At 69.2% G+C, this 889278-nt stretch carries 895 protein-coding genes, 19 tRNA genes, 3 rRNA genes and 3 pseudogenes (2 of these 920 running past the window's edge); 460 read left to right on the forward strand and 460 right to left on the reverse strand.

The features are described from left to right. Both moaA and Hrr1229_RS10245 read right to left on the reverse strand, forming a co-directional pair. Positions 1-164, reverse strand: partial view of a GTP 3',8-cyclase MoaA gene (gene moaA, locus Hrr1229_RS10240; protein ID WP_123112988.1) — the 5' end (the start) only. It extends 841 nt beyond the left edge of the window; the window shows 164 of its 1005 coding nt (coding positions 1-164); the start codon lies at positions 162-164; its stop codon lies off the left edge, out of view. Between the two features lie 123 nt (positions 165-287). Continuing rightward, the gene (locus Hrr1229_RS10245; RefSeq protein WP_123114867.1) at positions 288-1055 is read right to left on the reverse strand and encodes an MBL fold metallo-hydrolase; all 768 of its coding nucleotides are present in this window, start codon (positions 1053-1055) and stop codon (positions 288-290) included. A 311-nt stretch (positions 1056-1366) separates the two neighbouring features. Here Hrr1229_RS10245 and Hrr1229_RS10250 point away from each other — a divergent pair, with 311 nt between their 5' ends. Next, positions 1367-2770: an NAD(P)/FAD-dependent oxidoreductase gene (locus tag Hrr1229_RS10250; RefSeq protein WP_123112987.1), complete on the forward strand. Its 1404-nt coding sequence runs from the start codon at positions 1367-1369 to the stop codon at positions 2768-2770. A 30-nt stretch (positions 2771-2800) separates the two neighbouring features. On the opposite strand, the gene Hrr1229_RS10255 is transcribed toward Hrr1229_RS10250, so the two are convergent. The 7 genes from Hrr1229_RS10255 to crtI all read right to left on the reverse strand — a co-directional run bounded on the left by Hrr1229_RS10255 (position 2801) and on the right by crtI (position 8783). Then, positions 2801-3226, reverse strand: coding sequence for a universal stress protein (locus Hrr1229_RS10255; RefSeq protein ID WP_123112986.1), 426 nt, complete (start codon positions 3224-3226; stop codon positions 2801-2803). Between the two features lie 704 nt (positions 3227-3930). Then, positions 3931-4167, reverse strand: a complete 237-nt coding sequence (locus tag Hrr1229_RS10260) for a hypothetical protein (RefSeq protein WP_123112985.1) — start codon at positions 4165-4167, stop codon at positions 3931-3933. A 129-nt stretch (positions 4168-4296) separates the two neighbouring features. Then, entirely contained in the window at positions 4297-4554 is a 258-nt protein-coding gene (locus Hrr1229_RS10265) for a hypothetical protein (RefSeq protein ID WP_148041749.1), read from the reverse strand. Between the two features lie 217 nt (positions 4555-4771). Further along, positions 4772-5329, reverse strand: coding sequence for a diadenylate cyclase (locus tag Hrr1229_RS10270; protein ID WP_123112983.1), 558 nt, complete (start codon positions 5327-5329; stop codon positions 4772-4774). Positions 5330-5458: 129 nt separating this feature from the next. Then, on the reverse strand, positions 5459-6250 hold the full coding sequence (gene cruF, locus Hrr1229_RS10275) for a bisanhydrobacterioruberin hydratase (protein WP_123114866.1): 792 nt from the start codon (positions 6248-6250) through the stop codon (positions 5459-5461). Positions 6251-6387: 137 nt separating this feature from the next. Continuing rightward, positions 6388-7287, reverse strand: coding sequence for a prenyltransferase (locus Hrr1229_RS10280; protein ID WP_123112982.1), 900 nt, complete (start codon positions 7285-7287; stop codon positions 6388-6390). Further along, positions 7284-8783 (reverse strand): phytoene desaturase family protein, encoded by a 1500-nt coding sequence (gene crtI / locus Hrr1229_RS10285; protein WP_123112981.1) that lies wholly within the window; start codon positions 8781-8783, stop codon positions 7284-7286. Before crtI ends, Hrr1229_RS10280 begins: the two co-directional genes overlap by 4 nt. A gap of 90 nt (positions 8784-8873) precedes the next feature. On the opposite strand from crtI, the gene Hrr1229_RS10290 reads away from it, so the two are divergent. Together Hrr1229_RS10290 and Hrr1229_RS10295 are read left to right on the forward strand one after the other, a co-directional pair. Beyond that, the gene (locus tag Hrr1229_RS10290; protein ID WP_123112980.1) at positions 8874-9659 is read left to right on the forward strand and encodes an SDR family oxidoreductase; all 786 of its coding nucleotides are present in this window, start codon (positions 8874-8876) and stop codon (positions 9657-9659) included. Positions 9660-10094: 435 nt separating this feature from the next. Further along, positions 10095-10946, forward strand: coding sequence for an SDR family oxidoreductase (locus Hrr1229_RS10295; RefSeq protein ID WP_123112979.1), 852 nt, complete (start codon positions 10095-10097; stop codon positions 10944-10946). A gap of 58 nt (positions 10947-11004) precedes the next feature. Here the strand turns inward: Hrr1229_RS10295 and thiE are convergent, their stop codons facing one another. Further along, positions 11005-11637, reverse strand: coding sequence for a thiamine phosphate synthase (gene thiE, locus Hrr1229_RS10300; protein ID WP_123112978.1), 633 nt, complete (start codon positions 11635-11637; stop codon positions 11005-11007). A 160-nt stretch (positions 11638-11797) separates the two neighbouring features. Here thiE and Hrr1229_RS10305 point away from each other — a divergent pair, with 160 nt between their 5' ends. Beyond that, positions 11798-13288 carry an MATE family efflux transporter gene (locus Hrr1229_RS10305; RefSeq protein ID WP_123112977.1) on the forward strand — a complete coding sequence of 497 codons (1491 nt, stop codon included), beginning with the start codon at positions 11798-11800 and terminating at the stop codon, positions 13286-13288. A 60-nt stretch (positions 13289-13348) separates the two neighbouring features. On the opposite strand, the gene Hrr1229_RS10310 is transcribed toward Hrr1229_RS10305, so the two are convergent. The 7 genes from Hrr1229_RS10310 to Hrr1229_RS10340 form a co-directional block, all read right to left on the reverse strand. Next, on the reverse strand, positions 13349-14209 hold the full coding sequence (locus tag Hrr1229_RS10310) for a mechanosensitive ion channel family protein (protein WP_123112976.1): 861 nt from the start codon (positions 14207-14209) through the stop codon (positions 13349-13351). Positions 14210-14316: 107 nt separating this feature from the next. Further along, entirely contained in the window at positions 14317-15480 is a 1164-nt protein-coding gene (gene cofG / locus Hrr1229_RS10315; RefSeq protein WP_123112975.1) for a 7,8-didemethyl-8-hydroxy-5-deazariboflavin synthase subunit CofG, read from the reverse strand. Between the two features lie 84 nt (positions 15481-15564). Further along, the gene (cofC, locus tag Hrr1229_RS10320) at positions 15565-16239 is read right to left on the reverse strand and encodes a 2-phospho-L-lactate guanylyltransferase (RefSeq protein WP_123112974.1); all 675 of its coding nucleotides are present in this window, start codon (positions 16237-16239) and stop codon (positions 15565-15567) included. Between the two features lie 13 nt (positions 16240-16252). Continuing rightward, positions 16253-17431, reverse strand: coding sequence for a tubulin/FtsZ family protein (locus Hrr1229_RS10325; RefSeq protein WP_176329394.1), 1179 nt, complete (start codon positions 17429-17431; stop codon positions 16253-16255). 157 nt (positions 17432-17588) lie between these two features. After that, positions 17589-18485, reverse strand: coding sequence for a complex I NDUFA9 subunit family protein (locus Hrr1229_RS10330; RefSeq protein WP_123112972.1), 897 nt, complete (start codon positions 18483-18485; stop codon positions 17589-17591). Between the two features lie 106 nt (positions 18486-18591). After that, entirely contained in the window at positions 18592-19458 is an 867-nt protein-coding gene (locus Hrr1229_RS10335) for a universal stress protein (RefSeq protein ID WP_123112971.1), read from the reverse strand. A 72-nt stretch (positions 19459-19530) separates the two neighbouring features. Then, positions 19531-20934, reverse strand: coding sequence for a hemolysin family protein (locus tag Hrr1229_RS10340; protein WP_123114865.1), 1404 nt, complete (start codon positions 20932-20934; stop codon positions 19531-19533). Between the two features lie 183 nt (positions 20935-21117). On the opposite strand from Hrr1229_RS10340, the gene tmk reads away from it, so the two are divergent. Next, complete coding sequence (gene tmk, locus Hrr1229_RS10345) at positions 21118-21717, forward strand: dTMP kinase (RefSeq protein ID WP_123112970.1); 600 nt, start codon at positions 21118-21120, stop codon at positions 21715-21717. 60 nt (positions 21718-21777) lie between these two features. Here tmk and Hrr1229_RS10350 read toward each other — a convergent pair whose 3' ends face one another. Both Hrr1229_RS10350 and Hrr1229_RS10355 read right to left on the reverse strand, forming a co-directional pair. After that, positions 21778-22101, reverse strand: a complete 324-nt coding sequence (locus Hrr1229_RS10350; RefSeq protein WP_123114864.1) for a hypothetical protein — start codon at positions 22099-22101, stop codon at positions 21778-21780. Positions 22102-22231: 130 nt separating this feature from the next. Continuing rightward, the gene (locus Hrr1229_RS10355; protein WP_123112969.1) at positions 22232-22738 is read right to left on the reverse strand and encodes a DUF5813 family protein; all 507 of its coding nucleotides are present in this window, start codon (positions 22736-22738) and stop codon (positions 22232-22234) included. Positions 22739-22841: 103 nt separating this feature from the next. Here Hrr1229_RS10355 and Hrr1229_RS10360 point away from each other — a divergent pair, with 103 nt between their 5' ends. Both Hrr1229_RS10360 and Hrr1229_RS10365 read left to right on the forward strand, forming a co-directional pair. Continuing rightward, positions 22842-24191, forward strand: a complete 1350-nt coding sequence (locus Hrr1229_RS10360) for a carboxylate--amine ligase (protein WP_123112968.1) — start codon at positions 22842-22844, stop codon at positions 24189-24191. Between the two features lie 217 nt (positions 24192-24408). Beyond that, the gene (locus Hrr1229_RS10365; protein ID WP_123112967.1) at positions 24409-25113 is read left to right on the forward strand and encodes a hypothetical protein; all 705 of its coding nucleotides are present in this window, start codon (positions 24409-24411) and stop codon (positions 25111-25113) included. Between the two features lie 61 nt (positions 25114-25174). Here Hrr1229_RS10365 and Hrr1229_RS10370 read toward each other — a convergent pair whose 3' ends face one another. The 4 genes from Hrr1229_RS10370 to Hrr1229_RS10385 form a co-directional block, all read right to left on the reverse strand. Next, entirely contained in the window at positions 25175-26086 is a 912-nt protein-coding gene (locus Hrr1229_RS10370) for a DUF106 domain-containing protein (RefSeq protein ID WP_123112966.1), read from the reverse strand. A gap of 147 nt (positions 26087-26233) precedes the next feature. Beyond that, on the reverse strand, positions 26234-26857 hold the full coding sequence (locus Hrr1229_RS10375; RefSeq protein WP_123112965.1) for an adenylate kinase: 624 nt from the start codon (positions 26855-26857) through the stop codon (positions 26234-26236). Between the two features lie 196 nt (positions 26858-27053). Next, on the reverse strand, positions 27054-27623 hold the full coding sequence (locus Hrr1229_RS10380; protein WP_123112964.1) for a GNAT family N-acetyltransferase: 570 nt from the start codon (positions 27621-27623) through the stop codon (positions 27054-27056). Then, entirely contained in the window at positions 27620-27988 is a 369-nt protein-coding gene (locus Hrr1229_RS10385; protein ID WP_123112963.1) for a universal stress protein, read from the reverse strand. Before Hrr1229_RS10385 ends, Hrr1229_RS10380 begins: the two co-directional genes overlap by 4 nt. 165 nt (positions 27989-28153) lie before the next feature. On the opposite strand from Hrr1229_RS10385, the gene Hrr1229_RS10390 reads away from it, so the two are divergent. After that, positions 28154-28909, forward strand: a complete 756-nt coding sequence (locus tag Hrr1229_RS10390) for a DUF5806 family protein (protein ID WP_123112962.1) — start codon at positions 28154-28156, stop codon at positions 28907-28909. A gap of 2 nt (positions 28910-28911) precedes the next feature. After that, positions 28912-30564 (forward strand): ATP-binding protein, encoded by a 1653-nt coding sequence (locus tag Hrr1229_RS10395; RefSeq protein WP_123112961.1) that lies wholly within the window; start codon positions 28912-28914, stop codon positions 30562-30564. A 2-nt stretch (positions 30565-30566) separates the two neighbouring features. On the opposite strand, the gene Hrr1229_RS10400 is transcribed toward Hrr1229_RS10395, so the two are convergent. Together Hrr1229_RS10400 and Hrr1229_RS10405 are read right to left on the reverse strand one after the other, a co-directional pair. Beyond that, positions 30567-31400 (reverse strand): hypothetical protein, encoded by an 834-nt coding sequence (locus Hrr1229_RS10400; RefSeq protein ID WP_123112960.1) that lies wholly within the window; start codon positions 31398-31400, stop codon positions 30567-30569. A 112-nt stretch (positions 31401-31512) separates the two neighbouring features. Further along, a complete protein-coding gene (locus Hrr1229_RS10405; RefSeq protein WP_123112959.1) occupies positions 31513-32082 on the reverse strand; it encodes a YfcE family phosphodiesterase in 570 nt (189 codons plus the stop codon). Between the two features lie 118 nt (positions 32083-32200). Between Hrr1229_RS10405 and Hrr1229_RS10410 the strand changes: the two genes are divergently transcribed. Then, entirely contained in the window at positions 32201-34618 is a 2418-nt protein-coding gene (locus Hrr1229_RS10410; RefSeq protein ID WP_123112958.1) for an amino acid permease, read from the forward strand. Between the two features lie 158 nt (positions 34619-34776). Next, positions 34777-35976: a multicopper oxidase domain-containing protein gene (locus Hrr1229_RS10415; RefSeq protein ID WP_123112957.1), complete on the forward strand. Its 1200-nt coding sequence runs from the start codon at positions 34777-34779 to the stop codon at positions 35974-35976. Positions 35977-36033: 57 nt separating this feature from the next. Here the strand turns inward: Hrr1229_RS10415 and Hrr1229_RS10420 are convergent, their stop codons facing one another. The 6 genes from Hrr1229_RS10420 to Hrr1229_RS10445 all read right to left on the reverse strand — a co-directional run bounded on the left by Hrr1229_RS10420 (position 36034) and on the right by Hrr1229_RS10445 (position 45344). Continuing rightward, entirely contained in the window at positions 36034-38931 is a 2898-nt protein-coding gene (locus tag Hrr1229_RS10420) for a TRAP transporter permease (protein ID WP_123112956.1), read from the reverse strand. Continuing rightward, positions 38928-39425: a DUF1850 domain-containing protein gene (locus Hrr1229_RS10425; RefSeq protein WP_123112955.1), complete on the reverse strand. Its 498-nt coding sequence runs from the start codon at positions 39423-39425 to the stop codon at positions 38928-38930. The genes Hrr1229_RS10420 and Hrr1229_RS10425 overlap by 4 nt, the downstream gene beginning before the upstream one ends. Positions 39426-39610: 185 nt before the next feature. Next, positions 39611-40648, reverse strand: a complete 1038-nt coding sequence (locus tag Hrr1229_RS10430) for a TAXI family TRAP transporter solute-binding subunit (protein ID WP_123112954.1) — start codon at positions 40646-40648, stop codon at positions 39611-39613. Between the two features lie 184 nt (positions 40649-40832). Further along, positions 40833-41600 carry an SIMPL domain-containing protein gene (locus tag Hrr1229_RS10435; protein ID WP_123112953.1) on the reverse strand — a complete coding sequence of 256 codons (768 nt, stop codon included), beginning with the start codon at positions 41598-41600 and terminating at the stop codon, positions 40833-40835. A gap of 151 nt (positions 41601-41751) precedes the next feature. Then, positions 41752-43911: a formate/nitrite transporter family protein gene (locus Hrr1229_RS10440; protein ID WP_123112952.1), complete on the reverse strand. Its 2160-nt coding sequence runs from the start codon at positions 43909-43911 to the stop codon at positions 41752-41754. A 158-nt stretch (positions 43912-44069) separates the two neighbouring features. After that, positions 44070-45344, reverse strand: coding sequence for a TIGR00341 family protein (locus Hrr1229_RS10445; protein ID WP_123114863.1), 1275 nt, complete (start codon positions 45342-45344; stop codon positions 44070-44072). Positions 45345-45481: 137 nt separating this feature from the next. Here Hrr1229_RS10445 and Hrr1229_RS10450 point away from each other — a divergent pair, with 137 nt between their 5' ends. Together Hrr1229_RS10450 and Hrr1229_RS10455 are read left to right on the forward strand one after the other, a co-directional pair. Beyond that, on the forward strand, positions 45482-45733 hold the full coding sequence (locus tag Hrr1229_RS10450; protein WP_123112951.1) for a hypothetical protein: 252 nt from the start codon (positions 45482-45484) through the stop codon (positions 45731-45733). A gap of 133 nt (positions 45734-45866) precedes the next feature. Beyond that, positions 45867-46748 carry a homoserine kinase gene (locus Hrr1229_RS10455; RefSeq protein WP_123112950.1) on the forward strand — a complete coding sequence of 294 codons (882 nt, stop codon included), beginning with the start codon at positions 45867-45869 and terminating at the stop codon, positions 46746-46748. 605 nt (positions 46749-47353) lie between these two features. Here the strand turns inward: Hrr1229_RS10455 and pdxS are convergent. After that, positions 47354-48262 (reverse strand): pyridoxal 5'-phosphate synthase lyase subunit PdxS, encoded by a 909-nt coding sequence (pdxS, locus tag Hrr1229_RS10460; protein ID WP_123112949.1) that lies wholly within the window; start codon positions 48260-48262, stop codon positions 47354-47356. A gap of 213 nt (positions 48263-48475) precedes the next feature. On the opposite strand from pdxS, the gene Hrr1229_RS10465 reads away from it, so the two are divergent. Continuing rightward, positions 48476-49171, forward strand: a complete 696-nt coding sequence (locus Hrr1229_RS10465) for a molybdenum cofactor guanylyltransferase (protein ID WP_123112948.1) — start codon at positions 48476-48478, stop codon at positions 49169-49171. Positions 49172-49195: 24 nt separating this feature from the next. Here Hrr1229_RS10465 and Hrr1229_RS10470 read toward each other — a convergent pair whose 3' ends face one another. After that, complete coding sequence (locus tag Hrr1229_RS10470) at positions 49196-49744, reverse strand: J domain-containing protein (protein ID WP_123112947.1); 549 nt, start codon at positions 49742-49744, stop codon at positions 49196-49198. A 139-nt stretch (positions 49745-49883) separates the two neighbouring features. Between Hrr1229_RS10470 and mutS the strand changes: the two genes are divergently transcribed. Next, complete coding sequence (mutS, locus tag Hrr1229_RS10475; protein WP_123112946.1) at positions 49884-52769, forward strand: DNA mismatch repair protein MutS; 2886 nt, start codon at positions 49884-49886, stop codon at positions 52767-52769. After that, the gene (mutL, locus tag Hrr1229_RS10480) at positions 52759-54519 is read left to right on the forward strand and encodes a DNA mismatch repair endonuclease MutL (RefSeq protein ID WP_123112945.1); all 1761 of its coding nucleotides are present in this window, start codon (positions 52759-52761) and stop codon (positions 54517-54519) included. Before mutS ends, mutL begins: the two co-directional genes overlap by 11 nt. A 27-nt stretch (positions 54520-54546) precedes the next feature. On the opposite strand, the gene Hrr1229_RS10485 is transcribed toward mutL, so the two are convergent. The 3 genes from Hrr1229_RS10485 to Hrr1229_RS10495 form a co-directional block, all read right to left on the reverse strand. Beyond that, positions 54547-54948 carry a hypothetical protein gene (locus tag Hrr1229_RS10485; RefSeq protein WP_123112944.1) on the reverse strand — a complete coding sequence of 134 codons (402 nt, stop codon included), beginning with the start codon at positions 54946-54948 and terminating at the stop codon, positions 54547-54549. A gap of 162 nt (positions 54949-55110) precedes the next feature. Continuing rightward, positions 55111-56334 carry a mechanosensitive ion channel family protein gene (locus tag Hrr1229_RS10490; protein ID WP_255212481.1) on the reverse strand — a complete coding sequence of 408 codons (1224 nt, stop codon included), beginning with the start codon at positions 56332-56334 and terminating at the stop codon, positions 55111-55113. Positions 56335-56419: 85 nt separating this feature from the next. Further along, on the reverse strand, positions 56420-57724 hold the full coding sequence (locus Hrr1229_RS10495) for a hypothetical protein (RefSeq protein WP_255212482.1): 1305 nt from the start codon (positions 57722-57724) through the stop codon (positions 56420-56422). A gap of 179 nt (positions 57725-57903) precedes the next feature. On the opposite strand from Hrr1229_RS10495, the gene Hrr1229_RS10500 reads away from it, so the two are divergent. The 3 genes from Hrr1229_RS10500 (at position 57904) to Hrr1229_RS10510 (ending at position 59193) form a co-directional block, all read left to right on the forward strand. Next, positions 57904-58057: transfer RNA gene (locus tag Hrr1229_RS10500), tRNA-Met, on the forward strand. 111 nt (positions 58058-58168) lie between these two features. After that, positions 58169-58663 (forward strand): CBS domain-containing protein, encoded by a 495-nt coding sequence (locus tag Hrr1229_RS10505; protein WP_123112942.1) that lies wholly within the window; start codon positions 58169-58171, stop codon positions 58661-58663. Positions 58664-58725: 62 nt separating this feature from the next. Continuing rightward, on the forward strand, positions 58726-59193 hold the full coding sequence (locus Hrr1229_RS10510) for an OsmC family protein (protein WP_123112941.1): 468 nt from the start codon (positions 58726-58728) through the stop codon (positions 59191-59193). A 16-nt stretch (positions 59194-59209) separates the two neighbouring features. Here the strand turns inward: Hrr1229_RS10510 and Hrr1229_RS10515 are convergent, their stop codons facing one another. The 3 genes from Hrr1229_RS10515 to Hrr1229_RS18190 form a co-directional block, all read right to left on the reverse strand. Beyond that, entirely contained in the window at positions 59210-60397 is a 1188-nt protein-coding gene (locus Hrr1229_RS10515; RefSeq protein WP_123112940.1) for a zinc-dependent metalloprotease, read from the reverse strand. An 80-nt stretch (positions 60398-60477) separates the two neighbouring features. Next, positions 60478-60768 carry a hypothetical protein gene (locus tag Hrr1229_RS10520; RefSeq protein ID WP_148041748.1) on the reverse strand — a complete coding sequence of 97 codons (291 nt, stop codon included), beginning with the start codon at positions 60766-60768 and terminating at the stop codon, positions 60478-60480. A gap of 25 nt (positions 60769-60793) precedes the next feature. After that, entirely contained in the window at positions 60794-60928 is a 135-nt protein-coding gene (locus Hrr1229_RS18190; RefSeq protein ID WP_255212483.1) for a hypothetical protein, read from the reverse strand. Between Hrr1229_RS18190 and Hrr1229_RS10525 the strand changes: the two genes are divergently transcribed. The 12 genes from Hrr1229_RS10525 (at position 60927) to Hrr1229_RS10580 (ending at position 74299) form a co-directional block, all read left to right on the forward strand. Continuing rightward, positions 60927-61991 carry a M28 family peptidase gene (locus Hrr1229_RS10525; RefSeq protein ID WP_123112938.1) on the forward strand — a complete coding sequence of 355 codons (1065 nt, stop codon included), beginning with the start codon at positions 60927-60929 and terminating at the stop codon, positions 61989-61991. The genes Hrr1229_RS18190 and Hrr1229_RS10525 overlap by 2 nt on opposite strands. A 141-nt stretch (positions 61992-62132) precedes the next feature. Then, positions 62133-62207, forward strand: a tRNA-Glu gene (locus tag Hrr1229_RS10530). A gap of 420 nt (positions 62208-62627) precedes the next feature. After that, entirely contained in the window at positions 62628-63182 is a 555-nt protein-coding gene (locus Hrr1229_RS10535; protein WP_176329395.1) for a ribbon-helix-helix protein, CopG family, read from the forward strand. Positions 63183-63326: 144 nt separating this feature from the next. Next, on the forward strand, positions 63327-64679 hold the full coding sequence (locus Hrr1229_RS10540; RefSeq protein WP_176329396.1) for an ABC transporter substrate-binding protein: 1353 nt from the start codon (positions 63327-63329) through the stop codon (positions 64677-64679). Between the two features lie 113 nt (positions 64680-64792). Beyond that, on the forward strand, positions 64793-66844 hold the full coding sequence (locus Hrr1229_RS10545; protein ID WP_123112937.1) for a hydantoinase/oxoprolinase family protein: 2052 nt from the start codon (positions 64793-64795) through the stop codon (positions 66842-66844). After that, entirely contained in the window at positions 66841-68580 is a 1740-nt protein-coding gene (locus Hrr1229_RS10550; protein ID WP_123112936.1) for a hydantoinase B/oxoprolinase family protein, read from the forward strand. The genes Hrr1229_RS10545 and Hrr1229_RS10550 overlap by 4 nt, the downstream gene beginning before the upstream one ends. Continuing rightward, entirely contained in the window at positions 68577-69725 is a 1149-nt protein-coding gene (locus tag Hrr1229_RS10555) for an MFS transporter (RefSeq protein WP_176329397.1), read from the forward strand. Before Hrr1229_RS10550 ends, Hrr1229_RS10555 begins: the two co-directional genes overlap by 4 nt. A 54-nt stretch (positions 69726-69779) precedes the next feature. Continuing rightward, positions 69780-70976, forward strand: coding sequence for a branched-chain amino acid ABC transporter permease (locus Hrr1229_RS10560; protein WP_123112934.1), 1197 nt, complete (start codon positions 69780-69782; stop codon positions 70974-70976). After that, a complete protein-coding gene (locus Hrr1229_RS10565) occupies positions 70976-72235 on the forward strand; it encodes a branched-chain amino acid ABC transporter permease (protein ID WP_123112933.1) in 1260 nt (419 codons plus the stop codon). Before Hrr1229_RS10560 ends, Hrr1229_RS10565 begins: the two co-directional genes overlap by 1 nt. Continuing rightward, positions 72228-73064 carry an ABC transporter ATP-binding protein gene (locus Hrr1229_RS10570; RefSeq protein ID WP_176329398.1) on the forward strand — a complete coding sequence of 279 codons (837 nt, stop codon included), beginning with the start codon at positions 72228-72230 and terminating at the stop codon, positions 73062-73064. The genes Hrr1229_RS10565 and Hrr1229_RS10570 overlap by 8 nt, the downstream gene beginning before the upstream one ends. Beyond that, entirely contained in the window at positions 73061-73765 is a 705-nt protein-coding gene (locus tag Hrr1229_RS10575; protein WP_123112931.1) for an ABC transporter ATP-binding protein, read from the forward strand. Before Hrr1229_RS10570 ends, Hrr1229_RS10575 begins: the two co-directional genes overlap by 4 nt. 180 nt (positions 73766-73945) lie before the next feature. Then, the gene (locus Hrr1229_RS10580; protein ID WP_123112930.1) at positions 73946-74299 is read left to right on the forward strand and encodes a hypothetical protein; all 354 of its coding nucleotides are present in this window, start codon (positions 73946-73948) and stop codon (positions 74297-74299) included. A gap of 37 nt (positions 74300-74336) precedes the next feature. On the opposite strand, the gene Hrr1229_RS10585 is transcribed toward Hrr1229_RS10580, so the two are convergent. The 4 genes and pseudogenes from Hrr1229_RS10585 to Hrr1229_RS10595 all read right to left on the reverse strand — a co-directional run bounded on the left by Hrr1229_RS10585 (position 74337) and on the right by Hrr1229_RS10595 (position 77463). After that, positions 74337-75320, reverse strand: a complete 984-nt coding sequence (locus Hrr1229_RS10585) for a bile acid:sodium symporter family protein (RefSeq protein WP_123112929.1) — start codon at positions 75318-75320, stop codon at positions 74337-74339. A 100-nt stretch (positions 75321-75420) separates the two neighbouring features. After that, a pseudogene (locus tag Hrr1229_RS18195) lies at positions 75421-75669 on the reverse strand (hypothetical protein); the annotation flags it as partial. 31 nt (positions 75670-75700) lie between these two features. Beyond that, the gene (locus Hrr1229_RS10590) at positions 75701-76990 is read right to left on the reverse strand and encodes a hypothetical protein (RefSeq protein ID WP_123112928.1); all 1290 of its coding nucleotides are present in this window, start codon (positions 76988-76990) and stop codon (positions 75701-75703) included. Continuing rightward, positions 76987-77463 carry a hypothetical protein gene (locus Hrr1229_RS10595; protein WP_148041747.1) on the reverse strand — a complete coding sequence of 159 codons (477 nt, stop codon included), beginning with the start codon at positions 77461-77463 and terminating at the stop codon, positions 76987-76989. Before Hrr1229_RS10595 ends, Hrr1229_RS10590 begins: the two co-directional genes overlap by 4 nt. Positions 77464-77855: 392 nt before the next feature. On the opposite strand from Hrr1229_RS10595, the gene Hrr1229_RS10600 reads away from it, so the two are divergent. Next, on the forward strand, positions 77856-78044 hold the full coding sequence (locus Hrr1229_RS10600; RefSeq protein ID WP_123112926.1) for a hypothetical protein: 189 nt from the start codon (positions 77856-77858) through the stop codon (positions 78042-78044). 219 nt (positions 78045-78263) lie between these two features. On the opposite strand, the gene Hrr1229_RS10605 is transcribed toward Hrr1229_RS10600, so the two are convergent. Then, a complete protein-coding gene (locus tag Hrr1229_RS10605; RefSeq protein WP_123112925.1) occupies positions 78264-79406 on the reverse strand; it encodes an FAD-dependent monooxygenase in 1143 nt (380 codons plus the stop codon). A 458-nt stretch (positions 79407-79864) separates the two neighbouring features. Here Hrr1229_RS10605 and Hrr1229_RS10610 point away from each other — a divergent pair, with 458 nt between their 5' ends. Genes Hrr1229_RS10610 through Hrr1229_RS10635 form a run of 6 tightly spaced genes read left to right on the forward strand, consistent with a single transcriptional unit; the run spans position 79865 to position 86385 of the window. After that, positions 79865-81040: a substrate-binding domain-containing protein gene (locus tag Hrr1229_RS10610; RefSeq protein WP_176329399.1), complete on the forward strand. Its 1176-nt coding sequence runs from the start codon at positions 79865-79867 to the stop codon at positions 81038-81040. A 45-nt stretch (positions 81041-81085) separates the two neighbouring features. After that, on the forward strand, positions 81086-82213 hold the full coding sequence (pstC, locus tag Hrr1229_RS10615) for a phosphate ABC transporter permease subunit PstC (RefSeq protein WP_123112924.1): 1128 nt from the start codon (positions 81086-81088) through the stop codon (positions 82211-82213). Then, positions 82210-83778 (forward strand): phosphate ABC transporter permease PstA, encoded by a 1569-nt coding sequence (gene pstA / locus Hrr1229_RS10620; RefSeq protein ID WP_123112923.1) that lies wholly within the window; start codon positions 82210-82212, stop codon positions 83776-83778. Before pstC ends, pstA begins: the two co-directional genes overlap by 4 nt. Continuing rightward, a complete protein-coding gene (pstB, locus tag Hrr1229_RS10625; RefSeq protein ID WP_123112922.1) occupies positions 83775-84689 on the forward strand; it encodes a phosphate ABC transporter ATP-binding protein PstB in 915 nt (304 codons plus the stop codon). Before pstA ends, pstB begins: the two co-directional genes overlap by 4 nt. Before the next feature lie 5 nt (positions 84690-84694). Continuing rightward, positions 84695-85363 carry a phosphate signaling complex protein PhoU gene (phoU, locus tag Hrr1229_RS10630; protein WP_123114858.1) on the forward strand — a complete coding sequence of 223 codons (669 nt, stop codon included), beginning with the start codon at positions 84695-84697 and terminating at the stop codon, positions 85361-85363. A 2-nt stretch (positions 85364-85365) separates the two neighbouring features. Then, entirely contained in the window at positions 85366-86385 is a 1020-nt protein-coding gene (locus Hrr1229_RS10635) for an AbrB/MazE/SpoVT family DNA-binding domain-containing protein (protein ID WP_123112921.1), read from the forward strand. A 47-nt stretch (positions 86386-86432) separates the two neighbouring features. Here Hrr1229_RS10635 and Hrr1229_RS10640 read toward each other — a convergent pair whose 3' ends face one another. From Hrr1229_RS10640 to Hrr1229_RS10690, 11 genes are all read right to left on the reverse strand, one after another. Further along, complete coding sequence (locus tag Hrr1229_RS10640; RefSeq protein WP_123112920.1) at positions 86433-87383, reverse strand: halo transducer protein; 951 nt, start codon at positions 87381-87383, stop codon at positions 86433-86435. 79 nt (positions 87384-87462) lie between these two features. Then, positions 87463-87846, reverse strand: coding sequence for a low molecular weight phosphatase family protein (locus tag Hrr1229_RS10645; protein WP_255212585.1), 384 nt, complete (start codon positions 87844-87846; stop codon positions 87463-87465). Between the two features lie 323 nt (positions 87847-88169). Further along, a complete protein-coding gene (locus tag Hrr1229_RS10650) occupies positions 88170-88817 on the reverse strand; it encodes a ribonuclease HI family protein (protein ID WP_123112918.1) in 648 nt (215 codons plus the stop codon). Between the two features lie 170 nt (positions 88818-88987). Next, positions 88988-90277: a glutamate dehydrogenase GdhB gene (gene gdhB, locus Hrr1229_RS10655; RefSeq protein ID WP_176329400.1), complete on the reverse strand. Its 1290-nt coding sequence runs from the start codon at positions 90275-90277 to the stop codon at positions 88988-88990. Further along, positions 90274-90417 carry a rubrerythrin-like domain-containing protein gene (locus Hrr1229_RS10660; RefSeq protein ID WP_123114856.1) on the reverse strand — a complete coding sequence of 48 codons (144 nt, stop codon included), beginning with the start codon at positions 90415-90417 and terminating at the stop codon, positions 90274-90276. The genes gdhB and Hrr1229_RS10660 overlap by 4 nt, the downstream gene beginning before the upstream one ends. 178 nt (positions 90418-90595) lie before the next feature. Then, positions 90596-93475 (reverse strand): bacterio-opsin activator domain-containing protein, encoded by a 2880-nt coding sequence (locus Hrr1229_RS10665; RefSeq protein WP_123112917.1) that lies wholly within the window; start codon positions 93473-93475, stop codon positions 90596-90598. A gap of 287 nt (positions 93476-93762) precedes the next feature. Next, complete coding sequence (locus tag Hrr1229_RS10670) at positions 93763-94848, reverse strand: Mrp/NBP35 family ATP-binding protein (protein ID WP_176329401.1); 1086 nt, start codon at positions 94846-94848, stop codon at positions 93763-93765. 11 nt (positions 94849-94859) lie between these two features. Then, positions 94860-95582 (reverse strand): molecular chaperone TorD family protein, encoded by a 723-nt coding sequence (locus Hrr1229_RS10675; protein WP_255212484.1) that lies wholly within the window; start codon positions 95580-95582, stop codon positions 94860-94862. Positions 95583-95587: 5 nt separating this feature from the next. Continuing rightward, entirely contained in the window at positions 95588-98845 is a 3258-nt protein-coding gene (locus Hrr1229_RS10680) for a molybdopterin-dependent oxidoreductase (protein ID WP_123112916.1), read from the reverse strand. Beyond that, a complete protein-coding gene (gene nrfD / locus Hrr1229_RS10685) occupies positions 98842-100113 on the reverse strand; it encodes an NrfD/PsrC family molybdoenzyme membrane anchor subunit (protein WP_123112915.1) in 1272 nt (423 codons plus the stop codon). The genes Hrr1229_RS10680 and nrfD overlap by 4 nt, the downstream gene beginning before the upstream one ends. 4 nt (positions 100114-100117) lie before the next feature. Continuing rightward, positions 100118-101149: a 4Fe-4S dicluster domain-containing protein gene (locus Hrr1229_RS10690; RefSeq protein ID WP_176329402.1), complete on the reverse strand. Its 1032-nt coding sequence runs from the start codon at positions 101147-101149 to the stop codon at positions 100118-100120. A gap of 345 nt (positions 101150-101494) precedes the next feature. On the opposite strand from Hrr1229_RS10690, the gene Hrr1229_RS10695 reads away from it, so the two are divergent. Further along, positions 101495-103342, forward strand: coding sequence for a bacterio-opsin activator domain-containing protein (locus Hrr1229_RS10695; RefSeq protein ID WP_123112913.1), 1848 nt, complete (start codon positions 101495-101497; stop codon positions 103340-103342). A 100-nt stretch (positions 103343-103442) separates the two neighbouring features. On the opposite strand, the gene Hrr1229_RS10700 is transcribed toward Hrr1229_RS10695, so the two are convergent. Continuing rightward, entirely contained in the window at positions 103443-103820 is a 378-nt protein-coding gene (locus Hrr1229_RS10700; RefSeq protein WP_123112912.1) for a YccF domain-containing protein, read from the reverse strand. Positions 103821-103949: 129 nt separating this feature from the next. On the opposite strand from Hrr1229_RS10700, the gene Hrr1229_RS10705 reads away from it, so the two are divergent. The 3 genes from Hrr1229_RS10705 to Hrr1229_RS10715 all read left to right on the forward strand — a co-directional run bounded on the left by Hrr1229_RS10705 (position 103950) and on the right by Hrr1229_RS10715 (position 107071). Next, positions 103950-105167, forward strand: coding sequence for a hypothetical protein (locus Hrr1229_RS10705; protein WP_123112911.1), 1218 nt, complete (start codon positions 103950-103952; stop codon positions 105165-105167). Positions 105168-105240: 73 nt separating this feature from the next. Continuing rightward, positions 105241-105687 (forward strand): FKBP-type peptidyl-prolyl cis-trans isomerase, encoded by a 447-nt coding sequence (locus tag Hrr1229_RS10710; RefSeq protein WP_255212586.1) that lies wholly within the window; start codon positions 105241-105243, stop codon positions 105685-105687. 139 nt (positions 105688-105826) lie between these two features. Next, entirely contained in the window at positions 105827-107071 is a 1245-nt protein-coding gene (locus Hrr1229_RS10715) for a pyridoxal-phosphate dependent enzyme (RefSeq protein ID WP_176329403.1), read from the forward strand. Positions 107072-107159: 88 nt separating this feature from the next. Here Hrr1229_RS10715 and Hrr1229_RS10720 read toward each other — a convergent pair whose 3' ends face one another. The 7 genes from Hrr1229_RS10720 to Hrr1229_RS10750 all read right to left on the reverse strand — a co-directional run bounded on the left by Hrr1229_RS10720 (position 107160) and on the right by Hrr1229_RS10750 (position 115444). Then, positions 107160-107447, reverse strand: a complete 288-nt coding sequence (locus Hrr1229_RS10720; protein WP_123112909.1) for a lipoyl domain-containing protein — start codon at positions 107445-107447, stop codon at positions 107160-107162. Next, positions 107444-108472, reverse strand: a complete 1029-nt coding sequence (locus tag Hrr1229_RS10725; RefSeq protein ID WP_123112908.1) for an alpha-ketoacid dehydrogenase subunit beta — start codon at positions 108470-108472, stop codon at positions 107444-107446. The genes Hrr1229_RS10720 and Hrr1229_RS10725 overlap by 4 nt, the downstream gene beginning before the upstream one ends. Then, positions 108465-109484 (reverse strand): thiamine pyrophosphate-dependent dehydrogenase E1 component subunit alpha, encoded by a 1020-nt coding sequence (locus Hrr1229_RS10730; protein WP_123114852.1) that lies wholly within the window; start codon positions 109482-109484, stop codon positions 108465-108467. Before Hrr1229_RS10730 ends, Hrr1229_RS10725 begins: the two co-directional genes overlap by 8 nt. 186 nt (positions 109485-109670) lie before the next feature. Further along, the gene (locus Hrr1229_RS10735) at positions 109671-110834 is read right to left on the reverse strand and encodes a hypothetical protein (protein ID WP_123112907.1); all 1164 of its coding nucleotides are present in this window, start codon (positions 110832-110834) and stop codon (positions 109671-109673) included. Positions 110835-111280: 446 nt separating this feature from the next. Further along, positions 111281-111904 carry a rod-determining factor RdfA gene (gene rdfA, locus Hrr1229_RS10740; RefSeq protein WP_123112906.1) on the reverse strand — a complete coding sequence of 208 codons (624 nt, stop codon included), beginning with the start codon at positions 111902-111904 and terminating at the stop codon, positions 111281-111283. Positions 111905-111983: 79 nt separating this feature from the next. Next, a complete protein-coding gene (locus tag Hrr1229_RS10745) occupies positions 111984-113951 on the reverse strand; it encodes an archaea-specific SMC-related protein (RefSeq protein ID WP_123112905.1) in 1968 nt (655 codons plus the stop codon). Between the two features lie 143 nt (positions 113952-114094). Beyond that, entirely contained in the window at positions 114095-115444 is a 1350-nt protein-coding gene (locus Hrr1229_RS10750; RefSeq protein WP_123112904.1) for a DUF362 domain-containing protein, read from the reverse strand. A 458-nt stretch (positions 115445-115902) separates the two neighbouring features. On the opposite strand from Hrr1229_RS10750, the gene Hrr1229_RS10755 reads away from it, so the two are divergent. The 3 genes from Hrr1229_RS10755 (at position 115903) to Hrr1229_RS10765 (ending at position 119236) form a co-directional block, all read left to right on the forward strand. Further along, on the forward strand, positions 115903-116664 hold the full coding sequence (locus Hrr1229_RS10755; protein WP_123112903.1) for an IclR family transcriptional regulator: 762 nt from the start codon (positions 115903-115905) through the stop codon (positions 116662-116664). A 150-nt stretch (positions 116665-116814) separates the two neighbouring features. Then, positions 116815-117918, forward strand: a complete 1104-nt coding sequence (locus Hrr1229_RS10760) for an MFS transporter (RefSeq protein ID WP_255212486.1) — start codon at positions 116815-116817, stop codon at positions 117916-117918. A 61-nt stretch (positions 117919-117979) separates the two neighbouring features. After that, positions 117980-119236, forward strand: a complete 1257-nt coding sequence (locus Hrr1229_RS10765) for a CaiB/BaiF CoA-transferase family protein (RefSeq protein WP_123112901.1) — start codon at positions 117980-117982, stop codon at positions 119234-119236. 15 nt (positions 119237-119251) lie between these two features. Here the strand turns inward: Hrr1229_RS10765 and Hrr1229_RS10770 are convergent, their stop codons facing one another. Then, positions 119252-120235, reverse strand: a complete 984-nt coding sequence (locus Hrr1229_RS10770) for an NADPH:quinone reductase (RefSeq protein ID WP_123112900.1) — start codon at positions 120233-120235, stop codon at positions 119252-119254. Between the two features lie 137 nt (positions 120236-120372). On the opposite strand from Hrr1229_RS10770, the gene Hrr1229_RS10775 reads away from it, so the two are divergent. Beyond that, positions 120373-120756 (forward strand): VOC family protein, encoded by a 384-nt coding sequence (locus tag Hrr1229_RS10775; protein WP_123112899.1) that lies wholly within the window; start codon positions 120373-120375, stop codon positions 120754-120756. A 34-nt stretch (positions 120757-120790) separates the two neighbouring features. On the opposite strand, the gene Hrr1229_RS10780 is transcribed toward Hrr1229_RS10775, so the two are convergent. From Hrr1229_RS10780 to Hrr1229_RS10800, 5 genes are all read right to left on the reverse strand, one after another. Next, the gene (locus Hrr1229_RS10780) at positions 120791-121117 is read right to left on the reverse strand and encodes an OB-fold domain-containing protein (RefSeq protein ID WP_123112898.1); all 327 of its coding nucleotides are present in this window, start codon (positions 121115-121117) and stop codon (positions 120791-120793) included. Next, the gene (locus Hrr1229_RS10785) at positions 121114-122238 is read right to left on the reverse strand and encodes a thiolase family protein (RefSeq protein ID WP_123112897.1); all 1125 of its coding nucleotides are present in this window, start codon (positions 122236-122238) and stop codon (positions 121114-121116) included. The genes Hrr1229_RS10780 and Hrr1229_RS10785 overlap by 4 nt, the downstream gene beginning before the upstream one ends. Positions 122239-122520: 282 nt before the next feature. Beyond that, positions 122521-124020 (reverse strand): tripartite tricarboxylate transporter permease, encoded by a 1500-nt coding sequence (locus Hrr1229_RS10790; protein ID WP_123112896.1) that lies wholly within the window; start codon positions 124018-124020, stop codon positions 122521-122523. Next, positions 124021-124536: a hypothetical protein gene (locus tag Hrr1229_RS10795; protein WP_148041746.1), complete on the reverse strand. Its 516-nt coding sequence runs from the start codon at positions 124534-124536 to the stop codon at positions 124021-124023. It abuts the gene before it with no gap. A gap of 216 nt (positions 124537-124752) precedes the next feature. Beyond that, positions 124753-125877: a tripartite tricarboxylate transporter substrate binding protein gene (locus Hrr1229_RS10800; protein WP_123112894.1), complete on the reverse strand. Its 1125-nt coding sequence runs from the start codon at positions 125875-125877 to the stop codon at positions 124753-124755. 258 nt (positions 125878-126135) lie between these two features. On the opposite strand from Hrr1229_RS10800, the gene Hrr1229_RS10805 reads away from it, so the two are divergent. After that, entirely contained in the window at positions 126136-126567 is a 432-nt protein-coding gene (locus tag Hrr1229_RS10805) for a universal stress protein (RefSeq protein ID WP_123112893.1), read from the forward strand. On the opposite strand, the gene Hrr1229_RS10810 is transcribed toward Hrr1229_RS10805, so the two are convergent. Next, positions 126568-127623, reverse strand: a complete 1056-nt coding sequence (locus tag Hrr1229_RS10810; RefSeq protein WP_123112892.1) for an isocitrate/isopropylmalate family dehydrogenase — start codon at positions 127621-127623, stop codon at positions 126568-126570. A gap of 203 nt (positions 127624-127826) precedes the next feature. Here Hrr1229_RS10810 and Hrr1229_RS10815 point away from each other — a divergent pair, with 203 nt between their 5' ends. After that, positions 127827-128609: an enoyl-CoA hydratase/isomerase family protein gene (locus Hrr1229_RS10815; RefSeq protein WP_123112891.1), complete on the forward strand. Its 783-nt coding sequence runs from the start codon at positions 127827-127829 to the stop codon at positions 128607-128609. Beyond that, positions 128606-129847, forward strand: coding sequence for a CoA transferase (locus Hrr1229_RS10820; RefSeq protein ID WP_123112890.1), 1242 nt, complete (start codon positions 128606-128608; stop codon positions 129845-129847). The genes Hrr1229_RS10815 and Hrr1229_RS10820 overlap by 4 nt, the downstream gene beginning before the upstream one ends. A gap of 553 nt (positions 129848-130400) precedes the next feature. Here Hrr1229_RS10820 and Hrr1229_RS10825 read toward each other — a convergent pair. From Hrr1229_RS10825 to Hrr1229_RS10835, 3 genes are all read right to left on the reverse strand, one after another. Continuing rightward, positions 130401-133364, reverse strand: coding sequence for an FAD-binding and (Fe-S)-binding domain-containing protein (locus Hrr1229_RS10825; protein ID WP_123112888.1), 2964 nt, complete (start codon positions 133362-133364; stop codon positions 130401-130403). Positions 133365-133521: 157 nt separating this feature from the next. Beyond that, positions 133522-135780 (reverse strand): NADP-dependent malic enzyme, encoded by a 2259-nt coding sequence (locus Hrr1229_RS10830; RefSeq protein ID WP_123112887.1) that lies wholly within the window; start codon positions 135778-135780, stop codon positions 133522-133524. A gap of 327 nt (positions 135781-136107) precedes the next feature. Then, the gene (locus Hrr1229_RS10835) at positions 136108-137664 is read right to left on the reverse strand and encodes a thiamine pyrophosphate-requiring protein (RefSeq protein ID WP_255212487.1); all 1557 of its coding nucleotides are present in this window, start codon (positions 137662-137664) and stop codon (positions 136108-136110) included. 217 nt (positions 137665-137881) lie between these two features. On the opposite strand from Hrr1229_RS10835, the gene ddh (Hrr1229_RS10840) reads away from it, so the two are divergent. After that, the gene (gene ddh, locus Hrr1229_RS10840) at positions 137882-138820 is read left to right on the forward strand and encodes a D-2-hydroxyacid dehydrogenase (protein WP_123112885.1); all 939 of its coding nucleotides are present in this window, start codon (positions 137882-137884) and stop codon (positions 138818-138820) included. A gap of 395 nt (positions 138821-139215) precedes the next feature. Here the strand turns inward: ddh (Hrr1229_RS10840) and Hrr1229_RS10845 are convergent, their stop codons facing one another. Both Hrr1229_RS10845 and Hrr1229_RS10850 read right to left on the reverse strand, forming a co-directional pair. Next, positions 139216-139986 carry an IclR family transcriptional regulator gene (locus tag Hrr1229_RS10845; protein ID WP_123112884.1) on the reverse strand — a complete coding sequence of 257 codons (771 nt, stop codon included), beginning with the start codon at positions 139984-139986 and terminating at the stop codon, positions 139216-139218. A 121-nt stretch (positions 139987-140107) separates the two neighbouring features. Beyond that, positions 140108-140749: a bifunctional 4-hydroxy-2-oxoglutarate aldolase/2-dehydro-3-deoxy-phosphogluconate aldolase gene (locus tag Hrr1229_RS10850; protein WP_123112883.1), complete on the reverse strand. Its 642-nt coding sequence runs from the start codon at positions 140747-140749 to the stop codon at positions 140108-140110. A gap of 127 nt (positions 140750-140876) precedes the next feature. Between Hrr1229_RS10850 and dgoD the strand changes: the two genes are divergently transcribed. Continuing rightward, a complete protein-coding gene (gene dgoD / locus Hrr1229_RS10855) occupies positions 140877-142031 on the forward strand; it encodes a galactonate dehydratase (protein WP_123112882.1) in 1155 nt (384 codons plus the stop codon). A gap of 91 nt (positions 142032-142122) precedes the next feature. After that, positions 142123-142950: an SDR family NAD(P)-dependent oxidoreductase gene (locus Hrr1229_RS10860; protein ID WP_123112881.1), complete on the forward strand. Its 828-nt coding sequence runs from the start codon at positions 142123-142125 to the stop codon at positions 142948-142950. A 493-nt stretch (positions 142951-143443) separates the two neighbouring features. Here Hrr1229_RS10860 and Hrr1229_RS10865 read toward each other — a convergent pair whose 3' ends face one another. From Hrr1229_RS10865 to Hrr1229_RS10895, 7 genes are all read right to left on the reverse strand, one after another. Next, positions 143444-144718 carry a saccharopine dehydrogenase NADP-binding domain-containing protein gene (locus Hrr1229_RS10865; protein WP_123112880.1) on the reverse strand — a complete coding sequence of 425 codons (1275 nt, stop codon included), beginning with the start codon at positions 144716-144718 and terminating at the stop codon, positions 143444-143446. 282 nt (positions 144719-145000) lie between these two features. Continuing rightward, on the reverse strand, positions 145001-145405 hold the full coding sequence (locus Hrr1229_RS10870; RefSeq protein WP_123112879.1) for a helix-turn-helix domain-containing protein: 405 nt from the start codon (positions 145403-145405) through the stop codon (positions 145001-145003). 155 nt (positions 145406-145560) lie between these two features. Further along, positions 145561-146565 carry a sulfite exporter TauE/SafE family protein gene (locus Hrr1229_RS10875; protein WP_255212587.1) on the reverse strand — a complete coding sequence of 335 codons (1005 nt, stop codon included), beginning with the start codon at positions 146563-146565 and terminating at the stop codon, positions 145561-145563. Between the two features lie 52 nt (positions 146566-146617). Further along, on the reverse strand, positions 146618-146782 hold the full coding sequence (locus Hrr1229_RS10880) for a hypothetical protein (RefSeq protein ID WP_176329404.1): 165 nt from the start codon (positions 146780-146782) through the stop codon (positions 146618-146620). A gap of 541 nt (positions 146783-147323) precedes the next feature. Continuing rightward, a complete protein-coding gene (locus Hrr1229_RS10885) occupies positions 147324-147782 on the reverse strand; it encodes a YeeE/YedE family protein (RefSeq protein ID WP_123112877.1) in 459 nt (152 codons plus the stop codon). Continuing rightward, positions 147783-148337: a YeeE/YedE family protein gene (locus Hrr1229_RS10890; RefSeq protein WP_123112876.1), complete on the reverse strand. Its 555-nt coding sequence runs from the start codon at positions 148335-148337 to the stop codon at positions 147783-147785. Positions 148338-148348: 11 nt separating this feature from the next. Further along, entirely contained in the window at positions 148349-149542 is a 1194-nt protein-coding gene (locus Hrr1229_RS10895) for an MBL fold metallo-hydrolase (protein ID WP_123114851.1), read from the reverse strand. A 249-nt stretch (positions 149543-149791) separates the two neighbouring features. Here Hrr1229_RS10895 and Hrr1229_RS10900 point away from each other — a divergent pair, with 249 nt between their 5' ends. Together Hrr1229_RS10900 and Hrr1229_RS10905 are read left to right on the forward strand one after the other, a co-directional pair. Continuing rightward, positions 149792-150037, forward strand: a complete 246-nt coding sequence (locus tag Hrr1229_RS10900) for a sulfurtransferase TusA family protein (RefSeq protein ID WP_123112875.1) — start codon at positions 149792-149794, stop codon at positions 150035-150037. A 2-nt stretch (positions 150038-150039) separates the two neighbouring features. After that, positions 150040-150627: a DsrE/DsrF/DrsH-like family protein gene (locus Hrr1229_RS10905; protein ID WP_123114850.1), complete on the forward strand. Its 588-nt coding sequence runs from the start codon at positions 150040-150042 to the stop codon at positions 150625-150627. 230 nt (positions 150628-150857) lie between these two features. Here the strand turns inward: Hrr1229_RS10905 and Hrr1229_RS10910 are convergent, their stop codons facing one another. From Hrr1229_RS10910 to Hrr1229_RS10935, 6 genes are all read right to left on the reverse strand, one after another. Then, positions 150858-151484 (reverse strand): DUF1641 domain-containing protein, encoded by a 627-nt coding sequence (locus Hrr1229_RS10910; RefSeq protein WP_123112874.1) that lies wholly within the window; start codon positions 151482-151484, stop codon positions 150858-150860. Positions 151485-151486: 2 nt separating this feature from the next. Beyond that, positions 151487-152629: an FAD/NAD(P)-binding oxidoreductase gene (locus tag Hrr1229_RS10915; protein WP_123112873.1), complete on the reverse strand. Its 1143-nt coding sequence runs from the start codon at positions 152627-152629 to the stop codon at positions 151487-151489. Then, entirely contained in the window at positions 152626-152862 is a 237-nt protein-coding gene (locus Hrr1229_RS10920; protein WP_123112872.1) for a sulfurtransferase TusA family protein, read from the reverse strand. Before Hrr1229_RS10920 ends, Hrr1229_RS10915 begins: the two co-directional genes overlap by 4 nt. A 131-nt stretch (positions 152863-152993) precedes the next feature. Beyond that, the gene (locus Hrr1229_RS10925; RefSeq protein ID WP_123112871.1) at positions 152994-154244 is read right to left on the reverse strand and encodes an ArgE/DapE family deacylase; all 1251 of its coding nucleotides are present in this window, start codon (positions 154242-154244) and stop codon (positions 152994-152996) included. Between the two features lie 51 nt (positions 154245-154295). Next, positions 154296-154727: a thioredoxin gene (gene trxA, locus Hrr1229_RS10930; RefSeq protein WP_123112870.1), complete on the reverse strand. Its 432-nt coding sequence runs from the start codon at positions 154725-154727 to the stop codon at positions 154296-154298. Between the two features lie 145 nt (positions 154728-154872). After that, on the reverse strand, positions 154873-155937 hold the full coding sequence (locus Hrr1229_RS10935; protein WP_255212488.1) for a HAMP domain-containing sensor histidine kinase: 1065 nt from the start codon (positions 155935-155937) through the stop codon (positions 154873-154875). 345 nt (positions 155938-156282) lie between these two features. On the opposite strand from Hrr1229_RS10935, the gene Hrr1229_RS10940 reads away from it, so the two are divergent. Both Hrr1229_RS10940 and Hrr1229_RS10945 read left to right on the forward strand, forming a co-directional pair. Then, on the forward strand, positions 156283-156576 hold the full coding sequence (locus Hrr1229_RS10940; protein WP_217920697.1) for a hypothetical protein: 294 nt from the start codon (positions 156283-156285) through the stop codon (positions 156574-156576). A 99-nt stretch (positions 156577-156675) separates the two neighbouring features. After that, a complete protein-coding gene (locus tag Hrr1229_RS10945) occupies positions 156676-156831 on the forward strand; it encodes an AbrB/MazE/SpoVT family DNA-binding domain-containing protein (protein WP_123112867.1) in 156 nt (51 codons plus the stop codon). Positions 156832-156913: 82 nt separating this feature from the next. On the opposite strand, the gene Hrr1229_RS10950 is transcribed toward Hrr1229_RS10945, so the two are convergent. Both Hrr1229_RS10950 and Hrr1229_RS10955 read right to left on the reverse strand, forming a co-directional pair. Next, positions 156914-157660 carry a nucleotidyltransferase family protein gene (locus Hrr1229_RS10950; RefSeq protein ID WP_123112866.1) on the reverse strand — a complete coding sequence of 249 codons (747 nt, stop codon included), beginning with the start codon at positions 157658-157660 and terminating at the stop codon, positions 156914-156916. Then, on the reverse strand, positions 157657-158895 hold the full coding sequence (locus Hrr1229_RS10955; protein WP_123112865.1) for a molybdopterin molybdotransferase MoeA: 1239 nt from the start codon (positions 158893-158895) through the stop codon (positions 157657-157659). Before Hrr1229_RS10955 ends, Hrr1229_RS10950 begins: the two co-directional genes overlap by 4 nt. A 192-nt stretch (positions 158896-159087) precedes the next feature. Here Hrr1229_RS10955 and Hrr1229_RS10960 point away from each other — a divergent pair, with 192 nt between their 5' ends. The 9 genes from Hrr1229_RS10960 to Hrr1229_RS11000 all read left to right on the forward strand — a co-directional run bounded on the left by Hrr1229_RS10960 (position 159088) and on the right by Hrr1229_RS11000 (position 169707). Then, the gene (locus Hrr1229_RS10960) at positions 159088-159681 is read left to right on the forward strand and encodes an SRPBCC domain-containing protein (RefSeq protein WP_176329405.1); all 594 of its coding nucleotides are present in this window, start codon (positions 159088-159090) and stop codon (positions 159679-159681) included. Beyond that, positions 159681-160571, forward strand: coding sequence for a xanthine dehydrogenase family protein subunit M (locus Hrr1229_RS10965; RefSeq protein ID WP_123112864.1), 891 nt, complete (start codon positions 159681-159683; stop codon positions 160569-160571). The genes Hrr1229_RS10960 and Hrr1229_RS10965 overlap by 1 nt, the downstream gene beginning before the upstream one ends. Then, positions 160568-161329: a (2Fe-2S)-binding protein gene (locus Hrr1229_RS18375; RefSeq protein WP_123112863.1), complete on the forward strand. Its 762-nt coding sequence runs from the start codon at positions 160568-160570 to the stop codon at positions 161327-161329. The genes Hrr1229_RS10965 and Hrr1229_RS18375 overlap by 4 nt, the downstream gene beginning before the upstream one ends. After that, positions 161326-163821 carry an aerobic carbon-monoxide dehydrogenase large subunit gene (locus Hrr1229_RS10975; protein ID WP_123112862.1) on the forward strand — a complete coding sequence of 832 codons (2496 nt, stop codon included), beginning with the start codon at positions 161326-161328 and terminating at the stop codon, positions 163819-163821. The genes Hrr1229_RS18375 and Hrr1229_RS10975 overlap by 4 nt, the downstream gene beginning before the upstream one ends. 101 nt (positions 163822-163922) lie before the next feature. Beyond that, complete coding sequence (locus Hrr1229_RS10980; protein ID WP_123112861.1) at positions 163923-165173, forward strand: XdhC family protein; 1251 nt, start codon at positions 163923-163925, stop codon at positions 165171-165173. After that, positions 165170-166168 (forward strand): MoxR family ATPase, encoded by a 999-nt coding sequence (locus Hrr1229_RS10985; RefSeq protein WP_123112860.1) that lies wholly within the window; start codon positions 165170-165172, stop codon positions 166166-166168. The genes Hrr1229_RS10980 and Hrr1229_RS10985 overlap by 4 nt, the downstream gene beginning before the upstream one ends. A gap of 2 nt (positions 166169-166170) precedes the next feature. Continuing rightward, positions 166171-167601: a VWA domain-containing protein gene (locus tag Hrr1229_RS10990; protein WP_123112859.1), complete on the forward strand. Its 1431-nt coding sequence runs from the start codon at positions 166171-166173 to the stop codon at positions 167599-167601. After that, complete coding sequence (locus Hrr1229_RS10995; RefSeq protein ID WP_123112858.1) at positions 167598-168473, forward strand: DUF364 domain-containing protein; 876 nt, start codon at positions 167598-167600, stop codon at positions 168471-168473. The genes Hrr1229_RS10990 and Hrr1229_RS10995 overlap by 4 nt, the downstream gene beginning before the upstream one ends. Position 168474: 1 nt before the next feature. Next, positions 168475-169707, forward strand: a complete 1233-nt coding sequence (locus tag Hrr1229_RS11000) for an XdhC/CoxI family protein (protein WP_123112857.1) — start codon at positions 168475-168477, stop codon at positions 169705-169707. A 50-nt stretch (positions 169708-169757) separates the two neighbouring features. On the opposite strand, the gene Hrr1229_RS11005 is transcribed toward Hrr1229_RS11000, so the two are convergent. Then, the gene (locus Hrr1229_RS11005; RefSeq protein WP_123112856.1) at positions 169758-170168 is read right to left on the reverse strand and encodes a Rieske 2Fe-2S domain-containing protein; all 411 of its coding nucleotides are present in this window, start codon (positions 170166-170168) and stop codon (positions 169758-169760) included. A 96-nt stretch (positions 170169-170264) separates the two neighbouring features. On the opposite strand from Hrr1229_RS11005, the gene Hrr1229_RS11010 reads away from it, so the two are divergent. Then, the gene (locus Hrr1229_RS11010; protein WP_123112855.1) at positions 170265-171197 is read left to right on the forward strand and encodes an alpha/beta hydrolase; all 933 of its coding nucleotides are present in this window, start codon (positions 170265-170267) and stop codon (positions 171195-171197) included. A gap of 75 nt (positions 171198-171272) precedes the next feature. Here Hrr1229_RS11010 and Hrr1229_RS11015 read toward each other — a convergent pair whose 3' ends face one another. Further along, complete coding sequence (locus Hrr1229_RS11015; protein WP_123112854.1) at positions 171273-171644, reverse strand: winged helix-turn-helix domain-containing protein; 372 nt, start codon at positions 171642-171644, stop codon at positions 171273-171275. 141 nt (positions 171645-171785) lie between these two features. On the opposite strand from Hrr1229_RS11015, the gene Hrr1229_RS11020 reads away from it, so the two are divergent. Continuing rightward, positions 171786-172289, forward strand: coding sequence for a MarR family transcriptional regulator (locus Hrr1229_RS11020; protein WP_123112853.1), 504 nt, complete (start codon positions 171786-171788; stop codon positions 172287-172289). Positions 172290-172452: 163 nt separating this feature from the next. Here the strand turns inward: Hrr1229_RS11020 and Hrr1229_RS11025 are convergent, their stop codons facing one another. Then, positions 172453-173004 carry a hypothetical protein gene (locus tag Hrr1229_RS11025; RefSeq protein ID WP_123112852.1) on the reverse strand — a complete coding sequence of 184 codons (552 nt, stop codon included), beginning with the start codon at positions 173002-173004 and terminating at the stop codon, positions 172453-172455. Positions 173005-173165: 161 nt separating this feature from the next. Between Hrr1229_RS11025 and Hrr1229_RS11030 the strand changes: the two genes are divergently transcribed. After that, a complete protein-coding gene (locus Hrr1229_RS11030; protein WP_255212489.1) occupies positions 173166-173618 on the forward strand; it encodes a hypothetical protein in 453 nt (150 codons plus the stop codon). A 34-nt stretch (positions 173619-173652) separates the two neighbouring features. On the opposite strand, the gene Hrr1229_RS11035 is transcribed toward Hrr1229_RS11030, so the two are convergent. Both Hrr1229_RS11035 and Hrr1229_RS11040 read right to left on the reverse strand, forming a co-directional pair. Further along, positions 173653-173898, reverse strand: a complete 246-nt coding sequence (locus Hrr1229_RS11035) for a hypothetical protein (protein WP_123112851.1) — start codon at positions 173896-173898, stop codon at positions 173653-173655. Between the two features lie 143 nt (positions 173899-174041). Continuing rightward, the gene (locus Hrr1229_RS11040) at positions 174042-174476 is read right to left on the reverse strand and encodes a universal stress protein (RefSeq protein ID WP_123112850.1); all 435 of its coding nucleotides are present in this window, start codon (positions 174474-174476) and stop codon (positions 174042-174044) included. 222 nt (positions 174477-174698) lie between these two features. Between Hrr1229_RS11040 and Hrr1229_RS11045 the strand changes: the two genes are divergently transcribed. Next, positions 174699-175163: a hypothetical protein gene (locus Hrr1229_RS11045; protein WP_123112849.1), complete on the forward strand. Its 465-nt coding sequence runs from the start codon at positions 174699-174701 to the stop codon at positions 175161-175163. A gap of 81 nt (positions 175164-175244) precedes the next feature. After that, positions 175245-176795, forward strand: a complete 1551-nt coding sequence (locus tag Hrr1229_RS11050; RefSeq protein WP_123112848.1) for a hypothetical protein — start codon at positions 175245-175247, stop codon at positions 176793-176795. An 18-nt stretch (positions 176796-176813) separates the two neighbouring features. On the opposite strand, the gene Hrr1229_RS11055 is transcribed toward Hrr1229_RS11050, so the two are convergent. After that, positions 176814-177692 (reverse strand): zinc finger domain-containing protein, encoded by an 879-nt coding sequence (locus Hrr1229_RS11055; protein WP_123112847.1) that lies wholly within the window; start codon positions 177690-177692, stop codon positions 176814-176816. A gap of 102 nt (positions 177693-177794) precedes the next feature. Here Hrr1229_RS11055 and Hrr1229_RS11060 point away from each other — a divergent pair, with 102 nt between their 5' ends. The 3 genes from Hrr1229_RS11060 to Hrr1229_RS11070 all read left to right on the forward strand — a co-directional run bounded on the left by Hrr1229_RS11060 (position 177795) and on the right by Hrr1229_RS11070 (position 180295). Next, a complete protein-coding gene (locus Hrr1229_RS11060) occupies positions 177795-178388 on the forward strand; it encodes a class I SAM-dependent methyltransferase (protein ID WP_123112846.1) in 594 nt (197 codons plus the stop codon). A gap of 59 nt (positions 178389-178447) precedes the next feature. Then, on the forward strand, positions 178448-178771 hold the full coding sequence (locus Hrr1229_RS11065; RefSeq protein WP_123112845.1) for a BolA family transcriptional regulator: 324 nt from the start codon (positions 178448-178450) through the stop codon (positions 178769-178771). 114 nt (positions 178772-178885) lie between these two features. Then, complete coding sequence (locus tag Hrr1229_RS11070) at positions 178886-180295, forward strand: class II fumarate hydratase (RefSeq protein WP_123112844.1); 1410 nt, start codon at positions 178886-178888, stop codon at positions 180293-180295. A gap of 230 nt (positions 180296-180525) precedes the next feature. Here Hrr1229_RS11070 and Hrr1229_RS11075 read toward each other — a convergent pair whose 3' ends face one another. After that, positions 180526-180738 (reverse strand): hypothetical protein, encoded by a 213-nt coding sequence (locus Hrr1229_RS11075; protein WP_123112843.1) that lies wholly within the window; start codon positions 180736-180738, stop codon positions 180526-180528. 264 nt (positions 180739-181002) lie between these two features. Between Hrr1229_RS11075 and sucC the strand changes: the two genes are divergently transcribed. The 8 genes from sucC to Hrr1229_RS11115 all read left to right on the forward strand — a co-directional run bounded on the left by sucC (position 181003) and on the right by Hrr1229_RS11115 (position 189191). Further along, positions 181003-182148 carry an ADP-forming succinate--CoA ligase subunit beta gene (gene sucC / locus Hrr1229_RS11080; protein ID WP_123112842.1) on the forward strand — a complete coding sequence of 382 codons (1146 nt, stop codon included), beginning with the start codon at positions 181003-181005 and terminating at the stop codon, positions 182146-182148. After that, a complete protein-coding gene (gene sucD, locus Hrr1229_RS11085) occupies positions 182145-183014 on the forward strand; it encodes a succinate--CoA ligase subunit alpha (protein ID WP_123112841.1) in 870 nt (289 codons plus the stop codon). Before sucC ends, sucD begins: the two co-directional genes overlap by 4 nt. Positions 183015-183130: 116 nt before the next feature. Continuing rightward, complete coding sequence (locus Hrr1229_RS11090) at positions 183131-185821, forward strand: GAF domain-containing protein (protein WP_123112840.1); 2691 nt, start codon at positions 183131-183133, stop codon at positions 185819-185821. Between the two features lie 108 nt (positions 185822-185929). Further along, entirely contained in the window at positions 185930-186247 is a 318-nt protein-coding gene (locus Hrr1229_RS11095; RefSeq protein WP_123112839.1) for an ArsR family transcriptional regulator, read from the forward strand. Positions 186248-186332: 85 nt separating this feature from the next. Beyond that, entirely contained in the window at positions 186333-187004 is a 672-nt protein-coding gene (gene deoC, locus Hrr1229_RS11100; RefSeq protein ID WP_123112838.1) for a deoxyribose-phosphate aldolase, read from the forward strand. 131 nt (positions 187005-187135) lie between these two features. Beyond that, positions 187136-187543, forward strand: coding sequence for a DUF2267 domain-containing protein (locus Hrr1229_RS11105; RefSeq protein WP_123112837.1), 408 nt, complete (start codon positions 187136-187138; stop codon positions 187541-187543). A gap of 83 nt (positions 187544-187626) precedes the next feature. After that, positions 187627-187710: transfer RNA gene (locus tag Hrr1229_RS11110), tRNA-Ser, on the forward strand. Positions 187711-187880: 170 nt separating this feature from the next. After that, positions 187881-189191 (forward strand): tRNA (N(6)-L-threonylcarbamoyladenosine(37)-C(2))-methylthiotransferase, encoded by a 1311-nt coding sequence (locus Hrr1229_RS11115; protein WP_123112836.1) that lies wholly within the window; start codon positions 187881-187883, stop codon positions 189189-189191. Positions 189192-189204: 13 nt separating this feature from the next. Here the strand turns inward: Hrr1229_RS11115 and Hrr1229_RS11120 are convergent, their stop codons facing one another. Further along, positions 189205-191316 carry a long-chain fatty acid--CoA ligase gene (locus tag Hrr1229_RS11120; RefSeq protein WP_123112835.1) on the reverse strand — a complete coding sequence of 704 codons (2112 nt, stop codon included), beginning with the start codon at positions 191314-191316 and terminating at the stop codon, positions 189205-189207. Positions 191317-191428: 112 nt separating this feature from the next. On the opposite strand from Hrr1229_RS11120, the gene Hrr1229_RS11125 reads away from it, so the two are divergent. From Hrr1229_RS11125 to Hrr1229_RS11135, 3 genes are all read left to right on the forward strand, one after another. Beyond that, the gene (locus tag Hrr1229_RS11125; RefSeq protein ID WP_123112834.1) at positions 191429-192142 is read left to right on the forward strand and encodes a hypothetical protein; all 714 of its coding nucleotides are present in this window, start codon (positions 191429-191431) and stop codon (positions 192140-192142) included. A 62-nt stretch (positions 192143-192204) separates the two neighbouring features. Further along, positions 192205-194124, forward strand: coding sequence for an ATP-dependent DNA helicase (locus Hrr1229_RS11130; protein ID WP_123112833.1), 1920 nt, complete (start codon positions 192205-192207; stop codon positions 194122-194124). A 279-nt stretch (positions 194125-194403) separates the two neighbouring features. Continuing rightward, positions 194404-194595, forward strand: a complete 192-nt coding sequence (locus tag Hrr1229_RS11135) for a UPF0175 family protein (protein ID WP_123112832.1) — start codon at positions 194404-194406, stop codon at positions 194593-194595. An 808-nt stretch (positions 194596-195403) separates the two neighbouring features. On the opposite strand, the gene Hrr1229_RS11140 is transcribed toward Hrr1229_RS11135, so the two are convergent. After that, positions 195404-196510 (reverse strand): 60S ribosomal export protein NMD3, encoded by a 1107-nt coding sequence (locus Hrr1229_RS11140; RefSeq protein WP_123112831.1) that lies wholly within the window; start codon positions 196508-196510, stop codon positions 195404-195406. A 177-nt stretch (positions 196511-196687) separates the two neighbouring features. On the opposite strand from Hrr1229_RS11140, the gene Hrr1229_RS11145 reads away from it, so the two are divergent. After that, positions 196688-197041, forward strand: a complete 354-nt coding sequence (locus Hrr1229_RS11145; RefSeq protein ID WP_123112830.1) for a DNA-binding protein — start codon at positions 196688-196690, stop codon at positions 197039-197041. Next, a complete protein-coding gene (locus Hrr1229_RS11150) occupies positions 197042-197635 on the forward strand; it encodes an asparagine synthase-related protein (RefSeq protein ID WP_123112829.1) in 594 nt (197 codons plus the stop codon). A 53-nt stretch (positions 197636-197688) separates the two neighbouring features. Here Hrr1229_RS11150 and Hrr1229_RS11155 read toward each other — a convergent pair whose 3' ends face one another. The 4 genes from Hrr1229_RS11155 to Hrr1229_RS11170 all read right to left on the reverse strand — a co-directional run bounded on the left by Hrr1229_RS11155 (position 197689) and on the right by Hrr1229_RS11170 (position 202878). After that, positions 197689-198657 carry a sugar kinase gene (locus Hrr1229_RS11155; RefSeq protein WP_123112828.1) on the reverse strand — a complete coding sequence of 323 codons (969 nt, stop codon included), beginning with the start codon at positions 198655-198657 and terminating at the stop codon, positions 197689-197691. A gap of 107 nt (positions 198658-198764) precedes the next feature. After that, positions 198765-200039: a phosphohydrolase gene (locus Hrr1229_RS11160; RefSeq protein WP_123112827.1), complete on the reverse strand. Its 1275-nt coding sequence runs from the start codon at positions 200037-200039 to the stop codon at positions 198765-198767. A 78-nt stretch (positions 200040-200117) separates the two neighbouring features. Then, on the reverse strand, positions 200118-200582 hold the full coding sequence (locus tag Hrr1229_RS11165) for a universal stress protein (RefSeq protein ID WP_123112826.1): 465 nt from the start codon (positions 200580-200582) through the stop codon (positions 200118-200120). A gap of 703 nt (positions 200583-201285) precedes the next feature. Beyond that, positions 201286-202878 carry a heme-binding protein gene (locus Hrr1229_RS11170; protein WP_123112825.1) on the reverse strand — a complete coding sequence of 531 codons (1593 nt, stop codon included), beginning with the start codon at positions 202876-202878 and terminating at the stop codon, positions 201286-201288. 139 nt (positions 202879-203017) lie between these two features. On the opposite strand from Hrr1229_RS11170, the gene Hrr1229_RS11175 reads away from it, so the two are divergent. Together Hrr1229_RS11175 and Hrr1229_RS11180 are read left to right on the forward strand one after the other, a co-directional pair. Continuing rightward, entirely contained in the window at positions 203018-204214 is a 1197-nt protein-coding gene (locus Hrr1229_RS11175; RefSeq protein ID WP_123112824.1) for a lycopene cyclase domain-containing protein, read from the forward strand. Positions 204215-204314: 100 nt separating this feature from the next. Then, positions 204315-204980 (forward strand): PadR family transcriptional regulator, encoded by a 666-nt coding sequence (locus Hrr1229_RS11180; protein WP_255212490.1) that lies wholly within the window; start codon positions 204315-204317, stop codon positions 204978-204980. Here the strand turns inward: Hrr1229_RS11180 and Hrr1229_RS11185 are convergent. Further along, complete coding sequence (locus Hrr1229_RS11185) at positions 204967-205779, reverse strand: SDR family NAD(P)-dependent oxidoreductase (RefSeq protein WP_176329406.1); 813 nt, start codon at positions 205777-205779, stop codon at positions 204967-204969. The two genes, Hrr1229_RS11180 and Hrr1229_RS11185, sit on opposite strands and share 14 nt — an antisense overlap. 122 nt (positions 205780-205901) lie before the next feature. Between Hrr1229_RS11185 and Hrr1229_RS11190 the strand changes: the two genes are divergently transcribed. Continuing rightward, positions 205902-206108: a hypothetical protein gene (locus tag Hrr1229_RS11190; protein WP_123112823.1), complete on the forward strand. Its 207-nt coding sequence runs from the start codon at positions 205902-205904 to the stop codon at positions 206106-206108. A gap of 131 nt (positions 206109-206239) precedes the next feature. Here Hrr1229_RS11190 and Hrr1229_RS11195 read toward each other — a convergent pair whose 3' ends face one another. Together Hrr1229_RS11195 and Hrr1229_RS11200 are read right to left on the reverse strand one after the other, a co-directional pair. Then, a complete protein-coding gene (locus Hrr1229_RS11195) occupies positions 206240-206476 on the reverse strand; it encodes a hypothetical protein (protein ID WP_123112822.1) in 237 nt (78 codons plus the stop codon). 108 nt (positions 206477-206584) lie between these two features. Continuing rightward, positions 206585-207358, reverse strand: a complete 774-nt coding sequence (locus Hrr1229_RS11200) for a GTP cyclohydrolase III (RefSeq protein ID WP_123112821.1) — start codon at positions 207356-207358, stop codon at positions 206585-206587. 193 nt (positions 207359-207551) lie between these two features. Between Hrr1229_RS11200 and Hrr1229_RS11205 the strand changes: the two genes are divergently transcribed. The 9 genes from Hrr1229_RS11205 to Hrr1229_RS11245 all read left to right on the forward strand — a co-directional run bounded on the left by Hrr1229_RS11205 (position 207552) and on the right by Hrr1229_RS11245 (position 215065). Beyond that, positions 207552-208331, forward strand: a complete 780-nt coding sequence (locus Hrr1229_RS11205) for an HAD-IIA family hydrolase (protein ID WP_123112820.1) — start codon at positions 207552-207554, stop codon at positions 208329-208331. Positions 208332-208643: 312 nt separating this feature from the next. Beyond that, a complete protein-coding gene (locus Hrr1229_RS11210) occupies positions 208644-210044 on the forward strand; it encodes a DUF92 domain-containing protein (protein WP_123112819.1) in 1401 nt (466 codons plus the stop codon). Continuing rightward, on the forward strand, positions 210041-210493 hold the full coding sequence (locus Hrr1229_RS11215; RefSeq protein ID WP_123112818.1) for an N-acetyltransferase: 453 nt from the start codon (positions 210041-210043) through the stop codon (positions 210491-210493). The genes Hrr1229_RS11210 and Hrr1229_RS11215 overlap by 4 nt, the downstream gene beginning before the upstream one ends. A gap of 92 nt (positions 210494-210585) precedes the next feature. Next, complete coding sequence (gene hisI / locus Hrr1229_RS11220; protein ID WP_123112817.1) at positions 210586-210999, forward strand: phosphoribosyl-AMP cyclohydrolase; 414 nt, start codon at positions 210586-210588, stop codon at positions 210997-210999. Further along, a complete protein-coding gene (locus tag Hrr1229_RS11225; protein WP_123112816.1) occupies positions 211000-212160 on the forward strand; it encodes a hypothetical protein in 1161 nt (386 codons plus the stop codon). 66 nt (positions 212161-212226) lie between these two features. Next, the gene (locus tag Hrr1229_RS11230) at positions 212227-212625 is read left to right on the forward strand and encodes a hypothetical protein (RefSeq protein WP_123112815.1); all 399 of its coding nucleotides are present in this window, start codon (positions 212227-212229) and stop codon (positions 212623-212625) included. Positions 212626-213147: 522 nt separating this feature from the next. After that, complete coding sequence (gene thyA / locus Hrr1229_RS11235) at positions 213148-214176, forward strand: thymidylate synthase (RefSeq protein WP_123112814.1); 1029 nt, start codon at positions 213148-213150, stop codon at positions 214174-214176. Next, the gene (locus Hrr1229_RS11240) at positions 214176-214754 is read left to right on the forward strand and encodes a dihydrofolate reductase (protein WP_123112813.1); all 579 of its coding nucleotides are present in this window, start codon (positions 214176-214178) and stop codon (positions 214752-214754) included. Before thyA ends, Hrr1229_RS11240 begins: the two co-directional genes overlap by 1 nt. Positions 214755-214888: 134 nt before the next feature. Continuing rightward, on the forward strand, positions 214889-215065 hold the full coding sequence (locus Hrr1229_RS11245) for a hypothetical protein (protein WP_176329407.1): 177 nt from the start codon (positions 214889-214891) through the stop codon (positions 215063-215065). Positions 215066-215117: 52 nt separating this feature from the next. Here Hrr1229_RS11245 and Hrr1229_RS11250 read toward each other — a convergent pair whose 3' ends face one another. From Hrr1229_RS11250 to Hrr1229_RS11260, 3 genes are read right to left on the reverse strand one after another with little or no spacing between them, the layout of a single operon-like run. Further along, the gene (locus Hrr1229_RS11250) at positions 215118-216329 is read right to left on the reverse strand and encodes an ABC transporter permease (protein WP_123112812.1); all 1212 of its coding nucleotides are present in this window, start codon (positions 216327-216329) and stop codon (positions 215118-215120) included. Further along, the gene (locus Hrr1229_RS11255; protein WP_123114846.1) at positions 216326-217063 is read right to left on the reverse strand and encodes an ABC transporter ATP-binding protein; all 738 of its coding nucleotides are present in this window, start codon (positions 217061-217063) and stop codon (positions 216326-216328) included. The genes Hrr1229_RS11250 and Hrr1229_RS11255 overlap by 4 nt, the downstream gene beginning before the upstream one ends. After that, complete coding sequence (locus Hrr1229_RS11260; RefSeq protein WP_123114847.1) at positions 217056-218480, reverse strand: hypothetical protein; 1425 nt, start codon at positions 218478-218480, stop codon at positions 217056-217058. Before Hrr1229_RS11260 ends, Hrr1229_RS11255 begins: the two co-directional genes overlap by 8 nt. A 220-nt stretch (positions 218481-218700) precedes the next feature. Here Hrr1229_RS11260 and psmA point away from each other — a divergent pair, with 220 nt between their 5' ends. Next, the gene (gene psmA / locus Hrr1229_RS11265) at positions 218701-219492 is read left to right on the forward strand and encodes an archaeal proteasome endopeptidase complex subunit alpha (RefSeq protein ID WP_123112811.1); all 792 of its coding nucleotides are present in this window, start codon (positions 218701-218703) and stop codon (positions 219490-219492) included. A 56-nt stretch (positions 219493-219548) separates the two neighbouring features. After that, complete coding sequence (locus tag Hrr1229_RS11270) at positions 219549-220430, forward strand: MOSC N-terminal beta barrel domain-containing protein (RefSeq protein ID WP_123112810.1); 882 nt, start codon at positions 219549-219551, stop codon at positions 220428-220430. A 64-nt stretch (positions 220431-220494) separates the two neighbouring features. Here Hrr1229_RS11270 and Hrr1229_RS11275 read toward each other — a convergent pair whose 3' ends face one another. From Hrr1229_RS11275 to Hrr1229_RS11285, 3 genes are all read right to left on the reverse strand, one after another. After that, a complete protein-coding gene (locus Hrr1229_RS11275) occupies positions 220495-221394 on the reverse strand; it encodes a hypothetical protein (RefSeq protein WP_123112809.1) in 900 nt (299 codons plus the stop codon). A 93-nt stretch (positions 221395-221487) separates the two neighbouring features. Next, entirely contained in the window at positions 221488-221664 is a 177-nt protein-coding gene (locus Hrr1229_RS11280) for a hypothetical protein (protein ID WP_170938248.1), read from the reverse strand. A 53-nt stretch (positions 221665-221717) separates the two neighbouring features. After that, on the reverse strand, positions 221718-222587 hold the full coding sequence (locus tag Hrr1229_RS11285; protein ID WP_123112808.1) for a CheF family chemotaxis protein: 870 nt from the start codon (positions 222585-222587) through the stop codon (positions 221718-221720). Between the two features lie 203 nt (positions 222588-222790). Between Hrr1229_RS11285 and fer (Hrr1229_RS11290) the strand changes: the two genes are divergently transcribed. Beyond that, positions 222791-223180, forward strand: a complete 390-nt coding sequence (gene fer / locus Hrr1229_RS11290) for a ferredoxin Fer (protein WP_123112807.1) — start codon at positions 222791-222793, stop codon at positions 223178-223180. 127 nt (positions 223181-223307) lie between these two features. Here fer (Hrr1229_RS11290) and Hrr1229_RS11295 read toward each other — a convergent pair whose 3' ends face one another. Further along, the gene (locus Hrr1229_RS11295) at positions 223308-223958 is read right to left on the reverse strand and encodes an HVO_0476 family zinc finger protein (protein ID WP_123112806.1); all 651 of its coding nucleotides are present in this window, start codon (positions 223956-223958) and stop codon (positions 223308-223310) included. Between the two features lie 178 nt (positions 223959-224136). Here Hrr1229_RS11295 and prs point away from each other — a divergent pair, with 178 nt between their 5' ends. Then, on the forward strand, positions 224137-224991 hold the full coding sequence (gene prs, locus Hrr1229_RS11300) for a ribose-phosphate diphosphokinase (RefSeq protein WP_123112805.1): 855 nt from the start codon (positions 224137-224139) through the stop codon (positions 224989-224991). Between the two features lie 44 nt (positions 224992-225035). Here the strand turns inward: prs and Hrr1229_RS11305 are convergent, their stop codons facing one another. The 3 genes from Hrr1229_RS11305 to thiL form a co-directional block, all read right to left on the reverse strand. After that, positions 225036-226562 carry a PAS domain-containing protein gene (locus Hrr1229_RS11305; RefSeq protein ID WP_123112804.1) on the reverse strand — a complete coding sequence of 509 codons (1527 nt, stop codon included), beginning with the start codon at positions 226560-226562 and terminating at the stop codon, positions 225036-225038. A 157-nt stretch (positions 226563-226719) separates the two neighbouring features. Then, complete coding sequence (locus Hrr1229_RS11310) at positions 226720-227277, reverse strand: sugar O-acetyltransferase (protein ID WP_123112803.1); 558 nt, start codon at positions 227275-227277, stop codon at positions 226720-226722. Positions 227278-227336: 59 nt separating this feature from the next. Next, entirely contained in the window at positions 227337-228230 is an 894-nt protein-coding gene (gene thiL / locus Hrr1229_RS11315) for a thiamine-phosphate kinase (protein WP_123112802.1), read from the reverse strand. 279 nt (positions 228231-228509) lie between these two features. Between thiL and Hrr1229_RS11320 the strand changes: the two genes are divergently transcribed. Genes Hrr1229_RS11320 through aceA form a run of 3 tightly spaced genes read left to right on the forward strand, consistent with a single transcriptional unit; the run spans position 228510 to position 230091 of the window. Further along, the gene (locus Hrr1229_RS11320; protein ID WP_123114845.1) at positions 228510-228824 is read left to right on the forward strand and encodes a hypothetical protein; all 315 of its coding nucleotides are present in this window, start codon (positions 228510-228512) and stop codon (positions 228822-228824) included. Next, complete coding sequence (locus Hrr1229_RS11325) at positions 228821-229003, forward strand: hypothetical protein (RefSeq protein WP_123112801.1); 183 nt, start codon at positions 228821-228823, stop codon at positions 229001-229003. Before Hrr1229_RS11320 ends, Hrr1229_RS11325 begins: the two co-directional genes overlap by 4 nt. Before the next feature lie 5 nt (positions 229004-229008). Beyond that, entirely contained in the window at positions 229009-230091 is a 1083-nt protein-coding gene (gene aceA / locus Hrr1229_RS11330) for an isocitrate lyase (RefSeq protein ID WP_123112800.1), read from the forward strand. 111 nt (positions 230092-230202) lie between these two features. Here aceA and Hrr1229_RS11335 read toward each other — a convergent pair whose 3' ends face one another. From Hrr1229_RS11335 to arcS, 3 genes are all read right to left on the reverse strand, one after another. Further along, positions 230203-230367, reverse strand: coding sequence for a hypothetical protein (locus tag Hrr1229_RS11335; protein ID WP_008006832.1), 165 nt, complete (start codon positions 230365-230367; stop codon positions 230203-230205). Positions 230368-230441: 74 nt separating this feature from the next. Further along, positions 230442-231137 (reverse strand): bacterio-opsin activator domain-containing protein, encoded by a 696-nt coding sequence (locus Hrr1229_RS11340; RefSeq protein WP_123112799.1) that lies wholly within the window; start codon positions 231135-231137, stop codon positions 230442-230444. A gap of 196 nt (positions 231138-231333) precedes the next feature. Continuing rightward, positions 231334-233136, reverse strand: coding sequence for an archaeosine synthase subunit alpha (gene arcS, locus Hrr1229_RS11345; protein ID WP_123112798.1), 1803 nt, complete (start codon positions 233134-233136; stop codon positions 231334-231336). 80 nt (positions 233137-233216) lie between these two features. Between arcS and Hrr1229_RS11350 the strand changes: the two genes are divergently transcribed. Beyond that, entirely contained in the window at positions 233217-233663 is a 447-nt protein-coding gene (locus Hrr1229_RS11350; protein WP_123112797.1) for a pyridoxamine 5'-phosphate oxidase family protein, read from the forward strand. A 367-nt stretch (positions 233664-234030) separates the two neighbouring features. Beyond that, positions 234031-234873 carry a halocyanin domain-containing protein gene (locus Hrr1229_RS11355; RefSeq protein ID WP_255212491.1) on the forward strand — a complete coding sequence of 281 codons (843 nt, stop codon included), beginning with the start codon at positions 234031-234033 and terminating at the stop codon, positions 234871-234873. Positions 234874-235366: 493 nt separating this feature from the next. On the opposite strand, the gene tgtA is transcribed toward Hrr1229_RS11355, so the two are convergent. The 8 genes from tgtA to Hrr1229_RS11395 all read right to left on the reverse strand — a co-directional run bounded on the left by tgtA (position 235367) and on the right by Hrr1229_RS11395 (position 242715). After that, positions 235367-236869 (reverse strand): tRNA guanosine(15) transglycosylase TgtA, encoded by a 1503-nt coding sequence (gene tgtA, locus Hrr1229_RS11360; RefSeq protein WP_123112796.1) that lies wholly within the window; start codon positions 236867-236869, stop codon positions 235367-235369. Positions 236870-236952: 83 nt separating this feature from the next. After that, positions 236953-237729, reverse strand: a complete 777-nt coding sequence (locus Hrr1229_RS11365) for a Nif3-like dinuclear metal center hexameric protein (RefSeq protein WP_123112795.1) — start codon at positions 237727-237729, stop codon at positions 236953-236955. A 44-nt stretch (positions 237730-237773) separates the two neighbouring features. Beyond that, on the reverse strand, positions 237774-239114 hold the full coding sequence (hemA, locus tag Hrr1229_RS11370) for a glutamyl-tRNA reductase (RefSeq protein WP_123112794.1): 1341 nt from the start codon (positions 239112-239114) through the stop codon (positions 237774-237776). Then, a complete protein-coding gene (locus tag Hrr1229_RS11375; RefSeq protein ID WP_123112793.1) occupies positions 239111-239806 on the reverse strand; it encodes a bifunctional precorrin-2 dehydrogenase/sirohydrochlorin ferrochelatase in 696 nt (231 codons plus the stop codon). Before Hrr1229_RS11375 ends, hemA begins: the two co-directional genes overlap by 4 nt. Positions 239807-239837: 31 nt before the next feature. Further along, a complete protein-coding gene (locus tag Hrr1229_RS11380) occupies positions 239838-240923 on the reverse strand; it encodes an Lrp/AsnC family transcriptional regulator (protein ID WP_123112792.1) in 1086 nt (361 codons plus the stop codon). Between the two features lie 66 nt (positions 240924-240989). Beyond that, positions 240990-241457, reverse strand: a complete 468-nt coding sequence (locus Hrr1229_RS11385) for a hypothetical protein (protein ID WP_123112791.1) — start codon at positions 241455-241457, stop codon at positions 240990-240992. Positions 241458-241470: 13 nt separating this feature from the next. Beyond that, the gene (locus tag Hrr1229_RS11390; protein ID WP_123112790.1) at positions 241471-241872 is read right to left on the reverse strand and encodes a 30S ribosomal protein S6e; all 402 of its coding nucleotides are present in this window, start codon (positions 241870-241872) and stop codon (positions 241471-241473) included. 117 nt (positions 241873-241989) lie between these two features. Next, on the reverse strand, positions 241990-242715 hold the full coding sequence (locus tag Hrr1229_RS11395; RefSeq protein ID WP_123112789.1) for a lipoate--protein ligase family protein: 726 nt from the start codon (positions 242713-242715) through the stop codon (positions 241990-241992). A gap of 160 nt (positions 242716-242875) precedes the next feature. Between Hrr1229_RS11395 and Hrr1229_RS11400 the strand changes: the two genes are divergently transcribed. The 3 genes from Hrr1229_RS11400 to Hrr1229_RS11410 all read left to right on the forward strand — a co-directional run bounded on the left by Hrr1229_RS11400 (position 242876) and on the right by Hrr1229_RS11410 (position 246272). Next, positions 242876-244555 carry a histidine kinase N-terminal 7TM domain-containing protein gene (locus tag Hrr1229_RS11400; RefSeq protein WP_123112788.1) on the forward strand — a complete coding sequence of 560 codons (1680 nt, stop codon included), beginning with the start codon at positions 242876-242878 and terminating at the stop codon, positions 244553-244555. Between the two features lie 99 nt (positions 244556-244654). Continuing rightward, a complete protein-coding gene (locus Hrr1229_RS11405; protein ID WP_123112787.1) occupies positions 244655-245557 on the forward strand; it encodes a hypothetical protein in 903 nt (300 codons plus the stop codon). A 253-nt stretch (positions 245558-245810) separates the two neighbouring features. Beyond that, positions 245811-246272, forward strand: a complete 462-nt coding sequence (locus Hrr1229_RS11410; RefSeq protein WP_123112786.1) for a PaaI family thioesterase — start codon at positions 245811-245813, stop codon at positions 246270-246272. Here the strand turns inward: Hrr1229_RS11410 and Hrr1229_RS11415 are convergent. The 4 genes from Hrr1229_RS11415 to Hrr1229_RS11430 all read right to left on the reverse strand — a co-directional run bounded on the left by Hrr1229_RS11415 (position 246242) and on the right by Hrr1229_RS11430 (position 252037). Next, a complete protein-coding gene (locus Hrr1229_RS11415) occupies positions 246242-248233 on the reverse strand; it encodes a molybdopterin biosynthesis protein (protein WP_123112785.1) in 1992 nt (663 codons plus the stop codon). The genes Hrr1229_RS11410 and Hrr1229_RS11415 overlap by 31 nt on opposite strands. Then, positions 248230-249525: a molybdopterin molybdotransferase MoeA gene (locus Hrr1229_RS11420; RefSeq protein ID WP_123112784.1), complete on the reverse strand. Its 1296-nt coding sequence runs from the start codon at positions 249523-249525 to the stop codon at positions 248230-248232. Before Hrr1229_RS11420 ends, Hrr1229_RS11415 begins: the two co-directional genes overlap by 4 nt. A 105-nt stretch (positions 249526-249630) precedes the next feature. Continuing rightward, positions 249631-250551: a PHP domain-containing protein gene (locus Hrr1229_RS11425; RefSeq protein ID WP_123112783.1), complete on the reverse strand. Its 921-nt coding sequence runs from the start codon at positions 250549-250551 to the stop codon at positions 249631-249633. Positions 250552-251089: 538 nt separating this feature from the next. Beyond that, positions 251090-252037, reverse strand: coding sequence for a permease (locus Hrr1229_RS11430; RefSeq protein ID WP_123112781.1), 948 nt, complete (start codon positions 252035-252037; stop codon positions 251090-251092). Positions 252038-252149: 112 nt separating this feature from the next. Between Hrr1229_RS11430 and Hrr1229_RS11435 the strand changes: the two genes are divergently transcribed. Genes Hrr1229_RS11435 through Hrr1229_RS11455 form a run of 5 tightly spaced genes read left to right on the forward strand, consistent with a single transcriptional unit; the run spans position 252150 to position 255020 of the window. Then, entirely contained in the window at positions 252150-252329 is a 180-nt protein-coding gene (locus Hrr1229_RS11435) for a zf-TFIIB domain-containing protein (RefSeq protein ID WP_123112780.1), read from the forward strand. A gap of 2 nt (positions 252330-252331) precedes the next feature. After that, entirely contained in the window at positions 252332-253057 is a 726-nt protein-coding gene (locus Hrr1229_RS11440) for a hypothetical protein (RefSeq protein ID WP_123112779.1), read from the forward strand. 9 nt (positions 253058-253066) lie between these two features. Next, on the forward strand, positions 253067-253381 hold the full coding sequence (locus Hrr1229_RS11445) for a hypothetical protein (protein ID WP_123112778.1): 315 nt from the start codon (positions 253067-253069) through the stop codon (positions 253379-253381). Positions 253382-253436: 55 nt separating this feature from the next. Continuing rightward, positions 253437-253964: a nucleoside deaminase gene (locus Hrr1229_RS11450; protein ID WP_123112777.1), complete on the forward strand. Its 528-nt coding sequence runs from the start codon at positions 253437-253439 to the stop codon at positions 253962-253964. A 30-nt stretch (positions 253965-253994) separates the two neighbouring features. Then, positions 253995-255020: a carbohydrate kinase family protein gene (locus Hrr1229_RS11455; protein ID WP_123112776.1), complete on the forward strand. Its 1026-nt coding sequence runs from the start codon at positions 253995-253997 to the stop codon at positions 255018-255020. A gap of 18 nt (positions 255021-255038) precedes the next feature. On the opposite strand, the gene Hrr1229_RS11460 is transcribed toward Hrr1229_RS11455, so the two are convergent. Beyond that, on the reverse strand, positions 255039-255866 hold the full coding sequence (locus Hrr1229_RS11460; protein WP_123112775.1) for a BtpA/SgcQ family protein: 828 nt from the start codon (positions 255864-255866) through the stop codon (positions 255039-255041). 83 nt (positions 255867-255949) lie between these two features. Between Hrr1229_RS11460 and Hrr1229_RS11465 the strand changes: the two genes are divergently transcribed. From Hrr1229_RS11465 to Hrr1229_RS11475, 3 genes are all read left to right on the forward strand, one after another. Continuing rightward, positions 255950-256399 (forward strand): hypothetical protein, encoded by a 450-nt coding sequence (locus Hrr1229_RS11465; protein ID WP_123112774.1) that lies wholly within the window; start codon positions 255950-255952, stop codon positions 256397-256399. Between the two features lie 535 nt (positions 256400-256934). Further along, entirely contained in the window at positions 256935-257285 is a 351-nt protein-coding gene (locus tag Hrr1229_RS11470; RefSeq protein ID WP_123112773.1) for a 4a-hydroxytetrahydrobiopterin dehydratase, read from the forward strand. A gap of 119 nt (positions 257286-257404) precedes the next feature. Beyond that, the gene (locus Hrr1229_RS11475) at positions 257405-257887 is read left to right on the forward strand and encodes a hypothetical protein (RefSeq protein ID WP_123112772.1); all 483 of its coding nucleotides are present in this window, start codon (positions 257405-257407) and stop codon (positions 257885-257887) included. A gap of 53 nt (positions 257888-257940) precedes the next feature. Here the strand turns inward: Hrr1229_RS11475 and Hrr1229_RS11480 are convergent, their stop codons facing one another. From Hrr1229_RS11480 to Hrr1229_RS11505, 6 genes are all read right to left on the reverse strand, one after another. Then, positions 257941-258855: an ATPase gene (locus tag Hrr1229_RS11480; protein ID WP_123112771.1), complete on the reverse strand. Its 915-nt coding sequence runs from the start codon at positions 258853-258855 to the stop codon at positions 257941-257943. Continuing rightward, positions 258852-259202 (reverse strand): DUF5827 family protein, encoded by a 351-nt coding sequence (locus Hrr1229_RS11485; RefSeq protein WP_123112770.1) that lies wholly within the window; start codon positions 259200-259202, stop codon positions 258852-258854. Before Hrr1229_RS11485 ends, Hrr1229_RS11480 begins: the two co-directional genes overlap by 4 nt. Before the next feature lie 157 nt (positions 259203-259359). Next, a complete protein-coding gene (sod, locus tag Hrr1229_RS11490; protein ID WP_123112769.1) occupies positions 259360-259959 on the reverse strand; it encodes a superoxide dismutase in 600 nt (199 codons plus the stop codon). 395 nt (positions 259960-260354) lie between these two features. Then, positions 260355-260438: transfer RNA gene (locus Hrr1229_RS11495), tRNA-Ser, on the reverse strand. A gap of 55 nt (positions 260439-260493) precedes the next feature. Continuing rightward, entirely contained in the window at positions 260494-261249 is a 756-nt protein-coding gene (locus Hrr1229_RS11500) for a DUF2064 domain-containing protein (RefSeq protein ID WP_123112768.1), read from the reverse strand. A gap of 105 nt (positions 261250-261354) precedes the next feature. After that, entirely contained in the window at positions 261355-261951 is a 597-nt protein-coding gene (locus Hrr1229_RS11505; protein ID WP_123112767.1) for an NUDIX domain-containing protein, read from the reverse strand. Between the two features lie 225 nt (positions 261952-262176). On the opposite strand from Hrr1229_RS11505, the gene Hrr1229_RS11510 reads away from it, so the two are divergent. Next, positions 262177-263589: an ATP-binding protein gene (locus Hrr1229_RS11510; protein ID WP_123112766.1), complete on the forward strand. Its 1413-nt coding sequence runs from the start codon at positions 262177-262179 to the stop codon at positions 263587-263589. A 53-nt stretch (positions 263590-263642) separates the two neighbouring features. On the opposite strand, the gene Hrr1229_RS11515 is transcribed toward Hrr1229_RS11510, so the two are convergent. After that, positions 263643-264224, reverse strand: coding sequence for a class I SAM-dependent methyltransferase (locus tag Hrr1229_RS11515; RefSeq protein ID WP_123112765.1), 582 nt, complete (start codon positions 264222-264224; stop codon positions 263643-263645). An 85-nt stretch (positions 264225-264309) separates the two neighbouring features. Here Hrr1229_RS11515 and Hrr1229_RS11520 point away from each other — a divergent pair, with 85 nt between their 5' ends. Continuing rightward, positions 264310-264924, forward strand: a complete 615-nt coding sequence (locus tag Hrr1229_RS11520; RefSeq protein WP_123112764.1) for a GNAT family N-acetyltransferase — start codon at positions 264310-264312, stop codon at positions 264922-264924. Positions 264925-264975: 51 nt separating this feature from the next. Here the strand turns inward: Hrr1229_RS11520 and Hrr1229_RS11525 are convergent, their stop codons facing one another. From Hrr1229_RS11525 to Hrr1229_RS11535, 3 genes are all read right to left on the reverse strand, one after another. After that, positions 264976-265533 carry a TspO/MBR family protein gene (locus Hrr1229_RS11525; RefSeq protein ID WP_123112763.1) on the reverse strand — a complete coding sequence of 186 codons (558 nt, stop codon included), beginning with the start codon at positions 265531-265533 and terminating at the stop codon, positions 264976-264978. Between the two features lie 63 nt (positions 265534-265596). Beyond that, positions 265597-266646 carry an AI-2E family transporter gene (locus tag Hrr1229_RS11530; RefSeq protein ID WP_123112762.1) on the reverse strand — a complete coding sequence of 350 codons (1050 nt, stop codon included), beginning with the start codon at positions 266644-266646 and terminating at the stop codon, positions 265597-265599. Positions 266647-266767: 121 nt separating this feature from the next. Continuing rightward, positions 266768-267364 carry a DUF6149 family protein gene (locus Hrr1229_RS11535; protein ID WP_123112761.1) on the reverse strand — a complete coding sequence of 199 codons (597 nt, stop codon included), beginning with the start codon at positions 267362-267364 and terminating at the stop codon, positions 266768-266770. Between the two features lie 132 nt (positions 267365-267496). Here Hrr1229_RS11535 and Hrr1229_RS11540 point away from each other — a divergent pair, with 132 nt between their 5' ends. From Hrr1229_RS11540 to Hrr1229_RS11565, 6 genes are all read left to right on the forward strand, one after another. After that, a complete protein-coding gene (locus Hrr1229_RS11540) occupies positions 267497-268078 on the forward strand; it encodes a DUF1684 domain-containing protein (protein WP_123112760.1) in 582 nt (193 codons plus the stop codon). A gap of 111 nt (positions 268079-268189) precedes the next feature. Continuing rightward, positions 268190-269428 (forward strand): FAD-dependent oxidoreductase, encoded by a 1239-nt coding sequence (locus Hrr1229_RS11545; RefSeq protein WP_123112759.1) that lies wholly within the window; start codon positions 268190-268192, stop codon positions 269426-269428. An 82-nt stretch (positions 269429-269510) separates the two neighbouring features. After that, complete coding sequence (locus Hrr1229_RS11550) at positions 269511-271745, forward strand: PAS domain S-box protein (protein WP_123112758.1); 2235 nt, start codon at positions 269511-269513, stop codon at positions 271743-271745. A gap of 95 nt (positions 271746-271840) precedes the next feature. Then, positions 271841-272056, forward strand: coding sequence for a hypothetical protein (locus Hrr1229_RS11555; protein WP_123112757.1), 216 nt, complete (start codon positions 271841-271843; stop codon positions 272054-272056). Positions 272057-272137: 81 nt separating this feature from the next. Beyond that, positions 272138-272557, forward strand: coding sequence for a hypothetical protein (locus tag Hrr1229_RS11560; protein ID WP_123112756.1), 420 nt, complete (start codon positions 272138-272140; stop codon positions 272555-272557). A 77-nt stretch (positions 272558-272634) separates the two neighbouring features. Then, entirely contained in the window at positions 272635-273339 is a 705-nt protein-coding gene (locus Hrr1229_RS11565) for a molybdenum cofactor biosynthesis protein B (protein ID WP_123112755.1), read from the forward strand. Positions 273340-273373: 34 nt separating this feature from the next. Here the strand turns inward: Hrr1229_RS11565 and trpG are convergent, their stop codons facing one another. The 8 genes from trpG to Hrr1229_RS11605 all read right to left on the reverse strand — a co-directional run bounded on the left by trpG (position 273374) and on the right by Hrr1229_RS11605 (position 283721). After that, entirely contained in the window at positions 273374-274021 is a 648-nt protein-coding gene (gene trpG, locus Hrr1229_RS11570; protein ID WP_123112754.1) for an anthranilate synthase component II, read from the reverse strand. Further along, entirely contained in the window at positions 274018-275670 is a 1653-nt protein-coding gene (gene trpE / locus Hrr1229_RS11575) for an anthranilate synthase component I (protein WP_123112753.1), read from the reverse strand. The genes trpG and trpE overlap by 4 nt, the downstream gene beginning before the upstream one ends. Next, on the reverse strand, positions 275667-276311 hold the full coding sequence (locus Hrr1229_RS11580) for a phosphoribosylanthranilate isomerase (protein ID WP_123112752.1): 645 nt from the start codon (positions 276309-276311) through the stop codon (positions 275667-275669). Before Hrr1229_RS11580 ends, trpE begins: the two co-directional genes overlap by 4 nt. Further along, entirely contained in the window at positions 276311-277360 is a 1050-nt protein-coding gene (trpD, locus tag Hrr1229_RS11585) for an anthranilate phosphoribosyltransferase (RefSeq protein WP_123112751.1), read from the reverse strand. Before trpD ends, Hrr1229_RS11580 begins: the two co-directional genes overlap by 1 nt. Positions 277361-277477: 117 nt before the next feature. Further along, the gene (locus tag Hrr1229_RS11590) at positions 277478-279190 is read right to left on the reverse strand and encodes an L-lactate permease (RefSeq protein ID WP_123112750.1); all 1713 of its coding nucleotides are present in this window, start codon (positions 279188-279190) and stop codon (positions 277478-277480) included. A gap of 191 nt (positions 279191-279381) precedes the next feature. Continuing rightward, a complete protein-coding gene (locus tag Hrr1229_RS11595) occupies positions 279382-279642 on the reverse strand; it encodes a hypothetical protein (RefSeq protein ID WP_123112749.1) in 261 nt (86 codons plus the stop codon). A 48-nt stretch (positions 279643-279690) separates the two neighbouring features. Further along, positions 279691-282222: a DUF2309 domain-containing protein gene (locus Hrr1229_RS11600; RefSeq protein WP_123112748.1), complete on the reverse strand. Its 2532-nt coding sequence runs from the start codon at positions 282220-282222 to the stop codon at positions 279691-279693. Next, a complete protein-coding gene (locus Hrr1229_RS11605) occupies positions 282222-283721 on the reverse strand; it encodes a proton-conducting transporter membrane subunit (RefSeq protein ID WP_123112747.1) in 1500 nt (499 codons plus the stop codon). The genes Hrr1229_RS11600 and Hrr1229_RS11605 overlap by 1 nt, the downstream gene beginning before the upstream one ends. 333 nt (positions 283722-284054) lie before the next feature. Between Hrr1229_RS11605 and Hrr1229_RS11610 the strand changes: the two genes are divergently transcribed. Continuing rightward, the gene (locus Hrr1229_RS11610; protein ID WP_123112746.1) at positions 284055-285071 is read left to right on the forward strand and encodes an amidohydrolase family protein; all 1017 of its coding nucleotides are present in this window, start codon (positions 284055-284057) and stop codon (positions 285069-285071) included. 24 nt (positions 285072-285095) lie between these two features. On the opposite strand, the gene Hrr1229_RS11615 is transcribed toward Hrr1229_RS11610, so the two are convergent. The 3 genes from Hrr1229_RS11615 to Hrr1229_RS11625 form a co-directional block, all read right to left on the reverse strand. After that, positions 285096-285569 (reverse strand): Lrp/AsnC family transcriptional regulator, encoded by a 474-nt coding sequence (locus Hrr1229_RS11615; RefSeq protein ID WP_123112745.1) that lies wholly within the window; start codon positions 285567-285569, stop codon positions 285096-285098. A gap of 74 nt (positions 285570-285643) precedes the next feature. After that, positions 285644-286270, reverse strand: coding sequence for a universal stress protein (locus tag Hrr1229_RS11620; RefSeq protein WP_123112744.1), 627 nt, complete (start codon positions 286268-286270; stop codon positions 285644-285646). 77 nt (positions 286271-286347) lie between these two features. Beyond that, positions 286348-287631, reverse strand: a complete 1284-nt coding sequence (locus tag Hrr1229_RS11625) for a tRNA pseudouridine(54/55) synthase Pus10 (protein ID WP_123112743.1) — start codon at positions 287629-287631, stop codon at positions 286348-286350. Between the two features lie 138 nt (positions 287632-287769). On the opposite strand from Hrr1229_RS11625, the gene Hrr1229_RS11630 reads away from it, so the two are divergent. Together Hrr1229_RS11630 and Hrr1229_RS11635 are read left to right on the forward strand one after the other, a co-directional pair. Next, positions 287770-288156: a DUF5830 family protein gene (locus tag Hrr1229_RS11630; RefSeq protein WP_123112742.1), complete on the forward strand. Its 387-nt coding sequence runs from the start codon at positions 287770-287772 to the stop codon at positions 288154-288156. A 459-nt stretch (positions 288157-288615) separates the two neighbouring features. Next, entirely contained in the window at positions 288616-290325 is a 1710-nt protein-coding gene (locus Hrr1229_RS11635; RefSeq protein WP_123112741.1) for a tryptophan--tRNA ligase, read from the forward strand. A gap of 543 nt (positions 290326-290868) precedes the next feature. On the opposite strand, the gene Hrr1229_RS11640 is transcribed toward Hrr1229_RS11635, so the two are convergent. Then, positions 290869-291231, reverse strand: a complete 363-nt coding sequence (locus tag Hrr1229_RS11640) for a DUF5518 domain-containing protein (protein ID WP_123112740.1) — start codon at positions 291229-291231, stop codon at positions 290869-290871. Between the two features lie 145 nt (positions 291232-291376). Between Hrr1229_RS11640 and Hrr1229_RS11645 the strand changes: the two genes are divergently transcribed. After that, positions 291377-293332, forward strand: coding sequence for a DUF87 domain-containing protein (locus tag Hrr1229_RS11645; protein WP_123112739.1), 1956 nt, complete (start codon positions 291377-291379; stop codon positions 293330-293332). Between the two features lie 4 nt (positions 293333-293336). Here the strand turns inward: Hrr1229_RS11645 and Hrr1229_RS11650 are convergent, their stop codons facing one another. Beyond that, positions 293337-294299, reverse strand: coding sequence for an acetamidase/formamidase family protein (locus Hrr1229_RS11650; protein ID WP_123112738.1), 963 nt, complete (start codon positions 294297-294299; stop codon positions 293337-293339). Between the two features lie 188 nt (positions 294300-294487). Between Hrr1229_RS11650 and Hrr1229_RS11655 the strand changes: the two genes are divergently transcribed. The 3 genes from Hrr1229_RS11655 (at position 294488) to Hrr1229_RS11665 (ending at position 296662) form a co-directional block, all read left to right on the forward strand. Further along, the gene (locus Hrr1229_RS11655) at positions 294488-295948 is read left to right on the forward strand and encodes a lamin tail domain-containing protein (protein ID WP_123112737.1); all 1461 of its coding nucleotides are present in this window, start codon (positions 294488-294490) and stop codon (positions 295946-295948) included. Continuing rightward, on the forward strand, positions 295945-296241 hold the full coding sequence (locus tag Hrr1229_RS11660) for a DUF3006 family protein (protein WP_123112736.1): 297 nt from the start codon (positions 295945-295947) through the stop codon (positions 296239-296241). The genes Hrr1229_RS11655 and Hrr1229_RS11660 overlap by 4 nt, the downstream gene beginning before the upstream one ends. Before the next feature lie 184 nt (positions 296242-296425). Beyond that, entirely contained in the window at positions 296426-296662 is a 237-nt protein-coding gene (locus Hrr1229_RS11665) for a hypothetical protein (protein WP_148041744.1), read from the forward strand. Between the two features lie 11 nt (positions 296663-296673). Here the strand turns inward: Hrr1229_RS11665 and Hrr1229_RS11670 are convergent, their stop codons facing one another. The 5 genes from Hrr1229_RS11670 to Hrr1229_RS11690 form a co-directional block, all read right to left on the reverse strand. Then, on the reverse strand, positions 296674-296967 hold the full coding sequence (locus Hrr1229_RS11670; protein WP_123112734.1) for a chorismate mutase: 294 nt from the start codon (positions 296965-296967) through the stop codon (positions 296674-296676). 15 nt (positions 296968-296982) lie between these two features. Then, on the reverse strand, positions 296983-297903 hold the full coding sequence (locus Hrr1229_RS11675; protein WP_123112733.1) for a shikimate kinase: 921 nt from the start codon (positions 297901-297903) through the stop codon (positions 296983-296985). A 145-nt stretch (positions 297904-298048) separates the two neighbouring features. Continuing rightward, on the reverse strand, positions 298049-298672 hold the full coding sequence (locus tag Hrr1229_RS11680) for a hypothetical protein (protein ID WP_123112732.1): 624 nt from the start codon (positions 298670-298672) through the stop codon (positions 298049-298051). A gap of 52 nt (positions 298673-298724) precedes the next feature. Then, the gene (locus tag Hrr1229_RS11685) at positions 298725-299186 is read right to left on the reverse strand and encodes a hypothetical protein (RefSeq protein WP_123112731.1); all 462 of its coding nucleotides are present in this window, start codon (positions 299184-299186) and stop codon (positions 298725-298727) included. Continuing rightward, positions 299186-300520: a hypothetical protein gene (locus tag Hrr1229_RS11690; protein ID WP_123112730.1), complete on the reverse strand. Its 1335-nt coding sequence runs from the start codon at positions 300518-300520 to the stop codon at positions 299186-299188. The genes Hrr1229_RS11685 and Hrr1229_RS11690 overlap by 1 nt, the downstream gene beginning before the upstream one ends. A 138-nt stretch (positions 300521-300658) precedes the next feature. On the opposite strand from Hrr1229_RS11690, the gene Hrr1229_RS11695 reads away from it, so the two are divergent. From Hrr1229_RS11695 to Hrr1229_RS11710, 4 genes are all read left to right on the forward strand, one after another. Then, entirely contained in the window at positions 300659-301117 is a 459-nt protein-coding gene (locus Hrr1229_RS11695) for a DUF5796 family protein (protein WP_123112729.1), read from the forward strand. 37 nt (positions 301118-301154) lie between these two features. After that, complete coding sequence (locus Hrr1229_RS11700; RefSeq protein ID WP_123112728.1) at positions 301155-301394, forward strand: hypothetical protein; 240 nt, start codon at positions 301155-301157, stop codon at positions 301392-301394. Positions 301395-301496: 102 nt separating this feature from the next. Beyond that, positions 301497-301847 carry a ferredoxin gene (locus Hrr1229_RS11705; protein WP_123112727.1) on the forward strand — a complete coding sequence of 117 codons (351 nt, stop codon included), beginning with the start codon at positions 301497-301499 and terminating at the stop codon, positions 301845-301847. A gap of 79 nt (positions 301848-301926) precedes the next feature. Then, positions 301927-302011, forward strand: a tRNA-Leu gene (locus Hrr1229_RS11710). Positions 302012-302291: 280 nt separating this feature from the next. Here the strand turns inward: Hrr1229_RS11710 and Hrr1229_RS11715 are convergent. Further along, positions 302292-302750, reverse strand: a complete 459-nt coding sequence (locus Hrr1229_RS11715; RefSeq protein WP_123112726.1) for a MoaD/ThiS family protein — start codon at positions 302748-302750, stop codon at positions 302292-302294. Positions 302751-302982: 232 nt separating this feature from the next. Between Hrr1229_RS11715 and Hrr1229_RS11720 the strand changes: the two genes are divergently transcribed. Then, on the forward strand, positions 302983-305271 hold the full coding sequence (locus Hrr1229_RS11720; protein WP_123112725.1) for a cbb3-type cytochrome c oxidase subunit I: 2289 nt from the start codon (positions 302983-302985) through the stop codon (positions 305269-305271). A 430-nt stretch (positions 305272-305701) separates the two neighbouring features. Here the strand turns inward: Hrr1229_RS11720 and Hrr1229_RS11725 are convergent, their stop codons facing one another. The 5 genes from Hrr1229_RS11725 to Hrr1229_RS11745 all read right to left on the reverse strand — a co-directional run bounded on the left by Hrr1229_RS11725 (position 305702) and on the right by Hrr1229_RS11745 (position 309888). Then, positions 305702-306832 (reverse strand): ATP-NAD kinase family protein, encoded by a 1131-nt coding sequence (locus Hrr1229_RS11725; protein ID WP_123112724.1) that lies wholly within the window; start codon positions 306830-306832, stop codon positions 305702-305704. Between the two features lie 278 nt (positions 306833-307110). Then, positions 307111-307803 (reverse strand): molybdopterin-binding protein, encoded by a 693-nt coding sequence (locus Hrr1229_RS11730; RefSeq protein WP_123112723.1) that lies wholly within the window; start codon positions 307801-307803, stop codon positions 307111-307113. Positions 307804-307900: 97 nt separating this feature from the next. Next, positions 307901-308665 carry a DUF5803 family protein gene (locus Hrr1229_RS11735; protein WP_123112722.1) on the reverse strand — a complete coding sequence of 255 codons (765 nt, stop codon included), beginning with the start codon at positions 308663-308665 and terminating at the stop codon, positions 307901-307903. A 3-nt stretch (positions 308666-308668) separates the two neighbouring features. Then, positions 308669-309364, reverse strand: coding sequence for a DUF2110 family protein (locus Hrr1229_RS11740; protein WP_123112721.1), 696 nt, complete (start codon positions 309362-309364; stop codon positions 308669-308671). Continuing rightward, positions 309364-309888, reverse strand: a complete 525-nt coding sequence (locus tag Hrr1229_RS11745) for a transcription factor (protein WP_123112720.1) — start codon at positions 309886-309888, stop codon at positions 309364-309366. Before Hrr1229_RS11745 ends, Hrr1229_RS11740 begins: the two co-directional genes overlap by 1 nt. A 172-nt stretch (positions 309889-310060) precedes the next feature. On the opposite strand from Hrr1229_RS11745, the gene Hrr1229_RS11750 reads away from it, so the two are divergent. Then, positions 310061-311107, forward strand: a complete 1047-nt coding sequence (locus Hrr1229_RS11750) for a hypothetical protein (RefSeq protein WP_255212492.1) — start codon at positions 310061-310063, stop codon at positions 311105-311107. Positions 311108-311158: 51 nt separating this feature from the next. Here Hrr1229_RS11750 and Hrr1229_RS11755 read toward each other — a convergent pair whose 3' ends face one another. After that, positions 311159-312562 carry a PAS domain-containing protein gene (locus Hrr1229_RS11755; protein WP_255212588.1) on the reverse strand — a complete coding sequence of 468 codons (1404 nt, stop codon included), beginning with the start codon at positions 312560-312562 and terminating at the stop codon, positions 311159-311161. A 240-nt stretch (positions 312563-312802) separates the two neighbouring features. On the opposite strand from Hrr1229_RS11755, the gene Hrr1229_RS11760 reads away from it, so the two are divergent. Then, complete coding sequence (locus Hrr1229_RS11760) at positions 312803-314287, forward strand: ATPase domain-containing protein (protein ID WP_123112718.1); 1485 nt, start codon at positions 312803-312805, stop codon at positions 314285-314287. A 43-nt stretch (positions 314288-314330) separates the two neighbouring features. On the opposite strand, the gene Hrr1229_RS11765 is transcribed toward Hrr1229_RS11760, so the two are convergent. After that, positions 314331-314936 (reverse strand): tRNA (cytidine(56)-2'-O)-methyltransferase, encoded by a 606-nt coding sequence (locus tag Hrr1229_RS11765; RefSeq protein WP_123114842.1) that lies wholly within the window; start codon positions 314934-314936, stop codon positions 314331-314333. A 161-nt stretch (positions 314937-315097) separates the two neighbouring features. Here Hrr1229_RS11765 and Hrr1229_RS11770 point away from each other — a divergent pair, with 161 nt between their 5' ends. Continuing rightward, entirely contained in the window at positions 315098-316177 is a 1080-nt protein-coding gene (locus Hrr1229_RS11770; protein ID WP_123112717.1) for a phosphoribosylaminoimidazolesuccinocarboxamide synthase, read from the forward strand. Between the two features lie 144 nt (positions 316178-316321). Continuing rightward, positions 316322-317038 carry a DUF47 family protein gene (locus Hrr1229_RS11775; protein WP_123112716.1) on the forward strand — a complete coding sequence of 239 codons (717 nt, stop codon included), beginning with the start codon at positions 316322-316324 and terminating at the stop codon, positions 317036-317038. 31 nt (positions 317039-317069) lie between these two features. Here the strand turns inward: Hrr1229_RS11775 and Hrr1229_RS11780 are convergent, their stop codons facing one another. Continuing rightward, a complete protein-coding gene (locus Hrr1229_RS11780) occupies positions 317070-319802 on the reverse strand; it encodes an AAA domain-containing protein (protein WP_123114841.1) in 2733 nt (910 codons plus the stop codon). Between the two features lie 94 nt (positions 319803-319896). On the opposite strand from Hrr1229_RS11780, the gene Hrr1229_RS11785 reads away from it, so the two are divergent. Continuing rightward, a complete protein-coding gene (locus Hrr1229_RS11785) occupies positions 319897-320241 on the forward strand; it encodes a hypothetical protein (protein ID WP_123112715.1) in 345 nt (114 codons plus the stop codon). A gap of 55 nt (positions 320242-320296) precedes the next feature. Beyond that, positions 320297-320848: a hypothetical protein gene (locus tag Hrr1229_RS11790; protein WP_123112714.1), complete on the forward strand. Its 552-nt coding sequence runs from the start codon at positions 320297-320299 to the stop codon at positions 320846-320848. Positions 320849-320897: 49 nt separating this feature from the next. Here Hrr1229_RS11790 and Hrr1229_RS11795 read toward each other — a convergent pair whose 3' ends face one another. From Hrr1229_RS11795 to Hrr1229_RS11805, 3 genes are all read right to left on the reverse strand, one after another. Then, positions 320898-321218, reverse strand: coding sequence for an ArsR family transcriptional regulator (locus Hrr1229_RS11795; protein WP_123112713.1), 321 nt, complete (start codon positions 321216-321218; stop codon positions 320898-320900). 318 nt (positions 321219-321536) lie between these two features. Continuing rightward, positions 321537-321905, reverse strand: a complete 369-nt coding sequence (locus Hrr1229_RS11800) for a cupin domain-containing protein (protein ID WP_123112712.1) — start codon at positions 321903-321905, stop codon at positions 321537-321539. A gap of 73 nt (positions 321906-321978) precedes the next feature. Further along, positions 321979-322890: a 1,4-dihydroxy-2-naphthoyl-CoA synthase gene (locus Hrr1229_RS11805; RefSeq protein WP_123112711.1), complete on the reverse strand. Its 912-nt coding sequence runs from the start codon at positions 322888-322890 to the stop codon at positions 321979-321981. Between the two features lie 248 nt (positions 322891-323138). On the opposite strand from Hrr1229_RS11805, the gene Hrr1229_RS11810 reads away from it, so the two are divergent. Genes Hrr1229_RS11810 through Hrr1229_RS11820 form a run of 3 tightly spaced genes read left to right on the forward strand, consistent with a single transcriptional unit; the run spans position 323139 to position 325758 of the window. After that, positions 323139-324164, forward strand: a complete 1026-nt coding sequence (locus tag Hrr1229_RS11810; protein ID WP_123112710.1) for an ABC transporter substrate-binding protein — start codon at positions 323139-323141, stop codon at positions 324162-324164. Then, positions 324164-324967 carry an ABC transporter permease gene (locus tag Hrr1229_RS11815; protein ID WP_123112709.1) on the forward strand — a complete coding sequence of 268 codons (804 nt, stop codon included), beginning with the start codon at positions 324164-324166 and terminating at the stop codon, positions 324965-324967. Before Hrr1229_RS11810 ends, Hrr1229_RS11815 begins: the two co-directional genes overlap by 1 nt. A gap of 11 nt (positions 324968-324978) precedes the next feature. Continuing rightward, positions 324979-325758, forward strand: a complete 780-nt coding sequence (locus Hrr1229_RS11820; protein WP_255212493.1) for an ABC transporter ATP-binding protein — start codon at positions 324979-324981, stop codon at positions 325756-325758. 23 nt (positions 325759-325781) lie between these two features. On the opposite strand, the gene Hrr1229_RS11825 is transcribed toward Hrr1229_RS11820, so the two are convergent. Next, positions 325782-325949, reverse strand: coding sequence for a hypothetical protein (locus Hrr1229_RS11825; RefSeq protein ID WP_176329408.1), 168 nt, complete (start codon positions 325947-325949; stop codon positions 325782-325784). Continuing rightward, positions 325946-328120, reverse strand: coding sequence for a molybdopterin-dependent oxidoreductase (locus tag Hrr1229_RS11830; RefSeq protein WP_123112707.1), 2175 nt, complete (start codon positions 328118-328120; stop codon positions 325946-325948). The genes Hrr1229_RS11825 and Hrr1229_RS11830 overlap by 4 nt, the downstream gene beginning before the upstream one ends. A 196-nt stretch (positions 328121-328316) precedes the next feature. On the opposite strand from Hrr1229_RS11830, the gene Hrr1229_RS11835 reads away from it, so the two are divergent. Both Hrr1229_RS11835 and Hrr1229_RS11840 read left to right on the forward strand, forming a co-directional pair. Beyond that, entirely contained in the window at positions 328317-329168 is an 852-nt protein-coding gene (locus Hrr1229_RS11835) for a universal stress protein (protein ID WP_123112706.1), read from the forward strand. A gap of 115 nt (positions 329169-329283) precedes the next feature. After that, positions 329284-329682 carry a helix-turn-helix domain-containing protein gene (locus Hrr1229_RS11840; RefSeq protein ID WP_123112705.1) on the forward strand — a complete coding sequence of 133 codons (399 nt, stop codon included), beginning with the start codon at positions 329284-329286 and terminating at the stop codon, positions 329680-329682. Positions 329683-329728: 46 nt separating this feature from the next. On the opposite strand, the gene Hrr1229_RS11845 is transcribed toward Hrr1229_RS11840, so the two are convergent. Then, entirely contained in the window at positions 329729-329953 is a 225-nt protein-coding gene (locus Hrr1229_RS11845; RefSeq protein ID WP_123112704.1) for a hypothetical protein, read from the reverse strand. A gap of 106 nt (positions 329954-330059) precedes the next feature. After that, a complete protein-coding gene (deoC, locus tag Hrr1229_RS11850; RefSeq protein WP_123112703.1) occupies positions 330060-330698 on the reverse strand; it encodes a deoxyribose-phosphate aldolase in 639 nt (212 codons plus the stop codon). A 112-nt stretch (positions 330699-330810) separates the two neighbouring features. On the opposite strand from deoC (Hrr1229_RS11850), the gene gatD reads away from it, so the two are divergent. From gatD to Hrr1229_RS11875, 5 genes are all read left to right on the forward strand, one after another. Next, positions 330811-332121: a Glu-tRNA(Gln) amidotransferase subunit GatD gene (gene gatD / locus Hrr1229_RS11855; RefSeq protein ID WP_123112702.1), complete on the forward strand. Its 1311-nt coding sequence runs from the start codon at positions 330811-330813 to the stop codon at positions 332119-332121. Next, a complete protein-coding gene (locus Hrr1229_RS11860; protein ID WP_123112701.1) occupies positions 332118-333242 on the forward strand; it encodes a GNAT family N-acetyltransferase in 1125 nt (374 codons plus the stop codon). Before gatD ends, Hrr1229_RS11860 begins: the two co-directional genes overlap by 4 nt. A 24-nt stretch (positions 333243-333266) precedes the next feature. Next, entirely contained in the window at positions 333267-333482 is a 216-nt protein-coding gene (locus Hrr1229_RS11865; RefSeq protein WP_123112700.1) for a hypothetical protein, read from the forward strand. A gap of 44 nt (positions 333483-333526) precedes the next feature. Then, positions 333527-334804 carry a DUF6498-containing protein gene (locus Hrr1229_RS11870; protein WP_123112699.1) on the forward strand — a complete coding sequence of 426 codons (1278 nt, stop codon included), beginning with the start codon at positions 333527-333529 and terminating at the stop codon, positions 334802-334804. 205 nt (positions 334805-335009) lie between these two features. Further along, positions 335010-336017 carry a prepilin peptidase gene (locus Hrr1229_RS11875; protein WP_123112698.1) on the forward strand — a complete coding sequence of 336 codons (1008 nt, stop codon included), beginning with the start codon at positions 335010-335012 and terminating at the stop codon, positions 336015-336017. A 21-nt stretch (positions 336018-336038) separates the two neighbouring features. On the opposite strand, the gene dnaG is transcribed toward Hrr1229_RS11875, so the two are convergent. Continuing rightward, a complete protein-coding gene (gene dnaG / locus Hrr1229_RS11880) occupies positions 336039-337682 on the reverse strand; it encodes a DNA primase DnaG (protein WP_123112697.1) in 1644 nt (547 codons plus the stop codon). Positions 337683-337859: 177 nt separating this feature from the next. Between dnaG and Hrr1229_RS11885 the strand changes: the two genes are divergently transcribed. Beyond that, the gene (locus Hrr1229_RS11885) at positions 337860-338126 is read left to right on the forward strand and encodes a DUF3311 domain-containing protein (RefSeq protein ID WP_123112696.1); all 267 of its coding nucleotides are present in this window, start codon (positions 337860-337862) and stop codon (positions 338124-338126) included. After that, positions 338123-339607 (forward strand): sodium:solute symporter family protein, encoded by a 1485-nt coding sequence (locus Hrr1229_RS11890; RefSeq protein ID WP_123112695.1) that lies wholly within the window; start codon positions 338123-338125, stop codon positions 339605-339607. The genes Hrr1229_RS11885 and Hrr1229_RS11890 overlap by 4 nt, the downstream gene beginning before the upstream one ends. A gap of 1 nt (position 339608) precedes the next feature. Here the strand turns inward: Hrr1229_RS11890 and Hrr1229_RS11895 are convergent, their stop codons facing one another. Continuing rightward, a complete protein-coding gene (locus tag Hrr1229_RS11895; RefSeq protein ID WP_123112694.1) occupies positions 339609-339815 on the reverse strand; it encodes a hypothetical protein in 207 nt (68 codons plus the stop codon). A 78-nt stretch (positions 339816-339893) separates the two neighbouring features. On the opposite strand from Hrr1229_RS11895, the gene Hrr1229_RS11900 reads away from it, so the two are divergent. The 4 genes from Hrr1229_RS11900 (at position 339894) to Hrr1229_RS11915 (ending at position 344027) form a co-directional block, all read left to right on the forward strand. Next, positions 339894-340766: a YqcI/YcgG family protein gene (locus tag Hrr1229_RS11900; protein WP_123112693.1), complete on the forward strand. Its 873-nt coding sequence runs from the start codon at positions 339894-339896 to the stop codon at positions 340764-340766. Then, positions 340759-341373 (forward strand): cysteine hydrolase family protein, encoded by a 615-nt coding sequence (locus tag Hrr1229_RS11905; protein WP_123112692.1) that lies wholly within the window; start codon positions 340759-340761, stop codon positions 341371-341373. The genes Hrr1229_RS11900 and Hrr1229_RS11905 overlap by 8 nt, the downstream gene beginning before the upstream one ends. 124 nt (positions 341374-341497) lie before the next feature. Then, positions 341498-342436, forward strand: a complete 939-nt coding sequence (gene lipA / locus Hrr1229_RS11910; protein WP_123112691.1) for a lipoyl synthase — start codon at positions 341498-341500, stop codon at positions 342434-342436. 202 nt (positions 342437-342638) lie between these two features. Further along, positions 342639-344027: an ABC transporter substrate-binding protein gene (locus tag Hrr1229_RS11915; protein WP_123112690.1), complete on the forward strand. Its 1389-nt coding sequence runs from the start codon at positions 342639-342641 to the stop codon at positions 344025-344027. A 139-nt stretch (positions 344028-344166) separates the two neighbouring features. On the opposite strand, the gene Hrr1229_RS11920 is transcribed toward Hrr1229_RS11915, so the two are convergent. From Hrr1229_RS11920 to ggt, 5 genes are all read right to left on the reverse strand, one after another. Continuing rightward, positions 344167-344871: an ABC transporter ATP-binding protein gene (locus Hrr1229_RS11920; RefSeq protein ID WP_123112689.1), complete on the reverse strand. Its 705-nt coding sequence runs from the start codon at positions 344869-344871 to the stop codon at positions 344167-344169. Continuing rightward, entirely contained in the window at positions 344868-345680 is an 813-nt protein-coding gene (locus Hrr1229_RS11925; protein ID WP_123114840.1) for an ABC transporter ATP-binding protein, read from the reverse strand. The genes Hrr1229_RS11920 and Hrr1229_RS11925 overlap by 4 nt, the downstream gene beginning before the upstream one ends. A gap of 131 nt (positions 345681-345811) precedes the next feature. Continuing rightward, a complete protein-coding gene (locus Hrr1229_RS11930) occupies positions 345812-347185 on the reverse strand; it encodes a branched-chain amino acid ABC transporter permease (RefSeq protein ID WP_123112688.1) in 1374 nt (457 codons plus the stop codon). After that, a complete protein-coding gene (locus Hrr1229_RS11935; protein ID WP_123112687.1) occupies positions 347182-348294 on the reverse strand; it encodes a branched-chain amino acid ABC transporter permease in 1113 nt (370 codons plus the stop codon). Before Hrr1229_RS11935 ends, Hrr1229_RS11930 begins: the two co-directional genes overlap by 4 nt. A 213-nt stretch (positions 348295-348507) precedes the next feature. Further along, the gene (gene ggt, locus Hrr1229_RS11940) at positions 348508-350166 is read right to left on the reverse strand and encodes a gamma-glutamyltransferase (protein WP_123112686.1); all 1659 of its coding nucleotides are present in this window, start codon (positions 350164-350166) and stop codon (positions 348508-348510) included. 291 nt (positions 350167-350457) lie between these two features. On the opposite strand from ggt, the gene Hrr1229_RS11945 reads away from it, so the two are divergent. The 6 genes from Hrr1229_RS11945 to Hrr1229_RS11970 all read left to right on the forward strand — a co-directional run bounded on the left by Hrr1229_RS11945 (position 350458) and on the right by Hrr1229_RS11970 (position 357298). Next, positions 350458-352173, forward strand: a complete 1716-nt coding sequence (locus Hrr1229_RS11945) for an ABC transporter substrate-binding protein (RefSeq protein ID WP_158606060.1) — start codon at positions 350458-350460, stop codon at positions 352171-352173. Positions 352174-352211: 38 nt separating this feature from the next. Beyond that, positions 352212-353162, forward strand: coding sequence for an ABC transporter permease (locus tag Hrr1229_RS11950; protein WP_123112684.1), 951 nt, complete (start codon positions 352212-352214; stop codon positions 353160-353162). A 3-nt stretch (positions 353163-353165) separates the two neighbouring features. Beyond that, the gene (locus tag Hrr1229_RS11955; protein ID WP_123112683.1) at positions 353166-354251 is read left to right on the forward strand and encodes an ABC transporter permease; all 1086 of its coding nucleotides are present in this window, start codon (positions 353166-353168) and stop codon (positions 354249-354251) included. Beyond that, positions 354251-355342 (forward strand): ABC transporter ATP-binding protein, encoded by a 1092-nt coding sequence (locus tag Hrr1229_RS11960; RefSeq protein ID WP_123112682.1) that lies wholly within the window; start codon positions 354251-354253, stop codon positions 355340-355342. Before Hrr1229_RS11955 ends, Hrr1229_RS11960 begins: the two co-directional genes overlap by 1 nt. Continuing rightward, positions 355339-356658 carry an ABC transporter ATP-binding protein gene (locus Hrr1229_RS11965; RefSeq protein ID WP_123112681.1) on the forward strand — a complete coding sequence of 440 codons (1320 nt, stop codon included), beginning with the start codon at positions 355339-355341 and terminating at the stop codon, positions 356656-356658. The genes Hrr1229_RS11960 and Hrr1229_RS11965 overlap by 4 nt, the downstream gene beginning before the upstream one ends. Positions 356659-356764: 106 nt before the next feature. Next, a complete protein-coding gene (locus tag Hrr1229_RS11970; protein WP_123112680.1) occupies positions 356765-357298 on the forward strand; it encodes a hypothetical protein in 534 nt (177 codons plus the stop codon). Between the two features lie 46 nt (positions 357299-357344). Here the strand turns inward: Hrr1229_RS11970 and Hrr1229_RS11975 are convergent, their stop codons facing one another. The 4 genes from Hrr1229_RS11975 to Hrr1229_RS11990 all read right to left on the reverse strand — a co-directional run bounded on the left by Hrr1229_RS11975 (position 357345) and on the right by Hrr1229_RS11990 (position 362588). Next, entirely contained in the window at positions 357345-357704 is a 360-nt protein-coding gene (locus Hrr1229_RS11975) for a GntR family transcriptional regulator (RefSeq protein ID WP_123112679.1), read from the reverse strand. Positions 357705-358299: 595 nt separating this feature from the next. After that, complete coding sequence (locus Hrr1229_RS11980) at positions 358300-358767, reverse strand: molybdopterin-dependent oxidoreductase (RefSeq protein ID WP_255212494.1); 468 nt, start codon at positions 358765-358767, stop codon at positions 358300-358302. A 585-nt stretch (positions 358768-359352) separates the two neighbouring features. Next, positions 359353-361749, reverse strand: a complete 2397-nt coding sequence (locus tag Hrr1229_RS11985; protein ID WP_123112678.1) for a cation-translocating P-type ATPase — start codon at positions 361747-361749, stop codon at positions 359353-359355. Positions 361750-361829: 80 nt separating this feature from the next. Beyond that, a complete protein-coding gene (locus Hrr1229_RS11990) occupies positions 361830-362588 on the reverse strand; it encodes a helix-turn-helix domain-containing protein (protein ID WP_123112677.1) in 759 nt (252 codons plus the stop codon). Positions 362589-362853: 265 nt separating this feature from the next. Between Hrr1229_RS11990 and Hrr1229_RS11995 the strand changes: the two genes are divergently transcribed. After that, positions 362854-363288 carry an Htur_1727 family rSAM-partnered candidate RiPP gene (locus tag Hrr1229_RS11995; protein WP_123112676.1) on the forward strand — a complete coding sequence of 145 codons (435 nt, stop codon included), beginning with the start codon at positions 362854-362856 and terminating at the stop codon, positions 363286-363288. Then, positions 363285-364508: a TIGR04347 family pseudo-SAM/SPASM protein gene (locus tag Hrr1229_RS12000; protein ID WP_123112675.1), complete on the forward strand. Its 1224-nt coding sequence runs from the start codon at positions 363285-363287 to the stop codon at positions 364506-364508. Before Hrr1229_RS11995 ends, Hrr1229_RS12000 begins: the two co-directional genes overlap by 4 nt. 6 nt (positions 364509-364514) lie before the next feature. On the opposite strand, the gene Hrr1229_RS12005 is transcribed toward Hrr1229_RS12000, so the two are convergent. After that, positions 364515-365126, reverse strand: a complete 612-nt coding sequence (locus tag Hrr1229_RS12005) for a helix-turn-helix domain-containing protein (protein ID WP_123112674.1) — start codon at positions 365124-365126, stop codon at positions 364515-364517. Positions 365127-365230: 104 nt separating this feature from the next. Beyond that, positions 365231-366274 carry a cell division protein FtsA gene (locus Hrr1229_RS12010; RefSeq protein ID WP_123112673.1) on the reverse strand — a complete coding sequence of 348 codons (1044 nt, stop codon included), beginning with the start codon at positions 366272-366274 and terminating at the stop codon, positions 365231-365233. A 134-nt stretch (positions 366275-366408) separates the two neighbouring features. Between Hrr1229_RS12010 and Hrr1229_RS12015 the strand changes: the two genes are divergently transcribed. Beyond that, positions 366409-367242 (forward strand): geranylgeranylglycerol-phosphate geranylgeranyltransferase, encoded by an 834-nt coding sequence (locus Hrr1229_RS12015; RefSeq protein WP_123114838.1) that lies wholly within the window; start codon positions 366409-366411, stop codon positions 367240-367242. Between the two features lie 106 nt (positions 367243-367348). On the opposite strand, the gene yciH is transcribed toward Hrr1229_RS12015, so the two are convergent. From yciH to Hrr1229_RS12040, 5 genes are all read right to left on the reverse strand, one after another. Then, positions 367349-367642, reverse strand: a complete 294-nt coding sequence (gene yciH, locus Hrr1229_RS12020) for a stress response translation initiation inhibitor YciH (protein WP_004596695.1) — start codon at positions 367640-367642, stop codon at positions 367349-367351. A gap of 157 nt (positions 367643-367799) precedes the next feature. Next, on the reverse strand, positions 367800-370133 hold the full coding sequence (locus tag Hrr1229_RS12025) for a transglutaminase domain-containing protein (protein ID WP_123112672.1): 2334 nt from the start codon (positions 370131-370133) through the stop codon (positions 367800-367802). Further along, complete coding sequence (locus tag Hrr1229_RS12030) at positions 370130-371296, reverse strand: DUF58 domain-containing protein (protein ID WP_123112671.1); 1167 nt, start codon at positions 371294-371296, stop codon at positions 370130-370132. The genes Hrr1229_RS12025 and Hrr1229_RS12030 overlap by 4 nt, the downstream gene beginning before the upstream one ends. Positions 371297-371302: 6 nt before the next feature. Then, positions 371303-372292, reverse strand: coding sequence for an AAA family ATPase (locus tag Hrr1229_RS12035; RefSeq protein WP_123112670.1), 990 nt, complete (start codon positions 372290-372292; stop codon positions 371303-371305). 309 nt (positions 372293-372601) lie between these two features. Further along, on the reverse strand, positions 372602-373960 hold the full coding sequence (locus tag Hrr1229_RS12040; protein ID WP_123112669.1) for a dihydroorotase: 1359 nt from the start codon (positions 373958-373960) through the stop codon (positions 372602-372604). Between the two features lie 83 nt (positions 373961-374043). On the opposite strand from Hrr1229_RS12040, the gene Hrr1229_RS12045 reads away from it, so the two are divergent. The 3 genes from Hrr1229_RS12045 to serS all read left to right on the forward strand — a co-directional run bounded on the left by Hrr1229_RS12045 (position 374044) and on the right by serS (position 376366). After that, positions 374044-374553: a hypothetical protein gene (locus Hrr1229_RS12045; protein ID WP_123112668.1), complete on the forward strand. Its 510-nt coding sequence runs from the start codon at positions 374044-374046 to the stop codon at positions 374551-374553. Between the two features lie 56 nt (positions 374554-374609). Continuing rightward, positions 374610-374849: a hypothetical protein gene (locus Hrr1229_RS12050; protein ID WP_123112667.1), complete on the forward strand. Its 240-nt coding sequence runs from the start codon at positions 374610-374612 to the stop codon at positions 374847-374849. Positions 374850-374995: 146 nt separating this feature from the next. Next, positions 374996-376366: a serine--tRNA ligase gene (gene serS, locus Hrr1229_RS12055; RefSeq protein WP_123112666.1), complete on the forward strand. Its 1371-nt coding sequence runs from the start codon at positions 374996-374998 to the stop codon at positions 376364-376366. Between the two features lie 33 nt (positions 376367-376399). Here serS and Hrr1229_RS12060 read toward each other — a convergent pair whose 3' ends face one another. From Hrr1229_RS12060 to endA, 3 genes are all read right to left on the reverse strand, one after another. After that, on the reverse strand, positions 376400-376609 hold the full coding sequence (locus tag Hrr1229_RS12060) for a hypothetical protein (protein ID WP_123112665.1): 210 nt from the start codon (positions 376607-376609) through the stop codon (positions 376400-376402). A gap of 157 nt (positions 376610-376766) precedes the next feature. Next, the gene (locus Hrr1229_RS12065) at positions 376767-377369 is read right to left on the reverse strand and encodes a hypothetical protein (protein WP_123112664.1); all 603 of its coding nucleotides are present in this window, start codon (positions 377367-377369) and stop codon (positions 376767-376769) included. A 100-nt stretch (positions 377370-377469) separates the two neighbouring features. Next, the gene (gene endA / locus Hrr1229_RS12070) at positions 377470-378666 is read right to left on the reverse strand and encodes a tRNA-intron lyase (protein WP_123112663.1); all 1197 of its coding nucleotides are present in this window, start codon (positions 378664-378666) and stop codon (positions 377470-377472) included. Positions 378667-379361: 695 nt separating this feature from the next. Here endA and Hrr1229_RS12075 point away from each other — a divergent pair. Both Hrr1229_RS12075 and Hrr1229_RS12080 read left to right on the forward strand, forming a co-directional pair. Continuing rightward, on the forward strand, positions 379362-381638 hold the full coding sequence (locus Hrr1229_RS12075; RefSeq protein WP_123112662.1) for an AAA family ATPase: 2277 nt from the start codon (positions 379362-379364) through the stop codon (positions 381636-381638). 3 nt (positions 381639-381641) lie between these two features. Next, positions 381642-382604 carry a rhomboid family intramembrane serine protease gene (locus Hrr1229_RS12080; RefSeq protein WP_123112661.1) on the forward strand — a complete coding sequence of 321 codons (963 nt, stop codon included), beginning with the start codon at positions 381642-381644 and terminating at the stop codon, positions 382602-382604. 24 nt (positions 382605-382628) lie between these two features. On the opposite strand, the gene Hrr1229_RS12085 is transcribed toward Hrr1229_RS12080, so the two are convergent. Then, positions 382629-383120: a CopG family ribbon-helix-helix protein gene (locus Hrr1229_RS12085; RefSeq protein WP_123112660.1), complete on the reverse strand. Its 492-nt coding sequence runs from the start codon at positions 383118-383120 to the stop codon at positions 382629-382631. A gap of 25 nt (positions 383121-383145) precedes the next feature. Then, entirely contained in the window at positions 383146-383493 is a 348-nt protein-coding gene (locus tag Hrr1229_RS12090; protein WP_123112659.1) for a PadR family transcriptional regulator, read from the reverse strand. A gap of 228 nt (positions 383494-383721) precedes the next feature. Here Hrr1229_RS12090 and Hrr1229_RS18205 point away from each other — a divergent pair, with 228 nt between their 5' ends. Continuing rightward, positions 383722-383850, forward strand: a complete 129-nt coding sequence (locus Hrr1229_RS18205) for a hypothetical protein (RefSeq protein ID WP_255212495.1) — start codon at positions 383722-383724, stop codon at positions 383848-383850. Positions 383851-383874: 24 nt separating this feature from the next. Here Hrr1229_RS18205 and Hrr1229_RS12095 read toward each other — a convergent pair whose 3' ends face one another. Then, positions 383875-384528, reverse strand: a complete 654-nt coding sequence (locus Hrr1229_RS12095) for an HAD family hydrolase (protein ID WP_123112658.1) — start codon at positions 384526-384528, stop codon at positions 383875-383877. Positions 384529-384631: 103 nt separating this feature from the next. Next, positions 384632-385000, reverse strand: coding sequence for an LWR-salt protein (gene lwrS, locus Hrr1229_RS12100; RefSeq protein ID WP_123112657.1), 369 nt, complete (start codon positions 384998-385000; stop codon positions 384632-384634). A 64-nt stretch (positions 385001-385064) separates the two neighbouring features. On the opposite strand from lwrS, the gene uppS reads away from it, so the two are divergent. Continuing rightward, complete coding sequence (gene uppS, locus Hrr1229_RS12105) at positions 385065-386036, forward strand: polyprenyl diphosphate synthase (RefSeq protein WP_123112656.1); 972 nt, start codon at positions 385065-385067, stop codon at positions 386034-386036. Here the strand turns inward: uppS and Hrr1229_RS12110 are convergent. The 3 genes from Hrr1229_RS12110 to Hrr1229_RS12120 all read right to left on the reverse strand — a co-directional run bounded on the left by Hrr1229_RS12110 (position 386033) and on the right by Hrr1229_RS12120 (position 387916). Next, positions 386033-387133, reverse strand: coding sequence for a DUF2891 domain-containing protein (locus tag Hrr1229_RS12110; RefSeq protein WP_123112655.1), 1101 nt, complete (start codon positions 387131-387133; stop codon positions 386033-386035). The genes uppS and Hrr1229_RS12110 overlap by 4 nt on opposite strands. Positions 387134-387212: 79 nt before the next feature. After that, positions 387213-387671 (reverse strand): NOB1 family endonuclease, encoded by a 459-nt coding sequence (locus Hrr1229_RS12115; RefSeq protein WP_123112654.1) that lies wholly within the window; start codon positions 387669-387671, stop codon positions 387213-387215. Next, positions 387671-387916, reverse strand: a complete 246-nt coding sequence (locus Hrr1229_RS12120) for a PRC-barrel domain-containing protein (RefSeq protein WP_123112653.1) — start codon at positions 387914-387916, stop codon at positions 387671-387673. Before Hrr1229_RS12120 ends, Hrr1229_RS12115 begins: the two co-directional genes overlap by 1 nt. Before the next feature lie 194 nt (positions 387917-388110). Here Hrr1229_RS12120 and infB point away from each other — a divergent pair, with 194 nt between their 5' ends. Continuing rightward, entirely contained in the window at positions 388111-389904 is a 1794-nt protein-coding gene (gene infB, locus Hrr1229_RS12125; protein WP_123112652.1) for a translation initiation factor IF-2, read from the forward strand. Between the two features lie 19 nt (positions 389905-389923). Here infB and Hrr1229_RS18210 read toward each other — a convergent pair whose 3' ends face one another. From Hrr1229_RS18210 to Hrr1229_RS12135, 3 genes are all read right to left on the reverse strand, one after another. Next, positions 389924-390049, reverse strand: a complete 126-nt coding sequence (locus Hrr1229_RS18210) for a hypothetical protein (protein WP_255212496.1) — start codon at positions 390047-390049, stop codon at positions 389924-389926. Positions 390050-390124: 75 nt separating this feature from the next. After that, entirely contained in the window at positions 390125-390823 is a 699-nt protein-coding gene (locus Hrr1229_RS12130; protein WP_123112651.1) for an NAD(P)H-binding protein, read from the reverse strand. 78 nt (positions 390824-390901) lie between these two features. Further along, positions 390902-391696, reverse strand: coding sequence for a TOBE domain-containing protein (locus Hrr1229_RS12135; protein WP_123112650.1), 795 nt, complete (start codon positions 391694-391696; stop codon positions 390902-390904). Between the two features lie 240 nt (positions 391697-391936). Here Hrr1229_RS12135 and Hrr1229_RS12140 point away from each other — a divergent pair, with 240 nt between their 5' ends. Genes Hrr1229_RS12140 through Hrr1229_RS12150 form a run of 3 tightly spaced genes read left to right on the forward strand, consistent with a single transcriptional unit; the run spans position 391937 to position 394385 of the window. Continuing rightward, on the forward strand, positions 391937-392866 hold the full coding sequence (locus Hrr1229_RS12140) for a substrate-binding domain-containing protein (RefSeq protein ID WP_123112649.1): 930 nt from the start codon (positions 391937-391939) through the stop codon (positions 392864-392866). 29 nt (positions 392867-392895) lie between these two features. After that, complete coding sequence (locus Hrr1229_RS12145) at positions 392896-393621, forward strand: ABC transporter permease (protein ID WP_123114837.1); 726 nt, start codon at positions 392896-392898, stop codon at positions 393619-393621. Then, positions 393621-394385: a phosphate ABC transporter ATP-binding protein gene (locus tag Hrr1229_RS12150; RefSeq protein ID WP_123112648.1), complete on the forward strand. Its 765-nt coding sequence runs from the start codon at positions 393621-393623 to the stop codon at positions 394383-394385. Before Hrr1229_RS12145 ends, Hrr1229_RS12150 begins: the two co-directional genes overlap by 1 nt. 572 nt (positions 394386-394957) lie before the next feature. On the opposite strand, the gene Hrr1229_RS12155 is transcribed toward Hrr1229_RS12150, so the two are convergent. After that, positions 394958-395509, reverse strand: a complete 552-nt coding sequence (locus Hrr1229_RS12155) for an HIT domain-containing protein (protein ID WP_123112647.1) — start codon at positions 395507-395509, stop codon at positions 394958-394960. Next, on the reverse strand, positions 395509-396417 hold the full coding sequence (gene map, locus Hrr1229_RS12160) for a type II methionyl aminopeptidase (protein ID WP_123112646.1): 909 nt from the start codon (positions 396415-396417) through the stop codon (positions 395509-395511). Before map ends, Hrr1229_RS12155 begins: the two co-directional genes overlap by 1 nt. Before the next feature lie 132 nt (positions 396418-396549). Here map and bcp point away from each other — a divergent pair, with 132 nt between their 5' ends. Next, positions 396550-397017 carry a thioredoxin-dependent thiol peroxidase gene (gene bcp / locus Hrr1229_RS12165; protein ID WP_123112645.1) on the forward strand — a complete coding sequence of 156 codons (468 nt, stop codon included), beginning with the start codon at positions 396550-396552 and terminating at the stop codon, positions 397015-397017. Between the two features lie 169 nt (positions 397018-397186). Continuing rightward, positions 397187-397978, forward strand: coding sequence for a hypothetical protein (locus Hrr1229_RS12170; RefSeq protein ID WP_123112644.1), 792 nt, complete (start codon positions 397187-397189; stop codon positions 397976-397978). Positions 397979-398002: 24 nt separating this feature from the next. Here the strand turns inward: Hrr1229_RS12170 and Hrr1229_RS12175 are convergent, their stop codons facing one another. The 4 genes from Hrr1229_RS12175 to Hrr1229_RS12190 form a co-directional block, all read right to left on the reverse strand. Next, entirely contained in the window at positions 398003-398182 is a 180-nt protein-coding gene (locus tag Hrr1229_RS12175) for a hypothetical protein (RefSeq protein ID WP_148041743.1), read from the reverse strand. A gap of 145 nt (positions 398183-398327) precedes the next feature. Next, entirely contained in the window at positions 398328-399254 is a 927-nt protein-coding gene (locus Hrr1229_RS12180) for an EamA family transporter (RefSeq protein ID WP_123112642.1), read from the reverse strand. 94 nt (positions 399255-399348) lie between these two features. Then, complete coding sequence (locus tag Hrr1229_RS12185; protein ID WP_123112641.1) at positions 399349-400395, reverse strand: polyprenyl synthetase family protein; 1047 nt, start codon at positions 400393-400395, stop codon at positions 399349-399351. Further along, complete coding sequence (locus Hrr1229_RS12190) at positions 400392-401744, reverse strand: ribonuclease J (protein ID WP_123112640.1); 1353 nt, start codon at positions 401742-401744, stop codon at positions 400392-400394. The genes Hrr1229_RS12185 and Hrr1229_RS12190 overlap by 4 nt, the downstream gene beginning before the upstream one ends. Positions 401745-402046: 302 nt before the next feature. Between Hrr1229_RS12190 and Hrr1229_RS12195 the strand changes: the two genes are divergently transcribed. The 3 genes from Hrr1229_RS12195 to Hrr1229_RS12205 all read left to right on the forward strand — a co-directional run bounded on the left by Hrr1229_RS12195 (position 402047) and on the right by Hrr1229_RS12205 (position 403669). Next, entirely contained in the window at positions 402047-402289 is a 243-nt protein-coding gene (locus Hrr1229_RS12195; protein WP_123112639.1) for an LSM domain-containing protein, read from the forward strand. Further along, entirely contained in the window at positions 402286-402462 is a 177-nt protein-coding gene (locus Hrr1229_RS12200) for a 50S ribosomal protein L37e (protein WP_123112638.1), read from the forward strand. The genes Hrr1229_RS12195 and Hrr1229_RS12200 overlap by 4 nt, the downstream gene beginning before the upstream one ends. A gap of 169 nt (positions 402463-402631) precedes the next feature. Continuing rightward, positions 402632-403669 carry an MsnO8 family LLM class oxidoreductase gene (locus Hrr1229_RS12205; protein WP_123112637.1) on the forward strand — a complete coding sequence of 346 codons (1038 nt, stop codon included), beginning with the start codon at positions 402632-402634 and terminating at the stop codon, positions 403667-403669. A gap of 23 nt (positions 403670-403692) precedes the next feature. Here Hrr1229_RS12205 and Hrr1229_RS12210 read toward each other — a convergent pair whose 3' ends face one another. The 6 genes from Hrr1229_RS12210 to Hrr1229_RS12235 all read right to left on the reverse strand — a co-directional run bounded on the left by Hrr1229_RS12210 (position 403693) and on the right by Hrr1229_RS12235 (position 408222). Beyond that, a complete protein-coding gene (locus tag Hrr1229_RS12210; protein WP_255212497.1) occupies positions 403693-403905 on the reverse strand; it encodes a hypothetical protein in 213 nt (70 codons plus the stop codon). Beyond that, entirely contained in the window at positions 403905-404105 is a 201-nt protein-coding gene (locus Hrr1229_RS12215; protein WP_123112636.1) for a hypothetical protein, read from the reverse strand. The genes Hrr1229_RS12210 and Hrr1229_RS12215 overlap by 1 nt, the downstream gene beginning before the upstream one ends. 61 nt (positions 404106-404166) lie before the next feature. Continuing rightward, positions 404167-405216, reverse strand: a complete 1050-nt coding sequence (locus tag Hrr1229_RS12220) for a deoxyhypusine synthase (protein WP_123112635.1) — start codon at positions 405214-405216, stop codon at positions 404167-404169. A gap of 39 nt (positions 405217-405255) precedes the next feature. Beyond that, positions 405256-405540 (reverse strand): ubiquitin-like small modifier protein 1, encoded by a 285-nt coding sequence (locus Hrr1229_RS12225; protein WP_123112634.1) that lies wholly within the window; start codon positions 405538-405540, stop codon positions 405256-405258. 22 nt (positions 405541-405562) lie between these two features. After that, the gene (locus Hrr1229_RS12230) at positions 405563-406846 is read right to left on the reverse strand and encodes a potassium transporter TrkA (protein WP_123114835.1); all 1284 of its coding nucleotides are present in this window, start codon (positions 406844-406846) and stop codon (positions 405563-405565) included. 68 nt (positions 406847-406914) lie between these two features. Continuing rightward, a complete protein-coding gene (locus tag Hrr1229_RS12235) occupies positions 406915-408222 on the reverse strand; it encodes a TrkA C-terminal domain-containing protein (protein ID WP_123112633.1) in 1308 nt (435 codons plus the stop codon). Positions 408223-408407: 185 nt separating this feature from the next. On the opposite strand from Hrr1229_RS12235, the gene Hrr1229_RS12240 reads away from it, so the two are divergent. Continuing rightward, positions 408408-409607: an NAD-binding protein gene (locus Hrr1229_RS12240; protein ID WP_123112632.1), complete on the forward strand. Its 1200-nt coding sequence runs from the start codon at positions 408408-408410 to the stop codon at positions 409605-409607. Positions 409608-409741: 134 nt separating this feature from the next. Here Hrr1229_RS12240 and Hrr1229_RS12245 read toward each other — a convergent pair whose 3' ends face one another. The 6 genes from Hrr1229_RS12245 to sdhC form a co-directional block, all read right to left on the reverse strand. Next, a complete protein-coding gene (locus Hrr1229_RS12245) occupies positions 409742-410377 on the reverse strand; it encodes a uracil-DNA glycosylase family protein (protein WP_123112631.1) in 636 nt (211 codons plus the stop codon). A gap of 84 nt (positions 410378-410461) precedes the next feature. Beyond that, complete coding sequence (locus Hrr1229_RS12250) at positions 410462-410680, reverse strand: helix-turn-helix domain-containing protein (protein WP_123112630.1); 219 nt, start codon at positions 410678-410680, stop codon at positions 410462-410464. A gap of 251 nt (positions 410681-410931) precedes the next feature. After that, the gene (locus tag Hrr1229_RS12255; protein ID WP_123112629.1) at positions 410932-412761 is read right to left on the reverse strand and encodes an FAD-binding protein; all 1830 of its coding nucleotides are present in this window, start codon (positions 412759-412761) and stop codon (positions 410932-410934) included. Between the two features lie 52 nt (positions 412762-412813). Then, positions 412814-413704 (reverse strand): succinate dehydrogenase/fumarate reductase iron-sulfur subunit, encoded by an 891-nt coding sequence (locus Hrr1229_RS12260; RefSeq protein WP_123112628.1) that lies wholly within the window; start codon positions 413702-413704, stop codon positions 412814-412816. 7 nt (positions 413705-413711) lie between these two features. Next, positions 413712-414083: a succinate dehydrogenase gene (locus Hrr1229_RS12265; protein ID WP_123112627.1), complete on the reverse strand. Its 372-nt coding sequence runs from the start codon at positions 414081-414083 to the stop codon at positions 413712-413714. 1 nt (position 414084) lies between these two features. Further along, positions 414085-414510 carry a succinate dehydrogenase, cytochrome b556 subunit gene (sdhC, locus tag Hrr1229_RS12270; protein WP_123112626.1) on the reverse strand — a complete coding sequence of 142 codons (426 nt, stop codon included), beginning with the start codon at positions 414508-414510 and terminating at the stop codon, positions 414085-414087. Between the two features lie 152 nt (positions 414511-414662). Between sdhC and Hrr1229_RS12275 the strand changes: the two genes are divergently transcribed. From Hrr1229_RS12275 to Hrr1229_RS12295, 5 genes are all read left to right on the forward strand, one after another. After that, a complete protein-coding gene (locus tag Hrr1229_RS12275; RefSeq protein WP_004046659.1) occupies positions 414663-414857 on the forward strand; it encodes a cold-shock protein in 195 nt (64 codons plus the stop codon). A 200-nt stretch (positions 414858-415057) separates the two neighbouring features. Then, on the forward strand, positions 415058-415900 hold the full coding sequence (locus Hrr1229_RS12280) for a TetR/AcrR family transcriptional regulator (RefSeq protein ID WP_123112625.1): 843 nt from the start codon (positions 415058-415060) through the stop codon (positions 415898-415900). 54 nt (positions 415901-415954) lie between these two features. Next, the gene (locus tag Hrr1229_RS12285) at positions 415955-417331 is read left to right on the forward strand and encodes an MFS transporter (RefSeq protein ID WP_123112624.1); all 1377 of its coding nucleotides are present in this window, start codon (positions 415955-415957) and stop codon (positions 417329-417331) included. Between the two features lie 77 nt (positions 417332-417408). Beyond that, positions 417409-417885 (forward strand): 50S ribosomal protein L11, encoded by a 477-nt coding sequence (locus tag Hrr1229_RS12290; RefSeq protein WP_123112623.1) that lies wholly within the window; start codon positions 417409-417411, stop codon positions 417883-417885. A 138-nt stretch (positions 417886-418023) separates the two neighbouring features. Then, entirely contained in the window at positions 418024-418311 is a 288-nt protein-coding gene (locus tag Hrr1229_RS12295) for a transcriptional regulator (RefSeq protein WP_123112622.1), read from the forward strand. Between the two features lie 54 nt (positions 418312-418365). Here Hrr1229_RS12295 and Hrr1229_RS12300 read toward each other — a convergent pair whose 3' ends face one another. Continuing rightward, positions 418366-418827, reverse strand: coding sequence for a universal stress protein (locus Hrr1229_RS12300; RefSeq protein ID WP_123112621.1), 462 nt, complete (start codon positions 418825-418827; stop codon positions 418366-418368). An 81-nt stretch (positions 418828-418908) separates the two neighbouring features. Continuing rightward, the gene (locus Hrr1229_RS12305; RefSeq protein ID WP_123112620.1) at positions 418909-420804 is read right to left on the reverse strand and encodes an ATP-binding protein; all 1896 of its coding nucleotides are present in this window, start codon (positions 420802-420804) and stop codon (positions 418909-418911) included. A 135-nt stretch (positions 420805-420939) separates the two neighbouring features. On the opposite strand from Hrr1229_RS12305, the gene Hrr1229_RS12310 reads away from it, so the two are divergent. From Hrr1229_RS12310 to Hrr1229_RS12320, 3 genes are all read left to right on the forward strand, one after another. Continuing rightward, the gene (locus Hrr1229_RS12310) at positions 420940-421275 is read left to right on the forward strand and encodes a hypothetical protein (RefSeq protein ID WP_123112619.1); all 336 of its coding nucleotides are present in this window, start codon (positions 420940-420942) and stop codon (positions 421273-421275) included. A 129-nt stretch (positions 421276-421404) separates the two neighbouring features. Beyond that, entirely contained in the window at positions 421405-422112 is a 708-nt protein-coding gene (locus Hrr1229_RS12315; protein WP_123112618.1) for a DUF2270 domain-containing protein, read from the forward strand. Between the two features lie 77 nt (positions 422113-422189). After that, a complete protein-coding gene (locus tag Hrr1229_RS12320) occupies positions 422190-423572 on the forward strand; it encodes a M28 family peptidase (protein ID WP_123112617.1) in 1383 nt (460 codons plus the stop codon). 43 nt (positions 423573-423615) lie between these two features. On the opposite strand, the gene Hrr1229_RS12325 is transcribed toward Hrr1229_RS12320, so the two are convergent. The 3 genes from Hrr1229_RS12325 to eif1A form a co-directional block, all read right to left on the reverse strand. Next, positions 423616-423807, reverse strand: coding sequence for a hypothetical protein (locus tag Hrr1229_RS12325; protein WP_123112616.1), 192 nt, complete (start codon positions 423805-423807; stop codon positions 423616-423618). 77 nt (positions 423808-423884) lie between these two features. Continuing rightward, the gene (locus tag Hrr1229_RS12330) at positions 423885-424616 is read right to left on the reverse strand and encodes a helix-turn-helix domain-containing protein (RefSeq protein WP_123112615.1); all 732 of its coding nucleotides are present in this window, start codon (positions 424614-424616) and stop codon (positions 423885-423887) included. A 106-nt stretch (positions 424617-424722) separates the two neighbouring features. Next, positions 424723-425007, reverse strand: coding sequence for a translation initiation factor eIF-1A (gene eif1A / locus Hrr1229_RS12335; protein WP_123112614.1), 285 nt, complete (start codon positions 425005-425007; stop codon positions 424723-424725). 184 nt (positions 425008-425191) lie between these two features. Between eif1A and Hrr1229_RS18215 the strand changes: the two genes are divergently transcribed. The 3 genes from Hrr1229_RS18215 to Hrr1229_RS12345 all read left to right on the forward strand — a co-directional run bounded on the left by Hrr1229_RS18215 (position 425192) and on the right by Hrr1229_RS12345 (position 427488). Beyond that, positions 425192-425326, forward strand: coding sequence for a hypothetical protein (locus tag Hrr1229_RS18215; RefSeq protein WP_255212498.1), 135 nt, complete (start codon positions 425192-425194; stop codon positions 425324-425326). Between the two features lie 117 nt (positions 425327-425443). Further along, positions 425444-426130, forward strand: coding sequence for a carbonic anhydrase (locus tag Hrr1229_RS12340; RefSeq protein ID WP_123112613.1), 687 nt, complete (start codon positions 425444-425446; stop codon positions 426128-426130). Between the two features lie 83 nt (positions 426131-426213). Then, positions 426214-427488, forward strand: a complete 1275-nt coding sequence (locus Hrr1229_RS12345; RefSeq protein WP_123112612.1) for a PQQ-binding-like beta-propeller repeat protein — start codon at positions 426214-426216, stop codon at positions 427486-427488. Between the two features lie 169 nt (positions 427489-427657). On the opposite strand, the gene ndk is transcribed toward Hrr1229_RS12345, so the two are convergent. From ndk to rpl7ae, 4 genes are read right to left on the reverse strand one after another with little or no spacing between them, the layout of a single operon-like run. Continuing rightward, on the reverse strand, positions 427658-428137 hold the full coding sequence (gene ndk / locus Hrr1229_RS12350; protein WP_123112611.1) for a nucleoside-diphosphate kinase: 480 nt from the start codon (positions 428135-428137) through the stop codon (positions 427658-427660). Further along, the gene (locus tag Hrr1229_RS12355; RefSeq protein ID WP_050024967.1) at positions 428138-428326 is read right to left on the reverse strand and encodes a 50S ribosomal protein L24e; all 189 of its coding nucleotides are present in this window, start codon (positions 428324-428326) and stop codon (positions 428138-428140) included. Positions 428327-428329: 3 nt separating this feature from the next. Next, positions 428330-428554, reverse strand: coding sequence for a 30S ribosomal protein S28e (locus Hrr1229_RS12360; protein WP_004046478.1), 225 nt, complete (start codon positions 428552-428554; stop codon positions 428330-428332). A 6-nt stretch (positions 428555-428560) separates the two neighbouring features. Beyond that, positions 428561-428923 carry a 50S ribosomal protein L7Ae gene (gene rpl7ae, locus Hrr1229_RS12365; protein ID WP_123112610.1) on the reverse strand — a complete coding sequence of 121 codons (363 nt, stop codon included), beginning with the start codon at positions 428921-428923 and terminating at the stop codon, positions 428561-428563. 228 nt (positions 428924-429151) lie between these two features. Here rpl7ae and Hrr1229_RS12370 point away from each other — a divergent pair, with 228 nt between their 5' ends. Then, positions 429152-430645 carry a bifunctional metallophosphatase/5'-nucleotidase gene (locus tag Hrr1229_RS12370; RefSeq protein WP_123112609.1) on the forward strand — a complete coding sequence of 498 codons (1494 nt, stop codon included), beginning with the start codon at positions 429152-429154 and terminating at the stop codon, positions 430643-430645. A gap of 502 nt (positions 430646-431147) precedes the next feature. On the opposite strand, the gene Hrr1229_RS12375 is transcribed toward Hrr1229_RS12370, so the two are convergent. The 4 genes from Hrr1229_RS12375 to Hrr1229_RS12390 form a co-directional block, all read right to left on the reverse strand. Beyond that, positions 431148-432068 carry a bifunctional methylenetetrahydrofolate dehydrogenase/methenyltetrahydrofolate cyclohydrolase gene (locus Hrr1229_RS12375; protein ID WP_123112608.1) on the reverse strand — a complete coding sequence of 307 codons (921 nt, stop codon included), beginning with the start codon at positions 432066-432068 and terminating at the stop codon, positions 431148-431150. A 106-nt stretch (positions 432069-432174) separates the two neighbouring features. Continuing rightward, positions 432175-432999, reverse strand: a complete 825-nt coding sequence (locus Hrr1229_RS12380) for an aldo/keto reductase (RefSeq protein WP_123112607.1) — start codon at positions 432997-432999, stop codon at positions 432175-432177. Between the two features lie 59 nt (positions 433000-433058). Then, positions 433059-433748 carry an HAD family hydrolase gene (locus Hrr1229_RS12385; protein WP_123112606.1) on the reverse strand — a complete coding sequence of 230 codons (690 nt, stop codon included), beginning with the start codon at positions 433746-433748 and terminating at the stop codon, positions 433059-433061. Between the two features lie 102 nt (positions 433749-433850). Next, positions 433851-433991 (reverse strand): hypothetical protein, encoded by a 141-nt coding sequence (locus Hrr1229_RS12390; RefSeq protein WP_176329410.1) that lies wholly within the window; start codon positions 433989-433991, stop codon positions 433851-433853. A 121-nt stretch (positions 433992-434112) separates the two neighbouring features. On the opposite strand from Hrr1229_RS12390, the gene Hrr1229_RS12395 reads away from it, so the two are divergent. After that, complete coding sequence (locus Hrr1229_RS12395; RefSeq protein ID WP_123112605.1) at positions 434113-435252, forward strand: CBS domain-containing protein; 1140 nt, start codon at positions 434113-434115, stop codon at positions 435250-435252. A gap of 99 nt (positions 435253-435351) precedes the next feature. Here the strand turns inward: Hrr1229_RS12395 and radB are convergent, their stop codons facing one another. Both radB and Hrr1229_RS12405 read right to left on the reverse strand, forming a co-directional pair. Then, entirely contained in the window at positions 435352-436059 is a 708-nt protein-coding gene (gene radB / locus Hrr1229_RS12400) for a DNA repair and recombination protein RadB (protein WP_123112604.1), read from the reverse strand. A gap of 207 nt (positions 436060-436266) precedes the next feature. Then, positions 436267-436473, reverse strand: coding sequence for a cold shock domain-containing protein (locus tag Hrr1229_RS12405; RefSeq protein ID WP_004046191.1), 207 nt, complete (start codon positions 436471-436473; stop codon positions 436267-436269). A gap of 181 nt (positions 436474-436654) precedes the next feature. Between Hrr1229_RS12405 and Hrr1229_RS12410 the strand changes: the two genes are divergently transcribed. The 6 genes from Hrr1229_RS12410 to Hrr1229_RS12435 all read left to right on the forward strand — a co-directional run bounded on the left by Hrr1229_RS12410 (position 436655) and on the right by Hrr1229_RS12435 (position 440510). After that, positions 436655-437350: an SCO family protein gene (locus tag Hrr1229_RS12410; protein WP_123112603.1), complete on the forward strand. Its 696-nt coding sequence runs from the start codon at positions 436655-436657 to the stop codon at positions 437348-437350. After that, a complete protein-coding gene (locus Hrr1229_RS12415; protein ID WP_123112602.1) occupies positions 437347-437892 on the forward strand; it encodes a TlpA disulfide reductase family protein in 546 nt (181 codons plus the stop codon). The genes Hrr1229_RS12410 and Hrr1229_RS12415 overlap by 4 nt, the downstream gene beginning before the upstream one ends. A gap of 64 nt (positions 437893-437956) precedes the next feature. Further along, complete coding sequence (locus tag Hrr1229_RS12420) at positions 437957-438622, forward strand: cytochrome c biogenesis protein CcdA (protein ID WP_123112601.1); 666 nt, start codon at positions 437957-437959, stop codon at positions 438620-438622. 206 nt (positions 438623-438828) lie between these two features. After that, positions 438829-439485, forward strand: a complete 657-nt coding sequence (locus tag Hrr1229_RS12425) for an AIM24 family protein (RefSeq protein ID WP_123112600.1) — start codon at positions 438829-438831, stop codon at positions 439483-439485. Between the two features lie 15 nt (positions 439486-439500). After that, entirely contained in the window at positions 439501-439650 is a 150-nt protein-coding gene (locus Hrr1229_RS12430) for a hypothetical protein (RefSeq protein WP_158606059.1), read from the forward strand. Then, a complete protein-coding gene (locus tag Hrr1229_RS12435; RefSeq protein ID WP_123112599.1) occupies positions 439647-440510 on the forward strand; it encodes a glycerophosphodiester phosphodiesterase in 864 nt (287 codons plus the stop codon). Before Hrr1229_RS12430 ends, Hrr1229_RS12435 begins: the two co-directional genes overlap by 4 nt. Positions 440511-440570: 60 nt before the next feature. Here Hrr1229_RS12435 and Hrr1229_RS12440 read toward each other — a convergent pair whose 3' ends face one another. Then, the gene (locus Hrr1229_RS12440) at positions 440571-441926 is read right to left on the reverse strand and encodes a sodium-dependent transporter (RefSeq protein ID WP_123112598.1); all 1356 of its coding nucleotides are present in this window, start codon (positions 441924-441926) and stop codon (positions 440571-440573) included. 200 nt (positions 441927-442126) lie between these two features. On the opposite strand from Hrr1229_RS12440, the gene Hrr1229_RS12445 reads away from it, so the two are divergent. Then, positions 442127-443548, forward strand: coding sequence for an NAD(P)/FAD-dependent oxidoreductase (locus tag Hrr1229_RS12445; protein ID WP_123112597.1), 1422 nt, complete (start codon positions 442127-442129; stop codon positions 443546-443548). Positions 443549-443598: 50 nt separating this feature from the next. On the opposite strand, the gene Hrr1229_RS12450 is transcribed toward Hrr1229_RS12445, so the two are convergent. Then, complete coding sequence (locus tag Hrr1229_RS12450) at positions 443599-444720, reverse strand: M24 family metallopeptidase (protein WP_123112596.1); 1122 nt, start codon at positions 444718-444720, stop codon at positions 443599-443601. 239 nt (positions 444721-444959) lie between these two features. Between Hrr1229_RS12450 and Hrr1229_RS12455 the strand changes: the two genes are divergently transcribed. The 7 genes from Hrr1229_RS12455 (at position 444960) to Hrr1229_RS12485 (ending at position 448022) form a co-directional block, all read left to right on the forward strand. Then, positions 444960-445034, forward strand: a tRNA-Val gene (locus Hrr1229_RS12455). Between the two features lie 225 nt (positions 445035-445259). Continuing rightward, complete coding sequence (gene phoU / locus Hrr1229_RS12460) at positions 445260-445934, forward strand: phosphate signaling complex protein PhoU (protein ID WP_123112595.1); 675 nt, start codon at positions 445260-445262, stop codon at positions 445932-445934. A 107-nt stretch (positions 445935-446041) separates the two neighbouring features. Beyond that, a complete protein-coding gene (locus Hrr1229_RS12465) occupies positions 446042-446440 on the forward strand; it encodes a thioesterase family protein (RefSeq protein ID WP_123112594.1) in 399 nt (132 codons plus the stop codon). Positions 446441-446560: 120 nt separating this feature from the next. Then, positions 446561-446800, forward strand: a complete 240-nt coding sequence (locus Hrr1229_RS12470) for a glutaredoxin family protein (protein ID WP_123112593.1) — start codon at positions 446561-446563, stop codon at positions 446798-446800. Beyond that, the gene (locus Hrr1229_RS12475) at positions 446797-447330 is read left to right on the forward strand and encodes a cob(I)yrinic acid a,c-diamide adenosyltransferase (protein WP_123112592.1); all 534 of its coding nucleotides are present in this window, start codon (positions 446797-446799) and stop codon (positions 447328-447330) included. The genes Hrr1229_RS12470 and Hrr1229_RS12475 overlap by 4 nt, the downstream gene beginning before the upstream one ends. A 133-nt stretch (positions 447331-447463) precedes the next feature. Continuing rightward, positions 447464-447742 carry a hypothetical protein gene (locus Hrr1229_RS12480; protein ID WP_123112591.1) on the forward strand — a complete coding sequence of 93 codons (279 nt, stop codon included), beginning with the start codon at positions 447464-447466 and terminating at the stop codon, positions 447740-447742. 205 nt (positions 447743-447947) lie between these two features. Beyond that, positions 447948-448022, forward strand: a tRNA-Val gene (locus Hrr1229_RS12485). Between the two features lie 341 nt (positions 448023-448363). Here the strand turns inward: Hrr1229_RS12485 and Hrr1229_RS12490 are convergent. Then, complete coding sequence (locus Hrr1229_RS12490) at positions 448364-448549, reverse strand: HalOD1 output domain-containing protein (RefSeq protein ID WP_255212499.1); 186 nt, start codon at positions 448547-448549, stop codon at positions 448364-448366. Positions 448550-449010: 461 nt separating this feature from the next. Here Hrr1229_RS12490 and Hrr1229_RS12495 point away from each other — a divergent pair, with 461 nt between their 5' ends. From Hrr1229_RS12495 to Hrr1229_RS12510, 4 genes are all read left to right on the forward strand, one after another. After that, positions 449011-450300, forward strand: coding sequence for an MFS transporter (locus Hrr1229_RS12495; protein WP_176329411.1), 1290 nt, complete (start codon positions 449011-449013; stop codon positions 450298-450300). An 88-nt stretch (positions 450301-450388) separates the two neighbouring features. Beyond that, positions 450389-450817 (forward strand): dCTP deaminase, encoded by a 429-nt coding sequence (locus Hrr1229_RS12500; RefSeq protein ID WP_123112589.1) that lies wholly within the window; start codon positions 450389-450391, stop codon positions 450815-450817. A gap of 195 nt (positions 450818-451012) precedes the next feature. Further along, positions 451013-452503: a carotenoid oxygenase family protein gene (locus Hrr1229_RS12505; protein WP_123112588.1), complete on the forward strand. Its 1491-nt coding sequence runs from the start codon at positions 451013-451015 to the stop codon at positions 452501-452503. A gap of 68 nt (positions 452504-452571) precedes the next feature. Continuing rightward, complete coding sequence (locus Hrr1229_RS12510) at positions 452572-453291, forward strand: SDR family NAD(P)-dependent oxidoreductase (protein WP_123112587.1); 720 nt, start codon at positions 452572-452574, stop codon at positions 453289-453291. A gap of 21 nt (positions 453292-453312) precedes the next feature. Here the strand turns inward: Hrr1229_RS12510 and Hrr1229_RS12515 are convergent, their stop codons facing one another. The 3 genes from Hrr1229_RS12515 to Hrr1229_RS12525 all read right to left on the reverse strand — a co-directional run bounded on the left by Hrr1229_RS12515 (position 453313) and on the right by Hrr1229_RS12525 (position 454557). After that, on the reverse strand, positions 453313-453618 hold the full coding sequence (locus Hrr1229_RS12515) for a putative quinol monooxygenase (RefSeq protein ID WP_123112586.1): 306 nt from the start codon (positions 453616-453618) through the stop codon (positions 453313-453315). A 70-nt stretch (positions 453619-453688) separates the two neighbouring features. Further along, positions 453689-453943 carry a hypothetical protein gene (locus tag Hrr1229_RS12520; RefSeq protein WP_123112585.1) on the reverse strand — a complete coding sequence of 85 codons (255 nt, stop codon included), beginning with the start codon at positions 453941-453943 and terminating at the stop codon, positions 453689-453691. A 173-nt stretch (positions 453944-454116) separates the two neighbouring features. Further along, positions 454117-454557, reverse strand: a complete 441-nt coding sequence (locus Hrr1229_RS12525) for a hypothetical protein (protein ID WP_255212500.1) — start codon at positions 454555-454557, stop codon at positions 454117-454119. Positions 454558-454681: 124 nt separating this feature from the next. On the opposite strand from Hrr1229_RS12525, the gene Hrr1229_RS12530 reads away from it, so the two are divergent. Continuing rightward, positions 454682-454966, forward strand: coding sequence for a hypothetical protein (locus Hrr1229_RS12530; protein WP_123112583.1), 285 nt, complete (start codon positions 454682-454684; stop codon positions 454964-454966). A gap of 42 nt (positions 454967-455008) precedes the next feature. On the opposite strand, the gene Hrr1229_RS12535 is transcribed toward Hrr1229_RS12530, so the two are convergent. From Hrr1229_RS12535 to Hrr1229_RS12555, 5 genes are all read right to left on the reverse strand, one after another. Further along, positions 455009-455365: a DsrE family protein gene (locus Hrr1229_RS12535; protein WP_123112582.1), complete on the reverse strand. Its 357-nt coding sequence runs from the start codon at positions 455363-455365 to the stop codon at positions 455009-455011. Positions 455366-455483: 118 nt separating this feature from the next. Beyond that, positions 455484-456056 carry a twin-arginine translocation signal domain-containing protein gene (locus tag Hrr1229_RS12540; RefSeq protein WP_123112581.1) on the reverse strand — a complete coding sequence of 191 codons (573 nt, stop codon included), beginning with the start codon at positions 456054-456056 and terminating at the stop codon, positions 455484-455486. Positions 456057-456099: 43 nt separating this feature from the next. Continuing rightward, positions 456100-457812 (reverse strand): hypothetical protein, encoded by a 1713-nt coding sequence (locus tag Hrr1229_RS12545; protein ID WP_123112580.1) that lies wholly within the window; start codon positions 457810-457812, stop codon positions 456100-456102. Between the two features lie 146 nt (positions 457813-457958). Further along, positions 457959-459446, reverse strand: a complete 1488-nt coding sequence (locus Hrr1229_RS12550) for a dihydrolipoyl dehydrogenase (protein ID WP_303622115.1) — start codon at positions 459444-459446, stop codon at positions 457959-457961. Between the two features lie 97 nt (positions 459447-459543). Then, the gene (locus Hrr1229_RS12555) at positions 459544-460059 is read right to left on the reverse strand and encodes a redoxin domain-containing protein (protein ID WP_123112578.1); all 516 of its coding nucleotides are present in this window, start codon (positions 460057-460059) and stop codon (positions 459544-459546) included. A gap of 151 nt (positions 460060-460210) precedes the next feature. Between Hrr1229_RS12555 and Hrr1229_RS12560 the strand changes: the two genes are divergently transcribed. The 3 genes from Hrr1229_RS12560 to Hrr1229_RS12570 all read left to right on the forward strand — a co-directional run bounded on the left by Hrr1229_RS12560 (position 460211) and on the right by Hrr1229_RS12570 (position 463194). After that, entirely contained in the window at positions 460211-460996 is a 786-nt protein-coding gene (locus Hrr1229_RS12560) for a TSUP family transporter (RefSeq protein WP_123112577.1), read from the forward strand. A 150-nt stretch (positions 460997-461146) separates the two neighbouring features. Further along, positions 461147-462130, forward strand: coding sequence for a S49 family peptidase (locus Hrr1229_RS12565; RefSeq protein WP_123112576.1), 984 nt, complete (start codon positions 461147-461149; stop codon positions 462128-462130). Continuing rightward, positions 462127-463194 carry a DUF4350 domain-containing protein gene (locus Hrr1229_RS12570; protein WP_123112575.1) on the forward strand — a complete coding sequence of 356 codons (1068 nt, stop codon included), beginning with the start codon at positions 462127-462129 and terminating at the stop codon, positions 463192-463194. The genes Hrr1229_RS12565 and Hrr1229_RS12570 overlap by 4 nt, the downstream gene beginning before the upstream one ends. Before the next feature lie 57 nt (positions 463195-463251). On the opposite strand, the gene Hrr1229_RS12575 is transcribed toward Hrr1229_RS12570, so the two are convergent. Continuing rightward, positions 463252-463995: a competence/damage-inducible protein A gene (locus Hrr1229_RS12575; protein WP_123112574.1), complete on the reverse strand. Its 744-nt coding sequence runs from the start codon at positions 463993-463995 to the stop codon at positions 463252-463254. Between the two features lie 111 nt (positions 463996-464106). Between Hrr1229_RS12575 and Hrr1229_RS12580 the strand changes: the two genes are divergently transcribed. The 3 genes from Hrr1229_RS12580 to Hrr1229_RS12590 all read left to right on the forward strand — a co-directional run bounded on the left by Hrr1229_RS12580 (position 464107) and on the right by Hrr1229_RS12590 (position 467947). After that, the gene (locus tag Hrr1229_RS12580; RefSeq protein WP_123112573.1) at positions 464107-466566 is read left to right on the forward strand and encodes a penicillin acylase family protein; all 2460 of its coding nucleotides are present in this window, start codon (positions 464107-464109) and stop codon (positions 466564-466566) included. 56 nt (positions 466567-466622) lie between these two features. Further along, positions 466623-466994 carry a hypothetical protein gene (locus tag Hrr1229_RS12585; protein ID WP_123112572.1) on the forward strand — a complete coding sequence of 124 codons (372 nt, stop codon included), beginning with the start codon at positions 466623-466625 and terminating at the stop codon, positions 466992-466994. Between the two features lie 107 nt (positions 466995-467101). Next, positions 467102-467947: a hypothetical protein gene (locus Hrr1229_RS12590; protein ID WP_123112571.1), complete on the forward strand. Its 846-nt coding sequence runs from the start codon at positions 467102-467104 to the stop codon at positions 467945-467947. 84 nt (positions 467948-468031) lie between these two features. Here the strand turns inward: Hrr1229_RS12590 and Hrr1229_RS12595 are convergent, their stop codons facing one another. From Hrr1229_RS12595 to Hrr1229_RS12610, 4 genes are all read right to left on the reverse strand, one after another. Further along, positions 468032-468811 (reverse strand): pirin family protein, encoded by a 780-nt coding sequence (locus Hrr1229_RS12595; protein ID WP_123112570.1) that lies wholly within the window; start codon positions 468809-468811, stop codon positions 468032-468034. A 52-nt stretch (positions 468812-468863) separates the two neighbouring features. After that, positions 468864-470276 carry an OFA family MFS transporter gene (locus Hrr1229_RS12600; protein WP_123112569.1) on the reverse strand — a complete coding sequence of 471 codons (1413 nt, stop codon included), beginning with the start codon at positions 470274-470276 and terminating at the stop codon, positions 468864-468866. A 180-nt stretch (positions 470277-470456) separates the two neighbouring features. Next, on the reverse strand, positions 470457-470639 hold the full coding sequence (locus tag Hrr1229_RS12605; RefSeq protein ID WP_123112568.1) for a hypothetical protein: 183 nt from the start codon (positions 470637-470639) through the stop codon (positions 470457-470459). A 1-nt stretch (position 470640) separates the two neighbouring features. Further along, positions 470641-472377 (reverse strand): L-lactate permease, encoded by a 1737-nt coding sequence (locus Hrr1229_RS12610; protein WP_255212501.1) that lies wholly within the window; start codon positions 472375-472377, stop codon positions 470641-470643. Between the two features lie 485 nt (positions 472378-472862). Between Hrr1229_RS12610 and Hrr1229_RS12615 the strand changes: the two genes are divergently transcribed. Together Hrr1229_RS12615 and Hrr1229_RS12620 are read left to right on the forward strand one after the other, a co-directional pair. Next, positions 472863-473444: a universal stress protein gene (locus Hrr1229_RS12615; RefSeq protein ID WP_123112566.1), complete on the forward strand. Its 582-nt coding sequence runs from the start codon at positions 472863-472865 to the stop codon at positions 473442-473444. Positions 473445-473548: 104 nt separating this feature from the next. Then, the gene (locus tag Hrr1229_RS12620; RefSeq protein WP_123112565.1) at positions 473549-474586 is read left to right on the forward strand and encodes an FAD-dependent oxidoreductase; all 1038 of its coding nucleotides are present in this window, start codon (positions 473549-473551) and stop codon (positions 474584-474586) included. A 102-nt stretch (positions 474587-474688) separates the two neighbouring features. On the opposite strand, the gene Hrr1229_RS12625 is transcribed toward Hrr1229_RS12620, so the two are convergent. Next, entirely contained in the window at positions 474689-474967 is a 279-nt protein-coding gene (locus tag Hrr1229_RS12625) for a hypothetical protein (protein ID WP_321169503.1), read from the reverse strand. A gap of 263 nt (positions 474968-475230) precedes the next feature. Between Hrr1229_RS12625 and Hrr1229_RS12630 the strand changes: the two genes are divergently transcribed. The 5 genes from Hrr1229_RS12630 to Hrr1229_RS12650 all read left to right on the forward strand — a co-directional run bounded on the left by Hrr1229_RS12630 (position 475231) and on the right by Hrr1229_RS12650 (position 478417). Continuing rightward, on the forward strand, positions 475231-475635 hold the full coding sequence (locus Hrr1229_RS12630; protein WP_123112564.1) for an abortive infection protein: 405 nt from the start codon (positions 475231-475233) through the stop codon (positions 475633-475635). A gap of 163 nt (positions 475636-475798) precedes the next feature. After that, entirely contained in the window at positions 475799-476101 is a 303-nt protein-coding gene (locus Hrr1229_RS12635; RefSeq protein ID WP_123112563.1) for a hypothetical protein, read from the forward strand. A gap of 44 nt (positions 476102-476145) precedes the next feature. Then, on the forward strand, positions 476146-477066 hold the full coding sequence (locus tag Hrr1229_RS12640; protein ID WP_123112562.1) for a Dam family site-specific DNA-(adenine-N6)-methyltransferase: 921 nt from the start codon (positions 476146-476148) through the stop codon (positions 477064-477066). An 86-nt stretch (positions 477067-477152) separates the two neighbouring features. Further along, positions 477153-477602 (forward strand): universal stress protein, encoded by a 450-nt coding sequence (locus tag Hrr1229_RS12645; protein WP_123112561.1) that lies wholly within the window; start codon positions 477153-477155, stop codon positions 477600-477602. Beyond that, a complete protein-coding gene (locus Hrr1229_RS12650; RefSeq protein WP_255212503.1) occupies positions 477599-478417 on the forward strand; it encodes a DUF63 family protein in 819 nt (272 codons plus the stop codon). The genes Hrr1229_RS12645 and Hrr1229_RS12650 overlap by 4 nt, the downstream gene beginning before the upstream one ends. 94 nt (positions 478418-478511) lie before the next feature. On the opposite strand, the gene Hrr1229_RS12655 is transcribed toward Hrr1229_RS12650, so the two are convergent. Both Hrr1229_RS12655 and Hrr1229_RS12660 read right to left on the reverse strand, forming a co-directional pair. Then, the gene (locus Hrr1229_RS12655; protein WP_123112559.1) at positions 478512-478994 is read right to left on the reverse strand and encodes a DUF456 domain-containing protein; all 483 of its coding nucleotides are present in this window, start codon (positions 478992-478994) and stop codon (positions 478512-478514) included. A 97-nt stretch (positions 478995-479091) separates the two neighbouring features. Continuing rightward, positions 479092-479511 (reverse strand): universal stress protein, encoded by a 420-nt coding sequence (locus Hrr1229_RS12660; RefSeq protein WP_123112558.1) that lies wholly within the window; start codon positions 479509-479511, stop codon positions 479092-479094. Positions 479512-479653: 142 nt separating this feature from the next. Here Hrr1229_RS12660 and Hrr1229_RS12665 point away from each other — a divergent pair, with 142 nt between their 5' ends. Continuing rightward, entirely contained in the window at positions 479654-480544 is an 891-nt protein-coding gene (locus Hrr1229_RS12665) for a universal stress protein (protein ID WP_123112557.1), read from the forward strand. Positions 480545-480619: 75 nt separating this feature from the next. Here Hrr1229_RS12665 and Hrr1229_RS12670 read toward each other — a convergent pair whose 3' ends face one another. From Hrr1229_RS12670 to Hrr1229_RS12695, 6 genes are all read right to left on the reverse strand, one after another. Further along, on the reverse strand, positions 480620-481201 hold the full coding sequence (locus tag Hrr1229_RS12670; protein ID WP_123112556.1) for a DUF2150 family protein: 582 nt from the start codon (positions 481199-481201) through the stop codon (positions 480620-480622). A gap of 104 nt (positions 481202-481305) precedes the next feature. Beyond that, positions 481306-482469, reverse strand: coding sequence for an SDR family oxidoreductase (locus tag Hrr1229_RS12675; protein ID WP_123112555.1), 1164 nt, complete (start codon positions 482467-482469; stop codon positions 481306-481308). Then, on the reverse strand, positions 482466-483326 hold the full coding sequence (locus tag Hrr1229_RS12680; protein ID WP_123112554.1) for a TatD family hydrolase: 861 nt from the start codon (positions 483324-483326) through the stop codon (positions 482466-482468). Before Hrr1229_RS12680 ends, Hrr1229_RS12675 begins: the two co-directional genes overlap by 4 nt. A gap of 109 nt (positions 483327-483435) precedes the next feature. Next, the gene (locus Hrr1229_RS12685; protein ID WP_123114833.1) at positions 483436-483891 is read right to left on the reverse strand and encodes a YbhB/YbcL family Raf kinase inhibitor-like protein; all 456 of its coding nucleotides are present in this window, start codon (positions 483889-483891) and stop codon (positions 483436-483438) included. An 87-nt stretch (positions 483892-483978) separates the two neighbouring features. Further along, positions 483979-485016, reverse strand: a complete 1038-nt coding sequence (locus tag Hrr1229_RS12690; protein WP_123112553.1) for a succinylglutamate desuccinylase/aspartoacylase family protein — start codon at positions 485014-485016, stop codon at positions 483979-483981. A 95-nt stretch (positions 485017-485111) separates the two neighbouring features. Further along, on the reverse strand, positions 485112-486395 hold the full coding sequence (locus tag Hrr1229_RS12695) for a translation initiation factor 2 (RefSeq protein ID WP_123112552.1): 1284 nt from the start codon (positions 486393-486395) through the stop codon (positions 485112-485114). Positions 486396-486539: 144 nt separating this feature from the next. On the opposite strand from Hrr1229_RS12695, the gene Hrr1229_RS12700 reads away from it, so the two are divergent. Beyond that, complete coding sequence (locus tag Hrr1229_RS12700; RefSeq protein WP_176329412.1) at positions 486540-487895, forward strand: RimK/LysX family protein; 1356 nt, start codon at positions 486540-486542, stop codon at positions 487893-487895. A gap of 342 nt (positions 487896-488237) precedes the next feature. On the opposite strand, the gene Hrr1229_RS12705 is transcribed toward Hrr1229_RS12700, so the two are convergent. Beyond that, the gene (locus Hrr1229_RS12705) at positions 488238-488834 is read right to left on the reverse strand and encodes a DNA-3-methyladenine glycosylase (protein WP_123112551.1); all 597 of its coding nucleotides are present in this window, start codon (positions 488832-488834) and stop codon (positions 488238-488240) included. 152 nt (positions 488835-488986) lie between these two features. Between Hrr1229_RS12705 and Hrr1229_RS12710 the strand changes: the two genes are divergently transcribed. After that, positions 488987-490990 (forward strand): 3-hydroxyacyl-CoA dehydrogenase/enoyl-CoA hydratase family protein, encoded by a 2004-nt coding sequence (locus Hrr1229_RS12710; RefSeq protein WP_123112550.1) that lies wholly within the window; start codon positions 488987-488989, stop codon positions 490988-490990. A gap of 252 nt (positions 490991-491242) precedes the next feature. Here the strand turns inward: Hrr1229_RS12710 and asd are convergent, their stop codons facing one another. Then, a complete protein-coding gene (asd, locus tag Hrr1229_RS12715; protein WP_123112549.1) occupies positions 491243-492289 on the reverse strand; it encodes an aspartate-semialdehyde dehydrogenase in 1047 nt (348 codons plus the stop codon). 254 nt (positions 492290-492543) lie between these two features. Here asd and Hrr1229_RS12720 point away from each other — a divergent pair, with 254 nt between their 5' ends. Further along, on the forward strand, positions 492544-494223 hold the full coding sequence (locus tag Hrr1229_RS12720) for a Na+/H+ antiporter NhaC family protein (protein ID WP_123112548.1): 1680 nt from the start codon (positions 492544-492546) through the stop codon (positions 494221-494223). 359 nt (positions 494224-494582) lie between these two features. Here the strand turns inward: Hrr1229_RS12720 and Hrr1229_RS12725 are convergent, their stop codons facing one another. The 3 genes from Hrr1229_RS12725 to Hrr1229_RS12735 form a co-directional block, all read right to left on the reverse strand. Beyond that, positions 494583-495251, reverse strand: coding sequence for a PH domain-containing protein (locus tag Hrr1229_RS12725; RefSeq protein WP_123112547.1), 669 nt, complete (start codon positions 495249-495251; stop codon positions 494583-494585). Positions 495252-495255: 4 nt separating this feature from the next. Further along, entirely contained in the window at positions 495256-495891 is a 636-nt protein-coding gene (locus Hrr1229_RS12730; RefSeq protein ID WP_123112546.1) for a PH domain-containing protein, read from the reverse strand. 149 nt (positions 495892-496040) lie between these two features. Next, complete coding sequence (locus tag Hrr1229_RS12735; protein ID WP_123114831.1) at positions 496041-497078, reverse strand: hypothetical protein; 1038 nt, start codon at positions 497076-497078, stop codon at positions 496041-496043. Between the two features lie 203 nt (positions 497079-497281). On the opposite strand from Hrr1229_RS12735, the gene Hrr1229_RS12740 reads away from it, so the two are divergent. Then, positions 497282-498016: an MBL fold metallo-hydrolase gene (locus Hrr1229_RS12740; protein ID WP_123112545.1), complete on the forward strand. Its 735-nt coding sequence runs from the start codon at positions 497282-497284 to the stop codon at positions 498014-498016. A gap of 222 nt (positions 498017-498238) precedes the next feature. Here Hrr1229_RS12740 and Hrr1229_RS12745 read toward each other — a convergent pair. Further along, positions 498239-498311: transfer RNA gene (locus tag Hrr1229_RS12745), tRNA-His, on the reverse strand. A gap of 171 nt (positions 498312-498482) precedes the next feature. Here Hrr1229_RS12745 and Hrr1229_RS12750 point away from each other — a divergent pair. The 6 genes from Hrr1229_RS12750 to Hrr1229_RS12775 all read left to right on the forward strand — a co-directional run bounded on the left by Hrr1229_RS12750 (position 498483) and on the right by Hrr1229_RS12775 (position 503806). Continuing rightward, positions 498483-498938: a DUF5814 domain-containing protein gene (locus Hrr1229_RS12750; protein ID WP_123112544.1), complete on the forward strand. Its 456-nt coding sequence runs from the start codon at positions 498483-498485 to the stop codon at positions 498936-498938. 624 nt (positions 498939-499562) lie between these two features. After that, positions 499563-500399: a COX15/CtaA family protein gene (locus Hrr1229_RS12755; protein WP_255212589.1), complete on the forward strand. Its 837-nt coding sequence runs from the start codon at positions 499563-499565 to the stop codon at positions 500397-500399. Positions 500400-500537: 138 nt separating this feature from the next. Continuing rightward, positions 500538-501338: a basic amino acid ABC transporter substrate-binding protein gene (locus Hrr1229_RS12760; RefSeq protein ID WP_123112542.1), complete on the forward strand. Its 801-nt coding sequence runs from the start codon at positions 500538-500540 to the stop codon at positions 501336-501338. Position 501339: 1 nt separating this feature from the next. Next, a complete protein-coding gene (locus tag Hrr1229_RS12765) occupies positions 501340-502137 on the forward strand; it encodes an amino acid ABC transporter permease (RefSeq protein ID WP_123112541.1) in 798 nt (265 codons plus the stop codon). Further along, positions 502134-502880: an amino acid ABC transporter ATP-binding protein gene (locus Hrr1229_RS12770; RefSeq protein WP_123112540.1), complete on the forward strand. Its 747-nt coding sequence runs from the start codon at positions 502134-502136 to the stop codon at positions 502878-502880. Before Hrr1229_RS12765 ends, Hrr1229_RS12770 begins: the two co-directional genes overlap by 4 nt. Beyond that, positions 502880-503806, forward strand: coding sequence for an amino acid ABC transporter permease (locus tag Hrr1229_RS12775; protein ID WP_123112539.1), 927 nt, complete (start codon positions 502880-502882; stop codon positions 503804-503806). Before Hrr1229_RS12770 ends, Hrr1229_RS12775 begins: the two co-directional genes overlap by 1 nt. A 1-nt stretch (position 503807) precedes the next feature. Here the strand turns inward: Hrr1229_RS12775 and Hrr1229_RS12780 are convergent, their stop codons facing one another. Continuing rightward, positions 503808-504884 (reverse strand): zinc-dependent alcohol dehydrogenase family protein, encoded by a 1077-nt coding sequence (locus Hrr1229_RS12780; protein ID WP_123112538.1) that lies wholly within the window; start codon positions 504882-504884, stop codon positions 503808-503810. 270 nt (positions 504885-505154) lie between these two features. Here Hrr1229_RS12780 and Hrr1229_RS12785 point away from each other — a divergent pair, with 270 nt between their 5' ends. After that, a complete protein-coding gene (locus Hrr1229_RS12785) occupies positions 505155-506279 on the forward strand; it encodes a HAMP domain-containing sensor histidine kinase (RefSeq protein ID WP_123114830.1) in 1125 nt (374 codons plus the stop codon). A gap of 36 nt (positions 506280-506315) precedes the next feature. Here the strand turns inward: Hrr1229_RS12785 and Hrr1229_RS12790 are convergent, their stop codons facing one another. Continuing rightward, positions 506316-507821, reverse strand: a complete 1506-nt coding sequence (locus tag Hrr1229_RS12790) for a replication factor C large subunit (protein WP_123112537.1) — start codon at positions 507819-507821, stop codon at positions 506316-506318. Between the two features lie 199 nt (positions 507822-508020). On the opposite strand from Hrr1229_RS12790, the gene Hrr1229_RS12795 reads away from it, so the two are divergent. Next, complete coding sequence (locus Hrr1229_RS12795; protein ID WP_123112536.1) at positions 508021-508836, forward strand: enoyl-CoA hydratase/isomerase family protein; 816 nt, start codon at positions 508021-508023, stop codon at positions 508834-508836. Between the two features lie 305 nt (positions 508837-509141). Here Hrr1229_RS12795 and Hrr1229_RS12800 read toward each other — a convergent pair whose 3' ends face one another. From Hrr1229_RS12800 to Hrr1229_RS12810, 4 genes are read right to left on the reverse strand one after another with little or no spacing between them, the layout of a single operon-like run. After that, complete coding sequence (locus tag Hrr1229_RS12800) at positions 509142-510287, reverse strand: site-specific integrase (RefSeq protein WP_123112535.1); 1146 nt, start codon at positions 510285-510287, stop codon at positions 509142-509144. Beyond that, complete coding sequence (locus Hrr1229_RS12805; RefSeq protein ID WP_123112534.1) at positions 510284-510592, reverse strand: hypothetical protein; 309 nt, start codon at positions 510590-510592, stop codon at positions 510284-510286. Before Hrr1229_RS12805 ends, Hrr1229_RS12800 begins: the two co-directional genes overlap by 4 nt. Continuing rightward, positions 510592-510723: a hypothetical protein gene (locus Hrr1229_RS18220; protein ID WP_255212504.1), complete on the reverse strand. Its 132-nt coding sequence runs from the start codon at positions 510721-510723 to the stop codon at positions 510592-510594. Before Hrr1229_RS18220 ends, Hrr1229_RS12805 begins: the two co-directional genes overlap by 1 nt. Beyond that, complete coding sequence (locus Hrr1229_RS12810; RefSeq protein WP_123112533.1) at positions 510720-511319, reverse strand: J domain-containing protein; 600 nt, start codon at positions 511317-511319, stop codon at positions 510720-510722. Before Hrr1229_RS12810 ends, Hrr1229_RS18220 begins: the two co-directional genes overlap by 4 nt. 56 nt (positions 511320-511375) lie before the next feature. Here Hrr1229_RS12810 and Hrr1229_RS12815 point away from each other — a divergent pair, with 56 nt between their 5' ends. Beyond that, positions 511376-511684 (forward strand): hypothetical protein, encoded by a 309-nt coding sequence (locus tag Hrr1229_RS12815; protein WP_123112532.1) that lies wholly within the window; start codon positions 511376-511378, stop codon positions 511682-511684. A gap of 1 nt (position 511685) precedes the next feature. Here the strand turns inward: Hrr1229_RS12815 and Hrr1229_RS12820 are convergent, their stop codons facing one another. The 3 genes from Hrr1229_RS12820 to Hrr1229_RS12830 are packed head-to-tail and all read right to left on the reverse strand — an operon-like array spanning position 511686 to position 512910. Beyond that, positions 511686-512165, reverse strand: coding sequence for a hypothetical protein (locus Hrr1229_RS12820; RefSeq protein ID WP_123112531.1), 480 nt, complete (start codon positions 512163-512165; stop codon positions 511686-511688). Further along, positions 512165-512563 carry a hypothetical protein gene (locus Hrr1229_RS12825; RefSeq protein WP_123112530.1) on the reverse strand — a complete coding sequence of 133 codons (399 nt, stop codon included), beginning with the start codon at positions 512561-512563 and terminating at the stop codon, positions 512165-512167. Before Hrr1229_RS12825 ends, Hrr1229_RS12820 begins: the two co-directional genes overlap by 1 nt. Beyond that, on the reverse strand, positions 512563-512910 hold the full coding sequence (locus tag Hrr1229_RS12830) for a helix-turn-helix transcriptional regulator (RefSeq protein WP_123112529.1): 348 nt from the start codon (positions 512908-512910) through the stop codon (positions 512563-512565). Before Hrr1229_RS12830 ends, Hrr1229_RS12825 begins: the two co-directional genes overlap by 1 nt. A gap of 475 nt (positions 512911-513385) precedes the next feature. Here Hrr1229_RS12830 and Hrr1229_RS12835 point away from each other — a divergent pair, with 475 nt between their 5' ends. The 3 genes from Hrr1229_RS12835 to Hrr1229_RS12845 all read left to right on the forward strand — a co-directional run bounded on the left by Hrr1229_RS12835 (position 513386) and on the right by Hrr1229_RS12845 (position 514387). Continuing rightward, entirely contained in the window at positions 513386-513625 is a 240-nt protein-coding gene (locus Hrr1229_RS12835) for a hypothetical protein (RefSeq protein ID WP_123112527.1), read from the forward strand. 94 nt (positions 513626-513719) lie between these two features. Next, positions 513720-514160: a hypothetical protein gene (locus Hrr1229_RS12840; protein ID WP_123112526.1), complete on the forward strand. Its 441-nt coding sequence runs from the start codon at positions 513720-513722 to the stop codon at positions 514158-514160. Positions 514161-514186: 26 nt separating this feature from the next. Beyond that, positions 514187-514387 (forward strand): hypothetical protein, encoded by a 201-nt coding sequence (locus tag Hrr1229_RS12845; protein ID WP_123112525.1) that lies wholly within the window; start codon positions 514187-514189, stop codon positions 514385-514387. 23 nt (positions 514388-514410) lie between these two features. Here the strand turns inward: Hrr1229_RS12845 and Hrr1229_RS12850 are convergent, their stop codons facing one another. The 4 genes from Hrr1229_RS12850 to Hrr1229_RS12865 all read right to left on the reverse strand — a co-directional run bounded on the left by Hrr1229_RS12850 (position 514411) and on the right by Hrr1229_RS12865 (position 517920). Then, positions 514411-514734 (reverse strand): hypothetical protein, encoded by a 324-nt coding sequence (locus tag Hrr1229_RS12850; RefSeq protein WP_123112524.1) that lies wholly within the window; start codon positions 514732-514734, stop codon positions 514411-514413. Between the two features lie 120 nt (positions 514735-514854). Beyond that, complete coding sequence (locus Hrr1229_RS12855; RefSeq protein WP_123112523.1) at positions 514855-516213, reverse strand: ATP-binding protein; 1359 nt, start codon at positions 516211-516213, stop codon at positions 514855-514857. A 69-nt stretch (positions 516214-516282) separates the two neighbouring features. Next, the gene (locus Hrr1229_RS12860) at positions 516283-517239 is read right to left on the reverse strand and encodes a Cdc6/Cdc18 family protein (protein ID WP_255212590.1); all 957 of its coding nucleotides are present in this window, start codon (positions 517237-517239) and stop codon (positions 516283-516285) included. 138 nt (positions 517240-517377) lie between these two features. After that, the gene (locus Hrr1229_RS12865) at positions 517378-517920 is read right to left on the reverse strand and encodes a hypothetical protein (RefSeq protein WP_148041742.1); all 543 of its coding nucleotides are present in this window, start codon (positions 517918-517920) and stop codon (positions 517378-517380) included. A 189-nt stretch (positions 517921-518109) separates the two neighbouring features. On the opposite strand from Hrr1229_RS12865, the gene Hrr1229_RS12870 reads away from it, so the two are divergent. Next, the gene (locus tag Hrr1229_RS12870) at positions 518110-518895 is read left to right on the forward strand and encodes a hypothetical protein (RefSeq protein WP_123112521.1); all 786 of its coding nucleotides are present in this window, start codon (positions 518110-518112) and stop codon (positions 518893-518895) included. A 385-nt stretch (positions 518896-519280) separates the two neighbouring features. Here the strand turns inward: Hrr1229_RS12870 and Hrr1229_RS12875 are convergent, their stop codons facing one another. Then, entirely contained in the window at positions 519281-519739 is a 459-nt protein-coding gene (locus tag Hrr1229_RS12875) for a hypothetical protein (RefSeq protein ID WP_148041741.1), read from the reverse strand. Positions 519740-520002: 263 nt separating this feature from the next. Between Hrr1229_RS12875 and Hrr1229_RS12880 the strand changes: the two genes are divergently transcribed. Together Hrr1229_RS12880 and Hrr1229_RS12885 are read left to right on the forward strand one after the other, a co-directional pair. Further along, a complete protein-coding gene (locus tag Hrr1229_RS12880; RefSeq protein WP_123112520.1) occupies positions 520003-520905 on the forward strand; it encodes a hypothetical protein in 903 nt (300 codons plus the stop codon). 262 nt (positions 520906-521167) lie between these two features. Beyond that, positions 521168-521335: a rubrerythrin-like domain-containing protein gene (locus Hrr1229_RS12885; RefSeq protein WP_123112519.1), complete on the forward strand. Its 168-nt coding sequence runs from the start codon at positions 521168-521170 to the stop codon at positions 521333-521335. 368 nt (positions 521336-521703) lie between these two features. On the opposite strand, the gene Hrr1229_RS12890 is transcribed toward Hrr1229_RS12885, so the two are convergent. From Hrr1229_RS12890 to Hrr1229_RS12900, 3 genes are all read right to left on the reverse strand, one after another. Further along, the gene (locus Hrr1229_RS12890; RefSeq protein WP_123112518.1) at positions 521704-522309 is read right to left on the reverse strand and encodes a site-specific integrase; all 606 of its coding nucleotides are present in this window, start codon (positions 522307-522309) and stop codon (positions 521704-521706) included. A 173-nt stretch (positions 522310-522482) separates the two neighbouring features. Then, the gene (locus Hrr1229_RS12895; RefSeq protein ID WP_255212505.1) at positions 522483-523571 is read right to left on the reverse strand and encodes an ATP-binding protein; all 1089 of its coding nucleotides are present in this window, start codon (positions 523569-523571) and stop codon (positions 522483-522485) included. A gap of 192 nt (positions 523572-523763) precedes the next feature. Further along, the gene (locus Hrr1229_RS12900) at positions 523764-524027 is read right to left on the reverse strand and encodes a hypothetical protein (RefSeq protein ID WP_123112516.1); all 264 of its coding nucleotides are present in this window, start codon (positions 524025-524027) and stop codon (positions 523764-523766) included. Positions 524028-524199: 172 nt separating this feature from the next. Between Hrr1229_RS12900 and Hrr1229_RS12905 the strand changes: the two genes are divergently transcribed. From Hrr1229_RS12905 to Hrr1229_RS12975, 15 genes are all read left to right on the forward strand, one after another. Continuing rightward, positions 524200-524391 carry a hypothetical protein gene (locus Hrr1229_RS12905; protein ID WP_148041740.1) on the forward strand — a complete coding sequence of 64 codons (192 nt, stop codon included), beginning with the start codon at positions 524200-524202 and terminating at the stop codon, positions 524389-524391. Then, positions 524388-525830 (forward strand): hypothetical protein, encoded by a 1443-nt coding sequence (locus Hrr1229_RS12910; RefSeq protein WP_123112515.1) that lies wholly within the window; start codon positions 524388-524390, stop codon positions 525828-525830. Before Hrr1229_RS12905 ends, Hrr1229_RS12910 begins: the two co-directional genes overlap by 4 nt. A gap of 1 nt (position 525831) precedes the next feature. Further along, entirely contained in the window at positions 525832-526323 is a 492-nt protein-coding gene (locus Hrr1229_RS12915; RefSeq protein WP_123112514.1) for a hypothetical protein, read from the forward strand. A 115-nt stretch (positions 526324-526438) separates the two neighbouring features. Beyond that, positions 526439-526912, forward strand: coding sequence for a hypothetical protein (locus tag Hrr1229_RS12920; protein ID WP_123112513.1), 474 nt, complete (start codon positions 526439-526441; stop codon positions 526910-526912). After that, the gene (locus Hrr1229_RS12925; protein ID WP_255212506.1) at positions 526912-527487 is read left to right on the forward strand and encodes a hypothetical protein; all 576 of its coding nucleotides are present in this window, start codon (positions 526912-526914) and stop codon (positions 527485-527487) included. Before Hrr1229_RS12920 ends, Hrr1229_RS12925 begins: the two co-directional genes overlap by 1 nt. Further along, positions 527484-527765 (forward strand): hypothetical protein, encoded by a 282-nt coding sequence (locus tag Hrr1229_RS12930; RefSeq protein ID WP_123112512.1) that lies wholly within the window; start codon positions 527484-527486, stop codon positions 527763-527765. Before Hrr1229_RS12925 ends, Hrr1229_RS12930 begins: the two co-directional genes overlap by 4 nt. Before the next feature lie 61 nt (positions 527766-527826). Then, the gene (locus Hrr1229_RS12935; protein ID WP_123112511.1) at positions 527827-528180 is read left to right on the forward strand and encodes a hypothetical protein; all 354 of its coding nucleotides are present in this window, start codon (positions 527827-527829) and stop codon (positions 528178-528180) included. Continuing rightward, the gene (locus Hrr1229_RS12940) at positions 528180-528410 is read left to right on the forward strand and encodes a hypothetical protein (protein ID WP_123112510.1); all 231 of its coding nucleotides are present in this window, start codon (positions 528180-528182) and stop codon (positions 528408-528410) included. The genes Hrr1229_RS12935 and Hrr1229_RS12940 overlap by 1 nt, the downstream gene beginning before the upstream one ends. Continuing rightward, a complete protein-coding gene (locus Hrr1229_RS18225; RefSeq protein ID WP_255212507.1) occupies positions 528407-528814 on the forward strand; it encodes a zinc ribbon domain-containing protein in 408 nt (135 codons plus the stop codon). The genes Hrr1229_RS12940 and Hrr1229_RS18225 overlap by 4 nt, the downstream gene beginning before the upstream one ends. Next, on the forward strand, positions 528811-530670 hold the full coding sequence (locus tag Hrr1229_RS12950) for a hypothetical protein (RefSeq protein WP_123112509.1): 1860 nt from the start codon (positions 528811-528813) through the stop codon (positions 530668-530670). Before Hrr1229_RS18225 ends, Hrr1229_RS12950 begins: the two co-directional genes overlap by 4 nt. A 37-nt stretch (positions 530671-530707) precedes the next feature. Further along, the gene (locus Hrr1229_RS12955) at positions 530708-531424 is read left to right on the forward strand and encodes a hypothetical protein (protein WP_255212508.1); all 717 of its coding nucleotides are present in this window, start codon (positions 530708-530710) and stop codon (positions 531422-531424) included. Then, positions 531421-532791: a hypothetical protein gene (locus Hrr1229_RS12960; protein ID WP_123112507.1), complete on the forward strand. Its 1371-nt coding sequence runs from the start codon at positions 531421-531423 to the stop codon at positions 532789-532791. The genes Hrr1229_RS12955 and Hrr1229_RS12960 overlap by 4 nt, the downstream gene beginning before the upstream one ends. 193 nt (positions 532792-532984) lie before the next feature. Next, positions 532985-536872 carry a hypothetical protein gene (locus tag Hrr1229_RS12965; protein WP_123112506.1) on the forward strand — a complete coding sequence of 1296 codons (3888 nt, stop codon included), beginning with the start codon at positions 532985-532987 and terminating at the stop codon, positions 536870-536872. Beyond that, the gene (locus Hrr1229_RS12970; protein WP_123112505.1) at positions 536872-537180 is read left to right on the forward strand and encodes a hypothetical protein; all 309 of its coding nucleotides are present in this window, start codon (positions 536872-536874) and stop codon (positions 537178-537180) included. Before Hrr1229_RS12965 ends, Hrr1229_RS12970 begins: the two co-directional genes overlap by 1 nt. 178 nt (positions 537181-537358) lie before the next feature. Next, positions 537359-537748: a RidA family protein gene (locus Hrr1229_RS12975; RefSeq protein WP_123112504.1), complete on the forward strand. Its 390-nt coding sequence runs from the start codon at positions 537359-537361 to the stop codon at positions 537746-537748. 443 nt (positions 537749-538191) lie between these two features. On the opposite strand, the gene Hrr1229_RS12980 is transcribed toward Hrr1229_RS12975, so the two are convergent. The 9 genes from Hrr1229_RS12980 to Hrr1229_RS13020 all read right to left on the reverse strand — a co-directional run bounded on the left by Hrr1229_RS12980 (position 538192) and on the right by Hrr1229_RS13020 (position 544858). Further along, positions 538192-540084, reverse strand: a complete 1893-nt coding sequence (locus tag Hrr1229_RS12980) for a hypothetical protein (protein ID WP_123112503.1) — start codon at positions 540082-540084, stop codon at positions 538192-538194. After that, entirely contained in the window at positions 540081-540473 is a 393-nt protein-coding gene (locus Hrr1229_RS12985; protein WP_123112502.1) for a hypothetical protein, read from the reverse strand. The genes Hrr1229_RS12980 and Hrr1229_RS12985 overlap by 4 nt, the downstream gene beginning before the upstream one ends. After that, complete coding sequence (locus tag Hrr1229_RS12990) at positions 540470-540751, reverse strand: hypothetical protein (RefSeq protein ID WP_148041739.1); 282 nt, start codon at positions 540749-540751, stop codon at positions 540470-540472. Before Hrr1229_RS12990 ends, Hrr1229_RS12985 begins: the two co-directional genes overlap by 4 nt. After that, entirely contained in the window at positions 540748-541302 is a 555-nt protein-coding gene (locus Hrr1229_RS12995; protein WP_176329413.1) for a hypothetical protein, read from the reverse strand. Before Hrr1229_RS12995 ends, Hrr1229_RS12990 begins: the two co-directional genes overlap by 4 nt. 337 nt (positions 541303-541639) lie before the next feature. Then, positions 541640-541710, reverse strand: a tRNA-Pro gene (locus tag Hrr1229_RS13000). Between the two features lie 158 nt (positions 541711-541868). After that, a complete protein-coding gene (locus Hrr1229_RS13005) occupies positions 541869-542846 on the reverse strand; it encodes an RNA-guided pseudouridylation complex pseudouridine synthase subunit Cbf5 (protein ID WP_123112500.1) in 978 nt (325 codons plus the stop codon). A gap of 25 nt (positions 542847-542871) precedes the next feature. Beyond that, positions 542872-543450 (reverse strand): (d)CMP kinase, encoded by a 579-nt coding sequence (gene cmk / locus Hrr1229_RS13010; RefSeq protein ID WP_123112499.1) that lies wholly within the window; start codon positions 543448-543450, stop codon positions 542872-542874. Between the two features lie 48 nt (positions 543451-543498). Further along, the gene (locus tag Hrr1229_RS13015; RefSeq protein WP_123112498.1) at positions 543499-543828 is read right to left on the reverse strand and encodes a hypothetical protein; all 330 of its coding nucleotides are present in this window, start codon (positions 543826-543828) and stop codon (positions 543499-543501) included. Further along, complete coding sequence (locus Hrr1229_RS13020) at positions 543818-544858, reverse strand: zinc-binding dehydrogenase (protein WP_123112497.1); 1041 nt, start codon at positions 544856-544858, stop codon at positions 543818-543820. The genes Hrr1229_RS13015 and Hrr1229_RS13020 overlap by 11 nt, the downstream gene beginning before the upstream one ends. A gap of 246 nt (positions 544859-545104) precedes the next feature. Here Hrr1229_RS13020 and Hrr1229_RS13025 point away from each other — a divergent pair. The 13 genes from Hrr1229_RS13025 to rpsB all read left to right on the forward strand — a co-directional run bounded on the left by Hrr1229_RS13025 (position 545105) and on the right by rpsB (position 551382). Continuing rightward, positions 545105-545190 (forward strand) — tRNA-Ser (locus tag Hrr1229_RS13025). A 57-nt stretch (positions 545191-545247) separates the two neighbouring features. Continuing rightward, complete coding sequence (locus Hrr1229_RS13030) at positions 545248-545769, forward strand: 30S ribosomal protein S13 (protein WP_123112496.1); 522 nt, start codon at positions 545248-545250, stop codon at positions 545767-545769. Next, positions 545766-546293, forward strand: coding sequence for a 30S ribosomal protein S4 (locus Hrr1229_RS13035; protein ID WP_092564730.1), 528 nt, complete (start codon positions 545766-545768; stop codon positions 546291-546293). The genes Hrr1229_RS13030 and Hrr1229_RS13035 overlap by 4 nt, the downstream gene beginning before the upstream one ends. 6 nt (positions 546294-546299) lie before the next feature. Continuing rightward, positions 546300-546689, forward strand: a complete 390-nt coding sequence (locus tag Hrr1229_RS13040; RefSeq protein WP_004046448.1) for a 30S ribosomal protein S11 — start codon at positions 546300-546302, stop codon at positions 546687-546689. Between the two features lies 1 nt (position 546690). Then, positions 546691-547443 carry a DNA-directed RNA polymerase subunit D gene (locus Hrr1229_RS13045; RefSeq protein ID WP_123112495.1) on the forward strand — a complete coding sequence of 251 codons (753 nt, stop codon included), beginning with the start codon at positions 546691-546693 and terminating at the stop codon, positions 547441-547443. A gap of 167 nt (positions 547444-547610) precedes the next feature. Beyond that, positions 547611-547695: transfer RNA gene (locus Hrr1229_RS13050), tRNA-Leu, on the forward strand. A gap of 39 nt (positions 547696-547734) precedes the next feature. Further along, positions 547735-548088, forward strand: coding sequence for a 50S ribosomal protein L18e (locus Hrr1229_RS13055; protein ID WP_092564725.1), 354 nt, complete (start codon positions 547735-547737; stop codon positions 548086-548088). Then, positions 548085-548534, forward strand: coding sequence for a 50S ribosomal protein L13 (locus tag Hrr1229_RS13060; protein WP_123112494.1), 450 nt, complete (start codon positions 548085-548087; stop codon positions 548532-548534). The genes Hrr1229_RS13055 and Hrr1229_RS13060 overlap by 4 nt, the downstream gene beginning before the upstream one ends. Next, the gene (locus Hrr1229_RS13065) at positions 548528-548926 is read left to right on the forward strand and encodes a 30S ribosomal protein S9 (protein ID WP_123112493.1); all 399 of its coding nucleotides are present in this window, start codon (positions 548528-548530) and stop codon (positions 548924-548926) included. Before Hrr1229_RS13060 ends, Hrr1229_RS13065 begins: the two co-directional genes overlap by 7 nt. Before the next feature lie 12 nt (positions 548927-548938). Beyond that, the gene (locus Hrr1229_RS13070; protein ID WP_123112492.1) at positions 548939-549133 is read left to right on the forward strand and encodes a DNA-directed RNA polymerase subunit N; all 195 of its coding nucleotides are present in this window, start codon (positions 548939-548941) and stop codon (positions 549131-549133) included. A 2-nt stretch (positions 549134-549135) separates the two neighbouring features. After that, positions 549136-549315, forward strand: coding sequence for a DNA-directed RNA polymerase subunit K (locus Hrr1229_RS13075; protein ID WP_008008427.1), 180 nt, complete (start codon positions 549136-549138; stop codon positions 549313-549315). Further along, positions 549315-550517, forward strand: coding sequence for a phosphopyruvate hydratase (eno, locus tag Hrr1229_RS13080; protein WP_123112491.1), 1203 nt, complete (start codon positions 549315-549317; stop codon positions 550515-550517). The genes Hrr1229_RS13075 and eno overlap by 1 nt, the downstream gene beginning before the upstream one ends. A 16-nt stretch (positions 550518-550533) precedes the next feature. Next, complete coding sequence (gene rpsB / locus Hrr1229_RS13085) at positions 550534-551382, forward strand: 30S ribosomal protein S2 (protein ID WP_123112490.1); 849 nt, start codon at positions 550534-550536, stop codon at positions 551380-551382. A gap of 165 nt (positions 551383-551547) precedes the next feature. Here the strand turns inward: rpsB and Hrr1229_RS13090 are convergent, their stop codons facing one another. After that, entirely contained in the window at positions 551548-551898 is a 351-nt protein-coding gene (locus Hrr1229_RS13090; protein ID WP_123112489.1) for a DUF4870 domain-containing protein, read from the reverse strand. 63 nt (positions 551899-551961) lie between these two features. Next, positions 551962-552510, reverse strand: coding sequence for a mechanosensitive ion channel domain-containing protein (locus Hrr1229_RS13095; RefSeq protein WP_123112488.1), 549 nt, complete (start codon positions 552508-552510; stop codon positions 551962-551964). 129 nt (positions 552511-552639) lie between these two features. On the opposite strand from Hrr1229_RS13095, the gene mvk reads away from it, so the two are divergent. Genes mvk through Hrr1229_RS13115 form a run of 4 tightly spaced genes read left to right on the forward strand, consistent with a single transcriptional unit; the run spans position 552640 to position 555853 of the window. Beyond that, positions 552640-553656 (forward strand): mevalonate kinase, encoded by a 1017-nt coding sequence (mvk, locus tag Hrr1229_RS13100; RefSeq protein WP_123112487.1) that lies wholly within the window; start codon positions 552640-552642, stop codon positions 553654-553656. Then, positions 553653-554447 carry an isopentenyl phosphate kinase gene (locus tag Hrr1229_RS13105; protein WP_123112486.1) on the forward strand — a complete coding sequence of 265 codons (795 nt, stop codon included), beginning with the start codon at positions 553653-553655 and terminating at the stop codon, positions 554445-554447. Before mvk ends, Hrr1229_RS13105 begins: the two co-directional genes overlap by 4 nt. A 45-nt stretch (positions 554448-554492) precedes the next feature. Then, positions 554493-555536: a P-loop NTPase gene (locus Hrr1229_RS13110; RefSeq protein WP_123112485.1), complete on the forward strand. Its 1044-nt coding sequence runs from the start codon at positions 554493-554495 to the stop codon at positions 555534-555536. Beyond that, entirely contained in the window at positions 555533-555853 is a 321-nt protein-coding gene (locus Hrr1229_RS13115) for a hypothetical protein (protein WP_123112484.1), read from the forward strand. Before Hrr1229_RS13110 ends, Hrr1229_RS13115 begins: the two co-directional genes overlap by 4 nt. Before the next feature lie 36 nt (positions 555854-555889). Here Hrr1229_RS13115 and Hrr1229_RS13120 read toward each other — a convergent pair whose 3' ends face one another. Next, positions 555890-557893: an aldehyde ferredoxin oxidoreductase C-terminal domain-containing protein gene (locus tag Hrr1229_RS13120; RefSeq protein WP_123112483.1), complete on the reverse strand. Its 2004-nt coding sequence runs from the start codon at positions 557891-557893 to the stop codon at positions 555890-555892. A 104-nt stretch (positions 557894-557997) separates the two neighbouring features. On the opposite strand from Hrr1229_RS13120, the gene yqeC reads away from it, so the two are divergent. Beyond that, positions 557998-558729 carry a selenium cofactor biosynthesis protein YqeC gene (yqeC, locus tag Hrr1229_RS13125; RefSeq protein WP_123112482.1) on the forward strand — a complete coding sequence of 244 codons (732 nt, stop codon included), beginning with the start codon at positions 557998-558000 and terminating at the stop codon, positions 558727-558729. Positions 558730-558735: 6 nt separating this feature from the next. Here yqeC and Hrr1229_RS13130 read toward each other — a convergent pair whose 3' ends face one another. Beyond that, positions 558736-559395 carry a hypothetical protein gene (locus tag Hrr1229_RS13130; protein WP_123112481.1) on the reverse strand — a complete coding sequence of 220 codons (660 nt, stop codon included), beginning with the start codon at positions 559393-559395 and terminating at the stop codon, positions 558736-558738. Between the two features lie 115 nt (positions 559396-559510). Here Hrr1229_RS13130 and Hrr1229_RS13135 point away from each other — a divergent pair, with 115 nt between their 5' ends. After that, positions 559511-560632 carry a GTP-binding protein gene (locus Hrr1229_RS13135; protein WP_123112480.1) on the forward strand — a complete coding sequence of 374 codons (1122 nt, stop codon included), beginning with the start codon at positions 559511-559513 and terminating at the stop codon, positions 560630-560632. 1 nt (position 560633) lies between these two features. Here Hrr1229_RS13135 and Hrr1229_RS13140 read toward each other — a convergent pair whose 3' ends face one another. Further along, positions 560634-560786: a hypothetical protein gene (locus Hrr1229_RS13140; RefSeq protein WP_004046465.1), complete on the reverse strand. Its 153-nt coding sequence runs from the start codon at positions 560784-560786 to the stop codon at positions 560634-560636. Between the two features lie 184 nt (positions 560787-560970). Between Hrr1229_RS13140 and Hrr1229_RS13145 the strand changes: the two genes are divergently transcribed. Further along, positions 560971-561138 carry a hypothetical protein gene (locus tag Hrr1229_RS13145; RefSeq protein WP_176329414.1) on the forward strand — a complete coding sequence of 56 codons (168 nt, stop codon included), beginning with the start codon at positions 560971-560973 and terminating at the stop codon, positions 561136-561138. A gap of 56 nt (positions 561139-561194) precedes the next feature. Here Hrr1229_RS13145 and Hrr1229_RS13150 read toward each other — a convergent pair whose 3' ends face one another. Continuing rightward, positions 561195-562364, reverse strand: a complete 1170-nt coding sequence (locus Hrr1229_RS13150) for a glutathione-independent formaldehyde dehydrogenase (RefSeq protein ID WP_123112479.1) — start codon at positions 562362-562364, stop codon at positions 561195-561197. A 207-nt stretch (positions 562365-562571) separates the two neighbouring features. On the opposite strand from Hrr1229_RS13150, the gene fdhF reads away from it, so the two are divergent. Further along, entirely contained in the window at positions 562572-564710 is a 2139-nt protein-coding gene (gene fdhF, locus Hrr1229_RS13155; protein ID WP_123112478.1) for a formate dehydrogenase subunit alpha, read from the forward strand. Positions 564711-564739: 29 nt separating this feature from the next. Here the strand turns inward: fdhF and Hrr1229_RS13160 are convergent, their stop codons facing one another. Next, positions 564740-565207: a hypothetical protein gene (locus tag Hrr1229_RS13160; RefSeq protein ID WP_123112477.1), complete on the reverse strand. Its 468-nt coding sequence runs from the start codon at positions 565205-565207 to the stop codon at positions 564740-564742. A 121-nt stretch (positions 565208-565328) separates the two neighbouring features. Between Hrr1229_RS13160 and Hrr1229_RS13165 the strand changes: the two genes are divergently transcribed. Beyond that, positions 565329-565646, forward strand: a complete 318-nt coding sequence (locus tag Hrr1229_RS13165; RefSeq protein ID WP_123112476.1) for a DUF5785 family protein — start codon at positions 565329-565331, stop codon at positions 565644-565646. A 106-nt stretch (positions 565647-565752) separates the two neighbouring features. Here the strand turns inward: Hrr1229_RS13165 and Hrr1229_RS13170 are convergent, their stop codons facing one another. Continuing rightward, complete coding sequence (locus tag Hrr1229_RS13170; RefSeq protein WP_148041738.1) at positions 565753-566025, reverse strand: hypothetical protein; 273 nt, start codon at positions 566023-566025, stop codon at positions 565753-565755. A gap of 336 nt (positions 566026-566361) precedes the next feature. Here Hrr1229_RS13170 and Hrr1229_RS13175 point away from each other — a divergent pair, with 336 nt between their 5' ends. Next, positions 566362-567483 carry a DUF1611 domain-containing protein gene (locus Hrr1229_RS13175; RefSeq protein WP_176329415.1) on the forward strand — a complete coding sequence of 374 codons (1122 nt, stop codon included), beginning with the start codon at positions 566362-566364 and terminating at the stop codon, positions 567481-567483. After that, positions 567480-568529: a dipeptide epimerase gene (locus Hrr1229_RS13180; RefSeq protein ID WP_123112475.1), complete on the forward strand. Its 1050-nt coding sequence runs from the start codon at positions 567480-567482 to the stop codon at positions 568527-568529. Before Hrr1229_RS13175 ends, Hrr1229_RS13180 begins: the two co-directional genes overlap by 4 nt. A 50-nt stretch (positions 568530-568579) precedes the next feature. On the opposite strand, the gene Hrr1229_RS13185 is transcribed toward Hrr1229_RS13180, so the two are convergent. After that, complete coding sequence (locus tag Hrr1229_RS13185) at positions 568580-569512, reverse strand: PspA/IM30 family protein (RefSeq protein WP_123112474.1); 933 nt, start codon at positions 569510-569512, stop codon at positions 568580-568582. A gap of 165 nt (positions 569513-569677) precedes the next feature. On the opposite strand from Hrr1229_RS13185, the gene Hrr1229_RS13190 reads away from it, so the two are divergent. The 3 genes and pseudogenes from Hrr1229_RS13190 to Hrr1229_RS18235 form a co-directional block, all read left to right on the forward strand. Further along, on the forward strand, positions 569678-570649 hold the full coding sequence (locus Hrr1229_RS13190; RefSeq protein ID WP_123112473.1) for a sugar phosphate isomerase/epimerase: 972 nt from the start codon (positions 569678-569680) through the stop codon (positions 570647-570649). A gap of 15 nt (positions 570650-570664) precedes the next feature. Continuing rightward, positions 570665-571834: a Gfo/Idh/MocA family oxidoreductase gene (locus Hrr1229_RS13195; protein ID WP_123112472.1), complete on the forward strand. Its 1170-nt coding sequence runs from the start codon at positions 570665-570667 to the stop codon at positions 571832-571834. A 554-nt stretch (positions 571835-572388) separates the two neighbouring features. Next, positions 572389-572514 (forward strand): annotated as a pseudogene (locus Hrr1229_RS18235) (gfo/Idh/MocA family oxidoreductase); the annotation flags it as partial. Between the two features lie 46 nt (positions 572515-572560). Here the strand turns inward: Hrr1229_RS18235 and Hrr1229_RS13200 are convergent. Then, positions 572561-573034 carry a type IV pilin gene (locus Hrr1229_RS13200; protein WP_123112471.1) on the reverse strand — a complete coding sequence of 158 codons (474 nt, stop codon included), beginning with the start codon at positions 573032-573034 and terminating at the stop codon, positions 572561-572563. 171 nt (positions 573035-573205) lie between these two features. Between Hrr1229_RS13200 and Hrr1229_RS13205 the strand changes: the two genes are divergently transcribed. Beyond that, positions 573206-573820, forward strand: coding sequence for a YIP1 family protein (locus tag Hrr1229_RS13205; protein ID WP_123112470.1), 615 nt, complete (start codon positions 573206-573208; stop codon positions 573818-573820). Between the two features lie 150 nt (positions 573821-573970). Then, entirely contained in the window at positions 573971-576277 is a 2307-nt protein-coding gene (locus Hrr1229_RS13210; protein ID WP_123112469.1) for an OB-fold nucleic acid binding domain-containing protein, read from the forward strand. An 82-nt stretch (positions 576278-576359) separates the two neighbouring features. On the opposite strand, the gene fer (Hrr1229_RS13215) is transcribed toward Hrr1229_RS13210, so the two are convergent. Continuing rightward, the gene (gene fer, locus Hrr1229_RS13215) at positions 576360-577016 is read right to left on the reverse strand and encodes a ferredoxin Fer (protein ID WP_123112468.1); all 657 of its coding nucleotides are present in this window, start codon (positions 577014-577016) and stop codon (positions 576360-576362) included. Positions 577017-577138: 122 nt separating this feature from the next. Between fer (Hrr1229_RS13215) and fen the strand changes: the two genes are divergently transcribed. The 4 genes from fen to gcvPB all read left to right on the forward strand — a co-directional run bounded on the left by fen (position 577139) and on the right by gcvPB (position 581683). Then, positions 577139-578116: a flap endonuclease-1 gene (fen, locus tag Hrr1229_RS13220; protein WP_123112467.1), complete on the forward strand. Its 978-nt coding sequence runs from the start codon at positions 577139-577141 to the stop codon at positions 578114-578116. 270 nt (positions 578117-578386) lie between these two features. After that, positions 578387-578770: a glycine cleavage system protein GcvH gene (gcvH, locus tag Hrr1229_RS13225; protein ID WP_123112466.1), complete on the forward strand. Its 384-nt coding sequence runs from the start codon at positions 578387-578389 to the stop codon at positions 578768-578770. Between the two features lie 153 nt (positions 578771-578923). Next, positions 578924-580252, forward strand: a complete 1329-nt coding sequence (gcvPA, locus tag Hrr1229_RS13230; protein WP_123112465.1) for an aminomethyl-transferring glycine dehydrogenase subunit GcvPA — start codon at positions 578924-578926, stop codon at positions 580250-580252. After that, a complete protein-coding gene (gene gcvPB, locus Hrr1229_RS13235) occupies positions 580253-581683 on the forward strand; it encodes an aminomethyl-transferring glycine dehydrogenase subunit GcvPB (protein ID WP_123112464.1) in 1431 nt (476 codons plus the stop codon). Between the two features lie 34 nt (positions 581684-581717). Here gcvPB and Hrr1229_RS13240 read toward each other — a convergent pair whose 3' ends face one another. Beyond that, positions 581718-582470, reverse strand: a complete 753-nt coding sequence (locus Hrr1229_RS13240; protein WP_123114826.1) for a helix-turn-helix domain-containing protein — start codon at positions 582468-582470, stop codon at positions 581718-581720. A 296-nt stretch (positions 582471-582766) separates the two neighbouring features. Continuing rightward, the gene (locus Hrr1229_RS13245; RefSeq protein WP_123112463.1) at positions 582767-583243 is read right to left on the reverse strand and encodes a cupin domain-containing protein; all 477 of its coding nucleotides are present in this window, start codon (positions 583241-583243) and stop codon (positions 582767-582769) included. Positions 583244-583363: 120 nt separating this feature from the next. Here Hrr1229_RS13245 and Hrr1229_RS13250 point away from each other — a divergent pair, with 120 nt between their 5' ends. The 4 genes from Hrr1229_RS13250 to Hrr1229_RS13265 all read left to right on the forward strand — a co-directional run bounded on the left by Hrr1229_RS13250 (position 583364) and on the right by Hrr1229_RS13265 (position 588657). Then, positions 583364-584290 (forward strand): decarboxylating 6-phosphogluconate dehydrogenase, encoded by a 927-nt coding sequence (locus Hrr1229_RS13250; RefSeq protein WP_123112462.1) that lies wholly within the window; start codon positions 583364-583366, stop codon positions 584288-584290. A 151-nt stretch (positions 584291-584441) separates the two neighbouring features. Continuing rightward, positions 584442-584786, forward strand: a complete 345-nt coding sequence (locus Hrr1229_RS13255; RefSeq protein WP_123112461.1) for a DUF5802 family protein — start codon at positions 584442-584444, stop codon at positions 584784-584786. A 533-nt stretch (positions 584787-585319) separates the two neighbouring features. Continuing rightward, positions 585320-586228 carry a Vms1/Ankzf1 family peptidyl-tRNA hydrolase gene (locus Hrr1229_RS13260; RefSeq protein WP_123112460.1) on the forward strand — a complete coding sequence of 303 codons (909 nt, stop codon included), beginning with the start codon at positions 585320-585322 and terminating at the stop codon, positions 586226-586228. A gap of 224 nt (positions 586229-586452) precedes the next feature. After that, a complete protein-coding gene (locus tag Hrr1229_RS13265) occupies positions 586453-588657 on the forward strand; it encodes a PGF-CTERM sorting domain-containing protein (RefSeq protein WP_123112459.1) in 2205 nt (734 codons plus the stop codon). Here Hrr1229_RS13265 and Hrr1229_RS13270 read toward each other — a convergent pair whose 3' ends face one another. The 3 genes from Hrr1229_RS13270 to Hrr1229_RS13280 all read right to left on the reverse strand — a co-directional run bounded on the left by Hrr1229_RS13270 (position 588658) and on the right by Hrr1229_RS13280 (position 590484). Then, a complete protein-coding gene (locus tag Hrr1229_RS13270; protein ID WP_123112458.1) occupies positions 588658-589089 on the reverse strand; it encodes a rhodanese-like domain-containing protein in 432 nt (143 codons plus the stop codon). After that, positions 589089-589415, reverse strand: coding sequence for a cupin domain-containing protein (locus tag Hrr1229_RS13275; protein ID WP_123112457.1), 327 nt, complete (start codon positions 589413-589415; stop codon positions 589089-589091). The genes Hrr1229_RS13270 and Hrr1229_RS13275 overlap by 1 nt, the downstream gene beginning before the upstream one ends. A 112-nt stretch (positions 589416-589527) precedes the next feature. Beyond that, positions 589528-590484: an alpha/beta hydrolase gene (locus Hrr1229_RS13280; RefSeq protein WP_123112456.1), complete on the reverse strand. Its 957-nt coding sequence runs from the start codon at positions 590482-590484 to the stop codon at positions 589528-589530. A 253-nt stretch (positions 590485-590737) separates the two neighbouring features. Here Hrr1229_RS13280 and Hrr1229_RS13285 point away from each other — a divergent pair, with 253 nt between their 5' ends. Continuing rightward, positions 590738-592240 (forward strand): sulfatase, encoded by a 1503-nt coding sequence (locus tag Hrr1229_RS13285; protein WP_123112455.1) that lies wholly within the window; start codon positions 590738-590740, stop codon positions 592238-592240. Beyond that, positions 592240-592662: a GtrA family protein gene (locus tag Hrr1229_RS13290; RefSeq protein WP_123112454.1), complete on the forward strand. Its 423-nt coding sequence runs from the start codon at positions 592240-592242 to the stop codon at positions 592660-592662. Before Hrr1229_RS13285 ends, Hrr1229_RS13290 begins: the two co-directional genes overlap by 1 nt. Positions 592663-592713: 51 nt before the next feature. Here the strand turns inward: Hrr1229_RS13290 and Hrr1229_RS13295 are convergent, their stop codons facing one another. The 6 genes from Hrr1229_RS13295 to Hrr1229_RS13320 all read right to left on the reverse strand — a co-directional run bounded on the left by Hrr1229_RS13295 (position 592714) and on the right by Hrr1229_RS13320 (position 596895). Continuing rightward, positions 592714-593415 (reverse strand): TVP38/TMEM64 family protein, encoded by a 702-nt coding sequence (locus Hrr1229_RS13295; RefSeq protein ID WP_123112453.1) that lies wholly within the window; start codon positions 593413-593415, stop codon positions 592714-592716. A gap of 279 nt (positions 593416-593694) precedes the next feature. Next, the gene (locus Hrr1229_RS13300; RefSeq protein WP_123112452.1) at positions 593695-594018 is read right to left on the reverse strand and encodes a hypothetical protein; all 324 of its coding nucleotides are present in this window, start codon (positions 594016-594018) and stop codon (positions 593695-593697) included. Beyond that, positions 594011-594862: a hypothetical protein gene (locus Hrr1229_RS13305; RefSeq protein WP_158606058.1), complete on the reverse strand. Its 852-nt coding sequence runs from the start codon at positions 594860-594862 to the stop codon at positions 594011-594013. The genes Hrr1229_RS13300 and Hrr1229_RS13305 overlap by 8 nt, the downstream gene beginning before the upstream one ends. Continuing rightward, positions 594859-595443 carry a DUF2589 domain-containing protein gene (locus Hrr1229_RS13310; protein ID WP_123112451.1) on the reverse strand — a complete coding sequence of 195 codons (585 nt, stop codon included), beginning with the start codon at positions 595441-595443 and terminating at the stop codon, positions 594859-594861. Before Hrr1229_RS13310 ends, Hrr1229_RS13305 begins: the two co-directional genes overlap by 4 nt. A gap of 15 nt (positions 595444-595458) precedes the next feature. Next, positions 595459-596091, reverse strand: a complete 633-nt coding sequence (locus Hrr1229_RS13315) for a DUF2589 domain-containing protein (RefSeq protein WP_123112450.1) — start codon at positions 596089-596091, stop codon at positions 595459-595461. A gap of 318 nt (positions 596092-596409) precedes the next feature. Next, entirely contained in the window at positions 596410-596895 is a 486-nt protein-coding gene (locus tag Hrr1229_RS13320; protein ID WP_148041737.1) for a hypothetical protein, read from the reverse strand. Between the two features lie 248 nt (positions 596896-597143). Between Hrr1229_RS13320 and Hrr1229_RS13325 the strand changes: the two genes are divergently transcribed. Beyond that, entirely contained in the window at positions 597144-598931 is a 1788-nt protein-coding gene (locus Hrr1229_RS13325; RefSeq protein WP_255212509.1) for an amidase family protein, read from the forward strand. Positions 598932-599296: 365 nt separating this feature from the next. Here Hrr1229_RS13325 and Hrr1229_RS13330 read toward each other — a convergent pair. The 3 genes from Hrr1229_RS13330 to trmY form a co-directional block, all read right to left on the reverse strand. After that, a tRNA-Pro gene (locus Hrr1229_RS13330) sits at positions 599297-599369 on the reverse strand. 96 nt (positions 599370-599465) lie between these two features. After that, entirely contained in the window at positions 599466-599978 is a 513-nt protein-coding gene (locus Hrr1229_RS13335; RefSeq protein ID WP_123112449.1) for a CHY zinc finger protein, read from the reverse strand. Then, positions 599959-600579 (reverse strand): tRNA (pseudouridine(54)-N(1))-methyltransferase TrmY, encoded by a 621-nt coding sequence (gene trmY, locus Hrr1229_RS13340; RefSeq protein ID WP_123112448.1) that lies wholly within the window; start codon positions 600577-600579, stop codon positions 599959-599961. The genes Hrr1229_RS13335 and trmY overlap by 20 nt, the downstream gene beginning before the upstream one ends. A gap of 51 nt (positions 600580-600630) precedes the next feature. Here trmY and Hrr1229_RS13345 point away from each other — a divergent pair, with 51 nt between their 5' ends. Then, complete coding sequence (locus tag Hrr1229_RS13345; RefSeq protein WP_123112447.1) at positions 600631-600774, forward strand: hypothetical protein; 144 nt, start codon at positions 600631-600633, stop codon at positions 600772-600774. Positions 600775-600812: 38 nt separating this feature from the next. On the opposite strand, the gene pyrF is transcribed toward Hrr1229_RS13345, so the two are convergent. From pyrF to Hrr1229_RS13375, 6 genes are all read right to left on the reverse strand, one after another. Next, on the reverse strand, positions 600813-601643 hold the full coding sequence (pyrF, locus tag Hrr1229_RS13350) for an orotidine-5'-phosphate decarboxylase (RefSeq protein ID WP_123112446.1): 831 nt from the start codon (positions 601641-601643) through the stop codon (positions 600813-600815). 66 nt (positions 601644-601709) lie between these two features. After that, the gene (locus Hrr1229_RS13355; protein WP_255212591.1) at positions 601710-602357 is read right to left on the reverse strand and encodes a class I SAM-dependent methyltransferase; all 648 of its coding nucleotides are present in this window, start codon (positions 602355-602357) and stop codon (positions 601710-601712) included. A 77-nt stretch (positions 602358-602434) separates the two neighbouring features. After that, positions 602435-603217 carry a hypothetical protein gene (locus Hrr1229_RS13360; protein WP_123112444.1) on the reverse strand — a complete coding sequence of 261 codons (783 nt, stop codon included), beginning with the start codon at positions 603215-603217 and terminating at the stop codon, positions 602435-602437. A gap of 90 nt (positions 603218-603307) precedes the next feature. Further along, positions 603308-604663: a M14 family zinc carboxypeptidase gene (locus Hrr1229_RS13365; protein WP_123112443.1), complete on the reverse strand. Its 1356-nt coding sequence runs from the start codon at positions 604661-604663 to the stop codon at positions 603308-603310. An 86-nt stretch (positions 604664-604749) separates the two neighbouring features. Next, on the reverse strand, positions 604750-606390 hold the full coding sequence (locus tag Hrr1229_RS13370; protein ID WP_123112442.1) for a succinic semialdehyde dehydrogenase: 1641 nt from the start codon (positions 606388-606390) through the stop codon (positions 604750-604752). Positions 606391-606508: 118 nt separating this feature from the next. Beyond that, the gene (locus Hrr1229_RS13375) at positions 606509-607528 is read right to left on the reverse strand and encodes an AI-2E family transporter (protein WP_123112441.1); all 1020 of its coding nucleotides are present in this window, start codon (positions 607526-607528) and stop codon (positions 606509-606511) included. 148 nt (positions 607529-607676) lie between these two features. Between Hrr1229_RS13375 and Hrr1229_RS13380 the strand changes: the two genes are divergently transcribed. The 4 genes from Hrr1229_RS13380 to speB all read left to right on the forward strand — a co-directional run bounded on the left by Hrr1229_RS13380 (position 607677) and on the right by speB (position 610444). Then, positions 607677-608819, forward strand: coding sequence for an aminotransferase class I/II-fold pyridoxal phosphate-dependent enzyme (locus Hrr1229_RS13380; protein ID WP_123112440.1), 1143 nt, complete (start codon positions 607677-607679; stop codon positions 608817-608819). Between the two features lies 1 nt (position 608820). Then, on the forward strand, positions 608821-609105 hold the full coding sequence (locus tag Hrr1229_RS13385) for a hypothetical protein (protein WP_123112439.1): 285 nt from the start codon (positions 608821-608823) through the stop codon (positions 609103-609105). Positions 609106-609223: 118 nt separating this feature from the next. Then, positions 609224-609601: a translation initiation factor IF-5A gene (locus Hrr1229_RS13390; protein ID WP_123112438.1), complete on the forward strand. Its 378-nt coding sequence runs from the start codon at positions 609224-609226 to the stop codon at positions 609599-609601. Positions 609602-609607: 6 nt separating this feature from the next. Next, a complete protein-coding gene (speB, locus tag Hrr1229_RS13395; protein ID WP_123112437.1) occupies positions 609608-610444 on the forward strand; it encodes an agmatinase in 837 nt (278 codons plus the stop codon). A gap of 49 nt (positions 610445-610493) precedes the next feature. Here speB and Hrr1229_RS13400 read toward each other — a convergent pair whose 3' ends face one another. The 3 genes from Hrr1229_RS13400 to Hrr1229_RS13410 all read right to left on the reverse strand — a co-directional run bounded on the left by Hrr1229_RS13400 (position 610494) and on the right by Hrr1229_RS13410 (position 614745). Then, positions 610494-612731, reverse strand: coding sequence for a pentapeptide repeat-containing protein (locus Hrr1229_RS13400; protein WP_123112436.1), 2238 nt, complete (start codon positions 612729-612731; stop codon positions 610494-610496). Positions 612732-612794: 63 nt separating this feature from the next. Then, positions 612795-613046 (reverse strand): hypothetical protein, encoded by a 252-nt coding sequence (locus Hrr1229_RS13405; RefSeq protein ID WP_123112435.1) that lies wholly within the window; start codon positions 613044-613046, stop codon positions 612795-612797. A gap of 109 nt (positions 613047-613155) precedes the next feature. Continuing rightward, entirely contained in the window at positions 613156-614745 is a 1590-nt protein-coding gene (locus tag Hrr1229_RS13410; RefSeq protein WP_123112434.1) for an amidohydrolase, read from the reverse strand. 81 nt (positions 614746-614826) lie between these two features. Between Hrr1229_RS13410 and Hrr1229_RS13415 the strand changes: the two genes are divergently transcribed. After that, positions 614827-615276 carry a universal stress protein gene (locus Hrr1229_RS13415; RefSeq protein WP_123112433.1) on the forward strand — a complete coding sequence of 150 codons (450 nt, stop codon included), beginning with the start codon at positions 614827-614829 and terminating at the stop codon, positions 615274-615276. Between the two features lie 30 nt (positions 615277-615306). Here the strand turns inward: Hrr1229_RS13415 and Hrr1229_RS13420 are convergent, their stop codons facing one another. Together Hrr1229_RS13420 and Hrr1229_RS13425 are read right to left on the reverse strand one after the other, a co-directional pair. Next, positions 615307-615678: a hypothetical protein gene (locus Hrr1229_RS13420; protein ID WP_123112432.1), complete on the reverse strand. Its 372-nt coding sequence runs from the start codon at positions 615676-615678 to the stop codon at positions 615307-615309. A 60-nt stretch (positions 615679-615738) separates the two neighbouring features. Further along, positions 615739-616692, reverse strand: a complete 954-nt coding sequence (locus tag Hrr1229_RS13425; RefSeq protein ID WP_123112431.1) for an alpha/beta hydrolase — start codon at positions 616690-616692, stop codon at positions 615739-615741. Between the two features lie 49 nt (positions 616693-616741). Between Hrr1229_RS13425 and Hrr1229_RS13430 the strand changes: the two genes are divergently transcribed. Then, positions 616742-618145 carry a DEAD/DEAH box helicase family protein gene (locus Hrr1229_RS13430; protein ID WP_123112430.1) on the forward strand — a complete coding sequence of 468 codons (1404 nt, stop codon included), beginning with the start codon at positions 616742-616744 and terminating at the stop codon, positions 618143-618145. 261 nt (positions 618146-618406) lie between these two features. On the opposite strand, the gene udk is transcribed toward Hrr1229_RS13430, so the two are convergent. Beyond that, positions 618407-619102 carry a uridine kinase gene (gene udk / locus Hrr1229_RS13435; protein ID WP_123112429.1) on the reverse strand — a complete coding sequence of 232 codons (696 nt, stop codon included), beginning with the start codon at positions 619100-619102 and terminating at the stop codon, positions 618407-618409. A 221-nt stretch (positions 619103-619323) separates the two neighbouring features. Between udk and Hrr1229_RS13440 the strand changes: the two genes are divergently transcribed. The 4 genes from Hrr1229_RS13440 to Hrr1229_RS13455 all read left to right on the forward strand — a co-directional run bounded on the left by Hrr1229_RS13440 (position 619324) and on the right by Hrr1229_RS13455 (position 621127). Continuing rightward, entirely contained in the window at positions 619324-619959 is a 636-nt protein-coding gene (locus Hrr1229_RS13440; protein ID WP_123112428.1) for a CBS domain-containing protein, read from the forward strand. 203 nt (positions 619960-620162) lie between these two features. Continuing rightward, on the forward strand, positions 620163-620708 hold the full coding sequence (locus Hrr1229_RS13445) for a GNAT family N-acetyltransferase (protein WP_123112427.1): 546 nt from the start codon (positions 620163-620165) through the stop codon (positions 620706-620708). A 68-nt stretch (positions 620709-620776) separates the two neighbouring features. Beyond that, positions 620777-620850, forward strand: a tRNA-Thr gene (locus Hrr1229_RS13450). 70 nt (positions 620851-620920) lie between these two features. After that, positions 620921-621127 carry a hypothetical protein gene (locus tag Hrr1229_RS13455; RefSeq protein ID WP_123112426.1) on the forward strand — a complete coding sequence of 69 codons (207 nt, stop codon included), beginning with the start codon at positions 620921-620923 and terminating at the stop codon, positions 621125-621127. Between the two features lie 38 nt (positions 621128-621165). On the opposite strand, the gene Hrr1229_RS13460 is transcribed toward Hrr1229_RS13455, so the two are convergent. Together Hrr1229_RS13460 and Hrr1229_RS13465 are read right to left on the reverse strand one after the other, a co-directional pair. After that, on the reverse strand, positions 621166-621585 hold the full coding sequence (locus Hrr1229_RS13460) for a universal stress protein (protein WP_123112425.1): 420 nt from the start codon (positions 621583-621585) through the stop codon (positions 621166-621168). 96 nt (positions 621586-621681) lie between these two features. After that, on the reverse strand, positions 621682-622200 hold the full coding sequence (locus tag Hrr1229_RS13465; RefSeq protein WP_123112424.1) for a nicotinamide-nucleotide amidohydrolase family protein: 519 nt from the start codon (positions 622198-622200) through the stop codon (positions 621682-621684). Positions 622201-622260: 60 nt separating this feature from the next. On the opposite strand from Hrr1229_RS13465, the gene Hrr1229_RS13470 reads away from it, so the two are divergent. The 3 genes from Hrr1229_RS13470 to Hrr1229_RS13480 all read left to right on the forward strand — a co-directional run bounded on the left by Hrr1229_RS13470 (position 622261) and on the right by Hrr1229_RS13480 (position 623747). After that, on the forward strand, positions 622261-622884 hold the full coding sequence (locus Hrr1229_RS13470) for a class I SAM-dependent methyltransferase (protein ID WP_123112423.1): 624 nt from the start codon (positions 622261-622263) through the stop codon (positions 622882-622884). Beyond that, positions 622877-623392 (forward strand): hypothetical protein, encoded by a 516-nt coding sequence (locus tag Hrr1229_RS13475; RefSeq protein ID WP_123112422.1) that lies wholly within the window; start codon positions 622877-622879, stop codon positions 623390-623392. The genes Hrr1229_RS13470 and Hrr1229_RS13475 overlap by 8 nt, the downstream gene beginning before the upstream one ends. Positions 623393-623468: 76 nt before the next feature. Next, positions 623469-623747: a hypothetical protein gene (locus tag Hrr1229_RS13480; protein ID WP_123112421.1), complete on the forward strand. Its 279-nt coding sequence runs from the start codon at positions 623469-623471 to the stop codon at positions 623745-623747. 39 nt (positions 623748-623786) lie between these two features. On the opposite strand, the gene Hrr1229_RS13485 is transcribed toward Hrr1229_RS13480, so the two are convergent. The 4 genes from Hrr1229_RS13485 to Hrr1229_RS13500 all read right to left on the reverse strand — a co-directional run bounded on the left by Hrr1229_RS13485 (position 623787) and on the right by Hrr1229_RS13500 (position 627414). Next, positions 623787-624470 (reverse strand): thymidine kinase, encoded by a 684-nt coding sequence (locus tag Hrr1229_RS13485; protein ID WP_123112420.1) that lies wholly within the window; start codon positions 624468-624470, stop codon positions 623787-623789. A gap of 68 nt (positions 624471-624538) precedes the next feature. Further along, a complete protein-coding gene (locus tag Hrr1229_RS13490; protein WP_123112419.1) occupies positions 624539-624994 on the reverse strand; it encodes a hypothetical protein in 456 nt (151 codons plus the stop codon). A 27-nt stretch (positions 624995-625021) separates the two neighbouring features. Beyond that, positions 625022-626086 carry an amidohydrolase family protein gene (locus tag Hrr1229_RS13495; protein ID WP_123112418.1) on the reverse strand — a complete coding sequence of 355 codons (1065 nt, stop codon included), beginning with the start codon at positions 626084-626086 and terminating at the stop codon, positions 625022-625024. A 68-nt stretch (positions 626087-626154) separates the two neighbouring features. Beyond that, positions 626155-627414, reverse strand: a complete 1260-nt coding sequence (locus tag Hrr1229_RS13500) for an HD domain-containing protein (RefSeq protein ID WP_123112417.1) — start codon at positions 627412-627414, stop codon at positions 626155-626157. Between the two features lie 103 nt (positions 627415-627517). Between Hrr1229_RS13500 and Hrr1229_RS13505 the strand changes: the two genes are divergently transcribed. Further along, positions 627518-627922 (forward strand): universal stress protein, encoded by a 405-nt coding sequence (locus tag Hrr1229_RS13505; RefSeq protein WP_123112416.1) that lies wholly within the window; start codon positions 627518-627520, stop codon positions 627920-627922. Between the two features lie 31 nt (positions 627923-627953). Here the strand turns inward: Hrr1229_RS13505 and Hrr1229_RS13510 are convergent, their stop codons facing one another. Together Hrr1229_RS13510 and Hrr1229_RS13515 are read right to left on the reverse strand one after the other, a co-directional pair. Further along, positions 627954-628523: a multiprotein-bridging factor 1 family protein gene (locus Hrr1229_RS13510; protein WP_123112415.1), complete on the reverse strand. Its 570-nt coding sequence runs from the start codon at positions 628521-628523 to the stop codon at positions 627954-627956. A gap of 82 nt (positions 628524-628605) precedes the next feature. Further along, a complete protein-coding gene (locus tag Hrr1229_RS13515; RefSeq protein WP_123112414.1) occupies positions 628606-629976 on the reverse strand; it encodes a phosphoribosylamine--glycine ligase in 1371 nt (456 codons plus the stop codon). 103 nt (positions 629977-630079) lie between these two features. Here Hrr1229_RS13515 and Hrr1229_RS13520 point away from each other — a divergent pair, with 103 nt between their 5' ends. Beyond that, positions 630080-630430: a glutamyl-tRNA reductase gene (locus Hrr1229_RS13520; RefSeq protein ID WP_123112413.1), complete on the forward strand. Its 351-nt coding sequence runs from the start codon at positions 630080-630082 to the stop codon at positions 630428-630430. 8 nt (positions 630431-630438) lie between these two features. Here the strand turns inward: Hrr1229_RS13520 and Hrr1229_RS13525 are convergent, their stop codons facing one another. Beyond that, a complete protein-coding gene (locus tag Hrr1229_RS13525) occupies positions 630439-630672 on the reverse strand; it encodes a DUF2249 domain-containing protein (RefSeq protein WP_123112412.1) in 234 nt (77 codons plus the stop codon). A gap of 184 nt (positions 630673-630856) precedes the next feature. Here Hrr1229_RS13525 and Hrr1229_RS13530 point away from each other — a divergent pair, with 184 nt between their 5' ends. Together Hrr1229_RS13530 and ddh (Hrr1229_RS13535) are read left to right on the forward strand one after the other, a co-directional pair. Continuing rightward, positions 630857-631237, forward strand: coding sequence for a cupin domain-containing protein (locus tag Hrr1229_RS13530; protein ID WP_123112411.1), 381 nt, complete (start codon positions 630857-630859; stop codon positions 631235-631237). Between the two features lie 92 nt (positions 631238-631329). Beyond that, on the forward strand, positions 631330-632259 hold the full coding sequence (gene ddh / locus Hrr1229_RS13535; RefSeq protein ID WP_123112410.1) for a D-2-hydroxyacid dehydrogenase: 930 nt from the start codon (positions 631330-631332) through the stop codon (positions 632257-632259). Positions 632260-632331: 72 nt separating this feature from the next. Here the strand turns inward: ddh (Hrr1229_RS13535) and Hrr1229_RS13540 are convergent, their stop codons facing one another. Together Hrr1229_RS13540 and Hrr1229_RS13545 are read right to left on the reverse strand one after the other, a co-directional pair. Beyond that, positions 632332-632982: a hypothetical protein gene (locus Hrr1229_RS13540; RefSeq protein WP_123112409.1), complete on the reverse strand. Its 651-nt coding sequence runs from the start codon at positions 632980-632982 to the stop codon at positions 632332-632334. A gap of 59 nt (positions 632983-633041) precedes the next feature. Next, complete coding sequence (locus tag Hrr1229_RS13545) at positions 633042-634400, reverse strand: hypothetical protein (protein WP_123112408.1); 1359 nt, start codon at positions 634398-634400, stop codon at positions 633042-633044. Positions 634401-634731: 331 nt separating this feature from the next. Here Hrr1229_RS13545 and Hrr1229_RS13550 point away from each other — a divergent pair, with 331 nt between their 5' ends. The 7 genes from Hrr1229_RS13550 (at position 634732) to Hrr1229_RS13580 (ending at position 643399) form a co-directional block, all read left to right on the forward strand. After that, positions 634732-634965, forward strand: coding sequence for a DUF2249 domain-containing protein (locus Hrr1229_RS13550; RefSeq protein WP_123112407.1), 234 nt, complete (start codon positions 634732-634734; stop codon positions 634963-634965). Positions 634966-635433: 468 nt separating this feature from the next. Continuing rightward, the gene (locus Hrr1229_RS13555) at positions 635434-637005 is read left to right on the forward strand and encodes a multicopper oxidase (RefSeq protein WP_255212510.1); all 1572 of its coding nucleotides are present in this window, start codon (positions 635434-635436) and stop codon (positions 637003-637005) included. 56 nt (positions 637006-637061) lie between these two features. Then, positions 637062-637733, forward strand: a complete 672-nt coding sequence (locus Hrr1229_RS13560; protein WP_123112405.1) for a helix-turn-helix domain-containing protein — start codon at positions 637062-637064, stop codon at positions 637731-637733. 138 nt (positions 637734-637871) lie between these two features. After that, positions 637872-638210: a CGCGG family rSAM-modified RiPP protein gene (locus tag Hrr1229_RS13565; RefSeq protein WP_123112404.1), complete on the forward strand. Its 339-nt coding sequence runs from the start codon at positions 637872-637874 to the stop codon at positions 638208-638210. A gap of 293 nt (positions 638211-638503) precedes the next feature. Beyond that, positions 638504-639724 (forward strand): tellurite resistance/C4-dicarboxylate transporter family protein, encoded by a 1221-nt coding sequence (locus Hrr1229_RS13570; RefSeq protein WP_123112403.1) that lies wholly within the window; start codon positions 638504-638506, stop codon positions 639722-639724. 158 nt (positions 639725-639882) lie between these two features. Then, positions 639883-642036: a catalase/peroxidase HPI gene (gene katG, locus Hrr1229_RS13575; protein ID WP_123112402.1), complete on the forward strand. Its 2154-nt coding sequence runs from the start codon at positions 639883-639885 to the stop codon at positions 642034-642036. A 208-nt stretch (positions 642037-642244) separates the two neighbouring features. Next, the gene (locus tag Hrr1229_RS13580; protein WP_148041736.1) at positions 642245-643399 is read left to right on the forward strand and encodes a hypothetical protein; all 1155 of its coding nucleotides are present in this window, start codon (positions 642245-642247) and stop codon (positions 643397-643399) included. Between the two features lie 34 nt (positions 643400-643433). Here the strand turns inward: Hrr1229_RS13580 and Hrr1229_RS13585 are convergent, their stop codons facing one another. After that, positions 643434-644417: a nucleoside recognition protein gene (locus Hrr1229_RS13585; protein WP_123112400.1), complete on the reverse strand. Its 984-nt coding sequence runs from the start codon at positions 644415-644417 to the stop codon at positions 643434-643436. 160 nt (positions 644418-644577) lie between these two features. Here Hrr1229_RS13585 and Hrr1229_RS13590 point away from each other — a divergent pair, with 160 nt between their 5' ends. Continuing rightward, entirely contained in the window at positions 644578-645531 is a 954-nt protein-coding gene (locus tag Hrr1229_RS13590) for a hypothetical protein (protein WP_123112399.1), read from the forward strand. A 440-nt stretch (positions 645532-645971) separates the two neighbouring features. Here the strand turns inward: Hrr1229_RS13590 and Hrr1229_RS13595 are convergent, their stop codons facing one another. Then, positions 645972-646922, reverse strand: coding sequence for an aminopeptidase (locus Hrr1229_RS13595; RefSeq protein ID WP_123112398.1), 951 nt, complete (start codon positions 646920-646922; stop codon positions 645972-645974). 177 nt (positions 646923-647099) lie between these two features. Between Hrr1229_RS13595 and Hrr1229_RS13600 the strand changes: the two genes are divergently transcribed. Continuing rightward, positions 647100-648167 carry a type II glyceraldehyde-3-phosphate dehydrogenase gene (locus tag Hrr1229_RS13600; RefSeq protein WP_123112397.1) on the forward strand — a complete coding sequence of 356 codons (1068 nt, stop codon included), beginning with the start codon at positions 647100-647102 and terminating at the stop codon, positions 648165-648167. Positions 648168-648194: 27 nt separating this feature from the next. Here the strand turns inward: Hrr1229_RS13600 and Hrr1229_RS13605 are convergent, their stop codons facing one another. The 3 genes from Hrr1229_RS13605 to Hrr1229_RS13615 form a co-directional block, all read right to left on the reverse strand. After that, positions 648195-648371, reverse strand: a complete 177-nt coding sequence (locus tag Hrr1229_RS13605; RefSeq protein ID WP_176329416.1) for a hypothetical protein — start codon at positions 648369-648371, stop codon at positions 648195-648197. A 157-nt stretch (positions 648372-648528) separates the two neighbouring features. Then, positions 648529-648828 (reverse strand): hypothetical protein, encoded by a 300-nt coding sequence (locus tag Hrr1229_RS13610; RefSeq protein WP_123112396.1) that lies wholly within the window; start codon positions 648826-648828, stop codon positions 648529-648531. 93 nt (positions 648829-648921) lie between these two features. Next, a complete protein-coding gene (locus Hrr1229_RS13615; RefSeq protein WP_123112395.1) occupies positions 648922-649905 on the reverse strand; it encodes a hypothetical protein in 984 nt (327 codons plus the stop codon). Positions 649906-649993: 88 nt separating this feature from the next. Here Hrr1229_RS13615 and Hrr1229_RS13620 point away from each other — a divergent pair, with 88 nt between their 5' ends. Further along, the gene (locus Hrr1229_RS13620; RefSeq protein ID WP_123112394.1) at positions 649994-650356 is read left to right on the forward strand and encodes a DUF5518 domain-containing protein; all 363 of its coding nucleotides are present in this window, start codon (positions 649994-649996) and stop codon (positions 650354-650356) included. 531 nt (positions 650357-650887) lie between these two features. Here the strand turns inward: Hrr1229_RS13620 and Hrr1229_RS13625 are convergent. Beyond that, positions 650888-651361: a redoxin domain-containing protein gene (locus tag Hrr1229_RS13625; RefSeq protein WP_123112393.1), complete on the reverse strand. Its 474-nt coding sequence runs from the start codon at positions 651359-651361 to the stop codon at positions 650888-650890. A 110-nt stretch (positions 651362-651471) separates the two neighbouring features. Beyond that, complete coding sequence (locus Hrr1229_RS13630; protein ID WP_123112392.1) at positions 651472-651975, reverse strand: DUF367 family protein; 504 nt, start codon at positions 651973-651975, stop codon at positions 651472-651474. A gap of 300 nt (positions 651976-652275) precedes the next feature. Here Hrr1229_RS13630 and Hrr1229_RS13635 point away from each other — a divergent pair, with 300 nt between their 5' ends. Beyond that, a complete protein-coding gene (locus Hrr1229_RS13635; RefSeq protein ID WP_123112391.1) occupies positions 652276-653742 on the forward strand; it encodes an amidohydrolase family protein in 1467 nt (488 codons plus the stop codon). A gap of 615 nt (positions 653743-654357) precedes the next feature. Continuing rightward, the gene (locus Hrr1229_RS13640; protein WP_255212511.1) at positions 654358-656592 is read left to right on the forward strand and encodes a heavy metal translocating P-type ATPase; all 2235 of its coding nucleotides are present in this window, start codon (positions 654358-654360) and stop codon (positions 656590-656592) included. A 230-nt stretch (positions 656593-656822) separates the two neighbouring features. Here the strand turns inward: Hrr1229_RS13640 and Hrr1229_RS13645 are convergent, their stop codons facing one another. Beyond that, entirely contained in the window at positions 656823-657485 is a 663-nt protein-coding gene (locus Hrr1229_RS13645) for a DUF998 domain-containing protein (RefSeq protein WP_123112389.1), read from the reverse strand. 184 nt (positions 657486-657669) lie between these two features. On the opposite strand from Hrr1229_RS13645, the gene Hrr1229_RS13650 reads away from it, so the two are divergent. The 3 genes from Hrr1229_RS13650 (at position 657670) to Hrr1229_RS13660 (ending at position 661291) form a co-directional block, all read left to right on the forward strand. After that, positions 657670-658428 carry a coenzyme F420-0:L-glutamate ligase gene (locus Hrr1229_RS13650; protein WP_123112388.1) on the forward strand — a complete coding sequence of 253 codons (759 nt, stop codon included), beginning with the start codon at positions 657670-657672 and terminating at the stop codon, positions 658426-658428. A 47-nt stretch (positions 658429-658475) separates the two neighbouring features. Then, the gene (locus Hrr1229_RS13655) at positions 658476-659459 is read left to right on the forward strand and encodes a 5,10-methylenetetrahydromethanopterin reductase (protein ID WP_123112387.1); all 984 of its coding nucleotides are present in this window, start codon (positions 658476-658478) and stop codon (positions 659457-659459) included. A gap of 158 nt (positions 659460-659617) precedes the next feature. Then, a complete protein-coding gene (locus Hrr1229_RS13660; RefSeq protein WP_123114824.1) occupies positions 659618-661291 on the forward strand; it encodes a methyl-accepting chemotaxis protein in 1674 nt (557 codons plus the stop codon). Positions 661292-661358: 67 nt separating this feature from the next. On the opposite strand, the gene Hrr1229_RS13665 is transcribed toward Hrr1229_RS13660, so the two are convergent. Next, positions 661359-661601, reverse strand: coding sequence for a hypothetical protein (locus tag Hrr1229_RS13665; protein ID WP_123114823.1), 243 nt, complete (start codon positions 661599-661601; stop codon positions 661359-661361). Between the two features lie 166 nt (positions 661602-661767). On the opposite strand from Hrr1229_RS13665, the gene Hrr1229_RS13670 reads away from it, so the two are divergent. The 3 genes from Hrr1229_RS13670 (at position 661768) to Hrr1229_RS13680 (ending at position 665568) form a co-directional block, all read left to right on the forward strand. After that, positions 661768-663648 (forward strand): site-2 protease family protein, encoded by a 1881-nt coding sequence (locus tag Hrr1229_RS13670; protein WP_123112386.1) that lies wholly within the window; start codon positions 661768-661770, stop codon positions 663646-663648. A gap of 97 nt (positions 663649-663745) precedes the next feature. Then, the gene (locus tag Hrr1229_RS13675) at positions 663746-665023 is read left to right on the forward strand and encodes a TIGR00300 family protein (RefSeq protein WP_123112385.1); all 1278 of its coding nucleotides are present in this window, start codon (positions 663746-663748) and stop codon (positions 665021-665023) included. Next, positions 665020-665568: an N-acetyltransferase gene (locus Hrr1229_RS13680; RefSeq protein ID WP_123112384.1), complete on the forward strand. Its 549-nt coding sequence runs from the start codon at positions 665020-665022 to the stop codon at positions 665566-665568. The genes Hrr1229_RS13675 and Hrr1229_RS13680 overlap by 4 nt, the downstream gene beginning before the upstream one ends. Positions 665569-665579: 11 nt before the next feature. On the opposite strand, the gene Hrr1229_RS18240 is transcribed toward Hrr1229_RS13680, so the two are convergent. Continuing rightward, entirely contained in the window at positions 665580-665711 is a 132-nt protein-coding gene (locus Hrr1229_RS18240) for a hypothetical protein (RefSeq protein WP_255212512.1), read from the reverse strand. 26 nt (positions 665712-665737) lie between these two features. Between Hrr1229_RS18240 and Hrr1229_RS13685 the strand changes: the two genes are divergently transcribed. From Hrr1229_RS13685 to Hrr1229_RS13705, 5 genes are all read left to right on the forward strand, one after another. Continuing rightward, complete coding sequence (locus Hrr1229_RS13685) at positions 665738-666415, forward strand: SdpI family protein (RefSeq protein WP_123112383.1); 678 nt, start codon at positions 665738-665740, stop codon at positions 666413-666415. Between the two features lie 90 nt (positions 666416-666505). Beyond that, complete coding sequence (locus Hrr1229_RS13690) at positions 666506-666931, forward strand: universal stress protein (protein ID WP_123112382.1); 426 nt, start codon at positions 666506-666508, stop codon at positions 666929-666931. 70 nt (positions 666932-667001) lie between these two features. After that, positions 667002-667874 (forward strand): sulfurtransferase, encoded by an 873-nt coding sequence (locus Hrr1229_RS13695; protein ID WP_123112381.1) that lies wholly within the window; start codon positions 667002-667004, stop codon positions 667872-667874. A 332-nt stretch (positions 667875-668206) separates the two neighbouring features. Then, positions 668207-668440, forward strand: a complete 234-nt coding sequence (locus Hrr1229_RS13700; protein ID WP_123112379.1) for a DUF2892 domain-containing protein — start codon at positions 668207-668209, stop codon at positions 668438-668440. Between the two features lie 190 nt (positions 668441-668630). Next, complete coding sequence (locus tag Hrr1229_RS13705; protein WP_123112378.1) at positions 668631-669863, forward strand: FAD-dependent oxidoreductase; 1233 nt, start codon at positions 668631-668633, stop codon at positions 669861-669863. A gap of 35 nt (positions 669864-669898) precedes the next feature. Here Hrr1229_RS13705 and Hrr1229_RS13710 read toward each other — a convergent pair whose 3' ends face one another. Both Hrr1229_RS13710 and Hrr1229_RS13715 read right to left on the reverse strand, forming a co-directional pair. Then, entirely contained in the window at positions 669899-670489 is a 591-nt protein-coding gene (locus Hrr1229_RS13710; protein ID WP_123112377.1) for an NAD(P)/FAD-dependent oxidoreductase, read from the reverse strand. A 115-nt stretch (positions 670490-670604) separates the two neighbouring features. Further along, a complete protein-coding gene (locus Hrr1229_RS13715; protein ID WP_123112376.1) occupies positions 670605-671507 on the reverse strand; it encodes a hypothetical protein in 903 nt (300 codons plus the stop codon). Positions 671508-671658: 151 nt separating this feature from the next. Between Hrr1229_RS13715 and Hrr1229_RS13720 the strand changes: the two genes are divergently transcribed. The 5 genes from Hrr1229_RS13720 to Hrr1229_RS13740 all read left to right on the forward strand — a co-directional run bounded on the left by Hrr1229_RS13720 (position 671659) and on the right by Hrr1229_RS13740 (position 674543). Continuing rightward, positions 671659-671732 (forward strand) — tRNA-Tyr (locus tag Hrr1229_RS13720). Between the two features lie 305 nt (positions 671733-672037). Next, complete coding sequence (locus Hrr1229_RS18245) at positions 672038-672244, forward strand: hypothetical protein (RefSeq protein WP_255212513.1); 207 nt, start codon at positions 672038-672040, stop codon at positions 672242-672244. Between the two features lie 302 nt (positions 672245-672546). Then, positions 672547-672879 (forward strand): hypothetical protein, encoded by a 333-nt coding sequence (locus Hrr1229_RS13730; protein ID WP_148041735.1) that lies wholly within the window; start codon positions 672547-672549, stop codon positions 672877-672879. Further along, a complete protein-coding gene (locus Hrr1229_RS13735; protein WP_123112375.1) occupies positions 672880-673209 on the forward strand; it encodes a YMGG-like glycine zipper-containing protein in 330 nt (109 codons plus the stop codon). A 476-nt stretch (positions 673210-673685) separates the two neighbouring features. Further along, the gene (locus Hrr1229_RS13740; RefSeq protein ID WP_148041734.1) at positions 673686-674543 is read left to right on the forward strand and encodes a hypothetical protein; all 858 of its coding nucleotides are present in this window, start codon (positions 673686-673688) and stop codon (positions 674541-674543) included. Positions 674544-674549: 6 nt separating this feature from the next. Here the strand turns inward: Hrr1229_RS13740 and Hrr1229_RS13745 are convergent, their stop codons facing one another. Beyond that, entirely contained in the window at positions 674550-674786 is a 237-nt protein-coding gene (locus Hrr1229_RS13745) for a hypothetical protein (RefSeq protein WP_123112374.1), read from the reverse strand. Between the two features lie 285 nt (positions 674787-675071). On the opposite strand from Hrr1229_RS13745, the gene Hrr1229_RS13750 reads away from it, so the two are divergent. The 6 genes from Hrr1229_RS13750 to Hrr1229_RS13775 all read left to right on the forward strand — a co-directional run bounded on the left by Hrr1229_RS13750 (position 675072) and on the right by Hrr1229_RS13775 (position 678792). Continuing rightward, complete coding sequence (locus Hrr1229_RS13750; protein ID WP_123112373.1) at positions 675072-675602, forward strand: hypothetical protein; 531 nt, start codon at positions 675072-675074, stop codon at positions 675600-675602. A gap of 86 nt (positions 675603-675688) precedes the next feature. Continuing rightward, positions 675689-676279, forward strand: coding sequence for a hypothetical protein (locus Hrr1229_RS13755; protein WP_123112372.1), 591 nt, complete (start codon positions 675689-675691; stop codon positions 676277-676279). Further along, the gene (locus Hrr1229_RS13760; RefSeq protein WP_123114822.1) at positions 676269-676661 is read left to right on the forward strand and encodes a hypothetical protein; all 393 of its coding nucleotides are present in this window, start codon (positions 676269-676271) and stop codon (positions 676659-676661) included. Before Hrr1229_RS13755 ends, Hrr1229_RS13760 begins: the two co-directional genes overlap by 11 nt. After that, entirely contained in the window at positions 676658-677944 is a 1287-nt protein-coding gene (locus Hrr1229_RS13765) for a helix-hairpin-helix domain-containing protein (RefSeq protein ID WP_123112371.1), read from the forward strand. Before Hrr1229_RS13760 ends, Hrr1229_RS13765 begins: the two co-directional genes overlap by 4 nt. Next, on the forward strand, positions 677941-678243 hold the full coding sequence (locus Hrr1229_RS13770) for a hypothetical protein (RefSeq protein WP_123112370.1): 303 nt from the start codon (positions 677941-677943) through the stop codon (positions 678241-678243). Before Hrr1229_RS13765 ends, Hrr1229_RS13770 begins: the two co-directional genes overlap by 4 nt. Before the next feature lie 75 nt (positions 678244-678318). Beyond that, positions 678319-678792: a universal stress protein gene (locus Hrr1229_RS13775; protein WP_123112369.1), complete on the forward strand. Its 474-nt coding sequence runs from the start codon at positions 678319-678321 to the stop codon at positions 678790-678792. A 44-nt stretch (positions 678793-678836) separates the two neighbouring features. Here the strand turns inward: Hrr1229_RS13775 and Hrr1229_RS13780 are convergent, their stop codons facing one another. The 4 genes from Hrr1229_RS13780 to Hrr1229_RS13795 form a co-directional block, all read right to left on the reverse strand. Next, a complete protein-coding gene (locus Hrr1229_RS13780; RefSeq protein ID WP_123112368.1) occupies positions 678837-679493 on the reverse strand; it encodes a DJ-1/PfpI family protein in 657 nt (218 codons plus the stop codon). Between the two features lie 45 nt (positions 679494-679538). After that, positions 679539-680225 (reverse strand): SCO family protein, encoded by a 687-nt coding sequence (locus Hrr1229_RS13785; RefSeq protein ID WP_123112367.1) that lies wholly within the window; start codon positions 680223-680225, stop codon positions 679539-679541. Between the two features lie 72 nt (positions 680226-680297). Then, entirely contained in the window at positions 680298-681200 is a 903-nt protein-coding gene (locus Hrr1229_RS13790; RefSeq protein WP_123112366.1) for a sulfite exporter TauE/SafE family protein, read from the reverse strand. 153 nt (positions 681201-681353) lie between these two features. Further along, the gene (locus Hrr1229_RS13795) at positions 681354-681857 is read right to left on the reverse strand and encodes a helix-turn-helix domain-containing protein (protein ID WP_123112365.1); all 504 of its coding nucleotides are present in this window, start codon (positions 681855-681857) and stop codon (positions 681354-681356) included. Between the two features lie 170 nt (positions 681858-682027). Here Hrr1229_RS13795 and Hrr1229_RS13800 point away from each other — a divergent pair, with 170 nt between their 5' ends. Beyond that, positions 682028-682366: a hypothetical protein gene (locus Hrr1229_RS13800; protein WP_123114821.1), complete on the forward strand. Its 339-nt coding sequence runs from the start codon at positions 682028-682030 to the stop codon at positions 682364-682366. A 26-nt stretch (positions 682367-682392) separates the two neighbouring features. On the opposite strand, the gene Hrr1229_RS13805 is transcribed toward Hrr1229_RS13800, so the two are convergent. From Hrr1229_RS13805 to Hrr1229_RS13815, 3 genes are read right to left on the reverse strand one after another with little or no spacing between them, the layout of a single operon-like run. Next, positions 682393-683256, reverse strand: a complete 864-nt coding sequence (locus tag Hrr1229_RS13805; protein WP_123112364.1) for a copper ABC transporter permease — start codon at positions 683254-683256, stop codon at positions 682393-682395. Further along, positions 683253-684077 carry an ABC transporter ATP-binding protein gene (locus Hrr1229_RS13810; protein ID WP_123112363.1) on the reverse strand — a complete coding sequence of 275 codons (825 nt, stop codon included), beginning with the start codon at positions 684075-684077 and terminating at the stop codon, positions 683253-683255. The genes Hrr1229_RS13805 and Hrr1229_RS13810 overlap by 4 nt, the downstream gene beginning before the upstream one ends. Further along, on the reverse strand, positions 684070-686130 hold the full coding sequence (locus Hrr1229_RS13815) for a NosD domain-containing protein (protein WP_123112362.1): 2061 nt from the start codon (positions 686128-686130) through the stop codon (positions 684070-684072). Before Hrr1229_RS13815 ends, Hrr1229_RS13810 begins: the two co-directional genes overlap by 8 nt. 105 nt (positions 686131-686235) lie before the next feature. On the opposite strand from Hrr1229_RS13815, the gene Hrr1229_RS13820 reads away from it, so the two are divergent. Then, positions 686236-686805 (forward strand): nitrous oxide reductase accessory protein NosL, encoded by a 570-nt coding sequence (locus Hrr1229_RS13820; RefSeq protein ID WP_123112361.1) that lies wholly within the window; start codon positions 686236-686238, stop codon positions 686803-686805. 126 nt (positions 686806-686931) lie between these two features. Here Hrr1229_RS13820 and carB read toward each other — a convergent pair whose 3' ends face one another. Then, positions 686932-690153, reverse strand: a complete 3222-nt coding sequence (gene carB / locus Hrr1229_RS13825; protein WP_123112360.1) for a carbamoyl-phosphate synthase large subunit — start codon at positions 690151-690153, stop codon at positions 686932-686934. A gap of 158 nt (positions 690154-690311) precedes the next feature. On the opposite strand from carB, the gene Hrr1229_RS13830 reads away from it, so the two are divergent. Then, positions 690312-691349 carry a S66 peptidase family protein gene (locus tag Hrr1229_RS13830; RefSeq protein WP_123112359.1) on the forward strand — a complete coding sequence of 346 codons (1038 nt, stop codon included), beginning with the start codon at positions 690312-690314 and terminating at the stop codon, positions 691347-691349. Between the two features lie 41 nt (positions 691350-691390). Here Hrr1229_RS13830 and Hrr1229_RS13835 read toward each other — a convergent pair whose 3' ends face one another. The 4 genes from Hrr1229_RS13835 to Hrr1229_RS13850 form a co-directional block, all read right to left on the reverse strand. Next, positions 691391-691606: a hypothetical protein gene (locus tag Hrr1229_RS13835; RefSeq protein ID WP_123112358.1), complete on the reverse strand. Its 216-nt coding sequence runs from the start codon at positions 691604-691606 to the stop codon at positions 691391-691393. Positions 691607-691741: 135 nt separating this feature from the next. Then, the gene (locus tag Hrr1229_RS13840; RefSeq protein ID WP_123112357.1) at positions 691742-692275 is read right to left on the reverse strand and encodes a DUF5815 family protein; all 534 of its coding nucleotides are present in this window, start codon (positions 692273-692275) and stop codon (positions 691742-691744) included. 81 nt (positions 692276-692356) lie between these two features. Beyond that, positions 692357-692659 carry a hypothetical protein gene (locus Hrr1229_RS13845; protein ID WP_123112356.1) on the reverse strand — a complete coding sequence of 101 codons (303 nt, stop codon included), beginning with the start codon at positions 692657-692659 and terminating at the stop codon, positions 692357-692359. Between the two features lie 75 nt (positions 692660-692734). After that, positions 692735-694957: a CDC48 family AAA ATPase gene (locus Hrr1229_RS13850; RefSeq protein ID WP_123112355.1), complete on the reverse strand. Its 2223-nt coding sequence runs from the start codon at positions 694955-694957 to the stop codon at positions 692735-692737. Positions 694958-695218: 261 nt separating this feature from the next. On the opposite strand from Hrr1229_RS13850, the gene larC reads away from it, so the two are divergent. Further along, entirely contained in the window at positions 695219-696619 is a 1401-nt protein-coding gene (gene larC, locus Hrr1229_RS13855; RefSeq protein ID WP_123112354.1) for a nickel pincer cofactor biosynthesis protein LarC, read from the forward strand. A 69-nt stretch (positions 696620-696688) separates the two neighbouring features. Here larC and Hrr1229_RS13860 read toward each other — a convergent pair whose 3' ends face one another. Further along, on the reverse strand, positions 696689-697030 hold the full coding sequence (locus Hrr1229_RS13860) for a hypothetical protein (RefSeq protein ID WP_123112353.1): 342 nt from the start codon (positions 697028-697030) through the stop codon (positions 696689-696691). Positions 697031-697578: 548 nt separating this feature from the next. On the opposite strand from Hrr1229_RS13860, the gene aspS reads away from it, so the two are divergent. From aspS to Hrr1229_RS13875, 3 genes are all read left to right on the forward strand, one after another. Beyond that, entirely contained in the window at positions 697579-698883 is a 1305-nt protein-coding gene (aspS, locus tag Hrr1229_RS13865) for an aspartate--tRNA(Asn) ligase (protein WP_123112352.1), read from the forward strand. Positions 698884-699083: 200 nt separating this feature from the next. Continuing rightward, complete coding sequence (locus tag Hrr1229_RS13870) at positions 699084-699395, forward strand: hypothetical protein (protein ID WP_123112351.1); 312 nt, start codon at positions 699084-699086, stop codon at positions 699393-699395. 1 nt (position 699396) lies between these two features. Further along, positions 699397-700095 carry a DUF4382 domain-containing protein gene (locus tag Hrr1229_RS13875; RefSeq protein WP_123112350.1) on the forward strand — a complete coding sequence of 233 codons (699 nt, stop codon included), beginning with the start codon at positions 699397-699399 and terminating at the stop codon, positions 700093-700095. Positions 700096-700539: 444 nt separating this feature from the next. Here the strand turns inward: Hrr1229_RS13875 and Hrr1229_RS13880 are convergent, their stop codons facing one another. Then, positions 700540-701217, reverse strand: coding sequence for a VTT domain-containing protein (locus Hrr1229_RS13880; RefSeq protein ID WP_123112349.1), 678 nt, complete (start codon positions 701215-701217; stop codon positions 700540-700542). A gap of 77 nt (positions 701218-701294) precedes the next feature. Beyond that, positions 701295-702122, reverse strand: coding sequence for an NAD(+)/NADH kinase (locus tag Hrr1229_RS13885; RefSeq protein ID WP_123112348.1), 828 nt, complete (start codon positions 702120-702122; stop codon positions 701295-701297). A 121-nt stretch (positions 702123-702243) separates the two neighbouring features. Here Hrr1229_RS13885 and Hrr1229_RS13890 point away from each other — a divergent pair, with 121 nt between their 5' ends. The 3 genes from Hrr1229_RS13890 to Hrr1229_RS13900 are packed head-to-tail and all read left to right on the forward strand — an operon-like array spanning position 702244 to position 704688. After that, positions 702244-703674: a KaiC domain-containing protein gene (locus Hrr1229_RS13890; RefSeq protein ID WP_123112347.1), complete on the forward strand. Its 1431-nt coding sequence runs from the start codon at positions 702244-702246 to the stop codon at positions 703672-703674. A gap of 58 nt (positions 703675-703732) precedes the next feature. Next, positions 703733-704152 carry a hypothetical protein gene (locus Hrr1229_RS13895; RefSeq protein ID WP_123112346.1) on the forward strand — a complete coding sequence of 140 codons (420 nt, stop codon included), beginning with the start codon at positions 703733-703735 and terminating at the stop codon, positions 704150-704152. A gap of 44 nt (positions 704153-704196) precedes the next feature. Next, entirely contained in the window at positions 704197-704688 is a 492-nt protein-coding gene (locus Hrr1229_RS13900; protein ID WP_123112345.1) for a hypothetical protein, read from the forward strand. 247 nt (positions 704689-704935) lie between these two features. On the opposite strand, the gene Hrr1229_RS13905 is transcribed toward Hrr1229_RS13900, so the two are convergent. Further along, positions 704936-705006, reverse strand: a tRNA-Gly gene (locus Hrr1229_RS13905). Between the two features lie 350 nt (positions 705007-705356). Between Hrr1229_RS13905 and Hrr1229_RS13910 the strand changes: the two genes are divergently transcribed. Together Hrr1229_RS13910 and Hrr1229_RS13915 are read left to right on the forward strand one after the other, a co-directional pair. Then, positions 705357-706604: a glycosyltransferase family 2 protein gene (locus tag Hrr1229_RS13910; protein ID WP_123112344.1), complete on the forward strand. Its 1248-nt coding sequence runs from the start codon at positions 705357-705359 to the stop codon at positions 706602-706604. A gap of 174 nt (positions 706605-706778) precedes the next feature. Continuing rightward, positions 706779-708260 (forward strand): M28 family metallopeptidase, encoded by a 1482-nt coding sequence (locus Hrr1229_RS13915; protein ID WP_123112343.1) that lies wholly within the window; start codon positions 706779-706781, stop codon positions 708258-708260. Positions 708261-708287: 27 nt separating this feature from the next. Here the strand turns inward: Hrr1229_RS13915 and Hrr1229_RS13920 are convergent, their stop codons facing one another. Beyond that, positions 708288-709295, reverse strand: a complete 1008-nt coding sequence (locus Hrr1229_RS13920) for an NAD+ synthase (RefSeq protein WP_255212514.1) — start codon at positions 709293-709295, stop codon at positions 708288-708290. A 418-nt stretch (positions 709296-709713) separates the two neighbouring features. Between Hrr1229_RS13920 and Hrr1229_RS13925 the strand changes: the two genes are divergently transcribed. Then, positions 709714-710244 (forward strand): Rrf2 family transcriptional regulator, encoded by a 531-nt coding sequence (locus Hrr1229_RS13925; RefSeq protein WP_123112342.1) that lies wholly within the window; start codon positions 709714-709716, stop codon positions 710242-710244. 10 nt (positions 710245-710254) lie between these two features. On the opposite strand, the gene truA is transcribed toward Hrr1229_RS13925, so the two are convergent. Both truA and Hrr1229_RS13935 read right to left on the reverse strand, forming a co-directional pair. After that, positions 710255-711208 carry a tRNA pseudouridine(38-40) synthase TruA gene (gene truA, locus Hrr1229_RS13930; protein WP_123112341.1) on the reverse strand — a complete coding sequence of 318 codons (954 nt, stop codon included), beginning with the start codon at positions 711206-711208 and terminating at the stop codon, positions 710255-710257. Next, complete coding sequence (locus Hrr1229_RS13935) at positions 711205-711717, reverse strand: universal stress protein (protein ID WP_123112340.1); 513 nt, start codon at positions 711715-711717, stop codon at positions 711205-711207. Before Hrr1229_RS13935 ends, truA begins: the two co-directional genes overlap by 4 nt. 142 nt (positions 711718-711859) lie before the next feature. Here Hrr1229_RS13935 and Hrr1229_RS13940 point away from each other — a divergent pair, with 142 nt between their 5' ends. Then, the gene (locus Hrr1229_RS13940; RefSeq protein WP_123112339.1) at positions 711860-712426 is read left to right on the forward strand and encodes a peptidylprolyl isomerase; all 567 of its coding nucleotides are present in this window, start codon (positions 711860-711862) and stop codon (positions 712424-712426) included. A 126-nt stretch (positions 712427-712552) separates the two neighbouring features. Here the strand turns inward: Hrr1229_RS13940 and Hrr1229_RS13945 are convergent, their stop codons facing one another. The 4 genes from Hrr1229_RS13945 to Hrr1229_RS13960 form a co-directional block, all read right to left on the reverse strand. Then, positions 712553-712744 (reverse strand): hypothetical protein, encoded by a 192-nt coding sequence (locus Hrr1229_RS13945; RefSeq protein WP_123112338.1) that lies wholly within the window; start codon positions 712742-712744, stop codon positions 712553-712555. A gap of 255 nt (positions 712745-712999) precedes the next feature. Then, a complete protein-coding gene (locus tag Hrr1229_RS13950; RefSeq protein ID WP_123112337.1) occupies positions 713000-713947 on the reverse strand; it encodes a D-2-hydroxyacid dehydrogenase in 948 nt (315 codons plus the stop codon). A 91-nt stretch (positions 713948-714038) separates the two neighbouring features. Beyond that, positions 714039-715217 carry a cystathionine gamma-synthase gene (locus Hrr1229_RS13955; protein WP_123112336.1) on the reverse strand — a complete coding sequence of 393 codons (1179 nt, stop codon included), beginning with the start codon at positions 715215-715217 and terminating at the stop codon, positions 714039-714041. Between the two features lie 94 nt (positions 715218-715311). Then, a tRNA-Glu gene (locus Hrr1229_RS13960) sits at positions 715312-715422 on the reverse strand. A 193-nt stretch (positions 715423-715615) separates the two neighbouring features. Here Hrr1229_RS13960 and Hrr1229_RS13965 point away from each other — a divergent pair. The 9 genes from Hrr1229_RS13965 to Hrr1229_RS14005 all read left to right on the forward strand — a co-directional run bounded on the left by Hrr1229_RS13965 (position 715616) and on the right by Hrr1229_RS14005 (position 725520). Then, entirely contained in the window at positions 715616-716422 is an 807-nt protein-coding gene (locus Hrr1229_RS13965; RefSeq protein ID WP_123112335.1) for an alpha/beta fold hydrolase, read from the forward strand. 1 nt (position 716423) lies between these two features. Further along, complete coding sequence (locus tag Hrr1229_RS13970) at positions 716424-718049, forward strand: AMP-binding protein (protein ID WP_123112334.1); 1626 nt, start codon at positions 716424-716426, stop codon at positions 718047-718049. A 153-nt stretch (positions 718050-718202) separates the two neighbouring features. Then, positions 718203-718904 (forward strand): helix-turn-helix domain-containing protein, encoded by a 702-nt coding sequence (locus tag Hrr1229_RS13975; RefSeq protein WP_123112333.1) that lies wholly within the window; start codon positions 718203-718205, stop codon positions 718902-718904. Between the two features lie 148 nt (positions 718905-719052). Next, entirely contained in the window at positions 719053-720483 is a 1431-nt protein-coding gene (locus tag Hrr1229_RS13980) for an ABC transporter substrate-binding protein (protein ID WP_123112332.1), read from the forward strand. Next, positions 720483-721415 carry an ABC transporter ATP-binding protein gene (locus Hrr1229_RS13985; RefSeq protein WP_123112331.1) on the forward strand — a complete coding sequence of 311 codons (933 nt, stop codon included), beginning with the start codon at positions 720483-720485 and terminating at the stop codon, positions 721413-721415. The genes Hrr1229_RS13980 and Hrr1229_RS13985 overlap by 1 nt, the downstream gene beginning before the upstream one ends. Beyond that, a complete protein-coding gene (locus tag Hrr1229_RS13990) occupies positions 721412-722110 on the forward strand; it encodes an ABC transporter ATP-binding protein (protein ID WP_123112330.1) in 699 nt (232 codons plus the stop codon). The genes Hrr1229_RS13985 and Hrr1229_RS13990 overlap by 4 nt, the downstream gene beginning before the upstream one ends. Beyond that, positions 722107-723141, forward strand: a complete 1035-nt coding sequence (locus tag Hrr1229_RS13995; protein WP_123112329.1) for a branched-chain amino acid ABC transporter permease — start codon at positions 722107-722109, stop codon at positions 723139-723141. The genes Hrr1229_RS13990 and Hrr1229_RS13995 overlap by 4 nt, the downstream gene beginning before the upstream one ends. Positions 723142-723274: 133 nt before the next feature. After that, entirely contained in the window at positions 723275-724504 is a 1230-nt protein-coding gene (locus Hrr1229_RS14000; RefSeq protein WP_123112328.1) for a branched-chain amino acid ABC transporter permease, read from the forward strand. Then, complete coding sequence (locus Hrr1229_RS14005) at positions 724501-725520, forward strand: 3-oxoacyl-ACP synthase (RefSeq protein ID WP_123112327.1); 1020 nt, start codon at positions 724501-724503, stop codon at positions 725518-725520. Before Hrr1229_RS14000 ends, Hrr1229_RS14005 begins: the two co-directional genes overlap by 4 nt. Positions 725521-725583: 63 nt before the next feature. Here Hrr1229_RS14005 and Hrr1229_RS14010 read toward each other — a convergent pair whose 3' ends face one another. Then, entirely contained in the window at positions 725584-725988 is a 405-nt protein-coding gene (locus Hrr1229_RS14010; protein ID WP_123112326.1) for a MaoC/PaaZ C-terminal domain-containing protein, read from the reverse strand. A gap of 249 nt (positions 725989-726237) precedes the next feature. Here Hrr1229_RS14010 and Hrr1229_RS14015 point away from each other — a divergent pair, with 249 nt between their 5' ends. The 6 genes from Hrr1229_RS14015 to Hrr1229_RS14040 all read left to right on the forward strand — a co-directional run bounded on the left by Hrr1229_RS14015 (position 726238) and on the right by Hrr1229_RS14040 (position 729711). Next, positions 726238-727236, forward strand: a complete 999-nt coding sequence (locus Hrr1229_RS14015) for a phosphate uptake regulator PhoU (RefSeq protein WP_123112325.1) — start codon at positions 726238-726240, stop codon at positions 727234-727236. A gap of 110 nt (positions 727237-727346) precedes the next feature. Beyond that, a complete protein-coding gene (locus tag Hrr1229_RS14020; RefSeq protein ID WP_123112324.1) occupies positions 727347-727730 on the forward strand; it encodes a hypothetical protein in 384 nt (127 codons plus the stop codon). Positions 727731-727827: 97 nt separating this feature from the next. Further along, complete coding sequence (locus tag Hrr1229_RS14025) at positions 727828-728109, forward strand: ubiquitin-like small modifier protein 1 (RefSeq protein ID WP_123112323.1); 282 nt, start codon at positions 727828-727830, stop codon at positions 728107-728109. Beyond that, positions 728106-728474 (forward strand): hypothetical protein, encoded by a 369-nt coding sequence (locus Hrr1229_RS14030; protein ID WP_123112322.1) that lies wholly within the window; start codon positions 728106-728108, stop codon positions 728472-728474. The genes Hrr1229_RS14025 and Hrr1229_RS14030 overlap by 4 nt, the downstream gene beginning before the upstream one ends. Further along, positions 728474-728908 carry a hypothetical protein gene (locus Hrr1229_RS14035; protein WP_123112321.1) on the forward strand — a complete coding sequence of 145 codons (435 nt, stop codon included), beginning with the start codon at positions 728474-728476 and terminating at the stop codon, positions 728906-728908. Before Hrr1229_RS14030 ends, Hrr1229_RS14035 begins: the two co-directional genes overlap by 1 nt. Positions 728909-728991: 83 nt before the next feature. Next, entirely contained in the window at positions 728992-729711 is a 720-nt protein-coding gene (locus Hrr1229_RS14040; RefSeq protein WP_123112320.1) for a fumarylacetoacetate hydrolase family protein, read from the forward strand. A gap of 511 nt (positions 729712-730222) precedes the next feature. Here Hrr1229_RS14040 and Hrr1229_RS14045 read toward each other — a convergent pair. The 3 genes from Hrr1229_RS14045 to Hrr1229_RS14055 all read right to left on the reverse strand — a co-directional run bounded on the left by Hrr1229_RS14045 (position 730223) and on the right by Hrr1229_RS14055 (position 734445). Further along, a complete protein-coding gene (locus Hrr1229_RS14045) occupies positions 730223-731443 on the reverse strand; it encodes a DUF418 domain-containing protein (RefSeq protein WP_123112319.1) in 1221 nt (406 codons plus the stop codon). 101 nt (positions 731444-731544) lie between these two features. Continuing rightward, positions 731545-732615: a Gfo/Idh/MocA family oxidoreductase gene (locus Hrr1229_RS14050; protein WP_123112318.1), complete on the reverse strand. Its 1071-nt coding sequence runs from the start codon at positions 732613-732615 to the stop codon at positions 731545-731547. A gap of 78 nt (positions 732616-732693) precedes the next feature. Continuing rightward, positions 732694-734445, reverse strand: coding sequence for a thiamine pyrophosphate-binding protein (locus Hrr1229_RS14055; RefSeq protein WP_123112317.1), 1752 nt, complete (start codon positions 734443-734445; stop codon positions 732694-732696). Between the two features lie 130 nt (positions 734446-734575). On the opposite strand from Hrr1229_RS14055, the gene Hrr1229_RS14060 reads away from it, so the two are divergent. The 3 genes from Hrr1229_RS14060 (at position 734576) to Hrr1229_RS14070 (ending at position 736346) form a co-directional block, all read left to right on the forward strand. Beyond that, entirely contained in the window at positions 734576-735340 is a 765-nt protein-coding gene (locus tag Hrr1229_RS14060) for a sugar phosphate isomerase/epimerase (RefSeq protein WP_123112316.1), read from the forward strand. Between the two features lie 227 nt (positions 735341-735567). Beyond that, a complete protein-coding gene (locus Hrr1229_RS14065; protein WP_255212515.1) occupies positions 735568-735792 on the forward strand; it encodes a hypothetical protein in 225 nt (74 codons plus the stop codon). Continuing rightward, positions 735792-736346, forward strand: coding sequence for an adenylate kinase (locus tag Hrr1229_RS14070; protein WP_123112314.1), 555 nt, complete (start codon positions 735792-735794; stop codon positions 736344-736346). The genes Hrr1229_RS14065 and Hrr1229_RS14070 overlap by 1 nt, the downstream gene beginning before the upstream one ends. A 117-nt stretch (positions 736347-736463) precedes the next feature. Here the strand turns inward: Hrr1229_RS14070 and Hrr1229_RS14075 are convergent, their stop codons facing one another. From Hrr1229_RS14075 to Hrr1229_RS14095, 5 genes are all read right to left on the reverse strand, one after another. Next, the gene (locus tag Hrr1229_RS14075; RefSeq protein ID WP_123112313.1) at positions 736464-738386 is read right to left on the reverse strand and encodes a DEAD/DEAH box helicase family protein; all 1923 of its coding nucleotides are present in this window, start codon (positions 738384-738386) and stop codon (positions 736464-736466) included. Between the two features lie 70 nt (positions 738387-738456). After that, positions 738457-739179 (reverse strand): hypothetical protein, encoded by a 723-nt coding sequence (locus Hrr1229_RS14080; RefSeq protein ID WP_176329417.1) that lies wholly within the window; start codon positions 739177-739179, stop codon positions 738457-738459. A gap of 116 nt (positions 739180-739295) precedes the next feature. Continuing rightward, complete coding sequence (locus Hrr1229_RS14085; RefSeq protein WP_123112312.1) at positions 739296-740264, reverse strand: aldo/keto reductase; 969 nt, start codon at positions 740262-740264, stop codon at positions 739296-739298. A 77-nt stretch (positions 740265-740341) separates the two neighbouring features. Then, a complete protein-coding gene (locus Hrr1229_RS14090; RefSeq protein ID WP_123112311.1) occupies positions 740342-741394 on the reverse strand; it encodes a TrmB family transcriptional regulator in 1053 nt (350 codons plus the stop codon). A gap of 162 nt (positions 741395-741556) precedes the next feature. Continuing rightward, entirely contained in the window at positions 741557-742312 is a 756-nt protein-coding gene (locus Hrr1229_RS14095) for a PAC2 family protein (protein WP_123112310.1), read from the reverse strand. Between the two features lie 125 nt (positions 742313-742437). Between Hrr1229_RS14095 and Hrr1229_RS14100 the strand changes: the two genes are divergently transcribed. Further along, positions 742438-743619 (forward strand): mechanosensitive ion channel family protein, encoded by a 1182-nt coding sequence (locus Hrr1229_RS14100; protein ID WP_255212516.1) that lies wholly within the window; start codon positions 742438-742440, stop codon positions 743617-743619. Positions 743620-743685: 66 nt separating this feature from the next. Continuing rightward, entirely contained in the window at positions 743686-745428 is a 1743-nt protein-coding gene (locus tag Hrr1229_RS14105; protein ID WP_255212517.1) for an MATE family efflux transporter, read from the forward strand. Positions 745429-745432: 4 nt separating this feature from the next. Here Hrr1229_RS14105 and Hrr1229_RS14110 read toward each other — a convergent pair whose 3' ends face one another. Next, entirely contained in the window at positions 745433-745660 is a 228-nt protein-coding gene (locus Hrr1229_RS14110; protein WP_123112309.1) for a flagella cluster protein, read from the reverse strand. A 107-nt stretch (positions 745661-745767) separates the two neighbouring features. Continuing rightward, positions 745768-746634, reverse strand: coding sequence for a hypothetical protein (locus Hrr1229_RS14115; RefSeq protein ID WP_123112308.1), 867 nt, complete (start codon positions 746632-746634; stop codon positions 745768-745770). A gap of 187 nt (positions 746635-746821) precedes the next feature. On the opposite strand from Hrr1229_RS14115, the gene Hrr1229_RS14120 reads away from it, so the two are divergent. After that, positions 746822-747928 (forward strand): hypothetical protein, encoded by a 1107-nt coding sequence (locus Hrr1229_RS14120; RefSeq protein ID WP_255212518.1) that lies wholly within the window; start codon positions 746822-746824, stop codon positions 747926-747928. A gap of 671 nt (positions 747929-748599) precedes the next feature. Next, on the forward strand, positions 748600-749802 hold the full coding sequence (locus Hrr1229_RS14125) for an orc1/cdc6 family replication initiation protein (RefSeq protein WP_123112306.1): 1203 nt from the start codon (positions 748600-748602) through the stop codon (positions 749800-749802). A gap of 115 nt (positions 749803-749917) precedes the next feature. Here the strand turns inward: Hrr1229_RS14125 and Hrr1229_RS14130 are convergent, their stop codons facing one another. Then, complete coding sequence (locus Hrr1229_RS14130; protein WP_015910251.1) at positions 749918-750478, reverse strand: TATA-box-binding protein; 561 nt, start codon at positions 750476-750478, stop codon at positions 749918-749920. A gap of 829 nt (positions 750479-751307) precedes the next feature. Here Hrr1229_RS14130 and Hrr1229_RS14135 point away from each other — a divergent pair. From Hrr1229_RS14135 to Hrr1229_RS14155, 5 genes are all read left to right on the forward strand, one after another. Beyond that, positions 751308-752777: ribosomal RNA gene (locus Hrr1229_RS14135) — 16S ribosomal RNA — on the forward strand. Positions 752778-752949: 172 nt separating this feature from the next. Then, positions 752950-753021, forward strand: a tRNA-Ala gene (locus tag Hrr1229_RS14140). A 263-nt stretch (positions 753022-753284) separates the two neighbouring features. Then, positions 753285-756201: ribosomal RNA gene (locus Hrr1229_RS14145) — 23S ribosomal RNA — on the forward strand. A gap of 150 nt (positions 756202-756351) precedes the next feature. Further along, positions 756352-756473: ribosomal RNA gene (gene rrf, locus Hrr1229_RS14150) — 5S ribosomal RNA — on the forward strand. Together the 16S, 23S and 5S rRNA genes with 1 tRNA gene alongside form the textbook arrangement of a ribosomal RNA operon. A gap of 213 nt (positions 756474-756686) precedes the next feature. Next, a complete protein-coding gene (locus Hrr1229_RS14155; protein WP_123112305.1) occupies positions 756687-757595 on the forward strand; it encodes a hypothetical protein in 909 nt (302 codons plus the stop codon). Positions 757596-757622: 27 nt separating this feature from the next. Here Hrr1229_RS14155 and Hrr1229_RS14160 read toward each other — a convergent pair whose 3' ends face one another. Further along, the gene (locus Hrr1229_RS14160) at positions 757623-757919 is read right to left on the reverse strand and encodes a hypothetical protein (protein WP_123112304.1); all 297 of its coding nucleotides are present in this window, start codon (positions 757917-757919) and stop codon (positions 757623-757625) included. A gap of 108 nt (positions 757920-758027) precedes the next feature. Between Hrr1229_RS14160 and Hrr1229_RS14165 the strand changes: the two genes are divergently transcribed. Further along, complete coding sequence (locus Hrr1229_RS14165; RefSeq protein WP_123112303.1) at positions 758028-758915, forward strand: DMT family transporter; 888 nt, start codon at positions 758028-758030, stop codon at positions 758913-758915. A gap of 60 nt (positions 758916-758975) precedes the next feature. Continuing rightward, entirely contained in the window at positions 758976-760553 is a 1578-nt protein-coding gene (locus Hrr1229_RS14170) for a GAF domain-containing sensor histidine kinase (protein WP_123112302.1), read from the forward strand. 28 nt (positions 760554-760581) lie between these two features. Here Hrr1229_RS14170 and Hrr1229_RS14175 read toward each other — a convergent pair whose 3' ends face one another. Beyond that, entirely contained in the window at positions 760582-761079 is a 498-nt protein-coding gene (locus Hrr1229_RS14175; protein ID WP_123112301.1) for an SRPBCC family protein, read from the reverse strand. A gap of 140 nt (positions 761080-761219) precedes the next feature. Here Hrr1229_RS14175 and Hrr1229_RS14180 point away from each other — a divergent pair, with 140 nt between their 5' ends. Continuing rightward, positions 761220-762146, forward strand: a complete 927-nt coding sequence (locus tag Hrr1229_RS14180) for a DNA glycosylase (protein ID WP_123112300.1) — start codon at positions 761220-761222, stop codon at positions 762144-762146. 123 nt (positions 762147-762269) lie between these two features. Then, positions 762270-762659 carry a DUF555 domain-containing protein gene (locus tag Hrr1229_RS14185; RefSeq protein WP_123112299.1) on the forward strand — a complete coding sequence of 130 codons (390 nt, stop codon included), beginning with the start codon at positions 762270-762272 and terminating at the stop codon, positions 762657-762659. A 129-nt stretch (positions 762660-762788) separates the two neighbouring features. Here Hrr1229_RS14185 and Hrr1229_RS14190 read toward each other — a convergent pair whose 3' ends face one another. From Hrr1229_RS14190 to Hrr1229_RS14210, 5 genes are all read right to left on the reverse strand, one after another. Continuing rightward, positions 762789-763022, reverse strand: coding sequence for a UPF0058 family protein (locus Hrr1229_RS14190; RefSeq protein ID WP_094522443.1), 234 nt, complete (start codon positions 763020-763022; stop codon positions 762789-762791). Between the two features lie 198 nt (positions 763023-763220). Next, positions 763221-763400: a hypothetical protein gene (locus Hrr1229_RS14195; RefSeq protein ID WP_123112298.1), complete on the reverse strand. Its 180-nt coding sequence runs from the start codon at positions 763398-763400 to the stop codon at positions 763221-763223. A gap of 245 nt (positions 763401-763645) precedes the next feature. Next, positions 763646-764656, reverse strand: a complete 1011-nt coding sequence (locus Hrr1229_RS14200; protein ID WP_123112297.1) for a transcription initiation factor IIB — start codon at positions 764654-764656, stop codon at positions 763646-763648. Positions 764657-764918: 262 nt separating this feature from the next. Next, on the reverse strand, positions 764919-765875 hold the full coding sequence (locus tag Hrr1229_RS14205; RefSeq protein WP_123112296.1) for a mechanosensitive ion channel domain-containing protein: 957 nt from the start codon (positions 765873-765875) through the stop codon (positions 764919-764921). Between the two features lie 96 nt (positions 765876-765971). Continuing rightward, positions 765972-767240, reverse strand: coding sequence for a Zn-dependent hydrolase (locus Hrr1229_RS14210; protein ID WP_123112295.1), 1269 nt, complete (start codon positions 767238-767240; stop codon positions 765972-765974). Between the two features lie 105 nt (positions 767241-767345). On the opposite strand from Hrr1229_RS14210, the gene Hrr1229_RS14215 reads away from it, so the two are divergent. Continuing rightward, complete coding sequence (locus tag Hrr1229_RS14215; protein WP_123112294.1) at positions 767346-767558, forward strand: PLDc N-terminal domain-containing protein; 213 nt, start codon at positions 767346-767348, stop codon at positions 767556-767558. A gap of 4 nt (positions 767559-767562) precedes the next feature. On the opposite strand, the gene Hrr1229_RS14220 is transcribed toward Hrr1229_RS14215, so the two are convergent. The 4 genes from Hrr1229_RS14220 to malA all read right to left on the reverse strand — a co-directional run bounded on the left by Hrr1229_RS14220 (position 767563) and on the right by malA (position 774886). Then, entirely contained in the window at positions 767563-768594 is a 1032-nt protein-coding gene (locus tag Hrr1229_RS14220) for a sodium:calcium antiporter (protein ID WP_123112293.1), read from the reverse strand. 4 nt (positions 768595-768598) lie between these two features. After that, complete coding sequence (malQ, locus tag Hrr1229_RS14225) at positions 768599-770089, reverse strand: 4-alpha-glucanotransferase (protein WP_123112292.1); 1491 nt, start codon at positions 770087-770089, stop codon at positions 768599-768601. Positions 770090-770165: 76 nt separating this feature from the next. Continuing rightward, entirely contained in the window at positions 770166-772781 is a 2616-nt protein-coding gene (gene gghA / locus Hrr1229_RS14230) for a glucosylglycerol hydrolase (protein ID WP_123112291.1), read from the reverse strand. After that, positions 772778-774886, reverse strand: a complete 2109-nt coding sequence (gene malA, locus Hrr1229_RS14235) for an alpha-amylase MalA (RefSeq protein WP_123112290.1) — start codon at positions 774884-774886, stop codon at positions 772778-772780. Before malA ends, gghA begins: the two co-directional genes overlap by 4 nt. Positions 774887-774998: 112 nt before the next feature. On the opposite strand from malA, the gene Hrr1229_RS14240 reads away from it, so the two are divergent. The 3 genes and pseudogenes from Hrr1229_RS14240 (at position 774999) to Hrr1229_RS18420 (ending at position 780884) form a co-directional block, all read left to right on the forward strand. Continuing rightward, a complete protein-coding gene (locus Hrr1229_RS14240; RefSeq protein ID WP_123112289.1) occupies positions 774999-779723 on the forward strand; it encodes a glycoside hydrolase family 15 protein in 4725 nt (1574 codons plus the stop codon). A 549-nt stretch (positions 779724-780272) separates the two neighbouring features. Continuing rightward, a pseudogene (locus tag Hrr1229_RS18415) lies at positions 780273-780386 on the forward strand (HU family DNA-binding protein); the annotation flags it as partial. 198 nt (positions 780387-780584) lie between these two features. Next, the gene (locus tag Hrr1229_RS18420) at positions 780585-780884 is read left to right on the forward strand and encodes an HU family DNA-binding protein (RefSeq protein ID WP_343203825.1); all 300 of its coding nucleotides are present in this window, start codon (positions 780585-780587) and stop codon (positions 780882-780884) included. 79 nt (positions 780885-780963) lie between these two features. On the opposite strand, the gene Hrr1229_RS14250 is transcribed toward Hrr1229_RS18420, so the two are convergent. Together Hrr1229_RS14250 and Hrr1229_RS14255 are read right to left on the reverse strand one after the other, a co-directional pair. Then, positions 780964-781428 carry a hypothetical protein gene (locus Hrr1229_RS14250; RefSeq protein ID WP_123112288.1) on the reverse strand — a complete coding sequence of 155 codons (465 nt, stop codon included), beginning with the start codon at positions 781426-781428 and terminating at the stop codon, positions 780964-780966. Continuing rightward, a complete protein-coding gene (locus tag Hrr1229_RS14255; RefSeq protein ID WP_123112287.1) occupies positions 781421-783292 on the reverse strand; it encodes a DNA mismatch repair protein in 1872 nt (623 codons plus the stop codon). Before Hrr1229_RS14255 ends, Hrr1229_RS14250 begins: the two co-directional genes overlap by 8 nt. Before the next feature lie 123 nt (positions 783293-783415). On the opposite strand from Hrr1229_RS14255, the gene Hrr1229_RS14260 reads away from it, so the two are divergent. After that, on the forward strand, positions 783416-784090 hold the full coding sequence (locus Hrr1229_RS14260; RefSeq protein ID WP_123112286.1) for an MBL fold metallo-hydrolase: 675 nt from the start codon (positions 783416-783418) through the stop codon (positions 784088-784090). Between the two features lie 22 nt (positions 784091-784112). Here Hrr1229_RS14260 and Hrr1229_RS14265 read toward each other — a convergent pair whose 3' ends face one another. The 4 genes from Hrr1229_RS14265 to Hrr1229_RS14280 form a co-directional block, all read right to left on the reverse strand. Then, positions 784113-785261 (reverse strand): acyl-CoA dehydrogenase family protein, encoded by a 1149-nt coding sequence (locus tag Hrr1229_RS14265; RefSeq protein WP_123112285.1) that lies wholly within the window; start codon positions 785259-785261, stop codon positions 784113-784115. Positions 785262-785322: 61 nt separating this feature from the next. Further along, a complete protein-coding gene (menE, locus tag Hrr1229_RS14270; RefSeq protein ID WP_123114816.1) occupies positions 785323-787236 on the reverse strand; it encodes an o-succinylbenzoate--CoA ligase in 1914 nt (637 codons plus the stop codon). A 27-nt stretch (positions 787237-787263) separates the two neighbouring features. Then, complete coding sequence (locus Hrr1229_RS14275; protein WP_123112284.1) at positions 787264-787698, reverse strand: universal stress protein; 435 nt, start codon at positions 787696-787698, stop codon at positions 787264-787266. Positions 787699-787778: 80 nt separating this feature from the next. Continuing rightward, entirely contained in the window at positions 787779-788735 is a 957-nt protein-coding gene (locus Hrr1229_RS14280) for a transcription initiation factor IIB (protein ID WP_123112283.1), read from the reverse strand. A gap of 289 nt (positions 788736-789024) precedes the next feature. Between Hrr1229_RS14280 and Hrr1229_RS14285 the strand changes: the two genes are divergently transcribed. Both Hrr1229_RS14285 and Hrr1229_RS14290 read left to right on the forward strand, forming a co-directional pair. Next, positions 789025-789426: a hypothetical protein gene (locus Hrr1229_RS14285; protein ID WP_176329418.1), complete on the forward strand. Its 402-nt coding sequence runs from the start codon at positions 789025-789027 to the stop codon at positions 789424-789426. Between the two features lie 3 nt (positions 789427-789429). Beyond that, entirely contained in the window at positions 789430-790053 is a 624-nt protein-coding gene (locus tag Hrr1229_RS14290) for an METTL5 family protein (protein ID WP_123112282.1), read from the forward strand. A 440-nt stretch (positions 790054-790493) separates the two neighbouring features. Here the strand turns inward: Hrr1229_RS14290 and Hrr1229_RS14295 are convergent, their stop codons facing one another. The 3 genes from Hrr1229_RS14295 to Hrr1229_RS14305 form a co-directional block, all read right to left on the reverse strand. Continuing rightward, positions 790494-792398, reverse strand: a complete 1905-nt coding sequence (locus tag Hrr1229_RS14295; RefSeq protein WP_123112281.1) for a rhomboid family intramembrane serine protease — start codon at positions 792396-792398, stop codon at positions 790494-790496. Between the two features lie 120 nt (positions 792399-792518). Beyond that, positions 792519-792797, reverse strand: a complete 279-nt coding sequence (locus tag Hrr1229_RS14300) for a UPF0058 family protein (protein ID WP_123112280.1) — start codon at positions 792795-792797, stop codon at positions 792519-792521. Positions 792798-792914: 117 nt separating this feature from the next. Continuing rightward, the gene (locus Hrr1229_RS14305; protein WP_123112279.1) at positions 792915-793133 is read right to left on the reverse strand and encodes a cell surface protein; all 219 of its coding nucleotides are present in this window, start codon (positions 793131-793133) and stop codon (positions 792915-792917) included. 271 nt (positions 793134-793404) lie between these two features. Here Hrr1229_RS14305 and Hrr1229_RS14310 point away from each other — a divergent pair, with 271 nt between their 5' ends. Then, positions 793405-794043 (forward strand): molybdopterin-dependent oxidoreductase, encoded by a 639-nt coding sequence (locus Hrr1229_RS14310; protein ID WP_123112278.1) that lies wholly within the window; start codon positions 793405-793407, stop codon positions 794041-794043. Positions 794044-794110: 67 nt separating this feature from the next. Continuing rightward, the gene (locus Hrr1229_RS14315) at positions 794111-795493 is read left to right on the forward strand and encodes an isochorismate synthase (protein WP_123112277.1); all 1383 of its coding nucleotides are present in this window, start codon (positions 794111-794113) and stop codon (positions 795491-795493) included. Between the two features lie 22 nt (positions 795494-795515). Here the strand turns inward: Hrr1229_RS14315 and Hrr1229_RS14320 are convergent, their stop codons facing one another. After that, entirely contained in the window at positions 795516-796256 is a 741-nt protein-coding gene (locus Hrr1229_RS14320; RefSeq protein WP_123112276.1) for a PAC2 family protein, read from the reverse strand. Positions 796257-796372: 116 nt separating this feature from the next. Between Hrr1229_RS14320 and Hrr1229_RS14325 the strand changes: the two genes are divergently transcribed. Continuing rightward, entirely contained in the window at positions 796373-797320 is a 948-nt protein-coding gene (locus Hrr1229_RS14325) for an RsmB/NOP family class I SAM-dependent RNA methyltransferase (protein WP_123112275.1), read from the forward strand. Continuing rightward, complete coding sequence (locus Hrr1229_RS14330; RefSeq protein ID WP_123112274.1) at positions 797317-797862, forward strand: hypothetical protein; 546 nt, start codon at positions 797317-797319, stop codon at positions 797860-797862. The genes Hrr1229_RS14325 and Hrr1229_RS14330 overlap by 4 nt, the downstream gene beginning before the upstream one ends. Positions 797863-798484: 622 nt before the next feature. Here the strand turns inward: Hrr1229_RS14330 and Hrr1229_RS14335 are convergent. Continuing rightward, a complete protein-coding gene (locus tag Hrr1229_RS14335) occupies positions 798485-800002 on the reverse strand; it encodes a DUF790 family protein (protein ID WP_123112272.1) in 1518 nt (505 codons plus the stop codon). Between the two features lie 87 nt (positions 800003-800089). On the opposite strand from Hrr1229_RS14335, the gene Hrr1229_RS14340 reads away from it, so the two are divergent. The 5 genes from Hrr1229_RS14340 (at position 800090) to Hrr1229_RS14360 (ending at position 807036) form a co-directional block, all read left to right on the forward strand. Then, a complete protein-coding gene (locus tag Hrr1229_RS14340; protein ID WP_123112271.1) occupies positions 800090-801835 on the forward strand; it encodes a tRNA uridine(34) 5-carboxymethylaminomethyl modification radical SAM/GNAT enzyme Elp3 in 1746 nt (581 codons plus the stop codon). 75 nt (positions 801836-801910) lie between these two features. Continuing rightward, a complete protein-coding gene (rqcH, locus tag Hrr1229_RS14345; RefSeq protein WP_123112270.1) occupies positions 801911-804142 on the forward strand; it encodes a ribosome rescue protein RqcH in 2232 nt (743 codons plus the stop codon). Positions 804143-804223: 81 nt separating this feature from the next. Then, positions 804224-804607 carry a DUF5820 family protein gene (locus tag Hrr1229_RS14350; RefSeq protein ID WP_123112269.1) on the forward strand — a complete coding sequence of 128 codons (384 nt, stop codon included), beginning with the start codon at positions 804224-804226 and terminating at the stop codon, positions 804605-804607. 170 nt (positions 804608-804777) lie between these two features. Further along, a complete protein-coding gene (gene purF / locus Hrr1229_RS14355) occupies positions 804778-806277 on the forward strand; it encodes an amidophosphoribosyltransferase (protein ID WP_123112268.1) in 1500 nt (499 codons plus the stop codon). Between the two features lie 78 nt (positions 806278-806355). After that, a complete protein-coding gene (locus Hrr1229_RS14360) occupies positions 806356-807036 on the forward strand; it encodes a halocyanin domain-containing protein (RefSeq protein ID WP_123112267.1) in 681 nt (226 codons plus the stop codon). Between the two features lie 15 nt (positions 807037-807051). Here Hrr1229_RS14360 and Hrr1229_RS14365 read toward each other — a convergent pair whose 3' ends face one another. Together Hrr1229_RS14365 and Hrr1229_RS14370 are read right to left on the reverse strand one after the other, a co-directional pair. Then, positions 807052-807582: a metal-dependent hydrolase gene (locus tag Hrr1229_RS14365; protein ID WP_123112266.1), complete on the reverse strand. Its 531-nt coding sequence runs from the start codon at positions 807580-807582 to the stop codon at positions 807052-807054. Positions 807583-807654: 72 nt separating this feature from the next. After that, positions 807655-808215, reverse strand: a complete 561-nt coding sequence (locus tag Hrr1229_RS14370) for a DUF420 domain-containing protein (protein WP_123112265.1) — start codon at positions 808213-808215, stop codon at positions 807655-807657. Positions 808216-808403: 188 nt separating this feature from the next. On the opposite strand from Hrr1229_RS14370, the gene Hrr1229_RS14375 reads away from it, so the two are divergent. The 3 genes from Hrr1229_RS14375 to Hrr1229_RS14385 all read left to right on the forward strand — a co-directional run bounded on the left by Hrr1229_RS14375 (position 808404) and on the right by Hrr1229_RS14385 (position 811375). Continuing rightward, a tRNA-Leu gene (locus Hrr1229_RS14375) sits at positions 808404-808488 on the forward strand. A 410-nt stretch (positions 808489-808898) separates the two neighbouring features. Beyond that, the gene (gene gatE, locus Hrr1229_RS14380; protein WP_123112264.1) at positions 808899-810782 is read left to right on the forward strand and encodes a Glu-tRNA(Gln) amidotransferase subunit GatE; all 1884 of its coding nucleotides are present in this window, start codon (positions 808899-808901) and stop codon (positions 810780-810782) included. Positions 810783-810850: 68 nt separating this feature from the next. Then, on the forward strand, positions 810851-811375 hold the full coding sequence (locus Hrr1229_RS14385) for a phosphate-starvation-inducible PsiE family protein (protein ID WP_123112263.1): 525 nt from the start codon (positions 810851-810853) through the stop codon (positions 811373-811375). A 7-nt stretch (positions 811376-811382) separates the two neighbouring features. On the opposite strand, the gene Hrr1229_RS14390 is transcribed toward Hrr1229_RS14385, so the two are convergent. Beyond that, positions 811383-811865, reverse strand: a complete 483-nt coding sequence (locus Hrr1229_RS14390) for an Lrp/AsnC family transcriptional regulator (protein ID WP_123112262.1) — start codon at positions 811863-811865, stop codon at positions 811383-811385. A gap of 182 nt (positions 811866-812047) precedes the next feature. Here Hrr1229_RS14390 and Hrr1229_RS14395 point away from each other — a divergent pair, with 182 nt between their 5' ends. Further along, complete coding sequence (locus tag Hrr1229_RS14395; RefSeq protein WP_123112261.1) at positions 812048-813004, forward strand: DMT family transporter; 957 nt, start codon at positions 812048-812050, stop codon at positions 813002-813004. A gap of 153 nt (positions 813005-813157) precedes the next feature. Here the strand turns inward: Hrr1229_RS14395 and Hrr1229_RS14400 are convergent, their stop codons facing one another. Beyond that, the gene (locus tag Hrr1229_RS14400) at positions 813158-813730 is read right to left on the reverse strand and encodes a hypothetical protein (RefSeq protein ID WP_123112260.1); all 573 of its coding nucleotides are present in this window, start codon (positions 813728-813730) and stop codon (positions 813158-813160) included. Between the two features lie 152 nt (positions 813731-813882). Beyond that, positions 813883-814230, reverse strand: coding sequence for a 2Fe-2S iron-sulfur cluster-binding protein (locus Hrr1229_RS14405; RefSeq protein WP_123112259.1), 348 nt, complete (start codon positions 814228-814230; stop codon positions 813883-813885). A gap of 106 nt (positions 814231-814336) precedes the next feature. On the opposite strand from Hrr1229_RS14405, the gene Hrr1229_RS14410 reads away from it, so the two are divergent. Continuing rightward, the gene (locus tag Hrr1229_RS14410; protein ID WP_123112258.1) at positions 814337-815308 is read left to right on the forward strand and encodes a biotin--[acetyl-CoA-carboxylase] ligase; all 972 of its coding nucleotides are present in this window, start codon (positions 814337-814339) and stop codon (positions 815306-815308) included. 9 nt (positions 815309-815317) lie between these two features. Here the strand turns inward: Hrr1229_RS14410 and Hrr1229_RS14415 are convergent, their stop codons facing one another. Then, on the reverse strand, positions 815318-815806 hold the full coding sequence (locus Hrr1229_RS14415; protein WP_123112257.1) for a universal stress protein: 489 nt from the start codon (positions 815804-815806) through the stop codon (positions 815318-815320). Between the two features lie 189 nt (positions 815807-815995). Between Hrr1229_RS14415 and Hrr1229_RS14420 the strand changes: the two genes are divergently transcribed. The 5 genes from Hrr1229_RS14420 to ptsP all read left to right on the forward strand — a co-directional run bounded on the left by Hrr1229_RS14420 (position 815996) and on the right by ptsP (position 821751). Beyond that, positions 815996-816253, forward strand: coding sequence for a hypothetical protein (locus tag Hrr1229_RS14420; RefSeq protein WP_123112256.1), 258 nt, complete (start codon positions 815996-815998; stop codon positions 816251-816253). Positions 816254-816354: 101 nt separating this feature from the next. After that, positions 816355-817557: a redox-regulated ATPase YchF gene (locus Hrr1229_RS14425; protein WP_123112255.1), complete on the forward strand. Its 1203-nt coding sequence runs from the start codon at positions 816355-816357 to the stop codon at positions 817555-817557. A gap of 226 nt (positions 817558-817783) precedes the next feature. Next, the gene (locus Hrr1229_RS14430; protein ID WP_123112254.1) at positions 817784-819634 is read left to right on the forward strand and encodes a cation:proton antiporter; all 1851 of its coding nucleotides are present in this window, start codon (positions 817784-817786) and stop codon (positions 819632-819634) included. A 93-nt stretch (positions 819635-819727) separates the two neighbouring features. Then, entirely contained in the window at positions 819728-820063 is a 336-nt protein-coding gene (locus tag Hrr1229_RS14435) for an HPr family phosphocarrier protein (RefSeq protein ID WP_123112253.1), read from the forward strand. After that, positions 820060-821751, forward strand: coding sequence for a phosphoenolpyruvate--protein phosphotransferase (gene ptsP, locus Hrr1229_RS14440; protein ID WP_123112252.1), 1692 nt, complete (start codon positions 820060-820062; stop codon positions 821749-821751). The genes Hrr1229_RS14435 and ptsP overlap by 4 nt, the downstream gene beginning before the upstream one ends. 13 nt (positions 821752-821764) lie before the next feature. Here the strand turns inward: ptsP and dhaM are convergent, their stop codons facing one another. The 3 genes from dhaM to dhaK are packed head-to-tail and all read right to left on the reverse strand — an operon-like array spanning position 821765 to position 823916. After that, positions 821765-822145, reverse strand: coding sequence for a dihydroxyacetone kinase phosphoryl donor subunit DhaM (dhaM, locus tag Hrr1229_RS14445; protein WP_123112251.1), 381 nt, complete (start codon positions 822143-822145; stop codon positions 821765-821767). Further along, the gene (gene dhaL / locus Hrr1229_RS14450; RefSeq protein WP_123112250.1) at positions 822145-822918 is read right to left on the reverse strand and encodes a dihydroxyacetone kinase subunit DhaL; all 774 of its coding nucleotides are present in this window, start codon (positions 822916-822918) and stop codon (positions 822145-822147) included. The genes dhaM and dhaL overlap by 1 nt, the downstream gene beginning before the upstream one ends. Beyond that, positions 822915-823916: a dihydroxyacetone kinase subunit DhaK gene (gene dhaK, locus Hrr1229_RS14455; protein ID WP_123112249.1), complete on the reverse strand. Its 1002-nt coding sequence runs from the start codon at positions 823914-823916 to the stop codon at positions 822915-822917. The genes dhaL and dhaK overlap by 4 nt, the downstream gene beginning before the upstream one ends. A 279-nt stretch (positions 823917-824195) precedes the next feature. On the opposite strand from dhaK, the gene Hrr1229_RS14460 reads away from it, so the two are divergent. The 3 genes from Hrr1229_RS14460 (at position 824196) to Hrr1229_RS14470 (ending at position 826189) form a co-directional block, all read left to right on the forward strand. Then, entirely contained in the window at positions 824196-824615 is a 420-nt protein-coding gene (locus Hrr1229_RS14460) for a CBS domain-containing protein (RefSeq protein ID WP_123112248.1), read from the forward strand. A 6-nt stretch (positions 824616-824621) separates the two neighbouring features. Next, positions 824622-824864, forward strand: a complete 243-nt coding sequence (locus Hrr1229_RS14465) for an amphi-Trp domain-containing protein (protein ID WP_123112247.1) — start codon at positions 824622-824624, stop codon at positions 824862-824864. 305 nt (positions 824865-825169) lie between these two features. After that, entirely contained in the window at positions 825170-826189 is a 1020-nt protein-coding gene (locus Hrr1229_RS14470; protein ID WP_123112246.1) for a tyrosine-type recombinase/integrase, read from the forward strand. Between the two features lie 30 nt (positions 826190-826219). Here the strand turns inward: Hrr1229_RS14470 and Hrr1229_RS14475 are convergent, their stop codons facing one another. The 3 genes from Hrr1229_RS14475 to Hrr1229_RS14485 form a co-directional block, all read right to left on the reverse strand. Next, complete coding sequence (locus Hrr1229_RS14475; protein ID WP_148041733.1) at positions 826220-827740, reverse strand: hypothetical protein; 1521 nt, start codon at positions 827738-827740, stop codon at positions 826220-826222. 291 nt (positions 827741-828031) lie between these two features. Then, positions 828032-828105: transfer RNA gene (locus Hrr1229_RS14480), tRNA-Ile, on the reverse strand. A 106-nt stretch (positions 828106-828211) separates the two neighbouring features. Beyond that, positions 828212-828874, reverse strand: coding sequence for an FxsA family protein (locus tag Hrr1229_RS14485; RefSeq protein WP_123112244.1), 663 nt, complete (start codon positions 828872-828874; stop codon positions 828212-828214). A 119-nt stretch (positions 828875-828993) separates the two neighbouring features. On the opposite strand from Hrr1229_RS14485, the gene Hrr1229_RS14490 reads away from it, so the two are divergent. Next, complete coding sequence (locus Hrr1229_RS14490) at positions 828994-829707, forward strand: DUF1405 domain-containing protein (protein ID WP_123112243.1); 714 nt, start codon at positions 828994-828996, stop codon at positions 829705-829707. 42 nt (positions 829708-829749) lie between these two features. Beyond that, the gene (locus tag Hrr1229_RS14495) at positions 829750-830796 is read left to right on the forward strand and encodes a hypothetical protein (RefSeq protein WP_123112242.1); all 1047 of its coding nucleotides are present in this window, start codon (positions 829750-829752) and stop codon (positions 830794-830796) included. Positions 830797-831230: 434 nt separating this feature from the next. Here Hrr1229_RS14495 and engB read toward each other — a convergent pair whose 3' ends face one another. Together engB and Hrr1229_RS14505 are read right to left on the reverse strand one after the other, a co-directional pair. Then, complete coding sequence (gene engB, locus Hrr1229_RS14500) at positions 831231-831851, reverse strand: GTP-binding protein EngB (RefSeq protein ID WP_123112240.1); 621 nt, start codon at positions 831849-831851, stop codon at positions 831231-831233. 84 nt (positions 831852-831935) lie between these two features. Beyond that, positions 831936-832652: a DUF4013 domain-containing protein gene (locus Hrr1229_RS14505; RefSeq protein WP_123112239.1), complete on the reverse strand. Its 717-nt coding sequence runs from the start codon at positions 832650-832652 to the stop codon at positions 831936-831938. Between the two features lie 168 nt (positions 832653-832820). Between Hrr1229_RS14505 and Hrr1229_RS14510 the strand changes: the two genes are divergently transcribed. After that, entirely contained in the window at positions 832821-833663 is an 843-nt protein-coding gene (locus Hrr1229_RS14510; RefSeq protein WP_123112238.1) for a 5-formyltetrahydrofolate cyclo-ligase, read from the forward strand. Positions 833664-833723: 60 nt separating this feature from the next. On the opposite strand, the gene Hrr1229_RS14515 is transcribed toward Hrr1229_RS14510, so the two are convergent. The 3 genes from Hrr1229_RS14515 to Hrr1229_RS14525 form a co-directional block, all read right to left on the reverse strand. Then, on the reverse strand, positions 833724-833927 hold the full coding sequence (locus Hrr1229_RS14515) for a hypothetical protein (protein WP_094522190.1): 204 nt from the start codon (positions 833925-833927) through the stop codon (positions 833724-833726). A gap of 164 nt (positions 833928-834091) precedes the next feature. Continuing rightward, positions 834092-835186 carry an archaeosine biosynthesis radical SAM protein RaSEA gene (locus Hrr1229_RS14520; protein WP_123112237.1) on the reverse strand — a complete coding sequence of 365 codons (1095 nt, stop codon included), beginning with the start codon at positions 835184-835186 and terminating at the stop codon, positions 834092-834094. Between the two features lie 37 nt (positions 835187-835223). After that, positions 835224-835622, reverse strand: coding sequence for a VanZ family protein (locus Hrr1229_RS14525; RefSeq protein WP_255212593.1), 399 nt, complete (start codon positions 835620-835622; stop codon positions 835224-835226). A gap of 405 nt (positions 835623-836027) precedes the next feature. On the opposite strand from Hrr1229_RS14525, the gene Hrr1229_RS14530 reads away from it, so the two are divergent. The 3 genes from Hrr1229_RS14530 to Hrr1229_RS14540 all read left to right on the forward strand — a co-directional run bounded on the left by Hrr1229_RS14530 (position 836028) and on the right by Hrr1229_RS14540 (position 838790). Next, complete coding sequence (locus Hrr1229_RS14530) at positions 836028-837959, forward strand: aldehyde ferredoxin oxidoreductase family protein (protein WP_123114815.1); 1932 nt, start codon at positions 836028-836030, stop codon at positions 837957-837959. A gap of 76 nt (positions 837960-838035) precedes the next feature. After that, positions 838036-838359 carry a hypothetical protein gene (locus Hrr1229_RS14535; protein WP_123112235.1) on the forward strand — a complete coding sequence of 108 codons (324 nt, stop codon included), beginning with the start codon at positions 838036-838038 and terminating at the stop codon, positions 838357-838359. 62 nt (positions 838360-838421) lie between these two features. Beyond that, the gene (locus Hrr1229_RS14540; RefSeq protein ID WP_123112234.1) at positions 838422-838790 is read left to right on the forward strand and encodes a hypothetical protein; all 369 of its coding nucleotides are present in this window, start codon (positions 838422-838424) and stop codon (positions 838788-838790) included. 20 nt (positions 838791-838810) lie between these two features. On the opposite strand, the gene Hrr1229_RS14545 is transcribed toward Hrr1229_RS14540, so the two are convergent. From Hrr1229_RS14545 to Hrr1229_RS14560, 4 genes are read right to left on the reverse strand one after another with little or no spacing between them, the layout of a single operon-like run. Further along, positions 838811-839164: an AzlD domain-containing protein gene (locus Hrr1229_RS14545; protein WP_123112233.1), complete on the reverse strand. Its 354-nt coding sequence runs from the start codon at positions 839162-839164 to the stop codon at positions 838811-838813. Continuing rightward, positions 839161-839850 carry an AzlC family ABC transporter permease gene (locus Hrr1229_RS14550; protein WP_123112232.1) on the reverse strand — a complete coding sequence of 230 codons (690 nt, stop codon included), beginning with the start codon at positions 839848-839850 and terminating at the stop codon, positions 839161-839163. Before Hrr1229_RS14550 ends, Hrr1229_RS14545 begins: the two co-directional genes overlap by 4 nt. Before the next feature lie 2 nt (positions 839851-839852). Then, the gene (locus tag Hrr1229_RS14555) at positions 839853-840752 is read right to left on the reverse strand and encodes an RNA methyltransferase (protein ID WP_123112231.1); all 900 of its coding nucleotides are present in this window, start codon (positions 840750-840752) and stop codon (positions 839853-839855) included. Further along, the gene (locus Hrr1229_RS14560; RefSeq protein WP_123112230.1) at positions 840749-841339 is read right to left on the reverse strand and encodes a hypothetical protein; all 591 of its coding nucleotides are present in this window, start codon (positions 841337-841339) and stop codon (positions 840749-840751) included. The genes Hrr1229_RS14555 and Hrr1229_RS14560 overlap by 4 nt, the downstream gene beginning before the upstream one ends. Positions 841340-841496: 157 nt before the next feature. On the opposite strand from Hrr1229_RS14560, the gene Hrr1229_RS14565 reads away from it, so the two are divergent. The 4 genes from Hrr1229_RS14565 (at position 841497) to Hrr1229_RS14580 (ending at position 846445) form a co-directional block, all read left to right on the forward strand. After that, positions 841497-842036 carry a DUF192 domain-containing protein gene (locus Hrr1229_RS14565; RefSeq protein WP_123112229.1) on the forward strand — a complete coding sequence of 180 codons (540 nt, stop codon included), beginning with the start codon at positions 841497-841499 and terminating at the stop codon, positions 842034-842036. Between the two features lie 72 nt (positions 842037-842108). Continuing rightward, a complete protein-coding gene (locus Hrr1229_RS14570) occupies positions 842109-844160 on the forward strand; it encodes an ATP-binding protein (protein ID WP_123112228.1) in 2052 nt (683 codons plus the stop codon). Positions 844161-844249: 89 nt separating this feature from the next. Then, positions 844250-845563, forward strand: coding sequence for a dihydropteroate synthase (folP, locus tag Hrr1229_RS14575; protein WP_123112227.1), 1314 nt, complete (start codon positions 844250-844252; stop codon positions 845561-845563). 177 nt (positions 845564-845740) lie between these two features. Continuing rightward, positions 845741-846445, forward strand: a complete 705-nt coding sequence (locus tag Hrr1229_RS14580) for a 6-hydroxymethylpterin diphosphokinase MptE-like protein (RefSeq protein WP_123112226.1) — start codon at positions 845741-845743, stop codon at positions 846443-846445. On the opposite strand, the gene Hrr1229_RS14585 is transcribed toward Hrr1229_RS14580, so the two are convergent. Further along, positions 846442-847227 (reverse strand): creatininase family protein, encoded by a 786-nt coding sequence (locus tag Hrr1229_RS14585; protein ID WP_123112225.1) that lies wholly within the window; start codon positions 847225-847227, stop codon positions 846442-846444. The genes Hrr1229_RS14580 and Hrr1229_RS14585 overlap by 4 nt on opposite strands. A 106-nt stretch (positions 847228-847333) precedes the next feature. Between Hrr1229_RS14585 and Hrr1229_RS14590 the strand changes: the two genes are divergently transcribed. From Hrr1229_RS14590 to Hrr1229_RS14620, 7 genes are all read left to right on the forward strand, one after another. Beyond that, entirely contained in the window at positions 847334-847741 is a 408-nt protein-coding gene (locus tag Hrr1229_RS14590) for a nascent polypeptide-associated complex protein (protein ID WP_123112224.1), read from the forward strand. A gap of 10 nt (positions 847742-847751) precedes the next feature. Continuing rightward, positions 847752-848492: a tRNA (adenine-N1)-methyltransferase gene (locus tag Hrr1229_RS14595; RefSeq protein ID WP_123112223.1), complete on the forward strand. Its 741-nt coding sequence runs from the start codon at positions 847752-847754 to the stop codon at positions 848490-848492. Positions 848493-848533: 41 nt separating this feature from the next. After that, the gene (locus Hrr1229_RS14600; RefSeq protein WP_123112222.1) at positions 848534-849658 is read left to right on the forward strand and encodes a DUF5821 family protein; all 1125 of its coding nucleotides are present in this window, start codon (positions 848534-848536) and stop codon (positions 849656-849658) included. Between the two features lie 93 nt (positions 849659-849751). Then, entirely contained in the window at positions 849752-850873 is a 1122-nt protein-coding gene (locus Hrr1229_RS14605) for a pyridoxal phosphate-dependent aminotransferase (RefSeq protein WP_123112221.1), read from the forward strand. A gap of 605 nt (positions 850874-851478) precedes the next feature. Next, positions 851479-852681: a methionine adenosyltransferase gene (locus Hrr1229_RS14610; protein WP_123112219.1), complete on the forward strand. Its 1203-nt coding sequence runs from the start codon at positions 851479-851481 to the stop codon at positions 852679-852681. Between the two features lie 95 nt (positions 852682-852776). After that, positions 852777-853229: a DUF5804 family protein gene (locus Hrr1229_RS14615; RefSeq protein ID WP_123112218.1), complete on the forward strand. Its 453-nt coding sequence runs from the start codon at positions 852777-852779 to the stop codon at positions 853227-853229. Positions 853230-853703: 474 nt separating this feature from the next. Continuing rightward, positions 853704-854447, forward strand: a complete 744-nt coding sequence (locus Hrr1229_RS14620; protein ID WP_123112217.1) for a ThuA domain-containing protein — start codon at positions 853704-853706, stop codon at positions 854445-854447. Between the two features lie 52 nt (positions 854448-854499). Here Hrr1229_RS14620 and Hrr1229_RS14625 read toward each other — a convergent pair whose 3' ends face one another. Further along, the gene (locus Hrr1229_RS14625) at positions 854500-855168 is read right to left on the reverse strand and encodes a helix-turn-helix domain-containing protein (protein ID WP_123112216.1); all 669 of its coding nucleotides are present in this window, start codon (positions 855166-855168) and stop codon (positions 854500-854502) included. An 84-nt stretch (positions 855169-855252) separates the two neighbouring features. Here Hrr1229_RS14625 and Hrr1229_RS14630 point away from each other — a divergent pair, with 84 nt between their 5' ends. Then, the gene (locus Hrr1229_RS14630) at positions 855253-856908 is read left to right on the forward strand and encodes an NADH-quinone oxidoreductase subunit C (RefSeq protein WP_123112215.1); all 1656 of its coding nucleotides are present in this window, start codon (positions 855253-855255) and stop codon (positions 856906-856908) included. A gap of 215 nt (positions 856909-857123) precedes the next feature. Here Hrr1229_RS14630 and Hrr1229_RS14635 read toward each other — a convergent pair whose 3' ends face one another. From Hrr1229_RS14635 to Hrr1229_RS14650, 4 genes are all read right to left on the reverse strand, one after another. Further along, positions 857124-857984, reverse strand: a complete 861-nt coding sequence (locus Hrr1229_RS14635; RefSeq protein WP_123112214.1) for a hypothetical protein — start codon at positions 857982-857984, stop codon at positions 857124-857126. Positions 857985-858266: 282 nt separating this feature from the next. Next, entirely contained in the window at positions 858267-858725 is a 459-nt protein-coding gene (gene pyrI, locus Hrr1229_RS14640) for an aspartate carbamoyltransferase regulatory subunit (protein WP_123112213.1), read from the reverse strand. Further along, positions 858722-859663, reverse strand: coding sequence for an aspartate carbamoyltransferase (pyrB, locus tag Hrr1229_RS14645; RefSeq protein WP_123112212.1), 942 nt, complete (start codon positions 859661-859663; stop codon positions 858722-858724). The genes pyrI and pyrB overlap by 4 nt, the downstream gene beginning before the upstream one ends. 249 nt (positions 859664-859912) lie before the next feature. Beyond that, positions 859913-860329, reverse strand: a complete 417-nt coding sequence (locus tag Hrr1229_RS14650; RefSeq protein ID WP_123112211.1) for a DUF4260 domain-containing protein — start codon at positions 860327-860329, stop codon at positions 859913-859915. Positions 860330-860437: 108 nt separating this feature from the next. On the opposite strand from Hrr1229_RS14650, the gene Hrr1229_RS14655 reads away from it, so the two are divergent. Beyond that, entirely contained in the window at positions 860438-860758 is a 321-nt protein-coding gene (locus Hrr1229_RS14655) for an ASCH domain-containing protein (protein ID WP_123112210.1), read from the forward strand. A gap of 49 nt (positions 860759-860807) precedes the next feature. Here Hrr1229_RS14655 and Hrr1229_RS14660 read toward each other — a convergent pair whose 3' ends face one another. Then, a complete protein-coding gene (locus tag Hrr1229_RS14660; RefSeq protein ID WP_123112209.1) occupies positions 860808-861161 on the reverse strand; it encodes a 2Fe-2S iron-sulfur cluster-binding protein in 354 nt (117 codons plus the stop codon). Between the two features lie 137 nt (positions 861162-861298). Between Hrr1229_RS14660 and mvaD the strand changes: the two genes are divergently transcribed. The 3 genes from mvaD to Hrr1229_RS14675 all read left to right on the forward strand — a co-directional run bounded on the left by mvaD (position 861299) and on the right by Hrr1229_RS14675 (position 863099). Next, the gene (gene mvaD, locus Hrr1229_RS14665) at positions 861299-862297 is read left to right on the forward strand and encodes a phosphomevalonate decarboxylase MvaD (RefSeq protein ID WP_123112208.1); all 999 of its coding nucleotides are present in this window, start codon (positions 861299-861301) and stop codon (positions 862295-862297) included. A gap of 105 nt (positions 862298-862402) precedes the next feature. Continuing rightward, complete coding sequence (locus tag Hrr1229_RS14670) at positions 862403-862765, forward strand: MarR family transcriptional regulator (RefSeq protein WP_123112207.1); 363 nt, start codon at positions 862403-862405, stop codon at positions 862763-862765. Beyond that, entirely contained in the window at positions 862758-863099 is a 342-nt protein-coding gene (locus tag Hrr1229_RS14675; protein WP_255212520.1) for a hypothetical protein, read from the forward strand. Before Hrr1229_RS14670 ends, Hrr1229_RS14675 begins: the two co-directional genes overlap by 8 nt. 29 nt (positions 863100-863128) lie before the next feature. On the opposite strand, the gene Hrr1229_RS14680 is transcribed toward Hrr1229_RS14675, so the two are convergent. The 10 genes from Hrr1229_RS14680 to Hrr1229_RS14725 form a co-directional block, all read right to left on the reverse strand. Next, positions 863129-864676: a deoxyribodipyrimidine photo-lyase gene (locus tag Hrr1229_RS14680; RefSeq protein ID WP_123112205.1), complete on the reverse strand. Its 1548-nt coding sequence runs from the start codon at positions 864674-864676 to the stop codon at positions 863129-863131. Positions 864677-864935: 259 nt separating this feature from the next. Further along, a complete protein-coding gene (locus Hrr1229_RS14685; RefSeq protein ID WP_123112204.1) occupies positions 864936-865469 on the reverse strand; it encodes a SipW-dependent-type signal peptide-containing protein in 534 nt (177 codons plus the stop codon). Further along, a complete protein-coding gene (locus Hrr1229_RS14690; RefSeq protein WP_123112203.1) occupies positions 865462-866481 on the reverse strand; it encodes a signal peptidase I in 1020 nt (339 codons plus the stop codon). The genes Hrr1229_RS14685 and Hrr1229_RS14690 overlap by 8 nt, the downstream gene beginning before the upstream one ends. Before the next feature lie 90 nt (positions 866482-866571). After that, positions 866572-867381, reverse strand: a complete 810-nt coding sequence (locus Hrr1229_RS14695; protein ID WP_176329419.1) for a hypothetical protein — start codon at positions 867379-867381, stop codon at positions 866572-866574. 149 nt (positions 867382-867530) lie between these two features. Beyond that, positions 867531-868157, reverse strand: coding sequence for a hypothetical protein (locus Hrr1229_RS14700; RefSeq protein WP_148041731.1), 627 nt, complete (start codon positions 868155-868157; stop codon positions 867531-867533). Between the two features lie 217 nt (positions 868158-868374). Next, entirely contained in the window at positions 868375-870015 is a 1641-nt protein-coding gene (locus tag Hrr1229_RS18250; RefSeq protein WP_255212521.1) for a SipW-dependent-type signal peptide-containing protein, read from the reverse strand. Positions 870016-870017: 2 nt separating this feature from the next. Further along, positions 870018-870779 carry a SipW-dependent-type signal peptide-containing protein gene (locus Hrr1229_RS14710; RefSeq protein ID WP_123112200.1) on the reverse strand — a complete coding sequence of 254 codons (762 nt, stop codon included), beginning with the start codon at positions 870777-870779 and terminating at the stop codon, positions 870018-870020. Between the two features lie 90 nt (positions 870780-870869). Next, positions 870870-872555, reverse strand: a complete 1686-nt coding sequence (locus Hrr1229_RS18255) for a SipW-dependent-type signal peptide-containing protein (RefSeq protein WP_255212522.1) — start codon at positions 872553-872555, stop codon at positions 870870-870872. A 120-nt stretch (positions 872556-872675) separates the two neighbouring features. Continuing rightward, positions 872676-874175 carry a vWA domain-containing protein gene (locus Hrr1229_RS14720; protein WP_123112199.1) on the reverse strand — a complete coding sequence of 500 codons (1500 nt, stop codon included), beginning with the start codon at positions 874173-874175 and terminating at the stop codon, positions 872676-872678. A gap of 100 nt (positions 874176-874275) precedes the next feature. Then, entirely contained in the window at positions 874276-875703 is a 1428-nt protein-coding gene (locus Hrr1229_RS14725; RefSeq protein WP_123112198.1) for a SipW-dependent-type signal peptide-containing protein, read from the reverse strand. A gap of 509 nt (positions 875704-876212) precedes the next feature. On the opposite strand from Hrr1229_RS14725, the gene Hrr1229_RS14730 reads away from it, so the two are divergent. Continuing rightward, the gene (locus tag Hrr1229_RS14730) at positions 876213-876746 is read left to right on the forward strand and encodes a hypothetical protein (protein ID WP_123112197.1); all 534 of its coding nucleotides are present in this window, start codon (positions 876213-876215) and stop codon (positions 876744-876746) included. Between the two features lie 89 nt (positions 876747-876835). Here Hrr1229_RS14730 and Hrr1229_RS14735 read toward each other — a convergent pair whose 3' ends face one another. From Hrr1229_RS14735 to dacZ, 6 genes are all read right to left on the reverse strand, one after another. Next, complete coding sequence (locus Hrr1229_RS14735) at positions 876836-877702, reverse strand: hypothetical protein (protein ID WP_123112196.1); 867 nt, start codon at positions 877700-877702, stop codon at positions 876836-876838. 135 nt (positions 877703-877837) lie between these two features. After that, a complete protein-coding gene (locus tag Hrr1229_RS14740) occupies positions 877838-878308 on the reverse strand; it encodes a phosphate-starvation-inducible PsiE family protein (protein WP_123112195.1) in 471 nt (156 codons plus the stop codon). A gap of 77 nt (positions 878309-878385) precedes the next feature. Beyond that, a complete protein-coding gene (locus tag Hrr1229_RS14745; protein WP_123112194.1) occupies positions 878386-880848 on the reverse strand; it encodes a DEAD/DEAH box helicase in 2463 nt (820 codons plus the stop codon). Positions 880849-880920: 72 nt separating this feature from the next. After that, positions 880921-881586: a GNAT family N-acetyltransferase gene (locus tag Hrr1229_RS14750; protein ID WP_123112193.1), complete on the reverse strand. Its 666-nt coding sequence runs from the start codon at positions 881584-881586 to the stop codon at positions 880921-880923. A gap of 96 nt (positions 881587-881682) precedes the next feature. Beyond that, complete coding sequence (locus tag Hrr1229_RS14755) at positions 881683-882471, reverse strand: mechanosensitive ion channel domain-containing protein (protein ID WP_123112192.1); 789 nt, start codon at positions 882469-882471, stop codon at positions 881683-881685. A 6-nt stretch (positions 882472-882477) separates the two neighbouring features. Continuing rightward, positions 882478-883287 (reverse strand): diadenylate cyclase DacZ, encoded by an 810-nt coding sequence (gene dacZ, locus Hrr1229_RS14760; protein WP_123112191.1) that lies wholly within the window; start codon positions 883285-883287, stop codon positions 882478-882480. A gap of 210 nt (positions 883288-883497) precedes the next feature. On the opposite strand from dacZ, the gene Hrr1229_RS14765 reads away from it, so the two are divergent. Genes Hrr1229_RS14765 through Hrr1229_RS14775 form a run of 3 tightly spaced genes read left to right on the forward strand, consistent with a single transcriptional unit; the run spans position 883498 to position 886727 of the window. After that, the gene (locus Hrr1229_RS14765) at positions 883498-884655 is read left to right on the forward strand and encodes an aldo/keto reductase (protein WP_123112190.1); all 1158 of its coding nucleotides are present in this window, start codon (positions 883498-883500) and stop codon (positions 884653-884655) included. A gap of 60 nt (positions 884656-884715) precedes the next feature. Then, positions 884716-885378, forward strand: a complete 663-nt coding sequence (locus tag Hrr1229_RS14770; RefSeq protein WP_123112189.1) for a hypothetical protein — start codon at positions 884716-884718, stop codon at positions 885376-885378. Then, positions 885375-886727, forward strand: coding sequence for a hypothetical protein (locus tag Hrr1229_RS14775; protein WP_123112188.1), 1353 nt, complete (start codon positions 885375-885377; stop codon positions 886725-886727). Before Hrr1229_RS14770 ends, Hrr1229_RS14775 begins: the two co-directional genes overlap by 4 nt. Before the next feature lie 263 nt (positions 886728-886990). On the opposite strand, the gene Hrr1229_RS14780 is transcribed toward Hrr1229_RS14775, so the two are convergent. Then, positions 886991-887161: an HVO_0758 family zinc finger protein gene (locus Hrr1229_RS14780; protein ID WP_176329420.1), complete on the reverse strand. Its 171-nt coding sequence runs from the start codon at positions 887159-887161 to the stop codon at positions 886991-886993. 151 nt (positions 887162-887312) lie between these two features. Here Hrr1229_RS14780 and Hrr1229_RS14785 point away from each other — a divergent pair, with 151 nt between their 5' ends. After that, positions 887313-888497: an MFS transporter gene (locus tag Hrr1229_RS14785; protein ID WP_123112187.1), complete on the forward strand. Its 1185-nt coding sequence runs from the start codon at positions 887313-887315 to the stop codon at positions 888495-888497. Between the two features lie 124 nt (positions 888498-888621). Next, on the forward strand, positions 888622-889278 hold the 5' portion of the coding sequence (locus tag Hrr1229_RS14790) for a glycosyl transferase family 2 (protein WP_255212523.1). The gene runs 561 nt beyond the window's last position; 657 of the gene's 1218 nt are visible here — the first part of the coding sequence; it begins with the start codon at positions 888622-888624; its stop codon lies off the right edge, out of view.

The following is an 889278-nucleotide window of genomic DNA, read 5'->3' on the forward strand; positions in this document are numbered from 1 at the left end:
ACGTCGTCGGCGCTCATCTCGTCCTCGCTCGGCTCCATCGGCCCCCGCGTGTCGCCTAACCCCTCGTTGTGACAGTAGACGCAGTCGAAGTTACAGCGGTCGGTGAGCGAGACCCGGACCCCCGTCACCTCCCGTCCGAAGTCGTCCGCGAGCGGCTCGGTCATGTCCGAACGGAGCGGCTATGATCGCTTAAACATCTGGGTCTATCACGGGTTCTGGTAATCGTAAACGGTTACGTCTCCGGCAGGAATACGGAGTCTCGGGGGCGGATCCGGGCCGAGGTCGGCTCAGAGATCGACGCGGAGCCCGTCGCTCGCGACCTCGACGTCGCCCTCGAAGCCCGCCTCGCGGACGCTCCGGGCCATCTCTCGCTCCCGACCGCCCGTGTGCGGGTAGAGGTGCGACAGGAGGAGCGTGTCGACGTCGACGCCCGCGAGCGACGCGCCCAGCTCGGTGGGGTTCGGGTGGTTCGACACGTCGGTGCCGTCCGGGAACGAGCAGTCGTGGACGAGGACGCCGCTCCCGTCGGCGAACGACGCCATCCCGGCGAACGCCTCGGTGTCGCCGGAGAGCGTGAGCGGGCCCTCGGCGGGATCCGCGTCGGAACCCGGCGGCGAGAACCGGTACGCCAGCCCGTCCATCGAGTGGCGGGTCTCGCGGGCGGCGACGTCGAAGCCGGCCGCCGCGAACGGGCGCGCCGCCGACACCTCCCGGACCGCCAGATCGACCCGGCCGTCGAGGTAGTCGTGGACGTCGAGGAGCCCGTCGACGAGCGACTTGGTCCCCGCCGGGCCGACCACTTCGAGGTGTTCCGCCCCGGCGAGCCACCGGGCCTTCAACAGGGGGAGCAGGGCCGCGACGTGGTCGAGGTGATGATGCGTCAGGAGGACGGTCGAGACCCCCTCGTAGCCGGTCTCGGTGGCGGCGAGCCGCTGGAGGACGCCGCTGCCGCAGTCGACGAGGAGGGAGCGGTCGCCGTCGTCGAGGAGGTACCCCGACTGCGCGCGGTCGGGCACCGGCATCGCGCTGCCGGAGCCGAGGACGGTGAGTTCCATCAGCGCCGACCCCCCGTATCGACGCCGGACCGCGGCGTCGCTCCGTCGGTCCCGGGTTCGCGTGGCGGTCTCACTCCGGTTCGGCGTCGGCGGTTTTCGCGCCACATCGTGGGTAACCGACTGTGACAGGCACGGTTAACGGTGTTGCGACGTCAACCCCAGATCAACGCGGAGCCGACCGGGGCCGACCAGTGTCGAGTGCGACCGACTGCGGCCGACCAGTGTCGAGTGCGACCGACCGCGGCCGACCGCATCCCCCGCCGGCCTCGCTCCGCGGAACGGTTATGTGGCCCGACCGAAAGGGTCGGGGTATGCCAACGCACGTCGCGGTCGTCGGCGCGTACGGGAGCGCCGGCGTCGCCGCCGCCGAGCGGCTCGCGGCCGACCCGGATATCGAGCTGACGCTGATCGACGACGGCGACCCGGGTGGGGGCCTCTGTATCCTCCGCGGCTGTATGCCCTCGAAGGAGGTGTTGTCGGCGGCCGAACACCGGTTTGCGGCGCGACACGACGACCGGCTCTCCGGGCCGCTCCCTGATGTCGACCTGGAGGCCGTCGTGGCGCGGAAGAACGAGCACACGTCGAGCTTCGCCGCCCACCGCCGCGCGGCCGTCGAGGAGCTCGCGGAGCGCGAGGGAGTCGAGTTCCTCCGCGAGACCGCGCAGTTCGCCGGCGACCGCCGGATCGCGGTCGGCGACCGCACGATAGAGCCGGACTACGTCGTGATCGCGACCGGCTCGACGGCCAACCTCCCGTCGCTCCCCGGGATCGAGGACGTGCCGGTGTCGACGAGCGCGGACGTGCTCGACGCGACCGCGTTCGGCGAGTCCGGCGTCGTCGTGGGGTTCGGCTACGTCGGCATGGAGCTGGTGCCGTACCTCAGCGAAGCGGCGGGGATGGACCTCACCGTGATCGAACACGACGCCCGGCCGCTCGACGAGGCCGACGCCCCCTTCGGCGACGCGCTGCTCGACTACTACCGGGACGCGTTCGACGTCGACGTGCTCACGCACGCGGCGGAGCGACGCGTCGAACCGACCGACTCCGGCGGTGTCAGGCTCCACGTCGACCACGATGGCGAGGAGACGGCGATCGAGGCCGACCGACTGTTCGCGTTCACCGGTCGTCGCCCGGCGCTCGACCGGCTCGGGCTCGAGGCGACGCGGCTCGACCCGGGACCGGGATGGGTCGACGACGCCATGCGGGCCCGCGGCGACGAGCGCGTCTTCGTCGTCGGCGACGCCAACGACAAGGAGCCGATCCTCCACGTGGCCAAGGAACAGGGGGCGACGGCGGCCGAGAACCTCCTCCGGCACCGCGACGGCGACCCGCTCGTCGACTACGAGAACGTCCACCACCACGTCGTCTTTTCCGGGCTCGGGGTGCTCCCGTTCGCCCGCGTCGGCCACTCGGCGGTGTCGGCCGAGGCCGCCGGCCTCGACCCCCACGTCGTCACCCGCGAGGCGGCGGACGACGGGGTATTTAAAACGAAGAACGTCCCGGAGGGGATCGCCCGGCTCGTCGTCGGCGCCGACGGCACGGTCCTCGGGTATCAGGGGCTCCACTACCACGCCGACGTGATGGCGAAGACGATGCAGGTGATCGTCGAGACCGAGATGGACGTTCGGGACCTGCCCGACCGCGCGTACCACCCCACCACGCCGGAGATCCTCGACGGGCTCTTCCGGGAGGCGGCGGCGGCGCTCGCGGAGTAGCGGTCGCGCCCCGACGAAACGCGGGGCCGCCTACTTGATCAGGAACACCGGGACGCTCGCGTCGTCGGCGACGCGGTCGGAGACGCTGCCGAGCGACTGGATCCGCTCGCGCGGCGACTTCCCCTCCGGGCTCATCACGATCACGTCGATCCCGCGCTCGTCGGCGTACGAGACGATCTCCGTGTCCGGCGTCCCCCGGACGATGCTCGTCTCCGCGTCGAGGCCCGCCTCCTCCGCGCGCTCGGCGACCGCGGCGACCGCCTCCTCTCCCTGCGTCTGTAAGTCCTCGACGATCTCGTCGTGGAGGTCGCCGGAGTTCGCGGTCGCGATCCGCTGGTCGACGACGTACAGCGCGTGAACGGTCGCGTCGTGGTCGCTCGCCAGTCGGACGGCGTGATCGAGCGCTCGGTCGACCGCCTCGCTCCCGTCGGTCGGCACCAGAATCTCGTCGTACATACGCGGGGGTTCGTCGGGCGGCACATTAACGATGGGGCATCCGGCTAGGGAGACGGAAACGCGGTCGGGTGAATCGAAAACGGCTCCGGCCGGCTCTATCGAAGTGTTCCGCCGATGTGATATTTAAATACGACGAGCGGCGACGACGCTGGGTCATAACTGAGCGATGCGGTCGGTGCGCCCCTCTGAGCGGCCGCCCTCGGCGGCCGCGAGGAGTCCGCGTGAGGTCGTTGGGCTTCGCCCGACTGCCAGAGGGACCGAAGGTCCCTCGCTGGACGCGGCGACCGAAGGGAGCCGCGAGGCTGGGGAGGCGTGAGGCTGCGGTCCCGCGAGCAACGCGAGCGGGAGCACGGAAGTCGCAGCCTGCGAGGCGAACGTAGTGAGCGAGCAGGACCGTCTTCCGGCGGTGCTGTGCAGTGCGGGGCGGGACTTTGGAGGTGTCCGCCGTCGGTCCCCGGTCGGACGAGTCTAACCAAGCGGCTGGGCTTTTGAAAGGATTCACCGCAGAGTAATCGGCTTCTTATAAATCGTCGACGGCAACACTCGGGTCGTTTATAAAAAAATCGGCTCTGCTGAAATCCTCGATCGGTGATATGTGCTCGGGGGCGTGTTGAATACAGAGCGCATATCGGTCACGGGACTACTGACGAATTCGAGTAGCTCAGATCGATACGTGCAGGTTGCGAATCGTCCGACCCGGACTATCACCCGCCCTCGCCGGCGCCACCATCCCCCTTGTCGCCGAACAGGATCAAAAACACGACACTGAGTCCGAACACCCCGGCGAACAGCGGGTGTTGCAGGGCAAGGTCGAGGAACGGCGACACCACCTGGTTCATCGCCTCTCGAACCGTAAGCGAGGAAAAGTAGAGGAAACCACCTGCGAAGAGACCTAATATGACGATCTTCCCGACGATCTCCAGCGGACTGTTCATGTCCATCGTGAATCAGTGGTGAAAATCTGATTTCAGGCTTAAATGTCTTCCGCCTAGGGTGAGCCCCACCATGGAGAGAAAGCAGTTACTGACCCCGAGCGGGCGTCGCTGGTCGCCCGTCTGGTCGGTCGTTCACTAGTGGGCCGCGATGTCTCCGTCGCCGGACGACCCCCCGCCGTTGCCGAACACGATCATGAGGTCGAACAGGAAGATTCCGAGGACGTAGGTCGTCGGGACTCCCACGACCGTCGCCGGTAGCCCTCTGGAGGCGAACTCCAGTCCGAGTGGCGCGGGCGGAATCTGGCCGGACTGGATCAGGTTGGGGATGGCCATGAACGCGACCACTGTCACGACGAGTGCAACGATCACGTTCACGACGAACTTATCAGACACTTCGACTCGTTCGACGTGAACGAAACCGACCCACCGTGATGAACCCATCCTCTGTATTCGGCAACCAGCATCTACCAGTCTCTAAGAATTTCAACGGAACCAACCAACCGCGAAAACCGATCCCCGTCACCGATCGGGAAGCATCGCTCAGCGACCGGGCGTTTCGGACGAGAACGTCTCCAACGAAGCGGATGGCGACAGACACCGCGTCCGAGATCTACTCCGCGCGCCACTCGCCGCCGAGTTCGTTGCGCCGCATCGACGTCGCCTCCCCGTCCCGAAAGACGCTCACGCGGCCCGACTCCTCGCTGAGGGTCACCGTCGCCACGATCTCCGGCCGGACCGAGGTCTCGATCGCGCTCATGTGTCGCGACCCCATCCAGGGCTCGTAGCTCACGTCGTCGACGAGGTCGGCCTCGTCGCTCCGGGTGCCCAAGTCTCGGAACCGCACCATCTGCTCCTCGATCTCGCCGTCGACCGCGACGACGATCCCGCCGTCCTGCTGGACGCTCACCGTCCCGGCGGCGCTTATAAAGGCGTCCTCGTCGAACACCGAGGCGCAGCCGTCCCGCGGCCAGCGGTTATCGCCCATCGGGTCGGCGTACGCGCCGTAGTCGCGGTCGGCGACGACCGCGAAGTACAGCCCCGGCCCCTTGACGTGGGGCTCCTCCCAGCCGTCGAACTCCACGCTGACGTGCTCGGCGCAGTAGGTCAGTCGGTCGACGACCTCCCGGACGCGCTCGTGGGCGCCGTACTCGATCGCTAGCCGACTCATTCCGCCTCCCCGCCACGCCGCGCGCGACTCGCCTGAACGCTCATACCTCGAAAAGGCGCCGGGCGTATATAAGGGGTGTCGAGTCGGCGCGGTCGGGCCTTCGTCTCCCGCGGGCGGAGCGCGGCCGTCTCACTCCCACGGCGTGAACAGCCGCGCGTCGAACCGGTCCGCCCGGACGAGTCCGACGCCGAACGCGGCGGCGACGGCGGCCGGCAGGAGGTTCCCGTACCAGAGATTGATCCCGCCCCAGAGGATCACGAAGCTCACCATGTCGTCGAGCATGAACTCGCAGTCGCGCAGCCGGTCGCGCAGCGCCGTCCCCGCGAACGCCCGGTCGAGCGTGACGACCGCGACGGTCGCCGAGACCACCCAGCCGGCGTAGTTCGAGAGCGGGACGCCGTAGAAGCTCCCGCCGCCGAAGCTCCAGAAGCCGAGCGCGACCGCGCCGGGGTCGAGCACCACGTCCATCGCGACGACCGCGGCGATCACGGTCGCCAGCCGGAGCCAGCCGTTCGACGCCCGCGACCCCAGGAGGAGGAGACACAGGAGATACGCGTTGACCACGAGCGGGATGAAGAAGACCGGGAGCGCGACGGGCACGCCGCCGAGCATCGGCCCGAGGTCCACGGTGTACTCGAAGGAGCCGTACGGCCACCCGGTGGCGACCCCGAGCAGCTCGATCGCGTAGGTGTACGCGATCAGGACGCCGATCCAGCCGAGCGCGCGCCGGTCGATCGCGGGGAGGGCCCCCACGACGAGCGGCGACCGCATCACCAGCACGCCGAACAGCACGAACCACGGGTGGAAGGCGAACGGCTCCGGCACCCACCCCTCCGCGCTGCCGACCAGCGCCAGCGCGCCGACGAGCGGGAACAGCACGGCGATGGTGAACCGGTTCTCGCGCACGGTCCGGTCGAGCAGCGCCTCCGCCCCGCGGCGCGTGTCGGGGAGCCGCGCGCGGAGGGCGTCGACGCCGGACGGCGCGGGCTCCGCGGTCCCCTCGGCCGAGCCCGCGGGGCCCGCCGACCCGGCCGACTCCGTCGATCCGGATTCGTCGCTCACGCGAGCACCTCCGTGATCGGGTAGACGCGCCACAGCCCGCCCATCGCCAGCAGGGTGCCGACGGCGGTGTTCAGCGCCGGGAACCACCAGTACGCGCGGTCGACCGACACCGACGACGCGGCGACCCACGCGACGAAGACCGGGTAGACGCCGAGCAGCGCGCCGAGCCGGAGGTCCACCGCGGCGAACGCGGCCGCGGCGGCGGCCCAGCACGCGAAGCAGTAGACGTACGTCCGTCCCTCGCCGAGCAGCGTCGCCGTCGTCCGGATCCCGGCCGCGCGGTCCGGCTCGATGTCGGGGATCGCGGAGAACGTGTGCATCCCCATCGTCCACAGCCACGCGCCCACGAGTGCCGCGAACGGCGGATGGACCCCCGCGACGGTCGCGTACGCGGCCGCGCCTGGGAGGACGTAGAGGCCGTTCGAGACGGAGTCGAGGAACGGCGTCGTCTTGAATCGCACCGGCGGGGCGCTGTAGCCCACCGACAGCAGGAGGAAGCCGGCGAGGTACGGCCACGCGACCCGCGGCGTGAGCGCGAAGGTGGCCAGCCCGGCGAGCGCGGAGCCGAGCACCGCGACCGTGACGAGCCGGCTCCCCCGCCAGCGCGCCTCGCGCTCCTCCTTCTTCGGGTTCAGCTCGTCGATGTCGGCGTCAAACGCGTCGTTGACGCCGTAGAGGAAGACGTTCGCCGGCACGAGGAAGTAGGCCGCCAGCGCGACGGTCGTCGGCGTGAACAGCCCGCTCACGTCGCCGATGCCGTACGTGACGCCGACCGCGACGGGCCCAGCGAGGTACAGCCAGAAGCGCGGCCGCGACAGCACCAGCAGGTACCGGAGGTCGTCGGCGAACGCTCGCCGGCCGGAGTCGGTCGCTGTGTCGGTCACGGCTTTCCTCACGCCGTCTTCGAGACCGCCTCGGCCGTTATCTGTCCGCTGATGAGACACATCGGGACGCCGATGCCGGGCGTCGTCGTCGACCCCGTGAAGTAGAGGCCGTCGACCGCGTCGGACTCGTGGGACGGCCGGAGCAGGGAGGTCTGCCGCAGCGTGTGCGCCAAGCCGAGCGCGCTCCCCCGGTAGCTGTTGTACCGGTCGGCGAAGTCGTCGACGCAGAACGTCTCCTCGAAGACGATCCGGTCGCGGAGCTCCGTGCCGGTGTTCTCCGCGATGTCGTCTAACACGAGGTCGCGGTACTCCTCGCGGAGCGCCGGGGTGTCCTCCAGTCCGGCCGCGATGGGGACCAAGGCGAAGAGGTTGCTGTGGCCCTCGGGTGCCACCGTGTCGTCGGTCTCGGAGGGGACACAGAGGTAGTAGGCGGGGTCGTCGGGCCACGAGGGGTCGTCGAAGATCTGCTTGAAGTGGCCGTCCCACGCCGTCGGCAGCACCAGCGTGTGGTGTTCGAGGTTCGGCACGCCGCCCTCGACGCCGAGGTACAGCAGGAACGCGGAGGGGGCGTACGTCCGCGACTCCCAGTACTCCTCCGTGTACTGGCGCTTGCGCGGCGGGAGCAGCTCCTGTTCGGTGTGCGCGTAGTCGGCGTCGGAGACGACCAGATCCGAGAGGTATCGCTCGCCGTCGGCGGTGTCGACCGCGAACCCGCCGCGGCGCCCCTCGATCCCCGTCACCTCGGCGTCGGTGACGTACTCCACGCCGAGGTCGCGGCCGAGTTCGACGATCCCGTCGACGACGGCGCCGATCCCGCCCTCGGGGTAGTAGACGCCCATGTTGTAGTCCACGTGGCTCATCAGGTTGTACAGCGCCGGCGTGTTGTACGGCGAGCCGCCGAGAAAGACGAGGGTGTACTGCATCAACTGCTGGAGCTTCGGGTGGTCGAAGTAGTCCTCCACGTGCCCCTGCATCTTGCCCAGAAGCGAGAGTCCCCACGAGTACCGGAGCACGTCCTTGTCCACGTAGTCGCGCAGTCGCGGGCGGTCCTCGTAGACGAAGTGCTCCATCCCGATGTTGTACGTCCGCTCCGACTCCTCCAGATAGGCCTCGAACGCCTCGCCCGCGCCGGGCTCGTACTCCTCGAACAGCTGTTTGTTATCCTCGCGGTCCGGGAGCACGTCGACCTTGTCGCCGTCCTTCCAGAACACGCGGTAGTGGGGGTCGAGCCGCTCCAGCTCGTAGAACTCGTCGGGCGACCGCCCGAAGTGGCCGAAGAACCGCTCGAACACGTCCGGCATCAGGTACCACGAGGGGCCCATGTCGAACCGGAAGCCGTCGGTCTCCAGCCGGCTCGCGCGTCCGCCGAGCTGCTCGTTCTTCTCTAAGAGGGTCACGTCCGCGCCGGCGTCCGCGAGGTAACACGCTGTCGAGAGACCGCCGAATCCGCCGCCGATCACGACGACGGACTCGCCGGCCACGGCGTCGATGTCCGGGGCCACGTCCATGGTAGATCGTAGGGTCGGAAGGGGTATAAATACCGGCCAGACGCGGCGAGTGGGTACGCCTAAGTCGCGGTCGCCCCTAGCGATCCCCACATGGATCCGACGGTCGCGATCACCGGCGCAACGAGCGGGATCGGGCGGGCGGTCGCCGAGGCGTTCGTCGACGAGGGGGCGTTCGTCGCCGTCTCCGGCCGCGACGGCGCCGCCGTCGACCGGACCGTCGCCGAGCTGAACGGCGCGGCGGGCGACGGGGACGGTCCCGAGGACGCCGACGGCGACGCTCCCGCCGGGGACGGCGACGCTCCCGCCGGGGACGACGGGGCGGGACCGGCCGCCGGGACCGCGTGGGGCGAACGCGTCGACGTCCGCGACGAGTTCGACCTCGAACGCTTCTTCCAGCGGGCCGCCCGGGAGGGCGGGCCGATCGACGTCGTGTTCGCGAACGCCGCCGTCTTCCACGGGGCGCCCGGCGAGCGCCCGACGGACGAGCTCAGCTACGCCGACTACGACGACACGATGCGCACCAACGCCCGCGGCGTCTTCGCGACTATCGCCGAGGCGGTCCCGCACCTCGCGGACGACGCGCGGGTGATCGTCCCCTCCGGGTCGGTCGCCCACGAGTCGAAAGCCGGCATGGGCGCGTACGCGGTCTCGAAGGCCGCGGCGGAGGCGGTCGCGCGCGGGTTCGCGGCCGACCTCGAGGCGGCGGTCGGCGTCGTCGACCCCGGGCTCGTCGCGACCGACCTCACGGGGAAGGAGCGCGCCCGCGACCCCGAGAGCGTCGCCCCGCTGTTCGTCTGGGCGGCCACCGAGGCGCCCGCCGAGGACCTGAACGGCGAGCGACTGGGGCTGCGCGAATGGAAGAAAGCGACGCGATAAGCATCCAAAGCCCCAGTCGCTCGTTTATAAACGGTTGCTGGCGGATCGGTGGTGACCACCTCCAAAGCCCCAGTCGCGAGGACGGCGCACGCTCGCTGCGCGCTTCGGCCGCTCGCGTCGCTCATTCCCTCCAGTGCTTACGTCGCCTGCGCCGTCCTCGCGACTGCCCCTTTGAGTCCCCCCCGGTCGCGTCGCGACCGCACCTCACACCTCCCCAGCCTCGCCGCTCGCTTGGGGCTCCCTTCGGTCGCCCACGTCGCTCGCGGCGTCCCTCGCGCGGGCGACTCGCGGCCTTCGGCCGCTCGTCGGCACGCGCCGACCGCATCGTTCATTTATAAGCGATCGTCGTTGATGCCCTCGAATATTTAAATATCATATCGTCGCTTTCGCGGATCGACCACCGAGAATTATCCCTCGGTCGGCCGAACGGGGGGTATGACACTCGCGGACCCCGACCTCTCGGGCTCGACGGCGTTCATCACCGGCACGACCCGCGGCATCGGCAAGCAGCTCGCGCTCGCGCTCGCCGACCGCGGCTGTAACGTCGTCTCGACGGGCAAGACGACCGACGACGACGACTCCGAGCTGGCGGGGTCGATCGAGCAGACGGCCCGCGAGGTGCGCGACCGCGGGGCCGAGGCGCTCGCGCTCGAACTCGACCTCCGCGACGAGGACCGCGTCGAGGCTGTCGTCGAGGAAGCGATCGATCACTTCGGCGAGGTCGACGTCGTCATCAACAACGCGAGCGCGATCCAGCTGGCGAACGTCGCCGACCTGCCGGCCGATCGGTTCGATCTGTTGACCGACGTGAACGTCCGGGGGACCCACCTCGTCGCGCACGCGTTCGCCGACCACCTCGCGGGGCTCGACGGGGCGTGGCTCCTGTCGAACTCGCCGCCGGTCACGACCGACCGCTCGCCGGGGAAGGCGCCGTACGCGTGGTCGAAGCTCGGGATGTCGTTTATTACGCTCTCGCTGGCCGAGGAGCTGGCGAGCGACGGCGTCGGCTGTAACACGTTCTGGCCGGTGACGACGGTCGACACCCGCGCGACCCGCTACTTCGGGCTCGGGACCGAGGACGACTGGCGCACCCCGGAGATCGTCTCCGACGCGGTGCTCGAGATTCTCGCGCGCGACCCCGCGGAGTGCACGGGCCACAGCTTCTACGACGAGGCGCTCCTCCGCGAGGCGGGGGTCACCGACTTCTCCGACTACAACCTCACCGACGGCGACCCGGCACCGATGTCGGCGCGGTTGTTCGATCCTGAGTTCGAACGCGAAGCGTGACCGGGTCGGGGGCGCGCCGTGAGCGCCGGCGTCCGCCGGGTCCAGCCCCGACCGGCCGTCACTCCGTGACCGCCTCCCGCAGCGCCGCGGTCGTCGTTCCCGGGTCGTCCGCGGCCGCGATCGCCGAGAGCGCCGCCACGCCGGTCGCGCCCGCCTCGACGACCGGCGCCGCGTTGTCGGCGGTGATCCCGCCGATCCCGATCACCGGAATCTCGACGGCCTCGGCGAGCTCCCGAACGCGCTCGGTCCCGATCCCGTCCTTCGCGTCGGGCACCGCCTTCGACTCCGTCCCGTACACCGCGCCGACGCCGAGGTAGTCCGCGCCCGCCTCCTCGGCGGCCCGCGCCTGCTCGACCGTGGAGGCGGAGCGCCCGACGACCGCCGCCTCCCCGAGCTGCTCGCGCGCGACCCCGATCGGCAGGTCGGACTGCCCGAGGTGGACGCCGTCGGCGCCGACCGCGGCGGCGATGTCGACCCGGTCGTTGACGATCAGGGGGACGCCGGCGTCGGCCGTGAGCTCCCGCAGCCGTCGCCCGATCTCGTACCGCTCGTCGTCGGGCACGTCCTTCTCGCGGAGCTGCACGGCGTCGACGCCGCCCGCGATCGCCGCCTCGACGACAGTCTCGGTGTCGCGACCCGCCGACCGGCTCGCCTGCGTCACGAGATACGTCCGCCACTCCGTGGGATTCATCTGTTGTATGATTTGGTGGTAGATGTGAAAAAGTACCGTTCGGCGGGTCGGGGGGGCGGGTCGCTCGGAGTCCCTTTCGATCGCCGCTCGCCCGGCCGCGCGAGCGGGGCGGTCTGCCGGGGTGAACAGACCCAAGCCCTCCCGGGTCGTACCGACGGCGATGCGATCACGACTCCGGGCGGCGGCCGCTCGGCTCCGGGGCGCCCTCTCCCGGGTCGGCTCGGCGACGGCGGACGGGCTCGACCGCGCCGGCGTCATCGACCGCGGTCGGCTCGGCGAAACCCTCGACCTGGCGTGGCCCCGGGTCGTCACCGGGTTCGCGATTATGTCGAAGAACACGGTGGACCTGGCGGTCGTCGGCATCGCGCTCGGGGCGCCCTCGGTCGCCGGGATGGCCTTCGCGTTCGCCTACTGGCAGCTCGCGAAGTTCGTCTCCATCGGGCTCGCGGGCGGGACGGTGTCGCTCGTCTCGCAGAACTACGGCGGCGGCGAGGGCGACCGCGCCGCGCTCGTCGTCAAGGGGTCGCTCGTCGTCGCGCTGGCGCTCGTCGTCCCCATCGTCGTCGGCTTCGTCGCGTTCGCCGAGCCGCTGATCGCGCTCGTCGGCGGCGAGGGGACCGCGCTCCGGGCCGGGACGGTGTACCTCGCCGTCACCGCGCCGGCGCTCGCCTTCGAGTTCTTCAACATGATCGCGAGCCGCACGTACGCCGGCGTCGGCGACACGTTCACGCCGATGGTGGTCCGGGCCGGGGGCGCGCTCCTCAACGTCGCGCTCACCGTCTGGCTCGTGCTCGGCGTCGGCCTCGGCGTGCTCGGCGCGGGGCTCGGCACCGCCCTCTCCATCGCCGCCGTCGGGGTCGCGCTCTCGTGGGGAATGACCGGTCGGTCGTACTTCGGCCGCGGCGCCTCGCCAGTCCCGATCCGGCGCGCCGGGCCGTGGATCGACGCCGGGCTCGTCCGACAGCTCGTCCGGGTCTCCGCCCCCCTTATCGGGCGCCGAGTGGCCGAGGGGGTCGCCGTCTTCCCCCTGCTGTGGGTCGCCTCCTCGTTCGGCGACGCGACCGTCGCGGCCCTCGAAGTGGGCCGGCGCGTCCGTGCGCTCCTCGGAAGCTTCAGCTGGGGCTTCTCCATCGCCGCGAGCACGCTCGTCGGCCAGCGGCTCGGCGCGGGGGAGGAGTCGCTCGCGACCGAGTACGCCCGCGACGTGATCCGGCTGTCGGCGGTCGTCTACGTGCTCGCGTCGGCGGTCGTCCTCCTCGCCGCCGACCCGATCGCGGGCGTGTTCGTCGACGACCCGGCGGCCGTGGCGGCGACCGCGACGTTCGTCGTCGTCGCCGCCGTCTCCGCGATACCGCTCGGCATCGGCGGCTCGGTGACGGGGTCGCTGCGCGGCGCCGGCGACACCCGGTGGCCGTTCGCGGCGTCGATGATCGGGTCGTACGTCGTCGCGATCCCCGTCGCGCTGCTCGGGCTGGTGACGCCGCTGGGCGTCGGCGGGCTGTACGCGGCGGTGATAGTCGAGAAGCTGGTGCCGACCGGGCTGAACCTCGCGCGGTTCCGGTCGAACCGGTGGCAGGCCGTCAGCCGGCAGTACCGGCCGGACGCGGCGGACGGCGACGCGTCGGTCGACGAAGAGCGGTCGACCGATTAAAAGGCGCCGCGGGCGGTCCACCGCCTCGTGGCGGGACCGTCCCGCGGCGGGGCCGTCTCGTTACTCGTCGTCGGCGACGGACTCGAGCACCTCGACGCTGCCGGTGAGCTGCCGGTGGACGTACGGCATGTCGATGCCGGCCTCGTCGAACGCCTCCTTCACCGCGGTGACGTACTCCGAGCGCACCCGGACGAAGTCCCCGCGGTCCGGGTCGTCGATCCACCAGCGCGACTGGAGCCCCACGGCCGAGTCGCCGAGCTCGACGAGCCGGACGGAGACGCCCGGGTCGTCGAGGATCTCCTCGTGAGCCTCCGCCTTCTCCGTGATGATGTCGGTCGCCTGCGCGATGTCGTCGTCGTAGCCGATCCCGAAGACGAACTTCTGGCGCAGCGTCTCGTAGGCGACCGGGTTCGTGACGGCGCTGTTCGCGAGGTCGCCGTTCGGCACCGTGATCCGCTCGTTGTCGAACGTCCGGACCCGCGAGACGCGCAGGTCGATGTCCTCGACGCGCCCGGCGTTCCCGTCCCACTCGATCCAGTCGCCGACCTCGAACGGCTTGTCCTTCAGGATGAAGATCCCGGCGACGAAGTTGCCGAGGAGGTCTTGGGCGGCGAAGCCGATCGCGAGCGCGATGGCGCCGCCGAAGACGGCGAACGCCGAGAGGAACGCGCCGTAGCCGGCCATCGTGAACCCGATGGCGATCGCCGCGACCCAGACGACGGCGTTCGTCACGCTCGATCCGAGGCTGCGAACGGCCCCGTCGAACCCGCGCGAACTCAGTACCCGCTCGACCGCGGGCACGAGCAGGACCTTCCCCAGCAGCAACACGCCGACGAACCCGACGAGGAACAGCGTCACCGAAAACAGGACCCCCGCCAGCGCCGCGCTCAATCCGGCACCGCCGAACTGTAGTGGTAGCATCACACATCCCTTCGGAGGGGTATTTAAAGAAGCTACTGGCAGCGCAGTTGTTTATCGGGGGCGGTCGCCCGCTTCGGAGCCGGCGCGATCCGCGAATCTGGTCCCGATCAGTCGCCGCGGACCGCGAGCGGCCCGTCACCCCGCGCGACCCCGCGGAGCCGCCGCCCGTGGACGTCGCCCGCGCGGATCCGCTCGCGGACCGCCGGCGGGATCCACGCGTCGCGGCCGGTCGGCGCCGGGGCGGGGTCGACGCCCGCCGGGCGGACGCCGTCCGGGAGGTATCGCGCGTAGGTCGGGAGCCGCTCGCGAAGGGGCATCCCGCCGGCGTCGGCGACCGCTCGGAGCCCGTCGAGGTCGGGCCACTCGTAGGCCGGGTTGATGTAGTCGTCCGTCACCGGCGAGACGCCCCCGAGGTCGTCGATCCCGCAGCCAACGAGGTCGGCCGCGGGCGAGAGGTTCGGCGGCACCTGCACCGACACCTCCGGCGGGAGCGCGGCCCGGGCCATCGCGACGACGCGGCGCATCGTCGACAGGTCCGGCTTCGCGAAGTCCGACCGCTCGTTCGGGACGACGTTCTGCACGATCACCTCCTGGACGTGCCCGTGGCGCTCGTGGAGCTCGCGGATCGCGAGCAGGCTCTCCGCGCGGTCGCGCCAGCCCTCGCCGATGCCGACGAGGATGCCGGTGGTGAACGGCACGCCCTGTCGGCCCGCCGCCCGGATCGTGTTGAGCCGCTGGCCGGGGGTCTTCCGGCGGCCCCCGCTGTGGGCGTCGACGTCGGCGGTCGTCTCCAGCATGACGCCCATCGAGGCGTTCACCTCGCGGAGCGCCGCGAACTGCGCCTCCGTGAGGTCGCCGGGGTTCGAGTGCGGGAGCAGCCCCTCCTCCAGGGCGATTTCGCAGGCCCGGTAGAGATAGTCGTGGACCGAGTCGAACCCCCACTCGCCGAGCTGCGCGTGGATCTCCGTGTACCGGTCGTCCGGCTCGTCGCCGAACGTGAACAGCGCCTCCGTGCAGCCGGCGTCGGCGCCGACGCGACAGCGCTCGCGGACCTCCTCGGGCGAGAGCAGGGAGGCCTCGCCGGGGACGTCGTAGTAGGTGCAGTAGGTGCAGGTGTACCGACAGGCGGTCGTCAGCGGCACGAAGACGTTTCGCGCGAAGGTGAGCCGCTCGGCGGGATCGACGTCGGCGGGCGTCACCGAGAGCAGCCGCTCGACGCGGTCCGCGTCGAGCGATAAGTCGATCCCGTACTCGTCGGCCGCCGTGAACACGTCCGTCCCTCACGCTCGCGGTTCAAAAAGGATCGCGGTCGCGGCGCTTTACTCCCGCTCGACGCCGACCCGTCCGCCGGCCTCCTACTCCCGCTCGACGCCGACCCGTCCGCCCGCCGCGTCGAGCGCGAAGCCGGCGTCGCGGAGCCACCGCGCCGCTTCGCTCCCACCGCTACCGCCGCCCTCGCCGTCCGCCTCGGCGTGGATCAGCACCTCGGCGAGGTCCGCGGGCTCGTCCACGTCGGTCGCGAGCCGGTGGGAGTCGACGACCGCGACGCCCGCGCCGACCTCCGCGGCGATCCGCCGGTGGTCGAGGTAGGAGGCGCCGTGGTAATCGACCCGGAAATCGGGAGAGCTCGCGACGAACGCGTTCGTCCCACCGCCGCGGCCGGGCGCGATCGCGACGTCCGCCTCGCGCCCGGCCGCGAACAGCTCCCGGAGCGCCGCCGGCGTCGCGAGCGCGAGGTCCGCCATGACGACGGCGACGGGTGTCGCACCCTCTGGTGACTCATCGAAGTGAGCGTCGAGCGCCGCGTTGACCGCGTCGGTCAGCGGCCGCTCGTCGACGTCGACGGGACACTCCAGATCGGCGTCGACCGGCCCCGTCGCGAGCACCCGCGGGTCGCCGCCGGCCGCGCGGACCGCGTCGAGGACGTCCCGGAGCATCGCGAGCGAGAACGCCGCCCGCTCGTCGGGGTCGAGAGCGCCCGAGAGTCGGGACTTGGGGCGGTCGGTCGAGAACGGGACGAGGACCTCCATCGGGAGGGTCGCCCTAGAACAGGGATTCCAGCTCGTCGCTGTCGTCGCTGACGAGCTCGTCGAGGTTCTCGTCGCTCTCCTCGCGGATCTCGTCTAAGTTGTCCTGCGCCTCGATGGCGACCTGCTGGAGCTCCTTGATCCGCGGGACGTTCGTGACGCCCGCCAGCAGGATCACGGTCGCGACGAAGCCCGCGCCGCGGTACGGGTAGTCCCCGCCGCGGACCTCCATCGAGCCGGTCTGCTCTTCGAGCCACTTCCGGCCGCGCTCGATGCCCTTCCGGTTGAGGTACTCCGGCGGCCCCGCGAGCACGAGCAGCGCGCGCTCGGCGCCCTCGATCTCGCAGGGGAGCGTGAGCCGGCCCAGCGCCGCCTTGCGGACGAGGCTGGTGATGCGGTTCGTGGTGTGCGCGCTGTCGAGCTCGTCTTCCCCGTCGTCGTTGCGGAGCCGCGAGAGCAGCCCGCCGGAGGAACGCTCCTCGACCTCCTCCTCCGCGTAGCCGACCGTGGAGACGCCGCCGCCGGAGAGCGTGTTGATGATCTCCGAGGAGTCGACGACGCTCTCGGCGACCTCCTGGCCCTGCTGGATCTCGCCCGCGCCGAAGAGGATACCGAACCGCCGGACGATCTCCTCGTTGATCTCCTCGTAGCCGCCCTGGACGGACTCGCCCGTCTTCCGCCAGGCGTCGTTGTCGAACACCATCAGGTTGTCCACCTCGCGGACGAACGTCTGGAACGAGCGGGCCGCGTTGAGGGTGTAAATGCCCCCCTCGTCGCTGCCCGGTAGGACGCCGAGCCCGTAGACGGGCTCGGTGTAGATCCGCTTGAGGTGTTTCGCGAGCACCGGCGCCCCCCCGGAGCCGGTGCCGCCGCCGAGCCCGGCGACGACGAGGAACGCGTCGACCTCGTGGACCGGGATCGAGTCGATGGCCCCCTGCACCTCGTCGATGTCCTCCTCGGCGATCTCCGCGCCGAGCTCGTTGTCCGCGCCGACCCCGTGGCCCTTCACCCGGGACTGCCCGATGAGCACGCGCTGGTCCTCGGCGATGTGCTCGAGGCCCATGAGATCGGCCTTGGCCGTGTTGACGGCCGCGGCCGCACGGACGATCTCCGATCCCGTCCGTTTGTCGTACTCCAGGAACTTGTCGACAACTTTCCCCCCCGCCTGTCCGAATCCGATCATTGCAAGTTTCATCGTGTGCTCCCTCCGCCTTTGAAATGAACAGAACGTGATGGAGTATTTAAGCCTTCGGTTGGCGTTACCATCGCTGATATCCACCTCGTTGACACGAACGGCGCCGCGGCCGCGGCGTCGACCGTCGGATCGCCGTCCCGTCCCGGGATCGTCCCCGTCATCGGACGCCGAGGTGCGCGGCGAGCGTGGTCAGTTCGTCGGTCTCGACGCCGAAGGCGGCGATGTCGTTGTCGGCGGTCGTGTTGTCGAACTGCAACGACCGGTACTGGTCGGGCCCCATCGGGAAGCCGGGGACGGCGCCGAGCACCGTCAGGCCGACCTTGGCGAGCGGCATCGGCAGCGGGACGATGGTGACGCCCTTCTTCTCGGCCTCGTACACGAGGTCGGTCACCTGCCGGAGCGTCAGCGTCTCCGGACCGCCGATCTCGTACGTCTCGCCGACGTGTTCGTCGTCCTCCAGCGCGTCGGCCAGCATCGGCACGAGGTCCTCCACGTGGATCGGCTGGAACCGGGTCTTCCCGCCGCCCGGGAGCGGGTACAGCGGGACGCCGGGCGCGAACATCCCCTTCAGCCGCTTGGTGAACGAGACGAACTCTCCGCCCTCGCCGAAGACGACCGAGGGGCGGAAGATCGTCCAGTCGAGGTCGCTCTCGCGGACGATCTCCTCCGCCTGGCCCTTCGCCCGGATGTACGCCGTGTCGCCGTCGGGGTCGGCCCCGAGCGCGCTCAGCTGGAGGAACCCCTCGACGCCGGCGTCCTCGGCGGCGCGCACGAGGTTCTCCGTCCCGCCCCGGTGGATGCGGTCGTGCATCACGTTACCCCCCTTCGGCTCGAACAGCGGCGAGAGCGCGACCAGATTCACCACGGCGTCCTGTCCCTCGACCGCCCCGGCGATCGAGTCGTAGTCCGTGACGTCTCCCGTGGCGACGTCGACGCCCTCGGACGGCTCCCCGCCCGACCGCGCGAGGGCCGTCACGTCGTGGCCTCTCTCGGCGAGCGCGCGACAGAGGTACGACCCGATGAATCCGGTTCCGCCTGCCACCAACACTTTCATGCACGCAGTAAGGCGAGGAACGCCCGTAAACCTACCGCGGCGTCAGACGGAGGCGGCCACGCGCCGGCGATCGACGACGCGCACCGGGCGCGGTCGGCCCTCCGCCTCACTCCGACTCGTCGTCCGGCACCGTCAACACCGGGACGGGGGAGGTCCGGACGGTGCGCTCGGCGACGCTCCCGAGCAGGTAGCGCTCGACGCCCGTCCGCCCGCGCGTGCCCATGACCACGAGGTCGAGGTCGTGGTCCGCGAGGTACGACTGGATTCCCCGGGCGGCCGACGAGCCGACTTCGGCGCGCTCGACCGTCTCCACGCCCGCCGCCTCGGCGACGTCGGCGGCCTCCGCGACGGCCTCCTCGGCCGCCGACACGAGGGCGTCGGTGCCCGAGTACGCCTCGGCCCCGACGCTGCCGATGTCGACGACGGAGAACAGGTGGAGCGTCGCGCCGCTCCGGGACGCCAGCGCCACGGCGCGGTCGAGCGCCTCGTCGGCGCGGTCGCTCCCGTCGGTCGGCACGAGGACGTTCCGGTAGGGATACCGCGCCGGCTCGCCGTCCGGTCTGAGGCTGAGCACCGGAACGGTCGACCGACGCACGACGTGTTCCGTCGTGCTCCCGAGGAGCAGCCGGTCGAGCCCCGTTCGCCCGCGGGTCGGCATGGCGATCAGGTCCGCCTCGTGGTCGGCCGCGTACGCGACGATCGTTTCGGCGACGCCGCCCTGGAGCACGGCCGTGACGGTCTCGACGCCGCGGTCCGCAGCCCGGTCCGCGGCCGCCTCGACGACCTCCTCGCCCTCCTGTTCGAGCACGTCGACCACGTCTCGGCCGACCCGCGTGACGCTGTCGTGGGTCGTGTCGGCGACGTTGAGGACGTGGACCGTCGCGTCGTGGTCAGCCGCGAGGTCGAGGACGTGGTCGAACGCCGCGTCCGCCCCGTCGCCGCCGTCGGTCGGGAACAGGATCCGGTCGAACATACGCGGAGAGTCGCGACCGACTCATAAAAAACGCCCGCGCCGCGGTGTGAGTCTCCCGCTCGTCGGCGCCCCCTACTCGCTGGTCCGATCGGCGTTGTCGTCGGGGTCTCCGCCGTCGCCACCGGTGTCGACGCTCCTGCCATCCCCACCTTCCGACCCCTCACCGCCGTCGATCCGGTCGATCTGCACGGTCGAGATCCGGGCGCCGTCGACGGCCGTGACCTCGAAGCGGTGGCCGCCGGCCTCGGCGACGTCGCCCGTCTCCGGCGTGCGGCCGAGCCGGTCTAACACCAGTCCGCCGAGCGTCTCGTACCCGTTGCCCTCGAGGTCGGTCCCGAGGGCGTCGTTGACGACGGACAGCGAGACGGAGCCGTCGGCCTCGTACGCGCCGCCCTCCTGGGCCCGGATCGTGTGCTCGCCGTGGTCGGCGTCGAACTCGTCGCGGAGGTCGCCGACGAGCGCCTCCGTCACGTCCTCCACGGTCACGATCCCCTCGAAGGCGCCCCACTCGTCGACGACTGCGGCCATCTGGCGGTGCTCCTCGCGGAACTGGACGAGGAGGTCGCCGATGGTCGTCGTCTCGGGGACGACGACCAGGTCGCGCGCGAGGTCCGCGGCCGTCGCCGACTCGTCGCCGGCCTCGCCGGCGCGCAGCACGTCCTTCACGTCCACGAAGCCGACCACCCGGTCGGCGTCGTCGGCCGCCACCACCGGGTATCGGGTATGGCCCGCGTCGAGCACGGTCGCGCGGATCGCGGCGAGGTCGGCGTCGGCCGGGATGCTGGTCACGTCCGGCCGGGGGACCATCACCTCCCGGACCACGGTGTCGTCGAGTTCGAAGACGGCGTCTATCATCTCGACTTCGGCGTCGGCGACGTGGCCCGCCTCGCCGGAGCGCGCGAGGACGCGTCGGATCTCCCGCTCTTCCATCGTCTCGTCGGTCTCCGAGGCCGGCGGGACGCCGATGGCGCGCGTGAAGGCGTTCGCGGCCCCGTTGAACACGACGATGCCTGGCGAGAACAGGTAGTACGAGAGCTTCATCGGCGGGGCGAGCAGCAGCGCCATTCGCTCGGCCTGCGCGATGGCGATCGTCTTCGGCGCCAGCTCGCCGAACACCACGTGGAGGAACGTGATGACGCTGAACCCGATCGCGAACGCGACGAGGTGGACGGCGCTCTCGGGGAGCACGGTCCCGAGCACCGGCTCGATGAGCGCGGCCACCGCGGGCTCGCCGATCCACCCGAGCCCGAGCGATGCGAGCGTGATCCCGAGCTGGGTCGCCGCGAGGTAGTCGTCGAGGCTCCCCATCACGTCCTGGAGCGCGCCCGACCCGGGGCGGCCCTCCGCGGCGAGCTGCTCGACCGAGGTCGACCGGACCCGGACGAACGCGAACTCCGACGCGACGAAGAAGCCGTTCAAGACGACCAACACCAGCGCGCCGACCACTCGGCCGACGGAGACCGCGACGGCTACCATCGGTGCCTCCGTGTCGATCGGAGCGCAGGGGAGTCGCAGACCATGCCGCCGGTTCGTCGGCACGACACTAAAAAGGGCGGCGTCGCCGGCCGCGGCCCTCCTCGCCGACGCGCTCGCCGACCGCGAGGCGGTCGCGCTCGCGGAACCCGGACCGTTTATTCCCCGCCGCGCCCGAGCGCGGGCATGCTGATCACGCTGGAGGGGCTCGACGGGAGCGGGAAGACGACCGTCTGGGAGGCGCTCCGCGACGCCTACCCCGACGCGACGTTCACCCGCGAGCCCACCGACAGCTGGTACGGCGAGGCGGTCGACCGGTCCATCGCGGTCGACGACGCCGACCCGCTGGCGGAGCTGTTCCTGCTGACCGCCGACCACGCGAATCACCTCTCCGGGACGGTCGCGCCCGCGCTCGCCGACGGCGACCTCGTCGTCTCCGACCGCTACTCCGACTCCCGGTTCGCCTATCAGGCCGCGACGCTCGACGCGAGCGACGTCGCCCTCGACGGGACCGACCCGCTCGAATACATAAAAGAGATCCACGCGCCGTTCTCGCGGCCGCCCGACGCGACGGTCTACCTCGACCTGGACGCCCGCACCGCCGCCGAGCGCGCGGGCCGGACGAACAAGTTCGAGCAGGACGGCTACCTCGCGGCGGTCCGGGACAACTACGAGCGGCTGATCGACGCGGAGCCGGACCGGTTCGTGCGCGTCGACGCGACGCGGTCGCCAGAGGTCGTCACGGCCCGCGTCGAGGAGGTCATCGACGAGCTGGTCGAAGCATAGGTCGCCGCCGATCGAAGAACAGGCCGCCGCCGCCCCGGGCGAGGCCGATCCGTCCCTCCGCTACTGCGTGTCCGGGAGCTCGTACTCCTCCGGGGAGGGCACGTAGAGGTAGTCGATGGCCGCGCCGAGCACGAGCGGCAGGAAGACGAGCAGTCCGAAGAGGACGGTCGTGCTGCCGAGGACGACGCCGGCGCCGACGTTGAACAGGCCGGTGAACACGAGCGTCGAGATAAACAGGAGCATCGGTGTCAACACGATCGTGTACACCACCGACCCCCACGACGTCGACAGTCGAAGCCGGAAGAAGCGGGTCGTCACCCCGACGACCAAGGTGTGGAACGCCATCAGGGCGAGGAGGCTGACGTACCCGATCAGCGCGAGCATACCCGCCGTACGGGCTCCCGCCATTTGCCCCTATCGGCCGGCGCGGCGGCGGCCCATTTAAAAACTACCGCCCGCGAAGCCGATCGGAACGCGCCGTCGTCTCTGGGTTCCGATCCGCCGCCGCTCCCTTTTAAAATCCCCCGTCGTTCCCCTGCCGGCGCGCCGCCGACAGCAGCCCCGCCACGGGGTCGACGTACTCGTAGCCCGGGATCACGCCCTGCACGTAGGTCCCCTCGACGAAGTCGATGAGCGCCCCCGCGTCGTCGACGCCGCGCCGCTCGTTGATGTCGGTCAGCTCGAACTCGACGGCGATCTCGTCGTCCCCGACCGCGACTTGCGGGTCGAACTCGCGCTCGGCGCGCGTCACGCCGCCGACGTCGACGACGCGGAGCTCGAACGTCTCGGCCCACCCCTCCTCGACCACGTCGGCGACCTCGTCGGCGGTCGCCGCCGAGAGGGTCGGCACCCGGACGGTGACGGCGAACCGCACCCGGCCGTCTCCCGCGGGCTCGGCGCGCACCTCCCCGTCGAACGCGGTCGTTTCCGAGGTCCACACGCCCTCCCCGTCCGCGGGCTCGAAGGAGCCGTGGTCCGCGAACGCGCGGCGGACTCGGCCCGGCAGATCGGTCTCGCTCATACCGGAGGGAGGCGCGGCGCGACCAAAAGCGCGTTGCGTCACCGGTAGTGGCACGCCGGGCCGCTACTGGTGGCCCTTTGTACCCGGACGAGCAACGCGGCGTATGGCAGCGCAGTTCCTCTCGACGGAAGCGCTGATCGACGCGCTCGCGGACGCCTCCTTCGACCGTCCGCCGGCCCTCGTCAGCAACGCCCACGTGACCGGACTCGGCGTCGCGCGCGCGCTCGACGCCCACGACGTGCCCGTGATCGCGCTCGACCGCGCCGGCGACGGCGCGGGCGGGGGTGACGGTGGAGCCGACGCGTCCGGCGCGGGCGACCCGGGCGGGAACGCCGACGCGGTCCGCCACGACGGCCTCGCCCCGCCCTCCGACGCGGTCGACTTCGCGGGCGCGGTCACCTACCCCCTCGACGACCTCGACGGGTTCCGCGAGGACGTGGAGGCGGTCGTCGACGCCGCGGGGACCGAGGCGGTCGCGTTCGGCTGCATGGACGAGTGGGCGCTGGCGTACGCCGAGGCCGACCCCGACGGCGTCCGGCTCCCCTTCTCCGGGGTCGACACGCTCGACGACGTGTTGAACAAGTCCGAGCTGTACGCGACCTGCGAGGCGCTCGGCGTCCCGTACCCGGAGACGTATCGGCTGGCGGAGACCGCGGACGCGGCGACGCGGAAGGCGGACGCCACGGTCGAGGAGGCCGCCGCGGCGCTCGGCTTCCCGCTGGTGGTGAAACCCGAGCTCAAGCGCGACTTCGAGGAGGCGCTCGGCACCAACGTGATCGAGGTCGCCGACCGCGACGAGCTGGCGGACGTCGTGGCGGCCGCGAGCGACGAGGGGATCGCCGTGATGGCGCAGAAGCGCGTCGAGGTCGCGACCGGTCGGGACCACTCGCTCGCGTCGTACGTGCCGCCCTCGGGGACCGACGACGCCCTCGCGGTCGTCGGCAACGCGGCGGTCCGGTACCCCCAACAGTTCGGGACTTCCTGTCTGGTCGAGACGGCCGACGAGCCCGCCATCGAGGGGCGGGCCCTCGCGGTGCTCGACGACGCCGGCTACCACGGGATCAGCGAGGCCGAGTTCGTCTACGACGCCGACCGCGACGAGTTCCTCCTGCTCGACGTCAACACCCGCCCGTGGAAGTGGATCGGTATGCCGGTCGCCGCGGGCGCGAACCTCCCGATGGCCGCCTACGCCGCGGTCACCGACGCGACGTACGAGTCGTCCGGAACCGAGCCGACGCGGTGGGTGTTCCTCCGCGATTACCTCTCTCTTTTAGCGGGCGACGACGCGTTCTGGGACCAGCTGTCACCCGCCGACTGGCGGCGGCTCGTCTCCGGCGCGTTCGAGCGCGAGGGCGATCTGACGACCGGGGCGTACCGACCCTCCGACCCCGGCCCGGCCGCGAAGCTGTTCGAGACGGAGTTCGTCGACCGCGAGTACTACTGCGCCTGCTGAGCGGGCGGCGGTCATTCTTCCGTGGGGGCAGCCAAAGCACGCTCGGAACCTCCGCCGACCGCGCGCCCGAGCACACGGTCGCTCGATGTGATCGAAGAGACCATTACCGCACGGCTCGATGCGGAACGCACTCCCTCCGAGGACACGAGAGCGTGAGCAGACCGCGAGAACTCCCCGAACACGTCGACCACTACGCCACACTCCGGCCCGCCACCCCATGACGAACGTTCTGCAAATTGCGTTCTACGTCTTCTTGACGGGGATCTTCGGCACGGTCCTGATCGGGTCGCTGACTCGGAACCTCCAAGCGGTCGTGAACGGGATCGCGTCTCTCGTCGTCGCCGCCCTTCCGACGCTCGCCGAAATCGCGATCGCGTTCCGGAGCGGGGCGGACGTCGCGTTCGGGCCCGCGCTCTCCGCGTGGATCGCCGTCGCGGGGTTCCTTCACATGCTGGGGATGCTGGGATGGTACGACACCGTCTCCTGGTGGGACCATCTCACGCACGCCGTCTCCGCCGCTCTCGTCGCGGCACTCGTCTACGCGAGCCTCCAGGTCCCGTCCCCGCTCGGATCGCAGGTCGCGGATCCCTACGCGGCCCTCTTCACCGTCCTGTTCACGCTCGGTGCCGGCGTCGTCTGGGAGTTCGTGGAGCTGGCCGCCCGCGAACTCGGCGAGTACATCGACAGACCGCCGGTGCTCGAGTACTACGGGCTCCGCGATACGGTCCTCGACATGGCGTTCAACGGGGTCGGCGCCGTCGGCGTGGTCGCGCTCGACGTCCGCGTGTTCGTCTCGGTCACAGAGCAAATCCCGCGGATCGCCGAAACGGCCGTCGTCGGGGGAACCGTCCTCCTGTTCGTCGGCGCACTCGCTCTCGGAGTCGCTCTCGAGACGATCCGGAACGCCGCGACCGATACCTGAGAAAGAGTCGGGGCCGGCGGAATCCGCGGCTGCCGGCACGAACGGCGCGTTGTACGCGGAATTACGACGTCGACGGCGACATCTGGATGTTGAGGCTCTTCTGGACGAGCTGGGTGAACGCCATCGAGCACAGGAAGTACCAGAGGATCCACATCTGGATCGGACCGACGATCCCCGTGTCCCACGTGACGGTCCCGGCGAGCGGCACCACGAGCTCTTGGGCCGCGATCTCCGGGTACGCGGAGTCGGACCCGCGGTAGCCGATCACCCAGAACATCCAGAGGAACGCCGGGATGGTGAGGAACATGATCCACACCATCGGGCGGAACTGCTCTTTGAACATCCCGAGCTGGTCGCCCATCGCGTCCATCTGCTCCTCTTGGATGGCGTCTAACGCCGCGTCGTCGTCGCGCTCCTTCGCCTCCTTGCGGCGCTCCTGGATGTCCTGCATCCGCTCTTGGTACTGGCTCATCTTCTCCATGTCCATGAGTCCCGCGCGCAGGAGCGTGGAGTACATCCCGGTCCCGAGCGCGATCACCATGATGACTACGTAGAAGGGGACGACGTTCAGCAGGGGCCCGAGGACGACGTCGATCGCCCCCGCGATCGTGTCCCGGACCGGTCCGACGGCGTACCCGACGAAGGCGCCGAGCGTCGCGACGCCGGCGAGCTTGTCCCACTTCGTCCACGACGTCGTCTCGGGGGTCTCGACGTCGCCGCCACCGCCGCTCCCGTCGTCCTCGCTCAGTCCCGCCTCGATCTCGTCGGGGTCCGCGAGCGCGAAGCCGCGCTCGCCGTCGACGAGGATCTCCTTCTCGATGAGGCGGCCCCACTGGCCGCTGGTGATCTCGTCGCGGACGTCGACCCACTGGACCTCGCCGTCGGTGGCGCGGTCGAGGACGATCTCCAAGGCGTCCCGCATCTCGCCGTCCTCGCTGACGAGCGAGCGGACTCTCCGTTCGACCTTACTCATTATCGGTCGGTTAGCGGTCGACGGTTAAGAACCTTGTAGGATCGGCGTCGCGGCCGGTGTGTCGGGCCGCGGCCGATACCGCAGCCGGTGTGTCGGGCCGCGGCCGATACCGCAGCCGGCGTCGCGGCCGCTCACCGCGCTCCAGCGTTACGCCTCGACGACGTCGCGGATCCGGGCGAAGACCTCGTCCGGGGCCGCCTCGCCGTCGACCTCGACGAGGACGCCCTCGTCGCGGAAGTGGTCGATCACGGGCTCGGTGTTGTCGTAGAAGACCTGGAGCCGCTCGCGGGCGGTCTCCTCGGTGTCGTCGTCGCGCTGGATCAGCTCGCCGCCGCACTCGTCGCAGACGCCCGCCTCCTCGGGCGGCTGGAAGTCGACGTGGAAGTTCGCGCCGCAGTCGTCGCACACCCGGCGGCCGGTGAGTCGGTCGACGAGCACCTCCTCGTCGACGTCGAGAAAGACGACTGCGTCGAGCTCGGTGATCTCCGAGAGGTACTCGGCCTGATCGAGGTTGCGCGGGTAGCCGTCGAGCACGAACCCGTCGGCGTCGTCGAGCGCGGCCTCGACGATCTCGTTGACGACCGGATCGGGGACGAGCTCGCCCGCCTCCATGAACGAGCGCGGCGTGCCGTACTCCGTCTCCATGTCCTTGTTCGCGCGGAGCGCGTCGCCGGTCGTGACGTGCTCGACGCCGTACTCGTCGGCGAGCTTCGCGCTCTGCGTCCCCTTTCCGGCACCGGGCGCCCCCAGCAGAAGGATTCGATGACTCATACCGGAGCGCTCGCCCGCCGCACGTAAAGGCTTGAAGATCCCGGCGAGCGAGGGGTGCCGCCGGTCGGCGCGCTCACGGATGCGATGGCCGTATTCGCCTCGCTATCGTCGTATTCCCTGTTATCGTCGCTCTCCCTGGCTTCTCGATCGTTGTCGCCCTCGCCGGCTCCTCGGCCGTTGTCGCTCTCGCCGGCTCTCACCCCTCGTCGTCTTCGTCGGTCCCGTCCTCCTCGTCCTCGTTCAGCCGGAGCCCCATCTCCAGCTCGAAGCTCTCGGCGTTGGAGGTCTCGAAGCCGATCTTCTTGTACAGCGAGACGGCCGCGCGGTTCCACCGCTCGACGGTGAGCCACACCTTCTCGACCCCCTCCGCCTGCCCGTGGCCGAGCAGGCCGCGGATGAGGTGGGTGCCGATCCCGGCGCGCTGGTACTCCTGATGGACGAAGATCGCCAGCTCGTAGGCGTCGCCGTCGGGCACCAGCGTCGCGTGCCCCGCGACCTGGTCGCCGCACCACGCGATCACGTTGTAACAGTCGTCGTCGAGGATCGCGTCTAACCACTCGCGGATGCGCTTCTCTCCGCCGGGGGGGATCCCCTGCGCGCGGTCGGACGGGTCGAAGGCGTCGTACATCTCGACGAGCGACTCGTACGCGGCCTCGGAGCCGCCGTACGGCCGTATCTCGACCGTCCGATCCTCCCGGTCGGTGAACTCGGTGGGAGGGGCGGGGAAGTCGTCGGCGGCCGCGTCCGGGTAGCGTCGGTCGCTCATCTGACCAGCGTGACCGACGTCTTGGCGTTCAACAGGACGAACTCCGCGATCGGTCCGAGCGTGATCTTCCCCATCGGGCTGGTGTGGCCCCCGCCGAGGACGATCTTCTCGAACTCCTCCCGTTCGGCGATTTCAACCAGTCTGCTCCCGGGGTCGCCCTCGACTCGCCTCACGTCGGCGTCGATTCCCGCGTCGTCGATCGCCTCCCGGGCACGCTGTATCACCTCGTCGGGAGCGACCGACGAGTCCTCGTTGTCGACCACCGCCACCGTGAGATCGTCGTTCGCGACCGCCGCCCGCTCGACGGTCTGATCGAGCGCGCGGAACGAGTCGTCGCTACCGCCGATCCCGCAGAGCACCTTCATACGACGCACGTCCACACGACGGTACAAAAGTGGTTCTCCGCGGGCGACGCTCGCCGCCGGCTGGCGGACCAGCGCCGCCGCTTCGGTCGACGCCGGCGCGCCCGTCGCGCCTCGCCGCCGCTCCCAGCGGCAACCCTTTTGTTCGGGGGTCGGGTTGATACCACCATGAACGACCAGCCCGGTCCCGCGTCGGACGACGCCGCGGGGTCGGACCCCGACGGCGAGCCGCCGGCCGGAGACGAGGGGGCTCCGGGGTCCCTCGACGAGTCGCCCCCGCCGCGAGATGCCGACGGCGACGAACCTGCCGCCGACAGCGACGCTGCCGCCGACAGCGACGCTACCGCCACCGACGGTGACGAACCCGCGGCCGGCGGCGACGCGACCGCCGACGTCCCGCCGGAGGTCCGCAAGTACGAGCGGTTCAAGAAGATGGACGGCGCCCGCTACGAGCGCGTCAACGACTTCCTCCGCGACCGGACGTACGTCACGGCCCGCGAGTGGGCGATCGCGCGGCTCTGCGCCGACTTCCGCACCGAGACGGGCGTCGAGATGACGAAGATCGGCGAGAACCTCCCCGAGCTCGTCCCCTTCATGACCGACACGTACACCCCGCAGGCGGTCAACCAGGCGCGCTACTCCTTCGAGGAGAAGGTGACGAAGGCGGGCGCCACGTTCCTCTACGGGGCGATGTCCGGCTTCTTCACCGCCGAGGACCTCGACGAGATGATGTACGAGGTGACGGAGGTCGCGAAGTTCCTCCTCGAGGTCGAGGGGGTCGACCTCGCCGTCGCCGACGAGCTGGAGGCCGAAGACAAGATCAGCGAGGTGATGCGCGAGGTGCGCGCCTCCTCGGCCGACCTCCGCGGCGAGGAGGTTCGGTGCCCGGAGTGCGGGCACGTCCACGAGCCGGCGGAGGACTGACGATGGAGCGATTCCCCGAGGCGCTCGACGGCATCCCGGACGCGGTCCTGATCATCGACGCCGAGGGGGTCATCCGCGCGGCCAACGAGCGCACCGAGTCGGTGCTCGGATACGACCCCGACGAGCTGGAGGGGCGGGAGTTCGAGACGCTGCTGTTCGATCCCGACAGCGGCGCGGCCGGTCGCGAGGTCCACCGGTACGTCGTCGACCCGGAGCCACGCTCGATGTCGGCGAGCCTCGACCTGCACGCGCGCCGCGCGGACGGCACGGAAGTGCCGGTGACGCTCAGCCTCGGCCCGTTCGAACGCGACGGGGAGACGTACCTGGTCGTCACGCTCGTCGACGTCCGCGCGGAGCGCGCCGAGCAGGCCGAACTGCACCGACGGACGCAGACGCTGGAGGCGCTCCACGAGGCGACGCAGGACCTCCTGAAGACGACCGACCGAGAGGTCGCCGCGGAGGCAGCCGTCGAGTACGTCGAGGAGGTGCTCGGTCACACGATCGCGGGGATCTGGCTGTACGACGAGGACGAGGCGGCTCTCATCCCGGTCGTCTGGACCGCCGGCGCCGACGAGGTCGTGGGCGACCACCCCACGTTCTCGGCCGACGAGCGGAGCATCTCGTGGCAGGTGTTCGACTCCGGCGAGCCGGAGTACGTCGCCGACACCCGCGCGGAGCCGGACCTGTACAACGCCGACTCGCCGATCCGGAGCGAGCTCGTCCTCCCGCTCGGCCGCTACGGGATCATCAACGTCGGCGCCACGGAGCCCGACGCGTTCGGCAAGTCGGACCTCGCGGTCGCGCGGATCTGGGCCGCGACGGTGACGATGGTGTTCGTCCGGATCGAGCGGGAGCGCCAGCTCCGGGCCCGCGAGGACGAAATCGCCCGCGAGCGCGACCGCCTCGAGGAGTTCGCCAGCCTCGTCTCCCACGACCTCCGGAGCCCGCTCAACGTCGCGGCCGGGAACCTCGACCTGATCCGCGAGCGCCTGAGCGAGGAGCAGACGGAGGCGCCGGAGGTCGACGCTGTCGAGCGGTCGCTCGAACGGATGGAGGCGCTCGTCGAAGACATGCTGACGCTCGCCAGACAGGGGAAACGCGTCGACGAGACGGAGGCCGTCTCGCTGCGCGCCGTCGCCAAGGAGTCGTGGGAGAGCGTCGACACCGCCGCCGCCGAGCTGACCGTCGCCGACGACCCCGTGCTCCGGGCCGACCGGAGCCGGCTGCGACAGGCCCTCGAGAACCTGTTCGCCAACGCGGTCACCCACGGGGGCGCGGACGTCAGCGTCGAGGTCGGCGCGCTCGACGACGCGGAGGGCGGGACCGGCTTCTACGTCGCCGACGACGGGCCGGGGGTCCCCGACGAGGTGCGCGACGACGTGTTCGACACGGGCGTGTCGACCGACGAGGACGGGACCGGGTTCGGGCTGAAGATCGTCGCGGAGGTGGCCGACGCGCACGGCTGGTCGGTCGAGCTTGTCGACGCCGACGGCGGCGGCGCGCGCTTCGAGTTCCGCGGGGTCGAGCGGGACGAGCTCGACGACGCCGGCGGCGACGGCGATGCAGCTGATCCTGACGACGGCGACGGCGCTGGCTCCGACGATGTCGCCGACGCCGCTGATCTCGACGCCCCGGCGGCCGACGGTGACGACTGAACTCAGATCCCCTCGAACGACGGGAGGTGCCACGCCGAGACGCCGCTCTCGTCGATCACTACGTCGACGTTGGGGGCGCGGTCGGCGCCCGGCAGCCCGACCTCGATCCGTCCCTGTCCGGTGACGCCGTCGTCCTCCATGCTGGCGGTGACGCGGTAGCTGCCGCGGACGTCGGTGATCGCCAGCAGCTCGACCGCGCTCTCCGGGTCGAGCGCGGCCGTCGTCGAGCAGACGAGGTCGCCCTCCTCGCCGGTCACCTCGGCGACGTCGGCGTCGGTCGCGTCAGTGGTCGCAGCGTCCGACTCCTCCCCGACGCTCCGCCGGACGACGGTCACCGCGAACTCGCGCGGCTCGTCGGTGACGTTGCACAGTCGGACGCCGAGCGGCGGCGACGCCGTCTCGTCCGGCGGGCGGTCGGACGCGCCGGGGGCGACCCGCCGCCGCGTCACCGGCAGCCGGAGCGTTCGATCCGGAGCGACCAGGTACGGCACCGGGCGGCCGTACAGCTCGCCGACCGACCTGGCGCCGTCCTGCTCCTCGTACACCGTGCCGGCGTGCTGGGCGGTCGCGAAGTAGTCGCCCCCTGAGGCGCGGTCGAACGTCGCGACGGCGTCGACGGTCACCTCGGTCGCTCCCTCCCTCGCGTGGCGGTTGTGCACCCGTACCTCCTCGTAGTCGGCGACGTACGCGGCGACCGACTCGGGGGTCAGGTCAGCGGGCCGCTCCGGGAGGTCCCGCTCGGCGACTCCCCCCTCGCCGGGCGTGACGAGGTCGGCGCAGCCGGCGAGGGCGCTCGCTGCACCGCTCGCTCCGACGAGGAACGAACGCCTGTCCATACACCTTCTCCGACTGACACCTCAAAAGACTCCCGATGACACAAACACGCGTTTGTGTGTCGCTCGCGGCGTCTTACTCCGGGTTCGACCGCACCGCGCCGCCGTCCGCTATTTATAACTCCAGCGTGTGGTGCGTCACCGCGTCGACGCCCGTCGCCACGTCGCCCCCGACCGCTCCGTCGGCGTCCGCCCCGAGGGTCGCGACGCGGAAGTCGTTGTCCGCGCCCTCGCCCGGGATCGGGAGGCCGCCGGGGTTCACCCGGACCGTCCCGTCGCGCTCCTCGACGCCGTGCGCGTGCGTGTGACCGTGGAACACGTAGTCGTAGTCGCCGCAGTCGACGAGGGCGTCGACGACGACGCCGCTCGTCCCGTGGGTGACCGCGACGTCGACGGCGTTCCCGCCGCCACCGAACGAGAGCGTCCCGGCCTCGCCGAGGTAGGTGCCGAACGACTCGACGGTCGACTCGACCGCCCACTCCCCGTCGTTGTTGCCGCGGGCGGCGTAGAAATCGAAGCCGGCGTCGGGGTCGTCGCCGCCGACGTCGAACGGAGTCACGGAGAAGGGCGCGACGAAGTCGCCGCAGTGGACGACGGCGTCGACGCCCTCTCGGTCGAACAGCGCTACGGCCGCCTCGACGGCGGCGAGGTCGTCGTGGGTGTCGGAGACGATGCCGACGAGCATGGCTTCGCGGTCGCGGCGGAGCCGAATAAATCCCGCGCACGTTCGGATTCGACAATCGCTTCCGGGGCTGTGTTAGGAAACAATAGTTTTTGGTATCCCCATTCCGGATCGGGGCGTAATGGTGGAGCACACCCGGACGCTCGATTTCAAAATCGCCTACGCGATCGGTCTCGGCACGATGATCGCGGCGGGGATCTTCTCGCTGTCGGGAACGGCGGTCGCCGAGATCGGGAGCAGCGCCGTGATCGCCTTCGTCCTCGCGGCGGTGGTCGCCGGCCTGACCGCGGCGTCGTACTCCGAGTTCGCGTCGATCTACTCCGAGAACGGCGGCGGCTACCTGTTCTCCTCGCGGACCTTCGAACACGACACGCTGGTGTACGTCGTCGGCGCGATGCTGTTCTTAGGCTACACCGGTACGACCGCCTTCTACCTCGCGACGATGGACGAGTGGGTCGTCCGGTTCATCCTCCCGGAGTCGCTCCACTTCCTCCCGCACGGGACTTCCGGCGTGCTCGCCGCCCTGCTGCTCGGCGCGCTCAACGCCAGGGGGACCGAGGAGAGCGGGACCTTCCAGCTGTTCGTGACGGGCGCGAAGGTGGCCGTCCTCCTCGCGTTCGTCGGCGGCGCCGTCGCGTTCCGAGGGCCGTCCGTCGCCGTCGGCAACTTCTCGGCCGGGTTCACGACCGACCCGATCGGGATCGTCTCGATCGCCGCGCTGGCGTTCATCACCTTCTTCGGGTTCTCCGCGATCGCCGCGAGCGCCGGGGAGATCATCGAGCCCCGCCGCACGGTACCGCTCGCGATCGGCGCGAGCATCCTCACGGTGACGGTCCTCTACGCGCTCGTCATCGTGTCGATGGTGAACTCGCCGGTCCCGGCCGAGGTCATCGCGCAGGAGGGCGAGACCGCGATGGGGCGCGTCGCCGCCGGCTTCCTCGGACCGATCGGGCGCTCGCTCATCGTCGCCGGGGCGATCTTCAGCATGGTGAGCGCGTCGAACGCGAGCATCCTCGCGGCCAGCGGAATCGGCTCGCTGATGGGCCGGCAGGGGCAGGCGCCGCGGCCGTTCTCGCGCATCCACCGGCAGTACGGCACCCCGTTCTGGAGCGTGATGTCGGCGACAGCGGTGATCGTCGCGCTGATCGTCGTGTTCATCGGCCTCTTCCCGGCGGAAGGCGGCGCGGTCCCGTTCGATCTCACGGTGTCGTTGCCGGCGCTCGGGCCGCTCACTCTCACCGACTTGGGACTGACCACGCTCACCGGCTTCGCGACGCTGAACCTGCTGTTGCCGCTCTCCGTGGTTAACATCGCGCTCATCTACTCTCGGCGCCGGTACCCCGACCTCGAACGCGGGTTCCGGGTGCCGGGCGTCCCGGTAATTCCGATCGTCGGGGTCTTCGCGAACGTCGCGCTCATCACCAACCTCCCGGTGAAGGGCGTCGTCGTCGGCGTCTTCCTCGTCCTCGTCGTGCTCGCGGGGTACCTGGTCTGGGGCGGCGAGCCGGACATGGACGAGCTGTACGAGGAGGTGGTTCCGTCCACCGAACCTGAAGGCCGAGCGGAGACAGAGGGAGCGCCCGAGGCCGAGGTCGGCGCCGCCGAACCCACTGCCGTGTCGGCGGGCGCCCCGGAGGTGCCGAGCGAGGACTCCTTCCGTATCCTCGTCCCGGTCGCGCGGCCGGAACGGGCCGTCAGGTACGTCCGGTTGGCGGCGGCGATCGGCGAGTACCAGCCGGGAGAGACGTTCGTCGACGTGATGACGGTCACGCAGATCCCCGAGCAGACGCCGTACGAGGCGGTCGAGGAGATCACCCGCGGCCGGGTGCGGCGCATCCAGGACCTGCTGGCGGCCGAGGACCTCGACGTGCCCTACGCGGTCGAGGGACACACCTGCCGGGACGTCGGATTTGACATCGTCCAGACGGCCCGGAACGAGGAGTCGGCCCTCGTGTTGATGGGGTACCCCGAGGAGCACACCGAAGTCGCCGAGCACGTGGAGTACAAGTCTCCGTGCGGAGTGCTGTTCGCGAGCGGCGTGCTGGACCCGGACGTCCTCGACGTGGTCAACATCGGGGCCGGCGGCGGCCCGCACCACATGGACCTGCTCTCGCTCATCGACCGGATGGGCGAGCAGGACGCGGAGATCCACGTCATCAACATCACGCCGGAGGGCGGCGAGGGCCGCCCGGAGAACGCGGAGGCGACCGTCTCCGGCCTTCCGCACGCGTCGTCGGTCCAGATCCACAACATCACCGCCCAGACGATCGCCGACGGGCTGGTGGATCAGGCGAGCAAGAACGGCGGTATCCTGCTCATCGGGGCCACCCGGACCCGTCGCCTCCGGCGCCGCGTCTTCGGGAGCACCCCCGACAACGTGATCAAACTCGCTCAGGGGAGCGGCGTGCCGGTGCTGGTGTACTCGAGCCCGCGCGGAGTGCAGGGGCCGATCGAGGAGTACGTGTACCCGGTGTACCGGTACCTCAAGGGGATCCAGCGCAGTCCGACCCAGACCGGCGAACCCGAGGCGGAGGAGTAGCTCCGACCGTCGTTCGGGGACGTACGCCTCGTGCGTCACCGGTGACGAGACCGCGCGCCCGACTTGGGGAATATATAAACAAATCGGCCGACGACCGCGTTCTCACGTCCCGTAGATCCGGTTTCTAATTTAAATTAATCACCCGTTCATGTTCGGCCATGACGAGAGACGACGACAACGCCGGTCGACGCACGGCTTCCAGACGCGGGTTCCTCTCGGCGGCCGCGGCGCTCGGGACGGTCGGACTCGCGGGCTGCGGCGCCCCGCGGGCCGAGAGCACCGCGGCGGCGGAGAACGCGGCCGGCGGCGGCGAGGCGGCGACCGAACGGGTCGCGGAGTGGTCGGGGAGCGACGCCACCGGCGTGGCGACGGACCACCCGTACACGACGCCCCGGACGACGATCGATCTCGACGAGCGCGACGGTCAGATCACGGTGTCCACGACGCCGTGTCGCCACCGGCTGCTCGGCGACGAGACGCAGGGCGGCCCCTGGGAGCTGCCCGAGGTCTGGGCGTGGCAGACGCCGGACACGGACCCCAGCGTCCCCGGCCCGCTGCTCCGGGTGACCGAGGGGACCGAGATGGAGATCACCTACGACAACTCGGCGCACAACCGCCCGCACACGTTCCACGTCCACGGGCTCTCGAAGAGCTGGATGGACGACGGCGTCCCCACGACGACCGGGCAGCAGGTCGCACCCGGCGAGAAACACACCTACGAGATCACCGCGAACCAGCCCGGCACCCACTTCTACCACTGCCACTACCAGACGCAGAACCACCTCGACATGGGGATGTACGGGATCCTCCGCGTCGATCCGGAGGGGTACGAGGCCCCCGACAAGGAGGCGTTCATGACGATCAAAGACTGGGACACCCGCCTCTCCGCCTCGACGGCCGGCGGCGACGTCTCCTTCAGCCACCGCGACCGCAACCCGGACGCGTTCACCGTGAACGGCCGCTCCGCGCCGTACACCTTCCACCCCGAGCAGGGGTCGCCGCTGATCGTCGAGGAGGGCGACCGGGTCCGGATCCACTACGTCAACGCCGGCTACGAGTCGCACGCGATGCACACCCACAACCACGGGTTCACCGTCGTCGAGAAGGACGGCGGCGTCATCCCCGAGGCCGCCCGGCACCGCGAGGACGTGATCCCCATCGCGCCCGCCGAGCGGAAGACGATCGAGTTCACCGCGGGCGCCGACCCCGGCGTGTACGCGCTCCACTGCCACAAGGTGAACCACGCGATGAACGGCGACACCTACCCCGGCGGGATGATCGGCGGGATGGCCTACGAGAGCGTCACGGACACCGAGCAGTTCGCGTCCGTGATGGAGATGGCCGGCTACGAGGCCTGATTTTTGCCGGCTACGAGGCCCGACGTAACCGCTCGCTCGAAGCGAGCGACCGGCCGCTCAGGCCGAGTCGACGCCGGCGGCGATCTCGCTCGACTCCGACTCGGTGCTCGGTCCGTCTCCCCCGTCGCCCTCGCGCTCTGCCTTCCGACGGTTCCGGACGGTCAGCGCAGCGAACAGGGCGAACCCGACGCTACGGAGGGTCAGGTCGAGCAGGAGCGCGTTGACGGAGACGGTCACGCCGACGAGCCCGAGCGTGTCGAAGACAGACTCGGAGAGCAGCCTCGGCGCCATCAGCAGCAGCGAACTGAGGGCGAACGCGGCCCGACCGACGCGGCCGACGCGCGCGTACAGCGTCCCGATGACGGTCGCGCCGAGCGCGACCACGCCGAGGAAGACCCCGATGACGGGAACGATGATCTCGGGGACCGAGTAGGAGAGCTCGGCGAGGTCTTGGAACCCGATCACGCGGTACCGTTCTCGAAGCGGCAGCTCGGCGGCGTTCGCCTTCTCGCGCAGCAGGACGATCCCCGGCGCGAGCACGAACGCGAAGGGGACGATCGCCTTGTTCAGCGACAGCGAGAACGCCTTCACGCCGGTCTCGAACGGGTCGGACTTGGCGACCCCGCTGGCGGCGTACGCCGCCACGGCCACCGGCGGCGTGATGTCGGCGATCACGCCGAAGTAGAGGATGAACAGGTGGGCGGCCAGAAGCGGGATGCCGAACTCCACGAGCGGCGTCGCGAGCATCGAGATGAGGATGATGTAGGTGACCGTCGTCGGCATCCCCATCCCGAGGATGATGCTCGAGACCGCCGTCACGAGCAGCATGATCACGATCGAGCCGCCCGAGAGCGCCAACAGCAGCGAAGTCAGGTTGGGGCCGAGCCCGGAGACGCTGATGACGCCGGGGATGATCCCCGCGGCCGCGACCGCGACCACGACCGGGACCGCGGTGCGCGCGCCCTGCTCCATCGACGTGACCACGAACGTGCCGAGCTTGAACGGCTGGCTGTCCTCCAGGTCCCGGCCGGTTCGATCGCCGATCGTCTCGGCGGTGTCCCGGACCGAGGGGTTCAGGTCGAGCAGCGACGCGTCGAGGTCGGGCTTTGACAGCAGCGTGATCACTCCCGCGAGCATCGCGTACCACTCGATCCCCGCGAGCAGGGCGGTGGCGGCCTCGCCGGGCGGGAGCCCCGCACCGCCGGCCCCGGTGACGAGGCCGACGACGTTCACGCCGGCCACCGCGTGGCTCGCCAGCTCGACGCCGACGATCGCCGCGAAGACGGCGAGGAGGCGGAGCCGCGTCTCCTCGCTGTACGCCGAGACGAGCGCGATCAGCCCGACGAGCGCCACGAGCGTGAACCACGCCGACCGTGAGACCGAGAGCCGCTCGATGATGAGGTAGTACAGGAGGAGCACGATCGGGACCAGGTAGAACCAGCCGCGCTTGAGGTGGCTCCAGAGGTCCACGGTGTCCGCGTCGGAGACGCCGCCGATCCCCGCCTCGACCGCCTTGAGGTGGACCATCACCCAGACGCCGAAGAAGAAGACGATCGCCGGGATCGTCGCGATGATGATGATGTCGGCGAACGGCGTCGCCGTGTACTGGACCATCAGGAAGGCGGCCGCGCCCATCACGGGCGGGAGGATCTGTCCCCCGGAGGACGCTGACGCCTCGACGGCGCCGGAGAACTCCGGCGAGTACCCCGACCGCTTCATCAGCGGGATCGTGAACGCGCCGGTCGTGACCGTGTTGGCGATCGACGACCCCGAGATGGTTCCCATGAACCCGCTGGCGAGGATGCTCGCCTTGGCCGGGCCGCCCTTGCGACCCCCGGTGAGCGCGTACGCCAGGTCGATGAACCACTGGCCGGCCCCGCTCATCTCGAGGAACGAACCGAACAGGATGAAGATGTAAATGAAGCTCACCGACACCGTCACCGGAATGCCGAACACCCCGTTTTCGGTGTTGTACCAGAGGTTTTGCACGATGTCCGGCCAGGTGAGCTCCGGGATCGCGAGCAGCCCGAGGAACGGCGTGCCCGAGCTGATGAGGTACCCCCAGCGGGCGTAGACGATGAACGTGGCGACGATGATCATCAGCGGGAGGCCGAGCGTCCGGCGGGTGGCCTCCAACACCAGCAGGACACCGGTCACGCCAAGAATCATCGCGTAGGAGTACTCGCTCACGAACGGGACGCCGCCGAGCAGCGGTTGGAGGAACGCGTACACCTCGGTGATCGGCCGCCCCGAGTCGACCCCGAAGACGCGCATGTTCTGGATCTCCGCGAACTCCGTCAGGAAGTAAAACGCCGACAGGAACGCCGCGACGATGAACACCAGGTCCGCCGGCGTCACTCTGTCGCGGTCGGGGTCGAGGAACGCCCAGCGCAGTCCCGCCCGACCCCGTTCGAGCAGTCGCGTGACGGGGTTCCCCTCACCGAGGCGACGGGACGCCGCCGGCGCGACCCGACCGAGCGCCTGCGCGACGAACCCGTCGCCGGTGCTCACCGGGAACAGCAGGAACGTGAGCACGAGCGCGAAGGCGACGTGGATCGCGTTCGCCTGCAGGAGCTGGAGCGAGACCTGCCAGGGGGCGAGCGCGATCCCCGCGATCTCGACGGTCGGAAGCCAGACCGTGAACGTGAAGCTCCGCGCGGCGAGGAACAGCTGGAAGACCGAAAACGCGATCCCGATCACCGCGACCGCCACCGCGGCAGCCCCCTGCAGCGAGCGGCGGCGCTCGATCTCCTGTATCAGCTCGTCCGCCTCCTCGCGGGAAATTTCCTCGGGCGTCCCGTCGTCCGGCGGATCGTCGGCACCCGGGTCGTCGCCTCCGGGGCCGTCGCCTTCGGGCTCGTCTTCTCCGGGGCCGTCGTCTCTGGGCTCGTCGCTTCCGGGACCGCCGTCGTTCGGGTCGTCGATACCGCCGTCTGTTCGATGGGTCTTGGTCATAGGATCATCTCGAGAAGCGACCGTCGTTCGATGTGCAATTTCACGTCGTTGCCGTCCGTGACCGCCACGAGGTCGTATCGCCGGTCGTCGACGATCAGCGTGTGGTCGGCGATCCGTCCCGGCGAGACGGAGAGCTCGTCGAGTGCCGTGATCGGCTCATCGGGCTCGTACACGAACGTCCCGTTCACGTTCGTGACGTTGACGCGCGCGGGAAGCCCCCAGCCGTAGGACTCGAACTCCATCCGCGTGTTCACGAGCGTTTCCCCGTCGACGCGGTACTCGTCGTACACCCGGGACTTCTCGACGCTGTGGGTGTACTCGAGCGCAACCGTGCTCCCGTCGTTCACCGGCTCCGCGACGTATCGTTCGCCCGTCTCGATGTCCTCGACGACGAGGGCGGCGCCGATCGGGGCGGTCACCGCGACGACGACGAAAGCGAGCACTCCGAGCGCGAGGATCGCGGCACCGACGTTCGGCTGAGAAAGGCGGCCCATGTCTTCGAGTGATTCCGGTGGTGTCGGGGTTGGACAGCTCGTGAGGCAGTTTGAACAGGACGCGACCGGCCGTCGGCGGCGCGGTCCCCCGCGATCGACGGGGAGCGTCCCTCAGTGGAACCGATACGACTCGCCCGCGGCCCCGTACGAGCGGCCGATCCGCGTCGGGGCGGTCCTCGGAGCGTCTACGCGTCGAAGTAGGACGCCGCTCCCTCGTGCAGCTCGATGGACATCCCGTCCTGCGCGCTGTCGACGGTGATGAAGTCGGTCTTGATCGTGAGCTCGTCGAGGTTGTCGAAGATGGCGGCGGTGACCGTCTCGACGGTGTCGGCCGGCACCCCGGCGTTCGTGGCGATCATCGCCTGCACGGCGACGGTCTCGATGTCCTCCTCGACGCCGCTGTACGTGCCGCCGGGGATGGTGTCGTTCGCGAACCAGGAGGCGTCCTCCTTGACGGCCTCGCGGTTCTCGCCCGAAATCGGAACGATCTCGATGTCGTTCGTGTTCGCGAGGTCCTCGATCGCGCCGACCGGCCAGCCGCCGACGACGAAGGCCGCGTCGATGTCGCCGTTAGCGAGCTGTTCGGACGCCTGCGAGAAGCCGGCGTTCTGCTCGTTGTAGTCGGTGACCCCGATCGATTCCAGAATCTGCACCGCGTTGACCTGCGTCCCCGACCCGAGGTCGCCGGTGTTGATCGTCGCGCCGCTGAGGTCCCCGACGGAGGAGATGTCGTTCTCCGCCAGCGTGACGAGCGTGATCGTCTCCGGGTACAGCGTCGCGACGCCCTGGAGGTTCTCGATCGCGTTGTCCTGGAAGGCGTCGATGCCCGTCCCGTTCTTCGCGAACGAGGCGATGTCGTTCTGGATCAGCGCGAAGTCGGCCGACCCGTCGGCGAGGCTGCCGACGTTCTCGACGCTCGCACCCGTCGACTGGACGTTCAGCGAGAAGTCGGTGTTCGCCTCGACGATGGTCTTGATCTCGTTCGAGAGCGGGAAGTAGGTCCCGCCGGTCCCGCCCGCGTGCCAGCTCAGGCGGCTTTCGGTGCCTCCGCCGTCGGACCCGTCGCTCCCGTCGGAGCCGTCGTCGCCGTCGCTGCCGTCGCTCCCGTCGGAGCCGTCGCCGCCGTCTCCCGAACAGCCCGCGATGCCGACGAGGCCCGCGGCTGCGGCTCCTTTAAGAATCTTTCGTCGATCGATACCATCGGTGTTGTAATCGTCCGGCATAGTTTTAGGATCCGATCACTTCCCTATGTATCTGTCGGTGGAATCTCAACGGAGCAGACGCAGTTTAAATACCGCTAATCCGCCATATTCCGGCTGTTTCTGCCGCTAAAAGCCGCGATCCCGTTTTCGATTCCCGGCGGGTCCGGGGCGGGGCTGAGGGTCGGAGCGCCGACCCGGTCTCCGTCTAGGCCCGTTCCGCACCGTAGACGACGTTGACGCTGACTCGGACGCTCACGTCGCCGGTCTCGACTCCCGTCGCGGCGTCGCCGCCGTCGCCGCCCGCGGCCATCGCGGTCTCGGCGACCCGGTACGGCGTCACCCCGGCGTCCGCGGTGGAGACGCTGTACGCGCCGGTGACCTCGAGCCCGCTGGAGTTCGCGAGCACGGCCGCGTCGTCGTCGGCGTTCGCCATCGCGTTCTCGATCGCCGCCGCGCGCACCTCGCGCTCGCGCTCCTCGCTCAGCCCGAACTCGATGCGCCGCACCTCGTCGGCGCCGGCGTCGACCGCGACGTCGATCACCTCGCCGACCGCGTCCACGTCGTCGATCGTGACGGCGTAGCTGTGGACGCCCTGATACGTCGTCCGATCCGGATCGTCCCGGGTCTCGTACGACTCGCGCACGTCGTAGCGGTCGGTGCGGATGTCGTCCTCGTCGAGTCCCCAGTCGGTGAGTGCCGCCCGAACCGACTCGTCCGCGGCGGAGAGCTCGTCGCGGACCGCCGCCGAGTCGTTGCCCGTCGCGGTCACCGCCACGCGGATCGTGGCGCGGTCGGGCTCGGCCGTGGCCACGCCGTCCGCCGTCACTTCGATGCTCCTGTCGAGCGCCGGTTCCTCTCCCGGAGCCGCGTTCGCGGCGGTCCCCGCGTCTCCCGTCGAGCCGGGGAGTCCCGCGCAGCCCGCCAGCGCGACGAGCAGCACGAGCCCGGCCGCAGTCGCCAGTCTTCGGTCCATGCTCGACCCGTCGCTCGGAGCTCACTATAAGTCGCCGGTGGGACAAAGAGCCGTTTGCGCTATCGACCGCCCCGTGACGCGGTCGGTTACGTCGCGTGGTCGGTCGTGTCGTCGGTCGCGTTGCCGGTCGTGTCGTCGGTCGCGTGGTCGGTCACGTCGTGTCGTCGGGGTCGTCCGTCTCGTCCCCCTCCTCCGGGTCGTCGTGATCGGTGACGACCGACCGCTCGGGCGGGGGGCTCTCCCCCTCATCGCCGACCGCTTCTTCTTCGACCTCCTCCCCGTCGCCGGGGTCCTCGTGGTCGGTGATCACCGTCGGCTCCGTCGACTCGTCGGTCGAACTCCCGTCGGTGCTCCCGTCGGCGTCGTCGTCGTCGGAGCTCCCGCGCCTCGGGGGGATCGGACCGGAGTCGTCGGGGCCGGTGAGCTCGGCCCCTCGCGACGCGGCGGGATCGCGCTCGACGCCGCCGTCCGGCGGTCCGGAGACCCGGCGCCCCGAGCCGAACAGCCGTTCGCGGATCGAGCGGCTGCTGGGGCGTTCGGCGAGCAGCACCGAGCAGTCGACGTCGTGGATCACGTCCAAGTGCAGCGAGTTCGAGACGAGCCGGGAGAGGAGCCCCTTCTCCGTAGCCCCGATGATGACGAGGGTGTTGTTCACGGCCTCTCGGGCGATCGCGTCCTCGACGTCGCCGCCCTCGTCGACGACCCGCCTCGCGTCGGCGAGGCCGTGCTCGGTCGCCCAGCCGGCGAGGAACCCCTCGCCCGCGTCGCGCTCCTCGGCCCCGTCGACCACGTGGAGCAGCGTCACCTCGGCGCCGGCGGTCCGCGAGAGCACGTTCGCGACCTCCGCGCCGAGCGCCGAGTCCGGCCCCCCGGAGGTCGGGAGGAGTATCCTCGAGGTGTCGAGGTCGGTCTCGCTCAGGATGAGGAAGTCGCAGGGGAGCTGGTTGGTGAGCTCGTCGATGGGGCGTTCCGCGCGGGCGGCGTTCCACAGCTGGTCTTCGCCCCAGCCCATCAGCACGGCCTCCGGGCGGGTCCGGCGGGCCATGTTGAACACCTCCTCGAACGAGCGGTGGGAGACGACGGTGGACGTCGAGACGTCGACGTCGTACCCCTCTGCGGTCTCGCGCAGTCCCGCCATCCCTTCCTCGGAGACGTCGGCGATTCGGCCCGCGCCCGCCGACAGCGACATCCGCTCCGGCGCCTGTACAACGTGGACGATGTGGACGAGCCCGTCCTCGTGGTCGCTGGCGATCCGGCTCGCGAGCTCGACGATCGGGCCGTCGGTCCGCGGGTTCGTGATCGGGACCATGATCCGGTGGCCCTCGTTGGCGAACAGCGTCGCCTCCGTGGCGTCCAAGATCGGGACGTACGAGCGCCCCGCGGCCCGGCCGAGCACCCACTCGGGCACCGTCAGCCGGCGGGTCATCCCCTCGAAGCGCGCCTCCTCTAACCGCTCCTCGCTGGTCTGGAAGTAGTTCACCAGCGTGACGAGCACGATCCCGCCGATGGTGTTCCCGAGCAGCACCGGAAGGACGAAGCCGCCGAGCCCGCCGACGAGGGTGACCCCGCCGGTGTACAGCCCGAGCTGCTGCGCGAACAGCAGGTACAGCACCTCGGTGAACGAGACCACGACGTGGTAGAGGTTCCCGAGCGGGATCGCCAGGAACGCGAGGTAGACGACGAGCAGGCGGGTGACGGAGTTCGTGGAAGCGAACCCGACCCAGACGACGCCGGCGACGATCAGTCCGGCCATCGCGGCCTTGAAGAAGAGCGGCCAGAAGCCGACGTCGAGCCCGCCGGCCGAGATGTATATCGCGGAGTCGACCGCGTCGCCGGTGAAGACGCCGCCGTACGAGAGCACGACCGCCCCGAACGCGCCGCCGGTGAAGTTCCCCGCGAGCACGATACTCCAGTGGCGCAGCAGCGTCGGGAGGCTCGCGAGCCGCTCCAAGGTCAGCGCGACCGGCGGGAGCGTGTTCTCGGTGTACAGCTGGTAGCCGCCGATGATGATGTAGACGAACCCGAGCGGGTACAGCAGGACGCTCAGGATGGGATGGCCGTCGGTCGACGCCGTCAGCGAGGCGTACAGCATGAACGTGATCGTGATCGCCAGCCCCGCGGCGACGCCGCTGAAGAAGAGCTCGCGCCCGCCCGAGGTCACCTCCTCGTCCGCGGCGGCGATGATCCGCTGGAACACCTCGTCCGACGAGAAGCGGTCCCGGACCGCTTCGCCGACCGCCGGCGCCCCGCTGCGGGAGCGCTCGACGACCTCGCGCATCGAATCGTCGTCGGAACGTGTCGAGTCGGTCACTGTGCTACGGCACTCGGGCCGCGTTAAAAAGTACTTCCACTTTCGGTATACGGCGACAAAATCGACGATACAGAACTTCTACGGGAGAGACGCTCCCCTATCGTCTCGAATCCGTCGAAAACGGGACCGATCGGTCGGTATCGCGCAGCGGCGCCGGCTCAGGCGCGTTCGACGGTCACGATACGGACCTCGATCCGGACGTCGTTCCCGATCGTCGTCTCGACCCGCTCGTCGAGCGCGTCGGCGAGCCCCGCGAGGTCGCTCCCCGGCGGCGCGCCGACGATGACGTCCACTCGCTCGGTCTCGAGCGGGGGGAACGTCCCGGTCCGCTCGATATCCAACTCCAGCAGCTCCACGTTCGAGTCGAGCGCGGCCAGCTCGTCGCCGACGGCCGTTCTGATGTCCGCCTCGGTCGTCGAGACGGCGTAGGACTCGTAGGTGACGCCGCCGAGGAACACCGACAGCACCGCGATGGCGGCGACGAGGACCGCGACGCGCTTCACGAACGCCGCGCGCGCGTCGTCCTCGCGGAACCAGCGCTGCGGCCGGTACCCCTCGTACCAGAGCACGACGAGCGCGGCGAGGTTGATCGAGAGGACGTTCACGGCCAGGATCACGCCCGCGCCGAGCACGAGCCGGGGGATCTGAAAGGCGATCCCGATGCCGACGGCGGCCGCGGGCGGGATGAGCGCCACCGCGATCATCACCCCGACCAGCGTCGCGGAGACGCCGGTCATCAGCGACACGATCCCCGCGATCCCGGCGCCGATCGCGACGACGAGCACCAACACGTTCGGGGCGAGCCGCTCGGAGACCTCCGCGAGTTCGAGGGGATCGAGCCCGGGGGGGACTAACGCGAGGGTCCGGAGCGCGAACGCGAACAGCGTCGCGGCCGCGACCGCGACGACGACGCCGAGCACCTGCATCCGGACCCCGCGTCTGAACATGTCCTCGTCGTCGACGACGGTGCCGATCGCGGCCGACATCGCGGGGCCGATCAGGGGGGCGATCACCATCGACCCCACGACGGTCGCCGGCGAGTCGAGCAGGAGGCCGGCGGTCGCGATCACCGCCGAGATCACGGTCATCAGCACGTAGGTTCCCATCCCGGAGGCGAGGCTGTCCGCCTTGGCCTGGAGCTCCTCCCGGGAGATCCGGTCGCCGCCGCGCTCGGACTCCTGCTCGTACTCCTCCTCGAGCGCCTCGAACCGCCGGGAGATGACCGTCTCGGCGGCGACGATGACGGTGTAGGTCCGCTCGTCGATCCCCGCCTCGCGCAGCCGTTCGAGGACGGGCTCGACCGCGGCGGTGGGGAGCGGGAACATCGCGACCGCGGTGTACTTGCGCCCGCTCGTTTCGTCGGTGATGACGTAGTCCACCCCCTCCTCGTCGAGCGCCCGGACCACGGCCGCCCGCTTTCCCGCCGGGATCATGACCTGAACGAGTCGCACGGTGGGTGGTCTCGCCGCCGGCCCTTATAAGGGATGGTGGGAACGCCGTGTCGACCTCCCCGTCAGTCTCGCGAGAAACGGAACTTTAATGCGCGAATCCCTCGCACCTTCGGACAAGAATGCTCTCGCCGCTGGCTATCGACACGTTCCTGCTCGATTACCATCTCGGGCACGTCATACTGCTCGGGTTCATCGTCTCGCTGCTCGGAGCCGTGCCGCTGAAGTCCCAGCGCGTGATCGCCTCCGTTTTCGCCGGCTTCGGACTGATATTCTTCATGTCGCCGTACACGACGATGCCGAAGACGTACATCCTGATCGGGATCCCGATGATCCTCATCGGCACGCTGCTGTGGACGATGGCCGACAGCTAACCGGCGGCGCGCGACTCGCTCTCTGTCCTCTCTCCCACCGACGCCCCAGCGACGCGACCGGGATCGGCTCGCCGTCCCCCGCCGCCGCTGTTCGATCCCGCTCCTTTTTGCACCCCCGGCGACACTCCCCGGCATGGTCACGGTACGGGCACCCGCCACGAGCGCGAACCTCGGCAGCGGGTTCGACGTGTTCGGGGCGGCTCTCACGCGGCCGGCGGACGTCGTCACCGTCGAGAAGGCCGCGGAGACGACGATCGAGGTCACCGGCGTCGGCGCGCAGTACATCCCGGAGGACCCCGAGAAGAACACGGTCGGCGCGGTCGTCGAGGCGCTCGACGCGCCCGCGCGCATCCACATCGACAAGGGGGTCCGCCCGGCCTCCGGGCTCGGCTCCTCGGCCGCCAGCGCCGCCGGCGCCGCGGTCGCGCTCAACCGGCTGTACGACCGCGGGCTCTCCCGCTCCGAGCTGGTCCCGATCGCGGCCGAGGGGGAGGCGGTCGTCTCCGGCGTCGCCCACTCGGACAACGTCGCGCCCTCGATCCTCGGCGGATTCACGGTGACGACGAGCGAGGCGACCCACGCGGTCGACGCCGCGGTCCCCCTCGTCGTCTGCCTCCCCGACGTCGCAGTCTCCACCCGCGACGCGCGCCGCGTCGTCCCTGAGACCGCCTCGATGGAGGACCTCGTCGCAACGGTCGGCAACGCGGCCACGCTCGCGGTCGGGATGTGCCGCTCCGACCCCGACCTCGTCGGCGCCGGCATGTCCGACCCCGTGGTCACCCCCGAGCGCGCCCGCCTGATCACGGGGTACGACGAGGTGCGCGCCGCCGCCTTCGACGCCGGCGCCGCGGGCGTCACCGTCAGCGGCGCCGGCCCCGCCATCATCGCCGTCTGTCGCGAGGGCCGCCGGCGCGGGGTCGCCGCCGCGATGCTCGATGCCTTCTCCGAGGCCGGGATCGACGCGCGCGCCTACCAGACCCGGATCGGGAAGGGGTCGACGGTACTGGAGGAGTAGGGTCGCCACGTGGCGAGCGATCGGCGGAGCGCCTGGCGATTATTTATAAGCAGACTGCGGTGGCGCGCGCCTCCGAGCGCTCGCTTATAAGCGAGCGCGAGGAGCGCCGCGCGAGGGACGCGGTGAGCGCTCGAAGAGCGCGAACCGCGAGGCTGGGGAGGTGTGAGGGTGCAGTGCTGTGCGGTCGGGTGGGACTCAAAGGGGCAGTCGCCGGCGGCAAAGCCGCCGGCTTCCAGAGGCGCTTCGCGCCTCGCTGCCGTGAGGACGAAGCACGGCGACGCAAGGACCGCAGGGAACGAGCGAAGCGAGTGACCGAGGACCGCAGCGAGCCGCGCGAGTTGCGAGGGCGACCGAAGGGAGCCCTCGACTGGCGAGCGGCCGACAGGCCGCGAGCCCCTCGCGGCTGGGGCTTTGGCGGTGTTCACTGCCACAGCGACTGCGACGAGGTATAGCCGAGCAGCTGGGGTTTTGGAGGTGTTCTCCGCCGGTATGAGGTCAATTTCTTATAAATGAGCGGCTAGGGCTTTGCAAACGGTTTACCTCATCGTCACGCACCCGACACCCGTTCAAAAGCGACCGAACGCAGGAACCGGAAAACTCGCTATTTAAACGCCGCGGCCCTGCAGCTTCTCCTCTTCGGGCATGTCCTCGTTGGACTGCCCTTTCATCCCCTTGCCGGTGCCGCTCGCGATGCGGGCGAGCTCCTCGGGGTCGTCCCAGTTGTTGACGGCCTCGACGATCGCCGTGCCCATCGCCGCGGGGTCCTCCGCGCCGAAGATGCCGGAGCCGACGAAGATGCCGTCACAGCCGTGGTACATCATCAGCGCCGCGTCCGCGGGCGTCGCGATCCCGCCGGCGGCGAAGTTGACGACCGGGAGCCGGCCCGCCTCGGCGGTCTCGTGAACCAGATCGCGCGGGGCGCCGTGTTCGCGGGCCCACTTCTCGCGCTCCTCGTGGTTGAGCCCGGTGAGCGTGCGGATCTGGTTTTTGATGGTGCGCTGGTGTTTGACCGCCTGATTCACGTCGCCGGTGCCGGCCTCGCCCTTCGTCCGGATCATCGCCGCGCCCTCGCGGATGCGCCGGAGCGCCTCGGGGAGGTTCCGGGCGCCGCAGACGAACGGCGAGGCGAAGTCGCGCTTGTCGGTGTGGTACTCGTCGTCGGCGGGCGTCAGGACCTCCGACTCGTCGATCATGTCGACGCCGAGCGCCTCCAGGATCTCCGCCTCCTTGCGGTGGCCGATCCGCGATTTGCCCATCACCGGAATCGAGACCTCGTCGATGACCTCGGGGACGCGCTCGGGGTCGGGCATCCGGGCGACGCCGCCGCGCTTGCGGATGTCCGCCGGGACGTGTTCTAACACCATCACGGCGACCGCGCCGGCGTCCTCCGCGATGCGGGCCTGTTCGCGGTTGACGACGTCCATGATCACGCCGCCCTTCTGCATCTGCGCGAAGCCGCGCTTGACCAGGTCGGTCCCACGTTTCAGCTCCTCCAAATCCGTGGCCTCTGCCATGTCCGATCCGTGGGTCGCCGGCCACTTAACGGGTCGCTTTCGGCCGGAAACGGTCGCGTCCGCGGGGCACCGACGGCCCCTCGCGAGCGCGCGTCCGTCGCCGCGGAGACCGCCCCGCGACTGCCCCGCGGAGACCGCCGGCGACTGCCCCGCATTCGGAGCCGCTGCGACGCCACCGCAACCCCGAAGTCCCCGCCCGTCACAGATCCGCCCGTGACCACCGGAGCCATCCTCGCCGGGGGGCGATCGACCCGCTTCGGCGACCGCGACAAGGCCGTCGCCGAGCTCGCCGGCGTCCCGATGATCCGCCGGGTCGCGGACCGGCTCGCGGGGACGGACGACCCCGTCCCGCCGGGCGCGACCCGCGCCGCGAGCGGCGACCCCGTCGTCGACGAGATCGTGATCAACTGTCGCCCCGACCAGCGCGAGGCGATCGGGGCGGCGCTCGCGGGGCTCCCGCTCCCGGTGACGTGGGCGGTCGACGACGAGCCCGACCTCGGGCCGACGGCCGGGATCCGCAACGCTTGTCGAGCCGCGCCGTCCGAGTACGTGGCCGTCGTCGCCTGCGACATGCCGTTCGTCGACCCCGGATTCCTCGCCTCGCTCCGCGAGGACGCGGCGGGCCGCGAGGCGGCGGTCCCGCGGCTCGACGACCGCTGGCTCCAGACGACGCAGGCGGCCTACCGCGCCGACGCGATGGCCGCGGCCTGCGATCGCGCGCTCGCCCGCGGCGACCGGAAGGTGCTGGCGCCGCTGGAGGAGTTGGACCGGGTCGTCGTCGGCGACGAGACCATCCGATCGCGGACGACGGAACGGACGTTCACCAACGTCAACACGCGGGAGGAACTCAACGAGGCGGCGGCCGCGATCGCGGCGGCGATCGAGACGGGCGACGACGACCGGGCGTAGCCCCGTTCTCGTCCCTCGCGCCGCTCAGTTCTTCAGGGTCTCGTACGCCTCGTTCAGCTCCTTGAACGCCTCCTCGTCGCCGTCCTCGCCGTCGGGGTGGAGCCGCTTCGCCCGCTCCCGGTAGCTCTCGCGGATCGCCTCCTGACCGGCGGTCCGGTCGAGGTCGAGCGTCTCGTACGCGTCGCGCTCGGTCATCCCGCCGGTCGGCGGCGCGCGGTCCCGCGGGTCGCGCCGGCCGCCCGCGCCGGGACCGCCTCCGCCGGGGCCGGCCGCCGCGCCGCCGAACCCGCCGTCGGTCGCGCCCGCGGTCCGGCGCGCGGAGCGGCGGTGCTCGGCCGTTCGGGCGCGCCGTCGCGCCTGCTCGCGCTCGGTCGGCCCCGCCCGCGCGGCCTCGCGACGGACGCGGTCGCGGAGCTTGCCGCTGGCGTGGTACCAGAGGAAGTACGAGACGACGCCGAACGGGACGGCCACGGCCAGCAGGACCGGCGAGACCACGACCCCGGCGACGAGCAGCAGGGCCGTCAGCCCGATGAACGTCGCCGCCATGCCGACGATGATCGTCCGGTTCGTCACGTGCGTACTGAGGCGTCCATCGTTGTAAGCGTCTCGGCGGTGCGCGGCCGAGCGGTCGCGTGAGGAGCGATCGCGTGAGCGCCCTTCCCGCCCGCCGCCCTCCGCACCGTTTATGCCCGCGGGCGCCCGGGTTCGCGGTATGCCAACTGCGGACCGGGATGTCGCGACGGGGCTCCCGCCGGGGATCGCCGCCGCCCGCGAGGAGCTCACGCCGATGCTCTCGCAGTACGCGGACCTCTGTGCCGCCCACGGGGACGCGCTCGTCTTGTTCCAGGTCGGCGACTTCTACGAGGCGTTCTGCGAGGCGGCCGAGGTCGTCGCGCGGGTCTGCGAGGTGACGCTCACGGAGCGCTCGGACTCGACCGGGGACTACCCGATGGCGGGGATCCCCATCGACAACGCCGCCCCCTACCTCGAGTCGCTGCTCGACGCGGGCTACCGCGTCGCCGTCGGCGACCAGGTCGAGGACGCCGAGCAGGCGTCCGGGCTCGTCGACCGCGCCGTCACCGAGGTGATTACCCCCGGGACCGTCGTCGAAGACGACCTGCTGGAGGCGGGGACGACGAACTACGTGGCGGCGGTGGCGGCCGGCGGGGATGGGGGCGGCGGAAGCGCCCGCGATCCCCCGGCCCCCATCGGCCTTGCGGCCGTCGACGTCTCCACGGGCGAGTGCCTCGTCACGTCGGGCGACCGCGACGCGGTCGCCGGGGAGCTCGACCGGATCGCCCCGGCGGAGCTGATCGCGGGGCCGGACGCCCCCGCGTTCGAGCCATCGGACGCCGAGAACGGCTGGACGACCCACGAGCACGACCCGGACGCCTTCGAGCGGCGCGCCGCGACCGAGCGCCTGGAGCCGTACCTCCCGGCGCCCGACCGGCGGTTCGAGGCGGACACCGAGCTGCGCGCGGCCGGCGCCGTGCTCGCGTACGCCGAGTACACGCAGGGCGACGACGGCCCGCTCTCGTACGTCACCCGGATCCGGCGGTACGACCCCCGCGATCGGCTGCGGCTCGACGCCGCGGCCCAGCGCAGCTTAGAGCTGTTCGAGAACCGCGGGCTCGGCGCCAGCGACACCCTGTTCGACGTCCTCGACGAGACGAGCTGCGCGCTCGGGCGGCGCTGTCTGGAGCGGTGGCTCCGGCGCCCGCTCGTCGACGCCGACGCGATCCGGAGCCGCCACGACGCGGTCGGCGAGCTGGCCGACCGGACGCTGGTCCGCGAGGGGATCGCCGACGCGCTCGCGGCCGCCTACGACCTCGAGCGCCTCGTCGGACGCGTCTCCCGGGGGCGGGCCGACGCCCGAGACCTGCGCTCGCTGCACGCGACGCTCGCGGTCGTCCCGGAGCTGAAGGCGACGCTGGCGGGGGCGGACGGGGAGGACGCCGGGGATGGGGATTCCGATCACCCGCGCACCGACCACCTCCGCGACCTCCGCGACCGTCTCGACGAGCTGGCCGAGATTCGCGAGCTGATCGACGAGGCGATCGCGGTCAACCCACCGCCCGAGATCACCGACGGCGGCGTGATCCGCGAGGGGTTCGACGACGACCTCGACGCCCTCCGCGCGACCGAGCGCGAGGGGCGCGAGTGGGTCGCCGACCTGGAGGCGAGCGAGCGCGAGCGCACCGGGATCGACTCGCTGTCGGTCGGTCACAACCAAGTCCACGGCTACTACATCGAGGTGACCGACGCGAACCTCGACCGGGTCCCCGACGACTACCGGCGGCGGCAGACGCTGAAGAACAGCGAGCGCTACTACACCCCCGAGCTCAAGGAGCGCGAGGAGGAGATCGTCGGCGCCGCCGAGCGCGCGGACGCCCTGGAGTACGAGCTGTTCGCCGACGTCCGCGAGCGCGTCGCGGCCGAGACGGAGCGGATCCAGGGGCTCGCGGACGCGCTCGCCGAGCTCGACGCCCTGTGTTCGCTGGCGACCGTCGCCGTCGAGGGCGACTACGTCCGCCCCGAGGTCGTCGACGACCCGGACGCCGGGGTCGAGATCGAGGGGGGCCGTCACCCGGTCGTCGAGCGCGCCGAGGAGTCGTTCGTCCCGAACGACGTCGACCTCCCGCGCGGGTCGGTCGCCGTGATCACGGGCCCGAACATGAGCGGGAAGTCGACGTACATGCGGGCGGTCGCGCTCGCGACGGTGCTCGCGCAGACCGGGTCGTTCGTCCCGGCGCAGGCGGCCTCACTGCCGGTGTTCGACCGGCTGTTCACCCGCGTCGGCGCCTCCGACGACATCGCTGGCGGGCAGTCCACGTTCATGCGCGAGATGAGCGAGCTGACGGAGATCCTCCACGACGCCGGCCCGGACTCGCTCGTCCTCCTCGACGAGGTCGGGCGCGGCACCGCCACCACGGACGGGCGCGCCATCGCCCGCGCGGCCGCCGAGTTCGTCCACGACGAGCTCGGCGCCACCGCCCTCTTCGCCACGCATTACCACGGGCTCACCGACCTCGCCGACGAGCGCGAGCGCGTCTTCAACCTCCACTTCACCGCCACCCGCGAGGACGGCGACGTGACGTTCCTCCACCGGGTCGTCCCCGGCGCCTCCTCCTCGTCGTACGGCGTCGAGGTGGCCGAGCTCGCCGGCGTCCCCGCGCCCGTGGTCGAGCGGTCGCGGTCGCTGGTGGCCGACGACGCCGGGGGGGCGCCCCCGGAGGGCGGAGCCGCGACGGACGAGGACGACCGAGACCCGCCCGCCGACGGTCAGACCGACGATGCGGATCTCGACGAGACGGACCCCGACGACGTCTCGCTCCGCGAGTTCCTCGTCGAGGAGGGCGCGGTCGACGACGCGGGGAGCGACGGCCGGGGCGCGAACGCCGACGGAGACGGCCCGAGCGCGACCGACGGCGACGCCCCGACCCCGGACGACGGCATCGGTTTCGACGAGGCGGCCGAGGGCGGGGTCGGGAGCGACCTCGCGAGCGAGCTCCGCGCCCTCGACCTCGCGAGAATGACGCCGATAGAGGCGCTGAACGCGCTCCACGACCTCCAGTCGAGGCTCGACGATGGCGGGTGACGAGCGCGCCGGCGAGGGCCGTCCGGGCGGGTCGACGGAAGCGACCGAGGGGGCGGGACGCGTCCGCCGGCTCGACGCCGCCACCGTCGACCGGATCGCCGCCGGCGAGGTGATCACTCGGCCGGCGCGGGTCGTCGGGGAGCTAGTCGACAACGCGCTCGACGCCGGCGCCTCGTCGGTCGAGGTCGCGGTCGACGGCGACGGCACCGACCGGGTCCGGGTCGCCGACGACGGACACGGGATGAGCCGCGAGGACGCCCGACGCGCCGTGGAGCGCCACGCGACGAGTAAGCTCGCGCCCGACGGCGACCCGGTCGGCGTCGCGTCGTTGGGCTTCCGGGGCGAGGCGCTGGCCGCGATCGCCGACGCCGCGCGGCTCGAACTGACGACGAGCGACGGCGGCGCCGTCGGGACGCGGGTGGTCGTCGACGGGGCGGCGAGCGACTCCGACCCGAGGGATCCGACCGTCTCCGACGCCGGCCGCGCCCGCGGGACGACGGTCGTCGTCGAGGACCTGTTCGCGACCCGCCCGGCGCGTCGGGAGTCGCTCGCGGGGCCGGCCGCGGAGTTCGCGCGGATCTCGGCGCTGGTCGCCGACTACGCGCTCGCGAACCCCCGCGTCGCGTTCGCGCTGGAACACGACGGGGCGACCACGCTGTCGACCCCGGGGACCGGGCCGACGGACGCCCTGTTCGGCGTCTACGACCGCGAGACCGCGAGCCGGTCGACGGAGCTCGCCGCGAGCGTCGCGGTCGAGGACGGGGGCGAAGGGGAAGTGGGCCTCTCGATCGACGTCGCCGGCGCGCTCGCGTACCCCTCGGTGACCCGGGCCTCCCGCGACCACGTCCGGGCGTCGGTGAACGGGCGACCCGTGCGCAACGACCGGCTCGCGGCGGCGGTCCGGGGCGGGTACGGACGCTTACTCCCGGACGGCCGCGAGCCGGTGGCGGCCGTGGATGTCAGCGTACCGCCCGCGCGTGTCGACCCGAACGTCCATCCCGCGAAGCGGGAGGTCGGGCTGCGCGACGCCGACCGGGTCGCGGACGCGGTCGAGTCGGCGGTCGCCGACGCGCTCACGGGCGCGGACCTCCGGCGGAAGGCCGACGTGGACACGGGGATCGAATCGGCGCTCGACCCGGTCGGCGGGGAGGCGGGCGAGCGCCCCGCGGCCTTCGCGGACGCGGAACCGATCGGGACGTTCCGCGACCTCTACCTCCTCGTCGAGGCGGGCGACGAGCTGCTCGTCGTCGACGGCCACGCCGCCCACGAGCGGGTGAACTACGAGCGGCTCGCTCGGGCCTTTGCCGACGAGGCGGTGCCGACCGCCGCGCTCGACCCGCCGGCGACCCTGTCGCTGTCGGCGGACGAGGCGGCGGCCGCGGAGGCGCACGCCGACGCGCTCGCGGCGCTCGGCTTCGAGACGGAGCCGTTCGGCGGGGGGACCGTCAGGCTGCGAGCGGTGCCGGCGCCGTTCGGTCGGGCGGCCGACGCGGACGCGTTCCGCGACGCGCTCGCGACGCTGTCGGGCGGCGAGTCGCCGCGAGACGCTCGGGAGGCGCTGCTTGCCGACCTGGCGTGTCACCCGTCGCTGAAGCGCGGCGAGATCGGCGAGCTGACCCGCGAGGAGCAGCGCTCGCTCTTGGACCGGCTCGGGGAGTGCAATCGGCCGTACGCCTGCCCGCACGGGCGGCCGACGGTGCTGTCGGTCGACGAGTCGACGTTCGCGGCCGGCTTCGGGCGGGACCGGTGAGCGGACGGAAAGCACCACGTCTGGGGCTCAGCCCGACCGATCGGCGGTGACCTGTCGTCGGAGGAGGAGCCAGCCGATCGCCGCGAACAGGGCCCCGGTGCCGCCGATCCACCCCCGCTGTACCGCGTTCAGCGGCGTCGACCGCATCGAGCGCAGTCTCGCGTCCCGGTACTCCCCGAGCGTGGTGTTCTCGCAGGCCCGCACGTCGCTCTCGTTCAGCGGGACCGTCTCCATGCCGAGGCCGGTGTCGACCAGCCGCGACTCCTCCGAGAGGTCCCCGCACCGCTCGACGTACGCCTCGTAGTCGGCGCGGGTCACCGACGTCGCGCCCGCGGCGTAGACGAGTCCGCCGACGAGGACCGCGCCGATCAGGAGTGCCCCCAGTCCGGCGGCGACGTCCGGCCAGTAGACTCCTCCCCGCTCACGCATCGCTCCACCTCCCGAGCGGCGGCGATGCGACCGACGCCGGCCGGCGGCGCTCGCGGGGCGTCCCGCCGGTCGCTGCGACCGCCGTCCGGTCGCGGTCGAGTCGGCTCATACCGTCCCTCAGTCTGTCAGGCGAAAAAGAAGTTGGGCGGCGGCGACGCGCCCTCAGGCCGGCCGGTCGCTCGCGCGCCCGTCGCCGTCGTCGTCGAAGCGCTCGACGCGCTCGACGGTCTCGTCCGCCTCCGCCGTCTCCGGCGGGTAGGAGACGGTCCGCTGCGGGTACGGGATGGAGATCCCGGCGTCGGCGAACCGGTCTTGGATCCGCTCGACTGCGGTCGCCTTCGAGCGCCAGCGCGCCTGCGGCGTCGGCGGGTCGATCCAGAAGCGGAGGTCGAGCAGGATCGCAGAGTCGCCGAAGCCGGAGGGGATCACGTACGGCTTCGGGTTGTTGGCGATCGTGTCGATGTCGGTCAGCACCTCCTCCGCGATGTCGCTGGCGGCGTCGGGGTCGTCGTCGTAGCCGATCCCGACCTCCATGTGGATCCGGAGCCGTCCCTCGCGGCTCCGGTTCGTGATCGCCTGGTTGGTGACCAGGTCGTTCGGGACGACGACGTACTCGCCGTCGAAGTTCCGCATGTGGGTGTTCATGATCGTGATCTCGGTGACGAACCCCTCCTCGTCGCCGATCGCGACCCAGTCGCCGATCTCGAACGGGCGCGCGAACATCAGCACGAAGCCGGCGATGAGCGAGCCGAGCGTCTGCCGGGCCGCCATCCCGAGCACGATGCCGAGGAAGCCCGCGCCGACGAGGAGCCCGCCGAGGTTCACGCCCCAGATCCCGAGGACGGTGACGCCCGCGACCACGAGCAGGCCGACCTGCATGATCCGGGTGAGGAGCTGCTCCTGATGGGCCGTGATGCGGTCGCTGTCGTTCGAGAGGTCGGCGACGTACTCCTCTAACACGTCGCTCGCGACGTAGGCGCCGCCGAGCAGCAGCGCCGAGAGGAGGAGCCGCCCGGCGACGGTCGCGACGTTCTCCGCGACCGGGAGGGCCGCGGCGACGACCGAGAACTGTCCCCACAGCGTCAGCACGGCGACGGCGGCGAGCGCGAACAGCGCGAGCTGGAAGAGGCCGACGAGCAGTCGCAGGCCGAACGAGACCGGCAGCGCCTCGCGGAGCGTCTCGATCGACGACTCGCCGCGGCCGTCGAGGAATCCCTCCAGTCGGTCCGCCGTCACCCGCTCGCCCGTCCGGACGGCCCGCGGGAGCAGTAGCCACCCGACTGCGACGGTCAGGAGGAAGATCCCGCCGGTCGCGGCGAGGCGGGCCTCCGTGGTCGCGACGCTGCCCAGCGTCGCGTCGATCCAGGGGCCGAGTTGCGCGGTCACTCTCTGCGTCTTCGTCGTCGGACTTAAAAAGGCACCCCTACGGCTATCGATTCGGAGAACCGGCTTCGGGCGGCGAAACCGCCCCTCAGCGTCCGCGTCGAAGCTCCTCGATCAGCCGCTCGATGAGCTCGGACTGCCGGTCGAGCCGCTCGGACTGCTCCTCGACGACACGGCGGAGCTCGGCCACCTCGGTCGCGAGGTCCTCGCCCTCGACGCCCGCGCTCTCGAACGGCGAGCCGTCGAAGGCGTCGGCGTCGGTCGGGGCCGCCGCGGATCCCTCGGCCGCCGCCCCCTCCGCGGGCGGCTCTCCCGCGGTGTCGCTCGCGAGGTCGGCCTCGGCCGCCGGGTCGACGTCGACCGCGGAGTCCTCCGCGGCGGGTTCGCTCAGCGCGGCGGCGTCGCCGCCGGTCTCGTTGACGGCCTCGTCGCCGATCTCGGGCCCGGTCTCCGGGCCGTCGGCGGGGTCGGTGTCGACGGGGTCGGCGGTCGCGTCGCTCGCCTCTCCCGTGGGCGCGGCCGCGGAATCGTCATCAGTTCCGGCCGCGGCCGAGGGCTCGGGGTCGCCTACGCCCGCGGAGAGCGGGTCGTCCGGCGCCCCTGTGTCACCCACTGCGCCGTCCCCTCCCCCGCTCTCCGCCTCGGCCGCCGCCTCCGCGTCGGCGACGGGGGAGGCCGAGAGGGGGTCGGGCCCCTCGCCGAAGTCGGTGGTGCCGTCGGTGCCCGCGCCGCTCCCGGCCCCTTCATCCTCGTCGTCGGCGACGGTCACGCGGAACTCCTCTAAGCTGGCGACGTCGTGGAAGTCGCAGACGGCGTCGACGAGGGTCTCGCGGAGCGCCCGGGCGGACTCGTTGGGGGCCTTGAAGCGCTCGGAGCGGCCGCCGTGGGCGAGCACGACCGCGGTCGCGACGGTGCCCTCCTCGAAGTCGAGGTCGGTGAGATCGGCGTAGGGGAACTCCTCGAACTCCTCGTCCCAGACGGCGGAGCCGACGTGTTTGACGAGTCGGTCGCTGGTGACGACGAGGGTGAGCTCGGAGAAGCGGAAGGTGCGGAGGACGGACTCGCCGGGGTCGGTGACGCCGGTCGCGGAGAGGACGCCGGCGAGGATCGGGTGGAGGGCCTCGTCGGCGCGCTTCGCCGGCAGCGAGAGGGTCTCGTCGCCGTCGAGGCCGTAGCCGAGGGTGAGCTTCGCCTTGCGGCGGCCCGTCGAAATCGCGATGCGTTCGACGTCGTGGGAGTACTCGGCGACCGACTCGTCCGACAGCAGGCCGTCGCCGCGGTAGACGAGCGTCCGCGTCGGCGTGACCGCGAGCCGGTCGTCTCCTCCCAGCGAGACCTCGGCGACGACGCTCTCGTCGCCGACGGTCTCCGCGAGCAGGTCGGGAAGGGTCATGTCCCGGGGATTCGCCGCGCCGGGCATAAATCCGCGGGGTCCGATTCTCGGATCCAACGCCTCGGACCGGTCACCTCTGGCGCGGCCGACTCGGGGCGCCCGCCCACGCTCTGTCACCGCCTCACACCCTTCCGACGGATGGGAAGCTTAAAGGGTTTCATCGCGGTACGTGAAGGTGAGGCCGGGTGGCTTAGCTGGACATAGCGCCGCACTCATAGGGTTCGGAGATTCGGTGCGGTGACGCCTTGGAAGCGTCCGCGTCCTTCCCGTGGCTCCGCCGAGCCTCGGACCTGGGACATGCGGAGATCGTGGGTTCGGAGCCCACCCCGGCCACTCACTCGTTGATACCTGACGAGCGGCAGCGCCGTTTCCTCGTACCGCCGCTCTGTTACCGCACCACCACCGGTCGAAACGCCTACGGCCCCCGCTCGCGACGGTGACGGTATGCACGCGCGTGACCTGATGGAATCCGACGTGAAGACGGTCGCCCCCGACGACGACGTCGCCGACGTGTTCAAGAAGTTCGCCCGCTACGAGTTCAGCGGCTTCCCCGTCGTCGACGGCGAGGACCGCTTGGTCGGCGTCATCACCGAGTCCGACCTCGTCGATCTGTTCGAGCCCGACGACGAGACGCTGTGGATCCCGATCGGGCTCCCGCCGTTCGTCGACACGCTCACGTATCAGGTGAAGGCGCCGTGGGGCGACCTCGACTTGGGCGTAGACATGATCCGGAACGCCGACCGCCCCGTCTCCGACGTGATGAGCACCGACGTGGCGACGGTGACCCCCGACGCCCCGGTCGACGACGTGCTCGACCTGCTCGTCGGCGACGACCCCGACATCAACCGCGTTCCGGTCGTGGACGAGGACGGGCGCGTCGTCGGGATCATCGCCCGCCAAGACGTGATCCGGGCGTTCCGGGATAAGCGACTGGCGTAGCCGGTCTCTCGGCGTGAGAACGCTCCCCCGCGTTGATATTCGACCCCCGCGTATCGACGCGTATGAGCCACTCGTCCGAACAGACAGCGACGTTCGACGCCCGCACAGAGTTAAAGGAGGGAACCCGAGTCCGCGCTGAGACCCGCCACTTCGAGTTCGTCATCGACGAGCCGGAATCGCTCGGCGGCACCGACGCCGGCCCCAATCCGGTCGAGTACCTGCTCGGCTCGCTCGGCGGCTGTCTGAGCATCGTCGGCCGCGTCGTCGCCGGCGAGATGGACATCGATGTCGCCGAGCTGGCGATCGACCTCGAGGGCGACCTCGACCCGGCGAAGTTCCAGGGCGCCGATGTCGACTCGCGCGCCGGCTTCCAGGAGATCCGCGCGTCGGTTCACGCGGAGCTGCGCTCACAGGACGGTGCGCCCGTCAGCGACGACACTCGCGACGAGTGGCTCGCTCGCGTCGAGCAGCGGTGCCCGGTGAGTGACAACCTCAGCGGCGAGACCCCGATCGCGCTCGATCTGTCCTAACCCGCGCCGTCGGCCCTCACGGATCGACCCGCACGAGCCACGCCTCGGGGTCGTCGATCTCCGCCTTCGTCGGGAGGTTCTCCGGACGCTCCCAGACGACGCCGGCGGCCTCGATCCCCCGGGCGTCGGCGACGTGGCGGAAGAAGGCGGCGCCGCGCTCGTACTGGCGCCGTTTCATCCCAAGCCCGAGGAGTCGCTGGGCGAGCTGCCGGATCGGTCCGCCGCCCCCGCGGCGCTCGTCGAGCTTGCGCCGCAGGTCGGCGTACTCGCCGTCGAACGCGCGGTCCATCAGCACCTCCGCGTACCCCTCGACCGCCGTCATCGCCGCCTGCAGCTCGCCGAACGCTTCCGTGTCGAGCCCGCCGATCGTCACCTCGCCGGCCGTCAGCCCCTCGACGCCGCGCTCGACGCGCGATTCGAGGTACTCCGGGAGCCACGGCGCCGCGCCGAACTCGGCCGCGTGCGTCACCTCGTGGAAGGCGATCCACCGGCGAAACCGCGGGTAGTCGACGTCGAGCTCCGCCGCGACGCGCACGATGTTCGGGTGGACGAAGTAGAGCCCGTGCTCGGCGTCCGGCTCGTCCGCGAGCAACAGGGGGTCGTACTGCCCGAGCACGTTCCGCGCGAGGAAGCCGAGCGCGAACGCCATCGTCCCGGTGTTGGCGACCCGCGAGACGTCCCGCGAGAACGCGGCGACCGGGTTGTCGGAGCCGGTAGGCCCCCGGGGACCGCCGACCCCCCCCGGACCGCCGGATCCGCCGGCGCCCCCGAACGGGTCCGGGATCCGGTCGAGCGGCCCTTCGGTCGTCCAGTCGCTGCTCTCGGGTTTCCAGTCGCCGCCCTCTGTCGTCCAGTTATCCTCGCTCGCTGGCTCGCTGGGGGCGCCGTCCGCCCCCGCTTGCCCGGTCGCCGCCGCCTCGATCGGCGCCATCACGTTCCGGAACGTGTCGACGCTCGCGTCGATCCAGTGGTGACGGTTCTGCACTTCGATCGCGTCGGGCACGTCGAACGCGATTCCCGCGACCGCGCCGAGCCGGGTCCGGGCGTCCCGGACGTCGGCGGCGTACCCCTCCCGCTCGGCGGCCGTGAGCGCCAGCGAGCCCGGGTCGGTGCTCGCCTTCGCGGCCGCCGCGGCCCGGTCCCAGTCGACGACGCCGGTGCCGGACGCCTCGGAGACCGCGCGCAGGCTTCGGAGAATGTCCATATCGACGGGAGGGGTGCGCGCCTCAAGTCGTTTGCGTCGGGTTCAGTCAGTCGGTAGCCGCGTCGGACCGCGTCCAGTCGTCACTCGTCGCCGGCGATCCCCGACGGGACCTCGTCGTCGCCGCGGAGCTTCGCGACGCCGACCGCGACCGCGACGAGCGCGGCCACCGCGAGCAGGAGACCGGCGACCGCCCGCGCCGAAACGCCGCCGTCGGTCTCGGTGTCGTCCTCGTCGGCGTCTGCGTCTGCGTCCGCTTCCGACGCGGCGATCGCCGTCGGCTCGTCACTCGCGCCGAACAGTTCGAACGGCCCGATTTCGATGTCGCCGTCGCCGAGGTGGACCTCCAACAGGGTAAATGAGGAATCGGTCATATCTCGTTGTTCGTGCGGCAACGATTTAGTCGTGGCGGCCGGCGGGGACCGTCGACCCGCGACCGGCGGGACGCCGCCGCCTCGCGACCGGCGGGCCCTCGCCCTCGCGGTCGCCCCCGACCGGCGGTTTCTTGCCGTGCGCCCCGTCACTCGCGTGCATGCACGAGCGCGGCCGAACGTTCCTCGACGACCTGCTCGCGACCGCCAGCCCCTCCGGGTTCGAGACTCCGAGCCAGCGGGTCTGGACCGACTACGTCCGCGGGTTCGCGGACGACGTCTCCGTCGATGCCTACGGCAACGCCGTCGCCGTCCACGAGGGCGCCCCCGACGCGCCGGCGATCGCCTGCACCGGCCACGCCGACGAGATCGGGTTCATCGTCCGCGACGTGCTCGACGACGGCTTCCTCCGCATCTCCCGGATCGGCGGCTCAGACCGCACCGTCTCGAAGGGCCAGCACGTCACGGTCCACGCCGACGAGCCCGTCCAGGGCGTGATCGGCCAGACCGCGATCCACCTGCGCGACGCCGGGGACGAGGAGTACGAGGAGATCGCCGGCCAGTTCGTCGACATCGGCGCGACTGACGCCGACGAGGCCCGCGAGCACGTCGAGGTCGGCGACCCCGTCACCTTCTCGACCGACTGCGAGGAGCTCGCCGGCGACCGGATCGCGGCCCGCGGGATCGATAACCGCACGGGGGCGTGGGCGGCCGCCGAGGGACTCCGCCGTGCGGCCGAACGCGACGTCGACGCGACCGTGTACGCCGTCTCCACTGTCCAAGAGGAGGTCGGTCTTCAGGGCGCCCGGATGGTCGGCGTCGACCTCGACGACGTGGACGCGTTCGTCGCCGTCGACGTCACGCACGCCACCGACAACCCCGACGTCGACACCGAGCGCCGCGGGCCGGTCGAGCTCGGCGCGGGGCCGGTGATCGCCCGCGGCAGCGCGAACCACCCCGTCCTCGTGGAACTCGCACGCGGCGCCGCCGCCGCGGACGACATCGACGTGCAGCTCCAGGCGACCGGATCTCGAACGAGCACCGACGCCGACGCCTTCTACACCGCGCGCGGCGGCGTCCCCTCGCTCAACGTCTCGATCCCGAACCGATACATGCACACGCCCGTGGAGGTTGTCGACCTCGGCGACCTCGACGCGGTCGCTGACCTGCTCGCCGCCGTCGCCGACGACGCGGCCGAGGCGGCCCCGTTCGCCGTCGACGTCTGAGGGGCGCGTCGTCCGCGGCCGACCGGCTGTTCCCGCCGCAGTCGGGGAAACCGAACCACGGTAAACCGGGGCACGGTGCGGTCGAAACGGAACTGTTTTACAATATCCTGCCGTATCCGAGAATGCGTCGAACGGACGTGCGCTCTGGTGGTGTAGTCCGGCCAATCATATTGCCCTCTCACGGCAATGACCTGGGTTCGAATCCCAGCCGGAGCATCCTAACCCGACGCCTTCTCCCGATTTTTGCCGTGAACTACCCAGCGGTAAACCGATGCCCTCACAAGCCACGGATCGGTCGATGACGCGCTCGCGGCATGGGATCAAACACGCACCGAGTACGGCACCACGCTCGTCGTCCGCGGGAAGCAGATGGGTGACGTGCGGCTGAGCTTGGACTGATCAGCGGCTCGGAGTGGTCGCCTGAACGAGTGCCGCGTGGTACGGCCGTCAAGCGGGCCGGCAATCGATAAAACCGACCGGTTTACAAGTCAACTACAGTCTCACTACTCTGTACGCCCACCCTATCCGTTTCGACGTGTTTCGACAGAGCCCAAGGGCGGTTGTCGATTTATTCACCCTCGTCAGTTTGTTATGGCAACCGTTGACTATTCACGTGACGAGTGATGGCAGTAGCATATGGCGATTGACCGTGTGACAGTTTCACTTGATACGGATGCGAAGGAGGCACTCGATGATCTCACTGAACGAACGGGGCACGGGCAAAGCGAGCTACTGCGGCGTGCGTTGACCTTCTACGCTGCTAATTACCAAGCCGCAACGACTGACGCGGGGACGAAGCTCGGCGATTATCACAAAATGCTCTCGGGCGGTGAACACGTTCTTCTCGACGTCGATTTCCTCCACTGCTTCCTCGATTACGTGTCTGATAGCGACGACGAGCCGGATCCCGACTTCTTAGCGAAAGCGGACCAAGTCTCTGAGTATCACGCACACGAGTACGACGGTGAGTTTGAGACGCTCGACGAGTTACTTGAGTGGCTCTCGCTGTGCGGGTTTTTGAGTGTCCGTCGGAGTGACGATAACCGGTATCACGTCGTGTTTCCGTCAGATCAGATCCGGTGGTTTATGACTCGATTTATTGAACGGAGTGCGGCGAATCTCCCCTTCGACCTCGTTATTGAGGAAGGGTTAACGAAGGTGCTGATCACTGAGACGAGACCGGACAAATGAGAACGATCCCTGTTCGGCGATCGCCGATACTCCAGTAGTATGCAGAATTCATACTGATTCATACGATGACATCGCGCCGACGCATTACGTGTGAGTTTCTAACAACCACATATTTATACTGAGATACATATGAGATTCGTAGCCATGTCGAATGATAGCACGTTTGCAGAGCGGCTCAAACGGCGTCGGTTCGTTCGTCTGAGTGGCGGTGCCGGAGTCGCGGCCTTGGCGGGGTGCAGTAGTCAGGAAGACCTCCAAGGCGACGGTGGTGACGGCGGTGATGGGTCGTCCGACGGTTCCGACTCGGAGGACGGCTCCGACTCGGCGGACGGTGAGGACGGTGGGGCGGGCGACAGCGACCCGATCGGTGTCGGTGTCGTGATCCCGTTCAGTGGTGACCTGAGTGACTTCGGGCAACCGATGCTGAACGGCCTGGAAATGGCGTTAGAGGATATCAACGCCGCCGGTGGGCCGCTCGGCAGAGAGATCGAACTGTTCGACGAGGACTCGGAAACCAATTCGACTGCGGGGGTCAACGCGGCGAACTCCCTCGTGAACACGCAGAACGTCTCAGGACTGATCGGGGCGGTTTCGAGCGGCGTGACGATCAGTATCGCCCAATCAGTGAGTATTCCGAACGAGGTTCTGCACATCACGTCTGCGTCGTCGTCACCGACGATCAGCACGCTCGACGACAACGACCTCGTGTTCCGGACGCGGACGAACGACCGGTTCATCGCGCAGGTCATGGCACAGATCATCGAAGACGAGGGAGCGGACTCCGCGGCAGTTCTCTACATTAACAACGATTTCGGGGCGGCGCTCGCAGACACGTTCGAGGAAACGTTTAGCGGGACGACGACGGCCACGGTCGGGTACGAGTCCGGACAGTCCTCGTACCAGCAGGCGTTGTCCGAGCTGTACGCCGACGATCCGGAGTTCATCGCGTACGCCGGGTACCCGGAGAGCGGGACCACCATTCTGAATCAGTGGAACGAGGAGGGGTACGGTGGGAACTGGGTGCTGCACACGAGTCTCCTCTCACAGGACTTCCTCAACAACGTCGGCGCGGATATCCTCAACGGGATGTACGGCGTGCGGACGCTCCCGCCCACTGGTGACGCAACGAGTAGCTTCGAAGCGGATTACGCCGACGCGTACCCGGACGCCGACCTGTTCTCGCCGTACTCGTGGAACTCGTACGACGCGCTCGTTTCCTACGCGCTCGCGGTCCATCACGCCGGGACGACCGATCCGAACACGGTCAAGGAAAGCATGCGTCCGGTCTCAAATCCCGATGGTGACACCGTGAGTTACGCGGAGGTCGGCGACGGATTCGACCTGATCGATGACGGGACGACGATCGATTACTCGGGGCCGAGCGGGCAGGTGAACTACGACGAGAACGGCGACGTCGCCAGTGACATGGTTATCGTGCAAGTCGAGGACGGCGAGTTCGTCGATCAGGAAACGATTCCGGCCGGTGACCTGATCTAACGATTTCGCATCCTGTAGCCGAACTACGGGATGCCCGCGCTCTATCACCAACTCATCCATGATTGGCAGCTACACTCAACGGGTGCATCGGCCTCTCCGCGGTGGGAGGACTAATGACTAGCAGCGATATCCGTGTCGGCGTCGATATCGGGGGTACGTTCACCGATCTTGTCACGATCTCGGACGGAACGCTCGACGTTACGAAGACGTCTTCGACGCCTGAAGCGCCGGAAGACGGCGTCACGGACGGACTCGAACAAACGCGTGAGAAGACGGGGGTTCAATTCGAGGACGTCGATTTCTTCGCGCACGGGACGACGGTCGCGACGAACGCGGTACTCGAGGAAGACTGGGCGGACACCGCGTTAGTCACGACCGGCGGCTTCCGCGACGTGCTCGAAATCGGGCGGCAGGCGCGTCCCGACATTTATGACTTCCAAACGGAGAAACCGGCGACCGTCGTTCCCCGAAACCACCGGTACGAGATCCCGGAACGGCTGGACGAACGGGGCGACGTGTCGACACCGCTCGATGAAGCGGCCGCTCGTGACGTCGCAGCGCAACTCGTGGACGCGGATATTTCGAGCGTTGCGATCAGCCTCCTCTTCTCGTACGAGAACGACGAGCATGAGCGTCGCATCCAAGAAATACTGGAGGCAGAAGGCGTTGACGCGTCGTTCTCGCTGTCGAGCGAGGTGCTGCCCGAGATCCGCGAGTACGAACGGACGTTGACGACCGCGCTCAACGCGGCGCTAAAGCCGGTAATGGACCGGTATCTCGGGAATCTCGAGACACAGATCGCCGACCTCGGGATTCGCCCGGACCTCGAGATCATGCAATCGAACGGCGGTATCATCACCGCCGATATCGCGCGGACGCGTCCGGTCAACACGCTGCTTTCGGGCCCGGCAGCCGGCGTCCAGGGGGCGAGTTACGTGGCCGGGCTCGCCGGCATCGAGAATCTGATCACGATGGACATGGGCGGCACGTCGTGTGACGTCTCGCTCGTCGAAGGTGGCGATCCGATGGTCGCCACCGACGTGGAGGTCGGCGCCTACCCGGTCAACGTGCCGATGATCGATATTCACACGGTCGGCGCCGGCGGCGGCTCGATCGCGTGGATCGACGACGGCGACGCGCTCCGCGTCGGGCCGCGGTCCGCGGGCGCCGACCCGGGACCGATCTGTTACGGTCGCGGCGGCACCAGCCCGACGATCACGGACGCGCAGCTCCTCTTGGGGCGGCTGAATCCCGACGCGTTCCTCTCCGACGACCTGTCTGTCGACGTGAACCGCGTCGAGGAGATCTTCGAACGGGAGCTCGCCGACCCGCTCGGGAAGTCCGTCGAGGCCGCCGCGCAGGGCGTGCTCGACGTCGCCAACGCGAGCATGGAGCGGGCCCTTCGGGTGGTGTCGGTCGAACGCGGGTACGATCCGCGAGACTTCGGGCTCGTCGCGTTCGGCGGGGCCGGGCCACTCCACGCGACGACGCTCGCCGCCGAACTCGATATTCCGCGGGTGCTCATCCCGCGGACCGCCGGTGTGCTTTCCGCGCTCGGGTTACTGATCAGCGACATCCTGTACGACTACAGTACCTCTCGCGTTCGGAACTGGGAGGGTGTCGAGCCGAGCGACCTCCAAGCGACCTTCGACGAGTTCGTCGCTAACGGCCGCGAGCAGTTAGCGAACGAGAACTTAGACGAGTCACAGATGCAGTTCGAACGGTCGGTCGACCTCCGGTACGCCGGGCAGTCTTTCGAGCTGTCCGTCCCGATCCCTGACGGGCCGCTCGATTCCCAGACGAAGGCCACGATCCGAGACCGCTTCCACACCAAGCACCGACAACGCTACGGGCACGCCTACGACGACGAGCCGATCGAGCTCGTCACGCTTCGCACGCGCGCTCGCGGCGTCGTCGAGACGCCCAACCTCCGGCAGGACACGAACACGGGGGACGTCGCGGACGCGATCGTCGAGGAGCGGCCGGTTCAGTTCGACGGCGAGGTGCGTGACACGCGCGTCTACCGGCGGGAGCAGTTGCCGCCCGCCGGCAGTTTCACCGGGCCGGCGATCGTGGAGGGCGCGGAGAGCACGGTCGTCGTCCGCCCGGAGCAGTCCGTCGAGGTGGACGAGTACGGCAGTCTCATCGTGGAGGTCCACTCATGAGCGACTCTTCAGCCATCGATTCGGTAACGCTCGAGGTGACCCGGAACGCGGCCGCGGCGGTCTGCGAGGAGATGAACGCGAACCTGATCCGGACGGGGTACTCTCCGAACATCAAGGAGCGGCGCGACTGCTCGTGTGCCCTGTTCGACGCAGACGCCGAGATGATCGCACAGGCGGAGAACATGCCGGTGCACCTCGGTTCGATGCCGTTCTCGGTTCGAGCCGCAGTCGACCGGTTCCCGCGCGAATCGCTGAACCCCGGCGACGCGATACTGCTCAACGACCCGTTCTACGGCGGGGCGCATCTCCCGGATCTCACGCTCGTCACGCCGGTGTATCACGACGGCGAGCTCATCGCGTTCACCGCGAACCGCGCGCACCACGCGGACGTCGGCGGCTCGCACGCCGGGAGCGTCTCCGCGGATTCGACCGAGATCTATCAGGAGGGACTCCGGATCCCGCCGGTGAAACTCTTCGAAGGGGGCGACCCGAACGACGCCGTCTTCGAGATGATCCTCTCGAACGTCCGGACGCCGGACGAACGTCGCGGCGACCTCCGGGCGCAGGAAGCCGCGAACGAGACCGGACGGCGGCGGTTCGGCGAGCTCGCGGACCGGTACGGGGCCGACAAGCTGGGAGTCGCGCTCGAGGAGATCAAAAACTACTCCGAGCGCCGGATGCGGTCGGAGATCGAGTCGCTGCCCGACGGCGAGTACTCGTTCGAGGACGTGCTCGATGACGACGGCGCTGGAAACGTTGACCTTCCGATCGAGGTCACGCTGACGATCGACGGCGACGAGATCCTCGTCGATTTCACCGGCACCGCGGATCAGACCGCCGGTCCGGTCAACGCGGTCTTCGCCGTGACCGCGTCCGCGACCTACTACGCGGTTCGCTGCGTGACCGACCCGGAGATACCCCCGAATCACGGGTGCTATCGGCCGATCACGATCGAGGCGCCCGAGCAGAGCATCGTGAACCCGGACCCGCCCGCGGCCGTCGTCGGCGGGAACCTGGAGACGTCACAACGCGTGACGGACGTCGTGCTCGGCGCGTTCGCCGAGGTCGTTCCCGAGAAGGTCGTCGCGGGCTCGCAGGGCACGATGAACAACGTCACGTTCGGCGGGGAGGATCCCCGGTCGGACGAACCGTACGCGTTCTACGAGACCCAAGGCGGTGGGTTCGGTGGACGCGCCGGGAAAGACGGGTTGGACGGCGTGCACGTCCACATGTCGAACACGATGAACACGCCCGCGGAGGTGCTCGAAACCGCCTACCCGCTCCGCGTTGCGCGGTACGAACTCCGTGAGGATTCGGGCGGGGCGGGCGAGTTCCGCGGTGGACTCGGCCTGCGTCGTGACATCACCGTCAGGGACCACACGGCGACGTTCAGCCTCCTCGCGGACCGGCAGACGCATCGTCCGTACGGGCTGCTGGGCGGCACCGACGGCGACTCCGGGAGCGCGGTCCGTATCGATCCCGACGGCGACACCGAGCGGCTGCCGCAGAAATCCACGCACTCGTTGCCCCCCGGAACGACGGTGAGTATTCGAACGCCCGGCGCCGGCGGGTACGGCGACCCGACCGCCCGATCGAAGGCCGCGATCGAACGAGACCTCCGTACGGAGAAACTCTCGATCGGGCACGCCCGAGACCTGTACGGTGACGCGGTGATCGACGAGATCACCGGGTCGGACACAGACGCCGTGAGCGACGGTGGACAATCCGATGAATGAGTCACACCAACTCCCCGCTTGGCCTGCGGATTGCGCCGCATCTCGCCGTCGTGAGCATGGGCTACGTGATGTTCGGGTACGCCGGCGTCCCGGAATTCTACCTGAACCGGTACGACATCGGCTACGCGTCGTTCGGCCTCATGCTCTCAGCGACGCTGCTTCCGTTCGTCTTGGTGCAGTGGCCGGCGAGCAAACTCGTGGAGCGAACCACGACGACCCGACTGCTGATCACCGCGACGGTCGTCCAAGCGGGGCTCGCGGTGACCGTGGACTTCGCCCCGACGTTTCCGGCGGTGCTCGGCCTCCGGTTCCTGTGGGGAATCGCCGCCGGACTGGTTCTCAGCGTCGGTGCGACACACGTCGCTCGCCTCTACAGGGGGGACGCCGCGAGCCGGCAACAAGGCGTGTACGGCGGGATGCTGACGCTCGGCGGGGCGTTCGGCTTCCTGATCACGCCGCGGCTCGTGACCGCGACGAACGGGATCGGTATCCACGCGCTCGGCACGCTTATTGCGATTCCTGCCGTCGGTATTTTGTATCTCAATCGCGCCGATCGACTGACGGCCCCGTCGGAAACGGCGTCCGACGCCGCCGGCGCATCGGTACTGACGAATCCGGTCGTCGTTCTCGCGTCGCTCTGCTACGTCGCCGCCATCGGATCGTACCTGACGCTCTCGGCGTTCATCACCTCGTACTTCGAGGACCTCGGACTCCTCGGTCCGTTGAACGCGCTCGTTCTCGGGGTCGCAACCCTCGGCCGGGCAGCGGGCGGGAGCGCGGTCGTCGGCTTTCGGATAACCGACCCGAAAATCATCGCGGGAGCTTCGACAGTGGCCGCACTCGGGTTCGGCACACTCGCCGCAGCGCCGTCGGGCCCGCTTCGCGTCGGACTCCCGCTCCTCGTCATGCTGGCGGTGTCAGTTCCGTTCGGCGCGATATACAACGTCGCCGCGGGCGCGACTGCCGCCGAAGGCAGCGCGCTAGCGATGGTCATCGCGGTCGGCAACCTCGTCGCACTCGTGTTACCGGTCGTCACCGGCTCCATCCGGGACGCCACCGGGGGGTACGAGGGCGCATTTATGATACTGGTCGGACTGAACACGCTCGCAATCGGTGCAGCGGTCCTCATCACGCGAACACACTAATGACACGACACTCGCCGCCACACCGGAGTCGTCCCGCTCGCGGAGGTGCACTCCATGGTTAGCGCCGGTCTCTTGGACGCGACGGTCCAAGGGCTGATCACCGGTGCAGTGATCGCCGGCGGAGCGCTGGGACTCTCCCTCATCTACGACATCGCGGAGGTCCCGAACTTCGCACACGGAGACATGATCACGATCGGCGCGTACCTCGCGCTCGTCTTCAACAACCCGGGCGAGATACCGTTCCTTCCGGACTTCGGATCCGCCCCGTTCGTGCTCGCAGCGGTCATCGGAGTCGTGCTGGCCGGCGTCCTCGGCGCGGTGTACGAACTCGCTATCTTCCGGAAATTCCGCGAGAAAGACGCGGACCTGATCACCATGGTGATCGTGTCGCTGGGTCTCGCACTCGTGTTACGGAACGCCGTGCTGTTCCTCGTCGGCTCGAAGAACATCCAGTACCAGACGCCCCGCGTCATCACCACGAACTTCGATTTCCTCGTCACGGGGGGCGGACTCACCGTCATCACGACCCAACGACAGGCCGGTGAACTCGTCACGACCGGGGCGTGGGGGTACCCGTGGTGGCTCATCGTCGCCGGGATCCTCGCCGCCGTCGCGGTCGGGTACGCGGTCTTCGCGCTCTACCGCCAAGAGGAAGATTTCACCACGGTCTACCTCATCCCGCCGAAAATCCTGGGTGCCGCCGGGAGCATCGCTACCGTCCTCCTCCTGGGCGTGTTCGCACGGCTCGGCCCGCAGGGAACCGACTACATTCTCGGCACACAGATCGGCCTGAACGTCAAGCACATCACGATACTCGCAGTGGTCATCGCCGCGATGTTCGTCCTCAACGTGATCTTGAAAACCACCAAACTGGGGCGCGCGATGCGCGCGACCGCGGACAACATGGATCTCGCGGAAGTCCGCGGCGTCGACGCCGACAGAGTGCAACTCGTCGTGTGGGTCGTCGCCGCGATGCTCGCCGCGCTCGCCGGGATCCTCACCGGGTGGTTCGCAACGAACCTCACGCCGAACATGGGGTTCGCGTTGTTGCTCCCCATCTTCGCGGCTGTGATCCTCGGCGGGATCTCCTCGCCGTACGGGGCGGTCGCGGGCGCGATGATCATCGGACTGAGCATGGACGTCGGCGTCTACCTGATACCCGGCTCGTCGACGTACAGGGTGGCGATCGCGTTCGTCATCCTGATCGGCGTCCTGCTCGTCAAACCCGAAGGCATCTGGGGTGATGTCTAATGGCCGTCGCTGACTTCATCATCTCGCTCCTGACGTTCATCGCGATTTACAGCCTGTTCGGTATCGGCCTGAACCTCAAATTCGGGTTTACCGGCCTCATCGACTTCGGCCACGTCGCGTACTTCATGATCGGAGCGTACGTGACCGTGGTCCTGACGATGCCCGCCGGTGCCGCCGGGTACGGCGGTATCGGCGGCTTCGCACTCCCGGAGCTGTTCGGTGTTCTCGGCCCGCTCGGGAGTCTCTTCGGGTGGGTCCTCGGTGTCCTCGGCGGTATGATCGCCGCCGCGCTAGTCTCTCTCGCGGTCGGCGTGCCGACGCTGCGCCTCCGGGAAGACTACCTGGCTATCACGGCGCTCGGAATCGCCACGATCCTCACCACCGTGGTGAACGACGAGGAATGGCTGTTCAACGGGCCGTTCGGCATCAACACCGTTTACACACCGCTTCGTGACGTCTTCCCGCTCAGCCTGGGCGGCTTCACGCTGAACATGGCCGTCTTCGGCGTCCTGTCACTCGCCGTGTTCGGGCTCACCGGCTACTGGCTCGTGAAGGTGTTCCAACACCGAGGTCGCCGCGGGAGACTCGTCCTCGGCGTCTTAGTCCCGCTCGTCGCCGTCTGGTACTTCGTCCTCCCGACGCTGAGCGGCGGCATGGTCGAACTCACCCGGAACACGCTCTGGCTGTTCGACCCGACGGCCGGCCCTAACGGCGGAATGGATTACGACCGGTTCATCCTCCTGCTGTCGGTCGCGGCGCTCGGCGGCGGGTACTGGATAACGGAGCGAACGATCAACAGCCCGTACGGCAGGGTCCTGCGAGCGATCCGCGAAGACGAGGACGTCCCGCGAGCGCTCGGGAAAGAGACGTTCCAGTACAAGCTGCAAGCGCTGATGCTCGGGTCGGCGCTCGCCGGGGCCGCCGGGGCGCTGTGGGCGATCAATATCGGGTTTATCGCTCCCGACCAGTTCGCCGCGACGATCACGTTTTACGCCTTCACGGCCGTCATCGTCGGCGGCACCGCCAACAACAAGGGCGTCATTCTCGGCACCGCGTTCTTCTGGGGCATCCGCAACGGAACGCGGTTCATCGACGTCCCGTCTCAGTACTCCATTCAACTCGCAGCGGCCCGCCTCATGCTGATCGGCGTCGTGCTGATACTCATCCTGTACTACCGGCCCGAGGGCCTCCTCGGCGAACAGGACTACGACATCCCGCTGCCGTCGCGGGACGCCTCCGGAGGGACCGACGATGTCTGAACAGAACACACCGACCCCGACGCCCGACGCAACGCCAACAGACAGCCCGGCGGTGGGAGATGACCGCGACCCGATTCTTCGAACCGAAGGGATCACCAAACAGTTCGGCGGCATCACGGCGCTTGACGGCGTCGATCTGACCGTCGATACCGGCATCACCGGACTCATCGGCCCGAACGGTGCCGGGAAGACGACCCTGTTCAACTGTCTCACCGGCTTCCACAAGCCCGACGACGGGCGGGCCCGCCTCTACGAGACGGACATCACCGGCGAGGAGCCGCCGGCCATCGCCCAGCACGGCATGGTTCGGACCTTCCAAATTCCGCGTGAGCTCGCCGACATGACCGTGTTCGAGAACCTGCTTCTGGCCCCGATGAACCAGCACGGTGAACGGCTCCGTGGCGCGTGGATCCGGGGAGACCAGTTCGTCGAGGAAGAGCAGACGATCCGAGACCGGGCCCGCGAAATCGCGGCGTTCTTCGAGATCGACCACCTACTCGACGAGCCCGCCGGCAGCCTTTCGGGAGGCCAGCGGAAACTCCTCGAAATCGCCCGTGCGCTGTTGACCGACCCCGATATCGTCCTGTTGGACGAGCCGTTAGCCGGAGTGAATCCGACCCTCGAACAGAAGATCCTCGGTCGGATCGAAGACCTCGTCGAGGACGGCTACTCGTTCCTCCTCATCGAACACGACATCGATCTCATCATGGACAACTGCGAGCGCGTCGTGGTCATGCACCAAGGCACGGTCCTGACGACGGGCTCTCCGGAAGCGGTCCAGTCAGACGAGCGCGTTATCGAGGCGTACCTCGGCGGTGATGACGTATGACGGTGCTCGAAATCGAGGGGTTAGACGCCGGGTACGGGGACCTCCAGATCCTCTCGAACGTCGATATGACTGTTGAAGACGATGAATACGTGACCATCGTCGGGCCGAACGGCGCGGGGAAGTCCACGGCGATGAAATCCGTCCTCGGGCTGACGACGTACATGGACGGGTCGATCACGCTCAACGGGGAATCCATCGAGGGGATGGACACGAACGCCGTCATCGAGCGAGGGATCAGCTACGTACCACAGAGCGACAACCTCTTTCCCTCGATGACGGTTCGAGAAAACCTCCTCATGGGCGCGTTCAGCCTGCCGGAGGTCCCCGAAGAGCGATTGGCGGAAATTCTCGACCGATTCCCGATTCTGAAAGAGCGGCAACGGCAGCGCGCCGGGACCATGAGCGGTGGCCAACAGCAGATGTTAGCGATGGGGTCGGCGCTGATGGTTGACCCCGACATCCTGTTACTAGACGAGCCGTCCGCGGGGTTGGCACCCGAGCTCGTCGAGGACATGTTCGACCGGATCGACGAGATCAACGATGCGGGCACAGCCGTTCTGATGGTCGAACAGAACGCGAAGAAGGCGTTACGGCGCTGCGATCGAGGGTACGTCCTCGTGAACGGCGAAAACGCGTACGAGGGGCCGGGCGAAGAGTTACTACACGACCAAGAAGTCCGCGAGCGGTTCCTCGGTGGATGATAAAGATACGAGCGCATACCCCCGTCTTTAGGCGGGGGTCAAGCGGACAATAGCCTACACACCCACCGACGACGCCAGCGCTGTCACGTCTGTTCGACTCGACTCGCAGCCCACGCGGATCCGAAGCCGTAGACCGAACTCGTGTCCAGCGTTCAAGTACGTGGCACGCAACGTGAAGCCGTGACTGACGACGCGTCCGCTCCCGAGAACTCCGGTGTCCCGACCGTCTCCTGTGCTCGGTGTGGCCGCGAGTGGGAGCTTGACCACGAGCTGGACGACCTCCACGCCGGGAACCGCGCGGTCGAACAGTTCGCGCTCGACCACGAACGGCACACCGGTCACTACCCGGACGACGTGACCCCGTGGACCGTTCGGTGCCAGCACTGTCCGGACGGGGAACAGTTCCTTTCCGAACGCCCTGCTCGGCGCTGGGCGACCACCCACGCACGCCACACGCGTCATACCGTCCACCTCGAAGGCCCAGACGAAACGGACGACGTCGTTTCGTCCGGGGCCAGCGAGTCGCAGCCGTAGGAACCGATTACGGAGAATCGAGGCAACTGCCTCGCGTTTAGCGCGGGGAGGATGCCGAGGGACCGCTCGCGGTCCGGTCGTCGCTCCACGTGAAGTAGCTCGCCAGCGCGGGGCCGCTGACGTTGTGCCAGACGCTGAACAGCGCGGGGATAAGCGCGGCCGCCGGGTCGAACAGCGACGCCGCGAGCGCCACCGCGAGCCCGCTGTTCTGGAGACCGACCTCGAACGTGGTCGTCCGCACGCGGTCCTCGGACATGCCGAACGCGCGGCCGACGCCGTAGCCCGCGCCGAGACCGATGCCGTTGTGGAGGACGACCGCGGCCAGCACGAGCGCGCCCGCGGTGAGGATGTTGTCGACGTTCGCGCCGACGACGCCCGCGACGATGGCGACGATGGCGACGACGCTAATCACGGGGAAAACGTCGACGCCGACCGCCGCGGCCTTCGGCGAATAGCGGTCGAGGGCGTACCGAATCCCGAACCCGAGCACGACCGGGATGATGACGATCTGGACGATGCTCGTGAACATCTCCATGAACGTCACGTCGACGGCTTCCCCGAGGATGAACAGCGTCCACGCGGGCATCACGACGGGTGCCGCGAGCGTCGTCACCGTCGTGATGGCGACGGAGAGCGCGACGTCGCCGCGGCCGAGGTACGTCATCACGTTCGACGCCGTGCCGCCGGGCGCCGCGCCGACGAGGATGAGTCCGACCCCGATCGCGTCCGGCAGGTCGAAGAGGAGGTAGAGCGCGTACGCCGCCAGCGGCATCACGAGCCACTGCGTGATCGCGCCGATGCCGACGTCGACGGGGCGCTCGACGAGCCGCTGGAAGTCCTCGGGCTGGAGGGTCAGCCCCATCCCGAGCATGATGATGCCGAGCAGGGGGTTGACGTAGTCCAGCACCGGGACGAACGCGGTCGGGTAGACGAGCGCGAGGCCCGCCGCCGCGATCACCCAGACGACGAAGTACTTGCTCGCGACCTGTGCCGCCCGCGAAATTCCGCCCGTAACGCTCATACGGTTACCGCGACAGTCCGCGGAAAGAAAGCTTCCCTTACTGGCAGAATTGCGGGACGCCTCCCGCCTCGGTGTGACCAACGGAATCGCTGGGGCCAAACTAGTCTACCAGATCGAGATCGCCGCGGCGCTCCCGATGCATGATGCCGGTGAACAGCCGAAGTTTCGAAACGAGCTCGGACTCGGTCTCGTGTGTCGCTACTCGCAAGTCCCATCGCACCTGTGCGGATCGTATCATCACGCTCGTCACGTCAGCTTCGTGCACGAAGATCAACCGGTCACCGTGGGTTTCCGAAAGCGCTTCGGGAACGCTTCCGGCTGCTTCTCCGACGCCGAAATTATGTCCGAGTCTCTGTGTCGACAGTCGCTGCGTCGCCGACTCAGGTGCGGAGGAGCTCACCAGCACGCCGGACGACAGGTGGTGCGGCGGCCGCGAGGCGGTTTGCGACGGCGTACTGCGCGTAGAGATCAGATCCGTCGGCGCCACTGGGGTTCTCGTCGGCGATCCTGTCGGCGTTCCGGATCGGGGTGTGAACGGAGCCGGCGAGGCGACGCGCGATGGGTTCCGGGGACGTACCGAGGAGCGCCCGGAGCCCGTCTACCGCAGCGGCCCGTTCGGCGGCGATCGGGTCCACCGACTCCGGCACGCCGTACGCGCCGTCCGAGGCGGCGTTCTTCGCGTCAGTGACTGCGCGGTCCGCCGTCAACGCACCTAACGCGGGGATAACGGCGCCGACCTTGCGGCCGGCATCGCGGCGCTCGACGGCGTTCTGCGCGCTCGCCCACCGATTTTTCGACAGCTCCCTGAGTAGCTTTTCGCCGGGAGTGTTCGAGAGCTCCCGCTTGATATCGCTCGTCAGCGCTTCCCAGTCGGGCCGCGTCGCGTGCGACGCGATGTCGTCGGTGAGCGTCGCCGCGACGCTCGCGAAGTGCGCTCCGTACTCACGCGGGTCGTCAAGCGTCGATGCGTACCGCTTGTAGAGCCGGCGGGCGTCAGCGGCATACGCCCGCCCCCACTCGGCGTTCTGCGCGAGCTCGGCGACGTGCAAGACTGCGTTCTCGTACTCGCGGCGCGACTCCGGGTCGGTGAGTCTGACACCCGTATACCCCCAGTCGGTAATGCGGGCATGCTCGACGAACGCCGCCGTCGGGTCGTCCGGTGGACCGACGTGTGAGTAGTCGGTGAGGAACGACTCGGCGTCAGCGTGGTCCCGCTCTCGACGCGTGCTGACGTCTTCCGCGGTGAGTTCATCACGGAACGCGGCGAGGCCGGCATCGACGAACATAGCCTCCGAGCGCGGATGCGTGAGCCCCTCAAGCGCCTCACTCCGACTCTCTCCGGAGTCCTCCGGGGAGAGCGCCGATCGCGCGGACTCGCGTTCGCGGGCGAGCTCGTCTCGGACGACGGCATTCGGGATCTGCGAGAGATCCGTCCCGTCGAGGAGCAAGCGGATGCGGTCGCGTGCACTCGTGAGGTGTGCATCCGTCGGCTGAACCGGTGTCGCCGGAGGTACTCGCGGGATAGCGCCCGGCAGCGCGGCGATGGCCGACTCGTCGTACTCGACGGTCGTCTCGCCCGACAGCGGAGTAAGACCGTTACACCCCGAAAGCGTGCCCGTGAGCGCGGTGCCGACGCCAGCGAGCACCGAGCGACGAGTCTCCCGACTCATGCCGGCTCACTCTCGTTGTACCGCGACGGGATCCGGCCACAGCTCCCACCGGTACCGATGGAGAGCCCGCTATACTCGTCGTCAGGAAACGGAAGTCGAACGGCGGCCGCGACGTGACCCCAGGCGTCGCGCTCGCAGTCAACCTCGGCGTCGCGGATCACGTGACAGAACTGAACGTCGGGGCTGCCGTCATCGTCTCTGGCGACGTAGTTCAACTGCAGTGTGTAGCAGTCACGAACGCGGGTCTGGTAGAGGAGGACCGATTCGCTCGCGTACGCTGTCTCCGAAATAAGGCGGCGGACGGCGGCGACGTTCGTGGCGTCGCCGGCAAACGCAACTGCCTCACTCCCGCTCTCGCTCCCAATAACGTGCGAAGTGAGCGGGTCAGACGCGGTGTCGTCGGCACTCTCGTCGGTATCGGTGGACTCACGCGGAGCGACGATCGGCGGCCGGTCGCTCGTTGAACGCGTCATGACGGCCGCGTGGTCGGTGACGATCGTCCCATCAGCTGGCGGTGATTGACGGCTTTCGGACCCGCTACAACCGGCGACCGACGCGGCGAGCCCGCTGCCGATACCGGCGAGAACGGCACGCCGAGACGGGGTGGAGGGCGAAAACATCGAGAATCGCTATACAACCAGACCGACAAGAAACCGACGGTCCACCGACCGGCGCTCCTCGTCGTTCCTCGATCAGACCAACACGGAACTGCTCTGGGTAGACGTTACAGCGCCCCTAACCCTCGCCCACGGGATCAAACCCCGCGTACCGACCGAGCCTTGTGAGACCGGCTCTCAAGCTTAACCAGCTCTTTGTGTTTTAGTAGTCTCTTTAACAAACCCTGGTGTAGGCTGACCCGAGAACGATGTACCTGCTGGAAACCATCTACCCGCTCGCGATAGCCACCGCGAACCTGGCTCTAGGCTGGGTCCTCTACCGCTTCTCTGAACCGGTGGTCGGCGGCCTGCTCGTCATACTCGGGTTGTTCGTCATACTCACGCTGATCGGAAGTACGCTCAGCAGACACCGACCACTACTCCGAGAACCGACGTGATTTTCTCCGAACTGTCGTCGTGACTCCCGACTCAGGATCCAACAAGGACCCCGCATAGCTCACGAGCGGATCGCCCAGCAAAGCGGCACGTGAGCAGCCGTGTCGACATCCGATTCCGGCTCTGTCGAAAGCTGAGAGATATCTCAACTCCAACCGGTCGCTAGCCCGCTCGACGGCCGTACCACGCGGCACTCGTTCAGGCGGTCAGTCGAGCCCCGATCAGTCCAGATTCAGCCGCACGTCACCCATCTGCTTCCCGCGGGCGACGAGCGTGGTGCCGTACTCGGTGCGTGTTCGACTCCACGCCGCGAGCGCGTCGTCGACCGATCCGTGGCTCGCAAGCGCGTCGACGAGCGCGGTCGCATCGCCGGCCGCCTTCGCCGTCCCGGCCGCCGTGTGCGGGCGGGCAACGAACGCGCCGTCACCGAGCAGACACGCCCGATCCGTGACCATCTTCGGTACCGTCAGGTCGTAAATCGCCTGCACGAAGAGATCCGGCGTCTCGTTGACCAGGGTCTCGAACACGGGCGGGAGCGTCGCTGCGCGCTCGCGCTGTCGGTGGCGAATCGGATCGCGCAACCGACCCGGTGGCACGGAGAACCGTCGTTCGGTATCGCTCGTGTCCGTGAATATCGCGCGCCGGTCCCGCCCGTCGAACGTGTCGTACCACACCCAGTTGAGCCGACGCGACCCCGGTGCCGTCTCGCCGTCCGGGCCCGGAATAAAGTACGCGAGAACGAGCTGATCGGCCCCCTGGTAGAACGTGAACGTCTCGTCGAACGTCTCGACACACGCGGCCGGGAGGCCCGCTTCGTCGACGACGCCACGCCACGCGACGTAGGACGCGAACTCCGGTTCCACGCTGGGATGTAGCTGCGCACGCGTCGTCGACTGACCGCCCTCCGCGGCGACCACTACGTCCGCCGTCCGTTCCGTCCCGTCATCGATCGTGACGGTCGCCGTCTCGGGCGTCACGCCTGTGACCGCTGTCCCCGTCCGGTACCGCTCGTCGGGGAAGGCGTCGCGGAGCTGTCGATAGAGCGCGTCCCACGACGTGAACACCATCGTCTCGGACACGGCGCGCTCGACGTCCCCGCTCTCCGTGAGAAACCGGCGCTCGTGAGACCGCGTCGTGATAGCCTCGGGGTCAACGATGCCGTGGTCGCTGAGAAACCGGCGGATGTTCTGTTGGGCGACGATCCCGCCGCCGCGGCTTTTGAGCGCCCCTGCCGACCGTTCGTAGATCGTCGGATAGTGGCCCGACCGCGCGAGCGAAATCCCCGTAAAGAGCCCGCCCATCGATCCGCCGGAGATGAGCACATCGAGACCGGAAACGGACTGATGAGACTGGTCTTGAGACACACCGGTCCGTTACCGCGTGACAGGTGAAAGCCTACGGGTCGATCGATGCCGCGCGGCTTCTCGCGGCGGTTGCCGCTTCACCACATTCGCGGTGTCTAGGCCCTCCCGCGATCGGGTGTCGGAAACTCCTCGGCGATACCAACATCGTGTCCGGCGGCGTACCCGTTCAACTTGGCCGCGATCGGCGACTCGCGCAACTCGTCGTCGCCGTATCCCGCTTTCAAACGCGTCCATGAACGAGGAGACGGACGAGTCACCGGGTTACCGTCCGGTGAGTTCGGTTGCCCTCGGGACACAGCGGTTACGGATCGGGAGCGTCGTCCGACGGCGTATGGCTATATACCGGTCTATAACGGTAGCAACTGCTACCGCTCGATAGTGCCACCACGGGAGTAGAACGTATCAGTACACTAACCTATTATAAACCTGTTTAATTGAGCTGTACCTGGAATCACCTGATGTCACGTGCTTCGGGGCGTCAGGCGGACGCGGTATCACGCCGAAAGTATCTGCTCACGACGGCCGCCGTTGGGGCGGCCGGTCTCGCTGGGTGCAGCGGTACCGGGGATAACGATAGCGACGGCGGCGACGGCAGCGACGGCGGCAGCGGGGGCGAGGAGGGGAACACGATGGACTCCGGCTCGTCGGCTCCGGCGACGGTGACGGCCGAGGGGTCGTCAACGGTGTACCCCATCTCGAACAAGGGGAGCTCCTACTGGAACTCGAACTCGCCGGCGAGCGACGGCGAGTACTGGGGAGCCAACGACGAGTCGTCGGTCGCCGGGTGGGACCAGATCGAGACCGACCAGAACATCGCCGACTACTTCGCCAGCCTGTACGGCTTCGAGCCGACCGGCGAGCGGTCGAATCCGCCGTTCGCGACCCGCGTCGCGCTGAGCCACTCGGGGACCGGCTGCGAGGCGGTCCGAGACGGGCTCGTCGACATCGGGAACTCCTCCGGGCCGATCACGGCCGAACTGGACATCAGCGAGGAGCAGCGCGACGAGAACTACGTCGACCACGTCGTCGGCCGCGACGGCCAGCCGGTGTTCGTCAGTCAGGCGATCTACGACGCCGGCGTCGAACAGCTCACCGGCGAGCAGATCCGCGGCATCTACCAGGGCGATATCACCAACTGGAGCGAGGTCGGCGGGCCCGATCAGGAGATCTACGTGGTCGGCCGCGCCGAGGGCTCCGGGACGGACACCTCCTTCCGCCTGAACATGCTCGGCGACGCCGACGCCCCGATGGACGTCGACACGCGCCTCGGGCAGAACCAGCAGGTCCAACAGGTCCTCCAAGACAACGACAACGCCATCGGCTACATGGCGCTGGCGTTCTCCGGGTCGGGGATCCAGGCGATCGCGATCGACTTCGAAGGCACCGTCTTCCGCCCGGACCCCGACGCCGAGAACACCATCTTCGACTCCGAGTACCCGCTGAACCGGGACCTGCACATGTACACTCGGATCAACGAGGAGACGCCCGAGGGGACGGACATGCGTGAGGCCGCGTTCCTCAACATGTTCCTGACTGAGTTCGGCCAGAAGACGTTCGTGGAGGACGTCAACTACATCACGCTGCCGACGTCCGACATCGAGGCCGAGCGCGAGAAGCTCCCCGATCAGGCCTAGGTCTGCGGTCGCGCAGACGCTCGCTTCGCGGCCCGACCCCATTATATGTCACTCACTACCCCTCAAACCGATTGGCGCGCGAGCATCGAGCGACGGCTGACGAGAACGCGGGAGTTCGTCGACGATACGGACCCGGAGGCGCTGGCGGTGGTCCTCGCCTCGATGGGGTCGCTACTCGCCGCGTTCGTCGGGTTCCTGCTGGCGTCGCCGTGGACCGCCGTTCCGCTCGGCGCGTTCCTGATCGCCACCGGCTACGGCTGGGCGCGCCACCAAGCGCTCGTCGCCCGCGCGGTCACGTTCGCGATGACGACGGTGACGCTCGTGACGCTCGGGCTCATCGTCGCCTTCATTTTCGCCGAATCGATCCCGGCGTTTCAGTACGAGACGGCGAGCGTGTTCGGCGTCTCCGTGCCCGGACTCGGGATGTTCGCACAGGCGCGCTGGGACGCCGTCTCGGAGCCCGTGCGCTACTCGCTGCTCCCGATGATCCACGGGACGGTGATGGTGACGGCCATCGCGACGCTCGTGGCGGCCCCGCTCGGCGTCGCCGCGGCGCTGTTCATCGCCGAGATCGCACCGCCGCGGGTCCGCGAGCTCGTCAAGCCGGGCATCGAGATACTGGCGGGCATTCCCTCTATCGTCTACGGCTTCATCGGATTCACCGTCATCAACCCGTGGGCGAGCGGGGCGTTCGCGCTCAACGGCGGCTCGACGTACCTGTTCGTCGGGATGGTCGTCGGGCTAATGGCGTTACCGACCGTCGTCTCCGTGGCCGAGGACGCGCTGACGAGCGTCCCGGACGTGATGAAAAACGGGTCGCTCGCCTTGGGGGCGACCGACTGGCAGTCGATGACCTCGATCACGCTTCCCGCGGCCTTCTCGGGCGTGTCGGCGGCCGTCCTCCTCGGAGTCGGGCGGGCCATCGGCGAGACGATGGCCGCGACGGTGATGCTGGCCGGCATTCCGCGGATCAGCGAGCCGCTCGTGAACGTCTTTTACGGCTACGAGACGCTCACCTCGCTCATCGCCCGCGGCTACGGCAGCGCGAACGGCGTCCACGAGAGCGCGCTGTTCGCCGCCGGCGTCGTTCTGTTCGTGACCGTGCTGTGTCTGAGCGTCGGTTCGCAGTACATCGAGGCGCGGATGCGTCGCCGCCTCGGGGGTGTCGAATGAGCCGCGCGACCCGGAGTGCGCTCGTCCGGGACGACCGCACGCTGTACGAGGCCGCCGCCGGGGCCGCGGTCGGGCTCTCCGGCGTCGCGTTCGCGGCCGGTCTGGCGGCGCTGTTGGGCGTCGTCGCGATCGACGATCCCGTCGCCGGCCTCGAACTGTCGGTCGTGTTCGGTGCGACGCTGCTCGCGCTGGGACTGGCGGTCGTCGGCTTCGGGGTCGCATCACGGCTCGAATACGTCGACGCGGCGCCCCAGCCCAGCGCGGGACTCGTCGCTGCGGCCGCGTTCACGGGGATCTGGTTCGCCGTGGGCGCGGTCGTTTCCGGAGCCGCCGGGCTCGGGATCGGCGCCCGGTTCGGGGCCGGAGCGGTCCTCGGCGGAATCGCGTTCGCGGCGACCGCGCTCCCCCGCGAAGACATCGGATCGACGGTCCCCGCGGGGGCCGTCGCCGGCCTCTGCGGGCTGTTCCTCGTCACGGGCGTCGTCGGCCCCGGATGGGAGCGGGCGCTCGCCGGGTACAACGCGACGCTGTTCGGCGACACCGTCGTTCCCGCAGTCGTGTTGTTCGCCTCGCTCGTGAGCGGCTGGAGCGCCGCGAAAGCGTACGGCGGGTTCGGCGCTCGGGGGCGGAACGTCGGCGCGTACGTGCTCATCTACCTCGTGGTCTGTTCGATACTAGCCGTGCTCGTCGGGCTCGTCGCGTTCGTCACGGTGAAAGGGCTCCCCGGGCTGTTCAACGGGTTCGGCGTCGGGGGTGCGGCTCTCATCAGCTGGCCGTTCCTGACCAACGGTGCCGGGCTGTTAGCCGACGTCGCGGGCGTGTTCCCCGCCCTCGTCGGAACGGTCTGGCTGGTCATCGGCGCCGTCCTCTTCGCCGTGCCGACCGGCGTCGGCGCCGCCGTGTTCCTCAGCGAATACGCCGAGCAGGGGCGGTTCACGGGCGCCGTCGAGGTGGCGACCAACGGCCTCTGGAGCACGCCGAGCATCGTGTTCGGCCTGTTCGGTGCCGCCTTCCTGATCCCGCGTTTCGGCAATCAGAAATCGCTGATCGCCGGGATGTTGACGCTCGGGTTCATGCTGTTGCCGCTGGTGTTGATCACGAGCCGAGAGGCGATACTCGCGGTGCCCGACGAGTACCGCGACGCCAGCGCGGCGCTCGGCGTCTCCAAGTGGCAGACGATCCGGAGCGTCGTCCTCCCCGCGGCGATCCCGGGAATCACCACCGGCGTCATCCTCGGCGTCGGCCGTATCGCCGGCGAAACTGCACCGATCCTGCTGACGATGGGCGGTGGCGTCCTCCCGGCGAAGTCGGCCGCGCCCGACGTGCTGGGCGGCTTCCAACTGAGCGGGTCCCCGCCGTTCGTCAGCAATCCCGCGCTGCTGGAGGCGACCAGCGCGCTGCCGTACCAGCTGTACGCGCTCATCACGGCGGGCCTGAGCGGGAACATCCAGAGCCCGCAGGAGTACGCGTGGGGACTGGCGCTGACGCTGCTGCTCGTCGTGCTGGTCTTTTACGCCATCGGCATCGCGACGCGCTACTACTTCAGACGGAAACTCCACCAATGAGTCAGACAGACACCGCAGAGATCGCGGCGAACCGCACCGACGGCCAGGGGGTCTCCACGACCGCCGGCGAGACCGTCGAGGAGACGCGTCCCGAGTGGACGCGCTACGAGGCCGGCGGCGAGACGAAACTCGCCGTCGAGGACCTCGACGTCCACTACGGCGACGACCACGCGCTGAAGGGCGTCTCGATGGATATCCCCGAGCGGAGCGTCACAGCGCTCATCGGTCCGTCCGGATGCGGGAAGTCGACGTTCCTCCGGTGTCTCAACCGGATGAACGACCGTATCCGCGCCGCCAGCGTCGACGGGACGGTCGAGCTCGACGGGGAGGACGTCTACCAGGACGGCGTCGATCTCGTCGAGCTGCGCAAGCGAGTCGGGATGGTGTTCCAGAGTCCGAATCCCTTCCCGAAGTCGATCCGCGAGAACGTCTCCTACGGACCGCGGAAACACGGCGATATCGAGACCGGACTGCTCGCCAAGCTGACCGGCCGCGCGGAGCCCGACCGCGAGGAGGCGCTCGTCGAGCGGTCGCTCGAACGGGCCGCGCTCTGGGAGGAGGTGAGCGACCGGCTCGACGACAATGCGCTCGGGCTGTCCGGGGGCCAACAGCAGCGCCTCTGTATCGCCCGATGCCTGGCCGTCGACCCGGAGGTGATCCTCATGGACGAGCCGGCCTCGGCGCTCGACCCGATCGCCACCTCGAAGATCGAGGACCTCATCGAGGACCTCGCGCAGGACTACACGGTCGTCGTCGTCACCCACAGCATGCAACAGGCCGCCCGGGTCTCCGACCAGACCGCGGTCTTCCTGACCGGCGGCGAGCTCGTCGAGTACGACGACACGGACAAGATCTTCGAGAACCCCGAGAGCCAACGCGTCGAGGATTACGTTAGCGGGAAGTTCGGGTGATCGACGTGCCCCGCGAAGCGTACCGCGAGTCGCTGGACGAGCTGCGGGCCGATATCGAGTCGATGGCGAACGACGTGCTGGGTCAGCTCCTGCGGGCCCTCGACGCGCTCGAACGCGACGACCACGGGCTGGCTCGCGAGGTGATCGAGGGCGACGACCGAATCAATCACCGATACCTCGAGCTCGAAGGCGACTGTATCGACTTGATCGCGCTCCAACAGCCCGTCGCCTCGGACCTCCGCTTCGTCGCTGCGTCGTTCAAGATCCTCACCGACCTAGAGCGGATCGGCGACCTCGCGACGAACCTCGCTCGCTACGCCCTCGCCGGCAGCTCGGAAATCATCGCGGAAGTCCGCATTCAACAGATCGGCGAGACCGCTTATACGCAGGTCCGGGAGGCCATCGACGCGTACGTCGACGCCGATTCCGAGGCGTGCCGAGCGATCGCCGACCGCGACGACGAACTCGATGCGGCGTGTCAGAACGCCAGCGAAGCCGTCGTGCGCGAGCTGATCGCCGGCGAATCCGACCGCTGGGAGATCGAACGACTGCTCGACGCCGTGTCACGGTTGCTGCTCACGATCCGCGACCTCGAACGAGTCGGCGATCACGCCGTCAACATCGCTGCGCGCGCGCTGTACATGAGCGACGGCGATCCAGAGCTGATCTATTGACCATGGAGACCAGGAAGCTACAGGAGGTCGGCGGCGGCACGTTCACCGTTTCGATTCCGAAGGGCTGGGCGACGAACCACGGCTTCGAGGTCGGGATGGAACTGCGGCTGTACACGCATCGCGACGGGTCGATCCTCATTCGATCCTCGGACGCGGACGTCGACTGTTTGGACGAAGCATCGGTCGAAACCGACGGCGACGGTACCGAAACCGTCAGGCGCGCCGTCCGAACGGCTCACGCGATCGGGTTCGAGACGATAACGCTGCGTCGGGCGAACAGCTTCTCCGACGCGGAGCGCAACGCCGTGCGGTCGACGGTTCGGGATCTGGTCGGGACGAACATCCTCAGTGAATCGAACGCGGAGATCACGATCAGACACCTCTTGGACACGTCGTCCGTCTCAGTCCGGCAGTCGATAGTCCAGCTCCAGTACGTGGTCGTTTCACTCCTCCGTGACGCGACCGCCGCGTTCGTTGACGCCCCCGACACACACGCACGAATTCGTGACCGCGCTGACGAGGCGCGCCGCTCCGCGGAGATGGTCACGCGACACTTCTCGCGGTCACTGGTCTCGCACGCCGAGCTCGACGCGCTGGGCGTCGCTCGCCCCGAGCTGTTCGCCTACTACGCTCTCGCCAATCGCCTGGAAACCGTCGCCGATCAGGCCGTCGGGATCGCCACCACCGGGCAAAAACTCCCCGAGCCGCCCGCAGACGAGGTGGCCGCAGACGTATGCACCGCGGCCGACGACGTCGCGGGCGCCGTAGACGACGCGGTAACCGCTGTCCTCGACAGGGACAGAACGACGGCGCAACGGGCGAGAGATCAGTATGACGAGGCCGTCGAGCGTATTGAGACGGTCGAACAACGGTTGTATAACGAGTCCGTTTCCGACTCGGTGCCCGCGGCAGTCGCGCTGTCGAACGCGCTCTCTCACCTGCAACGGGCGGCTGACTGCGGTCGCTACATGGCCGATATCGCTGCGAGAACCGCGATCCGGGCCGAAAACATCGACATCTGACGGTTCGAGGGAGACAACCGATAATCTCGCTTCGGGGACGGCGGTCGCTACTCGATCGCCGGCCGGTGTTTCTCGGCAACGGCTTCGACCTCGGCCCATGGGACCGGCGGCTCCATCTCTTCGAGCGCCTCGTCGAGCGCCGTTAGTTGGTCGTCGAACCGATCGATCCACGCCGGTTCGGCGCACGCGGTGAGTCGCTCGCCGACCGCCTCGTGGCTGGCTTGAGCCGCTTCGATCCTGTGATCGATGTCCGACGGCGGCATCTCACCGACGCGCTCGGCCCAGGTTCGAAGCGTCTCCAGCTCGGCTTGGAGATCCGTGGTCATCAACGCCACGACGCGGTGCCGAACCATCGCTGTGGCCCACGCCCGTGCCGGATCGTGCTCGGGACCGCTGTGGTCGCCAGCGAGGGTTTCGGCGACGTCGTCGAGCTCGTCCACAGACTCTGCGAGTGCATCGATGTCGGCGGTGAGTTCCTCGATGCGCCGATCGGCGTCACCGAGCCACTCCTCGAACGACTCGAGCTCGAACTGGAGGTCATCGGCGGCGCGTTGGACCTCGGTAGCAGCGTTCGTCACCCGTCTGATCCGTCGGGCAATCTCGTAGAGATCGCCGTCCGCCTTCATCGCGAGTACCTCCTGTACGGCCTCCCCGAGGTTGTCTGCCCTATTATTGATCGCGGTGAGCCGTGCATCGAAGTCGTCGATGCGCGCCGCCACGAGATCCAGATCCGAGACCGGAGTGGCCGTCGCCCGTGCGCTCTCCAGCTTGTCGGCCGCGAGCTCGACTCGCGTCTCGGCGGTCGTCACCACCATCGACGCGTTCGCGACCGCGTCATCGACGGCTGTCCGGCGGACGATGCCATCCTGCGCAACGATCGCGAGTGTCTCTCGGACCTTGTCGGACTGCTCCTCGCCACCAGTAACGCCGGTAGCCGCTCGTTCGACAGGCAGTCCGTCGAGGCTCACCGAGTCGTCGTCGGATTCCGCTTCGGTCATGCGTCCCATTTTTGCGTGGTGGTTCGGTAGAGATCTGCCGGCATCGGGCACTCGTCGTTTGAGTTACTCCGCATTCGCGTCACTCCGCGGACGCGGTTTCCGACAGGAGCTCATCGAACAGGGCGACGACGCGGTTCTCGATCTCGTCGCGAATCTCGCGTACGTCCTTGAGCGACTGCCCGTGCGGATCGTCGAGTCCCCAATCGCGGCTCTCGCCGTTCCACGTCGCCGGGCAGACGTCCGACGCCGAACACCCCATCGTGACGACCAGATCGACCGCCCGCAGTTCGTCGGGCGTCACCTCTCGCGGCGTTCGGTCGCCGAGTTCGACGGACAGTTCACGCATCGCCTCCACGACGACATCGTGAACGTGGTCGGCGGGCCGTGTCCCGCCGGTGATGATCTCGATCCGATCGCCCGCGTCGCGGTCGTCACGTTCGCGCTCTGCGAACGCCGCCGCCATCTGGCTCCGTCCTGCGTTCTGGACGCAGACGAACGCGATCCGGTTGTCCGGCTGAGCGCTGTGATTGGTCACGAGTGGGTATGCAGGAGGAATCACCATAATCGTTGCTTGGGACCGGTATTGAGGGGTATAGAGCGCTATAGTGATCTAAACACCGTTCCCGGCACCGTCCGAACGGCGACCGGTTTCCTCCGGAACGCCAGGCACGACGCTGGGCGACTACCCCGAACGCCGCACGCGACACGCCGTGCACCTCGAGGGGCCGGAGGAAACGGACGACCTCGCTTCGCCCGAGACCGGCGATCGCGCGACGAGGGACCCCGTTATCCCGGGCCGAGCGTGGCGATGTCGGCTCCGACAGCGGCCCGAGCGTCGGCCGGATTCGGCTCGTGATCGGCGAGGTGCGTCCACTCGCACGCCGACAGCGCGGACAGGTGATCCAGGATCGCCGGTCGATACGGCGCCGCCGCGGCGACGCCGTCGCCGTCCCGCCAGATATCGTTGATCACCGTCATCGAATCGATGCGTATCTCCACCGCGGTCGGGTCACACCGCGAAACGAGCGCCTCCAATCCGAGGTGAAGCGCGGCGTACTCCGCGGTGTTGTTCTCCGCTCTCGACCCGACCGGCCGCCCCAACTCCGCGAACGACTCGCCGTCGGCCCGGAGGACGGCTCCCGCGCCGGCCGGTCCGGGGTTCCCGCGCGAACTCCCGTCGACGTACAGCACGACGTCGCTCCCACCGGAATCGCAGCACCGTTCTCCGACAGACGGCGGATCCCCGGCGAGTATCTCGTCGACTGCCGTTCGGATCTCGCCGTCAGTCGTCTCCGGGTCGAACAGTCCACCGAACCCGGCGACGGCCGCATCGATCGCGTCGATCGCGGGCCGTATCTCGTACTCGTGTAACGCGAGCACCGCGTCGACGCGACTGGCAAGCGGCGACAGCGTCGCCGTCGGTAAGCGGTCCATCTTAGCCGCCGATCCGCCCCCATCGTTCTCGCCGGTTCATCAGTGTACTCACATTAGTCAGAACGGACAAAAGTACGTGGGTCCCGACCCTGCAGACCGAGTTCGGCACCTCGTCTCGCCGCGCTCGCCGCCCTAGTACCGGGTCGAATACCGACGCCCGGTGGCGTCGGTCACGGCCAGAGACCGCGAATCTCGTGGGCCTCCGCGACCCGTTCGAGCGCGACGATATACGCCGCGTCGCGCCACGTCACGTCACGGGTCTCGAACTCCTCGCGGACGTCTTGCCAGGCCGCCAGCATCTCCGTTTCGAGCTCGTCGTGAACGCGGTCCAGCGACCACGCGCGCCGATTGATGTCCTGGAGCCACTCGAAGTAACTCACCGTCACGCCGCCGGCGTTGGCCAGAATGTCCGGGATCACCGGGAGGTCCCGCTCGGCGAAGACCGCGCTCGCCGCGCTCGTCGTCGGTCCGTTCGCTCCCTCGATAACGATGTCGGCGGCGACGTCGTCGGCGTTCTCCGCCGTCAGGACGTTTCCGATCGCCGCCGGAATCACCACGTCCACGTCGAGCTCCAGCAGCTCGTCGTTGGTCAGCGTCTCCGGGGCGCCGTGCCCAAGCACCGCCTCCGGCTCTTCGTCGTGCGAGGGAATCGCGTGCGTGTCCAACCCGTTCGCGTCGTAGATGCCGCCGTTGACGTCGCTCACGGCGACGACGCTCGCCCCCCAGTCGTCGAGTAACTTCGCCGCGTTCGCCCCGACGCTCCCGAAGCCCTGCACGGCGACCGAGGTCGACGCGATCTCCTTGTCGTAGTACGCGATCGCCTCGCGGGCGATGATAGCGACGCTCCGGCCGGGCGCCGAATCGCGTCCCTCGCTCCCGCCGACGACGGGCGGTTTCCCCGTGACGACCCCCGGGATCGTCTCGCCCTCTTGCATCGAGTAGGCGTCCATCAGCCACGCCATCGTCTGCGGATCCGTCCCCATGTCGGGCGCGGGGATGTCTTTCGTCGGGCCGATGACGGACCGGATTTCGTCGGTGAACCGGCGCGTCAGCTGTTCCTTTTCGGACTCGCTGAGGTCCTTGGGGTTGACCGCGATCCCGCCTTTCGCACCGCCGAAGGGGATATCCATCACGGCGCACTTCCACGTCATCCACATCCCGAGTCCGACGCACTCCTCGCGCGTCACGTCGGGGTGATACCGAAGCCCGCCCTTGAACGGGCCCCGGACGCTGTCGTGTTGGGCGCGATACCCCGTGTACAGCTCTACCTCGCCGCTTTCGCGTTCGATCGGAACGGTAACCTCGTGGACGGTTTTCGGGTGCTCGAGCCGCTCGATGATGTTCTGATCGACGTCGAGGTGATCGGCGGCCTGCCGGAGCTGGCGGCGCGCCGTCTGCAACGCGGACTCCGGTTCACTCGGCTCCTCGTCCCGTGTCGCTGATGTCGAGGCCATCGTCATTCGACCGGCATGCGGCGGTTTCGCATCTCACCGCCGCAGTCGGGACACGTGCCGGGACTCGTTTCCGAGAGCACGACGTTTCCGCACTCGAAACACTCGTAGGGCGATTCCGCGGCCGAATTTTGGGTGGCGTCTCTCATGGTAACCGAGAACGCCGGCGGTCTCTCGCCGGGCACTCTACTCACACAGAGTGGCCGTACGGGGGAATACTCGGTAGTTGAGCATGAAGCAGAGCGATTCGATGGAAGGTTTATAATTCAACCCATAGGTACCGAGGAGGCAATCATCCACCCGCCGGCCGGCAGTGTTTCGTCTCCGTCAGGTGCCGTCGGCGGACTGCGTAACGACGGGCGAGTGGTCGTCGATCAGCGACGTGAACAGCTTCCGCTGTGCGGTTCGGATATGTTGATAGAAGGCCTGGGGAGAGATGTCCAGCGAGTCCGACACGGCCTCCCCGGTCGCCTCCCGCGGGGACTCGAAGAACCCGCTGTAGTACGCCGTCTCCAGCACCTCTAGTTGTCTGTCGGTCAGTTGGTCGAGCACCGACGCGTAGAGCCCGTGTTCGGACGCCTGTTCCCGCGTCTGCTTCGACGTGAGCGCGACGTCGCGAAACCGCTCGCTGACGAACCGAGTGACGTGCCTGACCTCGACGCCCTGGGAGATGTCAATAACCAGCTCCGTGTCCGTCTGCGTAGCGGTCGCACCCCGAAGGACGGCGCCGTGATCGGCGAGCTCCGTCGCGAGGAACGGCTCGGACAACCGGAGTCGCACCACGCCGCCGGAGTCACCGCCGCGAATGCGCTGTACGCCCTCAACGACCCGGAGGCCGTTCGCCGCGTCGACGACGGCGTCGAGCGGCGCGTCGTCGACGGTGACGAAGACGTAGTTGCCGCTGGCGGTCTGTTGGACGCCGCCTTCGTAGGTGAGCGTGCAGTCTGCGGCCGCCGCCAACTGCGTCAGCACGAACGACGGATCGGTGACCGCGTACTCGACCCGGGTCATCGACGTGGTGAGCAGCGCCCGCTTGCGCTCGCTCGCGCTGATGGCGGCGGCGATCGTCTCTCCCAGCTCCGCGAACACGGACCGGATGGTCTCACCGAAGGCGTCCGGCGTGGTCGCGTACACCGTCAGGACGCCGTACGAGAGGTCGTTGTACACCAGCGGGACGCTCAGCGCGGAGAGCAGGTCGCGCGAGATCGCGTCCTTGCGCCACGAGGCCGCGCGGAGGTCGGCCGCGACGTTCGAGACGAGCGTCATCGCTCCGGTCGCCGCGGTCCGGCCCGCGGGCTCGACGTTCTCAGCGGCCACGGGGAACGATTGCGTGTCGAGATACCCCTGATCGGTTCCGGCCCACGCCTGCGGCGTCACCGTCTCGCTCGGCCCGTCGAGCGTGCCGATCCAGGCGAACTGGAAGCGGCCGTCGGCGGTGAGGCGGTCGCAGACGGTGTGGTCGATCTCCTCTCGGGTCTCGGACTGCACGAGCGCCTGATCGATCTCGCGGATAGTCTCGTTGATCTGGTTGAGCGCGGTGAGCTGGTCGTTCTGTCGCTGGAGCTCGCGGTCCTGTTCGCGGAGCTGCGACTCGCGGTCGACGCGGTCGAGCGCCGCCTCCGCGGTCGCGGCGAGGAGGTCGGTGAGCTCTCGCGTGACCTCGTCGAATGCGCCGACCTCCGTCGAGCCGACCACGAACACGCCGTGGTTGCCGAGCGGGACGTACGCCGCGCTCCGGAGGTCGGTCGCGACGTTCGCGAGGCGGTCCGCGTCGTGGACGTCCGCGAAGAAGCCGGCGTCGTTCTCGACGAAGCTGTGGCTCACGAGGTCGTTCCCGTCGGCGTGAACGGCTGGCAGCGGACCGTGGGCGTTCCGCATCGCCTGCGAGTGGACGACGGGCTGGAGATGGTTGTCGTCGGCGTCGAAGAGGTAGACGGCGCTCGCGTCGAGGCCAAGGACGTCCGCGGTGTCGTCGACGACGTGCTGGGCGATCTCCTGGTGCGTCTCGGCGTAGAGGAAGTCCCGTGCGGTCTCTTGGAGAGCGGCCAGGGACCGTTCGCGCTGCTTCCGTTTCGTGATGTCCCGACAGCTGTACAGCAGCGTCCCGTCCTGAATAGCGACCTCGCGGACGTTCACCAACAGCGTGTGTTCGCGGCCGGCCTTGTCCGTCGCCGTCGTCTCGATGTTCTTCAAGACTCCCTCATCAGCGAGCCGCTCGCGGTCGAAGAGGTCCTCGCCGAGCAGGTCCTCGATCGTTCCGAGCTCCCGGATCTCGTCGGCGGTGTACCCGAAGATGAAGTGCGCGTTCGGGCAGACGTACGTGTACTCACCGCCCTCGTCGGTCATGAGGACGGTATCGGTCATGTTGTTGAGCGTGACGCGGTGGAGCTCCTCGGAGCGCCGGAGCTCCCGTTCGAGGTCGACGCGGTCGGTGATTTCGACGCTGTCGACGATGATCGAGACGAGCTCGCCGCGCCCGTCGGTGACCGGCTGGACGGAGAGCTCCAGAACGCTGGAGCCCGTCGCGGCGTCCTGGATGACGACGGCGTGCCCGAACTCGCCGTCTCCGGCCGCGTCCACGAGCCGGCGGACGTCGTCCCTCGTCTGGCCGTCGTCGGGCCACCAGGGAAGCGTCCAGAACGGGTCGCCGACGACGGCGTCGGCGTCCGTGTCCACCATGTCGCGGGCGGCCTGGTTGACGCGTGTCAGCGTCCCGTCGGGGTCGAGCACCCACGTCGCGGACCTGGTATCGTGGAAGATGGCGTCGAACTGTCGCGCACGCTCTCGCTGCGTGGCCGAGCGCTGGGCCCGCCGGAGCGCCCGCTCGGTTCGCCGCAGCGCGTCGGTGACGGTGTCGTCCGACGGATCCGTGACGGCGATGTAATCGGTGACGCCGGCCTCGATCGCCTCGCTGGCGAGGCGTTCGCTGCCGTCGGCCGTCCCCAGAATCACCGGGAGCGACGCGGACGTATCGCGGATGCGGCGCACGAGGTCGACCCCCGTCGTTCCGGCGAGGCCGTCGTCCGTGACCACGCAGTCGACGGTCGTCTCGCGGAGCTTCTCTTGTGCCGCCGACCCCGTCGACACCTCGTGGACCGTCGCGTCGAACTCCTCTCGGAGCGCGGCGGCGTACGACGTTATCCACGGCGTGTCGCCGACGACGACGACGGCGGACGTGTCGAGGACGCTACGTGTCTCGGCGTTCATGTGGTGAGTCGAAGGCGCCAATCACGGAGTTCGGTACCACGCGCGATGGGCTGTCGATGCCATCAGGTACTCGATAGACAACTAAAACCCCTGTTATTTAGTATTCAACCCCACTCGCTCGAACTTCGGAGACGGCGTGGACACCCGGGCGCAGCAGACGTTCACCCGAGCGCAGCGGACGTTCACCCGAGCGCAGCGGACGTTCACCCGAGCGCAGCGGACGTTCACCCGAGCTCAGCGGACGTTCACCCGAGCGCAGCGGACGTTCACCCGAGCTCAGCGGACGTTCACCCGCTCTCGTCGGTCGTGGTTCGGCGGTGGTGGCGTCGCAGCACGCCGACTTTGTTCGCGACCGTCGCCGACAGGTCTCGGAACGCTTCCGCGGTCTCACCGGCGTCCCGGCCGACGATCGGCTCGCCGGCGTCGGCGCCCGCGCGGATCGCCGGGTCCAGCGGAAGCGACCCGAGGTACGGGACGTCGACCGCGTCGGCCAGCGCACGGCCGCCGTCCTCGCCGAATATCTCGTGCGCGTCTCCGCAGTTCGGACAGACGAAGCCGCTCATGTTCTCGACGACGCCCAACACGTTGGTCTGGTACTCACCGAACATCTCGATACCCCTGCGGGTGTCGCCCACCGCGACGGACTGCGGCGTCGTGACGACGACGGTCCCCGTGACGGGTAAGTGCTGAAGCACCGTCAGCTGGACGTCGCCGGTTCCCGGCGGGAGGTCGACGACGAGGTAGTCTAACGACCCCCACGACACGTCGGCGAACAGGTCGGTGAGGGTGTTCTGGGCGACCGGGCCGCGCCAGACCACCGGATCGTCGTCTTCGATCATCAGCCCGACGCTCATCAGTTTCAACCCGTGGGCGGTCGGCGGCTCGATCCGCTCCTCGCCGTCGACGGTCGTCACGTCGGGGTCGGTGTCGGCGCCGAGCATCTGCGGGACGTTCGGGCCGTAGACGTCGGCGTCGAACAGTCCGACGTTCGCCCCGCGGTCGGCGAGGCCGGCGGCGAGGTTGACGGCGACGGTGCTTTTCCCGACGCCCCCTTTTCCGGAGGCGACGGCGATCACGTTTTTGACGCCCGGCAGAACCGACGACTCGGCGGAATCGAACAGCGGCACGTTCGCCGACAGCTCGACGTCGATCCCCGCCTCGTCGGCGACCTCGCGGACGCGCTCCGCGATGGCGGCCTCGTCCGGGGCGTGCGGCGCGCCGAGCGCGAGCTCGACGGCGGCGGTCCCGTCGTCGACGGAGATGTCCGTGACGAGTCCGGCGCTGACGATGTCGGTATCGAGCGCCGGGTCGTCGACGGCGCGGAGGCGATCACGGAGGTCGTCGTCTGCGATGTCTGTCGTTGTTGGTGGCATCTGTTGAGTGGTTACGAGGGTGTGGTTTCGGACGGCTGCGGCTCGGTCTGTACGACTTCTCGCGCGTCCCACGCGGTGAACGTCCGGGCGAGCCGAGCGATCGCGGCGAAGACGCCTTCGACCGTGTCGCTGCTCGCGACGGCGGCTTCGAACCGGTCGATCCAGCCCAGACGGGAGAGCGTCCGGGACTGCAGCTCGCGGACCGCGCGGAGGTCCGCTTCGGTTCCCTCGCCTTCGAGGAGAGCCGCCTCTCGCTCGCAGAGCGCGCGCATGAACTCGAAGCAGGCGGCGACGTGGTCGGGGATCTCGTCCCCGCGCTCGGGCGAGAACCCGGCGGCTGCGTACAGCTTCGCCATGTCGGCCGCCGGATCGCCGAGGAGTTCGCCGGCCTCGCCGGCGGTGTGGTACCGCGAGTCCGACTCGAACGCCTCGCTCGGGTCGGTCGCGTGAGCGGACGCGAACGGCGGAACGTAGTGGGTCCCGGGAACGACGAACAGGTTGTCGTACCCGACGCCCAACGCGTCGGCGTCGTAGCCGTCGCCGCGCAGGTCCGCCGTCTCGATGTCGATCGGGAACACGTCGGCGACGGCCGCGAACGCCCCCCGGTCGAGCGCGGCGGCGGTCGTCTCCGTCTCGCCGTCGAAGGTCGCGGCCAACAGCCCGTACAGCCGAGCGCGGGCCGTGGCCATCGCGGCCTCCTCGCGGCCGTCGTCCGTGTCCGTGTGTTCGGACACGCGAATCACCGCCGCTCCACGTCGACGAAGGCGTCGTACTGCGCGTTGCTCCCGCCGACCAGGTCCGAGAGCCCGGTGTCGCCGAGCACCTCGTCTAACGGCTGGACGTGGTTGATCGCGAAGCCGGCGTCCCGGCCCTTCGCGTACCCGGCCTCCTCGGTCATCGGCTCGTCGAACTGGTAGTCGCTGTGGCCGTCGGCCTCGACCGCCGGGCGCGTTTCGCCGTCGACCGTCTCGGCCGTCGCGCCGCCGCCGGTCCGGCCCCACCCCCACATCGCGCCGACGACGCCGGGGCGGATCCCGCTCGTGACCATGGCGACGGCGTCGACGGTCTCGCGTCCCGCGTCGAGGACGATGTCGTCGCCGTTCTCGATGCCGCGCTCGTCGGCGTCCCGCGGGTTGATCCACACGGGGTTCTCCGGGCGCGTCTCGCGGAGCCACGGGCTGTTCTGGGTGCGGTGCATCCCCTGCGTCCGGGGTTTCCAGTTGATCAGCCGGAGGGGGCGCTCCCGGTCGTCGTCGCCGCTCACCGCGGCCTGAACGGTTCCGTCGTAGTGCTCGACGTCGTCGACCCGCGGAAGCGGGTCGAACCGCTCGCCGGTGAAGGAGTGTTTCCCCTTCGGGACGACCTCGCTGTAGAAGTCGACGCGCGATTCGAGCTTGTACCGCATGTGCTCGCCGTCGTAGGCGTTCGAGTCGTCCTCGCGCTCGGCGTAGTCGTACCCGTGACCGTGCTCGGCGAACGCCTCCTCGTAGCCCTCGGTCGGCTCCTCGAAGCGGCCGCCCCGGTTCAACACCGTGACGACCTTCGGCCACTCCTCGTCGGTGACCGCCGCCTTCCAGCGGTCGAGGTCGAACTGATCGCCGAGCCCGTTCTCGTGGCTCTCGCGGAACACCCGGAGCTCGTCCTCGCTCGCGTCCGCGACCGGATCGCGACCGTGCGCGATGTTGGCCGCGAGCTTCAGGTAGAAGTCCTCGGCCTGCTCGAGCGGCCACAGGTCGCCGTCCGCGTCCGGGATGGCCTCCTCGCCGACGCCCGGCAGGTCCATCTCCGACCACAGCTCGATGAGCACGTCCTCGAACGGGCGCGCGTCGGGGACGACGGAGACGGCCGGCTGGCTGATCTTCTCGTCGGCCAGCCGCTTGTTCGGGTACGTCCCGAAGTTCTCCCACCGTTCGAGGTACGTCGGCTCGGGCAGGATGTAGTCCGCGTACTGGCTCGTGTCGCCGATGACCGTGTCCGAGGCGACGATCAGCGGAATCGTCTCCGTGTCCTTGAGGATCGCCGGGATCTCGTCGCCGCCGGCGACCGCCATGACGTGGTTGTTCGAGTACGGGCGGATGAACAGCGCCTCGACGCCGTACGGGTACTCGTCCGCGGCGCTCCCGTAGAGCTCCTGGGTCGCCTGCGGCGGTGCGACGGGGAACCACGGCCGCTTTGCCGGGTAGCCGTCGTCGCGGTCGAACAGCGAGGTGTCCTCGTAGTTGACGCCGCCGCGGAGCAGGGGGATCCCCCACGGCGAGTGGCCGTCGGGTACCGAACCGAGTTCGTACCGGCCGGACATCGTGTCGTAACCGGCGTACGGCGTGATCTGGCCGCCCTTCCAGTCGTAGTTCCCGATGAGGTGCTGGAGGGTGGCGATCGCCCGCGTGTTGTAGAAGCCGTTCGTGTGCTTCGCCGGACCGCGGTAGGCCATGATCGCCGCGCGCTTGCCGTGGCTGGTGAACTCGTCGGCGATCTCCGCGATCTGCTCGGCCGGCACGCCGGCCATCTCGGCGTACTCCTCGACGGTGTGCTCGAAGACACGCTCGCGGTACTGGTTCCAGACGCTCCGGACCGCCGTCCCGTCGATTGTCACGTCGACGTCGAGAACGGCCGTGTCGACCTCGCTCGCGGGGCGCGGCTCGCCAGTGGCGGCGTCGACGGCGACGAAGTCGTCGGCGGTCTCGGCGCCCTCCGGAACGAGCCCGAGGTCGGCGGCGCGCGCCTTCGGCCCCGCCGACTCGTCGACGAGGACGAGGTGCGTCGCGTCGCTCCACGTCGGCTCGTCGTCGTCGCTCGCGGCCGACCGCGAGGGATTCTGGAGGTACGTCAGGTCGTGGCGGTCGTTCTCGATGATCCACCGCGCCATCCCGAGCGCGAGCGCCCCGTCCGCGCCGGGTTCGACGGGGACCCACGTGTCGGCCTTTTCGGCCGTCTTCGAGAGCCGCGGGTCGACCACGTCCATCCGCATCCCGTCCTCGATGGCGTTCGTCAGCTTCGGCGCGAGCCACGTCGGGCCCTTGTTGGCGACCATGGGGTTGGTCCCCCACGCGATGAGGTACTCGCAGTTCTCGATGTCGGGGTACTGCCGCTTCTTCTTGGCGGCGTGCGAGCGGACGTTGCCCATCACGCTCGAGACGCCGCAGGTCCCGGCGTGGTGGACGCTGTTTATCGACCCCAACCCCTGATGCCAGAGCCGGTTGCGGATGAAGTTTCGCCGGAATCCGCCGACGTCGACGATCTGGTTGGACTTCGGTCCCAGGTCGGGGTGGTCGGTGTCGATGAGGTCGTCCGCGTACTTCTCGTCGAACGCCGACTTGGACAGCTCGCCGTTCTGGACGGCCTCCCAGTCGCTCATTACCGTCTCCTGCGGGGCGTACCCCCAGATGTCTTCGAGTCCGGGGTGGCCGAGGTCGTCGTCGCCCTCGACGATGTCACGAATGGCCCGGTCCCACGAGACGGTCTTCCACTCGCCCGACCCGCGCGGGCCGACCCGTTTCATCGGCTGGCGGACGCGGTAGCTGTCGAACGCCGTCTGAATGCCCGCCTGCCCTTTTAAACAGATCCGGCCGCCCGAGAGCGACCAGCGGTCGGTGTCGACGTCGCCGCTCCCCTCGACGTCGCCCATCGCCACGTCCTCCGGGTCGCTCTCGTAGGGCACCTGCGAGAACGGCTGCGTGTTGAGGAACGAGTACGGGTTCCCGGCGAGCTTCCGGACGAGCGAGCTGTACTCGCCGGTCCCGCTCCCGTCCGCGAGCTGGACCTTGATCGGGCAGAACGTGTTACACTGCCCGCAGGTGGTGTGTATCACGTCGCTCGCGCCGTACTCGCCGTACTCGTCTCCGACGTAGTGGTGTTCGTCGTCCGTCCACAGGTCGTCGACGTCCACGTCGACCGCGGCGTTGCTCGCCGCCGCGATGACTCCGATACTCCCGGCCGCCTTGACGAAGTCGCGGCGCGAGACCCTCGCGCCGTCATCGCCCGAATCGTCGGTACTCATTCGTGGTCACCTCCGGTAAGCGGCGTCAACGGCAGCGTCTCCGCGCCGACCGTGTACAGCAGCAGTCCGACGCCTATCATGCCGACGCTCGTCCCCCACTCGACTACTGTCGGGAAGTACGACCCGTGGGGAAGCCCCTCCATCACCGGCATGACCTGCGCCGGGACGACGATGTTGAACCGCACCGCGACGATCCCGACGACGACGCTCAATCCGGCGAGCACCATCACCGCCGGCGTGCGCCGCCACGACCGATTGCTCAGCAGGACCATCGGGAACACCCAGCTGAAGCCGATCATGAACCACCAGAACGACCACGACATCGGGCCGTACATGATGACGTTCCAGGTCTCGATCTCGTGGGGGTGGACGCTGGCGATCGCGATGAACGTCTCGATGGCGGTCAGAGCGGCGTCGATGACGATGAACCCGATCAGGAGCTGCGCGAGTCGATCCAGCAGGTCCGGGTCGACCGAGTCGCCGTCGAACAGCCGGGTCCGGAGCACGTAGATCACCATCACGAGTGCAGTTCCGCTGAGCAGCGCCGAGATGACGAAGATCACCGGGAACAGCCCGCTGTTCCAGTACGGACGGGCCTTCGAGACGGCGAACAGCACGCCGGTCCCGCCGTGGACCATGAAGATCGCCAGCGGGATCCCGACGATGCCGGCCCGCTTGAGCCAGCGCTGGTCGAACGCCTCGGACCCCTCGCTCGTGTCCAGCCGACCGAGCGCGAGCGCCGCGTAGAACCGCTTTTTGAGCCCCGACGTGCGCTCGGCGACCCGCGCGAGGTCGATCCGCATCGAGAAGTACAGCTCCGTGACCAGAATCCCGATGTAGGCCACGTAGGCGTGCACTTCCCACGAGAGCGCGGAGGTCAGCTGGCGCCAGACGAACGGGAAGTACATCCGGTCCATCCGTCCGAGGTCGATCCAGACGAACAGCAGCGCCACCGCCATGCTGATGACGGCCGCGAACAGCGCGTCGCGGTCGATCCGATGCATCCCCTCGACCTCGAAGACGTTGGCCATCGTGCTCACGAGGAACGCGCCGGCGGAGAGGCCGACGAAGTAGATGTAGAAGGCGACCCACGCGCCCCACGGGACGACGCTCGTGAGGTTGGTGGTCGCCATCCCCCCCGTGATCCGGAGGTACGTCGCGTACGCGCCGACGGCGACGAGGACGCCGACGACCGCGTACCAGGCGACGCGCAGCCGGTCGTCTTCGAAGCCCGGGTCGAACTCGAAGCGTGAACTCTGTGTCGCCATTGGCTTATTTGAGGTAGTAGACGTTGGGGTCGGTCCCCTCGTCCTCTTTTAGTTGGAACGCGCGCGACGAGTCGGCCATCTTCGCGACGTCGCTGTCGGGGTTCTCGAGGTCGCCCATGTTCCGGGCGTCGCCGACGCAGGTCTCGACGCACGCGGGCTCTTCGCCCCGCTCCAGCCGGTGCGTACAGAAGCTGCACTTGCGGATGTTGCCGATCGGCGACTTCCCCTCCTCGCGCGACCCCCGATCGACGCCGTACTCGGGGCTGGTCAGTTCGCCGGCCCCGTCGACCTCGTCGTCGTAGTTCTCGCCGAAGTCGAAGTACCGCGCGCCGTACGGACAGGCGATGTTGCAGTACCGGCAGCCGATACAGCGGTCGTAGTCGATGTTGACCACGCCGTCGTCCATCTTGTACGTCGCCGAGACCGGACACACCTGCACGCAGGGCGGGTTGTCGCACTGCATGCACGGCCGGGGCACGTTCGTCCGCGTGACGTTCGGGAACTCGCCGTGTTCCTCCTCCATCACGACGTTGTACGAGACGCCCGGCGGCGTTCGGTTCTCGGACTTGCAGGCGACCGTACACGAGTCGCAGCCGACGCACTTCTGGAGGTCGATCACCATCCCCCACTTCTGGTCGCCCGCGCCGATCCCGCCCTCCGGCTCGTCGCCCTCGACCTGCGCCGACTCCGTCGAGACCGTGTCCATCGAGCCGACGGCGCAGCTCAGCGACTCGGCCGTCTCGGTCGAGACGGTCTGGTCGCCGGCGTCGACCGCCGGGTTCGGCGTCTCCCGATACGCCTCGCCGAACTCGGCGGCCGCGGCCTCGTCGTACTTCTCCCAGTACTCGTCGCCGGAGAGTTCACCGCGTGCGACGCGCTGTGCGTCGTCGGCCATCGCGACGCCGAGGTCCGTGTCCGCCTCGACGTCCGCGAGCTCCTCCCGCGGATCGGGTCGCTCGTTCTCCACCATCGCGTCGAGGTCGGCCTTCCCGACGTTCGGGATCCCCGGGAGCGCGTCGTCGTCCGCGGCGCTCATCGCGACCACCCGTCACCGTTCGTCCCGTCGACGAGGGCTTTCCCCCGCGTCGGCCGGTTAGTCCTGGACGTCATACACGTATTCGTACGCGGTCCCCCGTGGAGAGGGTGATACCAATATACTCTGAGTCGCCCCGAAACCGGAGAGACACCCCATATCGCGGGTACCAATACTGTTTGGATCGGGGTCGATCGGGGCCACGTCGGCCCGCGTCCCGGGCGACGGACCGACCACAGGGATTATTCGAAGAGACCGGTTACCCCCAAGTATGACTTGGTCGAGTCGAAGTGGACGGACGCTCCCCGGCAGAGGGTCTTTCCGCTGTCGGAAGACCCCGCGAACCGCATGAACTGGATTATCGCCCTCTCGATCGGACTGCGGCTGCTGGGCGTCGGGTACTCCGTCCTGCTGCTCGCTCGCACCCGCGACCGCCGGTTCGGCTTCCTGACGCTGCTGTTCTCCTTTATGACGCTCCGGCAACTGCTCACCGCACAGACGGCGAGCACCGGGCTCGAAGAGCTTCCCGGCCTCGTCGTGAGCGCGCTCACCCTGCTGACGGTGTACTACCTCTCGGAGTACGTCACCGAGGAAGACGCCCTCAAGACGGAACTTCGGACGGCAAACGAGCGCCTCAGGAGCTTTCGGAAGGCGATCGAACACGCCGGACACGCGATCTTTCTCACCGACTCCGACGGGACTATCGAGTACGCGAACCCGGCCGTCGAGTCGGTCACCGGGTACGAGCGGGACGAGGTGATCGGGGAGAACCCCCGGCTCTGGCAGTCCGGGAAACACGGCGACGATTTCTACGCGGATCTCTGGGGGCAGATCACGTCTGGGTCGGTGTGGGAAGGCGAACTCACGAACCGTCGGAAGTCGGGGGAGCTGCTGTGGATAGACGCGACGATCGCCCCGATCACCGAGGACGAAGACGTGGACCGCTTCGTCGCGATCGAGCGCGACGTCACCGAACGAAAGGAGCGCGAACTCCGCATCGAGGACCAGAACGAGCGCCTGACGGTCCTGAACAACACGAACGAAGTGCTCCGCGATATCAACCGCGAACTCGTCGCCGCGTCGACGCGCGACGAGATCGAGGCCGCCGTCTGCGAGCAGTTCGCCTCGTCGGACCTCTTCGATGCGGCTTGGATCGGGAGTCGCGGACTCGTCGACGGCACGGTGAGCCCGCAGTCGTGGGCCGGCAGCGACCGCGGACCGCTCGAGAGCCACATCGAAGCCATGTGTAGCGCCGATCCGACTCCGGTCGAACGGGCATTAGAGAGCGGAGGCCCCGTGTTTACCGACGTCGAGGACGACGAGTCGGAGTCAGGGGACAACAAGCGATGCGTCGTCGTTCCGCTCGCCTACCGCGACGCGGAGTACGGCGTCCTCGGCGTCGTCACCCGCAACCCGGAGGCGTTCGATCTGATCGACCGGGACGTGTTCCTCGAACTCGGTCGAACGATCGCGGACGCCATCAGCGCCGTCGAGAGCAAGCAGACGCTCATCTCCGACAGCGTCACCGAGCTGGAGTTCCGGCTGACGGGAGTCGACGAGCCGCTGGCAACGATGGCGGCGCGGCTCGACTGTACCGTCACGGTCGAGCACGTCGTCGACGACGGCGACGAGAATCAGATCCAGTACGTTACCGTCGACGAGCCCGATCCGGACGTCGTCGCCGAGTACGCGGCCGACGCCGAGTGCATCGAGACCGTCCAGCACGTCTACACGTACGACGACCGCGCGCTGTACCGGCTCTCGGTCGGCGGACCGTCGGTCGTCACGACGTTAGCGCGGTACGGGGCCAGCATCGAGTCGTTCTCGCTCACCGGAACCACCGGACGGCTGGTCGCGCGGGTCGCCAGCTCGAACGACATCCGAAGCGTCGTCAACGCGCTTCGGACGACCTACGACGGATTGACGCTGGTCGCGCAGCGGGAGCGCGAGCGGGACGTCCAGACCGAAGCCGCCTTCCGGAAACAGCTGACGGCCGTGTTGACGGAGCGCCAACGAGAGGCGGCGCGTACCGCGTACTTCTCGGGGTTCTTCGATTGGCCCCGCGAACACAGCGGCGAGGAGGTCGCGTCGATGATGGACATCTCACAGACGACGTTCACCCAGCACCTCCGGGCAGCGGAGAAGAAACTCTTCGAGGCGCTGTTCGACGGGACGGGGACGTCCGCCTCGCCGTGAGCGTCGGGAGTGCCTCGCGCCGAGCATACCGCCCGCCGACCCCCTGAGGCGACTCGCGGGTCCGCCTCGGCGATCGCTAATCGGACAGCGACCGCCGGGGTCACCCGTGAAACCGGTACAGCGACGTGACGTACGGCAGCCGGTTGAGCATCCAGATCGCGACCGGGAGCCCGACGACCGTGATCGCGAGGAACGACGCCGCGTTCGCCCACAGCAGGCTCAGCCACCAGCCGACGAGGACGAAGTAGATCGCTCGGACGGCGAGCGATCGTTGCCCCCGCGCCGACTCGGGCTCCGAGAGCGACCGCGGCTCTGCGAGCGTGAGGACCGTCGGCACGAGGTTGATCAGCTTGATACCGAGCGGGAGCAGGACGACCGTGACGTTGAGCAGCCACGCGGTGTTGACGACGATCGGTGTCACCCACCAGCCGACGAACACGAACCACAGCGCCCGAACGAGGAGAGATCGTTGTGCCATCGCTCGGCGTAGACGCCCGGACGGTAAATCCGTATCGTCGATCTCGGCGGTCCCCGACGCGCTCGGACAGGCGGATCACCCGACACACGATCGTTATTACGATTGACACACGATCGCTACGAAGGAAACATGGCCGCCGAAATCTCACGCTGGTCGCGCCGGTACGTCCTCACCGGAGCCATCGCGCTCTGTTGCTGGCAGGTGGCCACCGTCGCCGGTCTCCCGCGACGCACGACGGTCGCGCTGGCCGTGTACGGGTTCGTGTTCCACGTCGTGTTCGGCAAAGCCTACGCCCTCGTCCCGGCGTACTTCGACGCCGATCTCGTCTCCGAGCGCGCGCCGGCGGTCCAGTTCCCCTTCGTCGCTGCGGGAGCGGCGTGTCTCGCGATCGACCCGCTTCTCGCTCGCGGTTTCCGCGTCGATCTCGGTGCTCTCGGCGGTGGACTCTGGGCGATCGGCGTCGCCGTGTTCGTCGGATCGATCGCGGTGACGATCGGCGGCCCGCTCCGCCGCGGGACGACCGGAACCGGGGACCACAACGCCGATCGCCGGTCGCTCGACCGGTTCGCGAACCGCTTCGTGCCGGTCGTGCTCCTGTATCTCCTCGCCGGCACCTACGAGACCGCCGCCCTGCGGATCGGCGCGTTCCCGCCGCTGATAGGCGTACAGGCCGCCGCGACGCACCTCTTGGCCGCCGGCTCCGCGGCGCTGCTCGTGGTCACGCTCGGATTCCGACTGCTGCCGCGGTTCCTCGGCGCCCACCCGACGCGACTGTCGGCCGCGCTCGTTCTGCCCGCGGCCGCGACCGCCCCCGCGTTCATCGCCGGGGGATTCGCCGACCGGCGACTGCTCCCGGTCGGAGCCGCCCTGATGGTGTTCGGAGTCGGCGGCTTCGCGCTCGTCGTCTTCCGAATGTGGCTCCAGTCGGATACGCGGCGGATCGGGCTGTACGCCCTCGTCCCGAGCGCGACGTTCGGCGTCGTCGGCGTCCTGTTCGGCGGGCTCTTCGCGGTCGGCGGCGCCGCTCCGGCGTTGATCGAGACGCACCTCAGGGTCAACCTGCTCGGCTTTCTCGGCCTGATGATCGTCGGCACCTCGTTCCAGTTCTATCCCCCCCGACTGGACGCGTTTCCCGGGTCGTCGAACCGGTCGGCGAGCGTCGCGATCGCCGCGCTCGCCTGCGGACTCGCGATCGAGGTCCTCGGCGTCGCTGCGGCCACCGCGTTCGGCCCCGTGGCGACGTCGCTTTCGGCCGGAGCGACCGCTCTCGGGCGGTGGCTCACCCTCCTCGGGGCGGTCGGCTACGCGTCCCTCGTCGCGAGCGTGTTCGCGGCGCGGTCGAACTGACCGCACCCTCGATGGAATAGACTTTCCGTGTGGCACTCGTTATATACGTATGACGATAGATACCGGCGATTCTGTGACGCTCGAGTACACGGGACGACTGGACGACGACACGGTGTTCGACACTTCTCGGCAATCCGTCGCCGAGGAGGCGGGCCTCGCCGAGGCCCAACCGGACCGAGAGTACGCGCCGCTGACGGTCGAAATCGGCGACGAACAGGTCATCGAGGGGATGGAGGAGGGGCTCATCGGCCTCGAGGCCGGGGAGACGGACACGCTGACGATCCCGCCGGAGAAGGCCTACGGCGAGCCCAGCGACGACCAGGTCCAAGAGTTCGCAACCGAGGAGCTCCGCGAGATGCTCGGCGGCCAGACGCCCGAAGAGGGCGCCTATCTCGAGGCCCAGAACGGCAGACAAGGCGAGGTCGTCCACGTCGACGAGGAGGTCGTCCGGGTGGATTTCAACCCCGCACTCGCCGGCGAGACGCTGACGTTCGACGTCGAGATCGTCGACGTCAACTGAACCCCTACGTTTAGACCTCCCTGTCTGATCGAGACGCCGTACCGGAACGAAACGATTCGGACGACAACTGATACGCTGGGTCTTCGGGAGCGACCGCGCGGTCGGTGGGTATACGTCGCCGCGCGCCACAGCACGCGTTATGTCTCCCGCGTTGCGGTGTTACCGGTGTGGGGAACGGTACGAGGGCGCGACCCGCGTCCGCTGTGAGTGCGGGGAGCCGCTCTGGTTCGAGACCGACGCGACGGAATTCGCCTGGGCGGACCGTCGGGAGCGCGACGGCGTGTGGCGCTACGATCCGCTCCTGCCGATCGACCGCCCCGCCGGGCTCGCTCGCGCCGCGGGCGGTACCCCGCTGGTCAGGAGCGAGGGGCTCGACGCCGCCGCGGGCTGTCGCGTGTACGTCAAAGACGAGGGCGAACACCCGACCGGAGCCTACAAGGACCGGGGCAGCGCCGTCGCCGTCCCGCGCGCGACCGCGGCGGGCGACGGCGCCGTCGGCACCGTCTCGTACGGGAACATGGCGATGAGCACCGCCGCGCACGCCGCGAGCCTCGGTCGGGAGTGCGCCGTGCTCGTTCCCGACGACATCTCGTCGGTCCGACTGGAGCTCATCGGTCAGTACGAGCCGACGATCGTGCGGGTCGACGGCGACTACGGGGCGCTGTACGGCGACGCGCTCGAGCTGTCCGCGACGCTCCCGGTCCGGTTCCTCGTCAGCGACGACCCGGCCCGGATCAGCGGCTACAAGACCGCCCTCTTCGAGATCTGCGAGGCGTTCGCGCTCGACGCGCCCGACGTGCCCGACGCCCCCGACGTGCCCGACGCCCCCGACGCGATCGTGCTGCCGACGAGCTCCGGCGGGTTCGCCTCGGGGATCTGGCGCGGGATCCGCGACCTCGAGGCCGCCGGCCTGCTCGACGACCCGCCGCGGCTGCACCTCGTCCAGACCGCCGCGTCGGACCCGATCACGCGGGCGTTCGACGCCGGCGAGACCGATCCGACGCCACTCGGGCCCGACGAGACCGGCGAGACGATCGCCCACTCGATCGGGAACCCGGACCCGCCGAGCGGCGGGCGCGCGCTCGCGGCGGTCCGCGACACCGGCGGCGCCGTCGTCTCGGTCACCGACGACGAGCTCCGGGCGGCGAAGCGGCGGTTCGCCGTCGACGGCGGCTTCTGCGTCGAGCCGGCGTCGGCGGCGTCGCTCGCCGGCGCGACCCGACTGTCGGAGCGCGGCGAGATCGCCGTCGACGACGCCGTCGTCCTCGTCCCGACCGGGACGGGATTCAAGGAGCTCGGTGCCGGCGACGCGTCGGTGTCGACCGAGCGGGCGAGCAGGGCGGCGCTCCCGGAGCGGCTCGCCTCGCTGCTCGGCGCCCGCTGACGGCGCTCGCGACGGCCGTCGCGTCGATCGGCCGCCGTCGCGGAGCGACTCGGGGGCAACCGCGGATGGCGGAGGAGGGCGAGCGGCGTCACTCGGTGCGGAGCCACCCGAGCGTGTCGCCGATCTCGAACGCGTCGTCCTCGCCGACGACGATCTCGTCGAGCGTCCCCGCCACGGACGCTCGCACGTCGACGCTCACCTTCTCGACTTGAATCTCGCAGAGCGTGTCGCCCGCCTCGACCGACCGGCCTTCGCGGGCGAACCAGTCGACGAGGATCCCCTCGGTCTCGTCGACGTCGTCCTCCCAGTCGCCGGTCGCGCGGATCGCGACCCGCATCCCCGAGCCGCCGTCGGTCGCGCCCCGTCGGCCGCTCATTGTTCGGACGCGACCGCCCGGACGCGCGCTTCGATGTCGTCGGCGTCCGGGATCACCTCGTTCTCCATCGGCCGGGCGTACGGGATCGGCACGTCGGGGACGGCGACCCGCTCGACGGCCTCGAGCGCGCCGAGGTCGCGGTCGGCGACGCTCGCGACGATCTCTCCGGTGACGCCGAAGGACCGGTAGTCCTCGTCGACGACGACGAGCCGCCCGGTCTTCCGGACCGATTCGAGGACCGTGTCGGTGTCGAGCGGGACCAGCGTGCGGAGGTCGATTACCTCGACGTCGATCCCCTCCGCCGCGAGCGACTTCGCCGCGTCGAGGGCGCGGTGGACGTGGAGCCCGAGCGTGACCACCGTGACGTCGGCGCCCTCGCGCTTGACGTCTGCCGACCCGAACGGAATCGTGTAGTCGGTCTCCGGGACCGGGGTCTTCGGGCCGTCGGGCGCCGGCATCCAGCCGATCCCCATCAGCCGCTTGTGGAACAGGTACATCACCGGGTCGTCGTCGCGGATCGCGTTGTGCATCAGCCCCTTCGCGTCGTAGGCGGTCGACGGCACGACGAGCTTCAGCCCGGGAATGTGCGCGAACGTCCCGTAGAGCGTCTGTGAGTGCTGGGCGGCGTCGTTGTACGTCCCGCCCACCGCGGCCGTGAGCACGAGCGGCACGTTCACGTTGCCGCCGCTCATGTAGGTGTTCTTCGCGAGCTGATTGTAGATCTGGTCCATCGCGACGCCGAAGAAGTCCGCGAACATCAGCTCCGCGATGGGGCGCATTCCCTCCTGCGCGGCGCCGACCGCCGCTCCGAGGTACGCGGTCTCGCTGATCGGCACGTCCATGATCCGGTCGCGACCGAACTCGTCGAGCAACCCCTGGGTGCTGTCGAAGATGCCGCCGTAGTCGGCGACGTCCTCGCCCATGTAGAAGACCTCCTCGTTCTCGCGCATCTCGTGGGCGATCGACTCGACCATCGCCCGGCTCATCGTCAGCTCGCGGTCGACGACGCCCTCCGTCTCACTCATCGCCGCTCACCTCCGCGAGGTCGAACTCCGGCTCCTCCGTCGTCACGCCCGAGGGCGGGTTCACGAAGACGTCGTCGTAGGCGTCCTCGGGGTCGGGCTGCGGCTGTTCTTTCGCCCACGCGATCGCCTCCTCGACCCGCGACTCCGCGTCGTCGCGGATCGCCCCGAGTTCGGCGTCGTCGACGCCGTGGTCGCGGAGCTCGGACTCGAGCCTGTCGATCGAGTCGCGGGCGAGCGCCGCGTTCTCGTCCTCGTCGGAGCGGTACGTCTGCGGGTCGCCCATGAAGTGACCCATCCGGCGGTGGACCTGCACCTCCAGGAGCGTGGGCCCGTTCCGGTCTCGCGCCCGCCCGATCGCCTCGCCGGCCGCCTCGTAGACGGCGAGGGCGTCGTCCCGATCGACGCGGACGCCGGGCATGTCGAACCCGGCGGCCCTGTCCGACCCGTCCTCCACGTCGGTGACGCGCTCCTTGGGCATGCTGATCGCCCAGTCGTTGTCCTCGACGACGAACACGACCGGCAGGTCGTGGACGCTCGCGAAGTTCAGCGACTCGAGGAACGCCCCCTGGTCGATCGCCCCCTCGCCGAGGAACGCGACCGCGACGGCGTCCTCGTTCCGCTTTTTCGCCGCCAACGCCGCCCCGGCCGCCGGCGGACACCCCTCGGCGATGATCCCGCTACACGCGAAGTTCACGTCGGGGTCGAACAGGTGCATGTGGCCGCCCTTCCCCTTTCCGAGACCGGTCTCCCGCCCGAAGATCTCGGCGGTCATCCGCTTCAGGTCGACGCCCTTCGCGATGGCGACGTGGTGGGGCCGATGCGGCGCCGTCACGGTGTCCTCCTGACGGAGGTGATGACAGACGCCCGCGGCGGCCGCCTCCTGGCCCGCCGCCAGGTGGAGCTCACCGGGAATCGGTCCCGCGGAGATGTCGAACGCCGGTTGCTTCCCCTCCAGATACTCCTCTTGGAGGCGTTCCTCGTAGTGCCGGGCCGTTACCATGTCTGCGTACAGCTCGCGCATCCTGTCTGGTGATACCATCCCACGCTAACCTACATGGTTAATGATATTAGTTACTTCTGGCGGCCGCCGTCTCGCCATATTTATTCATAAGAAATATAGGTAATTTAAAAAGGAACAGGCGGCGTCTCGGCGTCTTTCGCGAGGGATGACGTCGCTCTCGGCCGCGGTCTCGGCCACCTATCCGAGATCGGCGACGATCCACGGCTTCTCGTCCGGGTCGTACTCGTCGATCGCCCCGCTGTGGCTCCGCGTCTCCGGCGCGAGCACGCCGACGTGTTTCAGCTGCTGGACGAAGTTGAAGAGGACGTTGTTGCGGACCACGTCCGTCCACACCGCACGGTCCCGATAGAGGCGAGCTGTCCGCCCCCGCTCGATCAGCTTCCGCGCCCGCGTGGCCCCACGCGTCGTGCAGAAGGCGCTCAGGAAGACGTTCGGGTACTCGCGGACCAGCCGCTTGACGAGATCGAGGAAGTGAACGCGCGGCCCCTCCTTGCGGAGCGCGTCGAGCAGCAGGCCGAACTCCGGGTGCTTGGAAAACGAGTTCCGGAGGAGCACCGCGAGCGGCGGGTGGACCGCCGCGACCGTGCGCCGCGAGACGTCCGCTTTCGTCAGGCGGAGGTCGTCGAGGTCCTCGACTCCGTAGCCGCGGAGCACCGTCGCGGCCAACTCCCCCTGCGAGGTCAGCTCGTGGGGCGACCCGAGCGCGAGGAGGCCGAGCGTCCGCGCGCTCGCGACGGCCTCGTCGCCGGCGCCGAACCCGTACTCGTCGGCGATGATGTCGACGAGCCCGTCGCGTGCGAGCGGCCCGTACCGGTCGACCGCGACGACCGGCGCGAGGTAGTTCAGCGGCTGCGCGAGGCTCAGCGTCGTGATATCGCCGCCGAACTCGTTCCTGCGGAGCCGCACCGACAACTGCCCTTCGATGTCCGCGACCTCCTCGGTCGATTCGGCGCTCGGCGGATCGCTCCACGAGGTCGCTCCGTCACCGTCGACGCCGATGACGCCGACGCCCTTCGACCGGAGCAGGGTCTCGTGGGGCGCGACGGCCTCGCCGTCGCCCGCGAGGTACGAGACGTGCGCGCCCTGCTGGTAGGTCATCGCCTGCCCGATACCGCGGAGGAGGTTCCGCGATCCCTTCACTTCGATCGCGAACACGCGGTCCGCGTCGGTGAAGCCGAGCACGTCCGGGTACCGCCCCCGGATCGTTATCTCGTGGCGGCGACACCGGTCGAGCACGTCCGCGTACGTCTCGCTGTGGGCCTCCGGCACGTGCACCAGCGGTTCGTAGTTCCGCTCGTCGAGCGCGGTCACCACCCGGTCGAACACCGCCGCCTCGTCCATACGGGGCCGTGAAGCCGGCGGACAATAAGCGGTTCTCCCGCCGGACCGACGAGCACCTCGGCACGCGGACCCCGCCCTGCTCCGCCCCAGCCCGGAGAATATTCATAAGTATATAAATATATCCAAATGTACTCCTTCTCTGAAATATACTCGCACGTCTACGGCGGGTGCACGCCTGCAGAGATCGCGTCTCTACGGCCTCGATCCGCGGCATCCGTCCGACGCGTTACTGCGACAGATCCGTCTCTGTCGGCCGGAATCACGCTCAGAATTCGCACCGTGGCAATAAAACGAACGTTATATTTATATGAATATTCTATCCCGCGTAATTAGTAGATCGTTACGATTCGTCGACTGCGGCTCCGAGATCGCGCTACGTATAATTTATACAGGTATCACAGTAGAGTTATACATGTTCGAGAAACCGCGTTCTGCCCGCGTCCGGGTCAGTCGTCGCTCGGCGACTCGTCCTCGCTCGTGCAGCCGCAGCCGCCTCGCCGGATCAGGTCGACGACCGACGCGTCCGCCCCGCAGTGCGGACAGACGCCCCGCACGTCGACGAGGACGTCGTAGTCGTCACGGTCGAGCTCGTCGGCGCTCGCGAGTGACGAGATCGCCGACTCGGTGACCGCGGAGAGGCGGCCCTGCAGCTTCTCGATCGTCTCGATCTTGCGCTCGGCGCGGTCCGTCTCGTCGGTCGGGAGGCTCGCCCCGCGGTCCTCGGTGAGGTACGTGTGGACCGCCTGATGCGTGACGAAGTCCGCGGTCAGCTCGTCGACGTCCACCCCCTCGCGTTCGAGGCGTCGTCGCGCCCGGGTCGCCTCCGATCCGGTCCCGTTCCGCAGCGCCTCGTACGTGCTCGACGCCTCGACGTCGAGCGACGAGCCGGCGGTCTCGCGGACCGCCGCCGCCAACACCGCCTCGTTGAACTCGTCGGCGAGGTCCCGCAGGCTCGTGCGTTCGCCCGTTTCCCCCGTCCACGCGGCCTCGAGCCTCGCTCCGAGCTCGTCGAGGTCGTACGTCTCGATCACGCGTCCGACCTTCGTGTTCGGTCCGTCCTCGCCGGTCATACCGATCGATGGAGGGACGAGGTTACAAGCGTATCGGTGGAACGCCGCCCTTTCGAGTCGCGCGGCGCCGGTCGCTCGGTCAGTCGATCTGCTCGACGTACGTGTACTCCTCGGAGAGCGCGGCGGCGTCCTCGGGCAGCAGGGCGGCGACGAGGAAGTCGGCGTGGTCGCGGAAGTAGTCGACCACGCGCGCGATGCGGTCCGAGTCGATCGCCTCCAGCGAGTCGAGGACGATGAACGGCACCGTCTCGTGGACGTCGTGGACCAGGTATCCCGCCAGCGCGAACACCAGTCCGGTCACCTCGCGCTCGCTCTCCGAGAGGTGGTCGACGGTGTCCTCGTACGCCGCCCCGTCGGGCGACGAGCGGACGATGTGCAGATCGAACCGCGTTCGGGTGACGGTCCGGCGCCCCTCGCGCACGTCGGTCTCGCGGCGCTCGATCCAGATCCGGTCGAGGTTCTCGTACCCGAGAATGTCGAGGACCGTCGCCATGTGCTCGTTGAACTCCTCGACGGCCCCCTCCTCCAACCGATCGACTCGGGTGCGCAGCTCCGTCAGCCGCTCCGCGACCGCTTCGCGCTCCGCCTCCAACTCCTCGCGCCGTTCGATCGCGGCCTCCCGCTCGTCGATCTCCGCGTCGAGTTCCTCGATCTCCGATTCGAGCCGCTCGACCCGGAGCTCGATCTCGTTGGCTTCGCGGTGGCGCTCCAGCGTCTCCTCGTGGCCGTCCACGTCGATCGATTCGGCCTCCGCCTCCAGCTCCTCGATCTCCGTCCGCTTCGCCTCGATCGCCGCCTCCAGCTCCTCGATTCGCGACTCGGTCGACGCGATCTCCGTCTCGACCGCGTCGAGCCGCTCTTCGGCGCGCTCGGCCTCGCGCTGCGCCTCGCGGAGCGCGGACTGCCTGTCGGTCAGCTCCTGGATCTCCGCGCGGAGCTCGCTGCGCTCGTCGAGCCGCTCCGACCGGAGGTCCCGGAGGCGGTCGAGCGTCGTCTCGATCTGTCCGGTCTCCACCGCGGAGCCGCAGGTCCAACACGTCGTCCGGTCGTCGCCGGTCAGCGCGTCGGTCGGACTGTCGTCGGGCTGAGACGCGCCGGCGGCGTCGACCGCGTCGCCGCCGCTCCGGTCCACGTCGATGGCGGGCGCCGTGCCCTCGAGCATGTCCTCGTTGAAGCTGATGACGCTGCCGAGCTCGTTGATCGCGTCGTCGAGCGCGCGCTGGCGACGCCGCAGCTCGTCGATGCGCCCCGCGAGCTCGTCGGGGCTCTCGTCGGGCTCCCGCGTCGACTCGACCGTCTCCCGGAGCTCGTCGCGCTCCGACTCCAGCTCCGTCAGCGTCGACCGCTCCGTCTCGAGGTCGAACTGGAGGTCGTCGAGCTCCGAACGCGCGTCGCGAACCCGCTGGAACGCGTCCTCGAGCTCCTGTTTGCGCGTCCGGCTCTCCTCGACGCCGGCGTCGAGGTCCGCCAACTCCTCCCGGACCGCCTCGAGCTCCGCCTCCGCGTCGTCGAGCTCCGCCCGCTTCTCCCGGCGCTCGGCCTCGAGGTCGGGCAGTTCGCGTTCCAGCCCGTCCAGCCGGTCGATCTCGTCTTCCAGCTCGCTCCGTTCCCGCTTGCATTCTTGGATCTCGGCGTCGATCGACTCCGTATCGATCGGCCGCATGATGATCTCTTGGAGGTCGTCGCCGCGCGCGACGGCCCGACGCGCCTCGTTGTTCTCCAGCAGGAACGCGAACAGGTCCGCGAGCTCCGGGTCGTCGAGGTACGGGTCGCCGCCGAACGCGACGGAATCGCCCCGCCGCGTCAGCGTTCGGGTGTACGTCTCGTCCCCGAGTTCGAGGGTCACCGACCCCTCGTCGGCGTCGCCCTTCAGCGAGCTCCGCCGGCTCCCGAGCCCGGCCATCAGCGCCTGCAGGAAGGAGGTCCGGTTCGTCGCGTTCCGCCCGGCCAACACGGAGACGCCCTCGGGGAGGGTCACGGTCGCCTCGTCGATGCCGCCCACGTTCCGGACGTCAACGCGGACGACCGATTGAGAGGTCTGAGTCATCGATTTATGCTAATGAATTTTCTCACGCTCTTAAGTCTATCTCTCAGACGAGGCGTCGGTCCGCCGCGCCGGTGCGCGTCGGTCCGCCGCGCTGGTGCGCCTCACTGCGCGCCCGCCGTTACGGACTCACCGCGCGCCCGCCGTTACGACTCGCCGCCTCCCGTCTCGTGCGGGGTCGGCGCGGCGAACTGTCCGTCGTCGAACTCGATCGGTGTCGGCTCCGCGACGACTCGCAGGTCGTCGCGCTCGCGGGCCGCTTCGACGAGCGCAGGGGAGGCGTACAGCCGGTCGAGCCGCATCGTGTCCGTCGCTCGGAGCACGCGGGCGTCGTCCGGGCCGACGACGCCGACGGTCGACAGCGACGCGACGAGGCCGGCGCGGTCCGTCTCGACGACCGGTGGCAGCCTGACGCCCCGCGTCGTGCTCGCGGTGATCGCGTTGATGAGCGTGGTCGAGCTGTCGAGCTCGGCGGCCAGGTCCCGGTGGACGAAGTCCGCGGACCCCATCCCCATGGCGTTGCCGTGGGTCGTCTCGGTCAGCCCCCGCACGAAGATCCGCTTGACGTCGGGGAGCTCCGGCTCCGGCTCGTTGATCGCGAACGGGCGGCGACCGATCACGTTCGTGTCCATCCCCTGTCCGCTGACGTCTTTCCCCTGCCGGTCGAGGATCAGCACGTCGACGTCATCGAAGGGGATCGTCGGCAGGCGGTCGTAGGCGAGCTCCAACAGCTCCGCCTCGCGGTCGAGGAACCCGGACGGGGGGACGCCCTCGATCACGGCGGTGTCGTCGAACTGGTCCTCGACGATCGCGACGCCGCCCGCGACCGGGAGCTCGGCCAGCAGCTTCTCCGCGATCTCCGGGATCATGTTCCGGAAGCTCCAGTCGACCGCCCACTCGTGGGCCGTCTTCGCCCCGCGCTGTTTCCCCATGCCGATGACGAGCATCTTCGAGAGCCCGCTCTCGACGGGGCCGTCGTAATCGGTGTGGGGCTTCACCCGGTTGACCGGAACGATCGCGTCGGCGGCGGCGGCGTGGGCGTCCGCGTAGACGGGGACGCCACGGTCCGGGGTCTCGCCGACCTGAACGACCTCCATGCTCGATCGGATCTCGCAGCCGATCGCGTCCGGGGTCACCCCGAGGGATTCGAGCATCTCCCGCTGGCCCGCCGCGGTCGCCCCGCCGTGGCTCCCCATCGCCGGGAACACGAAGGGGTCGTAGCCGGCGTCCCGAACCGCACCGACGACGCCGGCCACGATCGCCGGGAGGTTAGCGATCCCGCGGCTGCCGGCGCCGACGGCGACCTCGCCGCCGTCGGGTACGCCGTCGAAATCGAGCGACGCCACCGCCGCCGCGGCCGCGGCCTCGATGCGCTCGCTCGGGATGGGGTCGGTGTCCCACCTGCGCTCGATGAGCCCCAGGTCCGGGAGCGGTCGGGCGCCGCACGCGTCGAGCACCGTCGCCTCGGGCACGACGAGGTCGTCGAGAGTGTCCATGCGAACCGGTCCCGCTCGACCGGTATAAACGTGGGGGCCGCGACGGGGTCCGTCCCGGGGTCGACGGTCGAGACGAGACTGATGCCCGGAAGCGGTATCGACACTCGGGAACGGTATCGACAGCTGGAAGCGGTACCGAAACCCGAGAGCGGCACTGGCGGAGCGTCGACTGTCTGCGTCCGTCCCGGCGTGACGTTACAGTCGTAGGTCTGTAACGAGAACTGCCGCAGTGGTCGACAAATCCGAAAGAATCGGATCGATGTTTTTCGAAGATACAGCGCGTTTCGTCGCTAATTCGCCGTGTTTAGCCGTCATACTACCGTACAAGCCGTTTCATAAGCGTAGATCGCGGCTCAGGTCAGCGAACCCTCGATCGGTTTCGACGACTGAGAGCGCTCAAATATTCTTTATTATCCGAGTACTCGGGAAGTTAAGTACTCAGGCGTGATCGAGATTGTATGGGAAAGGAGCTCAAATCGGTCGCGAAGACGACTGAAACGTCGTTACGAGTGGTAGACGCGCTGCGGGAGACGGACGGGATGACGATCGACGATCTATCCGAGCATCTCGGATTGGCCCCGAGCACGGTCCACCGCCACCTCGCGACCCTGAAAAAGCACGGGTACGTCGTCAGCGACGGCGACGTGTACGCGCTCGGCCTCCAGTTCCTGACGGTCGGCGGGCAGATCCAGCGCCGGGTGACCGCCTATCCCATGATCAAGGAGAAGGTCGACGCCCTCGCCGACGAGACGGGCGAGCGCGCGCAGTTCATCGTCGAGGAGAACGGGCAGCGGGTGTACCTCTACACCGAGGTCGGCCAGAGCGCCGTCCAGACCGGCGCCCACGTCGGGAAGCGCGGCGCGATCCACACCAGCGCGGCGGGGAAGGCGATCCTCGCGGCGTACGACCGGGACCGGGTCGAGGAGATCGTCGACGCCCGCGGACTCGACGCCGACCAGGACGCGATCGCGACCCGCGAGGAGCTGTTCGAGGAACTCGACCGGATCCGCGACCGCGGTTACGCGTTCAACCGACAGGAGACGACCGCGGGCGTCCACGCGGTCGGCGCGCCCGTGACCGCCGACGGCGAGGTGATCGGGGCGCTGAGCGTCTCCGGACCCGCCAACCGGATCACCGGCGACCGCTTCACCGAATCGCTCCCCGAGCGGATCCTCGGCGCGGTCAACGAGCTGGAGCTCCACATCGAACACTCCGTGTGAGGATCGCCGGCCCCCGAGAGTTTATTAGGCTTCTCGGCGCTCGTCAACCCAATGAATGCGAACGATCGGTCCCTCGTGCGATTTACCTCTCTCGCCCACGGGATGTTTCATACCTACGAACTCTCGATACCGCTCTTCGTCGGGCTCTGGATGGCCGAATTCGACGTCTCCGCGGCCGTCATCGGGACCGTCATCGGCGCCGGCTACGCGTTCATCGGTCTCGGCGCGCCGGTGAGCGGCGTCCTCTCCGACCGGTTCAGCTCTCGGCGACTGATCCTGGCCTCGATCGGGGGGATGGGGATCGGGTTCGGGATCGTGGCGCTCTCGCGCGGTCTGGTCTCGCTCGCCGCCGCCGTGCTGATTTGGGGCTGTTTCGCGAGCGTCTACCACCCCGCGGGGCTCTCGCTCATCAGTCGCACCGCGGACGCCCGCGGCACGGTGTTCGCGTACCACGGGGTGGGCGGCAACGTCGGCACGGCGTTCGGGCCGCTCCTCACGGCGCTGCTGCTCATGTTCGTCGACTGGCGACTCGCGGCCGGCGCGCTGGCGGCCGTCGCTCTGCTCGTCGGGCTGGCCGGCACGCGGATCGAGTTCGAGATCGGCGCGGCCGAGGACGCCGGCGAAACGGGGTCGATCGCCGACGAGCTCCGCAAGACCGCCCGCGACTCCCGCACTCTGTTCGCGACGGCGTTCGCCGTCGCGCTCGTCGGTGTGCTGCTGTACGGGATGTACTACCGCGGGCTGTTGACGTTCCTGCCGGACGTCCTCGCCGAGTCCCCGGCGCTCCGCCCCTTCCAGCTGCTCGATCAGACCGTCCAACCGGCGCAGTACGTGTACACCGCCCTCTTGACCGTCGGCATCGGCGGCCAATACGTCGGCGGCCGGCTGACCGACCGCGTCTCCAGCACCACCGCCTTCTTCGGCTTCTTCGCCGTGCTGGCCGGCCTCGCTGCGGCGTTCCCGTTCGTCCGAGGGCTCGGCACCGTCCCGCTCGTCGGGATCTGCCTCCTGCTCGGATTCTTCGTGTACGGCACGGCGCCGGTGTATCAGGTCGTCGTCGCCGACAACGCCGACGAGGCCGTGCAGGGACTCTCGTACGGATTCACCTACCTCGCGATGTTCGGTGTCGGCGCCCTCGGCGCGTCGCTCGCGGGGTTCGTGCTCACCCACGCGACGAGCGCCGTGCTGTTCTTCCTCCTCGCCGGGATCGCCGGACTCGGCGGCGCCGCGGTGTTGCTGTTGATGCGGCTGTAACGATCCCCGCGCACCCCCGCAATCTCCCAAGTTTTATGCTCTCGTCGTCGGACGTAGAGGTATGAGCGCAGACGAAAAGCGACAGCGACTCTTAGAGGAGATCGTCGTGGTCGACCTGACGACGTTCGTCACCGGCGGGTTCGCCACGTTGATGCTGGCGAACCAGGGCGCGGAAGTGATCAAGGTGGAGCGCCCGGAGGTCGGCGACGACAGCCGGTACTCGGGGCCGCCGTTCGTCGACGTCGAGGGGTACGAGGGCCCCGGCAAGTCGGCGTCCGAGGAGGGCGAGTCGCCGTACTTCTGGACGGTGAACTACGGCAAGCAGAGCATCGAACTGAACCTGAAGACCGAGGAGGGGTTAACGGCGCTGTACGACGTCGTCGCCGAGGCGGACGTCGTCGTCGAGAACTTCCGGCCGGGCACCGCCGAGCGGCTCGGCGTCGACTACGAGACGCTGCAGGAGCACAACGACGACCTGGTCTACTGTTCGATCTCGGCGTTCGGCGAGACGGGCCCGTGGAGCGACAGGCCCGGGTACGACCTGCTTGTGCAGGGGATGAGCGGCATGATGAGCGTCACGGGCTACCCCGACGCGCCGCCGGCGAAGGTCGGGCTCCCGCAGACGGACCTCATCACCGCGATGTGGTCGGCGTTCGGGATCGTCACGTCGCTGTACAACCGCGAGCGGACCGGCGAGGGCGAGCGCGTCGAGCTCGGGATGCTCGACGCCGCGCTCCCGTGGCTCACGAAGCAGGCGGGCAAGAGCTTCGTCGGCGAGGAGACGTCCCGGATGGGGACGAAGGACCCGGTGCTCGCGCCGTACCAGATGTACCCGACCGCCGACGGGCACCTCAACGTCGCCTGCGGGAACCAGAAGCTCTGGGAGGAGTTCTGCGCGGCGATCGGCCGCGAGGACCTCTCGACGGACGAGCGGTTCGCCACGAACTCGGCGCGGGTGAACAACATGGACGCGCTCGAAAAGGAGCTCTCGGAGGTCCTGCGGACCAAGACGACCGACGAGTGGGTCGACCTGCTGGCCGACGAGCGCGGGCTCCCCGTGGGCCCGGTGTTCGACGTCGACGAGGCGCTGGACAACGAGCAGGTGCGCGCCCGCGGCGTCGTCGACTCGATCGACCACCCCGCGGCGGGCGAGATCCCCGTCATCGAACACCCGCTCAACTACGAGCGGGCCGACTCGGGGTTCTCGGAGGCGCCGCCGCTGCTCGGCGAGGACACGGTGCGCGTGCTGAAAGCGGCCGGCTACGACGACGCCCGCATCGACGAGCTGATCGAGGCCGGCGCGATCCCGGAGCCCTGACCGGCGCGCCGGCGATCAGCGAGACGTGTCGAGGACGACCTTCCCGAGCGTCCCGGAGGAGCGCAGTTCGGCCAGCGCTTCCGGCACCGAACCGAGACCGAACACGGAGTCGACCGCCGCGGTGAACGTCCCGTCGTCGAGGCGCTCGCCGACCCGTTCGAGGATCGCCGCCTGATCGCCCGCCGAGGCCACGATCGACATGAACCGGAGGTCGGCGTCCGCCTGCTTCGCCGCCATCGACGTGCCGCCGTCGACGGCGATCGTCTCGTTCTCCCCGATGACGACGATCCGGCCGCCGCGCGTCAGGCAGGCCAGGTCCGCCGCGAGGTGCGCGTCCGCCTGCGGTTCGAACACCACGTCGACCTCGCGGCCGTCGGCCGCCGTCCTGACGGCTTCCGCGAGCTCGTCGCTCCGGTAGTCGACGACGGCGTCGGCGCCGAGCCCCCGCGCGAACGCCGCGGGCTCGCCGTCGCGGGCGGTGCCGACGACGGTCGCCCCCGCCGCCGCGGCGACCTGCACCGCCGCGTGACCCACGCCGCCGGACGCGCCGTGGACCAGCGCGAGGTCGCCCAGTCGGAGGTCGCCGCGGGTCACGAGCGCGCGCCAGGCGGTCGCGAACGCCATCGCGGCCGCCGCCCCCTCTCGAAACGGGACCGACGCCGGGAGCGGCGCGAGCTGTTCGACCGGCGCCGCGGTGTACTCCGCGTACGTCCCGGGCGAGAAGAGGCCGAGCCCGGTCGCGAACACGCGGTCGCCCGGTGCGACCGCGGTCACGCCGTCGCCGACCGCCTCGACGACGCCGGCGAGGTCGGAGCCGCCGACGTGCGGGAGCCCGGACGGGGGGCTCACGCTCCCCTCCCGGACGTACTCGTCTATCGGGTTCACGCTCGCCGCCTCGATCCGCACGAGGGCCTCGCCCGGACCGGGGTCGGGGCGATCGACGGTCTCCAGGGCAAGTACGCTCTCGTCTCCGTGTTCGTGGAAGCGGACGGCGCGCATACGGCCCGTACGACGAACCGACGTATAGTGTTATGCCAGCGGTCGGCTCCCGCGGCGGTCGCCTCCGGTGAGCGCTTCGTCCCGGCGATCTCTTCGTCCCGGCGAGCGCTTTTGTACTCGCCGCTCCCACGGAGCGCATGCACGTCACCGGGCTCGATCACGTCGTGTTGACCGTCGAGGACGTCGACCGCGCCGTCGATTTTTACGCGACGACCCTCGGCGGCACGGCCGAGACGTTCGACGGCGGTCGGCGAGCCGTCTCGTTCGGCGACCAGAAGATCAACTTCCACCCGGCGGAGGCCGTCTACTCGCCCCACGCCGACCGGCCGACGCCCGGCAGCGGGGACCTCTGTCTCGTCGTCGACGACTCCCTCGACGCGCTCCGCCGGGACCTCCGCGACCGCGGCGTCGAGGTCGTCCACGGCCCCGTCGAGAAGGTCGGTGCGCGCGGCCCGATGGAGTCGGTGTACGTCCGCGACCCCGACGGCAATCTGGTCGAGCTGGCCCGGTACGACGCGTAGCCGACCGTTCGGATCGGCCGGGTCCCGCGGCGACTCACTCGGCGGCGACGATGCGGACCCCCCACAGCGGCCCGTCCTCTGTGACCCGGAGCGCTCTCTCCCCGACTAGCCGCACGTCGTCCCCGATCGAGAGCTCCCCGTCGAGCTGAGCGATGACGTTCGCGCCGCCGGGGAACGAGGCGAGCCCGAGCGCGTTCGGCTCCCGGACCCCGTCCGGCGTGACGTGGACGGTCGTCACCGACAGCAGCTCGCCGGTCCCGGCCGGAACGGCGTCGAACGCCGCCCCGCCGCACTCCGGGCAGCGGCGCTTCTCGTAGTAGGTCCGGCGCCCGCAGTCGCGACACTCGAGCAGTTCGGTCACGCGTCGCCCTCCAGCAGCGTGCAGACGGCGTTGTTCCCGAACCCGGCGACGTTGACGGCGAGGCCGCGGGACGCGCCCTCGACCGCCCGTTCGTCGGGGAGGTCGCCGCGGAGCTGCCACACGAGCTCGATCACCTGCGAGATCCCCGTCGCGCCGAGCGGGTGCCCGCGGGCCTTCAGCCCGCCGCCGGGATTGACGGGGAGCTCCCCGTCGAGGTCCGTCTTCCCGTCGCGGGTGCGCTCCCACGCGCGCCCCGCCGGCGCGAGCCCCAGCTCCTCCATCTCCAGCCACTCGAGGATCGTGAACGCGTCGTGGATGCACGCGAGGTCGACCGCGTCCGCCCCGAAGCCGGCCGCGTCGTACGCGCGCTCGCCGGCCGTCCGCACGCTCGCGATCTCCAGCGGGTCAGCCCGATCCGCGACCGCGTGCGTCCCGGTGGCGCTCTCGCAGGCGGCGATCGTCACCGCGTCGTCGGTCGCCCCCGACCCGGATTCGACCACGACCGCGGCCGCCCCGTCGCTGGTCGGACAGCAGTCGTAGAGGCGCAGCGGCTCGGCGACCGCCGGCGACGCGAGCACGTCATCGCCGTCGATCCGCTTGTTGAACTGAGCGTATTCGTTCGCGTACGCGTTGGCGTGGTTCTTCACGGCGACCCGCGACAGGTCGCGCCGGTCCGCGTCGGTCTCGCGGAGGTAGGCGGCCGCCGCCAGCCCGCCGAACGACGGCAGGGTGACCCCCTGTTCGTACTCCCGGTCGTGCGTGATCCGACTGATGATCTCGGTGGCCGTGGCCGTGTCCGCGGCGGACATCTTCTCGCCGCCGACGGCCAGCGCCCGCTCGCTCCGCCCGCTCGCGACCGCCGCGACAGCGCTCTGAAACGCGCTGGCACCGCTCGCGCTGGTGTTCTCGACCCGGCGGGCCGTGACGCCGGTCATGCCGAGGCCGCCGACGAGCGCGTTCGCCAACCCGGACCGGGCGTTGAACGCCTCGGCTGCCATGTTCCCGACGTGGACCGAGTCCACGCCGGCGGAGTCGCGGTCGGCGTCGCCGAGCGCGCGTTCCGCCGCGACGAGGAGCAGGTCGAGGAGCGATCGGTCGTCGGCGCTCGCGAACGCCGTCATGCCGACGCCCGTTATCGCCGGGAGGTCCCCGCGAACCGGTGATGCGTCTACTGCCCGCGCTTCTCGCTTCTGGGCGGTCATCGTACGACCGAACCCAGACGCTAGACCGGTATATAAGTACGGTTCGCGCCACTCGTTGCACGCGAACGGGGCCTCGCCGCTGGTCAGATCGAGAGCCTATAAAAAAAAACGGGCCGCGAGCAGTACGTCGGTCGTCGGGCGTTCAACGACGCCCCGCCGAGTGTCGAAGCGATCCGCCGTGCCGGAGTGTCGGGCGACGCGCTATCTGAGGTTATTCACCGCCCTTTTCATATACGGTCCGAGGAACGGCCCGAACAGCGCCAGGAGGATCAGGATGGAGATCCCGAGCGAGAGCGGCCGGCTCGGCGACACGAAGATGCCGTACCCGCCGCCCGAAAGCTGAAGCGCGCGGAAGAAGTTCTCCTCGGCTATCGGCCCCAGAACGATCCCGAGGACGAACGCTATCACCGAGTACTTGTACTTCACCATGTAGTAGCCGAGGATGCCGAGCGCCAGCACGCCGAAGGCGTCGAACCAGCTCCGCCGGAGGCTGAACGCGCCGATGAACGAGAGGACGATGACCATCGGGATGATGACGTCGGTGTCGAGCTTCGTGATCGCGCTCGCGTACGGGATGACCGTGTACCCGACGGCGAGGATGATGAAGTTGCCGAGGAACACCGAGACGAACAGCGCGTACGTGATGTGAAGCTGCGCGCCGAACAGCCCCGGGCCGGGCTGGAGCCCGTGCATCAGGATGCCGCCGAGGAACACCGCCGTCGAGCCGCTCCCCGGAATCCCGAACGAGAGCGTCGGGACCAGCGACCCGCTGACGGTCGGGTTGTTCGCTCCCTCGGGGGCGATGATCCCCCGCGGGTCGCCCTCGCCGAATATCCCGTCGGCGGCCGAGGAGCGCGCCTCCTCGGCGTACGCGACGAACGTCGACGTCGTCGCGCCGGATCCGGGAACGGCGCCGATCAGCATGCCGATCACGCCCGCTTTGAACAGCGACTTCGGGTACCTGAAAACCGTCTTGATCCCGTCGGTGATGCTGCCCGTGATGCCGACCGCGTCCTCCGCGATCTGGTCTTGGACCGCGAGCTTCATCATCTCCGCGAAGGCGAACATCCCGATCAGGGCGGCCACGAAGTTGAGCCCGTCGTACAGCGCGAGCTGGCCGAACGCGTAGCGCGGCGTCGGCGCCATGATCGCGATGCCCATCGTCGAAATCATGAAGCCGAACGCGCCCGCAACGATCCCCTTCACGATCGACCCGTCCGCGACGATCGTGATGAGCGAGATCCCGAGGATCGCGAGGAGGAAGTACTCCACCGATCCGAACAGGAGAACGACCTCGATGAGGACTGGGGAGATGAGGACTAACAGGATCGCGGCGACAAACCCGTTAAACGCGGAGGCCGTCGTCGTGATCGCGAGCGCGTTCTTCGCGAGCCCCTTCTTCGCCATGGGATAGCCGTCGAGCGTCGTCGCGGCCGCCGACTCGGTCCCGGGAGCGTTCAACAGGACCGCGGAGATGCTCCCGCCGAACATCGCGCCGCTGTAAATCGAGATCAGGAGGATGAGCGCGGGCGTCGGGTCGAGCGGGACGGTGAGCGGGAGGACGATCGCCATGCCGACCGGCGAGCCGATCCCCGGCAGCGCCCCGAGGACGATCCCCGCGAGCAGCCCGGCGGCCATCCAGCCGATGACCGGCCAGCTGACCGCGATCTGTATCCCCTCGACGAGGCTTGCGACCGCCATTCAGAGCCCCTCCGTGAACACGATCGCTCCCTGATCGAACGGCATGAGCAGGAAGACGATGAACCCGTACACGATGACCGTCGCGACCGCGGCGAGGAACGCCGCCTTGAGTAGGTTCACTCTGAACCACGCGGTGTACGCGAAGACGAACAGCGGCGTCACGTAGAGGAAGCCGACCGCCCACCCGAGCGCGAAGTAGACGGTCGAGAAGACGATCATGATCACCGTGTTGTTGATGTCGATGCCCCACTTCTGATGGAGCGGTAGGTCTTTCGCCCGGACGTCGTCGGTATCGTCGTCGTCGGTATCGAGGTACTTCTCGTCGACGGCGGTGTCCTCGACGTCCGTGGAGTCCTCGTCCTCCTCGGCGTCCTCGATGGCGCCGACACCTTCAGTTTGGCCCTCCTCGAAGCTCTCCGTCATACTCACTTCTTGGGCGACGAACTTCTGGATCGGTCCCGGGAGGTAGTTCTGTATGAGGAGGAGGAACGATCCGATCCCGACGACTTGTGCCATCAACTGCGGAAAGATCGTCGCGTTCTCCGGGTAATCCTTGAGTATCGGGTCGACGTAGAACACTACGGACAGCCCGAGCAGCGTTACGAGTAGGACGTGTTCCGCCGTGATTCCTTCAAGTCGTTTTGAGTAATTGACCATGACAGTATTATCTGATCCGCCGGACTCCAACTATAAATAAATTGAGTTCGACGCGCCGGTCGCGCCGCGATCGATTCAGGGCTGGTTCTCGTTGACGAGTTCGAGAATTTCGAGCTCCTGGTACTGCTCGAAGGCGTCCTCGAAGTTCTGCTCGGCGACTTCCGGCCCCTCGTACACGACCGGGTTCCCCGTCTCGTCGCTCCACTCCTGCACGGGATCGCTGTTGACGGTCTCTTCCAGCGCTTCGGCGTAGAAGTCGACGATCTCCTGGGGCGTCTCCGGCGGGGCGTACATGCCGCGCCAGACCCCGCCGACGAAGTCGATCTGCGGGTAGCCGAGGTCGGTGACCGAATCGATGTCCGGGTAGACCTGCGTGCCGGGCCCGTAGAACGTCACGACGGGGTAGACGCGGCCGGTGTCGACGACCGACTGGGTCCCGGCGTCGGTCCCGATACCGCACGGGACCTCGCCGCTCGCGACCGCCTGCGTCACGGGGCCCGTCCCGGTGTACTGCACGCGGTTCTGCCAGTTCCAGCCGACCTCGTCCGGGTACGCGTACTTGTACAGCAGAACGATGATGTCCTGCGAGCTCCCGGACGACTGGACGCCGATGTTCTCCCACTCGCCGCTCTCGTACTTCGCGAGGACGTCGTCGAACGTCTCGACCTCGTCTTGGTACTCCTCGTTGACGACGAGACACCACGTCGACTGGCCGACCACGCCGAGCCCGGTGAGGTCTCGGATGTCGAAGTCCGGCTCGTTGAGCAGCTGCGGCGCGACTTCGAGCGGCCCGGCGTTGCCCGCGATGGTCTGCCCGTCGGGCTCCGAGCGGTACAGCTCTCCGAGCCCGTTCAGACCGCCGGCGCCCGGAATGTTGTCGATCTGCAGCGACTCGCCGACAGCCTCTCGGAGTCCCGGCTGAATCCCGCGTGCGTACGTGTCGGTTCCGCCGCCCTCGTCGTACGGGACGATGTAGCGGACCGTCCCCTCGGGAGACCATCCGTCGCCGCCGTCACTGCCGTCGCTGCCATCACTGCCGTCGCTACCGTCGCTGCCGTCACTGCCGTCGCCGCCGTCGCCGCCGTTACCGGAACAGCCGGCGAGTCCGACGGCGCCGGTCGCGCCGATCGCCTGCAGGAAGCGTCGCCGCTTCGTGTTCGATGTCGATTCGGTCGAATCGGTTGGTGTTTCTTCAGTCATCTTGTCACGTTGGTCGGCTCAGCTTGTTTTCTCTCGCCCGGATCCGCATCTGGGACGGGCCTTCGCCGTGTCCGTGTATGGCATTTGGTGGCAATATCATAAATGTTTCTATCAGAAGGACAGTTGTCTGCCGGATGATTCGGTCCCTACCGTCGGCGTTCATCCCGTCGCTCTGCCGATGTCCGCTCGGCCGCTCTGCAAATGTCCGCCCGGCCGCTTGGAGGAACCTTTTATATTCCATGCCTGAATAGGTCGACCATGGTGATCATCGCAGCCGTAGACCGGTCGGAGAGAGCGCCGAGCATCGTCGACGAAGCGAACGAGCTCGGTCAGGCCTTCGACGAGCCCGTCCACGTCGTCCACGTCTTGTCCCGCTCGGAGTTCGTCGGGCTCGAACGGACCAGTGTGACCGACACAGGGAAGTCGATCCCGACCGACGACGTGCTGGACATCGCCGAGGAGTTCGCGCGGGAGGCGATCGACGAGGCGGGGGTCGACGACGCGACCCCTGTCGGCCTCCTCGGCGACCCGGCCGACGAGATCAGCAACTACGCCGACTCCAACGACGCTCGGTACCTCGTCATCGCCGGCCGGAAGCGGTCGCCGGTCGGGAAGGCGCTGTTCGGCAGCACCGTTCAGTCCCTGATGCTCAACTCCGAGACCCCGGTCGTCTCGATCCGGACCGACTGATTAGAGCCGCTCTTCGATCGCCGCCACGACCTCGCCCGTCGACGCCGACCCCCCGAGGTCCGGCGTCGCCGGCGCGTCGTCGTCGGCGAGCACCGCTCGGACCGCGCTCCAGAGGGCGTCGGAAACGGGCTCCTCGCCGAGGTCCTCGAACAGCATCGCGGCCGAGAGCACGGTGGCCATCGGGTTCGCGACCCCCTGCCCGACGATGTCGGGCGCGCTCCCGTGGACGGGCTCGAACATCGAGGGATACTCGCCGTCGACGTTGATGTTTCCGGACGGCGCGAGCCCCATGCTGCCGCTGACGATGGCGCCGATATCGGTGAGGATGTCGCCGAAGAGGTTCGACGCGACCAACACGTCGAACTCCTCCGGCCGGCGCACGAGGTCCATGCTCCCGGCGTCGATGAGCAACGACTCGACCTCGACGTCGGGGTAGTCGGTCGCGACGTCCTCGACGACGTCGTCCCAGAACGTCATGCTGAACGCCTGCGCGTTGGACTTCGTGATGCTCGTCAGCTGTCCCTCGCGCTCCGTCGCCGCCTCGAACGCCGCCCGCACGATGGTCTCCGTCCCCTCGCGCGTGTGGACCGCGCTCTGGATCGCCACCTCGTGGTCGAACCCCTCGTGGACGCGACCGCCGGCGTCCGAGTACTCGCCCTCCGTGTTCTCCCGGTAGACGACGAAGTCGATGTCGCCGCTCTCGTACCCGCGGAGCGGGCTCTCGACGCCCTCGAAGAGGATCGACGGGCGCTTGCACACCTGCTGGTTGAACCCCTTCCGGATCGGCAACAGGAGCCCGTGGAGCGTGATGTGGTCCGGGACCTCCGGGTGGCCGACCGCGCCGAGGAGGATCGAGTCCGCGTCGACGATCCGGTTGAGCGCGTCGTCCGGCATCATCTCGCCCGTCTCCATGTACCGCTCCGTCCCCCAGTCGTACTCCGTGAACTCCACCTCGACGTCGTGGCGAGACGCCGCCTCGTGCAGCAGCGGGAGCGTTTCGTCGACGACCTCCGGTCCGATACCGTCACCTGGTATCGTCGCTATCTCGTATGACATGGTTCCGGAATTCGCTCACACAAGCTAAACTCTTTGGGCCGTGACACCCCTTGCCCGCCCGATTCGAGGCTGGAGCGCTCCCCGCGAACGACGGAGCTCGTCGCCCCCGATCATCCCGCTCACAGTCCCCAGCCCACTCCACTCACAGTTCTCGCGATTACCCCACTCACAACGCTTTTCACTCCCCGATGGGAGAGTGAGCCATGGTAAGCGAGACAGCGTACGAGAGTATCTCGCTCGACGTCACCGACGGTGTGGCGACGATCGAGTTCCACCGGCCCGAGGTGTACAACGCGCTCAACGACACAGTCATGCTCGACATCCTCCGGGCGTTTGACGAGATCCAGCTCGACCGCTCCGTCGACGTCGTCGTGATCACGGGGGAGGGCGACGACGCCTTCTCGGCGGGCGCCGACATCTCGCAGTACGCCGGCCCCGCCGAGGAGCACGACCCGCGACAGAAGGACCGCCAGGAGCTGTTCTACGAGATGTACCGCAAACCGTTCGAGTGCCACGCGCCCGTCATCGCGAAGGTCAACGGCTACTGCGTCGGCGGCGGCCTCATCTTCGCGATGTTCTGCGACATGCGGATCGCGGTCGACGATGCGAAGTTCGGCGTCCCGGTGACCGACATCGGCCAGATCCCGACCGGGAACTCCACGTGGCGGGCGATCGAGCTCGTCGGCGAGGCGAAGGCGAAGGAGCTCGTCTACACCGCCGGGATGATCGAGGCCGACGAGGCGGAGCGGATCGGCCTCGTCAACCACGCCGTCCCGCGCGAGGAGCTCGACGAGACCGTCGACGAGATCGTCGAGGCGATCCAGTCCACCGGCCGGTCCGCGGTGAAGAACTCCAAGCGCGCGTTCAACCACGCGGTCGACGCGCAGAGCGCCGAGGAGAACCGCGCGTTCGAGGCCGAGGTCTGGTGGGAGCAGTTCGCGACCGACGAGCGGGAACGGCTCGTCGACGAGTTCAACGACAAATGACCGGGGGACCGCTCGCCGGCCTCACCGTCGTGGAGATGACCGGCCACCGCGCGGGCCCGTTCTGCGGCGCGCTCCTCGCCGACATGGGCGCCGAGGTCGTGAAGATCGAGCGGCCCGGCGTCGGCGACCCCGCCCGCAGTCAGGGCGTCGGTCCCGACGGCAAGTCCGGCTACTTCATGGCGAACAACCGGAACAAGCGCTCCGTCACGCTCGATCTCAAGTCCGACGCCGGCACCGAGGCGGCGCTGTCGCTGCTGGAGAAGGCCGACGTGTTCATCGAGAACTTCGGCTACGGCGTCACGGACAAGCTCGGCGTCGGCCACGACGCCGTCAAAGACCGGAACCCGGAGATCGTCTACGCCAGCATCAAGGGGTACGGCGAGACCGGCCCGCGGAAGGAGCAGGCCGGCCTGGACCTCATCCTGCAGGCCGAGGGCGGGATCATGAGCGTCACCGGGCCGGAGGGCGGCGAGCCGGTCAAGGTCGGACAGGCCATCGGCGACCTCACGACCGGCATGTTCGCCGCGATCGGGATCCTCGCCCGGCTCTACGAGCGGGGGAACGCGGGCGGCGGAGACGCCGACGGTGCGGAGGGCGAGGGAACCGACGGTGATACAGAGAACTCGTTCAACGGCAAGTTCGACGTCGGGCTCTTCGACTCCATCGTGACGCTTATGAACGAGTACCTCACGTCGTACTCGATGGACGGGTCGGTGCCGGGGCCGCAGGGCACTTCCCATCAGACGCTCGTTCCGTACCAGCGGTTCGAGACCGCCGACGGCGCCCTCGTCACCGGCGTCCCGAGCGACGACCGGTGGGACGACTTCGTCGAGCTGGTCGGCCGCGAGGAGCTGGCCGAGTACCCGACGAACGACGACCGGTTCGAGCACGCGGACACGGTCGTCGGGATCATCGAAGAGGAGTTCGCGGAGGAGTCGACGGAGTACTGGCTCGACCGCCTCATCGACTACGGCTTCCCCTGCGGGCCGATCAACGACGTCGAGGACGTCGTCAACTACGACCAGACGCGGGCGCGCAACCTCGTCGTCGAGCACGACGACCCCGACTGGGGCGAGTGCCTCCTCCCGGGCCACCCGATCAACTTCCCCGAGCACGACGACGTCATCCGGTCGCCGGCGCCCCGGCTGGGCGAGCACACGGAGTCCGTGTTCGCCGACGTCGCCGGCGATCAGACGACGCTCGACGAGTGGCGCGAGGGCGGCGCGTTCGGCGACTAGTACGAGAAATTGGTTTCTCGTCGTTTTTGTTTATAAATGGCTAACTGCGGATCGGCGACGAACGCCTGCGCAGCCCCGACTGATCGCTTATAAATCGCCGCCAGCAGGTCAGTATTGATTGCCTCCGAAGCCCCGGCCGCTCTTTTATAGGTAGTTGCTGACGGAGCAACGGTGAACACCTCCAAAGCCCCAGCCGCTCGGCTATACGTAGTTGCTGACGGAGCAACGGTGAACACCTCCAAAGCCCCAGCCGTGAGGGGCGCGCACGCTCGCTGCGCTCCTCGGTCGCTCGCGTTGCTCGCTCCCTGCGGTGCTTACGTCGCCTCCGCGCCCCTCACGGCTGCCCCTTTGAGCCCCGCCCCGCACGGCACCGCAGCCTCACGCCTCCCCAACCTCGCGGCTCCCTCCGGTCGCCGCGTCCCTCGCGCGTGCTGCTCGGCCGCGAGGCGGCCTCGCAGGCACGCGCCACCGCACCGCCGCGTTCACTTATAAACACCGTCGCCGTCGCTCGTCGTTATTTAAATAGTGACCGACGCCCGAGAGCCGACCCGTCCTACGCCAGCGCGTCGGCGATCTTCTCGATCGGGTGCGGCGGCTTCTCGTCGTACTCGTCGCCGATCTGCGTCCGGCAGGAGGCGCCGGGCGCGACGACGGCGTCGCCGTCGCTGTCGTCGATCCGGTCGAACAGCATCGAGCCGATCGCTTGGCTCATCGAGTAGTGCTCCGCCTCGTAGCCGAACGTGCCGGCCATCCCGCAGCAGGAGGTGTCGAGCGGGTCGACCCGGAACCCCGTCCGCCGGAGGACGCCGACCGCGTGGTGGTCCTTCTTCACCGACTTCTGGTGGCAGTGGCCGTGGTACGTGAGCCGCTCCGCGCCGCCGTCGACGTCGAGCGCCTCGTCGAGCCGGTGGGTGTCGAGGTACTCCAGCACGCCGTAGGCGCGCTCGGCCACCCGGGCCGCGTCGTCGGAGGAGAGCAGGTCGAGGTAGTCGGACTGAAGCATCACGGCGTCGGAGGGCTCGACCACGACGACGTCGCGCCCGTCGTCGACGTGCGACGCCAGCGTCGCGACGTTGGCTTCGGCCGTCTCGCGGGCCTTCCCGAGGAGCCCCTTCGAGTGCGCGGGGCGGCCGCTGTCGGTGATCTCCTCGGCGACCGCGACGTGGACCCCCGCCGCTTCGAGCACCCGGACCGCCGCCTTGCCGGCCTTGGGGTTGTTGTAGTTCGTGACCGTGTCCGGCACCAGCACGACGCGCCGGTCGGCGGCCGCTTCGCTCACGACCGACCCGCCGCGGTCCGCCCACCAGTCCACGAACGTCTCGCGGTGGAACGTCGGGAGCGAGCGCTCGCGGGCGATCCCGAGCGTCTTCTCCATGACGAGGCGCGCGCCCGGGACCTTGGTCCCGAGGTTCGACAGCGGCGCCGTCGCGCTCCCGAGCTTCGAGAGCGCGTCGACGTTCGCGAACAGCTTCGACCGGAGGTCGGCGCCGTGCTCCTCGTGGTGGGCGTGCTCGACCTCCACTTTCATCTTCGCCATGTCGACCTCGCTGGGGCAGTCGATCGAACACCCCTTACAGCCGACACAGAGGTCGAGCACCTCGCGCATGAACTCCGTGTCGAACTGCTCGCCCTCGGGGAGGTCCCCGCTCATCGCCTGCCTGAGCATGTTCGCGCGGCCGCGAGTGCTGGTTATCTCCTCCTGTGACGCGCGGTAGGTCGGGCACATCACGCCGCCCGCCCCGTCCTGACTGGTGCGACACCCGCCGCAGCCGTGGCAGAGCTCGGCCATTCCCTGGAAGCCGTTCTCGTTGTCCCACTCTAGGGCCGGCTCGAAGCCGGCGTCGAACTCGTACTCCTCCCCGAACCGGAGGTGCTCGCTCATGTCGTGGTCGCCGCAGACGCTCCCCGGGTTGAGCAGCCAGTCGGGGTCGAAGGCGGTCTTCAGGTCCTGAAACACGTGCCAGAGCCGGTCGCCGTACAGCTTCCGGTTCCACTGGGTCCGGGCGCGCCCGTCGCCGTGCTCGCCGGAGACCGACCCGCCGTACTTCACCGCCAGATCCGTGGCGGCGTCGGAGATGGACACCATCGTCTCGGTCCCCTCGGCGGTCTTCGTGTTGATGAGCGGCCGGACGTGCATACAGCCCGGGCCGGCGTGCGCGTAGAAGCTCCCGAAGGTGTCGTGGTCCTCGAAGATCTGCTTGAACTCCCTGGTGTACTCCGGCAGGTGCTCCGGCGGGATCGCGAGGTCCTCGATGAACGCGATGTGCTTCTCGTCGCCGGTCCGCGACAGCAGGATCGGCGTCGACGCCTTCCGCATCTTCCAGAACTTCTTCTGGGTCTCCTCGTCGTACGCCGCCATCCCGTCGAACGCCAGGTCGCCGACCCGGTCCTCGAGGAGGTCGTCGACCTGCCGCTTGGCCGACTCTTCGTCGTCGGCGTAGAACTCGATCAGCAGGAACGAGTCGGTCTCGTCGGGTAACAGTCCGATGACGTCCTTGAACTCCTCGAGGTCGCGCGCCAGGTCGACGAGGACGCCGTCGAGCACCTCGACCGCCGCCGCGTCGTGTTCGAGGATCGGGCCGACGTCCTCCATCGCGTCGAGCAGGTCGTGGTACGTGAGCAGCGCGACCCCCTTCGTCGCCGGGATCGGTTCGAGGCTCACCTCGGCCTCGGTGACGATGGCGAGGGTCCCCTCGCTCCCGACGAGCAGGCGCGCGAGGTTGACGGTCCCCGACTCCGCCTCCTCGATCAGCACGTCGAGGTTGTACCCCGACACGTTCCGCTTGAGGTCGGGGTACCGCTCCTCGACCTCGTCGGCCTCCTCGTCGATGATCCGGACGACCGCCGCGTAGATGCGTTCCAGGAGCGTCCCGTCGGGGTCGGCCGCCCCGCGCAGCTCCGCGACCGAGACCTCGCCGAACGTCTCGACGCTCCCGTCGGCCAGCACCGCCTCGACCTCCTCCACGTAGGCGTCCGTCTTCCCGTACTTCAGGGAGTGCGCCCCGGTCGTGTTGTTCCCGATGGCGCCGCCGAGCGCGCTCCGGTCCGCGGTCGACGGGTCGGGCGCGAACTTCAGGCCGTGTGGTTCGAGTGTCCTGTTCAGTTCGCCGAGCGTGATCCCCGTCCGGGCCCGGGCCCGCCCGTTCTCGGGGTCGACGTTGACCACGTCGGTCATGTACCGCGTGAAGTCCAAGACGATCGCCTCGTTCACCGACTGGCCGGCGAGGCTCGTCCCGCCGCCGCGGGGCAGCGCCGGGATCTCCTCCGCGGCGCAGTACTCCATCACGGCGGCGACGTCGTCGGTCGACGTCGGGTAGACGACCCCGATCGGCGTCACCTCGTACGCGCTGGCGTCGGTCGCGTACATCTGCTTGGAGTACTCGTCGAAGCGCACGTCGCCGTCGACGAGCGGGTCGAGGTCGGCGACGAGCGCCGAGTCGTGTTCTGTCTCGCTCTGGTAGTCGTAGTTCGCCCGCGGGTCCGCGGACGGATCGGGTGCTGTGTTTTTAGATCCCATCTGTAATCGGCTAGTTGGACGCTTTCAGCGTGGCGTGGGCATGAATGTTACGCGTCAACACGGTACGACAGGGCGGGAGGAACTCGCCGACGGGTACGACGGAGCGGGGTGACCTCGCCGACGGCCCGGGCCGCGCGAGCCCGTCCCGGTCGGCGGACTACTCGCGCTGCTGGGCGTCGACGACGGCGACGCTCGCGAGGTTGACGATGTCTTTCACTTCGTCGCCCCGCTGGAGCACGTGGACCGGCTCGTCCATGCCGACGAGCATCGGACCGATGGCGTCGGCGTCGCCCAGCCGCTGGAGCAGCTTGTACCCGATGTTCCCCGACTCCAGGTTCGGGAACACGAGGACGTTGGCGGCCTCGTCGAGGTCGGAGAACTCGTAGGTGTCGGTGAGCATCTCCTCGACGAGCGCCGTGTCGGCCTGCATCTCCCCGTCCACCGGGAAGTCGACCTCGGGGTCGTCGCGGAGCGTGGCGGCCGCCTCCCGCGGCGCCTGCGTCGTCTCGTCGTCGACGCTCCCGAAGTTGGAGTACGACAGCAGCGCCGCCCGCGGGTCGACGTTGAACTGCCGCGCCAGGTCGGCGGTGTGCCGCGTCGTCTCCGCGAGGACGTCGGCGTCGGTCTCCCGGTTGACCGTGACGTCGGCGAAGAACACGACTCGGTTCCCGATCGTGAGCATGTAGACGCCGGAGACGTACTCGGCGTCGTCCGCGGTCCCGATGACCTGCAGCGGCGGTCGGAGCGCCGAGGGGTAGTGGTGCGTCAGCCCCGTCAGCAGCGCGTCGGCGTCGCCTTGGTCCACCATCACGCTGCCGAGGTAGTTGGTGTTGTTGCGGATCAGGTCGCTCGCCTCGTTGCGGGTGATCCCGTTCCGCTTACGGAGCTCGTGCAAGCGGTCCGCGTACTCCTCGTACTCCCCCGTCGTCGGGTCGACGACGGTCGCCTCGAAGTCGAGGCCGAGGTCGGCGACGGTCCCCGCGATCGCGTCGGCGTCGCCGAGCAGCACGGGGTCGGCGATCCCCTGCTCGGAGAGCTGGTACGCCGCGCGGATCATCTTCTCGTCTTCCCCCTCGGCGAGCGCGATGCGCTTGGGGTCCTGTTTCGCCTTGTTGACGACGATCCGCATCATCTCGCGGGACTTCCCGACGCGCGCCTCCAGCTCGTTCCGGTACTCCTCGAGGTCGACCTCGTCGCGCGCCGCGCCGGACTCCATGGCCGCCTTCGCGACCGCCGGGGCGACCTCGAACAGCACGCGCGGGTCGACCGGCTTCGGGAGGATGTACTCCGGCCCGAACTGGAGCGGCTCGTCGCCGTACGCCTTCAGCACCGCGTCGGGGACGTCCTGCCGCGCTAGGTCCGCGAGCGCCTCGGCGCAGGCGACCTTCATCTCCTCGTTGATCTCCGAGGCTCGGACGTCGAGCGCGCCGCGGAAGATGAACGGGAAGCCGAGCACGTTGTTCACCTGGTTCGGGTAGTCGGACCGCCCCGTCGCCATGATCACCGTGTCGTCGCGGGCGTTCTTCCCCTCCTCATAGCCGATCTCCGGGGTCGGGTTCGCCATCGCGAAGATGATCGGGTTATCGGCCATCGACCGCACCATCTCCGGCGAGACGATCCCGCCGGCCGAGAGGCCGACGAGCACGTCAGCGCCCTCCATCGCGTCGGCGAGGTCGCCGTCCGCGACATCCCGGGCGAACTCCCGCTTGTACTCGTTGATATCGCCCGCCTCGGCTCGCTCCTCGGTGATGATCCCCGTCGAGTCACAGAGCGTGATGTTCTCCCGCTCGACGCCCAGCGAGACGTAGAAGTGCGCGGTCGCGAGCGCCGACGCGCCGGCCCCGGAGAACACGACCGTCATGTCGCCCAGGTCCTTGTCGACGATGTCGGCGGCGTTGATCAGCCCGGAGCCGTTGATGATGGCGGTGCCGTGTTGGTCGTCGTGGAACACGGGGATGTCCATCTCGTCTTGGAGGCGGTTCTCGATCTCGAAGCACTCCGGGGCTTTGATGTCTTCGAGGTTGATCCCGCCGAACGTCGGCTCCATCGCGGCGACAGCCTCGCAGAAGGGGTCGACGTCATCGATGTCGAGTTCGACGTCGAACACGTCGACGTCCGCGAACCGCTTGAACAGCACGCCCTTCCCCTCCATGACCGGTTTCGACGCCGTGGCGCCGATGTTGCCGAGACCGAGTACCGCGGACCCGTTCGAGACGACGCCGACGAGGTTCCCCTTCGCCGTGTAATCGTACGCCTTCCCGGGGTCCTCGGCGATCTCGCGGCACGGTCCGGCCACACCGGGCGAGTACGCCAGCGAGAGGTCCCGCTGCGTGTTCGTCGGTTTCGTCGTCGCGATCTCGATCTTCCCGGGCGGGTCTGCCCGGTGATACTCCAGGGAATCGTCTTCTAGCGTCATACCGATTGATTACGCGAATCGCATAAATACTTATGGGCACCGCCGCCGCGTCCTCCGGTCGTCACCGCGTCGGTCGGACCGTCCGGCCGCCGCCGCGAGTCGAGATACGAGTATGCGGGATCGGCCGGAGAGTCGGCATCACGGTGGACCCGTCTCGCTCCCCTCGACGCCGCCCGGAGTCGCTCAATCGGTCGAAGCGGGGTCGGGCCCGTTCGATTCGCGTCGCGCCGCGCACCGGCCGCGCCTCTCGTCTCCGCGGGCACGGCGGCCGACCCATCCGAGCATCTCGAACGGGCTCTACGGACGCGTCCGCCGGTCCGAGCGGGGTTACTCGAGGTCGGGCCGGGAGAGCTCGGTCTCCTTGGCGGTGATGAACTCCAGGAGGGCCGGCGTCCCCTCCTCGGTCTTCTCGATGGCGCGTTCGAGCGCGGGCGCGACCTCCTCGGGGTCCTCGACGCGCTCGCCGTAGCCGCCGAGCGCCTCGCCGACGTCGGCGAAGTCGCCGCCGAACGGCGTGTCGTACGACGCCATCTCGTAGTTGTTCAGGTGGATGGTGAGGATCGGGGCGTCCTCGCGGACCGCCGTCTCGAAGTCGAGCCCGGTCATCCCGATGGCGCCGTCGCCCATGATGTTGATACAGAGCTTCTCGGGGAAGCGGACCTTCGCGCCGAGCGCGAGCCCGAGCCCGTAGCCGAGCTGGGTCGTCTTCCCCCAGCCGATGTACGAGAGGGGTTCGTCCGTCTCGTAGAACGGCGCGAGGAAGTCCCGCGGGTTCCCGGCGTCGGCCGTGATGATCGTCTCGTCGGGGTCGACGACGTTCGTGATCTCGTGGATCACCCGGTAGGGGTTGATCGGCGTCTCGTCGGACGTGAGCTTCGGCTCCCACTCGTCGAGCCAGTCGGACTTGACCGCCGCGATCTCATCGGCGACGTCGTCGAAGCGGCCGCGGTCGTCGTCGACGCGCTCCGCCACGGCATCGGTCACCGCGTCGAGGACGAGCTGCGCGTCGCCGACGAGCGCGAGCTCCGAGTCGACGTCCTTGTCGATGTCGGTGGGGTCGAGCGTCGAGTGGATGACGGTCTTGCCATCCGGGACCGTGATCCCGTAGGCGGTCTCGGTGAAGCTGCAGCCGACGCCGAAGAGGACGTCGCACTCGTCGAGGAAGTGCGCGAGCTGGCCGGGCTCGCTCTTGCTGCCGGCGCCGAGCGAGAGCGGGTGGCTCTCGGGGAAGGCGCTCTTGGCGTTCAGGCTCGTGGCGACGGGCGCTTCGAGCGTTTCGGCGAGCTCCTTCAGCTCGTCCCACCCCTTGGCGTAGTGCACGCCCTGCCCGGCGAAGATGACCGGGTTCTCCGCGTCGGCGAGGGCGTCAGCGACCGCCGGGACCGCGTCGGGGTCCACGCCGGCGCGGTTGGCGCTCGACGGGGTGTACTCGAAGTCCTCGGGCGCGTCCTCCCAGAAGACGTCCTTCGGCACCTCGACCACGGCCGGACGGGGGCGGCCGTTGCGCGCCGCGGTGAACGCCCGGCGGAACGTCTCCCCGACCGCGTCCGGGTCCGTGAGCTGCTCGCAGGTCTTGCTCACGCTCTGGTAGGTGACCAGCGAGTTGAACTTCGGATCGACGTCCGTCTTGGCGCGGTCGTAGCCCGCCGGGATCGCCACCAGCGGCGCCGACTCGCCGTACGCCTGGGCGACGGCGCCGATGGAGTTCTCCGTCCCCGGGCCGTGCTGACAGGCGAACGCGACGACCTCGTCGCCCGACGTGAGCCGGCCGATGGCGTCGGCCATGTGGACCGCGGTCCGTTCCTGACGGGTAATGATCGTTCGGAGGCCGGCCTCCTCCGCCGCGTTCGTGTCGAACAGCGGATTGCTGGGGAACCCGAACACGTACTCTACACCCTCCGCTTTCAGCGCTTGCGCAATAGCTTCTGTAACGTTCATCTTATTGATCGGTTACGTCACGCTCCGGTCCGGGGTTAAATAAAGGTACCTGTAGGGGCCGCTTTCGTCGCCGCCAGCGTCGTCGGCGTTCGCGTCGTCCCCGACGAACCCTATCTTGCCGGCTCCCGAAGGACTGATACTTCGGTGCGACGAGGGTCAGCGTATGTCCGAGCGAGCCCAACTCCAGACGCTGTCCGTCCACGAGTCCGTCGAGAACGTGATCCCGCCCGAGGCCTTCGTCGCGGCGTTCGACGACCTCGACCTCGACGTCGAACTGGTCGGCGACGGCGAGAGCTACGACGAGACCGACGCCGTCGCCACGTACGTGCCGCGACCGGAGTTCCTCGACGCCGGCTGGGTCCACTGCATCCGCGCCGGCTACGACGAGTTCGACACGGCGGCCTACGAGGCGGCGGACGTGCCGCTCACGAACAGCACCGGCATCCACGACACCACCGTCAGCGAGGTCGCGATCGGGTTCATGCTGTCGCTCGCCCGGCTCCACCACGTGTACCGCGACCACCAGAACGAGCGGGAGTGGTACACCCCGGAGTACGAGCGCCCGTTCACCGTGGAGAACGAGCGGCTCTGCGTCGTCGGTCTCGGGACGATCGGGCGCGGTATCGCCGAGCGCGCCGACGCGCTCGGGATGGACGTGGTGGGGATCCGGCGGTCCGACGAGCCGGTCCCGGGCGTGTCGGAGATTTTCGACCCATCGGACCTCCACGACGCCGTGGACGACGCGCGCTTCGTCGCGCTCGCGCTCCCGCATACCCCCGAGACCGAGGGACTCATCGGGGCGGCGGAGTTCGAAGTGATGCGCGACGACGCGTACCTGATCAACGTCGCTCGGGGGCCCTTGGTCGACGAGAACGCGCTCGTCGACGCGCTCGAGACCGACGCGATCGCCGGCGCGGGCCTCGACGTGTTCGAGACCGAGCCCCTCCCCGAGAGCTCTCCGCTCTGGGACTTCGAGGACGTCATTATCTCGCCGCATAAGGGGTCCGCGACCAACCGATATCACCTCGACATCGCCGACCTCGTGACGGAGAACGTCGAGCGGTACCTGGCCGACGACTCGCTGCGGAACCGCGTCGCCTAACCGCCCGAGCCGGGACGGTCCGTCTCGAATCCGGCGCATCGTCGAATCGTTTCCTTATTCCGAACAGAAGATTACCGACCTTTCGGAATCTCGTACACTATTTATTTTGTGATTAAAGTCTCGAATTATAGAATACTATATTTATAACGGCGTTCGAGCGGGTGAATAATAACTATACCGCAGATCGCGGCCGCTCTCCGCATCGGATCCGAACCCGATGACGGGTCGAACGGCACCCGATTCGTCGACCGATCGGTTTCGTATATTCGAACATCTAGTCGTTTCGTTCGGCTGGCAAACGGTCGGTGCGACGGAACCTCGATCGGTTCTCACGTAGACATTACACAACTAGTACTGTAATGGAACTGTAAACGGAGTAGTAATTCGCGCCCGCTTCACGGTCGCCCGTGGGTGAGGTTGACCTCGATGACGTTCGCCGTCTGGTTGAGGCTCTCGGTGTACTCGCGGCGTCGATCCTCGGGTTTCAGGCGGCTGATCGGCGTCATGATGCTGATCGCGGCGTTCCGACGGTCTCCGGTTTCGAGCGGCGTTCCGACGCAGCCGAGTCCGCCCAGTCGCTCCTCCTCGTTGTACGCGAACCCCTCCTCGCGGATCCGATCGAGCTCCTCGAACAGCGCGTCTCGGGTCGTGATCGTCTCGTCGGTCCGAGCCGGCAGCCCGTGCCGGTCGACGATTTCGTCGACCCGCTCGTCGGAGAGACTCGCGAGCAGGGCCTTGCCCAGCGCCGTTGTGTGGAGGTAGACGCGCCGCCCGAGGTGGACGTCGAAGTCGACCGCCTGCTCCCCGCGGGCCGTGTGCACGTAGATTCCGAGCCCCCGCTCCTCGAACAGCAGGTTCGCCAGCTCGCCCGTCTCCTCGGCCAGCTTGCGCACCTCCGGTTTCGCGACGTCGTAGACGCCGTCGTACTGCCGGGCGATCCCGCCGAACTCCAGACACCGGAGGCCGAGCCGGTAGCCGCCGTCGCGCTTGACGACGAGGCCGTGCTCCTCGAGCGTGATGAGGTGTTTGTACACTGTGCTCTTGGCCAGATCCAGGCTCTCGACCAGCTCCGCGATCGAAACGCCCTCGCCGCGGTCGGCGACCTCCGTCAGGATCCGCATCGAGGTCCCCGTCGCCCGCACCGACGCCGTTTTTGGCCTCTCCATGGACGTACCTCGCCGAAGACGGGTAATAAGGATTGTGGGCGCTGACACGACGGAACGAGCGGGGGCCGTCCGGGCCGCCCGGAGCGGCCGGACCGCTCGGCTCGCCGGAGCGACCGGCGAGCTACCGGTCTCTGGCCGCCGCCACCGCGTCGATCGTCCGCCGCGCGTTCTCGGCGACGGTCGCGTACTCCCCGCTCGCGACGGCGTCGTCGTCGACGATCGCGCTGCCGACGCCGACGGCGACGGCGCCGGCGTCGACGTACTCGCCGGCGTTCGCGGGGCCGACCCCGCCGGTCGGCACCAGCGGGATCTGCGGGAGTGGGCCGCCGAGCGCCGCGACGTGCTCCGGCCCGCCCGTCTTCGCCGGGAACACCTTCACGAAGTCGGCGCCGGCCTCGTGCGCTTCGACGGCCTCCGTCGGCGTGAACGCGCCGGCCGCGACCGGCGTCCCGTAGCGGTTCGCGGTCTCGATGACGCCGGCGTCGACCGTCGGCGTGACCAGGAACTCGGCGCCCGCGAGCTGGACGGCCCGGGCGGTCTCGGCGTCGAGCACCGTCCCGGCGCCGACGAGGACGTCGTCGAACCGGTCGGCGAGCGCGCCGATCGTCTCCGCGACGTCCGGCGTGTCCGCGGTCACTTCGAGCGCCGTGACGCCGCCGTCGACGACCGCGTCCGCCACGTCGACGGCGTCGTCGGGAGCCACCCCGCGGAGGATCGCGATCACGCCGCCCTCGCGGATCCGTTCGGTTCGTCGTGCGTGCATACCCGAACCCGGCACGGCGGCCCTAATAAATGGGACGGCTCGCGGCGGCGGACGCCGTCCCGGCGACCCCGCCCGCGGAGCACCCGAAACGACTAACAGCGCCGCCGAGGTACGCTCACGGGATCGAATGACCACAATCGTCGACTACGAGCTGTTCGAGGTGCCCCCGCGGTGGCTGTTCCTCCGCGTGGAGACGGACGACGGCACGGTCGGGTGGGGAGAGCCGGTCGTCGAGGGGCGGTCGAAGACGGTCCGGACCGCCGTCGAGGAGCTGTTCGAGAGCTACCTGCTCGGGGAGGACGCCGGCCGGATCGAGGACCACTGGCAGGCGATGTACCGCGGCGGCTTCTACCGCGGCGGCCCGGTGTTGATGAGCGCCATCGCCGGCGTCGACCAGGCGCTGTGGGACATCAAGGGGAAGGAGCTCGGCGTCCCCGTCCACGACCTGCTCGGCGGCGCGGCGCGCGACCGAATCCGGGTGTACCAGTGGATCGGCGGCGACCGCCCCTCCGACGTGGCCGAACAGGCGCGCGAACAGGTCGAGGCCGGGTTCACGGCGCTGAAGATGAACGCGACCGAGGAGCTCGAGCGGGTCGCCGACCCCGCTGCGATCGACGCCGCCGCCACGCGGCTGCGGGAGGTCCGGGAGGCCGTCGGCGACGAGGTCGGCATCGGCGTCGACTTCCACGGCCGGGTCTCGAAGCCGATGGCGAAGCGCCTCGTCGAGGCGCTGGAGCCGTACGACCCGATGTTCGTCGAGGAGCCCGTCCTGTCGGGGCACAACGACGCCCTGCCGGGGATAGCCGCGCACACGACGACGCCGATCGCCACCGGCGAGCGCATGTACTCGCGATGGGACTTCAAGGAGGTGTTCGAGAACGGCGCCGTCGACGTGATCCAGCCCGACCTCTCGCACGCGGGCGGGATCACCGAGGTGAAGAAGATCGCCGCGATGGCCGAGGCGTACGACGTGGCGATGGCCCCCCACTGCCCGCTCGGCCCGATCGCGCTCGCCTCCTGCCTGCAGGTGGACGCCTGCTCGCCGAACGCCTTCATCCAAGAGCAGAGCCTCGACATCCACTACAACGAGACGAGCGACGTGCTCGACTACCTCGCGGACCCGTCCCTCTTCGACTACGAGGACGGGTACGTGCAGATCCCCGACGGCCCCGGCCTCGGGATCGAGATCGACGAGGACCACGTCCGCGAGCAGGCCGAGACGGACGTGGACTGGCACAACCCCGTCTGGCGCCACGACGACGGGAGCGTCGCCGAGTGGTGAGCCGCCGGTAGCCGCCCTCGCGGGAACGGCCCCCGCGAGCGCGACACCGTAGACGGTGATTATTTGACCCGAGACCGCGCCAGTAGCGGGTATGCCACCGAGCGATCCGACCGAGAACGCCGTCGCGGACAGACACGCGGACGCCGTCGCCGTCGTCACCGGCTCCACCCGAGGGATCGGCGAGGGCGTCGCCCGTCGCTTCGCCGCCGAGGGCGCTTCGGTCGTCGTGACCGGCCGCTCCGCCGACCGCGGCGAGGCCGTCGTCGACGAGATCGAGGCAGCGGGCGGCGACGCGACGTTCGTCCGCGCGGACATGCGCGAGCCCGCGGAGATCGAGGCGCTCGTCGACCACGCCGTCGCGGAGCACGGGCGGATCGACGTGCTGGTGAACAACGCGGGCGTGCAGACGGAGACGACCGCGAGCGAGGCGACGCTGGACGACTGGGAGTTCGTCGTCGAGACCGACTTCCGGTCGTTCTGGCTCTGCGCGAAACACGCGGCCGAGCACATGCCGGCGGGCGGGACGATCCTCAACACCTCCTCGAACCACGCGTTCCTCACGATGCCGGGGCTGTTCCCCTACAACGCGGTCAAGGCCGGGATCAACGGGATGACCCGCGCGCTCGCGCTGGAACTCGGCCCCGACGGGATCACGGTGAACACGATCAACCCCGGTTGGATCGAGATCGAACGCACCCGGGAGGAGCTGGGCGACGACTACGAGTACACGGAGGCGATCCACCCGGTCGGTCGCCTCGGGACGCCGTCCGACGTGGCCGGGGTCGCCGCGTTCCTCGCGAGCGACGACGCGAGCTTCGTCACCGGCGAGAGCCTCCTCGTCGACGGCGGCCGTTCGCAGGTGATGCAAGATAACGTCTACCGCGACTACCGCCGGAACGCGTCGGCCGCCCGCGACTGAAGGCGCGCGGCTTCCGCCTCGGGTCTGCGCGGCTCGACGGAAGCCCGCCGACCGTGATCCGTGTCCCAATTCAATACACATACGATATCTGTCTATTCGATCTACTTACCCGTATTTAGAAACGACTACTCGGATCGGTTACCGAGTCCCGCCCCGCGATCGCGGTCGAGTCCCTCCCGTTGCGAACGAATCGAGTTATCCGTCGTTTAGTACACCCACGACGCTTTTATCGGGTTTTCGTGGCAGCACCTCCGACGACCGATCTGTCTCGGTCCTCGGATCCGGAAGCCGCGCCTCTGGCGGAGTGTTGGCCCCTTATCCGTGGAAAACGCGAATACGGCGGTTGCGACGAGATACAGCGGTGCGGGGCGCCGCGATTCGTTTCCGGCCCCGGGAGGAGCGAACTTTTCTGCTTGTAATATCGATAGTTCATAATAACGCTTTTTTTATCATATCTGCCGCCGCGCGTCCGATCTCGGTCGCGACCGCGCCGCTACGCGTCCTCCGTAGCCGGCGATCCGGTCGCGTCGCCCACGGTCGCGGTGAAGCCGACGTCGCGAAGCCGCTCGACGAGCGGGTGACCGATCCCCGACGCGGGCGTCAGGACGCCCCCGTCGACCGGGGAGTCGGTCTCGCCGCGGACGAGGCAGACCGCGGCCTCGCCGAGCATGCGCGCGGTGGCGCCGTAGCCGGGGTCGCGGTCGGCGCCGAACGCGGCCTCGACGGTGAACCGCCCCTCAGGCGCGGTGCCGCGTCCGAGGATCCGGACCGTGAAGTGGCCGTTCTCGACCTGCTCGTCGCTCGGGCCCTCCCCCGGATCCGGGAAGACGTACCGACGGAGCCCCTCCCGCACCGGGCCGATCGACATCCCGGCCGCGAACAGCCCGAGCCCGGCGGTGACGAGCGTCGCGCCGGCCGCGCCACGGAGCCCGCGTCCCGTGGGGACGACCTCCGTACACCGGAACTCGCGCCCCCACGGGTACCCGAGGAGCGCGTTGCTCCGCCGGACGATCCGCTCGTTGGCCGCCGCCATCGGCGACGGCGCCGTCCACTCTCCCCGGAGCGCGTCTCGCCGCGGGCGCCGCTGGACGCCCGGGTCGACGCCGCTCCGTTCGCCGGGCGGCGCCAGCGAGTACGGGTTCCGCAGCGCCTCCCGCGCGAGCGGGTCGCTCGCCGCCGCCTCGAACAGCTCGGCGACGCTGGCGAGGGTCCCGCCGCTGACGCCGCCGCTCCCCTCGTCGAGGGAGATCCGGACCGCGTCGCACGGCGCGCCGTGCTCCTCGAGCGCGAACGACTGGACGAGGAGCGTGCCCAGATCGGCGGGCACGGAGTCGAAGCCGCAGCTGTGAACGATCCGCGTGTCGGCGTCGGCCGCGGCGTCGTGGTAGCGGTCGACCGTCTCGCGCACCCAGTTGATCTCCCCGGTCAGGTCGCAGTAGTCGGTCTCGGCGTCGACACAGGCCTCGACCAGCGGGGTGCCGTACGCCGTGTACGGCCCGACGGTGGTGCAGACGACCCGGGCGTCGCGCGCTATCGTCCGGAGGCTCTCCGGGTCCGTCGCGTCACCGACCACGACGGGGAGGGCGTCGTCGCGGCGGCGAGCGAGCTCGCTCGCGAGGGCGTCGAGCTTGGCTTCGTCCCGCCCGCCGAGCGCGATGGAGAGGTCGGCGGGCGCGTACTGTCCGGTGAGGTACTCGGCGACGAAGCGTCCCGCGACGCCCGTGGCTCCCCACACGACGAGGTCGTACGTTCGGTCGGTGTCCGGCACGTCTCCGGTCTCACCCGCCGAGCAGTAAAAATGGCCTCCCGCGCTCGAAGCGAGCGCTCCCGTCTCTGGCGTAGTATTGCTATATTTGAACAATAGCGTCTGATCGTGGCGTCGGTCGGGCTCCTCGATGGAAATTTCGGGGGCCCGCGTGCGGGGATCGGTTGGGAGAGAGGGACCGGTCGGGCGAAGGGAATCGGACGAGGTGGAGAGGGACCGGTCGGGCGAAGGGAATCGGACGAGGTGGAGAGGGACCGGTCGGGCGGGGAGGGGCGGGCGACGGCGCTAGCCTTCGACGGCCGGCGACGAGGTCTCGGCCCGCTCGTACTTGTCCTCGAACTCCTGAATGAGCTGACCCATCTTCGCGTACCAGTCGTTGAGCATGCGCTGCATGTCGTCGGCGACCTTCTCCGGGTCGGTCGGCCTGTAGACGTGGTAGTACCCCCCCTGATCGTAGTTCACCTGCTCCTTCTGGAGGAACCCCGCCTGCAGGAGTCGTTGGACGGCGCGGTACGCGGTCGACCGCTCTCGGTCGACCTCGTCGGCGATCTCGTCTATCGTCAGCGGTGCCTCGGCCCGGACGAGCTCCTGAAAGATCTGTTTGTCGAGCTGTTTGAGCCCGTGGAAGCACTCGAGGAGCCCCTCGCACACCATGTCCTGCTGGAGTTGTTCGGACATCGAATCTGGCATCGTATTAGCTGAACAGACGCACTGATCAATTAAAAGACTTGTGTATGTATTGTACAATTTCGCTCCGAGCCGGTCGGGTAGCGACGCGGCGACGGGACCCACCGGCGCGCCGGTCGGCACCGCGGACGTGGCGACTCGACGCCGACGGCGAGGAGTCAGTCCGCCGTCGTCGTCTGCCGACTCTGCGCCGTCCGCAGCGAGACGACGGACGTGTAGAGGATCGCGGCGGCGACGACGACCGCGGCGCCGATCACGAGGAACAGGCCCACCGTCTCCAGGGTCGGGCTCCCGATGTACGAACCCACCTCACCGATGCCGACCGCGATGGCGCCGACGAGCAGCATGCCGCCGAAGTACACCTTGATGCCGTCGGAGTCGACGACGGCGGTCGCGGCGGAGCCGACGCGGGCGCCGAGGGCGCTCCCGAACAGCAGCGGGACGACGATTCCGAGGTCGACGCCGCCGCCCTGTCCGTAGAGGTAGCTCCCGAGGCCGCCCGAGAAGACGATCTCGAAGAGGTCCGTACCGACGGCGACGGGCACCGGGACGCCGATCGCGTAGATCATAGCGGGCATCCGGATGAACCCGCCGCCGACCCCGAGGAAGCCCGAGAGGAGCCCGGTCGCGAAGGCGACCGCGGTGATGACCCACGCGGAGACGCGGACGTCGCCGCGCAGCGTCACCATCGGCGGGATCCGGACCGTCCGCTGGATCTTCTTCGCCGTTTCGGGGATCTCGTACTCGTCGAGGCTCTTGTCGGCGGCCTCGTGGTCGATGCCGCCGTCCTCGCCGTTCAGGGCGTCACGAGTGACCATCGCTCCGACGCCGCCGAGCAGGACGACGTACGCGACGCTGATGATCGCGCCGGCGAGGCCGATCGATTGGAGGTAGTAGACGCTCGCGCGCCCGACCTCGATACCGATCGTCGTCCCGGTGATCATGATCGCGCCGAGCTTGTAGTCGACCTGCCCGAGGTCGTGGTGTTTCAGCGTCGCGATGACGGCCGTCCCGAAGACGAACGCCATCCCGCTCCCGACCGCGACCGACGGCTCGTAGTCGAGCATCAGCAGCGCCGGCGTGACGAGGAACGACCCGCCCATGCCGAAGAACCCGAACAGCACGCCGACGACGAGGCCGAACCCGACGAAAAGCGCCAGCATCTCCGGGGTCGCGTCGAGGATCCCGAACCCGCTGCCGATCAGGTCGAGCGCGCTACTGACCACTCCCATCACCCCCGATCAACAGGCGCATCAGGTGCGGAGCCACGAGCCGTTCGAGCCCGGCGTATCCCACGTACAGGACGATCGCCTCGACCAAGATCGTTCCGATGAGTAGGGCCGTCTCCGGGTCCCACGTCGGAATCTCCAGTCCGGACATCAGTTCTCCCTCCGATATCGCAGCACGGTAATTCGCAGTTGGTACATTTCTGCTCACTCTCCTCTACCGGACACGGTCGTATAACAGTTTTGAATATACCACACAATACTATATTTCGGTGGCCTCTCCGGAACTATCGATAACTTATGGAGGGGTTACGGCCGCATCCTCCTCCCGATAGACCGTTCGTTCACTCGTCGGGTGACGCCCGACTCTCGCGCGGGTATTGACGGACGGATATCAAAGCGCGGGGGTATCGAAATGCGAGTGTCAGACGGCCGCGCGCGATCGCGACCCTCAAACGGGATGTTCATCGGACGTGACGGAAAATAGGTCGACGAACCCGACGCGATCGCGAACCCCTCGCGGCGACGCGGTGCGTCAGCGACAGCCGGCAGCGACGCGGTGCGTCAGCGACCGCTCACGGTGACGTGGTGCGTCAGCGACAGCCGGCAGCGACGCGGTGAGTCAGCGACAGCCGGCAGCGACGAGGTCGTTCGGTGGACGGAAAAAGAGTGTTCGGAAGCGGTGCGACCGCGGTTCAGTCGGCGGTCGCCGGCGCGGAGTCGGACGCCGCCGTCCGGCTCCGCCAGTACCCCTGGAGGTACGCGCCGACGAACATGCCGCCGAGCGCCCAGAGGATGGTGACGTTGCCGACGCCGAGGCTGGCGTAGGCCGCGCCGGGGCAGATGCCCGAGAGGCCCCAGCCGACGCCGAAGACGGCGCCGCCGATGACGACGTTGCGGTCGAAGGGTTTCAGCCGCCGTTCGTACCGGTCGCCGGTCAGCGGCGCGGCGTCGCGGACCCGCGGCATCACCGCGAAGGCGACGCCGGAGACGACGGCCGCGCCGAACATCACGAACAGCAGTCCGAAGTCCTCGAACGTGAGGAAGTTCAGCACGACCTCCGGCCGCGCCATCTGGCTGAACCCGAGTCCGAACCCGAAGATCAGACCGCCGACGAGGATCAGCGGCATGAAGAGTGGGTGCCGATCCGCCATCTACGGACTCACCCCCAGCGCCGCGACGAGCTGCGCGGTCCCGATCGCGACCGCCAGGAACGTCGCCACGCCGACGAGCGACGTCTTCGACGCCGACCCGACGCCGCAGACGCCGTGCCCGGACGTGCACCCCTTTCCGATCCGGGTGCCGATCCCGACGAGAATCCCGCCGACGAACAGCCGCCACGGCTGGACGTCGGTCAGCCACAGGGTCACGCCGGCGAGCTCGTAGGTCCGCCCGGTGGTTCCGGGCTGATAGAGCGACGTCGTGACGACGCCGGACTGGACCGTCGCCGCGAAGACCGCGGCACCGAGGATGATGCCGAGCGTGAAGACGACGCGCCAGTCGCGAGAGCTCACGTACCGCTGGAACCGCGACTGGTCCGACACGTACGACAGCGTCGACTCGAGGAACGTGCTCGCGCCGGCCGCGATCCCCGTCCCGACGTATATCACGACCGCACCGAGGCCGACGAGCAGTCCGCCGACCGCGTAGCGACTGATCCCGTTCGGGAACAGCTCGGCGGCCGTCTGCGCGACGAGTGGGTCAGGCATCGATGGCGGTCTCAGTCACCCGCGAGCGACTCCTGGCTCGCGGCGCAGTTGTTCGGCCCGAGTTCGAGGGTGAACGCCTCGTCGTCGTCGATGGCGTTCTGCCCGAGGTTCGTCGCGATGATGTCCTCGTAGTTGGCCGGCCGCGGCGGCATGTCGGAGAGGATGAGCTCGACGAACGCGTCCTCGTCCATCGTGAGCGCGTCCATCTCCTCGACGAGGTCGCCGACGGGCGCGGTGTAGGTGCCGTCGGCGGCGGGCTCGGCGGCGTCGCTGAAGTGAGCGCCCCCGATCAGCGTGTCGTCGGGGAGCGTCAGGACGCGCTCCTGGAGCGACTCGTAGAGCATCCGGGCCGCGTCCGGCGCGCCGTCGTCGCCCTCCTCGAGGTCGGGGCGCGCGACGCTCTCGATGAACAGCCCGTCGCCGGTCGCGAGCAGGCTCTCGTCGACGAGGTAGGAAGTCATCCCGGTCGTGTGGCCGGGCGTGGCGACGGTCTCGATCGTCGCGTCGCCGACCTCGAAGACGTCGCCGTCCTCGGCCGTGGTCAGCTCGTCGGCGTAGGTGACGCCGCGGTCGACCGCGGCCGCGGGGATGACGCCCTCGACGCCCGCGTCGTCGAGGTTACGCACGCCCGAGATGTGGTCGGCGTGGATGTGCGTGTCCAGCGCGTACCGCAGGTCGACGCCGAGCTCCTCGGCGTCGTCGAGGTAGCGGTCGGTGAACGCGCGCAGCGGGTCGATAATCGCGGCCTCGCCGCCGTCGTAGAGCAGGTACCCGAGACAACCCGACGAGGGACGCTGGTACTGCAGCAGCGTGCCCGCGCCGTCGTACTCGGTCACCTCGACGGCCTCGTAGATGCTGGCCCAGCCGTTCATCCCCTCTTCGAGGTGATTGACGTCGTAGCCGCGCTCCGCGAGCGTCCCCGCGACGTACTCGCTGGCGCCGCCCTTCGCGCACAGGACGGTCACCTCGCGGTCCTCGGGGATCCGTTCGAGGACGTCCTCGTCGATCTCGTCGTCGAGGAACTCGAAGTACGGGACGTTGATCGAGGTGACGTTCTCGCCGTCGATGCGCCACTCCCCGTAGTCCGAGCTCATCCGCGTATCGAGGAGCGTGATGTCCTCGCCCGCGTCGATGCGATCCTTCAGCGTCTCCGGTACGATTGTCTCGACTTCGACATCCGGCGTCGGGAAATCTTCGGCGTCCATGTTGTACACCCCATCGTACCGGTTGGGCATACAAAAGAGTTCGCATAGTAATTCAATAAGTACACAATATAGGTTCGAGCAAGCGGAGCTTATTATACGCTTCATACGAGAAGAATGCCTCTCATGGGCGTATACCGAACGTCCCGGCGAAAGCGGTTATTCACGTCACACCCAAGAAACAACATTCTTTTAACCATGGCCGAGATATTGTGTGATAGCTCCAATACAGACCAACGGAGCAGATAACCAATGAGTGCTGAATACGATATCGCGGAGACGCTCGACGTGAAAGGTGCATCGTGTCCCATGCCGGTCGTGAAGACGAAGGGTGCAATCGACGACCTGGCGGCAGGCGAGATCCTCGAAGTGCTGGCGACCGACCCGGGAAGCATGAGCGACATCGACGGGTGGGCGTCGGGGACCGCCGGGGTCGAGCTCGTCGATCAGGTGGAAGGCGACGACGTGTTCACCCACTACGTCCGCAAAATGGAGTGACGATGAGTACAGACACACCGCCCTCGGACGGGTCCGACGCGTCGTCGGGTGACGCGCCCTCCCGCGCGGAGCTGGCCGCGCGCGTGGACGAGCTGGAGGCGGCGCTCAGCGAGGCCACCGACGAGGACGGCCCGAAGAAGATGAGCATCATCGCGACGAAGGGGTCCCTCGACATGGCGTACCCGCCGCTCATTCTCGCCAGCACCGCCGCCGCCTTCGGCTACGAGGTGACGGTCTTCCACACGTTCTGGGGACTTGACATCCTGCATAAGGAGCGGTCGAAGAACCTCAAGATGAGCTCCGTCGGCAACCCCAACATGCCGGTCCCGAACGTCGTCGGCGCGCTCCCCGGGATGGACCGCGTGACGACGCGGATGATGGAAAAGCGGATCGAGGACAACGACACCGCCTCGGTCCAAGAGCTCTTGGAGACGAGCCTCGACATGGGCGTCGAGTTCCAGGCCTGTCAGATGACCATCGACCTGATGGACTACGACGAAGACGACTTCTACGACGGCGTCACCACGGGCGTCGGCGCCGCGACGGCCCTGCAGGACATGGCCGAGGCCGACATCCAGCTTCTGGTCTGATCCGGCGACGGACGCATTCCCGGTCGACCGCGAGCCTCGAACGGCTCGGTGGGTTCGTGTTTCGATTCTCGGCGATATTCCGTCGCAGTCGCCGTGACGGAGAACGTTTCAAAAAACCTCAACCACTCGTTTATAAATAACCGTCGCTCAAATCTATTTAAATAGCGTATCGCCGTCGATCGCGGCTGTTCCCGTTCGGCCGCGACGGTCGGCGCGAGTCGCGCGCGACGTCAGCGTCCGTCGTCGTCGGCGCGCTCCCGACCGATCGCCTTGGAGATGGCGAGCACGTAGCCCAGCCCGTACTGGACCTCGGGGTCGCGGATGCTCCGCGCCAGCCCGAGCGCGCCGACCGGTTCGGGATCGCTCCGGTGGGCGGCGCCGACCCCTTCGAGCATCGTCTTCACGCCGTCGCGCGCGTCGTCGTCCGCGGCCGTCTGTGCGACCTCCCCGAGCGCGGCGCCGGTGCCGGCTAAGGACGTGACCATCTCGTCGTCGAGCGCGGCGGTCGCCAGCGAGCCGACCTCCGCGATCTCGGCCAGCTCGTCCAGCGTCCCGCTCCGCTGGAGGGTGAGCACGGTGTCGAGCGCCTCCCGCAGCTCGTCGCCGTTCTCGCCGACCGTCTCGGCCAGCGCGACCGTCTCGTCGGTCGCGATCCCGTCCGCCGATTCTGCGAGCGTCGACCCCGTGGCCGAGAGCTCGCGGACCATCCCGTCGTCGAGCGCGTTCTCGCCCAGCGAGAGCACGTCGAGCAGCTCGTTGACCGCGTCGAGCCGCTCGACGAACTCGGCGACGGCCTCCGGGTTCCGCTCGATCGCCGCCTCGAGGTCGCTCTGCTCGGAGACGCCTTCCCCGGACATGGTCAGAGCAGCCCCCGTGCGGTGAGCCAGTACGACTCGTTGTACGCCAGCTTCGACCAGTGCAGCTTCTGCGACGGCGGCGCGGGCGACGGTGGGTTCTCGTAGTCGAACTCGACGTACGACGCGGCGTCCATCCCCGTCTCGATGAAGCAGAGGGTCTTCCCGTCGTACCTCGCCGTCGCCGGCCGCCCGCGGATCTCGCTGGCGAGCCGCTGCCCGACGACCCCGGCCTGGTAGTGGGCCACGCTGCCCGCGTTGGGAACGCCGGTGGCCGCGGTGTCACCGAGCGCGTAGACGTCGTCCGCGGCCTCGGCCTCGAGGGTGTGCTTGTTCACGTCGACCCAGCCGTTGTCGCCGAGCCCCGCCTCCTCGATCAGGTCGATGCCGCCGTGCGGCGGGATCGTCACGAGGAGGTCGTAGTCGAGCTCCGTCCCCTCCATCGACGTGATCGTCTCCGCGTCGGCGTCGACCGACTCGGCGTTGAAGAACGTCTCGACGTTGATGTCGCGCTCGTCCATGATCGGCTTCGCCCACTCGGCGATGTGGGGGTTGCCGTGGACGCGCTGGATCGGGTAGGTGTACGTGATGTCGACGTCCTCGCGGAGCCCGCGCTGGCGGAACCAGTCGTCGGCCATGAAGACGAACTCGAGGGGCGCGGCGGGACACATATGGGGCGTGCCGATGACGCTCAACACGAGCTCGCCCTCGGTGAACTCCAGCAGCTCCTCCTGAAGGTCGGTCGCGCCCGACTCGCTGTAGTAGTCGTGGCCGCCCTCCGCGAGGCCGGGGATCCGCTCGGGCTCCAGCGTCGACCCCGTCGCCAGCACGAGGCGGTCGTAGTCGACGGCGGGGCCGTCGCTGAACTGAAGCCGCTTGGCCTCGGTGTCGATGTCGGTCACGCGGTCGATCCGGAGGTCGACCGCGTCGTCGACGAGCTCGTCGAGGCGACGTCGACCGTCCGCCGGTTCGCGCTGGCCGAACGGCACGTACAGCCACACCGGCTTATAAACGTGGTCCGGGCCGTCGTTGACGAGGGTGACCTCCACGTCGCCGGCGTCGAGCTCCGGTTCGAGCCGGTCGGCCAGGTCGTTCGCGAGGACCGATCCGCCGGTCCCGCCGCCGACGATGACGACGCGTTCCGTCATGCTTTCTCCACGAAGAACGCGGTGTGGTCGTCGTGCTCTTCGACCTCGAGCAGCTCGTTCCCCGCCTCCTCGGCCCACTCGGGGACGTCGGTGCGCGACTGCTCGTTGTCGCTCAGCAGCCGGATCACCGCGCCGGAGTCGGCGCTCCGGATCGCTCCGATGAGGTCCATCAGCGGACCGGGGCAGGCGGCGCCTCTGGCGTCGACGGTCGTGTCGGGTTCGATGTCTGTCATGGGCGTCTCACAGGTACCGGTTACACCCGCTCGGCTTTAGTATTGTGTATACATTCCAAGAGTGTGAAAATCAACGAAACCGCGCGCGGTCGAGCGGAGGCCACCCGACTACGGTCGCGCCGGGCGGACCGTCACTGCGGGACCGCGGAGGCCCACGCCGACGGGAGCCGCGCGTAGACGAGGGCGTTGCCCGCGAGCGCGTCGATCGGCACGTACTCGTCGGCCGCGTGGACGGTGTCGGTCCCGAGCGCGAACTCGACGGTCGGGATCCCGGCGTTCCGGAGCGTCTTCGCGTCGCCGCCGCCGGTCGCGCTCCGCTTGAAGACGCGGTCGCCCGTGACTTCGGTCGCCGTCGACGCCACGGCCTCGACGAGCGGGCTGTCGGGCGCCTCCGCGGTGCCGACGCTCCACGAGACGTCGGTGAGCGAGATGCCCTCGCAGTCGGCGACGCAGGCCCGGATCCGCGAGAGCACGTCCCGCGTCCGAACCCCGGCGGTCAGCCGGATGTCGACCTCGGCGCGGGCCGACACCGGGACGCTGTTCACCGCGTCGCCGCCCTCGAGGACGCCGAGGTTGATCGACGGATATCGGAACAGCTCCCGGGCGGTCTCCTCGCCCATCGCCGGGGCGTAGTACTCGACCGACTCCTCGACGATCGGCTCCACGTCGGCGCCGATGTCGAGCCGCTCGGACCCGAAGCGGTCGCGCAGCGTCTCGACGGCGTCGTAGAGGCGGTCGATCGCGTTGACGCCGAGCGCCGGCCGCGAGCCGTGGGCCCCCTCGCCGGTCGCCTCGAGCGTCAGCCAGATGCTGCCGCGGTCGGCGATCGTGACGGAGTGGCGGCCCGCCTCGCAGGTGGGCTCGCCGATCACGCAGGCGTCCGCGTCGAGCCGACCCGCCTCCAGGAGCGCGGGCAGCCCCGCGTCGCCGCCGACCTCCTCGTCGCTCACGAACGCGAACAGCAGGTCGACCGGCGGCTCGGTGTCGGTCGCCGCGAACGCCCGGATCGCGAACAGCAACGAGGCCACGGCGCCCTTCATGTCGGTCGCGCCGCGCCCGTAGACGCGGTCGCCGACGCGCTCGCCGAGCGGATCGTGCGTCCACGCCTCGGCGTCGAACGGCACGGTGTCGAGGTGCCCGTTGTACAGCAGGGTCCGGTCCGATTCCCCGGGAATCCGAACCAGGAGGTTCGGCTTCGCCGGATCGACCGCGACGCGCTCGACCGCGACCGGGAGCGGGTCGAGGAACCGCTCGACCGCGTCGACGATCTCGCGCGTGTCGCCCGGCGGGTTCGACGTGTCGATCGCGAGGAGGTCGAGGGCGAGGTCGGTCAGCTCCTCGCGGTGGTCCCGGACGTACTCGGCGGGGACCGCGTCGCTCATCTGCCACCGCGCCCGCGAGTTGGTTCGGATCCGTTCATGGGGCGGTGCGGGTCAGGCGTATTCCTCGATCGCGGAGCGGAGCCGCGCTTCGTCCTGCATTCCGACGAGGCGCTCGGCCGGCTCCCCGTCGGCGAACAGGACTAGCGTCGGGACGCCCCGGACGCCGTACTCGGCGGCGAGCCCCTGGTTCGCGTCGACGTCGACCTTCGCCACGGTCGCGTCGGTGTCGGCAGCGATCGACTCGACGACCGGTTCGAGCATCTGACACGGGCCGCACCAGTCGGCGTAGAAGTCGACCAACACGACGTCGTGCTCGGAGACGGTCTCGCTCAGTTCCGCCGTTCCGTCGACCGGAACGGGTTCGGACGGGCTCCGCGGCTCCGCCCCGTCGGCCGGTCCCGCCTCGTCGGACGCTTCCGCCTCGTCTCGGTTCCGCAGCTCCTCCATCTTCTGTCGTCGGATCTCCTCGATATCCTCGGCCATCGGCGCGACGTACGGTCCGCGTCGACTTATGTGTTTGTGTGTTCTCTACAATACTGACTCCGCCGGCCGCGCGTCACTTCCCCCGCGACGTCGACGTGCCCGGCTACCGGGCCCGGCTACCGGACCCGGTCGCGGGACGGGTCGGTCAGGACCCCTCCGCGGTCGGCAGCGTCATCCGAATGACCGTCCCGCTCGGCTCGTTCTCCAGCACCTCGAACGTCCCGCCGGACGTCTCGACGGTCCAGTAGATGATCCAGAGCCCGAGCCCCTGCGTGTGGACGAGCGGCGTCTCCTCCGGGCTCTCGATAGCGTCGACGTTGAACTTCGGGATTCCCGAGCCGGTGTCGGTGACCTCGACGACCGCCGTTCCCGCTCGGTCCGCGCGGAGCGTGACGGTCACCGCGGCGTCGGTCGGCGTGTGCTTGGCCGCGTTGCGGAGCGCCTCCTCGACCGCCGCCGGGAGCGCCGGGTGCGACTCCACCCATGGGTCGGCATCGAACTCCGCCGCGATCGACACGCCCGGATACGCCGCCTCGACGGCCTCGATCCGCTCCGCTAACAGCGACCGGAGGCGGAACGTCTCCCGATGCTCGGTGTCCCAGATCGAGACGATCTCCCGCGTGCGGTCGGTCGTCTCGAGGAGGCTCTCCAAGTGCGTCCGCGCGGTCCGCACGTCCGCGGCCGTCTCCGGGCCGTGATCGCGCCGGTCGATGTTGTCCAGGGTGCCCAGCGCGACGGTGAGCTCGTTGCGGAGGTTGTGCCGCAGCACCCGCTGATTGATCGTCAACAGCTTGGTCAGGTCCCGGGCCTCCCGGAGCCGCTCGTCGGCCTCGACCGCGTACAGCCCCCCGCGGATGCCGACCGCCGAGCCGAGGGTCGTCGCGAACGCGAGGAGGAAGCCGAACTCCGTCGGGTCGCCCTCCAGCACCCATATCAGCCAGACGGCCAGCGCGAGGAGCGCGAACGACCCGGCGACGGTGACCGCCGTCCGCACCGCCCGCCACTGTCCGGCCCGGGAGATCGGTCGCTCCGGGAGCCGGTATCCGGTCGCGAGGACGGAGAGGGCGATGCTGCAGATAACGAACGTCTCCAGCCACGTCCCCAGGCCCTCCGCTTCGGTCGCGAGGTGGGCGAGGCCGAGTCCGAAACAGAGGGCCCCCAGCGCGTACACCCCGTGTTGCGGACGGATCCGGCGACGAGAGTACGACACGAGTTGTCCTACGGACACGAATATAAAATATTTCGCCCCTCGGACCGCTGCCAGCGGTCAACGGCGGAACACGAGAGTTCAAACCACAGACACTTATCGCCGAGACCCGTCCGGCGCCTCGGCGAGCGCGGAGCGAGTCCCCGAACCGGCCCGCGTCCCGCGGGTCCGGCCCGCCGTGTTCGAGGGCCGACCCGACCGGGCCTCTGCCTCGGGCACCGCCGACTCCGCCGCGCCGGATCCGCGCCAGCGACCCCGCCGCGGCCGCGCCGTCCGATTCATTCTGTCGCTCCGGTGAATAATTTTATAAAGACTCCGGGCCTGTGACGATATATCGTGTGTCGGGAGATGAAACGGGAGCCCGCGTGGGTGTCGGCGATCAGGTTGGCGATGCTGGAGGGGCGCGTCACCGTCGAGGCCGTGATCAGGGAGGCGAACCTGATCGAGGGCCGCGAGCGCACCGTCGCCGACGTGTTGGAGACGATGCGCGAGCGCGACCTGCTCGCCGCCGTTGACGGCGGCGGAGAGGGCGCCGTCGACGCGTACGTCCCGGGACCGGTGCTGATCGAATCGGACCGGTTCGACCTGGATTTCGACCGGGCCTCCGAGGGGGGCGCCCACCGCTGGAACTCCGCGGTCTGACGCCCGAGCGGGCCACGAAATCAACCGGTCGATTTCCGCCGCCACTACGCGAGACCGTAGCGTAAACTATGTCCCCGCTACGTTCCAACGATGGGATCGATGGGTAACCTCACGGACACCAAGGTGTCGGAAAAGAATCTGACGACGGTCCCCAAGCCCGTGCGCAACTTCCTCGACGTCGGCGCCGGCGACCGCGTGGAGTGGCACGTCGAGGACGGGAACATCGTCGTCAAGAAGTCGACGCCCGGGAAGTGAGCGGCCGGCCGGGCGCCCCGGCGGTCGCGCGAGTCGCCGCCCGCCGCCCGCGGCTCAGCCGTCGTCGCTCGACGCAGGCGGCTCAGCCGTCGTCGCTGTCGCCGCGCTCGGGGAGGTCGGTCGGCCGGTCGACGTCGCGACGGACGCCCGGGTCGTCGACGGCGACGAGCGCGCTCGCGTCGTCCGTCAGCAGGATCTCGCGTCCGCCGACGTCGCCGTCGACGGCGGCGAGGCGGTCGAAGAAGCGCGCGTCGAACAGGACGGGGTTCCCGCGCGCTCCCTCATAGGCGGCCGCGAGGGCGGCGCCGGCCTCCGCGGCGTACGCCGCCACGAGCGTCTCGACGGTCTCCGGATCGACGAACGGCATGTCGCCCAGCGCGACGACCGCGGCGTCGACTTTCGCTTCGGCCTCGTCGCGGCCCGCTCCGGTCTTCTCGTACCCCTCACCCGCCTCCTCGCCGCCCTTCACCTCCCGAATCGCGTCGATACCAGTCCGAACCGACGTCGACTGTCCCGCCTCGTACGCGTCGTTGGTGACGGTTTTTACCGGGAGGTCGGCGACGGCGGCCCGGACCCGGTCGGCCTCGTGACCGACGACGACGACCACCGGGTCCGCTCCGGCGTCGACCAGCGTCCGGGCGGCGCGGCGCACGACCGGCTCTCCCTCCACGGTCGCGAGGAGCTTGTTGGCGTCCCCGAAGCGGCTGCTGGTCCCCGCCGCGAGCAGCACGCCGGCGACTCGGGGCGGGGCGGCGTCGCCCGCCTCGTCGCCGACGTCGTTGCCCGCGTCGAACGGGGGCCTCACGACCGGGAGCCCCTCGCCCGTCATCGCTCGACGACGGGGTAGGGGACGACGGCGACCGTCTCGCCGGCCGACAGCCCGGACTCGGTGAGCACGAAGCCGTCGGCGCGGGTCGCCCGGGTGCTCGACGAGAGCACGCTCGGGTCGAACGTCTCCTCGTACACCGCGAGCGGCGAGTCCGCGTGTCCCAGCGGCGTCGCCTCGTCGCCGTCGAGCGTCACCGGAATCGCGTAGGTGAATCCCGGGACGGAGATACCGACGTCGCTCGTCACCGCGGCGTCGACGGTCGGGAGCGCGGTGCTCCCGGTGAAGAAGGGGCGCGCGACCAGCGAGGTCACGGTGTGCGCGCCGACCGGCTTACCGGGGATCGCGAAGACGACGGCGTCGCGGGCGTCGAGGGTCGCGACCGCGATCGGCTTGCCCGGCCGCAGCGCGACCCGGTGGAAGTGCACGGTCCCGAGCTCGCGGAGCGCGCGGACCACGTAGTCCTTGTCGCCGACGCTCGTACCCCCGGTCGTCATCACCACGTCGTGGTCGTCGGCAAGCCCGGCGATCCGGTCTCTGACCCGGTCGTACTCGTCCGGAACCGTGCCCTCGTACGTCGCCTCGCCGCCCCACCCGCGGACGAGCCCCGCGAGCATCGGCGAGTCGAGGTCGTCGCGGCGCCCCTCGTGGATCTCCGTCCCGGTCGCCAGCAGCCCGACCGAGAGCCGCTCGATCACGGGCACCTCCTCGATCCCGAGGTCGCCGAGCAGGACCGCGTCCTTCGCGCCGAGCCGCTCGCCCGCCGCGAACAGCCGCTCGCCCGCCGCGACGTTGCTGCCGCGCTCGTAGACGTACGTGCCCGGATCGGTCGGCGACCCGCTCAGCCGGCCGTCCTCGACGGTCGCCTCCTCCTGCTTGAGGACGGCGTTCGCCCCGGCCGGGAGCGGCGCGCCCGTGAAGATCCGGACGGCCTCGCCGTCGCCGATCTCCCCCGGGTCGCTCTCCGGGAAGACCTCCCGGTCGGCCAGCTCGTACGGGTACCCCGCGGTCGCGTCGAACGCGTAACCGTCCATCGTCGCGTGGCTCCGCGCGGGCACGTCGGTCGGCGCGTCGATCGGCTCGGCGAGGGTTCGCCCGGCGATCCGGTCGAGCGACACCGGCTCGGCCTCCCACCGGTCCAGCCACTCGCCGCGGAGGCCGCGGACGCGCTCCGCGGCCGCCTTCAGGGGCGTGATCTCGCCGTGGCCGTGGTCGTCGCTCTCGCCATCTCCGTTCATCCGTTTCCTCCGCGTCTCCCGCGGCCGATCCGTCCGTTCCCGGGGTAATTGTCATGGTCAATAACGTTTATTATGATGCTACAACATGGCATGGTCGTGGTAATAGTATGCTCATAGTAGGGAGGTATAAAAGATGACGGTGGCGCACGGCCGAACGACGACGGAACGGACGACGGTCGGGGGGTGTCGCTGATGGAGTTCGACGGGGAGTTCGAGCTCGACGGCGTCCCGCCGGAGAAGGCGTGGGTCGTCCTCTCGGACCCGATCGCGGTGCGGGACTCGCTGAAGGGGTGTCAGTACATCACCCCGATGGACGACTCCTTCGAGTGGGACTCCTACGAGCCGGAGGAGGACGTCCCGACGCTGCCGGAGGCGGAGGCCGACGACGTCGCCGCCCGGGCGTTCCGGGCCGGACAGGACTACGCGGCGCTGATGCAGGTCGGCGTCGGCAGCGTGAAGCCGAAGTTCGAGACGACGGTGACCATCGAGGACCGCGACGAGGAGGAGTTCGAGATGACGGCCACCGGCTCCGGCTCCGCGAGCGGGAGCAGCTTCAGCATGGAGTCGGGGATGCGGATCCACGGGCAGGAGGACGGCGACGGCTCCCGCATCGAGTGGTGGACCGAGGCCGACATCTCCGGGCGGATCGCCCAGCTCGGCGGCCGCGTCATCAACCCGGTCGCCAACAAGATCGTGAACAACTTCTTCACCTCGATCGAGTCGCAGATGACCGACGTCGAGGAGACCGACTCGGGGGTCACGGACAAGATCCGAGGGATGTTCTGATGAAGTCCGCACCGTTCGAGCACCACGAACCCGACACGGTCGACGAGGCCGTCAGCCTGCTGGAGAGCCTCGACGACCCGACGATCCTCGCCGGGGGCCAGAGCCTCGTGCCGATGCTCCGGTTCCGGCTCGCGAACCCCGACGTGGTCGTCGACATCAACGGCATCGACTCGCTTGACTACCTCCGCGAGGAGGACGGCTCCCTCCGGCTCGGCGCGCTCGCGCGCCACGCCGACGTGGAGGACTCGGACCTGATTGACGGGGAGTACGGCAGCTTCGCCGACGCCGCACCGCTCGTCGCCGACCCGCAGATCCGGAACCGCGGCACGGTCGTCGGCTCCGTCGCGCAGGCCGACCCGAAGGGCGACTGGGGGAGCATCCTCCTCGCCCACGAGGGCGAGGTGATCGCCACCGGTCCGGACGGCGACCGGGCGATCCCGGCGGACGAGTTCTTCCTGCTGCCGTACGACACGACGCTCGGCGAGCAGGAGCTGATCACGGAGATCCGCGTCCCTGCGCCGGGACCGAACGAGGGGAGTGCGTACCACAAGCTGAAGCGCAAGACCGGCGACTACGCGATGGCGGGCGTCGGCGCCCGGCTCGTGTTCGACGACGGCGTCATCGAGTCGGCGGGGATCGGGATGACCGCCGTCGACATCACCAACGCCCGCGCGACGGACGCCGAGGAACACCTCGAGGGCGAGCGGCCGAGCCCGGACCTGTTCGCGAAGGCCGGCGAGCTGGCCGCCGAGCAGTCGAATCCGGAGTCCGACGAGCACGGCGGCGCCGACTACAAGGAGCGGATGGTCGACGTTCTCGCCCAGCGCGCGCTGAGCGACGCCGCCGAGCGCGCTGGCACGGTGACGGTCGAACGGAGGGTCACACAGTGACTGACGAACGCGAGATCACGCTGACGGTCAACGGCACCGAGCACACGATCGAGGTCGAGCCGCGGCGCCTGCTCGTCCACGCGATCCGGGAGGACCTGGACATGACGGGCACGCACATCGGCTGCGACACGGGTAACTGCGGCGCCTGCACCGTCCTGAAGGACGGCGAGCCGATCAAGTCCTGCCTGATGTTCGCCGCGCAGGCCGACGGGGCGGAGATCCTCACCGTCGAGGGGATGGAGGACCTCCCCGAGGCCGACGACATCCACCCGCTCCAGGAGGGGTTCCGCGAGGAGCACGGCCTGCAGTGCGGCTACTGCACGCCGGGGATGCTGATGGCGGGCAAGGCGCTGCTGGACGAGCACCCCGACCCGGACGAGGAGACGATCCGCGACGCGATCAGCGGGAACCTCTGTCGCTGTACCGGCTACCAGAACATCGTCCGCTCGATCGAGTACGCGGCCGACGAGCTGGAGAACCGGGCCGCCGCCGACGGCGGCGCGGTGGCGACCGACGGGACGGCGGACGCGGAGCCCGCGGCGTCGCCCGAGGGCGGCCACGCGACACCGGAGTTCGGCGGCGACGCCGACACGTTCTGCGGCCGCGAGGACTGCTGCGGCGGGCCGGACGGCGCGGACCCGTTCGACCGCGACGCCCTCCTCGACGACGCGGGCGACGGTGACGGCACTGGCGACGCGGACGGCAGGGACGACGCCGACGCGGGCGCCGATGCGACCGACCGAGGTGACACCAAATGAGTAGCGAACCAGACACCCCCGACGCGGAAACGGAGTATCAGCACGACGAGGACGGCGGTCCCGACCCGGAGAAACACTGCGGCCACGGCCGCGGCGGGATGGGCGAGGAGGTGACGCGCAAGGAGGACAAGCGCTTCATCACCGGCCGCGGCAACTACGTCGACGACATCAAGAAGCCGGGCATGCTCCACTGCGAGATCGTCCGGAGCCCGCACGCCCACGCCCGGATCGAGGAGATCGACGGCTCCCGCGCCGAGGCGATGGACGACGTCGTCGCGGTGCTGACGGCCGAGGACTTACTGGAGCACGACCTCGCGACGATGCCGACACTGATGGACGACACGCAGGACGTGCTCGTCAACGACAAGGTGAAGTTCCAGTCGCAGGAGGTCGCGGCCGTCATCGCGAAGGACCGCTACGCGGCGAAGGACGGGGCCGAGAAGGTCGAGGTCGACTACGACGTGCTCGACCCCGTCGTCGACGCCGAGGAGGCGCTCGAAGCGGACGCGCCGCTGGTCCGCGACGAGCTCGAGGACCAGGAGGACAACCACATCTTCGACTGGGACACCGGTGACAAGGAGGCCACCGACGAAGTGTTCGACCAGGCCGACGTCACCGTCGAGGAGGACATGCTGTACCAGCGGCTCCACCCCGCCCCGATCGAGACGTGCGGCGCGGTCGCCGACTGGGACCCCGGGATGGACAAGATGACCGTCCACATGACGTCGCAGGCGCCCCACGCCCACCGCACCCTGTTCTCGCAGGTGTCGGGGATCCCGGAGCATAAGGTCCGGATCGTGAGCCCCGACGTCGGCGGCGGGTTCGGCAACAAGGTGCCGATCTACCCGGGGTACGTCGTCGCCGCGGCGGCGTCGTACGTCCTCGAACAGCCGGTGAAGTGGATCGAGGAGCGCTCCGAGAACATCCAGACGACCGGGTTCGCCCGCGACTACGACATGACCGGCGAGCTCGCGGCCACCGAGGACGGCGTCATCGAGGGCGTCAAGGTCGACGTGCTCGCCAACCACGGCGCGTACAACGCGGCGGCCCAGCCGTCGAAGTTCCCGGCCGGCTTCTTCAACATCTTCACGGGCTCGTACGACATCGAGGCCGCGTACGGCTCGCTGACGGCCGCGTTCACCAACACCGCTCCCGGCGGCGTCGCCTACCGGTGCTCGTTCCGCGTCACGGAGGCGGTGTATCTCATCGAGCGCATGGTGAAGGTGCTCGCCGACGAGTTAGAGATGGACCCGGCGGAGATCCGCCGGCGGAACTTCATCCCCTCGGACGCGTTCCCGTACGAGTCCGCGACAGGCTGGAACTACGACTCCGGGAACTACGAGAAGGCGCTCGACAAGGCCCTAGAGATGGCCGACTACGAGCACTACCGCGAGGAGCAGCAGCGGCGGATCGAGGAGGACGCGGACAAGCTCATCGGCATCGGCATCTCCTCGTTCACGGAGGTGGTCGGCGCCGGCCCCGGCAAGCAGTGCGACATCGCGGGCATCGAGATGTTCGACTCCGCGGACCTGCGCGTGAACCCGACCGGCAACGCCGTGTTGCGGGTCGGCGTCCAGACGCAGGGCCAGGGCCACGAGACCACCTTCGCGCAGATCGTCGCCGAGGAGCTCGGGATGGACGTGGACTCGATTACGGTCGAGCACGGCGACACCGACACCGAGCCGTACGGGCTCGGGACGTACGGCTCGCGGTCGACGCCCGTCGCGGGCGCGGCCGCCGCCGTCGCCGCGCGCAAGGTGCGCGACAAGGCGAAGTCGATCGCCGCCAACGAGCTGGAGGCCGCCGAGGAGGACATCGAGTGGGACCGCGAGTCCGGCGAGTTCCACGTCGCCGGCGCCCCCGACCGCTCGATCACCATCACGGAGATCGCGGCGGGCGCCTACATGAACCACCCCGGCGACGAGGAGCCCGGGCTGGAGGCCGTGAACTACTACGACCCGCCGGAGATGACGTACCCGTTCGGCTCGTACATCGTCGTCGTCGAGGTCGACCGCGAGACCGGCGAGGTCGACTTCGAGAAGTTCGTCGCGGTCGACGACTGCGGGAACCGCATCAACCCGATGATCATCGAGGGGCAGATCCACGGCGGGCTCGCCCAGGGGATCGGCACCGCGATGTTGGAGAAGGTCACCTACGACGACAACGGCAACGTCACCGGCGGCGACTTCATGAACTACCTGCTGCCGACGGCCAACGAGATCCCGAACTTCGAGACGGGCCACACCGTCACGCCGTCGCCGCACCACCCGATCGGCGCGAAGGGCGTCGGCGAGTCGCCCACCGTCGGGTCGCCGCCGGCGATCGTCAACGCCGTCGTCGACGCGATGAGCCACGCCGGCGTCTCCCACGTCGAGATGCCGATGACGCCGGACGTCGTCTGGGAGACGCTCGACGAGGCCGGGCTGGCCCACCAGCCCGCCCACAACGTCGAGTTCGACCTCGGCGACGACGCCGAACCGGCCGACGACTGAGTCCGCACGCAGCCGCCCCCGTTCCGACTCCCCGACCGGGCGCTTCCGACTCCCCGACTGGGCGCACCGTCCGAGTCGGCGGGGCCGTTCCCACGCAACCGATGACACACGACGAGACCGAACACGACGGGACCGACGAGCCCGCACACGACGGAGCCGGCAGCCACGAGACCGACGAACCGAGCGGGACCGCGACGAAGATCGACGACGGCGACGTCTCCGCGTTGGAGGCGGAGCTGACCCAGCGCCGGGAGCCGTACGCGCGAGCGACGATCGTCCGGCGCGAGCCCCCGGTGTCGGCGAACGTCGGCGACCGCGCGGTCGTGACCGCCGACGGCGATATCCACGGCTGGGTCGGCGGCGCGGCCTGCGCGCAGTCGATCGTGGCGACGCAGGGCGTCGCGGCGATCGAGGAGGGGACCCCCCGACTGGTCGGGATCGCCCCCGACCCGGACGACATCGACCGCCCGGGGCTCGACGCCTTCCCGATGACGTGTCACAGCGAGGGCGTGCTGGAGCTGTTCATCGAGCCGGTGACGCCGACGACCGAGCTCGTCGTCGTCGGCGACTCGCCGGTGACCCGGTCGCTCGCGCGGCTGGCCGACGAGCTCGCGGTCGACGTGACGCTCGTCGTCGCCGACGGCGACGCGGACCGCGACGTGCCCGCGTCGACGCGGGTGCTCGACACGGTCGACCACGAGGCGATCGCCGACGCCGTCGGCCCCGCGCCGCTCGTCCTCGTCGCCTCGATGGGCGAGTACGACGCGCGCGGCGTCGCCGCCGGCGTCCTCGCGGACGCGCCCTACGTCGGCCTCGTCGCCAGCGACGAGCGGGCGGCCGAGGTGACCGAGCGCACCGCGGGGCTGCTCGACCGCGACGTGGGGGAGGTCGTCGCGGCGGTGACGAACCCCGCGGGCGTCGACGTGGCCGCCTACACCCCGGCGGCGATCGCGGCGAGCCTGCTCGCCGAGGTCGTCGACGAGCGGTCGAAGGCGAGTCCGGCGACCGGTGGCGGCGCGGCCGCCGCGGGCGCCGTCGCCGAGAGGGACGAGAGCGACGCTGGTGACGGGGATGACGAGGGCCGCGAGGCGGCCGCGGGCCACGAGGCAGCCGCGGGCGACACCGCCGGAACCGACGACGGCGGAGACGAAGCCGACACCGAGAGCGGCGGCGACGCCGACGAAGCCGACGAGTCAGCGATCGACCCGGTCTGCGGTATGACCGTCGACCCGGCGACCGCGGACGCCTCGGTCGAGCACGACGGCGAGACGTACCACTTCTGCTGTCACGGCTGCGCCGACTCGTTCGCGAACGACCCGGCGTCGTACCTCGAGGAGGGGGCCGAGGCGTGAGCGGGGAGCTCGACGGGGGCCCCTTCGACTCGCTCACCGAGGCGGAGCTCCGCGAGCGGTTCGAGGAGACCGACTACGTCGCCGACGACCGCACGGTGACGACCGTCGACCTCGCCCTCCGGCTGGGGCGCCCGCTGCTCGTCGAGGGGCCGCCGGGCAGCGGGAAGACGGAGCTCGGCAAGACGCTCGCCGAGGGGTTCGACACGGAGCTGATCCGGCTCCAGTGCTACGAGGGGCTCACCGCGGAGAACGCCCTCTACGAGTGGAACTACACGAAGCAGCTGCTCGCCGTGCAGGCCGACGAGGGGACGGTCGCCGGCGGCGCCGCGACGAACGGCGACGCCGGGGCGGCGGGCGGGCGCGACCGAGAGGCCGGCGCCGCGGGCGCCGGCTCGGTGTTCGGCGAGGAGTACCTCCTCGAACGCCCCCTGCTGCGCGCGCTCCGCAACTCGGAGGGGCGGCCGCCGGTGCTGCTGATCGACGAGATCGACCGCGCCGACGAGGAGTTCGAGGCGTTCCTCTTAGAGCTGCTCTCGGACTTTCAGGTGTCGATCCCGGAGTACGGCACCGTGAGCGCGTCGACGCCCCCGATCGTGATCCTCACGTCGAACCGGACGCGGGGGCTGAGCGACGCGCTGAAGCGCCGGTGTCTCTACCTCCACGTCGAGCCGCCGTCGTTCGAGACGGAGTACGAGATCGTCCGCCGGAAGGTGCCGGAGCTGGACGCCGCGGTCGCCGCGGAGGTGTGCTCGGTGGTCGAGCGGCTGCGCGAGGAGTCGTTCCTCAAGCGCCCGGGCGTCGCCGAGACGCTCGACTGGGCGCGCGCGGTCGCCGCGCTTCGTCACGACGACGCGGACGAGCCGCTCGCGCCCGACGTGATCGAGCGGACGATCGGCTGCCTGCTGAAGGAGGCCGAGGACGTGAGCCGTGTCGACGCGGAACTGCTCGAGCGGCTCCACGACGCCGCGAGCGCGGCGGCGGAACGGGTCGAGTGACAATGGCGAGCTCCGACGGCACCGAGACGGAAACGCCCGACTTCCCGGCGGCGAGGCGACACCTCCTGACGGAGCTGATCCGGTTCGTCGCGGTGCTCCGGCGCGACGGCGTCGCCGTGCCGGCCTCCGGCACCCTCGACGCCGCCCGCGCGCTCGCGGCGGTCGGGATCGCCGACGAGCGGCGGGTCGAGGCGGCGCTCCGCGCGAGCCTGCTCGCCGAGACCGCCGACGGCGACGCCTTCGACGAGGCGTTCCCGACGTTCTGGCACCGGATCCGCAGCGGGCTCGATCGGATCGCCACCGCCCACGACGGGCCGTCGCCGGCGGGCGACGAGGGCGCCGACGGCGACGACCGCGAGGCGGACGACGCGGCGCCGGCCGACGACTCGGAGCGCGACGACGCGGCGGAACCGGGGCTGCTCGACGACGCCGAGCCGCCGGAGATGGACGCCGACGGCGACGGCGATCCGACGGTGAAGATCCCGACCGACCGGCGCCACGTCGCCGGCGATCGGCCGACCGACGAGTCGCGCGAGGAGTCGGACGGCCGGCGGTACAGCGCGGTGGGCGAGAGCGCGCTCGTCGAGGCCGACGTCCCGGCCCCGTCGAGCGAGGAGCGCGCGGCCGCCGGGCGGTTCGTCGACGCGCTCTCGTCGCTGCCCGGCCGGCGCCGCCGGCGGTCACCGACCGGCCCGGCCGTCGACGCGCGGGGCGCGCTGCGGGCGAGCCTCCAGACCGGGGGCGCGCCGATCGACCTCCCGCGGGACGCCCCGACGCCGAGCGAGCTGCGGTGCTGTCTGCTCGTCGACGTCAGCGGGTCGGTGCTCGACACCGTCGACCGGGGTGCGCTGCTCGCGCTCGGGGAGCGGGTCGCGACGAGCGCCCGCGACGCCCGCGTCTTCCTCTTCGACACCGACTTCGCCGAGGCGACGGCGGCGTTCGCGGACCCGGCCCGCTCGCCGGCCGACGCGCTCCGCGCCGCGGAGATCGAGTGGGGCGGAGGGACGAAGATCGGCCACGCGCTCGGCGAGCTGCGCCGGACAGCCCCGCACGCCGTCGACCGCCGGACGGTCGTCGTCGTCGTGAGCGACGGGCTCGACGTCGGCGATCCGGCCCTGTTCACCGACGGGATCACGTGGCTCTCCGACCGGGCCGACGGCGTCGTCTGGCTCAACCCGCTCGCCGTCTCACCGTCGTTCGAGCCGGCCTCGCGCGGGATGAGCGACGCGGCCCCGTACGTCGACGGGCTGTTCGGGTTCGCCGCGGCGAGCGACCTCGCGGAGGCCGCCCGTCAGATCGAACGCCGGGGGCTCGGGGGGCCCATCGGTTACGAGCACGACCCGCGCCGGACCGGCGGCGCGCCCGGGGGCGGACGCGGTCGCACCGACGACGAGACGGGGACCGGCGACGCCGGCGAGGGGGGTGTCGTATGAGCCGCGAGCGCGATCGCACCGACACCGACGCGGAGTGGCCCGGTCCAGTCCTGCGGGCGACGCTCGACGCGCTCCGCGACCGCGGCGCGCTCTCGGAGGTTTCCCTCGGCCGAGTCACGGTCGGCGACGCCGTCGCGCTCGTGGAGCTCGCGGCCGGAGGCGAACGGGAGAGCCGGGACGGAGGACGACCCGCGGCCGGGCTCGCGCACCTGCCCGAGGACGCGTCGCCGACCCCCCCGGCCGACGTGGAGGGGCTGCTGGCGCCGCTGCGACCGGGTGAGGGGAGTTCCGCGTCAGCGGCCAGGGCCCTCGGCGCACGCTCGCTGGCGGTGGCGACGCTGAACGCGTGCGCGGCGCCGCTACTCGGCTGGCGGGACGGAGACCCGATGGCGCTGCTCGACCCGTCGGTCGAGACGGTCGCGACGGTCGGGCTGTTCCGCCCGGCGTTCCGGAAGTTCGACGGCGTCGAGGTCCGCGTCGTCGAGCGCGACCCCGTCGACCCGGCGACGGTGTCGACGCCCGCCGGCGTCTCGCTGCGGTCGTTCATCCCCGCGGAGGCCGCGGCCGCGATGGAGGGGGCGGACGTGGTCTTCGTCACCGGCTCGACGCTCGTCTACGGCGGGATCGAGCGATACCTCGACGCCGCGCCCGCGTCGGCGACGGTTGTCGTGGTCGGCGCGACCGCCTCGTCGCTCCCGGACCCGCTGTTCGACCGCGGCGTCGACGTCGTCGCCGGCGCGGCGGTTGACGACCCCGTTCGGACGCGGCACGCGGTGGCGGGCGGCGCCTGCGGGACGGACCTGCACGACCGCGGCGTTCGAAAGGTGTACGCGGCGCGCGACGCGCCGGCGACCATCGACCTGCAACACTGACATGACAGCAAGCAACTGGAGCGTACCGGAGACCGAGGTGGTACAGCGCGTTCGCGACCGACTCGACGCCGACGGCACCGACGTCCTCGCGACGATCGTCGACGTCGAGGGGAACGCCTACCGTCGCCCGGGAGCGAAGATGCTCCTCGACGACGACGGGGCGGGCGTCGGCTCGATCACGGCGGGCTGTATCGAGGACGACCTGCTCGCCGCCGCGGAGACGGTCCGCGAGACGGGGCGCCCCGACCGGGTCACCTACGACCTGATGGAGGACGAGGACGACGTCTGGGGGCTCGGCGTGGGCTGTAACGGCGTAATCGACGTCCTCCTGGAACCGTTAGACGAGACGTACCGCCCGGCGGTCGAGTCGTTCGACGCCGGCCGCGACGTCGCCGTGCTCACGGTACTCTCCGCGGGCGACGACGGCGGCAACCACGACGCGGGCGACGGCGCGAGCGGTGACGGCGGGGACACGGACCGCGGTCGCCTCGGCGAGCGCGCCTACTACCATCCCGACGAGGACCGGTTCACGCTCCCCGACGGGTCGCCCGCCGACGGGTGGCCGACCGAGGCGCTCGCGGGGCCGGCGTCGGACCTCGCCGCGCGCGGCGCCGCGGACGTCGTCACGGTCGAGGACGGGGCGGGGGCAACGCTGGAGGCCTTCGTCGACGGGCTCGCCGCCCCGGACGACCTCGTCGTCTTCGGGACGGGCCACGACGTCGGTCCGGTCGTCGAACTGGGCGAGCGGAACGACTTCCGGGTCACCGTCGTCGGCTTCCGCGGCGGGGTCGATCTCGACGCGCGGTTCCCCGACGCCCACCGGACCGTGACGACGTCGCCGGCGGGGGTCGACGACGCGCTCGATATCGACGACCGGACGCACGCGGTCGTGATGACGCACAACTTCGTCGACGACCGCATCGCCGTCGAGGCGCTGCTGCGCTCGCCGGCGCCGTACGTCGGCCTGATGGGGCCGCGGGAGCGGTTCGAGGAGATGCTGGAGGCGTACGACGACGAGGGGACGACGTTCGACGAGTCGGAGCTCGCGTCGCTGTACACGCCCGTCGGACTGGACCTCGGCGGCGGCTCGCCGTACCAGATCGCCCACAGCATCGTGGGCGAAGCGCTCGCCGTCAGCAACGGCCGAACGCCGCGGCACTTACGAGAGCGCGAGGGGCACATCCACGACCGCGTCGACGTCGAGTCGCGCGAGCCCGAGGCGCCGAGTCGGTGAGGGCGTCCGTATCGACCGAGAGCGAGCCGGGGCGCGGCGACGCGCGTCGGTCAGAGCGACAGGTGCGAGGTCGATCCCGGGTCGTCGTCGGTTCCCCCCTCGTGCCGGAACGAGTAGCCGTCGTCGGTCAGGAAGACGGCGCCGTCGTCGACGGCGACCTCGACGTCGCGGAGCGTCGTTCCGGCCGCCGGGCCGTTGTCGCACTCGCCGGAGCAGGCGTCGAACAGCGACCCGTGGCGCGGGCAGATCACCTCGCCGTCCCGCATCGGCACGCCGTCGCCCGTGTCGAACCGCTGGCTCTCGTGCGGGCAGGTGTTGACCCACGCCCGGACTCCGGGCGCCTCGTCGCACGGGACGATCACGATCTCTCGGTCGTTCGTGAACGGGTCCGCGGCCGTGAAGCGGTACGACCCCCGCTCGGTGACGGTCTCGACATCGGCGAGCTTCGTCCCGTCTGGCATCGACCGGGTTCACGATTTCCCGGTTGAAAAGCGTCGCGGCGGAAACCGCGGCCGCGCTCCCCCAAGACTTAGCCTCCGGTCGTCACACGTTCGGCCATGCGCGCCGACGAGATCGACCCGCAGGCGAAGGCGGCCGTCGAGCGGCAGGAGCGGCTCCCGCTGCCGCACAGCAGGTGGGGGCTGAAACTCGCCCGGCTCCTCACCGAGCCGGTGATGCGGGTCCGGAACCGGAACCCCCCGCCGGTCGGACGGACCGTGGACGGGACGATACCGGGCCCCGAGGGCGACCTCGACGCGCGGCTCTACCTCCCGGACGCCGAGGGCCCGTTCCCGACGGTCGTCTTCTTCCACGGCGGCGGATTCGTGCTCGGCAGCGTCGCCACCCACGACTGGCTCTGTCGGGGGCTCACCCGGGAGAGCGGCTGCGCCGTCCTCTCGGTCGGCTACCGGCTCGCCCCCGAGCACCCGTTCCCCGCGGCGGTCGCGGACGCGTACGCCGCCGTCGAGTGGGCCGCCGACAACCCGGACGCGCTCGCCGGCACGGGCGAGGTCGCGGTCGCGGGCGACTCGGCCGGCGGGGCGCTCGCCGCGGTCGCAGCGCTCATGGCCGCCGAGCGCGACGGCCCGGCGATCGCGCACCAGGCCCTGTTGTATCCGGGCGTCGGCGTCCGCCCCGGCCAGCCGTCGGTCCGGGAGCACGCCGGGATCGTCCTCGACGAGGCCGACATCGAGTGGTTCTCCGACTGTTACTACGGCGACGAGATCCACCGGCGGAACCCGTACGCCGACCCGACGAACGCGGGCGACCTCTCGGGCGTCGCGCCCGCGACGGTGGTGACCGCCGGGTTCGACCCGCTCCGCGACGGCGGGCGGGCGTACGCCGAGCAGCTGGTCCGGGACGGCGTCCCGACGCGGTACGAGAACTACGAGGCCATGGTCCACGGCTTCATGACGCTCCGCGACGTCGACCGCGCCGCGGAGGCGATCGCGGCCGTCGGCGACGACCTCGCGGACGCGTTCGAGGGTTGACTCCCCGGGCGCACTCGACCGCACGGGTCCCTGGCGGTCTCCGCGCGTCCGGCGGGCCGAGAGTGTCTGGACCGCTCAGGACCGGTCGCGCTCCGCCGGCGAGCGGTCGGCGGACGCGTCGAAGCGCACGACGAGCCGCTCGGTCGTCGCGGCGTACACGGTCATCTCCTTCCCCTTCTCCGAGTACCACGTCTTGACCGGGGCGATAAGCTCCGCGTCGCAGAGCCGGTCGAGGTGGTACGTGACGTTCTGGAGCGAGGCGTCGACGTCGGCGGCGACGTCCGAGGCCGTGCCGGGCTCCTCCGTGAGCGCGGCGAGGATCTGTTGAGCGGTGTCACACGAGAGGACCCGAAGGACGTCGATCGGCTCGTCGCGGCCGATCACGACGTCCGTCTGCTCTCGGGGGGCGTGGTCGACTGTCGGCTGGTGTGGAAACGCGCTTGCCATGGAGTGTGGAGGGTGGACGAACAGTTTCGGCTGTTCGGTTTGAGTCGAACAAACGAATCAAACAATTTAATGCTTACGAAAACGCTACCCCTCGTATGGCCGTTCGACACGTTCATCGGTCGGAGCGACGAGGGCACTCGTATGAGTGAGGACGTCGAGATCGCCCGCGAGCGCGTCATCGAATCGCTCGAGCAGTCGGCCGAGGTGTACGGGCTGAGCCGCAGTTCCGGCCGGATCTACGGCGTCCTCTACTTCTCGGACGGCCCCCTGTCGATCCCCGAGCTCGTCGAGCGGACCGGCTACGCGAAGTCGACCGTCAGCAACGTCACCCGCACGCTCACGCGGGTCGGCCTGATCCGCCGTCGGTCGTCCGACGGCGGCGGGCGGCGGGTCCGGTTCGCCGCCGAGCGGGAGGTCTGGTTCATTCTGCAGGACGTGTTCCAGCAGTACGTGCAACGCGAGCTCCAGGCCACCCATCGGGAGATCCAACGCGCGGAACGCGGCCTCGACGACGCGGACGGCGTCGAGGTCGAACGGATCCGCGAGCTCCGGGAGACGTACGAGGAGCTACAGGAGATCGTCGACCTCGCGTCCGAGCTCTCCGCCGCGGAGCTGCGCGACGCGCTGGAATCCTACGAGCGGTAGCACTCGCCTGTTCCGGCGAGGACGCGGCCAAGGTGACTCACGGCCTGAACTGTTCTACCCAACCGACCGACCCGACCTCCCCCGCCGACCGACCCGACCTCCCCCGCCGACCGACCCGACCTCCCCCGCCGACCGACCCGACCTCCCCCGCCGACCGAACCTCCTACCAGTACACCTCGTACGTGCACTCGTCGCCGCCCTCTCGCCGGCAGCTCGAGCCGGTCTCCTCGATGAACACGAACGAGTCGACGGGTGCGTGTTCCTTCGCTACGCCGCGGATCAGCCCGCGGTCGAACGGGCACGGGTACGGGGTGTGACACGTCACCTCACCGATCCGGTCGTCGACTCGATCGAACCGGTACTTGCCGATCTCTCCGCCGCGGTGGTTCCGGCGGTAGGCGTCGTCGATCGCTCGGAGCCCGTCCGGGACGGTCGCCGACTCGTCCGGCCAGTCGGCGACGTCGGGGAGCTGCTCGCCGAGGCGGTCGAGGACGTGCGGCTGGAGGTCAGCCGCGATGGTCTCGAAGGCGTCCAGCCACGCCTGCTGCGGGTACCACTCGTCGGGTTCCGGGTCGCGGATCCCCTCCTCCGCGAGCGCTGCGATCGCCCGTTCGCGGTACGCGTCGGAGAACCGTCCCATCCCCTCCTCGACGACCGACAGGACCGTTCGACCGTTGACCTCCGCGTCCCGGTCGAACGCCTCGTACGGAGTCATTACACCGGTCTTACAGGTTCGGGGACATAAATCCGCCACATCGGGTGACCGGAGGGCGGACACCGGACCCGCGAGAGAGCGCTCGGGCCGGCCGCCGCCGTCACACATGTTTCAGCATTTCTGACAAAAGCATAATACGTGTGGGCCCGTCTCGTGAACCCATGGTGAAGAGCACGGTTCGGTTTCCCGAGTCGGTGGTCGGCGAGATCGAGTCACTGGTCGAGAGCGGCCAGTTCGAGAGCAAGTCCGAGTTCTACCGGTTCTCGACGGACTACGCGTTGAACCAGGTGCTCGACGACTACGAGCCGGAGACGATCGACTACGAGGAGATCAAGGCGGAGGTGATGCCGCAGGCGGAGCGCGAGCTCGGCGGCGACGCCGACGCGGACCACCCGCCGTTCTTCGAGTCGGTCTCGTTCGTCAGGAAGCTCGCCCTCCGCGGGAACTTCAGCGACGCCGAGGACTTCATCGACCACCAGTACGTCCCGAGCGACCGGCACGCGGTCGTCCTCGAGGAGCTTCTCCGACTGTACCGCGAGGAGGCGACCCCCGCCCCGCGACGGGCTCCGCCGGACCGCGAGCCGCGGGCCGCGCCGGACGAACCGCAGCGCTGACCGGCCCTCGATTACTCCTGGTTGTCTCCCCGATTCAGTCGTCCGACGTGCCCCGATTCAGCCGCCACCGGATCACCGCGGCGACGACGAAGACCGTCGCGAACGTGACGGCCCCGGTTATCAGGGCCCCGCGGGCGCCGGTCACCCCCGTCGTGAACGCGCTCGCCGACGCCCCGCCGCCGGCGACGGCCGCGCCGCCGGCCAGCCCGCCGAACCCGATACAACAGAGGCTCAACAGGCTCACGAGCGACAGCGACCCCAGTACGCCGTCGTCGCTCACGCCCCGGCCCTCCGGTCTCGAACCGCCTCAGACGCCGACCGGGGCGGCGCTCCGGGCGTCGTCGACGTGACCGCGGTCATACCCGGTCTCGTCGATCCGGCTGTGAATAAGTGGCGCGGTCTGGCGCGGGTCGCGTCGGACCGTCACGCCGACGCGGGGACGGAGACGACCGTCGTCGACGCGTCACGGAGGACGCGCTCCGTGGTGCTCCCGAGCAGATCGCCGGCGGTGTCGCGTGCGCCCCGGCTTCCCATGACGATCGCGTCGGCGTCGATCTCGTCCGCGTACGCGACGATCTCGCGGGACGGGACGCCCTCCTCGACCGCGGTCTCGCAGTCGATCCCCGCCGCGGTCACCTCCGTCTCGATCCGCTCGACGGCCGCCTCGAGGCGGAGCCGCCGCTCCTCGTCGCCGTCGTCGAACTTCTCAGGCTTTCCCGATCGCTCGTAGGTCGGGATATCCTCCAGCACGCCGAGGACGTGGACCGTCCCGTCGGGCGCCGTGACCTCGACGGCGTCGTTCACGGCCGCGAACGCGGCGTCGCTGCCGCCGGTCGGGATCAGGGTCGTGCCGTACATACGCGCGGAACTACGTTCCCCTATTTAAAGAAAATTATCGTTAGCGCCGGGATCGGCGGCCGTGTCCGAGGAGAGCGACGCGGCCGTCCGGCCGCACCGTTCGTGTCGACCCCGTGACCGCGCCGTTCGTGTCGACCCAGATCCGGGGTATCCGACGGGAAGCGGGCCTCAGATGGGAAGTAAGATTCTTTACTATCTAGCCGTTGATCGTTACCAAGTGTCATGGGCGTCGTGGACGACGTGTCGGATCGGCTCAGATCCGACGACGACTCCGACGGGTGTCACGTCTACCGGACGGACCGGGTCGACCGGGAGAACGGTCGGCTGCTCGGCGAGGTCGACGGCGAGCGCTTCTGCGAGGTACTGCTGCGCCACTCGGACGCCTGCGAGGCGTTCAGAATGATCTCCGGGGCCGGATACCGCGACCCCACGGAGGCGACGGGCAGCTACTCCGCGGCGGAGCACGCCGGACGGGTCGAGACCGACGTCGAGTCGGTCGCGACGAGACTGTCCGGCGGCGGTCACACCTGCGCGGTCAGGCTCGACACCGCCGGCCCGCAGCTCGCGACGATCCGGAACGACGCGGAGCGGACGCAGATCGACGGCGCCGAGCGGGCGCAGGTCGAGTTCGACACCGCGCGGATCCGGTGGGTCGCGCCCGAGGCGGCCGATGCGTCCGGCGGCTGATCCGCCCGGCTCCGCGACACCGCGACGCGTTCGTGTCGTTTCGGAGTTACTTTCATATCGGTCTCCGAAGTATGCGTGTGTATGACTGTCACGGACGGCGATCCGGTCGAACGGCTCAAACGCGTCGCCGACATCGATGTCGAGGCGTTCAACGCGCGGGTCCGCGACGAGGCGGACGCGGTCCTCGACCACGTGGAGGCCGGGACGTTCGACAACGAGCAGACGACGACCGGGCTGGAGTACGAGTTCTACGCGGTCGACCGTGAGACTGGACACCTCCGCCGAATCCCGCGGGCGCTGCTGGGTTGCGTGGGGTTCGATCGGGAGCTCGGGCTCCACAACGCGGAGCTGAACTCGGCGGTCCACCCGTTCACCGGCCGCGGCATCGACGCGGTCCGCGCGGAGGTGACCGGGAAGGTGGAGGCCCTCCAGCGGCGCGCGGCCGAGGACGGGATCCGCGTCGTGAGCGACGGCATGTGGACGATCGGTCCGGCGGAGAGCGAGACCGACGACTACCTGACCGAGGCCACCCACGAGGAGGGGCTGACGCTCGGCATCAACGTCAGCAACGGGGTGCGGTACCACGGGTTCGCCAGCGTCGGCGACGACCGGATGATCGGCAGCGAGATCGACGTCCCCGGCGCGCGGATCGACGCCGACAGCGCCGGTCCGGTCAGCCTCACCACGTCGATCCAGCCCCACTACCAGCCGCGCCGCGCCGCGGACCTCCCGCGGTACCACCGGATCGCGACGCGGCTCGCCGGGCCGCTGCTCGCGCTCGCCGTCAACTCGCCGTTCCTCCCGCCCGAACTCTACGACGCCCCCGGACCGGACCGCGACCTGCTCGTTGCGGACGGGTACGCCGAACACCGGGTCCCGGTGTACGAACAGATGATGAACCCGTCCGGACGGGACCGGAAGGTGAAGTTCCCGCGCGACTTCGACAGCCTGGAGGCGGCCGTCGACCGGATCGCGTCCGACCCGACGCTCGTCCCGGCGGAGATCGAGTCCGAGGGGCGGTTCGACGGCGAGTTCGTCCACTTCCGGCACAAACACGGGAGCTACTGGCGCTGGGTCCGGCCGGTCTTCGACGGCGCGACAGAGGCGAGCGCCAGCGCCCGGATCGAGTTCCGCCCGATCCCCGGTCAGCCGACGATCCCCGACGCGGTGGCGATCCTCGCCGCCTTCGGCGGGGCGATGCGCGGGGTCGCGGAGCGCGACCACCCGGTCCTCGATCTCCCCTGGGAACGGGCCGAGGAGAACTTCTACGCGGCCGCCCGCGACGGGCTCGACGCCGATATGACGTGGATCACCGCCGACGGGACGGAGACCACGCGGACGGCGGACCTGTACGGCGACCTGTTCGCGGCCGCGACGGACGGGCTGGAGTCGCACGGCTGCACGACGGACCGGATCGCCGCGGCGCTCTACCCGCTCCGGAGCCGGGTCGAGACCGGGCGGACGCCGGCGAGCTGGAAGCGGTCGGCCGTCGACGTCGCCCTCGACGGCGGGGCGACGCCGGCCGAGGCGATCCGAACGGCGCAGCGCACCTACATCGACCTTCAGCGGCAGACGCTCTACGACGAGTCGCTCGCTGACTGGCCGGCCCCGGAGACCGTCGCCCCGAACTGATCCCGTCCGCGGGGCGGCTCACCCGCGTCGCATCGCGATATCGGAGTAGCCGCAGGCGTCACAGGAGAGCGTCTCTCGGGCGCCGAATCGGTAGCTCGCCAGCGGCTCGCCGCAGCGCGGACAGGGGTCGCCGGCGGAGAGCGGCGGGGCGTGGCGAACGCCGGCGACGACGAGCCGGACGGCGAGTTCGTCCGCGGCCGCCTCGTCGACCGCGCCGCCCCAGATCACGTTGGCGTCGGCGCCGATCCGCTCGCGGACCGCCGCGATCACGTCGGTCGCGGCGGCGATGCTCGTGGCCGGGTCGACGACGACGTCGACGAGCACCGCGCTCGCCTCGGCCGCGTCGACCCCATCGGGGAGCCGGTCGAAGGCCGACGCGACCGCGACCGACGGGTCGTCGCGGTCGGCCGCCCCCGTTCCCAGCGCGGCGACGCCGGCCGAGAGCACCGTCTCGGCGTCGGTGAGGTCGAGGTTGACGAACCCCGGCTCTTGGACCGTCGCGAGGAACGCGCGGATCGCCGCCTCGACGGCGTCGCCCTCGGCGAGCAACACGGCGTCGACCGACTCCCGGACCGCCGCGAGCGCGTCGCCCTCGGCCGCCGCCGCGGGGACGACCGCGACCGCGAAGGCGTCGAGGGCGTCGATCGCGCGGAGGGCGTCCGTCGCCTCGGCGCCCTCGCCGACGGTCTCGGGGTCGAGCGCGACGACGACCGCCGCGGGCGCGGGGCCGGTCGACGACGCGCTGGACGCCTCCGCGAGGAGCTCCGCCCCCGACGCGTATCGGGCGTCGCGGAACTCGGCGCCGGCGAGCCGGTCGGCGTGGGCGCCGAGGCCGCAGACGACGACGGAGCCGCCGAGGGCGTCCGCCGCCTCGCGCAGGTCGTCCCGGTGAGACATCTGAGAGGGTCGTTTCGCCTCCGGCGACAAACCCTTTCGCACTCGCGGGGCGCCCGGCGCGCGGACCCCAACCGCTAAATCCGGTCGATCGCTACGGCCCGCATGGAGCGCTTCCGGAACACGGGCCAGCCGGACTGGGACTGGTGGGGGCGAATATGGCCGACGCCGGAGGACACCCTTCGGCGACTCGGCGTCTCCCCGGGCGACCGCGTCGCCGAGATCGGCTGCGGCAACGGCTACTTCGCCCTGCCGGCCGGGCGGATCGCCGCCCCGGCGTCGGTGTACGCCGTCGACCTCGACGAGTCGCTGCTCGCGGAGCTGGAGGAGCTCGCCGCGGAGCAGGGGATCGACAACGTCGTTCCCGTCCGCGGGGACGCCCGGGAGCTCGCCGGGCTCCTCCCCGAGCCGGTCGACGTCGCCCTGCTCGCGAACGCCTTCCACGGGATCGACGACCGGGCGGCGTTCGTCTCGGGCGTCGCCGGCGCGCTCGCCGCCGACGGCCGGTTCGTCGTCGTCAACTGGCGCGACCGGCCGCGCGAGGAGACGGCGATCGCCGGCGAGCCCCGCGGCCCGCCGACGGAACTGCGGGTGGGCCCAGAGGAGACGCGGCGCGCGGTCGAGGACGCGAGCGACCTGCGGCTCGCCCGCGAGGTCGACCTCCCGCCGTTCCACTACGGGCTCGTCTTCGAGCGCTGAGCGGGCGACGCCGTCGCGACATGCGGTCGCTTTTTGCCCGGGCGGCCCCGAGTCGGGGTATGACGATCGAACCGGCCGAGATCGAGGACCTCATCGAAGCGGGGATCCCCGACGCCGTCGCGCGCGTGACGAACCCGCGGATCCACGACGACGAGGACGAGGACGCCCACTTCGCGGCGTGGGTCGTCTCGCCCGCCTTCGAGGGGGAGTCGCTGGTCGACCAGCACCAGCGCGTGTACGACGCCGTCGGCGACCACATGACCCGGTCCGTCCACGCCCTGGAGATCAAGACGTACACGCCCGCCGACTACGCCGAACACGGCGACGGGAGCCTCGCGCCCGCCCTCAGAGACGCGGGGCTGTTCCCTGTCGACGAGGCCTGAGACGCCCCTCGCGCCGCGTCCCGCGACTCCGCTAGCGAGGAGCCCGGTTCCCGCGAGGCGGGAACCGCGACCGCTTCCAGTAGCTTTTACCCGGTCTCGCGGGAAGCGTCGCGTATGAGCGAGGAACACCGCACGGAGGAGGACAGCCTCGGCGAGATGCAGGTGCCGGCGGACGCCTACTGGGGCGCGCAGACCCAGCGCGCGGTCGAGAACTTCCCGATCTCTGGCATTCCGATGAGCCGGCGGTTCATCCGCGCGCTCGGCGTCGTGAAGAAGGCGGCCGCGCAGGCGAACCGCGACCTGGGGCTCGTCGACGACGACACCGCGGAGGCGATCGTCGCCGCCGCCGACGAGGTGATCGCCGGCGAGCACGACGACCAGTTCCCCGTCGACGTGTTCCAGACCGGCTCGGGCACCTCCTCGAACATGAACGCAAACGAGGTCATCGCCAACCGCGCCGCCGAGATCGCGGGCGCGGAGATCGGCGACCGCGTCGTCCACCCGAACGACCACGTCAACTACGGCCAGTCGAGCAACGACGTGATCCCGACGGCGATGCACGTCGCCGCGCTGGAGGCGGTCGAGAAGGACCTCGTGCCCGCCCTCGAGACGCTCCACGCCGAGCTGGAGGCGAAGGAGACCGAGTTCGACGGCGTCGTCAAGACCGGCCGGACGCACCTGCAGGACGCGACGCCGATCCGGCTCGGCCAGGAGTTCGGCGGCTACCGGACGCAGGTCGCGAAGGGGATCGAGCGCGCCGAGGACGTCCAGTCGAACCTCCGCGAGCTCGCCCTCGGCGGCACGGCGGTCGGCACCGGGCTCAACACCCACCCCGACTTCCCGGAGCTCGCCGCGGAGTACATCTCCGACGAGACGAACACGACGTTCCGCGAGGCCGACAACCACTTCGAGGCGCAGGCGGCCCACGACGCGATGGCCGAGGCGCACGGCGCGCTCCGAACGATCGCCGGCAGCATGAACAAGATGGCCAACGACCTGCGGCTGCTCGCCTCCGGCCCCCGCAACGGGCTCGGCGAGGTCGAGCAGCCCGAGAACCAGCCCGGCTCCTCGATCATGCCCGGGAAGATCAACCCGGTCGTCGCCGAGTCCGTCAACCAGGTCCACAAGCAGGTCGTCGGCAACGACGCCGCGATCTCGGCCGGGGCCGCCCGCGGCGAGATCGACCTGAATCTTTATAAGCCCGTCATCGCGCACAACTTCCTCGAGTCCGCCGAGCTGCTCTCGAACGCCGCGGCGACGTTCGGCGAGCGCTTCGTCGCGAAGCTGGAGGCCAACGAGGAGCACTGCGAGACTCGCGTCGAGCAGTCGATGGCGCTCGCGACCGCGCTGAACCCCGCGATCGGCTACGACAAGGCGAGCAAGGTCGCGAAGACGGCGTTAAAAGAGGGGAAGAGCGTCCGCGAGGCCGCCGTCGAGGCCGGCTACCTCACCGAAGAGGAGGCCGACGAGGTGCTCGACCCCGAGGCGATGACGCACCGCGTCATCCTCGGCGACGAGGACTGAGCGACGGCGGATCCGGGGAGCCGCTGTCGGCCACTCGGCGTCGAACGGGTGCCGCCGGCGGCGATTCGGCGCCTGCACCCGCGGTCTCGCCGGCTATTTATAAGTAACCGGGGCGGTGGCGCGCTCCGGTGAGCGTCGCATCGCGGCGCGGACAGGGCGGTCCCGAAGTTCCCGCTACCGGTCGGGCGTCGCGCCGGCGACCGGGACGGTAAGGCGTTCGCCCCGCCTCGTCAGTTCGGGTCGCGTATGTCCGGTTCCGACGAGCGGACGGCCGCAACGAGCTTCGTCACGGTCCTGAGCGCGAACAGGCACGCTGCGGCGAGGAAGAACGCGGGGACGGCGACCCTGACGAGGGGCCGCACTCCGAGCAGGTCACCCGCGAGCGCGGCGAGAAGCGCGACTAGTACGAGCCCGAGCAGCCAGTTCTGTGATCTTGTGGTCATACAATAGGGTGATAGTAGAGACGCTCAACGAACGTCCGGCGCTCGACGCCATCCCTCATACGCTCATCCACGGTTACGGGTTCGACCAGTAACTCATCAGATAATAATCCTGTGGTGACTGATCTGACCGATTACGGAGTGACCGACCCGATCGCCGGACCCGCCACCGGTCGCCGCGACCGCCGCCTCCGCCCCGGGCACCGTCCCCGTCGCTCGCTCGGAATCGGCACCATTTAAGCCGCTCTCGGTCCCCCTTCGAGACGGATGAAACTACACGAACATCAGGCGAAGACCATCTTCGCGGACGCCGGGATCCCGGTCCCGGACTCCCGGCTCGCGACGACCGTCGAGGAGGCGCTCGACGCGGTCGACGAGATCGGCTACCCGGCTGCGATCAAGGCGCAGGTCCACGTGGGCGGCCGCGGCAAGGCCGGCGGCATCAAGATCGCGACCGACCGCGACGAGGCCGAGCGGTACGCCGAGGAGATCCTGGGGATGGATCTGAAGGGGTACACCGTCGACTCGGTCCTCGTCGAGGCCGGCGTCGACTTCGTGGACGAGCTGTACGTCGGCGTCACGATGGACCGCGGCGAGGGACAGCCGGTCCTGATGGTGTCGACGGAGGGCGGCGTAAACATCGAGGAGGTCGCCGAGGAGAACCCCGACGCCATCGCGCGCGAGCACGTCGACCCCGCGTTCGGGCTCCACCCGTACCAGGCACGCAAGGTCGTCTACGAGGCCGGCGTCGACGCCGACGTCGCGCTCGACGTCGCCTCGATCCTCTCGACGCTGTACGACCTCTACGAGGAGAACGACGCCTCCGAGATCGAGGTCAACCCGGTCATGATCACGGGCGACCGCGACGTGGTCGCCGCCGACGCCGTGATGAACATCGACGAGGACGCGCTGTTCCGTCAGCCCGAGCTCGCCGAGCTCGCCGAGGAGTCCTACGAGGACGACCTCGAACGGAAGGCCGGCGAGTACGGCTTCGACTACGTCCGCCTCTCGGGTAACGTCGGCATCATCGGCAACGGCGCCGGGCTCGTGATGACGACGCTCGACTTGGTCGACCACTACGGCGGGACGCCCGCCAACTTCCTCGACATCGGTGGCGGCGCGAAGGCCGAGCGCGTCACCAAGGCGCTCGACATGGTCTTCTCCGACCCCAACGTCGACAGCGTCGTCTTCAACATCTTCGGCGGGATCACTCGGGGCGACGAGGTCGCCAAGGGGATCAACGAGGCGCTCGCGGAGTTCGACGAGATCCCGAAGCCGGTCGTCGTCCGGCTCGCCGGGACCAACGCCGAGGAGGGGATGGAGATCTTAAACACCGACCTGATCGAGGTCGAGGAGACGCTGGAGGACGCGGTCCAGCGCGCGGTGAAGAACGCGGAGGAGGTGACCCAATGAGCATTTTCGTCGACGACGACACCAGAGTGGTTGTGCAGGGGATCACCGGCGGGGAGGGGAAGTTCCACGCCGGCCAGATGATCGAGTACGGCACGAACGTCGTCGCCGGCGCGGTCCCCGGCAAGGGCGGCCAGGAGGTCGCCGGCGTTCCCGTCTACGACACCGTGGACGAGGCCGTCGAGGCCGAGAACGCCGACGCCTCCGTCGTCTTCGTCCCGCCGGCGTTCGCGGGCGACGCGATCTTCGAGGCGCTCGACACCGACCTCGACCTGGCGGTCGCGATCACCGAGGGGATCCCGACCCAGGACATGGCGAAGGTGAACAAGCGGCTGAGCGAGACCGACACGCGGCTGCTCGGCCCGAACTGCCCCGGGATCATCACGCCCGGCGAGGCGAAGCTCGGCATCCTGCCCGGCAACATCTTCTCCGACGGCAACGTCGGGCTCGTCTCCCGCTCCGGCACCCTGACGTACCAGGTCGTCGATAACCTCACCGAGCGCGGGCTCGGCCAGTCGACCGCCATCGGGATCGGCGGCGACCCGATCATCGGCACCTCCTTCATCGACGCCCTCGAGGCGTTCGAGGCCGACGGCGACACGGACGCCGTCGTGATGTGCGGCGAGATCGGCGGCGAGGACGAGGAGCAGGCCGCGCGGTTCATCGGCGAGCACATGGACACGCCGGTCGCCGGCTTCATCGCCGGACGGACGGCCCCGCCGGGCAAGCGGATGGGCCACGCGGGCGCCATCGTCTCCGGCTCCGGCACGGGCACCGCCCAGTCGAAGATCGACGCGCTCAACGACGCGGGCGTCCCCGTCGGCGACACCCCCGAGGAGGTCGCCGACCACGTCGAAGACTTCCTCTAAGCGACGACGGGTCGAGCCGACGCCGCTCGCCGCTCGACCCCCGTTTTCCGACGCCCGGTTCTCAGCGTTGACTATCGGAGCGCAAGATAAAATTACCGGCGGCGTGAGAGCCACCCATGGACACCGCTCCCGGGGAGGCCGGTGACGGCGCCGTCGCCGCCGCGTTCAGCGGGTCGGACCCCGCCGGCGGCGGCCCGCGGCGGGTGCTCTTCGTCGACGACGAGCCCGGGGCGGCCGACCTCGCGGCGACGCACGTCGAGCGGCTGGTCGACGGGATCGAGACGGTCACGTTCACCGCCCCCGACGACGCGCTCGCGGCCGTCGAGACGGAGCGCGTCGACTGCGTCGTCAGCGATTTCGACATGCCGGGCAGCGACGGGCTCGAACTGCTCACGGCGGTCCGCGAGGTCGACCCCGGCATGCCCTTCGTGCTGTTCACGGGGAAGGGGTCCGAGGAGATCGCCAGCGAGGCGATCTCCGCCGGCGTGACGGACTACCTCCAGAAGGGCGCCGGTCGGGACCGGTACGAGATGCTCGCGAACAGCGTCGAGAACGCGTTGGACCGCCGACGGGCGGAACGGGACCTCCGGGAGGTGAACGCGAAGGTGACCGCGCTCCACGAGTTCGCGACGGACGTCGCCGCCTGCGACCGCGTCGACGACGTGTTCGAGCGGACCGTCGACGCCGCGGAGGGGATCCTGGAGTTCGACCGGTGCGTCACGGCTCACCGCCGGGGCGATCGGCTCGTCCCCGCGGCGCTCTCGGAGAGCGTCACGGACGACGAGGTCCGGGCGTTCGAGGTCGGCGAGGGGATCGCCGGCACCACGGCCGCCGAGGAGCGGACGATGGTCGTCGACAACGTCACCGTCGACCCGGCCGACCCGGACCAGCTGGAGGACCCGGCGAACTGCGACGCCCCGGGCGCCGGCCGCCGCGACGACGCCGGGCGGGTCAGTGCCGAGGGACGACCGGACGACGGCGGCCGAGCCGACGGCACCGCGGTCGCCGACCCGGTCGCCGACGACATCCGGTCGGCGATCAGCGTTCCGATCGGGTCGTACGGCGTGCTACAGGTCGTCTCGGACGGCTACGCCGCGTTCGACGACGGAGACGTGGAGTTCGCGGAGCTGCTGGCCGCCCACGCCGCCGACGCGATCGAACACATCGAGGCGGAGAACGCGCTCCGGGCCGAGCGCGACCGGCTGACGGCGCTGTTCGACGACCTCCCGCTCCCGGCCGCCAGGACGGTCGCGCTCGGGGGCGGCGAGCGCCGCCTCGACGCCACGAACGAGGCGTTCGAGCGGACGTTCGGCCACTCGGCGGCCGACCACGGCTACTGCGAGATCCGCGACGCGATCATCCCGGAGGGCGCGGACCGACACGACCCCGAGACGGTCCTCGATGGGGACGAGATCCCCCGGCTCGAGGTTCGCCGCCGAACGACCGACGGGCTCCGGGACTTCATCCTGCACGTGATCCCCGTCCGTCGCGGCGACGAGACGGTCGTCTACAGCGTCTACGCCGACATCGGCGAGCAGAAGCGGGTGGAGCGCACCCTGCGGAACCTCCACGAGACGACCCGCGAGATGTTCCGCGGGGAGGACCGCGAGGAGATCGCGGCGCTCGCCGCGCGCGCGGCCATCGACATCCTGGAGTTCCCGAGCAGCGGGGTCCGTCTGTACGACCCCGAGAGCGGGACGCTGCTCCCCACGGCGATCAGCGAGGAGGCGACGGAGGCGCTCGGGGACCGCCCGGCCTTCGGTCCCGACGACGGCCGGATCTGGGAGGCGTTCGAGACCGGAGAGCCGATCGTCGTCGGCGATCTCGACGCCGTCGACACCGCCGTCGGCTACGGCGAGCATCGGAGCCTGCTCGTCGTCCCCCTCGGTGACCACGGCGTGATGCCGCTCGGCTCCCGCGAGCCGGACTTCTTCGACGACACGGCGATCCAGCTGGCGCGGGTGCTGGCGGCGAACGTCACCGTCGCGCTCGACGGCGCCGAGCGCACGGCGCAGCTGCGGAGCCGCGACGCCGCGCTCCAGCGCGAGATCGACCGGCTGGAGAAGTTCGCCGGGCTCGTCTCGCACGACCTCCGGAACCCGCTCAACGTCGCGACCGGCCGGCTCGAACTCGCGCGGGAGCTCGTCGACGACTCGGACGCGCTCGCCGAGCTCGACCGGATCGACGACGCTCACGAGCGGATGGAGGAGCTCATCGACGACCTCCTCACGCTGGCGCGACAGGGCCGGACGGTCGACGAGTCGGAGTCGGTCTCGCTCGCTGAGGCGGCGGCGGCGGCGTGGCGCACCGTCGACACCACCGGTGCGACGCTGGACGCACCCGACGAGGGGGTCGCGGTGGAGGCCGACCCGGAGCGGCTCCGCACGCTGTTGGAGAACCTGTTTATAAACAGCGTGGAACACGGTTCCACTGGCAGCCGGACGAAGTCCGGCGACAGCGAGGGACACAGTCCCTCGGGCAACCGGGCTTCGCCCGGTGACAGCGAGGCGCTACGCGCCTCAGGCAGTCAGGCTTCGCCCGACGATAGCGTCGAGCGCGGCTCGCCCGACACCGACTCTCGTGTCACCGTCACGGTCGGCGCGCTCCCCGACGGGTTCTACGTCGCCGACGACGGCGCGGGGTTCGACGTCGATCCCGAGGAGGCGATCGAGTACGGAACCTCCAGCGATCCGGACGGGACCGGGTTCGGCCTCGCGATCGTCCGCGAGATCGCGACCGCGCACGGCTGGTCGCTCTCAGTCGACGACGACGGCGGGGCACGGTTCGAATTCCGAGCGAGCGAGTAGCGGAGCGCAGCGGCGTCGCTGGTACTGCTTATAAATCACAGGGGAGCTGTGCGGTCTGTGCGCACACCCGGGCCACGGTTATTGACGACTCGCCCGTGTACATAGTGTATGGACGACAGTGCCCGCGAGCTGCTTTCGCCGCTTCCCCCGAGCGCCAAACTGGTCTACTACGTCCTCGACGAGGAGGGCCGGTTCGACCAGACCGGGCTCGCCGAGGAGACCCGCCTTTCGACCCGAACCGTCCGGTTCGCGATCGAGAAGCTGACCGAGGTCGGGCTCGTCGAGGAGGGGCTCTGTCCCCGCGACGCCCGTCGGTCGGTGTACGCGCCGGTCCCCGAGTCGGAACGCCCGACCGAGGCCGAGCCGGACGCCGCCTCGGAGGCCGACACCGAGGCGCCCACGGCGGCCGCGGTCGCCGAGGACTGAACGCGGGACCGCTCTGTTTCCTTCCGGGGCCGTCGGCGCGTTTCGACGGCAGACGTATTTACCGCTCCGGGTTGTAGAACAAGACATGTCATTAGAGAGTACTATCCGAGACGATCCGGAGCGGATCGCGTCGGTCATCGATCACACCAACGTCGACCCGACCGCGAGCGAAGAAGCGATACGGTCCCTCTGTACCGAGGTCCTCGAATACGGGTTCCGGTCGGCCGTCGTCGTTCCGTACCACGCCGAGCTCGCGAGCGAACTGCTCGCCGGCGAGGCGAACGTCGTCGCGGTGATCGGGTTCCCGTACGGGATACAGAACTCGGCGGCCAAGCGGAGCGAGGTCGAAGCGCTCCACGAGCACGTCGACGAGTTCGACATGGTCATGAACAGGACCGCGTTCGCGAACGGCGACCACGACGCCGTCGTCGACGACGTCGAAGCGGTGAAAGACGCGGTCGGCGAGAAGACGCTGAAGTGTATCATCGAATCGCCCGCCCTGACGCCGTCGGAGATACGGCGGGCCGCCGGACTCGTCGAGGAGGGCGGCGCCGACTTCGTCAAGACGGCCGTCGGGTACGACGGGCCGACGGCCACCGAGGAGATAACGGCGATCCGCGAGGCGGTCGGTTCGGACACCGAAATCAAGGCGTCGGGTGGGATCGCCTCCTTCGAGGAGGCGCTCGAGATGGTGGCCGCGGGGGCGACCCGGATCGGCGCCTCCTCGGGGGTCGAGATATACGAGAGCGCGCGGTAGCGCCGCGGCCGCCGGTCCGACGACCCACCGGTCCCTGCCGCGGTCGAACGGCGACGGCGGGCCGGTGGGTCGTTTCCATGCGATGAGAACGTTACGCACTATTGACATCCTCTCGGTGAGAACCCTCACGCATGAACTTCGACGAATTCACCGGCGACGTACAGCACCGGCTCGAGCTTTCCGGGACGGGAGAGACGGTGCGGGCGATCCGGGCGACGCTCATGACGCTCGGGCAGCGGATCCCCGAGGGCAACGCCGAGGACCTCGCCGCCTCGCTGCCCATCGAGATCAAGTGGTACCTGACCGGCGCGGTCCACGAACACGGTCAGCGCTTCGACTGGCAGGAGTTCGTCGAGCGGGTGAGCGAGATCGAGGGAACGGACCCGGCCGACGCGGCCTATCACGCCCGGGTGATCGTGGACGTCGTCCGGTCGCAGGTCCCGGAATCGGACTTCCACCAGCTCAGGGACATGCTCCCCGAAAGCGGAGACGCCGAGAACTGGGGGAGCCTCTTCGAGGTCGTCGACGAGGGGAACTGAAGCGAGCCGGCGCTCGTTTCGTCGCCTCGCGGTTCGCCGGCACCCGTTCGCGGTTCGCCGTCGCTGACCTGACGTGGTCGCTCGGTGGGATGACGGAGTGGACGAACGTGCCTGCTTGGAAAGCAGGTGGCCGGAAGGCCTCGTGGGTTCGAATCCCACTCCCACCGTACGCACGCGGCGCACTCCGCGCCGCGGGCGTCTCGTGCGGGGATTCGAATCAGAGAGCGACCGACAGGGAGCGACCGTGGTTCGAATCCCACTCCCACCGTACGCACGCGGCGCAGTCGACGCCGATCCGTCGTCCTTTTGACCGCGCGTCGGTTACTACGCACACTCGATGGCGACGTACCACATCGAAACCTACGGCTGTAGTTCGAACCGGGGTGAGAGCCGGGAGATAGAGCGCGCGCTTCGCGACGGCGGCCACCGCCCGGCCGACGGACCCGAGGACGCCGACGTCGCCATCCTCAACACCTGCACGGTCGTCGAGAAGACGGAGCGGAACATGCTCCGCCGCGCCGAGGAGCTCCAGGAGACGACCGCCGACCTCGTCGTCACGGGCTGCATGGCGCTCGCGCAGGGCGAGCTGTTCGAGGAGGCCGGTGTCGACGCCGAGATTCTCCACTGGGACGAGGTTCCCACGTACGCGCTCAACGGGGAGTGCCCGACGACCACGCCCGACGCCGAGCCGGTCCTCGACGGCGTCGTGGGCCTCCTCCCCATCGCCCGCGGCTGCATGAGCAACTGCTCGTACTGCATCACGAAGTTCGCGACCGGCCGGGTCGACTCCCCGCCGGTCGAGGAGAACGTCGAGAAGGCCCGTGCGCTGGTCCACGCCGGCGCCAAGGAGATCCGGGTGACCGGGCAGGACACCGGCGTCTACGGCTGGGATACCGGCGACCGGAAGCTCCCGGAGCTGCTCGACCGCATCTGCGACATCGACGGCGAGTTCCGGGTCCGGCTCGGGATGGCGAACCCCGGCGGCATCCACGGGATCCACGAGGAGCTCGCCGACGTGTTCGCGGAGAACGAGGAGCTGTACGACTTCATCCACGCGCCGGTCCAGTCGGGCTCCGACGACGTGCTGGAGGAGATGCGGCGGCAGCACCGCGTCGACAAGTTCCGCGAGGTGGTCGAGACGTTCGACGACCGGCTCGACCACTGGACGCTCTCGACCGACTTCATCGTCGGCTTCCCGACCGAGAGCGACGCCGACCACGAGCTGTCGATGGACCTCCTCGCCGAGGTCCGCCCGGAGAAGATCAACGTCACCCGCTTCTCGAAGCGCCCCGGCACGGACGCCGCCGACATGAAGGGGCTCGGCGGGACGGTCAAGAAGGAGCGCTCGAAGGCGATGTCGGAGCTGAAGATGGAGGTCGTCGGCGAGGCGTACGAGTCGATGGTCGGCGAGCGCTACGAGGTGCTCGTCGTCGAGGAGGGCACCGGCGACTCCGTGAAGTGCCGGGACTCCGCCTACCGCCAGATCATCGTCCAGAACGCGAGCGATCGCGGCGTCGAGGTGGGCGACTTCCTGGAGGTCGAGGTGACCGGTCACAACACGGTGTACGCGTTCGGCGAACCCGTCGACGACGCGCGTTCCGACGCCGCCGGCGTCGACGACGCCGGTCCCGTGCCGGGCGACGACTGACTGGACGCGCCGCCTACTCCTCGTCGTAGATCAGCTCGACCTCGTCGGCGAAGCGGTCGAGGATGTTGCGCCGTTTCTTCTTCATCGTCGGCGTGAGCAGGTCGTTCTCCTCGGTGAACTCCTCCGCTACCAGCTTGAACCGCTTGATCCGCTCGTACGGTTCGAACTCCTCGTTCACGCGGTCGACCTCCGTCTGGATCCGCTCGCGGACCCGCTCGTCCCGGCAGATCCCCTCCCGGTCGCCGGGGAGGTCGATCCCCCGCGTCTCCGCCCACGCCGCGAGCCGCTCGAAGTTCGGGACGATGAGCGCGGAGACGAACTTCTGGGAGTCGCCGAGCACGACGCACTGCTCGACGAACTCGTTGGCGGCGAACCGGTCTTCGATCGGTCCCGGCGCGACGTTCTTGCCGGTCGAGAGCACGAGCAGCTGCTTGGCGCGCTCGCGGAAGGCGATGTACCCGTCCGGCCGGAGCTGCACGATGTCGCCGGTGTGGAACCAGGGCTCGTCGGGGTCGCCGTCGCGGTCCTCGGGTGGCGTGCCCGCCGTGACGGCGTCCGACGGGAGTCTGCCGGCCTCGGTGAACGCGTCGGCGGTCGCGTCCGGCCGGTTCCAGTAGCCGTCGGTCACCTGCGGGCCGCGGACGAGCAGCTCGCCCACGTCGCCGGCGAGGTCTGCGACCTCTTCGCCGACGACCGTGTCGTCGATCGCGATCTCGGTGTCGACGACCGGCGGGCCGATGGTGCCGACCTTCGGCGCCTCCGGGGGGTTGACGCTGATGACGGGCGAGGTCTCCGTGAGCCCGTACCCCTCCAAGATCGGGAGGTCCATCCCGTGGTATAACGCGCACAGCTCGGCCGACAGCGACCCGCCGCCCGAGATGAAGAAGTCGACGTTGCCGCCGATCGCGTCCCGGACCGACGAGAACACCAGTCGGTCGGCGACCGCGCGCTTCGCGTCGAGCAGGGGGCCCGGGCTGTCGGCCTCGTGGTGGGCGCGCCCGACGTCGACCGCCCACTCGAATATCCGCTCTTTCACCGGCGACTCGCTCGCCTGCTCGCGGATCGCGTCGTACAGCTTCTCGTAGACGCGCGGGACGCTGGTGGTCGTCGTCGGCCGCACGAGCCCGAAGTCCTCGCGGAGGGTGTCGGGGCTCTCGGCGTACCCGACCGTCGCGCCCGCCGCGAACATCATGTAGTGGCCGGCCATGCGCTCGAAGACGTGCGCGAGGGGGAGGAACGAGAGCGTCGTCGACTCGGCCGCGATCCCCGGCACGTCCGGGTCGCGGTCCGGGCGGTCGGCGAAGCGGCGGTAACACTGCGAGACGTTGTCCCGGAAGTTCGCGTGGGTGAGCCGGACGCCCTTCGGCTTCCCCGTCGTCCCGGAGGTGTAGATGAGGCTGGCGAGGTCGTCGACGTCGACCGCGTCGATCCACCCCTCGTAGGCCTCCGCGTCGAAGGCCTCGGCGCCCAGCTCGTGGACGGCGCCGAGGGTGTACACGTCGTCGGCCCCGAGGGCGGTGTCGTCGCCGTCGCCGCCCGACGCGTCCCCGTCGCCGCCCGACGCGTCGCCGCTGCCGTCGCTACCGTCGCCGAAGTCGAGCTCGTCCGCGTCCACGTCGTCGAACGAGACGACCGCGTCGAGGTCGTGCGAGAGGTCGCCGGCGACGGCGAGCACCTCGTCGAGGAGGTCGCGGTTCTCGACGACGACGACGGTCGCGCCGGGGTCCTCCAGCAGGTACCGGACTTGGCTCGGCGACGAGGAGGCGTAGACGGTCGTCACCACCGCGCCCGCGGCCAACACCGCGAAGTCGGTTTGGGCCCACTCCATCCGGGTCTGCGCGTACAGCGCCACGCGGGTGTCGCCGTCGACGCCGAGCTCGCGGAACCCCGCCGCGAGCCGGCGGACGATACCGCGCATCTCGTCGTAGGTGACGTCGGCGTACTCGCCGTCGGCCGCGGGCGGGACGACGCCTTCGGAGACCAGCGAGCGGTCGTAGACCCCGCCCTTGTACCGCTGAGCGGTCCGGTCGGCGTTGCGCTCGGCCGACCGCTCGAAGGTGCGCGGGAGCGTCTCCCGGGCGACGACGTCGTCCGCGAACTCCCGTTCCGCCTCCTGCCAGTGCATACCCTCCCCCACCCGTCCGAACAGTATAAACGATCGGGTAGTTTCGAGTTCATTCGGTCGCGGGGCGAATTCTTGGCAATAATTTATTATATATTGACACGTACGGAGTCGCATGGCGACCGAGAGGCAGCGGGTGTCCTGGTACGATTCGCGCGTCGGCCGGATCTTTTACTGGGGACTGATCCTCGCGACGTTGACTGCGGTCGTCCTCTCGTCGACGGGAGCCCTCGGTACCGAACTGCGGATCCCGCCGGGGGTGTACCTGTTCGGGTTCCTCGGGGCGACCGTGTACGCGTTCACCACCTTCGCCCGCCGGTTCGACCGGAAGGGGCGGTACCGGCTCAAGGTCCTCAGTCGGACGCTCGCCGCGCTTCCGCTCGTCGCGGGCGTGTACCTGTTGGGGTTCGCGTTCACCGGAACCGACGGGGGGGCCGGAGAGTTCACCGGCCCCCGATACGTGGCGGGGCTCGCGTTCCTGGCCGGCCTCTACGTGAGCACGACGCTGCAGTCCCTCGAAGTGCTCGCGAACCGGTTCCTCGGGTTCGACCAGCCGCAGACGGGAGGGCCGGCCGAGAGCGACGAGGAACCGGGCGAGGCCGCCGACCTGGGCGAGGAGATCGCTGGAGAACGCCCGGACGACGAGGAAACGGGGAGTAGCGGGAGTGCGGACGACGAAGGGGAGACCGCTGACGCCGGTGACGGAGGAGACGAGGACGAGACCGCCGACGATGGGGCCGACGATGACGAGACCGCCGACGACGGTGGAGACGAAGAGGAGACGACCGACGAGGAGACAGCGAGAGACGAAGACGAGTCGGCCGGTTGATCGAGGCCGACGGATCGACCGCGAGGCGAGGGTTTAATCCCGGGAGGGGGCGAGGGACCCCTGTGGACCCCGACCGGATCCCTGCCGAGTTTCCCGCCCCGAGCTTCCGCGGCGCGCAGGAGCGAGCGCTCGCGGATATCCGCGACGCGTTCGCCGCCGGCAACGAGGTCGTCCTCGTGCGCGCGCCGACCGGCAGCGGGAAGTCGCTGCTCGCGCGGGCCGTGATGGGCGCGGCCGCGACGGTCGACGAGACGGCGCCGAGCGAGGCGACGGGCGCCTACTACACGACGCCGCAGGTGTCGCAGATCGACGACGTCGAGGCCGACGACCTGCTCGACGACCTGGCGGTAATTCGGGGAAAATCGAACTACGACTGCATCCTCCCCGGCGAGCACGACACGCCGGTCAACCGCGCGCCCTGCGTCCGCCAGCAGGGGTTCGACTGCTCCGTGAAACACCGCTGTCCGTACTTCTCCGACCGCGCGATCGCCTCCGGGAACCGCCACGCCGCATTAACGTTAGCGTACTTCATGCGAACCGCGGGCTCCGAGGTGTTCCGGAAGCGAGACGTCGTCGTGATCGACGAGGCGCACGGGCTCGCCGAGTGGGCGGAGATGTACGCGACGATCGAGCTCTCGCCCGACCGCGTCCCCGTCTGGGACGAGGTGAGCGTCCCCGACGTCGAGGCCGACGCCGGCCCGGAGGAGGACGCGCTCGACCGCACCGCCCGGTTCGTCGGCTCGCTCCGCGACGTCGCGAAGCGGGCGAAAGACGAGCTGACGGGGCGGCCCGAGCTCGACCGCGAGGAAGTCGCGCGCCGCGACCGCCTCCAGGAGCTGATAAGCGAGCTCGGCTGGTTCTTAGAGGACTACCGCGACCTCGACTCGCCCACGACGTGGGTCGTCGACCAGTCCGGCGGTGAGGGGTCGCCGCTCGCGATCAAGCCGCTGGACCCGGCCCGCTACCTCCGGCACACGGTGTGGGACCGCGGGAACCGGTTCGCGCTGCTCTCCGCCACCATCCTCTCGAAGGAGGCGTTCTGCCGCGGGATCGGGCTCGACCCCGCCGACGTCGCCCTCGTCGACGTCCCCCACACGTTCCCGCTGGAGCACCGCCCGCTGTACGACGTGACGCGGGGGTCGATGACCTACGAGCACCGCGACGAGACGATACCGAAGATCGCCCGCCTGATTGTGCGGCTCATGGCCCGACACCCGGACGAGAAGGGGCTGATCCACGCGCACTCGTACGACATCGCCGGGCGGATCACGGAGCTGCTGGGCGAGTTCGGCGTCGCCGCGCGGGTCCGGCGTCACGGCCGCGAGAACCGGGACGCCGAGCTGTCGGCGTGGAAGGCGAGCGATGACCCGGAGGTGTTCGTCTCCGTGAAGATGGAGGAGGCGCTGGACCTGAAAGGCGACCGCTGCCGCTGGCAGGTGGTGTGTAAGGCGCCGTACCGCAACACGAACGACTCCCGCGTCGCCCGCCGGCTCGCGGACGACCAGTGGGCGTGGTACCACCGGACGGCGCTCCGGACCGTCATCCAGGCGTGCGGTCGCGTCGTCCGCGCCCCGGACGATCACGGCGCGACGTACCTCGCGGACGACTCCCTGCTGGACCTCTTTGACCGCGCGCGCGCCGACACACCGCCGTGGTTTCGGGACCAGATCGACGCGATGACGACGCCCGATCTGCCCGACTTCGACCCCGCCGCCGCGCTCGCCGGGATCGACGCCGACCCCTCCGGTCCCGCCCGAGCCGGACGGAAGCGGACGGGCGGTGGCGGCGCGTCCGCTCGCGGCGGCTCCGACGCGGAAGGGTCCGGGGGCGCCGCGACCGGCGGAATCGACGCGGTCGACGCCGACGAATCGGCGGACGGAACCGGACGCGGCGGCGACGCCGGAGGGACCCGGACCCGGTCGGAGGCCGACGCCGATCGGCGCGAGAACCACCCGCTCTCCGACGTCTGGGGCGACGGCTGAACGGACGCGCTACGCCGTGCGGCGTGCGATACGCCCTACAGCAGCGAAATGCCCCAGGCGGCCATGGAGCTCACCATGAGGAACGCGAAAAACAGCGCGAAGATCTGTTGTCTGTTCATACCTCCTCTGCGCCGTAGAGCGGCATAATTCCTGCGGGCCGTCCTCGGTAGTGGTTATACGCCGCCGATCTGATCGTCCGTCAATATATATCGTATAAGGTGTATCATGGACCTCAATCAATTAGTAACCTTCATAAACCTTCACGGGCCTACTGTGAGTATGGCAACGAAGGGCCTCACGAGTGCGCTGACGCTGTACGGAGCGCGAACGCTGACACTCTCTCAGGCGGCCGCACAGGCGGGCCTCAGCGAGGCCGAGTTCGTCGAGCAGCTGGAGCGCCGCGGCATCGACGTGACCGACTCCGAGCGCGCCGCCGCGCTCGGAAACGAGTCGACCGCCCGCGCCGACTGATCTCGACGCGCAGGTCTGCAGGTCTTGATCGGTCGTCGTACGCGTCCGGTTCTCTAGGGATATTCTCGCTCGACACGCCCGGTCGCTAACCGGTGCTGTCCGATCGATAGCGGGAGTGAGTGTCGTAGATCGGTTCGGGCGTTGTTTATAAGTAAACGAGAGGTGTTGCAATCGGCTGTTTATAAACAACGACGACGCTGCGGTGAACACCGCCAAAGCTCCAGCCGCTCGTTGATACGTCGTTGCTGACGAGACGACGGTGAAGCCCTCCAAAGCCCCAGCCGCGAGGACGGCGCACGCTCGCTGCGCTCCTCAGTCGCTCGTTTCACTCGCTCCCTGCGGTGCTTACCTCGCCTGCGCCGTCCTCGCGGCTGCCCCTTTGAGTCCCACCCGACCATCGGAAGACGGTCCTGCTCGCTCACTGCGTTCGCTGCGCGGACTGCGACTTCCGTGCTCCCGCTCGTTCCACTCGCGGGACCGCAACCGCATCGCACCTCACGCCTCCCCAGCCTCGTCGCTCGCTCGGGGCTCCCTTCGGTCGCCCACTACGCTCGCGACTCCCTCGCGCGTGCACCTCGCGCCCGCCGAGGGCGGACGCTCGGAGGCACGCGCCACCGCAGAGCCGTTTATAAGCAATTAGCGCCGTTACTCGTCACTATTTAACTATCTCATCGTTGCCAACGATCTGCAACACCTACTCCCGCTATCGAACGCTGCTGTTCCCGTCATCTCTCCTCGGGGCTAGGCGTCTCACATCCTGCGGATTCTACCGGCGCCGATTTTTAGATAGGTGCGTGACGCCCGCGACCTACTCCTCGGGGACGAGGTGGATGTCGCCCCCGTGCTCGAACGCCAGCACGCTGTCGGCGTCGCCGTCGACGAAATCGGGGTTCGGGACCGTCTTCGCCTCGTAGGTGACGGGGTCGAGCACCTGGATCGCGTTCTCGTCTTCCACCGTCACCACCGTCGTCTCCGTCGCGTCGTCCCGGGTGCCGAGGCGGGTCGCGTCCGGCGCCTCCGCGTCCTCGAAGTCGGAGGTGTACGCCCCGCCCGTCGCGAGCCGCACGCCCTGCAGGCGCCCGGAGACGCCCGTGACGAGCACGGGGCCGTCGCCGTCCTCGGGGTCGATGATCTCGCCCTCGGCGTACCGAGGGAGCCGGACCGCGAACGTCACGCGGTACACCTCGTTGCCGTCGCCGTCCTCGGTGACGAGCGTGGGGTACGACTCGAAGCTCCCGCCGAGCGCGTCGGTGATCCGGGTCGCGACGTTCTGCGCGAGGCGGTTCGAGGAGAGCTTCACGTCCGGGCCGTCGTCGGTCTCTTTCACCTCCGTGATGAACGCCTCGCGGTCGCCGTCGGCCTCCTGGGCCGCGACGTACGACTCGGCGATCTCGAGCGCCTCGGAGCGCTCCGCGGGCGTCAGGTCGCGCTCGTCCGCGCGCACCTGCACCGTGCCGGCGTAGTAGCCGCCGGCGATCCGCCCGCAGCGGTCGCAGGTCCCCCGCGATATCTTCACCGGGACCGTGACCTCCGCGGAGCGGAGCGTCCCCCGGACTACGCCCGAGAAGCGGCAGTGCATCCGGACGTTGTTCTCGTCGACCTGCTCCGGCTCGACGCCCCACTCGACGTCGGTGGCGTCGACGTGGACCCCGAGCGCCTCCGCGACCTCGTCGACGGCGACGTCGGTGTAATCGCGCGCGCCGACGTCGCGCCACGACTCGCCGCGTCGGACCGCGCCGCAACCCGAACAGACCAGCACCTCGATCCGGTCGGGCGCGTCGACGAGATCGAAGTCCTCGAAGTAGCAGTCGTCACACAACAGCGCGTCCCGTCCGCGCGGCTCGCCGGGGAGCGGCTCGCGCCGCTCCGGGACCGGATCGCCGCACCGCGGACAGAACTCCCGCGACTCGCTCATTACCGGCGGCTACGCCGAGGAGGCGTTTAAGCGACGCGGACCGTCGGTATCGCCGCGGCGATCGCGGTCGGCCGACCCTGAGGCCGGTTCGGCGATCTCGACCCGACCGTCGGTCGCGCCGCGATCGCCCCCGCTCCCTCCGAAATCGTTTTTCGCGCGGACCGTGAAGGCCCTCGTATGAGCGAGAACCCCGACGACGAACGGCTGGAGGAACTGCGAGAGAAGAAGATGGAGGAGCTCCGCGAGCGCCAGCAGGGCGGCGGCGGCGACGCCGAGGCCCAGCGGGAGGCCCAGGAGCGCGCCGACGCCCAGCAGGAGGCCGTGCTCAAGCAGTACCTCACGGACGGCGCGCGCCAGCGGCTCAACGCGGTCGAGATGTCGAAGCCGGAGTTCGGCGAGAAGGTGAAACAGCAGGTCGCGGCGCTCGCGCAGAGCGGCCGGATCCAGGGACAGATCGACGAGGACCAGATGCGCGACCTCCTGAAAGAGCTCCAGCCCGACCAGCAGAGCTTCGACATTCGGCGGCGATAGATGGAGCTCGCGCTCCTGTACAGCGGGGGGAAGGACTCCTCGCTCGCCGCCCACCTGCTCGACCGCTTCTACGACGTCCGCTGCGTCACCGGGAGCTTCGGACTCACCGACGACTGGGAGCACGCCGAGCGGGCGGCCGCGGAGCTGGGGTTCCCGTTCGAGCGCGTCGAGCTGGACCGCGAGGTGGCCGAGGAGGCCGCCGCGACCATGCTCGAGGACGGCTACCCTCGCAACGGGATCCAGCGCGTCCACGAGCACGCGCTGGAGGCGATCGCGAGCCGCGACGTCGACGCGGTCGCGGACGGCACCCGCCGGGACGACCGGGTCCCGACGGTCTCGCGAGCGCAGGCGCAGAGCTTAGAGGACCGCCACGGCGTCGACTACATCTCCCCGCTGTCGGGGTTCGGCCGCCACGCCGTCGACCGCCTCGTCGAGGAGACGTTCGACGTCCAGCAGGGGCCGAGCGAGGAGGTGCCGAAGGCCGACTACGAGGACGAACTCCGGACCCTCATCGCGGAGGAGCACGGCGAGGCGACCGTCGACGAGGTGTTCCCGGACCACGACCAGACGTACGTTCACGGCCGGAACGACTAGGGCGGCGTCCCGGACGCGTTACTTTTTGAACGGTTGACCGCCCGAGCGCCGCCTCAGCGACGGTCGGCGAGGAACGACTCCACGTCCGCCTTCGCGGGGAGCGCCGTCATCCCGCCCTCCTCTCGAACCGACATCGAAGCCGTCGCGTTGGCGAACGCGACCGCCTCGTCGAGGTCGGTGTCGGCCTCACCCTCGGCCAACCGAGCGATCAGCCCCGCGGTGAACGCGTCGCCGGCGCCGGTCGCGTCCACGGCCTCGACCGCGAAGCCGGCGTGGCGGGCGGTCCGTTCGCCCCACGGCGCCGCCGCCGCGCTCGTGACGACCGCGCCCGCCTCTCCGAGCGTGACGACGGCGGTGTGCGGGCCGAGCGCCAGCAGGTCGCGGCCGAGCGCTTCGCCCTCCTTCGAGGAGAGCCCCGTCGCCGCCACGTCCTCGTCGCTGGCGAAGACCACGTCGCTGTCGGCGACGATCTCTCGGACCGCGTCGACGACGGCCTCGCGCTCGCCGTCCGGCACGAGGTCCTCGCGGTAGTTGACGTCGAACGACACCGTACAGCCGTGCGCGGCGGCGGTCGCGGCCAGTTCGCGCATCGCCGCCCGCCCGTCCGGGTGCGTCAGGGCGACACCGCCGAGGTGAACCCACGAGGCCGACGCCAGCGCGTCCTCCGGGACCGACTCGGGCTCGAAGCCGAACGCGACGTCCCGGGAGCCGTAGAACCGGAACCGCCTCCCGTCGACGCCGGGCGGCGAGACGACCGCGAGGGTGGTGTTGCCGTCGACCCGTTCGACGGCCACCGTCGGCACGCCCTCCTCGACGAGCGTCTCGCGCAGGAAGTCGCCGAAGGGGTCGCCGCCGAGCCGGGTCCAGAACGCCGGCGTCGCGCCGAGCCGGGAGAGCCCGACCGCGACGTTGGCCGGTGCGCCGCCCGGCCGGTGTGAGAAGCCGTCGACGTCGCGGAGCGTCTCCCCAGGCCCGGGGAGCAGGTCGATCAGCGTTTCGCCGGCCACGAGGATCTCCGCCATGCGAGAGAGGGGGCCGCCGGGCGACATGAAAGTGTGCGATTCGCCCGCGCTTCTCCCGTGCTCGTCCCTCGCTCGCCCTCGTTCACCCCTCGCCCGCGGACGACCGCTTACTCCTCGTCGTCGGCCTCGGACTCGGCTGACTCCCCGTCGGCCGCGACCTCCTCGGCGACAGCTTCGAACGCGGCGAGGATGACCCGCTTGCAGGCCTGCCCCTCGGTCGTCCAGTGCTGGGCGTAATCGAGCATGTCGTCGTAGATGTCCGGCTTGCAGCCGGCGGCCTGCGGGTGGCCGCCGCCGTTGACCTTCCCGGCGACCTCGTGGGCGTGCTGGAATCCCTCGGAGCCGCGGATCGACGCGGAGCCGGCGGGCTTGACGATCACCGCGGCGTCGGCGCCCGCCTCGCGGAGCGTCTCCGCGACCTCGTTCTGCGAGCACCGACCGTACGTCACCGCGACGCTCCACTCGCCGACCTCGTGGGTGACCGCGCGGTCGACGGCCGCGTCGATCCGGGCCTCCTTCTCGACGCGCCGGTCGGCGACGAACGCCTCGACGGTCTCGGGGAGGTCGGCGCCGTACGCGCCGACGACCGTCGCGTACTCCTCGCCGCCGGCCCAGTAGGAGTAGTCGGCGAGGTCGTCCGAGCGCGGGTCCTCCTTGATCCAGAGGTCGTGGTCGCGGGTCACCGCCGCCAGCTCGGCCCATCGGTCGTCGAACGCGTACTCCAGCGAGCGGAGCGTCACGTCGGCCGTGCACTCTTCGTCGGACTCACCGACCACGAGATCGACGCCGAGCTCGCGGACCGCCGCGGCCGTCTCGTCGTCCCACTGGTGGTGGTCGAACCACCGGATCGAGTCGGTCGCCTCCGCGAGCGCCTCCAGCGGCTCCGCGATCCACTCGTAGTCGTCCGGGCAGAGGTCGCAGACGAACAGGTCGATATCGTCGTCGGCGTACGCGAGCACGCGTTCGAGCGACGCGTCGAGCGAGTACGGCCCCGCTGAGACCAGCCCGACCGGCGAGCGCGTGTGGGCGTCGGCGGTGGGACCGTCCTCGTCGCCGTCCGCCTCGCCCGTCAGCGCGTCGTCATCGTCGGTCTCCGCCTCGTCCTCCTCCCCGTCGCCCGCCGCGAGACGAGCCGCGATGGCCGCCTCGAAGTCGGCGGCGTCGAGCGCGGCGTCGTACGCCTCGCGGATCATCGCCGCGCAGGCGAGCCCGTCGGCGTCGCCGTCGGCGATCACGACCGCCTCGCTCCCCTCGATCGCCTCCTTCGCTCGCCGCTCGGCGCGCTCCTCGTCCAGCGAGTCCGGGTAGAAGAAGCCCTTGCCGGGCAGCCGCGTGTACCGCGAGCGAGGGATCCCCGCCTCGTCGATGAGATCGTCGTCCATACCGTCGACCCGAGCGGAAGCGGGAAAACTCCGCCGTTCTCGGAGCGCGTCGCCCCGTCCCCTCGGTGCGTCCGCTCCTTAGATCGTCGTTCGGCGCTGGTCCTCGTCGGTGAGCTGGCGGACGGTGAGCACGGGGATCGGGCAGGTGCGCACGACGCGCTCCGCGACGGAGCCGATGAGGAACCGGTTCTCGCCGTGGCGACCGCGGGTTCCCATCGCGACGACGTCGGCGTCGATATCCCGGGCGTACCCCGAGATCTCGGCGGCCGGCCGCCCCTCGCGCACCTCGGCCGTCACGTTCAGTCCGGGGTCGCGCTCCGCCGCGGCGTCGGCGACCTGTTCGAGCGCCGCCTCGCCGTGGTCGTCGAGCGCGTCGCGGAGGTCCTCTCGGACCTCGTCGGGGGTGGACTCGACCTCGCCGCTGTCGACGATGTAGACGGCGTGGACCTCGGCGTCGAAGCGGGCGGCGATGTCGACCGCGACGTCGACGGCCCGGCGCACGCTGTCGGAGCCGTCGGTCGCGACCACGATCGTGTCGAACATACGCCTCCGTTCGCCGAGCCGATAGTTAAAAACAGGCGGTCGACGCCGGCACCACGTCGATCGACACCGCGAGCGCGGCGACGGAATATTTTATAAACGACTGAGCCGGTGCGGCGGCGCGCGCCTCCGAGCGGTCGCCCTCGGCGACCGCGAGGAGCACGTGCGAGGGAGTCAGTCGTCCGGAGCGAAGCGGAGGACGACTGACGAGGCTGGGGAGGTGTGAGGTGCGGTTGCGGTCCCGCGAGTGGAACGAGCGGGAGCACGGAAGTCGCAGCCCGCGCAGCGAACGCAGTGAGCGAGCAGGACCGTCTTCCAGCGGTGCTGCGCGGGGCGGGGCTCAAAGGGGCAGCCGGGAGGCGGGCGCAGGCGATGTAAGCACCGCAACGAGGGAGCGAACGTAGTGAGCGACCGAGTGAGGAGCGCAGCGAGCGTGCGCCCGCCTCCCGGCTGGGGCTTTGGAGGTGTTCACCGTCGATCCGTCAGCAACGATTTATAATCGAGCGACCGGAGCTTTGGGGGTGTCCACCGTCGCTCCGCTGGCAACGATTTATAAATAAACGACGGGGACGTCGGAGACATTCGTTCCGTCTTCAGGAGTCATTTATAAGTAATCAAACGGCGATCGGCCGATCGACAGCAACGAATAATAACCGATCTCCACTTGAGCGATCACTTATAAATCGCGATCCGCGCACCGCCTCGCCTACGCCAGGAAGACGTGGCGCGGCCGGTCGGCCAGCACCTCGCGGCCCCACTCCACCGTCTCCCGGAACTCGTCGGAGCCGAAGAAGGTCATCGCGTCCTCCTTCGCCTCCCACTGGCTGGCGATGAACATGTCGTTCTCGTCTTCCACGTTGCTCATTAGGTCGGTCTCGACGTGGCCGTTCATCTCCGCGAGAATGTCGCCGACCTCGTCGAACGTGTCGCCGAACTCCTCGCGGTAGTCGGGCTTGACGGTGTAGAACATCCCCATCGTGCCGAAGCCGGACTCCTCGCCGGCCCGCGCGACGACCTCCGGGAGCTCCGAGAGGAAGCCGGCCGCGGTCTCGGCGGCGGAGGCCGTGTCCCAGATGGAGACGACCGCGGCCCGGTCGGTGTGTCGGCCCTCGTACACCGCCGTCTTCACGTGGGTGCCGTAGTGGTCGAAGTTGCCGCGGAGCCCCTCGACCTCGTCGAACAGCTCGTCGACGTCGGCCTCGCTGTACAGCACGGTCGCGTACACGTCCTCGCCGTGCGGCTTCCCGGCGTAGATGTCCAGGTCTGCGAGCTCGCCGCGGATCTCCTCGTCGGAGACGCCCCCGCCGTCCCCCTCGTCGCCCGCGTGCGGGTGGTCGCCCTCGCCGCCCGCGTCCTCCTCGCCGTGCGGGTGGTCGCCGCTGGCGGAGCCGCCGCCGGCGCCGGCGTGGTCGTGGCCCTCGCCGTGGCTCCCGTGACCGTCGTCGCCGTGGTGGCCGCTCTCGCCGTGGTGACCCCCTTCGCCGTGGTGGCCCCCCTCACCGTGACCGCCCTCTTCGCCCGTGGGCACCGTCTCGCCCGCGAGGTACGCGCCCAGGTCCGCGGGCGGGAACCGCCGGCCGATGTAGAAGTCGCCGAACTCGCCGTAGCGCGAGGAGGCGGGGTCGAACCGCATCTCGTAGACGATGTCCTTGATGTCCGTCGGATCCGATCCGAACAGCGTGACGCCCCACTCGTGGCTGTCGAAGCCGACCGAGGAGGCGATCACCTGCTTGATCTTGCCGGCGTACTCCTTGCCGACCTCGCCGTGACCGGCCATGAGGTCGGCGCGGTCCTCGAAGTCGAGGTCGTACCAGTTGTACTCCTCGCCGCGGCGCTTGCTCATCGGGTAGAAGCAGACGTACTCGTCGTCCGGGATCTCCGGCGTCAGCTTCCCCTCGATGTACCGCCGGAGGCCGGCGTCGACCTCCTCCGGCCCCTCCTCGAAGTACGCGTCCGAGACGTAGCCGGAGACCTCGGTGACGGAGACGTACGAGGTCGTCCGCTCGGTGAACGCCGCCAGGGCGGTGTCCTCGAAGCGGCGCTCGATCGACGAGAGATCGTCGAGCGACGGCCGGAAGTGGACGAACAGCAGGTCGGCCTTGTGCCCGAGCACGGAGAACAGCCCGGAGTCGCCCTCCTCGGCGTCGGCGACCAGCTCGCGGTGTTTCAGGAAGGCCTCGCCCTCCTCGATCGCTCGGCGTCGCTCCCGCTCGGGGGCGTCGCGCCACGCGTCCCAGTCGATCGACCGGAAGTCGTGCAGCGCGAACCACCCCTCCTCGGTCTGTGGTGCCTCGACCATACCTCGGCTTGGGGCCCCGGACCTTAGGGGTTTGCGAGTCGTCGCCGCGTCTCCGGAGCCGAACTCGTCTCGGCGAGTCGGGCGGGCGTACCTGTGAAACCCCCAACAGGATTAATCGTTATTAGTGCGTTGGTAACACATGGCGATCGCTCGGCACGAACGGGGACTGCGGGCGGACCTGCGGGCGTTGCTCTCGCAGGTCCATCCGGTGTTCATGTTGCCGCCGCTCGCGGCCTCGTGGTTCGGCGCGGCCGTCGCCGGCGAGTTCGGCCTCGCGGTGGGCGCGATCCACATGACCGCCATCTTCCTCGCGGTGTACACGGCGCACGTGAAGGACGGCTACGTCGACTTCCATCGCCGCGGCGAGGACGACGACCACCCCATGACGGTCCGCGGCTGTCGGCTCTCCCTCCTCGCCGCCGGCGTCGGCTTCGCCGCCTGTACGCTCGCGCTCGGCGCGCTCGTCGGCCCGGGCGCCGCGCTCGTCACCCTCCCGACCTGGTTCATCGGGTACCTCCACGCGCCGCAGCTCGACACGAACCCGCTCACCACGACGCTAGGGTACCCGACCGGCATCGCGCTCGCGCTGCTCGGCGGGTTCTACGTCCAGACGACCGAGGTGACCGCGACGATACTCGGCTTCGCGCTCGTCTTCCTCGTCACGCTCGCCGGGGTGAAGATCATCGACGACGAGCAGGACTACGCGTACGACCGGTCGATCGACAAGCGGACCGTTTCGGTGGTGCTCGGCCGACCGCGGGCCCGGACGCTGGCGTTCGCCCTGCTAATGACCGGGCTCGTCGGCGTCCTCTGGGGGACGGTCGGCGGACTGTTCCCCCCGTCGGCGCCGGCCGCGGCGCTGGCGTTCGGCTCGGTAGCGGTGGTGGCCAGACCGGCCCGCCCGACGATCGCGACGATGCTCCTCATCCGCGGCGCCTACGTCTTCTTGGCCCTCTTGATCGTGGCCGTCTGGTTCCGGCCGCTGTCCGGCGCTCCGCTCCCCGACATCACCGTGTTCGGTCCGTACACGTACCTCGCCACCGAGGTCGCCTTCGGGGCGGTCGCGCTCGCCCTGCTCCGCTACGCCGGCGCGCTCCGTCGGTCTGCCCGGACGATCGCCGCCCTGTACCCGATCGCGTACCTCTGGGACTGGTACACGCTGGAGGTCGGCGTCTTCGAGATCACGATGCGCACCGGGTACGACCTGTTCGGGATCCCGATCGAGGAACACCTCTTCATGATCGTCGTGCCGGCGCTCGTCCTCGGGGTTCACGAAACGATCCGGACGCTCTCGTCCGAGTCGGACGAGTCGTCTCGAAGCGACTCGCAGGCGTGAGCGCGCTCGTCGACGACGCCCGCGTGAATCCGTTCGCGGTGCGACCGCCGGTCCGCGTCCGACCGAAACGCTTTCCGAGTCTCCCGTAAAGGAGGTGACGATGCGGAAGAGCGGACCGCCGAAGGGACTGATCTCGTATCTCGTCTTGGAGCTACTCGACGAGCGACCCCGGTACGGCTACGAGCTGCTGGGCGAGATCACCGCGATCAGCGGCGGCCACTGGGAGCCCTCGTACGGCTCGCTCTACCCGATCCTCTACAAGTTCGAGGACGAAGGCGTCGCCGAGCGCGTCGAGCGCGCCGACGAGCCCGACCGGAAGTACTTCGCACTCACCGACGCGGGCCGCGAGGAATTGGTCGAGAAGCGCCGGGAGATCGGCGCGGAGGCGAAGGAGTTCGGCGACGTCGTCCTCGGCTTCTACCACCTGTACGCCGCGCTCGCCACCGACGACCGGTTCGACGTCGACGACGCGGACGGCGACTGGGAGTACTCCGAGCGCTACAGCGCGTGGATCGTCGAGCAGACGATCCGCCACCACGAGCGCGACTTCGGCGAATTCGAGCGGATCGACGCCACGCCGGAGGAGTTCTACGCGGGGACGGACGCCGCGGGCGACGCGGACGACGCCGAAGGGACGGACGCCGAAGCCGCGGGCGACGGCGAAGGGGTGGACGCCGGTGGCGCGGGCGACGCGGACGACGCCGCCGGCGACGGCCCAACCGAGGGGGACGCGGCCCCCGACGGCGGCGACGCTACCGATCGATGAGCCGCCCGAGCACCCCGCCCGGGAGCCCGGCGCGGACCAGGCGGTCGTACAGCCGATCTGGGAGCACCGCGGCCAGCCGCGGGAGCCAGCGCGCGCGGCGGCTCACTCGGTAGACCGCGCGCGGCCGCTCGGTCGTTGCCGCGACGACGACCCGCTCGACCACGGTCTCGAGGTCGGTCGCGGCGGGCGCGTACCCCTCGAACGCCCGGTAGGCGTCGGCGTACGGGCCGTCGGGGTCCTTCGCGTTCCGGTCCGAAATCCCCGCGGCCGCGCGCTCGTTGAACCCGGTCGGGACCGGCCCGGGCTCGACGAACGCGACCGTCGCGCCGTGGGGCTCGACTTCGCGGCGGAGGGCGTCGGCGTACCCCCGCAGTCCGGCCTTCGCGGCGCTGTAGGCGCCGTGATAGGGGAGCGCGGTCGACCCGATCATCGAGCCGACCACGACGATCCGGCCGCCGCGCTCGCGGATCGACGGGAGCGCGGCCCGGACGACCGTGTGGACCGCGGTCAGGTTCGTGTCGAGCTGGCGGCGGAACGAGTCCACGGCGGTGTCCTCGACCGCCGCGATCTCGTACCCGCCGACGCAGGAGACGACGCGGTCGAACTCGCGCCCGGCGAGCAGCGCCTCGACCGCGTCGCCGTCGCGTAGATCGAGGGCGTGCGTCTCCGCGGCGTCGGGGAGGGCGGCCAGCCCGTCGGCGTCGCGGTCGATTCCGGTCACGTCGTGGTCTGCGGCCGCGAGCGTTCTGACGACGCCGCCGCCGATCCCGCCGGCCGCCCCGGTCACGAGGACGCGCATGGGAGCCGATAGCGCCCGGGGCGTGGTGACGCTGGCGGTTCGGGGCGGACGCGCGGTTCGCGAGGGGGGCTCCGGGTCGCCCTCCCGAAGGCATATATCGCCGACCCGCGATTACCCGACGTATGTCCACCGACGAACCGTCCGTCCCGATCGTCTGTACCGAGTGCGAGACGGAGACCAGCGTCCCCCTCTCCGACGTGGCGGACGCGCTCGCGAAACACAACGACGGGAAACACGACGGCGAGGAGGTGGCGGAGGTCGACCCGGCGTTAAAAGATCAGCTCGCCGACCTCGTCGCCGAGGACCTCGGGCTCTTCGAGGAGGCGTAGGCGAGAGAACGCGGCCGGGGATGACGTAGGCGAGAGAACGCTACCGGAGGTGGCGCAGTGGAGAGAACGCGGCCGCAGGAGGCAACGGGCTGCGGACGCCGGCGTCGGTCGCGGACCGTTCTCGCGGGCGGTCAGTCGTTCTGCGCGAGGGCGCCTTTCGGGTGGCCCTTGTGCTGGAGGTTCCGGTTGTCCCGCTTCCGAGTCGCCGTCGCCGGGATGACCGTCTCGGCGTCGACCTCGTCTCGCGGTCGCCCGGTGTAGCCGTGGTCGGGGTGCTCGGCGCAGTGGGCCATCGCGTCGTGCGACCCCTCCCACGGCCCCTCGTCGCAGTCGTCCGCCGTGCAGACGAACACTATCTCATCGGACATGTTGACGGAGGATTCCCGACCGGTCTATATAAACGTGGAGCCGTAGTTATCAAAACAGATAACGGACGCCCTTGCGGGGCGGTCCGGCCGCCGGGCCCGAGTCTCGGCTCAGTCGCCGGCAGCGGGGACGCCGAACAGCTCGACGCTCGTGCCGTCGTGGCGGCAGTCCTCCAGCGCGTGCTTGGCGGCGAACCCCGCCTCGTGAGCGGAGGCGCCGCGGCCGACGCCGACTTGGAGTTCCACGCCCACATCGTCTTCGACGTGCGCGACCGCATCGGCGAACGCGCGCTCGGGGAGGTCGGGGCAGACCGAGATGATGTTGTCGCCGCCGACGAAGAAGGAGAGCGCGCCGTGCTGCTCCCGGAGGTACCGCATGACGGAGGCGTACGCCTGTTCGATGTTGATGAACGTGTCGAACTCGTTGAGCTGGTCGGTGTACTTGCCGGTCGCGTTGACGACGTCGAAGTGCGCGACCTGGAGGTCCGAGCCCGTCGCCTCCGTGAGGTACTCGCCGGCGAGCACCTCGGTCCGGGCCTCGTCCTGCGCGCTTCCCTCCACCTGGAGCCGGCGGTTCGCGTCCTCCAGCGCGTCGACCGGTCGCTCGGCGACCGCGGTGCCGAGGCTGACGCTCACCGGGTAGCGGTTACCGATCGATTCTTGGAGGGCCGCGTGGGCCGCGCCGTCCATGCCGTTCGTCACCGCGACCATGTTGTCGAAGCGCGTGAAGAAGACGTACGCGTCGCGGTGGCCGACGAACTGAGCGATGTCGGCGAAGAGCCGCGACTGGAGCGTCTGGAGGTCCATCTCCCGGCGCGGCTCCGGCGTCGTCGTCCACGGCCCGTAGTTGTCGATCTGGACGAGGGTCACCTGGGTCGTCGTCACAGTACCGTTGGTTGGGAGTCGGGCCGCTTTACCTTTCCGTTATCCCGAAGGTGAAACCCGTACCGAATTTGGAACCCGCGTGCGGCGGGACGGGCGCGACGGCCCCGCAACCACTCGACCGTGGCGCACTCCACAACCACTCGACCGTGGCGCACTCCACAACCACTACGGCCGTGGCGCCCCGACGACGGACATGGCATTCAGCGGCGCCGTCATCGACGTGGACGGCACGGTCGTGCGAGGCAACGATCCGATCCCGGGCGCTCCGGCGGGCTACCGTCGGCTCCGCGAGGCCGGGATCGAGACGCTGTTCGTCTCGAACAACCCGACCAAGGCGCCGCCCGCGTACGTCGACCGGCTCGGCGCCGCGGGGTACGACGTCGACGCCGACCGGGTGTTCACGGCCGGGACGGTGACGACGCGCTACCTCCGCGAGCACCACGCCGACGACGACCTGCTGTGTATCGGCGATCCCGGGCTGCTCGACCAGTTCGCGGAGGCGGGGCTCTCGACCACCGACGACGTCGACGCCGCCGATGCCCTCGTCGCCTCGATCTCCCGAAATTTCGACTACGACGACCTCTGTACCGCCATGTGGACGCTCGAGCGCGACGTGCCGTTCATCGGCACCGACCCCGACGTTGTCATCCCGGCCCCCGAGCGCGACGCGCCCGGCTCCGGGGCGGTGATCAACGCGATCGCCGGCGTCGCGGAGCGCGAGCCCGACGTCGTCTTGGGCAAGCCGTCGGACCCCGCGATCGAGATGGTGAGCGAGCGGCTTCCCTACCCGCCCGAGGAGTGCCTCGTCGTCGGCGACCGTCTGAACACGGACATCGCGCTCGGCGAGCGAGCGGGAATGACCACGGTCCTCGTCCGGTCCGGCGTGACCGACGAGGACCGGCTCGCCGCCGCCGACGTCACCCCCGACTACGTCCTCGACGATCTCGGTGACATCGACCGAGTCATCGACTGAGCGGGGCGCTGGCGTCGCACCCGACATCCGCCACCACGCTTCTCCCGACATCCGCCAGCTCGCCTCGCTCACGCTGCCCCTGTCACTTCCGCTCCGTGGCTAACATTTATAAAAGCCAGACGCCTCCCGTCGCGTATGAGTGACGTTGACACGCGCGAGGAGGCGACCGGGGACGACGACGAGGACCCGGAAAGCAGGGTCCGCGTGATCGAGGGGCACGCGGTCCGGTTCAACGAGTATCGATACTGACCGACGCCGCGGTCGCCGGCCGGTGTCGGGACCGTTAAGTGCTCGTCCCGGGTAGCCGACTGTGTGATACGGAGGCTCCGACGCGCGAGTACCTTCGCCGCTGTGGCCGCGCTCGCGGCCCTCGCGCCGACGCTCGGCGACGCCGCCGTCGTGCCCTTCCTCGCCGTCGCCGGCCTCGCCTTCTTCGGGATCCGCGACGGCGAGTGGTTCGAGACGCTCGCGCTCCCGGGCGACCGGGAGGAGGAGCGGCTGTACGGACTGGTCGCCTTCTCGGTCGCCGCCGCGGGCCTCGCGCTGTTCGCCTCGCTCCCCCGCGCGCCGCTCCCGTACGAGGCGTTCGCCGCGGCGGCGCTCGCCGTCGGCGGCGGGCGACTGGGCCGGGAGCTCGTCGGCCGGTCGACGAGCGACGAGTTCCCGCTCGTCGCCGGCTACGTCGGCGTCGGCGCGCTCGCGGCCCTCGCCGGACAGGTCGCGGTGCGCCTCCAGACGGAGCTCCTCGGCGTCGCCGGCGGCCTCTCCCTCGGCGGGCCCGCCCCGGCCCCGAGCCTCGACCCCGCGGGGGCGACGTCGGCGCTGGCGACCGCCCTCCCCGACCTCGTCTTCCTGGCGTCCGTGGCCGCGCTGACGGCCGCGCTCGTGCGGTCGCTGGTGTTCGCCCGCGACGCGCACATCACGGTCATCCTCGTCGCGTTCGCGGTCTGGGGGTTCGTCGCGCTCGACCCGGCGGTCACGGTCCCCCTCGTCGCGTTCGGGCTCGGCGTGACCGCCGCGCTCGGCTACGTCTCCTTCGCGCTCGGCACCGCCTCGGTCCCGGGCATGCTGACCGGGGTGCTCTCCGCCCTGCTCGCCGTCGTGCTCGGCGGCGTCGGCTGGTTCCTCACGCTGATGGCCTTCTACGCCGTCGGCGGCCTCGCCTCCAAGTACCGGTTCGACGAGAAGGCCGCGCGCGGCGTCGCCCAGGAGAACGAGGGGGCCCGCGGCACCGGCAACGTGCTGGCGAACTCCGCGGTCGCCTTGGCCGCGCTCCTCGGCTACGCGGCGACCCCCCACCTCGGCGTGCCGGCCGCCCCCTTCGCGTTCGCCTTCGCCGGGGCGACCGCCACCGCGATGGCCGACACGCTCTCCTCGGAGATCGGCGGGCTGTTCGACGGGCCCCGGCTCGTCACGACCCTCCGGCGGGTCGAGCCCGGCACCGACGGCGCGATCACGTGGCAGGGCGAGCTCGCCGGGCTCGCGGGCGCGCTCCTCGTCGGCGGCCTCGCCGCGGTCGGGATGCCGGTCGGCGACCCGGTCGTCGGCGGCGGGCTCGTCGTCCTCGCGGGCGTCGCCGGCATGACCGTCGACAGCGTCCTCGGCGCGGTGGTCGAGGGCGAGCGCGTCGGCAACCAGGCCGTGAACTTCCTCGCGACGCTGTCCGGGGCGGCGGTCGCGGTCGCGGCCGCGCTGGGGGTGGCGGGGTTTTGACCCGCTCTGCCGACGACGAGGAGTCCGCCGCCGCCCCCGACCCGCGCGTTCGGGCCGCCCGCCCGACCGACGCCGACCGGATCCGCGAGCTGCAGGGGTTCCTCTGGCGGCCGAACCCGGACCTCCTGGAGTACGGGCTCGCGGTCGGGTCGGCGCTCGTGAGCGTCGCGGACGGCCGGACCGTCGGCTACCTGCTCCCGGTCGACGCCCCGAACCGGCCCGGCGTCCACGTCGCCGAGCTCGTCGTCGACCCGGACCACCGGCGCGAGGGGCGCGCCAGCGGCCTCCTCTCGGCCGCGATCGCGGACGCGGACGGACCCGTGACGCTGCAGGCGCACCCCGACAACGAGGGGGCGCTCGCGCTGTACGACGGGCTCGGCTTCGAGGTCGTCGACCGGCGCGCCGACGCGTACGCCGACGGCGACGCGCTCGTGTTGCGGCGGGAGTAACGCCGGCACCGTCTCGGGTGGGAGTAGCGCCGCCGCCGTCTCGGGCGGGAACAGACAAAAGGACTATTCGAGCCCCGCGCCTCCGCCGAGACATGAGTGACGCCGACGCGGACGCGGGAGCGAGCGGGGCCGGCGAGGACGGGGGCGACGGCATCGACGTCGACTTCGGCGAGGATGGGCTCGTCCCCGCGATCGCCCAGGACGCCGACTCGGGCGAGGTGCTGATGCTCGCGTACGTCTCGCCGGAGGCGCTCGACCGCACCCGCGAGACGGGCGAGGCCCACTACTACTCCCGGTCGCGCGACGAGCTGTGGCGCAAGGGCGGCTCCTCCGGCCACACGCAGGCGGTCCGCGAGGTGCGCGTCGACTGCGACGCCGACACCCTGCTGTACCTCGTCGACCAGAACGTGGGAGCGTGTCACACGGGCCACCGCTCCTGCTTCCACCGGACGATCGACGGCGAGCACGTCGGGGAGCGCGTCTTCGACCCCGAAGAGGTGTACTGAATGGGCGGCGCCGCGGAGGAGAGTAAGACGGGCGAGACCGACCCGGTCGCCGAGGCGGGCGAGGCGGCCGCGACGCTGCGCGAGCGCTACGACGAGCTCCGGCGGCTCGAGGAACGGATCGCCGACCTCGGCCGGGAGCGCGTCGAGGCCGCGGCGGACACGTATCGGCGGGCCCACCGCGTGCTCGACCAGTACGAGGAGGACGCGGTCGGCAGCGGCGACTTCGCGGCCTACGTCCAGTTCGAGGGCGAGTTCGCGAACGCGGTCGACGTCGACGACGACGCGCTCGCGGCCGACGCGTTCGCGGCCGCCGACGAGGCGGTCGACAAGAAGCGGCTCTCCGAGTCGGACTTCGCGGCGGCCCGCGAGGCGCTCGACCCCGCCGGCGAGTACGTCGACCTGCTCGCCGACCGCGACGAGGCGGTCGACGACTACCGCGCCGCGCGCAAGGACGCGCGAGCGGCGCGGAAGGCCCTCGCCGCGCGGCTCGACGAGCTGCGCGAGGTCGCGGAGATGGCCGACGCCGACCTCGACGCCGACGTCGACCGCCTCCGCGAGCCGGTCGCGACGTACAACGAGGCGGTCCGCGAGTCGTTCGCCGACTTTTATAAGTCGGCGTCGGCCCGCGACGTCTTCGCCTTCCTCGACCGCGCGGACGCGACGCCGTTCGTCGACGTCAGAGTCCCGCCGACGGACCTCGCCGAGTACGTCGCGGAGTACGAGGCGGGCGAGGAGCCGCTGCCGACCCTGCTGGAGTACGCGGACTACTCGAACTCCAAGCTGGAGCACTACGTCGAGGACCCCGGCGCGCTCCGGACGGCGGTCGCGGTCCACCGCACCTACATCGAGCGGCTCGACGGCGAGCCGCTGACGCTGGACTGGCCGCCCGCCGGCGGCGACGAGCTCGCCTACGAGATCGACGAGCTGATCCCGCTGGTCTCGCGGGTCGCCGACGACGAGACGGTCGCGACGCTGCGGGCCGTGCGCGACCTCGCGCGCGACGACGCGTACGAGCGGCTCCGCCGCGCCGCCGAGGTGCGCGACGCGCTCGACGAGCCGGAGCTGGAGCTCGTGCGGACCGGCGCGATCCACGACCGGGTGCACGAGGCCGAGCGAACGCTCGATATCGCCGAGGACGTGCTGGCGGAGACGGAGCGGTAGCGGGCTTTTAAATCGGAGCGGGGGGAGTCGGGGCCTTTCAAGAGCCGCCGGCGCCGACGTGGTGGCATGACCCGATTCGACGCCGCGACAGGGGACGAGCGGCTGAAGCTGTTCGCGGACGCGGCGACCGCCCACCGGACCCGATCGAGCGACGTGATGACCGTCGACGTCGACCCCGACAGCGACGTCACCGAGGGCGGCGAGGTGCCGCCGTGGATCCAGCTCGCCGGCACGGAGGTGGTCTTGGACTGCACGGACGACGAGTTAGAGCGGCTGAAGGAGTTGTTGGGGGAGTTCCCGGAGTTCCGGATCGACGAGCTCGTCAGCCCGGAGGAGGCCGAGGGGACGAACGCGGTCGTCACGGCGCGCTCTGACGCCAACCGCGTGGCGGGATTCATCGAGCGCGCGTTCCGCGAGGTGTACGGGCTCGACGAGGAGTACCGGGCCTGGGTGACGGCTATATAACTCGGAGTGGGGTGTTGCTGTCGGGTGTTTATAATTGAGTGACGGCTCGGCGGTGACGGCTTTCGGATTCCCAGCCGCCCGCTTATAAATCGTTGATCGTGGCTTGACGGTGAAAACCTCCAAAGCCCCAGCCGTGAGGCGGGCGCACGTTCGCTGCGCTCCTCGTCACTCGCTTCGCTCATTCCTGCGGTGCTTACGTCACCTGCGCCCGCCTCACGGCTGCCCCTTTGAGTCCCACCCCGACCGCGCCCCGACCGCACAGCCTCACGCCTCCCCAGCCTCGTCGGCCGGCCTCCGCTTCGCTCCGGCCGGCCGACTCCCTCGCACCGGCGGCTCGCGGCCTCCGGCCGCTCGCCGGGGCGCGCCACCGCGTCGGTTGCTTATAAATCGCAGTTCGACGCCGGGGTGCGTGTCGGCGACTCGCCTCGATTCCGGTCACGATACACTTACTTTCCGCGGCGCGTTTGACCCGATAGACCCGTCGCTCCCCGCGCTTCCCGGACGGGGGCGACGCCGACCACCATGCAACAGTACCTCGATCTCGTCGACGACACCCTGTCGACGGGCACGTACAAGCCGAACCGGACCGGCGTCGACACGATCGCGTCGTTCAGCGGGCAGTACACCGTCGACCTCGCGGAGGGGTTCCCCCTCCTCACCACCAAACAGATGGACGGCTACCGCTGGAACTCGCTCATCCACGAGGTGCTGTGGTACCTCTCCGGCGAGGAGCACGTCAGGAACCTCCGCGAGGAGACGAAGATCTGGGACGCGTGGGCCGACGACGAGGGCCGACTCGACACCGCCTACGGCCGGTTCTGGCGCCGCTACCCAGTTCCGGAGGACGACGCCGCGCTTCCCGGCGAGACGTGGCCCGAGGACGCCCACCGCTGGGTGACCGTCGAGGAGGGCCCCGACGGGGGCGAGCGCCTGACGTTCGACCAGATTCGGTACGTGCTCGACACGCTCGAGGAGAACCCGCGCTCGCGCCGGATGGTCGTCAACGCGTGGCACCCCGCCAACGCCGCGACCTCCACGCTCCCGCCGTGTCACTACTCGTTCGTGGTGAACGTGCAGGACGGCCGTTTAAATCTCCACCTCACGCAGCGCTCGGGCGACATCGCGCTCGGCGTGCCGTTCAACATCGCCGCCTACGCGATCCTCGCGAACGCGCTCGCGCAGCGGACGGGGTTCGAGGTCGGCGAGTTCGGTCACACCGTCGTCGACGCGCACGTCTACTGCGGCCGCGGCGAGCGCGGCAAGTGGTACGCGAACAACCTCCCGTACGTGCAGGAGCGGCTCGCGAACGTCGGGAGCAAGGCCGACTACCTCGACGTGAAGGACTGGGTCGAGCGGACCGCCCCGGACGAGGCCGACGGCGAAGCGGGGTACGATCACGTCCCCGGCCTGCTCGAACAGCTCTCGCGGGAGCCGCGCGAGCGCCCCCGGATCGAGATCGCCGACGTCCCCCTCGACGAGCTGACCTACGAGGACGTCGAGCTCGTCGACTACGACTCCGCGGACGGCCTCTCGTTCGCGGTCGCGGAGTGATGGGCGGCGACGCGCCCGCCGGCGACGGCGCGGGCAGCGCCGAGATCGCCGACGTCGACCTCGTCATCGTCGCCGCCGTCGCCGAGAACGGCGTCATCGGCGACGAGGGCGGGATGCCGTGGCACTACCCGGCCGACCTGGCGCACTTCAAGCGTCTCACGACCGGCCACCCCGTGATCGTCGGGCGGAAGACGTACGAGAGCATCGCCGCCCGGATCGGCGGCCCGCTCCCCGACCGCACCAGCGTCGTGCTGACGACGCGCGACCTCGACCTCCCCGAGGGGGCCGTCGCCGCGAACGACGTCAGCGGGGCGGTCGTGCTCGCCGCCGCCGACGCCGCCGACCGCGGCGTCGACGAGGCGTACGTGATCGGCGGCGCCGCCGTCTACGAGCAGTTCCTCGACCTCGCCGACCGGATGGTGTTGACGGAGGTCCCCGGGCGTCCCGACGGCGACACGCGGTTCCCGGACTGGGACGCCGACGCGTGGCGGGAAGTCGACCGCGAGGTCGTTCCGGACGCCGAGACCGACGGCGACGGCGACCTCGCGTTCGTCACCTACGAGCGAAAAACCGACTGACGGTCGGGGCGTTCCTCTTGTACTGAGTGGACGTTCGGGCTGGATACTTCGCGAGAAGCACGCGGAACAGATATCTATGGCAAAAATACCACACGTAACAAAACTCTTGAGCTTCTAGATTGGTATGTGATGTCATGGCATTAGCGGAGTCGACGATCGAGCCGAGGCGGTGCCCGTTCTGCGAGGCGGAGTTGGCGTCCCCCGGAGCGGGGTTCGTCCGGCACATCGAGGAGAGCCCGGAGTGTCGAGACGCCTTCGAGACGTGGCGCGACCGCGTGACCGACGACATGCGCGGCGGCTGGGCGGGGTGACGGTCCCGCTCGCGGAGAGACGCCGCCGGGCTCGCCGTCGGGTCGCGGCTGCTCAGCTCCGGAGCGCCTCGACCGGTCGCTCGTTCGCGGCCTTCCAGGCCGGGTAGGCGCCGCTGACGAGCCCCACGCCGACGCCGAAGCCGAGCGCGAGGAGGAGGTAGTAGCCGTTCGTCGGGTCGAGCGCGAGGGCGGCGTCGACCTCCGGGGTCGCGGCGACGAGCCCGGCGACGAGCAGGACGGTGAGGAGGGTCCCCGCGGCGGCGCCGATCGCGCCGATGAGGCCGGCCTCCGCGAGCAGCACGCGCAACACGTCGCGGCGGGTCACGCCGACCGCGCGCATCACGCCGATCTCCTCCCTGCGCTCGACCGTGCTCATTAACATCACGTTGAGGATCGAGACGCCGGCGACGACGAGCGAGATGGCGCCGAGACCGAGGAGGAACGTGCTGAGCAGCCCGAAGAACTCGTTGACCTCGTCGACGATGGCGGCGAGCTCGAACAGCTCGACGCGCTCCTCGCGGGCGTTCACCTCCGCGCGGATGTCGTCGGCCGCGACCCGCGCCGCCTCGCCCGATTCGGCGACGACGAGGGCCTGCGCGTACCCGTCCGCCGAGAAGGCCGACTCGGGGAGGAAGACGGCGTCGTCGGGCGCGACCGGGCTGAACGTCTGGCTCTCGACGAGCACCGCGACGACGCGGACCTGGGTCCCCGCGATCCCGACGGTGTCGCCCGCGCCGACGCCGAGCTCCTCGGCGACGTCGGCGCCGACGATCGCGCCCTGCCGGTGGCGCTCGGGGAGCCGGCCCTCCGCGGCCTCGAACGCGAGCGCCGGCTCCTCGACGCCGTAGACGGTCGCGAACTCTTGGTCGCTCTGACTGGCGACGACCGCGTTGTCCGAGTACAGCGGGACGACCGCCGGCTCGCCCACGGCGCGCCGAATGTCGGCCACGTCGGCGTCGGAGAGCGACTCGATCCCGGCGTCGGCGTTCGGCGAGACCACGACCTGCGTGCCGATGTCGCCGATGGCGTCCTGGGCGCCCAGCGCCAGCACGTTGCCGAAGATCCCGAGCGCCGCGACCGCGAGCACGCCGATGCAGACGCCGAGCACCGCGAGCGCGGTCCGCACCCGGTTCCGGCGCAGGTTCCGCGCGGCCATCCCTACCGCGGGGCGCCAGCCGCGGAGCCAGCCGCTCGCTCCGGACTTCGGCCGCGAGCCCGGCCCCGAACCCGAACCTGACTGCGCCGCCGGTTCGCCCCGGCTCATTGGTCCTCCGCGGTCGCCGTCTCGGGGTCGGGGCGCGGCTCCGCTTCCCTCGTCTCATCGCCGTCCGGAATCCCGCCGACCAGCACGCCGTCGGTGAGCTCGACGACCCGGTCGGCGTACCCCTCGACGAGCGGGTCGTGCGTCACCGCGACGACCGCGACCCCCTCCCGCTTCACGCGCTCGAACTCCGCGAGGATCGACTCGCCGGTCTCCGTGTCGAGGTTGCCGGTCGGCTCGTCGGCGAGCAGGACCGCGGGATCGTTGATGAGCGACCGGGCGATGGCGACCCGCTGTTTCTGCCCGCCGGACAGTTCCGACGGCTCGTGGTCGAGCCGGTCGCCGAGCCCGAACCGCGAGAGCAGGTCGGCGGCGCGGTCGCTCGCGTCGCCGGGGTCGAACGCGGTCGGCAGCGCGACGTTCTCGACCGCCGTCAGCGTCGGCAGCAGGTGGAAGTCCTGGAAGACGAAGCCGATCGACTCCTTGCGCGCCGCCGTGCGCTCGGCGACCGAGAGGCTCGTCACGTCGGTCCCGTCGAGGACCCGCTTCCCCTCTGTCGGGTCGTCGAGCAGCCCGAGGACGTTCAGCAGGGTCGACTTGCCGGAGCCGCTCGGCCCGACGACCGCGACGAACTCGCCCGGCTCGACCGCGAAGTCGACGTCGTCGAGCGCGACCACCGGCTCGGCGCCGCCGCCGGGGTAGCGCTTGGTCGCGCCCCGCAGTTCGACGCTATACATCGCGCCGACGCACGACGCCTCCCACGACCGCGAGCCCGGCGGCACCGACGAGGCCGACCGCCCCGAGCGCGCCGACCGAGCCGAGCCCGCCGGCGGAGCCGAGGGTGCCGGCGGCGCCCGAGCTCCCGTCTCCGGTTCCCGCGCCGTCCGGGAGCGCCACCGCCTCCGTCTCCACGTACCGCACGCCGCGCTCGGTGTACGCGATCCGGATCGGGACCTCCTCGGCGACCGACGCGTTCACGGTCGTCCGCAGGTCGAAGGCGACGAAGTCGCCGGCACCGACCGCGCCGACGAAGTACTCGCCGCCGGCCGGCGTCGGTTCGACGCCCGGCGCCTCCCCCACGGAGACGACGACGCCCTCCAGATCCCCGCCGCCCGCGTTGCCGAGGTTGGCGTCGACAAGGACCTCGCCGTCGTCGGTCGCTTCGACCGTCGCGTCGGTGACAATCGGCTCCCCGTCGTGCGCGGGGTACCGGAGCGTCGACGTCGCGGTGCGCTCCGCGCCGGCGCCGTCCTGCGCGTCGATGCCCGCCCGGAACGCCGCCGTGAACGTCACCGCCGAGCGCCGGTCGAGGGGGCCGAGGTCGACGACGACGCGCCGCTCCTCTCCGGGCGCGACCTCCTCGACGACGTACGGGCCGGCCTCGAACGTCCCGTTTTCACTGCCGTTTCCGCTTCCATCACCGCCCGCGATCGGCTCGCCGGCCGCGGTCAGGCTCACGCGGTCGGCGGTCGTGGTTCCCGTGTTGACCACGGTCACCGCCACCGGGGAGTCGGCCGACCGCACGGCCTCCGCGGCGTCCTCGCCCGTGTCGAGCCCGCCGCCACCGCCGCCGAAGATCCCCTCGATGCCGTCGACGCCGATGCCGCCGGCGTCCTCGCTCTCGTCGTCGCTCCGGAGGTCCTCCGGGGCGAGCCCGCGCGTCCGGAGGTCGAGCGTCACCACGGCCGGCTGGACGTCGACGACGACGTCGCGCGTCACGGTGACGGTCGCCGGGTCCTCGCCGTCTTCGGCCTCCGCCTCGGCGACGACCTCGACGGTGACCCGGCGCTCGCCGGGGTCGTCGAACCGGGTCCAGAGGGTCACGTCGGTGGCGTCGCCGGGCGAGAGCGCGCCGACCGCGGTCGCCTCATCGAGCGGGTCCGCGTCGTCGTCCGCGCCCGCGTCGACGACCCTGACGCTCGTCACGTCGGCGGCCGAGGGGCTGCCGCCGGAGTTGGAGAGCGAGACGTTCAGGCTCGTCCGCTCGCCGACGACCGGATCGGTCGTACTCGCGTCGATCCCGTCGATCGCGATCCGGGCGTCCGGCACCGCCGCGACCCCGCCGACGGCCGCGAGGAGCACGAGGAGGGCCGTCAGCGCGGCTGTCGTTCGTGTGGGAGTCAAATTCGACCGCGCTAGGGGACCGATCGGCATATATCCGTCGTAGGCGGGGATCGCGGATTCCGCGCGTTGCGGTCGAGCGACGCCCGTCTCGGCGATCTCCGACCCGCCGACGCCGACGCCGACGCCGCGGGCAACTAAAGGGTCCGGGGTCGCTCCCGGCACGTACCGGTTACGGACCCTTTTTCAACCGTCCGGCGTAATGACGGGTAATGAGCCAAGGCGACACCGCGAGAGCGGGTGATCGACGATGATGGGCAACAACGACCAGCAGGCGTACGACCGCGGCACGTCGCTGTTCTCGCCCGACGGGCGCATCTACCAGGTCGAGTACGCCCGCGAGGCGGTCTCGCGCGGCGCGCCCAGCGTCGGGATCCGCACCGCCGAGGGCGTCGTGTTCGTCGCGATGTCCCGCGCCTCCTCGACGCTGATGGAGGCCGAGAGCATCGAGAAGCTCCACAAGCTCGACGACCACCTCGGCACCGCGAGCGCGGGCCACGTCGCCGACGCGCGACAGCTGATCGACCTCGCTCGCCGGCAGTCGCAGGGGAACCGCCTGCGCTACGGCGAGGCGGTCGGCGTCGAGACGCTGACGAAGTTCGTCACCGACCACATCCAGGAGAACACCCAGCGCGGCGGCACCCGCCCGTACGGCGCCGCGCTCCTCATCGGCGGCATCGAGAACGGCGAGCCGCGCCTGTTCGCCGCCGACCCCTCCGGCACCCCGAACGAGTGGAAGGCGACCGTCATCGGCGGCGGCCGGAAAGAGATCCAGGGCCACCTCGAAGAGGAGTGGAACGACGACCTCTCGCTTCCCGCCGGTATCGAGCTCGGCCTCGCCGCGCTCGCGGCCCACGAGGACGAGTTCGAACCCGACGACGTCGCGGTCGCGACGATCACCGAGGCCGACGGCTACCGGACCGTCCCCGGCGACGAGGTCGCCGAGGCGTTCGCGGCGGCCGGGCTGGCGACCGAGGACGACGAAGAGCCGGACGCCGACGGAGACGAGGAGACCGACGCTGCCGACGAAGACGACGAGGAGTAACGCCGCCGCCGCGCCGTCGACCGATCGCTTTTCTCACGCGCCGTCGAACGCGGGACATGGCACGCATCGCGGACCTCGTCGCCTATCCGCTGAAATCGAACGACGGCGTCGCCCTCGACCGCGCCGAGCTGGGGGCGGCCGGCGCGCTCCGCGGGGACCGCACGTACGCGCTCGTCGAGGCCGGCGTCGACCCCCACGAGGCGTCCGTCGGCGGGAACGGCGGCTACGTCAACGGGAAGCGCGAGCCCGCGGTCCACGGGATCCGCGCGAGCTACGAACTGACCGACTCGGTCGACGCGACGCCGACCGCGGTGACCCTCTCGCGGCCGGCGCGCGCCGAGACGAGGACCGATGCGGACGAGCGGCGGTTTGCGCTCCCCGACGAGGCCGACGCGGTGGAAGCGTGGGTCGGCGAGTACCTCGGCTACGATGTCGACCTGGTGCGCGAGCCCGACGGCGGGCTCCCGGACGACCGGGTCGCACACGGGCCGACGGCCGTCTCTCGCGCGACGCTGGAGACGGTCGCGGGCTGGTTCGACGCGGTCGCGGACGCGACGGAGATGCGTCGGCGGCTCCGTCCGAACGTGGTCCTCGACGACTGCCCCGCCTTCTGGGAGGACCGGCTGTTCGCCGACCGCGGGGAGGCCGTCCGCGTCGCCGCGGGCGACGCCGAGCTGCTCGGCGTCAACCCCTGTCAGCGCTGCGTCGTCCCGTCCCGGAACCCGGACACGGGCGCCGAGATCGACGGCTTCCGCGAGACCTTTATAAAGAATCGCCGGGCGACGCTCCCGGACTGGACCGAGAGCGACCGCTTCGACCACGACTTCCGGCTGATGGTGAACACCGTCGTCCCGGAGACGCAGCGGGGGGCGACCCTCGCCGTCGGCGACGAGGTGCGGATCGAGGGGATCGAGCCGCTCGACGGAGAGCTGTACTGAGCGCTCGGCGCGTCCGAACCGGCGAGAGCGTTTAAAAGGAAACGCGCGGCGAGACCGTCGGCGACTACCGGCCGCCGTCGGTCATCGCGACCGGCTCCTCCTCGGTGGCGTCGGCGGGAGCGTCGCTCCCGTCGGCGGTCGGTCCCTCGACGCCCGCGGTGTCGGGCGTCGTCTCGCCGACGCCGAAGTGGTTCCAGAGGGTGACGCCGACGACCGCGTACGCGACGAGGTCGTAGTGGACGGCCCCCTCGAACGCGGTGAACGCGGCGAGGGTGCTGTAGCCGAACAGCGCGACGACGCCCGCCACGAAGACGCTCTCGTTCGTCACCTCGCCCGCGGCCGCCGCGGCGAGTGACCGCTTGATCATCGGACCGCAGGCGACGAGGAACGCGATCCCCGACAGCGAGCCGAGGTTGACGAAGAAGTGCGTCGCCATCTGCGAGTCGAGGATCGACTGGAGGTACTGGACCGTCACCGGGTCGTAGAACAGCCACTCGACCCGGGTGGGGTAGAGGACGGCGATGTACGGGGTCGCGACCATCAGCCCGAAGAGGACGGCGACGGCGACGCGGGCGGAGTCGAACTGCGCGGCGCGCCGCACCTCGAACGCCGCGTCGCCGGGCGCGACCACGAGCCCGCAGGCCTCCAGCGCGTCCCGGAGCTCCCCGCGGGAGACGTCCGGGTCGTGGTGGATCCCGACCGTCCCGTTCCGCCTCGTCGCCGAGGCGGCGCTGACGCCGTCGCGGTCGAGCAGGACGGCCTCTAACAGCCCCTCGCGTCGCTTCGTGTCGATCCCGTCGACGGAGAAAGTGTCGTGGACGTGCGGCTCGGGCACCCGCGCGGTCCGCGGCCCCGCGTCGTCGGGCGGCGCCGCGTCGCGTCGGTCGCCCGCCGGCGCGTCCAGCCCCCGTTCGCGGGCCGCGGCGTCGAGCCGCGTCGAACGCCCGTGGCGGTCGTCTGGCATGTGAACTACCTACGTCCGCATCAGCATGAAACTTCCCCCGGATCCCGCCGAACGGGCCTCGGTCGGCCTCCCACCGGCCGGCGTCCGGCCGCCTCACTTGGCGAAGTAGCTCGTCAGGTATCCCGAGAGGAACGAGGCGATCCCGACCGCGGCCAACAGCTCCCCCGTCGACCACTCGTCGCTCTCCTCGGATCGCGCGGCCGCGGCGGTCACGGCGAGGCTGACGAGAAGCGAGATGACACCGTTGCTGAAGTCGGTCTTGAATCCCATACCGGTCGGAGGTGACGGCGAGGCATAGTCGTTCGGCCGGGCGGCGTCGGCAGTCAGGCGTTGACCGACTCCAGGTACGTGGTGACGATCATCTGCCCCTTCCGCGTGAGCGCCGCGCCCGACTCGCCGTCGACGACGAGCTCCTCCTCGCGGAGCTGATCGAGGACCATCGACGTCTGCGCGACGTCGCCCGTGACCACGTCGGCGATGTTCGCCTCCCCGCCGGCGGAGTAGATCGACACGAGGATCTCCAGCTGCTCTTCGGTCGGGTCGAACGACTCCAGCTCCTCCATGACCTCCTCGTACTCCAGCTTGATGTACCGGCCGAGCACGTTCAGCGTGCGCTCGTTCGGGACGGTCGCGATCGACGTGACGGTCCGTGAGTCGACGACGTGGCGGAACACGAGCGCGGGCCGCTGGGTGCCGGCGAGCGTCCGGTCGGTCCGCTCGTAGTCGATCACGGCGGAGAGGTCGACCTCGAACGGGTCGGGACAGTCGACGAAACCGATCGCGCCGGGCGACAGCGTCACCGACGCCGTGTGGTCCGACGCGTCCGTGACGCGACCGCCCACCTTCGCGGGGTGCCGGACGGTGACCGTCACGCCGCGCAGCAGCGCCTTGAACAGCAGGCGGATGAACCGCTCCATGTCCTCCGACTCGCCCTCGACGAGGGCCGTGCGTCGGTCGCCCCGCCGCTCGTACGCCAGGGTGACGCTGTCGCTGAAAAACGAGCGCAGGTCGCCGGGGACGGTGCCGACGGAGACGTCGAACACGGCGGACAGGGGGACGGTCGTCTTGTCGTCGTCCGTCGCGAGCACCAGTCGGCGCTGGCTCAGGAGCACCCGCCCCGTCACCGGCTTGTCGCTCCCGATGTCCGCGGTGTGAACGCGGCCGACGAAGTCGGCGACGACGGACTCTTCCATCGGACCACGCTACGCGCCGTTCGCTATTTACTGTTACCCACGGCGTATCAGTCATGATAACGAGCTGTCAGGCCGACCGCGCGGCGAGAGCGAACGTGTTCGGCGGCTCGCTCGGTTCTGATCGTCCGACGGGTCTTCCGATCGATCACCCGTGAGGCGAGGAACAGCAAAGCCTAATGAGGAGGGCATCAAACCGACAGGTGATGCCCACAGTAGAATACCTCAACTACGAAGTGCTCGACGACCACGGCTGGTCGATGGACGACGACAACCTCTTCGAGGAGGCCGCCGAGGCCGACCTCGACGCCGAGGACTACGGCACCCTCGAAGTGAATCAGGGCGAATACATCCTCGAATCCGCCGAGGCACAGGGCTACGACTGGCCCTTCTCGTGCCGCGCCGGCGCCTGCGCGAACTGCGCCTCCATCGTGAAGGAGGGCGACATCGAGATGGACATGCAGCAGATCCTCTCCGACGAGGAGGTCGAAGAGAAGAACGTCCGTCTCACCTGCATCGGCAGCCCGGCGACCGACGAGGTCAAGATCGTCTACAACGCGAAACACCTCGACTACCTGCAGAACCGCGTCATCTAACGCCGTCCCGACCACGTCGCGGTCGTACTCACAGACGGTGTTCGATGTGGGTCGCCCCCATCGGTGCCACCGTTTTTTCGGAAGGCTCGTTCCCCGGAGCGACCGCTGACTCCCGACGCCGCGACGCCTACCAGGCGGACCAGGCCGTCAGGCTCTCGTCGCGGCCGTACACCCGCTTACAGTCCTTCGCGTAGGCGAAATCGCCGTCGTGGTCGAGCTTCTCGTGGCGGTACTCCGGGGCGTCCTCGCGGATCTGGACGCCCTCGACGACGAACTCCTCGTCGCCGAACTCCTCGGTCTCGGCGACGGTGAACTCGTAGTCGCCGGGGACGTTCACCCGGATCGAGCGCGTCTCGTCGGCGTTCCCGTCCTTCGGGTGCAGCGTCACCGGAACGGTGACGTTGTCGACCGCGCGGGTCCACAGCGTCTCGACGGTCTCGATGTCGGCATCTTCGACGCGCTGCTCCGGCCCCACCTCGATCCCGGTGACGCGGACCTGCATCAGCGCGTCGGGGGTGTCGACGACGAACTCCTCGCCGGTCCCGACGTAGGTGTCCGCGGGGACGTCCATTCGGGTGGTGAACGACTCGCCGTCCTGCGAGACGACGATGTCCAACTCGACCGTGTCCTCCTCCGGGATCTCGGTCTTGTGCGTGTGGTCGCAGTCGGTACAGCGGACGGTCGCCTGCCCGCCGGGGCGCAACACTTCGTGGACGGTCTCCTCGCCCGGCGAACACGACGGGCAGGCGAGACCGACTCGGTCGCCTGTTTCGGTCATTACGGCGTCGTATCCGCCGCTCGCGTAAATATCCGCCCCTGTGGTCGCCGTGCGTCACACGCTCGCGTGGGGCTCGGGGCGCCGGTCCGGTGACCGCGTCCCTCGGCGCCCCGCGGACGACGCCGACCCGCGCCGGAGTAAGGAAACTGGTTTACCGGTGTCAGGGGAACGGACGCCCATGATCGTTCCCGGATCCAGCTCACAGCTGCTCGCGGCCGCGCTCGCCGAGGAGACGGGCCGACCGCTGGCGACGCCGACGTACGACCGGTTCCCGGACGGCGAGACGCTCGCGGCGGTCCCCGACTTCGCCGGGGACGAGGCGACGGTCGTCGCGACGACCGACTCCGACGCGGCGTGGGTCGAACTGCTCCAACTCCAGGACGCCGTCCGCGAGGCCGGCGCCGAGCGCGTGACGACCGTGATCCCCTACATGGGGTACGCCCGGCAGGACGAGTCGTTCGGCGACGGCGAGCCCGTCTCGGCGCGGGCGATGGCGCGGGCGATCTCCACCGGCGCCGACCGCGTCGTCCTCGTCAACCCCCACGAGCCGCGCGTCGCCGACTTCTACGACGTCCCCGTCGAGACGGTGGACGCCGCGGCCGTCCTCGCCGACCCGCTGCCGGCCGGCCTCGCCGACCCGCTGTTCCTCGCGCCGGACGAGGGCGCGGTCGGCATCGCCGAGACGGTCCGGGACGCGTACGGGGCGGGCGAGACGGACTACTTCGAGAAGCACCGCGACCGCGAGACGGGCGCCGTCGCGGTGTCGCCGTCGGACGCCTCCGTCGAGGGGCGGGACGTGGTCGTCGTCGACGACATCATCGCGACCGGGTCGACGATGAGCGAGTCGGTCGCCGTGCTGAATGACCGCGGCGCGGCGCGGGTGATCGCGGCCTGCGTCCATCCCATGCTCGCCGCCAACGCCGTGACGAAGCTGCGCGGCGCCGGCGTCGACCGCATCGTCGGCAGCGACACCATCGAGCGCGGCTGCAGCGTCGTCAGCGTCGCCCCCGTCCTCGCCGAGGCGCTCGAATAGTCCGACTCGGCTTCGTCGAATACACTGACACCGGCGTGTTCCTGTTAGCGTTGAACCTGTTCGGATATATCCCGCCCAATACCAACCGCCACTATTTCGTCCCCCAACGGGTCTGTCAGGCGGGTTCCGCGGAACTCGAATGAATGTCTCTCTCCATCGGCTGTGAGTATGTCCGCCTGAACAACAGTTGAGCCTGTATTCATGACGTCTTCAATACTCTCGTCGATCCGTTCGCGGTGCTCTTCAACGAACAGGTCTGTAGCACCCATCTCGTCGAGTTCCTCGTCAGCGTATCCAGATACCGTTGATAGGCGTTCGTTCCACCGACGCAACTCTCCGGTCTCGGTTACTGCATAGAAAATGTCCTGAAGCGCATCCAGACTCTCGTCGATGAACGTCTGTTGGTTGCGAATCCGCTGTTCTCGCTGGACTTCATCCGAAACATCGGTTATGAAGCCATCGATAACCTCTCGGCCGGTTACCGGGTCCTCGACCAACTGGCCCTGGTCGCGAATCCACCGCACGTCACCGTCTTTGGTAACGATCCGGTATCTTGAATCGAACCGACCCGTTGACTCGAGTCCCTCGATATGGGTAGACCAGAGGTTCTCCCGGTCTTCAGGGTGAATTATCTCTTCTGCGTTGATCACCTGATCTTCTAATTCGGTCGCAGTGTAGCCCGTAATCAGTTCAGCATCGCCTTTGACAAACTCCAGCGGGTACTCTGGCTCGTACCCGTGGCGATACACGTATCCGGGAAGGTTGTCAATAATCGTCTCCAGATGTAACTCCCGTTTTTTCTGTTGCGTAATATCACGGACCAGACCGACCACGCGGACCACGTTTCCATCGTCATCTTGAATGGGTTTCGTGTCGCCGTGAACCCATCGGGGTTCTCCATCCGGTGGAATAACTCGATACTCCACTTGGGATGATTCGCCCGTTGAGAGTGCTTCCATCGACTCACGAGCTTTCTCTCGGTCGTCGGGATGGACCATATCCAAAAACGACAGCGGGTTTTCCTCCAGCTCGTCGGTTGATCCGCCCCATATCTCTTCATACGCGGAGTTGATGAAGAGGAGTTCGCTCCAGTCATCGTTGAACATAAAAAGGATATCGTCCGTTCGATTAGCGAGTTCCGAGAGTTTCCGTTCTGTCTCCTGAACCGCTCGGCGAGAGCGATACTGATCGACCGCATTACTGATCCGATTGGCCAAGACCGTGTACTGACTGGAACTGGACGTTTTCTGTAGATAGTCGGTTACGCCCGCGGAAATCGCGTCGCTGGCGATCTCTTCAGAGCCCTTGCCTGTAAAGAGAATGAATGGGAGTTCCGGATACTCCTCGCGGACGGCGTTGAGAAATTCGATGCCGTCTGTGCCAGGCATGTCGTAATCCGAGACAATGCAGTCGATATCGCGAGCGGCCAAGTGCTGTAATCCATCAGCCGGACTGGTCACCGTTTGGACGTTAATCCGATCGTGTTCGCGTTCGAGAAATGTCGTAACCATTTCGGCAAACGATGGTTCGTCATCGACGTGAAGAACGCGAACCTCGCTGCCAAGACTCATAAATATATGCTAGTACGGTTCAACTTAACTGTACTGAGATATGGTAACATTCTGCACTACGAAACGCTGCATCTGACGCTAGTAAACAGTCTCCGCAGTAATGGGTGTCCCATTTTCCGCGAGATACGTCTGAAGAACCGGGTCGCTCCCGGCATCTCTATTCGATCTCCCGGATCACCCGCGCCGGGTTCCCGCCGACCACCGTGCGCGCCGGCACGTCCTTCGTGACCACCGCGCCGGAGGCGACCACCGCCTCGTCGCCGACGGTCACGCCGGGGTTGAGCACCGCGCGCCCGCCGATCCAGGCGTCGTCACCGACGGTCACGGGCCGTCCCCGCTCGCGGCCAGTCGCGCGCTCGTCGGGGTCGATCGGGTGGGTCACCGCGTAGACGTGGACGCCCGGGCCGAGCATACAGCGGTCGCCGAAGGTGATCGGGCACGCGTCGAGGAGGACGCAGCCGTAGTTCGCGAAGAAGTCGTCGCCGACGGCGACGTTGTAGCCGTAGTCGCAGCGGAGGGACGGCTGGACGACCGGGTCCTCGCCGACCGCGTCGAACAGCTCGCGGAGGAGGTCGGTCCGGCGCTCCCGCTCGGCCCCGCTCGTCCCGTTGTATCGGCGCGTCAGGTCGCGGGCGCGCTCGCGGTCGGCGACGAGAGCCGGGTCGGTGGGGTCGTACGGCTCTCCCGCCACCATCCGCTCGGTCTCGGTCGGCATGGTCGGGGTAACGGGCGCCGATTTATAAGTCGTCGGTGGTTCGGTCGCCCGACCGGCCCTCACCCGTGCGTGTAGCCGCGGTCGGGGAGCGGGTCGCCGTCGGCGGTCACCCCGTCTGCGGCGTCGATGACGGTTCCCACGCGCGCGAGCCCGCCCGAGCAGGCCTCGCGGGCGTCGTCGAGGTCGCCTTCGGGAACGGTACAGACGAGCTCGAAGTCCTCGCCGAAGTGCGCGGCGAGCTCGAAGCGGTCGGCGGGCCCCTCGGCGACGTCGTCGACCGCGGGATGGACGGGGAGCCGGTCGCTATCGAGCGCGAAGCCGACCTCGCTCGCCTCCGCGAGCTGGTGGAGCGACCGCGCGAGCCCGTCCGAGGAGTCCATCATCGCGGTCGCGCGGCCGGCGAGCGCGACCCCGTCGGCGACGCGGGGCGCGAACCGGAACAGGTCGTTGGCGCGCTCGACCGACGCCTCGTCGCCGCGCTCGAACAGCCGGAGGGCGGCCGCGGACCGCCCCCACTCCCCGGTGACGCAGAGCGCGTCGCCGGGGGCCGCGCCCGACCGCGTCACCGGGCCGGCGTCGGCGACCTCGCCGATCGCGGTCGAGGCGGTCGTGAACTCGTCGTGGCTGTCGAGGTCGCCGCCGACGTAGTCGGCGTCGACCGACTCGCAGACGTCGACCGCGCCGGCGACGAACCGGTCGAGTCGGTCGGGGTCGAATTCGGCGTCGGCGTAGACGGCGACCGCGGCGGTCGCGGTCGCGCCCATCGCCGCCACGTCCGAGAGCGACGCGCCGACCGCTCGCCACCCCGCGGTGTACCGGGTCGTCCCCGGCGGGAAGTCGGTGCGCTCGTGGAGCATGTCGGTCGTGATGACGGTGTCGCCGACGACGGCGGCGTCGTCGCCCGCGTGCGGCAGGTCGGCGGAGAGCCGGCGAAGCGCATCGCGCTCGTTCACGGGCGGGCAAACGCACCCGAGCCGGTTAGAAGGGATCGGTCCGACGCCCGACGATTGCCGCCCCGAGCGCGTCGCCCGCCCGATCGTGCCCCGTGATACCACGCATCATTTAAACAGGTAATACACACTAACGAATATTATCATTATCGATCATTATGTTTATTATCATCCCTCCGAACTCACCGAGTGCAATGTCAGTATCAGTACGCGGACACGGGGCAGCACGACGCGCCGACCGACCGATCACCAGACGACCACCGCAACCACCCACACGACCCGATGACGACACCTGACAAGACCACGACGCCCGAGACGACCCGACCGACAGACCGGCAGACGACTGAGACGACCCGACCGACAGACCGGCAGACGACCGCTGACGCTTCTCCCCGCTCGATCCCCGGCCGCACGCCGATCACCGAGGAAGCGGGTGCGCCGATCGTTCCCGCGACCCGGACGTCGACGACGGGGGCGACCGCGACCGACGCCCCGCGTCGCCCGAGCCCGCCGCCGACCGACGCGGAGCGAGACGCGCCGCTGGTCCCCGACCTGCGTCCGACCCGGACCTCGCGGACCGACGGGGGGTCGCCGTGAGCCCCGTTCCCCTGTCCGGGACCGGCGCCGGTCCCCGACCCGACCCGACGACGTTCACGCGGAGCGCGACCGACCGGTACGCGACGGACCGATCGACGGCCGACCGGCGCGCGACGGATCGAACCACGACCGACAGCGCCGCGACGGCGCGGTCCACCGACGACGACACCGCAGAGTGACATCCATGCATCCCAACGAGCTCGACGACGACGTCTTCGAGAGAGATATCGACAACCCGGCCGGCCGGAAGCTCCGCGAGCTGTTCGCGGAGCAGGAGTACACGTTCGCGCCCGGGATCTACCACGCGCTCGACGCCCGCCTCGCGGAGATGGCGGGCGTCGACGCCGCCTACATGAGCGGCTACTCGACCGTGCTCGGTCAGTTCGGCTTCCCCGATCTGGAGATGGTCACGATGACCGAGATGGTCGAGAACGCCAAGCGCATGGTCGAGGCGACGAACCTCCCGGTTGTCGCCGACTGCGACACCGGTTACGGCGGCGTCCACAACGTCCGGCGCGCGGTCCGCGAGTACGAGAAGGCCGGCGTCGCCGCCGTCCACATCGAGGACCAGACCTCGCCGAAGCGGTGCGGCCACATCGCGGGCAAGCAGATCGCCTCCCGCGAGCAGGCGCGGTCGCGCTTCGAGGCGGCCGTCGACGCCAAGCAGAGCGAGGACACGGTCATCATCGCGCGGACCGACGCGTACGGCTCCGCCAACGGCGACTGGGAGGAGCACCTCGAACGCGGCCGGATCTACGCCGACGCCGGCGTCGACCTCGTCTGGCCGGAGATGCCCGACCCGTCCCGCGAGGACGCGGTCGAGTACGCGGAGACGATCCACGAGACCCATCCCGACCTCGACCTGGCGTTCAACTACTCCTCGTCGTTCGCGTGGAGCGAGCAGGAGGACCCGCTCACCTTCGCAGAGCTCGGCGACCTGGGCTACCAGTACATCTTCATCACCCTGTACGGGCTCCACTCGGGCGCCCACGCGGTGTACGAGGACATGCAGAACATCGCCGAGAACGACGAACAGGCGCAGTTCGACCTGGAGGACCGCTACCTCGGTCACGAGACGGAGAGCCACCACGAGCTCTCCTTCGTCCCGCGGTATCAGGACATCGAGGCGCGGTTCGACCCCGAGGCGTCGGCCCGCCAGGAGGCGTCGGCCGGCTTCACCGAGGAGGAGAACGACCCGATCACCGCCGAAGACGGTGACGCCGAGGGAGAAACGGAGGAGCCGCCGGCCGCCGAGAGCGACGACTGATCGGTAGCGGATCGCGGAACGAGACCGGAACCGTCCGGTCGTCTCGTTTTTCTTTATCTCCGGCGGTCGGTCGCGTTTCGGGGACCGGTGGTCGGACGCCGCGCTCGCGGATCAGGCCGGAAGCGTGTCGATACCGTTGATCTCGACGTAGCCGTAGCCGCACTCGGGGCACCGCCACTTCGTCTTCTCGCCGAGGTGAAGGGTCATCGCCGCGGTCCGGTAGAACGACTGGGTCTCTCCGCACGAGGGACAGTCCACGTCCTTTTCGAGCGCCATGTGCGCGGATCGATCCGGCGCGGTGTTGAAGCTACTGATCCGGCGGCCGCCGCCCGCACGCGCGACTCCGTCCCTCAGGCCCGTCTGAGGGACAGGGCGACGAGCTTCTGTTCGGCGGCCCGGAGGTGCTGATGGAACGTCGCCGGACAGATCCCGAACCGCTCGGCGAGCTCCTCGGCGGTGACCTCCCGCGGCCAGTCGTAGTACCCGGCGTCGTGGGCCGCTCCGAGGATCTCCCGCTGGCGATCGGTCATATCCGTCTCGAGGGCCGCCCGGAGACACTCCTGCCCGAATATTGGTGTCCCGTAGGACTGCTCTCGCTTGACCCTCAGCTCGGCGTCCGGATAGGCGTCGGTGAAGTCGTTTACGACCGTCGAGACGTCCTCGGACGGCGGGACCTCCGCCCCGACGGTCCCGCTCCCGCCTCGGCTCTCGACGGTGCAGGGGAGCGCGCCGGACTCACCGAGAAAGACCGCCGGACAGCCGTCGTCCACGACGAACTCGAATAACGCCTCGTCCGTGAACCGCTCGACGAGACGCGCCTCCACCGACGGGTGGTCGAGGGCCTGCGCGAGGACGGACTCGGGGTCGACGCCGCTGACCGAGAAGAACTCGGCGTAGCTCCCCGCTCCCCGCGGGATGAACTCCCTCAGCAGCGCCGCTGCGCCGTCCGCCTCGGACACCGCGACGAACGGGTACTCGGAGCTCGAAAGGGCGAATTCGACGTAGGTCACCCGTTCGTCCGCCCGGGGGGAATCCTGGGAGGTCATGAGGGACCGTTCACTATTGACCCGTTTCACTCTTGTCCCGCGCCGACCGCGACGGCGCGGCTGCGGGTTCGAGCGCAGAGGAGCGGGACGAAATACGGCAAAGCTAGGCGCGTGCCTCTGACGATAATACGTTACGGCCGCATCCGCTTAGTCGCACACCCCAACTGCTTCGGTGTGGGTCCCGCGACCCGCGGGGTCACTTCTCGTCCACGTGCCGGACCTCGCTGGCGACGCCGCGCGTCGAGTCGACCATCTCCGGCCCGGACATCTCGGCGCGGCCGACCGCGAACGCCTTCGGCCCCTCGATGACGACCTCGTCGCCGACGCGGATGTCGTCGTCCGCGTCGACGACGCCGGGCGCCAAGACGGAGCCGTGCGGGACGAACGGGTCGATCCGGACCCGTTTCGTGGGGGCGTCGCTCTCGACCCAGCGGCGCGCGCCGGCGAGGGTGAACGAGAGGGTGCCGTACTGGGGGACCATCGTCGCGAGCTGCTCGCCCGGCTCGCCCTCGCGGCCGGCGTCGGGGTCGTCGCCCCACACCTGCAGCTTGGGGTACCGTCCGGTGGTTCGAATGTCCGCCTCGCCCGGCCCGCCGAACAGGTCGTCGCCCGCGCCGTCGCCGAGGAGGTAGTCGGCGATCGCCCGGACCGTGTTGTGCTCGCGCTCGCGCTTGCTGTAGGCGGGCTCGCCCTGCAGGGTCGCGTTCAGCTCCCCGAGCGACTCGTCGCTCGTCGGGTGGCCGACGCACGTGTACTCGAACGGGACGTCGACCGCGGGGTCGCTCGCGACGCGCTCGCAGATCTCGCGGTAGCCGTGGTCGGGGACGTGCGCGATCACCCGCGAGTAGTCGTTCCGCGTCAGATACCGCCGGAGCACCTCGGCGACGAAGCCGATCTCGTCTTCGCTCCAGTCGCCAGTGACGACCGCGTCGTAGTGCTGGGCGGGGTACGTCGTCTCCAGTTCCTGAGGCACCACGCCGATCGGCGAGGTCATCGAGACGGTGTGGCCGCGCCACTGGATCGCGTCGTGGAACTGCCCGTGGCTCTGGGAGTCGCTGTACGGCTTCGTCGCCGAGCAGGGGACCAACACGAGCGGCTGATCCGTGAACCGGTTCCGGTACCGGCTCGTCACCCGGTCGGCGAACCGCCGGATCTCGACGCGGTCCAGCGTCTCCGCGGTCGCCGCGGTCACCTCGGCGTCGCGCATCAGCGGCGTGCGCTCCTCGACGTACCCCCACTGATCGTCGAACTCGCGGAACGCGGCCGTGAGCCACTGCTCGTGGCGGGTCTGCCCTTCGATGTAGTCGCGCAGGCGACCCGCGCGGATCCGCTCGCGCACGCGGCGGAGCTCCGCGCGGAGCGCGTTCACGTTGTGCTCGGCGCAGTCGGCGCGGGTGAATTCGTCGCGGGGTCCCGCGCAGGCGGGACAGGCGCACGGCAGCTCGTCGAGATCCTCGAGGAAGTGCTCGGCGTCGGCCGTGAGGTATCGCCCCTGCGTCCCCTTCGCCCGGGCGAGCGTCGCGTCCACGAGGTCGACGCCGGCGTACGCGAGGACGGCGACGTTCAGCGGCGTGGCGACGCCCGAAAGCATAAGGGCGGTGTCGGCCGGCAGCGCCGCCTTCGCGGCGACGATTGCGTCGCGGAACGCCTCGCCGTGGCCGACGAACCCGGACGCGTCCGAGAGCAGGTACGCGTCGGCGCCGACGTCGCGGGCGCTCTCGCTGTCGACGACGGCGGCAGAGGGGTAGTCGACATCCGGGTGGTCGACCGCGAACGACTCGCGGACCTCCTCGCGGGTCCCCGCGGGGAACGAGCGGTGCGGCAGGACCGTGAGCGCGTCGTCGCCGCCGTCCGGGACCTCGCGCTCGCCGGCCCAGAGGCTGCCGGCGTCCGCTAAGAAGGGGTCCGCGAGCGCCGGCGTCGTCACCGGCTCGGCGAGCCGTAGCTCCCCGAGTCGGGCGGCGCCGTCGCGCTCGTGGACCTCGAAGTGGTCGGTCATACTCCCCCTCGCGCGGGGACGGTCAATTCTCTTGTGTTCCGCGCCGCAACCGTTAGGGACGACCCGTCCGAAGGGATCGCATGGAGCCCTCCGGCCCGTGGGACCGCGACCGCGTCGACGAGTTCCTGACCGACGCCCGCGTCCCGGTGCGCCTCGGTTGTCGCACGCCCGCGGACGACCCGTGGATCGTCTCGCTGTGGTTCTCGTGGGACGGCGCCGTCCACTGCGCGACGAGCGCCGACGCAGACGTCGTCTCGTTTCTCACGCACGACGACCACGTCTCCTTCGAGGTGTCGACGAACGATCCCCCGTATAAAGGCGTCAGGGGCCGCGGCCGCGCGACGGTGTCGCCGGACGCGGAGAAGGAGCTGCTGCGCGCCCTGCTGGAGCGGTATCTGGATGGCGTCGACAACCCGACCGGGGACCGGCTCCTCCGGCCGGAGCGCGAGGAGGTGCGGATCCGGATCGAGCCGGAGCGACTCCACACGTGGGACTACTCGAAGCGGATGGGGTCGGGAGAGGAGTAGCGTCGCGCGGCTGTTTCAGCTCCGGTCGCTGTTGAACTTCTCAGAACGCGACGGGAAGTGGCACTGAATACAGAGGATGTAGTTAGGTACGGCGACTGCGTTATGTTCTCTCTGAATCCAGAATCAACCGAGAGGTCGTGCTGCAAATGGAATACGGCTCTTCTACCGTGGGCGAAGAATACCTTCAGGAGCGAAGATAGTGAGACCGAGTAGACCACCCAACAAGAGAATCGCGGTGACACGCGCTCCGTCTGTACCTGTTGATACTCCGTCTGAGGTGACTCAGCGAGTTCAGACAGACCAGTTCTAAGTAACTGGGAACTGGCATTAATACTGTATATATTCACAGGCCAACGACCACGCGCAGATGCCCTCCAATAATCGCCGTACGTTCATAGGCGCAAGTGTAGCTGCTGGATTCGGGTCGCTGGCCGGGTTCAATCGACTCCAAGCACACGACAGTTCGACTCCTGCAGCGGACGAAAGCGACGGTGAATCCTCTCTGGACACATGGCTCGCAGCCGCGAATGATCCACAGACGAAACAGGTCCTCGACCTCCGGTATGATGATCCACCGACGGTGTATCTCGGTGTGTCGAATACGAAATCGTTCTCTCCGCCCGCGATCAAGGTTGCCCCGGACACAACTGTCACCTGGGAGTGGGTCGGAGAGAGTGCGGAGTACAACGTAGTCGCTACCGACGGGACGTTCGACAGCGGTCAGGCGGTTGCGAGGATCGGAGAGACATTCGAGTACACGTTCGACGCAGAAGGGACGCACAGATACGTCAGCGAGCCGCATGCCGACGCGGGCATGAAGGGTGTCGTCGTGGTCGATACGGCCCCGTCGAGCGGGTACCCAACTGTAGATAAGTGGCTCGCCGGAACGAACGAGTACGACGGAACTATCACAGACCAAACGTCCACCAGTCTCGTTGAAATTACCACCGGGGCGAACGGCAACGGTGGCCCATTCGCGTTCGATCCACACGCAGTGAAGGTATCACCCGGAACGACGGTCCGATGGTCGTGGACCGGGACGGGCGGCGCACACAACATCGTCTTCGAGGACACCGATCTCGGTGGTGAAACTCTCCACACCGAGTCCGGCGTCCACTTCGAAGAAACGTTCTCCGAGACGGGCGTCTTCAGGTACTCTTGTCGACCCCACCGCGATATTGGACACCGCGGTGCCATCGTTGTTGAGTGATTTCAGGCTCATTTGTTCTTGATTTTGCGTTGAAACCCTGTTCTTTAGACGCAAGACTGGTTAAAACGGCGGAAAGCCTGAGACCACGTATTGATCATCGAGGGTCAGATGTCGGTGGGGGGTTCCGGCACCGCTGGAATGGTAGTTCATCTGCCCCAACATCGTCGCTCCCTCCATCACCGAACTACTATCGGTTCTCATATTTTGGTTTGGTCTCTGTGTCCTCTTTCTCGCAGCGATTACCAACGCAAAAGTGGGTACAATACAACGATGGGCATAGTCGGACGACTGATTGGTACTCTGATCGCGGCCGGAGCACTGCTAATCGCATTTGTGAGGGTAGCCTTGGAGCCGGGACGTAGCAGTTACGTGTGGTCCCTGTACTGAGAGATCACTCCCTTCCGCAGATCGGCCCGGTTCGTCCCACATTCGCGCTCTGTAATCAGCACGACCGCTGAAAGCTGGCTCTGCTTGAGGGATTCAACGACCCCCGTTACCCGGATCGCCCGAGCGTCCGCAGGTCCTCCGTCTCGACGCGGTCGGGAACGGCGTCGAGCGCCGCCTCGGGCCAGCCGTCGTGGCCGAGCGTGATCTCGGTCTTGGGGTTCGCCGACGCGAGCGCGGCGACGCCCTCGGCCGCGGTGACCCGCGCCGCGTCGTCGAGCCGCTCCGGGACCTCCGCGGTGAGCGGGTACGTCTCCGAGAGCGCCCGCGGGAAGGGGCCGAACGGCGGTTTCACGCGCCACACCGCGTCGTAGTCGTGCGTCGACGGCGCGTTCGACTCCGTGAGCAGCAAGCGGCCCGGCGCCTCCAACCGGGCGAGCCGATCGCGGTGCCGGCGGACCTCCGGGCGCCGGGCCGACTCGTGGGAGGTGTAGAAGAAGGCGTCCTTCGAGACGGGATCGGTGCGCTCCAGCTCGTCGGCGTGGTCGAGCAGCGCCCGGTAGCCGTCGAGCATCGCGGGGTGACCGCGGGCGCGCCGGTCGACCAGTTCGAGGAGGTTCCCCGACCGGATCGCGGCCTTCACGCGCCGGAGCTCCTCGAAGGTGACGTGGAGGTTGTGTTCGGCCAGCAGCCGCTCAGGGGACGCGTCGGCGTCGGGGTCCTCCTCGAGCCCGCGGAGCTCCGCCGGCGTGTGCTCGGCGCAGACCGGACACGAGCAGGGGAAGTACTCCATCTCCTCGAGGTGTTCGGTGCCCGAGACGGTCAGGTAGCGCCCATCGCGCGCCATCAGCGCGTAGGCGGCCGAGTCGAACAGGTCGCAGCCCGCGGCGACCGCCAGCGCGAGCATCATCGGGTGGCCCGCGCCGAACAAGTGGACGGGCGCGTCCGGGTCGAGCCCGCGCTTCGCGGCCCGCACCGCCTCGACGACCTCGGCGTAGCGGTAGGAGTTGAGCAGCGGCACCATCGCGCCGACCGGGAACACGTCGAGGTCCGTGGCCGTCGCGTGTCGCCCGGCTTCCTCGCGGAGGTCCGGGAACGTCGATCCCTGTACGGGGGCGTTGACGAGCATTTCGCCGGTCTCCGCGGCCGCCGCGTCGGCGAGGGCGCGCTCCGTGGTTTCCAACTCCCGCTCGGCGCGCTCGCGGTCGACGTCCGGCGGCGTCGGGACGTCGACCGGGGTCGCCACGTCGCTCCCGATACGCCGCTGGAACTCGATGATCTCCTCGGTGGTCACGTCGATGTCGCCGTACTCGGCGAGCTGGAAGGAGCCGGAGTCGGTCATGATCGCGCCGTCGAACCCGAGGAAGTCGTGGAGCCCCTCCTCAAGCACCCGATCCCGGATCCGGTCCGTGCTCCGGATGATGTAGGAGTTGGTGATCAGCATCTCCGCGCCGAACTCCTCGCGGAGCCGCGACGGCTCGACCGTGAGCACGTTGGGGTTGACGACCGGCAGCAGCGCCGGCGTCTCGACCGTGACGCCGGCGCGGGGGACCTCCAGCCGGCCGATCCGCCCGGCCGCGTCGTGGTCCCGGATCTCGAAGTGATCGCGCATACCCGGAGTGGACGGACGCGGGCGGTAAGGGTTGCGTTCGGGGGCGACGGGCCGGGGACCCTCGCGGAGTCCGATCGATCCCCTCAGAGCCCAGTCGGGTGGCTCACGTACTCCGTCTCCAGTCCCCACTCCGCCGACAGCGACTCGAGTGACCGCACCCCGAACGTCTCGGTCGCGTAGTGCCCCCCGAGGAACACCGTGATCCCGGCCTCCCGCGCGTCGTGGTAGACCTGCTGCTTCCCCTCGCCCGTGATCAGCGCGTCGGCGCCGGTCGCCGCGGCCTCGTCGAGCCAGTCGACGCCGGAGCCCGTGACGACCGCGACGCGCTCGATCTCGTCGGGCCCGAAGTCGATCACGCGCGTCGGCGACTCCTCGCCGTCGGGCTGCCCCTCGAACCCGTCGAGCGTCTCCCGGAGCGACGCGGCCGGGAGCGGCTCCGGCAGCTCCCCCGCCGTCCCGATCGTGACCGGGCCGATCTCGCCGAACGGGTCGCGGTCTTCGAGGCCGATCGCCTCCGCGACGCCGGCCGCGTTGCCGAGGTCGGCGTTGCCGTCCAGCGGGAGGTGCGAGACGTACAGCGCGATGTCGCGCTCGATCAGCGCCTCGACCCGGTCGTACGTCCGCCCGGTGACGCGGTCGAAGCCCCCCCACGAGATCCCGTGGTGAACGACGAGGACGTCGGCGCCCGCGTCGGCCGCGGCCTCGATCGTCGCCTCGGCGGCGTCGACCGCGACGGCGACGCGCTCGACCTCGGCGTCGTCCGGTCCGACCTGTAGCCCGTTCGCGCTGGCGTCGACGTCGGCGTACGCCGCCGTGTCGAGTTCGTCGTCGAGCCGTTCCGCGTACTCGGAGAGTCGCATGCTCACCGGTACGCCCGGGGGAAAATAAAGGACGGCGACCGCGGTCAGTCGTCCAGCTCCTCGGCGACCGACTCCGGCGGGCCGTCGATCTCGGGGCCGCTCCCCTCGCTCGCCGACTCTCCGCCCGGGACCTCCGGCGGCGCGTCGAACTCGGGGTCGAACAGCTGGAGCGCGGTCCGGATCGTCTCCCAGTCGTCCTCGCCGGCGGCGTCGCGCAGCGAGCTGGTGGGGGCCGCGAGCAGCTGTCCGACCAAGGCGTCGGCCATATCCTCGACGGTCTCGCGCTGCTCCTCGGTCAGCCCGCCCTGCGCCTCCAGCTTCGAGAGCGCGCGGTCGACCTCGCGGGCCTTCACGCGGTCGGCGCCCGCGTACATCGCGGAGATGGCGTCGTCCGCGCGCTTGCGCTTGTACGCCTGCAGGATGCGGTCGAGCTCCTCGTCGATGATCGCCTCGACGTCGCGCGCCTCCGCCTCGCGGCTCTCGCGGGTCCGCCGCGTCACGTCTTCCAGCGCGTCGATGTCGTACAGCGTCAACCCGTCGCGGTCGGCAACCGTCGGGTCGACGTCCCGCGGCTGCGCGATGTCGATGCAGACGAGCCGTCCCGCGTCCGCGACGTGTCCCGGCTCGATCACCGGCTCCGGGCTTCCGGTCGCCGAGATAACGAGGTCGGCGTCGGGGACGACCGCCGGCAGGTCGGCGAGCGAGACGGCCTCCGCGGGCGTGTCAACCTCGCCGGCGACGAACTCCGCGTTCGGCACCGTCCGGTTGGCGACGACGATATCGGAGACGGCGGTGTCGTCGAGCGTCCGCGCCGCGAGCGTTCCCATCTCGCCGGCGCCGACCACGACCGCCGACCCGTCGGTGAGGTCGATCTCGGTCGCGGCCAGCCGGACCGCGGCCGAGCCGAGGGAGACGACCCCCTCGTTGATCGAGGTCTCGTTGCGTGCGCGCTCGCCGACGTGCAGCGCCTTCGTCACCGCGTCCTTCAGGACGGGGCCGATGCCGCCCGCGGACTTCGACTCCTCGTACGCCTCCCGCAGCTGGCCGCTAATCTGGTCCTCGCCGAGCACGAGCGACTCCAGCCCGGCGGCGACGCGCATCAGGTGTTCCAAGCTCTCCTCGTGGTCGAGTCGGCGGACCGCGCCGCCGCGGATGTCGGGGGCGAACGACGCCAGCGCGTCGGCCCCGTCGACGGTCCGGTCGGTGACGACGAACGCCTCCGAGCGGTTGCACGTCTGGAGGGCGAACGCCTCCTCGACGCCGTCGCGCGCGAGCAGGTCCGAGACGGTCGCGCGGACGCCGTCGCCGCCGGCCGACTCGATCTCGTCGACCGTCGCGCGGGCGTGAGCGACGCTCACACCGGCGATGGCTCCCGTCTCCTTCATCTGTTGAGTTCCTCCTCGATCACGGAATACGCCTCTTTCCGACCGTTGGATCTCCCCTTTTGTAAACCCTTCCAAACCCCCTCGGATCGCACGACACGACGGATTGCCTCCCGACGCGCCTCGGGGTCGACCCCCCGATCTCTGAGCTCCGCGCGGAGCTCGCCGGAGAGCTCCGCCATCGCCCCCGCACCGTCGATCTCGGCCTCGACGCGCTCGCGGAGCGCCTTCGCGAGCGCCGGGCTCGCGCCCCCGGTCGAGAGGGCGACCGTGACCGGCGCGTCCTCGACGGTCGCCGGAACGACCACGCTCCGTACGTCGCGCGACCCCGACCGGTCCGCGGTCGACACGTCCGTCCGATTGACGAGCAGGTCGGCCTCAAGCGCGGCGGCTTCGGCCGCGGCGTTGACGGCGACGTCGTCGGTGGCGGCGACCACGAGGGCCGGTCCGAGGCGATCGATCCAGTCTCCGACCGCGTCGGGGTCCGGGGCGGCGCGGACCAGCTCAACGGTCGGGCCCTCCGCCCCGCTCCGGTCGCCCTCCCCCGCGAGGTCGACGAGCCGGTCGTCGAACGCCGGGCTCACGACGACGACGCGGGCCTCGGCGGCGAACCGCGACGCCTTCCGCGCGCCCACGGCCCCGCCGCCGAACACGAGCACCGTCTCCCCGGCGAAGTCGTGGTAGAGCGGGATCACGTCGGGCACCTCCGGACCGCAGCGAAACGGCTCACGCCGTGTTGCTGTCGGCGCGGTCGGCGATCCGGATCCCCGTCTTCTTCAAGATCCGCGTGGAGAACAGCGTGTCCCAGTCGTCGGCGCCGACGTCCCAGTGCTCGTCCATCAACTCTTTCACCTCCGCGATTCGCCGCTCGCTCTCGGCCTCCGTCCGACCGTGGGTCATCGCGAAGAAGTTGTACTGCCAGACGCCCGCGTGGCGTGGGCGTTCGTAGCAGTGCGTGACGAAATCGAGCGAGGCGACGGCGGGCCCGACCTCGTCGAGGGCGTCCTCGGGCACGTCCCAGACGGTCATCCCGTTCTCCGTGTAGCCGAGCGCGTAGTGGTTCGGGATCACGCCGACGCGGCGCACCTTCCCCTCCGCCTCGAACCGCTTGATCGTCTCGATCACCCACCCGACGTCCGCGTCGAGCGCGGCCGCCACGTCGGCGTACGGTGTCTCCGTGATCGGGAGCCCGCCCTGGATCTCGACGACGAGGTCGCGCTCGGCGGGCGTGAGCGTCCCCCGCTCGCTCGGCGTGACAGCCGGACCGAGATCGGACAGGTCGACGTCGCCGTCGGGAACCGGACCGTCGACGAGGAACTTCGCGCCGACGTGGAACTCCCGGAGCTTCGGCAGGTTGTACGTCTCTTGGCCCGTCGCCGTCTCGATCTCGGCGAGCACCTCCTCGACCCGGTCGCCCCCGTCCTTGTCGGGGTCTGGGTGATCGGCGACGCTTACCACGAACCACATGTTGAGGTGCGGGTGCTCGCGCTCGTAGTTGTGCGCGACCGCGGTGAACTCGTTGACGGTCTCCGCGATCGCGTCGTAGCGGTCCTCGGGCGCGTGCATCGCGACCAGCGACGCCGCCCCGCCGATCTCCTCGGCGTTGACGAGCGCGCCGAACCGCGAGAGGATCCCCTCCTCGTCGAGCTCGCGGACGCGGTCGCACAGCTCGGCCCCGGTCACGTCGACGCCGTGCTCCCGCAGCGCCGCCGCGGCCGGCTCGAAGGGCCGCTCGGTCACCGGAAACCCGCCCTGGAAGGCGTTGATGATCCCGCGGTCGAGCGCCGTCAGATCCGCGTCGACCTCTCTCATGCCTCCCGATCGGGTCCGAGCGAGAATAAGCGATCCGACACCGACCCGACCGGTTCGGCGTCCGTCTCAGCCGTCGAGGTCGCGAGCGATGTCCGCGAGCGACGACGGCGGCCCGCGCGTCGCCTCGTACACGGTCCGCTCGCCCGGGACCCGGAGCCCGTACAGCTCCCCCGGCACGACGACGTCGAGGACGACGCTGTCGCCCGGCTCGCGGCCGTTCGCGTCGAGCCACGCGACCAAGCGGTTCTCCCCCTCGCCCGCCTCCCGCGCGAGCCGTCGGTTATCGAACGCGCCGCGGATCAGCCGTCCGGAGCTGTCGGCCGTCACCGGCGCGTGGTTCTCCTCCCGGTCGAACGCGACTCGGATCACGTCGCCGGCGCTCATCGACAGCGACTCGCAGGTCCCCGACTCGACGCGGCCGGCGAGCTCGTCGTCTTCGGGGATACGCACGCAGGGGCGGCGAGTGCCGCCGCTCCGGGCGAGCGAGACGCGTATCGAGGCGACGCCCTCGTCGTCGGAGGGAACGCGGGGCATCGAAAAGGGGCGCTTACTCCTCGTCGGCGTCGTCGCCGTCGTCCTCGCCGAGCGCTGCGGCGACGTCGTCGCCCTCGACGACAGAGACGTTGATCTGCGCGACGTCGTCGTCGATCTCGCGGCCGCGGACGGTGATGCGCTTGCGCTCGCCCTCGCGGGACGGCTTGAAGCCCACGCCGCCCTCTAAGAGGAGCTCCTTCAGGCGGGTGCCCGAGACGTCCTCGCGCATCGGTCGACCGGTCTCGTCGGAGCCGCCGGTGATCTCGACCGTGTGCTCGGAGAGGCCGACGGCGTCACCGCCGATCTCGTCGCCGATCTCTCGACCGAGGAACCGGTTGGCGTCCTGTCCGTCGACCTCTCGCTGGAACGTCTCGCCGCTCTCGGGGTCGGCGATGACGACTTTGAATTCGGCCATGGGCGAACCGAGACCCCCGCGAATAAAAAGCACGTCGAAACCGCGATCGGGCCCGATCGGCCCGGGAACCCGATTCGGCGGAGAGATTCCACGCCGGTCTCGACTCGACGGCCGCGCTCACCGCTCGGCGTCGATCCGCTCGACCCGCCGCGACCCGTCTCCCCACGGGCCGTCGACGAACGCGTCCTCCAGCGCCCGAACGACGCGTTCCGGGTCGTCGGGTCCGCCGGCGCCCGCGACGCTGCCGACCGTCTCCGGGTCGAACGACACGTCGAGCGCGTCGTAGACGGCGTCGCTGACGGCGGCGACCTCCCGCGCATCGCCCGGCGAGACGACGACGCAGCCGGCGACCAGCGCCGCGTCCGCGCGGACGCGCTGGGCGATTCCCGACACCTTCCCGCCGCCGGCGACGCGCACGGAGTGGTCGCCCGGGCAGAACGACGCCGCCGGCTCGCCGGCGACGACGTCGGCGCCGAGCCCCCGGAGCGTCTCGGTGACCGTCTCGACGGCGTGGTCGTACCGCTCCGCGATCGACCCGCGCGAGCCGCTCCCCGCCGCGTCGCCGCCCAGCGGGATCGCGTGCGCAAACGCGATCGTCTCCCCGGCGTACGCGACGGCTCGCCCGCCGACGTCGCGCTCGACCGGGCGGAACCCGCGGTTCGCGGCGACCCGCTCGGCCCGCTCGAAGCCGTCCTCGCGGGCGTCGCGGCGGCCGAACGCGACTTGTCGGGTCGGCGTCCACACGCGGAGTCCGGGGGTTCCGTCGCCCGCGACTGCGAGGAGCGCCGCCGTTCGCTCCCGGTCCGCGTCGGGGTCCGCGATCTCCCCTCTGAGTACGCGCATATCGGTATCACAGGCGGTGGCGGACAAGCCGGTTTCGGCCGCCGCCGGCACTCCGCTCGCGGGAGAACCCGGCGGCCGCGTCGTCGTCCGGTCGCCGACGGTCGCCGTCCCGGAGTATGACACAAACGTTTTGCCGGCCCTCTGATTGGGTCACGTATCGATGAGCGATCTCGGCGCGCTGCCGGTCCGAGCGTACCTCGCAGCTTGCCTGCTCGCCGGGGTCATCGGGCTGTGGCTCGGCGGGATCGCGTGGCGGGAGCGCGACCAGCCGGGCGGCACCGAGGTCGCGCTCTACCTGCTCTGCGGCGGCGGAATCTCGCTTTTGTACGCCGTCAGGGTCGCGAGCGCGAGCGAGCTGACCATGGTCGTCACGCTCAACCTTGCGACGCCGCTCGTCGCGGCAATTCCCGGACTCTGGACGGCGTTCACGCTCGCGTTCGCCGGCCACGATCAGTGGCGGACGGAGCACCGGATCGTCGCGCTAGCGACGCCCCCGTTCGCCTGGGTCCTGCTCGCGTGGTCGAGCGCCACCCACGGGCTCTCTCGGCGCTCGCTCACCCCGGTCGTCGAGGGGCCGTTCACGCTTCTCTCGTTCGATCTGGGCCTCGCTGACGTCGGGTTCGTCCTGTACGCCTACGCGCTCTGCCTCGTCGGCGTCCTCGTCGTCGTCGACCTCTACCAACGGACCGGGAACCGGTACCGACTCCAGACGTTCGTGATCCTGCTCGGGACGCTGTTCCCGTTCCTCGGCGGGATCGCGACCGTCGTGGACCTCGGTAGCTACGCGAACCTCGCTTGGTTCCCGTCGGCGCTCGTCGTCCACGGCGTCTTCCTGTACGGGACTGTGTTCTGGCTCGGGACGCTCGACGCCGCGGTCGTCGCCCGCGACACCGCCGTCGAGGTGATGCAGGACCCGGTGATCGTGGCGGGGTCCGACGGCCGGATCCGCGATCTCAACCCCGCCGCCGAGGCGCTGCTCCCGCCGGACGCCGTCGGCTCGTCGCTCTCGGCGGTGTTCCCGCGGCTGGAGACTGGCGTGGAACACCCGATCACCATCGGCGGGCGGCAGTTCGACATTCAGGAGGACCCGATAACGGACCCCCGCGGGACGGACCGCGGTCACGTGTTCCTCCTCCGCGACGTGACCGAGCGCGAACGGCGACAGTCGGAGCTAGAGCGCCGCGAGGCCGAACTCGAGCGACAGAACGAGCGCCTGGAGGACTTCGCCGGCGTCGTCTCCCACGACCTCCGGAACCCGCTCGCGGCGGCGACCGCGGCGGTCGAGCTCGCGCGTCACGACGGCGGCGAGAACGACGACGCGCTCGACCGGGCGGCGAACGCCCACGAGCGGATGGACGACCTCATCGAGGGGCTCCTCTCGCTGGCGACCGCGGGCCGCTCCGTCGACTCCGCGGACCGGGTGTCCCTCGAGGCGACGGTCCGGCGGGTCTGGTCGCGGCTCGAGTCGGCGGACGCGACGCTGTCGGTCGAGGGGCCGGACGCGACGGTGCTCGCCGACGGCGACCGGCTCGAACAGCTGCTCTCGAACCTGTTCCGCAACGCCATCGAACACGCGGGTGACGACGTCGCGGTGCGGGTCGATATCGAACGCCGCCCGGACGGCGTCGCGCTCGCCGTCGCCGACGACGGCCCCGGGATCCCGCCGGACCAGCGATCGCAGGTGACCGAGCGCGGCGTCTCGCTCGGGGGCGGGACGGGGCTCGGGCTCGCGATCGTCGTCGACATCGCCGAGGCGCACGGGTGGGAGCTCTCCGTCGAGGAGTCCGAGTCGGGCGGCGCTCGCTTCGTGATCGGCGGGATCGAGCCTGCGGACGACTGAGGCGATGTCGGGAGGCGGGTGCGACGCCCCGACGCCGTCCCGCGCCGATCGCCTCCGCCGACGGCCACTTGTGGATCGAGCCCCGCCCTGCGAACGACGATGTCCGTCACCCTGCCGCTGGACTCGCTCGACGGCTACCGACGGTTCTCGCGGTTCAACTCGCCGTACCCCGCTCACGACGACGGCCGCGCCGTCGACCTGTACCCCGAGGCCGGGCGGGGGATATCACCCGTCTCGGGAGTCGTCCGCGAGACCCGGACCGTCGGCTGTCCGGACCGGCCGTACGCCGCGAGCGAGGACCACCTGATCGTCGTCGACCTCGACGACGAGTGGTGTCGACGAGCCGGCGCCGAGCCCGGGACGGTCGCCCGGGTCCTCCACGTGATCCCCGAGGTGTCGCCCGGCGACCGCGTCGCCGTCGGCGACGACCTCGGACCGACGACGCGCTCCGGGTTCTTCGGGCAGTGGGTCGACGACCACGTCCACCTCGGGTTCCGGGCGCCAGACGCGAGCGCGCTCAGGGCGAGCGGGTCGCTCCCGGTCGCCGTCGACGTCGCCGTCGAGCCGGTCCCGTGGGACGGGTGCGGAACCGTGATCGAACGCGGCCCGACCCACGTGCTCCTCGACGCGCCGACGCACCCCGACCCGGGCGGGACGTTCGCCGCGCTCGCGAGCGACGAGGGGGTCCCGCTCGACGGCGGGCTGGCCCACTACGCCGGTGGGGGCGTCTTCGGCGGCGACTCCGCCGGCCGTCTCGACGAGCGAACGACGGCGACGCTGTTCGGCACTCGCGTCGGCGCCGCGGACGGCCGGGGGCTCGCGTGGGATCCGGTCGACGTGCTCGCGAACGGCGAGCGAGTCGTGGGGCTGTCGCTGTTCGCGGCGCGGGACGCGGGGTACGGCGCGAAGGTCGTCTGCCCGGACCGCGAGTTCGAGATCGGCGAGGCGGTGTCGCTCGGCGTGGTCCCGAGCGACGACCCGATCCGGCTCGGCGCGGGGTGAGGATATTCGCCGCGCTACTGAGAACAGGTGGCGAACAGCCGGCGCGGGCGCTCTCCGCGGCGGTACGCCGGACTCCCGTCTCGGCCGCCGCGGGCGAGGCGTCAGGTCACGGGGCGGCTGGCTCGGTATCGCTGATAAGCGGTCGGACTGGTCGCGGTACAGCCGGACTCCGGCCCGCCGTCGGCGCCGCCAACCTCGAGTCGGTTGTTTCCCGTTTCAGGGGCTACAAGCGGGACCCTCGTGTGGGAGTGGTATGAACCGGACAGACGTCGCGGATTTGGACCCGCTCTCCGCGGAGGCCGTCGCGCTCGTCGAGCGTCGGATCGAGGAGGAGCACGGCTACCTCTCGTGGCTGAACACGTCGGTCGACGTCGTCGAGCGCGGGCGGGTCGTCCTCTCTATCCCCTTCGACGACAAGCTGACGAACAGCGACGGCGGCACTATCCACGGCGGCGTGGCGGCGACCCTGATCGACACCGCCGGCGGGATCGTCCAGCGGACCGCCTTCGAGGACCCGCTTTCCGGGGAGGTCGCGACGGTGAACCTCAACGCGAGCTACCTCCGCCCGGCGACCGGGGACCTCACCGCCGAGGCGACGATCGTCAGGTCCGGCGGCTCGATCGGCGTCAGCGACATGACCGTCACCAGCGCGACCAACGGCGAGGCCGCCGAGGTCGTCGTCGGTCAGGGTTCGTTCCGGCTGTTCCGCGAGTAGCCCGCGAGGCCGTCGAGGAGGTCGGCGGGGTCGTCGAGCGCGCTCGCGAGCGCCGCCACCGCGTCGCGGTCGGCCCGCTCCGGCGCCGCGCGCACGACGACGGACTGCTCGCCCAGCGACACGAACTCGCAGTCGAGCCGCTCCGCCGTCTCGCGGAGGCCGAGCCCGACGTCGGCGTCGCCGGTGATCACCTTCCGCGCCGGGCTCTCGAACGCTCGCACGGTCAGCTCGTAGCCCGCGGTCGCCTCCGTCAGCTCGCTCCGCGACGCCGACCGCTCGTCGGCGAGCGCGTCGAGCGCGTCGTCGAGACTCCGGCGGAGCCCGGAGTCGGTCGGACGGTTGACGAACCGCAGGTCGCGGTCCACGACCGCGCCGAGCCCCGTCACGTCGGCCGGGTTGCCGGCGGGAACGACGAGCCCCCACTCGCGGGTCCAGCCGCCCAGATCGACCGTTTCGACCTCTCGATCCGTCGGTCCCGCGACGACCGCCACGTCCGGGACGCCGTCGCGCAGCCGCCGGAGCCCCTCGCGGGACCCGACCGGCAGGTACCGCGGGCGCTCCAACCGGTCGAGCAGGCGGTTGAGCGCCGGGTCGTCCTCGCCGACGCCGAGCAGGGTCGGCGGACGCACGTCCGGCGAGAACAGCTGCACCGTGACGCGCTCGCCTCGATCGAGGTACTCCGTGTCCGGGTCGACGGCGACGACCCCGTCGGCCTCGACGAGGCTCGTCGTCGCCCCGGAGCCCTTGTCGACCGGGTAGACGAGCGGGCGGTCGTCGTCGTTCAGGTCGAGGAGCCCGACCGGCATCAGCCGCATGCGCCCCTCGCCGTAGCGCTCGCCGACGGCCATCCGACCCTCGACGGTCGCCGTCGCGGGCTCCGGTTGACCGGCCGCCTCGCGGATCGCGGGCGCGACGAACGTCCGGAAGATCGTGAGCGCCGACACGGGATAGCCGGGGAGCCCGACGTATGCCGACTCGCCGGTGCGATCGCTCTCGAGGGCCGCGTCGCTCCCGCCGCGGTCGAGGCGCCCGACGAGCATCGGCTTGCCGGGCTTGACCGCGACGCCGTGGAGCAGCAGCTCGCCGCGCTCCTCGATCACGCGGTAGATGACGTCGACCGCGCTCGCCGAGGTCGACCCCGACGAGAGCACGAGGTCGCACTCGTCGGCCGCGCGCCGGAGCAGCCGCTCCATCTCCTCGTAGTCGTCGCCGGCGTGCGGGTAGAGGACCGGCTCGCCGCCCGCCTCCTCGACGCCGGCGGCGATGGTCGTCGAGTTCACGTCGTATATCTCCCCGCGCGAGGGGTCGAGGGCCTCGCCCGGGCGCACCAGCTCGTCGCCGGTCGAGACGATCCCGACCCGCGGCTTCCCCTCGACCGGCACCTCGTCGACGCCGAGCGCGGAGAGCAGCCCGATCTCGCGGGGTGTCAGCCGCGTTCCCGGACCGAGCGCGCGGGCGCCGGCCGCGATGTCCGCGCCGGCGCTCATCACGTGGTCGCCCGGCGCGACGGCGGTCCGGATCGCGATCCGGTCGGGCTCGTCTTCGTCTTCCTCCGCGTCGGGGTCGTCCCTCTCCGCGTCCAGCTCGTCCGTGCGCTCGACCATCACCACGGCGTCGGCGCCCTCGGGCATCACGGCACCCGTGGAGATCTCGGCGCAGGTGCCCGGCGCGACGGTCACCGCTGGGGCGGCGCCGGCGTGGACCGACCCGACGAGGTCGAGCTCCGCGGGGTCAGCCTCGTCGGCGCCGAAGGTGTCGCGGGCCCGGACCGCGTACCCGTCCATCGAGGCCCGGTCGAAGCCGGGCACGTCGATCGCGGCGTCGATCCGCTCCGCGAGGACGCGGCCGCGGGCGTCCTCTAACGGGACCGTCTCCGGCTCCGGCGAGAGGTCGAGTGACTCGATCGCCGCGTGCGCGGCCTCGGGCGTCGCCAGGTCGCGGAACTCCTTGCGGTCGCTCACGGCGTCACCTCCCAGAGCTCGACGTCAACGACCTCGCCCGCGTCGAGCCCCTCCCGCGGCTCCGGCACCACGACCCAGCCGTCGGCGAGCGCGACGCTCGAGAGGATGCCGGAGCCGCTCGCGCGGGTCGGCGTCGCGGCGGGGAGGTTCGTTTCGCCCCCGCCGCCGTCGGCCGACTCGTCGGCTCTCTCGTCGGCGTCTTCACCCTCGACGCCGCCTCCTCCCTCCGAGAGCGCCACCCGCGCGAACGTCCGCGTCCCGGGCTCGCTCGGCACCTTCCGGTCGAGGACCGCGCGCCGCGTCGGGAACGGGTCCGCGGTCGTCCCGCCCACGCGCTTCTGGACGGGTCGGAGGAACTGCGCGGCGTTGACGATGCAGGCCACCGGGTAGCCGGGCAGCGAGACGACCGGGGTGTCGTCGGCGACGCCGAGACAGACCGGGTGCCCCGGCTTCAGCGCGACGCCGTGGACCAGCACCTCGCCGAGCCCGTCGACGACCTCGGGGATCAGGTCGCGCTCGCCGACCGACGATCCGCCGGTAGTGACGACCACGTCGGCGTCGAGGTCGGCCTCGACCGCGGCCGCGAGCGCGTCTTCGTCGTCGGTGACAACGTCGCGGTAGCGCGCCTCGCCGCCCCAGCGCTCGACCAGCTGCGAGACGGTCAGGCCGTTCGTCTCGATCACCTCGCCGGGGTCCGGGTCGGATTGGACCAGCTCCTCGCCGGTCGGGATCACGGCGACGGTCGGCGGCTCGTACACGGGGACCGCGTCGAGCCCGACCGACTTCAGGAGGCCGAGGTCGGAGGGGCGGAGGACGTGGCCCGCGTCGAAGAGGCGCTGCCCGTCCGCGACGTCCTCGCCGGCCTCGCCGACGTTCTCGCCGGTCGCGACCGCGTCGAACGCCTCCACCTCGTCGCCGATCTCCTCGACCTGCTCGATCATCACGACCGCGTCGGCGCCCTCCGGGACCGCGCTGCCCGTGTGGACCCGCGCGGCCTCGTCCGGCGCGATCGACTCGGCCTCGGTGCCGGCGGCACGGAGCACCGCCGGCGACCGGCCGGACGCGCCGAAGGTGTCCTCGGCGCGGACCGCGTACCCGTCCATCGCCGCTCGGTCGTAGCTCGGGACCGGCGCCGGCGCGTCGATCGGCTCGGCGACGACTCGGCCGTCGGCGTCGGCGAGCGGCACCGACTCGGTCCGGCCGTGGGGCTCGGCGGCGTCGAGCAGCGTCGCCAGCGCGTCCGCGACGCGGGTCCGCCGCTTGAAGCCGGCCTCGCGTCTGTCGTGGCTCATGGGCGTTCGTTTCGGGCCCGCGGGCAAAAACCCCGCTCCCCGGGCGGTCGGAGCGCTCCCCGTCGCACCGCGAGCGGACCCCCACCGCGCGGGTTCGCGACCGCCTCAGGTGACCCACGAGAGGATCCGCGCCGCGCGGTGCGTCCCCTGGATCGCGGCGACGCGGGCGGCCGAGAGCGTCTCGGCGACCCCGCGCCGCGCCGCGGTCGCGCTCCGGACCGCGCCGGTCCGGGCGTAGTACCCGGACTTGCGCCCCGCGGCGCCGACGTAGTGTTTCGCGGCCATCCGGATCGGCGCGCGGCGACCGTCGACCGTGGTCGTCCCCTTCCGGATCGCGTCGAGGACGTCGTCGCCGGTGACGTCGGCGATCGACTCGCGCCCCTCGACCTCGACCTCGGTGAAGGCTCGCCCCACGTACTCCAGGTGGTGCGCGTCGCTGGCGGCCACGCCTGGGTAGTCGTACTTCGCCGCGAAGCGCCGCGCGCGGCGGTTGCGGTACCCGGTGAACAGCCACGCGTTGAACACCTCGACGGCGTCGACTTCGTGGAGCTCGGCGGGCTCACCTCTCGCCGCTGCCGCGTCCCCGTCGGCGGGCGACGACTCCCGCGACCCGTCACTGACGGGAATCGCGTCCTCGTCCGGCTTCGGAACCGGGATGTTCCGCTGGCGGACGCCGTGGCGCGAGCGCTGGAACGGGTGCGGCACGATCGCGACCCCACCGCGGTCGTGGATCCACTCGATCGTCTCGTCGTACGGCTGCCGGCGCGGCGGCATCCGCTCGACGCCGACCGCGAGCAGGTGGCCGTGCGCGGTCGACACCTCGACGCCGGGGATTCCGATCAGGCCGTACTCCGGGGCCAGTTCGGCCGCCCGCTTCGACTCGCCGATCACGTCGTGGTCGGTGATCACGACCGCGTCGAGACCGATCTCCGCGGCGTGCTCTAAGATGAGCTCCACCGGCTCGTGGCCGTCGTAGCTCTCGTCCGAGTGGACGTGGGTGTCGATGCTGACGGTGACGCTGGACACACCCAGAGTAGACAACGGGAGATACTTAAATGCGCGAGAGGCGTCTGACGATACTTATAAATCGAGTGCGGTGGCGCGCCTCCGAGCGGCCGCCCTCGGCGGCCGCGAGGAGTCCGCGAGGGAGTCAGTCGGCCGGAGCGAAGCGGAGGTCGACTGACGAGGCTGGGGAGGCGTGAGGCGCGGTGCTGTTGGGGCGGGACTCAAAGGGGCAGTCGCCGGCGGCAAAGCCGCCGGCTGCCAGAGCTCCTCGAGTCCTCGCGGCTGGGGCTTTGGAGGTGGTCACCGCATCAGCGACAGCGACGATGTACAGCCGAGCGGTTGGGGCTTTGGAGGCCTTCACAGACCGTCTACTGTCAGCTATTTATAAACTAGGAACCGAGGAGTTAGAGGCAGCCACCGCGACAGCATGGGTCTATAAACCAGAGAGAAGACATTCGGTGGAAGCACCCGGGTCACCATCGACCACGCACGAGCAGCGGAGGTATTGACGGCAGTCGCCCTCCTCTACGTCGGTCGTGAGCCCGAAATCGTATCCCGATCAGCCGAACAGGCCCTTGATCCGATCCACCACCGACCCCTCCTCGTCGTCCGCCTCGGCCTCCTTCCGCTGCTGCTCTCGGAGCTCTCGGAGCTTCGCGGCCTGGTTGTCGGTCCCCGAGCCGCTCGCGGTCTTCGTCTCGCCGCCCTGGAGTCCCTTCAGCTCCGAGACCGCGTCGTTGACCGTCCCGGAGGTCGTCCGGGTCTCGGTGGCGGAACCGGCGAGCTTCTCGCGGTCGACGTCGACGTCGTCGACCGCGCTCGTGTCGAGCTCCAGCCGGCGCGTCTCGCTCCGCTCGACCCCGCCCCACGTCAGCTCCGCGTCCTCCAGCTCGCGCTCGATGTCCGCCCGGACCTCGGCGTCGGTGACCGACTCGCCGTCGGCGCCCGCGCCATCCGCGCCGCCGGCCGAACCCTCGCCTCCGGCGCCGCCCGCGGCGGATCCGGCTCCGGCCGCGCCGCCCGCGGCGACGCCCGTCGCGCGCTCGACGCGGTGAGCGACCAGCGCGCTGCCGGTCGCGGCGATGACGGCGACGAGCCCGAGGGTGTACACCGCGACCACCTGCGCGCTGTAGTCGGTGTCGGGAACGTTCCAGTAGTACGGGTACGCCCAGGTGAACAGCCCGACGGCGACGAGGGTGATCGCGGTGCCGACGCCGGCGAGGTACACCATCCGACGGTCGACGGGGAGCAGCACGACGACGCCGAGGAGGAGGGCCGGCAGCCCGACCGCGGCGGCGACGCCGGCGACCTCTCGGACCGCGTACGTCGACAGCGCCTCGGACGGGAGCGTGGCGCTGTAAAAGAAGATTGCGACGCCGACCAGTCCGAGCCCGATCCCCGCGAAGAAGAGCCCGAACCCGGCGTACACGTCGATCGTCCGGTCCGGGTCGCCGACGTAGCGCCGGTAGTACTCCAGCAGGCGGTTCTCCGCGTTCGACTCGCTCATACGGGACGGTATCCGCCGACTCTAATGATTGTTACCCCGCGGGCGTCGCGACGCCGACGGCGGCACCCCCTGCGTTTTTGAGGGTCGGCGTCCACCCTTCAGCCGATAGCCCGTGTCACTCGACTGCCCGCGCTGCGGATCGACCCTGTCCACGTTCGCGCTCGGCGGGGCGACGGCGGTCGCCTGCGACGACTGCGGCTACGCCGGCGTCGAGGCCGACCACTCGGGCGAGCCGCGGCTCGTCGAGAGCTGGGAGGAGGCGTTCGCGCGCTTCCAGGAGCAACACGACTGACCATGCCGACCATCGAGATCACCGACGACGACCGCGACCGGATCGAGGCGCTCCGCGAGGAACTGACCGCGGCCCACGCCGGGCCGTACGCCTCGGTCGACACGGGGGACGCGCTCGCGTACCTCCTCGACCTGGCCGACGCCGTCGACGACCCCGAGCGCACCGCGGACCCGGCCGCGCTCGGCGACGACGAGACCGAGGCGGGGGAGTCGGCGCCCGACGACCCCGACGGCGACGCGGCGTTCGACCGCGACCGCGCCCGCTCCCGCCTCGAATCGCGCCCGCGGCGGCACGGCGACCCGGACGACGCCGACGAGATGGACCTGTACGAGATGGCGGCCGCGTTCGACGTGACCGGCCGCAGCGACATGACGAAGGCGGAGCTGGTCGACGCGGTCCTCGACGCGGCCGAGTCGCTTTCGGCGGACCCGTTCTCGTGGGTCGACGTCGACCTCGGCGGCGCCGATACCGCCACCGGCGCCGCCGATGCTGGGGCCGACGGCGACGATAACGAGGCGGACGCCGACACCGCTGACGAGGCCGACGCTGACGCCGCCGACGCCGGCGCCAGCCGGGTCAACGCGATGATGAGCCTCCTCGACACCCACGACGACAAGTGGCGCGAGGCGGACGGCGACGCGCGGTACGAGGTCGAACTGCCCGACGGCGACGTCGAGACGGCGCGCACCAAAGACGACGTGCGCGCGCTCCTCTTCAAGAACTACTGACGCGAATCCATGGGACTGCTATCGCGACTGCGCGCGTGGATCGGCGGCGAGGGCGACGACCGACCCGCGGACGCCGATCCCGCCGGCGAGGACGCCGCGGAGAGCGCCGCGGATTCCGACGACGACCCGGACGAACCGACCGGACTCGACCCGAGCGCCGCGACCGAGACCCGGAGCGCGGCGACCGACGACGCCGTCGACGCGCTCCGCGACGTGCGGCGGTCTCAGGGAGGCTCGCCGGCCGAGAAGGGCGCCGACGAGGCGGCCGGGGACGCCGACGAGACGGCCGGGGACGCCGCCGGCGACGAGCGCGACGCCCCCTGACCGACCCGCCGTCCGCCTCGCGAAACGTTAGGTGCCCCCGGCCGAACACGCCCGTATGACCGAGTCGAACGAGAGCGACGGGGACGCCGAGAGCGACGCCGCAGGCGTGACCGACCGCGACCGCGAGTTCGTCGACCGGACGATCGAGCTCGCGCGCGAGGCGGTGGAGCGGGGGAACACCCCCTTCGGGGCGCTGCTCGTCGTCGACGGGGAGGTCGTCGCCGAGGCGCGCAACGAGACCCGGACCGAGGGCGACATCGCGGCCCACCCGGAGCTGACGCTCGCCCGGCGAGCTGCCCGCGAGCTCGACGCCGACGAGCGCGCGCGCTGCACCATGTACGCCAGCACGGAGCCCTGCCCGATGTGCGCGACGGGGGTCCACTACGCGCGGATCGACCGGGTCGTCTTCGGCGTCGCGGGCGAGACGCTGAACGAGCTCACCGGCGACGTCGTCACCGTCCCCTGCGTGGAGGTGATCCGCCGCGCCGGCGGCGAGACGACCGTCGAGGGGCCGATCGCGACCGAGGCCGCGATGGCGCTCCACGAGTCGTTCTACGGGGACGGATCGGCAGGGGAGGGGTAGCGTGCGACTCCGTCGAACCCGGCCGGCACCATGAGCGACGCCCCCTCCATCGTCGCGGTCGGCGCCGCGGCGATAGACGAGTGGTACGCCGTCAGCAACCTCCCGGAACCGGACGGCGGCGCGTTCGCGAGCGAGGTGACGTCCGCGTTCGGCGGCGTGGGCGCGAACGTCGCCGTCGCGCTCGACGGACTCGACCGCGACGTTGGCCTCGTCAGCCGCGTCGGCGACGACGAGTACGGCCGCCGCGCCCGCGAGTACCTCGCGGCCACCGGCGTGGACGCCTCGCGCGTGCGGGTCGGCGACGACCCGTCGACCCGCTCTCTCATCCTCAGCGCGCCGGACGGCGAGCGCGCGATCGTCACGACCGGCGACAGCTTCCGCGAGCTCCGGCTCGACCCCGCCGACAGGGAGGCGATCGCGGCGGCCGCCGTCGTCTTCCTCACCGGCTACACTCCCGACGCGGTCTCGCGCGACGTTCTTGATGTCGTCGAGTCGACCCCCGACCCGCCGGCGCTCGTCTTCGACCTCTCCGGGCCGGTCGAGGAGCTCGTCGGCCGCGGCACCGAGCCGGACACGGTCCGCCGGCTCCTCCACCGCGCGGACCTGTTCGTCGCCGGCGACGTCGCCGCCGCGGCTTACTTCGGCGGCGAGGCGGCCGCAGTCGACCGGATCGCGGCCGCACAGCGGGCGCGGGTCGACGCGGCTGACGGGGTCCGAGGTGCCGGCGACCCGGCCGACGACTGGCCCCGCGCCGTCCTCACGCACGGCGCCGACGGGATGACGGTCGTCGCCGACGGCGACGTCCGGCGGTTCGACGCCTTCGACGTCGACGTGGTCGACGCGACGGGCGCGGGCGACGCGTTCGTCGCCGGCCTGATCGACCGGTGGGTCGCGGGGGAGGGCGAGGGCAACGCCGCGACCGCTGGCAACGGGCCCCTCGCCGACGGCGTCCGATTCGCGGCCGCGGTCGCCGCGATCAACTGCACGGAGCGGTTCGCGCAGGGCGGGCTCCCGACCCGCGAGGAGGTCGAGCGGTTCATCGCGGCGCGGGAGTGACCCGAGTCGGACCCGGACTCACCGCGACTCGTCAGCTCGCGCGACGAGTTCGGCGACTCGCTCCGGGTGGACCGGGGCGGTGGTCTCGCCGCCCTCCTTGAGCGCCGTGCCGACGATGACGCCGTCGGCGACGGCGAGGGTGTCTCCGACCGTCTCGGCGCTGACTCCGCTCCCGACGAGGACCGGCGTGTCGAGCCCGTGCGCGTCGCGCTCGTCGACGACCGCCGCCAGCGCCTCCGGGTCGGTCGCCTCACCGGTCCCCCGACCTGAGGCGATCACGGCGTCGGCGAGCCCCCGCTCGGCGGTGTCGGCGAACGACTCCGCGGAGTGCCCCGTCGCCGAGAGCGGCGCGGAGTGTTTCACGTCGGTGTCGGCGAAGACCCCGACGTCGACCCCGAGCGCCTCCCGGAGCCGGAGCGTCTCGTGGGCCTTCCCCTGGACGACCCCCTGGTCCGTGACGCGGGCGCCGGTGTGGACGTTCACGCGAATGTAGTCGGCGTCGACCGCGGCCGCGACGGAGAGCGCCGCCTCGGCGTCGTTCCGGAGGACGTTGACCCCGATCGGGAGGTCGGTCTCCGCGGCGACCGCGGTCGCGGCGCGCGTGACTGCCGCGACGACGTGTTTCGGCGCGTCGTCGGGGTAGAAGGGGGCGTCGCCGAAGTTCTCGATCATGATCCCGTCGACGCCGCCGCGGTCGAGCGCGCGGGTGTCGGTCGCGGCGCGGTCGAGCGCGTCCCGCATCGCGCGGGCGCCGTCCGCCGGCGCCTTCGGCGCGCCTGGGAGGGGCGGCAGGTGTACCATGCCGATGACCGGCGCGTCCGTGCCGAAGGTGGCCTCGAACTCCATGTCACCGCCCGCGACGCCCGCGGCCCTCATAAGCGTCCCCACACGGTTTTATCGGTCGGGGGCGAACTCCCGGCCGAAGGCCCATGAGTCTCGACGTCGACGACGACCCCGCGACCCGGAGCGGCGAGCTGACGCTCGTCCTCTCGCTCGGCGCCGCGCGGCGGCTCGCCGACCCCGCGGCGGCGTTCGCCGAGGCCCGCCGGTGGAGCCGATACGTGGGGATCGTCGCCAACGACGCCGACGCGGTCGAGCGGTTCGTCCGCGACCGCGGCGTCGAGAACGACTACGCCCTCCGCAACTGGGACAAGTGGGGGACGCTCGGCGACATCCACGACGAGGCCACCACCCCGCGACACGTGTTCGTCGGCACCTCCCCGTCCGACCGCCGCGTCGCGACCCACGTCGGCTTCGAGTACCGGTCGATCCGCGAGGCGGCGGAGCGGGCCGACTGGGAGCTCTCCGAGCCCGGAGCCAGCGAGGAGTCCGGTTTCATCGAGCGCCTCCGACGCACGGTGAGCGACCGACTGGGCTGAGTGGCGGCCAAACTCGGATCGGCGCGTCGACTATTTATAAATGGACCGCGGCGGCGCGCCTCCGAGCGGTCGCCGCGGGCGACCGCGAGGAGGGAGGGACCGAAGGTCCCTCTGACAGCCGGCGGCGGAGCCGCCGGCGAGAGCCCGCGAGGGAGTCGGACCGGCGCGGCCGCGCCGGTCCGACGAGGCTGGGGAGGCGTGAGGTGCGGTGCTGTTGGGGCGGGTGGGACTCAAAGGGGCAGCCGCGAGGCCGCAGTAGGCGACGTAAGCACCGCAGCGAGCAGCGCGAGCGAGGAGCGCAACGAGCGTACTGCGGCCTCGCGGCTGGGGCTTTGGCGGTGTTCACCACGGAGTCATCGATCACGTCCAGCTTCGCGACTGAGCCTTTGGAGGTGTTCACCGGTGATCCGTGGTCGATCATTTATAAATGAACAACTGAACCTTTGGAAGCGGTCACGCGCCCGAAACCCACGCTCTCCTCAGACACTCGATCCGGCACCGAAGGTACAAACCGCTCGTCCCCCAACGGTGCCACATGACACCGTCACTCGCGGATGAGCCGGTCGAACACGCGGAAGAGGGGGCCGAGCCGCTGACCGACGACGAGTACGCCGAGTACCTCGCCGAGCTCGGGGACGCGTGGGAGGTCGTCGACGACCACCACCTGGAGGCGTCCTACGAGTTCGACGACTTCGCGACAGCGCTGGCGTTCACCAACGACGTCGGCGAGCTCGCCGAGGAGGAGTGGCACCACCCGGACCTGCACCTGTCGTGGGGCGAGGTCGGCGTCGAGATGTGGAGCCACGACATCGACGGGCTCCACGAGTCCGACTTCGTGATGGCCGCGCGCATGGACCGGATCTACGACGAGTACGGGGACGACTGACGCGTCCGGCTTCCCGACGCGCTCGCCCGTCCGTCATCCGTCCGCCACGGAGCCGAGGCGGCAACGGAGCCGAGGCGGCAACGGACGGGTTTAAAACCCTCCCAGCGAAAGTCAGGGTAATGAGCGCGAACGTCTTCCTGGTCCCGATCGACCCGGAGAACTTCGATCGAACGGTCCGGTCCGCGGTCGACCTCACCGAGTACGACGACCGGCCGGATCAGCTCGCCGACCTCGACGAGGCCCGCCTGTGGGCCGTCGACGACGAGAGCGGCAACGGCTCCACCTTCGAGCGGATGGAGGAGGGCGACCTCCTGCTGTTCTACCACGACGGGGAGTACGTCGCAACCGGGCGCGTCGGGACGACCTTCGAAGACGAGGACCGCTGGGCCTCCAGCACGTTCTGGACCGCGTTCCCGACGACCCGCGTGTACACGGTCACCGACTTCGCGGCGGTCTCCGCGCCGAAGCGCGCGGTCAACGCCATCTTCGACTACTCCGCCGCCTACACGCCCGGCTTCATGCGCGTCGCCGACTCGCGGGTGAACGCCGACCTCTCCTCCATCGAGTCCGCGATCGACCACTACACGAAGCGCAACGCCTGAGCGCGCCGTCCCTTTTTAAATAACGTCCGGAGCCGGTCAGTACGCCTCCGCGGTCAGACCGCCTCGAACAGCGCCTCGTACGCCGCCCCGTAGCGTTCCGCGACCCGATCCGGGTTCCCCCGTTCCTCGCCGCCGAGCGCGGGGAGTCCGACCGTCGCCACCGGTTCTATCATGTCGGTCACCGTCCCCGTGTGTTCCTCCATCGTCCCCTCGCGGGGACTTCCCGAGGCGACCGCGCGGGCCTTCGCGTACCGGTCGCCCGCGTAGATCCGGGCTCGACCCGGGTCGACGACGGCGACCGCGTCGGGAGCCACCGGCCCGTCGCGCGGGAGCGGGCCGGCGATGTCCGCGTACGACTCGACGACTGTCGGGACCGGCGTCGCGGCGACCCGCTCCGCGAGCCGGTCGAACGCCGGGAGGTAGTCGGCGGCCATCACGTCGTTGAAGGCCGCCACGTCGTCCACGCGGGTCGCGTCCGCGAGTGGGAGCCGGTCGGCGAGGTCGTCGGGCAGGAGCCCCGCGTCCTCGGCCGCGCCGTTGACGATGAACCGGGCGCCGCCCGCGGTCGTGACGCGGTCGCAGAGGAACGTGCGGTCCGCGTCGCCGAGCATCCCGGTCCGACCGGGCGTCGGCCGCCAGAGGCGGTGGACGGGGTTGATCGACTCGGGCGTAACCGCATCGGGCCGCGGCCGGTCCCCGCCGCCGGCCGTCGCGAGCGGCCGCGTGCTCGCGGCCGCGAGCCGTCGCGCGTCCTTCCCGTAGAGGCGACCGCCGTCGGTCGCGATCCGGTAGTCGTCGTGGTCGAACCAGTGGTCGTTGCCGGCGCGGGGCTTGACGCCGACCGCGTCGCCGACCCGGTCGGCGAGGCTCGCCACCAGCCCCGTCGAAAACGTCGTCTTGCCGGCGTCGACGCGGGCGCCGCCCGCGACGAGCAGGACCGGCGCGTCGTCGGTTCGGTCCCCGGTCACGCGTCGGGTTCGTCGGCGGCGGCCGCGTCGCCCTCGGCGCTCTCCTCGGCGTCGTCGTCCGTATCGTCACCGTCGATCGCGTGCTCGGCGACCCCGTAGTAGCCGGGGCCGTCCTCCTCCAGCGGCTCCGCGATGACGATGTCCTCGGCGTGGGTCATCACCCACGGGATCGCCCAGTCGATGAGGACCGCCTCGGTGTCGGCGTCGACCTGCGCGTCCGGCTCTAACCCCTGCAGGAGCCGGGCGATCTCCGGGACGGTGTACATCAGGTCCGGCTCGAACAGCTCGGCGGGCTCGTAGAACTCACACGGGTAGGTCGCGTCGAACGTCGACTTCGGCTCGGGCATGGGCGGCGATACGGCGTCGGCTCCGTAAACGCTGCCGATACGGTAGCCGACCGTCGGCGCTCGCGGAACACGAGAGGCACGGCCTCGCGGCTCTCGGCGCGGAGCGGGTCGAAAAAACGTCGGGATTCGACGCGCGGAGCGCGTCCGGCGTGGAGCGTTACTCGAAGAGCTCGACGGCCTGCTCGTAGCGGGCCGAGGGCTCGTCCCAGTCGACGACCTCGAAGAAGTTGTCGACGAACTCGCCGCGGGCCGGGCCGTAGTCGTGGTAGTAGGAGTGCTCCCAGACGTCCAGCGCGAGGATCGGGTGACCGCCCCAGATCGCTCCCTGGTCGTGCTTGTCGACCACGACGTTGCGGAGCTGGTTCGAGAACGTGTCGTAGACGAGCAGCGCCCAGCCGGACGCGTTGCCGGCGGCCGCCTCGAACTCGCCCTTCCAGGCCTCGTAGGAGCCGAAGTCCTCCTCGATCCGGTCGGCGAGGTCACCGGAGGGCTCGTCGCCGCCCTCGGGGGACATGTTCTGCCAGAACAGGTCGTGGAGGATGTGCCCCGAGGAGTTGTGGGTCACGTTTCGGATCGCACCGGCCGACGAGGAGAAGTCGTGCTCCTCGCGGTTCTCCTCGAGCGTCTCTTCGGCCGAGTTCCAGCCGTTCACGTACCCCTGATGGTGGGTGTCGTGATGCCATTCGAGCACCTGCTCGGAGATGTGCGGTTCCAGCGCGTCGTAATCGTACGGAAGCGGATCGAGTTCGTAGCTCATCGTTGTATCACCTACTCCGAACATGTGCCGGAAACCTGTTAAAGATAATGCGGCACGTGATACCACACGCCACCTGACGCGAGTGTTATCGGGTGATCCGGAACGGGGGCGATGGGCTTGCGGTTCAGCCCGAAAACGACGATCACGGGTGTCACTGAAGGCCGCCGTCGTCCGTCGATCAAACGTAACCGAAAAAAGTTTCTCCGGATATGCGGACACGAATCGGAAGACGGGGCGGGGGATGCGGCGCGAACTGCGCCGCGCGCTCACGGTGGGACTGGGATTCGAACCACGGTCGCTCCCGTTCGCTCGCCGCGGGGCGGCTCGCTCACCTCTCGCTCCTTGATTCAAATCCTGCACGAGACGCGCGCAGCGCGAACTGCGCCGCGCGCTTACGGTGGGACTGGGATTTGAACCCAGGAAGCCGTGAGGCTACCGGTTTTCAAGACCGGCGCAATAGGCCACTCTGCCATCCCACCACGTCCGGACGGTCGGGGTCGTTCGACTAAGTGGTGTCGGTCCTCGGCCCGTGGGTTAGTCTCGCACCACCCGCTCCTCGCCGTCCTCCACGACCACGTCCAGCCCGTGCTCGTGGACGAACGCGGCGGTGTAGTCGGGGACGACGCGCTCGGCGGCGAACCGCGCGCGCAACACGGGGACGGCGTCGAGCAGGTCGTCGCCGTCGACCATCGACGGCGAGGACTCGAGGAACTCCACGTCGAGGTCGGCGTCCCGGCCGCGCGACGCCAGCGTCGGGAGGCTCGGGGCCTCGAACGCGCCGTCGAAGTCGATCGGCGCGGTGAAGCCGGCGTAGTAGGTGCGCCCGCGGGTGGAGGGGCCGAGCACGACCTCGTTCGTCCGGAGCTTCATCGCGGCCGAGTCGATGACGGTGCGCGAGAGCAGCGGCGCCTGCGGCGTGACGACGGCGACGGAGTCGGCGCCCTCCTCGCGGAGCAGGTGCGTGACGGTGTTGCCGGCGCGCGCACCGAACGACGACCCGACCTGCCGCTCGAACCGGGCGTCCTCGGTACCGCCGAGGGTGTCGGCGACGAGCGTGCGCAACTCGGCCTCGGGGGCCGTCTCGGTGCGGTGTTCGGCGGGGAGGTCGTCGTCGACCGGGTAGTTGACGAGGAGGGAGCCGCCGGAGCGGTCGACCGCGAGGACGACGTCTCGGAACAGCGCCTCGTACAGGTCGGCGGCCTCGGCGGTCGAGAGCGGCGTCGACTCCGCGATCCCGGTCGCGACGAGCCCCTCGCGGGGCGGTTGCGCCATGACGACGACGACGGTCATAGCGGACCGAGTCGCCCGCGCGTCTTCAAGTCGCCGTTTCGGGTCGGCGCCGACGACCCGTTCGTGGCCCGCTTCGAGGTCGCACGGAGCCCGCTCGGGGCCGGCTCAGGAGAAGTCGCGCCGCATCGCGATCTCGAACCACGGGCAGAGCCGGAGCTGACGGTACAGCGCCGGGTTCTCGTGGAGGTGCTCGTAGTCGGCCCACAGCATCCCGCCGATCTCGGCCTCGTCGGGGTCGAGCGAGGTGTCGTCGAGGGTGACCTTCAGCACCGAGCAGACCTCCCACTCGACACCCTCGTTGGGGTAGTAGCGCTTGTACTCGAACTTGTCCGTCACCCGGAGGTCGCCGTACTGGTCCGGCGTGATCCCGAGCTCCTCCTCGAGGCGCTGCGCGGTCGCGTCCTCCTGCGTCTGTCCCTCGACCGGGTGGGAGGCGACGGTGCCGTCCCAGTGGCCGTCCCAGAGCCGCTTCGTCGGCGCGCGCTGGGCCAGCAGGATCCGGCCCTCGGTGTCGTACACGAGGCAGGTGAACGCCCGGTGGCGGATCCCGTCGCCGGTGTGCGCGTCGAGCCGGTTCACCGTGCCCTGCTCCGTGTCGTCGGGGTCGACGGCGATCACGTCCTGAAGCGCGTTCTCGTGGTCCGAGTCGGCGTCGGCCCCTCCGGAGGGGTCGCCGGGAGCGGCCGCGTCCTCTGAGCTCATGAGAACTAGGTCGAACACCAGGGCTAATAAGCGTTCGATACGCCGGCAGGGGGTCGCCGGCGCGCGACCGGTGATCGCCGCACCCGGGCTGGCACCGCCGCACTCGGACTGGCACCCCCCGCACCAGGGCTGGCACCGGTTCGACGCGTGCGAGAGGCGGAACGCCCCCCCGACGGCGGCCGCGGTTCGACGCGCTTAACCGCGTCCCGCGGCTACGTCGCGCGGATGAGTAACCCGGCGCTCGACGTCGTCGAGTTCGTGCTGACGACGCACCTCTACACCGAGAACCGCGACCTCGACGAGAACGACCTGCCCCCGCGCTTCCGCCAGGTGTTCTGGTCGGACGACGCCGCCGACGACGCACCGGGCGGCGTCGAGCGACCGCTCAAGGCGACAAGCGAGACGACCCGAACCGCCACCGGCGTCGAGCACCCGTGGGAGGCCGTCTCGGACCTCCTCTTTACCCAACGCACCGAGTTCTCCGGCGAGATCTCGCTGACGCAGCCGGCGATGGCGCTGGAGTGGTACCGCGACCACGCCGACGCCGACCGGATCGCCCAGAACCCGACGGTCGTCGCCGCGCTCGAGCTCGCCGAGGACCTCGACGCGCCCGTGACCCACGAGGAGGCGCGCGACGACGTCCGGCCGATCCAGGCCGACCGCGTCTGGATCGACGCCTTGCTGGAGCAGTACTTCGACGAGGACGAGGACGGCGAGATGCTCGACCTCGTCAACGTGCAGGCTCCCGAGGAGATCGAGACGACGCTCGCCGACCTCGTGCTCACCGGCGACCAAGAGGGAGAGATCCAGAAGATCGTGAAGGCGATCGAGCACCGCGAGTACCTCGCGAGCATCGGCCTCCGCGAGATCGGGAAGCTGCTGTTCGTCGGCCCGCCGGGAACCGGGAAGACGACCGTCTCGCGGGCGCTCGCCCACCAGCTGGGGATTCCGCTCGTCGAGGTGAAGATGTCGATGATCACGAGCCAGTACCTCGGCGAGACGGCCAAGAACGTCGAGAAGACGTTCGAGGTCGCCAAGCGGCTCTCCCCGTGTATCCTCTTCATCGACGAGTTCGACTCGGTCGCGAAGACCCGCCGCTCCGACGAGCACGCCGCCCTGAAGCGCGCGGTCAACACCCTCCTCAAGTCGATCGACGAGGTGTCGCTCGTCCGCGACGAGGTCCTCCTCATCGGCGCGACGAACCACCCCGACCAGCTCGACGCGGCCGCGTGGCGCCGCTTCGACGAGATCGTCAACTTCCCCAAGCCGGACCGGGACATGCGCGCGGACATCCTCCGCGTCGTCACCCGCGAGATGAAGATCGCCGACTTCGACCCCGAGGAGGTCGCGGACCGCACGAGCGGGCTCACGGGGTCTGACCTCCGGATGGTGCTGCGCGAGGCCGTCCTCGGCGCGCTCACGGAGGACCGGATGACGATCACCCAGGAGGACGTGATGGAGGCGGTCGAGGACTTCGAGGAGCGCGACAACCTCAAGAACATGGACATGATCGACGGCGAGGGCGCGGAGGTGCTCGGCGAGACGGACTCGGGCGAGCAGGACCACACCCACGACGGCGATTCGTCCCACGAGGACGCGGCCCACGACCACGGCGCGCACAGCCACTCGCACGACTAGCGCGCCTCCGTCGTCGGGCTGTTCGCCTCCCTCGCGGATCGGTTCGCCTCCGGTTACTCTTCGCGCTTGACGCCCGCCACCGTGTAGCCGAAGCCGCGGTCGACGATCCGGGGATCGAGCCCGGCGTCGTCGAACGCCCGGGCTAGATCCGCCGGCGTCCGGAACCGCGACGCCATCCCGATCGCGTGCTCGGCGGCGACGAGGACGCGCCCCAGCGGGTGCTCGGGGTCGAACTCCCGGAGTACGAGCGCGCCGCCCGGCGCGAGCACCCGCGCGGCCTCCCGGATCGCGGCCTCCTGATCGGGCAGGTGGTGGAACGCGTCGACGATCGTGACCGCGTCGACCATCTCGTCGCGGAACGGGAGGCGTCCCGCGTCGCCGGCGACGCCCGAGAGCTCCCGATCGTCGCGGGCGCGAGCAAGCATCCCGAGGGAGGCGTCGACGACCGCGATCTCCGGTCCCGCCAGCGCGGCGGCCGCTCGGCCGGAGCCGCCGCCGACGTCGAGCAGCCGGTCGATCGGCCGCGTCGCGTGGTCGAGCCCTGCGGCCAGCGCCTCGCCGTTCGCCGGCGGCATGACGCGGTCGTAGAGGGGCGCCGTCAGGTCGAAGAAGCGGACGTCGCCGAGGCCGTGCATGGGCGCTTTCGGCGACGAGGATATTTAAATAGTCGCGGCGACGCCGCGCCGCTCCGCATTTGTACCGCGGCGACGTAACGAGGCCATGGAGTACGCCGTCGTCGGCGGGCCGGGAGCGGAGGCGACGCTGCGGCTCGACTACCGGGTGTTCGCCTACGCCGGCAAGTTCGTCGTCGGCGCGCCGGGGAAAGCCGTCCTCCGGACGCCGGACGGCTCGCCGGCGGTCCCGGAGTGGGAGCCGGAGGAGCCGCTTCCGCCGACGGTCGAGGCAAGCGAGTTCGACGACGACGTGGTCGCCGCGATATCCTTCTCGCCCGACCGGACCGACCCCGCTTGCTGCCGCCTCCGGTACGTCACCGTCCACGTCGCGCGCCGGGGCGAGGGGCTCGGCCCGCGACTCGTCGATCGGACCGTTTCCCGGCTCGCGGCCGACGGGTACGACCGGGTCCGGATCGCGGTGAACAACCCGTTCGCCTACGCGGCGCTTTATAAATGCGGCTTCGCGTACACCGGCGAGCAGACCGGGATCGCCGAGCTGGAGCTGGAGCGCCCGGCGAGCGAGCCGGCCGCGGAGGCGGGCCCGGGCGGAGAGCGGTACCGCGCCGGGCTCCGCGCCTTCCGCGAGGGCGACCGCGACCTCGACCCGCGCGAGGAGGGGTTCATCGCGGACCGGCTCGGGGAGGGTGGGGAGTCCGGATAGCCGACCGGCTCAGTTCAGCGCCCAGATCTCTCAGTTCAGCGCCCAGATCTCTCAGTTCAGCGCCCAGATTCCGTAGTTGAGCGCGGTCGCGAAACAGACCCACGCGAGGTAGGGGACAAGCAGGAGCGCGGCCCGGCGGTCGACGCGGTCGAACGCGGCGATCGTCGCGACCACGAGCGGGAGCAGCGCGGCGAGCACGGCGAGCCCGAGGTCGGCGCGTTCGAGGCCCCAGAAGACGGGCGACCACGCGACGTTGAGACCGAGTTGGACGGCGAACAGCCCGAGCGCGGTCCGGGCGTCGCGGGCGGTCCTGGGATCGCGCGCGACCTCCGGCGCGTTCGCGACGCCCGCACCGCTGACCGCGTCGCGGCCCCGGAGGTAAACGAGCGCCGCGGCGGCGCCCAGCAGCGCGTACAGGATCGGCCAGACCACGCCGAACGCCCAGCCCGGCGGGTAGTACGCCGGCAGCGCGAGCTCTGCGAACCACGCGCTCTCGGTGGCGGTGAAGGGGACGCCGACCGCCCCGATCAGGTTGACGGCGACCGCGGCGGCGGCGATCAGGAGGGCGTCCCGGCGGTCCGGGAGTCGGGATCGGACGGCGGTTACCATACGCCGACGTACGCGGCTGGACGGCTTAAATCACGTCGCCGTCAACCCGCTGAATCCCGCCGCCTACCCGCCGCCGATCGCGTCGTAGTCCTCGCGGAACGTCTCCAGCGTCGCCGCGAGCACGCCGATGACGATGGGGCCGACGAACAGCCCGGTGAACCCGACCGAGTAGATCCCGCCGAACACGCCGAGGAGGATGACGGCGGGGTTCAGGTGCGCCTGCTGGTCGATGACGATCGGTCGGGCGTAGTTGTCCACCATCGCGATGACGAACACGCCGTACAGCGCGAGCAACACGCCGGCCGTGACCTGATCGACGACGACGAGGTACGCCGCGGCCGGCCCCCAGACGAAGAACGCCCCGATCAGCGGTAACAGCGCCAGCACGGCCATGACGAACGTCCAGAAGACGACGTTCGGGATGCCGGCCGCCCAGAGGCCGATCCCCGCGACCAGCGCCTGCAGCAGCGCCACAACGATGTGTCCGATCACCACGCCGCGGGTCATCGCGTCGACGCGGTCGACGAGGTCCGCGGTGACGTCCGAGGGGAGGGGGCTCGTGTCGCGGATCCACCCCACGAACGCCGGCCCGTCGAGCAGCGCGTAGTAGACGAGAAACAGCGCCAGCGAGAGCCCCACCGAGGCGCGGAGCGTCGTGCTGACGACCCCGCTGACGCCGCCGAACAGCGTGTTGACGAGGGCCTGACCGATCGTCGCGAGCACCTCGCCGACCTCGACCTCCTGACCGGTGAGCGCCGCGATCTCGGCCTCGATCGCCGCGACCTCGATGTCGGTGTTCCCCCGCGCGATCGCCGTGAGGTCCCGGACGAACACCCACGAGATGTACGCGACCGGGAGGATCACGGCGACGACCGATGCGACGATAAGCGAGATTCCGGAGAGCATCCGTCCGAGCCGACGGGACAGCGACTCCCCGACGCGACGCGCCAGCGTCCGACTGATCCCCCGTGAGAGCCGCACGTGGAACGGGTAGAGCACGTACGCGAGGATCGCCGACGCGATGACGTACTCGGCGAACGGCAGGATGACGAACAGCGTCAACAGCGCGACCGTGCCGATCAAAAGGAGGAGAAACGACTGGCCGCGGTTCATGCAGGGCGCTCTCGCCGCCGAAATATAAACGTGGGCGGCTCCCGAGACGGTGTCCGACTACGCGTCGACCCGACTACGCGTCGACCCGACTACGCGTCGACTCCGTTATGCGCCTACCTCGCTACGCGCTCGCCTCGTCCTCGTCGAGCCCGGGCGCCGCGGCCGGGTCGACCTCGTCGGGCTCCTCGGTCTCGCCGCCGACGATCGTCTCGCCGTCGTCGGTCTGGACGTAGACGTCGTCGGCGAAGCCGGCGAGCGCGTTCTCGTACTCGGGGGTCTCCAGCCGCTCCGGCGTCTCGGGGGCGTCGGCGACGCCCTCGACGGGTCGGAACTCGCCGAGCGGGTCGTCGATCGTGATCCCGTGCGTCGTGAAGAACTCCTCGTAGCGCCGGTAATGCTCCTCTAACTCGTCGCCCGGGATCTCCATCATCTCCGTCCAGCCGTGGTTGAAGAAGTCGAAGTTGGCCTGCACGTGGGTGATCTCGCGGGCCTCGGCCTCCGGGAAGCCGGCCTCCAGGGCGGCCACGTACGCGTCCATCGTCCCGTCGAAGAAGTCGTCGAGGTGCTCGCGGCGCTCCTCCCGGCGCTCCTCGTCGGCCTTGTTGAGGAAGATGCTCGTGTGGAGGTCGACGAGCTTGTCGTTCGCGACGTCGCCGACGACCGGCGTCGTCAACGCCTTCTTCGCGGCCCAGTGGCGGATGTTCTGCCGGATCTTCATACGGTTCGTTGGGCCGGCACGACCTTGAATCTGTGGCGTTTCTGTCGCGTCGGACCGTCGACGAGCCGACGCCGGCCGCCCGCGAGAACCGACGCAAGTGTTATTGTACAGTATTCACAATACTAAGGTGAGATGAACGCGACCGAGACCGGCGACTGGGCCGAGCGGATCGAACGGGAGCGTCGCGAGAAGGAAGCGCAGTTCCGCGAGTCGGCGCGGTCGCCGCTGCCGATCGGGATGCGCGGCGACGCGTTCCCCGGGCTCGCGTACTACGATCCGGACCCGGCGTACCGGTTCGACCTCCCGCTCCACGAACACGACGAGAAGGAGACGATACCCGTCGAAACCACCGCGGACGGCGAGCAGACGTACCGCCGGTGGGGGGAGTTCCGATTCGAGATCGACGGCGAGACACACTCGCTGCAGGCGTATCGCCCGACGGACGGCTCGGACCGGTTCTGGGTACCGTTCCGCGATCAGACCAACGGCGAGGAGACGTACGGCGCGGGGCGGTACCTCGATCTCATGCCCGACCGCGACCGGGCCGACGACGAGTGGACCCTCGATTTCAACGTCGCGTACAATCCCACGTGCGCGTACAACCACGCCTACGAGTGCCCCCTGACGCCCACGGAGAACTGGCTCGACGTCCGGATCGAGGCCGGCGAGCGCGACTTCCCCGCCGAGCCCGCCGGCGCCGGCGACCGCGACTGAGCGTATCGATCACGACGGGGAACGGGCCCGACGCGGGACCCGAGCGTGTGAATATCACGGTTGTCAACGCGGATGACAACCCACATTAACCCCGAATCCGAACGGCCGCACATGAGCGATTCGTACGTGATCGTCGGGGACGGTATCGCGGGCGCGTCCGCGGCCGAGACGCTGCGCGAGCAAGCGCCTGACGCCGAGATCACGGTTCTCACCGACGAGGGGGAGTCCCTCTACAACCGGATCCTGATCAAAGAGTACGCGAAGGGGAAACTCCCCGAGGCCCCCATCTCGATCCACCAGGAGGGGTGGTACGACGACCACGACGTCGACCTCCGACTCAACACGGTCGTCGTCGACATCGACGTCGAGAACGACGCGATCCACACCCACGAGGGCGAGACGTTCGAGTACGACACGCTGCTGCTCGCGATCGGCGGCACGCCCCAGCAGCTCCCGGTCGACAACGCCGACGCCGACGGGATCCACCACTTCTGGACGTTCCAAGACGCCCGCAAAATTAAGGAGAGCGTCGAGGACGCCGAGAAGGCCGTCATCGTCGGCGCCGGCCTCCTCGGTATCGACTTCGCGGCCATCTGCGGCGCGCAGGACGTCGAGGCGAAGTACCTGATGCGCGGCGACAACTGGTGGCGCTACGCGCTCTCCGAGGAGGGCGCGGAGATCATGCACGACGCGATGCGCGAGCGCGGCGTCGAGCCCGTCTTCGGCTCCGGCGTCGACCGCTTCGAGGTCGACGACGAGGGCCACGTCGTGGCCGCGGTCGACCCGAACGGCGAGCGCCACGAGTGCGACTTCGCGGGCGTCGCCATCGGCCTGAACTTCAACACCGAGCTCGTCGAGGACACGCCGCTGGAGCTCGAGGACGGCGTTGTCGTCGACGAGTACATGCGCACCAACGTCGACAACGTGTTCGCCGCGGGCGACATCACCACTTTCAACGACCTGGTCCTCGGCGAGCGGGCGAAGAACGGCTCGTGGGGCTCGGCGAAAGAGCAGGGGACTGTCGCCGCCCGCAACATGCTCGACTACGGCAGCGAGGAGTTCAGGTGGGTCTCCTCGTACTCGATCACGCACTTCGACTTCCCGTTCCTCTCGTTCGGCCACCCGACACTCGGCGACGATTCGGTCGAGGCGACCACCGCCGAGGGCGAGTGGCGCCGCGTGGCGCTCAAGGACGGCAAGGTCGTCGGCGGCGTCCTCATCGGCGACCTCTCGCCGCAGTCCGCGTTCAAACAGCTCATGCGCGAGGGCCGCGACGTGAGCGGCCAGACGGAGCTCCTCATGGAGCCCGGCTTCTCGGTCGACGACCTGGCGGCGACGACAGAGCAGTAACGCCGCCGTCGCTCGGGCCGTTTTCGTTCCGCGGAACCGAGCCAGTAGATTTTCACGTCTGTCGGCCGTATTCTCGCTCCTGATGCCACGCGAACCGTCCGCCGACTCCCCGTCGCCGCCGGGCGGCGGCTTCGCCGCTTCGTTCGTCGAGGGATGTTCTGATCCGGTCATCTCCGTCGACGGCGACGGCGCCGTCGTCTACGCGAACCCGGCAGTCGAGTCGGTCCTCGGCTACGACCCCGCCGAGCTTCGCGACGGGCGCTTCGCGGAGCTGATCCCCGAGGGGCGCGACGACGAGCGCGTCCGCTCGCTCCGGCGGCGGCTGTCGTCCCCCGCGGAGCTGGCCGAGGCCGGCGGCTTCGCCTGTCCCCTGCGGCACGCCGACGGGCGGACGGTCGCCTTCTCCGTGCGGTTCCACGAGCACCGCCCGTCCGGCGACCCCGTGTACACCGGGGTGTTTCGGGACGGCGTCGAGGAGGCGGCCGCACGCGACCTGCGGACCTTCCGTAACCTCGTCGAGCACGCCGGTCACGCCGTCTACGTCACCGACACCGACGGGACGATCGAGTACGTCAACCCGGCGTTCACCGAGAACACGGGGTACGATCCCGACGAGGCGGTCGGCGAGACGCCGGCGATACTCAACTCGGGTGAGATGTCCGACGAGTACTTCGGGGCGCTGTGGGAGACGATCGAGGCCGGCGGCGTGTGGGAGGAGGAGATCGTCGATCGCCGGCGCGACGGCGAGACGTACCACGCCCACCAGACGATCGCGCCGGTGTTCGACGAGGACGGCGACGTCTCCCGGTTCGTCGCGATCCAGACCGACGTGACGGAGCAGCGTGAGGCCGTCGGGCGGCTGAAGCAGTACCGCGACGTCGTCGAGGCGCTCGGCGATCCGATCCTTCTCCAGAATCGCGACGGCGAGTTCGAGCTGCTTAACGAGGCGGTGAGCGACTTCGCCGGCGTCCCCCGGGAGGAGCTGTACGGGAGGGACGAGTTCGCATTCATGGACCCCGAGACGGCGGCCGAGATCGCCGAGCGCCGGCGGGAGGTGCTCGACCGGGAGGAGCCGGTCGAGTACGAGGTGTCGCCGACGTTCGAGCGCAGCGACCGCGAGGCGACGTTCAACACGCGGCGGTCGCCCTACTACGACGCCGACGGCGAGTTGGCTGGCACCTTCGCGATCTGCCGGGATATCACCGACATGAAGCGCCGTGAGGCGGAGCTCGAGCGCTACGAACGCGCCGTCAACGGGGCGACCGACCTCATCGCCGCCGTCGACCGCGACGGTCGCTTCCTGTTCGCGAACCCCCAGTACCGGGCGTACCACGAGATCGGAGCCGACGACGTGCGGGACCTCACGCTCGCGGACGTCGTCGACGACGACCGGTTCGACGACGTGGAACGACACGTCGACCGCGCGCTGCGGGGTCAGCCCGTGGAGTACCGGACGAAGCGCACGCACCCCGTCCGCGGAACGCGCACGTTCGACGTCCGGTACTACCCGCTGGAGGACCCCGACGGAGACGGGGTCGCCGGCGTGGTCGGCGTCCTCAGAGACGTGACCGACAGCGAGAACCGGGCGCGCCAGCTCAGCGTCGTGGACCGGGTGCTTCAGCACAACCTCCGGAACGCGCTGACGGTGATCCGGGGACGGGCGACTGAGATCGTCGAAACGGCCCCCGAGGTCGACGGCGACTCCGACGGCGGCGACGGCGACGCCAACGGCCCCGACGGCGGCGGCGATGTCGCTGTCGCCGCCGAGGCGGCCTCGTACATCGTCTCGCGGGCGGACGACCTCCTGACGACGAGCGAGAAGGCCCACCACATCACCGAGATCCTGAGCGACGCGCCCGAGGTGGAGCCGATGGACGTGGGGCGTGCCGTCGACGGGGTGGTCGAGTCGATCGCCGCCGAGTACCCGGACGCGGACGTCTCGGCGTCGACGCCGGCCAACGGGAAGGCCGTCGCCTCGGCGACCGCGTGGCTCGACCGCGCGCTGGCGGAGCTCGTCCGGAACGCGATCGTCCACCACGACGGGGACCCGACCGTCGACGTGACCGTCGAGACGACCGCGGAGGCGATTCGGGTGCGAATCGTCGACGACGGCCCCGGCCTGACCGACATGAACCGCGACGTGCTCGAGACGGGGCGCGCCGTGGACGCGCTGTACCACGGGAGCGGGCTCGGCCTGTGGCTCGTCTACTGGGTCCTCCAGCAGTCGGGCGGGTCGGCGACGGTCGAGGATGTCTCGCCCCGCGGGACCGCGGTGACGGTGACGCTCTCTCCCGCGCCCGAGCGACAGCGCTCTTGACCGCCGACCCGCGCGCCTGACCGTCGGTCTCGGCGTCGTCCCACGCGCTCGGAACCGGCGCAACGTTTATCATGATCTATGGTGTGTGTTATCGCATGTCACTCCGAGAGACGGGGCGGCGGCTCCGGCTCCGCCGAACCGGCTGGATCCCGCCGGACGCGCGGGTCCGTCACTACGACGAACTCGGCGAGGACGCTCAGATCCTCGTCAGAGAGCTCGCCGGGCGACCGCGAACGGCGCCGGAGCTCGACGACCTCGACGACGGCGACTTCGTGAAGTTCACCGACTACTACCAGGTCCGCACGCGCTGAGGACGGCGACGCGGCGTCGGCCGACCTCGATACCCGCTGCGGAAGCGAAGTTGTTTTCGCCCGCCGCGAGAACGCGTATCCATGGACAGTGGCGGATCTACCGACATGACGCTCGCGTTCGAGCTGGAGGCGCTGAAGGCGCTCGCTGACCCCAACGACGTGTTCAACAACGCCCGGCAGTGGACGGAGTACGTCGGCGTCGTCAGCGAGAAGCCGACGTACGTCGTGACCAACTTCACCCGGAAACACCGCGTGCGTCAGGACTTCTTCTCGGGCCCGCGCGGCGTCGAGGAGAGCTTAGAGAACATCGCCGGCCAGTTCGACACGGACCGGCACGTGTTCGTCGGCGTCGACGACGAGGACGAGGCCGTCGCCGAGGCCACCGGCTGGGAGTTCCTGCAGGTCGAGGACGCGGCCGAGGCCGCCGGCTGGGTACTCGCGACCGAGGAGCCGGACGAGGACGAGGCGCCCGAGGAGTCGTCGCGAGACGACTGGCCCTAAGTCGGCGTCGTCCGGAACGACGCGAGCGACCGCCGCGTCGGGGAGGTGTTTTCACCGTCGACCGGATACGTGAAGCCATGAGCGACGCGCACGACCACGACGAGGAGGGAGATGGTCACGGCGAGGGAGAGGGCCACGGCGAGAGCGACCGCCATCACGACGAGGGGCATGACCACGACCACCACCATCACGACGCCGATTCGATCGCGGTCGCGGTCATGACGGTGTCGTCCTCGCGCTCGCTCGACGAGGACCCCTCCGGCGACTACGTGGCCGCCGCCTTCGAGGAGGCCGGCCACGAGGTCGCCGTCCGCGAGCTGGTCCCCGACGAGTACGACAGCGTCCAGGGGACGGTAGACCGGCTGGCCCGCCGCGAGGACACGGACGTCGTCGTGACCACGGGCGGGACCGGCGTGACGCCCGACGACGTGACGCCGGAGGCGGTCGCCGGCCTCTTCGCGAAGAAGCTTCCCGGCTTCGGCGAGCTGTTCCGCCGGCTCTCGCAGGAGGAGATCGGGACGCGGACGATCGGCTCGCGGGCGACCGCCGGGATCGCCTCCGCCACGCCCGTCTTCTGTCTGCCCGGCTCCGAGAACGCGGTGCGGCTCGGCGTCGACGAGATCATCCTCTCCGAGGTCGGCCACCTCGTCGGGCTCGCCGGGCGGGGCGTCGACGAGACCGGCGAGGAGGTGAAGGCGGAAGACGCGGGCGAGGAAGAAGACGACCACGACGCGGGCGAAGAAGCGGACGCCGGCGGCTCGGCCGACGACGGCTCGGATTGACGCCCTCCCCGCGCTGAAGCGCGAGGGGTCCCTTTTAAATAGACGCGAGGAAGTTCCGGATCAGGTCGTGGCCCGCAGCGGTCAACACGCTCTCCGGATGGAACTGCACCGCCTCGATCGGGTGGTCGCGGTGGCGGATCCCCATCACGATCTCGTCGCCCTCGTGGTCCGTCGTCGCCGTCACCGCGAAGGCGTCGGGGACCTCGGTGGCGGCCAGCGAGTGGTACCGCCCGGCGCGGAACCCCTGATCGAGCCCGGCGAACACCCCCTTCCCGTCGTGGTCGACCGGGAACGCCTTCCCGTGGATCGGCTCCGGGGCGTGACCGACGGTGCCGCCGTACTCGTACACGGCGGCCTCGAGGCCGAGGCAGACGCCGAGCGTCGGGACCTCGGGCGAGAGGTCGCGGAGCACGTCGGTCGTCACGCCCACGTCGCGCTCGTTCTTCGGGTGACCGGGACCGGGGCTGATGAGGATCGCGTCCGGCTCGGCGTCCCGGATCTCCGCGAGCGACGCGGTGTTTTTAAACACCGTCACGTCGATCGGCTCCGGTTCGCCGCTCGCTTCGGCTCCGGCGTCGTCCCCGTCGCCCGCCGCGCCCTCGTCGCCGAGCGTCTGGTCCGAGACGTACTCGACGAGGTTGTACGTGAACGAGTCGAAGTTGTCGACGACGACGACGTTCATTCGTCGACCTCCGCGCCGGCCGGGAGGGGGTCGTCCTCGGGCGACTCCTCGTCCCGGATCCGGTCGATCGCGGTCAACACGCCGTCCATCTTCTGTTCGGTCTCCTCGTACTCGGCGGCCGGGTCGGAGTCGGCGACGAGCCCGGCGCCGGCCCGGACGGTCACCGCGGTCTCGGCCGGGTCGCTCGCGCCCGCCGGCGACTCGTCGAGCGTCGCGGTCCGGATCACGATGGCGAAGTCGGCGTCGCCGGTCCACGCGTAGTAGCCGACGCCGCCCCCGTACGCCTCCCGCGGGGTGGTCTCCAACTCCTCGATGATCTCCATCGCGCGCACCTTCGGCGCGCCCGTGAGGGTGCCGGCGGGGAACGTCGCGCGCGTCGCGTCGAACGCGTCGGCGTCGGCCGCCATCGTCCCCGTGACCGTCGACTCGATGTGCTGGACGTGGCTGTACTTCAGCACGTTCATGAACTCCTCGACGCGGACGGAGCCCGCCTCCGAGACGCGCCGGACGTCGTTGCGCGCGAGGTCGACGAGCATCGTGTGCTCGGCGCGCTCCTTCGGGTCGGCGAGCATCTCGCCGGCGAGCCGGCGGTCCTCGACCGGGCTCGTCCCGCGGGGGCAGGTGCCCGCGATCGGGTTCGAGACGATCCGGTCGCCCTGCACAGACACCAGCGTCTCCGGGCTCGCGCCGACGATGCTCCGGTCGTCGTGGCGCAGCACGTACATGTACGGCGAGGGGTTCACCTCGCGGAGCGCCGCGTACAGCCCGAGCGAGTCCACCTCGCCGCGGAGCTCGCGGCTCCGCGAGATCACGCCCTGGTAGATGTCGCCGTCGAGGACGTGCCGCTTGGCGGTCCGGACCGCCTCCTCGTACTCCTCGCGGGGGTCGGCCGACTCCGACTCGACTCGGATCCCGTCGGGCTCCGGCGGCGCGGCCTCGCGCAGCTCAGCCCCCACGCGCTCCGCCTCGGCGACGAGGTCGTCGTAGACGGCCGCGGGGTCGTCGTCGACGCCGATCACGGGCGTGAAGACGAGCTCGGCGCTCCCCTCCTTCTCGTCGAAGACGACCGTGCGGGTCGTTAACGCGAACTCGGCGTCGGGGAACTCGGTCTCCGGCCGCTCGACGCCGACCTCCTCTAACCAGAGGTCGTAGACGGCCTCGTACGCGAGGAAGCCGACGAACCCGCCGGAGAGGATCTGGCGGTCGGTGTCGGGGAACCCGCGCAGGCTCACGTCCGGGAACGCCGCGCGGATCCGGTCGACCGCGTCGCCGGCGGCGGGGCCGATCTCTTTCTCAGATCCGTCCCCGACGAACTCGGCCGCGGGGCCGAGCCGAGTCACGTCGGTGCGGTCGGGGTGGACGGAGACGATCGCCTCGGGGTCGTAGCCGACGAACGAGTAGCGGGCGTGCCGGTCGGCCTTCCCGCCCGACGTGAACGCGCCGTCCGGGTCGCTGGAGGCGACCTTCTCGCCGGACTCCAAGAGGAACCCGTACGGCCCCTCGCCCACGAGGGTGGCGTACGTCGCGAGCGGGGTCACGTCGGCGTCGAGCGTCGCTGACGCGCGGACGACGACCGGGCGCTCGGCGTCGGCGGCGAGCTCGACGAACGCGGCTTTCGAGCGGTTCAGCGGGGAGCCGTCGTCGCTCATGCGAGCTCCATCTCCCGGCCCGCGTTCGCGACGAAGCGGGCCACTGCGTTGTGGTCCTTCCGGCCGTCCGCGAGCTCGACGCCGGAGGCGACGTCGACGGCGAACGGGTCGGCGACGCGGACCGCTTCGGCGACGTTGTCGGCCGTGAGCCCGCCGGCGAGCACGACCGGCGACGTGAGCCGGGCCGCCAGGTCGCCCGTCTTCGCCCAGTCGTGGGTCTCGCCGGTGCCGCCGGCGCCGGCGTCGTCGGTGGAGTCGATCACGAGCGCGTCGGTGACGGCGTCGAACTCCTCGGCGCGGGCCGGGTCGTCGGCGTCGACCGCGAGCAGCACCTTCCGCTCGGTCTCCGCGCGGATGTACCGGATCTCGTCGGCGGTCCACTCGCCGTGGAGCTGGAGCGCGTCGGGCCCGATCGTCCGGACCAGTTCGACCGCGCGCTCGGCGGAGTCCGGCATCGTGACGAGCGTCGCGGTGACGAACGGCGGCACGTCCGCGAGCAGTTGCGCCGCCGTCGCGGGGTCGATCTCGCGCCCCGAGTCGACCGGCACCTCCGAGATCACGCCGACCGCGTCGGCGCCGGCGTCGATCGCGGCCCGGAGGTCCGCGCCGCGCGTGAGCCCGCAGATCTTCACCCGGGCCATCAGTCGTCGTCCTCCGGCCCCGCTGTCGCCCCCGTTTTCCGGGCTCCTCCGTCGCCGCACAGCGCCGCGAACTTCTCGGCGGCCGCGCCGGAGTCGATCGCCTCGGCGGCGCGCTCGACGCCCGCCTCGAGGGAGTCGGCCTCGCCGGCGACGTAGATCGCCGCGCCGGCGTTCGCGAGGATCAGGTCCCGTTTCGGGCCCGTGACGGAGCCGTCGACGATCCCGCGCAGGTCGGCCGCGTTCTCCTCGGGGGTCCCCCCGGAGACGGCCTCGATCGGGGCGCGGTCGAGCCCGAGGTCCTCGGGGGCGAGCGTGAACTCGGTGACGTCCTCGCCCTCGACCTCCGCGACGACCGTCTCGTCGTGGATCCCGATCTCGTCCATCCCCGCGCCGTGGACGACCAGCGCGTGCTCGACGGGCATGTGCGCGAGCGCCCGGGCGATCGTCCCGACCAGTTCGGGGTCGTAGACGCCGAGCACCTGCGCGTCGGCGCCAGCGGGGTTGGTGAGCGGGCCGAGCACGTTGAAGATCGTCCGCATCCCGAGCTCCTTGCGCGGGCCGATGACGGCCTTCATCGCCGGGTGGAAGACGGGCGCGAGCATGAACCCGATCCCGTCGGCCTCGATGGCGTCCTCGACGGCCGGCGGCTCGGCCTCGACGTCGGCGCCCGCGACCTCCAGCACGTCGGCGCTCCCCGAGGAGGAGGAGACGGAGTAGTTGCCGTGCTTGGCGACCGGGACGCCCGCGCCCGCGGCGACGATGGCGGCGGTCGTCGACACGTTGATCGTGTCGTGGTCGTCGCCGCCGGTCCCGCAGGTGTCGACGAGGGGCTCGCGGTCCGGCTCGATCGTCCGGGCGGCGTCGCGCATCCCCTGCGCGAAGCCGGCGATCTCGGCCTCCGTCTCGCCCTTCGCCCGGAGGGCGGCGAGGAGCGCGCCGATCTGCGCCTCGGTGGCCTCCTCGAAGACCAGCCGCGCGGCCTCGCGCGACTCCTCGACAGTCAGATCCGCCCCGTCCGTCACGCGTTCGACCGTGTCGTTGATATCCATAGTGTTCACCGATGTATTACTTCGCGTTGTGATGTACAAGTCTGTACACTAATTTAACCCTGTCGCCGCGACGGGACGCGTTCACACGACGAGAAGCGAGCGACGGCCGGCCCCGGCTCAGAACAGGCCGGGGACTAGGACGTACGTCAGCAGCATTCCGAACAGCCCGGCGAACAGCGCGAACAGCGCCATCGGGACGATGGCCTTCCGCAGCAGGTCACCCTCGCGTCCGGTGATCCCGACGACGCCGCAGATGGCGGCGACGTTCAGCACCGACACCATGTTACCGAGGCCGCCGCCGACGTTCTGGAGGCTGACGACGATCGTCCGGGAGAGCCCGACCGTCTCGGCGGCGTTGTACTGGAGCACGCTGAAGAGGATGTTCGACGACGTGTTGCTGCCGGTCATGAACGACCCGATGGCGCCGACCCACGGCGAAACGACCGGCAGCAGGCCGCCGGCGCCCATGGCGAGCGCGCGGCTCAGCGCCTCCATCATCCCGAGCAGGTCGGCGGTGTTCGTCTGCGACTGGATCATGATCTGCGTCATCGAGACGGCGATGATCAGCGTGAGCGCCGCGGGCGCGACCTGCGTCACCGAGCGTCGCCAGGCCGCCCCCATCTCGTCGGCGTCCATCCCGTGGAGGAGACCGGTGAGGATCGCGATGGGGATGAACGGCATCGTCCCCGGGAGGTAGAGGTACTGGAGGGTGTAGCCGAGCTCGGTGCCTAGGATCGAGTCGAGGCTGACCGTGAAGCTCTGGATCCAGCCGAGCACGGCGACGCCGCCGACCGTGAGGTCCGGCCAGCGCGTGACGAGCAGCGCGAGCGCGACGAGCAGGTACGGCGTCCACGCGAGCAGCACGGGCATCTCTTTTCTCGGCCGGTCCCGAGCGATCTCGTCGAGTTCCAGCCCGCCGAGCCACGTGTCGGTCCACGTCGACTCGTCGGGGAAGTCCCACTCGCGCTCCGGGACGAGGACGTCGTTGTTCGCGAGCAGGAGGCCGACCGCGAGCACCACGAACCCGGCCGCGATGTCGGGGAGCGCGGGGCCGACGAACCACGCGATCAGGAGCTGCGTCCCGCCGGTGACGGCGCCGAGGAGCAGCGCGAACGGCGCGATGGGGAGGGTGCTCCGCACGGCGCGCGAAACGCTCCGTCCGCCGTCGGCGTCGCCGAACCAGTAGGTCAGGAAGAACACGCCGAGCAGCCCCCAGAAGACGTACGTCACTCCGGTGACCACGCCGCTCCAGGCGGAGACCATCGAGAGGAACTCGCCGACGCCCATCGAGCCCGACAGCGCCGGTTCGATGACCGCGCCGGTGCCCCCGATGACGGGGGTGCCGGCCGCCCCGAACGGCGGGTTCGGCGCGTTGAAGAAGAGGCCGAACACCGCGGCGGCCAGCGGCGGAAACCCGAGGCCGATGAGCAGCGGCGCGGCGAGCGCGCCCGGCGTCCCGAAGCCGGCCGCCCCCTCGATGATCGTCATGAACCCGAGACCGACGAGGAGCACTTGGATGCGACGGTCCTCCTCGATCTGTCCGAAGTACCACCGGATCGTGGCGATGGCGCCGCTGCCTTCGAGGTAGTTCATCAGCAGGATGGCACCGAACACGATGAGGATGATGTCCACGGCCTGGAGCACGCCGTACACCGCCGACGCGACAAGCCAGTTTGGCTCCATGCCCCAGTAGGTGAGCCCGATACCGGTCGCGAGGAGCCAGCCGACCCCCATCGCTCGCGCCGCGGACCAACGGAGCCCCGCGAGCAGCACGAACGCGACGCCGATCGGCACGGCACCGACGAGTGCGAGTGAGAGCACGTTAGTCATGGTTGGTGACTACGCCCATGCGTCACCGTCGCGCGACCGCCCATATGTAATTTTCTTTTCCCGTGACATCAATCCGAGATGCCGACTGCTGCCCCCGATTTTTAACATTATTATAAATGATATATCTCGATCGAGGGCGCGGTCGCGAGGCCCCCGTGAGAAAGCCTCGCCCGCTCTCTCGCGGCCGCCCGTCACCCGTCGGCGAGCTGGATCCCCCGCGCAATCACGTACATCAGCACGACGCCCGCGCCGACGGCCAGCACGAACTGCGACGCGACGGTCAGGAGGCCCGCGAGCAGCCCTCCGGGGCCGACAAGCAGCGTGATAAGGAACAGGAGCAGCGCCGCTCCTCCGAACAGGATGACGAGCCCGGCGAGCGGCAACGCCTCCGACAGGATCTGACCGAGGTCCAACTCTCCCGACGCCTGATCGATGAACGGCGGTGACGACATGGTCGTACCGTCTGCGCACACACTTATAAATGGAGCAGCGCGCCCGCGTCAGTCGTCGGCGGCCGCGGGGGCGACCGGATCCTCCGGCTCGGTCGGCGCCTCCGGGTCACTCGTCGCTTCCGGCCCGGCCGGTGCCTCCGGTTCCGCCGCCGACGGCTCGGACATCGGCTCCCACTCCATGCCGCGCTCGTACCGGAACGCGCGGTGGTCCCGGGTGGGGTCGACGACCGTCAGCGAGAGCCACTCGTTGTCGAGCAGCTCGGTCACCTCGTCGTGGTCGGCCAGGGCGTCGGTGACGCGCTCGACCGGCGCGTGGAGGACCGCGGAGAGCCGGAGCGGCTGATGGTACGGCGTCTCGTGGTCGGCCATCAGCGACTGGCGGGGGAGGCCGGTCATCAGATCGCCGCCGTTGCCCTGGTAGACGCCGACGTTGCCGACGGGGTTCTGCGTCGCCTTCGACCCGCTCCCGTAGGCCGCGTTGTCGACGGTCGAGAAGTAGTACTGGGCGTTGATCCACTGGGTGACGACCATCGGCCCCGCGAGGATCGACTCGAGCGCGTCGCCGTCGGGGTCGGTCGACCAGTCGTACGAGTGGAGGAACGCGCGGCCGTCGAGGTCGAGGTCGCTCGTCAGCTCGCGGGGCCCGACGACGAAGCCGGCGTTGCCGGCCAGCCCCCACTCGGGACGCGTCTCGGCCCAGTCGCCGGCGCGGCGCTCGGTCTCCTCGACGCCCGCCACGGCGTCGGCACCCATCGACGCGGCGCGCTCGGCGGCCGCGCCCTCGCGGGCGGCGTCGAGGTCCGCGCGCAACCGCGCGAGGTCGTCCGCGTGGCTCTCCGGCACGTCGCCGTACAGCTCGACCTCGTCGGTCGTCGTGTTGTGCTCGCCGGCGAGGAAGACGGTGTCGTCGGGGACGTCGAAGCCGCGCTCGCGCAGCGCCGCCTTCACACCGGCGTCGTTGCAGATCGACGCGAGGACGCGGGCGTTCGGCCCGCCGGGGTTGCCGGCGCACGCGCCGCAGTCCAGGCTCGAGTCGTACGGGTTGTTCGTCGTCTCGCTCGCGTGCCCGACGAAGGCGACGAGCCGGCCGAACTCCTCCCACCCCATCAGCTCGAAGGCGGTCGCGGCGTACTCGACCTTCTCTTCATCGGTCAGCCCCACGGGCAGGTCGCCCGCGTGAGTGTGCTGGTGGTGGACGGTCTGCTCGCAGAACTCGCGGTCGTCGGGCACCGCGTCGTCGGCGGCCCCCAGCAGGTCGCGGACGCGACCCGGGAGGAGCGTGCGGGCCGCGAGCGCGAGCCCGTAGCCGCTCCCGGCGTTCTCGACGAAGCCGAAGGCGCTGGCGGGGTTCGTTTTCAGCTTCTTGACGACCTCGCCCGCGACCTCGCGGACGCTCGACCGGCGGTCGCGACGCGCCCGCGCCTCCCGCTCGGTCGGGATCTCGCTGATCCGGTGTTGCGGTTCCAAGATCGGCGGACAGGCGTCGACCGACGTCTCGGCGTCGTACCCCTGATACTCCATCGGGACGCCGAAGAAGCCGGCGTAGCCGTGGGTCTCGTAGTCGCCCTCGGCCTCGACGTGACGCCGGATCACCTCCGAGCGGGTGTCGATGCAGAACACCAGCTGCGCGTCGGGGCGGTCCGACGGTCCGCCTCCCGCGGCCGGCGACTCGCCCTCGGCTGCCGGCTCGCTCTCGGCCAACGCCCGGCTCTCGGCGGCGACGCGGTCGACGACCTCGGTGCGGTAGCTCGCCTCCCACGCGCTCAGGAACGCCTCGGCGAGCTCGTCGGCCGGGTCGGCGTCAGCGGCGTCGGGGCCGGTGGCGGCGTCGAGTTCGACGCCGAACCCGTCGAGCAGCGCGAGACGCACCGCGAGGTACTCCGCCAGCGTGATCGGGCACGCCGACTGCCACGCGCCGTCGTCGTCCGCGCGCCGCTTGATGAAGCCGGTCCACCCCGGGAGCGCGGCCAGCTGCGCCTCGAAGATCGGTACCCACTGGCTCTCCGGGTACGGGTCGAGGACGGCCTCGATCGCTTCGGTCGGGGTCTCGGGGAGCGACGCGAGGATCCCCTCGTCGGGGACCGCGGCGTCGTGTGCCGCCACCTCGCGGAAGGCGGCGTAGAACCCGTCGTCGCGGTCCGGCATCGACCACGCGGCGTGTCCCTCGTCGAGGAAGGCCGAGAGCCACTTCGTCAGCACGTGGTCGACCCGCTCGGCCCCCTCGTCAGACGGGGCCGCGTCCTCGTCAGACGGCGCCGACTCGACCGCGGCGTCCACGCGCTCCAGCAGCGTCTCCGGGTCGGCCTCGTAGCCGCGGTCAGCGAGCTCCGACTCGAGCGTCTCCCGGTCGATCCGCCCGTCGTCGAGCGCGGCCCGGAACGCCTCCCGGCTCGGGTAGCCGCGGCCGCCCAGCAGGTCGGCCGCCTGCGTCACCGCCTCGTCGAACGGCACGTTCTCGAACCCCGAAAGGGGGTTGGCGGTCACGAACGAGTGGATCGGCCAGACCGACCCGACCGTCGCCGCCGCCTCGTCGATGCTGTCGTGGATGACGCTGTCGTCGATGGTTGATTCGGTGCTCATTAGGCGCCTCCGTCGTCGTACTCTCCGGTGTTCGTCAGGACGGTACCGGGGGACGGGTGCCCCGCGTTCAGCAGCGCGACGTAGAGGCGCCGGCTGCGCTCGTGGACGCCGGCCTCCATCGCGAGGTACGCCGCGAGGAAGGCGACGGCCACGAGACCGTGGACCGCGGTCAGCTCGGTCGGCGCGGTGACGACCGGGAGCCCGGCCAAGAGCGTCGAAACGGCCCTGTACACCAGCGCGTACACGGTGATTGCCGGAAGGAAGGCCAGCGGGACCGCGCCGTAGCGGACCCCCGCCGGGAGCTCGGCGTGCCCGACCGCGCCGCGCGCCGCGTGGAGGGTAGTGAAAACCACGAACAGGACGAGCAGGAGACCGCTGTCGACGCTCGTCCCTTTCCCCGTCAGCAGCACGAAGACCGCGCCCCCCGCCAGTCCGGTCGCCAGCGTCACGGCGAGATCGAGGACGCGGAATCCGCCGGTCGCGTCCTTCGCCTTCTCGGCCGGGCTCGTCCGCTCGATCCCGCCGCCCGCGCCGAGGAACTGGTACGCCTTATAAAACCCGTGCAGAATCAGATGGGTGATCGCGGCCCCGAAGAAGCCGAGGCCGGCCTGCATGATCATGAATCCCATCTGCCCCACCGTGGAGCAGGCCAACTTGCTCTTAACGTCCGGGCGGACGGACTTGAGGAGCTTCCCAAGCAGCGCGCTGGCCGCGCCGACCGCGACGATCGCGAGCATGAGGGTCGCGTCGCCGGTGACGACCGGCGCGAAGCGTAACAGGAGGACGCCGCCGGCGTTGACGAAGCCGGCGTGCATCAGCGCCGACGCCGGCGTGGGCGCGGTCATCGAGGAGAGGAGCCAGCCGTGGAACGGCACGAGGGCGGACTGGATCATCGCCGCGAGGACGAGCGAGCCGGCGGCGACGAGCCATATCGGCCCGCCGAGCGCGTCGGCGGCCGCGGCGACGCCCGATACCGTCGTCGCGCCGGTCGCCCACCAGAGCGCCGCCAGCGCGACGCCGAGGAGCGCGCTGCTGGCGACGAAGTACCGCCGGGCGACCGCCGCGGCCGCCCGCGCCTGCTCCCAGCCGTCGACGATGCCGATCAGCCTCGCCATCGCCAGCCCCATCGCCAGCCACAGCAGTCCGAACAGGGCGAGGTGGTCGGCCGCGACGAGCGTCATCACGACCGTTACGAACCCGAACACGGTGAGGAAGAACTCCGTCTCGTGGGCGCTCCCCGCCATGTAGCGGCGCGAGTAGCTGTGGACGACGCCGCCGAAGAAGGCGACGACGACCCACATCAGGACGGTCAGCCCGTCGACGGCGACGACCCCGGGGATCTCCGGAGCGAACCCGAACCGAACTCGGCCGACGAGCGCGGCGACGCTCGCGGCGAACAGCGACCACGCGAGCCACGTGAGTGCGACGGGCACGACCGGCCTCTCGGCCGTCGTGTCCGGGAGCGCTCCGACCGCCGGTTTCGAGGTAGACCCTGACATCGTTCAGTCCGTGCGACCGTTCTCGGCAGCCGACGTGACTCCGCCGGGCCGATTCTGGTCGTCTTCACTCCGCTTTGAGAACAGATTGTGTATTAAATCTATTTATCTTCACAATTCGTTCGATATAACTACATTATAGAACATTATAGTTATTGGCGGCGGCAGAGGGGACTAGGCAAGGAGAAGGGTGGTGACGGGTCCGCGGGCCGGCTCGGACCGGCCGTCGCAGTCTCGCCGCCGCGACTGATCCGCTCCCGTTCGTCGACCTCGTTCACGGTTCGTTCGCGATCCGCGTTCAGAAAACCATATCGTTCTCCGATCCGCACTGTCGGTATGGAGGAGATAACGGGGACCGTCCTCGCCGGGGAGTCGTTCGAGCCGACTCGCGGCCGCGTCGTTGTCGAGGACGGCCGGATCGAGGCCGTCGAGGAGGTCGAAACGGGGTCGACCGACATCATCGCGCCCGCGTTCGTCAACGCGCACACGCACCTGGGTGACTCCGTCGCGAAGGAGGCGGCCGTCGGGCTGTCGCTCGACGAGGCGGTGGCCCCGCCGGAGAGCCTGAAACACCGGCGGCTCGCGGCCGCCGACCGCGCCGAGCTCGTGTCGGCGATGCGCCGGACGCTCCGATACATGCGGCGGACGGGGACGGTCTCCTGTCTGGACTTCCGCGAGAACGGGGTGCCCGGGGCGCGGGCGCTCCGCGAGGCGACGGCGCCCCTCGACGTCGACCCGTTCGTCTTCGGGAGCGGTGACCCCGCCGTCCTCGATGTCGCCGACGGATACGGCGCGTCCGGCGCGAACGACGACGCGTTCGACGCGGAGCGCGCCGCCTGCGCGGAGCGGGGCGTCCCCTTCGCCATCCACGCCGGCGAGCCGGACGCGACCGACATCCACCCGGCGCTCGACTTGGAGCCGGACCTGCTCGTCCACATGGTGCACGCGGAGCGAGAGCACCTCGACCGCGTCGCTGAGCAGTCGGTGCCGATCGCCGTCTGCCCCCGTGCGAACACCGTTCTCGGCGTCGGCGACCCGCCGATCCGAGAGCTGCTCGATCACGCGACGGTCGCGCTCGGCACGGACAACGTCATGTTGAACTCCCCGTCGATGTTCCGCGAGATGGCGAACGCGGCGAAGCGGTTCGACGTGACCGACCGGGAAGTCCTCCGGATGGCGACCGCCGCCGGCGCCGAGATCGCGGGGCTCGACTGCGGCGTCATCGAGCCCGGTCGCCGGGCGGCGCTCGTCGTCATCGACGGCGGCTCGGACAACCTGGTCGACACCGAGGACCCGGTGCGAGCCGTCGTCCGTCGCGCGAGCGCGCTCGACGTCGACCGCGTCGTTATTTAACCCGGATTTTAAACTGATCGCGGATTAGGAGTCGGTCTCGGCGTCGAACGTCCCGAACGGCGTCGTCTCGTGGCTCCGCACGAGGACCTCGTCGGCGACGGTGAGCCCCATGTCGAGTAGCTCCTGTGCCACGGGCGTGATGTCGTCGTCCGACTCGCCGACGACCGTCACGAGGAGGTTCTGCTCGCCGGTGACCAGCTCCTGGACCGAGACGACGCCGTCGACCTCGAGAATCTCCGGCAGCAGCTCGCCGCGCTCGGGTATCGACGCGGTGCAGTAGAGCAGCATCCGGAGCGGGTACCCCGACCGCTGGTAGTCGACCTCGGCGCTGTACCCCTTGATCACCCCGTCGGACTCGAGGCGCTGGATGCGCTTGCGGACGGTGCTGTCCGAGGTCCCGGCCCGCTCGGCGATGTCACCGGACGAGGTGTTCCGCGCGTCTTCCTGTAACGCGTACAGGATCGCCCTGTCCACGTCGTCGATCGCTTCGTCGGCCATACCGGTGGCTCCGTGGCATGGCCACTTTACTTTTATATATTATTTTTAAACCGGAAGCGCGAATCCGCCCCGGCCTACGCGACGTCGAGCGCGGTCGCCCCGTCCGCCTCGACGACGACCACCGGGACCTCGGCGTCGTCGATCACGGTGTCGGTCGTGGAGCCGAACACGAACCGCCCGACGGTGCCGGTCGTGGGGGCGCCGACGACCACGAGGTCGTAGTACGGGGACTGCTCGACGATCGCCCCCGCCGCGGTGCGGTCCTCGACGAGCCAGCGGTCAACCCGGTCGAAGCCGCCGAGGCGGTCGCGGGCGGCCGAGAGGAGGCGGTCGCCGGCGGCGGCGTACTCGTCGCTGTCGGCGTCGTCGACCGCCGTCGCGTCCCCGTCCACGAGCGCCTCGTCGGAGGGGACGACGTGGAACAGTTCGAGCCACGAGCCGGTCGCGTCGGCGATCTCGCGGGCCACGTCGACGGTCGCCCCGGTGTGGGGACCGGCGCCCACCGCAACCAGGATCGAAGACACCCGATCCGGGCGCGTCGCCCGGTCGACTCCCTTCAGACGGGCGTGTGCCGCCGTCTCGGTCGACTCGGCCGCCTCCCTGACGGCCGGCTCGACGACGGGCTCGCCGATCCGGTTCCCGATCCGGTCGTCGGCCACCGGCGACTCGGCGCTCGCCTCGTCCGCGTCGCTCCCGTGCATACCCCTACTGTCTGACGCGCGTCCGATAAATCCCGTTGGTCCGCGCCGCTCAGCCGCCCCGGTCGCCGCGAGCGGCGTCAGTCCCGGAAGAACTCGGCGTGCTCGAACGGCTCCTCTTCGCCCTCGACGGCGACGACATCGAGCGCGGTCACCGCGGCGCCGACCCCGAGGAGCCCGGCCAGGCTCGGCTCGGTCCGGCCCTCGTCCCCGGAGATCAGCTCCTTGATGTAGAGCCCGCCGGCGCCGTGGATCTCGACGGTCGCGTGGCGCGCGTCGTCGAGCTCAGCGGTCGCCTCGTACACGTCGCGCTCGCGGGTGATGCTCGCGCGCCGGTGGTCTACCCGGTTCGGGGTGTACTGCTCGACGGTCGTCCCCTCCAGCTCGTCGACCGCGGCGGCCAGCGCGTCGGCGTCGACGTCGGCGTCGAAGGTCACCTGCGCGCGGTAGCGCTTGGCGGCGTCGAGCTCCTTCACGCGCTCGACCATGTCGTACGTCGCGAGTCGGAGCCCCTCGACCTCGACGGCGCCGTCGGCGAAGGCGTTGATGTCGCTCTGGAGGCGCTCGACGTCGACCCGGCGGCGGCGCGGCTCCTCGACCTCGACCACGAAGGGGCGGCCGGTGCCGAGCATCAGCGCGTCGACGTCCTCGCGGCCCGCGCCGTGGAACGTCGCCTCCGTGCCGTCCATCACGTCCTCGACGATCGGCGCGGTGTACTCCTCGACGCTGTCGTCGTAGAGGTAGCCGGAGCCGCCGCAGTGGTCGCAGGGGTCCGCGCCCTGCCGGCCCGAGCCCTTACACTCGCGGCAGGGCCACTCGGTCTGGGGGATGTCGCGCTCCAGCTTCCGGTAGCGCCCGTAGACGAACGCCGAGTTCACCTTCGCGTCGAGCGCGTCCTCCGCGAGGTCGATCGTGAACTGCACGTCGGGCCGGTCGAAGGAGACCTCCGCGCCCGTGAGCCGACCGAACCGCTTGCCGACCTCGCGGTTGAACTCCGACTTGAACGGCTCGCCCGCGTCCTCGTCGAGGCCGGCGTCAGCGCGGAGCAGCGCCTCGTTCTCCTCGATCAGCGGCGGGGGGCGGGTGCCGACGTTGTAGGTGGAAAACTCGATCCCCTCGATCGCCTCGGCGGCGCGCTCGGCCCACTCGTCGAACTCGGTGCAGCGTCCCTCACAGACCCAGCAGTCCGCGGTCTCGACCGGCTCGTGGTCCTCGTCGTCGCGCAGCGCGATCGAGACGCGCAGCGCCGAGCCGCGCTCGGCGTTCGACAGCCCGAAGCTCCGGTCGGCGACGAGCCGGCCGAGACAGGCGTCGCACACCGGCCCCGTCTCGGTCGCCCGCGCCGCGACCTCCAGTACGTCCATACGCCCTCCAGCGCCCCGCGTGGTAACTGTCTTACTACATCGCGGGCCAACGGCGGCAGGGCGGCCGGCGCCCCCCGCTCCGCACTCGCCCCGCCGTCTCCCGGCCGACTTAAGAGGGTCCGAGTCGTTTCGCCGGGCGTGAACGAGCCGGCGTCCCGGGAGGAGAAGCTGGAGCTCGGCGTCGAGCTGCTCGCGCACCTCGAGCACGAGGAGCTCCCGCTGCCGGACGCGATCGACCGGATCGAGACGGTGACGACGAGCCCCGCGCTCACCCGGGAGATCCTCGACGCCGCCGAGAAGCGCGGCGTCATCGAACGCGAGGACGCACGTCTCAGAGTCCAGCGCGGCGGCACCTACGTCAACTACGACAGCCAAGTCGTCCAGCGGGAGGGCGAGTTCGAGTGTCGCCGGTGCGGGACCGGCATCACGACCGGCCACTTCGTGAAACTCGACGCCGGCGAGCTCGGTCCGTTCGGCTCCTCCTGCATCCGGAAGGTGACCGGGCGCGATTCCGACGACGAGTGAGCGTCGCGACCGCGACACGTATTTATAAATCCATACCGCGGCGGCGCGCGCCTCCGAGCGGCCGTTTATAAACGGCCGTGAGGAGCGCGTGCGAGGGAGTCGGTCGCCCGGAGCGACGCGGAGGGCGACCGACGAGGCTGGGGAGGCGTGAGGATGCGGTCGCTGTGCGGGGCGGGACTCGAAGGGGCAGCCGCGAGGGCGACGCACGGCGACGCAAGGACCGCAGGGAACGAGCGAAGCGAGTGACCGAGGACCGTAGCGAGCCGCGCGAGCCGTCGCGGCTGGGGCTTCGGCGGTGTCCACCGACAATACGGAGTCAACCGTTTACAAACAAACGACCGAACTGAGTGCGACCACATCTGCGACGCCGGTCTCACCACCATCCGCGTCTCCACCTTCGTATGCCACGTCCTGACGCGCAAGCGAACGGTTTTTGCGTCGACCGACGGGAGGAGACGTATGGACGAGGACACCCCCGAGGAGACGGGGTCGGCGGCGCGGGTGGACGACGCCGACCCCCGACGCGACGCCCCCGCGGTTCGATCGGACGGCGGCACGGAGCGCGCGGACGGACCGACCGAGGACGTCGCGCTCGACCCGTGGGGGTCGGCGTCGGTCGGCGACTACGCGGACCTCTTCGAGGAGTTCGGCATCGAGGCGTTCGACGACGTGGCCGACGACGTTGCCGACCCGCACTACCTGATGCGCCGCGGTGTCATCTTCGGGCACCGCGAGTACGACGCCGTCGCCGAGGCGATGGCGAACGACGAGCCGTTCGCCGCGCTCTCCGGGTTCATGCCCACCGGCGACCCGCACATCGGCCACAAGCTCGTCTTCGACGAGATCATCTGGCACCAACAGCAGGGCGGCGACGCCTTCGGGCTGATCGCCGACCTCGAGGCCCACTCCGCCCGGGGGATGTCGTGGGACGAGATCGACGAGCACGCGCGCAACTACCTCCTCAGCCTGCTCGCGCTCGGCTTCGACGCCGAGGACGGCGAGCTGTACCGGCAGTCCGACAACCGGGCGGTGCAGGACCTCGGCTTCGAGCTGGGCTCGAAGGCGAACTTCTCGGAGTTCGAGGCGATCTACGGCTTCGACGGCGAGACCAACATCTCGCACATGCAGAGCGTCGTGACCCAGACCGCGGACATCCTCTACCCGCAGCTCGTCGACGAGCCGAAGCCGACCGTCATCCCGGTCGGTCCGGACCAGGACCCGCACGTCCGGCTGACCCGCGACCTGGCGACCCGCGTCCGCTACTTCAAGGTGACCGAGGCGTTCGCGAGCTTCGAGCTCGACGACGACGAGCGCCAGCTCGTCCGGGCCGCGTACGACGCGCTCGCGGCCGGGGGCGCGGCGGACGACGACGGCGAGGTCGACGACGCCGACACCGACGTGCGCTGTGAAGACGCCGCCGAGTGGCTCGCCGACTACGAGCCGCCGGAGTCGGGGGCGGACGACGCCGAGGAGGACACCGACGACGCCCCCGACCTCGCGGCCGCCAAGTCGACCGCCCTCGAGAAGCTCCGGGCGGGCGGGAAGGAGCCGCTCCGCCCCCGCGTGCGGTTCTTCGACCGCAACGCCACCGACGAGGCGTTCGAGGCCCTGATCGAGGCGGTCGACGGCGAGAAGCGCGTGTTCGAGGGGCACGTCGACGCCTTCGACCTCACCCGCGGCGAGGCCGAGTCGGTCGCCCGCGAGGTCGAGATCGACCACGACGGGTTCGGCTTCCGGCAGCCCTCCTCGATCTACCACCGGTTCATGACCGGGCTCACCGGCGGGAAGATGTCCTCGTCGATCCCGGCGAGCCACATCTCGCTGCTCGACGACCCCGCGGACGGCTACGACAAGGTGAAGGCGGCGACCACGGGCGGCCGCGACACCGCCGAGAAGCAGCGCGAGCTCGGCGGCGAGGCCGACGAGTGCCCCGTCTACGAGCTGTACGCCTACCTGCTCGCGGGCGACGACGACGAGCTGACGAGGACCGTCTACTCCGAGTGCGTCAACGGCGAGCGCCTCTGCGGCGGCTGCAAGGAGCAGGCCGCCGAGCTGATGCGGGAGTTCCTCGAGGACCACCAGGAGAAGCGCGCGGAGGCCGAGGAACTGCTCGACGACCTCGACATCGACCTCGACTCCGACCGGCGCGGGACCGGCGGCGAGCACTAAGTCGTCCACTCTCGGCGTAGCGGGTGATTCTCGCACACCTTCTTTATAATAGACAGTGCGGTGGCGCGTGCCTGCGAGCGGCCGCCACCGGCGGCCGCGAGTCAGCTCGCGCGAGGGAGTCGGCGGTCCGGAGCGAAGCGGAGGACCGCCGACGAGGCTGGGGAGGCGTGAGGTGCTGTGCTGGGCGGTGCGGGGCGGGACTCGAAGGGGCAGCCGCGAGGACAGCGCAAGCGTTCACGAGAGCTTTGCTCTCGTGAGCCAATCAGAACGCTTCGCGTTCTGATGACGACGTAAGCACCGGAACGAGGGAGCGAACGGAGTGAGCGACCGAGTGAGGAGCGTGGTTCGAGACGCCTTTGGCGTCTCGTCATCACGAAAGGCGCAGAGCGCCTTTCGAACGACAGCGAGCGTGCGCTGTCCTCGCGGCTGGGGCTTCGGAGGTGTTTGTCGCCGGTTCGCTAGCGACTATTTATAAGTAAGCGGCTGGGGCTTCGGAGGTGTTCTCAGCGGATCCGAGCTCGACCACTCATAACAGCGACCGACTTACAGTTCGTCTTTTACGTACACGCCCAGTACTCCGCCGAGCGCGCTCAACACGACGGTGTAGGCGACGCCGCCCAGCACGGCGATCGCCCCGAGGAGGAAGATCCCCCCGGCTGCGATCCCGATCTCGGCCGGGAACGCGAAGAACCCCAAAAGCGGGAAAACGACCAGCACGAGCAACAGCAGCCCGACGATCGGGATCGACGCGATCGCGCCGGAGAGCGCGCCGACCCGCAGCCCGTCGTCGCCGTTTAAATACCCGGCGACCGCGCCGCCGAGGAGGGGTGAGATACCGGTGAACGAGAGGAGGGCCGACGCGATAGCGCCGACCACCGCGTTGAGGAGGGTGTTTTCGGTGTCCATGCGCTGTCCGACTCCCGGCGGCGGCATACGTTTTGCGGACCTCGAAGTACGAGCCATCCACGACCGACGCGACCGGTCGAGGGACGAGGCGACCGGCCGACGACCGAGGCGATGGTTTATGAGGCGGGCGCCACCTCTCACGGGTATGAGCGAGGAGGAGACGATCCACGTCGCGGACGTCAGCGAGGGGATCGGCGGCGACGCGACGGCGGAACCCGGCGCTCCGGTCGAACTCCCGGTGGTCGACGTGCTCACCGGCCGGTCTTTTATAACGGGCAAAAGCGGGTCCGGCAAGAGTAACACCGCGTCCGTCGTGATTGAAAATCTGCTATCTAACGGATTTCCTGTCATGATCGTGGACACTGACGGGGAATATTACGGACTTAAGGAAGAGTATGAAATTCTCCACGCCGGCGCCGACGACGAGTGCGACATCGTCGTCTCCCCGGAGCACGCCGAGAAGCTCGCGAACCTCGCCTTAGAACAGAACGTCCCGATCATCCTCGACGTCTCCGGCTACTTGGAGGAGGAGACCGCCAACGAGCTCCTCCTCGAAGTCGTCAAGCAGCTGTTCGCGAAGGAGAAGCGCATGAAGAAGCCCTTCCTCCTCGTCGTCGAGGAGTGCCACGAGTACATCCCCGAGGGCGGCGGGATGGACGAGACGGGGAAGATGCTGATCAAGGTCGGCAAGCGCGGGCGGAAGCACGGCCTCGGCATCGTCGGGATCAGCCAGCGCCCGGCCGACGTCAAGAAGGACTTCATCACACAGTGCGACTGGCTCTGCTGGCACCGGCTCACTTGGGACAACGACACGAAGGTGGTCGGGCGGATACTCGGCTCCAAATACTCGAACGCGGTCGAGGATCTGGGCGACGGCGAGGCGTTCCTGATGACCGACTGGGACGAGTCGATCCGCCGCATCCAGTTCCACCGCAAGGAGACGTTCGACGCGGGCGCGACCCCCGGCCTCGACGACTTCGAGCGCCCGGAGCTCAAGTCGGTCTCCAGCGACCTCGTCGGCGAGCTCCAGTCCATCTCCGACGAGACGGAGCGCCGCGAGTCCGAGATCGCCGACCTCAGACAGAAGCTCGACAAGAAGGACCAGCGGATCGCCGACCTCGAGCGCGAGCTGGAGGAGGCCCGCGACCTGAGCAACATGGCCGACCAGTTCGCGCAGGCGCTCCTCGGGAAGGCCGAGGCGCCCTACCGCGGCGGGAGCGGGCACTCCTCGGTCGACGGTGGGCGGTCCGTGGCCGGCGACCGCGGAAACGGCGAGGACGACGACCAGTCCGTGCTCAAGTCGTACGACGAGGCGGTCGCCGCGACCAGAGACGGCGGCGGGGAATCGGACGCCGACGCCGCCCCCGTTGACGCCGCCGTCGGCGCCGAAGACGTCACCGACGACACCGGTGAGGCCGACACCGCCGACGGCGACCCCGAGGACGCCGAGGCGCCGCCCGAGGACGACGTCGAGCCCGTGACGCGCGCTGACGTCGCCGAGAGCGCGCTCCGCTTCGACGACGCCGTCGAACTCGGCACCCGCGAGGCGGTGATCGAGGAGCTCCGCGGCCGGATCGAGGCCCTCCCGGAGCTGTCGCGGGGGATGCTCCGCCACTACCGCCGCGAGGGCGTCAGCGACCCCGTCGCCGCCCACATCGACGCCGGCGGCGACGGCGACTCGGGGCACGCCTACAGCCGTCATCGACCGATTCGACGGGCGGGACTCATCCGACACGCCGGACGCGGACACTACGCCTACGCCGTCCCAGACCTGATCCGCGAGGCGTACGCCGACCGGCTCGACGAGGAGAGCGTCCGGGAGATAGTCCGCGCCGTCGAGACCGCCTTCGTCCCCCCGGCAGAAAGGAGCTACCCGCCCGACGCTGACCCGACCGAGGTCGGCGTCGCATCCGGCGACGGCGCTATCGACAACGCGGACGGCGACGGTGCTGTCGACGACACGGACGGCGACGACGCTATCGTCGACACGGACGACGACGGCGAGCCCCCCGAGGCCGAAGAGGGCGCAGATCGACCGACGAGCGCACTGAGCGACGCCGCGCGGCGCCTCGCGGAGCGCGGTCGCACCGGCGACGAGTGATCGGTCAGAACGGGACGGCGAGGTACTCGCTCGGGATCGCGTTCCGCGCGGTCACCTGCGGGTCGACAACCTGACTGATCTCCAGCCCGCCGACGAGACTGGAGAACAGGTACGCCTCGGTCCTAGAGAAGCCGTGGTCGTGCGCCAGCAGCCGCACGACGTCGCGGTTCGCGAGCTCGACGGCCTCCTCCAGCGTCCCGGCGCTCGCGACGGTCTTGACCGCGTCGCCGGTGTCGACGAGCGGGCGGTCGAGCCCGACCGCGGGGTCTTCGACCACCGAGACCGTCACGTCGATCTCGGTGCCGATCTCGGCGCCGGTCCCGCACATCTCGCCGTCGGCCATCGCGGCCTTCGAGTCGCCCATCGCGAGCATCGCGCCCTCCTGAAACACGGGGAAGTACGCGGTCGTCCCGGCAGTCATGTCGGTCGTGTCGAGGTTGCCGCCGTGGTCGTCGGGCGTGAGCGTCGACACCGACTCCTCCGCGGTGGCGACGCCGATCGTCCCGATCACGGGGTCGATCGGAACGTCGATCCCCTCGAACTCGACCGACCCGCCGCTCGCGCCGCCCCCGCCGCTCTCGCCTGCGCCGCCTTCACTTCCGGTGCCCTCGGCGTCGACCTCGGTGACCCGCGTCGCCGGGTGTTCGATCTCCGGGTCGTCCTGCAGGAGCCCGAATCCGGGCGCCGTGAGAACTCGCCCGACGTCCTCGGTGACGCGGACCGCCTCGATCTCGACCGCGAGCACGTCGCCGGGGCTGGCCCCCTCGACGGCGATCGGACCGGTCGCCGCGTTCACCTCCTCGGGGATGGCGTCGAGGAGGTCGTCGTCGGTCTGGATCGCCCCGTTCAGGCTGTCGATCGTCTCGATCGTGAGCGACTCGCCGTCCGCGGCCTCGTAGACGGGCTCCATCTCCGGTGCGAACTCGTAGACGTGACCGTCGCGATGGGAGACCAGCTCTCGTGGCATGTCGTCTCAGACTCGGGAGCGCGCGGACAAAAATCCCCACGCGGACGCCCCTCGCGGACGCCCGGTTCGAGCCGCGGGGAGAGACGGCGTTCGGCCGTCGGTCTCGGCCCGTCGGTCTCACCGGGCGACGTAACGGATTCGTTTCACCTTCGATCAGCTTTACAAGCCGACGTCACGCATGGGGCGTAATGACACGTTCTCGGGCGCTCTCCCGCGTCCTCCTCGTGGTGCTCGTCGTCGCTCTCGCCGGGTGTGCGGGCGCGTCGTTCGGCGATCCGACGGCCACCGATCCGGCGTCTAGCGACGGGTCGGACGTCGCGACGGCGAACGGCTCCCTCGAAGTCCACTACATCAACGTCGGGCAGTCCGTGAGCACGCTCGTCGTCGGGCCGGACGGCGAGACGATGCTCGTCGACACGGGCCACTACAACGACGACGGGGAACACGTCCTCGAGTACCTCCGGACCCACGGCGTCGAGCGGATCGACCACCTCGTGACCTCGCACAACGACGCGGACCACATCGGCGGGAACGCGGCGATCATCGACTACTACGAGACCGAGGCCGACGGGGTCGGCGCCGTCTACGACCCGGGGATCGCGGCGAGCACCCAGACGTACGGCGAGTACCTCGACGCGGTCGAGGAGCACGACGTGACGCTGTACGAGACGCGGGAGGGCGACGCGATCGACTTCGGCGAGGTCACCGTCGACGTGCTCGGTCCCCCCGAGCCGTACCTCGAGAACGAGGCCCGCAACGAGAACAGCATCGTCCTCAAACTCACGCACGGCGAGACGAGCTTCATGCTGTCCGGCGACGCCGAGGACGACCAGGAGACGTACCTCGTCGAGACGTACGGCGAGGAGCTCCGGGCGACGGTTATGAAGGCGGGACACCACGGGTCGAGCAGCTCCTCGAGCGAGGCGTTCCTCGACGCGGTCGACCCGGAGGTCGCGGTCGTCTCGAGCGCCTACGACTCCCAGTACGGGCACCCGCACGAGGAGGTCCTCCGGCGCCTCGGCGACCGGTCGGTGCCGACGTACTGGACGGCGACGCACGGCGACGTCGTCTTCGTCAGCGACGGGACGATCGTCTCGATACGAACGCAGCGGGAGGCGCCGACGGAGCCGCAGTCGCTCCGCGACGGCGACCCGGTCGACCCCGGGACGAGCGGCGACGCGGTGGAACGGGCACAGGTAACCGGTGACGGAGCCGTCGCCGTCACCGACGGCGGCGACGGCACAGATGACTCGGGCAGCGACGGCTCGGACGGTGACGGCTTGGACGGTGACGACGTGACGGCGGGGGACACGAACGGCACACTCGCGGTCGCGACGATCCACGCCGACGCCGAGGGCGACGACCGGGAGAACCTCAACGACGAGTACGTCGTCTTCGAGAACGCGGGGACGGAGACGCTCGACCTGTCGGGGTGGGCCGTCGAAGACGAGGCCGGGAAGCGGTACAGGGTCCCGGACGGCGTGACGCTCGCCCCCGACGAGACGCTGACGCTCAGGACGGGAAGCGGCACTGACACCGGAGACGAGCTCTACTGGGGCGCCGGCTCGCCGGTCTGGAACAACGGCGGTGACACGGTGATCGTCGAAAACGCTACCGGGGACCGCGTGCTAACGGAGTCGTACGAATGAGCCGGATCGATCTCGCCGACGGGACGTACACGGCGGTCGTCGACGCGATCGAAGACGGGCTCGCGACCGTCTTCTTCGAGCGCGACGGCGACGACGTGGGCGACGCCGTCCTCGACGCCGACCGGCTGCCTGACGAGGGCCGGCACGCGGACGCGATCTTGGACGTGCGGATCGAGGACGGGTCGATCGCGACCGCGACGTACGACCCCGACCTCACCGAGTCCCGTTCCGAGGCCGCCCAAGACCGGTTCGACCGGCTGTCCGAGCGGCCGCCGAAAGACGGTCGGGAATGAGACGACTGGGACCCGTTTCCGAACGGGTTGCCGCCACGAATCCCGATACCGATTCCCGCTGTATTTCTGCTGGTCGGATGCCGCCGACACCGGTGGCGACGGGTACGAGGATCTGGTGTCGCGGTCGCTATCGGGTGAACGGGCCCGGCGGCGGGCGCGGATAGCGTCGGGGACCGTCGACGAGATGGTCGAGGCCGGGACGCTTTCGGAGGCTGCCGGCGGGGAAGTGTACTGTTGGGGCGACGACGGTTCCTCTCGGGGAGACGGCGATTCCTGCGGAGAGACCGGTGAGGCTGGCGGCGAAGTCGTGGTGACGCACTGCCCGTTAGATGCGCCGGCGCTTCACCTGGTGAGTGCGGAGAGCGCGTCGAACGAGGTGAAGTTCAAGGCCGGAGCCGAGCTCTCGAGGAGCGTGAACTAGGCCGTCGCAGTTCAGCGATTCTCCCGCTGCTCCACCTTGTTCAGCTCGATCAGCAGCCGGAAGATCGCCTTCACGAGGTTGGCGTCGACGTCGAAGCGCTCGGCGTTCTCGCCGGCGCGCTCCATCACGCGCTCCTCCTGGCCCTCGTCGGTCGTCGGGAGGTCGCGCTCCTCTTTCACGGCCGCCACGGTGTCGGCGACGTACGTCCGGCGGGCGATCAGTTCGACGATCTCTCGGTCGATGTCCTCGATCTCGCGTCGCAGTTCGTCGAGGCTCCGGTCCTCCGTGTTCGGTGTGTCACTCATAGGTCGGTAGTGTGCTCATTCGACGGTCGCGCCGTCGTTTCGGGTGGTCGTTCGTCGCAGCGTTCCGGGCCGGTCGCCCCACGCGTCGGCGACCGCGTCGAGGTCGGTCTCGGGGTCGGTCGGGTCCGCGACCGCGACGACGCTCGGGCCGGTGCCCGACAGCGACACCCCGGTCGCGCGCGGCATCGCCTCGACCGCGGGGTCGGCGTCGAAGCCGAGCGCGGCCGAGAAGGCGAGCCCGTTGACGGTCATCGCCTCGGCGTACCGGCCGTCCAGCGCGAGGTCGGCGACCAGGTCCGCCATCGGCGCGACGGCCTCGCAGCGGGCCACGTCCGCGTCCGCGCTGTAGGCGCGCTCGGGCGGCGTCCAGACGAGAACGTCCCAGTCGACGGCCTCGCGCGACCGCAGCTCGTCGCTCGCGTTGTCGGTGACGGTCACGCCGCCGAGCATCGAGGCGGTGGCGTCGTCGAACGCGCCCGTGACCGTCACGCCCGCCTCGCGGGCGGCCCGCACGCCGAGCCGGCAGGCCTCCAGTCGCGTGACGTCGACGGACGAGCCCGCGGCGTGGGCGGTGTCGTCGGCGCCGCCCGCCTCGTCGCCCACCGTCAGTCCCAGCGCGTCGCAGGTCGCCAGCACGGTCGCGTTGGCGGCCGCGCTGGAGCTCTTGAGCCCCGCCGCGAGCGGCACGTCGCTGTCGGTCCGGACGGTGCCGCCCTCGCCGTCGCCCCACCGGTCGGTCGCGAGCGCGACGCAGCGCTCGATCAGGGCGGTGTCGGCGTCGGGGTCCTCGGCGATGGTCCCGTCCACGCCCTCGGCGGCCGGGTCGAGAGAGACGCTCGCGCGCGTCTCGACGTCGATGCCGAAGGCCGCGCCGGTGCCCGTCGCGAGCGCGTTCAACACGGTGCCAGCGCCGAGCGCGGCCGCCCGTCCCTCCATGCACTCACGGCTCGCGAGCGCGGACAAAGAGGTAGCGATCACGGCGAGACTCTCGGAGCGATCACGGTGAGACCCTCGGGGCGATCACGGCGAGACCCTCGGCGCCACGGCCCCCGCGCGCCGCGACAGGCCGAGGGACCGATATTTAAACCGGATCGGCCGTTCGAACCGCGGCGTCGACCTCATACCAGTCCACGTCGGCCAGGACGTTCGTCTCTCGGCTCCGGAACGTGATCGAGACGTCGAAGCGACGCGTCCCGTCGTCGAACCGGTTCCCCGACGTGAACCGGCGGGTGACGTACGCGCCGCCGACCGAGTCGCCCTTCGTTGAGTTCGGAGGAGCCGGGTACGCGTCGACGCGGAGCTCGACCGTCCCGTAGGTGAACCGTCCCCTGTTCTCGACGGCGAGCCGCGCGTCGACGGTCGTCTCGTACCCGTCGTCGGTCACGTCGCGCACGTCGACGCTCGTGACGACGAGCCCGGAGCCGTCCGGCCCGACCTCGTCGGGGGCCGGCTCGTCGTCGGTCTGTTCGGCGGTCGCCTCGTCGGTCGTCGAGTCGTCTCCCGACGCCTCGTCTCCCGCAGACTCCTCGCTCTCTGCGGGCGCCTCGCCCCCCGCGGACTCCTCGCCTCCGGGACCGTCGGCGTCCTCGCTCTCGCCGCCGGCCCCGCTTCCGGCCGCGCTCTCGTCGGACTCCACGAGACAGCCGGCGAGCAGGCCGGGGGCGGCCGCGGCGAGCAGCCGCCGCCGGGAGAGCGAGCGCCTCATGGACTCCTCCTCGGCGCCGCGCGACCTAAAGGTGGGCTCCGGCTCACGTCGGTCACCCCGTCACCGACCCGAGCGCGCCGGTCGCCGCGCCGACGACGGCGGCGACGACCGCGGTCGTGAGGAGCGGTCCGAACGCGTCGGCAATCCCGTGCGCCTGCGTCGCGGCCTCGCCCTGCGAGGCGACGACGAGCACGACAACGACGATTCCGTAGACGAGCGCGCCGATCCCGCCGCCGATCCCGGAGGTGGCGGCCGCTTCCTGCACGTCGTACGCCCGCGACCCGAAGAGCACGCCGAGCACGCCCGCGAGGAGCGGCGCGCCGACCAGGGCGGTCGCCGTGACTGCGAGGTACGACTGCGCGACGAACACCGGGCCGAACCGCGCGGTCTCGCCGGTCGCGGCGGTCGCGAGCGCTGTCTCGGCCCAGCCCGTTCCTACTGCGGCGACGAGGCCGACGCCGACGCCGACCACCGCGAACACCGCCGCCGTGAGACCGACGCCGTTCGCGTTCATCAGGCCACCACCCATCCGTCGGCCAGTCGGCCCTGCCACCCGGTGCGTTCCTCCCACGCGTCCCCGGAGAACCCGGTCGCGAGAAGGAACTCGCCGGCCCGCACGACGTAGCCGTACTGGATCCCGGCGTGCTCGTCGAAGCCGTAGCGCTCGCCCTCGGCCTCGTCGTGGTAGAGCCGGTACCAGCGAGCGGGGCCGTCGTCGGTCGAGCCGTCGGCGTCGCCATCGCTCGACTCGTTCCCGGAGAAGTCCGACCCCGCGGCGGTCGCGTCGGGATCGATCGGCGCGCGCCCCTCCGTCGACGCGTCGTCGAGGACCGACGCCAGCCGATCGCTCGCCGTCTCGCCGTCCGGGTAGCGCTGCACGTACAGCGGCGTCCCGTCGAGCTCGTGGGCCCATCCCTCGAACGTCTCGCTCGGGCGGTTGCCCGCTGGCGGGCGGGTCGCGAACGCGACGAACAGCTCCTCGGTCCGGTCCGCGGGACGGGGGACCGGCCCCAACCGGGCGCGGAGCTCCTCGCGGCGGTCCGGACCGAAGGCGCCCCCGTAGATCTGCGGGATTCGGGAGCGGTCGAACCGGTCGTCGTCGTACGGCTCGTGCGCGAACGCCGCGAACCCGCGACTCGCGAGCGCGACCTCGACGAACGCCCCCCCTCGGACCCTCCGCCGGCGGTCGTCGCCCTCCGGCAGGGGGTACAGCAGCCGGTCGAGCAGGCGGTTGTGGATCGGGTCCCGGGAGAACGCCTCCGCGACGTAGGTCGCGGTGCCGATCCCGGCGAACCCGCGGCGCATGCGGTCGAGCTCCTCTAGGAACCGGTCCACGTCGTTCCGGGGGGCGACCGTCCGGAGCTCCTCGACGTGGCGCCGCGCCCGCCCGCGGATCAGTGCCTCCGGGTAGAAGTGCGGCTCCAGCGCGTCGCCGGCGCGCTCTGCGGCGTCGCGTCCGGCGGCGTCCAGCCGGTCGGCCATCGCGAGGGTCACCGCGCCGCTCTCGTCGGCCTCCGCCCTGACGGCGTCGATCTCGGCGACCACGTCGGCGATCGCGTCCCGGTAGGTCGCGACCGCGTCGGGGTACTCGGTCGCGAACCAGACGGCGTCGTCGACGACGTTCCGGGTCGCGGTCGCGAGCGGCTCGTTCAGGACCGGATCGGGGTCATCGAGCTCGTCTCCGTTCTCGTCGCCGTCGTCCCCGTCGCTCCCGTCGCCGCCCGCGTCCGGAGGGCCCTCGTCCGGGGCCGCGTCGGGATACTCGACGCCCTGCACGCCGAGACACCCCGCCGCCCCGGCGGCGAGCCCGACGCCGGCGCCCAACAGCCCCCGTCGCGTCCGTTGCATGGGATACCCTCCCGTCGGCGGGGACTTAAATGTGCCATGCCCGATTCTCGCGACTGAGGGCGGCGCCGCGCGTCGCCGCGGACCGTCCGGCCGCCGCCGAGCGCGCCCCTTTTGAGGCGGGCGGCCCGAGCGACGCGTATGTCAGCGCCTTCACGCAGCGACGTCCCGCCGACGTCGATCGGGATCGACCTCCGCGAGGAGGGAGTCGTCGTCGAGTACCTCGACGGCCGGACGACCCTCTACCGCGGCGCCCCGGACGCGGTCGAGGGGTCGGTGACCGCCGGTCCCGGCAAGGAGACCCACGTGCTCGTCACCGACCCGACCGAGACCGAGGGCGTGATGACGTACGTCAACGACTACAACACCGACGACGAGATTCTGGAGGACTCCGGCGTCGGGCGCGTCATGGTCGAGGAGGGAGAGCGGGAAGAGGTGTTCCCCGGCGTGATCGTCGGCCGGACCGATCAGCGCAACGAGGTGGTCGCGGACCCCGAGATCGCCGGCGGCCGCGTGTTCGTCTTCGTCGAGGACGGCTGGACCGAGGGGAGCTTCGAGATCGTCGAGGGCCCCGAGGACGGCCTCGACGCGCACCGATGAGTGCCGCGCCGACCGCGACGTCGGCGACTCCGACCCGATGAGCCTCGCGAAGCCCTGGCGCGACCTCGATCGCTCGACGGTCGGGAGCGCGCCGAATCGGTACGGGCTGTACGAGCTGGGCGACGCCGACGGCGACACGATCGGATTCGGCACGGGGGTCCTCCGGGACGAGCTGAAGGAAGCGCTGGCGTACGGCGACGCGGAGCGGGTGCGGTGGGAGCTCGCGGACTCGGCCGAGCACGCGGAGCGACTGCTCGCGGAGCACGTCGAGGAGTGAGTCGGCGAGGCGTTCCGAGCCGCCGACCGGCCCGGGCCGGCGGGACGGCCCGCACTCGTCGGGACCGACAGACGAAAGTCCCGCGGTCGCCGAGGGTAAGACATGAGCGAGGAGGCGGACGCCGACGACGAGGTGTTGCGCGCGAGCGACATCGGCGGCGAGGGGCCGCCGGTCGAGGAGAAGCCGTACAAGATCGTCTTCGAGGCGAACAAGTGCTTCGGGGCCGGGAAGTGCGCCGAGGTCGGCGACAACTGGGAGATGGACATCCAGAGCGGGATGGCGAAGCCGCGGTCGTACTACATCGGCGAGGACGAACTGTCGGAGAACGTGCGGGCCGCCGAGGTCTGTCCCGCGAAGAAGGACCAGGGGGTCATTCACGTCGTCGACCGGCGCACCGATAAGGAGATCGCGCCCGACCCGCACGGGGACGGGACGCTCTCCGTCGACTGGTAGCCCGGGGGTGTTCGGTCGACGCCCGGCGGCGGCGCACATCCGAAAGGCGTTTCACCCCGCCGCCGGAACCGAAATCCGGGCGGGGGTGGCTGAGCCTGGCCAAAAGCGGCGGACTTAAGATCCGCTCCTGTAGAGGTTCGAGGGTTCGAATCCCTTCCCCCGCACTCCTGCGGCGCTCACACATCGTGAGCGCCGCGGCTCGGATCGAAGGGATTCGAAGCAGGGAACGGAGCGAGCGCAGCGAGCGGAGTGAGTGAGGTTCGAATCCCTTCCCCCGCACTCCTGCGGCGAGCAGTTCGCGAGCCGCAGGATTTCGATAAGGAAGGATTCGGACCAGAGAGGTCGCGCGCAGCGAGCGGAGTGAGTGAGGTTCGAATCCCTTCCTCCGCATGCTGTCGCGAGCACTCCGCGAGCGACAGGGGCCGGTTCGGTTTATAAGACCCACTAACAGCAGAACATGAACGGATAGACGAGGGCGACGCGGTCGCCCTCCTCCAGCTTCGTGTCGAAGCCGTTCTCGTTCTCGTTGAAGTGGCCGTTCACGAGGATCCGGGCATACGCGATGGTCTGCTCGCCGACCGGGTTCTTCGTCCACGTGCCGGGAAGCTCCTCCGGCGTCGGCGCCCAACCGCTGTGCGTCGCGTCCGCCTCCTTCTCGGCGATGAGCATCTCTTGGAGCTCCGGGTAGTCCTCGAACAGCTCGTCGAGGAACTCGCGGAGGGTGTCGCCCGCGAACGTATACTCGAACTCGTACTCGCCGAGCTCCGTGCGGACGTGTCCGGTACAGCGCACGGTGACGGTCGTCTCCGCCTCGGGATCGGTCGGCCTCGCCGCGTCGGCGTCGCTCTCGGAGTCCGACGCGTCCTCGACGGCGCCCTCCGCCGCCGGCTGACTCGGTGGCATGCCCGATCGTACGGTTCTCCGGGGCGTAAGCGACTTCACGAACATATTCGCGTGTCGCCTTCGAGACCGGCAGGCGCGGCGAGCGTCGCTGTCGCGGCGACCGCGGAGGGTGCCGCTCGGGCCCGCGGCGAGTGTCCCGAAGGCGACCGCGGAGGGTGTACCGAAACGTGGGAACGGCGCCCGAACATGTTGCCGCTAAACGGATAGGATGACCGGGGACAAGCCCCCACCGATGGAACTCACACGTAAGACGATCGCGAAGGTCATCGTCGCGGCGTTCCTGCTCAACCTAGTCGTGATGGGCGCCGGGGCGTGGTTCGCGTATCAGGAAGCGCCGCCCATTCCGGACGAGGTCGTCGGGCCCGACGGCGAGACGATCGCGACCGGCGACTCGATCCAGGACGGAAAGTCGGCGTTCCAGCAGTACGGACTGATGAACCACGGGTCGATCCTCGGCAACGGGGCGTACTACGGCGAGGACTACACCGCCGACACGCTCGATTTAAAGGCCGAGCACATGCGCGAGTACTACGCGCAACAGGAGCACGGGGCGAGCTACGACTCGCTCTCCGGGCCGGAGCAGGCCGCGGTCGCGGCGACTGTCCGCGAGGACCTCGATAGCCCCCACGACGGCGGGGCGATCGAGTACTCCGCCGCCGAGGCCTACGCCCACGAGCGGGTGACCGAGACGTACGTCGAGCGCTACCACGGGGGTGACCACGACCGGGGCGTGCCCGAGGGGATGATCGAGTCCTCCGGCGAGGCCGAGGACTTCGCCGACTTCGCGCTGTGGACCGCGTGGTTCTCGCACACCGATCGGCCCGGCTCCGACAACTCCTACACCAACGAGTGGCCCTACTCGCCGGCCGCCGGCAACGACGCCACCGGCGCCGCGATGATCTGGAGCGTGATCTCGATGGTGCTGCTCGTCGGTGCGGCCGGGGGCGCCATCCTCCTCTACAAGTCGGTGACGCTCCCGGAGCCGTCGGCAGAGGGGATCACCGTCCCGGAGCCGGGCGACGTGAGCGTCTTCCCGAGCCAGCGCGCGGCGCTCCGGTTCATCCCAGTCGCCGCCGGGCTGTTCCTCGCGCAGGTGTTGCTGGGCGGGTTACTGGCGCACTTCTACATCGAACGCGCCGGCTTCTTCGGGATCGAGGAGGTGTTCGGCGTCCACATCCTCCAGCTGCTCCCCTTCGCCATCGCGAAGACGTGGCACATCGACCTCGGAATCCTGTGGATCGCGTCGACGTGGCTCGGCGCCGGGCTGTTCCTTCCGCCGCTCCTGACCGGCCACGAGCCGCGGAACCAGGCGCGGTACGTCAACGTCCTGCTCGGCGCGCTCGTCGTCGTGGTCGTCGGCGGGATGGGCGGCATCTGGCTCGGCGCGAACGGCTACCTCCCCGGCGAGCTCTGGTGGCTCCTCGGCAACGAGGGGCTTGAGTACCTCGAGGTCGGGAAGGTGTGGCAGGGCGGCCTGCTCGCCGGGTTCATCCTCTGGGCGGTCCTCGCGATCCGGGGGCTCAAGCCCCTGCTCGACCGCGAGCCGATCTACGGACTCGCGCACATGATCCTCTACGCGGGCGGCTCGATCACCCTGCTGTTCGTCGCCGGGTTCATGTTCACGCCGTCGACGAACATCGCCGTCACCGAGTTCTGGCGGTGGTGGGTCGTCCACATGTGGGTCGAGGGCGCCTTCGAGTTCTTCATCGTCGCGATCATCGGGCTCACCCTCGTCTCGATGAACCTCCTCACGCGGCGCAGCGCCGAGAAGGCCGTCATGCTGCAGGCGCTCCTGGTGATGGGGACCGGCGTCATCGGCGTCTCGCACCACTACTGGTGGATCGGGATGCCGGACTACTGGGTGCCGATCGGGAGCGTCTTCTCGACGCTGGAGCTGCTCCCGCTGATCTTCATCCTCTACGAGGCGATCGGCCAGTACCGGGCGATGACGAGCTCCGGCGGGTTCCCCTACAAGCTCCCCTTCATGTTCATCGTCGCCAGCGGGGTGTGGAACTTCGTCGGCGCCGGCGTGCTCGGCTTCTTCATCAACCTCCCGCTCGTCAACTACTACGAGCACGGCACCTACCTCACCGTCGGCCACGCCCACGCCGCGATGTTCGGCGCGTTCGGGTTCCTCGCGCTGGGGATGGTCGCGTACATGCTCCAGCTGTCGATCGACCCCGAGCGCTGGGACGGCTCGTGGCTCCGCGCGTCGTTCTGGCTCTGGAACGTCGGGCTCGCGCTGATGGTGTTCGTCTCCGTGCTCCCGGTCGGATTCCTCCAGCTCGACGCCGCGTTCACCGGGAGCTACGCGGCGGCCCGGAGCCTCGCGTTCTACGAGGGGTCGCTCGTCCAGACGCTGTTCTGGGCGCGGCTCCCCGGTGACACGCTGCTCATCCTGGGGACCGTCGTCTACGCCGCCGACGTGGTCCGGAAGCGGTTCGTCCTCCGGCGCTCCGAGGACGACCCGACCGTCGACGACATGGCCGTCGCGGAGGGGATCGTGAGCGACGACGACTGACTTATAAAACGGTCCTCCGTTCGCTATCGGTTATTTATAAATCGCTGCCGCTGATGACGCGGCCAACCGCTTCAAAACTCCCGGCCGCGCGGCTGTACATCGTTGCTGCTACTGACGCGGCGACCACCTCCAAAGCCCCAGCCGCGAGGCGGGCGCACGCTCGCTGCGCTCCTCGTCGCTCGTTTCACTCGCGCCTGCGGTGCTTGCTTCGCCTCCGCCCGCCTCGCGGCTGCCCCTTTGAGTCCCACCCAACCGCACCGCACAGCACCTCACGCCTCCCCAGCCTCGTCGCTCGCTGCGCTCGCTCCTCCCTCGCGCGTGCTCCTCGCGCTCGCTTATAAGCGAGCGCTCGGAGGCGCGCGCCGACGCGGCTCTGTATGCCCGACAGGTCATCAGAACCCCGGTCAACGGTCGGCGTCGCGCTCTCCCCTCACGCGATCTTCATCATCCGCGTCTCGAACTTCCCGACCCGGACTCGGACCCACCCCGCGAGTTCGTCGTCGAGCTCGGGGTCGTCGGTGTCGACGCGCAGCGCGCGCACGTCGTCGAGCTTCGCCCGCGAGGCGACGATCTGGAGGTCGCACTGCCGGATCACGGCCGGCGACAGCTGCGGGTTCCCGCGGCCGAAGACGAACCCCTGCCCGCCGATCGGCGAGACGACGATGACGTTCTCCTCGCCGAGCGCGTCGAGGATCTCCCGCTCCGTCCCGTCCCGCAGCACCACCTCGCCGTCCCGCCACACGTCGACGCCGATCGGTGAGGGCTCGAACCCCAGTTCGGCCTTGATCGCGCCGACGGTCGATCCCGGGCCGAGCACGAACGTGACGCCCTTCCCCTCGCGCTCCCGGATGTCGTCGGCGACGCCCTCCGCGAGCGACTCCACAGTTCCGCTCGCGGTCTGTTTCGACGACTGGAGATCGTCGGCGACGGGGACGCGCGCGACCGCCCGGAGTTCCGGGTGGACCTCGCCCTCCCGGTAGGCGTCCTCGTCGATGTCCATCACCTCGCGGCGCTCGGTGCGCGAGAACGCCGCCGCGACCTCCGCCGCGTCCTCCGGCGAGACGGCGAACACCGAGGAGTACACCTTCACCCCGGCGGGGACGCCGAGCATCGGGACCTCGCTGCCGGCCGCCTCCAGCGCCGCCGCCACGTCCGTCGCGGTGCCGTCGCCGCCGACGAACAGGACCAGATCGACCGGGTCGAGGGCGTCGGCGCCGCCGCCCTCGCTGAACGCCCGGACCACGCGCGCGGTGTGCTCGGCGGTCGTCTCGGTGGGCCCCGGCGGGTCGCCGTCCCCGTCCCCGTCGCCGAACGGGTCGACGACCCGGACCGGGTCGAAACCGGCGTCCCTGACCAGCCGATCGCCCATCGGGTCGGCGGCGGTCGAGACGGTCGCCTCCGGCGCGACCGCCGCGAGCCGCCCTAGCGCCCGCCGCGCGCGGTCCGGGGCCCGCGGCTCAGCGCCGCGGGCGACCGCCTCGGCGACCTTCCCGTCGGTGCCCTTGAGGCCGACGCGGCCGCCCATCCCGGCCACCGGGTTCATCACGAATCCGACGTGCATGGTCCGACCTACGGCGGCGGAAACTTAAGCGGGCGCGTCTCGGTCGGCGCGGCGGTCCCGAAGTTCAATACTTAAGACGCCCCCGGAGAAACCGCCGGGTATGCTCCTGGAAGCCGCCGTGACCGAGCCGCTCCCGATCGACGCGACCGCGACCGCCGTGCTCATCGCGAGCCTCGTCGTCACCGCCGTGTGGCTCGCGTACCTCTACCGGTAGGCCGCGCCGCTCCCTGTCTCCGTTCTCTTCGACGCCGCTCCCGCCCAGTCGCCGGTCGGCCCGCTCACCGCGACTCGACGAGCGTCGACCGCTCTCGCACCCACTCGGCGGCGCGCTCCGCCTCCGCCGCGCTCGTCGCCGTGATCTTCACGCGGACGCTCTCGCCTGGGTAGGAGCCGACGCTGACGTCGAACTCCTCCTGCAGGGCGGTGAACCGCTCTAACAGGGCGCTCTCCGGCTCGTCGACGTCGACCGTGACGGTGTGGGTCGGCGTCCCCTCGAACTCGTCGGCGATCGACTCGAACATCGCCTTCATCTCCGTCGGGACGCCCGGGAGGACGTACACCGACTCGACGACGGCGCCCGGCGCGACCCCGGCCTCGTTGGCGAGCGGTCGGCAGTCGGCCGGCAGGTGCGTCGTCTCCGCGGCGAGGTCGTCGGCGCTGTACCCCCGATCCGCGAGCCACGCCGCGGCCTCCTCGTTCTTCTCGAGCCCCCGGCCGAAGGCGGCCGCGACCCCCTCCATCGTCACGTCGTCGTGCGTCGGGCCGAGCCCGCCGGTGACGATCACCGTGTCGTACTCGGCGTGGTACTCGTTGACGACCCGCGCGATCTCGCCGACCTCGTCGGGGAGGACGGTCACGCGGCGGACGACGACGCCCCGTTCGTCGAGCCGGTCGCAGAGCCACGTCGCGTTCGTGTTCTCGGTGTCGCCGACGAGGAGCTCGTCCCCGACGGTGACGACGGCGGCGTTCATACCTCTGATAAGGCGGCGCGCACTCAAAAGCACCCGAGTTCGGGCCGCGGCTACCGGCCGGACGCCCGGCCGCCGGATCCGGAAAATCCCCCTCCGACTACTCCTCGTCGTCGTACACGCCGAGCCCCAGCTCCCGGCGCTTCTCTCGGAGCTCCTCCAGCTGTCGCCGGAAGTAGGCGACACCGACCACCGCCGCGACGAGCGCGACGGCGAGGATCACGCCGAAGACGAGCAGGTCGGTCTCGCGGTACGACTGGACCACGACCGACCCGCCCTCGACCGACTCCCAGGTGATCCGGTCGCGCCCGTCGATCGTCTCGACCTCGTGGTCGCGCGGCGCGACGTGGCCCACGACCGGGAAGTCGGTGCTGAACCCGGGCGGGAGCGTCACCGCGTAGGACCCGTCGACGTACGCCAGCGTGGTGAACCGCCGGGGCGAGCCGGCGGCGGAGAAGGCGACCTGTCCCTCGCCGGTCCCCTCGGGGAAGCGGACCCACGTCTCGTCGGGCGTGCGGTCGACCTCGCCGCCGCGGGCGCGGAACTCGGTGCCGTTGAGCACCTCGCCGTCGGCGGTCCGGTACCGGAACGCCTCGAACTCCAGCGGCTGGTCGCCGGCGTACGGCGTCTGCCTGTACAGCCGCAGCTCCTCGACGTCTGAGACGTCGTACACCGCCGTGTACTGGGTGCCGGTCGAGAGGTTAAAATCGGCGTCGCGGTCCGTGTCGAAGTCGTACTCGTTCGGCGGCTCCGCGTCGAGGGTCTCGTTCGGGACCTCGCCGCCGTCGTTGACGTAGGTGAGACAGCCGGCGCTGACGGCCAGCAGCGCGACGACGGCGACCGCGAGGGCGAAACGTCGGTTCACAGATCAGACGACGCAGCGCATCTCCGCCGGGAGGTACGAGCCGATCGCGGCGAGCAGCCCCGGCGGGTCGGTGTTCTCAGTGCAGACGATGCTCTGTTCCAAGAGCCCGAGCCGCTCCACGGTCACGATGTCCTGCGCGTGGCCCGCGCGGTTCACCGTCGCGCGCACCTCGCCGCGGGTCGCCGAGTTGACGTTGACTCGGCCGTCCCCGCGTTGCCAGTCGTAGAGGCGGTCGCGCTCGGCGTCCGCGAGGCGGCTCGGCTCGGCGTCCGGGTCGCCGACGTCGCCGCCGTAGACGAACCGCAGCGAGAGGTGTTGGACCAGTCCGAAGCGCTCGACCACCTGCGCCGGCGACCCCCGCCCGAGTCCGATCTCGTCGGCCGGGATCCGGACCTCGACGCCGGCGTCGAGGACGAACCCGTCGTCGTCCCACGATTCGAGGGTCCCGACGTACTCCTCGCCCGCCGCCAGCCCGCCGTCGTGGGCGACGATCTCCCCCCACGTCTCGGCGAGGACGTTCCGGGCGACCTCGGCGTCCTCGCCCGTCACGTCCACCTGCACGAAGTCGTCGTCGCGGACGCCGACCTGCCACTCCACGCTCAGTTCGCCGACGTCGTTGGCGACGAGCGACCCCATGCCGTCCAGCGCGCGGTCGCGGGCGTCGCCCTCGACGTAGCACTTGGTTGCGAGGACGACCATTAGCCCGTCACGTCCACGTTGAGTTCGTCGCGGAGCTCCTCGACGCGCTCTCCCATCGCCTCGCGGAGACGGTCGTTGTTCATCGCCTCGACCGGGGAGCCGCACTCGGGGCACTCGAAGCCGAAGTCCATCGCCTCGCCGAACTCGAAGCGGATGGAACACACCTCACAGAGGTAGAACTCGTGGGTGCGCTCGTACTCCTCGCGCTCCTCTAACGCCTCGAGCAGGCGGTACATCTCCTCTTCGAGGTTCTCCGGGATGTTGTCGTAGTGGAACGTCCAGAGGTACGTGAGCCACCCCGAATCCTCGTCGCGCACTCGGCGGTACGTGGCGAGGTCGTTCTCGTACAGGATGAACAGCGCGCGTCGGACGTCGTTGAGCTCCAGTCCGAGCTCCTCCGCCAGCTCCTCGTCGGTGACCTCGCCGTCGGGCGGCGCGGCCGCGACCGGCATCCCCGTCGGCCCCACCAGCTCGTGGAGGTACTTTTGGATGACGGGGTCGTTCAGTAGATCCTCAAAAGCCATTACATGAAATTGGTGGTGGAACCGGGTTAAAAGCTCCGAAAGGGCCACCGTCGTCCGGCACCGGTCCGGCCGGAGATCCGCCCGCCGGCGGCTCGGACGACCGCCGCTGCGAGCCCGACCCCGGCGGCGGCTCCGGCAAAACTTTACGCCGGCCCTCGCACCGTCCGTGCGTATGAGCGAGTCCGGCGGTCAGCCTCCCCGCGAGTCCGGCGGTCAGCCTCCCCGCGAGTCCGGCGCCCAGAACGGCCGGATTCGCTTCCGGCGGGCGGTCGGCGCACTCGCGCTCGCGACGGTCCCGGTGCTACTCGCCGCGGCGCCGCTGATCCCCGCTGCCGTTCTCCTCGGCCCAGCCGGGCTCGGCGTCGTCGACTCGGCCGCGTTCGGCGGTGTCCCACCGGCCGCCGCCGCCGCGCTCGCCGCGGTCGCCCTCGGTCTCGGGGGGTCCGCGCTGGTCGGGCCGGTCCTCGTCGACCGGCGGATCGCGCGGCTCCCCGAGGCCGAGCTCGACGACCGCCCGGCCGACTTCGTCGCCGACCGGGTCGCGACCCTCGCGGAGGAGGTCGGCGTCGACGCCCCCGCGGTGACGGTCGTCCGCGCCGACGCGGCCAACGTCGCCGTCGCCGACGGCCACCGGGGCGCACGGCTCGTCGTCTCGACGCGGCTGCTCTCCCTGCCGGCGGCCGACCGCGACGCCGCGCTCCGCCACGCTCTCGTCCGGCTCCGGACCCGAGAGGCGGCGGTCACCACGGCCCTGCTGCCGGCGCTAGCGATCGTCGAGACGGTCGCCCTGCTGGCGACGCTGCTCGTCGGGCGCCGCGCCGATCGGACGGCGGCCGACCGCCGCGTCAACCGGATCCACGGGTACGAGCCCGAGGGGAACCGGGTCCCGCCGCGGGCGTACACGGTCGCCGGCGTCCTCCTGTGGCTGCTCCTGGTGCCGGCGTGGGTCCCCGCGGCCGTCGGCGAGCGGCTCTACGTCGGCGGCGGTCGCCGGGACGCCGACGCCGCGGTGGCGCGGCTGGGACGCGACGAGCGCGACGGCCTCGGGAACGCGGTCGCGTTCGCCGGCGAGGCCGCGGGCGCCGCCGACTGGCCGCCCCTGCTCGACCGGCTGTCGCTCGCCTCGATGGCGGACGCCGAGACGGGCCGCGTTCGCGGGACGAGCCGGCAGGAGGCGCGGCTCCGCCTCGCGCTGCTGCGCTCGAAGCGGTCGCTCTGAGGCCGGTCGCGCCGCGACCCACGTCGACTCGCTCGCGGCCCGGATTCCCGTCTACGGGTGCGCGGGCACGACCAGTCGGACCGTGGTCCCCTCGCTCGACGTGTCGATCGAGAACTCCCCGCCGGCCTTGCTCACGACCCAGTAGATCAGCCAGATCCCCAGCCGGTCCGCGTGCTTCAGCGACGTCTCGCCACGGTCGAGCACGCGCGTCTCGTGGTCCGGGATGCCGGGACCGTCGTCCGCGATCTCGACCGCGAGCCACTCCGGCGACTCCCGCTCGACGCTGACCTCGACCGACGGGCTCGGCCCGTCGTTGTGCTTCACCGCGTTCTCCATCCCCTCCTCGATCGCCGTCACCAGGCCGACGACCGTCGTTTCGAGCGAGTCGTCGGGCGGCAACGAGAGGGAGACCGTCGCCTCGGGGTACCGGTCCTCCACCTGCGACCGCAGCTCGATCAGCCGGTCGCGGAGCTCGATGGGGGTCCCCGCCGGTGAGGGAACGGACAGCGTGCGGTCGAGCTTCTGGACCGCGGAGGCGATCCCCATCAGGTTGTCCGCCGTGCGGTCGATCACCGCGAGCGCGTCGTGCGCGTCCTCGTCGTCGGTGTCCTGCCGCAGCAGCTCCGTGTACCCCGTGATGAGGTTCATCTTGTTCCGGAGGTTGTGGCTGAGCACGCGGTTCATCACCTCCAGCCGCCGCTCCCGGATCTTCCGTTCCGTGATATCCGACTGGAACCCGACGTAGTGGGTGACTTCGCCCTCCTCGTCGCGGACCGGAGCGATCGTGAGCCGGTTCCAGAACTTCCGGCCGTTGCGGCGGTAGTTCAGGATGTCGACCGCGACCGGCCGCTCCTCGTCGATCGCCTCCCGGAGCGTCGCGATCGCTTCCGGGTCGGTGTCGTCCCCCTGCAGGAACCGGCAGTCGACGCCGAACATCTCGGAGCCGTAGCCGGTGAGGGCTTCGAACTCCTCGTTCGTGTACACGAGCGGGTTGTCCCCCGTCCCCTCCTCGTCGACCTCCGCGATCGAGATCCCGACGGGCGCCTCGTCCATCGCCTGCTCCTTCAGTCGGAGGTCGTCGACGGTCTCCGCGAGCTTCCGCTCGCGGGCCGCGAGCCGGAGGGAGGTGCGCCGCCGCTCGACGAGGTTGGCGATCCGGGTGCGGAGGGCCCGCTTCCGCACCGGCATGTTGATCACGTCGTCGACGTAGTCCCACGTGGTCTCCGTCGTCGACCCGCCCGCGTCCTCGCTCACGAGCAGGACGAACGGGAGGAAGACCGGGTCCGACAGCTCCCGCCGCCGCCGGATCGACCCCGCGACCCGGTTGAACTCGCGGGCGTCGAAAACGCAGCAGTCGAACCTCGATTCGAGCGTCTCCACGTCTGTCGTCGTCTCGACGCGGAACCGGTCGCCTAGGGCGTCGGCCACCAGCTCGCGGTCGCGTCCCGGGCGCATGAACAGCAGCACCCGGGCGTCCTCGTCGGGTTCAGGCGGCCCTCCGGCGGAGGTCTCCTCCTCGGTCCGGTCTCCGACTCCGGCGCCGACGGTCGCTTCGGACGACGCGTCGTCGACGTCGCCTCCGGAGGGCGAATCGTCGGCGAGCCCCTCGGGGCCCGTATTCATCTCTCGTGGAACGTGTACGGGCGACCACTAAGAGTTACCCATTTTTAGTATCCCGCGCACGGAGAGGGTCTCATGTCCGAATCACTGCCCGACCGCGTTTCGACCGGCATCGCGGGCCTCGACGAGATACTGTCAGGGGGGCTCGTCCCGGAACGGAGCTACATGGTCCGCGGGCGAGCGGGCAGCGGGAAGACGATCCTGAGCCTCCACTTCCTCCAGCGAGGGGTCGAGGAGGGGGAGACGTCGCTGTTCATCAACCTCGAGGAGGACGCTCGCGACCTCAAGGCGAACGCGGCCGCGCTCGGCTTCGACACGGAGGGGATCGAGTTCCTCGACCTGAGCCCCAGCGCCGACGTGTTCACCGAGGACCAGTCGTACGAGGTGTTCGCGCCCGAGGAGGTCGAGAGCGAGCCGCTCACCGACCGGATCGTGGAGGGCGTCACCGAGGTCGACCCCGACCGCGTCGTCGTCGACCCGCTGACGCAGCTCCGGTTCCTGCTGTCCGACGACTACCAGTTCCGCAAGCAGGTCGTCGGATTCATGCGGTTCTTAAAAGACCAGAGCGCGACCGTGGTCTTCACCGTCCAGAACACCGACTCGCTGCCGACCGACGACCTGGAGTTCGTCACGGACGGGTCGATCCACCTCGGCGCGGAGGAGTACGGCAAGACGATCGACGTGCCGAAGTTCCGCGGGTCGTCGACGCTGAGCGGCGACCACGCCTACCGGGTGACCGACGACGGCGTCGAGGTGTACCCGGCGCTCCAGCCCGGGAGACACACCGGGGAGTTCGCGTTCGAGCAGATCTCCTCGGGGATCGACGGGGTCGACGACCTGCTCCACGGCGGGATCGAACGCGGCACGGTCAGCATCGTCAGCGGGCCGACCGGGGTCGGCAAGACGACGCTGAGCACGCAGTTCATGAAGGAGGCCGCGGAGCGCGGCGAGCGTTCCGTCATCTACCTGTTCGAGGAGAGCCGCGGGACGTTCCTCACGCGCTCCCGCGCCGTCGGCATCCCGGTCGACGAGATGCTGGAGCGGGGGACGCTTCAGGTGAACGAGGTGGAGGCGTTGGAGCGCTCGCCGCAGGAGTTCGCCCGGATGGTCCGCGAGGAGGTCGAGGAGCGCGGCGCGGAGATCGTGATGGTCGACGGGATCGCGGGGTACCGGCTCACGCTCCGCGGCGAGGAGGGGATGATGCTCGAGCAGATGCACGCGCTGGGCCGCTACCTCAAGAACATGGGCGTGACCGCGGTGTTCATCGACGAGACGCGGAACATCACCGGCGAGTTCCAGGCCACCGTCGAGAACATCAGCTACCTCGCCGACAACATCGTCTTCCTCCGACACCTGGAGGTGCAAGGCGAGATGCGGAAGGCGATCGGCGTCTTGAAAAAGCGGACGAGCGACTACGAGCGGACGATCCGGGAGTTCCGTATCACCGCCGACGGCGTTCGGGTCGGTGAGCCGATGACGGGGCTCCGCGGTATCCTGAGCGGGACGCCGGAGATCGTCGACGACGCGGCGGAGTTGGAGGGCCTCGACGAGGAGGAGTGAGCGCCGGCGAGCGGAGAGGCCGTCGGCGACGAAACCGCCCGCCTTAGTTCGACTCGTCTTCGTCCGCATCGACGTCGACGACCGTCTTCCCGGTCGGCTCCGGCATCACCTCGCGGTCGGCGTCGGTCCACTCTCGCTCTAACTCCTCCCCCTCGAACAGTCGGTCGAGGAACACCGCGAGCCCGGCGACCTCGGAGTGCGGCTGGTTCGTCACGCCCACGTTGAAGTCGGCGCGCTCGTACAGCGCCCACGGCACCTTCTCGCCCCCGACGACGACGAGGAGGTCGCGGGGCGCGGTCGGTTCGCCCTCTGCGTCCGCATCGTCGCCCGTGTCCGGGAGCCCGACCGCCTCGCGGATCTCCGTCTCGACGTCCTGTACGCGCTCGCCGTACATCGTGAGGTGGACGACGACGCCCTCGAAGTCCCGAACGATCGCCTTCTGGTCCGCGCGCAGTTCGACCGCGAACGGGCCGCCGAACCGGTCGGTGATGTCCCGCACCGTCTCCGCCGACTGCCCGGCGTTGTCGGGGAAGATCACTCGGTCCGCCCCGAGCGCCCGGGCCGTGAGCCCGACGTGCGTCGTCATGCGGTCGTCGCGTCCGGGCCGGTGGCCGTACCGGAGGACGGCGACCTCGCGCGCCTCGTGCATGTCCGGCGATGCGCCCGCGACGGGTGTGGTCCTTTCGATGCGGTTCCGCGAGCGGCCCGGCATCTGAAGGACACCACATTCGTGGATCATCGGAAGAATCAAAGCCGAAAGGTGACCACGTAAGTGAAAGATTCATGGGGGAGGCGGTCACCGGGTGAGGTATGACGAGCGTCAAGGAGTTCCGCGTCGACGAGCCCGCGACCGCCGACTCGCTCGGCCGCGGTCGCTTCGTCTTCACGGACGCGTACTCGGTGTTCGACTGGGGGCAGATGCCCGACGCGATCCCGCGGAAGGGCGCGAGCCTCTGCGCGATGGGCGCGTTCAACTTCGAGCTGCTGGAAGACGAGGGCGTCCCGACCCACTACCGCGGGGTCGTCGATCCGGGCGAGGGGACAGAGGTGGAGGACGGCGACGGAGAGCCGGAGCCGGTCCCCCTCGCCGATGCGAGCGCCCCGCCGACGGAGATGGCGATCGACCTGACGCAGGTCCCCGACCTCCCGTACGAGGGGCCCGAGGCCGGCTACGACTACGACGCCTTCCACGCCGCGGGCGGGACCAACTACCTCGTGCCGCTGGAGGTCGTCTTCCGGAACCGCGTCCCCGTCGGCTCCAGCCTCCGGCGGCGCGCCGAGCCCGCCGACTTCGGCCTCGACGCGGACCCCGACGTCGCCGCCGACGAGTGGCCCGACGAGCCCGTCGACCTCCCGGAGCCGGTCGTGGAGTTCTCCACGAAGTACGAGGAGCAGGACCGGTACCTGACCCGCTCCGAGGCCGACCGGATCGCGGGCGCCGCCGATGTCGACGCCCTGGAGTCGCTCGCGCTCGACGTGAACCGCGTCGTCACCGAGCGCGCCGAGGCCGCCGGCTTCGCCCACGAGGACGGGAAGATCGAGTGCCTGTACGCCGACGGCGAGCTCCGCGTCGCCGACGTGGTCGGCACGTTCGACGAGAACCGGTTCTCCTACGGCGGCCGCGGGATCTCGAAGGAGGTCGTCCGGCAGTGGTACAAGGCGAACGACCCGGAGTGGGTCGAGGCCGTCACGGAGGCGAAGGCGTCGGTCGCCGAGCGCGAGATCGACGACTGGCGCGAGCTCTGCGAGCGCGACCCGGAGCCGCTCCCCTCGGCGGTCGTCGACGCGGTCTCGGAGCTGTACGCGGCCGGGACGAACGCGTACACCGGTCGCGAGTGGTTCGACGTTCCGGACATCGAGTCGGCGCTCGACGCGGCCGACGACTTATAAATAATCGCGACCGCCACCGCCGGAGAACGCGACTGTCGCCGCAATGGGAACGCGCCCGTCGCCGCCGGAGAACGTCCCGCCGAACCCTCACGATCGACGAGACGCGAGCGAACCTCTTTACTCCCGACGCGCGTGGGACGAGACATGTCCACCGACGCCGACTTCGGAGAGCGGTTGGAGGAACACACCGAGACGTACCTCGACCGGATAAACGACTGCGTCGCGCTCCTCCCGCGGGCGCTCGACGAGTACGCGAGCGACGGCCCGTACCGCGAGACGGCCGACGAGATCGCCGCCATCGAGAGCGAGTGCGACGGCTTAGTCCGGGAGATCCGGGGCGTCATCACCAACGCCGGCCCGGACGACATCGGCCTCCTGAACACGCGGATCAACTTCAACGAGTCCGCGCTGCTCGACTTCTACACGGAGCTCGACGTGGTGGCGAACCACACCGAGCGGATCGTCCAAGAGGTGATCATGATGCGGCCCGACGCCGACGTCGACCCGTTCGGCGACATGCGCGAGATGGCCGCCCGCATCGTCGAGATGGTCGCGGTCCTCGGCGACGTCGTCGCGCGGTTCGTCCACGGGCTCGCGCGCAGCGACGCGACCGAGACGCTCACGGAGGGGATCGAGTCGATCCGCGCGCTGGAGAGCGAGTGCGACGAGCTCCGCAACGACGCCATCGCGACCGCCTTCGCCGACGACGCGATCGGCGAGCCGCTCGTCTACCGCGAGCTCGCGATCCTCCTAGACGAGCTGGCGAACACGATCGAGGACCTCACCGACCGCATTATCGTCATCGCCAGCAAGGAGCCGGGGATCGTCACCGAGGCCGACCCCGACGCGGACGAGGAGTAGCTTTATAAAAGCGGACGGGTCGGCGACCGGCTCAGCGCCGCGCCCATTCGAGCATCCGCTCGTAGAACGGCTCCGAGCCGAGCGCGTCGGCGTCGCCGACGAGCGTCAGCTGCTTTTTCGCCCGCGTGAGCGCGACGTTCATCCGCCGGTGGTCCTCGAAGATGGGCCCGTCGAGGTCGCCGGTGGCCACCAGCGAGACGACGATCACCTCCTTCGAGGAGCCCTGGAACCGGTCGACGGTGTCGACCGTGACCGCGGTCCGCCGGCCGATCTCCGCGACCTGCGCGCGGAAGGGCGCGATGACGCCGATATCGTCCGGATCGACGCCGGCCGCGAGGTAGGCGTCGACGACCTCGGCGACGCGCTCGGCCTCCCGGACGTTCCGGTTGCCGTCGCGGGTCCCGTCCGGTTCGACGAAGTCGACGCCCCCCGCGAGCCCCTCCGGGAGGTCGGCGGGGTCGACGCCGAGGTCGCGGAGGGTCTGCCCCGCCACCTCCGGGGTCGCCGGTCGGAGCGCGCCGTCGTAGAACTCCGCGGAGGCGAACGCCTGGATGCGCTGGCTCATCCGGTACTGGCGGTCGAGCATGACGCTCGCGTCCGGGTACGCCTCGATGAGCCGCTGGAAGAGCGACGTTTGGAGGTCGTTCTCGGCGCGCACGACGGGCGGGAGCTGCTCGTGGTCGCCGACGAGGACGAACCGGTCGGCGAGGTTGATCGCGGCGTGGGTGCCCGGCTCCGTGAGCTGCGAGGCCTCGTCGACGAGGGCGACGTCGAACTCGCACTCGCGCAGCACGCGGGAGCCGCAGGCCGCGGTGGTGGCGGCGACGACGGGCGCGTCCCTGAGCTCGGCGGCCTTCGCGTTCGGGTCGCCGCGCCGGACGAGGCGCACGTCCTGCATGTCGCCGCGGACGCCGGTCTCGGTCCCCACGCGTAGCACGTCGTCGAAGCCCTGATCCCGAAGCGCCTCCAAGGCGTTGTCGACCGCGCGGTTGGTGAACGCCGAGAGCAGCACCCGGTTCCCCTCGGCGACGAGCGCGCGGATCGTCCGGGCGATGGTGTACGTCTTCCCGGTGCCCGGCGGGCCGTGGATCAGCGCGCAGTCCTCGGCGTCGACGGCGAGTTCGACGGCCTCGTTCTGGGACGCGTTGTTGTCGATGTAGGCGTTGGAGGGGTCGTCGTCGGTGTCGGCGTCGTCGCCTCCAGGCGCGTCGACCGGCCGCTCGCTTGCATCCCGGAACTCGGGCTCGCGCCGCCCGAACAGCACGTCCTTCCGCCGATCGCTCCCCTTCAAGATCGCGTCGTGGAGCGCGGTGAGCGAGCGGTCGACCGAGATCTCGGAGGGGTAGACGTCGAGCCGCCGGAGCTCGACCGGCTCGTCGGTCTCGACGACGACCTCGTCGCCGCCGAGCTCGACGATGCGGCCGAGCTCGCCGTGCCCCTCGACCGGGTCGCCGTCGCTCGCGAGCGCAACGTCGCCCTCGCGGAGCTTGGAGACGGCGTCGTCGGGCTTGCGAGCGCGGAGCTCCCACCGGGCGTCGTCGATCTCGGTCCGCGAGACCGGTTCGAGGTCGATGAGGGCGCGGTCGTCGTCGGCGCGCTCCCGGGGGCTCTGCTCCCACAGCTTCCGGTACTCGGCGTGGGTCTCGCGGCGCTCCTCTTCGAGGGCGACGTAGAAGCGGTCGAAGTAGTCGCGCTCCTCGTCGGGCACGGGTGTTCCGACCGACCCCGCCTTCGACTCCTGGTCGAGGCGGCCGGAGACCACCATGCAGGTGTCCTGCTCGAAGCAGTACTGGCACTTCGCGTCGCCCTCGTACCCCGTGGGGACGGTCAGGCGCTCGCCGGGGTCGTCGAGCGCGCGCCACTCCATCGCCGCGAGGGCGTTGCGCTCGCGGACGACGAACTCCAAGAGCCCCCGGCCCACCGAGAACTCCTTGGCGGGCGCCAGGTCCCCCGACTCCTCGTTGCGGTCCAAGGCGGTGTTCTTCGTGTACAGCAGCGTCCCGATGTCGGGGTCGACGCCGCGCTCGTCCAGCATCAGGGCGTAGCAGGCCGCCTGGATCTTGTCGTGGAAGCGCGGCTCGCGCTTGGTGTTCTTCCCCGTCTTCAGCTCAACGGGGGTGCCGCGGCGGAGCGCGTCGGCGCGCCCTTTCAAGCCGAACGTCGGCGAGATGAGGGTGAACTCCGACCGCCAGGTGTCCTCGTCGGAGAGGGTCCCCTGCGCGAGCCACCCCTCGATCGCGGCCGCGTTGCGGCGCACCTCGTCGGCGACCTCCTCGGGCTCGTAGCCCAACAGCCCGAGCTCGAGCCCGGCCTCTTCGACGCGGTCCGCGACCGATTCCTCCAGGTCCATCCCGCGGAGCAGGTCGCCGAACACCTCGTGGACGACGGTCCCCTTGACCACCGGGTAGTTGAGCGGGATCCCCGAGAGCTTATTTAAATAGTACATCCGCGGGCACTGCACCCACGACCGGATCCCGGTCACGTCGACGAGGAAGTCGGGCTCCAGCACGACCCACGAGTCGCCCGTCGTCGCGTACCCGACCTCGCCGCCGAACTCGTCCTCCTCGGCATCGGTGACGAGCAGCTCCATGCCCGGCTCGGCGTGCTCGGCCGTCTCCGCCCACTTCCCCCACAGCGTCACGTCGACCGGGTCGGCCGCGCCGCGCTCGGGCCGGATCCGGAGCTCGCGGAGCTCCCGGTCCCCGTACGACGTCGACACCGTCCGCGTTGCTCCGACGGAGAGGATCGGCCCCCGAACGTTCACGGCCGTCATCGGGAGCGGGCTCGAAAAACGCTGTCGGTGAGAGGTGCGACCGCTCCCCGCGGTCATTTATAATCGCACACGCGAATGGTCCGCTATGACCGACTCGACCCTCTACCGCTACGGGCGCCCGGCGATCGTCGTCTTCGTCCTCTCGATGGCGGTCCTGTCCGCGGTCAGCGGCTACGCCCGGCTGGAGGCGCAGGGACTCGCCGCCCTCGGCGATGTCGTCGTCAACGGCTACATCGCGCTGCTCGTCGTCTGGGGCGTCGCAGTCGAGGGGTTCGACACGGACCGGTTCCGGACCGCGCTGTACGCCGGGCTCGTGCTCTGGGGGGTCGTCGACGTCGCGGCCGGTGCCGTCACCCCCTTCTCCGTCGTCTTCCTCGTCGCCGGGACGGCGCTGCTCGCGAGGATGGCGTACCGCCGGACTCAAAACTAATACCCCCGCCGCGACCGACACGCTCATGCGCCTCTGCTTATAAGGCTACGCCGACATGCGCGTACGAGACTGGGACGACATCCTCGCGGATGTCGCGAGCGACTCGACCGACCCGGCCGGCTGGCGGGCCGTCGCCGGCTCCCGGCGCGAGGGCCTCGGCGAGGACCTCTACTTCGGGCACCCGAACGTCGGCGTCTACCACCTCAAGACGTACGCGAAGAACCCACGCGACCTCCGCGGCGTCGGCGCGCAGGTGGCTCGGAAGGTCGACGACGAGCTCGACCCGCTCCTCCCGAGCGAGGAGTCGGCCGGCCGGTTCGCGGTCCAGTCGCCGCCCGAGGACGAGGACGAGGCGAAAGACGTCGCGACGCGGCTGCGCGAGACGCTGAAGGTCCACGCCGAGGCGCCGACGAGCCCGGACCACCTGTTCGAGGACGTGATGGAGGCGATCGACTCGCCGGCGTTCGGTCCGATGGACTACCGGTTCGACGGGCGGCCCGACGAGCTCGACGAGCTCTCCGAGGCGTTCGACGAGGCCGAGGAGCTCCTCTCGTCGGAGCTGGAGGACCTGATCGACGAGGACGACGTCGACCGCGGATTCCAGTAACGAGCTGGCTTCCGGACCGCTGACTCGTCGCGAGGGACGCCGGCTCCCGCTACCCGTTCGTGGTGCGCGTCTCGGGGATGGAGTCGAGGAGCGTTTCGACGAGTTCGTCACCGCGGTACCGAACCGTCTCGGAAGACGAATCGAAATCGAGCACGTCCGTTGTGGCGAGGCTGGGAAGATGGTTGTGGTGTAACGCTATGGTAACGTCGTCACACCGGTCTCGCCTCGTATCCGACTCCCTGAGGTGGTTCCGAATACTGTGGATCGGCACGTCATCCGCCTCGGTCTTCTGCAGAAAACGAATAATGGCTCGCCGCTCAGACTGAGCTAACAGTTCCAATCTCCGATCGATCTCCTCGCTGGTGTACATCCCCGTGTCACTCCCTTATGAACAACCACCCACCATGTCCATATAAATATGTTTTGTAAGTTCCACTTTCAGGGAATAGTAGAATTTATTGACATTAGAGGCGGCCGGCGATTCGCGTCTGAACGATTGGGAGGGGACTCCCTCTTCGTCTAATCGTGGAGCACGCTCGTGACGACTCCGAACGCCGTGTCCCGCTCGACGTTCGTGGCGGCTACTGGGTGATATAGCGGGTCTTTCGGGACGCATCCCCCGGAATCGTTCGGAGCCGAACAGATTGTACGGTCTATCGGGGCTCTTCACAGGACCAGCCGCACTCGATCAACCGTCGACGCGCTCCAACTCCTCTCTGGTCAGTTCGTTCTCCACGTCGCCCGTGTTCCGCGTACCGGCCGGCTCGAACAGCAGCATGTGGGCCTCCGGCTCGGCGACCGGGCGGTGCTCGGTCCCCCGGGGGACGACGAGCAGTTCGCCCGCCTCGAGAGTCACGTCGTCGCGGTCGCGGAACTCGATCCGGAGCCGCCCCTCCGTGACTAAGAATAGCTCGTCGGCGTCGGCGTGGCTGTGCCAGACGAAGTCGCCCTCCGCCTTCGCGAGCTTCACGGCCTGCCCGTTCAGCTCCCCGGCGAGGTGCGGATCCCAGCGCTCGTCGATCGACGCGAACGCGCTCGCGAGGGTCACCTTCTCCATGCGCCTCCGTGGGCGCTTCACGCTTATAAACGGCCGCGGGATCGCGGCGGTGGGTCGCGGTGTCTCGGGGGCCTCAGTAGTGCCACGGGTACTCTCGGAACTCCGGCTCGCGCTTCTCTAAGAAGGCGTCGCGGCCCTCCTGCGCCTCGTCGGTCATGTACGCCAAGCGGGTCGCCTCGCCCGCGAACACCTGCTGACCGACCATCCCGTCGTCGGTCATGTTGAACGCGTACTTCAGCATGCGCATCGCGGTCGGCGACTTCTTCGTCATCTCGTCGGCCCACTCCAGCGCGACCGCCTCCAGCTCCTCGTGCGGGACCGCCTCGTTGACCATCCCCATGTCCGCGGCCTCCTCGGCCGAGTAGGTCTTCCCGCGGAAGAACACCTCGCGGGCCTTCTTCTGCCCGATCTGCTTCGCGAGATACGCGGAGCCGAACCCGCCGTCGAAGGAGGCGACGTCGGGGTCGGTCTGGAGGAACTTCGCGTGCTCGTCGCTGGCGAGCGTCATGTCGCAGACGACGTGCAGCGAGTGGCCGCCGCCGACCGCCCAGCCGGGGACGACCGCGACGACCGGCTTGGGCATAAATCGGATCAGCCGCTGGACCTCTAGGATGTGGAGTCGTCCGGCGCGCGCCTCCTTGACGAGTGGATCGTCCTCGTCGCCGGCCTCGTCCTCGTCGCGGTACTCGTAGCCGGAGCCGCCCCGCACCGACTGATCGCCGCCGGAGCAGAACGCCCAGCCGCCGTCCTCCTCCGATGGCCCGTTGCCGGTGAGGAGCACGCAGCCGACGTCCGCCTGCTTGCGCGCGTGGTCGAGCGCGGCGTACAGCTCGTCGACGGTGCCCGGCCGGAACGCGTTCCGGACCTCGGGGCGGTCGAACGCGATCCGGACGACGGGAACGTCGGCGCCGCGGTGATAGGTGATGTCGTCGAACTCGTCCGTGACCTGCTCCCACGCGTCGGGGTCGAAGATCTCCGAGACCATACGCGCGTGTTGGCGGGCGCCCTCATAAACGACGGCGGGTCGGTCGCCTGCGATCGCGGATCGACCGCGTGATCGCGCGGCGGTCGCAAATATTGCGTCGACCTGTGACTAGCTAGATACCGTCGAGAGCGCGGATTATACGGCGAACGGCATGGAGACGACCGATACCGCGTGTCTCTGTCGTCATCGGAACGCGCTCTCGTTGCTGGTGGCGCGAGGGTGTTGCCCTCGAAGACCGTTCATCGGATATGTACGACGCAGACGCGCCGACCTCCCGTCGGTCCTTCCTCGCTGCCGCCGGCGGCTCCGCCACGCTCGGGCTCGCCGGCTGTCTCGGTGGCGGCGGCGGCGGGCTCGACGAGCTGACGGTCGCGCACATGCCGATCTACCCCGACCTCCAGTGGTACGTGATGGAGGGCGAGGGGTACTTCGCCGAGATCGACGCCGAGATCGACGGGAAGGAGTTCACCGACGGCCCGGCGATCGTGCAGGCGTTCGGCGGCGGCGACATCGACGTCGCCATGTTCGGCATCGTGCCGGCGATGATCGTTATCGACCGCGAGATCCCCGCACAGGTGACGGCGGCGAACATCCGCGAACCGATGGGGATCATGGCCGAGGAGTCGTTCCACGAGACGTTCGAGGCGGAGGGCGGCGACGCGTTCGCGACGTGGGCCGAGGAGAACGGCGGGCCGTTCCGCTTCGGCACCTTCCCGCAGGGGAGCGTCCCCGACGTGCTGCTCCGCTACTGGCTCGGGGAGGTCGGCGTCGACCCCGAATCGAACGACGCCGTCGAGATAATCGAGATCAACGGTGCCAGCGCGGTCTGGCAGGCGATCGCCAACGGCGAGATCGACGGGACCTCGATCATGGAGCCGGTGCCGACGATCGCGCGGGCGGAGGGCTCGTCGGTCACGATGCTGCGGACGGCCGCGGAGATCCTCCCCGGCCAGCCGGCGGCGGTCACCCTGATGAGCGACGCGGTCCGCGACTCCCCGCTCGCCGCGCAGTTCGTCGAGCAACACGTTCGCGCCACGGAGTTCATCGGCGAGAACCCGGACGCGACCGCCGGGCACGTCGAGTCGGGGATCGGGATGCCCGCGGACCGCGCCCGGCGGGCGCTCGACTCGCCGCTGTCGAACTTCGTCACCGACCCCCGCGAGATCGCCGAGGCGACCCCGGTGTTCTCGGAGTTCGCGGCTGACAACGGGCAGATCGAGGAACGGCTCTCGAACGAGGCGATCTTCGACTTCGAGGCGTACGACTCTCTCTGATGGCGACGGACACCGGCGGCCGGTTCGACGGGTCGGAACTGCGGACCGGGCTCGGCTTGGACGACCCGCGGCGCCTCCTCCGCGGCGCCGCCGGGGTCGTCGGGTTCGTTGTCGCCTGGCACCTGGTCTCGCTCACGCAGCCGGCGTACGTCCTGCCCCCGCCGGTGGCGGTCGCGGACGCGTTCGCCGAGGAGCTCGCCTCGGGGACGATGACGACCGCCCTGTGGTCGAGCGTCCGCCACTGGATACCCGGGACGATCGCCGGGACGACGCTCGGCGTCGCCGCCGGCGTCGCGTTCTCGTGGAGCGGGCTCCTCGACGACGTGACCGCCCCGCTCGTCCGGACGCTCCGGCCGGTCCCGCCGCTCGCGCTGATCGGCTTCGCGATCGCGTGGTTCGGGATCAACGACGCCGGCGCGGCCTTCATCATCGCCGTCGGCGCGTTCTGGATCAACTTCTACGCGTCGTACGGCGCCGTCGAGGGCGTCTCCGAGGACTTACTCGACGTGGGGCGCACGCTCGGCGTGCGCGGCGAGTTCGACATGGTCCGGTCGATCGTCCTCCCGGCGTCGCTGCCGGGGATCCTGACGGGCGTCCGGACCGGCCTCGGGCGCTGCTGGATGCTCGTGGTCGCCTCGGAGATCTTCGGCGTGCCGGGCGTCGGGCGCGAGATCCTGCGCGCGAGCAACAACCTCCTCGTCGACACGGTGATCGCGTACATCCTCGTGTTGAGCCTGATGTACCTCCTCGTCGACGTGGCGTTCCGGGCGGTCCAACGGAGGGTGTTAGTGTGGCGGGCGTGAACGACGACCCGATGACGCGGGACGAATTCGGGAGCGGGGGCGAGTCCGGCGTCGCCGTCGACCGCGTCGGGAAGACGTACGACGGCGACGGGAAGCCGGTCCGCGCGCTCGACGACGTCTCCTTCGGGATCGACGGCGGCGAGTTCGTCTGCCTCGTCGGCCCGTCCGGCTGCGGGAAGACGACGCTGTTCCGGATCATCGCCGGGCTCACCGACGCCACCGACGGGGAGGTCCGGCTCGCCGGCGCCCCGGTCACCGGGCCGACGACGAACATGGGCGTCGTCTTCCAGGAGTACCACCTGTTCCCGTGGCTCACGGTCGAGGAGAACGTCGGGTTCGGGCTCGAACGGAGCGACCGTTCCGAGGCCGAGCGCGAGCAGCGGGTCGACGAGATGCTGGAGCTCGTCGGGCTGACCGAGTTCCGCGACTCGTACCCGAAGTCGCTCTCCGGCGGCATGAAACAGCGCGTCGCCATCGCCCGGGCGCTCGCCGTGGACCCCGAGCTCCTCCTGATGGACGAGCCGTTCGGCGCGGTCGACGCTCAGACCCGGGAGATGCTCCAGCGGGAGCTGCTCGACGTGTGGGGATCGACGGGAAAGACGGTCCTGTTCGTCACGCACGACGTCGCGGAGGCGGTGACGCTCGCCGACCGGATCGTCGTGATGGCCGCCGAGCCGGGCCGCGTCGCCGAGGTGGTCGACGTCGACGTCGACCGCCCCCGCGAGCGCGGCGACCCGGCGTTCGGGGAACACGTCGCCCGCGTGCGGGAGCTTATCGGCGCGCATCCGTAGCGCGACGCGTCGCGCGCCGTCGCTTACTCTTCCGCCGTCTCGTCGACCGCCGCGGCCAGCTCGTCGATGCGGGTTCGCACCACCGAGAGCGTCGCGTCGGCGTCGGCGTACCCCTGGTCGTAGTCGTCCAGCGCGGACTCGGTCTCCTCGAGGAACCGCTCGACGGCCGCCGCTGTCGCGTCGTCTGTCATGGCTCCGCGTTCGGCTTCCGGTCGGTTATACCCCCGGACTCGACGCGGACCGCGCACGCCTTGTACGCCGGCTCACCCGACTCGGGGTCGACGACGTCGAGCGTCAGCCGGTTCACCGACGGGTGGTGGATCGGCGCGCGAACGACCCCGTCCGGGACGCGGTCGTCTTCGACCAGCCGCCCCGCCACGCGCCCGCGGCGGGAGGCGACGGTCACCTCGTCACCGCTCGTCACTGAGCGCCACGCCCGGCGCGTGGCGGGGCTCACCCCGAGGGGAAGCCGCCCGTCGGCGGGTGTCCCGGAGCCGTCCGGCGTCTCTGGACCGTCTGTCGCCCCCGAGTCGTTCGCACTCCCCCACCCCCGAACGCCGGTGTTGTACGCGTTCCGCTCACGCACGGTGGTGAGCACGAGCGGATACGTCTCGTCGGGCGGCTCCGGGGGGGCGTACGACCCCGGCGCGGAGAACCGGGCGCGCCCCGAGGGCGTCGGGAACGCGAACCCGCCGTCCCCGTCAGCGTACCGGTACCGTGCGGCGGTCGCGTCGGGGGGCACCGAACCGCCGTCGCTCCCGCCGGTCGGGACCACCGCACCGCGCGGCCACCGGATCGCGCCGGCGCGGTCGAGCCGGTCGTAGGTGACGTGCGAGCAGTCCGCGGGCGTGCCGGCCGTGAGCGCGGCGAACTCGTCGAAGGTGCGCTCCGGGGACGGGTCGAGGTCGGGGCCGTCGGGTCGGAGGCGGTTCCCGACCGCTGCGATTATCGCGGCGTCCCGCCGCGCGGCGCCGGGAGGATCGCGAGCGGGGCGGACGCGGGAGACCGTCCGGTCCATGGCCACGAGCGTGCCCGCCGTCTCGCCCCACGTCGCCGCCGGGAGGACGACGTCGGCGAGCGCGACGGTCTCGCTCCGGAACGCGTCCTGCGCGACGAGGAAGACCTCCGACAGCGCCTCGCGGGCGGCGTCCGCGTTCGGGAGGCCGACCGCCGGGTTCGTCGCGACGGTCCAGAGCGCGTCGACCTCGCCGGCCGCGACGTCCGCAACCAGGTCGACCGGCCCCGGGCCGGAGTCGTCGGGCAGTCGCTCGCGGGGGACACCCCACGCGTCGGCGACCGCGCGGCGGGCGGCCGGGTCGTCGAACGCGCGCCCGCCGGGCCAGCGCCCCTTCGACGAGCAGATCCGGGTCCCCATCGAGTTCGACTGCCCGGTGAGCGAGAACGGACCGGTCCCCGGCCCGAGGTTCCCGGTGGCGAGACAGCAGTCGATCAGCGCGCGGGCCGTCGCGGTGCCGCCCGCCGACTGGTTCACGCCCATCCCCCAGTAGAGCAGCGTCGGCCGCGAGAACGCGTCCGCGAGCCGCCCGACCGCGTCCGGCCCGACGCCGGCCGCCTCGGCGGCGTCGGCGACGTCGGGCAGCGACGCGCGGAGCCGGTCGAACCGGACCGTGTTGGCCTCGACGAACGCGTCGTCGACGTGGTCGGCGTCGACCGCGGCCGCGAGGACCGCCTGCGCCAGCGCGAAGTCGCCGTCGGGTTCCGGCACGACGTGGACGTCGGCCGCCTCGGCGGTCCGCGTTCGCAGCGGGTCGACGACGACGAGCTCGCCCCCTGACCCGGCGGCGCTCTCGCGGATCCGCGAGAACAACACCGGATGCGCGACGGCGGGGTTCGCCCCCCAGACGACGTGCGACTCGGCGTGGGGGACGTCCGCGTACGTCGGCGGCGGGGCGTCGGCGCCGAACGCGCCGTAGTACGCCGCGACCGCCGACGCCATACAGAGCGTCGTGTTCGCGTCGTAGCGCCGCGTTCCGACCGCGCCGCGGGCGACCCGCCCCAGCAGGTACGCCGCCTCCGTGGTCTGCTGTCCCGAGCCCAACACTCCGATCCGGTCCGGGTCGCTCGCGACGAGCGGGTCGAGCCGGTCGGCCACGGCGTCGAGCGCGCGCTCCCACGAGACCGGCACGAGGTCGCCGTCCCGGCGGAGGTGCGGCCGGGTGATCCGCTCGGTGGCCGGCTCGGTCGCCGTCTCCTCGACGCCGCGTCGACACGCCTGCCCCCGGCCGATCGGGTGCGCCGGATCGCCGCTCACCTGGAGATCGCGCCCCCCGTCTCCGGGGGCCGTTCGAAGTCCGCAGCCGACGGCGCAGCGGGCGCAGGTCGTCCGAGTCGGCCGTTCCATCGGCTCGGGGTAGCGGGCGCACCGGATTGAACCTGTTGTCCGTGGCGCGATGTCGATCGCCCCCGTCCGAGGTCGCGAGCGCTCCCGTTTCGCTCCCGGTGGTGCCGACCGAGCGTTTTATCAACCGCGCGTCGGTATTGTACAGTATGAGAAATACCGATGCGCACCGGGCGCCGGCTCGGTCGGGGTGGCGGTAATGACCGGGAAGTCGGCGGTCATCGCGACCGACCTCTCGACGGCGAGCGAGTCGATGATCGAGTCGGAGACCGGACTGAACTGCCTCGGGCGGATCGGCGTCGAGCGGATCCACCTCGTGACGGTCGTCCCGTCTAACGTCCACTCCGGGATGCCCGGCATGGGGTTCGAGAAGCGCAGGAAGCAGGCGCTTCGCCGTTACCGTTCGACGGTCGAAGACGCCGGGTTCGACGTCGAGACGCACGTCGTCCGCGGGACGCCGCACCGCCGGATAAACGGGATCGCCGGCTCCGTCAACGCCGATCTGGTGCTGGTCGGCTCGCGCGGGAAGAGCCCGCTCGAGAACCGCGTGATCGGGTCGACCGCGCGCAACCTCGCCCGCACGACGGTCGCGCCGCTCCTCGTCGACCGCATCGAGCGCGGCGTCGACGAGCCCGACCCGATCCGCCGGCACCTGTTCAAACGGACGCTGTTCGCGACGGACTTCTCCGAGAACGCCGAGCGCGCGTTCCGGGCGTTCGAGTACCTCCGGCACGCGACGGAGGAGGTCACGCTGGTGCACGTCGAATCGCCGAAAGACGAGACCGGCGGCGACGCCGACCCCGAAGAGCGGCTCGACGAACTCGTCGATCGGCTCGACGAGCTGGAGCTCGACGCCCGCACCGAGGTCCGCCGCGGCGATCCCGCCGACGAGATACTCGCCGCCGAGGCGGAGCACGACCCGAGCACGCTGCTGCTCGGGTCGCGCGGTCGCAGCCGGCTGCGGCGGCTCCTCCTCGGGAGCGTCTCCGAAGAGGTGGTCGCCCGGGCGACGGGGAACGTCTTCCTCGTGCCGCCGCCGCGGTCGGCGTAGGCCCGTCGCGCGCCGCGGGCGGCTCGGCGGCCCCGTCCGAGCTCGGTGTCGCCACAATATTGTAGTTTTTACGCACAACTGTTTTGTTCACACGCGACGTATAACCGGCAAACCCATGCCAGATTCGTTATCCCAGCAGCTCCAGAGCGACATGGAGTGCGAGAATCTCCTGGAGTGCTTTCACGGACTCAAGCCGCTCGACCGGCGGTGTTTCACGACGCTGGTCGAGAGCGACGAGCCCATGACCGTCGACGCGCTCGCCGAGGCCGTCGACCGCGAGCGCTCGACCGCGTACCGGTCGGTCCAGCGGCTGCTCCAGAGCGGCTGCATCGTCAAAGAGCAGGTGAACTACGACCAGGGCGGCTACTACCACGTCTACTCGCCGACCGACCCGGAGCAGGTCGCCGACGAGATGCAGCGGACGCTCAACGACTGGTACGCGAAGATGCGACGGCTCATCCGCGAGTTCGAGGCGAAGTACGACCGGACCGAGTCCGCACCGGAGTCGAGCTGACCCGCTCCGACAGCGCTCCCTCTCGGTCGGGCCGCCCGCCGACCGCTCAGCGGCGGCGCAGCGCGTACGCCGCGTAGCCGACGGCGGCGAGCAGTCCGACCGACAGCAGGCTCCCGTACGCCGCCGGCGAGACGCGGACGTAGTCGCCGAACGGGTCGGTCAGGACGAACACGCCGAGGATCAGGGCGAGCGAGATGGCGATTCCGACGGCACCGAACGCCTTGAAGGCCGTGTCGAGGTCCAGACGGGGTGATCCGCGGGAGTGACTCATACCCCCGTGTTGGGGTTCCGTTTATAAATTCACACAACCGCATTCTCACGGCGAGGGAACGGGAGACGGACGGCGCGGGGCCCGCTCCGCTCACACGCCACTTCCGTCACTCGGGGTATCCCTCGACGAGCGCGACGCCGGAGGAGGCGCCGATCCGCTCCGCGCCCGCCTCGAACATCGCCGTCGCCTCCTCGTACGACCCGACGCCGCCGGAGGCCTTCACCGGGAGGTAGTCGCTCATCAGCGCCACGTCCGGGACGGTGGCGCCGCCGTCAGCGAAGCCCGTGGAGGTCTTCACCATGTCGGCGTCGGCGTCGACGGCGGCCTGGCAGGCGCGGCGCTTCTCGTCGTCGGTCAGGAGCGCGGTCTCGATGATGGCCTTCACCGGGACCGGTACCGCGGCGACCACGTCCGATATCTCGGCGGTCACGACGTCGCCCTCGCCGGCCTTCAGGCGGCCGACGTTGATCACGAGGTCGATCTCGTCGGCGCCGTCCTCCCACGCGCCGACCGCCTCGTCCCGCTTCGCCTCGGGCGCGTGCTGGCCGTGGGGGAACCCCACCACGGTCGCGATCGTCGACGGCGCGTTCTCGTAGTCGGCCGCCTCGGCGACGTAACAGGGCGGAATACAGGCGTTCATCCCGTGGTCGGCCGCCTCGTCGAGGACGGTCTCGACGTCGTCCCACGTCGTCTCCGGGCCGAGCACGGTGTGGTCGATGCTCGCGGCGAACTCCTCGCGGTCCATGCGCTCACGGTTCGTGCGACCGATAAAAGGCGTACCGACCGAGACGCGCGCCGACCCGAGACGGCGCCGCCGAACGGTTGGATTCAAGTCCGCCGCAGGGGAAGCGGGTGGTATGCAACCGGGAGATCGCGTCCGCGTCGAGCGCGGGGACGTCACGAATGAGGGCGTACTGCTCCCCTCGACGACTCGCGACCACCTCGTCGTCAAGCTCGACGGGGGGTACAACGTCGGCGTCGACCGCGACGCGGCCGACGTGGAGGTGCTCGAATCCGGCGCCCGCGACGTCGACGAGGGGGCCGACGCGGGCGGCGGCGAGGCCTCCGAGATCACCTTCGACGACGACCTGCCGACGGTGTCGCTCATCTCGACCGGCGGGACGATCGCCTCCACGGTCGACTACCGGACCGGCGCGGTCACCGCCCAGTTCGACGCCGAGGACGTGCTCCGGGCGGTCCCCGACCTGGCCGGCCGCGCGAACTACCGCGGCCGCGTCGTCGCCAACATCCTCTCGGAGAACATGGAGCCGGCCATCTGGCGGGAGCTCGCCGAGGCCGTCGCCGAGGAGATCGAGGCCGGCGCCGACGGCGTCGTCGTGATGCACGGCACCGACACGATGCAGTACTCCGCGTCGGCGCTCTCCTTCATGCTCGACTCGCCCGTCCCGGTCGTCTTCACCGGGAGCCAGCGCTCCGCCGACCGCCCCTCCTCCGACAACGTGATGAACGCGGTGTGCGCGGTCGAGGCCGCGAAGGCCGACCACGCCGAGACGCTCGTCTGCATGCACGCGAGCCCCTCGGACGACGCCTGCGCGCTCCACCGGGGCACCCGCGTCCGGAAGAACCACACCTCCCGCCGCGACGCCTTCGAGACGGTCGGCGCCCGGCCGCTCGGCGTCATCGACTACGAGGCCGCGGCCGAGGCGGGCGCGGAGGGCGACGCGGCCGACGCGGCGATCGAATGGAACCGCGAGCCGCTCCCGCGGGGAAGCGAGGCGGGCGAGGGTGACGGAGACGCGGCGGCCGGCCTCGCGCCCGACCTCGACGGCGACGTGGAGCTCGCGAAGTTCACGCCCGGCATGGACCCGGCCGCCTGGGACTACCTCGACGGCAAGGACGGCGTCGTGATCGAGGGGACCGGCCTCGGCCACGTCCACACCGACCTCATCCCGCGGATCGAGGAGCTGGTCGACGACGGCACCGTCGTCGCGATGACGAGCCAGTGCCTCTCCGGCCGCGTCTGCGACCGCGTGTACGACACCGGCCGCGACCTGCTCGACGCCGGCGTCGTCGAGGCGGGCGACACCCTCCCCGGCACCGCGAAGGTGAAGCTGATGTGGGCGCTGGCGAACCTGTCCGACCCCGCCGAGGCGATGGGACGCGACCTCGCCGGCGAGCTCACCGAGGAGTCGCAGCCCTGGCGATGACGGACGCGGCGAACGGGGGATCGGCCGACCGAGACGCCGCCGAGCCGCCCCCCGTCGTCCGCGAGGCCCGCCCCGCCGACGCCGACGCGGTCGCTGCGTTCACGCGGGACACGTGGGGCGAGCGCCAAGAGGACTACATCCCGAGCGTCTTCCCGCGGTGGGCCGCGTCGGAGGATCCCGACCGCGGCACCTTCGTGGCGACGCTACCGCCCGGGGCGGTCGAGGGGAGCGAGGCGGTCGCGGAGCGCGACGACCGAACCGAGGGAGACACCCTCGTCGAGGGCGACGGGACGGGCGCGGCCGCCCCTGGCGAGCCGGAGGCCGTCGTCGGCTGTATCCAGGGCGTCCTGCTCTCCGAGTGGGAGGCGTGGGGACAGGGGATCCGCGTCGATCCGGCCGCCCGCGGCTTCGGCGTCGGGACCGCGCTCTCGACCGCCGCGCTCGATTGGGCGCGCGACCGCGGCGCGACCGTCTGCCGGAACATGGTGTTCTCGTGGAACGTCGCGGGGCTCGGCCAGTCGCGCGCGGTCGGCTTCGAGCCGGCGACGGAGTTTCGGTTCGCGGAGCCGGAGCCGGCCGCGGAGGCCGACGTCGACGTCGCGAACGACCCCGCGGAGGCCGCCGACGCCGAAGCCGACGGACTCCGCGGGATCGACGATCCGGACCCGAACGCCGCGTGGGCGTTCTGGGCCGACAGCGACGCCCGCGACCACCTCGGCGGGCTCGCGCTCGACGACGAGGAGTCGTGGGCCTGCGCCGCGCTCACCCGCGAGCGGCTCCGCGACGCGGCCGACGAGGGGCGACTGCTGGCCGTCGGTGACGCGGACGCGCTCGCCGGGTTCGCGGTCCGTACCCGGGTCTCGGAGCGCCCGAGCGACGAGGAGTGCGGCGGCGGTCCCGAGCGGGTCGCCGAGTACGGCGCCGCCGCGTGGCGCGACGTCGACGCGGCCGGCGTCCTTTATACCGAGATCGCCGCGGACGCGGCCGCCGTCGGCGCCGACGCCACTCGCGTCCTGATCCCGGAGACCGTCGAGCACGTGAGCGACACCGGCGCGAACCGGGTGCCAGTCGCCGCCGAGCCCGACTTCGTCATGCGCGCCGACCTCACGGGCGACTTATAAGCGTCGCCCCCCGAACCGCAGATCATGACGCTCCTCTCCGGGGTCGCCCTGCCGTGGTCGCTCCCGCTCACGCTCGTCGTCTACGGGATCGTCGTCGCCGCAGCGGCGTGGATCTACCGCGACGCGAGGGCGCGCGGGAGCCGCTATGCGCCCCTCTGGGCGGTTGCGACCCTCGCGTTCACCATCGTCCCGGTGCTCGCGTACCTCTACCTCCACCGCGACGCCGGTCCGGCGCCGTGACCGACGCCGACCTCTTATAAACACGGAGCCTGATCCACCGACACGTGCCCTCCGTCGTCCGCTCCGGTCCCCTGCGAGCCCTCGCTCGCGGTCGTCGGCCTCGCGCGCTCGCGCTCCTCGTCTCGAACCTCGTCCCGCTCGTCGGCGTCGTCGCGCTCGGCTGGAACGTGGGCGCGCTGGTGGTCCTCTACTGGTTCGAGCTCGGGATCGCGTCCCTCTGGGCGATCGTCCGTGCCCTGTTCGCCGGACGACCCTCGGAGGTCGACCGCGACGGGCTGATCGTCGGCCCGCTCGCGGCGAGACGCGCCGCGATCCCCGTCCCGGGAACCGCGCTTCGGATCCGGCTCTCGACGCTCCTCGTCCTCCCCGTCGTCGTTCCGGTCCTCGCGGGCGTGTGGCTCGTCGCCGGGGCCGTCACCGTCGGCGTCGCCGTCGACGGCGGACTCGCCCCCGAGGCGCTCGACTCGGTGACGCTCGCCGTGCTCGCGCTCTTCGCGACCGAGGGCGCGACGACGTTCGTCGACTACATTTACAACGGGACGTACCGCGAACACAGCGCGCAGACCGCGGTCCGCGGCGTCTTCTTCAGGGCGGGTGCGGTGGCGGTCGGGGGGGTGTTCGCCGTCACGCTGATCGGCGCGGCGACGCTCGAGACCGACGCCGCGCTGTCGGCGATCGATCCCGGCGCGGTCGGCCTCCCGCTGCTCGTCGCGGTCGTCGGCCTCAAGGCCGTCTTCGATCTCACGGGGCTCTACCGCGACCGACTCGCCGCCCTCGACGAGTCGTCGGCGCTGGAGATCGGGTGGGCGTACGATCCGCCGACCGACGACCCGGTCGCGGATCCGCTCTCCGACGCGCCGCGGCGGGTGCGTCCGACCCGCCGCAGCCGGCTGCTCGGCTGGCTCGCGACCGCTCCGCGGCACCCGGGGGTCGCGTACCTCGGCGCGCTGTGTCTGTTCGGGGGCCTCCTGCTCGCGCTCGGCCGGCTGTGGTCCGTCGTCGCGCTCCTGTTCGCGGCCAGCGTCGCGCTCCCCGCGCTGCTCCTCGGCGTCGACTACTGGCTCCGGTACGGAGTCGTCGAGTACCGCGTCGGCGACGACGCGCTCGTCGCCTACGACCGGCTGTTCGACGCCGCGCTGTGGCGCGTCGAGCCGTGGGACGAGACCGGCCTGCGCGTGGAACGGAAGCGGCTCGATCGGCGGCTCGGGACCGAGACCGTCGTGGTCGAACTCCGCGACGACGAGTACCGGATCCCGGGGCTGGCCGACCCCGAACCGGTCCTCGACGTGTTCGACAGGCGCGCAGAGCGTCCGGACGACTGACCGCGGCGGTCACCTCCCTTCGGCCCGGTAGACCGGACGCGCGTCGCCCGGGATCCGCTGCGAACGCCGGAATCGCGCCCGCGTGGGCCCCGACGAGGGCGCTCGCCCCGACGCTCGAACGCGAGTGGGCACGCCGGCGGCCCGCGCTATCGATCGCGATAGCCGAACCCGAACGCCTAATTGCGCTCGCGGCGGCCGTGGGGACATGTTCGCGACGCTGCCGGACCTCCTCCGCCTGCTCGCCGTTCCCGTCTTCGCGTGGGCGGCGCTGCGGGACGTCCGGACCCGACGCCTCCCGAACCGGATCTGGCCGCCGCTGTACGCGTTCGGGGCGGTGTTGCTGGTCTGGGAGGCGGCGGCGCTGTGGCCGCTCGCGGGGTTCGAGGGGACGCGATTCGCTGTGCGGGCCGCGATTAGCGTCCTGTTCGTCGCCCCGCTCGGCTACGCCTTCTGGTACCTCGGCGCGTTCGGCGGGGCGGACGCGAAGGCGCTGATCGCGCTCGCGCTCCTCTTCCCGACGTTCCCGGAGTACGCCGTCGCCGGTGCGGAACTCCCGATCGTCGAGACGCAGATCGGCGTGTTCTCGCTCACGGTCCTCACGAACACCGTTCTCCTCGGCCTCGCGTACCCCTTGGGGCTCGCCGGCCTCAACCTCAGCCGCGGCCGGCTCTCGGCGAACTCGTTTCTCGCCCGACCGGTGGCGACCGAGTCGCTGCCGGACCGCCACGGGCGGCTGTTCGAGGACGACGCGGGCGAGACCCGGAGCGGACTCGACCTGGACGCGCTCCGGATGTACCTCCGGTGGCGGGGGCTGACGCTCGCCGACCTGCGCGCCGACTCCGACCGCCTCCGCGACCCGGAGAGCGTCGCCGAGACGTTCGACCCGACAGACGGCGGGACCCACGTCGGTCCCCGGACCGACGGGGGGACGGCGGTCGACTCGGAGGCCAGAGACGGGTCGTCGCGAGAGGCCGGATCGACCGATTTCGACGACCCGTGGGCCGCCGAGCGGTTCCTCGCGGAGATCGACCACGGCGCGTACGGCACCGATGCCGAGACGCTCCGCGGCGGGCTGGCGGTCGTCGCCCGAAACGACCGCGTGCTGGTGTCACCGGGGATGCCATTCGTCGTCCCGATGGCGATCGGACTGATCGTCTCGCTGACGGTCGGCGACGTGTTATTCGCGCTGTTGGGCGCCGTCGGGCTGGTCTGACGGGAGTCGCGGGCGGGCGGTTCAGCTCCCCGCGCGGAGGTCGCCGACCGTGAGCACGCGGGTCCCGACGGGCCGTTTCACGAACTCGCCGACGTCGCGGCCGAGCAGCTCGCTGACGCCGCGCTGGGCCGCCACGTCGAGCAGCCGCTGGTCGATCCGCCCGTCGACGACGACGGTGTGGGGGGCGGTGTCGGCCGCCTCGACCGCGTCGAACGCGTCGGCGGCGTCGACCTCCGCGAGGACGCCGCGGTCGTCGCCGAGCAGCCGGGCCAAGCCGCTCTCGGCGTCGACGACCTCCTGGACGTGCTCCTCGATGGACCGCGGCTCGTCGTCGTCGGGGGCGTCGTCGACCGGGGCGTCCTCGGGCGAATCGGCCGATTCCTCGCCGGTCGGGCCGGCCGATTCCTCGTCGGTCGCTTCCGCCGACCCCTCGTCGGTCGCTTCCGCCGACCCCTCGTCGATCGCCGCCGAATCCCCGTCGGTCGTCTCCGGAGCGGTCGGGTCGGCCTCGGGGTCGACGACGTCGACCTCGACCGCCTCGGCGCCCCCGGTGCCCTCGTCATCCTCCGCCGCCGCGGGCGCGGGCGCCTCCTCGACCGCCTCCACGAGCCCGCCTTCCGCCGCGCCGCGGGCCGCCTCCGCGACGACCTCGTCCGACCCCGGGCCGTCGAGGTCGGGCGTTTCGGACGCGGCGTCGCCGGCGTCGGAGCCGCCGGGACCGGACTCGTCGGCGTCGGATCCGCCCGCATCGGTTCGCCGACCGTCTTCGCTCCCGGCATCCGCGGCGTCTCCGGTCGCCGCGGCGTCTCCCGCGGTCCTCGCGCCGTCGTCGTCGGCGGCCGCCTCGCGGAGGTTCGGCTCGTCTGAGAGGCTGCTGTACGGCACCTTCCCGCGGAGCGCCTCGAAGACGTCGTTGCGGTCGAGGTCCTCGACCGACTCGCCGGGCGGCGCGAACGCGACGTAGTCGACGTCGCCCACCTGCGCGAGCTCGCGGAGGATGAGCTCGCCGCCGCGGTCGCCGTCGAGGAAGGCGGTCACGGTCCGGTCGGCGGTGAGCTCGGCCACCGCGTCGGGGACGTTCGTCCCCTCGACGGCGACCGCGTTCTTGATCCCGCACTCGAGCAGCGTGAGCACGTCCGCGCGCCCCTCGACGACGATGACGGCGTCGGAGTCGCCGACGCGGGGGCCGGCCGGGAGCCCCTCGTAGTCGACGATGCCCTCGACGCGGGCGGCCTCGCGGACCTCCTCGAGGATGTCGTCGCTTCTGAGGCTCGTCTCCTCGAAGCCGCCGGCGATGAGCTCCTTGGCGCGCTCGACGACCTCGCGGCGCTTCGCCGCCCGCACGTCCTCGATGCTCGTCACCTCCACGGAGGCCTGGCAGGGACCGATGCGGTCGATCGTCTCCAGCGCGGCCGCGAGGATCGCGGTCTCGACCTTGTCGAGGCTCGACGCGACGGTGACCTCGCCGAACGACTGGCCGTTCTCCGACTGCACGGAGACGTCGATCCGCCCGACGCGCGACGACTCCTGCAGGTCGCGGAGATCCAGCTCGTCGCCGAGGAGCCCCTCGGTCTGGCCGAACACCGCGCCGACGACGTCGCTCCGCTCGACGACGCCGTCGGCCGCGATCGTGGCGTGGATCAGGTATTTTTCTGTGTCTTTCATGAGTGGGTGAATGGTGATGATCGGGCGGCGTTCGCCGCCCGTGAACCGTTGTGCGCGTTGTCGAAAATAGTTATCGCACTCACCTCCGTCGCTGCCGTTTGAAGAGATATATTCTACAAAGAGTCATATTGAACCTATTCGACAAGATTTAAGCGCCCAAAGTTGTTATCGTTCGATATGAGACGTCCTCGGAGAGATTTCGTGTGGATTCCGACGTTCGCTCTGCTCGTCGCCTTCGCGGTGCCGTGGCCGCTGTGGGGCGTCGAGCGCGTCGTCGCCGGGCTCCCGGTGTGGATCTGGTGGCACGTCGCGTGGCTCGTGCTGTGCGCGATCCTGTTCTCCCGGTTCGCCCGGAGCGGCGCGTGGGAGCGCGGAATGGGCCTCCGGCCCGAGGCGGACGACGACCGCAACGCGGGTCCCGCCGCGGGGGGTGATCGACCGTGACGCTCGGGCTCTCGCTCGGGATCATCGTCGGCTACCTCTTCCTCGCGCTCGCGGTCGGGCTCGTCGCCTACCGCGTCTCGGAGACGACGGCCGAGGACTACTACCTCGCGAGCCGGTCGATCGGGACGGTCGTCCTGCTTTTCACCACCTTCGCCACGCTCCTGTCGGCGTTCACCTTCTTCGGCGGGCCGAACCTCGCGTTCGCCGCCGGGCCGGAGTGGCTGATCGTGATGGGGACGCTGGACGGCGTGCTGTTCGCCGTGCTGTGGTACGCCATCGGCTACAAGCAGTGGCTGATCGGGAACCGCAACGGCTACGTGACGCTGGGCGAGATGCTCGGCGACCGGTTCGGCTCGACCGGGCTCCGCGCGCTCGTCGCCGGCGTCAGCCTCCTCTGGCTGTTCCCGTACGTGATGCTCCAGCAGATGGGCGCCGGCGAGGCCCTGGTGGGTCTCACCGACGGCGTCGTCCCCTACTGGGGCGGCGCGGCGCTCATCACCGCGTTCATGATCCTCTACGTCGTCCTCGCGGGGATGCGCGGGGTCGCGTGGACGGACACCATCCAGGGGCTGTTCATGCTCTCCGTCGTCTGGATCGCCGCCGTCTGGGTGGTGTCGGCCGTCGGCGGCGTCGGCGCGGCCACCGGCGCGATGCTCGACGCCCGGCCCGACTTCGGCAGCTTCGGCGGGGGCACCTACTCCGTCGGGTTCATCGTCTCCACGGTGATCACCATCTCGTTCGGGGTGACGATGTTCCCGCAGATCAACCAGCGGTTCTTCGTCGCGAAGTCGGGCGAGACGCTGAAGCGGTCGTTCGCGCTGTGGCCCGTCTTGGTCCTCCTCCTGTTCGTCCCCGCGTTCATGCTCGGCGCGTGGGCCGCCGGGATGCCGGTCGACGTGCCCGAGGGCGGGAACGTGCTCCCGGTCGTGTTGAACGAGTACACGCCGGCGTGGTTCGCGGCGCTCGTGATCGCCGGGGCGATGGCCGCGATGATGTCCTCCTCGGACTCGATGCTGCTGTCGGGGTCGTCGTACTTCACCCGCGACCTCTACCGGCCCGTGATCAACGCCGACGCCTCCGAGCGGCGCGAGGCGTGGGTCGCCCGGATCGGCGTCGCGGCCTTCGCGCTGCTCTCGTTCGTCGCGAGCCTGTTCCGACCCGGCACCCTGATCGAGGTCGGCGGCACCGCCTTCTCCGGGTTCGCGCTGCTCGCGCTCCCGGTGCTGTGCGCGCTCTACTGGGACCGGACCACCCGCACCGGGATGATCGCCGGCGTGCTCGTCCCGCAAGTCGCGTACCTCGCGGTGGTGTTGTCGGCGGTCGCGTCGTTCGTCCCGACGCTCCCCCGCACCGTCGCCGGCGGCTGGGACGTCGCGCTCGGGCTGATGGCGCTGTCGGCGGTCCTCACCGTCGGCGTCTCGCTCCTGACCGCGCCGACCGCCGAGGGCGACGCCTCGCGGTTCGCGGTCGCCGGGGACTGAGCTACTCCGACGCCTCCGACTTCCGCACCTCGGAGACGAGGACGTCCCAGTCGGGGTGGTCGGGCCCGTTCCGGCAGTCCCACCCGCCCTCGACGTCGACGCCCTCCTCGTGCGCGCTGCGGAGCAGCGTCTGCAGCTCCTCGCGGAACTCCGCCTCGGCCGTCGGGGGGCCGTCGGGAGCGGGGAGGTGTGCCGGCGAGCGGGACACGAAGTCAGCAACGACGACTGGCTCGGGATCTGAGGGGGCCGCCGAAAGTCAAAAGCCCGTCTACCGCCCACGTCGGGTATGAACGAGCCCGGGACCGAGGGCGTGCTGTTGGACCAGGAGACGCTCCACGGTCGGCTCGACGACGCGCCCGGCTGGCTGCGGGAGCACTACCGCACCTTCCGCGAGTCGATGCTCGGCGAGCGCGACGGCTCGCCGTTCCCCTGCTACTTCGGCATCGAGGCCGAGCGGGAGGGGGGCCTGCTGTACGCCGCCTGCGAGTCGACGACCGACCCCGCCGCGCTCCTCCGCCTCCGCGACGTCCTGATCGAGTACCTCGAGACGTACGAGGACCACGCCGACCGCGCGCCGCTCGCGGTCTTCTTCCGACCGCCCGACGGCGAGCCGGGCGAGGCGCACTACCACGAGCGGCTCTGGCACGTCCTCGAGTTCCTCCACGTCCACGACCCGGAGCCGTGGCCCGAGGAGATCCCGACCGACCCCGACACCCCGCGCTGGGAGTTCTGTTTCGGCGGCGAGCCGCTGTTCCCCACCTCCCGGGCGCCGTTCTACGACGATCGGAAGAGCCGCTACTCCCCCGTCGGGCTGGAGGTCACCTTCCAGCCGCGGGCCGTCTTCGAGGGGATCACGGCCGACACCGAGGCCGGCGAGCGCGCCCGCGAGGCGATCCGCGGCCGCATGGGCGAGTACGACGGCGCCTGCCCCCACGCCGACCTCGGGGACTGGGGGGTCGAGGGCGACCGCGAGTGGACGCAGTACCTGTTCCGCGAGGACGACGACGCGAGCCCCGACGCCTGTCCGCTGACGCCGAGCCGCGAGCACCCGAAGGCGCCCGCGGCGCTGTTGGAGCCGGGCGCGTGGCGGCGGTTCGCGTCGACGCGGACGCCGGACGCCGAGTCGCCGGCCGTGACCTCGGGGCTCGGCGATGACTGAGCCGCCGCGGTCGGCAGGCGGGGACGACACCGATCTCGCGTCGCCCGACGGCGCCGATCTCCCCTCCCTCGACGACGCCGTCCTCCTCCTGATCGACTTCCAAGTCGGCTTCGACGAGCCGGGGTGGGGCGAGCGGAACAACCCCGACGCGGAGTCGGTCGCGGCCGCCCTCCTCGATCGGTGGCGCGAGGCCGACCGCCCCGTCGCACACGTGCGACACGCCTCGACGGAGCCTGACTCCCCGCTCCGCCCCGACGCGCCGGGCTTCGCGTGGAAGCCGGAGACGGCCCCCGCCGACGGGGAACCGACCTTCGAGAAGTCCGTCAACGGCGCCTTCCTCGACTCGGGGTTCGACGCGTGGCTCCGCGAGGCGGGCCACGAGTCGCTCGTCGTCTGCGGGCTCACCACCGACCACTGCGTCTCGACGACGACCCGCGCGGCCGAGAACCGCGGCTACGACGTCACCGTCGTCGCCGACGCGACCGCGGCGCACGCCCGCGAGGGGTACGACGGCGAGGCGGTCGACGCAGACACGTCCCACCGCGTCGCGCTCGCGCACCTCGACGGCGAGTTCGCGACCGTCGTCGAGGCCGCCCACCTCCGGTAGGCGCCGACAGTCGGGACGCGCTCGCCCGGCCAATCCTCCGCGGCCTCCGCGGCGCTCGCGTCTCCGTCTCCCTCCCCGTCCGTGCGATCCTCACGTTTTTGCACCCGGCCGCCGTGGTTCGAGTATGCAACGCGGCCGTCGGAAGCCGGACTGGCTGAAGTCGCGACCGCCATCCGGCTCCCGGTTCACGGAGATCAAGGAGCGCCTGCGCGAGCGCGACCTCCACACCGTCTGCGAGGAGGCCAACTGCCCGAACATGGGCGAGTGCTGGTCCGGTCGGGACGGCCCCGGCACCGCGACGTTCATGCTCATGGGCGACCGCTGCTCGCGCGGCTGTAACTTCTGTGATGTCGCCACCGGCGGGATGGAGCCGCTCGATCCCGACGAGCCCGAGAACGTCGCCGAGGCGGTGACGGAGATCGGGCTCGACTACGTCGTCTTGACCTCCGTCGACCGCGACGACCTCGCGGACGGCGGCTCCGCGCACTTCGCCGAGACGATCCGCGAGATCAAGCGGCGCGACCCGGAGGTCCTCGTCGAGACGCTGATCCCGGACTTCCAGGGCGACCCCGAGGCGATCGACCGGATCATCGATGCGGCACCGGACGTGATCGCCCACAACGTCGAGACGGTCGAGCGGCTCCAGTGGCCCGTGCGCGACCGCCGCGCCGACTACGAGCAGTCGCTCGCGGTGCTCGACCGCGTCGACCGCGAGTCGGATATCTACACGAAGACGAGCCTCATGCTCGGCGTCGGCGAGTACGACCACGAGGTGTACCGGACGCTCGGCGACCTCAGGGAAGTCGGCGTCGACGTCGTCACCTTCGGGCAGTACCTCCAGCCGTCGCGCTCGCACCTCGACGTGTTCGACTACGTCCACCCCGACGTCTTCGAGACGTGGCGCGCGGTCGCCGAGGAGGAGTTCGACTTCCTCTACTGCGCGTCGGGACCGATGGTCCGCTCCTCGTACAAGGCCGGCGAGCTGTTCGTCGAGGCGCTGCTCCGGGAGGGACGCTCCCCCGAGGACGCCCGGCGCCACGCGCGGGCCGCGGGCGGCGACTGACGACCCAGCGCGGGCGGCAACGCCCGGCCCATCCCGGTCGGTAACCCCCGGCGCGTGTACATATCGATACGCTGTTACGATTCTCCCCCGGATCCGCTCCTGGTCACCCGCCGGTAATACACCTTATATGTGTGTAGTTGTCATGACGTGTGCGGCAGCTGACAGGGATATACTTATGAAAGTGGACTCTATATGAGTGGGTATGTCATACCACAAAAGACGGCGTGACGTGCTGAAGACTGTCGGTGTCGCTGGCGCGGTCGGCCTCGCAGGCTGTGCGGGCGGCGACGGCGGCGACGGCGGCGACGGCGGCGACGGCGACGACGGCGGAGACGGCGACGACGGGATGGACGGCGGCGACGGGAGCGACGGCGGGTCCGGCGGCGGCAGCCCGGACCTGCTCGTCGTCATCGGCTACCCCGAGAGCGGGATCCAGCTGTTCCGCGACTACTACGCCGCGTCCGACGGGGAGGAAGACATCCTCATCCCCGACGGGCTCCAGGACCCCTCGCTGCCCGGACAGGTCGGCAACGACATGAACAACGTCACCGGGACCGCGCCGGCGGCGGGCGGTCCGAACCAGGAGGCGTTCGAGACCCTGTACCAGGACGCCTACGACGAGACGCCGGGCGTGTTCACCTCGCAGTCGTACGACTCGGCGGCGGCGCTGATCCTAGCGAACGTCGCCGCGGGCGAAAACGACGGGACCGCGATCCGCGACCAGCTCCGCCGCATCGCGAACCCCGACGGCACCGAATACGGGCCGGGAGAGTTCATCGACGCCGTCGAGGCGGTCGCCAACGGCGAGAACATCAACTACCAGGGGGCGTCGAGCGCGGTCAACTTCGACCAGAACGGCGACCCCGCGTCGGCGGCCTACCAGATCTGGGAGTTCGCCGGACAGGGCGCCGACTCCGTCGACGTCCAGGAGACGCAGAACTTCACGGGCGAGAACCCCGAAGGGGCCGGCCCCTCCGCGGACTCCTCACCCGGCGGGTTCGGCCGCGAGGTGAGCGTCGGAATCCTGCTGCCCGAGACCGGCGACCTGGCGTCGACGGGGCAGCCGATGATCCGCGCGGCCGAGATCCCGGCCCAGCAGGTCAACGAGTCCGACCTCGACCTCACCGTGAACGCCCAGTTCGAGGACACGAACACCTCCCCGGACCAGGGGATCACCGGGGCCGAGTCGCTGATCAGTTCGGGGGTGCCCGCCGTGTGCGGGACCGCCTCCTCCGGCGTGAACGTCCCGGTCAGTACGGAGACGCTCATCCCGAACGAGGTCGTCGGCTGCTCGCCGTCCAGTACCGCGCTGTCGGTGACGAACCTCGAGGACGACGACTACATCTTCCGGACCGCCCCGAGCGACCAGCTCCAGGGCCGGGTCATGGCGCAGGTCGCCTCCGAGCGGCTCGGCGCTTCGACCGCCGCGACGCTGTACGTGAACAACGACTACGGACAGCAGCTCTCCAACCGGTTCAGCAACGTGTTCCAGGACACGTTCGACGGCGAAGTGTACGACCAGATCAGCTTCAACATCGGCTCGTCGTCGTACTCCAACGTCGTCGAACAGGCGCTTTCGAGCGGGAACTGAGGCGTCGGACGCGGCCTTCTATCCCTTCGTATTTTTCGCGCGGTTCGGTCGGGTAGCGACGCGGCACCGTCCGCTCGAAGCGAGTCGATACCGAAGGCGATCCGCGATCCCGCGTGCCCCCGGCGCGGAGGGCGACCGACTACCCGCCGAGGAACTCCCGCCGGACCTGCTCGTCGTTCAGCAGCGCGGTCCCCTCGTCCTCGAACCGATTCTGCCCGTTCGCGAGCACGTACCCGCGGTCGCAGCGCCTGAGCGCCTCCTTTGCGTTCTGTTCGACCATCAGGATCGACGTGCCCGACTCGTTGATCTCGTCGATCTTGTCGAACATCTCGTCGACGAGGTCGGGCGCGAGCCCTGCGCTCGGCTCGTCGAGCAACAGCAGTTCGGGGTCGAGCATCAGCGCCCGCCCCATCGCGAGCATCTGTCGCTGGCCGCCGCTCAGCGTTCCCGCCCGCTGGCCTTTCCGCTCCTCGAGGATCGGGAACCGGTCGTACACCATCCTGAGCTCCTCTTGCGGGATCTCGTCGAGGATGTACGCGCCCATCTCTAGGTTCTCCTCGACGTCGAGCTCCGCGAAGACGTTCTCGCTCTGGGGAACGTACCCCAATCCTTTGTGGATCACGTCCTCGGGCTTCGTCCCGCTGATGTCCTCGCCGTCGAACGTCACCGTCCCGCCCATATGCGTCGTCAGTCCGAACACCGATTTCATCACGGTCGACTTGCCGGCCCCGTTCGGGCCGACGACGGTGACGTACTCCTCGTCGTCGACGTCGAGGTCGACGTCGGTGAGGATCTGGAGGTCGCCGTAGCCGGCGTCCAGCTCGCGGACCTCGAGCAGGCTCATACCTCACCCCCGAGGTACGCTTCGATGACCTCCTCGCTCTCCTTGATCTCCGCCGGCGTCCCGTCCTTCAGGATCCGGCCCTGGTGCATGACGATGACCCGCTCGCAGTTGTTCATGATGAGGTCCATATCGTGTTCCACGATGAGGAAGGTGTACCCCCGCTCGCGCAGCTCGTGGATGTGTTCGAGCAGCCGCTTCTCCAGCGAAGGGTTGACGCCCGCGAACGGCTCGTCGAGGAGCAGCACGTCGGGGTCGGTCAGCAGCGCCCGGGCCATCTCCAGCAGCTTCCGCTGGCCGCCCGAGAGGTTCCCGGCGTACTCGTCGGCGAGGTGGTCGATCTCGAAGAAGTCGAGCACCTCCCAGACGCGGTCGAGCTGTTCGGTCTCCTGTTCGCGTACCGACCCGCGGGTGAACGGCATGACCGACCGCCACAGCGACTCGCCGACCTGTCCCTTCGGCGCGAGCATCATGTTCTCGAGGACGGTCATCTCCTCCAGCTCGCGGGCGATCTGGAACGTCCGCGCGAGCCCCCGGTTCGCGATCTCGTGGGGCTGAAGCCCGGTGACGTCCTCGCCGTTGAACCGGACCGTCCCCGCGGTGGGGTCGAGCATCCCGGTGATGAGGTTGAACGTCGTCGACTTACCGGCCCCGTTCGGGCCGATAAGTCCGGTGAGGGTCCCCTCTTCGACGTCGAAGCTGACGTCGTCGACGGCGGTGATCCCCCCGAACTCCTTCCGGAGCCCCTCGACTTCGAGGGGCGCGTATCGGTCCGCGTTCTCCCCGGTCGGCGTGTCGGCTTCGGCGCCCATCACGTCCGTCAGGTCCGCGTCGCGCGACGATCCGTCGGCTGAGGCGTCGCCTTCGGCCGACGACGGCCCAGCGTCCGTCGCCGCTTTCTCGACCGGCGCGGCCTCGTTCGCGGCCGATTCGTCCGTTTCGCTCATCGCTCGTCACCCCCGTCGGCCGCGGTCGCTTTCCCGCTCGATCCGCCGCTTCTCGGCCGCGCGAGGTCGACGCTCGACGCCGTCTCCTTGCGGTGTCCGAGCAGCCCCTCGGGCCGGTTGTGCATCAGCCAGATCAGCACCACGCCCATGATCACCAGCCGCAGCTGGCTGACGCTGTCGAGCGTGTACAGGATAAACGGCATCGGGTCGAGCGAGGCGAACCCCGCCATCGCCTCGCCGAAGTTCCGCGGCGCGCTGCCGAGTTCGAACGCCGTCTGGACGAGGTTCTTGACGTACCGGGGACCCTGGTACAACACCCCGGCGAAGAGGGCGCCGCCGAGGAAGCTCCCGGTGTTCGACCCCGCACCGCCGATGATCAGCGCGATCCAGATGAAGAAGGTGATGTTCGGCCGGAACGACGGCGGCGTGACGCTCCCGCGGGCGGAGTACCAGAGGATCCCGCCGAGCCCCATCAGCGCGGCCCCGAGCACGAACGCCGTGAGCTTGAACCGGTCGGTGTCTTTCCCCAGCGCGTTCGCGACGTCCTCGTCCTCGCGGATCGCTTTTAAGACGCGTCCGAACGGCGACTTCCCGGTCCGCGAGAGCAACGCGTAGTACAGCCCGACGCCGATGAGCAGGAAGACCCCGTAGAGGAGCCCGTCGAGCACCGGCTTGGGGTTGTTCGAGATCACGTTCTCCTCCACGAACGAGACGAAGCCGAGGTACGGGTCCCACAGGAATAAGATTCGAAGCAACGCCTCGAGCGGGTTCGTGTAGTTCAGGATGAGGCCCCCGCCGCCGCCGAGGCCGATCGTGTCGGGCGCCGGGTCGAAGCTGAACAGCCAGAGGTCGATCGTGTCCGGCACCGTGAACGTCTGGAACGTCCGGGACATCATCGTGAATCGGATGATCTCCGAGAACGCCACCGTGACGATCGCGAGGTAGTCGGCTCGGAGCCGGAGCGCGGGCAGCGCCACGAGCAGCCCGAACAGGCCTGCCACCACCACGCCGGCGATGACGCCGACGAACAACGGGAGGCCGAGCCCGCCGACCTGCGCGGCGCCCCCCGCCGCCGCCGGCTTCGAGACCACCGCGGTCGTGTAGATGCCGATTCCCATGAAGCCGACGATGCCGATGTTGAACAGCCCGGTGTACCCCCAGTGGAGGTTCAGCGCCAGCGCCAGCATGCCGAACACGCCGACGTAGAACGTGAGGTTCGCGATCGCGTTCAGCTGCCCGCGGAGGCCGTACCCGAAGGCGACTCCGGCGAGGATGTACGCCAGGTAGAGGACGCCGAGGACGGCGAGCACGAGCGTGACGTCGCGCTCGAAGAGCCCCTCGAACCGCCCGCGAAGGTCGCTGACGCTCATGCCGTTGTCCTCCCGCTGAAGATGCCTTCAGGCTTGAACAGTAGGATCACGATCATCACCAGGAACGCGGCCGCGCGGCCGAACGCCGAGGGGATCCAGATCACGGAGACGGAGGCGGTGAGACCGATGATGATCCCGCCGCCGATCGCGCCGTAGATCGAGCCGATCCCGCCGAGGATGACCGCGGCGAACACGAGCAGCAGGAGCAGCCAGCCGTCGTTGAAGCCGAGCGTCCCCTTCCAGAGGATGAACATGTACCCCGCGACGCCCGTGAGCCCGGCGCCGACGATCCACGTCGTGCGGATGACCCGCTCGGTCGGGATCCCGGTGATCCGCGCGAGGTCCTCGTTGTCGGACATCGCGCGCATCGCCTTCCCGAGCTTCGTCCGCTGAAGCAGCAGGTGGACGCCGAGCATGAGGCCGCCGGCGACGACGATGAGGCTGACGTCGTGGGCCGTCACCCGGAACGTCCCGTCGATCGCCGGGACGCTCACGCGCGGGACCGACCCTGCCGCCGTCGTTCCCCGGACGCCGGCCCCGAAAACGAACTGGAGCAGGTACCGGAGCGCGAACGCGACGCCGATGCTGGTTATCAGCAGCGCGATACCGCTCTCGTCGCGGATCGGCCGGTAGACGAACCGGTCGATCAGCAGCGCGAGCGCGATCGTGGCGACGCCGGCGACGAGGGCCCCGACGACGACGGCGACCGGCGCGGTCGTGACCCCGATGCCGAGCGCACCGCCGAACACCGACCCGCCCGCGCCGACGAGCAGGAGCGCGCCGACGCTGTTCTCGCCGATCCCGGCGATGAGGTAGCTGGTCGCCATCCCGGCGAACGCCCCGCTCGTGAGGTAGTCACCGTGCGCGAAGTTCGCGAAGTTGAGAATACTGTACGTCATCGAGAGTCCGATACCCGCCAGACCGATGATCAGCCCCCTGAGCAACCCGTCCCAGACGAGGGACGCGAGGCTGCTGATCTGGATCCCCCCTGTCAGGAGCCCGGAGACGAGTGACCACGCCATCCACAGGGCCACGAGCAGGACCCCGATGGCGAGCGGTTCCTCGCTGAGGGTTTGGCGGTACCGGACGTACGTTTCAGAGACACTCACGTGATAACACTCCTCATCATAGCGTATGAATCAACCTATAAGACGTTTTCTACCCAGAACATCCCGACTGACGGCATATTTAGCCACATAGGTACTGTCTCCAGAATATAAACACGCCCCCGAGCGGATCCGGCGATATCGGCGGCCGTGGCGGGCCGCTCGCGAACGTCTTTTATAAGATGATCCGTCGTATCCGAACCGATCGACCGTCGGTCAGTAGCCCTGTGCGTTGCCGTCCTTTCGGGGTTCGGTGGCGGCCGAGAGAACGCCGTCCTCGTTGCGGACGATCTGCGCGCCGCCGAACTGGACCGGCGAGAGCGTCCTGACGTCGTGGTCCTTCCGGACCAGCTTCGCGGCGACGTCGTCCTCGAAGTGCGGTTCGACCCCCAGCTCGCCGCTCTCGCGGTACCGCCACCGCGGCTCGTCGAGCGCGCGCTGGAGCGGCATGTCGTAGTCGACGACGTTCGAGATCACCTGGACGTGACCCTGCGGCTGCATGTACCCGCCCATCACGCCGAAGGCGGCCCAGTCGTCCTCGTCGAGGCGGACGACGGCGGGGACCAGCGTGTGGAACGGGCGCTTGCCGGGCTCGAGGCTGTTCGGGTGCTCGGGGTCGAGCGAGAAGGACGCGCCGCGGTTCTGGAGGGCGATCCCCGTCTCGCCCGCGACGAGCCCGGAGCCGAAGCCGGCGAACCGCGAGTTGATGTAGGAGACGACGTTCCCCTCGTCGTCGGCGACCGTGAGCAGCACCGTGTCGGCGTCCTCGGCGTTCGCGTTCGGCACGCCGAACGACACGTCGTGGTCGGCGGTCGGCCCGACGCCGGCCGCGCGCTTCGCCGCCCAGTCGGCCGACCCGAGCGGCGGGGTCTCCTCGTACTCGGGGTCGGCGATGTAGCGGTGCCCGTCGTGGAAGGCCAACTTCATGGCCTCCGCGAAGTAGTGGACGCGCTCGGCGGTGTCGTAGTCGTGCTCGCCGGCGCCGAGCTCGGCGGCGATATTGAGCGCCTCCAGCGCGATGAGCCCCTGGTTGTTCGGCGGGAGTTCGTACACCTCGGCGCCGTTGTACGTCGTCGAGACGGGCTCGGGCCACTCGACCTCGAAGTCGGCGAGGTCGTCGACGGTCATGAACCCGCCCTGCGACTGGATCTCCTCGGCGATGGCCTCGGCGATCTCTCCCTCGTACACCACGTCGGCGCCGTGTTCCGCGATCTTCCGCATCGACTCGCCGAGCCGCGGTAGGCGGACCGTCTCACCGGTCTCGGGGGCGTCCCCGTCGAACAGGAAGGCCTCCCGGGCGTGGTCGTCGGTGAACAGCTCCTCCGCGCCGGCCCAGTACGAGGCGATGACCTCCGAGACCGGGTACCCCTCGGTGGCGTACCTGATGGCGGGCTCGAGGACGTCGGCGAGGGTGAGCCGGCCGAGCTCCTCGATCGTCGCCTCCCAGCCGCGGGCCGTGCCCGGCACCGTGACCGCGTGGGGGCCGTAGAACGGCATGCCGGCCTCGTCGGTGTCGTCGACCGCGTAGCCGCCGTCGTCGGGGTAGTAGGAGTCGGCGTCGTCGTCCGATTGGAGGGCCTCGCGGACGTTCCCGATCGTCGCGGCGGCGGGAGCCCCGCCGCAGGCGCGCATCGCCCCCACCTCGCCGTCGGCCGTGCGGTACAGCGCGAACACGTCGCCGCCGAGCCCCGTCGAGGTCGGCTCGACGACGTTGAGCGCGGCCGCCGTCGCCACGGCCGCGTCGAACGCGTTCCCGCCGCCGCGCAGCGTCTCGATCCCCGCCTGACTGGCGAGGGGCTGGCTGGTCGCGACGACGCCGCGCTGACCGTACACCGTCGACCGCCGAGAAGTGAACCGGTCCAAGTCTGGCTCCATACCTCCGATCTGACTGCGCACAATATAAATGCCGGACCGGATCTATCCGGTCGGGCGGCGCCGGTCGCGGTTCCCGTCGCCGGTCGTCCCCACCGCCGGTCGTCCCCACCGCCGGTCGTCCCGATCTCCTCACGCCGGCGATGCACGGATCATCGGTACGTGATATCGTGTTCCATGATAATTGTTTGTGTCAGTTCCGCTGATCGAAACCGAACCGGCCGATTACTGTACGGACGGTGGTTTGCGGTACTGAATAGAATGGTTTTTAACAAGCCGCGAGTACGTGTGGGTATGTCTCACTCCGACAACGGACAGACGGGATCGGCAGCGACTCGCCGACGGGTTCTCGCCGCCATGGGCGGCGCGAGCGTCGTCGGTCTCGCGGGCTGCGTCGGCGGCGACGGCGGCGACGGCGGCGACGGCGGCGACGGCGGTGACGGCGACGGCGGCGACGACATGAACGAGTTCGTCGCGTCGGCCGCCGCGAATCCCGGTACGTTCGACCCGACGATCATCACCGACGCGACCTCCAACTCCGTCGTCGGCACGATGGCGTACGAGCGGCTGGTCGCGCTTACCTTCGACTACTCCGAGTTCCGCGGCGAGCTCGCGTCCAGCTACGAACAGGTCGACGACACCACCTTCCGGTTCCAGCTTCGCGAGGGCGTCACGTTCCACAACGGCGACGAGTTCACCGCGGAGGACGTCCAGTTCTCCATCAACCGGACGAGCGGCACCACCAACTCCGCCGACGTCTCGTTCATCGAGAACGTCGAGGTCCTCGGCGACTACGAGGTCGAGATCACGTCGAGCAACCCGCACGCACCGTTCCTGAGCGACCTCGCCGCGGTCCCGATCCTCACGAGCAAGACGGACGCGATCAGCGAGAACCCGGAGCAGGACGAGCACGACTTCACCGAGGAGACCCTCGGGACCGGCCCGTGGGTGCTGGACGAGTTCTCGGCTGAGGACCGCGCCGTCCTCGTCCCCTTCGAGGACTACTGGTACGACGGCGACGAGTACCCCGGCACGGCGCCGTGGGACCAGGTCACCATCCGAGTCATCCCGGAGCAGGTCTCCCAAGAGGAGGCGATGGCGGCCGGCGAGCTCGACATGATCGACAACGCGGCGCCGTTCGAGCTCGACCAGTGGGCGAACCAGACCGGCGAGATCGTCACCGGCGACGCGGTCGGGTTCGACTTCATCTCCTACCCGGTCAACCAGAGCCCGTTCACGAACGAGAAGCTCCGTCGCGGGATGACCCGCCTGCTCCCGAAGTCGGACGTCATCGAGGCCGTCTTCGGCGGCTACGCGACCGAGCTCGCGGGGCCGATCAGTCCCGGCCTCGGGGCGTTCTGGGACGAGGAGCACGAGCAGCGGCTCCTCGACGAGTACGTCGGCGAGGACGAGGAGGAGGGGCTCCGCCTCATCGGCGAGGCGTTCGAGGAGGAGGACATCGAGGCGCCGTTCGACGTCTCCTTCATCACCAACGTCAACCGGACCCGCGAGCGGTGGATGGAGATCATCCAGCAGACGATGGACGAGACCGAGTACTTCAACGCCGAGCTCGACGTCCGCGCGTTCGACGACCTGGTCCCGTTCCTGCTCGACCCCGAGGGCGCCGCGGCCAGCACCGACGTCGTCGGCATCGGCTGGACCGGCGGCTCCGACCCGGACGGACACATCAACCAGCTGCTCCACTCCAGCCAGCACGTCCCCGACGGGTTCAACTGGAACCTCTACGAGAGCGATGAGATGGACTCGCTGATCGAGGAGGGACAGACCACCCTCGGCGCCGAGAACCGGCTCCCGATCTACCAGGACATCCAGGAGCTCGTCGCGCAGGACGTCCCGATGGCGAACATGTGGACCTCCGACGTGATCGACATCGTCAACCCGTCGAACATCGAGTCGGTCGACCAGTGGAGCCCGCACCCGAACGCGAGCAACCGCTACAACACGCTGTACAAGCCGCACCTCGACGAGATCGTCTACCCGGCGGAGTAACGACCCCGAACACCCGATAGCCCTCTCAATTCACCTCGATGAGCCTTCAACGATTCGTACTCAAACGCGGCTTGATTACCATCCCGCTGCTGCTCGGGATCTCCCTGCTCACCTTCGGGATGGTCCACGCCATCCCCGGGGATCCGATCGACTTCATCACGCTGTTCACGGAGCTCGATCCGCAGACGGAGATGGAGATACGGGCGGAATACGGCCTCGATCAGCCGGTGTATATCCAGTACATCGACTGGGTCACCGACGCGGCGACCGGCGACTTCGGCCGGTCGATCATCACCCGCGACCCGGTTATCGACGAGATCATGACCCGACTTCCGTACACACTCGTGATGGGGATCATGGCGTTCGGCGTCACGCTTATCACGGCGATCCCGACCGGTGTGATCGCGGCCTACTACCGCGACACCAAGATCGACCAGGCCAGCCGCGTGTTCGCCCTGCTCGGGATCGCGATCCCGAACTTCCTGCTTGGCCTGCTGCTAATCCTGATCTTCGCCAGCTGGCTCGACTTGTTCCCCGTCCTCCCGCCGACCGATCAGGGGATCCTCAGCTACGACATGTTGGTGTACACGCTGTTGCCGGCGATCACGATCGGGACCGGCTCCACCGCCCTGCTGATGCGGCTGATGCGGTCCTCGATGGTGGAGGAGCTCGACAAAGACTACGTCCGAACGGCCCGTGCGAAGGGACTCCCCGAGCGGACGGTGGTTCAGAAACACGTCCTCCGGAACTCGCTGATCTCGGTCGTCACCGTGGCGGCCATCCAGGTCGCGTTCATCATCAGCGGCTCCGTCGTCGTCGAGATCGTCTTCTCGTACCCGGGTATCGGGCGCCTCCTCGTCAACCGAGTGGGGAACCGCGACTTCCCGGTGATCCAGGCGATCGTCCTCCTCATCGGCGTCGCCGTGATACTCGCGAACTTCGTCGCAGACGTGCTCTACGCGTATCTCGACCCCCGAATCCGATACTAAATAATGTCAAGTGAAACCTCACAGCGGACGACGGACCGCGGACGAATACGGGTCTCCGGCTTCGACGTCGACCGCGTCGAATCCCGGGACCCGCTCTCCTCGTGGGAGCCCGACCTCCAGTCGGAGGAGGGGCGCGGTCGCCTCGAGTACGCGTGGATGCGGTTCAAACGGAACCGCCTCGCGCTGTTCGGTGCGGCCACGATAGCCTTCATGGTCCTGCTCGCGGTGTTCTCTCGGCCCATCCAGCTTCCGGGAAGCTTCCCCGTGCTGGCCGGGCAGACGGTCCAGCCGTTCTCGCTCGCGCCGGCCGACCCCGCGAACCAAGACGTGCTCACCGGGTACCGGGAGCCGACCCTCGAGAACGTCCTCACATGGCCCCCCACCGGGCTCTACCTGTTCGGCGCCGACTGGGCCGGCCGCGACATCCTCTCGCGGGTGATGTACGGCGGCCGCTGGAGCCTCTCGATCGGCTTCATCGCCGTCGCCATGGCGCTCCTCGTCGGGATCCCGCTCGGCTCGATCGCTGGCTACTACGGCGGCAAGGTCGACGAGCTCATCATGCGGATCGTCGACATGCTGTACGCGTTCCCGTTCATCGTGCTCGCGATCGCGGTCATCGCGGTGCTCGGCCGGGGCTACTGGGAAATGATCCTCGCGTTGGTCGTCGTCGGCTGGCTCCCGTACGCCCGCATCATCCGCGGCGAGATACTGAGCGTGAAGGAGAACGAGTACGTCACCGCCGCGAAGGCGCTCGGCTCCCGCGACCGCTCTATCATCGTCCGGCACATCTTACCGAACGCCATGGCGCCGGTGATCGTGCAGGCGACGCTCAGCATCGGCACCACGGTGCTCGTCGCCGCGGCGCTCGGATTCATCGGGCTCGGGCTGTCGCCGGCGAGTGCGGAGTGGGGCGTGATGCTCAACGTCGAGCAGGACGCGATCGCCCGCGGTCGCTGGTGGGCCGGGCTGTTCCCGGGGCTCGCGATCTTCGTCTTCGTGATGGCGATCAACCTCGTCGGCGACGGCGTCCGCGACGCGTTCGACCCGCAGGGCGATCAGACCGACACCGACACCGGGGGGCTCCGCTGATGGCGATGCTCGAAGTCGAGGACCTCAACGTGCGGTTCTACACCGACGACGGCGTCGTCAGGGCGACCAACGACCTCTCGTACCGGATCGAGGCGGGAGAGCGCTTCGGCGTCGTCGGCGAGAGCGGGGCCGGGAAGAGCGTTACCAGCCTCGCGCTGATGCGGCTCATCGACGACCCCGGCGTCATCGAGAGCGGCGAGATCCGTTTCAAGGGAGAGAACATCCTGGAGATGGACGAAGAGGAGATCCGCTCGCTCCGCGGCAACGAGATCGCGATGATCTTCCAAGACGCCGAGACCGCGCTGAACCCCTCGTACACAGTGGGCGAGCAGATATCGGAGGCGATCCGATTCCACCTCGGGCTCGACGATGCGGCGGCCCGCGAGCGGGCCATCGAGACGCTGGAGTCGGTGGGGATCCCGTCGGCGGCCGAGCGGTACAGCGACTACCCGCACGAGTTCTCCGGCGGGATGCAACAGCGCGTCGTGATCGCGATCGCGCTGTCGTGTGACCCCGATCTGATCATCGCCGACGAGCCGACGACCGCGCTCGACGTCACCATCGAAGCGCAGATCCTCGAACTGCTCGAGGAGATCGCGACCGAGTTCGACACCGCGATCCAGCTTATCACCCACGACCTCGGCGTGGTCGCCGAGTTCTGCGACCGCGTGATGGTGATGTACGCCGGGCACCCGGTGGAGATGGCGCCGGTCGAGGACGTCTACTACGACCCGCAACACCCCTACACCGTCGGGCTGATGAGCTCGATCCCGCGGATCGGCGACGACCGCGACCGGCTCCAGACGATCCCCGGACGAATGCCGGACCTGATCGAGATGCCGCCGGGGTGTAACTTCCACCCGCGGTGTCCGTACGCAGAGGAGTCGTGCACCCGCGTGGAGCCGCAGCTCGTCGACGTCGAGACCGGCGAGCCCGCGGACCCGATCAACAGCGACGCGCAGACCGCCGCGTGCCTCGCCCACACCGGTGAACTCACGGGGGAGCTCGACTACGAGGTCACCGTCCGAGGGGACGGCAAGCTCCGCGACCCGGACGGCGCGTCGAGCTCGGCGGGGGTGAGCGACCGATGAGCGGCTCCGAGCCGCTCCTCCGCGTCGAGGGGTTAGAGAAGTACTACACGTCGGAGAGCGACTTCATCGACCGGCTCCTCGGCCGACAGAAGGACGTGAAGGCGGTCGACGGCGTCTCCTTCGAGATCAGCGAGGGCGAGACGCTGGGGCTGGTCGGCGAGAGCGGCTGCGGCAAGAGCACCATCGGCCGGTCGATCCTCCAGCTCCGCGAGCCGACCGCCGGCTCGGTGTATTTCAAAGGGCAGGATATCACGACGCTCTCCGACAGCGAGCTCCGGGACCTCCGGAAGGAGATGCAGATCATCTTCCAGAACCCGCGGTCAAGCCTCAACCCGCGGCTGACGGTGAACGACATCATCGGCGAGGCGCTCGACATCCACGGGATCGAGGGTGGCGTCTCCCGCGACGCCCGGATCAAGGAGCTGCTCGAACGGGTGGGGCTCAACGCGAGCCACGCCAACCGGTACCCGCACGAGTTCTCGGGCGGGCAGCTCCAGCGGATCGGCATCGCCCGCGCGCTCGCCGTGGACCCGGACTTCATCGTCTGCGACGAGCCCGTCTCGGCGCTCGACGTGTCGGTGCAGGCGCAGATCCTCAACCTGCTGGAGGATCTCCAGGACGAGCTGGGGATCGCGTACCTGTTCATCGCGCACGACCTCTCGGTCGTCGAGCATATTGCCGACGAGATCGCCGTGATGTACCTCGGCAAGATGGCCGAGATCGGTACGCCGGAGGAGCTGTTCGCGCCGCCGCAACACCCCTACACCGAGGCGCTGCTGTCGGCGATCCCGGAGCCGGACCCGCTGTGGGAGGGCGACCGGATCCTGCTCGAAGGGTCGGTCCCCTCCCCGATCGACCCGCCCTCCGGCTGTAAGTTCCACACGCGGTGTCCCCGCGTCATCCCGCCGTCGGACTACGACTTCGAGCAGGAGGAGTGGCGGGCGGTCATGTCGCTCCGCCACCGGGCCCGCGAGGAGGACATCGCCGTCGAGACGTTCGACGCGGAGGACACGACGCTCATGGAGGCGCTCCGCGAGGAGCTCGACCTCCCGTCGTCGCTGACGGACCCGGACGCGGAGCGGGTGGTGCAGGAGGCGCTCCGCTCCGTCGCGGACGAGGAGTTCGCCGACGCGGAGGCGCTTCTGAGCGAGACGTTCGATACGCCTTGCTCGACGGACGAACCGGTGCTCCGTCGGACCGACGCCGGACGGGTCGCGTGTCACCTCTTCGACCCGGCCTACGAGGGCGGGACGGACGACGGAACGGCGACCGGCGACGGGACCGCCACGGGGCCGGCGGCGAGCGGCGACGACTGACAGCGGTCGCGCGGTCGGCCGCGCTCCGACCGCGACGCCGAACTAACTCCCGACGCCCCGACGCACCCGACGACACGCTTATTCTTCCCGACGGGTACTCTCGATCATGCGTCGATCACGCGGGCGGGACGGCGTCGACCGCTCCGACGACGACCCGTTCCGACCGAACGAGTCCGCCGAGCGCCACCGCCCTCGGGCCGCCAAGACGCTCCCGGCGGCGACGCTGGCGCGATGGCTGCTCCCGGCGCGGCTCCACCGTCGGGCCGTCTCCGTCAGCGTCGACACCCCCGCGAGCGTGTACGAGCGGGGTGAGCCGGTCCCGGTCGCGTTCGAGTTCCGGAACCCGCTGCCGGTCCCGGTGACCGTTCGGACCCGAACGCCGGTTCCGTGGACGTGGCACGTCGACGGGCACCGCGACGCCTCACACGTGCCCGAACCGCTCCCGGAGTCGGCGTCGCGATTCACCCTCGACCGGGGGGAGCGCCGCCGGTTCACCCGTCACTGGGAGCAGAGCTTCCAGGTCTCGGAGACGGACTGGCAGCCGGCCGAGCGCGGCGAACACACGATCGGTGTCGGCCTCTCCGTGGACGATCCCGCGGGGAAGGGCGTGTACGACGAGACGACGGTCCGGATCGAGTGACCGGGCGCCGCGGGTCCGCGGCGAGGGGTGCCGCCGACTCGTCACCCTACTCTTCGGCGTCGCTCGGGATGTCTATCTCCTCCTGATGGTACCGCTCCGTCGCGAGCTCCGTGACCGCCCGGAGTGACTCGACGAGGTCGTCCGATTCGTCGAGCGCGTACCGGTCCGGGTCGGTGCCCTCGGCCCGGTCGACGTCGAGGATCCCGAACGGTTCGAGCCCGTCGAGCGCCTCGTGGACAACGGTCCGGTCGACGCCGGCGCCCGCGGCGATCCGCTCGACCGACAGCGGCTCGGAGGCGTAAAACAGCGCCGCGACGACCCGCGCCCGCACCCGATTCGCGAACAGGAGCGCGAGGCCGTTCTCCTCCACCAGCCGCGTGTACTCGTCCGTCGATTGCTCGTCCATGCCCCCAATTCACGAGCGAGCGGCATGACGGCTTCGGAACCGACCGGTCACCGGCCGCGAATCGAGCCCTCGTCGGCCCGGGGGTCGGCTCGGCGTCGACCTCCCCGACCGGCTTCCTTCGAGTCCGCAGCGCCCACTCGAAATCCGTCGTGTCAGGCCGGGTGAGGGCCGTGAACCGAACGACTCCGGCCATGAGAGCGATACGCGGCCGCTCCCGATGAGACGCGCTAATAAATGGGATACCGATATACCGAATTCGATCGACCCCGATCACGAAGCCGCTTCGACGACGCCGTCGCCTCGTTCCGCGGAGACCCCCGCCAGTTCGTCGCGGCGGGTTCGACGCGACGGATTCGACGCGTCGGCCATCTCGGTGCTGCTCTGCGGGCGTCGACGCGTTCGGTCGGGTCGACGAGGGAGTCGAGAAACCGCTGGACTCCCGTTAGACGGGGGCCTCGGTACTCATAGGGCTCGTCGTCGCTGGTGCCGAGGCAGCTCGGAGCGGTGCATCGTCATCGGCCGGTCAACCGTACTCGCCTCGCGAACTAAAACCGCCGGGTCGGCGGCTGGGTCGGTCGGGTGGGGGAGGGCGCGATCAGTAGCCGAGCTCCTCGTAGTCTTGGGGGGTCTCTTCCGGGGCGAGCCGCAGGAACCGGAGCTCGCGGACGCCTTTCACCGTCCGTCCCGCGTCGACCGGGGCGACGAACCGCGGCGCGCGGGCGGCCGGTAGCGCCTCTCCGCCGCGTTCGACGGCCAGCACCGCGTCGAGCGCCGTCCGGAGCGGGACGCAGACGGCGTAGCCGTCGGCCGCGACGCGGACGTGGGTCGCGTCGGGGTCGACCGTCACGTCCGGGCGGTCCAGCAGCGCCCCGACGGTGACTCCGCGCCAGGTGCCGCCCCAGCGCTCCCCGCTGGCACACAGGAACTCCTCGGCGGCCGTTTCGAGCGCCGCGTCGGCGAGCTCGTCGAGCGCGACGACGCCCTCGGCGAGCCCGCGCAGCCGGACCTCGACCGCCGCCGCGTCGGGATCCGAGGCGCCGGACTCCCGTCGGCTCAGTCCCACGGCGGGTCACCCCCGTGCTCGTTCGGACTCATACTGACGCCGACGGGGCCGACACGTACAAAAGGTCCGCTCGTTTTCGGGAGCCGAGGTCGCGAACGAACATATTCGACTGCGGCCGCGACCCCGCGCTCGCGGCCGCGATCGTCGGGGCGGCGACAGTCGCGGCCGCGACTGTCGCGACGGCTCGGTCCGGACTCCCGGTTCTCGCTCGCTGTCCACTTATAAATACTCTCGCGGCGGGTCAGTCGCCGCCGTGGCACGACCCCGCGTAGGCGTTCCACCGGTCGATCCCGTTCGGAAGCCGGCGATCGGTGCCGGCGTCGAACGTCGCCGCGCACTCCGCGACCGCTTCCGCCGCGGTCGGCGGGGCGTCGTCGCGATCAGGCGTCCCCTCCCGATCTTCTTCGTCCTCCCGCTCGATACTCGTCTCGCGCGTGCTCGGACCCTCGGGACGGGTCGCCGCCGCCGATTCCGAGCCTGCGTCAAATGTGTACTACGGGTGGCACGTCTCTCCCGAGACGCCGGTCCTTAATAATAGTTCATGTTTGTTTCGGGCGTCGGGAGCGAGGGCCTCGCGTCGGCCGGCTACTCGTACGACTCGGGTTCGATCCCGGAGAGCCGCATCGCGTTGCCGGTGACACCGAGGCTCATTCCCATGTCGCCGACGACGACCGCGGCGGCGACGCTCACGAGCCCCAGCGGCACCCCGACCGCGAGCAGCGCTTTCACCCCCAGACTCGCCCAGATGTTCTGGCGGATGACCCCGTTGGCCGTGTGCGAGAGCGCGTACAGGTACGGGAGCTTCGCCACGTCGTCGCCCATCAGCGCGATGTCGGCGGTCTCCAACGCCGTGTCCGTCCCCGCGGCGCCCATCGCGACGCCGACCTCGGCGGTCGCCAGCGCGGGCGCGTCGTTGATCCCGTCGCCGACCATCGCCACCTCGCCGTACTCGGCCTGCAGCGACTCGACCGCCGCGACCTTATCTTCCGGCAAGAGCTCGGCGCGGTACTCGTCGACGCCGACCCGCTCGGCGATCGCTCGCGCCGTGCCCTCGTTGTCGCCCGTCAGCATCACGACGCGCGTCACGCCGAGCTCGCGGAGGCGCTCGACCGCGCGCTTCGAGTCGGGCCGCACCTCGTCGGCGACGGCGACCGCCCCGGTCAGTTCGGTCGCCGTCCCGACGAGCACGACGGTCTTCCCCTCGCGCTCCAGCGCTGCGAGCGTCCCCTCGCCGAACGCCCCGTCGTCGGAACTCCGCGACTCGGAGGCCGCGTCGCCCTCGGTCACGACCCCGCCGTCGGTCTCGGCGCGGGCCCGCGAGAGGTCGAAGCCGAGCTCCTCGAACAGCGCCGGGTTCCCGGCGTAGAACGTCTCGCCGTCGATCTCCGCCCGGACGCCCTTCCCGGTGAGGCTCTCGAAGCCCGACGGCTCCGGGAGGTCGGTCGCCCCCGCGCGGTCGGCCCGGTCGAGGATCGCGGCCGCGATAGGGTGTTCGCTCCGGCGTTCCAACGCCGCCGCCCGCCGGAGCAGCGTCGCCTCGTCGGCGTCGCCGAGCGGGACGAGGTCGGTGACCGCGAGCTCGCCCTTCGTGAGCGTCCCGGTCTTGTCGAGCGCGACGGCGTCGACGTCGCCCATCGCCTCCAGGTGGTTCCCGCCCTTGATCAGGACGCCGTTCTTCGCCGCGCTGGTGATCCCGGAGACGACCGAGACCGGCGTCGAGATGACGAACGCGCAGGGGCAGGCGATCACCAGCAGCGTGAGCCCGCGGACGAACCACGTCCCCCAGTCCGCGGCGAAGACGAACGGGTAGCCGGCGAGCTCGACCGTCACCGGGTCACCGATGAGAATCGGCGGCAGCGCGGCCGTCAGGATCGCTAACACGACCACGACCGGGGTGTAGTACCCCGCGAAGCGGTCGACGAATCGCTCCGTCTCGGTCTTCTCGGCCTGCGCGCCCTGCACCAGCTCGATGATCCGCGAGAGGGTGGAGTCGCCGGCGGTCGAGGTCACCTCGATCTCGAGGTACCCCTCCTCGTTGATCGACCCCGCGAACGCCTCGTCGCCGACCGCCTTGTCGACGGGGACGCTCTCGCCGGTGATCGGCGACTCGTCGACCGCGCTCTCCCCCTCGGTCACCGTCCCGTCGAGGGGGACCTTCTCGCCCGGCCGGACGATCACGGTCTCGCCGACGGCGACGCCGTCGGTCGGAACGGTTGTCTCCCCGCCCTCGCGCCTGACGGTGGCCTCGTCCGGCGACAGCTCCATCAGCTCGCGGAGCGAGTCGCGGGCGCGATCCATCGCGTAGTCCTCCAGGAGTTCGGCGACGCTGAAGAGGACGGCGAGCGTGGCCGCCTCGACGAAGTACCCGATCCCCGTCGCGGCGAGGATCGCGGTCCCCATCAGCAGGTCGATATCGAGGCTCCGGTTCAGCGCCGAGTAGTAGCCGCCGCGGACGACGGGGAGTCCGCTGGCCGCGACGGCGCCGAGGAACAGCACGTCCGCGAGCGTGAGCGGGGCGCCGAGCACGCTCGCCACCGCGGGGTTCGAGCCGGTCAGGACGAACTCGAACAGGAGCCCGGCGACGACGAGGACCGCGCCCACCCACGTCTTCTTCGCGCGCGGCGTCGTCCAGACCTCGGACGGGGGCGCGACGGCGACGCCGCCGGACCCCCCGTCGGCCTCCCCACCGCCGTCACCGTCGGCGCTTCCCTCACCGTTCGACCGGCCGCCGGTGACCTCGTAGCCGACGCCCTCGATCGCCGCGACCACGTCCTCCTCGGTCGTTCGCTCGGCGTCGTACGTGACCGTCGCGGTCCCGGCGGTGGGATTGAGCGCAACCTCGACCACGCCGTCGACGCGTTCGAGGGCGTTGTCGACCTTCCCGGCGCACGACGGGCAGTCCATCTCGGGGACCGCGAGGCCGGCGGTCAGCTCGCGTCGCTCGCCGGTCGCGTCCACCTCGTTCTCCGACTCGTCACTCATTACGTGGAGAGACGGCCCTGACGGCGATAAGCCTTAGTTGGAAATCTCCAACGTTCTCCGTCCGCCGACCCTCGGATCGCTCAGTTCCGCGGTGCGGGGACGTCGTCGGCCCGTGGCTCGCGGTCGACGTGGGCCTTCGCCAGCAGCTCCTCGGCCCGACGGAGCCTGTAGGTGAGCGTGGACCGCGGGACGTCGAGGTGGGCCGCGAGCTCGCCCGCGTCGACCGCTCGCGGCGACTCGTAGTAGCCGTGTTCGACCGCGGCCCTGAGCGCGGCCTCCTGCTCGGGGGAGAGCCCGACGCCGCCGGCGTCCCCGTTCGACTCGCCCGGCGCGCCCGAGACGCTCGCCGTCCTGAGCAGCTCCGTCCGAGCGGCGTCGCCGACGGCCGCGCGGAGCGCGTCGAAGAACGCACCCACGTCGCCCTCGCCGGAGTGGATGAGCCGCCAGGTGTAGTGGCGCCCCTCGTGGCGCGTCTCGAACAGGACGCCGTCGCCGAGGTGGTTCCGCGCCAGGTGAGGGACCGACGCGCAGACGGGCGTGGGCTCCCAGTCGGTGTACAACACGAGCGTGTCGTCGGTCCGGTCGAGGACGCGGGTCGTCTGGGTCGCCCCGCAGTCCTCGGTCGCGAGGCAGTCGGCGTAGTAGTCGCCGTCGGTGAAGGCGGTCTCGACGGCCGCGAGCGCCTCCGAAGCGCCCGTCGCGTGGTCGACGCGCCAGAGGTGGTCGTCGGTGGCGTGCAGCGACAGCGACCGCACCTGCGCGCCGGGGTGGTCGGCGAGCGCGTCGGCCACCCTGTTGCGCCCCGGCTCGTACTCGAGGGCGAAGGCGAGTTCGCGCATGCGACCACCTACGCGGTACGCGGACATAACAGGTGGGCCCGTCGCGGTCCGCGCCCGCGACGCATCTGCGCTCGATTCCGAGCTTCCGCGGCCGACTCCCGACGCGGGCGAATCTGTGGGCGTCGCCATCGCGGCTCCGGCCGCGGATCGCGATTTGCTATATCTGCATGCAATTTATCAGCTCGAGATCCGAACGTGTTCGGCTGGATTTCTCCCCCGTGAGAACACGCGAAACCGGGTTCGGTGGGTCGTTCATACACCGGGTATGGTCGAGAAGACGGACCGAACCACCGGATCGGGCGGCCCGCGCTCGGCGGACGGCCGACGCTTCGAGGTGTTCGTCCGCGAGGAGGAGTCGGATCCGCTCCGACACGTCGGCACCGTCGCGGCGCCGACGCCGGACGTCGCTCACGAGGAGGCGAGCAAGCTCTTCGCCTGGTACGCCCGCGACGTGTGGGTCTGCCCCGCCGAGGAGACGCACCGCTACTCCGCCGAGTCGCTGGCGGCCGACGACCGGTCGTCAGGCGGCGAGTCCACCGAGTCCGCCGCCGCCGCGTCGCCCGCCGACGGCGACGACGAACCGCGCGTGTACGAAGAGACCGAGGGGACGCCGACCGTCACCTGCGGCGGTGCGCCGGTCGAGGACGATTCGGAGTCCATCGCGCCCGACGACGCGTCGACTCCGGAGGGCGACCGATGATCTCGGTCAGCAAGCTCCTCTGCGGGCTCGACGCCGAGAGCGACGGGCTGCGGTACGACGCCGCCGCCGACTCGAAGAAGCCGCAGATCACGGACGACAAGCAGCAACGCCCGGTCGTCGTCTGGAACACGACGAAGCGGTGTAACCTCTACTGCGAGCACTGCTACGCCGCGGCCGACAAGGAGGGGGCGCCGAACGAGCTGTCGACGGCGGAGGGGAAGTCGCTCATCGACGACCTCGCCGAGTTCGGCGTGCCGGTCCTCCTCTTTTCCGGCGGGGAGCCGCTCGTCCGCGAGGATCTCGCCGAGCTCGTCTCGTACGCCGACGACGCCGGGATCCGGCCGGTCCTCTCGACGAACGGGACCCTGCTCACCCGGGAGAACGCGCGGGAGCTGAAGGAGGCGGGACTCAAGTACGCCGGCGTCTCGGTGGACGGGCTCCCCGAGCGCAACGACCGGATCCGGGGAGAGGAGGGCGCGTTCGACGCCGCCGTCCGCGGGATCGAGGCGTGCCTCGACGTCGGGCTCAAGACGGGGCTCCGCTACACGATCACCGAGCACAACGTCGACGACCTCGCGGGCGTCGTCGACCTCCTCGTCGACGTCGGCGTCGACCGCTTCTGCTTCTACCACCTCGACTACGGCGGGCGCGGGGCCGAGATCGCCGACGTGGACCTGACCCCCGAGGCGACCCGGCAAGCGGTCGCCGACCTCTGTGACCTCACCCGCGAGTACCACGCGGCGGGCGAGGAGATCGAGACGCTGCTCGTCGGCAACTACGCCGACGCCGGCCACCTCGTGGAGTACGCCGACCGAGAGATCGGGACGGACCGCGCCCGGCTGATCTACGAGCACCTCCGGCGCAACGGCGGCGACCCCACCGGCGAGCGCGTCGCCGACGTCGACCCCGTCGGCAACGTCCACCTCACGCAGTTCTGGCAGGGGTACTCCCCCGGCAACGTCCGGGACCGCTCGTTCGGCGCCATCTGGACCGACGAGTCGAACCCGCTCCTCGACGGGCTCCGGAACCGCGAGGAGCGGCTCACCGGGCGGTGCGCGGACTGCGCGTACAAGGAGATCTGCCGCGGCGGCTCGCGGCTCCGCGCCCTCTCGGCGCACGGCGACCCGTTCGCGCCCGACCCGAAGTGCTACCTCACCGAGACGGAGCGCGACGGCGCGGCCGCGCTGAGCCGGCTCTCCGGCGAATCGCCGGCGGACTGAGTCGGGTCACTCCGCGACGCCCTCGAACACGTCCGTGACGAGCTTCGCCTGCGCGGCCCGGAGCCGCTGTGAGAGCGCCGACTTGCTGATATCGAGCTCGTCGGCGAGCTCGCCGAGCGAGACGTCGCCGTCGTCGTCGAAGTACCCCCGGACGACGGCGAGCTCCATCCCCTCGCGCTGTTTCGGGGTGAGCGCCGAGAGGTCGACGGTCGCCTGCTCGGTCGACTCGGGGCCCGTGACCACGGCGAGCCGGACCAGCCGCACGCGGTCGAGGACGGACCTGAGCGCCGCGACGACCTCGCGGACGGCGGCCCGGTCGTCGACGTACGACGTGACGAGCACCGTCCCCTCGTCGACCCGTCGAACGTGGGGGACGTGGCCGAACTCCTGGAAGACGCGACAGAGGCAGTCTTCGGAAACCTCGCCGCGGTCCCGGCGGATCCCCTCACCGCCGGCCGGGTGGACCTCCACCGTGCATTCGTCGCCGACCGCGTTCACGGTGACCTCGGACGCGCTCTCCGCCTGCGTGACCATCGGGCAGTCCCACTCGTCCGCCGGATCGACTTCGAGGTCGACGCGGAGCTGTCGTTCGCCGCCTTCGCCCTCGAGTTCGACCATGCGGGCGCTCGGTCCGCCGTCGGCTTAGGCGTTCTGCGCGTCCTCACGGATCGAAAAAACGAGTCGGACGCCGGGTCGATCGGGGCCGTTCGGCGGGTTTCGACTCAGTCCTCGGACTCGGGCGCGGCCTCCTCGGCCGCGGGCTCCTCGGCGCTCTCGTCGGCCGCCTCGCCCTCCTCGGAGCGGGCCGCGACCAGGGCGCCGCTGGCGACGCTGTACATCGGCTCCTCGGCCGATCGCACGCCGCTGATCGAGAACGGGATGTTCGCGTCCGAGAGGTGGTCGGCGAACAGGTCCTTGAACCCGTTCGGGCTGGAGGTGCCACCGGTGACGACGACGGGCACGTCGAGGCCTTCCTCGACGTCCTCCTCGTCGACCTCGCGGGTGATGTTCTCGATGACGTAGTCGAGCAGATTCTCGTAGTAGATGGCGAGCGCGCCCTCGACGCCGCCCACGTCGGTGCGGAAGTCGAGCTCGAAGTCGTCCTCCTTGATGCTCGTCACCTTGTCGACCGGGGTGCCGGTCGCCTGCGAGGTCTGCTCGTCGATCCAGTCGCCCCCGCGGGCGATGGAGAACTTCATGACGGGGACCGCGTAGTAGGCGAGACAGACGTTGGTCATCCCAGCGCCGAAGCTGATCCCGAGCCCGGTGAAGTTGTTGTCCGCGAGCTCGGAGTAGATGACCGCCATCCCCTCGTTGATCGGCTCTGGGTCGTACCCCATGTCGCCGAGCATCGACTCCAGCGTCTTCTCGTGGTAGAGCGTCGTGAGCCCGGAGTCGATCGGGTCGGCCGGGCTGGAGTAGAAGAGGCGCTCGTTGGGCTTCGAGGGCTCGCCGACGACCTGCTCGGTGATGAGCTTGATCATCGGGATCGCGGAGGCCTCGTCGCTGGATAAGATCCCGTGCTGCATCGGGCGGCGGGTCTCCTTGTTAAAGATGTTCGCGAAGTTCAGGGCGTCGTCGCCGACGACGTACACCTTGTCGTCCTTGCGGATGTGGAGGACGTCGCTGCGGGAGAGCATCTGCTCGGCCATGTCGCTGTACTCGATCTCGACGAACGAGTTCCGCTGCTGTACGAACACCGTCTCCGCTCCTTCCTGTCGACCGGAGAGGATGTTCATCGTACCGACGTCAAGGCCTTTGGCCATACGCGTTCTTTTATTGCACACGTCATAAACGTTCGTGGCTGATTCCGAGCGGAGAGAATCGCGCGGCGCCGACGGAGCCCTCTCGCTCGAATCCCGGGTCGTTTATGTGGCGCGCCGCGGTGATGCGAGACGACGTGAACGACACAGCGCGCGGGGTCGCGGAGCTGGCGCGGCCGGGGAACTGCGTCGCCGCCGCGGTCCTCACGGGAACGGGCGCGTTCGTCGCCGGCGCCGCGGGCGCCGTCGTCCCCGCGGCGGTCGCGGCCGTCGTCACCGCGTTCGCGGTCGCCGCGGGCAACGCGATCAACGACTACTTCGACCGCGAGATCGACGCCGTCAACCGACCTGACCGCCCGATTCCGCGCGGCGCCGTCTCGGCCCGGGGGGCGCTCGCCGTCGCCGTCGTCTGGTTCCTCGTCGCCGTCGCGTTCGCGGTCCTCCTGCCGCCGCTGGCGATCGGTATCGCCGCCGTCAACCTCGTCGCGCTCGTCACCTACACGACGGTTTTTAAAGGGACGCCCGGGCTCGGCAACGCCCTCGTCTCCTACCTGGTCGGCTCGACGTTCCTGTTCGGCGGCGCCGCGGTCGGCGCCCCCGCGGCGGTCGTCGTCCTCGCGCTGCTGGCCGGGCTCTCGACGTTCACGCGCGAGGTGATCAAAGACGTCGAGGACGTGGCCGGCGACCGCGAGGAGGGGCTCCGCACCCTCCCCATCGCGATCGGCGAGGAGCGCGCGCTGCGGGTGGGGGCCGCCGCGCTCCTCGTCGCCGTCGCGGCCAGCCCGGTCCCGTACCTCCTCGGCACCTTCGGCGGCGTCTACCTCCTCCTCGTCGCCGTCGCCGACGCGGTCATGCTGTACGCCGCCTACGAGAGCTTCGGCGACCCGGCGGCCGCGCAGCGCCGGTTCAAATACGGTACCTTCCTCGCGGCGGTCGCGTTCGTCGTCGGGCGGGCGGCGCTTCTCATTTAAATAAGTGTTCGGAGAACGCCACGGCTCGCGGCGCCGCGGCTCCTCGAACGAGATCGTTCAAAAATCGAATCCGTGGATCGCTCGACGGCGGACGGTCAGGTGGCGGTCACGCGACGTTGAAGCCCTTGTCGCGGAGGAAGTCCTCCACGCGGCCCGAGTGGTTCCCCTGCAGCTCGATGGCGCCGTCCTCGACGGTGCCGCCGCAGGCGAACTTCGACTTGAGATCCGACGAGAGGGAACTCAGGTCGACGTCTTTCGGGTCGAATCCTTCGATGACCGTTACCTCCTTACCGTACCTGCGCTCGTCGATGCGGATGCTGATCTGCTGGGACTCTTTCGCGACGTCCTCGCAGACGCAGAGTTCCTGGGGCAGTCCGCACGTCGAGCAGACTTCCGACATTACGGCCGAACCTACAGGGTGACCGTATTAAATAGTGTCGGGAGTGCGACCGCGGCGGACGCCCGTCGCGGTCGGTTCGTCCGGTCGAGCGACGGCGTGCGCGGGAGTCTCGGGCCGATCCCGTCCGGCACCGGAGCCGCGGGGCGGCGCGAGCGGGTCAGGCGAACAGCCACCCGAGGACCGGCGTCCCCTTCAGCGCCAGCCGACGGACGGTCCGGCGCGCCTCGTCGGCCTCGGCGCGCGTCACCGTCCCGGCGTACGTCGCCCGCTCGTACGCCTCGCCCACGGTCAGCGCACGCTCGTCGAGTCCGCGGAGCCGGAGGGCGTCGAGGTAGGCCCGCGGGGTCTCCCCGGCGCGGCGCTCCCGATAGCGACGGGCCAGCAGATGCTCCAAGTCGGCGAACGCCCGCTTCGCGTCGGCGGTCGGGTCGGCGCGACTCCACGGTGGCCGCACCCGCGGGAGCCGGAGCCGGACGGCGCGGCGTGCCCGCGCCCCGACGCCGAACCGCCGGGCGCCGGTGACGCCGATCACGGCCGCGAACAGCCAGTACGCGACCGCTTCGACCGACGGAAGCGGGGAGTCGTTCCCGCCCGCCCCGGGCTCGCCGGCGACCGCGCCGCGGGTGAGCGCGCCCTGCCCCGGCGCGGCCCCTCTCTCGGCGGCCACGTCGTCCCCCGCCGCGCCGTCGCCGGTCGCCGCCGTCGCGTTGCCGTCGTTCGCTTCCTCGGTCGAGTCCCCCTCGGTCTCGGGGACGATCTCCGGGGTCGCCTCACCGGGTTCGGAGGCCGGCACGTCGACGTCCTCGTCGCCCGCCGCTCGCGCGTCGGCGAGCCGCGCGGTCCGGGCCTCGTCGCGCTCGGCCGCCGGGGTCGGGTCGAACGCGACCCAGCCGTGCTCCGGGAAGTACACCTTCACCCAGGCGTGGGCGTCCTGCCCGCGGACGACGTACTCGTCTTCGCCGACCCGCTCGCCCTCGGAATACCCGGTGACGAACTGCGCCGGGATCCCCTGCGAGCGCAGCATCGCGGCCATCGTCGTCGCGAAGTAGACGCAGTAGCCGGCGTCCATCTCGAAGAGGAACGCGTCGGCCACGTCGCCGTCGGGCTTCCGGACCGTCAGCGAGTACTCGTACTCCGAGCGCAGGTAGCGCTCGATCGCGACCGCCTGATCGTACGGGGTCTCCGCGCCGGCGGCGGCGACGATCTCCTCCGTGCGCTCGCCGACCCGGTCCGGCGTGCTCTCGGGGAGCTGCGTGTACCGTTCCTCGATCGCGCGGTCGTAGTCGGTGCCCGCGTTCCGCAGCTCGGTGGGGGAGGCGGCGGGTACTCGGCTTTCGACCGTGACCGACTCGCCCGCGCCCAGAGGCTCGGCGAGCCGGAGCGTCCCGTGCTCGTCCACCCGAGCCGTCTGCGCCGCGGGCCCTCGCACGTCGACGACCTGCCACGGCGCCGGCAGCGACGGCGACGCCGTCTCAGCGGTGATCGTGGTGTTCACCGCCGTCGCGTCGCCCGGCGGCCCGTCGAGGGGCCCCTCCAGCGGCGACTGCTCGCCCGACCGCACCCAGCCGTCGCCGGTGTAGGTGTCGTACGCGCCGGCGTGCCAGTTCGCCGCGACCGGGCTCTCGATCGTGTAGCGCACCTCGGGCGAGAGCCGCGTCGGGCCGACGACGGCCACCTCGTCGTCCGCGTCGAGCGACGACTCCAGCGTCGGGGTGCCGCGGTCGAGCCCCCACGGTTGGGCCGCGCCGGCCGGCAGGAGAGTGAGCGTCGCGCTCACGAGTATCATCGCCGCCAACACCGCGGCGAGGGTGTCGCCGTGGTCCCGGATCCCGCCCGGCATCGACAGCGTCGAGAGCCCCGCCGCGAGCGCGACGCCGACGACCCCGGCGAGCGTGGCCGTCCCGCCCGCGTCCCCCGTGAGCACGAGGAACCCCAGCGTGCCCCCGGCCACCCCGGCGGCCGAGACGTGTCGCCCGCGGCCGACGAGGTAGCCGACGAGGAACGTCGGGACGGGCGCGATCGCGAGCACCCACACGTCCGCGAGCGCGAGGCGGAGTATCGACAGCCCGGTCAACAGGGAGACCACGTCGACCGCGACCCGACCGACCGAGAACACCGCGCGCCGACTCGCCGGGATCGCGAAGTAGTACCCGGCCAGCGTTGCGGCGAACAGGGCGACCGTCAGCCGGAGCGCGGCCCGCTCGCCGACGTATCGCGCGAGCGCGAAGCCGGCGGCACCGGCGAGCACGACGGCCGCGGCGGTCCGGCCGGTCCCCCCGACCACGTCCGTCGCGGCGAGGAACACGGAGAGGTACGCCGCGGTGACGACGGCGACGCCGACCACCGGCGGGTCGACGACCGCCCGCAGCCACCCGCGAAGGCCGCCGTCGACGGCGGATCTCCCGTCCGCGTCCGACCCGCCTCGGCCGCGGCTCCGGAACGTTCCGCCCCGGTCAGACCCGCCGCGGTCGCCGAGCGACGGCCCTCTCATCGGCCGATCACCTCGTCTCGCTCCCGCGGGACGGACGCCTCGGTGGTCGCCTCGTCGGCAACGTCACTCGCGGCGTCGATGACCGTCTCCCCGACCGCCCCGCCGACTGTCTCTTCGACCGCCCTGCCGACCGTCCCTCCCGCGACGTCGCCGAACGCGACGGCCCGGTCGTCGACGCGGTACCGGGCGCCGCTCTCGTCGGCGACCACGCGGACGTCCGCCTCCTCGACGCCGCCCGATCCGGGACCGGTCCGCGCGGCCAGCTCGAGCACGGCCCGACGCCCCCGACGGCCCGGATCGACCGAGACCTCGCCGCCGGGGAGCGTCAGGTCGACCGGCACGCCGTCGTCCAGCAGCGCGAGCGCGAGGCTGGCGGCCGCGCTCGCGAGCGCGTCGGCGGGCGCTCGGTCGCCGGCGCTCTTCCGCCCGCCCGCGCTCTCCCGTCCGCCGCCGGCCTCGCCGGCGATCGCCACCCGACCCCGCTCCGTCTCCGCGGCGAACGCCTTGACGACGATTTCGTCGTGTTTCGCGGTCGCCGGCCAGTGGACGTCGCGGAGGGGGTCGCCGCGCGCGTACTCGCGCAGGCGGTCGAACTCCTCGCGCCGCCGGCTCGCTCCCACGGCGTCGTCGGCGTACAGCGCTCGCCGGAGCCACGGCGGAATCTCTCGACACGCCGGGTACGCGAGGGCCGTGTCGAACTCCTCGACGACCGTCCGGCGCTCGAAGAGCCCGAACACGTCGCTCGCGGTCACCGTGACGGGGCCGAAGCGCCGCTCGCCCCGGCGCCGGTAGCGGACGCGGTACGTCGCGGGGGCGTCGCCGACGGAGGTGCGGACCGGCCCCGGCGGCCCCTCCAGCCCGTCGTCGAGCCCGTCGTCGACGTCGGCGACGTAGGTCGGCGACACCGCGCCGTTCGTCCCGCGACCGCGGAACGCGAGGCGGACCTCGCCGCCCTCGCCGACGAACCCCTCGGACGGGAGGGTCCGCCTGACCGCGGGCTCGTCTATCCGGGCGAGCTGGACGTACCCCGCCGCGAGCGCGACGGCGCTCGGGAGGACGACCGCCTCCAGCGACCGCCCGCCGGCCGCCAGCGCCATGCCGACGCCGACGACGCAGACCGCGGCGACGACGCGACCGCGACGGGTGAGGGTCGGCGACGTCATGAGCGATCACTCCACGCTCGTCCGGTTCAGCGCGTCCTCGATCACTTGTTCCCCGTCGGTTCCGGAGTCGGAGCGGACGCGGTGCGCGAGCACGGTCGGTGCCTCCGCCTGGACGTCGTCCGGGACCACGTACCCGCGGCCGTCGAGCGCGGCCCGCGCCTGCGCGGCCCGGAGCAGCGCGAGGCTCCCCCGCGGGCTGACGCCGAGCCGGGCGTTCCGCCGCGTGTACGTCGCCAGCCGCGCGATGTACTCCCGGATCGGCTCGGTCGCGTCGACGTCGGCGACCGCCGCCCGGGCGCGCCGCACGTCCTCGATCGAGGCGACCGGTTCGACCGCGTCGACCGGGTGGTCGCCCGCCATCCGCCCGATTATCTCGGCCTCCTCGTCGGTGTCGGGGTAGCCGAGCCGGATCTTCTTCGTGAACCGGTCGACCTCGGCCACCGGGAGCTCGTACGTCTGCCCGGGCTCGACGTCGTTCTGCGTGGCGATCACGCAGAAGGGGTCCGGGAGCGCCCGGGTCTCTCCGTCGGTCGTCACCTGTTCCTCTTCCATCGCCTCGAGCAGGGCCGACTGCGTCTTCGGCGGGGCCCGGTTGATCTCGTCGCCGAGGACGACGTTGGCGAAGACGGGGCCCGGCTGGAACTCGAACTCGTCCGTCCGCCGGTTGAACACGTTGACGCCGGTGACGTCGGCCGGGAGGAGGTCCGGGGTGAACTGGACGCGCTTGAACGAGCCGTCGATCGAGCGCGACACCGCCTTCGCGAGCGTGGTCTTCCCGACCCCCGGCACGTCCTCCACGAGGAGGTGCCCGCGGGCGAGGACCGTGACCACGACGTGTTCGACCGCGGCCCGCTTTCCCACGATCACCTCCTCGACGTTGTCGGCGACGCGTTCGGCGAGCGCGGCGACCTCTTCGGGTGCCATCGGCCGGTGTCCGTCTCCCTTCCCTCCGTCGGCGTCGGCCCCGCCCGGACCGGTCCCCGCGGCGTCGGTCATGTCGGCGCCCGTCTCGCGGCGGTCCGGTCGCTCCGATCGGTCCGACCCGGCCGCGCGGGTCGGCCCGGCGGCGCGACCCGACCCGTCTGTGTGGGCGTCCCACCCCCCGTGACAGAGGTACCCACGATCATCGACATGGCCCCGCTTAGGATAGCAACGGCATATGCGTTCCGCCGAGGTGTCGTCCCCGTACACGTCCGATATCGGCCGCGGTTACGGGCGTCAGCCGTCGTCCGCAGACACGGGCGTCAGCCGTCGTCCGCAGACACGGGCGTCAGTCGCTTCGATCTCTGTCCGGCTCCGCCATCTCTACGACTCCCGGACGTTCCGGCCGACCGGCTCGCCGAACGACTCGGCGCCCGTGACGGGGTCGCGCTCGTAGACGACCTCGCCGCGGACGAGCGTCAGCTCCGGAAAGACGCCCTGTAACCCCTCGAACGGCGTCCAGCCGCAGGCGCTGTGCAGCGCGCCCGCCTCGACCTCGCGCGGGTTCGTCAGGTCGACGAGGACCAGGTCGGCGTCGGTGCCCGCGGCGACTCGCCCCTTCGCGCCGATCCCGAAGATCGACGCGGGGTTGGCGGCGACCACGTCGCGGACGCGCTCCAAGGCGAGATCGCCCTTGCGCACGGACTCTAAGAGGAGCGGGTAGAGGGTCTCCACGCCCGGAACGCCGCTCGGCGCCTCGGCGAGCCCTTGACGCTTCTCGGCGACCGTGTGGGGCGCGTGGTCGGTGGCGACGACGTCGACGTCGCCGTCGCGGAGGCGCTCGAACACCCCGGCGCGGCGCTCCTCTGACCGGAGCGGCGGGTTCATGCGGCCGAACGTGCCGAGCCGGCCGGCGTTCTCGCGCGAGAGGAAGAGGTGGTGCGGGGTGACCTCGCAGGTGGGCGGGGCGACGGAGTCCCCCGACGCGCCCGCCTCCTCCCGGGCCTTTACGACCGCGTCGATCCCCTCGGGCGTCGACGTGTGCGCGATGTGGACCTGCGCGTCGCTCTCGGCGGCGGCGCCGAGGGCGCGCTCGACCGCGGCGACCTCCGCCTCGGCGGTCCGGTAGGCGGACCACGGGTCGGCCGTCGCCGCGGTGCCGGCGCCGCCGAGGTCGCCCTCCAGCGCGCCCTCGTCGAACAGCGTCTCGTCCTCCGCGTGGACCGTGACGGGGACGTCGCGGGCGGCGGCCTCGGCGAGCGCGTCCTCGAACAGGTCGACGGCGATCCCCATGTCGCCGGTCGAGTCCGCGAGGAACACCTCCCCGAGCGCGAACAGGGGCCGCTCGAACAGGCCCTCGGGGTCCCACTCGCCCGTGACGCCGCCGTTGATCCCGTAGTCGACGAGCGACTCGGCCGCGAGCGCTGCCTTCTCGTCGAAGGCGTCGCCGTCGACCGTGGGCGGCGAGGTGTTCGGCTGGTCCACGACCGTCGTCACGCCGCCGGCGGCGGCGCTCCGCGAGCCGGAGGTCCACGTCTCCTTGTGGCTCCCGCCCGGTTCGCGGAAGTGGACGTGCACGTCGACGGCGCCGGGCAGGAGGTGGCGCCCGCGGGCGTCGACGACGCGCTCGCCCGCGTCCGGGTCGAGGCCCGCGCTCGTCGGTTCGACCGCGTCGATGGTCCCGTCTCGGATCCGAACGTCGCGGACTCGCCCGTCGGCCAGCTCCGCGCCCGTGATGAGCATGGGTACGCGCTCGCGGCGCGCCGCTTAAACCGTGTGGTTCGAGTCACCACAAAGCGTTTGACACGTCCGACGAGAGATGGCGTATGGCCCTCGGTCCCGCCAGCGTCGCCGCCCTCCCCGCGGTCGTCGATACGGCGATCGGCTGGCTCTCGCTGATCGCGTTGTTCGCCCTCCCCGGAACGGTCGCCGCCGTGCTCTGGACGCCCTTCCTGATCGCGGCGCGATTCCGGGCGCTGTTCCGCGCTCTCCCGCCGGCGGGGCGGCTCCTCCCCTCGTACGTCGGCGTCGCGCTCGCGCTCTCGGTCCCGTACCTCGCCGGCGTCGCCCTCACCGTCGCGCTCGTCGACTCGGCCGGTCCCGGCTGGAGCGAGGGGTTCCTCGACACCGCGCTGTTCGGCGGGGTCCTCGTGGGATTCGTCGCCCCGGCGGTCGCCGCGGCCGGGCTCCCGCGGCTCGGCGTCGACTGGGACCCGACGGGCTACGGCGCCTCGACGTGGGCCGTCCTCGTCGCCGCCGGGCTGTGGTACGCGGTCGTCGCCGCGGTGCCGCTGGTCGCGCTCGCGGTCGGGATGGCGCTGCCGGGCGGGTACTGACGGCGCGTCCGTCGACACCGTAAGATTTTGTTGAGTCGCGTCGCCATCGCTCGGACATGTTCCCCGCACCCTTCCGACTGTTCTTCGTCGCCGTCCCCCTCCTCGTCGCCGCGGGCGCGCTGGCGATGGCGGCGTTCCCCCGACGCATGACCTCCTGGCAGACGCGCTCGCCGGACGGTTCGACGCAGCGGATCGAGCCGAGCGACACGCGGATCCTGATGATGCGGATCATGGGCGTTGTCGTCGCCGGACTCGCGCTCCTCATGGTGGTCGCGAACTTCGCGTTCATCCCCTGAGACGGCGATCCGGCCGTTCGCTCTCGTGAGTTCCGCCCTCGGGATTTTTAGGTTAGACCGCCCCCGCCGAGCCCGCCCTGCGATCCGTGCCAACTGATACCGACGCTCCGATACGGTTTTGAGTCGCCCCGCGGAATCCCCGATAAATGCTGTCTCGACAGTTCGTCCGGGAGAACCCCGAGGTCGTCCGCGAGGCGCTCGCCAACAAGGGCGTCGACGTGGACTTCGACCGGATACTCGACGTCGACGAGGAGTGGCGGGAGCTGAAGAGCCGCGGGGACGACCTGCGCCACGAACGCAACGAGGTCTCCTCGGAGATCGGCGAGCTCAAAGGGGCCGGCAAGGAGGAGGCGGCCCAAGAGGCGATCGAACGCTCCCAAGAGCTCAAGTCGGAGCTCCAAGGGGTCGAGGAGCGCGCCGACGAGCTTGAGGCCGAACTGGAGGCGTCGCTGCTCGAGCTCCCCCAGATCCCGCAGGAGTCGGTGCCGGTCGGCGCCGACGAGTCGGAGAACGTCGAGCGGCGCCGCGAGGGGTTCGACGACCTCCGCGAGCTCCCGGCCGACGTGGAGCCCCACTACGACCTTGGCGAGGACCTCGAGATCCTCGACTTCGAGCGCGGCGCGAAGGTCGCCGGCGGCGGCTTCTACGTCGCGAAGGGCGACGGCGCCCGGTTAGAGCACGCGCTGATCCAGTTCATGCTCGACGTCCACCGCGAGCAGGGGTACACGGACGTGTTCCCGCCGATCCCCGTCAACTCGGCGTCGATGCGCGGTACCGGACAGCTCCCGAAGTTCACCGAGGACGCCTACCGGGTCGAGGGGACGAACGAGGACGAGTACGACGACGACGACCTCTGGCTGCTCCCGACCGCGGAGGTGCCCGTGACGAACCTCCACCGCGACGAGATCCTGCTCGGCGAGGACCTCCCGCTCAAGTATCAGGCGTACACGCCGAACTTCCGGCAGGAGGCGGGCGAGCACGGCACCGAGACGCGCGGGATCGTCCGCGTCCACCAGTTCAACAAGGTGGAGATGGTGAACTTCGTCCGGCCCGAGGAGAGCGACGAGCGCTTCGACGGGCTCGTCGACGAGGCCGAGGAGGTGCTGCGCCGCCTCGAGCTCCCCTACCGCATCCTGGAGATGTGCACCGGCGACCTCGGGTTCACGCAGGCGAAGAAGTACGACATCGAGGTGTGGGCCCCCGCCGACGACATGGACGAGGGACCCGACCGCGGCGGCCGCTGGCTGGAGGTCTCCTCGGTCTCCAACTTCGAGGACTTCCAGGCGCGCCGCGCGCAGATTCGGTACCGCGAGGAGCACCACGAGTCGGCCGATTACCTCCACACCCTGAACGGCTCCGGGCTCGCGGTCCCGCGGATCGTCGTCGCGATCCTGGAGTACTACCAGAACGACGACGGCACCGTCACCGTCCCCGAGGCGCTCCGCCCGTACATGGGCGGCACCGAGGTCATCGAGGGCCACGACGCCGTCGGCGAGACGAAGCTGGGCGGGGAGTAAGCAACCCGAGGCCCTCCGGTCGCTCGGGGCGGGTCACTCCTCCTGGGGAGGGACGCCCAGCTCCCCGTTCCACGCGTAGAACCCGATCAGGGCGGCCGCCATCACGAACCCGGTCGCCACGCCGAGCGGGACGCTTCCCTCGGCCAAGTACGAGAAAATCGCGAAGACCGTACAGAACGCCGCGACGTAGACGATCGACTGACGGAGGGCGATGGACCGATCGAACGCCTCGGGCAGCTGCATGGGGTCACGCTCGGGGCATCCGAGTATAGCTCTTTCCTCTTCCGAAGGCGCCGCACGGGACCACGTCGGCACCGGTTCGGCGCTCGCGCGACGGGGCGAGGGGACGGAGCGAGGTGCGAGGGACGAGGGGACGGAGCGAGGAGACGGGGCGGGGTCGCTACTGGTTCTCCAAGGCGTCGAGGATGCACGCGGCGGCGACCACCGCCTCTTTCGGCACGTCGCTCGCGTCGTCGATGGTGACCGTGTAGGCGTCGCGCAGCGAGAACTTCCCCTCGATATCGCCGACGTGGCCGCCGTCGGCGTCGAATATCTCGTACTTGTTCGGGACGAGGTTCGCGACGGAGATCAGGTGCCGGAGCCCCGCCATCAGCTTGCTCTTCGACTTGATGGTCGCCAGCGCCTCCCCCGTCTCCGGGTCGCGGATCGTCCAGTTCTCGACGAACAGCGAGTAGTCCTCGTCGAGGACGACGACCTCCTCGCCGGTGCCCGAATCGACGATGGCGTAGTTCCCGCCGATGTCGATGACGCCGCCCGCCTTCACCGAAAAGGCGTCGTCGCCGTCGCCGGTGACGAACGGGAACTCCTCTTTCAGCTTGAACATCTTCTGTTTCCCGCGCAAGACGACGTTTCCGGCGCCGTCGCGGACGGTGTACTTGTTCCGGATCGCCGACTGTTTGACCTCGTAGCGGTCGTCGTCGAGGTCGACCGTGGAGATGTCGTAGGCGTCCGAGTCGGAGGGGAACACGGAGTGCTCGCTCATGGGCAGCAAGAGAACCAGGCGTCTGAAAACGGTTCCGCTCGTCTCGCCGGGGCGGCGGGTGGCCCCGCCGGCGCCCGTCGGGGCGTCGGCCGCTCGCGCGTCAGGGCGTCAACCGCGTGATCGAGAGCCATTCGACGTCGGCGTCGCGGACCGCGTCGTCGGCGTTTCCGAGGCCGTCACCGCCGTCGTCCCCGACCGCCGTCAGCGCGAACACCATCTCCTTGCGGACGCCGCCCGCGAGCCGCACGTCGAGCGACAGCTCGCGGGGCGAGAAGCGGTGGTCGGCGTCGACGACGCGCACGAGGTGCTCGGAGTGCGGCAGGTCCTCGACCGTCTCCACGTCGAGGTACGTCCGGAAGTCGGCGCCGAACTTGAAGCCGGTCTTCGGGACGGCGTCGGCCGCGCGGAGGCGTTTATAAACCGCGAGCCGGCGGTCGAAGCGCTCGCCCTCCACGTCGCGGCCGCGGGCGACGACCGCGGCGGCGGGGCCGTCGGGCTCCGCGGCGGGGCCGTCTCGCTCCGCGTCGGCCTCACTGGAGGCCCCGCCCGCCGTCCCGACCGACGCCGACAGCGAGAGGACCCCATCGGCCGCGAGCGACGCGGCCTCGACGAGGGAGAGCTGGAGCGCCCCCTCGACGGCGGCCGCGCGGCCGGTGAGCGGCTGGCCGTAGAAGCCGCGCTCGTAGAGGGCCTCGGGGGCGTCCCAGACGACGACGCGGTCGGAGAGGAGCACCCCGTCGAGCCGGTCCGGGGGGTCGTAGTCGGTCGCGCCCTCGATTCGCCCCTCGGTCGCCGCGAAGTACGTGATGTCGGACTCCTCGTCGACGACCGCGAGGGTGCGCCCGGCGAGCCCGTCCGCGGGGAGCGACTCGCGCTCGCCGACGACCTGCACGGGGTACTTCACGTCGCCCGTGTCGGGCGTCGAGCCGCGCTCGTAGGCGACGAAGTCGACCGCGTCGGCGACGCCGACGCTCCCGCCGGGCCACGGCTCGCGGGCGGGCGAGAGGTAGAAGCCACGGTCGCGGAGGTCGGAGTAGACGAGGTACCGCACCGCGAACCGGTCGGCCGCCGCCGCGCTCTCGACGAAGAACCGCTCGAAGCCGACGGGGTCGGCGTCGGGGGCGAGGGCGACGCCGGAGAGGTCGCCGCGGAAGAGGAGGTGGGCCGCCTCGACGCGCGAGAGCGCGATCTCGTTCCCGTCGAGCGGGCGCCCGTACCCCCGGGAGTCGTAGAAGCGCTGGCGGGCGTCGCCGGCGACGCGGACCGCGTCGCCGCGCAGGTGCCCTGTCGGTTGCATACTCCAAGGCGGGCCCGGGCGGGGTAAGGGGGTTGCGGTCGGTACTCGTGCGATTCCGGAGCCTCTGGTCGGGAGAGCAATATTTTATAAGTGAATCTGGATGTTGCGGTCGAGTATTTATAAACGATCGACGACGCTGCGACGAACGGCTTCAGAACCCCAGCCGCTCGCTTATAAATAGCTGCCGGTGATGCGGGGAACACCTCCAAAGCCCCAGCCGCGAGGGCGGCGCACACTCGCTGCGCTCCTCGGTCGCACACTCGCTGCGCTCCTCGGTCGCTCACTCCGTTCGCTCCCTGCGGTGTCGCCGGCGGCTTCGCCGCCGGCTGCCCGTGGCGCGTAGCGCCACGCTGCTTACGTCGTCTGCGCCGCCCTCGCGGCTGCCCCTTTGAGTCCCCACCCACCGCACAGCACCGCAGCCTCACACCTCCCCAGCCTCGTCGCCGGACTACGTCCGGCTGCAAGCGAGAGCTTCGCTCTCGCCCTGTCAGTCGCCTCCGCTTCGCTCCGGCGACTGACTCCCTCGCGCGTGCGACTCGCGGCCCTAGGGGCCGCTCGCCGGCACGCGCCACCGCGGCCGTTATTTATAAACAATCGTCGCTATCGCTCCGACCGTTTGTACCACATCCACGCTCATGAATCGGCTCCCGACGGCGCCGGACAAGGGTAAAGGGTCATCGGCGAGAACGATGGGTATGAACGACACCGCAGGCCTCCGGCTCACGGTGCGTGCCGCCGAGAAGCGGGACGCGGGCCGGGGGATCGCCAGGCTCCCCGAATCCGCCCGGAAGCGGCTCGGCCTCCTCAGCGGCGACACCGTCGAGGTCCGCGGCGAGCGCGCCGCCGTCGCGAAGGTGTGGCCCGGCGGCGCCGACGCGACCGACGGCTCGGTCCTCATCGACGCCGACACCCGCGCGAACGCCGGCGTGAAGGTCGGCGACACGGTCACCGTCGCGCCCGTCACCGTCGAGGACGCCGTCCGCGTCGCGCTCGCCGCGCCCGCTCGCCTCGCCGACGTCGACGTGAGCCGGGAGGTGGTCGAGCGCGCGCTCGCCCGCGACCTCCGCGACCGCCCCGTCACCGAGGGCGAGGCGGTCCACGTCGAGCGGCTCGGCGGGCTCCGGTTCGTCGTCGCCGAGACGGCCCCGGCGGGCACGGTCCGCGTGACGAACCGGACCGACGTGTCGGTGACGTACGGGGACGGCGGAGGCGCCGGCGGTGAGGGCGTCAAGGGCGACGACGCGGGGAGCGACGCGGGCGCGGACGGCGCCGGTCGGGGCACGCCCGACGCGTCGGCCGGCGACCGCGCCGCTCCGACCGCGCCGCCCGGGACCGACGCCCGCCCGAAGGGCGACGGGACCGCGCCCCCGGAGGAGCACACGGCTGGCGCCACCTACGAGGACATCGGCGGGCTCGACGAGGAGCTGGAGCTGGTGCGCGAGACGATCGAGCTCCCGCTCTCCGAGCCCGAGGTGTTCACCCGGCTCGGCGTCGACCCGCCGAAGGGGGTCCTGCTCCACGGCCCGCCGGGCACCGGGAAGACGCTGATCGCCCGCGCCGTCGCCAACGAGGTGGACGCCGAGTTCATCACCGTCGACGGCCCGGAGATCATGTCGAAATATAAGGGGGAAAGCGAGGAGAAACTCCGCGAGAAGTTCAACGAAGCCCGCGAGGCCTCGCCCTCTATCATCTTCTTCGACGAGATCGACTCGATCGCCGGCAAGCGGGACGACGGCGGCGACGTGGAGAACCGGGTCGTCGGCCAGCTGCTCTCGCTGATGGACGGGCTCGACGCCCGCGGTGACGTGATCGTCATCGGCGCGACGAACCGGGTCGACACCCTCGACCCCGCGCTCAGGCGCGGCGGGCGCTTCGACCGCGAGATCGAGATCGGCGTCCCCGGCGAGGCGGGTCGCCGCCAGATCCTCGACGTCCACACGCGTCGGATGCCCCTCGCCGACGACGTCGACCTCGACCGGATCGCGAGCCGGACGCACGGCTTCGTCGGCGCCGACATCGAGGGGCTCACGCAGGAGGCGGCGATGACGGCGCTGCGGCGCGCCCGCGAGTCCGACAGCCGGGCCCTCGACGAGGTGACCGTCTCGAAGGCCGACTTCGAGGCCGCCCACGCGAACGTCGAGCCGAGCGCGATGCGGGAGTACGTCGCCGAGCAGCCGGCCACCGACTTCACCGACGTCGGGGGGCTGCCGGAGGCCAAAGAGAAGTTAGAGCGCGCCGTCACGTGGCCGCTGACCTACGGCCCGCTGTTCGAGGCCGCCGACGCCGACCCGCCGACGGGGGTCCTGCTGCACGGTCCGCCGGGAACCGGGAAGACGCTGCTCGCGCGGGCGATCGCGGGCGAGAGCGGCGTCAACTTCATTCAGGTCGCCGGCCCGGAGCTGCTCGACCGCTACGTGGGCGAGTCGGAGAAGGCGGTCCGGGACCTGTTCGACCGCGCGCGGCAGGCGGCGCCCGCGATCGTCTTCTTCGACGAGATCGACGCCATCGCGGCCGACCGCGACGGCGCGGGCGGGGACGGCTCGGGCGTCGGCGAGCGCGTCGTCTCTCAGCTCCTGACGGAGCTGGACCGCGCCAGCGACAACCCGAACCTCGTCGTGCTCGCGGCGACGAACCGGCGGAACGCGCTCGACCCCGCCCTGCTCCGACCGGGTCGCTTGGAGACGCACATCGAGGTGCCCGAGCCCGACCGCGAGGCGCGCCGGAAGATCCTCGACGTCCACACCCGCGAGAAACCCCTCGTCGAGGGCGTGGACCTGGACCACCTCGCCGACGAGACGGAGGGGTACTCCGGCGCGGAGATCGCCTCGCTGTGCCGGGAGGCCGCCCTCGTCGCCATCGAGCGCGTCGCCGACGAGCACGGCGCGGCCGCGAACGACCACGCCGACGAGATCGGCATCACGAGCGACGACTTCGCGGCCGCGCTGGAGACGGTGCGGCCGGCGACCCCCTGAGCGATGGGCGGCGAGGGGGACCCGCGTGACGGCGACGGGCCGCCGAGCGGGGATCGCGCTGACGCCGACACGCCCACCCTCCGCGGCCTCCTCGCCAGCGTCCGCGCGGCCGTCCGGTCGAGCCCGCCGAGGGACCTCTTCCTGATCGCCGTCCCCATCCCGGCGCTGCTCGTCGCCGTGAGCCTCACGCCGGGGACCGACGCCTGGCACCTCTCGCTCGCGACCGGCGGAGTCTTCGAGAGCCGGTGGGCGCTGTGGACCGCGTTCGCGTCGAGCTTCGTCCACGCGACCCCGGCGCACCTCCTCGACAACCTCGTCAACTACTGGCTGCTCGTCGCGGTCGCGTACCCCCTCTCGGTCGTCGCGGGCTGGCGCGACCGGCTGCTCGGCGCGACCGCGATTTACCTCGCCGTCGTCCCGCTCGCGTCGGCGTGGGCGACCATCGTCGCGCTCGGCGGGCTGACGAACGCGCCGACCGCCGGCTTCTCGGACGTGAACAGCGCGCTCCTCGGCTACCTGGTCGTCGTCTGGTTCGCCGCGCTGGCGACGGAGGCCGGGGCGGATGGAGAGCGCGGCGAGGGCAGGAACGACGGGGACGCCGAACCGACGGTCGGCGTCGACGCCCGCTGGTCGGTCGTGGCCGCGCTCGGCTCGCTCGCGCTCGCGTACCTCGCGCCGAGCGGCGTCGGCTACTTCCCGTCGCTGCCGGCGGTCGGGTCCCTGTTCGCGCTCTGCGCGGCCCTCGTCGCCGTCGGGCTCTACGCCGGCGTCGGCAGCCCGCGGGTGGTCGGGCTCGACCTGGCCCCGGAACGAGAGCTGCTGTACGTCACCGGCGCGAGCGTCGCCGTCGCCGGGGTGATCGGGTCGCTGGTGGTCGTCCCGTTCGGCAGCAACGTGTTCGCGCACCTCGCCGGCTACGTCGTCGGCGTCGCGGTCCCGCTCGTCGGCGTCGTGCTCGACGGGTGAGTCGCGGCGGCGTCGTCCCTCCGGCTACTCGTCGCCGTGACCGCGTCCCGACCCCTCCCCGTGTGCGCGCCCGTCGCTGTCGGGCGTCGCCTTCGCGACCGTGTCGGCGCCGAACTCGTCGACGGGGATCACGCTGTAGTCGACGGTGAGCGTGTCCTTCGTCGCCCGGACCTTCCCGACGAACGCCGAGATGTCCGCCAGCCGCCCCTCCAGCACGAACAGCTCCATGCAGTAGCGGGAGCCGACGTGGTTGTGGAAGTTGGAGGCGACGAGCCCCTCGTGCTCGTGTCGGAGCCGCATCATCCGCTCCTCGACGCTCGTGGTTTCGTAATCGAACAACACCGTCACCACCGCCATCAGCGCTCTGTCCTCCAGTTTCGCGTCCTCGAACTCGCCGAGGAGGTTCCGCGAGGCCTCGCGGACGACCTCGCTGCGACCGGTGTAGCCGTGCTCGTCCGCGAAGCCGTCGATCCGTTCCAGTAACTCCTCCGGCATGGAGACGCTGACGACTGTCATATAATAAACCACACCGCCTGTGTTGTTAATCCTTGAGGTCCGAGCCCTCGGTCGAGGCCGAGACGTCGGTCGCCTCCGCCCCCTCAATCGATGCCGCGGCGCCGACGCGTTCGGAGAGCCACGCGTAGTGGTCGAGGAGGGCGCGCTCGCCGGCGTCGGTGAGCGCGTACACGTCGGCGATCCCCTCGGTCCGGCGGTCGAGGAACCCCGACTCGACCAGCGACCGGAGCGTCGCGTAGAAGGAGCCGGGGTCGATGCGCTCGTCGTAGTGCGACTCCAGCCGGTTTTTCAGCGACTGCGCCCGCAGCTCGCCGGCCTCGTACAGCAGCGCGCACAGGTCGCGCCGGCGACCGCTGTGGAACCACTTCGTCATGGGCCGGCTAGCGCGCGCCGACTCACGACCGTTTCGGTCGCGGACGGCCGGCCCGTCGCGGGGTCAGACACAGCGAAAGATCTGAAGTGGTGATTCAAACGTATTACGAGAAATACAAGACGAATACTCACTCTTGAGAAGAATACTGATAATTCTTTTTCTTATTATGCACACTAGTGTGTATTCACGGAAGTTATTTATCAGTCGGCGGTGGTCTGTCGATAGACGATGTCCCTCGAACGCCTGATCTGTCGCCACCAGTACGAGCGCCGAGCGGTGGTTATCGACCCGGACGAGGTCGTGGAGTCGTGCACGAAGTGCGGGAAGGAACGCATTCGGCGGGACACCGGCGTCTGAGTCGGCGCTCGACCGTGGCGTCGCTCACGTCGGGTCGACCAGCTCGTCGAGCCGGTCGACGCGCCGGTCGCCGAGCACGCACCGCCCGCGGTCCTCGTGGCCGACCCGCTCGACGTGGACCGCGTCGAGTCCGGCGTTCCACGCCGCGCCCACGTCGCTCTCGCCGTCGCCGGCGTAGTAGCCGCGGTCCGCCCGCGGGTCGACGCCGAGCTCGCGCATCGCCAGCTCGATCGGCCCGGGGTCCGGCTTCCACCCCGTCTCGTCGGTACAGCAGATCACCGCGTCGAACCGCCCGTCGAGGGCCACGCGGTCGAGGACGGGCTCGGCGAGGAACCGCTGGCAGTGGGTGACGAGGCCGGTCGGTCCGCCGGCCTCGTCGACGCGGTCGAGCAGTCGGGCGGCGTCGTCGTGGAGGTACGTCGCCTCCGCGCGGGCGACGGGGTCTTCGACCGCGTGGAACGCCGGCCAGAAGGCCTCCGGGTCGACGCCGATCTCGCGGAGGGTGTCCCCGCGGGGACCGCCCAGCCCGTGCCAGAGGACGTGCGCCTCCCGGTCGGAGAAGCGCCGTCCGAGCCGGTCGCCGACGCGGTCGAACACCGCGCGGGTGTACGACCACTCCGCGTCGACGAGGGTGCCGTCGAGGTCGAACAGGTGGAAGTCGTAGTCGGCGACGGCCATGGACGCTGCAGTAGGCCCTCAATTTATAAGTGCGTTGTGAACTTTATAAGACATTCTCGGCTCGTGAGGGGGTCCCGTCGCGCGTGAGCCCCGTCGAACGGGCTCACTCCTCTCGGACGTGGACCGACGACCCGAGGTACTTGCGAAGGACCTCGTCGACGGAATCGGCGTTGAACCGGCCGAGGTCCTCGGCGATCGCCGCGCGCAACGCGTCGAGGTACTCGCGGTCGGTCCGGAGCTCCCGGAACTCGACATCGACGACCTCGACGCCGAGGCGGTCGCTCGCGAGGGTCCGGAACGACGGTTCGTCGCCGATCTCGCCGCGCCAGAGCCGGTCGCGGAAGAACAGCCAGCCGTCGGTGCCCGGGTCGCTCGCGGGGACTTCCATCGTCGTCTCGAACCGCTCGGGATCGACCGTCGCCCCGTCCGGATCGAGTCGGAACGCGACGGCGAAGACGTAGGCGGCGTCCATCGGTCGCGATCTGCGGGAGCGGAGGGTAAAAGTACATATCCCTCCGTCGTGTCGGTCCCGATGTATGTTGCACCGCCTCCGCGACCTCGGCGAGCGCGCCTACCGCCGCCACCTCCGCCGCGAGATCGAGGACGTGCCGGCCCACGTCGCGATCATTCAGGACGGGAACCGGCGGTACGCCCGCGAGCGCGGGGACGACGCCCCCGACGGCCACCGTGCCGGCGCCGACACCACGGAGCGCGTGCTCGACTGGTGCGCGGACCTCGGCGTCGCGGAGCTGACGCTGTACGCCTTCTCCACCGAGAACTTCGAGCGTCCCGACGAGGAGCTGGCGCCCCTCTTCGACCTGCTGGAGCGCAAGCTCCGGGAGTTCGCCGACGCCGACCGCGTCCACGAGCAGGGGGTGCGCGTCCGGGCGATCGGCGACATCGAGCGGCTCCCGCCCCGCGTCCGCGACGCCGTCGACTACGCCGAGCGCCGCACCGCGGAGAACGACCGGTTCACGCTGAACGTCGCCTTGGCGTACGGCGGCCGGACCGAGCTGCTCGACGCCGCCCGGACCATCGCCGCCGACGTCGACGCCGGCGACCTCGACCCCGCCGACGTCGACGTCGAGACCGTCGAGGACCGGCTGTACGACCGGCCGGTCCGCGACGTCGATCTCATCGTCCGGACCGGCGGCGACGAGCGCACCTCGAACTTCCTCCCGTGGCACGCGAACGGTAACGAGGCCGCCGTCTACTTCTGTGCGCCCTACTGGCCGGAGTTCTCGCAGCGGGAGTTCCTCCGCGCCATCCGCACCTACCAGTCCCGCGAGGAGTCGTGGCAGCGCGCCCGCGCTGAGCGGGCCGCCGCGCTCGTCCGGGCGGTGGCCGAGGTGGAGATCGCCGAGGCCCGGGCCGTCGCCGGGCGACTCCGCGAGCGCGTCCCGCGGCTCGACGGCAGCGATATCTCTGACGACGCGCTCGGGATCGGCGACGGCGACGCGGTCGGGCCGGTCGACGACGAACCGCGGGAGTCGAAGAGCGCGAACTAACCGCCGCCCGGCGCGATTCCGCCCTCGGCCCGCGTCAGCAGATACAGCGCGAACGAGGAGAGCCAGTGCGAGCCCGCGTAGTCGTCGGTGAGCACGTCCGCGGCCCCCGCCTCGGCGTGGCGGCGCGCCGCGGCGTCGAGCGGCTCGCGGAGCCGGGCCGCCGCCGCCCCGTCCCGCTCCGCCAGCGCGTCGGCCAGCCCCGCGAGACACCACGCGCGGGAGACGTTGAGCCCGATCAGGTGCATCGCGGCGCCGTCGGCGTCGTCCGGCTCGACGTCGACGGGCTCCAGCAGCGCGTCGTGCGGCGGCGCGGCGAGGTCGGGGAGGAACCCGTCGAGCCACGCCGCGAACGCGCCGGGGTCGAGGACGCGGCGCATGAGGTCCGCCTCGGCCAGCGCGGGCGAGAGGAAGTCCCAGCCGAGTGGCTCCGCGCCGACGACGGCAGCGGTGTCGTCCGCGTAGAGCCGGCGGGCCGTCGTCACGGTCTCCGCTTCGAGGTCGTCGTCGTCGACGACCCGCGCGTAGTCGAGGACCCCCGCGAGCGCGAAGGCGGTGTTGCCGTGGGTGCCGACCCGGTGGGGGCGGTCGACGTCGAGGACCGACTCGCGGGTCCCCCGTCGGACCCGCTCCTCGAGGGGACGGAGCGCCTCGCTCCACGCGTCGGCGCGCGGGTCGTCCCACAGGCGAAGCTCTGCGGCGAGCCGCAGCAGCCACGACCAGCCGTACGGCTCCTCGAAGCCGGGGTTTTCGTCGAGGTACTCTACTTCGCTCGCGACGTTCTCCGGGGTCAGCCGCTCGTCGACGCGCTCCGCGATTGCGGCCTCGTCCGGGTGGTCCGGGACGAGCCGCAGCGCGCGCACGAGCGCCCAGTGGCTGTGAACCGCCGAGTGCCAGTCGAAACAGCCGTAGAAGACCGGATGCTTCTCCGACGGCCGCGACGGCGCGTCGGCCCCCTCCACCGTCCCCTGGTAGTGCGGGTACTCGGTCTCGATCCCGTCGAGGGGGTGCGCGGCGAGCGCCGTCGCGACCGCGTCGTCTATCGCGTCCGCCCGCCCGGCCCGGAGCGCGTCCGGCGAGACGTTCTCGAAGGCGTCCATGGCCGTGAGTCAGCGGGGCGCCTGTTCAATCGGTCGGTCGCGTGAGGGGCACTGGCACGGCCCGCTCACTCCGGGCCGCTCACGCCGGGTTCTTCCGCGTCAGGTCGCTGCCGCAGATCGGGCACCGCTCCTTGTTCTCGTCGAACGTGCGGTTGCAGCCGACGCACTGGAAGCGCCACTCGCGCTCCTCCGAGATCCCGTCCCGCGCGATGGGCTCGACGTCCAGCTCGAGCCGCTCGGCGACGTTCTGCATCGCGTAGTCGTCGGTGACCAGCGTCGCGCTCAGCTCGAGCGCGGTCGCGATCAGCCGCGTGTCGGTGTCGGACAGCTCCGCGTCGTCGCCGGACCCGCGGGCCGCGCGCCGGACGTTGTCGATGACCTCCGGGGCCGGGACGTGGATCGTCATCCCGGATCCCTCCATCGCGTCGAAGCGGAGCGCCCCCTCGCCGGTGAGCTCCTCGTGCACTTCGGGCACCGAGACGACGTCGTCGTCGGTGGTGTACTCGTGGATGAACGCCGAGGTGTCGAGGACTTCCATCAGCGGGCGACGACGATGTAGTCTTTCACCGCCTGCACGTTCCCGACCGGCACCTTGAGCCGGCCCATCTCGTCGACGTCGAAGCCGGATCGCTCGGGGCTGAGGTGCTCGTGCGGGCTCACGAGCAGGTCGTTCAGCTCGCCCGACTTCAGGTCCATCGTGATGTTGTACAGGTCGCCGAGCTCAGTGCCGTCCGAGCTCATCACCGCCTTCCCGGAGAGGTTCTCCGCGAGGATGTCTACCATGTGCGCATCGTCCGGGGCAACGGTCTTAAACGCCACGGGGGCGTCCGACGGGCGACCGACGCCGACCCGGCCGAGCCCGACGACGGACGGGCGACGACCGCTGATCCGGGCCCTCGCGGCCGAACGCATTTTGAAAGGCTTAACTGACGTCCGGGCGGAAGACACGACAACCGACTTTCTCGGGGCGATCACCTATGACCGACCACACAAACGCGGACACCCTTCGGACGCCGATCGTCGCCGTGCTGGGTCACGTCGACCACGGCAAGACGAGCCTGCTCGACAAGATCCGCGGCTCCGCCGTCAGCGAGGGCGAGGCCGGCGCGATCACCCAACACATCGGGGCGACGGACATCCCGCTCGACACCATCTCCGGGATGGCGGGCGAGCTCATCGACCCGACCGACTTCGATTTACCCGGCCTCCTGTTCATCGACACGCCGGGCCACCACTCCTTCTCGACGCTGCGCGCCCGCGGCGGCGCGCTCGCCGACATCGCGGTGCTCGTCGTCGACGTCAACGACGGGTTCCAGCCCCAGACCGAGGAGGCGATCGACATCCTCCGACGCACCGGCACCCCCTTCGTCGTCGCCGCCAACAAGGTCGACACGACGCCGGGGTGGAACCCGCAGGAGGGCCAGCCGATCCAGAAGAGCCTGGAGGCGCAGTCGGAGCGCGCCGAGTCGATGCTCAACGAGAACCTCTACGAGATCATCGGGCAGCTGTCGGACGCCGGCTTCTCGGCCGACCTCTACTGGCGCGTGCAGGACTTCCAGAAGAACATCGGCGTCGTCCCGCTGTCGGCGCTCACGGGCGAGGGCGTCCCCGACCTCCTCACCGTCCTGATGGGGCTCTCCCAGCGGTTCATGAAAGAGGAGATGGAGATCGACGTGCAGGGCCCCGGCGAGGGGACGGTCCTCGAGGTGAAAGACGAGCGGGGCTTCGGCGCCACCATCGACACGGTGGTGTACGACGGCGTGGTGCGCAACGGCGATCAGGTCGTCGTCGGCGGGCAGGACGAGCCGATCGTCACCGAGATCCGGGCGCTGTTGCAGCCGCGCCCGCTCGAGGAGATCCGCACCGAGAAGCAGTTCGAGAAGGTGGCGGAGGTCGGCGCCGCTGCCGGGGTGAAGATCGCCGCGCCGGACCTCGACCGGGCGATGGCCGGCGCGCCGGTCCGAGTCGTCCGCGACCGCTCGGAGGCGGAGGTCGTCGAGGACGTGAAAGCCGAGCTCGCGGAGATCGAGGTCGAGACCGCCGAGAACGGCGTCGTCGTCAAGGCGGACACGCTCGGGTCGCTGGAGGCGATGGCGAACGCGCTCCGCGAGGCGGAGGTGCCCATCCTGCGCGCCGAGGTCGGCGACATCGCGCCGCGCGACATCGCCGTGGCCGAGACCGCGAACCAGGACGAGCACAAGGCCATCCTCGGCTTCAACGTCGACCTGCTGGCGAACGCGGAGTCGGAGCTGGAGAGCGCCGACGTGAAGCTGTTCACCAACGACGTCATCTACCAGCTGATCGAGGACTACGAGACGTACGTCGAGGAGAAGCAGCGCGCCCAGCAGGAGACGGTGCTGGACAAGGTCGTCCGCCCCGCGCGCTTCCGCATCCTCCCGGACCACACGTTCCGACAGAACGACCCCGCCGTCGTCGGCGTCGAGGTCATCTCCGGCACGGTCCAGAACAACCGCAACGTCGGGATGTTCGAGGGCAACGAGTTCGAGCGCGTCGGCCAGCTCTCCGGGATTCAGAAGCAGGGCGACGACGTCGACGAGGCGCGCGCCGGCGAGCGCGTGAGCATCGCCATCGACGGGCCCACGGTCGGCCGCGGCATCGAGGAGGGCGACACCCTCTGGACCGAGGTCCCCGAGAAGCACGCGAAGATCCTCGAACAGGAGTTAAAAGAGGAGATCACGGCCGACGAGCGCGAGGCGCTCTCGGCGTATCTCGACACCAAGCGGAAGCGCGACCCCTTCTGGGGGAAGTGAGTCGAAGCTCCGTCGACCCTCAGAACACCCTGCCGCAGTTCGGGCACTCCGGACCGAAATCGCCCGCGACCGGCTCGACCGCGATCCGGCAGTTCTCACACCACCGGCGCCCCTCGGTCTCGTCGCCGGGCACGTCGTGTGTCATGCGTTACGATAACACGGATACTGGGTAATAATCGTTACCGCCGTGGTGCGCCGAGCGCGTCCCCGGGGAGCGCGCTCACCGCGGCAGCGTCCAGTTCACGTCGACGCCGCGGTCGGGGAACCGCGGCGTTGAGACGACTTCGAACGTCCGGTTCGCGGCGCCCTCGGTCGTCGGCGCCGCGGTCATGAGCCACGCCACGTCGGCCCGCGAGACGGTGCCCCACAGCTTCTCGCCCGGTTCGGCCGTCGAGACGAGCCCCGTCCGGCGGCCGTTCGTCAGGACCCCCGGACGGAGGACCGTGTGGCGGATCGGCGCGTCGCGGATCGCCGCCTCCGCCTCCCCCTTGACCTCCTGGAGCGGGCCGATGAACGCGTCGAAGGCCGACGCGAGCGGGCTCGCCGGCTCGGGACCGACGCCGATCGCCGACTCCATCACGAACGCGTCGACGCCGGCGTCGACCGCCGCGTCCAGCAGCGCCCGGTTGCCGGCGCCGTCGACGAACGGCGGCCCGTCTCGCACCGCCGACGGAGCGGTCCCGACGGCGCTTATGACGGCGTCGATCCCCTCGACGGCCGCGACCAGGTTCGACGGGTCGAGGAGGTCGTCTACCGCGACCTCGTCCGCGCCCGCCGCGCGGAGGTCGGCGGTGGCCCCCGGCGACCGAGTGAGCGCGCGAACGGTCTCCACTCGCGATCCGGCTCGCCGCAGCACCTCGCGGCCGGTTCCGCCCGTCGCGCCCGCGACGAGGACCGCGTCGACGTCGTGCGTGGTCACGTCCGGGTTTCGGCGTCGAACGCAAAGAGCGTCGGGGTCGAGGCGGTCGCCCCGTCAGCGGCACGACGGGGGCGTCCGCTACTCGCGGGCGGCTCCCGCCGTGTGCCCAACCAGCCGCGTCGCGGTCGCCTTCCAGCGGATCGCCACCTCGTCGCCGGCGTTCAGGGCCAACCGGTCCGCGCTCTCGGCCGTGATCAACACCCGGAAAGTGACGTCCTCGACCGCGACGCGCACCGTCGAGACGGTCTCGCCCGCGTCGATCCCGACCACCGCGCCGCGCAGGCGGTTCCGGGCGCTCGTCGCGTCGGGGTCGACCCCGACGTCTCCCTTATAAATCGTCACCGCGTCGGCGCCGATCCGCACCTGCACGGCGTCGCCGACCGCCACCTCGTCGCGGGGGTCGTCCGCGCCGCTCGGCCCGCCGTGGAGCCCTCTGACCGTCCCGACCGCCGTGTCGACGTCGGCCAGCTCGCCGTCGACGCGCGCGACCGTCCCGTCGAGCACCGTCTCGGGCACGCTCGCGGTCGCGGTCAACACGGCCTGCAGCCGGTCGTAGCGGTCGAGGAGCGCGTGCCCGGCGTCGGCGAGCCGGCTGCCGCCGCCGCCCGAACCGCCGCGCCGTCGCTCGACGAGCCGACCGAACGCGTCCTCCAAGGTCTCTATCCGCGAGAGGGCGCGGGCCCGGGAGCGACCCAGCTCGGCGGCCGCGCCCGCGACCGAGCCCGCGTCGTGGACCGCCCGGAGGAGCGCGGCGTCGCGCCCGTCGAACTCGACGTCCCCCTCGAGGAGCGCCGCGCGGCCGCGCCCCGCGCCGGCGGCGTCCGCCCCGGCGCTCTCCCGTCCTCCGACGCTCTCGTCGCCGCCCTCGTCCATACGGGAGGCGTCGGGCCGCGGGGTGTTGGCGCTTTCCCTCCCGCCCGGAACCGCCGTCCGCGACGTCGACGTAACCGTTTTCGGTCGTTCACCCGCTCGATCCCGGCCGCACACGGGACGCGATCGGCCACCGTCTCGGCCTCGATCGCTCGCCCCGGCCCTCCCGCGCCTGAGCGGGTAACCTATTGCGGTTGCTCGCGAGCCAGAAGCTATATCGGGTATCGGTCCATCGGTGTATCTATGCCGATACATCGAAGACGGTTCGTCGCCGCGCTCGGTGCAGGGGCTGTCGCGAGTACCGCCGGCTGCGCCGGCGGGAGTCAGGCGGAGTCGGACGGCGGCGCCGGCGTGGCCGGCGAGACGCTGACGCTCACGACCACGACGAGCACCTACGACACGGGGCTGCTCGACGCGATCCACGGCGACTTCGAGGAGATGTACGGGGTCACCGTCGACGCGGTCGCGCAGGGGACGGGCGCGGCCCTCGAGTCGGCCCGGAACGGCGACTCCGACGTGGTGATGGTCCACGCCCGCGGGCTCGAGGACGAATTCATGCGGAACGGGTACGGGATCAACCGCCGGGACCTGATGTTCAACGACTTCGTGATCGTCGGACCCGAGAGCGACCCGGCCGGGATACAGGGGACGTCCTCGGCTACCGAGGCGCTCACCGCCATCGCCGAGGCGCAGGCGCAGTTCGTCTCCCGCGGGGACAACTCCGGGACCCACACCAAGGAGCTGAACCTCTGGGAGGCCGCGGGGACCGAGCCCGGCGGCGACTGGTACCAGGAGACCGGCACCGGGATGGGCGAGGCGCTGAACATCGCCAACCAGCAGGGCGCGTACACGCTCGCGGACCGGGGCACGTTCATCTCGCAGCGCTCGGAGATCGACCTGACGATCCTCGTGCAGGGCCCCATCGAGGACGGCCCGGAGATCCTCGCGAATCCCTACGGAATCATGGCCGTCAACCCCGGCGTGCACGACAACGCCAACTACGACCTCGCGATGGCGTACATTGGCTGGATCACCAGCCCCGGGGCCCAGAACGCGATCGCCGACTACCAGATGAACGGCGAGCAGCTGTTCTTCCCCGAGGCGGTCTCCGAGAACCCCGACTTCCAGCAGTACGTTCCGGAAGGTTGGAGTGGGAACTCCACCGACGGGTGAGCGTGCCGCTCGAATCAGTCGCACCGCTGCTGCCGACCGTTCTCGGGAGTCCGGTTACCGCTGACCTTCCGGCCCTCCTCGACCTCCCGTTCAGGGACGGGTACGTCTGGAGCATCATCTACGTCTCCCTGTACGTGAGCCTCACGGCGGTGGCGCTGAGCACGCTGTTCTCTATTCCGGTCGCCGTCGCGATGGGGTTCACCGAATTCCCGGGCAAGGGGTTCGCGAAGGCGGTCATCAACACCGGGATGGGCTTTCCCAGCGTCGTCGTCGGGCTCCTCGTGCTGTTCGCCGTCTCCAACCAGGGACCGCTCGGTGCCCTCGAGCTCGTCTTCACGAAGGAGGCGATGATCATGTCGCAGTTCGTGCTCGCGACGCCGCCGATCACCGCGATCAGCCTCGCGGCCGTCTCCGGCGTGGACGAGGGCGTCCGGGACGCCGCCCGCGTGCTCGGCGGCACGCGCGTCGACGTGGCGCTCGTCGTCCTCAAGGAGGCGCGGTACGGCATCGCGACCGCGATCCTCGCCGGATTCGGCCGCGCCATCAGTGAGGTCGGCTCAGTGCTCATCGTCGGCGGCAACATCACGGGCGCGGACGGGATCTCGAAGACGCGGACGCTGACGACCGCGATCCAACTGGAGGCCAGACAGGGACAGTACGGCACCGCGATGATCCTCGGCGCCGTCCTCGTCACGCTCGTCCTCACGGTCAACGCCGTCGTGATTCGGCTCGGCGACCAGGGGGTGCGCCGCTGATGCTCCGGCTCCGTAACGTCTCTCACTCGTACGGGAACGAGTCGGTGTTCCGCGACCTCTCGCTCGCCGTCGACGAGGGCGAGGTCGTCGCGGTGATCGGTCCCTCGGGCGTCGGCAAGACGACGCTGCTCCGGACGCTCGCGCTCTCGCTCGAACCCGACGAGGGCGCCGTCGCGCTCGACGGCACCGACGTGTGGACCGCCGCGGAACCCGATCGGCTCGCTCTGCGACGGCGGGTCGGGATGGTGTTCCAGGAGGCGAGCCTCTTCGACGCGCCCGTCGCGCGCAACGTCGAGTACGGGCTGCAGATCCGCCGGCCGTGGGCGGACCGGGTCCAGGCCCAACTCCGCTCGCTCCTCGGGCTGCACGAGCCCGTCGACGCCGTCGTCGACGCGCTCGACGTGGTGGGGCTCTCCGAGAAGGCGACCCAGCGGGCGGATTCGCTCTCTGGGGGCGAGGCGCAGCGCGTGTCGTTCGCCCGGGCGCTGGCGTACGACCCCGACGTCCTCCTCTTGGATGAGCCCACCTCGGACCTCGACCCCCGGAACACCGCCGTCATCGAGGACGCGATGGCGAAGGCCCGCGAGCGCGGGATCGGCGTCGTCGTGGCGACGCACGACATGCACCAGGCGGAGCGCGTCGCCGACCGGGTCGCGGTGCTGCTCGACGACGGCATCACCGAGGTCGGCCCGACGGAGCGGATCTTCGACGACCCGTCCGACGAGCGCACCCGGAAGTTCATCTCGGGCGAGCTGGTGTACTGATACACATCGGGAGTGGGTATAGCAAGACGGTGGAGCAGTTGTTTATAAGCGCTCGGATGATGTTGCTGGCGGCTATTTATAAGCGAACGGCAGCGTTGCGGTGAAGACCTCCAAAGCCCCAGTCGCTGCGGACGGCGCACGCTCGCTGCGCGCCTCACTCGGTCGCTTCGCTCCCTCGTTGCGGTGCTTACGTCGCCTGCGCCGTCCGCAGCGACTGCCCCTTTGAGTCCTCCCCGCACCGCACAGCACCGCACCTCGCACCTCCCCAGCCTCGTCGCTGGCGGCGATAGCCGCCAGCGACGCCCTCGCACCGGCGTCGCCGGCGGCTCCGCCGCCGGCTGCCAGAGGGACCTTCGGTCCCTCGCGGTTCGCGGCTCTCCGGGCCGCTCACCGGGGCGCGCCACCGCCTGTCATTTATAAGCGATCGTCGCCGTCGCTCAGGGCTATTTAAATACCGAATCGCAACCGCCAATCTGCGATACCCACTCCCGGTATCGATCAGGGGTATCTCTCAGCGGCAAGCCGTTTTGAGCGAAAATGGCTCTGGAACCGGGACTTCAGCGGCCTATCGTTCAGATGTCGAAGTCGAGCTCGACCGCCTCGCCGGCCTCGGCGTCGCCCGGATCGACCACGTCGTCGCCGGCGGCGAAGCCGGCGTGGAGGTGCTCGTAGGTGCGGTCGACCGCCTCCACGATCACCTTCGTCTCGCCCGTCACGGGCATGAAGTTCGTGTCGCCGTCCCACCGCGGGACGACGTGGGTGTGGAGGTGGTCGACCGAGCCGCCGGCGGCGGTCCCGCCGAGGTTCTGGCCCGTGTTCACCCCGTCGGGGTCGACGTCGCGGCGCATCGCCGCCAGCGTCGCCGCCTTCAGCTTCGCGTGGTCGAGGAGGGTCGCGTCGTCGAGGCCGGTCGGGTCCTCGCGGTGCTCGTACGGAATCACCATCGCGTGGCCCGGGTTGTACGGCGCGTTGTTCAACAGGACGTAGTTGCGCTCGCTGCGGGCGACGATCCGGGACTCGCGGTCGTCCTCGCGCTCGGGCAGGACGCAGAACGGGCAGCCGTCGATCGGGTCCGACTCGCGCTCGACCCACTCGATCCGCCACGGGGCGTAGATCCGGTCCATCAGTCGTCGAACGCGTGGATCCCCGCGGTCGTCACCTCGACGCCGTCCTCGGTGATCAGGAGGGTGTGCTCCGCCTGGCTCACGAGGGCGTCGTCGGCCTCCTTCAGCACGGGGTACCCCTTCACCGCGTTCGCCTGCTTCAGCCGGCGCAGCGCCATCCCGACGCGGTCGCCGTCGAGCCACCGCGCCGCGAACGGGAGGTCGTCGAACGCCTCGATCTCCTCGAGGGCCTGCCGGGCTCGGCGATCGCGCACGCTCCCGGAGCCCTGGCGCTCGAAGATCTCCTCGTCGGTCCCCTCGCCGACCTTCCCGCGGCCGTCGGTGGCGAACGGCTCGATGGCGACCGCCTGCCCCGGCTCCAGCTCGACGGACCGCTCGACGCCCCGGTTCGGGACCGTCGGGCCGGTGTGGGCGTCGTAGCGCTCGACGCCGTGGCCGGAGAGGTTCAGGACGGGCGTGTAGCCGTACCCGCGGATCACGTCCTCGATCGCTTCCCCGACGACGCCGACCTCGACGCCCGGGCCGGCCTCGTCGACCGCGGCCTCAAGCGCCATCTCGGCGGCCTCGACGAGCTCCGGAGTGCCCGTGTGGTCGATCGTCACGGCCGCGTCGGCGATGTAGCCGTCGACGTGGACCCCGACGTCGAGACACACCATCTCCTCGCCGAACTCAGTGTCGTCGTCGCGGCCCGGGGTCGCGTGCGACGCCTCCGGGTCGACGCTGATGTTGACGGGGAACGCGAGCCCGGCCCCCTGCTCGCGGATGAAGTCCTCCGTCCACTCCGCGACCTCCAGGTGGGTCCGCCCCGGCTCGACCATCTCGCGGGCCTCGTTCGTCGCCTCGACCAACACCGCGCCGGCCTCCCGGTAGCTCTCGACCGCGTCGTCGTCCAGGGATCCGTGGCTCATGCCCGTCGGTTCGGCCAGCGACCGCAAAGAGGTTGCGGAGGGCCGGCGACGGCGCGGGTCCGGGGCGGGTGGCGGGCCGCGGCGAACCGACCGGACCGAACCCACTAAGGCGCCGCCGAATCGACGGGAACTATGCTCGAACCGGGCGATGCCGCACCCCCGATCGCGCTCTCCGACCAGCACGGCGACACGGTCACCGTCGACCCCGCCGACGCGCGGTACACGGTGGTCTACTTCTACCCCCGAGCCGACACGCCGGGCTGTACCGCCGAGGCGTGTGGCTTCCGCGACGAGTGGGACGCCTTCGAGGAGGCCGACGTCGCCGTCGTCGGGGTCAGCGACGACCCGGCCGAGGACCTCGCGCCGTTCGCCGAGAAGTACGACCTCCCGTTCACGCTGCTCTCCGACCCCGACGGCGAGGTCGCGAGCGCGTACGACTCCTACGGCGAGAAGCAGCTGTTCGGCAACACCTTCGACGGCGTGTTCCGGAACACGTACGTGATCGACGACGACGGCACCGTCGTCCTCGCGTACGAGGGCGTCTCCCCTGAGGACCACGCGGTCGAGATCGTCGACGACATCGCCGCGTTGGACGGCTGAGCCGGCGTCCCACGTTACTTTCCGTCGAATCGCTCACGGCACCCCAACGCCCTCCCGCGAGATGACGGGAACGCGTCTGTCACCGTCGAACACGAAATGTCTCCCCGTAACACAAAGGCCGGTTTGAGTGTCACGTACGTATAACACGACAGCGAGAGTGTAACCCGACATGGACCGCCGCGACCTCGCCGTTGGCCTGCTGATCGTCGCCGCCGTAGTCGTCGCTTCCTTCGCCGTCGCCACGGCGTGGTCCGCACCAGCCGGACCCCTTGGGGCCGATCAGACGTACCCGCCCGGAGCGGACGCGGATCAGATCAACTTCTCGGATCTCGGTACCGGCGACGCCAACCTCACGCACACGCCACGGAACCACTGGGATTCGTACGCGATTCGCTATACGGCACCCCCCGAGCGCCGACTCGTGGAGGGGGAGTACTACATCAACTCCTCGACGGGGGAAATCATCGCCGACCGCTGGCACGACGCCACGGTGTATCGCAACGGGACGGAGTACGCGTTCCTCCAGCCCGCGGAGAGCGTCCCCGAGCACCAACGCGAGCAGTTCGATTCGGATCCCCAGTTCGTCTACGACGACACGACCGACGCGTACTATCGGTATGACCCACGGTACGGACAGATCGCTCCCACGAACATCGGTCGGCATACGACGCTACTCGACTCGTACACGTGGGAGGCGGTCAACACGACGACTCATCACGGCGTCCCGGTCATCACGTATCAGGCGACCGGGACACGTCCGGACTCCCGAGCGCCGCCAGCGACCGGAACGCTCCGACTCGGCGTCGAGGACGGCCTCGTCTACGGGTACGATCTCACGCGGGACGCAGAGGGGGGACCGTATCGCTACGCGTACAGCGTGGAGCCGGCCCCGTTCCCGGAGCACGAGTGGGTGGACACGGCCCGAGAGTTGGCGGCGAACTCCACGGACAGCGGCTCGTAGCCTCCTCCGGGACCGTGCGGGCCCTCAGCCGTTTTCCTCGCTCTCTTGATAGTTGTTGATGACCATCGGGAGCACTGCCGCGACTAACACGAGGACGCTCGTCGACACAAGCGGTGGCGCGTCGAATCCGTCAGCGACGAGCACGGCTAGAACGACCCCCAGAATAGCGCACGCGAACACCACCTCGTTCTTCCGAGAGGCCATGGTCTGAGGCGTCGTCGCAGCCGTAGTATGATTTTTTGAAACGAAGTGGCGGTCGAAGGACCGGAAGCGACCGATCAACTCCCGACCGTCGGCGAACGGCTGTTTCAAACCGGAACGAACCTGACGGCCGGACGTTCGATATCGGTTAAAATAGCCCGCCGACCCGCGAGAGGAGCCGCGGCACCTCGTCGGCGATCGCGTGCCGCTTCAGCAGCGCGAAGCCGACGACGATGACGGCGAAGCCGACGACCGTCAGCGCCGTCACGGGCTCCGCGAGGAGCACCGCACCGGCGACGGTCGCGACCACCGGGACGACGTAGGAGACGAGGTTGATCTCGAACGCGCCCAGCCGGTCGAGCAGCGTGAAGTAGATGGTGTACGCGACCGCCGAGGAGAGCACGCCGAGGAACAAAAGCGACCCGACCGCCGGCAGCTCCGCGACCGGGAGCTGTTGCGTCTCGCCCAGCCCGGCGCTCAGCCCGTGGATCAACAGGGCGCCGAACAGCATCGCCCACCCCGTGAGCGCGATGCTGGAGAAGCTCGTCTCCACGGTGCGGAGCCCGACGCTGCCGACCGCGACCGCGAGCACGCCGATCGAGATGAGTCCCACGCCGATGGTGACGCCGCCGGCGAGGTTCGCGGGGTCCGGCTGGGCGACGAGCCCGACGCCGACGAACGCGAGCACCACGCCGAGGGTGCCGCGCGCGTCGAGGTCGGATCCGCCGATCCAGGCGGCCGCGACCGCAGCCGTCGCGATCGGTACGAGGCTGTAGGTGATCGAGGCGATGCCGCTGGTCGTGTACTGCTGGCCGACGAACAAAAGCGAGTTGTTGGCGGCGACGGAGAGCCCGCCGCTGAAGCCGATCGCGGCCAGATCTCCCCGCGTGGTCGGGAGCGGACTCGATTCGGTGAGGAGGACGTACGAGACCAACACCAGCGCCGCCACGTCGAACCGGTAGGCGGCGTACAGCACGGGCGGGTAGTACTCTAAGCCCACCTCGATGGCGACGAAGGAGCCGCCCCACAGCAGGGCGAGGGTGAAGAACAGGACGACGTCTCGGTACCGGGACACGGACGGGAGAACGGCGACCGGGAATAAAGCGGTGTCCGTTGCGGACGGCGCCGCCGGATCGAGGTCCCCGCAGACCTCGCGTCCGCCGGTCCGCTCAGTAGCCGCGGACGATCAGGTAGTCCGCGAGGTCCTCGAGGAGGCTCCGGGAGCCGCTCTCCGGGAGCAGTTCGAGGTGCTCTTTCGACCGCTCGGTGAGGTCCTCGGCCGTCTCGCGGGCGTACGCGATCGAGCCCGCCGCCTCTAAGGCGGCCACCGCGTCCTCGATGGCCGACTCCGTCACCTCGGCCGGGGTGTCGGCGTCGACGAGCCCGTCGACGTCGACGCCCTCCTGCCGCGCGTGGAGGGTGATCAGCGTCTCCTTCCCCTCGACGAGGTCGGAGCCGCGCTGCTTCCCGAGCTCCTCGGAGGGGACCGTCAGGTCGAGCACGTCGTCCTGGATCTGGAACGCCCGTCCGGAGTCGATCCCGTACTGGTACAGCGCGTCGACGATATCGTCGTCGGCGCCGAGCAGGACCGCCGGCGTCGCCGCCGACGCCCCGTACAGGACCGCGGTCTTCAGCTCGACCATCTCTAAGTACTCCTCCGGGAGGATGTCGTCGCGGGACTCGAAGGCGACGTCGAGCGCCTGCCCCTCGCAGATCTCCGTGCAGGTGGACGCGAGCATTCGCATCGCCTCCAGGCCGTTCTGTGGAGCCGCACCCGTCTCGGTCATGAACTCGAACGCCTTCGAGTAGAGGGTGTCGCCGGCGAGGATCGCCGTCGACGTGTCGTACTGCTCGTGGACGGCGGGGACGCCGCGCCGGAGCTCGTCCTCGTCCATGATGTCGTCGTGGATCAGGGTGAACGACTGGATCACCTCGATGGCGACCGCCGCGCGCATCACGTCCACCTCGGTCCCGTCGAGCGCCGAGAACTCGCGGAAGTCGGCGCCCATGGGCTCGGTGCCCGTGACGGCCTCGGCGGCGAGCGTCGCCACCGTCGGCCTGAGCCGCTTCCCGCCCGCTTCGAGGATGTAGCGCGTCGCCTCGTAGAGGCGCTCCGGGTGCTGTACCGGCAACTCCTCGTCGATAGCGGCGTTGACCAGGTCACGCCGCTCGCGGATGGCGTCGAGCACCCGCGCCTCCTTCGTCTCGTTCGTCATTCGACCAGCTGGATGACGCCGCCGTTCTGCGTGACGTGGACGTCACGACCGAGCTTGTACCCCTGCGACGTCGCGAGGTTCACGTACGGCGAACGGCCCTCCAGCGTCTGGTGGCCGGGGATGACGTGCTGCGGCTGGAGCGCGTCGAGCATCTCGTAGTGGCCCTCCTCGCGGAGGTGACCGGAGACGTGGATGTCGTCGTAGATCCGGGCGCCCTGCATCCGGAGGAGCTGCTCGGACTGGTAGCGCTGCCCCTCGTTGGTCGGCTCCGGGATGACGCTGGCGCTGAAGACGATCTTGTCGCCGTCGTCGATTTCGTACGGCGTCTCGCCGCGGCCCATCCGGGTGAGCATCGCGCGCGGCTCGCCCTGGTGGCCCGTCACGATCGGGAGGAAGTTCCCCTTCCCCTCCTTCATGATCCGCTTGAACGCGCGGTCGACGGACTTGCGGTGGCCGTACATGCCGACGTCGCCCTGGAAGTCGACGAAGTCGAGCCGCTCGGCCGTGCCGGAGTACTTCTCCATCGAGCGCCCGAGCAGGACCGGCTGGCGGCCGATCTCGCGGGCGTACTCGACGAGGGTCTTCACGCGGGCGATGTGGGAGGAGAACGTCGTGGCGACGATCCCGCCCGAGTAGTCCTCCATCGAGGTCAGCGTGTCCTCGACGTGCTTCTTCGCGTACGACTCGGAGGGAGTCCGGCCCTTGCGGCCGGCGTTCGTGCAGTCCTCGATGTACGCGAGGACGCCCTCGTCCTGGCGGCCGATCTCGCGGAACCGGTCCATGTCGATCGGGTCGCCGATGACGGGCGTGTGGTCCAGCCGCTTGTCGAGGCCGTAGACGATGGCGCCCTCGGGCGTGTGGAGGACCGGGTTGATCGCGTCGATGATCGAGTGGGTGACGTTGACGAACTCCATCTCGACCTGCTCGGAGTCGCCGATGGCCATCGTGCCGCCGGCCTCCATCTTCACGAGGTCGTTGTCGACCTGGAACTTCCCCTCGTCCGCGATCTGCTGTTTGACCAGCTCGATCGTGTACGGCGCCGCGACGATCGGGGCGTCGTACCGGTGGGCGAGCTTCGGGATCGCCGCGATGTGGTCGAGGTGGCCGTGGGTGGGGACGATCGCCTGGACGTCGCCCTCCAGCTCGCTCATGACGCGGTCGTCCGGGATCGCGCCCATGTCGATCAGGTCGAGGCTGTGCATGCTCTCGGTCTCCACGTTGTCGTGGATGAGGACCTTACTGAGGTTCAGGCCCATGTCGAAGATGACGATGTCGTCGCCCGCCCGCACCGCCGTCATCTGTCGACCGACCTCTTCGTAACCGCCGAGTGTCGCAATTTCGATTTCCATGGTTTGTGTATATCGAACGCCTGCACGGCGTTCATCACTGAAACCCCGCAAGGAGCCGTCAGCGCTTCGTCCGACCGCGCGTCGTTGAGGCCCCGCTACGGCCGAGCCGACAGTGGCTCACCGTGTCCCGCGGGAGTGTGGTATCCGGAGATACAGGTGCCCGTCTTAAAAACACCGGGGTTCGGTCGCGGCCGAGCCGGCCGGTAACACGGCGGTCGCCGGTCGGTTCGCCTCGTTTGCCCCCGATTCGTCCCCTTCGCGTCCCGGTATTTTTAATAGCGCGACGGGAGGCGATACGTGTAATGAGTGGACGACCCCTCGACGTGCTCGAAGCGTCGCTCGAGGATCCGGTGACGGTACACCTGAAAGACGGGACGACCTACTACGGAATTCTGGCCGGCTACGACCAGCACATGAACGTCGTCATCGAGCCGGAGGACGACGTGGGCGACCGCGTCGACGACGATCTCGACGGCGAGTTCGCCGTCGCGATCGAAGACACAACGATTATACGCGGCGATAACGTCGTCACCATCAAAGCATGACCGGCTCCGGAACGCCCTCTCAGGGGAAAAAGAACAAAACGGTTCACGTGAAGTGCCGCCGCTGCGGCGAGAAGTCCTACCACATCAAAAAGGAGCGCTGCTCCTCCTGCGGCTTCGGGAAGTCCGCGAAGCGCCGCGACTACTCGTGGCAGTCGAAGAACGGCGACCACTGACGACGGCTCTCTCTGCTCTTTCGTTTCCACCCTGACCTCGCAGCGACCGCTCTTCTCGGGCCTCTACTGGTCCGTCCGCCCGATCTGAACCCCGCGTACCCGCCGCAGCGAACCCCCACGTGCCCGCCGCCGGCCCAACCCTTACCACCGGGCGTCGCCGAGCGCGGGCATGGACCTCTCCGTCGTCGATCTCTCACCGGTCCCCGCTGACGGGACCGCCACCGACGCCTTCGCGAACACGGTCGCGGCCGTCGAGCAGGCCGAGCGGCTCGGCTACTCGCGGTTCTGGGTCGCCGAGCATCACGGTCGGACCGACCGCCTCGCGGGGACGACCCCTGAGGTGCTGCTCGGGCGGCTGGCGGCGGCGACCGACGCGATCCGACTCGGTAGCGGCGCCGTCCTGCTCAACCACTACAGCCCGTTCAAGGTCGCGGAGGCGTTCGGGACGCTCGACGGGCTCGCGCCGGGCCGCGTCGACGTCGGCCTCGGCCGGGCGAACGGCCCGCCGGCCGCCGACCGCGCGCTCGGGACGAGCCGCCGCGTCGAGAGTCCGAACGAGGACCACGAGGAGCGGATCCGCTCGCTCGTGAGCCACCTCTACGACGACTACCCGGAGGGGCACGAGTACGCCGACCTCGGCGTCCCGCGCTCGGGGGACGGCCCACCGGTCCCGTGGGTGCTCGGATCGAGCCCGGCCAGCGGTGAGATCGCCGGCAAACTCGGGCTCCGGTACTGCTTCGCCGGCTTCATCCGCCCCGGATTTGCGGAGCGCGCGTTCGCGGCCTACCGGGAGGCGTTCGACCCGGGGGCGCTCCCCGGCGGACCCGACGAGCCGACCGGGATGGTCGCGGTCAACGCCGTCGCCGCCGAGACCGACGCGGCCGCGGCGCGACGACGAGCCCCCGCGGAGGCGACCTTCAGGCGGATGCAACGCGGCGAGCTCGGCGACTCGACGCCGAGCGTGGAGGAGGCGATCGACGAGCTCGGCGGCGTCCCGGAGCCGACCCCCGCGACGCTCGACGCCGACGAGTGGCCGCGGTCGGTCTCCGGGAGCCCGGAGACGATCGAGGGGCTGCTCGAACAGTTCGCCGACCGCGTCGGCGTCGACGAGGTGATGATCCAACACACGGTGCCCGATCACGACGACGCGCTGGCGTCGCACGCGCTGCTGGCCGAGGCGGTCGGGCTGGAGTCGAGAAGCGAGTGACGTCCCCGCGTCGCCGCCCCCGATCACTGAGCGCGCGGCGGATTCCGCACGATCGCGTCGAGCATCAGCACCGCGCACGCCAGCGACGCGTTCGCGGTGGCGGCCACCCACCCGCCGAACACCGCCGCGCCGACGCCGTACCCGCCGGCGAACAGCAGCGGCATGCCCGCGAGGATCGCGTCCGCCCGCGTCACCCGATCGGGCAGGTCGACCGCGCTGCTGTCGGCCACGCTCATCACTCCACGTACCCCAGATCTCGAAGTCGCTGTCCGATCCGACGGGCCTCCGCCTCGCTGATCTCGTCGTCCGACTCCATCTCCTGAACGACGACGTGTTTCACGAACTCCTTCACGGAGCCGAACGGTTCGTCTTCGATGTACTCCTCCACGTCCGCGACGAACTCTTTCCGCAGTGAGATCGTGGTGTACTCGCTCATTACGCCGGAGGAGTCGCTCCGGGGTGAAAAATCTAATTACATGTAATTACGACTGCGAGCCTTACTCCACGCGCTCGCGGGCCGCGGCGATCAGCATCGGCAGCATCACGGTCGCGTCGCCGTAGACGGAGGCGTTGCGCGCGTCCTTCTCCAGTTTCCCCCACGAGCGGGCCTCCTCTAAGGTCGCGCCGGAGAGCCCGCCGGTCGCCTCCGGGTCCATCGTGATCTGGACCGCGTAGTCGTACGCCCGGGGGGTGACGAGCATCGTCTGCAGGGTGAAGTTCTTCGGGACGCCGCCGCCGACGAGCAGGCAGCCGGCGTCGTCGGCCTCGAACGCGAGGTCGGTCAGTTCGGTCATGTCGTCGAGGGCGTCGAGCGTGAAGTCGGCCGTCTGCGCGTACATCCACGCCTGCAGTCCGAGCACGGAGTCCTGCACCGCGGGGCAGTAGACGGGGACGTCGCAGTCGTAGGCCGCGGCGGCGACGCCGGGGTCCTCGCTCACGTCGTCGCGCTCGTTGACCGCGGCGTTCGCGCGGCCGAGCTCGCGGGTGAGGTCGGCGATGGAGACGGGAGCGTCTCCCTCCAGCTCGGGGAACACCTCCTCGCGGAGGTGCCCCTCGAACGCGGCGAAATGCTCCTGCGGGAGGTAGACGTTGTATATCCGGTCGACGCCCTCGTCGCGGAGCCCCTCGTCGTGCTCGCGGAGGCTCTTCTCCGGGTCGTGAGTCCGCCCGTGGTGGTGTTTCCCGCCGATCGCCTCGATCGCGTCGTGCGTGAGGTTCGCGCCCGTGGTCACGAGGGCGTCGACGTAGCCGTCGCGGATCAGATCGGAGACGATCCGGCGCATCCCGGCGGGGACCATCGCGCCCGCGAGCGAGAGGAAGACGGTGCAGTCCTCGTTCGCGAACATCTCCGCGAGCACGTCGCCCGCCTCGTTGACCGACGCCGCGCCGATGCCGGCGTCGCCGTACCCCTCGACGAGCTGGCCGACGGTCATGTCGGCCGTCGCGCGCGTGTGCCCGACCGGGTCCTCGTGGAACTCCTCGCGGTGCGGGCCGTCGTCGTGGTGTCCCTCCCCGTGCTCTCCGTCGTGTTCGTCGCCGTCGCTCATGTCGAGTGATGCGGCGGGCGACCGTTTGAAACGACCGATCTACCGGCCGCCCGATCCCCCGCTCACCGGCGGGAACAGCGCCAGCTCGTCGCCCGACTCCAGGGTCGTCTCCATCCCCTCGTCGTCGCGGACGCTCCGACCGTTCCGGAGGACGTTGATGTGGTCGGCCACCTCACCGTCTTCGAGCACGCGCTCCCGGAGGTCGGGGTGCGCGTCGAGCAGGGCGTCGAGCGCGTCGCCGACCGTGTCGCCCGGCGACGCCTCCACCTCGACGGCGCGGCCGCCGGCGATCTCCGCGAGGTCCGCGAACAGCTTCCACTCCATACGTGAACCCCGCACGGCCGCCTCAAGAGCGTTGCGTCCCCTCGTCCGATTCGGTGCCGGCGCCGGCCTCCGATTCGTCGCCCGATCCGGTGCCGGAGTCGACTTCCGCGTCCGTCGGCGCGGCGACAGCCGGCTCCGCCCGCTCCCCGCCGGCGTCGGCCTCGAACCGACGGAGCGCGTCGGGCCGTCCAACGAGGTACACCAGGTCGCCGGGGTCGAAGGCGTACGATCGCGGCGGGATCGGCTGTACCGACCCGTCCTCGGGCCGGACGGCCGCGACGACGACCGCCACGTCGCCGACCGTGCTCCCCTCCAAAGCGCTGCCGGCGCCGACCGTGATCGCCGCCATCGTCTCGTCGGCGGTGCGGAGCAGCGAGGCGAACTCCCGGTCGGCTTGCGGCTCCGACGGGAGCGTCACGATCCGGTACGACTCCTCCTCGGCGAGTCGCTCCGCGTCCGACTCGTCGAGCGCGACGGTCGCCGCGTCGCCGGCGACGCCCCGGAGCTCGCCGCTGGCGACGCGCTTCGGCTCGGGGTCAGTCCGCCACAGCTGGACCGCGTCGCCGGCGGTCGCGTTGTTCGGGGGGTCCGCGGCCACGGCGACCGCGGCCGACCCGGGTGCGAGCGTCGGGCCGAGCCCCGCCGCGCGGGAGCCGACCGCGAAGTAGTCGATCGCGCCGTCGTCGGTCACGTCGACGTCGACGTGGCCGACGCCGTGGTCGGTTTTTACCCGTGCGACGAGCCGCTCGCGGAGCTCCTCGCCGGAGAGCTTCCGCGCGAACAGCAGCGTCTTCCCGGCCATCTCCGCCTTCTTCTCGGGCGAGACCGGGTCGTAGGTGTCCATGTCCCCGATCTCCTCGACCGGGGGGAGCGTGACGGCCGTGAACCGCCCGACCGCCCGGACGATACCGCTCAGCTCCCCCTCCAGCTGTCTGGCCCCCGAGAGCGCGAACACGTCGACCGCGAGCCGGTCGCCGACGTACCGGCCGCCCGGGGCGATGACCGCCGCGACGCCGAGCGAGACGACGTTGAAGAAGACGCTCTGCGGCTCGAGCAGCGCCGGGCTCTCGCCGATCGCGATCGCGCCGAGCGAGGTCGTGTTGAGGTAGAGGGCGACGACGGAGACACCGAGCAGGACGGTGACCCCTTCTGGTATCTCGTCGCGGAAGTACCACCGGTACGTCAGCGCCGCCGCGCCCGCGACGAGGACGGAGAGGACCGCGAACGTGGCGAGCGTGACCGCCGCCTGCCGGGGGCGCTCGAAGCCGACGTCGACGGGGGGTCCGACGGCGACCGGCGGTCCGATAGCGACGACGAGCCGCCAGAGGTTCCCGGCGTCCGCGGCGATTTCCGCGACCGCTCCCGCCGCCGCGGTCATCGCGCGGCCTCCGTGAACCGGTCGAGCGCGTCGCGTCCCCCGACGACGAACAGCTCGTCTCCGGCGGACAGGAGCTGCGACCCGCTCGGGGCGATCGTCCACTCGTCGTGGCGCGCCGCGAGGACGGCGACGTCGTACGTCTCGCGGACGCTCACCTCGCCGATGGTGTGGCCGTCGAGGGGGCCGCCGGGGACGACCGACACCTTGCGGAACCGCTTCCCGGCGCGGCGAAGCAGCGTCGTCAGCTCGTACTCCCGGCGCGTGCCGCGGGAGAGGACGAGGACGCGCCCCCGCCCGGCGCCCAGGAGCGCCGTCGCCTCCGACCGGTCGACGGCGACAGTCACCCGCCCTTCCCCGCCGGTCGTCGTGGGCGCGCTCGACGCCGGCGGGGTCGGCGGAGCGTCCGCGGACGCCTCACCGCCGTCGGTCCTGGCGTCGCCGTCCCCGCGCGGCTCGGCGTCGTTCCGTTCGGTCCCGGGGAGGTCGCCTTCAGGCTGTGCGCCACCGTCCGTCGGCTTCGCGGCACCCGGCTCCGGCTTCCCGCTCGTCCGGGCGGCCAGCACGGTCCCGTCCACGCTGAGACCTGACGCGAGCACGCGCACGACGTCGCCGCGGGCGACCCCGGTCGGAACGAGCGCCGGCACCGACACCGCGCGCTTCCCCTGGGGGACCCGCTTCGACAGCGCGCCGGTCGGCGGCGCCGCGGCCACCGTGGCGTTGGCGCGCTCGTCGATCCGCACGGCGACGTCCGCCAGGTCGAGCTCGGTCCGGAGCCGCTCCGCGAACCGGTCCTCCAGCTCGACGAGCGGGAGGTCGGCCGGGAACGTCCACTCGCCGTCGACGATCGCGCGGCGGGTCTCGGCCGGCAGCGGCGGGTACCCCTCCATGTCGTTCACCTCGCCGGCGACGTCGACGGTGACGCGACCCCGCCCGCCGACCAGCTCGACGACGTCGGTCGAGAGCGTCCGGTCGCGGAGCTGCTTGAGCGAGAGCCGCTTCGGGACGGTGGCACCGAGCTTGTCGCCCTGAGCGTGCGCGTACAGCGAGATCATCAGGATGACTACGATGGCCGTGAGGATCGCCGGCGCGCGCTCCGAGGACCGGATCGTCTGGTCGTTCAGCGCGAGCAGGCCGCCGTTGATCCCCGCGATCGCGAGCGCGAGGACGACGACCCCGAGTCCGGGAATCGTCACGCCGGTGACGTATTTAAATACGAAGCCGAGGACCCCGGAGACCAACGCGGGGAGGATCCCGGTGATGATCCCGAGGTAGATCCCGAAGACGATCTCGACGGGCAGTGACATACGCCTCACACTCGGCGGCGCGGTTAAACCGCTGTCGGCGCGGGGGTCGCGTCGGTGCGGGTCGCGTCGGCGCGGATCGCGTCGGTGTCGCCGTCGAAGCTTCGTCGAATTCGTCGAATTCGTCGAATCCGTCGCCGCCGCTCCGCCCTCGCGGGGTTTAAGTCGGCCCTCGCTGACGGGTCGATATGGAGCTGACCCGCGAATGGGTGACCGTGCGGGCGTCGATCGCCCTGACGTTCGCGGTCGCGGTCCTGTCGATCCTCGCCGGCCTCGCCCAGATCGGCGGGCTCGGCGTCGACGGACCGCTCGCGTCCTCCGTCCCCGCGGTCGTGCGGCAGACGGTCGGCTTCACGGGGACGATCACCGGCTTCGCGATGCTCGGGAGCGGCTTCGCGCTGCGGACCGGCTACCGGATCGGCTGGTACTCCACCGCGATCCTGCTGCCGCTGACCGCGATACAAGGCCTGATGCAGGCGTCGGTGCTGTCGTTCCCGCTGGTGGCGCTGTCGGTCCTCTCGATGCCCGCGCTCGCCTACAACCGCGGACGGTTCGACCGGGACTTCTCCCCGTCGCCGACCCAACTCGCGGCGGGCACCGCGCTCGTGACCGCCATCTCGTACGGCACGGTCGGGACGTACGCGCTCCGCGACCAGTTCAACGGGGTAGAGACGATCGTCGACGCCTTCTACTTCACCGTCGTCACCGCCTCCACGGTCGGCTACGGGGACGTGACCCCGCAGGCCGGCGCATCGGCCGACATCGCTCAGCTGTTCGTGCTCTCCTCGCTCGTGATGAACGTTGCCGCCTTCGCGGTGGCGCTCGGGGTCCTCCTCACGCCCGCCATCGAGGCGCAGCTCTCCAAGGCGCTCGGGAAAATGACTGACAGACAGATCGACCTCCTCGACGACCACGTCCTCGTGCTCGGCTACGGGGACCTGACGGAACCGATACTCGAAGAGCTCGCCGCCCGCGACGGCGTCGAGTACGCGGTCGTGACGCCCGACGAGACGGCCGCCCGGCGGCTCGCCGACCGCGACGTCCCGGTGTACACCGCGGACCCCAGCGACGTCGAGCCGCTCGAACGGGTGAACCTCGCCGGCGCCCGCGCGGTCGTCGCCGCGACCGAGGACGACGCGCGCGACGCGCTCGCCATCCTCACCGCCCGCCAGCTCAACCCGGACGTGCGGATCGTCGCGGCGGTGACGCAGCGGGAGAACATCGACAAGCTCCGGCGGGCCGGCGCCGACCAGGTGATCTCGCCCGCGACGCTCGGCGGACACATCATCGTCGACTGCGCGTTCGGCGCGGACAGCGGCGACGCGACGACGGACCTCCTCGGCGACGTGATCGACGACGTGGAAGACGTCGACGACACGAGCGACTGACCGTCCGAGCGACTGACCGTCCGAGCGACTGACCGCCCGACCGCCCGAGAGACCGAATCGAGTACCCCTCGCTTCGGCGGCGTCTCGGACCCCGTCGCCGTCGCAGCATCACCGGTCCCGTCGCCGCCGCTGCGTCACCGACTCTGCCGGCCCTTCGTCTGTCGGTAGTCCCGGCTCAACACGTTCTCCCGCATGTGCTCGCGGAAGGCGTCGGCCTCTGCGTCGGTCATCTCGGTGGGCTCTTTCATCGGGACCAGCTCGAACCCGCGCCCGCGGATCGTCGTCGCGTGTTCGGCGTCGACGTCGAAGGAGTCGGGCCGCCGCGTCGTGTACTCCACCGCGAGCTCGCGGAGGGGACGTTCCCCGACGGGGACGATAATCTGCGGGTTGATCATCCGGATCTCCGCGTTGAGGAACGGCTCGCAGGTGTCGACCTCGCGGTCGGTCGGCTCGCGGTCCGGGTGTCGACAGCGCGTCAGGCTCGTGAAGAAGACGTTCTGGACGTCCGGCTCCGCCGCGTCGGGCGGGGACCGGACGAACCCGAGGTCGGCGAAGATCGACTGGACCCGCTCGCCCCCGTCCGCCCCGGTGAAGGGCACGCCGTTCGCCTCGGCGGCCGCCGTCGGCCGGGTCCCGACGACGAGGAACTCGGCGCCCACGTCGCCGTAGCCGTGGACGACGCGCTCTCGCTCGCCGCACAGCTCGGGACAGTTCTCGCACGCCGTGTCCATCCCGAACGGGTTCCGGAACTCCTGTTGGTTCGCGTCCACGGGCCTACTGGGATCCGCGAGCCCCTAAACGCTCCGCTGGCGGGGAGCAGGTCAGGCGCCGAGAACGACCTCGCTAGCGGGGAGTCAATTCAGCACGTAGGTGTCGCCGTCGCAGTCGACCATCCCCTCGCGCTTGAGGGTCTTCAGGATGCTGTACAGCGAGAGCTTCTTCATCCCGAGCGACTCGCCCATCTCCGAGACGGTGGCGTCGCCGTTCGTCGTCAGGTACAGGTACACGAGCTTCGCGCGCGGCGACTGCAGCTCCGGCGGCAGGGCCGGCGCCGCGGTGCGTGTCTCTATCATCTTATTCGAAGCCAAGACTTCGACGATGATAAATCCCCCATTCAACGATCGTCGAAATACTCCAGAACGGCCCGGAACCGGCATCTCTCGCGCCAACAGCGTCGAACCGGAACGGCAGAACTCCGCGACTGAACGGAGGCGACGGCAGAACGGCGGGACCTTTCGACCGATGACGGATAGGAAACCGTGAACGATCCGGAACGATCCTGACGGAGCGGTCGCGTCGGGGCGAGGCGGTCGCCCCCGGCGCCTCAGTACGAGCGGCTCTTCGGCTCGTACGTCTTGTTCTCGCCCTCGAGGATCGTCGGCTTATACCAGAGCTCTGGCTCGCCGTCGTTCCACGAGACGAGCGTGTGTTTGAGCCACTCGTCGTCCTTCCGTTCTTGGTGTTCCTTCCGCCAGTGGGCGCCGCGGAACTCCTTGCGCGCGAGCGCGCCCATCGTGAGCGCCTCGGCGATGTCGAGGATGTTCCGCGTCTCCATCGTGTGGATCAGGTCGGTGTTGAACGTCCGGGACGGGTCGGAGACGGCGACGTCCTTGTACGCCTCGCGCGCCTCCCGGAGGTCGCCGAGCGTCTCCTCGAGCCGGCCCTCCTCGCGGAACACGTTGACGTTGTCTGTCATCGTCTCTTGGACCTGTGACCGGATCTCCGCGTGGTTGCGCCCCTTTCGCGCGAGGAGCTCGTCGACGCGGTCCTTGGCGCGGTCGACCTCCGCTTCGAGCACGCTCTCGCCGTCCGTCGCCACCGCGCCGCCGTCGGCCGCGGCCGGGTCCCGCCCGCCCGTGTCGCCGACCTCGACCTCGAACTCGTAGTCCGCGGCCTCCCACTCGCCGTCCTTGCCGGTCGTGATCTCGGCCTCGCCCATGTCCTCACCGGCCGCGTGGCGACCGGCGCGCTTGCCGAAGACGATGAGCTCGGGGAGGGCGTTGCCGCCGAGGCGGTTCGCGCCGTGGACCGACGCGCAGGCGCACTCGCCGGCGGCGTACAGTCCGCCGATGACGGTCTCGCCGAACTCGTTCGTCTCGATGCCGCCCATCGCGTAGTGCTGGCCCGGCTTGACCGGCATCGGCTCCGTGAGCCCGTCGGCGCCCTCGAAGTCCTCCGCGAGGTGGAGGATGTTCTCCAGCCGGTCGAGGATGCGCTCCTCGCCTAAATGCCGCATGTCGAGGTGGACGTACTCGTCCTCGATGCCGCGTCCCTCGTTGACCTCCGTCAGCTCGGCGCGGGAGACGACGTCGCGGGAGGCGAGCTCGCCGTCGTTGTTGGCGTAGCCGTGTTCGAACATGAAGCGCTCGCCCTCGCTGTTGTAGAGGATGCCCCCCTCACCGCGGACGCCCTCGGAGATCAGGACGCCCGTCGACGGCAGCGTCGTCGGGTGGAACTGGATGAACTCCATGTCCTCCATCGGGACGCCAGCGCGGTACGCCATCGCGACGCCGTCGCCGGTGTTCGCGACCGCGTTCGTGGTGTGGTCGAACACCTGCCCCATCCCGCCGGTCGCGAGGATGACGCCGTTGTCGGCGCGGAAGCCGCTGACCTCGCCGCTCTGGATGTCGTAGGCGACGACGCCGTGGCAGGTGCGGTCGGCCGGGTCCTCCTCGTCGGTGACGGCCAGGTCCATCACGTGCCACTCGTCGTACACCGTGACGCCGCGTTTGACCACCTGCTCGTACATCGTGTGGAGCATCTGGTGACCGGTCTCGGCGCCGGCGTACGTCGTCCGGGGGAAGGAGAGCCCGCCGAACGGCCGCTGGGAGACGCGGCCGTCCTCCTCGCGGGAGAACGGCATTCCCCAGTGTTCGAGCTGGATGACCTCCTCCGGGCTCTCCTGACAGAGGGCCTCGACCGCCGGCGCGTCGCCGAGGTAGTCCGACCCCTTCATGGTGTCGTACGCGTGGTCCTGCCAGGAGTCGGCGTCGCGCAGCGCCGCGTTGATGCCGCCCTCGGCCGCGCCCGTGTGCGAGCGGACCGGGTGCAGTTTCGAGACGATGGCCACGTCGGCCCCGGCTTCCTGTGCCGCGATCGCCGCCCGGAGTCCGGCCCCCCCGGCGCCGACAACGATGACGTCGTGTTCGTGCATTGTGATATGGTGTTTCGTTGGTTCCGAATGCCCTTGAGCGTGTCTCCCGCCGTTACCAGAACTTCAGGTTGTTCTTCACCGCTTCGCGCTTCAGCTCCTGGATGTGCTCGGTGAGCGGGATGTCCTTCGGGCACACCTCGGTACAGGAGAACTGGGTCTGACACCGCCAGACGCCGTGCTCCTGCTCGATGATTTCCAGCCGCTTCTGCTTGATGTCCTCGCCCTCGCGCTCGTCCATGGCGAACCGGTACGCCTTGTTGATCGCGGCGGGCCCGAGGTACTCGTTGTCGCCGGCGGCGATGTTACACGAGGACATGCACGCGCCACACCAGATGCAGCGCGTCGACATCTTCACCTTCTCGCGGTTCTCCCGCGTCTGGCGCTGTTCCTCCAGCTCCCCGTCGGGGTACTCGTTCGTCTGGAAGTACGGCTCGACGGCCTCCATCTGGTCGTAGAAGTGCTCCATGTCGACGACGAGGTCCTTCTGAACCTCGGCGTGCGGGAGCGGTTCGACGCGGATCGGCTCTTCGAGGTCGACAATCTGGGTCTTACACGCCAGCTTCTGGCCGCCGTTGACGAACATGGCGTCAGAGCCGCACACCGCCTGCCGGCAGGAGTGGCGGAACGTGAGCGAGGAGTCGTAGTTGTCCCGCGAGTACATCAGCGCGTCGAGGACGGTCATCCCCTTGGTGAACGGGACGTGGAACGTGTCGAACCGGGGCTCCTGTTTCCCCTCCACTTCGGGGTCGTACCGGAACACCTTCAGCTCGATCGTGTCCTCGTCGGCCGCGGCCTTCTCGGCCTCCTCCTCCTGTCGCCGCGCGCGCTCCTCCGCGGCCCGCCGACGCTTCTCGGCCCGGCGTTCGTCGCCCTTGGAGGCGACGTCGGCCTCGGTCTCGGTCTCGGTCGATTCCTCGGTCTGCTTGGGTATCTGTGTGCTCATGGTCGGTTCAGTAGAGTCCGATGCCCGCCCACGCGTTCGCGGTGCGCACGCCCTGCACGATCAGGACTGTGCTCGCGGCGACGAGGGTCCACTTGATAACGGTGCGTTTGGTGCCGGTCAGTCCCTGATTGACGAGGGCGTTGTACACGCCGTTGACCCCGTGGAACGTCGCGGTCACGAGGAAGAGGATCATCAGCGAGTAGTAGCTCAGCGACTCCATCCGCCCCGAGCTGGCGAGGAACGAGACCTCGTCCGCGTGGTGGACGAAGTGGAGCAGGAAGAAGTGGAACGCCAGCACGACCAGCAGGAACGCCGCCGTGATCCGCTGGAGCAGCCACATCCGGCCGCCCGACTCGAACGAGGAGTAGCGCTCCGCCATCTCAGAACGCCCCCGCGATGAACGTCGGCACCGACGCGACGGTGATCGCGCCGGTCAGGATGAGCGACGCGTAGAAGCTCTTGTCCTGTGCGTCCAGGCCGACGCCGAGGTCGACGAGGAGGAGCCGGGCGCCGTTGAGCATGTGGAAGACGGCCACCGCGAGCAGGCCGACCTCGAGGAGCCGCACCAGAAGCAGGCTCTCGAGGCTGACGATCGTCTGGGTGTACACGTCCTCTCCCGCCATGATCGCGGCTTCACCCGCGCCCGCCGCCGGGATCCCGGTGCTCAACACGGCGATGTGGGTGAACAGGTAGCCGATGAGCACCCACCCCGTGAACTTATGGAAGATCCAGGCCCACATCCCCGCCTCGAACTCCCGCCACCGACTGAAGTCCTCGATGAGGCCTCGATTGTACGACTGACTCATACCTACCGCTTTCCACCGGGGTCGTATAGTAGTTACTAACACGGCGGGATCCACCCCGACGCTCCCCCGTCGCGTTCGGGTGTGATCCGCCTTGCCACGCCGGACTCGCTCGCGGAAGCCTTTTATGTATTCCCCCCGCTCTTACGGACGCAATGGCGAAAGGCGAAGTTGACTTCTTCAACGACACTGGCGGCTACGGATTTATCGAGACTGACGACGCGGACGAGGACGTGTTCTTCCACATGGAGGACGTCGGCGGCCCGGACCTGGAAGAGGGTCAGGAAGTCGAGTTCGACATCGAGGAGGCGGACAAGGGTCCGCGCGCGACGAACGTCACCCGTCTGTAACAGTCGACGACGTTCCACGGTTGTATCGGCTTTTCGACTGTTCTACGCCCGTGAGCGACGGCTGTCTTCCCGGTCCGTGATCGGTCCCCCGATCCGGCTCGCGGAGGCCCCCGAGACGCGGATCGGCGCGGCCGATCGAACCGGCCGTTCGAACCCCGACCGATAGGGATTTATCAGTTGCTGACTGACCGGTCAGTCAGATGAGCGACCAGCCGAGCGCGGCCGACGAGATCATGGACGGGGTCTACCGCGCGCTCCGCGCACACGGCTACGCCGACGTGACGATGCAGGACATCGCCGACGAGTGCTCGAAGAGCAAGTCGCTGCTCCACTACCACTACGACACGAAAGAGGACCTGCTCGTCGCGTTCCTCGACTACGTCATCACCGACTCAGAGGCCCGGATCCGCGCCCACGCCGACGACCCGCCGGCCGAGCGGCTCGCGGGGTTCGTCGGCTGGTTCGTCTTCGAGGCCGACGCTGCCGACCGCGAGGCGTTCCACATCGCCCTCCTCGAGCTCCGCACGCAGGGTCCGTTCAACGACCGCATCCGCGAGCAGCTGGTCAGGAGCGACCGACTCCTCCGCGGGACCGTCGCCGACATCCTCGAATCGGGGATCGAGGAGGGAACGTTCCGCGAGGTCGACGTCGAGGAGACGGCGGCGCTGATCGTCGCCACCCTCGACGGCGCGCGGACCCGACAGATCACCCTCACCGACGGGGCGGAGGGAACCGACGGGACAGCGGACCTCGACGAGTCAGGGGGGACGGACACCGGCACGGACGCGACCGGCGAGGACGACGTGGAAGACGCGGCCGGCGAGGACGACGTGGAAGACGCGGCCGGCGAGGACGACAGAACCGACGGAGCGACCGGCGAAGACGGCGCGACCGCTCGCGGCCTTCCCGAGCCGACGTACACCCGTCGGGTCGCCGAGGCGACGCTCCAGCGTATCGTCGAGCCGCTGCTTGCCGAGGGCGTGGAACTGCCGTCGCTGACGAGCGACATCGACGTACTGACCCGCGACGGCGAGCCGGAATGACCGAACGCCTGACGAGGCGCGGAACGGCGTCGGCCTCTCGTCGGGGGCCCTGACATGGGGTGGTTCGGCTTCGACCGCCCGCCGGCCGTGCTGCTCGCGGTGATCGCCAGCACCTTCTTCGTCGGCTTCGGGGGCGGGGTCGTCTTCCCGATCCTGCCGAACCTCGGCGCGGTCCTCGGGATCTCGGCGTTCATGGTCGGCGTCATCCTCTCGGCGAACCGCTGGGTGCGGCTCGTCGCGAACGCGCCGGCCGGCGCCCTCGTCGACAAGTACGGGACCCGCAAGCCGTTCGTGCTCGGGCTCTTAGTCGAGGGGATCGCGACGCTCGGCTACGTCGTGGCGCTCGCGATGCCGCCGGCCGAGTCGCTCCGGCCCCTCGCGGCGTCGCTCCCGCGGTTCGCGGTCGGCTCCCTCGCCGTCGGACCCGACTGGTGGTTCGCGCCGATCTCGGTCGCCGTCGCGCCGGAGACGTGGTTCCTCCTCGCGCGGGTGGTCTGGGGGCTCGGCTCCGCGGCGGTGTTCGCGACCGCGTACACCATCGCCGCCGACCTCTCCGACAGCGGGTCGCGCGGGACGAACATGGGCGTCGTCCGCGGCGGCATCACGCTGGGGTTCCCGGCCGGGCTGGTGCTCGGCGGGATCGTCTCCTCGGTGGCCGGCAACGCCGCCGCCTTCGTCGTCGCCGCCGCGTTCGCGCTCACCGCCAGCGTGGTCGCCTACCGGTACGTCCCCGAGACGCACGTCACGGGCGACCGCTCGGGCGACTCGATCAAGCCGTGGGACGTCGACACCGCCGTCCCCGCCCTCACGGTCGGACTGGTCAACTTCGGGCTGCTGTTCGCGTACATCGGCGCGCTGTTCTCCACGCTCGTGCTGTTTCTCGGCGAGAACGACATCTCGCTGTTTGGGCTCGCCCCGCAGGGGACCTCCGGGCTGTTCATGGCCGGCACCGTCCTCTCCGCCGCCTTCTTCATGCTCATCGGCGGGCGGATCTCGGACACCCGTGACTCGCGTACCCCGATCCTATTGACGTTCCTCGTCGTCTCGTTCGTCGGGTTCCTGCTGCTCGCCCGGTCGGGGTCGGTCGTCGACCTCGCGCTCGCCTGCGTCTTCATCGGCGCCGGGCAGGGCGGCACGAGCGGTCCGATGATGGCGCTGCTCGCCGACCTGACCCCCGACGAGCGCATGGGGCGGGCCTCCGGGACGAACAACGTGTTCGGCGACATCGGCGGCGGGCTCGGCCCGATGGTGTCGTTACCGCTGATCGAGGCGGTCGGCTTCGCGCCCGTCTACGCCGCCTGCGCGGTCCTGCCGCTCGCGGCGGGCGTCGCGCTGCTCCTCGGCGTCCGGCGAGAGACCGGGACGTTCCTGCCGGGGCGGGCCGCCGACGACGCCGGCGGCGCGGGCGACGCGACCGGCGCCGAGCCGTAGGTCGGCCGTGTGCGAACCGCTGGCTCCCCCTACCCGAAAGAACAACCGTTAAAAGTCGTCACCGGGTTCGTACGGATATGGCTGGAACTATCGAAGCGCTCGTCCCCGGCGGGCAGGCCACCCCCGGCCCGCCGCTCGGTCCGGAGCTCGGGCCGACGCCGGTGGACGTTCAGGACGTCGTGGGGCAGATCAACGATGAGACCGCCGCGTTCGACGGGATGGAAGTCCCCGTCACGGTGGAGTACGACGACGACGGCTCGTTCACCATCGAGGTCGGCGTCCCGCCGACGGCCGAACTGATCAAAGACGAGGCCGGGTTCGAAACGGGCTCCGGCGAGCCCCAGACGGACTTCGTCGCGGACATGTCGATCGAACAGGTGAAGAAGGTCGCCGAGCAGAAGTCGACCGACCTGCTCTCGTACGACGTGAAAAACGCCGCCAAGGAGGTCGGCGGCACCTGCGCCTCCCTCGGCGTCACCATCGAGGGCGAGGACGCTCGGACGTTCGACGACCGCGTCGACGCCGGCGACTACGACGACGTCCTCGACGCCTGATTCGGTTCTCGCGGCCTTTTGCGGCGGCGTTTTCGCGACGGCACCGTGTCACTGCCCTCGTAGCGGCGCGCCCGTCCCCGCCGGCCCCCGCGCGGCCCGACCCGTCGCTTTTTATCCGCGACGTGCCGAATCGCGTCCATGCCTGATCTCCACCCGATCGCGAAGCGGATCCACAACGTCCAGCCGCGACCCGTCCGGCTCACCCTCGACGACGGCGAGACCGGCGTCTTCGAGTTCTCCTCCACAGAGTTCTTCCAGCGCGAGTTCCGCGGCGAGGGCGTCCGCACCGACGCCGACCGCGACGCCGAGTTCCGGCTGATCACCGACGACGACTACGAGTCGGTGCTGCTGGGCCGGTCGGGACCGGACGCGGAGGGCTGGACCGTCGTCGGCGAGATCGTCGAGGCCGAGCGCGCCGCGGAGTGACGGCGACGCGCTCGGCCGCGTAGTCGGGCGACCGCACCGAGCTCTCGTCACCCGCTACCGCACGACCGTCACCGGCACCTCGGCGCGGCGGACGACCCCCTCGGCGACGCTCCCGAGCAGGATCCGCGAGAGTCCGGTCCGGCCGCGGCTCGCGAGCACGACGTGGTCGAACGGCTCCGCGGTCCCCTCCGCCCCGTCATCGTCGCCGACCGCGGCGTCGCCGCCGGCGACCGTGAGGATCGTCGCGGTCGGCCGGCCGACCTCCAGTCTGGTGTCGACGTCGCGGTCGACCGCCCTCGCGGTCTCGCGGAGGATCCGCTCGCCGCGCCCCTTCGCGCTGTCGTACCACTGGTCGACGGCGCCGGGGAAGCCCCCCTCCGCCCCGGTCGTCGAGTCGGCCGGGTTGATCACGTGCAGCGCCGTTATCTCGGCGTCGGGCCACTCCTCGGCCGCGAAGCGGAGCGCCTCGGTCGATTCCTCCGAGCCGTCGACCGCCACCAGGATCCGTTTGGTCATACGCGGCGCTTCACCCGCTCGGTTTAAAAAGGGCGATGGCGGCTCCGGCCGCGCGGAAACGCGTCCGCTCGCCCGGTCGGCTCAGTCGCCGTGGCGGGTCACGCACTTCGAGAGCCCGATCAGCTCCACCGGCTCCGAGTTGTCCGGCGAGTACACCACCATCTGTCCCTTCTCCATGTACGGGACCTTGCCCGCGAGGTTCGAGGGGATGTTCACGCTGGAGATGGCGTCCTCGTCGCCGAGGTTGAGGACGATCTTCGTGTTCACCTGTTTAAAAACCGACTCCGCGACGTCCTGTGGGTCCTGCGTGATCAAGAAGAGGCCGAGCCGCTCCTTCCGGCCCTGCTTCGCGGCCTCCGTGAACTTCTGGACGACCTTCCGCGCCTGCACGTTGTCGGCGTCAGCGAGGAAGTTGTGCGCCTCGTCCATGCCGATGAGCAGCGGCGTCTCCTCGATCCGGTCGCTGTCGGGGTCGTTCGAGAGCTTGTCGTCGACGAGGAGGCCCGCGACCGCGAGCACGACGATCTCCTTCTGCCGGGAGGTCGGGAGGTGGTACGTCGGCACCACGGAGAGCCCGCCGGGCCGGACGAGGGTGTGGTCGAGCTCCGTGATCGGTTTCGCGTCCTGGTCGAACACGCCGCCGGGGACCGCGCGCACCCGCCGCTTCACGGCGTCGAACGTCGCCTCGTGGACCCGGCCGCTCTCGTCGAGCTCCGCTTTGAGCGCCGGGTCGTCGAGGTACGAGAGGAACTGGCTGTAGGTGCCCGAGTCGCCGTAGTCGCCGAAGAACCGGTTGAGCAGGGTCAGCAGGGCGGGGTACTGGTTGTCGTTGAGCCCGGAGCCGGCGACGAGCCACGGCATGTCGTTCGCCAGCGAGAACGGGATGGTGAACTCGACGCGCTCGGCGCGGTGCCCCTCGCCGGGGTACGTCGCGTTCGCCGCCCGGGGCACCAGCGCGACCGTGTCGTCGTGGCCGCCGTGCGCGATCCCCTCGCGGTCAAGCCGCCGCGCGAAGTCGGCATCGAGGTCCGGGTTATCGTCGTGCATCTGCGCGTACTCGTCCTGCGGGTCGAACTGGACGACCGCCATGCGCGACTCCCGGCCGTCGCCGGTCGGGTAGGTGCGGTCCGAGTCGAGGTACTGCCGGAGGACGTTCTTGGAGGCGTGCGTCTTCCCCGACCCGGTCCCGCCGGCGACGAGGGTGTGCCGGAACGCGAGCGGGTCGCCGTCGGCGTAGTCGTCCTTCACCCGGTAGTCGACGGTGGGCGGCTCCGCCGCCGTCCGCACCTTCTCGCCGCCGACCGAGAGATGGCCGAGGAAGACGCCGTCCTCGGGGATCTTCAGTCCGGTCTTGATCTCGGCGTCGTCGGAGGCCTCCTCGACGACCGCCCCCGGCTTCGGCACCCGGTCGGTCATCCGCCGTTTCATGTCGTCGCCGGCGCCGTAGACGACGGACATCGGCTCCAGCTCGGCCATGAACTTGTAGTCGCGCTCGGCGAAGTCGTCCCGGCGCATCTGGCGGCGGGCGTGGATCTCGGTGGCGTCGTCCGAGCGGAACTCCTGGGCGTACTCCAGCCCCGTGATCCGACAGAACAGCCGCTCGCCGTCCGGGTACGGGACGAGGAGGTACTTCCCGAGCCGGACCGACTCGCGGTTCCCCGTCGTGACGAACGCCCGCAGCGTCGTCTCCTCTGCCTCCTCCGCCACGCGGAGTCCCTGCGAGACGGAGACGACCCCGAGCCCCGCGTCCTCGCCGGCCGGCTCCACGTCGTACGCGGCGAACGCGTCGTCGTCCGCCTCGTCACCCGTGGCCCCCGCGGACGCCGCGCGACCGCCGTCGCCGGTCGCCGCGCCTCCCGAAGCCGCTCCCTCCGCTCCGGGCGCGTCGTCGGTGTCGCGGTCGGCGGGCGAGCCGGCGGCGTCGCCCCCGCCGTCGCCATCGTCGTCGGTGAACTCGGTGAAGTCCTCCAGCGTCATGAGCGAATCAGCGGCCGCCACGCCGAAAGCGTTTCCCCCTCCGCGTCGCCTCGGGGCGTCGCGGGTGCCGCCGCCGTCTCGGGCGTCTCGCGCCCGTCGCGGGCCCCTTTTCCGCGTCGGGCCCCTACCGTCGGTATGATACTGGTTCGCGGCAGCGGCGGGGGGACCGACCTCACCGGGACGGTGTTCGAGCGCGGCGAGGACCCGCCGACGTACAAGGGCGCGCCCGACGAGGACGCCCCCTACGTCTGGGTGTGCGACTCCTTCTATCAGGTCGAGAGCGGCGGCTCGGCGCTCACCGTCGGCGGCGAGGAGATCCGCGTCGCCTTCGAGGAGCCGATGCCCCGCGGGTTCGACACCAAGTCGGCGGCGCTCGACGCGGCCGAGGAGCACGTCCGCACGCAGTTCGCCCGGATCGGGGTCGACCCCGACGACGTCGAGGTCGAGGTGACGAAGGCGGACCCGGCCTGAGCCGTCGACGGGGCGTCCGTCGCCTCCGAGCCGGCCCCGCCACGCGGCGGTCCCGCTACGCGCCGGTCACGCCACGCACCGGCCCCGCCACCCGCCGGGGTTTACCCGTTCGGGCACGGTACGGGGGGTATGTCGGAACCGCCGGAGGACTTCGATTCCGGATCCCGGGAGGAGCGCGAGGTCGCCGCCGAGGCGGCGGGGGACCGCTCCGACCTGCTCTCGCTCATGGGCCACACCTACCGCGGCGAGCTCGGACGGATGAGTTCGTGGCGGACCCGCATCGACCGGACGACCAACTGGGCGGTCGTGCTGACGGCGTCGCTGCTCACGTGGACCTTCTCCAGCGAGTCGCGCCCCCACTACGTGCTGCTCATCGGACTCGTGATGCTCAGCGTCTTCCTCGGCATCGAGACGCGCCGCTACCGCATGTTCGACGTCTGGCGGTCCCGGGTGCGACTCTTAGAAGAGAACGTGTTCGCGAACGCGCTCGACCCGGAGGGCGTCAAGCAGTCGAACTGGCGGACGCTCCTCAGCGAGGACCTCCGTGAGCCGACGATCAAGACGCCCACCGTCGAGGCGATGTCACGGCGTCTCCGTCGGCTGTACGCCCCGCTCCTCACCGTTCTCATCGCCGCGTGGCTCGTTCGGCTCACGGTGTTCACGTCGTCCGAGAACGGCGTCGTCGCGACCGCGGCGGTCGGCGCGATCCCGGGCGCGCTCGTGATCGCGGTCGTCGGGTGCTTCTACCTCGCCGTGCTGGCGCTGACGATGCGCCGGCCACCGAGGCGGGCGAAGGGCGAACTCGGGTCCACGGACGACGCCGAGGAGTGGAAGTGAGCCGGTCGCGACCGCGGGCCGCGGCCCGCGGTTCCGCGTCCCGCAACCCCTTTTCGCCCGCGGTCCAATCGGGTCCTATGACAGCGCTACCGGACCGCGTCGTCGGCGACGCGCGCACGAGCGACTTCGGCTGGGACCTCCTCACGGACCTGACCGACATCGGGAACCGGATGGCGGGGTCCGTCGGCGAGCGGCGCGGGGCGGAGCGAGTCGTCGCGGCCTTCGACGAGGTCGGCCTCCGGAACGCCGGCCTCGACGAGTTCGAGATCCCCGGCTGGTGGCGCGGGGACTCCGCGATCGATCTCGCCGGGCCGGTCGAGCGCCGACACGAGGGCTCTCACGAGGTCATCGCGCTCCCCGGGACGCCCTCGGGCGATGTGAGCGCCCCGCTCGTCGACGTCGGCGACGGGACCGACGAGGCGTTCGAGGCGGCGAGCGACGAGCTCGACGGCGCGATCGCGATGGCCTCCTCGCGGACGCCGGACGCCCACGACCGCTGGATCCACCGCATGGAGAAATACGTCACCGCCGCCGAGCACGGTGCGGTCGGCTTCGTCTTCCGGAACCACATCGAGGGCGCGCTCCCGCCCACCGGCGAGATCGGGTACCACAACCGGCCGGGGCCGATCCCTGCGGTCGGCGTCTCGAAGGAGGTTGGCGAGCGGCTGGTGCGGCTCGCCGGAGGCGACGGCGAGGGCGACGACCCGGTCGAGCTCTCGATCGAGGTCGACTGCCGGAACGAGCCGACGACCTCGGTCAACGCGGTCGCCGAGGTGGGGCCCGACACCGACGAGGCGGTGTTCCTCACCGCGCACGTCGACGCCCACGACGTGAGCGACGGCGCGAACGACAACGGCGCCGGGTCGGCGATCGTCGCCGAGGTCGGTCGGCTCCTCGCTACCGTCGAGGACGACCTCGACACCCGCGTCCGCCTCGTCACGTTCGGCGCGGAGGAGATCGGTCTGTGGGGCGCGTACCACGCCGCCGAGACGACGCCGCGCGACGAGATCGCCTGCGTGATCAACCTCGACGGCGCCTGTAACTCCCGGGACCTCAGGGTCGGGACCAACGGCTTCGACGGGATGGGCGCGGTCTTCGAGGCGGTCGCCGAGGCGTTCGACGCCCCGCTCGCGACCGGCGAGACGATCTCCCCGCACGGCGATCAGTGGGCGTTCGTTCAGGAGGGGATCCCGGCGGTCATGGCGTCGACGAGCTCCGACCAGTCCGGTCGCGGCTGGGGGCACACCCACGCCGACACGCTCGACAAGCTCGATCCGCGCGATCTGCGCGAGGTGGCGACGCTGGTCGCGGCGGCGACCTACCGCTTCGCGACCGACGGCGGCGGCGCGGCCGGCGGCACGGAGGTCACGCATCGGTCGCGGTCGGCGATCCGCGAGTCGATCGCCGACGGCTACGTCACGGAGCTCAAGACCGGCGGTCGCTGGCCGTACGACGAGTGACGCTCGCGGCCGGCCGCGGACCGACCGCGGCCGCCTATTCCTCCTACTCCTCTTCGTCCGCGTCGCAGACGCCGAGCGGAAGCGTCTCCGGCGGCTCAACGTCGCCGTCGAGCCCCTCGTAGGCGTCGTCGATCAGGCGGGCGAGCTGGGTCTCGGGCGTCACGCCGCGGGCGGCCGCGAGCGCCGCGAGCCGCTCGTACTGCTCGGCCGGAACGGACACCGAACCCTCTGTCATACCTGTCGCTGGTCGCCGTAGCTACAAAAGCGTTGTTCGGGCATCACCACCGGCCGACTCGCTTGTCGCCCGCCGACTCACTCGCCCTCCGCCGCCTCGCGCTCGCGACGGTCCGGAGCGGCCTGCCCCTCGAACCGGTCGAAGAGAGCGTTCATCACCGTCGACTCCGCCCGCGAGAGGTGCTCCCACACCGTCGTCGAGCCGAGCCCGATCTCGTCGGCGACGTCCTCGACCCCGACGCCGCCGCCGTGGTCGTAGTAGCCGACCGCGATGGCCGTCGCGAGCACCTCTCGCTGTCTCGACGTGAGCCCGTCCAGGATGCCGGAGGCCGGCAACGCCGGCGGTCGCTCGATCGACGCCAGCTCGACGTTGCGCGCGAGTTCGACCTCGTTGCCCCCGCGCTCAAGCTCGCGGATCACCGCTGCGAGGTCGTCGTCGGCCTCGATATATACGGTCCAGCGCTCGATCCCGGCAGAGATGCTCGTCCCCGTCCGGTAGTGGATCCCCATCTCCGAGAGCCGCTCGCGGATCCCCTCCCAGCCCTCGCTGTCGATCACCACCGCGACGTACGCGTGGGTCCCGGTGACCGGCGAGATCGGATCCGCCTTCACGACGTCGTCGGCCGCGCGGAACTCCTCGACGAACGACTCTATCTCGGCCGTCGGCCCGCGCAGCTCCATGATCCGCTTCCGCTCGCTTCCCCGCCCGGTCATCGAGGAGACCGACCGAAACGTCACCTCCGGGTGACGTGCGCTCACCTCGGACTCCGGCCCTCCCCGATGGCGGATTCGGAGGGTCACTTCGCGCATGGTATATCTAGGTCATCGACGTTCAAACGGTTTCCGGGAGCGATCGCGTCGCCACTCGCCGGAACGGGAGCGTTGCAGAACGCGGTCACGGGTCGCTCAGAAGCGACTACTGGATGTGTCCTTCGCGCCGCAGCTGGTCCGCGTCGTCGTCGTCGTAGCGCCACTCGACGTTCGCCTTCTCGTCCTGCCAGTCCCACGGCTCGGCGAGCACGACGTCGCCCTCGCTGATCCATGTCCGGTACTTCATGCGGCCGGGGATCCGGCCCAGTCGCGTCTCGCCGTCGACGCAGCGCAGGCGGACGTGGTTCCCGCCGAGGTGCTCGGTCACCACGGCGAACACTTCGTCGTCCGAGGGCATTCGGAGGTTCCGACGCCCGGATTCTTCGCTCATACAGTCAGTAGTGCGTTCGTCGGTATAAGTGATGGGAGACGCGTGTGTGCGTTGCACGTGCCAATCGATAGCACGGAGCGGGGTCTCGTCCCCGGAGCCGGATCGGCCACGACCGCCGCGGGCGGCGTCCCGGCGCCGGGACGCGAGCGAAGCGTTCAAACCCCGCGGCGACGAGGCGCTTCGTATGCAAGACATGGAAAGCATCGTCCTCGACGAGAACGAGGAGGCGCTCGCCCCGGCCGTCGTGGTCGCGACGATCGCGCTGCTCGCCGTGTTCGTCTTCGGGTTTCTGATCCAGATCGTCGGACTGGTGATCTGACCACCCGGCCATGTTGGCGGACGCGCCGCACGCGTCGACCCTCCGGACGCGCGCCGACGGACACGAAACTCGCCGGGTCCGCCTCCGTTTTCGCCCCCGGGCGCCGAGCCTTCGGGTATGACCCGCGAACTCCTCGCCGACCTGCTCGACCGCAACGGGGAGCACGTCGGTTCCGCGGCCGCCGCCGACCTCGCCGCCCGGCGCGACGGGCAGCGCCCGCCCGTCGTCTCCGTCTGCTGTTCGGACTCGCGCGTGTCACAGGAGGGTATGTGGGCTGTCGACCGGCCGGGCTTCCTCTTCACCGCGGGCAACATCGGGAACCGCGTGAGCAGCGTCGTCGACGGCGAGCGCGTGCTCTCCGGGAGCGTCGCCTATCCGCTGGGCCACACCGACACGGACGTGCTCGCGGTCGTCGGTCACACCGGCTGCGGCGCGGTCGGTGCCGCGCTCGCCGCGGTCCGCGACGGCGCCGTCCCCGAGGAGCCGGGCGTCCGGGCGGACGTGGCGGAGCTCGCCCCGATCGTCGAGGCTGGGCTCGCGGCGATCGACGAGGACGACGGCACCGCCGCGAGCCTCCGCAACCGGCTCGTCGAGTACAACGTCCACGAGCAGGTCGCGATCGCCCGCGGGACCGAGACCGCGGCCGACGCCGACGTGTACGGATTCGTCTACGACTTCCACGGCGCCTACGGCGACCGCGACGGCGCCGTCTACCTCGTGAACGCGAACGGCGATCGCGACCCGGAGGCGCTCCGGGAGCTCGTCGGCCCGGACCGCGTCGACAGCGTCGCCAGCCTGCTGTAGCCCGCTCTCGTTCGCCGTCGTCCCGAGGTGCCGCCCCACCGCATCCGACAGTCGTATGACCGCGACGCCCGAAGGGACGGCTAATGGACCGTCGCGTTCTGTTCGCGAGCCTGATCCTCCTCGCCGGCGGTGCGACCGGCGTCGGGGTCGCCCTCTTCGCGTTCGTCGGTATCGACGAGGGCGCGGTCGACGCCGAGATCGTGTGGGAGACCGACCCCGTCGAGGGCGACGACGGCAGCGGCGCGGTCGTCGCCACGATGGACGGTGACCCGGTCGTCGTCCAGTCGACGACTGCCGACGGCGAGCGCGTCGTCCGCGCGACCGCGGTCGGCGGTGACGTCGCGTGGCGGACACCGCTCTCCGCGATCGCCGCGGGCGACGCCGCCGGCGGCGACGGCGATACGGGATCCGGCGACGCCGGGGGAGCCGACGACCCGCCCGGGACCAGCCGCCTCGTCGCGGGGACGCTCGACGGCGAGTCGGTCGTCGCGTTCACGACGGCGCCCGGATCGCTCGTCGTCCTCGACGCGGCCGACGGCTCGACGCGGTTTACCGTCGACCTCGACGGACCGGGCGGGATCCGGCCGGCGATCGGCGACCTCGACGCCGACGGCGGCAGCGAGGTCGCCGCGGCCACGGCCGACGGCCGCGTCGTCGCCGTCGCCGACGGCGGTGACACCGTGTTCGAGACGTCTCTCGGCGAGCCCGTCGACCGACGGCCGCTGATCGTCGGCTCCGGAGGCGACGAGTCCGGCGATGCGGCGGCCGACGCCCGGGGAATCGCGGTCGCGACCGTCGGCGGCGAGGAGACGACGGTGCGCCTGCTCGACGCGAACGGCGACGCTCGCTGGACGGCGACACCGTCGGTCACACCGCTGAGCTGGAACGCGGCCGACACGCGGAGGGGCCCCGTCATCGCGCTCGGCGGAACGAACGGGAACCTGGAGGCGATCGAGGTCGCCGACGGCTCCAGCAGGTACGAGGTCGGACTTCAGGACCTCCCCGTCACCGTGGGCGAGGCCGACCGCGGTCGGATCCACGTCGGCGGCGTGCGCAGCGTGTGGGCGGTCGACCTCCTCGACGGAGAGGTCGTCTGGAAACAGCAGTACGGGGGCGACACCCGAGTGAACGCCCCGGGCGTCGGCACCGTCAGCGCGGACGCCGGCACCGGTCCGGTCGCGGTGAATCGAGAGGGCGACGTGCTCGCGTTGAACCCCAGCGGCGAGGCGATCGCCCGGGGCGACGTCGGCGCCGCCGTGGTGTACGCGGGCCCGCTGTTCGCCGACGTGACCGGCGACGGGACCGACGAGGTCCTCGTCGTCACCGAGGACGGTCGCATCGTGGCGCTCGACGACTGAGGGGGCCGTTTCGCGTCGCGTGCGCGGAGTTTATATACCTCTTTGACAGGAAAACCGCCCGACAACGCCCGTTCAGTGATGATCGTTCACCGGAAACGCGGTGTGTCAACGGTGCGGTCGCTCTCCGCTCTTCGCGGGCGGCAATAAACGGGAAAGAAGGCGCGCGCGGTCAGTGCTGCTCGTCCTCGTACACCCACGCGGCGGTGTCGAGGCCGTAGTCGACGAGCTCGTCCTCGTCGAAGAACAGGTCGATCTCGCGCTCGTTCGCGCCCTCGTCCTCGTGGTCCGACGCGTGGATCACGTTGTGGCCGAGGTCTAAGCCGAAGTCGCCCCGGATCGTGCCCGGGGCGGACTCGGCGGGGTCGGTCTCGCCGACCATCGCGCGGACCTGTCGGGTCGCGTCGGCTCCCTCCCACACCATCGCGAAGACGGGGCCGGAGGTGATGAAGTCGACGAGGCCGTCGAAGAACGGCTTCCCCTCGTGCTCGCCGTAGTGCTCGTGGGCGAGGTCCTCGTCGATCCGCATGAACTTCCCGCCGACGAGCTTCAGCCCGCGCTCCTCGAAGCGGGAGACGATCTCCCCGATGAGGCCGCGCTGGACGCCGTCGGGCTTCACCATCACGAAGGTGCGCTCGTCGTGGTGGCTCATCTACTCGCCACCCTGCTCGCGCCCTTCCTCGGTCCACTCGAGGTCGCGCGCCTCGCGGCCGAGGAAGTAGTTCTTCTCCGCCTTCGAGTCGACGAAGTGGAGGATCTGTCCGTTCTTCTTGACGTACATCGTGCCCGTGCCGGGCTCGATCTCCTCGCCGGTGTAGTCGCAGGTGCGTGTCTCGACCATTGGTTATCGCCCTCCGATGGAGTCGGCGTCGCGCTGGGTCTCCCGGAGCTGGAGCACGTCGCCCATGCGGACGGGGCCCAGGACGTTCCGGGTGATGATCCGGCCCTGGTTCGATCCCTCTTGGATGCGGCATTTGACCTGCATGGCCTCGCCGTGCATCCCGGTCTTGCCGACGACCTCGATCACCTCGGCGGTGGTCGAGTCGCCGGTGCCCTCTTCTGCGCTCATGGGTGGTTATCGGAGCTCCGCGACCTTCTCGCCGATGTCCTCGACGTCGTCGTCGGCGTCGCCGGCGTCGACGACGGCGGCGGCGGCCGAGCCGACTTCGAGGCCGGCGGCGTGGCCGACGTCGTCCTGCGTGTCGACGAAGACGACCGGGATTCCCTTCTCGTCGGCGAGCTCGGGGAGGTGCATGACGATCTCCTCGGGGGAGACGTCCTCCGCGACGATGACGAGGTCGGCGTTGCCGCGCTCGACGGCCTTGGTGGTCTCGTTGGTTCCTTTCTTCACGGTGCCTGTGTCTCGGGCGACCTCGAGCGCTTCGAGCGATCGCTCGGCGAGGTCGGCTGGGGTTTCGTAGTCTACGTAAACGGGCATATGTTGTTCACCTATCCTCCGTGCGGGCTCGCGTGTCCGTCCCGTGGTCGGTCCCTAACGGAACGGCACATCATCAACCCCACAGAGGCTGTGACCCGACGTAGTCCGGACGTCCATAAAAGCGCTTTCAATATGCCTCGCGTGTGCGAGCGGGAGTCACGGGTGGGAATCGGCCCCGTCGGACTCCGCGTTTCTTAAGCGTCGCTCGCCCCTCGGCCCGCACATCGAATGGTCCGACTCGTCCACTACTCCGACATCGAGAACGTCTTCGACGCGCCCGCGCGAGCCGCCCGCCTCGCCGGTCGGATCCGGGCGCTCTCGGGCCCCGACGCCGCGGTGGTCGCCACCGGCGACACGACCGCGCCGGGCGTCCTCTCGCTGGTCGCGAGCGGGCGGCAGGTCCTCGACTTCTACGCGGCCACGGACACCCGGCTCGACACGTTCGGCAACCACGAGTTCGACTACGGGCCGGACGCGCTCCGCGGGCTCGTCGCCGACGCGCCCGCGACCTTCGTCTCCGCGAACGTCCGCGACGAGGCGGGCGAGCCCTTCGGCCGCGACGAGGGCGTCGTCCCGTGGACGACCCTCGAGATCGACGGCGCGACGGTCGGGTTCGTCGGCGTCACTGACCCCGCAACGGACTCGCTGAACCCCATGGCCGCCGAGCTCTCCTTCGACGACCCGGTCGCCGCCGCGCGCGACGCGCTCGCCGAGATGCGGACCGCGGTCGCCGAGCGCGGCGAGAGCGGAGGCACCGGCGCGGCCGCCCCCGGGCTCGACTACGCGGTTGTCCTCTCGCATCTCGGCGCGGGCGACGACGACCTCGCCCGCGCGCTCGACATCGACGCGATCCTCGGCGGTCACGTCCACAGCCGGCGCAACGAGGTCGTCGCCGGCACCCGGATCGTTCGGCCCGGCGTCAACGGCGAGACGGTCGCCGAGGTGGCGTTCGGCGGGGGCGCTTCGAGCGACGCGATGGCCGACGGGTCGGGCGACGGCGCGACGAACGACGCCGGAAGTCACGTCCCGGCCGCGACCCTCCACGAGCCCGACGGCGCGGATCCCGCGCCGGGGCTCGAGGCCGCCCTCGCGGAGCGGATGGCCGCGGCCGACCTCGACGAGACCATCGACGTCGTCGACGATCCCATCGAGCGCACCGGCGACGTGGTCCACGGCGGCGAGTGCCGCGTCGGGAACTTCGTCGCCGACGCGTTCCGGTGGGCCCACGACGCCGACGTGGGGCTCTCGAACGCCGGCGGGCTGCGACAGGGCGACCCGTGGGCGGGCGAGGTGACGAAGGCCGACCTGATCAGCCTGATCCCGTTCGAGGAGCCCGTGGCGCTCGCGTCGGTCACCGGCGCGGAGCTGCACGACGTGTTCCGCGAGATGGCCGCGCCCGACGTGGACTTCGGCGAGGACGACTGGTGGCACGGCCACGTCTCGAACGCCGAGGTCGTCTGGGACGCCGACGCCGAGCTCGTCCTCGAGGCCACCGTCGGCGGCGAGCCGATCGACCCCGAGGCGCGCTACACCGTCGCCGTCTCGGAGTACCTGCTCCACTCCGAACACGAGTTCCCGACGCTGGCGCAGCGCCACCGGATCGACGAGGCCGACATCCAGTACGAGGTGCTCGCCGCCTACGCCCGCGAACACGGGATCGACCCCGCGGTCGAGGGGCGCATCGAGATCCGGAACCGGGCCGCCACGGCCGACGACGACTGACGAGACCGCGACGACGACGGCCTATTTATAAATAGACGCGGCGGCGCGTGCCTGCGAGCGGGCTGTAAGCCCGCGAGCAGCGCGCGCGAGGGAGTCGGTCGCCCGGAGCAACGCGGAGGGGCGACCGACGAGGCTGGGGAGGTATGAGGCGCGGTGCGGTTGCGGTGGGAGGGAATCAAAGGGGCAGCCGTGAGGGCGAAGCACGGCGACGCAAGGACCGCAGGGAAGGAGCGAAGCGACTGACCGAGGACCGCAGCGAGCCGCGCGAGCCCTCGCGGCTGGGGCTTTGGAGGTGTTCACCGCAAAGAGACCAGTCACGTATCGCCGAGCGGCTGGGGCTTTGGCGGTGTTCACCGTCGGTTCTGCAGCAGACGTTTTTTAACCGAGCGGCTGAGGTTTTGGGAGAAATCATCGCTGACCCGTACTCGGCTATTTATAACTGACCGTCAACCACGTACAAACACCAACTGCAGCAATCCACCGAGCCCGCCGCCTCTCCGCCTCAGTCCAGATCCACGTCGACGTCGTGCTGGAGCCCGGCCGCCTTCACCGTATTATAAAGGAGCATCGCGCGCGTCATCGGCCCGACGCCGCCGGGAACCGGCGTGATCGCCCCCGCCACTTCGCTCGCCGACTCGTACTCCACGTCGCCCACCAGCTCGTACCCCTTCTCGGTGTCCGCGTCGACCCGATTGATCCCCACGTCGATCACCGTCGCCCCTTCCTTCAGCATCGAACCGTCGACGAACTCCGGGATGCCGGCGGCGGCGATCACGAGGTCCGCGTCCGCGAGCTTCCCTTCCAGGTCCTCGGTCCGGGAGTGACAGACCGTCGTGGTCGCGTTCCCGGTCGGCGCCTTCTGGATCAGGAGGTTCGCCATCGGCTTCCCGACGATATCTGACCGGCCGACGACGACCGCGTCGGCGCCCTCCGTCTCCACGTCGTACGCCGCGAGGAGCTTCTGGACGCCGTGCGGGGTACAAGGTTTAAATCGGGCGTCGCCCGCGACGAGCCGGCCGACGTTCTCCGGGTGGAAGCCGTCAACGTCCTTCTCCGGGGCGATCCGCCGGAGGACGCTCCGCCTGTCGACGTGGTCGGGGACCGGCAGCTGGACGAGGATGCCGTGGACGTCCTCGCGCTCGTTGAGGTCGTCGATGGTGTCGTACAGTTCCTCGGCGGGCGCGTCGGCGTCGATCTCGACGTGGACGCTCTCGATACCGACCTCCTCGCAGTCGCGCTGCTTCATCGAGACGTACGTCTCGCTGGCCGGGTCGTCGCTCATCAACACGGTGGCGAGCCCCGGGGTCACGCCCGCCGCCTCCAGCGTCTCGACGTGCTCGGTCACGTCGGCGCGCACGTCGGCCGCGACGGCCTCGCCGTCGATGATCGTCGTCGCGTCCGCGTCGTCGGTGCCTTCACTCATACTCGAACCGAGGGCGAGCCGATACAAAAGTGACGCGGGATCGTGTCGATCTCGGCGCTCCTGCCGCGATTTTTATACACGAAGCTGTACACACCGGCGTCGCGGGCTACTCCGGGAACAGCTCTTCCTCGCGCTCGACCGCGTCGATCGCGGCGATCTCCTCCGCGGTCAGCTCTAGCTCCGCGGCCGCGAGGTTCGCGCGGAGGTGGCGCTCGCTCGACGCCTTCGGGATCGTCACGACCGGTTCCTTCGCGGTCGCCCACGCGATCGCGACCGCCTCGGGCGTCGCGTCGCGCGCCTCCGCGACCTCGATCACGGCGTCGATCTCGCTCACTCGCCCGCCGGCCAGCGGCGAGTAGGCGACCACGGTGTAGCCGTGTTCCCGGGCGTGCTCCAGCAGCTCGGGCTTATAAAACAGCGGGTGCAGCTCGGTCTGGTGGGCCGCAAGCGGCGCGTCGAGGACCTCGATCGCGCGGTCCAGCTGGTCGAGTTCGAAGTTCGAGACCCCGACGTTCCGGACGAGCCCCTCCTCGACCAGCCGGTCGAGCGCGGGCAGCGTCGCCTCCGGGCCGTAGTCGCCCCGCGGGCGGTGGACGTACAGCAGGTCGATCGCCCCGACGCCGAGCCGATCGGCGCTCTCGCGGGCCGCCGGCCCCACGTCGTCGCCGGCGAGGTCGTCGATCCACAGCTTCGTCGCGACGGTCACGTCCTCGCGACGCACGCCGCCGCGGGCGAGATCTTCGCCGCCGGCGACGCCGTCGCCGTTCGCGTCGCTCGCGGCGAGCCCGTCGGCGAGCCCCTCGCCGACGACCGCCTCGTTGCCGTAGATCCGCGCGGTGTCGAGGTGACGGTAGCCGAGGGCGAGCGCGGTCGCGACCGCGTCGGGGTCGTCGATCCCCATCGTGCCGAGACCGACGGGCGGGAGGTCCATGCCCGACGCTGGGCCCGAGCGAAACAAAAAGCGTCCGGCTTCGCCCGGCTGAGGGCGGATCAGACCGGACCGCCGCGCTCCGCGTCCACCGGCGCCCGTCCGCAGATGCTCACGAGGTCGTGGAGGTCGTCGATCTCGTAGGTCGGCTGGCATGAGAGCTCGGTCGAGCGCCGGTGCGGTCGCCGCACGAACGCGGAGTCGATCCCGGCGTTGTCGGCGGCGCGTACGTCCGACTCGTTGTCGCCGACGAACAGCGCCGTCTCGGCCCCGAGGTCCTCCAGAGCGCGTTCGAGGTAGTACGGCGACGGCTTCTTCCGCGAGAGGCTGGCGATCGACGGCTCGCGCCCGTACGCCACATCGAACTGCCCCGCGAGGCCGAAGTGGCTCAGGATTGCGTCGACGGTCGCCTGTTGGTTCGAGGAGACAACGCCGAGCGGGGTGTCGAGGAACCGGAGCGTGTCGACGTCCTCGTACGGCGTCTTCCGTCCCTTCCGGGCCGCGTCGATCTGGGCGGCCGAGGCCAGCTCGTCGCGAACGCGCCAGAACTCCCCCGGGTCGACCCCATAGCGCTCGCAGATGTCGGTGAGGGTCGCGGGGTCCACGCCGACGGCGACGTCGTCCACGTGGGCGAGGTCGGGGTCCTCGACGCCGAGGCTCACGAACGCGTCCCAGGCGGCCTCCCGGAGCGTGTCGAACGAGGTCCGTCCGACGAGCACTCCGTCGTTGTCGAGGACGACGGCGTCGTACACGTCTCACCCTCGGTGGGTAACCGGCAAAAAGGTTTCACCGGCTCTGCCGCGGCGACCGGCCACCCGACCGAGAGCCCTCGGAGCCGGGCGGCTCGCGCGGTCTCACGCGCCCAGCAGCCGGAGGACGGCGCCGGCGATCAGGGCGATCGTCCCGGTGAATAGGCCGATGAACGGGATCGGAATCGGTACCGGGATCACGATGAGCAGGACTCCGATCGCGATCAGCGCCGTGGAGAGTCGCATACGCTTTTCTCGTCGGCCGCACGGAAATGGGTTCAGCTTGACTGACGAGGGACTCGATCTCAGCATCGAGCACGCCTCCCGCACTTTCAATACCCGGCGCGTCGAACGTCCGAACTGGACCATGAATATTGTTGATATCGCGGTGCCGGAGTACGTCGAGGTCGACGTCGATGAGCGACTCGCCAAGGTCCGGTCCATCTTCGAGCGCGAGAATCCGAAGGGGATCATCGTCACCGACGACGGCGAGTACGCCGGCGTGGTCGGGGAAAAACAGCTCATGCGCTCGCGCATGGAGGACGACACCAAGGTGTCGGCCGTCATGAAGCCCGCGCCCTCCGTCGACCGCCACGAGGACGTTCGCGAAACGGCCCGCCTCCTCGTCGAGGGCGACGTGAAGATCGCCCCCGTCTACGAGGGCGAGAAGCTCTACGGGATCGTCACGGTCGACCAGATCCTCGAGGCCGTCCTCGAGAGCCTCGACGCGATCACCGTCGGGCAGGTCGTGACCGAGGACGTCATCGGGATCAACGAGAAGGACAGCGTCGGCCGCGCGATCAACCGCCTGCGCGAGAACGGGATCTCCCGGCTCCCGGTCCTCGACGAAGACGGCCGGCTGGTCGGCGTCGTCACCACCAACGACATCGTCGAGTTCGTCGTCCGCGACCACGAGCGGCAGGGCAGCGGCGACCGCGCCGGCGACATCGACCGGATGCTCGACATCCCGGTGTACGACATCATGTCGAGCCCCGTCGTCACCGCGACGGCCGACGAGACCGCGGAGGCCGTCGTCGAACGGATGTTCGACAACGACATCTCCGGGCTCGTCGTCACGCCGGGCGACGCCGAGACCGTCGCCGGGATGGTGACGAAGACCGACGTGCTCCGCGCGCTCACGTTCACCGAGCAGGACTCGATGGACGTTCAGATCACCAACGTCGAGCTGCTTGACACGACCACCCGCGAGCACATCGTCGAGTCGATCGAGCAGGTCGCCGACAAGTACGCCGCGATGCACGTCATCCACGCCCACGTCCGGCTCCACGCGCACAAGGAGAAGCTCCGCGGCACGCCCCTGATCCAGTGTCAGATCCGTCTCCGGACCAACGAGGGCCAGGTCGGCGGCTCCGGCGAGGGGTACGGCGCCGAACACGCCTTCCACGTCGCGCTCGACAAGCTGGAGCGCAACGTCCTCGAAATCAAGGGCGTCAACGCCGACGAGGAGTACCGCGGCCAGCTGCTCCGCAAGCTCGGCGAGCTGTGAGCCGGTAGGACGGCGCTCGACGGCTCCGGCTTTTCACCGCGTCTTCTCGTCACTCTCCCGCTAAAACCGTCCGAGCGTGGCTGATCTCCGGCTTCCGGACTACGCCTCGGTGCCCTCGGAGAGCCCGTCGGCGACGATCCGGAAGGTGGCGGTGTCGCCGGCGGGCTTCGAGCGGTGCTTCTCCAGCGTCGCCCGGCGGTTCCCGCCGCGGAAGCGGTCGACGCGGACGATTGCGCCGGTCCAGTGGTTGAGCGTGTTGCCGCCGAGCGCGCGGTCGCGGTCGGAGTCGGGATCGGTGAACACCTGGTTCGTGATCACGACGGCGACGTCGTGACGCCGGGCCAGCGAGAGGAGGTGCGTCACCTGCTTGGCGACCTTCCGGAGGGACTCGCCGCCCTCCGTGTCGCCGGCGCGCTCCAGCCGGTAGAAGCCGGTCGCGGAGTCCAACACGATCAGCTCGACCTCCTCGGCGAGCTCCTCGGCGTCGCGGACCGCCTCGCGCTGGTCGTCGAAGTCGTACGCCTCCGAGATCACCAGCCGCGACGCGATCTCCTCGACCGTGTCGTCGACGGCGGGGTCGTCGGCTCTCCCCGCGGCCAGCTGCTCGAACCGGTCGATAGAGAGCCCCTCGGTGTCGATGTAGAGGGCGCGGTCGCCGCGGCCGGCGACCTCGACCGCCGCGGCCAGCGCGAGGTTCGTCTTCCCCGCCGCGGGCGGGCCGTACACCTGCGTGACGACGCCGCGCTCGAACCCGCCGCCCAACAGGTCGTCGACCGGCCGACAGCCGGTCGGGATCGGATCGCTCACTGTGAGTCGCCTTGCCCGCGCTCGTATTTAAACGGTCGATCGCCGCGGCTCGCGGTCGGCGACCGGGAGCGCGTGACTGTAGTTAACTGTCCAGGCGCGTCGCTCGTCGGGGTGAAATAAGCGTGAAAGAACGGAACGGTCGCCGGTCTCGGTGACCGGCGACGGGGTCCGGTAGTGCGTGCGGACGCGGCGTCCGCGGTAGAATCGTTAGTTGCGCGTCAGGTTCGTCGCGCGGGGTCCCTTGGGGGACGACTCGATGTCGAACTCGACCTCCTGGCCCTCCTCGAGGTCCGGGCCGCCGACGTCTTCCATGTGGAAGAACACGTCCTCGTCGTCGTCGAGATCGCCGTCGTCAGTCGAAATGAAACCGTAGCCGCCAGTGTCGTTGAAGAAGTCAACCTTACCGTTTGCCATTGCAACCAAACGTACAGGCCTTTCGGGGATAACGCTTGCGAGGGTCGTGGTACCATGACCATCCCGGCCGGTCGGTCGCCGGCGACCGCTGTGACTCTCTCGGGTACGGGCCGCCTGTGCTCATCGCGTGCCATCAGTCGCGAGGTTCATTTACGAGCGTCCGCGTAGGACGAACATACACATGGATCGTCGCACCTACCTGCGGTCGCTCGCCGCGACCGGCGCCGCCACCACCACCACCGCGACCGCCGGCTGTCTCGGCGTCCTCGGCGCGGGCGGCGCCGAGGGGACCGTCCTCGGCCCGCCGGAGCGGGACCTCAGCGAGGCGTCGCACCCGAGCTACGGCGACGAGATGCCACACATCACGGTTCCCGATCCGATCACGGGCGAGGAGGTGTCCACCGAGGGCCTCGAAGGCGAGCGCGCCGTCCTGTGGACCTCGTTTTACACCAACTGCCCCGACGGCGTCTGTCCCGCGCTCATCCTCCGGCTCCGGCGCGCACAGGAGTACGCCGCCGAGCAGGGGTTCGGCGACGAGGCGGCGTTCCTCGCGCTCACGTTCGACCCCGAGCGCGACACCGCCGAGGTGCTCCGCGAGTACGCCGGCCAGCGCGGCGTCGACCTCGGCGCCGGCAACTGGCACTTCCTCCGCCCGGAGAGCTACGAGCGGGGACAGGAGCTGATGGACGAGGAGTTCGGGCTCGTGATCGAGAAGCGGGACGCGGACGAGTACCAGAACATCGAGTACCGGTTCCCTCACGTCGGTATCATCCTCCTCGCCAACGAGGACGGGATCGTCGAGCGGGTGTACCCGAGGGGTCCCCAGACGGACGTCGAGCGGATCGTCGACGACTTCGAGCGGGTGGTCACCGCGTGAGGCGCCGCCACCTCCTCGCCGGGCTCGCGAGCGTCGGCGCCCTCGGCGGGGCCGGCGCCGTCGCGACCGGCGGCGTCCCCGACGCGCTCGGCGGCGGTGACGCGCCGGAGCCGATCGAGCCGGTGACGCTCGACACGATCGAAGCGCCCGGGAGCCGCGACGGCGACGTGACGCTCCCGGCCCCCGACCGCCCGACGTTCGTCGACTTCTTCGCGACATGGTGTAAGCCCTGCGTCGAGCAGATGCCCGACCTCGCGGAGGCCCACGACCGGATCGGCGACGAGGCGCTGTTCGTTTCGGTGACGCCTCAGGATGTCGGCGGCTCAGTGAGCGAGGAGAAGGTGGTCAACTGGTGGCGCGAGAACGACGGCGACTGGCTCGTCGCGGCTGACGTCTCGGCCGAGCTCGCCGCCCGACTCAACGTCGGCGGCTACCCGAGCGCGCGAGCCATCGACGCGACGGGGCGCGTCCGCTGGGCGACGTCCGGGACCCACACGACGGAGGAGTTCGTCGAGGGAATCCAGAAGGCGCTCGACCGATGACGGGACGCATCGACCGATCGATGACGGGAGGCGCCGACGGATCGGTGACGGGGCGCATCACCCGATGACCGACGTCTCGCTCGCGACCAACGTCCCGTTCGCCGTGACCGCGGGAGTCGCGACGTTCTTCTCGCCGTGCGCGTACCCGCTCTTGCCGGGGTACGTCGGCTTCTACGTGAACTCCGTCGACGCCGACGAGGCCTCGGTGACCGGGGCGGGGGTTCGCGGCCTCGCGGCCGCGGTCGGCGTGCTGGCGACGTTCACGTTGCTCGCGGGCGCGACGGTCCGAGTCGGGCAGTCGACGCTGTCGAACATCACCGTCTTCGAGACGCTCGTCGGCGGGCTGCTGGTCGTCTTCGGACTGCTCGTCGTCGCCGGACGGGCGCCCTCGGTCTCCGTCTCGCTGCCGAAGCGCCGGACGAGCGTCTTCGGGTTCGGCCTCTTCGGGGCGGGGTACGCGCTCGCCGGCGCGGGCTGCGTCGCCCCCATCTTCCTCGCCGTCGTCGCGCGCGCCATCGCGCTCCCCGACGAGGCCGCCCTCCTCGTCCTCTCGGTGTACGCCGGCGTCGTCGCGGTCCTGATGGCCGCGACGACCGTCGCGACCGGCGTGGGGCTGATCAGCAACGCCAACCGGGTGATGACCCACGCCGGGACCCTGAAGCGCGTCGCCGGCGCGGTGATGATCGTCGCCGGGATCGGCCAGCTGTACCTCTCGCTCGTCGTCTACTGAGGATCGACCGACGGTCGGCGAGAGGGTGGGAGGCGCACGCCGAGGGGGTAGTAGAGACGCGTTGAGGTGGCGACAGACGCCCACCGAGCGAGTGGCCGGGCCGCTCTACGAGTCGAGACCATGAACATTCATATCCGATAGCGAGGAAGTGTCACCCAGCCGAACCGGACGGCGAACGGCCGTCTATAAGGGTTCGGTCCCCGCTCATGAATCTCGATCAGTTTACAGCCGAGAACGCACCGACGGAGAGCGCGGAACCGTTCCAGCGCGAGAACAGCTACACCCTCGACGTTGACGTCGACGGCACGGTGATGGCGAAGGCCGGGTCGATGATAGCGTACACCGGCGACGTCTCGTTCACCGGGAAGGCGTCCGCGGAGGGCGGGCTCACCGGCTTCCTCAAGGAGGCGGCCACCGGCGAGGGGACGCCGATCATGGCCGTCGAGGGGCAGGGTCACGTCTACTTCGCCGACGGCGGCAAGAAGGTGCAGGTCGTCGAGCTCGACGCCGGCGAGTCGATCACGGTCAACGGCGAGGACGTGCTCGCCTTCGAGGAATCGCTCTCCTACGAGATCAGCACCATCGACAGCCTCGCCGGCTCGCTCGCCGGCGGCTTCAGCAACGTCTACCTCGAGGGGCCCGGCTACGTCGCGATCACCACTCACGGCGACCCGATCGTCTTGGAGCCGCCGGTCGCGACGGACCCCAGCGCGACCGTCGCGTGGGGCGGGACCTCCCCGAACGTGGAGGTCAACCGCAGCCTCTCCGACATGATCGGGCAGGAGTCCGGCGAGCGGTACCAGATGCGCTTCGACGACTCCGGCGGATTCGTGGTCGTGCAACCGTACGAGGAGCACGTCTGACCGAGCGTGTCGACGATGGCCGAAGGCGACGGCGAGCCGGCGGGCGATGCGACCGAGAGCGAGCGCGCTGACGACGCGGACCCGACCGGCCCGCTCGCGCGGGGCAAGACCGCGCTCACCGAGGCGGTGGGTCTCGTCGTCGACGCCGTGCTCGACGCGCTATGACCGACTCCGCGCGCTCCGAACCGACCCTGATCGCCCACCGCGGGTTCGCCGGCGAGAGCCCCGAGAACACCGTGGCAGCGGTCGAGCGGGCCGCTGGGGTCGGGAGTGCGGAGGGCGCCGACGGCCCCGCCGGCCGCCGGGCCGACTGGATCGAGGTCGACGCGGTGCCCACCGCCGACGGCGACGTGGTCGTCATCCACGACGCGGAGCTCTCCGGGCGTGACGGCCGCGGGCTCACCGACGCGACGGGCGTCGTCTGGGAGACGGACACCGCGACCGTCACCGGCGCCGAGGTGCTCGACAGCGGCGAGACCGTCCCGCTCCTCGCCGACGTGCTCGACGCGGTCCCCCCGGACGTCGGCGTGAACGTCGAACTCAAGAACCCCGGCCGGCGCGACCTCCGTCAGGGCGAGAAGCTCGCGGGGGACGCGCTCGCGGCGCGGACGGATGCGTGGCGGCCGTTCGCGGAGCGCGCGCTCGACGCGGTCGCGGGACACGGGAACGACCTGCTGTTCTCGTCGTTCTGCGAGGGGGCGCTCGCGGCGGTGCGGGAGCTGTCGTCGCGGCCGGTCGCCCCGCTGTTCGGAGCGTCGATCGCGGACGGGCTCGCGATCGCCCGCGAGCACGACGCGGCGGCGGTTCACCCGCCGGTCGACGCGATCCGCGGCACGCCGTTCTTCGACGCGGAGCGGTTCGGCGAGTCGCCCGAGAACGGAGCGCCGGACATCGTCGCCGCCGCGCACGACGAGGGCCGCGCCGTGAACGTCTGGACCGTCGCGACGTGGTATCAGGCCGACCGGCTCGCGGCGGCGGGCGTCGACGGGGTCATCGCCGACTACTCGACGCTGCTGCGCGACTGAGTCGCCCGCCGAGACGGCGGTCGATAGTTAAAAAGCGTTCGACAGTCCGGTGCGACTCGCTTATCGCGCGGCCAGCCACTCGGCGAAGTCGCCGGTGAGGAACCCGGCGTAGTCGACGATCCCGAGGTACAGCGAGACGATCACGACGATAACGATCGGGATCCGGACCGCCCAGATCCACGCGTCGCCGAGGCCGCCGATGTCGGCGATCCCCTCTCGTAGTTCCTCGCGGGCGATGTCCGGAATGACCCAGCCGACGAACAGCGCGAGCAGCAGCGAGCCGAGGACGAGCAGTATCCCGTCAGCGAGCAGGTCGTACAGGCTGAGGAAGATCAGGTCGATCGTGACCGGCACGCCGAGGAGGAAGACGGCGACGCCGAGCGCGACCGACGCCGGGATCCGAGCGACGCCGAGTTCGTCGATCAGGTAGGAGACGAGCACTTCGAGGATGCTGATCGCGGAGGAGAGCGCCGCGATCCCGACCATCGCGAAGAACACGACCCCGATGACGCGGCCGCCGGGGATCCCGGCGAACGCCGAGGTGAGACTCACGAAGATCGCACCGGGGCCGCCCGTTCCCGGTTCGATCCCGACCGTGAACAGAACGGGGAAGACGACGAATCCGACGAGGACGGCGACGAGCGTGTCGAGTGCGGCGATAACGCCGGCGTCCGACGCCAGATTCCGGTCCTCGCCGAGGTACGAGGCGTAGGTGATCATCACGCCCATCCCGAGCGAGAGGGTGAAGAAGGCCTGTCCAGCGGCGGCGGGCAGGATCTCGGTCCAGTTCGCCGCGATCGTTCCGAAGTCCGGCGAGAGGTAGTAGCTGTACGCCGCGCTCGCGCCGTCGAGGGTGAATCCGTAGGCGGCCAGCCCCAGCAGCAACACGAGGATCGCGGGCACCATCACCTTCACGCTCAGCTCGATGCCGCGCCTGACGCCGGCGGCGATGATCCCGATGACGAGCGCCATGAACACGGCGTGAAAGAGGAGCGTGTCGAGACCGGTGGAGACCGTTCCGAACAACGCCTCCGCCTCGGCCGGGTCGGTGATGGTGAACCCGTCGGTGAGTCCGATGAGGGTGTACCGGAGGAACCAGCCGGCGACGACGCTGTAGTAGGACAGGATGATGAAGCCGGTGACGACGAACAGCCAGCCGGCGTACGACCACGCGCCGCTACCGAGTTTCCGCAGCGCGCCGACGGGATTCCGTTCGGTCCGACGGCCGATCACGAACTCGACGAGGATCGCCGGGAACCCGATCAGCGCGACGAACGCCAAGTAGGTAATCAGAAACGACGATCCGCCGTACTGGCCGGTGATGAACGGGAACCGCCAGATATTCCCGAGCCCCACGGCGCTGCCGACCGCGGCGAGGATGAATCCCGCCCGCGTCGCCCATGTCTCGCGTGCCATCTGTGACCGGAGAAATTCCGTTGCGGTCTAAAAACGTGTCTTTCCGCCGCTGAGACTATTGTCAACGTCCGTGATGGTTCGGCGGGGCGATACGGGACCGAGGGCGCTCGGCGACGAGGGCGCGGTCGCCACGGCCGCCGCGTTCCGTTCGATCGGTCGGGGACCGTGAATTTAATAGCCGGAGGGTTACCTCACGGGATATGGAACGCGTAGACGTCGCTATCGTTGGAGGCGGTCCGGCCGGCGCCTCCGCAGCGCACGCGGCCGCGACCGGCGGCGCCGACGCCCTCGTCCTCGAGAAGGGGGTCCCGCGGGCCGACCGCGACCGGCTCGGCCCGGACTCGACGGACGCCGCGGGGATCTTGGACTACTGGGTCGACATCATGGGGATCCACCCCGACGAGTTCGACGACGGCGTCGTCCAGCGCGAGCTGAACCGCGCGGAGTTTCGCGGGCCCGACGAGGCGGCGACGCTCACCTCCACCGGCATCGAGTCGTCGTACGACGGGTTCGGCTACACCTTCCAGCGCGCCCGCTTCGACGACTGGCTCCGCGACCGCGCCGAGGACGCCGGCGCGGAGTACCGGACCGGCGTGTCGGTCCGCGGCGTCGACACCGACCTCTCGGTGGACCCGAGCGACGGACCGAACGGGGACGCCGGCCCGGACGGTCGCGGCGACCCCCGCCACGTCGTCGAGCTCGCCTCGGGCGAATCGGTCGGCGCCGACTTCGTTGTGCTCGCCGACGGTCCCCAACGCACCGTGACGAACCGCGTGCTCGACGAGTACCTCCCGGCGGACGCGGCCGCCTCCGAGCGGCTCGCCTCCCGGACGGCGAATCACATCGCGTACCAGGAGTACCGCCGCGTGCCCGAGGACGTGTACGAGGCGGTGAACGACGCCCTCGTCTTCTGGTGGGGCGTGATGCCCGGCGAGACGGCGTACCCGTGGATCTTCCCGAACGACGACCGCGTCTGTCGGATCGGGCTGACGATGCCCATCGGGCTCGATATCGACGAGTTCGACCGGGACGCCTACGCCCTGCTCGACTCCGACGACGAGTCGATCCCGCAGGGCGGCGAGTACATCCGGCGCCTCCTAGAATGGCAGTACGGCGACGAGTACGACGTGGAGGACGACTTCCCGCTCGTCGAGGACGCGGGCAAGCGGAACGGGACGGAGACGTACCCCATCTCCTCGACCCGCCCGATCGACTCGCCGACGGACGCCGGCGTCGCGGTCGTCGGCGGCGCGATGGGGACGACCTCCGCCTTCCACGAGGGCGGCGACCACGTCGCGGTCAGAACCGGGGCCATCGCCGGCGAACTGGCCGCCGCGGGCGACATGGCCCCGTACAACCGGCGCTGGAAGGAGGCGATCGGCGACGAGATCGTCCGCAACGTCACGATGGCCGACATGGTCGCCGACTACGACCCCGACGACTGGAACCGGATCATCGGCGCCGCGGACGCCATGCTGGCGGCCGAGACGGGCGACGGCCTCCTCGCGCAGCCGTACCGCTCGGGGTGGGAGTCGGTAAAGCTCCTGCTCGGCTACAAGTGGAACAAGCGGCGCGTCATGAAGGACTACGTCGGCATCGACGAGAGCGAGTACGTCTACTGACGCCGCGCGTTCGGTGCGGTCGGGGTTCCGTTGCCGGGTTCGGCCCTCGCTCACCGGATGACCGGCGCCGACAGCTCCCGCGTCTCCGTCGGGATCCCCGCGACGTCGACCGGCTCCACCTCGTGGGTCGGCCATTGGCCGGTTTTCGTCAGCGTCTCGGTGAAGTCGGGCGCGACGAGGTGGGTGTCCTCGCTTTTGGTCCCCCGCACGGTCGGATTCCACGCGTAGCCCATCGGTCGTCGGACCGGCTCGTCGCCGCCGGGCGCGGCGAACCACTCGCGGCCCGCGAACCCCGCCGCGCCGCCCTGGTGGTGCTCCCGCCACTCGTCGGCGAAGCCGACGGCGTCGTACGCCTCGCGGATCGCGTCGAAGACGTCGCCGGCGGTGTCGGGATCGTCTTCGCCCGCGAGATCGCCTTCCGCCGCGGCCTCGGTCGCCGCGAGCGCGGTCGCCTCGACGCGGGCCGCGGCGCGGTGGCGCTCCTCCAACCAGTCGGGGGCGTCGAAGGCGACGGTCCGTGTCAGGGAGGCGTACAGCCCCGCCCGCTCGGCGGTGACGGAGACGAGCGCGTAGTCGCCTAAGGTCGCGTCGCTCGGCGTGTAGTGGCGGAACCGCTGCGCGCGCTCCGCGCCGCCGACGAGCACGACCGGGGTGTCGACGTCGCGGGAGGCGAGCGAGATGTCGATCCCGGCGGCGACCTCGTACTCGGGGTCCTCGGGCTCGAGGTTGCGGCAGACGGTCTCGACGGCGGCGGCGGCCTCGCGGCCCAGCTCGCGGTAGCGTTCGACGTCGTCGTCGGTGAGCGGCTGGCGCAGCCGGCTCCCGTCGACGCGCTCGAACCCCGGCACGTCGAAGTCGGCGGCGGCGGGGGCAGGCGAGCGCTCGGCGACGGCCGTAGCCAGCGAGTCGGCGTGCCATGGGAACGATTCGACGGCGATCGCGTCCGGCAGCTCCTCGTCGGCGAGCCGTTCCGCTTCGACGTTGTCCGTGATCACGCGGAGCGCGCCGTCGTAGCCGGCCGCGGCCACCCCGACGTCGGTGTCGGCGTCGACGACGTTGTCGCCGCCGGTGAGCCACGCGAACCCGTTCGGCTTAGCGAACCAGACCGCTTCGAGCCCGCGCTCGTCGAGGTACGCGTCGAGTCTGTCGGTGCGGGCGGCGAGATCGACCATACCGATCGGCTCTCGTCCATCAAGTAAAAGCGGTCGAAAGGCCGCCGCGAGGGACGCGTCGCGGCCGTCGCGCTCGGTCACCGTGCGGCCCGTCGCAGCCGGCGGGGTCGGTCACTGCACGGCCCGTAATCGCCGCACGCGAGCGTCGGTCGATCGAGGGACCGCGTCCCGCCGCCGTCCGAAACGAAAGGTTCAATTATATCCCCCGGATACGACGAGATGCGTCAGTAAGCCCCCTCGGGTTGGTAGTCTAGTCCGGTTATGACACCTCCTTGACATGGAGGAGGCCGGCGGTTCAAATCCGCCCCAACCCACTTCTGACTTCTCGCACCGACGATCGACGGCGAGCGGAGCGACCGACTCGGTCTGGGATCGATTTATAAGTGATCGGCTCGACCGCTCGGCGTCTTCGTCGGCCGCCCAGCGTCCCGCGGTGAGACTGCCCATTCGGGTTTTTTGTGACGTGCGATAGCGTCGAAACCGACCGATCGGTCGGCGACGTGTTTTTATACGTCCGGTGAGGCGGATCCGCTAAGACGATGCCACGAGAACAGTACCAGTCGAAGCTGGAGAAGCTCCGCGACGACGTGCTCTACATGAGCGAAGTGGTCGCGGAGCGGCTCAAGATGGGACTCGACGCCTTGGAGCGGCAGGACGGCGAGCTGGGCGAGGAGGTCATCACCGGCGACGCCGAGATCAACGACCTCTACCTCGAGCTGGAGGGCCAGTGCACCGACCTCATCGCGCTCCAGCAGCCGGTGGCGGGCGACCTGCGCTTCATCGCGGCCTCGTTCAAGATCATCACCGACCTCGAACGGATCGCGGACCTGGCGACGAACCTCGGGGAGTACGCGAAGCAGGCCGACCGCGAGGTGTTCCCCGACGTCGACGTCCAGCGCATCGGCGACGACACGCTGGCGATGTTAGAGGAAGCGATGCAGGCGTACGCGGAGTCCGACCCCGAGCTGTGTCACGCCGTCGCCGAGGCCGACGACGAGATCGACGCCGCCTGCGAGGCCGCGAGCGACCTCGTCGTCCGCGACCTCATCGAGCGCGACGAGCTCCGCGAGGAGGCGGACGTGGAGGGGACGATGCAGAACGTCTCGCGGCTCCTCCTCACTATCCGTGACCTCGAACGCGTCGGCGACCACGCCGTCAACATCGCGGCGCGCTCGCTGTACATGATCGAGAACGACGACGAGCTGCTGTACTGACGGCGTCCCCTCCTTTTAAAAACCGCCGCGGGGACGCGACCTATCCCGCCGCCGGGAGGCGCGGCCGATCCCGACGCCTACATACCGCCTCCCGCGGAGACCCGTACATGAGCACGTACACGACCGAGATCGACATCCGGTTCCGCGACATCGACGCGATGGGCCACGTCAACAACGCCGTCTACGCGACGTACGTCGAACAGGCCCGGACGGAGTACTTCCGAGACGTCCTCGACGCCGACCTCTCGCGGGTGTCGACGGTGTTGGCGTCGCTCTCGCTCGACTTCCGGCGACCGGTCGAGCTGACGGACGGGGCCGTCGCGGTCAAGCTCGACGTCGCGGAGCTCGGTCGCTCCAGCGTGACCATGACCCACGAGCTGCGCGTCGACGGGGAGCTCGTCGCCGAGGGCGAGGCGACGCTGGTCAGCCTCGACCCCGACTCCGGGGAGCCCGCGCCGGTCCCGCCCGCGTTCCGCGAGGGGATGGCGTCGTACCACGAGTTGTAGCGTCTCGCGGGCCGCGCACGTCGCGAACGGCGGCCGCTCGCCTGCCCGCCTACCGTCCGGCCGGCAAGCAGCCGTCAGCGACACCGTACCTTCTTGCCGCCGCGCGCCGATCGATCGCGTATGGCAGTCCGACTCTACGCGCTCGACGGGTGTCCGTGGTGCGAGAAGGCGTCCGACGCGCTCGACGAGGCCGGGATCGAGTACGAGACCGAGTGGGTCGACGCGCTCCACTCCGACCGCGACGAGGTGAAGCGGGTCAGCGGCCAGCGCGGCGTTCCGGTCCTGATCGACGAGGACCGCGGCGTGACGATGTCCGAGAGCGCCAACATCGTGAAGTACGTCGAGCGGACCCTCGCATGACCATCTACACCGGACGCGGCGACGAGGGCGACACCGACCTCCGAGACATGAGCCGCGTGTCGAAGTCCAGCCCGCGGATCGAGGCGTACGGGACCGTCGACGAGGCGAACGCGCTGATCGGGACCGTGCGCCCCACGGGTCACGACGATCTCGACGAGCTGCTGGAGACGGTCCAGAACCACCTCCACGTGGTGCAGGCGGACCTCGCGAACCCGGACCCGGACCCGGACGACCCGCAGGTCGAGCCCGAGCTGGTCGAGGCCCTCGAAAACCGGATCGACGCCTTCGACGAGGAGCTGGAGCCGCTGACGTCGTTCGTCCTGCCCGGCGGCGGCGAGTCGGGCGCGCGCCTCCACCACGCCCGGACGGTGACTCGCCGTGCGGAGCGCCGGGTCGTCGAGCTCGCGCGCTCCGAGCCGATCAACGAGACGGTCGTCTCCTATCTCAACCGCCTCTCCGACCTGCTCTTTACCCTCGGCCGGGTCGCGAACGCGCGCGACGGCGAGCCCGAGGAGTCGCCCTCGTACTGACGCGCATCCGCGGCTTTCTCCGACTCGTCCCGCAAATCGAACGGTGAGCGGCGCCCAGCGAGTGGTGACGCTCCGATCCTGTCGTCGCGGCGCAGCCACAAAGAATATATCCGTCCCCTTCCAAAGGACAGATATGAGTAAGCACTTCGAAGACGCACGGTACTACCTCGGACGCGCGGCGGAACACGCGAAGGCGGGCGTGAAAGAGGAGCTGGAGCCGGTCGAGGCGCGCGTGAAAGAGCTCGTCGGCCGCGGCGAGGACGAGCCGGAGCCCGAGGCGTCGCGACTCGACAAGCTCCAAGCCGACCTGAAGAAGCTTGAGGAGCGCGCGGAGGGCGAGGCACGCGAGGCGGTCGCCTCGGCCCGAGCGCGCGTGAAAGAGTACCGCGGCCACGACGCCGCCGAGGAATAGGCGCTCAGTTCCCCTCCGGTCTCCCGCTCTCCCTCCCGGTAGCGACGCGCTCGGCGGCCGACACCACGGCGCCGTCGATCCCTTCCGGCTCGAACGGCCAGCGGGGACGGCCTGTGGGTCACGGGCGGGCCGTGACGCGCTCGGCCGACGAAGCCCCGCGACAAAGTAACCCTTAAGTCCCGACATCGGATACCTCGACACGAGCGGGCTGGTGGTCTAGCTAGGTTATGACGGCTCCTTCACACGGAGCAGGCCGGCGGTTCGAATCCGCCCCAGCCCATTTCTGTCGACGCCGCAATCGCGAGCGACAGCGAGCCGAGCGACCGCGGTTCGAATCCGCCCCAACCCAGACGCCCACCGCGTTCGTGTGAAGTGGTAACGCCCATGGCGGGGAGGTTCTCGCCTTGCCCACTCGGTAATTCGCTAAGTCACCGGCGACTTCCAGTCCGACGTTCGCCGCCGACTGCAACGACGGGGTATCCGGTCGATACCAAAAACGGCCGCCGATGCGGGCATACGCGCCCGCCGTCCGCTATCGACGTCTCCCTGCCGACCGCCCTCGATCCGCGGGGCGAGGGCGCTCCCTTCTAGGCTGCCCCGGCTGCCTATCGGAAGGCGTCGTCACGCGTCGTCGACGATGACGCACCCGTCGCTACGGACGGTCACGTCGTAGCCCACGTGGGCGAACGAAACCGTCACCGGACTCGAGTCGGATGCGCTCATACAGAGGTCGTTGAGCGACTCCGGGTCGACCGTCTCGGCGAGGATCGGAATCTCGTCCGTATCGACGTCTTCGGCGTCGCTCACCGCCTTAATGACACCGACCACGGGAGATACGTCGCTCCAGTCGTATCGTCTGCTGACGAGAGGGCTGCTGCTCATGTTATTGATCGGTCGATCCGGACGGGGAAACTGCCAATCTGCGCGTAATTCGTCTCATAATAGGTGTAATTGAAATTAGTCGAACATAGGTTTGACGGATCCGGCTTGATCTTCGAGGATTCCCGTCGGTAGTCGACCCTGCCCGGGACGACGGGGACCGGGTGATCGGGCAGGGTCGCGTTTCCGGTGATCGGTGGGGAGATTGAGAGCGATCTCCGGCTGATCAGCGACGGCACCAGAGGGTGAGCCCGCGGCGTCGCGGCGAGACCGCTGCGGAGCGCGCCGAGGCGGTCTCGATTCGGGCCGCCCCCCGTCGAATCCAGCAGCCCCCGCCGGGTCTCTCGGCCTTTTATACGCGTGTCTGCTAACACCGACCCGCTCGGGCCATGGCCCTCGGCAACTCGGTGCGCCTCCTGCGCGACGCGGAGTTCGCGTCGCTGGCCGGCACCGCCTTCGCGCGCAGTCAGGCGTACTCGACGATCCTCATCGCGCTGGCGCTGTACGCGGATCTGTTCGGCACCACCGGGTTCGTCGAGGGCCTGTTCGGCACCGCCTTCGCGGTCGTCCAGCTGGTCGTCGTGCTCCCGCTCGGGCGCGCGGTCGACACCGGGAACGCGAAGCGGTACCTGCTCGCCGGCTTCCTGGTCAACGTCGCCGTCTTCGTCGGCTTCGCGTTCGTGAGCAGTCCGGTCCACGTGATCCTGGTCCGGATGGTGCAGGGCCTCGGCGCGAGCCTGCTGTGGATCACGGGCACGACGGTCATCGGCGAGATCAGCCCCGACGACGACCAGGGGCTCTGGCTCGGCTCGTACAACCAGTTCGCCTCCGTTTCGTCGCTCGCGGGCGACCTGCTCGGGGGATACCTCCTGTACGCCTACGGGTTCACCGAGGCGTACGCGGTCCTCTCGCTGTTCACGCTCGGCGCGTTCCTGCTGGTGTGGCGCTTTCTGCGCGACAACCCCGGCGGGCGGACGGACCCGGCGGAGGCCGGCGGGGTCGAGACGTTCCGGTCGCTGCTCGCGCTCCCGATGCTCCGGTCGCTGGTCGTCTTCCGGTTCACGTTCAGCGTCGGCAAGATGGCCGTGATCATCTTCCTCCCCATCTACGCGCGGACGGCGTTCGGCATCTCGGCGTTCGCCATCGGCTGGATCATGGCCGGCGGGAAGGCGACGAAGGCGGTCACGCAGGGATTCGTCGGCGGGCTCACCGACCGGTACGGCCGCCGCCACGGGTTCGTCGCGCTCGGCGCGCTGCTGTACGGCGTCGGCACCGCGGCGGTTCCGCTCGCGGCGTACTTCGAGGGGACGGTGACGCCGGTGACGGTGTCGTACCTCGGCGACTCGCAGACGCTCGGGGGCGCCTTCTTCGCGCTGTTCGGCGCCTACTCGCTGCTCGGCGTCGCCGACTCGATCCGCCTGCCGGCGAGCATGTCGCTGTTCGTCGACGAGGGCGAGCGCCGCGACTCGGTCGCGAGCGCCATGTCGCTGCGCTCCATCTCCTGGAAGGTGGGACAGGTCGTCGGCCCCGTCATCGTCGGGACCACGATGGACTTCACGACCACGGAGACCGGGTTCCTGCTCGCGGCCGGGTTCATCGCCTTCGCGACGACGCTGTTCGTTCTCCAGGCCCGCCGCGCGGCCGCGACGGGGGTCCCGGCGGGCCGGACCGCCGACTGAGCCCCGCAGGGCGTCGCTCCCGCGTCGCCGAGCGCCCCGCCGGGGCGGCCACCGGTATTTAGGGACTTCGCGGCCTACCGGCTCCCCGATGTCGGGATACGCCAAATACGTCGACGGGCTCGTGCACGAACAGACCCAGACCGAGGGCGACGGCGTCGACCTGACGGTCGCCGAGGTGTACGAGCTCACCGGACCGGGACGCGTCGACTTCGGCGGGGGCGAGCTCGAGGCCGCCGCCACCGAGCCGCACGAGCGCGAGAAGCGCTCCCCGGACGACGAGTACGGGTGGTGGTCGCTCGACCCCGGCACGTACCTCGTCGAGTACAACGAGTCGATCGCCGGGGGCGACCTGCGGCTCACCGTCCAGACGCGGGACGCCCTGCTGGAGCGGGGCGCGTTCCACCCGACGCTTCACGTCACGTCGCTCCCGCGGGTCCCCCTGTCGGTCGGCGGGGACGGGATCCGCATCAAGGAGAACGCTCGCATCTCGACCGTCGTCGACGCCGACCCGGCGTGAGCCGTCAGCGCCAGCGTGAGTCGTCCGCGCCGGCGCGAGTCGTCCGCGTCACCGTCGACGGCGACCCGACGTGAGCCGTCCACGCCGGGTCACCGTCGACGGCGACCCGACGTGAGCCGTCCACGCCGGCGTCGGCGGCTCGATCCGCCTCGCGCCGCCGTCAGACCTTAGCCCGCCGCGCCCGCGGGATCTGCCATGGACTCGCACACCGGATTCCACTCGCTCCGCGAGGAGACCGCCGCGTCGCTTCCGGTGCGCGGCGACCTGCCCGCGTGGCTTCGGGGGAGCCTGATCCGGAACGGTCCCGGGGCGTTCTCGTTCCCGGACGGGAGCGACGTCGACCACTGGTTCGACGGGCTCGCGATGCTGTACCGGTTCACGTTCGACCCGGGAGACGGCGCCGGATCGGTGACGGGAGGCGACACCGACGTCGTCCACTACCGCAACCGCTTCCTCCGTTCTGACGCGTACGAGGCGGCGACGAGCGGCGAGTTCGAGGGCGGCTTCGCCACCGGCGAGACGACGCTCCGCTCGCGGCTGGCGACGTTCCTCGCCGAGCCGTACGACAACGCGAACATCGTCGCCGAGCGGGTCGGCGACGCGTACGTCGCGCTGACCGAATCGCCGCGCGGCGTCGGCTTCGATCCGAACACGCTCGAAACGACGGGTCACGTCGACCGCGACGGCGACGCCCCGAGCGGCCAGCTCTCGTGTGCGCACTTCAAGCGCGACCCGGCGACGGGCGCGCTCGTCACCGTCGACACCGAGTTCGGGCGCGCGAGCCGGTACCACGTCACCGCGTGGACCCCGGAGGGGGACCGGCGCCACGTCGGCAGCGTCGACACCGACCGGCCGGCGTACATGCACAGCTTCGCGCTCACGCCGCGGTACGTCGTGTTGACCGAGTTCCCGCTCCGGCTCGACCCGCGCCGGTTCCTGAAGCCGGGCCGGCAACCCCCGTTCATCGAGCAGTTCGAGTGGGAGCCCGAGCGCGGGACTCGGATCGTCGTGCTGGACCGGACGACGGGCGACGTCGTCGCGGAGCCGACCGCGGACCCGCTGTTCGGCTTCCACCACGTCAACGCCTTCGAACGGAAGGGCGGGGCGGAGATCGTCTTCGACCTGGAGACGATCCCGGACGCGACCGCGATCGACTCGCTGTACCTGGAAAACGTCCGCGCCGGCGAGATGGGCGCCATGGCCGGTCGGATCGACCGGTTCACGGTCGATCTCGGGACGACGACCGGAGCGGGGAGGTACGCGGGCGGCGACGCGACGGTCTCCCGCGAGACCCTCTACGACGACGGCAGCGCGCTGCCGACCGCGTCGCCCGCGCGGTGGTGTCGCGAGCACCGGTACGTCTACGCGATGGGCATGGACACCCCGGTCACCGAGTGGGCCCGACGCGTCGTGAAGCTGGACGCCGAGGCGGGGACCGTGGAGACGTTCGACGCGGGCGGCGACTACTTCGGCGAGCCGATCTTCGTCCCGGCGCCCGACGGCGAGCGCGAGGACGACGGCGTCGTGCTGACGGTCGCACTCGACGTCGACACCGAGCGCTCGCGCCTGCTCGTCCTCGACGGCGAGACGTTCGCGGAGCGCGCCCGAGCGACGCTGCCGTACGCGCTCCCGTTCGACTTCCACGGCCGGTATTTCCCGGAACTCCGCGCGGCGTCGGGCGGGTGAGGTCGGACCGCGGTGACGCCCGCCGCCGGAGCGACCACCGTTTTCACCCGGCGGTCCGTAGCGCGGGTATGACTCGCACGGCAGTCGTCGCCGGGGTCGGTCCCGGACTCGGGGAATCGCTCGCGCGGAAGTTCGCGGCGGAGGGCTGTCGGGTGGCCCTCTTCGCCCGCTCGACGGAGTACATCGAGGAGCTCGCGGCCGACCTCCCCGACCCCGGTGAGGGGCTGGCGGTCACGACCGACCTGACCGACGTCAGGGCGATCCGGGACGGTTTCGAGACGGTGCGCGAGGCGTTCGGACCGGTGGACGTCCTCGTCAACCACGCGAGCGCGGCGTCGTGGACCGGGCTCATGGACACGAGCGTCGAGGAGTTCGAAGAGGCGTGGGCGGTCAACGGGCGCGGCGCGTTCGTCTGCTCGCAGGAGGCCGTCGACGACATGCTCGAGACCGGCGGCGGCACGGTGATCTTCACCGGCGCGACCTCGGCGGTCCGGAGCCGCGGCGGCGCGATCGGGTTCACGGCCGCGAAGTTCGCCGCCCGCGGGATGGCGATGGACATCGCGCAGGAGTTCGGCGGCGACGGCGTGCACGTCGCGCACGTCGTCATCGACGGCCAGATCGACTCGCCCGGCGCCCGCGAGCGCGACCCGGACCGCGAGGCAGAGACGTTCCTCGATCCCGACGAGCTGGCCGAGACGTACTGGCACCTGGTCGAGCGGGACGACGTCGGGACGCAGCCGTTCGAGGTCCACGTCACGAACGGGCCGAACCCCTCGGAGTTTATTTAAAAAAGGGCCGCGAGCCCTCCGTCAGAGCTCCAGTTCGTCCGCCGACTCGATCTCGAACCGAGTGACCTCCGGCTCACCGGCGAGGAGGTCGGGGAGCGCCGCCTCGAACGCTTGGAAGTGGTCGGTCTTGGAGTGCGCCTCGAAGGCGGCCTCGTCCTCGTACCGCTCGAAGAACCGCACCACGTTGGGGTCGTCGACGTCGGTGGTCGGTCGGTACTCGATCATCCCGGGCTCGGCGCGAGACTTCTCGGCGAGCTCGGCGATCAGATCGAGCGCCTCGTCGCGCTTGTCGGGGTCGAGCGGGAAGACGGCGTGGAGAACTATCATCGCGGTCGTCGTTGGTCGACCGCGAGTAATAAAAGGAGGCTCGATTGCCGTTCCGTTCGACTCGACGGAATCACTGCTTGCGGTGCGGTGCCGATAACGGGTCCCGATCGCTGAGGACCGAGTCACGCATGTCGGGCCCGGAGATGTGACTGACGCCGACTATCAGCGAGATGGTCATGAGCGCTAACAGCCCCGCCACGGCGAGGAAGAACCCCGTCACGCCGATGGTGACGAGGAGCGACACCCCCAGTAGCTCACCGCTGATCGCGACGAGGAACGCGAGTACCGTGAGTCCGAGCGCTCGGTCTTGAGATTTCGTTGTCATCTGTATCACTTGTACCCGAACGGAGTTAAGTCGCACCCGACACCTGCCGTTATGTCTCACGTTGCCACACGGCACAAAGTCGGGCTCCCGACGGCGCCGTCACGGGCGGCTCCGAACCGTGCCGTCACGGGCGGCTCCGAACCGCGCCACGCCCGGGACCGGGTCGTCGACGATCAGTCGATCCGAACGAGGACCCAGCCGAAAAGCAGCGGGGAGACGAGCAGCGCGATCGGGACCGCGATCCAGACCTGTCCCGCGAACACGTTGTACTGACCGACCGTGACCGACACCGGCGTCCCTTCGACGTACCCGACGACGAACTCGAACCCGACGGTGAGCACCGTCCAGAGCACTCCGATACCGACGAGCTCGGCCGGTCCGTACTCGATCGGCGTCCGCGAGAAGTAGGCCAGCGAGACGAGGAGTATCGCGGCCACTAGGAGCGCCGTACTCACCACGTGTCCGGGGTAGTCGCCGAGGCGGGGAATGAGAACGACCTCTCGGAACCCGCCGTTGAGGACGGCGACGACCGCCATCACCGCCCAGACGCCCAGCGGGTACAGAAACGCCCGCGGTCGGATCGGTCCCGCTTCCGACGTGAGCATGAGTCCCATCCGCGTATCTCCGCCGTGAGACAGCAAAGCTGTGCGAGGAGATTCTCCGAAGATGAGAGCGACTCCGATCGTCGGCGAGCGCGTCCTGCATCAGCCTTTTCAGTATCCTTCACAAAAATTAAATATGGATATCGAGACGGCCTTGACCGATGTCTGTGACCACCAGTACCCCGTCGCGTTCGACACCGTCGTCGAAGAGTGCGACGAGGGCGTCGTCGAGTTCGCGAACGGGGAGTCGATGCCGCTGGAGGACATCCTCGACGTCGTCGACGACGACCCCGACGCCTTCCGGTCGGAAGCGGAACTGGAGAAGTTCGTCACCTCGCTGCTCCCCGAGGACGCGGTCGGACGGAAGGGATACGACGACCGCGGGAGCGCCGCCACCGAGTCTGACGCGACCTCGTTCTGACCGCTCCGAGACGCCGACGCGGCCGTCGACGCCTCCGGCCGTTCAGAACGTGATGATCTCGTAGTCGTCGTCGACGAGCGAGCGGATGCTCGGGTGCCCGTCGTACTCGTCGAGCGTGACGAGCCCGGAGTCGGCCACGGTGTCCTCGACGCCGAACGCGCCGGAACAGAAGTCACAGACCGCGGCGTCGTCGCGGACCGCCTGGTAGAGCTCGTGGTAATCGCTCTCCTCGTCCTCCAGTTCCGGGATCCACTGGGTCCCGGCGCCGTCGAAGATCAGTTCCAACTCGTCGTCGTCGTTCTCGGCGAACTCCTTGGCCGCTTCGAGCGCGTTCGCGAGGCGGCCGTAGTCGGCGTGCGATTCGTTGCCGGCGAGAATCACGACTGCTGCGTTTGCCATCGTGCTCAGTTATAAATGAGGTTCATACAAAACCCATCCGCGGATGTGTGTCCGTGATACCGACTCGGTATGAGATGACGTATCACCGGCGGCCGGGCGCCGCCAGCAGCCGGGCGCCTCACGGGCAGTCCGTCGCGTCGAACGAGCGCGGGTCTGACCCCTGATCGACCCCGCGTACCGCCTCCGCGTCGAGATCGACCAGGGCGGCGACCCCGCCGTACCCGTGCGTCTGATCGTGTCCGCGGACGACGACGCAGGTCGCGTCGTCGGGGACGGCGACCGTCTCGAGCCGCGTGAACGGCTGCTCCGAGTGCGCGTGGAGCAGGTCGCGCCGGCCGAGCCGCGTGCCGTCGAGCCGCTCGACCTGCCACCAGTCCGCGTACCCGTCCTCGCCGTCGTCGTCGTGGTGGAGCGTCACGTCGAACGCGTACCCGGCGTCGGCCGGCTCGAACGCCACGTCGACGACGTTCGCCTCTCGGAGGTCGAGCTCGGCGTCGATGGCTCCCGATCCGGCGTCCGCGTCGCTTTTGTCCGCCTCGTCCGCGTCGCCTTCGTCCGTCCCGTCGGAAGCACCGCCGTCTGCGGGGTCCGGTCCCGCGTCGTCCGCGCAGCCCGCGAGCGCGGCCAGCGCGCCGCCGGCGGCGGACGCGGTCAGAACTCGACGGCGGGAGACGCTCGGGAGGTCGGCCATGCGTCTCGGTTCGACGGCGAGCCGCAATACGTCTTCGCCCGCGTCACGACTGTCCGATCGCGTTCCGGAGGGCGCGCTGGGCCCGGTAGAGCGTGTACGCGACCGAGAGGCCGACGAGGACGACGGCCGCCCCGGCGGCGGCGAGCACCGGCCCGGACGCCGGGGGCTTCAGGTCGTCGCCGCTCCCGCAGTTCCCGCAGCCGTCCTCGCCGCAGTTCCCGCAGCCGGGGAGGTCCGCGTCGGCGTCGTCGCCGGCCGCGTCCCGCTCTTCCGTAGCCGTCGAGCCGGCGGCCTCCGGCGCGTCGAGGCCCTCCGGGCTCGAGTGCTCGGCCGGATCGCCGACGGCGGACCCGGCGGCGTCCGCGGTCGCCGTCGGCGGCGTTCCGTCCGCGGCGCCCGAGGGGTCGGTCCGCCCGGTGGCAACGTCGATCGAGTCGCCCGCTCCCTCCGCCGAATCACCGGGCTCGTCCACCGATCCGCCGGACTCGTCGAACAGGTGCGGCGCGTGCGAGCGGAGCGCCTCCAGCCCCGCCTCGATCTCCTCGCGGTCCTCGTGGCCGACCGCGAACTCGGCGAGGTCCTCGACCATGGCCCGCGCGCGATCCGGGCGATCCGTCTCCACGTAGCTCCGGGCGGCGTCGAACATCGCCCGGCCGAGCCAGTGTTCGAACACAGGGTTGTCGTACCCCCGTTCGAGCGCCTCGAGGCGTTCGAGCTTCGCCTCGCCCGCCTCCACGTCGCCGTCGAAGAAGGACGCCCGCGCGGAGAAGAACGTCGCCACCGCCGCCCACGTCGCGCTCGACGGGGTCGAGAGCCGCTCGTGGCGGTCGACGGTCTCGCCGGCCCAGTGTTCGACTCGGGCGACGTCCGCCGCCTCGAAGCCGGCGCGCGCGGCGTTCGCCGTCGCGACCGGGAGCCAACGGACGATCGACTCCTCCTGTGCCGGGTATCGGTCCGCGAGCGCCTCGATCCGGCCGATCCGCTCCTCGATCGCCTCCACGTCCGTCCGCTCGGCGTCGGCGTTCGTGCGCCCGGCGAGGACCCCGGCCAGCCCCGCGGCGACCTCCCCGTCGGGGTGGGCCCGGAACAGCTCCTCGGCGCGGGCGACGCGGTCGCCTCGGGCGTCGCGCTCGGCCGGGACGGTTTCGGGGTCCGACTCGTCGCTTCCGAGGGTCACGTCGGCGGCGTCGCCGCCTTCGAGGTCCGCGTCGAGGTACAGCTCCGCGTGGGCGTAGGCCCGCAGCAGCGAGGCGGCGACGTCCGGCTCGGAGTGGGCGTCGTACACCGCTTCGAGCCGGTCCAGGAGCGGTCCGATCCGGTCGCGGCGACCGGCCTTCCCGTTCGCGTGGATCGTCTCGGCCGTCGCCCGGGCCAGCGGCGCCGCGATCGCCGGCTCCGGGCGGCGACCGTACAGCTCCTCGATCCGCTCCCGGTACTCCTCGATCCGGTCGGGGTCGATCGCGGTCTCGTAGACGTCGTCGCGGTCCCGCACGCTCGTCGCGTTCGCGAGGGCGTTCGCGAGGTGGACGTCGACGTCGCCGCCGTCGTCCCCGGCGCGGCGCAGCCGGTCCAGCCGCGCGATCATCTCGGCCTCGGCGTCGAACTCACCGCGGTCGCCGTACGCGTCGGCGAGCGCGACGAGCGCGTCGGTCAGGCGTGCGCGGTCGTCCGCCTCCATCTCGCCCGGCGCCGCCGCGTCGAACGCCTCGACGCGCCGTTCGAGCTCGCCGACCGAGCGCGTGTCGCTGGATACCATGTGTGTTGGTTCGAGGTTGGGACGGACCGACGTAAACGCTCGCCTTCGGGGCGCTCTCGCGGCGACCCGAGGGAGCGTTCGGCGACGCCGGTCGGGCGTGGTGCCCGAGCGGGAGCGTGGCGACGCCCGCCGGGCGCGGCGACCGCTCAGTGTCCGTGCCCGTGGTCGTGTCCGCCGCCGCGCGAGAACTGCCCCGAGAAGGCCCGGTCGACGACCTCGGAGAGCGCGGGGTGGATGTGGACCGCGTCGCGGATGTCCGCCACCGTCTCCGACCCCGCCGTCATCGCGACGACGACCTCCTCGATCAGGTTCGACGCCTCCGGGCCGACGATGTGACAGCCGAGGATCTCGCCGTCGAGGTCGATGAGGACCTTCACGAAGCCGTCGGCGTGCATCGCGCTCCCGCGGGCCGTCTCGTCGTACGCGTATGTGTTGGTGGCGTACTCGACATTAGCCTCGCGGAGGTCCTGCTCGCGCGCCCCGACGCCCGCGACCTCGGGCGACGCGAAGACGGCGAACGGCATCGCCGAGTAGTCGACGGGTTCCGGCTCGTCACCCAGCAGGTTCCGGACCACGGCCTTCGCCTCGTGGTTCGCGCTGTGTTTGAGCAGGTACTCGCCGACCGCGTCGCCGAGCGCCCACACCCCTTCGGCGTCCGTCCGGAGGTACTCGTCGGTCTCGACGAACCCCCGCTCGTCGGTCTCCACGCCGGTCGCGTCGAGGTCGAGCATGTCTGTGTTCGGGCGGCGCCCCGCGGCGACGAGCAGTTCGTCGCCCGAGACGGTCACGGACTCCGCCTCGTCGGGCGCGCCGACCATCTCCCCGCTCGCGCGGACCGAGTCGGCCTCGGGGTACGGGCGGGCCTCGACGGTCACCTCGCCGTCGGCCGCGTCGGCGGCGACAGCCTCGTAACCCGTGTACACGTCGAACCGGTCGGCGTAGCGGTCGGTGAACGCCTCGCCGACCTCCGCGTCCGCCTCCGGGAGGAGGTGCTCGCGGCGGCCGACGATCGTCACGTCGCTGCCGAACGTCCCGAAGAAGTGGCCGAGCTCGGCCGCGATGTACCCGCCGCCGACGATCACGAGGCGGTCCGGCGGCGACTCCAGGCGTAGCGCCTCCGTGCTCGTGAGGTAGTCGACGTCCTCGATCCCGTCGATCGGGGGGATCGAGGGACGGCTGCCGGTGGCGACGAGCACCGTGTCGGCGCGGAGCGTCGCGCCCGCGTCGTCGCCGTCGAAGATCTCCACCGTCCGGTCGTCGACGAACCGCCCGGTCCCCGAGAACAGGTCGTGGGCGTCCGAGGAGGTGAGGCCCCGCCGGATCGACTCGGAGCTCCCGGCGACGTCCTCGTTCACTTTCTGGACGATCTCCGCGAAGTCGACGTCGCGCACCTCGGTGTCGATCTCGAACCCGCCGGCGCCCTCGATCGTCTCCATCACATCGGCGTGGTACAGCAGCTGCTTCGAGGGGATGCAGCCGCGGTTGAGACAGGTCCCGCCGAGCCGCCCCTCCTCGACGACCGCCACCGAGTTACCGCGGCCGGCCATCGCGTTCGCCACGTCCAACCCCGACCCGGATCCGATCACGAGGAAGTCGAACTCCTGCATGGGTCGGCCGACGAGGGCCACGGTCATCAAGGCCCGTCCGCCGTGGCGCGAGCCGCACACGATCGCGGCAGCGAACCGAGACGGGTTATCGGCCGGTAACGGCCGGCGGGGGACCGTTCGGGGTTTATAAATACGATTTCCCGTCCGGGAGTTCGCACTCGTCGCCGTGACACTGCGCGGCGTGCTCGACGGCCTCGAGGTCGGGTTCGTCGGCGGTCTCCTCGCTCCGCCAGGCGTACTGCACCGTTCGGTCGGGGTCGACCACGAAGACCGCCGACCGCGCGACGCCGCGGTGGTCGTCCAGCTCGTCGGCGCGCACGCCGTACGCCTCGGCGACGCGCCCGTCGCTGTCGGAGAGCAGCGGGAAGTCGATCCGGTGTTTCTCCGCGAACGCGCGGTGGCTGTAGACGCCGTCCGTCGAGATCCCGAGGACGACGGTGTCCTCCAGCAGCGACAGCGCCTCGCTGTCCCGCAGCGTGCACATCTGCGAGGTACACACCGGGTGGAAGTCGAACGGGTAGAACACCACCACGACCGCCCACCCGTTGTCTGCGTACTCCGTCAGTCCGTGCGCGTCTATCCGCCCGCCCCCCGCGCCGGGGAGCTCGAACGTCGGCGCCTGTTGCCCGGGTTGAAGCATATTTAAATAGCGGTGGCGGAGCGGGATGAGTCTCGGCCGCTCGTGCGAGATAGACACACACATCCGAAAGCGCTTCTGCTGGGACCGGCGAGCGTGCCCTCGCGCCGCACACCCAACAGTCATTTATCAACGCTCGCCGCCTCCCGGCCGTATGACCCTCGCGCTCTCGGCCGAACTGGCGGCGACGATCGTCCTCGTCGTCGCGGTCGCGGGCGCCGTCAACGGGGTGGCGGGGTTCGGCTTCGCCGTCGTCGGAACGATGGTGCTCGCGTCGACGCTCGACCCCGCGACCGCCGTCGCGTTCATGATCCTCCCGATGTTCGCCGTGAACGTCGCGCTCGTCGGCGACCTCACCCGCGAGGAGCTCCGCACGTGCGGGAGCCGGTTCGCGCCGCTGCTCGTCGCCGCGCTCGTCGGCACGATCGCGGGGATGGCCCTGCTCGACCGGCTCCCCGAGGGGCCGCTGCGCGTCCTGCTCGGGCTCGTCTCGCTCGGCTTCGCGGCGACCGCCCAGCGCGCCCTCCCGCTGCCGACGCCGTCGATCGGGACCGACCGCGACCTGGCCGGGAGGCCGCTCGTCATGGCCGCCGTCGGCGCCGTCTCCGGCGTCCTCTTCGGCGCGACCAACGTCGGCGTCCAGCTCGTCGCGTTCGTCCGGAGCTTCGACCTCTCGCACGGGGTGTTCGTGGGCGTCGTGGCGCTGGTGTTCGTCGGCATCAACGGCCTGCGCGTCGGCGCCGCCGGCGCGCTCGGCCTCTATCCCGACGCGGGGTTCGCCCTCGCGTCTGCGGCGGCCGCGGTCCCCGCGGTTGCCGGGGTCGAGGTCGGGAAGCGGCTCCGCGGTCGCGTGAGCGAACGGCTGCGTCGAGGCGTCGTCCTCGGCCTGCTGACGGTCATCGGCGTCCGACTGGTGCTCGGCGGCGCGGGCGCCCTCTGAGGCGGGTGGCGACCCAACATCGCTACGCCTTCGCGTGGCAGGATGATCACGGCCCCGACTCGTTTAAGTAAGGGTTGCCGCCTTGTGCCGGTTTCGCAGCGTTCGTTTCCGTAATTTTTATCAATTGATTGCCGCTGGATCCACCCGGTCATGTCAACCAAACAGCCCTCCACGGCCCTCACGTCGCGGCAGCAGCTCGCCGTCGTCGTGGTGGCCGCGGCGGTGGTCGGCGCCGTGCTCGCGCCCAGCGTGTACGCGGCGACCAACGACCCGGACGATACCGTCGCCGTCGTCGAGATCGAAGGTCCCGTCACTTCGGCCCTCGCGGACGACGTCGAGAGCGAACTCGCGGACATCCGCGCCAACGACTCCGTCGGCGCGGTCGTTCTCAAGCTGGACACCCCGGGCGGCGCGCCAGTCGCCTCCGAGCGGATGTACAAGGCGGTCCAGCGGACGAGCGAACAGATGACCGTGATCGCCAGCGTGCAGTCGATGAGCGCCTCCGGCGGCTACTACGCCATGGCGCCCGCGGACGAGATCTACGTGCTCCCGACCTCGACGGTCGGCAGCATCGGCCTGAACGCGCCCGCGCCGCGGAACACCGCCCCGGTGCAGGGTCCCAGCGGCCCGGACAAGGCCGGCGGCAACGAGATCCAGGCGTGGGCCGAACAGCAGACCCTCGCGGACACCTTCGTCGACGCGATGATGGCGGAGCGCGGCGACGAGTTCCAGATGCCGCGCGAGGAGGTCGCGCAGGCCGACGTGTACCTCGGCACCGAGGCGGTGCAGAACGGCTACGCCGACGAGATCGGCTCGCTCAACGAGGCGATCCACGCCGCCGCGACCGCGGAGAACCTCGGCGAGTACGAGGTCGACACCCGGGAGACCGGGCCGGACACCCGCTTCCCGTTCCTGCTCCGCACCGATACGCAGGTCGTCGCCGTCTACGCGAACGACCCCGGTTACGGAGAGGTGAAGCCGATGGGGCTCACCTACGTCCACCTGGAAGCCGTCCCGCACGTCGATACGGTCGAGCGCTTCTCCGAGAGCGACCTCGACCGCGGCGGGGCGGCGGCCGGCACGGGTGCGACTGGCAACGAGACGGCGCGGCTCATCGGGGGTGTCGGCGCGTGAGCGACCTCCGGACGCTGGCTGCCGCCTTCGTCGTAACGCTGGCGACGATCACCGGCGGCGCGGCGCTCACGGGCTTCGTGACCGCCGACGGCGCCGCCCCCGCGCCCGAGATCCAGAACGAGCACTACGTCGACGGCGACGCGGTCGCGAACGACACGCCGGGCCGGATGGACGTCGAGATGGAGTCCGCGGCGCGGTCCCAGACGGTGCTCGTCGACCCCGGCGTCGAACCGACCGGCGCCGTTCCGGTGAGCCCGCTCGCCCTGCTCGGCTTCGGCGGCCCGGAGGTCGCCGACCGCGACGTCCGGCCGCTGGCGAACGCCCTCATCGAGAACGGCCACGACGTCGGCGTCTACGTGCCGGACCCGGAGCGGCAGCGCCGGGCGGTGCCTCCCGGCGCCGAGCCAGGGCCGACCCAACTCGGCGAGCGGCTCGCCGAGGCGGACGCGTTCGTGACGTTCCGGACCGACTACGACGAGGCCGAGCTCGACGAGATCGAGTCGTTCGTCGAGTCGGGCGGCCACGTGGTCGTGGCGACTGAGCCCGACGCGGCGTTCGATCAGCCCGGGGCGGTCGGGCTCGACGCGACGCTCGACGTCACCACGGAGCCCGGCTACGTGTACAACATGGAGGAGAACGACCTGAACTACCAGCGCGTCTACGCGGAGCCGACCGAGGAATCCGACGCCGCGCTGACCGAGGGCGTCGACCGCGCTGTCCTGCCGTCGGCGACGCCGGTCGGGACGACGATCGCCGGCAGCGACGTGCTCCGTCCCGTCGAAGGGAGCGAGCTGTCGACGACCCGCGCGTCGACCGAGGCGCCGCTGCTCGTTCGGACCGACGGCGTGGTGATGGTGGGCGACAGCGACTTCCTCTCGCCCGAGAACGCCGCGCGCGCCGACAACGACGCGCTGATCGGGAACCTCGCCGACTTCCTCGTGACGAACGACCGGACGCCGCCGGGACCGGAAGGCCAGCGGTCGCCGACCGGCCCGACTGGACCCACCGAGCCCGGACAGCCCTCCGAGCCGCGACAGCCCTCGGAGAACGAGACGGCCGGCTGAGCCGCGTCGCCCTCGCCGGCGACGTCGCTCGGTCTCGTCGCCCCGCGTCGCTTTTTATCAGTCCCAGTTGCGTCGCACCGGCGTCTGGCTCGCGTTCACGTTCGCCAGCAGCCACGCCGCGGCGTCATCGAGCGCGCCGTCGTCGGTCGCGGTCACCTTCAGTCGGTTGTGGTCGGCCTCGCGGTCGGGGTAACAGCCGACGACGACGTCGAACCGCTCCATCGCCTCCTCGAGGGCGGGGACGATGTTCGACTCGGGCTCCACCGTGTAGAGGAACCGCGAGCGCCGGTCGCCGGCGAACTCGTCGGCGATAGTCGCGAAGGTCGCCTTCAGCTCGTCCGGGATGCCGGGCAGCACGTAGACGTCCTCGATCTCGCAGCCGGGGGCGAGCCCAGCCTCGGTCATGAGCGGACGGCTCCCCTCGGGGATCGCCGCCTCCGCCTCCACGTCGATGTCGAACTCGCGGTCGGGGACGCGCTCGCGGATCGCGGCCAGCCGGCGCTCGACCGACTCGCGCGTGAGGTCGGTGACGGCCATCTCGCGGTCGAACGCGTCCGCGACCGCCTCCATCGTCACGTCGTCCGGGGTGCTGCCGATCCCCCCGGTGACGATCACGGCGTCGAAGGTCTCCGCGTACTCGCGCACGTGATCGGCGATCGCCGTCCGGTCGTCGGGCACCGAGAGGATCCGCGGCACGGCGACGCCGCGGTCGCTCAGCTCGTCGGCGAGCCAGTTGGCGTTCGTGTTCACCGTGTCGCCCGAGAGCAGTTCGTCGCCGACCGTGACCAGCGCGACTTCCATCGGACGCCCTTTAGACCGGCCGACGGATGTACGTTTCCCGCCGCGGACCTGACCCGAGCGACGCCGTGATCGACCCGAAAAATCATAGGGGACCCGCGGCTCTGTCACAAGGTGACGAACGACACCACGCGCCGGGCCGTCCTCGCCGCGGCGCTCGCGGCCGGCACCGCCGGGCTGGCGCGCTCCGAGGCCGCCGCCCTCCTCGACTCGTTCGCACCGCTCTCCGGCGACGCGTGGGGCGCCGCGGACCGGTCGCCCCCGGAGACCGTCGAGAGTCCCCACGGCGACGCGACCGTCCGGATCGACGGCCACGGGGTCCCCCACGTCGAGGCCGACGACGAGGCCGCGGCGTACTTCGCGGTCGGCTACCTGCAGGCGTTCCACCGCCTGTTCCCGATGGACCTCCAGCGGCGGGTCATGCGCGGGCGGCTCTCAGAGGTCGTCGGCGAGGCGACCGTCGAGAGCGACGAGTTCAACGTCGCGATGGGCTTTTCCGCGGCCGCCGAGGCGACGTGGGAGCTCGTGAGCGAGACGGAGACCGGCCCCCTCGTCGAGGCGTACGCGGAGGGCGTCAACGCCGCGATGGAGGCCGAGACGCTGCCGATCGAGTTCGAGCTGCTCGGCTACGAGCCGGCGCCGTGGACCCCCGTCGACACGCTGCTGATGGAGAAACAGATCTCGTGGACGCTCACGGGGAGCTTCGCCGGGCTCCGTCGGGCGCTGGTCGCGGACCGGCTCGGCATGGACCGCGCCGCGGAGCTGTTCCCCCGGCGGCTGGACCACGACGCGCCGATCCTCGACGGCGACGAGGAGCGGCTCGGCGGCGACGAGAAACGGCTCGGTGCGGGGAGCCGGCGGGCGCGTCGGGGAGAGCCCGACGCCTCGATAAGCGATTCGGACCCGATCGCCCCCGAACTGACCGGCTGGCTCTCCGGGTTCGAGTCGCCGACGGGCGTCGGCTCCAACAGCTGGGTCGTCGCCGGCGAGCACACGGCGAGCGGGACGCCGACGGTGGCGTACGACCCGCACCTCTCGCTGATGGCGCCGCCGCTGTGGTACGAGCAGCGCGTCGAGACGCCCGAGCGCTCCGTCCGGGGCGCGACGTTCCCCGGCGTCCCCTTCGTCATCGCCGGCGCGAGCGACCGCGCGACCTGGTCGTTCACCAACGTCGGCGCCGACGTGCTCGACTGCTACCGCTACGAGGTCGACGAGTCGGGCGAGCGCTACCGCTACGAGGGGGAGTGGCGCGACTTCGAGACCGAGACGCGGGAGATCCCCGTCGCCGACGGCGAGGACCGGACGCTGGAGACCAAGCGCACGGTCCACGGCCCGTTCATCGAGCGCGAGGGACGCCACGTCGGCGTCGCGTGGACCGGCCACACCGCGACGCGCACGACGCTCGCCATCGACGAGTTGGGCCGCGCCGACGGGTTCGAGGACGCGCTGGCGGCGACCCGGAAGTTCGACCTGCCGACGCAGAACCTCGTGTACGCCGACGCCGACGGCCGCACGATGTACTACGCGACGGGACAGCTCCCGATCCGGCGGATCGAGGGCGAGGCGGTCGCGGGCGACCGGGTGTTCGACGGCTCCGCCGGCGAGGGGGAGTGGGAGGGGTTCGAGCCGTTCGGCCGGTCCTCGTGGGCGGGATTCGTCCCCTTCGAGGAGAAGCCGCACGCGATCGACCCCGACGTGCTCTCGACGGCCAACCAGCGCGTGACCGACGACCCGACCCACTACGTCGGCGTCGACTACGCGACCCCCTACCGCGGCGCGCGCATCGCCGAGCGCCTCGACGCCGCGGTGGCCGGCGACGAGCCGGTCGACCCCGATTTCCACCGCGAGCTCCAGCGCGACGTGCGCGACGGGCGGGCGGTCCAGCTCGTGCCGGACCTCGTGGCGGCGGTGGAAGATCGGACGGACGGCGACGCGCCGGAGACCGCCGAGCGCGTGCGGGACGCGGCCGCGGCGCTCGACGCGTGGGACCGCCGAATGGCCGCCGACTCCCGCGGCGCGCTGATCTTCGACCGGTGGGTCGACCGCTTCCGGCGGCTGGTCTTCGCGCCTGCCTTCGAGGCGGTCGACCTCGGCGAGGCGTACTACCCGAACGACTGGGTGCTCGCGACGCTGCCGGCCGACGACCCCCTGTTCGCCGATCGCTCGCGGGCCGCGGCGATGGTCGCGGCGCTGGAGGGCGCCCTCGACGAGATCGACGAGTCGGGGTGGGAGACGTACGGCGACCGGAACTCGACGGCCGCGATCGCTCACCCGCTCGGCGGCGAGGCGCCCTTCCTGAACTACCCGGCGCTCCCCGCGGACGGCTCCCCGGCGACCGTGATGAACTTCCGGGTCGACGACGCGGTCGGGTCGAGCTGGCGGATGGTGGTCCGGCCCGGCGAGGACGCCACGGCGGTGATCCCCGGCGGCAACTCGGGCGACTACTTCTCCGAGCACTACGACGACCAGCTCCGCGACTGGCTGGCGAACGACCAGAAGCCGATGGCGCTCGACCCCGAGGTCGACGACGCCGCCGACGGCGAGACCGTCAGTTTCCGGGGTGAGTCGTCGTGAGCGACGACGGCGACGGGGAAGGTTCCGCGTCGTCCTCCGCATCCTCTCCGCCCGCCGTGTCCTCCTCGCCCGCCGCGTCCTCCCCGTCCTCTGCGCCCGCTCCGTCGACCGCGCTCACCCGGGTCCGGCGCGAACCCCGCCGCCGCCTCGTCGCTCTCGCGGTCGCCGTCGCGGTCGGGCTCGCGCTGGCGTCGGTCCACTGGCTCGGCCTCGTCGCGGCCGGCGCGGCGGCCTCGCTCGTCGCGCCGACCGCTCGCCGAGGCGTCGCGTACGCGCTCGGCGTCGGCGTTCTCGCGCTCGTCGCGTTCGCGGTCTCGCTCGGGCCGGCGGCCGGCGTCCTCCCCGGGATGCGGCCCGTGATCTACGTCGCGGTCGCCGCCGCGCTCGGCCTCCCCCTGCTCGGGTCGCTGGCGAGGTGGGTTATTTAAGACCCCGCTCGCCGTCTCGGGAGCGCTATTGAGGGCTCGGGACCGCTCTCGGGGGATTGGTACCACTCATATAAGCGTTTACGAGGGGCTCTCGACAGGGGTGAGACATGGCAACGACTACCGACGACCCGGACGACTCCCGTGCGGTCATCGACGACGCGCGGGAGGCGCTCCGGGTCGAGCGGCGCCGCACCGTCGACGGGCGCGAGGCGTTCCGGGCGTTCCGCGGCCGGCTCGACTCCGTCCCGACGGCGACGGTCTCGTCCGGCGGGTCGCCCGCGTCGGCGGGCTCGGCCGACTTCTCGAGTCCCGCGGGCGGTTCCGGCCCCGCAACCGACGCGGGAGTCCGTGGGCCCGCGGCGCCGCCGGGGTCGGGGCTCGCTGCCGTCAGGGACGCGTACGCCGAGACCGTGATGTCGGTGCCCCACTACGAGGCGGAGTACGACGACACCTACGAGCGCAGTCTCGCCGCGGAGTTCGGGCCCGAACTGGCGTACGCGCTCACGCGGACCGCGGGGTACCACGCCGGGTACGAGTCCGCCCTGTTCGACGCCGTCGACGCCGCGATCGAGGAGCGCGAGCGGCTTCTAAAGCGGATCCGAGTCGAGTCGGACTCGCTCGACCGCGCCGGCTCCCGTCTCGCGGCGGTCCGCCGCGAAATCGTGTCGCTCGACGCGGCGGTCCCGGAAGGGGGGTTCGGCGCGCTCGACGCGTGTCGGGCTCGCGCCGGCGTCCTCGTCGAGGACTGCGACCGGATCGCCGCGCGCCGACAGCGCGTGCTGGCGGAACACGAGCGCGAGCTCCGGCTCGACGACGACGCTCCCGACCTCCCGGCGTACCTCTATCAGGGGACCTCCGCGACGTACCCCGTCCTCGCGGCGGTCGGGTCGGTCGGGGACCGGCTCGACGACCTCAGGCGGCGGATCGAGCGCGCGATGGCGCGATCGGGATGAGGACGACTCTCGAACCCGACGAGCGGTCACCTCTCGCTAGATCGCGTCTCTTGGCCCGATCGCGTCTCCTGGCCCGATCGCTCGCTACCGCCCGATCGTGCCCTGTCGCGTGATCGGCGCCTCGGGATCGAGTCGGAAGGCGACGACGACCGCGTCCTCGGTCGCGGTCAGCGTCGGCGCCGGGCCGCCGGTCCAGAGCCCGCTCTCGGCGCGGTCGAACGTCTGCCCCGCGGCCTCGACCGCGCCCTCGAACACGTAGAAGTAGACGTCCCAGCCGTCGGTGTCGCCCGTCGACTCGCCGTCCCCCGGAAGCGGGACTCCCTCGCCCGCGTCGAGTCGGAGGTCGTAGCAGTGGACGGCGTTGCGGACGGTCAGCGGGTGGTCCGTCGCGGCCGGCGCGAACAGGTGCCGCCACTCGTTCGCGACCGGATCCGGCAGGGGCTCGTGTTGGATCCCCGGTTCGAGGTCGAGGTCGTGCGGCCGGACGAAGATCTGGAGCATCCGGAGCGGCGGGTCGTCGGCGAGCGTCTCCTCGGAGTGCCGGAACCCGCCGCCGGCGTTCATGACCATGAGGTGGTCGGCGTCGGTGACGAGCCGGTTGCCCTCGCCGTCGTCGTGGCGCATGACGCCCGCCGGCACCCACGAGACGATCGCCTCGTCGCGGTGCTGATGCATCGGGATCAGCGTCCCGGGGTCCATGAACGACTCGACGACGGTCGACAGCGGGCCGTACCCGTGGTCCTCGTGGTCCGGCCGGTTCCGGCCGGGGAAGTTGAAGTTCGTCCTGAACGCGCCCTGGTCCCGGGAGGCGGTCGTCACCGGGGCCTTGTGGAGGTCGGGCTCGGACTCGGTCGCGTGTTCCATTAGCCTCCGTACGGCGGGCTCGGACAAAAGGCGAGGGGTGTCGGCGGTCCGGTTAGTCTGCCGGCGCCGGCGTCTCGGTCTCCATCCCGGAGCCGCTCGGCGGGCGGAGGACGAGCGCCGCCAGCCCGGCGGCGATCGCGAGGCCGCCCCCGAGCGCGAACGTCGGGACCCAGCCGAACGACGCGACGAGGTATCCGGTGACCGTCCCCGCGAAGACGCCGCCGCCGACCTTCGCTGTGTAGAGGACGGCGTAGTTGCCGGAGGAGTTCTTGGCGCCGTAGTAGTCGGCGATCACCGACGGGAAGTAGACGAACAGCGGCGAGGAGAAGAACATCGCCGCCATCACCAGCCCCACGAAGGCGATCCCGGCCTCGGCGCGCCCGGCGGCGATCAGCGCGAGCCGGAACACCCCGGCGAGCACGAACGAGGCCGCCATCACCTTCTTCCGGTCGAAGCGGTCCGATGCCTCCCCGAGGATCATCCGCGAGACGCCGGCGGCGACGGGCAGCAGGGTCGCCGCCGCGGTCGCGACGACCGCCGCCAATCCGAACTGCTCGGCGAACCGCACGACGTTGGCGATGACGATCAGGTCGGCGCCGGCCATCGCGACGAACATCGCGTACAGCAGCCAGAACTGCCAGGTCGACAGCATCTCGCGGGTCGTGTACGCCCGCCCGCGGAGCGAGGCCGCGAGGCCGTCGTCGCTCCCGTTCCCGCCTCCCCGGTCGTCTCCGTCCTCCAACCCGAGCCAGTCCTCCGGGGGGTCCCGCAGGAGGAACGCGCCGACGAGCGTGACGACGAGGATGGCGAGGCCGACGTTCCGGAGCACGTCGCTGTACGCCGACACGGTCGCGTTCGCCCGCACGTACGGCACCACGAGGGCGCTCCCGCCCGCGAACGCCATCGTCCCGATGCCGGTCGTGAGCCCCGTCCGGTCGGGGAACCACTTGACCGCTGTGTTCACCGCGACCGTGTACACGATCCCCACGCCGATCGCGCCGAGCGAGTACAGCAGGTAGAGCTGCCAGACGGCCGTCGCGTACGCCAGCCCGATGTACCCGCCCCCGGCCAAAAGCGCCGCGACGAAGGTGAGCGCGCCCGGACCGCGGCTGTCGCGCCACTTGCCGGCGGGGAACTGCGAGAGCGACTGGAAGACGACGTAAAACGAGAACACCGCGCCGAGCGCCGGCAGCGCGATGTCGAGCCCCTGAGCGAGCGGCTGCTCGATAGACGACCAGACGTACTGGTAGGGGCTGACCGCGGCCATCATCCCCGCGGCGGCGACGATCTGCCACCACCGGGAGAACCCGAGGATCGACGACGCCCGACCGGCGTAATCGACGCCGCCGTCGGCCTCGTCGAGGTCGACGTCTCCGTCGCCGACGGGGTCCGACTCGGAGCCGTCGCCGGCGGCGCTCCTCCCGGTCTCGGCGTCGGTCCCGGAGCCCTCGTCGCCGTCACCCATCGTTGCCGTCCGTCGACTGCGTGGTGGTGTTCGGTGTCATGTCGTGTGTCTCCGGCCGCGCCGCGGGGGACGGAGCCGCCGCGGCGGTCGCGTCCGTACCGGTACTGTTCGGACTCGCCGATTAAAACGCGTCGTTGGGGTCGTTCTTGCCTCCTCGACCCCGACGGGAGGAGAGGGTAGCTACAGCGCGTCCGGGTCCGCCGCGGTGAACCGCACCGCCGGCGGGATCAGCCCCCCGGCGGCGAGCATCGCCAGGCCGACCGCCCAGAGCGCCGCGAGCCCGGCGGTCGCGCCGTAGCTGATCAGTGGAAGCGAGAGCGCCATCAGGACGAACGCCAGCGTGAATCGGTCGAGGACGCCCATCTCAGGCCACCCCCAGCAGCCCCGCGGCGTTCAGCAGGACGATGGCGAGCCCGACGAGCGCGGCGACGGCGGCGACCCACGGGATGGTGACCCGGAGCACGTCGCCCTCGCGGCCGACGATGCCGGCCGCGGTCGTCCCCAGGATGACGTTGCCCGGCGAGATCGCGTTCCCGATGGCGCCGCCGGCGCTCTGGCCGGCGAGGATCAGCGCCTCCGAGATCCCGCCGAGCTGGGCGGCCGTCTGCTGTTGGAGCCCGCCGAACAGGATGTTCGACGCCGTGTTGCTCGACGTCATGAACGCGCCGAGCGAGCCGATGAGCGGCGAGAGGAACCCGTAGGAGCTCGGCGTCGCGACGCTCGCGGTCCCCTCCGCGAGGACGAGCACCTGCCCGCTGTGGTCCATCAGCTTCGCCATGACGAGGAAGGAGATCACCGCGATCGACGCCGGGACCGCGGTCGCGAGGACCGCCCGCGTGAACGCCGAGCGGTCCCCGTCGGCCCGCGACGCGGCGATCTCGTAGTAGCCGCCGCGACGGTACGCGAGGAACGCGGCCAGCGCGCTGACGAGCAGGAACGTCCCCGGGTGCGACAGCGGCGCGAACGGCGAGTACGGCGCCGCCGCCTCGGTCACGACGCCGAGCCCGGTCGCGATCTCGGGGAAGCTCAGGCCGACTTTGAGGCTCCCGAGCGCGTTACCGAGCGGGGTCACGACCGCGGTGACGAACGCGATCGCGGCGAGCACGGCGAACGGTAACGCCGCGAGTTTGAGGCTCATCAGGTCGTCGTCGGGAGCGGCCGCGTCGGCGGGCGTCGCCACGCCGCCGTCGGCGACCGCCCCGGTCCCGTCGCCGTCGGCGCCCGCGGCGGGACTCAGGTCCTCGGTCATCACGAGCCGCTCCCCGATCGCGTCGGTCGCGGTCGCGTACCGGTCCCACATCGCGAGCGGCCCGAGCGCGAGCAGCCCCACCGTCGCCGCGAAGAAGTTCGCGAACTCCGGGGGGATGACCGTCACCGCGGCGAGCTGGCCGCCGCCGTGGATCAGCGAGACGATCAGGATCATGGGGGCGGCGTACCGCACCGCGTCCGTCCGCCCGTAGATCCAGGCGATCGAGAAGCCGGCGATCAGGTTCGGGATCCACAGCAGGACGGCGAGCGCGAGCGCCGTGACCGCGACGCTCTGCATCTCGGTGACCTGCACTAACGCGAGCCACGCCACCCCGAGCGTGCCGAAGGTGTTCGCCCACGCGTGGCCGATCAGCGGGATCGCGACCGAGTACACCGGCTTCACGCCGAGCGCGAGCAGCAGCGGCGCGACGACGACGATCGGCGTCCCGAACCCGGAGATCGACTGCATGAACGAGACGAACACCCAGCCGAACGCGAGCACTAAGAACAGCTCGTTGTCGGTGAACGACTTGATTCGGGTGCGCAGCGCCTCGAAGCCGTCCGCCCGCTCGATGACGTGGTAGAACACCAGCGCCGGGAGGATCACGTAGAGGACGAACACCGCGTCCCACACCCCTTTCGCGCTCGCCACCGAGAGCGCCTCGACCGGCATCCCGTACGCCGTCAGCGCGACCGCGGCCGCCGAGAACATCCCGACCGACGCCGCCTCGTGGGCGCGCCACCGCAACACCACGAGCGTGAACAGCAGCAACAGCAGCGGCAGCGCCGCCAGCCCCGCGTAGATCGGGTTAACTGGCAGCACGGCCTCCCCCCCGGAAAGCTCCCCCGTCACGCCGTTTCTCGGACGCCCGACTGCCGCGTTTAGTTTCATCCGTTGCCGTTCTCTCCGTACTCCCCCGCACTACGACGTGTTTCTCCATCATATATTGACGACACGATCGAATTCCGATAGAATAGTAAAAACATACTCATAATACACGTGTGTCGACATGAGACGAGTAATGAATGTGCAAGCACCTATTATACGTCCAGTTAAAATACAGATCGCGTAACAAACGAGAACTATTCTGAACTCAGTCCCGCGAGCACGGTTCCGATTCAGCGTGTCGATTTCGTGGCGGTCTGCGTGTCGCTTTCGTGGCCATTCGTGTACTAAAATCCGGATAGATCGTTAGAAACACAGATCGATCCGCGGACCGCCACCAGATAGATAATGATAATCGTCTATACTGTCGAAAATTGTTAAGAGGAGGCCGCTCGAAGGTGGTATCGAACACGACCGGCGTCCGAGAACGGGCGATTCCGGCACTACCCACCATGTCCGCCGACACCAACACCGCCGACATCGAGACCACCGACGTCGCCGCCGCCGGCACCGCCGATCCGACCGCCACCGGGGAGACCGCCGTCCCGAACGCGGTCGACGACGCGACCGATTCGACGCGCAGCGCGCCCGGCTCGACCGGGTCGGCGCGGAGCCCCTCCGTCTTCGAGCGCGTGCTCGTCGTCACCGGCGACGACGAAGCCGGCCGCGCCGCGGTCGACGCGGGGCTCGACGTCGCCGCCGCCCACGGCGCGACGGTCGACGCGCTGTACGTCGTCGACACCAGCGAACACTGGGACATGGTCGTCGAGCGCCGCGAGCGGACGGGCGAGGCGCTCGTCGAGGACGCCGCGGCCCGCGGTGAGGCCGTCGGCGTCGACGTGGAGAAGCGGTTCCGGTACGGCACCCCCCACGAGGAGGTGCTCGACTTCGCCGACGCCCACGGCGCCGATCTGATCGTGGTCGGCTCCGCGCGCCGCACCGGACTCGACCGGCTCGTCCACCCCGAGACGCTCCCCACTCGGGTCCAGCGCGGCGCCTCCGCGCCGGTGATGGTCGTCGGCGCCGACGACTGAGCTCTTTTAATCCTCCTCGCGCTCCGCACCGCGCCTCGCGCTCCGCACCGCGCCTCGCGCTCCGCGAGACGACCGGTTAAGTGACCGCGTCGCCTACGATCGGTATGACCGAAATCGGCATCGTCGGCGCCGGCGCGGGCGCCGCGGCGGCGGCGTTCGTCATCGACGAGGCGGCACCCGACGCGGACGTGACCGTTCTCGAGAAGTCCGGCGGGCTCTGCGGCCGCGCGGCGACCCGGCGCCGCGACGAGCTCACGTACGACTACGGCGCGAACTACCTGAAGTCCGACGACGAGCGCGTCGTCGAGCTGATCACCGAGACGCTCGACGACGAGGGGCTCGTCGACGTCACCGAGCCGGTGTACACCTTCGACGCCGACGGCGAGGTGTCGCCCGGTCGCGACGCCGACGAGCACAAGTGGAGCTACCGGCGCGGGCTCACGCAGGTCGCGAAGCGGCTGTTCGGTCGGACCGACGCGACGGTCCACCGGCGGACTCGCGTCGAGACCGTCCGCCGGGTCGGCGAGCGCTGGGCGGTCGACGACGCCGACGGCGAGACGTGGGGGCCGTTCGACGCGCTCCTCGTGAACCCGCCGGCGCCGCAGACGGCCGAGCTCCTCCGAGACGCCGAGTGGGAGTCGCCGGTCCGCGAGTCGCTCGTCGACGCCGCGGGCGGCGTGGCGTACCGGTCGGTGTGGACGGCGGTGTTGCACTACCCGTTCGCGGTCGACGTGCCCTACTACGGCCTCGTCAACACCGACGACGAGCACGCCGTCGGCTGGATCTCCCGCGAGGAGTGCAAGGCGGGCCACGTCCCGGACGGCGAGACGCTGCTCATCGTTCAGGCGGGTCCCGAGTGGTCGGCCGAGCGCTACGACGACGACCCGGCCGCGAACGTCGCCGATCTCGCCGACCACGCCGCCTCGATCGTGGGCGACGACCGGCTGGCGGACCCGGCGTGGACCGACCATCAGGGGTGGCGCTACGCGCTCCCCGACGACGGCGTCGACCGGGGCCCGATCGACTCCGCCCGGCAGGAGGGTCTCTACCTGCTCGGTGACTGGGTCGCCGGCGAGGGGCGACTGCACGCCGCTCTCGCGAACGGACTCGATACGGGCGAGCGCGTCGTCTACGGGCTGTAGTCGGCGCTCGACACGTCGGTTGATATTTAAAAGACAGGGGGTCCGCTTTCGTTTTCGATCCGCATGGTTGCGACCCGCATGGCCGCGACCCGGCCGGTCGACTTAGCTCCGCGTGAAGCGGTACTCGACCGTGCCGAGACCGGGGAGGCTGATCTTCCGGACCGTGCCGCGGTCGACGTGGCGGGCGATCGAGCGGCCCAGCGCGACGACGGCGATTCCCCCGGCGAGCAGCCCCGCGGAGACGAGCGGGTAGGAGGCGATCAGCAGGGGGAGCATGATCAGCGCCAGGAACGCGAGCGATACGCCGAGGCCGCCGTTGGGCGGACTGTCGGATCCGGCCGCGACCGCCCGCGCCGTGTATCCGTCGTTCATCGGTTGCATATCTACCCGTACGTCACCCGGAAGTAAATACCTTTCATATTTCGGATAAGTTTTGAGTATCGTTACCACGGATCACTCATTCAGAGGGTCTGAAACGATTGTTAACGGAGTGTAACGAGTAACATGGTACTCGTTCGTACACTTCTCGAAAAAGTGGAACGTTTCGGTGAATTCGGGTCCTTCGAGAGGCCGATCGCCGAGCGAGCAAGCGGCGGGTGCGGCCGGATCGGTGGGTTTCTCTCGCTCGCTGACTAGGGGTCCGTATGGTCCGCACGCCGGGTTCGCGGTCGCGCTCGAACGCCCCCTTTTGGACGACGGTCGCGGTCGCGGCGCTGTACCTCCCGGTGTCGATCGCGGCCCGCGCGCTCGTCGACCCGGAGTACGCGGCCGCGGTCGAGCCGGTCCCCCGTTCGGTTGTCGATGTCGCGGGGTCGCCGCTCGGGACGGTCTTGGCCGCGGCGCTGTGGCTCCCCGTCGCGGGCGGGTTCCTCTACGCCTTCGCGACCGAGCTGGCGACGATGCGGAGCCGGACCGCGTGGTCGCCGCCCGACAAGGGGTATCTCATCCTCGCGGCCGGCTCGCTGCTGGCGCACCCGCTCACGGGGCTCCCGTTCGTGTTCCTCCTCGTCGCCGGCTACACGCTCCACCGGACGCTGCGGGTGCGCTAGTCGACGACGGCGTGGGCGACGGCCGACGGCGTGGGCGGTAACTGTCACCGTCGGGCCCGACGCGATCCGATCCGCCGATTCCGGACCCCGCCCGCTCACTCCGCTCCGTCGCGCCGTCCGTACTTTTATTTCGTCGCAGATCTATCCATAGATACGAACAGCCATGTCAACGACACACGACGCTCCCACCACGCAACCGACGGCGCTCGACGCGGCGCAGGCGCGGCGGACGGTCGCCGCGCTCGCCGACGGAACGGTCGAGACGCTCGCCGACCTCCGGGTCCGCGGCCGCGCGGACGAGATCGCCGACGAGCTCCGCGAGACCCACCTCCCCGCGCTGGAGGAGGCGGGGTATATCGACTGGGACCGCGAGTCGGGGACGATCTCGCCGGGGCCGAACTTCGACGAGGCCGCCGCCCACGTCGCCGACCTCCCCATCCCCACCGTCGAGCCGGCCGACGACTGAGCCCGAGACGTTTATACGCCGCCGCGGGGGAGTCTCGACATCGCATGGCCGAGCCGATCCTGAAGTGGGCCGGCGGCAAGCGCCAGCTGCTCGACGAGCTATACGCTCGGTTCCCGGCCTCGTACGGCCGGTACCACGAGCCGTTCGTCGGCGGCGGCGCCCTCTTCTTCGATCTGGAGCCCGCGGACGGGACGATCAACGACGCGAACCCGCGGCTGATCAACTTCTACGAGCGGGTGCGCGACGAGCCGGAGGCGCTCATCGAGCGGCTGGCGGCGTTCGACGACCCCGACGCCGACCCGGACCCGTCGCTCCCGTTCCACGAGGAGACGCCCCGCGGTCGCGACGTGGAGAGCTACTACTACCAGCAGCGCGCGCGGTTCAACCGCCGGCCCTACGAGGGCGAGTTCGACCCCTTAGAGGAGGCCGCCCTCCTGTTGTACCTCAACCGGACCTGTTACAACGGGCTCTACCGCGAGAACGCCGACGGGGGGTTCAACGTCCCCGTGGGGCAGTACGCCGACCCGGACTGGGTCCAGCGCGACCGGATCCGCCGCGCGAGCGACGTGCTCGCGAGCGCCGAGATCCGAAACGACGACTTCGCGTACGTCCTCGACGCCGCCGAGCCCGGCGACCTCGTCTACTTCGACCCGCCGTACGAGCCGATGAGCGCGACCGCGAACTTCAACGAGTACGGCGCCGACGGGTTCGACCGCGAGGACCAGCGCCGGCTGCTCGACGTCGCTGGCGAGCTGGACGAGGCGGGCGTCCGGGTCGTGTTGAGCAACAGCGGCGTGATGTACGAGCCGTACGCCGACGCGGGGTTCCGCGTCGATCGCGAGGACGCGACCCGCGCGATCAACAGCGACGCCGACAACCGGGACGCCGTCGACGAGATCGTCGCGACGAACGTGCCGCCCGACGAGCGACGGACGGCGGGCCAGCGCGAGCTCTCCGGGTTCTGAGCCGTCGAGGGATCGCTCGCGGCGGGGATGCGAACCGCCGACCGTCTTGGGCGGGCTTTTTGAACTCTCCCGCCGACGACTCGCGTATGACCGATCTCGACATCGACCTCGTCCTCGTTCCCGTCGACGGTAGCGAGGAGTCCCACGAGGCGGTCGACTACGCGATCGCGGTCGCCACCGAGTACGACGCGAGCGTCCACGCACTCTACGTGTTAGACGAGGACGTGGTCCGCGCCATCGACCACGGGGTGGTCGCCGAGAGCGACGTCGCCGACGACACCGAGGCGTTCACGGAGTCCGTCGCGCGGCGCGCGGAGGCGGCCGGGGTGGGCCACAGCAACTCCGTCGCGGCCGGCTTCTCGACGTCGGTGAAAACGGTTCACCCGGGGAGCGTCGTGCTCGACACGGCCGAGGAGCTGGACTCGGACTTCATCGTGGTCCCGCGCGAGCCCGTGACGGGCGACCCGGGCGAGGTGCTCGGGAAGGCGGCCGAGTACGTCCTCCTCTACGCGAGCCAGCCGGTCCTGTCGGTGTGATGGGCGGCGCGCCCCCGTTCCTCCCCGCCGGCACGACGCTCCCGCCGCTCCCGTACCTCGCCGTCGTCCTGCTCGCGGCCGGCGCGGTCGGCCTCGCACTCCGCCGGAACCCCCCGCGGGTCACCGGTCGCCACGTGCTCGCGCTCGCGCCGTGGATGGCGCTCGGGTCCGCGGCCCACGTGCTGTACGTCGTCGACGCGCTCCCGCCGGTCCTCTCACCGCTCGCCGGCTCCCCGACGGTGTACCTCACGGTCGGGTCGCTCGCGGGCGCGGCGTGGCTCGCGATCGCGACCGGCCCGCCGGAGCGGGTCCCGACCGCCCTCGCCGCCGCCGGCGCGCTCCTCCTCGTCCCGGTCGTCGGGACCGCGCTCGCGACCGGGGTCTCGCCGGCCGGTGCGCGGTGGTCGACGGTCGCGCTCGTCGCGAGCCTGCCGGTCGCCGCCGCGGTCTGGGTCGGTCTGACGCGGCTCCGCCCCGAGACCGCCGTCACCGGCGGCGTGGGCGCGCTCGCGGTGTTCGGCCACGCGCTCGACGGCGTCTCGACCGCGGTGGGGACGACCCAGCTCGGCTTCGGGGAGCGCACGCCGCTCTCCCGGATCCTCCTGGGGTTTGACTGGATCCCGACGGTGCCGGTGCTCGGCGAGGGGTGGGTGTTCCTGCTGGTGAAGCTCGCGGTGGCCAGCGGCGTGGTCTGGCTGTTCGCGGAGTACGTCCGCGACCGACCGGCCGAGGGATACCTCCTGCTCGGGTTCGTGGCCGCCGTCGGCCTCGGGCCGGCCGCGCACAACCTCCTCCTGTTCGCGGTCGTCGGATAGCGGACCGGACGTTCGCGGCCGTCGGGTCTCGTCCGTGTCACGGCGCCGTTCGACGTCGCTACCGGGAGGTCCCGTCGGACCGCGCCGTCAGTATTTATAGAACGGAGAGCGCAAATACGACGGCGACGCTGGCCAGCATAACCGCCTGTATGAGCGAGCTGGCGAGGGCACCGATCACCGCGTACACCGACTGCCGGGCGGCGGCGCGCGGCTCGTCGGCGTTCCCGTAAAGCCCCGCGAGGAAGACGGTTCCGCCCAGTCCGACGACGAAACCGATCGGACCCAAAACGAACACCAACAGGACGCCGGCGACCGTGCCGGCGGCGACCGTCCGCGTCGGCGCGCCGCCGAGTTTCCCCGAGACGAACCCCGACAGTAGCTCCGCCGCGGAGGCCGAGAGCGAGACGAGGACGAGCGCGAGCAGCACGGCGAGACCGGGCTCGGCGAAGCCTGTGGTGTACGCGTACCCGACGACGGTCAGCGCCGCGAGGACGCCGCTCGGCACGAACGGGACGAACGAGCTGGCCGTCCAGACGACGAGCAGCGCGATCGCGAGTTCGGCCGCGGGGAGAGCCATACCGCACTCACGTCGCGAGCGTTCAAAACAGTTCAGTCGGCGCTATTCGCCCGGGGTACCCGAGACGCGTCCGACCGTCGCTCGCAGTCGCCGTCACTCACCGAGCGACGATGACGGGAACGGGCGAGTTGCGGAACACCTTCTGGGCGACGTTCCCGACGACCAGTCGATCGGCCAGCGAGCCGCCGTGGCTCCCGATCACGACCGCGTCGAAGTCGCCGGCTCTATTCAGAATCGTCCGAGCCGGATGTCCCAACTGAACCTCGGTGCTGACTTCGACACCGTACTCGGCCGCGAGCTCCCGAGCGTCGTCGAACACCTCCTTCGCACGCTCTTCGGCCGCCGCTTCGATATCCTCCTCGAGCGCGAGTGACGTGGCCGCTCCTCCCCACGGCGACGGCCCGCCAGCGACGTGCAAGACGGTGATCTCCGCGTCGCGATGATTCTCGAGGGCGTACTCAAGCGCTTTCCGGGCCATCTCCGACTCGTCCATCGGGACGAGAACTCGCGATATCATACGGAAACTACGGGTAGGGTGTTGATAAATGGTGATCTCGTCTCAGGAGGAGCGACGTATCGCCGACCGCTACACGTACCCCCTCTACCTTGCCGTGGGAACCGAACGTAGCGTTAAATCAACGGCGTTCGAATCTGCGGGTATGAGCCCGACGATCGACTCAATTCTCGTGCCGACCGACGGCAGCGACGGGGCGCAGATAGGGGCACGGCGAGGGGTCGATCTCGCCGCCACGGTCGGTGCCGACCTCCACGCGGTGTCGGTGGTCGACAGCCACGAAATCGAATCCGGTCTGGACGCCGACAGTCAGGCCGAACGGGAGCGGCTGCTCGAAGCGGAGGCCGAACGGGCGGTGGATTCCGTCGCGGACCTCGCTCGAACTCATCTCTCCGGGGAAATCACTACCGCCGTGGAGTCGGGGGTCCCGGTCCAGACGATCAACGACTACGTCGATACCCGCGACATCGATCTCATCGTGATGGGGACGCAGGGACGGACGGGGTTCGAACGGGTCGTGCTCGGGAGCGTCGCGGAGAAGACCGTCCGGACCGCGGACGTCCCGGTCGTCACGGTGACTCCGGACGCGGACATCGGCGATATCGGCGATCAGCCGTGCGAAAACGTGCTTCTTCCGACCGACGGCAGCGAGGGAGCGGAACTCGCGATCGAGTGGGGGATCACCCTCGCCGAGGCGTACGGGGCAACGGTGCACACCGTCTACTCCGTCGACACGAGTCGGTTCGGTGGCGTTGAGGAGTCGGCGGAGATCCACGACGCGCTCGGGCAGGCCGGACGGGAGGCGCTCGAGACGGTCCGCGAACGTTCCCGAGCGGCTGACGTCAGCGTCACGGGCAGTATCGCGACCGGCCCGGCCGCACGCACGATCCTCTCGTACGGCGAGGAACACGATGTCGACATCATCGTGATGGGAACGCACGGCCGATCCGGCCTCAGACGCCATCTCATCGGAAGCGTCACCGAGACGGTCGTACGCAACGCGGCTGTACCGGTCTGTTGTGTCCCGATGCGGTGAGGCTCTCATCGATTTTCTGACGGCTCGCCGAACGGGAACGCACCGCGAGAAACGAAATCGGAACGACCGCCGCGCTCAGTCCTCTTCCTCGACGACTTCGGGGTCCTCGATCGCGGACTGCAGGGAGTCGAGCCCGTTGACCCACTCCGAGACGAGCCCGTACTCCAGATCCTCGACGAGGTCGATGTCGAGCTGTTCGCCGTCGATGACGCGGGTCCCGGCCTGCACGACGTAGCCGAGCGCGGCGTCGAGGTCGTCCTCGGCCTCCGCGTCGGCGGCCGCGCGCACGAACTCGGTCACGTCGCCCTCGACGACGCCGCCGACGACGTACTCCTCGGCCGCGTAGAAGACGGGGACGAGCGAGGTCTGGACGCCGTCGATCAGCATCACCTTGTCCTCGTCGTCGAAGTCGACGTCGGCGAGGACGATGTCGCGCACGCCGCGGATCTCCTCGACTGCGCGGTCCTCGTCGATGCGGTCCTCGTCGAGCGCCGCGAGCACCTTCACGACGGCGATCGCCGCGTCGTCCTGGAGGTTCAAGAGGAGCCGCGCCGAGTCCTCGTTCTCGGGGTCGAGGTCCTCCTCTTTCAAGCGGTCGAGCCAGTTCTGCCAGCGGTCGTCGGTATAAAACGTTTCAACGGCGTCGTCGTCGGTCATGTGCGGTACGTCGCCCGGACTACTCAAATGCCTTTCCTATCGATCGTCCCGAGAGAGGGCGTCTCACCCGGTCGATGACGGGATTCGGGGGTCGGCACCCCCGGTCACGTCATCGGGTCGTCGCCGACGGACGGGTTCTCGCGGGCGAACGCCACGATCCGGTCGACGTACGACTCGAACGGCGGGGGTTCGACGCCGGTTCCGTCCAGCGCCGCCCGCGCGTTCGGACAGCGGTAGCGGGTCGGGTGGTCGAAGTAGTCGATCGTCGCCGGCTCCACGCCGACTCCCGCGGCCGAGAGCAGGCGGGCCGCCGCCTTCGCGACCCGCTTCGGTGTCGGGACGGTCACCGTCCGGCGGCCGGCCGCGTCGCTCAGCGTCGCGACGAATTCCGGGACCGTCAGCGGCTCCGGGTCGCAGAGCTGAAACGTCTCGCCGACCGTCTCCGGCCGGCCGCTCAGCGCCGCGATCGCGTCGACGACGTAGTCGCGCGGCACGACGTTCAACTCGGTCTCGTCGGCGCCGGGGAGGGTGAACGCGAACGCGAGCCGCGCGGGCTGTGCGAAGAGCAGCCGGAGGAGGTTGTACGGGCCGTCGAGCTTGTCGGTCTCGCCGGTCTCGCTGTCGCCGACCGTGATCGCCGGCCGGTAGACGGTCGCCGGGAGCCCGTCGGCCATCCGCTCCCGCACCGCGACCTCGGCGCGGTACTTCGACGCCTCGTAGCGGTTGTTGAACGACTGGCCCTCGCGGAGCCGGTCCGGGGTGAAGACGCCGTCGTACCGGCCGCTGACGTAGCAGGTGCTCACGTAGTGGAGCCGGTCGACGGCGAGCCGTTCGGCGGCGTCAAGAACGTGCTCGGTCCCGCGGACGTTGACCGACTCAGCGAGGTCGGCGTCGACGCTCAGGTCGTACACCGCCGCGAGGTGGTACACTTCCTCGACGCCCGCCAGCAGGTCCGGATCGTCGAGCGCCGAGCCGAGTCCCAGGTCGGGCTCGGTGATGTCGCCCTCGTAGAGGTGGACGGCCGGGGGATGCGCGGACTCGGAGTCGGTACCGTCCGCCTCGCTCCCGACCTCCGCGACGATCTCCCGAGCGCGATCCTCGGCCAGTTCGCGGTACCTGGGCTGAATGAGGCAGGCGACCGGCCCGTCGCCGCGGGCGAGGACCCGCCGGAGGAGCGCCGAGCCGAGGAAGCCGGGAAAGCCGGTGAAGAGGAGTTCGGGGGGCGCGGAGCCGTCCCCGGCGCTGTCCGCAGAGGCGCGGTCGCTCACGACGTCGGCTCCGCCAGCGTCGCCTCGGTGTCGATCCCGTACACGTCTCGGGGCGTCTCGACGTGAGCGCGTCGGACCGCCTCGTCGTGGCCCTCCTCCAGCAGCCAGCGGACGCGGCGCGGGACGGTCTTGGGGCCCATCACCATCCCCGGCTTCTCCGGGTCGTCGACGAAGTCGGTCTCCATCAGGAACGGCTCGCCCGACTCGGCGGCGCGTTCGATCCGGTCCTTCTCGCTCATCACGCTCGGCGTCGGGCCCGCGAGCCGGCCCTCGGCGTAGTGTTTGACAGCTTTCGTCGGATCGAGCCCGGACTCCTCGGCGACGGCGGCCAGGTCGGTGAGGTCCTCGCTGGCCTCGGTGTGGAGCTGGACGGCGCAGTCGAGCGCGGCGCCGAGCTCGAACGCGCGCCGAGTGACCGCGTTCGAGGCGTCCCAGACGGCGTCGGTCACGTCGTAGTGCGGGCGGCCGGACTTCAGCGCGAGCGCCCGGCCGTCGGCGACGAACTCGCTCGCGACCTCCAAGCCCCCCTGCATCAGGTCGCGGGCGTCCTCGGGCGCGAAGCCGCGCTCGTCGACCAGGCGGCTTATCAGGCCGGGGTGGACGCCGAGGACGGGCCACGCGCGCCCCGGGAGGACCTCGGTCGCGGCGGCGACCGCGTCGAGCGTCTCCTCGAAGACGGGGCGGAAGTCGGCCGGCTCGTCGGGCTCGACGCCGAGGTGCCACGAGGGCTTGTTCACCACGAGCAGGTGGGTGCCGCCGAGCCGGACGAAGTCCTCGACGGCGTCGATCCCGCGGCCGTGTCGCGGATCGAGGTGGAGGTGGTTGTCGAGCACCGGCGTGTCGAGGTCCTCGGTCATGGTCGGTGGTTCGCCCGCGGCGAAATATAAGGTCCGATCGGGAGGCCGCCGCGGTCCGACGCCTTGAGGCCGATCACAGAGTCGCCGCGGTCCGACGCCTCGCGACCGATCACGCCGGGTACGTCCCGTCGATCCGAGCCTTACCGACGGTCCGTCCCGTCATCGCGTCGATGAGGCCCTCCTTGTCGGTCGACGGCGGAAGGTCGAGCGGCTCATCGACCGCGTACAGCCGGAAGCGGTAGGTGTGCTCGCGGTCCGGTGGGTTCGGTCCGCCGTAGCCGTGCTCGCCGAAGTCGTTCTGTCCCTCGGTCGCCCCTGTCGGGGACCAGTTCTCCGGGATCGCCTCGCGACCGGGGTCGATGTCCCAGACCAGCCAGTGGTCCCACACCGTTCCCGCCGGCTCTTCCGCATCGGGATCGTCGACGATGAGCACGAGCGCCGCCGCCTCGTCGGGGACGCCGTCGATCCGCAGCGGCGGATTGACGTTTCGCTCCGCGTAGCCGTGCTCCGCGGGGATGCGCTCGCCGTCGCCGAACGCCGGACTCGATAGGCTGAGATCACTCATGGGATCACCCGTCCGGATCCGTCCGGACACGTCGCAGTTGTCCCGTCGACGCCAAAAGCGTTCCCGCGGATAAGCCGTTCCGACGGGTCAGTCCGCCGACTCCGGCTGGCCGACCGGGGTCGGCGCGTCGCCGGTCTCGATCGCCCGGCGCGTCGCCTCGTCGATCTCGACGAGGTGACACAGGGGGTTGCCGGGGTAGACGACGGGGTTCTCCAAGAGCCCGATGAGCAGTCCGGTGAAGGGGGCCTCGACGGCGACCGCGTCCTCCTTGAAGGGGTTGGTGATCGTCGCGATCCGGTCGCCCTCGCGGACGAGCGAGCCGCTCTCGAAGTGCGTGTCGACGATTCCCCCGGAGTCGGCGCGGAGCCACGTCTTCTCGCCCGCCCCGGCGATGATCGTCCGCCAGCCGGGCCAGCGCACCGCCCCCGTCTCGAGCAGCCCGTACTCGGCGAAGACGGAGCGCACGCCGTCGAGCGCGTCGTCGATGAGCGGGCGCTGGAAGCGGTGGGCCTCGCCCATCTCGATCGTGATCGTGGGGATCCCGTCGGCCGTCCCCTCGCCGCGGAGGGTGCCGCTCGGCCCCTCGCTGTCGATGATCACCTTCGAGCCGAACGCCATCGCGAGGCGGTGGACGCCGTCGTCGGTCATATCCCCGCGAACGTGGAGCATGTTCGTCCGCCCGCGGGTGGAGGTGTGGAAGTCGAGCCCGAAGTCGCAGGGCTCGATGAAGTTCGAGTAGATCTGGTGAGCCATCCGCTTCGAGCTCGTCGAACCGGGCTCGCCGGGGAACGACCGGTTGAGGTCCCGGTCGTAGACGGGGAGGTAGCGCTGCTGGGCGATGAACCCGGGGACGTTGAGTACCGGGAGGCAGACGAGCGTCCCGGCGAGGCCGGCGAGGTCCCAGTCGTGTGCGACCTCGCGCACCACCTCGATCCCGTTGAGCTCGTCGCCGTGCGCGGCCGCCGTGAGGAACACCGTCGGCCCGTCTCGCTCGCCGTTGACGATGGTCACGGGGATCCGGACGGGGTCGCCGAGGTACGTCTCGCTGATCCCGTAGCGGATGTTCTGCGTCTCGCCCGGCGGCACCGCGCCGCCGTTGTACGTGAACACCCGGTCGTCGCTCATGTCTGACGGGAGCACCGCGGGGGAAATATATATGGCGACCCGGCGACGACGGTCGCGAATCGGCCGACAGGATAGTATCCCGCGGCGCCCGACCCCTATCCGCGGTCCCACCGGCTCACCCACGCGGACCGGGACTCGTGTTCCCGGGCCCGCTCCGAGATCGCCGCCCGATCGAGCCGCCCCTCCTCGGTTATCACCCCGGTCAGCAGGTCGCCGGGGACGCGCTCGAATATCGGGTTCGCGACCTCGACGTCGCGGTCGCCGTCGTACACGGTCGACGCCTCCCCCGACTCCCGAACGACCCGGTCCGTCGTCGCGATCTTGTCGGCGGCGGCGACCGCGTACACCGGGACATCGGCGTCGGCCGCGGCCAGCGCGAGCGGATACGACCCGACCTTGTTCGCCACGCCCCCGTTCGGCAGGACCCGATCGGCGCCGAGCAGGACGCAGCCGACGTCGCCCTCGCGAACGAGGCCGGGAAGCGCGGCGTCGGTCGTGAGCGTGACGTCCAGACCGGCGTCGACGAGCCCCTCGGCCGCGGCGACCCCCTCGCGACTCGGGCGCGACTCGCCGACGACGGCCGCGCTCCCGGCCCGCCGCAACGTCGCCGCGACGGTTCCGGACCGCGACAGCGTCGCGACGCTCCCGGGCAGGTCGGCGATCGGGGTCGCCGCCCGCTCCGCCGCCAGCCGGTCCGCGTCGTGCGCGGCGTCGAGCGCGTCGACGGCGCGGTCGTGGACCGCCTCGGGCGTCCGCTCGGTCCCGCTCATCGCCCGGTCGATCCGGTGTCGAACGACGATCATGCTCGGCCGAGCGCTGCGGAGCTCGCGCGCGAGCGCCGCGACCCGGTCGATCCCCCCGTCGCGCGCCCCGAACGCGACCGCGCCGGCCGCGTCGCGGACCGCCTCGAGCGCCCGGAGGGAGAGCCACGACGCGCCGTGGGTCTCGTCGGTCCGAACCAGGTCGACGTCGGGCGCGACGCGGCGGTAACTCTCCCACACCCCCGGAGCCGCGTCGCGCGTGAGGAAATCTGTCGGCGGGAGCCACTCGCCCTCGATGGCGGACGAACCGCTCGTCTCGCGGCCGGCCGCGGCCTCGAACAGGAACGGGTAGACCGTCCGGTCGACCGTTCCGTCCGAGACGGACAGCGGCTCACCGCAGCGGACGAGCTCGATGTCGCCGCTCAGCTCTGCCGCTCGCAGCGCCCGCCGCGCGCTCTCGGTCGGATCGGCCTCGTCCGCGCGCACGTCGCCGACGACCGCGTCGAGCGGGTTAGTCGCCGATTCGGGGTCCTCGCGACTGACGGCGAGCGGTCCGACACCGGGTCGGGCGAACACCCGAGAGCGGCGTCGCACGAACGCCCTGACGACTGCGGTCACGGGCCCGTGTTCGGGCGACGCGCCATTAACCGTACTCCCCCGACCCGCCGCTCGGCACCTCCGGCCCGCCACTCGGACCTGACGGCGCCGCCGCCGCGCTCGCCGATCGGGCGACCTTTTACGTGGGGGAACGCAGGTGGGGCTATGAGTTCGGACCCGGTCCGGGTGGGAGTGCTGTCGCTGCACAACAGCAAGGAAACGAAGGCGATCTGCAACGCGGTCGAGGACCTCGGGCACGAGCCCGTCTGGCTCCGCGAGGAGAACGCCGCGATCAGCGTCGACGACGGCGAGGTCTCGGTGGAGCCCGCCGTGGACGTCATCGCGAACCGGCTGCTGCTCTCGAACACCGATCAGCCCGCGGAGCTGCTCGGGCTGGCGGCGACGTTCGAGCGCATCCGGCCGATGCTGAACGAGCCGAACGCCGTGCTCGCGTCGATCCACAAGTTCGCGACGGCGGCGACGCTCGCCGACTGGAACATCCGTGTCCCCGACGCGCTGCTCGCGCTGTCGAACGACCGGCTCAACGAGGGTCGCGAGCGCTTCGGGGAGGTCGGCGTCTACAAGACCGCGATCGGCACCCACGGCGGCGGCACGTGGAAGGTCGACCTCACGGAGCGCGTGAACCCGAAGGTCGGCAATCGACAGGCGTTCCTCCAGAAGCTCATCGACCGCGACGACGAGAAGCACCGCGACCTGCGCGTGTACATCGTCGGCGACGAGATCGTCGGCTCGATGTACCGATACGCGCCCGAGGGCGACTGGCGCACCAACGTCGCGCTCGGCGGCGCGGTCGAGGACGCCACCGACGACATGCCCGAGGAGGCCGCCGAGACGGCGCTGTACGCGGCCGACGTGATGGACCTCGACTACGCCGGCGTCGACCTCGTCGAGGGGTACGACGGCTGGTACGTGCTGGAGGTGAACCCGACGGCCGGGTTTAAAGGCCTCTACGAGGCGACCGGCAGGAGCCCCGCGCCGCACATCGCGCGGCTCGCGATCGAGACGGTGGGCGGCGAGGTGGACGACGCCGACGTTGAGCGCATCGCGGCCACCCTCGACGACTCGCGGCCCTCCTGTGCGCCCGTCCCGAAGCCGACGCCGTCCGAACAGCCGGTCATCGGCTACATCGAGGAGGTCGTCGTCACCGGCACCTCCGGCTCCACCCAGGCGCTCGGGAAGTCCGACACGGGCGCGACGCGGACGAGCATCGACACCCAGCTCGCGGCCGAGATCGGCGCCGGCCCGATCAAGAGCATGACCCGAGTCAAGTCGGGCAGCGTGAAGGGCGGGAAGGCCCGCCCGGTCGTCGACCTCGTCATCGGAATCGGCGGGAACCAGCACACCGTCACCGCGAGCGTCGAGGACCGCGGGCACATGGACTACCCGCTCCTCCTCGGCCGCGACATCCTCACCGACTACCGGGTCGACGTGCGCAAGCGCGCTGACGTGGACGAGGCCGAACGCGGCGAGGTCGGCGAGATCCTCGAAGAAGAGGAGTAGGCGGACACGCAGTCGGATATTTAAATAATCACGGTGGCGCGCCTCCGAGCGGCCGCCCTCGGCGGCCGCGAGGAGTCCGCGAGGGAGTCGGTCGCCGCAGGCGACCGACGAGGCTGGGGAGGCGTGAGGTGCGGTCGCTGTGCGGGGCGGGATTCAAAGGGGCAGCCGCGAGGACGAAGCCTGACGACGCAAGCACCGCAGGAACGAGCGAAGCGAGTGACGAGGAGCGCAGCGAGTCACGCGAGTCCTCGCGGCTGGGGCTTTGGAGGTGTTCACCGTCGATCCCCAGTCAATCACTTATAAACTACTTCCGGAGACATCAACCGTCGCCATTCCTCCCACTCACGACTCGTACTCCGCCCAGATGTAGCGCGTCCCGTAGCTCCGGTAGGGCCGCCACGACTCGGCGATGTCGCGCATCTCCGCCCGCCCCAGTTCCTCGCCGTCGTTGTACACTCGCTCGATCCCCTTCCGCACCGCGAGGTCGCCGAGGGGGAGCACGTCCTCGCGGCCGAGCGCGAAGATGAGGTACATCCGCGCGGTCCACTCCCCCACGCCGCGAATCTCGGTGAGCGCGTCGACGACCGCCTCGTCGCTCGCGTCCGCCAGCCCCTCGCGGGTCAGGTCGCGGTCGCCGTCGCGGAAGGCGCCGGCGGCCTCTCGCAGGTACTCGACCTTCGTCCCGCTGAGGCCGGCCTCGCGCAGGGCCGCCTCGTCGGCCGCGAGCACGCGGTCCGGCGTCGGCTCGCCGCCGAGCACGTCCACGAAGCGCCCGCGGATCGCCGCCGCGGAGGCGGTCGAGAGCTGCTGGTTCACGATCGAGGTGCAGAGGCGGGCGAACTCGTCGTCCGCGGGCTCGATCGACAGCCGGCCGTGCCGGTCGATCAGTGCCGCCAGCGTCGGGTCCTCGCGCAGGGTCGCCGCGACTCGGTCGTCCATCGCCCGTGGGTTGGAGCCGGAGCCACCCGACGGTTTCGGTCGCGAGCGTCGGACCGACGGATTGATCGATTCCGCGCGTCTAGTAAACTTACCGCGAGTTTCCCGTTTGGAAGATGGAAACGTTCAACCATGACGGTTCCGACCGTTGCCGTATGGAACTCGACGACGTGCAGCACGTGACGGTCCTCGGCGCCGGGAACATGGGCCACGGTATCGCGGAGGTGGCCGCGCTCGCCGGCTACGACGTGGCGCTGCGGGACATCGAGGAGGAGTTCGTTCAGGACGGCTACGACCAGATCGAGTGGTCGCTCGGCAAGCTCGCCGAGAAGGACCGGATCGGCGAGGACGAGGCTGAGGCGGCGCTCGACCGCGTCGAGGCGTACGTCGACCTCGAGGACTCGCTGGCCGACGCCGACGTGGTGGTCGAGGTCGTCCCCGAGAAGATGGCGATCAAGAAGGACGTGTACGACGAGGTCGTCGAGTACACGCCCGAGGAGGCCGTCTTCGTCACCAACACCTCCAGTCTCTCGATCACCGAGCTCTCCGAGGTGACCGACCGCCCAGAGCGCTTCTGCGGGATGCACTTCTTCAACCCGCCGGTGCGGATGGACCTCGTCGAGGTCATCTCCGGGAAACACACCTCGGAGGACACCCTCGAACTGATCGAGGGGCTCGCGGAGTCGATGGGGAAGACCCCGGTGCGCGTCCGGAAGGACAGCCCCGGCTTCATCGTCAACCGCATCCTCGTCCCGCTGATGAACGAGGCGGCGTGGATCGTCGAGTCCGGCGACGCCACGATGGAGGCGGTCGACTCCACGACGAAGTTCGACATGGGGCTCCCGATGGGGTCGTTCGAGCTCGCGGATCAGGTCGGCATCGACGTGGGCTACCACGTGCTCGACTACATGCACGAGGTGCTCGGCGAGGCGTACCGCCCCTGCCCGCTGCTCGTCGAGAAGGTCGAGGCCGAGGAGCTCGGCAAGAAGACCGGCTCCGGCTTCTACGACTACGAGGACGGCGAGGGCGCGCAGATCCCCTCGGACGCGATCGACGCGGACGTCCGTCGGCGGCTGCTCGCCGTGATGGCCAACGAGGTCGCCGGCCTCATCGGGAACGACGTCGCCGACGCGCCCGCGATCGACCGCGCCGTGATGCTCGGCGCCGGGTTCCCGGACGGGCCCGCGAAGCTCGCCGACAACGAGGGGCTCGCCGACCTCGTCGACGTCCTCGACGACCTCCACGAGGAGACGGGCGAGGCGCGCTACGAGGCGACCGACTACCTCCGCGAGGCGGCCGAGGCGGGCGGGTTCCACGGGGACGGCGCCGAGGGAGGCGACGCCGAGGACGGCGACGGAACGGGCGACCGCTTCGCCGCCTACGACACCCTCAACGTCGCCGTCGAGGACCGCGTCGGGCACGTCGAGATCGACCGCCCGCACCGGATGAACACGATAAGCGGCGAGCTGCTCGACGAGCTCGCCGACGCGATCGACCGGCTCGACGCCGACGACGACGTGCGGGCGATCCTGCTCTCCGGCGCCGGCGACCGCGCCTTCTCCGCCGGCGCCGACGTCCAGAGCATGGCCGCCGGCGGCGCCGAGCCGATAAGCGCGGTCGAGCTCTCGCGGCAGGGCCAACAGACGTTCGGCAAGTTAGAGGACTCCGATAAACCCGTGGTCGCCGCCATCGACGGCTACTGCCTCGGCGGCGGGATGGAGCTCGCCACCGCGGCCGACCTGCGGGTCGCCTCCGACCGCTCGGAGCTCGGCCAGCCAGAGCACAACCTCGGGCTCCTCCCCGGCTGGGGCGGCACCCAGCGGCTCGCCCGGATCGTCGGCGAGGGGCGCGCGAAGGAGATCATCTTCACCGCCGACCGCTACGAGGCCGAGACGCTGGCGGAGTACGGCTTCCTCAACGACGTGGTCCCGGGCGACGAGATCGACGAGCGCGCGCGGGAGCTGGTCGAGTCGCTCGCCGCCGGCCCGCCGATCGCGCAGAAGTACACGAAGCGCGCGATGCACGCCGGCCGCACCGACGGCGAGGCCGGCCTCGAGGTGGAGGCGATGGGCTTCGGCCACGTGATGAACACCGACGACCTCATGGAGGGCGTCACGGCGTTCATGGGCGACGGCGAGCCCGAGTTCGAAGGGAAGTAGGGCGCGAGAGGGTCGGCGGTGGCGGCGGGTGCGCTCACGTCTCCGACTACTTATTTATAAGCGATTAATCGCGAAGCGGCAAAGAACACCACCGAAGCCCCAGCCTCGTCGCCGGGGGCTCTGCCGCCGGCTGCCGGTGGCGCCACGCGCTACTGGACACCTCGACGTTCCGATCCGCGGTCCAGTCGCTGCCGGTTATTTAAAAACAGTCGCGGTTGCTGGGAGCGACGGTGCTTGATCCGGCGGCAATCGTTAGACGTACCCTTCCTCGACGAGCAGCTCCCCGTTGAGCAGCGAGGCGCCCGCCGCGCCGCGGACCGTGTTGTGCGCGAGGCAGTTGTACTTCGCGCCGGCCTCGGTCGACTGCACGCCGCCGGCGACGATGCCCATGCCGTCGGCGTACGTGCGGTCGAGACGGGGCTGCGGGCGCTCCGGCTCGTCTTCACCGAACACCTTGATGAGCTGGTCGGGCGAGCTCGGGAGCGCGCCGGCGCCCTCGAACGAGCGCATCGCCTCGCGGAGGTCGGCCGGAGACGGGTCCTCGGCGAACTCGGCGAAGACGTTCTCCAGGTGGCCGTCGAGCGTGGGGATCCGGTTACAGGAGGCCGCCACGTCGGCGCCGTGGAGGTGCACCTCCGCCCCGTCGAACTCGCCGAGGAGCTTGCGCGACTCCGTCTCCATCTTCTCCTCTTCGCCGCCGATGTGCGGGATCGCGTTGTCGATGATCTCCATCGAGGTGACGCCGGAGTAGCCAGCGCCCGAGACCGCCTGCAGCGTGGAGACGCGGACGCTCTCGACGCCGAACCGGTCGATGGCCGCGAGCGTGGGCACCATCGTGATCGTCGAGCAGTTCGGGTTCTTCACGAGGGCGCCGTCCCAGCCGCGCTCGTCGCGCTGGACCTCGATGAGGTCGAGGTGGCCCGGGTTGATCTCGGGGATGGTGAGCGGGACGTCCGCCGCCATGCGGTCGTTCGAGGAGTTCGAGGAGACGACGTACCCCTCCTCGAGGAAGGCGGGCTCGACCTCGGCGGCGACCCCCGAGGGAAGCGACGAGAAGAGCAGGTCGACGTCGTCGTCCGCGATCCCCGCGGGCGTCGTCTCCGCGACCTCCATCTCCGCGACGCTCTCCGGGATGGGCGTGTCGACGCGCCATTTGGCCGCCTCGCGGTACGTCTTCCCGGCGCTGTCCCCGCTCGCCGTGACGGCCGCGAGGTCGAACGTCGGGTGGTCGTCGAGCAACTGGATGAACCGCTGACCCACGGCGCCGGTGGCACCGAGGATGCCGACTCGTACAGACATTGCACGTGGGTCGGTCACAGGGACGTAAGTGCGTTCGGATACGCGCCGACGCCGCCGGTCCCGCCGGCGACGGGCGCCGTCGCCTCGCACGCTCGCTCGTCGGTTTGTCACCGGAACTCACGACTGCGGCAACGACCGATCGGCTCTTCGCCGATTCTCTTGTGATTACTACGCAACCGATCCGTATCCGCGTGTATCCGTCAGCTGACCCTCTCGGAGAGGTATTAAATACTCTCGCGTGAGTGCAGGAGATAATGACCGACTTCGGAGCGCTGTCCGTCGCCCCGCCGCTGCTCGCGATCGTCCTCGCGGTGATCACCCGGAAGGCGGTGCTGTCGCTGTTCCTCGGCATCTGGTCGGGTGCCGTCATCGTCACGGGCGGGCTCGGGATCGTCCAGACGTTCGAGTGGATCGTCGCGGCGGTCTCCGACGAGTTCCAGGCGACCATCCTCGTGTTCACCCTGCTGCTCGGCTCCGGCGTCGCCATGGTGTGGAACCTCGGCGGCACCGCCGCGGTCCGCGACTGGGCGCTCGAGCGCCTCGACAACCAGCGGCAGGCCGGGCTCGTCGCGTGGGGGCTCGGGATCGTCCTCTTCTTCGACGACTACGCGAACACCGCCATCGTCGGATCCGCGATGAAGGACGTCTCCGACCGGCTCCGGATCTCCCGCGAGAAGCTCTCGTACATCGTCGACTCGACGGCGGCGCCGGTGGCGACGCTGGGGATCTCCTCGTGGGTCGCGTTCCAGCTCTCGCTCATCGCCGAGGGGTACGAGTCCGCGGGCGTCGCCGCCGCGAACCGCCCGGGCACCTTCGAGGTGTTCGTCTCCTCGATCCCGTTCAACATGTACGCGATCCTCGCGATCGTGATGGTCCTCCTGATCGTCGGCACCGGGCGGGACTACGGCGAGATGCTGACCGCCGAGAACCGCTCGTGGACCTCCGGGCGGGTGACGCGCGACGGGGCCGTGCCGATGCAGGACGTCGCCGGCGAGCTGGGCGAGCCGCCGGCGTCGACCCCGCGGCTCGTCAACTTCTTCGTCCCCGTGGCGGTGCTCGTCGCCGTGACGGTCGGGACCGCGCTGTGGTCCGGCGACTTCTCGCCGGTCGGCTTCGGCGGCGACCTCCTCGCCGGGGAGCTCGGCGCGGCCGGCGGGCGGCTGTGGGACGCCGCGCTCAACGCCTCGTACGAGGTCGCGCTCATGATCGGCTCGTTCGCGATGGTCGCCAGCGGCTTCGTCCTCGGGAGGGCCTACGACATCTTCGGCGTCGGCGACGCGACCGAGTACACGATCGACGGCTTCGGGATCATGCTCACCGCGGCCTCGATCCTCGTGCTCGCGTGGGGGATCGGCGGGGCGATCGACGCGCTCGGCACCGGCGCCTACGTCGCGAACGTCGCGGTGGGGTCCGTCTCCCCGGCGTTCCTGCCCGCCCTCGTGTTCGTCGTCGCCGGCGTCATCGCCTTCTCGACCGGGACCTCGTGGGGGACGATGGGGATCGTCACCCCGATCGCGATCCCGATCGCGTGGGAGATCAGCGGCGGCGGCGCAGCCGGCCACACGCTCGTGGCGGCGATGGTCGGCGTCATCTTCTCGGGCGCCATCTTCGGCGACCACAGCTCGCCAATCTCCGACACGACCGTTCTCTCGGCGACGTTCACCGGCGCCGACCTGATCGACCACGTCCGCACGCAGATCTACTACGCGGTCACCGTCGCCGCCGTGGTCGTGCTCCTCCTCGTCGTCTGGGGAGTCACCCGGGTGACGCCGCTCGCGCTGCTCCCGCTCGGCGCCCTGCTGCTCGCCGGGCTCGTGTACCTCCTCTCGGAGTTCGACGCCTCCCGCCGGGGGATCGACCCCGTGTCGGTCTCGGAGTCACAGGACGACGACGGCGAGCGCGTGGTCGTCGCCGGGCACGAGCAGGACAACTGAGGCCGCCGGTCCGGCCGCTTATATACGCCCGCCGGCTATCGTCGGGTGCGCGCCCTCAGTCCCCGCCCGAGTACTCCCCGATGGGAGCGATGACAGCGCGGAGAACCCAGGCGCGTCACATCCGGTCGCAGACGCGACCCGCCCGTCGCCGCGCAGGCGACCGCCCGCCACGAGGGTTTCCCGGTCGACGCGGCACGCCGCCGGAGATGAGACCGGTCGTTAGTGTTGCGGGCGACATTTCCGCGACTCGAGAGCGGCCGCGCTCGGCGATTCCGAGTCTCCCGAGTCCCGCAACACAAACGGCCCGACGGCGAGCGTTCACTTCGAGGCCTCCGGCGCTCCGAAAAGGAGCGGAACACTCAGTTCCGCGGGTCCTCGGCGGAAGACGAGTCGTCGCTCGGCGTTTCCCCATCCTCGCTCAGGTGCCGCTCTATCCGCTCCATGGCTTGTCGAGTGCCACGGAGCTCCGCTACCAGTTCGTCTATCCGGTCGGCCGTAGCGGCGGCCGATTCCGTCGTCTCGTCGCCCGTCGGACCCGACCGCCGGTTTTCGGCGGCGTATTCGCTGGTCAGGCCGGAGATCTTCTCTCGGACCTCGCGGGCGTTTTCGACGTTCTGGAAACTGACCTCAGCGCCGGAACTGCCGGCGGTGCTGATGTCGATGCTGCCGAAGCCGAACTGTTTCCCCCAGAAGGACTGGCTGTACTCGGTGTTCTGGATCTTGTCGAGGCCGACGCTCTCGATGTTCGTTCCCAGGATCCCCTTCTTGACGTACAGGGACTTGTTGGTGACCACGTAGTCGGTGTTCTTCAGCGAGAGCCACGAGAACGGCAGCATAAGCAGGATGAGAAAGCCGATGAGGACCACCGTGAGGAGCACTCCCCAGACGGCGGTCCCGACGATGCTGACCGGAACGGGTTCGCCTGTCCACTGGATCTCTTCGTCGTCCTCGAGCGAGAGCCACTCGGGAACCTCGTGGTCGGCCGGCGTCGGTGCGGGGACGTCGGATTCGGTAGTCGCGTCTGCCATGGGCCTATTGGAGGTGTCGTTCGATGGTTTCCGCGGTTTTCCGCAGTTCCGTCGCCTCGTCGACGAGGGCCCCGATCGTTTCGGGGTCGAGGCCGCCGTGCCCCCCTCCGGGTTCACCCCGGCTCCCGTCGCCGGCCTCGGCGATCCTCGCCCGGAGTTCGGTACGGAGTCCGTCGGGGTCGTCCAAGTCCTCGATCGACATCTCGACGCCGCTCCCGCCGGCCGTGCTGAGGAGGATCGTCCCGTAGTCGAAGACGTTACCGAAGAAGCTCTTCTTCAACTGCGTGTTCTGGACGTTGTCGACGCCGATTCGGGTGACGTTCTCCGACCAGACGCCGGTCTTCTTGTAGACGTTCTCGTCGGTGAGGAGGTAGTCGGTGTTCTTCGTTTGCAAGTACGCCCGGACGGGAGTGACGGCTTGGAACAACGTCCAGAGGACGGCGACGGCCCACACCACCCGATCCGGAACGGGCAGTTCGACGTTCAGAACGGCCGTGAGGACGAACGCCGCCACGAACGCCGCCAGCGACCAGACGACGAACGTCACGACGTTCGAAACGATCCGGCGCAACCGCGGCTTTCCCGTCCAGACGACCTCCTCCCCCTCATCGAGCGAGAGCCAATCGGGTGATGTTACCATACGGCACGATTAATATCGATCGAGATATAGATTATGGCTATCAGAACTCCGGCTCGGTGTGGCCGGCCGATCTCGGGGTCTCCGCGTCCGGGTATCCGATCGCGACCGTTCCGGCATCGATCCGCCGTCCCGAGACCGGTCGCGCGCGGCTACTCCGAGTCGTCCGATTCCCCCGACCCCCCCGAATCCCGCAACACCAACGGGCCGATCGCGAGCGTCCGCTTCGCGAGGGTGAGGATCCGGAGCACGTAGGCGACGAACAGCGCGAACGGGAGCAGCGTGACGGCGAACGCGCCACCGACCGCGAGCGTGAGGTGGTCGACTCCGAGCGTGCGGCCCGGGAACGTCCCGACGTCGACGACGGCGACCATGGCGCCCGCGACGAGCAGCGCCGGGACCGCCGCGTACAAAATCAGCCGCGAGAGGTCGATCAGCGCCCACTGGAAGTACAGCGTCTTCACGTGCTCCCGCGCCGGGGCGAACAGCGAGAGCGACTCCCGGAGCTCGGTGAGGAGCGTGCGCTCCCGGTCGGTGAGTCGGTCCCCGTGTTCGTCCGTGAGACGCTCGATTCGGGCGATCTTCCGCCCGTAGTCGAAGTTCAGCGCCGCGAAGACGACGTCGAACGACCCGAACCGCGCGCCCTCGATCTGGCCGCGCACGTCCTCGGCGTTCTCGACGACGCTCCCGGCGAGGTCGCCGATATCGCTCCGAAGGGCGGCCGCTCCGTCAGATCCCTCCTGTTCCGCGTCGGCGTCGGTCCGCGAGTGCACCGACTCGCGAACCGAGCGCGCTCGCCCCGACGCGGCGCCGAGGATCGCGCCGAGGAACCCGGCCGGATCCGTGGGAGCCGGAGCGTCGGTCAACGCCGCGACGGTGTCCCTGACGTCCATCGCGCCGGCCATGCGCTCGTGCTGGTCGCCGAGCGGGCCGTTCTCCTGCGTGAGCACGAGCTGCCCGATCGTGACGACGAGTGTCGCTCCCGTGACGATGGCCGTGATCATCGCGGAAAACAGGGTCTCGATCGGGTCGCTCGCCCCGGTTTTCGCCGGGAGCGACGGCGAGAGTCCGGTGCCGACCGCGACGAACGCGACGAAGACGACGACCGTCAGGACCCCGGCGACGACGAGCCGGTTCGCCCGCAACAGCAGCCAGAGCTTCAGTCGGCTCTCGCCGGCCCGCCCTCGCATGGTCTCCGCGGTGTCCGTGTCGTCGACGTCCGAGGCGGGCTCGACCTCGACGGCGTCGGTTTCGGCCGCGTCCGGTCCCGATCGGTCGTCGTCCGTCATTTACGCGACACACGACGCTCGACCGACAGATAAGTACACGGGGCGGTACCCGACGAGGCGCCCGGCGCAAGTCACAACCCCACGCCGGACGAAGCGGTCGGCACATGTCGACGCACGTCGGCCCCAGCGTCACCCTCGTTCGCAACGCCACCCTTCTCGCGACCGTCGGCGACACGACGTTCCTCGTCGATCCGCTGTTCGCGTCGCGGGGCGCGTTGCCGCCGATCGACGACACGCCGAACGACCGCGCCAACCCGCTCGTCCCGATGCCCGACGTCGACCTGTCGCACGACGCCGTGATCGTCACGCATCGCCACCCGGACCACTTCGACGACGCGGCGAAGTCCGAGCTCGACGCGGACGTCCCGCTGTTCTGTCAGCCCGCCGAGGCCGACGCGTTCGTCGAGGACGGATTCACCGACGTGCGGCCCGTCGAGGACGCGGCGACGTTCGAGGGGGTCACCCTCCACCGGACCCCGGGCCGCCACGGTCACGGGGAGCTGGCCGAGGAGATGGGGCCCGTCTCCGGGTTCGTCCTCGAGGGCGAGGCGACGCTGTACCTCGCCGGCGACACGGTCTGGTACGACCCCGTCGCGGAGACGCTGGACCGGTTCGAGCCCGACGCGGTCGTCCTCAACGGCGGCGCGGCGCGGTTCAATCAGGGGGAGCCGATCACGATGGGCGTTGATGACGTCGCCGCCGTCCGCGAGGCCACCGACGCCGCGGTCGCCGCGGTCCACATGGAGGCGATCAATCACTGCCTGCTCTCGCGGGAGGAGCTCCGCTCGGAGACGGACGGGTTGCTCGTGCCGGAGGATGGTGAGGAGATCGAGTTCTAGCCGCACCGCCGGTTCGAGAGTGGACTTGTCACTCCTCCCTGCGGTCATCGGAGCGGTTCCGCCGCTTCGAGCAGTCGCTCACTTCGTTCGCGATGACGTCGTGAGAAGGTCCGGGTGCGAGAATCGAACCACGGTCAGACGTGCTCGCTTCGCTGCGCGCGACCTCCCTGCTTCAATTCTCCGCGGAGCCTCGCGGCTCGCGGTGTTGCTCGCCGCGAGAAGGTCCGGGTGCGAGAATCGAACCCGCGTCTCAGCCTCCACAAGGCTGAAGGATAGTCCACTACCCTAACCCGGACACGCGTCGATATCTACCTCGCTTTGATAAATAACCGTTACGACTCCCGGACGGGCGTGTGACCCGGTGCCGTCCGGTGATAGCGCCGAGTCGCCTCGGGGCGTCCGGCGCGCGGACGGGGTCGACGCACCGCGCCGCTTTTACTCTCCGCCGGCGTACCCCCGCGTACCCGTGGCGTTCACCGACAAGATCTACGTGAAGAACCACCGGCAGCTCGCCTCCCAGCTGGAGACGAACATTCCGAAGGGCGCGTTCGCCGGCGCGACCCTCGACATGCTGTTCACCGGTGACGGCCTCTCGAAGCTCGACTCCACGACGCGCGACCGCATCCTCGACTTCGCCGAGGACTTCCTCGACTGCGACTGTCAGGCGAACCCCTACTGCGGCTGTCCCGAGGAGAAGTTTATGCGGTACGTGCTGGAGCTCCGCGCCGAGGGGCTCGGCCCGCAGGCGATCGTGGACGTGATGACGGACGACTACATGGTGTACGCGTACACCGGCGACGTGCTCTCGTTCCTCGACGACGCGGTGCGGAACCTGGAGGCCGTCGAGACCCTCGCGGACGTCGAGGGCAACGAGGAGATGTCCGAGCGAGCGCGGCGCGCGAAACGGGAATTATCGGGATAAGACGCGTATCGGCGAGACGGGTCTGTTTGTGTGATCGGGTATTTATAAATCGTCGCTGGCGGTGGCGCGACGGGCGGCCACAGGGTCTCAGCCGCCCGCTTATAATTGATCGTTGGAAGCGCGGTGACCAGCTTCAAAGCCCCAGTCGCTTGCTTATGAGTGAGTGATCGCGTATCGACGGTGACCACCTCCAAAGCCCCAGTCCCGACGACTTGGGGGCCTCGTTGCGCTCCTCGCTCGTTCGCTCCGCTCACTCGCTGCGGTGCTTACTTCGGCCGCCTTCGTCGTCGGGACTGCCCCTTTGAGTCCCACCCCACACCGCTCCGCACAGCACCTCACACCTCCCCAGCCTCGTCGGACCGGCGCGGCCGCGCCGGTCCGACTCCCTCGCGGGCTCCTCGCGCCCGTTGGGCGCTCGGAGGCGCGCCACCGCACAGCACCGCGCCGTTTATTTATAAGTAGGCGGCGCTGTCGGGCGGTCCGACACCCGTCCTCTTCGTTCGGTCTCGTTCCCGTCCGCGTGGAGCGTCCGAACGGTCTAAGTGCGCTCGCTCCCGAACTCGGGTAATGAGTCTTCGGCCCGCGTGGCTGACCTTCAGGCGATACGCGGCGGCGACGACGGGGATGACGCTGACGCTGTTCGCGCTCGGCGTCTACACCGCGGCGACCGGCTCCGGGCTGGCGTGCGAGGCCCAGTGGCCGCTCTGTTCGGACCAGCTCATCCCCGCGATGACGATCAACCCGGACTTCATCGAGTGGTTCCACCGCGCGTGGGCGATGATCACCGGGTTCCTCATCATCGGGACCGCCGGCTGGACGTGGCTCGGGAGCTTCGACCGCCGGACCCGGTTCGCGGCGACGCTCGCGGTGCTCATCCTGCCGGTGCAGATCACGGTCGGCGCGATCACCGTCACCGTCGGCGGGCTCGTCCCCGGCGGCTACACCGTCTCGACGCACGCGGCCCACCTGATCGTCGCGCTGACGATCTTCACGCTGCTCGGCCTGGCGACCATCTGGGGCGGCGGGCGGGGGTCGACGCGGCTCCTCCGGATCGCGACGACCGTCGCCGTCGCGGGGATCGTCGCCAGCGCGGTGTTCTCGCGGGCGGTCCCGTTCGTGACGTACTCGCCGGGCGCGCAGGCCGGGTTTTACGTCACCGGGCTCGCCGGCCACTTGGGGCTCGTCGCGACGGTCGCGTTCGCCACCGAGGCCGTCCGCTCGGGCTACGCGGGCGTGAGCCGCTCGACGGCCGGGCGGGTCCGGCTGCTCGCCGGCGGTGCGATGGCCGCGCTCGTCCTGACGCTCCTGCTGGGCCGCGATCTGGTGTTATACACCGCGGTCTGGGAGCAGCTCAACCTCGTCGCGCTGGCCGCGGCCGCCGCGCTCGCCGCGGGGGCAGCGTGGGTCGCGCGCGGCGCCGACGGCGCCGGCACCGCGACGGAGCCGATCGGCGGCGACTGAGCGGTCCCGGCGGCGAGTCGCTCACCTCGGACGGGCGGGCCGATCCACCGGATCGATCCGGAGGGATTCGGGCGACCGCCGTCGAGCCGCCTCGTCCGCGGAGGAAAGGTTAAAATCGGTTCACGTTCTCACACCGGTATGCCATACCGCACGGAGACCGACGTGAGTCGGCGGACGTACCTGAAGCTGACCGGCGGCGCCAGCGCCGTCGGGCTCTCCGGAGTCGCCGGGTGCCTCGGCGGCGGGAGCGACACCACGATCACGCCCGGCACCGCGCCCGGGTTCCCGCCGTTCGAGATGCAGGAGGACGGGGAGCTGATCGGGTTCGACATCGATCTGCTGGAGGCCGTCGTCGGCGAGACCGAGTACGAGATCGGCGAGTGGGAGACCTTCGAGTTCGACTCGCTCATCCCGGCGCTGACCCAGAACGAGCAGATCGACGTCATCGCGGCCGCCATGACGATCACCGAGGACCGCCAGGAGACGATCGCCTTCTCCGATCCCTACTGGGAGTCGGATCAGGCGATTCTCGTGCGCGAGGGCGGCAGCTTCCAGCCCGAGGCGTGGGAGGACTTCGAGGGCGTCGCGGTCGGCGCGCAGTCGGGGACGACCGGCGCAAATCAGGTGCAGTCGAATCTCGTCGACCCCGGACTCGTCGCCGAGGACGACTACCGCACGTACGGGAGCTACGTCCTCGCGGTCGAGGACCTCGAAAACGAGAACATCGACGCCGTCGTCATCGACAATCCCGTCGCCGAGACCTTCGCGGCCAACCGGGACGTGACGATCGCGTTCATCGAGGAGACCGGCGAGGAGTTCGGCTTCGGCCTCAGACAGGGCGAGTCCGAGCTCCAGTCGGCGCTCAACGACGGGCTCGCGACCGTCCGCGACAACGGTGATTACGAGGAGATAACCAACACCTGGTTCGGGCAGGAGTAGGATGTCGGTCTCCGGGACGCTCGCGCTCGTGGCGGCCGAGAGTCTCGACCCTGCGGCTCAAGCCGTGACCGGGACACGACCGGCCGGAATCGCTCCCGCGTTCATCGGCGAGGCCGCAGACTGGGAGTTCGTCCTCAGGAACGCCGACTACCTCGGCGTCGGCGCCCTGTTGACGATCGGGCTCACCATCGCGTCGATCCTCCTCGGCTTCCTCGTCGGCTTCCCGGCGGGCGCGATCGAGGTGTACGGCGACGGGTATCTCAAACGAGCCGTCAGCGTCGCGGGCGTCGTTCTCCGGGGGACGCCGATCGTCGTGATCCTCATCGTGATGTACTTCGTCGTCGGCGTCCCGCAGATCAACCTCGGGGTCGCGTCGGTCTCCTCGGCGGTCACCGCCGGGATACTCGGCCTCGGCCTCCGCAGCGCCGCCTACCAGTCGCAGATCTTCCGCGCGGCGCTGTCGAGCGTCGACGCCGGACAGCTGGAGGCCGGCCGGTCCATCGGGCTCTCGCGGTTCGAGGCGGTCCGGTACGTCGTCGTGCCGCAGGCCCTGCGCCGGTCGATCCCCGGGTTCCAAAACGAGTTCACGATCGTGTTGAAGGACACGAGTATCGTCTTCGCGATCGGGCTCGCCGAACTGCTGACCCGCGGGTACGACCTGTTCTCGGAGCAGACGACCGCGGTGCTCGAAGTCATCCTCTTTATCAGTGCAATCTACTTCGTCCTCACGTTCACGACGAACCGCGCGCTCGACCGCCTCGGCAGCTACTACGCGATCCCGGAGGGTGAGTCGGCGTGAGTGACGGCGACTTCCTCACCGTGTCCGACGTCTCGAAGTGGTACGGCGACGAGCAGGTGCTTCACGACGTCTCCTTCGAGATGGACCGCGGCGACGTGACCGTCCTGATCGGCCCGTCCGGCTCCGGCAAGTCGACGATGCTGCGCTGTGTCAACCGGCTCGCGGAGGCGCAGGAGGGGTCGATCCGGCTCGACGGCGAGGAGGTGCTCTCGCCGGACCTCGACGTCGACGACCTCCGCCGGGAGGTCGGCATGGTGTTCCAGGGGTTCAATCTGTTCGCGCACCTCACCGCGCTTAACAACGTCGCGCTCGGTCCCCGTCGGGTCCTCGGACTCTCGGAGGCCGACGCTCGGGAGCGCGCGGAGGACCAGCTCGACCGCGTCGGCCTCGCCGACCAGCTCGACTCCTACCCCGCGGAGCTGTCCGGGGGTCAACAGCAGCGAGTCGGTATCGCGCGCGCGCTGGCGATGGAGCCGAAGCTCATGTTATTCGACGAGCCGACGAGCGCCCTGGACCCGGAGCTCATCGGCGAGGTGTTGGAGGTGATGCACGGGCTCGTCGATGAGGGGATGACGATGCTCGTCGTCACCCACGAGATGAGCTTCGCCCGCGAGGTGGCCGACGAGGTCGTGTTCCTCGACGAGGGGCACGTCGTCGAGCGGGGGCCGCCGGACCAGCTGTTCGAACGACCGGAGAAGGAGCGGACCGGCCGCTTCCTCGAACGCATCGCGAGTCACGACTGATGGCGAGCGCGACGAGACCCACGACAGTCCGCGAGCGCGTGGCCGACTCCGACCGCTCCGTCGGCCGGCTCCTCCTCGTCGCCGCCGGTGCGCTGTTCTGGAGCTGGCTCGTCGTCAGCTGGGGCAACCGATGGCTCGGCGGGGTCCTCGTGCCGGTCGGCGACCCGCTGGTGTCGGCGGCGGCGGTCGAGTCGACGCTCGCTGCGCTCCCCGGCCTCGCGGCGTACGCGGCCGACGCCGCGTTCGTGGTCGAACTCACGCCCGAGCTCGCGCGCGGGACGTGGCTCACCGTCGTGATCACCGCCGTGAGCCTCGTCCTCGGCTTCTTCATGGCCGTCCCGCTGGCGGTGACGCGGGTGTACGGTCGGTTCTCGGCGTGGGTCTCGCTCGCGTACACGGAGCTGTTGCGCGGCACGCCCCTCTTGGCCCAGCTGTTCGTGCTTTATTACGGACTCAACCTCGCGAGCTACGTCCCGGCCGCGCTTTCCGGCGTCTTCCCGCGCAACGTGGTGTGGGTGGCTATCGTCGGATTCACGCTCAACGGCGCCGCCTATCAGGCGGAGTACATCCGCGGCGCCATCGAGAGCGTCGATGAGGGCCAGATCACCGCCGGCCGCGCGATCGGTCTCTCGAAGCTGGAGACGATCTCCTACGTGGTGCTCCCGCAGGGGCTCCGCTACGCGATCCCCTCGTGGACCAACGAGTTCGTCTACCTGATCAAGTACTCGTCGCTGGCGGCGTTCATCACGGTCCCGGAGCTGTACTACCGGGCCGATCGGATCGCCGCCGAGACGTTCCGGTACACGCTCATCTTCGTCGTGACCGGCGTGACGTACCTCGCGTTAGTCCTCACCGCCTCGAAGCTGATGGGTCGCGTCGAGGACGCGGTCGCGATCCCCGGGCTGGGCGCCGATCGGGAGGAGTGAGCTACCCCTCGAACTCCGTGATGACCTCGACGCCGTGCACCTCGTACTCGCCCAGCGCGGCGAGTCGGCCCGAGACGGCCGAGAGCCCGATCTCGTCGCTCACGAGCGCGCCGGGGTCGACGTCGGTCGCCTCGACGAGCGCGAACAGGTCCCCGTAGCTCGTCGGCGGCATCCCGCGCGAGCCGAGAAAGGACACCTCCCAGCGGGTCATCCAGTCGGTCGGCAGCGACACCTCGCCGCGCTCGGCCTCGGTGGTCAGCCCCACTTGGACGTGCGTCCCGCGGGGTCGCACGGAGCGGACTGAGTTCCGGCAGGTCTCGGCGATCCCGAGCGCGTCGACGGAGACGTCGGCGCCGCCGTCTGTGAGGGCTCTGACGCGCTCCGGAACGTCAGTCGCGTCCCCGAGTTCGGTCGGGTTCACGAGCGCGTCGGCGCCGAGGTCGCGCGCGAGCGAGAGCGCGTCGTCGTCGACGTCGACGGCGACGACCCGGGCGCCGAGCGCGTCGCCGAGCTGGACCGCGGAGAGCCCGACGCCCCCGCAGCCGTGGACGGCGAGCCGGTCGCCGCCGCCGAGCCCGGCCCGCTCGGCGAGCGCGTGGTATGCGGTCATGTACCGGCAGCCGAGCGCGGCCGCGGCGGTCGCGTCGAGCCACGGCGGCCGCTCGACGAGGTTGTAATCGGCGTTCGGGACGGCCACCCGTTCCGCGAACGCGCCTGGCGCGTCGGGCTCGAAACCGAGCGCGCGCCCGTCGGCGCAGACGTTGCCGGCGCCCCGGCGGCAGTACGGACAGGTGCCGTCGCCGAGCGAGAAGGGGACGACGACGCGGTCGCCGGGCGCGAACCGGTCCACCGACCGCCCGACGGCGACCACCTCGCCCGCGGGTTCGTGTCCGAGGACCTGCCCGCGGGGGACGCGGTCGTCCGCCCACTCGCCGTGTCCCATCCAGGCGTGCCAGTCGCTCCGGCAGACGCCGCAGGCCTCCACCCGAATCACGACCTCGGCCGGTCCGGGCTCGGGGGCGGGCACGTCGCGGACCGCCAGCGGTTCGCCGTACTCGCGAAGGATCGCCGCGCGCATGCCGGGTGGTGGGAACGGAGCGTCGTAAAACCCGCCCGAGATCGAACGGCGGCGATTGAGACCGGATTCAGCCCGTCAGACACCTATTTTGTTTGTGATAAAACGAGTCACGGCGCGTACCAGCGGATCGCGCGTCCGACGCGAAACGCTCTTTTCGCCGCCCTTCTGCTTGATTTCATATGAGCTGGCGTTGATATCGATGGTAAGGCGATTGATAGTTAGGTAAGGTTTAATATCCTACAAGATAGCGGTCTGAACGTGAATTCGCCGATGGAGCGTCGACCGGGGGTCGCGTATCGACGGCCAAACGGCGACCCGAGCCGGTTCGTCGTCGAGGCCGGTGGCGAGCCGCGACTGGACGCCGACGCTCTCCCTCAGACCGACTGGTTGGAGGCCACGGCGGAAGCGGACCGCGAACGGCTCCGATCGGCGCTCGACGACGGGACAGTCGACGTCACGTACCGGCTCGCGATCGGTGACGACCAGACGTGGGTCCGAGAGTGCGGGCGCCGCGACGAGAGCGGCGACGTGGTCGGGTACCTCCTGCCCGCGAGCGAACGCGCCGAGCGCCGGCGCCGGCTGGAACGGGAGCGAGAGCGGCTGGAGGAATTCGCCAGCGTCGTCTCGCACGACCTCCGGAACCCGCTCTCGGTCGCCGTCGGAAACGTCGAACTGGCGAAGGAGTTCGAGGGCGAAGCGGCCGACGAACGGCTGGACCGAGCCCACGACGCCCTCGACTGGATGGACGACCTCATCTCGGACCTCCTGACGCTCGCCCGCGAGGGCCGCTCGGTCGAGGAGACCGCGACGGTCGACCTGCGTTCAGTCGTCGACGCGGCGTGGCGCACGGTGGGATCGGGTCCCGAGGTCGCACTCGTCGTCGACGGTCCGCTCCCGGCGATCGAATGCGACCGCAGCCGGCTCCGACAGGCGCTGGAGAACCTCTTTCGGAACGCGATCGAACACGGGGCGCCGGGCGACTGCTCGCCGAGCGAGCTCCCCGGCGACGTCGGTGCGGACGACGACGCCGCACCCGGACCGTTCGCCGACGACGGGAACGGAGACGTCGCGCCTCGGGACGCGTCGCTCCGGATATTCGTCGGTACCCTTCCCGGCGGGTTCTACGTCGCGGACGACGGTCCCGGGATCGAGCCCTCGGAGCGAGAGGCGGTGTTCGAACCCGGCCACACGACCGCGGACGACGGCACCGGCTTCGGGCTCGCGATCGTGGAGCGGATCGCCGAGGCCCACGGCTGGTCCGTGTCCGTCACCGAGCGCCGCGGCGGCGGCGCACGCTTCGAGTTCGAGGGAGTCGACGTCGTCGACGAGGCCGGATCGGCGGAGTCCGACCGAGGAGGCGTCACGTCCGAATCGGGCGGTTCGCCGACGGAGTAGCGGCGCGGCGCGCGGCGCCCGCGGACGACAGCGGCCTCAGACGAAGTCGCTTAGCCCCGCCTGTCCGTCGTCCTCGTCCCCCTCGTCGCCGGCGTCGTCGGCGACGTCGTCCGCGGTCGCGCCGCCTCCGAGCCCGCCGTTGGCATCGGTGTCGGTCCCGTCCGCGGCCGCGTCACCGTCGGCCGGATCCGCGTCGGCGTCGAGCTCCGCTGCCCGCGCGCCGCCGGCGAACGCGCCCTCGGCGTGGTCTTCCATCCGCTCCTCCCGGAGCGCCTGCGCGTCCTCGACGACCGACGCGACCTTGTTGGTGGACTCGCCGGAGCCGGTGACGAAGGCGACGCCCGCCTCGTCGAGGTCGTAGGCGGCCGCCATCGCGACCGTCAGCTCGCGGGGCTTGCAGTGATGGGTGACCGTCTCCAAGAACGGGAGCACCTCGCGGCGCGCGGTCGCGACGCTGCAGCCGCTCGCGGCCGCGATCCGTCCGACCACCTCGTCGGCGGTCGCGTCCGAGGAGCCCCAGAACTGCGGGCGGGAGTACCGGGTCCACCCGCCCTTCTCCCCGTCGCGGGCGGCGGCGACCCCGGCGGCCGCGTTGTCGGTCGCGTAGCGCCAGTAGGTGTAGTTCTGCGTGGCGCGCACGCGGCCCAGCCACACGTCGGCGTTCGCGAGGAAGTCGTACGCCCGGACCGCCTCCGCGGGCTCGTACACGTCCAGGACGTTGTTCTCGATCCACTTCGTGAGGTCGTCGGGCGTCTCGTCGACGGCGTACGCCGACTGGAGCGCCTCCTCCGCCGACTCCTCTTTGAGGACCGTGTCGAGGAACGGAAACAGCCCGAGCGCCTTGTCGCGGTCGCCGGTGACCACGTCTTCGACCGCGATCGAGTCGCGTCCCTCGGTCGCCGCCTGCAGGTCGTTGATCGCGCCGCGGAGGTCGCCGCGATTTCGCTCGGCGATGCGCTGGAGGGCGTCGGCCTCGAACTCGATCCCCTCCTTCCGGCAGACGTCCCGAAGGACGGGGACGATGGAGCGCGCGGAGACGTCGCGGAACTCGATCTCCTGGGTGGCGTTGCGGAGCCCCCGCGCCATGTCGTAGTAGTCGTTGGCGATGAGGACGATGGGCTGACCCGACTCCTTGACGAGCTTCGTGATCGCCGAGGCCCCGCCGCGGTCGTAGTTGCCGTGGATGTTGTCGGCCTCGTCTAAGATCACGAGCTGGCGGGAGGCCGTGTCGCCGCCGGCCGCGCCGCCCCCTGCCGCGCTCCCGCCGAGGGTCGCGTTGCGGGCGGCCCGGCCCGCGAAGCGCTCGATAACGTCGGCGGTGCGCTGGTCGGAGGCGTTCAGCTCGACCGTCTCCCACCCCATGTCGTTCGCGAGCGCGTGGGCCGCGCTCGTCTTCCCGACGCCCGGGCTCCCGTGGAGGACGACGGCCTCGCGGTGGTCGTCCCACGAGCGCGCCCACTCCGCGAACGCGTCGCGGGCCTTGTCGTTGCCGCGGACCTCCGAGAGGGTGCTCGGGCGGTACTTCTCCGTCCAATCGACCATTACCGGTGGTAGGTCGGTGCGGCGTTTAGTGGTTCCGGAGCGGTACGCCGCGGGGTCTCCGAGGCGCCCGGCCCGTGCCGTGTTCCCTCGGTCGGGCTGTGAGTTTCGCCTCGGCGAGGTCGTCGCAAAGACACGGCCGTCCCTGCGACCGCTGAATCGCACCGCTGTTTTGATTACCTGAGGCGACCATCTCCAGAGAATGACTGACGACAGGCTCGTCGAATGCGAGACAGTCGACGGCGCGGCGATACTTCGCCTGAACCGTCCGGAGAAGAAAAACGCGCTGAGCGAGGCCCTCGTCGTCGAACTCGCGGACGCGGTGGAAGCCGCCGAGGAGGCCGACGGGGTTCGGGCAGTCGTGATCACGGGCAACGGGGACGCCTTCTCTTCGGGATACGACCTCTCGGAATCCGGCGGAACGAACGACGGAGGCGTACCAACCGTCGAGGACGGCATCGCGCGCCAACAACGGGTCCTCCCGCTTTTCACGACGATTCACGAGCTCACGGTGCCGGTAATCGCGGCCGTCAACGGCGCGGCGCTCGCCGGCGGGAGCGACCTGGCGTTGACTTGTGACATCACGATCGGGAGCGATCGCGCGACGTTCGGTTACCCTGGCGTCCGGATGGGCGGGTTGCCGCTCTCGTTGATCTACCCCTTCGTCATCGGGATCAAGCACGCCCGAGAGCTGCTGTACACCGGCAAGACGATCGACGCCGAGGAGGCCGAGCGCATCGGCATGGTGAATCGAACGGTGCCTCACGACGAGCTGATGGACGAGGCGCTGTCTGAGGTCGAGGCGATAAAAAAGACGCCCGGAGCGACCGTCCAGATCACGAAACACATGCTCAACGACGTGGTCGAGATGCAGGGCTACCGCCCGGCGGTCAGAAACAGCGGCTATCTCGCGACGCTCTCTCACCAGACCGTTCCCGGACGGAAGTTCTTCGAAATCCGGGAGGAAGACGGAGTCGGGGCCGCCATCAAGTGGATGAACGAAACGGAAAAGCGATAACGCGACGCCCGATCGTCTCCCCTCGCTGATAGCCGCTGGATACTCCACTCCGATCGGAGCCGGTCGGTCACCGCTTCGTCGTATCCGATCTCGGTCAGGGCGGCACCAGCGTTCCGCCGAGTTCCGGCGGTGGCTCGCGACAATCAGAGGTGAGCCGCTCGGGACGTGCGTGTTAAATGCGCTTTTCGGGCGGTATACGGCTCCAAAATCCGATAATGAAAGCCAGCCAGAATGTTTATGGGACCGCTGAGGACAGCGAGTAGATTCAGAGTGCGGTTCATCCGATTTGGTGGTGTCGTTAAAGTTCATTTTTCGTATAGTTTGTCGAGATTCTGCCGACGAATCGACATCCGTTTCAGCTTCTCAGGTTGGTCGTAGACGCTGTTCACCAGCTCCACAGAGGTCGCCATCTTCGTCGCAATATCCTCCGGCGGCCACCCGCGATCGCGATGCCACGTCACCGAGCCCGTCCGCCACTTATGCGGCGACCGGACCGACGGGCACCGAGACTGCTGGCCGTTAACGCGTGCATCGCAATCCTGCGGATCGCGGTCGTGCGGACACTCCTTCCCGACCTGGCACGGCTGCGTCAGCTCGTACGCGCGGATCCGAATCCCCGAGAGGCTGATCCGACCGACTGACTTTTTCGAGGCGAGGAGGGCCTTCCGACCGTACTCGTCCTCACCGTCCGCCCGGAGGAACTGGATGTAGTCACGGAGCACGTCACCGAGATCCTCCGAGATGTTCACCGGGCGCTCGCCGCTGGCCTTCTTTTTCAGCGGGGTGTCAGTGTCCGGCCGGTGTCGGAAGTAGAGGAACGGGAGCTCGACGCCGCCGAGGATCTCCTCCAGGACGGACTCGCCGACGTCGAGGTCCTCCTGGTACCGAAGCCGGTCGAGGTCGTCCTCTTCCAAGTAGACGTCCTCCAGGTCGAGCGCGCGCAGCGACCCGATCCGGGCGCCGGTCTCCCACAGCAGGAACGCGAGGACGTGGTCGCGACTCGCGTACTCGAACCGGTCGAGGTACGCGAGGATGTCCTTCGCGCGCTGCGTCGGCAGCTTCTCGCGGTTGATCCGTTCGTCCTTCGAGACCTGTGGGATATCGATTTGACTGGCGACCGCGGGCTCGACCGCGTTTGCCCTGATGCCGAACTCCAGGAACTGTCGGATCGTTCCGAGCTGGTTGTTCAGCGTGTTCTTCTGGACGTCACCGCTCGACCGACGCATCGAGTCGAACCGGAGCAGGTGACGCCCGTTCAGATCGTTCAGGTTCTCGATGCCCTCGTCCTCGAGGAACTCGACGAACGGCCTGACACGGTAGCGATAGCTCTGGACCGTGCTCTCGGACTTGTCCATCTGCTGGCGCTCCAGCCAGATGTCGAGCGCTTCGCGCGGCGCCATCGGGATCAGCTCCTCACCGCCCGCCGGCGCCTCGTACTCGTCGTCCCTCATCGCTCACCTCCCAGCGCGCGGATCGCAGCGCGCAGCATCTCCTCGTCGGCGCCGTTCGCGAGCTCGACGAGCCGCTTCACCAGCAGGTCGGACTCGCTCGGCGTCGGCGTATCGGGCCACGGCGTGCCGCGGACCTCGGTCCAGAGGAGGTACATCGCCTCCTCGTTGAACTCCACTTCGAGCGGTCCGTTCGCCGTGATCAGCGTGAGGACGTAGCCGTCGGCGTCGCCCGCAGGCCCGTACGTTACCCCCGTAAGTGGGCGCTCGGCGTCGACGACGCGGCTCTCGACGTTGCGTCCGCTCATCACAGCTCCCTCGCGAGCTTCGCCTCGTGACCAGTCTCCTGGCGATGCTCCTCGGCGTCCCGGCCGGCGCCGGAGAGAGTCGATGCATCGCCGGTCCACGAACACTCCGAACAGACTGCCCGGTAGCTCATCGCTGGTCCTCCAGCATCGCCTTTTCCGCCTCCTTCACGCGCTGGAACTCGGCTTGATCGCCTCCGCTATCCGGGTGCGTCTCCGCCTTCCGAGCTCGGGCCACCGACTCGATGACGTTCTCGGAGGCGCTGGGATCGACCCCGAGCACTTCGTGGGGCGGTTGCCTCGTGGCAGAACCGGCGACGACCGCGTCTCCTCCGTCACCAGGAGGAAGCCGTGCCGCCGCAAACTCGGAGTCACCCGTCCGTACCGGGCGCTGGCTCCGCATCCGCGTCTCGTTGACCCACTTGAACACGTAGCGAAGGTTGTCTCGGAGCTGCGGCGACGCATCGCACGCGACAGCGAACTGCTCGCCGTCGTCGACCCATCGCAGGACGAAGCCCGGGTCGTCCGGGTTCGCGTTGTGGAGCGGCAGGCCGTTCGACTTCGTGTGCGAGTTGCCGATCTCGCCGCGCCACTCGTCGACGTCCATCCGGCCCATCTCGGTCGCGAGGTCGTCCGTAGTCTGAGCGATCGACGCCTCGAAACTCCTGTTTCGCTCGCGTTCGGTGGCGGGCGTCCGCCCGAAGCCGGCGGGCCAGTCGAGTCCGCTCACGCCGCGACACCCCCCGAAGACTGATGCTGGTGATGGCAGATACGTGAGGTAGACCGATGACCGACGACGTCCCCGACACCTGTGCCAGCTGCGGAAAGCAGATTCGCGGCCGACCCAGTGAGTGGAACCTCGACCCCGAGTGGCGGATGTACCTCGAAGACGAGCGAGACCTTGGCTGGTTCGCGAACGCCCCGGTCGTCATCTGCTGTCCCGGCTGTAAGGACGATCTCGACCGTCTCGAAAACTCCCTCTCCGAACAGCGGGCGTACGGCAGCGATGCCGACGCCGAAGCGGCTGAAGCGAAGCTCCACGCGGAGCTCGACGACCTCGATCTCGACTGTATCGTCGACCAGTTCGCCCTCTAACTCACGCGACAAACCGAGTCACCTCCGGACAGGTCAGCTGAACGCTAATGTCTCCCGTCGGCGACACACCGGAACCGGCGATCACGAGATCATGATCCCGGAGAACCGAACCGATGTCTCTCGTACCGGGGAGAGTGCCCGTGAGTCGAACGCGGAGCGAACTGACTCGGTCGCGGCCGATCGTGTTCAGTTTGACCTCCACGACGCTCTCGTTGCGCTCTAGGTCGTCGACGATCGCCTCAACGTCGCGATGGGCGCGCATATCCACCGGCGACGGCTCGCCGAGCGCCTCGGGGCGGTCGAACTCGCCGGTCTCGCAGTCCAACTGATCGAAGACCAGCACCGAGTTCGAGCTGGCGCCACAGTCGACGCACTCGTACGTCGCCAGCACCGATGTTCCGGTCTCGACCGCAATCTGCTGGACCGTGTGGTCAGTGAGTTCGAACGTCCGCTCTTTCTCGCGTTCGACGACTTCCGGCATCACGCATCCCCTCCGTCGTCTCGCGGGATCATCGCCCACTGGAGTCGGTCTTCTATGGAGAGCGCGACGCCGCCGAGTCGCTCGATATCGGGGTAGTACTCCGCAACCGCGACCTGCGGCGCCTCGTCCGGCTCCCGGCACCACTCCGGCGTCAGGTTCTCCTCCGCGTTCCGTAGGAGGATCTCCGGGAAGCGGTTGAACAGCCGGCGCTCGACCTCCTCGATGTCGATCTCGTTCGCGACCACGTCGCCGACCGCGCTCTTGTCGACCCACGCGTGGAGTCCCTGATCGTTCCGGTGGAGCGTGATCGGCACCTCGATGACGGTCGGCTCGTTGCCGTCGGCCCCGGCCATCGCAAGCTGCTCCGCGACGGTGCCGGCGTGCGCGTTCTCCGACATCACGCACCTCCGTCGATCGCTCGCGCGATGTGGTCGCGGCGCTCGTCGAGGACGCGGAACCCCTCCTCGGTGACGCGGTAGAAGTTCGACCGGTCGTCGATCTTCCCCTTCTCGACGAGCCCCTTCGCGGCGAGCTCGTCGAGGTTCGGGTAGAGGCGGCCGTGGTTCACCGGCTTCTCGATGACGTCTTCGAGGCCGTCCTTGATCGCGAGGCCCTTCACCTCGCCCAGCGAGGACTCCAGCCGCGCGCAGACGGTCAGGGCGTCGATCTGGAAGGTCGTCAGGTCGGTGTGGCGGATGCGGTGCGTCTCGGGGTCGGTCGTCGGCGTGGTGGAGTCGGAACTCATGAATCTGTGAACTGCGAGGTGTCTCGGCCGATCGCGTCGAGCAGGTTCCGGAGCGGAACGCCGCTGACATCGAGGCCGCACGGGGACAGCGTGGCGCAACCGCCGAAGCCCTCGAACGAGTAGCCGTGCGTCGAGAGCGGGCGATCGCACCCCGGACAAGCGTTGCTGTCGCCAGTGAGAACGATACCGCCGTGGTCTGTGCCGGGAGTTTGAAGGTTCCCGGACGGATTTGCTGACATGGCTTTCGTGCCCTAGACACGGAAGCCCACGCGGACCCGTGCTGGAACACGGGGTCCGCATCGTTTTCGAAGGGACCCATCGACGAGCGACGGGTCCGCGAGAGTGCTTCCGTAGCTACACGTTCAGAAGGGTGGGCACTTAGTTGTATTGGAGCAACCAGTTGTTTTGGAAAAGTTTGTTCAACGCAACTAACATCCACAAAATGATATAACCCCGGAGTCTCGTAATCTGAGTAATGGCAGGTCGGAAGGAGACTGTGAGCGACAAGGAGATTCTCCGTTTCTTCGAGCAGTCTCCGGACCACTTTTTGACGACAAACGAGGTAGCTGAGTACCTCGATTTCTCTAAGCAGGGCACTCGGAAGCGGCTCTACGCGCTCGCTGACGAGGAACTGCTCGATTTCAAGAAGGTCGGCAGGAATCCAGCGTGGTGGCTGACGGACGAGGGTCGGGAACTTCTCGAAACCGAGGAGTAGTCCAACGGCCAGGCCCGGTCCGACTGAAGCCTTTTTGTGCGACAGCGTGGTAAGCGGTGATATGCCTATCAGGAATGTGGGGGAGAGCGCCTGAATGACCAGCCTCGCCCTCGCAGTCCTAGAGATCACCGCAATTTCTGTTCCGCTAGTCGCGATTCTGGTGATCCAGATCCTCCGAACGGACGAACTGAACGAGTTCGTCCCTGACGATCTACTGAGGTATGTGAACCGACTCCTTATCGCGACGAGCTTGCTGTTCGTCCTTGCGATCGTCTCCTCGATGAGTCTCGCTTTTGAGTCCGGGCTCTCTCTGTGGGGGCTGGCGAGCGTGACATTCCTTGGAGTGGGTTTGTCACTTCTAGCGATCGTGGTGCTTTTCTTCCCGCTGGTGGCACTGAATCTCTTCGGCGAAAATACGGAACAAGCGACGCTCTCCGAGACGACCAGCGAATCGGAAGATGGTGAGGAAGATTTACCACCCCAGCGGAAAGAAGGATCAACTGAGAAGACAGCCGACTCGGAAAAAGAGACGTAGATCCGGGTCGGTTGGGGAGACCGCCCATGGCGATAAAAACACTCAATCCGCGGGATATCGACGACCTGTTTAAGTCGGTAGTCTGGGCTATGGCGATACTCGCTGGCGGCGTTGTACTCCTCGCAATCGGGGCGTTTACTGGGACCAGCGCGATGAATGTCGTGGGCTACGTATCCATCGCCATTGCGTTCGTGATTCTTATCCTGGCGAGCCGACCGGCTTGGTAGTAACCCTCCCCGACCTCGCCGTTTCATACCCGATCGTCCTCCATCCGGTCGACGATCACACCGCCGACGCGCTTGACCCAGTTAGGAATCACGTCGTCGGGAACGCCATCGCCGTCGTTGAACGCGCGGCCGATCTCCAGTGAACCGTCGGCGATCCGCGCGTCGAGCTCCCAGTTCAGTTCGTTCGCCGCCTCGATCTCGATGCGGAGCGTGGAATTCGCGTCGACGCTAACGACGACGCTCGCGCTGTACGGCCCGGTGCCGGTTTGGATACCCTCCGCGACGAGGTCGATATCGAACTCTTTCGTGCGTGCGCTACTGCCGTGGACAGGTGGCTTCGAGGCCATACCCGACTGTGGACGGGACTGCCTCTTGAGAGTCCTACAGGATGTTCCATATGGTTCCGGATGGTCGAGAAACGCAGGACGTGAGCGAGTTAGACGAGTTCCGGATGGTGTTCCGAATGGTCAATCAGATTTGTCCTTGTTCATCGTTCGCAACCCGAGTTCTGCCTCTAGGTCCCAAAGAGCATCACGGAATTCATGATATCTATTGAACAACCTGTTCTCCTGATAATGACTATGCAAATCAACCAATTCAGCGCTTAGATCTGGTATTGTCTTGCGAATCTCAGTATCCGACATATCTTTCACGCTAATCTCTTTCTTATAATCTCGGTGCTTGAGTGTGTATTGTCCCTTGTGATCGTCGTCTAAGAGATATCTTCTTAGATCATCTACGGTATTTCCCATTTTCTGATTACATATTCGAAGATCTCCATGATCACCCGAATATTTTGACTTGGACGTTAATTGGTCATAGCCTTCTCTATCATCCATAATCAAGCAAACCATAGCCGCACGCTCAATTCTATGGTAGTAATTCGGGATACTTGTAATAATATCGCGCTGGAGAGTCCGTTCTGCTCTTTCTAGCCAAAATATCCCGAGTAGATCATTCTTTAATGCGCTGTGTGTTAAGAACTTGATTGCAATATCGTCTAGCTTCAACTCGGCCGGCTGTGAATAGTACTCATATAATGCTTGCTTATTTATATAATCGTCTCCCCGACCTCTCCATTGGGCGATATCTTCGTTTAGCTGTTCGTCTAACGTACTTGCTGGCTCACGAGTAATCCTCTCTGTAACTTGTAAATCCGCATTCTCTGGGTTCTCCACTGTAGCTAGAGGGATATCACCTGTCTCTGACAAATTAGTTCCAATTCTCTCGATCCATTCTGGTCCGATCTCTATCGCTTTGTGTATTCCATCAAGGATTTGCTCTCGCTGTGCATTAATCCTATATTTCACAATTCTCTCAATATCTTGCTTTTCTGCAATTTTCTTCCCGGATCCTTTTCGTAAATATATCAGGCCCTCTTGCAAGACTACATTTCCAGCTGAATTCTGAATGGTATTTGTTGTCAGGGTAGGTGGGGTGTCAAGAGGCTCAATAGTTAGACATGCAAACACAGGATCTGAGGCATCGAATTTGTGCCATGAAACGATAGGAGCAGGCTCAAGATTGCTATCTATCATTTCTTGTATGTCACTCTCATCGTAACTGAATATATGTCGAGGGCCTTCACCCCTGTAAGATTCTCTTCCCTCTGTTATTCCTACAATAGCACCATCGTCATCAACTCCTACAAAAATATAATGTAAATCATGATCTGTGATTGTGTTCGATAATGAGGCAACATCTTTGATGAATTCTACTTTCTTGTTTTTTATACCTCCAATTTCATAATCGGTTTTGAAGTCTATCCATGAGTGTTCGTCACCACTCACTTCATCTAATATTTCTTCGGCCTCTTTACGTTCCATTAGTAATCCTCCTGTGACCACAACATATCGCTGTACTAATTATTTTTGTCATGTATGTCTGTAATCAATTCAGCTCTGTTTCAGATGTGGGCCACAGCCAGCGAGATCATATACCTTCTTTCCAGAGGTCCGTTCGGTCGTTACGAGCTCATAATGCTCCAGCTTCGAGAGGTGAGCGTCACGGAAGTACCGGATGCTCACCGGGTCGTCGTGGCGTTCGGAGTACCGTTCGTGGAGTTCGCGCTGGATGAGGGGCCCATCCTCTAGTAGGATATCGTACACGACGCGCTGATGATCGTTGAGCTTCGAGTACGTCTTCCGCGCGATCTCCTGCTCCGCCTCGGAGATCGAGTCCTCAACGAGCCGCTTCGGGATGTTCGACAGCCCCTCGCTGCTCGCCTTCCGCGCCGCCGCCCGGAGCGTCGTGATGCCCATGCGAGCGTCGCCGTCTGCGAGCCGCGCAATCGTCTCGAACACCTCGTCGCTCGCGGCGTTCGGCCCGAGCCCGGCGCGCGCCCGGCGCTTCAGGATCTCCGCGATCGTGTCCTCACCGTACCGGTCGAAGCGGACGCGGTAACCCACCGAAACGCGGGAGCGAACACGCTCGTCCAGGTCGGCGAGCAGGTCGACCTCGTCGTTCGCGATGCCGATCCACGAGAGCCCGCGGAACTCGTGGAGGTCGTAGAGCAGCTCGGTCTCGCGCAGCTGGTCGACTTCGTCGAGGATGACAACGCCCGGGCCGTTGAAGTCCCGGTGGACGCGATCGAGCAGCGTCGACGTCGACGCGGAGCGTGGGACTGCTGCGCCGACGAGGTCGCGGGAGAGTCGTTCGAGAACTGCGTTCCGCGTGTAGTCCCGCCAGCAGTTCACGTAGGCGTGCGGGACGTCGAGGATCTCGCGGCGGAGCTCGCGAACAGCGGCCCTCGCGACGGTCGTCTTCCCCGCTCCGGAGGGACCGAAGAGAAAGCAGTTCTCGGCGCGCTGGCCGTCTTCGATCGGCGCGAGGGCGTCGGTCACCTCGTTCATGTGGCTGTTCCGGCCGACGATCGGATCTGGAAGGTGGTCGTCTTCGAAGACTGATCCGTTGTTTATCACATCACCGAGAACTCTTGCCGAGGTATATAAAGTGAACTCGGGGTGTTCCGGATGGTTCCGAATGGTTTCTCATGGTGTCCAGCCGGTAATCTGGATAATGCCGACCAAGACAATCAGCACAGAAAGAATCGCGGCAGCGTATTGAGCATATCTTGGTTGGAGGTAGTTGACACGGTAGTAGTCTCTATCGTAGACCATGAATGTGTAAATTCGCCATCGGCGATTACCCGAACGCTTCCTGACCTCGTAATCGTAGTCATCGTCTGATCCGTAGATAGTCGCTTGGTCAACTCTCACAGCAGCATGACCTTGGTAGGACATAATCTCTGGTTGGAGTGTCTCTGTAGTACTCTGCCCAGGCTCTAGACCGAGCTCAACTACAGCAACTTCATCTCCGTAATCTTCCTCAGATTCGTCGAATTCAACCCGAGCTAGGATTCTCCCGCCGATTGATGAGTCGGAGATATTGGTAGCGGTTATCTCGAACTCGGGGTTTTGGTCTGTGAAGTATACTGTCCGACAGTTTTCAAGGTCCCCCTCAGCGCTCACTGAAAGCATATCTACGCTGGAATCCGATGTCTTCCGGAATTTTGCATCTCGACTAGCTGGCATGCGTCTTCAATAGAGGGATGTAAAAATGAAACCTAGGCAGGAGGCTCTGTTGAAATCCTTCGCAAGTGATATATTCTGACCCAGTCCCAGTCGGTACAGTTTATGAAAGCACTGTAGAACGGCTAAGCAGGATGTTTTTGGAAAAGTGGCCGATAATATAAGTGTGTTAAGCCGAGACTGGGAATTGTAATGAGTGATGAGGAGAAGAGTGATGACGCACTTGAGGTCTCATCACCCTCCAACAGCTCTGAGCTTGATGATAAACTGGACATAGAGGAACTCAACGTTGGACAGAATTTCGCCCATGACCTCGCCGCGCTCTCCGAGGCGTTCCAGAAAATACAAGAAACACAGATAGCCACGATTGCCGACTCATTCCAGTCTTTTGAGGCAATTCAGAAAGCACAGGTGGCTGAATTTGCGAAGTCATTCCAGTCTGCTCAGGCAATCCAACAGGCGGAAATAGCAAAGCTCATCGAATCTGTCCACACGGTTCAGAAGATCCAGCAAGCACAGATAATTCCGATTGCTGAACAGCTTCAAGAACTCTCCCGCATACAGGCGGAGATGGCTTTTGCCGATTTCCCGGACGAAGTTTTCACTACCGCGATAGCTGCTTCGACAGTCAGCGGTCGCACACGAACCAACCCATCATCACCAACAACGCTGTCCACATCTACTTCGGACCCGAGTATCGATGTAGAGTCTGCCTCAAATCCTTCCAGCGTAAATAATGAACACACTTGGTCGCTGTATCTTGAAGCGGCAGTCACCCTCGGAATGTACTTATCATACAAAATGGAGGGGTTGGACCAGTCTCAAAGGGAGGCTGCTGCTACGTTGTTTACAGGGGCTATCGTGTTCGGTGCCACGCCATACTTACCGGTGTCCGAAACCCCGTTAGTCGCCGGTTCAGCGGCAAGCACGTTCACACTAGCTGCGCTGAATCTTCGGTCGAACGAGGAGGGAGAATAATAAGCCACAACCGACTTTCCCCATCTGTCACATAACCTGTTCTTATTGACCGACTGTTTCAGACGAAATCTGTCTGAAGAGTATAATTTCAACAGAGCCCGCAGAGCAGAGGTCACATCTCGGACGGCGCCGGGGTGTTTATTTTGTCAGGTCAGTGTAATCCCCACATGGACCTCAGAGCTATCGGAGTTCTCGTCGCCCTCGTTTTCGGGTTGTGGCTAGTAGCTGTCATGTACTGTGGTTTCGCGATGACTTTCCCGACAATACTCCCCGGAAGCGGCTCATGCGGGGTTGTAATGCCATAATAACGGATACGTTCGAAATCATCAGTCGCATTCTCGTCAGCTGTCCGGGAACTGGTGGAGAGTCGGCCAAGTTCACTCAATTAGATTGCTGTCCTACCTCTGTGTCGCCACATTGCGTACGAATTGACGAGTGTTGCTCCAACAGCCATCAATCCAAAGGCTACAGGTGTCAGTAAGCCGGTTAGTTGTATGATGTAATATTCTCGAAAAAGTCCGTATCTGAATATGAGAAGGTACGGTATTAGTATCGCAACGAAGAGGAGTACCCTTGTACCACCCGCACAAAGTAATGTAGGCTCAGCACCGCAGGCCCAGCGCGTGTAGCCCCTCTCCTGCTCATTAAGATCAAATTTACCCAAACAGCCTGTAGTGATTGAGTCGCCGAGTAATCCAATACCAAGTATCCCCCAAAATAGTATTTGGAGTTCTGCTATTGGAAGCGTGGCCTGTATTACCCCTGTAATAAGGAAAGATACCACTGAAATTAGTACAACCGGATACACCAGAACGATTCTGTCAAGCGCTTGCGTCCACTTCATGTGTATACTTATTCATAATTTCCCCGGATAAGCGCGGTGTCTATGACTGGGTCGGATGCTACCAGCATATGGCGAGAAGCACCTCCTTTTCGCCCACCTGGCGAGTAGTCCTTCGATTTAAATGAAAGACCAAGCCGGTCAAACCCCCGAACCTGACAGAAAGAGCGTCCTGAATACAGAGGGTGGATGCAGCAGGAAGGCTCTCCAGAATACCCGACACGATCGAATGGAATTTTACTCGCCTGCTTCGTGCACCTATTTGAATGGACGACGAGATGTTCGTCGAGCAACTGCGGTCGACCTGCGCAGATGCGATCGAAGCGTACCGGGTGGAGTACCCAGACGCACCCCCACTGACCGAGTCACTCCTGCAAGATCTCGACGGCCCTCTCGCCAGCGAAACCGATCTCCACGAACGTTTTCAGGAGCTCACGCGATTCTACGACGACCTGTTCGACGTCGACTCGACACCGTACCGCGACAAATGGCGCGACCACCTCGTCTACGATTGTTCGCGACGTGAGCGCCTCGCGCTCCTCACGAGCGATCTGCCGGCGTCTTTGACGCTCGTGTTCATCGGCGGGCGGTACTCCGCCCGGACGGGCAGGATCGGCGTCAGCCCAGGGCGACTCCCCGAGGCGATGGCGTACACGTATTTAGCGTCGGAGCTGTGCCACGCCTATCAGCACCTGTTCGGCTCGCCAACGTGGATGCACCCGTATCTGCAGGAGGGGTTCGAACAGGCTGTCTCAGTCCGTGCGCAAGCACACCTCGCCGCCGAACTACAGCACGACTCGCTCACCCATCTCGCCAAGAGACAGCGGACGAAGACGCTCTTGGAAGGTGTTCTCGCCCACGGGACCCGCCGAGGTGGGATCGAACGGGTGGCCGTTCGCGATCTCGGTGTAACCGACGAAGAACTAGCTGCGCTTCATGCTCACCCGCTGTGGCGACTCTTGGGATATCTCCGACCACGGTATCGGTGGAGTAACGTTGCGTTCCTCCCTGAATATGCCCTCTTCGGCTCTATGCTACTCGTGAGCGAGGAAACGGACGTAGCGACCACCTATGCTCGGGCGTTCCACGGTGACCACCCGTGGACGTCGATCATCGATGAAATTACCGCATCGCCACCTGGCTGGCTCTGGCATCTCTATCATCGGTAAACCGGCATTGAACAATTAAGATCTGAGGCAGTCTGTTGAACACGAGACAGTATGTCGTACTAATGGTTCATTCCGGAGGAACTCTGTATCACTCTGGAGGGGAATCTACCCAGGAGTTGTCAGAATCGGCGTGCTGAATATAGAGAGTATAGTCAGCAAGGTGGTTTTCTTAGTTTCGTGCGGGACGAGCCGAATACGGCGGTAAGGAATCGTGTATCCGTAACAACGCTATCTTTACCCGTGTTAAGCGCTAATACGTCACATGACAGAGGATACCGTTCTTTCGGAAGAAGAGGCGTACGAGTACGATTCGGCCAATACGTACGAGTGCGAGGTGTGCGGAGGCCGGACCAGAGCAGATAGATCCCCCGGCGACTGCCCAGAATGTGGTGGAGATCTCAGGAATATCAGTACTTCACGAGAACAATAGACGCTCTGAGTACCTCAATTAGCTTGGCACAGTGGCGACGACTGGTTCGTGACCGACTCGCGCCCTGTATTCAGCACGGCCGCTAAAATCCATAAACAAAGGAATGTTCCTAGGCGTCTGTCCAAGAAGTGGGGGAGAGTAGGACACAGTCAGCTTCTATTGAGGGTTGAGAGTTGGCTAGGACTGAAGTGCGGTAAGATACTTTTGAGGCTTATGAGCAAATATGAATCAGCGACTAAGCCATGTCCGGAATGCGGATCATCGGATACACACCGAGACGTGACAACGGATATGTTCCACTGTGCTGACTGTGGGTTTTCGGATCCAATCGCAGAAGTACTAGTTTAGATTCGGCGAAGACTAATCGCTCACAGAGCCACCCCGCTCATCGAGTCGATGATGTTCTCCTCTGTCGGTGCCGCGAGGTACGGCTCGATCGCGTCGTAGGAGCTCCACCCGCCGAGCGCCATCACGATCCGCGGGGAGACGTGCTCCTCGACGAGGAGGTGGTTCGCCCAGCAGCGCCGGAGGTCATGCGTGCTCACGCGTTCGTAGTCCGAGTCCCCGCTCTCCTCGGCGGCGCCGGCGGCGGCCTTGCCGACCCAGTTCTGGACGGTGCGCTTCGTCACGTCGACAAGTGGCTCGTCGCGCGCGATATCCTCGGTCTGGACGTAGCGGTTGATCGTCGCCTCGACGTCGACGGGGAGCCAAGTCTCGCGCTGCTTCCCGTCGACGTACTCGCCGGTCGTATCCTTCCCGCCGACGACTTCGAGCTCGTAGTGCCGCCCGTCGGTCATCCGCGAGATGTGCCGCGGCTCGACGTCGAGGACCTCGCCGACGCGGAGCCCGCAGCCGCCCATCAGTCGGATGGCGACCTCGTGCTGGAAGGAGTCGGCGGCTCGGGGGAGCGCCTGGTACTCGTCGCGGGACATCCAGACGTTCCAGGAGCCGTCGCGGTTACGTTCGGTTCTCATTTCGTGCTTCTCCGCATCTCCATGAAATATGAAGGTTGTGGCGCACCGGGTTTCCGGAGTGATCGGGGCGGATTCGGGGTTGTTCTTTCGTGCTTGTGTGGAAACACGAACTTAGAACGAAGAGGCTCTATTGAAATCCTCTGAGACTGATAGGAAACGCTTGCTTAGAGATTCTATTCAGCGTCAACTTCGACACCAGTGATTTCGAATCGTGCGCCGCCCTCGTCACTGTCCGTCACGTGGATTTCCCATCCGTGGGCCTCAACAATCTCAGCAACGATTGCTAAGCCCAATCCGGTTCCCTCTTTTGTGCTTGAGTACCCGAACGTGAATACCTCGTCTCGTTCGTCTTCGGGGATACCCGGCCCTTCATCAGCGATGTAGAACCCAGATCTGTCTGGAAGTGCACCTACGTGAACTATGACGGTTTCGCTGCCGTGGTCTATCGCATTCCGAAAGAGGTTTTCAAAGAGCTGTTGCAGCCGATCCGGATCTGCCTCAATTGTGAGATCATCTTCGAGACGGAATGTCGCCTCTTTCGTGTTCACGACGGCCCACGCTCGGTCAGCAACGGCTGCTAGGGAAACGCGGACAGTATCATCGATCGGCTGTCCCTGTCGAGCGACCGATAGCAAGTCCTCGATGAGCGTTTCCATCCGCTTGAGTGCCGTCTCCACGGATTCAAGATTGTCACTATCATAGTTCTGCTGAGCGAGGGTGAGTCGTCCCGTGGCGACGTTGAGCGGGTTGCGCAAATCGTGAGAGATCACGCTGGCGAACCGTTCTAATCGCTCGTTCTGGTGTTCCAGTTCCTGTTTGCGGGCATCGAGTTTTGCCCGCTCATCTTCCAAGGCGGCCTGGTACTGCCGCTGCCGGGCGTTAAAGAAGCCGATCAAGAGTCCGCCGAGCGCGCCCGTAGTGGCCCAGTTCACCGTGATGAACTGGACATCAGCTAATGTGACTCCGTGTGCGGCCTGATACGGCACGACAGGATAACCGAACGCGACGCCACCGAGGAGTCCGATACCGGTCCACGCAGTAACGCGGGTCGTATACGCACTGTCAAGTTGGCTCAGGTAAAGCCAGATACCAGCGATCACAAGTAAGATCGATAGAAGGAACGGGAAGGCAATCCCGAGCAGCTTGGTATGGAAGCCCTGCTCAATATATATGTGATATAGATGGACGAAAAGAGTGAGACAGCCGACCAAAACAATCCCCATAGCACTAACCACGCGTTGCAGTGATTTCAGGTCCCTCACGGCTGTGAAACTGTGTGTCTGCCATATTATGCTACTGTTTCGTTAGTGAGCGGTTGGGTTCGGTAAACACACCCTTGGGACCGCCTAAACTACTCATTCCCAATCGTGATCCGATTTATGAGCGCCTCTATTCAGCATAACTGCTGGCACGTGTCATAGACAAAGGATTACAACAGAGCCAACAAAGAGAAATTAGTCTGCCTGCGGCACGCTCCGCCCAGCACCGAGATCGAGCGCTCGCTTCGCGGCAAGTCGTTCAACGAGTTCGGACTGAGCTAGTTCCGGGAGATCCCCTCCTTCGGGAATACGGACCACGTAGGTTCGCCGTCCCATCCGTTCGACGTCAAGGTGCTGTTCGTCCGGGAGGTCGCCGTCCTCTAAGACGCCGTCTTTCTCGAGGTCGTCGCGCGGGATGGTCACAACGCCCGATCCACCGTGGTTCTGTAGCTTCTGCATAGCTGCGCCGTACTGTCTGGGTCTCTTAAAGGTACCCCTGACATGGACGAAAGGTTACTCTGTCCCATTTGAGCCGAGGTTTCAACGGAGGGGGACAGGTCGCCCGTCTATCGGCCGGAATCGGCCGATAGACAGAGATGATGGATCGAAACGAAAGACTCCGAGGTAATCGGTGACCGTGAGCGACGGCCCTCGCGGGGTGGCTGTCAGCGACCGATTCGCCGAGTACCTCGAACGATTTCGCGAGCGTTACCCGCTCGACGTTGAGTTGGCAGAAAAGTACGGGCTGCCCACCGGAAACGGGCATTTTCGCAGACAGATGACACAGATCCACAGTAACGACGGCTACGGAGGTACGGTATGAATATCAAGAAGACGGCCTTTTCGGCGCTGATCGCGGTCCTCGTGATCTCGTCGATGGTGGCGACGCCAGCGATGGCGGCCGGCGGGCTTGCGTGGGGCGCCGACTCAAAGGCGCCCAACCCCGCGATCTCAGCCGATGTCACCGTCGACGAGTGGGACGGTGCCGAGTTCGACAACGCGCTGCAGTACTACGACGACTCTGGCGAGGCCGCGCAACTGCCGGCCTCGCTGAACGAGTCGACTGACAACCCGATCACCGTCACCGCGACGGACATCGACTTCGACCAGCGCGACGAGTTCCCCCGTAACGACGATGAGTCCGGGGATAACTCAGCGTCCGCGCTTGACTCGAGCGAGTGGACCGTCAGCGGCGCCACAGTCAGCGACACGACCACTGCGCCGAGCACGGACGCGCTGAACTACGCCGGGACCGCCAGCTCGGACTCGGCGACGTACGGCAACTTCTCGAACGACGACGCGGAGAAGGGCTACATCACGATCGCCGCGGACGTGACGAGCGCGTCAGGCACGCCGACGCTGCAGGTCAACGACTCTGACGGCGACTACGTCGAGGTGGAGCTGTACAACAGCTCGGCCGACGAGGACGCCGATGCGGTCCTCGCCAACTCGACCGGCGAGGGGCAGGTGCTGCAGGTCCAGATGGGCGACCTCACGGTCCAGGGCTCCGGTGACGGCACCCTCGACTCCGCGGAGGAAGTCCAGATCAACGGTGACATCGACGCCGACTTCTCAGTGATCGACACGGAGCGCACGCGAGAGCTCCAGTTCGGTGAGCGCCTCGAGGACACTGACGACGATGACGAGCTTGAGACCGTCACCGTGACGCAGCCGAACGGTGCGTACTCGGTCGCTAACATGGATGGCTTCGACGAGGTCATGGCGGACGCCACGTTCTACGGCGTCACCGTCGACGCGGTGTTCCAGGCCTCCGACCTGCAGGATGACGCCGACGTGAGCGCGTCCTTCTCGCAGGACAACGACTACCCGAACTGGGATCAGGTCGCGAACATCGACTACAAGATCGAGCTGCCGACGGCATTCGACCTCTCGTACGCGAACACGGAGCTCGTCGACGATCCGACGCTGCCCGACGAGCGCTACCAGACGGTCGAAGTCGCCGAAGACGTCGGTGACACCGAGTTCGAGGACATCGACTCGTACAGCGACGTGACCGACTCGTACGGATCGAGCGAGGTCACGCTCGACAGCACGGTCAGCTCTGGTACCGAGTACGCGATCTCGTACAAGCTGACGCTGACGAACGGTGAGGTCGACGCCATGCAGATGACGGCCGGCGGCGGTGCCGGCCCGATGGCCTCCGGCGGTGGTGGCCCGATCGACTTCCTCACCAGCCTTCCAGGCATCATCTTCGGCGGCGTCGTGAGCTTCCTCGGACTGAAACGGTTCGGGGTGGTGTGAGATGTCGGCGTCCGACGAGCTCCCCGCCGGTGAGGATCCGTCGCCGAACAGTGTCCTCACGGGCACGATCGGCTTCCTCAACGCGGGCGGAGATCTCGGGACGCTGCTCCAGGGCGCGATCTTCGGCACGCTCGTGTCGGTCTCGCAGGGCGGTATCAACCTAGTCCAGTCGGCGTTCAACCTTGTGGTGACGCCGATCGATCTGCTCGTCGACGCGGCCGGCAGCTTCGTTCAGGCCGTGTTTATCGAGCCACTCGGGATTGTCGAGACCGGAGCGGAGACGTCGGCCGGCGCGATCGCGGGACAGTTCGGGGTCTTCGGCTTCATCGTCGCGATCGCGGTACTGCTCGGTGGCTTCTACGTCATCCAGCAGTACCTCGAGGATCGCGACACGTCGGACATCATCCCGATTCCTGGCGTGCCGGACGCGCCGGCTATCGGGCCGATCGACCCGGGAGTCACCGAGGAAGGCGAAGACGAGGCCGACGAGTAATGTCCGCCCCATCGCGCTCCAGTGACGTTTCGCGGTGGTGGAGAGCGGTGGCTACCAACACTGGCAGGCTGGCAGACGCGGCCTTCAGCGCTGTCACTACTTGTGAGGTGTTGCCATGAGCAGCGGCGGACTTGACGGCGGTGATGGCGAGAGCTACACCGGCGATCCAGAGGAGTACGACGGCTACGAAACCGACGATGCACTGCTGTCGAACATCGACCTCGGCCAGTTCTTGACCGGGTCGAGCACGCTCGACGGCGTGGACTTCCGAGCTGCTGACGGCATCAACGCCGTCCGGGTCGCACAGGCGGCGGTTGGAGCGGTCGCGTTCGCCCTGCTGTGGGGTGTGAACTCGCTGATCGCCGCAGTCACCGGAGCGTACGCTCGCATCATCGACGCTGTGGCGAGTTTCAGCGGCGGACTTATCCAGTCGACGCTCGGCGTCGGTATCTCCGCGGTTGAGGGCGTCTGGTCGTTCACGCTGACCGAGTTCGGCCTGTTCGCCTACCCGATTTCGTTGCTGGTCGTGCTCGCGACGTTCTACGTCGCCGACGAGGGAATCACCACCGCGCGGGAGGTGTTGTTCTGATGGCGGACGAAGAAGGATCGTCTGGGTTCTACGGCGACGCGCCCGCAGCAGGAGAGGACGGAACCTCAACGGACAGCATCGATGGCGGCGGTGGTGACCGCATCATCGACTCCGTCACCGGTTCCATCAGCAGCTGGGGCGATCTGACGCTTCCTGACACGCTCCAGAGCTTCCTGTCGAACCCGCAGGGGTTCATCGTCGGCGCGGTCGCGACCGCGATTTTAGAACAGGTGTTCGGGATCGTCACGACACTCATAAACCTCGTCTTCCGGGTGTTCGGCGGCTCTGCACCGGGACGACTGAATGCCCCGGGCGAGACGCTCGGTCTGATCGACGTCCCGGTCTACGTCGCCGACCTGCTCGTCGACGTGGGCACCGACACCGGGAACGCGATTCTGATCGCGATCGAGAGCATGAACGATCCGGTGTTCGCGCTGGCGAGTAACGCGGGACCGGCAACGCCGGTGATCATCACCGCGATCGTCGTCGGCGAGGTCATCGTCGTGCTCTGGATACTCCAGCGGTTGGTGTTCGTCCTCGCCGACCTGCTGCAACTTGGAGGGCTGACCGAATGACCATCAAACAGACACTGAAATCCCCGGTAGCGAAGGTTTCGGCAGGTCTCGGCGCGATCACCGCGATCGCACAGCCCGAGATCCTCTTCGCCGTCGGTGACGCGCTGATCGCGTCGGGACCGCAGATCTTCTCGGCGCTCACCGTCAGCGCGCTCACCCTACCACGGTTCCTGCCGCCCGATTCGACGGTCGACTGGATCCTCGTGGCAGCGGCGGCGCTGTTCGTGCTGTACCTTGCCCGGGAGATCAACGAGAACTTCGAGAGAGAAGGACTATGACACACGATAACGCGGACGAATCGGTGTCGAATCGTGCGGGAACTAGCGGGGGTGCCAGCTGATGGCGGCCGGAGTGACGCTCGGGCTCGGTTTGGTAGCCCTCGGTGCGATCGTCTACTTTGTCGGGGTCGACTCGACGAAGGCGGCGGCCACGAAGGCGGGCGGTACGGTCCGGAACAACGTCAACCGCAGCGTCGCGGTTGGTGCCGGCGGTGCGCTCGCCGGGCTGCAGTTCGGCGACCAGCTGGTGAACGCCATCCTTGCCGAGCCGGGCTTCGCGATGACAGCCGTCGCCGGAATCGCGGGCGCGCTCGGTATCGAGGGGCTCCTCGGGGACGTCTCGGGGCTTCAGTTCCTCCTCATCGGGCTGATCGCATTCGTCACCATCTACGCGGTGGTCGGAGGTGACGACTGATGTCGACGAGTGACCTCATTCCGCTGGAGCGACCAAGCCTCGGGAACGTCGCGATCGCCGTCGCGCTCGGACTCATAGGGTTCTACATCAGCGCGACAACGTTCGCGAGCGGTCCGTCGACAGTACTTGAGGCCGGCCTTGCTGTCGCAGGGTTCGGCGTCTTCGCACTCTGGACGTGGGTCGCATACCTCGAGGCGGCGATCGTCGACCGAGCAGAGGGAAAGCGATGAAGCTGAGCACGCGTCGCACGATCCGAGGTTGGTTGCTTGACCTCCCGGACAAGACGCTGCTCGCAGCGCTGTTCGCAGCCGGAGCAGTCTCAGTGCTGGGCATCGTGACAGAGACGGATTCGGTGTTCCTCGGTGGGGTGATCGCCGTCCTCGGCGTGATCTACGTCAACGCCGAGGTCCCCTACGATACGTGTCCGAACTGCCGTTCGAAGGTGAACGCACTCGGAGAGCGGTACTGTCCGACCTGCGGCGCTCGACTCGACGAACTCGAAGCGGCGCCGCCGATCGACGAGCGCGTCGACGAGCGATTCCGCCCGCTCAACCTCGAGGAAATCGAGCGTTCGCCAGAGCTGGAAGCCATCGCCGACGGCGGCGAGTTCGGTGACGAGGAGGTTGACCGATGAACCGCGGCGCCGCGGTCGCCGCGGTCAGTCTCGCTGTCCTCCTCGTCGCGACGATGGCGACGCCCGCACTGGCGGCCGTGGCGCCTCCCGGCGACACGAGCCCACAAACAAACGGCTCGGAGGTCTCCTCGGCAGGGCCGTTCGATATCGACCAGCTGCGGAACGGCGGAACGCAGCCGACGGCGGCGCCACCGAGCGTCCGCTACGTCGGTGACACGGAGATCGACGGCGCGATCGCCGTCCGGTACCGGCCGGCCGACCCGCTGTCGAACGAGCCGATCTACTTGGAGGGCGGACAGACCCTCAACACAGACCAGATCGAGCTGTACTCGACGGTGTTCGGCGACTCGACCGGCGAGTACGACCTCGTTATCGTCTACTGGCAGCCGGAGAGCCGGCAGACCGAGAATGGCTCGGCGGTCGACGTTGCGGCGAACCAAGAGGTACAGCGGGTGACCGTCACCGTCGAAGACGGCTACGCGTCGGCGCCGGTCGAGCTCAACAGTCACTACGACAGCAACGTCCAGGCGACGATGTGGCTCGAGCAGGACGGGCAAGCCGTCGACGGCGCACGCTGGCGGTTCGAGCACGCGTCGGCGCCGGCGAGCCAACAGGTCCAGATCGAGACGCAGGCCGACGCGTGGTGGTACTCGTTTCGAACCGCGATTCTGCCGGGGATCGCATCGATCATCATCGGGCTCTCCGGTGCGAAGGCGACGCTCAGACTCGCCGGGAGAGGGCCGGGGTACAGCCTCACGTCGTGGGGAATCTTCTCGGCGCTCCTTGTCACTGGCGTGCTCGGTGGCCTGTACTACGAGATTGCGACAGTGGTCGCTCACCTCGATGTGCTGATGGGACTCGCGCTGCTCCCGATCGCCTACGGCGGCGGGCTGCGGATGAGCCCGCCGACCGAGCGGATCGCGTTCGTCCGCAAGGAACTCACCGACGCTGTCAGCCTGCGGCGGGGTGAGACCGACAAGGAGCCCGACGCACTCGCCGACGGCGGCGAAGCAAACTCAACCGTGACCGATTCCGTGGAGATCGGTGAGGACGGCTACTTTGACGAACTCTACGAGCAGCTGGTAATTAAGACGACGATCCGAGCGCCCGACGGTGGGCGGATGGTCCCGAAGAAGGGGATCCGGCCGTTCTTCGCGCGGCTGTTCGCCAAGGCCGCTCGGCTTGATCTCTCCCAGCTGCGGACGCGTGTCCGCGTCGAGGGTGACGCCACGCAGAAGGTCTACGTCGACCCGGACGAGGACAGCGCCGTCGAGCACCGGCCTGCACGGCTCCGGCGGCGGATGCCGGTGTGGCACCGGCTTCCGGAGCCGGTGGATGGCGAGGCGCTCTCACCCATCACGCGCGGCCTTTACGGCCTGCTCACTGTTGGTGCGATCGCGCTCCCCGCCATCGGATGGAAGGCCGGAGAAATGGCCGCGAACGTGCCGACAGTCGGTGCTGCCGTCGGTCTCGTGCTGCTCGCGGTGGAAAGCTACGAGGCCGTCGGCGGGTCGATCGACTTTGAGCCGGCGCCAAGACACGACGTCACGGCGGACGCCTCGCTCACCGTGATGCAAAGCGAGCATGCGGACGCAAAGCTCCTCGAGGACTACGAAGAGATCGCGTGGAGCGAGCGGATCAAGACGGCGCTGGAAGCCCGGGAGATCGACTCGCGGCGCGACAGGTCGATGATTCAGACGTTCCTCGAAGACGAGATCGGCGTCTCACTCTCGGCGCTCGGTCTCGAGGACAACGCCGGGACCGACGTCGACGATGAGAGCGAGTTCTCGTTTGATGAGAGCGAGATTAAAGCGCGCGACAGCGGTCCGCGTCGAGCGGAGGGAGACGATGACTGAATCTACCCGCGCCCGCACGACGCGGCCGGCACTCGACGTGCTCGACCGTGATCAGGACCGACTCCTTTATGACGGGGACGCACGCCGGGAACCGCCGATACAGCCGTTGACCGATGGGTTTGATGATGTGTTCTACGCGCTTTCGTGGTATCAGGCGGCCGGGATCCGAACGCTCGGAAACGTCGAGAAGGTTATAGAGCCCTCGGACATGATGCCGATGTCGGGGCTCCTCGAGAAGCTTCTCACGGTCAACGACGGCCGAGAGTCGGAGTACGTCCGCCGGCGGCTCGTCGAGCAACTCGACAGCGCGTGCGACCTCGCATACCGGCAGTTCCGCCCGCGAGCTAGCGAGCGCGTTGAGACTGACGAGGGGGAGACATGGAGCGATGTCGACCCGGATGTGGAGTCGAACCCGCTGATGCGGCCGGCGTTCCGACAGCTCGACCAGGGGCAGGCTGCGGCGCTGATCGACCTCTGGACCGGGTTCAAGGACCGAGAAGCGCTCGGCCGGTGGGTTCGAAACCTGTCGACGCCGACGAACGGCGAAAAGCCCGACGGCCTCCTCGACGAGATCGTGGGGAACCCGCCGCTGTTGGACGCACTGCTCGAGCAGGATGCAGAGACGGCGAAGGTGACGCGGTATCGCTTCGGTATCGCTGTCGTGATGCCGTCGTTCCTCGCGGCCGCGCGAACGCTGAACGGTGGCGAACGGACGGATAGCAGCGGTGCAACACACGGTGCGTGGAAATCATGAGTCAGTCATTCAGTAGTCAAAACAAGGAGCAGAACCAGAAACAGGAAGTCCTCGACCAGCTGCACAAGGACTTCGAGTCGTGGGACAAGTCGCGGCAGGCTGTCTACCACGCGACCGAGAAGTCGTGGGGGCGGCTGCAGAACTACCACAACGACGGCGAACGCATCTACAAGGACTTCTCCGATACGAACGGGAACAGCATGAAGCCCTTCTTCAAGAAGCTCGAGTCGCTCACGCGAACGGCTCGCTTGGAGGGCAAAGAGAACTCGCACCCGGTGTATCGCTACCCGAGTGCGTACCTCGACGCGATCATCCACGTCGACGACGCGGAGTTGTGGGCGCTCGAGGAGGGCCGGACTGACGACGATATCATCGCTGACCAGCAGCGGACGCGTCGGAAGGTCCTCGAGTGGCTCGCGAGAGAGGAGAACAGCCACGTCCTCAAGGCGATGGGCGACGGCGGCACCGACATCTGGGCGCACTCGAAGCCCGGCGGCGGGAAGACGTCGTTCGCGAACGTGATCGGTGGGATTCGGATGCCTGAGATCAACAACGAGACGCTGCTCTGGATGCTCACGCTCGACGAGCTCGAGTGTCTCCCGCTCGCGCCCTACATGACCGTCGCGGTCCCGGAGGGCGTCGAGTACGAGGTTCACACCAAACCCCGGAACCCGACGCTCCCGACGACCGAGATCGAGCTGACCGATGTGTTTCGAGACACGATCGAGTACCGAACACCCCGGGACCTGATGACGAAGATCGTCCCAGGCGGGCTCTACGCCGTGCTGCCAGACCCGTTGTTCCGCGGCTGCGAGAAGCAGACGACAGCGACGTACACACCGGCACGAGAGGCCGACGAGCCGGCCGAGGTGACGCCGCTCCGCGACGTTAATTTCGCGTTCATGGACACGAGGGCAAAAGACGACGAGTTCCTCCACTCGACGACGATGGTCCACGACGAGTTCTCGGACCTCGTGCCGCTGAACCCGGAGGCAGACGAGAACGACCAGAACCGGAAGGTGAAGGGCTACCCGGTCTCGCAGGGAAAGGGCCGGAAGAAGAACCTCTCGACGATGACGCTGTCACACAGTGTCGCTCGAGTTGACGAGGGCGTCCGCGAGAAGACGCGATGGTTCGTCACGATGCCAAAAACCCCGCCGCCGAGTGCGTCGCTGTCCGGGATCGGCAACGTTCCGATAGACAAACACTACATCAACCGCTTCGCCGACCGGACAGGGCGGGCGGTCATCTGGCGTGACCAGAACTACACACCGATCGAGTGGCCGAACCCGTACCGGAACTACGAGTTCCGCGGCGAGATCTCGGTGAGCTACCCGCGCCGAGAGGAGGCCCTCCATGCGATGTAGAAAGCGAGAGCGGGGCGATTCCCGGCGTTTCAGCCGCCGAGTCGGTGAATTTCGGCCTCAAAACAAACTTATCCTCCCGAGATCGGCCGGTACGAGTCCGGTCGCGGCCGCGCACAGACTCACCCACACGCGCGCGATACTAAGCGAACGGGAGGGGGACCGGTGAGCTATGACTGATAACAACGATAATTCAGTGACTGACAACGACATCGACGAGGAGGGTGAACAGAGTCTCAGAGCGCGCGCCAAAGCGTACCTGCTCGGGGCGTACGCGTACGTCGCTGGCGCGATCGCACAGTCGGTTGAAGAGATCGCGCCGCAGCTGCGTGGCCTCTCGCTGCCCGGCGTCTCATCGCGAGCGGCGAAGTCGCTCTTACTCGCCGGTGTGCTGATTACCGCTGCGGTCGCGATGCCGGCCGACCCGTTCAGCGGCGGTGAGACGACGGTCGAGACGCAGGATCCGGTCCAAGGCGAGACGTACGAGGCGACAGAGCAGGCGCCGAGCTTCGACGGCGCGACGATGAACCAGCTGCCGAGTACGTTCACGGATGCGGCCGCTGACGCCCCAGAGCCGCCCGACAAGGTGCGCGCCTCTGCGGGCTCGCAGACGATGAACGTGCAGACGAGCGTGGTCGACGGCGAGCCCGCGATCGTGCTCGAGGACGACCGTACGCACGACGGCCGCTGGGTCTCGATCGATACCATGTGGTTCGAGGAGCACCTCGGCGAAGTGCCGAACGCGGCGTTCATCACCCACGAGAGCGGTAACGAGTACGCGGCGCCGCTGCAGGTGCGTGGCGACTCGGCCGCGTTCTACGTCCGCGAGTTCTCGACGAACACCGTCACCTTCGACGGCGAGGTTCGGCTCTCCGGCTCGCAGGCCGGCGACGGCAGCCAGTTCCAGTACGACCTCGCCAATACGACTGGCATCAACGACCCGTCGCTTAATTTGACGGGCGTGGAGAACACGGCGCCCGCCTCGTCGAGTATCTCCGCAACGGACAGCGACACGCTCGGGATCGACATCGGCGGAACCACGTCGCCGCGAGACGAGACGGTCACGCTCACGGGCGTTGAGGAGACCTCGTCGGGGTCGCTCTCGCCGGGCACCGTCTCAGACAGCTACTCGACGACGGTCGACGTGGGTGGAAACCAACCGGCTCGAAATGCGGAGCTTACGCTCACAGGGATCGAGGAGACCTCGTCGGGCTCGCTCTCGCCGGGCACCGTCTCAGACGGCTACTCGACGACGGTCGACGTGGGTGGAAACCAACCGGCAAGAGACGCGAGCGTGACGTTTACCGGCGATAAGACGGTCAACTCCGTCTCGGATAGTGGATCCGTCGCTGACGGTGGCGTCTCGCTCTCAGTCGGCGGAAATGCACAACCTGAAAATGCTCAGTTTAGTTATGACAATTATCCCGGATCAACGTCAACGACGAAAACCGTCGGTACAGAGACATCAACGGTCGATTATGAATACCGGGACGTGTATAATCAACAAACCGATATCGCTTACAACCACATAGATTCACTCACATTCACATACACAAATTACAAATCTTCGGACAAGGGCCCAACAGTTTACGGAAGCGGTGACGTGAAAGTTTGGGTCGACGGAAATCTCGAATATGACGGTGGAATCAACTTAGGTAGTAGTAAGACGGTTGATCTGGGGATCGACACATCAACCTCCTCTCCGAATATTCGGATCGCGGTTCAGACATTCAGTTACGACGAGCCGCATTACCTCGTCGTCGACGACCTCACAGTCGACTCCGGATCCCCGTCGCTCACGGTGAGTGACGACTCCGGATCCACGACGCTGAGTGAGGGCGACTCGACGAGCCTCGACATATCACAGTCGACGACCTCGATCGGGACGTCGACAACCGCGGGGCAGAGCGTCGACTATTCGCTCTCATACGACGAAGTGACACAAACACAGGATCCGAGTGTATCGATCGGCGGCGCGTCAGCGTCGGTTAGCGGTATGATGTCGGACGGCGAGACGGTCACAAAGTCGCTTTCGCTCTCGCCGGGATCCTCGCAATCGGTCGCTGTTTCGACAAGCGGCGACGTCGGGGTTGATGCCTCATGGACGGAGGTGACGGCGACGGAGGATCCGTCGGTGACAATCGGCAGTTCGACCGTGTCGCACACGGGTGTGCTCGGAGCGGGTGAGACGGTCACGGAGTCGGTCTCGCTCTCGACAGGGTCGCAGTCAGTCGACGCGTCAGTTAGCGGGCCAGTGGATCTCGCCGGCTCATGGACGGAGGTGACGGCGACGGAGGATCCGTCGGTGACGGTCGGCGGCTCGACCGTCTCTCACACGGGCGTGCTCGGGCCCGGAGAGACGGTCACGGAGTCGGTCTCGCTCTCGACCGGGTCACAGTCGGCGGACGTCTCGGTGAACGGCCCGGTCGACGTGGCGGCCTCGTGGACCGAAGTCACGGAGACCCGCGATCCCGTCGTGGAAGTGAACGGTGAAACCACCGGCATCGCTGGCACCCTCTCCGATGGTGAAACCGCCTCGCTCGACACGAGTTCAGCATGGCTCCAAGAAGGAACGAACACCGTAACAATCTCAACCGACTCACCGGCATCCGGCCCCGCGAGTCTCGTCGGGTTCGAGTACAGCCACGGCGCTGAGACGACCGTCGACGCGACCGTCGACGAGACGACGTGGAGCCAGTCGACGAACGTCACGAAGACGTGGGCCGGCGAGCGCGCGAATGCGACCGCCACGATCCCGATGAACGACCGCGTCGTCAGTATCCGCGACGTAAAAATGCGGACGAACGGCACCACGTGGCAGACCGTCGCCGAAAGCGAGTATACGCTCAACGGCACGGACCTCACGATGCAGCTCGGCGATATCTCCGAGGGCACCACCACTGAGATCAGGGCCACCGGAAGCAAGGTGCGTGTCTCCGACGGCGCGATCACCGTACTCGAGCCGTCGACGAGCTCTGCGACGCTGAACACGCGCATCCAGATCAACGACGCCGGGCCGGACTTCGCACTCTCGGTCGACGAAACCACGTTCGCGAACCGCGTCCACTACGCCGAGAACGCGACGTGGGGTGCGGCGAACGGCTCGACCACAATCTCGGCGAGCGGCGAGCAGACGTTTACGCTCCCGGACGCGACCACCGGCGCGGAAGCGACTGTGCGGACGTGGCCGGTCGAGGTCGCGCCCACGACCGGGACCGTGACTGTGCCCGAGCTTGAGGGCGACCGCACGGAACCGGGTATCGCCGTGCGTGGTGACGGCAACAGCGAGGTCGACTACACGTTCGTCGACGCGAAGGATGCGACGCCGTACATCCTCTACTCGACGACGAACAGCATCGTCCGCGACGAGGGGCTCGCCTCCTCGCCGATCACGCTGACCGATGACAACTCCGACGAGACGCTCGTCTTCCAGGTCGACGACGGGAGCGCGAGCGGCTCGGGCTCGGGTTCGGGCCCGACCGGGAGCATCGGTGGCGGCGCTGGCCCGATGGACGCCGCGAGCGGCGGATTCACCGCGCTGCAGGCACTCGTCCCCGACGGGTCGACGCTGCTGCTCGTCGCGACGCTGCTCGGTGGCCTCTTCGTCGTGGGCCGCCGCAGCGGCGTTATCACTCCCGAGCGACAGCAGGCCGCGACGAGCGCCGCCGGCTCCGCGCTCGGCACCGTCAACTCGCTCGTTGAGCGCGCCCTGGACAACGAGATCGTCGTCGGGGCGCTGATCCTCGGCGGCGGCGCGTTCGTGCTCGGCACCGACTTCCTCCCCGAGCAGACGCGACTGATCGTCGGCCTGGCTGCCGCGCCCGTCGCGATGTATCTCGCGCTCCAGCAGTTCGGCCGGTTTGACTTCCGGATCTGGGCCGGGAGCACCGCCGTCATCGCGTTGCTCGGGCTGAACGTGCTCGCGCCCGGCTTCTTCCAAACGATCGCCGAGGAAGCCGGTATCATCATCGTTATCGGGGCAATCTACCTCGGCTACCGTGCGATCAGCGCGTACCGTGAAGACGCCAGCACGCCCGACGAGGTGACGCGACTCGAGATCGACGCCGAGGAGCGTGATGACTGATGTGGGGGTTCCTCGGGAATCACCTCTCGACGTCGCTCGTCGTCGGCATCGGCGCGATCGTCGTGCTGCTCCGGTTCCGACGGTGGAAAGCCGTCGGGGCGGCCGCCGCCGGGATCTTCTCGTCAGCGGCCAGCATCGCCGTCGCTGTCGTCGTGTCGATGTTCGCGCTCGTCGCGCTCGGCTACTGGGAGCCGCCGGTCGGCCAGATCGTCAGCGACGCGCTCGGCGCCGGGCGAGCTACGTACGACCTCGTCGGTGAGTGGGTGCTCGAACAGACTGTCGAACGTCTCGAGGACGTGGCCGCGTAGCGCGGCTCTCAGACTGGCGGCCTTTTTTCGGCGCGTGCTGCGGCGCCAAGAGCACGACGGGAAAATTGGCTCTGTTGAATCCCTGTTCTTCAGAGACATTATCGACTGAAACAGCCGGTCGCTGAAGAGTGCGTATCACCGACCGAACTTCTTTCAATAACGGCTATGAGCCTGAACTATGGAACGAAAACGCATATCGTCCGGAACCGAATGGGAGTCGAAAGTCGGGTACTCTCGGGCCGTTCAAACGGGCTCTCAAATACACGTTTCTGGAACGACAGCGACTAGCGATGATGGTGATATAGTCGGCAAAGACGACGCATACAAACAGACAAAAAAAGCACTCCAGAATATTGAAAACGCCCTTCGAGAGACTGATGGGTCACTTGAGGACGTGGTCAGAACTCGAATGTTCGTCACCGATATAAATGAGTGGGAGGCAATTGGCGAGGCCCATGGTGAAGTGTTTCGTGACGTTCGCCCAGCCACCAGCATGATAGAGGTGAACCGCCTCATCGATCCGGAGTTACTCGTTGAGATTGAGGCGGTTGCGATTGTCCCAGAGTAAGTCCTTTCCCTGTACTGAGCGATTGATGTTGAGAAACTGTCAGCTTCTGAGGATTTCAACAGAGCCGGAAAATTGAGTTCTAGACCACTCTGGGGAGAGTGGAGGCGCCACAGCGGGATCGGTATCAAAAAAACCCGCCACCCGAACCCGGCCCACCAGCCGGGACGGATCGCGCTGGGAACCCCTGTTTCGAGTGCTTCAACTGGAGGTATGCTGTGCAGGTGCTGAGTATTTTCCCCCGAAGGGGGTGCCCTTAGGCACACTCCCTAAGGGGTCCGTCCCACCCCGTGGGATCGCACCCTGATCCACTGCGGCGCTCGTGAGGGGATCGAGGCTGATCGAGACCGAGATCGACGCCGAAACCGGCCCAGATGGCACTCAAAACATCACTTTGGCGACAAGAAATAGGGCTCAGAGTAGTGTTGCCACTCAGCCGTCGGGCTCTAGCGGGGCGGCTTCGAGGAGAACAGCACGTCACCGTTCCGGTTGATCGGCCGCTGCTTTGTCCGACGGCCGCCCTCCTTCTCCGTCCAGGAGAACTCGCCGCTGATGAACTTCCGGTACGCCATCATGCCGGTGTTCTCCGCGGCGTCGACGCCGGCGCGGATGAGCTTCACGAGCTCGAGGCGCGAGAGCGGCTGGCCGCCGAGATCGACGACCATCCCATCGACGGACTCAGTGATCGAGACGCCGTGACGTCGCGCCCACCGGGCGAGCGCGGAGTCCTGGTCGATCATCGAAGCCTCCTCCGAGGCGAGCTGCCGGACACCGCCAACGACCCACTCGGTGACGTCCTCGAACGTGTTCAGCAGATCCTGGAACTTCTCGCGGATCACGCCGTCCTCGAACGACACTTTCGCGTTCGCGACCCGGATGAGATCGTCGAACTTGTCGGCTGCACGGTACACCGTCGACCGAGAGGTGTCGGACATCTCGGCGAGGCGCTCGACGTCGGCGCCGTCGCCGCCATCGGTCAGCGCCGCGAGCACGGACCGCTCGCCCTCGGATGCGTCTCCGCGCGCAAAGTGAGCGACTGCCTGCTGCTCCTCGCCCTCTTGGACGTTCGGCATCCGATTCCCGACGAGGTCGAGATCTCGCTCGCTCTCCGTGGCCTCGAAGTAGTGATCCGCGGTGTAGACGCGCGGGTCGGCCCGCGTCGGTAGGCCGGCCCACAGTAAGACGTTCACGAGCGACTCGTCGAGCTCGTGCCGCAGTGACTCGACATCAAACTCGTCTTCGTCGTCCCACGCCACTGATGACCGCTTCGAATACTCCTTCGACCACTGGAGCTCAAGCTTGGGATCTGAGAGTGGATCGTCCTCCGCTGACGTCTCCTCTGAACGCGCGAACTCGGGATGGTAGTACTTCGTCAGCTTCCCGACGCGATGCTCCTTGTCGGTGAGCTTCTTCCAGGTCGACTCGTCGAGCGCGACCGCGTTGCGGTGGCCGACGACCTTCTCGTTGTCCCACTTGTACTCGCCGCGTCCGCGGTTGTTCGAACCGAAGAGCGCGAGTTGATCGAGGACGGCGCCCTGGCCGGCGACGTGCTGCTCGCCGGCGCCGCGGTCCAGACGGAGGTACATCTCCATCTGGTAGGCGTTCGAGTACTCGTGAACGCACTCGTCGGCGAAGTAGTGCGAGTTGATGTTCAGCTCCTCGGCGAGGCGACGGATCAGCGGGATCACCTCGTCGGGCTCGAGGTTGCTGGAGTTGGCCTGGACGCGCAGCCCGTACGGCAGGTCCTCGGGCATCGAGTCGATCCGGTCTCCGTCGGCGGTTCGCGCGTCAGGAAGCGACGGGCGGAACTGGAGCGTTGCCTTCCGTTCACCGAGACCGTCCTGGGCTCGCACGCCGATCTGGTACTCGTTGAACGTCTCGTACGGGCGGCCGGGAGCCGCGATACCGCCGGACCAGTAGCGCGTCTTCTCCGAGTTGATCTCCCAGAGTTCGCCGTCGAAGACGAACGAGCCGATGTCGTCGGCGATCGTCGGCTCGTACTGCGAGACGATCGCGTCGTATGGCGACAGCGAGCCCGGATCTCCCTGCTCGCTCACGTCGGGCTGAGAGAACAGCAGGTGGGCACCGAAGGCGTGAACGCGCGGATCGACGCAGGGGATCGGACCATCGTCGTCGAACGTCTGGTACTCGGTCGCCTCCGGGCTGCTGGGATGCACTTGTCTGGACGCGTTGTCGGCGGCGTCGCGGAGCTCGCGCGCCTCGTCGGAGTCGACCTCGGCCTCGATCGTGTCCTCGTCGGCAGCGGTGACCGGCTCGGCCTCTCCGAGCAGCTCATCGAGGCCGCCCTGCGGACCGGGTTCGAGGTAGTCGTCGCTCACAGGTCGACCTCCTTCCGGGGGACGACGACGGGACGCTTCTCGCCGGCTGTGAACACCGCGACGAGCGGGACCCAAGACTCGGTGACGTCGAGCGCGGGCTCACCCGGATCGCGCTCGCTGGGATCGAACACATCGATAGAGGCGTGTTCCGGCGCGATCGCCAGGACGTACCGCCCGTCGCGAAAGCCGCGGACGGGGACGGCCTCCGAGCGGACGCGGTCGATATGGACACCAGCGATCCGACGCCGCGGGATCTTCGGTTGGCCGATCGAGTCGTCGATAATCTGCTTCGTGACAGGGTTCGCCGCAACCTTCCGACCATCAACCCACCGCGCGATCGGCCGACGGAGAACGGCCTGACCGAGTCCGTCTCCAAACTGATCGCTCACGCAGAACCACCTGCCCACTTACCGAGTGTGTGCTGGCTCTCGGGCTCCGGAACCGCGAACTGCATCTTATCGTCGGTGTCAATCTGGTGGACGTCGGCGAGATAATCAACACCCTCGTCATCCTGAAATACACCACCGTCAGTGATCGGGCAACTATTTCTGGTTACACAATTTATTATTATACGAAACTCTGTATATTCTCCGGGGATTCTGTCCCTAATAGTCAGAGGCAAAACTGCATCCCGGTCTTCCTCCCCCCTTCCGGGACCAGTTGTCATCGTCCACCTCCGTGGAGCGCGTCGCGAGCATCCGGTTCGAGCGCGTGGATCCCCTCGTGGCGACGGTACCAGGTCACGAACTTGCCGGCCGAGGAACGGTCGATTGCGACTGACTCTCGGGGTTCGAGTTCGCGATCCACGGTGACAAAGCGAACCGTTCCGTCCTCGTCGGGCTCGGCGCTGTCGAACAGCGCCCACCCGTCGACACCGAGCGCGACACGACGCATCTTCTCGCCGTCCACGGAGATCTCGCTCGGAACCTCGTCGAGCGTGAGGAACCGACTGCCGATCATGGCGTAGATGTCGGGGTCGTCAACTCCCTCCAAGGCGCGGAGGCGGTCCCAGATATCCGAATTGTTCTCACGGTACCGAGCGAGGTGGTAGTCGCAGTAGGCGACGTCGCCACCGATGTGCGGCCACGGAACACGGTACTCCTGAGGCCGGTCGCAGTGACCGCACTCGCAGAGTTCGTGTTCGTCGACAGCACCGACATCGGGCTCGAGGTTCGACAGCGTCCGCTTCTCGTGCGCGGAGCGCTCTTCAGTCGCCATCGAGCTCACCTCCGTCGGCGCGGAGAGTAGCTCCGACGCGCTGGCCACGGTTCCGGTTCGGGTAGTCGTCCGGATCGGGAAGTTCGATGTCGTTCCCGGCCGCGCTCCCGCGACTCACGCGGCGGAAGCAGTCGCAACCGAGGCAGCGGTGCGCGCGGTCGTCTTCGTCACCGAAAACCGACTGAAACCTTTCTGATACATGGCCGTTACAGTGGAGGCAGCGACCGCCGTAGTCGGAACCGCCGTGAAGACGGTTCATGGCGCACCCCCCGAACGCTGTTTTCGGACGTTAGACGGCCCTAAGACTGCTGATAATGAGAACCAGTCAGAATTTTTATGGGACCGCTGAGAGTCGAACTCAGGTCATACGGACCCCATCCGCATAGGATACCACTACCCCACGGTCCCTGTCTGCACGCGGAAAAATGGCGGTGCGGTAATTAAGGACTTCGTTTCACTCCTCGTCTGCGCGCGGGACCACGAGGTCGCCGTCGACGGCCTCGGTCATCCGGCGCTCGTCAAGCACGGCCCCCGCGAGGAACGTCTCGGACGTCACGAGGAGTCGTTTATAAAAGCACGCGTTCCAGCGAGACGACGACGCCCGACTCGGCGTCGGGGTCGCCGACGAGCCGGCCGAGACAGACCGCGACGCCGTCGGGGGTGTGGCAGGCGACGAGCGGCGGGTCGTCGCTCGCCGAAGCCGACTCCTCGACCGGGTCCGCCGCTCCGTCCACGCCGATGATCCCGGGCGCGTACACCGGCGCGCCGGTGGCGACGTTGCGCGCTGCCGAGGGGGCGACCGTGACCGACGGGAGGTGCACCAGCGCGTCCTCGGCCGGGCGGACGACCTCGCGGAGCAGCGACTCGTCGCCCTCGCGCGCCCACGCCAGCCCGTCGACGAGGTCTTGTAGGGCGTGGAGGTCGCCGTCGTCGAACGGGTCGGTGGCGGTCCGGCGGAGGTGCCCCATGTGGGCGCCCACTCCGGTCGCGAGGCCGATGTCGTGACACAGTTTCCGGACATACGTCCCCGACTCGCACCGGATCCGGAGGAGCGCCTGCCGGTCCGCGACCTCCAACACGTCGAGCTCGTGGATGGTTCGGGTTCTGAGTCGACGCGTCACGGCGCTCTTCCGGGGCGGCTTCTGGTAGATCTCCGCCTCGAACTCGCCGACGACCTCGCGGAAGTCGCCCGGGGGCGACCCGTGGAGCTCGAGGACGGCGACGTACTCCTTGCTCCCCTCCAGGAAGACCTGCGCCGCCCGCGTCGCGTCGCCGGTGAGCGTGGGCAGACAGCCGGTGACCTTCGGGTCGAGGGTGCCGGCGTGGGCGACGCCGTCGATCGGCTCGCCCTCGGGAGCGAGCGCGGCGAGGGCGTCGTTGATCGCGTCGCGAACCCACGCGGAGAGCTGGTGGGAGGAGGGGCCGGCGGGCTTGTCGACGTTGACGACGCCGAACCGGAGCAGCTCCGGGACCGAGCGCTCGCCGGGCGGGGCTCTGAGGGGGTCGTCCGCGGGGTCGGGGGCGTCGTCGGCTGTGTCCGTCATTCGTGGGTACCGTGTGATCGCTGACTCAGAAGTCGTAGCTGACGCCCTCGATCGGCGCCTTCCCCTCGTCGGCCGCGGGGTCGTACGCCTCGACGGTCGCGACGAGCACGTCGAGGAACCGGTCGGGGCTCCAGCGGGCGGTGTTGTACGCGGCGTCGTAGATGGAGAGGTCGTCGATGTCGATGCCGTAGAACTCGCCGTACCGCTTGCGCTCGGAGTCCTCGCGGCGCTTCGTCTCCGCTTCGGCGCGGTCGACGGGCTTCCCCTCTCGCTCGGCGATCCGCTCGGCGCGGACCGAGAGGGGGGCGTCGAACCAGAACCGGAAGTCCGCGTGGTCGGCCGCGAGCCACCCGGCGAGCCGCGACTCCAGGACCAGCTCGTCACGGGTCGTGGCGATCTCGCGGAGGCGGCGGTCGAGCTTGCGGTCGAACGTGGGGTCCTCCTCGGCGAACTCGTTGAACTCGACCGGGGACATGTCGCGTTCGGCCGCCATCTCGCGGAAGATGTCGCCGCCGGAGACGTGGTCCACGCCGAGCCGGTCGGCGAGCCCGGCGGCGTTCGTGCTCTTCCCGCTGCCCGGCGGGCCGGAGACGGTGATCAACATATCGCTACTCCGCGGGTGGCGTTCAAAACGGTTGTCGTTCGGCGCCGGCTACGAGGTCCGCGTCGCCGCGGTCATCGACCACACGGCGACGGCGCCGAGCAGGACGGCGGGGACGAGCGGCAGCGCGAGGTAGGTCGCGAAGAAGGGGAGCCCGAACCAGCCCGCGACGTACGGGTAGAGGTAGATGATCCCGGGGATGACGAGGACGCAGGTGAACAGCACCGCCGTCAGCGCCCACCCCTTCCGGCCGAAGCCGTCCGCCACCGGTTCCTCGCCGGTCGGGGTCTCTCCGGTCGGGGCCTCGCCGCCGCTCTCGCCTTCCGGAACGTGGACGTAGCCGCCGTCCGCGCCCCCGTCCGCGTCGGTCTCAGAGCTCACTGTCCGGTTTTACCACTACCTTGCCAAAGCCCTCACGGTTCTCGATCATCTCGTGGGCGCGCGCGGCCTCGCTCATCGGGAGTGTCTCGCGGACGCGCGGCTCGAAGGTGCCGTCCCAGACGAGCTCTAAGACGTCGTCGACCTCGCCGGGCGTCGCCATCGTCGAGCCGATGACCGACAGCTGGTTCCAGAAGATGCGGTTGAGTTCCGCGTCGGGGTTCGGTCCCGTCGTCGCCCCGCAGGTGACCAGCCGGCCGCCCTTCGCCATCGACTTCAGGGAGTTCGGATACGTCGCCTCGCCGACGTGATCGACGACGATGTCGACGCCGCGGCGGCCGGTGAGCTCGGCGATCTCCTCGGCGAAGTCGTTCGCCTCGTAGTCGATGACGTGGTCGGCGCCGCACTCCTCGGCGTGCGAGAGCTTTGCCTCGGTGGAGGCGGTCGCGAACACCTCACAGCCCGCGTGGTCGGCGATCTGGACGGCCGCGTGACCGACGCCCCCGGAGGCGCCGAGCACGAGCACCTTCTCGCCGGCCTCGATGTCCGCGCGGGTCTGGAGCATCCGCCACGCGGTCTGGAAGACGAGCGAGGCGGAGCCGGCGACCTCCCAGTCGACGCCCGAGGGGACCGGGACGAGGTTCTCCGCGGGGACGGCCGCGAGCTCGGAGTGGACGCCGCGGACGTGCTCGCCGATGATGTGGAACGAGGGGCACAGCGACTCCTCGCCGTGGCGGCAGAACTCGCACTCGCCGCAGGAGACCCCCGCGCTCACGGCGACGCGGTCGCCGGGCTCGAACCGCGTCACGCCCTCGCCGACCGCCTCGACGACGCCGGCCGCGTCGCTGCCGGGGACGTGCGGCATCTCTAGGTCGACGCCCGGCAGCCCGCGGCGTGTCCAGATGTCGAGGTGATTCAGCGCGCCCGCTTTGACGTCCACGAGGACCTCGCCGCGGTCGGGCTCGGGGTCCGGGAACTCGCCGTACTCGATCACGTCGCGGTCGCCATGAGAATCGAACTGGACTGCCTTCATGAATCGGACCACCCGCGGCATCCACTAAACAGTACGCCAAACGGAATCCCTCGCGACGCGGGGGTCCCGCGGCCCGGCGGCTTCGGCGGATTCCGGTTCACCAGTGTCAACCTCTCACACCCGTGCGAACGGGGCACACTCGCTCCGCCCTTCCGTGATGTTTAAGTAGCGAAAGCGGGACCGTACTGATGCACGAACTGCAGGGGCACCGGGTCCCGAGTCCACGAGGGCGATGATACGACGCGAGTTGCGGTAGCCAAGCCTGGCCCAAGGCGCAGGGTTGCTAACTCTGTGGCGTCACTGCCTCCGGGGTTCGAATCCCCGCCGCAACGCTCGAACGGACCGAGCACCGCCGGATTCGCGCCGGTAGGGCTCACCACAACCAACACATGAGCACGGAAGAACCACAGGACGACTCGCCGGAGGAGGAGGAAGACCTCCAGTACTTCGTCCGGATCGGGGGCGCTGACCTCGACGGGACGAAGACGGTCGAGCGAAGCCTGTCCGAACTCGACGGCATCGGCACGCGCACGGCGCGGCTGGTCGCCGAGAAGGCCGACGTGGACCGCAACGCCACGTTCGGGCTCCTCGACGAGGGTGACATCGACGCGGTGGTCGACATCGCCGAGAACCTCGAAGACCACGTCCCGTCGTGGATGACGAACAGACAGAACGACTTCTACTCCGGAGAGACGACGCACCTCGTCGGCACCGACGTCAACGAGAAGCGCCGCCACGACATCAACCGGATGAAGGTCATCGAATCGTACAAAGGCGTTCGCCACAAGCGCGGCCAGAAGGTACGCGGCCAGCGCACGAAGTCCACGGGCCGGTCCGAGGGCACCATCGGCGTCAACGTCGAGGAGATCCGCGAGGAGATGGCCGAGGAAGCGGAGGCTGACGACGAATGAGCACCGGCAAGAACACGAAGGGCTACGAGACGCCGAATCACCCGTACCAGGGCGAGCGCATCGCCGAGGAGTCCGACCTCCTCTCGCGGTACGGTCTGAAGAACAAAGAGGAGTTCTGGCGCGCCCAGTCCGAGCTGCGCAGCATGCGACGCGAGGCGCGTCGCCTGCTCGGCGAGGCCCAGGGCGACGTCGACGCCGCCCAGGAGGCCGGCGCGGAGTTCGTCGCACGGCTCCGCCGCATCGGCATCCTCGGCGACAACGACGACATCTCCGCGGTCCTCTCGCTGGACGTGACCGACCTGCTCGAGCGCCGTCTCCAGACGGTCGCCTACAGACAGGGGTTCGCGTCCTCGACCCAGCAGGCCCGCCAGTTCATCGTTCACGGCCACATCACCGTCGACGGCGCGCGCGTCACGCGCCCCTCGGTGAAGGTCGACGTGGACGACGAGGGCGCCATCGCCTTCGACGAGACGAGCCCGCTCGCGGACGATCTCCACCCCGAGCGCGCGGAGTCACAGGAGTAACCAACCATGAGTGAATCCGAGGACGGAAAGTGGGGCATCGCCCACGTGTACGCGTCGTTCAACAACACGCTCATCACGGTCACCGACGAGACGGGCGCCGAGACGATTGCCAAGTCGTCCGGCGGCACCGTGGTGAAGCAGAACCGCGACGAGGCGTCGCCGTACGCCGCCATGCAGATGGCGGAGGTCGTCGCCGAGCGCGTCAAGGACGCCGGCCTGGAGGGCGTGCACGTTCGCGTGCGCGGCCCCGGCGGGAACCTCAACAAGTCCACCGGTCCCGGTGCACAGGCGACGATTCGCGCGCTCTCGCGTGCGGGCGTCGAGATCGGGCGCATCGAGGACGTCACGCCGATCCCGCACGACGGGACGAAGGCGCCCAAGAACAAGCGAGTCTGACATGACGGAAGACGACTTCGACGTCCAGTACGTCGAACGGGACGAACGCAGCGCGCGGGTGCTGATCCGCGGGCTCACGCCGGCGTTCGCGAACGGTATCCGCCGCGCGATGATCGCCGACGTCCCGACGTTCTCGATCGACACCGTCCGGTTCGTCGAGAACTCCTCCGTCATGTTCGACGAGATGATCGGGCTTCGACTGGGACTGGTACCCCTGACGACGCCGCTCGACGACTTCGAGGTCGGCGACGAGGTCACCCTCGCGCTCGACGTCGAGGGCCCGGCGACGGCGTACTCCGGCGACATCGAGAGCGCCGACCCGCTCGTCGGAGTCGCCGACGAGAACGTACCGATCATCGAGCTGAAGGAGGGACAGCGGCTGGAGTTCGAGGCGGACGCGGTGCTGAACACCGGCAAAGACCACGCCAAACACCAGGGCGGCGTCTCCGTCGGCTACCGCCACCTCCAGCGCGTCTCGGTCGAGGGCGACCTCGGCGAGTTCGACGACGACGAGCCACGGATCCTCCGCGGCGTCATCGAGACGCCCGAGGGGGACATCGAGCTCACCGACGAGTTCGACAACGACCTCTCGGAGCGGTTCCCCGGGAAGGAGGTCACGGTCGAGGACGTCCCCGGCGCGTTCGTCTTCCACATCGAGACGGACGGGTCGTTCAGCGTCGAGGAACTGCTGCTCCGCGCGATCGACTCCATCGAGGAGCGCGCGGACGAACTACAGACGAAAGTCGCGGTCTAACGTAATGACGGACCTTCAGATCACGCGGCCGGCGCTCGCCCCTGCACGGAGCCGCGGCGCCGCGTCCCGATCCGACGCCGCGTCGGATCGCTCCGGGCTCGAGTCGGGTCGTTCCGACGGCGGGACCGAAAGTGGTTTGAAGGGAGCCGGGTTACGCAGGAGTGCACGCAGGGATAGCCAAGTCAGGCCAACGGCGCAGCGTTCAGGGCGCTGTCCTGTAGAGGTCCGCAGGTTCAAATCCTGCTCCCTGCACTCCGTTTTCACTAACTCTCCGCTTCAGGAGGGACAGCTATGAGTAGCAAGACGAATCCGAAACTACAGAACCTCATCGCCGATCTGAAGTCGGTCTCGCGCGATTCCGGTGCCAACGTGTGGCAGGACATCGCCGACCGACTGGAGAAGCCACGGCGCACGCACGCTGAGGTCAACCTGGGCCGCATCGAACGGTACGCTCAGGAAGACGAGACGGTCGTCGTCCCCGGCAAGGTGCTGGGCAGCGGTGTGCTCGAAAAGAACGTCACCGTCGCCGCAGTCGACTTCTCGGGCACCGCCCGCACGAAGATCGACCGAGCCGGCGAAGCGGTGTCGCTTGAACAGTTCATCGAACAGAATCCCGAAGGGAGCAACGTCCGGGTGATCCGATGAGTCTCGCGAAGATAGACGCGGACGTCGTCGTCGACGCCCGCGACTGCATCCTCGGTCGCGTCTCGTCGAAGGTCGCGCAGCGCGTCCTCGACGGCGAGACGGTCGCCGTCGTCAACGCCGAGCGCGCGGTCATCACCGGCAACGAGGAGGCGACGATGGAGACGTACCACACCCGCGCGGAGCTCGGCTCCGACAGCGGGCCGTACTACCCCAAGCGCCCCGACCGGATCTTCAAGCGTGCCATCCGCGGCATGCTGCCGTACAAGACGGAGGACGGTCGTGAGGCGTTCTCGAACGTCCGCGTCTACGTGGGCAACCCCTACGAGCGCGACGAGGACGCCGAGACCGTCGTTCTCGACGGCACCTCGCTCGACCGCCTCTCGAACATCAAGTTCACGACGCTCGGGGACATCTCCGAGTCTCTGGGAGCCAACGTCACATGGTAACTAACACCTCAGGCAAGAAGAAGACGGCCGTCGCCCGCGCCACCGTGCGCGACGGCGAGGGTCGCGTTCGCATCAACTCCCAGCCAGTCGAGCTGGTCGAACCGGAACAGGCGCGGCTCAAGATGATGGAGCCGTTCCGCATCGCGGGCGAAGAGCTCCGCGACGGCGTCGACATCGACATCAACGTCGAGGGCGGCGGCTTCAGCGGCCAGGCCGACGCGACGCGGACCGCCATCGCGCGCGGTCTCGTCCAGCATCTCGGCGACGCCGAGCTGCGCGACGCGTACATGAACTTCGACCGCACGCTGCTGGTCAACGACGTGCGCCAGTCCGAACCCAAGAAGTGGGGCGGACCGGGCGCGCGTGCCCGCTACCAGAAGTCCTACCGCTGAGGTGATCCAGTCATGATGATCCCCGTCCGGTGTTTCACGTGCGGCAACGTCATCGGTGAACACTGGGAGGAGTTCAAGGAGCGCGCCCGCGAGGGCGACGAGGACCCGGGCGAAGTGCTCGACGACCTCGGGGTCGACCGGCACTGCTGCCGCCGGATGATGGTCAGCCATCGCGACCTCGTCGACGTCGTCTCGCCGTACCAGTAATAATGTCAGGACAGAGATACAACCGATACGAGAAGGCACGAATTCTCGGCGCGCGAGCGCTGCAGGTGTCCTACGGGGCGCCCGTGCTGATCGAGACGGACCAGACGGAGCCCATCCTCGTCGCCGCCGAGGAGTACGACGCGGGTGCGCTCCCGTTCACCGTTCGGAGGGAATCCAACTGATGACCCGAATCACCAGCGTCTCGCTGCGTCGCGTGCTCGACTCCCGCGGAAACGCCACCGTCGAGGCCGACGTGCTCACGGAGTCCGGCGGCTTCGGCCGCGGGGCCGCGCCCAGCGGGGCGTCCACCGGCGAGTACGAGGCGATCGAACTGCCCGCCAGCGAGTCGATCGCGAAGGCCCGCGAACACGCCGTGCCGCGGCTGGAAGGCCTGTACGCGGGCGACCAGCGCGCCGTCGACAACGCTCTCCGGGCGGCCGACGGCACGGACGACTTCTCGAACATCGGCGCCAACAGCGCCGTCGCCATCTCGATGGCGGCCGCGAAGGCCGCCGCCGACGTGCTCGGTGCGCCGCTGTACCAGCACCTCGGGGGCGCGTTCCGCGGCGAGAACTTCCCGATCCCGCTCGGCAACGTCGTCGGCGGCGGGGAGCACGCCAAGGAGGCGACCCACATCCAGGAGTTCCTCGCGGCGCCCGTCGGCGCGCCCAGCGTCTCGGAGGCCGTCTTCGCGAACGCCGCGGTCCACGCGGCGGTCGCGGACGTACTCGACGAGCGCGGCGTGCCGGCCGCGAAGGGCGACGAGGGCGCGTGGGCGCCCCCCATCTCGGACGCCGACGCGTTCGAGGTCGTTGAGGAGGCCGTCGACCGCGTCGAGGACGAGGTCGGCTTCGAGATCCGCTTCGGGCTCGACATGGCGGCGGCCGAGCTGTACGACGACGACACCGAGTCGTACGTGTACGGCGACGAGACGAAGTCGACCGACGAGCAGGTCGAGTACGTCGCCGGCCTCGTCGACGAGTACGACCTCGCGTACGTCGAGGACCCGCTCGACGAGAACGACTACGAGGCGTTCGCGGAGCTGACCGACCGGGTCGGCGACCGGACGCTGATCTGCGGCGACGACCTGTTCGTCACCAACGTCGAGCGGCTCCAAGAGGGGATCGACGTCGGCGCCGCAAACAGCATCCTGATCAAGCCGAACCAGATCGGGACGCTGTCGGACGCGTTCGACGCGGTCGAGCTCGCCGCCCGCAACGGGTACGAGACCGTCATCTCCCACCGCTCGGGCGAGACGGAGGACACCACCATCGCACACCTCGCCGTGGCGACCGACGCCGGCTACATCAAGACCGGCACGGTCGGCGGCGAGCGCACCGCCAAGCTGAACGAACTGGTCCGCATCGCGGACGACGCGGTATGACGGGCCCACACCACGCATGAGCGAAGACAACGACGCGGTCGAACTCGACGACGACGCGGAGACCGAGGCGGTCGACGCGGCGGTCGAGGAGGAGGCCGACACGACCGAGGAACCGACCGCCGACGCGGCCGCCGACGGGGCGTCCGCCGACGCCGAAACTGGGGCGTCCGCCGACGCCGAACCCGACGAGGCCGCCGAGGCCGACGCGACGGAGGACGCGGGCGACGACGCCGCGGACGAGGAGGAGGCCTCCCCGTTCGACGACGACGTCATGCCCGACGACGACGTCGACCTGCTGATCCCGGTCGAGGACTACCTCTCCGCGGGTGTCCACATCGGAACCCAGCAGAAGACGAAGGACATGGAGCGGTTCATCCACCGCGTCCGCGACGACGGCCTGTACGTGCTCGACGTGAGCACGACGGACCGGCGGATCCGCACCGCGGCGGACTTCCTCTCCAACTACGACCCGGAACAGATCCTCGTCACGTCCTCGCGGCAGTACGGTCGGTTCCCGGCCGAGAAGTTCGCGGACGCCATCGGCGCCCGCGCCCGCACGGGACGCTTCATCCCCGGCACGCTGACGAACCCCGACTACGCCGGCTACATCGAGCCGGACGTCGTCGTGGTGACCGACCCGATCGGCGACGCGCAGGCCGTCAAGGAGGCCATCACCGTCGGCATCCCGGTCATCGCGATGTGCGACTCCAACAACCAGCTGTCGAACGTCGACCTCGTCATCCCGACGAACAACAAGGGTCGACGCGCGCTGTCGGTCGTCTACTGGCTGCTCGCCAACGAGACGCTCGACCGCCGCGGCGCCGACACCGTCTTCGCCCTCGACGACTTCGAGGACGAGCTGTAACCGGCCGTCGACGTCGAGTTCGACTTTTCCGACGCCTCCGTCCCCCTGAGCCGCGGCTCTCCGCGTCGTTATCGCGGTCCCGACCGATCGGCGAGCGTTCTCGGAAGCGGAAGGGAGGGCTCGAACGTGGAAGGCGAGGACGCGAACGGGGTCGCCGCGCGGTCCTCAGAGAATATCCGGCGTGTACGGGTACGAGTAGACCTGTCCCTCGTTGGCTTTCACCGTGGCGATCAGTACCAACACGACGTCGATGATGCCGATGAGCGGGAACAGCAGGATCCCGATAAAGACGAAGCTGAGAAGTCCGGCGACGACGAGCGCGACCAACACGACGATCTGGAAGTTGAGGGAGTTCTTGGCGTTCCGCTTGACGAGATCGTCGTCGTCGTCCGCGAGCACCAGGAACAACAGCGGTCCCAGGAACGAAGCGACCAGCGCCGACGCGTGCGAGAGGGCGGCGAGAGTCGTGTCTCCGTCGACCGTTTCCCCGGCGCTCGCGTCTTCTTCGGAGGACATGCGTCGAATATCTCAGACTGAATTAATAAGTATTGGGTGTATTCCCTCGCTCAGCTTGCGAAATCAGGGCTCCTCGTCCGGGATGTCGTGCGTCCAGCGCGGCTCGATCTCCCGGTTCGCGAGCACGACGCGGTCGCCCGCGTCCGTGTCGATCCGGGTCTTCCGGAGTTCGATGGCCGCGACCGTGCCGGTCACGCCCTTCGCCTCGACGCGGTACCCCACGTTGAAGTCGGGGTCACGAAGGAGGTAGACGCCCGCCACGGTGTCCTCGATCATCTCCGAGAGCGCGTACGAGACGCCCAGCGCGATGAAGCCGACGGCGGTGCCGAGGCTCGCCGCGATGTCGCCCATGCCCACGACTTTCAGGAACGTCAGCGCGACGCCGAACCACAGGAAGACCGCCGCGAGGGTGACGATGAGGTCGCCCACCAGCTCGCGGTCGCCGACGTACACTCGTTCGATCGAGGTCCGGACGAGCGAGAGGACGATTCGGACCGTCACATACGCCAGCGTCAGGAAGACAAGTCCCGAGAGCAGCCGCGGGATCGCGACCGCGACGCCGTCGACGAAGTTCGCGATCGACCGCGCGAGCAGCGACGGAATCTGCGTCATGGCCCAGGCGACGCGGCCCGGCGTCGAAAAGGTGACGGGGTCGGAGGGGCTCGCCGTCCGAGCCCGACCCCCGAACGCGACCGCCCGGCAAGCGCAACGCCTGTAAGCCCCCGGAGAGAGGGAGTTCGTATGACCGTCTGTGAAGCGCCGGGGAAGGTGTACCTCTTCGGCGAACACGCCGTCGTCTACGGCGAGCCGGCCGTGCCGGCCGCGATCGAGCGGCGCGCCGCCGTGACCGCCGAGCCGCGGGCGGACGACCACGTCCGCGTCGAGGCCGAGGACCTCTCGCTGGACGGGTTCACCGTGGAGTACACCGGCGGCACCGACGACCGCCCCGACGTCGACGTGCCGACGCCGCTGGTCGAGGCCGCGATGGGGTACGTCGACGCCGCGGTGCGACAGGCCCGGGACGCGGCCGACGCGCCCGAGGCCGGCTTCGACATCACCGTCGAGAGCGACATCCCGCTCGGGGCCGGGCTCGGCTCCTCGGCCGCCGTCGTCGTCGCGGGGATCGACGCCGCGACACGGGCGCTCGGGGAGCCGCTCGACCGGCGTGAGCTGGCCGACCGCGCGTACCGCGCCGAGCACGAGGTGCAGGACGGGCAGGCCTCCCGCGCCGACACCTTCTGCTCGACGATGGGCGGCGCTGTCCGCGTCGAGGGCGACGACTGCGAGCCGATCGCGGCGCCGAACCTGCCGTTCGTCGTCGGCTTCGACGGCGGCGCCGGCGACACCGGCGAGCTCGTGGCCGGCGTCGGCGAACTGCGCGAGGAGTACGGGTTCGCCGCCGACACCGTCGAGTCGATCGGCGACGTCGTCCGGACCGGCGAAGGACTGCTCGCGGACGCCGAACCGGACGCGGAGCCGTCGCCGGAGCTGCTCGCGGAGCTCGGCGAGCTGATGGACTTCAACCACGGGCTGCTCGCCGCGCTCGGCGTCTCGGCGCGGTCGCTCGATTCGATGGTGTGGGCGGCCCGGGACGCGGGGGCGCACGGCGCGAAGCTCACCGGCGCGGGCGGCGGCGGCTGTATCGTCGCGCTGGACGAGACGGGCTCGACGGAGACCGCGCTCTCGTTCACGCAGGGCTGCGAGGACGCGTTCCGAGCTGAGCTCGCGACCGAGGGCGTCCGGGTGGTGGAGTCGTGACGGGCGACGGACCCGCCCCCGACGCCGGCGGTTCGACGCCCCCAGTCGTGCTCAAGCTCGGCGGGAGCCTGATCACGGAGAAGGACCGGCCCGAGACGCTCGACGACGACGCCCTCGCCGCCGCCTGCGACGCGATCGCTGACGCCCTCGCCGACGGATCGGTCGAGCGGCTCGTCGTCGTCCACGGCGGCGGGAGCTTCGGCCACCACCACGCCAGCGAGCACGGCGTGTCGACCACCGCGGGGACTCGCGACCCCGCGGCGGTGATGGACGTCCACGGCGCGATGACGACCCTGAACCGGGCGGTACTCGACCGGCTCCACGACCGCGACGTGCCCGCGGTGCCGGTTCATCCGCTGTCGCTGTCGGCCCGTGCCGAGGGGGTCGACGGCGGCCTCGACCTCCCGCTCTCTTCGACTGCGACGCTGCTCGGCGAGGGGTTCGTCCCCGTGCTCCACGGCGACGGTGTCGCGACCGCGGGCGAGGGAGTCACCGTCGTCTCCGGCGACGAGCTGGTCGTCGAGCTCGCCGCCGGGCTCGGTGCGCGCCGGGTGGGGGTCTGCTCGACTGTCCCGGGCGTCCTCGACGCCGACGGCGACGTGATCCCCGCCATCGACTCGTTCGACGCGGTCGCCGACGCCCTCGGCGCGAGCGACGCGACCGACGTCTCCGGGGGCATGGCGGCGAAGGTGCGGGAGCTCCTGGCGCTCGACGCGCCGGCGTACGTGTTCGGCGCCGACGGGTTGGCGCCGTTCCTGCGGGGGGGCGACGCCGGCACCCGGGTCGACTGATCGGGGGACAGAACCCTTATTCGCCCCACCGTCCTCCCTCTAGGTATGAACGAAGCGGACGTGCGGGAGCAGCTCGCGGACGTCGAGGACCCCGACCTCGGGGACGACATCGTCTCGCTCGGTCTCGTGAACGACGTCGCCGTCGACGGGGCGGACGGGACGGTCCACGTCTCGCTCGCGCTCGGCGCTCCCTTCTCACCCCACGAGTCGGCGATCGCCGAGGACGTCCGGGCGGCGCTCGCCGACACGGGCTTGGAGGTGTCGCTCTCGGCGTCGATCCCGGACGAACTGGACGCCGACGAGCAGGTGTTACCCGGCGTGAAGAACGTGATCGCGGTCGCCTCGGGGAAGGGCGGCGTCGGCAAGTCGACGATGGCCGTGAACATCGCCGCGGGGCTCTCGGAGCTCGGCGCGCGCGTCGGGCTGTTCGACGCCGACGTCTACGGGCCGAACGTCCCGCGGATGGTCTCGGCCGAGGAGCGCCCGCAGACCGACGGCGAGGCGATCGTCCCCCCGGAGCGCTTCGGCGTGAAGCTGATGAGCATGGACTTCCTCACCGGCGAGGACGACCCGGTCATCTGGCGCGGGCCGATGGTCCACAAGATCATCACCCAGCTCGTCGAGGACGTGGAGTGGGGCGAGTTGGACTACGTCGTGATGGACCTGCCGCCGGGGACGGGCGACACCCAGCTCACGATCCTCCAGACGCTCCCGCTGACGGGCGCCGTGATCGTCACGACGCCGCAGGAGGTCGCGCTCGACGACGCGGTGAAGGGGCTCCGGATGTTCGGCAAACACGACACGAACGTGCTCGGGATCGCCGAGAACATGGCCGGCTTCCGGTGCCCCGACTGCGGCGGCTTCCACGAGATCTTCGGCTCCGGCGGCGGGAAGGCGCTGGCGCAGGAGCACGAGCTCCCGTTCTTGGGGGGCGTCCCGCTCGACCCCGCGGTCCGCACCGGCGGCGACGAGGGCGAGCCGGTGGTTCTGGGGGAGGGCGAGACCGCCGACGCGTTCCGGGTGATCGTCGAGAACGTCGCTAACAACGCCGGCGTCGTTCGCCGCCGCGGGGTGAGCGAGGGGCGATGAGCGGGGAGAGCGGAGACGACGAGGGCGGCGACGAGCACGCCGACCCTCTCGACGCCGCCGGCGTCGACCCGGTCGTCCCCGAGTCGGCCGCGGACGCCGCGGCGGGCGAGTTCCCGGAGGACGACGAGGTCCGCGCGTTCCTCCGGGAGATCGCGGCCGACGTGCGGGGCGACAGCTCCGAGAGCAAGCAGCTCTCCGCCGTCTTATACCGCGTGTCGGACCTGTACGACCCCGACGAGCAGACCTCTCCCGAGGAGATATACCTCAACGTCCGGCACATCATGCGGATCAAAGAGCAGGGCGGGATCGAGCGCTGACCGGACCGCGACGGCGGCGATCCGCGACGGCGGGAGTCAGTCCTCCGGGGCCGTCTCGGCGGGGTCGATCGGCCCGTCGTCGAGCGGGGTCGCGTCGTCGACGACCGCGGCGAGCCCGAGCCGCTCGACCGTCTCCGGCGTCGGAAGCCCGCGGTCGCCCCACCCGCGCATCGCGTAGTACCGGTCCAGCAGCCGACCGAACGCGTCGCCGTCGACTCCCGGCGTCCCGTCGGCCGTCGGCGACCGGAGCGGGTCGGGGAGACGGTCGTCCGCGCGATCGAACCCCTCGCGGGCGTTGAACAGCCGGGTGAGGGTCCAGATCCGCTCGCCGGTCTCCGCGAGCGTCTCGACCGGGTCGGCCGGCGTGTCGGTGTCGGTCGGCGTGTCGGTGTCGGTCGGTGTATCCGGTTCGGCCGGCGTATCGGGATCAGATCCGCGGACCGCGTCACCCCGAGTCGCGCCGTCGCGCCCGACGTCGGCGACGGCCGGATGGTCGATCGCCGAGAGCCACTCCGCGCCCAGGTCGGTCCAGACGGCCTCGCCGACGAAGTCGTCGACGACGAGGCTCCACAACACCGACCGCGCGTTCTGTTCTCCGACTACGTCACGAACTCGATCGGTCGGCGTCCGCCCGGGCCGAGCACTCGGCTCGGTGTCCTGCGGGCGCGCCCGACGGTGGCACGCCCCGCGGTCGCTCGTCGCGTACGCGAGCGCGACGCCGACCGCAGCGCGCGGGTCGAAGCCGGGGAGCGCCATGGACTTCACCGTGGGTACGAGCGCCTCGCCGCCGAACCGGGCCGCGGCGGCGTCGATCCCGTCGGCGAGCGCGTCCGGCAGTCCGGGGGCCACGTCCAGGTCGGCCGGGGGCTCGCGTGTCGCAATCGCCTCCAGCAGCCGGCGGGCGCCGTCCGGGTCGCCGAACTCGATCGGACAGTCGATCACGTCCGCCTCGCCGGCGCGGATCGCCCACGCGACGGCGTTGCCCGCGCCGATCACGTCGAGGCCGAGTCGGTCGCAGACCCCGCAGAGTTCGACGACCCGATCGAAGTCGTCGATACCGAGCCCCGCGCCGAGCGTGATCGGCGCCGCGCCGCGCGGGACCACCTCGCCGTCGGGCGTGTCGATCCGGAAGCCGCCGGGGACGGCCGCGTCCGCGCCCTCGGCGTCGACGGCGCCGACACCGTCGTCTTGCGATCGGCGATCGCCGACCGCTTCGCGGCCCGTCGCGCGTTCCAGCGCGGCCTCGACGCCGATGTCGTCGGTGCCGTCGAACCCGGTCTCCGTCCACCCCTCGGCCGCGAGGACGCCGACCTCGTTCGCGTAGTCGACGGTCTCGATCGTCTCGCCGGCCGCCTGCCACTCGCCCGTCGCGTCCCGTCCGTACGCCGCCGCGTCGCGGTCCCGGAGCGCGGCGAGGTCGTCCGGGACCGCCGGCGGGGGGTCGCGGGCGACGACCGCCTTCAGCCGCTTCGCGCCCATCACGGCGCCGGCGCCGCCGCGGCCCGCGTGGTGGTCGCCGCCGTCGCTCGCGACCGTCGCGTACACCGCCTCGCGCTCGCCGGCCGGGCCGACGCAGGCGACCCCGGCGTCCGGGAACCGGGCCGCGGTCTCGGCGGCGTCGGCGCCCCACGCGTCGCTCGCCTCGATCCGGGCGCTTCCCCCCTCGATCTCGACGTGAACCGGCCGGTCGGCGGCGCCGGTCACGAGCAGCCCGAGGCAGTCGTCGAGCGACCCGGCGAGTCGGTCCGCGAACGCCCCGCCGGCGTAGGAGTCGAGGAAGGCGCCGGTGAGCGGGGACTTCGTCACCGCGGCGTAGCGCGTCTCCCCCGGGAGGAACCCCGCGAGCGGGCCGACGAAGAACGCGAGGAGGTTCCCCGGGCCCGTCGGGTCCGTCCCCGGCGACAGCTCCTCGTAGAGGTAGCGCGCCCCGAGGCCCTTTCCGCCGACGTAATCGCGTCGCCAGTCGCGCGGGACGCGCTCGCGGGCGGTCTCGCCCGCCGAGAGGTCGACGCGGAGGACGTGGGTGCGGCGCCGACTCATTTAGACGCCCTGCGCGGCGGAGACGTATCAAATGTTCGCCACGGGTGTCGGTCGCTGGTCTCTCCGACCGTCAGAGTGAGGCGGTCCGCGGCCGAACGCCCGGTATGGACCTGACGACTGCGCTCGACGCCCGCGACGCCACCGTCTGCGTCGTCGGCGCGGGCGGGAAGAAGTCGGTGCTGTTCGCGCTTGCCGACCGGCTCGACCGAGCGGTAGTGACCGCGACCGTCCGAATCCCGATCTTCGACGACCGGGTCGCAGCGGTGCGCGTGACCGGCGATCCGGTCGCGGCGGTCGGCGAAGCGGCGGGCAACGACTGGCCGCTCGGGTTGGTCCCCGAACGCGACCGATCGGACCGCTACCTCGGGTACGACGCCGAGACCGTCGCCGAGATCGCCGACGTCGCGCCGGGCGCGACCCTCGTGAAGGCGGACGGGGCGCGGCTCCGGGAGTTCAAGGCGCCCGGGGACCGCGAGCCGCAGATCCCGGCGACCGCGGACGTCGTCGTCCCGATAGCGAGCGCGCACGTCGTCGGCGAACCGCTCTCCGCGGACCTCGTTCACCGGCCCGAGCGCGTGGCCGCGATCACGGGCCGCGCGCTCGGCGACGAGATCCGACCCGCTGACGTCGCGGCCGTGCTCGCGAGCGACGCGGGCGGGCTGAAGGGCGTCCCCGACGGCGCGACCGCGGTCCCCGTCGTGAACAAGGTCGACGACGAGGCGGACGCGGCCGCGGCCCGCGCCGTCGCCGAGGGGGTGCTCGACCACGCCAACGTGCCGCGCGTCCTCCTCACTCGCCTGATCGCGGACGACCCGATCGTCGAGGTCGTCTCGTAGCGCCGGTTAGGTGGAGGCGTCCGGTCCCGCGCCGCGGTCCGCGTCCGACAGCTCCGCCCCCGATCGCCAGAGCGCACGGTACAGCGTCCAGGCGTCGACTCCGGTCCGCGCCGTCACCGCGCGACAGGCGTCGTCGAAGCGCCGATAGTCGGCGGCCGACGGCGGCTCCGGGTACGGGTCGTCGAGCTCGCCGGCCTCCTTCAGCGCGCGCCAGGTCCGGGGATCGATCGCGACGAACCGCGACGGGGCGAGGAACTGGAGGTAGCCGGACGCGACCGCGACGTCGACTCCGTCGAGCGCGGTGAGCGCGTCGAGGGCGCCGGCGATGTCGTCGGCGTCCGGCGGGTCGTCGGCGTTCGGCGGGTCGTCGTTCGCGGTCGATCCCTTTCCCACCGCGTCGACGGCGGCCCGGATGGCGTCCATCACGTCGCCGAACTCGTTGTCCCGGAACGCCTCCTCCCGCTCGCGCCGCTCCCGGTCCGGGTACTCGCCGAAGTACCGCCGGAAGTACCACCTGACGATCCACTGTGCGTCCCGTCGCCCGTACTCGTCGCCGGCGAACGTCTTCGGGACCGTCTCCACGTGCTGCCGCTCCACGTCGTACAGCGGTTCCGACTCCGCGTACTCCCGGGCGCGGTCCCGGATCGTCGACTCGGTCAGGTTCATGGCTCGCCGATACGAGCGTGGGGGGCATGAACGTTCGTCACGACCCCGTCGATCGGTCGTTTTCATGATCCCGTCGATCGATCGTTTCATACACTCGTGGGCGCTGGTAGCACGCATGACAGACGACCGGATCCCGGTCACCGTTCTCAGCGGCTATCTCGGCGCCGGGAAGACGACGTTGGTGAACCACCTGCTCGCGAACCCCGGCGACAGGCGGATCGCCGTCATCTTAAACGACATGGGGGAGGTGAACGTCGACGCGGAGCTGGTCGCCCGCGAGAACGACGAGGAGGGGATCGTCGACCTCTCGAACGGCTGCATCTGCTGTCGGCTGCAGGACGACCTGCTCAGCGAGGCCGCGGCGCTCGCGGAGTCCCGCGAGTTCGACTACCTGCTCGTGGAGTCGTCGGGCATCTCCGAGCCGATCCCGGTCGCGCGGGCGTTCACCGAAGGGACCGCCGACTCCGATATCGACCCGACCGAGCGCTTCCGGCTCGACACGATGGTGACGGTCCTCGACACCTACGGGTTCTGGAAGGAGTTCGACGCGGGCGAGAGCCTCCCGGGCGACGGGGAGCCGGCGGCCGACCGCCCCCTTGCGGACGTGCTCGTCGAGGGGATCGAGTTCTGCGACGTGCTCGTGTTGAACAAGACGGACATGGTCCCCGACGACGTGGTCGACGAGATCGAGTCGGTCGCGGATCAGCTCGGCCCGCGGGCGAAGCGGATCCGGACCAGCTACTCCGAGGTCGATCCCGGCGACGTCCTCGACACCGGTCGGTTCGACTTCGAGACGGCCAAGCGGTCGCCGGGGTGGAAGCGCGCGATCGCCGAGAGCGAAGGCGAGGAAGAGTCGGCGGCCGATCAGCACGACCACGGCCACGACCACGCCGAGGGGGCCGCCGCGGCCCACGGGGTCGACTCGTTCGTCTACCGCTCCGCCGACGCCCTCGACCCGGAGCCGTTCGCCGACTGGCTCGACGACTGGGACGGCGCCATCGTGCGGGCGAAGGGGGTCGCGAACGTCGCGGGCACCGACGAGGTCATCGGCGTGAGCCAGGCCGGCCCCTCGGTCCAGGCGGGCCCCATCGGCGAGTGGGGGGAGGGCGACGACCGCCGCACGCGGCTCGTGTTCATCGGCAGCGAGATGGACGAGGCGAAGATCCGCGGAGAGCTCGACGATCTGGCGACGACCGACGCCGACAGGGAGGCGGCGGCCGACGTCTTCCCGCTCTGAGTCAGATCCCCAGTTCGGCCTGCAGGTCGTCCCAGTCCTCGTGGAACCCGTGAGTCGACTCGGTCTCGGCGCCGACCGCCGACTGATAAACGTCGTCGTACTTCAACAGCTCGCCCCACCCGTCGTGGAACGCCCAGTTACAGTACTTGCACATACGGGAGCCCACGCGAGGGAGCGACATACCGGTTTCGGCGGTACGGGTGGGGGCAAATTCCCGTGGTTCCGCCGTTGCGTCCGTCTCAGATCCGCGCCGGTAGCGTGATGCGAGCGGCGACAGAGTGAACCCCCTCCGTGACGTACGGTACCTATCGACGCGGCTCGCCCGCGACGAGACACCCATGGTCACATACAGGCGCGGCGGATACGTTCAAGGCGGCGACGAAGCGGTCGAACGCGGCTGCGACCACTGCGAGTGGCACTGCGTCGCCGACGGGTATCCGGAGCTGATCGGCCGGTATCAGTCGCATCTCCGGTCGGAACACCCGAAGGCGTGGCTCCGGGCCTAACGCTCGTCGCGGTCTGAAAAATAATCGGAACGGCGGCGAGGCGCGGCCTCGTCGGTTCAGGGCTCCAGCAGGACCTTCGTGACGCCCTCCTCGCGGGCGTCGAACGCCTCGTACATCTCCGGCGCCTCGTCGAGGTTGACGCGGTGCGAGACGACCCAGCTCGGGTCGGCGCGCCCCTCGATGATCATGTCGCGGAGGTACCGGTTGTACTCCTTCACGTTACACTGGCCCGTGCCGCACTTGAGGCCCTTCTCGAAGAATTTCCCGAAGTCGATGCCGAGCCGCCCCTGCGCGGCCATGTCGTCGGGCGCGCCCGGGTCCTCCGGCACGTACAGGCCGGGGATGCCGAGCTCGCCGGTCGGTCGGACCACGCGGATGAGGTTGTTGATGACGACCGCCGGGTTCTCCTTGGCCGGCTGGTAGGAGTAGTCCTCGGTCTCGGTGTCGACGTCGTCGGGGTCGGTCGCCTGGTAGCCGACCGCGTCGACGCCTTTGTCGACCATCCCGCCGTGCTCCTCGATGATCTGGTCGACCGGGTCGCCCTCGGAGAAGTCGATGGCGTTGGCGTCGCAGTGCTCCTCTGCCAGTTCCAGTCGACTGGGCACCTGGTCGACGACGTAGATCTCGGCCGCGCCCTTGATTTTCGCGCTGTAGGCGGCCATCAGTCCGACCGGGCCCGCCCCGAAGATGGCGACCGACTCGCCGGGCTGCAGGTTGGCCAGCTCGGTGCCGTGCCACCCGGTCGGGAAGATGTCCGCGAGCAGCGAGAACGCGTCCTCGTGTTCACGCCCCTCGGGCAGCTTCAGGGCGTTGTGGTCGGCGTACGGCACTCGCAGCTTCTCGGCCTGTCCGCCCGGATACGGGCCCATGGCGACATAGCCGTACGCGCCGCCCGCGAAGCCCGGATTGACGTTGGTACAGAAGCCGGTGTACCCCTCCTCGCAGTTCTGACAGAAGCCGCACGACACGTTGAACGGCATCACGACGCGGTCCCCCTCCTCCAGCGTCGAGACGGCCTCGCCGACCTCGCTCACGATCCCCATGTTCTCGTGACCGAAGACGATGCCCTCCTCGGCCGCGGTCCGCCCCTCGTACATGTGGAGGTCCGACCCACAGATACAGGATGTCGTGATGTCGACGACGACATCGTTCGGGTGTTCGATCTCCGGCTCTTCTACCTCTTCTACGGCCACATCGTACGGGCCTTGATAGACAACTGCTCTCATGGTTGCGTTTGAATCGTGTTAATAATCCATAGTAAATGTTTTTCCGTTATATTTTACCATTAATAAGCCAGTTCAGATCGCTGTTAACAGCCGCTGTGCGTCGGGCACCGACCCGTTCCCGTCACTCGCTCGTGATAACCACCGGTACACTCATGGACTCCGACGATAGATCGTGTGATATGAACACACACGTGGACGGTGAGACGGATGTCTAGTGAGCCGGACGACGCGGTGAAGACGATCTGTCCGTACTGCGGCGTTGGCTGCGGGATCAAGGTCCGACAAGGCGACGATCCCGGCGACGTGAACTTCATGCCGTGGGGCGAGGCGCCGGTCAACGAGGGGCGCGTCTGCATCAAGGGCGGCGCGGCGACGCAGGTCGTCGACCACGAGGACCGACTGACCGAGCCGCTCATCAAGGAGGACGGCGAGTTCCGCGAGGCCACGTGGGAGGAGGCGTACGACCGGATCGTCTCGGAGATGGAGCGCATCCGAGACGACTACGGCCCCGACGCGATGGGCTTCTTCGGCTCCTCGAAGACGATGAACGAGGAGAACTACCTCCTCCAGAAGCTCGCGCGCCGGTACGGCACCAACAACGTCGACAACTGCACGCGGATGTGCCACGCCTCGACGGTGTGGGCGCTCCGGACCAGCCTCGGCGCGGGCGCGATGACGAACAGCATGGAGGACTTAGAGGAGGCGGCCGACGTGTTCTGGATCCAGGGGGCGAACCCCGGCGAGCAACACCCGATCGCCAACAGCCAGTACTTCCGACAGGCCGTCTTGGAGGGCGCGACCGTCATCCAGGTCGACCCCCACGCCAACAAGACCACCCGCTCGTTCGACATCGACGAGACCGAGCGGCACATGCACCTCCAGCTCAACCCCGGCGCCGACATCCCGCTCCTCAACGTCGTCCTGAAGACGATCCTCGAGCGCCACGAGGAAGAGCCCGACGCGGGCTGGATCGACGAGGCGTTCATCGACGAGCGCACGGAGGGGTTCGAACACCTGAAGGAGACCCTCGCGGACTTCGACAAGGAGGCGGCCGCCGAGGAGGCCGGCGTCCCCCTCGAAGACATCGAGCTCGCCGCGGAGAAGTACGCGATGGCGAACAACGCCGCCATCTTCACCGGGATGGGGATGAGCCAGCACACCTGCGGCGTCGACAACGTGCAAAACGAGATCAACCTCGCGCTGATAACGGGGAACCTCGGCCGGCCCGGCACCGGCGTCAACCCCCTCCGCGGGCAGAACAACGTTCAGGGGACCAGCGACGTGGGCGCGATGCCGAACGTGCTCCCCGGCTACCAGCTCGTCGACAACCCGGAGGTCCGCGAGTCGGTCGAGGAGGTCTGGGGCTTCGAGGTGCCCGCGGAACCCGGGCTCACCAACGTCGAGATCTCCCACGAGGCGGGCCACTCGGTGAAGGGGCTGTACGTGATGGGCGAGAACCCCGTGATGAGCGAGCCCGACGGCAACGAGGTCGAAGAGCGGCTGAAGTCGCTGGAGTTCATGGTCGCGCAGGACATCTTCATGACGGAGACCGCCGAGTTCGCCGACGTCGTCCTCCCGGCGACGACGTGGGCCGAGCGCGGCGGCACCGTCACCAACACCGACCGCCGCGTCCAGCGGATGCGCGGGGTCGAGAAGGTCCACGAGAACACCAAGCACGACCTCGACATCCTGATGGAGGTCGGGAGCCGCCTCTTCAGCGAAGAGGAGTTCCGATTCGACGACGTGGAGGCCGTCTTCGAGGAGCTCCGAGCGGTGTGCCCGATCTACCACGGGATGACCTACGACGGGCTCGGCGAGGAGGGGCTCCACTGGCCCTGCTACGAGGAGGGCGACGAGGGCGACCAGTTCCTCTACGAGGACTCCTTCGACACGGAGAACGGTCTCGGGCAGATCGAGGGCGTCCGCCACCAACCGCCGAAGGAAGTCCCCGACGAGGAGTACCCGCTGATCCTCACCACGGCGCGCTTAGAGGAGCACTACAACACGGGGACGATGAGCCGCCGCTCGCCGACGCTGTCGCGGCAGCACCCGGAGAACTTCGTCGACGTCCACCCGAACGACGCGGAGCGGTACGGGATCGAGGACGGGGACATGGTGACGCTCCGGTCGCGGCGCGGCGAGATCGAGGTGAAAGCGCAGGTAACTGAGGATATCAAGGAGGGCGTCGTCTGGACGACGCCGCACTTCGCGGCCGCCTCCGCGAACCGACTCACGAACGACGTCCTCGACGACCGCGCGAAGATACCCGAGTACAAGGCCGCGGCGGCCGAGATCGAGGTCGGGCTCGAGTCCGCGGGAGACGAATCGGCGTCGGCCGACGACTGAGCGGCGTCGGTTCTCGCACGCTTTTTTTTTCACACGCTTTCTTCCAGTATCGTCTCGTCTTCGTGGCGGACGACGACGCGCTCCGGGACGGCCGCCTCGACGAACGCGACGGCGACCGAGTACGGGTGGTGCTCGGCGATGTCCGAACAGACGTCGCCGTCCCAGTCGGGATCGTCCTCGGAGACGATTCGGAGCCTGAGCGCCCCGTCGTCGAGCGCGGCCTCGAACAGCGTGACTCGATAACAGCGTCGAGACCCGTCGAGGAGGCGGCCGGCCACGACCAATCGCGGCGGATCTCGGTCGAGATGCCGGCGCACCTCGGCGATATCGTGTGGCTCGGTCTCGACACCATCGATCTCGCCGTCGTACTCGCGGCGGAACGTCACCTCGGCGCCGTCGATCTGTACGGGGTCGTCACTCCACGGCGGCGTGGGACATCCTGCGACCGAGGCGGTACCGACGGCGGTTGCGGACGCGAGGAGGGCTCTGCGGCGCATGCGTGGACGCGGCCCGGCCGTCGGGGAATACTTTGTGGGGGCTCGCGAGCGAGCGACCGCGGCGGTCGTCGGTCGTCCGACGGAGCGCAACGACTTTCCTGTGGCACGGTAAACGGTGGGTATGGACTGGCCACACGACCCCGACGGCGAGCAGGGCAGCGAGGGCAGGCGGCAGTACGGCCACGCCGTGCTCGCGAAGAAGATCGACGAGGAGGAGGACTTCCCGCTGTCGGCCGCGGAGTACGTCGAGCAGTACGGCGACCACCCGGTCCGGATCGACTTCGAGACGGTCGTCTCGGTCGCGGAGATCTTCGAGGGCGTCGAGAAAGAGGAGTTCGCGGACTTCGTCGAGTTCCACCAAGAGCTCGGCCGCGCGATGCGCGAGAACGGCTACTGGTTCTACGAGGGCGCCGACCAGTTCGTCGACGGCAGCGCCTGAATACGTAGATATCGGTCCCGGCGTCGTTAGTTTATATATGACCGCCGAAATCACGGGACGCGTCTCTGGCTCCCTAGTCGTCTCTTTATAAGTAGGTGAGTCCGAATCAGTTGTGAACACCTCCAAAGCCCCAGCCGCTCGGCGATACGTCGTTGCGGTCGAGGACGCCAAGAACTCCTCCAAAGCCCCAGCCGCTCGGCGATACGTCGTTGCGGTCGAGGACGCCAAGAACTCCTCCAAAGCCCCAGCCGCTCGGCGATACGTCGTTGCGGTCGAGGACGCCAAGAACTCCTCCAAAGCCCCAGCCGCTCGGCGATACGTCGTTGCGGTCGAGGACGCCAAGAACTCCTCCAAAGCCCCAGCCGCGAGGGCCGCGCACGCTCGCTGCGCTCCTCGGTCGCTCGCGTTGCTCGCTCCCTGTGGTGCTTGCGTCGCCTCCGCGGCCCTCGCGGCTGCCCCTTTGAGTCCCATCCCAACCCGTCCCGCGACCGCAGCCTCACACCTCCCCAGCCTCGTCGGACCGGCGCAAGTGCGCCGGTCCGACTCCCTCGCGCTCGGTTCGCGGCCTGTCGGCCGCTCACCGGGGCGCGCCACCGCAGCTGTTTTATAAATAGTCTCGACGCTGTCCGCAGTTCTTCGGACGACGACGAAGCCGTCGATCGACTCGCGGACTGACCCCGACTCTTTTAAGCCCGGCCGGGGCGACCGGCCGGACATGAGCGACGAACGGATCGTCATCCTCGCCCACGAGAAGTTCCCCGACCGCGCGAAGACCGCCCTCGGCGTGATGCGCTACGGCGACCAGGACGTGCGGGCCGTCCTCGACCGCGACCGCGCCGGCGACCGCGTCGGCGACCACGTCCCCGACGTCGCGGACGCGCCGATCGTCGAGTCGTTCGACGAGGCGTACGCGGCCGCCGACGGCGACGTCGACGCCTTATATATCGGAATTGCCCCGATCGGCGGCGGCTTCGACGAGTCGTGGCGGGGGGACGTGGAGGCCGCGATCGAGGCCGGCTGCGACGTGGTCAGCGGACTCCACTACTTTTTAAACGAGAACGAGGAACTGGCCGCGCTCGCGGACGAGCACGGCGTCGACCTCGTCGACGTCCGCGAGCCCGACGACGACCTGACGGTGGCGACGGGGGCATCCGGCGACGTCGACGCCGACGTGGTGTGCACGGTCGGCACCGACTGCTCGGTCGGGAAGATGACCGCCTCGCTGGAGATCGTCGCCGCCGCCCGCGAGCGCGGGATCGACGCCGCCTTCGTTCCGACCGGTCAGACCGGAATCATGATCGCCGGGTGGGGGAACCCGATCGACCGCGTCGTCTCCGACTTCACGGCGGGCGCGGTCGAGGACATGCTCGTCGAGGTCGGCGACGCCCACGACCTCCTCGTCGTCGAGGGCCAGGGGAGCATCATTCATCCCGCCTACTCGGCGGTCACCTGCGGTATCCTCCACGGCTCGATGGCGGACGGGCTCGTCCTCTGTCACGCCGCGGGCCGCGAGGCGGTCCACGGCTACGAGTCGTTCTCGCTCCCCTCGATCGAAGAGTACGTCGACCTCTACGAGGGGCTCGCGGCGCCCGTGCGCGAGGCGAGCGTCGTCGCCGGTGCGCTCAACACCAAAGACGTCGCCGACGACGGCGCTGCCGCGGACGCGGTCGCCGACTTCGGCGACGCGCTCGGGACGCCCGCCGCCGACCCGGTCCGCGACGGTGCCGAGGCGATCGTCGATGGCATCGTCGACGCGGGGCTCAGCGGGGAGACCGCGGCCGCCGACGGGGGGGCCACCGACGAGGGGGCCGTCGACGGGAGGGCCGGCGGCGAATGAGCCTCGAGACAGAGTTCGAGCGCGTCTCGCTCCCGCTCGAGAACCCGTTCACCATCTCGCGGGGCACCCAGACCGAGGCCGAGAACGTGATCGTCCGGATCGCCGACGAGGCCGGAATGACCGGCGTCGGCGGCGCCGCGCCGTCGGCTCACTACGGCGAGACGGCCGCCACGGTCGAGGCGGTGCTCCCGGAGCTCCTCTCGGTCGTCGAAGCGGTCGGCGACCCGCACGCGCTCCACGAGATCGAGTCCCGCATGGCGAGCGCGATCGGCGACAACCCGGCCGCTAGGGCCGCCGTCTCGACCGCCGTCCACGACCTCGCCGCGAAGCGGCTCGGCGTCCCGCTCCACCGGCTCTGGGGGCTCGACCCCTCGACCGCGCCGAAGACCTCCTACACGGTCGGGCTCGACGAGACGGAGCGCGTCCGCGAGAAGGCAGCAGCCGCGGTCGAGGCCGGCTACCCGATCCTCAAGATCAAGCTCGGCACCGACCGGGACCGCGAGCTGATCGACGCGGTCCGCGAGGCCGCGCCGGACGCCCGCCTCCGCGTCGACGCCAACGAGGCGTGGACCCCCCGCGAGGCGGTCGACAAGAGCGAGTGGCTCGCCGAACGCGGCGTGGAGTTCGTCGAGCAGCCGGTGCCCGCCGATGACCCGGAGGGGCTCCGGTTCGCCTACGAGCGGTCCGCGCTCCCCATCGCGGCGGACGAGTCGTGCGTCACGCTCTCGGACATTCCCGCGATCGCCGACCGCTGCGACATCGCGAACCTGAAGCTGATGAAGACCGGCGGTCTGCTGGAGGCGCGACGGATGATCGCCGCCGCGCGCGCCCACGGGCTGGAGGTCATGTGCGGCTGCATGATCGAGTCGAACGCGTCGATCGCGGCTGCGGCGGGGCTCGCACCCCTGCTGGACTACGCCGACCTCGACGGCTCGCTGCTGCTCGCCGAGGACCCGTACGACGGGATCGACATGAAAGGCGGAGCGATCCGGCTCGAAAACCAGGAGCGGGCGGGGACCGGGGCCCGGCCGAGCTCGGAGCAGTAACGCGTCGGTTTCTGCGGCCCGGAGGCGTCAGTTTCTGCGACCCGTTCGCCTCAGTTTTTCGGCTCGTCTGCGTCGACTTCCGACTCCTCCAGCTCGACGTCGAGCTCCTCGTCGATGTCGGCGTCGCCGTCGTCGCCGGACTGCGTCCGGCTGCCAGAGGCGCGTTGCGCCTCGCTGTCGAGGTCCGCTTCGAGGTCGTCCGCGTTCATCTCGTTCTCGATGTCCGCCAGCTCCGCGTCGATGTCCTCGTCGGCGTCGACCTCGTCGCCGCCGTTCGCGGGCTCGCCCTTTCCGAGCTCGCCTTTGAGCGTCTCCAGCTCGGCGTCGACCTCGCTGTCCGTCGAGAGGCTCTCCAGCTCGCGGTCGATGCTGTCCTTGTCGGAGAGCGCGTCCTCGAACGCGCCGGACTCCTCCAGCTCGTCCATCGCCTCGGCGCGCGCCTCCATCTCCTCGGTGCGCTCCTCGGCGCGCTCGATCGAGCGGCTCACGTCCTCCATCTCGTCGCCGACGCCGGTCATCGCCTCGGAGACGCGCGAGGAGGCCTCCGCGGCCTCGTAGCGGGCCTTCATCGTCTCTTTCTTCGTGCGGAACTCCTCGATGCGATTCTGGAGCTTGTTCTTCTTCTCGACGAGCTGCTCTTGGGTGTCGTTCAGCTTCGCGATCTGGCCTTCCAGCTCCTCGATCTGCGTCATCTTCGACTTCTTTTTCTCGAGGGCCTTGCGCGCGAGGTCGTCGCGGTCCTGCTGGACCGCCTCGCGCGCCTGTCGGTTGTGCTTCTCGACGTTCTCCTCGAGCTTGCGCTTCTGGATCTCCAGGCGCTTCTTCTGGGTCGTCAGGTCGGCGATCCCCTGCTTGACGTCCTGGAGCTCGTCGCGCATCTGTTCGTACGAGTAGTCGAGCGACTCGGTCGGGTCCTCCGCTCGGTTCAGGAGGGCGTTCACCTTCGAGCGGATGACGTAGGAGGCGCGCGAGAGGATTCCCATGTCCCGGCTTACGCGTTCCACCCGTTAAAACCTCATGTAGTTCCCGGGCCCGCGCGTGGCCGGAACGGGGGCCGAAACGCCCGGAACGGGGCCGGAAGTCGGTCGCGGGGCCACCCGGGCCATCGGTCCTGAAGATTTATTCGGGGTGTTGTACTATCCCCGCGTATGGACATCGGCGTACTGACCGTTCCGTTGGGGGGAGAATCGATCGACGACGCGGCAGCGTACCTCGACTCCGTCGGGGTCGACGCGGTCGAGCTGGGCGTCGGCGGGTGGCCGGGCGAGGACCACGTCGACCGCGAGGCGCACCTCGCAGACGAAAGCGCGCGCGAGGAGCTGCTCGACCTGCTCGACGGTCACGACCTCCGGATCTCGGCGTTGGCGACCCACAACAACCCGCTGCATCCCGACGAGGAGCGCGCCGCGGCGGCCGACCGCGAGCTCCGCGAGGCGATCGAGCTCGCCGATCTGCTCGGCGTCGACACGGTGACCTGCTTCTCCGGGCTCCCCGCGGGCGCGCCCGGCGACTCGACGCCGAACTGGATCACGGCGCCGTGGCCGACGGAGCACGCCGACGCCCACGAGTACCAGTGGGACGAGGTCGCGATCCCGTACTGGCGTGACCTCGCGAAACACGCTGACCACCACGGCGTCGACGTGGCTATCGAGATGCATCCGAACATGCTCGTCTACGAACCGACCGGGATGCTGGCGCTGCGGGAGGCCACGAACGAGCGGATCGGCGCCAACTTCGACCCGTCGCACCTCTACTGGCAGGGGATCGACGTGACGGAGGCGATCCGCTTTCTGGGCGACCACGACGCGATCCACCACGTCCACGCGAAGGACACGAAGGTGTACGACGCCAACGCCAGGGTGAAGGGCGTGCTCGACACGACGAGCTACACCGAGGAGCCCGACCGCTCGTGGCTGTTCCGGTCGATCGGCTACGGCCACGACGAGGCCCACTGGAAGGACGTCGTCTCGACGCTCCGGATGGTCGGCTACGAGGGCGCGCTCTCGATCGAACACGAGGACTCGCTCACCTCCTCGCGCGAGGGGTTGGAGAAGGCGGTCGACGTGCTCGACCGCGCGGTCTTCGAGACGCGAGCGGGCGACGCCTACTGGGCGGAGTAGACGGAGGGCGATATCATGACACAGCCACTCAAGATCGGCGTGCTGGGGTATCGGTTCATGGGGAAGGCGCACGCGAACGCGCTGGCGCGGCTGCCGATGTTCTTCCCCGACGCGCCCGACGTCGAGCGCCACACGCTCGTCGGCCGCGACGAGGAGGCGCTCGCGGAGGCCGCCGACCGGTTCGGCTTCTCGCACACGGCGACCGACTGGGCCGCCGCGATCGACGAGGTGGACGTATTCTACAACCTCGGCCCGAACCACGTCCACGCGGAGCCGTCGATCGCGGCCCTCGAGGCGGGCGTGCCCGTCCTCTGCGAGAAGCCGCTCGCGCCGACCCTCGACGAAGCGGCGGCCATGCGCGACGCCGCCGCCGAGGCGGACGTCCAAGCCGGAACCGCGTTCAACTACCGGTTCGTCCCGGCGATCCGCTACGCGAAGGGGCTGATCGAGGACGGCGAGCTCGGCGAGATCCGTCAGGTCCGCGGGCGCTATCTCCAGGACTGGCTCGTCGATCCCGAGGCGCCGTGGGCGTGGCGCATGGACGCCGACATGGCGGGCTCCGGCGCGCTCGGCGATCTCGGCGCGCACACGATCGACCTCGCGGACTTCCTCGTCGGCGACGAGGTCGGCGAGATCGACCGCCTCTCCGGTCACCTCCGGACGTTCGTCGACGAGCGCCCCGTGTACGCCGACGGCGACTCGGGGGAGGACGGTGACGGCGGCGACGACGCTGACGACCCCGCCGTCGAGGAGTACCGTGACGTGACGGTCGACGACGCCTACTCCGCGCAGGTCGCCTACGAGTCGGGCGCGACGGGAACCTTCGAGGCGACTCGGTTCGCGACCGGCCACAAGAACGATCACACGATCGAGGTCCACGGCTCGAAGGGGAGCCTGAAGTTCTCCTTAGAGCGGCTCAACGAACTGGAGGTGCTCCGGGAGGGCGACCGCGGCTACCAGACGGTCCTCGTCACCGACGAGACCGACCCGTACGTCGACCACTGGTGGCCCCCCGGTCACGTCATCGGCTGGGAGCACACCTTCGTCCACGAGAACTACGAGTTCCTCTCCGCGGTCGCCGAGGGCGGCGAGTTCTCGCCGTCGTTCGCCGAGGGGTACGCGGTCCAGGAGGTCCTCGACGCGATCGAGCGCTCCGACGAGCGCGGCGAGTGGATCACGCTCTGACCGCGACGGAGCGCTACCCCGTATCTGCTGATAAAAATAGTCAACTGCCAGAATAGTTTCATCATAATCTATACGCTGTCTAAAGTTTCCAAACGACGATCCCACCAATTACCATCGGGAGAAGGTGAGCGATGTTAATTATTGTTCTTGGCTGTTGGCCAACGGCAATCGCCTCATTCGGTATGAGCGACTGATACGCCGGCCACACCGGGATTGAAATGAATGGGGCAAAAAAATGCCATACAGAGACAATCACGACGAGCATCGCCAAATACCGAATAGCATTCTTACTCTTTATCCGGAGCCAATATAACCAACTACGCCCCTTATTGGTCGACAAAGTGTCGTTTTGACTCATAGCTATATGAGTAACCGACGAACACTAAAATTGAATGGTGATATAAAACCTACAATTTTGTGAGTAATTCCGGGTTTGGTTCCCTCTCCTCTTCGATTCATTCTCACGTTTGACTACCTTCATACGTCCGCTTGATGTTGGTATTTTGATAGTACCGGGTATACTCTTCTACATGACCTTTGATGATAGGTGAAACTTCCTCTCCGCGGTCGCCGAGGGCGGCGAGTTCTCGCCGTCGTTCGCCGAGGGGTACGCGGTCCAAGAGGTCCTCGACGCGATCGAGCGCTCCGACGAGCGCGGCGAGTGGGTCACAGTCGAGTGAGCGCTCGCGAGCGGGCGTTCACTCCGACCGCTCGCCCGGCCCGGCGTCAGACGCCGACGCCGACGCCGCCGCCCGGCGTGCTGCCGCCGTTGTCCTCGCTCCATTCCTGGATCGCGGAGTCCTCGCCGTTATAGGTGCCGAGGGTCTCGCGGGTGTCGAACGCGACCGGCTCCCAGACCACGTCGAACTGCTCGTTCCCGGTCGCGTTCGGCACGACCACGCGATCGCCGGGTTCGACCACCCCGTCACCGGGCCACGCGCCGAACTCGACCTCGCCGTCGGGGTCCTCGCCGCGGACGTACAGCTCCTCGGCCGGGACGGGCTCGGGGCCGGCGGCGACGACGACGAGGTCACCGTCCTCGTGTTCGACCTGGAACTCCGCGTCCGGCGGCGCGACCCCGTCGATCAGGCCGAACATCGCGGCTCCCACGACCGCCAGCAGCAGGACGACGACGCCCACGAGCAGCCCCGTGCCGGCTATCGGGGTGAACCCCCGTTCGTCGTTCCTGAACCCTCGCATTCGACTACCGCTCCGCGCGGCCCGGTATAAGAGTTTACGCGCCGCTTATCAGACGAGAGAACGGGTGACCCACGAGAGTGCGGGGAAGTCCGCCGTCGCCCGTGTCGGGTCGCCGCGCGGTCCGCCGCGCCGAACCGGAACCCCGTTATTCCACCCGTCCGAAAGGCGCACGTGACATCGTGGATCGAGGACCCGGCGGGCGGGCGAGCGCGGGGGCCGCGCGGGCTCGCTCGCGCCTGGGTCGAGGCGCTCGTCCGGCCGCGTCGCCTCTTCGCCAACGGCGTGGCGCCCGGCGATCAGGCGCCCGCGCTGACGTTCGCCGTCGCCGTCGCCGCCGCGTTCGCGCTCGGCTGGATGGCCGCCGACCCGTCCGCCGTTCCGGGGATCGTCGCGTCCGTGCCCGTCTCCGCGCTGATCGCCTTCCTCGTCGTGGTCGCGCTCGCGGCCCCGGTCGGACTGCACCTGACCGCGGCCGTCGCGACCGTGAGCGTGATCCTCGCCAGCGTCGAGTTAGACGACGGGCTCTCGCTGCGGGACCGCGGCGGGGTCAGTGAGACCGTGCAGGTCGTCGCGTACGCGAGCTCGCCGATGGCGCTCGCCGGGCCGCCGGTCCCGGCGCTGCGGATCGCCTGCGGCGCGTACGCCGCGGCGCTGCTCCTGATCGGGTTCCGGGTCGTTCACGGGACCTCGTGGCCGCGCACGCTCGTCGCCGGGGTCCCGCCGGCCCTGCTCGGCTACGGCGTCGGCTACCGCGTGATCGCGTCGGTTCGGACGGTCCTCGCGTAGCGGCGGGAGTGCGGTCACCTCGAACGGCGGGGCGCCCGGAGCGGTCTCGCTCGTTCGTGCCCGGAACTCGCCGCCGCGGTCGTTTCCGTCGAGTAGCTCCCGCGAGGCTTTCGACAACCGTTTTAGGCCCGAGGCTCTCGGTGTACTCAAATGGGATCCTGTATCATCTGTGGCGTCGACGTCGACGGCGGCGGTCGCATCTGCGACCCGCACCAGGAGGACGTCGTGTTCGACTTCCGCGGAAACTCCCCCGACCAGCTCGTACCGGACCGGTTCTACCGCGGCGTCGTCGACGGCTACGCCGAGTTCGGCGTGTTCGTCGACCTCGCGCCGGGCGTGACCGGACTCCTCCACCGCTCCGAGCTCGACCGGCGTCTCGACAGCCTCGACTGGGAGCCCGGTGACGAGGTGTTCGTCCAAGTGAAGGGCGTCCGCGACAACGGGAACATCGACCTCGCGTGGTCGATCCGACAGGCCGACCGCGAGTTCCGCGGCGTGCTCGTCCAGGACGGCGACACCGAGTACCTCCCGGAGGAGGACGGCGATGAGGACGCGGCCGAAGCGGACGAGGCCGCCGCGGCCGACGACGCTGCCGAGGTTGAGGGCGCTGCCGAGGTTGAGGGCGCTGCCGAGATTGAGGACGCTGCCGAGATTGAGGACGCTGCCGAGATTGAGGACGCTGCCGAGATTGAGGACGCCGCCGAGATTGAGGACGCCACCGAGACCGACGACGAAGCGACTGAATCCGAGACCGACGACGAGTCCGTCGACGCCGTGAGCGAGGACGCCGACAAAACGGCGGAGACGAGCGAGACGGTCGACGCGACCGAGGCAGCAGGCACCGACACCGCCGACAAAAGCGAGGCCGAGGCCGAGACCGAGAGCGGGGCGGAGGCCGAAAGGGAGAGCGAGGCCGAAAACGAGACCGACACCGAGAGCGAGGACGACCTCGACGACGACCGCGAGCGCGTCGAGATCGGGACCCTCTCCGAGGCCGTCGGCGACGCGGTGCGGATCGACGGCGAAGTTGTCGGCGTCCGGCAGACCGGCGGCCCCACCGTCTTCGAGGTCCGGGACGAGACCGGCGTCGTCGACGTGGCGGCGTTCGTCGAGCCCGGCGTCCGGGCGTACCCGGATGTCGAGGTCGGCGACGCGGTGCGGATCGACGGCGAGGTCGAGAGCCACCGGGGCGACGTGCAGGTCGAGTCCGAGGCGCTCGTCCTCCTCGAGGGCGAGGGGGCCGAGACGGTCCGCCGCCGGCTCGCGGAGGCGCTCACCGACGAGGCGCGTCCCGACGGGCTCCAGCCGCTCGCGGGCGACGAGACGGTCGCGCAGCTCGCCGACGGACTGCTCGACGCCGCGGAGGCGCTCCGCCGCGCGGTCCTCGAGTCACGCCCGATAGTCGTGCGCCACCCCGCCACCGCCGACGGCTACGTCGCCGGCGCGGCGGTCGAGCGCGCCGTGCTCCCGCTGATCCGCGACGAGCACGCCAAGAGCGACGCCGAGTACCACTACTTCACCCGACGACCGCTCGACGACCCGGTGTACGGGATGGACGCGGCGACGAACGACGCGACCCGCATGCTGCAGGACCGCGACCGCCATGACGAGAAGCTCCCGCTCTTCTTACTCGTCGGCACCGGCTCGACCGTCGAGTCCGCGGACGGCATCGACCTGCTCTCCGTCTACGGCGTCGACGCCGTCGTCGTCGACGCCGAGGTCGCCGACCCCGAGACCCGCGAGGCCGTCGACACGCTCGTCTCGCCGGAGATCGAGTCGGTCGAGGGCGACCTCTCGACGGGCGCGCTGGTCGCCTCGCTGGCCTCCGCGGTCAACGACGAGGTCCGCGACGACCTGCGGCACCTCCCGGCCGTGAGCTACTGGGCGGACACCCCGGACCGCTACGTCGACCTCGCTCGCGACGCGGGCTACGACGTCGAGCGCGTCGCGGAGCTCCGCGAGGCCGTCGCGCTGGAGGCGTACTACCAGTCGTACCAGGACAAGCGCGAGCTGGTCGCCGACCTCCTCTTCGAGGACGGCGGCAACCTCGCGGCGCACGTCTCCGAGCAGTTCCGTGAGAAGCTGGAGACGGAGGTCGAGACCGCGACCGCGAACGTCGTCACCGAGGCGGTCGACGGCGTCGAGTTCGACGTGCTCGACACCGACGGCTACACGCACCGATACGACTTCCCGCCGACGCCGCTCCTCCTCGACGACCTCCACCGCCGCCGCGTGAACGGCGAGGCGCACGCGACCGTCGGCATCGGCACCGACGAGCTGTACCTCCGGACGAGCGAGGACGTCTCCGTCCGCGACGTGGCCGAGCGCGCGGCAGAGCTCGCGCCCGCCGCCGACGTCACCACGGCCGGGCTCCGCGAGGGGAAAATCGAGTTCCTCTCGGGCGAGCGCGACGCCGTCGAGGACGCCGTCGTCGCCGCCGTCGCCGAAGCGTTCTGATCGGAGGCGAATCGGTTCGAGGCCCGCCGCCGCGGTTTCTTTTAAAAGAACAGCGCCATCTCGACGTCGGTCCCGAGGACGGTCACCGCCGCGTGAACGGCCCGGGCGGGAGGATGAGGTCGTCGAGCTCGGCGAGGTGTTTCACGTTGAACACGACCTTCAGCTCGTCGCTCAGCGGGTAGCCGTTACACGAGAGCCGGAACCCGCGCGCCGCCAGCTCATCGGGCATGATGTGGTTGGCGGGCTGCGAGAGGTCGCCCTCGACGAGGTACACCGCGCAGTTCGCGCAGGCCCCGCCGCGACAGGAGAACGGCCACCCGAACCCGCGGTTCTCGGCCGCCTCCAGCAGGCTCTCGTCCGGCTGGACGAGCAGGCGGCCGTGCTCGGCCTCGCCGAGGTCCGCGTGCGAGGCCTTTTTAAATAGATCGTCGTCGTCGAGCGACCAGCCGTAGTCGGCGAGGGCGTCGTAATCGAGGAACTCGACGCGCACGGGATCGACCTCGGCGGCCTCGTCCCCGTCGTCGGCCAGGTCGACCTCGGTGACGTCGGCGGCGGCGGCCCCGTTTCCGTTTCGGCTTTGCTCGTCGATCTCGCGGTAGGCGCGCCTGACCAGTTGGAACTCCTCGACGGTCCCGCCCTGGTCGGGGTGAGCCTCCTTCACCCGTTCGCGGTAGGCGCGCTCTATCGCGGCCTCGTCCGCGTCCTCGTCGACTCGTAACACCTCGAACGGCGAGACCATTCGGTACCGAATCGTAGTCGACTGACGCACATAAACGCCCCACAAGCCGGCAGCGCGCGGTGGCGGATCGATGCGGCGCGCGAGTCGATGGTTTAAGAGCCGCCGCGCCGAGGGATCGAGTGATGGGAAACGCCGATCTACGCGACCTCGCGGCGATCCGGGACGTCGCCTTCGAGGACATCGGGGGAGGCGTCGTCGCCGTCGACGCGCACAACTGGCTGTACCGGTATCTCACGACGACTGTCAAGTGGACGGCAGACGAGAAGTACACCACCGCCGACGGCGTCGAGGTCGCGAACCTGATCGGCGTCGTGCAGGGGCTCCCGAAGTTCTTCGAACACGACCTGATCCCGGTGATGGTGTTCGACGGGGCCGTCACCGACCTGAAGGCCGACGAGGTCGCGGACCGGCGCGAGAAGCGCGAGCGGGCCGAGGAGCGTCGGGCGGCGGCCCAGGAGCGCGGCGACGCGGTCGAGGCTGCCCGGCTCGAGGCCCGCACCCAGCGGCTCACGGAGACGATCCAGGAGACGACTCGCGAGCTGCTCTCCCTGCTCGACGTGCCGATCGTCGAGGCCCCCGCGGAGGGGGAGGCGCAGTGCGCGCATATGGCGGCGACGGGGACGGTCGACCACGCCGGCAGCGAGGATTACGACACGCTGCTGTTCGGCGCCCCCACGACGCTCCGGCAGCTCACGAGCAAGGGCGACCCGGAGCTGATGGAGCTCGCGGCGACCCTCGACGAGCTCGGGCTGGACCGGCAGGGGCTCGTCGACGTCGCCATGCTGTGCGGCACCGACTTCAACGAGGGCGTCCACGGCGTCGGGCCGAAGACCGCGGTGACGGCCGTGAAGGAACACGGCGACCTGTGGGGGGCCCTCGACGCGCGCGGCGCCGAGATCCCGAACGCCGCGGAGATCCGCGAGCTGTTCATGAACCCGCCGGCGACCGACGTCGACGTCGACGCGGACGTGAACCCCGACGTCGACGCCGCTCGCGCGTACGTCGTCGACGAGTGGGGCGTCGCGGCCGAGGAGGTCGAGCGGGGCTTCGAGCGCATCACGGAGTCGCAGGTCCAGACCGGGCTCGACCGGTGGTCGTGAACGGGGTTGCGGCGAGCACGGTCCCCCGCCTCCCGTCGGGGTCGCAGTCAAGACGGACGGCGAGAGAACGACGCAGTGGCCGCGAACATACCTTTTATTTCCCCGTCGTGGGAAGGATGACCTACACGTGTCGTGGACCACCTCTCGACCGACGATTCCGCCGGTCGGCGCCTCGCGGGGGGCGGCCCGTCGGACCCGCGCGGCGCGGCGGAGCGCGTCGATCCGCTCGCGCCCGCAGAATCGGGTGTCCCACGACGACCACTTTCACCAATGAGCTTCGAAGTTCCCGACGAGTTACGATACCTGGAATCGCACGAGTGGACCACGAGCGACGCCGACACCGTCCGCGTCGGCGTCTCCGACTTCGCGCAGGACGAGCTCGGCGACGTGGTCTTCGTCGAGCTCCCCGAGGTCGGCGACGAGGTGACCGCCGGCGAGCCGTTCGGCGTCGTCGAGTCGATCAAGGCCGTCTCGGACCTGTACGCGCCCGTCTCGGGCGAGGTTGTCGCCATTAACGAGGAGCTGTTCGACCGGCCGGAGCTCGTCAACGAGGACCCGTACGGCGACGGCTGGATGCTCGAGGTCGACGCGACCGAGGGCGGCGAGGCGGAGGGGCTCCTCGACGCCGACGAGTACGACGCGCAGATCGCGTAACGACCGCGGACCGCGGACCGAACCGAGTCCCGGAGCGGGACTCGGCAGCCGACACACCACCATGACCACGCCACCCTTCGACGGACGACCCGGAACCGGACGACAGAGCGACGGCGGACGCGCGGGGGCGAGCCGACGCGCGGGGACGAACCGATGAGCGGGACGGACGGCACCCCGTACGCGCCGCACACGGACGACGAGACCGCGGCGATGCTTTCGGCGATCGGCGTCGACGACGAGGAGGCGCTGTTCGACATCCCCAACGACGTCGCCTTCGACGGCGAGTTCGGGATCGAACCCCGCACGGAGCGGGAGATCCGCGCGGAGTGTTCGCGGATCTTCGCCCGGAACGACGACCTGACCGAGTTCCTCGGGCGGGGGCACTACGGCCACTACGTGCCGAGCGTGGTCGACCACCTCTCGGACCGCGCGGAGTTCCTCACGAGCTACACCCAGTACCAGCCGGAGATATCGCAGGGGTTCCTCCAGGCGCTGTTCGAGTACCAGTCGATGCTCGTCGAGCTCACGGGGCTCCCGGTCGCGAACTGCTCGATGTACGACGCCGCGACCGCGCTCGGCGAGGCGGCGACGCTGGCGGACCGCGTCCGGTCGACCTCGGGGGACACCGTCCTCGTCCCCGATCAGCTCCGCGAGGGCAAGCGGGCCGTGCTGGAGAACTACTGCGCCGGCGCCGACCTGACCGTCGAGGCTTATCCGATGGTCGACGGCAACGCCGACGTCGACGCCCTCGCCGAGCGCGTCGGCGACGATGTTGTCATGGTGTACGCCGAGAACCCGACGGTCCGCGGCTGTATCGAGGAGCGGCTGGGAGCGGTCGGCGACATCGCGGCCGACGCCGACGCGCTGTTCGTCCTCGGCTCGGACGTCGTCTCGCTCGCGGTCCTCGAGGAGCCGGCGAGCGTCGGCGCCGACGTCGTCGTCGGCGAGGCCGGCGCGCTCGGGCTCCCGACCGCCTACGGGATGGGGCTCGGGATCTTCGCCTGCAGCGACGAGTTCCTCCGGCAGGTGCCGGGGCGGCTCGTCGGCGCGAGCGAGGACGCCGACGGCGACCGCGCGTTCACGCTCACGCTCCAGACGCGCGAACAGCACATCCGGAAGGAGCGGGCGACCTCCAACATCTGCACGAACCAGGCGTGGGTGGCGCTCCGCGCGGCGATCCACGCGGCGACGCTCGGCCCGGACGGCCTCGTCGACCTCGCGAACGACTGCGTCCGCGAGGCCGCGGGGCTCGCCGCCCGGATCGACGAGGTCGACGGCGCCGTCGCCCCGGTCCACGACCGCCACCACGTCCGGGAGTTCGCCGTGCGCGTCGACCAGCCGGCCGCGGCGATCGCCGAGGATTTGGAGGCCGAGGGGTTCGCCGTTCACGTCGTCGGCGAGCACCTCCTGCAGGTGTGCGTGACGGACCTGAACGCGAGCCGGGGGGACGACCTCGTCGCGGCGTTCGAGGAGGTGATCTGAGTGATCCACGACCAGGCCACCTACGAGCGCGAGGGCGAGGACGTCCGGGAACCGCTCCTCTCCGAGAAGGGCGAGGCGACGGTCGACGTGACCGACGAGTCGCCGCTCCCGGACGACCTGACGCGAGACGAGCTCACGCTCCCCGCGCCCTCCGAGCCGGAGATCGCCCGCCACTACACCCGGCTCTCGCAGATGAACTGGGCGATCGATTCCGGGCCGTACCCGCTCGGGAGCTGCACGATGAAGTACAACCCCAAGTTCACCGAGGACGTCGCCGCCGACCCGAACGCGGCGGTCCACCCGGCCCGCTCCGAGCGGTCCGTGCAGGGGAACTTAGAGCTCCAGTACCGGCTGCAGGAGTTCCTCGCCGAGATCGGCGGCATGGACGCCGTGACGCTCCAGCCGCCCGCGGGCGCGGCCGGCGAGCTCACCGGGATCCTCGTCGCGAAGGCGTACCACGAGCACCACGGCAACGACCGGTCGGAGGTCGTGATCCCGGCCTCCGCGCACGGGACGAACTTCGCGACCGCCGCGACCGCCGGCTACGACGTGGTCGAGCTCCCCTCCGGGGACGACGGGCGCGTCGACGTCGAGGCGCTGGAGGCGGCCGTCGGCGACGACACGGCAGCCCTCATGCTGACCAACCCGAACACGGTCGGGCTCTTCGAGCGCGACATCACGGAGATCGCCGAGATCGTCCACGATGCGGGTGGGCTGCTCTACTACGACGGCGCGAACCTCAACGCCCTGCTCGGTCGCGGCCGCCCCGGCGACATGGGGTTCGACGTGATGCATTACAACGTCCACAAGACGTTCGCGACCCCCCACGGCGGCGGCGGTCCCGGCGCCGGCCCGGTCGGCGTCGTCGACGAGCTGGCCGACTTCCTCCCCGCTCCGCAGGTCCGCGAAACCGAGAGCGTCAGCGGGTACGAGCGCTTCGAGCCGGACCACACCATCGGGAAGGTCCACGGGTTCGCCGGCAACTGGCTCGTCCTTATTAAGACGTACGCGTACGTCGCTCGCCTCGGCGACGAGGGGCTCGCGGACGCGGCCGCGAAGGCCGTCCTGAACGCGAACTACCTCGCCGAGCGGATCGACCTCGACGTGCCGCACGGCCCCTTCCACCACGAGTTCGCGGCGACCGCGGGCGAGCGCGACGCCGCCGACGTCGCCAAGCGGATGCTCGACTTCGGCGTCCACCCGCCGACGACGAAGTGGCCCGAGATGGTGCCCGAGGCGATGCTGACGGAGCCGACCGAGATCGAGGGGCAGTCCTCGCTCGACGACCTCGCCGAGGCGTTCAACCTCGCGTACGCCGACACCGACGAGGCGCTCGACGCCGCCCCGAACCGGACCGCCGCGGGCCGCATCGATCAGGTCTCCGCCGCGCGGAACCCGCGGCTCTCGTGGCAGGCGCTCGACGAGGAGTAGGACGGGAGCCGAAAGGAACGTCTCGCGTCGACTGTTATTCCGTCGCCGTCACGCCGGTCGCGTCGGAACCGCGGCGCGCGTCGCCGTCGCCGCCGTCGTCGACCTCCTCGACCGACGAGCCGGCGACCGCGGGCGCCGCTTCGGTCCCGGAGTCGGCCGCGTCGAACGACGTCCCGTTCTCGACGAAGCGGCGCAACACCTGCCCCTCGGCGCGGTGGAGCGTCTCGCTGCAGGTCGATTTGGCTATCTCGCGGTCGTCGGCGAGCTCCGTGAGCGTGCACTCACGGGGCGTGTCGTAGTACCCGGCTTCGACCGCGGCGCGGACGAGCTCGTGCTGGGACTCGGTGAGGATCGGGTCCGGATCGTCGCCGCCGGCCGACTCGACCGTGGCGCCCGCGGCCGCGAGCCGCCGCCCGAGCGCGGAGAGCCGCTCGCGGTCGTCGACCACGACGAGCGTCGCCAGTCCGTCCGAGACCTCGACGGGGAACTCGAACGGAACGCCCGCTCGCCGTGCGGCCGCGACGTAGGACGGCGCCGGGGCGGTGACGCGGACGACCGTCTCGGTTCGCCCGCGCTCGACGGTCTCGATCCGGTCCACGTCGTCGTGGTCGCGGAGGGCGTCGACGGCGGCCGCGCGGTCGACTCCCGCCGCCGTCAACGCGGTGACGTCGCTCTCGTCGGCGGCGACGGTGCCGGTGACCGTGAGCGTCGCGTCCGGAGCCGACCGCGAGACCTCGCCGAGCCAGGAGTCGTCGGGGAGGCCGAGGCGCAACCGCGTTCGACTCATCGGTTCCACCCCGTGGCCGTCGTCCTGGCGTCCTCTCGGGACATTCGTACGGATGCTACGGGGCCTCGACCCCTCCGGCTATCCCTTCATACGTTTCGGTGTTAAATAGCGCTCGGCGACTCGCGGTTCCGTGGCTCTCTCGCGGCTCCTCCCTCCCGCGGCTCCATTCTCCCGCGGCTCCATTCTCCCGCGGCTCCTCTCCCCCGGGCGCCTCGTCAGGACCGACGGACCACCGAAGTCGGACGCTCGCGTGCGCGCCCACCGGAGACGACATCGCCCGACCGCTCGGGCGGCGCCTACATCTCCCAGTAGTCGACGTCGCCGTCGATCTCGTAGTATCCCTCCAGCGAACGCTCCTCGCGGCCGCCCGGTGGCGACCCGGCGTAGACGCCGAACGTCCCCGCGTCGGGATACACCGTGACGTCGGGCTCCCTCATCGTCGACAGCGCGAGGTACCGCACCGGCTCGTCGCCTTCGTTGACGACGCGGTGCGCGCCGGACTCGTCGGCCGCGAACGCGACGTAGTCGCCGGCCTCGATCGCGTGCGTCTCCCCGTCGTGTCGCAGGGTCGCCTCGCCGGCGAGGACGTAGAGCGCCTCCTCGTTGGCGGTGTGGTAGTGGTACGGCCACGACTTCGCGCCGGCGGGGAGCTCGTAGAGGCTACACCCGATCCCCTCGCCGCCGGCCGCCTCGCCGAGTTGCTTCCGGCGGAACCGGATCTCGCCGCGCTCCGTCTCTTTCCAGTCGAGGTCTCCTTCGTTGACACGGGGCATGGGTCGTGGTCGCGGAGCGTCGCAAAAACGGTTCCGGGGGTCGGTCGGCGAGCGTCGCCCGGGTCGCGCGTCGGCCACCGAACCGGAACCACTACGGCGGGCGGTCGCCACCCCTCGCGCATGGAACTCGGCGTCATCGGACTCGGGCGGATGGGGCAGATCGTGGTGAACCGGTCGCTGGAGGCCGGCCACGACGTGGTCGCGTTCGACCTCTCGGCGGAGGCGACCGCGACCGCGGCGGAGGCGGGCGCGGAACCCGCTGACTCGGTCGAAGACCTCTGTGGGCGGTTGGAGGGCTCGGACGACGGCGAGCGGGACGGGAAGCGCATCTGGCTCATGGTGCCCGCGGGCGAGGCGGTCGACGCCACGCTCGCAGACTTAGAGCCGCACCTCGACGGGGACGACGTGATCGTCGACGGGGGAAACTCCCACTTCGAGGCGTCCACCCGCCGCGCCGAGGAGACGGACGCCGCCTACCTCGACTGCGGCACGTCCGGGGGACCGGCGAGCGCCGAGGCGGGGTTCTCGCTGATGGTCGGCGGCCCGGCGTGGGCCTACGAGGCGATGGTCCCCGTCTTCGACGCGGTCGCGACCGGTCCGGACGGCCACGACCGGATGGGCGAGTCGGGGTCGGGTCACTACGTGAAGATGGTCCACAACGGCGTGGAGTACGCGCTGATGCAGGCGTACGGCGAGGGGTTCGAGCTCCTCGCGGAGGGCCGGTACGACCTCGACATGGAGTCGGTCGCGCGCACGTGGAACAACGGCGCGGTCATTCGGTCGTGGCTCCTCGAGCTGTGCGAGGAGGCGTTCCGCGAGGAGGGGTCGGACCTCGGTGACGTCGCGGACCACGTCGCGGGCGGGTCCACGGGCACGTGGACCGTCGAGGAGGCGCTCGAACAGGCGGTGCCGGTGCCGCTCATCTATCAGGCGCTCGCGGAGCGGTTCGACTCGCGGAACGAGGGGCGCTTCTCGCGGCGGCTCGCGAACCGGCTGCGGTACGGGTTCGGCCGCCACGAAGTCGCGCGGCGGTCGGACGGGGAGTAGGAGAGTCGCGGGGGTACGAGGTCGCGGGGGCGCTGGACCGCGGGGTACGGGATTGCGGGCACCAGGAGCCCGCGGGATCGCCGCTTATCGCGTTCGATCGCGCGCCGGGTAACGCTTATATACCACCGTGTCAGAGGATACCATGCATAGCATGTTCGAGCGATTCTCGAGCGGATACTACCTGGGGGAACTGTACGTGGAGCCCCACGACGGCGACCGCGCCGTCATCCAGCGGGCCGACCACGAGCACGTCAACGAGCAGCTGTACGCGGACGGCGAGGGAGTCGAGCGGCTCGACGCACCCCTCGTAATGAAACTCGGCGCCGGCCACATCCCGGTCGGCGGCGACGACGACGTGCCGAGCGGAACGCTCGCGGTCCCCCACGAGATCGCCGACGAGACGCTCCCGGACCGCAAGAACGTCCTGCTGGCGGACGCGGATCGGGCGGAGACGCTGTTGCGGTGGGAGGGTTGGGAGCCACACGTGAACGCGTGACACGAGAACGGTTCTGTTGATTCCGTTTTCTGTGGCGTCTGCGGTTTGGTCGGCAGTTTATAAGTAGATTATAAGCGAGCGACGGCAAACCACTCCAAAGCCCCAGTCGGGAGGCGGGCGCACGCTCGCTGTCGTTCGAGACGCCAAAGGCGTCTCGTGATGACGAAACGGCGAAGCCGTTTCGAACCACGCGCTTCGGTCGCTCACTCCGTTCGCTCTCTGCAGTGCTTACGTCGTCATCAGAACGCTCCGCGTTCTGATTGGCTCACGAGAGCAAAGCTCTCGTGAACGCCTGCGCCCGCCTCCCGGCTGCCCCTTTGAGTCCCACCCGCACAGCGACCGCACCTCACGCCTCTCCAGCCTCGTCGCCGGCGGCTCCGCCGCCGGCTGTCAGAGAGACCTCCGGTCTCTCTCTACTCGCGGTCGTCGATGACGACCGCTCGGAGGCACGCCACCGCAGTTATTTATAAATCATTCCGCGACTACCCCGCCGCAGACGCACCTTTTAGGTCGCCGGGGGTCGCGGATTCGGTATGATCGACAGGCTGCTCGGGCGCGCCGAGCTGAAAGAGCGGATCGAGGAGTTAGAGGAGGAGAAGCGCCACCTCGAACGCCGCGCCGAGGCCGAGGAGGAGCGCCGCTCTGACGCCGTCGCCGACCGCCAGCGCGCCGAGGAGCGCGTCAACGAGCTCGAACACCGGATCGAGTCGTTAGAGGAGCGGCTGAGCCGGACCGAGGGCGAAGAGGCGTCGATCGAGTTCCGGCGCGTGAGCGACGCCCGCGGCCCGCGACTGGACGATATCCTCGACCGCTTCCGGGGCGTGGAGAGCGACGACCCGGAGGGGCTGCTCACCGCTTTCGTCCCGGGCGACGACGCGGTCCCGACGAGCGTGTCGGAGTGGTTCGGCGACCGCACCCGACTCGTTCGGCGGGCCGCGCCCGCGGTCGTCCTCGCCGACGACTCGGGCGCCGTGAGCGCGGCGATCGCGCCCCCGATAGCGCCCGAACCGTTCGATCGGTGGGACGACGGCTTCCGACTGGAAGACGCGTGGTTCCGGCCGACCGGGCGGTTCGCCTTCGCGGTGGTCCGCTCGGACACGTTCGCGCTCGGCACCTACGAGGGCGCCGAGCGCGTCGCCTTCGAGGGGTTCACCTCCGACGTGAAGGAGGCCCACTCGAAGGGCGGCTTCTCGCAGGGGCGCTTCGAGCGCCGCCGCGAGGGGCAGATCGACGACCACCTGAAGAAGGCGAACCGCCAGCTGGCGGCCGTCGCCGACGCGGACGACGTCGACCGCGTGATCGTCGTCGGCGAGCGGAGCGTCCTCGGCGAGGTCCGCGAGCACGCCGACGTCACCGACGTGTCGGACGCGACCGGCGAGCCGAAGGCGGCGCTCGACGACGCCTTCAGCGACTTCTGGACCGCCCGGATCCACGCGATATGAGCCGCGTCGTCGGCGCGGGCGCGACTCCGATCGACCCCGGTGGTATGGAGTTTATAACTAAATAGCTCGGTGACGGATGCTCGCACGGAGGGACGTCACACGCTCCCTCTCCCCCCACGTCGATCGTTTTTTCGATGTCCGCGCCCGGAACGAGAGCGACGCGTGTCCGCGGCGACCGCGTCGCGAGGAACAGGCCTATGTCGCCGTCGCCCGGTGGTGGATCCATGACACGGTCGGGTTCGGATCCAGCGGTTCGATCCGTCGCCGCGTTGCTCGTCGCGCTCCTGCTCGTCGCCGCGCTGGGGGTCGCCGCACCGGGGGCCGCCGGGAGCGCGGCGGTCGACGACCGCTCCGCCCCGAGCGACGCCGTCGCGCTCGGCGGGACCGAGTTCCACGGGTCCGTCGGCCCCGACTCGCCCGAGGACGCCGCGGGCGACGACGCGGGTCAGGTCGACGACTCCGACAGGATCCGCCTGCGGAACGAGCTGTCGATGACCGCCGAGCCCGGAACGGTCGCGGTCAGGACGCGGGCGGCGATCCCCGACCGCGTCACCGAGCTCCGGGTGACTTTGCTCAGCGCGAACGACGACGCGGTCGAGGCCGACGGGTTCGAGCGGGCCGACGACGCCGGTCCCGACGAGTCGGCGTGGGTGTGGGACGGCGAGACGGCGACCCCCTCGCTCACCTACGCGATGGACGCCAACGACACCGTCGAGGCGGCGGGACCGCTCGGCGCCCGCGGCTCCTACCGGTTCGTCGACGCCGGCGAGTGGGCGTTGGTCCGGACGCCGCGGACGAGCGCGAGCTGGTCGTACACCGGCCAGTACGACGGCCAGGTCCGGCTGACCCGAGAGAACGCCGTCGACGGCGAGGGGGTCGCCTCGCAGGCGATGGCGTTCCTCGGCCCGTACGAGGAGCACGTCCGCGAGGCCGGCGGCCAGCGCTACCGCCTGATCGTCCCCGCGGCGGCCGATCTCGAAGCGACTCCCGACGAGGTGTTCGGCGTCTTCGAGTCGGCGTCGACGGCGCTGCAGGTGGGCGCGCGCGACGAGGCGGTGTTCGCCGTCGCCGCTCCCACCGGCGGCGTCGAGTGGGGGGTCCGCGGACTTCAGGTCGCCGACGCCGACCTCTGGGTCCGGGACGTCGAGCCGGCCGGCACGGCGGCCGACGTGTGGACGCACGAGTACGTCCACACCCGGCAGGCCTACCGCGCCGACGCGAGCGGCCGGTGGATCACCGAGGCGAGCGCGACCTACTACGCCGCGCTGTTCGCCTTGGACCGCGGCGACGCCGATTTCGACGAATTCGAGCGGACCCTGGCGCGCGGCGAGCGGGATCCCGACGCCTCGGCGGTGCTCGCCGACCCCGGCACGTGGGAGCGCAACCCCGACTACACGAAGGGGGCGCTCGTCGCCGGCGAGATCGACCGCCGGCTCCGCGTCGCGACCGACGGGAGCGCCTCGCTCGCGACGGTCGTCCGCGATCTGAACGCCGCGGACGGACCGATCACCAACGGGGACGTGCTCGACGCCGTCGAGGCGGCCGCGGCCGAGGGGGCCGACGCCGAGACCGCGGCCGCGATCCGCGCCGAGGCCGAGCGCCTGACGACCACCCGGGAGACGGCGGAGACGTGGGACCGCGAGGCGCACGCGGAGGCGTTCGGCGAGACGCCCGCGCAGGTCGGGTACGCGCTCGCGGACGACGGGGTCCGGGCGACCGGCGAGTACCGCGACCGCCCGGTCGCGAGCGACCCGGTCGAGCTGGTGGCCGGCGAGACGCTCGCGCTCGCCGTCGACGTGACCAACACGGGCGGCGTCGCCGGCGAGTACGACCTCGCGTTGACCGTCGACGGCGAGGTCGTCGACTCGCGGAACGGCTCGGTCGAGGCGGGCGAAGCGACCACCGAGCGGTTCGAACGGGCGTTCTCTGACCCCGGCGAATACGCGGTCCGGGTCGCCGGCGAGCGGCTGACGGTCGCCGTCTCCGAGCCCGCGCCGCCGTCGGTCAGAGCGGTCTCCGCGGACGCGGACCGCGTGGCCGCCGGCGAGTCGGTGCGCGTCACCGCGACGGTCGCCAACGACGCCGGCCTCCCGGCCGGGGCGGATGTCGAGTTCCGGGTCGACGGCGAGACGGTCGCCACGGCGCCCGTCCGGCTCGACGCCGGCGCGGAGGGGACGGTCGCGAGGAACGTCACGCTCGGGGAGTCGGGAGAGTCGGGAGGTATCGCCGGCGGCGACGGCGAGGCGACCGTGAGCGTCGTCGGCCCGGAAGACGAGGCCTCGACGACCGTCACCGTCGACGGGGAGGGTCCGCTCGGCGGGGAGGGTGGGGCCACCGACGACGGCGCGCCCGGGTTCGGCCCCGTCGTCGCTCTCGTCGCGCTGCTGTCGGCCGCGGGGCTGTTCGGACGGCGGGGCCCCGGCTCCTGATCAGAACGGGGCGTCGGGACCCTCGTCCGCCGCGCCGTCGCTGGCGTCGGGGCGCTCGTCGGCCCTCTCCGTCGTCACCAGCTCGTCGACGTCGCGCTGCCACGCCTCGACGCCCCCGCGGAGGCTCTCGACACGCGCGTCCTCGATCCCGGCGTAGCTCCCGATCAGCTGTGCGGCCTGCCGGCTGGCGATCCCGTGCGGGCAGACGGTGACGATCCGCGAGGCGCCGGCGAGCTCCTCGACGCGGGTCGTCAGCTCGGGGAACGGGACGCACTCGCTGCCGGGGAGGTGGCCGCGGTCGAACGCCCGCTGGTCGCGGATATCGACGATTCGGAGGTCTTCGCCCCCCTCGTTCCCGTCCGCCGCTTCGTCGCGGTCGGCGGTCTCGTCGAGGAGCGCCGCCAGCTCCTCGGGGTCGATCTCGCCGTCCATCAGGGGAGCGGGCAGAGGCTCGCCGTGAGCACGGCTCGCTCGTCCGTGTCGTTCCGGGCGCCGTGGACCGCGCCGCGCTCGTTCGGGACCACCGCGGGCGCCGCGAGCGTTTCCTCGGTCCCCTCCCTGACGACCGTCGGTTCTCCCTCGATAACGTGGAAGACGTTGGTCGCGTCGGCGTGTTCGTGCGGGTCGACGGCGGCGTCCGGGCCGAGGACGAACGCCTTCACGAGCACGTCGTCGGTGACGACGAGTTCGGCGGTCTCCACCTCGCCCGCCGCGGGATCGAGCTCGGAGACGGCGTCGGCGTATCTGTCGAGCGTCATGCCCGACTGTCGTCGCCGTCGATACATAAGGCCCGTGGCGGGTGGACCGGGGCGAGAGGCCCGTGGCGGGTGGACCGGGGCGAGAGGGCCGCGGCGGGCGGTGGTAGCGGGGCTACTCCCGCGCGCCGGGCGGGAGCGGGTCGGCGTGGTCGGCGATCGCCTCCGCGACGCGGTGCGGCTCCTCGTGGACGACCCAGTGGGTCGCGGTGTCGAGCGTCAGCAGCCGGCCCTCGGCGCAGCGGTCGACGCTCCGCCCCGCCATCCGCTTCGTGAGGAAGCGGTCCCTCGCGCCCCAGATCACGAGGGTTGGCACCTCGACGCGGGTCTGCTCGGGGGTCGGGCGATCGCGGACGATCGCGCGGTACCAGTTCACCATCGCCTCGAAGGCGCCCTCGCGGTTCCACGCACGCCGGTAGCGCCGGATGTCCTCGTCGCTGAACGTGCCGGGGGTACTGGAGTCGCGGAGCCCGCGAACGGCCAGCCGCCAGTTCCCCGCGCTGGCGACGGCCTCGGGGAGCCTCGGGAGCTGGAACGCGAGCATGTACCAGCTCTTGAGCCGCTGGTCCCACGAGCTCCGGAGTGTCTCCTCGAAGACGGTCGGGTGCGGGACGTTGACCGCGACGAACTCCGAGACGCGGTCAGCGTGGTGGAGCGCGAGCCACCACCCCACCGCCGCCCCCCAGTCGTGTCCGGCGACGGCGGCGGTCTCCCGCCCGTACGCGTCGACGATGCCGACGACGTCGCGGGCGAGCTCGCCGATCCGGTAGTCGCTCACGCCCGGTGGCTTCGCCGAGAGGTTGTACCCGCGCTGGTCGGGGACCACGACGCGGTACCCGGCGTTGGCGAGCGTCGCGATCGTCTCGTGCCAGCCGTACCAGAACTCGGGGAACCCGTGGAGCAGGACGAGCAGCTTCCCGTCTTCCGGCCCCGCCTCGACGAGGTGGAGTCGGACGCCGTTCGTCTCCACCGCCCGCGATTCCGCCGGCACCGACTCGGGGATCTCGTCGTCCGGGACGTCGGCGTCTATCGCGTCGACGCCGCGAACCGCCTCTGTCGTCGCATCGCTCATGAATGTGGCTTGGCGCGCCGCCGGCAAATAGCTACGCTCGCCGCCGTCACCGGAATCGAAATCCTCAAGCCGCTGGCAGGCGGCTTCTGGGGTATACTCGTGTTTCTGACGCGCGTCTCGACGAGGCGCGGGCTCCTCGCGGGCCCGTCCCCTCGACGGACGGCCGTGCCCAGTTCGACCCGCCGAGGGCACACGGCGCGACCGGTCGGGCCGCTCCGCGGTGCCGCGGCGTCGGAGACACCCACCGCATAACATGGCTCCGGACACGTCACACCCGGACGAGCCGGTATCGCGCTCGTCCACGCCGGCGGAATCGCGATCGACCGACGCCGACCCCGAGGTCTCCAACGTCGTTCTCGTCACGATCGACTCGCTCCGAGCGGACGCGATCGCGCCGTACGACGACGAGCGGATCTCGCCGGTGCTCGCCGAGCTGGCCGACGACGGAACCGTCTTCGACCGATCGTTCGCGACCGGGAACTGGACCCCCTTCTCGTTCCCCTCGATCCTCGCGTCCGAGCCCGTCTTCGCTCGGAACGGCGACATCGGCGTGACCGGCGCACGGACGCTCGCCTCGGTGCTCTCGGAGGCGGGGATCGCGACCGGCGGCTTCAACGCCGCGAACGGCTTTCTCACCTCTCACTGGGGGTACCCCGAGGGGTTCGACGAGTTCGAGCCGTTCGTCACCAGCGTCGGGTCGAGCCGGTACAGCCGCTACCTCGCCGCCCACCCGACGGTCGAGGCGTGGATCCAGCTGCTCGCCTCCCCGTTTCGCCGTCTCAACTCCACGTTCAGGGGACGCAGCGACGAGCGGCCGTTCCTCGACGCCTCGCGGATGTTCGACGTCGAGGACGCCGCGACGGAGTTCATCGACGAGACGGACGGGCCGTTCTTCCTGTGGACCCACTACATGGACACCCACACGCCGTACGTCCCGGCGCCGCGGTACATCCGCGAGGTGTCCGACGGGCTGGTCGGGACCCACCGGATGCTCCACGCGCACACCCGAACGAGCCTCGGGCTGGAGGTCGACGAGCGGACCCTCCGCGAGCTCCGGACGCTGTATCAGGCGACAGTCAAGCAGGTCGACGACAGCGTCGGGCGCGTGCTCGAGGCCCTCGAAGCGGCCGGCGTCGCCGACGAGACCGCGATCATCGTCGCGGGCGACCACGGCGAGGAGTTCCAGGAGCACGGCCACCTCGCGCACTACCCGAAGCTGTACGACGAGCTGATTCACGTGCCGTTCATCGTGAACGTCCCCGGCGAAGACGGGGGTCGCGTCTCCGAACACGTCGGGCTCGACGCGATCCCGCCGACCGTGGCCGACCTCCTCGGTGTGGAGTCGCCGCCGGAGTGGCGCGGGGGGTCGGTGGCGCCCGCGGTCAGAGGCGAGGCCGAGCCCGATCAGGACCCCGTCGTCTCCGTGACGGTCCGCGGCGAGGAGGTGACGGAGCAGCCCATCCCGCGCTCGATGGACGACGGCGAGCTCCTGGTGAGCGTCCGCGACGCGGAGTGGACCTACATCGAGAACGCAGACACCGGGGAGACGGAGCTGTACCACCGACCCTCGGACCCGACTCAGCAGGAGGACCTGTCCGCCGACCCGACCGATGAAGAGCTGGCCGTCGTCGAGCGGTTCGCCCCCGTCGCCGCCGACCACGTGGCCGAGCTTCGCGACCGCGACGGGGACGCCGCCGGGGACGACGAGGTCGACGAGGACCTCGAGGCCCGGCTCGAGGCGCTCGGCTATCGCTGATGTTACGGGGGATCCTCCGCAACCTCGTCAGCGGACCGATCGCCGTCCAGATGCGCCGGTTCGTGATCGTCGGCGCGTTCACCGCCGGCATACAGATGGGACTGCTCTGGCTGTTCGTCGACGCCGCCGGGATCAACTACCTGATCGGCGCAACGGTCGCCATCGAGATCACGATCATTCTCTCGTACGTGTTCAACAACGCGTGGACGTTTGAGGCGAGACAGAACACGGGCACGACCGAGTATCTCTCGGGACTGCTGAAGACGAACCTCGTCCGGGGGACGGCGATCCCGATCCAGCTCGGCGTCCTCTACGCGCTTGTGGAGTGGGGCGGGGTGATGTACCTCGTCTCCAACGGGTTCGCCATCTTCCTCAGCGGCATCTATCGGTTCGCGCTCGACTCGCTCTGGACATGGGGGTGAATCGGGGAGCACCTCGTCCGGCGCCGGGCCGGGGGCGCGGTCGCCGCTTGTTTAAAAGGGGAGTCGGGGCTCGACGCGGGCGATGATGTCGCGGATCGTCTCCTGTTTGTAATACCCGACCACCGACGCGAGGACGACGACGAGGATGAGCGCGAGCCCGGAGAGGAAGCGTCCGCTCGCGAGCTCGCCGCCGGCGTACACCGTGAGCACGTACGCGGGGAGCCGGCCGACGGCGATGACGCCCATGAACGCGGGGAGCGTCCACTTCGTGAGCCCGCTTAAAAAGCAGATGGCGTCGTCCGGGAGCCCGGGGATGATCACGAACGCGAACAGGCCCGGGAGCCCGACCGTGTCGACGAACCCGTCGAACCGCACAATAATGTCCTCGTGGATCACGTCCTCGACGAACGACCGGCCGTAGTGCTTCGACAGCGAGAAGGCGATCGCGCTCCCGATGAGCACGCCCGTGACGCTGTAGACGGTGCCGGCGAGCGGGCCGAAGAGGTACCCCGCGACGAGGGCGACGACTTGGCCCGGAATCGGCGCGACGATCACCTGGAGGGCCTGGATGGCGATGAACACGAGCGGCGCGAGCACGCCGAACTGCCGGAGCCACAGGCGGAGCGCCTCGGCGTCGGTGAGGAACCAGGCGTACTCGCGGACGAAGAGGTAGAGGAGGACGAAGCCGACCGCGACGCCGACGAACGCGAGGATCCCCCGTCGTCTGTCCGACGCCGAGGCGAAGAGTCTCATTCGTGTTACAACCGGCCAGCGGTCGACTTGAACCTTGTCAAAACCGAAACCTCTCAAGGGACGTGGTCGGGAGGCCGCGGCGTCCGTGACGTCCGCGCCGACCCGACGGTAACGGGCCGTCGGCTCCATATCGCGATCCCACGTCGAGGAGAGATGGAAAGTCCCACGTCGAGGAGAGACGGAACCTAGTCCGCGTTCCGCCGCGAGACCGGGTCGTTCCGCCGACTTCCGCTCACCTGACTCGGAATCGGGGACCGGACCGCGACGCATCGGCCCCGGTCACTCCACGTCGAACGGCGCGTCGTCGATCGAGTTCTCCAGTTTCGTCCCGTGGCTCTGAACGATGGCGCTCCCGAGGTATCCCAGCCCGGTCGCGTCGGCGTCGAGCCACGCGACGGTCCCGTCGGCCTCCAGGAACCCGAGCCGACCGCGGTCCTCGTCGATGACGAGCACGCCGGCGAAGAACCCGTTCTCGCCCTCAGCGAGCGCCAGCTCGTACCCTCGGTCCTCGAGCTGCTCTCGGTACCGCTCCATCCGCCGTTCCAGCTCCTGTCGGTCCTCCGCGTCGAGTGGCTCGAAGTACCCGTTGAAGTCGTCACTCATCGTCGGTCACCTCGTCGTCCGAGACGAACTCGCGGATCCGGTTTCTCGGATCGATGACGGGGGTGTCCAAGTCGGGCAGACCGCCGAGGGGACCGTCGCCGCCCTCGCTGCTGTCGTCGCTGCCCTCGCCGCCATCGTCGCCACCTTTGCTGCCATCATCGTCGCCCGCGGGCCCCTCGTCATCGCCGCCCGATCCATCGCTCTCGGAGCCGGCCGATCCGCCGTCGTCTCCGTCGTCCCCGCCACTGCCATCGTCTCCGCCACCGCCGTCGTCTCCGCCACCGCCGTCGTCTCGCGTTCCCTCGTCTTCCCGCTCCCCCTCGTTCTTGTCCTCACTCTCGCTCTCATCTCTCTGTTCCCCGCTCTCGCTTTCCCCGTCCGTCGGCTCGTCGACGTTCTCGCCGATGTCTTCGCCCGCCTGCTCCAGCAGGCGTGTCCGGAGGACCTCCTCGTTGACGTCCCACGGCGGGTCCCAGACGAAGCCGATGTCAGGGCGCGCGAACGGATATTCGCCCTCGCCGCCCTCCACCGGGAGGTCGCCGAGGTCAGGCTGGTCGCCGGGCTCGATGAAGTCGTACACCTCGAGGTCGAACGAGATGGCGGTCTCGTCCTCGGGGCGGTCGGTGACGTACATCCTAGTGACGCCGTTTTCTTCCCGAGCCTCGAGCCCGACGTCGAGGTCGATCGAGATGTTCGTCGCGTGATATACCGGGATCCGGGAGTCCCGTTGGGAGGGGGACGCCTGCAGCAACGTGTACGCCGCCTGTCCGTGGCTCTGCGCGGCCACCTCCGCCTGCAGGACCGCGTCGTACAGCGAGGTGAGGAACTTCTCCAGTTCGGTCATTCCGTCTCGTCCTCCGCGTCCGGGATGACGCCCTCGTCGGTCGTCGCGACGGCGCTGTTCGCGGCCCGTTCGAGCGTCTCCATTCCCGTCGTCTGCGTGTCGACCTCGGCGCGCATTCGGATATCGAGGTCGTACTTGGACTTGGTCCGCTCCGAGAACGTCGTCGATTCGGACGACGGCGCAACTTGCAGCTGCGTCGGCGACGGGAGGAACGGGGCGGTGCCACCGGAGCCATCGCCGCCGTTCCCGTCCTCGTCGCTCTCTTCGGTACGTTCGCCGGTGATCCGCGCCGAGAACGTCTGTTCGATCTCGTGGACGACGAGCTCCGGGAACGAGAGGAACAAGACGATCGGGATCTCCAGCTCCTTCCGGATCCGGCTCTCCTCGCCGGTCTCGCTGTCGATTCCCGTCGTGGCGTAGCTGAACGTGACCGTCCTGAGCGACCCGTCCTCGAACCCGATCTCCCGGAGGAGCCGGAGCGACTCCGTCTGCGCCTGGACGTTCGCCTCGATGGCCGCCACGAGCGGGGCGGAGAACAGCGAGGCGAGCGGGAGGTCGGAGAGGGTCTCTGTAGCTTGCACGGGTCAGTCCTCCTCTCAGCTTCCGGCGCCGTTGCCGCCGTTGCCGCCGTTGCCGCCGTTGGTGGCGCTCCCCTCCGGCACCTCAACGATCGTCTGCTCGAGGACGCCGAGGAGCTTCTTCACCCCCTCAGGCGCCTCGACGGACCCCGCCTGGACGTGGACCTGCTGATCGTACGTCCGCTCGACCTCCTGTGAGCGGCTGCTCTTGCGCTGGTAACTGGAGTTCACCGACCACTCCGTCCGGCCGGTGAACCAGCCCTGTTTCCCCTTGTTCTCGACTTCCAGGTTGAACTCGTCCGAGACCTCGTACGTCTGCAGCGAATTCAGCTTGACGTTGAAGTCCACGGTGACCTGCTCGACCTCGAAGTACGGGACGTTGGTCAACAGCAGGAACGGGATCGTGATCGTGTGGCTCTTGAGCGTGCTGTCGCCGCTCTCTTCGTCGATAACCTCTTTCTCGTAGCTGAACTCGACCATCCGGGGCGACTTCTCGCCGTTCTCGCCCTCGGTGAAACCCACGTCCTTGATGAACTGGGCCGCGGCTTCGGACGCGTCGGTGTTGGCTTTCACCGCCGCGATCAGTGGGCCCCCGATGATCGACTGGTACGGGATGTTCCCCAACTCGGCCGGGAAGTTCGGATTCGGCATGGTTCAAGTTGGAAAATTAATCCTTTTATGTTTAAATGTATGGAGGTGAGTGAAAGTGTAACAAACCCCCCACGTATTTCGCCGCTTCAGAGGGTACTCACCTTCGGAATCGGATGACGGCGTGGAGCGCATGGCGGTCCCACACGGCGATCACAGCCGCTCGTGAAAACGTGGGTTCGCTCGCTCGGCAAGAAGGATCGGCGACGGAATCGCTGGTCCTGTCGCTCGGGGTTTGAAATGCGGGAGACTTGAACAGTACAAGAACGAAATTAGATTCCCCAAATCAATATTTGGTTATCGTTTTACTCTCCCCGGCACTCAATAGCGCTTGCGTGTCATCCAGAAATTAGACGGCGTGACCTCCACTACCATTAGGCAAAAAGTAATGAGAATGAGCGCCCCGATACGTGTTCCCCGATATGGTAAGAGAACTCCTCCCGAGAACGCGCCAAGAAAGGCGAGTGCACCCAGCCAGCCACTCCCTTCCACCATCTTGCCGACTCCAAATAGCAGCTCCAGCACTGTGCCTATCTGAACGGTCGGAGACAAGACACCCACATACTCTGAGCGAAGGAGAGTAGATAGCGGGACCAGCTCGGCGGCTAGCGTACTCATCGGTGCAAGACCAATCCCCACTACGATTCCATTTGCTACTACTACTGATGTCAGCACCCGTTTTTGTACATCTGGGGTAGTGACAGTCACCGCGCTTCCGAAAACTGAGGTCAAAAGAAGCGCCGCAAAACCCCCGATTACCACGTCTTGAATCGCTTGAACAGATTCTACCCCTGCAACATGTGACATAATTATCGTTCAAATTATTTTTTCTCACCGGTTCTTTCTACTGATGATGGCTTGCTGATTAGATCATCTGTATTGAGCGATTTGCGGGTCGCCTGTACTGACCTATCGGAATTGGTCTGTGTGAATAATGTGTTATAGCAATATAATCAATACAAATATAAGATATTAGTGTAATTTGTGTTGTTACCCACGATGTTGTATGATATTAGAACTAAATTTTTAATTCTCTCTTCTGACTTTGCGAGTGAATGTCATACAATATGGCATCTGAGAAAGCGCAAAACGTGTTGAACCGCCGGAATGTCCTCAAACTAGCCGGAGTAGCCAGCCTCGCCGGTTTCACCAGCCAAAGCGTAGCGGGAAACAAGCCAGACAATCCCGGAACAGGACCACAGAATTCATTCGAGCCACTTGAAGCGACGGTTGCCGATATTCGTCAATCTATCACCAACCGTCAAGCCACAGCAGAATCAATCACGAAACAGTATTTAGAACGTATCGACGCGTACGACGACGCGCTGAACGCCATCATCACGGTCAACGACCAAGCGATCGAGCGGGCTCAAACACTAGACGACAAGTTCGAGGAATCAGGACTCGTCGGGCCGCTCCACGGTGTTCCGTTAGTACTGAAAGATAATAATGACACGGCGGAGCTCCCGACGACTGGTGGGTCACTTTCGCTAGAAGACTCGGTTCCGCCCGATGACGCGTTCATCGTGAGCGAACTTCGCTCGGCAGGAGCGATCGTTGTAGCGAAAGCCAACCTTCACGAATACGCTCTCGGCTACGAGACGGTTAGTTCACTTGGAGGACAAACGCGGAATCCGTACGCCCTTGGTCGTGTCCCCGGAGGTTCCAGCGGCGGTACCGGTGCCGCGATCGGGGCCAACTTCGGTGTTCTCGGCACAGGTACCGACACCTGCGGGTCAGTACGTGTCCCGGCGGCATTCAATAACGCCGTTGGAATCCGACCGACAATCGGTCTCGTGAGCCGAGATGGGATCATCCCGCTCATCTTATCACAAGATACTGCCGGTCCGATAACGCGAACAGTCGAAGATGCCGCGATCATGCTTGAAGTCATGGCAGGATACGACCCGTCTGACCCGGTGACAGCACGCGGAGCAGACGAAATCCCGTCAGCAAGTGAGCCGCCGTACGGACCCGGAAAAGGAGCCGGGCCATCCAGCAACCGAGGTGAAGGACCGTTCCCCACAGGCGGCTATGCACAGTTTTTGAACGAAGACGGGCTCGAAAACGCACGTATCGGCGTCCTTCGACAGTTGTTCGGCGCTGATGAGGACGCCGAAGAAGGCGCTTCAGCAGATGCGGCACAGGTCACAGCCGTTGTTGACGACGCTCTCAACGACATGGCTGCCAGCGGCGCCACTATCGTGGACCCTGTCGAAATCTCCGATCTTGAGGCACTTGTTGAGGACGCCAGCACACCATTCTTGAAAGAATTCAAACGAGATCTCAACAATTACTTCGACAGTCTCGGTGTTGACGCTGCAGTAGACTCTGTAACCGAACTCGCGGAGTCCGACGAGTACGCTTGTGCAATCGCCGACACCATCCGCGGCGCAGCAGACGCTGAGGTAGAGGATTTAGAAAACGATCCGGACTACGAGAGCGCATTCAAAGGGAAATACGACTTAGTGAATGCTATCGAACAGGTGCTCGCTGATGAAGATCTTGATGCGATCCTATACCCAACCGTGTCCCGAACGATCGTCGAGGTTGGTGGTGATCAAGAAGGACCGAACTGCGATCTCAGTGCGGTGTCCGGGTTGCCGGCAATCACGGTTCCTGGGGGATTCACCGACAAGGACGAGCTCCCCGTGGGTATTGAAATGCTTGGACGAGAATTTGCTGAGCCGACGCTGATTGAACTCGGATACGCATACGAGCAAGCAACGCAGAACCGGCGGCAGCCTGACCAATTCGGGGCACTCCCTACCGAATCAATCTCAGTTCCAAACCCCGATTTCACCGTTGATAAAGCAACTGACGGCTGTAGTTCAGAAGAATAACACGCAACGCCAACATAGGATATTGGGACAGTTCACTCACTTCGTGCTCATCAGTAAGCGTGTGCTGTCCGTATAATTCGCACGCGATACCTGTTCGACTCCAGACGAAATCCTATGATGACGGGAACTCACGGATGCGACGCGATTCGAATCAACCACGGCAGTGCGTGGCTGTGACGTCGGAGACGACGCTGTGTTGCGGTTCCGTCGGCTCCAGAATGGATGCGGGAGAAGTGGGCCGGCACGAATATTGAATCACGGTCGCAAATCGAAGATTTGCTCCCTGATTCAAATTCGCGCCCTAGCAGTTTCACGCCCACTACGGACTCCTCGCTAGCCCTCGTCGTTGCGAAGTGGGGTGAAAATGGGCCGGCACGAATTTGAATCGTGGTTACGGCCACCCGAAGGCCGAAGGATACCAAGCTACCCCACCGGCCCGCACTCGACAGAAGGCCGTTCGTTCTTTTAACCTTTCCGAAAGCCGGGGACACCGACCGTCTCGTCGACCGTCCGATCCTCCACCGAACGGCCGGCTCACGCCTCGAAGTACCGGTCGCGGTGCTTCCGGCAGCCGGGGTTGAACGCGGCGCCGCAGCGCGGACAGGCGTCGTCGTCGGGCTTCGCCCGACTGCCAGAGGCGCGTTTCGTCTCGCTGTCACCGGACGAAGCCCGGTTGCCCGAGGGACCCTGTCCCTCGCTGTCGTCGGGCTTCGCCCGACTGCCAGAGGCGCGTTGCGCCTCTCCGTCGCCGTCGAGGTACTCGCGGGCGGAAATCGTCGTTCCGCAAACCCCGCACAGCACCGCGGGCTCGTCGAAGCGGCCGCGGGGCCACGGTTCGGCCTCGTGGTCGGTCGCGGCCTCGTGGCAGGCGTCGCAGGGGTAGTACGCCTCGCAGCAGCCGAACCGGAGCGCGATCACGTCGACGGAGTCGTCCCAGTGCGCGCAGCGCGTCTCGGGGTCGACGGCGACCCCCCGCAGCGGGACCGCGAACCGGTCGTCTGTCGCGGGCGGGGTCGTGGTCCGGCGCTCAGTAGGACTCGTAGCCATCGGTGTCGAGCCAGTTGTGGACGACGGAGACGGTGTGATCGGCGTGGAGCAGTTCGGGACCGACGCGCACGCGGCGCTCCGCGCGCTCCGCGAGCAGTTCCGCTTCCTCGTCGGTGAAATCGCGATGGTCCGAGAGCACGAACACGGGATCCGTCGGGGGCGCGGCCTCGACGAGGGGGTCGCCGCCCTCGTGGAGCTGGACGAGCGTCGGGTCGCCCGTCGAGCCCGCGGCGCCGCCGTCGAGCAGCCGATCGAGGGTCGCTTCGAGCCCCATCCGCCGGAGCTCGACGCCCGGCGAGACGTCGGCGGGCATGTGGCCGATGGCGTCCGCCTTCGCGGCGAGCGCGTCGCGCATCCGGGCGGCGACGTTGCGCTCGTCCGGGTGGAGGTGCCGGAGGCTGTCCGCGTCGAAGGTGACCGTGAGCTCGTCGGCGACGACGAGGTGAACGCGCACGGACTCCCGGATCCCGTGCGAGAGGAAGACGCCGGTCGCGACGCACCGACAGAGCAGGTCGAGCCGCCCCGCACCGGGGAGGTCTGACAGCGAGACGGCGTCCGGATCGGTCGGCGTCTCGTGACCGATGACGACGAACTGGCGCATGCGTCCGGGTCGACCCGGACCCTGATAAGGACCGCGACCGGAGGTGACGGTATGAGCGTCGCCGGACTCTGTCAGGTGTGCGAGGCGGCACCGGCCCGCCACGGCTGCCCGCGGTGCGGGCGCGCCGTCTGCGACGACCACTGGGTCGACGCCGCGGGCGCCTGCACGGTCTGCGTGCAGGGGCGCCAGCAGTGAGGGTACGGGGACGCCGACAGCGACCCGACGCGGTCTCTCTACCGGTGTCGGTTCAGCCGCTTTTTGAGTCGCTTCGCGGCGTCGCCGGCGGCGCCGAAGTACGTCGCCTCGTCGCCGGGGCGGGTCGACTCCTCGCCGGCGAAGATGATCCCGCGAGAGGAGTTGACGAGCCCGACGTCGACCGCGGCGTCCGGGCGGGTCGCGAGCCCGTGCTCGACCGCGGCCTCCGCGTCGCCGCCCTGCGCGCCGACGCCGGGGACGAGGAAGGGGATCTCGGGGACGATCTCGCGGACCTCCGCCAGCTCCTCGGGCGCGGTCGCGCCGACCACGAGCCCGACGTTGCCGTTGCCGTTCCACACGTCCGCGAGCGCCGCGACGCGCTCGTAGAGAGGCTCGCCGGAGGCGAGTTCGAGGTCTTGGAGGTCGCTCCCGCCGGGGTTCGAGGTGCGACAGAGGACGAACACCCCCTTCTCCGCGCGGTCGAAGAACGGCTGGAGAGAGTCGCGGCCGAGGTACGGGTTCACGGTGATCGCGTCGGCGTCGTCGAGCGCCGCGGCGTACTGGCGGGTGGTGTTGCCGATGTCGGCGCGCTTGGCGTCCAGCAGGACCGGCACGTCCTTGCCGTGAGCGTAGGCGATCGTCTCCCGGAGCGCGCGCCAGCCGTCGGCGTCCTCGTAGAACGCGGCGTTCGGCTTGTAGCAGGCGGCGTGTTCGTGGGTCGCGTCGATGACTCGGCGGTTGAACGCCCAGCGCGGCAGGTCGGCGTCGGCGACGAAGTCGGGGAGCCGGCTCGGGTCCGGGTCGAGGCCGACCGAGACGACGCTGTCCGTCGACTCGATCCGGGCCGCGAGCGTCTCGAAGAAGCTCATGGCACCCACTGCGGCCGGGGGCGCGCTAAACGTTGCGTTCCGCCCGAGCGTCTCGCTCGGGGTGCGTCACTCGCCCGGAGCGACCGGGCGGCTGTGCCCGGCGCACGCCGTGATCGTCCCCCGCAGGTACCGCGCTTCCGTCAGCGTCTCCGAGTTGTCCGCGAGCGCCCGCCTGGCGGCCGTCGTCCGCGCGTCGAGCCGCGCGAGCGGGTCGTCTCCGTCCACGTCGAACAGCCGCCCGTTCAGGCGGGCGAACGCTGAGAGCGCGGCGTTCGCGGGGCGACTCCCCCGCGGCGCGAACGCGGCGACGACGACGCTGTCGGCCAAGTCGCACCAGTCGCTCACGACCGCGTACGGGTCCGGGAACAGCGACGTGACGAACGTCGCGAGCACCGCGTCGGCCGACCGGATCGGCGGGTCGGTCGCGTCCCCCCGCACGAACTCGACGTTCTCCCACCCCCGGCGCCCCGCCAGCCCTCGCGCCCGGTCGAGCATCGCGCCGGTGATGTCGACGCCGACGACCCGTCCCGTCGGCCCCACGGCCGCCCGAAGTGCCGGGACGTTGACGCCGGGCCCGCAGCCGAACTCGACGACGGTGTCGCCGGGGTCGAGGTCGAGCGCCCGCACGCAGCCGGCCCGCACGCCCCCGACCGAGGCGGTCGCCCGCGCGAACCAGTCGTAGACCCGCGCCCACGCGGCGTACCCTCGCTGGATCCGGTAGGTGGGGGGCTCGTCTCCGGGCGGCTCCTCTCCCGGCTCCGGCGGCGACCGCGGCCGCCGACGGTCTCGGGTCACGGCGGGGCTCGCACGGCCGCGGGAGCGGTCTTCGGCCACCACAGCTCCGGGCCGTCGCGCGCGACGGTGGAGTAACACCGATCGCTCCCGTCGCAGTCCCGCGGGCGCTGGTAGTCGATCCCCCGCTCCGCGAGGTAGGTCACGTAGCCGTCGTCGACGCGGTCGAGCTTCTCGTGACACACCCACTTCTCCCCGTAGACCCCGGCGCCGACGTTCCGGTACGGACAGGTGAATTCCGTCCGCTCCGCGCCGGCCTCGCTGTCCGTCTCGTCGATGTCGACGCCGACCGACCGGTACGCGAGCCGGAGCCGCCGGACGACGCGCTCGGGGGACGACGCGCCGAGGAAGAGGCCGTGCGCGAGGACGTAGCCGAAGCCGTGAAGCAGCCGCTCGAGGCGCGTCAGGTCGTCGGGGTCGTCGTCCAGCAGCGACCGCAGCGTCGCGTACCACCCCGCGATCTCCGTCACCGCCGCGGCCGCCTCGTCGGCCGCCACGAGCGCCCGCCGCTTCTCCGGGAGCGGCGCGGCGCCGTCCGAGAGCCGGAACGACGGCACCGCCTCGACGTGTTCGAGCACGTCCTCGCGGAGGACGTCGCCCGCAGCGTACGAGTCCGTCAGCTCCGTGAGCTCGGGGTACCACTCGCGCGTCAGCCTGCCGTACGTCCCGTCGAGGAGGTCGTCGATCCGGTCGGCCGCGCCGGGATCGATCGGTTCGGAGTCGGCCGCCGCGGGGAACGCGTCGACGACCCGCCGGAGTTCGGCGGGGTCCGGTCCTGCCATGGTGTCACGTGGCGGGCGACGGCCTTGAATACGCATGTTGCCGAGGACGCGCTCGGCGACTCCGGCGACGGTGCCGGCCCCGAGGCCCGCTTACCGACCGAACGGGTTCTCGATCCCCTGGGCCAACGGCATGTCGAAGTAGTCCAGCTCGTCGACCTCGCTGATCGAGCCGTCGGCGATCCGCTCGAACGTCGCCATGAACCCCGCGACGGTGATTTTGACCGTCGTGCCGATGGCCTTGTGGCCGCGCTGGTCGCTCTGGTGAGACACCTCGTACAACATCCCGGCGGCGTCGGTCTGTGGACACAGCGCGTCGAGATACGATCCCCACAGCGGGCCGTAGCCGTACCGGGTGAGCGTGTTGAACTTCCCCTTCCCGAACTGCTGGGCCTGCTCGTTGACGAGCTGGTTGAGCCGCAGCGACCGGGTCTGGGCGTCCTCCGACATGTACGGGTTCCCGCTGCCGACGTAGCTCGCGTAGTCGACGCCGTCGAGACCGATGTACCGGGGACCGAACGGCGCCATCACGCTCATGATCGACTGCCACTGCGGGCCGTTGCCTTGGTCCGGGGACTCCGGATCCACGGTCGGACCCTGGTGGTGGTGCGTGATCGCCCAGTCCGGGTCGGCGTCGAGGAACGACTCGGTCACCGCCCGGTTCTCGGGGTTGAGGTTGAGTCCGACCGAGCGTAGCACCTTGTACGGATTGTCGCCGTCGACCGTGGGGTCGCGGAGGTCGAACGGGACCTCTTCGACGGGGATATCGAGGTAGCCGAACTGTGGATCGTCCTTGAGGACGGTCCACCAGTCCTCGTCCTCGTCGAACGGCTCGAAGTTGGGGAAGACGCTGAACCCGCGGTTCATGTCGTACCCCGGCACGTCGCCGGAGTAGTACGAGTTCGCGTTGATGTACCGAGAGTCGCCCTCCTCCCACGTGCTCGTGTTGTACCGGCGCTGCCGGAGTTCGCCCTCGGTACCGAGCCCATCGTCGCCGACGAAGTTCGCGCCGTCGGGGTTAACCCGGGGAACGATGGTGATCGTGAGGTTGTCGAGAATCTTCTCGACCCGCCGGGATCCGCCGCTCGCCAGTCGATTGAGGATTTTCACGACGGCTTCGGCCCCCGAGGGCTCGTCACCATGGATCTGGTTGATGAGGTGGAGACTCTCGTCGCCGTCGCCGATAGTGACCTCCCAGACCGGGTCTCCGCGGCCGGCCGATTCGCCGATCTGTTCCAGTTCGACGCGGTCGCTCCGCCGGTCGACCTGTTTCAGGCGTTCGCCGAGCTGCTCGTTGTCGAGGTACGCCTCGTAGTTGACTGCGCGCTCGTTCGGTGCCCACGGGCCGCCGGGCCGGTAGTCGCTGCCCGACTGCGCGCTTACCGTCGACCCGAATCCGGCGAGGGCGACCGCTGCGACACCGCTCTGAAGGAACCTCCGTCTGTGCATACTGGTAGCACCCGACTCGAAATGGTTTAATTTATCGTATATATAGTTTGCTGTATTTATACTGTTTAAGAATTATTTAATAGTCATCACAACCCGATCCGATCTTTCAGCCGCCGGACGCTCCGACTTGCCTTCCGGCCGAGCGACGTCGCCGCGAACGCGCCGCGGACGAACCAGTCGGTCGGGATCCGATCGGGAAAGCCGAGCGGGCCGACGCGGGAGACGCCGACCGTCCGCGATTCGGTGTACCGCCGGATCCCCTCCGGGCCGTGGCGGCGTCCGAGCCCCGAGTCGCCGAACCCGCCCATGGGGGCGTCGACCGCGCCCCACGTCGCGATGAAGCCGTCGTTGACGTTGACGGTGCCGCAGTCGATCTCGCGGGCGACCGCCGCGCCGCGCTCACGGTCCGCGGTCCACACGCTCGCGTTGAGGCCGTACGGCGAGTCGTTCGCGGCCTCCACGGCGGCGGCCGCGTCCGGGACGGGCGTCACGACGACGACCGGCCCGAACGTCTCCTCGCAGGCGACCGTCGCGTCGGGCTCGACGCCCGTCAGGACGGTCGGCTCGTAGCAGTAGGGGGCAACGTCCGGCCTGTGGCGACCCCCCGTCTCCACGGTCGCGCCGTCCTCCCGGGCCTCGTCGACGTGGCTCCGGACGCGGGCGAGCTGGTCGGCGTCGATCAGCGAGCCGAGGTCGGCGTCGTAGTCGTAGCCAGTCCCCAGCGTGAGGTCCTCCGTCTCCCGGACGAACGCGGCGAGGAACGGCTCGTAGGCCGACTCCTCGACGTACATCCGCTCGGCGGAGAGACAGAGCTGCCCGGCGTTCGAGAAGCAGGCGTCGACCGCGCCGCGGGCCGCCTCGTCGACGTCGGCGTCGCTGAGCACGACGAGAGGGTTGTTGCCGCCGAGCTCCAGCGAGCAGTCGATCAGGTTCCGGCCCGCGCGCTCGGCGACGGTCCGGCCCGTCTCGGTGCTCCCGGTGAACGCCACGTAGTCGACCGCGTCGATCAGCGCGGGCCCGACCGTCGCCCCCTCGCCGGTGACCATCTGGAAGAGGTCGTCCGGGAGGCCGGCGACCTCCAAGAGCTCCGAGAGCAGCAGTGCCCCGTACGGCGTCTTCTCGTCCGGCTTGCAGACGACGGCGTTGCCCGCGGCGAGCGCCGGGAGCGCGTCGGCCATCGACAGCGTCAGCGGGTAGTTCCACGGCGAGATGACGCCGACGACGCCGACCGGGTCGTAGGTGACCGTCGCGGTCGCGAGCCCGGGGAAGGCCCCCTGTCGGCGGTCCTCGGCGAGGGCGTCGGGCGCCTCGTCCGCGAGGTACGTGCAGCCGGTCGGCACGTCGAACAGCTCCTCGACCGCGGTTCGCCGGGATTTCCCCGTCTCCAGTTGGAGGACGTCGAGCAGCTCCTCGCGGTGGTCCGTGACGAGGTCGCCGAACCGATCGATGACGGCCGCGCGCTCGGTCGCGGGGGTCTCGGCCCACTCGGCCTGCGCCGCCCGGGCGCGCTCGACCGCGGCGTCGACGTCGTCGCCGTCGCAGGCCGGCACCGAGCCGATCCGCTCGGTCGTCGCCGGCGCGAACACGTCGAGGGCGTCGCTCTCGCCCGGCGCGTCCCTCGACGTAGTGGAACTCGCGCGGCGCACGCGCTCGGTGAGGTCGTCGAGTCGTCGCGTCGAGAGGTGCGGGGCGTCCGCGAGCGCGGTGGGAGGATTCGTCGAGGACATCGGATACGAAAACACACGGTCGGGCGGGGGAAAGCCGTGCCGGTGGCCCGGACGGAAGGCGAACCGGTGAGGATTATAAAAGGGGTAAGTACGAGTGCGAAGGCGACCGCTCCCCCGGTCACTTCCTCGAATCGACGGATTCTCCGATGCGGTCGGCCGGCGCGTCGTGCTCGGAGAGCATGTCGATCACTTCGAGCAGCAGCGACACGACGAGCGGGCCGACGATGAGCCCGACGGCACCGAGCGTGAGGATACCGCCGACGAATCCGACGAAGTACAGCCCGGGAGAGATCCGACCGGTCCAGTCGGCGAGCTGCGTCCGGATCACCGCGTCGGGGACGAACGAGACGACGACGAGGCCGAGCGCCAACACGGCGACCGCCCGCCCGGTCTCCCCGACGAGGACGTCTCCAGCGGCCAGCGCGACGACGAGCACGCTCGGGCCGATGACCGGAACGAACTGGAGGACGGCCGCGATGACGGCCAGCAGGACCGGAGAGCCGTACCCGAGGCCCCAGAACACCGCGACCGCGAGCACGAACGTCGCCGACGCCGTCGCCGCCTGCAGGACGTAGATCGAGTACAGCGTCTCCCGCGTCCGCTCGTGGAGCCGCGTCGGGATATCGTGGTACTCGGTCGGGACCACGCCGAAGACGGCGGTTCCGACCGCCCCGGGTCGGTAGAGGATCCCGTACACGAGGAAGGTGAACACGACGAGCTCCAAGACGAGCCGGGGCGCCGCGGCCGCGACCGCGAGCGCGGCCCCTCGGACCCACGCCTCGGCGGCCGCCACGTACGGCACCATCTCGATGACCAGCTCGAACCCGCCAACGGTGATCGGGACGGCGTCGGGGATCTGGCCGATGATCTCGATCAGCTCCGCCCGCCGCCGATACAGCACGTAGAGCAGCGGGACCACGAGGAGCACGGCGGCAACGAAGGCGACGGCGGTGGTCGCGACGCACGCGATCCGCCGGGACAGCCCGCGTTCGACGAATCGCTGCCGGATCGGATACAGGACGTACGCGACCGTGACCGCGAAGACGACGGTTCGGAGCACCTCCGCCAGCACGATCGCCGCGAGCGCGGCCACCGCGACGAGCAGCGTGCCTAGCAGTCGCCTCCGGTTGAGTAACATGGTATCCGGTCGCAAGCAGGGCCAAAAGCCGTTGCGGTGACGAACCGCGGGACCCGGCCGCCGGCGCCGTCCCCCTCGGGAGCGCGTCTCGCTCGCGATCGCCGCGTGGGACCGTAGCACCTAACCTCGCGCCACTCCCACGTCCGGTATGCGCATCGACCCGTTCGGCCTCGAACGCTGGTTCGCGGAGTACGAGCACGAGGCCGACATCATGTTGGCCGAGAGCGGGATCCGCTCGCTGGACGCGAGCCGGTTCGACTTGGATCCGGGCCGGCTCGACTACGTCATCCCGACGAACGGCGACCCCGAGTTCCGTGCGTCGGTCGGCGACCGCTACGGCCGGAGCGCCGACGAGGTGCTGTTCACCTGCGGGACGCAGGAGGCGAACTTCCTCGCGTTCCTCTCGCTGCTGGGCGACGCCGAGAGCCCCGACCCCGACTCGACGGTCGGCTCCGGCAGCCACGCGGTCGTCGTCACGCCGACGTACCAGGCGCTCCACGCCGTGCCGGACGCGTTCGGCGACGTGACCCGCGTCGAACTGGAACCGCCCGAGTGGGAGCTCGACGCTGAAGCGATCGCCGACGCGGCCCGCGACGACACCGCCGTGATCGTCGTCAACAACCCGAACAACCCCACGGGTCAGTATCACGACGAGACGGCGATGCGGGCGGCCTACGACATCGCCGTCGATCGCGACGCGTACCTCCTCTGTGACGAGGTGTACCGGCTGCTCGCCGACGATCCGCAGCCGCCGGTCGCGAGCTTCGGCCGCCACGGGATCTCGACGACGAGCCTCACGAAGGCGTACGGGCTCGCCGGGCTCCGGTTCGGCTGGATCGCCGGCCCCGAGGCGGTCGTCGAGCGCGCGTGGCGGTGGAAGGATTACACCACTATCTCCCCGTCGCTGTTCGGCCAGCACGTCGCGAAGCAGGCGCTCGGCCGACGCGAGCCGCGGATCCTCGAGGAGAACCGCGAGTTGGCGGCGACGAACCGCGCGATCGTCGCGGACTGGATCGAGCGCCACGACCTCGACTGGCACGACCCGGTCGGCGTCAACGGGTTCGTGACGGTGCCCGACGGCTTCGACGACGCCGAGGCGTTCTGCCGCACCGTCGTCGAGACGGAGAGCGTCGTACTCGCGCCCGGCGGGCTGTTCGGCTTTCCGAACCGCTTCCGGATCGGGTTCGGGCTGCCGACCGACGAGCTGGAGGAGGGCCTGCGGCGGGTGAGCCGCGCCATGGAGGCGGCGAGCGCCGACCGCCGGGAGGCCGACGCGGAGAGGGGTGCCTGAGATGGGCTTTTTCGGCGAGCTCAAGGAGGACGTCGTCGGCTTCGTCCGCGACCCGACCGACGAGCAGAAGGCGCTGCTCGTCGCCTTCGTCGCGATGATGATCGCCGACCGCGCCCTCTGGTGGGTCGACTTCCCGTTCGTCGTACGGACGACCGCGGCGGTCGGGGTCGGCTTCATCGGCCTCTTCATCGCCAGCTACCTGATCACCGGGCAGTTCGTCCCGCCGGACGGCGACGCGGACGACGAGGGGGAGCCCGAGGAGTACGTCGACGAGCTCGACCCCTGAATCGGGGGCCCCAGGTCGGCGTCGACGACAGCCCGTTCCGCGGCGCGGCCGAACGCCCGAACGCCGGCGTCGACGCCGTTCCAAACCGTTTATACCCGCCCCGGAAAAAGTAGCGCGTATGCCGCGAGAGCAGAAGCAGGTTCGCGAACTCCAGGAGGGCAGCTACGTGATGATGGACGGTTCCCCCTGCAAGATCAACCACTACAGCACTGCAAAGCCCGGAAAACACGGGAGCGCCAAGGCGCGCGTCGAGGGCAAGGGCGTCTTCGACGACAAGAAGCGCTCGCTCTCCCAGCCGGTCGACGCGAAGGTCTGGGTCCCGATCATCCAGCGGAAGCAGGGCCAGGTCGTCAACGTCAACGACGACGAGGTCCAGGTGATGGACTTAGACACCTACGACACGTTCACGATGCGCATCCCCGAGGGCGAGGACTTCACCTCGGACGACAACATCGAGTACCTCGATTACGAGGGCCAACGGAAGATCATCGGGTAATCGGCGATGTTTCCCGGGGCGACGACCGACCGCGAAGCTGCTTCTTACGTGGTCGTCGGCGCTCCGCTCGACGCCACGACCACGTTTCAGCCGGGCACCCGGTTCGGACCGGACCGGATCCGGCGCTTCTCCGAGACCTACGACGACTACGACCGCCGCACCGACAGTCGCTTCTCCGCGCTGGGCGTTCACGACGCGGGCGACGTCTCCCCCTGGGACGACGTCGAGGCGTACCTCGATCACCTCGCCGCCGAACTGCGGAGCGTCGGCTACGACGACGCCGTCCCCCTGCTTGTCGGCGGCGAACACACGGTCACGTACGCGGGCGTCGAGGCGGTCGACCCCGACGCGCTCGTCGTCTGCGACGCCCACCTCGACCTCAGGGACGCGTACGACGGGAATCCGTGGAACCACGCCTGCGTCACGCGCCGGTGCCTCGACGACCTCGGCGTCGACCGGGCCGTGATCGTCGGCGCGCGAACCGGCTCCGAGGCGGAGTGGGACCGCGCGTCCGACGCCGACGTCGAGGTCGTCGCGCCCGAACACGCCCGCGAGTGGATCGACGGACTCGCGAGCGACGAGGGTGACGACCCCTTCGCGGGCGAGTCCGTCTACTGCTCGATCGATATCGACGGGCTCGACCCCGGCTTCGCGCCGGGGACCGGGACGATGGAGCCGTTCGGGCTCGATCCCCGCGAGGCCCGTGACTTGGTGCGGGCTGTCGCGCCCCGGGCCGAGGGCTTCGACGTCGTCGAGGTGAACGACCGCGACGACGGGCAGGCCGCGGCGGCCGCCGGGAAACTGCTGCGGGAGTTCGTGCGGGCGCACGAGGACGGGCGGTAGCCCCGCAGCCGGGAGCGACGCGCCGTGTTCGCCCGCCCGCCGCGAGCGCTTACCGGTCGACCGAACGGGTCAACGCGAAGACGAAAAGCGCCACGAGGAACGCCCCGAGGAACCCCTGCGCCGAGCTGAGCAGACGGACGGAGAACGACTCGGCGGGCGCCGGCCCGATCACGAAGGTGATGAAGCTCTGGAAGCTGAACAGCAGCAGTTCGCCCGCGGAGTCGGCCGGGACGCCAAGCGCGGCGTACCCGCCGGCGAAGGCGAGGACGACGACGACCGACGACAGCATGGTCCAGCTCGGCCGCTCGCCGTATCCCGCCGTCGCGTCGAGGACGGCGTTCGCGAGCCAGTCGTACGCGGCGACCGCGCGGTCGGCCCCGCGCTCCGACCTGACATCCGCGGCGTGACCGGCGCGGCGGTGGCGCATCTCGCGCCTGAAGAACTCCGCCGCCGCGGTCGCGTCCCCGACGCCGTTGGCTCCGGTCTTCGCCTGCTGATACGTGGTCTCCAGGCGTCGGGGGCCGGGATCCGGCTCCGGGAGGTCGGCGTCCGTCTCCGTGTCGTGGAGCCGCCAGCTGATCGCTTCGAGCGCCCCGTGGTGGGGACCGAACCGGAAGCCGTCGAACGAGGTCCCGAGGAACCTGACCGCGGCGAGGGGCGCGATCGGTCCGTCGCCGGCCTCGATCCGAACCCTTCCGATCCGGGCGTCCGCGAAGTCGTACGTGACCGTCCCGTCGCCGGGGTGGGCGATCCGGCCCTCGCTCACGGACGCCCCGTGTGCCGTCACGGTCGGCCGGTCTCCGTCGTCAGCCGGAGAGACGTCGCTCCGGAGCCGACCGATCTCGCACCCGTCGAGGCGGACGTCGCCGCCGGCGCGGACAGCCTCGAATCCGGCGAGGTGGTCGAACCGGGCCGCCCTCGCGTCGAGGCCGTCGTCGAGGCGCGCGCCGGTCGCATCGACCGTGTCGCCGAACGTGGTCCGGCCGGCCGTCTCCGGGTCGTGGAATGAGATCCGCTCCTCGGACTCGACCCACCGGAGGTCGACGCCGGACCGGCACTCCGCGTCGGCGAGCGACAGTCCCGACCCGAACCGGGTGGCCCCGTCGCGCGTCCCGCCGTTACAGTCGATTTCGCCGGCGACGACCGCCCCGTCGAACGCGACCGCGCCGCCGAACTCGCAGTCCGCCATCGAGAGCTGGCCGCCGATCCGCGCCGAGGCCGCGGAGACGGCCGCGCTCGTCTCCGTCCGGTCGAGGGTCGCTCCGCGGTCCAGTTCGGCGCCGTCGAGCCGCCCCGTACCCGACACCGTCGCGTCCGCGAGGTACAGTCGGCCGTCGAACACGACCTCTCGGAGGTCGAACCCGGCCTCGAACGTCGCCTGCTCGAAGTCGACCGCGCCGTCGAACCGCGTCTCGGTGCTGTGCTGTTCCGGGTGGAACTGGACCGGCCCCTCGAACGTCGCGTACCGGAAGTCGGTCGCGCCGTCGACCGCGACCCCCTTGAACACCGTCGGGCCGCCGACGCGCATCCCGTGGTCGGCGCTCGCGTCGTTCCCGTTGAACCCGTCGCCGAAGGCGCTGTCAGTGAACGCGAGTGCGCCGCCGACCGACGTGCCCATCGCGCGGACCTCACCGTCGAAGGTCGCGTCGGCCGCAAGGACGGAGCCCTCGACCGCCGCGCTGTTCACTTCCGTCCGCTCGTCGACGCGGACGAGGTTCGCGTTCACTGTGCCGCCGACCTCGGCGTCGCTGAGGGCCAGCCGACCGAGTTCCGCGCGGGTGACGCTGAACGAGCCGTCGACCGTCGCGAACGCGAAGTCCGCGGCGCCGTCGACCGTCGCCTTCCTGAGGTCGACGCTCGCCGCACTGAGGCCCTGACAGCGGAGATCGCCGAAACAGGTCAGTCCCTTCGCGTCGAAGTCGCCGGCGACCGTCGCGCCGTCGAGGCGGAGGTCGCTGCCGACGGTCGCGCCGTCGACCGCGATCTCGCCGACCGTCGCGTCCGCGAGGTCGACGGCGTGGGAGCGGTCGCCCGCGAGCAGCGTCCCCGGCGGGAGCGCGAGTCGCTCGATCGTGGCGCCGTAGAAGCGGCGGCGACGCGGGTCCGACTCGCCGGCCGCGACCGCCGCCTCGAACGCCGCGGCGACGCGGTCCGCGCCTCCGTCGCCCGCTGGTCGGTGGAACACGCACCGCTCGTCGCCGTCGGCCGGGTGAGGACACTCCCAGCCGGCCGGTGCCGCGTCGGCGTCCTCGTGAACGTACCCGCACCGGTCCTCGGTCTCGGTCATGGCGGTGGCAACGACGAACGGTCAAATAAAAAATTCGTAACCGGGGACCGTCTCACCGACCGCCTACGACAGCTCGGAGAGCCGCCGCCGGGCCGCGGTGACGGCCTCCATCGCGTCGATCCACTCGCGCGGGTCCGTACACCAGATGCGGTCGCCCTCCACGCTGACGCAGAACACGGAGTCGGTGGAGGGCGAGAGGGTTACCCCGTCGACGTCGGACCGGTCGCCGAGGTACGAGTCGATCAGGCGTCGGGCCGTCTCCGCCTCCGGCTGGAGGCGACTGCCGGCCGCGTATTCGATGGCTATCTCTGCCATGGTCGGTCGTAGGAACTACATGATTAATAACTACTGTTTTCTGGCAGTGCTTGCGGAGTTTTCCGACGGGGGGTCCGTCGCCGTCTCTCCCCGAGACGGCGTGGCCGGCTCACCGGTCGTCGTACACGACCTCGCCGTCGACGACCGTCATCGCGACGTCGACGTCGCGGATCTCGTCGGCCCGCTCCCACGGTGACGCGTCGAGGGCGACGAGGTCCGCGCGCTTTCCGACGGCGACCGTGCCCAGCCGGTGCTCGTCGAAGCCCGCGTACGCCGCGCCGCGGGTGTACGCTCGCAGCGCCTCGGTCACCGTCAGCCGCTGCGCCTCCGCGGGGGCGTTGACCGCGTGGTGGACGCCGAGCAGGGGGTCCATCGGCATCCCGTCGGAGCCGAACGCCAGGCGAACGCCCGCGTCGAGCATATCGCGGTAGCGGTTCGTCGCGGCGGTGCGGTCCGGCCCGAGCCGGGACTCGTAGAGCCCGTTCTCGCCGGCCCACTTGAGGAAGTTCGGCTGGACGCTGGCGACGACGCCCGACTCGGCGAGCCGGTCGATCGCGGCGTCGTCGGCGAGCTCGACGTGCTCGATCCGATGACGGGCCTCGCCGGGATCCGTATGGGAGGCGTCTTCGTAGGCGTCGAGCACGGCGTCGACCGCTTCGTCGCCGATGGCGTGTGCGGTGAACTGGTAGCCGGCCTCGGTCGCCGCGGCGACCGTTTCCGCCAGTTCGTCGGGGTCGACGACCCACTGACCGGTCTCGTCGGGGGCGTCCGCGTACGGCTCGGAGAGCTTCGCCGTCCGTCCCCCGAAGCTCCCGTCCGTGTACGACTTGATCGCGCCGGTCTCGACGGTGTCGCTCCCGTCGTTCGTCCCGAGGCCGACCTCGCGGAGCGCGTCCAGGTGGTCGCTCCAGTAGTTGATCCGGACGCGCGCGGTCAGCTCGCCGGCCGCGTCCAGCTCGCGGTACGCCCGCGGCGCGTGAGAGTTCCGCACCATGTCGTGGAACCCGGTGATCCCCTTCGCGGCGCAGTCGGCCAGCGCGGCCTCGACGATCTCCTTCGTCTCGGCCGGTCCGGATTCGAACGCCTCGTAGATCGGGTCGATCGCGCTCTCGAGGAGGACGCCGGTCGGTTCGCTGTCCCCGTCGGTCGGCACCGTCTCGTCGGGCGCCGCGGCGAGCGCGTCCGCGAACCGATCGAGGGCGACCCCGTTGACCGCGGCGACGTGCATGTCCTCACGGAAGGCGGCCACGGGTCGCTCGGTCGAGACGCGGTCGAGGTCCCCCCGCGTCAGGTAGCGGTCCTCGTCCCACGTCGACTCGTCGTAGCCGTAGCCGAGGACGGGGTCGGCGGCCGGACCGGAGTCGGTACCCGCCTCGTCGGCCTCCTCCACCTCCGCCGCTCGTTCTTTGAGCAGGTCGACCGCCTCGGCCGGGGAGTCGGCGGTCGAGAGGTCGGCGTGGACGAGGTATCGCCCGACCGTCGTCAGGTGGGTGTGGGCGTCGACGAAGCCCGGGAGGAGGACGCGCCCGCCGAGGTCGACGACGTCGGTGTCGACCCCTTCCAGGAACTCGACGTCGCGGGTGGGCCCGAGCCGGACGATCGCCCCGTCCCGGACCGCAATCGCCTCGCGCGTCTCGTCGGGCGCCGCGAGGGTGTGGACCTCCCCGTTCACGAACAGTCGATCCGCGGCCGCTGTCATGGAGGGTCCGGCGCGTTACAGCGTGTTAACCGTTCGGGAAACGGCGACCGATTTATTCGCCGAGCGCGCGAATCGCCGCGTATGTACGACCGGATACTGCTCCCCACGGACGGCAGCGAAGGCGTGGACCGCGCGATCGACCACGCCGTCGACGCCGCGGACCGATACGACGCGACCCTCCACGTGCTGTACGTCGTCGACAGCGACGTGATCAACGCGTACTCCGGCGACGAGTTCGTCGACGGCGCGGAGGGCGCCGAGGAGACGTTAGAGGAGCGCGGCCGCGAGGCGCTCGAGGCGGTGGCGTCCCATGCCACCGACGCGGGCGTCGACGTCGTCACCGACCTGGTGTACGGCGTCCCCCACGAGCAGATCCTCCGCTACGTCGACGAGGAGGACATCGACCTGACGGTGATGGGATCGAAGACGCGGTCCGGCGACTACCGGCGGATGCTGGGCTCCGTCACGGAACGCGTCTCGCGTCGGTCGACCGCGCCGGTCAGCATCGTGAAGACGACGGTTTCGGAGTAAGCGCGGGCGTCGACCGCGGGGGTGGCCGCATTAGACCGCGGCCAGCGAGCGGACGAGGGGAACCCCCACGACGTCGGTGACGCCGACGGAGGAGAGCACCGCGAGCACGAGCACGGCCGAGGCCCACGCGACGAAGCCGATGATCCCCGCGTGGACCCACGAGACGCCGTAGCGCCGCCGGATCAGCCACACCCACGCGATCAGCGGCATGAACTCGCCGATCAGCGGGATCCACGAGAGGAAGAAGGCGGCGAGCCCCCAGACGATCGCGCCGAACAGCGCCGTGAAGACGGCGTGGCCGTAGTCGCGCGTGCCGGTGACGACCGCGGCGCCGACGAAGATCGCCAGGCCGCCGACGAGGAGTCCGACGACGAAGGTGACGGCGGAGCCGATGAGCGTCATGGCTCACCTCTCTCGGCGAGCCACTTGGGGGCGTCGCCCCGATCCGCGAGACCGGCCCCGCTACAATCGCTCGCGAACGTCGCCCGCGACCGCCGACAGCGCCGCCTCCGCGACGTCGACGCGGTCGGCGAGGCTACAGAACCCGTGAGCCATCGCCGGGTAGTGGCGGTGCTCGACCGGCGTCCCCTCCGCCTCGAACCGCTCCGCGAGCGCGACGCCGTCGTCCCGGAGTGGGTCGAAGCCGCCGGTGACCACCGTGGCGGGCGGGAGGTCGCCGAGGTCGTCCGCGCGGAGCGGCACCGCGAACGGGTTGCGCGCGTCCACCGGGCTCCGGAGGTACTGCTCGAAGAACCACCGCATGTCGGCGCGGGTGAGCAGCGGGCCGTCGGCGTTCTCGCGGTACGAGTCGGTCTCGAAGTCGTCGCCCGCGATCGGGTAGAGGAGGAACTGGCCGGCGACGTCGGCGGGGTCGCCCCCCACGTCTCGGCCGTACAGACACGCCGCGAGCGCGAGCGTCGCCCCGGCGCTGGTGCCGGAGACGCCCAGCCGGTCCGGGTCGCCGCCGAAGGCGGTCGCGTTGTCAGCGGTCCACTCGACGGCCGCGGCCGCCTCGTCGACCGCGACGGGGAACGGGTGTTCGGGCGCGAGCCGGTAGTCGACGGAGACGACCACGGCGTCGGCGCGGGTCGCCAGTTCGCGACAGGGGCCGTCGATCGAGTCGAGGGTGCCGAGCGTCCAGCCGCCGCCGTGGAAGTGGACGAGGGTGCGGGTGGGCGGAGTCGACCGATTGAGGGCTTCCTCCGGGCGGTACACCCGCATCGGCACCTCGCCGTGGGGACCGTCGAACGCGAGGTCCCGGACGTCGGCGACCGCGGGTTCCGGGTCGCCGGAGAACACCTCGTCCTCGACGCGTCTCGCGGCGTCGACCGAGAGCGCGTGCCACTCGGGGAGTCCGAGCGCCTCGATCTCGTCGACGACGGGGGCGAGTTCGGGGTCGAGTTCGTCCGCGCGCATGTCGGCGAGAGGCGGAGCCCATTTATAAATCGGGCGGCAACGTCCGGCGATGAACGTCCGGCTGACTTACGAGGACGGGACCATCCGGGTCGACGCCGGCGGCGGGGACGGCTCGACCGAGGAGGGTAGCCCCCTCGCGTCGCTCCCGCCGCTCCCGGGCGTCGAGACCGACCCGCGCTCGGGGACCGGACGGGCGCCCGCCTACCGCTACGCCGCGATCCGACGGGCGCTGGAGGTCGCCGGCGCGAGCGTCGAGGACCACGTGTTGGACGCGAGCGACCGCGCCGCGAGCGAGGCGGGGCTCCCGGACGCGCTCGCGACCGACTACGACCTCCGGGAGTACCAGCGCGAGGCGCTCGACGCGTGGCGCGACGCCGGCGACCGCGGCGTGCTCGAGCTCCCCACCGGGGCCGGCAAGACCGTGATCGCGATCCGCGCGATGGTCGAGCTCGGCGTCCCGACGCTCGTCGTCGTCCCCACGGTCGACTTACTCGACCAGTGGCAGCGGGAGTTAGAGCGGGAGTTCGACGTCCCGATCGGCCGGTTCGGCGGCGGCGAGCAGCGCCGGGAGGCGATCACGGTGTCGACGTACGACTCGGCGTACCTCAAGGCCGACGGCGTCGGCGACGCCTTCGAGTTCGTCGTCTTCGACGAGGTCCACCACCTCGGCGGCGAGGGGTACCGGGACGTCGCGCGGCTGCTCGCGGCGCCCGCGCGGCTCGGCCTGACGGCGACGTTCGAGCGCCCCGACGGCGCCCACGAGACGGTCGCGGAGCTCATCGGCGACCGCGCCTACGCGCTCGACGTCGACGACCTCGCCGGCGACCACCTCGCGCCGTACGACATCCGCCGGATCGAAGTCGAGCTGACGCCCGAGGAGCGGGAGCGGTACGACGAGAAACAGGGCACCTTCGTCGAGTACGTCCGGGAGGCCGGGATCACGTTCTCCAGCGGGAGCGACTATCAAGAACTCGTGAAGCGCTCCGGCAACGACCCGGCCGCCCGCGAGGCCCTCTTAGCGAAGCAGGAGGCCCGCGAGATCATGATGAACGCGGATCGGAAGGTCGACCGCCTCGAGTCCATCCTCGACCGCCACCGAGACGACCGGGTGATCGTGTTTACCGCCCACACCGACCTCGTCTACCGGCTCTCGGAGCGGTTCCTCCTGCCGGCGATCACCGCCGAGACGGGTGCGAAGGAACGCCGCGAGATCTTAGAGCGCTTCCGGGAGGGAACCTACGGCCGGGTGGTCGCCGCGAACGTCCTCGACGAGGGGGTCGACGTGCCGGACGCGAACGTCGCGGTCGTCCTCTCCGGCTCCGGCAGCGAGCGGGAGTTCACTCAGCGGCTCGGCCGGGTGCTCAGGCCCAAGGAGGACGACGGCCGGGCGATACTCTACGAGGTCGTCAGCGCCGAGACGGCCGAGGAGCGGGTGTCGAGCCGACGGCGATAAGCGGAATCGGTCGAGATTCAATATTTAAATAACGCGAGCAACCGCAGCGATTACTTATAAATTGGTGCGGTGGCGCGTGCCTCCGAGGCCGCCTCGCGGCTGGGGCTTTGGAGGTGTTCGTCGCAGAGTCAGCGACGACGTATAGCCGAGCGCCGGGGGCTTTGGAGATGGTCACCGTCGATTCAGCATTATCTATCTATAAACGAGCGGCTGAGAATTAGCCGGCGTTCATCCCTCACCCGAGATCAACGTCGAATTCGTTCAGTCGTCGTCGATGTCGAGCGAGCGTTCCTCGCCGAGCTCCTCCTCTAAGCTCCCGCGCTCCCAGCTCCGGACGGCGTCGCCCTCGACCTCGGCGCGGAGCTTCTCCTCGAGGAGGTTCACGGCGACGCTGTTGGCGCCTTCCGGGATGATCACGTCGGCGTGTTTCTTCGACGGCTCGATGAACTGCTCGTGCATCGGCTTCACCGTCGAGAGGTACTGGTCGATGACGCCCTCCAGGTCGCGGCCGCGCTCGATCACGTCCCGGCGGATTCGGCGCAGGATGCGGACGTCGGCGTCGGTCTCGACGAACAGCCGGAGGTCCATCATGTCGTTTACCTCCTCGTCGTACAGCGCGAGGATCCCCTCGAGCACGATGACGTCGGTGGGCTCGACCTCGACGCGCTCCTCTTTTCGGTTGTGGATCTCGAAGTCGTACTGCGGCATCTGGACGGTCTGTCCCTCGAGCAGCGCCTCGAGGTGCTCGCGGAGGAGGTCCCACTCGAACGCCGACGGGTGGTCGTAGTTGACCGACTGGCGCTCCTCGAAGTCCAAGTGGGAGAGGTCCTCGTAGTAGTTGTCCAGCGGGATCCGGGTGACGCTGTCGTCGAGATCGCGCGTGACGAGTCGAGAGACCGTCGTCTTGCCCGCGCCGGTCCCTCCCGCGATCCCGATCACGAACGAGGGAATGGTCATGGTCCCGCTCGAACGCCGGAGGGTTTCAACCCTCCTCTTCGACCCGCGTCGTCGTGAGAGGACGCTCGCTGACGGCGCAAGGTGGCGCTCGCTGACGGCGCGAGCGCGAGCTCGCGGCCTCCGCGAAACCGGCCTTTCGGCACCGATCAGGCCTCTACGTACGGAGTCGGTATAACGATACCGGGGGCAGCTTTTAGCCGATCGCTGCGGATCCACGTTTCATGCGAACAGACACCACGGTTCGCGACGTGATGCATCGCGAGTTCCTCGGCGTGAGCGAGTCGGACCGGCTGGCCGACGCGGCCGGCCTGCTCGTGGACGAGGGCACCGACTGCCTCGTCGTCGTCCGGGGCGGCGAACCCGTCGGGCGGCTCGACTGCCGGAGCGCGCTGGACGCACTGCTCGGCGCCGACGGCTGGACCCCCGGAGACGCCGACGGCGACGGCCCCACGGTCGGATCGGTGATGGGGCCGCCCCTCCCGACGGTGGCGCCGAACGACTCGCTCGCGGCCGTCGAGGAGCGGCTCGTCTCCGAGGGGGCCGACCGCGTCGTGGCGGTCGAGTCCGGCGAGGCCGTCGGCGTCGTCACCGCCGGCGACGCGCTCGCCGCGGGGGCGCCGCGGACGGGCGACGGCGCCCGCGAGGACGTCGTCGGCGGCGAGTCGGTCCGCGGAACGCGGCACGGGGACGAGGCGATGCTCGGCTCCGACGGCGGCGTCGACCCGGCGAGCGAGGCCGCCACGACTGACGTGTCCGAGTCGGCGACACAGGGCGTCTGCGAGAGCTGCGGGGCGCTCGTCCCCGACCTGGTGACCGCGAACGGCCAAGCGGTCTGCCCGGAGTGCCGCGAGGTGTGAGTCGCACCCGGTTACGGACCTCTCACGGCCATCGTCGCGGCTCTCGTCGTGGCTCACGTCGTGGCTCACGTCGTGGCTCACGTCGTGGCTCACGTCGTGGCTCACGTCGCGGCTCACGTCGCGGCTCTCGTTGATCTTCTCACCGCGCTCCCGGTCGCGCTCGCCGGTAGCCTCATGCCACGCCGCGCCGAATCGGAAACCGAATGCCCGACGCCGAGGGGTCGACGGTCGCGCCGGCGACGGTCGACGACGTGGACGACGTCACCGACCTGTGGGTCGCGCTGGCGGAGGACCAGCGGCGCCACGGCTCGACGCTGCTCGCCGAGTCGAACCGAGCGGCGGTCCGCGAGTGGGTCGCGCGCTCGGTCGTCACCGGGGAGCTGCTCGTCGCCCGCGACGGCGACGACAGGGCCATCGGATTCGTCGGGTTCTCGCTCGACCGCGAGGGGTACGAGCGCGAGCGCGTTCGCGGGACCGTGAGCAACCTGTTCGTCGTCCCCGAGCGACGCGGCGAAGGGATCGGCGCCGACCTGCTGGACGCCGCCGAGCGGGCCCTCGCGGCGTCGGGCGCCGAAGCGGTCGCGCTGGAGGCGCTCGCCGACAACGACCGCGCCCGGACGTTTTATACGGACCGGGGGTATGACCTCCACCGCGTCGAGCTGACGAAGTCGCTGTCGGCGTTGACGGGCGGGAGCGTCGACGAGGACGACGACTCCGCCGAGAACGAGACCGCGAACGGAACCGACTGATCGCGGGCGGGCGTCAGGCTCGCCGAAAGCGACACGCACTCATACGAGGCCCGAGTACGCCAGCCTGCGCCAGGGGAGCATGGGTGGTTCATGCACTCGACTTGTAATCGAGACTTCCGGGGTTCAAATCCCTGCCCTGGCTTCGCACTCCCCGCTGGACCCCAGCGGATTCCCCGGGATCCGTTTATATATACCCCGCACCGATCCGCCGTATGGACCGGACCGACACCGCGCTGCTGGGCGTCGCCGGCGTCGTCGCCGCCCTCGTCCTCGCGATCGTCTTCGCCGCCGGCGTGTTGTTCGGCCTCGAGGAGTCCGTGGTCCGGCCGCTCCGCCTGCTCGCCGTCGAGCCGTTCGCGTGGATCGTCGTCGCTGCGCTGATCGTCGCGGTCGTCGGGCACGCGTACATCGACGGCTGACGGCGCGGGCGGAGGGGGGCCGGGCCGTCGCTCCCGCGTCAGCGAACGACCGTCACGGGGACCGGCGCGTTCTGGAACACCGACTTCGCCGTGTTCCCGACGAGGAGCCGGTCGGCGAGCGACCCGCTGTGCGTCCCGATCACGACCGCGTCGAAGTCGTCGGCGCGCTCGACGATCCGGCTCGCCGGCGACCCGACCTCCGACTCCACCGCGACCTCGACCCCGACCTCCGTGGCGATCTCTCCGGCCCGTTCGAACACGTCCTCGGAGAGCTCTCGGACCCGCTCCTCGCTGTCGTCGGCGAGCGCGATCCCCGTCGCCGCTCCCATCATTCCGGAGGGCTCCCCGACGACGTGTAACACCGTCACGTCGGCGTCCTGATGCACGTCGAGCGCGTACCGGAGCGCTCGCTCGGAGAGCTCTGAGTCGTCCATGGCCACCAGTACGCGCTCTACCATGGGGAGTGTACACGGGCGGCAGGGATAAACGCTCGCGCGTTCGCACGGCTCGGTCCGTGTCTGACCGAACTCTACGCTCCGGCGTCGACCCGCTCTCTACTCCCCGGCGTCGACCTCGCGGATCGCTCGAACGAGCGCGTCGAGCGCGGCGTCGACTGCGCCGCGTTTCACGGCGTCGCGGTCCCCGTCGAGGACGACGCGTTCGCTCCGGACGAAGGACGCCTCGGTCCCCCACGGGGCGGCGTACGCGACGCCGACGTAGACGAGGCCGACGGGCTTCTCGGCCGTGCCGCCGCCCGGCCCGGCGACGCCGGTGGTGGCGACCCCCCACGTCGTGTTCGCGTGATCGCGAGCTCCGGCCGCCATCTCCTCCGCGACCGCCGCGCTCACCGCTCCCTCGGCGTCGAGCGACTCGCGGGAGACGCCGAGCAGCTCGCGCTTCGCGTCGTACGCGTAGGTGACGAACCCCCGATCGAAGTAGGCGCTCGCGCCGGGCACGTCCGTCACGCGCGACCCGACCAAGCCGCCGGTCAGCGACTCCGCGACCGCGAGCGACTCGTCCCTGTCGGTCAGCAGGTCTCCGAGGACCGCCGCGGTCGACTCCGTCTCGTCCATGGTCGCACTGCGGCCCCCACGCCCGTGGGGTTTACGCTCGGCCGGTCGCAAGCGTCGGGCATGACCGACTGGGACGAGCGGTTCGCGGCCGGCGACTACCCGCGAGAGCCGGAGCCGTCGCCCGTGTTGCGCTCGTACGAGCCGTCGATCCCCGACGGGCGCGCACTCGACGTCGCCGCGGGCACCGGACGGAACGCGGTGTTTCTGGCCGAGGCCGGTTACGCGGTCGACGCCCTCGACGCCTCCCGCGAGGGGCTGCGGATCATCGGCGAGCGCGCCACGGAGGAGGGGATAGAAGAGCGGATCGAACCGATCCGCGGCGACGTCGCGACCTACGGCTTTCCGAGCGAGGCGTACGAGCTGATCACGATGAGCTTCTTCCACACGCTCGACCGCTTCGCGGACCTCGCCGAGGCGCTCGTTCCCGGCGGCTACCTGTTCGTCGAGGGCCACCTCCGGTCCGCGTCGGCGACGCCGTCGGGCCCGAGCGACGACCGGTACCGGTTCGCGGCCAACGAGCTCCTGCGGGCGGGGCTCGGCCTGACGGTGCTGTACTACGACGAGACGACCGAGGAGCGCCCGGACGACCGGCGCCGCGCGACGGCCCGGCTGCTCGCCCGGCGGTCGACCGGCGGGCGGCAGTCGTATCCCCCGCGGCCGCCGGAGGACCCCGGCGGTGAGTGACGTCTCCCCCGGACCCGCGCTCCGCGCGCTCGTGGACGCGGCCGTCGACCTCGACGTCGGAGAACCGGGGACCGCGATCACCGTCGTCGAGCGCGGCGACGACCCCGGGCCCGCGGCGCGACTCGCCGCGCTCCTCGGCGAGGGCGGCTCCGTCGACGGTACCGGCTCCGTCGTCGGCGTGGTGCCGCGCGCCGACCCGTCGCTCGCCCGCCGCGTCGGCGGCGATATCGAGGGGGAAACGCGGCTGGTGTTCACCGGCAGTGCGGGCGACCGGCTCGACGGTCCCGCGGGCGCCGCGGTCCGGTCGGCGCTCGACGCGCACGGCGTCGAGGCGTACCGCCACGAGGGCGACTCGCCGGTCGGCGTGCTCCTCGTCGGCGAGCGCGCCGTCGTCGGGCTGTTCGACGAGCGGGGGCTCGCGGCGGTGTGCTGGTCGGACGCGCCGCCGGTCAGGGAGTGGGCCGCCACGACCTGTCGCCGGTTCCTCGCGGCCGCCGAACCGGCGTGACGGGCGTCGGAACGCCCGCATCGACGCCGGCGTCCGCGGCGCATCGCTTTTAAATGCGCCCGGCGAAGCGGTCGGTATGAGAGCAGCGCTGCTGTTGGTCGTCGGTCTCGTGGGGCTCGTTCAGACGCTCGCACCGCGCCCGGTCGTGCGGGCGTGGACCCGCGTCGTGTACCGGGACGCGGGCGACGCGGAGCCCCGAGAGTGGGCGTATGTCGCCGCGCGAGCCGAGGGGGCGGTCCTCACGCTCGTCTCGCTGGTCGGGCTGTTCCGCCTCGCGACGGCCGAGTCCGACCCTGAGCCCGACACCGCCCTCGACGACGGCGCGACGGGAACCGACAGTCGAACCGGCGAGTAGCTCGGCGGACCGCGGCGCTCGTTCCCTTTTAAAATCTCCTCAGTCGTCGCTCGCGTCCACCGGCTCCTCGGCGGTGTCGGTCGGCTCCTCCTCCATCGCCTCGTCCGTCAGGTACGACCGGTCCCCGTCCGGGCGCTCGCCGGTCCGCAGGACGTGGCAGTCGCGACACCGGGCCTCGTACGACTCCTCCGCGCCGACGAGGATCGTTGGATCCTCCGCGTGCGCTGGCTCGCCCTCGATGAGCCGCTGGTTCCGCGAGGCGGGCTCGCCGCACTGCGAGCAGATCGCCTGGAGCTTGTCGACGTACTCGGCGGTCGCCATGAGCTGCGGGAGCGGGTCGAACGGCTCGCCCCGGAATGTCTGGTCGGTGCCCGAGACGATCACGCGGGTCCCGGCGTCGGCGAGCGCGTTACAGGCCTCGACGAGCGCGTCCGAGAAGAAGTTCGCCTCGTCGATCGCGACGACCTCCGGGAACGGCTCGTCGTCGAGGATGTCCAGAGGCCCGTCACCCTCGTTGTCGACGACGGTCGCGTTCCACTGGCGGCCCGTGTGGCTCCCGATCGTCGTCTCGCCGTAGCGGTCGTCGACGGCCGGCTTGTACACCGCGACGGACTGCCCGGCGATCTCGGACCGCCGGAGGCGGCGCAACAGCTCCTCGGTTTTCCCCGAAAACATCGACCCGGAGATGACCTCGATCCAGCCGGATCGAGTGATGGCGTGCATGAGCGATCCGGCAGGTGCCAGCGACTAAACCGTTTCTCTCCGGGTCCGTCCGAGGACCGGTACGAATGTTAGACGCCGCCCGCGACGGCGACGAGGACCGCGGCGACGACGACGTACGTCGCGGCCGAGAGCGCCCAGTCGCGCCGGATCGTCGAGAGCCGCTGGCGGGGGAGCCCCTTCGCCCGGGGGAGCGGGACGAGCGCGAAGAAGCCGACCATCAGCGCGAGCATGACCGGCGAGGCGACGACGAGCGCGACGCCCCCGCCGACGCCGAGGGCGATCTGGACCGCGGCGACGAGCCCGACGAAGAGGAGCCCGGAGCCGCCGCCGGCGACGTAGTGGACCCACGTCGCCAGCCGCTCCGGGGCGGCGTCGACCGGCGTGTCGGTGAGCACGCTCGCGGCGACCTTGGGGGCTGTCGTCCCTTCCGGGAGCCGGGGCATCACGCGGTCCATCGCGAGCGTCGCGAGCAGTCCGACGACCGGTCCGAGCGCGAGGCCCGTCAAAAGCGAGAACGTGGCCATCGAAAAACAGTACGGCCGCGATCGGCTTCAGTCTCCCGACGACGCGACCTCGTCGCCGCCGATGACGACCCGCGAGACGTCGGCAGCGCCCGCCCGTCGGACGACCGCTCGGACGATGTCGCGCGCGCCGGCGAGGTTGTCGGAGTCGCCGTCGAGGACGAGCAGGTCGGCGTCGGCGCCCGGCTCGACGACCCCGCGGTTCAGCCCCGCGATCTCGGCGCCGTTGACGGTCGCCATCCGGAGCACGTCGCGGGCGGGGAGGTCCGCCAGCTTCGCGGCGAACTCCATCTCGCGGAACATCGACGGCGAGTCGAGCATCACGTTGTCGGTGCCGAGCGCGACGGTCGTCCGCTCGGCGAGCTCGCGGATCGGCGGGACGCCGACGTTCGTCACGAGGTTCGACCGCGGGCAGACGACGACCGGCGTGCCGCGGTCGTCGAGCCGTTCGAGGTGGAGCGGCTCGGCGTGGACCATGTGGACGAGGAAGTCCGGATCGAGGTCCATCGCGGGGTTGACGTCGTCGGCGTCGCGCTCCCCGGCGTGGATCCCGAACAGCTTCCCCGCTTCGCGGGTCTCCCGCCGCACCGCGTCGAAGTCGGCGTCGCGGGCGCCGGAGGCGCCGTAGCCGTCGGCGACCGAGAGCACGTCGGGGTCGTCGCGTCCGAGCACGACCGGGTCGATCGCCCGTTCCCCGTACTCGACGCCGGCGCCGGCGACCGCGTCACGCAGCGCGGCGACGCCGTCGACGCCGCCCTCGCGGAACTCGAGGAAGGTGCCGGTGCCGGTCGACTCCATGTACCGGAGCGTCCGCGCCATGGCCGCCACCAGTTCCTCGTGGCTCGCCGAGCGGAGGAGCCGGTGTTTGAGCCCGTCCGGCGGGGCGACCAGCTCGTCGAGCGAGAGCCCCTCGCCGGCCTCCTTCGCGATGGAGTCGCCGATGTGGGTGTGCGCGTTGACGAACGCGGGGAGGACCACGTCGTCGCTCTCGACCGACGCCTCCTCGATCCGGACGATCTCCCCGTCGTCGACGACCACCCGCCCCTCGACGGGGTCGAACGCCTCGCCGAGGAGTATCGTCCCCTCCAGATGCATACCTCACGGTCGCCAGCCCGAGGTTAAAACGCCACGGGAACGGATCGGCGGCGAGTCTGGGTCGCCGCTTACTCGAACTCGTCGAGCGTCGTCGGCATCGCCCCGCGCACTTCGGTCACGAGCCCGTCCGGGTCGAGCCCGAGCACGTCCGCGGCCGCGCGACCGACGCGGTCGGTGGCCGGCTTCGGGGCGTACACGCCGAGGCGCCACTGGTTGCGCTGCGCGGTCCGGAGCGCGGAGACGAGCGGCGACTGCCGTTCGAGCCGCCGGATCTCTCCGTTGACCGTCACGCGCGCCGTCGACTCGCGCATCGACGGCTCCGGCGGCACGTCGAGGATCACGTGTTCGCGAGCGACGCCGGCCACCTCGGCGATCTCGCGCTCCAAGGCGACCTCGGTCGCGTGGTCCGCCTCGTGGACGCGCTCGGGCACGTCGTCGTGCTCGGCCCACACCGCCAGCTTGTAGAGGTCGCGCTCGTCGTAGCGCCGGGAGAGCTCTGCGGTCGCCCGGCAGTCGCGGATCGCGGCGAGGAAGTCGTGGTCGTCCATGCGCCGGAGTTCGGGGGCCGTCGTCTCGGTCGCGTCGAGGAGCTCGCTCGCGGCCCGCCGGAGCATCGCCTTCGAGATGCGCGCGACGTGGTGGGTGTAGACGACCGGGTTCATCAGCGCGCGAGCCAGCAGGAGGCTCTCCGCGGTCTGGACGTTCCCCTCGTCGAGGACCAGCTCCGGGCCGTCCCGGTCCGACCCGTCGTCCGCGTCACCGCCCCGATCGACGAACGTCAGCTCGCGGACGAACCGCTCGGTGTCGATGGTGCCGTAGGGGACGCCGGTGTGATAGGCGTCGCGCACGAGGTAGTCCATCCGGTCGACGTCGAGCTCGCCCGAGACGAGCCCGGCGTAGGGGCCCTCGCCGGCGACGATCCGGGCGATCCGGTCCGGGTCGAGGTCGCGGTCGCGGAGCACTTCGCCGACCGCGCCGGTCGCGAGCAGTTCCTCGACGTCGTCGTGGTATTTCCCCGTTCGGCGGTGGGTGAGCGACTCCAGGTTGTGGCTGAACGGGCCGTGCCCCACGTCGTGGAGCATCGCCGCCGCCTCGATCCGCTCGGCCCGCTTTCCGGCGATTCCGAGGTGATCGAGCGCGCGGCTGGCGAGGTGGTAGACGCCGAGGCTGTGTTCGAAGCGAGTGTGGTTCGCGGAGGGGTAGACGAGTTGGACCGTGCCGAGCTGTTTCACGTGGCGGAGGCGCTGGACGGCGGGCGTGTCGATCAGCTCGGCGGCGACACCGTCGATCTCGATGTGGTCGTGGACGGTGTCTTTGACCGTGATCATGCGAGAGCGTTCGTCGGCATCGAGTAAAAGGCGTGGGAGGGTCAGTGGCGGCGGACGGGAACCCCTGCCACCGTTTATAAGAGTCGTCTGCGAACGTTGGGGTATGTACGAGGTGCTCATCGGGATCGACAACGGAGCGGATCGACGCGCGGTCGCGCAGGCGGAGGCGGTCGCCGACCTCCCGCACGCGGCCGACGAGACGAAGGCGACCCTGTGTCACGTGTTCCGAGACAACCCCGAGGGCGCCTCGGTCCACCAGCTGTCGGCCGTGCGCCGCGCCCGGGAGACGCTCGAAGAGGCGGGGGTCACCTGCGTCCACTACGAGGCGAGCGGCGACCCGGCCGACGAGCTGCTCGCGGCCGCCGCCGATGTCGACCCGAACGCGATCTGCGTCTCCGGCCGCAAGCGCCGGCCGTCGGGGAAGGCCGTCTTCGGCAGCGTGACCCAGGACGTCATCCTCGGGAGCGACCGTCCGGTGCTCGCGGTGCCGGCGCCGCCGAAAGAGTAACGCGGCGCGACTGAACTCGACGGGGGGTAGCTCACTCGTCCACGATCTCGACGCCGAGCCGCTCCTCCAAAGCGCGGACGACGGAGCCGCCGACGCCGGCTGTCGCGGCCCGGCCGTCCTCCACCGCAAACACGTCGTCCTCGTCGACGTCGAGCTCCTCGGCGAGCTCCTCGACGGTGAGGCCGGCATCCCGGCGGGCCGCCGCCACGTCGTCGCCGTAGCCGGAGACGAGGTACGGGAGCCGGTCGGACTCGTAGCTCGTGCCGCCCTCCTCCCAGTGCTTGGAGTCGCCGGTCGCGGAGTCGTACATCTTCGCCTGCTTCCGCGCGAGCTCCTTCTTCCGGCTCTCCGGGCCGCTCGATTCGGCGCTGGCGCCGCCGGGGCTCCCGCCGGAGCTCCCGCCGCGGCTGCCTCCGTCTCCCGGGCCGCCCCGGCTCTCCGGCGCGTTGCCCGCGTCGTCGTGCGGGCGGCAGTCCGGGCACACCAGCAGCTTCGCGCCGGCGACCGTGGCCCGCTGAAGCTTCGAGGTCTCTCGCCCGCAGAGCTCACAGGCGTCGCCGTCGTCGCCGCCGCCGCCACCGCCCGTCGAGTACTTCGCCATACCGCGAGTGGTGGACCCGGACGGTTAAAAAGTCGTGGAGGGCCGGACGTCAGTGTGAGCCGTGGGCCGCATAGCCCCAACTTCACTCCCCGCCTGGTCCGAGGTACCCCCAGGCCTGCAGTCGGTCGCCGTCGCCGTTGATCCACCGCTCGCCGATGTCGTCGCGGTAGTACATGTTCGGCATGACGATCTCATCGATCCGACCGTACGCCTGCTCGCGAGCAGCCTGCATCGTCTCCCCTTTGCCGGTCACGACGATCGGCATTCCGCTGTCGCCGGCGACGCGCCACTGTCCGTCGACCTTCTTCGCGTCCTCGATGTGGATGCCGTCGGGGGCACCCCCCGACGACGTCACGCTCGCTCCGCTCGCGTGACTCCCGTCGCAGCGTTCCGTTTCGAACACCACGGCTGCGTTCCGGGAGTTCTCGTCGTACGTCTGCTCGTCGTCGAACGGGAACGGCGGTAAGACGACGCGCACGGCGATTTGGTACCCGTTGTGAACCTCGACCTCTGGCTCGTTGCCGTGCGCGAGGTCGTAGAAGAATTCCCCAGTAGACGACTCGATCGACTCTTCCTGTAACGCGATTGTCGGGTAGCCGAACCGCGGCGTGAATTCCAGCGGGTAGATCCCGTTCTCGTTGACGATACAGTTGATATCGATACTGCCGACGTAGCCTTCGTTGGCGAGCCAGTCTTCGATTTTCCCGAAGGTTTCTTTGAACAGTTTGTTCTGGCCCGCCCAGAACATCGAGGTCCCCATCTCCCCGGTTGAAGGGCCGATGTTCCCCGGGAATAATTTCTTATGCTCAAAATTAAAATTGACTTGGTCAATGAACTCGGTCCCGTTGAAGAACCCGCAGATAGCGACTTCAACACCCTCTACTTTGCGTTGTAGCTGGAAGCCCTTCATCCGGTGACCCCACGCTTTCTTGTACGCTTTCAACACGTCGACGACGTCGCTCCCGTCATCCTCGTTCCCAACGTACAGTAAGCGCTTGACGTTCTGGACTTCGCCGAGTGGTTTGATCACATACGGGGCAGGGTTCTCTTGGACGTGTTGTATCCCCGCGTCGAAACTGTCGAAGATATGGTGTTCGACGGTGTTCACACCGTGTTCTTCGAGGACCTCCATCGCGTACCCGCGGTCCTCTTCGAGGTGATCGGTGTTCGGCGTCCCGCCGACGACCGCTTTCCCCTCCTCACGGAGTTCCTCTGCGAGTTCACCCGTGCCGATGTCGGAACCAACCCAGATATCGTCGAAAATGATAACATCTGCCCAATCGACTTCTGCGCGCCAGTCATCCGTCTTCGGGACGAAACCGTTGCCAATCTCTCGATCGCCTTCGGCTTCGATATAGTATTTCACGTCGTGGCCTTCGCGGTGGACCTGCCACGCGAGGTCGGTGATCAGCGCGGCGTCGGCGGAGACGAACAGGAAGCGGGCGGAGTCCATACGTCGGTCTCTCCCGGTGAGAACTTGAGTGTGTGCCCGCTGCCGCGGGGACCCCGAACACGTTCGAGGGAACCCTCACCGGTGCCGGGGTCGAGGTACCGGTGTGGCATTCGAACGCACCGACGCGCGCCCCGACCCGCCGACCGATGCGCGCCCCGACTCGTCGACCGGCGCGCGAGTCGATCCGGAGAGGATCCGGCGGCAGCTCCGGTGCCAAACCGAGCGGATACAGCGCCGCGAGGTCGAGGAGGCGGTCTCCAAGCTCGAGGCGCGCGGCGACCTCACCGACGAACAGCGGGAGACGGTCCGGCACCTCGGGGCCGCCCTCCGTCGTCGGATAACGGCGCGCCCCGAGGCGGCGCTGGAGCGGTCGGGTCCGGGCGACGCGACCGTTCGGTCCCTCGCTCGGTTGTTCGACGCGGACGGTGAGGCGGCTGTCTCACCGGACGAGTGACCGGCGCCTCAGGCCTCTACTTTCGGGAACTTGGCGACGAACTCGTCGGGGGCGTCCCGCCGGACCTCGTACCCCTCCTCGTCGAACGCGGGCACCTCCGCGGCCATCTCGTAGTACAGCGGCTTCGGTTCGTGGTCGTTGACGATGGTAAGCGTCTCGCCGGGATCCATCCCGTCGAACTCCTCGTGAATCCGGTCGTGTCTGTTCACCGGCGGAATGTCGCGAACGTCTAGTCGTGGCATGCGCCCGAGCGTTTGCGACGCCCCCGCATCCGTATTGAGACGAACACGTTCGGGCACAGTCACACCCCGCCGAGACCCGTGGATCCGAACGTGACGGGTTCACCGACGCCACCGACCGAACAGGACGCGAACAGCCCCCGCCGCTCGCCCGGCCGACGCGGCTCGTTCCGCGGGGGTGAGTGACGTGCCGGCGACGAGCCTCGACGCGGAGCGGACGTACGACGAGGCGCGGTTCTCGACGAGCGAGGTCTTCCGGAGCGACCGGGCGAAGGTCGTCTGCGGCTACTTCGAACCGGGGCAGTTCATCCCCGTTCACGCCCCCGAAAGCGACGTGACGATCACGGTCCAGTCCGGGACGGGAACGGTCCGAGAGGGCGACACCGAGCACGCCGTCGCTCCCGGCGACGTCGTCGTTGCGGATGCCGGGACCGAGCGCGGGGTGAAGGCCGACGACGACGCGCGTCTCGAAGCCGTGCTCGTCACCGCGCCGCCCCCGACCGACGCGGAACACGACCCGGTCCGGGAGGGGATCCGACGCGACGAGTTCGATCCCACTAATAAATGACGACGATGCGTACTCTCGACCGGTCGAACGTCCCAACAGTCGCCGAAGCCGTTCGCAAAACGTATTAACTGATGACCGCTGCTGATACCGGTATGGACCTGGACACGCTCGGAGCGGATCCGTCGGTTTCGACCCTCTTCCCGCCGGAGGTACTGATCGATCGACTGTCTGACCTGTCGGTCGAGACGACGGTCCTCGACGAACAGGGGCCCGTGCCGGACGCCTGCGACGGCGTCGTCACGTTCGCCCATCGCGAGCGGTTCCATGAGGTCGAATGGGTCCACTCCGTGCAGGCCGGCGTCGACCGCTTCCCGCGCGAGTCGTTCCGCGAAGCGGACGTCACGCTCACGAACAGCACCGGGATCCACGGCGACGCGATCGGCGAGACCGTCGCCGGATACCTGCTCGCGTTCGCCCGTCGCCTGCACGAACACGCGGCGAACCAGCAACGAGGGGACTGGTCGCAACCGGAGTGGGACGAGGCCTGGACGGTCGCCGGGGAACGGGCCTGCGTGGTCGGTCTCGGGGGTCTCGGACGGGGGATCGTCGATCGGTTGACCGGGCTCGGTCTCGACGTCGACGGCGTCCGGCGGACGCCCGTCCCGGAACCGGGGGTCGATCGCGTCTACACGCCGTCCGAACTGGAAACGGCGGTGGCGGACGCCCGCTTCGTCGTGCTGGCGGTCCCGCTCACCGACGAGACGCGAGGGTTAGTGGACGGCGACGTGCTCGCGGCCATGCGCGAGGACGCGTACCTCGTGAACGTGGCGCGCGGCGGCGTCGTCGACCAGGCGGCGCTCGTGGCGGCGCTCGAAGACGACGACGTCGCCGGGGCGGCCCTGGACGTGTTCGAGACCGAACCCCTCCCCGACTCCTCGCCGCTCTGGGAGCTGGACGACGTGATCGTCTCGCCGCACTGCGGCGCGTTCACCCGCGAATACGTCGACCACGTCGCGGCGATCGTCCGCGAGAACGTCCGCCGACTCCGCGCCGGCGACGAACCGGCCAATCGCGTTCTCTGACGCCGTTGCCGATCTCGACGGGGTCAACGTAATCAACTGCGCAACGGCCATGCCCCGACGGAATAACTCTTTTCAGAACGGGGCGTCCGTCGATCCGCGGCTCGGCCCCTCGTTCTCCATCGACCGCTCCATCGGGTTCGACCCGATTTCGGAACCGCCCTCAGGGTCGGCCGTCACGTCCCCCGTCTCGAGGTACGTCTCTTCGAGGTCGGCGAGCTGCTCGTTGATCGCCTCGCTCTGGTGATGCATCGGTGCCGCACGGACGCGGACGAGGTCGTACTCGTGCCTCTCCGTAAGCCCGTTCCACGCGCGGAACGACCCGATCGTCAGCGTGTGGGTCTGCGGACAGAACGGCGTCGTCGGCGTGAACTCCGCACGGAGCACGCGGTCGATCTCTTCCGAGTCGACGGCGTCGTCGGTGTCGGCGCATTCGACGGCGTCGTCGGCGTCTTCGCGTTCGACGGCGTAGCGGTAGCCGGCGCCCGTGTGGCGCGTGTCGAGGTTCAGCCGGGCGAGATTGTAATTAAACGTCATGTCGTACACCTTTCGCTCCTCGAAGCAGTCGCGCGTGAGGCGGTGAAACGCGACGTGGTCCGCCCCGGTGAGCAGGTCGTGAGCCTCGAGGAACTCGCCCGGCCTCGGGACGTGATCCGAAACGAACTCGTCGTACCCGTCGAACAGATCGCTGTCATCGGACCCGAACGGCGACGGAAAGCTGGGCATGTGCGCCCATTCGAGATCGCGAGGGGTACTCCTACCCCCGTACATGTTCGAGCCGGTCGTCACTCCTCGGCCGCCTCGTCGGGGGCGCCCGTCCGGCGCGGCGAGAACGAGCCAAAGAGGATCCGGTCGACTGAGTGAGGGCTGTGGCGGACCAACACGAGGACCATGTTGGACACGAACGCCGCGACGCCGACGCCCACTAACAGCCCGCCGAGGAGCGCCGGCGTTCCGGTGACCTCCAACAGGTTCGCGCCGACGATCACCGCGCTTCCGCTCCCGAGGAGTATTCCATCGACCGCGGCGAGTCGGTCGTCGTAGAGGTCGTCGATCATCGGAACGTCTTCCAACCCCAGCAGATCGCTGTACCGGTTGACCCAGATCACGAAGGGAATGATGTGGTAGAGCGTCCCGACGACGACGAATCCGATCGCCCCCAACAACAGCAGGTGGCCGGCGTTCGCCGCGCCGAGCAGCTGTGCACGCGTCAACGGGTCAGCGATCCACGCGGGCGCCGAGACGGCGACCCACAGCGCGAGCGCGCCCACCGCCGCGATGTACCGCGTGTGCATCGGAGTCCGTTCGACCCGCATCTCGTACAGCTTGCGTGCCAGGATGAGACAGAACGCCGACGCGGCGAACAGGATCAACAGGCCGCCGACCCGTGCGACGGGAGCGTGAGCCGCGAGCCGACCGACCGCGAGCACGACAACGCCGGTGGGATGCGCGATCTCCTCGATCGATCGAAGGCGATAGTCGATCCCGTGGAGCTCCGTCTGCGTGAACATCGTTCCGAGCTGGTACAGCGCCCCGTACACCGTCGTGAGAACGGCACCGAAGACGGCGAGGGTCGCGTGGGCTCCAACGACCCCGGACCGGCCGACGCCGACCCGCCAAAACGTCGGAACCGTGAAATCGATCGCGAGGAGGACGCCGAGAACGGTCACCACGAGGAAGAAGCCGAGCGCACCGAGGAAGTGTCGCTCGGTGACGTCGTACTCCTCGACCGTGCCGAGCGTCCGGACGATGTTGTACGCGAAGACCCAGAAGCCGACGAGCATGAGCGTCGCGAACGGGACGAGCCACGCCGTCTCGACCCGGAGAAACGCGACGACGAACCCGGAGAGACCGGCGACGACCAGCCCCAACTGCACGTTCGCGAGACGCCGGGAGTGGAGCGTCGCTCCCGACCAGACGGGCACGAACTGCGTCATCGCTCCCATGATCGTGATACAGATCCATCCGGCTAACAGGAGATGGAGGTGAGCGAGCCGCCCCAGTCCCGGAACGGCGTTCAGCTGTAAGCCGATCCCGACCCCGATCCCCGCGACGAGGAAGGCGAGCCCGACGACGAAATGTCGTAACGGGACCGTCATCGGGGGCTGTTGGTCCGTCTCGATGTTGCCTGGGATCGCGCCCATGGACGTAGGTACGGTCTCCGCACACCTGACAGTACCACCGAAGATGTTACCCTCCGCCGGCCGTGGAACGGCCTTTTAATCGGAGTGAAACGAACGTCAGGTCGACCCGCCCCATCGGAGCGGGCTACCGTCTCGGATACGTCCTTCCGGACGAGGCGATCGAACGCCTGCGAACGCTCGTCGACGGGACGGTAAGCGCGTGTTCCGCGACCCCGCCGAACGGAGCCGACCGATGCCCGTTCGCGGGAACCGAGTGTTGACCGCCGCGCAGGGTCGCGTCCCCGAATACGTTCGGGGGAACGCCCACCCCCTCGTCGACGCTTGAAGGGATATGGCCACTGAGCGACCCGAGGCCGATCGACGCCTGGACGCACGCGAGATCGACGGCGAACCGTTCGGCGATATCATGGCCGAGCTCGAGGCGCTTCCGCGCGGCGAGACGCTGCTGTTGGTCAACAGCTTCGAACCGGAGCCGTTGTATCAGGTCCTCGAAGAACGCGGGTTCCGGCACGAGACGACCTCCGGCGGGTCCGACGTGTGGTATATCGAAATCCAACACGAGTGACCACGGCTTTCCGGGTATTGACACAGCTTTTGACGCCTCGCTCCGGGACGGACCGCAGATCGAAGACACCCGATGGGTGGCGGAACAACGGCAGTCGTCCCCCGCACCTCTCTCTGGCGGCGAACATATTCGGAACCCGCCTCATAGAGTGGGGTTCGTCCGGTCCCCTATCCGGACGACCCCGCTAGCGTGTATGTAATGGATGACAGGGTCGGACGAGCTCGAGGCGACGTCGCTCGGCGGAAGTTTCTCGCGGCCGTAGGTATCACCGGCGCCGCGGCGCTCGCGGGCTGTTCCGGGAAGAGTATTGGTGCCCCGGTAGCCGCGGACGAGCCGGAAGACGGGGGAGAAACACCCGATGCGACCCATACGTCACCGGAGCTCGAACGGTGGGTCGACGAAGTACCTCGCCCGGGGGTCATCGAGCCGAACGGAACGAAGGACGGGCAGCCTCGCTACGAGGTAGAGATGGCCGAGGTCGAACAGAAACTCCACCGCGACCTCCCGCCGACGACGCTGTGGGGCTACGGCGGCCAGTTTCCCGGGCCGACGATCGAGGCCGAGCAGGGGGAACCGATCTACGTCCGGTGGCAGAATCACCTGCCGGACGAACACCTGCTCCCCGAGGATCCGACCATCCACGGCGACATCATTCCGTATGACGAGCCGGGCGCCCGCGTCGTGCCGCACCTCCACGGCGGCAACGTCGAACATGAAAGTGACGGGAAACCGCAGGCGTGGTTCACCCGCGACTTCGAACGGACGGGCCCCGACTTCGAAAAGAAGGACTACTACTACGCGAACGACCAACCGCCCGCAACACTGTGGTACCACGATCACTCGCTCGGTATCACGCGACTGAACGTTTACGCCGGCCTCGCGGGGTTCTACCTCCTCCGGAACGACCACGAGCGAGCGCTCGACCTCCCGACGGGAGACAACGAGGTCCCGCTCGTGTTACAGGACCGGAGCTTCAACGCGGACGGGTCGTTGCACTACCCCACGGGCGTCGCGAGGACGCAGGGTGAAGGAGACGGAGACGATTCGCGCCCCGATCCGAGCGTCGTTCCGCAGTTCTACGGCGACGTGTCGACGGTGAACGGGAAGGCGTGGCCCCGGCTGTCCGTCGACCCCGAACAGTACCGATTCCGCCTGCTCAACGGAGCCAACAGCCGATACTACGACCTCAAACTCCTCGAATACGACGAGGAGTCGGGTACCACGGGCGACGCGGGGCCGCCGTTCGTCCAAATCGGGAACGACGGCGGGCTCCTCTCGGAGCCGGTCGAGACTACCGACCGCCTCGAGCTCGGATCGAGTCAGCGGGCAGACGTCGTCGTCGACTTCGGCGAGCACGCGGGCGAGACCCTGCTCCTGCACAACGACGCGCCGGCGACGTATCGCGGGACGAGCGGGATCGAGGCGGACGGCGCTGAACCCCTGCCGGAGATCATGCTCGTCGACGTGGCGGCCGCGGAAGGCGAACGGGAGCCCGCGCAGCTCCCGGACACACTGACGCGAGTCCCCGAGATTTCGGCGGAGTCCGTCGACACCGAACGCTACCTCACGCTCGCCCGGCAGTCGGACGAGTACGGTCGCCCGCGCTACGCGCTCGGGACCGGCGACGAGAAGACCGGCTTCGAGCTCACGGACCCGGTCACCGAGGCCCCGAGGCTCGGAGACACCGAGATCTGGAGTCTCGCCAACTTCACGGGGATGTCCCACCCGATACATCTCCATCTCGTTCACTTCCAGGTGTTGGGCCGGCAGTCGGCCGCCGACTACGATCCGTCCGAAGACGAGGTCGATCCGGACGCGCTCGACGGCCCGGAGTCGTACGAGCTCGGGTGGAACGACGTGGTCAGCGTCGATCCGGGCGACGTGGTCCACGTGATCGCGCACTTCGGGGAGTACGATGGGTTGTTCTCCGATCAGACGGGCGACTACATGTGGCACTGTCACATGATCGAGCACGAGGACCACGACATGATGCGACCGTTCAGGGTCCGGCCGGCCGACGAGGAGAGCGGGAGCGACTGACGTCGTGATCGGGTGCGAAGACGAATTCATTTCCCCCCTGACGGCGAACGGACGGTATGGCGAAGGCTCGACTCAACGTTGACCTCCCGGACGGACCGTGGGTCGGTGAGGTCTCTCGGGAGTTTCCGGAGGCGCGGATCCAGGTACTCACCGCGACCCCCGGCGACGGCGCGGGATTCGCGCTCGTGAAGATCACCGTCGACGACGTCGACGGGATACTGGACGCGATAGCGGCCCACGACACGATCGAGGAGGTCTCGGTGATGGCGTTGAGCGACGGGGTCGCCACCGTCCAGGTCGAGGCGCACGCGCCGCTGTTGATGGCGGCCGCGCGGCAGGCCGGCATCCCGATCGAGATGCCCGTCGAGATCGAGAACGGGGTGGCCCGGATCGACGTCACCGGGCCGCACGAGCGCGTCGCCGACTTCGGGGAGATGCTCCGCGGCGTCGGCGCGGAGTTCGACGTCGAGTACGTGCAACAGCGGTTGAACCCGGGCGAATCGCTCACCGAACGGCAGCGAGAGGTGTTGTTCGAGGCGGTCGAACGCGGCTACTACGACGTGCCGCGCACCTGTACGCTGACCGAGGTCGCCGAACACGCCGGGATCGCGAAATCCACGTGCAGCGAGACCCTCCAACGCGTCGAACGCACGATCGTCCGGGAGTTCGTCGACGACCTCCCCCGAACTCCGATCGAGTTCGATCCCGACGCGGAGGACGACGGATAAGACGCCAGGATCACCGATCTGTGACGACCTGAGTCATGTGTGACTGCCGCGGTGCGGACTGCGCTGACTCGCCGAGAACCGAGAGGTGACGAACATGTTCGTACTGATGCGGAGGTGCGTCCGTCTCATACGTCTCGTATGTCCACACGAGACCGGCAGTCCGACGACGAACGCACCCCCGCCGCCGAATCCGACGAGTCGCTACCGTCGTTTCTCACGGAGCGCCACGACGCGTCGTGGTCCGCGAACCTCGAAGGGGAGCGGTACGCCGACGACCGCGAGACGTTGATCGAGCACGCACTCGCTGCCGTCGATCGGACGGGCGCCGACTACCACGTCAACCTCGTCACGCATCCGAACCACGGGACCCCCGACGAGTACCTCGAGGCGCCGATCCGCGAGCGCTACCCGGACGCGGAGACCGGCGTCGTCGATCAGTGCGGTTGCGGCGGGTACGTGTATCGGGTCCAGCAGTGACGACGCCGGGGTTCGTTCGTCCGGGTCGGTCGCAGTCGGGGGTCCGGTACGCGTCTACCGGTGATGTAAATTAAATCGGTCGCCTCAGGGTGGACTGCCCTGAGACGACAGGCGCCCGGGACGAGCCACCGGTCGTTCGGCTCGTCCCCGAACGACGAGAGAGGTCACGAGCGAGAGCACTCCATTCATCGAAGGAGTTCGTGAGGCGCCGCCCCGTAACGGTAGCCACTTACGGTCGGAACGACCAGCAGCGGACGGTACGGTGGGGCCGGCCAACACGTTGAGGAACTGTAATGACTGGTTCACCCGAGACGGACACGACTAGTTCACCCGAGACGGACACGACTAGTTCACCCGAGACGGACGGCCGGATCACCTCCGCTGACGGGGCGACGCTCGGTAGCGCTCTCGAGGCGCTCGACCCCGCGTACTTCGGATTCGTCATGTCGACGGGGATCGTCTCGATTGCCTTCTTCGAGCTGGCCGTCCCGGTCGTCGCGCTGCCGCTGGCGGCCTTCAACGTCGCCTGTTACGCGTTGTTGCTCGCGCTGTTCGCCGTTCGGACCGCGGCGTTTCCCCGACGGACGCTCGCCGATCTACGGGACCGCGACCGACACTGGGGGACGCTGACCTTCATCGTCGCCACGGACACGGTCGGGGTCCAGTTCCTGCTCTTCTTCGACGCCGTTTCGGTGGCGGCCGCGCTGTGGGCCGCGACCGTCGTCGCTACGCCGCTGCTGCTGTACTACCTGTTCGCGACCGAGGTTATCGGCGCGGGCAAGGCCGACGTGAGCGAGCGGATCGACGGGGCCTTTCTGCTCGTGATCGTCTGTATGCAGTCGCTCGCGGTCCTCGGCGGGCTGCTCGCTGAACCGCTGGCGGGGTACGGGAACGCGGTCGTGCTGTTGAGCATGAGCTACTTCGGCTCGGGGTACGTCCTCTACGTCGTCGTCGTCACCGTCGTCACCTACCGGCTCCTCGACGGCGCGGTTCGCCCCGACGACTGGACGGGACCGTACTGGATCGCGATGGGCGCGGCGGCCATCACGACGCTGGCCGGGGCGACGGTCGGCCCGCTGCTGGGGACGGTGCCCGGGTGGGAGCCGTACGCTCCCGTCGTCGTCGGCGCCACGTTCTTCGCGTGGGCGATCGCCTCGTGGTGGATCCCCCTGCTTGTCGTCCTCGACGTCTGGGCCTTCCTCACCGACGGGGTCGAGGGTCGGCCTCCCGTCTGGGTGCTGCTGTTCCCGTGGTCGCGGCTGGGGTTCGGCGACCGCCTCCACGCCTACGCCCCGACGGCGTGGGGCCGCGTGTTCCCGATGGGAATGTACACCGCCGGCACCCTCAATCTCGCCGGCATCGGCGCGTTCGGAGCGCTCTCGGTCGTGCCGACCTACTGGGGGTGGTTCGCGCTGCTCGTCTGGGCGGTGACGCTCGTCGGGACGGGGCGAGCCGTCAAGCGGGTCCTCGTCGGCGGTGGCCCCGCAGGGGACGACAGATCGACGGCGACGTAGCGTCCATGCGAGGAGAGCACACGTAACAAATACTCATGAAATTCGCAGTATAGAAACAAATATTCATTAAGTAGAAACACAGGTTGTTTTTGCTGCTATTATCCCTCCAAAGTGAACATCTTTTTATCCGAGGTGACGGAACGTGAGGTCGTATCCGAATGTCTCAGAAGACAACTCAAGAGTGGTGGCCCAACCAACTGAACTTGGAGATACTCGACCAGAACGCCCGCGACGTCGGTCCCTACGAGGAGGACTTCGACTACGCCGAGGCGTTCCAGTCGCTCGACCTCGACGAAGTGAAGGCGGACCTCGAGGAGCTGATGACGAGTTCACAGGACTGGTGGCCGGCCGACTACGGCCACTACGGGCCGCTGTTCATCCGGATGGCGTGGCACAGCGCCGGGACGTATCGAACGGCGGACGGCCGCGGCGGCGCGGCCGGCGGCCGGCAGCGGCTCGCGCCGCTCAACAGCTGGCCGGACAACGCGAACCTGGACAAGGCTCGCCGGCTGCTCCTCCCGATCAAACAGAAGTACGGCCGCAAGATCTCGTGGGCCGACCTGATGATCCTCGCCGGGAACGTCGCCATCGAGTCGATGGGGTTCAAGACGTTCGGCTACGCCGGCGGCCGCGAGGACGCCTTCGAGCCCGACGACTCCGCCTACTGGGGTCCGGAGTCCGAGATGGACACCCAGGAGCGCTTCGACGAGCCCGGCGAGATCGAGCCGGGACTCGGCGCGTCCGTGATGGGGCTCATCTACGTCAACCCCGAGGGGCCGGACGGCAACCCCGACCCAGAGCTGTCGGCGAAGAACATCCGACAGACGTTCGACCGCATGGCGATGAACGACAAGGAGACGGCGGCGCTCATCGCCGGCGGCCACACGTTCGGGAAGGTCCACGGCGCCGACGACCCCGACGAGCACCTCGGTCCGGAGCCCGAGGCGGCGCCCATCGAGGCGCAGGGCCTCGGCTGGGAGAACGACTACGGGACCGGGAAGGGCGGCGACACGATCACGAGCGGGATCGAGGGCCCCTGGACCGGCTCCCCGACCGAGTGGGACATGGGCTACATCGACAACCTGCTGGAGTACGAGTGGGTCGCGGAGAAAGGGCCCGGCGGTGCCTGGCAGTGGCTCCCCAAAGACGGGGAGCTCCGCGGGAGCGCCCCGGACGCCCACGACCCCGACGAGGACGTCACCCCCATGATGCTCACGACCGACATCGCGCTGAAGCGCGACCCCGATTACCGGGAGATCATGGAGGAGTTCCAGGAGAATCCGATGGCGTTCGGCATGAACTTCGCGAAGGCCTGGTACAAGCTCACCCACCGCGACATGGGCCCGCCGTCGCGGTTCCTCGGCCCGGAAGTCCCGGACGAGGAGATGATCTGGCAGGACCCGATCCCCGAGGTCGACCACGACCTGATCGGGGACGCGGAGGCCGAGGAGCTCAAGGCCGACATCCTCGACACCGACCTGACGACGCGACAGCTCGTCAAGGCGGCGTGGGCCTCGGCGTCCACGTACCGCGACAGCGACAAGCGGGGCGGCGCGAACGGCGCGCGCGTCCGGCTCGACCCCCAGCGCGACTGGGACGTGAACGAGCCGGAGCAGCTCGACGCGGTGCTGGAGACGCTCGAAGGAATTCAGGCGGAGTTCAACGCCTCGCGCGACGACGACGTGCGCGTCTCGCTCGCCGACCTGATCGTCCTCGGCGGCGCCGCCGCCGTCGAACAGGCGGCCGCGGACGCCGGGTACGACGTGACGGTCCCGTTCGAGCCGGGACGGACCGACGCCTCGCAGGAGCAGACCGACCCCGACTCGTTCGAGGCGCTCGAGCCGCGGGTCGACGGGTTCCGGAACTACCTCGGGGACGGCGTCGAGCACCCCCCCGAGGAGCTCATGGTCGACAAGGCTGACCTCCTCGACCTGACCGCCACCGAGATGACCGTGCTCGTCGGCGGGATGCGCGCGCTCGGCGCCACCTACGAGGACACGGACCGCGGCGTCCTCACCGACAGCCCCGGGTCGCTGACGAACGACTTCTTCGTGAACCTGCTCGACATGGGGACCGAGTGGCAGCCCGTCGAGGCGGCCGCGGAGGAGGCGGACGTGTACGAGGGGATCGACCGCGAGACCGGCGAGGTCGAGTGGGAGGCCACGCGGCTTGACCTCGTCTTCGGCTCGAACTCCCGGCTCCGCGCCATCGCGGATGTGTACGGGAGCCAGGACGCCGAGGAGAAGCTCGTCCGCGACTTCGTCGACGCGTGGACGAAGGTGATGCGGCTCGACCGCTTCGACCTCGAATAGGTCGCGACGCCGCGCTCGTCGCGGACGCCGTTTTTATCCGCGCGATCGGTCGGTCAGTGAGCGACCCGAATCCGTCGGTCGGCGGTTTCGCACTCCGCGATGAATCCCCCGGCGGCGTCGAGAACCGCCCCGGGACCGACGGACCGGGAGCGCCGGCGGTGCCTCGACCGTCCGAAGAATTTTATCAATTACCGTCGATCGCTGTAGAATGGCGCCCCCTGACGGGGAGCCGGGGGGAGATCCCTCCTCCGGCGATGATTCCGAGCCAGACGCCGAATTAGCGCTGAGTGACGTCCGATCTCCGGTGGCGTCGCGGCTGATCGCCGCGTTCCGGTCGCTCGACCGTCGCAGCCTGTTCGCCGTCTCACTGCTCGTTGGGGGAGTTCCGTTTGCGGCGAGCGCGGTCATCGCATTCCGAGGCGGGTTCGGACTCCGGTTCCTGCGGACCGGGTCGGTCTACGTTTGGACCGTCGGCCTGTTCGTCGGGGGACTCACGTTCGGGTGGTGGGCCAAGCGATACCCGGAGCTGTGGGTGAGGCTCAGACCCGTCTTCGACGTATCCGAGACCGAGTATCGAGCCGTCGTTCGGTCTCGGATCGCCGAGATGTACGATCTCGGGCGCGTCCTGCTGTGGTTTCCCGTCGTCCTGCTGTCGGGCGTGATCTACGATTTGGTGTTGGTCGGGGCCCCGTACGTGATCTACGTACGGAGCGCGGATCCCCGGGTTTCCGTCGCCGCTCCGACGGTGCGTCTACCCCTCGGCGTGTACGCCGACTGGCTGGGCGTTATCAACTACGCGTTCGGCATCGTGAGTCTGGTTGGGCTCCTGATAGCCGTTCACGTCGCGGTGATCCACGTCCGCTTGGTCAGCGACGTAACGCGTCTGCGAATACGAGAGGTTCGAACGGCCGCGGTCGAACTCACGCCGCTCGCGCGGTTCAACATCGTCATCTCGGTGGGGTGGTTCGCCTCCCTGACCTTCGGGATGGTGCTCTTGATCGCCACCGAGTACGATCCCTGGACGGATCCGCTGTTCCTATCGACGTTCCTCCTCGTGTTCCTGTTCGGCGTCGTCCTGTTCGCGGTCCCGCAGTTTTCGATCCACACCGCCCTTCAGTCGGAGAAACGGACGCTCTTGGGCGAGATAGACGCGAAGTACGAGCGCATGTACGAAGCCCTCTCCAGTGCGGGGGATTCGGCACACTCGCCCGAGGACGTCTCCACACGGTTGGATGTCCTCGAGGCCCGACGGCGGAACGTGACGGAGATCCGAACGTGGGCGTACGACCTGCCGGGCGTGGTGTCGCTCCTGGTCTCGTCGGTGATTCCGCTGATCCTCCAGTTCGGGCAGATGATCACGTGACCGCGCGGGCGTCACGGGAAGCGTTCGGCTCGCATCACCACACCGGCGCGAGCAGCAGCGCGACCGTCGCCGAGATGAAGACGAGCTTCAGGGCGGTGTTGACGGCGATCACTTTCGTCCCGAACTCGGCGCCCCAGATCCCGTACTGGAAGGGGATCGAGCGCCGGAAGGTGGAGACGGCAAACGAGAGGATGCCGCCGATGAGCAGGCTCGCGACCGCGGTTCGGGTGGTGAACACGCCGGCGTCGGTGCCGGCGAGCGTGACGGCCCCGGCCGTCGTGTCGAGGGTGTACACGGCGATCACGGGGACCGCGGCCCCCGGCAGCCCGAGGACCCCGGTGATCGGCTCGGCGACGCTCGTCAGCGCCTCGACATCGTAGGAGGTGACGAGCCAGATCACGAGCGTGTACACGACCGCGAGCCGGGGGACGATGCGTCGGAGGGTCGACCACGACTTCTCGGCGGCCGCCCGGACGCGCTCGCGGCTCGTGCGGTCGTCGGCCTCGGGTCCGGTCGCGTCGACATCGGCGAGCGCGGCGCGGTCGACGTTGCGCTCGGAGAGGAGGACGCCCCCGGCGAGGACGCCCGTGACGGTGATAGTGAGGGCGATGCCGGCGCGCGCGGAGACGTAAACGGTCCCGGTCTCGACGCCCAGAATCGGGATCAACACCGGGATGTAGTAGGTGAACACGTGCTGGACGAAGCCGAAGAACGTGTTGATGGTCACGGCGACGAGCGTCGCCCGGTCGTCGAGCAGGCCCGACTCGCGGTACTCGGCGAGCGTGGCGTACCCCGCGGTCGTCGACGCCGCCGTCGTGAGGATCGCGGTGCCGACCTCGTCGGGGAGGTTCGCGGGGCGGGTGAGCCACCCGGCCAGCCCCGCGACGTACCGGATCAGCCCGAACGCGACCGCGACGTTGGCGGCGAAGACGCCGACCGCGATGAACGCCGCGATCCGCGCGAGCCGCGGGGCGACCTCGGCGAGCAGCGCGACGATCTCGGCGGCGACCGGTTGCACGGCCGGCGGTACGCGGTCGCCGACCTAATGCGCGTCGAAACGGGCGGGCGGTCGTCAAGCCTCGGGGCGACCGCGCCCGCGCCACGCGGACCGCCGGCCGCCCGGCTCCCGCGCCCCCGGCGCGCGGGGCTTATGAGACCCCCGCCCGAATCCCCGGCCGATGGCACCCGCGGAGGACGACATCTCGATCGAGGAGAAGCGCGTGTACGCCGGGACGGCGGGCCGCACCGACGCGTACGTCGCCACCGGGAACGGGGTCGTCCGAGTGGCGCTGTCGGCCGACAAGGTCGGCGCGTTCGACATGGTCGCCCGCGAGCCGGCCCGCGACGTCGCGGTCCTCCCCCGGGACGACGAGTCGGACCTCGTCGGGATCGCGACCGCGGACGGCCTGCGCGTCGCCCTCGTCGGCGACGACCCCGAGTTCGAGCCGATCGATGCCGACACAGGCGCCGCGGTCGCCGCTGTCGCCGCGAGCGTCCACGACGGCGCGTTCCTCGTCGCCGGTGAGGAGGGCGAGATCGACCGCGTCGCGGTCGAGGGGGGCGACGGCGCGCCGACCGCGGCGGCGGTCACCCGGGTCGGGTCCGTGTCGGAGCCGCGCGCGATCGACGGCCCCCTCGTCGCGGCCGCGGACGGGGTGTATCGGGTCACCGAGGGCGACGGCGCGGCCGCCGCGACCGACGCGAGTGCGGCGCGCGCGCTCACCGCGGTCGGCCTCGACGACGCCCGTGACGTCGCCGGCGCGGGGATGCCCCTCGCGGCGACCGGGTCCGGGCTCTACTGGCTCGGCAACGGCTGGATGACGGCGCGGGAGGGGGCGGCGGAGGCGGTCGCGGCCGACGGCGACGGCCACGCGATGGCGGTCCTCGACGGCGATCTTCTGGTCCACGCCGGCGACGCGTCAGGGACGGAGGCCGTCGCGTGGGACGCCGAGACGTGGGGCGAGACCGAGCTCCCCGTGGACGAGGACCCGGTCGCGCTCGGCTACGGTCCCGGAATCTCCGTCGCCGTCACCGCGGCCGGCACGCTGTGCGTCGACGCCGGCGACGGCTGGCGACACCAGGTGGTCGGCGTGCGGGACGTGGCGGGCGTCGCGCTCGCGGTCGTTGAATAGGGTGTCGATCGATTATAAACGGTTGCTGCCGCGGTGAGTACCTAAAACGATCCGACCGTTCGTTTATAAATAACTGCTGGTGGCGGATCGATGGTGTATGCCTGCAAAGCCCCAGCCGTGAGGCGGTCACACGCTCGCTGTCGTTCGAGACGCCAAAGGCGTCTCGTGATGACGAAACGGCGAAGCCGTTTCGAACCACGCGCTTCAGTCGCTCGTTTCACTCGCTCCTTCCAGTGCTTACGTCGCCTGTGACCGCCTCACGGCTGCCCCTTTGAGTCCCGCCCCGCACGGCACCGCGGCCTCACGCCTCCCCAGCCTCGCGGCTCCCTTCGGTCGCCGCGTCCCTCGCGCGTGCTCCTCGCGCCCGCTGGGCGCTCGGAGGCACGCGCCGACCGCAACGTTCGTTTATAAATGAGCGACCGTCTCTGACCCGGCTCCCCCTACGCGGTCGGCAGTTCGATCTCGGCGCCGTCGGCGTAGACGGTCGGGTTCCGGAGGATCCCGTCGAGGTGGATCGGGGCGTCCGTCTCCCCACCGATCCCGGCGTTGTCGCCGATCGCGATGTGCACGGTGCCGCCGGCCTTCTCGTCGAGGAGGACCGAGCCGACCAGCTCGTCGACGCCGACGTTGGTCCCGATGCCGAGTTCGGCCAGGTTGTACGCGGCGTCACCGACCGACTCCGCGGCCGCCTCGACGTCGGCGCGGACCGCGTCGTCGTCGATGCCCGTGACCAGTCCGTCCTCGACCTCGAAGGTGAGCTCTTGGTCCTCGTCGAGCAGGCCGTGGGGCATCATCGTCCCGTCGACGACGAAGGTGCCCGTCGCGGTCTCCGGCGCGACGAACACCTCGCCGGCCGGCAGGTTCGAGAAGTCGCCGGGATCGCGGACCATCCCGGTGTCCGAGAGCCACTCGCGGTCGCCGATCCCGAAGGTGATGTCGGTGCCCTCGGGCGAGGTGACGCGGACCTCGTCGGCGCCGGCGACCTGCGCGAGCACGTCGTCGCACGCGGCCTCGATGGCGGCGTAGTCCGCGTCGAGCCCCGTGGCGAACACGTCTGGCGTGATCCCCGGCAGCGTTGCGCCGCGGGCGCCGGCGTCGCAGGCGGCTCCGCGGGCGCGGGTGTGACTGAGACTCTTCGTCGTCGGCGCGAGGAAGACGTCGCTCTCGACCATCGCGGCCGCCACGGGCGCGGGCGGCTCGGTGCCGTGCTGCTCGGCCGGCGGGTACCGGAGGATCGTCGTCTCGTCGGTGACGGCGGTCGCGGCCTCGTACAGGGCCTCGCCGATCGGTTCGCGCTCGTCGTCGGTCACGACGACGACCGACTCGTCGGGCGCGACGTTCAGACACTGGTTCACGGCGGTCGCGGCCGCCTCGGAGAGGTCGGACGTCATGATCGGTACTCGGTGTTCGCGGGCGTTAGTCCTTCTCATTTGTTTATTTTTACTCCTTTTCGAAACTCTGTTACACTCTCACGTCGGTCGAATTTACCGACCGATTACTCACGCCGTAGTTAATTTCTTATTAATTTACTCGAAAAGATTATGCCGGTGTGTGAGCGAGGGTTCGGTATGATACGCGTGGGCGTCAACGGGTACGGCACGATCGGGAAGCGGGTCGCGGACGCGGTCGCGGCCCAGCCCGACATGGAGGTCGTCGGCGTGGCGAAGGCGAGCCCCAACTACGGCGCCGAGGCCGCGATCCGACGCGGGTACGACCTCTACGCGGCGATCGCCGACCGCGCCGACGAGTTCGAGGCCGCGGGGCTCGGCGTGGCGGGAACGCTCACCGACCTGCTCGGCGCCGTCGACGTCGTCGTCGACTGCTGTCCCTCCGGAATCGGCGAGCGCAACCGAGCGACGTACGCGGCCCACGACGTGCCGGCGATCTACCAGGGCGGCGAGGACGCCGCCGTCGCCGACGCCTCGTTCAACGCGCGGGGGAGCTACGGGGCCGCCCGCGACGCCGACTCGCTCCGCGTCGTCTCCTGTAACTCCACCGGGCTCTCCCGGATCCTCGCCCCCCTCGACGAGACGTACGGCATCGAGAAGGCGCGCGTGACGCTCGTCCGCCGCGGCGGCGACCCGAGCGAGACCGACCGGGGGCCCATCAACGACGTCGTGCCGGATCCGAAGACAGTCCCCTCCCACCACGGTCCCGACGTGAACACGATCCTCCCGGACGTCGACGTCGACACGGCCGCGCTGAAGGCCCCCGTCACGGCGATGCACACCCACAGCGTGAACGTCACTCTCGAGGAGGAGCCGAGCGCGGCCGCGGTCAGGGACCTCCTCGCCGACGAGAGCCGCGTGTTCATGATCCCCGAACGCGCCGGGATCGACGGCGCCGGAGCGCTGAAGGACTACGCCGCCGATATCGGGCGTCCGCGCGGCGACCTCTGGGAGAACTGCGTCTGGGCGGAGTCGATAAGCGTCGAGGGCCGGGACCTGTACCTGTTTCAGAACGTCCACCAGGAGGCCGACGTGGTCCCCGAGAACGTCGACGCGATCCGGGCGCTGATGACCGACACGCCGCGCGCGGAGTCGGTCGCGCGGACCGACGAATCGCTCGGGGTGGGCCTCGACAGCCTGCTCTCCGACGGCGGCGGCGTCCGGAGCCCGCTCACGGCCGACGACTGACTCGCCCCGCTCGGTCGACGACCGCTCTTATTCCGCCGGTCGCGTCACGAGGTACGTCCGCCCGCCGCGCCGTTCCAGCGCCACCTCGCTCCCGCGCACGCGGTTCGTCCGGACGAGGTCGGCGATCCGATCCGTTCGACAGTCGGTGACGTCTTTCCGCGTCGGCGTCGCGTACCGCGGTCGGGTCTGGGTACTCGCGCTCATACTTCGGATGTCGAGCGGAACGCCCCTATAAGCGAGCCATGCCCGGAGTGAAAGTGAAAGTGAAGGGCTCGACGGCGGAACCCGCCGATCCCGCGTTCGCGTTCGGGTTTCGGCTCGCGACCCCCCCCGCGGAGTTCCCCGCCGGGCTCTCGCCGAGCTACCGTCGAAGCCCCGCCTCCTCGTCGCCCTCGACGAACCGCACGGTGAAGTAGTCGTACCCGCCGTAGGCGGCGTCGAGCGCGCCGAGCCACCAGTTCCAGCGCTCGACGAGCGAGGAGCCGTCGGGCGCGTCGTCGAGGTGGTCGACCACGCCCGAGACGGTGAGCGCGTGTCCCCGGTCCTCGGAGGGTCGACCGGAGTCGGCGAGGTCGCAGGCCGCCCGGGAAACGGCCCGCCGTTCGGCCGCGGTCCCGTCGAACGCCTCCGCCAGCGCGCTCTCAAGACGCTTTCTGTCCATGTGCGACGTTAGGAGGCCCGGCTATATGAGTCGCGTGGTGGGGGGTGACATATCCGGTGTCGACGAGGGGCCCCACCGGCGCCTCGGGAGGGATCACAACCGCGCCGCGAGCGCCACGAAGAGGAGGCTGAACGGCGCCGTCAGGAGCGCCAACAGCACGCCGGCCGCGGTCTCGCCCGCCGCGACGGCCATCGCGAAGCCCGCGACGAGCGAGGCGGACCCCAGCGCCGCGAGGATAACGCGTTCCGCGACGCTGGCGCGGTCGGGCCCGTCGCTCCGCGCGAGCGCCTCGGCGAGCCCCCGCTCGACGTCGTCCGCCAGTTCGGTCGGGACGACCAGCCACGGGGTCGAACGATACCACGCGTTGCCGCGGTAGGCGACCAGGAAGACGGTCGTCCACGGGAGGTCGATCCGGCGCGTCCGGACCGCGGCCCCGAGGTCGTCGGTGCGCGTTCGACCGTGGCTCCGGTACGTTCGCTCCACGCTCAGCGCGGCCGGATCGAGTCGCACGTCGGTTCCCCGCGAGCCCGCGAGCGCCGGCGCGAACGCGAGCAGCGCGAGGAGCAGCGGCACGACCCCCTGGAACAGCGACGGAGCGCCCGGGAGCGGGCCGCCCCCGGTCGCCGCGACGACGACGGCGAGGACGGCTCCCGCTCCGGCGAGGGTCCAGCCGAGACGGAACCGAGCGGGATCGAACGAGTAGTCGCCGAACTGCGACCGGAGCTCTCGGCGTCGTTCCGGGGAGGTCCGGTCGTACGCGATGATCCAGTAGAGCAGCGACACCGGCCCGCCGACGAGGAGGATGACGCCCACCGCCCACATCGACGGCGGGGGCCAGTCGCCCTCGACCAGCGAGGCACCCACCCCGATCGCGAGGACCGCGAGTGCCGCGAGGAGGAGTCCGCCCGCGACGATGATTCCGCCGAACGCCGCTGAACGCAGTCGATCGAAGCGGACCGGACCCCACTCGACGGCGTCCGGTGATTTCGAGGGCTCGGTCGAGTCGCCCGCGGTGTCGGCATCCGCGTCGACTGCCGAGACCGTCTCCTCGACCGAGCGGGGCGAATCGGAGGGCACGCCGTGGCTGTAGCGGGGTGAGCGGCTTAAACCCCGACACCAGCGCCGTCCCGGCGATTACTTACCCCCTCACCCGCTATCGCGACGCATGACAGACTGGCGCGCCGTCGGCTACGGGTTCGCGGTGATGCTGATCGCCGGACTGCTCGCGACGTTCGCGCCGGTGGTCGGCCACGTCGGCGCCGGGCTGATCGGCGGCTTCGTCGCCGGCTACGTCGCCGGCGGCGGCCTCCTCTCCGGGACGTGGCACGGACTCCTGGCCGGCTCCGTGAGCGGCGTCGTCGTCACGCTGCTGCTGGCCGCGTTCGGCGGGCTCGTCGGGCTCGCGGGCGGCCCGATCGGGAGCCTGCTCGGTGGCGCCGGCGTGCTGGTCGTCGGGCTGTTCGTGACGTTCCTGTTCGCGGTCGACTCGGCGCTCGCGGGCGCGATCGGCGGCGTGCTCGGGGACTGAGTCGGCTTTTTTGATTCGGTTCAGATTGGTGGTGTCGGTGGGTGTGTTTTACCGGTTGGCGCGCGCCTCCGAGGCCGCCTTGCGGCCGAGGAGCGCGCGCGAGGGAGTCGCGAACGGCGTGGCGCGTAGCGCCACGAGCAGCCGGCGCGAAGCGCCGGCGACGAAGTGAGCGACGAGGCTGGGGAGGGACGAGGTGCGGTGCTGTGCGGGGCGGGACTCAAAGGGGCAGTCGCGAGGCGGGCGCAGGCGTTCACGAGAGCAAAGCTCTCGTGAGCCAATCAGAACGCTTCGCGTTCTGATGACGACCAAAGGACCGCAGAGAACGAGCGGAGCGAGTGAGCGAGGACCGCAGCGAGCGTGCGCCCGCCTCGCGACTGGGGCTTTGAAGTTGTTCGTCGTCGATCCCGAGGCGGTTATTTATAAGCGAGGGCCGGGGCGTTACCGGTGTTTTGCCGCCGAACCGCCACCATCTGTTTATGAAAGGACGGCCGAAGAAGCGACCGAAACCGCTACTCGTCGACCGGGGACGCTCTACGCGCTCTCGGCCGCGTCGAGGACGGCCTCGTAGTCGGGCTCGTTGGTCGGGTCGTCGGCGACCCAGTCGTAGACGACCTCGCCCTCCGCGTCGAGGACGAAGACGGCGCGGTTGGCGATGCCGTAGAGGCCGAGCTCGGCGATGTCCATCTCGAGGTCGTACGCCCGGATCGCGTCGCCGCCCATGTCGCTCACGAGGTCGAACTCGATCCCGTGTTCCTCGCGGAACGCCCCCTGAGAGAACGGGGAGTCCGCGCTGATCCCGAAGACGGTCGCGCCGGCCGCGTCGAAGGCGTCGGCGTGCTCCTGGAACGCGACCATCTCGTTCGTGCACGGCGGGGTGAACGCCCCGGGGAAGAACGCCAGCACCACCGGCCCGTCGCCGAGGTGGTCGTCGAGCTCGAACGGTTCGTGGTCGCTCGTGCCGATCTTCGCGGAGATGTCGGGTGCGGTGTCGCCAGTGGATACCATCGCTACCGAATAGGGGCGATTCACGCAAAAGGCTTGTCGCGACCACGTTCGGTGCCGGTATCGGCGCCGTCGGGCGTGGGGCGCTCGGCGGGCCCGGCGGGCTCCGCCGGCTACTCCCGGTCGAGGTACTCCTGTTGAATCGCGACGACCTCGGCCGAGTCCTCGCAGTCGGCGTACCGCCGGAGCGGCTCCTCGTTGAGGTCGAGGAACGTCTCGCCCCACGTGAACTTCGCCATGATCCGTTCCGCGTGGTCGGGCTCGCCGAGGATGTGGAGGGCGGCGGCGAACGCCTCCACCGTCGTGAGCTGCATCGGCCGGCCGAAGTTCACGGGGTTGCCGGCGACGAGGTACGGGAGCGCTCGGTGCTCGCCGGGTAGCGAGAAGGTCTTTTCGCCGGCCGATTCCCACGAGCAGTCCAGCGCGACGAGCGCGTTGTCGCGGGCGAGGTCGGCGTCCGCGGGCGAGAGCGCCCGCTCGGCGTGGGGGTTGAGCACGACTCCGTAGGGCGTGGCGCGGTCGGAGCGGTGCAGCTCCGCGAGGTCGAACCGCGCGAGCTTCCGGGCCGTGCACTTCTCGGGGTCGTCGTCGCCCTCGTACCGGACGTGGAGGTCCACACGTACGAAATCGGCTGAGTCAGTTATAAGACGTGCGGAGCGGTCGGAACCCGCCCTGCGGTCCTGAGTGTTCGTTTATAACTGAACTGACGAAACGAGCGTGACGCTACGCGCCGCGGGTAGTCGACGCCCGCCGCCGTTGAAGGGGTGTTAGTGCGTTGAGGCTCCGACGGACGCGATCGTAGGCGTCGCGACGCCGACGCTCACGAAGAGCGAACTCGCGGGGGTCCCGCGCTCGCGGGCGAGCGAACACGGGCAGTAATAATAGCGACTAGCCACGGCTCTGACAGGTGGGCGAAAATGACGGCTGACACTGTAATTCACGACGCGGTCGTTCTCACGGTGGACGAGCGAAATCGGCTCTACGAGCGAGGAACGGTGCTCATCGAGGACGGCCGAATCACCGACGTGCGTTCGTCCCGGGACGATGACGCAGACATCGCGGCCGACCGCGTCGTCGACGGCGAGGGCACGCTCGTGATGCCGGGGCTCGTCAACGCGCACACCCACCTCGAACTGACGCCGCTGCTCGGCGCGTTCAGCGACCTCGACCTCGCGGAGATGATGAGCGGGATGACCGCCATTTTCGGACACATCGCCGAGGGCGAGTACGGCTACGTCACCGAGGCGGGGTACGAACTCGCTGCGCTGAACTTCCTCACCGGCGGGGTCACGACCGTCAACTCGATGGACGTCCGTCCGAGCGCGGGCGCGGAGACGTTCGGCGAAGCGGGCCTGCGCGGGTTCTTCGGGATGGCGCTCTCCGACCTCTTCTGGGACGTCCCCGTCGGAGAGCAGTTCGACCGGGCCCGCGAGTTCATCGACGAGTACCACGGCGCGTACAACGGCCGGATCCGGGCGACGATCGACCCCCACGACGACTGGTCGTGTACCCGTGAACTGTGGGAACGGACCGCCGACCTCGCCGCCGAACACCCAGATCTGCTCGTCCACACCCACCTGCTCGAACTGGAGGCGAGCAACGCGATGGCGCGGTCGAACGGCGCCGCGGACTCGCTCGGGCTCCTCGATGAGGTCGGGCTCCTCGACGACCGGCTGGTGGCCGCGCACTTCCGGCTCGCCGACGACGAGGACATCCGGCGCACCGCCGAGGCGAACGCGTCGGTGGCGCACTGCCCGTCGATCTTCTGTTACTGGAACACGGACGGCGACGTGCAGTGGACGCCGGTGCCGGAGCTGCGCGACGCGGGCGTCGACGTCGGCCTGGGCATCGACGACCACTACTGGCACGACTCCTACAGCCTGTTCGGCGAGGCGCGGCAGGCCCGGCTCGCGGCGAATCTCAAGCGCTCGGCCGGCCAGTACGACTCGATGGAACTCGTACGCATGCTCACCATCGACGGGGCAGAGGCGCTCGGGGTCGGCGACGAGATCGGAAGTCTCGAACCCGGTAAGCGCGCCGACGTCATTCTGCTGGACGTCGACAAGCCGAAATTCACGCCGCTGACTAACGTTCCGGCGCAGGTGGCGAATAACGCGGCGCCGGCTGACGTGGAGACCGTGATCGTGGACGGCGACGTGCTCATGGAGACCGGCGACGTGAAGACGATGGATGCCGATGCGGTGCGAGACCGCGTCGAGGCCGCAGTCGACCGGTTCGAGTCGGAAACGGAGTGGGAACTCGGTATCGGTGAGGCAGAGCCGCCGAGCACGACGGCCGTCGTCCGCGACCTGCCGAAGCGCGGCCCCAGTCGGTTGCTCGGCCGACTCGCGTTCCAGTCGCTCAGAGACAGATTCCCGCTCTGACACGGATACGAGGGAGGTCGTTCGACGACGACCGCGCTCAGTCGCCGCCGGGGTCCCGGGCTGGCCATACGGCGGCTTTTCGGCCGAAACGAACATCCCCTGAGCAATAGCTGCGTGCCGAACCCGCGCCCTCTGTCCAGCACGAGTGTTCGACCAGCTGACAGGGACTTCGACAGGGCCGACTCTCATCGATCGATACGGCGTCCGTCACGGAGAGCGACTCGGTGCGAGAGAGCAACAACACCATAAACGCGACCTCCGTACCGAGCCGTAAGCGATTGACACTCCATCATCAGGTCGCGTCGGGAAACGAACTGAGGCTGCACCACCGTCTCCGTTCGGGCCGGTGTGATATCGGACGCGAAGCGGACGCGCCGCCACGAGAATATGACCGATAACTGCCACCTATGTGGTCGAGAGGTCCGGTCTTCCGCGTTCGAGACCGTCGACGGACGGTCGTTCTGTTCGAGCGGATGCCGAGACGTGTACGCGACGCTCGGCGCTTCCGACGGCTCCGAGGCCGCCCGAACCTCGACTGAGACCGAGAGTGCGCGGAGCGACGACGCTGATGCTCCCGATCGGAGCGGTTTTCGAACGTTCTTCCGGATTGACGGGATGCACTCCGCGACGTGCGAGGCGTATCTCGAATCGCTCGCCGAGAGCCGGGAGGGCGTGACCGATGCCGAGGCGAGTTACGTCACGGAGACCATCCGAGTCGAACACGACCCCGACACCGTGTCGAAGGCGTCGCTGCGTGACGCGCTGAGTACCCTCGGATACACGGCGTACCTCCGCGAAGCCGCCTCGACAGACACGAGCGATACCGGCGGAACGACGCGCCGAGCGCGAGAGATGGGCGGCATTCGGAAGCGCCGCGACGATCAGCTCCTGGGAATGCGATACTCCGTCGGGTTCCTCTTCGGTGCGTTTCTGCTGGTCCCGTACGTCGCGATCCTCTACCCGGCGCACCTCGCGTCGATATTCGACTGGCAAGCGCTCGCCGTCTTCCAGGGCGCGTTCCGGCTCGACAGTCAGGGAGCGTTCGTCTTCCTCCGGCTGTATTTCGTGATGACCGGACTCATTCTGGTCTTTACCGGTCTCCCGGTGCTGCGTGGCGCGTACATCAGTCTCAAGATGCGGCGCCCGAACACGGACCTGCTAGTCGCGATCACCGCGACCAGCGCGTACGCGTACAGCACGGTCGCCGTCATCCTCGGTCGGAACGACATCTTCTACGACCTCGCGATCGTCGTCACGGCCGCGGTCACCGCGGCGGCGTTCTACGAGTCGTCGATCAAGCAACGCGCGCTCGACCGCCTGACCGAGCTCACGATATCGCAAGTCGAGCGCGCACGGACGTCCGACGCCGAGGGGGGAACGCGGGAAGTTCGCGTCGAGGACCTCGATGCGGACGATACCGTCCTCGTTCGACAGGGCGAACGAGTCCCCGTAGACGGCGAACTGGTCGACGACGGCTGCACCGTCGACGAATCGATCGTCACCGGTGAGTCGCTACCGGTGCCGAAACGCGCCGGAGACGAGGTCATCGGGGGATCGATCGTCACGGACGGAGCCGCCCTGATCCGCGTCGGCCCGGACCTGACGAGCAGCATCGATCGGATAACGACCGCCGTCTGGGACCTCCAGAGCGCGACTCACGGCGTGCAACGCCACGCTGACCGACTCGCGTCGCGCGCGGTGCTCCTCGTCGTCGGAGCCGCCGTTGCGATCGGCGGCGCTGGCGCGCTCGCGTTCGGTGTGACCGTCTCAGACGCGGTCCTCCTCGCACTACTGGTCCTCCTCGCCGGGTCGCCGTGGGCCCTCGGACTCGCGACGCCGCTCTCGGTTGCCAAGAGCCTCGCGAGCGCGCTCCGTCACGGGATCATCATCTTCGACGAGACGGTCTTCGAACGGCTTCGAGATGTCGACATCGTCGTCTTCGACAAGACGGGGACCCTCACGACCGGCGAGATGGAGGTGATCGAGGCGAACGCCCCCGCGGAGCTACTCGACGCCGTCGCAGCGCTCGAGCAGCGGGCGTCACACCCCGCTGCAAACGCCATCACCACGGCCTTCGCCGACGAGAGCGCGGTCCAGGGAAGCCTCGACGCCGGCCGGATAAGCGAGTTCACGAACCACCGGTCCGGTATCGAGGGGGTGATCGACGGAACGACGTATCTCGTCGGAAACCTCGGGCTCTTCGCGGAACGGGGATGGACCGTGGACGACGACATTCGGTCCCGCGTCGCCGACGCTCGGGGGTTCGGTCAGCTTCCGGTCGTCGTCGGTCGCGACGGGACGGCAGAGGGACTGATCGTCGTGGGCGATGAGCCTCGAGACGGCTGGGACGACACGATATCTCGACTCGGTGCGCGGGACACGGATATCGTCGTCCTGACCGGCGACGACGAAGAAGCGACGGATTTCTTCACGCGGCACGAGGACGTGACGCACGTCTTCGCGACGGTCCCGCCGGAAGGGAAGACGGCGACGATCCGACGGCTCAAATCGGACGGCCAAGTCGCGATGGTCGGCGACGGCACCAACGACGCCCCGGCGCTCGCCGCCGCCGACCTCGGCATTTCGTTGGGCGGCGGCACGGCGTTGGCCGCCGACGCCGCCGACGTCGCGATCGTCGACAACGACATCCGCTCCGTCGAGACGGCCTTCGACCTCGCGGCTGCGGCTCGTCGCCGCGTGAAACAGAACAACTTCCTCGCGTTCTCCTACAACGGGATCGCGCTCTTGGCGTTGGCCGTCGGGTTCTTCAACCCGCTGTCAGCGGCGGTCGCGGTCATCGCCGGCGGCGGTCTGGTCGCGGCGAACACTCGGCGGAAGTTGCTTCGGTAGCGGGACTCCACCACGCGAGTATGCAGACGAGCGACCGCGTTTACGACACGGGAACCGAGCCTGAACGACACCGGCACCGGGCGGACGGTATCGATGTCGTGCGGCGGCCCCCGTCGGACTCCTCAGGACGTGATCGGTGTCGACGGCCGTGCCGCATGCGGCGGGCGTGTCGGTCGCGACGTCTCGCGAACACCCGGTTCGAGGTCCGGTGAGGTATCAGCGCGGGCCGGCTACTCCGGCACATCCCCCGTCGTGTCCTCCGGTTTGGCCGAGAGGTAGCCACCAAACGCGAGCAACCAGAGAATGAGCGGATAGACGACCCACCGCTCGATTCCGCCGCTCCCGAGGAATTCGAGCGGATGGGGGCCACCGACGACCAATCCGAAAACGAAGACGCTGACGAGAACGAGGAAAGAGACTCCGCCGAGCAACCCGCAGAGGAACGAGAACGGTCGGGGGACTACCCGGGCGGAGAGGAGGACCGTGATCCCTCCCGCAAAAAACGTGAGGAGCGCGAACAGTCCGTGCCACGGGGTCACGTTACCGGGGAAGACCCCGACGCCGAACGCGCCGAATCCGAAGACGGCCAGCGCGAATGGGAACCCGCGACGGTCCAGTACCCGGTACAGCAGGTACGCCGAGAGGACTACTACCGCTCCCGTCAGGAGCATCGTGGAATTGAAGATCGTCGCCGAGGGTTCGTGTATCACCGGGTCGGGCGGGCGTGTCGACCCCAGATCGCTGATATCCTGTCGGGTCGAATAGCTCGGATAGAGGACCTCCGCCGTGATGATCCCCATGAATCCGATGACTCCCGACACGGCGAGACCGAAGCCCGCTATCGACCGTTCCGAGAGTCCGAGCCGGGACCGGAGAGAGGCAGTTTGGCTCATCGACTGCACGTTCGCACGGAACGGAGAAATAATTATTTGTTTGACATGAGGTGGCTCACCCGCACGCGTCGTCCGTAATTCGGCGCGCTGATTCTGGCAGCCGCTGGGCGTTTCGACGGGCCCGATACCGTCAAACCGGCCCGGTACCGGCGGGGTTTTTCCTCGTCGCACCCCAGTGGATCGTATGGAGCTGTTCGCCGTCCCGGACCTCCCGGAGATCCGGGAGGGAGACGACCTCGCGGCCATGATCGGTGAGCGGGTCGACCTCCGCGAGGACGACGTCGTCGTCGTCGCCAGCACCGTCGTCTCCAAGGCCGAGGGGCGGACGTTCGACCTCGACGAGTTCCCGGCCGGGCCGCGGGCGAACGAAGTCGCCGGTCGGCTCGCGGAGATCTCGGGCGAGGAGAAGGACCCGCGCTTCGCCCAGGCCGTCATCGAGGAGTCGACGGAGCTGATCATGGAGGCCCCGTTCCTCCTGACGGCGACGCGCTTCGGCCACATCGGCGTCAACGCCGGTATCGACCGGTCGAACGTCCCCGACGGCGACCTGCTGCTGCTCCCGGAGCGCCCCACCGAGAGCGCGGAGCGGATCCGCGAGGGCGTCGCGGCCGACCGCGTGGTCGTCAGCGACACCTGCGGGCGCCCGTTCCGACACGGCCAACGCGGGGTCGCGATCGGCTGGGCCGGCCTGCCGGCGAGCCGCGACTGGCGCGGCGAGCGCGACCGCGACGGCCGGGAGATGGGCGTCACCGTCCAGAACGTGATCGACGAGCTCGCGTCGGCGGCAAACCTCGTCGCCGGCGAGGGCGCGGGCGGGACGCCCGTCGTCGTCGCCCGCGACTGGTCGTTCGGCGACCACGAGGGCTCGGACAGCCACTTCCGCGAGGTCGAGGGCGACTTCGTCCGCCAGGCGCTGCGCGACTGGCGCTACGAGGACCGCTGACACGGAGCTACGAGGACCGCTGATACGGAGCTACGAGGACACCTGACATGCTCGGCATCGAACTCACTCCCGAACACGACCTGCACCGCCTCGTCGACCTCGGCGTCCGCGCCGAGGAGGCCGGCTACGACGCCGTCTACTCGACGTGCCACTACAACAACCGCGACCCGTGGGCGTTCCTCTCGCAGCTCGCGACCGCCACGGAGTCGGTCCGAGTCGGCCCGGGCGTCGCGAACCCGTACGAGACACATCCCGTGACGCTCGCCTCGAAGGTCGCCACCCTTGACGAGCTCTCCGAGGGGCGTGCCGTCTTCGGGGTCGGCCCCGGCGACCCCTCCACGCTCGCGAACCTCGAGCTCGCCGACGAGCGCGGGCTCCGCCCCGTCCTGGAGGCGTTCAAGACCGCTCAGAAGCTCTGGGCCGGCGAGCGCGTCGACCACGACGGCACCTTCGACGCCAGCGAGGCGGGGCTCAACTACGAGCCGCCGCAGGGCGCCGCGATTCCGGTCCACGTCGGCGGCGAGGGCCCGCACATGTGCCGGATGGCCGCGAAGCACGCCGACGGCCTGCTGTACAACGGTTCCCACCCGAAGGACCTCGCCTGGGCCCGCGAGCAGGTCGACGACGGGCTCGGAGACCGACCGGACCATCGCGGCGACTTCGACCTGATCGCGTACGCCGCGGTCTCGATCGACGAGGACGAGGACGCGGCCCGCGAGGCGGCCCGTCCGCCGGTCGCCTTTATCACCGCGGGCGCGGCGCCGCCGGTCCTGCAGCGGCACGGGATCGATGCCGACGCGGCGAGCGAGATCGGCGATCGCGTCTCGACCGGCGACTTCTCCGCGGCGTTCGACCTCGTCACCCCCGAGATGGTCGACGCCTTCTGTATGGCCGGCTCGCCCGAGACCGTCCGCGAGCGCGCGGCCGCCGTCGCGGAGCACGCCGACGGACTCGTCGTCGGGTCGCCGCTCGGCCCGGACTTGGAGTCGGCGGTCGACCTCGCGGCCGACGCCGTCGACGGTCTCTTTTAAAAACACCGGACGATCTCACGACCGGGGAACAGAGAATCGCTCGTGAGAACTCGGGGGTGAGGTTCTTAAGCCGGTTCCACACAGTTCGAGGCATGTCGACAGACCGAGAGCAACGCTCGGGGGTTCGGGACCGGTACGAGTCGCTCCTCTGGGGGACGATGGACCGTCTCGGCGTCTCCGAATCGATAGAGCGGAAGATCGTGACGGCCGTCGGGATCCAGTTTCTCGTCACCGTCGGGATCTTTCTCACGCCGATCCTCTTCTCCGGGACGCTCGCGTCCGCCGTCTCCGGAGCGCTGTTCCTCGGAGCGATCGCTGCGATCTACAACACCCTCCTCATCGTGCGGCGGGACTTCGTCGCGCCACTCAAGCGGTTGGAGGCCGGGGCGGACGCGATCGCGGCCGGCGACGTCCGAGCGGCGGAGAGCCGCGGCCCCGCGGGGGCGGTCGGCGCAGACCAGCCGGACGAGATCGGGAGTCTCGTGAACTCGTTCGCCGAGGTCGAGCGCTACCTCGGCACCGTCTCGGCGCAGGCCGAGGCGCTCGCGGCGCGGGAGTTCGACGATCCGGTCCTCGACGAGGAGGTGCCGGGCGGCTTCGGCGACGCCCTCGACGAGATGGCCGCGAACATGACGGCGTACACGGCCGAGCTGGAGTCGGTGGTCGACGCGTTCGACGACGCGGCTCAGCGCGCGCAGGACGGCGACCTCACCGCGACGATCGACGCGGAATCGCTCGCCACCGACGACGACAGATACGACGACCTCGTCGAGAACTACAACCGGCTCGTCGCCACGCTCGGCGGGACGATCGGCGAGGTCCGTTCGTTCACCGACGACGTCGCGGCGGCGAGCGACGACGTGCGGGCGAGCATGGACGAGGTCGACGACGCGAGCGAGGAGGTGGCGCGGTCGGTACAGGAGATCTCGGACGGCGCGAGCGAACAGACGAGCGACCTGGAGGCGGTCTCGGCCGAGATGAGCACGCTCTCGGCGACCGTCGAAGAGATCGCGGCCTCCGCCGACGACGCGGCGACGACCGCCCGGAGCGCCGCGGACCGGGGGCGGGACGGACGAGAGGAGGCCGCCGAGGCGATCGCGGAGCTTGAAGCGCTCGAATCCCGGATCGGGGAGACGGCGACCGCGGTCGAGGACCTCGTCGACCGGATCGGCGAGATCGACGAGATCGCTGCCGTGATCGACGGAATCGCGGAGGAGACGAACCTGCTCGCGCTGAACGCCTCGATCGAGGCCGCCCGGGCCGACGGTTCCGGCCAGGGGTTCGCGGTGGTCGCGGACGAGGTGAAGGCGCTCGCCGAGGAGACCCGGGAGGAGGCCGCGGCGATCTCGGACCGCATCGACGAGGTGCAGACCGCCTCGGCCGACACGGCCGACGACGTCGACGCGATGGAGTCGCAGGTGTCCGAGAGCGTCGGCGCCGTCGAGTCCACGCTCCGGGAGTTCGAGGAGGTCGTCGAGGACGTGACCGTCGTCGACGAGACGGTCCAGGAGATCAGCGAGGCGACCGACGACCAGGCCCGGACGACGCAGGAGGTCGTCGACATGGTCGAGGACGTCGCGTCGGTGAGCGGCCAGACCGCGACCGAGGCCGAGACCGTCGCCGCGGCGGCGGAGGAGCAGACCGCGAGCGTCTCGGAGGTGACCGACAGGGCACACGCGCTCTCCGATCGGTCCGACGAGCTGCTCGCGCGGCTCGACCGGTTCGAGGTGCCGGCCGAGCGCGCTACGGGGGCGTCGAGTTCGACCGGAGCGGGCGCGCAGTCGGAGTCCGGATCGGGCGCACAGACGCGGCCGACTCCGACCGACGACTGATACCGGTCGCGACTCCGGGCGACGGCGACCTACCGAATCGACGGCGGCTTACCGAATCGATCGCGACTTACTGCTCCGACCGCCCGCGGCCGCCCAGCGAGGGAAGCGTCACGCCGATCTCTTGGAGGAGCGCCCCGACAGCGGTGTAGCCGAGCGCGGCCACGGAGGCGACGATCAGGACCTGTCCGACGAGGACGAGCAGCGCTGAGAGGGGGTCTCCGGCGCCGAGGATGAGGTCGTTCAGGAAGACGTCGACGAAGCGGCCGACGTCGCCGACCAGCCGTGCGAAGAAGTCGATGAGCGCGAACATGATCCAACGTTTCTCCGCGGGGTACTTGGGTGTTGAGTTCCCGGCCGTTCCTCGTTCGGCGGTGACCGCGCCGCGGCTCCGGGGAGCGCCGTCGCGATAGCGGTCCCTCCCGACCCGGTTCCGGTAACCGAACGTCTTACACCCGACGGACACGGATCAGTCGGTAATGAACGCGTTGACGGACCTGTTCGCCGAGAACACGCTCCTGTGGGTCCTCACCGGTGTCCTCGCTTACTCCGCGGCCGCGCTGTGGCTCCGGAACCGCGGGATACTCCCGGAGTCGGTCGGCGTCTCCGGCCCGGTACTGACCCTCCGGACGCTCCGCGGCCGCGAGTTCCTCGACCGGCTCGCGGCCCCGAAACGGTTCTGGCGCGGGCTCGCGAACCTCGGGCTCGGCGGGGCCTTAGTGGCGATGGTCGGGTCCTTCTTCCTGATCCTCTCGTCGGCGGCCTCGGCGCTGAACACCGCTCAGCCCTCCGCCATCCAGCAGCCGCAGAACTTCCTCATCATCCCCGGCGTCAACGACTTCCTCCCGCTGTCGGTCGCGCCGGAGATCGTCGCCGGCCTCGCGGTCGCGATGGTGATCCACGAGGGCGCGCACGGCCTGCTGTGCCGCGTCGAGGGGATCGACATCGAGTCGATGGGGCTCGTCTTCTTCACCGTCCTGCCCGTGGGCGCCTTCGTCGAGCCGAACGAGGAGGCGACGCAGGAGGCGTCTCGCGGCGGCCGCGCCCGGATGTTCGCGGCCGGCGTCACCGCCAACACGCTGCTCACGGTTGTCGTGTTCGCGCTGCTGTTCGGCCCCGTGGTCGGCGCGATATCGCCGGCTCCGGGATACGCCGTCGGCGAGGTGACCCCCGGGTCGCCGGCCGACGCGGCCGGTCTCGCGGCGGGCGACCGACTCGTCGAGGTCGACGGCGCCCCGGTCGACACGGCGGCCGAGTTCGAGGCAGCGCTTGCCGATGCCGGTGACACGGTGACGGTCACGGCCGACGACGGCGACGGGGAGCGGACCGTCGAGGTGAGCCGGCAGCTGCACGCGGTCGGTTCCGCCGGCGGCAACCCCCTCGGCGTGACGATCACCGACGCACCGCTGACGATCGAGTCGGTGAACGGCGAGCCGGTGGCGACCGAGGGCGAGTTCTACGACGCCGTCGGCGACGCGGAGCGCGCCACGGTGTCGGTGGCGGCCGCCGATGGAAGCGGCGGCAACGCCAGCGACGCCAACGCCACGACCGCGGAGATCCCGGTCGGCGCGTACGCGCTCGGCGTGCAGGAAGACGGGCCGCTCGACGACGCCGGCGCGGCGCCCGGCGCGCCGCTGACGATCGTCTCGATCGACGGCGAGCGGATCCACGACGCGGACGCGCTCTCGGGCGTCCTCGGCGAGCGCGAGCCGGGCGCGACCGTCGAGGTGATCGCGTACGACGGCGACGACGAGCGGCAGGCATACGACGTCGAGCTGGCCCCGCACCCGAACCGCGACGGCGGGTTCGTGGGCGTCTCGGTGTTCCCCGGCTCCAGCGGGCTCGCGCTCGACGACTTCGGCGTCTCCGAGTACCCCGCCGGCGCGTACCTCGAACTGCTCGGCGGCGACGGCGGCGAGGCCGCGGGAGACGGGATGGCGCTCGGCGGCCTGACCGATTCGCCGCTCGGGCTCGTGTTCGTCTCGCTGATCCTCCCGCTCGGCAGCCTGTTCGGGCTCCCGTTCAACTTCGCGGGGTTCACCGGCGAGGTGACCAACTTCTTCGTCGTCGAGGGGGCGCTCGGCGCGCTCGGCGGCGGGGTCTTCCTGCTCGCGAACCTCCTCTTCTGGACCGGCTGGATCAACATCCAGCTCGCGCTGTTCAACTGCCTGCCAGCGTTCCCGCTCGACGGGGGGCGGATCCTCCGGATGGTCGCCGAGGCGGTGGTCAGCCGGATCCCGCTCTCCGACCGGCACGCCGCCGTCCGCACGATCACGGTCTCGTCCGGGCTCGTCATGCTCGCCGGGCTGATCGCGATGGTGTTCGGCAACCAGATCCTCGCGGCGCTCGGGCTGATCTGACGGCCGGCGGGCGCGCTCCGCCTCGCCGGCGGCGTCTGCTCGCGGACCGGTTCCGCGAGAGGGAAACGGGTTTCTCCGCGGGCCGAAACGGTGCGGTATGAGCCAAGAACGCACCGTCGAGATCGAGGGACACATCATCGACAGCGGGACGATGCAGCGCTGTTTCGGCGCGGTGATGGATCTGGGCGGCTCATTCGACGTCGAGCGGTTCGACGTCGGGAAACACGAGGACGAGGAGTCGTACTGCCGGCTGACGGTCTCGGCCGACGACTCGGAAACGCTCCAGGCCATCCTCCACGAGCTCCACCAGAACGGCGCGGTGCTGGAGAGCCCTTCCGAGGTCGACCTCGTCGCGGCCCCCGCGGACAAGGTCGTCCCGCCCGACTTCTACTCGACGACGAACCACCCGACCGAGGTGCTGTACGACGGCGAGTGGATCGAGGTCGAGCGGATCGAGATGGACTGCGCGCTGGTTGTGGACCCCGACGGCGGGCCTGACGGAGAGCCGCGAGCGTACACCAAGGTGCTCAACGCGGTCGACGAGGGCGACCTGATCGCGACCGACCAGTCGGGGATCCGGGTGCGCCCCCCTGAGCGACCCCGCAGCGGTGGCGGCGCGTTCGGCTTCATGCAGGGCGGCGTCTCCTCGGAGCGCCCGTCGGAGTCCACCATCCGCGAGGTCGCGGCGGAGCTCCGCGAGGTGAAGCGCGCGGGCGGAAACGTCATGGTCGTCGCGGGGCCGGCGGTGATCCACTCCGGCGCGGGCGACGCGCTCGCGGACCTCGTCGAGGCCGACTACGTCGACGCGCTCTCGGCCGGGAACGGGTTCGCGACCCACGACCTCGAGCGCTCCATCTACGGCACGTCGCTCGGGATGAACGTCGAGACGCTCGAACACCCGCGGAAGGGGCACAAACACCACATCTGGACGATCTCGGAGATCATCCGGGCGGGCGGGATCGAGGCCGCGGTCGAGGACGGCGTCGTGACGGAGGGCGTGATGTACCAGTGCGTCGAGCGCGACGTCGACGTCGTGCTCGCGGGCTCGATCCGCGACGACGGCCCCCTCCCGGACACGATCACGGACGCCGTCGAGGCGCAGGACGCGATCCGCGAGCAGGCCCACGAGGCCGACATCGTGATCATGCTCGCGACGCTGCTCCACTCGGTCGCCGTCGGGAACTGCCTTCCGTCGACGACGAAGACCGTCTGCGTCGACATCGATCCCGCGACCGTCACCCAGCTGCTCGACCGCGGTTCGGCGCAGGCCGTCGGGATGGTCACCGACATCGGGACCTTCGTCCCCAAGCTCGCCGAGTTCGTGCTGGGGGAGGGCGGCGACGCGACCGCCCCGGCCGGTGGAGGCGACCGATGACGGTCGCGCTCCGACCGTACGACCCCGCAACCGACGCCGATGGGCTCTACGACTGCAAGCTCGCCTTCGAGCGCGGGCTCGGCGAGAACACGGGCGGCGACGACAAGGCGGCCGCCTACGAGGGGAAGCTCACCGACGGCTACCGCGAGCGCTGGCTCGCGTGGGTCGGGCGGTGCGTCGCGGACGACGAGTGGTGCGTGACGGTGGCGGTGGCGGGGGGCGACGACGGGACCGCCGGCCGGGACCGCGGCGGCGACGGGACCGCCGGCGAGGTCGTCGGCTACGTCTTTGTCCTCCCCGAGCGGCTCGCGATGATCTGGGACGCGGCCGTGCTCAACGAGCTCTACGTCGCTCCGGCGCACCGGGGCGCGGACGTCGCCGACGACCTCATGGCCGCCGCCGTCGACCTCGCGGCCGACCAGTCGCTCCCGCTCGACCGCCTCGTGCTCGACGTCGACCCCGCGAACGAGCGCGCGAAGGGGTTCTACGACCGCCACGGCTTCGAGTCGTGGGGGGAGATGGTGGCTCGGCCGCTCGACGGCTGAGTCGTCTCTTCTCACTCGTCCCCGTCCGAGCCGCCGCGGTTCCGCTGACTCGTATCCGTGGACGCGCTCATCCCAGTATCCGTGGACCCGCTCATTCCCGTATCCGTGGACGCGCCCATGCCCGTATCCGTGGACACGTTCATAGGCGCAGCGCGCGTCGGGCGACGGTATGAGAACCGTTCATCGGCTCGCCGCGGCGGCGTGGCTCGTGCTGATCGCGGCCGCGTTGAGCGCCGTCGCGGCGCCCTCCCTCCCCGAGCGCGTGGTCACGAACTGGGACGCCGCGGGGCGACCGGCCGGGACCCTCCCACGGGCGACGGCCGTCTGGCTCTCCCCGGCGATCATGGCCGGTCTCGTCCTGCTTCTGGCCGCCCTGCCGCGGATCGACCCGCTCCGCGAGAACGTCGCCGCGTTCCGCCCGACCTACGACTGGTTCGTCGTCGCGCTGACCGCGTTCCTCCTCGTCGTCCACGCGGGGATCCTCGCGTTCAACCTCGGCTACGAGTTCCCGTTCACGTCGCTCCTCGTGGCCGCCGTCTCGCTCCTCGTGTACTACGTCGGCGCGGTGCTCCCGCGGACCGAGCGCAACTGGTTCATGGGGATCCGCACGCCGTGGACGCTCAGCAGCGACGCGGTCTGGGACCGGACCCATCGGCTCGGCGGACGGCTGTTCAAGCTCGCCGCAGCCGTCGGCGTCGCGGGGCTGGGGTTCGGGGAGTACGCGGTCCCTCTCCTCGTCGCCTCGGTGGTGGCGGCCGCGGTGGTCACCGCGGCGTACTCGTACGTGGCGTATTCACGGATCGAGGGTGACGGCGACGGCCCGAGCGGTCCGGGTTCGGAGTCGTAGCGTCGACGGCGCCGGAGACGGTGCGCCTGCGCATTCAGGAGCCGAGAACGCCGGACAGGAGTTAAATGCGAGCCGGCGCCATCTCCGGGTATGAGCTATCTCGTGGCCACAGACGGATCGAACGAAAGCGACGAGGCCGTCCGATACGCCGCGCGACAGGCGGTCGCGTTCTACGAGACCCTCGAGATCGTCCACGTGTTGACCCCGGACTCGGAGCTCATCGACGGGACGATCGTCCTCCCCGGCGAGGAGGCCGCGGTCGAGGCCGGCGAGGGGGTTCTCGCCAACGCCAGAACGATCGCGGAGGAGGCGGTCGGCGACGAGCCGATCGACGTGGAGACGCAGCTGCTCACCGGTCGCCCGGCAGACGCGATTTCGGAGTACGCGAGCGAAGCGGACGTGAACGCGATCTACGTCGGGCACCGGGGGTTGAGCGAGGAGCGCGAACAGGTGGTCGGCAGCGTCGCGAAGAGCGTCGTCGACAAGGCCGACGTGCCGGTGACGGTGATCCGGTAGAGCGTCAGAGACCACGGCAAGGACCACCATTACCGGGAGTTCAAAACCGTTGCCCGCGTAACACGAAGTGATGTCCGAGGACGTACTCGTCACGGCGGACTGGGTGGAATCGAACCTCGACGCGTTCCAAGACGACGACGCCGATCTGCGGCTCGTCGAGATCAACAATCCGACCGTCACCGACGAGTCGGAGTACACGCCGTACGAAGAGGGGCACATCCCCGGCGCGCTGAACTTCGAGTGGGACGAGGTGTTCACCGACGAGACGGAGCGCGACATCGTCTCGAAGGCGGACTTCGCGGCCCGCAACGGCGAGGCCGGCATCGACGCCGACACGACGGTCGTCGTCTACGGCGGCGGCCGCGTCCCCAACTGGTTCGCGCTGTTCGGCTACTGGATCTACAAGTACTACGGTCACGAGGACGTCCGCGTGATCGACGGCGGGAAGGGATACTGGGTCGACAACGACTACCCGCTCACGACCGAGGAGCCCGACTTCACGCCGCGCGACTACGAGGCCCGCGGCCCCTTCGAGAGCGTCCGCGCGTACAAGGACGACATCGACAAGGCGATCGAGGAGGGGATCCCGATGGTCGACGTCCGCTCCCCCGAGGAGTTCTCCGGCGAGGTCATCGCGCCCGAGGGGCTCAACGAGACGGCCCAGCGCGGCGGCCACATCCCCGGCGCCAGCAGCGTCCCGATCGGGACCACGCTGAACGAGGACGGCACGTTCAAGAGCGCCGACGAGCTCCGCGAGCTGTACTCGGAGGCCGGCGTCGACGGCGACGAGTCGACGATCACCTACTGCCGCGTCGGCGAGCGCTCGTCGATCGAGTGGTTCCTCCTGCACGAGCTGCTCGGCTACGACGACGTCCGCAACTACGACGGCTCGTGGACCGAGTGGGGGAACCTCGTGGGCGCGCCGATCGAGACGGGCGAGTAGGCGGCGGTCACCGCCGTCGACTCGTGACGCTACGTAAATACGTCGCCAAGCGGGGAAGCCGCCGACAGGCCCTTGCGCCGAGAGCCCGAACCGGCGATCGATCATGGTCGCGGAAGACGAGGCGGAGGCCGCGGGCGGTCCGGGCGACGCGCCGACGCCGCGAGGGCCATCGCCGAGGAACACGGGACGGCCCCGTCCGGATCGACCGGCGACGGAGCGCCGGCCTCCGGTGACGACCGCGGCCGTCAGACCGACCTGTCCGCGTTCGACGAGGACGACTGACCCGGCGACGCGTGCGAACGTATTTACGCTTGTGTGTCGTATTGTGAAGTATGAACCAGAACGTTGGTGCGACGGATAAGCGCGTTAGAACGGCCCTCGGTGCGGTGCTCGGTGTCGCCTCGCTCGCGACCCTCGCCGGGGCGGTTCCGCTGCCGGCGCTCGCCGCGCCCGTCCTCGGCGTCGCGTCGCTGCTCATGCTCGGGACTGCCGCGAGCGGCACCTGTCTGCTCTACTCGCTGCTCGGCGTCGACACGTGTCCGGCGTCGGCGAGCGGCTCGCGATAGAGCGCTCGGCTGGTCCGGTCGCGTCCGGACAGCAGCGTTGAAACGGTACTTCTCGGCGACTTTCGGACCGGCGGCGACGGCACCCTCAAGTGTGGGTAGTCGTAACGTGTGACATGAGTCTGCGAGACAGACTGACGACCCCCGCGTGGGTGCGCGCGTCGAACCGCTTCGGCGACCGAGGTGACCGCCCGTGAGCGGCGACCCGACCGTCCTCGTGATCGGCGGCGGCGCGACCGGGGCCGGGGTCGCCCGCGACCTCGCGCTCCGCGGCGTCGACGTGACCCTCGTCGACCGCGGTGGGCTCGGGAGCGGCACCTCCGGGCGCTCGCACGGCCTGCTCCACAGCGGGGCCCGGTACGCCGAGGCCGACGCGCCCGGCGCCGAGGAGTGCCTCCGCGAGAACCGGACGCTCCGCGAGATCGCCGGCGCGTGCGTTCGCGAGACCGGCGGGCTGTTCGTCCGCCTCTCGGGCGACGACCCGGACTACTTCGAGGAGAAGATCGACGCCTGCGAGGAGGTCGGCATCGAGACCGAGCGGCTCGACGGCGACGCGGCGCGGGCGGTCGTTCCCGGCCTCTCCGAGGACGTCGCCGAGGCGTTCCGCGTGCCGGACGGGGTGATCTACCCGTCCAGACTCGTCGCCGCGAACGCGGCCGACGCCGAGCGACACGGCGCCGCCGTCCGCATCGACGCGCCCGTCGAGGCCATCGAAACGGACGACGGCGCGGTCTCCGGCGTGCGCCTCGGCGGCGACGTCGACGCGACCCTCGAACCGGACCACGTCGTCAACGCCACGGGGGCGTGGGCCGACCGGATCGCCGAGATGGCCGGCGTCGAGGTGGGGATGGCGCCGAGCCGCGGCGTGATGATCTCCGTCGAGTACGACGGTCTCGACCCGGTGTTGAACCGGTGTCGCGACCCCGACGACGGCGACATCGTCGTCCCCCACGAGGGGGAGGCCGTGCTCGGCACGACGAGCGTCCCGGTCGACGACCCCGACGAGTACGAGCGCGCCGACTGGGAGGTGGAGCGGTCGGTCGAGGAGTGCGCGGCGATGCTCCCCGCGGTCGCCGACGCGCCGACGGTCCGGACGTGGTGGGGCGTTCGTCCGCTCTACGCGCCCGACGAGGCCGGCTCGGACCGACGGGGGATCTCTCGCGGGTTCAGCGTGATCGACCACGCAGACGAGGGCGTCGCGAACCTCCACACCGTCGTCGGCGGGAAGCTGACGACCTACAGGGAGATGGCCGAGGCGACGAGCGACCTCGTCTGCGAGCGGCTCGGCGTCGACGCCGACTGCGAAACCGCGACGGAGCGGCTCCCCGGCGCCGACGACCCCGACCGGCTCGACGATCTCGTCGCGCGGTACGGCGGGGCGAACCCGACCGACGCCGGCGTCGTCGACGCCGCTGCCGACGATTGAAAAGAGGAGATTCGGGGGCGGCGAGACCGTGCCGACTACTCGCCGTCGTCGATCAGGCCGCCGAACACCGAGGTCGCAGTGTCCGGCACGTCGAAGTCGTGGTAGTGCTCGCCCTTCTCCTTCGAGAGGATGTTGAGGGCGGCGGCGGCGCCGTCGCCGGCCGAGATGACCGCCTGCCACTCCTCGGCGCGGACCATCCCGCCGGTCGCGTAGGCCCCGTCGACGGTCGTCTCCATGGAGACGTCGACCTCGACCGTGTCGTCGTCGCCGAGCGCGCAGCCGAGCGACTCGGCGAGGTCGCGGCTCGCGCCCGTCGCCAGCACGAGGTAGTCGGCCTCGTACTCGTCGGACTCGGTAGTCACCGCGAACCCGTCACCCGACTCGGCGACGTCGGTGACCTCCTCGCCCTGATGGCGGTCGACGCCGAAGTCGTCCGCCTGCTGGCGGGCGGTCGCGAGGAACTCGCTGCCGCCGACCGAGCCGATCCCGGGGTAGTTGAACAGGTGCGCCTTGTGCATCCACGTCTTGTCGGTGTCGAACAGGACCGCGTCGAGCCCGTTCTTCCCGGCGAACAGTCCCGCGCTGAGTCCGGCCGGTCCGCCGCCGACGATAGCTACGTCTGCCATGGCCGTCATTCCGGTCGCGGCGTGATAAGCGTTGGCGGAACCGGTGACGCGGGTGCGGTACTCACGCGCGCGGCGTCGCCGGCGGCGGAGCGCGCCGGACGGAGACCGCCGAGAGCTACGACGAGAAGTCGGAGAGCGACCCGCGCGTATCGTCGGTGTCGGCTCGGTCACCGGCGTCGGCGTCGGCTCTCTCCTCGTCGGCGTCGTCTCTCTCCTCGTCGGCGTCGTTTCGCTCGGCCTCGCCGCCGATCTCCTCGGGCTCGTGCCACGGGTCGTCGGGGTCGACGGGCTCGACCGCGCGGTCGAGCTCGGCGGCGTCGTAGTCGCGCTCGGCGTCGAGGATCATCGCGAGGCGCTGCCAGCGGGCGCTGTGCTCGCCCTCGCCCTCCGGGCCGACCCGCGCGCCGCGGGTCTTGAAGAAGCGCGTGCCGCGTCCCAGCTTCGACCCCTCGCCGGTGTGCCCGTCGAAGATCGCGTCGAACTCGCCGCCGGGGTCGAGGTCGCCGACGGGGAAGTCGTGGGCGGGCTCCTCGCCGCGCTCGCGGGCCTCGGCGCGGACGTCGGCGACGGCCCGGAAGTACTCGTCGGCGTTGGGGCCCTCGCGGGTCGACTGCGCGCGGGCCGCCGCCAGCGCGGCGTGGATCGCGCAGAGGCGGCCCTTCCACTCGGCGGGCTCCCAGCGCTCGGTGGCGAGCTCCTCGTAGCGCTCGATGGTGAGGGCGACGTCGCTGCCGGCGCGGAGGTCCTCGACGACGTACAGCGTCAGGCGGTCCCAGAGGTTCCACGCGTAGCCGGAGCGGGCCAGCTCCCAGGCGGCCCACGCGGCGACCTCCTCGTCGGAGCGGCGCACGGCCTTCTGGAGCAGGCTGGAGACGGCGTAGCGGTTGTAGCCGCCGTCGGTCTCGTTCGGCTCCTTGGGCTCGTCGAAGTCGTTCTCGCCGGTCGCGTCGGGCGTCGTGTCGGTCTCCAAGCTCCCGTCGGACCCGAACGTCGCCTGTCTGTCGTCGCCGTCGGCCATACGCCCGCTCCCGCCGCGAGCGACTTAAAAACCGCGCGCGGCGGGCGGGAGGGAGCGACGACGCCGGAGCCGGAGGCGCCCGCGGTACGGCGGATCACACCTCCGCTGAAAGGGAACCCTTAAGTTGAATCCGGCGGCTAGAATACGGTAACCGCCCTTAGCTCAGCCTGGTAGAGCAGTCGACTGTAGATCGACTTGTCCCCCGTTCAATTCGGGGAGGGCGGACTGAACCTCAGCAACCGTGAGCGACAGCGAACGGTTGCTGTCCGTGAGGGACGACCGACCTGAATTGAGCAGACGAGTCACAGCCCGGAACGGCGAGCGGAGCGAGCCGCACGCCCGGACTGTCTCGGCGAGTTCAATTCGGGGAGGGCGGACTTCCTTTCCAGTCGGGTCGTATTGCACACCGATGTTGCTCTCGTGACCTTTCTAGCGAGGGCCATATGCTCTGATCTGCTTCGCGCAGGAGCGGTTCCGCGGGTTCGGGTGGCTCGTGCTGGGGAAGCTCCCGTATCGTCCCCCGCCGGGTATTGACGAGGAGACCGCGATGGAGGAAGCCAGCGATAAGTGAGGTCTTCGACCCCGAGGAGGAGCCGGACGGGGACGCCCTCGCGCCGCACCACTTCTACGTCGGCGTGGCGCTGGCGCTGTTCGGGTTCGCGTCGATCTGGCCGTACTACCCGGCGACCGGCGCCGGCTTCGCGTTATTGGCCTGCTGGTCGCGCTTGATGGCGTGATTGAGCACATGACGCCGTATCCGACGCCGCTGGATCAGGTTATGGAAGCGTCTCATTTATCCACTTGTGAGTAGATTTGAGGGGGATCGCTGATTATCTGCTGATGGGTGATCGGGTTTGAGATTGCTCAAACCTTTCTTAGTATGCTAATCCCGAGTTGTATCCGGTAGGGAGAGAACTCAGACCCACTTGCAACGAGAAAAGCTATAACATCCTTGGAATAGAATGTGTGCATACACACGAGTCGTGCACTCGACGTAAATCGATAGGGCCACAACCGAAATCGCGTTTGAGACCCCAAAATGACCAACGCACAAGCGGAAATAGAACTGCCCGAGACGGTTTCACCTGGGGAGGTTGCAGAAGCAGTAGCAGAATCTCTCAAAAATAATCAGGTCGAGATTATTGAGAGAGAAAGCGATCCTGGATACGAACTGATTGAAGCAAAATCACAACCGAGTCTTTTGTCTTGGGGTGAGGAGATCTACATACAGATCACGCCTGGAAAGGTGGAAGTTGCAAGTCGGTCACCCTCACAGATTATCGACTGGGGCAAATCGAAACAGAACGTGAAACAAGTTGAAGACACCGTTAGAAACCACTTGTCCGCCTCTGGCACCCTCACTCCGGCGTAAATGAAAGTTTACGTGGAGTGTAGCCAGTGCGGTGAGAAAATTTATCTTGATGATGTGCGGGACAAACGAACAGATTATCCTGCATCATTCAGACTCAAATGTGGACATTGTGACCAGGAAAAATTCTACAATAGGAATCAATTAGAGGCAGAGCCAGATGGAAACTCTGCCGCAATTGGAACTCTTCTCGGTGGGGCAACAGGTGCCCTCGCAGGTCCAGTCGGAGCTGCTATCGGAGCAGGGGTAGGTGGTGTGCTGGGAAGTGTGTCGGATAATGAGGACCAACAGCGGGTAGAGGAATTCTATGGAAAAGACATCTTCTTCGAGTAAACTTCCCCTTATTGTAGCAGTCAGCTTGGCAGCTGTGGTGTTCTTTCTGTCCTACGAGTCATACTTCAGCACCTTCGCAGAACGGTATCTCCAAGATGCTGTCAGAGCCATTCAGATCTATTCTCTCGTCATCTATGGCCTTATTGTCTATCGATTCAGCCAAGATAACGATCTGATTAGAACATTTGACTCTCAGCAAGAATTCTCATCTTTCCTTGGTGACCTCGGGGGGCCACTATTCAGTCTAGCAGCAGAATACGTTCAGATATTCATTTCACTACGGATCTCTCGACTTTTGCTAGAGGGGATCACACTAAACGAGTGGGAACATGGATTAACGGGACTTGACTTCTGGCTCGTTCTAGGAATCACGCTTCTAATCGCAGTATACGGATTAATAACAATCGTCAATCGATCCAGACAATTGATGCACTATTGGGGCGGTGACATCGCGGAAGTTATTCCGAATTAATCTTATGTTGGGTAACTATCTCAAGTCCACTCATCTTTTCTATGCCCTCCTTGTTGCTGGTTTAGCTCTGATTGGATACACATATCGCTATCAGAGTCCCGAAAATCTACAAGCAATTTCAACTGTGGTATTGGTCGCGATCACAGCGTGGTACTCCTACCAACTTCGTGAAACAGTTGAGGAGACACGAAAAGGCAGGGAGAGAGGAGCAATCGTTGAAATCATTAGAGATGGGATTGATCCGATGCTTTCAATTGTAGAGAGGCACCAGTCCACAGATTCCCGAGAGGGAACGGACGATAGAACCACTCTCCCAGAGTATACTTGGGAAAATAATTCATCTGAAAATACTGAATCACTCTATTTGAGCTTTAGTAATGCGTCCATTCCAATGGATGAGCCTGTTCGAAAAGATATAGAGCGAGATAGTACGGAAGTTGTCGAACTGTGTAAGGAATACGCTGATCTCTACGGTGAATATTCGGATAACCGATCTGAGATTAAGAATAAAATAAGAAAACACATTCAAGATAATTTTATAAATGATAAAAGGGAGTGGATTGAAAGCATCGATGGATCATTTGACAAAAATAAATGGACGATCGAATCTAGGTATGAGATGTATGCTAATTGTGTGATTGAGCAAAACTGGGATCGGAATTGGGAAGTGAAAGAGAATAAAGAGTACTTTCGATCCATCCGCAGTAATTATATTGACGAACTAACTGAACTACAGAACAAACGATCTGAATTGGTCGAAAAGAGATCAGAGGTTGAGCGCGTTCTGAGAGACATTCGTCAGCACTATGTCTCAACCTACCACATTAGGGAAGTACAACTTGAAAACAGCGAGGATAGATAGCAGAATTTAGACGAACGCCTGCGTCCGCTCTTCGGTGTACTCGCTAACGACATCCTCGACGGCCTCCCGATCCAGCATCGCCTCGTGTAGCGCCTCGCCGGTCCGCTGCAGCTCGGCCATCTCGTCGGCCTCTTCGATCCCCTCGTTCCACGCTTCACGTTCACCGGGTCGGAAGATACCATGATCGTTGAGGGCAGCGACCAACTCTCGCAGATCCGCGCGATAGGCCTCCAGCAGAGACATGTTTCAGATTTACTCACCCCATATGTCTTATGTCTTTATTTAAACACCCGATAGAGTGAGGTGTACCGCTAGGTAGGACACAGCAGACGAATGTGGAGCAAAGCGCGAAGGAAATGGTGGCTTTCAGGCAGACGCTAGGACCGGAGCGCGCTGCCAAGTCGGAATCTGTGACACCTGAAGGCCGCCGACATACAGCGCGAGCACGGTTAATCCCGCAAAAACCAAGAACAACTCCTCTAATTTATTACATACTAGTTTAATATCTATTATGAATAATACTTAAGAATGTCCGTAGGACAAGAACTCCTCGACGTACCGTTCCCTGAGATGGTGGCCAGCATGGGCCAGGGCATCGCAGACGCGCAGAACCAGCTTGACATGAACTCGGTCGAGGTCGCGAAGGTCCTCGCCGACACGAAGATCGACGTCGTCCCGGCTATCACGCGGACGATCGACTCGGACGGCGACGTCACCTATTCCGAGGCGTCCCCGATCGAGACCTCGCTGCTGCAGGCCGGGCTGTTCCCGACGTTCTACCAGTTCTCCGAGGCCGTCATCGAGGTCGAGATGGACATCAAGACGACCACCGAGCGGGAGACGAACATCGACGTCAGCGCCGAGGCGCACGCGGGATTCGGGCTGTGGGGCGGCAGCATCCAGACAGACGTGAGCCACAACCGGAAGTTCGGCAAGGAGGTCCACGGGACGAGCAAGCTGAAGACCACGATGGTCCCGGTGCCGGAGCCGCCGTACCTCTTCCCCGAGGTCGAGACGGTCGACAACCGCCCCGAGGCCGACGCAGAGACGACCGAATAACCGCGACCGACTCGGTCTCCGGTCGCCGCCGGCGTGAGCGCGGCTCTCGCGGGCGACGCCTGAACCACGCCGAGACACCCATATCCATGCCGCTACGAGCACATCACCGACCACCGCGCAGTACCGCTCCCGATCGATCGACCCAAACGGTCTCGGACATCCCGTTCGACGACCTCGTCTCCCTGCTCGCCACGGGCGTCGCCGACGCCCAGACCGCGCTCGACAGGCAGACCGCGGAGACGGCGGCGTCGCTCGCGGAGACCGAGATCGAGGTCGTCCCGTCGCTGACTCGCACCATCGAGCCGGACGGAACGGTCACGACCGATACGGCGGCGACGGAGCGGCGGTCCCTGCTCGAGCTCGGGGTCACCCCCGCCCACTACCGATTCAGCGACGCGACGATCGAAGTCGAGATGGATGTCAGCGTCGCCGAACGCGACCGCTCGGAGAACGGCCGCTCGGACACCGAGCGTGTGGAATCCGAGCGCGCGGATCGGGCGCACGAGCTCCGCGCCGGCACGCAGTCCGTGATCGACCGCCGGACGTTCGACCGCGAGGCCGGCGCGAACGCTCGGCTCGCGGCGCGGCTCGAACCGACTCCCACCCCGGCCGCGGTCGGACCGGACGCGACGGGTGAGGCGCTGGACGCCGTCGACGGAGGCGAGCGTGCCGACTGACCAGTGGCTCGCGCGACCGCTCAAGGAGTTCATCCGGACGGTCGCGTTCTCGGTCGCCGAGGGCCAAGAGGAGCTGGACCGGCGGTCGATGGCGGTCCAGCGGTCGATCGAACGCGACATCGAGGACGGGAGCCTCGCGTACGACCTCGACGCGTCGTGGCTCAGGTTCGCCGACGTCGAGGCGGACCTGGAGATGACGCTGTCGATCGAGGGACGGGAGATCCGCGATCCGGAGACCGACGAGGTCCGCGCCTACAAGCCGGTCGTGAGCGCCGTTCCGTTGAACCACCGGACCGCGGACGAGTACGACCTCGACGCCGAGATCGCCAGCGAAGTGCGACTCCGCATCGCTCCCGTTCCGCCGGAGTCCCGAAGCCTATGAGCGAACGCGATCGGTTCACGTTCGACGCCGGCGCGACTCGCTTCGCCGAGACGTTCCAGCTGGAGGAGATCCCGCAACTCGACGTCGACAAGTTCGAGACGGTCGAGCGGGCGGCGGTCGAACGGCTCGTCACCGAACAGCAGGAGTCGCTCGTTCGCCTGCAGGCGGACGTGCTGGACGTTCGCAGCGAGCGGACCGCCCTCGAACGCCAGCTCTCGAAGGTCGAGGCCCAGCGCGAGGAGCTGCGGGAGCGGGTCGGAGAGCTGGAGGCCCAGCGACCGGCGGTGGAGCCGAAACAGGTCTTCTCGAACCTCGGCGCGGCGCTCGAAGAGGTCGACGACGACTTGGCGAGCGAGCGCTATCGCGTCGACGACGTCGACTTCACGCTCAAGACGAACGTGATCCAGACCGACGACGGAATCCGGATGCACCTGCCGTCGCTGGACGAGTCGTCGGTGTCGGCGAACCTCAGCGAGGTCTCGTTCCGGCTGCGGGCGCCTCGCGGCGAGCCGGAGGCCGCCGGTCCGACGTACACCGACGTACCGGACCTGCGGGGGCAGCCGCACGAAGTCGCGGCACGCCGGCTCGCCGCGGCGGACCTGACTGTCGGCGCGGTCGAGCGCGCCGTCGATCCGGACGCTCCACCGGGGACCGTCGTCGAACAGTTCCCCGAGCCGTACGCCGTCGCCGAACCAGGGTCGCCGGTCGACCTCGTCCTCGCCGAGGCGCCGGAGAGCGAGTCGGGGGCGGCGAGCGAGTCGAGTTCGGCGACCGAGCCGAACGCGGAACCGACACCCGAGCCCGACGCCGACGCGGGAAGCGAGGGCGACGACGCGGGCTCGTCGCCGTCCGACGACGCCGACCGGTCGGAGAGTCCCGAGGCCGACGACGAGCGAGCCCGCATGGAGGCGTTCAGACGGGCTATCGTCGACGTGGCCCCCGAGAACGGGGACGCTGTCGTCGAACGGCTTCAGCGAGCCGGCGTCACGGACCTCGAGTCGCTGATCGCGTTAGATCCCGAAGAGCTCGCCGCGGAGCTGTCGATCCCCGTCGAGCAGATCGTCGCACTCCAGCGGCGGCTGGGCGGCGGCGATCCGATCGCGCTCGAAGCGGTCTCCGGGATCGGCCCGACGTACGCGGGCCGACTTCGTGAGAAGGGCGTCCGGAACGTCTCGCAGCTGGCGGCGCTCGACCCGGAGACCGTCGCCGAGATCACCCGGGCGTCGACGAGCAGGGCCGCCGGCTGGATCGAGGAGGCGACGGAACTGGCGGGGGCCCGATGAGCGTCGCGGAGCGGTTCGGCGCGTCGATCGAGGTCGACGGGCCCGATCCCGAAGCGGAGGGGTTCTTTTTCGTGAAGCGGCGGGACGCGGTCGACCACGAGGCGTTCGTCACCGGCCTGCTCGGACTGGTGGGGACCTCCGGTCGGCTCGTGCTCCACCACCAGTCGGGATTCGCGGTCGTTCGCCTGCCGCACGGGCGCGCGAGACAGCTTGGGCGGCTCCCGTGGATCGACGCCGTCGGCGGAGTTCGGTTCGATCCGGAGCGGTTCGCGGCGTTCGCCGGCGCTCCCGTCGTCTGAACGGCGGGGACTCAATTATCAGTGCGGTCACTCGCACCGACAGCGTATTTATCCCCCGCATGCAACCTTACGGACATGACTCTTGTCGTGGTCCCGGTCCGGTTCCCGCCGTCGTCGCATTCCGAGGCGACGCTGCGGGAGGCGGTCCGGGTCGCGGAGGAGCGCGGCGCCGACCTCACGGTCCTCCACGTGGACCTCTATCAGAACTCCGGCGGCGTCTCCCGCAGCGACCTCAAGCGCGCCGTCGAGAACCGGATCGGCAAGGTGGACCGGGCTCGGTACGTCGTCCGGCGTGGGTTCCTCGTCGAGGAGACCATCTTGGAGGAGATCGTCGCCGAGAAGGCCGACGTCGTCGTCATCGGCTCGAAGCAGGCGGGTCGCTGGCGGCGGATGGTCCAGAAGCTCCTCTCCGATCCCGACATCGACGCGTTCCTCCGCAGCGAGCTCGACTGCACCGTCATCACGGTCGCGGCCGACGGCGAGACCACGAGCAACGAGGCCGAGGACGACGGGTCCGGCGCCCCGCTGCCCAACGACGGCGACGACTGAGACCGCGGTCGCGGCGGAAACGCTCTCCGTGTGCGCTCGACTCCCTACTCCGACCGCTCGGCGCTCTCCCCGTCCGGACCGGCGACCGCGTACCGACGCTCGTACTCGATGACGGTGGCGACGCGGTCGGCGATCTCCCGGCCGAACTCCCGCTCGACGATATATAAGGCCAGATCGATACCGGAGGTTACGCCGCCCGCGGTGAGCAGGTCGCCGTCGTCGACGACGCGCGCGTCAACGACCTCGGCGCCGGACTCGCGCAGTTCGTCGATCGCGCCGGCGTGGGTGACCGCGCGCCGCCCGTCGGTGACGCCGGCCTCCGCGAGCAGCATCGACCCGGTACACACCGAGGCGATGCGCGTGCCGGCCGCGTGGTGGGCGGCGAGCGCGCGGGGCACGTCCCCCTTCTGCGCCTCCGCCCACGCGCTCGCCTCCTCGTCGCGGGCGTTCCACCCGCCGCCGGGGACGACCAGCAGGTCGGGGGCCTCGCCGGCGTCCGGTCCGGGCATAGTCGCGTCCACGCCGACGCGCGTCCCGTGGCTCGCGGTCACCGACTCGCGCTCGTCGAGGGTCACGTACCGGACGCGCCCGGCGCGGTCCCCGCCCTCGGCGGCGTAGCCCAGCGCGTAGTCGAACACCTCGTACGGGCCGATCCCGTCCAACTCGTCGAAGCCGTCGTACAGCAGCACGTCGACGTCCATACCGACCCGGAGGGGGGCGGAGGGCTTGTGCGTTCCCCCGACGGCTCACTCCTCGTCGAACGCCTCGACGACCGTCTCGATGTCGCCGGCGACGCGGTCGCGGTCGATCTGCTCGCCGCGGTACGCGCGCTCCACGATCCCGTCGGGGTTGACGAGCAGGGTGACGACGGCGTGCGTGAAGTCGTAGCCGGGGAGCCGCTCGCTCTCGGTCGTCTTCTCGAAGCCGATCCCGAGCCGGTCTTCGACGATCGCCTTCGCCCGCTCCGGGCTCTCCGGGCGGAGGTAGTGCCAGTTGCCCGCGTCGAGGTCGACGCCGATCGTCTCGGCGTTCTCGCGGAGCGCCGCCGCGTCGTCGCGTTCGGGGTCGAACGTGATCGGGAGGAACACCGTCTCGTCGGTCAGTCCAGCGTCGGCGACGCGTCGCTGGACGCCGACCAGTCGCCGCAGGAGGATCCCGCACTCCACGGGGCAGTAGGTGAACACCCCGGTCACGATCGCGGTGCGGTTAAGCGCCTCGCTGTCGATGGTGATCCCGGCGATCGGGTCGCGCAGCTCGAACGCGGGGAGCGGCTCGCCGTACGCGGGGTACGCGAGGTCCTCGCTGTCCGCGAGCTGGTCTTCCTGCGGCCCGAGCACGACACCTTCTGGCTCGCCGCCGAGCACCGACGTGCATCCGGCGGTCGCGCCGATCGTCGCCGCGGCGATTCCGCCGAGTACCGCTCGCCGTTGCATACCCGATCCGACGGACGCCGGTCGCATAACCGGTCTGGTGCGGGCGTCGAACGCCGCACTCGGCTCGTCCCTTTATAAAGGCGAGTAGTACGGGATCGGCAGGTGCGGCAGCGGGACGCCGAGCGTCGCGAGCCCGTGCTGGAGCGGGATGTAGCCGAGGGCGACGAAGGCGACGCCCAGCGCCCGGTGGAGCCGCATGCGGGTCTCGACGCTCACCGACCCGAACGCGGTGCCGAAGAGGAACATCGCTGGCACGGTTCCGAGGCCCAACGCGGCGAGCGCGGCCGCGCCGCCGAGCGCGCTCCCCTGCACGAACGCGTACAGGAACGCCGGGTACAACAGGGGACACGGCAGGAGCCCGTGCGCGGCGCCGAGCCCGACGATCCGCCAGTTACCGACCCACGCGTCGACCCGGGGGACGATCCGATCCGTGACGACCCCGGAGGCGGCCTCGATCCCGGGGACCGGGATCCGCTGCAGTTCCAGTCGGAGGGCGTACCGCACGCCGATCGCGACGACGACCGCCCCGACCACGAGGCCGGTGAGCGCGTGCACGTCGTCGGCGACCGTCGTCACGGTGCGACCCGTGACGAACGCGAGGCTCCCGGCGAGGCCGAACAGGCCCCCGATCGCGGCGTAGCTCGCGGTCCGCCCGAGGTTGAACAGCGCGTGCTGGCGCACCTGTCGCACGGTGAGATCACCGCGGCCGCCGGCGCGACCGCGGCCGCCGGAGCCGCTCGCGCCGCGGTCGGCGCCGTCGCCGGCGGCGCCGTCCCGCAGTCGGTCCGCGTACGTCGAGACGAGCGGGCCGCACATGCCGATACAGTGTGCGCCGCCGAGGAGCCCCACGAGCAGGAACACGCCGAGGCTCAGCGGCTCCGCCGAGTGGATCGTCCCCGCGGGCTCACACGTCGCCGTCGCGGGGACGTGCGACGTCACGTCGAGCGAGTCGACGCCGCCCTCGAGTTCACGCATGCCGTCTCCAAGTTCACGCATGCCGTCTCCGAGTCCACGCATACCATCCCCGAACCCGCTCATGATCGATCGGTCGCGCGCGGCGGCCCTAACGGATCTGGTGCGATCGACGAACGCGACGGCGGCGACGGGACGAACTGACGGCGACGCCGCTCACTCGAGGAGGCTGTCGACGGTCCGAACGAACCGATCGACGATCCGGTCCGGGAGCGACCCCGACACCTCGTCGAGGAGCGCCGCGGTCTGCTCGGGGCGCGCGAGCGAGACGCGCATCGGGCTGTCGTCGGACCGCTCGACGATCCCGCTTTCGGCCAGGTTAGAGACGTGCCACGAGACGGTGCTCCGCGCGAGGTCCAGCTCGTCGGCGAGCGTCGCGGGGCGGGTCGGCCCCTCGGCGTGGAGCCGGACGAGGATCCCGCGGGCGGTCTCGCGACGGAGGAAGGCGACGGCCCGTCGCTCCCACGGGTCGAACGCCGGGTCGAAGTAGTGGGCGCGGCCGCCGATCCGCTCGACGGCGACCTCGTCGTCGCTCACGAGGCGGCGGAGATGGTACTGCGCCTGTCCGGTGGCGATGTCGAGGTCGCGGCTCACCCGGTTGAAGTGGACGCCGGGCGTGTCGCGGACGTGTCGACGGACCCGGGCTCTGGTGTCCGACATGGGTGCTTATCTCGAGCTACCGGGTCGGTGTTTAAAACGGGCCCGCGCGTTCTATCCGCGCGGGAGCGACCGGGAGAGTATTGTTATCGCCCGCCGCAGTAGGAGTCGAGAGCGTGAGCCCGACCTCCGCGACCGCGGTCGCGACCGCGACCGCCACGGCGACGACTACGGTGCCCCCGACAGCGACCGCCGGCGGCTGGGGCGTCGAGGGGTCGCTGCCGCTGCTCGCCGTCGTGCTCGTCGCCGGCGTCGGAACGGGGGCCCTCTTCCTCGTGAGCCTCGCCGCGTATCGCCGTCGCCGGAGCGCGCAGTACGCCTTGATAAGCGTCGCCGTCGGCGCCCTCCTCGCCCGCTCGGTCGTGGGCGCGGGCACCATCCTCGGCGTCGTGCCGATGCCGGTCCACCACTTCCTCGAACACGGGCTGGACTTCACGATCGCCGCGCTCGTCCTCTACGCGGTGTACGCTCACGCCCCCGGGTCGGTGGGGGACGACGCGCGCTCGGATTGACCGGGAAGGGGTCCCTCGCCGCGCGCTCAGTCCCCGATCCCCCTGCGAACGCGTTCGATCGCGGCGTCGACGCGGCGACCGAACGCGAGCGTCGCGCCCGCGACGGCGACGCCGAGGAGCGTCCAGCCGACCAGCGACCCGACCGCCAGTCCGGTGGCGACGAACCCGCCCTCCGGGGCGAAGGCGACCCCGATCACGTGCTCGAACACGAGCCCGCGGAACGCTCCGTTCGGCGCGAGCGCGATGGAGGCGGGGACCGTCGTCGGCGACGCCCCGGCCGCGAGCGACCGGAGCAGGACGAGGTCGCCGCCGAGCACGCCCCCCACCAAGGCGAGAACGCCGAGCGCGATCGCGCTGCGGCGGCTCGCGGCGAGCGCCGAGACGGCCGCCGCGAGCGACACGTACGCCGCGCCTAAGAGGAGGACGAACGCGAGGAACCGCAGGTACAACAGCGGCGAGTCGACCCCCGAATGCGTCGCGAAGATCCCCGTGTCCGGCGCGGCGGTCAGCCAGACGACCCCCCCGATGACCGCGTACGGGACGCCGACGACGGCGACGAGCGCGACCGTCCGCGCCAGCAACACCCCCGCGACGTACTCGCCGACGCGGACCGGGTAGGTCCGGATCACCGCGAGCTCGCCGCTCGCGGCGTCGGTGAGCAGCGCGCGGTAGCCCAACACCACCGCGACGAGCGGGACTAAGGCCTCGGTCGGGAGGAGCAGGTCGACGACCGCCGGCACGAAGCCGGTCGCGCCGCCCCCGCCCGCGGCGAGGAGTCCGCCGAGGGCGACGAACAGTCCGACCGCCAACACGCCGTAGCCGGGGGTTCGGATCACCGTCGCGAGCTCGCGGCGGAACACGGTCGCGACAGCCGAGAGGCGGCCGCTCATCGGTCGGACACCCCCGTGACGTGGACGTCCCGCTCCGCGTCGTCGCTCTCCTCGCGCTCGCCGTCTCCCTCCGTTGGATCGCCGTCACCGCCGCCCCCGTCGCCCGCGTCTCCCTCGTCGCTCGCCCGCGCTCCGGTACTCTCAATCACGGCGCGGTAGAGCTCGCTCGCGTCGGCCACGTCGCGCTCCTCGAGGAGTCGGTCCAGCGCCCCCGCGGCGGCGACACGCCCCTGTCCCAGGATCACGACGCGGTCGGCGTGTGCGTCGACGAGGTCGAGCGCGTGCGAGGAGACGACGACCGCGGTGTCGCCGTCGGCGCGCCGGGCGGCCGCGCGGAAGGCGCGCTCGCGCATCCCGGGGTCGAGCCCGCTCGCCGGCTCGTCGAGGACCACGAGCGATGGGTCACCTAAGACCGCCTGTGCGATGCCAAGCAGGCGACGCATCCCGCCCGAGAGCGCCTCGACGCGCCTACCGCCCGCGTCGACGAGCCCGACCCGCTCCAGCGCCGCGTCGGGGTCGTCGTCGACGAGCCGCGCGTAGAACGCGAGCGTCTCGCGGGCGGTGAACCCGTCCCGAAACGGGACCCGCTGCGGGAGGTAGCCGATCGGCTTCGGGCCGGTCGCACCGGGGTACCGGACCTCGCCCGCGGTCGGCTCCGTCGCGCCGACCAGGATCCGCTGTAACGTCGATTTCCCGGAACCGTTCGGGCCGACGACGGCGGTAACGCCCGGCTCGAAGTCGATCGACACGTCGTCGAGCACTCGGACGCCGCCGTACGTCCGAGCCACCTCGGAGAGGCTCGCGACGAGGTCGTCAGGCATCCGCCACCCCGCTCGTCACGGTCCGGTTCGTCGCCGCCCCGCTCGTCGCGCTCCGAGCGGTTTCGGTCGGGGATCCAGCGGCTCCGCTCCCCGCTCGCTCGTCGAATCGGGCGCGCCAGTCGGCGTGGACCGGCCCCGCGCCCGGATCGAGGGCGGCGTCGACTCTGTCGGGCGAGTACGGCTCGGTCGCCGGCGCCGGGTCGATGATGCTCCCCGAGCGCGCGCCGGGGACCGTCCCGCGGAGGCGGTCGAGGAGGGCGACCGCGGGCGACTCGCGCACGCCGACCACGGCGACCTCGCGGTGGAGCGCGCCGTCGACTGGCGAGGTCGGGCGGTACGCGCGCTCGCCGGGCTCGTGGATCCCGACGTTCGCCCCCTCCCAGTAGTTCCCGCGGTCGCCGTCGGCCCAGACCCGGAGCGCGCCCGCCCCGGCGGCCGCGTGGTCCGCGTTGCCGACGAAGTCGTTCGCGACGACTCGGCTCGACGGGACGACCGTGGTCGCGCGGGCCCCGAGCTCGTTGTTCGCGGCGACGTTGCGCTCGTACAGCGACCCGCGCGAGCTGGTCGAGAAGCCGAGCTCGTTGCCGACGAGGGTGTTGTAGCCGAGGTACGCCCGGGTCCCCGACGCCTGGATCCCCGCGCTGGAGTTCCGCACGTCGTTGCCGACGATCGCGTTGCCCGAGGGTCGCGTCATCACCGTGATCCCGCCGAACAGCTCGTCCCGGAAGGCGTTGTCGGCGATCAGCGCGTCGCTCGTGTACATGAGGTGGACGCCGTAGCGGTTGTCCGCGAACGACGAGTTCCGGACGACCGAGCCGTCGGCGCGGTGGAGGTAGATCCCGTCGCGGCCGCCAGCGAACGCGCTGTCGGTCACGGTCACCCGCGACCCCATGCCGGTGACCCCCATGAACCCGTCCTGCCACTCGTCCGCCCCGTCGACGCGGAGGTCCCGGACCGCGGCGCGCGAGCCCTCCCGCAGGAGCAGACCGCTCGCGTTCGCCTCGACGGTCACGTCGTCGACGAAGAGCCCCGGCGCGCCGATCGCGCGGATCCCCGCGTCGCCGTGGCCGTACCCGAGCTGGATGTTAGTGTCCCACGCCCCGTCCTCGGGGTCGCGGTCCTCGCGCGCCGCCTCCGGGTCGCGCGTCTCGCCCCCGCTCCCGTCCACCGCGATTCCGGTGATCGCCACGTCCGGCGCTCGCACCGTGATCACCGACCCGTTCCCGTCACCGCTGATCCGCGCGTCGTCGCCGGCGATCGTGACCGACTCGGTCACCGTCAGCGTCTCCTCGTAGGTCCCCGGCGGGACGACGACGGTCGTGTTCGGCGGCGCGGCCGCGAGCGCCGCCTCGATCGTCGGCGCGTCCTCGCCGACGACGACGGAGACCGGCCGGTCGGCGCGGCGCTCGGCGGCCGCGATCCGCTCGTCGGCCGCGTTCCACCGGTCGGGAGCCATCCCGCGCACCGCCGCCGCGGAGTCCACGTCGAACGACCGGCTCCGGACCGCCTCCCAGTCCACCACCCGTCCGCCGTGGTCGGCGGTGAACGCTTCGGCGGCGCCCCGCTCCCGGAACGGAACGACCGTCTCCCCGGCCGGGCTCCGGGCGTCGCTCCCGACGACGTACATCGCCTCCGGCGCCGGGGTCCACTCGCCGGCCAGCTCGGCGTCGAACAGGCCGCTCTCGGTCGTCCCCGGCCGCGCGTCGTCGAACGTCTCGACGTAGGCGACGACCGGGTAGCCGAACTGCCGTTCCGTCCGGCCGTCGTCGAGCGCCGCCGCGAACGACTCGACGCCGTTGTAGCCGACGACGTACTGGAGCTGCGAGTAGAAGACCTGGGTCCGGGGGATCGTCGCCGACCCCGCCATCAGCGCGTCCGTCTCGGAGGAGAGGCCGAGCTCGACGACGTCGTCGTAGGCGACCGGCGACGGCGCGGCCGACTCCGGGTCGGCGACGAACGCCCCCGCCGTCGCGGCCGCGGCGGCGAGGACGAGCGCCGCGACAGCGAGCCGAACCGGGAGCGACGGTTCGCCGTAGGGATCGAAACGCGTCACGGTGCGGCTTCGAAGCCCCGGGGTTTAGCCGATCTGGTTCGTTCCTCGAACGACGGCTTGAATCGGTTCCGAGGGGCTAAGACGGTCGTCTTCCAACGGTTACGTATGACCGAACACCAGCGTCAGTCGGTGTCGCGTCGGAGTCTTCTCGCCGGGGTCGGCGCGGGCCTCTCGCTCGCGGCCGCCGGCTGTCTGGGCGAGGAGAGCGCGTCGATCACGCCGATCTCGCTCGACGGGGAGCGCGCCTGCGACGAGTGCGGCATGATAGTCGAGGACCACCCCGGTCCGGTCGGGCAGATCCACTTCGAGGACGACGAGCCCGAGGGCGGCCGACCGGGACAGTTCTGCAGCAGCGTCTGCACGTACACCTACCTGTTCGACGCCGAGGACGCGGGCCGGACCCCGCTGGCGACGTTCCTCACCGACTACTCGCTCGTCGACCAGGAGGTGTTCGAGGAGGGCTCCGACACGATGTTCTCCTCACACGTCGAGAGCGAGGCGTTCTCGCGGACGACGGAGCTCACGGTCGTCGCGCGCAGCGAGGTCGTCGGCGCCATGGGCCCCGAACTGATCCCGTTCAGCGAGGCGGACGACGTCGACTCCTTCGTCGAGGAGTACGGGGGCGAACCGATGGCGGCGACTGACGTGGAACGGTCGACGCTCGAAGCCTTATAAATAGTCGAGGCTGTCGACATCGAGTCCGTCGACATCGTGGTCGACGGCGTATTCGTTATAAACAGGTCGTCGCGAGCGCGGGTCTCTTATAAACGGTGTGCGAGTGGACGACGGCGTTCCCGCCGGTTACTCGCTCGCGCCCCACCGCTCGACGCGCTTCGGCCGGTCGGAGACGGCCATCACGTCGAGGTCGTCGCCGGCGTGGTCGAGCGCCTCCAGAGCCGCCTTCGCGGAGGCGTGCGTCGAGAAGTAGGTGATCTCCTCCTCGACGGCGACCTCTAACAGCTCGCGCTGACGCGAGACGATAAGGTCGATCTCGCCGCGCTTCGCGGCCTCGATCAGGTCCGTCGCTGTCGAGAGCTCGAAGTGCGCCGCGTACCCGTCGACCAGCGCCTCGCCGGCCTCGGTGTCGGGGTCGGGGAACTCCTCGGCGGAGAGGTCGACGACCGCCGTGCCGGACTCCGGGATCGGCTTGCCGGTGGAGTCCTGCGCCTTGTCGTACGCCTTGCCGAACGAGCGGGCGGTACCCATCACTTCGCCGGTCGACTTCATCTCCGGGCCGAGCCGCGGGTCGGAGCCCGGGAGACGGTCGAACGGGAGCACGACCTCCTTCACGCTGCGGTGCTCCGGGACCTGCTCGTCGGCGTCGAGGTCGGCGAGCGTCAGGTCGTCGGTCATCACCTTCGCCGCGAGCTTCGCGATGGGGACGCCCGTCGCCTTCGAGACGAACGGGACCGTGCGCGAGGAGCGCGGGTTCGCCTCAAGCACGTACACCTCGCTGTCGGCGTCGTCGTCGCCGACGCCGGTCACCGCGAGCTGGACGTTGAGCAGGCCGACGGTGTCGAGCGCGCGGGCGATGTCCTCGGTGACCTCGCGGACCCGCGACATCGTCTCGTCGTCGAGCGAGCGCGGCGGGATCATGCAGGCGGAGTCGCCCGAGTGGACGCCCGCGCTCTCGACGTGCTCCATCACGCCGCCGAGCAGCACGTCGTCCCCGTCAGCGACGGCGTCGACGTCCAGTTCGACCGCGTCGTCGAGGAACTGGTCGACTAAGATCGGCTTGTCCGGGGAGACCCGGACCGCCTCCTCGATGTACTCCTCCAGCTCCGCGTCGCCCTCGACGACCCGCATCGCGCGCCCGCCGAGCACGTAGGAGGGGCGGACGAGGACCGGGTAGCCGATGTCGTGGGCCAGCGCCAGCGCCTCCTCCTCGCTCGTCGCGGTGCCGCCCTCGGGCTGGGCGATCCCCATCTCGTCCATCAGGACGTTGAACCGGTCGCGGTCCTCGGCGAGGTCCATCGCCTCGACGCTCGTCCCCAGTATCTCGCAGTCGAGCCCGCGGCGCTCGAGCTCCGCCTCCAGCGGTTCGCCGATGTTCACCGACGTCTGCCCGCCGAACTGGACCATCACGCCGTCGGCGCCGGTCGCCTCGGCCACGTCGGCGACCTCCTCGGCCGTGATCGGGTCGAAGAACAGCCCGTCTGAGGTGTCGTAGTCCGTCGACACCGTCTCGGGGTTGTTGTTGACGACGTGCGCCTCGATGCCGAGCTCTCGGAGCGCCTGGATGGCGTGGACCGAGCAGTAGTCGAACTCGACGCCCTGCCCGATGCGGATCGGGCCGCCGCCGACGACGACCACGCTGTCGACGCTCTTGTCGACGACGAGCTCGCCCGCCGCGGCGTCGCCCTTCAGCGGTCCCCGCTCGAACTCCGACTGGCGGGCGGAGTAGTAGTACGGGGTCTCGGCGGCGAACTCGCCGGCGCAGGTGTCGACCTGCTTGTACGTCCGGCCGGGAACGTCCGCCTCCACGGCGTCGACGTCGACGCCGCCGGCCAGCGCGGCGATCTCGGCGTTGGTGTGGCCCGCGGTGGCCGCCTGCGCGAACTCGCCGTTCTGGGCGGCCTGCGCCGAGTCGCTGACGCGCTTGAACCGCTCGAGGTACCACGGTTTGATCCCGGTCAGCTCCTCGACGTCCGCGACGGTGTAGCCGCGGTCGAACGCCTCGAACATCGCGTACGGGCGGTCGGGCGAGGGGCGTTCGAGGTACTCGGTCTCTAAGGTGTCGTCGTCGACGGTTTCCCAGTCGACCGCCGGGTCGTACTCGGAGGAGCGCAGCGACTTCAGCAGGCTCTCCTCGAAGTTCCGGCCGATGGACATCGCCTCGCCGGTCGACTTCATCGCCGTGCCCAGCTCGAAGTCGACGTCGTCGAACTTGTCGATGGGCCAGCGCGGTACCTTCGTCACCACGTAGTCGATGGCGGGCTCGAAGGCGGCGGTCGTCTCGCCGGTGATCTCGTTGTCGATCTCGTGGAGGCGCTTGCCGAGCGCGACCTTCGCGGTGACGCGGGCGATCGGGTAACCGGTCGCCTTCGACGCGAGCGCCGAGGAGCGGGAGACGCGCGGGTTCACTTCCACCACGCGGTACTCGCCGCCCGGCGTCCCGTCGTCGTGCCACGCGAACTGGATGTTACAGCCGCCCTGGATGCCGAGGTCGCGGATCACTTCGAGCGCGGCGTCGCGCATCTCCTGGTGCCCGTCGTCGGGGATCACCTGCGACGGGGTGACGACCGTCGACTCGCCGGTGTGGATCCCCATCGGGTCGATGTTCTCCATGTTGCAGATGATGATACAGGAGTCGTCGGCGTCCCGCATCACCTCGTACTCCAGTTCGACCCAGCCCGCGATGGACTCCGTGATCAGCACTTCGCTGTTCCGCGAGAGGCGGAGCCCCTTGCGGACGCGCTCGACAAGCTTCTCGAAGTCGTCGACGACGCCCGAGCCGGAGCCGCCGAGGGTGTACGTCGTCCGGGCGATGACGGGGAGCCCGCCGACCGCGTCGACGGCGTCCTGGACGCGCTCGCGGAAGTACTCCTCGTCGAAGTCGGTGACCGACTCGTCCTCGTCGAGCGAGATGGTGGTCGACTTGGGTACCGGCTGCCCGAGGCCCTCCATCCGCTGGCGGAAGAGGTCGCGGTCCTCCGTCGCGTAGATGGTGTCGAGCGGCGTCCCCATCACCTCGACGTCGTGCTCCTCTAAGATGCCCTCCTCGGCGAGTTCGGCGGTGACGTTGAGCCCGGTCTGGCCGCCGAGCCCGGCGATGACGCCGTCGGGCTCCTCGATCCGGATGACCTCCGCGATGGCCTCCGGCGTGATCGGCTCGATGTACACCCGGTCCGCGGTCTCCGGGTCGGTCATGATCGTCGCCGGGTTCGAGTTCACCAGCACGACGCGGGCCCCCTCCTCCTGGAGGGCGCGGCACGCCTGTGCGCCGGAGTAGTCGAACTCGGCCGCCTGTCCGATCTGGATCGGCCCGCTACCGATGAGTAGAATGGTCCGGTCCTCGCTCATTATCGCGACGAAGTACGCTCATCGTAATAAGGTCGACGATAAAGTACGAATCTCGCAGCTAGTTTGCGATTTTCGCAAGGTATGTCGAGCCATAGCGCACGAGATACGGTGCCACGCTTCCCGACAATTTATAAGACCGCCGGACACAGCCCGCCAGCATGGCGTTCACGACGCCCCCGCCGCTCGCCGACGGGCAGGTGCTCGCGATCGCGGCGCCCTCGCGGCCGGCCGACGCCACACGGCTTCGGATCGGCCGCGAGCGACTCGACGCGCTCGGCGTCGAGACGAGAGTGCTGCCGACGGCGGAGCCCGACCGCGACGACCCGGCGTCGCCCGCCGAGCGCGCCGCCGATGTCGAGGCGGCCTTCGCCGACCCGGAAGTCGGCGCCGTGATGGCGTACACCGGCGGCGACGACCAGATACGGGTCCTGCGACACTTGGACGGCGACGCGCTCGCGGCGAATCCGACGCGGTTCTTCGGGTACAGCGACAACGACAACCTCCGGCTGTTCCTCTGGGACCTCGGGATCGTCAGCTACGGGATCGGCGTCCATCCGGACCTCGTCTGCGACGCCGAGCTCCACCCGTACACCGAGCGGTACCTCCGGCGCGCGCTGTTCGAGGACTCGCTCGGCGCCGTCGAGCCCGCCGACGAGTGGACCGACGAGTGGTTCGACTTCGAGACGGGCGAACCGCGCGCGTGGCGCGACAACCCGGGCCCGACGGTGTGGGTCGGCCCGGACGCGGATCCCGACGAACCGGTCGGGGGCCGAGTCTGGGGCGGCTCCTTCGGGATCGTGAAGTGGCACCTCCAGGCGGACCGGTATCTGCCGGCCCCGGAGCGCCTCGACGGCGCCGTCCTCGCGCTGGAGACGTCCGAGGACGTGCCGCCGCCGCGCGAGGTCGGCTACGCGCTGCGCGCGATGGGCGAGCGCGGGCTGTTGGAGCGATTCGACGGCGTGCTCGTCGGTCGCCCGCGGACGAACGCCCCGACGCTGGAGTGGGACCCCGACCCCGAGGAGTACCCGACCGAGCTGGAGCGCGTGGTCACTCGCGAACTCGAGCGATACGCGCCCGGCACCGTCGCCGGCCTCGGCTACGACTTCGGCCACACCGACCCCTCCTTCCCGCTCCCGCTCGGCGCGGTCGCGACGCTCGATCCGGCGGACGGTGCGCTCCGGTTCGACCCGGACTGACCGCTCCGTCCGTGGGAGTCGCTTCGGTCGGGGCGCCGCGATCAGGTCTCCAGTCGGTACCGGTAGGGCCGGTCCGCGATGACCTCGACCTCGCCGCGCTCGGCCCACCGACCGAGCACGGTCGCGACGCGGTGCGGGCTGTCGATCTCCTCGCATTCCTCCGCGAGCGCGAGGATCTCCCGCGCCGTCAGCGGCTCGTCGGCGTCGGCGAGCACGCTGCGAATCCGGTCGTATCGGTCGTATTCGCGGGTGCTCATACGTCTTACGTACGGTACCCGCACATATAGGGTTCAGTGAGACAGGAGTCGGACAACTGTCTGACAAGAGGCGTGAGACCGGCGTTCGCGGGGGATTCGGCCGATTTCGAGCCCCGGCCACCCCGCCGCTGGGCGTCAGGCGTACGGGTCCTCGGCCTCGAGGTCCCGCTCGGCGCGGTACTGCTCGACGAACTCGCTCACGTCGAACTCGACCATCTCCGCCTCGAACGCCGAGAGCGCCTCGTCGTCGTCGGCGTGGCTCACGGCGTGTTCCATCAGCTCGACGACGAGCTCGACGACGATCTCGTGGAGGCGGCGGGAGTCGAAGTCGGTCACCCACGCCATCGCGTAGCCGACGTCCGCGTTCTCGCTCGCGTCGTAGGCGACGACGGCCTCCGGGAACTCCTCCAACACGACGCCGAGGAGGTGCGGCGTGTCGAACTCCGGCATCTCCTCGCTGGTCGTCTCGATCGCCTCGCGGAGCACCTCGACGAGGAAGTCGGGGAGGAACCGCTCGGGCGGATGAACGTCCATCACGACCGCGTGCGACTCGCCGCAGTCGCACTCGAACTCGCGCATGCCGAGGTCCAGCTCGCCGGCCGCCATCGTCTGCCCGCAGGGCAGCTCCAGCGTGTTCTCGTCATCGCCCGGGACGCGCGGCTGGGACATGGCCCCGCTTGGTCGCTGTCGAGGTTAAAAGAAGCGGAACGAGACGCTCGGCGGATTGAAATCCCGGGGCGAAACGGGCGGCTACTCGTGGTCGCCTTCGTGGTCTGAGTGGTCGGAGTCGTCGTCTCCGTGGTCTGAGTGGTCGGAATCGTCGCCTTCGTGGTCTGAGTGGTCGCCTTCGTGGTCTGAGTGGTCGGAGTCGTGGTCGGAGTCGTCGCCTTCGTGACCGCCCCCGTGCGTCTCCACCTCGGCCTCCACCTCGATCTCGATGCCCCCGGCCTCGTAGCTGGCCTCGACGAGTTCGGCGTCGTCGCGCTCGATCTCGAGCTCGTCGCTGTCGACCTCTACGTCGACCTCGACGTCGACGGTGACGTCCTCGGACATAGTCGGCTCTCGCTACGGACTACGCACGCAAAAACGGTCGGCGCGGACGGTCGGGCCCGGAGACGGGTCCGCCGCCTACTGGAACCCGATACGGCCGCCGGTGTCGCGGATCGCGCTGCCGCTGCCGCCCTTGAACTGCTGTTCGATCTCCTCGTAGTACGCGAGGATGTCGTCGTTGATGGTGGGGCGCACGGACTCCATGGCGCGCCGGAAGTGTTTCATCTCGACCTCCTCCGCGTCGTCGTCGTCGCGCAGCGCCTCGATGGCGGCCTCGCGGGCGATCCCCTCGAGGTCGGAGCCGACGTAGCCGTCAGTGATCTCCGCGACCTCGCGGAGGCTCACGTCGGGCGCGAGCGGCGTGTCCCGGGTGTGGATGTCGAGGATCTGCTCGCGGCCCTCCTGGTCCGGCTGGCCGATCATCACGAGCCGGTCGAACCGGCCCGAACGCAGCAGCGCGGGGTCGATCATGTCGGGGCGGTTGGTGGCGCCGATCACCATCACGTCGCCCATGTCCTCGAGCCCGTCGAGCTCGGTGAGCAGCTGGTTGACGACGCGCTCGGAGACGTTGTTCCCCATTTCCTGCCCGCGCGAGGGCGCGAGGCTGTCGAGCTCGTCGAAGAAGATGATCGTCGGGCTCACCTGCCGGGCCTTCCGGAAGGTCTGCCGGATCGCCTTCTCCGACTCGCCGACCCACTTCGAGAGCAGCTGCGGCCCCCGGACCGAGATGAAGTTCGCGTTCGTCTCGTTGGCGACCGCCTTCGCCATCAGCGTCTTCCCGGTGCCGGGCGGCCCGTACAGCAGGACGCCCTTGGGAGCGTTGACGCCCATCCGGTCGAACTTCTCCGGCGAGGTGAGCGGCCACTCCACCGACTCCTGCACCTGCTGTTGGGCGTCGCTGAGCCCGCCCACGTCGTCCCACGAGATCTTCGGGAGCTCGACGAGCACCTCCCGCATCGCCGACGGCTCCACCTCGCTCAGCGCGCCGCCGAAGTCGTCGCGCTTGACGATCATCCGGTCGATGAGACTCGGCGGGACCTCCTCGTCGTCGAGGTCGATCTCCGGGAGGTAGCGCCGGAGCGCCTTCATCGCGGCCTCCTTCGTCAGGCTCTCGATGTCGGCGCCGACGAACCCGTGCGTCTCGTCGGCGAGGTGGTCGAGGGAGACGTCGTCCGAGAGCGGCATCCCGCGGGTGTGGATCTGGAGGATCTCCTTGCGGCCCGTCTCGTCGGGGACGCCGATCTCGATCTCGCGGTCGAACCGCCCCGGGCGGCGGAGCGCGGGGTCGACGCTGTCGACGCGGTTGGTCGCGCCGATGACGACCACCTGCCCGCGCGTCTCGAGGCCGTCCATCATCGTCAGGAGCTGGGCGACGACCCGACGCTCGACCTCGCCGGTGACGTCCTCGCGCTTGGGCGCGATCGAGTCGAGCTCGTCGATAAAGATGATGCTCGGGCTCTCCTCTTTCGCGTCCTCGAAGATCTCCCGGAGCTGCTGTTCGGACTCGCCGTAGTACTTCGAGATGATCTCCGGGCCGGCGATCGAGAAGAACGACGCCGACGTCTCGTTGGCGACGGCCTTCGCGAGCAGGGTCTTCCCGGTCCCCGGCGGGCCGTGCAGGAGGACCCCCTGCGGCGGCTCGATCCCGAGCTTCGAGAAGATCTGCGGGTGTTTCATCGGCAGCTCGACCATCTCTCGGACGCGCTGGATCTCGTTTTGAAGGCCGCCGATGTCCTCGTAGGTGATCCCGCCGCCGGTCTTCTCGAACCCGGAGATCGGCTCCTCGCGGAGCTCGACCTCGGTGTCCTCGGTGATCAGGCAGACGCCGTCGGGTTCGGTCTCCACCGCGATCAGCGGGATCGCCTGCCCGGGCGACCGCATGAACGGGTGGTTCGTCGATGACATCACGGGGACGATGTCGCGCTCGACGACCGGGCGCTTGAGGATCTGTCGTTTCACCATGCCGGCGGCGTCGGACCCGAACTGCACGGACGCCTCCTCCGGCGGGGCCAGCACGAGCTTGTCGGCCTTCTCGGCCTCGGCCTTGCGGATGGTCACGCGCTCGCCGATGCCGACGTCGGCGTTCTGCCGGGTGAACCCGTCGACGCGGACCGTGTCGGTGTTCCAGTCCTGGCGGTCGGCGCGCCAGACCTTCGCGGCGGTCGTCTCCGCGCCCTCGATCTCGATGATGTCGCCGGGCGAGAGCTTGAGGTGCAACAGCGTGTCGGGGTCGAGTCGGGCGATGCCGCGTCCCGAGTCGTTCGGGTACGCCTTCGCCACTTCGAGTTGGACTTCGTTCATGATTCCTCGCGGGGGTTGTCCGTATCTCCATCCGGTTCGGGAATAAGCCTGTTGCCCCTGGCGGTGCCGCCGGCCAGTCCGGGAGAACCGGCGGGCACAGAGAACTGTGTTATCATATGTCACGATACGAATCCCTCACTTAAAACGCCGTCGTAAGCGTGCGTTTTCGCCGTCGATCCGGCGGCGGTCGCGCCCGGAGATCGAGGCGGCCTTCGTCGACGGATCCGGAGGTATTTGTCCCGCGCTCGCCTCCGGTCGGGCATGCGAACGCTCGCCTTCGACGGCCGGACCGGCGCCGCCGGCGACATGGTCTGCGCCGCGCTGATCGCGGCCGGCGCCGACCCCGATGTCCTCTCGGTCGTGGAAGACGCGCTCCCCGTCCGATACGAGGTCGGAGAGACGACGAAGAACGGGATCCGGGCGACGACCGTGGACGTGCTCCTCGACGGAGCGGACGGCGGAGGGGCGACTGGGAACGAGGACGCGGACGACCACGGTCACAGCCACGATCAGGAGCACGACCGGGGTCACAGCCACGAGCACGGCCACAGCCACAACGACGGTCACGACCACAGCCACGACCACGACCACAGCCACGACCACGAATCGGAGCGCGCCGAGGGCGCCGGCGTCCACCGCAGCTACCCCGAGGTTGTCGCGCTCGTGGAGTCGATGGAGCTCCCCGACGTCGTCGAGTCGCTCGCGCTCGACGCCTTCGAGCGGCTCGGCCGCGCCGAGGCGTCGGTCCACGGCACCGACCTCGACGAGACGCACTTCCACGAGGTGGGCGCGGACGACGCGATCGCCGACGTGGTGGGAGCGGCGCTCCTGATAACTGATCTCGACCCCCAGCGAGTCGTGACGACTCCCGTCGCCGCGGGCGGCGGCGAGGTCGAGATGAGCCACGGCGTCTACCCGGTCCCCGCGCCGGCGACGACAGAGATCGCGGCCGGCGCCGACTTCTCGCTGGTCGGCGGCCCGGTCGATCGCGAGCTGCTTACGCCGACCGGGGCCGCGATCCTCGCCGCGATTGCCGAGGGCGTCGGCCGCCTGCCCGCCCTCGACGTCGACGCCGCGGGCTACGGCGCGGGGAAGGCCACCTTTCCCGATCACCCGAACGTGCTCCGCGCGCTCGTCGGCGAGAGCGACGAGCGCGGCGAGGACGCCGCGACCGAGCCGGCCGGCGACGGGCTCGTTCGCGACGAGATCGCGGTGTTGGAGACGAACCTCGACGACGCCGCTCCCGAGGTGCTCGGCGGGCTGCAGGAGACCCTCGCGAGCGCCGGTGCCCGCGACGTGACCGTCGTTCCGACGACGATGAAGAAGTCGCGGCCGGGGCACCTCGTGAAGGTGATCTGCAAGCCCGCGGACGCCGAGGCGGTCGCGGCGCGGCTCGCCCGCGAGACGGGCACCCTCGGCGTTCGACAGTCGAGCGCGAGCCACCGGTGGATCGCGGGGCGCGCCTTCGAGACGGCGACCCTCTCGATCGACGGCGACGACCACGAGGTGACGGTGAAGGTGGCCTCGACCGCCGGCGGCGACGTCTACGACGTGAGCGCCGAGTACGACGACGCGGCCGCGGTCGCCGAGGCCGCCGGACTGCCGATCCGGGACGTGCTCCGGCGCGCGGAGGCGCGGGTTCGCGAGGAGATCGGCGAGTAGCCACCCGTTGTCGCCCGGCTCACCGTTTCGGGCTGGCCCGGGGGTCCGGTCCCCGGGTCCCCGTCCCGCTCATCCGCCCTCTACGCGCTCGACACGCTGGGGATCCACGCCGAACCCGTCCGTCAGTCGCTCCGCGACCCGGTCGGCGACGCCGCCGGGCGCGTCCGTCTCCGGGCGCCTGTCTGGGTCCGCGACCGGGCGCTCGCCGTCGACGGAGAGGGTCGCGACCGCCTCCACCGTGGTGTCGTTGAGCCCCGGCTGGATGCCGGCGATCGTCAGGTCGTCGACGGCGACGCCGTCGACCCGCTCTAACTGTTGACGGGCCCCGGCGACGAGGTCGCCGCCGGCCGCCTGCGAGACTCGGACGGTCACCGTCGCCTCCACCGTCTGCGTGCGGATGGCTGCTGCCATGAGCCCCTCGCCGCGAGTCGAACGCGGTGCGACCTCGACCGCCGGCGTCGCTCTCGACGCCCGCGGGAGCGCGGGCGGAAGCGGCGTCGGCGCTCGCGAGGGGGCACGGTCGCGGTCGGCGCGATTCCGCTGTCGATACGGCGGCGGCTGGAGAGGACAGGTGCGGTCCGTCCCGCGGGGGACTCTCCCCAGCCGACGCGCGTTACGCGGTCGGCCGGACGGACCGTGTACCCGGAGTCCCGTAGCCGTTCCAGCCGAGGGGCGCGCCGCTGGCGAGGGCGGCGAACGCCGAGGCGGTGGAACGGAAGTGGGTCACGCGTGGACTCCGGCGGCGCGAGTGCGCCGTTGACAGGTTGATATGTCGGATGGTTATTAAATCTATGGCGGGGTTGCGGGTTGGTAGCACGCGACTTATTCGGCGGTCGGTCCGGTCGAAGGGACCGGCGCGGAGGCGGGGTGAGACCGCCGCGCGCGACGGGTTCCGTCGACGGCGAGACGACAGGCCTATGCCGAACGCCCGACCAGACACACGTAACGCAGCCACCGTCATGATCGAGCGAATCCACACGTCGGACGTCGAACCGGACGCGGACGAGGTCGCCATCGCCGGCCACGTCCACGAGATCCGCGATTTGGGGGGCCTCGTGTTCCTCATCGTGCGCGACCGCGAGGGGCTCATTCAGGTCGTCTTCAAGGAGGAGCGCGAGCCGGAGCTGTTCGAGGCCGTCCAGGACGTCGGCGCCGAATACGTGGTCCGCGTGGTCGGCGAGCCGCTGGAGAGCGACCAGGCCCCCGGCGGCGTCGAGATCGCGCCGACCGAGTACGAGGTCATCGACGAGGCCGACTCCCCGCTCCCGCTCGAGATATCGAAGGACATCGAGGTCGACCTCTCGACCCGGCTCGACAACCGTGCGCTCGACCTCCGGAAGCCGGAGACGCTCGCCGTGTTCAGCCTGCGCTCGAAGCTGATGACGGCGATGGAGGAGTGGTTCGACGACGAGGGGTTCGTCGACATCAAGACGCCGCTCATCTCGAAGGGCGGCGCCGAGGGCGGCGCCGAGCTGTTCCCGATCCTCTACTACAACAAGGACGCCTTCCTCTCGCAGAGCCCCCAGCTGTACAAGCAGATGCTGATGGCCTCGGGCTACGAGGCCGTCTACGAGACCGGGACCGCGTTCCGCGCCGAGGACTTCGCGACCTCCCGACACGTCTCCGAGATCGCGATGTTCGACGTCGAGCTCGCGTACATCGAGGACCACGACGACGTGATGGACGTCCAGGAGGAGTCGCTGCGGTACGCGCTCCGCGAGGCCGCCGAGAACGCCGAGCGCGAGCTCGACCTCCTCGACGTCGACCTCGACGTGCCCGAGGACGACTTCCCGCGGATCACCTTCGACGAGGCGCTCGACATCTTAGAGACCGAGTACGGCCACTTCCCGGACGACCCGACCGACCTCGACACGAAGGGGGAGAAGCTGCTCGGCGAGCACTTCGAGGAGCAGGGCCACCCCGCGTTCTTCGTCGTCGGCTACCCCGACGAGAAGTTCTACTACATGCAGGACGTCGAGGGCGACGAGATCGCCTCCCGGAAGTTCGACCTCATTTATAAGGGACAGGAGCTCTCCTCGGGCGGCCAGCGCGAGCACGACGTCGGGCGCATGGTCGAGGTCATGGAGGAGGAGGGCGTCGAGACGGCCAACTTCGAGTTCTACATCGAGGCGCTCAGCTTCGGCACCCCGCCCCACGGCGGCTACGGGCTCGGCATCGACCGCCTCGTGCAGAAGGTCGCCGATCTCGACAACATCAAAGAGGCGATCATGTTCCCGCGCGATCCGAACCGGCTGGAGCCCTGAGCGGGTCGCCCGGCCTGCGGCCGCGCTACCGACCTCGGTCGTTCCACCGTTCCTTTATAAGTTGCTACCCGTCTCCGACTTCGGGAGAGAAATCAGCCCCGACAAACCGCTTCCCCGCGATTAAACCGAGTTAATTCGGACCAAACTGGGCTGAACGGCGTACGCCATTAAAGGGGATAGCGCTCCGAGTCCGAATCGTCATGAACGCGATCCGAACGACACTGATCGTGGCGCTCGCCACGGTGGTATTAGTCGGCACCGGCGCGGCCGCCGGCGCCGTTGCGGCGACGCCCGGTCCGGACAACGGCTCGGGCGACGCCGGCCCGCCGAGCGACCTGCCCGACCAGGTGCCCGACTTCGTCGGCGACATCCTGAACAACGTGAACGAGTTCCTGTCGGGCGGCGTTGACGATCTCGGCGAGACCGTGAGCGACGTCGCCGGCAACGGTGACGGCGCCGAGGGCGACGACGCTGAGACCGACGACGGCGAGACCGACGAGGGGGGTGCGTAACGTGACGGACCGCGCGCCCGACCCCGACGCGGTCTCCCGGCGAACCTACCTGCAGGCGACCGGCGCCGCCGCGCTCGGGGCCGCCGGTCTCGCCGGCTGCGTCGGCAAGGCGACCGGGACGCTCGCGACCCGCGTGACCGACCAGCCGGCCGACATCGGCGACTTCGAGTCGCTCGTGGTCACCATCGAGGGGATCTGGCTCGGCCCCGAGGGCGCCGAGAGCGGCGCGGCGGGGAACGAGACGGACGACGGGAACACGACCGACGGCGACGACGCCGACGGTAACGAGACCGACGACGGAGACGACGACGCGGACGAGCCCGCGGGTCGCGAGTACTTCGAGTTCGACGAGTCGCAGGAGGCGGACCTCGTGCAGCTGCAGGACGGCGAGACGCAGCTGATCGACGAGCGCGAGCTCGAGGTCGGCACGTACCAGTTCCTCCAGCTCGACGTCTCGAACGTCGACGGTACCTTGGAGGGCGGCGACGAGGCCGAGATCGACCTCCCCGGGAACGCCCCGCTCACGTTCAACGAGGAGTTCGAGGTCCGTGAGAACACCCGGACCAGCTTCACCGCCGACTTCGCGCCGGTGCGGCGCGGGAACGGCACGTACCTCCTGCGCCCGGTCCCGCGCGGGATCGAGGTCACGTACGGGGCGTCCGACGGGGACGACGCGAACGAGAGCGACGGCGACGCGTAATCGCGAACGGAACTCCGCGCGAGTCCGTATCGATTCGCGCCGAAACCGCCGATGCGACGACCCCGGTCCCCCGTTGAAGCCGTGTCCGGGCGGTGCCCCCTCAGGGCGCCGCCGCGGCTTCGGGGTTAGGGCTGGGACGGTCCCGGGAATCGGGGACCGGGGGAATGCACGCCGGCATCGGTCCCACAGGAGGCACACGGTTCGTTTCGACCGTTCGGAGGCCCCTGGCGTCCGGGCGGTCGGTACGTCCCGCCTGCAGTCGCGATCCCTCTGCCGACCGCGTCGCTGCGAACCACCCGCCGAGAGCGTAGCCGCGAACTATCCAACCGCGCGGTTGCGAACCATCCACTGACCGCGCCGTTGTGATTCCCCCGACAGCGCAGCCGCGATCGACTCCCCTGCCGCGATCCACCGACGGCTGCGATCTCTCGCCCGCCGAGACGGTCACGCCGTCGACGCGGGCCCTTCTCCGACGAAGGTCCGATACAGCGGCCCGGCGAGCAGCAGCGCCCCGACGCCGGCCATCGCGACGAGGACCGTCGGGTCGACGACCGAGAGGTCGCCGGCCGCGAGCCGGTCGAGCGAGACGCCGACCGCGACGCCGACGACTACCCACGGGAGCTCGCCCGCCGCGGTCCCGAGGAGGAACGGTCGCCGGCGGATTCCCACGGCCCCCGCCCCGACCGAGACCGCGTCGGAGGGGATCGGAAGCAGCCGAGTGGCAGCCACGGCCCGGACGCCGCCGGCCGCCGTCGCCAGTCGCTCGCCGGCGTCGCAGAGGCGGTCCGCGACCCGGAAGGCGCCGCGGGCGCGGACCCGACCGGCCCGCGCGAGCCGGTAGGGGAGGATCGCCGTCGCGACCAAAAGAGCGACGCCGAGCGGGACGCCGGCCCAGCCGTACCCGAACCCGACGGCCACCGCGAGCAGCGTCGTCGGCCACGCTAGGAGGGGCCTGACGGCCGTCAGCGCCAGCAGCGCGACGCCGTATCGGATCGGGTTATCGGCGAGCAGCGAGAGCCGCCCGAGGACGGCCTCGGGCGAGGCGAGCCACGCGACGGCCGCCGCGACCGTGACGGCGACGCCCGCGGCGACGTATCCGAGCAGGACGAACCGGCGGTTCACAGCCGACGGTTCGCTCCGGGGAATAAACGCTTTGTGGGCCGGCGTCGCCGCGGGCGTCGCTGCCGGCCTCGTCGCTCTCAGGAGAGCTTTCCAAGCGCCTCGAAGAAGTCGGACGGCGGGCCGGCGATCCGCATCGGCGGCGTCGTCCGCTCGACGGTTACCTCGACGGGCGCCTCCAGCGTCGTCTCGTTGCGCCCGTCGCTGACGACGACCGCCTCGTCGACGCCCTCGACCGCCACCGTGACCGCGGCGTCGACGTCGACGACGAGCGGGGGCATCCCTTCGTCGGCGGCCATCTCGTTCACGACGAGCCCACTCACTCCCGGGCCGACGAGGGGGCCCCGCTCGGAGAGGTTGTAGGCGGTCGAGCCGGTCGGCGTCGCGACGAGCACGCCGTCGGCGTGGCCGCCGGAGTAGCGGCTCCCGTCGACGCGCACCTCGTAGTCGACGCCCGCGCCGGGGCCGCGGCGGTCGCTCTGGATCACGACCTCGTTCGCCGCCGGCACCGACGTCCAGTCGCCCGCCCGCGCCGCGAGCCGCGGCGCCTCCCGGACGTCCAGCTCGCCGCGACCGAACGCCGAGACCTCGGCGAGCACGGCCTCCTCGGCGTCCGCCGGGGGGACGGCGTTGAGGAAGCCGACCTCGCCGAGGTTGACGCCGACGATGGGAGTGTCGCCGGCGTTGCGCGCGGCGAAGAGGAACGTCCCGTCCCCGCCGACCACCACGGCGAGGTCCGCGTCGGCGAGCGCGTCGACCGACCGCCCGCGGTCGCCCTCGCCGAGCGCGTCGGCGGTTTCCGCGTCGAGCCAGACCGACTCCCCGGCGGCGACGACCGCGTCGCGCAGCTCCGCCGCGAGGCTCTCCGCGCGCTCGCTCCCCTTCCGCGCAACGATGCCGATCTCCATGTGTCTCGCGTTCTCGCCGCCGGACAAAAGGATGCGGACTTCGACCACGGCTTCCGGAAAGTTTCAAGCCCACCGCCCGCGTTGCCGGATACATGTCGACCGCCAACGGCCGACTGGGACGATGAGCGAGGAGGACGACTGGTTCGAGCGCGCGCTGCGCGACCTCGACGGGGAGTCCGACCGCTCGGCCGACGGTGAGACGGACGACGCCGAGGGCGGCGATCCGAAGACCGGAGAGGCCGACCGCGAAGCGGAGACGGACGACGGCGAAAGCCGGCAACACGACGGCACGGCCGACGGAGACGACAGCGACGAAGGCACCGAGGGCGATCGCTTCGGCGGCGGTTCGTTCGGCGATGACGACCCGTTCGGCGGTGGTTCGCCCGGCGGTGAGAGTTCCACCGAAGCGCCGGCCGAGGAGGACCTCGGAAACGGGTTCGGCGACGACGCTGGCGGGTCGTTCGGCGGCACTGACCTCGGCGAGGGCGACTCCGGGGGCCCAGACTTCGGCGAGGGCGACTCCGGGGGCCCAGACTTCGGCGAGGGCGACTCCGGCGGTCTCGATTTCGACGGCGCCGGCTCGTCCGAAACGGGCGATGGCGGTGAGGACCCGTTCGGCGGGTCAGAAGGCGGCGAGGACGACCCCTTCGGCGGGTCGGGAGGCGGGGGAGACCCCTTCGGCGGCGGCTCGTTCGGCGAGGACGACCCGTTCGGCGGCTACCGGAACTCCGCGGGGGGATCGTCGGACGACTTCGGCTTCGGCGAGTTCGGTGGGGGCGGCGGACCGGGCGACGTGGGCGACGCGGGCGGCGGCGAGCCGGAGTTCGACGTCGACCCGGACGAGTTCGAGTCGACGATCGAGCGCACCGACGTCGGGATCGAGGGGCTCGACGACATGATCCTCGGCGGGGTCCCGCGTCGCTCCCTGCTCTCCGTCATCGGCGGGGCGGGGACCGGGAAGACGACGTTCGCGCTCCAGTTCCTCAACGAGGCGCTCGAATCCGACCGAAAGGGGATCTACATCACGCTGGAGCAGACGCGCGAATCGATCCTCTCGACCGCGACGGAGAAGGGCTGGTCGTTCCGCGAGCACGCCGACGAGGACCGACTCGCCGTGGTCGCCATCGACCCCATCGAGATGGCGAACTCGCTCGCGTCGATCCGGAACGACCTCGTCCGGCTGATCGCCGAGTTCGACGCCGACCGGCTGGTGCTGGACTCCGTCTCGCTCCTGGAGATGATGTACGACCACCCGGCGAAGCGGCGCTCGGAGGTGTTCGGCTTCACCCGGTCGCTGAAAAACGCCGGCGTGACGACGCTGCTCACCTCCGAGGCCAGCGAGGAGAACCCCTACGCCTCCAGACACGGGATCGTCGAGTACCTCACCGACGCGGTGTTCGTGCTCCAGTACATCCGCGGCTCGGACTTCCGCGAGACGCGGCTCGCGGTCGAGATCCAGAAGATCCGCGACGCGAACCACTCCCGGGAGACGAAGCCGTACGAGATCACCGAAAGCGGGATCTCCGTGTACGGGCAGGCGAACATCTTCTGACGGACGCGTTCGCGTACAGCGGAATGGCTTTATAAACCGCATCGCGCAACGGATCGGCATGTCCCCCGCGATCGCGGCACTGCATCCCTCCCGTCGAGCACTCGGAAGCGGTCTGCTCGCCGGCCTTGCTCACCTGACCGTCGCCTGCGCGCTCGCCGACTGGTTCGGATTCTCAGTCGGCCTCTCTCCCTTCTCGGGGTACGTCGCCGTCGGCGGTCTGTTGCTCGGAGCGGTCCCGGTCGCGATTCTGGTCGAGACCCGACTCGTGGCCCCGTCGGTCGCCGTCGCCGCCGCGCTCGCCGCGTCGGCGTACGGGACGTGGTCCGTGTACGTCGCTCCGGACGTGACTCCCACCCCGGTCGATCCCACGCCGTTCGGCTGGTACCTGATCGCGTGGGTCGTCGTGCTCGGCGCGGCGCTGGCCGCGGGCGGCGTGGAGTACGGCCTCCGGCGGGTGTTAGCCGGACAACGCGACTGATCGGCTACGATCCGTTTAACTGCGGCGACGCCGAGAGACACCTGTTGCCACCAAACGTCTGTATCGCGTACTACTCTCGGACCGGTACCACGCGGAGCATCGCCGAGACGGTCGCCGAGCGATTCTCCGAGGCAACGGTCAACCGGATTCGACCGGCGGAAGAACGCAGATACGCCGACTGGCTCCTCCGCTCGGCCGTCCCCGGATCGAGCGTTCCCATCGAACCGATCCAAACGGACCTCCGCGAGTACGACGCGGTCTTCCTCGGCACGCCGAAGTGGACGCTCTCGTGTCCGCCGTTCACGGAGTTTCTCCGGCGGGCCTCCCTCGAGGGCTGCCCGACGGGCGTCTTTCTGACGTACGGCGGGTTCGACGAGGAGCGGTATCTGCGACGGATCGTCTCGACGCTCCGGGAAGCCGGTGCGGACGTCCGCGCCACGCTCCGAGTTCAACGCGACGCTATCGACACGCCCGACTGCGACGCCGGCATCTCGCGGTTCTGCGACGCCGTCGTCCGGTCCGACACCGATCGCTGACCGATGGCGACACGGCCGAATACCTCGTCCGTGATCCTAACTGCGTTCGAGAACTGCACCGTCCGGGAGTCACGCGAGCGGAGCGAGCGTGACAACGGACGGTGCACGATCGAAGGGAGTGCACCGTCCGGGAATTGAACCAGAGGAAGACGTTCCGGGGCTGCGGTCTCGCTTCGCTCGACCGTTCCGGGCTGCGACTTCCAGGGTTCAATTCCGTCCGGTGATTTCTCTCACTACGTTCGAGAAATGCACCGTCCGGGAATTGAACCCGGGCTATTAGCTTGGGAAGCTAATGTCCTACCACTGGACCAACGGTGCCCTATCGGAACGTCCGTTTGGCTGCACTTTAACATAGCGTTTTGGACGGTGGTCAGGACCGTTCGCGTCCGCGGATCACGCGCCCGCTTCCGCATCAGTGAGAGAGGTCCGGTCTTCGGTACCGGCCCGCGGGACGGTGCGCGCGGGACTGCGACCGGGCCGTGAGACGATATTTCCGCGATAGACGGAGGGTGCTAGCAGTTCACGTGCGATCAGTCACCATCGTACCGCAGTCACCCGATTAAGTTGGATTACACCGGATTAAAACCGCCAACTCGACCGAAAAACGGCTGAACTCCGGGCCAGCGTTTGGACGGTTCATAGGGGTAGAGGAGCCAGGGGGAGACACGATGAACACGGAACGTATCGGACTGGTCGCGGTTACGCTAGCGCTCCTCGTGGGCGGTGCGGCGACGCTGTTCGCGCCGACGGTACTGTCTGGCCCGGGGAGCGCTCCGGCTCAGGCGCAGGCGACGACCACCATCGTCCTCGACGGCGGCCTCGCGTCGCTGTTCGGCGTCACCCTGTGGGGCGTGACGCTGCTCTTCGGGGCCACCGCGCTCGTGTGGTTCGTTCTCACGACGGTCGTCGGCGCGGGCTACGAGACGCCCCCGAACGAGTACGGGCTCGAGGAGATGCAGGTCCGGATCATGACCGTCGACGCCGCCGACGTGGTTCAGGAGACCGTCGACTCCCTGCCCGAGGGGCTCGACGACGTCCACGTCGTCGCGGAATCGGCCATCGACGTGACGGGGGCGACGGTCCACGTCGTCCCGGACGAGTTCACGAGTCGGGCGGTCCGGAAGGGCCGCGCACAGGAGTGGGCACGGCAGGCCCTGACGTGTCAGAAGGAGTTCGTGCTGTACCTCGACGAGGACAGCATTATCGAGTCGCTCAACGGGCTTCCGGACGCGGATATCGTCCAGCTCCGCGAGAAGCCGCGCCGTACGGGGTCGAATCTGAGCTATCTGGCCGACGTCTACCGGATGGGCGTGCAGTACGAGCAACGCGCGTTCGCGCGCCTCTCGATCCCGCTGTTCGCGTGGGGCGGCGGTATCGCGGTTCGGACGGAGGTCGAAGAGAGGACGACGTGGGACCGCGAGACGCTCGTCGAGGACACCGCCTTCGTCTGGGCGGCCTTCCAGGAGTTCGACGTGACGTTCGCGCTGGCGGACGCCGTCTGCCGGAACGAGGCGCCGCCCTCGCTGTACGAGATCCTGCAGCAGCGCCGCCGCTGGGCGGCCGGCAACGTGCAGGCGTCGACGATGCTCCCGCTGCGGTACGAGCTGCTGACCCGTCTGCGGAACTACGCCTGGGCGCTCTCGCCGATCGTCACGCTGCTCGTCGTGCCGCTGTCGCTCCTGAGCGTGACGATCGCGTACAGCGGGCTGTTCTTCGCGGCGTCCATGGGGCTGGCGCTGTGTACCCTCGGTTGGTTCCTCCTGGGCGTCGTCTACTACGGCGATGACCACCGTCAGTGGGCGCTCGCGCTCCCGCTGGCACCGGTGATCACCGTCATCCACTCCATGGGGACGGTCGCGGGGATCCTCAACCCGCCGGAGACGTTCCGCGTGACGTCGAAGGTGGGGGGCGAGTGACGCGTCAGTCCGACGCTGACCTCCGGCCGAGCGATTGCGGTCGCCGTGCGCGGGACAGTACCCTGCATTAACCAGGCCAACGGTGCTTGGTCCGGCGGATCTGTCGCCGTTCTCATGGCGTATTTCGGGTGCCGGGAGGCACACGCTTAACCGCCCGCCGACGGACACGTTTCCATGCACTCACAGCCGACCGGAACCGACGTGGCCGCCGATCCCGAGGCCGTCGAGCGCGTCCGCGAGCGACGCGCCGCGCTCGCCCCGGCGCTCGGACGGGCGTGGACCGACGACGAGCCGTGGCGCCTCCTCACCGATCTCACCGCGATCGGGAGCCGCATGGCCGGGAGCGACGGAGAGCGCCGCGCGGCGGCGGTCGTCGCGGAGGCGTTCGAGCGCGCGGGCGTCGCCGACGTCGACACCGACGCCTTCGGACTCGACGCGTGGGAGCGCGGGAGCGCGGAGCTCCGGGTCCGAGTCCCGGACCGGGCCGGCGGGGAGACCGCCCGCGAGTTCGAGTCGATCGCGCTCCCGTACTCGCCGGCGGGCGCGGTCGCGGGCGAGCTCGTCGACGTCGGGTACGGCACCCCCGCCGAGGTCGACGAGCGCGACGTCGAGGATCGGATCGTCGTCGCCTCGACGACGACGCCGTCGGGCGGGCGGTTCGTCCACCGCATGGAGAAGTTCGGGTATGCGATCGACGCGGGCGCGGTCGGGTTTATTTTCGTCAACCACCTCGACGGCCAGCTCCCGCCGACCGGCTCGCTGACGTTCGGCGGGGAGGCCGACGCGGTCGCCGTCGGCGTCTCGAAGGAGACCGGCGCGTGGCTCCGCGAGTACGCGGTCGGCGGGGGCGTTGCGGGGAGCGGGGGCGTCGCGGGGAGCGGGCGCGACGCGGCCGAGGCGCGCGGCGCGACCGACGCGACCGCCGAGGCCGAGCTCGCGGTCGAAGCGACGACCGCCCCCGGCGAGAGCCGGAACGTCGTCGGGCGCGTCGGGCCGGACACTGACGAGCGGCTCCTGCTGATCGCCCACTACGACGGCCACGACGTCGCGGAGGGGGCGCTCGACAACGGCTGCGGGATCGCCACCGTCGCGACCGCGGCGGGGATCCTGACGGAGGCGGAGCTCCCGATCGGCGTCGATGTCGTCGCTGTCGGGGCCGAGGAGGTCGGTCTGCTCGGCGCGGAGCACCTGGCCGAGACGGTCGACCTCGACCGGGTTCGAGGCGTGATCAACGTCGACGGCGCGGGGCGCCACCGGAACCTCGTCGCGCTCGCGCACGCCTCCGACGCCGCCGCCTCGATCGCGAAGTCGGTGTCGGCGGCGACCCGCCACCCGATCGCGGTGGACGCCGAGCCCCACCCGTTCTCCGACCAGTGGCCGTTCGTCCGGCGCGGGGTGCCGGCGCTCCAGCTCCACAGCGACTCCGGCGATCGCGGCCGGGGCTGGGGGCACACGCACGCCGACACCCGGGACAAGGTCGACGACCGCAACATCCGGGAGCACGCGATGCTGACGGCGCTGCTCGTCCGCGAGTTCGCGGCCGGCGAGCGCGACGTGCCCCGGCTCGGCCGGGACCGTCTCGTCGGCGAGTTCCGCGACGCCGACTTCGAGACGGGGATGCGCGCGGCCGACCTCTGGCCCGAGAACTGGGAGTAGCGCGAGTCGACCGCGGGGGTCCGGCCGCTATCGCCCGCGGCCGGTCGGGACGGCCGGCGTCGAGCGCTTGTGGTCCGTGGCGCGGTGTCGCGCGAGCAGATCGTCGACGGTCTCCTCGTCGATCTCGGTGTCGGCGTCCTCCCCCGACAGGCGCTCCGCGATCGTCGCGGCGTCGAGCCCGCGGTCGACGCCGAGCCGGAGCACGCGGTCGATCACGTCGTACGGGGCGCCGAGGTCGTCGGCGTCGCGCTGTCCCGGGAGGAACCCCGCGGTCGGCGGCTTCTCGACGACGAACTCCGGCACGTCGAGCTCGGACGCGAGCGCGCGGACCTCGGTCTTGTACAGGTGCCCGATCGGATGCACGTCCGCGCCGCCGTCGCCGTGTTTCGTGAAGTAGCCGAGCAGCAGCTCGCTCCGGTTCGACGTCCCGCAGACGAGGCGGTTCGTCGCGTTGGCGGCGAGGTACGCGAGCGTCATCCGGAGCCGCGCGACTGCGTTGCCGGACAGGATCGGCTCGTCGTGGAGGTCGAAGCGGTCCGGGGCGACCGCGCCGAACTGCGCGAACAGCGAGTGGAGGTGCACCGTGTCGTGCTCGATCCCGAGCGCGTCCGCGAGCGCTTCCGCGTCGCGCGCGTGGTGCGCTCCGACCTTGTTACACGGGAGTATCAGCCCGTACACGCGGTCGGCGCCGAGAGCCTCGACGGCGAGCGCCGCCGTCACCGTGGAGTCGAGGCCGCCGCTCATGTTGACCACGACCCCGTCGGCGTCTGCGGCCCCGATCGAGGACTCGATGAACGTCCGGACGCGCTCGCGCTCGACGACGGGGTCGCCCGGGGCGAGCCCCCGATCGACGGGGCCGTCGTCGCCGGTCGGCCCCTCGGTGAGGATCTCGTCGACGATCGCGGCGTCGGCCGCGCCGTCGGCGACCGAGCCGTCGGTCGCTTCGGCTCCGTCGCGGGCGCCCGCGGCGACCCCGACCGCTTCGCGTTCGGTCAGCGAGTCGCCGTCGAACGCCGGGGACCCGCGCTCATCCATCGGTCGGTCCCCCGTTGGCTCCGATCGTCGGTCTCCGACTCCACCGCGTGACGCGATCCGTCACCGCGGCTCGGCGGCGATGCGGCCGCGGTCGACCGCCGGTTCGACGGTTCATGAGTTACCCGTCGCTTCCGAGCGCACGGATAAATACTCACGGTGCCAAGTGTATAAGGAATAATGCGTATTCCACGATGTATTTACTATTTTCTCGAATATCGTTTGACGAGACGCAACTAAAACGGGGATAAGTGTCCGATATATAAACTGAGCGTTCGAAAAGGCACGTCTAGAATCCGAATGTAGTGTTTTTTGGGAAAAAGACATAGGTTCTCAATTAGAACTCCCTAAGATGCCTATATTAAGAATATAAGTCCGGTATAGCCAAACGTTTATCCAGTACAATAGTCACCGTTTGTCCATGTCAGCGATACAGCTCACGTCGAGCCAGAAGCGCGTGCTCACCGCGCTCGTGAACCTCGCGGAGAACGCCGACCGGCCGGTGTCCGGGCGGGAGATCGCCGAGTCGATAAACCGGAACCCCGGCACGGTTCGGAACCGGATGCAGAGCCTCCGGGACCTCCGGTTAGTCGAGGGCGTTCCCGGTCCCGACGGCGGCTACGTGCCCACCGACGGCGCCTACGACACCCTCGGCGTCGAGCGGATGGACGACGCGGAGTCCACGCCGGTCGCGGTCGAGGGCGACCCGGTAGAGGGGGTCAACGTCGAGGAGATCGACCTCTCGAGCGTCGCGAACCCCGAGCTCTGCCGCGCCGAGCTCGTGATCCGCGGTCCGGTCAGCCCGTTCGAAGCGGGCGATCACGTCACCGTGGGTCCGACCCCGGCGGCCGGCCTGCGACTCTCGGGCGTCGTCGACGCCACGAACGTCGACGGCAACACCCTCCTGTTGCGCATCCAGGGCATGGAGACCCCCGCGGACGCCGCCACGTGACCGCGGGAATTTAAAAAGCGGCGTCGCCGTCGGCACCATCGTTGCCGTCGTCGACGGGCCTCCCGTCATCGCCGTCGCCCCGCTCGCCGGGCTCTCTCCGATAGCCGGTCGCGACCCGATCGCGGATCGCTCCCGTCGCGGCGGCGACGTCGCGGGCGGTCCGATACCGCTCTCCGAAGGCGACGCGGGCGCTCTCGGCGGCCTCCCGATCGACATCGAACGAGACTCCCTCGTACGCGACGTCCCACAGCACCAGCGGCTCGGGCGGCGCGGGCCCGACGCCGATCTCGCCCGGCACCGGATCCGAGTCGAGCAGGCGGTCGATTCGCGACAAATCAGTCTGTCCGCGGCCGACTGCCCGGACCGCGGCGACGAGGCGACGGACGAGCGCGCGCGGGAAGCCGTCGGCGGCGACCTCGAGCACGAGCAGGTCGTCGTCCCGGGTCGCGGTCGCGGTCAGGTCCCGAACGGTTCCCGCGTCGTCGCTCGTCAGGTTGTGGAAGTCGTGGCGCCCCGAGAGCCGATCGAGGGCGTCGCGGACGCGCACGTCGTCCACGGCGTGGGCCGGGTCCGCCGAGGGGGCTCCCGCCTCCGGCGCATAGAGGTGATACCTGTAGGTTCGCCGGTCGGCGTCGTGGGTCGCGTGGAATCCGTCGCGGACGTCCGCGGCCGCCCAGACCCGCACCGAGCCGGGGAGGTGCCCGTTGAACGCCCGCGGCGTGAGCCATTCCGGTGCCTCGAACGAGACCGTCTGGGCGACGGCCGAAACCCCGGCGTCGGTCCGGCCCGCGGCCGCGTAGCCGGGCGGCGTCGCGTGCGTCGGCCCGTCGCCGCGGTCGAGGATCCCGTGGTTCGCGAGCGCCCGCAGCAGGGTCCCCTCGATGGTCGTCGCGTGGGGCTGGCGCTGGAAGCCGGCGAACTCGCGGCCGTCGTACGCGACCCGGAACGCGCGGGTCGCGGTCACGCCTCGTCTTCGGTCGACCCGTCGCCCTCGTCGGAGTCTTCGCTTGTCTCGGGCTCCGCTTCCGCCGCCTCCTCGGGCGTCTCGTCGGCTATCGGCACGGTGACCACGGGAACGGGGGAGAGGCGGACCACCTTCTCGGTGACGCTGCCGAGGAGGACCCGGCGGAGGCCGCTGCGGGTGTGGCTCGGCATCACGACGATGTCGACCCCGAGGTCGGTGATGGCGTCTTCGATGACGTCGGCGGGCTCGCCCTGACGGACGTAACCGACGACGTCGACGCCGGCGGCCTCCAGCTCCGCGGTCACCGTCTCGACGCGGTTCTGCGCCGCGGTCTCGATGCGCTCGGCGAACGCGCCGGCCTGCGGCCCGCGGAGCGTCTCCGCCAGCGTGTCGACCGCGCTCACGACGTGAACGGTCGCGTCGTAGCGCTCGGCGAGGCTGGCCGCGTGCGGCACCGCGTCGTTCGCTTCGCTTCCGGGCGCGACGGGCAGGAGGATATCATCGTACATACGTAACACTGCTCGGCCCGGGTGCAAAACGATACCGGCGCGCGAGAGCGGTCGGCGTCGCCCACGCCGACACGGACGGTAGACGCAGACGGGTACGACGCGGATGGGTAGGGTTTTCCGGCGCGCGTCCGTCCACGGTGACATGGCACGAGCGGTTTCCAACCCCGACAACCCGCAGGTGACGCTCCGGACGAATCACGGCGACGTCGTCGTCGAGCTGTTCGCCGACCGCGCCCCGAAGACGGTGGAGAACTTCCTCGGGCTGGCGCGGCACGACCCCGCCGCGGACGCCGACCCCGCGCGCGACACGAACACGTGGGAGGACCCCGAGAGCGGCGAGGTCCGGGGCGACTCGCTGTACGAGGGGAACGTCTTCCACCGCGTCATCGAGGACTTCATGATCCAGGGCGGCGACCCGCAGGAGAACGGCCGCGGCGGCCCCGGCTACCAGTTCGACGACGAGTTCCACGACGACCTCACCCACGACGGTCCCGGCATCCTCTCGATGGCGAACTCCGGCCCAGACACGAACGGCTCGCAGTTCTTCATCACGCTCGACGCGACCCCGCACCTCGACGGCAAGCACGCCGTCTTCGGACAGGTCATCGACGGGATGGACGTCGTCGAGGAGATCGGCTCGGTACCGACCGACCGCCGCGACGAGCCCCGCGACGCGGTCGAGATCGAAGGCGTCACGGTCGACGAGTAAAGCGCGTTCGCGGAGTTTTTTTATAAATAAAGAGGGCCGTCGACGCTCTCAGTAGACGGACACTTCGGCTCGGATTCGTTCGAGACGCCCGGCTTCGCTCACGCCTGTCATCGAGCGAATTCGCGGTCAGGCGTCTTCCCGAGCGAGACGCTCTTCGCGGGACCGGTGTAATCCGTACACTCCGACGATCCCCGAGATCCATATGAGGGCCGTATACGGCCAGACGTAGCCGAACCCCTGTCCGTAGATCCGGATCGCTCCGAAGCAAGCGATCACGCCCAACAGAATCGCGAGCCGCTGGAGGGACTCACCGTGCATCGACCGATAGTTTGGACGCAACTGACGTATAATGCTTGCTAATGATCGTGTTCGGCGGAGTTGGTAACCCCGTCGTGGTAAGTTCGCGCCAGTCAGCGAGCGACCGCTTCGCGCTCCGTGGCCGCCGAGGCGCGCAAGTCGAACCGCGTCGCCCGCGTCCGAGCGCGAGGGAGGCGCGGTCGACGGGATCGGTCGAGCGCGAGGGACGCGTTGCTACGTGACCGTCTGGGATACGTGACCGTCTATGTCACCTGCTCACACCACCCGGTTCTCGAGCTCCTCGCCGCTTTCGAGCCGGTCGAGGTTGCCGGCGAGGATGTCGGCGACGCGGTCGTAGTAGTGCGGGGTGTGGCCCGCGTTGTGCGGGGTGATCGTGACGTTGCCGAGCCCCCACAGCGGGTGGTCCTCGGGCAGCGGTTCGGGGTCAGTCACGTCGAGCGCGGCCCCGCGAATCCGGCTGTTCCGGAGCGAGGAGACGAGCGCGTCGGTATCGACGATGGGCCCGCGCGCGATGTTTATCAGGACGGCGTCGGCGCGCATCGTCTTGAGCGCCTCCGCGTCGACCATTCCCCGCGTCGTCTCCGTGAGCGGGCAGGCGATCACCACGTACTCCGCGTCGGCGATCGCCTCGTGGAACTCGTCGAAGCCGTACACCGCGTCGGCCGGGCCGCCTTTTTCCGGAGAGTACCGAACCCCGACCGTGTCGACGTCGAAGGATTTCAGGCGGTCGAGGACCGTCCGCCCGATTGCGCCGAGGCCGACGACCGCGACCGTCGAGCCGTACACCTCGGTCGTCTCGTAGGTGCGCCACTCGCGCTCCGCCTTCTGCCGGTGCGCGCGCGGCCACTGGCGGGCGTGAGTGATCATCGATCCGACGACGTACTCGGCGATGTTCGGCCCGTGGACGCCCGAGGCGTTCGTCACGGCGACGCCGCGGTCCGCGAGGGCGTCGCTCGGGAGGTGGCCGGTCCCGGCGAAGACGCAGGCGAACAGCTCGAGCTCCTCGGCGGCGGCCAGCAGCTCCTCGTCGATGTGAAGCCCGACGGCGACGCGAGCGGTCGCGATCAGCTCGCGCTCCTCCGCCGGCGTCCGCGCCAGCCCGATCTCTTGGTCGGGGAGCCGCTCGCGGAGCGACGCGACGAGGTCCGACGCGTCCGAGCCGTGGATCGTCTGTCGCAACACGAGTACGTCTGGATCGCTCATGGCGACGCCACTCGGCGCAACCGTTATAAAGGGTGCCCGTGCGGCGAAGGGTGCCGGCTTCGAGACGGGACGAGTCGGCGGCTCGCTCCCGTTACTCCGAGGCGGCGTCGAACGCGGCCTGCAGGTCGGCCTTCATGTCGTCGACGTGTTCGAGGCCGACGGAGACGCGGATGAGCCCGTCCGTGAGCCCGGCCGCGAGGCGCTCCTCGCGCGGGATCGCGGCGTGGGTCATCGCGGCCGGCTGCTCGATGAGGCTCTCGACGCCGCCGAGCGACTCCGCGAGCGTGAACACCTCGGTCTCGCTCACGACCGTCGACGCCTGGTCGAGGCTCCCGTCGAACTCGAACGACAGCATCCCGCCGAAGGCGTTCATCTGCTCGGCCGCGAGCTCGTGGTCCGGGTGGCTCTCCAGCCCGGGGTAGTAGACCCGGCTCACGTCGTCGTGGTCCTCCAGCCACTCCGCGAGCTCCATCGCGTTCTCGCAGTGGCGGTCCATCCGCACCGGGAGCGTCTTCGTCCCGCGGAGCACGAGGAACGAGTCGAACGGCCCGGGCGTCGCGCCCACCGAGTTCTGGTAGAAGCCGAGCCGCTCGTCGAGCTCCTCGTCGTCAACGATCAGCGCGCCGCCGATCGTGTCGGAGTGGCCCCCGAGGTACTTCGTCAGCGACTGCGAGACGATGTCGGCGCCGTGTTCGAGCGGGCGCTGGAGGTACGGCGTCGCGAACGTGTTGTCGACCGCGCAGAGCGCGTCGTGCTCGTGCGCGATGTCCGCGAGCGCGCCGATGTCGTTGACGTTCATCAGCGGGTTCGTCGGCGTCTCCACCCACACGAGCTCCGTCTCCTCGCGCAACGCCGCCCGGACCGCGTCGTGGTCGGTCGTGTCGACGAAGCTGGTGTCGATATCGTACTCGTCGTACACCTGCGTGAGGATGCGGTGGGTGCCGCCGTACACGTCGTCGCCGGCGACGACGTGGTCGCCCGCCGACAGCAGGTTCAGCACGGTGTTTATCGCGGCCATCCCCGAGGAGAAGCAGCGCGCGTGACTCCCCGACTCCAGCGACGCGAGGTTCGCCTCTAAGTCGGTCCGGGTCGGGTTCCCGGTCCGGCTGTACTCGTAGCCGCGATGGTCGCCCGGCGCGTCCTGTTTGTACGTGGAGTTCGCGTGGATCGGCGTCATCAGCGCGCCGGTCTCGGGGTCGGGCTCCTGTCCCGCGTGGATCGCGCGGGTCTCGAAGCGGCGGTGGTCGTCGCCTTCGGGGTCGTCGCTCATACCGGAGCCTCGTCGGCGAGCGTGGTGATTCTTCCCCTTCGACGCGGCGGTCGCGAGGACGACGCCGCCGCTGGCGGCGTAGGTGTGTGAGAAGTGCTCGGTCAGGGATTTGAACCCTGGTCGTCGGCTGACTTCCGAACCGGCGCGGCGTCGCGCCGAATCCGTCGAAAGGCCAACATGATTGGCCGGACTACACCAACCGAGCGCGATTCCCGCTTGTGCCGCATCCGATTTAACTCTTCTCAACTCCCCGCACCGTGGGACGGCTCGACAGGGGTCCAGTCTCCGGGTTCTCCCGTGTCGACGCCGAGCCCGAAGTGCGGCGTTCGCCGGATACCGGTGGGGTGGTTGAAACGTTAACGTGCGGGTTGATGCGCCGTGGCGTCTTCGGTATGGGCATGCCGAGAGCGACACGCGACGGCGTTGGGATCGACTACGCCGTCGACGGGACGAGCGACGGGCCGACGGTGCTCCTGCTGGAGGGATTGGGGTACGGTCGCTGGATGTGGCGGTGGCTGACCGAGGACCTCGCGGACGGGTACGAGGTCCTTCGGCCCGACAACCGGGGGACCGGCGACTCGGACGTGCCCGAGGGGCCGTACTCGATCGACGAGATGGCCGCCGACGCGCAGGCCGTCCTCGACGACCACGGCGTCGACCGTGTCCACGTCTGCGGGGCTTCGATGGGCGGGATGATCGCCCAAGAGCTCGCGCTGACCGACGACCGGGTCGCCTCGCTGACCCTGCTGTGTACGTCGCCCGGCGGCGACGACGCCCCCGAGATGCCCCCCGACGTGCGGGAGCACATCTTCTCGGCGCCCGAGGACGCGGGCCCGAAAGAGCGGGTCCGATACCTGATGGAGCCCGCGGTGAGCGACGACTTCTACGAGCGCGAGTCCGAGCTCGTCGACCGGATCGTCGAGTGGCGGCTGGCGGGCGACGCGACGCCGGCGGGCCGGGAGGCGCAGGCCGCCGCGGTCGCCGCGTTCGACGCGACGGACCGACTCGGCGAGCTCTCGGTCCCGACGCTGGTGCTCCACGGCACCGCCGACCGGGTGCTCCCGGTCGGGAACGCGGACCTGCTGGCCGAGCTCCTGCCGCACGCGACGGTCGAACGAGTCGACGGCGGCCCGCACCTCTTCTTCATCGAGGAGCGAGAGAGCGTCGACGGCAGGATCCGGTCGTTCCTCGACGGGGTCGCCTGAGATGTCGGACGACACGCCCGGGGCCGACGGCGCTCGCGGCCGAGGCGACGCGCCCGACGGCGACGACGCCGGCGGTGCGGTCGATCCCCGACCACACCCGCACGGCGACCGCGCCTACGAGTGGGTCGGGTCGCTGTCGGCGCGCCGAGCGCGGCTCTCGCCCGACCGGGTCGCCGTCACGGACACGGCCGCGGGCGAGGAGTACACGTACGCCGAGCTCGACGAGCGCGCCAACCGCACCGCACGGTTCCTTCGCGACGTCGACGTCGGGAGCGGGGACCGCGTCGCGGTGGTCTCGCGGAACCGCGTGGAGCTGCTCGACCTCTTCTTCGCGACGGCGAAGGTCGGGGCGGTGTTGGCCCCCCTCTCCCACCGCCTCGCGGAGCGCGAGCTCGCGGCGGTCCTCGGCGACGTCGACCCCGCGCTGCTCGCGGTCGAGACGCCGTTCGAGGGCGACGCCGTCGACGCCTTAGAGCGCGCCGACGTCGAGCCGCCGGTCCGGGCGATCGCGACCGACGGGGACAGCGCGTGGCGCACGCTCGGCGACGACCTCCCCGACGACGGCTCGCCGGTCGAGACCGCCGCGGTCTCGCTCGCCGACCCGCACCTCTTCCTCCACACCGGCGGCTCGACGGGGACGCCGAAGGAGACGGTGATCAGCCACGGCGCGATCCGCTGGAACGCGTTCAACACGATCACGGCGTGGGGGCTCCGCGAGGACGACGTGACGCCGATGGTGTTCCCGATGTTCCACACCGGCGGGTGGAACGTGCTCACCGTCCCCTTCCTCCAGATGGGCGCGCGGATCCTGTTGAGCCCCGAGGTCGATCCCGGCCGCGTCCTCGCCGACGTCGAGCGGGAGGACGCGACGACCCTCGTCGCGGTTCCGGCGGTGCTCCGGATGATGGCCCGCCACGACGAGTGGGCGGAGACCGACCTCTCCTCGCTGCGGTTCGTCAAGAGCGGGGGCGGCCCGTGCCGCGAGAGCGTGATCGACGCGTGGCGCGACCGCGGCGTCGAGATCTCGCAGGGGTACGGACTCACCGAGTGCGGCCCGAACAACTTCGCGATGCCCGACGGCTTCCCGCCGGAGAAGACCGCCAGCGTCGGCGTCCCCGCGCTCGCGGTCGACGCGCGCGTCGTCGACGAAGACGGTCCGGTCCCGTCCGGGACGGTCGGCGAGCTGGAGCTGGCCGGGCCCGCGGCGGCGGACCGGTACTGGAACAACGCCGAGGAGACGGCGGAGACGTTCGGCGACTGGGTGTCGACGGGCGACCTCGCCCGCGTCGACGCGGACGGCTACTACCACATCGAGGGCCGGAAGAAGAACATGTTCGTCTCCGGCGGCGAGAACGTCTACCCGCCCCGCGTGGAGGACGCGCTCACCGACCACCCGGGGATCGAGGAGGCCGTCGTGATCGGCGTCCCGAGCGACGAGTGGGGAACGGTCGGGAAGGCGGTTCTCGTCGGCGACGAGTCGCTCACGCTCGACGACCTGCGCTCGCACCTCGCCTCCCGCGTCGCCCGGTACGCGGTGCCGAAGGAGCTCGCGTTCGTCGACGAGATGCCGACCTCGGGTCCGTCGAAGATCGACCGGACCGCGATCAAAGACCGGTTCGGGAAGTGACCTGCGGTCGCCGAGATCGGACACTCGCCCCAAGATTGGACGCTCGCTCCAAGATCGGACGCTCGGCCCCGAGATCGGTGTTTTCGGTCGCTTTGCGCCGCGAGCGTTTTTCTAAGGAACAACCGTTATATATGTAGAAGATAAGGAGGGGCCATGATCGACGTCACGATGGACATGGAGCAGTTCGACTGCCCGTTCATCGACACCTCCGCGGACCACGACGTCGGGTTCTCCGCGATGCACTGGCAGCTCGACACGGCGGCCGAACAGCTGGAGACCCGGCTGCTCGTGGAGTCCCCCGACCGCTACGAGCTTGGAGAGGGGCTCTCGACGCTCCGCGACCACGAGAACATGGCGGAGTACAAGCTGTTCTCGAAGCGGGACGGGACAGCGATCATCCGGACCGTCATCGAGGAGACGAACGCGATGTCGACGATCACCGACCACGGCGGCTACATCACGGGCCCGTTCCGGATCGCGAACGGCTCCGAACAGTGGCAGGTCGGCTTCGACGACGAGGCGACCACGGAGGCGGCGCTCCACGACTTAGAGAAGGGCAACGAGTTCGTCGTCGAGGACCGGTCGAAGCTGGCGATGGAGTCGCTGTTCGACACCATGCGCAACGCGAACGCCGCCTCCACGATGCTCGACGCCTGTCGCGACCTCACCGACGTCGAGCGCGACACCATCGAGACGGCCGCGGACGCCGGCTACTTCGAGTCGCCCCGCGAGGCGACCCTCTCGACGCTCGCCGACGAGTTCGACGTGTCGACGGCGGCGGTCTCGAAGAACATGCGGCGCGGGGAGAAGAAGCTGCTCCGCAGCGTCGTGCAGGCGCTCGACCGGATGAACTGACCCGGGAATCGCGGTCCACGAGGAGCGATCGGCGAATCGGATGTTCGTCGTCCGAACCCCGTGTTTCGGGGGATTTTCCGCGTTTTCGCGCCGCTTGTTAACATCTTAACTCGTCCCCTTTTGCGGGTGTGGTCACACCGATATAGGTATGCGAGACGTGACCACACGGCGATCGTATCTTCGACGAACTGGCGCGGCGGTCGGAGGGGTCGGCCTCGCCGGCCTCGCCGGCTGTAGCGGAAACGGCGGCGACGGGTCCGACGGGAGTGACGGCTCCGACGGGAGTTCCGGCGATGACGGGAGCGACGGCTCCGGCGGGAGCGACGGCGGCAACCTCTCCGGGGAGACGGTCCGGATCGGGGCGCTCCAGCCCACCTCCGGCGACCTCCAGTACTACGGGCAGATCAGCCTCATGGGGTTCTACTCCGGGCTGGCGTACAAACACGACGTGGACCCGGTCTCGGAGCTCACGCCCGGCACCTACACCGTGGAGGCCGACGGGGGTCCGACGTACGAGATCATCGTCGAGGACACCGGGTTCAGTCCCGACACCGCCCAGAACGTCGCGACGAACCTCGTACTCGACGAGGACGTCGACATCCTCTTCGGGGGGACGTCTTCGGACAGCGCGCGGCGGCTCATCGACACCGTCGTCGACGAGACCGATGTGCCGTATCTGATCGGCCCCGCGGCCGACGCGGGGATCACGGTGAGCGACGAATTCTGTCACCCGCTGGCGTTCCGCGCGAGCGAGCACACGGCGATGGACGCCCGGGCGGGCGGGACGTACGTCGCGGAGAACTTCGACATCGACACGGTCGCGGTCTTCGCGTCCGACAACGCGTTCGGGCAGAGCGTCGCGGAAAACTACGCCGCGGTCTTGGAGAGCCAAGGGGTCGAGGTGCTGGAACCGCGGTTCGTCGAGGTCGGCTACTCCGAGTTCGACGGGCTCTTCGAGGATGCCGTCTCCGACGGCGCGACGGGCGTCGTCGGCGGGTTCACCGCGTCGACGCTGCCGCAGTTCCTCACCTCTGCGATCTCCTTCGACGTGCAGGTGTTCGGCGGCTTCGCCGCGCTGCTCACGACCAAGCTCATCGGCGGCACCATCGAGTCGGCGCTCGGCGAGGACTTCACCGAGCAGGACATCCGGGACGCGGGACTGGGGCCGTTCACCAGCCGGTACCACTGGAACCAGTACGAGAACCCGATCAACGAGGAGTTCCGGGAGATGCACGTCGACGCGTACGACATCGTCCCCGACCTGTTCAGCTCCGGGACGTTCACGGCCGCCTCGGCGCTCTCGCAGGCCGTCACGGAGTCCGGGTCCACCGACGGCGCCGACATCGCGGAGGCGCTGCGCGGCATGACGGTCGCCGACACGCCGAAGGGCGCCGACGGCTACACGTTCCAGGAACACAACAACCAGGCCGCCTCCCAGATGACCGTCGCCTGGCCGGTGCCCACCAGCGACGAGTACGCCGACACGTGGGACGCGCCGATCATGCCCGGCGAGCCCCTCGAACGCCTCGACGCCGAGGACGTGATGGTCCCCGAGGAGGACGCCGGCTGCTCGCTGTGATGCTGCTCGAAACCGACGGGCTGACGAAGCGGTTCGGCGGGATCACGGCCGTCAACGAGGTCGATTTCGCGCTGGAGGCCGGCGAGCTCTGCTCGCTCATCGGGCCGAACGGCGCCGGGAAGACGACGTTCTTTAACCTCCTCACCGGGGTGTTGGAGCCGTCCGACGGCGCGATCCGGTTCGCGTCGAGCGAGGGAGGAGACGGCGGGGCCGACGAAAGCGGCGTCCGGGACATCACGGACGCCCCGCCCCACGAGACGGCGCTCGCCGGCATCCACCGGTCGTACCAGATCACGAACCTCTTCCCGACGCTCACGGTGCTGGAGAACGTCCGGATCGCGGCGCAGGCGGCGCGAGGCGCCGACGCGTGGAAGCTCTGGCGCAACGTCAAGGGGTTCGACGAGCACTACGCGGAGGCTCGCCGGATCCTCGATCGGATCGGGCTCGCGGGCGAGGGCGAGACCGTCGCGAAGAACCTCAGCCACGGCGAGAAGCGAAGCTTGGAGGTGGGCGTCGCGCTCGCTGGCGACCCCGATCTCCTGCTGCTGGACGAGCCCACGGCCGGCGTCTCCAGCGAGGGCGTCGACGACGTGGTCGCGCTGATCGAGGACGTCGCCGCCGATCACTCGGTGATGCTGATCGAACACAATATGGACGTGGTGATGGGCATCTCGGACCGTGTCGCGGTGTTACACCGCGGCGAGCTCATCGCTGACGGTCCCCCGGAGTCGGTCCGCAACGACCCGGCGGTCCGCGAGGCGTACCTCGGCGGCTACGGCCGCGAGGGCGACGCGACGGAGACGGGCACGGACGCCTCGCCCGACGGCGACGGCTCCACGGCGGCGACGGACGGGGGACGACGGATCGGTCCGTCGGCCGCTCGGAGGCTCGCGTCGTCGCCGACTCCGAACCGCGGGGGTGACGCCCGGTGAGCATGTTGGAACTCGACGGCGTCCACACGTACTACGGCGAGAGCCACATCCTGCAGGGACTCGATCTGTCCGTCGAGGACGACGAGATCGTCGCGCTCGTCGGCCGTAACGGGGTCGGAAAGACGACGACGCTGCGGACCGCGCTCGGGCTGACCCCGCCGCGGCGCGGGACGGTTCGGTTCAAGGGCGAGGACGTCACCGATCTCGAGCCCCACGAGATCGCCGCACGGGGGATGGGGTGGGTGCCGGAAGACCGGCGGGTGTTCGCACACCTGACGGTCGCCGAGAACCTCCGCGTCGCCGCCCACGCGGCCGCCGACCCGGACGCTCGACTGGGGGAGGCGTACGACCTGTTCCCGGCCTTGGAGCGGTTCGCCGACAAGGAGGCCGGCGACCTCAGCGGCGGCCAACAGCAGATGCTCGCGATCGCCCGGGGGATGTTGGGCGACAACGACCTGCTGCTCGTCGACGAGCCCAGCGAGGGGCTCGCCCCGCAGATCGTGAGCGACGTGGTCGAGGCGCTCCGGGCGGCCTCCGCGGACACGACCATGGTGCTCGTCGAGCAGAACTTCCGGCTCGCGATGGACCTCGCAGACCGGTTCTACCTCGTCGACCACGGCGTCGTCGTCGAGGAAGGAGATACCGAGGGCGTCACCAGCGACGACGAGCGGGTCCGGAGGTACCTCACCGCATGAGCGCGACCGCGCTCTCCCTCGGCGTCGCGGACCCGGCCCCGCTGCTCGCGACGGGCGGCGCCGTCGACGGGCTCCGGACGGCGATCGGCGTCCTCGTCGAGGGGCTCGGCAAGGCGGCCGTCTACTTCACCATCGCGGTGGGGCTCACCCTCGTCTTCGGACTGATGGGCGTGCTCAACTTCGCGCACGGCGCCGTCACGATGGTCGGCGCGTACCTCGGTGGACTCGTGCTCGTTCTGGTCGTCGGCTCCGGGACGGGGACGCTCGCGACGATCGGCGTCTTCTTCGCCGCGATGGCGATCGTCTTCGCCGTCACCACCGCGGCGGGCAGCGTCATCGAGCTGAAGCTGATCCGTCCGATCTACGACCGGACGCCGACCTACCAGATCCTGCTCACGTTCGGCGTCTCCCTGATCATCGAGGAGATCGCCCGGATCGTGTTGACGCTGCGGGGGATCCAGCCGGACCCGCAGTGGCAGGCGCCGATGGGAACCACTCCGGACGTGCTGTTGGGGCGCACCGACTTCCTCGGGATCGCGGTGCGGCGGCTCTACCTGTTCGAGGTCCTGATCGGCGGCGTCGTCCTGGTCGCCGTCTGGCTGTTCCTCACTCGCACGCTGTACGGGCTGTACATCCGGGCCGGCAGCGAGGACACGGAGATGGTGCAGGCGCTCGGGATCGACGTCCGCCGGGCGTTCACCGTCGTCTTCGGCGTCGGGACGGGGCTCGCCGCGGTCGGCGGGGTCCTGCTGATGTGGGACCCGATCTGGGGCCCGAGCGTCCTGTTGAGCGTCGACGTGCTGCTGTACGCGTTCGTCGTCGTGATCATCGGCGGGCTCGGGAGCTTCCGCGGGACCGTCGTCGCCGCCGGGATCGTCGGGATCGCGGACTCGGTGACGACGTGGCTGTTCACGACCGGCGCCGTCACCTTCTCGGGCCTCTCCGAGGTGACCATCTTCCTGCTTCTGGTCGGCATGCTGATCGTCCGGCCACAGGGGCTCTACGGCGTCGAGGAGGTGGGGGGCCATTAGCGACCCCGCCTCCCCCGCCGACGACGCGGGGAACGACGCCGGGCGAGACGATGCGGGGACCGACGCCGGGCGAGACGATGAAGGGACCGACGCCGGGCGCGACGACGCGGAAATCAGCGGCGACGACCGCGCCGTGACGCTCGCCGACTACCTCCGGGACCACGCGGTCCACGCCGCCGTCGTCCTCGTCTTCTTCCTGTATCCGCCGGTCAACGGAGCGCTGGAATCGTCGCCGCTGGCGGCCGAGACGGCGGCGTTCCTCCCCGGGATCACGTTCATGATCGCCGTGTTGTACATGGGGCTGTTCGCGATGAGCTTCGACTTCGTCAGCGGCTACACCGGCTACCTCTCCTTCGGCCACGCCGCGTTCTACGGCACCGGGGCGTACTTCGTCGTGCTCGCGGCCAACGGGCAGATCCCCGGGATCCCGGGCGGGACGCCGTTCATGATCACGCTGCTGCTCGGCGCGCTGCTCGCCGCGCTGTTGGCGGTGGTCATCGGCTCCGTCTCGTTCCGGCTCACCGGCGTCTACTTCGCGATGATCACGCTCGGGTTCGCGCAGGTGATCTACGAGCTGATCCGGTCGTGGGGGTACGTCTCCTCGAACCCCCAGGAGGGAGCGACGATAAGCGGCGACGGGCTCGCGATCGGGGTACCGTACGTGGACGCGCTGAGCCTCCGGGTCGGTCGACTCACCGGCGAGAGCATCGAGAATCTGCTCGGGCTGGGGATCGACGTCTCCGCGACGGTCGTCTCCTACTACGCGCTCGGCGCCGTCGTCCTGGTCTCGTACTTCGCGATGCAGCGGATCCTCCACTCCCCGTTCGGGCGGGTGATGGTCGCGATCCGCGAGAACGAGGAGCGCGCCCGCGCGGTCGGCTACCCGACCTACCGGTTCAAGCTGGCCGCGTTCGCGATCAGCGGCTTCTTCGGCGCCGTCGCCGGCGGGATCTTCGCCGCGTACTCCCGGTCGGTGTCGCCGGACAACTCGTACTTCTTCCTCGTCACGGCCGACGCGCTGATCACAACCATCATCGGCGGGTTCGGCACGCTGGCCGGACCGCTGTACGGGACGGCGTTCCACCAGTGGCTGGAGGACGTGCTCTCCACGGAGAGCGGCGGGCTCGCCACGTACATCCGCGAGGGCGTCCCGGCGGCCGTCCTCGAGACCGAGATCGCCGGGCTCAGCGTCGAGCTGTTCGTCAACACAGCGCTCGCGGGACGAGCGCCGCTGTACCTCGGGATCGTCTTCGTGCTGTTCGTGCTGTTCGTCCCGAACGGGATCCTCGGGACCGTGCGCGACCGCCTCGGCGGGACCGTCGGTAAGCGGCTGCCGGAGCGACTGCGGAGGTACCGCCGATGACGGTCGGAGTCACCGGGCTCGGGACGTACGTCCCGCCCGATACGATCGCCGGCGCGGAGATCGCCGAAATCAGCGGGATTCCCGAAGAAGTGGTCGTCGAGAAGATGGGCGTGACGGAGAAACACGTCTGCCCGCCCGACGGCGACCACGCGACGGACATGGCCGAGACGGCGGCCCGCGAGGCGCTCGCGGACGCCGACGTCGACCCGGGTGACGTCGACCTCCTCTTATATCACGGCTCGGAGTTCAAAGACCACGTCGTGTGGTCGGCCGCGGCCGCGATCTGCGAGGCGCTCGGCGCCGAGAACGCCTACGCCACCGAAAGCTACACGCTCTGTGCGGGCGCGCCGATCGCGCTCCGACAGGCGAGGGCCCAGCTCGCGGTCGAGGAGGCCGACACCGCGCTGCTCGTTTCGGCGAGCCGCGAGGAGGACCTCGTCGACTACAGGGACGAGGACGCGTCGTTCATGTTCAACTTCGGGAGCGGCGCGAGCGCGTTCGTCGTCGAGTCCGACCCCGGCGACCGGGCCCGCGCGACGGTCCACGAGAGCGCGGCCGAGACCGACGGCTCCTTCGCCGACGACGTGGTGATGCCGGCGGGCGGGTCGAAGCGCCCCCCGAGCGAGGCGACGGTGCGTGAGGGGCTCCACACGCTTCAGGTCCCCGACCCGGACGGAATGAAAGAACGGCTCGGCCCGGTCTCGCTGCCGGCGTTCCTGTCGGTCGCCGATGAGGCGCTGTCGCGCTCGGGATTCGACCGCGGCGACCTCGACTTCGTCGCGCTCACGCACATGAAGCGGTCGTTCCACGACCGCGTGTTGGCGGAGCTCGGGCTCGACCCCGAGCGGCACGGGTACTACCTCGACGAGTACGGTCACGTCCAGAGCGTCGATCAGGCGCTCGCCGTCGAGGAGGGGATCGCCGACGGTCGGCTCGCCGCCGGCGACCTCGTCTGCTTCCTCGCCGCGGGCACCGGGTACACGTGGGCGGCGACGGTGCTTCGCTGGCACGGGTGAGCTGATTTATAAGTGAGCGACGCGGTAGCCGCGTCACTCCCTTCGCGGTCACTCCTTTCGCCGCTATTCCTCGTGCGCCAGCGAGAGGACGGTCGCCTCGCCGTCGAGGACGCGCTCGTCGCGCGCGTCGACGAACGCCTCCGTCCGCACTCGGAGCCGGTCGCCGCCGAGGTCCTCGACCACCTCGACCGCGGCCCGGACCGCCTCGCCCGGGCGGACGGGGGCGTCGAAGGTGAGCTCCTGTTCGAGGTAGATGATATCGCCCGGGAGCGACGCGAGCGCCGCCGAGACCGCGGCGGCCGACAGCATTCCGTGCGCGACGCGTCCGCCGAACATCGTCTCCGCGGCGTACGCGTCGTCGAGGTGGATCGGGTTCTCGTCGCCGGAGAGCTCGGCGAACGCGTCGATCGCTTCCGCCGTGACCTGTACCTCGTGGGACGCCGTCTCGCCGACGCTCGCGACTGGCATACGTTTTCGATCCGCGTCCGGACGCCTCAATCCCGGGGTTCACCCTCGAACGTCCGAGGACGCGCGACCGACGTCACGAGAGATATATATTACTATATAAATTGGGTTTTGGATACCAGGTATCTCTTTGTTCCCCTCCGTTACGCATCGTGTACGCCACATAAACACCGTTTAATGTGGCCTATACCGGGCAAAAGAGGAGTATATATTTTGGATAGATTTAAGGGATAACGTGTGTTATCCCGATGCATGGAAACGAGGAAGGTGCAGGTCACCGGCGGTTCGACGTATACGGTCTCGATCCCGAAGACGTGGGCGACCGACAACGACGTGGAGGCCGGCACCGAAATCGAGTTCTTCCCCGACGGCGACTCGCTGTTCCTCACGCCGCGGTCGGAGGAGGAGCGCACGCGCGGGACGCTCGACATCAGCGACCTCGCCGGGCAGGCGCTCACGCGCGCGGTGACGACGATGTACGTCAGCGGGTTCGACGTGATCGAACTGGCGGGCACCGAGATCACCACGGAGCAGCGCTCCGCGGTCCGCGAGGCCGTCCAGAGCCTCGTCGGGCTGGAGGTGTTAGAGGAGACCCGCGACCGGGTCGTCATCCGGGACCTGCTCGACTCCTCGGAGCTGTCGATCCACAACGCCGTCACCCGGATGCGGCTGATCTCGCTGTCGATGCTGGAGGACGCGATCGCCGCGCTCTCCGAGCGCGACCACGACCTCGCGCGCGACGTGATCGGTCGCGACGACGACCTCGACCGGCTGTGGCTCGTCGTCTCCCGAATCTTCCGGGCGACGCTGCGCACGCCGAAGGCGGCCGAGGAGCTCGGGCTCCCGCGCGAGGAGTGCTTCGACTACCACTCCAGCGCCCGCCAGCTGGAGCGGATCGGCGACCACGCGACGAAGATCGGCCACCTGACGCTCAACATCGAGGAGCCGCTCCCCGACGAGGTCGTCGACGCGGTCAGCGAGCTCCACGGCGACGCCGTCGAGGTGATCGACACCGCGATGGACGCCCTGTTCGCCGACGACAGCGACGAGGCTACCCGTCTCGCGAACGAGGCCCGCACCGGCGTCAGGGCGATAGACGAGCGCGTCCGCGCGATCGACGAGTTGCTCCGGGACCTGGACCCCGCGCGAGCACAGCTGCTCGGGCTCGTCGTCGACTCCGTGCTCCGGTCGGCCGACTACGGCGGCAACATCGCCGAGACGGCCCTTCAGAAGGCGGCGCCGACGCCGTGAGCGCCGACGGCGGAAAAACGCGATCGAGGGAGCGGCAGCGCCGACCCTCCGACACCGAGCGGATCGCCGGGTGAGCGGGTTTTTTGAGCGTCGCCGCCGGAGCCTTCGGCATGCCAGAGATCGAACTCGGCGTGCCGCGAGGGGTCGTCGAGTCGCTGCCCGAGGAGGACGGCACCGCGGAGCAGGACATGCGGCGCGCCATCGCCGGGATCCAGTCGCGGATCAACGAGGAGATCGAAGGGGCCGAACCAGCGGAGGCGGCCGAGGTCGTCGCCGACGCGGTCGAGCGCATGGAGGCGCAGGCGAGCACGTACCACGAGTACGTCCCCGAGCTGCGCGCGTGGGGCCAGTCGCCGATCTACGCCATCGCGTGGCGGAACCTCTACGTGGAGCTGATCGGACAGCTGTACGAACACGAGTGGCTCGGCGACGAGCTGGGCCGCGAGCGCAACTTCCGGCTCGTCGAGGACGGCATCCGGCTCTCCGACCTGTAGGGGTCCGCCGCTTCGTGTTGCGGCCGACTCGGTCGATCGCCTCGCAGGGATCCCCGCAGCCGCCCGTTTTTAAGCCGCGGGGCTCCGATAACCGGGTATGGAACTGGAACTGCGGTTCTTCGCGACGTTTCGCGAGGCCGCCGGCGGGAAGACCGTCGAGGCGGAGTTCGCCGACGGATCGAGCGTCGGCGACGTGTTGCGGGAGCTGGAAGACGAGTACGAGGAGATGGCCGGCCGCCTGATCGTCGACGGCGATCTCGCCCCCCAGATCAACGTGCTGAAGAACGGCCGCGAAGTGCTCCACCTCGACGGGCTGGAGACGGCGCTGGAGGACGGGGACCGACTCTCGGTGTTCCCGCCGGTGGCCGGCGGCGCATGACCGTCGACGGCGGGGCGAACGACGGGGACGACGGCGACGGAAGCGACGGCGCCGACTCCGACGACGGCCTCCCTCCGGCGGAGGAGGGCTGGGAGCACGAGACGGTCGCGTACCGCGGGATCTCGCGGCGGCTCGCGGCCCACTACCTCGTCAACCTCGGCGGCGAGCTCGTCGGCACGGACGACCCGGCGGAGGCGACCCGCGTGGACGGTGACGGGTGGCGCGTCGCGCTCAGCGCCGAGACGGTCACGGCCGCGGCCGCAATCACGCTCACCGAGGTGACCGCGGAGTTCGTCGGGGATCCGGAGGCGCTGGCGGAGCTCCTCCCGAAGTACCGGCAGAAGGCGATGCGGGCCGGCGGCTGATGGGCGGGGACGAGGAGACCGACGGCGCGGGTCGAGACGCCCCCGACGGCGACGGGCCGGGCGACTACCCGATCGGCGGGCCCGCCCTCGTGAAGACCGCCGCACTCGCGAGCGTCCCCGCCGAGCGGCTCCCCGCCCTCCTCGCCCGCGTGCAGGCGGATCTCGGGCCACGGATCGACGACTACCGCCGGCGGTACGAGCGCATCGCCGCCGAGCCGGACCGCGAGACGTTCCTCGTCGAGCCCGACCACTGGGAGGGGATCGCGGAGCGGTTGGGGCTCTCGAACCGGGAGCGCGACGCGGTCGCCCGCGCCCACGAGACGGCGGTCGAACGCGCGGGGTCGGGCCGGACGTCGCGCGAGGAGTTCGAGACCGCGCTGGAGATCCGGTCGGGCGTCGTGATCGGGACTTCGGGCGAGCGCGCCGAGGACTGACTGCGACCGACCGCGTCCGCGACGACTGAGAACGATCGACCGCGACCGACGCCTTTTCGACGCCCCCGCGTGGACGTGCCGCCATGCGACTCGCACGCCTGCTCACGCCGGACGGGCCGGTCTTCGGACGCTACGAGGACGGGACAATCGTCGCGGACGACGGCCGCTACGAGGTCGGCCGCGACGGGCGGCTCCTCCCGCCCTGCGACCCGAGCGCGCTCTACTGCGTCGGGCGGAACTACGTCGAGACGCTCGACCAGATGGCGTACGAGCGCCCGGAGGAGCCGGACTTCTTCATCAAGCCGCCGGCGAGCCTGCTCGCGCACGGCGAGCCGATCGCGTACCCCGACTGGACCGACGAGCTGACGTACGCCGGCGAGCTCGTCGCCGTCATCGACGAGCGCTGCCGCGACCTCGACCCCGAGGACGTCCTGGAGGTCGTCCGCGGCTACACGATCATGAACGACGTCGACGCACTCGACCAGCAGGGCCGGACCGCGCGGAAGGCGTTCGACGGCTCCGCGCCCCTCGGGCCGTGGATCGAGACGGACGTCGACCCGACGAACCTCGACATCTCGACGACGGTCGGCGGGGAACAGCGCCAGGACGCCAACACCGAGCTGATGCTGTTCGGGCCCCACGAGATCGTCTCGTACCTCTCCGAGCGGTTCACGTTCGAGCCCGGCGACTGCGTCGCCTTCGGCAGCCCGGCGAACCCCGGGCTCGTCGAGCCCGGCGAGCGCGTCGAGATCACCTACGAGGGCGTCGGGACGCTCTCGAACCGAGTCGTCGACAGGGAGTAGGTGCGAAGTTCGAGGAACCCATTTAAAAAGACGCGGTTGGCGTGCGCCTGCTCGCGCGCCGAAGGGCGCGAGCAGACCGCACGAGGGAGTCGGACCGGCGCAGCCGCGCCGGTCCGACGAGGCTGGGGAGGCGTGAGGTGCTGTGCGGGGCGGGACTCAAAGGAGCAGGCGTGAGGCGGGCGCAGGCGTTCACGAGAGCTTTGCTCTCGTGAGCCAATCAGAACGCGGAGCGTTCTGATGACGACGTAAGCACTGCAGGGAGCGAACGAAGTGAGCGACCGAAGCGCGTGGTTCGAAACGGCTTCGCCGTTTCGTCATCGCCGAAAATCTCTGATTTCCGGCTAGCAGTCAGAATCCGATGGATTCTGACGACATCACGAAAGGCGCAGAGCGCCTTTCGAACGACAGCGAACGTGCGCCCGCCTCACGGCTGGGGCTTTGGACGTGTTCGCTGTCGATCCAGTATCGATTATTTATAAGTGAGCCGCTGGAGTACAGCCCGGGAATCTGATTAGTCCGGATTTCTCATGGGCTGCCGTTCGCCGTACGTCAGGGTCCGCCAGACCCACTCGACGGGGCCGAACCGATAGCGCTTGAGCCACGCCACCGACAGCACCACCTGCACGACCCAGATCGCGAGGACGATCCCGTACTGCTCGACGCGGGTCACGGAGCCGAACAGGCCGAGGCCGTGGCCGTAGAAGATCGAGGTCGCGAGCACGGTCTGGAGCAGGTAGTTCGTGAAGGCGGTCCGACCGACGGCGGCGAAGGTCCTCGTCACCGGCCCCTCCGGGCGCCGCTTCGCGTACAGCATGACGAGCCCGAGGTAGCCGCCGGCGACGAGGAGGCTCCCGACGTAGTTGAACTGCCGCCAGTACAGCGCGGCGCCCGCGCTCCAGTCGTTGGCCTCGATGTAGGCGACGCCGGCGACGACGATCGCGACGCCGACGACCCCGCCGGCGACGAGTCGTTTATAAAACCCCGCCGAGCGCTCGCCGGTCAGCACGCCCCAGCGGTACAGCGCCATCCCGAGGAGCATCACGCCGCCGATCCGCCAGAAGCTGGAGCCGATGAAGCCGGTCGTCTGCCGCTGGAACGAGGCGGAGACGCGGTGGTCCATCTGCGCCAGCCAGCCGCTCCGATAGGTCGCCACCTCCTGACGCAACGCGGCCTCGCTCGGCGCCCACTGGGACGCGATCGCGTCGCCGCCGATGCTGACCGCGGCGAACAGCTCCGTGGCGGGGACGAACAGGAGGAAGATCCCGCCGAGCGCCGCGAGCCGCGTCGCGTCCAGGTCGCGGAGCGAGATCAGGAACAGCCCCGTGAACCCGTAGGCGACGAGGATGTCGCCGTACCACAGCAGGTACGCGTGCATGAGCCCGATCGCGATGAGGGCCGCGGTCCGCCGGTAGTGGAGCCGGACCGCGTCCTGGCCCTTCTCCTCTTTGCTGTCGACGAACAGCAGGACCCCGGCGCCGAACAGCGCCGAGAACAGCGTGATGAGCTTCGACTGCGCGAACACGTGGCCGGCGAACCACGCCCAGTAGTTCGCGCCCGTGAAGTCGCCGTAGGCGGCGGCGTCCGCGTAGACGGTGGGGTTCAACAGGCTCGCCTCCGGCATCGCGAACACCCAGACGTTGATGAGCAAGATTCCGAGGAGGGCGAAGCCTCTGAGCGCGTCGAGGCTGACGATGCGTTCGGAGGGGGGCGTCGGACCGGCGTCGCGTGTCACGAGTTGGCTCCGAGGAGGGACTGCAGGACCGAATAGGTTCGGATAGCGGGAGCGGCCGACGCGACGAACTGACTCGTGTGACGGACCGGCCGACGACCCGCTCAGTCCAGCCTGACGGCCTCGCCGCGCTCCGAGGACCGGTAGATCGCGTCGATGACGCGCTGGACGGAGAGCGCCTCGTCGACCGTGTTGATCGCGGGCGCCTCGCCCGCCGCGACCGCTTCGAGGAAGGTCGATTGCTCGGCGGCGTGGCTGTCGCCCTCGCGGGTCTCGACCTCGGCGTCGGAGAAGTGGTGCTGGTCGTCGTCGAAGGATCTCGCCTCGTGGATCGTGAGCTCGTCGCTGCCGCGATCGAACGTCGCGCCCGCCTCGGTCCCCCGGATCACGAACTCGTCGTTCGTCGGGCGGTTCGTCGCCCACGCGACCTCCAGCGACACCGTGTTGCCGTTTTCGTCGCGAATGAACGCCGACGCGGAGTCCTCCACGTCGAACCCGTCGGCGCCGTTGTCGTCGCCCCACATGTGGACGAACGAGTAGTCGTCGCGGTTCCCGAACTCGGAGCGGGTCTGGCCCGACACCTCGACGACCTCCGGGTGGTCGAGGAAGTACAGCGCCAGGTCGATGGCGTGGACGCCGATATCGATGAGCGCGCCGCCGCCGGCGACCTCGTTCGAGGTGAACCACGAGCCGCGGCCGGGGACCCCGCGGCGCCGGACGTAGTTCGCCTCGACGTGGGTCGTCTCGCCGAACCGCCCCTCGTTCTGGTACCCCTTGATCACCTGCACCGGCTCCGCGAACCGGTTGTTGAACCCGACCATACAGAACCCCTCGGCCTCGCGGGCGGCCGCGGCGATACGCTCCGCGCTCTCGACGGTGTGCGCGAGCGGCTTCTCCAGGAGCACGTCGAGGCCGGCCTCGAGCGCCGAGGTCGCGTACTCCTCGTGGAACCGGTTCGGCGTCGTGATCAGGACCGCGTCGCACTCCTCGTAGAGGTCCGCCTCGCTCTCGTAGGCGTGGACGCCGAACTCCTCGTGGAACCGCCGTCGAGCGTCGGCGTCGATGTCCATGCCGCCGACGAGGTTCGCGCCGCGTTCGCTCAGCTTCGTCGCGTGGTGGGTGCCGATGCCGCCGAGCCCGACGATGCCGACGGCGACGTCGTTCGCGTGAGTCATGGACGGGATTCACAACGAATGTTGTTAAGGTTCACGCTCCGATTCGTAGAGGCGATATCGCCCCGAAGCGCCTCCTCGTCACCGATCCCGCGTCATCCACTCGCTCGCCTGCGGTTCCCCTGGGTCCGTGACGACCTCGACGAGCGCGGGCCCGTCGCGGCGCCGGGCGGCGTCCACCGCGTCGCCGACCGCGTCTCGGTCGGTCACGCGCTCCGCGGGGACGCCCATCCCGGACGCGACGCGCACGAGGTCGAGCCCCGCGTCCGCCCAGCCGTACGCGCCCTCGGAGAAGCCGTACGACCGCGACGCCTCCTCGCTGATGATCGCGTAGTCGTCGTTGTTGAGCGCGACGACCGTGACGTCGATCCCCTCCGCGGCGAGCGTGTGCAGCTCGTGGACGCACATCATGAGCCCGCCGTCGCCGGTGAGCGCGACCACGTCGCGGCCGGGGTTCGCGAGCTTCGCGCCGATCGCCGACGGCAGGCCGGTCCCCATCGTCGCCCACGAGCCGGGGTTGACGTACGAGCGGGGGCCCGCCGCCGCGAAGGAGACGAGCGTCCAGAGCCGGAAGCCGCCGGCGTCGGCCGTGACGACCGTCTCCTCGGGAAGCGCCTCGCGAACCTCGCGGAGGACTTCGACGGATCGGAGTGGGTCGGCGGAATCGCGGTCGCTCGCGAGCGCCGCGAACCGCTCCTCGTCGGCGGATCTGACCGCCTCGGCGCGGTCGGCGCCTCGGAGTGCCGGTGATGCCGGATCTCCCCCGTCGAGCCGGTCATCGAGCGCCCGGAGGAACCGGTCCGCGTCGGCGACGATCCCGAGCTCGGTCTCGTAGCCGAATCCAACGTCGTCGCCGTCGAGGGTGACGTGGACGAGCCGGTCCGGCATCGACACGGACCACGAGGCGGTCGCGACCGCGTCGAGGTCGGATCCGACGACGAGCCCGATGTCGGCTGCGGCGAGCAGCTCCCGGAGCGCCGTGCTCGACCCCCCGCAGAGGACCCCGGCGGAGAGCGGGTGCGTCTCCGGGAACACCCCCTTTCCTTTATACGTGGTCACGACCGGGGCGTCGAGCGCCGCCGCGACCGATCGGAGCGCGTCGCTCGCGCCGGCGCGTCGCACGCCTCCGCCCGCGATGATTACCGGGACGTCGGCGTCGACGAGGCGTTCCGCGGCGCGGTCGACGGCGTCGTCGGGGGGCGCCGGCGGCGCGCTCGGCGAGCGCTCGCCGACCGACGGCTGGGGCGTCCGGCTCGCGAGGACGTCCTTCGGGATCCCGACGCGGACCGGGCCTTGCGGATGCTCGCGGGCGACGCGGATCGCGTCGGCGACCGCGGGAACCGCGCCCGCGGGTGAGTCGACGAGGACGTTCTCCTTGACGACCGTGTCGTACGTCTCTGGCGGCGTCTCGTGGATCCCGTCGCCGCCGCGGACCTCCCGTTCGGTCTCGACGGCGAGGTGGAGGAGGGGGACGCAGTCGTTCAGGGCGTTCTTCAGCCCGTTCATCGCGTTCATATCTCCCGGCCCGGGGACGACCACCGTGGCCGCCATCGCCCCGGGCTCGCTCGTCTCGGCGTACCCCCACGCCTGGTGGGTGACCGCCGTCTCGTGACGCGCGACGACGAACCCCGCGTCCCGGTCCGCGAGCGCCTGGTTGAGCGGGAGCGTCTGCTTCCCGGGGATCCCGAAGGCGACGTCGATCCCGCGGGCGAGCATGCGGTCGACGACCGCCTCGGCGACGGTCGGCGCCTCGCCCGCGCCCGGCTCCGTACCGGTCGAGGGCTCGTCGCCGGACGATGGATCGTCGCCGGACGGGGACTCGTCGGTGACCATACTTCGAGGTCGACGGAGCGGATGTTGAAACCTTCGGCGAGGCGGAATACGGGGCGCCGGCGTGGGGGTCAGTATCGACGCGACGGCGAGTGATCCGAACGGATACGTCGCTGGCCGAGTGAGTGGGGACATGGTCGAGATCGCGGTTCAGTTGTACTCGCTTCGATCGCTCGACGCGCCGCTTCCGGACCTTCTCGACCGCGTGGGGGAGGCCGGCTACGACGGGGTCGAGTTCGCCTATCGGGCGCGCGAGTCGCCGGTCGGGGACGTGCTCGCCGCCCTCGATCGGAACGGGCTCGACGCCGCGTCCGCGCACGTCCCGATCGAGGCGTTGGAGGACGTTCCGGCCGAGTGGCTGGAAGGGGAGTTCGAAGAGACGCTCGACCTGTACGATCGACTCGGCGTCGACACCCTCGTCGTCCCCTGGCTCGACCCGGAGCACTTCGAGAGCGCCGCCGCGATCGACGCGGCCGCGGCGCGGCTAGACGACCTCGCGTCCGCGCTCGACGCCGAGGGGATCCGGTTCGCGTACCACAACCACGATCAGGAGTTCGCGACTCTCGACGGCGCTCCCGCGTTCGAACGGCTGATCGACCGAACCCACGGTTCCGTCGGCTTCGAGGTCGACGTCGGCTGGGCACTCGCCGGCGGTGCGGACCCCGCAGCGCTGATCGACGACCACGCCGACCGGATCACGCACGTTCACGCCGCGGACGTCGACGTCGCCCGCGGCGAATCGGTCGGGCTCGGCGACGGCGACGTGGACCTCGACGCGGTCGTCGCGAGCGCGCGGAACGCCGACGCGGAGTGGCTCGTCTACGAGCACGACGACCCCTCGGACCCGATCGCGTCGATCGAGCAGGGGGCTGACGCGCTCCGAAGGGCGCTGCGCTGAGCGCGATGATCCCGGGATCGATGGGCTCGACAGGGTCAGACCGCGCTCCGCCCGCCCTCGCACCTGAAAGCGTGAGAGACGGGGGAGAACCGCCCGAGGGGTCTTCCGCTGGCCGGGACCACACACGTAGCTACTTTACTACTCAGTGTCATATGTCTTGTATGCGTTTACCAGAGACACGCGATCTGTTCGCACGGAAACTCCAGTTTCCGGCGTCACGGGATACGGTGCTAGAGACGGTGGGGAGCACGGAGCTCTCACCTCCGGACGGGGAGGCCACGACGATCCGGACGGTCATCGAGCGGTCCGAGGTGGAGGAGTTCGCGTCGGCCGACGACCTCTACGACACGTTGATGACGCGGGTCGGAGCGCAGTTCATCGGACGCCGGTACTACGACGACCGCGGCGGGATGCCGCAGCAGGCCGACGACGAGAGCGAGGTGAGCTTCTGATGGCGGTCACGCTGGTGTCGGGAGTCACCGGTGTCGGGCTCTCCAGCGTCTGTCAGGCGGTTCGGCGCGGACTCGGAGAGGAGTACAGGCTGATTAACTTCGGAGACGTGATGCTCGAACAGGCCGCGACGAGCGGGATCACGACCGAACGGAAAGAACTCGGTGAGCTCTCTCAAACGCAGACGCGCCGCCTCCAGCGTCGCGCGGGGGAGTTCGTCGCCGAAGAGGCGGAAACCGCGGACATTCTCCTCTCGACGCACCTGGCGGTCGAAACGTCGGCCGGGTACATCCAGGGGCTGCCAGTCGAAGTGCTCCACGACGTTTCGCCGACCGCGTTCGTCCTCGTGGAGGCGGAGCCGGAGACGATTCTCGAACGCCGACGGGAAAGCGACCGCGAAACGCGGGCGGCCACCGAGCGCAAGATCTCCTTCGAGCAGGACCTCAACCGGTCCGCCGCGCTCCAGTACGCGCGCGACCAGAACGCGCCCGTTCGGTTCATCGAAAACGAGGGCGATATCCAAGAGGCCGCCGAGCGCATGGCCGAGACGTTGTGACCGGGTGACTCCGGTCGGTCCTCCTCGCGGGACCGGACCGACCGTAGACGACTCCGCGACGTCGGCGACCGCTACTCTGCGACGTCGACAACCGCGATTCCGCGACGTCGGCGACCGCTACTCCGCGACGTTCGTCTCCCGCACTCGCACGCCCTTGCGCGCGAGGTGTCGCATCTGCCGCTGCGCGAACTCCTCTTCGCTGGAGCCGCGCGTCGCGAGCACGTAGACGAGCGCTGAGCCGGCGGGGCGCATCGTCCGGCCCGCGCGCTGGGAGCCCTGCCGGCGGGAGCCGCCGAGCCCGCTGGCGACGACCGCGACCTCGGCGTTCGGGAGGTCGATGCCCTCGTCGCCGACGCGGGAGACGACGAGGGTGTCGAGGTCGTCTACGTCCGAACCGGGTCCCGCTTCCTCGCCGTCGTCGCTCCCTCCGTCCTCGCGGAACCGCCGGAACAGCTCCGCGCGCTCGTGATGGGGCGTCTCGCCGCTTATAAACGGGACGCCGAGCGCGTCCGCGATCGCCTCGCCCTGGTCGAGGAACTCGATGAAGACGAGCGCCTTCTTGTCGCGGTGAGCGGCCAGCAGGTACCGGATCTCCTCGATCTTCGCGGGGTTCTCGGCGGCGAGCCGGCGTCGCTCGCGGCCGTCGGCGCTGGCGTACTCGTTCTGCGCCAGCTCGTCGCGCCACGGGACGTAGCGGATCTCGACCTCCGGCTCCTGGACGAAGCCGGCCTCGAACAGCTCGTCCCAGTCGGCGCCGATCGGCTGGCCGATCAGGGTGTAGATCTCCTCCTCGCTGCCGGTCTCGCGGACCGGCGTGGCCGAGAGCCCGAGCCGGTGTTTGCTCTGGAGCTCGGCCGTCCGGGAGTAGACCGGGGCACTGACGTGATGGGCCTCGTCGAAGCAGATCAGTCCCCACTTTCGCGAGTCGAACAGGCTGCGGTGGCGGTCCATCCCGGCGATCTGGTAGGTCGCGATCGTGATCGGCCGGATCTCCTTCTGCCCGCCGTGGTACAGTCCGACGTCGGCGGGGTCTATCGTGGAGTGTTCGAGCAGTTCCTCGCGCCACTGCCCGGCGAGCTCGCGGGAGGGGACCAGGATGAGGGTCTCGCCGCCGACCGCCGCGATGGTCGCGATGGCGGCGACGGTCTTCCCGGAGCCCGGCGGACCGACGTACACCCCGGAGCGGCGCTCGAGGAACGTCTCCACCCACGTCTCCTGGTAGGGTCGGAGGTCGGTCGTGAGGTCGACGTCGACCGGGTCGCCCACGTCGAGGTCGCGGTCGTCCTCGACCGGGTAGCCCGCGTCGTAGAGGGCGCGCTTGACCTCGGCGACGGCCTCCTCGTTCACCCAGGCCTCCGTCTCCGAGATGGGCGCCCGGAGGTGGTCGTCGTCGAGGTGCTGGTCCGCGACGTTGCCCATCAGGCTCTCGGCGGCGGCCGCCAGGACGACGTAGTCGTCCTCGTGCGTGTAGAGGCGAAAGCGGTGCGCGCGGCGCCACTGGTCTCGGATCCACTCCTCGAGGTGCTCGTACCGGCACGGGAGCACCGACCGGAGGCTCGCGATGAGGGCGTCGGCGTCGTCGAACGGCGCGGCCCACACGTCCTCCTGACGGATCCGGTAGAGGTACCCGCGGGTGCCGGGCTCCGTCCCGGTGGTGTCGACGAGGTGCGCGAACTGCGAGAGCCGTGCCCGGGTGTACTGCGTCGGGCGGTCGACGACGATCTCGCGGCGGTTCGGGAACGCGACGACGCGCTCGCGGGTCGCCAGTCGGCCCCAGTCGGTCGGGTAGAAGACGACCGGGTCGCTCTCGACGTCGAGCCGGTCCACGTCGCCGCGGTCGACGAGCGCGGCCAGCGCGTCGCGGGCGGCCGACTGCGTCGTGCCGAGCCGGCGAGCGACCTCGCTGGCCGTCGCGATCGGTCGCTCTTCGGCTTCGAGCGCCTCGTGGAAACGGTCCAGCGAGAGGTCGGTGTCGGCCGTTGCGTCGTCCTCGGCGCCGGAGCCGTCTGCTTCGCCGGACGCGCCGGGCTCGTCGGTCATTAGAACCGATTCGGGCGCGACGCTGAAAGGGGTAGCGTCCGCGGGCGGGAGGGGTGGTACGGCCCGGCTGTCAGCGACCGGAGCGCCCGTGACAGCCGCGGGAGGTGATCGCGTCCTTCGACCGGAACCGGCAGCCGCAGTCGGCACAGCGGACGTACGGCTCGCCGGGTTCGGTCTTCAGGCGGTGGTCGCCGACGACGAACGGGCGAGTCACGGTCCGGGGGCGGATCCGGTCCGGGATCGGCGTCGAGGACGACTCGCTGAGCGCCGCTCGCACGGCGATGGTGTCGACGTCGACGGGGTCCCATCGGCGGGCGTCGAGGGCCGCCTCGCGGTCGGCCACCTCGGTCCAGCCGGTGACGACGACGGGGGAGTTCGTCTCCGTGTCGCCGACGACGACGACGAACCGGATCCCGCCCTCGACGAGGGCGAACCGCCAGCCGTCGGTCCGGTTCCACCGGAGCTGTCCGCGCCGGATCGCGTCGCTCACGGTGCGGGTCGAGACGTAGCGACCGGGCTGTTCGAGCCGGTCGCGGAAGTGATCGGTGAGCGCGTAGAGCCCCGGGTCGCGGATCGGCGGGTCCTCCGCGGTTCGCGCGACCGAGGACCGTCGGTCCGAAGCGGAGTTCCGGCGCCGCGAGTCGCCTGTCTCCGGGTCGAAGGGGAGGGAATCCGACCTCGCCGCCCGCCGGCGAGACCCCGCCGGCGCGGTCGTGGACGCGGTCCGACGCTCCGTCGTCGATCCGGGACGGGGCGACTCGCCGTCCCCCGGCCCGCCCTGTCGGGATGCCACTGAGTGTTCGTACAGAGTGTGCTCTTAAGTGTGTTACGGCGACACAGGGGTGCGGTCCGCGGATCGGCGTCGGACGATCGGCGGGCGTTCGCCGCGGGTTGCGCTCCGGGCGCGAGCTACTCGTGCCCGGAGACACGGACCGGCTCGTACGGCTCCTCCAGCCACTCCACGTCCGACTCCGTGAGCGTCACGTCGAGCGCCTCAACGGCGTCCTCCAGGTGCTCGACGCTCGACGTGCCCACGATCGGCGCGTCGACGACGTCTTTGCCGGCCACCCAGCGGAGCGCGATCTGGGCCATCCGCACGCCCTTCTCGTCGGCCAGCTCCTCGATCCGGCGGTTGACCTCCTCGCCGCCGCCCTCGCGGTACGGGCGCCCGAGTTCCGTTTCGTGTTCCCCGCGGGACGTGGCGTCGTCCTGCTCGTAGGGGCGCGCGAGGTAGCCGGCGCCGACCGGGCTCCACGGGATCATCCCGACGTTCTTCTTCTCGCACAGCGGAACCATTTCGCGCTCCTCCTCGCGGTACGCGAGGTTGTAGAGGTTCTGCATCGTGACGAACCGCTCGTACCCCTCGCGCTCGCTCGCGTGGAGCGCCTCCGCGAACTGGTGCGCCCACATCGAGGAGGCGCCGACGTATCTGACCTGACCGCGGCGGACGGCGTCGTCGAGCGTCGCCAGCGTCTCCTCGATCGGCGTGTCGTCGTCCCAGCGATGGATCTGGTACAGGTCGACTGTGTCCATGCCGAGCCGGTCGAGGCTGTGCTGCAGCTCCTGTTCGATCGCCTTCCGCGAGAGCCCGCCCGAGTTCGGGTTCGACTCGTCCATCTCGCCGTACACCTTGGTGGCGACGACGAACCGGTCGCGGTCGTACTCGGCGAGCACGTCGCCGAGGATCTCCTCGCTCTCTCCGTTCGAGTAGACGTTTGCGGTGTCGAAGAACGTGATCCCGAGCTCGACGGCGCGCTCGATGAGCTCGCGGCCCTCGTCCTCGTCGAGCATCCACTCGTGCCCGCTCCCGAAGCTCATGCAGCCGAGCGCGAGCTCGCTGACGCTCGTCCCGGTGTCTCCCAGCGTCGTGTATTCCATACGGAACGGGCAGCGCCCCGACTAATAAATCGCGGCGGCTGCGCGATCGGATATTTAAATTGAACCGGTGGGTCGGCCTACAGCGCCGGCGGCTCGTCGCGACCGATGACGATCTCTTGTCCCTCGACGTCCTCGAGGGCGGCGACCCGCCCGCCGATCTCGACGCGCCCAGACGCCGTCTCGACCATCAGCGAGGCGACCTCCTCGGACTCCTCGAACGCGAGATCGACGACGCGGCCGCGGACGGTCACCTCCTCGCCGGTCTCGATGTCCCGTCCCTCGACGGCGGCGTAGAAGTCGTCCTCGCCGAACTCCTTGACGTCCTTGACGGCTCGGCGGATCGACGCGTAGCGGCGCGGGAACGGTCGATCCGCCCCGTTAGTGGCGAGCGTCTCCGCGGTCGTCCACAGCACGGTGCCGAAGAAGCCGGAGACGAGGAAGCCGAGCGCGGACCGGTTGAAGATGACCCCGTAGCGCTCGCGGTCGTCACGGAGGGCGTCCTGCGTGGCGTAGACGGAGTACTCCCCGTCGGCGACCGCGAGGATGGGCGTGGTGATTCCGCGGCGTGCCCGGGCGATGGTCGAGACTTCGAGGTAGTCGAACTCGTCCGGGTCCGGCGCCTTCGACGCGGGCGTGACGAGGAGCTCGACGCTGACGCCCTCGGCCACCTTCGCCGCGAGGTCGTCGCGGAACCGACGGAGCAGGCCGGGGGTCAGCGAGACGGCGAGCTCGTACTCGGCGCCGCCGATGACCTCCTCCAGGTACCGGAGGATCGTCGAGCGCGACTTCACTAGCGACACGGCCTCGGTCTCCCGCGTCGGCGCGGTGTAGCGCGCCTCCAGCTCGTCGACCATCTCGGCGAACGACGACCGGAGGTCGCCGAACGCGTCGTCCGGGTCGACGGCGACGATCTTCATCGGCCGCGACTCGCGCAGCTCCACGAGCCCGCGGTCCGAGAGGCTTCGGACCGTGTCGTACACGCGCGGCTGCGGGATGTCCGTCCGGTCGGCGATGTCGCTCGCCGTCAGTTCGCCGTGTTCCAGCACCGCGAGGTAGGCGTCGATCTCGTACTCGCCGAGGTTGAACCGGTCCCCGACGTGATCGAGGGTGTCGCGGAGATCGTCGGTCATGCTGGTGACGATACGTCCCTCGGATATAGGTTTTTACTATGAGTCGAGTTGCACGCGTTTTCAGAGTCAGATCCCCTGAGACGATCCGTCGACCAGCGTCGCTGTGATAGGTATTTGGTTCGAAGCGATAGTACATGTACGTAAGTCGATTCGCGTGGGCCGTCACATGTACATCCGATCGTAGGCGCCGTCCGGCTCGTCCTCCTCTATCCGCTCGGCGAGCCCTTCGTAGTGTTTGCGGACCTCGGCGGCGAACGACGCCAGCGGCTCGGAGTCGATCCCGAGGTCGTAGGTCCCGTTCACCGTATCCACGAGCCGCACCGCGGCCTCCACGTCCGGGGCCTGCGCGTGGACCGGCGTGATGAACACCCCGACACCGAGCGGCGAGCCCATTCCCCGTTCGAGCAGCGCCGCGTTCGCTCCGTCCAGGAAGCCGGCCTCCATCGGGGGGATTGCCTCCTCTCCGTCCCTCTCTGTCGCGAGCCGAGCCTCGCGGTAGTCGTCCGTCGCGACGTAGAAGGTCCGGTGAGCGTCGGGGCCGTGCGGGATCGGCACCCCCGACAGCACCGCGATCTCGGAGACGCCGGCGCCCTCCGTCCAGTCGAGGATCGACGACGAGAGCGGCTCCCCGAGCGCGGGCGGGACGAACTGTTCGGCCACGAGGACGGTGATGTCGACGTCGTCCGCGGAGTAGAGTCGGATCGGGTGACGCGGTCGTCCCTTCGCGAACGGGGTGATCGAGGGCAGCCCCTCGATCCGAATGTGGCCGGTCTCCTCGAGCCCGAGGTCGTCGACCACGTAGTCCACGGCGGTCAGTCCGGCGAGGCCGAACGAGGAGAATCCGGCGACGAGGACGTCGCTCGGGGCGGAATCGTGCGCGACGCTGAAGGACGGTTCGGTGGGCGGTGTGCGGGCCATACTGTCGAGTTCGCTCGGACGGGTGATAGTGGTTACTCAGGCCTCGTTCGCGCGTTCACCGACCTCCCCGTTGCCCCCGTCCTCGGGGAGAAACCCTTTTTCGGGTGGGCGATAGCGAGTTGGCTATGGCACAGCCCGCGGGCGCGGCGCCGATCTCGGGGACGCTCTTCGATCCGGCGCTGGCGCAGGTCCTCGATCCGGCGCTGGCGCAGGTCCTCGATCCGGTGGCGAACGCCGTCTCGCGGCTGGCGTCGCTCCCCGGGTCGCGACTGCTGTTGGTGCTCCTCTCGGTGGGGCTGGGAGTGCTCGTCTCGAAGTTCCTCGTCCGGCTCATCGGGCGTCCGGTGGCGCGGCGGGTGTCGAGGCAGAGCGTCGCGCAGACGATCGTCCGTGGGGTCCGGGTCGGGACGATCCTCATCGCGCTACTGTTCGGGCTCAGCGCCGCCGGGTTCCAGTTCACCGACCTACTCGTCGGGACGGCGGTGTTCTCCGCCGTGATCGGTATCATCCTCGCACCGATCGTCGGGAACTTCATCAACGGCGTGTTCATCCTCGCGGACCAGCCGTTCGAGATCGGCGACATGATCGAACTGGAGAACGGGACCACCGGGTTTGTCGAGGACATCACGATCCGGTACACCAAGATCTTCACGCTCGATAACACCTTCCTCGTCGTTCCGAACGGGGCCATGCGCGAGCGGGACGTGACCAACTTCTCGGCGGAAGACGAGCGGACGCGGCGGACCATCGACGTGCTCGTCACCTACGAGAGTGACATCTCCGAGGGTCGACAGCTGATCGAGCGCGCTGCCCGCGACTGCGACGCAGTGATCAACGGCGGCCCGGACATCCGGGTCGGCGTCGCGCGCTACACCGCCAGCCCGGACTGCCGCATCCACGAGTTCGGCGACGACGGCGTGCTCCTCCGCCTCCGCTACTGGGTGAAGAAACCGTACAAGCTCGCGAAGGTCCAGTCGGACGTGAACACGCGGATCCGCGAGCGGCTCACGGACGCCGACGTCGAGATGGCCTACCCGCATCGCCACCTCGTCTTCGACGACACCTCCGGCGTCGCGCGGGTCGGCGGTCCGGACGACGGCCGCCCGGAGGGCGAGCGCGCGGGCGACAAACCCACCGGCGACGAAACGCGAGCCGGTCGACAATCCGACGACAGATCGTCGACAGATGAGAGTTCGAAGAGCGACGACGCGACTGGTAATGATGGATCTGATCATGACGCGACTGGCGACGACGCGACTGGCGACGATATGGCTGGTGATACCGCGACCAGCCGCGACGAGCGCTGAGACGACCGGGACACGTAGCCCGCCGGAACCGGAACTCTGATTGACGGAGGTACCATTTATAAGATAGTGAGCGACGAGCCCTCCGAAGATCGGACAGCTACTCCTCTGGATGACGGCGGTGACGGTTCGCATGACGACGTCGGTGACGGGGGTGATACTGCCCTCAGTGACGATGGATCCGGTAGCGATGATGGATCCGGTGGCGATAATGGATCCGGTGGCGATAATGGATCCGGTGGCGATGGTGGAACCGGTGGCGATGGTGGATCCGGTGGCAATAGTGGCGATGGTGGCGATGGAGACGACCGCGTCCCCGAGGAGTCGATCACCGAGGGGAGTCTGGTGCGACCGCTGTTCCAACTCGCGTGGCCCATCGTCGTCATTCAGCTGCTGCAAGTGACGTACAACGTCGTCGACACGCTCTACCTCGGCCGACTGTCGGCGGAGGCGGTAGGGGCGATCAGCCTCGCGTTCCCGCTGATCTTCCTGCTTATCGCCGTGGCGGGCGGGTTCACCACCGCGGGCGCCATTCTCGTGGCGCAGTACACCGGCGCGGACGGCGACCGGTCGGCGGGGATGGTCGCGGGACAGACGATTTTCACCGTCTCCGTGCTGTCGGTGCTCATCGGCGTCGCGGGGTACTTCTACACCCGCCCGGCCCTGGAGCTCCTCCCGAGCGATCCCGCCACGGCGGCGACGGTGATTCCCCTCGCGGCCGACTACATGGAAGTCATCTTCGCCGGCATCCCGCTGATGTTCGGCTTCTTCGTCTTCTCCGCGCTGATGCGCGGCTACGGCGACACCCGGACGCCGATGGCGGTGATGCTCGTCTCCGTTGTTCTGAACGTCTTCCTCGACCCGTTCTTCATTTTCGGGTTCGCGGACAACCCGCTGTTCGAGTGGCTCGCCGGGATCCCGGTCCTCGGCGCTCTCGATCCGGTGACACTGGAGAGCTCGCTGTTCGCGGCCATCGGCTTCACCGGGTACGGAATCGAGGGGGCCGCGCTGGCGACGATCCTCTCTCGGGGGGTCGCCACCGCCATCGGCCTCTGGCTGCTGTTCGGCACCGGTCTCGGTCCGGCGGTGACGGTGGGTCACCTCAAGCCCGACGTGGGGTTCATCCGCGACATCTTCCACCTGGGACTCCCGTCCAGCGTCGAGCAGACGACGAGCGCGCTCGCGATGATCACGCTCACGGCGATGGTCGTCACGTTCTCGCCGCCGGTGGTGGCGGCGTACGGGCTCGGGAACCGGCTCATCTCGCTCGTCTTCCTGCCCGCGATGGGACTCGGGCGCGCGATCGACACGATGGTGGGACAGAACCTCGGTGCGGACCGGGCGGACCGCGCCGCGCGGTCGGTCAAGCTGGCGGCCGGGACCGGGGCGGGCGTGATGTTCCTCGTCGCCGTCGTCGCGGTGACGTTCACGGAGCCGATCGTCGGCGCGTTCCTCGGCGACGTGCCTGACGCGCCCGCGACGATCGGTCACGCGGTCGAGTACGTCCGGATTCGATCGGTGGAGTTCGCCTTTATCGGCGTCTCGCAGGTGATACTCGGCGCGTTCCGCGGGGCCGGCAACACGAAGACGGCGATGGTGATCTCGATACTCACTCTCTGGGTCGGTCGCGTCGCCAGCGTGGGCTATCTGGTGTTCATCGCCGGCTGGGGCGAGACGGGGGTCTGGGTCGGTATGGCGCTCGGCAACATTCTCGGTGCGATCATCGGCGTCGCGTGGTTCGCTCGGGGAACGTGGACCGAGCGGTACATCGACGAGGCGGAACCCGACATCGATCCGGTCGCTGGCGACTGAGCGGTCAGTGCCGGAAGAGATGGATCGCGTCCTCGTCGCGGAGGAGACAGAAACGAGCGCCGTCGCTCTCGGGGAACGTCGTTCCCGACTCCCGCGTGGTGAACAGCCGGTCGAACGGTGCGTCACAGACCGGACACGAGATGTCTTTCCGGTTCTCCCAGAGACCCGTTGAGCCCGTGTCTTTGAGCTGTTTCAACGCGTGACGGTGGTCGTGGACGTCGAATCGCGGCATGGGCGCACGTCGGTGACGCGGGAATTGAATCTGATCCCGCGAGTATCACGGCTGATTCCGATTCGGGCTCAGGTCGACGCTCGACAGACACGCGCACGCGAGTCGCTTCAGGCGTCTCGGTCGGCCAGTCGCGCCCGGGCTCGCTCGATCGCCGCATCGCTGCCGGTTCGTACGTACTCGCCGAGTGCGTCTGCGACGTCGACGAGCGCGTCGGCGTCGGCCGCGGGGACATCGCCGTTGAGTGCCTCGACTCGTTTCGCTCGGTCGCGAAGCCGTTCCAGGAGCTCCTTGGTCGGGTCGATCCGTGAGCCGGGATCTCCGCCGTCGACGGAGACTGTCGGTGTGTCGGAGTCGGCGACCGTTGGGATGTCGGAGTCGGCGACCGTTGGGGTGTCGAAGTCGACGCTTGCCGGCGTGTCAGCCTCGATGTCGTTCTCGATTCCCTCGGCGAGCTCGTCGAGGAAGGCGAGGAGGTCGCTCCGGTACTCGTCGACCGCGCGCGCCGCCGCCATTCCGCGCGCTTCGCGGAGGCGTTCGGGGACGTCTCCGGTCGCGGGACGGTCGCCATCGTCGGCACCGGCCAGCAGATTGAGGAGGTACTCGCGGTCCGGATCCGCGGGATCTCGGAGTCGGTCGTAGCAGTCGACCGCCTCCAGCAGCTCCCGTGCCGCGAGGTACGTGCCGTCGAGCGGGAGCAGCTCCCCGCCGCGAATGAACCCGCGTTTGCGGACGTACTCGCGGAGGTCAGTTTTGAGTTCGTCGACGCCGTCCACGGGAAGCGTCCCGCGCGCTTCCCCGAACTGAGTGCGGTAGGCGCTGAGGTCGAGCGAGGCGGGCGCGTCGGTGTGGGCCGTGCGGTCGTCGACGCCGACGCTCCGGAGGCTCCCGCAGCCCGGGCATTCGACGCGTCCCGTCTCGTAGTACGACCATCGGGTCTCGCACTCTCGACACTCCCGTTCGCCGCGGACCTTCATGTTCGGTGTCTCGCACCGACCGGCGTAAAGGGCTGCGGTCGTTGCGAGCGGAGATGGCGAGCGGAGATGGCGAGCGGAGTCGAGAGCAGAGCCGGCGAGCGGGAGTCGACGAGCGCCCCCGACTGCAGAATGCTTTATAAATAATCCGCGAGAATCGCCGGACATGAGTTGGCACGCCGTCGACGCCGTGGACGACGCGGTCGACGCCACGCGCCGGTTCCTGTTCCCGTTCAGCCTCGTCCGCTGGACGAAGCTCGGCTTCCTCGTGCTCCTGATGGGTGGTGGCGGCGCCGCGAGCGCGAACGCGTCCGTCTCCGCCGTCTCCGATGCGGGCGTGATCTCCCCCGGGGAAACCGGATCGGTCTCTACAGGAGCCGATCTGGGCTCTGCGGGGATCGACCCGAGATCTGTCACTCCCGGTCAACTAGTGGAGACGATCGATCCCGGGGTACTCGCGGTCCTCGCCGTCGGGATCGTTCTCTTGGTTGCCGCATTTTCGGTGGTCTCGCTGTCGCTACGACTGGTCTTTTACGACGCTCTCCGGACGAACGAGGTACGGATACGGCAGCCGTTCCGCTCGCGACTTCGCCAGTCGCTCGGCCTCTTTCTATTCACCGCGGTTCTCAGCGCCGGGGCGATGGCCCCCCTCGCGCTCGCGGTCCTCGTCGCTAGCGCCGCGAACGCGCCGATCGGCGTTGGTCCGATCGATTCGGTCGCCGGATCGATCGGATCGCTGGCGACCGGACCGGTCATCGTTCTCGGCTTCGTTGGGGCCGCGTTCGTCGCGATCGCCGCACTCGCGCTCCGTTTTACCTACGAGTTCGTCGTCCCGACAATAGTCGTCGAAGAGACGGGGGTACTCGGCGGGTGGCGTCGGTTCTGGAGGACGTTGCGGACGAGATGGACGGAGTTCGTGGTCTATCTCGTCGTTCACGTGATCGTCTCGGTCGGGCTGTCGGTGGTCGAGGGGATCGCGGCCGTCCTTGCGTTCGCTCTCGTAGGCACAGTCGCCGGCCTCGTACTTCTCGCCGTGGCTGCCGCGCTGGGGGGTCTCGGCGCGCTGGTCGGGACCACGGCCGGTACGGCGGCGCTTGCCGTTGTAGTCATCGTCGCCGTCGCGTCCCTGATCGCGCTTGTCCTGCCCGTCAGGGTCGTCACGAGCTCGTACCGCATCGCCTACGAGGTCTCGACGCTCGGTGGGATCGATGGCGATCTCGCGCTACTCCACCGCGATCTCGATCCGAGAGTTTCTGAATCGGCGGAGTCGGACGCCGTGGATTCCCCCGACCCGTGAGCGCTGTGAGCCGACTCAAGTTCGGGGCGGGCTGAGACGGGTGGAGACGCTCTCGGTAGAGGTTAAGAAGAGGGTGACACACCGGGTTTCCGGTGAAATGGGTGAGAGTGGTGGGTGTCGTTGAGACGGGGAGCCCGGATTGAGTGTCAAACGAACAACGATCTGGCCAGTCTATTCTATAAAGAATTATAAACTAGTTTTGAGTATATTCCATTAGCTCGTATCGTGGAGAGACTTCTCTCCCGATAGTGGAGAGATTTTCATCGGAAATGGGAGCAACTGAGCCGTTCCCTGTCGGACACTAGTAGCTGCACATCGGGACACCGGGTTTCCGGTGAATTTGAGAGCCGATGAGAGTCCGTTTCGTCGTTCGACCTTCGGTAATTCTCTGTTATCGGTATCTCCCTCTCTATCTTACCTCCAGATCTCGCCTCCATAGTTCGGGGTGACAAGCCATCCCCTGCAACCGAAATCCGATGCTAAATCCCTCGATCACTCCATCATCCGACTACCCTATCACCCACCCTACTGCCGACCCACCACCCTACTGCCGACCCACCACCCACCCCACCCACACCTATTTCACCGGAAACCCGGTGTGTGTCTCAATCAACCCCTCCGCCACGCGTCCGAAACGGAACGCATTTCACCGGAAACCCGGTGTCGATCCCATGGACGCAGCGGACGACCTCTTCACTCGGGAGGACCCGATATTCGCGAACAAGGAGCTCCTCGAAATCAGTCATCTCCCCGGAGAGGGTCGGATCGTCGGCCGGGACGACGAGATTTCCGACCTCGCGAACGCGGTCAACCCGGCGATCTTCGGACAGAGTCCGAGCAACGTGCTCATCTACGGGAAGACCGGGACTGGAAAGTCTCTCTGTGCGAAGTACGTCTCGAAACGACTCGTCTCGACCGCCGGCGAGGAGGGCGTCAACGCCACCTTCGCGTACGTCGACTGCGCACAGGACACGACCGAAACGCAAGCCGTGCAGACGATCGCCGACGGCGTGAATGATCCGGACGTGACCGGGATCAACGTCCCTGACAAGGGCCTCTCGACGTCGACGTACTACAAGCGGCTCTGGCGCATCCTCGACCAGCGGTACGACGTCGTGCTCATCATCCTCGACGAAATCGACAAGCTCGACGACGACGCAATCCTGATGCAGCTCTCCCGGGCGGGCGAGGCCGGGAAGATCACCGACTGCAAGCTCGGCGTCGTCGGGATCAGCAACAAGATCCAGTACAAAGACCGCATGGACGAGCGGGTCAAATCCAGCCTCTGTGAACGCGAATTCGTGTTCCCGCCGTACGACGCGAACCAGCTCAGAGAGATCATGCAGGCGCGGGCGGACGCGTTCCACGACGACGTCCTCGAACCGTCTACCATTCCGCGCGCCGCGGCGCTCGCGGCACGAGAGCACGGAGACGCACGGAAGGCGATCGACATCCTCAGATACGCCGGCGAGATCGCACAGGGCAACGACGAACCGACCGTCCGGGAGGGATTCGTCACGCAGGCGCGTCAGCGCGCCGAGACGGACCGCTTCCGCGAGCTCATCCGCGGCTCGACGCCCCACTCTCGGTACGTCCTCCAGGCGCTCGCGCTGCTGTCGCTCTCGAACGGACGCCAAGACGGCTTCAGAACCAGTCGCGTGTACGAGATCTACGAGAACATCTGTCGACAGGAAGGCTCTGACAGCCTCTCGCTTCGCCGCGTCCGCGACCTCCTCAAGGAGCACGCCTTCCTCGATATCATCGAGCAGTCGAAACACAGCGGCGGGAGCGCCGAAGGCAGTTACACGAAACACCAACTGCTGGAGGACCCGAGCGTCGTTAAAGACGTACTGACTGAGGACAGCGCCGCGTAACCGTCACTGGCACGCGAACTCGTCGCTCCGACGTTCGTCGACCGGACGGTACCGCACGTCGGTGTTGCGACGTCTCGCAACCGATCGAGCCGAGCCGATCCGATCGAGTGACCGCCTAGCCGAGCAACCCGAGTCCCTCGATCCGTTCGACGATCTCCTCGACGGCCTCCTCGGCGTCGTCTGTGCGTTTCCCGCCGGTGATGACGATCTTCCCGCTGCCGAACAGCAGGATGACGACCTCCGGCTCGTCCATCCGGTAGACGAGTCCGGGGAACTGCTCCGGCTCGTACTCGACGTCCTCCAACCCGAGCCCGATCGCCAGTGCGTTGAGGTTGAGGTTGTGACCGAGGTCGGCGCTCGACACGATGTTCTGCACCGTTATTTCCGGGTCCTCCTCGACGGGTATCTGGAGTCCGCGGAGCTTCTCGAAGATGATCCCGAGGGCCTCGTGGACGTCGTCGATACTTTTTGCGCCCGTGCAGACGATCTTCCCAGACCGGAAGATCAGTGCGGCGGCCTTGGGCTCCTGCGTCCGGTAGACGAGTCCGGGGAAGTTGTCCGGGTTAAAATCGGCACCCGGGAGGTCCTCCGCGAGTGCTTCCAAATCGAGCTCTTGGCCGATCCCGGTTGATGCAACGACGTTCTGGATCTCGATCGAATCAGCAGGGTTCGTCATCGTTCGCTTTTATATGTGTCCCCCTCCCTTATAAACGCCCGTGGTATAAACGACCACTCGCTCGCGGCGTGTTTCGGTACGCGCGTTTCGCATCTTTCTTCGCTCGCGTAGCACAGCTTCTCCGCCCCCGTCTCTACTCGCACCCAGCTCTCCTCTGCATCCGTCTTCACTCAGTTCATCCTCTCCGCTCATCTCGTATTCTCGTACGCACGCGATGATATCCGACGTTCGGTACTTGCGGGGCCGAATCTCCTTCGTGATTCGGTTGCCGTTTTCTCGGCTCATTCAGTGACAACTTTCGTATGTCTTTGCCCGGATCGGGGTTGCCCACTCGCCCGAACGGTCTTTCGTCGAGGGCGTCACGAGCGCTCTTCGCTCGCGACTCCCCGTGGCAACCGTTCACCAAGAAACCGCATGACGTGGCGGCGATAGTTCGACGGGGTTAAGTACAAGCCGGGGTTCGTGATGAATGCGAAGGTCCCCCGGCGCGGGGGACAACGGTCGGCCGCACCGCGGCCGGTCGAAGCGTTCCGACGTGCTTAAGTGTATAAGCCCGTTCGGTTGAAACGCGAAGAACGCACCGCGGATTCGGGCCGTTCAATTCGGCCCGGTTTCGCAGAGTCGGCTCGTCCGACTCACCGATATGAGGATTTCGCCCCCTGCGCTCCGGCGTAAGAGGAAATCTGATGTGAGCCATGGTAGTTCGGTGTCATCCAGGTCGCTGGGTGACTCGGACACCATATAGACCATGCAATGGTGTTTTGACTCACCGCGAGTCAAAACCCGCCAACACCCCCTCCGAGCCGGGAACCAGGTTCGGAGGTTATACATTCCGGTTGATCCTGCCGGAGGCCATTGCTATTGGGATTCGATTTAGCCATGCTAGTCGCACGAGTTCAGACTCGTGGCGAATAGCTCAGTAACACGTGGCCAAACTACCCTTCGGACTACAATACCCTCGGGAAACTGAGGCTAATAGTAGATACCACAGTCCACCTGGAATGAGGACTGTGCCAAACGCTCCGGCGCCGAAGGATGTGGCTGCGGCCGATTAGGTAGACGGTGGGGTAACGGCCCACCGTGCCAATAATCGGTACGGGTCATGAGAGTGAGAACCCGGAGACGGAATCTGAGACAAGATTCCGGGCCCTACGGGGCGCAGCAGGCGCGAAACCTTTACACTGCACGACAGTGCGATAAGGGAATCCCAAGTGCGTAGGCATAGAGCCTACGCTTTTGTCCACCGTAGGGAGGTGGACGAATAAGGGCTGGGCAAGACCGGTGCCAGCCGCCGCGGTAATACCGGCAGCCCGAGTGATGGCCGATCTTATTGGGCCTAAAGCGTCCGTAGCTGGCCGCACAAGTCTATCGGAAAATCCACCCGCTCAACGGGTGGGCGTCCGGTAGAAACTGTGTGGCTTGGGACCGGAAGGCGCGACGGGTACGTCCGGGGTAGGAGTGAAATCCCGTAATCCTGGACGGACCGCCGATGGCGAAAGCACGTCGCGAAGACGGATCCGACAGTGAGGGACGAAAGCTAGGGTCTCGAACCGGATTAGATACCCGGGTAGTCCTAGCCGTAAACAATGCCTGCTAGGTGTGGCTCCCACTACGAGTGGGTGCTGTGCCGTAGGGAAGCCGCTAAGCAGGCCGCCTGGGAAGTACGTCCGCAAGGATGAAACTTAAAGGAATTGGCGGGGGAGCACTACAACCGGAGGAGCCTGCGGTTTAATTGGACTCAACGCCGGACATCTCACCAGCATCGACTGTAATAATGACGATCAGGTTGATGACCTTATCCGAGTTTCAGAGAGGAGGTGCATGGCCGCCGTCAGCTCGTACCGTGAGGCGTCCTGTTAAGTCAGGCAACGAGCGAGACCCGCATCCTTACTTGCCAGCAGCACTGCGAAGTGGCTGGGGACAGTAGGGAGACCGCCGTGGCCAACACGGAGGAAGGAACGGGCAACGGTAGGTCAGTATGCCCCGAATGTGCTGGGCAACACGCGGGCTACAATGGTCGAGACAAAGGGTTCCTACTCCGAAAGGAGACGGTAATCTCAGAAACTCGATCGTAGTTCGGATTGTGGGCTGCAACTCGCCCACATGAAGCTGGATTCGGTAGTAATCGCGTGTCATAAGCGCGCGGTGAATACGTCCCTGCTCCTTGCACACACCGCCCGTCAAAGCACCCGAGTGAGGTCCGGATGAGGCTCGTTACACGAGTCGAATCTGGGCTTCGCAAGGGGGCTTAAGTCGTAACAAGGTAGCCGTAGGGGAATCTGCGGCTGGATCACCTCCACAGACCCGAGACTCCCGCTCCGCGGGAGCTCACCTTTCGACCGTCTCTCGAGACGGTCACTATTCATGCACGGTCACGTGTCCGATCACCCACCGCCCTGGACACCGACGAACTACCACGGCTCACACTACACACACACACGCGCAGACCACCCCTTCCCTCACGGGAAGGTGGGCTCATAGCTCAGCGGTAGAGTGCCTCCCTTGCAAGGAGGATGCCCTGGGTTCGAATCCCAGTGAGTCCATGTCCCCCAGCGCGAATCCGTCCCCTTAAGTGGGCGACGCGATTCCGTTGGGTTACGACGACCGATGCACCATCCCGGGAAACCGCGGATGGGAAGGGTTCGACGAACGCCCCGCCAGGGCGATTCGATGACGACCGTGTATACGTGCGATCCAGACGTCCACTGAACTCATACGAGTTCGTGGAACGTCAGTGAACCATATACAGTCGGGTGACACTACGTCACTTGACACCGTTGGAGGTTCCTTACGGAACCGTCCAACACACTACTGGCTACTGTGCCAGCTGGTGAATGGCTCGGCTCGAGAGCCGACGAAGGACGTGCCAAGCTGCGAAAAGCTCATGGGACCCGCATGGAGGGAAAGAACATGAGATCTCCGAATCGGAATCCGTTTACAATTGCCACGCGCAATAGGGAACTCCCTGAATTGAAACATCTCAGTAAGGGAAGGAAAAGAACGCAATAGCGATGTCGTTAGTAACCGCGAGTGACCGCGACACAGCCCAAACCGAAGGTCTTCGGACCAATGTGGTGTTCGGGTTGACAACCAAAACGCGACCCACTCTCAGAAGTCTCCTGGAACGGAGCGTGACACAGGGTGACAACCCCGTACGAGAGTGCAGTACCGTTGGCGTCAATACCAGAGTAGCAGGGGTCGGATATCCTCTGTGAACAACTCAGGCATCCCCTGAGAAGGCTAAACACTCCTCGAGACCGATAGCGAACAAGTAGCGTGAGCGAACGCTGAAAAGCACCCCGAGAAGGGCGGTGCAATAGGGCCTGAAATCAGCTGGCGATCGAGCGACAGGGCGTACAAGGCGTCTCTCAAAACGACCGAGAAGCGATTCTCTAGTAGGAAGAGAGACGAGCCGGCGTCGTGTCGTGCGTTTTGAAAAACGACCCAGGGAGTGCACTTGATTGGCAAGTCTAACTCGTGAACCGAGGAAGGCGCAGGGAAACCGATACGGCCGCAGCACATACGTGCGAGGGCCACCGTGTTCAAGCGCGGGGAGTCAATTGGGTGCGACCCGAAACCAGGCGATCTATACGCAGGCAGGGTGAAGCGTGGCGAAAGCCACGTGGAGGCCCGTTAGAGGTGGTATTCTACAATATCCTCTCGTGATCTGCGCATAGGGGTGAAAGGCCCATCGAGCCTGGCAACAGCTGGTTCCAACCGAAACATGTCGAAGCATGACCTCTTCCGAGGTAGCCCGCGGGGTAGAGCTACCGATTGGATGACCCGCCTCCGAGAGGAGTCGGCCATCCTGTCAAACTCCAAACCCGCAGGCGCTGTAGACGAAGGGAGTCCGGTGTGCGGGGTAAGCCTGTGCACCATGAGGGGAACAACCCAGAGCCGGGTTAAGGTCCCAAAGTGTAGATTAAGTGCGATTCGAAGGTGGTCTCAAGCCCTAAACAGCCGGGAGGTGAGCTTAGAAGCAGCTACCCTCTAAGAAAAGCGTAACAGCTTACCGGCCGAGGTTTGAGGCGCCCAAAATGATCGGGGCTCAAATCTACCACCGAGACCTGGCCGCGCCCGTGACAGGGCGACCGCGTAGGTTGGCGTTCTGTTCGGATGGAAGCTCGGGCGAGAGCTCGCGTGGACCGTTCAGAAACGACAATCCTGGTCACAGTAGCAGCGATAGTCGGGTGAGAACCTCGACGGCCTGATGAGCAAGGGTTCCTCGGCACTGCCACTCAGCCGAGGGTCAGCCGGTCCTAAGATGCACCGCAACTCGACTGCATCAACGGGAAACTGGTTAAGATTCCAGTGCCATCGTGCAGTAAACGTCGACGCCGTGTGGAACGCTGAGCCGGGCTTTCGCCCGGTCGAATCGTGGAAACTCGTGGAAGCCGTCACGGCACGAAGCGAGCGAAGCGCGAGATAGCGCAAGTCAGCCGTACATAGGGCCCGTGAAAAGACAAGCACGATGTCCGTACCGAGATCCGACACAGGTGCTCTGGCAGCGAAAGCCACGGCCTGTCGGGAGAACCGACGTTAGGGAATTCGGCAAGTTAGTCCCGTACCTTCGGAAGAAGGGATGCCTGCTCTCTACGGAGCAGGTCGCAGTGACTCGGGCGCTCCGACTGTCTAATAACAACACAGGTGACCGCAAATCCGCAAGGACTCGTACGGTCACTGAATCCTGCCCAGTGCGGGTATCTGAACACCTCGTACAAGAGGACGAAGGACCCGTCAACGGCGGGGGTAACTATGACCCTCTTAAGGTAGCGTAGTACCTTGCCGCTTCAGTAGCGGCTTGCATGAATGGATAAACGAGAGCGCCACTGTCCCAACGTTGGACCCGGTGAACTGTACGTTCCAGTGCGGAGTCTGGAGACCCCCAAGGGGAAGCGAAGACCCTATAGAGCTTTACTGCAGGCTGTCGCTGAGACGTGGTCGCCGATGTGCAGCATAGGTAGGAGACATTACACAGGTACGTGCGCCAGCACGCCACCGAGTCAGCATTGAAATACTACCCGTCGGTGACTGCGACTCTCACTCCGGGAGGAGTACACCGGTAGCCGGGCAGTTTGACTGGGGCGGTACGCGCTCGAAAAGATATCGAGCGCGCCCGAAGATCATCTCAGCCGGGTCGGGAATCCGGCGAAGAGCGCAAGAGCACAAGATGGTCTGACAGTGTCATTCCCAACGAGTGACGCTGACGCGAAAGCGTGGTCTAGCGAACCTACGAGGCTCCGGAATGGGGCCCGTAGATGACAGAAAAGCTACCTTAGGGATAACAGAGTCGTCACCCGCAAGAGCACATATCGACCGGGTGGCTTGCTACCTCGATGTCGGTTCCCTCCATCCTGCCCGTGCAGAAGCGGGCAAGGGTGAGGTTGTTCGCCTATTAAAGGAGGTCGTGAGCTGGGTTTAGACCGTCGTGAGACAGGTCGGCTGCTATCTATTGGGGGTGTCAAGGTACTTGACGTGAACGAACGTATAGTACGAGAGGAACTACGTTTGGTCGCCACTGGTGTACCGGTTGTTCGAGAGAGCACTGCCGGGTAGCCACGCGACACGGGGTAAGAGCTGAACGCATCTAAGCTCGAAACCCACATGGAAAAGAAGTACCGTTGAGGTCACTCGTAGAAGACGAGTTCGATAGACTCGGGATGTACGCACCGAGGCAACGAGGTGTTGAGTCCACGAGCACTAACAGACCGAAGCCACAATCATACGGCACTGACACCACACTCGCATGAGTTCAGGCGGTAACTGGATCGCACGTATACACGGTCGGCCGATCGGGAGATCGGGACCACTGACACAGGCGTCTCGCTACACAGACGTGTAGGGAGGTTCGGTTCGAGTCCGAGCGTCAGCGTAAAGGCGGCCAGAGCGGTGGGGGAACACCCGTACCCATTCCGAACACGGAAGTTAAGCCCACCAGCGTACCGGGAAGTACTGGAGTGAGCGATCCTCTGGGAACCGCGGTTCGCCGCCTGCCCACTCATACTGATTATTCATTCGGAGCGATAGCTCCACACACACCTGCAGTCCGGTTGGACTGCGGGTGGATTCGATTGCCGACCTAGCGACAGCCCAACTCTTTCGTCAGCCGTAAGCGCGTTGAGCGACCGCGGCGCGACGGAAGCGAATTTCAATATTGAGAAGGTCACCCATAAGTTTATCAATTTTGTCGCTGAACCTAATGGTATAGATGGCTGTTCCGACGGAGTCCATGCACAACGTCTCTGTGCGACTGTCCGCGACGGGACAGCCACCGGTCCGGGACGGCGCATCGTCGGGGCGCGTAATCACCGTGCTGTTCGGAACCGGAATCGAGGAGTGGCGACGCGGGTGGCGGAGTTCGCCTAACTCGGGACCGGCTCGGGAGGCGATCGTCTCCGCGGGCGACACCACCCGCGGAGCGACGGCGACGACGCAGGTCGTTCCGGGAGGGCGACTCGCGTACACGGTGCTCGACGCGTCTGCAACGCTTGATCGCGTGACGGACGCCGTCTCGACGCACGTCGACGACGCGGCGGGTGAACCGCTTTCGATGATCGTGGACGACATCACCCCGGTAGTGACAGACCGAGGGGTCTCTGCGACCCGGTCGTTCATCGCGTCACTGCGAGAGCTGTCCGGCGTCGACGACATCGTCGTCGGGTGTTCGTATGGTCCCGAAGTGGCTACGGGAATCCGTTCGCTGTTCGACCCGATTGAGGACGTGGAACGCGTCGACCACCCCGTCGCGGAGACCGTGGACCGACTGCGGCGGGACGACCCGACAACGTTCGGGTACGTGCGTCGTCACTGGGCGGAGGCGCGAGAGGGGGTAGAGCGCTGTACGCGGAACTACCCGCAGTCCCGACAGGTACACGCAGCTCTTTCCGACCCGGAGACGACGCCGCGAACGCTCGGCGCGGCATTATCTGGGCTCGTGCGACTCGGCGTGCTCGACACGTGGGGAGAGACGGTAGGTCCGACGCGGTACGACCTCACCGCGTACGACCCCGACCGGATGTGGGTTGTCGGCGCCGCTCTCGCGTCGTCGGACGAGACCGATGCGGGCGGTAGATCGGAAGCCGACGCGGACGGTGGAGCCGAAACCGACGACGGGTGAACCACCGACGCGGTCGTTTCCTCTGCGTCACTCCGTCTGATCGTTCGATAGTCCGCTCGGAACGTCGAGGTCGTGTGAGACGAGGGTACCGTCCGGATCGAGGGTGACCGTGCCGAGCGTGACCGTGTCCCCCGCTTCGAATCGGTCGGCGATGGTGCCGAGAACGGTCTGCTGATCGAGCAGGTCCCAGACGGTCTCGGCGACGAGCGACTGGAACGCCTCGGGATCGGTCCATCCGGAATCGACGTCCGACGGGACATGAACGACGAACTGGAGCTCCTCCTCGGTGAGATGGACTCCCACGCCGAACGTGTCTGCGCACATGCGTCGACGTTCGGACCGGAGTCGCAAATCTCCGTCGGGACGTCGCCGGGCACGCCGCTCCGTCCCGAAACCGGTAAGCCACGGGCGCCAAAACCCCTCGACAGAGGGATGGCCACCGACCCGCGCGTCTCACCGGCCGCGGCTCTCGCGACCGCGGTCGTCGCCGTGAGCGCCGGGGCAATCCTCGTCAGGCTCAGCGAGGCGCCGAGTTCGGTGGCCGCGTTCTATCGGGTGCTGTTCACGACGCTGCCGCTTCTCCCGGTCGCGCTCTGGCGGTATCGAGCCGACCTCGCCCGCATCGGGCGCCGCGACCTCGCGTTCGCGACGCTGTCCGGTGTCGCGCTCGCGCTCCACTTCGCCGCGTGGTTCGAGAGCCTGGAGTGGACGAGCGTCGCGGCGAGCGTCACGCTCGTTCAGGCGCAGCCGGTGTTCGTCGCGCTCGGCGCATGGGTGCTCCTCAGGGAGCGAGTGACCCGCCGGATGGCCGTCGGCATCGCGGTCGCGATCGCGGGGATGGTCGCGATGTCCCTCGGCGACCTCCTCGGCGGGGTGCTCGTCGGCCCCCGACCGCTCTACGGAAACGGCCTGGCGCTGTTCGGCGCGGTGACGGCGGCCGGCTACGTCCTCGCGGGGCGAGCGCTTCGGCAGCGCGTCTCGCTCGTTCCGTACGTGGTCGTCGTCTACGGGGTGTGTACCGTCTCGCTCTTTCTGCTCGTCCTCGCGGAAGGCCACCCGCTGACGGGGTACCCGTCTCGCGAGTGGGCGCTCTTCGCCGGACTCGCGCTCGGGCCGGGGCTGCTCGGGCACACTGTCCTCAACTGGGCGCTCGCGCACGTCGAGTCGAGCGTGGCGTCCGTGTCGCTGCTGGGCGAACCGGTCGGCGCGACGGTGCTCGCGTTCCTCGTCCTGGCCGAAGTGCCGACGCCGGTCACGCTGGTCGGCGGCGCCGTCGTCCTCGCCGGGATCGCGCTGACGTCGACGGGGACGACCGGCTGACGTTCTCACGGCCGATATTCGCGCGTCAACGTTGAAATACGGCCGTCGACGCGTTCCCGTATGCACCGTCGTTCAGTCGTCGCCTACGTGGGCGAGGACACGGACGTACGCGACCGCGTCGCCGACGCGGTGGAGGCCGCGTGGAGCGGGTCCGGGTCGGTGGGGTATCGGCCGATCGCTCCCCCCGAGTTGGCGGCTGTCGCGGAGGACGCTCCCTCGCCGCTGGCCGACGTCTGCGGGATCGTCACCACGAGCGACGCGCTCGAGACGGGCGTCGTGGGGGATCGCCTCGCGGCGACACCAGAGAGCGTCCCGGTCGTCGTCGCCGTCGAGGATCCGGGGATCGAAACGCTCCGCGCGGTCCTCGACACGGGCGTCGACGACGTCGTCGCCGTCGAACGCGACGGCCGATCTGGAACCGAACCGGACGGTGCCGCGACCGAGCCCCTCGTCGAGCGGCTTCGAGAGGGGATCGATCCCGCGCTGACCCGGCTCGGCTCTGACGACGTCGCGCGGCTCCGGGAAGTGCTGCTGGACGCGGGAACGACCCTGATGAGCACCCGGTCGGACGAGGTCGAGACGAAGATCGTCTGGACGATGGAGAACGTCGGTCGGCAGGTCGGGGTCGATCGAATCGTCTGTTATCTGGAGGACGGCGACGCGTTCGAGCCGGCGTATCACTGGTCGTCCGGCGAGTGCGATCCCGGCCCGAAACCGTTCGCGGCGTTCCCCGACCCGGAGGGGCTCTCCACGTTCGAGAACGTCGTTCGCCCGCCGGTCCCCGCCGAGGGCGCGGACGAGAGGAGCGCGGATACCGAGCCCTCGCCGGCGACGGTCCACGTCCCGCTCGTCAGCGACTGGGAGCTGATCGGCGTCCTCGCGTTCGAGGCCGACGACTCCCGCGCGTGGACCGAAGAGGAGGTCGCCGCGTACCGTACCTTCGGCGACCTGATCGCTCACACCATCGCGCGGAACGAGCGCCGGCTCGAACTCCGCCGCCAGACGGAGCGGCTCGAGCAGTTCAGCGCGGTCGTCTCGCACGACCTCCGGAACCCGCTCAACGTCCTCTCCGGATACCTCGACCTCGTCGAGGACGACGTCGCCCGGCCGAAGTACGAGGCGATGGAGCGCGCGGTGCTCCGGATGGAGACGCTCATCGACGACCTGCTCATGCTCGCGAAGCGCGGCGACGCGATCGACGAGACGGAGTCCGTCCCGGTGGCGTCGATCGCCGAGGACGCTTGGAACTCGGTCAGAGCGCCGAGAGCGACACTGGCGGTCGGGGACGACGTCGGTCACATCGAGGCCGATCCCGGCCGCCTGCGACAGCTCTTCGAGAACCTCTTCCGGAACGCCGTCGACCACGGCGGCCCTGACGTCACCATCGAGGTCGGGACTGACGGGGACCGCTCCGGCGCGCGCGGGCTGGTCGTCGCCGACGACGGGCCGGGGGTCCCGCCCGAGGCGCGCGACTCGCTGTTCGACTCGGGGTTCTCGACCGCCGGGAGCTCCGGGCTCGGACTCGCGATCGTCGACCGGATCGCCGACGCGCACGGGTGGGAGCTGGACGTCCACAACGACGGCGGCGCGGTGTTCGAGCTCTCCTTCGGAACGGAGGCGGCGACCGCTCCCGCCTGACATCGAGAACCGCCTGTTCTCCCGGCCGTTACGACTCGAACCGAGCGATCGTTCGTCGGTGCCGGTCGCGGAACATCCCCTCGAATCCGACCTTCGCGAACGGTCCGGCGAGGTCGCCGAGGGGACCGAGCGGCAGCCGGTACGAAACGGTGTCGACGAGGAGCGTCTCCTCGCCGTCGGCGTAGAAGGCGTGGGTGTGCTCCCACCGTCGGAAGGGACCGCCGACCATCTCGTCGACGAAGCGTGCGCTCTCATCGACCGGCGCGTCGCCGTCGGGCTCTCGCTCCACTATCCGAGAGACCCATCGCTGTCTGGGGCCGACGTCGAACGGTCGCATCGACATCCGTATCCGCGACCCTTCGGCGAGCACCTCCGGATCCGGCTCCCCGTCCGGCCCCTCGACGCCGGCGATGCGGAGGTTCATCCAGTCCGGCGTGAGCTCGCGGAGGCCGTCGATCGTGGAGTGAAACGCCCACACCTCGTCGATGGGTGCGGGAACGCGGGTCGTCCGGCGGTACGTCGGCATACCCTCGCTACGTGGCGACCGGGCAAAAACCCCCCTTCGCCCCTCGGCGTTGCCGGCGTTCCGTCGGCGTCGGCAGGCTCGCGGTCCCGGCGCCGCCGGTACCGAAACGCGAATATGGTCGCGACCCAACCCAGTTCGTAATGGAACGAGGCGCAATCGACGTCGCGGACCTGTCCGGCGCGTTCGACCTCCAGGCGACCGTCGAGAGCGGGCAGAGCTACCTGTGGAACCGCGCCGACGGCGACACCTACGCCGACCTCCACGCCCACGGCGGCGAGGAGTGGTACGAGACCGTCGTCACCCCGATCCCCGGCGTCGTCGACGAGCGCGTCCCCCTGCGGGTCAGACAAGAGGGCGGCGTCCACGAGGGGACGCTCCGCTGGGAGTCGACGACCGACGCCGTCCCGCTCCTCGAACACCTGTTCCGGCTCGACGACGACCTCGACGCGATCCTCGACGCGACCCCGGACCTCCCGCTCCTCGAACGGGCGTACGACGCGTACGAGGGGATGCGGCTCACGCGGGACCCCGTGTTCCCGTGTCTGATCTCCTTTATCTGCTCGGCGCAGATGCGCGTCGCGCGGATCCACGGGATGCAGCGCCGCCTCCGGGAGACGTACGGCGACGCCGTCGAACTTGACGGAGAGGCGTACCGCGCGTTCCCGACGCCCGAGCAGCTCGCCGCCCGATCGGAGGAGGAACTGCGCGATCTCTCGCTGGGCTACCGCGCGCCCTACGTCCAGCGGACGGCCGCGATGGTCGCGTCGGGCGAAGCGGATCCGCTGGCGGCCGCGGACCTCCCGTACGAGGAGGCGCGCGAGTCGCTGACGCGGTTCGTCGGCGTCGGGGACAAAGTCGCCGACTGCGTGCTACTGTTCTCGCTCGGCTTCCTCGAGGCGGTCCCGCTCGACACCTGGATCCGGACGACCATCGAAGAGTACTACCCCGACTGCGAGCGCGGCAACTACGCCGAGACGTCGCGGGCGATCCGTGACCGCTTCGGCGGCGAGTACGCCGGGTACGCCCAGACGTACGTGTTTTACTACCTCCGCGCGGGCGGCGAGTGAATCCGGAGGGTCGCGCACGCGGTCGGCGACCCCGTCGCTCCGCAGCATCCCCGCTCTGACGTTTCGACGTTTCGACCTGTCGGCCGAAGTTTCATATTCGCTCGTGTGGTACGTGTCACCGTGATGGACTGCCGAGTCGTCGTCGAGGCCGCCGTCCCCGTGTACGACGTCGGGACCGCCGACGAAGCCGTCCGGATCGCGATCTCGAAGACCGGCGAGATGCTGAATCCGGACCTCAGCTACGTGGAGATCGACACCGGGACCCGCACGTCGCCCGCGGGAGAGGAGCTGCCGCCGGCGTTCGTGGCCGCCGACGAGGCGCTCGTCGCGCTCGAGCTCAGCATGGACGTGTTCAACGTCGAACGCGCCGAACACGCCAGTCGGGTCGCGCGAAAGGAGATCGGCCAGCGACTCCGAAACATCCCGTTAACGGTCCTCGACGTCGAGGAGATCGAGTCGGACGAGGAGCGCGAGGACGCGGACGAATCGGACGCCCCGGACGAGGAGCCGTAGCGCGTCGACGGCCCGCGGGAGCTCCGCGGACCGCGGCGCGCCGGGGAGGGCCGGCGGCGCCGATGGTGAGACGGGAGGAACGGAGCCGTCGCTAGGCGGTCGACAAACGGTCGGAACGAGAGCGAAGTCTCAGTCTGCGGTCGGGGCCAGCGGCTCCGATTCGGACTCCTCCATCGGCTCCGTGATCCCCTCGGTCAGCTTAAAAACGGCCGCTTTGTGGTCTGTTTTCGACTTGTGAATTGATGTCGGTTTGACGCCGAGTTCCTCGTAGGCCTCGAGGTCGATATCCTCGTTCCAGAACTCGCACTGTTTTCGTACCTCCGCGAGAAGGCCGTGAAGATGGATGAGCTCCTGCTTCTTCATGAGTAACAGTCCTTTGCTACCGGAGGTTTATATTACTATCTTGAGTCACGTTACCATGGGACTTCGCGTATTCGACGGCTACGAGGCGTAGACGGGTCTTTTCGGGTTATCGATCGGGAAGGTTCTGCCCGCCGGCTCGGGACGATTCTGCCGGCCAGATCGGAATGATTCCGTCTTCGCGCGCTCGACGAGCGGGGATTATTGGAACTGTTTGACGGCCTCGAGATCACGCTCCGTTCGCATGAACTCCGTCAGCCGACGGGTCGCGTGGCAGTCGGGACAGCTGAAATTAGAGCGGAGATCCTGCAAATCCGCGGGGTTGTCCTGCCACTCCTTGGTGCACTCCGGACAGACGAGTCTGACGAACGCATCCACCATGGACTCTCGTACACGCGGCCGGGTTAAAAACGTACGTGGCGAGCAACGCGCCACGCGTGGCGAGAAACACGTCACTGCGCGGGCCGCCGCGACGGAGATCGAGACGGCGGTCGCGGCGGCTCGGCGAAGCTATTCGGAGGGAAAAGAGTCGAAAGAGTAACCGAGAATCACAGATCGGAAAACCGTCCGGAGAGAATCTCGTCTGTCGCGGGCGCCGGTGGGAGCGTCCGGTGCCCCCCGGCGTCTCAGGCCGCCACTCCCTCGCTCGCTTCGAGGAGCTCTTTGTACCGGTTCCGGATGGTGACCTCGCTGATGTCGGCGACCTCCGACACCTGGCTCTGTGTCACCTTCTCGTTCGAGAGGAGCGCGGCCGCGTACACCGCGGACGCGGCGAGCCCGACCGGTGACTTCCCGCTCGTGATGCCGGACTCCTTCGCGCCGTCGAGGAGCTCGCGGGCAAGCCGCTGCGTCTCCTCGGAGAGCTCCAGCCGCGAGACGAACCGCGGGACGTAGCTCTCGGGGTCAGCGGGCTGGACGCGGAGGCCGAGCTCGCGGATGACGTAACGGTACGTCCGGGTGAGCTCCATCTTGTCGACGCGGGAGACGGCGGTGAACTCGTCCAAGCTCCGCGGGTTCCCCACCTGCCGGGCGGCCGCGTACAGCGAGGCAGTCGCGACGCCCTCGATGGAGCGGCCGGGGAGCAGGTCCTCGCTCAGCGCGCGGCGGTAGATGACCGACGCGGTCTCGCGGACGTTGTCCGGGAGGCCGAGCGCCGAGGCCATGCGGTCGATCTCGCCCAGCGCCTGCTTGAGATTCCGTTCCTTGGAGTCGCGGGTGCGGAACCGCTCGTTCCAGGTGCGGAGCCGCTGCATCTTCTGACGCTGGCGGCTGGACAGCGACTTGCCGTAGGCGTCTTTGTCCTGCCAGCCGATGTTCGTCGAGAGCCCCTTGTCGTGCATCATGTTCGTCGTCGGGGCGCCGACGCGGGACTTGCTGTCCCGCTCGCCGGAGTTGAACGCGCGCCACTCCGGCCCGCGGTCGACCGAGTCCTGCTCGACGACGAGCCCGCAGTCGTCACACACCGTTTCGCCGTGCTCCGTATCACTGATGAGGCTCCCGCCGCACTCCGGGCAGGTCGTGGTCCGCTCCGCCGCCGTCGACTCCTCTTCGGCCGACTCCGTCTCGACCGCTCGGTTCCGAGTCGTTCGCTCTTGTTCCGTTTCTCCGCCGTAGTCTCGCGTGCGTGTTTCTGTCATGGGTTCTCTCCGATCGAACTCCCGAACAAAATACTGGTGTCGGGCGCGCCGATTCGTTAACCAATAGTAAGTCTCGAGAGTATATAAATGTATTGTGTGGTTTGTTACCATGAATCTCGGTAAAACCCCTCTAGAGGTTCGAAGACGACCGTTTCCACCCCGGCCGGTTCACGAGAATATCGAAGGATCGCTCACGAAAACGTGGCTGACTTATATAAATGTCTCCGAGGCGGTCGTCGCCGCCGGTTCGACCTTCGATCCGCTACCGGCTCCGACTCACCGGGAACGCCACGCGGTCGGGCGCGTCGTTGAACCGCTCGAGGATCCGCTCGTACAGCCGGTTTTTCACGCGCTGTCCCTGACGCGGGTGGGTGAGGTAGCGCACGCGGAGCTCCACCCACGACTCGCCCTGCGTCACGTTCACCGTCGGGCGGTCGTGCACCTCCAGCTCCACCGGCGTCTCGGCGAGCGCCTCTCGGTACGCCGCGATGCCGGCGGCCATCTCGTCGCCGAGCAGGTCGCTCGCCTCCTCGGCCATCACCTCTCGCGCGAAGTCAAGGTCGGTCTCGTAGGCGACCTGAATCCCGATCTCGTTCCACACGTAGGGGGAGCCGCCCCCGCCGAAGTTGACGACGTTCGAGGAGAGCACCACGCTGTTGGGCACCGTCACCACCCGCCCGGAGGGCTGGTTCGTCGTGACGAGCTCACCGTTGATCTCCCACAGCGTCGTCACGAGGAAGTCGACCCCGATCACGTCCCCCTTCGCGTCGTCGATCCGGACGCGGTCGCCGACGCCGTACGGCTGTTTCACCGTGATGTACACCCACGCGATGAGCGAGAGGAGCGGCTGCTGGAGCGCGAACGTGACCGCGAAGCCGATGACCCCGAGCGAGAACAGGAGTCCGAGCCAGTTCTCGGTCAACACCGCGAGCGTCGCGACCGTCCCCACGAAGCCGAAGACGAGCCGGAGGAGGTTGCGCGTGTTGTACGCGCGCCGCTTGTTCGCCGATCGCATCAACACCCCGACTGCGAGGCGGTACGACCCGTACAAAAGCGCCCCCACCGCGAAAACGAGCAGCGCCCGGCCGACGACGAGCGTCGCGGAGTAGCCGATCAGGTCGGGCCACCCGTCGAGGACGCCGGTGGTCCCCACCACCGTCCCGAGGACGGCGGCGACGACGCCGAGCGCGACGGCGCCGAGCGCGATTGGGCGTTTCACGCTCGTGGGTCGCGGCCGACCGGCAAAACGGTTGTGACCCGCCAGCTGCCCCTCGTCGGCCACGGTGCGCCGCCAGTCCTTGTCGACGCGTGGGGCCTACTCCCCGTCGACCGCGGCCCGCGCCACGGCTCCCGCCAGCACCTCGGTCGCGGCGGCGCAGTCCTCCCAGTCGGTCCACTCTCGGGGGTTGTGTGAGATCCCGTCTCGCGAGGGCGCGAACAGCAGGGAGGCGTCGGTGACGCGGGCGACGCGCATCGCGTCGTGCGCCGCGCCGGAGTGGAGGTCGATCGCGGTCCGCCCCGCGTCGGCCGCGGCGGCGTGGGCGGCCTTCCGGAGACGGTCGCTCATCGGCGTGGGCGCCACGTTGAAGGGGCGCTCGAACGCGGTCTCGACGCCGCGCTCGCGCTCCAGGCGGGCGAGCGCCTCGCGAGCGGCCGCGACGATCGTCTCCATCGACTCGGCCTCGACGTCCCGCACGTCGACGCCGGCCTCGACGCGCCCGGGGACGACGTTCGTCGCGTTCGGTGAGACGGAGAGCGACCCGACGGTGCCGACCGCGGAGGCGCTCAACTCGTCGACGACCGCGTTCGCGGCCGCCTCCACGTCGAGGACGAACTCGCTCGCGGCCGCGAGCGCGTCGGTCCGGTCGCCCATCGCGGTCGCGCCGGCGTGGTTCGCCTCACCCTCGATCCGCACCTCGCAGTGGGTGATCCCGGTGATCGTCGTCACCACGCCGGCGTCGGCGTCCGCCGCCTCTAGGACGGTGTCCTGCTCCACGTGGAGCTCGTAAAAGGCCGCCCAGTCCGCGGGGTCGATCGCGTCGTCGCCGCGGTAGCCGATCCGGTCGAGCGCCTCGCCCAGCGTCTCGCCGGCGTCGTTCTCGAGCGCGAGCGCGTCCTCGGCGTCCGTCACGCCGGTCGCCACCGCCGAACCGAGCAGGCCGTCCCCGAAGGTCCCGCCCTCCTCCTCGGTGAAGCTGACGACGCCCACAGGGCGCGACGGTTCGACCTCCGCCTCCTGTAACGCGCGCACGGCCTCAAGCGCGGCGTACGTTCCGAGCGGGCCGTCGAAGATCCCGCCCTCGGGGACGCTGTCGAGGTGGCTCCCGCTCACGGCGGGGGCGGCCGTCGGGTCCGCGGAGTCGGGGACCCACGTCCCGAGGACGTTCCCGACCGCATCGACGGCGACGTCGAGGCCGGCCGCCTCCATGCGTTCCACCAGCCGGTCTCGGGCGGCGCGGTTCGCCTCGCTCCCGGTCGGATTCGTCCGCCCGTGTTTCGCCGGGTCGTCGTACTCGACTCGACCGAACGCCGCGTTCGCCTCGATGTCCGCACGGAGGCGGTGGGCGTCGACTGGCAGGTTCATACGGAGTAAGGGGACCACCGGACCAAAACGGTGTGGTCGGCGGAGACCGCGGGACTGCGGGCGAACCCCAAAGACTCTTGTCGCGGCCGCGAATGGATCCGCCCGATGTCCCCGATACTGCTTCAAGAGGCGCTGGCCGGCGGGATCGCCCTCCTGTTCGGTCTGCTGGTGCTGCTCGTACAGATCGGAATCATCATCTGGATCTACACGGACGCGCAGCAGCGCAGCGACCAGCCCGCGTTCCTGTGGGCCATCGTCGCCTTCCTCGCGCCGCTGCTCGGGCTCGTGCTGTACTTCATCATCGGTCGGAACCGATAGCCGTCTACACGCCCCGCAACAGGCTCGTCGCACCGACCGTTTCTGCGACCACCCACGCGATAAACAGGAGGTACGCGACCAGCAGCACCGACGACTCTCGTTCGGTGAGCGACAGGTCCGTCCGGAGCGCCGCGAACAGCAACACGGTCGCGACGGTGAGCACGCCCAGCATCGGGACGGCGGTCGAGAAGTTCACGTCGACGCTCCCGACGATCAACACCCCGACCGGGATGGCGACGAGCAGGTCGAACGTGTTCGACCCCAGCACGTTCCCGAGGCTCGTCCCGCCCCGCCCTTCGCGCGCCGTCCGGACGCTCACGAGGGCGTCCGGGAGGCTCGTCGCCGCCGCGACGATCGTGACGCCGGCGAGGAACTCCGGCACACCGAACGCCGACCCGAGCGACTCGACCGACGCGACCAGCCGCTCGACGGCGACGCCGATGACGAGCAACCCGGCCGCGAGCTTCCCCCACTCGCGCCGGATCGATACCCCTTCCCGGATCCGATCGATCCCCGCGTCGTCGACGTCTTGGTACTGGATGAACAGGTAGAGCCCGTACAGCATCAGCGGGATCGCCGCGACGGGCCGAGTCAGTTCCCCGACGATCGGGTCCGACGAGACGGGGAAGTAGATGACCGCGAGCGAGAAGGTGACGACGAGCGCCGACACGGCGATCATGTAGAACTGCGCCTCCTTGTACACGATCGCGCGACTGGCCTCGAGGTCGTCGGCGGCGCCGAACCCGGAGAGCCCCGGAATGACGAGGATGTTGAAGATCGCGGAGCCGACGAGCGCCCCCACGCCCATGTCGAATATCCCGGTGGCCGCGGTGACGACGACGCTCGCGAACTCCGGGAAGCTCGATCCGACGGCGACGACGATCGACCCCTGTACCACCGCCGGCAACCCGTAGTATCCCGAGAGCGTCTCCGCGGCCTCCTCCAGCCAGCTGCTCCCGATCCAGATGGCGCCGGTCGCGACAGCGATCACGGCGAGGTGGAGGACCGACCCGTCCGAGAGGCCCCAACCGAGCATCGGCCTACCGCACGTGGCGTCCGGCGAGGTCCCACAGCCGGTCGGCGACGGCGTCGTCGAGCGCGTCGCGGGTCACGCGCCACTCCCAGTTGCCGTCGATCGTCCCCGGCTCGTTGAACCGCGCCTCGCTGCCGAGCCCGAGCAGGTCCTGCACCGTCGTCATCGCGAGCACCGCCTCGGAGCCCCACACCTCGTCGATGATCTCCCACTCGACCTCGCGGTCGCCGTCCGCGCCGACGTTGTACCGGAAGCAGTCGCGCTGCCGCTCGGGGAGGTCCTCGAAGTAGCCGACCCACGTGTCCGTGTCGTGGGTCGACGTGTAGCCGACGACGCCCTCGGGGTAGTGCATCGGCTGGTACGGGTTCCCCTCCTGACACCAGTCGGCGTACTGCGGGACGCGCATCCCCGGGAAGCCGAACTCGGCCATCAGCTCGTCCATCGCCGGCTCCTCGAAGCCGAGGTCCTCGGCGATAAAGGGCGTCTGGCCCAGCTCGCGCTCCACCGTCTCGAACAGGTCGCGGCCCGGCCCCGCCCGCCACTCGCCGGCCGCCGGGTCGTCGCGGTCGGCCGGGATCGCCCAGTACTTCACGAACCCGAGGAAGTGGTCGAGCCGCGCCACGTCCGCGAGGTCGAACAGCCGGCGGAACCGGGCGATCCACCAGTCGTAGTCGCGCTCGGCGAGCCGCTCCCAGTCGTAGACGGGGTTCCCCCAGCGCTGTCCGTCGTCGCCCGGGTTCGGCGGGACGCCGGCGACCGCGGTCGGGCGGTTCGACTCGTCGAGCCGGAACGCCTCCGGGTTCGCCCACACGTCCGCCGAGTCGAGCGCGACGTAGATCGGCACGTCGCCGACGATCGAGACGCCCTCCTCGGCCGCGACGGCCCGCATGTCGCGCCACTGCCGGTCGAACGTCCACTGAACGAACTCCCGGAACCGGACCTCCGTCGCGTGTCGCTCGCGAGCCTCCGCGAGCGCCTCGGGGTCGCGCGTCCGGAGCGGCTCCGGCCACTCGACCCAGGTGTCCTCGTCGCGGGCCTCGGAGAGCGCCCGGAACAGCGCGTAGTCGGCGAGCCACGGCTCGCGCTCGCGGAAGGCGTCGAGGTCGGCTTCCGCCTCCTCCCCGGCCTCCTCGTCGAACCGCTCGAAGGCGGTGCGCAACAGCGGGAGCTTGTACTCCCGAACCGCAGCGTAGTCGACCCTGTCGGTCGGGAACTCCGGCGCCGGTTCGAGGTCGGCCTCGTCGAGCCAGCCGTCGGCGGCGAGCCCGTCGAGGTCGATCAGGAGCGGGTTGCCGGCGAACGCCGACGGCGACTGGTACGGCGACTCCCCGGCGCCGTCCGTCGTCGGGCCGACCGGGCAGATCTGCCAGTAGTCGACGTCGGCGTCACCGAGGAACGAGAGGAACGCGGCGGCGCCGTCCCCGAGATCGCCGATCCCGTGCCGTCCCGGTAGCGAGGTGACGTGACAGAACACGCCGGCGGAGCGATCGAATCGCATGCGTCTCCCTGCGATCCCCACCGACTCAAGCGTTGCGTCCGGCGGGGGTCTCGGGCGTCGCGGCCGGGCGGCCGGTTCAGTCGTCGCGGTCCGCCCGCCACACGACCGCGTCCGCGGTCTCGAGCGTGACGGGGCCCGCGTCGTCTCCGACCGCCGCGTTCGCGTCGGGCGCGGCGAGGGCGACGGCCCAGTCGAGCGCTCCGTCCGGATCGCCGCCTCCGTCGCGCTCGGCCGTCACGCCGAGGTCGTCGAGGACGTTCGTCGGCGACAGTTCGACGGGGGTTCCCTCCACGTTGCAGGCGACGAGCAGCGCCTCGTCCCCGTCGGGATCGCGTCTGAGCGCCTGGTACACCACGGTCCCCTCCGTCGGATGCCGGTAGCCGAACGCCTCGCCGCGGCTCGGATCGACGTCGCGTCGGAGCCAGGGCCGCGCCTGCCGGAACTCGCGGACTCGGCGGTCGAACGCGGTCCGCGCGTCGCCCTGGTCGTCTTCCCACCGGTCCAAGACGAGGTACTCGGCCACGTCGGCGCTCCACGCGAACGAGAACGCCCGCAGGTCGGTCGCGGCGAGCGCGTCGCTGGAGGCGGCGTCGCCGCGACCGCCCTCCGCGAGCGGCGTCCCCTTGACGGACAGCAGCTCCGCGATGAGGTCGAGGTCGTAGTCCGTCGCGTCGATCAGGGCCGCCAGCGTCGTGACGAACTCCTTCAGTTCGGCGCGCGTCTCGAATCCGAGCTCTTTCAGCCGCGGGAACGCGGCGCGCTCGCCGTACGCCCCCTCCGGCACGTGCCAGTCGATCCACGGCGCCTCCTCGGCGACGACTTTCACGTTCCACGTCGGGTCGGTGTCCCGGACGAACCCCCACGGCGCCCGGTAGTTCGCGTGGAGGAAGTCCATCGGGACGCCCGGCATCGCGACGTGGAACCAGACCAGCGCGGCGGGGCTGTCGTACGCCTCGCGGATCGTCTCCGGCGGCGAGTCGGCGAGGTACGGGTTGATCAGCGCGCCGCTCCAGTCGTCGGTCACCTCGACCTGCGAGCCGCGCCGCAGCGTGTCGTGGTTCGCGACGCCGGTGATCCACTGGCTTCCCATCTCGCCGACTTCGCGCATGCGCCACCACTTCGTCACCCAGAACGTCAGGAGCGCTGGCTTGTTGTGCGCGAACGTCACGGGCGACCACTGGAACGCGTGCGGGTGCCGGTCGATCAGCGTCCGGTACGTCGACGCCAGCTCCCAGTCCTCGCGCGGCCACGGTCGGCCGTCCTCGTAGATCATCCAGGGGCGGAACTCGGTCCCGGCGACCTCGTGTGTCATCCGGTCCATCTCGGCGAGGAACGCGTCGTCGTGGACCTGCTCGCCGGTCTCCTCGTCGTGGTAGGTGAAGTCCTGCGCGCCGTCGATGCGGATCCCGTCGGCGCCGAAGTTCGCCTTCCGGCGCTGGAGTTCGAGGAGGATCGCCCGCACCACGGGCTGTCGGTAGTCTAAGTGGAGCCCGTACATCCCCGGCCCCTCGAAGAAGGGGTCAGGGAGCAGCTCCGCCGCGGCCTCGTCGGCGTGCCCGAGTGCCACGTCGAAGACGACCCGGATCGGGTCGGGCATCGCGTGGCAGGCGGCGATGAGGTCGACGAGTTCGTCGGGGCGCCCCGTCTCCAGTATCGCCGGGTTCGCGGCCGAGAAGGCGCTCACGACGACGTCGTACCCCCAGTTGGTCTGGTCCGGGCGCTCGACGCCGACGGTCACGCGCTCCGCGTCGCGTTCGCGGTCGAGGCCGCCGTCCGGCGTTTCGCTGTCGACGCCGCCGGGGCGCCAGTACCACTGCCGCCCGTACGCCTGCGTGAGCGGCTCGACGGGCATGAGTTGGACCGCGTCGTACCCGACGTAGTTGCGCTCGTGGGGGGCGAGCGGGTCGCCGGCGCGGAGCTTCTCCCCGATCGCTTCGAACCGCTCCGCGAGCGCCGCGAGGGACCCGCGCTCGGTCGACGTGCCGGGGTGGATCTCCAGCATGCTCGTCGCGGGGTCTATCCGCGGGAGCCCGTCGTCTTCCGTCGTCGGGAGCGCCTCGTCGCCGGTCCCGAGCGAGGCGAAGTGGTCGCGGTCGGGCCGCGTCGCATCTAAGCGCGGCCAGTCGTACGCCTCGGCGGGCGCGAACGCCCCGAACGGGACCGAGTACGCGAGCGGGTCACGGACCGTCTCCCACTCGTCGTCCCCGTCGGGCGTTCGGTACGCGAGCTGGTAGAGCGCGCCGAGCCGGTCGCGGGTCCCAACGGGGATCCCCTCGACGGCGACCCAGTGGAACTCGCCGTCGCGCTCGACCGGGAGCCGGTCGACGCGGAACGCGACCTCGCGGAGGTCGTCGCGGCCGGGGTCTATCGTCGCTTCCCCCCGCTGGTCGTCTCCGTTCTCGTCGTCCGACAGGGGCGTGAACAGCTCGAGTCGCACGTCTTCGACCGAAACCCCGGCGTCGACGAGGTCGGGCGTCCAGAAGCCGAAGGCGACGCCCGCCGGCGGGTCGGTCGCCGGGTCCGCGTCCGCCCCCCGGATCGGGTGCGCGCCGAGCCGTTCGGCGATCGATTTGGCCGCCTCGAACCGACCGTCGGCGGCGTCGCGGTCGGCCCGAGCCCGCTCGACGAGCGCGGCGGTCCGCTCCGGGAGGACCGCGAACCCAGATCCCTCGGAGGCGCTCCCGCCGCTCATTCCTCCGTCTCTCGGACGATCGCGACCTCGTCGGCGCGGATCCGCTCGGTCCCCTCGCCGTCGGTGACGACGCAGCGCTCGTCGGTGACGAGGTCGCGGTCCGCGTGGGCGGCGTCGACGGCGACGCTCGCCTCGTCGGGCGCGAAGTTGAGGACGACGATCAGCGACTCGTCGTCGGTTGAGCGGCGGAACGCCACCACGTCGTCGGGGTGGATGTTCCCGCTGGCGACGATCGGCCGCTCGTCGAGGTCGCCGCTGGCGACGTGGTACCCGACGCGTTCGAGGTCGCCCTCGGGACCGAGCGCCGGGTGGTCGGCGCGGGTCGCGAGCAGGCGCTCGTAGCGCTCCCTGACCTCGTCGCGCGCGTGCTCCCACGCGATCGCGTCGCGGCGACCGCGCTGGCCGATCTCCTGGCCGGCGTACACCATCGGCACGCCGGGCAAGGTGAACGTCGCGGCGCCGGCGGCGGCCGCGGCGGCGTCCCCGCACTCGACGCGGTAGCGCGTCTCGTCGTGGTTCTCGATGTACTGGAGGAAGCCGGCGTGGTCGGGGAACCCGATCTCCGCGCGCTGGTCGATCGCGTCGAGGACGGTGCTGGCGGGCTCGGCGCCGCGGCCGACCTGCCGGAGCTGGAAGTACAGCGTCGCGTCGAAGTGGACGTCGAACATCCCCTCGTGGAAGCCGGGGATGTACGGGATCGTCTCGTCCATCAGCAGGAACTCGCGGTCCTTCGCTTTCACCCGGTCGCGGAGCTCGCGCCAGAACGAGTCGGGCACGGCCCACGCCATGTCGCAGCGGAACCCGTCCACGAGCGGCGCCCACTCGTCGATCACGTCGAGCAGGAACCGGCGCACGTCGAGGTTCGCGTGGTTCAGGTTCGCGATCAGCTCCCAGTCGAAGTAGGTGCCCGGCTCGCCGGACTCCTGCCACTCGAAGCGGTCGCGGTACGGGGAGTCGGGGTTCTGATACGCGTCTCGGAACCACTCGTGGTCGCGCGCGGTGTGGTTGGCGACGAAGTCGAACAGCACTCGCATCCCGTTGTCGTGGGCGGTCTCGACGAGCGCCTCGTAGTCGTCGCGGTCGCCGAGGTCCTCGGCGACGTCGAAGAAGTCGACAATATTGTAGCCGTGCGGCTTCCCGTCGTGCTGGAGCACGGGGGTGAGCCACAGCGTGTCGACGCCGAGCTCGGCGATCCGCGGGATCCGCTCCGCGATCTCCTCGAACGCCTCCCCCTCGTCGGCGTCGGCGAACGTCCGGACGTACACCTCGTAGACGGTCGCGTCCGTCGTCCACTCGGGCGGCTGGTTGAGCCGGACGGTCTCGAAGGCGGGTCCGTCGGCGCCGGTCGGGACGGCCAGGTCCGGGTCTGTTGGCTCGACCTCGTCCGCGGCCGTGAGGCCGCTCCGATCGACGCGCTCGACCGCGACCGCGTCCGCGACGCTCACCCGCTGTTCGCGTCCCGGCTCACGGGCGACGGCGACGCCGTGGACGCGGAGGCGGTCCGGCACGGTGTCGGCCGGGATCCGGATCTCGCGCCCGTCGTCTGAGGTCCGGAGCCCGTCTCGGGGATTCCGTCGCCCCTCCGCGACCGCCTCCTCGACGTCGCGGTCGTCGACGACGACGGTGACGGCCAGGTCCGACGCCTCGAGGTCGGACTCGGGGTTCGGCGTCGGCGTCGCCCGGACGACGACCTCGGCGCTCTCGCTGCCTTCGTCCCCGTCCTCGACCGTCGCGTCGAGCAGGACCCGCGGGCGGCCGACGCCCTCGCGGGCGCGCTCGGCGCCGTAGTCGATTCCGGCGTGGTCGGCGTCGCGGTCGCGGATCGCCGTGCCGCTGCCGCCGGCGACGTCGACGCCCTCGTAGCTCGACGCGAACGCGCGTACCGTCAGGAGGTGGTCGCCGTCGGGCGCGTCGAGGCCGATCCGGTACCGACCGGGGACGTCCGGCGTGAAGTCAGTCACGGCCGCCTCGCCGACCGTCGCCTCGCTGTCCGGCGGCGCGTCGGCCACGCGCCACTCGTACTCCGCCTCGGGGTTCGGGTCCCGCGGCGCCAGCTGCGTCGTCTCCCCGGTGGGAAGGAACCGGGGGGGTCCAGGGTGGTGCATGTGCCACCCATCGGCACCCGGGGTATTCGTTGTTGCCCTTCGCCGAACCGCGGCGAGACCGGTCGGTCGCCTCGTTCGTCAAGGCTTTTACCGAGGGTATCGCAAAGCGACTATGCGACTGCGAACCGCTCTCACGGAGCACGAACGTCGGCGCGGCGAGCGCTATCCGGCGGAGCGTCCCACGACCGCCGGCGCGTTCACGGGCGACGACGGCCGTCTGGTCCACGTCGGGCCCGACGGCACCGTCCACGACTGTTCGTACTCCCTGTCGGGAGTCGGCGGGGCCGACCGGCTCCGAATGGGCATCACGGCCGGACGCGGCGTCCGCTGGTTCGACGACCTCACGACGACGCGACAGCACTACGACGGCGACACGCCGCTCGTCGAGACCGAGTACGACGCGGGCCGGTACACGATCCACCAGTTCGATCTCGTCGTGAGCGACACGCACCTCACGCACGTCGAGCTTCGCGGTGCCCCGCCCGCAGGCGCCGAACTCGTCGCCGCCTGCGCGTTCTCGCCGGACATGGTCGAGGGGCGCGTCGGCAACCTGGTCCACGACGGGGCCGGCCCGAACGACGGGAGCGTCGTCGAGGTGTACCACCGGAGCGAACACGACTTCCTCACGGCGTCGACCGGGCTCTCGGCGGCGCACGGCCAGCGGCTCCGCACGATCACGGAGCTGCTCGGCGAGGACGAGAACGGGTTCCCCCACCGCGGGGAGATCGACCAGCGCGAGGACTCGCGGCTCACCCCCGACGTCGTCGTCCGGGCGCCCTTCGAGCGCGACGGGCGGAGCGAGCGCGTCACGCTGGCGAGCCGAGCGGTCGTCGACCGCCGGGAGACCCGCGAGACGGGCGACGACGCGATGGACGCGCTCACCGACGGCCCCGACCGCCAGCGACGGATCGAGGAGCTCTCTCGGATCGCGACCGCCTACCCCGACGCCGCCGACCTCCGGGAGGCCGCCGACGGGCGCGGGCCGACGGTGCCCGAGGACGTGCCGCGACGCGGCGTGATCGCCAGCGACCTCCGCGCCCTCGACCTGCTGACGGCCGAGTCCGGCGCCCGGATCGCCGCCCCCGAGTTCGACCCCTTCTACTCGACCTCCGGCGGCTACGGCTACACCTGGTTCCGCGACGAGGCGGAGACCGCCTCGGCGCTCCTGAGCGCGAGCGAGGAGATCGACCTCGACGCCGACGAGGAGCTGCTCGCGACCGCGTCGTTCCTGTGTCGCACGCAGGACGCCGACGGCTCGTGGCCCCACCGCGTCTGGGCCGACTCGGGGAAGGTCGCCCCCGGCTGGGCGAACGCCCGGATCGAGGGCGCGAACGGGACGCCCAGTCCGAACGACCAGCTCGACCAGCCGGCCTCCGTGGTCGCGTTCCTCGCCCGGCTCCGTCGCACCACCGACCTCCCCGAGGAGTGGCGCGATCGGATCGACGCGACGATCGCCGACGCGGTCGCCTTCCTCCGGGAGACGACCGAGGCGGACGGGCTCCCGCGTCGGTGCCAGAACTGCTGGGAGAACGCCCTCGGGCGGTTCACGCACACCGGCGCGGCGTACCTCCGCGCGTTCGCCGCGGTCGCCCGGGCCCCGGTCGACGACGAGACGCGCGTCGCGGCGGCCGCGGCGGCCGACGACGCGCTCGCCGGACTCGACGACCGCTGGAATCCGGACATCGGTCGGTTCCCCCAGCGCGAGAGCGAGGAGAGCCGCGACGACCGCGCGGACGCCAGCACGTTCGCGCTCGCGAGCGCGACTGTCGAGTACGCGGCGCTGCGCGAGGAGCGCGCGGACGTCGACGGCGCGGTCACCGACGGCGCCGGCGCGACGGTCACCGCGGCCGACTTCAACGCGTTCCTCGACAGCGTGCGGACCCACGTCCGGAACTCGATCGAGACGCTCCGTCGCGAGACGGCCGACGTCGAGGGACTCGTACGGTTCACCGGTGACGACTGGCGCACGGCCGAGCAGGGGGCCGCGAAGGTGTGGTCGATCGCGACGCTGTGGGGCGCCACGGCCGCGGCCGAGCTCGGCGGGCTCGTCCGCGAGCGGGGCGGCGACGCCGACGAGCTGTTCGGGTCGGCCCGCGAGCTGTACTCGCTGTGCGAGCCCGACGGGCACTTCGTCAACGACGCCGGGCTCTTCGCCGAGCAGGCGTTCGACGACGGCGACCTCGACAGCGCGACGCCGATCGGGTGGTCGCACGCGCTCCGGATCGAGGCCACGGTGACGCTCGCGAAGTACGGCGCGCTCCCGGTCCCGCACGACCGGCCGACCGGGCCGGACGAGGCGCCCCACTGGACGACCGGCCGGAAGTTCGGCGTCGGCACGCCCGCCGACCACCAGGCCGACGACCCGGTCCCGGTCTGGTTCACGCTCACCGAGGGGGCGCTCACCGAGGCGCGGTTCCCGCGGATCGACGTGATGAACGTCCGGACGTTCGACTTCCTCGTCGCCGACCCGGAGACGGGGCACACCGTCCGGACGTTCGACGAGACGAGCCACGTCACGACGACGGAGACGGTGGAGCGCACGACGGAACCGACCGTCGGCGACGCGCTGGCGTACACGCAGACGATCCGAGAGAGCGGCGACGGCCACGGCCACGAGTGGACGCTGACCGTCGAGTACGCGGTCGACACCGACGGGGACGCCGTCCTCGCAGACGTCGACTTCGAGGGCGAGCGGGAGTACGACGTGTACGCCTTAGTCGACACGACGATCACGAACGTCGGGACGAACGACCGCGGCGACCGCGTCGAGAGCGCCGACGGCTACCATCTGGTCGCGCGCAACGACGACGCGGACGAGCGGGGCACGGGGAAGCTCGTCGACGACGACGGCGACTCCTTCGAGGTCGCGCTCGCGCTCGCGAGCGAGAGCCGGTTCGAGTGGGCGAGCACGCTGTTGGCCGGCGGGCACGAGGCCGAGGGCCTGTTCGCCGAGGGGGAGCGCGGCCCCGGCCTGACTGAGGCCAGCGGCAACGTCGTGCTCGCCGGGCTCGTCGGGAGCGGAACCGCCGTCTCGGAGACGGTCGCGCTCGGTTTCGCCGAGGAGGCGGACACCGACGCCGCGCTCGACGAAGCGAAGAACGCCATCTCCCGCGGCTTCGACGACGTCGCCGACTCCTACATCGAGACGTGGCGCGACTGGCTGTCGGGCCGCGAGTTCCCCGACTCGGTGACAGGCGACGCGGAGCTGGCGGCGCAGTACCGCTTCGCGCTCATGACCCTCGCGGCCGTCGAGGACAAGCGCCACGACGGCGCGGGGATCGCCAGCCCGTCGGTGCCGTGGGGCGAGACGGAGTACGCCGCCGAGGACCGCGGCTACGGCTACAACTTCGTCTGGTCGCGCGACCTCTATCAGGTGTTCACGGCGCTGATCGAGGTCGGCGAGGTCGACCGCGGCGCCGAGGCGCTCGCGTACCTCTACAACACCCAGCAGGACGACGACGGCTTCCTGCCGCAGAACACCTACATCGACGGCCGCACCCGCTGGGGCGGCGAGCAGATGGACAACATCGCGTTCCCGTCCGTGATGGCGTGGCAGCTGTACGAGCACGGGGTCGCCCCCGACGACGCCGACTACACCTACGACCAGGTCCGGCGGTCGCTCGGCTATATCGCGGCCAACGGCCCGGAGACGGCCCAGGAGCGCTGGGAGGAGGAGGCCGGCTTCTCGCCGTCGAGTATCGCCGCCGAGATCGCCGGGCTCGTCTGCGGCGCCGCCCTCGCGCTCGCGGAGGCCGACCGGATCGAGTCGGGCGGCGGGGCGGTGGGCGTCTCGGACGACGACCTCGCCCCCGACGCGCTGCGCGCCGACGCGCTCGCGTGGCTCGGGCTCGCCGACGACTGGACGGAGCGCGTCGAGGAGTGGTGCGCGACGTCGACGGGGACCGAGCGCCACGCCGAGACGCCGTACTACCTCCGGGTCACCGCCGACGGCGACCCCGAGTCCGGGCGGCCGCGGACGATCGCCAACGACGGGCCGACCTACGACGAGCGGGAGATCGTCGACGGCGGCTTCCTCGAGCTCGTCCGGCTCGGCGTGAAGCCGGCGGACGACGAGACGGTGCGGAACTCCGTTTCCGTCGTCGACGACTCGATCCGCGTCGACACGCCGTACGGCCCCGCGTGGTACCGCTACGTCGGCGACGCCTACGGCGAGATCGCCACCGGCGACCCGGGCGCGCCGTGGGCCGGCACCGGCGACGGCCGCGGGCGACTGTGGCCGATCTTCACCGGCGAGCGCGGCGAGTACGAACTCCGCGCCCGCGCCGACGGCCCCGACGCCTTCGGCGGCACGGACGAGGACGCCCTCGAACCCGACGCCCTGCTCGAGACGATGGCCGGCTTCGGCAACTCCGGGCGGATGCTCCCGGAGCAGGTGTGGGACCGCGAGCACCCGACCGACTACGGCTGGGAGTTCGGCGAGGGAACCGGGGGGGCGACCCCGCTCGCGTGGTCGATGGCCGGCTACATCCGGCTCGCGCACGGCGTCGACGCGGGCGAGCCGGTCGAGACTCCGACCGTCGTCCGGGAGCGCTACGTGGAGCGCGACCGGCCCGCGGGCCCCGAACTCACCGCCGCCGTCGAGCACGCGGGCGAGGAGCTCGTGATCTCGGGCGAGACGGCCGGCGACGCGGTCGCGGTGTACACCGCCGACGGCTCGACGCTGGCGACACCCGACGACGGCGAGTACGAGGTCCGACTCGACGCCGACCTCGACGCCGACACAGTGGTCGTCGCCGCGGCGACCGGTGACGACACGGACGCCGCACTTGCCGACTTCGGCGGCACCGGCACGTCTGTCGAGCGGCTGCGGCTATAGGCGGATCGCGGTATTTCGTTCTGTTGGAACCTCGACAAGTGGGATGATGCAACAGCCGTGCTGAGTAGAGGGCGCGAATGTGGTACGGACCGGAGCCGACCCGCGAGAGGGTGATCGGTCAGTACACACCATCTCGCGTTTGTCTGTTTCAGGAAGTCTCTAAAATCTCATACTATTCAAAAATCAGGAAATGAACGCTCGGTTCGTCTGAATGCACCGATTTGAATCGATCTGTACACCGGGTGAATCAGTGCCGGTGCAAAGTGTGTTGTCGCGAAGTGTCTCCGTTCCACAGCGAACGTCCCGGTCCGCGTTCGGTTTCAGACAACGAGAGGACGTGATATGATAGTACTAATACGAAATTTTAAATATGCTTATATATTCACGGAGCGTTAGAGGGCTGTGAGTAAAGGTAACATGTTCCAAAACGAGCTCTCGCGGCGAACCGTACTGCGGAGGGGTGCCATCCTCTCGACGTTCCTCGGACTTGGCGCGTTGACGATGACCGGTCAGACCGCGGCGATGAACAAGGCGGAACTGATCGAGTCTATGGCGAGTGAAGCCGGACTGAGCAAGGCGGACGCGAAGCGGGCGCTCGACGCGTTCACCCACGCGACGACGAGAGCCTTGGAGAAGGGCGACAGCGCCGTACTGGTCGGATTCGGATCCTTCAGTATTTCGAAGCGCTCCGCCCGGACGGGGCGGAATCCGAGTACGGGTCGAAATCCGAGTTCCCGAAACGGGCCTGCAGACGATTCGCCGGTGACGTTCGCCGTCTGCCCGGAGTTCGCGGCCGCCCTCGATCTCAACCCCGGCAAGGGCGACGAGGCCAGCGCCAAGTGTCGAGACGCCGACGTGGTGATCGACGCGGAGTACGTCGCGAGTGAAACGGAACGGGATCCGCGTGAGGGGCTATCGGAGGAGGACGCGAAGCGGGCGCTCGAGGCGTTCATCAACACGACGACGAAGGCCCTGAAAAAAGGAGATCGGATCTCGGTGGGTGGCGAAGAGGACGAGGATGAGGGGTTCGGCACGTTCAGCATCTCGAAGCGGTCTGCCCGGACCGGACGGAACCCGCAGACCGGAAAGGAGATCCAGATCGCGGCGAAGAAGGTGGTCAAGTTCAAGGCGGGCGCCGAACTCTCGAAGGCCGTCAACTAAGAACTCAGCGGCGTGTTACGATCGGCAGGATCGCGGGCGCGTTCATCACGCTGTTCTGAGTTGGAGCTATTGGCCGAAGTCAGCCGAGCGCGGTCACGTCGACCTCACGGGTCTCGTCGCCGACCGCGATCTCGACGACCGAGACGACCGACTCCCGCACGCGCTCGCGCCACGACTCGACGGCTTCCGCGTGGAGCTCGCGGCGCGTCTCGACGTCGGCGTCGGGGTGGTCCGCCGCCGTCTCGTCGACCTCCGGATACGGCGGAACGTCGGCGACGAGATCCCGCGGATCGACGCGGATCGGAGCGGGGGCGTCGCCGCTCTCGCCCTCACCGTCGACCTTCGGTGCGTCCGCGTCGAGGGCGTGCAGTCGGGCGCGCATCCGTCCGGAAAACGGGGGCGTCACGCGCAGGACGACCTCGCGGTCGCTCCTGAGGGTCGCTTCGAGCGCGCTCGCGACGTCCTCGCGGTGGACCGCGATGGAGCGGATCCGATCGGGACCGTCCGCGCCGCCGCCGGAGCCGCTCGCGTCGCCGTCAGTCATCGCCACTCGTCCACTCGGCGTCCGAGAGGGTGCGCTGGACGGCCTCCTCGCCGACGGCGCCGGCGAGGTGTTCGAAGCCGGCCCGGACGCCGCGGTCGCTCGCGTTCGCGACGAGCCGCGAGACGATGAACTCCGGCGTCGACTTGCCGACCGTGCCGAAGCGCGGCTGGTAGTCGACGCGCAGCTCCAGGTCGTTCGTGAGCCCCTCCGCGAAGATCCCGTCGATCCGGGCGGCGTCGGGGAGCGGGCTCAGGTCCTCCGCGAGGTGCGTGACGTACACGCCGAGCGCGCCGCGGTCGACCGTCAGCGTCACGAGCCCGTTTAAGAGGTCGGCTGCCCGCCCCGGCTCCGTGATCGCCTCGAACTCGTCGACGAGCATGAGCGTCCGCCCGTCCTCGACCAGCGGCGGGACCACGGACTTCAGCGTCGACTCCAGCACGCCGGCGTTAAAGGAGGCGTGGCGGCGGTGGAAGACGATCCGGTCGAACGCACCCACCTCCGCCGACTCGGCCGGCACCGGGATCCCCATCGACGCGAGCAGCGCGACCGCACAGACCGTCTCCAGGAGCGTCGTCTTCCCGCCCGAGTTCGCGCCCGTGAGGACGCTTACCCGGTCGCCCGTCGGCGGCGCGTCGACGCTCGCGACGCCGGCGTCGTCGTCGAGCGAGTGGGTCCCGACCGCGTACGACACCGGCTGGACGTCGCCGGCGATAAAGGGATTCCGCGCGTTCCGCACCGCGATCCCGTCGTCGACGAGGGTCGGCCGGACGAGGTCGTAGGCGGCCGCGAACCGCGCGAGCGAGAGCAGGAACGCGGCGTCCGAGACGGCGGAAACCGCGCGGGCGACGTGGCTCCCCGGCTCGTCGTCCGTCTCGTCTCTCCCCCGCTCGCCGTCCGCGGCGTCCCCGTCGTCTTCGCCGGTCGCTCGCACCCCGCCGATCCGCTCGCGGATGTCGGCGGCGACCGTCTCCTCGCGCTCCGCGACCGCCTCCTCCAGCTCCGCGACGAGGTCGCGGAGAGTGGCGGAGACGAAGTCGGCGGCGTCGAGCGCGTCGTCGGGCGCGACAGAGCGTACCGTCGCCGGGTCGACGCCGGTCTCGCTCGCGACGTGGTCGATCGTCGCGGCTTCCAGGGCCTCGAAGTCGCGCAGCGAGCCGTCCCTTACCGCGTCGAGCACGTCGAACGCGGAGTTCGCCAGCTCCTCGGCCGCGTCGAGCTGATCCCGCAGGCGGTCCAGCTCGTCGTCGGCGCCGCGGGCGACCTCGATCTCGCCGTCGCTCCCGGCGCCCGACGGGTCGATCTGACCGCGCACGTCCGCGAGCGCGTCGGCTGCGTCCTGCAGGGCGTCCGCCTCAAGCTCCCCGATCGCCTCGAAGGGGCCGTCGTCGAGCCCCGCCTCGCGGAGCGCCAGAGCGGTCTCGACGGCCGCCAGGTCCGACCCCTCCGCGTCGTCGTAGGCGTCGAACGCCTCGGTCACCCGGTCGCGGTCGGCCTCGGTGAGCCCCTCCCACGCGTCACGCGCCGCGACCACGCTATCGAGTCGCGTCTCGACCGCGTCCCGGTCGGCCAGCGGCGTCAACACCCGAATCCGGTCGGCGGCGTGGGCCGTCAGGGCGTGGCCGGCGGCCAGCGAGAGCAGGTCGTCGTACACCGAGCGGGTGTCCCCCGTTGCGAGGACGTCCATGCCGGCCTCCCCGTTGGCCCGGCGGAGGATACGAGTCGCCCGGCCGCGGTGGAGCCCGGCGTCGACGAGCGCCCGGACGTCGGCCGCCTCGATCGCCTCGATCGCCCGCGAGGTCCCCAGCGCCGAGACGAGCTGCTCGCTCGTCTTCGGGCCGATCCCCCAGTAATCCTCGAGTCGCATACGCCGAAGTATCGGCGCGGCGTCTTGGCGTTTTCGTCGCCGGCGGCGCGCGAGCGCGGGACGAACCGATTCGCGGTCTCCCCGGCCGCCAGCGTCAAACCCCGCCGGTCGCTACGGCCTCGCATGGCGACGGAACTCGCGGACGGAGTGTGGCGGTTCGAGCTGCGCGGCGTCAGCGCCTACCTCGTCGACGACGACGTGCCCACGCTCGTCGACGCGGGGACGCCGTGGGACGAGGCGGCGATCCGCGAGGGATTCGCCGACGCCGGCGTCGACGTCGCGGACGTCGGCCGGGTGCTGCTCACCCACTACGATATCGACCACGTCGGGACGCTCGCCGCGCTGACACCCGAGCTCGACGCGACCGTTTATACCGGCGCGTTCGACGCGGCGGTCCTCCGCGGTGAGCGATCGCCGCCGCTGCGCAACCACAAGGGCGCGCTGCAGCGCCTCGCCGGGCTGTTCACGACGCCGCCGGACCTCGAGGTCAAAGCGGTCGCCGACGGCGAGCGGCTCGGATCGTTCACCGCCTACCACACCCCCGGACACACCCCGGGCCACGTCGCGTACGTGAGCGAGGAGCTTGGCGTCGCGCTGCTGGGCGACCTCGTCTCGGAGTCCGACGGCGCGCTCGAACCCTCCGAGTGGCTCATCAGCTACGACACGGACCGGGTACTCGACAGCGTCCGAGACCTCGCCGAGCGCGCTCCGCCGTTCGACGTCGCCTGCGTCGGTCACGGCGAGCCCCTCACGTCGGGCGGGAGCGAGGCGCTCGGCGCGCTCGCGGAGCGGATTTAAAAAGCCGACTCGGTCGGGCGGCCTATCGCGACTGCCGGTAGATCAGGTTCCGCTGGATGTCGTTCGCGCCCTCGTAGATCACCGGGATGCGCACGTCGCGGTAGACGCGGGCGATCCGCCGGTCGGTGAGGATCGACCGGCCGCCGTGGAGCTTCATGCCCTTCTCGGCGCAGTCGGTGGCGACCTCGGTGGACTTGGTCTTCGCCAGCGCGGCCCAGTAGCCCGCGTCCTCGTTGTTCGCGACCTTCTCGCAGGCCCGCCAGTTGAGCGCGCGCGCCGACTCGAAGCCGATCCGCATGTCGGAGAGGGTGTGCTGGACCGCCTGGAACTCGTTGACGGTGCGGCCGAAGGCGTTGCGGCCGTGGACGAACTCCTCGGCCTCCTCGATGGCGGCGGCCGCGAGCCCGAGCCCGTGGCCGCCGACGATCACCCGGCCGTGGTTGAAGAAGTCCGCGAGCACGTAGAAGCCGCCGCCCTCGCTGCCGACGACGTTCTCCTCGGGAACGAAGCAGTCCTCGAAGACGATGTGGCCCTGCTTGGAGGCGCGCATCCCCATCTTCTCCGGGATGTGTTCCGCCTCGTATCCCTCCGAGTCAGTCTCGACGATGAACAGGGTGTAGTTCGAGTAGCGGTCGTCGCTCTCGCCGGTCTTGGCGTAGACGGTGAGCCAGTCGGCCTCGACCGCGTTGCCGACCCAGTACTTCTCCCCGGTGAGTTCGTACCCGCCCTCGACCGTCTCGGCCTTCGTGGTCATCCCCGCGAGGTCGGAGCCGGTCTCGGGCTCAGAGACGGCGAGCCCCGATATCTGGTCGTTCTCCGCGACTGGACGGAGGTACTCCTCCTTCTGCTCGTCGGTGCCGTACTGCTCGACCATCTCGGCGCCGAAGCTCGCGAGCTGGAGGGTGAGCGCGATGCCGGCGTCGGCGCGGTAGAACTCCTCCGCGATCGCAAGCACCTGCGCGAGGTCGAACCCCTTCCCCCCGTACTCCTCGCCGATGTCCTGCGCGACGAGCCCCGCGTCCATCCCCGCTTCCAGAATCTCCCAGGGGTAGTCGCCCGAGTCGTAGTACTCCGCCGCGTTCGGCGCGATGTGCTCGTCGGCGAACTCGCGGGCCTCGGCCTTCACGTCGCGCGCGCGTTTCGGCACGACGCTGTCGTCGAGTAGGTCCATATCCGATTCGCGGGCTCCGCGACCAAAACGTTCGTGGAACAACGAAAAATGTCGGGTGAGTTTATCCGTCGCTTCGCGCCGTCTCGTCGTCGTTTTCCGTGACGGTTCCGTCGTCGACCTCCTCTGAGTCGTCCCCCGCAGGGTCTGCGTCAGCGACGGCCTCCGCAGGACCTGTGTCGCCGTCGTTCCCCGCACGGTCCGCGCCGGCGTCGTCCTCGTCGTCTGCTTCCGTGTTCGCCTCGTCGCTGTCTTCCCCCTCGTCCGTGCCGTCGCCGCCCCCCTCGTGGTCCGCCCGTTCCTCCCCGTTCGCGACCGCCTCGGCGTCGTCGATCTCGACGTGGTCGCGGTCGGGACCGTCGGTGTCGTCGCTGTCCGGGGGATCGGTCGGGTCCGCGGGCTCGAAGCCGGCCCTTTCCAGTTCCGGCTCCGGTTCGCTGTTCAGGTCACGGCCGCGCTCCCGTAGCACCTCCCGCACGGCCTCCCGGTCGACGGTGCCCGAGACGGTCCGGGGGAGTTCGTCGACGAAGGTGATCGTCTTTGGGATCTTGAAGCCGGTGAGCCGGTCCCTGACGAACGCCTCGAGGGCCGCCTCGTCGACCGCCTCTCCGGTCCGGTCCCCGACCGCGAGCAGCGCCGCGACCCGCTCGCCCCACATCTCGTCGTCGAGGCCGACGACGACGACGTCCTCGACCGCGGAGAACCCCCGGAGCACGTCGCTCACCTCGCCGGGCTCGACGTTCTCGCCGCCGGTGATGATCCGGTCGTCGAGCCGGTTGAGCACGTAGAGGTAGCCGTCCTCGTCGAACCGACCCACGTCTCCGGTGTGGAGTCCGTGCCGGTCGAAGTCAGAGCGGTCCAGTTCGGCTGACGCCCCGTCGTCGTCACCCGACGGGCGCTCCAGATATCCCGGCGTCACCGTCGGCCCGTCGACGACGATCTCGCCCGTCTCGCCGTCGGCGACCGGCGCTCCGTCCTCGTCGACGATCGTGACCTCAGTGCCGAACAGTGGACGGCCGACGGTGCCGAGCCGGCCCCGCGTCTGCCGCGGCGTCGCGGTCGCGATCTGCGAGGCGGACTCGGTCATCCCGTACGTCGGATGCACCGGGATCGAGTAGTCGCGGCAGCGCTCTAACAGCTCGTCCGGCGCCGGCGCGCCCCCGAGCAGGACCACGCGGAGCGTGTCCGAGAGGGTGCCGCGCCTGTCGAGCATCTGCTTGAGCATCGTCGGCACGAGCGAGACGCCGGTGACGTCGTACGTGTCGATGTCGTCCGCGGTGCCGCCGGCGTCGAACCCCTCGCGGAGCACGAGCGTCGTCCCGTACAGGGCGGACCGGTACACCGGGGCGAGCCCGCCCATGTGGTGGAGTGAGAGGGAGACGAGCCAGCGGTCGCCGGGATCGACTCCGAGGCGGAACGCGGAGGCGACGGCGGAGCTGTACACGTTGCCCGCGGTGAGCGGGACCGGCTTGGGAGTCCCGGTCGTTCCCGACGTGAAGAGGATACAGAGGTGATCGGAGCGGTCCCACTCGGGGGGGTCGACCGGCGACGGTTCCACCTCGTGGACGCCCGTGACGGTCGCGTCGGTCGGGTCGTCGACGGAGAACAGCGGCGTGCCCTCGATCCCGTCGACGGCCGCCAGCGCGTCGTCTTCGGTGGGCTCCGCGCAGACGACCGCCGAGAGGTCCGCTCGCTCGATCCGCGCGGAGAGCTCTCTAGGCGTGAGGTCCTGCCCGAGCGGGACGAACGTCGCCCCGATCCGCATCGCCGCGTGGACCAGTCCGACGGTCCCCACGTACGGCGGGGTGATCACGCCGAGCCTGTCGCCCGACTCGATCCCGTGAGCGGCGAGCCGTCCGGCCGTCTCCGAGACGAGCCGGTCGAGGTCCGTGTACGTCCACGACTCGCCGTCTTCGGCCCGCACGAGCGCCGCGTCGTCGGGGGAGGCGGCGACCCGGTGTGAGAGCCAGTCGCGCACGGGGATCACCACCGCCGGGACGGCGGCTCACTCATCGGTCGGATGGCGGACGGTGAGGACCGGCACGTCCGAGGTCCGGACGACCCGCTCGGTGACGCTGCCGAGGAGGTACCGGTCGAGCCCCTTCCGACCGTGCGTTCCCATCACGACCATGTCGATCGCGTGTTCGTCGACGTAGTCGCGGATCGTGCTGTACGCGGTCCCCGTCGCGACGACCGTCTCGCAGTCCACGTCCGCGCGCTCGGCGGCCTCCGCGACCCGCCGGGTGGCCTCTTCCCCCTCGGACTCGAGAGCGTCGACGACGACCTGGGACCCCGCCTCGAGCGTCGAGTAGGCCGCGCCGTCGACGACGTACAGCGCGTGGAGCGTGGCGTCGTACTGCTCGGCGAGGTCGATCGCGTTTTCGATCGCGGCGTCAGACGCGGGACTACCGTCCGTCGGTACGAGGATCTGCGAGTACATCTCACGACCCGCTACGCTCGGTATCGATTAAAAACCCGATCACCACGGACGGTCCGCGAGCGGACCGCGCGACCGCGCCGCTAGCGGAACCCCATCGCTTCGATCTGCTCTTGGTACCGGTTGCGGATGGTGACCTCGGTGACCTGCGCGACGTCGGCGACCTCGCGCTGGGTCTTCTTCTCGTTACAGAGCAGGGAGGCCGCGTAGATCGCGGCGGCGGCGAAGCCGGTCGGAGACTTCCCGGAGAGGAGCCCCTGCTCGGCGGAGACGTCGATGATCTCGGTCGCCTTCGACTGGACCTCCTCGCTCAGCTCCAGCGAGGAGGCGAAGCGCGGGACGAACTGTTTGGGGTCGACGGGCTTGAGCTCTAAGCCGAGCTCCTGGGAGATGTAGCGGTACGTCCGGCCGATCTCCTTTTGCGGGACCCGCGAGACGTCGGCGACCTCGTCGAGGGAGCGGGGGATCCCCTCCTGCCGGCAGGCGGCGTAGAGCGCGGCGGTGGAGACGCCCTCGATCGAGCGGCCGCGGATGAGGTCCTCGTTCAAGGCCCGTCGGTAGATGACCGAGGCGACCTCGCGTACCGACCGGGGGACGCCGAGCGCGCTCGCCATGCGGTCGATCTCCGAGAGCGCGAACTGGAGGTTGCGCTCGCCCGCGTCCTTCGTCCGAATCCGCTCTTGCCACTTCCGCAGCCGGTGCATCTGCGACCGCTTCTCGGAGGAGAGCGACCGCCCGTACGCGTCCTTGTCCTTCCAGTCGATCGTCGTCGTCAGCCCCTTGTCGTGCATCGTCTCCGTGATCGGAGCGCCGACGCGCGACTTCGACTGCCGCTCGGAGTGGTTGAACGCGCGCCACTCCGGCCCCCGGTCGATGTTCCGCTCGTCCAACACCAGCCCGCAGTCCTCGCACACGAGCTCTTGGTCCGCGTCGGTGACGATGTCCTCCGACTCGCACTCCGGACAGGAGACCGTCTCCGTTTCGTCCGACTCTCGCTCGGTGTCCCGCTCCTGTTGCCGCTGGCGGCTCGGACGTTCCATTATAAGGTTTCTGGTTACTCCTGCATTTAAACCTTTGTCCCGGATCCGTCGTCGTCCTCGCCGCTCGGAGTGTTCCCGTAACTGGGCTGAAATAGGGTTTCGAGCGTTCGTTCGCCTGTTCACCCGAGTTCCCCGCCGTCGTTTGCGGGCTCGCTGCCGACGGAACCGCCGGGCGTCGAACACGAAACGTGACCGCTGTGGCGGGTCACATTCGCGCCTCGGTCTCACCGATAAAATTACCACCAAACATTCACAAAGACTTTTGTATAACTATAACATATTAGCTGCCATGAGCACGACGCAGTCCGACGCGATCGAGGGGACGCTCCGCGGCTGTCGACCGGCGGAGATCGATCCCATCGTCATCGACGCCGCCGACCTCGACAGCACCGCCCCCGAGCACCTCCGCGACCTCAAGGCCGAGCTCTCGGCCCGCGGGTACCAGCCGGCGACGCTGTCGGTCGAGGCCTGCTTCGACTGCGAGGACACGCTCGCGACACAGCGCGAGGCCGACCGGCTCCGCGAGTTCGTCCGCGCCGCCTCGTTCCTCGGCGCCGGTCGGATAGAGGTCCGTCTCGACGGGATCTCGGATCCGAACGCGGCGGAGCCGGCGCTGTCGGCGCTGGCCGAACGCGCCCGCCGCGAGGGGGTCGAACTCGTCCGGGTCGACGGCGACGCGACCGCGGCCTGACGGATGGCGTCGAAGCGCTCGCTCGCGACGAAGCTCGGCGTCGTCTCGGGGTTCGAGGAGCCGCGCCTCGCGCTCGAACAGTACCCGACGCCGCCGGACTTGGCCGCGCACGTCGTCCACCTCGCGGACCTCCACGGCGACGTCGACGGCCGCACCGTCCTCGACCTCGGCACCGGGACCGGGATGCTCGCGCTCGCCGCCGCCCTCCGCGGCCCCGCCCGCGTGTTCGGCGTGGAGATCGACCGCGCCGCGTTGACCACCGCGACCGCGAACCAGCGTCGAGTGGCCGCGAGCGCCCCCGTCCACTGGATCCAGGCCGACGCGACGCGGCTCCCGCTGGCCGTGCCTGATCCGGTGACGGTCGTGATGAATCCCCCGTTCGGCGCGCAGGACGGGAACCGGAACGCCGACCGCGGGTTCCTGGCGACGGCGAGCCGCGTCGCGGCCGTCTCCTACTCGGTCCACAACGCGGGCAGCGAGGCGTTCGTGGAGGCGTTCGCGGCCGACAACGGCGGCGAGGTAACCCACGCCTTCGCGGCCGACTTCGCGATCGACGCGCAGTTCGACCACCACGCCGACGAGTCGCGCGACGTCGACGCCGAGGTGTACCGGATCGAGTGGGCTTAGCAGTGAGGGCCATTTATAAATAGAACGGCAGTGGCGCGTGCCTCTGAGTGGCCGGTAGGCCACGAGGAGCACCGCGCGAGGGAGTCGCTGGCGCCCACGGCGCCAGCGACGAGGCTGGGGAGGTGTGAGGTGCAGTTGCGGTGCTGTGCGGGGCGGGACTCAAAGGGGCAGCGGCGAGGACGACGCACGGCGCAGTAAGCACTACAGGGAGCGAGCGTAGCGAGCGACCGAAGCGCGCAGCAAGCCGCGCGAGTCCTCGCCGCTGGGGCTTTGAAGTGGTTAACCGCCGATCCAGTCTCATCCGCTTATAAATGAGCGGCTGGGGCTTTGGAGGTCAATTTTACGTCACAGACAGTAACGATCTACAGCCGAGCGGCTATTCGTTTATAAACAGTGCCTGCGGAATCGTCAACGACACATAAAACAGCAACCGATCTACTTTATTGCCGCCCCTCGTACCGCTCCCGGGTCGCGATCCGCACCCGCGTCTCCCCCCGCTCCGCGAACACGGCGTCCTCCTCGCGAACGAACGCGACCCCCCGGAGCGTCACCGTCTCGTTTTCGACCGGCAGCGCCGCCCGCTCGGTCTCGCCGCCGTGCGCGACGCGCAGCTCGAAACCGCCCTCGACCGCCGCGACCGTGACGTTGCGCCCGTCGATCCGCGGCTCCGCCCGCGCCGGCTCGCTCGTGAACAGCGTGGATCTGGTCTCGTTCCGGAGGGCGTCGATCCGGTACGTCGGGCCGCCGTTCGCGGCCACCCAGCCGACTCGTTGGACCCAGACCGTCTCGCGCCACCCGGCCCCGCCCACGTCGACGGCGCGGTAGCCCCAGAAGGCGAGGTTCCCGCGCGAGACCGCGGTGGTCCAGATCTCCCGGTCCGCGTTCTTCACGAGCACCCCCGAGGTGTTGACGCTCGTCGACCGGCCGAACGCCTCGACGTCGACGACGCTCACCAGCTGGTTCTCGACGTTCTCCGCGTACGTCACCTGATACCCCTCGACCTCGATCGGGTCGCCCGGCAGGTCGCCGTCGTCGACGGCGACGAGGTTCGGGACCACGCCGGGGCCGGCGACGACCGCCAGCGCCGACGCGAGCAGCAGGAGGCCGACCGCGGCCGGGGTGAGAGACCGGACGGCCCCTCGAATCGTCTCGGGCTCGGGCACGGCCAGATCGGGGCGGAGCGGCTCGTCCCGCCCCGCGACCGCGAGGGCGACGACCGCGGCGAGGGCCGCGAGCAACCCGAGCCCGATCGCCCGGTACAGCTCGTACCGCTCGTTCCCGAGGTACCAGTACACCGCCCAGAGCCGACGGGACGCGCCAAACAGGAGGACCGCGCCGAACGCGACGAGCGCGGTCGTTCCCCGGCCGCCGTCCGAGACGATCGCCCGCGACACGGCGCCTGGACCGGTGTCGCGATCGGCGTAGGGGTCGGCTTCGGTCTCGCGTCTCCGCCGTCGGACGAGCCACACCGCGACGATGGCCCCGGCGATGAGCCCGAGCGCGTGGCCCTGGATCGCGACGTTCGCCCACCCCGGCGGCCCGTAGGAACCGCTCGCTTCGCCGGTGACGACCGGGTTGCGGAGGGTCTCGTACGCGACGTTCACCAGCGTCGCGCCCGTGAGCGCGGCGATCGTGCCGATCGGATAGCAGACGAGCGCGAACCCCCACAGCGCGAAGACGACCCCCGAGAAGCCGATCACCGGGCCCAAGACGAACAGCGAGGCGAGGACGCCGAACAGCGCCATCGCTCCCGGCACGATCGCGAGGGCGCGGACGTACGGATTTTCGGCGAGCGAGCGAGCGCCCGATCCCGAGGCGACCGCCGAGAGCGACGCGGCCGTCGGGAGGCCCCGGTCGAACCCGACGGCGGAGAGCCCCTCGGACCGGATCCGCCCAATCGACGCGCGCGACGGCAGCGCGGAGCGGAGCGTCCCCGTCTCGCCGTCGACCTCTCGGCCGCCCGGGAAGTGGCCGAACGCGTACTCGGCGATCCCGCCGGCGACGAGCGTCGAGAGGAGGTTCCCCGTGATGTGACCCCGATTCGCGTGCGCGAAGCTCGACCAGAAGAGCCCCTCCGGGTAGAGGTACGACCACGAGCGAAACGGAATCACGACGGGCCGGCCGGGGTTCTCCAGCCCGCTCTGGACGAACAGGTACACCCCGATGACGCCGGCGACGGCGACGAGCGTCCCCCACGGCACGCCGAGGAGGAGGCGCGAGCGGAGCGCCCGGGTCCAGGCGCCGCTCGGCCGGTCCGTTTTATAAACGACCGCCAGCGATGCGGCGACGAGCGCGCCGCCGACCGCGAGGTGCGCGGCGTCGGACGTCAGCGCCTCCGCGACCATGTGGGGAAGAGAGCGGTCGACCGCATATCAATCCGCGGGTCGGGGGCGTCGATCGAGAACGGTCCGAGAACGGTCCGAGAACGGTCCGAGAACGGTGCGGGGGCGGTCGGGGGGCGCTCCTTAGATCTTGCTCTCGGCGTCGTCCGCGAGCTCCTCCATCCGCTTGCCGACCCGGCCGGCGGGGGAGAACTCGTCCTCGCTCATCGCGTTCGCGAGCGCGTTGCCGAGCACGAATACGGCGTGTTTGTGCTCGCTCTTCGACTTGTGGACGTGCGAGGGGTCGACTTCCAGCTCGTCGTACGGGTCGAACAGCGAGGCGTCGACGGTCTCGTGCGCGCGGAAGTGCTCCATGATCGTCACCATCTGTTCGTGGAGTTCGAGGAGCTCGTCTTTGTGCATACCCCGGGATACGGGCCGTAGACCCTTTAAGCGTTGTTGAGGGGCATACGCACGGCTCGCGGGCGTCGACCGCCAACGAAAAAGACGTCGGGGCGCGGAGCGCGGACGACCGGCCGCTCAGAACACGTACTCGTCTTCGTGGCCCATCATGCCCTCGTCCTCGAATCCGCCGGAGTCCTCGTCGTCGTCTCGCGGACCGCTCGTCTTGAACGCCTTTATCCCCGTCGACAGGAGCTCCTCGACCGCCTCCTCGCGGTTGAGGAACTCCCCCTGCTCGACCATCTGAGCGATCTGCATCTCCAGATGCTCCGGCACGGTTATCTCTACTCGTGGCATTTCCTGCCCGGGAGTAATAGTAATGGGTATATAAATGTGGCGTCGGGGATACCGATATTGGAAAGCTCTCACCGGCATTTACAAAAAATCAGTTTTGACTCTTCGAACTATAACTCTGTCAGCTAAAATTTCTAGCCGATAGACGACAGGTCCTCCTCTCGGCTTCGCCCCCTCCTCTCGGCCACCGGATGGCGTCGCCGGCGCCGTGTGGTCTGTGCCGTCTGATCCGGAGAGCGATACGCATACGTGGACGCGAACCGTTCACCGTTACATGACCGGATCCGGCGACTCGGACGTCGCGGCCGAGACCGGCGGCGACGTCGAGGACCTCACGGGGCTCTACCGCGAGTACGGCGACGACCGGCTCCCCCCCGGCCAGCGCGAGACCGACCGCTTCCCGGTGCTCTCGAAGAGCGGGACGCCCTCGGTAGAGCCCGAGACGTTCGCGTTCGAGGCCTGGGGCGCCGTCGACGACCCCCTGACGTACTCGCTGTCTGAGTTCCGCGACCTCCCGTCCGTCACGCAGCGACAGGACTTCCACTGCGTCACGGGCTGGAGCAAGTTCGACTGCGAGTTCACCGGCGTCGAGTTCACCGAGCTCGTCGACCGCGCCGGGGTCGGCGACGACGTCGAACACGTCCTCTTCCACGCGCTCGACGGGTACACCACGAACCTCTCGCTCGACGAGTGCACTCGCGACGGCGTCCTGTTCGCGTACGGCTACGACGGCGACGACCTCCCGGCCGATCACGGCGGGCCGATCCGAGTCGTCACGCCGCACAAATATGCTTATAAAGGAGCCAAATGGGTCTCGGGGGTCGAGTTCCTCACGGAGAAGGAGCTCGGCTACTGGGAGAAGCGCGGCTACAGCGACACCGCCGACCCGTGGAACGAGGAGCGGTACAGCTGACGGCCGCCGCCCGCGCCGACCCCCGGGATAGTCAGGATAAAGGGCCCGCGGCACCCACTCACGTGTAATGGAACGGGCGCGTTCGACGTCGGCACCGGCTCTCGTCAGCCGCACGGTCGAATTCGACGCGCCCTCGCTCGCGGCCGCGTTCGACGCCCTCTCGGCGCCGCGGACGACGTGGAGCGCGCCGGACGACGCCCTCGTGCTCGGGAGCGGAGCGGCCGCGACGCTGGCCGCGAGCGGCCCGGAGCGGTTTGCGGAGATCCGCAGCGCCGCCGCCGACCTGTTCGACTCCGGCGACGTCCACGCCGGGACCGAGGCCGCTCGCCCCCGGGTCTTCGGCGGGTTCGCCTTCCACGAGGGGGCGTGCGACGGCGACCCGTGGGGGCCCTTTCCGGAGGCGCGGTTCGTGCTCCCGCGCGTCCAGCTCACGTTCGCGGACAACGGGACCTGGCTCACGGTGAACGCCGCAGGCCCGGACGCCGCGGTCGGGGCGGTCGAGGACCGGCTCGCGGCCGAGACCGAGCGCCTCGCCGCGGTCGACGGCAACGGGAGCGAGCCGCCGCGACCCGGCATCGCCGAGTCCCGCCGGACCACGAGCCGGGCGGCGTGGCGCGAGAGCGTCGAGGCCGCGGTCGACCGGATCCGCGGCGGCGACCTGCAGAAAGTCGTCTTGGCGCAGGCGCTTGAGGCCGACCTCGCGGCCGAGTTCCCGCGGGCGGCGACGCTGGACCGGCTCGCCGGCAAGTACCCCGACTGTCACCGGTACTACTTCGAGCCGGACGGTGGCGGGAGCGCCTTCTTCGGCGCGACCCCGGAGCGGCTCGTCTCGCTGCGGGGACGAACCGTCGAGACCGACGCGCTCGCCGGGACCACCGGTCGGGGGGAGACGCCGGCGGAAGACGAGTGGCTCGCACAGGAGCTGCTCGACGACGCGAAGAACGTCCACGAGCACGAGCTCGTCGCCGACACCGTCCGCGAGCAGCTGGAGCCGTTCGCCGCCTCCATCGCCGCCGGCGAGCGCAGAGTCCGCCGGCTCGCGACGGTACAGCACCTCCACACGCCGATCACGGCCGAGCTCAGCGACGACCGCCACGTGCTCGAACTCGTCGAGGCGCTCCACCCGACCCCCGCCGTCGGCGGGCTCCCGCCGGACCGCGCCTTACAGACGATCCACGAGACGGAGCCGTTCGACCGCGGCTGGTACGCCGCCCCGGTCGGGTGGATCGACGCCGCCGGCAACGGCGCCTTCGCGGTCGCGATCCGCTCTGCGGTCGCCACGCCGCGGCGGGCCACCCTCTTCGCCGGCGTCGGGCTCGTCGCCGACTCCGACCCCGACCGCGAGTGGGACGAGATCCAGCTCAAGTACCGCCCGATCCTCGACGAGCTGGAGGCCGGGAACGGGGCGAGCGCGACGGGCGACGGCCCGCCCGGCGCGGCCGACGACTGAAATCAAACGACCCGCACGGCGCTCACTGGAACATCTTCAGCGGCTCGGCCTGCGAGCTCTCCTCCGTGGCCTGCTGCATCCGCTCGGCGAACGCCCGCTTCGCCTCCCGGATCTCGGTCGCCTGATCGACGAGGCCGTCGGTCGACGTCTCCGTTCCCGCGATCGGGTCGATCCCGTCCTTGATGAGAATCCGCGCGGCCTCGGGGTCGGGGAACTGCGGGTCCGACTCGACGACGAGCCCGACGGCGTCGCGGTCGCGCTCCAGCGCCTCCGCGAGCATCGCGCCCGTCGGCCCCGAGACGAGTCCGGCCTCGGGCGGCTCCGTCACCTCGGCGCGGTCGAGCGCGTCGCCGCCGTCGCCGGTCGCGATGCCGTAGATCGCCGGCGGCGCCTCCCCCTTCTCCTTGCCGAGCCCGGAGAGGAATATCGGGAACGTCGCCGTCTCCGAGAACCAGCTCTCCAGGCAGCCGGCGACCTCGGTCGCGGCACTCGGGTTCACCGGCACGTCGCTGCGGAGCGCGACGAGGTCCCGCTCCGAGTCGGCGTAGAGCCGCACGGGGGTCGTCAGCGATCGGTTGTCCTCGCGGTAGACCGCCACCCGCGGGAGCCCGTCGCAGTGGACGTTCGCGTAGTGGTCCATCTCGTGGACCTCGATCATGTGATCCGTCGCGATCTTGCCGACGAGGCCGACGCCGGGGAACCCCTCCACCAGCGTCGGCTCGTCCAGCGATATCTCGTCGTCGAGGACTGAGATGCGTGCCATGCGCTCGCGTACTCCGCGCAGCGACCTAAAGGTGGGTGCGAGAACGCCTACGCGGGGGGTGACACGAACCGCTCCCGTCCCGAAACCGACTAACGGGCCGGCGCGAAAGGGAGGCCATGAATCCGTTAGCGCGGTACGAGCCGCTCGTCGACGACGCGGCGGCGTTCCGCGCGGCCTGCGACCGGCCGCTGCCGTCGGTCGTCCGCGTCAACGAGATGGCGGCCTCGCCCGCCCGCGTCCGCGAGGCCTTCGACGAGGAAGGTGTGGTTTACGAGCCCGTCGACTGGCACGACGGCCTCTTCCGACTGCCCGACGGGAACCCCGGCGGCAACTGGCCGTACGTCCACGGCTGGACCCACGGGCAGGAGGAGGTGTCGGTGCTCCCGGGGGTCGCCTTGGACCCGCAGCCGGGGGAGCGCGTCTGGGACGCCTGCGCGGCCCCCGGCAGCAAGACGACGCAGATCGCCGACGCGATGGCCGACGAGGGCACCGTCGTCGCCAACGACAACAACCTCGGGCGGCTCTCCGCGCTCCGGCACAACGCCGAGCGGCTCGGGATCACGAACGCGATCGTCACGAACCAGGACGCGCGCAACTTCTCGACGAAGCCGCTCGCGTTCGACGAGTTCGACCGGGCCCTCGTCGACGCCCCCTGCTCCTGTGAGGGCACCTGCCGGAAGAACCCAGACGTCGTCGACCAGTGGACCCTCGACCACGTCCACGCAGTCGCCGGGATCCAAAAGGGGATCTTGGCCCGCGCCGTGCAGGCGACCCGGCCCGGCGGCACCGTCGTCTACTCCACCTGCACGTTTGCGCCGGAGGAGAACGAGGCGGTGCTCGACCACGTCATCGCGAACGAGGACTGCGAAGTCGTCGAGTTCGACCTCCCGCTCGACACGGTTTCGGGGGTCACGGAGTGGGAAGACGAGACGTACGACGAGTCGGTGACGCGCGCGCATCGCGTCTACCCGCATCACAACGACACGGGCGGGTTCTTTTGCGCGAAACTGCGCGTGGGCGGCGATGGTGACGAGAGCGCGAGCGACGGCGAGGTGGCCGCATGAGCGACGGCGCGGCGTCCGACGACGCTCCCACCAACGACGGCCAGCGGTTCGACCGCCTTCCGGAGACTCCAGACGACCGAGCGGTCGACGGGCGAGCGAGCCGGCGGGAGGTGCTCGACTGGTTCGCGGAGCGGTTCGGGATCGACCGGAGCGTCCTCGATGGATACAGCTTCTGGGAGAAGGGCGCGGGGAAGGTCTGGGTCTTCAACGGCGAGGCGACCGACCCCAGCGAGGTGGAGGCGATCGGCATGACCCTCCTCCGGACGCGACAGGAGCACTGGAAGCCGACGAGCCGGGCGGCGACCCGGTTCGGCCGCCACGCCTCGAAGAACGTGATCGAGCTCGATCCCGAGCAGGCTGTGACGTTCATGGCCGGCGAGGACCAGGAGCTCCCCGAGTGGGAGGGCGACTGGGGCTACCTGATCGCGACTCACGAGATAGCCGGCGAGCAGGAGCCGATCGGCGTCGGGCTGTACCTCTACGACGAGCTGCGCTCCGTGGTGCCGAAGGGGAGCCGGGCGGACCTGCCGGTCGTGGAGTAGCGGGAGCGCGTCGGCGAACCGTCCGCCCGTTTATAAGTGGTTGATGCTGGATCGGTGGTGAACGTCTCCGAAGCCCCAGCCCCTCGCTTATAAATGAACGATAGCAGATCGACCGCAGATTCCGCCAAAGCCCTAATCGGTCGGCGATACGGCGACTCCGCAGTGAAGGCCTCCAAAGCCCCAGCCGTGAGGACTCGCGTGACTCGCTGTCGTTCGAAAGGCGCGGAGCGCCTTTCGTGATGACGAGAGAGCTTCGCTCTCTCGAACCACGCTCCTCGACCGCTCACTCCGTTCGCGGTCTGCGGTGCTTGCGTCGTCAGGCGTCGCCCTCACGGCTGCCCCTTTGAGTCCCACCCGAACCGCGACCGCAGCCTCACACCTCCCCAGCCTCGTCGGCCGGCCTCCGCTTCGCTTCGGCCGGCCGACTCCAGCGAGGGACCTTCGGTCCCTCTGGCAGCCGGCGCTGTGCGCCGGCGACCTCGCGCGTGCTACTCGCGGGCCAGAGGCCCGCTCGCAGGCACGCGCCAACCGCCTCGTTCATTTATAAATAGTCGTCGCCGGCTCATTCGAAGTTAAGTACTGCACCGCTTCGGGCGGCCCGCACTAACTACCCCGGTCGCGCCTACTCCTCTTTTTCGCGCACCGTCCCGCCGCCGAGCCCCTCCCACTCGACCCGGAACCCGAGCCGCGAGAGCGCGGCGCTCGCGTCGTCGATCCCGTAGTCGTCGAGGACCGACTCGGCGGCCGATAGGGTCATGCCGACCTCCAGTTCCTCGCTCGCCGCCTCCAACACCGCGGGCCGCACGAGCGTCCGACCGACCAGCTCGTGGTCGGGAAACGCCTTGTCCTCGATCGCCTCGACGCTCACGCCGCGCTCGTCGGCGAGGTCCTCCAACGAGACGGCGTCCGCGTCCGGCGAGAGCGACTCGGGAAGGCCCGCGGCCGCGTCCGCGACGAACTCGGCCTCGTACTCGCGGAGCACGTCGACGATCGCCTTCACGCGGACGGTCCCCGAGTAGGTGACCACGCGGTGGTCGCGGGCGGCGATCTCCTCGCCGACGCCGAGACTCTCGTCGACCGCGACCAGCAGGTCGACGTCCTCCACGTCCGCGAGCTGGCCGAGCTTCTTTGCGACGTACTCCGGGGTCCAGAAGCCCATCACCTCGAAGAACAGTCGGAAGTCGGCGTGCTCGTAGTCGAACGCGAAGTCGGGGATCATCACGCGTGTCCCAGTCTCGAGGGGTTCGGGCTCCCGCACGAGGGTCCAGTCGAGGTCGAGCCCGCGGAACCGCCCGGCGAAGTCGGCCTCGACCCCGCTATCGAAGTCGGGCTCCGCGACCGGTTCGACGCCTGGGACCGTCACGTCGCCGTCGGAGAGGCGCATCGTGCGCTCGCGGCCGCGGTCGTCGATCGTCGCCGTCAGCTCCCACTCGGCCGACTCCGCGACGGTGCGGAGCAGTCTGGCGAACGCGGTCCCGTAGCGCCGGGTGCGCGAGAAGAGCGTGTCGGGGCCGGTGACGACCAGCTCGCGCCCCCCGGGGGTCTTCTCCAGCTCGTACATCAGTCGGAGGCGCTTGACCGCCGAGACGAGCCGCTTCGGGTCGTTCGACCGGATCCGGACCTCGGTCGCGTCGAACAGGGCGGTCTGCGCTAAGGAGAGGTCGTACTGCTCTAAGAGCGCGTCCGGGTCCCACCGCACGTCGGCGTCGACGAGGACCTCGTTGACGTCACGGTCGGCGTAGAGCGACGCCTCCACGTCGGCCGGGTCGATCCCGAGGGCGTCGGCGGCGCGCTCGACCGCGGTCTCGCGGTCCGTCTCGCTCGCGACGCCCACCGCCTCCGCGGCCTCGAACGCGGCCCGCCGGACGCGACGCGGCGGGACCGGGGCCCGCGTCTCGAACTCGCACTCGCGCTCGACGAGCGCCGCGAACCCTCGGACGAGCTTGAAGTCGCCGCCGGACTCGGCGGCGTCGGCCTCCAGCGCCGCCAGCGCGTCATCGAGGTCGCCGCGGCGCTCGCCGACGTGGGACTCGAACGTCCCGAGCACCCGCGCCGCGAGCGGGCGGTGTTCGCGGCCCGCGAACAGCGGGCGGTAGCCGCCGCCCGCCCGGGAGACGCGCAGGAGGTCCTTCCGTAACACGGCCGCTGCTACGCGAGCGCCGACCTAAAACCGGCCGGTTCCCGCGGTGCGACACGCTTAACTCCGAAACCCGTCGATCGGAGCGTAATGAGTACCGACGCGGCGAGTGACGCGAACGCCGAGGGCGAGGGGGGAGACGCCGGGAACGAGCCCGGCGGCGACGAGCCCGAGGCGTTCGTCCGTACCTGCGAGCACCTCGTCGACCGGATCCTCGCGGGCGAGATCGACCGCGACGACCTCGAGTCGGCCAAGCTCGACGCGTGTTCGAAGTTCTCCTCGCCGAAGGTGCCGAAGAACACCGAGATTTTGGACCACGCGCCGCCGGAGGCCCGCGACGACGTGATCGAGGTCGTCCGTCGGAAGCCGGTCCGGACCGCGTCCGGCGTCTCGCCGGTCGCGATCATGACCTCGCCGAAGCTCTGCCCGCACGGGAAGTGCCTCTACTGCCCCGGCGGCCCGGCCTCGGAGTTCTCCTCGGCGCAGTCGTACACGGGTCACGAGCCCGCCGCGGCCCGCGGCGAGCAGAACGACTACGACCCGTACGGGCAGGTCACGCTCCGGCTCGAACAGCTCCGGAAGATCGGTCACCCGGTCGACAAGGTGGAGCTCATCCTGATGGGCGGGACGATGACCGCGCGCTCGCACGACTACCAGGAGTGGTTCGTCAAGCGCGCGCTACAGGCGATGAACGACTACGATCTGGACAAGGAACCGGAGCCCGCCGAGGAGGAGTCGTTCGCGCCCGCCCCCGAGGAGACCGAGTTCGAGTACCTCGAGGACGTGATCGCGGAGAACGAGACGAACGCGATCCGCAATATCGGGACGACGTTCGAGACGAAGCCCGACTGGTGCGACCCCGAGCAGATCGACCGCATGCTCGATCTCGGCGGCACGAAGGTCGAGGTCGGCGTTCAGACCACCTACGAGCGGATCAACCGCGAGATGCACCGGGGGCACGGCAACGAGGCCTCCCGCAGCGCCAACCGCCGCCTGCGCGACGCGGCGTTCAAGGTGGGGTTCCACATGATGCCGGGGCAGCCGGGGATGACCCGGGAGATGTGCGTCGAGGACTTCCGGCAGATCTTCGAGAACCCCGACTGGCGCCCGGACTACCTGAAGATCTATCCGACGCTCGTCGTCGAGGGGACCCGCGTCTACGACCGGTGGCGCCGCGAGGAGTTCGAGCCGCTCTCGAACGAGGAGGCGGCCGACGTCGTCGCCGAGGCGATGGACCACATCCCGAAGTATACGCGGCTCCAGCGCGTCCAGCGCGACATCCCCGCCGACTTCATCGAGGGCGGCGTCTGGAAGTCGAACCTCCGACAGCTCGCCGATCAACGGGCCGAGGAGAAGGGGATCGTCCAGCGCGACATCCGCGCCCGTGAGGTAGGCCACAACGACGCCGACCCGGACCCCGACGACGTAGAGCTCGACGTCACCACCTACGAGGCCGGCGGCGGGACGGAGCACTTCATCTCGTTCGAGGACCCCGTCCGCGACCTCCTCGTCGGGTTCTGTCGCCTGCGGTTCCCCTCGTTCGCCCCGGAGCAGCCCGGCGCGCCCGGCACCGAGGACGACGCGATCCGCCGCGAGCTCGAGGACGCGGCGCTGATCCGCGAACTGCACGTGTACGGCAGCGAGGTCGCCATCGGCGGCGACGGCGACTGGCAGCATCAGGGGTACGGCACGAAGCTCCTCGAGCGCGCGGAGGAGCTCGCCCGCGACGCCGGCTACCGCAAGATGGCCGTCATCTCCGGCATCGGCGCCCGGGAGTACTACCGGAACAAGCTCGGCTACCACCAGGACGGGCCGTACGTGTCGAAGCGGTTGTAGGCGGTCCGAGCGCGACCACTCGCTCCAGCGTACCCACAACGACATCCCTTTTTCCGGGCCGCCTGTTGAGACGGTATGGACCAGAAGCGGGAGCTGTCGAGCATCGACCTCGCGGCCCTCGTCACCGAGCTCAATCGGTACGAGGGCGCGAAGGTCGACAAGGCGTACCTCTACGACGACGACCTGCTCCGGCTGAAGCTCCGCGACTTCGACCGCGGCCGCGTCGAGCTCATGATCGAGGTGGGCGACGTGAAGCGGGCCCACGTCGCCGACGCGGAGCACGTCGCCGACGCCCCGGGCCGGCCGCCGAACTTCGCGAAGATGCTCCGAAATCGGATGTCCGGGGCCGACTTCGCGGGCGTCGAGCAGTACGAGTTCGACCGGATCCTCACCTTCGAGTTCGAGCGCGAGGACCAGAACACGACGCTCGTCGCCGAGCTGTTCGGGCAGGGCAACGTCGCCGCCCTCGACGAGACCGGCGAGGTCGTCGGGTCGCTGTCGACGGTCCGGCTCAAGTCCCGGACGGTCGCGCCCGGCTCGCAGTACGAGTACCCCGCCTCGCGGCTCAACCCTCTCGACGTGAGCCTCGGCGGGTTTAAACGGCACATGCGCGAGTCCGACAGCGACGTGGTGCGGACCCTCGCCACGCAGCTCAACCTCGGCGGGCTCTACGCCGAGGAGGTGTGCACGCGCGCCGGCGTGGAGAAGGAGACGCCCATCGACGAGGCGACCGACGACCAGCTCAGCGCGCTCCACGAGGCGCTCGAGCGGATCGGCGAGCGGCTCCGCTCCGGCGACATCGACCCGCGCGTCTACGAGGAGCCGCTCGATGGCGAGGGTGATGAGGGGGACGGCGACGACGCCGACCGCGACCCCCGCGTCGTCGACGTCACGCCCTTCCCGCTCTCCGAGCACGAGGGGCTCCCGAGCGTCGGCTTCGACTCGTTTAACGCCGCCGTCGACGACTACTTCTATCGCCTCGAAAGCGAGGCAACCGACGCGGGCGAGGCCCCGGCGGACGCCAGCGCATCTCGGCCGGACTTCGAGGAGGAAATCGCCAAACAGGAGCGGATCATCGAACAGCAGAAGGGAGCGATCGAGGGGTTCGAGGAGCAGGCGGAAGCCGAGCGCGAACGCGCTGAGCTGCTGTACGCCAACTACGACCTCGTCGACGAGGTGCTCTCGACGGTTCAAGACGCTCGCGAGGCGGAAGTCCCCTGGGAGGAGATCGCCGAGACCCTCGACGCCGGCGCCGAGCGCGGCATCCCGGCCGCGGAGGCCGTGGTCGACGTCGACGGCGGCGAGGGGACCGTGACGGTCGAACTCGACGCCGAGAGCAGTGAGGGCGACGGGGACGACGATGACGGCGACACGGTCCGCGTCGAGCTCGACGCGAGCGCCGGCGTCGAGGTCAACGCCGACCGGCTCTACCAAGAGGCGAAGCGCATCGAGGGGAAGAAGGAGGGCGCGATGGAGGCGATCGAGTCGACCCGCCGGGAGCTGGAGGCGGTCAAGGAGCGGAAAGAGGAGTGGGAGGCCGAGCAGGCCGCCGACGACGGGAGCGGCGGAGGCGACGGTGCCGGCGATGGGGACGACGGAGACGACGAGGCGTACGAGACCGACTGGCTCTCGCGCTCGTCGATCCCGATCCGGAGCCCCGACGACTGGTACCACCGGTTCCGGTGGTTCCACACCTCCTCGGGGTACCTCGTCATCGGCGGACGCAACGCCGACCAGAACGAGGAGCTCGTCAAGAAGTACATGGGGAAACACGACCGGTTCTTCCACACGCAGGCGCACGGGGGGCCGGTGACGCTTTTAAAAGCCGCGGGCCCCTCCGAGTCGGCGGACCCGGTCGACTTCGCCGAGGAGACGCTGCGGGAGGCCGCGCAGTTCGCGGTCTCGTACTCCTCGGACTGGAAGGACGGCCGCGGCGCGGGCGACGCGTACATGGTCGAGCCCGATCAGGTCTCGAAGACCCCCGAGAGCGGCGAGTACATCGAGAAGGGGAGCTTCGTGATCCGCGGCGACCGCACCTACTTCGAAGACGTCCCCTGCCGGATCGCCGTCGGCGTCCAGTGCGAGCCGGTGACGCAGGCGATCGGCGGCCCGCCGTCGGCGATCGTCGACCGCGCGGCGACGAGCGTCACCTTCGAGCCGGGGATGTACGCGCAGAACGACGCGGCGATGATGGCCTACCGGACGCTGAAAGAGCGGTTCGCGGACCAGTCGTTCGTCCGGAAGGTGGCGAGCGCGGACCAGCTCCAGGAGTTCATTCCGGCGGGCGGATCCGACATCGCCGACTGAGCTGTCGACGGGGCAAGCCGGACCGTCGCCGCGCCCGCCCCGGAGCGCGACCCTTTCAAGCCTCCGCGCCTCACTCCGTCCATGAGCTTCGAGGCGCTGCCGGACGGCTGGCGGGTGTGGAACGAGGAGCCGAGCGGCCGGGCCATCCTCGTCTACCGTCCCGACGTGTTCGACGGCGACGACCTCCCGGCCGAGTGCCTGCCGACCATCTACCTCACGAACGGCGCGCGCAAGGCCCGCCCGGGATCCGGCCAGTACGCGACCGACGAGTGGCACGTCGTCCTCTTCTTAGAGCCCGAGGTCGAGGCGGTCTCGGAGACCCTCGACGACCGCGACGCCGGCGCGGCCGCGGCCGTCGACGTCGCGGAGCGGTTCGTCGCGGGCGACGTCGACTACCGCGCCGCCTACCAGGTGCCGCGCGAGGACTACTTCGAGCGGCTGGACGACTGTATCGACCGGGACTGAACGCGACACGGACCGGGAGTAGTCGCGACATCGACCGAGACTGAACGCGACGCCGCGACCGGCCGACCCGCCGCGATCGATCCGTGTTCGTGGATATATTTTCCGGCGTGAATACCGATCGCATCACGAACACGAGGATTTTTATCGCCTCACGCCCCACCGTCGAGTACATGAACGCCGGTGGGGACCACACCGCTGACGAGCCGCGAGAGAAGTGCGGCGTCGTCGGCATCTCGCTCGCTGACCGCGAGGCCGCGCGGCCGCTGTACTACGCGCTGTACGCGCTCCAACACCGCGGGCAGGAGTCCGCGGGGATCGTCACGCACGACGGGTTCCAACAGCACAGCCACGTCGAGCGGGGGCTCGTCGGCGACGCGTTCGAGAAGGGCGACCTCGAGTCGCTGTCGGGCGGGACCGGCATCGGTCACGTCCGGTACCCGACCGCCGGGAGCCTCGACAAGAGCTGCGCGCAGCCGTTCTCCGTCTCGTTTAAGTCCGGATCGCTCGGGCTCTCGCACAACGGCAACCTCGTCAACGCCGACGAGGTGCGCGAGGAGCTGGCCGCCGCGGGCCACGCGTTCACCTCGGACGGCGACACCGAGGTGATCGCCCACGACCTCGCGCGCAACCTCCTCGAGGAGGACCTCGTGCGCGCCGTCAAACACACGATGAACCGCATCCACGGCTCCTACTCGCTGGCGATCACCCACGACGACACCGTCCTCGGCGTGCGCGACCCGCTCGGGAACCGCCCGCTGTGCCTCGGGAAGATCGACGGCGGCTACGTCCTCGCGAGCGAGTCCGCCGCCATCGACACGCTCGACGGCGAGCTCATCCGGGACGTGCGACCGGGCGAGCTCGTCGTCCTCGACCCCGACGGGCAGGGGTACGACACGTACCAGCTCGTCGAGCGCGAGTCGACCGCCCACTGCTTCTTCGAGCACGTCTACTTCGCGCGCCCCGACTCCGTCATCGACGACAACCTCGTGTACGAGGTCCGGCGCAAGCTCGGCCGGAAGCTCTGGGAGGAGTCGGGCGTCGAGTCGGACGTGGTGATGCCGGTCCCGGACTCGGGCCGAGCGTTCGCCTCCGGCTACGCCGACGCGGCCGGCGAGACGACCGCCGGCGGGGAGCCGCGCCCGGACGGCGACGCCGGTATCGAGTTCGCCGAGGGGCTGATGAAGAACCGGTACGTCGGCCGGACGTTCATCATGCCGACGCAGGACGAGCGCGAGCGCGCGGTCCGGCTGAAGCTCAATCCGATCCGGTCGACCGTGGAGGGGAAGTCCGTCACCATCATCGACGACTCCATCGTCCGGGGGACGACCTCGACGCAGCTGGTCGAGCTCGTCCGCGAGGCCGGCGCCGAGGAGGTCCACCTCCGCATCGGCGCGCCGGCGATCATCGCGCCCTGCTACTTCGGGATCGACATGGCGACCCGCGAGGAGCTGATCGCCGCCGACGCCTCCACCGATGAGATCCGGGAGGAGGTCGGCGCCGACTCCCTATCGTATCTCTCGATCGACGCCGTCGCCGAGGCGCTCGGCGAGAGCCGCGCGGACCTCTGTCTCGGTTGCGTCACCGGTGAGTACCCGTTCGACGTCGAGGGTGAGGAGAGCGACCGCGACCTCGACGCCGTCACGCCGGATCCCGCGCCGGCGGACGACTGATCCGGACGCCGACTCGCGGTTTGGCGGCGTGAACCCGGAATCGGGAATTTAAATACGCCCACGCCGGGAGGTACGGGTATGACATCCGACGCCGACGACGCGACGATGAGTCGCCGCGGGCTGTTCAGGGCCGGCGCCGCTGGCGCCGCCGTCGCGACCGGCCTCGCCGCCGGGTCCGGGACCGCCGCCGCCCAGTACGGGGGCTGGCTCGACGACGTGGACAACTACGACGGCACGCACGACTACACCGGTCAAGACGAGGTCACCGTCGATGTCGGCGCGGTCAACGGGCTCAGATTCGGCCCGGCGGCGATCCTCATCGACCCCGGGACGACCGTCGTCTGGGAGTGGACCGGCGAGGGCGGCGCGCACAACGTCGTCGCAGAAGACGAGACGTTCGACAGCGGCGAGACGGTGAGCGAGGAGGGGACCACCTTCGAGCACACCTTCGACGACGCGTCCGACGGCGACACGTTCAACTACTACTGCGTTCCCCACGAGACGGTCGGGATGAAGGGCGCCGTCGCCGTCGGCTCCGTCGACGACGACCTCGTCGACCCGAACGCGGGCGGGAGCGACGGCGGCGACGGCGGAAGCGGTGACGGTGGAGGCGGTGACGGCGGTGACGGCGGTGACGGCGGCGGCCGCACCCTCAGCGCGGGCGACATCGGCGCGCTCGCGCTCGGGTTCGGGTTCGCCGGGGCGCTGCTCGTCCCGCTCTTCTACGCGGCCCACCGGATGGCGAACGACGAGCGGTAGGGCGCCGGACCGGTCTCACCGATCCCTTTCTCGGTCCGCGTCGACGGCGAACCGCGACCGCAACGCGAGGAGGACGGCAGCCAGCCACAGCGCGACCTCGAGGAAAAACGAGGGGCTCCCGAGGTAGAACAGCGCGAACTCCCCCGGCGGGATCGCGATCGGGTCGGGCCGCTCGATGACCGGCCACGCGAGGAACAGCGCGTCGCCCGCCCGCCCGTTCACGGTCACGTGGAGCGCGTCGAGCGCGAGGTGCGATCCCCACCCCACCGCGACCGCGAGCCCGCGCCGGTGACTCGCGGCGACGGCGACGGCGAGGGGAACGAGCAGCGCTGAGTGGCCGACCGACTGGTAGACGTCGACGACGCCGAGGGCGCCGAGCGGCTTGTCGACGACGTCCGGGAGCGCGGCGCCGGCGACGAGCCAGCCGGTCGAGAGCGCCCCGGCGGCCGAGCCCCTCGACCCGTCCGCGAGCCGCCGCCGGACTCGCGGCCGGCCCGAGAGCCACCCGATGCCGGCGGCGACGAGGAGGTGGGTCGCGAACAGCACGCCGACCCGTACGGCCGGCGGCGGTTTCAAGCTTCGTCGGTTCGAGCGTGGACTCCGGAGGCGACAAGCGCCTCAGAACGCGTGGTACAACATGACGTAGACGCCGATCCCCATCGTGAAGGATATCAGCCAGAGGACGGCGGCGACGAGGCCGACCTGCGCGTGTCGCGTGTGGTACAGTTCCTCGTACGGACGGGTCGCAGCGAGCAGGAGGGCGTAGAAGACGAACGGGAGACAGCAGATCGCGAGCAGGATGTGGATCCCGAGGAAGGGGAGGTAGAGGTAGGTGTAGACGGTCTCCGGGCCCGGGAACTCGGTCGTGCCGACGTGGATCAGCCGGTAGAGGTAGGCGCCGAGGAAGGCGGTAAAGAGGCCGAACGACGTCAGCATGAGCGCGCGGTGCCGGCGCACGTTCCCGCGCGAGATGGCTCGCCACCCGAGGAGGATGGTGACGATCGCGGTCGCCGAGACGGCGGCGTTGAAGTGCGGGATCGCGGCGAGCACGGCGTCGCTCGCGCGCGGAAGGAGGGCGCTCGGGATCGCGCCGCCGACGGCGCCGAACACCACGGCGAGGGCGACGACGGAGGAGATGGCGGTCAAAAGCGGGACGTTCTCGCGGGCCCACTCGGACATGGACTGATGGACGGGCGCCACCCCCAAACGCGTGCCGGTTCCGTCGCGCCGCACTCCAGCGTTCGACCCCCGCAGGAGCGCGACAGGATCGCCCTCGCCGCTCGGTGCCACTCTCCGACACGGCACTGCCGAATGGAAGGGCTTTTAATTGGGGGAAGGGTACGTGGAAACGCGATAGAACACCGCGAGCGTGGGTAGCCAAGCCAGGCCAACGGCGCAGCGTTGAGGGCGCTGTCCTGTAGAGGTCCGCCGGTTCAAATCCGGTCCCACGCATCGCTCGGCGGCACACCCGCCACACCGATGCACGGTGTTGTCTCTACGACAGCACCCACGCACAATACCTTTCGATGCTACGCGAGAAGTGACGAGTACGATCGGACTGCTGTAGTCGTCAGTACCGCCAAAGCCCCAGCCGCTCGCTTATAAATAGCTACTCGCGGATCGGTGGCGGACACCTCCAAAGCCCCAGCCGGGAGGGCGGCGCACACTCGTTGCGCTCCTCGCTCGCGCTGCTCGCTGCGGTGCTTACGTCGTCTGCGCCGCCCTCCCGGCTGCCCCTTTGGGTCCCACCTCGCAGGCACGCGCCACCGTTAACTTATTTATAAACAGTATCAGTGGTCACGATTCTCGTCGCTCGCGCGAACTGCCACCCTTTTAGTCGCGCGCCGTCGGAGTGAGGCGTAATGAGTACGGACGCGACCCCCGAGTACGACCACGAGGAGCTGGGGCTCGTCGCCGGGCTGGAGATCCACCAGCAGCTCGACACGGAGACGAAGCTGTTCTGCGACTCCCCGACGACCGAGCGCGAGCCGGACGAGGCCGAGCGGGAGATCACCCGTCGGCTCCACCCGACGAAGAGCGAGCTCGGCGAGCTCGACGACGCCGCGATGGAGGAGAGCCGCGTCGACCGCGAGTTCACCTACCTCGCGTACGACACCACCTGCCTCGTCGAGGAGGACGACGAACCGCCCCGCCGCGTCGACGAGGAGGCGCTCTCCGTCGCGCTGCAGATCGCCGACCTGCTCGACATCTCGGTCGTCGACCAGGCGCACGTGATGCGGAAGCTCGTCATCGACGGCTCGAACACCTCCGGCTTCCAGCGGTCGATCCTGCTCGGTCAGGAAGGGGAGATCGAGACGAGCGAGGGGACGGTGTCGATCGTCGATCTCATGTTAGAGGAGGAGTCGGCCAAGCGCGTCGAGGAGACGGACGACGGCGTCGTCTACTCGCTGGACCGGCTCGGCGTCCCCCTCGTCGAGATCGGGACCGGACCGGACATCCGGAGCCCCGAGGGCGCCCGCGAGGCCGCCGAGCGCATCGGGATGCTGCTCCGCTCGACGGGCGCGGTCAAGCGCGGGCTCGGGACGATCCGCCAAGACGTCAACGTCTCCATCGCCGAGGGCGCCCGCGTCGAGGTGAAGGGCGTGCAGGACCTGCAGGGGATCGAGGACATCGTCCGCGGCGAGGTCGGTCGGCAGGCCGAGCTGCTCGCGATCCGCGACGAGCTCCGCGAGCGCGACGCGAGCGTGGGCGACGTCTCGGACGCGACCGACGTCTTCGCCGACACCGACTCGGGGGTCATCCGCGGCGCGCTCGACTCTGGCGGGAAGGTGACCGCCGTCCCCCTGTTCGGCTTCGACGGCCTCGTCGGGCGCGAGATCCAGCCGGACCGTCGGCTCGGCACGGAGCTCTCGGACCACGCGAAGCGTCACGGCGCGGGCGGGATCTTCCACACCGACGAGCTGCCGGCGTACGGCGTGACCGAGGCGGAGGTCGAGGCGCTCCGCGACGCGGTCGGCGCCGGGCCCGAGGACGCGGTCGCCATCGTCGCCGCCGACCCGGAGACGGCCGACCTCGCGATCGAGGCCGCCGCCGACCGCGCCGTCGCCGCGATCGAGGGCGTCCCCGAGGAGACGCGCGGCGCCAACGAGGACGGCACCACCCGGTACCTCCGTCCGCTCCCCGGCGCGGCGCGGATGTACCCCGAGACGGACGTGCCGCCGGTCGAGCCCGACCCGTCCGACGTGGACCGACCGGAGCTGCTCGACGAGAAGACCGACCGCTACGTCGAGGCGTTCGACCTCGACCGCGGGCTCGCGGAGCAGGTCGCGTTCGGGCGTCGCTTCCCGCTGTTCGAGACCGCGGTCGACCGCGGCGTCGACCCCACCTTCGCGGCCTCGACGCTCGAGTCGACGACGACGGAGATCCGACGCGACGGGGCCCCGGTCGAGAACCTGACGGACGAGCACTTCCTCGACCTGTTCGCGCTCGTCGAGGACGGCGACCTCGCGAAGGAGGGCGTGCCGGAGGTGTTGACGACGCTCGCGGAGCGCCCCGATCTCACGGCCGAAGAAGCGATCGAGGAGGCGGGGCTCTCCGGCGTGAGCGAGGACGCGGTGCGCGAGGCGGTCGTCGAGGTCGTCGAGCGCAACGCCGACCAGATCGCCGAGGAGGGGATGGGCGCGTTCTCGGGGCTGATGGGCGAGGCCATGGGCGCGCTCCGCGGGAAGGCCGACGGCGAGGTCGTCTCCGACGTGCTCCGCGAGGAGATCGGCAAGCGGTCGTAGCGCGCCTCGCGTCGGTTAGGCCCGTTCTTTACGTATCGAGAGTCCCTGATTCGATTCGAGGGACACAGATGGCTGACCCGCCTCCAACCGATGCCTCCGACGACCCGTCCGCGTCGGACCGCACCCCCGACCCGGCCGTCGCGAAGACGCGCGGGGACCGAGTCTCCGACGCGACGAACCGGTTCATCCACGGCGTCGAACTCGCCGCCGCGGCGCTTTTCGCACTGCTGTTCGGCATCGGCGTCGTCGACCTCGCGATACAGATCGTCGAGTCGGTTCCGACCGGCGAGATAACGGACCCGAACACCGTCATCGGCTTCATCGAGACCGGCCTGCTGCTGCTGATCATCGTCGAGGTGTACGAGACGGTGGTCGCCTACATCGAGCAGAGCGACACCCGCCGGATCGTGAGGCTGGTGATCTACACCGGCGTCATCGCGATGGTCCGGAAGGTGATCATCTTCCGAACCACGGAGTACCCGACGACGCAGGACGCCCTGTTCGCCGCGTTCTCCTACACGCTCGTGATACTCGGCCTCGTTGCGCTGCTGTACGTTGAGCGGTCGGTGGGGAGTTCGCTGACGCCCGAGTGAGCCCCGGTCAGTCCGTCAGCTCCGCGATCAGCGTGTCGAGCTCGTAGGTCGCCGGCGCGCGCGACTCGTCGCGGAGGGCGGCGATCGTGAACGTCGAGTTCGTGCGCTCGACCTCCGGGATCGCCTCGAAGTCGCTGATGAGTCGCTCGACCATGTCCGACGAGGAGAGCCGCGCGAGGACGACGAAGTCGGTCTCGCCCATCGTGAAGAACGCCTCCGTGACGCCCTCGACGGAGAGCAGTTCGTCCGCGAACTCCTCGTACGGGCCTTCGTAGTCGGCGAGCACCTCGACGATCACGGTGACGCCGAGCCCGAGCGCCTCGTGGTCGAGGTCGTACAGGTCGTTCTCGATCACGCCGGCCTCGCGGAGGTTGTTCAGCCGGTAGTGAATCGTCGACACCGGAATCTGCGTCTCCTCGTGGAGCCGCTCGGGGCTCCCGGTGCCCAGGTCCGATATCGCCTTCAACAGCCGCACGTCGCGCTCGTCCATACGTCCCCTTCGCGTGAGGGATTGTTGTATATTCCGACCGACAGGGTTGGATTCGACTGCAAGAAGCCCCTCGATTTCGGAAGCGTATTGCATCGAAATCGTATGTGTGATTGTTCATTCTAAATACGCCGGATCCCGAGAGAATAGTTTAACTATCTCAATCTACTTCGAACTGGTATCGAATGAATCTACGGAACCTGCTTTCTACTCCTGAATCGGTCGTCGCCGCGTTCGTCCTCCTCGCGGTCCTTTGGGGCACCTCCTTCGTCGCCATCGAGGCCGGGCTGCACCACTTCCCGCCGCTGCTGTTCGCCGGCGTCAGGTACGCGATCGCCGGCGTGATCGTGCTGGGAGTCGCCGCGGTCGCGTCGGGTCGAACGGTCCCCCGCGGTCGCGACGAGTGGCTCGGCGTCGCCGTGGCGGGGACCTTCGTGATCGCCGCCTACCACGGCCTGTTGTACGTCGGCGAGCTCCGCATCTCCGGAGCGGTCGCCGCCGTGGTCGTGAGCCTCGCGCCGGTGTTGACCGCGGTGTTCGCCGCCCTCCTCCTCCCGAACGAGCGGCTCGGTCCCGTCGAGGTCGGCGGCTTCGCGCTCGGGATCCTCGGCGTCGTCGTGATCGCCGACCCGATGGAGGCGGGGGTGGGAAGCGCCGCCATCGTCGGCGTCGCGCTCGCGTTCGCCGGCGCGGTCGCCTTCTCGCTGGGCGCGGTCCTGCTCCGGCCGCTCCGAACGGACCTCCCGATCGCCGCCCTCCAGGGGTGGGCGATGGTGCTCGGCGCCGGGCTCCTGTTCGTCGGCGCCGCCGTGTTCGGCGAGTCGCCGGCGGCGATCGAGTGGAACCGGACCGCCATAGTATCGTTAGCGTACCTCACGCTGCTGTCCGGCGTCCTCGCGTTCCTGATCTACTTCGCGCTGCTCGACGCGGTCGGGCCCGCGCAGCTCCACCTGGTCGGGTACGCCGAGCCCGTCGTCGCCGCGGTCGGGAGCTGGGTCCTGTTCGGCAGCCTGATCGAGGCGGAGGCGATCGTCGGCTTCGTCGCGATTCTCGCCGGGTTCCTCGCGCTCGAACGGCACGAGATCGCCGCGTACGTCGGGTTCGACGCGTACCACTGGCCCGCCGAGATCGGGCGGAAGTGAGAGACTGTTCAACTCTGGCCGTCCGGCTGTCCGGCTTTTGACTTCTTGGCCGCCCGGCTTTTGACTTCTTGGCCGCCCGGCTTTTGACTTCTTGGCCGCCCGGCTTTTGACTTCCCGACCGTCCGGCTCTCCGACTTCCAGACTCCCGAGAGATCAGCCCTCGACGTCCTGCGTCAGGCCGGCCCGGAGGTCGCGGCCGAAGTAGTGGCCGAGCAGCGCGACGACGAGCCCGAGCCCGCCGCCGACCGCGAGCAGGGAGAGTCCCCACTGCTGGAGGTAGTCGACGCCGATCGGGAGGAAGCCGACGTTGAGCACGTTCGTCACGGCGACGAGCGCCCCCGCCGCGGCGCCGGCGACGCCGGCCTCGACGTACCGCCGAGCGGAGAGGGCCAGCCCGATCAGGAACGCGGCGACGAACACCCCGCCGGCGGAGCCGATCGTACCGCCGATCAGCGGGATCGCGCCGCCCGCGAACACCCCCGCGGCGACGGCGACGAGCGACAGCGCGAACGCCTTCCCGGAGAACCAGCGACCGCCCATTCCGACGCGGCCCTCCTCGCCGCTCGCGGAGGCCGCGTGACCGGACGACTCGCCCGTCGCGGCGTCCGACTCGGCGCCGCCCGACGGGGCGGCCTCCCCGCCCTCGGTGAGGTCGTCGTCGAGGAGGTCGTCGAGGTCGTCCATCGGATCGCCGTCGGACGACTCGCGCTCTTTGGAGGGTTGCATACCGGAGCGTTCGCCCCTGAGACCTTGTGTCTTGTGCCCACGGGCGGCGTCGCCACCGTCGGGCGCCGCGCGTTTCCCCGCGCCGTTTCACCGGAAACGAGGTGTCTCGGGAGGAAGAACGGCGACGCGGGAACGCGCGGTCGGACTCGGGGTCAGTCGCCCTCTCTCGACTCGCGCGACCCCCACACCCGCTTGTCGACGAGCTCGACCGTCATCGGCCCGTCGACCGTCACCTGACAGGAGAGCCGCGGGTAGCCGAAGCGGGCCGCGAGCCGGTCGTGCCAGTGGTCCGGCGGCGGCCCCTCGCGGATCCGGACGCCGCAGGTGGCACACAGCCCGCGCCCGCCACAATTCAGGCGGCGCGTCGCCGCGGCGTACGGCGACAGGTCGGCCGCGAGCAGCGCCCGCCGGAGGTTCCGCCCCCGCTCGATCGACAGCTCGGTGCGCTCGTCGCCGTCGAGGACGACCACCGGGACTGGTTCGGCGCTCTCGTCGCTCATTCGGTGTTCGATGCGTCGTCCGCTGGGACCAAAGGTCTGCGCCCAGACCGCGGCGCATCGGCGCCGACCCGGAACGGCTTTCGGCGCTCGCCCCGACCCCGTCGGCATGGACACGCGTCGCGCGCTGCTCGACGCCCTCGAGGACGGCCCCGTCTCGGGACCGGCGCTCGCCGCCGAGCTCGACGTCTCGCGGACGGCGGTGTGGAAGGCGGTCGAGGCGCTCCGCGAGGAGGGGTTCGCCGTCGAGTCGACGTCTGACGGCTACGCCGCGCCCGCCGACCCCGCGTACTGCGCGGCCGGGATCGAGTTCGGGCTCGACGCGCCGTACGCGGTGGAGTATCACGAAGGCCTCCCGTCGACGAACGACCGCGCCCGCGAACTGGCGGCCGAGGGCGCGGCGGACGTCGCCGTGGTCGCCGACGAGCAGACCGGCGGGCGGGGGCGGCTGGACCGGGAGTGGGTCGCGCCGAGCGGCGGCGTCTGGCTCTCGCTCGTCACGCGGCCGACGGTGCCGCCGGCCCGAGCGCCGCTTTTCACCCTCGCCGCGGCGGTCGCGACGGTCGACGCCTGCCGCGAGGCCGGCGTCGACGCGCACATCAAGTGGCCGAACGACGTGCTCGTGGGCGCCCCCGACGCCTCGGTCGGTCGCGGCGGTCGCGGCGGCCGCAAGGTCGCGGGGGTCCTCACGGAGATGGAGGGGGAGGCCGACCGGGTCTCGTGGCTCGTCGCGGGCGTCGGCGTCAACGCCAACGTCGACGCCGAGACGCTTCCGGCGGGCGCGACGTCCCTCCGGGAAGAACTCGGGGAGCCAGTCGACAGGCGTCGGTTCGCCGCGACCCTCCTCGAACGCTTCGCGGCGCTCGCGGGGACGCCGGACCGGACGGACCGGATCCTGCCGGCGTGGCGCGACCGGGCGAGCACGCTCGGGAAGCGGGTGCGGGTGGAGACGTCGACCGGGGCCGTCTCGGGGACCGCCGTCGACGTCGAGTCGCCGGGCGCACTCGTGATCGACACCGGCGAGGGAACGCGACGAGTCCACGCCGGTGACTGCGAGCACCTCCGAGACGCGGACGACTGACCTCGCGGCCTACGTCCGCCCGGTCGCGGCTCCCGCGACGCTCGGCTCTGCCGGAACGTCGCCGTCGATCCGGACCGTCAGGACGGGGACGGCGCAGCCGCGGACGACCTTCTCGGCGACGCTCCCGAGCAGGAGCCGGTCGATCCCGCCGCGGCCGTGGGTCCCCATCACGACGAGGTCGCAGTCGTTCTCCTCGGCGTACCGGATGATCTCGCGGCTGGGCGTCCCCTCGACGACCGCCGAGTCCACGTCGACGTCGGTCTCCGCTGCCAGGTCCTCGACCGCCGCGACCGCCTCGTCGGCGTCATCCTGTAGGAGCTCGCCGATCCCCTCCCACGAGGCCTCCATCGGCATTCCCGCGTATCTCGCCGTGTCGACGACGTACAGCGTGTGTACGGCCGCATCGTGGACCGCGGCGAGGTCGAGCGCGTGCGCAACGGCGCACTCGCCTTCGGCGGAGCCGTCGGTCGGAACGAGGATCCGGTCGTACAGGTCCATGTGTTCACATGCCACAAGGATCTCCGGTGTGATAACTCTTTGCAGGTCTTGCCGGTTTCTTCGGCAGTTTGGCGCCTCGGCGGTTCCTTCGGCGGTTCGGACCCCGGCGGTTCCTTCGGCGGTTCGGACCTCACCGGTCGGCGTTCGATCATGGCGCGCCCTTAAGCCCTCAGACGACGATACTCACCTATGACATCCGAAGTTCACCTCTCGCACGTTCAAGACGAGTTCCGAGACCACTCGTACCCGGCGCCTCGGGACGCGCTCGTCGAGTCGTGCGCGGGGACGACCGTGCTGTTCGCCGACGGCGACGCCGACCTCGGCGCGCTCCTCGAGGAGATCGAACAGGAGCGATTCGAGAGCCCCGAGGACGCGTTCGCCGCGCTCCAAAACGTCCTCCCGATCGAGGCGCTCGGCGAGCCGGGGCAGTCCGACGGCGACGCCTGACCGGGACGCCCGCCTCTTATAAATAGAGGCGCCACGTCACCGCTCCGCACGCCACGGCGCGTCTCGCATCGCTTTTTACCGCGGGTCGCGCACTGGTGGTAATGAGTTATCGGATCGGCCTCGTCGGCAAGCCCTCCGTGGGGAAGTCGACGTTTTTCAACGCCGCGACGATGAACGACGTGCCCGAGGGCGCGTACCCGTTCACCACGATCGACCCGACCGTCGGCGAGGCGTACGTCCGCGTCGACTGCGCCGCCCCCGAGTTCGACGAGAGCTGCACGCCGAGCGTCGGCGTCTGCCGCGAGGGGACCCGCTTCGTCCCCGTCAAGCTCGTCGACGTCGCCGGGCTCGTCCCGGGCGCCCACGAGGGGCGGGGGCTCGGCAACCAGTTCCTCACGGACCTCAACGAGACGGACGTGCTGATCCACGTCGTCGACTTCTCGGGCAAGACGGACATCGAGGGCGAGACGACGGAGGGCCACGACCCGCGCGAGGACATCGACTTCCTCGAGGCGGAGCTCGACGAGTGGTACCTCGACGTGCTCCGGAAGGGCCTCGAGAAGTACGAGACGCGCTACCACGGGTCCGAGGCCGCCGTCGAGGCGGAGCTCGCCGAGCAGATGTCGGCGTTCGGCATCGACAAGGACCGGATGAAGCGCGTCATCCTCGCCGAAGGGCTCGAGCTGGACCCGGAGACGTGGGACGACGCGGACGAGGCGTCGCTCGCGCGGGAGATCCGGAAGCGCACGAAGCCGATGGTCGTCGCCGCCAACAAGATGGACACGCCCGAGGCGCAGGCGAACTGGGAGGAGATCACCGCGGACCCCGACTACGACCACCTCTCCTTCGTCCCCGCGAGCGCCCACGCCGAGAAGGCGCTTAAAAACGCGAACGAGGCCGGCGTCGTCGACTACACGCCCGGCGAGAGCGAATTCGACGTCGTCGGCGACGTCTCGGGCGAGCAGGAAGCCGGCCTCGACCGGATCGGTGAGTTCGTCGGCGACTACGACGGCACCGGCGTCCAGGGCGCGCTGGAGTCGGCCGTCTTCGACGTGCTCGGCTGCATCGCCGTCTTCCCCGGCTCCGCGAACGGGAGCAAAGACGAGAAGGGCGTCTTCCGCGACTGTTTCATCCTCCCCGAGGGGTCGACGACGGAGGACTTCGCGTTCCACATCCACTCGGACATCGGCGAGGGGCTCCTCCACGGCACCGACTGCCGGAGCGGGCGGCAGGTGGGCACCGACCACGCGCTCGACCACCGCGACGTGATCGAGCTGGTCTCGACGAAACAGCTCGCGCCGTAGGCGCCGATCGCCCCCCGAACCGGCTTTTCACCCCCGACGGCGACGGCGGCGGTTCTCCGGGCGAGGTTTCGGGGTCGTTCACGAGCCCGCGGACGAATCGCGACCGATGCCGTCGGGTGTGAGCTCCACAGAATCCGAACAGGTTCGGGGGTCGGTGACGGGCTTCTCCGCAGCCAGCAGATATATACCTCGACTGTTTAAATCAGCAGTTAGTCGGTAACCCAACGTGTCAAGTGAACTGATACCACTGGTAGCGTCGATCATCGCGATCGGAGTCATCGCGCAGCTACTTGCCGATCGCTTCGAAGTACCGAGCATCGTCTTCCTCCTCGTCGCGGGGGTCGCTCTCGGTCCCGAGGGACTCGGGTTCATCACCCCGGACACCTTCGCGTCGCTTCCGGCCATCGTCGGGCTCTCGGTCGCGATCATCGTTTTCGAGGGCGCGTTCCACCTGCGGATAGAGAGCATCCGACAGGCGACGAGAGAGAGCATCCGGCTCGTCTCGATCGGAGCGGCCATCTCGCTCGTCGGCACCGCGCTCGTCGTCCGCCTCGCGCTGGACGCCGATTGGGGAGTGGCGTTCCTCATCGGTTCGCTGCTGGTCGCGACCGGCCCGACCGTCATCACGCCGATCCTGCGGGTCGTTCCCGTTCGCGATCGAGTGGCGACGGCGCTGGAGACCGAAGGGATCGTCAACGACGTCACGGCGGCCATTCTCGCCATCGTGGTCTTCAAGACGATGCGGTTACAGGAACCGTCGGTACCGGCGTTCCTCGAGCTGTTCATCGAGCGGATCGGGACCGGGATCGGAGTCGGCGTCATCGTCGCGGTCGTGATCTGGGTCGTTCTCCGCTACATCGACCTCTCGCCGGGCGACGCGCCGCGAAACGCTCGGCTGGTCGTCCTCGCTGGCGCTCTCGTCGCGTTCGGCGCCGCCGACACCGTCGCGAGCGAGGCGGGGGTCGCCGCCGTCGCGACGGCCGGCATCATACTCGGGAACGCCGATATCCCCTACGAGGAGGAGATCGCCGATTTCAAAGGCGACATCACGCTTATCGTCCTCTCGTTCGTGTTCATCGCGTTGGCGGCGCTGCTCAGGTTCAGCGACCTGATCGCGCTGGGCGTCGGCGGCCTCGTCGTCGCCGCCGCGGTCATCTTCCTCATCCGGCCGCTGGACGTGCTCGTCTCCACGCAGGGAGGGGACTTCACCACGTCCGAACGGTTGTTCGTCAGTTTCGTCGGCCCGCGGGGGATCATTCCCGCCTCGGTCGCGACGCTGTTCGCGGTCGAGCTACAGGCGGCCGGCCAGTCCGAGGCCGCGACGCTGCTCGTCGGAACCGTCTTCTTGGTCATCTTTTCGACCGTCGTGCTTGAGGGCGGGTTCGCCCGCCAGATCGCCGAATACCTCGACGTGATACCAATGCGTGTACTCATCATCGGCAGCGGGCGGGTCGGCCGCGAGGTCGCCGCTCGACTCGAAAACAGGGGAGAGAACGTCGTCATCATCGAGAACGACGAGACAGCGATCGAAACCGCCCGCAGCGAGGGACTCACGGTGCACATTGGCGACGGGGCCAACGTGGACACGCTCCGCTCGGCCGGTATCGAGAACGCCAAGACCGTCATCGCGGCGACCGGCGACGACACGGTGAACCTCTTCGTCGGGCAACAGGCCACCACGAACTTCGACGTCGATCGCGTGGTCTGCCGGGCGAACGACCCGGAGAACCTCGACGCGTTCGATGACCTCGGCGTCGAGACGATCTCGCCGACCCAGGCGACGGCGCAAGCCATCGACGACCACATCGAGCGTCCGGCGATGGCCCGCTGGGTGGACATGCTCGGCGAGGAGGGCGACGTGCAGGAGGTGACGCTTCAGAACCCGGAGCTCGTCGGACAGTCGCTCAACGAGCTCGGTCCGGAGATCCCGGGTCGCTGTCTCGTCGCTCTCGTCTCCCAGGGCGACGAGACCTTCGTGCCCGAGGCGACGTATACGCTCGAAGCCGACGACCACCTCACCCTCATCGGCGAACCGGAAGCCGTCCAGTCGACCATGTCGCTGATACGCGGGAAGTAACGCCCGTCGAGGCCGTTGCCCGAGGTATCGCTCGCACCCGGCGTCGAGCCCCTCGAACGCACTTATAAGGCCGCCCCTCGTGTATCGGGGACTATGGAACGTACCGTAACGGTGGTACCCGAGGCGGGGCTCCACGCCCGCCCGGCCTCGGAGCTGGTGCAGACGGCGAACGGGTTCGACGCCGACGTGTCGATCGGTCGCGCGGACGACGGCGACGACGGGCTCGTCCGCGCCGACAGCATGCTCTCGGTGAGCGGGCTGAACGTCGGCCACGGGGAGACCGTCCGCGTCGTCGCCGAGGGGGCGGAGGCGGGGGACGCCCTCGACGCGGTCTGCGACCTGCTGACGAGCGAGGTCGATGGAGACGGCGAGGACGGCGACGAGAGCGACGACGGCGGGGCCGAGCCCGACGGCGGTGACCCGGCGTGAGGACGCTCTCTGGCGTCGGGAGCACGCCGCTTGCGGGCGTCGGCGCGGCACGCTGGTATCGCCCCGGGGCGGACCTGACGCTCCCCGACCGACCCGACCCGACCGCGGTCGACGCTGACGCCGAACTATCGCGGTTCGCGGCCGCCCGCGACGAGGCTCGGGCAGAGATCCGGGCCGCACGCAACCGCGCCGCCGAGCGCGTCGGCGAGGAGGAGGCGGCCGTCTTCGACGCGCACGAGCAGTTCCTCGACGACCCGGAACTGGTGGGGGACATCGAGGACGCGATCGGTGAGGGAGCGCCGGCCGAACACGCCGTCCACGACCGGTTCGCGGCCGCTATCGAGCAGTTCGAGGGGCTGGAGGGACCGATGGCCGAACGCGCCGACGACCTCCGGGACGTCCGCGACCGCCTGCTGCGCGTCCTCCTCGACGCCGACTCGCTCGTCGACCTCGGCGACCTGCCGGCCGGGACCGTCCTGCTCGCCGAGCGGCTCACGCCGAGCGACACCGCGGAGCTGGACCCGGACGCGGTCGCCGGGATCGCGACGGTCACGGGCGGGCGGACCGCGCACGCGGCGATCATCGCGCGGTCGCTGTCGATCCCCGCGGTCGTCGGCGTCGGGGAGCCGCTCCGCGAGGTGTCGGACGGCGCCGACCTCCTCGTCGACGGAGAAGCGGGACGGATCGTCGTCGACCCCGACGCCGAGACGCGTGCGGCCGCGGCGGGCGACGCGGCGTCGGCGGTGCCCGAGCGCGTCGCGACCGCCGACGGCAGACCGATCGAGGTGGCCGCGAACGTCGGGAGCGAGGCGGAGCTCGCCCCCGCCGCTGACCGCGGCGCCGACGGGATCGGACTGTTCCGGACGGAGTTCCTCTTCCTCGACCGCGAGGCGCCGCCGACAGAGGACGAGCAGTACGAGACCGTGACCGACGCCCTGTCGGCGTTTCCCGACGACCGGGTCGTCGTCCGGACGCTCGACGTGGGCGGCGACAAGCGGGTGCCGTACCTCGACCTGCCGAGCGAGACGAACCCGTTCCTCGGGCGGCGCGGGATCCGGCTCTCGCTCGACGAGCACCGCGACCTGTTCGAGACGCAGCTCCGGGCGCTGTTGCGGGCGGCCGCGAGCGAGGGCGGCGAGGGGCTCGCCGTGATGGTCCCGCTCGTCTCCCGGGTCGAGGAGGTCGAGGCGGCCGCGGCGGCGGTCGAGTCGGTCGCCGCCGACCTCGCCGCCGAGGGGGTCGACCACGCCGTCCCCGAGCTGGGCGCCATGATCGAGACGCCGGCCGCGGCCCTCCTCGCCGACGCGCTCGCCGAGCGGCTCGACTTCCTCAGTATCGGGACGAACGATCTGACCCAGTACGTGATGGCCGCCGACCGCGAGAACGACGGGGTCGCCGCGTACGGCGATCCCCTTCACCCGGCGGTGTTGCGGGCGATCGACCGCACCGTGTCGGCCGCCGCGGGGACCGACGCCTGGGTCGGGATGTGCGGCGAGATGGCGGGCGACCCGACGCTCACGGAGCTCCTCGTCGGGCTCGGGCTCGACGAGCTCAGCATGAGCGCGGTGACCGTGCCGGCGGTGAAAGAGCGGGTTCGAGAGGTGGACTCGGCCGAGGCGCGCGACCTCGCCGACGAGGCGCTCGCCTGCGAGACGCGCGCCGAGGTGCGAGAGCTGCTCAACGCGTAGCGAGTTACCCTCGTTACAGTTTCTCCATCCCGCGGGCGGCCTCGGCCTGCTCGTGGACCGACTCCAGCGTGGCGGACGGATCGGTCGCGGCCACGGCCGCGTTGACGGCTCCTTCCAAGACGGGCGCGTCGGCGATGACCGCCTCGGCGTCGCTCAGCTCGACGGCGACGTCGGCGTTCATCACGGCGCTCCCGAGGTCGACGAGGACGACGACACCGTCGCCGTCGTCCGCGGCGTCGATCGCGGCCCCGATGTCGTCCGGGACGGTGCCGATCCCGCCCTGTCCGTCGCCGCCGACGGGCTCGATGCGGGTGTCGCCGGCCATCTCCGCGGCCACCTCGACGATCCCTTCGGCCGCGCGCTCGCTGTGGGAGACGACGACGAGCCCGACCATCAGCCGTCCTCCGGGTCGGGCGGGGTCGCGTCATCCGACTCCGCCGCACCCTCGTCAGGGATCGTCGGCGAGGTCGCGTCGACGTCTGGGACCTCGGCGTCGAGTCGGTCGGCGGCGACCGCGAGCAGCTCCTCGAGGATGAACAGCGCGCTCGTCGCGCCGGGGTCCTGGTGGCCGACGGACCGCCAGCCGAGGTAGGAGGCGCGCCCCTTCTTCGCCCGGATCGGGACGGTGAACGCGACGCCGCGCTCAGCCGCGTCGACCGCCTTCGCGAGCGCTTCGAGCGGCGGGAGCTCGTCCGTCTCGATCGACTTCTTGAACGTGTGGACCGCGGGGGTGAGCGCGTCGACCATCGTCTGGTCGCCCACGCGGGCGTCGCCGCGGTCCTCGACCTTCTCGAGGTAGGTCTCGGCGAACGCCACGGCGCTTTCGGGCGTGACCCCGCCGTCGAGCTCCGCGCTCGCGAACACGAGCGAGCCGCCGAACAGGGGGCCGGAGGCGCCGCCGACCTCGGCCATGAGCGTCTTCCCGACCGTCTTGCAGACGGTCTGCGGGTCGGGGTCGTCGAGGTCGCGCGCCGCCTCGGCGGCGGCCGCCCACCCGCGCGCCATGTTGCCCCCGTGGTCCGCGTCGCCGATGGCGGAGTCGAGGTCGGTGAGGTGGTCGCGCTCGCCCTCGATGCGGTCCGCGACCGCCTCGACCGCCGCGACAACCGCGTCGCCGTCGCTCGCATCGTCCGCCGCTCCGCCGTCGGTTCGGGTCCCCCCGCTCATCGCGTCTGGGTGAGTGCGGGGGTGTCGGCCGGCGCGCCGAGCAGCTCCTTCAGCTCGTCGTCGACGGCGCAGACGGTGACCGACGCGCCCATCATGTCGAGCGAGGTCATGTAGTCGCCGACCCACGCGTCCCACGTCTCGAGGCCGCGCTCGCCGAGCAGCTCTTGGAGCCGGCGGTTGACCACGAACAGTTCCATCTGCGGGGTTCCTCCCATCCCGTTGACGATCGTGAGAACCTCCTGGCCCTCGTCGAGGTCGAGGTCGTCGAGGACGGCCTCCGTCAGGGCGTCGGTGATCTCGTCGGCGCTCATCAGCTCGGTGCGCTCGGTGCCGGGCTCGCCGTGGATCCCGATTCCCAGTTCGATCTCGTCGTCGCCGAGGTCGAAGGTGGGCTCGCCTTTCTCCGGCGTGACGCAGGAGGTGAGCGCGGTGCCCATGGTGCCGACGTTGTCGATCACCTTCTCGGCGACGCGCTTGACCTCCGACAGCTCGGCGCCCTGCGCGGCCTTCGCCCCGGCGGCCTTGTGGACGAGGATCGTCCCGCAGACCCCCCGTCGCCCCGAGGTGTACAGCGAGTCCTCGACGGCGACGTCGTCGTTCACCACGACGCTCTCGACCTCGACGCCCTCCATCTCGGCGAGTTCGATGGCGGTCTCGAAGTTCATCACGTCGCCCTCGTAGTTCTTGATGATCGCGAGGACGCCGTCGCCGGCGTCGCAGGCCCCGATCAGCTCCTCGAACTCGTCGGCGGTCGGCGAGGAGAACACGTCGCCCGCGGCGGCCCCGTCGAGCATGCCGTCGCCGATGTACCCCGCGTGGGTCGGCTCGTGGCCGCTCCCGCCGCCCGTCACGAGCGCGACCTTCCCGTCGACCGGCGCGTCGTCGCGGACGAGCACCTGCGTGTCCGGGAGCCGGCGGAGTCGGTCCGGGTACGCCGCGGTCATCCCGTCAAGCATCTCGTCGACGACGTCGTCCGGGTCGTTGATCAGCTTCTTCATAATCAACGTGTATGACACTCCGAGATCTGTTAAAGATAGTGGGAGTTCACGCTCCTCACCGGTCGCAGCCAGAGCGATCGCGCTTAACACCGAGGTGAACGGTGCGCTCGCGCCTCTTTCCGGCACCCGAAACTCGCTGGGACCCGTCGCTCGAAACTCGCTGGGATCGCTCACGCGGGTCGACGGTGGCGCGATACACCGCGCAGGCGTTCCCACGAATCAACAATCATGATACTCAATTATGTCGGTTGGCTCATATTTCCAACTGGGTGAAACCATATGCCAATCGAAGACCTCGCTCGCAGCGACGCCGTCACGGCTCCCCCCGAAACCTCCGTGACCGACCTCGCGGCGACCATGGACGAGGAGAACGTCGGTAGCGTCGTGATCACGGACGGCGAGACGCCCGTCGGGATCGTCACGGACCGGGATCTGACCGTTCGCGTCCTCGGAGCGGCAGTCGATCCGACCGAGCAGACGGCCGAAGACGTGATGACCGACGGGCTCTGCACGGCCGAACCCGGCACCGGGTTCTACGAGGCGACGAACCTGATGGCCGAGCACGGAATCCGACGCCTCCCCATCTGTGAGGGAGACACGCTCGTCGGAATCATCACGGCGGACGACGTGGCCGAACTGCTCGCCGACGAACAGCAACAGCTCGGCGATCTCATCCGCGCCCAGCGACCGGAGTACTGATCCCAAATGCCCGAAGAACAACTGTTCAAAAGCGAGAACCGTATCGACAGAGCGGCGATCTCGGAGGCGCTGCGTGACGCCGCGGACCAGATCGAGTCCGGCGACGTCACGCTGGGAAGCGGCGCGGAAACGCAGACCGCGACGGTTCCGGAACGCGCCCGGTTCGAGGTCGAACTCGAACGGCTGACGGACTCAGAGACCGGAGATCAGCGGCTCGAACTGGAGTACGAGATCAGGTGGACGGAGTAGCCCTCGACCCGTGCCGACTGCACTCTCCCTGTGCGCGGCACGCGGCTTTTATTTCTCTCTGAGGATACCGACGGTGGCGACTATCGAGAGTAGGACGAAATTGGGTGGCTGGGGAGTCCCAGCCCACCAATCCCGCACGGCCAAAGACCGTGCGCGTTGTAGGTGGGCCAACACGGATTTGAACCGTGGACCTCAGTGCCTCTACCGCACGATTTCGGCACTTGCGCCTGCCTCGTAACGCTCGATAGGCAGTAGCTCTCGGGGAGTGAGCCTCACCCAATTTGTGGTTCCGGATTCGATTGAGAATGAACGACAATCTCGAACCCATTGAGGCGGCTGAGGCAAAGGAGATGTATCTCGAACAGCGCAAGCAGGAGGTGTCAGAGTCAACGATCCAGGCTCACCACTATCGGCTCAAACATTTTGTCCGGTGGTGTGAAGAGCAAGAGGATCTGCACAATCTGAACAATCTAACGGGACGCGATCTCCAACGGTACTCGATGTGGCGGCGCGAGGATGGTGACCTGAATAACGTCACGATGGTCACGCAGCTGTCCACACTACGAGTCTTCATCAAATGGTGCGAACGCATTGATGCCGTGGAAGATGGCCTCCACGATAAGATCATTCTCCCTGATTTGTCCCGGCACGAGGATCAGCGTGACGCGATGCTCGATTCTGAGGATGCCAAACAGCTACTTGAATATATGCGACAATTTGAATGGGGATCTCGGACCCACGCACTCATTGAGCTTCTTTGGTATGGTGGGATGCGTATTGGTGCGGCGCACGGACTCGATTTAGACGACTACGACCCTGACGAGCAGTACGTAGAAATCCGTCACCGACCGGATACAGAGACACGACTGAAGAATAAGAAAGACGGTGAACGGTTTGTCGGCTTATCAGCTCAGGTCTGTGACGCCATAGATGCGTATATCAAGTACAAACGCATGGAGTCGGAGGATGACTTCGGACGAGAGCCGCTGTTCACCAGTAATCACGGGCGAGTAAGCAAAAGTTCACTCCGAGATAATATCTATCGTGCTACCCGTCCATGCGTTTATACAGGCGATTGTCCTCACGACCGTGAGATAGACTCGTGCGAAGCGATGGGTCGAGACAAGGCCAGCCTATGCCCTTCGAGCGTCAGCCCTCACGCTATTCGCCGAGGGTCGATTACGTACCATCTGACGGAGGACGTTCCCGAAAAGATGGTCGGTGATCGGATGAATGTCAGTCTGGACGTATTGGAGAAACATTACGACCGACGAACTGAGGAAGAGAAGGCGAGCCAGCGGCGCGATTATTTAGATAATATCTAATTGATATTTAAATAATATGTGAATAGATTGTCATAAACCCTCATCTGGAAGGTGTGGTTTGTCGTTGAATCGACTGCTAATATACGTAATAAGTGAATCATTTTCAGCGGCTTCGTCGATCGCCTCTCGTAAATGAGCGTCTGAATCGTAGTTGTCGAAGAACATTGCCCAGTAGTCGCGTTCGTTGAATGAGAATACAGGCATGTCATATCCATAATTTGTTCGCCAGAGCAAGTAGTCTTCAAATCGGTCCAGTTCCTCTGTCTGATTTGCCAGCTCGAACAAGTCAAACAAAGTTATGAGTAGAACTCTGTCCTCCTCGGCAACCGATTCGTAAAGCTCACTCATATCAAAAATACGGTCCATCCGTTTGTTCTGAGAGAATAACGTTGGAAGTAGGCCATCAAGAACCACTATTGTTCCAGATTCTTTGTCTCTTGGTGACTTCATACCAGCAAGATTGTAGGGTAAGTTATGGTCGTGTTCTCTCAAGAAATTTAGCGTATTTTCTCCCTGGGCTATCGCTTCCTTTGTCTTCTCTTTAAATCGTGTTTTTGCCGTCTGAAGATCATTTGGAATCTTCCGGAAAATGGGATGTGATTTGATTTCAATACACCAGAATGAATCCTCAAAGAATAGTAACCCATCAGTTTCTCTCGGGTGAGGGTCATTGTATTTGAAGGACTGTATTAGATTACGACTGTCAAATTCAGCAAAGGCTTCTAAGGTTAATTCTTCAACAATATCCCCTTTTCTACGATCTTCAACTGTTCGTATTTCCTCGTGCTGTTGGAATAGCTCCTCAATTCTCATCTGCGTCGTGCTTACTAACAAAGAAGGAAACGGCACTAAGATCCTGTCTTCCTTTCCTTCTACCTCAAAGAGAGGCGTACTCAAAAATTGGTAACGAGAGTATTTTTCGTCTCGGTCATACCTCACGGAAAGAAAATTAATCATGCTATTAGCTACGTCAATTCGATCTGAAATGGAGAATTTTTGAGCGAATGGCTGATCTTCTGTCTTACTCAAGAATGCGCTAATCAACTCGCTTCGAGAAAACTCAATACAGGCAAGCCACTTATTTTGAAAAGCCTCACTCGGTACCTCGTACTCGGTAGAGTTGACAAATTCTTTTTTATCTTCGAATGTGTGGAATGTCGAACCTATATCCAGATCATTAGCCCTTTCAGTGATTAGATTGTATATGAAAGCCTCCATAGAAATAAGATCAATCGCAGAATACCCGATTTTATTTCGTATCTCATCGCTTATATCTGCGTAGCGGACATTAAGATAGAGTTGATAGTGTTGTACATCTGGGTCATCAGGATACATCAAAATAAATTGATTGAACACATTTTCCGGCTGGTCGGATGACAATCCCTCGTTCTCCCAATAATTCTGAATCGATTCGTGGGTGACCTCCTCGTCAAATATCGCTCCAGATTGCAAAATACTATCAAAATATCCTCTCAAAAGCATTCGCCTCTCGGTGTTGTACCTGTTGGCACCTGAAAGAAAAGAGAGATTTTCCATGCCTTGATCGGTCATGTCTTATTATTCTGATTTTTGACTGATAAAGAATTATCGAATATTATATCATCTATTGATTGATCCAGATGGACTGAGTTCAAGAAAATTCGGTGAGAGATCTACCCTGAATTGTACTCCATTGAGGCAGCGACTATTTCTAAATGGGAGACAGCGTGGACGCTCGCGAGTATTGTGGTTCAAATCAACTGAGAAAGACGCTTCTCTTCGGTTTGTAGTCCAACGGAAATTGGTGGCCGGGGAGGATTTGAGCCGCAAGGGCCCTCGAATAGGCCCCGCGCTTCGCGCGAGTGGGCCAACACGGATTTGAACCGTGGACCTCCCGGTTATCAGCCGAGCGCTCAACCTGACTGAGCTATTGGCCCAGGTGAGCGCATTCAGTCGTTGCGCGGGTAGGATTTTAAGGGTTTCCTTTCGTCACTCCCCCGCCGTCTCGCGGTTTCGACGCCGGGCGACCCGACGGTCTCGCGGTCAGTCGGTTCGCTCGGAGTCCTCGTCCTCGACCGTGTAGTCGACGTCGACCACGTCGTCAGCGCGATCCGGGTCGTCAAAGCGATCGCCGCCGTTTCCGCCGCCGCTGTCGGTCGCCCCGCCGGCGCCGCCCGCGCCGGGGAAGTCGTCGGGATCGTCGCCCGAGGGATCGCCGTCGAACCCGCTCCCGCCGAATCCGCCGCCGCCCATCGTGAAGCCGGCCCCGCTGCCGTTGCCGTCGCCGGGGAACCCGCCGATGTACACGTTGCCGGAGGCGAAGCCGTCGGTCTCGCTGTCGATGTACGGCACCACGACGTACTTTTTGAGCGCCATCCGGATCGGGACCCGAGAGAGCGGGAACGCGAGCAGGAAGCCGACCGCGTCCGTGACGAGCCCGGGGGTGAGCAGGAACGCGCCGGCGGCGATCAGCAGGCCGCCGTCGAGCAGCTCGTCCGTCGGCGGTTCGCCGCGGGCCAGCTTGCGCTGGACGCGCGCGAGCGTCGCCCGGCCCTCGGCGCGCAGGAGGAGCATGCCGAGCACGGCGGTCAACACGACCAGCGCGACCGTGACCGCCCACCCCAGCCGCGTCGCGACCACGATCAGGAACAGCGCGTCCACGAGGGGGACGACGAGCAGCAGCGCGAGCAGCGTACGCGGGCGCATACCACGAGGGTTCCCGCCGGGGACTCATAGCCCTTTTCGTCCCGGCGGCGGCTCGGAGTCCGTTCGGGGAGGCGATCCGCGACCGCCACGGCTTTGAGCGGCGGGTCCGACCCGAGGGTATGGACATCGTCGGCGCGCTCGGTCGCGAGCCCCCGGAGCGCGAGTCGCTGCCGCGGTGGGTCGCACCGCTGCCGAAGGCGCTGGAGAACGTCGCCTTCCGGTTCGCGTGGGTCATCGTCGCGATCAACCTCGTCGGCACCGCGTTCGGCTTCTGGTACTACCGGTTCCAGTTCCGGGAAGTGCCCGTCGAGATGTGGGCGTTCGTCCCGGACAGCCCGGGCGCGACGCTGCTCATCGCGCTCGCCCTCGCGGCGTGGGCGGTCGGCCGGTCGAGCGACACCCTCGCGGCGCTCGCCTTCTTCGGGAACATCAAGCTCGGGCTCTGGACCCCGTACGTGCTCGTCGTCTTCGCGCCGCGGTTCGTCGAGACGTCGGGGCCGCCGCTGTACGCGTTCCTGCTCGTGAGCCACCTCGGGATGGTCGTGCAGGCGTTCGTGCTCTACCGGATCACGGACTTCCCGCCGAAGGCGGTCGCCGTCGCGACCGCGTGGTACACCGTCGACCTCCTGATGGACTACTTCGTTCCCGTCACCGGCGGCGTGACACACACCTCGCTTCCGTACGCGGACGCCACCCCGTGGTTCACCACCACGGTGCTGCAGGTCGCGGCCGCCGGCGCGGTCGCGCTCACCGTGATCCCGCTGTTCTGGACGCTCGGGACGCACGTCGAGAAGCTTCGGGCCCGCCACGGTCCCGGTCGCGACGGGCGCTGACCGCGTCCCCTCTTTAAGTTCGCCGCGCCCGTCGGCCCACCCATGAGCGCCTACGAGCGGATCGCGGGGCTGTCCGTGACGATCGAATCGGTCGACCGGCGCCGATACACCGGCGAGACCACCAGCGGGTTCGAGCGGACCACCACCGAGTTCCGGCTCGCCGGCGACGGCGTCGTCGGGCGCGGCGAGGACGTCACCTACGAGGCCGAGGACCACGCCGCCCTCGTCGGGACCGACCACGTCGACATCGAGGGCGAGTGGACGATCGCGGAGCTCTCGACGCGCCTCGACGACGAGGACCTGTTCGCGCACGAGCCGCCTTCGCGGGAGCACTTCCGGAACTACCGCCGGTGGGCGGTCGAGAGCGCCGCGCTCGATCTGGCGCTCCGGCAGCGCGGCGAGTCGCTCGGGGAGTGCCTCGGTATCGAGCCGGATCCGGTGCGGTTCGTCGTCTCCACCCGGCTCGGCGAGCCGCCGACGACCGACCGCGTCGAGGAGCTGCTCGCGCTCGACGACGACCTGGAGTTCAAGCTCGACCCGACCCCGGACTGGCCGGAGGAGGCGTTCGTCACCCTCCGCGAGACCGACGCCGTCCGGATCCTCGACCTGAAGGGCTGGTACGAGGACACCGACGTCGACGTCGAGGCCGACCCCGAGCTGTACCGCGACGTGTTCGCCGCGTTCCCGGCCGAGATCGTCGAGGACCCCGCGCTCACGCCCGAAACGCGAGCCCTCGTCGAGCCGCAGGCCGACCGGCTCTCGTTCGACTACCCGATCGACGGCGTCGAGAGCCTCGAATCGCTCCCGGTCGACCCCGGCTACTGCAACATCAAACCCTCCAGGTTCGGCACCCTCGAATCGCTGTTCGAGACGATAGCGTACTGCGAGGACCACGGCATCGAGATGTACGGCGGCGGCCAGTTTGAGCTCGCCAGCGGGCGGGACGCGATCCAGACGCTCGCCGCCCTCTTCTACCCCGACGCTCCGAACGACGTGGCTCCCCGCCCGTTCAACGACCCCGAGGCGTCGCCGCCGTACCCGATGAGCCCGCTCCGGCCCGACCGCGACGCGGTCGGTTTCGAGTTCTGAGACGGTACGATCTCGGCCGAATGTCGCTCGACCATTTATAATAGAAATGGAATGCGGTGGCGCGTGCCTCCGAGCGCCCGCAGGGTGCGAGGAGCACGCGCGAGGGAGTCGCGAGCATAGCGAGCGACGAGGTTGGGGAGGCGTGAGGTGCGGTGCGGTGCGGGGTGGGACTCAAAGGGGCAGCCGCGAGGGCGGCGCACGCTCGCTGCGCTCCTCGGTCGCTCACTCCGTTCGCTCCCTCCGGTGCTTGCGTCGCCTCCGCCGCCCTCGCGGCTGGGGCTTTGGAGGTGTTCGCTGGCGATCCGGAGTCGCTCACGTATAACCGAGCGGCTGGGGCTTTGGAGCTGTTCACCGCCGAGTCGCCAGTGTCGACTTATAAACGAACACCTGCGACCTTCACGAACCGAACTCACGGTCCTGCCCGAAACGACCGATCAGGAGACGAACTTCAGCAGGTCGTCGCGGTTGTGGTCGTGAAAACGGGTCCGCAGGCACTCCTCTAACGCCTCGATGTCGCCGCGCTTCGCGCAGATCGGCGCCACGCGATCCGACCACTGCTGCCACGGCGGGTAGAGTCCGAGGCGGTCGCAGATCTCGTCGAGCCGCTCGTCGAGGTCGTCGATTTTGTCCGTCTTGTTGACGGCGATGATGGGTTCGACGCCGACGTCCTCCAGGAACCCGTATATCTCCACGTCGTGCGGGATGTTCCCGCGCTCGGCGTGCCGGTCGATGATGTCGACGGCCGCCTTCCCGTCCATTACGACGACGCCCGCGAGGATCGAGTCGGCGTTCTCCTCCAGGTAGCGGACGATGTTCGTCTTGATCGTCTCGCGGTGCTCCTCTTCGACGCCGGACATGAAGCCGAACCCGGGGAGGTCCGTGAACATGAAGCTCTCGCTGGACCAGTCGAAGTGGTTCGGCTGGCGGGTGACCCCCGGCTTGCCGCCGGTCGAGAAGTCGTGGCCCGTCAGCTCGCGCATCAGCGTGGACTTGCCGACGTTCGAGCGCCCCACGAGGACGACCTCGGCGTCGCGGTCCGGCCGGTCTTCGAACATACCCGTACGTGGGCGACTGAGCGGTTTAAAGGGCGCGTCGCGGCTCCGGTCCGCCCCGCCGAACTCGGCGGTTCGGTCCGTCGGTCAGACCGCCGGGCCGACGTCGTCGTCGGCCGCGCCCGCCGCGCGGCCGGGTGAGCCGTCCTCGATCCGGTCGTTGACCGACGCGAACGCCGAGCCGAACATCCGGAAGACGGCGACCTGCCCGTAGAACTGAACGAACGGGACCAAAAGGAGGCCGACGACGGTGACGGCCAGCAGCGCGGTCGCGATCCACATGACGACCGCCACGACGATGGGCATGAGCACCGCGACGAGGTACTCGGTGCTGAAAAGCGCCGGCTTCAGGAGCTCCGGGTCGAACGCGGCGCTCAGCTCCCCGCGGGCCGCGTACGCCGACAGCGCGGCGGGAACGGCGTAGTAGATCAGGAACAGCACGGGGATGAACGCCAGCGCCAGCAGGAGGCCGACCACGCCGACGAGCGCGCCGACGTCGCCGCCGACAGCGCCGCCGGTCCCGCTCACGACCCCCACGACGACCGCGTAGACGACCACCGGGATCACCGTGTACGCGAGGGTGATGATCGTCCCGATCACGCCCTTCGTCAGCAGTTCGCCCCAGTCGGTGAACTCCGGGGGGACCTCGTCGCCGCCGATCGTCCGCTCCAAGACGCGCACGAGGTAGCCGACGATGAGGAACGCCGGAATCACGAGCACCGAGAGGAGCCCCAGTATCCCGCCGATGACGATGCGGCCGATCCAGTCGCCGCGAATCGGATACGAGAGTCCGTCTTCTAACATACGACGAATCAACACCGATCTGATATATAAGTTCGGCGGTGAGTGCCGCCGGATCGGCGGACGGGCCGGACCGAGTCGCAATCGGCGGACCGAGTCGCAATCGGCGGACGGCCACCTCCCCGTGCTCGCGTTCGAGGCTTACTTGGCGGGTCGGACCGTCCATAATCCATGGACAAGCAGGCCGTCCGCGAGGCCGTCTGGGACGCCTTCGAGGCGGGCGACCAGGCCCGGTTCCCGTTCCCGCCCCACGACCGGATCCCGAACTTCGCGGGCGCGGACGCGGCGTGCCAACGACTGACCGAGACCGACGAGTGGGCCGCGGCGGCGACGCTCAAGTGCAACCCCGACGCCCCGCAGTTGCCGGTCAGGCGCGCCGCGCTCCGCGCCGGCAAGACGGTGTACGTGGCGCAGCCGCGGCTGCGCGACCCGGACCCGTTCCTCCGGCTCGACCCGGACGAACTCGCCGCGCCCGACGACGACGGCGCGGCCGACCGCCCGACGATCGACGACGCCACGACCGTCTCGGGGATCTCGACGCACGGCACGCCGGTCGCGCCGGAGGACGTCCCCCACGTCGACCTCGTCGTCTCCGGCTCCGTCGCGGTCACCACTGACGGCGCCCGCATCGGCAAGGGCGAGGGGTACAGTGACTTAGAATGGGGTATGCTCCGCGAACTCGACGCCGTGGACAGCGAGGCGCAACGCGCCTCTGGCAGTCGGGCGAAGCCCGACGACGACGAGACGACGGTCGCGACCACCGTCCACGAGCTCTCCGTGATCGACGGCCCGGCGTCGGCGCTGGCGGGCGAGGCCGGCGGAGCGGACGGCCCCGCGTCGAGTCGACTGCCCGAGCCGGACGCTCACGACGTGCCGCTCGATCTGATAACTACTCCCGAACGGACGATCCGGACTGAGACGCCGTACGAGCGGCCGTCCGGGGTCGACTGGGACGTGCTCGACGCCGAGCGACTGGACGACATTCCGGTGCTCGCGGAGCGGGCACCGGAGTGAAAACAACGGGATTCGGACGGCCGACCGTTCAGTTCGCGCGCTTCTCAGTTCGCGCGCTTCTCAGTCCGCTCGCTTCGGCGACGGCGCGGACCGCTCCGTGCGGTGGTCGGCGACGTGACCGCACTCGGGGCAGACGATGGTGCGCTCGTCGCCGTCGCTGACGACGAGCCACCCCTCCGAGACGGGGTTCTGGAAGCTACACTCCGCACAGAAGAGGACCGACTTCCGGCGGGACGACCGGGGACCGCTAGCGACTGCGTTCATGTGCAGCCGTAGGAGCCGGACGTATATGGGTCTTGTTCGACCTGATCGTTCGGTATATTCCGAACTATAACTCAAATCTGCGCCGTCTCTTGCTTATAAATCTCACATTCATTTCAGAAAGCGGAACAGAATCGATCGGTAGCTGTCGGCGGCGTCACCGATCGCTATCGCGCCAGCGGCATGTTGTAGCTCGTCTCCGCCTCCATCACGTGTTCCCACGTCGCCTCGCACTCGCAGGAGACCTGTGCGAAGACGCTCGGGTCTTGCCGCTTGTCGAAGTCCTTGATCGCGGTCTGGACGCGGTCGTCGCACTCGCCGCAGTTGTGCGCGCCCCGGTCGGAGCCGTGCCCCACGGGGTCTGAGACGACGATGGCGTCGACGTCGGCCGTTTCTTCGAGGACGTGCGCGACCGACCAGAGCCACGGCGGCCGGTAGCCGCCCTCGAAGAACAGCTCGTCGACCATCGTGTAGCGCTGGACGTTCGTGGGGTTCATCGAGACGGTGTGGCAGCCGTCGACGTCGGCGCAGCGCCGGATCGAGTCGATCATGTCGGCGGCGGCCTCCGGCTCCGCGAGGAACGGCGGCTTCATGAGGAGGTACGCCTTGATCCCAACGTCGGCGTCGAACTCGGCGTCCGCCGCGGCCGCCTCGGCGCAGGCGTCCTCGAAGTCGGCGAAGTCGAAGTATTTGTTCACGCAGTCGTGGCGCACCCGGTCGGTGGCCGTCTCCAGCCCGACGGCCACGTCGGTCGCGATCCCGTGGTCGGCGAAGTCGCCGATCTTCTCCCGACTCACGAAGTCCGGCAGCGACTCGACCACGATCCGGTCCCGGTCCGCGAACGTCTCCGCGATGGCCCGTCGGGTCTCCGCGGGCACCTCGCGCTCGTCGAGGAAGGACCCCGAGGTGTAGATCTTGATCAGCTCGGCGGGCGCGTCCGCCTCCTCCCGCTCGTGATCGAGACAGACCTCGATCTGGTTCATCAGGGCCTCGTGGCTCACGCTCCCGCCCTCCACGGACTCGGCGACGTAGCCGCACATCGTGCAGCCGCCGGCGCGGGCCCACCGGCACCCGCCCGTGTTTAAGATGATCGTGAGGGAGTTCACGACGCCGTCGGGCGTGTTGTCCTCGTCGATCCACACGCGGGTCGGCTGCGTCGGGTCGTACGTCTCCGAGCGCTCGGCGCGGATATCGCGCATCACGGCGTTGTGCGCGTCCATCCCGCGCCCCTGCTCGTACGCGTCGGGGCTCGGCTTACTCATTACCGGAGGGAGCGGCCGAGCGCGTAAAGCCGTGTCGTCATCGCGTACTCGTCCGCGCCGCGACCGGGCCGGCGACCGCGCCGGTGACCGCTCCGACGACGGCCCCCGCGGCGTTGAGCGCGGCGTCGGTCCACGCGAACGACCGCCACGGGATCGGCGCCTGCACGAGCTCGATCCCGAACCCGAACGCGGTCGCCGCGGCTACCGCCATGGCCGCGGCGACCGCGACGCCGCGTCGCTCCCGGTTCGCCGCGCGGACGAACAGGGCGGCCAGCACCGCGTAGCCGACGAAGTGGAACGGGGCGGTGAGCCCGAGCCCGGCCGGAAGCGCACCGACGATGAGGTCGAACGCGCCGTCGACGAGACCGCCGATCGCGCCGCCGGGGGCCCCACCCGACGACGCGGTCGGAACCGGGACCACCGAGCCGACGAACACGACGACCCCGAACGCGGCCGCGGCGGTCCGGGGTCGCGTCGCAGACGCTCCGGTGGTCGAATCCGGACCGTCGGATCGGGCTCGCCGGTCGGACGCGGAACCGGTCACGCTCCCGGTTCGCCTCGCGGGGAGTTATGGCTCACGGCTTCCAGAAGGGTTCATGACTCCCGAGCGGCCGGGCGCCGGCGCGTGCTCCCCGTCGAAACCGCTCGCTCGCACGGGGCGACGATCTCCGCCGATACCGCACCTCACCGGGGCGCTGTCTCCGAGTCTCGACCGCGTCGCCGCCGCGCCGGATTTATAAACGCCCCTCACGTGACACGCGACGAATCGTAACCGGTTTCGGCTACGTCGGGAGGTGAACACCTAACACGCTACAGTCCGTCTATAATGAACGAGCATTACATGACTGAAATGGGCGGCTACAGAGACCGAGTTGCACAGGTCGATCTCGGCGAGGGAGCGGTCGAGTACCGCGGGATCGACGACGAGGACGCGAAAAAATACATCGGCGCGCGCGGCCTGGGCGTCAAGTACGTCTTCGACGCCGGCCCGGACGTGGACCCGATGGGACCGGACAACCGACTGGCGTTCATGACGGGCCCCCTCACGGGGACCCAGACCGTGATGAGCGGCCGCATCGCGCTGGTGACCAAGTCTCCGCTGACGGGGACGGTCACCGACTCCCATCACGGCGGCTGGTCCGGCGCGCGGCTCAAGTGGGCGGGGCTCGACGGCATCCTGCTCGACGGCGAGAGCGACGACCCCGTCTACCTGCTCGTCGAGGACGGCGAGGTCGAGGTACGCGACGCCTCCCACCTCTGGGGCCAGGGCGTCCACGACACGATCGATGATCTCGGCGAGGAGGTCGAAGGGTCGGTCGGCAAGAACCTCTCCGTGATGGCGATCGGGCAGGGCGGCGAGAACGGCGTCCGCTACGCCTGCGTCATCAACGAGGACGACCGGGCGTCGGGCCGCGGCGGCACGGGCGCCGTGATGGGCGCGAAGAACGTGAAGGCCGTCGTCGTGAAGGGCGGCACCGACATGCCGAAGCCCGCCGACTCGGAGACGTTCCAGGAGGGCTACCAGCAGGCGATGGAGGTCATCCGGGAGTCGGACGTCACCGCGCCCAACGAGGGCGGGCTCTCGATGTACGGCACCAACGTCCTGATGAACGCGACCGAGGAGATGGACGGCCTCCCGACGAAGAACGCGCAGCACACGTCGACGGAGGCGTACAGCGAGACCGACGGGATCGACGTCCAGGCCGAGCGCGTCTCCGGCGAGAACGTCCGCGAGAACATCCTCGTCGACGAGCCGACGTGTCACTCCTGTCCGGTCGCCTGTAAGAAGGAGGTCGAGGTCGACGTCACCCACAAGGGCGAGGACCTGAACGTCCGCATGGAGTCGTACGAGTACGAGTCCGCGTGGGCGCTCGGCCCGAACTCCGGTCACGACGACCGCGACGAGATCGCGGTCATGCTCGACCGGTGTAACGACCTCGGCATCGACACGATCGAGGCCGGGAACATGATGGCGATGGCGATGGAGATGAGCGAGGAGGGCAAACTCGAGGGCGTCGGTCACCTCGACTGGGGCGACTCCGAGACGATGATCGACCTCCTCGACGAGATCGGCCACCGCTCGTCGGACCTCGGCGACCTTCTCGCGGAGGGGCCCGAGCGCGTCGCCGACGCGAAGGACGCGCACGGCAACAAGCTCTCCGTCAAGGGTCAGACGATGGCCGCCTACGACCCGCGCTGCATGAAGGGGATGGGGATCGCGTACGCGACCTCCAACCGCGGCGCGTGCCACCTGCGCGGCTACACGCCGGCCGCCGAGATCCTCGGGATCCCGGAGAAGGTCGACCCGTACGAGTGGGAGGGCAAAGGCGAGCTCACCGCCACCTTCCAGGACCTGCACGCGGTGTCGGACTCGTTCGACATCTGCAAGTTCAGCGCGTTCGCCGAGGGGATCGAGGAGTACGTGCTCCAGTACAACGGCATGACCGGCCGCGACCTCTCCGAGGACGAGCTGTTCGAGGCGGGCGAGCGGGTGTACAACCTCGAACGCTACTTCAACAACCTCGCCGGCTTCGACGGCGCGGACGACACGCTGCCGAACCGCTTCATCGAGGGGCACCCGGACGCCATCCCCGGCACGGGCGCCAGCGAGGGCGAGCTGGTCGAGCTCGACGAGATGAAGGCGGAGTACTACGAGACCCGCGACTGGGTCGACGGCGTCGTCCCCGACGAGAAGCTCGAGGAGCTCGGGATCGACATCGGCCCGGGTACCGGCGTCTCCGCCGGCGACTCCGCGGCTCCGGCCGACGACTGAGGAGGGCCGCCGCGCGACCGGCGCGCGACTCCGGTTCGCGTTTATTTTTAAGTGACCCGCGCCGGTAGCGGCGTCCATGGCGCACGACCCGCTCTCGCCCGCCGAGGCCCTCCGCACGCGACTCGGCACCGTCGTCGCGACCGTGCCCCTCCTGACGCTCGTCTACTCCGTCGTGATCGCCGCGCAGCCGCTGCTCGGACTCATCGTCGCCTTCGGGCTCACCCTCGGACCGTACCTCTCGTACCGCCTGTTCGCCGCGCTCGACGCGCTCGCGGACGCCGCCCAGCGGATCGCCGACGCCCGCGAGCGCGAGGCCGAGCGGGGGGACCAGTTCGGATCGGTCGCCGAGCGGGAGGAGTCGTCCGCCGACCGAGTCTCGGAGCGCGAGCGCGGGCGGTAGCCCGTCTCGCGACACGAGAACGCGGCGTCTTATTTAAGCCGTGAGCCGTCCATCTGGCGGGTATGAACCCCCGCCCAGTCGCGGCGGTCGGCGTCGCGCTCACGACGTTCCTCGTCGTCGCCGCCGTCATCACCGAGGCGCTCGCGGCCCGGATCGCCTTCTCGGCGCTCGTCGGCCTCCCCGTCGGCGTCGTGTTCGGAGTCGCCGCGGGCGCGGCCGTCCGGGCGCGCCTCTGGCGCTCGCCGCGGTTCAGGCCGGTCCTGCTCGGGACCGCCGCGTTCGGGTACGCGCTGCTCGCCGTCGCCGCCGTCTCGTACGCCGTGCCGCCGGCTCGCGGCCTCGTGAGCGTCGCGACCGCGGTCCCGGTCGCCGGGCTCTGCGCGGTCGCGGTCGCGCTCCTCGCGCGGCGGTACTCGGGGCGAATCGGTTGAGACTGACCGACTGGAGCGCCTCACGCGAAGACGACGAACCGGAACAGCCACAGGACGCCCATCCCGACCGCGATGGTCGCGAACACGTTCTCGGTGCGCCACGCGACGACGCCGGCGACGGCGCCCGCGATCAGCCGCTCGTCGAGGAGCGTCGCGGTGACGGAGGGGCCCAGCGTTACCAGATCCGGGAGGACGAGCGCGGCGAGCACCGCCGGGGGGACGTAGCGCAGGGGACGCTTTATCCGGGGCGGCACCTCGTCGATCCGGCCGAACAGGTGGATAAAGGAGAGCCGGAAGCCGTACGTGGCGACCCCGATGAGGACGATAGCGAGCCAGACGCGCGGGGAGCTTACGGCGGGAAGCGCGCCCGTCACTCGCCGATCACCTCCACCGCGAGGCCGACGACGATGCCCGTGATCGCCCCGACGAGCAGTCCGAGGTTCAGCGGGAGCCCGGCGGCGACGACCGCGACCGCGCCGGCTGCGACGCCCGCGGCCGTGGTCGGCCGGTCTTTCATCGCGGGGACGAGGAGCGCGAGGAAGACGAGCGGCACCGCGAAGGTGAGTCCCCACGCGTCGGGGACGCCGGCGCCGACGACGACGCCGACGACCGTCCCGATCTGCCAGACCACCCACAGCGACGCGGCCGCGCCGAGGTAGTAGCGCCAGCGGCTACGCCCGGGGTCCTCGTCGAACTCCGCGACCGAGAGCGCGTACGCCTGGTCGGTGAGCAGGTACGCGAGGCCGGCCCGGAGCCGGCGGCCGTACTCCGCGAAGTACGGCGCGATGGAGGCCGAGTACATCACCATCCGGACGTTGATCACGACCGCCGTGCCGACCACGACCGCGAGCGGCGCGTCCGCCCCGAGCAGGTCGAGCGCGGCGAGCTGGGAGGCCCCGGCGAACACGATCACCGACATGCCGACCGCCTCCGCGAGGCCGAGGCCGGCGTCGACCGCGGCGATGCCGGCGACGAGCGCGAACGGGACGATGCCGAGCATCAGCGGCGACACGTCCCGCACGCCGGCCCAGAGGTCGCCGTCGAGGAGGGAGTCGCTCACGGCTATCGCTCCCGCGGGTAGACGGGTTCGTCGTACTTCGCGGCGAGGTGCTCGGCGTGCTCCAGTTTCGCGTTCGCCTTGCGGAACGTGCCCAGCAGCGAGTGAACCTCGCGTTCGGTCGGGTGCGCGCGCCCGAGCAGCCGCCGCATCAGCAGCGCGTTCTTCTCGACCTGATGCTCGCGCTGGCCGGTCGCCTCCAGGAACTCGCCGAAGAACTCGTGGAAGCGCTCCAGGTCGGCCTCGGGGGCCCGCGTGACCGCCGTATCCGGGAGCTGCGTCTCGTCGACGGTGAGATCGCGGAGCTCGTAGAGGAGGACGGTCGCGGCCTGGCCGAGGTTCAACACCGGGTAATCGTCGTCCGCGGGGATCGAGCACACCTCGTCGAGCCGCGAGAGCTCCTCGTTGTTGAGCCCGCGGCCCTCGCGGCCGAAGACGATCGCGGTCGGCGCGTCGACGGTCTGCAGCGACTCCCGGAGCTCGGCGGGGGTCTTGAACGGGAAGCGCTCGTGGCTCCGGTCGTCCTCGCCGGTGATCGCCGTGGTCCCGACCGTGTGGTAGTTCGCGACGACCTCGTCGAAGGTCACCTCCTCGGCGTTCGGGAGCACGTCCTCGCGGGCGTGGCCGGCGAAGCCGTACGCCTCGCCGTCCTCCTTCAGCTCGGGCGGATCGACCAGCTTGAGCTCGGAGAGGCCGAAGTTCTTCATCGCGCGGGCGATGGTGCCGACGTTGCCGGGGGTCTCCGGCTCGACGACGACCACGACCGGCTTGCGGCGGGCCGAGCGGTCGGAATCCGTGGAGTCTGCCGAGTCACCGGAGTCGGCCGGGTCACCGGAATCGGCCGGGTCACCGGAATCGGCGCTCGCGTCGCCCTCGCTGACCGCGCCCTCGTCCCCGCCGCTCATCGGTTCGACGGGTAGTCGGTCGAGAGGTCGGCGTCCCGGAACTCGTCTTCGTCCAGCTCGTCTTCGGAGTCACCTTCGTCGTCCTCCCCGGCGAGTTCGAGGATGTCGATCCGGTCGCCCTCGAAGTCCTGCTCGACGCGCTCTTGGATCTCCTGTTGGTCCGGCAGGTCCGGGAGCCCCTCCGGGTCTTCCTCGACGTGCTCGACGGAGCCGTACCCCTCGGGGGCCTCGTTGCCGGCCGCGACCCACTCGTGGAAGCGGTCGCCGAACTCCACGCTGCCGGCGTGCTCGCTCCCGCCCTCCTCGCGGTACCAGTAGATCAGGTCGGGCTCGTGTTCCGGGCAGCACAGCACCTCGCCTTCGGGCTCCCCGTAGACGATCTCGGCCTGGTTACAGCGGTGGACCTCGCTTTCGCCGTGTTCGAGGTAGCAGACGTCGCACGGCTCCTCGACGAGACCCACGAGCCTGAAGAGCCGCTCGCGGGGCCCCTCGGGGATCTCGTCGAGCGGCTTGAGCTCGCCGTCGCCGGTGAAGATCTCCTCCTCGTCGAACCGCCATCCGCGGAGGCCGACGCTCACTTTCGCCATGCGCGGCGCTACACGCGGCGCGGATAAAAGCGCGTCCTTCCCGGAACGAGCGCGCTCGTCGGCCCGAGCGTTCGTTCCGCGGCCAAGACGGTCGACCTCCTCGGCGGTCGGCGACCCCTCCGCGGGGCATATACGCGAGCGACTCGTACTTCGGGCCATGCGACGCCGGAACCTGCTGGCCGCGATCGGTGCGGGCTCGATCGGCGCACTCGCCGGCTGTGCGGGGGCCACTCCGGCCGGAACCGACCCCGACGGCGGCGAGGGAGCGGACCCCGCGACCGACTGGCCGTCCGGCGCCTACGCCGACTACGCGACGACCGACGTCGAGGCTCGAACCGCCGACGGCGACCTCCTCGGGACGGTGACCGCGGCGGTCGCCGAGACCGGCGATCAGCGACGCCTCGGACTCAGCGACGCGGAGACGCTCCCCGAGGATGCCGGCATGCTGTTCGTCTTCCCGGCGCCGCAGGACTCGCTCACGTTCGTCATGCGCGAGATGGACTTCGGGATCGACATCGTCTACGCCGACGCCGAGGGGACGGTCGTCGAGATCCACAACGCGCCGGAACCGGGGCCGAACGAGGACGGCAGCGAGCAGGAGTACCCCGGATCGGGTCGGTACGTGCTGGAAGTTCCTTATAAATGGACCGACCGCCACGGCGTCGAAACCGGCGACGAGCTGGCGTTCGAGCTGTGACACTCGTGGAGGAGTTATTTGTGTCTCACAAGCCAACTTTTATTATTATCTGAAGCGACCATCTTTCAGTTAGTGTTACAGAATCTCGGCACCGTCGGGCAAATATATCTCGCTGTCTTCGCGCTCAGCGGACTCGTCTGTTTCGCCGCCATCGGTCGGGCGCGGAAGTTTCAGGACCCCGACGTCCGCCGCGGACTGGTGGGGCTGCTCGCCACCGCCGGCGGGTGGGCGCTCCTCAGAGCCGCCGGGTTCCTGCTCCCCGATCCGTTCCGCGTGCCGGCGTACATCGTCGGACTCGCCATCGGGTTCGCCACCGTCTGGGCGTGGCTCTACTTCTGTTCCGCCTACTCCGGACGGATGTACCACCGCAACAAGTCGTTGCGACGTGTGAGTGCGGCCATCTTTCTCGTCGTCGTTTCGGTCAAAGTCACGAACCCCATTCACGGGGCGTACTTCACGGCGCGGCAGGCGTCGACGCCGTTCGCCCACCTCGCGGTGGAACACAACGTGCTCCACTGGACCGCGACAGGCCTGTCGTACGCGCTGTCGGCGGTGGGACTGTTCATCATCTTCCAGCTCTTCTTCGAATCGGAGTACGACACCGGGCCCCTCAGCGCGCTCTCGGCCCTGATCGGGCTCCCGGTCGTGCTCGACATCACCGCTCAGTTCACGCCGCTGCTCATCAACATCATCTACGCGCCCATCGGGGTGGCGGTGTTCGCGGTCGGTGTGCTGTTCGTCTTCGAACGCCGCTTCCTCGCGGTCCAGCGGGCGTCGTTCGGTGACGACCTCTCCATCTATCTCGACGAGCGGGGACGGATCCGCGATTACTCGGCGACCGTCAGGGAGGTGTTACCGGAACTCGACGAGTCGAGGGGCGACCGGCTCTCCGAGACCGTTCCGTCGGTCGCCGAGGCCCTCGAGAGCGACGACCAGATACTCGAACGGGAGCGGTCCGACGAACTGCGGTACTACTTCGTCTCGACGAGCACCACCTCGCTCGGTGACACCGGAGCGCAGATCGTATTACTGTCGGACGTGACCCAGACGGAGCGCCAGCGCCGCCAACTCGCCGAACGCGAGGCCGAGATCAACGAGCAGAACGAGCTCTATCGGGGCGTCATCGACGCCAGTTTCGGCTTCGTCTTCCGGATCGACAAGCAGGGCCGGTTCACATTCGCCTCGCCGTCAGTGGAGGAGTTCCTCGGCTACTCGCCGGCGGAACTCGAGGGGCAACCGGTTTCGATCACGCTCCCAAACGAGGCGACGATCGAACGGGCGTGGAACGAGATCGAGCCGATCTTCGACGGCAAACGCAACATGGTGCGGGACTTTCCGCTGGAGACGAAAGCCGGGGCGACCGTGTTCACGGACGTGCGCGGTGTTCCCATTTACGAGGGGAGCGTTCCCGCCGACGAGCGAACGACGGAGGACATCGTGGGCATCCAGTTGATGGTGCGTGACGCGACGAAGCGCCGGGAGCGCGAGGGCCTCATCAGCGTCATCAACCGCGTGCTGCGTCACAACATGCGGAACAAGATGGGAATCATCACCGGGTACGCGGAGATGCTCGAAGGCCGACTCAGCGGCGGGGACGCCGAGAAAGCGACGCAGATCAGGGACACGGCCGACCAGTTGCTCGACCTGACCGAGTCGGCCCAGCGTCTCGAGGAGTACCGGGAGCTGTCGCCCGACCTCGAACCGGTCGACATCGTCCCGATGCTCGAGGACACCGTCTCGGAGCTGCAGATGCAGTACCCCGAGGCGTCGGTGACCATCGACGCCCCCGACGCCGTCGTGGTTGACACCCACGAGCGTCTCAAAACGGCGCTGTGGGAGGTCGTCGAAAACGCCGCGAAACACGGCGGCGACCCGCCCGTCGTCGAGATCGACGTGACGGACACCGAGGCGGGGGTGACGATCGCCGTGAGGGACAACGGGCCGGGGATCCCCGAAATAGAACGGGACGTCCTGCAGTCGAACGTGGAGACGCCGCTGGTTCACGGCGAGGGCCTCGGTCTGTGGCTGATCCACTGGATCGTCACCAGCCTCGACGGCGAACTCAAAACGACGGCGGGGGGCGAGGGCACGACGGTCACGATCCGCCTCCCGAAAGCGTCGTGAGACGCGACCCGACGGCCGTTGCTCTCGACTCCCCGGCGAGCGCGTCGGGTACTCGTCCCGTTTATGTCGCTCGCGCCCGTGGTGATCGTATGCGAAACGTGGACGCCGCGGGGCTCGGGATCGGCGACGACCACCCCCCTCGGATCATGGGCGTGCTCAACGTCTCCGCGGAGTCGCCGTACGACCCGAGCGTGTACGACGACCCGGGCGAGGCCGCCGAGTACGTCGACGAGGAGCTGATCGGCGAGGGCGCCGACATCGTCGATGTCGGCCTCGAATCGGCCAACAAGGACCTCGACGTGCTGTCCGCCGAACAGGAGCTGGACCGGCTCGACACCGCGGTCGAGACCCTCGAATCGACCTCGGGCGACGCCGTCTGGTCGATCGAGACCCGCTACCACGAGGTCGCCGACGAGGCGCTCTCGCGCGGGTTCGACATGGTCAACGACATCTGCGGGTTCGCCGACCCCGAGATGCCCCGCGTCTGCAGCGAGCACGACGCCGCCGTCTCGAAGATGGCCTCGCCGCCGGACTTGGAGCGACCGGGGGCGATCGAAGATGTCGACTGGGCGGCGCGAAGCGCCGCAAGTCCAGAGCGTAGCTGGAGCTACGCGGACGACATCTACGAGGCGCTCTCGATGAACGGGTTCACCGACAAGACGATCCTCGACCCCGCCTTCGGCGGCTGGTCCGAGGCGAAGACCCACGCCGATGACCGCGAGACGCTCCGCCGGCTCCGGGAGTTCCGGGGGTACGGCCGGCCGCTGCTCGTCTCGATCAACCGCAAGAGCTTCCTGAAGACGATCGCCGGGCGGACCACGGAGGAGGCGCTGCCCGTCTCGCTGGCGGCCACGTCGATGGCGGTCGAGCGCGGCGCGCACGTGATCCGCACCCACGACGTCGCGGAGACCCGCGACGCGGCGCTCGTCGGCGCCGAATTCGCCCGGAACCGGGTCCGCTCGGGGCGCGACGCGGGCGACGTCGCCGTCGAGGAGCTCGACGTGACGACCGCGCGTGAGGCCGAGCGCCACCTCGACCGGCTCGACGCCGACCGCGACGCGGCCGCTGAGGCCGTCGTTCGCACCTACGAGCTCACCGGCCTCCCGGAGCCGGCGGTCGGCGCGCTCCGGGCCGCGACCGCGGGGGCGGAGGGCGTCGACGGCGCGGAGTTCGCCCTCGCGGCCGAAGCCGATGCGGCGGCGCCCGGCCCGGCCGCCGACCCGCCCTCCGCGACCGACGGCGGCGCTCCGGACACGAGCGACGCCCGAGATGCCGCCGAGACCGGCGCTGCGGGCCTCCTTATTTGTACCCCGGCCGGGCGAAGAGCGCTGATAGACCGGGTTTCGGGGGTTTCCGACCCGCTCGACGCAGCGCTCGTAGCGACCGACGCGGGCTCAAAGTAAGAGAAAGTTTATGCCGTCGTGCAGACAACCGATCGACCGGACGCCGGAGGGGCACGCGGGTAGGGGTACTCTGTGCCACTCCGGCCCATACCATATTCCACACCGCCAGCGGCGGCGCCGCGCGGCGCACTTCCGAGCGCGCAGTCGCGGCCTCACGATACCCGCGGAGGAGTCGGCGTGAACTTCGAGACGTTCGAGCCGATGTACGAGGCGATCCTCGCGGACTTCGGCTTCGAGCGCGCCGCGGACGAGCGCGCCCGCGACGTCGCCGCCGAGCTGGCGACGCCCTTCCCGCTCGATAGGCTCGGTGACTGGCGCGGCGCGACCGTCGCGGTCGCCGGCGCCGCGCCGCGACTCGTCGCCGACGTCGAAATCGCCCGCGACGCCGACGTCGTCGTCGCCGCCTCGACCGCCGCCGACGTCCTCCGCGACCGGGGGGTCGCCGTCGACTGCATGGTGACCGACCTCGACAAGAACCCGGAGACTGCGGCGGCGCTGACCCGCGAGGGCGTGCCGGTCGCGGCGCACGCGCACGGCGACAACGTCCCCGCCGTTCGCGAGTGGCTCCCGCGGTTCGCCGACGAGTGGACGCTGGCGACGACGCAGGCGGCGCCCCAGGGACCGGTCGTCAACACGGGCGGATTCACCGATGGCGACCGCGCAGCCTTCCTCGCCGACCACGTCGGCGCGGGGCGGCTCGTCTTCCCCGGGTGGGCGTTCGACGACCCCGACGTCGACCCGATGAAGGCGCGGAAGCTCGACTGGGCCGCCCGCCTGCTGCGCTGGCTCGAACGGCGCCGCGACGAGCGGTTCGGCGTTCTCGACGGGCGGCGAGAAGCGACGGACGCGGCGCTCGACCCGATCCTGTCCGGTCGCGGCTAGTACGGCGACGACTCGACGCGCGCTTTCGGCAGCAGTTCCTCGCGGTCGCGGGCCTCCAGCCACTCGACGAGCTGCACGAGCTGGTCGGTGGCCGCCTCGAACAGCCGCTCGGCCTTCTCCGGGGTCACGTCGGTCGGGTCGCCGAACGCGCCGTTCGCGGAGTTGTCGACCGAGTCGTAGAAGGTCCGGGCGCCGTGGACGACCGCGTCGGAGTCGTCGAGGTGAACCAACCCGTCGTCGCGGGCGTTCCTGAACTGGTCCTCGCGGACGAGTTCCGGGGCGATGTGGGTGATCATGGCGGTCTCCTTCGGCCCCGCGTGCGGGCCGTTGTGCTCGAACAGCTCGTCGACCAGCTCCGGGATCGACTCGTCCCACATCCACTCGAGCGCGTACGTCGTCCCGTCCTGGTGGAGCCGCCGGCCGACCTCGCGGAGGTGCTGGACGTTGCCGCCGTGGGCGTTCACGTAGACGACGCGGTCGATCCCGTGGTACGCGAGGTTCCGGGTGAACCCCTCGACGTAGTCCCGGAACTCCGGCGGGTCGACCCACATCGTCCCCGGGAACTGGCGGTGGTGGGGGCTGACGCCCACGTTGATCGTCGGGGTGCGGACGACGTCGGCCTCCTCGGCGGCGGCGCTCGCGAGCGCCTCGGCGATCAGATGGTCGGTCGCCAGCGGGAGGTGCGGGCCGTGCTGTTCGGTGGAGCCGAGCGGGACGAGGGCGACGGTGCCGTCGGACAGCTCCGCCGCGAGTTCCGGCCATGTGTGGTCGGCGAGATACATACCCGAAGGTGTGGGTCGCGACGTATGAACCCAGCCGTCCCGGCGCGGTTCGCCGTCTCGTCCCGTGTCGCCACCCTTTTTGTGTCGTCCGGCCGAACTCGTTCCTATGTTTGGAGGCGGCGGCATGAACCCGCGGAAGATGAAACAGATGATGAAACAGATGGGGATCGACGTCGAGGAGCTCGACGCCGAGCGGGTCGTCATCGAGACGGCCGACGGCGACCTCGTCTTCGACGGCGCTCAGGTCACCAAGATGGACGCGCAGGGCCAGGAGACCTACCAGATCGTCGGCTCGCCTGAGGAGGTCGACGACGCGGGCGCCCGCGGGGGTCCCTCCGCGGTCGAGGGCGGGTCCACCGACGCGGCCGGCGAGATCGACGAGGCCGACGCCGGTATCCCCGACGAGGACGTGGCACTCGTCGCCGAGCGCGCGGGCGTGCCGCAGTCCACGGCCCGCGAGGCTCTCGAAGACAACGACGGCGACCTCGCGGCCGCGATCGCGGAGCTGGAGTGACTGATTCGGCGTGACGGACGCCGCGTACCTGCTCGTCCACGAGGACCGGGAGTACCTGCTGGAGCCCGGCGAGGAGTTCGGCACCGACCTCGGCGTGCTCGAGGTCCCCGACGACGTCGCCGGCGGCGACACGGTCGAGACCCACCTCGGCACCGAGTTCGCGGTCCGCGAGCTCCGCGGCCCGGACCTGTTCAACCACCTCGAACGCACCGGCGCGCCGATGATGCCGCGCGACGTGGGGCTCGTGATGGGCCACACCGGCGCGTCCAGCGGCGACCGCGTCCTCGACGCCGGCACCGGAACGGGGATCCTCGCCGCCTATCTCGGTCGGGCCGGCGCCGACGTGACCACCTACGAGGTCGACGACGAGTTCGCCGACGTCGCCCGCGCCAACATGGCGACCGCGGGCGTCGCCGACCGCGTCGAGGTCCGGACCGGCGACCTCACCGAGGAGCTGGACGGGCTCGCCGAGGTGGAGCCGTTCGACGCGCTCACGCTGGACACCGGCGACGCGCCGGCCGTCGTCGAGCGCGCCGACGAACTGCTCGTCTCGGGCGGCTGTCTCGCCGTCTACTCGCCGTTCGTCGAGGGCACCCGCGAGGCGGTCCTCGCCGCGCGCGAGGCCGGCCTCGACGGCATCGAAACGCTGGAGACGATCCAGCGCGAGATGGACTTCTCCGACCGCGGTTCCCGTCCCTCCACCGCGGGCGTCGGCCACACCGGCTACCTCGTCTTCGCGCGGGCGCCCTGACCGGGCGCAACGTTCTTTCCGATTCCGCCGCCACGGAGCGTATGGGTTCCCCGGGGGACGGCGACGGCGCTACCGCCGACAGCTCCGACGCTCCCGACAGCTCTGACGCCCCCGACGGCTCCGACGCCCCCGACGGCTCCGACGAACCCTCCGAAGTCGCCGTCGCGGTCGATCGGTGGGGCGGGGAGCTCGCGACCGCGGTCGAGTCGGCGCTCGCGGGACGGTCCGGCGTCGTCGCCGTCGGCGTTCCGCTCGGGCTGCTTCCGCCCGTCCTCGCGGCCCGACGGCGGACCGACGACGCCGAGCCGTGGCGGATCGCCTGTCGGCCCGGTGCCGTCGACGCGCTCGCTCGGGCGTTCGTCCTCGGTACCGACGTCGCCGAGGCGGTCGCGGACGGATCGCTCGAACTCCGGACGCCCGCTGACGACGGGGCTTCCGGAGACCTATTGAAAGCCGATGCCGCCGCTCGCTCGCTCGCGTTCGCGACGCCCGACCGCGTCGACGCGGTCGCCGGCCCCCGCGCGGACCGGGCCCTCCTCTCGGAGACGGGAGACGCGACCGCGGCCGCGGCGCACCGGGCCGCGACGGCTCGGTTCGAGGCGGCGACGCCCGCGACCGTCGAGATGCCCTCGCGGACCCGCCTGCTCGCCGCGGCGCGCGAGGTCCTCGACGACCGGTTCGCCGACGACCTGGCGGCGGTCCTCGACGCGCTCGACTACGGCGCGGTCGGGCGGACCGTGGCGCCCGCCGATCGAACCCTCCTCGTCGCGCTGGCGGCCCGCCACGATCACCTCTTTCGGGACCTCAGGCGGTGGGTCGACGGCGCGGGCGGCGAGGGGGGCGAGGGCGACGGCGCTGGCGGCGAGGGGACCGAAGGCGACGACGCCGAAGGGGACGCCGACCGCGTCGCGATCGCGCCCGGACAGGAGCTCACGGCCGACCGGCGCGCGCTCGTGGAGCGGGAGCTGATCGAGTCGATCAAGGTTCCGATGGGGGCGGGGCGACCCAAGCTCCGGCTCAGGGCGGTCGACGAGGTGCTCTTGCGGGCACGGCCGAGCGAGGTGCTCAGCGTGCTCCGCGGGCGGTTCGCGCTCCCGCTCGACGGGGACGGCACGCTCCGGCGGGGTCCCGACGGCGAGGGGCGCCGGCCGGTGTGGGACCGCTAGCGGCGACGCGGGCGGGCGGCGGTCGCGGGACCGCCTCCTCGTCGGTGCGCCGACGTGACAAGAACTAACTCCCGGCGGCGCCCCCGAACGGGTATGCCGAACTTCTCCGACAGGGTCGAGCGGATCTCCATCAGCGGGATCCGCGAGGTGTTCGAGGCGGCCGGCGACGACGCGATCAACCTCGGGCTCGGGCAGCCCGACTTCCCCACGCCAGCGCACGCGAGGCAGGCCGCCGTCGACGCGATCGAGGACGGGAAGGCGGACGCCTACACCGAGAACAAGGGGACCCGGTCGCTGCGGGAGGCGATCGCGGAGAAACACCGGGCGGACCAGGGGATCGACCTCGATCCCGGGAACGTGATCGCCACTGCGGGGGGGAGCGAGGCGCTCCACGTCGCGATGGAGGCGCACGTGAGCGAGGGCGACGAGGTCGTGATCCCGGATCCGGGATTCGTCTCGTACGACGCGCTCACGAAACTCGCGGGCGGCGAGCCCGTCCCCGCCCCGCTGCGCGACGACCTCACGATCGACCCGGCCGCGATCGAGGACGCGATCACCGACGACACCGCGGCGTTCGTGGTGAACTCGCCCGGCAACCCCACCGGGGCGGTCTCCTCCGAGGAAGACGTGCGGGAGTTCGCGCGGATCGCGGACGAACACGACGTGCTCTGTATCTCCGACGAGGTGTACGAGTACACCGTCTTCGACGGCGAGCACTACTCGCCGATGGAGTTCGCGGAGACGGACAGCGTCGTCGTCGTCAACTCCGCCTCGAAGCTGTTCTCGATGACGGGCTGGCGGCTCGGCTGGGTGTACGGCTCCGACGAGCGCGTCGAGCGCATGCTGCGCGTCCACCAGTACGCGCAGGCCTGCGCGTCGGCCCCGGCGCAGTACGCGGCCGAGGGCGCGCTGCGCGGCGACCGCGGGATCGTCGACGAGATGACCGCCTCCTTCGAGCGCCGCCGCGACCTCCTGTTGGAGGGGTTCGATGATATTGGCCTCGACTGTCCCACCCCGCAGGGCGCCTTCTACGCGATGCCGCGGGTGCCCGAGGGGTTCGTCGACGAGTGCCTCGACCGCGGGGTGATCGTCGTCCCCGGCGAGGCGTTCGGCGAGCACGGCCGCGGCCACGCGCGCATCTCGTACGCGACCGACGAGAGCGAGCTCCGGGAGGCGCTCGACGTGATGGCGGAGGCCTACGAGGCGGCGAAGTAGGTGACGAGGCACGAGGCGAGGTAGGGACGAGGGAGTCTGTTGAACTCCAATTTTTCAGAAACATTCTCGACTGAAACAGCCGGTCGGTGAAGCGTGCGTATCAATCGTTATTAGAACGAGTACAGTTCTATCCGCACCTGAGAACACACCGAATTAGTTTTCGGGAGAGGCAACTGTACCTTCGACAAGTATGCCCTCCGAGAAGACGTGTCCCGATTGCGAGGAACCACTGGAACGGATGGAACTACAAGGAACCGACGCCGTTGGCGAACTATCTATCGTCTCACCATCGACGGACGACGGATTTCTTAGTAGTATCCGAGCGGATGAGATTCTGACGCCAGTTCCATACGTTTGCCCCGAGTGCCGACGAACCCTCCTGTATGCCGAAAAGTAGCCGATACGTTAGTCACCTGTATTGACCACAACCGGATCAAAATAGATCACCTGTTACGGATTTCAACAGAGCCGGACGAGGTAGGGAGACAGAATGCAAAGCGGCTGCAGGATACTGGCAACACCTGCCAAACGATAACTAAAGAGCATTACCCGGGCGCGGGAGGTTTCCGCAAGTTATACTGCGACCGACGGAGTACCGAGAGGTAATGGACCGGAACATTCAGGTCAGCCGTCTCGACCGGCGGGCCGTCGAGGACCAAGAGGTCGAGATCGTCGAGCGGAAGGGTATCGGACACCCTGACTCGATCTGTGACGGAATCGCGGAGTCGGTGTCGCGGGCGCTCTCGCAGCTCTACTTGGACCGCGTCGGAAAGGTGCTTCACTACAACACGGACGAGACCCAGCTCGTCGCCGGGCGCGCCGCGCCCGCCTACGGCGGCGGCGAGGTCGTCGAGCCGATCTACGTGCTCATCGTCGGGCGCGCCACGAAGGAGTACGACGGCCAGCAGCTCCCGGTCGACTCGACCGCGCTGGCGGCCGCCCGCGACTACCTCGCGGAGGCGATCCCGGAGCTGGAGTACGGCACCGACGTCGTCGTCGACGCCAAGCTCGGCGAGGGCTCCGGCGACCTCCAGGACGTCTTCGGCGAGGAGACCCAGCAGGTCCCGATGGCGAACGACACCTCCTTCGGCGTCGGCCACGCCCCCCTCACCGAGACCGAGACGATCGTTCACGAGGCCGAGCGCGCGCTCAACGGACGCTACCACGACGAGCACCCCGAGCTCGGCCCCGACGTGAAGATCATGGGCAAACGCGAGGGCGACCGGATCGACATCACGGTCGCGGCCGCGATGGTCGACCGCTACGTCGACGGGCTCGACGAGTACGACGACGCGGTCGACGATGTGCGCGAGTTCGTCACCGGGCTCGCCGAGGACCACACCGACCGCGAGGTCCACGTCGACGTCAACACCGCCGACGACTACGACGAGGGGTCGGTGTACCTCACCGTCACCGGCACCTCCGCGGAGCAGGGGGACGACGGCTCGGTCGGGCGCGGCAACCGCGCGAACGGCCTCATCACCCCGAACCGACCGATGTCGATGGAGGCGACCTCCGGGAAGAACCCCGTCAACCACATCGGGAAGATCTACAACCTGCTTTCGACCCGGATCGCCGAGTCGGTCACCGACGAGGTCGACGGGATCCGCGACCTGCAGGTCCGCCTGCTCTCGCAGATCGGCCGGCCGATCGACGAGCCCCACGTCGCCGACGCGCAGCTCGTCACCGAGGAGGGGGTCGCGATCGGCGACATCGAGCCGGAGGTCCTCGAGATCGTCGACCGCGAGCTGAACGACGTCACCGACGTGACCCGCAGCGTCATCGACGGCGACGTCTCGACGTTCTGAGTCGGCCGCGTTCGACGATCCCGAGCCACCCGCGTTCGACGATCCCGAGCCGAACGACCGCAACCGATTTGGGGAGCGGGCGAGACCGACAGCGTGTGACGCGGGTGTGTCTCCTCGGCGATCCGGACGTCAACCTCACCTACGAGCTGCTGTCTCGGGAGACCGCCCGGGACGCGCTCGCGACGTACGACATCGAGGAGCCGTTCGCGAACAGCCTCGCGGTCGACACCGTGAGCCTCGGCGCCGCCGTCGCGCTGTTGAACGACCTCAACTGGTACCTCGTGCGCTTCGTCGACGAGGCGCTCGTCCGCGAGCCGTCGATCTCCACCGACGAGTGGCTCTCGCGCGACCTCGCCCGCGAGGTTCGCGACGGCGCCGTCCCGCCCGAGGAGACCGACCAGCGCCTGAAGGTGTTCGGCCTCGTCGACGGGCGGCCGGTCGAGCCGCTGTACGTTCGGCGGCAACAGGGCGAGACGCCCGAATACGACCTCCGTGACGTCGACGAGACGGTGATCGTCCGGGTGAGCGAGTCGGAATTCTCGGGGTAAGTGGCGGATAGGGGCGTTTGTTTATAAGATAGCGCGGTGAACAGGTCCAAACCCCCAGCTGCGCGTTTATAAGTGACCGACCGAAACCTGGCACTGAAGCGGTCCAAAGCCCCAGCCGCTCGTCGGTACGTCGTCGCGATCGCTGTAGGGGAGAACACCTCCAAAGCCCCAGCCGCGAGGACTCGATGGGCTCGCTGCGGTCCTCGTCGCTCACTTCATTCGCTCCTGCGGTCCTTGCGTCGCCCGTCTTCGCCCTCGCGGCTGCCCCTTTGAATCCCACCCCTCACCGCGACCGCACCTCACGCCTCCCCAGCCTCGTCGCTCGCTCGGGGCTCCCTTCGGTCGCCCACATCACTCGCGACTCCCTCGCACGCGCTCCTCGCGCCCGAAGGGCGCTCGGAGGCGCGCGCCACCGGAACGATCTTTTTCGCTCCGGATACGATCGTACAAGTCAATCGGGCGGCGAAGGCGCGTATGGCACGCGTCACGGTCTGGAACGAGTACCGTCACGAGCGCGAGAGCGACGTCGTCGCCGACCGCTATCCCGACGGGATCCACGCGGTCCTCGCGGAGGTCTTCGAGGAGGCGGGCCACGACGTCCGCACCGCCACGCTCGACGAGGGACCCGAGCACGGCCTCACCGAGGCGGTCCTCGACGACACCGACGTGCTCACGTGGTGGGGCCACGCCGCCCACGACGAGGTGCGCGACGAGGTCGTCGACCGCGTCCACGAGCGGGTGCTCGACGGGATGGGCCTCTTGGTGCTTCACTCCGCGCACTACTCGAAGATCTTCAAGAAGCTGATGGGCACCAGCTGCTCGCTGAAGTGGCGGGAGGCCGCCGAGACGGAGCGGCTCTGGGCGATCGAGCCGAGCCACCCGATCGCCGACGGGATCGGCGAGTACATCGAGGTCGACGAGGCGGAGATGTACGGCGAGCGCTTCGACGTTCCCGCGCCGGACACGCTCGTTTTCAACTCCTGGTTCGAAGGCGGCGAGACGTTCCGATCCGGCTGCTGTTACCGCCGCGGCAGCGGGAAGGTGTTCTACTTCCGCCCGGGCCACGAGACGTATCCGGTGTACTACAACGACGACGTCCGGCGGGTGCTCCGGAACGCGGTCGAGTGGGCGGAACCGGGCGACGGCCCGAATCCCGAATTCGGCAACGCCGACCCGATCGAGGATATCGACACGAGCGACGACCGAACGGTCCACTAGCGACGACCGAACGGTCCACTAGCGGCGGTTCGCGGGCCGCTCGCTCGCGCCCTCACGACACCTCGCGAAGCTCCATGAACGCGGTCATCACGGCCGACTCCGCTTTCCGGAGGTGCTCCGACGCGGTGCTCGCGGAGGCGTCGATCCGCGCCGCGACCTCCTCGACGGTCGCTTCCCGGGGTGCGTCGTAGTAGCCGCTCTCGACGGCGGCCGCGAGCGCGTCGAACTGCCGGTCGGTCAGCTCCGGATCGAAGAGGTGCTGCCGCCAGTCGTACTCGCCGATCCGGAGGACGGTGGTGTCGATCCGCTCCGGGAGGCCCGCGAGCGCCTCCCGGAGCGGGCCGCCGTTCCCGATCGCCGTCAGCCGCGCGATCCCATTCGGGCGGAAGTCGATCGGCGGGACGACGACGACGCCCGTTCGCTGGAGCGGGTCGAACGTCGCGTCGTCGGCGCCGTCGCGACGCTGCGTGAGGAAGACGTAGTGACCCGATTCGTCGATCCGGGTCACGTCGAACTCCCGAATGCGGTCGACCGACCGAAGCGCGTCGGTGTACACGTCGATGTCCCCCTCTACGTAGAAGAGGAAGGTGTCGTCCGGTTCGCCGAACACCGTCCCCTGAACGAGCACGTCGCGCTCGATAGCGTCGGACTCGTCGATGAGCCGGTGTATCGGGTGCATGAGTTCCGGCGGATACCGGAGTTCGACTCGGAGGTACTTCACGCCGGCCACTGTTCACGGATCCGGTATAAATACCCGTCCTGATCCGGCAGAAGACTCGGATGGTCCGGACGCGTCGGTTCACCCATGTCGATCGACGCGACGACAGACGGCGTCGACGCAGCGACGAAACCGGACCCGTTCTCGTCGATTTCGGAGCTGGTCGTCGGACGCGAGACGCATCTGAACGCCCCCGCCGCGCGAATTCGCCCGGACGCGGTCCGAGAGGCGCTCTCGACGCTGAAAGCGGAAGCTGGCTTCGATCACCTCGCCTGCGTCACCGCTCAGGAGTACGAGGGCCGCTACGAGTCGATCTACCACCTGCGGACGTTCGACGACCCGACCCAAGAGGTCAGCGTCGTCGTGCCCGCCGACACGGATACTCCCGTTTCGGAGTCGGCCGAGCCCGTCTTCCGCACCGCCGACTGGCACGAGCGGGAGGCGTACGACCTGATCGGCATCGAGTACGACGACCACCCCGACCTGCGCCGGATTCTGCTGCCGGAGACGTGGCAGGGCCACCCTCTGTCGATGGATTACGACAAGGACCAGCCCCAGATCGCCGCGCTCTCCGAGAATGAGCCCGTCGAACCGGGCTCGTCGACGGCGGTGGGGAGCGACACCATGCTCCTCAACATCGGGCCGCACCACCCGGCGACCCACGGCGTGCTCCACCTCCAGGTCACCTTAGACGGGGAGGACGTCGTCGACGTCGAACCCGACATCGGTTACATCCACCGCTGCGAGGAGCAGATGGCCCAGTCGGGGACGTACCGGCACCAGATCATGCCGTACCCCGACCGCTGGGATTGGGGCGGTGCCGGCCTCCTCAACGAGTGGGCGTACGCCCGCGCGGCCGAGGACCTCGCCGACATCGAGGTGCCGGAGTACGCGCAGGTCGTCCGGACGATGGCCGCGGAGTGCAGCCGGATCCTCTCGCACATGCTGGCGATGGGGGCGTACGCGCTCGACGTGATCGGCGACTTCACGGCGACGTTCATGTACGCGATCCAAGAGCGCGAGCGCGTCCAAGACGTTCTGGAGGAGCTGACGGGCCAGCGGCTGATGTTCAACTACTTCCGGCTCGGCGGCGTCGTCTGGGACTTGCCGGAGCCGCGCGAGGAGTTCTTCTCGACGGTGCGGGAGTTCCTCGACGGACTCCCGCGTCGCCTGGAGGAGTACCACGACCTCCTCACCCGCAACGGGATCCTCCAGTTGCGCACGGTCGACACGGGGGTCCTGCCGCCGGACGTCGCGAAGGAGTACGGCTGCACCGGACCCGTGCTTCGCGGGTCGGGCGTCGACTACGACCTGCGTCGCGACGACCCGTACGGCTACTACGACGAACTCGACTGGGACGTCGTCACCGAGGACGGCTGCGACAACTACAGTCGCCTGCTCGTCCGGATGCGCGAGGTCGAGGAGTCCGCGAAGATCATCGAACAGTGCGTCGACCTGCTCGAGGACTGGCCGGAGGACGAACGGACGATTCAGGCGAACGTGCCCCGCACGCTCCGCCCGGACGACGACGCCGAGATCTACCGCGCCGTCGAGGCGGCCAAAGGCGAGCTCGGCATCTACATCCGCTCCGACGGCACCGACAAGCCCGCTCGCTTCAAGATCCGCGGCCCCTCCTTCTCGAACCTCCAAGCGCTCCCGGAGATGGCCAACGGCGAGTCGATCCCGGACCTGATCGCCTCGCTGGGGAGCTTGGACACGATCATGGGCGAGGTCGATCGGTGAGTCGCCCCGGTCGCGGACGAGCCGGCGGCTCACGACTGTAGGGCGACCGCCGCTACGGCGCGGACGTTGAAAGGCGACCGCCTCGCGCGAACGCGAGACGACCGGTGTGTCGCACGCCGGCGGCCGGTCGAGTAGGCGTCGGCCGCGGTGGGATATAAATCCTCGTTCGTGCGGACGAGGAGGGCAGACCGGTGGGGCGAGACCGACGGCTCCCGTCAGTCGGGGCGGTGGACCTCGCCGTCGCGCCCGTCGGCGTCCTTCCGGCGGAGCGCGGCGGCCGCGTTGTTGGCGTCGTAGCCGAAGAAGACGTCCTTCGCGTACGTCTCGGCGACCTCGGTCGCGTGGATCAGCTCGTCGACGGGGACGTCGACCGCGTACAGCTCCAGCGAGAACGGCGTCTCCGGCGGCGCGCCGTGCACGTCGTAGTCGCCGCCGAGCCGCGTGCGGAACCCGCGGGCGATGGTCTCCAGCCAGTAGGTCGTCGCGTACTCGGTGTCGTACAGCGGGACCACGAACTCGTCGACGTGCTCGGCGAGTCGGTCGAGGTCGAGGCCGGCGCGCGCTCGGAGGTGGCCGGGGTACGGGTCCGGATACAGGGTGAGCAGGACGCGGCCGGGGACCAGCTCGGCGGCGTCGGCGACGAACTCGGTGATGACGTCGGCGCGCCAGTCGCTCCAGCGCTCGCGGTCGCTCTCGGCGAACAGCCGCTCGCAGCGGTCGCAGCGACAGAACCCCTCGCGCGGGAAGCCCACGTCGTCGAGCCGGACGTCGTCGCTCTCGGCGGCGCAGTCCTCGATGATCTCCAAGAGCCCCTCGCGGTACTCCGGGTGCGTCGGGCAGATGTACGCCCAGTCGAAGTAGTCGCGGTCCCGGGTCGCCGGCTCGCCGCGCTCGTCGACGGGGACCAGATCCGGGTTCTCGGCGGCCGCGGCGTTGTCGCCGAAACACGACACCATGTTCACCGCGTTCGGGAGCGGCGCGGCCGCGCGCCCCGTAACGTCTTTTACCTCGTAGAAGCCGAGGTCGAACGGCTCCATCTCGACCTCGTCGGCGTTGCGCGTGACGACCCCGTACATACCGGTCGGTACGCGCGTGAGGGGTAAAAACGGCGGGCATCCGCCCGCGGGAGGTAGTCGTGATTCGACGCGTCCGGTTCTCGCGGTCGCTCGTTACTCGACGGTCACCGGCTCCTTGTCGCCGGCGAACATGAAGTACGCGACCGCCACGAGCGACAGGACCAGGACGAGCTTGACTTTCTTGCTCATGTTCCACGCATCGGGCGGCGGGCGCTAAAACCTACCGGAGCGTCGGACGCGTCGCGGCGGCGGTCGGGGGTGGACCGGGCGACGCCGCGGGCCTCACACGTCGATGTGGTCGGCGATGTCGGCGCGCAGGATCGTCGAGCAGTAGTCGCAGCGGACGCCGTCGGCGACGACGTCGAACCGGGTCTCGATCGGCTCGTCGGCGTTCGTGATGCAGTTACGGTTCGGGCACGAGAGCACGCCGGTCACGGTGTCGGGGCGAGTCACCCGGTTCTTCTCGACGACCTCGAAGTCGCGGACGATGTTGATCGTCGCCTCGGGCGCGATGAGCGAGAGCACGTCGACCTCGGACTGCGAGAGCTCCCGCTCTTCGACCTTCACGATGTCCTTCCGGCCGAGCCGGTCCGAGGGGACGTTCATCCCGACGGAGACGCCGAACCCTTCCGAGCCGTCGATCCCGAGGATCGCGAGCACGTTGAGCGCCTGCCCGCCCTCGACGTGGTCGATCACGGTGCCGTCGCGGATCTTCGAGACGCGGAGCTCGTGGTCGCTCATCGGTCCACCTCCATCCCCTCGGCGGCCTCGGCGTTCTCCATGAGGGTGTCGAGCAGCGCCATCCGCACCGGAATCCCGTTGTGCGCCTGCTCGAAGTACGTCGCGTGATCGGTCTCGTCGACGTCGGGCGAGATCTCGTCGACGCGCGGGAGCGGGTGCATCACGGTGAGGTCGTCGGAGGCGTCCTCGAGCGTCTCGGCGTCGATCCGATACTCGCCGGCGACGCGGTGGTACTCGTTCTCGTCGGGGAACCGCTCCTTCTGGATCCGGGTGACGTACAGCACGTCGAGCTCGCCGAGCACGTCCTCCAGGTCGGTGTGCTCGCGCATCTGCGCGCCGGTCTCGTGGAGGTCGAACCGGACCGACCGCGGGAGCCGCAGCGACTCGGGGCTGATGAAGTGCTGGTTGGCGTCGAACTCCGTGAGCGCCGCGGCCAGCGAGTGGACCGTGCGGCCGTACTTCAGGTCGCCCATGATCCCGACCGTGAGGTCCTCGAGGCCGTGGTTCTCGCGGATCGTGTGGAGGTCGAGGAGGGTCTGCGAGGGGTGCTGCCCCGCGCCGTCGCCCGCGTTGACGACCGGGACGGAGACGTTCTCGGCGGCCAGTGTCGCGGCGCCCTCGCTCGGATGTCGGAGGACGAGCGCGTCCGCGTAGCCCTCGATGACGCGGACGGTGTCCGAGAGCGACTCCCCCTTCGACACCGACGAGGAGTCGACGTCGCCCATGTCGACGGTGTTCATCCCGAGGCGTTTGGCCGCGCTGTCGAAGCTCATCCGGGTGCGCGTGCTCGGCTCGAAGAAACAGAGCGCGAGCACGCGCCCGGCGTGCCGGTCCGCGTAGGCGGCGGGGTCGTCGGCGACCTCGCGGGCCCGGTCGAGCACCGCCTCGATGTCATCCCGCGAGAGCTGTGTCGCGGTGATGAGGTGGTCCTGACGCATCGTCGGAGAAGGGGACCGGCAGTATCTTGAATCCCTCGGCTCGGCCCGCTAATTCGCTGATCACGAAAGTGAACACCGCCGTCAGCGACGGTTTCGAGATGCGTAATGTCGACTCGTCTTCACGCGTCACCGCGTCCTTCGGTCGCGCCCGCGCTCCCGCCTCGACGGACTCAGCGATTCCACGCCGCCGATGGAAGGCTAACAGTTCCACGTCGCCGACGTCACGGCCACCCGCCCCCGAGCTCTCGGTCAGTCGTCCCTGCCGCCGGCGTCGGGGACCACTGGTCCGTGCCCCGCGATTCGAGAGTCGCGGTCGGCCTCGACGGAGAGGTGGGTGTGTTTGAATCCGGTCGGGCGCTTCAGTCCGTACCCCACGGCGCGGTCGGCACCGATGTGAGCGGCCCAGACGAGCGCGATCCATGAGAGGGGCGTTACGCCGAGCCCCACCCCGACTCCCAAGAGGCTCAACGGCGCGAGATACGTGTGAAAGGCGTTGTAGAAACGACTGCCGACGCGAGGTCCCGCGAGGTACGCCGCCATCGAGATGTCGGGGGCGAGAGCGAGCACCGCGAACAGCCAGAGCGGGCCGCCCAGCGAGAAGTACGCCGCGGTCGCCGCGGCGAAGAGCCCGGCCCCTTCGAGTCGGAGAATAGATCGCGTATCCATGACAGGAATACGGCGGTCGCGGATAAATACGCGCAGTGAGGCGTGATAGCACCCACGGGCGCAGAGGCCGTCCACATTTATAAGCGGATCCGCGCCCAACGAACGGCCATGTCCGAGAACGATCCAGCGGACCTGCTCCCGAACGACCGCGTGAAACAGGCCGCGCTCGACGGCGACGTCACGCAGCTCCACCGCGGGAATCAGTACGGCGACGAGGGCGACGTCTTCGAGATCGACGGCGTCGACTTCGAACTGACCGAGGTCACCGAGCGCACCCTCGGCGACATGACCGACGCCGACGCGAAGCGAGAGGGGTCGCCGTCGCTGGAGGCGTACAAAGAGCGGATGGTCCGCGCGCACGGCGGGAACTTCGACTGGGACGACGACGCCGACGTGGTACGCCACCGGTTCGAGCGCGTCGGCGAGTAGGGAGTCGGAGAAGGAATAGGGAGTCGGAGAAGGGCGACGGCGAGACGGCTCAGTCGTCGTCCGCGGCCGCGCCGTCGGCGCCGTCGCCGTCCCCGCCGGCCGCGGTCGCCGCGTCGTCCTCGATGCTCGGCGGGTACTTCCCGCGGTCGAGCTTCAGGTCCGACTGCGGGCGGGCCATGCAGGTGAGCGCGTACTCCTCGGCCTCCTCGTCGGTGAGCCCCCGGGCGGCCGGCTGGGTCACCTCGCCCTCGACGATCTCCGCGGAGCAGGCGAGGCACATCCCGACGCGGCAGGAGTACTCCTGGGCGATCCCCGCCTCGATACAGGAGCTGAGGACCGTCTCCGTGTCGGCCACCTCGATCGTCTCGCCGGTGCCGACGAACTCGACGGTGTACTCTGTCATGGCGCGGAGTACCCGCCGACCCGTCAAAAAGGGTTCCCCTCTATCGCGTCGCCGTCGCGGGGACGGAAGCGGGGAAGCGCCCCCGACGCCCCGCGCCCATCGCAACGACTAATCCCCCGCCGGACGCTTCCCGAGGTATGACCGAGAAGGCCACCGCGCGAGCCCACCCGATCCAGGGGCTCGTCAAGTACCACGGGATGCGCGACCCGGAGCTCCGGCTCCCGTACCACGACAGCATCAGCCTCTGTACCGCGCCGACCGCGACGACGACCACGGTCGAGTGGCAGCCCGACGCGAGCGAGGACACCTACGTCATCGGGGGCGAGGAAGTGGACGGGAGGGCCGCCGAGCGTATCGATATGGTCGTCGACCACGTCCGCGAGCTGGCCGGCGTCGACGCCGCCGTCCGGCTGGAGAGCGAGAACTCCTTCCCGTCGAACATCGGGTTCGGCTCCTCGTCGTCCGGGTTCGCGGCCGCCGCGCTCGCGCTCACCGAGGCCGCAGGCCTCGACCTCTCGCTTCCCGAGGTGTCCACGGTCGCCCGTCGCGGGTCCTCCTCCGCGGCCCGCTCGGTCACCGGCGCGTACTCCCGGCTCGACGCCGGACTCAACGACGCGGACTGCCGCTCGCACCGACTGGACGTGGGCACGGGCGAAGACGGGTTCGACCCCGAGGAGGACCTCCGCATCGTCGCCGCGCACGTGCCCGCTTATAAGGAGACGGAGGAGGCGCACCGCGAGGCGGCGGAGAGCCACATGATGCAGGCGCGGACCGCGCACGTGCAGGACCAGCTCGTCGAGATGACCGACGCGCTCCGCGAGGGCGACTTCGACCGGATCTTCGAGACCGCCGAGCACGACTCGCTCTCGCTGACGGCGACGACGATGACCGGCCCCGCGGGCTGGGTGTACTGGCAGCCGGAGACGATCGCCGTGTTCAACGCGGTCCGCGAACTGCGCGAGGAGGGCGTCCCCGTCTACTTCTCGACGGACACCGGCGCCTCGGTGTACGTGAACACGCTCGCCGACCACGCCGACGAGGTCGAGAGCTGGATCGCCGAGATCGGGATCGACACCGACGTCTGGGAGGTCGGCGGCCCGGCGCGCGTGCTCGACGAGAGCGAGGCGCTCTTTTAAAAGGGCGGCACTCGGGACGACCGTCTCGTTCCCGGTGGACACTCCCCTTCGACTTCTCGCCGGCCACAAGCGACTAATACATTCGATACAAACTGTACGCTCGAGATGCCCATCAGCGCCGATCGGTTCGAATCGATGCGCGAACCGGACGACGGCCCCGTACCGGGAACGAACGCGCACGAGGTCCTCTCGTTTCTGGAAGAACACGCCGATGAGGCGTTCACGCAGAGCGAAATCGCGGACGCGACGGGGATCGCGACGGGGTCCATCGGACCGACGCTCACGCGGCTCCGCGAGGACGGTCGGGTCGATCATAAGGGGATATACTGGCGGATAAGCGATCACGCCCGGAGCCTCGACGCCGCCGGAGCGCACGCAGGAGCGACCGCAGCGAACCGTGAGGACGAACCGCCGGCGTATGACGACTGGCAGGAGCACGCGGTCGACCCCCGCGCGGACCGTGAGTGACGCGTACCGAAGGGGCGACGTGTTCTGGGCGCCCGACCCGTTCAGACGCGGGACGAATCCCCGGCTCTGGTTGGTTCTCGCCGCGGAAAATCTCCCGTACCCCGGCGAAGAATACGTCTGCGCCGCGCTCACCACCAGCGATCTGCCTGCGAACGAAGCGGTGGGTGGCGACTGGGTCTCGGGCCGCAACCCGGACAAGACGTCGTACTGCTCGCCGTGGGTGATCGGAACGATCAAACACCGGGCGGTAGCGAACCCGCAGGGGCGGATCTCGACCGAATTCACCGAGAGAATGGCCGAGCGGTGTCGATCGTTCCTGGCCGAGGATCGGTGACCGCGTCGGCCCCCTCCCTCGGAATCTCCCTACTCGTCCGGGTCCTCGCCGCGCGCTCGCTTGTACATCGCCAACGCCTCCTCGCGTCGCTCCGAGTGGTCGACGACGGGCGCGGGGTATTCCGGCGCCGCGTTCGCGCGCTGGGTGGGCGACAGCTCGTGCCACTCGTGGATCAGGTCGGCGTCGAGGCCCCGGAGCTCGGGGACGTACTCTTTGATGTACTCCGCGTCGGGGTCGTACCGCTCCCCCTGTGTCATCGGGTTGAAGATGCGGAAGTAGGGCTGGGCGTCGGTCCCGGTCGAGGCCGCCCACTGCCAGCCGCCGTTGTCGTTGGCGGTGTCGTGGTCGGCCAGTTTCTCCCGGAAGTGCTCGTATCCGTGGCGCCAGTCCGCGAGCAGGTCCTTCGTCAGGAAGGAGGCGACGATCATCCGCACGCGGTTGTGCATGAACGCCTCCTCGCGGAGCTGACGCATCCCGGCGTCGACGATCGGGTAGCCGGTCTCGCCGCGCTTCCACGCCGCGATCTCGTCGGGGTCGTCGCGCCACTCGATCCCCTCCTCGTACTCCTTGTAGTCGTCCGTCACGACCTCTGGGTTGTGGTACAGCACCTGCGTGTAGAACTCCCGCCACGCCAGCTGCTGCTGGTACTCCTCGACCGCGGCGACGGGGCCCTCGTCCTCGTCGCCCTCCTCATCGGTTTCCTCGGCCCGCTCCTCCGCCGCGGCCATCGCGCGCTCGGTCGCCTCGTACGCCTCGCGCACCCCGATCTCGCCGTATTTTAAAAAGGCCGACATGCGGGAGGTGGCCTCGCGGGCGGGGTAGTCGCGCTCCGCGTCATACGCGAACACCGCCTCCGAGAGGAAATCGTCAAGCCGCTGGCGGGCCGCCTCGGTGCCGGCCGGACCGATGTCGGCCTCGGGCTCCGCGAAGCCCAGGTCGGCGGGTGCGGGCAGGTCACCGACGGCGACGCGGTCGATCGCGACGCCGTCGACCGATCGCCCGTCGCCCCGATCACCGCCGTCCGCCAGCGCGCCCCCGTCGTCCCCCACCGCCGCCGCCAGCGCGTCGGCGTCGACGAGGTCGCCCGCCCCGGGCGTCGGTGCCGGCGAGTCGGTCTCGCGGTCGGCCCACTTCCGCCAGTAGTAGGTGTACACCGAGTAGGGGTCGCCGGCATTCGTCCGGATCGAGTCCGGAGTGTGTAACACCGCGTCGTGGTGCGCCGCGCGTTCGATCCCGGCCTCGTTGAGCGCCTTCCGGACATCGGCGTCGCGCTGGCGCGCGAGCCCCGAGTAGTCTCGATTCCAGACGACCCGGTCAGCGTCGAGCGCGCCGGCCAGCTCCGGGAGGACGCTCTCGGGGTCGCCGCGGGCGACGAGGAGGTCGCTGCCGCGGTCGCGGTAGTTGTCCCGCAGCGCCGCGAGCCCGTCGAGCAGGCGGCGGACCCGCGCGTCGCTCGCGTGCGCCAGCACGTCGTCGTCGAAGACGAAGGCGCCCGCGACCGCTCCCCTGTCGGCCGCAGCCGCGAGCCCGACGTTATCGGCGAGTCGCAGGTCCCGTCGGTGCCAGAACAGATCCATGGGATCCACACGGGTGCAAGGACCGTGAAAGCACCGCCGTCGACGACGCGGCGATCGGCGACCGTCACCACAGACCGGCGACGTAGCCGCTGAGAAAACCGAGCAACAGAAGTAAGGCGAGTATCCGGAGGACGTTCCGTTTGGTCAGGAACCGGCTCCGCGAACGGTTCGACTCGATCCCAGAGACATCGTTTCCGTTCCGTTCCCGCTTACCTGACGGGTCACTTGAGTTCATGTGACTCTCCTTTTCCCGAACGCTTCACCCGCCCGACGGCGGCGGCGCCGCCGGGAGACGTCGTTGGTCCGCGGTCGTCGCCGAGGCGGCTGGAACGGCGTCGCTCGCCCGACTAACGTCCGGTCCCTCGGTGGTCGGGAGGCCTTCGCTATAGAGCCGATCGGATGTGTTCTGGCTCGTTTCGTTGGTCGTGGTATCGTCGCTGTCGGTGGTGTTGTCGGTCGTGGTGTTGTCGGTCGTGGTGTTGTCGGTCGTGGTGTTGTCGGTCGTGGTGTTGTCGGTCGTGGTGTTGTCGGTCGTGGTGTTGTCGGTCGTGGTGTTGTCGGTCGTGGTGTTGTCGGTCGCTGTGATGTTGTCCGTCTCGTCGGAATCCACTACATTCGTCCCGCTTATCGTTACTTCCGAACTGCCGGAGAAGTTGCCGGCAGTAAACGTCACGTCAACGTCACCGCTGTCGCTGAACGCGGCATACGTCACGGCGCCGCTGGAGACCGCGGCTATCAGTAGCGCCATACTCACCGCCAGCACGGCGGTCTTTCGAAGTGGCGTGTTATGCATCGTCCGCCTCCGATTCCGCGTGATCCGCGCTCTCGATTCCGGCGTGCTCAGGAGACGGCATCGACGATCCGTCGGCACGCATCGCCGGGGTCGATCCAGTCACGGCCACAGGGTCCAGGGCGGGTACCGAGCCAGTATCTGACGTGGTCTCCGACTCCGGTGCGTCATCACTCCCGGCGGCGTAGTACATAGAGCCGACGAGTAACGCCCCGATTCCCGACCCGAAGGCGACGGCGAACGACCACGCGGCTTGGATGTTGTAGACGACCCAGCCGGCGTATACCGCGGTCCCCGTGAGAACGCCCAGCGAGAGACGGAGGTCCGTTCGCGTGAGCGCGATGCCCCCCCCATCTTCCGCTTCCTCGTCGGCCGCTTCGGACGCCGCCCTCTGACCGTTCGTCCCGGCGACGGTCGGAGTGTGGACGGGTCGCCGAACGGCCGGCTCCGGCCCGGCGACGTCCGGGTCTGCAGCGGTGACCGCTTTCGTCTCGTCGCTCCCCTCGTCGTCCGATTCCGAACCGTCGACGACTATCGAGTACACCTCCGAGAGCAGCAGCAGGGCGAACGGAACGACGACGAGAGCGACGAATCCGGTGGTCGTGCTCCCGAACTGAATGACGTACCCGATGTACGGGATCGTGAACACGACTTGGCCTCTGACTTCCGAGGCCGCGACCGGCGAGGCGTCCGGGTCGTCGTTCGCGTCACCCTGGGTTACGAACGAGCGCTCGCCGCCGTCCTCGTTGATACCGACAACGCGATGGGTGGTCGGGGTATCCGAGCCGCTCCGGAGGTAGGTGATAACGTCCCGTTCCTCGATGTCGGCCGGGTCCACGTCGTCGACGACGACGACGTCGCCCGTGTTGATCGTCGGCTCCATGCTGCCCGACAGCACGACGTAGCTCCCCTCGGCCCCGACCACTCCCGGCACCGCGTAGATGACGAACGGGATCACGATAGCGATCAACAGGAGGAGTCCGAGCCAACTGAGCAGCCGGCGAGTGTCGGGCATGTCACCACTCACCTCCGTCTGGTGACCTCTCGCTGGCTATCTCGCGCCCTGTCCCGGGGCGACTCGTTTCGTATCGTCTCGATTTCCCCGTCATTCCGTCTCGTTCCATGGATTATCGTTTTGCTGGCTGTGTCGACACTGTACGGCGGTGAAATCGAACGAACAGGAGAGCGACTCCTCGGAGAGGTCGGCTGGCGTGTCCGCCCGGAACTTCCACTTGAGGTCGAGACACCACCGTCCGTCGACGCAGCCATCGGTGAGCAGGCCGCCGTCGGCGTACCTGGTGGTCAGCCCGTCGAGCGTCCCCTGGTACAGCTCAGTACCCTCACCGTCGTCACACGTCGGCCGCTGTAGGAGCTCGACGTCGATGTACGACCCGAGATCGGTAGCACTCGACGACGCGGCCCGCATCCAGATCCGACCCCGGTCTTCGCCGAGCCGATATCCGACTCTGAGCACACCCGTGTCTTTCGGTTTGATGCCGGAGAAGCCGACCTCGATCGTCGCGTCCGTTCGGTAATCGTCGTCGGAGAAGGAATCGAGACTCTTGACGTCGGTGGCCCGATCGGTGGCGAGTTCGAGGATTAGGTCGCCAGTACCGATGAGATTTCCGGAGAACGGCTCCCAGTCCGAAAGGTAGGCACCCGTCACCGCTCCGCCGCCGGCACCGAGCGTGCCAGTGACTCCTATCGCTTTGAGCAGTCGTCGGCGGGAGTAGTCGTCGTCTTCGGACATGTGTTCTCTTTTTTCGATGACCGCCGCGGGCGTCAGTCGTCTCGGTCCCGGTCCGGCTCGGGAGTCGAAGCGGCCTGAGGTTCCCCGTTCGAGTTCCCGGCCGTCTTCGTCGTCATTTGGTTGACTTGTTACTTTGTATTGAGGTGCTTGAGAACGAGCGAGCACGGACAGTGTGATCGACGCTCACGTCTAATCGGTCGTTAGAAGCGTTTAACGAGCCGTTTGAAGTTTCGATTTGATCGATAACTACCGAGATATCTCTACGTCCGACAACTGCTCCTGTCGAAAGGCAACGTCGGACGATACCGACGAGATCAGCACTGGGTGACATCGAACTGGATATCGAACTCGACCGTGTCGCCCTGTGCCGCGTTGATGTCGGCCTGATCCGGGGGGAAGGACCACCCGAACGTGACCGTCACCGCGTCCTCGGCGCCGAGACAGCTCGCCCCGGGCGTGAGCGGCGAGGCGTCGAGAGCGACGCCGTCCTCGAGGGCGGCGGCGACGTCTCCGAGCGTTCCGCTCGCGCCCGAATCGACGAGCCGTTCGCCCGGATCGTGCTCGGCGTTGTCGGACCCCAACGCTCCGACGTCGAAGAGGCCGGTGTCGTACCAGACCGCGATGTCGATGTACTCCTGTATCGACGTCGGCTCTCCGCCGTCCCTCAGCGAGACCGTCAATTCCGGTTCGACCGCCGGCCCGTCTCCCCCGCCCGAACCGTCGGTGACGATCCGGAGTCGGACGCTGAGCGATCCGGAATCTCCGGGAAGCACGTTGCCGAGGGAGATCGCCGGGCCCGACGGCTCGGTGCTCACGGTACCGGCGGTCGTGTCCGTCAGCGTCGCTCCGTTGTACGTCTCCCGCCAATCGATGACGCAGTCCTCGATTGCCTCCGTCTGAAGCTGCATCGTGTCGGTATACGCCCGACTCCCCTCGGTCATCAGCGCCAATCCTCCGAGCGATGCGGCGCTCCCGCCGGTGATACCGGCGAGCAGCGTACGACGTGAGATGCGATCGAGAGTCATGTGAGCTCTGTGTTGGAGACACCCACCGTCGGAATCGAACCGACATGCACGGATCCGGTGAGTCCGGATGGGCCGGCATGCACCTGCGTGGGCTGGGGGGATCGACCGACTGCTGTCGCTCCGGTCGATCGCCTTAGGTCTGACCGCTCCCGTCGTTGTGGCGGCACTGCTCGGTGTAGAACCCGAGATCGAAGGTCACCGAATCCCCTTGGACCTCGTTGCCGACGTCGGCCGGGAGCCACCACTCGAAGCCGACGTACGCCGTCGTCGAGTTCGGGAAGCACTGGCGGTCGTCCGTCTCCCCGTTATCGCCGTTGTCTCCACCGCTCCCGTTGACGGGACAGCAGACATCGATGTTACTGATATCCTGATCAGTGGGTGTTGTCAGCGTTACCTCATCTAGAATGACCGGCTCATCCCACACGTAGATATTCTCGCCTTCGTTCCCGCCTTTCACGCTGACGACGCGCACGGGGTTGCCCGTCGAGATGGTGATCTCGTTGGGGGTGCCGTTGTCGTCGGTGTCGGTGAGAGTGTTTACAGTCAGGTCCGCACAGCTATTGTAATCCGTATTTTCCTCCAACATTCCCGCCTCGATATCCGTCCCAACGAGATCGATACCGAGTAGCTTCTCGTAATCCGCACACTGGAGGTTTCTCGGTTTCTTATTGGTGTATGAGGCGAATGGATCATCTTGAGTGCTATTATACACGCTCACCGACGCATCGTCATACGCCGAGATCGTCGGGGTCTCACCGCTTTCTCCACCAGTTTCTTCGTCCGCTGGAGACACCGGTTCCGCATCGAGAGGGAACATGCCGTTTTCAAGCGCGGTGAGAACGCTCCGCAGCGTTCCCCCTAGTGGGATATACTTCTCCTCAGTTTGGAGATAGTTGTCTCCCTCGCTCCTATCACCGTCCTTATCCTCGTAATCCTCACCGTACACACCGTCAGTGCCGGTATCGTACCAGAAGGCGGTTCGAATCTCGTCGAGGATTTCGACTGTCTCCTCGTCGTCCTTCGCCACGATTTCGCCGTCATCGTTGAGCGTCTGATCCTCGTCGTCCTCCTCCATCTCCGGTTCGGTCAACCCGTTCTCGCTGGCGCTAACGAGCTCGCCCGTCAGCCAGACGTAGCCGGGATTGTCACACAGGTGGAAGCTGAACGTCACCTCGCCGAAGTCGCCCGGCTTGGCGTCGCTGATGTTGACGAGGGGATCGCCAGCCTTCGTGGTCTGTGGGTTCGGTCCGTCGCCGATGGTGACTCCCCCGTCGACGTTTGCACCGGTCCGGTACGGATGGCTCAACACCCCATCGCCACCGTCGAGATCCGCGGGGATGTCACAGATGTCGCTATCGTTATCGAACCGGACTTTCTCACCGTCGTAATCCTCCGAGGCTGGGTCGTCCGTTAGCGTGTCCGGGAACGCCTCGATGGCCGTGTTCGCGAGGAACCCGCGTGCATCTTCCATGTGCTTAACGAACACGGACTGCTCCGCTTCCGGCGCTGCAGCCGGGAACCCGATGTCGTAATCGCCGTCTGGTTCCATACTGACGTCGACTTCATCGGATTCGTCGTCAGACCAGTCGGAGTAGTGTTCGGTCCAGTCGACTTTCAGGTCGAGCTCGCCCGCCGTGATCGTGTTGTTCTCGAACGATTCCGTGTCGCTGAAGTAGGCACTCGTGCCGAGCCCGGCACCGGCGGACGCGACGCCGACCGCTCCGAGGCTCGCGAGCGCCTTCCGTCGTGAGAGTTTGAAGCTTTTGTTACTCATTATTAGTTTCCGAATTCATCGTTGTGGCGGGCCTGTTCCGCGTAGAACCCGACATTCGATTCGTGGGACGCGCCCTGCAGCTCGTTGCCGGCGTCGGGCGAGATCGCGATCTTGATACAGAGCGTGAGGACGTCCCCGGGATCGATCTGGACCGGGTCTCCGGAGTCGTCGACGAGCGGCCACCCCGATTGGAGCGCATCGAACAGCGCGGTCAGTCCGACGAACTCCTGACTTTCGTTGGTCACCATGAACTCGCCACTGGTATCGTCGTAATTGCCGAACGAGACGATGGCGGTGACGTTCTCGGACTCGCCGAGCGACTCGAAATCGGAGTCGTCAGCGATGTCGCTGATCTCGTTCGGATCGATGTCGGCGTCACTACCGTCTTCGTCGGACACCTCCTCGCCCTCGAGTTGGACGAAACCGGGGTTGTGCTCGGTCGTGATGTCCCAGCACGGGTCGTAGGTGTCTCCCGGTTTCGCGTCCGCGATCGAGAGCGACGTCATGACTTGATTCTCGTCGAGATTGTACCAGTCACCGAGTTCGTCCGGACCGATCCCCCCCTGGTCGATGGAACTCGCTGCCTCGTTGAACTCGATATTCACCCCGAACTCGCCCGCCTGAATCGTGTTGTCTGAGAAGTCCTCTTGGTCGCTGAAGTAGGCGCTCGTGCCGACCCCGGCACCGGCGGACGCGACGCCGACCGCTCCGAGGCTCGCGAGCGCCTTTCGACGCGACAGTTCGAACGCGTTTTTTTCGCTCATGGTCGATCATCCCCCGTGGGGAAGTCCCACCGGCGGAGTCGAACCGCCGTACACCATGTGGGAAATGACCGGGGACCGTGCTGTCCGGGATCAGGTATCCGGAGATGACGGGCCGGTCGGACTGTCGTTGTGGCGGCACTGTTCGGTGTAGAATCCGATATCGAACTCGATAGAATCGCCTTGGACTTCGTTACCGACATCGGTCGGGAGCCACCACGCGAAGCCGATGTAGCGGGTGAATCCGGGCATGAAGCACTCCTCGAGACCGAGATCATCTAATTGGAGGCCACCGCCCTGTAGAGCATTGAGGTCATCTGCGAGAGTACTTCGCCTAATCTGCCGCTCACAGAGTGTACCGGTTGCCATATCCCCGAACCCATGATCCGTTAGATCACCGCTTAAGCTGTATCGGTCAAGTTCAGTACCGCTAAGATCGAATTCTATTAGCTCCGTACCTCCGGTAACAGATCCGAGGAGGCTCCCGGATCCCGTGTCACGGATGGTGAGCCCCGTTAGGTCTTCACCGGTTTCGAGTTCGGCCACTTCCATCGTATTTCCGGAGAGCAAGTCGACGGCATGGAGCATGTTCCCAGCGTCTGTGTATAAGTAGAACTGACCGTTCGACGCGAAGACGTTATCCGCACCACTGATGTTGATATCAACATCCAGTCTGTTTGTCACTACTGGATTCTCTGGGTCGGGGATCTCGAACAGATAATCCGAAGTACTCCCTATCCAGAGCGTACCGTCCGTGTCGACTGCTGCTTGAGTAATTTGTCCCAAGCTGTAGTCGCCTACATCGATGGGTTCGAACGTCAGTGAGTCGCTGTCGTAGTCGTAGACTGCGAGCTCATCCTCACCCTCAGCTACCATGTATACTGTCCCGCCGTCAGGGGACGTTCCAATATGAGTTCCCGCGAACTTGTCTTTTGAAATAGATGTCAGCTCCGACGTAACTGCGTTACCATTATTTATCGTCACTTCGTATAACGTCGGATCTCTCTGTCCTTGGTAGTGATCTGCCAGATATAATTTCTCGTCACAATTGTTTCCGGTGAAGACGTTGTCACCGTCATCGTACCACCAGACGGTCTGGATTTTGTTGGCAAGTTCTGGCCACTCACCCTCCGAATAGCTGTGATCACCGATTATCCAAACGTATCCAGGATTATCACAGAGGTGGTAACTCAGCGTGAGTTCTCCGAAGTCACCCGGCTTCACGTCGTCCAGACTGACGAGCGGGTTGTTACCTCCATCGCCGTTATTTGTATCGCCGTTGTCAGTACGACCAATCCCCGTGGAGTCGCGCTCTAGGTCATCGGGAAGGTCCGCACCGTCCTTACAGGGGTCGAAGAACTCTCCGTTACTGAAGTTGGAGCCCTCAACTTCCTGCTCCCCATCGTTGTCGGTGTCCGGGAACGCCTCGATCGACGTGTTCGACATGTAGTCGACGAGGTCGTCTTCGTGGACCCAGACCATCGGATCGCTCGGATCCGGCATCGCGACGTATTCGTCGGACGACTCCGGTTCCGACCTGTGGACGTCGAGACCATCGGTCGGATCGTCGAATCCGTAGATCTGCGGGAAGTTGTAGTGTTCCTCCCAGTCGACCTTGAGATCGAGTTCACCTGCGGTCAGGCTGTTTCCGTTAAACGATTCCTCGTCGCTGAAGTAGGCACTCGTGCCGACTCCAGCCCCGGCGCTCGCGACGCCGATCGCGCCGATACCGGCGAGCGCCCGCCGCCGTGAGATGTTGAGTCCGTTGTTGTCGCTCATGCGTATTCACTCCCCTGATGGGGAAACCCACCGGCGGAATCGAACCGCCGTCACGCGGATGAACCGCGTACCGGGCCTCCGGGAGAACCGGAGACGCCGGAGTGCCAGCGTGGGTGATCGTCAGTCGGCGGTCCCGTTTGACGGGAGCCCGTTGTCGTCTTGGTAGGTCCCGTTGAACGGCTCCGCCGGCGGGTCGTCGTTGTGCCGGCTCTGGAGCGCGTAGAACCCGAGATCGAAGACGGCCGAGTCGGTCTGGATCTCGTTGCCGACGTCTGTCGGGACCTCCCACTCGAAGCCGAGACAGTGAGTCATCGCGCCCGCGAACGGTTCGCGTTCTTCGCTAGACCGGTTCCCGTCGAGGGCGATCCCGTCCTCTAGGGCGTCCATGGCGTCGGCGAGGGTGCCTTCCAAGATGACCTCCTCGCCGCCGGTGATCGTCTGCCCGACCTGGGCGAATACCTGGTCGATCGCGTCCTCGGCGCTCGTACCGCCGGCGACGACGAAGGTGTTGGAGTCGTCGTCCTGATCGCCGGTGGTGAGTCTGTTGAGGAACTGCTGGTTCGCTCCTGCGACGCCGATCGCGTAGAGTTCGATGTCGTCGTCGAGATCGTTGGCGGCGCTCAAAGCACTATCACTGTTGTCCGGAGAGCCATCAGTGAAGACGACCATGATCCGATCGTGGCCCCCGGTACAGTTGGCGAGATCGTCGCCGGCATCGGATATCCCGGAGCTCATGTTCGTGCTTCCGTTGGAGCCCAATCCAGTGAGATCGGACCACGCGTCCGCCACGCTGTTCACGACGTCCGAGCCTCCGGAGAACGTCGTCGCACCGACCTCGTTGTCATCGTTGGCGCCCAGAATGGTGTTCGCGAGGTCGTTAGCCGCGTCCTCGACTGTGCCGATGTCGCCACCGATCGACCCGGACGTGTCGAGGACGAGTTGGACACACGATGGAACCGATGTCGTGTCGTCATCGCCCCCGTCGAGCACGTTGTTACAGTTCTCGTCGTACCAGAGCGTGGTTTGGATGTTATCCGCGAGTTCTCCGGCACCCTCGCCCGGATCGCCGCCGGTTTCGTCGACGTCCGCCTCGGGCTCCGACTGGCCGTTCTCGTCGTTCGCCGTCAGCGCTCCGTTCATGTACATCCACGCGGGGTTGTCACAGACGTGGAGGCTGACGGTGACCTCGCCGGAGTCACCGGGCTTCACGTCGTCGAGTGCGAAGACGGGGATCTCATCGCCGTTGATGAGACCCAGATCCGGCGCACAGAGATCCGTGTTCTGGACCTCGTCCGCCCACATATCTTCCGTATTGTCCGGCGTCTCGCCGATCAGGTACGTCCCGTCCTCGATCTCCTGCACGTCGAACGGCTCGCCCGGCCCGTCTGCGCTGTACCAGCTGTCCACCTCACTGAGGCGTCCCGGGCCGCCAGCGTACGTGGCTTTGTAGTCGAGTTTGAGGTCGAGCTCGCCGGCCGTCAGCGAGTTGTCGTCGAACGATTCCTCGTCGCTGAAGTAGGCACTCGTGCCGATTCCGGCGCCAGCGCTGGCGACGCCGATCGCTCCGATACCGGCGAGCGCCCGCCGCCGAGACAGCTCGAGTCCGTTGTTGTCGCTCATGCGTGTTCACCCCCCCAAGGGGGGAAACCCACCGGCGGAGTCGAACCGCCGTAACGCACCTGAGTGGGTGTTTATTAGTAGATCTAAGCGATCTGTTACATCATCTCCAGTTGATTACAAGTCCGTCAATTCCGGACCATCCACTAGCATCCCCCTCGATGTTGAGAGTTCCATCAATCTCGATGGTGTTTCCGGCTGAGGAGTCGATCCCCTGAAGCACTAGATACGTCTGTTCAGGTCCAGCGCTGGCAGCGAGTTGGTCGGGGGATACCGAAGTACCGTTCAGTGTGAGGTTTTTCACCGTGGTCGTGTCGCTGTTCAGGCTTCGTGCACTGATAGCGACGTCAACCGTTTGTGGAATTCCACCGTTCTGCCACTCAGTATCGCTACCCAGAGCGTTACCGTCTCCCTGACCATCAGTTACATCCGTATCGGATGCAGTCACATCGGTGCCACCTGCCTGCGAACCGAGGACCTCAAGCGAAGCCGTGTTCGAGTCCACATCGAGTGTTGCCGTGAAATCAACATCCTGATCTGCGGGGAAGTTATCCGAATCGTCATTCGCGTTACCGAACGGGAACGCAGTGTTACCGGATGTCGCGTTATGAATCTCAGCTTCCGCACTGCCGGACCCTCCACTACCTTGTATGGACATTCCCAGTGCACGATTACTGTCAAAGGGTGGGTAGAGGTCGTCTGTCGTTCCAGTTGCGTACGGACTAGTCGGGTTCTCGTTATGGCGTTCCTGTTCCGCGTAGAACCCGAGGTCGAACTCGACCGAATCGGACTGGATCACGTTGCCAACCGTGGTCGGCACGTTCCATTCGATACAGATACACGGCCCAGTCTGCGTGTCCGAGTCAGGGCTGGCCGGATATGCGCCGTCATCAGTCGGCACCCATTCGCCTCCCTCCTCCACGTACCCGTCTAACAGATATCCATACTGAAGTTCCAGAAGGAGATCCGTGAGCGTGTAGTCTTCAGGATTGTTGAGTTCCCGAACCGTTTCGAAATCTTCCGGACCCGATGGATCGCTGCCCTCGAGATCGTCGGACGGTTCACAGTACGCCACCGTGACCTGGATGTTGTCCGCGAGTTCGCCGTTGCCAGCGCCGGGGTCACCGCCCGTGTCGTCGACCTCCGCCTCAGGCTCAGTCAGGTCGTTCTCGTACTGTGTGAATCCGGAGCTACCCGCCCACAGCCACGCGGGGTTGTCCACGATCTTCGGACAGAACACCAGCTTCCCCGAGTCGCCGGGCTTGACGTCGTTGAGGACGTACTGCGCCGACACGCCGCCGTCGTTTTGACCGCTTCCGGTCGTTCCCCCGTCGATCGCCTCCGAGTTTGCGCCCGTCCAGTAATCGACGAAGAGGTCCAGCTCTCCCGCAGTGAGTGTGTTATCCTCGAAGCTCTCCTCATCGCTGAAGTACGCGCTTGTTCCGACTCCCGCTCCCGCGGACGCGAGGCCCACGGTCCCGAGACCGATCAGTGCGTTCCGCCGTGACAGCTCGAATTTCTTGTCTGACATCGTGATTGAACCCGACCTGACTCCCGGTCGGGCTTGGTAGAGGCCCACAACACCTGCCCCCTTAGCCAATTACACCATTTCTGACGAAACGGCCGAGTTGGAGCGTCGAACCGCATGTTCGAGCGTTTTAATGACTCGTTACGGAGAGAGTTACCGTGGTTTGACACGTGGCTTTGAGTCGGAACGCACGGTCGGTGACCGACCGGATCGCCACGGAGATGATCCCCGTACCACACCGGTTTGACCCGCTACATTCGCCTCGTTTAGGCACGCCAATCTCCGATGAGAAATACAATCGGCCCGTTACGGACATCTCGAGAGTTTGAGAAAGAGAGCGCGTCGGCTCGAGACGGAACTCGCATCGGTCCGGAAAGAACCGGTAACTATTCATTGTTGTTGCTCTGTCGACACCTGAACAACGGCCGGCGTCGGTATCGGTCCAATTACTTTTATGACATCATTACGTGTGTCGCTCTGTCGCACGTGAGAATCGGTGACGGGACCAATATATGGCAATAACCAATCGGTACGGGGGGATTCCCGAAACGGAGATCCACGACCTGCTGCGCAACGAGCGCAGGCGTCAAGTGATCAAACACCTGCAGGTCACGGTCGGCAAGACGACCCTGCGGGACCTCGCGGAGACCATCGCCGAACGCGAGACCGGCGAGTCGCCGCCACCGAAGAACATCCGCAACAGCGTCTACAACTCGCTGCACCAGACGCACCTCCCGAAGCTCGACGAGCGCGGGATCGTGGAGTACGAGTCGGACCGGAAGACGATCCGACTCACCGAGGAGGCCCGCTCCGTCGACGTGTACATGGAGGTCGTCACGCCGTACGGGATCACGTGGGCCGAGTACTACAGCATGCTCGGTACTCTCTCGCTTTTCGTCGTCCTCGCCGCCCTGATCGAAGTGCCCGTCGTCTCCGCGGTCGATCCGGTTCTCTGGGTGAGCGCCTTCCTCGCTGCGTTCGGCGTCTCGATAGGGTACCAGCTGTGGACGGACCGCTGGGTGTACCTCAACGCGCTCTTCGACTGATCGACCGTGCGAGGTCGGACATCGCCTCGATCTGCCTTCTCAATCCGCCTCCCCGCTGACCGACAATAACCGCGGCGCCCAGTCCGACGTCATCCCTCCTCGAGCGCGTCCGCGTCGATGTCGGCCTCGAACAACCGGCTCCCGCAGGAGTCGCAGGTCGAGGCGAGCACCTGCCGCTCCCGACAGCACGACGAGACCGTCTCCCGTCCCATCGACACGCGACCGCCGCACGAGGGACAGCTATCGAGCCAGAGCCGGAGGACGCCGGCGACCTCGGTCCGGTCGCGGAACCCCAGACGCCGCCAGCCGGGGTACCGGTCCTGCAGCACCGCCGCGGCGGCGGCGTCGGAGAGGTACGCCGCCTCGGACTCCCACTGCGCGATCCGCGTCCCGTCGAGCAGCGCCACGCACGCCTCGCCGCGTTCCTCGAGGGTGATATCCCCTCTATCGACTGATTCGTCGAGGTCCTCGCCGTCGATGAACCGGTCGATCACCCGCTCGATCCCGGGGTCGTTCGCGGCGAACCGCTCGGTCTGAGCGCGCCAGGCGGACTCGAACGACGGGGTGAGACAGAGGTCGTCCCGGTCGGGGCACTCCTCGAGCGCGCCCGCGTCGAACAACACCGCCTCGACGTCGATATCCCCGGTTTCGTCCCGCTCCGGGCCCGTCGCCTTGCCGAACAACCGAAGCGCCCAGAGCGGGAGGTACCGCTTCGTCAGCGTCGGGGTTCCGGGCACTAGGTAGCCCCGTAGATACACGGTCGCGACGCTGCCGGCGAGAACGAGGCCGCCCCCGGCGATCCGACCCCCGGTCGAGACGCCGGACGCCGCGAGCAGGGCGACCGTCAAGACGGCGGCGACCGCGGCGATACTGAGGTTGACCACGGTACAGGGGAGACACCGATTTTCCCCGACGTACTCCGGCTGGCGTATCTCGTCGGTGAGCTTCGGAAACATCTGTGTTAGTGTGTTCCGTGTCAACGGCCGTGTACTCCTTAGGTAATAACACGTTGAACGGGGCGCATCGCCGGGAAGGCCGTCGTTCTTTCGCCCGAGATCGGCGTGAGATCCGACCGGGAAGCCGGTACGCGCTCACTCCTCGGGGGTCGAGTCGCTCGCGAGCTCCGGTCGCCCGGGCACGCTCACCCGGTCGAGGAGGAAGTAGCCGAGGGCGAGCGCGAGGACCAACACGGCGATCGAGAGGGCGGCCAGCAGGGTCTCCTGCCCCGAGGCGTAATCCTCCAGCCGGAAGCTGATGGCGCGTCGGGCGACCGCGATGATCGACGCGCTGACGACGATCCGGAGGACGGGCTTCCCCCTGGCGTACGCCAGCAGCGTCCGGTGGACCTCGACGATGATCAGCAGGAGGAGGACGCTGTCGAGGAGGCCGACCACCTCGTTCGGATCGGTGAAATCGCCGGCGGCGAGGAGTCGGAACAGCGATAAGAACAGGTCGAACACGCCGATGAGAAACAGCAGGAGGAGGAAGTACGCGGCTCCGAGCACCAGCCACTCCATCGTCACCGCGGCCGGCCGCGTCGCGTCGTCGAGGTCGAACGCCATGCGTCGCGTTCGCCCGGGGGCGGCAAGTCGTTTGTGCCTGTCCGTCTCGCGCGGCGCCCCTCCCGGAGCGCGTTCGTCTACCCGTCGTCCGTCAGCGCCTCCAGCAGGCGGACCGCCGGCGCCTTCGCGAGGGGATCGTTGGCGTTGCCGCAGTGCGGCGATTGGACGCAGGCCGGACACCCCCCCTCGCAGTCGCAGCCGTCGATGAGCCGCGCGGTGCGGGCCATCAGCTCCTCGATCCGCTCGTGACCGCGACGCGTGAGCCCGACGCCGCCGGGGTAGCCGTCGTAGACGAACACCGCGGGCGCGTCGGTGTGCGGGTGGTACGGCGTCGAGATGCCGCCGACGTCGGCGCGGTCGCAGAGCAGGTGGAACGGGAACAGCGAGATGATCCCGTGTTCGGCCGCGTGGATCCCGCCGTTGAAGGCGTACTCGCCGTCGGGTGTGGCCTCGCTCCCCCCGTCCCCGGCTCCGCCCTCTCCGTCTCCAGTTTCACTCTCCCCGCCGTCGGTCGCTGCCTCCGCGTCGTCGGCGTCGCTCCCCTCGCCCGCGTCGCCGTCGCCGGCGCCGATCGCCCGCATCTCCGACTCCAGGTCGGCCGGCACCGGGAAGTACAGGGCCTTCGTCCGCAGCGTCGTCTCCGGGAGGTCCAGCGTCGATTCGCCGAGCGACTCTCCGGTCTTGGCGTCCTTCCGTACGAACCCCGTGATCCGCTCCGTCACGGTCACGTCCGCGAACCGGACCGGAACGTCGGGGCGCGCCGACAGCTCCCGCTCCGCGAGGTCCTCGTTCACGACGATGTCCTTCTCGGTGAGCGGCTGCGTGTAGTAGTCGGCCCACGACGACTGCAGTTCGGCGACGTCGCGGTCGAGGTCCAGCTCCGTCACCTCGTAGGTGCGCCCCTGCTGGTGGTAGATGGCGCCGGGGTGGGCGTCGCGGAGGGCGTCGCCGAACCCGAGCGAGGCGACCGTCTCGCTCCGCGACGAGTCGATGAGGTCGATCTCGCGGTCGCCCGCGGTCCGGAGGTTCACGGACTGCTGCGGGCTCGACGAGCCGGCGTGGGTCCACCGCAGCCCGTCGTCGGTCTCCCGCCTGTCGAGGACACTCTCGTCGGTCAGGTCGGCGACGACACCGGGGAACGATGAGCCGAAGAAGCGATCGTCGTCGGGCGTGAGCCAGCTCTCGTCGGCCGCGCAGGCGACGTGGCCCGGGAGCAGCTGATCGTTCTCGGGGTCGCAGATCGCGTCCTCCGGCGGCGCCTCGAAGAAGTCGGCCGGGTTGTTCATCAGGTACTGATCGAGCTGGTCCTCGCCGCCGACCATCACGACGAGGGCGGGGTCGTCGCCGCGGCCGGCCCGCCCCGCGCGCTGGTGCGCCGACATTCGCGTTCCGGGGTAGCCGTCGAGGATCACGGCGTCGAGCCCGCCGACGTCGACGCCGAGCTCCAGCGCGCTCGTCGACCAGACGCCCCGGAGGTCGCCGGCGTGGAGGTCGGCCTCGATCTCCCGGCGGCGCTGGTTCGTCAGGGCGGCCTGATACGCGCCCACCTTCCCCGCCAGCTCGCGCTCGCCGCGCTCGCGGAGGTCGCTCGCGCTGTCGGTCGCGTACTGCTCCGCGGTCTGGCGCGCCCTCGTGAACGCCAGCGTCTGGGCGCCGGCGGTCACGAGGTCACAGAAGAGCCGTTTGCTCTCCGTGTGACTCGACTTCCGGCGGCCGCTCCCGCGCTCCTGCCAGTCGTCGTCGTACTCCGGCGGGTTCCACAGCACCCAGTCGCGCGGCCCCCGCCCCGACGTATCTTCGTCGACGAGCGCGATCCCGTCCGGGTCGCGACCGGTCACCGCGGCGACGTGCTCGACCGGGTTGTTGATCGTCGCCGAACAGCAGACGAACTGCGGGTCCGACCCGAATCGCTCGCAGGTCCGCGCGAGCCGGCGGAGGGTCAGAGCGACCTGCGAGCCGAACACGCCGCGGTAGCTGTGGACCTCGTCGATAACGACGTACTCCAGCGACGAGAAGAACCACTCCCACAGGCGCCCCGCGTACGGCAGCAGCGCGTAGTGGAGCATGTCCGGATTCGACAGCAACACGGTCGGCTGGCGGTCGCGCACGTCGCGCTTCTCCGCCCGCGAGAGCCGGCCCGTGTACGACGCGACGGAGACGCCGCTGCCGAAGCCGAGCCCGTGAGCGAGGTCGCTCAGGCTCTCCTCCTGGTCCGCGATCAGCGCGTTCTGGGGGGCGATGTACAGCGTCCGGCCCCCGCGGTCCATCGCCGCCTCGAAGGCGGGGACGGTGTACGCGAGCGACTTCCCGCTCGCCGTCTCGGTGGCGAGGACGACGTCGTCGCCGTCGCGGACCGCGTCGATCGCGTCGGCCTGGTGACGGTAGAGGCGGTCGATGCCGTCCTTCGAGAGCGCGTCGGCCATCCGGGGGGCGAGGTCGACGTCGCCGTACGCGGGCTCGCGGGCGGGGAGGCGGCGGTGCTCCGCGATCTGTCCCTCGTAGAACGGTCGGTTCCGCAGCCACTCGATGGCGTCCTCCACGACTACCGGATCGTGGGGACGGGCGGGCCTAACGGTTGTGGTCGCCGAAATCGGTCCGGGAGCACGGACCGGTCAGTCGTCGGCCGGGGCGCGGGAAGGACCTGCTGCGGGCGGCTCGTCCGCCTCCGGCTCGGCGGGCCCGAGACGCGCCAGCGGCGGCCAGCGCACCTCGGTCGCGATCGGGTCGTCGAGGTCGAGTTCCATCCGGAGGTCGCCGCGTCGCTCGGCGAGCTCGAACCCGACCGTTCGGTACACCCGGCGCGCGACGCGGTTCCCGCTCTCGACGTGGAGTTCGAGCCCCTCGCGTCCCGCGGCGGCGGCGTCGGCGATCACGTGTCGGCAGAGCTCGGTCCCGACGCCCCGCCCCTGCATCGTCGGCTGGACGAACACCGCCAGTTCGGGGCGGGGCGCGTCGCTGGGCGTGTACATCGCGTGGCCGAACAGCTCGCCGTCGCGCTCGGCGACGACGTTGCTCCCCTCGGTCAGCATCGACTCGATCCACTCCGCCCGGCGGTCCCGCGTCACCGGCGGGAGCCCCTGGGCGCGGTCCCCGGTCTCGAACCGCTCGTACATCTCGGCGAGCGGCGCGGCGTCCTCGTGCACGGCGGGCCGGATCGTCCACCGCGCGCCCTCCTTGTCCACGAACCGCGGACACCGCGGCGGACAGTGGACCGTGCCCTCGCACTCGCTCCCGTCCCACCCCTCGCAGGTGACGGCGTCGGCGTCGTCGTGGCTCATAGCTACTAGTCCGTCGCCCAAGGGGTTATATCGTGACAGCTGGTCCCACGGCGTGGGAACGGTCGAAGGCGGGCCTGAAGAACGGGGAGCCGCCCCTCACTCCCGGATCAGGACGATCCCGTCGCGGAACACCGAGTGGTTGGGGATCACGTGGTCTTCTCCGTCGGCCTCGATGTGCGTGACGAACAGGTCGACCTCCTGGACGATGCCGCGCTCCCCGGCGACCTTCACCTCGTCGCCGACGACGTAGGGCTGGCGGAGCAGGAGGAACACCCCGGCGGCCGCGCTCGCGACGAGGTCCTTCGTCGCGAGCGCCGCGAACAGCACGACCGCCAGCGCGTACGCCGCGAGCAGCACGACCAGCGCGAGCGTCTGCACCCCCACCTGTCCGAGCGCGACCAGCGCGGCGACGTACACGATGCTGTACTTCACGAGCGGCGGCAACACGCCGAGGTCGGGCAGCTTGATCCCGCGGAGCCGCTCGGCGACGAGCAGCTCCGCCTTGTCGCCGACGACGACGCCGACGATCATGACGACCGCGGCGACGAACAGGCGCGGGAGGAAGGCGGCGACCGAGGACCAGAACCGGTCGAGGTAGTTCACCTCGGCGACGGTGAGGGCGACGATGACGGCGACGGCGAGGATGAAGTAGCTGGACAGCTGCGCCAGGATCCGGACGGTCGACGTGTTGAACTCCCGGACGGTGCGCTCGAAGGCCGTCCCCTCGATCGCCTCCGGGACCCCGGCCCGGGTCAGCAGCCGCCGGTTTATCACTCCGACCAGGAACGCCGCGATCACGCCGATGACGAGCACGACCAAGGCGAGCCACAGTCGCTCGGGGACCCTCCCCGCGAACTCCGTGAACGCGCTCTGTGCCGCGAACATGGGTGGTCAGTACTCCTCCGGATCGATCTCCAAGACGAGTTCGCCCGCCTTGAACGCTCGGACGAGCCCGTCGGACTCCGAGAGCACGATCGCGGTCGCGTTCGTGTCCCGAGTGATCGCGCCGCCGGCCATGTGGCGCGCGCCGAGCCCCTTCGGGATGTCGACGCCCTCGGCCCCCGGTTCGAGGTAGCGGTACGCGGAGACGATCTTCCCGGAGTCGGAGACGACGAACGCGCCGTCGAGCCGGGAGAACTCCTTGACCATCACGTTGACAATAGGGTCGCCGACGTGGACGTGCGACTTCTCGAAGGGGTTGTACGACAGCGGGCGGGACTTGTTCATCACCTTCCCCGCGTCGCCGACGACGAACAGGGCGCCCACCGGCTTCCCCTTCTGTCCCTTCTGTCCGAGTTCGATCGCGAGTTCGAACACGTCGCGGATGACGCTCGGCTCCGCCCGGGAGTTGACGAACAGGTCGTAGATCCCGGTGTGGACCGTCTCGTCGACGGTAACGCGGATCACCGCGTCCGATCCCCCGTCGAAGACGCTCGCGATGCAGACGACCTCGTCGCCCTCGCTGACCAAGTCGGCGTCCATCGAGCCCTCAATACCGAACCGGATCCGGTCTTTGACGTTGTCGAACGGGAGGGGGAGCTCGACGAAGGTGTCGGCGTCGACGTCGTTGTCCGGAGCGACGACGACGACCTCGGTGTCGCCGTCCTCGAACCGGTCGTGAAACGAGCTCGTCGGCGAGAACAAAAGCACCGCGTCCGCGTCCTCGACGAGGTCGGACAGGTGGTCGGTGAGCGAGGCCATTACTCGGAGCAACTCCCGGACGGCCTATAGTCGTTGTGTCGCCGTCGTGCGCCTGTCGGACGTGTTACATTCTCTCGAAACGAATCCTCGGCCGTCGTCGCCCGCTGACCGCCGCGCGATTGGGTCCGCCCGCCGGATGCCGCTCGATCGCTGGCCGCCCGCCGAACGCCGCGCGACTTTTGCCCCCGCGGCGACACCGTTCGGACGAACATGGCGACTCGCGACGCGCTCTGGGCCTACCGCGACCGGTTCGGCGACGCCTTCGGGCGGACCTACTTCCGGCGCTTCGGCCCCGGCGTGGCCTCCAGCGTCGGGATCGGCACCTACCTCGGCGAGCCGACAGCCGCGGTCGACGACGCCTCCCGCGAGGCGATCGGGCTCGCGCTCCGCTCCGGGGTGAACCACGTCGACACCGCGGTCAACTACCGCTGCGGGCGGGCCGAGCGCGTCGTCGGCGAGGCCGTGCGGGAGTCCCCGATCGACCGCGAGTCGATCGTCGTCGCGACGAAGGGCGGGTTCCTCCCCTTCGACGGCGAGCGCCCGGACGACCCGACGGCGTACGTCCGCGACCGCTTCCTCGCGACCGGAATCGTCGACGCCGACGACCTCGCGAACGGCGCGCACGCGGTGGCGCCGGAGTACCTGGAGTGGTCGCTCGACCGCTCGCTGGACCGGCTCGGGCTCGACGCCGTCGACCTCTTTTATATTCACAACCCGGAGACGCAGCTCGCGGCCCGCTCCCGCGAGGCGGTGTACGACCGGCTGGAGGCCGCCTTCGAGGCCCTGGAACGCCGGCGCGCCGCCGGCGACGTCGGCGCCTACGGCGTCGCCACCTGGGACGCCTTCCGCGTTCCCGAGAGCGACGAGCGGTACCTCTCGCTCGCCGAGGTCCTCGCCCGGGCCGAGGCCGCCGGCGAGGCGGTCGGCCCCGACGACGATCACGGGTTCGAGGCGGTCCAACTCCCTTTTAATGTCGCCATGGCGGACGCCTTCACGCGGCGGAACCAGCGCCCGCCCGGAGTCGACGGCGACGACGGCGACGCCGACGGAGACGACTCCGACGACGCCGACGGCGACGCTAAGCCGGTCTCGACCCTGGAGTTCGCCCACGAGGCCGGCCTCTCTGTGGTGACGAGCGCGAGCATCGGGCAGGGGGAACTCGCGAACGAGGGCGCGATCCCGGCCGACGTCGACGCAACCCTCGCCGGCGAGACGCCGGCGCAGCGCGCGCTCAACTTCGCTCGGAGCGCCCCGGGCGTCACCGCCTCGCTCGTCGGGGCGAGCGACCCGGCCCACGTCCGCGAGAACGTCGCCGCGGGCACGTTCGACCCGCTCGGCGCCTCGGCGTTCGACGCCGTCTTCGAGTGAGTCCGGGAGCGACCCGATGTCGGCAAAAGAGGTTTGTCGAGACCGCTCCAAGCCGGCCGCATGTCCCCGACGAGACGAGCCCTCCTCGGTAGCGTTCCCCTCGTCGCGCTCGCCGGGTGTCTCGGCGTCGAGACGCGCGACGAGGGCTCGGGGTCGCCCCGGCGACGGGTCTCCGGAACGGATACGGACCCGACCGTCCTGAAGGCGCGAAACCCCGACGGCGAGGCCGTCCTCCTCGACGGCGCCGACGTCGGCGACGAGGGAGCCGACGACCCGGCCCCGATCGGACGCGAACTCGTCACCACCGAGGACCGGGCCGCGGAGCTGTCGGTCGCCGAGGGCGTGTCCGACGCGGACCGCTCGCGGATCCGGTCGTTCCTGGAAGAGACGGACTACGACGCGGAGACGGTGTACGCGTCGCGCGCCGGGGTGCGGTCGTGTTACCGCCTCCGAATCGAGTCGGTCTCGTGGGAGCCGCGGCGCGTCGAGTACGAGTACTGCCGCGAGCTCAGGCCGCCGGACGCGGCCTGCGAGGCGGGCGAACGCGTCGCGCTCGCGCTCCTTTTCCGGCTCCCCGCCGCGTTGGACCCGGAACTCACCGGCTCCGGGTCCAGCGGTCGGTCCCCCTGTCGCGGCGTCGACACCGAGTACGAGGTGCTCGACGCGAACGCGACCGTGCCGGGCAACGTGACGGCGGTCGACGAGGGAGGTGACGGCTCGTGACCCGACGGCTCACCCGACGCGACGCCCTCGCGGTCGGCGGCGCGGTCGCGCTCGCCACCCTCGCCGGCTGTTCCGATGTCGGAAGCGAGCCCCGGTTCTGGGACGACCCGCCGTCGCTCGACACCGACGGTATCACGCGCGCCTTGGACGCCCCGGTCCCGGAGACGCCGCGGCTCGTCCCGGTCGATTTCGACCCCGCCGTCGCGGCCGCGTTCGACGACCGGATCGACCGCCTGCTCGGCCCGATTCCGGAGCCGCTGACCGCGACGACGCTCCCGAACGGCGAGATCCGCGAGCGGATACGCCAACAGCGGGCGGCCGCTCGCGAGGCGCGGCCGGCCCCCGACGAGTCGCTCCCGCCGCTCCGGGCCGCGGAGCGGTACGCGACGGCGCGGGACCGCGCGGCGACCGCCGTCGGCACGTGGGCCGGGGTGACCGTCGAGGGCGACCCCGAGGACGTGTCCGCCGACATCGGGACGGTGCGGCGACGAGCGTTCGAGACGTTGGACGCGCTCCCGGGACCCGCGGCCGACCCGCTGGCCGGCGCCGCGGCGTACGGCCCGATCGAGCGCTGGTACGACGAGTCGCGGCGGCGGACGCTGGTCGGCGGGGCCGCGGGTGTCGAGGGGCGAGCGAACCCGCTTCGGGCCGGCGAGTCGGTCGGCGACGTCGAGCGCGTCCAGTCGTACGTGGACGCGGGACGCCACCTCAGCGACCGGTACCGGGCGTCGCTCGCGGACCCGCAGTCCGTCGAGGAGCCGCTTCGGGAGGCGGCGGAGCGGCTGGGCGCGTCAGTCCGCGACCGGCTCCGAGGGCTCCACGGGAGCGACGCCGACCTCCGGTCGAACCCGGGTGCAGAGGCGTTCCTCGACGAGCGGCCGGTGGCCCGCGACGCGCCGAGCGTCTCGCTGCTCTCGAACGCCCTCCACCGGACGTTCGAGGACCTCCGCTTCGACCCGGTTCCGGTGGACGACCGCCCGCCGGAGAACCCGGCGACCGCGCTCACGCGGACGGCGCTCGCGCTCGCTCGACTCCGGGGGCTCGACGCCGTCGCGTCGCGGATCGAGACGGGCGACACGCTGTTCCCGGAAGACCGCGCCGCGGTGAGAGAAGCACGCGACGCGGCGGTCGACTCGGCGGCGTCGCTCGCGGCGAGCGAGAACCCGCTCGACCGCTGGCTCGCGGCGCGGTTCCTCCCCCTCTTCGACAGGCCCGACGCCCGACTCGCGGCGACCGATCCCGACGCCCGCGACGCGGCCGAGGCGTTTACAGAGTACCGGTGGATCGAGACGGCTGCGCGCGAGTCGACGAGCGTGGCGGCGTCGGTCGCCGAGTCGATCGAGGCGTGAGAGCGGCGACGACGACGCGGTGAGTTGAGGGGAAAAGAGACGAGACGCGGCGTCGGGAGGGCGGGCGGGACGCGGTTCGGTTCGATTAGGTTCGGTTCGATTAGGTTCGGTTCGATTAGGTTCGGTTCGATTAGGTTCGGTTCGATTAGGTTCGGTTCGATTAGGTTCGGTTCGATTAGGTTCGGTTCGATTAGGTTCGGTTCGATTAGGTTCGGTTCGATTAGTTCGGCTTCGGCTCTCGTCGCACCGGCCCGCGACGACGCTCAGCGCAGCTCTTTGAACGTCGCCTCGCACTCGGGGCAGACCCGGACCGCGAACACTTCGTCGGGATCGTTCTTCTTTTTCAAGACCTTCTCGCAGTCGGCGCAGTTCAGGCGCTCGTAGGTGTCCTTGAACAGGTCGCCGTCGCGGAGTCCCTTGCGCGTCGATTTCATACGTCTCGGTTGATCCCGTGTGGGTATAAAAACCCCGTACGACGCGAGTCGGACGGCGCACCCGCTCCGGTCGCGACCGTACGACACGCGACGTCGTATCGGAGCGCCGCGCTTTCGCAACGCTTGTCTCCGGGCGATTCGAAGCGCGTCCGTGTCACGGACTCGGCTGTTCGGATCGCTGTGTGCCCTCGTCTTCCTCGTCAACTTCGCGCGCGTCGTCTTCGCGCCGCTCGTGGGGGAGTTCATCGGCGAGTTCGCGATCGGCGAGGGGACCGCCGGCCTCATCGTCACGCTCGCGTGGCTCGGCTCGGCCGCGCCGCGGCTCCCGGCCGGTTGGGCGCTCACGCGCTTCTCCCGCCGGCTGGTTATCGTGGTCTCCGGGGCGATGCTGACCGTCGGCGCGCTCGGCGTCGCCCTCGCGCCCGGCGTGGCGACGCTGATGACCGCCGCGTTCGCGATCGGCTTAGCGTCCGGCGTCTACTTCGTCGCCGCGAACCCGTTCGTCTCCGAGCTGTTCCCGGAGCGCGTCGGTCGGGCCATGGGCGTTCACGGGACGGCGAGCCAGCTCGCCGCGGTCGCGGCCGCACCGGTCGTCACGGTCGCGCTGTGGTACGACTGGCGGCTCGCGTTCTACGGGCTCGCGGCCGTCGCGGCCGCGACGACCGGCGCCTTCGTGTTCCTCGCCTCCCGGACGGACCTCCCCGACGCCGGCGCGGACGACACCGACTTCGTCGGCGGCGCGCTCGCCGAGTGGAAGCTCATCCTGACGGCCGTCGTGCTGATGGGCCTCACGGGCTTCGTCTGGCAGGGGCTGTTCAACTTCTACGAGCTGTACATGATCGACAAGGGGCTGCCGCCCGCGACCGCCCGCAACCTCCTGACGGTGATCTTCGCCGCCGGCGTCCCCGCCTTCCTCGTCTCCGGGGACCTCGCCGACCGGCTCCCACACGTGCCGTACCTGCTCGGCATCGTCTCGGCGTTCATCGGGAGCGTCGTCCTCGTGGTCACCGTCTCCGGGCTCGTCGCCGTCGTCCTCGCCAGCCTCTCCGTCGGCTTCGCCATCCACATGCTGTTCCCCGCCATGGACACGTACCTGCTCGCGTCGCTGCCGGACGGGTCCCGGGCGTCGGCGTACGCCGTCTACTCCGCCGGGATGATGACGACGCAGGCGGCCGGCTCGTGGACCGTCGGCGAGGCGATCGAGGCCGGATTCGCCTACGACGTCGTCTTCCTCGCGCTCTCCGGGGGACTCGGTGCGGTCGTGGTCGCCTACGCCGTGTTGGAGCGCATGGGCCGCGTCCCGGGCGGCGCGGCGGGGGCGGAGCCGGCGGCGTGAGCGCCGTGCGGAGCAGGCGGCGTGAGCGCGGAGTTGTGGCCGCTCGCGTGCGCGGTCGCGCGTGTGCCGGCACGCGCCACGGGTATCGCACCTATTTAGGGCGTCCCGCCCCTGTACGGTCATAATGGAGTACGTCCAAGAGCGCGTGACGACGCTGCACGCGTTGACCGACCACCGGCCGGACGCCCCCACCGGCCGGGCGGCGGTCGTGGTGCCGATGACGGAGCGCGAGTACGGCACGCTCGCGGCCGAGCGCGTCCTCTCGGCGCTGGAGACGGTCGCGCCGGCTCGGGTGATCGTCCCCCTCCGCGCCCCGCCCGAGCGCGTCGGCCCCTTCGCGCGGTGGCTCGACGGGTTCGACCTCGACGTGGAGACGCTCTGGTGCGGCGGTCCCCGGCTGACGGAACTGCTCGCCGACAGCGGCCTCGACGGGGACCGCGGGAAGGGGCGCGACGTGTGGCTCGGCCTCGGCCGCGCCTTGGAGGAGGAGTACGTCGTCGTCCACGACGCCGACACGAAGACGTACTCGCCGGCGTTCGTCAAGCGACTGCTGTTCCCGGTCGCGAACGGCTACTCGTTCTCGAAGGGGTACTACGCCCGCGTCGAAGACGGGGCGCTGTACGGCCGGCTCTTCCGGCTGTTCTTCCGACCCCTCGTCCGCGCGCTCGCCGACGCCACCGAGCGTCGGGAGGCGGGCGTGATCGAGTATCTCGACGCGTTCCGGTACGCGCTCGCCGGCGAGTTCGCGGCGACGACAGACCTCGTCTCGAAGCTCCGCGTC

Origin of the sequence: Halorubrum sp. CBA1229, from assembly GCF_003721435.2 — an archaeon.
GTDB lineage: Archaea > Halobacteriota > Halobacteria > Halobacteriales > Haloferacaceae > Halorubrum.

Excerpts from the sequence above, each read along its gene's own strand:
- Hrr1229_RS10245 (WP_123114867.1), bottom strand. The coding sequence starts at position 1,055 with ATGGAACTCACCGTCCTCGGCTCCGGCAGCGCGATGCCGGTGCCCGAC.
- Hrr1229_RS10250 (WP_123112987.1), top strand. The coding sequence starts at position 1,367 with ATGCCAACGCACGTCGCGGTCGTCGGCGCGTACGGGAGCGCCGGCGTC.
- Hrr1229_RS10255 (WP_123112986.1), bottom strand. The coding sequence starts at position 3,226 with ATGTACGACGAGATTCTGGTGCCGACCGACGGGAGCGAGGCGGTCGAC.
- Hrr1229_RS10260 (WP_123112985.1), bottom strand. The coding sequence starts at position 4,167 with ATGGACATGAACAGTCCGCTGGAGATCGTCGGGAAGATCGTCATATTA.
- Hrr1229_RS10270 (WP_123112983.1), bottom strand. The coding sequence starts at position 5,329 with ATGAGTCGGCTAGCGATCGAGTACGGCGCCCACGAGCGCGTCCGGGAG.
- crtI (WP_123112981.1), bottom strand. The coding sequence starts at position 8,783 with ATGGACGTGGCCCCGGACATCGACGCCGTGGCCGGCGAGTCCGTCGTC.
- Hrr1229_RS10290 (WP_123112980.1), top strand. The coding sequence starts at position 8,874 with ATGGATCCGACGGTCGCGATCACCGGCGCAACGAGCGGGATCGGGCGG.
- Hrr1229_RS10295 (WP_123112979.1), top strand. The coding sequence starts at position 10,095 with ATGACACTCGCGGACCCCGACCTCTCGGGCTCGACGGCGTTCATCACC.
- thiE (WP_123112978.1), bottom strand. The coding sequence starts at position 11,637 with ATGAATCCCACGGAGTGGCGGACGTATCTCGTGACGCAGGCGAGCCGG.
- Hrr1229_RS10305 (WP_123112977.1), top strand. The coding sequence starts at position 11,798 with ATGCGATCACGACTCCGGGCGGCGGCCGCTCGGCTCCGGGGCGCCCTC.
- Hrr1229_RS10310 (WP_123112976.1), bottom strand. The coding sequence starts at position 14,209 with ATGCTACCACTACAGTTCGGCGGTGCCGGATTGAGCGCGGCGCTGGCG.
- cofC (WP_123112974.1), bottom strand. The coding sequence starts at position 16,239 with ATGGAGGTCCTCGTCCCGTTCTCGACCGACCGCCCCAAGTCCCGACTC.
- Hrr1229_RS10325 (WP_176329394.1), bottom strand. The coding sequence starts at position 17,431 with ATGAAACTTGCAATGATCGGATTCGGACAGGCGGGGGGGAAAGTTGTC.
- Hrr1229_RS10330 (WP_123112972.1), bottom strand. The coding sequence starts at position 18,485 with ATGAAAGTGTTGGTGGCAGGCGGAACCGGATTCATCGGGTCGTACCTC.
- Hrr1229_RS10335 (WP_123112971.1), bottom strand. The coding sequence starts at position 19,458 with ATGTTCGACCGGATCCTGTTCCCGACCGACGGCGGCGACGGGGCGGAC.
- Hrr1229_RS10340 (WP_123114865.1), bottom strand. The coding sequence starts at position 20,934 with ATGGTAGCCGTCGCGGTCTCCGTCGGCCGAGTGGTCGGCGCGCTGGTG.
- tmk (WP_123112970.1), top strand. The coding sequence starts at position 21,118 with ATGCTGATCACGCTGGAGGGGCTCGACGGGAGCGGGAAGACGACCGTC.
- Hrr1229_RS10350 (WP_123114864.1), bottom strand. The coding sequence starts at position 22,101 with ATGCTCGCGCTGATCGGGTACGTCAGCCTCCTCGCCCTGATGGCGTTC.
- Hrr1229_RS10355 (WP_123112969.1), bottom strand. The coding sequence starts at position 22,738 with ATGAGCGAGACCGATCTGCCGGGCCGAGTCCGCCGCGCGTTCGCGGAC.
- Hrr1229_RS10360 (WP_123112968.1), top strand. The coding sequence starts at position 22,842 with ATGGCAGCGCAGTTCCTCTCGACGGAAGCGCTGATCGACGCGCTCGCG.
- Hrr1229_RS10365 (WP_123112967.1), top strand. The coding sequence starts at position 24,409 with ATGACGAACGTTCTGCAAATTGCGTTCTACGTCTTCTTGACGGGGATC.
- Hrr1229_RS10370 (WP_123112966.1), bottom strand. The coding sequence starts at position 26,086 with ATGAGTAAGGTCGAACGGAGAGTCCGCTCGCTCGTCAGCGAGGACGGC.
- Hrr1229_RS10375 (WP_123112965.1), bottom strand. The coding sequence starts at position 26,857 with ATGAGTCATCGAATCCTTCTGCTGGGGGCGCCCGGTGCCGGAAAGGGG.
- Hrr1229_RS10380 (WP_123112964.1), bottom strand. The coding sequence starts at position 27,623 with ATGAGCGACCGACGCTACCCGGACGCGGCCGCCGACGACTTCCCCGCC.
- Hrr1229_RS10385 (WP_123112963.1), bottom strand. The coding sequence starts at position 27,988 with ATGAAGGTGCTCTGCGGGATCGGCGGTAGCGACGACTCGTTCCGCGCG.
- Hrr1229_RS10390 (WP_123112962.1), top strand. The coding sequence starts at position 28,154 with ATGAACGACCAGCCCGGTCCCGCGTCGGACGACGCCGCGGGGTCGGAC.
- Hrr1229_RS10395 (WP_123112961.1), top strand. The coding sequence starts at position 28,912 with ATGGAGCGATTCCCCGAGGCGCTCGACGGCATCCCGGACGCGGTCCTG.
- Hrr1229_RS10400 (WP_123112960.1), bottom strand. The coding sequence starts at position 31,400 with ATGGACAGGCGTTCGTTCCTCGTCGGAGCGAGCGGTGCAGCGAGCGCC.
- Hrr1229_RS10405 (WP_123112959.1), bottom strand. The coding sequence starts at position 32,082 with ATGCTCGTCGGCATCGTCTCCGACACCCACGACGACCTCGCCGCCGTC.
- Hrr1229_RS10410 (WP_123112958.1), top strand. The coding sequence starts at position 32,201 with ATGGTGGAGCACACCCGGACGCTCGATTTCAAAATCGCCTACGCGATC.
- Hrr1229_RS10415 (WP_123112957.1), top strand. The coding sequence starts at position 34,777 with ATGACGAGAGACGACGACAACGCCGGTCGACGCACGGCTTCCAGACGC.
- Hrr1229_RS10420 (WP_123112956.1), bottom strand. The coding sequence starts at position 38,931 with ATGACCAAGACCCATCGAACAGACGGCGGTATCGACGACCCGAACGAC.
- Hrr1229_RS10425 (WP_123112955.1), bottom strand. The coding sequence starts at position 39,425 with ATGGGCCGCCTTTCTCAGCCGAACGTCGGTGCCGCGATCCTCGCGCTC.
- Hrr1229_RS10430 (WP_123112954.1), bottom strand. The coding sequence starts at position 40,648 with ATGCCGGACGATTACAACACCGATGGTATCGATCGACGAAAGATTCTT.
- Hrr1229_RS10435 (WP_123112953.1), bottom strand. The coding sequence starts at position 41,600 with ATGGACCGAAGACTGGCGACTGCGGCCGGGCTCGTGCTGCTCGTCGCG.
- Hrr1229_RS10445 (WP_123114863.1), bottom strand. The coding sequence starts at position 45,344 with ATGATCCCGGCGGGAAAGCGGGCGGCCGTGGTCCGGGCGCTCGACGAG.
- Hrr1229_RS10450 (WP_123112951.1), top strand. The coding sequence starts at position 45,482 with ATGCTCTCGCCGCTGGCTATCGACACGTTCCTGCTCGATTACCATCTC.
- Hrr1229_RS10455 (WP_123112950.1), top strand. The coding sequence starts at position 45,867 with ATGGTCACGGTACGGGCACCCGCCACGAGCGCGAACCTCGGCAGCGGG.
- pdxS (WP_123112949.1), bottom strand. The coding sequence starts at position 48,262 with ATGGCAGAGGCCACGGATTTGGAGGAGCTGAAACGTGGGACCGACCTG.
- mutS (WP_123112946.1), top strand. The coding sequence starts at position 49,884 with ATGCCAACTGCGGACCGGGATGTCGCGACGGGGCTCCCGCCGGGGATC.
- mutL (WP_123112945.1), top strand. The coding sequence starts at position 52,759 with ATGGCGGGTGACGAGCGCGCCGGCGAGGGCCGTCCGGGCGGGTCGACG.
- Hrr1229_RS10485 (WP_123112944.1), bottom strand. The coding sequence starts at position 54,948 with ATGCGTGAGCGGGGAGGAGTCTACTGGCCGGACGTCGCCGCCGGACTG.
- Hrr1229_RS10495 (WP_255212482.1), bottom strand. The coding sequence starts at position 57,724 with ATGACCCTTCCCGACCTGCTCGCGGAGACCGTCGGCGACGAGAGCGTC.
- Hrr1229_RS10505 (WP_123112942.1), top strand. The coding sequence starts at position 58,169 with ATGCACGCGCGTGACCTGATGGAATCCGACGTGAAGACGGTCGCCCCC.
- Hrr1229_RS10510 (WP_123112941.1), top strand. The coding sequence starts at position 58,726 with ATGAGCCACTCGTCCGAACAGACAGCGACGTTCGACGCCCGCACAGAG.
- Hrr1229_RS10515 (WP_123112940.1), bottom strand. The coding sequence starts at position 60,397 with ATGGACATTCTCCGAAGCCTGCGCGCGGTCTCCGAGGCGTCCGGCACC.
- Hrr1229_RS10520 (WP_148041748.1), bottom strand. The coding sequence starts at position 60,768 with ATGACCGATTCCTCATTTACCCTGTTGGAGGTCCACCTCGGCGACGGC.
- Hrr1229_RS10525 (WP_123112938.1), top strand. The coding sequence starts at position 60,927 with ATGCACGAGCGCGGCCGAACGTTCCTCGACGACCTGCTCGCGACCGCC.
- Hrr1229_RS18190 (WP_255212483.1), bottom strand. The coding sequence starts at position 60,928 with ATGCACGCGAGTGACGGGGCGCACGGCAAGAAACCGCCGGTCGGGGGC.
- Hrr1229_RS10535 (WP_176329395.1), top strand. The coding sequence starts at position 62,628 with ATGGCGATTGACCGTGTGACAGTTTCACTTGATACGGATGCGAAGGAG.
- Hrr1229_RS10540 (WP_176329396.1), top strand. The coding sequence starts at position 63,327 with ATGTCGAATGATAGCACGTTTGCAGAGCGGCTCAAACGGCGTCGGTTC.
- Hrr1229_RS10545 (WP_123112937.1), top strand. The coding sequence starts at position 64,793 with ATGACTAGCAGCGATATCCGTGTCGGCGTCGATATCGGGGGTACGTTC.
- Hrr1229_RS10550 (WP_123112936.1), top strand. The coding sequence starts at position 66,841 with ATGAGCGACTCTTCAGCCATCGATTCGGTAACGCTCGAGGTGACCCGG.
- Hrr1229_RS10555 (WP_176329397.1), top strand. The coding sequence starts at position 68,577 with ATGAGTCACACCAACTCCCCGCTTGGCCTGCGGATTGCGCCGCATCTC.
- Hrr1229_RS10560 (WP_123112934.1), top strand. The coding sequence starts at position 69,780 with ATGGTTAGCGCCGGTCTCTTGGACGCGACGGTCCAAGGGCTGATCACC.
- Hrr1229_RS10565 (WP_123112933.1), top strand. The coding sequence starts at position 70,976 with ATGGCCGTCGCTGACTTCATCATCTCGCTCCTGACGTTCATCGCGATT.
- Hrr1229_RS10570 (WP_176329398.1), top strand. The coding sequence starts at position 72,228 with ATGTCTGAACAGAACACACCGACCCCGACGCCCGACGCAACGCCAACA.
- Hrr1229_RS10575 (WP_123112931.1), top strand. The coding sequence starts at position 73,061 with ATGACGGTGCTCGAAATCGAGGGGTTAGACGCCGGGTACGGGGACCTC.
- Hrr1229_RS10585 (WP_123112929.1), bottom strand. The coding sequence starts at position 75,320 with ATGAGCGTTACGGGCGGAATTTCGCGGGCGGCACAGGTCGCGAGCAAG.
- Hrr1229_RS10590 (WP_123112928.1), bottom strand. The coding sequence starts at position 76,990 with ATGAGTCGGGAGACTCGTCGCTCGGTGCTCGCTGGCGTCGGCACCGCG.
- Hrr1229_RS10595 (WP_148041747.1), bottom strand. The coding sequence starts at position 77,463 with ATGACGCGTTCAACGAGCGACCGGCCGCCGATCGTCGCTCCGCGTGAG.
- Hrr1229_RS10600 (WP_123112926.1), top strand. The coding sequence starts at position 77,856 with ATGTACCTGCTGGAAACCATCTACCCGCTCGCGATAGCCACCGCGAAC.
- Hrr1229_RS10610 (WP_176329399.1), top strand. The coding sequence starts at position 79,865 with ATGTCACGTGCTTCGGGGCGTCAGGCGGACGCGGTATCACGCCGAAAG.
- pstC (WP_123112924.1), top strand. The coding sequence starts at position 81,086 with ATGTCACTCACTACCCCTCAAACCGATTGGCGCGCGAGCATCGAGCGA.
- pstA (WP_123112923.1), top strand. The coding sequence starts at position 82,210 with ATGAGCCGCGCGACCCGGAGTGCGCTCGTCCGGGACGACCGCACGCTG.
- pstB (WP_123112922.1), top strand. The coding sequence starts at position 83,775 with ATGAGTCAGACAGACACCGCAGAGATCGCGGCGAACCGCACCGACGGC.
- Hrr1229_RS10635 (WP_123112921.1), top strand. The coding sequence starts at position 85,366 with ATGGAGACCAGGAAGCTACAGGAGGTCGGCGGCGGCACGTTCACCGTT.
- Hrr1229_RS10640 (WP_123112920.1), bottom strand. The coding sequence starts at position 87,383 with ATGACCGAAGCGGAATCCGACGACGACTCGGTGAGCCTCGACGGACTG.
- Hrr1229_RS10645 (WP_255212585.1), bottom strand. The coding sequence starts at position 87,846 with ATGGCGGCGGCGTTCGCAGAGCGCGAACGTGACGACCGCGACGCGGGC.
- Hrr1229_RS10650 (WP_123112918.1), bottom strand. The coding sequence starts at position 88,817 with ATGGACCGCTTACCGACGGCGACGCTGTCGCCGCTTGCCAGTCGCGTC.
- gdhB (WP_176329400.1), bottom strand. The coding sequence starts at position 90,277 with ATGACGATGGCCTCGACATCAGCGACACGGGACGAGGAGCCGAGTGAA.
- Hrr1229_RS10660 (WP_123114856.1), bottom strand. The coding sequence starts at position 90,417 with ATGAGAGACGCCACCCAAAATTCGGCCGCGGAATCGCCCTACGAGTGT.
- Hrr1229_RS10665 (WP_123112917.1), bottom strand. The coding sequence starts at position 93,475 with ATGAACGCCGAGACACGTAGCGTCCTCGACACGTCCGCCGTCGTCGTC.
- Hrr1229_RS10670 (WP_176329401.1), bottom strand. The coding sequence starts at position 94,848 with ATGCCACCAACAACGACAGACATCGCAGACGACGACCTCCGTGATCGC.
- Hrr1229_RS10680 (WP_123112916.1), bottom strand. The coding sequence starts at position 98,845 with ATGAGTACCGACGATTCGGGCGATGACGGCGCGAGGGTCTCGCGCCGC.
- nrfD (WP_123112915.1), bottom strand. The coding sequence starts at position 100,113 with ATGGCGACACAGAGTTCACGCTTCGAGTTCGACCCGGGCTTCGAAGAC.
- Hrr1229_RS10690 (WP_176329402.1), bottom strand. The coding sequence starts at position 101,149 with ATGAGCGCCGCGGACGACGACGCGCTCCCGGGGATCCCGAACGTCGGG.
- Hrr1229_RS10695 (WP_123112913.1), top strand. The coding sequence starts at position 101,495 with ATGAACTGGATTATCGCCCTCTCGATCGGACTGCGGCTGCTGGGCGTC.
- Hrr1229_RS10700 (WP_123112912.1), bottom strand. The coding sequence starts at position 103,820 with ATGGCACAACGATCTCTCCTCGTTCGGGCGCTGTGGTTCGTGTTCGTC.
- Hrr1229_RS10705 (WP_123112911.1), top strand. The coding sequence starts at position 103,950 with ATGGCCGCCGAAATCTCACGCTGGTCGCGCCGGTACGTCCTCACCGGA.
- Hrr1229_RS10715 (WP_176329403.1), top strand. The coding sequence starts at position 105,827 with ATGTCTCCCGCGTTGCGGTGTTACCGGTGTGGGGAACGGTACGAGGGC.
- Hrr1229_RS10720 (WP_123112909.1), bottom strand. The coding sequence starts at position 107,447 with ATGAGCGGCCGACGGGGCGCGACCGACGGCGGCTCGGGGATGCGGGTC.
- Hrr1229_RS10725 (WP_123112908.1), bottom strand. The coding sequence starts at position 108,472 with ATGAGTGAGACGGAGGGCGTCGTCGACCGCGAGCTGACGATGAGCCGG.
- Hrr1229_RS10735 (WP_123112907.1), bottom strand. The coding sequence starts at position 110,834 with ATGGACGAGGCGGCGGTGTTCGACCGGGTGGTGACCGCGCTCGACGAG.
- rdfA (WP_123112906.1), bottom strand. The coding sequence starts at position 111,904 with ATGACCGGCGAGGACGGACCGAACACGAAGGTCGGACGCGTGATCGAG.
- Hrr1229_RS10745 (WP_123112905.1), bottom strand. The coding sequence starts at position 113,951 with ATGACTCAGACCTCTCAATCGGTCGTCCGCGTTGACGTCCGGAACGTG.
- Hrr1229_RS10750 (WP_123112904.1), bottom strand. The coding sequence starts at position 115,444 with ATGGACACTCTCGACGACCTCGTCGTGCCCGAGGCGACGGTGCTCGAC.
- Hrr1229_RS10755 (WP_123112903.1), top strand. The coding sequence starts at position 115,903 with ATGGGAAAGGAGCTCAAATCGGTCGCGAAGACGACTGAAACGTCGTTA.
- Hrr1229_RS10760 (WP_255212486.1), top strand. The coding sequence starts at position 116,815 with ATGGCCGAATTCGACGTCTCCGCGGCCGTCATCGGGACCGTCATCGGC.
- Hrr1229_RS10765 (WP_123112901.1), top strand. The coding sequence starts at position 117,980 with ATGAGCGCAGACGAAAAGCGACAGCGACTCTTAGAGGAGATCGTCGTG.
- Hrr1229_RS10770 (WP_123112900.1), bottom strand. The coding sequence starts at position 120,235 with ATGCGCGCCGTCCGCTTCCACGAACACGGAGACGAGAGCGTACTTGCC.
- Hrr1229_RS10775 (WP_123112899.1), top strand. The coding sequence starts at position 120,373 with ATGCACGTCACCGGGCTCGATCACGTCGTGTTGACCGTCGAGGACGTC.
- Hrr1229_RS10785 (WP_123112897.1), bottom strand. The coding sequence starts at position 122,238 with ATGACGGCGTTCGCGAGCGCCGACGACCGATCGCTCCTCGACCTGCTC.
- Hrr1229_RS10790 (WP_123112896.1), bottom strand. The coding sequence starts at position 124,020 with ATGGCGGTCGCAAGCCTCGTCGAGGGGATACAGATCGCGGTCAGCTGG.
- Hrr1229_RS10795 (WP_148041746.1), bottom strand. The coding sequence starts at position 124,536 with ATGGCACAAGTCGTCGGGATCGGATCGTTCCTCCTCCTCATACAGAAC.
- Hrr1229_RS10800 (WP_123112894.1), bottom strand. The coding sequence starts at position 125,877 with ATGACTGAAGAAACACCAACCGATTCGACCGAATCGACATCGAACACG.
- Hrr1229_RS10805 (WP_123112893.1), top strand. The coding sequence starts at position 126,136 with ATGGTGATCATCGCAGCCGTAGACCGGTCGGAGAGAGCGCCGAGCATC.
- Hrr1229_RS10810 (WP_123112892.1), bottom strand. The coding sequence starts at position 127,623 with ATGTCATACGAGATAGCGACGATACCAGGTGACGGTATCGGACCGGAG.
- Hrr1229_RS10815 (WP_123112891.1), top strand. The coding sequence starts at position 127,827 with ATGGTAAGCGAGACAGCGTACGAGAGTATCTCGCTCGACGTCACCGAC.
- Hrr1229_RS10820 (WP_123112890.1), top strand. The coding sequence starts at position 128,606 with ATGACCGGGGGACCGCTCGCCGGCCTCACCGTCGTGGAGATGACCGGC.
- Hrr1229_RS10825 (WP_123112888.1), bottom strand. The coding sequence starts at position 133,364 with ATGGGATCTAAAAACACAGCACCCGATCCGTCCGCGGACCCGCGGGCG.
- Hrr1229_RS10830 (WP_123112887.1), bottom strand. The coding sequence starts at position 135,780 with ATGACGCTAGAAGACGATTCCCTGGAGTATCACCGGGCAGACCCGCCC.
- ddh (WP_123112885.1), top strand. The coding sequence starts at position 137,882 with ATGTCCGAGCGAGCCCAACTCCAGACGCTGTCCGTCCACGAGTCCGTC.
- Hrr1229_RS10845 (WP_123112884.1), bottom strand. The coding sequence starts at position 139,986 with ATGGAGAGGCCAAAAACGGCGTCGGTGCGGGCGACGGGGACCTCGATG.
- Hrr1229_RS10850 (WP_123112883.1), bottom strand. The coding sequence starts at position 140,749 with ATGCACGCACGACGAACCGAACGGATCCGCGAGGGCGGCGTGATCGCG.
- dgoD (WP_123112882.1), top strand. The coding sequence starts at position 140,877 with ATGACCACAATCGTCGACTACGAGCTGTTCGAGGTGCCCCCGCGGTGG.
- Hrr1229_RS10860 (WP_123112881.1), top strand. The coding sequence starts at position 142,123 with ATGCCACCGAGCGATCCGACCGAGAACGCCGTCGCGGACAGACACGCG.
- Hrr1229_RS10870 (WP_123112879.1), bottom strand. The coding sequence starts at position 145,405 with ATGCCAGATTCGATGTCCGAACAACTCCAGCAGGACATGGTGTGCGAG.
- Hrr1229_RS10875 (WP_255212587.1), bottom strand. The coding sequence starts at position 146,565 with ATGCTGGCGCTTTTCGTCGGGTTCGGCCTCGTCGTCGGCGTGCTGTTC.
- Hrr1229_RS10880 (WP_176329404.1), bottom strand. The coding sequence starts at position 146,782 with ATGTCCGGACTGGAGATTCCGACGTGGGACCCGGAGACGGCCCTACTC.
- Hrr1229_RS10885 (WP_123112877.1), bottom strand. The coding sequence starts at position 147,782 with ATGGCGGATCGGCACCCACTCTTCATGCCGCTGATCCTCGTCGGCGGT.
- Hrr1229_RS10890 (WP_123112876.1), bottom strand. The coding sequence starts at position 148,337 with ATGCCTGACCCACTCGTCGCGCAGACGGCCGCCGAGCTGTTCCCGAAC.
- Hrr1229_RS10895 (WP_123114851.1), bottom strand. The coding sequence starts at position 149,542 with ATGGACGCCGAAGATTTCCCGACGCCGGATGTCGAAGTCGAGACAATC.
- Hrr1229_RS10900 (WP_123112875.1), top strand. The coding sequence starts at position 149,792 with ATGAGTGCTGAATACGATATCGCGGAGACGCTCGACGTGAAAGGTGCA.
- Hrr1229_RS10905 (WP_123114850.1), top strand. The coding sequence starts at position 150,040 with ATGAGTACAGACACACCGCCCTCGGACGGGTCCGACGCGTCGTCGGGT.
- Hrr1229_RS10910 (WP_123112874.1), bottom strand. The coding sequence starts at position 151,484 with ATGTCCGGGGAAGGCGTCTCCGAGCAGAGCGACCTCGAGGCGGCGATC.
- Hrr1229_RS10915 (WP_123112873.1), bottom strand. The coding sequence starts at position 152,629 with ATGACGGAACGCGTCGTCATCGTCGGCGGCGGGACCGGCGGATCGGTC.
- Hrr1229_RS10920 (WP_123112872.1), bottom strand. The coding sequence starts at position 152,862 with ATGACAGACATCGAACCCGACACGACCGTCGACGCCAGAGGCGCCGCC.
- Hrr1229_RS10925 (WP_123112871.1), bottom strand. The coding sequence starts at position 154,244 with ATGAGCGACGCGGTCCCCGCCGAGTACGTCCGGGACCACCGCGAGGAG.
- trxA (WP_123112870.1), bottom strand. The coding sequence starts at position 154,727 with ATGGCCGAGGATATCGAGGAGATCCGACGACAGAAGATGGAGGAGCTG.
- Hrr1229_RS10940 (WP_217920697.1), top strand. The coding sequence starts at position 156,283 with ATGAAACGGGAGCCCGCGTGGGTGTCGGCGATCAGGTTGGCGATGCTG.
- Hrr1229_RS10945 (WP_123112867.1), top strand. The coding sequence starts at position 156,676 with ATGGGTAACCTCACGGACACCAAGGTGTCGGAAAAGAATCTGACGACG.
- Hrr1229_RS10950 (WP_123112866.1), bottom strand. The coding sequence starts at position 157,660 with ATGACGGGCGAGGGGCTCCCGGTCGTGAGGCCCCCGTTCGACGCGGGC.
- Hrr1229_RS10955 (WP_123112865.1), bottom strand. The coding sequence starts at position 158,895 with ATGAACGGAGATGGCGAGAGCGACGACCACGGCCACGGCGAGATCACG.
- Hrr1229_RS10960 (WP_176329405.1), top strand. The coding sequence starts at position 159,088 with ATGGAGTTCGACGGGGAGTTCGAGCTCGACGGCGTCCCGCCGGAGAAG.
- Hrr1229_RS10965 (WP_123112864.1), top strand. The coding sequence starts at position 159,681 with ATGAAGTCCGCACCGTTCGAGCACCACGAACCCGACACGGTCGACGAG.
- Hrr1229_RS10975 (WP_123112862.1), top strand. The coding sequence starts at position 161,326 with ATGAGTAGCGAACCAGACACCCCCGACGCGGAAACGGAGTATCAGCAC.
- Hrr1229_RS10980 (WP_123112861.1), top strand. The coding sequence starts at position 163,923 with ATGACACACGACGAGACCGAACACGACGGGACCGACGAGCCCGCACAC.
- Hrr1229_RS10990 (WP_123112859.1), top strand. The coding sequence starts at position 166,171 with ATGGCGAGCTCCGACGGCACCGAGACGGAAACGCCCGACTTCCCGGCG.
- Hrr1229_RS10995 (WP_123112858.1), top strand. The coding sequence starts at position 167,598 with ATGAGCCGCGAGCGCGATCGCACCGACACCGACGCGGAGTGGCCCGGT.
- Hrr1229_RS11000 (WP_123112857.1), top strand. The coding sequence starts at position 168,475 with ATGACAGCAAGCAACTGGAGCGTACCGGAGACCGAGGTGGTACAGCGC.
- Hrr1229_RS11005 (WP_123112856.1), bottom strand. The coding sequence starts at position 170,168 with ATGCCAGACGGGACGAAGCTCGCCGATGTCGAGACCGTCACCGAGCGG.
- Hrr1229_RS11010 (WP_123112855.1), top strand. The coding sequence starts at position 170,265 with ATGCGCGCCGACGAGATCGACCCGCAGGCGAAGGCGGCCGTCGAGCGG.
- Hrr1229_RS11015 (WP_123112854.1), bottom strand. The coding sequence starts at position 171,644 with ATGGCAAGCGCGTTTCCACACCAGCCGACAGTCGACCACGCCCCCCGA.
- Hrr1229_RS11020 (WP_123112853.1), top strand. The coding sequence starts at position 171,786 with ATGAGTGAGGACGTCGAGATCGCCCGCGAGCGCGTCATCGAATCGCTC.
- Hrr1229_RS11025 (WP_123112852.1), bottom strand. The coding sequence starts at position 173,004 with ATGACTCCGTACGAGGCGTTCGACCGGGACGCGGAGGTCAACGGTCGA.
- Hrr1229_RS11030 (WP_255212489.1), top strand. The coding sequence starts at position 173,166 with ATGGTGAAGAGCACGGTTCGGTTTCCCGAGTCGGTGGTCGGCGAGATC.
- Hrr1229_RS11040 (WP_123112850.1), bottom strand. The coding sequence starts at position 174,476 with ATGTACGGCACGACCCTGATCCCGACCGGCGGCAGCGACGCCGCGTTC.
- Hrr1229_RS11045 (WP_123112849.1), top strand. The coding sequence starts at position 174,699 with ATGGGCGTCGTGGACGACGTGTCGGATCGGCTCAGATCCGACGACGAC.
- Hrr1229_RS11050 (WP_123112848.1), top strand. The coding sequence starts at position 175,245 with ATGACTGTCACGGACGGCGATCCGGTCGAACGGCTCAAACGCGTCGCC.
- Hrr1229_RS11055 (WP_123112847.1), bottom strand. The coding sequence starts at position 177,692 with ATGTCTCACCGGGACGACCTGCGCGAGGCGGCGGACGCCCTCGGCGGC.
- Hrr1229_RS11060 (WP_123112846.1), top strand. The coding sequence starts at position 177,795 with ATGGAGCGCTTCCGGAACACGGGCCAGCCGGACTGGGACTGGTGGGGG.
- Hrr1229_RS11065 (WP_123112845.1), top strand. The coding sequence starts at position 178,448 with ATGACGATCGAACCGGCCGAGATCGAGGACCTCATCGAAGCGGGGATC.
- Hrr1229_RS11070 (WP_123112844.1), top strand. The coding sequence starts at position 178,886 with ATGAGCGAGGAACACCGCACGGAGGAGGACAGCCTCGGCGAGATGCAG.
- Hrr1229_RS11075 (WP_123112843.1), bottom strand. The coding sequence starts at position 180,738 with ATGACCACAAGATCACAGAACTGGCTGCTCGGGCTCGTACTAGTCGCG.
- sucC (WP_123112842.1), top strand. The coding sequence starts at position 181,003 with ATGAAACTACACGAACATCAGGCGAAGACCATCTTCGCGGACGCCGGG.
- sucD (WP_123112841.1), top strand. The coding sequence starts at position 182,145 with ATGAGCATTTTCGTCGACGACGACACCAGAGTGGTTGTGCAGGGGATC.
- Hrr1229_RS11090 (WP_123112840.1), top strand. The coding sequence starts at position 183,131 with ATGGACACCGCTCCCGGGGAGGCCGGTGACGGCGCCGTCGCCGCCGCG.
- Hrr1229_RS11095 (WP_123112839.1), top strand. The coding sequence starts at position 185,930 with ATGGACGACAGTGCCCGCGAGCTGCTTTCGCCGCTTCCCCCGAGCGCC.
- deoC (WP_123112838.1), top strand. The coding sequence starts at position 186,333 with ATGTCATTAGAGAGTACTATCCGAGACGATCCGGAGCGGATCGCGTCG.
- Hrr1229_RS11105 (WP_123112837.1), top strand. The coding sequence starts at position 187,136 with ATGAACTTCGACGAATTCACCGGCGACGTACAGCACCGGCTCGAGCTT.
- Hrr1229_RS11115 (WP_123112836.1), top strand. The coding sequence starts at position 187,881 with ATGGCGACGTACCACATCGAAACCTACGGCTGTAGTTCGAACCGGGGT.
- Hrr1229_RS11120 (WP_123112835.1), bottom strand. The coding sequence starts at position 191,316 with ATGCACTGGCAGGAGGCGGAACGGGAGTTCGCGGACGACGTCGTCGCC.
- Hrr1229_RS11125 (WP_123112834.1), top strand. The coding sequence starts at position 191,429 with ATGGCGACCGAGAGGCAGCGGGTGTCCTGGTACGATTCGCGCGTCGGC.
- Hrr1229_RS11135 (WP_123112832.1), top strand. The coding sequence starts at position 194,404 with ATGGCAACGAAGGGCCTCACGAGTGCGCTGACGCTGTACGGAGCGCGA.
- Hrr1229_RS11140 (WP_123112831.1), bottom strand. The coding sequence starts at position 196,510 with ATGAGCGAGTCGCGGGAGTTCTGTCCGCGGTGCGGCGATCCGGTCCCG.
- Hrr1229_RS11145 (WP_123112830.1), top strand. The coding sequence starts at position 196,688 with ATGAGCGAGAACCCCGACGACGAACGGCTGGAGGAACTGCGAGAGAAG.
- Hrr1229_RS11150 (WP_123112829.1), top strand. The coding sequence starts at position 197,042 with ATGGAGCTCGCGCTCCTGTACAGCGGGGGGAAGGACTCCTCGCTCGCC.
- Hrr1229_RS11155 (WP_123112828.1), bottom strand. The coding sequence starts at position 198,657 with ATGGCGGAGATCCTCGTGGCCGGCGAAACGCTGATCGACCTGCTCCCC.
- Hrr1229_RS11160 (WP_123112827.1), bottom strand. The coding sequence starts at position 200,039 with ATGGACGACGATCTCATCGACGAGGCGGGGATCCCTCGCTCGCGGTAC.
- Hrr1229_RS11165 (WP_123112826.1), bottom strand. The coding sequence starts at position 200,582 with ATGTTCGACACGATCGTGGTCGCGACCGACGGCTCCGACAGCGTGCGC.
- Hrr1229_RS11170 (WP_123112825.1), bottom strand. The coding sequence starts at position 202,878 with ATGGTCGAGGCACCACAGACCGAGGAGGGGTGGTTCGCGCTGCACGAC.
- Hrr1229_RS11175 (WP_123112824.1), top strand. The coding sequence starts at position 203,018 with ATGGCGATCGCTCGGCACGAACGGGGACTGCGGGCGGACCTGCGGGCG.
- Hrr1229_RS11180 (WP_255212490.1), top strand. The coding sequence starts at position 204,315 with ATGCGGAAGAGCGGACCGCCGAAGGGACTGATCTCGTATCTCGTCTTG.
- Hrr1229_RS11185 (WP_176329406.1), bottom strand. The coding sequence starts at position 205,779 with ATGCGCGTCCTCGTGACCGGGGCGGCCGGCGGGATCGGCGGCGGCGTC.
- Hrr1229_RS11190 (WP_123112823.1), top strand. The coding sequence starts at position 205,902 with ATGTCCACCGACGAACCGTCCGTCCCGATCGTCTGTACCGAGTGCGAG.
- Hrr1229_RS11195 (WP_123112822.1), bottom strand. The coding sequence starts at position 206,476 with ATGTCCGATGAGATAGTGTTCGTCTGCACGGCGGACGACTGCGACGAG.
- Hrr1229_RS11205 (WP_123112820.1), top strand. The coding sequence starts at position 207,552 with ATGGCATTCAGCGGCGCCGTCATCGACGTGGACGGCACGGTCGTGCGA.
- hisI (WP_123112817.1), top strand. The coding sequence starts at position 210,586 with ATGAGTGACGCCGACGCGGACGCGGGAGCGAGCGGGGCCGGCGAGGAC.
- Hrr1229_RS11225 (WP_123112816.1), top strand. The coding sequence starts at position 211,000 with ATGGGCGGCGCCGCGGAGGAGAGTAAGACGGGCGAGACCGACCCGGTC.
- Hrr1229_RS11230 (WP_123112815.1), top strand. The coding sequence starts at position 212,227 with ATGACCCGATTCGACGCCGCGACAGGGGACGAGCGGCTGAAGCTGTTC.
- thyA (WP_123112814.1), top strand. The coding sequence starts at position 213,148 with ATGCAACAGTACCTCGATCTCGTCGACGACACCCTGTCGACGGGCACG.
- Hrr1229_RS11240 (WP_123112813.1), top strand. The coding sequence starts at position 214,176 with ATGGGCGGCGACGCGCCCGCCGGCGACGGCGCGGGCAGCGCCGAGATC.
- Hrr1229_RS11245 (WP_176329407.1), top strand. The coding sequence starts at position 214,889 with ATGGCATTAGCGGAGTCGACGATCGAGCCGAGGCGGTGCCCGTTCTGC.
- Hrr1229_RS11250 (WP_123112812.1), bottom strand. The coding sequence starts at position 216,329 with ATGAGCCGGGGCGAACCGGCGGCGCAGTCAGGTTCGGGTTCGGGGCCG.
- Hrr1229_RS11255 (WP_123114846.1), bottom strand. The coding sequence starts at position 217,063 with ATGTATAGCGTCGAACTGCGGGGCGCGACCAAGCGCTACCCCGGCGGC.
- Hrr1229_RS11260 (WP_123114847.1), bottom strand. The coding sequence starts at position 218,480 with ATGCCGATCGGTCCCCTAGCGCGGTCGAATTTGACTCCCACACGAACG.
- psmA (WP_123112811.1), top strand. The coding sequence starts at position 218,701 with ATGGGCAACAACGACCAGCAGGCGTACGACCGCGGCACGTCGCTGTTC.
- Hrr1229_RS11270 (WP_123112810.1), top strand. The coding sequence starts at position 219,549 with ATGGCACGCATCGCGGACCTCGTCGCCTATCCGCTGAAATCGAACGAC.
- Hrr1229_RS11275 (WP_123112809.1), bottom strand. The coding sequence starts at position 221,394 with ATGCCAGACGACCGCCACGGGCGTTCGACGCGGCTCGACGCCGCGGCC.
- Hrr1229_RS11280 (WP_170938248.1), bottom strand. The coding sequence starts at position 221,664 with ATGGGATTCAAGACCGACTTCAGCAACGGTGTCATCTCGCTTCTCGTC.
- Hrr1229_RS11285 (WP_123112808.1), bottom strand. The coding sequence starts at position 222,587 with ATGGAAGAGTCCGTCGTCGCCGACTTCGTCGGCCGCGTTCACACCGCG.
- fer (WP_123112807.1), top strand. The coding sequence starts at position 222,791 with ATGCCCACAGTAGAATACCTCAACTACGAAGTGCTCGACGACCACGGC.
- Hrr1229_RS11295 (WP_123112806.1), bottom strand. The coding sequence starts at position 223,958 with ATGACCGAAACAGGCGACCGAGTCGGTCTCGCCTGCCCGTCGTGTTCG.
- prs (WP_123112805.1), top strand. The coding sequence starts at position 224,137 with ATGATCGTTCCCGGATCCAGCTCACAGCTGCTCGCGGCCGCGCTCGCC.
- Hrr1229_RS11305 (WP_123112804.1), bottom strand. The coding sequence starts at position 226,562 with ATGAGTCTTGGCAGCGAGGTTCGCGTTCTTCACGTCGATGACGAACCA.
- Hrr1229_RS11310 (WP_123112803.1), bottom strand. The coding sequence starts at position 227,277 with ATGCCGACCGAGACCGAGCGGATGGTGGCGGGAGAGCCGTACGACCCC.
- Hrr1229_RS11320 (WP_123114845.1), top strand. The coding sequence starts at position 228,510 with ATGACGACACCTGACAAGACCACGACGCCCGAGACGACCCGACCGACA.
- aceA (WP_123112800.1), top strand. The coding sequence starts at position 229,009 with ATGCATCCCAACGAGCTCGACGACGACGTCTTCGAGAGAGATATCGAC.
- Hrr1229_RS11335 (WP_008006832.1), bottom strand. The coding sequence starts at position 230,367 with ATGGCGCTCGAAAAGGACGTGGACTGTCCCTCGTGCGGAGAGACCCAG.
- Hrr1229_RS11340 (WP_123112799.1), bottom strand. The coding sequence starts at position 231,137 with ATGACCTCCCAGGATTCCCCCCGGGCGGACGAACGGGTGACCTACGTC.
- arcS (WP_123112798.1), bottom strand. The coding sequence starts at position 233,136 with ATGACCGACCACTTCGAGGTCCACGAGCGCGACGGCGCCGCCCGACTC.
- Hrr1229_RS11350 (WP_123112797.1), top strand. The coding sequence starts at position 233,217 with ATGGAGCCCTCCGGCCCGTGGGACCGCGACCGCGTCGACGAGTTCCTG.
- Hrr1229_RS11355 (WP_255212491.1), top strand. The coding sequence starts at position 234,031 with ATGCCCTCCAATAATCGCCGTACGTTCATAGGCGCAAGTGTAGCTGCT.
- tgtA (WP_123112796.1), bottom strand. The coding sequence starts at position 236,869 with ATGCGCGATCACTTCGAGATCCGGGACCACGACGCGGCCGGGCGGATC.
- Hrr1229_RS11365 (WP_123112795.1), bottom strand. The coding sequence starts at position 237,729 with ATGCGACTCTCCGAGTACGCGGAACGGCTCGACGACGAACTCGACACG.
- hemA (WP_123112794.1), bottom strand. The coding sequence starts at position 239,114 with ATGAAGGAGACGGGAGCCATCGCCGGTGTGAGCGTCGCTCACGCCCGC.
- Hrr1229_RS11380 (WP_123112792.1), bottom strand. The coding sequence starts at position 240,923 with ATGAGAGAGGTCGACGCGGATCTGACGGCGCTCGACCGCGGGATCATC.
- Hrr1229_RS11385 (WP_123112791.1), bottom strand. The coding sequence starts at position 241,457 with ATGCCCCGCGTTCCCTCCGACGACGAGGGCGTCGCCTCGATACGCGTC.
- Hrr1229_RS11390 (WP_123112790.1), bottom strand. The coding sequence starts at position 241,872 with ATGGCCGAATTCAAAGTCGTCATCGCCGACCCCGAGAGCGGCGAGACG.
- Hrr1229_RS11395 (WP_123112789.1), bottom strand. The coding sequence starts at position 242,715 with ATGCGCGTACTCAGAGGGGAGATCGCGGACCCCGACGCGGACCGGGAG.
- Hrr1229_RS11400 (WP_123112788.1), top strand. The coding sequence starts at position 242,876 with ATGAGCGATCTCGGCGCGCTGCCGGTCCGAGCGTACCTCGCAGCTTGC.
- Hrr1229_RS11405 (WP_123112787.1), top strand. The coding sequence starts at position 244,655 with ATGTCCGTCACCCTGCCGCTGGACTCGCTCGACGGCTACCGACGGTTC.
- Hrr1229_RS11410 (WP_123112786.1), top strand. The coding sequence starts at position 245,811 with ATGAACCGGACAGACGTCGCGGATTTGGACCCGCTCTCCGCGGAGGCC.
- Hrr1229_RS11420 (WP_123112784.1), bottom strand. The coding sequence starts at position 249,525 with ATGAGCCACGACAGACGCGAGGCCGGCTTCAAGCGGCGGACCCGCGTC.
- Hrr1229_RS11430 (WP_123112781.1), bottom strand. The coding sequence starts at position 252,037 with ATGAGCGAGTCGAACGCGGAGAACCGCCTGCTGGAGTACTACCGGCGC.
- Hrr1229_RS11440 (WP_123112779.1), top strand. The coding sequence starts at position 252,332 with ATGCCGACCATCGAGATCACCGACGACGACCGCGACCGGATCGAGGCG.
- Hrr1229_RS11445 (WP_123112778.1), top strand. The coding sequence starts at position 253,067 with ATGGGACTGCTATCGCGACTGCGCGCGTGGATCGGCGGCGAGGGCGAC.
- Hrr1229_RS11450 (WP_123112777.1), top strand. The coding sequence starts at position 253,437 with ATGACCGAGTCGAACGAGAGCGACGGGGACGCCGAGAGCGACGCCGCA.
- Hrr1229_RS11455 (WP_123112776.1), top strand. The coding sequence starts at position 253,995 with ATGAGCGACGCCCCCTCCATCGTCGCGGTCGGCGCCGCGGCGATAGAC.
- Hrr1229_RS11460 (WP_123112775.1), bottom strand. The coding sequence starts at position 255,866 with ATGGAGTTCGAGGCCACCTTCGGCACGGACGCGCCGGTCATCGGCATG.
- Hrr1229_RS11465 (WP_123112774.1), top strand. The coding sequence starts at position 255,950 with ATGAGTCTCGACGTCGACGACGACCCCGCGACCCGGAGCGGCGAGCTG.
- Hrr1229_RS11470 (WP_123112773.1), top strand. The coding sequence starts at position 256,935 with ATGACACCGTCACTCGCGGATGAGCCGGTCGAACACGCGGAAGAGGGG.
- Hrr1229_RS11475 (WP_123112772.1), top strand. The coding sequence starts at position 257,405 with ATGAGCGCGAACGTCTTCCTGGTCCCGATCGACCCGGAGAACTTCGAT.
- Hrr1229_RS11485 (WP_123112770.1), bottom strand. The coding sequence starts at position 259,202 with ATGCCCGAGCCGAAGTCGACGTTCGACGCGACCTACCCGTGTGAGTTC.
- sod (WP_123112769.1), bottom strand. The coding sequence starts at position 259,959 with ATGAGCTACGAACTCGATCCGCTTCCGTACGATTACGACGCGCTGGAA.
- Hrr1229_RS11500 (WP_123112768.1), bottom strand. The coding sequence starts at position 261,249 with ATGACCGTCGTCGTCGTCATGGCGCAACCGCCCCGCGAGGGGCTCGTC.
- Hrr1229_RS11505 (WP_123112767.1), bottom strand. The coding sequence starts at position 261,951 with ATGAGCTCAGAGGACGCGGCCGCTCCCGGCGACCCCTCCGGAGGGGCC.
- Hrr1229_RS11510 (WP_123112766.1), top strand. The coding sequence starts at position 262,177 with ATGAGTAACCCGGCGCTCGACGTCGTCGAGTTCGTGCTGACGACGCAC.
- Hrr1229_RS11515 (WP_123112765.1), bottom strand. The coding sequence starts at position 264,224 with ATGCACGGCCTCGGCGACGTCCGCTTCTTCGACCTGACGGCGCCCCTC.
- Hrr1229_RS11520 (WP_123112764.1), top strand. The coding sequence starts at position 264,310 with ATGGAGTACGCCGTCGTCGGCGGGCCGGGAGCGGAGGCGACGCTGCGG.
- Hrr1229_RS11525 (WP_123112763.1), bottom strand. The coding sequence starts at position 265,533 with ATGGTAACCGCCGTCCGATCCCGACTCCCGGACCGCCGGGACGCCCTC.
- Hrr1229_RS11530 (WP_123112762.1), bottom strand. The coding sequence starts at position 266,646 with ATGAACCGCGGCCAGTCGTTTCTCCTCCTTTTGATCGGCACGGTCGCG.
- Hrr1229_RS11535 (WP_123112761.1), bottom strand. The coding sequence starts at position 267,364 with ATGAAGATCCGGCAGAACATCCGCCACTGGGCCGCGAAGAAGGCGTTG.
- Hrr1229_RS11540 (WP_123112760.1), top strand. The coding sequence starts at position 267,497 with ATGAACGCGACCGAGACCGGCGACTGGGCCGAGCGGATCGAACGGGAG.
- Hrr1229_RS11545 (WP_123112759.1), top strand. The coding sequence starts at position 268,190 with ATGAGCGATTCGTACGTGATCGTCGGGGACGGTATCGCGGGCGCGTCC.
- Hrr1229_RS11550 (WP_123112758.1), top strand. The coding sequence starts at position 269,511 with ATGCCACGCGAACCGTCCGCCGACTCCCCGTCGCCGCCGGGCGGCGGC.
- Hrr1229_RS11555 (WP_123112757.1), top strand. The coding sequence starts at position 271,841 with ATGTCACTCCGAGAGACGGGGCGGCGGCTCCGGCTCCGCCGAACCGGC.
- Hrr1229_RS11560 (WP_123112756.1), top strand. The coding sequence starts at position 272,138 with ATGGACAGTGGCGGATCTACCGACATGACGCTCGCGTTCGAGCTGGAG.
- Hrr1229_RS11565 (WP_123112755.1), top strand. The coding sequence starts at position 272,635 with ATGAGCGACGCGCACGACCACGACGAGGAGGGAGATGGTCACGGCGAG.
- trpG (WP_123112754.1), bottom strand. The coding sequence starts at position 274,021 with ATGAACGTCGTCGTCGTCGACAACTTCGACTCGTTCACGTACAACCTC.
- trpE (WP_123112753.1), bottom strand. The coding sequence starts at position 275,670 with ATGAGCGACGACGGCTCCCCGCTGAACCGCTCGAAAGCCGCGTTCGTC.
- Hrr1229_RS11580 (WP_123112752.1), bottom strand. The coding sequence starts at position 276,311 with ATGGCCCGGGTGAAGATCTGCGGGCTCACGCGCGGCGCGGACCTCCGG.
- trpD (WP_123112751.1), bottom strand. The coding sequence starts at position 277,360 with ATGGATATCAACGACACGGTCGAACGCGTGACGGACGGGGCGGATCTG.
- Hrr1229_RS11590 (WP_123112750.1), bottom strand. The coding sequence starts at position 279,190 with ATGACTAACGTGCTCTCACTCGCACTCGTCGGTGCCGTGCCGATCGGC.
- Hrr1229_RS11595 (WP_123112749.1), bottom strand. The coding sequence starts at position 279,642 with ATGTCGTCACCGCCGTTCATCGATCAGGCGTCGGGAGAGTTGGACCTC.
- Hrr1229_RS11600 (WP_123112748.1), bottom strand. The coding sequence starts at position 282,222 with ATGAGCACCGAATCAACCATCGACGACAGCGTCATCCACGACAGCATC.
- Hrr1229_RS11605 (WP_123112747.1), bottom strand. The coding sequence starts at position 283,721 with ATGTCAGGGTCTACCTCGAAACCGGCGGTCGGAGCGCTCCCGGACACG.
- Hrr1229_RS11610 (WP_123112746.1), top strand. The coding sequence starts at position 284,055 with ATGGAGGAGATAACGGGGACCGTCCTCGCCGGGGAGTCGTTCGAGCCG.
- Hrr1229_RS11615 (WP_123112745.1), bottom strand. The coding sequence starts at position 285,569 with ATGGCCGACGAAGCGATCGACGACGTGGACAGGGCGATCCTGTACGCG.
- Hrr1229_RS11620 (WP_123112744.1), bottom strand. The coding sequence starts at position 286,270 with ATGCACGGGAGCGACGCGGACGAGGCGAGCGCCGAGTCGCCGGTGGCC.
- Hrr1229_RS11625 (WP_123112743.1), bottom strand. The coding sequence starts at position 287,631 with ATGGACGTACTGGAGGTCGCGGCGCGGGCGACCGAGACGGGGCCGGTG.
- Hrr1229_RS11635 (WP_123112741.1), top strand. The coding sequence starts at position 288,616 with ATGGACGAGGACACCCCCGAGGAGACGGGGTCGGCGGCGCGGGTGGAC.
- Hrr1229_RS11640 (WP_123112740.1), bottom strand. The coding sequence starts at position 291,231 with ATGGACACCGAAAACACCCTCCTCAACGCGGTGGTCGGCGCTATCGCG.
- Hrr1229_RS11645 (WP_123112739.1), top strand. The coding sequence starts at position 291,377 with ATGAGCGAGGAGGAGACGATCCACGTCGCGGACGTCAGCGAGGGGATC.
- Hrr1229_RS11650 (WP_123112738.1), bottom strand. The coding sequence starts at position 294,299 with ATGCCACGAGAGCTGGTCTCCCATCGCGACGGTCACGTCTACGAGTTC.
- Hrr1229_RS11655 (WP_123112737.1), top strand. The coding sequence starts at position 294,488 with ATGACACGTTCTCGGGCGCTCTCCCGCGTCCTCCTCGTGGTGCTCGTC.
- Hrr1229_RS11660 (WP_123112736.1), top strand. The coding sequence starts at position 295,945 with ATGAGCCGGATCGATCTCGCCGACGGGACGTACACGGCGGTCGTCGAC.
- Hrr1229_RS11665 (WP_148041744.1), top strand. The coding sequence starts at position 296,426 with ATGGTCGAGGCCGGGACGCTTTCGGAGGCTGCCGGCGGGGAAGTGTAC.
- Hrr1229_RS11670 (WP_123112734.1), bottom strand. The coding sequence starts at position 296,967 with ATGAGTGACACACCGAACACGGAGGACCGGAGCCTCGACGAACTGCGA.
- Hrr1229_RS11675 (WP_123112733.1), bottom strand. The coding sequence starts at position 297,903 with ATGGAGGGACGGGCGGCCGCGCTCGGCGCTGGCACCGTGTTGAACGCG.
- Hrr1229_RS11680 (WP_123112732.1), bottom strand. The coding sequence starts at position 298,672 with ATGAGGCGCTCGCTCTCCCGGCGGCGGCTGCTCGCCGCGGCCGCCCCC.
- Hrr1229_RS11685 (WP_123112731.1), bottom strand. The coding sequence starts at position 299,186 with ATGAACGCGAACGGCGTCGGTCTCACGGCGGCGGTGTTCGCGGTGGTC.
- Hrr1229_RS11690 (WP_123112730.1), bottom strand. The coding sequence starts at position 300,520 with ATGCAACGGACGCGACGGGGGCTGTTGGGCGCCGGCGTCGGGCTCGCC.
- Hrr1229_RS11695 (WP_123112729.1), top strand. The coding sequence starts at position 300,659 with ATGTCAGCGCCTTCACGCAGCGACGTCCCGCCGACGTCGATCGGGATC.
- Hrr1229_RS11700 (WP_123112728.1), top strand. The coding sequence starts at position 301,155 with ATGAGCCTCGCGAAGCCCTGGCGCGACCTCGATCGCTCGACGGTCGGG.
- Hrr1229_RS11705 (WP_123112727.1), top strand. The coding sequence starts at position 301,497 with ATGAGCGAGGAGGCGGACGCCGACGACGAGGTGTTGCGCGCGAGCGAC.
- Hrr1229_RS11715 (WP_123112726.1), bottom strand. The coding sequence starts at position 302,750 with ATGCCACCGAGTCAGCCGGCGGCGGAGGGCGCCGTCGAGGACGCGTCG.
- Hrr1229_RS11720 (WP_123112725.1), top strand. The coding sequence starts at position 302,983 with ATGGAACTCACACGTAAGACGATCGCGAAGGTCATCGTCGCGGCGTTC.
- Hrr1229_RS11725 (WP_123112724.1), bottom strand. The coding sequence starts at position 306,832 with ATGCACGTCGGATTCGTGATGAACCCGGTGGCCGGGATGGGCGGCCGC.
- Hrr1229_RS11730 (WP_123112723.1), bottom strand. The coding sequence starts at position 307,803 with ATGAACGCCGCCGTCGTCACCGTCGGGGACGAGCTCCTCGTCGGCGAC.
- Hrr1229_RS11740 (WP_123112721.1), bottom strand. The coding sequence starts at position 309,364 with ATGGTCGTCCTCGCAACCAAGTGCTACGTCGAGGGCGACGCCCGCGAC.
- Hrr1229_RS11745 (WP_123112720.1), bottom strand. The coding sequence starts at position 309,888 with ATGGCTTTTGAGGATCTACTGAACGACCCCGTCATCCAAAAGTACCTC.
- Hrr1229_RS11750 (WP_255212492.1), top strand. The coding sequence starts at position 310,061 with ATGAGCGAGTCCGGCGGTCAGCCTCCCCGCGAGTCCGGCGGTCAGCCT.
- Hrr1229_RS11755 (WP_255212588.1), bottom strand. The coding sequence starts at position 312,562 with ATGCGCCCGGGACGCGACCGCGAGCTGGTGGCCGACGCCCTAGGCGAC.
- Hrr1229_RS11760 (WP_123112718.1), top strand. The coding sequence starts at position 312,803 with ATGTCCGAATCACTGCCCGACCGCGTTTCGACCGGCATCGCGGGCCTC.
- Hrr1229_RS11765 (WP_123114842.1), bottom strand. The coding sequence starts at position 314,936 with ATGCACGAGGCGCGCGAGGTCGCCGTCCTCCGGTACGGCCACCGGCCC.
- Hrr1229_RS11770 (WP_123112717.1), top strand. The coding sequence starts at position 315,098 with ATGACGAGCGTCAAGGAGTTCCGCGTCGACGAGCCCGCGACCGCCGAC.
- Hrr1229_RS11775 (WP_123112716.1), top strand. The coding sequence starts at position 316,322 with ATGTCCACCGACGCCGACTTCGGAGAGCGGTTGGAGGAACACACCGAG.
- Hrr1229_RS11785 (WP_123112715.1), top strand. The coding sequence starts at position 319,897 with ATGACCGACTCGACCCTCTACCGCTACGGGCGCCCGGCGATCGTCGTC.
- Hrr1229_RS11790 (WP_123112714.1), top strand. The coding sequence starts at position 320,297 with ATGCGCGTACGAGACTGGGACGACATCCTCGCGGATGTCGCGAGCGAC.
- Hrr1229_RS11795 (WP_123112713.1), bottom strand. The coding sequence starts at position 321,218 with ATGTACACCAGCGAGGAGATCGATCGGAGATTGGAACTGTTAGCTCAG.
- Hrr1229_RS11800 (WP_123112712.1), bottom strand. The coding sequence starts at position 321,905 with ATGGAGAAGGTGACCCTCGCGAGCGCGTTCGCGTCGATCGACGAGCGC.
- Hrr1229_RS11805 (WP_123112711.1), bottom strand. The coding sequence starts at position 322,890 with ATGGTCTCGGAGATCTTCGACCCCGACGCGTGGGAGCAGGTCACGGAC.
- Hrr1229_RS11810 (WP_123112710.1), top strand. The coding sequence starts at position 323,139 with ATGTACGACGCAGACGCGCCGACCTCCCGTCGGTCCTTCCTCGCTGCC.
- Hrr1229_RS11815 (WP_123112709.1), top strand. The coding sequence starts at position 324,164 with ATGGCGACGGACACCGGCGGCCGGTTCGACGGGTCGGAACTGCGGACC.
- Hrr1229_RS11820 (WP_255212493.1), top strand. The coding sequence starts at position 324,979 with ATGACGCGGGACGAATTCGGGAGCGGGGGCGAGTCCGGCGTCGCCGTC.
- Hrr1229_RS11825 (WP_176329408.1), bottom strand. The coding sequence starts at position 325,949 with ATGACAGACGACGCGACAGCGGCGGCCGTCGAGCGGTTCCTCGAGGAG.
- Hrr1229_RS11830 (WP_123112707.1), bottom strand. The coding sequence starts at position 328,120 with ATGGAACGGCCGACTCGGACGACCTGCGCCCGCTGCGCCGTCGGCTGC.
- Hrr1229_RS11835 (WP_123112706.1), top strand. The coding sequence starts at position 328,317 with ATGACCGGGAAGTCGGCGGTCATCGCGACCGACCTCTCGACGGCGAGC.
- Hrr1229_RS11840 (WP_123112705.1), top strand. The coding sequence starts at position 329,284 with ATGCCAGATTCGTTATCCCAGCAGCTCCAGAGCGACATGGAGTGCGAG.
- Hrr1229_RS11845 (WP_123112704.1), bottom strand. The coding sequence starts at position 329,953 with ATGAGTCACTCCCGCGGATCACCCCGTCTGGACCTCGACACGGCCTTC.
- deoC (WP_123112703.1), bottom strand. The coding sequence starts at position 330,698 with ATGGACCGCGAGGAGTTCGCCGCGAGCATCGACCACACCGTGCTCGGC.
- gatD (WP_123112702.1), top strand. The coding sequence starts at position 330,811 with ATGCAACCGGGAGATCGCGTCCGCGTCGAGCGCGGGGACGTCACGAAT.
- Hrr1229_RS11860 (WP_123112701.1), top strand. The coding sequence starts at position 332,118 with ATGACGGACGCGGCGAACGGGGGATCGGCCGACCGAGACGCCGCCGAG.
- Hrr1229_RS11865 (WP_123112700.1), top strand. The coding sequence starts at position 333,267 with ATGACGCTCCTCTCCGGGGTCGCCCTGCCGTGGTCGCTCCCGCTCACG.
- Hrr1229_RS11875 (WP_123112698.1), top strand. The coding sequence starts at position 335,010 with ATGTTCGCGACGCTGCCGGACCTCCTCCGCCTGCTCGCCGTTCCCGTC.
- dnaG (WP_123112697.1), bottom strand. The coding sequence starts at position 337,682 with ATGAAAGACACAGAAAAATACCTGATCCACGCCACGATCGCGGCCGAC.
- Hrr1229_RS11885 (WP_123112696.1), top strand. The coding sequence starts at position 337,860 with ATGAGACGTCCTCGGAGAGATTTCGTGTGGATTCCGACGTTCGCTCTG.
- Hrr1229_RS11900 (WP_123112693.1), top strand. The coding sequence starts at position 339,894 with ATGAACGAGCCCGGGACCGAGGGCGTGCTGTTGGACCAGGAGACGCTC.
- Hrr1229_RS11905 (WP_123112692.1), top strand. The coding sequence starts at position 340,759 with ATGACTGAGCCGCCGCGGTCGGCAGGCGGGGACGACACCGATCTCGCG.
- lipA (WP_123112691.1), top strand. The coding sequence starts at position 341,498 with ATGCAACGCGGCCGTCGGAAGCCGGACTGGCTGAAGTCGCGACCGCCA.
- Hrr1229_RS11915 (WP_123112690.1), top strand. The coding sequence starts at position 342,639 with ATGTCATACCACAAAAGACGGCGTGACGTGCTGAAGACTGTCGGTGTC.
- Hrr1229_RS11920 (WP_123112689.1), bottom strand. The coding sequence starts at position 344,871 with ATGAGCCTGCTCGAGGTCCGCGAGCTGGACGCCGGCTACGGCGACCTC.
- Hrr1229_RS11925 (WP_123114840.1), bottom strand. The coding sequence starts at position 345,680 with ATGGGCGCCGAAGCCGACACGCCGACCGGGGAGAACGCGGACCGATAC.
- Hrr1229_RS11930 (WP_123112688.1), bottom strand. The coding sequence starts at position 347,185 with ATGAGCGTCAGCGACCTTCGCGGGCGGTTCGAGGGGCTCTTCGAGCGC.
- ggt (WP_123112686.1), bottom strand. The coding sequence starts at position 350,166 with ATGGAGCCAGACTTGGACCGGTTCACTTCTCGGCGGTCGACGGTGTAC.
- Hrr1229_RS11945 (WP_158606060.1), top strand. The coding sequence starts at position 350,458 with ATGTCTCACTCCGACAACGGACAGACGGGATCGGCAGCGACTCGCCGA.
- Hrr1229_RS11950 (WP_123112684.1), top strand. The coding sequence starts at position 352,212 with ATGAGCCTTCAACGATTCGTACTCAAACGCGGCTTGATTACCATCCCG.
- Hrr1229_RS11955 (WP_123112683.1), top strand. The coding sequence starts at position 353,166 with ATGTCAAGTGAAACCTCACAGCGGACGACGGACCGCGGACGAATACGG.
- Hrr1229_RS11960 (WP_123112682.1), top strand. The coding sequence starts at position 354,251 with ATGGCGATGCTCGAAGTCGAGGACCTCAACGTGCGGTTCTACACCGAC.
- Hrr1229_RS11965 (WP_123112681.1), top strand. The coding sequence starts at position 355,339 with ATGAGCGGCTCCGAGCCGCTCCTCCGCGTCGAGGGGTTAGAGAAGTAC.
- Hrr1229_RS11970 (WP_123112680.1), top strand. The coding sequence starts at position 356,765 with ATGCGTCGATCACGCGGGCGGGACGGCGTCGACCGCTCCGACGACGAC.
- Hrr1229_RS11975 (WP_123112679.1), bottom strand. The coding sequence starts at position 357,704 with ATGGACGAGCAATCGACGGACGAGTACACGCGGCTGGTGGAGGAGAAC.
- Hrr1229_RS11985 (WP_123112678.1), bottom strand. The coding sequence starts at position 361,749 with ATGAGTGACGAGTCGGAGAACGAGGTGGACGCGACCGGCGAGCGACGC.
- Hrr1229_RS11990 (WP_123112677.1), bottom strand. The coding sequence starts at position 362,588 with ATGCGCGAACTCGCCTTCGCCCTCGAGTACGAGCCGGGGCGCAACAGG.
- Hrr1229_RS11995 (WP_123112676.1), top strand. The coding sequence starts at position 362,854 with ATGGTCGAGAAGACGGACCGAACCACCGGATCGGGCGGCCCGCGCTCG.
- Hrr1229_RS12000 (WP_123112675.1), top strand. The coding sequence starts at position 363,285 with ATGATCTCGGTCAGCAAGCTCCTCTGCGGGCTCGACGCCGAGAGCGAC.
- Hrr1229_RS12005 (WP_123112674.1), bottom strand. The coding sequence starts at position 365,126 with ATGGTCGAACTCGAGGGCGAAGGCGGCGAACGACAGCTCCGCGTCGAC.
- Hrr1229_RS12010 (WP_123112673.1), bottom strand. The coding sequence starts at position 366,274 with ATGGCCAAAGGCCTTGACGTCGGTACGATGAACATCCTCTCCGGTCGA.
- yciH (WP_004596695.1), bottom strand. The coding sequence starts at position 367,642 with ATGTCGGAAGTCTGCTCGACGTGCGGACTGCCCCAGGAACTCTGCGTC.
- Hrr1229_RS12025 (WP_123112672.1), bottom strand. The coding sequence starts at position 370,133 with ATGAGAGGGCCGTCGCTCGGCGACCGCGGCGGGTCTGACCGGGGCGGA.
- Hrr1229_RS12030 (WP_123112671.1), bottom strand. The coding sequence starts at position 371,296 with ATGACGTCGCCGACCCTCACCCGTCGCGGTCGCGTCGTCGCCGCGGTC.
- Hrr1229_RS12035 (WP_123112670.1), bottom strand. The coding sequence starts at position 372,292 with ATGACCGACGCCGCGGGGACCGGTCCGGGCGGGGCCGACGCCGACGGA.
- Hrr1229_RS12040 (WP_123112669.1), bottom strand. The coding sequence starts at position 373,960 with ATGCTCATCACGGGCGCGGAGCTGGCCGACGGGCGAGTCCGCGACGTT.
- Hrr1229_RS12045 (WP_123112668.1), top strand. The coding sequence starts at position 374,044 with ATGGCCCTCGGTCCCGCCAGCGTCGCCGCCCTCCCCGCGGTCGTCGAT.
- Hrr1229_RS12050 (WP_123112667.1), top strand. The coding sequence starts at position 374,610 with ATGTTCCCCGCACCCTTCCGACTGTTCTTCGTCGCCGTCCCCCTCCTC.
- serS (WP_123112666.1), top strand. The coding sequence starts at position 374,996 with ATGCTGTCTCGACAGTTCGTCCGGGAGAACCCCGAGGTCGTCCGCGAG.
- Hrr1229_RS12060 (WP_123112665.1), bottom strand. The coding sequence starts at position 376,609 with ATGCAGCTGCCCGAGGCGTTCGATCGGTCCATCGCCCTCCGTCAGTCG.
- Hrr1229_RS12065 (WP_123112664.1), bottom strand. The coding sequence starts at position 377,369 with ATGAGCGAGCACTCCGTGTTCCCCTCCGACTCGGACGCCTACGACATC.
- endA (WP_123112663.1), bottom strand. The coding sequence starts at position 378,666 with ATGCAACCGACAGGGCACCTGCGCGGCGACGCGGTCCGCGTCGCCGGC.
- Hrr1229_RS12075 (WP_123112662.1), top strand. The coding sequence starts at position 379,362 with ATGAACGACACCGCAGGCCTCCGGCTCACGGTGCGTGCCGCCGAGAAG.
- Hrr1229_RS12080 (WP_123112661.1), top strand. The coding sequence starts at position 381,642 with ATGGGCGGCGAGGGGGACCCGCGTGACGGCGACGGGCCGCCGAGCGGG.
- Hrr1229_RS12085 (WP_123112660.1), bottom strand. The coding sequence starts at position 383,120 with ATGACAGTCGTCAGCGTCTCCATGCCGGAGGAGTTACTGGAACGGATC.
- Hrr1229_RS12090 (WP_123112659.1), bottom strand. The coding sequence starts at position 383,493 with ATGACGAAGTGGTTCCACAGCGGTCGCCGGCGCGACCTGTGCGCGCTG.
- Hrr1229_RS18205 (WP_255212495.1), top strand. The coding sequence starts at position 383,722 with ATGTCCCTCGAACGCCTGATCTGTCGCCACCAGTACGAGCGCCGAGCG.
- Hrr1229_RS12095 (WP_123112658.1), bottom strand. The coding sequence starts at position 384,528 with ATGGCCGTCGCCGACTACGACTTCCACCTGTTCGACCTCGACGGCACC.
- lwrS (WP_123112657.1), bottom strand. The coding sequence starts at position 385,000 with ATGGACGCCGCCTACGTCTTCGCCGTCGCGTTCCGACTCGATCCGGAC.
- uppS (WP_123112656.1), top strand. The coding sequence starts at position 385,065 with ATGTTGCACCGCCTCCGCGACCTCGGCGAGCGCGCCTACCGCCGCCAC.
- Hrr1229_RS12110 (WP_123112655.1), bottom strand. The coding sequence starts at position 387,133 with ATGGACGCCTTCGAGAACGTCTCGCCGGACGCGCTCCGGGCCGGGCGG.
- Hrr1229_RS12115 (WP_123112654.1), bottom strand. The coding sequence starts at position 387,671 with ATGGAAGTCCTCGACACCTCGGCGTTCATCCACGAGTACACCACCGAC.
- Hrr1229_RS12120 (WP_123112653.1), bottom strand. The coding sequence starts at position 387,916 with ATGGTAGACATCCTCGCGGAGAACCTCTCCGGGAAGGCGGTGATGAGC.
- infB (WP_123112652.1), top strand. The coding sequence starts at position 388,111 with ATGACCGACCACACAAACGCGGACACCCTTCGGACGCCGATCGTCGCC.
- Hrr1229_RS18210 (WP_255212496.1), bottom strand. The coding sequence starts at position 390,049 with ATGACACACGACGTGCCCGGCGACGAGACCGAGGGGCGCCGGTGGTGT.
- Hrr1229_RS12135 (WP_123112650.1), bottom strand. The coding sequence starts at position 391,696 with ATGGACGAGGGCGGCGACGAGAGCGTCGGAGGACGGGAGAGCGCCGGG.
- Hrr1229_RS12140 (WP_123112649.1), top strand. The coding sequence starts at position 391,937 with ATGCCGATACATCGAAGACGGTTCGTCGCCGCGCTCGGTGCAGGGGCT.
- Hrr1229_RS12150 (WP_123112648.1), top strand. The coding sequence starts at position 393,621 with ATGCTCCGGCTCCGTAACGTCTCTCACTCGTACGGGAACGAGTCGGTG.
- Hrr1229_RS12155 (WP_123112647.1), bottom strand. The coding sequence starts at position 395,509 with ATGGACCGGATCTACGCCCCGTGGCGGATCGAGTGGGTCGAGCGCGAG.
- map (WP_123112646.1), bottom strand. The coding sequence starts at position 396,417 with ATGAGCCACGGATCCCTGGACGACGACGCGGTCGAGAGCTACCGGGAG.
- bcp (WP_123112645.1), top strand. The coding sequence starts at position 396,550 with ATGCTCGAACCGGGCGATGCCGCACCCCCGATCGCGCTCTCCGACCAG.
- Hrr1229_RS12170 (WP_123112644.1), top strand. The coding sequence starts at position 397,187 with ATGGACCGCCGCGACCTCGCCGTTGGCCTGCTGATCGTCGCCGCCGTA.
- Hrr1229_RS12175 (WP_148041743.1), bottom strand. The coding sequence starts at position 398,182 with ATGGCCTCTCGGAAGAACGAGGTGGTGTTCGCGTGCGCTATTCTGGGG.
- Hrr1229_RS12185 (WP_123112641.1), bottom strand. The coding sequence starts at position 400,395 with ATGACGAACGAGACGAAGGAGGCGCGGGTGCTCGACGCCATCCGCGAG.
- Hrr1229_RS12190 (WP_123112640.1), bottom strand. The coding sequence starts at position 401,744 with ATGGAAATCGAAATTGCGACACTCGGCGGTTACGAAGAGGTCGGTCGA.
- Hrr1229_RS12195 (WP_123112639.1), top strand. The coding sequence starts at position 402,047 with ATGAGTGGACGACCCCTCGACGTGCTCGAAGCGTCGCTCGAGGATCCG.
- Hrr1229_RS12200 (WP_123112638.1), top strand. The coding sequence starts at position 402,286 with ATGACCGGCTCCGGAACGCCCTCTCAGGGGAAAAAGAACAAAACGGTT.
- Hrr1229_RS12205 (WP_123112637.1), top strand. The coding sequence starts at position 402,632 with ATGGACCTCTCCGTCGTCGATCTCTCACCGGTCCCCGCTGACGGGACC.
- Hrr1229_RS12210 (WP_255212497.1), bottom strand. The coding sequence starts at position 403,905 with ATGAGCGTGGCCGACAGCAGCGCGGTCGACCTGCCCGATCGGGTGACG.
- Hrr1229_RS12215 (WP_123112636.1), bottom strand. The coding sequence starts at position 404,105 with ATGAGCGAGTACACCACGATCTCACTGCGGAAAGAGTTCGTCGCGGAC.
- Hrr1229_RS12220 (WP_123112635.1), bottom strand. The coding sequence starts at position 405,216 with ATGAGCGACGGCGACGAACACGACGGAGAGCACGGGGAGGGACACCAC.
- Hrr1229_RS12225 (WP_123112634.1), bottom strand. The coding sequence starts at position 405,540 with ATGGAGTGGAAGCTGTTCGCGGACCTCGCGGAGATCGCCGGCGGCCGC.
- Hrr1229_RS12235 (WP_123112633.1), bottom strand. The coding sequence starts at position 408,222 with ATGTCACTGCCCGTCGAGATCGTCTTCGGGATCTACCTCGGGATCATC.
- Hrr1229_RS12240 (WP_123112632.1), top strand. The coding sequence starts at position 408,408 with ATGGAGCTGACCCGCGAATGGGTGACCGTGCGGGCGTCGATCGCCCTG.
- Hrr1229_RS12250 (WP_123112630.1), bottom strand. The coding sequence starts at position 410,680 with ATGATAGAGACACGCACCGCGGCGCCGGCCCTGCCGCCGGAGCTGCAG.
- Hrr1229_RS12255 (WP_123112629.1), bottom strand. The coding sequence starts at position 412,761 with ATGCACGAACACGACGTCATCGTTGTCGGCGCCGGGGGGGCCGGACTC.
- Hrr1229_RS12260 (WP_123112628.1), bottom strand. The coding sequence starts at position 413,704 with ATGAGCACACAGATACCCAAGCAGACCGAGGAATCGACCGAGACCGAG.
- Hrr1229_RS12265 (WP_123112627.1), bottom strand. The coding sequence starts at position 414,083 with ATGGCGGAGCGCTACTCCTCGTTCGAGTCGGGCGGCCGGATGTGGCTG.
- sdhC (WP_123112626.1), bottom strand. The coding sequence starts at position 414,510 with ATGAGTCAGTCGTACAATCGAGGCCTCATCGAGGACTTCAGTCGGTGG.
- Hrr1229_RS12275 (WP_004046659.1), top strand. The coding sequence starts at position 414,663 with ATGGCGAAAGGCGAAGTTGACTTCTTCAACGACACTGGCGGCTACGGA.
- Hrr1229_RS12280 (WP_123112625.1), top strand. The coding sequence starts at position 415,058 with ATGAGCGACCAGCCGAGCGCGGCCGACGAGATCATGGACGGGGTCTAC.
- Hrr1229_RS12285 (WP_123112624.1), top strand. The coding sequence starts at position 415,955 with ATGGGGTGGTTCGGCTTCGACCGCCCGCCGGCCGTGCTGCTCGCGGTG.
- Hrr1229_RS12290 (WP_123112623.1), top strand. The coding sequence starts at position 417,409 with ATGGCTGGAACTATCGAAGCGCTCGTCCCCGGCGGGCAGGCCACCCCC.
- Hrr1229_RS12295 (WP_123112622.1), top strand. The coding sequence starts at position 418,024 with ATGCCTGATCTCCACCCGATCGCGAAGCGGATCCACAACGTCCAGCCG.
- Hrr1229_RS12300 (WP_123112621.1), bottom strand. The coding sequence starts at position 418,827 with ATGACCAAACGGATCCTGGTGGCGGTCGACGGCTCGGAGGAATCGACC.
- Hrr1229_RS12305 (WP_123112620.1), bottom strand. The coding sequence starts at position 420,804 with ATGACGCTGGAGGACTTCACCGAGTTCACCGACGACGATGGCGACGGC.
- Hrr1229_RS12310 (WP_123112619.1), top strand. The coding sequence starts at position 420,940 with ATGATACTGGTTCGCGGCAGCGGCGGGGGGACCGACCTCACCGGGACG.
- Hrr1229_RS12315 (WP_123112618.1), top strand. The coding sequence starts at position 421,405 with ATGTCGGAACCGCCGGAGGACTTCGATTCCGGATCCCGGGAGGAGCGC.
- Hrr1229_RS12320 (WP_123112617.1), top strand. The coding sequence starts at position 422,190 with ATGACAGCGCTACCGGACCGCGTCGTCGGCGACGCGCGCACGAGCGAC.
- Hrr1229_RS12325 (WP_123112616.1), bottom strand. The coding sequence starts at position 423,807 with ATGACAGAGGGTTCGGTGTCCGTTCCGGCCGAGCAGTACGAGCGGCTC.
- Hrr1229_RS12330 (WP_123112615.1), bottom strand. The coding sequence starts at position 424,616 with ATGCGCGAAGTGACCCTCCGAATCCGCCATCGGGGAGGGCCGGAGTCC.
- eif1A (WP_123112614.1), bottom strand. The coding sequence starts at position 425,007 with ATGAGCGAAGAATCCGGGCGTCGGAACCTCCGAATGCCCTCGGACGAC.
- Hrr1229_RS18215 (WP_255212498.1), top strand. The coding sequence starts at position 425,192 with ATGCAAGACATGGAAAGCATCGTCCTCGACGAGAACGAGGAGGCGCTC.
- Hrr1229_RS12340 (WP_123112613.1), top strand. The coding sequence starts at position 425,444 with ATGACCCGCGAACTCCTCGCCGACCTGCTCGACCGCAACGGGGAGCAC.
- Hrr1229_RS12345 (WP_123112612.1), top strand. The coding sequence starts at position 426,214 with ATGGACCGTCGCGTTCTGTTCGCGAGCCTGATCCTCCTCGCCGGCGGT.
- ndk (WP_123112611.1), bottom strand. The coding sequence starts at position 428,137 with ATGAGCCACCACGACGAGCGCACCTTCGTGATGGTGAAGCCCGACGGC.
- Hrr1229_RS12355 (WP_050024967.1), bottom strand. The coding sequence starts at position 428,326 with ATGGTCGAGACACGCACCTGCGACTACACCGGCGAGGAGATCGAGCCC.
- Hrr1229_RS12360 (WP_004046478.1), bottom strand. The coding sequence starts at position 428,554 with ATGAGCGCAGAAGAGGGCACCGGCGACTCGACCACCGCCGAGGTGATC.
- rpl7ae (WP_123112610.1), bottom strand. The coding sequence starts at position 428,923 with ATGCCCGTTTACGTAGACTACGAAACCCCAGCCGACCTCGCCGAGCGA.
- Hrr1229_RS12370 (WP_123112609.1), top strand. The coding sequence starts at position 429,152 with ATGGTCCGACTCGTCCACTACTCCGACATCGAGAACGTCTTCGACGCG.
- Hrr1229_RS12375 (WP_123112608.1), bottom strand. The coding sequence starts at position 432,068 with ATGAGTGAAGGCACCGACGACGCGGACGCGACGACGATCATCGACGGC.
- Hrr1229_RS12380 (WP_123112607.1), bottom strand. The coding sequence starts at position 432,999 with ATGGACCTCCCGCCCGTCGGTCTCGGCACGATGGGGATCGACGACCCC.
- Hrr1229_RS12390 (WP_176329410.1), bottom strand. The coding sequence starts at position 433,991 with ATGCGACTCTCCACGGCGCTGATCGCGATCGGAGTCCTGCTCATCGTG.
- Hrr1229_RS12395 (WP_123112605.1), top strand. The coding sequence starts at position 434,113 with ATGAATATTGTTGATATCGCGGTGCCGGAGTACGTCGAGGTCGACGTC.
- Hrr1229_RS12405 (WP_004046191.1), bottom strand. The coding sequence starts at position 436,473 with ATGGCAAACGGTAAGGTTGACTTCTTCAACGACACTGGCGGCTACGGT.
- Hrr1229_RS12410 (WP_123112603.1), top strand. The coding sequence starts at position 436,655 with ATGGATCGTCGCACCTACCTGCGGTCGCTCGCCGCGACCGGCGCCGCC.
- Hrr1229_RS12420 (WP_123112601.1), top strand. The coding sequence starts at position 437,957 with ATGACCGACGTCTCGCTCGCGACCAACGTCCCGTTCGCCGTGACCGCG.
- Hrr1229_RS12425 (WP_123112600.1), top strand. The coding sequence starts at position 438,829 with ATGAATCTCGATCAGTTTACAGCCGAGAACGCACCGACGGAGAGCGCG.
- Hrr1229_RS12430 (WP_158606059.1), top strand. The coding sequence starts at position 439,501 with ATGGCCGAAGGCGACGGCGAGCCGGCGGGCGATGCGACCGAGAGCGAG.
- Hrr1229_RS12435 (WP_123112599.1), top strand. The coding sequence starts at position 439,647 with ATGACCGACTCCGCGCGCTCCGAACCGACCCTGATCGCCCACCGCGGG.
- Hrr1229_RS12440 (WP_123112598.1), bottom strand. The coding sequence starts at position 441,926 with ATGGCACGCGAGACATGGGCGACGCGGGCGGGATTCATCCTCGCCGCG.
- Hrr1229_RS12445 (WP_123112597.1), top strand. The coding sequence starts at position 442,127 with ATGGAACGCGTAGACGTCGCTATCGTTGGAGGCGGTCCGGCCGGCGCC.
- Hrr1229_RS12450 (WP_123112596.1), bottom strand. The coding sequence starts at position 444,720 with ATGGTCGATCTCGCCGCCCGCACCGACAGACTCGACGCGTACCTCGAC.
- phoU (WP_123112595.1), top strand. The coding sequence starts at position 445,260 with ATGCCACGAGAACAGTACCAGTCGAAGCTGGAGAAGCTCCGCGACGAC.
- Hrr1229_RS12465 (WP_123112594.1), top strand. The coding sequence starts at position 446,042 with ATGAGCACGTACACGACCGAGATCGACATCCGGTTCCGCGACATCGAC.
- Hrr1229_RS12470 (WP_123112593.1), top strand. The coding sequence starts at position 446,561 with ATGGCAGTCCGACTCTACGCGCTCGACGGGTGTCCGTGGTGCGAGAAG.
- Hrr1229_RS12475 (WP_123112592.1), top strand. The coding sequence starts at position 446,797 with ATGACCATCTACACCGGACGCGGCGACGAGGGCGACACCGACCTCCGA.
- Hrr1229_RS12480 (WP_123112591.1), top strand. The coding sequence starts at position 447,464 with ATGAGTAAGCACTTCGAAGACGCACGGTACTACCTCGGACGCGCGGCG.
- Hrr1229_RS12495 (WP_176329411.1), top strand. The coding sequence starts at position 449,011 with ATGGCCCTCGGCAACTCGGTGCGCCTCCTGCGCGACGCGGAGTTCGCG.
- Hrr1229_RS12500 (WP_123112589.1), top strand. The coding sequence starts at position 450,389 with ATGTCGGGATACGCCAAATACGTCGACGGGCTCGTGCACGAACAGACC.
- Hrr1229_RS12505 (WP_123112588.1), top strand. The coding sequence starts at position 451,013 with ATGGACTCGCACACCGGATTCCACTCGCTCCGCGAGGAGACCGCCGCG.
- Hrr1229_RS12510 (WP_123112587.1), top strand. The coding sequence starts at position 452,572 with ATGACTCGCACGGCAGTCGTCGCCGGGGTCGGTCCCGGACTCGGGGAA.
- Hrr1229_RS12515 (WP_123112586.1), bottom strand. The coding sequence starts at position 453,618 with ATGATAGTTCTCCACGCCGTCTTCCCGCTCGACCCCGACAAGCGCGAC.
- Hrr1229_RS12520 (WP_123112585.1), bottom strand. The coding sequence starts at position 453,943 with ATGACAACGAAATCTCAAGACCGAGCGCTCGGACTCACGGTACTCGCG.
- Hrr1229_RS12525 (WP_255212500.1), bottom strand. The coding sequence starts at position 454,557 with ATGGGACTCATGCTCACGTCGGAAGCGGGACCGATCCGACCGCGGGCG.
- Hrr1229_RS12530 (WP_123112583.1), top strand. The coding sequence starts at position 454,682 with ATGGATATCGAGACGGCCTTGACCGATGTCTGTGACCACCAGTACCCC.
- Hrr1229_RS12535 (WP_123112582.1), bottom strand. The coding sequence starts at position 455,365 with ATGGCAAACGCAGCAGTCGTGATTCTCGCCGGCAACGAATCGCACGCC.
- Hrr1229_RS12540 (WP_123112581.1), bottom strand. The coding sequence starts at position 456,056 with ATGGCCGACCTCCCGAGCGTCTCCCGCCGTCGAGTTCTGACCGCGTCC.
- Hrr1229_RS12545 (WP_123112580.1), bottom strand. The coding sequence starts at position 457,812 with ATGGTATCCAGCGACACGCGCTCGGTCGGCGAGCTCGAACGGCGCGTC.
- Hrr1229_RS12550 (WP_303622115.1), bottom strand. The coding sequence starts at position 459,446 with ATGACCGTGGCCCTCGTCGGCCGACCCATGCAGGAGTTCGACTTCCTC.
- Hrr1229_RS12555 (WP_123112578.1), bottom strand. The coding sequence starts at position 460,059 with ATGCTTCAACCCGGGCAACAGGCGCCGACGTTCGAGCTCCCCGGCGCG.
- Hrr1229_RS12560 (WP_123112577.1), top strand. The coding sequence starts at position 460,211 with ATGACCCTCGCGCTCTCGGCCGAACTGGCGGCGACGATCGTCCTCGTC.
- Hrr1229_RS12565 (WP_123112576.1), top strand. The coding sequence starts at position 461,147 with ATGTCAACCAAACAGCCCTCCACGGCCCTCACGTCGCGGCAGCAGCTC.
- Hrr1229_RS12575 (WP_123112574.1), bottom strand. The coding sequence starts at position 463,995 with ATGGAAGTCGCGCTGGTCACGGTCGGCGACGAACTGCTCTCGGGCGAC.
- Hrr1229_RS12590 (WP_123112571.1), top strand. The coding sequence starts at position 467,102 with ATGGCAACGACTACCGACGACCCGGACGACTCCCGTGCGGTCATCGAC.
- Hrr1229_RS12595 (WP_123112570.1), bottom strand. The coding sequence starts at position 468,811 with ATGGAACACGCGACCGAGTCCGAGCCCGACCTCCACAAGGCCCCGGTG.
- Hrr1229_RS12600 (WP_123112569.1), bottom strand. The coding sequence starts at position 470,276 with ATGGGTGACGGCGACGAGGGCTCCGGGACCGACGCCGAGACCGGGAGG.
- Hrr1229_RS12605 (WP_123112568.1), bottom strand. The coding sequence starts at position 470,639 with ATGGGCGTCCTCGACCGATTCACGCTGGCGTTCGTCCTGATGGCGCTC.
- Hrr1229_RS12615 (WP_123112566.1), top strand. The coding sequence starts at position 472,863 with ATGTCCGCCGACACCAACACCGCCGACATCGAGACCACCGACGTCGCC.
- Hrr1229_RS12620 (WP_123112565.1), top strand. The coding sequence starts at position 473,549 with ATGACCGAAATCGGCATCGTCGGCGCCGGCGCGGGCGCCGCGGCGGCG.
- Hrr1229_RS12625 (WP_321169503.1), bottom strand. The coding sequence starts at position 474,967 with ATGCAACCGATGAACGACGGATACACGGCGCGGGCGGTCGCGGCCGGA.
- Hrr1229_RS12630 (WP_123112564.1), top strand. The coding sequence starts at position 475,231 with ATGGTCCGCACGCCGGGTTCGCGGTCGCGCTCGAACGCCCCCTTTTGG.
- Hrr1229_RS12635 (WP_123112563.1), top strand. The coding sequence starts at position 475,799 with ATGTCAACGACACACGACGCTCCCACCACGCAACCGACGGCGCTCGAC.
- Hrr1229_RS12640 (WP_123112562.1), top strand. The coding sequence starts at position 476,146 with ATGGCCGAGCCGATCCTGAAGTGGGCCGGCGGCAAGCGCCAGCTGCTC.
- Hrr1229_RS12645 (WP_123112561.1), top strand. The coding sequence starts at position 477,153 with ATGACCGATCTCGACATCGACCTCGTCCTCGTTCCCGTCGACGGTAGC.
- Hrr1229_RS12655 (WP_123112559.1), bottom strand. The coding sequence starts at position 478,994 with ATGGCTCTCCCCGCGGCCGAACTCGCGATCGCGCTGCTCGTCGTCTGG.
- Hrr1229_RS12660 (WP_123112558.1), bottom strand. The coding sequence starts at position 479,511 with ATGATATCGCGAGTTCTCGTCCCGATGGACGAGTCGGAGATGGCCCGG.
- Hrr1229_RS12665 (WP_123112557.1), top strand. The coding sequence starts at position 479,654 with ATGAGCCCGACGATCGACTCAATTCTCGTGCCGACCGACGGCAGCGAC.
- Hrr1229_RS12670 (WP_123112556.1), bottom strand. The coding sequence starts at position 481,201 with ATGACCGACGACGACGCCGTTGAAACGTTTTATACCGACGACCGCTGG.
- Hrr1229_RS12680 (WP_123112554.1), bottom strand. The coding sequence starts at position 483,326 with ATGACCGAGGACCTCGACACGCCGGTGCTCGACAACCACCTCCACCTC.
- Hrr1229_RS12685 (WP_123114833.1), bottom strand. The coding sequence starts at position 483,891 with ATGAGTGATCTCAGCCTATCGAGTCCGGCGTTCGGCGACGGCGAGCGC.
- Hrr1229_RS12690 (WP_123112553.1), bottom strand. The coding sequence starts at position 485,016 with ATGAGCGACGACCGGGTGTTCACGTACAACGGCGGCGCGGTGCCGCCG.
- Hrr1229_RS12700 (WP_176329412.1), top strand. The coding sequence starts at position 486,540 with ATGAGTTCGGACCCGGTCCGGGTGGGAGTGCTGTCGCTGCACAACAGC.
- Hrr1229_RS12705 (WP_123112551.1), bottom strand. The coding sequence starts at position 488,834 with ATGGACGACCGAGTCGCGGCGACCCTGCGCGAGGACCCGACGCTGGCG.
- Hrr1229_RS12710 (WP_123112550.1), top strand. The coding sequence starts at position 488,987 with ATGGAACTCGACGACGTGCAGCACGTGACGGTCCTCGGCGCCGGGAAC.
- asd (WP_123112549.1), bottom strand. The coding sequence starts at position 492,289 with ATGTCTGTACGAGTCGGCATCCTCGGTGCCACCGGCGCCGTGGGTCAG.
- Hrr1229_RS12720 (WP_123112548.1), top strand. The coding sequence starts at position 492,544 with ATGACCGACTTCGGAGCGCTGTCCGTCGCCCCGCCGCTGCTCGCGATC.
- Hrr1229_RS12725 (WP_123112547.1), bottom strand. The coding sequence starts at position 495,251 with ATGGCAGACGCGACTACCGAATCCGACGTCCCCGCACCGACGCCGGCC.
- Hrr1229_RS12730 (WP_123112546.1), bottom strand. The coding sequence starts at position 495,891 with ATGGTAACATCACCCGATTGGCTCTCGCTCGATGAGGGGGAGGAGGTC.
- Hrr1229_RS12735 (WP_123114831.1), bottom strand. The coding sequence starts at position 497,078 with ATGCGAGGGCGGGCCGGCGAGAGCCGACTGAAGCTCTGGCTGCTGTTG.
- Hrr1229_RS12740 (WP_123112545.1), top strand. The coding sequence starts at position 497,282 with ATGTCGACGCACGTCGGCCCCAGCGTCACCCTCGTTCGCAACGCCACC.
- Hrr1229_RS12755 (WP_255212589.1), top strand. The coding sequence starts at position 499,563 with ATGACGCTGACGCTGTTCGCGCTCGGCGTCTACACCGCGGCGACCGGC.
- Hrr1229_RS12760 (WP_123112542.1), top strand. The coding sequence starts at position 500,538 with ATGCCATACCGCACGGAGACCGACGTGAGTCGGCGGACGTACCTGAAG.
- Hrr1229_RS12765 (WP_123112541.1), top strand. The coding sequence starts at position 501,340 with ATGTCGGTCTCCGGGACGCTCGCGCTCGTGGCGGCCGAGAGTCTCGAC.
- Hrr1229_RS12775 (WP_123112539.1), top strand. The coding sequence starts at position 502,880 with ATGGCGAGCGCGACGAGACCCACGACAGTCCGCGAGCGCGTGGCCGAC.
- Hrr1229_RS12780 (WP_123112538.1), bottom strand. The coding sequence starts at position 504,884 with ATGCGCGCGGCGATCCTTCGCGAGTACGGCGAACCGCTGGCGGTCCGC.
- Hrr1229_RS12785 (WP_123114830.1), top strand. The coding sequence starts at position 505,155 with ATGGAGCGTCGACCGGGGGTCGCGTATCGACGGCCAAACGGCGACCCG.
- Hrr1229_RS12790 (WP_123112537.1), bottom strand. The coding sequence starts at position 507,821 with ATGGTCGATTGGACGGAGAAGTACCGCCCGAGCACCCTCTCGGAGGTC.
- Hrr1229_RS12795 (WP_123112536.1), top strand. The coding sequence starts at position 508,021 with ATGACTGACGACAGGCTCGTCGAATGCGAGACAGTCGACGGCGCGGCG.
- Hrr1229_RS12800 (WP_123112535.1), bottom strand. The coding sequence starts at position 510,287 with ATGAGGGACGACGAGTACGAGGCGCCGGCGGGCGGTGAGGAGCTGATC.
- Hrr1229_RS12805 (WP_123112534.1), bottom strand. The coding sequence starts at position 510,592 with ATGAGCGGACGCAACGTCGAGAGCCGCGTCGTCGACGCCGAGCGCCCA.
- Hrr1229_RS18220 (WP_255212504.1), bottom strand. The coding sequence starts at position 510,723 with ATGAGCTACCGGGCAGTCTGTTCGGAGTGTTCGTGGACCGGCGATGCA.
- Hrr1229_RS12815 (WP_123112532.1), top strand. The coding sequence starts at position 511,376 with ATGACCGACGACGTCCCCGACACCTGTGCCAGCTGCGGAAAGCAGATT.
- Hrr1229_RS12820 (WP_123112531.1), bottom strand. The coding sequence starts at position 512,165 with ATGCCGGAAGTCGTCGAACGCGAGAAAGAGCGGACGTTCGAACTCACT.
- Hrr1229_RS12825 (WP_123112530.1), bottom strand. The coding sequence starts at position 512,563 with ATGTCGGAGAACGCGCACGCCGGCACCGTCGCGGAGCAGCTTGCGATG.
- Hrr1229_RS12830 (WP_123112529.1), bottom strand. The coding sequence starts at position 512,910 with ATGAGTTCCGACTCCACCACGCCGACGACCGACCCCGAGACGCACCGC.
- Hrr1229_RS12835 (WP_123112527.1), top strand. The coding sequence starts at position 513,386 with ATGGCAGGTCGGAAGGAGACTGTGAGCGACAAGGAGATTCTCCGTTTC.
- Hrr1229_RS12840 (WP_123112526.1), top strand. The coding sequence starts at position 513,720 with ATGACCAGCCTCGCCCTCGCAGTCCTAGAGATCACCGCAATTTCTGTT.
- Hrr1229_RS12845 (WP_123112525.1), top strand. The coding sequence starts at position 514,187 with ATGGCGATAAAAACACTCAATCCGCGGGATATCGACGACCTGTTTAAG.
- Hrr1229_RS12850 (WP_123112524.1), bottom strand. The coding sequence starts at position 514,734 with ATGGCCTCGAAGCCACCTGTCCACGGCAGTAGCGCACGCACGAAAGAG.
- Hrr1229_RS12855 (WP_123112523.1), bottom strand. The coding sequence starts at position 516,213 with ATGGAACGTAAAGAGGCCGAAGAAATATTAGATGAAGTGAGTGGTGAC.
- Hrr1229_RS12860 (WP_255212590.1), bottom strand. The coding sequence starts at position 517,239 with ATGAACGAGGTGACCGACGCCCTCGCGCCGATCGAAGACGGCCAGCGC.
- Hrr1229_RS12865 (WP_148041742.1), bottom strand. The coding sequence starts at position 517,920 with ATGCCAGCTAGTCGAGATGCAAAATTCCGGAAGACATCGGATTCCAGC.
- Hrr1229_RS12870 (WP_123112521.1), top strand. The coding sequence starts at position 518,110 with ATGAGTGATGAGGAGAAGAGTGATGACGCACTTGAGGTCTCATCACCC.
- Hrr1229_RS12875 (WP_148041741.1), bottom strand. The coding sequence starts at position 519,739 with ATGAAGTGGACGCAAGCGCTTGACAGAATCGTTCTGGTGTATCCGGTT.
- Hrr1229_RS12880 (WP_123112520.1), top strand. The coding sequence starts at position 520,003 with ATGGACGACGAGATGTTCGTCGAGCAACTGCGGTCGACCTGCGCAGAT.
- Hrr1229_RS12885 (WP_123112519.1), top strand. The coding sequence starts at position 521,168 with ATGACAGAGGATACCGTTCTTTCGGAAGAAGAGGCGTACGAGTACGAT.
- Hrr1229_RS12890 (WP_123112518.1), bottom strand. The coding sequence starts at position 522,309 with ATGAGAACCGAACGTAACCGCGACGGCTCCTGGAACGTCTGGATGTCC.
- Hrr1229_RS12900 (WP_123112516.1), bottom strand. The coding sequence starts at position 524,027 with ATGCAGAAGCTACAGAACCACGGTGGATCGGGCGTTGTGACCATCCCG.
- Hrr1229_RS12910 (WP_123112515.1), top strand. The coding sequence starts at position 524,388 with ATGAATATCAAGAAGACGGCCTTTTCGGCGCTGATCGCGGTCCTCGTG.
- Hrr1229_RS12915 (WP_123112514.1), top strand. The coding sequence starts at position 525,832 with ATGTCGGCGTCCGACGAGCTCCCCGCCGGTGAGGATCCGTCGCCGAAC.
- Hrr1229_RS12920 (WP_123112513.1), top strand. The coding sequence starts at position 526,439 with ATGAGCAGCGGCGGACTTGACGGCGGTGATGGCGAGAGCTACACCGGC.
- Hrr1229_RS12925 (WP_255212506.1), top strand. The coding sequence starts at position 526,912 with ATGGCGGACGAAGAAGGATCGTCTGGGTTCTACGGCGACGCGCCCGCA.
- Hrr1229_RS12930 (WP_123112512.1), top strand. The coding sequence starts at position 527,484 with ATGACCATCAAACAGACACTGAAATCCCCGGTAGCGAAGGTTTCGGCA.
- Hrr1229_RS12935 (WP_123112511.1), top strand. The coding sequence starts at position 527,827 with ATGGCGGCCGGAGTGACGCTCGGGCTCGGTTTGGTAGCCCTCGGTGCG.
- Hrr1229_RS12940 (WP_123112510.1), top strand. The coding sequence starts at position 528,180 with ATGTCGACGAGTGACCTCATTCCGCTGGAGCGACCAAGCCTCGGGAAC.
- Hrr1229_RS18225 (WP_255212507.1), top strand. The coding sequence starts at position 528,407 with ATGAAGCTGAGCACGCGTCGCACGATCCGAGGTTGGTTGCTTGACCTC.
- Hrr1229_RS12950 (WP_123112509.1), top strand. The coding sequence starts at position 528,811 with ATGAACCGCGGCGCCGCGGTCGCCGCGGTCAGTCTCGCTGTCCTCCTC.
- Hrr1229_RS12960 (WP_123112507.1), top strand. The coding sequence starts at position 531,421 with ATGAGTCAGTCATTCAGTAGTCAAAACAAGGAGCAGAACCAGAAACAG.
- Hrr1229_RS12970 (WP_123112505.1), top strand. The coding sequence starts at position 536,872 with ATGTGGGGGTTCCTCGGGAATCACCTCTCGACGTCGCTCGTCGTCGGC.
- Hrr1229_RS12975 (WP_123112504.1), top strand. The coding sequence starts at position 537,359 with ATGGAACGAAAACGCATATCGTCCGGAACCGAATGGGAGTCGAAAGTC.
- Hrr1229_RS12990 (WP_148041739.1), bottom strand. The coding sequence starts at position 540,751 with ATGACAACTGGTCCCGGAAGGGGGGAGGAAGACCGGGATGCAGTTTTG.
- Hrr1229_RS12995 (WP_176329413.1), bottom strand. The coding sequence starts at position 541,302 with ATGGCGACTGAAGAGCGCTCCGCGCACGAGAAGCGGACGCTGTCGAAC.
- Hrr1229_RS13005 (WP_123112500.1), bottom strand. The coding sequence starts at position 542,846 with ATGACGGACACAGCCGACGACGCCCCCGACCCCGCGGACGACCCCCTC.
- cmk (WP_123112499.1), bottom strand. The coding sequence starts at position 543,450 with ATGTTGATCACCGTCTCCGGCCCGCCGGGCAGCGGGAAGAGCACGAAC.
- Hrr1229_RS13020 (WP_123112497.1), bottom strand. The coding sequence starts at position 544,858 with ATGAAGGCAGTCCAGTTCGATTCTCATGGCGACCGCGACGTGATCGAG.
- Hrr1229_RS13030 (WP_123112496.1), top strand. The coding sequence starts at position 545,248 with ATGAGCACGGAAGAACCACAGGACGACTCGCCGGAGGAGGAGGAAGAC.
- Hrr1229_RS13035 (WP_092564730.1), top strand. The coding sequence starts at position 545,766 with ATGAGCACCGGCAAGAACACGAAGGGCTACGAGACGCCGAATCACCCG.
- Hrr1229_RS13040 (WP_004046448.1), top strand. The coding sequence starts at position 546,300 with ATGAGTGAATCCGAGGACGGAAAGTGGGGCATCGCCCACGTGTACGCG.
- Hrr1229_RS13045 (WP_123112495.1), top strand. The coding sequence starts at position 546,691 with ATGACGGAAGACGACTTCGACGTCCAGTACGTCGAACGGGACGAACGC.
- Hrr1229_RS13055 (WP_092564725.1), top strand. The coding sequence starts at position 547,735 with ATGAGTAGCAAGACGAATCCGAAACTACAGAACCTCATCGCCGATCTG.
- Hrr1229_RS13060 (WP_123112494.1), top strand. The coding sequence starts at position 548,085 with ATGAGTCTCGCGAAGATAGACGCGGACGTCGTCGTCGACGCCCGCGAC.
- Hrr1229_RS13065 (WP_123112493.1), top strand. The coding sequence starts at position 548,528 with ATGGTAACTAACACCTCAGGCAAGAAGAAGACGGCCGTCGCCCGCGCC.
- Hrr1229_RS13070 (WP_123112492.1), top strand. The coding sequence starts at position 548,939 with ATGATGATCCCCGTCCGGTGTTTCACGTGCGGCAACGTCATCGGTGAA.
- Hrr1229_RS13075 (WP_008008427.1), top strand. The coding sequence starts at position 549,136 with ATGTCAGGACAGAGATACAACCGATACGAGAAGGCACGAATTCTCGGC.
- eno (WP_123112491.1), top strand. The coding sequence starts at position 549,315 with ATGACCCGAATCACCAGCGTCTCGCTGCGTCGCGTGCTCGACTCCCGC.
- rpsB (WP_123112490.1), top strand. The coding sequence starts at position 550,534 with ATGAGCGAAGACAACGACGCGGTCGAACTCGACGACGACGCGGAGACC.
- Hrr1229_RS13090 (WP_123112489.1), bottom strand. The coding sequence starts at position 551,898 with ATGTCCTCCGAAGAAGACGCGAGCGCCGGGGAAACGGTCGACGGAGAC.
- Hrr1229_RS13095 (WP_123112488.1), bottom strand. The coding sequence starts at position 552,510 with ATGACGCAGATTCCGTCGCTGCTCGCGCGGTCGATCGCGAACTTCGTC.
- mvk (WP_123112487.1), top strand. The coding sequence starts at position 552,640 with ATGACCGTCTGTGAAGCGCCGGGGAAGGTGTACCTCTTCGGCGAACAC.
- Hrr1229_RS13110 (WP_123112485.1), top strand. The coding sequence starts at position 554,493 with ATGAACGAAGCGGACGTGCGGGAGCAGCTCGCGGACGTCGAGGACCCC.
- Hrr1229_RS13115 (WP_123112484.1), top strand. The coding sequence starts at position 555,533 with ATGAGCGGGGAGAGCGGAGACGACGAGGGCGGCGACGAGCACGCCGAC.
- Hrr1229_RS13120 (WP_123112483.1), bottom strand. The coding sequence starts at position 557,893 with ATGAGTCGGCGCCGCACCCACGTCCTCCGCGTCGACCTCTCGGCGGGC.
- yqeC (WP_123112482.1), top strand. The coding sequence starts at position 557,998 with ATGGACCTGACGACTGCGCTCGACGCCCGCGACGCCACCGTCTGCGTC.
- Hrr1229_RS13130 (WP_123112481.1), bottom strand. The coding sequence starts at position 559,395 with ATGAACCTGACCGAGTCGACGATCCGGGACCGCGCCCGGGAGTACGCG.
- Hrr1229_RS13135 (WP_123112480.1), top strand. The coding sequence starts at position 559,511 with ATGACAGACGACCGGATCCCGGTCACCGTTCTCAGCGGCTATCTCGGC.
- Hrr1229_RS13140 (WP_004046465.1), bottom strand. The coding sequence starts at position 560,786 with ATGTGCAAGTACTGTAACTGGGCGTTCCACGACGGGTGGGGCGAGCTG.
- Hrr1229_RS13145 (WP_176329414.1), top strand. The coding sequence starts at position 560,971 with ATGGTCACATACAGGCGCGGCGGATACGTTCAAGGCGGCGACGAAGCG.
- Hrr1229_RS13150 (WP_123112479.1), bottom strand. The coding sequence starts at position 562,364 with ATGAGAGCAGTTGTCTATCAAGGCCCGTACGATGTGGCCGTAGAAGAG.
- fdhF (WP_123112478.1), top strand. The coding sequence starts at position 562,572 with ATGTCTAGTGAGCCGGACGACGCGGTGAAGACGATCTGTCCGTACTGC.
- Hrr1229_RS13160 (WP_123112477.1), bottom strand. The coding sequence starts at position 565,207 with ATGCGCCGCAGAGCCCTCCTCGCGTCCGCAACCGCCGTCGGTACCGCC.
- Hrr1229_RS13165 (WP_123112476.1), top strand. The coding sequence starts at position 565,329 with ATGGACTGGCCACACGACCCCGACGGCGAGCAGGGCAGCGAGGGCAGG.
- Hrr1229_RS13175 (WP_176329415.1), top strand. The coding sequence starts at position 566,362 with ATGAGCGACGAACGGATCGTCATCCTCGCCCACGAGAAGTTCCCCGAC.
- Hrr1229_RS13180 (WP_123112475.1), top strand. The coding sequence starts at position 567,480 with ATGAGCCTCGAGACAGAGTTCGAGCGCGTCTCGCTCCCGCTCGAGAAC.
- Hrr1229_RS13185 (WP_123112474.1), bottom strand. The coding sequence starts at position 569,512 with ATGGGAATCCTCTCGCGCGCCTCCTACGTCATCCGCTCGAAGGTGAAC.
- Hrr1229_RS13190 (WP_123112473.1), top strand. The coding sequence starts at position 569,678 with ATGGACATCGGCGTACTGACCGTTCCGTTGGGGGGAGAATCGATCGAC.
- Hrr1229_RS13195 (WP_123112472.1), top strand. The coding sequence starts at position 570,665 with ATGACACAGCCACTCAAGATCGGCGTGCTGGGGTATCGGTTCATGGGG.
- Hrr1229_RS13200 (WP_123112471.1), bottom strand. The coding sequence starts at position 573,034 with ATGCGAGGGTTCAGGAACGACGAACGGGGGTTCACCCCGATAGCCGGC.
- Hrr1229_RS13210 (WP_123112469.1), top strand. The coding sequence starts at position 573,971 with ATGGGATCCTGTATCATCTGTGGCGTCGACGTCGACGGCGGCGGTCGC.
- fer (WP_123112468.1), bottom strand. The coding sequence starts at position 577,016 with ATGGTCTCGCCGTTCGAGGTGTTACGAGTCGACGAGGACGCGGACGAG.
- fen (WP_123112467.1), top strand. The coding sequence starts at position 577,139 with ATGGGAAACGCCGATCTACGCGACCTCGCGGCGATCCGGGACGTCGCC.
- gcvH (WP_123112466.1), top strand. The coding sequence starts at position 578,387 with ATGAGCTTCGAAGTTCCCGACGAGTTACGATACCTGGAATCGCACGAG.
- gcvPA (WP_123112465.1), top strand. The coding sequence starts at position 578,924 with ATGAGCGGGACGGACGGCACCCCGTACGCGCCGCACACGGACGACGAG.
- Hrr1229_RS13240 (WP_123114826.1), bottom strand. The coding sequence starts at position 582,470 with ATGAGTCGAACGCGGTTGCGCCTCGGCCTCCCCGACGACTCCTGGCTC.
- Hrr1229_RS13245 (WP_123112463.1), bottom strand. The coding sequence starts at position 583,243 with ATGCCCCGTGTCAACGAAGGAGACCTCGACTGGAAAGAGACGGAGCGC.
- Hrr1229_RS13250 (WP_123112462.1), top strand. The coding sequence starts at position 583,364 with ATGGAACTCGGCGTCATCGGACTCGGGCGGATGGGGCAGATCGTGGTG.
- Hrr1229_RS13255 (WP_123112461.1), top strand. The coding sequence starts at position 584,442 with ATGTTCGAGCGATTCTCGAGCGGATACTACCTGGGGGAACTGTACGTG.
- Hrr1229_RS13260 (WP_123112460.1), top strand. The coding sequence starts at position 585,320 with ATGATCGACAGGCTGCTCGGGCGCGCCGAGCTGAAAGAGCGGATCGAG.
- Hrr1229_RS13265 (WP_123112459.1), top strand. The coding sequence starts at position 586,453 with ATGACACGGTCGGGTTCGGATCCAGCGGTTCGATCCGTCGCCGCGTTG.
- Hrr1229_RS13270 (WP_123112458.1), bottom strand. The coding sequence starts at position 589,089 with ATGGACGGCGAGATCGACCCCGAGGAGCTGGCGGCGCTCCTCGACGAG.
- Hrr1229_RS13275 (WP_123112457.1), bottom strand. The coding sequence starts at position 589,415 with ATGACGCTCGACAGATACGCCGACGCCGTCTCCGAGCTCGATCCCGCG.
- Hrr1229_RS13280 (WP_123112456.1), bottom strand. The coding sequence starts at position 590,484 with ATGAGCGATGCGACGACAGAGGCGGTTCGCGGCGTCGACGCGATAGAC.
- Hrr1229_RS13285 (WP_123112455.1), top strand. The coding sequence starts at position 590,738 with ATGGCTCCGGACACGTCACACCCGGACGAGCCGGTATCGCGCTCGTCC.
- Hrr1229_RS13290 (WP_123112454.1), top strand. The coding sequence starts at position 592,240 with ATGTTACGGGGGATCCTCCGCAACCTCGTCAGCGGACCGATCGCCGTC.
- Hrr1229_RS13295 (WP_123112453.1), bottom strand. The coding sequence starts at position 593,415 with ATGAGACTCTTCGCCTCGGCGTCGGACAGACGACGGGGGATCCTCGCG.
- Hrr1229_RS13300 (WP_123112452.1), bottom strand. The coding sequence starts at position 594,018 with ATGAGTGACGACTTCAACGGGTACTTCGAGCCACTCGACGCGGAGGAC.
- Hrr1229_RS13305 (WP_158606058.1), bottom strand. The coding sequence starts at position 594,862 with ATGACCGAACTGGAGAAGTTCCTCACCTCGCTGTACGACGCGGTCCTG.
- Hrr1229_RS13315 (WP_123112450.1), bottom strand. The coding sequence starts at position 596,091 with ATGCCGAATCCGAACTTCCCGGCCGAGTTGGGGAACATCCCGTACCAG.
- Hrr1229_RS13320 (WP_148041737.1), bottom strand. The coding sequence starts at position 596,895 with ATGTCACATGTTGCAGGGGTAGAATCTGTTCAAGCGATTCAAGACGTG.
- Hrr1229_RS13325 (WP_255212509.1), top strand. The coding sequence starts at position 597,144 with ATGTCATACAATATGGCATCTGAGAAAGCGCAAAACGTGTTGAACCGC.
- Hrr1229_RS13335 (WP_123112449.1), bottom strand. The coding sequence starts at position 599,978 with ATGGCTACGAGTCCTACTGAGCGCCGGACCACGACCCCGCCCGCGACA.
- trmY (WP_123112448.1), bottom strand. The coding sequence starts at position 600,579 with ATGCGCCAGTTCGTCGTCATCGGTCACGAGACGCCGACCGATCCGGAC.
- Hrr1229_RS13345 (WP_123112447.1), top strand. The coding sequence starts at position 600,631 with ATGAGCGTCGCCGGACTCTGTCAGGTGTGCGAGGCGGCACCGGCCCGC.
- pyrF (WP_123112446.1), bottom strand. The coding sequence starts at position 601,643 with ATGAGCTTCTTCGAGACGCTCGCGGCCCGGATCGAGTCGACGGACAGC.
- Hrr1229_RS13360 (WP_123112444.1), bottom strand. The coding sequence starts at position 603,217 with ATGGCAGGACCGGACCCCGCCGAACTCCGGCGGGTCGTCGACGCGTTC.
- Hrr1229_RS13365 (WP_123112443.1), bottom strand. The coding sequence starts at position 604,663 with ATGCACAGACGGAGGTTCCTTCAGAGCGGTGTCGCAGCGGTCGCCCTC.
- Hrr1229_RS13370 (WP_123112442.1), bottom strand. The coding sequence starts at position 606,390 with ATGTCCTCGACGAATCCTCCCACCGCGCTCGCGGACGCCCCGCACCTC.
- Hrr1229_RS13375 (WP_123112441.1), bottom strand. The coding sequence starts at position 607,528 with ATGTTACTCAACCGGAGGCGACTGCTAGGCACGCTGCTCGTCGCGGTG.
- Hrr1229_RS13380 (WP_123112440.1), top strand. The coding sequence starts at position 607,677 with ATGCGCATCGACCCGTTCGGCCTCGAACGCTGGTTCGCGGAGTACGAG.
- Hrr1229_RS13385 (WP_123112439.1), top strand. The coding sequence starts at position 608,821 with ATGGGCTTTTTCGGCGAGCTCAAGGAGGACGTCGTCGGCTTCGTCCGC.
- Hrr1229_RS13390 (WP_123112438.1), top strand. The coding sequence starts at position 609,224 with ATGCCGCGAGAGCAGAAGCAGGTTCGCGAACTCCAGGAGGGCAGCTAC.
- speB (WP_123112437.1), top strand. The coding sequence starts at position 609,608 with ATGTTTCCCGGGGCGACGACCGACCGCGAAGCTGCTTCTTACGTGGTC.
- Hrr1229_RS13400 (WP_123112436.1), bottom strand. The coding sequence starts at position 612,731 with ATGACCGAGACCGAGGACCGGTGCGGGTACGTTCACGAGGACGCCGAC.
- Hrr1229_RS13405 (WP_123112435.1), bottom strand. The coding sequence starts at position 613,046 with ATGGCAGAGATAGCCATCGAATACGCGGCCGGCAGTCGCCTCCAGCCG.
- Hrr1229_RS13410 (WP_123112434.1), bottom strand. The coding sequence starts at position 614,745 with ATGACAGCGGCCGCGGATCGACTGTTCGTGAACGGGGAGGTCCACACC.
- Hrr1229_RS13415 (WP_123112433.1), top strand. The coding sequence starts at position 614,827 with ATGTACGACCGGATACTGCTCCCCACGGACGGCAGCGAAGGCGTGGAC.
- Hrr1229_RS13420 (WP_123112432.1), bottom strand. The coding sequence starts at position 615,678 with ATGACGCTCATCGGCTCCGCCGTCACCTTCGTCGTCGGACTCCTCGTC.
- Hrr1229_RS13425 (WP_123112431.1), bottom strand. The coding sequence starts at position 616,692 with ATGCGCGCGGACGAACTCGACCCCGAACTCGCCCCCGTCGTCGACGAG.
- Hrr1229_RS13430 (WP_123112430.1), top strand. The coding sequence starts at position 616,742 with ATGAACGTCCGGCTGACTTACGAGGACGGGACCATCCGGGTCGACGCC.
- udk (WP_123112429.1), bottom strand. The coding sequence starts at position 619,102 with ATGACCATTCCCTCGTTCGTGATCGGGATCGCGGGAGGGACCGGCGCG.
- Hrr1229_RS13440 (WP_123112428.1), top strand. The coding sequence starts at position 619,324 with ATGCGAACAGACACCACGGTTCGCGACGTGATGCATCGCGAGTTCCTC.
- Hrr1229_RS13445 (WP_123112427.1), top strand. The coding sequence starts at position 620,163 with ATGCCCGACGCCGAGGGGTCGACGGTCGCGCCGGCGACGGTCGACGAC.
- Hrr1229_RS13455 (WP_123112426.1), top strand. The coding sequence starts at position 620,921 with ATGGACCGGACCGACACCGCGCTGCTGGGCGTCGCCGGCGTCGTCGCC.
- Hrr1229_RS13460 (WP_123112425.1), bottom strand. The coding sequence starts at position 621,585 with ATGGTAGAGCGCGTACTGGTGGCCATGGACGACTCAGAGCTCTCCGAG.
- Hrr1229_RS13465 (WP_123112424.1), bottom strand. The coding sequence starts at position 622,200 with ATGGACGAGACGGAGTCGACCGCGGCGGTCCTCGGAGACCTGCTGACC.
- Hrr1229_RS13470 (WP_123112423.1), top strand. The coding sequence starts at position 622,261 with ATGACCGACTGGGACGAGCGGTTCGCGGCCGGCGACTACCCGCGAGAG.
- Hrr1229_RS13480 (WP_123112421.1), top strand. The coding sequence starts at position 623,469 with ATGAGAGCAGCGCTGCTGTTGGTCGTCGGTCTCGTGGGGCTCGTTCAG.
- Hrr1229_RS13485 (WP_123112420.1), bottom strand. The coding sequence starts at position 624,470 with ATGCACGCCATCACTCGATCCGGCTGGATCGAGGTCATCTCCGGGTCG.
- Hrr1229_RS13490 (WP_123112419.1), bottom strand. The coding sequence starts at position 624,994 with ATGGCCACGTTCTCGCTTTTGACGGGCCTCGCGCTCGGACCGGTCGTC.
- Hrr1229_RS13495 (WP_123112418.1), bottom strand. The coding sequence starts at position 626,086 with ATGCATCTGGAGGGGACGATACTCCTCGGCGAGGCGTTCGACCCCGTC.
- Hrr1229_RS13500 (WP_123112417.1), bottom strand. The coding sequence starts at position 627,414 with ATGATCACGGTCAAAGACACCGTCCACGACCACATCGAGATCGACGGT.
- Hrr1229_RS13505 (WP_123112416.1), top strand. The coding sequence starts at position 627,518 with ATGTACGAGGTGCTCATCGGGATCGACAACGGAGCGGATCGACGCGCG.
- Hrr1229_RS13510 (WP_123112415.1), bottom strand. The coding sequence starts at position 628,523 with ATGGCGAAGTACTCGACGGGCGGTGGCGGCGGCGGCGACGACGGCGAC.
- Hrr1229_RS13515 (WP_123112414.1), bottom strand. The coding sequence starts at position 629,976 with ATGGACTCCGCCCGCTTCCTGTTCGTCTCCGCCGACGCCGCGCTGATC.
- Hrr1229_RS13525 (WP_123112412.1), bottom strand. The coding sequence starts at position 630,672 with ATGCCACGACTAGACGTTCGCGACATTCCGCCGGTGAACAGACACGAC.
- ddh (WP_123112410.1), top strand. The coding sequence starts at position 631,330 with ATGGACCTGGACACGCTCGGAGCGGATCCGTCGGTTTCGACCCTCTTC.
- Hrr1229_RS13540 (WP_123112409.1), bottom strand. The coding sequence starts at position 632,982 with ATGCCCAGCTTTCCGTCGCCGTTCGGGTCCGATGACAGCGATCTGTTC.
- Hrr1229_RS13545 (WP_123112408.1), bottom strand. The coding sequence starts at position 634,400 with ATGGGCGCGATCCCAGGCAACATCGAGACGGACCAACAGCCCCCGATG.
- Hrr1229_RS13550 (WP_123112407.1), top strand. The coding sequence starts at position 634,732 with ATGGCCACTGAGCGACCCGAGGCCGATCGACGCCTGGACGCACGCGAG.
- Hrr1229_RS13555 (WP_255212510.1), top strand. The coding sequence starts at position 635,434 with ATGGCCGAGGTCGAACAGAAACTCCACCGCGACCTCCCGCCGACGACG.
- Hrr1229_RS13560 (WP_123112405.1), top strand. The coding sequence starts at position 637,062 with ATGGCGAAGGCTCGACTCAACGTTGACCTCCCGGACGGACCGTGGGTC.
- Hrr1229_RS13565 (WP_123112404.1), top strand. The coding sequence starts at position 637,872 with ATGTCCACACGAGACCGGCAGTCCGACGACGAACGCACCCCCGCCGCC.
- Hrr1229_RS13570 (WP_123112403.1), top strand. The coding sequence starts at position 638,504 with ATGACTGGTTCACCCGAGACGGACACGACTAGTTCACCCGAGACGGAC.
- katG (WP_123112402.1), top strand. The coding sequence starts at position 639,883 with ATGTCTCAGAAGACAACTCAAGAGTGGTGGCCCAACCAACTGAACTTG.
- Hrr1229_RS13580 (WP_148041736.1), top strand. The coding sequence starts at position 642,245 with ATGGCGCCCCCTGACGGGGAGCCGGGGGGAGATCCCTCCTCCGGCGAT.
- Hrr1229_RS13590 (WP_123112399.1), top strand. The coding sequence starts at position 644,578 with ATGGCACCCGCGGAGGACGACATCTCGATCGAGGAGAAGCGCGTGTAC.
- Hrr1229_RS13595 (WP_123112398.1), bottom strand. The coding sequence starts at position 646,922 with ATGACGTCCGACCTCTCCGAGGCGGCCGCGACCGCCGTGAACCAGTGT.
- Hrr1229_RS13600 (WP_123112397.1), top strand. The coding sequence starts at position 647,100 with ATGATACGCGTGGGCGTCAACGGGTACGGCACGATCGGGAAGCGGGTC.
- Hrr1229_RS13605 (WP_176329416.1), bottom strand. The coding sequence starts at position 648,371 with ATGAGCGCGAGTACCCAGACCCGACCGCGGTACGCGACGCCGACGCGG.
- Hrr1229_RS13610 (WP_123112396.1), bottom strand. The coding sequence starts at position 648,828 with ATGGACAGAAAGCGTCTTGAGAGCGCGCTGGCGGAGGCGTTCGACGGG.
- Hrr1229_RS13620 (WP_123112394.1), top strand. The coding sequence starts at position 649,994 with ATGACAGACTGGCGCGCCGTCGGCTACGGGTTCGCGGTGATGCTGATC.
- Hrr1229_RS13625 (WP_123112393.1), bottom strand. The coding sequence starts at position 651,361 with ATGGTATCCACTGGCGACACCGCACCCGACATCTCCGCGAAGATCGGC.
- Hrr1229_RS13635 (WP_123112391.1), top strand. The coding sequence starts at position 652,276 with ATGACGGCTGACACTGTAATTCACGACGCGGTCGTTCTCACGGTGGAC.
- Hrr1229_RS13640 (WP_255212511.1), top strand. The coding sequence starts at position 654,358 with ATGCACTCCGCGACGTGCGAGGCGTATCTCGAATCGCTCGCCGAGAGC.
- Hrr1229_RS13645 (WP_123112389.1), bottom strand. The coding sequence starts at position 657,485 with ATGAGCCAAACTGCCTCTCTCCGGTCCCGGCTCGGACTCTCGGAACGG.
- Hrr1229_RS13650 (WP_123112388.1), top strand. The coding sequence starts at position 657,670 with ATGGAGCTGTTCGCCGTCCCGGACCTCCCGGAGATCCGGGAGGGAGAC.
- Hrr1229_RS13655 (WP_123112387.1), top strand. The coding sequence starts at position 658,476 with ATGCTCGGCATCGAACTCACTCCCGAACACGACCTGCACCGCCTCGTC.
- Hrr1229_RS13660 (WP_123114824.1), top strand. The coding sequence starts at position 659,618 with ATGGACCGTCTCGGCGTCTCCGAATCGATAGAGCGGAAGATCGTGACG.
- Hrr1229_RS13665 (WP_123114823.1), bottom strand. The coding sequence starts at position 661,601 with ATGTTCGCGCTCATCGACTTCTTCGCACGGCTGGTCGGCGACGTCGGC.
- Hrr1229_RS13670 (WP_123112386.1), top strand. The coding sequence starts at position 661,768 with ATGAACGCGTTGACGGACCTGTTCGCCGAGAACACGCTCCTGTGGGTC.
- Hrr1229_RS13675 (WP_123112385.1), top strand. The coding sequence starts at position 663,746 with ATGAGCCAAGAACGCACCGTCGAGATCGAGGGACACATCATCGACAGC.
- Hrr1229_RS13680 (WP_123112384.1), top strand. The coding sequence starts at position 665,020 with ATGACGGTCGCGCTCCGACCGTACGACCCCGCAACCGACGCCGATGGG.
- Hrr1229_RS18240 (WP_255212512.1), bottom strand. The coding sequence starts at position 665,711 with ATGAACGTGTCCACGGATACGGGCATGGGCGCGTCCACGGATACGGGA.
- Hrr1229_RS13685 (WP_123112383.1), top strand. The coding sequence starts at position 665,738 with ATGAGAACCGTTCATCGGCTCGCCGCGGCGGCGTGGCTCGTGCTGATC.
- Hrr1229_RS13690 (WP_123112382.1), top strand. The coding sequence starts at position 666,506 with ATGAGCTATCTCGTGGCCACAGACGGATCGAACGAAAGCGACGAGGCC.
- Hrr1229_RS13695 (WP_123112381.1), top strand. The coding sequence starts at position 667,002 with ATGTCCGAGGACGTACTCGTCACGGCGGACTGGGTGGAATCGAACCTC.
- Hrr1229_RS13700 (WP_123112379.1), top strand. The coding sequence starts at position 668,207 with ATGAACCAGAACGTTGGTGCGACGGATAAGCGCGTTAGAACGGCCCTC.
- Hrr1229_RS13710 (WP_123112377.1), bottom strand. The coding sequence starts at position 670,489 with ATGGCAGACGTAGCTATCGTCGGCGGCGGACCGGCCGGACTCAGCGCG.
- Hrr1229_RS13715 (WP_123112376.1), bottom strand. The coding sequence starts at position 671,507 with ATGGCCGACGGCGACGACAGACAGGCGACGTTCGGGTCCGACGGGAGC.
- Hrr1229_RS13730 (WP_148041735.1), top strand. The coding sequence starts at position 672,547 with ATGACCAACGCACAAGCGGAAATAGAACTGCCCGAGACGGTTTCACCT.
- Hrr1229_RS13735 (WP_123112375.1), top strand. The coding sequence starts at position 672,880 with ATGAAAGTTTACGTGGAGTGTAGCCAGTGCGGTGAGAAAATTTATCTT.
- Hrr1229_RS13740 (WP_148041734.1), top strand. The coding sequence starts at position 673,686 with ATGTTGGGTAACTATCTCAAGTCCACTCATCTTTTCTATGCCCTCCTT.
- Hrr1229_RS13745 (WP_123112374.1), bottom strand. The coding sequence starts at position 674,786 with ATGTCTCTGCTGGAGGCCTATCGCGCGGATCTGCGAGAGTTGGTCGCT.
- Hrr1229_RS13750 (WP_123112373.1), top strand. The coding sequence starts at position 675,072 with ATGTCCGTAGGACAAGAACTCCTCGACGTACCGTTCCCTGAGATGGTG.
- Hrr1229_RS13755 (WP_123112372.1), top strand. The coding sequence starts at position 675,689 with ATGCCGCTACGAGCACATCACCGACCACCGCGCAGTACCGCTCCCGAT.
- Hrr1229_RS13765 (WP_123112371.1), top strand. The coding sequence starts at position 676,658 with ATGAGCGAACGCGATCGGTTCACGTTCGACGCCGGCGCGACTCGCTTC.
- Hrr1229_RS13770 (WP_123112370.1), top strand. The coding sequence starts at position 677,941 with ATGAGCGTCGCGGAGCGGTTCGGCGCGTCGATCGAGGTCGACGGGCCC.
- Hrr1229_RS13775 (WP_123112369.1), top strand. The coding sequence starts at position 678,319 with ATGACTCTTGTCGTGGTCCCGGTCCGGTTCCCGCCGTCGTCGCATTCC.
- Hrr1229_RS13780 (WP_123112368.1), bottom strand. The coding sequence starts at position 679,493 with ATGGACGTCGACGTGCTGCTGTACGACGGCTTCGACGAGTTGGACGGG.
- Hrr1229_RS13785 (WP_123112367.1), bottom strand. The coding sequence starts at position 680,225 with ATGCAACGGCGAGCGGTACTCGGCGGAATCGCCGCGGCGACGATCGGC.
- Hrr1229_RS13790 (WP_123112366.1), bottom strand. The coding sequence starts at position 681,200 with ATGCGTGAACTCGAGGGCGGCGTCGACTCGCTCGACGTGACGTCGCAC.
- Hrr1229_RS13795 (WP_123112365.1), bottom strand. The coding sequence starts at position 681,857 with ATGTCGGACACCAGAGCCCGGGTCCGTCGACACGTCCGCGACACGCCC.
- Hrr1229_RS13805 (WP_123112364.1), bottom strand. The coding sequence starts at position 683,256 with ATGAGCGGCCGCCTCTCGGCTGTCGCGACCGTGTTCCGCCGCGAGCTC.
- Hrr1229_RS13810 (WP_123112363.1), bottom strand. The coding sequence starts at position 684,077 with ATGCCTGACGACCTCGTCGCGAGCCTCTCCGAGGTGGCTCGGACGTAC.
- Hrr1229_RS13820 (WP_123112361.1), top strand. The coding sequence starts at position 686,236 with ATGACCGAACACCAGCGTCAGTCGGTGTCGCGTCGGAGTCTTCTCGCC.
- carB (WP_123112360.1), bottom strand. The coding sequence starts at position 690,153 with ATGAGCGAGGACCGGACCATTCTACTCATCGGTAGCGGGCCGATCCAG.
- Hrr1229_RS13830 (WP_123112359.1), top strand. The coding sequence starts at position 690,312 with ATGGCGTTCACGACGCCCCCGCCGCTCGCCGACGGGCAGGTGCTCGCG.
- Hrr1229_RS13835 (WP_123112358.1), bottom strand. The coding sequence starts at position 691,606 with ATGAGCACCCGCGAATACGACCGATACGACCGGATTCGCAGCGTGCTC.
- Hrr1229_RS13840 (WP_123112357.1), bottom strand. The coding sequence starts at position 692,275 with ATGTCCCAGCCGCGCGTCCCGGGCGATGACGAGAACACGCTGGAGCTG.
- Hrr1229_RS13845 (WP_123112356.1), bottom strand. The coding sequence starts at position 692,659 with ATGTCCGAGGACGTCACCGTCGACGTCGAGGTCGACGTAGAGGTCGAC.
- Hrr1229_RS13850 (WP_123112355.1), bottom strand. The coding sequence starts at position 694,957 with ATGAACGAAGTCCAACTCGAAGTGGCGAAGGCGTACCCGAACGACTCG.
- larC (WP_123112354.1), top strand. The coding sequence starts at position 695,219 with ATGCGAACGCTCGCCTTCGACGGCCGGACCGGCGCCGCCGGCGACATG.
- Hrr1229_RS13860 (WP_123112353.1), bottom strand. The coding sequence starts at position 697,030 with ATGGCAGCAGCCATCCGCACGCAGACGGTGGAGGCGACGGTGACCGTC.
- aspS (WP_123112352.1), top strand. The coding sequence starts at position 697,579 with ATGATCGAGCGAATCCACACGTCGGACGTCGAACCGGACGCGGACGAG.
- Hrr1229_RS13870 (WP_123112351.1), top strand. The coding sequence starts at position 699,084 with ATGAACGCGATCCGAACGACACTGATCGTGGCGCTCGCCACGGTGGTA.
- Hrr1229_RS13885 (WP_123112348.1), bottom strand. The coding sequence starts at position 702,122 with ATGGAGATCGGCATCGTTGCGCGGAAGGGGAGCGAGCGCGCGGAGAGC.
- Hrr1229_RS13890 (WP_123112347.1), top strand. The coding sequence starts at position 702,244 with ATGAGCGAGGAGGACGACTGGTTCGAGCGCGCGCTGCGCGACCTCGAC.
- Hrr1229_RS13895 (WP_123112346.1), top strand. The coding sequence starts at position 703,733 with ATGTCCCCCGCGATCGCGGCACTGCATCCCTCCCGTCGAGCACTCGGA.
- Hrr1229_RS13910 (WP_123112344.1), top strand. The coding sequence starts at position 705,357 with ATGAACACGGAACGTATCGGACTGGTCGCGGTTACGCTAGCGCTCCTC.
- Hrr1229_RS13915 (WP_123112343.1), top strand. The coding sequence starts at position 706,779 with ATGCACTCACAGCCGACCGGAACCGACGTGGCCGCCGATCCCGAGGCC.
- Hrr1229_RS13920 (WP_255212514.1), bottom strand. The coding sequence starts at position 709,295 with ATGGATGAGCGCGGGTCCCCGGCGTTCGACGGCGACTCGCTGACCGAA.
- Hrr1229_RS13925 (WP_123112342.1), top strand. The coding sequence starts at position 709,714 with ATGTCAGCGATACAGCTCACGTCGAGCCAGAAGCGCGTGCTCACCGCG.
- Hrr1229_RS13935 (WP_123112340.1), bottom strand. The coding sequence starts at position 711,717 with ATGTACGATGATATCCTCCTGCCCGTCGCGCCCGGAAGCGAAGCGAAC.
- Hrr1229_RS13940 (WP_123112339.1), top strand. The coding sequence starts at position 711,860 with ATGGCACGAGCGGTTTCCAACCCCGACAACCCGCAGGTGACGCTCCGG.
- Hrr1229_RS13945 (WP_123112338.1), bottom strand. The coding sequence starts at position 712,744 with ATGCACGGTGAGTCCCTCCAGCGGCTCGCGATTCTGTTGGGCGTGATC.
- Hrr1229_RS13950 (WP_123112337.1), bottom strand. The coding sequence starts at position 713,947 with ATGAGCGATCCAGACGTACTCGTGTTGCGACAGACGATCCACGGCTCG.
- Hrr1229_RS13955 (WP_123112336.1), bottom strand. The coding sequence starts at position 715,217 with ATGAGCGACGACCCCGAAGGCGACGACCACCGCCGCTTCGAGACCCGC.
- Hrr1229_RS13965 (WP_123112335.1), top strand. The coding sequence starts at position 715,616 with ATGCCGAGAGCGACACGCGACGGCGTTGGGATCGACTACGCCGTCGAC.
- Hrr1229_RS13970 (WP_123112334.1), top strand. The coding sequence starts at position 716,424 with ATGTCGGACGACACGCCCGGGGCCGACGGCGCTCGCGGCCGAGGCGAC.
- Hrr1229_RS13975 (WP_123112333.1), top strand. The coding sequence starts at position 718,203 with ATGATCGACGTCACGATGGACATGGAGCAGTTCGACTGCCCGTTCATC.
- Hrr1229_RS13980 (WP_123112332.1), top strand. The coding sequence starts at position 719,053 with ATGCGAGACGTGACCACACGGCGATCGTATCTTCGACGAACTGGCGCG.
- Hrr1229_RS13985 (WP_123112331.1), top strand. The coding sequence starts at position 720,483 with ATGCTGCTCGAAACCGACGGGCTGACGAAGCGGTTCGGCGGGATCACG.
- Hrr1229_RS13995 (WP_123112329.1), top strand. The coding sequence starts at position 722,107 with ATGAGCGCGACCGCGCTCTCCCTCGGCGTCGCGGACCCGGCCCCGCTG.
- Hrr1229_RS14005 (WP_123112327.1), top strand. The coding sequence starts at position 724,501 with ATGACGGTCGGAGTCACCGGGCTCGGGACGTACGTCCCGCCCGATACG.
- Hrr1229_RS14010 (WP_123112326.1), bottom strand. The coding sequence starts at position 725,988 with ATGCCAGTCGCGAGCGTCGGCGAGACGGCGTCCCACGAGGTACAGGTC.
- Hrr1229_RS14015 (WP_123112325.1), top strand. The coding sequence starts at position 726,238 with ATGGAAACGAGGAAGGTGCAGGTCACCGGCGGTTCGACGTATACGGTC.
- Hrr1229_RS14020 (WP_123112324.1), top strand. The coding sequence starts at position 727,347 with ATGCCAGAGATCGAACTCGGCGTGCCGCGAGGGGTCGTCGAGTCGCTG.
- Hrr1229_RS14025 (WP_123112323.1), top strand. The coding sequence starts at position 727,828 with ATGGAACTGGAACTGCGGTTCTTCGCGACGTTTCGCGAGGCCGCCGGC.
- Hrr1229_RS14030 (WP_123112322.1), top strand. The coding sequence starts at position 728,106 with ATGACCGTCGACGGCGGGGCGAACGACGGGGACGACGGCGACGGAAGC.
- Hrr1229_RS14035 (WP_123112321.1), top strand. The coding sequence starts at position 728,474 with ATGGGCGGGGACGAGGAGACCGACGGCGCGGGTCGAGACGCCCCCGAC.
- Hrr1229_RS14040 (WP_123112320.1), top strand. The coding sequence starts at position 728,992 with ATGCGACTCGCACGCCTGCTCACGCCGGACGGGCCGGTCTTCGGACGC.
- Hrr1229_RS14050 (WP_123112318.1), bottom strand. The coding sequence starts at position 732,615 with ATGACTCACGCGAACGACGTCGCCGTCGGCATCGTCGGGCTCGGCGGC.
- Hrr1229_RS14055 (WP_123112317.1), bottom strand. The coding sequence starts at position 734,445 with ATGGTCACCGACGAGTCCCCGTCCGGCGACGATCCATCGTCCGGCGAC.
- Hrr1229_RS14060 (WP_123112316.1), top strand. The coding sequence starts at position 734,576 with ATGGTCGAGATCGCGGTTCAGTTGTACTCGCTTCGATCGCTCGACGCG.
- Hrr1229_RS14070 (WP_123112314.1), top strand. The coding sequence starts at position 735,792 with ATGGCGGTCACGCTGGTGTCGGGAGTCACCGGTGTCGGGCTCTCCAGC.
- Hrr1229_RS14075 (WP_123112313.1), bottom strand. The coding sequence starts at position 738,386 with ATGACCGACGAGCCCGGCGCGTCCGGCGAAGCAGACGGCTCCGGCGCC.
- Hrr1229_RS14085 (WP_123112312.1), bottom strand. The coding sequence starts at position 740,264 with ATGGAATACACGACGCTGGGAGACACCGGGACGAGCGTCAGCGAGCTC.
- Hrr1229_RS14090 (WP_123112311.1), bottom strand. The coding sequence starts at position 741,394 with ATGACCGACGATCTCCGCGACACCCTCGATCACGTCGGGGACCGGTTC.
- Hrr1229_RS14095 (WP_123112310.1), bottom strand. The coding sequence starts at position 742,312 with ATGGCCCGCACACCGCCCACCGAACCGTCCTTCAGCGTCGCGCACGAT.
- Hrr1229_RS14100 (WP_255212516.1), top strand. The coding sequence starts at position 742,438 with ATGGCACAGCCCGCGGGCGCGGCGCCGATCTCGGGGACGCTCTTCGAT.
- Hrr1229_RS14110 (WP_123112309.1), bottom strand. The coding sequence starts at position 745,660 with ATGCCGCGATTCGACGTCCACGACCACCGTCACGCGTTGAAACAGCTC.
- Hrr1229_RS14115 (WP_123112308.1), bottom strand. The coding sequence starts at position 746,634 with ATGAAGGTCCGCGGCGAACGGGAGTGTCGAGAGTGCGAGACCCGATGG.
- Hrr1229_RS14125 (WP_123112306.1), top strand. The coding sequence starts at position 748,600 with ATGGACGCAGCGGACGACCTCTTCACTCGGGAGGACCCGATATTCGCG.
- Hrr1229_RS14130 (WP_015910251.1), bottom strand. The coding sequence starts at position 750,478 with ATGACGAACCCTGCTGATTCGATCGAGATCCAGAACGTCGTTGCATCA.
- Hrr1229_RS14155 (WP_123112305.1), top strand. The coding sequence starts at position 756,687 with ATGGCTGTTCCGACGGAGTCCATGCACAACGTCTCTGTGCGACTGTCC.
- Hrr1229_RS14160 (WP_123112304.1), bottom strand. The coding sequence starts at position 757,919 with ATGTGCGCAGACACGTTCGGCGTGGGAGTCCATCTCACCGAGGAGGAG.
- Hrr1229_RS14165 (WP_123112303.1), top strand. The coding sequence starts at position 758,028 with ATGGCCACCGACCCGCGCGTCTCACCGGCCGCGGCTCTCGCGACCGCG.
- Hrr1229_RS14170 (WP_123112302.1), top strand. The coding sequence starts at position 758,976 with ATGCACCGTCGTTCAGTCGTCGCCTACGTGGGCGAGGACACGGACGTA.
- Hrr1229_RS14175 (WP_123112301.1), bottom strand. The coding sequence starts at position 761,079 with ATGCCGACGTACCGCCGGACGACCCGCGTTCCCGCACCCATCGACGAG.
- Hrr1229_RS14180 (WP_123112300.1), top strand. The coding sequence starts at position 761,220 with ATGGAACGAGGCGCAATCGACGTCGCGGACCTGTCCGGCGCGTTCGAC.
- Hrr1229_RS14185 (WP_123112299.1), top strand. The coding sequence starts at position 762,270 with ATGGACTGCCGAGTCGTCGTCGAGGCCGCCGTCCCCGTGTACGACGTC.
- Hrr1229_RS14190 (WP_094522443.1), bottom strand. The coding sequence starts at position 763,022 with ATGAAGAAGCAGGAGCTCATCCATCTTCACGGCCTTCTCGCGGAGGTA.
- Hrr1229_RS14195 (WP_123112298.1), bottom strand. The coding sequence starts at position 763,400 with ATGGTGGATGCGTTCGTCAGACTCGTCTGTCCGGAGTGCACCAAGGAG.
- Hrr1229_RS14200 (WP_123112297.1), bottom strand. The coding sequence starts at position 764,656 with ATGACAGAAACACGCACGCGAGACTACGGCGGAGAAACGGAACAAGAG.
- Hrr1229_RS14210 (WP_123112295.1), bottom strand. The coding sequence starts at position 767,240 with ATGAACCTGCCAGTCGACGCCCACCGCCTCCGTGCGGACATCGAGGCG.
- Hrr1229_RS14215 (WP_123112294.1), top strand. The coding sequence starts at position 767,346 with ATGTCCCCGATACTGCTTCAAGAGGCGCTGGCCGGCGGGATCGCCCTC.
- Hrr1229_RS14220 (WP_123112293.1), bottom strand. The coding sequence starts at position 768,594 with ATGCTCGGTTGGGGCCTCTCGGACGGGTCGGTCCTCCACCTCGCCGTG.
- malQ (WP_123112292.1), bottom strand. The coding sequence starts at position 770,089 with ATGCGATTCGATCGCTCCGCCGGCGTGTTCTGTCACGTCACCTCGCTA.
- gghA (WP_123112291.1), bottom strand. The coding sequence starts at position 772,781 with ATGAGCGGCGGGAGCGCCTCCGAGGGATCTGGGTTCGCGGTCCTCCCG.
- malA (WP_123112290.1), bottom strand. The coding sequence starts at position 774,886 with ATGCACCACCCTGGACCCCCCCGGTTCCTTCCCACCGGGGAGACGACG.
- Hrr1229_RS14240 (WP_123112289.1), top strand. The coding sequence starts at position 774,999 with ATGCGACTGCGAACCGCTCTCACGGAGCACGAACGTCGGCGCGGCGAG.
- Hrr1229_RS14250 (WP_123112288.1), bottom strand. The coding sequence starts at position 781,428 with ATGACTGACGGCGACGCGAGCGGCTCCGGCGGCGGCGCGGACGGTCCC.
- Hrr1229_RS14255 (WP_123112287.1), bottom strand. The coding sequence starts at position 783,292 with ATGCGACTCGAGGATTACTGGGGGATCGGCCCGAAGACGAGCGAGCAG.
- Hrr1229_RS14260 (WP_123112286.1), top strand. The coding sequence starts at position 783,416 with ATGGCGACGGAACTCGCGGACGGAGTGTGGCGGTTCGAGCTGCGCGGC.
- Hrr1229_RS14265 (WP_123112285.1), bottom strand. The coding sequence starts at position 785,261 with ATGGACCTACTCGACGACAGCGTCGTGCCGAAACGCGCGCGCGACGTG.
- Hrr1229_RS14275 (WP_123112284.1), bottom strand. The coding sequence starts at position 787,698 with ATGTACTCGCAGATCCTCGTACCGACGGACGGTAGTCCCGCGTCTGAC.
- Hrr1229_RS14280 (WP_123112283.1), bottom strand. The coding sequence starts at position 788,735 with ATGGAACGTCCGAGCCGCCAGCGGCAACAGGAGCGGGACACCGAGCGA.
- Hrr1229_RS14285 (WP_176329418.1), top strand. The coding sequence starts at position 789,025 with ATGAGCACGACGCAGTCCGACGCGATCGAGGGGACGCTCCGCGGCTGT.
- Hrr1229_RS14290 (WP_123112282.1), top strand. The coding sequence starts at position 789,430 with ATGGCGTCGAAGCGCTCGCTCGCGACGAAGCTCGGCGTCGTCTCGGGG.
- Hrr1229_RS14295 (WP_123112281.1), bottom strand. The coding sequence starts at position 792,398 with ATGGTCGCGGAGGCGCTGACGTCCGACGCCGCGCACCTCGCGGTCGGC.
- Hrr1229_RS14300 (WP_123112280.1), bottom strand. The coding sequence starts at position 792,797 with ATGCACAAAGACGAGCTCCTCGAACTCCACGAACAGATGGTGACGATC.
- Hrr1229_RS14305 (WP_123112279.1), bottom strand. The coding sequence starts at position 793,133 with ATGCCACGAGTAGAGATAACCGTGCCGGAGCATCTGGAGATGCAGATC.
- Hrr1229_RS14310 (WP_123112278.1), top strand. The coding sequence starts at position 793,405 with ATGACCGGATCCGGCGACTCGGACGTCGCGGCCGAGACCGGCGGCGAC.
- Hrr1229_RS14315 (WP_123112277.1), top strand. The coding sequence starts at position 794,111 with ATGGAACGGGCGCGTTCGACGTCGGCACCGGCTCTCGTCAGCCGCACG.
- Hrr1229_RS14320 (WP_123112276.1), bottom strand. The coding sequence starts at position 796,256 with ATGGCACGCATCTCAGTCCTCGACGACGAGATATCGCTGGACGAGCCG.
- Hrr1229_RS14325 (WP_123112275.1), top strand. The coding sequence starts at position 796,373 with ATGAATCCGTTAGCGCGGTACGAGCCGCTCGTCGACGACGCGGCGGCG.
- Hrr1229_RS14330 (WP_123112274.1), top strand. The coding sequence starts at position 797,317 with ATGAGCGACGGCGCGGCGTCCGACGACGCTCCCACCAACGACGGCCAG.
- Hrr1229_RS14340 (WP_123112271.1), top strand. The coding sequence starts at position 800,090 with ATGAGTACCGACGCGGCGAGTGACGCGAACGCCGAGGGCGAGGGGGGA.
- rqcH (WP_123112270.1), top strand. The coding sequence starts at position 801,911 with ATGGACCAGAAGCGGGAGCTGTCGAGCATCGACCTCGCGGCCCTCGTC.
- Hrr1229_RS14350 (WP_123112269.1), top strand. The coding sequence starts at position 804,224 with ATGAGCTTCGAGGCGCTGCCGGACGGCTGGCGGGTGTGGAACGAGGAG.
- purF (WP_123112268.1), top strand. The coding sequence starts at position 804,778 with ATGAACGCCGGTGGGGACCACACCGCTGACGAGCCGCGAGAGAAGTGC.
- Hrr1229_RS14360 (WP_123112267.1), top strand. The coding sequence starts at position 806,356 with ATGACATCCGACGCCGACGACGCGACGATGAGTCGCCGCGGGCTGTTC.
- Hrr1229_RS14370 (WP_123112265.1), bottom strand. The coding sequence starts at position 808,215 with ATGTCCGAGTGGGCCCGCGAGAACGTCCCGCTTTTGACCGCCATCTCC.
- gatE (WP_123112264.1), top strand. The coding sequence starts at position 808,899 with ATGAGTACGGACGCGACCCCCGAGTACGACCACGAGGAGCTGGGGCTC.
- Hrr1229_RS14385 (WP_123112263.1), top strand. The coding sequence starts at position 810,851 with ATGGCTGACCCGCCTCCAACCGATGCCTCCGACGACCCGTCCGCGTCG.
- Hrr1229_RS14390 (WP_123112262.1), bottom strand. The coding sequence starts at position 811,865 with ATGGACGAGCGCGACGTGCGGCTGTTGAAGGCGATATCGGACCTGGGC.
- Hrr1229_RS14395 (WP_123112261.1), top strand. The coding sequence starts at position 812,048 with ATGAATCTACGGAACCTGCTTTCTACTCCTGAATCGGTCGTCGCCGCG.
- Hrr1229_RS14400 (WP_123112260.1), bottom strand. The coding sequence starts at position 813,730 with ATGCAACCCTCCAAAGAGCGCGAGTCGTCCGACGGCGATCCGATGGAC.
- Hrr1229_RS14405 (WP_123112259.1), bottom strand. The coding sequence starts at position 814,230 with ATGAGCGACGAGAGCGCCGAACCAGTCCCGGTGGTCGTCCTCGACGGC.
- Hrr1229_RS14410 (WP_123112258.1), top strand. The coding sequence starts at position 814,337 with ATGGACACGCGTCGCGCGCTGCTCGACGCCCTCGAGGACGGCCCCGTC.
- Hrr1229_RS14415 (WP_123112257.1), bottom strand. The coding sequence starts at position 815,806 with ATGGACCTGTACGACCGGATCCTCGTTCCGACCGACGGCTCCGCCGAA.
- Hrr1229_RS14420 (WP_123112256.1), top strand. The coding sequence starts at position 815,996 with ATGACATCCGAAGTTCACCTCTCGCACGTTCAAGACGAGTTCCGAGAC.
- Hrr1229_RS14425 (WP_123112255.1), top strand. The coding sequence starts at position 816,355 with ATGAGTTATCGGATCGGCCTCGTCGGCAAGCCCTCCGTGGGGAAGTCG.
- Hrr1229_RS14435 (WP_123112253.1), top strand. The coding sequence starts at position 819,728 with ATGGAACGTACCGTAACGGTGGTACCCGAGGCGGGGCTCCACGCCCGC.
- dhaM (WP_123112251.1), bottom strand. The coding sequence starts at position 822,145 with ATGGTCGGGCTCGTCGTCGTCTCCCACAGCGAGCGCGCGGCCGAAGGG.
- dhaL (WP_123112250.1), bottom strand. The coding sequence starts at position 822,918 with ATGAGCGGGGGGACCCGAACCGACGGCGGAGCGGCGGACGATGCGAGC.
- dhaK (WP_123112249.1), bottom strand. The coding sequence starts at position 823,916 with ATGAAGAAGCTGATCAACGACCCGGACGACGTCGTCGACGAGATGCTT.
- Hrr1229_RS14460 (WP_123112248.1), top strand. The coding sequence starts at position 824,196 with ATGCCAATCGAAGACCTCGCTCGCAGCGACGCCGTCACGGCTCCCCCC.
- Hrr1229_RS14465 (WP_123112247.1), top strand. The coding sequence starts at position 824,622 with ATGCCCGAAGAACAACTGTTCAAAAGCGAGAACCGTATCGACAGAGCG.
- Hrr1229_RS14470 (WP_123112246.1), top strand. The coding sequence starts at position 825,170 with ATGAACGACAATCTCGAACCCATTGAGGCGGCTGAGGCAAAGGAGATG.
- Hrr1229_RS14475 (WP_148041733.1), bottom strand. The coding sequence starts at position 827,740 with ATGACCGATCAAGGCATGGAAAATCTCTCTTTTCTTTCAGGTGCCAAC.
- Hrr1229_RS14485 (WP_123112244.1), bottom strand. The coding sequence starts at position 828,874 with ATGCGCCCGCGTACGCTGCTCGCGCTGCTGCTCGTCGTCCCCCTCGTG.
- Hrr1229_RS14490 (WP_123112243.1), top strand. The coding sequence starts at position 828,994 with ATGGACATCGTCGGCGCGCTCGGTCGCGAGCCCCCGGAGCGCGAGTCG.
- Hrr1229_RS14495 (WP_123112242.1), top strand. The coding sequence starts at position 829,750 with ATGAGCGCCTACGAGCGGATCGCGGGGCTGTCCGTGACGATCGAATCG.
- engB (WP_123112240.1), bottom strand. The coding sequence starts at position 831,851 with ATGTTCGAAGACCGGCCGGACCGCGACGCCGAGGTCGTCCTCGTGGGG.
- Hrr1229_RS14505 (WP_123112239.1), bottom strand. The coding sequence starts at position 832,652 with ATGTTAGAAGACGGACTCTCGTATCCGATTCGCGGCGACTGGATCGGC.
- Hrr1229_RS14510 (WP_123112238.1), top strand. The coding sequence starts at position 832,821 with ATGGACAAGCAGGCCGTCCGCGAGGCCGTCTGGGACGCCTTCGAGGCG.
- Hrr1229_RS14515 (WP_094522190.1), bottom strand. The coding sequence starts at position 833,927 with ATGAACGCAGTCGCTAGCGGTCCCCGGTCGTCCCGCCGGAAGTCGGTC.
- Hrr1229_RS14520 (WP_123112237.1), bottom strand. The coding sequence starts at position 835,186 with ATGAGTAAGCCGAGCCCCGACGCGTACGAGCAGGGGCGCGGGATGGAC.
- Hrr1229_RS14530 (WP_123114815.1), top strand. The coding sequence starts at position 836,028 with ATGACTGAAATGGGCGGCTACAGAGACCGAGTTGCACAGGTCGATCTC.
- Hrr1229_RS14535 (WP_123112235.1), top strand. The coding sequence starts at position 838,036 with ATGGCGCACGACCCGCTCTCGCCCGCCGAGGCCCTCCGCACGCGACTC.
- Hrr1229_RS14540 (WP_123112234.1), top strand. The coding sequence starts at position 838,422 with ATGAACCCCCGCCCAGTCGCGGCGGTCGGCGTCGCGCTCACGACGTTC.
- Hrr1229_RS14555 (WP_123112231.1), bottom strand. The coding sequence starts at position 840,752 with ATGAGCGGCGGGGACGAGGGCGCGGTCAGCGAGGGCGACGCGAGCGCC.
- Hrr1229_RS14560 (WP_123112230.1), bottom strand. The coding sequence starts at position 841,339 with ATGGCGAAAGTGAGCGTCGGCCTCCGCGGATGGCGGTTCGACGAGGAG.
- Hrr1229_RS14565 (WP_123112229.1), top strand. The coding sequence starts at position 841,497 with ATGCGACGCCGGAACCTGCTGGCCGCGATCGGTGCGGGCTCGATCGGC.
- folP (WP_123112227.1), top strand. The coding sequence starts at position 844,250 with ATGCGAAACGTGGACGCCGCGGGGCTCGGGATCGGCGACGACCACCCC.
- Hrr1229_RS14585 (WP_123112225.1), bottom strand. The coding sequence starts at position 847,227 with ATGTATCTCGCCGACCACACATGGCCGGAACTCGCGGCGGAGCTGTCC.
- Hrr1229_RS14590 (WP_123112224.1), top strand. The coding sequence starts at position 847,334 with ATGTTTGGAGGCGGCGGCATGAACCCGCGGAAGATGAAACAGATGATG.
- Hrr1229_RS14600 (WP_123112222.1), top strand. The coding sequence starts at position 848,534 with ATGGGTTCCCCGGGGGACGGCGACGGCGCTACCGCCGACAGCTCCGAC.
- Hrr1229_RS14605 (WP_123112221.1), top strand. The coding sequence starts at position 849,752 with ATGCCGAACTTCTCCGACAGGGTCGAGCGGATCTCCATCAGCGGGATC.
- Hrr1229_RS14610 (WP_123112219.1), top strand. The coding sequence starts at position 851,479 with ATGGACCGGAACATTCAGGTCAGCCGTCTCGACCGGCGGGCCGTCGAG.
- Hrr1229_RS14620 (WP_123112217.1), top strand. The coding sequence starts at position 853,704 with ATGGCACGCGTCACGGTCTGGAACGAGTACCGTCACGAGCGCGAGAGC.
- Hrr1229_RS14630 (WP_123112215.1), top strand. The coding sequence starts at position 855,253 with ATGTCGATCGACGCGACGACAGACGGCGTCGACGCAGCGACGAAACCG.
- Hrr1229_RS14635 (WP_123112214.1), bottom strand. The coding sequence starts at position 857,984 with ATGTACGGGGTCGTCACGCGCAACGCCGACGAGGTCGAGATGGAGCCG.
- pyrI (WP_123112213.1), bottom strand. The coding sequence starts at position 858,725 with ATGAGCGACCACGAGCTCCGCGTCTCGAAGATCCGCGACGGCACCGTG.
- pyrB (WP_123112212.1), bottom strand. The coding sequence starts at position 859,663 with ATGCGTCAGGACCACCTCATCACCGCGACACAGCTCTCGCGGGATGAC.
- Hrr1229_RS14650 (WP_123112211.1), bottom strand. The coding sequence starts at position 860,329 with ATGGATACGCGATCTATTCTCCGACTCGAAGGGGCCGGGCTCTTCGCC.
- Hrr1229_RS14655 (WP_123112210.1), top strand. The coding sequence starts at position 860,438 with ATGTCCGAGAACGATCCAGCGGACCTGCTCCCGAACGACCGCGTGAAA.
- Hrr1229_RS14660 (WP_123112209.1), bottom strand. The coding sequence starts at position 861,161 with ATGACAGAGTACACCGTCGAGTTCGTCGGCACCGGCGAGACGATCGAG.
- mvaD (WP_123112208.1), top strand. The coding sequence starts at position 861,299 with ATGACCGAGAAGGCCACCGCGCGAGCCCACCCGATCCAGGGGCTCGTC.
- Hrr1229_RS14670 (WP_123112207.1), top strand. The coding sequence starts at position 862,403 with ATGCCCATCAGCGCCGATCGGTTCGAATCGATGCGCGAACCGGACGAC.
- Hrr1229_RS14680 (WP_123112205.1), bottom strand. The coding sequence starts at position 864,676 with ATGGATCTGTTCTGGCACCGACGGGACCTGCGACTCGCCGATAACGTC.
- Hrr1229_RS14685 (WP_123112204.1), bottom strand. The coding sequence starts at position 865,469 with ATGCATAACACGCCACTTCGAAAGACCGCCGTGCTGGCGGTGAGTATG.
- Hrr1229_RS14690 (WP_123112203.1), bottom strand. The coding sequence starts at position 866,481 with ATGCCCGACACTCGCCGGCTGCTCAGTTGGCTCGGACTCCTCCTGTTG.
- Hrr1229_RS14700 (WP_148041731.1), bottom strand. The coding sequence starts at position 868,157 with ATGACCGAGGGGAGTCGGGCGTATACCGACACGATGCAGCTTCAGACG.
- Hrr1229_RS18250 (WP_255212521.1), bottom strand. The coding sequence starts at position 870,015 with ATGAGTAACAAAAGCTTCAAACTCTCACGACGGAAGGCGCTCGCGAGC.
- Hrr1229_RS14710 (WP_123112200.1), bottom strand. The coding sequence starts at position 870,779 with ATGAGCGAAAAAAACGCGTTCGAACTGTCGCGTCGAAAGGCGCTCGCG.
- Hrr1229_RS18255 (WP_255212522.1), bottom strand. The coding sequence starts at position 872,555 with ATGAGCGACAACAACGGACTCAACATCTCACGGCGGCGGGCGCTCGCC.
- Hrr1229_RS14720 (WP_123112199.1), bottom strand. The coding sequence starts at position 874,175 with ATGAGCGACAACAACGGACTCGAGCTGTCTCGGCGGCGGGCGCTCGCC.
- Hrr1229_RS14725 (WP_123112198.1), bottom strand. The coding sequence starts at position 875,703 with ATGTCAGACAAGAAATTCGAGCTGTCACGGCGGAACGCACTGATCGGT.
- Hrr1229_RS14730 (WP_123112197.1), top strand. The coding sequence starts at position 876,213 with ATGGCAATAACCAATCGGTACGGGGGGATTCCCGAAACGGAGATCCAC.
- Hrr1229_RS14735 (WP_123112196.1), bottom strand. The coding sequence starts at position 877,702 with ATGTTTCCGAAGCTCACCGACGAGATACGCCAGCCGGAGTACGTCGGG.
- Hrr1229_RS14740 (WP_123112195.1), bottom strand. The coding sequence starts at position 878,308 with ATGGCGTTCGACCTCGACGACGCGACGCGGCCGGCCGCGGTGACGATG.
- Hrr1229_RS14750 (WP_123112193.1), bottom strand. The coding sequence starts at position 881,586 with ATGAGCCACGACGACGCCGACGCCGTCACCTGCGAGGGGTGGGACGGG.
- Hrr1229_RS14755 (WP_123112192.1), bottom strand. The coding sequence starts at position 882,471 with ATGTTCGCGGCACAGAGCGCGTTCACGGAGTTCGCGGGGAGGGTCCCC.
- dacZ (WP_123112191.1), bottom strand. The coding sequence starts at position 883,287 with ATGGCCTCGCTCACCGACCACCTGTCCGACCTCGTCGAGGACGCGGAC.
- Hrr1229_RS14765 (WP_123112190.1), top strand. The coding sequence starts at position 883,498 with ATGGCGACTCGCGACGCGCTCTGGGCCTACCGCGACCGGTTCGGCGAC.
- Hrr1229_RS14770 (WP_123112189.1), top strand. The coding sequence starts at position 884,716 with ATGTCCCCGACGAGACGAGCCCTCCTCGGTAGCGTTCCCCTCGTCGCG.
- Hrr1229_RS14780 (WP_176329420.1), bottom strand. The coding sequence starts at position 887,161 with ATGAAATCGACGCGCAAGGGACTCCGCGACGGCGACCTGTTCAAGGAC.